Origin of the sequence: Cryobacterium sp. GrIS_2_6, from assembly GCF_035984545.1 — a bacterium.
Classification (GTDB): domain Bacteria; phylum Actinomycetota; class Actinomycetes; order Actinomycetales; family Microbacteriaceae; genus Cryobacterium.
The window spans coordinates 1751855-2671774 of the sequence record NZ_JAXCHP010000001.1 but is presented as its reverse complement, the minus strand read 5'-3'; the positions used below and the strand labels follow the sequence as shown (position 1 = coordinate 2671774).

Genomic DNA, 919920 nt, shown 5'->3' with positions numbered 1-919920 from the left:
CCGGGCTGTTCGCGCCGTACTGGCGTGCCGATGCCCGGGGCGCCCTGGTGGGCCTGACTGGCTATGTGAACAAGGGCCACATCGCCCGGGCCGCACTCGAGGCAATCGCGTACCAGTCCCGCGAAGTGCTCGACGCCGTCAACGCCGACTCCGGTGTCCCACTCACCGAGCTCAAGGTCGACGGCGGCGCCGCGGCCAACGACTTGCTGATGCAGTTCCAGGCCGACATCCTCGGCGTGTCCGTGGTGCGCCCGGTGGTCGCCGAGACGACCGCGCTGGGCGCGGCGTATGCGGCCGGCCTCGCGGTCGGCTTCTGGAACGACCTCGACGAGCTCCGCGCGAACTGGCAGGAGGACGCACGCTGGGAGCCGAAGCTCGACGTCGCCGAGCGTGACCGGCTGCTGCGCAACTGGAAAAAGGCCATCACCAAGTCCCTCGACTGGGTGGACGAGGACGTCCTCTAGCCCAGCGCGTTAGAGCGATACCGGCAACTGTGGCCGATTCGGACGATTGCGGCCCGCGAGCCGGCAACAGTTGTCCGAATCGGCCACAGTTGTGTCGGCGCGTGAGTCGGGGCGGTGCGGCTGCGGCGCTCAGCGGGGCGGGAGCAGGCCGACGCGGTCGTACGCACGCGCGAGCGTCGCATCGGCGACGGATGCCGCCCGCTCGGCGTTGACGGCCAGCAGGCGGTCGAGCTCGGCCGGGTCGTCGAGAAGCTCGATCACCCGGGCCCGGATGGGACCGAAGGTGCCGGTGACGACCTCGGCGAGGCCCTTCTTGAGGTCCCCGTAGCCGCGGCCGGCGAATTCGTCCTCGAGAGACTGGATCGTGCGCCCCGCCATGGTCGAGTAGATCGTGAGCAGGTTGGCCACGCCGGGCTTGTTCTCCCGGTCGAAGGCCACGCCGCCATCGGCATCCGTCACCGCACGCATGATCTTCTTGGCGGTGACCGAGGGCTCATCGAGCACCCAGATCACGCCGGCGTGCGACTCTGCCGACTTCGACATCTTCGACTGCGGGTTCTGCAGGTCGTAGATCTTGGCGGTCTCCTTCTGGATGGAGGCCTCCGGGATCACGAACGTGTCGCCGAATCTCGTGTTGAAACGGGCCGCGATATCGCGGGTGAGTTCGACGTGCTGGCGCTGGTCCTCGCCGACCGGAACGACGACCGTGTCGTAGAGCAGGATGTCCGCGGCCATCAGGATCGGGTACGCGAACAGCCCGACCGTGGTGCCGTCGGAACCCTGCTTGGCGGACTTGTCCTTGAACTGGGTCATCCGGCTGGCCTCGCCGAAGCCGGTGATGGTGTTCAGCACCCAGGCCAGCTGCGCGTGCGCGGCAACGTGTGACTGCACGTAGAGCGTCGAGGCGTCGGGGTCGATCCCGCTCGCAATGTACTGCGCTGCGGTGCGGCGGGTGTTCTCCCGCAGCTTGGCCGGGTCTTGTGCGACGGTGATGGCGTGCAGGTCGACGATCGAGAAGAACGCATCGTGCGTCTCCTGCAGCGACTTCCAGTTCAGCAGAGCGCCGATGTAGTTGCCGATCTGCAGCGATTCGGCCGACGGCTGCATGCCGGAGTAGAGACGGGGCTTGTCCATGATTCAGATCTTTCGTAGCGTGTGGCCGCGGGCCGGAGCCGGCGGCGTGAAATGGGTCAGAGCGCGTAGTCGACGACGACGGGGGAGTGGTCAGACCAGCGCTGGTCGTAGGCATCCGCGCGGTCGACCGTGTAGTCGACGACGGATGCCGCCAGGAGTGGGGTCGCGAGCTGGTAGTCCAGTCGCCAACCGGTGTCCGTGTCGAAGGCCTTGCCGCGCTGCGACCACCAGGTGTACGGCCCTTCGACCTCACCGGCCCACTTGCGGCCGACGTCGACCCAGCCGAGACCGGCGCCGGCGTTGTAGCCGGCTTCGTCCTCCGCGCCGAGGATCCGGTCGAAGTACGCCCGCTCCTCCGGCAGGAACCCCGCGTGCTTGCGGTTGCCGCGCCAGTTCTTGATGTCGAGGGTGCGGTGCCCGACGTTCAGGTCGCCGAGCACGACCGCGCGCTCACTGTGCGCCGCGAGCTCGGGCAGCCGCGCGAGCATCGCATCGAGGAACTTGTACTTCTCGACCTGCTTCGGGGTGTCGGTCTCGCCGGAGTGCACGTAGGTGCTCACGACGGTGACGATCGTGCCGTTCACCTCGTAGTCGGCCTCGAGCCAGCGCCCGGCGCTGTCGAAGTCCTCCGCGCCGAGTTCGACCCGGTGAATGGATGCCGTCGACCGGCTCGCGAGGGCGACCCCGGCCCGTCCCTTGGCCGTTGCGGCATCGTGGAGGATGCTCCACTCCGGCCCGAGCAGGCCCTCGAGGTCTTCGGTCGAAGCGCGGACCTCCTGGATGGCGAGGATGTCGACGTCCCGTCCGGCCAGCCAGTCGCCCATCCCCTTGCGGTAAGCGGCGCGCACCCCGTTGACGTTGATCGAGGCGATGCGAAGCGGCTGGGCAGACGGCGTTGAAGCTGCAGGCGTAGACGGCATGAACCAAGTCTAGGTCGGCGGGGCGAAGCGGGCTGCGCGCTTCTCGGCGGCGCGCAACCGGCGAGCGGATGCCCAGCGCCTGCCCCAGGAGGACGCCTCGTGTGCCGCCCTGGCCTCCCGCAGCTCCGCGAGCGCGGCGATCCGCCGCGCCTCGAGTTCGCGGGCTTCGGCCGCTGCTGCGGCCTCGTCCGGGTTCACCGGCTGCGGCGGGATGCCCGCGTCCTGCATTCCGACCGAGATCCAGGAGGCGGTGAGGAGGATCACCGTGTTCATGAAGTTGAACCAGATCAGCAGCCCGATCACGACGGCGAAGGTCGCGAGCAAGGGGTTCTTGCCCGCCCCGCCGAGGAGGGCCCCGCCGAGCACCTTGAGCCCGCCGAGCGCGACCCCGCCGAGCAGGGAGCCGGACACGAGCTTCCGGAACGGGATGCGCACCCGGCTCAGCACCCGGAACAGCACGGCGAGTGTGACGGTGTCGATGACGAGCACGACGAGCAGCCCGATCGTTCGCGCCCCCACGATGAACCCGAGCGAGTCCCGCGCGACGCCGAGGAAGCCGAGGATGCCGCCGAGGGCCTCCGTGCTCGCGAGCGAGATCAGCGCGGAGACGATGAGCGCGAGCCCGAAGCCCGCGCCGAGGCCGAGCTCCCTGAGCTTGACGAGCAGGAAGAAAGTGCCGTCGCGCGGCATCCCGAAGATGCTGCGTACGGCCTGCGCGGTCGTCGACAGCCAGCCGAGGGTCGTGCCGATCAGGCCGACGAGCGCGATCGCACCGGTCCAGGTCAGCGCGCCCGTGTTCGTGAGCTTCGCCGGGTCGATCACGCCGTTCGCGCCGATCAGCCCGGGGATGGACTGGTTGATCAGGGCGTACAGCTGGTCGAGGAGCGCCGGGTTCGAGGTCAGCCACAGTCCGGCGATCGAGAATCCCACCCAGACCGCCGCGAAGATCGCGAAGATGGCCTGGTATGTCATGCCTCCGGCGAGGATCGCACCACTGCTTTCGCCGAAGTGCGTGAACGCACGCAGAGGTCGCCACTGCATGACGCGCTTGGCCAGGGTCGTCAGTCGGTTCAGGAATGTGGGCGGCTTCACCGCACCAGCCTAACGATTTCCGCAAACACACACGAGTACCCCCAGTTCGGGGGCGCAATCACTCGTGAGGCTCCCTCACCTCTTGCGCCCGGCCGCCCGGATCTGCGACGATCCGAGAGTCCACCCGTCCAGACCGGTCATCCGACACCCGAAGCGGATGCCCCGGCCGGGCCCGATCGCCTCGCTCCGGCGCGGCGCTCACCGGGTCCAGTACGGCTCGTTCGGCACTGTCCGAGCCGGGCCGATCTGACTCGTGGACTGAGCGACGGTCAATCGACCCGGCCAGCCGCCGGCTTGCGCGACCAGCCGGTGGCGACGAAACCCGAGTCGGCGCCACCGGCTACTCCGGCTACTCCGGAGGAGATTCCTGCGTGTGAGACTCCTGCGCTCAGGCCTTGCCGCGCAGGATCGCCTGCTTGACCTCGGCGATCGCCTGCGTCACCTGGATGCCACGCGGGCACGCCTCCGAGCAGTTGAAGGTCGTGCGGCAGCGCCAGACGCCCTCCCGGTCGTTCAGGATGTCGAGGCGCACGGCGGCGTTCTCGTCGCGCGAGTCGAAAATGAAGCGGTGCGCGTTCACGATCGCGGCCGGGCCGAAGTACTGCCCGTCCGTCCAGAACACCGGGCAGCTCGAGGTGCACGCGGCACAGAGGATGCACTTCGTGGTGTCGTCGAAACGCTCGCGCTGGGCGACGGTCTGGATGCGCTCCTTGCCGCCGACGGGCGCGGTGTTGGACACCAGGAACGGCTGCACGGCCCGGAACGATTCGAAGAACGGCTCCATGTCGACGATGAGGTCCTTCTCGAGTGGAAGTCCCTTGATCGCCTCCACGTAGACCGGCTTGGTGATGTCGAGGTCCTTGATCAGCGTCTTGCAGGCCAGGCGGTTGCGGCCGTTGATGCGCATCGCATCCGAGCCGCAGATGCCGTGCGCGCAGGAACGCCGGAACGACAGTGAGCCGTCCTGCTCCCACTTGATCTTGTGCAACGCGTCGAGCACCCGGTCGGTCGGGTACATCTGCACGTCGAAGTCTTCCCAGTGCGGCTCGTCGTCGACCTCCGGGTTGAAGCGCCGGATGATGAGCGTGACGGTGAAGGACTGAATCTCCTCGGGCACGACCGGGGCGTCTGCGAATGCGGTGCTCACTCAGTACTTCCTTTCCATCGGCTGGTAGCGCGTGATGGTGACTGGCTTCCAGTCCAGCGCAATGTGGTCTGCGGCATCCGCTGAGAGCGGGTCACCGGTGAGGTACGCCATCGTGTGCACGAGGTAGTTCACGTCGTCGCGCAGGGGATAGTCGTCGCGCATGTGGCCGCCCCGGCTTTCCTTGCGGTTGCGGGCGGAATAGACGACGACCTCGGCGAGGTCGAGCAGGAAGCCGAGTTCGACGGCCTCCAGCAGGTCGGTGTTGAACCGGCGGCCCTTGTCCTGCACGCCGATGTTCTTGTACCGGTTGCGCAACGAGTGGATCACCTCGGTGACCTCGGAGAGCGACTCGTCGGTGCGGAACACCTGCGCCTTGGCGTCCATGGTCTCCTGCAGTTCCTTACGCAGCACGGCGATGCGCTCGGTCCCCGTCGACGAGCGGATGCCCTCGAGCAGGTCGCGCACCGTCCCGGCCGGGTCGTCGGGCAGCGGGGTGAACTCCGCGGTCTTCACGTATGCGACGGCGTTGTTGCCCGCACGCTTGCCGAAGACATTGATGTCCAGGAGCGAGTTGGTGCCGAGCCGGTTCGAGCCGTGCACCGAGACGCACGCGCACTCGCCCGCGGCGTAGAGGCCGGGAACGACTACGGTGTTGCTCCGCAGCACCTCGGCGTTGACGTTGGTCGGGATGCCGCCCATCGCGTAGTGCGCCGTCGGCATCACGGGCACCGGTTCGGTGACCGGGTCGACGCCGAGATAGGTGCGGGCGAACTCGGTGATGTCGGGCAGCTTGGTCTCGAGCACCTCGGCGCCCAGGTGGGTGCAGTCCAGGTACAGGTAGTCCTTGTTCGGTCCGGCGCCGCGGCCCTCCGCGACCTCCTTGACCATGCAGCGCGCGATAATGTCGCGCGGGGCGAGGTCCTTGATCGTCGGGGCGTACCGCTCCATGAAGCGCTCCCCGGAGGCGTTGCGGAGGATCGCGCCCTCACCACGGGCGCCCTCGGTGAGGAGGATGCCGAGACCGGCGAGGCCGGTCGGGTGGAACTGGAAGAACTCCATGTCCTCGAGCGGGAGGCCCTGGCGCCAGATGATGCCGACGCCGTCACCGGTGAGGGTGTGCGCGTTCGAGGTGGTCTTGTAGATCTTGCCGAAGCCGCCGGTCGCGAAGATGAAGGCCTTGCCCTGGAAGACGTGCAGTTCGCCGCTCGACAGGTCGAGCGCGACGACGGCGGACGGCTGGTCGACACCGTCGACCGGGGTCATCACGAGGTCGAGCACGTAGTACTCATTGAAGAAGTTGATGCCGCGCTTGACGCAGTTCTGGTACAGGGTCTGCAGGATCATGTGGCCGGTGCGGTCGGCGGCGTAGCAGGCGCGGCGCACGGGCGCCTTGCCGTGGTCGCTCGTGTGGCCGCCGAAGCGGCGCTGGTCGATCTTGCCCTCCGGGGTGCGGTTGAAGGGGAGGCCCATGTTCTCGAGGTCGATGACCGCGTCGATGGCCTCCTTCGCGAGGATCTCGGCCGCGTCCTGGTCGACGAGGTAGTCGCCGCCCTTGACGGTGTCGAAGGTGTGCCACTCCCAGTTGTCTTCCTCGACATTTGCGAGGGCTGCGGCCATGCCGCCTTGGGCGGCTCCCGTGTGCGAACGGGTCGGGTAGAGCTTGGAGATGACCGCGGTGCTTGCCCCGGGTCCGGCCTCGATGGCCGCGCGCATCCCTGCGCCGCCTGCTCCCACGATCACGATGTCGAACTTGTGGTAATGCACGCCGTCGATCACGGTGGACTCGGTCGGTGCGGTGTTTGATGCATCCGTCATGTGCTGGTGTGAGCTCCTAGATGGCCGGGCAGAACGATGGGAGAAGATCGGCGGGCGAACCGGCCGGGCAGGGGTCGAAGGTGAAGACCACGAGCGTGCCGAGCACGATCAGGACCACGACGGCGGCGAGGATGGCCCCCTTGAAGATGCCGCGGGTGACCCGCTGGTTCGCGTAGTCGTTCACGATCGTGCGCATGCCGTTGCCGCCGTGGATCAGGGCGAGCCAGAGCATCGCGACGTCCCACCACTGCCAGAACGGGCTCGCGAGCTTGCCGGCGACGAAGCCGAAGCTGATCGCGTCGACGCCCTTGCCGATCATCAGGTTGACGAAGAGATGACCGAAGATGAGCACGATGAGCACGACGCCGGAGGCGCGCATGTAGATCCAGCCCCATTTTTCCCAGTTCGTGCCGCGCTTGCCGGTCGGTCGGGCGTATGGGCTCCTGGGGGAGTCAAGTGTGGTTGCCATGGCTGCTCCTCCTAGTGGCTGAAGACGTTCATGAGGTGGCGCGGGGCGAAGCCCAGCATCGTGACGACCCAGAGGCCGATGACGACGTAGAACATCACCTTCTGGTACTTCGCGCTCCAGAAGTCGATGAGGATAATCCGGATGCCGTTGAACGCGTGGAACACGATCGCCGCGACGAGCGCGGTCTCACCGAGGCCCATGATCGGCGTCTGGTAGCTCGAGATCACTGCGTTGTACGCCTCGGGGCTCACGCGCACGAGCGCCGTGTCCAGAATGTGGACCAGCAGAAAGAAGAAGATCGCAACACCGGTGATCCGGTGCAGGACCCACGACCACATGCCCTCGCGGCCCCGGTACAGGGTTCCTGCGGGGCGGCGTGACGTGGTCTTCTGCTGGGATGTCAATGTCCGTGCCGATTGCTGAGGCATGACCAACCTTCCCTGGCTGAATGAGCGGCCTCGAATGCTGCAGGCCGGCACTGCGCTGGTGCGCGTGCAACCATCCTAAGTGTCTCTAGGCCGAGATATTATCCGCGAGGGCCCTCAGCGCTGCATTGACAGCGGAACCGCCGTCATCACGCGGATGGCGGCGCGTTCGTCGATGACTTTCTCGTAGTACCCGACAAGGGTTTCGCAGACGTTCTCCCACGAGCGGCCGAGCACCGCCCTCCGGCCGGATTCGCCCATCCGCAGTCGGAGGGGCGCGTCATCGACGAGGCGCGTGACACAGCGCCGCAGGTCGCGTTCGTCGTCCGGGGCGAAGAGGAAACCGTTGTCGCCGTGCGCGACGAGGTCGATCGGGCCGCCGGCGTGCGGGGCGACGACGGGGAGTCCCGCCGCGTGCGCCTCCTGGATCGTCTGGCCGAAGGTCTCCTCGGTCCCGGCGTGCACAAAGACGTCGAACGCGGCATAGGCGTCGGCGAGGGCAGCCCCCGAAAGCCGGCCGAGCCACGTCACCGGCACCCCGGCGAGTTCCCGCTGGATGAGCGGCACAGACGGCCCGTCGCCGACGAGGGCGACACGGATGCCCGGAACGCCCCTGAGCGCTCGGAGCCGTTCGACCTGTTTCTCCGGCGCCATCCGGCCGACGTAGCCGATCACGACTTCACCGTTCGGCGACAGGCGCTTGCGGAGCTCGGCGACGGCCGGTTCGCTCCGGCGATTCGGGTGGTAACCGACGAGGTCGACGCCGCGCGTCCAGCGGGCGAGCCTGCGCACCCCGACCCGCTCCAGGTCCGCCATCGAGGCAGAGGAAGGCACGAGGGTGAGGTCTGCACCGTCGTGGATCCACTTGACGAGGCGCCAGGCGACCTTCGTCGCCTGGCCGAGCCGGTTGCGCCTGGCGTAGCCGGCGACATCCGTCTGGAAGATCGCGACGCTCGGGACGTCGAGGCGGTTCGCCGACGCGATGCCCTGCGCACCGAGGAGGAACGGGGAGGCCGCGTGCACGACGTCCGGCCCGAAATCGGAGAGCAGGCGCTGCACGTGCGGGCTCGGCATCCCGACCGGAAATTGCCGGTAGGAGACGGCGGGGACGCTGAACACCGGGAAGCCCGCGTACTCGGAAGGAGCACCCGCCGGGGCGATCACGATCGCCTCGTGCCCGGTGCGCTGCAGGTGCTCGAGCACCTTGCAGACGCTCGTGGTGACCCCACTCACCGTGGGGAGGAAACTTTCACTGACGACGGCAACCCGCATGTTTCGAGCGTATGGAGGCCTCGAAACAAGCGTGTGAATACCCGGAACCACGACATGAATACCCGGTGAACAGCGCCTGCGCGGCCTGTAGTCTGGCCGAATGAACCAGGCACCTGACCCACTCGAGCGCTTCTACAGCGTGATCCCCGCCGGCGGCATCGGATCCCGCCTGTGGCCGCTCTCCCGCGCGGACGCCCCGAAGTTCCTGCACGACCTCACCGGGTCCGGCCAGACCCTGCTCAGGGACACCTGGGACCGGCTGGCCCCGCTCGCCGGCGACCAGCGGATCATGGTCGTCACCGGTCGTGCGCACCGCGCCGCAGTCGAGGCGCAGCTGCCGGAGCTCGCCGACCTCAACGTGGTGCTCGAGAGCGAGCCGCGCGAGTCGACGGCGGCCATCGGCCTCGCCGCCGCCATCCTGGAGAAACGCGAACCCGGCGTCATCATCGGGTCCTTCGCGGCCGACCACGTCATCAAGGGCGCCGTCCTGTTCCGCCAGACCATCGTCGAGGCCGTCGCGGCAGCGGATGCCGGGTACGTCGTCGCGATCGGCATCCGGCCGACGGAGCCCGCGATCGGATTCGGCTACATCAAGACGGCCGCGCCGCTCGATATCCCGGGGGCGCCGAACGCGCAGTCCGTCGACTCTTTCGTCGAGAAGCCGGACCTCGCGACGGCTGAGGCGTATGTCGCCAGCGGCCACTACCTGTGGAACGCGGGAATGTTCATCGCCAGGGCCGATCGCCTGCTCGAAGAGATCGGCGCTGCGGAGCCCGAGCTGCTCGCCGGGCTGCTCGAGCTCGCCGATGCCTGGGACACCCCGCGCCGGGGCGCCGTCGTCGACAAGGTCTGGCCGAAGATCAAGAAGATCGCCATCGACTACACCGTCGCGGAGCCGGTCGCGGCCCGCGGCCAGCTCGCCGTCATCCCCGGCCAGTTCGACTGGGACGACGTCGGCGACTTCGCGTCGATCGCCAAGATCCACGCTAACGGGCGGAAGCGCGACCTCGCGATCCTCGGTGAGGGCGCACGCGTGCTCGCAGACTCGTCGAGCGGAATCGTCGTGAGCCACACCGGCCGGATGATCGCGCTGATCGGCGTCGAGGACATCGTCGTCATCGACACGCCGGACGCGCTGCTCGTGACGACGAGCGCGAATGCGCAGAAAGTGAAGGCCGTCGTCGACGCTCTCAAGATCTCCGGAAGCAGCGACGTGCTGTAGCCGAAGCCGTCGGAATCGTTTGTGCCGGTCTCCGGCCAATTGTGCACGGATTTGTTTCGTACAGGTAGCGGGTTGATAACGCTTAGCGCACCTATCGAGTTTGCTCAACTGAGCAGTGAAACATTGGGTAACCTGATTGCACACAGCCCCGTCGAACCCGCGCCGGGCCAGCAATGGAGGTCATCTTGACAATCACCAAACGAAGGGCCGTTTTCAGCGGACTCGCCACCCTGGGCGCCGTAGCCCTGCTCGCCGGTTGTGCGGCGGCGCCGAGCACCGGCGGCGCCACGTCGACCGCTGCGGTCACCGACTTCTCCCCCTGCATCGTTTCCGACGCCGGCGGCTTCGACGACAAGTCCTTCAACCAGTCCAGCTTCGACGGAATGACCCAGGCAGCGGATGCCCTCGGCGTCAAGTTCAAGCAGGCGGAGTCCAAGACGACCGACCAGTACGCGGGCAACGTCAGCAGCATGGTCGACCAGAACTGCAACTTCATCCTCACGGTCGGCTTCGCGCTCGCGAACACCACCCGCGACGCGGCCAAGGCCAGCCCCACGACCGACTTCGCCATCATCGACTCCGCACTGTCAAATGACGACTTCAGCCCCCTTGCCCTCGACAACGTCAAGCCGGTGCTCTACGACACCGCCCAGGCCGCCTTCCTCGCCGGTTACCTCGCTGCGGGCACCACCAAGACCGGCATCGTCGGCACCTACGGCGGCAAGCAGTTCCCGTCCGTGACAATCTTCATGGACGGCTTCGCCGATGGCGTGACGTACTACAACACCCAGAAGTCGAAGTCCGTCAAGCTCCTCGGCTGGAACAAGGCCGCCCAGGCCGGAACCTTCGCCGGCAGCTTCGACGACATCAACCAGGGCAAGGCGCTCAGCACCAACCTGATCGACCAGGGCGCCGACATCATCCTTCCGGTTGCCGGACCGCTCTTCCAGGGCACCGCGCAGGCCATCCAGGACTCCGGCAAGGACGTCGCCATCGTCGGCGTCGACAGCGACCTCTACGCGACCGCACCGGCCACGAAGGCGCTCTACCTCACCTCGATCATGAAGCAGATGGCGGATGCGACCAAGACGATCGTCGTTGACGCGGCGAACGGCAAGTTCAGCGCGACCCCGTACATCGGCACCCTCGAGAACAAGGGCGTCGACATCGCGCCCCTGCACGACTGGGAGTCCAAGGTCGACCCCGCGCTCGTGAAGGAGGTCGACGCGATCAAGGCCGACATCATCAGCGGCAAGCTCACGGTCACGTCGCCGTCCACCCCGAAGTAACACACCAGGAAGTGCCATCGCGGGGAGGCCAGCGAGAGCTGGCCTCCCCGCGTGCTTTAACCCCCGGCCGCTGACCCCCCGGCCGGCTGCTCAATAGAATCGGGAAGTATGAAGCTCGAACTTCGCGGCATTACGAAGAGATTCGGTGCCCTGGTCGCCAACGACCACATCAACCTCACTGTCGAGGCCGGCGAGATCCACGCGCTGCTCGGCGAGAACGGCGCAGGGAAGTCCACCCTGATGAACGTGCTCTACGGCCTCTACCGGGCTGAAGAAGGCGAGATCCTGCTCGACGACGTCGTCCAGCACTTCTCCGGGCCCGGCGACGCCATGGCCGCCGGCATCGGCATGGTGCACCAGCACTTCATGCTCATCCCCGTCTTCACCGTCGCCGAGAACGTCATGCTCGGCCACGAAGAGACCGGGTTCGGCGGCCACCTCGATCTCCCGGCAGCCCGCCGCCGGGTGACCGAGATCTCGGCCAGGTTCGGGTTCGACGTCGACCCCGACGCCCTCGTCGAGGACCTCCCCGTCGGAGTGCAGCAGCGGGTCGAGATCATCAAGGCGCTCTCCCGCGATGCGAAGGTGCTCGTCTTCGACGAACCGACCGCGGTGCTCACCCCGCAGGAGACCGACGAGCTGATGGGCATCATGCGCCAGCTGCGCGACTCCGGCACCTCGATCGTCTTCATCACCCACAAACTCCGGGAGGTGCGCGCCGTCGCCGACCGGATCACCGTCATCCGCCTCGGTGCCGTCGTCGGCCAGGCCTCGCCCACCGCGAGCAACGAGGAACTCGCCACGATGATGGTCGGCCGCGCCGTCGACCTCACCGTCGACAAGTCCCCGGCCACGCCCGGTGCCCCTGCCCTCGTCGTCACCGACCTCACCGTGCTCGACCCGCGCGGGCAGGTGCTCGTCAACAACGTGAGCTTCACCGTGCACGCCGGCGAAATCCTCGCCATCGCCGGAGTGCAGGGAAACGGGCAGACCGAGCTGACCGAGGCCCTGATGGGCCTCCAGCCGCGCGTCTCCGGTGACATCACCCTCGACGGCGCCTCGCTCCGCAGCCACACCGTGCGTCGGATCCTCGATGCCGGCGTCGGCTTCGTGCCAGAGGACCGCACAGAGGACGGCCTCGTCGGCGAATTCACGATCGCCGAGAACCTGATGCTCGACCGGTCGCACCAGCCGCCGTTCGTCAAGCGCTTCAACGTGCAGCTGTCCTTCCTCGCCCGGTTCGCCGAGGACAAGGTCAAGGAATTCGACGTGCGCTCCCAGGGCATCGACACCCTCGTCGCCCGCCTCTCCGGCGGCAACCAGCAGAAGGTCGTCCTCGCCAGGGAGCTCAGCCGCGACCTGCGGCTCTTCATCGCCGCCCAGCCGACCCGCGGCCTCGACGTCGGTTCGATCGAATTCGTGCATGAGCGCATCATCGCGACCCGGGATGCCGGCACCCCGGTCATCGTGATCTCGACCGAACTCGACGAGGTCGCCGCCCTCGCCGACCGGATCCTGGTGATGTTCCGCGGCCGCGTCGTGGGCATCGTCCCCGGCGACACCCCCCGGGCCGTACTGGGGCTGATGATGGCCGGCGAAACGCCGACCGAAGAAGGAGCGGCAGCATGAGCGAGACCCTTCAGACCCCGCCGGTTTCCGGCGGGAAGCCGGCCGGGCCTGGCCAACCTGACCAGCCGAGCCGCGCGTACCAGGTCTTCCGCGAGATCACGACCGGGAACGCCATCATCTCCGTCCTCGCCGTCGTCCTCGCCCTGCTCGTGGGCGCGATCCTGATCGCCTTCACCAACGAGGACGTCCAGAATGCGTCGGTCTACTTCTTCTCCCGACCGGGGGACACCGTCGTCGCGGCCTGGAATTCCGTCTCCGGCGCATACTCCGCCCTGTTCCAGGGGTCGATCTACAACTTCCGCAAGCCGGACTTCGCGTCCGGGATCAAGCCGCTCACCGAGACCCTCACCTTCGCGACCCCGCTGATCGCGGCCGGCCTCGGCGTTGCGCTCGGTTTCCGGGTCGGGCTGTTCAACATCGGCGGTCGCGGCCAGATGCTCATCGCGGCCGCGCTCGGCGGTTGGGTGGCCTTCGCGCTCGACCTGCCCGCCGGCATCCACCTGGTCGTCGCCCTCGTCGTCGGTATCGCAGGCGGCGCGCTCTGGGGCGGCATCGTCGGCCTGCTCAAGGCCCGCACCGGTGCGCACGAGGTCATCACGACGATCATGCTGAACTATGTCGCCTATTACCTCGTCAGCTACCTGCTGCGCGACGGCTTCCTGAAGACGCCGGGGTCCAACAACCCGCAGAGTCCCGCGAGCAAACCGACTGCCGTGTTCCCCGACCTGCTCGGCCCCTCGTACAACCTGCACCTCGGGTTCATCCTCGTGATCATCGCGACGATCTTCACCTGGTGGCTGTTGTCGCGCTCGAATCTCGGCTTCCAGTTCCGCGCCGTGGGGCTCAACCCGCACGCGGCCCGGGTGGCCGGGATCAGCGTCGACCGGATGTATGTCTACGCGATGCTGTTCTCCGGCGGCCTCGTCGGCCTCGCGGGCATCAACCAGGTGCTCGGCACGTCGACGAGCGGTTTCGATGCCGGCATCGATTCCGGCATCGGATTCGACGCGATCACCGTCGCACTGCTCGGCCGCTCACGCCCGTGGGGGGTCTTCGCCGCAGGCATCCTCTTCGGCGCCTTCAAGGCAGGCGGGTTCTCGATGCAGGCAGCAGAGGGCGTCCCGATCGATATCGTGCTGATCGTGCAGTCCCTGATCGTCCTGTTCATCGCGGCGCCGCCCCTCGTGCGCGCCATCTTCCGGCTGCCGACGCCGGGCCAGAAGACCCCCGGTGCGAAGACGCCCCGGAAACGCACCACGACACCCACGGAGGTGGTGGCCTCGTGAGCACTCCGACAACCGTTTCACCGGCCGGGTCCACCGGACCGGGCGCATCAGTCACTGCCGCAGGGCCCGACTTCGAGCAGATCAAGAGCTGGAAGACCCCGATCGCCCTCGCGATCTTCACGGTGCTCGGCTTCCTGCTGCTCGTCGTTTTCGGTCGTGACGGCGAGAGCACCATGCGCCTGTCCACCACGACCGACCTGATCCAGCTGCCCGACGTGGTCCTGCCCACCCGGCCGACCGGCATCGCGGTCGTCGCCCTCCTGCTCCTGATCACGGCGGCGAGCGGATGGCTCGTGCGCTCGAAGGCGAAGGTGCCGATCTGGCTCGTCACCGTCTTCGCGGTGTTCCTGCTGGTCGGCTTCCTGGCCTGGGCCTCCGCCGACCACACGATCCCCGTGCCCGGGCTGCTCTTCGGGTCGCTGAGCCTCGCTGTGCCGCTCATCTTCGGTGCGCTCGGCGGCGTCATCTCCGAGCGGGTCGGCGTGGTCAACGTCGCGATCGAGGGCCAGCTGCTCGCGGGTGCGTTCACCTCGGCGATGGTCGCGTCGATCACCCAGCAGCCGCTGCTCGGGCTTGTCGCGGCGATGGTCGCCGGCGTGCTCGTCTCCTTCGTGCTCGCCGCGTTCGCGATCAAGTACTTCGTCGACCAGGTCATCGTCGGCGTCGTGCTCAACGTGCTCGTCTCCGGGGTCACCGGCTTCCTGTTCTCCCAGCTGCTCGCCCCGAACGCCGGGACGCTCAACAGCCCGCCGCGGTTCGAGAACATCAACATCCCGCTGCTGAGCGAGATCCCGATCATCGGCCCGGTCTTCTTCCGGCAGACCCTGATCGTCTACATCATGTACGTGGCCGTCGCATGCGTGTACTTCGGCCTCTTCCACACCAAGTGGGGCCTCCGCCTGCGCGCCGTTGGCGAGCATCCCCAGGCCGCGGACACCGTGGGCATCAACGTCGCGCGCACCCGGTTCTGGAACGTCTCCCTCGCGGGCGCGATCGCCGGACTCGGCGGGGCGTACTTCACCCTCGGCTCCGTCGGCGCCTTCGGAAAGGAGATGACAGCCGGCGCCGGGTTCATCGCCCTCGCCGCCGTCATCTTCGGCCGCTGGGACCCGATCAGGGCCACCCTCGCCGCACTGCTCTTCGGCTTCGCGAGCAACCTGCAGAACGTGCTCAGCATCATCGGCTCCCCGGTGCCGAGCGAATTCATGCTGATGCTGCCCTACCTCGTCACGATCTTCGCCGTCGCCGGCCTCGTCGGCCAGTCACGGGGGCCAGCGGCCTCCGGAAAGCCGTACATCAAATCGTGAGCTCCCGAAAGAACGAACCCGCACGAAAGAACGAACCGGAGTCCGGCCGCGTGGCTCCCGCCATCGACTGGGCGCTCCTCCGCAGCACCGCGACCGAGGCGATGAGCCTCGCATACGCGCCGTACTCGAAGTTCCCTGTCGGCGCGGCCGCCCTCGTCGACGACGGCAGGGTGATCAGCGGATGCAACGTGGAGAACGCCTCGTACGGCCTCACGCTCTGTGCGGAGTGCGCCCTCGTCTCCGTGCTGCACCTCACCGGCGGCGGCAGGCTTCTCGCCTTCAGCTGCGTCGACGGCAACGGCAACCTGCTGATGCCGTGCGGCCGCTGCCGCCAGCTCCTGTACGAACACTCCGCACCCGGCATGCTGCTGGAAACAGTCTCGGGCCTCCGCACCATCGACCAGGTCCTGCCGGACGCCTTCGGGCCCCGCCAGCTCGCCGACTACCGGGAAGAACACCAGTGAACACCCAGACCCACCTCGAAGCCTTCGACGCCGTCGACCTGATCCGCACCAAGCGCGACCACGGCGAACTCGCCACACCTCAGATCGACTGGCTGATCGACGCGTACACCCGCGGCTACGTCGGCGACGAGCAGATGGCCGCGATGACCATGGCGATCTTCCTGAACGGCATGACCCGCCGGGAGATCAGGGACCTCACCCTCGCCATGATCAACAGCGGCGAGCGGATGAGCTTCGCAGGCCTCGGCAAGCCGACAACCGACAAGCACTCCACCGGCGGCGTCGGCGACAAGATCACCCTCCCGCTGATGCCGCTCGTCGCGGTCTTCGGCGCGGCCGTTCCGCAGCTCTCCGGCCGCGGCCTCGGGCACACCGGCGGCACCCTCGACAAGCTCGAGTCGATCCCCGGCTGGCGCGCCCACCTCAGCAACGAGGAGATGTTCGCGCAGCTCCGCGACCACGGCGGCGTGATCTGCGCGGCGGGCGGCGGCCTCGCCCCGGCGGACGGCAAGCTCTATGCCCTCCGCGACATCACCGGAACCGTCGAGGCGATCCCGCTGATCGCCTCCTCGATCATGTCGAAGAAGATCGCGGAGGGCACGAGCGCGCTCGTCCTCGACGTGAAGTTCGGGTCAGGCGCATTTCTCAAGGACATCGAGCTCTCCCGGGAGCTCGCCCGCACGATGGTCGCGCTCGGCGAGGATGCCGGGGTGGCGACATCCGCTCTGCTCACCAACATGAACGTGCCGCTCGGCTTCGCGATCGGAAACGCGAACGAGGTCCGCGAATCGGTCGAGGTGCTCGCCGGCGGCGGCCCTGCAGACGTCGTCGAGCTCACGATCGCCCTCGCGACCGAGATGCTCGACCTCGCCGGGATAACCGGCGTCGACGTCGCCGCCGCCCTCACCGACGGGCGGGCCATGGACAAGTGGCGCGAGGTCATCCGCGCCCAGGGCGGCGACCCGGATGCCGCACTGCCGGTCGCGAAGGAAACCCACGTCGTCACGGCAGGCCGCGACGGGGTGCTCGTCGAACAGCAGGCGCTGCCGTTCGGGATCGGCGCCTGGCGTCTCGGGGCGGGCCGTGCCCGCAAGCAGGACCCCGTGCAGCACGCGGCAGGGATCGACCTGCACGCCAAGCCGGGCGACACCGTACGCGCAGGGCAGCCGCTCTTCACCCTCAGCGCCGACGAGCCGGAGCGTTTCACCAGGGCCCTGGAGGCCCTCGATGGCGCATACCGGATCGGCGACCCCGGCGAGCCCGTGCTCGACGGCGGCCCCCTCATCGCCGAGCGCATCGGTCGCTGAGCACTGCTCGATCTCCGCTCTGGACCGGTTTGTTGCCGATCACGATAAATTACGGGAGTTATGTCTGGGGAGGGGCCGGGGGAGGCCGGGGCCGGTAGATTGGTGAGCGTGAATACGAGCCTTGAGGAATTCCTGCTGCCCGGTGGTACGAGCATCAACGCGCTGCCCAAAATATCGCTGCACGACCACCTCGACGGCGGCCTGCGCCCCCAGACGATCATCGAGCTCGCCGAGGCCATCGGTCTCACCCTGCCGTCGACGGAAGCTGACGCCCTCGGCGATTGGTTCGCCGACCAGGCCAACTCCGGCTCGCTCGTGGATTACCTCAAGACCTTCGATGTGACGACGGCCGTGATGCAGACCCGTGAGGGCCTCACCAGGGTCGCCCACGAATTCGTGCAGGACCTCGCCGCCGACGGTGTCATCTACGGGGAGATCCGCTGGGCACCCGAACAGCACCTCACCCGCGGGCTCACCCTCGACCAAGTCGTCGAGGCCGTGCAGGAAGGCCTCGAGTCCGGCGTCGACGAGGCGGCAGAATTCGGGTCCACCATCCGGGTCGGCCAGCTCATCACCGCGATGCGCCACGCGAACCGCGGCCTCGAGATCGCCGAACTCGCCGTACGCCACCGCGGCAACGGCGTCGTCGGCTTCGACATCGCCGGCGCGGAGCTCGGTTTCCCCGCCCGCAACCACCTCGCAGCATTCGACTACCTCGCCAAGGAGTTCATGCCGGTCACGGTGCACGCCGGAGAGGCCGACGGGCTGGGCAGCATCCGCGGCGCCCTCTTCGACGGCCGCGCACTGCGCCTCGGCCACGGCGTGCGCCTCGCCGAAGACATCGTCATCGGCCGCGAGGACGACGACAACACCTACGTCACCCTCGGCCCGGTCGCCCAGTGGGTGCGCGACCGTGAGATCGCCCTCGAACTGAGCCCGTCGTCGAACCTGCAGACCGGGGCGATCGCAGCCTGGGGTGACGACCTGCTCGACCACCCCTTCGACCTGCTCTACCAGCTCGGCTTCCGGGTCACCGTCAACACCGACAACCGGCTGATGAGCGACACGAGCCTGAGTCAGGAACTCGCCCTGCTGAGCGACGCCTTCGGCTACGACATCGACGACCTCGAGGTCTTCCAGCTCAACGCCGCCCAGTCCGCGTTCCTCCCGCTCGAAGAGCGCGAAGAACTCGCCGACGCCATCGTCGCGGGCTTCGAAGAGGCCTGAGAGTCCGCAGACCCCGCCACGCAACCCCAGTGAAAGAACCTATGCAACTCCCAGACCTGCCTCTTACCGCCATCGCGATCGGCATCCACGTGGCCGACTGGCGCGCCGCAGTGACCGCGGCCGGCGACGGTCTCGTGCGCTCGGGGTCGACAGGCCCCGGCTACACGAAACGGATGATCGACGTCATCGACGAGTTCGGCGCCTACGTCGTGATCGCCCCCGGCCTGGCCCTCGCCCACGCGCGTCCCGGCCCCGACGTCATCGCAGAGGGCCTGAGCGTCGTGACCCTCGCGGAACCCGTCGCCTTCGGCCACCCGCACAACGACCCGGTCAGCGTAGTCCTCGGCCTCGCCGTGACGACGGGCGATGAGCACGTGCTGCTCGTCGCCGAACTCGCGAACCTCTTCAACGACCCGCGGGTCATCCCTGCGCTTGCGGCCGCGACGGATGCCGCCGGCATCCGTTCGCTACTCGGCGTGACGGCACCCGCCGGAGAAGCCAGCGGGGTCCGGGAATGAAGATCGTCGCCCTGTGCGGGGTCGGCGTCGGCACCTCCGCGATACTGAAGATGAACGCAGAGCGGGCTCTCGCCCGGCTCGACATCGATGCCGAGGTGACGGCGACCGACGTTGCCTCCGTGCAGACGGTCGGCGCGGATGCGCAGGTGATCCTGACCTCATCGGAGCTCGTGGCCCACATCGGCAAGACCAACGCGGACATCGTCGTGATCGACAACTATTTCGACCTCGACGAGCTGACCACCAAGCTCGAGGAAGCGCTCGGCTGAACCCGGTGCGGTGCTTCACGCGCCGGGTCCGGAGATCCGAGCCCTACGCGATGAGCTCGCGCATACCGCGCTCGAGCTCGGCGAGCACGGCGTTCGCGGCGACCTGGCGTTCCACAACCGTGCCGACGACGCTGCTCGCGTCGAGGTAGACCTTGAGCTTGGGTTCCGTGCCGCTCGGGCGCACCATCACCCGGGCGCCTCCGACGAGGCGGATCCGGAGCACGTCGCTCGGGGGCAGGCCGATGAAGCCGCCGGCGAGGTCGTCGATGTGGTCCACGCGGATCCGGCCGATGAACACCGGCGGGTTCGAGCGCAGCCGGTCCATCACCCGGGAGATCGACGACAGCTCGGTGACGCGCACCGAGATCTGGCTCGACGAGAAGTGCCCGAAACGGCCGCTGAAGTGGTGCAGGTGGTCCGCGAGGGTGAAGCCCTCGTTCTTCAGGTCGCTCACGAGGGAGAGCAGCGCGAGGGCCGCGGAGATGCCGTCCTTGTCGCGCACGGTCGTCGGGTTCACGAGGTAGCCGAGGGCTTCCTCATAGCCGAATACGAGACCGGGGGCGCGGGAGACCCACTTGAACCCGGTGAGGGTCTCTTCGAAGCGCATGCCGTAGGCATCCGCCACGGCCTTCAACGCCGGCGACGAAACGATCGAGCAGGCCAGGGTGCCGCTGCGCGGGGCAGGGGCGGATGTTTCCGCGTCGTCGTCCGTGGCTGCGTCGTCGGCGATGGGGGCCAGGTCGGCCCGTTCCGCGGCACGCCAGCCGAGGATCGCACCGACCTCGTTGCCGGTGAGGCGACGGTAGCCGCTCGCGGCGTCGGCGTCGGGGATCGCGATCGCGAGGCGGTCGGCGTCCGGGTCGTTCGCGATGACGAGTTCGGCGTTGATCTCGCGGGCGGTCGCACAGGCGAGGTCGAGGGCGCCCGGCTCCTCCGGGTTCGGGAACGCGACGGTCGGGAAGGTCGGGTCCGGGGCGATCTGCGCGTCGACGAGGGTCGGCAGGTCGTAGCCCGCAGCCTCGAGCACGCGGCGGGTGGTGTCCCAGCCGACCCCGTGCATGGCCGTGTACACGGCGTTGACCTGGGCGCGCGGCGGGCCGACGGTTGCGGCGGTCGCGGCGATGTAGGCCTGGACGACGGTCTCCTCAGCGGTCTCGTATGCGCCGCGCGGCAGTTCGGGGATGGTCGTGTGCGTCGCAACGCGGTGGATCTCCGCCGCGATGAAGGCGTCGTCCGGTGAGACGATCTGGGACCCGCTGTTCGCGCCGCCGAGGTAGACCTTGTAGCCGTTGTCGGCTGCGGGGTTGTGCGAGGCGGTGACCATGACGCCGGCGCTCGCGTCGAGGTGGCGCACGGCGAAGGCGAGGACGGGCGTCGGCAGCAGGCGGGGCAGCAGGATGGCGCGGACGCCGGCCCCTGCCATGATCGCGGCGCTGTCGGCCGCGAAGACCTGGGAGTTCTTGCGACCGTCGTAGCCGATCACGACGGAAGGGGTCTGGCCGGGCAGGGCGGTTCCGATCAGGAACGCGGCGAGGCCGGCCGCAGCCTGGGACACGAGGACGCGGTTCATCCGGTTGGAGCCGGCGCCGATCGCGCCGCGGAGGCCGGCCGTTCCGAAGGCGAGGCGCTCGTCGAAGCGGGCGTGCAACTCCGTGATGGCTGCCTCGTCCGCGGACTGTGCTCCGCGGAGCAGGGCGCGCAGTTCGGCCTGGGTCTCGGGGTCCGGGTCCTGGGCGAGCCAGGCGGTGGCCGCGGCGACCGTGGTGGCGTCGTCGGGCGCCGGTGCCGGTGTCGACGTTGTCGATGCCCCAACGGGATGGGCGCGCGCTGCCGGGACGAAGGCCGCCGCGACGGTGGCGTCCATTTCCGCAGTGACGGGGACCGGCTCGTCCGTGGCGGATGCCGGGTGGGCGCTCAGTGGGGGAGCGGCGGGTTCGTGAGCTGCTGCCGGAACTGCCGTCGGTGCCGGGGTTTCCGGAACCACCGGTGATGCCGGGGTTGCCGGTGTGAGCGGACCTGGCTCCGCTGCTTCGGCTGCTGCCGCTACCGGAACCGCCGCTGCGGGCGCCGGGATCGGAATCTCCACGATCTCGAGCGCGAGGGTCGGGGGCAGTGCGGAAGCGGGAGCATCCGGTAATGCCCGGTGACGGCCGCGCGCGCGGACCTCCCCGGTGCCGGTCAGTCCGGTGTCGACGGGCCCGGTGCTCGTGGGCTCGGTGCTCGTGGGCCCTGTGCCGGTCTCGGTCGCGCTCACAGGGCGGCCACGATCCTGGCCAGCAGTGCGCTGATCACGGGTTCGGCCTGCTTGCCGGCGACGAGCACTTCGGCGTGGCTGAGCGGCTCCTTCTGGATCCCGGCCGCGAGATTGGTGATGAGGGACAGGCCGAGGATTTCCATGCCGGCCTGGCGGGCGGCGATGGCCTCGAGCGCCGTCGACATGCCGACGATATGGCCGCCGATCGCCTTCGCCATCTGCACTTCGGCGGGGGTCTCGTAGTGCGGCCCGCGGAACTGGCAGTAGACGCCCTCGTCGAGCCCGGGGTCGATGGTGCGGGCGAGCTCGCGCAGCCGCTTCGAATAGAGGTCGGTCAGGTCGATGAAGGTCGCGCCCTCGAGCGGCGAGTCCGCGGTGAGGTTGATGTGGTCGCTGATCAGCACCGGCGTTCCGGGGGTCCAGGTCTCACGGATGCCGCCTGCCCCGTTGGTGAGGATCATGGTCGTCGCGCCCGTTGCCGCAGCGGTGCGCACGCTGTGCACGACCCGGCGGACGCCGTGGCCTTCGTAATAGTGGGTGCGCGCGCCGATGACGAGAGCCCGCTTGCCGTTCGGCAGGAGCACGGAACGCAGGGTGCCGACGTGGCCTTCGAGCGCGGGGGCGCTGAAGCCGGTGATCGCCTGCGCGGGGATCGTGTGCGTGGTCTCGCCGATGAGCTCCGCGGCCTTGCCCCAGCCGCTGCCGAGGGTCAGGGCGACGTCGTGATGGGTGACGCCCGTCAGCTGGGCGATTTCATCCGCCGCGATCCGGGCGATTTCGAATGGATCGGTTTGTGGCTCGTCCAGCGGGTTTGCGTCGATCGTCGGCATCCCCCCACTCTATTCGCCCGAACCAATTCGACGGAGATTTTGGGCATTCCCCTCTGCGTCAAGCTGGTTGTGAGTCAGTTCACGATCAGTAGGAGTCAGAGGAATGTCGATTAGTCCAGGGTTCACTGTGGTGGAGATCCGCGAGTTTGTTCATGAGTATCACCGGCAACCGCATGGTCAGAAAGGTGCCTGGTTAGCGGGACAGCCGGTCTCGCATGCGATGCTGACGCGGTGGAGCGCCGCGGTGTATGGCGGTGATCTGGACCGGGGTCTGGTTCCGCGAGAGGGTAGGGCTATGACTGTTCCCCCTCGTAAGCGCACGGCGCTGGAGAAATCACGGGCCGCTGAGCGCGCGGCGCACGCGGCTGAGGTTGCGAAACTGAGCGCGCGGGTGCGCGAGTTGGAGGACACGAACAACACGCTGGGGAAAGCTATCGGGCTCTTGCACGCGATGAGCGAGGAAGAGCCCGCACCCACCCCGACGACATCCGATCCGTCCGGTTCCTGAAGCTCGAGAACACGCTCGTCGGTGACCTGACGCGTTTAACGGGGTCGCAACGCCGCGCTTTGGTCCTCGCGGGCGTGGCCCGCTCAACGTGGCAGTACCGGCAGAAGCCCCGCGCCCGGGTGCCCGAACCCATCGCGCAGAAAGACCGCGCGTACTTGTCTCGGATCCCCACGACGGATCGGAAGGTGATCGCGGAACAGATCACGACGGGGTGGACGGCGGGGCATTCCGTCGATCACACCTTTGCGAGCGTCTGGGACCAGGGTGTGATGCTCGCCGGGCGCCGGTCCTGGTGGCGGATCGCCGCCGACCTCACCGATCAGAGCACCCGCCCCGTCGTGCCCACCGGGCGTGGGTCTCGAACACCCCGCCAGAAGCCGGTGCTGGTAGCGACCGGGCCTGGGCAGGTGTGGTCCTGGGACATCACCGACCTCCGCTGCCCGTGGCGGGGCACAACGTTCAAGGCGTATTCCATCATCGATATCTACTCGCGCACGATCGTCGGCTGGCGGGTCGAGGAACGCGAGAGCGACCACCTCGCCGTGGAGATGTTCCAGAGCGCGTTCGACCAATACGGCACCCCCAAGTTCGTGCACGCCGATTCCGGGCCCGCGATGCGTTCGGGCGCTCTGGCCGATCTCCTCGCCGAGCACAAGGTGACTAAAACCCACAACCGGCCCTATGTGTCCAACGACAACCCGTTCTCCGAGTCTGAATTTCGCACAATGAAGTACCGGCCCAACTACCCCGGAACGTTCGAGAGTCTTCAGGCCGCCCGCGACCACCTGGCCGAGTACGTGCCTTGGTACAACACGACCCACAAGCATTCCGGCATCGCGTTATTCACGCCCCAGCAAGTCCACGACGGCTCCTGGAAGCAGGCCCACCGCATCCGCGACATGGCACTGCAGACCTACCACCAGAACCACCCGGAACGATTCCACTCGCGGCCGACTACACCCGCACCAGCCGGCACCGTTGGAATCAACATCCCCAAGGAAACTGTCAAAAGCTAGCCCACGTGACTCCACACAGCTTGACATCGAGCGTTCGGGGCCCAAAGTGCCCTCCCACGCGCGGAAATCTCAGAAACTCCGTCGAATTCGTCAAGCGCGGGCGGCGGGGCGGGCGGATGTCCCCGACCGGGATTGGTGGCGAAGGGCGGCGGACGGCAGAATGTCACCATGGCCTACGAGTTCGAACGCAAGCAGCAGATCGTCATTCTCGGCGGAGGGCCCGGCGGGTACGAAGCTGCGATCGCCGGAGCACAACTCGGGGCGGAGGTCACCCTCGTCGAAGAGGTCGGCGTCGGCGGGTCCGCGGTCATCACGGACGTCGTGCCCTCGAAGTCCCTCATCGCCACCGCTGAGGCCACCAACTCCATCGGCGACGCGACCGAGCTCGGCGTCCAGCTCTACGTGCGCGGGGCCGACGGCAAGCCGAGCCGTCCCGAGGTCGCGATCAACCTCGCCGCCGTCAACAAGCGCCTCCTCGCGCTCGCCCGCCAGCAGTCCGAGGATATGCGGGCCACGCTCGTCACCGCCGGAGTGCGCCTCGTGCAGGGCCACGGCCGCCTCGACGGCACGAGCGGCGTGATCGTCGCGACCTCGGAGGCCTCCGGCACCGATTTCGACCGGATCAGCGCCGACACGATCGTCGTCTCCGTTGGCGCGAGCCCGCGCATCCTCCCGACCGCTGTCCCCGACGGTGAGCGCATCCTCACCTGGACCCAGCTCTACAACCTGCGTGCGGTGCCCGAGCACCTCATCGTCGTCGGGTCCGGTGTCACCGGCGCCGAATTCGCCTCGGCGTACCGGGCCCTCGGTGCCCGCGTCACCCTGATCTCGAGCCGCGACCAGGTGCTGCCCGGCGAGGACGCCGACGCCGCCGCCGTGATCGAGAACGTCTTCAAGCGCAACGGGATGGTCGTCCTCAGCAAGTCCCGCGCCGAATCCGTCGTCGTCACCTCCACCGGGGTGCTCGCGACCCTGTCCGACGGCCGGAAGGTCGAGGGCAGCCACTGCCTGATCGCCGTCGGCTCTGTGCCGAACACCCACGGGATCGGCCTCGAGGAGGCCGGAGTGCAGCTGACCGACTCCGGGCACATCCGGGTGAACCGGGTCGCCCGCACCTCGATGCCGAACATCTACGCGGCCGGCGACTGCACGACCGAGCTGCCCCTCGCATCCGTCGCCTCGATGATGGGCCGCACGGCGGTGTTCCACGCGATGGGCGACGCGGTGAACCCGATCGAGATCCGCAACGTCGCGGCCAACATCTTCACCCAGCCCGAGATCGCGACCGTCGGCTGGACGCAGAAGCAGATCGAGGACGGCCTCGTGCGGGGCACCATCTACAAACTGCCTCTCGCCGCGAACCCGCGCGCGAAGATGATGGGCATCAAGGACGGCTTCGTCAAGCTCTTCGCGACCACGACCACCGGCACCGTCATCGGCGGTGTCATCGTCGCCCCGAAGGCGAGCGAACTCATCTTCCCGCTCGCGCTCGCCGTCGAGCACCGGCTCACCGTCGACGAGGTCGCCAGGGCCTTCCCGGTCTACCCCTCCCTGACGGGCTCGATCACGGATGCCGCCCGGGCGATGCACATCGTCCTCTAGTTCCGCACACCCCGCGCCGCACTCTCGCGGGGACGGCGGGTCAGCCCTGGAGGGACCGGCGGATGGCGCGCGGGAGAGCGGCGACGATGATCGCGTGCGACTCGGTGATCAGCTCGCGCACGTGGTCGGTAGGCACTGAGCCGTCGAGTCTCACGGTCACCCAGTGCCGCTTGTTCATGTGGTACCCGGGCTCGATGCCGGCAACGCTCCGGATCAACCGCGGCACGTTCTCCGGGAGCGCCTTGAGCGTGATCGACCGGCGCGGGGCATCCGGCTGGTCGACGGAGAACATCTTGCCTGCGACCTTCATCACCCGGGCCTCCGGCCCGAACGGGTACGTCTCGACGGCACCGTTCAGGTCCCGCAGGAACGCGGTCAGTTCGTCCGGATCCACGACGGTCCCCTTTCCCGGCCGACGATGAGCGAGCGGATGCCTGCCGTGCGACCGCCTACGCGGCGTCGGTCACGGCGAGCAACAGATACCCGCTCGACACCGTGGCACCGACCACGGCGCCGATGCTGCCGATCACGCCGTCCTTGTGCGCGGTGAGCGGCTGCTCCATCTTCATGGCCTCGAGCACGAGCAGCAGGTCGCCCTTGACGACCACGTCGCCCTCAGCGACGGCGAGTTTGACGATCGTGGCCTGCATCGGCGCGACCACGGCGTCGCCGATGGCCGTGTTCACCGAGTGCACGGCGCCGCGGCGACGCGGGGCGGGACCGGCGGTGTTCTCGGCGGTGCCGGGCAGGAGACGCACGGGGAGGCTGACCTCGATGCGGCGGCCCTCGACCTCGACGACGACGTTGTGGCGTTTCTCGGCGGTGCCCTCGTCGGTGAGGGAGCCGTTCCACGGTTCGATGTCGTTGACGAAATCGGTTTCGATCCAGCGGGTGTAGATCGAGAACGGCTCGCCGTCCGAGGGCGCGAACGCGGGGTCGCGCACGATCGCGCGGTGGAACGGAAGCACGGTCGGGAGGCCGGCGATGTCGAACTCGTCGAGGGCGCGGCGTGAACGCTCGAGCGCCTCTTCGCGGGTCGCGCCGGTGACGATGAGCTTGGCCAGCAGGGAGTCGAAGGAACCGGAGATGACATCGCCGGCCTGCACGCCGCTGTCGACGCGCACGCCGGGGCCGCCCGGCGCCCTGAAGACGTGCACGGGGCCGGGAGAGGGCATGAACCCGCGGCCGGGGTCTTCGCCGTTGATCCGGAATTCGAAGGAGTGCCCGCGCGGGATCGGGTCGTCGTAGTCGAGGCGGCCGCCCTCGGCGAGGCGGAACTGTTCGCGGACGAGGTCGATGCCCGTGACTTCCTCGGACACGGGGTGTTCGACCTGGAGCCGGGTGTTGACCTCGAGGAAGGAGACTGTGCCGTCCTGGCCGATCAGGAACTCGCAGGTGCCCGCGCCGAGGTAGCCGACCTCCTTGAGGATGGCCTTGGATGCGCGGTACAGCTCGTCGTGCTGAACGGTCGTGAGGAACGGTGCCGGTGCCTCCTCGACGAGCTTCTGGTGGCGGCGCTGCAGCGAGCAGTCGCGGGTGGAAACGACGACGACGTTGCCGTAGGCGTCTGCGAGGCACTGGGTCTCGACGTGGCGGGGCTTGTCGAGGTACTTCTCGACGAAGCACTCGCCGCGACCGAAGGCGGTGACGGCCTCGCGCACGGCCGAGTCGAAGAGCTCAGGGACCTCTTCGCGGGTGCGGACGACCTTGAGGCCGCGTCCGCCGCCGCCGAAGGCCGCCTTGATCGCGACCGGCAGCCCGTGCTGGTCGATGAAGTCGAGAACCTCTGACGCGCCCTCCACCGGGTTGAGCGTGCCTGGGGCCATCGGAGCGTTCACCCGCTCGGCGATGTGCCGAGCGGAGACCTTGTCTCCGAGCTGCTCGATGGCGTCGGGAGACGGGCCGATCCAGACCAGGCCGGCGTCGATCACGGCGCGGGCGAACTCGGCGTTCTCGGCGAGGAAACCGTAGCCGGGGTGCACGGCGTCTGCACCCGAACGGCGGGCGACCGAGAGGATCTTCTCGATGACCAGGTAGGTTTCTGCGCTTGTCGTGCCGTCGAGCCCGTACGCCTCATCTGCGAGGCGGGCGTGCACGGCGTCACGATCCTGGTCGGCGTAGACGGCGACCGAGAGAATGCCGCTGTCTTTCGCGGCTCGAATCACCCGGACGGCGATTTCGCCCCGGTTGGCGATGAGGACCTTCGTTATGCGGGACACAGTGCCTGAGCTTATTGGAGATCCCGCCCGAGACTTTGGTTCTCTTCAACAAAAAGATCCCCCAAAAAGGTATGGATGCCTACAAACCGCCTCCAAAACCCGCTGAGCGTCAGGCGTTCGCGCGGTTCCACAGGCTCGGCCAGGAGTGCCCGAGACTCAGCACGAGCCGGCGCAGCGTCGGTAAGGACAAGCCGACGACGGTCGAGGGATCGCCCTCGATGTGGGTGATGAAGGGTGCTCCCAGACTGTCGATCGTGAAGGCCCCCGCCACGAACAGGGGCTCTCCCGTCGCGATGTATGCGTCGAGCTCGGCGTCGTCGATGTCGTCGGCGAAGGTCACGTCGGCGACCGCGACGGCCCCGACGGCCCGGCCGGGCACGCCGGCCCTGTGTTCGATGAGCCAGTGGCCGGAGTAGAGCTGCCCGGTGCGGCCGCGCTGCAGCTCCCAGCGCTCCCTGGCCCGCTCGGCCGTGTGCGGCTTGCCGTAGATCACGCCATCGATGACGAAGACGGAGTCCCCGCCGAGCACGAGGTGCACGTCGTCACCGTCGGCGGCCTCGGCGTCCAGGGCGACGATCGCCCGGGAAACGTCCTCCGCTTTGGCCCTGGCGAGCAACTCGACCGTGTGACGGGGCGTCAGCGGTGCGCCCAGCAGCCGGGCGGCATCCGCTGCGACCTCGTCTTCGTCGACGCCGGGAGCGATCGTGACCGGCTCGATGCCCGCTGCCCGAAGGAGCGTGAGCCGGGCCGGAGAGGTCGAAGCCAGATAGAGGCGCATGGTTCCCTTTGTGCGGCGAGATAAGCGGCGATAGAAGCGATGTGGGATGCTCGATCAATGGCCACCAGCAATGACACACCGGCGAATCTCCCCGCACCCGCAGCCGAGGTGGGTACTGAACTCGAACTCCTCGTCACCAACGTAGCTCACGGCGGTATTTTCATCGCCAGGCACGAAGGCCGCGTGGTCTTCGTGAGCGACACCCTGCCGGGGGAGCGCGTGCGCGCCCGGCTCACCTCCGCGAACCACAAGAGCTTCTGGCGCGCGGAGACCGTCGAGGTCCTCGACGCGGCCCGCGAACGCCAGCCGCACATCTGGGCCTCCGCTGCCCTCGAGCGCGACCCGGACGACCGGGCCGGCGGCGCGGAGTTCGGCCACATCGAACTCGGCTTCCAGCGCGAACTCAAGCGCCAGGTGCTTGCAGACTCCCTGAAGCGCATGGCGCAGATCGAGTCCGACGTGGTCGTCGAACCCGTGCCGCTCGGCCCGAACGCCTCGCCAGGCGACGCGGCGGACGGCACAGGCTGGCGCACCCGGGTGCGCCTGCACGTCGACGAAGACGGCACGGTCGGCCCATACGCGGCCCGCTCGCACCGGGTGATCCCCGTCGGCGACCTTCCCCTGGCCGAGCGGACGCTCGAAGCGGCCGCGCCGCTCGACCAGCGTTTCCCCGGAGCGGCTTCGGTCGACGTCGTCTCTCCGAGCCTCGGCACCGTCCAGATCCTCGTCTCGGAGCCGGACGCGCGCGGTAAGCCCAAGGCCACCCCGCGCACCCTGATCCGTGAGGTCGTCGGTGACCGGGAATTCCGTCTTGACGCCGGCGGGTTCTGGCAGGTGCACGTCCGCGCCGCAGACACCCTGTACCACGCCGTCCAGGACCTGATCGATCCCGAGCTGTTCGACCCCCGTGCCACCAACCTCGACCTGTACGGCGGCGTCGGGCTGCTTGCTGCGGCCGTCGGTGACAAGTTCGGCAGCACCGTCCGGATCACCTCCGTCGAGAGCGACGCGCACGCGACCGACTTCGCCGCAGAGAACCTCGCGGAATGGGTCGGAGCGAGCGTTCGCACCGACCGGGTCGACCGCTTCCTGGCCGGCCTGGTCCGGGACGCGAGCGCGGCCGAACGGGCGAAGCACCAGGCGGCGACCGTTGTCCTCGACCCGCCGCGTTCCGGCGCAGGCCACGAGGTCATCGACCAGCTCGCGGTGCTGTCCCCGAAGCAGATCGTCTACGTGGCCTGCGATCCCGTCGCCCTCGCCCGCGACATCGCCCTCCTCGCCGGGCACGGATACGAGCTGCGGAAGCTGCGCGCGTTCGATCTCTTTCCGAACACTCATCACGTTGAAGCCGTCGCCCTGCTGTCCAAATAGCTATCGTTGACGTGTACGTGCAATGGAAGAATGTAGGAACAAGTGACGCACCCGACAACACCCGCGACCTCACCGACCACGACGACGGACGGCTCGTCCGGCCCGGCCGGCCCGGCCGGTGCGACCCTGGGCTCGACGCACGTCACTGAAACGCGCACGCCGCTCGACCACCCCGTCCGGGTGGGAATCGCCGACGATCACGAATCCGTCCGCCTCGGCATCCAGGCCGCCTGCGAGAATGTCGGTTACGAGGTCGTGGCAACCGCGGCGACCGTCCAGGGACTCGTTGACGGGATCGGCGGGCGTCCCTGCGACGTGATCGTGCTCGACCTCTCCCTCGGCGACGGCTCCCTCGTCACCGACAACGTGCACCTGGCCCAGAGCACAGGCGCCTCGGTGCTCGTGCACAGCATCGCAGATCGGGTCGCCCTCGTTCGCGAGGCCCTCGCTGCGGGCGCCGCCGGCGTCATCCCGAAGTCGTCGCCCACGACGACCGTGATGGCCGCGGTGGCCTCGGTCGCCCGCGGCGACGTGCTCAACAACCTCGAGTGGGCGACCGCGATCGACGCCGACCGCGATTTCGCCAAGGCCCAGCTCGGCCGCAGGGAACGGGACGTGCTGCACCTCTACGCCTCCGGCCTTCCGCTCAAGATGGTCGCCATGCAGCTCGGCATCGCGCACTCGACCGCGCGGGAGTACCTCGACCGGATCCGCGTGAAGTACGTCGAGGTCGGGCGTCCCGCGCCGACGAAGGTCGACCTGCTGCGCCGGGCCGTTGAAGACGGAATCCTGCCGGGGCTGGACCCGGATGGCGGAGATGGCCGCGGCTGAAGCAGCGGGCACGATCCCGCAGCGCCCGACACGGTTGCCTCCCGACCGCCTGGACCTCGCACCCGTCGTGGCAGAGGGCACCCGGGCGCCCGGCATCCGCCAGCCTCGCAACCCGATCAGCCGGTCCCGGATCGAGGTCGTGATCTCCCGGTCCGTCGCCGGGGTCGCCGTCGTCTTCTCCCTGCAGGCCCTCCCGGCGATGCTGCAGCAGATCCCGTTGCGGCTGCCGGTCATGAGCGTCGCGACGCCGGTCGCCCTCGCCGTCGCGGTCGCCGCCGTCGTGGTCGCCTCGATCACCAAGGTCGGGGTGCGAATCACGACCGGCGCCGTTGCACTCGTGTATTTCGTCGCCCTGATCGGGTGGCCGTTCCTGATGCGGGACCCGGCGGCCGTCCTCGACGGGAAGCCCTGGCTCTGGTACGTCTGCACGGTCGCGACGTCGTGCGCGGCCATCTCGTTCCCGCTCGGTTGGGCGTGCGCGTACACCTTCGCCGCCCCGCTCGCCTACGGGATCGTGCGTTCGCTGCCCTCCGGCGGCGACGCGGACGCGCTGCTGGCATCCCTCGACGCCGTCTACGCGACGCTTCTCGGCCAGGTCCTCCTGATCATGATCTTCATGCTGCGGCAGACGGCCGCCTCCGTCGACGCCGCGCAGACGAATGCGCTCAACAAGTACGCGAACGCCGTGCGCCAGCACGCTACCGAGGTCGAGCGCGTGCAGGTGGACTCGATCGTGCACGACAGTGTGCTCGCGACGTTCCTCGCCGCTGCCGCTGCCGGCAGCCCGAAGGCCGCGCAGCTCGCCTCCGGGATGGCCACCGACGCCCTCCAGCGACTCACGGACGCCGCGATCACCCCGGCCGTCGACGACAGCATGGTGAGCTTCTCGGAGCTCGCCGGGCAGATCCGCCTCGCGGCCTCCCGGCTCGCCCGGCCGTTCACGATCGTCGAGTGCTCCATCCCGACGCTCGCGGTTCCCGCGCACGTCTCCGAGGCGATCCTCGCGGCCTCCGTCCAGGCCATGGCCAACAGCGTGCAGCACGCCGGCGCAGGCCCAGGCGCGCCCGATCCCGAGCGCGTGCTGACGATGAGTGCGAACGGCCAGGGCGGATGCACCATCCAGATTTCCGACACGGGCGTCGGCTTCGACCCCGCCCTCGTCCCGAGCGCGCGACTCGGCCTGCGCATCTCGATCGCGGAGCGGGTGCAGAGTGTCGGCGGCTCCGTCACGGTGTGTTCGACACCGGGACAGGGCACCACCATCACGATCGAGTGGCCGCTGGACGGCGGGGTGAGCCCCTGATGATCACCGTCCCGCGCGGCCTCGTCCTGTTCCTCGCCGGTCTCTTCTCGGCGTACCACATCGTGCTCGGCATCTACTCGCTCGACCTGCCGCGCACCCCGGGGCCGACGATCTTCGCGCTCGCCCTCTATGCGCTCGCGACGGTCCTGAGTCTCTGGCCGTCGAGCCCGATGCGGATGGGCCTTGCGCTCGCCTTCTTCAACGTTGCGGTCTGCGTCGTGATCTCGCTGCTCGTCGGCAGCGAGCTCGACGGCTCCGCCAGGAACGGCTACGCGACCTGGTACGTCGCCGCCGTCGGCACCCTGATGACGATCACGGCGACGCGCCGCCGCACGGCGCTCGCCTGGGTCGGCGTCGGCGCGCTCGTCGTGCACACGATCATCTGGGCCGGCCCGGCCCAGCTGCTCGACATGGGCGTGATCGGGAGTGTCGTCTGGGTGACCGTCGCGGTCCTCCTCGCCCGCGCCCTCGCCAAGGCGGGGCGTGACGCCCGCCAGTATGCCCTCGCGGAGCGGGAGGCGACGGAGTGGCAGGCCGCCCAGGAAGCGCACCTGTTCGAACGCCAGGTGCGCCTCGCGCAGACGCTACGCCTCGCATCGCCCATGCTGCGCCGCATCATCGACAAGCACGGCGAGCTCGACGCCGAGGACCGCCAGGAGTGCCGCTACCTCGAAGCCGCCGTGCGGGACGAGATCCGCGGCCGCAAGCTGCTCAACGACGCTGTGCGCGAGCAGGTGATGACCGCCAGGCGCCGTGGCGGCATCGTGACGCTGCTCGACGAGGGCACGATCGACGACCTCGACGGTGCGGAGCTCGAAACCGTCCTCAACCAGCTCGCCGCCGCCATCGGCGAATCGACGGCCGACACGATCATCGCACGCACCGCGGGGGAAGGATCGGCGACGGCCGTGACCGTGGTCGGCCTCAGCAGTGCGGATGCCCGACTCAGCGCCCTGGGCCAGGACTCACCTGAGCCCGAGGTTGACCTGTGGCTCGAGATCCCCAGGGAGCCGGCCACGGCATCCGCCCTCGGCGCCTGAGGGCCTGCGGGGAACGACCCCCGCCCGGAAGGGAGAGCCCGGAACGCAAAAAAAGGGACCAACCCGAAGGCTGGTCCCCTTTTTTTACGTTGTGCCAGGGCGACAACCCGAATGTCACCCTGACGTGCCCCCAGAATTCGCCTGCTTACCCTAGTCGACGAGTTCTGGTTGTGTAACTCAGTGAGCGACACCTAGCACTATCTATAGTGGTCGAGCCGTGCGCAATTCAAAAGTCGGCATTTAGGGGGACCGGCCAGGGCCCGGACGGTTCAGACCCGGAACTCGCCCCAGCTGCTCTGCCCGGAGACGAAGGGCGGCCGGATAGCCCGCTGGCCGGCCTGCCAGCCGCTGCGGGCGCCGGTCGGCTTCTTGTGCAGGCTGCCGGTCTCCTCGCGGAGCAGGCCGTGCAGAACAGCGGACACGGCCGCGGCCTCGACCGGGCTGATGCCGCGGGTCAGGAACCGCAGGTGCGCCGGAGTGTCCGCGGGGGTGTCCTCCGGTGCGTCCGGTCGGGCGTTCTCTTCGTCTGCCATGGTCGCTCCCTACAGCGGGATGTTGCCGTGCTTCTTGGGCGGCAGGCTCGAGCGCTTGGTGCGCAGGGCCCGCAGCGCCTTGGTGATGGCGACCCTGGTGGCTGCCGGCTCGATGATCCCGTCGAGCTCGCCGCGTTCGGCGGCCAGGAACGGGCTCGCGACGTTGTAGGTGTACTCGTTGGCGAGGCGGGTGCGCACGGCGTTGACATCCTCCTCCGCGGCTTCGGCTTTCTTGATCTCGGCGCGGTAGAGGATGTTCACGGCGCCCTGGCCGCCCATCACGGCGATCTCGGCGGTCGGCCAGGCGAGGTTGATGTCGGCACCGAGCTGCTTGGAACCCATCACGATGTACGCGCCGCCGTATGCCTTCCGCAGGATCACGGTCACGAGCGGCACCGTCGCCTCTGCGTAGGCGTAGAGCAGCTTCGCGCCGCGGCGGATGACGCCGGTCCACTCCTGATCGGTTCCGGGAAGGAAGCCGGGAACGTCGACGAGGGTGAGGATCGGGATCGAGAATGCGTCGCAGAACCGCACGAAGCGGGCGGCCTTCTCGCCGGCCTGGATGTTGAGCGTCCCGGCCATGGCGTTGGGCTGGTTGGCGACGATGCCGACGGACCGGCCCTCGACGCGGGCGAAGCCGACGACGATGTTCGGGGCGAACAGCGGCTGCGTTTCGAGGAAGTCGCCGCGGTCGACGATGTGCTCGATCACGGTCTTGACGTCGTATGGCTGATTCGGCGAGTCCGGGATGATGGTGTTGAGCGCGCGGTCGGCATCCGTCGTCTCGAGCTCCACGTCGCTGTCGAAGACCGGAAGCTCGGCGAGGTTGTTGTCGGGCAGGAAGCCGAGCAGGGTCCGGGCGTAGTCGAGCGCGTCGGCCTCATCGCTCGCGAGGTAGTGCGCGACACCGGAGACCTTGTTGTGGGTGAGCGCGCCGCCGAGCTCCTCCATGCCCACGTCTTCGCCGGTGACGGTCTTGATCACGTCGGGGCCGGTGACGAACATCTGGCTGATCTTGTCGACCATGATCACGAAGTCGGTGAGTGCGGGGGAGTAGACCGCGCCACCGGCGGCGGGGCCGCAGATGATCGAGATTTGCGGGATGACGCCGGAGGCTGCGGTGTTGCGGCGGAAGATCTCGCCGTACTTGCCGAGGGCGACGACGCCCTCCTGGATGCGCGCTCCGCCGGAGTCGAGGATGCCGATGATCGGCACGCCCGTCTTGAGGGCGAGGTCCATCACCTTGATGATCTTGTCGCCGGCCACCTCGCCGAGCGATCCGCCGAAGATGGTGAAGTCCTGCGAGTAGACCGCGACCTGGCGCCCGTGGATCGTGCCGGTGCCGGTGACGACCGCGTCGCCGTACGGCCGCTTCTTCTCCATGCCGAAGCCGTGGGTCCGGTGCCGCACGAACTCATCGAGCTCGACGAACGAGCCCTGGTCGAGCAGGAGCTCGATGCGCTCGCGCGCGGTCATCTTGCCCTTGGCGTGCTGTTTTTCGATCGCCGCCTCACCGCTCGCGGTCACGGCTTCGTGATAGCGAATCTTGAGGTCGGCGAGCTTTCCAGCCGTCGTGTACAGATCTGGTCCCGTAACGGGCGAATTGTCACTCACGCCGTTCACTCTACCGGCCAGCCCTCGGCCCGGACCGTTGACGAAACCCTACAAAACCCGGCCCGATCACTGGCCGTTCCCCCGTTCCTTTCCGGTTCGTTCGTCCCCGGGAGTGGGCATAACTCCTGCAGATTCCGCAAATTCGGCTCAAAATGTGGCATCGGCGGCATCTTCGGCGAGAATTGCAGGAAGCGGAAGTAGGTCAGATGCAGTTTCCACTCAGCCGCGAGGCGGTGACCCGGTTCGAGTACCTCGACGAGGCCGGATCCACGAACGACGAGCTCGTCGGCCACGCGACGGGGGCGGATGCCGCCGGCTGGCCGCACCTGTCGACCGTCGTCACCGACAGCCAGACTCGCGGCAGGGGCAGGCTCGGCCGCACCTGGCTCGCCCCCACCGGCAAGTCGCTCGCCATCTCCGTGCTGCTGCGCCCGCTCGTCGGAACGGGCACCGGAGAGGGCGCCCCTCTCCCGGTGGACCGCTTCGGTTGGTTCCCGCTCCTCGCCGGCGCCGCGATGACCATCGCCGTGCGCGCGGAGGTCGAGGCGAGCCTCCTCGCCGGCGCCCCGTCCGCGGGCACGTCGGCCGCCGGCCCCGACGACGGTGAACACCCCGCCCACGAGGTGACCCTGAAGTGGCCCAACGACGTGCTGATCGACGGCTACAAGGTGTCCGGCATCCTCTCGGAGCTCTTGCCGGACACGCACGGGCTCGTGATCGGCGCCGGCCTCAACCTCTCCCTCGACGAGCACGACCTGCCGACGCTGACCTCGACCTCGCTGCTCCTCGTGACCGGCCGCGCACCCCAAGCGGATGCCGTGCTCGCCCGCTACCTGATCGAACTCGCCGCTCTCACGGCCGCGTTCCTCGCGGCGAACGGGGACCCGGTCGCGAGCGGTCTCCTTGGTACCGTCACGGCACTGTGCGGCACCCTCGGCTCGAAGGTGCGGGTGCAACTGCCCGGCGGTGACGACCTCGTCGGGGTCGCGAGCGCGCTCGACGAGTCGGGCCGGCTGATCGTGGAGAACCAGGCCACCGGCGAGCCGCAGGCCGTCGCGGCGGGCGATGTGACCCACCTGAGGTATTAATAGGGTCATGACGAACAACAGGGGGACGGGCCCGGCAGATCCGGGGGCCCCGGCCGAACGGGTCGTGGCCGCGCTGCGCCCGCACGGGCGCGTGCTGCTCTGGCCGACCCTCGCGTTGCTCGGCGTCTGCACGGCAACGGGGTATTTCTCCGGCAACCTCGCGGAGCCGTGGCAGGACAGCGCCCTGCTCTGGGTTGCCGGCGCGGTCGTCGTGCTGCTCTGGCTGCTGCCGCTCGCGTCCTGGCTGAACCGGCGGTACACGATCACGACGCGGCGCATCATCTTCCGGCGCGGTTTCTTCGTGCGGACCCGGCAGGAGCTGCTGCACAGCCGTGGCTACGACGTGAGGGTGCGGACTACCTGGCTGCAGACCCTGAGTGGTTCGGGCGACGTGATCATCGCCTCGGGCTCCGAACGGCCGCTCGTGCTGAAGGACGTGCCCAATGCGACCCTGGTGCAGCGCGTGCTGCACGACCTCATCGAGCAGTCGCAGACCGGATTCGATTCGCGGCGGCGCGAGGAATCAGCGTTCGCTGCCGACCAGACGACCATCTGGAATGGTCGCTAGGCTCGCCGTCACCGGAGCGACAACGCGACGGTGCGGGGCGAAGACCCAGTAGCGGTAGAGCACGAAGCGGAAGATGGCGCCGAGGATGAGGCCGATCACGTTCGAGGAGATGTTGTCGGCGACGACGCTGGTGTGGCCGAGCACGTAGTGGCTCACCCACAGGCAGGCGAGTCCGATGCCCATGCCGACGAGGCTGACGCCGAAGAATTCGATTCCCTCGCGGAGGGTCTGGGACTGGCGGCTCTTGCCGAAGGTCCAGTACCGGTTCCCGATCCAGTTCACGGCGATGGCGAGGATGGTTGAGACGACCTTGGCGTAGATCGGCCCGGCGTGGACCAGGTGCGGATCGAAGACCGTGGTACGGAGCAGATTGAACACCGAGAAGTCGACGGCGAAGCCGACGAGTCCCACGGCGCCGAAGCTCGCGATCTGAATCGCGAGGGCGACGAGCCGTGCTGATTTTCCCGAGGTAATCGGCATACATCCATCCGGTCTATGGGCGAAGATAGAACAACAATCCACGAGTCTACGGCGCAGATACCGCCTCAGACTGAAAATTGGTGCGTCCGAAAATGAAGGGTCGCACAGAAATCGGTGACGAAATGAGCACGACAGTCGGCGTAATCGGGGGCGGCCAGCTGGCCCGGATGCTGATCCCCGCTGCGGTGAACCTCGGGATCGACCTGCGCGTCCTGGCCGAGGCCGACGGCATGTCGGCCAGCCTCGCCGCGACCAAGGTGGGGGACTATCACGACCTCGATACGGTCCTCGCCTTCGCCGAGACCGTCGACGTGATCACCTTCGACCATGAGCACGTGCCCCAGGCCGTGCTCCGTGAACTCGTCGCCCGCGGGTTCACCGTGCGCCCGGGACCCGAGGCCCTCGTCTTCGCCCAGGAAAAGATCGAGATGCGCCGGCGCCTCGGCGAGCTCGGGCTCCCGGTTCCGGACTGGGCAGCTGTCGAGAACACGGCGGAGCTCGCCGTCTTCATCGCCGACCACGGCGGTCGCGCCGTGGTCAAGACGCCGCGGGGCGGCTACGACGGCAAGGGCGTCCGGGTCGTCACGCACAAGCACGAGGTCGACGACTGGTTCATGGCGCTCGCCGAGGACGCTAACGGCGGCGCCCTGCTTGTCGAGGAGCACGTGCCGTACACCCGCGAGCTGGCCCAGCTCGTGGCCAGGCGCCCGTCCGGCCAGGTCGCCGTGTGGCCCGTCGTCGAGACCGTGCAGCGCGACGGCGTCTGTGCCGAAGTTGTCGCCCCCGCGCCGCTGTCGAGCGGCCGCCTCGCCGCGGTCGCCGCCGACATCGCCACGCGAGTCGCGGAGGGCATCGGCGTGTGCGGCGTGATGGCCGTCGAGCTCTTCGAGACGACGGATGAGCGCCTCCTGATCAACGAGCTGGCGATGCGCCCGCACAACAGCGGCCACTGGTCGATCGAAGGATCGACTACGAGCCAGTTCGAACAGCACCTCCGCGCCGTGCTCGACCTCCCGCTCGGTGCGACGACGCCGCGCGACGAGTGGTCGGTGATGGTGAACATCCTCGGCGGACCCGCAGAAGGCGCACTTTCCGATCGGTACCCGGCCGCTTTCGCCGCGCATCCGTCGGCGAAGGTGCACAACTATGGGAAGGACCCACGACCCGGCCGTAAGGTTGGCCACGTCACCGTGGGAGGGGCGGATCTGGACGACGTCGCCTATGAAGCGCGTGCCACTGCGGCGTTTTTTCAGGACTGACACCTAAGATCGACTGCGTGCCCGAGAACCCCATAGCAACCACCCCGCTGTCGGAGAACCGAGAAACGCCCCCGGTGCCGCACGCGCCGCTCGTCGGCGTCGTCATGGGCTCCGATTCCGACTGGCCGGTTATGAGCGATGCCGCGCAGCTTCTGCGGGACTTCGGGATTGACTACGAAGTCCAGGTCGTGTCCGCGCACCGCACACCCAGGAAGATGATCGCCTACGGAGAGGATGCCCATGGGCGCGGCCTCAAGGTCATCATCGCCGGCGCCGGCGGTGCAGCGCACCTCCCCGGCATGCTCGCCGCCGTCACCGCGCTTCCCGTCGTCGGCGTTCCCGTTCCACTCAGCCGGCTGGACGGCCTCGACTCCCTGCTCTCGATCGTGCAGATGCCGGCCGGAGTACCCGTCGCGACCGTCTCAATCGGCGGGGCCCGCAACGCGGCGCTCATCGCCGTGAAGATCCTGGCCCTCTCCGACGCCGGCCTGCACGACAAGCTCCTCGCCTACGCACTCGACCTCGCCGCACAGGTCGAACAGAAGAATTCGGATCTCCAAGCCAAGCTATGAGCATCGCCACCAATCCGATCAGGAACCCGGAATCCGGGTCCGCCCGTGTGATGACAAAACGGGCCTGGTGGCTCGTGCTGCTGAACGTCCTCCTGCCCGGCTCGGCGCAAGTGCTCGCCGGCAGTCGCAGCCTCGGCCGTTTCGGCCTGCGCTGCACGTTCACCCTGATCGGCCTCGTCGTCGTTGTCGGGCTCGCCTACCTGTTCTGGTCTGAGTTCGTGCTCACGGCGTTCACCAACTCGATCGGGCTCTGGGTCGCCGCAGCGGTGCTGGTGTTCTACGGCATCGTCTGGGTCGTGCTGACCCTCGACACCCTCCGGCTCGTGCGCCTCGTCAAGGCGGGCCCTGGCGCCCGCCCGCTGATCGCCGGATTCGCGACCGTGATCATGGTCGTCATCGCAGGAACGGCCGGCTACGGCGCCTACGTCGCCGCGACGGCGAGCGACTTCCTGTCCTCGGTCTTCGTGGCGGGGCCGACGGTTCCCCCGGTCGACGGGCGCTACAACATCATGCTTCTCGGCGGCGACGCCGGGGCCGACCGGTCGGGTCTCCGCCCGGACAGCATCACCGTGGCGAGCATCGACGCGACCACGGGCCAGGTCACCATGATCGGCCTACCCCGCAACCTCGCATACGTGCCCTTCGTAGCGGATTCCCCGCTCGCCGCCGTGTATCCCAACGGCTACGGCTACCACGACACCTGCCGGGTCGACGCGTGCATGCTCAACTCGATCTACACCGAGGTCGAGCTGAAGAGCCCCGACATGTACCCGAAGGCCATCGACGCCGGCAGCGAGCCCGGTATCGAGGGAATGCGGGACGCCGCAGAGGGCATCACCGGGCTCACTATCCAGTACTACGGCCTGATCGACATGCAGGGTTTCTCCGAGCTCATCGACGCGCTCGGCGGTGTCGACATCAACGTGACCGAACGCGTGCCGGTCCACACCGACGACACCTTCACCACCGTGCTGTTCTGGTTCGAGCCGGGAATGCAGCACATGGACGGCTACCACGCACTCTGGTACGCCCGGTCGCGGCACGGCACGAGCGACTACAGCCGCATGGAGCGCCAGCACCAGCTCCAGGAGGCGATCCTCGCCCAGGCGAGCCCCGCCAATGTGCTCGCCAAGTTCGAGTCCGTGGCCTCCGCAGGGTCCCAGGTCGTGAAGACCGACATTCCGCAGAGCATGCTCGGCTACTTCGTGACGCTCGCCGCCAAAACCAAGACGCACCCGATCAACACGGTCGAGCTGACCCCGGCGAACAACGTCGACCCGGAGAATCCCGACTACAACGTGATCAGGTCGATGATCGACGCTGCCCTCACCCCGGCCACGGCGACGCCCACCCCGTAGCCCGTCACCCCGGTTGAGTTGCGGGGAAAACACCCTCACTGCGCCCGGGAGGGGCCGCAACTCACCCATGGCAGGGCGATACTGCTCGAGTGGATGCCTTGCTCGGCCCCTATAGGTCGGCGTGCAGCTGCCAGACACGCTCGGCGGAATCCCGCCAGCTGAAAGCCTTCGCCCGGTCGCCGCCGTAGATGCGCAGCCTCTGCACGAGGGCCCGGTCGGTCAGGACCCGGGCGATGGCCGCGGCGAGGCGTTCGGGGTACCCGGCGGCATCCTCGCGCTCGACGACGAGACCGGCATCGCCGGCTGCCTCGAGGAGAGCGGGAGCGTCGGAGTGCACGACCGGGGTGCCGACGTGGAAGCCCTGGATGATGGGCAGCGCGAACCCTTCCTCGAGGCTCGGGATGACCAGCACGTTCGCGCGGGCGATCACGACGGCGAGTTCCTCGTCGGTGAGCGCGGGCATCGCCCGCACCCGTCCCGGCGTGAGTCCGGCCTCCTCGGCGACGGAACCGAGGTCGACTTCGCCCCAGGTGTCCGGTCCGACGACGATCAGCGGCAGGTCAGGAGCGCCCGGCAGGCCGAGGGCCGTGATGAGGGCCGTGACGCCCTTTCGTGGCTCGAGCGTTCCGACGGTGACGATGTATTCGGACGGCAGGTCGAGGGCCGTGGCGAGCAGCTCAGTGGCCGAAGAGTTGGACGGCAGCCGGAAGCCGGTGCCGACGGCGCCCCCGATGACGCGCACCCTGTCGCCGAGGTCGACGATCTCGGCGAGTTGCGCTGCGACGGCATGGCTCGGCACGACGATCGCGTCCGCGTGCTTCCGCGCACGCTTCATCCGCGCCTTGGTCCAGGCAACGGTCGTCTGGGTCAATGCCTCAGGATGCGTCCACGCGCGCACGTCGTGCACGGTCACGGCGACCTGCGTGTGGTCGTTCACCCGGTCGTGACGGCGCAGCGGAGCCATCAGGCCCGGCGCGTGGATCATGCCGGGCCCGGGGGACGTGGTCACCCCGAGCTGCCAGGCCGCGGCGAGCTCGCGGCGGGGGAGTGCGGTCTTGTAGAGTCCGGCGAGCCCGGGCAGGGCCGCCTCGATGGCGGCGTACTGCTCGGGCTGGGACGCGGAGACGATGCCCTCAACCTCGCAGTTGAGCGGAGCGCTCGCGATGAGCGCCCGGGTCAGCTCCTCGGTGTATCGACCGATCCCGCCGGGAACAGGCGCGATCATCTGGTCGACGATAACCCGCAGTGTGATCATTCGGTTTTGAGGACTCCTTCGGCGACGGCCTGGGTGAGGGCGTCGTGCCAGTCGCGCATGGGGGTGAGTCCGGCGTTGGCCCAGGCATCGTGGCCGAGTACGGAGTAGGCCGGGCGGGGTGCCGGCCGCACGAAGGAGGCCCCGTCGGTCGGGTGCACCCGGGCGGGATCGAGGCCGTTGGCTTCGAGCACGGCCTGGGCGAAGCCGAACCAGCTCGTGACACCGGAGTTGGTGCCGTGGTAGATCCCGGCGGGGGCATCGGCGTCGAGCAGGGCGACGATCTGCGCGGCGAGGTCCACGGTCCAGGTGGGCTGGCCGACCTGGTCCTCGACCACGTTCAGGGTGGGGTGGGTGGCGGCGAGTTTCAGCATGGTTTTGGGAAAGTTCGGGCCGTTCTTCCCATAGAGCCATGCGGTGCGCACGATGTAGGTCTTGCCCGGGTTCTCGGCGAGGACGAATTCTTCGCCGGCGGCCTTGGTACGCCCGTATGCGGAGATCGGTGCGGCGGGTGCGTCCTCCTGGTAAGGGGACTCGGCGTTGCCTTCGAAGACGTAGTCGGTGGAGATCTGCACGAGGCGCGCTCCGGTTGCTTTCGCGGCGCGGGCGAGGTTCCGCGGTCCGACCGCGTTCAGCAGGTAGGCGGCGTCCTCGTTCGTTTCGGCGTCGTCGACCTTCGTGTACGCGGCCGCGTTGATCACGACGTCGAACCCGGTCACGGCCGCCTGGACGGCGGCTTCATCGGTGATGTCGAGTTCACCGCGGTCGAACGCGGTCACGTCTCGCCCGGTCAGGGCTTTCTGCAGGTCGCGGCCGAGCATCCCGGCAGCGCCGGTGATCAGGTAACGGGTCATGAGCTCAGTGCCGCGCGGGCCTTGAGGGGTTCCCACCAGGCGCGGTTGTCGCGGTACCACTGCACGACGTCGGCGAGGCCCTTCTCGAAGGGGACCTGAGGGGCGTAGCCGAGTTCGGCCTGGATCTTGCTGATGTCCACCGAGTAGCGCAGGTCATGGCCGAGACGGTCAGCGACCCGGTCCACGTAGGACCAGTCCTTGCCGGTGGAGTCCAGCAGCAGCTGGGTCAGTTCGAGGTTGGTCAGTTCGGTGCCGCCGCCGATGTTGTAGATCTCACCGGCACGACCGCCGACGAGGACCATCGCGATCGCGCGGGTGTGGTCGTCCACGTGCAACCAGTCGCGGATGTTGTTGCCCGCCCCATACAGGGGAACGTGCTTGTCGTCGATGAGGTTCGTCACGAACAACGGGATGACCTTCTCGGGGAAGTGGTACGGGCCGTAGTTGTTCGAGCAGCGCGTGATCGACACGTTCAACCCGTGGGTGCGGTGGTACGAGCGGGCGAGGAGGTCACTGCCGGCCTTGGACGCGGAATACGGGGAGTTGGGTTCCAGGGCGCGTTCCTCGTTCCAGGAGCCCTCCGCGATCGACCCGTAGACCTCATCCGTGGACACGTGCACGAACCGGGCCAGGTTGTGGCGCAAAGCGGCGTCGAGGAGCTGCTGGGTGCCGAGAACGTTGGTCTCGACGAAGATGGAGGCGTCGCGCACGGACCGGTCCACGTGCGACTCGGCCGCGAAGTGCACAACCGCGTCCAGGGACGGGAAGATCGTGTCTAGCAACGCCGCATCGCGGATGTCGCCGTGCACGAACGAGTACCGGGGCGAATCGGCGATCGGCGCAAGGTTGGCCAGGTTGCCCGAATACGTCAACGCATCCAGGACGACGACCTCGGCCCCTTCCAGACCCGGGTAGGCGTCTTCGATGGTGCGACGAACAAAGTTGGAGCCGATGAAACCGGCGCCGCCGGTAACGAGGATCTTCATATAAGAGGTGACCATTCCGTTTGCTGAAAGTATCGCTTCAATGCTAGCGGTACCCGCTTGGTAGACTTCTGCGCGTGCAGATCCGCGAACTCTCCATCCCCGATTCCTACGAAATCACTCCGAAGCAGTTTGGTGACGACCGGGGGGTGTTCCTGGAATGGGGCAGGTTCGACCGCCTCGAGGAATCGATCGGCCACAAACTCGACGTGGTGCAGGCGAATACGAGCGTTTCCAAGCGTGGTTCGGTGCGCGGCGTCCACTTCGCGGACATTCCGCCGAGCCAGGCCAAGTACGTCACCGCGACCTACGGCGCCGTCCTGGACTACATCATCGACATCCGGGTCGGTTCGCCGACGTTCGGCCAGTGGGACAGCGTTCTCCTCGATGATACCGACCGTCGTGCCGTCTACATCGCCGAGGGCATCGGGCACTGCTTCGTCGCCCTGACCGACAACGCCACCGTCAGCTACCTCGTGACGGCCCCGTTCAACCCGGGCCGCGAACACGGCATCAACCCGCTCGACACCGACATCGGACTGGTGTTCCCGCCCGAGGCCGGCGAACTCCTGCTCTCCCCGAAAGACACCGACGCCCCCGGACTCGCCGAGTCCGCCGCGAACGGGCTTCTCCCGACCTGGGCAGACGCGAAGGCGTTCTACGCGGCACTGAACGAAGGAAACTAGACATGCGCGGAATCATCCTCGCCGGCGGCTCCGGCACACGCCTGTGGCCGATCACCAAGGGCATCTCCAAGCAGCTGATGCCCATCTACGACAAGCCCATGATCTATTACCCCTTGTCGACGCTGATGATGGCCGGGATCAAGGAAATCCTTGTCATCACGACTCCGGAATACAACGACCAGTTCCGGGCCCTGCTTGGCGACGGGTCCAGCCTCGGCATCCGCATCGAATACGCCGTGCAGGAATCCCCGGACGGCCTCGCCCAGGCGTTCATCATCGGCGAAGAATTCATCGGCGACGACAGCGTCGCCCTCGTGCTCGGCGACAACATCTTCCACGGCGCGGGCCTCGGATCTGCTCTGCGCAACAACACGGAAATTGACGGGGCACGCATTTTTGCCTACCACGTGAGCAATCCCACTTCGTACGGGGTCGTTGAATTCGACGAGAACATGACTGCTATCTCCATCGAGGAGAAGCCGGCCAAGCCCAAGAGCAACTACGCGGTGCCCGGACTGTACTTCTACGACAACTCGGTTATCGGGATTGCAAAGTCGATCGAGCCGAGCGCGCGCGGCGAGCTGGAGATCAGCACTGTCAATGAACGCTATCTCGAGGCGGGCAAGCTGCAGGTGCAGGTTCTCGACCGTGGTACCGCGTGGCTCGACACGGGCACGTTCAAGTCCATGATGCAGGCGTCGGAGTATGTGCGCGTGATCGAAGACCGCCAGGGCCACAAGGTCGGTTGCATCGAAGAAATCGCCTGGCGCGCTGGCTGGATCGACAGCAAGCAGCTTGCAGTACTCGCGGCACCGCTGCAGAAAAGCGGCTACGGAAAGTACTTGAGCAGCCTGGTCGCCGCCGTTTAGGAGTGCGGACTGCGAGGCATTCCCAGTCTGAGAGCATCGGATAGCAGTTCGTCGTAGCCAACTGCATGAACGAGGCGCCGATATGCCGCACTCATGAACCGCGTTTTCATCGCGTCAACCTACACTTTCGCTGTTGTGCTCGCTGTTGTGCTCGCCTGTTGTGCACAAGCTCAGCCTGCGGCATCGACACCTAGGCCCGTTGGAGTGGCGACGTCATCGTCGACCTGACGTCGTCGCCGATAGCGTCGGCGAGCGCGATAGCACAGATCGAAGGCTCGTCAGCTACGAGCATCCCCAGACCCACGACCTCGGTGGACCAGGCTGCGTACGCAACAACTCGTCTTGCACAGAGAAGAATCGACTTCGACTCGCCTTCGTTGAATGCATATTATGGCATTCTCGATTGGAGTGACCCTGGCGCGAATTGCTCTGGGGATGCTCGTTGCGGTTCCACACGTGGATATCTCCGAGCGCTTCGCCAGGAGACTTTTGTCACCAGCCGATGATTTCCTGTGGCGGTGGTGTAGAAGCGATTGGAGATGGTGTTCCCTACCCGCGAAAGTGAAGCGATATTGGATTCGCCAGCGAGTATTCAGTTCGTGACTATCCGGGGGGACACCGGTTCGAAATCTTGGGCTACGGAAGCTCGAGCACATACGGCAGCGTCACGCGCTCATCGGCCGAGAGGGGAATCAGCTACCAGAACCTCGCGAGCGGCCACGGATTCATCGTGTCCGAATCGAGATACGAGTCTTGATAGCCACCGATTCATCGTGAACGGAGGGCGCAGGTTGCACGAGCTGGCGCCGTGCCGGTTACGTGCAGCACGCAAAATGACCCCGTTGACGGCGCTCACTGAAGTTCCCCAGTCCTGCTCACTGAAATTCCCCACTCCGGGTCGCTTCCGCTCATAGAAGCGGGCCTTCCTCGATGCTGATGGTCTTCGACCACACACCAGCCCGAGAAAGGCCCTACCCCTATGCTTTCAGAGGAGGACGACGTGGACATCCACGCGCTCAAACGGCAGGGAATGACGATCAGTGAGATCGCCCGCCGCACCGACCACGACCGCAAGACCATCCGCGCCTACCTGGCCGGCCAACGCACACCAGGAGTGCGGTGTCGGCGGCCATGACAAGCTGCCCATAGGCGGCCACGGAACTGCCCACTGACGGCCAGGAAAACTGCTTGGGTTCTATCGGTCGTTGCAACACCCAGCACTTTTCAGGAGTTGCGACCATGGTTTCCGAACAGACAAAACGACCACCAGCCCGAACGTTCACCGACGACGAGAAGGCGTCATTCTTCGCCGCGTTCGAACGGCTCGGAAGCATCCGCCTCGCCGCCGAGGAACTCGGCTTCAAGCCCATGACGTGTCGGCATTGGGTAACCCTCGCGGGCATCGACGTGAAGGTCGCCCAACGTGCGCGACGTACCGAGTACTTCCGTCTGCGCGCCGACGCCGTCCCACGAAAAGAGGCAGCCCGGCAGGTCGGGTTGAATATTCGCACAGCGGTCGACTGGGACCAGGGCATCCGGCACGCCGACAACCGCCGGGTCCTGCCTGATGGGCGCATCATCGACTACAACAAGACGGTGACCGCACTGAGTGATTCCCATATCCGGCTGACTCCCGCGCAGCTGAAACCCATCGACTCGAGATACCTGTCGTTGGTTGATCGGGAAGCGATCCGTGACCTGTCCGCGACGGGCATGTCGATCCGGTCGATCGCGGCGACACTCCGCCGGGCGCCGTCGACGATCAGCCGAGAAATCATCCGCAACAGGCAGAACAACCTCACCTACCTTCCGTATGCGGCCCAGCGCGCTGCCGCCGCACGCCGACCACGGCCCCGGGAAGCGAAGCTCGTGACACAGGAGGGCCTGCGGCAGTTCGTCCAGGAGAAGCTGCAGATCCGCTGGTCTCCGGAACAAATCTGTCAGGCTCTGGTCAAGCAATACCCGACCGACAAGGACATGCGCGTGGTACCAGAGACGATCTATCAGGCGCTCTACGTGCAAGCCAGGGGCGGCCTGCGCCGTGCAGTGCAGGAGGAGCTGCGGTCCGGACGAACACGCCGCAAACCTCAGAAGACCGAATCTGCACGGCGGCCTCGATTCCGCGACCCGATGGTAATGATCGCCGACCGGCCACCCGAAATCGAGGACCGTGCCGTCCCCGGGCATTGGGAAGGCGACCTCATCACCGGCAGACTCAACAAGACCGCGATCGCGACCCTGGTCGAGCGCACCACCCGTTACGTCATGCTCGTCCACCTGCCCGGCGCCCACACAGCCGACGCCGTCCGTGACGGTCTGGTGGCCACGATCGGCACGCTGCCGGCACACCTTCGCGGGTCGCTGACTTGGGACCAGGGATCAGAGATGTCGACCCACAAGTCGTTCACCACCGCGACAGACATGCCGGTGTATTTCTGCGACCCGGCCAGCCCCTGGCAGCGGGGCTCGAACGAGAACACCAACGGGCTCCTGCGCCAGTATTTCCCGAAGGGAAGCGACCTATCGGTTTATGGCCTCGATGATCTGGAACGGGTCGCGCAGGAACTGAACGGCCGACCCCGCAAAACGCTCGGCTGGGACACCCCGGCAGAGCGATTCCGTGATCTACTAATCAGTACTTAATCAGCGCGGTGTTGCAACGACAGGTGGAATCCAAGCATTTTCCGTGGCCGCCAGTGGGCAGTTCTTCATGGCCCTTGACAGTGCGGCAACGAGCCGCCCCGGACCCGTTCGACGCGTTCATCGACTACGTCACCGCCCGCCTGGTCGAGGACCCGCATCTCTGGGCGGCGACACTGCTGGACGAGCTCGTCCCGCTGGGCTTCACCGGGTCGTATCAAACCCTGACCCGGCAGATCCGGGACCGGAGCCTCCGGCCGGCCTGCACGGCCTGCGCTCACGTGACGAAGCGGCCCAACGCGATCATCGAGCACCCACCGGGCGAGGAAACCCAGTTCGACTGGGTCGAGCTGCCCGACGCCCCAGCCGGATGGGCGTTCCCGACCAAACGCGCCTACGTCCTCGTCGGATCCCTCGCGCACTCCGGGGTGTGGCGGGCGGTGATCTCCCCGTCGATGGACCTGCCCCACCTGCTCGCGGCGATGACGGTGCTGCTGGGGCTGCTGGGCGGGGTGACGAAGACGTGGCGGTTCGACCGGATGAGCACCGTGCTGAAGGCCGGGACGAGTGATCTGACGCCGATGTTCGCTGCGTTCTCCAAGCACCACGCAGTCAGCGTCGTCGCTTGCCGGCCCCGGTCGGGCAATCGCAAGGGCGTGGTCGAGAAGAACAACCACACCGCGGCGCAGCGCTGGTGGCGCAACCTCCCCGACGACGTCACCCCCGAGCAGGCCCAGCAACGCCTCACCGCGTTTGCCGCTGGCCAAGACGGGCGGCGCCGCGAGGGCCGCGACGGGTCCACGACGGCGGCGGTCATGTTCGCCGCGGAGCGCCTCCAACCGTTGCCGCCGACCTGGCCCTGACCCCGGGGAGTGGACACCTCACAAGAGAGAATGTTCACTATGGCAAGATCACGTCGGGAGTTCACTCCTGAGTACAAAGACGAGGCCGTGAAGCTGGTTTTGACTACCGGCAGAGCGGTCGCGACCGTCGCGCGCGAGCTCGGGATCAACGAGGCCACGCTGGGCCGCTGGGTGAGCGCGTTCAAGGCCCGCAACGAGACCGCACAAACCGAAGTGACGGAGTCTGAGCGGGCCGAGCTGCTGCGGCTACGGAAAGAGAACGCGGACCTCAAGATGGACAGGGCGTTCTTGAAAAAAGCGTCCATCTTCTTCGCCCAGGAAGCATCGGATACGAACGGCAAGCGTTCGAACTGATGCTGGCGGAGAAGACCAACTTCACCATCACCCGCATGGTCCGTCTTCTCGAGGTGTCCCGGTCGGGCTACTACGCCTGGGCCGGCCGGGTGCCGTCGCCGGCGGCGATCCGGCGGGTGCACATCGAGCAGAAAGTCGCTTTCTTTCACGGCGATTCCGACGAGGTCTACGGCGCCCCCAGGATCCTGGCCGATCTCCGAGCGGACCGGGAGGTCATCTCCCGCAAAACCGTCGCCGCGACCATGCGGCGCCTGGGTTTGGTGGGCATTTGCCCGAAGAAGTGGAAGACGACCACCATCATCGATCACGCTGACGCCTACCCGGTCGATGCTGTGGAACGGCAGTGGGATACCGGGGCGCTGAACCAGGTCTGGGTCGGCGATATCACCTATCTGAGGACGTGGGAGGGGTGGGTGTATTTGGCGACCGTCATCGACGCTCACAGCCGCCGTGTGATCGGTTGGGCTATCGCGGACCACATGCGCACCGACCTCATCCAGGACGCCCTCACGATGGCCATGGTGCTGCGCGGAGACCGCCCGGCGACGGTGATCTTCCACAGTGACCGTGGCACCCAAGGCAGATTCAACCGGTGGAAGCAACACCTCGATTATGGAGGTGGTTTATGGGACGTCCGAAGGATTGGATGGCCACGCAACTCGGGCGGGAGCCGATGCGGTCGCCGGGCCGGCCGCCGGGGTGGCGCCGGGAGCACCGGCAGAATTTCTGGGACCTCGTTGGGCAGGGTGTCTCGAGCGAGGATGCTGGTGAGCGGGCCGGCGTGTCGGCGCCGGTCGGGACACGTTTCTTCCGTCACGCTGGCGGGATGCGAGACCTCAGCAAGGCACCGCTGTCAGGAAGGTTCTTGACCTTCATCGAGCGTGAGGAGATCGCGATCCTGCGAGCACAGAATCTTGGTGTTCGACAGATCGCACAGGCGTTGAGCCGGTCCCCGTCGACGATCTCCCGCGAGCTACGACGCAACGCGGCCTCGCGCGGCGGCAAAGCTGAATACCGTGCCACGAGCGCCCAGTGGCACTCCGACCGGCGTGCCCGCCGACCCAAGACCGCCAAGCTCGCGGGAAGCCCACAGTTGCGCGAGTACGTTCAGGCCCGGTTGGATGGAACGGTCACGCGCGCTGATGGCACGCCCGCTGCAGCTCCCGGGATCGGGGCGTGGAACGGGCGTCGACATGGCCCCCGACAGGATCGCCGCTGGTCCACAGCGTGGAGCCCGGAGCAGATCGCCGGTCGACTTAAGGTCGATTTCCCGGACGATAGGAGCATGAGAATCTCCCATGAGGCGATCTACCAGGCCCTCTACATCGAGGGTCGTGGCGCGCTGCGCCGCGAGCTGACCACCGCCTTACGCACGGGTCGGGCGTTGCGAGTGCCGCGGGCCCGCGCAAAACGAGGCAAGAGCTTCCTGTCAGAGGAAGTCATGATCGCCGCCCGGCCCGCAGAAGCCAACGACAGGGCCGTTCCCGGACACTGGGAAGGGGACCTGATCCTCGGACTCGGCGGGGTCTCGATCGGGACCCTCGTCGAACGCACCACGAGGTTCACGATGCTGTTGCACCTGCCCCCGATGGACGAGCACAAGATGATCGGCGCACAGATCAAGAACGGGCCCGCGACAGCCGGACACGGCGCCGACGCCGTCTGTGATGCGATCGCCCGAACCATCACCGGCCTGCCCGAGACCCTGCGCAAGTCATTGACCTGGGACCAGGGCGCCGAGATGGCCCAACACGCCAGACTCCACATCCAGACCGGGCTCCCGATCTACTTTGCCGATCCCCACTCGCCGTGGCAGCGGCCCAGTAACGAGAACACCAACGGGCTGCTGCGCCAGTACTTCCCCAAAGGCACCGACTTCACCCGCTACGCCCTGGACGATCTCGACGCCGTCGCCAAGACCCTGAACGAACGCCCCCGCAAGACGCTCGGATTCAAGACGCCAGCCGAAGCGATGAACGAGCTACTGTTGACCGCAAGCACCGGTGTTGCGACGACCGGTTGAATCCGCCCAATACGCGTCGGAACAGATCACTCTGTTCGCGGCCAAGAACGGCATCACCCGGTCGATGGGCTACACCGGGATCTGCTGGGACAACGCCATGGCCGAGAGCTTCTTCGCGACATTGAAAACCGAGTTCTACTACCGCCGGGTTTGGCCCACCCGGGCCCGCGCGATCCAAGGCGTCGCGGACTGGATCGAGGACCGCTACAACCGCCGCCGGCGCCACTCCTCGATCGGGCAGGTCACCCCAGTGGAGTTCGAAATGCAATACTCGTCACAGGCCGCAGAAATCCAACTCGCCGCTTAACCCGTGTCCACTCTCCGGGGTCAAGGCCAACCCTGTTCCCGGTCGTGGTGACCGAGGAACGCACCGCGACACGGCAGGCCCTGATCGATTGGCGCGGAAACCGGTACTCGGTGCCGCCAGAGCTGGCCGCGACCCGCGTCGTCGTCCACCAACGCCTCGGCGCGGCAACCATCGACATTGCGACGGTTTCCGGTGTCGTCCTCGCCCGCCACACGCTCGCGGAGGCCGGCCTCGGGGTCACGATCCGTGACAGCGGACACGTCACGGCCCTGGAGACCATCGCGATGGCCGCAGCGCCTCCCGGCCGGCCGCACCGGAAGAAGGAACGCATCCCGCCCGGCACCGCAGCCCGCCGCGCCGCCCTGGCGCTGACCGGCACCACCGAACCCACCACCGTGATCAGCCTGGCCGCCTACGAGACGGCCGCGAAGAACAGGAACACTCTCCGATGAACACACCCCTCACCATCACCGAGACCACCGTCACGCCCCTCTCGACGGCGACTCCGGCGAGCGTCTATCAGCAGCTGCGCGGCCACCTCACCGAGCTCAAACTCGCCGACGCGGCCGATGCTCTGCCCCGTGTCCTGGACCAGGCCCAAGCCGAGGGCTGGAGCCTCACCCACGCCCTCGAGCGCCTGCTCGCTATCGAGGTCACCGCGACTGATGCCCGACGCCTCTCGGGGCGGTTCCGCTTCGCGAACCTCCCCACCGGCGCGACCCTGGACGACTTCGACCTCGACGCCGCCTCCGGCATCGACCGCAACCTGCTCGCCGAGCTCGGCACCTGCCGCTACCTCGAGTCCGCGACCAACGTGCTCCTGATCGGGCCGCCCGGAGTCGGGAAAACCCACATCGCGACCGGCCTCGGCCACGCCGCAGTCCAGGCCGGTTACCGCACCTACTTCACCTCGGCCGCTGACCTCGCGGCCCGCTGCCACCGCGCCGCGATCGAGGGCAAGTGGGGCACGATGATGCGGTTCTTCGCCGGCCCCACCCTGCTCATAATCGACGAGCTGGGCTACCTGCCGCTGCCCGCCGAGGCCGCGTCGGCACTGTTTCAAGTCATCAACCAGCGCTACCTGAAAACATCGATCGTGATCACCACGAACCGGCCCGTCGGCGCCTGGGGCGAGATCCTCGGCGACACCACCGTCGCCGCCGCGATGCTCGACCGGCTCCTGCACCGATCCGTCGTCGTCACCCTCGACGGCGGCTCCTATCGGCTCCGCAACCACGCCGCCCAATCCAACGAGCTTCGCCGCGTGACAACGGGCACGAACTTCCGCTAATCTAACCCCGCGACCTGGGGAGCTTCGATGAGCAGGACTGGGGAAATTCGCTGAGCGCCGTCACCGTCTCAGCCGTCCCCCTTGCTTCAGCCGCAGAGCTCTCTGGCGATGACGGGCGTGGGGCGAACGACGATGTGCTTGACCAGACCCTCAAGTACGTCAAAATTTATCCAGTTCCCGTGGCCGTCGGGTAGTGCATAGTGGGGGGTGTAGTGGTCGTCCTGATAGGTGATCGCTGGGTATGCCGACTTGAGTTGATCAAGCGTGGCTCCGATTCCGATTCCACTGGTTGTTCTCGGAGAGGTGGCTATGTACCCCGAGGAATCTCCGGTACCCTCCAACACGATCTGCTCTATGAGACCGTCGCCTTTGTTCTTCTCGGTGATGAAGACACTGGGGTATCCAGTCTTGTCGAAGGAGAGGATCGAGTGCGAGGGACAGCTATCGAAGCCAGTGCCGCTTGCAAAGGCGGTCATCGTCAGCTTCGTCGCATCCAAATCGGCCCCGATCGCAAGCGGTCCGACACTGGTGAAGTCGATGATCCACGAACTGGGTTCTGCTAGGTCCACTGCAGCCGTGACCGGTGTCGATGTCGGTGCGATCGTCGAGTCGGCCGGAACCGCAGAACGGGTCGAGCTCTGGAGCGGCGCAGTCGCTGCTTGGTCTGTACAACCGGACAACACAAAGACCATCAGCAAGAAGCTGGCTACCCGCAGACGCCTACGATTGAAAACGTGGCGCATCATGCAACTTCTCCATCGTGTTCTGAGCAATCATCGTACCAAATTACCTGACCAGGAAATACATATATATCGTGGGCGACGCTCGTGCAGGACACGCCGATGACGCCCGGAAGCTTTCGAACCGCAGCGCCCTTGTCCCTATAAAGAGAGCGGAGCTTGTGCTCCGCAACCTTCGAAACTTCAATCTAGGAAGGCGACGCAGGTATCCAAAGCACAATTTGAGCCGGGGAAGGGTGCCGGACGTATGTCTCTACAGATGGGGGAATGATGTATCCGGTCGGGACACCGATCACCGAGGTGCAGTACATCCCAGCAACCAATGAAAAGCTGAAGCTTCCGTCAAGCCATCGGCTCGTGGACGTGACGTTCTGCCACACTCCTTAACCCTGAGCGGTACACGCCCCGGTTCTCACGAGCGCGTTCACCCCGTCGATTCGGGCGCCCCAGGCATCCTTCGCGACCACGGACCCCACGACGACTCCGTAGGGGAGCCACGCCGTAAACCAGTTTCCGGGCCCTTCCACCACATCGAATGTGGAGGAGTTCGCGCCCATGTAGTCTGCAGGTACTTGGAGCGTCAGCAAGCAGTATCGACCGACCTCGAGAGTGATTCCAAAGGCCCCATAGGCATTCGGCGTGCTGCCTGTGGTGGTCATCCACACCGTTTGTCCTGAGCAATCACCCTGGCGAATTTCGATGTCGGCTCCAGGGACGAATTCCGAATTCGGGCCCTTGACAGCGACGGCGCCCGTACCGTACGCGGTCGCGCTCGCCGGTGGCGCAGTCGCTATGCCGACGCTCAGGGACATGACAACGGTCGCGGCAACGGATAATAGCTGAAGGAGAGGCCCTCGACGGCCCGGTCCAATAGCAGCAATTGGGTCTCGAGCACTCATGTTTCCCCCGGTCTTGGCTGAGCACGGCTTGAACGTCCGTTATCCCCGCCGTACACACGTGCGCGCGGCCATCAGCACAACGAGTAGACGGCCTCGGTCCTCGCGGATATCACAGTCCGTCCAGCGCTGATCTGGACTAGCCGAAGTCTATCGACCACACTCGATTCGGAATACCCGAGTGGCCTCATCGCATGCAGAGCTCGGTCCGACAGTGCGGCGGATAGTGAAGGGGCGGGCTCACCAGCGTGAACCCGGCCCTTCACTGGCGTGCAGGGTTTCAGCCGACACACTCGCTCCGCGCTCTCACCAGGTATTGATGCTCCATGCGCCGTCGGACGTGATCTGGATGACGGCGGGAGACGTCATCGCAACGGTTCCCCAGTAGTTTCCGATCACATTAACCTTGAGATCGATACCGTAGGTCGGGTCCGTTGTCCACACGACGAAGTTCGACGTCCCGTGGTTGGAGAATGTCGCGACGACCCCGGGGGTGTCCAGGTACACCACGTCATCGCCGGTGCCGGAGATGGTGGAACCCGCTTGCCTGATCATGTCCAGGTCGAGGATTCTCAGCGTCCAATGACCACTCGCGTGAACCGAAATCTGACTGTAGCTGGAGTCCGACCAATCGAGGAATCCGACGAGCATCCGCCCCGAGGGGTAGGACCCGCTTCGATTGATCAGCAGGTCAGATGCCTGATCCGGGCCGAGTGCTTCGACGATGACATTCGACGTGCAGTCCGGACATGTGAATTCGACGATCTTCTGGCGGGACTGGGCCGCTATCGAGATGACAGAGTCACCCTGTCCCTGGACCGTCGGGGAATCGAGCCAGATGGTGATCCAGATGGGCCCCGGAGCGGAGACAACCGTCTCAACGGGTTGGGGCGCCGAGTAGTCCCACGGCACGTCCTTGACGGAGGTGCAATAGGTCCCGGGGAGAAGCGAGATCCCGAATCCGCCGCTGGACCACTGGTTGGTCGCGGTGACGTTCTGCCAGACTCCCTGACCCGGGGATGCACACGATCCCTGGCGGATGAACGCTGTGACGCCGTTGATTCCGTAGCCGAGCGAGTTCTTCGCAACGACAGCGCCGGACAGGGGTCCGGGCAGCCAAACGGTCACCCAGTTGCCTGTTCCGGAGCTCATCTGGAACGTGGTGTTCGCGGGCATCCCATAGGGCGCCGGAACCGAGAGCGTCACGATGCAATAGACGCCGGGCGTGAGGCCGATCCCGAATGCGCCATATGCACTTGGGGTATTTCCCGTCGTCGTTCGCCAAACAGCTGCGCCGGAACAGTCACCCTGCCGAATTTCGACCGTCGTGCCGGGGACGAGTTCTGAAGGTCACGTCCCGCTGAGTGGTGGAGTTTCTCAACACCATGCGGGTCAGTTGTTCTAGCTTAGGCGGCGGCGAGTTCGGGGAGGATCACCGCCTCGTCGATGACCTCGATGGGGTTGTTCATGGTAACCAGCTCGAGCATGGATGCTTCGGAGAAGTAGCGTCGTTCGCCGGCCTCCCACTCGTCGTGCTGCTCGATCAGGACAGACCCGGCTAGGCGCAGCAGGGCTGCGGCGTTGGGGAAGACGCCGACGACGTCGGTGCGGCGTTTGATCTCCTTGTTCACTCGTTCGAGCGGGTTCGTGGACCAGATCTGGCGCCAGTGCCGCCGCGGGAACGCGGCGAAGGCGAGTAGGTCGGGTTGCGCGTCGACGAGCATCGCCGCGACCTTCGGGTGCGAGCGGCTGAGCATCGTCGTGACCTCGAGGAACTGCTTCTCGATGTGCTCACGGTCGGGCTGGGCGAAGATGGTGCGGATGATCGAGGCGACCATGTCCTGGGATCCCTTCGGGATCACCGCGAGCACGTTGCGCATGAAGTGCACCCGGCATCTCTGCCAGCCGGCGCCCTGGAACACGGTGCCGATGGCCTTCTTCAGGCCGGTGTGCGCGTCAGACATGACTAGCTTGACCCCGTCGAGCCCGCGGGTCTTGAGCGATCGCAGGAACGACGTCCAGAAGCCCTCGTTCTCGCTGTCACCGACGTCGAAGCCGAGGACTTCCCGGCGTCCGTCAGCGGCCACCCCGACCGCGACGACGATGGCCTGGGACACGATCCGGTGGCCGACGCGGGCCTTGCAGTAGGTGGCGTCGAGGAACACGTAGGGGAAGTCCTGCGCGGCGAGGGTGCGGTCGCGGAACTCGGCCACCTCAGCGTCCAGGCCCGCGCAGATCCGGGACACTTCCGACTTGGAGATCCCGGTGTCCGCGCCGAGGGCCTTGACCAGGTCGTCGACTTTCCGGGTCGAGACGCCGTGGACGTAGGCCTCCATCACGACCGCGAACAGGGCTTGGTCCACCCGCCGGCGACGCTCGAGCAGGGCCGGGAAGAAGGACCCGGCGCGCAGCTTCGGGATCTTCAGGTCGAGGTCCCCGGCGGTCGTGCTGAGGGTGCGCGCTCGGGTGCCGTTGCGGTGGGTGGTGCGGTCGCCGGAGCGTTCGAATGGGGCGGCGCCGATGAACGCGGTCGCTTCCGCGTCGATGAGTTCTTGGTAGAGAGTTTCGGTCGCGACGCGGATTCGGTCGGTGACGTCGGTGAGTTTGAGTTCTCCGAGGAGGTCGAGCAGGGCAGACTGGTTTAGAGCCATCTCTAATGGTTAGTAGCTGGCCTGGGGCTGGCTGGCAAGCTGGTATCGGCCTTTCCCAACGTGACTCAAGAGCCATCTGTCCCGCGCAAGCGGTGGCTTTCACACGACCTGTCCGCTGGGCTAGGTCGGTGCCGGCCTGACCCGTTTCGATGGCTTCATAGAAGGTTGTCCACCCACGCTCCGGCGGGGATGTGACTCATTAGAGATCTGCCTCGCGACGATTCTCCCAGGCCCGGATAACGAACCATTTACCGGAAGAAGACACTTCGTGAGCACCGTGGCTGACACATACAAATACGTCATCGGCGTGGATACCCACGCCAAAACGCACACCTACGCAGTCGTTGCTGCCGCTACTGGCGCAGTCATTGACACCGCTTCATTTCCCACCACCGACGCTGGCACCGCCCGCGCGATCGCATGGATTGAGCGACGCTCGGATGGGCAGCAGCTTGCCGCTGTCGAGGGCACCGGCTCCTACGGAGCCACCGTGACTCGCGCTCTCACCACCGCGGGGATCCGCGTCTGCGAGGTCAAACCACCCAAACGGCAGGCCCGGGATGGTCACGGCAAAACCGACCAAATCGATGCCGTGGCTGCCGCCCGCACCGCGCTTGGCACCGATGCAACCGCGCTGATTCTGCCGCGCGCCGACGGGCTTCGCAGCGCCCTTCGAGTTCTGCTCGTCGCGAGACACAGTATCGATTCCCAACGCACCAGCGACCGCAGCGACCGCAACGCGCTCCTGCGGATAATCAACCTGGGCCTCGACGTCCGCGCACCCCTGACCAACACTCAAGTCGACATCATCGCCGCATGGCGCGATCGCTCCAGCGATGACACTGCCGCTGCCGTCGCCCGATCTGAAGCCCGCAGGCTCGCCTCCGCGATCCACCAGCGCACTCACGAGTTGGAAACGAATCACGCGGCCCTGTCAAAGCACGTCGACGAACTCGCTCCAGGCATCCAGGACATCCCCGGTGTCGGACCGTTCACGGCCGCTATCATCCTGACCGCTTATTCCCACCAAGGCAGAGTGCGCTCGGAAGCCGCCTTCGCGGCGTTGGCTGGCGTTAGCCCAATTCCGGCATCATCAGGAAATACGACCCGGCATCGCCTCAACCGCCACGGCGACCGTCAACTGAACCGAGCGCTCCACATCATTGCCCGCTGCCGCATGATCACCGACCCCACGACGAAAAGCTACGTTGACAGAAGAACCGCCGAAGGCAAGACCCGGCGAGAGATCCACCGCTGCCTCAAACGATTCATCGCCCGCAGCATCTATCGCTCACTGGCGACCCTTACTGCTTGACTTCAACCATAGAAGGGTCGTGTGGTGTCCTTTGTGAGTTGCTTTAGTCGGTACTCACTGACCATCCCACGGTGGCTCTTTACGTTGACGAAGCAACGCTCAAGAGCGGGAAACCACACCACTCACAGGGACGCAACCGTTCTGAACTCTGGCCCTTGATTGAAACGGCACCGGTGCCGATGTCCGCGGCCTGTGCCGGTGCTGCAACACTGAGCGCCAGCAGGAGGCTCACTGCCAGCGTCAATCCAAGAAACGAAGATCTCTCTGGGCGGTGCGCTCGACCTCGAAGCTTGACCGCATGTTCAGCCGCGGCTGACAACAATTTAAACACATTTCCCCCAGATGTCTTCAGTTGTGAGTGATCTCACCGTGGCGTCTGAGTCGGCGCTCGTCAAGACCCGCGTTCGAGGTACGACCATTCAGGTTTGGAACTTGTGGTTCGTGTTGACCCCGACCCAAGCAGGGCCGAACATTGTCGGCCTGGCCTGAATGAGTCCGGCCTGACCAGTGGCGCGCGTCTAGTGCGTGGTCTGGCTGGGGATCCAGGCCGTGATCCAGACGGGTCCTGGGGCGGTCACGATGGCTTCGGTCGGTGCCGGAATGGAGTATCCACCTGGGACCTGCACGATTATTGTGCAATAGGTCCCGGGGATCAGAGAGATTCCGAAGCCGCCCGAAGACCACTGGTTGGTTGCGGTCGTGTTCTCCCATACACCAGGTCCTTGCGGGACGCACGAGCCCTGGCGGATGAGCGCTGTCACACCGTTGATTCCGAACCCTTGCGCATCCTTGGCGACGAGGGCGCCGGAGATCGGTCCGGGAAGCCAGACTGTGACCCAGTTCCCTGCTCCTGCCCCCATTCGAAACAGTGTCGTCCCTGACGGCATACCGTATGGAGCAGGAACGGCGAGGGTGACGATGCAGTAGGGGCCTGGCGTGAGGCCAATGCCGAACGCGCCGTAGGCGCTGGGTGTGCTGCCTGTTGTCGTGCGCCAAACAGCCGGCCCGGCACAGTCGCCTTGCCGGATCTCGACAGTTGTCCCTGGCACGAGCTCGGAGTTCTGACCCTTGATCGAGACGGCCCCCGTCCCCATATTCGAAGCCCCGGCCGCATCACCCAAGAGAACGGTGACGTCGGCCGTCCCGGAGATGCTGGTTACTTTGACAGTCAGGCCGCCCGAATGTGAGGTGAGCGACTGGGATGCCTTTAAGGCCATCGACCGGCTGCCATCCTTGTTCGGCAGAGTCAGGACGGCGGAGGTAGTGTCGTCCCGTTGGCGCAGGACACGCACGCCTAGTGTCATCCCTGGAATATAGCCCGAGGCATAGAGAGAGCCAGCGTCCATGCCGGTGCCGGAACGGTATTCAACGAAGTACACCTCTCCGTCGCGCGGGTCCGTGATCTTCAAGCCGCGCACCCCCGTGGCGTCTGATATCGGGTTCAGGGCGAAATTCAAGACACCAGAGGTGACCCCGGCGGCAAGAGCGACAGGACGCAAATCCGTGCCGTTGATCGCGTCGAGTTGGTACTTCTGAGTGATATTCAGGGCGGTCAATTGGGCGTTGGTCACACCGTTGTAACTCAAACCACCGCCCATGACGTCGTAAAAGTCCTGGTATTCAAGGTCACTGCAGCCATCGGAAAACGTTCCACCAGGAAGAGAAGAGCCCTCGACTATCGGATTCGGGCAGGTGTGTTTGTTCGAGTGCCTGAGTCCGAGATTGTGGCCGACTTCGTGTGCCACGGCGTTCGTCCCGTGCAGGTCGTCGTAGCTGGCCCAGACGACTCCGCCGGATGCTAAACGCCCGACACTTCCCAACCCGGTACCCGCACCGCAGGATGCGGGAGCGAGGATGATCAAGTGGTGGGAATTGAAGCCGCTGGTATACCAGCCTTGCGTGTGACCGAAAGCGGCGGCAGCCTCGGTGAACATGATTGTTGCCTGGCACGAATTAATCGAAATTACGCGTTTGGTTGCGAGAGGTTGAGTAAACCCGATGATCTGGCCGGAACTTTGCGATGACCAGTAGGTACTCAGGGTTGTCTCTAGCGTCGTGATGCCCGGGTCGTCGAGGACACTCGTTGTCGGAGCTGTCGGCAACGTGGCCACGAATACGTCGAACGCATGCGATGCTGCTACGGACGTCTGGGCGACCTGCGGCTCGATCGTCGCCGCAACGACGGGCAAGGCCGCGTCTAGTGCGACGCTCGCCGATAGGACCGCCTTGCCGGTTTCAGACGTTGCTTCCACCGATCCGGTTCCCGCGCTCACAGCGGGAACGGCGGCGACAACTGCGGCGGGTACGGAGAGCGTTCCACTGAACGTGCTGCCGGACGTCACGTCTTCGGGCAGGTTCCCGGTCAGCTCGACGGATGCACCGTTATCGGTGAGCAGCCGCACCTGATCGGAGAGGTGCTGACTTGGGCTGGCGGGTTCGCCGGCGAGGATGACGATGGTGCCCGTCGCATGCAGCGTCGCGGTGTCAGCCGTGGGTGCCGGGAGCGCCTGCGCGGGGACTACTGCCGCACTGACGACCAGCACCGCAGCGAGCACTGTGCCTGACCCCAGGCGAGAGAAGTGGAGCATGGAGTGTCCGATCCTGTTGTGATGCGGCGCTTCACCTGAGAGTGAATGCCCCGGAACGACGACAGACGAGTCTGCGCCTCCACGAGGCGTCCCTGAACCATTCATTCCTCAATCTACCGACCTGGCCGTTGCCCGCCGTGCATCCCTCTGAATAAGGGAGATGGCCGGCGAGGACCGGAAAACCCGCCATCGGGTCGCGGAGAAGGCCGACCTCGACCGGCTACGACTTCGGGTGCCTTCTTTCTGAAACGGCAGCGCGAAGCCGAAGGCCCGCTGCGAGTAGCAGGCGGACTGGCAAAAGCAACGGTCCAGCGTACTTCTTGGACAGGAAGCGTTCGGCACTGGCGTGGTGTGCTCGAATCATTCGGGCGTTGTCGTCCTGGGTCGAGTGCGCCCCGGAGTGGACTACCGTCGCGGACGGTTCGTATACATTCCGCAGACCGAGTTTTCCGATTCGGAATCCGAGGTCGACGTCTTCGAAGTACATGAAGTAGCCCTCGTCGAACCCGCCCAGCTCGTCCAGCACCGAACGACGCACCATCAGAAAGGCGCCGGACAGCCATCCGGCATCGCGACGATAGACGCTCGACGCACCTTGCTGCCGATAGCTGCGACTCCAGGGATTATTGGGCCACACCAACGCGAACAGGCCGTGACCGATGCCCGTTCGCAACGACGGAATGACCCGCGCGGAGGGGTAGACCTCACCGGTCGGGGTGAGGATACCCGGTCCGATCGCGGCGATCGTCGCGTCCCCACCAACGGACTTAAGTAACATATCGATTGCTCCTGCACCGGCGACGATGTCCGGATTGCTCACAACAACCCAGTCGATTTCCGGGGGCAGCGTCTTGAGGGCTTCGTTGATCGCGTGACCGTAACCGAGGTTGTCGGCAAGAGGGAGATATTCTGCGTTGGCAGCGTGAGCGAGACCCGAGACCGTGGTGTCACCATCGAGTACCTTGTTGTCTGCGACGACGATGTACAGCGGACCGGTGAGTGCCGAACCCAGTGAACCGAGGAAATCGCCCAGCACTCTTCCTGACCCGTAGCTCACGGTCAAGACTGCAACGTGGGCGGTCGTTGACTGTGATTTGGCTGCGACGGCCATACGGTTGCTCCTCATCGTTCTAGGCTAGATTGGTTTGCGGCCATCCGACCGGCCACTCAGTGAGGCTACATGCGATACATGAAGGAAGTTCTCGATTCCAGGGAGCTCTTGGCCAATCTCACGTTGCGTGAGATTCGCGGACAGTACAAACGCACAATATTCGGGCAGCTGTGGTCGCTGGTCAACCCGCTGGCGACGATGCTGGTGTACACAATCGTGTTCGCATTCATCCTCCGGGTCACTCCACCTCCAGGCAATCCCAGTGGGCTCAACATCTTTGCGGTCTGGCTGCTCTGTGGCTTGCTGCCTTGGGCTTTCTTTGCGAACGTCGTACAAACCGGTATGGGCTCGATTATCGCCAACGCGGGTCTGGTGCAGAAGGTCTATTTCTCTCGCATTGTGCTCCCGCTCTCGACTGTCGGTTCCATCGGGTACAACTGGCTTTTCGAGATGGGCGTCCTTGTCCTCGTCCTGGCCATCTGCGGGTCCTTCGTCTGGCCGTGGATCCCGCTGGTGCTCTTCGTCATGGTCCTGCTCGCCATTTTCGCTTCAGGGCTGGCTTTGATGCTCTCGGTGGCAAATGTCCGTTTCCGGGATACGCAATACCTCGTCTCGATCGTTATGCAAATCTGGATGTATCTCACACCGATCATTTATCCCATCAGCCTTGTTGAAGACCAGTCGAGGGCGCACGGGGGGCTCTTCGGGACGTCCATCACCCTGATGGATATCTACCGACTCAATCCGCTCGAACGGTTTGTTGCCGTTTTTCGGCAGCTGCTCTACGACAACACGTGGCCCAACCCACAGGACCTCCTATTCTGTGCTGTATGGGCGTTCGCGGCAATCGTCGCGGGCGTGTGGGTGTTTCGCAAGAGCGAGAAGGGCCTGGCGGAGGCATTATGAGTGACATTGCAGTGAGTGTTGACCATGTCAGCAAGAGATTCCGTCTGTATCACGAACGCAACCAGTCCCTTAAATCCGCGATCATGCGAGGGCGCCGGTCGGTTCACGAGGATTTCTGGGCGCTCAAGGACGTGAGCTTTGAGGTCCCGACCGGTTCGACGTTCGGTCTGATCGGCAGCAACGGTTCCGGCAAGTCGACCTTGCTCAAATGCCTCGCAAAGATCTACTACCCGCAGAAGGGGTCCATCACATACAACGGAAAGATCGCGGCCCTGCTGGAAGTGGGCTCCGGTTTCCATCCGGAGCTGTCCGGCCGTGAGAACGTGTTCCTCAACGGATCGATCCTTGGGATGTCCAAGCGGGAAATCACCCGCAAGTTCGACGAAATCGTTGACTTTTCCGGGGTGGAACATTTCATCGACCAGCCCGTCAAGAACTACTCCTCCGGAATGTACGTGCGACTCGGCTTCGCGATTGCCATCAACGTCGACCCGGACGTGCTCGTGGTCGATGAGGTGCTTTCCGTCGGCGACGCCGAGTTCCAGGAAAAATGCAGTCAGAAATTCGTCGATTTCAAGCGCGCGGGAAAGACCGTGATCCTGGTCAGCCATGCGATGACCGCGGTCCAGGAGATGTGCGATCACGCCGCCTGGCTGAGGCACGGCGAACTCGTCACCGTGGGGGAGGCAGAACCAACAATCGCGGCGTATCTCGACTCTCTGAACCGGGGCGAGACCAGTGCCGCCTGAGAGATCGGCTGTCGCGCCACGCCCGGTGGGGCTGACGATCGCGGCGGCCCTCGGTGGCCACCGAAACTCTCTCGGACTGCTCAGACTGCTGTTGGCCTCACTGGTCATTTTTGACCACGCGTTTCCCACAGGCGGCTTCGGGCGGGATCCTTTCTGGGAGCTCACTCGCGGCCAGGCCTCGTTGGGAAGCATCGCTGTCGGCGGGTTCTTCGCGATCAGCGGCTACCTCATCGCCAAGAGCGGCATGTCGAGCGACATCCTCCAGTTCATGTGGAGGCGGATTTTGAGGATCTTTCCCGCCTACTGGGGAGTCCTTCTCATCACTGCGTTCATCGTAGCTCCCGTGATCTGGGTCACAGCGGGCGGCTCCCTCGGCGACTTCTTCGCCCGTGCTCCGAATGGTCCGTTCCACTATGTGGCCAGCAACTGGACCATGAACATCGGTACGTACGGGATCTACGATATTTTTGCGGAGACGACGCCCTACGGGCAAAGCGTCAAGGCGTCGGTCTTCAACGGGTCGATCTGGACCCTCATCTACGAGTGGCGTTGTTATCTCGTCGTCGGGGTCTGCGTCGCGTTCGGTGTGTTGGCCAAAGCGAAGGCCGTCGTGCCCGCTCTTACCGTGAGCTTCTTCGTGCTGCAAATCATCAACCTGTCGAATCCGGCGAGTCTCGGGTCCATCGCGCCCTTCCTTGCAGACACACAGCTTGTCGCCCTGACCTTCACCTTCCTGGTCGGCTCCACGCTCGCGGTATATTCCACGTCGGTCCCCTTCGACGATCGGCTGGGCGTACTTGCCGGACTCATCGTGATCGTGACCTTGCGCTATGGCGCGTTCAACACCCTCGGCATCATCGCTGGTGCATATTTCGTACTCTATCTCGCGGCCCGACTCCCTCGCCGGCTCCAGTGGATCGGTGCACGGAATGACTACTCCTATGGTGTGTACATTTACGGCTTCCTTGTCCAGCAGGTTCTGGCCTACTTAGGCGTTTACCGCTGGGGCTACGGTTGGTTCGCACTCACCGCCCTCGTTATATCGCTTGGCTGTGCCTGGCTGAGTTGGCACGGTGTTGAGAAGTGGGCGATGTCGCTCAAGAACTGGGGTCCGGGGAAGGGACTCGTATTCTGGTCTGCGACGGTTCAGGGCAGGTGGCTGGGACGGAAACGCATCGTATCCACGGTGAGTGCAGACAAGACCGACCGCATCCTCGATTCAGAGACAAAGGGAAACGCAGAGTGATGGACAAGTTCTGGTTGACACCAGGTACCGAAGAGAGCGGCGGACGGGACACGGGGTGGCGACGTGGCTGAACCTCGGTCTGTTTCGGTGCAGTCCGTACTGTTCGGGAACGACGCGAACGAAATCCTTCGAGCCGCCCAGGCGATGGCCAACTCCGTGAAGTGGGCACGGTCAGACGGCCTTGTCGGGGCGTGGACACTTCTCTTGGGCGACTGCAGCGCCGACGCCGTTCTGGGCGCGGAAATCCTCGAAGAGATCCGCGCCGTCGTTGAGGCGGAAGCCGGAGAGCTCATCTATCGGGTCTTCGGAACGAACCTCGGGTCTGCAGCAGGCCACAACGCTCTCGCCGCGCTGTCGGATGCGGAGCTGATCCTCATCCTCAACCCCGATGCCATCGTTGCGCCGGACACGGTTCGAGCACTCACCCGTGCTGTCACGGGTCCGGTAGGAATCGCTGAGGCTCGTCAGATCCCCATTGAGCATCCCAAAGACTTCGAGGTGAACACCGGCAATACGAGCTGGGCTTCGACGGCGTGTGCGCTGACCCCGCGGGCAGCGTTCGACACGATTGGCGGATTCGACTCGGAAACGTTCTTTCTTTATTGCGATGACGTTGATTACTCCTGGCGGCTCCGCCTGGCCGGCTATCGGGTCGTGTACGAGCCCTCCGCGCGGGTCTTTCACGACAAGCGTCTCACCCAGACCGGTGATTGGCCGCCGACCAGCGCCGAGGTGTATTACTCGGCTGAGGCCGCGCTGTTCATCGCGCACAAGTATTCGCATCCCGAGATCGTCGAGAATCTCATCGCCCAATTCCAGAATGAAGGCACCGACGCCGTCCTGAACGCTGTTGCGGCCTTCCACAAGAAGCGCAAAGCTGGAATGCTGCCGGCGCCCCTCGACGCCGGGCACCTGGTGGGACAGTTCATTGGAGACAAGTATGCAGTCCACCGTTTCTGATGTGACCGTGGGTGATGACCGGCATTCTCCCCAGACGGCGACCGTCCAAATCCTCCTTTCCGAACTGATGTCGGGACCGCGGATCGACCCACGCCTACGGAACGCGCTCGAAAGCGCGAAGCAGCTCATCTCGGATGATCGAGAGGGCGGGGTCTTCCTCAGCGTGCTCTTGCGGACTCAGGGAAAACGACCAGAACCCCTCCGTGACGCCCTGCTGTGCCTGGCCGCGCAGAGCGATCAGGACTTTGAAGTCATTGTGATCGATCATGATGCCACCCCGGCAGATGCCGCCGAGGTCCGCGCGATTGTCGCTCAACAGCCGGCAGGCTTTCTCGATCGGATTTCCCTCATTGAAGTTCACGGTGGAAACCGTGGAAAGCCACTGAATGCGGGTATCCGCGCTGCACAGGGCCGGTTCGTTGCGGTCTACGACGATGACGATCTCCTGTTCGGAAACTGGGTGGAAGAGTTCAAAGTCGCCTCCCGAACGAGCGAGGGACGGCTTCTGCGCTCCTTGGTCGCCACCCAGACGGTCAAACCGGAGCTCTGGCCACAGGACCAGATCGGCTTCCGCACCCTGTCCTGGCCCAAGGCGGAGTACCCGCGCGAATTCGATCAGCTGGCCCACCTGCAAATGAACTACTCGCCGTTCATGTCGTGGGCGTTTCCTGCGGCGCTCTTCACAATCCTCGGATTCGAGTTCGACGAAGAACTGACCGTGTGTGAAGACTGGGACATGATCCTGCGTGGTTCCCTGCTCCTGGGCGTCACCGAAGTCGACTCATTGACGGCCATCTATCGTCGCTGGGAGGGTGGCAACTCGTCATACACTGACCATTCCAAGAAGTCCTGGGCCTGGTCAGAGGCGAAAGTGCTCCATCGCCTCGAGAGCTCGCTGCTGATCATGCCCGGGGACATCGTCCCCTACCTGCGCAAATCCTTCGCCCTTCTCGGCGTTCACGAGCAGCTTGCCGGATTGCTGCACAGCCGGGCGTGGCGGTACGGGCGTCCCATCCGCGGGGCACTCCGAGTGGCCGGCTTCGTGAAACGGCGGGTGAACGGACTCCGCGGTGCGATCGAACCGAGCCGCGCCCACGAGCCCGCAGATTTTGCTCCTCTGATCCACCCGGTGTCGGATGAATCCCTCCAAGCCGTCGTCGATGTGCTCGATGACGTGAACGGTGCGAACGACGCCACTGGGAGGACCGCCGGCTGATTGTTCCCCTGCGATTCCTTTTCGTCCACGCATGCACGTAACGTGTACCTATCTAGCTGGAAGATCAGGGTGAGCCAATGTTCGAGATCGTAGCCTTTTCCGTCGCAGAACTGATATTGCCGGCACAGCCGTTTCCCGGTGTAGACCTGTGACAGTGCTCGTGAGCGAGGTTCGACCGAGCAGGCGGCCGCTGCGCCGATTCGGGGCAATGATCGCGTTGGCGTCCCTCGTGGCAGCCGTGCTCACCGTACCGACGTTTGTCACCCCGGTCGACAGCGCTGCCGCGGTCACCGGCTCGCAGTTCCAACCAGGCAATATCATCAGCGATCAGGTTTTCTTTAACACGCAGTCAATGAGTGAGGCTGATATTCAGGCGTTCCTCGTTGGCAAGGAGAGCGCGTGCAATGCGGGCTATACCTGCCTCAAGGACTATCGGATGGACACGGTGTCGCGTGCAGCCGTCGCCCCGGACCACTGCGCCGCGTACGACGGCGTGCCCAACGAACTGGCGAGCAGCATCATCTACAAAGCGGCACAGGCGTGCGGTATCAATCCGCAAGTCCTCTTGGTCCTTCTCCAGAAAGAGACGTCGCTCGTGTCGAGTTCCAGCCCGACGGCGAGCACCTACCGGAAGGCGGCGGGCTATGGCTGTCCAGACACGAGTAACTGCGACGCGGCCTTCTACGGATTCTACAATCAGGTCTACAAGGCAGCGTGGCAGTTTCGGCAGTACACGAACTTCCCCGCGCGAACATACGCCATAGGTCCCACCAGGATCCAGTGGAGTCCTGACGCCAGTTGTGGGGCATCGACAGTCACGATCGAGAACCAGGCAACGGCAAACCTGTACAACTACACGCCTTATCAGCCCAATGGTGCCTCTTTGGCCAGCCTGTACACCACGGGTGATAACTGCTCCTCGTATGGGAACCGCAACTTCTGGGTCTTCTTCAACAATTGGTTCGGTCCGAGCACAACGGCCCTCGGCTCGCCCGTCGGCCAGGTCAAGGAGATCTGGGCGACCAACAACATGATCAATATGTGGGGCTGGGCTGTCGATGGCAGCGCTTCCAGCAACGCGCTGGCAATCCACGTGAAGGTCAACGACCAATGGGTTGCCTGGACCGCTGATGCGCCCAATTCAACCGCCGAAACGATGTATCCGGGTGCCGGACAGAACCACGGCTTCGGGGGAAGCATCGCCGTTCCCCAGGCCGGTCCCTACAGTGTGTGCGTTTTCGCTGTGAACCAAGGGGCAGGCGAGAACACCCAGCTCGGTTGCTATAACATCACGGTTCCCGACGGCTCGCCTGCCGGCGAACTGAAGGATGTTTTTTCCAGCCCCGGGTCCGTAAGCCTCTGGGGTTGGGGACTGGACCCGGACACGACGAATCCGATTCAGATACACGTCACGGTGAATGGGATCTGGACCGTTCTGCAGGCGAACAGTCCGAGCACAGCCAGCCTGGGAACGTATCCGGCCAGCGGCTCCAACCATGGGTTCGGGGGGGTCATACCTGCAGCAGGTGGACCTGCAACGGTCTGTGTCTACGCTGTGAATATCGGGGCTGGATCGAATACTACCCTCGGGTGTCGAACGGTCGTCGTGCCGTCAGGTTCGCCGATCGGTGTCATGAGCGACATGTGGACCACTCCTACTGGAATCAGCATGTGGGGTTGGGCACTTGATCCCGACACCGTCGCTGCCATCCCGGTTCACGTCACGGTCGACGGCGTCTGGACCGTATTCACTGCCGACGCAGCGAACGCGGGCGTTGGGCAGGCCTATCCCGCATATGGTCCGAACCACGGATTCGGCGGGACGATCAAGGCGACCCCTGGAAAACACACGGTCTGCGCCTGGGGCGTCAATCAGGGCCTTGGCGCAAACCTGGCCCTCGGTTGCCGCACTGTCATGGTCTTGTCGGGTTCGCCCGTTGGCGCGCTGAACCAGGTGTGGGGAACCGCGGGCGGTGTGAGCATGTGGGGTTGGGCGCTCGACCCTGACCAGACAGGACCAATCCCGGTCCAGGTGCGCATCGACGGACAATGGACCGTGCTAAGCGCAAACTCCGCGAACGCCGCGGTCGGCGCCGCCTATCCCGGCTACGGACCCAATCATGGTTTCGGCGCCACGATTGCCGCAGCGCCGGGAGCTCACGAAGTGTGTGCATGGGGCATCAACGTGGCGTCTGGCGCGAACCTTAATTTCGGGTGCCAGACCATCATCGTGCCCGCGGCGCCGAGTGGTCCGCCCGTGGGCCTCGTCCAGGACCTGTGGGCGACCGCGGGAACCGTTGAGTCGTGGGGATGGGCGATCGATCCTGATTCGACCGGCCCTGTCACTGTCATCGTCACGGTCAATGGAACGAAGACGACAGTGGTGGCCGACGCCCCGAGTGCAGCTGCCGCTGCGCAGATGCCGGGATACGGCGCCAATCATGGCTATGGGATTCGCATCCCTGCCCAAACCGGCTCAAACGACGTGTGCGTGACGGCGCAGAATATCGGCGCGGGTGCGGACACCCCGCTGCTGTGTCGAACCATCGCGGTGCCGTGAACGGGAGGCGCGGCGACTGCCGCTGAAAGCGTGGTACCGGACAGAGTCCGGCGTTGCGCCAGCCGGGGCTTGGTAGGGTTTATGCGCACACCCACAAGTCAGGAAGCCATTCATGCCGAAGAAGCAAGCGGGCGTAGTGTCCGTCATCCTCGTTAATTTCCGGGGAACCGATGACACCATAGAGGCCATCGCCCAGCTCGGCCGGATCGATTGGCCGGCAGATCTCCTCGAAATCGTCGTGGTCGAGAATGCCTCCGGTGACGACAGCGCCGCGCGAATCCGAGCCGCAGCACCTCACGTCGTTCTGGTCGAATCAAAGGATAACCTCGGGTTCGCCGGGGGCTGCAATCTGGGCGTGAAGGCATCCTCAGGAGATTTTCTGGCGTTCCTGAACAACGATGCCAAGCCTGACTCCGCCTGGGTGAGGTCCGCAATCAGTCGTTTCGACCAGGATCCAGAGATCGGCGCCATCGCAAGTCGAGTGCTCGATTGGGACGGTCTTCTCGTCGACTACATCGGATCGGCCATGACCTGGTTCGGGCAGGGTTATAAGCCCTTGACCGCCCAGGCGGTCCCCACCGAACCAGACCACGCGCGCGACGTGCTTTTCGGGACGGGTTCGGCGATGTTCGTTCGTCGAAGTGTCTACGATGCGCTCGGCGGGTTCGATGAGCGATTCTTCATGTTCTTCGAGGATGTCGACTTCGGCTGGAGACTCAACCTCCGCGGATGGCGTTTCGTGTACGAGCCGGCGTCGCTGGCGTTCCACAAACACCACGCGTCCATGACGTCGTTCGGCGCCTTCAAGGAAACCTATCTTCTCGAACGAAACGCACTGTTCACCCAGTACAAGAACCTCGGCGACGAGGCGCTCGCGAAGATCTTTCCAGCGACCCTGGCGCTGACTGTTCGTCGGGCAGTGGCTCGTGGCAAATTAGATTCGACGTCACTCGATCTTCGCAAGGGTGGCGACAACGGACCCGTTCAGGAAGTCGCCAGGGATACCCTCGCCGGTGTCTACGCCATTGACCAATTCGTCGAGAACCTGCCATCCCTCGTGGAGTCTCGGGACCTGATCCAGTCGACTCGTGTCGTTCCCGACAAGACCATCTGGCGATTCTTCGGTGAGACCGACGCCCCGTCCTACCATTCAGAGCATTATCTGAAGGGCTATGAAAAGATCGTCAACGCGTTCGGGGTCACGGACACTCCGGTCGTGACGCGTGTCCTCGTGATCACGGGCGATCCCATCGGCGCCAAGATGGCCGGTCCCGCAATTCGAGCCTGGAACATGGCCGCCGCCCTGGCCAGGGGCAATGAGGTCACTCTGGTCACCCTTGCCGGGGCCGAACCCGTGGATGCTCCGTTCGAGATCGTGCATATTCGCCCGGGTGATGACCGAACGATGGGTCGCCTGGAGCAGCGGGCGGACGTGATTGTCTTCCAGGGGCTCGCGATGGCACTCTTCGATTCGCTGAGGAAGACCAACAAAATCGTCGTGGCCGATATCTACGACCCGATGCACCTTGAACAACTGGAGCAGGGCCGCGAGCAGGGCGCGGTTCAGTGGAACAAGCAGGTTTCCGATGCGACTGATGTTCTGAATGAACAACTCCTCCGCGGCGACTTCTTCATGTGCGCCTCTGAGCGCCAGCGGCATTTCTATCTCGGCCAGCTCGCGGCCCTTGGCCGGCTGAACCCCGCGAACTATGCCTCCGATCCGGATCTGACCGGTCTGATCGAAGTCGTGCCGTTCGGCCTCGACGGGGTCTTTCCTCCTGCGACCCGGCCGGTCCTCAAGGGCGTCCTGCCGGGGATCGAAGCGACAGACAAGCTTCTGCTCTGGAGCGGAGGCCTCTACAACTGGTTCGACCCGGAAACACTGATTCGTGCCGTTGCCCGGCTGTCGGAGACTCACGACAATGTCCGGCTCTATTTCCAGGGGACGAAGCATCCGCACCCGGGCGTGCCCGAGATGGGCATCGTCGCTGAATCACGGTCGCTCGCCTCTGAACTCGGCGTGCTCGACAGCAGCGTCTTCTTCAATTCCTCGTGGGTGGACTACGCGGAACGGCACAACTACCTCGGCGAGGCCGATGCGGGTGTCAGCACCCACTTCGCCCACGTCGAGACGACCTTCTCGTTCCGCACCCGGATCCTGGACTACCTGTGGGCCGGACTCCCCATGGTCGTCACAGAGGGTGATCACTTCGCGGCCCTCGTCCAGAGTGAAGGCCTCGGTATTGTCGTACCGCCCAATGACATCGGTGCACTCGCGGCCGCCCTGGAGAGAGTCTTGTTCGACGATGAGTTCGCCCAGGAAGCACGGGCGAACATTCAGCGGGTGCGCGCTGACTACGAATGGAAGACGGTTCTTGCCCCACTCGTGGATTTCGTCGCCGATCCCCGTCATTCGCCCGATCTCCTGGCCAGCGGCGTTGTGACTCCCGGGGAGGCCAGGAAGTCGCATCGACGTCCCGAAGTGCGCCGCAAGAAGCACGGCCTTCGCCATGACGCCGGCCTCTTTGTGCACTACTGGCGCGCCGGAGGCGTCAGAGCAGTGGCCAAGAAGGTCCGGAGCCGGATCAGCTACATGCGCTAGGAGGCCGACCCGTCTGTCATCGGCCGGTGGTGCGCGCGGGCGGTGGGCTATACCTCGACGGGGCCGACGTACGGGATTGAGTCAGCACCAGCAGACCGGCTGCAACACCCGCGAACGCCGCGGTCCCGACGATCCAGACGGCCATCGGGGCCGGGCCGACCCCCCACCACCATTCGAGGCCGGCGTTGAGATTCCAACCGATGGCATCTGTCCCTGTGACATAACGCCGCAGGTTGACGTGCAATGCCACGGAATTGGCGACACCAAGACCGACGACGATAAGAACTGCTTGAACCCGTCCGAGCGCGAACGCGCGCCCGGCGGGCTGGAGAAGGGTGATCCCCGCCAGCAGGATCATGAGCGGCAGGATGTACCGGGGCTGGACCTGTTCACCCACGAACGCCCGGGAACGCACGAGCACATAGGTCGGAATGGCCCACATCATGCCGAATACGGCCGAGGTCGCCAGACCCTTTCGCCACGACGTCGACTGCAGGCCGGTGAACACTGTCGCGCTGAAGACGGACACAGCCAGGACCCAGACAACACCTGGCAGAGTGGTGTCCAGCCAGCCGAGTCCCCAGAAGCCCAGGGCACCTGCCCAGAGTTGGGGAACATCGAGGACGTTCACGAACAGAAGCTGCTGCCAATCGCTTCCGCTTGCGTTCGAGGCAAGCCCGGATTCGGCAAACGAAGACTGGCCCGACGAGAAGTAGAAGAACGCAGCCGTCAGCGCCAGGGCGACAGGCAGGGACAATGACACCAGAAAACGCCGGGTTCGCCGGGCGGCGATCAGGACGACAATCCCGATGGCAAGGACTGCGTAGAGGGCGGCATCGGCTCGCGCCGCAGATCCGATGACCGTGGCTGCTGCGGCTAGCAGGCCGAGTCCCAGACGGCGCCGACCGTGCGTCTCAAAGTATCCCAGAAGGGAGATCCAGAGGGTGCCGGCCGAAAGAATCGCCCAACTGCCGGGATTGGTCGACGGGATCAGGAACATACCCAGTGGAACGACCGAGACGACCAGGGCGATGGGTAACAGCGGTCGTCTGGCGGGTGGCAACAGCCAGAACAACGCCGTCGTGAACGCGACGAACAGGAGGGCGTTGAACGCTCGCATCAGGAGGACTGAGATCGTGATGTTCGGCCCGGCAAACATCCCCATGACGGAATAGAACAGTGGGGGGTATGCGCCGGTCCAGTTGCCGCGACCAGTCGCGATCATCGTCGTGACGCTGGATGCGATGTCTCCGCCCTGGCAGGACGCGGTCTCCGTGGGTTTGAACGCGTAACACGCGGAGGTCGTCACCGATTCAGGCACAACTCGCTCTGCCTCCGACGGCCCCGTCTCACAGAGGCCCGCACGCAGTCCGTCCCCGCACCAGATGCTCGCGAGGTGAAAGTCGTCATCGGGGCTCGCGCCGACAGGCGAGGCTGTCGCCCAGCTCAGGAGAGCCACGAGAGCGAGGAGGGGAACCATCACCGCCGTCAACATCCGCGCCTGCGCAGGAGAAATCACAGTGAGTGTCACGTGGTGAGCTTACCTGCCGCCCGTTCGCGGTCGTCCGGAACACCGGACCGCGGATGCCGCCCCGAGCGGATGCCCCGCGACCGTCCCCGTCGACGCGAACCGCAGGGGGAATAGACTCAGAGCGAAAACGGATATCCGGGGGAGCACCGTGGCGATAGAGATCGAACCGGGTGACTCTGGTGCCGTTCACGTGGCGATCATCGTCAACAGTTATCCCCCACGCCTGGGCGGACTCGAGAGCCACGTCTTCCAGCTGGCCAACGCCGTGCGCGCTGCGGGCGCACGGGTGACGGTGGTGACACTGGACGTCACCCCCTCCGACGTCGACGAGGACGGAATTCGTGTTGTCCGGTTGCGCAGGCATGTCCCGGTCGCATCCGTCATATCGTTTCCGGCGTGGGGAACGGCTCGTCGGCTCAGTATCCTGCTGTCAACGATCGGTGCGACTGTAGTGTCCACCCACACGCGCTTCTTCCCGATGTCCTACGTCGGGCTCCGGGCCGCGCGGCTCGCGGGCATTCCCGTGATCCACACGGAGCACGGAGCCGGGTTCGTCCGAACCCCTTCCCGCGTCATCCAACTTGCCTCACGTCTGGTCGACCTCAGCGTCGGCCGGACCGTCCTGCGGCGTGCGGCTGCAGTGCTCGCCGTGTCGGCACCGGTTGCCGAGTTCGTTTCCGCGCTCGCTCGCCGGGAGTCTGTAATCTTCCCCAACGCCCTCCGGATGGAGGACTGGCCCGCGTTTGCCGATGATGCCCCGCCGACTGGAATAGCGTTCATCGGCCGGCTGGTGGGGGGAAAGGGATGGGAGGAATTCGTCGACGTTGCAGCGACGCTTCTGACGGAACCCGAGTTCGACGGGCTTCAGGTCCATATGCTCGGTGACGGGCCGGACCGTGAGAATCTCCGGACGCGGATTCGGTCTCGCGGGATTGACGGTCGTGTCCATCTCTACGGCCACGCGGATACCGCGGTCATCAGGTCAGTCCTGCACGGTTCGGTGCTCGTCAACCCCAGCCGGCTGGCGGAGGGATTCCAGATCACGCTGCTCGAGGCCGCAGCATCCGGTGCCCAGATCGTTTCGTTTCCGGTTCCGTCGGTTGCGCCTATTCGTGCGGATGGAGGTCCCGTGCGTGAAGTCCGCGAGCTCTCACTGCAACCACTCATTGACGGCGTTCGGGATGCCTTGCGACGCCCATTGCCCGCCATGCCCAGGCCCGTTCTGGAGGCCCACTGGGCATGGGCGAGCCGGGCTCGGGAATATCTCGCGATCGTCTCGCGCCTGCATGGCGGGGACACAACGCAGACTCCGGGCGCCCCCACGCGCCCGGAAGACGTGACGGGCCGAGAATAAGATGGAGCACGTGCAAACGGCTTTGGAGAAAACCCTCATCGTGATGCCTGCATTCAACGAGGAAGAATCGGTGGGCGCCGTCGTCCGTGAAGTACTCGACCAGCTGCCCGGTGCCGGGTGCCTCGTGGTTGACGATGGCTCGTCAGACAACACGGCCGTTGCGGCGCGTGCGGCGGGAGCGCTGGTGGCCGTTCTGCCGATCAACCTGGGCGTGGGTGGGGCGATGCGACTGGGATTTCGCTACGCCCTCGAACATGGCTACTCGAACGTCGTCCAAATCGATTCCGATGGCCAGCACGATCCGGGCACCGTACCGGCGATGCTCGCCGGTCTCGCAGACGCGGATCTGGTCATCGGCGCCCGATTCGCCGGGGCAGGAGAGTATGTGGCGTCCGGTCCCAGACGGTGGGCGATGATCGTTCTCTCGTCACTCTTGAGCAGAATATCCGGGACCAGGCTCACCGACACCACGTCCGGCCTGAGAGCCAGTGGCCCCCGAGCGGTCATGCTCTTTTCGAAGCACTATCCGGCCGAGTACCTCGGCGACACGGTCGAGTCTCTCGTCATTGCCGTTCGTGGAGGGTGTCGTGTCATGCAGGTTCCCGCATCCATGCGCGTGCGATCCGGCGGAACGCCCTCGCATGGCGCCGGCAAGTCGGCGGTCTATCTCGGCAGGGCGATGATCGCACTGTTGTTCGCCCTCCTGAGACCCCCACTGGGCCGACGCGCCGAGGGCGGCACAGCATGACCCTGACGAGCTATGTGCTCGGGATAGCCGCCGCGCTCCTGACACTGGTCATCGTCGTCGAACTGCTCCGCCGAGGACGCCTGCGCGAGAGGCATGCCGTCTGGTGGATGGTCGCCGGCATTGCCGCGCTCCTGGCCAGCATCTTCCCGGTCACGCTCGAGTGGACCGCGCAGCTCCTCGGTATTCAGGTTCCGACGAACCTCGTTTTCTTCGTGAGCATCGCGATCCTCTTCCTCGTCTGCCTTCAGCACAGTTCCGAGCTGACCCGCATGGAGGGGCGGGCGAGAAGTCTCGCGGAATCCATCGCCCTGCTCGAACTGCGGCTGCGCGACGTCGAAGGAGAGGTGCCCGAACGGCAGCCTCCACCCCGCTGACGACCCAAAGTGGTGCTCCGCCGCGACTACGGGGCTTTCCACGGGGCGTCTAGACTGGTCGAGTTGTCCAAACGGGGCAGGGGGAGGACGGTCACACCATGTCGGCTGGCACTGTACTGATTACGGGAGGAGCGGGCTTCATCGGCTCGCGACTCTCACATTCGCTCATCAACCATTTTGACGAGGTCGTCATCGTGGACAACTTCAGTCCGCAGGTGCACAACGGCCGCCGGCACTCCGAGGACCTCCATCCCGCCGCGGTTGTCATCGAAGGCGATGTGACCGAGGTCGAGACGTGGAACCGCGTCCTCGACCGTACCCACCCTCGCGTCGTCGTGCATCTGGCCGCCGAGACGGGCACAGCCCAGTCCTACGACGAAGCCACGCTCCACAGCATGACCAACGTGGTCGGGACGACCCGCATGCTGGACGCCCTCGGTGCGTCCGGAGCACTGCCCGAGGAGATCGTGCTCGCCAGCAGCCGTGCCGTGTACGGGGAAGGATCCCTCCGCAACGCCGACGGCATCGTCGTGCCCGCGGAACCGCGGACCACAGCAGACCTCACCCAGGGAATCTGGGCTGCGGCGGGCTCCGAACCTGTTGCCATGGACGCGCGCTTCACGCAGACACGCCCGGTCAGTATCTACGGTGCCACCAAGGTCGCGCAGGAGCTCCTGCTCAGGGCATGGTGCACCCCGCGCGATGTTGCTCTCGGAATCGTCCGGCTTCAGAACGTCTACGGTGCGGGCCAGTCGCCGACGAATTCGTACACGGGAATTCTCCCGCTGTTCTGCGGCGTCGCCAGAAGCGGTGAGAGCATTCCGGTCTACGAGGACGGCGAGATCCTGCGTGACTTCGTTCACGTCAGCGACGTCGTTGAAAGCATCCGCCTGGCGATCGTTCACGGACGCAGCGGACTCTGGGACATCGGATCCGGAGTCCCGGCGACGATCGGCCAGGTCGCCACGATGATCGCGGACAGGTATTCCGCGCCGGCCCCCACGGTCACCGGCCAGTACCGTCCGGGCGATGTCCGCGCCGCGTTTGCGGACAATTCCGCTGCGACTGCGGACCTCGGCTGGTCGCCGCGAGTCTCCCTCGATGAAGGGCTGACCGAACTCATCTCCTGGCTGGAAGACATCCGTGCCTGAGTACGCTGAACAGTCCGTCACCGTTCAGTGCGTCCTCTACAACAACGACGTCGGCGCCATCGAACGGGCACTCGAAAGTCTCAACCGCTGCGCTGAACTGGCCGTCCCCGAGGGAGCCGTCTGGCCTATGCAGGTGGCCTACGGGGATGCGTCCCGGCGTCCCCTGCTCGACACCGACGTCCTTGAGGCCTGGGCCGAGAGGTTTCCCTCCCTCCGAATCCGCTACGAATGGTTCGGCAGGAATACCGGTTCCGCTCTCGGGCACAATCTCATTGCCGAGCATCTGGACACGGACCTCGTCCTCATCATGAACCCGGATGTCGTGCTCGCCCCCCGTGCCCTCGGGTTCCTGATCCGTTCCCTGGACGACCCGCTCGTGGGCATGGCCGAGGCGAAACAGCTCCCCATCGAACACCCCAAGGACTACGACCCGGTGACCGGGGAGACGATGTGGGCTACCACGGCCTGCGCGCTGATCCCGCGCGATCTCTTCGTCGAACTCGGCGGCTTCGACAGCGACACCTTCTTCATGTACTGCGATGATGTGGACTTCTCGTGGCGTGTTCGTCTAGCCGGCCGGCTGGTCGTCTTCCAGCCCGCCGCGACGGTGTTCCATGACAAGCGCCTCGGCGACGACGGACAGTGGCAGCCCACCTCGGCCGAGCAGTATTACTCGGCTGAGGCAGGGCTCCTCCTGGCGCACAAGTGGTCTCGCGATGACCTCGTCGAGAAGATAGCCGGCTACTTCCGCTCTTCCAAGGACGAGACACTGCTTCGCGCGGTCGCCGAGTATGAGCGGCGGCGTCTTGCCGGTTTACTCGCCCCCCAGGTGGATTCCGACCATGTCGTCGGAGTGTTCACTCCGACGAACGAATACGCGAAGCACAGGTACCTTCTATGAGCGGCAACCCGTATGACAACGCCTATGCGGTGGACAACGTCTATGGGCACACGATCGCACTCCTCAAGGAGTACCGGATTTCCGACGGGGACGGTGTCCACCTCGACCTCGCGGCCGGATTCGGCGTCATCGGCGAGGTCGTCCAATCGGAACTGGGCAGGCAGTACGTGGGGGTTGACCTCGATTCCGAGGGTCTCCGCTCGGCACGCGCCCGTGGCCTCGAGATGCACGCTCACGACCTGACACTGCCGGACACGTTCTCGTTCATCGAGAAGATCCTGGCCGGTCGCAGGGTGCGTTCCATCTCCATCCTGGACGGGCTCGAGCACATCGGCACCGCGAGCGGCCTTCTCGACGTCATCGCCCAGCTCTGCCGCAGCAACGACGCGCACGTCGTCGTCAGCGTGCCCAACGTCACGCACCAGGACGTGACCCACAAGCTTCTGCTCGGCGAGTGGGACTACACCGTGTCCGGTCTCCTCGACGCGACGCACATCGAATTCTTCAGCGAAAAGTCCCTCGTGGCGAAGTTGGGCGCTGCCGGACTGCACAGGGTCGGGATGCAGAACGTCGAGCTGTCGCAGAGTGACCAGCATTTCCCGTCCACCCATCCTGCGTTGCAGGACGGAACGACTCTCAACTCCTTCCTCCGCTACGTCCGTGAATCCGCCGAGTCCAATGGCCGCGTGAACCAATTCGTGTGGTCCTGCGTTGCGGGTCCCGCGCAGGCGTCTCATCTTGTCGACAGCACCGACGTCCAGGACGACCGCCCGTTCCTGACGATTCTCACGCGAACACAGGGCCGGCGCATTGCAGAGCTGCGGGAAGTGTTCAACTGTCTCGCGGGCCAGACGTCTGACGACTTCGAGGTCCTCGTCCTCGGGCACAAAGTGCTCACCGCTGACCAAATCCAGGTGGAACAAGCCATCGAGGACAATCCGCGGTGGCTCCGAGAACGGATCCGGTACGTCAAGGTCGACCACGGCGGGCGTGCGACCCCGCTGAACGTCGGAATGAAGTCTGCCCGCGGTCGCTATGTTGTCGTGCTGGATGACGACGACAATGTGTTCGCCCACTGGGTCGAGGCCTTCCTGACCAGCGAGAGAAGGAAGCCCGGTGCGCTCCTGCGCGCGGTCGCGACCATGCAATCGGTCGATCGGGTCACGGTGCGTCAGGTTCCGGGGATCCGGGCGATCGGCAGCCCCAAGTTCCCATACGCCCCGAGTTTTTCGTTCACATCGCACCTCGTGAGCAACAGCACGCCGCTTATGTCGATCGCTTTCCCGCGAGGGATTTTCGACGACCTCGGAATGACCTTCGACGAGACCATGACGACCACCGAGGACTGGGACCTGATCCTGCGCAGTGCGGCGATCGTCGGCGTGGAGGACTCCAAGAAGATCACCGCGATCTATCACTGGTGGGAGACCGAAGAGTCCTCGAGAACGGAACATGAATCCCGCGAGTGGCAACTCAACCATCTCGCCATCGACCGGAAGCTCGATGCCTTACCCATACTTCTGCCGATCGGGGAGGCCCGCGCGGTACGGGACCTCGTGACAGGACGGGCGGGGAATGGCGGCCATGAGGACCACAATTCGGCATTCCAGACCAACACGCACCTTCGGATCGGGCTGCTGCGGCGGATCGCGACCATCCTCGAATCGCGATCGTGGCGCATCCAGGCGCCCATGCGTGCCCTGTCGCAGCTCTTCGGCGGCGGACCGGCCCTTCGCATGAGCGACTGCGTCACCTACTCCACGGACGAGCTGGCATCGACGATCCAGAAGCTCGAGGCATCGCGGTCCTGGCGAACGACGTCCTGGATGAGACGGGCGCGTCGCGTCCAATAGGACCGGCGGGGTCTGCGGGGAGAGGGCACGATGACTGGCGAATCCACACCACCCTCACACGTTTCGGTTGCTTTGTGCACGTACAACGGGGCCGCATACGTCGGTGAGCAACTCGCCAGCATCCTGGGCCAGACGCTCCGGCCCGACCAGATCGTTGTTTCGGATGATGGGTCAAACGACGCGACCCTGGATGTGATCGATCGTGTCGTTCGCGAGTGGCGCAGGACGAACGCGGGGCTCGGCATCGAGCTCGTCATCATCCGGAACCCCGAACCACTGGGCGTGGCAGTGAACTTCGAGCAGGCTCTGGGCGCATGCACCGGCGACCTCCTTGCGCTGAGCGACCAGGACGATGTCTGGAAGCCGAACCGACTGGAACGGATGAAGACAGAATTCGGTCGGCGCCCCGAACTACTGCTCGTGCACACCGACGCCCGGCTCGTGGACGGCGACGGGCATCCGCTCGGCACCACCCTCCTGCAGACCCTCGGTGTGACCGACGCGGAACGGACCCTGGAACATCAGGGCCGGGCCTTCGAACTCCTCCTCCGACGCAACATCGTCACGGGGGCCACCACGATGCTGCGGCGGGAGCTCCTCGAACGCGCCCGCCCGTTTCCGGGCGCGTGGGTACACGACGAATGGCTGGCGATCGTGGCTGCGGCGACCGGGAGCATGGATCTCCTCGACGAGCAACTCGTCGACTACCGGCAGCACGGTGGCAATCAGATCGGAGTGACGACCTTGGATGCCGCGGGTCGACTCGGGCGCCTGCAGGCATCCCGCAGTGAACGAAACCAGCGCCTGCTGGAGAGGGCTGAGGTTCTCGCCCAACGCGCACCTGAACTCGCCCCACAACCTGGACCGACCGAGCTCGCACTCATTAACGACAAGCTCGATCATGAGCTGATGCGCAGTTCGTTGCCCGCAGCGTACGCGGCGCGCATCCTCCCCGTTGTCCGTGAGTGGCGTACCGGACGCTACGCCCGGTTCGGGCGTGGCGCCCAGGACGTGCTGCGCGACCTTGTGCAGCCCGTCTAGGCCCTTTCGATGGCCCTCTCACCAATCGTCTACTCTGGGTGAGGGCCGGCGCCGGGGGTGCCCGTGGCCCCGATGCGGACGTATTCCGCGCAAGTGATGGAGGAACTCGCCGTGCCACAGGATCTGACGCCCGTTGTCGGGCGATCGCGACTGCACGCCTGGCGCGACGGCTATCGGCGGTTCACCGAACCGGGCACGGACGGCCTGCCGCGCACGCGGGTCCTCCTCGCCTTCCCCGCGCTGCTCCTGATCCTGGGCATCGTGCTCGTCGCACTCGGAATCAACGGGTCGTCCTCGGGCGTCTTCCACAGCCAGATCGCCTACGGCAGCGACTCGAGCCTGATCGCGGGCACGCCACAGTTCACCAGGTCCGATGAATGGAACGTGCAGACCGTGTGGGCGATCGCCCAGGTTCAGCAGGGGCTTCCGCTCGTGAACGAGACGTTCCCCGGCGGGATGGATGCGACGTTGCCGCAGGACCTGCCCCGGGTCGACTGGACGGTGGCCTTCCGGCCGCACCTCTGGGGATTCATGGTCATGGACGTCGACCACGCGATCGCCTTCAAATGGTGGCTGCCCGGGCTCGCGCTCGCGGCCGCCGCGTATATGTTCCTCGTCACGTTGCTGCCCAGGCGGCCCGGCGTCTCCGCGATGATCGCAGTTGGATTCCTCTACAGCCCGCTCTTCCAGTGGTGGTACCTGTCCACGACGCTGTGGCCGGTCGTGTGGGCACTCACCGCCATGACAGCGTTGATCCACGCGTTCTCGAGCAGCTCCCTGCGGTCCCGATGGGGCTGGGCGGCCCTCGTGGGCTACCTCACGGTGGTCATGGCGACGGGCATCTACGTGCCCTTCATCGTTCCGGCGGTACTTGTCGTGTTGTTCTTCGCGGTCGGCCTCGTGATCGAGCGTCGCCGGGAGAACCCTGGGCTGCGGGCAGTGCTCTCGCGGGTCGGACCGGTGCTCGTGGCCGGCGTCGCGGCATCCGCCGTCACGGTTCTCTGGCTCGCGACCAAACTCACGACCGTCGAGGCGTTCCTCGGCACCACGTACCCGGGCAACCGGGTGACACCGACCGGTGGCGGCAGCCTGCTGAGTTTCGCCTCGGCGATCGCATCCTCGTTCACGCAGACTCTCAATGCGCAGCGCCCAGGCCTGCTCGGAGCGAACGGCTCTGAAGCATCGACCTTCTTCTACATCGGTATCTACCTGCTGCCTGTCGTCGGTTGGATCGTGTTCAGGCAGGCCAGGGCGAAGCGGATGCTGCCCTGGACGCTCATCGGGCTCACCGCGGTGGTCCTGCTGCTGCTCGCCTACCTGTACGTGCCCGGATGGGATGCGATCGCCCGGCTCCTGCTGCTCGACAAGACCAGCCAGAACCGCGTGCGGCTGGGCATGGGGCTTGCGTCCCTCGGCCTGCTCGCCTACGTGCTGCGCTACCTCGACGAACACCGGGTGCGCGCAGGCTTCTGGATCGCCGCGATCTCGGCCGGCCTCTTCGCGCTCTCCCAGGCCGCGATCGGATACGTGGCCATCCGGCATCTCCCCGGAATGCTCGAGGCCGTGCAGCTCTGGTGGCTCTGGGCGCTGCTCTCAGCGGCGGCCATCTACTTCGCCGCGCGCCGTCAGCCGAGGCTCGCGGCGACCGCGTTCCTGATCGTGACGATCGCCGGCTCTGGCCTGACCAACCCGATCTACAGCGGGGTGCTCGATCTGCGTGAGACTGCGGTGTCCCGGGCCGTCGTCGCCCTCGACGTTTCGGCGCCGAAGACCTGGGTCGGTATCGGCGGCGGACTCACGACTGCGGTGCTGCTGGAGTCCGGCGTGCGTGCGGAGAACGGCTTCCAGGGTGCACCCTCCCGCGCAATGTGGGGCGTCATCGACCCGGCGAACCAGTACGCCTTCCAGTGGAACCGACTCGCCGGCGTGAGCTGGGTCGCAGGCCCCGGGGAGCCCGTGGTTTCCAATCCCGCTGAGGACCAGATCCGGGTCACCTTCGACGCCTGCTCCGTGTTCGCGCAGGCGAACGTGGGCTACGTGCTCGCAGACGACCACCGTCTTGACTCGACCTGCTTGAAGCCCATGCAGGCTTTCGAGCTGCCGAAGGCGACCCTGGAGATCTACCAGGTCGTCCCGCGCTAGAAACACGTCGCCCGGCTCTCGCCGGCACCTACCGGCGTTCGGCCCGCTCGGCGAGGCTCAGGCCGAGGGCGTGCCTGGCCAGAATGCGGATTCCGGCCGTCTGACGGGCGGAGACGGCCTCGGGCAGGCGCGTGAGGGCATTGATCCGCGAGGAGATGTGCCAGCGGGCCGTGCGGGCCGCTCGAGGCCAGCCGTGCTCTTCGAACTCGGCGGCAAGTGCCCGGAAGAAGCGCTGCTCTTCGACGAACCTGCTGCCCTCCGCTGCCCGCCACGACGAGACGCTCGAGGCGTGGCGGCGATACTCGAAGACGACCTCGTCGTCGAGCAGCAGGCTGCCGCCCTGGAACGCCACGTCGAGGGCGAGGCCGAGGTCCTGGATGACCGAGAGGTTCGGCCGGAACCCCACCGCGGCAACGGCCGAGCGGCGCCAGGCGATCGCGGGGAAGTTCATCCAGTTGCCCCTCGTCACGCTCACGGCGAGCTTCTCGCCGCCCAGCTCGATGGTGCCGCGCACGTGCGGGCGGTAGAGCGCCTTCATCCGGTCGACGAGCGGCCGGTAGACCCGGCCGTCGCCGTCGATGACCCGGGTGCCCGGGTGGATGAAGTCCGCGGTCGGATGCGCCTGGCCGAGCGCCTTGACCCGGGCGACATAGCCGGGCAGCATCACGTCGTCGCAGCCGAAGATGGTCAGCCACTCGTTCACGGCCAGGTCGATCGAGGCCTGGAAGTTCACGTTGATGCCCGCGTTCACCGGGTTGCGCCGGTAGACGATCCGCGGGTCTGCGAGGCCGACGAGCCACTCGCCGGCCGTGACGTCGGGATAGCAGTCGTCGATGACGACGAGACGCCAGTCGGGATCCGTCTGCGCGAGGACGCTCTCCACGGCGATGCGGAAATGGTCGACGCGGCCGTAGAACGGCATCATGATGTCGAGTGTCACGCGGTTCTCCCTCGCGGCATCCGGTATCGGAACCGCTGCTTCCGTGTTCGCCGAGTAGCATTCACAGGTGAAACCATCTTCGCTCATGTCCCAGGCAGCCATCTCCACCGGTGGTGTCCTCGCCCAGGGACTGGCCCGTTTTGCCTATACGGTGCTGATCGGTCGCGTGATGGGGCCGGAAGATCTGGCTCACGTTTCGGCCTGGATCGCCCTGGCCCTGATCCTCTCGCTGCTCTGGCCGACCGGGGCGGGAAACGCGGCAGCGCACTTCCTCGCGCACGAACGCGCGCTCGGCCATTCTCCTGTGCCCGCCCTCCGACTGATCCAGCGCTCGTTCTGGATCTCCTGCGCCGGAATGCTGCTGATCGGGTTTCCCGTCGCCATGATCGCGCTCGGGGCAGACATCGGCGACACCATCGCGATCGGGGTTCTGATCGTGACGTGGTCCGGCTATGTCCTCGCTCGGGGGATCGAGGTCGGCCTCGGCCGGATCACGTCTGCGGCAGTCTGGGACGTTATCTCCTCGGCGACGACGATCGGGCTCCTGACGATCGTCCTGGTGACACGCCTTCCCGGGGCGCTCCTCTGGCCGATCGCGATCGGCTACGCCGTCTTCGCCCTGCACTCGCTCCGTGGCGCACACCTCGGCCACGACGAGCTCCGGCAGGAGAGTGGGCTGGAGCCGGCGCGCATCCTGAAGTTCATCTCCTGGAATTCCCTCGGATTGCTCGCCTCGAACGGGCTGATCCAGTTCGCGATGGTGTTTGTATTCATCGTCGAGCCACCGCTCACGGCCGGGTTGTTCGCCGCGGCGATGTCGCTCGCCACCCCCGCGTCGATGCTCAGCCAGGCCATCACCCAGGTGCTCATCCCGCGCTTCACCGAGTGGGTGGCGGCCGATCGGGTCGCCTCGCGGCGCCGGTACCTGATCGTGTTCGGAGTGATGTTCCTCGGCCTCGGCGCCGTCTTCGGAGCTGTCGCCCTCGCCAGCCCGATCGTCGTCGACGTCGTCTTCCACGCGACCTACCGGGAAGCCGCACCGATCATGGCCTTCCTCCTGATCGGCGTCTTCGCCTTCTCGATCTCCCTGGTCGCCACGGCATACCTGCTGACGACGGGGCGCACCCGGGTTGCGACGGCAGCCTCGGTCGTCGGCCTGGTCGTCGGCCTGATCGTCATGGTCGCGGGCACGCCGGTCCTGACCGGGTCGTGGGCGGCCGTGGCCGGAGTCATCTCCGGGTATACCGTGACCGCAGTGTGGGTCATCGCGGCATCGTTCGGGCGCGTGCAGGCGGATGCCCCGCGCGGCATCCATGTTCCACTCGTCTAGGGTGAAGGATTAGCTGTACCCGCCGTCCCGAAGGAAATGATGTCCGACACGTCTGTCGCCGAGCTCGAACTGTCCATCGTCATGCCGTGCCTGAATGAGGCCGAGACGCTGGCGATCTGCATCGACAAAGCCCAGGGTTACCTGACGCGGTCGGGAGTCCGCGGAGAAGTCGTCATCGCCGACAACGGCAGCACCGACGGATCCCAGCAGATCGCGATCGAGCACGGCGCCCGCGTCGTCGACGTCGCGGCCAAGGGCTACGGCAACGCCCTGATGGGCGGCATCGAAGCCGCCACCGGCACCTACGTGATCATGGGTGACGCCGACGACAGCTACGACTTCAGCTCCCTCGACCAGTTCGTCGAACGGCTCAGGGCTGGCGACGAACTCGTGATGGGCAACCGGTTCCGCGGCGGCATCGAGCCCGGCGCCATGCCGCCCCTGCACAAGTACCTCGGCAATCCCGTGCTCTCGACCATCGGGCGGATGCTGTTCCGCTCGGAGATCCGCGACTTCCACTGCGGCCTGCGCGGCTTCAACCGGCAGTCGATCCTCGACCTCGGCCTGATCACGACCGGCATGGAATTCGCCAGCGAGATCGTCGTCAAGTCGACCCTCGACGGCCTCCGGGTGAGCGAAGTGCCCACGACGCTCAAGAAGGACGGCCGCAGCCGTCCGCCGCACCTTCGCAGCTGGCACGACGGCTGGCGCCACCTCCGGTTCCTGCTGCTCTTCAACCCGCGCTGGCTGTTCCTGATCCCCGGTTCCGTCGCGTTCGCCCTCGGAATCCTCGGCTCCATCCTGCTCGCCTTCGGTCCGGTGAAGATCGGCACAGTGGGCCTCGACGTGTCCAGCCAGGTCTATCTCGCTGCGCTCGCCGTCGTGGGCTACCAGGCGATGCTCTTTGCGCTTCTGACGAAGCTCTATGCGCAACACGAGGGCTTCCACCTGCCGCGCAGCCGGGCCTTCGAACGGTTCGCCCAGCGGGCGAGCCTCGAAAGCGGCGTGATCGTCGGCCTGATCCTCTTCGTGATCGGCTTCGCCGTTGCCATCCTCCAGCTGAGCGTCTGGGCCGCCTCCGGATTCGGCGCCCAGGACCCCGTCGACACGATGCGGCTCGCGGTTCCGGCCGCCCTGTTCATGATGCTCGGGTTCCAGACCGCGATGTCGGGGATGTTCCTCGGGATCCTGTCCATCGACATCCGTCGCCCGCGCTAGCGACAGCTCTACTCGGCCCCGTCGTCGGTCTCGGGCGGGCGGGGCCTGGGCTGCAGCCCGCTGCGCCAGCTCTTGCCCTGCGCGGCCGTGAGGGCGCAGATCAGGAGCAGCAGCCAGCCGGCCTCCACGAGAACGGTGCTCTCCGCGAGGCTCGTGACGATCAGCACCACGAGGATGAGCGGCGCCCACGCGTAGATGAGGGTGCGCTTGTTGGAGGCGAGCACCCAGGACCGCCAGAAGGCGAGCACGACGAGGACCAGGAAGCTCAGGAAGCCGATCAGGCCGAGCTGGAAGTACACATCGAGGAACGCGTTCAGTCCGGTCTCGTAGTGACGGCGGGTGCTGAAGTCGAGCCAGCCGTACGGGGTCGCGCTGCCCGGCCACAGGCCCGACCAGCCCCAGCCCTCGAGCGGGTGCAGGCCCACGAGGCGCCACATCTCCCGCCACAGGGTCGCGCGCACGCCGAATTCGCTGCGGGCGTTGAGCGCTTCGACGATGGCCCCGCGGGTGAGGAACGCGACGACCCCGGCGACGACGGTCACGCCGAGGAGGGCGAACTGCAGCAGCCGACGGCGCGGCTGGGGGGTGTTGCGCAGCCAGGTCAGGGCGAGACCGGCGAGACCGACGAAGACCGCGACGATGAAGATGACCGGAGACCCGGTGAGCAGGAGGCAGGCGGTCGCCCCGATCAGCGAGACGATTCCCACCCCGCGCCGCACCGACCGGGTCCGCAGCTCGATCACGAAGGTGACGCCCGCGATGAGGGCCGCGAACCCGAGCGCGTTGCGGGAGCCGAAGATGCCCTGGATCGGGCCGAGCTCGTCAAGATGCCCCTGGATGTCGAGGAACCGGATCGGCGCGTCGAGCAGCAGTCCGGCGACGATCTCGAGGGCGAGGGAGGTCGCGAGCAGCGCCCGGAGCACGTCCCCTGTCGCCCGCACGATCTGGATCATGGTGCGCGCGAGCACGATGTAGAGCGCGAGGAAGGCGAAGGCGAGCTGGTAGATGAGCCCGATCGCCGTTGCGAACGGGTACCCGGTCCAGAGCAGGGACAGCGCGCACCAGCCGAGGAACACCAGGATCGAGATCGGCAACAGCCCGTGCCATTCGATCTGTTTCCTGCGGGCGACGAGGGAGAACGCGGCGAGCACGACGAGTCCGCCGAGCACGCCGATCAGGCCGGGCCAGCCGACCAGCCCGCGCAGGAAGACTGAGCCGAACGCCGTCGCGATCGTCGCCTGGGTCAGCGCCGTGGCGAAGTGCGGGCCCCGGAAGAGCCGCATGAGTGCCCTCGGTAGTTCGGGGGAGTGCGCGCGGGAGTTCATGGGCTTCCTAGGCTACCCGCCGGCATCCGCCCCGCCGGGTCTGGCGTGTTTCGCAGTCACACGGATGCCTAGGGCATCGGCCGGTTCAAGGCCTGCTGCCTCTTGGTGGTGACGCTGACGAGCACGAGGAGAACCCAGCCGTATTCGATGAGCAGCCGGCTCTCGGCGACACTCTGGGCGATGAGCGCGGCCATCAGGAGCAGCGGGAGCAGGGCGGAGACGGTGTACGGGGCGGTGTCGGAGACGCTCGTGCGCGGCCGGTCGACCGCGAGGAACCAGGACCGCCAGAGTGCACCGGCGACGATCGCGACGAAGGCGATGAGGCCGATCACCCCGACCTGGAACCAGACGTCGAGCCAGGCGTTGTGCGCCTGCAGGTAGACGACGCCCTTGCGGTTCGCGAGGCCCGCGAAGGGTTCGGCCCACGGCACCCAGTAGCTGACCCAGCCCCAGCCGAATGCCGGCCGCTGCACGGCGAGGCCGGTGACGCTCGCCCAGATGTCGAGGCGGCCGGTGAGGTCCTCGCTCTTACCGAAGAGGCTGAGCAGCCACGGCGACAGGGTTGCCACCGCGACCCCGCCGGCGACGATGAGGCCTGTGGCGGCGACATAGACGGGACGGCGGCGCTGCGGGCCGCGGCGGCGGGTCCAGAGGGCGAAGATCAGCACGATCGCGACGAAGCCGGCGGCGAGGGTCACGGTCGCCGAGCGGGTCAGCACCAGCACGACCGCGGCGGCGGCGAGCCAGGCGATGCCCCAGCCGCGCCGGACTGTGCGGGCGGCGAGCTGTACCGCGAAGACGATGACCGCGAGGAGAGCGACGAAACCGAGCAGGTTGCGGTTGGCGACGATGCCCTCGATCGGGCCGCCGTGGAAGAGCAGGCCGCGGGACCAGTAGAACGCGTCCGGGATCTTCTCGCCGGGGTAGGACACCCAGAGCGGGAGCACCGGCTGCCGCACGAAAGCGCCGACGATCACCTCGAAGAGCAGCGACAGGGCGATCACCCAGCGGAGCGCCGCGGCCAGGGTGCGGAGCAGTTCGGCCCAGCTGAGAACGAGGGCGAGGAAGAGCGCGGCGATCGTCGTGGCCCAGAGCACGCCGACGCCGATGGCCGAGGCGCCCGGGTAGAAGGACCAGGCGATGGACAGCGTCGTGATCACGAGGAAGACGCCGATCGAGCGCGGGAACTTCGACCAGACCCAGTCCGGCTTCAGGCGAACGAGCAACACCACGCTGCCGATGAGAACCACGACCGCGATGGCGCCGAAGCCCCACCAGCCGAGCAGGTTGCGCCAGAATTGACCGGCGAGGGCCGTGAAGAACACGAGCGTCGCAAAGGACCGGACGACGAAACGGCTCTGTACGACGGGCATGAGTTCTAGAGTACTGCCGGGGTTCCCGCCCGGCTGCTGTCGAGCACACAGCCACCCAGACATTTTTATACCCATGGGGGTATAGTTCAGTCATGAAGATTCTTATTGTGGGCGGAGTGGCGGGCGGCATGTCCGCTGCGACGCGGATGCGCCGGCTCGACGAAGCGGCAGAAATCATCGTATTCGAGCGCGGGCACTACGTGTCCTTCGCGAACTGCGGGCTGCCGTACTACGTGGGCGGCCTCATCGAAGACCGGTCGGCGCTGCTGCTGCAGACGCCCGAGTCGCTCGCGAGTCGTTTCCGCCTCGACGTGCGCATCGACCACGAGGTCATCGGCATCGACCGTGCGGCCAGGACGGTCAGCGTGCGGGACGCGGTCACGGGGACCGTCACGACCGAAGGCTATGACCGGCTGGTGCTCGCGGCAGGGGCGACGACCCGCAGCGTGCTCCCTGCCGGGTCAGACCTGCCGGTGCACACCCTGCGCACGGTCGACGATGTCGACCAGATCACCGCGCTCCTCACGCGCGCGACCGGGCCGGGCCCCGCCGCCACGGTCTCCGCCGTCGTGATCGGCGCCGGCTTCATCGGCCTCGAAGCTGTGGAGAACCTCGTCCTGCGCGGCGTGCAGGTGACGGCCGTCGAATTCGCCGGGCAGGTGCTCGGGCCGCTCGACCCCGAGATGGCGGCCCCGGTTGCCGCGGTGCTGAAGGCGCACGGCGTGGACGTGCGGGTGGACACCTCGGTGCGGGGCGCATCCGCCGGGCGCGTGCTGCTCAGCGACGGAACGGATGTCGGGGCGGACCTGATCATCGAGGCGACCGGAGTGCTTCCCGACACCTCGCTCGCCGCTGCGGCCGGACTGCGGATCGGCGAGAGCGGTGCGATCTGGGTGGACGACACCCAGCGGACGAGCGACCCGCTCATCTATGCCGTCGGCGACGGCGCCGAGAAGGTCGATGCGATCAGTGGCGGGCCGACCCGGATCGCGATGGCCGGGCTCGCCAACCGGCACGGTCGCGCCGCCGCGGACAGCATTGCCGACAGTGCCGGCGACAGCGCAGCCGGCGCTTCCGGGGTCGCCGTCGCCGCGGAGCCGGCCTTCGGCGTCGCGATCGTCGGCGTCTTCGGCACGACCGTCGCCATGGTCGGCTGGAGTGAACGGCGCCTGCTGGCTTCCGGCCGGGGGCACCGGGTCGTGCACACCCACCCGAGCGACCACGCCGGTTACTACCCGGGGGCCGAGCAGATGTCGGTCAAGCTCCTGGTCGATGCCGCGACGGACGCGATCCTCGGCGCCCAGATCGTGGGCGGTCACGGGGTCGACAAGCGGATCGACGTGATCGCGACGGCGATGGCCGGCGGGCTGACGGCATCCGCTCTCAGTCGGCTGGAGCTCGCCTATGCGCCGCAGTACGGCTCGGCGAAGGACCCGATCAACCAGCTCGGCTACGTCGCGGACAACCTCGCGGCCGGCACCACCCGCAGCCTGCAGTGGCACGAACTGGCAGCCGCGCTCGCCGCGGGCGAGGTGTTGGTCGATGTGCGCACGGCGGGCGAGTTCGCGGCCGGGAGTATCCCGGGGGCGATCAATGTGCCGCTCGATGAGCTCCGCGACCGGTTCGGCGACCTGCCGGCCGGGCCGCTCGTGGTGCACTGCCAGGTCGGGCAGCGCGGACACACCGCCGCGCGGCTGCTCAGCCAGCTCGGCCGTGAGGTGCGTAACCTCGATGGAGGCTACAAAACCTGGGCGGCGGGGGCCGCGGCGCTCGCCGCGTCGCCCCGCGCCGCGGTCGCTTCTGCTCCTCCTGTTTCCCCCGTAGTTCCTACTCTCTCCACCGAAAGGATCGTCGCATGAAGGAAATCACCGTCACGGAACTCGCCGCGCTCGACCACCCCGCCGTCGTCGACGTGCGCGAACAGTCCGAATACGACACTGTCCACGCCGAGGGAGTGCGGTTGATCCCGCTCGGCGAGCTCGTGCAGCGCGTCGACGAGGTGCCGCGCACGGGCCCTGTCTACGTGGTGTGCCACCTCGGCGGGCGCAGCGCCCAGGCGACCGGCTTCCTCGCGGCGCAGGGCATCGACGCGATCAACGTCGTCGGCGGCATGGACGCGTGGCAGCGCGCCGGGCTGCCCGTTTCCGGAAAGGCCTGAGATGACTACTGAAACTGTCGCCGTAGCGGATGCTGCCGTTCAGCCCACCGCTGTGCAGGGGGCCGCGCACGCCGCGAACCAGAAGAAGATCCTGAACCGGTTGCGCCGGGCCCAGGGCCAGCTCGGCGCGGTGATCGCCGCGGTCGAATCCGGCGGTAGCTGCAAAGACGTCGTGACCCAGCTTGCCGCGGTGTCGAGCGCCCTCGACAAGGCGGGCTTCGTGATCGTGTCGACCGCGATGCGCGACTGCATCGACAACCCGGACACCCCGAACGCGCTCACGGTCGACGAGCTCGAGAAACTCTTCCTCACCCTCGCCTGACCGGTCCCGCTACCCCTGACCAATTCGACGGAGATTCTGTCCGGAACCCTCTGCGTCAAGCTGGTTGTGAGTCAGTTCACGATCAGTAGGAGTCAGAGGAATGTCGATTAGTCCAGGGTTCACTGTGGTGGAGATCCGCGAGTTTGTTCATGAGTATCACCGGCAACCGCATGGTCAGAAAGGTGCCTGGTTAGCGGGACAGCCGGTCTCGCATGCGATGCTGACGCGGTGGAGCGCCGCGGTGTATGGCGGTGATCTGGACCGGGGTCTGGTTCCGCGAGAGGGTAGGGCTATGACTGTTCCCCCTCGTAAGCGCACGGCGCTGGAGAAATCACGGGCCGCTGAGCGCGCGGCGCACGCGGCTGAGGTTGCGAAACTGAGCGCGCGGGTGCGCGAGTTGGAGGACACGAACAACACGCTGGGGAAAGCTATCGGGCTCTTGCACGCGATGAGCGAGGAAGAGCCCGCACCCACCCCGACGACATCCGATCCGTCCGGTTCCTGAAGCTCGAGAACACGCTCGTCGGTGACCTGACGCGTTTAACGGGGTCGCAACGCCGCGCTTTGGTCCTCGCGGGCGTGGCCCGCTCAACGTGGCAGTACCGGCAGAAGCCCCGCGCCCGGGTGCCCGAACCCATCGCGCAGAAAGACCGCGCGTACTTGTCTCGGATCCCCACGACGGATCGGAAGGTGATCGCGGAACAGATCACGACGGGGTGGACGGCGGGGCATTCCGTCGATCACACCTTTGCGAGCGTCTGGGACCAGGGTGTGATGCTCGCCGGGCGCCGGTCCTGGTGGCGGATCGCCGCCGACCTCACCGATCAGAGCACCCGCCCCGTCGTGCCCACCGGGCGTGGGTCTCGAACACCCCGCCAGAAGCCGGTGCTGGTAGCGACCGGGCCTGGGCAGGTGTGGTCCTGGGACATCACCGACCTCCGCTGCCCGTGGCGGGGCACAACGTTCAAGGCGTATTCCATCATCGATATCTACTCGCGCACGATCGTCGGCTGGCGGGTCGAGGAACGCGAGAGCGACCACCTCGCCGTGGAGATGTTCCAGAGCGCGTTCGACCAATACGGCACCCCCAAGTTCGTGCACGCCGATTCCGGGCCCGCGATGCGTTCGGGCGCTCTGGCCGATCTCCTCGCCGAGCACAAGGTGACTAAAACCCACAACCGGCCCTATGTGTCCAACGACAACCCGTTCTCCGAGTCTGAATTTCGCACAATGAAGTACCGGCCCAACTACCCCGGAACGTTCGAGAGTCTTCAGGCCGCCCGCGACCACCTGGCCGAGTACGTGCCTTGGTACAACACGACCCACAAGCATTCCGGCATCGCGTTATTCACGCCCCAGCAAGTCCACGACGGCTCCTGGAAGCAGGCCCACCGCATCCGCGACATGGCACTGCAGACCTACCACCAGAACCACCCGGAACGATTCCACTCGCGGCCGACTACACCCGCACCAGCCGGCACCGTTGGAATCAACATCCCCAAGGAAACTGTCAAAAGCTAGCCCACGTGACTCCACACAGCTTGACATCGAGCGGAAAGCGCTTAATGCGCGTTTTCACGTGCCGGAAACTCAAAAACTCCGTCGAATTGGTTGGGGGCGAGCGTTCGGGGTCCGGGCGGGCGGGCGGGGCATCAGCGCCGGGTCAGGTGCGTGACCGTGAAGCCGCCGGGGGCGACCGTGACGGATGCCCGCGCCGGGTTCCCCCGCTCATCCGCGTGGGTGACGGGCCGGCCAGCGGCATCGTAAGCGGCCTGCTCCAGCCGGAACCCGCGCGGCACGAGCACGGGCCGCACGCTGGACTCCCGCGCGGCGCTCACGTACAGCGTCGAATCGCCGGCCGGTCCGGTCACCGTGACCGTGGACACGAGCGGCTGCAGCAGCAGCGCGTCGATCGCCGCCGCCCCGCTCGACGTGCCGGTGACGGCGGTCGCGCCGGCCGGCAGCGTGCGGGACAGTGAGAGCGGCAGCAGCCGGCCGGGGGCATCCGTGATTCCCTGCGCGCCCGCCCCACCGTTCGCCGTGCTGCCGAGCGCTGCCCGGGCGGATGCCCAGCCCGTGTTCCCGGACCGGGCTTCGGTCTGGTTCACGATCGGGTACACGTTGCGGGCCTGGTCGCTCGCGGGGACGGGGATGCTGAGCGTTCCGCCCTTCGTGAGGCTCACGTATGCGCCGCCGGAGAGGTTGGCCTCCCCGGTCCACGCCGATGCGGGGGTGACGACCAAGCCGCCGGTGCCGCCTGCGCTGCCGCCGCCGATCGTGCCGGCCTCGGCTTCGACGACGCTGAGCCCCGCGGTCGCGACGGTCTTCTCGATTCCGAGCGCCTTGGCCCTGAGCTCGGGGTTCGCGTCGAGGGCGAGCATGGTCAGCAGGGTGTGGATCGTGGATTCGGCGCCCGAGTTCGGGTTGACCCGGCCGTCGCGCTCGATGCCGTCTATCGCGGTGCCTGTCGCCGGGTTGTATGCCGGGAGGCCGCTGCGGTTGGCGCCGAAGAACCAGCCGGCGTAGATCGCGGCGACGTCGAGCAGGCCGGGCGCGTTCGCGGCCTTCGCGGTCGCGACGAGGCCTTCGACCCGGGAGTCGACGCCGTAGGCGATCTGCGCCTCGCCGGGGGTCGGGCTCCACGCGTTGTCGGCGCCGCCCGCGGCAAGGAGCTGCGGGGTGAACTGGGCCGAGTTGGCGACGGCGGCCTTAAGCAGGTCGGACCGGCCGAGCACGGCCCCGGCCGTGGCGACGGCGGCAGGGGCCAGGCCGCCCCAGGCATGCCAGAGCGACTGTGACTTGCTCCACGGCAGGATCGCGCCGAACGGCCACTGGGTGAGCGAACCGGAGGACATCGCGGCGACGCCCTCGGTCAGCCGGGTGAGCGCGGTGCGCACCCCGGTATCGCCGGGGTCGGCCGCGCTGAAGGCGGCGAGGCCGAGGGCGGCCTCTGCCGAGGCATCCGCCCCGCCGGCGACGAGCCAGGCCGGGACCTTCACGCCGTCTGCGACGTCGAAGGTGCCGTACCGGGCGAGGGACTGCCGGTTGAGCGCGTCGAGGCTGAGGTGCAGCCGGTCCTGGAGGAACGCGGCGAAGGCGGGGTCTGCGCCCGCGGCGGTTCCCGAGAAGGCCGCGTAGCCCTCGCCGAGGGCCCAGAGGGTGCGGGCCACCCAGTACGATTCCGCGGAGTCGCTCGGGTCCGGCAGTTCCTTGGGCGTTGCGCTCGGGGTCAGGGTGCCGTCGGCTTGCTGCCAGAGCACGACGTTGCCGGCGTTCGGGCCAGTCGCGGTCTGCAGGTAGGTCAGGGCGCGCAGGGTCTGCACCGCGTGGTCGCGGCTCGCCGTGTCGCCGGTGAGCTTCCAGTGCCGCAGGTAGACGACGGCGGTGCGGGCGATGTCGTCGGCGTTGTATGCGCCCTGGCTCCAGTGGCCGGTGCCGACGTCGAGGGAGCCGCCGCCGATGCGGGTGTAGCTCCCGTCCGCGTTGCGGTTGGCGTAGGTCCACGGCGCCTGCGCGGTCGGCTGTTCGGCGAGGCGGTAGGTCGTGTGCTCCGCGGTCTGCGTGAGCGGGACCGCGTCGAGCAGGAAGTCCAGGTGCGCGAGGTTGGTGAGTGGCCGGCCGGCGGCGGGGGCCGGCGGCGTTGTGCCGTCGACCGCGGTTGCGGTGCCGCCGGCGACGGATGCGGCCGGCCGGCCGGGCTGCGCGGACGCGGCTCCGGCACCCGCTCCCCACAACAGCAGGGAGACCGCGCTCGCGAGGGCGACGGAACCCAGCGCCGATCGGCGCGGGGTGGAACGGAAACGAACAGCACTGTGCGTCATGCGTGACTCTCCTTCGAGTACTGAACCGGTTCAGCACTCCCCACTAAACCGGTTAAGGTATCGAGTGTCAAGGGGGACCGAAGCGGGGCATCCGTGGGCGCCTTGATAGTTTGGACTCAACCGAGTCGCACGAGACGTACAGGAGCAGTCATGTTTGTGGGCATCAGCAATACACCGCGGGACTACGCGTGGGGCTCGACGACCGCGATCTCGGGGCTGCTCGGCACTACTCCGTCTGGCAAGCCGGAGGCCGAACTCTGGCTCGGGGCGCACCCGGGTTCGCCGTCGGTGATCACGGACCCCTCCCGCACGGGCGGGGCCGGGACCCTCGTCGACTGGATCCTCGCCGACCCCGAGCGGGCGCTCGGCTCCGCGCTCGTTGCCGAGGAGACCGACGCAGGGTCGGTGCCGCCGCGGCTGCCGTTCCTGCTCAAGGTGCTCGCCGCCGCGAGCCCGCTCTCGCTGCAGGCGCATCCCACGAGCGAGCGGGCGCGCACCGGCTTCGCCCTCGAGAACGCCGCGGGCGTCCCCGTCGACGCCTTCGACCGCAACTACCGCGACCAGTTCCACAAACCCGAGATCATCTTCGCGCTGAGCGAGACCTTCGAGGCGCTCTGCGGTTTCCGCGAGCTCGGCGAGGTGCGGCGCACCGTGGGGGAGCTTCGCGCCCTCGACGCCGCGTCGGAGAACCCGCAGCCCGGAGCCCTCGACGCCCTCGAGAGCCGGCTGCTCGGCGACACCGGCCTGCGCGACACCGTGGACTGGCTGCTGCGCGACGGGCGCGGCGGCGACACCGGCGAGGTCTCCTGGCTCGTCGAGCGCGTGGTCAGCCTCGCGAAGGACGCCGTGTACCTCGCAGAGGGCGGGGCCGCGATCCGGTTCCCGCTCGAGCTCGCGACCGTGCGCGACCTCGCCGTGGCGTATCCCGGCGACCCCGGCATCGTGATCTCCCTCCTGACCAACCGGGTCTCCCTGAAGCGCGGAGAGGTCCTTTATCTGCCGGCCGGCAACATCCACGCCTACCTGCTCGGGCTCGGCATCGAACTCATGGCGGCGTCGGACAACGTGCTCCGCGGCGGGCTCACCCCCAAGCACATCGACGTCGACGAACTGCTCGACGTGCTCGACTTCTCCCCGGTTCCGGTGCCCTACCTGGCCCCGATCGTGCACACGCCCGGCGTGTCCGAGTACCGGCCCGACGTGGACGACTTCGCGCTCGTGCACATCGAGGCCTCGGCGGCGGATGCTGCCGCTCCCGTCGTCGGCGCCGGCGCGGCTCCCGCGGCCGGCGTCCCGATGCGCCAGTTCACGCTCACGGGACCGGGAATCGCGCTCTGCACGGCCGGAGGGTTCCTCGTGGCCGGTGCCACGGCATCCGTCACCCTCAAGCGCGGCGAGTCGGTCTACATCACCCCCGACGAGGGCACCCTCACCTTCGCGGGCGCCGGAGACGTCTTCCTCGCCACAACCCCCTAGCCCCCGCTCTGCCCCGGTTCCCCGAGCCAATTCGACGGAGTTTTTGGGTTCTGGACACGTAAGAGCGCGATCTAAGAGCTTTCCGAGCAAAAACTCCGTCGAATTGGTTCGGCGGTCAGCCGGCGCGGCGGGCCCCGAAGGTGCGCCGGTACGCGGTCGGGGTGGTCTGCAGCACCTTGAGGAAGTGGTGCCGCATCACGGCGGCCCCGCCGAACCCGGTGTCGCCGGCGATCTCCTCGAGGCTCCGCGTACTCTCCTCGAGCAACTGCTGCGCCCGCAGCAGGCGCTGCCGGTTGAGCCACGCCGTCGGCGTCGTGCCGAGCTCCGCGCGGAAGCGCCGGGCGAAGGTGCGCGGCGACATCAGCGAGCGCCGGGCGAGCTCCTCGACGGGCAGCTCGCGGTCGAGGTTCTCGAGCATCCACGCGGTCACGCTCGCGAACGAGTCGCTGTCGCAGTCGACGACGGGCGCCTCGATGAACTGGCACTGGCCGCCGTCGCGCTGAGGCGGCACGACCATCCGCCTGGCGATGTTGTTGGCGACGGATGCCCCGAGCACCTTCCGCACGATGTGCAGGCACGCGTCGATGCCGGCCGCAGTACCGGCCCCGGTCACCACGCGGCGGTCCTCGACGAAGAGCACGTCGGGGTCGACCCGGGTCTGGGGGAATCGGCGCGCGAGGGCATCCGTGTACATCCAGTGCGTGGTGCTGCGCCGGCCATCAAGGATGCCCGCCTCGCCGAGCACGAACGCGCCGCTGCAGACACTCAGCACCCAGGCGCCCCGGGCCTCGGCGTCCCGCACGGCCTGCAGTACGGCGGGATGCACCGGTGTGCCCTTGTCGAAGGCGGGAATCGCGAGCAGGTCGGCGTCGGCCGCCGCGGAGAGGTCTTCCGTCACGATGATGTCGAAGCCAAGCTTGGTGCGGATCGGCCCGGGCTCGGCGGCCGTGACGTGGAAGTCGAAGACGGGACCGCCGGTGTCGCTCCTGTCGATGCCGAAGACCTCGCAGATCACGCCGAACTCGAACGGCGCCATGTCGGGCAGGGCGATGCAGACGACCTTGTTGAGCGAGGTAGGGGCGAGCGCGGCGGGCATGCGAACCTCCGGAAACGGCGTTGGCAGGAAAGTGTCGAACACTGGCAAGACTGCCACTCGCGGCAGGATATCGCAATGCCTAGAGTTCCTGCCATGATCACATTCCTGGTCCTGGTTCTCGCCCTCCTCACCCTCTGGAGCGTCGTCGCGACGTTCAGCACGGTGACCCGCGACGGCTACGGCGACCCGCAGATCGCCCGGCGCACCCACGGCCCCGACGACGACTGACCCTGACCCACGCGCGCAACCCATGCCGTGCGCGCCACTTCCGCCGCTCCGCACCTGGCACGCCTGGCGCGAAGCGGCGCAGGTGGCGCGCAGCGCCGGAATCGGCCCGAACGCTAGGCTGGCAGCATCGGCATCGCTAGGTTGCCGAGCGATCCTGCGAGGGTACACATGGCGTGGCTTGTCACCGGCGGAGCCGGCTATATCGGATCCCATATCGTCCGCGCGTTCCTCGCTGAGGGCATCGACGTCGTCGTGGTCGACGACGTCTCGAGCGGCCACGCCGAATTCGTCCCGGAGTCCGTGCCGTTCGTTCACGGCGACCTGCTCGACGGCCCCCTCCTCCTCAACACCTTTGCTGATCACCCGATCACGGGCGTCGTGCACGTCGCCGGTTTCAAGTACGCCGGGGTCTCGGTGCAGCGCCCGCTGCACACCTATGAGCAGAATGTCACGGCCATGGCCACCCTCCTCGCTGCGATGCAGGAAGCCGATGTGAAGCGGATGGTGTTCTCCTCGAGCGCGGCCGTCTACGGCACCCCGACGACCTCGCTCGTCACCGAGGAGACCCGGAAGAGCCCGGAGTCCCCGTACGGCGAGACCAAGCTCATCGGCGAGTGGCTGCTTCGCGACCAGGCCGTCGCGGCCGGGCTCAGCTACACCGCGCTCCGATACTTCAACGTCGTCGGCTCCGGCGCCCGCGAACTCCGCGACACGAGCCCGCACAACCTGTTCCCGATCATCTTCGACGCACTCCTCGCCGGCCGCACCCCGCGGATCAACGGCAACGACTACGCGACCCCCGACGGCACCTGCGTGCGCGACTACATCCACGTCGCCGACCTCGCCGTCTCGCACGTCGCGGCCGCCCGACTCCTCGACGCCGGCACGGCGATCGAACCCGTCTACAACCTCGGCAGCGGCGACGGCGTCTCCGTCGGCGAGATCATGACGACGGTCGCCCGCGTGACCGGCATCGACTTCACGCCCGACATCGGTCCCCGCCGGGCCGGCGACCCCGACCGCATCGTCACGAGCGGCGCGCTCGCGGCACGCGACCTCGACTGGAAGATGCGGCACAGCCTCGAAGAAATGGTGCGCAGCGCCTGGGAATCGCGGCAGGCGGCATCCGTTTCATAGGGGTCGGGACGCATATTCGTCAAGCCCCCGGCGAGGTCACATTTTCTGTCTTTGGGCGAGTCGAAACTCTCCAGCCGACATTGAGGGTTTATTATCGCGACTTGACGTGGGGGAATTACACGGCTGTAATTAGTGCGGACGAGTTATTTGGGCACGTATTGCAAGGGGTGGGCGACGATATGACGCAAGCCGAGTATCGTTCCGGAGTACCCGAGGACTGGTTCGTCGATCCTGTTCGCTTGGGCATTCCCGGAATTCGCAAGGACAGCACCGGACACACGCTTCCCGACGAAGGCGACGCCCTCGCCTGGCAGGCGGATTCGCTGTGCGCCCAGACCGACCCCGAGGCGTTCTTCCCCGAAAAGGGCGGCTCCACCCGGGACGCGAAGAAGATCTGCACCTCGTGTGAGGTGCGCACCCAGTGCCTGCAGTATGCGCTCGCCAACGACGAACGCTTCGGCATCTGGGGCGGTCTCTCCGAACGCGAGCGGCGCAAACTGCGCAAGCGCGCCAGCTGACGCCGTTCCCACACACATCGGCCGCGTGAATCGGGCCGTGCATATCGGGCACGCCCGTCCAGGGGCCACCGCACAACGACGATGCAACCTAGGCTTGGCTTGATATGCATGCACGAGTCACAGCCATCCTTGTCGCCCGCAACGGCGCGAAACACCTTGAGCGCACTCTCGAGGCTCTGAGTCGGCAAACCCGTCAGCCGGATGTCGTCATCACCGTCGACTGCGGATCCAGCGACGCGACGGCCCAGCTCCTCGCCGCGCACGGTCCGACGCACTTCATCTCCGCCGACTCCGACCTGACCTTCGGGCAGGCGATCGCGGCCGCCGTGCGCGTGATGGCGCCGCCGGAATCCGACAGCGAGATGCTCTGGCTGCTCGCCCAGGACAGTGCCCCCGAACCCGGCGCGCTCGAAGCGCTGCTCGGCGAACTCGAGATCGCACCCTCCGTCGCCGTCGCGGGACCCAAGATCATGGACTGGCGTGCCCACGACTACATTCACGACGTCGGCCTGTCGATGACGCCGGGCGGGGCGACCGTGACCCTCGTCGAGAGCGAACTCGACCAGGGCCAGCACGACGGCATGAGCGACGTGCTCGCCGTCGACGCCGGCGGAATGCTCGTGCGCCACAGCGTCTGGAACCAGCTCGGCGGTTTCGACCCCGGCCTGCCGTCCGCAGACGACGCCCTCGACTTCTGCGTGCGTGTGCGCCTGTCCGGCCGCCGGGTGTCCGTCGTCGCCGCGGCGCGCGTCGCCTCGGCGGGCGACGGTGTCGCCGGGCTCAGCGGGTCCTCGCGTGGTCGGGCCCGCCGCAAGCGACTCCGGGTGGCCAGGACCGCACAGCTGCACCGGCGCCTCGTCTACTCCGCGGGGTGGCTGATCCCCCTGCACTGGATCGCGCTCGTGCCGTTCGCCTTCTTCCGCTCCATCGGAGCGCTGCTGCAGAAGGAGCCCGGCGCGATTCCCGGCGAGTTCTCGGCCGCATTCCGCACCGCGTTCAGCGGCTCCCGGGTGCACAACGCCCGCCGTCGACTCGCCGGGACCCGCACGCTCGGCTGGGGGTCGATCGCGTCCCTGCGCGTGACGAATGCCGAAGTCCGCCGCAGGCACGCCCTCAAGCGCGAAGCGGTGCTCGTCGGCCTCGGCGCCGACCGGCCGGAGATCCGCTTCTTCGCGAGCGGCGGCGCCTGGACCGTGCTCGCGGCTGCGCTCGTCGGAATCATCATGTTCGCCGCACTGCTCGGCGCGCGGAACCTCGCCGGCGGGGGACTGCTGCCGCTGTCGAGCACCCCGGCCGGGCTCTGGGCGAGCGTCGGCTACGGTTGGCGCGACCTCGGCCTCGGCTTCGTCGGCGCCGCGGATCCTTTCGCCGCCGTGCTCGCCGTGCTCGGCTCGCTCACGTTCTGGGCCCCGTCGTACTCGCTCGTGCTGCTCTACTTCGTCGCCCTCCCACTCGCGGCACTCGGCGCCTGGCTCGCGGCGACCCGCCTGACCGACCGCGGGTACCTCCGCTTCACCGCCGCAGCACTGTGGGTGCTCGCCCCGACCTTCCTCACAGCGTTCTCGGCTGGTCGCCCCTCCGCGATCCTCGCGCACCTGCTGCTGCCCTGGCTGTTCTTCGCCGGCTATTCCGCCGGCCGGTCGTGGTCCGCGTCGGCGACAGCCTCCCTGCTCTTCGCCGCCGTGCTGTTCTGCGCCCCCTCGCTCACGCCCGCGCTGCTCATCCTGTGGTTGCTCTGCTCGGTCGCCAGCGGACGCGGCATCGCCCGGTTCATCGGCATCCCACTGCCCGCCCTCGCCCTCGCGCTCCCGCTGATCCTGGACCAGGGCCTCCGCGGATCGTGGCTCGCGCTCCTCGCCGACCCCGGGGTGCCGGTGCCGAGCACCCCCGCCCCGGACTGGCAGCTGCTGCTCGGCTTCCCGACCGGCGACTTCGGCGGCTGGAGCACGCTGCTGGGTCAGGCCCCCGCCCTGCAAAGCCTTCCGCTGTCCTGGATCATCCCGGTCCTGTTCGCCCCGCTCGCGATCCTCGCCGCACTCTCGTTGTTCCTGCCCAGCATCCGCAACGCGAGCGTCGCGGTCCTGACAGCCCTGCTCGGCGCCGGCACCGCGATCGCCGCGACACAGCTGAGCCTCACGACGACGGGTGCCGCGAGCGTCAGCATCTGGCCCGGCTCCGGACTCAGCCTGTACTGGCTCGGCCTCGTCGGCGCCGTGATCTTCGCCCTGCGCGAGTTCCGCCGCTTCGCCGTCGCCCCCGCCGTGGCCGCAACCGTCCTTCTCGCTGTCGCCGTCGTCCCGCTCGCCGGAGCACTCCCGCTCGAGCTGAGCGCCGTCCACGAGGGCAGCGACCGCACCCAGCCCGCCTTCGTGACGGCAGAAGCGCAGACGGATGCCCGGGTCGGCACCCTCGAAATCGTCCCGCAGTCCAATGGCGGCATCCTCGCCACGATCGTACGCGGCGCGGGCACCACCCTCAACGAGCAGAGCACCCTCGTCAACACCACGACCACGCTCTCCGCGGCGGACAAGGAACTCGCCACGCTCGCGGGAAACCTGGCCTCGCGCAGCGGACTGGATGCCTCGGCCGGACTGGCCGACCTCGGCATCCGCTTCGTGCTGCTGCGGCCGGCCGCCCTCACCGACACCGGCAGAGGTACCGCGGCGGCAAGCGTCGCGGCCACGGAGACCCTTGCGAGGGCGACGACCGCGCTCGACGGCGAGGCAGCGCTCGTTCCCGTCGGGGACACCGCGTACGGGCGGCTCTGGCGCCATGACGGGCCGGCGTCTGCTGCCGGTGTCACGGCGAGCGAGGTCCCGGCCCACGCCGGGGGAGTCTTCTCTCTCGCCGCCCTGCTTCTTGCCGCGATCACGGTCGGCTCAGCCCTGCTGCTGTCGATCCCGACCGGGGCAGGCCCCGAAGCAGTGCGCCAGGCGAACCGCGACGCCATGCGCCGCTCGGCCCGCTCGGACACCCAGGACCGCAAGGCCGAGGCACGGGATCTCCACCGCGAAGAACGCAGTGCGAAGTCCGAGGCGCGGTCTGCCCGCTCCGAGGCTCGTGCCGCACTGCGGCGCAGCGTGAAGGCCGGCGCGATCGTTCCGGAAGAGGGCACCCCGGCCGCCCAGGCGATCGAGTCTGCGGAAGCCGCCGAAGCCGCGGAGGCCGCGGAGGCCGGCGAGCTCGCCGCCGCTGTCGAACTCGCGCACGCCGCGGAACTGGAGCGCTCGTCCGACCTCGCCCTCACTTCGGGCCACGCCCACGAGACCGAGGACTACCCTGCCGACGTGACCGCAGGCGAGACTACCGAGCACGTCGCCCCCGGCACTGCTCCGCCCAAAGAACCGGCCGCGTCACCCGACCGGGAGAAGGCGACGGACCCCGTCGAGCCTGCCGACCGTCCGAGTGGACAGGAGGACCCGAACAATGCCAGGTAAGCGCGCCATCGCCCGGACCGGTGCACGGTTCCTCATCGCCTTCGGCGTGCTCGGCGTCGCCGGCGTGCTCGGAGCGGCCGCCGTCGTCGTTCCCTGGCCCGCCTTCGGCACCGCGCCGGCCTACCTCGCCGTCGCGCCGGTTCCGAGCGAGCAGGTCCGGGTCTGCCCGGGTCCGCTGCTCACCCTCGCAGAGGACTCGACCCAGGCGAAGTCCGCGAGCTCGCTCGGGCGCCCGGACACCGCATCCGGCGCCTGGGCTCCCGCCACGACCGCAGCCAAGGCCGCGGTCCCCGCGGGCGCATGGAGCGCACCGTCCGCGAGCCTGCTGAGCGCCGTCGACAACCGCAAGACCACGGACGGCGCCCCCGTCAAGCTCAACATCCCCGTCGCGAAGGGCGCGTCCACGGCACCGCTCGTTGCCGGCAGCCAGTCCCAGTCCGTCGCGGCGGAGGCCGTCCTCGGCGGGCTCGCCGTCGCGGCCTGCGGCGAGGCCACCGGCGAATCCTGGCTCGTCGGCGGGTCGACGGATGTCGGCCGCACGACCCTCGTGCTGCTCAGCAATCCGACAACGGTCGTTGCAACCGTCGACCTCGACGTCTTCGGCGAATCGGGCCGGGTCCCCGCGCCAGGCTCCACCGGGATACTCGTCCAGCCCGGCGCCCAGCGCGTCGTCTCGCTCGCCGGCCTCGCGCCGAACCTCCGCTCGCCCGTCGTGCACGTGACGACCCACGGCGGCCAGGTGGTGGCCACCCTGCAGCAGAGCATCGTGCGCGGCCTCGCGACCGGCGGGGTCGACCTGCTCGGGACATCCGTCGACCCGAGCCTCGAGCAGAGCATCGCCGGCCTGCGCATCGAGAACCTTCCAGCAGACGACGCCGGAAGCGACGCGGGAGGGGTCGCGAGTGACACACCCTCTCTGCGTCTGCTCGCCCCCGGCGACACGGCGGCGACCGTGCAGATCGGCGTTATGAGCGAGGGAGGCCAGGCCGCGGGTACCTCCCTCGAGGTCACCCTCCAGCCCGGACTCGCGACGGACGTGCCGCTCTCCGGACTCGCCGTCGGCAGCTATTCGCTCACCGTGTCGAGCGACCAGCCCGTCGTGGCCTCGGCCCTCGGCTCGGCGACCGGTACCAACGGCCGCGACTTCGCCTGGTTCGCATCCTCCGCCGCGCTCACCGGCGACTTCGCCGTCGTTACGGCGCCAGGACCCTCGCCGCTGCTCAACCTGCTGAACCAGGGCACCAAGGACGTGACCTACACGGCGACCGCCGAGAACGGTGCATCCGGCAGCGTGACGGTCGCGGCCGGTGCGGCCGGAGCCCTGCCGCTCTTCGCGTCGACGCGGTACATCGTGTCGGGCGGCTCCGAGACGGTGTCGTCGGTCGGCTATGCGGATGCCGGCATGGTCGCCTCGTTCCCGGTGCGCCCGCCGGGCCCGCTCGCCGAGTCGATCCGCGTCTACACGCACTGACGTCTATACGCACCGACCGGTACCTTTCCGGTCGAGAGTGACCCGCGTAACGGGACCTGTCGACCGGAAAGGTGACGCGGTCGGCGTTGCCCGGACGGAGTTCAGCGCGCGCCGGCGCGGGATGCAAGACTGGACACCCCGCCCGCCGAACGAGGAGCACAGAGTGACCGAGCAGACTCCCGCGCAACCACTCGCGCATGCCCCGGTGGAGATCGCCGTGATCGGCGGATCCGGACTGTACCGGCTCTTCGACGCCGGCACCGTCACCTCGATCATCCTCGACACCCCGTATGGGCCGACCTCCGCGCCGATCACGGTCGGCGAGCGCGCCGGCCGTCGGGTCGCATTCCTGCCCCGGCATGGAGCGGGGCACACCGAGGCACCGCACCGGATCAACTACCGCGCCAATATCTGGGCGCTCGCCTCCCTCGGTGTCCGTGCGATCATCTCCTCCTCCGCCGTCGGCGGCGTCAGCCCCGAGTACCCGCCGGGGCTGCTCGTCGTCACCGACCAGTTCATCGACCGCACGAGCGGCCGCGCCGACACCTTCTTCGACGAAGGCGTCGTCGCGCACCTCGCCGCTGCCGACCCCTTCGACCCGGTGCTCCGACGCACCGCGGTCGCCGCCCTGGACGCACTCGGCGAGCGATTCGCGCCCACCGGGACCGTCGTCGTGATCCAGGGCCCCCGGTTCTCCACCCGGGCCGAGTCCCTCTGGTTCCGCGCGGCCGGCGCCCATATCGTCAACATGACCCAGTACCCCGAGGTCGTGCTCGCATCCGAACTGGGCATCGGAACCGTCAACCTCTCCTTCGTCACCGATGCGGACGCCGGACTCGTCCCCGCCGAACCCGGCGCGAACGCGGCGGCATCCGCTCTCGAGGCGCACCTGCCCGAGTCCGCCCTGCCCGAGACTACCGAGACGGATGCCGTCACGGCCGAGCTCGTCTTCGCTCGGCTGGCCGCGGCGCAGCCCCGGATCCTCGCGGCCATCGACGGCATCCTCCGGGGCATTCCCGACGGCTACGCCTCGCGGACCCTGATCGATCCCGAGCTGGTCCGGGCCGTGCTGGACCGGCCCGTGCGACCGGTCCGGCCCGGGCAGCCCACCCGGCTCTCGACGGAGACGGCAACGGACACGGAAACGGAGCCCGGCACCGAGCGAAAACCGATTCTCCGGCCGGCCCCTGGCACTCCTCCCGTTCCGCATCCCGTTCCTGTGCCCGCGCCGACGACCGAACCCGGGCCTGCCCGGTGAGCCCCCGGCTGCTCGTCACGGGCGGCGCCGGGTTCATCGGCGGAGTCCTCGTGAGCCAGGCGCTCACTCACGGCTGGGACGTGCGTGTGCTCGACTCCCTGCGCCCAGACGTGCACGGCGGCCTGCCCACGATCGATGAGCGGGTCGACCTGCTCGTCGGCGACACGACGGACCCGGCGACCGTAGACCTGGCCCTCTCCGGTGTCGACGCGGTCTGCCACCAGGCCGCGAAGGTCGGCCTCGGCGTCGCCTTCTCCGACGCGCCGGACTACGTCCGCAGCAACGAGTTCGGCACGGCCGTGCTCCTCGCGGGCATGACCACCGCGGGCATCGACCGGCTCGTGCTCGCCTCGTCCATGGTCGTCTACGGCGAAGGCAGCTACCGCGGCTCGCACGGCTTCACCCGGCCCGGCCCGCGCCGGGAGACCGACCTCGCCGCCGGCCGGTTCGACCCGCTGGACCCGGAGACCGGCGAGCCGCTCGAACCGCTGCTCGTCACCGAGGACGACCCGCTCGACCCCCGCAACGTCTACGCCTCGAGCAAGCTCGGCCAGGAGTACCTCGCGAGCAGTTGGGCCCGCTCGACGGGCGGGCGCGCGATCGCCCTCCGCTACCACAACGTCTACGGGCCGGGGATGCCGCAGAACACGCCGTACGCCGGGGTCGCGTCCCTGTTCCGGTCGGCCCTCGAACGCGGAGAGGCACCGCGCGTCTTCGAAGATGGCAGGCAGCGCCGCGACTTCGTGCACGTCGCCGACGTCGCATCCGCCAACCTCGCCGCGCTCGAGCACACCGCGGACGCCCCCGCCGCCCTGTTCCGGGCGTTCAACGTGGGCTCGGGGGTCGTGCACACGATCGGGGACATGGCCGGGGCGCTCAGCCGCGCGGCTGGCGGCCCCGACCCCGTCACGACGGGGGAGTACCGGCTCGGTGACGTGCGGCACATCACCGCGTCCTCCGAGCGGCTCCGCACCGAGCTCGGCTGGATGCCCGCCGTCACCTTCGAGGACGGCATGCGCGCCTTCGCCACGGCCCCCCTCCGGGCCGCCGTCCGCCGCTGACTTCCGGGCGCTGGCGCGAGCGGATGCCTAGACGGCGACCGCGCGCCGCGGCAGCAGCACGTCGAAACGGCATCCGTTCGGCACGTTCTGCACGATCACCTCACCCTGGTGCGCGGTGACGATGCCCTGCACGATGGCGAGGCCGAGCCCAGCCCCGCCGGGGGTGCGCGGCTCGCTCGCCCGCCAGCCGGCCTCGAACACCCGGTCGATGTCCTGTTCCGGGATGCCGCCGGCCGCGTCCTCGACGGAGATCACGGCCCCGCCGTCCCCCCGTTCGCGCACCGACACCGTGATCGGGCTCCCGGACGGCGAATGCTGGATCGCGTTCATCACGAGGTTCCCGACCACGCGGGACAGTTCGCGCGGATCGGCGAGGACCGTCAGCCCCATCTCGCCCGCGAATCGCAGGTCGAGGGACTTCGCCTGCGCGACGGGTCCGAAACCCGCGACGGTGTCGCTGATCAGGTCGTAGAGCGCGACCGGCTCGAGCGCGAGGCGCAGCGTCCCTGAGTGGATCCGCGACAGTTCGAAGAGGTCGTCGACCATCCCGCTCAACCGGTCGACCTGGTCGCGCATCCGCGGGTAATACCGGGCGGGGTCCTCGACCATCCCGTCCTCGAGCGCCTCCGCCATGGCGCGGATGCCGGCGAGCGGGGTCCGCAGGTCGTGGGAGATCCACGCGATCAGTTCGCGTCGGGATTCCTCCACGCGTCGTTCGCGGGCCCGGGACTCAGCGAGGCGGGCCCCCGTCGCGGCCAGTTCCCCGGCGAGGTCGCTGAACTCGGTCGTGCTGTGCCGCGGGGCCGCGGCGTCGCCGGCGGCCGCGACCGATTCGCCGCGGCCGAGGCGTTCGGCCGCGCTGCGCAGGTGCCTGCTGTCGCGCACGAGGGTGCGCCCGAGGAGCGCGGCCATCACGAGCGACACGAGTCCGGCGACCGCGGCGACCGAGTAGAAGACGCCGAGGTCGTGGGTCGAGACGTACATCTGGGTGGCGACCGCCGACATCCCCCCGACGACGGAGACGATCGCCGCGAGGGCGACGAGCATGAGCTGCACAACGAACGAGGACCGCTTCATCATCCGCAGCGCGAGCAGGCCGAGCGCGCCGGTGACGACCGCGCACGCGAGGGCGTTCAGCGCGACGATGACGAGCACTTCGGTCGTCACGAGATCGTCCCGTCTGCTGCGGTGGCGGAATCCGGTGCGTCGCGGCTGCCGGTCGGGCCGAGCGGGACAGGGTCGAACCGGTAGCCGACGCCCCACACCGTCTGCAACAGCAGCGGATGCGCCGGGTCGGCCTCGATCTTCTCCCGCAGCCTCCGCACGTGCACGGTCACGGTCGAGAGGTCACCGAATTCCCACCCCCACACCGAGCGGAGCAGGTCCTCACGGCCGAGGACCGTGTGAGGGTGCCGGAGCAGGTAGGAGAGCAGGTCGAATTCGCGCACCGTGAGCACGAGCGGCGTACCGTGCAGGCGCAGTTCGTGCGCGGCGGTGTCGAGGGTGAAGTCGCCGATCGCGAGCGGCACGGTCGGCAGGCCCGGTGCCTCGCCCGCGCCCTGTCCGGCGGATTGCGCGGCAGCCTGGGCGGCGGCCTGGCCGGTGCGCCGCAACACGGCCTGCACCCGCAGCACGAGCTCGCGCGGCGAGAACGGCTTGGCAAGGTAGTCGTCCGCACCGGCCTCGAGGCCGTCGATGCGGTCGTCCTCCTGGTTGAGGGCGGTGAGCATGATCACGGGGATGGCCCAGGTGCTGCGCACCCGGCGGCACACCTCGATCCCGTCCAGCAGCGGAAGCATCCGGTCGAGCACCACGAGGTGCGGCCGCTTCTCCTCGGCGAGGCGGAGTGCGCTCAGCCCGTCCGGGGCCTCGTCGACCAGGAACCCGGCGGCGCGGAGGTACCGGCAGACGATCTCGAGCACGGTCGGGTCGTCGTCGACCACGAGGATGCGCCGTTCCTCCGGGGGCGCGGGGAGAACCGGGGCGGCGGGAGTGGAAGGGGCTGTCACGATCTCAGGATACGGTGGCCCCGGCCGGGCGGGAACGCCGCGGGGCTGCTCCCGGTGTTCTTCCTCAGTCCGTAATGTTCTCGGCCCTGTTCCGGGTCGGCGCCCCTTTAGGGTCGGAACATGACTCCGATCCAGGTCGACCTCGTGCTCCCGTGCCTCAACGAGGCCGGCGCGCTGCCATGGGTGCTGTCGCGCCTGCCGGAGGGCTACCGGGCGATCGTCGTCGACAACGGGTCGACCGACGGGTCGGCCGAGATCGCCGCAGCGGCGGGCGCCCTCGTCGTGCACGAGGAGCGCCGCGGCTTCGGCGCCGCCGCCCACGCGGGGCTCCTCGCCGCGACCGCCCCGATCGTCGCGTTCTGCGACGCCGATGCCTCGATGGACCCTGCCGAACTGCCGCGCATCGTGGGCCCGATCCTCGCCGGTGATGCCGACCTCGTGCTCGGCCGCCGCCGCCCGACGACCCGCGGATCCTGGCCGCTGCACGCCCGCCTGGCCAATTCCAGTCTTTCCTGGCGCCTGCGCCGAATAACCGGTGTGAACATACATGACCTCGGCCCCATGCGGGCCGCCCGGCGCCCGGCGCTGCTGTCCCTCGACCTCCAGGACCGACGCAGCGGTTACCCGCTCGAGATGTTCCTCCGTGCGTCCGACGCGGGATGGAGCATCCGCGAGGTCGACACCGCCTATTCGCCGCGGGTCGGTCGCAGCAAGCTGACCGGAACGATCCGCGGAACCGTGACCGCGATCGGTGACATGTCCGCCCTGCTGCGCGAGGCCCGGAAATGACGGCCCTCGTCGTGATCGCCAAAGAGTGCCTGCCCGGCCGGGTCAAGACCCGCCTGCACCCGGCGCTCTCCTTCGAGCAGGCCGCCGAGCTCGCCGCCGCGAGCCTCGACGACACCCTGACCGCAGCGCTCGCCCTCCCGGCCTCGCGCCGCATCCTCGCCTTCGACGGGGTCACCCCGCCGCGCCTGGCCGCGGAGTTCGAGATCCTGCCCCAGGTCGCCGGAAGTCTCGACGAGCGCCTCGCCGCCATCTTCGACGGGCTCGACGAACCGACCGTCCTGATCGGCATGGACACCCCGCAGGTGACCACCGAGCTGCTCGCGCCGGTCTTCACCGACTGGTCAGACGACACGGATGCCTGGCTCGGCCTCGCGGACGACGGCGGCTTCTGGGCGCTCGCGCTCGCCGCGACGCGCGGAGGGTCAAGCCGCGGTCACTCCCGGAACGGTCACTCCCAGCGCGGGGACCTGATTCGCGGCGTCGCGATGTCGATGGACGACACCGGGGCCCGGCAGCTCGATCGCCTGCAGGAGGCCGGCCTCCGGGTGCGCCACCTGCCCGTGCTCACCGATGTCGACACGATCGCCGACGCGCACTCCGTTGCCGCCACGGTTCCGGACGGGCGCTTCGCCCGCACCCTCGCCGCCCTGCTCCCCGACGCTGTGGCAGCCCGCACTGACGCCCGCCCCGCCGATCGCGCCGCGACCGGCACTGTCGCCACCGGAATTCCGGTGCGCGCATGAACGTGCAGGTCGCCGGCCTCCTCGAACGGGACATCCTCGAACCCGATCGCCTCGACAACCTCCCCGGCGAGCGGGCATCCGCCCTCGACCTCGCCCCCGCGACCTTCGGCGCCGGCGGGGCGGAACCCTATGCGGCCGCGCTCCGCAACGCCGACAACGTGCTCTACCTCCGCCGATCCCGAGACGGCGGCCTCACCGCCGCCGCAACCATGGACGCCGCCCGGTGGAGCGCCGACGCCGATGACACCGACCAGCGCCTGCTCGACGGCCTGACCGGTCCCGTCCTCGACATCGGCTGCGGCCCCGGCCGGATGGTGCGGGCCGCGATGGACCGCGGCCTGTCCGCGCTCGGAATCGACGTCTCGCCGACCGCCGTGCGGATCGCCGTCGATGCCGGCCTCAGCGTGCTCAAGCGCAGCGTCTTCGACCCGATGCCCCTCGAGGGCGGCTGGGCCGGCGCGCTCCTCGTCGACGGGAACATCGGCATCGGCGGCGACGTGACCGCGCTCCTGACCCGCTGCGCAGAACTGCTCGCACCCCGGGGCGCGCTCCTCGTCGAGGTCAGCCACGACCCGGCCCGCAATGAACGCTACGACGGCCGGCTCGAGGATGCCTCCGGACTCCTCAGCGACGTCTTCCCCTGGGCGGAGGTCGGCGTCGACGCCCTCGCCGGCCATGCCGCCGACGCGGGGCTCCGGGTCGCGCACGACTGGCGCCTGGACGGGCGCTGGTTCGCCCGCCTCCTCCACGCCTAGGCCTCTCCGAGACCACGCCTGGACCCGACCGACCGCGTGGGTTCCGCCGTTGCGCGCGATCCACTATCCGCGCAACCGCGCGACACCCGCGCCCGCGAGACCCGCGTCAACCGAGATGGGCGCAGCGCCTTCCCCGGGCATCCGCACCCGCGACGCGCGTCAGCGCAGCCGCCGCCGGCCCCGCGCGTAGAGCGCGAACGACACGGCCGCGGTCACGACGGCGACAGCTGCCCAGAACACGGCGAAGTTCACGCCGTAGTCGAGGGGCAACACCGTCGGGTTGCCGGTGCCGCGCGACTGGGCGATCAGCAACGGCACCACGATGAGGCTCATGACGGAGCCGACCACGAGCGCTCCCTGCAGGACGAGGATGACCGTTCCGCTGATCCGGTGGCCGGCGCGGCGCAGCAGGATCCCGCAGAAGAATACGAGCGGCGAGATCACCCCGTCGTGCAGCACGATCGCCGCGCCCATCCACAGGACGATACCGGGAATCCGCGCGGGCTTCACGCTGTCGACCAGTACGTAGGCGCCCCAGGCGAGGCCCGCGAGGCCGAGCGTGATCAGCACGATCCGCGTGACGCGGAGCGCCGGCCCCAGTTCGCCGGCTCCGGATGCTTCGACGCTTCGGTTCCCTGCAGTGCGTGCGGTACTCATGCGTCCATCGCCTCGATCCGGCTCAGCCATTTGGTTTGCAGCACCCCGGGCCGCCCGGGGGCGATCATCCGGGCCGGGTAGCCGTGCTCGAGGTCGAGGGTCTCCCCGTTGAGCTCGAGAGCGACGAGCGTGAGCGGGTCGCGCACGTACTCCGACCCCATCGTGGTCTGGCGGTACCCGCCCTTCTTCTCGAGACTGGTCAGGCGAAAGGATGCCGCGGCATCCGCCGACACCAGATCGGCCAGTTCGCTCAAGCGAACCCCGCGCCACCGCGCCAGCTGGCTCCAGCCCTCGACGCAGGCGATCGGCAGCTCGACCTCGGTCTGGGGCATGGCGAGGAGTTCGGACCGGCTGAAGCTGCGCTCCACCCCGGCGTGCGCCACCGTCAGCACCCAGCCGGCCGCGAGGGCGTCCGCGGCCACATCTGCCTGCTTCGAGGTGCGGTTGACCGGCACCTCCTGTTGACCGACGCCCTTCTTCCGCGGTGCGAAGGCATTGACCGCGTCAAGCGGGGCGACCGTCTGCCCGGCGGTCAGCACGACGACAGTGCCGACGCTCACCCCGACCGTCGTGAGGAAGCCGCGCCGGCTGAGGTGCGTGCGAGCCGTGCGCGCTGCGTCGCCCGTGTCGTCCCGGGGAGCGGCGTCGGATCCTGTGTCGGGCCCTGACGGCGCGCGTGCCGCAGTGGCGTCCGCCCGAAGGCCCGGTGTCGCGTCGATCCAGGCGAGCAGCCGGCCGGTGACCCCGGTCGGGCGGCTCGAACCGAACAGGCGAACGGCCTCTGGCATCGCCGCGCGGTCGCGGGCGACGGCATCCGTCAGGTGATCGTCGTCGCCGGAGCCATCGTCGGCTTGTTTGCGCCAGACCCGGGCGATGATGGGCAGCTTGATGCCGATGTGCAGGGCGAGCGATCCGATCAGCACCCAGCCGAGCGCGAAGTGCGTCTCCCGGAACGGGAACGGCCACGGGTACCACTGGTAGGTGTTGAGCAGGCCGATCGTGATCTGCACGAGCGAGGCGCCCACGAACAGGGCGATCGACGCGCGTTCGAGGACATTGAGGAACGATTTCACCGGCGGCTGCTGGAACAGGTCGGGGAAGACGACGTACAGCTTCGCGAGCAGCAGCGGGAAGCAGGCGATGCCCGCGATGATGTGGGTGCCCTGGGTGAACTGGTACAGCAGCTCCGGCCGGGTCGCGAAGTGCATGCCCGGCAGCGGCTCCTGCAGAAAATGGCTGTACAGCCCGGTGCCGAAGCACAGCACGAAGGCGAGCCCGAGCAGCCGACCGATCACGGTCGCCAACCGCGGGTTTCGCACGGGGGAGGCCAGCGCTCGCTGGGCTTCGTACATCACTTGGCGCATGTTCCATTGGACCATCCAGCGGATGCGCGCGGGCGGGTCGACACCTTACGGTTCCGTGACGGGATGGGTCCGTTCGGCTCTCCGAACCGGGATTCTGCGGCGCTCGCCGCGGAACTCCGACAGGATGGCCACGTGCGCATTACGATCATCTCCCTCCTCCTGGCCGCGAGTGCGACACTGACCGGGTACTGCGTACTGGTCTTCTCGCTCTTCCAACCGACGCGGGACACGGTCCCCCTCCTGGTCTGCACCGGGGCCCTCTGGGTGCTGTTCGCCGGCGCCGTGTTCCTGCTGCGCGGGGTGCGCGGGCGGGCGGTGGTGGTGCTCGTGCTCGCCGGGTCACTCGGCATCGGGGTCGCGGCGATGATCGGGCCGCCGAATACGAGCACCGACTCGGCGAGGTATGCCTGGGACGGCATCGTGCAGAACGCCGGGATCTTGCCGTACGCTTACGTCCCGGCCGACGACCGGCTCGACTCCCTTCGCCCGGAGTGGTTGTTCCCGGCGACGGTGCCGTCGGGTACGGTGCCGGAGACCTGCCAGGGCCAGCGCATCGTGGTCACGCACAAGACCGCCTCGGACGCGGTGCTCTGCACCGCGCTCAACCGGCCGACCGTCCCGACGATCTACCCGCCGGCGGCGGAGCTCTACTTTGCGGGCATCCGCTTTCTGGTGCCGCCGACGGCGACCTACTGGCCGCTGCAACTCGGCGGGCTGGTGCTCAGCCTCGGAACGACCGTGCTGCTGCTCGCCGGGATGCGGCGCCGCGGCATCGACCCGCGGTTCGCCGCGTACTGGGCGTGGTGCCCGCTCGTGGCCTCCGAGGCGATCACGAATTCGCATGTCGACCAGCTCGGCGTGGTGTTCACCCTCGCCGCGGCGCTCCTCGTCACCCGGGCCCGGTATTGGCGGGGCGGCATCGCCCTCGGAATCGCGATCGCCGTGAAGCTCGTCCCCGTGATCGCGGCCCCGGCGATGCTCCGCAGGCAGGGCTGGAAGGTCGGCCTCGCCGCGGTCGTCACGTTCTTCGCGCTCTACGTGCCGTACGTGCTCACGACCGGGATCGGCGTGCTCGGCTACCTGCCCGGCTATCTCAGCGAGGAGGGCTACGACAACGGCAAACGCTTCGCGCTCGTCTCGCTCGTGGCCCCCGGCGGTGCCGCGATCTTCGTCGCGGGCGGCCTGCTCGTGATCATTGCGGCGCTCGTGTTCTGGAGGACCGATCCCGACCGGCCCTGGCTCGGCCAGCTCGTGATGATCGGCAGCACCCTGCTCATCCTGAGCCCGCGGTACCCGTGGTACGCGCTGCTGCTGCTGCCGTTCGTCGCGCTCAGCGGTCGCTGGGAGTGGCTCGGCATCCCGCTCGCACTCACCCTTCGGCAGATCCTGCCTTCGCTCGAGCTCACCTGGGCGATCACGGCCGCTCTCGTCATCGTTCTCGCAGGGTCGGCCGTCCGGCTCGATCCCGCCGTGCGGGCCCGGATGCTCGGTGCGCCGCTCCGCGCCGTGCGCTTCCTGCGCCCCCCGCGCTAGGCCTCCGCCAGCGCACCCCGCCCCAGAAACAGGCCGGTTAACGCCGAATTGCGGACAAAGCACCTTCGTCGTGTCGACGAAGGTGCTTTGTCCGCAATTCAACCGGGCCGGTCGGGCCCCGCGTCGAGCGGTGTTACTTGGTGGCGACGGTGATCTTCGCGATGCCGACGAGGAGCTGGTCCTTGACGGCGTCGGTTCCGAAGGTCTTGTTGAGCAGGCCGGCGGCGACGGACGAGATGTGCACGGTCGTGCCCTCGAGGATGGCGTTGTTGCCGTCCATCTGCAGCGGCTTCAGGGTTCCGCCGTAGAGGTCGAACAGGAGGACCTGGGTGGCGGCGGAGGTGCCGTTGACCGAGACGTCACCGAAGAGCTTCGAGGTGCCGGGGTCGATCGTGAAGTTGGTCAGTTCGACGACGGTCGAGCCGGCCGTGAGCGAGAAGCCGGAACCCTCGTGCTTGATCGAACCCTGGACGAACGGGCGGTAGCTCTGTGCGGGGTCGTAGTAGTTCACGTTGCCGCCGGTGATCGGGAAGTGCAGGCTGCCGTCGGTGAGGGTGGCGGTGCCGACGGTGCCCGCGGTCAGGCCGAGGCTCTTGAGCGCAGCGGCGAAGTCGCCGTCGAGGAGGACGGCCGTGTCGACGCCCTTGAGGGAGGGGATCGACGCGACGGGCGTCGGAGCGGCAGAGGAAGTTGCGGAGGGGGTCGACGCTGCAGAGCCTGCGGTCGCGGTGCTGGAGCAGGCGGCGAGGCCTCCGAGGAGGAGGGCTGCTGCGGCGAAGCTGACGGTTGCCTTCTGGAAAGTGCGCATGATGTGATCCTTCGTGTCTGTGGGGGAAGTGGTTGTCTGTGGTGCTGACAATGGTTCGGCCCCGACACGGAATCGGTTTGGAATTACTTTTTGGGCGGCATCCGCTCGCCCGCATTCACTGTGAGAAGTGGCGCTGTTAGAAGTGGCGGAAGCGATCGGGCGCGAGGTCCCACGGATCCTTGCCGAGCAACTCGGCGATCGCGCGGAAGACGCAGCTCTCGATCACCATGCGGCGGTGCAGGTCGTCGTTGCGGTGCGGCCGGGTGAGGCGCTGGATCGGCAGCCGGTAGAACACGATGCGCCGTTCGGCGGCGTGCACGGCCCAGCGTTCGACGCCGACGCCCGGAACGACAGAATAGGGGCCTGCCGCGACCTCGAAGGCCACGTCGGCGAGCTGGTCCGGCCAGACCGAACGCAGGTAGTCGACGGTCGAGGCGACGGTCATGTCGAACAGGTCGATTCGGGTGTTCAGCGGGGGCAGGAACGGCCCCGTCGCCGAGCTGCGGATGCCGCGACCGTGCCGATCGCGCCCGCTTCCGCGCTGCATCGGCGCGGGCGGCGGCGCGGCAGATCGACGGGATCGGGACATGCCTTCATCTTACTTCTGGTGCCGACGCGGGTAGCCTGAACGGTAATGTCATTCCGCCCATGCTCCCGCGTCGCCTGTCCGGACGAGTCCGTCGCGACGCTCACCTTCGATTACGGCGACTCCATGGCCGTGCTCGGCCCGCTCTCGATCGAGCGTGAACCGCATGCCTTCGACCTCTGCGACCGGCACGCCCGCCTGACGAGCGTCCCGCACGGCTGGCAGCTCATCCGCCTCAGCACGATGGGCGCGATGAGTGAAGCGGATGCCCCGGGCGGCCCCGACGCCTGAACCCAGGTCGGGCGAGCGCGAACCCCCGGCCATGGGACACACCCAGCCGGGGCGGCGCAGGGAATGGCATGATGGTCGCATGACTGTCGCCTCGTCCCCTGTATCCACCGCGCCCTCGCTCGCGCCCATCTTCAAGATCGCCGACCCGCAGCTCGCCGAGGCGGGCCGGCACCAGTTGCGTCTCGCCGAGAATGAGATGCCCGGCCTGATGGCCCTCCGCGCCGAGTTCGGCGAATCGAAGCCGCTCACCGGCGCGCGCATCGCCGGGTCCCTGCACATGACCGTGCAGACCGCCGTCCTCATCGAGACCCTCGTGGTCCTCGGCGCGCAGGTGCGCTGGGCGAGCTGCAACATCTTCTCCACCCAGGATGATGCTGCGGCGGCCATCGCGGTCGGCCCGACCGGAACTCCCGAGAACCCGGCCGGCGTTCCCGTCTTCGCCTGGAAGGGCGAATCGCTCGAGGACTACTGGTGGTGCACCCAGCAGATCTTCTGCTGGAGCATCGAGGCCGCTGCGGCGGGGGAGACCTGGGCCGGACCGAACATGATCCTCGACGATGGCGGCGACGCCACCATGCTCGTGCACAAGGGCCGCGAATTCGAACTCGCCGGCGCCGTCCCCGAGGCGACCGCGTCCGACAGCCACGAGTACCGGGTGGTACTGGACGTCCTCCGGCACTCGCTCGCTGAATCCTCCGACCGCTGGACCGAGATCGCCGCCGGCCTCGCCGGCGTGACCGAGGAGACCACGACGGGCGTCCACCGCCTGTACGAACTGGCCAGCGCCCACGAACTGCTCTTCCCCGCGATCAATGTGAATGACTCGGTGACGAAGTCGAAGTTCGACAACAAGTACGGCATCCGCCACTCCCTGCCCGACGGACTCAACCGGGCGACCGACGTGCTCATTGGAGGCAAGGTCGTCTTTGTCGCCGGATACGGCGACGTGGGCAAGGGTGCGGCCGAGGCTCTGCGCGGCCAGGGCGCGCGCGTGATCGTAAGCGAGATCGACCCGATCAACGCCCTGCAGGCCGCGATGGACGGCTTCCAGGTCGCCCGGCTGGAGTCGGTCGTCGAGCAGGTCGACATCTTCGTGAGCGGCACCGGCAACTTCAACGTCATCCGCACCGAGCACATGCTCAAGATGAAGCACCTTGCGATCATCGCGAACGTCGGCCACTTCGACAACGAAATCGACATGGCTGCGCTCGAGACCCTCGAAGGCGCCGTGCGGGTGGAGATCAAGCCGCAGGTCGACGAGTGGCACCTGCCGAGCGGGCGCAGCATCCTCGTGCTCTCCGAGGGGCGCCTGATGAACCTCGGCAACGCGACCGGACACCCCTCCTTCGTGATGAGCAACTCCTTCACGAACCAGGTGCTCGCCCAGATCGAGCTGTACTGCTACCCGGAGAAGTACCCGGTCGGCGTGTACGTGCTGCCGAAGCACCTCGACGAGAAGGTCGCCCGGCTGCACCTCGACGCCCTCGGCGTCGAACTGACTGTGCTGAGCCCCGAGCAGTCCGCCTACATCGGCGTGCCCATCGACGGTCCATACAAGGTCGACCAGTACCGCTACTGACCCGCGCACGTCGCTTCGCAGCGCCCGCATCCACCGCTCTGCGGCGGTTGCGGGCGCTCTGTCGTATGCGCCGGCCTGTTCCCAGGCGTGACACGCCCGGGAGTGCATGGGTTTTGACGGGGGTGGTGGGGGCACGTACTGTCTTCACGTACCCCAAAGGTGCGGAAAAGCCGCAGTGCTTTCCGGCCTCACGTGGGACCACGGTTTTTATCTTCTTCGCCTTGTTTGTCCCCTTTGCTGGGGTAACCGGTGTGGGAGGTCTAGGCTGGTAACTCTCCTTCCTTTCGGTCGTTTGTCGGGTCGGTGTTCGGTGTTTCGAGTTCGCTTTGGCGTGCTCGGAGGGCGGGATTCACCGGATTTGACAGGGACTGATCGGATCGGTAAGTTAGACAAGTTGCCTCGGAGCGACAGCCACTGAGCCGGTTACGGTGTGGCCTGAAGCCGAGGTGTCCGATCCTTGAGAACTCAACAGCGTGCACAATGTCAAATGCCAAAAACCTCGTGGTTTGGATCCGTTTCTAGCGGTGAAGAATCAAGAGATTCCTTTGGAAAACATTTATAACAACAAAGCAAGTCAGTAATGATTTGTTCTGTCAGTTTCAAACTTGTGTCTGGTTCGCCTATTCCGGCGGTCAGTCACACTAGATGTGCCGGGGCTTTCGGGTCTTGTGCAATCAAACATTTACGGAGAGTTTGATCCTGGCTCAGGACGAACGCTGGCGGCGTGCTTAACACATGCAAGTCGAACGATGATGGAGAGCTTGCTCTTCGGATTAGTGGCGAACGGGTGAGTAACACGTGAGCAATCTGCCCTTGACTCTGGGATAAGCGTTGGAAACGACGTCTAATACCGGATACGACCCTTGGAGGCATCTCTGGGGGTGGAAAGAATTTTGGTCAGGGATGAGCTCGCGGCCTATCAGCTAGTTGGTGAGGTAATGGCTCACCAAGGCGACGACGGGTAGCCGGCCTGAGAGGGTGACCGGCCACACTGGGACTGAGACACGGCCCAGACTCCTACGGGAGGCAGCAGTGGGGAATATTGCACAATGGGCGAAAGCCTGATGCAGCAACGCCGCGTGAGGGACGACGGCCTTCGGGTTGTAAACCTCTTTTAGTAGGGAAGAAGCGAAAGTGACGGTACCTGCAGAAAAAGCACCGGCTAACTACGTGCCAGCAGCCGCGGTAATACGTAGGGTGCAAGCGTTGTCCGGAATTATTGGGCGTAAAGAGCTCGTAGGCGGTTTGTCGCGTCTGCTGTGAAAACCCGAGGCTCAACCTCGGGCCTGCAGTGGGTACGGGCAGACTAGAGTGCGGTAGGGGAGATTGGAATTCCTGGTGTAGCGGTGGAATGCGCAGATATCAGGAGGAACACCAATGGCGAAGGCAGATCTCTGGGCCGTAACTGACGCTGAGGAGCGAAAGCATGGGGAGCGAACAGGATTAGATACCCTGGTAGTCCATGCCGTAAACGTTGGGAACTAGATGTGGGGACCATTCCACGGTCTCCGTGTCGCAGCTAACGCATTAAGTTCCCCGCCTGGGGAGTACGGCCGCAAGGCTAAAACTCAAAGGAATTGACGGGGGCCCGCACAAGCGGCGGAGCATGCGGATTAATTCGATGCAACGCGAAGAACCTTACCAAGGCTTGACATATAGAGGAAACGGCTGGAAACAGTCGCCCCGCAAGGTCTCTATACAGGTGGTGCATGGTTGTCGTCAGCTCGTGTCGTGAGATGTTGGGTTAAGTCCCGCAACGAGCGCAACCCTCGTCCTATGTTGCCAGCACGTAATGGTGGGAACTCATGGGATACTGCCGGGGTCAACTCGGAGGAAGGTGGGGATGACGTCAAATCATCATGCCCCTTATGTCTTGGGCTTCACGCATGCTACAATGGCCGGTACAAAGGGCTGCAATACCGCAAGGTGGAGCGAATCCCAAAAAGCCGGTCTCAGTTCGGATTGAGGTCTGCAACTCGACCTCATGAAGTCGGAGTCGCTAGTAATCGCAGATCAGCAACGCTGCGGTGAATACGTTCCCGGGCCTTGTACACACCGCCCGTCAAGTCATGAAAGTCGGTAACACCCGAAGCCGGTGGCCTAACCCTCACGGGAAGGAGCTGTCGAAGGTGGGATCGGTGATTAGGACTAAGTCGTAACAAGGTAGCCGTACCGGAAGGTGCGGCTGGATCACCTCCTTTCTAAGGAGCACAGCAGTGCCGTCTGTATACAGCGGAGTAACACTGCCAAGCCATACGAAGACGAATGTTCTTCGATGGCGCTCATGGGTGGAACATTGACATTGATACGAGGAGTTCGCTTCTTGATCCAGTACGCCTGGTACCGCTTGCGGTGCCTCGTTGGAAAGGTCGGGTTGCGTAAGGAGACGTATATGCACGCTGTTGGGTCCTGAGGGACCGGAACGACTGGGTTTTGCCTGGTTGGACTGTTTCTCTGGACCTTTTCTCAGTCACATCAATCGTGGCTGGGTGAGGGTACCGCCCGTACTTTGAGAACTACACAGTGGACGCGAGCATCTTAAATTTGACAGTCTTCGGACTGCAAATTACAAAGATCTATTTATAGATCATTGGTCAATTTCGATCGTGAGACGAAAGTTTTACGATTCTTAATCGATTCAAACTCATGTGATTTCAAATTTCTAAGAGCAAACGGTGAATGCCTTGGCATGTAGAGCCGAAGAAGGACGTAGTAATCTGCGATAAGCCTCGGGGAGTTGATAAACGAACTGTGATCCGAGGATGTCCGAATGGGGAAACCCCGCCAGGCCCGTGAGGTGACCTGGTGACTCCCGCCTGAATATATAGGGCGGGTAGAGGGAACGTGGGGAAGTGAAACATCTCAGTACCCACAGGAAGAGAAAACAATAGTGATTCCGTTAGTAGTGGCGAGCGAACCCGGATGAGGCTAAACCGATCATGTGTGATAGCCGGCAGGCGTTGCATGGTCGGGGTTGCGGGACTTTTCTGCTGATTCTGCCGAACAGTGAGGGTTAGAGCGTTGTATAGACGAACAGGATTGAAAGCCTGGTCATAGAGGGTGCGAACCCCGTAGTCGAAATGCAGTAATCGCCCGAAGAGTATCCCAAGTAGCACGGGGCCCGAGAAATCCCGTGTGAATCTGTCAGGACCACCTGATAAGCCTAAATACTCCTACATGACCGATAGTGAACAAGTACCGTGAGGGAAAGGTGAAAAGTACCCCGGGAGGGGAGTGAAATAGTACCTGAAACCGTTTGCTTACAAACCGTTGGAGCCAGTCTGATTCTGGTGACAGCGTGCCTTTTGAAGAATGAGCCTGCGAGTTAGTGATATGTGGCGAGCTTAACCCGAGAGGGGAATGCGTAGCGAAAGCGAGTCTGAATAGGGCGATTCAGTCGCATGTCCTAGACCCGAAGCGAAGTGATCTATCCATGGCCAGGTTGAAGCGACGGTAAGACGTCGTGGAGGACCGAACCCACTTCAGTTGAAAATGGAGGGGATGAGCTGTGGATAGGGGTGAAAGGCCAATCAAACTTCGTGATAGCTGGTTCTCTCCGAAATGCATTTAGGTGCAGCGTTGCGTGTTTCTTGCCGGAGGTAGAGCTACTGGATGGCCGATGGGGCCTAAAAGCTTACTGACGTCAGCCAAACTCCGAATGCCGGTAAGTGAGAGCGCAGCAGTGAGACGGTGGGGGATAAGCTTCATCGTCGAGAGGGAAACAACCCAGACCACCAACTAAGGTCCCAAAGCGCGTGCTAAGTGGGAAAGGATGTGGAGTTGCACAGACAACCAGGAGGTTGGCTTAGAAGCAGCCACCCTTGAAAGAGTGCGTAATAGCTCACTGGTCAAGTGATTCCGCGCCGACAATGTAACGGGGCTCAAGCACGCCACCGAAGTTGTGGCATTGATATTTTTGGTAAGCCGCACACTTGTTGTGTTGGTTCAGCCGTGTTGATGGGTAGGAGAGCGTCGTGTGGCCAGCGAAGCGGCGGTGTAAACCAGCCGTGGAGGCTACACGAGTGAGAATGCAGGCATGAGTAGCGAAAGACGGGTGAGAAACCCGTCCTCCGAAAGATCAAGGTTTCCAGGGCCAGGCTAATCCGCCCTGGGTAAGTCGGGACCTAAGGCGAGGCCGACAGGCGTAGTCGATGGACAACGGGTTTATATTCCCGTACTGGCGAAAAACCGTCCAAGCTAATCCAGTAATGCTAAGCATCTGAATCCTCTAGATGGATCCCTTCGGGGTGAAGCGTGAGGCCTAGCGTGCGACCCTATGCTGGTGCGGTTAGCGTATTAACAGGTGTGACGCAGGAAGGTAGCTGAGCCGGGCGATGGTTGTCCCGGTCTAAGGATGTAGGCCGAGAGATAGGCAAATCCGTCTCTCATATAAGGCTGAGACCCGATGGGTAGCCCGTAAGGGCGAAATCAGTGATCCTATGCTGCCAAGAAAAGCATCGACGCGAGGTTTTAGTCACCCGTACCCCAAACCGACTCAGGTGATCAGGTAGAGAATACTAAGGAGATCGAGAGAATCGTGGTTAAGGAACTCGGCAAAATGCCCCCGTAACTTCGGGAGAAGGGGGGCCGGAGGCGTGAAGGGATTTACTCCTGGAGCGTTCGAAGGCCGCAGAGACCAGTGGGAAGCGACTGTTTACTAAAAACACAGGTCCGTGCCAAGTCGCAAGACGATGTATACGGACTGACGCCTGCCCGGTGCTGGAAGGTTAAGAGGAACGGTTAGCCGCAAGGCGAAGCTGAGAATTTAAGCCCCAGTAAACGGCGGTGGTAACTATAACCATCCTAAGGTAGCGAAATTCCTTGTCGGGTAAGTTCCGACCTGCACGAATGGCGTAACGACTTCCCAGCTGTCTCAACCGCGAACTCGGCGAAATTGCATTACGAGTAAAGATGCTCGTTACGCGCAGCAGGACGGAAAGACCCCGTGACCTTTACTACAGCTTGGTATTGGTGTTCGGTGTGGCTTGTGTAGGATAGGTGGGAGACTGTGAAGCTTGGACGCTAGTTCAGGTGGAGTCAACGTTGAAATACCACTCTGGTCATATTGGATATCTAACTTCGAACCGTGATCCGGTTCAGGGACAGTGCCTGGTGGGTAGTTTAACTGGGGCGGTTGCCTCCTAAAAAGTAACGGAGGCGCCCAAAGGTTCCCTCAACCTGGTTGGCAATCAGGTGTCGAGTGTAAGTGCACAAGGGAGCTTGACTGTGAGACTGACAAGTCGAGCAGGGACGAAAGTCGGGACTAGTGATCCGGCAGTGGCTTGTGGAAGCGCTGTCGCTCAACGGATAAAAGGTACCTCGGGGATAACAGGCTGATCTTGCCCAAGAGTCCATATCGACGGCATGGTTTGGCACCTCGATGTCGGCTCGTCGCATCCTGGGGCTGGAGTAGGTCCCAAGGGTTGGGCTGTTCGCCCATTAAAGCGGTACGCGAGCTGGGTTTAGAACGTCGTGAGACAGTTCGGTCCCTATCCGCTGCGCGCGCAGGAAATTTGAGAAGATCTATCCCTAGTACGAGAGGACCGGGATGGACGAACCTCTGGTGTGTCAGTTGTTCCGCCAGGAGCACCGCTGATTAGCTACGTTCGGAACGGATAACCGCTGAAAGCATCTAAGCGGGAAGCCGGCTTCGAGATGAGATTTCCATCCCTTCGGGGGAGAGGCTCGCAGCTAGACTACTGCGTTGATAGGCCGGATGTGGAAGAGGGGACTAAAGACCCTTGGAGCTGACCGGTACTAATAAGCCAATAATTTGATAACACACCAGTTTGAATAAGCTGCAAGCGTCCACTATGTGGTTCTCGACGTACGGTCGAGAACAACCCCGGCATAACAGCCGGGATCTATAACTGAAAAATATAGAATCGATCCATCGAAAGATGTTTCGGCGGCTATAGCGAGAGGGAAACGCCCGGTCACATTCCGAACCCGGAAGCTAAGACTCTCAGCGCCGATGGTACTGCAGGGGGGACCCTGTGGGAGAGTAGGACACCGCCGGACTTAACTTAGAAACACCAGAAAAGCCACCCCACGGGGTGGCTTTTCTGCTTTAACCCGCGAAACGCAGCCGACATCCGCAGGCCACCCGTCGGCCCCGCGCGACACTTGCGCCGCTACGCCCCAGGCACGCCGGGCGCGTAACGGCGCAACTGGCGCCCAACCCGCGGTGGAGCGCCGCAGCATCCGCTCAGCGGTTGGGGAAGTCGTGGGGGAGGCGCGTGAGCACCGGGCGGAGGCGCTCGAGGCGGTCTCGTTCAAGGAGGAGTGCCGCATACTCGCGGCTGCGGCGCACGGCGGCGACGCCCGCGAGGAACGCCTCGGGGGCGACGGCGGGAACCGGGGAGACGAAGGGCGCCGCTTCCCCCGCGAGGTCCCTCGCGACGCGCACGCGGGTCTCCGGGGTCAGGCGTCCGGACTGGCGGAGGAACTGGGCGATGCGGCGCGAGAGCCGGTCAGGCAGCCGCACGACATCGACGGTGTACGACCAGGTGGTGAGCTCCTGCGGAAGCCCGAGGACCGGCTCGTCGAACCGGGCCACCCGTTCATACTGGCTGTACGTGCCGGCCATCAGGTCGCCGAGGCGCTTGGACTTGCCGTTCAGCAGTGCGGTCGTGGCGGCGAGGCCGCCGAAGGTGAGGTAGATCTCGAAGATCCCGATGAGCGCCCGGGTGAAGGCGTGCCGCAACTGAATGGACCCGCCGTCGTCACGCACAATGCGGGCGCCGATCGCGAGCTTGCCGAGCGAGCGTCCTCCGGTCACGGTCTCGACGACGGTCGGGAGGACGAGGATCGAGAACGCGAGCCCTGAGATCGCCAGGGCCTGCGCGAGCGCTGGATCGAGTGCATCGCCGGTGACGAAGCCGACCGCGAAGACGAGTCCGACGAAGAAACCGAGATAGGCGAGCCAGTCGATGATGGTGCCGGCCGCGCGCAGGATGAAACTCGCCGGCCGCACATCAAGGGCAACCGCCTCGCCAGTGACGAGTTCGTACTCATAGGGAGAACTTTCTCCCTGATCCGCCGCGTTTCCGGGGTGTGCCATGTCTACTATTAGAGCAGATGGACCTCGACGCATATTCAACGGCGCACCGCGCCCAGTGGGACCGCCTCGCCGAGCTCGGCAGGGAGCGGCGGCTCTCCGGCGCGCAGTCCGACGAACTGATCGGGCTGTACCAGTCCGGCGCGACCCAGCTGTCCGCAATCAAGAGCACGGCAGGCTCCACGATCCCGGGCGACCGGCTCTCCGTCGCGTTGTCCCGTGCCCGGCTGCGCTTCACGGGCGCCGGCGCGAACGTCGTGTCGCAGGTGCCACGGTTCTTCGTGCTGCAGCTGCCCGCCGCGCTCTATCGCCTGCGCTGGCTCACGCTCTGCGTCGCGGCCGTGACCGTCGTTGTCGCCGTGCTCTACGCGGTCTGGATCACCGGAGACCCCCGGGTGCTCGCCAACCTCGGCTCCGACGCCCAGTTGCAGCAACTCGTTAACTCGGACTTCGTCGACTACTACTCCGCCAACCCGGCCGCGTCGTTCACCGGCCAGGTCTGGACGAACAACGCCTGGATCGCCGCGCAGTGCGTCGCCTTCGGCATCCTCGGCCTCTACGTGCCGTACATCGTGCTCTCGAATGCCCAGAACATCGGCACGTCCGCCGCGGTCATGTTCGCATACGGCAAGGGCGACGTGTTCTTCCTCTACATCGCACCGCACGGGATGCTGGAGCTCACCGCGATCTTCGTCGCTGCGGCAGCGGGGCTTCGCATCTTCTGGTCCTGGATCGCCCCCGGTGGGCGTACCCGCGGGCAGGCTCTCGCGGCGGACTCGCGCGCCCTCGCGACGGTTGCGATCGGCCTCGTCTTCGTCCTCCTCGTCTCTGGTGTGATCGAGGGCTTCGTGACTCCGGCGCCGTGGCCGTGGCCGGTCAAGATCGGCATCGGCTTCGCCGCGCTGTGCGCGTTCCTGACGTACATGCTCGTGCTCGGCCGACGGGCCGCACGGGCCGGCGAGACCGGCGACATCGGTGAGTTCGAGGCCGGCAGCACCCGCATCTACGCGTCCTGAGGGCGGCATCCGCTCGCCCGCGGCGTCACGCGCCACTTGCGCCGCTGCGCGCCAAGCGTGCCTGGCGCGGAACGGCGCAAGTGGCGCGCGAGCCAGGGCGCCGCGATAGGGGAGCAGGGCGCGAGGGCGTTGGGGAGCGGCGAGCAGGCTAGAGTCGGCCGGCGAGCTTCAGGGCGAGGTAGTGGTCGGCGAGGCGGGGCGGCAGGTCGGCTGGCGGACCGGTGACGACGTCGGCGCCCTGCTGGCGGATCGCCGAGGCGACCCTGGCGACGTCGAGCAGCGCCCGTTCGGCAGCGGCGGCGCGGTAGACCTGCTCCCTGTCGGCGCGTTCGTGGGTCGCCTGCACGGTCGTCGGGTCGGTGACCGACGCGACGACGACGGTGTGGCGGCGGGTCAGCTGGGGCAGCACCGCGAGCAGTCCGGTCGATGCCCCCGCGGCATCGATCGAGGTCAGCAGCACGACGAGGGCGCGCTGGCTCGTGATCGCGCGCACCTGGGCCGGCACTCCGGCCCAGTCCATTTCGAGAAGTTCGGGGTCGATAACCGCAAGGGTGTCGACTATCCGCGACAGCAGTTCTGCGCCCTGGGCGCCCTGCACCCGGCCGCGCACACGCCGGTCGAAGGCGATCATGTCGACACGGTCTCCGGCCTTCGACGCGAGCGCGGCGAGCAGCAGCGCCGCCTCGAACGCGGTGTCGAGCCTCGTCTCGTTGTCGATCCGCGCGGCGGAGGTGCGTCCGGTGTCGATCACGATGACCACCCGCCGGTCGCGCTCCGGTCGCCAGGTGCGCACGACGACGTCGTTGTGCCGCGCCGTCGCCCGCCAGTCGATCGAGCGCACGTCGTCGCCGCGCACATACTCCCGCAGTGAGTCGAACTCGGTGCCCTGACCGCGCACGAGCACGCTTGTGCGCCCGTCGAGTTCCTTGAGCCGGGTGATGCGCGAGGGCAGGTGCTTCCGGGCGTTGAAGGGCGGCAGGACGCGGATGCGCCCGGGCGCCTCGAGCGTGGCCTGGCGCGCCCACAGGCCGAGCGGCCCGTACGAGCGGATCGTGACCCGGTCCACCCGGCGTTCTCCCCTCCGGAGCGGGGTCAGCGGGAGGGACACGAGCCGGCGTTCCCCGGCCGGGATGGACAGAGCCGTGCGGTTGTTGCCTGCGCCGGCCGACGGTTGCCAGGCATCCCGCACAAAAGACCGGAGGCGACGGGAGCCGGAATTGGTGACGTAGAGCAGGCTCGTCACGGTTTCGCCGAGGCTCACCCTGGCCGGCAGCCTGCGTTCGAGGCGCACGGCCCTGGGCGAGCCGGCCAGCGCGAGGTCGAGCAGGCCGAGCCCGACCGAAAGCAGCAGCCACAGGGCGAGGATACCGCCCGCGGCCGCCTGGCTGCGTCCGAGCAGCACAATCGGCACGACGCCGAGGGCGACGAGCAGTGTGAACCGACCGGAGACCGTCACCTTAGATCGGAACCTGGACCTGCTGGAGCACGCTGCGCAGGATGGCGTCCACGGACACGCCCTCGAGTTCGGCTTCCGGCTGGAGCTGGATCCGGTGCCGCCAGACTGGGAGGACCATCGCCTGGACGTGGTCGGGAGTGATCGAGTCGTAGCCGCTGAGCCAGGCCCAGGCTTTCGTCGCCGCGAGAAGCGCCGTCGTCCCGCGGGGACTCACGCCGAGCTTGACCGAGGGGCTGCGCCGGGTCGCGCGCGCGAGATCAACGATGTAGGCGAGCACGTCCGCGCTCGAGCCGACCCCCATGACGGCGGCCTGCGCGGCGGTGAGCTGCTCGGCACCGAGCACAGGAGTGACCCCGGCCGCGGTGAGGTCGCGGGGGTTGAAACCGGCGGCGTGGCGGCGGAGCACCTCGAACTCCGCGTCGCGTTCCGGCACGTCGAGCACGAGCTTGAGCAGGAACCGGTCGAGCTGCGCCTCGGGCACCGAGTACGTGCCCTCGTATTCGATCGGATTCATCGTCGCGGCGACGATGAACGGGTCCGGCAACGGAATCGTCCGGCCGTCGACGCTGACCTGGCGTTCCTCCATCGCCTCGAGCAGTGCGGACTGGGTCTTCGGCGGTGTCCGGTTGATCTCGTCCGCGAGCAGGATATTCGTGAACACGGGGCCCTTACGGAACTCGAACTCGCCGGCCCGCGCGTCGTAGATGAGCGACCCCGTGACGTCGCCCGGCATCAGGTCAGGCGTGAACTGCACCCGTTTCGTCTCGAGGCTGAGCGCGTGGCTGAGCGAGCGCACCAGGAGTGTCTTGGCGACACCGGGCACGCCCTCGAGCAGCACGTGGCCGCGCGCGAGCAGGGCGATGATGAGTCCCGTCACTGCGCCGTCCTGGCCGACGACGGCCTTGCCGACCTCGGTGCGAACCTGCGCGAGCGATTCCCGAAGGGAAACGGTGGTATCGGTCGGTGTGCTCATGGGTCCATTCTTCCGGGGGTGGTTGCGGTGGGTGGGGCGGATGCCGGCCGAGCAGCGGGCAGGCCGCTCGCGGCGATCACGGCTCGCTCCAGGTCCTGGAGGAGGTCGGACTGGGCGATGAGGTCCCGGTCCGTCGCCGGGACCCCGTCGACGAGGACGAAGCGCACCTCGGCCGGTGCCCGACCGGTCAGTGCGGACACCGCGAGCACGACGTCGTCGAGGCTCGCGAGCCTGGACAGCCCGACCCGGGTCGCGAGGCGCTGCACGGTGGCGACCCGCAGGGAGTCGAGGGCGCGGAGGCGAGCGTTGCCGCGGGCATAGAGGCGCGCCCTGCCTTCCATCGTCTCGCTCGCGCGCACGATCACCGGCAGGTTCTCGGCGACGAGCGGTCCGAGTCTCCTGCCCTGCCACACGGCAGCCGCGAGGAACACGACCGCGAGCAGCAGGATCGAGGGAGTGACCCAGCCCGGCGTCAACTCGCCGAGGCTCGGCGGGCCGGTTGCCGCGACATCCGCCAGAGTCGGCTGGTACCAGATCAGGTCGGAGCTCGGCCCGAGCAGTCCGAGTGCGAGCGCCGCGTGACCGGATGCCGTGATCTCGTCGTTGCTGAAGATGGCGTCATCGGCGACGAGGGTCAGCTCCGTGGACGGCAGGGTCGCGCCGACGACGGCGAAGGAGTTCCGGCCGGACGGGAAACAACCGCGTTCCGCGGCGTCGGTGGGAAGGCTGAGTGTCTTCCCGCCGGGGGCGACGCCGCCTGCCCTGATCGCAGCGGGCAGGTCGCAGCGATCGCCCGGCCCGTCCAGGCTGTCGGCGACCCCGCCGAAGCCGACGGCGGGGGTCAGCGTCTGCAGCAGGAGGAAATCGGGGGCGACCACGACGGTCCGGGGCGCGAGGGCCGCCATGGCCGAGATCCGGTCGTTCGTCAGATAGCCGTTCGGGTCACTGAAGAACAGGGTCGGATCGGTGCTCGCCGCGGCGAGCGTGTGGGCCTCGTCCAGGGTGTCCGCCGTCGTGACGTGCACGCCCTGCTGGCGCAGCACCTCGACGAGGGCGCGGGCGCCCGCCGGTGCGGCATTGTCGGCGGCGAGCGGGGTCCCGCCGCTCGAACCGGCGCCAGCGAGCAGCGTCGCCGCGATGGCGACGAGCAGGGCGCCGACGCCGGCGAGCACCCAGAACCGGGAGCGTCGTGCGGCGACGCGCAGGGTCGGGGTCGTCGCTACGGCGTCGGCGCCCGCGAGAGTGGTCACTGCGTTGCCGTCGGTGCCGGGTCTTCGCGGGTCGTCGGCGTCCGCGTGCGCAGGGCGCTTTCGAGCGCGGCGAGGGACAGGAAGCCGGACTCGGTGCCCTCGGCATTGAGGTAGCGCACGCCGTCGAAGAGGTCCGCCGCCGTCCTGAGGCTGACCCGCTCCTCCGGGAACGCCGTTGCCGCCCGCTCGGCGAAGCTGTGCGCGGTCGTGCCGGGAGTGATGAAGAGCACTGTGCGTTCGACGAGCGACCGTGCCAGGGTCCGGAACATCTCGCTGATCGCGAGATTCCAGTCCTTGTGCGATGCTGCCGACAGCGCCGCCCGGCGCAACTCGTCGGCGGACCGGGCGTCGTTCCTGCCGAACATCTCGTGCTGCAGGGCGCTGCGCCTGTTCCACCGCGGCAACCCGAAGACGAGCACGGCCACCACGACGACGGCGACGACGACAAGCGTCACGACGAGCGGAACCCAGGGTCCGAGGCCCGCACCCGACGGCGCGCCGAGTGAAGCGAACCAGTCGAAGAAAGCCTTGCTGACCCGGTCGAACCAGGTCGGCCGCGCTGCCTGGTACGGCGGCTTGGCGAGCTCGTCCCGCAACCAGGCCGTGGCCGTCGGGGCATCGGGATCGACAGGGGTGCCCCCCGGAAACGGACCAGACCACGTGCCCCCGGCACCGGTCATGACTGCGGCGCTGCCGGCATCCGCCCGGCTGGGATCAGGTACGGATCTGCAGCGTCGTTGCCGGGGGAAGACTCGACGAAGCGCTGCAGGTCGAGATCGAGGCCTTCCTTGCGCATCCGCAGGTCGATGTAGATCAGCGCTGTCGTGCCGGACTGGACCACCGCGGCGACGGCCCCGAGTACGAGGCTCAGAAGAATGGTCAGCACGTACAGCACGATCACGGGGATCCAGGAGTCGATGGCGCCGGTGGGGTTGATGAGGGAGACCGCGACGCCGCCGAGCAGTGACAGCGGTGTCGAGACAATCTGCGAGACGATGTTCACAATCGCGGCGACGAGGAACTGCACTCCGAGCGTGCGCCAGAAGTAGCCCCTCGTGAGCGACCATGATCGGGCGATGGCTGCCCCGATGCCGAGGCGTTCGAGCACGATCAGGCTCGGGACGAGGGACGTCTTCGTGGCCAGCCAGGCCGAGAGCGCGAGGATGCCCAGTGCGCCGAGGATGCCGAAGACGATCCCGAAGACGACGCCGGCTCCGCCGAGCAGCACGAACACGACGACGACCCCTGCGACGATGGCCAGGCCGAGGAGAAGGGCTCCGCTGAGGATCGCGGCCCAGAGTGCGAGCGGCCAGAGGCGTCGGCCGGCCGCCCGCCAGAGCTGGCCGAGCCGGAGCTTCTGGCCGAGCATGGCACGGGAGACCTCGACGACGATGACGCCCTGGAGCATCGCGGAGGCGATCACGGAGAGGAGGATCGGCACGATCGCCGACAACACGATGGTGAGGTTGGCGCCGGCCTGGACCGCGTCCCTGTCCGCGAGCGGGGCGCTGTCGACCCGGCCGAGGGCGAGCACCGTCACCGGGCCGACGATCAGCAGGGTGACCAGGAGGATCGCGCCCTGTACGAGGAGTGCGCTTCCGAAGGTGGCCTTGGGATTGCGCCGCAGCACCTGGAAGGGCGCCCAGAGCAGGGAGCCGAAGCCGAGCGGCCGTAACGGGAGGAGGCCGGGGCGCGGCGGCGGGGTCCACGCGGGAGGGGGACCCCAGGCCTGGGGTGCACCGGACGCCGGCGGCGGCGCGTATTCGCCGTAGCGCGGTCGATCGTAAGCGTCACCTGTCGGTGCGTGCCAGTTCTGCGGGTCCGTCACGAGACCTATGCTGGCATACTCGGCATCGAAACGGGCGCGACGGGCAATGCCAGCCCCCCCTCGACTACTCTGGTGTCAGTGATTGCATGACTCACCGGGAGTATTCCCTCCGGTGACCTAAGCAGAAAACGGTTGGATGAACGCACGCATTTTGGTCGTCGACGACGACACCGCGCTGGCGGAAATGATCGGCATTGTCTTGCAGGGTGAAGGTTTCGACCCGCACTTCTGCGAAGACGGCTCACTCGCACTCGACGCATTCCGGACGATCAAACCCGATCTGGTCCTGCTCGACCTGATGCTGCCCGGCCTCGACGGCATCGAGGTGTGCACCCTGATCCGCGCCGAATCGGGAACGCCGATCATCATGCTCACCGCTCGCACCGATACGACGGATGTGGTCAAGGGCCTCGAATCCGGCGCGGACGACTACATGGTCAAACCGTTCAACCCGAAGGAACTCCTCGCCCGGATCCGCACCCGGCTGCGGCCGGTGTCAACGGAATCTCCCGCGAACCTCTCGATCGGCGACCTCACCGTCGACGCCGCCGGGCACGAGGTGCGCCGCGGCGACCGGCAGATCGGCCTGACCCCACTTGAATTCGACCTCCTGCTCACCCTCGCGTCCCGTCCCCAGCAGGTGTTCACCCGGGAGATGCTGCTCGAACAGGTGTGGGGCTACCACTACAAGGCCGACACCCGGCTCGTGAACGTGCACGTGCAACGCCTCCGCGCCAAGGTCGAGGACGATCCGGACAACCCCCGCATCGTGATGACGGTCCGCGGTGTCGGGTACCGGGCCGGCGCGGCCATCTAGGCTCCGCATGGCCGAACCGACCGGGTTTGCCCGAACATGGCGCAGGGGGTGGCGGGACTGGCGCGACTGGAGATCCTGGCGTGCCCGCCTGCTCCGCACCTGGCGGTCCTCCCTGCAGTTCCGCACCGTGACCATCACGGTCGTGCTGTCCGGCATCGCCATCGTCATGGTCGGCGTCTATGTCTCGGTGAGCGTCGGCAACGATCTCTTCCAGTCCCGGCTCAGCCAGGTCGAGCTCGACTCGAACCGGGCGACGAGCGCGGCCCAGGGGATCCTGGATTCCTCGGACGCGGCCGACCGGGTCCAGGTGCAGAGCCTGCTTGCCTCGGCGCGGAGCGCCATCTCCGCGGCGTCCTCGAGCCGGCTCGTCGCCGTGTTCCGGGTTCCCGGCCAGGACCCTTCGACGTCCGTGCCCCAGGACTTCTCGACATTCGGCGACTCGACCGAGGTCATCTCGCCCGAGCTGCGCACCGCCGTGCAGGGCTCGCCGGGCACCCAGTTCTGGCAGTCGGTGGCCCTAGCGACGGATGACGACGGCCAGGTCGCCGGGATCGTCGTCGGTTCACAGATCACCGTCCCCGTCGCCGGCCGGTACGAGCTCTACATCGGCTACAACCTCGGCGAGGCGGAAACGACACTGCAGTTCGTGCAGCGAACCCTCGGCATCGCCGGGCTCCTGCTTATTATCCTGATCGGTGCGGTGACCTGGATCGTCGTGCGCTTCGTGGTGACGCCGATCCGGGTCGCGGCCGAGACCAGCCAGCGGCTGGCCTCCGGGGACCTCGGTGTGCGGCTGCCCGTCAAGGGCGACGACGTCATCACGACCCTCGCCCGGTCGTTCAATGGGATGGCGGACAGCCTGCAGAGCCAGATCAAGGAGCTCGCCGACCTTTCCGAGGTGCAGCAGCGCTTCGTGTCCGACGTGTCGCACGAGCTGCGCACCCCGCTGACGACGATCCGGCTGGCCGGGGACATGCTCTACGACCAGCGGGCCGCCTTCCCCCCTGCGACGGGTCGCACCGCGGAGCTCCTGCACGCCCAGGTCGAGCGGTTCGAACTCCTGCTCGCGGACCTGCTCGAGATCAGCAAGTACGACGCAGGGTCCGTCGAACTCGAGGCCGAGCCGACGAACCTCGTGCACCTCGCCGCAGACGCCGTCGAGGGCCTGCGGTCGCTTGCCGAATCCAAGGGCACCCGGCTCAACCTCGTCGCCCCGGGAGGACACCTCGACGCGGAGGTCGATCCCCGTCGCATCCGCCGGATCATGCACAACCTGATCGGCAACGCGATCGAGCACGGCGAGGGCAAGCCCGTCATCGTCTCGGTCGACAGCAACGAGTCCGCCGTTGCCCTCTCGGTGCGCGACTACGGCCTCGGCATGAGCCAGGTCGACGTCAACCACGTCTTCGACCGGTTCTGGCGGGCAGACCCCTCCCGCAAGCGCACCATCGGCGGTACGGGCCTCGGCCTCTCGATCTCACTCGAGGACGCGACCGTTCACCGTGGCTGGCTCCAGGTCTGGTCGAGCCCCGGGAAGGGTTCGTGCTTCCGGCTGACCCTGCCACGGACCGCGCGCGGCGAGATCACGGGCTCGCCGAGCCCGCTGCCGCCGGAGGACGCCGGGTCCGACGGCACGCTGCCGCGCCTTACGGTCGGCGAGGTCGGCAGGGCCGGGGTCAAGGGCGCCCAACACGGTGAGGGAGCGATCCATGATTGACCGGAGCGACGGCATCCGCCGTGCAACCCGTGCGACCCGGGAAACCCGCGGAAGCGGACCGTGGCGCGCAGGGGGCACGCTGGCCGCCCTCCTCGTGCTCGCGGTCCTGCTCAGCGGATGCTCGGGGATTCCCCGGAGCGGCAGCGTGCGCACCGGGCAGGCGGTTGCAGCCGGCGACAACCCCGCACCCGTCTTCCTGCCGTCGCACCCGCAGGCCGATGCCAGCCAGGAAAGCATCCTGCGCGGTTTCATCGACGCCCAGACCAGCCCGGAGAACGACTACGCGATCGCCCGCGAATTCCTCGCCCCCGGTTTCAGCGGCGCCTGGGCGGCGGATGCCGGGGTGACGGTCGACGACGGGACGGCGCGCACCATCATCCCCGTCGACGCCGAGACCATGCAGTTCTCGGTGAATCCCATCGCCGACGTCGACGGGATCGGTGAATACCACGAGGTCGAGTCTCCCTCGCCCGTCGTCCTGCGCTACCAGTTCCAGAAGGTCGGCGACCAGTGGCGGATCAGCGCTGCGCCGAACGGCACCGTCGTCGACCAGACCACGTTCAGCGACGTGTTCAGCTCCCAGGCCCTCTACTTCTTCGATTCGAGCTTCGCGTTCCTGGTTCCAGAGCTGCGCTGGTTCCCGCGCGGGGGCGCCACCCTGACCAAGATCGTCAACGGCGTGCTGCACGGGCCGAGCCCATGGCTGGGCGGGGCCGTCGTCAGCGCGTTCCCCGACGGAACCAAGCTCACCGCGGATGCCGTTCAGGTCGTGTCGCGCGACGCGAAGGTCGACCTCAACGGCGAAGCCCTGAACGCAGACAGGGTCACCCTGCAGCGGATGCGGGCACAGCTCACGAACAGCCTCCCCACGGGCATCACCGTCACGATCTCGATCAACCAGAACTCCCAGGACATCGGGGACCTCGGCGCCAACGCCCCGATCGTCAACCCGCGGGTGGACGCCCGGGCGCTCGTGCTCCGGCAGGGCGCCTTCGGGTTCCTGTCCGCAGCAGGGAAGACGGTCACCCCGATCCCCGGGCTCTCCGAGCAGGTCGTCGCGCTCGGCCCGACGGCGGTCACCCTCTCACCGGGGCAGACCGTCGCGGCGGCGCGGGCCGCGACCGGGGTCTCCTCCGTCCGGGTCGGCGAGGTCGCGAAGCTGCTCGATCCGCGGCCCGGCCTCATCGCGCCTGCCGTCGACAACTTCGGCTACGTCTGGTCCGTTCCCTCGAACCGTCCGGATGAGCTGTTCGTCTACAGCCCGAACGGGGATGCGACGGCCGTGCCGACCTCCTGGCCAGAGGCCTCCGGAATCGTGGCGCTGCGGGTGTCCCGGGACGGTACCCGGCTGATCGCGCTGCTCACATCCGGTACGGAGACCCGCTTCGTGGTCGTCTCGATCAAGCGGGACAAGTCCGTCCCGGTCGCCCTCGGAGACGAAGTCCAGCTCCAGTCCGTTCCGGGCATCCCCCTCGACGCCACCTGGATCGACGAGCTCACGGTCGCCTACCTCGTCGCGCTCCCGACCGGAGAGGACCGCATCGTTACCCAGCAGCTCGGCGGCGTCAGCTCGAGCATCGAGTCAGCGCCAGGCAGTGCGACGATCACGGGAAGCAACACCCTGAGGGACGTGCGCGCGCTCGCCACAACGGGCAGCCTGATGATGCAGCGCGGAGTCGGCTGGCAGGAGCGCATCGACGACGTGACTCTCGTGGCCACCCAGCAGGGAATCGGCGGGTAGGCGGGGCCTGTCCTCCACAGGACCGGCGCCCGGCCGCGCGCGCACCGGCGTGCGCTCGCGATCACGCGCTCGCGTCAGGTCGGCCAGTCTGGCGGCATGACCGGGACCGGAGCGGCACGAACGGCACGGGCCGCTTGGCGGGCCGTGCTGGACGCGTGGGCCGTTCTCCTGCCCACGGCGTGCAGCGGTTGCGGGGCGCCGAACCGTGCCCTCTGCGCGGCCTGCCGCGCCCTCCTGGCGCCTGCCCTGCGCGTGACCGAGCGCGGCGGCCTGCGGGTCTGGGCGGGGCTCGACTATGCCGGCGTTCCGCGGCGCGTGATCGCGAGCTTCAAGGACGGCGGGCGAACGGATGCCGCCGCCGCGCTCGCCCCTCCGCTCCTGGCCGCCGTCGTGGCCGCGCTCGCCGCAGTGGAGTCCGGCGGAGCAGTGGAGTCCGGCGGTGCAGTGGAGTCCGGCGGTGCAGTGGAGTCCGGCGGTGCAGTGGAGTCCGGCGGTGCTGCGGAGCCTGGCGGCGCCCGGCGCCCGGATGCCGGCATCCGCCTGGTGACGATTCCTTCATCGCGACGGGCCTGGCGTGCGCGCGGATTCCTCCCGGTCGAGCTGCTGCTCCGCCGGGCCGGACTCGTACCGCACCGTGTGCTCACCAGCAGGGAGACCGCCGACCAGGTCGGGCTCGACCGTGCCGCCAGGGCCAGGAATCGGGACGGTTCGCTGCGCGCCCTTCGTTCCCTGACCGGGGTGCGCTGCCTGCTCGTCGACGACATCGTGACGACGGGCGCCACCGTTCTCGAAGCCCGCCGCGCCATCCTCGCCGCCGGGGGAGAGGTCGTTGGCGTGGCCGCCCTCGCGGAAACCCGGAGACGCCTACCGGTCACACATCGTTCATCAGAAACCGATTGACAAATTGCGGTGACTTCTCCTGCAGGCAGGGCTACGGTGGAGCTAAAGGCGCGCACCAATCGCCCGGGACCGGGCGGTTCGCCAGATCTGGAGGTCGTCATGGAAACTAACATCGTCGGACGAAACCTGGGGATCACTGATCGTTTCCGGTCATATGCGTCGGAAAAGGCCGAGAAGATCGCCGGCCTGGCCGACAAGGCCCTCGCCCTCGAAGTCAAGCTCAGCCGGAACCGCGAAAAGGGTTCAGCCACCGGCAACGACAGGGTCGAGCTGACCCTGATCGGGAAGGGTCCCATCGTCCGCGCTGAAGCGGACGGTTCGGACAAGTACGCAGCCTTCGACGTGGCACTCGGACGGCTCCTCGAGCGCGTGCGCCGCGCCAAGGACCGCCAGAAGCTGCACCGTGGCGGAGCGCACCGCCCCACCTCGCTGCACGACGCGGCATCCGTTGACTTCAGCGTCGTCGACATCAAGCCGGCCGACGCCGAAACCCTCGACGAGGTGCGCACCGGAGTCATCCGGGTGGTGCGCCCCACCGAGTCGGAGGCAGCCGCCGCGGCCACCGCCGCCGAGGAGGAAGCCGACGAGGTGTACACGCCGGTCGTCATCCGCCGCAAGGTCTTCTCCGCTGCCCCGATGACCGTCGACGACGCCCTGTACTTCATGGAACTGGTCGGGCACGACTTCTACCTGTTCCAGGACTCCGAGACGAACCGGCCGAGTGTGGTCTACCGCCGCAAGGGCTGGGACTACGGGGTCATCGAACTGGCTGAGAACAGCGAGGAGTTGCGGGTCGCCGCCGAGTAAGGCCTCCGGTAGGCCGTCGAGTGCACTCCCTGACCAACTAGCATTGTTATAGTTGCCGCACACCGGCGCACAACAGTGCCGGCGTGGTTCAATCCGTCGCGTGAGCAGCCAGACCCTGGTTCATCTCACCGAGACGACAGGCGTAACGGCGCCGTGACTAGTGGAGTGCATTCGTGGCCTCAATCCTTGAAAAGGTTCTTCGTGTTGGTGAAGGACGCGTCCTGCGTCGTCTCGAGCAGTACGCGAAAGCCATCAATGCGCTGGAAGAAGACTTCAGCCAGCTCACCGACGAGGAGCTGAAGAACGAAACCGTCGTGCTGCGGGAACGCTACTCGAACGGCGAGTCGCTCGACGACTTGCTGCCGGAGGCGTTCGCCGCCGTGCGCGAGGCCTCGACCCGCACCCTGGGCTTGCGTCACTTCGACGTGCAACTCATGGGCGGGGCGGCCCTGCACCTCGGCAACATCGCAGAGATGAAGACCGGTGAGGGCAAGACGCTTGTCGCGACGACCGCGGCGTACCTGAACGCCATCACGAGCCGCGGTGTGCACATCATCACCGTGAACGACTACCTCGCGAGCTACCAGAGCGAGCTGATGGGCCGCGTGTTCCGTGCCCTCGGCATGACCACTGGGTGCATCCTCTCCGGCCAGACTCCCGCGCAGCGCCACGACCAGTACCTCGCGGACATCACCTACGGCACGAATAATGAATTCGGCTTCGACTACCTGCGCGACAACATGGCCTGGCAGGCCGCCGACATGGTCCAGCGCGGCCACTACTACGCGATCGTCGACGAGGTCGACTCGATCCTGATCGACGAGGCCCGCACCCCGCTGATCATCTCCGGCCCGGCATCGGGCGAGGCGAACCGCTGGTTCACCGAGTTCGCGAGCCTGACCAAGCGGCTCGTTCCCGAGGTCGACTTCGAGGTCGACGAGAAGAAGCGCACCGTCGGCGTGCTCGAACCCGGCATCGAAAAGGTCGAGGACTACCTCGGCATCGACAACCTCTACGAATCGGCGAACACCCCGCTGATCTCGTTCCTGAACAACGCGATCAAGGCGAACGCCCTGTTCAAGAAGGACAAGGACTACGTCGTGATGAACGGCGAGGTTCTCATCGTCGATGAGCACACCGGTCGCATCCTGATGGGCCGACGGTACAACGAGGGCATTCACCAGGCCATCGAGGCCAAAGAGGGTGTCGCGGTCAAGGCCGAGAACCAGACCCTCGCGACGGTCACCCTGCAGAATTACTTCCGTCTCTACACGAAGCTGTCCGGCATGACCGGAACCGCCGAGACCGAGGCCGCCGAGTTCATGAGCACCTACAAGCTCGGCGTGGTCTCGATCCCCACCAACAAGCCGATGAAGCGCATCGACCAGTCCGACCTCGTCTACAAGAACGAGGAGGCCAAGTTCGGCCAGGTCGTCGAGGACATCGTCGGCAGGCACGAGAAGGGCCAGCCCGTCCTCGTCGGAACGACGAGCGTCGAGAAGAGCGAATACCTCTCCCGCCTGCTCGCCAAGCGCGGGGTCCGCCACGAGGTTCTCAACGCGAAGAACCACGCTCGGGAAGCCGCGATCGTCGCCCAGGCCGGTCGCCTCGGCTCCGTCACGGTCGCCACGAACATGGCGGGTCGTGGGACCGACGTCATGCTCGGTGGCAACGCCGAGTTCCTCGCCGTCGCCGAGATGAACGCGAAGGGCCTCAGCCCCATTGAGACGCCCGAAGAATACGAGACCGAGTGGGACGACGTCTTCGCCGCAGTCAAGGCGAAGGTCTCCGAGGAGGCCGAAAAGGTCGTCGAGGCCGGCGGCCTGTACGTCCTCGGCACCGAGCGCCACGAATCGCGCCGCATCGACAACCAGCTCCGCGGACGCAGCGGACGTCAGGGCGACCCGGGAGAGAGCCGCTTCTACCTGTCCCTGACCGACGACCTGATGCGTCTCTTCAACGCGGGAGCCGTCGAGAGCCTGATGAGCCGCCAGGGTGTACCCGACGACATGGCGATCGAATCCAAGGTCGTGAGCCGCGCCATCCGCTCTGCGCAGTCGCAGGTCGAGGGCCGCAACGCCGAGATTCGCAAGAACGTGCTCAAGTACGATGACGTGCTCAACCGCCAGCGCGAAGCGATCTACGGCGACCGCCGTCACATCCTCGAGGGTGACGACCTCCACGAGCGCACCCAGCGCTTCCTGGAAGACGTGATCGACGAGGTTCTCAGCGTGCACACCGGTGAGGGCAACGGCGACGACTGGGACTTCGACGCGCTGTGGGCCGAGCTCAAGACGCTCTACCCCGTCGGCATCACCATCGACGAGGTCATCTCCGAGGCAGGCAACCGGGGCAGGATCAACCGCGACTTCATGCGCAGGGAGATTCTCTCCGACGCTCGGGTCGCATACCAGAAGCGCGAGGCCAGCCTCGGCTCCCCGGCCATGCGCGAACTCGAGCGCCGCGTTGTGCTCTCCGTGATCGACCGCCGCTGGCGCGAGCACCTCTACGAGATGGACTACCTCAAGGACGGCATCGGTCTCCGTGCGATGGCCCAGCGTGACCCGCTCGTCGAGTACCAGCGTGAGGGTTTCGCCATGTTCCAGCAGATGATGGGTCAGATCCGCGAGGAGACCGTCGGCTTCCTGTTCAACCTCGAGGTCGAGGTCAACCAGGCGCCCGATCCCGTCGCCGCGCCCGTCGTCGTCGCCAAGGGCCTCACTCCCGGTGAGGATTCCGGTGCCGACAAGCTCAGCTACACCGCACCGAGCGATTCCGGCGGAGTCGAGGTGCGCAACCAGCGCGGCCAGATCCAGCAGGCCGCGACCGACCGTGCCCGCCGGGCCGAGACGGACGCGAACGCAGGAGATGCCCCTGCGGCGGATTCCGCGGCTCCCGCTGGTCCTCCCCGTCGCGGCGCCTTCGGCCAGCGCGATTCCGAGACGCCGGCCGTTCCGGTGAACCGCGCCGAGCGTCGGGCCCAGGGCAAGAAGTAGCACCGCCCGTCGCACACACCGGAAGGCCGGGTCCCTCGGGACCCGGCCTTCCGGTGTGTGCGACCCGTGCCTAATGCACAGGAAGGGGCACTTCGTTGGGCGCTGCCGCGGGGGTGCCGTGCGGGTTCGAGAGCGACACGCCATGGCCCATCCGCCGGAAGAGCAGCGCCGCGAGGATCGCGCCGACGGCGAAGAAGCCGGCGCCCCACCAGTATGCGACCGCGTAGCTGTGGATCGCGGCATCCGCGGCCACCGCAGCGGTGAGCGGGGTGTTCGCGGCCAGGAAGTTCGTCGCGGCGGTCGCGGCGAGCGTGTTGAGCAGTGCGGTGCCGATCGACCCGCCGACCTGCTGGCTCGTGTTCACCATCGCGGAGGCGACCCCGGCGAACTGCCGGTCGACGCCGAGCGTCGCCGTCTGCATCGAGGCGGGCATGATTGAGCCCATCGCGAAGCCGAGGATCATCAGGGGCGGCAGCACGTCGGCGGCATAGGTGCTGCCCAGGTCGAGATGGGTCAGGTAGATCATCCCGAGCGCTCCGAGCGTCATGCCGAACGGCACCATGATCTTCGGGCCGAACCGGGGCACGAAGATGTTCGTCGACAACTGGGCCGCGACGACGAGCATCGCAATCATCGGCAGGAACGACAGTCCGGTCTGGACCGGGGTGTAGCCCAGCGAGACCTGCAGGTAGTACGTGACGAACAGGAAGATGCCGAACATGCCTGCACCGGCGATCAGCACCGAGAGGTACGCGGCACCGCGGTTGCGGTCGAGCACGATCACGAGCGGCAGAAGCGGATGCGCGGCACGGCGCTGCCACAGCACGAACGCGACGAGAAGCACGACGGCCCCCGCGAGCATGCCCCAGGTCAGCGGCGAGTCCCAGCCGTCGGTCTCGGCGTTGGAGAAGCCGTAGACGAGGCCGAAGAGGGCTCCGGAGACCAGGATCGTGCCGGGAATGTCGAGCTTCGGGCGCGGGCCGGTGCGCTCGAGGTGGTCGACGAAGACGATCGCACCGATCACCCCGATCACGGCGATGGGGATGTTGATGTAGAGGTTCCAGCGCCAGTCGAGGTTCTGGGTGAGGAAACCGCCCAGAAGCAGTCCGACGGCGCCGCCGGCACCGGCGATCGCTCCGAAGATTCCGAAGGCACGGGCGCGTTCCTTCGGGATGGTGAACGTCGTCGTGAGCACGGCGAGGGCGGTCGGGGCGAGGAGGGCGCCGAACGCGCCCTGCAGGGCGCGGGCGCCGACGAGCAGCCCGAAGGTGCCTGCCGCACCGCCGAGCGCCGAGGCGGCTGCGAAGCCGATCAGTCCGATGATGAAGGTGCGCTTCCGGCCGATCAGGTCGGACAGACGTCCGCCGAGCAGGAGGAGGCTCGCGAAGGCGAGGGAATACGCGGTGATGATCCACTGGCGGTCTCCGTTGGAGAAGCCGAGGTCGGTCTGCGCGGAGGGCAGGGCGATGTTGACCACGGTCGAGTCGAGCACGACCATGAGCTGGGCGAGGGCAACGGTGCTGAGGGTCCACCAGCGCCGAGAATGCGGCACGGGGGGGCTCGTTAGAGTGGACGAAGTGGCGGAAGTCTTTGGCATGAAGGCGACTATATACGATACTGTGGAGTTCCGGATCTTAACAGTTCCTGAATTTACCTCCGGGTAACATTCGATCAGAGGATTTCGATCAGAAAGTGGTGAGTGTGGCGACGACGCAGCTCGATCCCGCCGAGGAGACGGAGCCCGTCAAGCTCGGACGCAGACGGGACCACACCCGCGATCCTGACATCCTCGCCGCTGCCGTCGACGTGCTCGCCGAATGCGGGTATGACGGCATGACCATCGACATGGTCGCGGCCCGGGCAAAAGCAGGCAAGGCCACCCTCTACCGGCGATGGCCGTCGAAGGGCGAACTCGTCATCGACGCGGTCGCGTGCATGAAGAACGGTGACCTGAACCTGTCCCAGCTTCCGGACACCGGCACACTGCGCGGGGATCTGATCGCCATGATCAAGCCGCACTCGATCGAGGACGGCGAGAAGAAGCTCCGGGTCATCGCCGGCCTGATGTCCCTCCTCGCCCACTCGCCCGAGCTCGCCGAGACCGCCCGCCTCTCCGTCGTCGAACCCCGGGTGACCGCGCATCGCTTCCTGTTGCGCCGGGCCGTCGAGCGCGGCGAGATCTCATCGCACTGCGACGTTGACAACCTGTCGACCGTGACCACAGCCATGGCCTCCATGCGGATCCTGTTCGAGCGGAAGACCATCGACAGGGAATTCCTGATCTCCTTGATCGACGGGGTGATCCTGCCCGCGGTGGGCCTGGGTGCCGGCCCGGCGGCCGGCCCGGACGCGGAGTCGCCTGCTGCAGGGGATACGGCCGTCACAGCACGTTGATCGCGCTGGCCCGCCAGCGGTTGTCGAGGCCCTCGAGGCGCAGCGCCACCGCGCGCACGCGCACCTTGCTGTGCACGATGACCACGGCTTCGACCACCCCGTCCCTCGGTTCCGTGATGGTGACCCTGCCGATGGAGATCGTGGGCCGCTGTGCCCGGAGGCCTTTGACCGCCCGTGCCCGGTTGGAGAGGACGACCCGTTTCAGCAGGTGCCTGTAGACATCGTCGCTCACCCAGCGCGCGAGCTGGTCGAGTTCGCGAGCCCCGGAGAGCACCTCGATCACGCACCGCGTGAGGTTGATGAGCAGCGGCTCCGGGTCCGGCAGTTGCCCGCGGGAACTCGGCTGCTGCCCGAAGTAATCCTCCTCGGCGAACCGCTCCACTCGGGCGCTCGCCTGCTCACTCTTGCCGACTGAATCGCTCATGACTCCTCCGGGGGTTCCGGGTGCTGAGGTACAGGTTCGCTACTCAACCAGCGGATGCCCGCTGTGTCGAGCGCTTATATGTCCTGTGGATAACACGGCTGGCCGGTTCGCGGCGAGTTAGCGTCGTGTGTGTGCGCTGGGACAACCTGTTCGACGACCTCGAGGGACAGCTCGAACACGAGCTGAACGCCGAGGACCTCGAGCTGCGCGCGGAAGAGGAACGGCTCCGGCTCGGCCGGTTGTCTCTTCGGCACCGGCTGATGAGCCTGGGCGCCGGCGCGGGCCCGCGCGCCGGCGGCGGTGTCGTGCGGCTGGTGCTCACCTCCGGGGCAACGCTGGCCATCCGCCCGACGACGTTCGGGCGGGACTGGCTCGCCGCCGAGATCCTCGAAACGCCCACTGCGTCGGCCGGGACGGCCCGGCCCGGTGTCCCCGCCCTGGGCGCTCCGCAGTGCGTCGTTCCGATCGCGGCGATCGCCGGGGTGATCCTGCAGTCTGCGGAGGTGCGCGCCTCCCTCGCCGCGCCCGCGGAACCCGGGTCGGGGGTCGTCGACCGGATCGGGTTCGCCTTCGTGCTTCGCGACCTGGCCAGGCGACGCAAGTTCGTCGAGGTGCACACCCCGGGTGGTCTCCTCAGCGGAACGATCGACAGGGTCGGTCGCGACCACATCGACCTCGCGATGCACGACCGCGGGGTGCCGCGCCGTACCTCGGAGGTGCGGCAGTACCGGATCATTCCCCTCGCCGAGATCCGGCTGCTGTGCCTGCCCTGACCGCGCAGGCCCCGGTTCAGTCGGGCGGCCGGATGATCGTGCCGCCGGAGAGCTCGGGGATGTTCGCGTAGTCGGACTGCTCCCACAGCGACAGCCGTCTGGCCTCTTCGTACTTGGCCTCGATGTACGACTCGAGCACGACCCGCTCCACGCGCCAGTGCTGCATCCGCTCGGGCGCAGACGGGCCGATCCGGATGGCAGGAAGCTCGCCCGTGTGCACAAGCTCGCTGACCTCGGACGCGGTGAGGGCGAGTATGTCGGCGGTGTCCGCGAGGGTGAGGAAGCGGCCCAGCCCACGATAGGCGTCGGGAGCGTTCATGCTTCGATTATCGGGGGTTCCTGCGGCGTTCCGCCGGGAAAACGACAGCCTGTGGATAACTTTCCCGCCGTGGGCCGGGAACGGCGACGATAGAGACCACTGATCAGGCGGGCGGCGGCAGCTGCCCGCGCCGAGGAGAGGGGCGACCATGGTCTCGAGGCCGAATCGCGCACGACGCCCGGGAGTCTGGTTCGACCCGCGCCTGCTCATCGGCCTGGTGCTCGTGCTCGGTGCGGTCGGCGGCGTCTCTGCGGTCGTCGCAGGCAGCGACCGCACGACCGCCGTCTACGCCGCCCGTGGCGCCCTCATCGTCGGCGACCGGGTCACGGCCGCAGACCTCGAGCTCAGCCAGGTCCGCCTCGACGGGGCGCTCCCGCTCTACGTGACCCCCGAGCGGATGCCCGCGGACGGCCTGGTCCTGGCCCGGACCGTCTCCGCCGGCGAGCTGATCCCGGTGTCCGCGGTCGGCGCATCCGCTGACGCCGGCGAGACGACGGTCGTCGTCGAACCGACGGACGCCCTCGCGCAGGCCGTCGCGCCTGGCGCCGTTGTCGACGTGTGGTCGTCGCCGCAGACCGAGCGGGGTGCGTTCGGGCCGCCTGCGGTGCTCGTCGGGCAGGCCGGGGTGGTGCGCGTGCTCGAGCCGGGCGGTCTCTCGGTGGGAGCCGGCCGCCGCTCGGTCGAGCTCCGGGTGCCCAGGGAGGCCGTCGCCGCCGTGCTCACCGCGATCGCCAACGGAGCGGCGATCGCGGTCGTTCCGGCCAACCAGCCCCTCGGCGGTTGATCGTGGCCCGGCTGCTGCTCGCGCTCGACCGTTCGACGGAGGACCGCCTCCTCGCAGACATCGTGCAGTACGGGCACGCCGTCCTCGCCCGGCTTTCGGGGGCAGCGGAACTGCTCGCGGTCCTGGACCGCACCGAGGCCGACGTCGCACTCCTGAGCGCGGGACGGGGGACGCTGAGTGCCGCCGTGATCCGGGCGTGCGACGAGCACGGCGTGCGCGTGATCGCCCTCGCCGCGACCGACCAGGATCGCAGGAACGCGGCGGGACTCGGCCTCCTCGACGTGATCGACGCAACGGCGGATTGGGCGGGCATCGAGGCGGTGATCGAGGCCGGCGTGGTGATCCCGTTGCGGGTCGCCGAGCGGGAAGCCACGCGCACACTGTCCGCTCGCGGCACTGTGATCGCGGTCTGGGGGCCCTCCGGCGCGCCGGGCCGCACGACGCTCGCGATCAACATCGCCGCCGAGGTCGCGGCGGTGGGTCACACCGTGGCGCTCGTCGACGTCGACAGCTACGGAGGTGGGATCGCGCCGGCCCTCGGGATGCTCGACGAATCACCCGGTTTCGCCGCGGCCTGCCGCCTCGCCGGGACCGACAGCCTCACCCGCCCGGAACTCGAACGCATCGCGCAGCGCTACACCTCTCCGCGCGGCGCGTTCTGGGTGCTCACGGGCATCGGGCGGCCCTCGCGCTGGCCGGAGCTGTCGGGCGAGCGCGTCTCGAAGACCATCGAGGTGCTGCGGAACTGGGTCGACTACGTCGTTCTCGACACCGGGTTCAGCCTCGAAAGCGACGAGGAGATCTCGAGCGACCTGTTCGGCGCAGTAGGCACCGGTATTGACGTATCGGACTGGTTGCCTCATAGTGAGGCCCATAAGCGGAGAGAAATACCTGATGAGCAGCAAAATTGGAGCATACCAGCGGATTAGTTTCGACGGAGAGGGCGATGGATTGGGTGTCGCCAGGCAGCTTGAGGACACGCACAAGCTCGCAGAGATACGTGGATGGTCAATTATTCGCGACTATACAGACAACAACTTCAGCGCCTTCAAGAAGCACATTGTGCGGCCTCAGTTCGAGCAGATGATCCTCGATCTTAAGGCAGGCATCATCGATGGCATAGTCGCGTATGACCTAGATCGCATTGCTCGACAACCAAGTGATCTCGAACGCCTAATTGCTATCTACGAGGATCACGCTGAACTGACATTTGCAACAGTTCAGGGGGATATAGATCTTGCTGGTGAGGGAATCACTATGGCTCGTATCATGGTGGCTTTCGCAAACAAGAGTTCCCGCGATACTAGTCGTCGGATTAAGAGGAAGCTTCTTGAGAACGCGCAGGAAGGTAAGCCCCACGGATCACCTATTCGACCCTATGGGTACAGCGATAACCCTATGATCCTTGATCCGCAGGAAGCACATGTTCTGAAGCTCATGGGTTCCTATCTGAAGAGTGGTTTTAGTTACTACGAGATCGCAAAGCGACTGACTGAGCTAGGTCTACCGACACGTGCTGGAAAACCTTGGGAACCAAGTACGATTCGCAAACACCTTACTAATCCTCGACATGCTGGGTTCAGGGTTCTTGAAGGCGTCAAGTACAAAGGTAAGTGGGAGCACGTCTTTGAAGATGATGACTGGCTTATCATGCAGGCAATCATCCAGCGTCGACATGAGAATATACGTGGAAGGCCGAATAATAGCCGATACCTACTGACTCGCCTGTTGAAGTGCAAGAAGTGTGGGGGAGATCTATTTGGTATGACAAAGCGTGACGCTAGTTCAAGACCGCTCAGACGTACGTATCAGTGCCGAGGATGCAATGGAATGTGTATTGGTGCTGACCCACTTGACCACTTCATCCGTGAGTCTGTCATATTTCGGTTGGACAGTGAGTTGATGGGTGAAGTACTGCAAGCTCAAAAGTCAGAGGGACCTATCCTCCTAAGGATGCTAGAAGAACAGCGACGGTTGAAAGCACGTATTGATGTGATGTTCGACTCTTTCGTTGATGGCAAGATCGACAAGCGTCAATTTGCATATGCACAAGACCGACTTAACCAGAAGATCACAGTACTTCAGCGTGACATTGATTCTCTGTATAAGACGCAGACACGAGTCTCTCTCAAGCCAGGTGAAACTATTCGAGATGCCTGGAATAGTAACCCTGATGGATGGCGTCGTGAACTAACTGACATGTTCATTGAGAAGATTGATGTCGATTCATCTGATGAGAAGCCTTATTACACGCTTGATGACGGTAGTCGTCGTCGTTTTGCACCATCACGCATCACAATAAAGTGGAAGATATAACCTGTAATAAAGCCTGCTCAAGGGCTTCTTTGTTATCTACCTTCAAAGGTACTGCGCTTGCAGTAGTCGAGCCTTCTAGGTAAGTAACAAGTTCACTAGGTTTCATTTATACCCTAATTATACTCGCCCCTGTTGAAAGCTATGTTGTACTTTCTACAATTTACGGACTCATGCCGATATGTGTAAATGGGGTCAAGTGATAGCACCCCGCTATCGCTCGTAGATTGATTGGAAGTGATACCAATGGCAAGAGTTTCAAAGATGGTGTCCGACATCACTGGTGCCGAAGCGCCGGAAGACGACTTCGTGCAGCTGGTCGTTCGGAACCACAAGGCCGTTGACGAAGCCAAGCAGCTCGATGTTCTCCCCGGGGAGATCGCAGCTTTGAAAGAAGCCGCTGATCTCGTCATCCTCGAAGTCAAGAACAACGGTGACTCGCGTCAGATCGTGACAACGCTCGCTGAGTTTCGCAAGGTCGTTCCTGACGAGATCATCGTCGGCGCGCAAGGGACTCGTGGGCGTCGAATCGGCGTCAGCCCCAAGGCATAACCCCTCAACCCTCTTCAACATCTCAGTTCAAAATGAGCCGGAAAAGAAGGATGAGGTGACTACATCTACTGCCCCTACTTAGCTTGAGAAGTCTTCTCGCTAGGTAGGGGCTTCCCTTTTATTCGGACGCTAGATCTTCATTGCTGGCTAATTTTTTAGGATCATCAACAAGACCAAGATCGAGGTGACCTTCGACAATATCTAGCATCTCGTCTACTCCCGCATTTATATTCATCGCCGGGGAATCAGGAGAAAGCTCGCTCAACATGACTTTCTGAGCCCAACTCAGATCTCTGATCATCCCGTAAATACTGAACAGGTGAAAGTCGACGTTATGCACTAAATCTTTGAAATCCTGTGGTCCGACTACTTGACCAGTTTCTAGACTGGGCAATTGCTTTGCCTTATCAGCAATCTCCTCAATTACTTCAGCTTGTCGCTGCATTAGAGCAGACAATTCGTACAGTTCTGGCTTATTTTCAGTCATGTGCTCATTCTCTCGTCAAATGGGAAAAACCCGTCACCATTTCGGTAACGGGTCTTCCACTTTCAGGCAGGAACTACACGGGCACGGATCACAGCTGCCCAGCGATCGAACTTCACGAGTGCTGCGTTGACTGCTTCCCAGTAGTCCTCGTAGACCATGGAGTTGCTGTTGAACGCGTCGTCGTTGTCTGCCGTCTGGTACTCAGCCTTGTAGGACTTCGTATTGAACAGCAGGGTGATCAGCTCGTCAGGGACGCTCTTGGTGTCTCCTTCGGCATCAGGTAGCCCGATGAGCACTACGTCACCGCCGATAGTGTCTCGGTGCCTCATATAGGGGCAGGCAAGCCACCAGGCGAGTGTCGCGCGTCGGTTCATTGGCGCACCGACTAGCTTGCTCTCGTCGTGGGCGAAGAACGAAGCGCCCAGAGATCCAAGGTCGATAGCTTCTATGTAGCCGCCGACTACCTCCTGGTACTCACTGAGGCCTCGGAACTCTCTTTGAAAGATCGGCTGATCTTCATCAGCTGGGATCACGATGCCAGTAACCATGTGCTCCACATCCTTATCGTGGGTTGTACCTATCGCCATTTAGCGACAGGATTCAAATCACGATCAATTCCCTCGAATTCGAGGGAATTAGAACTGCTACTTCTTGATCTTCTTCGCCTTGTACCCAGCGCTGTAAGGGCACCCCTTAGCGAAACACTGAGTTCTGCTAGGACTGAGGAGGTGACCGTTACGGCAGGCCTTGGCGCCCTTCTGCACAGTAGAAGCGACTACTTCATCTAGGCCGGCTACCTCGATTGGCTTCCGCAGATCAGTAATGGTCTTTGTACCGTCTTGAATCTCAGCGATGAAGTCCACCAGGTCAGAGAACCTAAGTACGGCCAGGTCATCCAGTATGCCGCCGTTGTCATCTTCCAAACGAACGACGAGTGTTGGGATGCGACCTAGACTCGCGCCCTGTACCGTCTGCTTCCAGAACTCACGGAGCTTGATCGTCTTATGGTTCTTAGCTTCGATGTCGAGGGGGGTATCCCTGAAGAAATCGGTCAGGTCCATTTTCTGGTGACTACCTGCCCCGCTGCGCTTGTCCCGTGCTACTCGTGCGCCTAGCTTCTTGCGGAGCAACGTGGCTATATCGTTTTCCAGGCTGACGCCTCGCTCAGACGACAGGCTCACGATTTCTTACGCCTAATCAGCAAGATGATCAAAAAAGTAGTGAAGACTACTCCTAGTACAAGACCTGATATTAGTAGACCAATCCAAATTGGTGAAAGTACCCACCACCACGACCATGTGATGACTCCTACGAGCTTTAGTACTATAAAGACGATTACTAATATTAGACCTATGTCGCTAGTGATGCTAAACGATGATGTTGCAGTGCTCATGAATGATTCCCCTGTTTAGTTATAAATTGCGATCAGATCCCCGCCTCTCAACAAGGGCGGCGATCTGACCTGACTGACTTACTGAACAAGCACCGTGACTTTGGGATTCATCCCAGCATTTAGGAGCTATATAGGACAGTGGAAGCTGCCCTTGTGTTCGTCTCCGGTTACACACTCATCGGCTTTCTAATTCACCTAGGGTTCGTGCTACCCGCATTCTCACGATGCTTGTTCAATAAATCATCTTGTAAAGGTACGACTCGGCAGTGCTTAGTTACGTTGCGCACTTCATACGTCTGCCACGATGGTTGACGCTCACCGAGTACGTGCTACTTGTAATTGCTAGAGGCGAACAAGGTTGCACAAAATTGAACGGTACCGGCTATCTGTTTTTGCAGCTTGCGTTCTCTAGAACGACGATTCAGCTGTGCCACTCTGCGCGGGTCTGGCTCTGAATCGAGTCGAGCGATGAAGGGGACGATTGTCGTCACTATCTCGTTCGGCTCTCCTTTGGTAATCACCATAGATGGATCTCCGGCGCTTATTGTGGAGTCTTCAGCCATTAAGGTCAAGACCAATCTGCGACCGTAGATTTTCGTCCAATCGATGATGTCTTGTACGGGGTCAGCTTGAGGGGTCACTTATTTGAGTTCCTTACCAAGTGAGTCGACTTCTTTGCCTCCTAGGCCGAAAGCCTTCCCAAACACATAAGGCGCAGAAATGCCTACCTTATGGAGACCAATTCCACTCCACTCACTCAAATTCCAAAGTTGTCTATAGAACCATCTACTCATTCCTGTTTCCCTTTCTGTTGATTAGTAAGCTTAAACATCATTTTTAGTATTATGTTACAAGTATTAATGTCACTTTCACCTGTGTGATATTGATAACCTAGTTCTTTAGATATAAAACGATAAACATCTTTGCGACTGTGTCCTTGTACTCTCCATAACGGGTCAATTTTTGCATGTACAGCCATACGAGCTTTTCTAAGAGGTTCGTCTGCCATACTGCCAAGAGGTTGCCGTGTATTATTATGGCAACCTACGTAAGTATCATGTTCCTTACAGTAGTAACACATATATGATTTGCCGTAGTTACGTCCATATTTTTCTTTATTCTCGACCCATGGAGCTGGTTTACCATCATTTGGGCAAATAACAATGTAGTTTGTGCTAATCATTACAATCCTTTCTGTTGATTAGTAAGCTGAGTAATACGGTCAGCAACAGTTCCGTATTCCCAATCAACAGGAATAGCAAGCTCGGATGAAGCTACATCGTCATATGATACAAATACTGCGTTTAGCTCATCTAGCCGTGCTTCCCTGATTAAAGTAGCGATGAGTTGCTGGATTTCTCTGACCTGTTCCTGTTTTTCTGGGAACATATTTTTGTATGGTAGTGGTGCTAATTGGTCTCGTATAATGTTCGCTATTGCATCTAGTTCTTTATCTTGTGACATTACTTGTTCTCCTTCTTAGTGGGTAGTTCCTTAGCTTCATGCAATGCGAGTGTGAGCTTTAGGAGGGCTTTCAACGGGGTGTCAGCTTCAGACCATAACTTAAATGGTTTTCTTGCTTGGTCTGAAGGTTGGAATAGCTCACCCATCGGACAGTACAATGCAATCCATAGATCATCAGCGATCGGTTTAAGTTCAAGATCATACGAGTGAACTCCAAAGACTTTCTTTGGCAACTTCTCTAGTAGGTAGTCGGAGGTGTAGAGAGGAGTATCATTACCAGAACGAAACGAATAAGCCATACCGTAATCTTCGTACTCATTTTCAGCAAACACCTCGTCATCACGATAGAACTGTAGTGTATCTTCCCATCCAGTTTTCTCGTACACTTCCTTACATAGCTCAAATAGTTCGTCTGTCTCGGTACTCATGTTATTTGTTCTCCCAGAGAGTTAGACGTTGCTCTCTCTTGATCGAATTGTGAAGTAACACACCTGTCTGAGACTGACCCGTTGCTATTTCATCAAGTACCGCTACGTCTTTACCAATAATATACTTATCAACAACTTGTTTGATAGCTTCTTTAGCCTCAGCTTCGATGGTATTAGTTGATGTGTTATAGCTTTCTGTCTGGATCTTCCATCTGAAGTTATTGAGAATTGTCTCTAGCTCTTTATCGAACTCTGTCTGGGTACTCATTCTTGTTCCTCCTTAGGCTGTTCACGCCCTGCTTTTAATATCGTTCCTGTCGTCGCCAGTACTTGCCGGATCGCCTTGTCGTCTGGTGTCTCGCCCCGTAGCCAGGTCTGGATGTAAGCGCGGCTCTCAGGGGCATCCATCTGATCTAGCGCATTGAGCTCATTCATCACCAGGTATGCCGTACCTTCAGCTCCGAACTCCATCAGTCCTCGGTGGGACTGGTACTCGGCTAAACCCTCAGGCGTCGTGTGCTTCATTGCGACGTGCGCCATCTCGTGGATCGTCGTCTTGAACGGATATGCAGCAACTGGGTTGATTGCGATCTCATTGCCGCGTGAGTAGCCTTGGCTGTTTCCGTTGAAGTTCTCGAACGCCACTTGCTGAATCCCTAGGGTGCCCATTGCACGCTCTCTGGACCACTCAGGCGGCTCGTACTGCGGTAAGTCCTCACCGTCTGTGTCTGCCAGCTCGAAGACGCTGTTGACCCACTTGAAGCCCTTGACCTTGTTCTCGATCAGACCTTCACGGTTCGCCTCTTTGTAGAGAAGAGGAACTTGCACGGCCATCGCTTTTGATCCCTTGCGTACCTGGCGTCCTAGCTCTAACCATTTCTTGTACGGCGCTACTGGACCTGTGGCTCCTTGCATGAAGAGAGCAATCTGATTGCCCATACTGTACTGCCTGAAGCGGCTATAGGTAGCTCCAAGCGCACCCGGCATTGTCAGCGCCGTTTCAAGTAGTGCTGCCCACTCAACTTCCTGCGGGTTGAACTTCTCGGGTGGCCGGCTGTTGGTTAGAAGCTCTGTCATTCATGTGGTTCCTGTTTAGTTTGATTCTCAATTGCTCGTTGGTCGCATTCAAAGTCCCTTCGGTTCCTGATCAGAGCAACGATGCTCAGCAGGGAAGGGAAGTCTTGGGCGAATTGACCGATTACGTCTAGGTGCTGCTCTACAGTCACGAGTGCGCTGTCACTGAACTTCTCCTGGTCCGCGTATTCCGTTGACTTGTGAAGCTCTCGCGTAGTGAGCTCAATAGCTACGTCTTGCTTCAAGCGCTCAGAGGGACCCATCGTCCGTGTTCTGCTTTAGATCGTTCAGTAGAAGTATCGCAATGTCTACGGCTGTAAGGCCAAACCTGATTGCTTCTGGAAAGTTCTTCATGAGGTACTGGGCTAGTCGCTCAGTCTCTTGTTCTGCGTTTGGCATCTTGGTTCTCCATATTCAGTTGTTGTTCGGTCCTGGCCTGAATCGACCGTCGCGGCATAGTCCTAATAGGAGTTAGTTATATTTCCGCGACGTTCGAGCCAAGCCGGGACGGTTCTTTACTTTTTGCAGCCATTCTGTCCTTATTTCACTTTTAGGCAGATAGTGCTTGTTTTATCTAATTCTTGATTTGATTGTGACGTCTCCACAGTAGTTCCTTGACTAATTCACGCCGTTCTATATATGCAGACAATGTGTTTCGGTTTACGTCAAGTAATCGTGCAATAGCTGACTTTGGAACTCGTTTCATCATCATTGTCAAGATTTCCTCATCCTTACCCCAAAGCTTCAGATTCTCAACAGTGTGACTTCCGACTGGGCGTCCTAGGATGACTCCCTCTGCCTTCTTGCGTGCTAGCGCTTCCTTGGTTCTTGCTGAAATGAGATCGCGCTCGATCTCAGCTGCTAAGCCGAAGGCAAAAGCGATGACTTTTGAGTTGATGTTGTCACCGAAGACATGGCCACCCTTTACTGTCATTATCGTGACGCCACGCTTAGTTGCATCTTCAATGGTTGTAAGAACTGCTGTGAGGCTTCGAGAGATCCGGCTGACTTCTGATACGACTAATGTGTCGCCATCTTCCAGTGAGGCGAGCAGGTCGCCGATCTTTCGATCTTTGACTGCTGCCTTACCAGTAATGACTTCAGCTACATATTCACTGATTTCTAAACCTTGCCGTACTGCGAACTGAGTAATCTCATATCGCTGATTCTCGTGGTCTTGATGGTTGGTACTAACTCGAACATAGGCGACGACTTTACTCATAGAGGCCCATTCCAGCGGACATCAATAGCCAGACCTTTGATTGCAAATTGTTACTCAACTCCATACGCGGTTCACCAATCTGAATTGTGCAGTTGGCGTCGAACACCTCTTTTGTATGAGTGAAGATGTCTAGAGGGTCTGGACCCTTCAAGTCATACACAGTCGGCAACGATAGAACATACCCAGATCGTAGGGAGCGGAATGCTTCCTCAAATCCAGAGTTCTCTTCATCAGTTCGGATGTGAATGACTACCCGTGACATCTAGCTATTCCGTCCGACGATCTTGTTCCAGATCGAGTGCTTAGCCACTGCTGGTTCAGCTTCTTCCTGTACTAGCTCAGCTTCTTTTGATGCAGCTGGTCGGCGCTTTGAGATGTAACCACCCTTAGCTCCAGCTACTCGTGCCAGCTCCGGGTTAGCTGCAAAACCTGCTGCCTTGATCCCGCCCTTTTGGTAGTCAGGGCCTTTGCCGTTAGACCCACCTTTGCGTCCGATCTTCTTGTAAAAGTCTGGATCACTTGCCAGGTTCTTGTCCCTCGCCTTTAGACCTCCAACTTGATTGCCCGGCATTAGCCTCGGCTCCAAAACATCTTGCGCTTGTTTGCTTTAGCTGCGATGAGCTGGTTCTGTACGCTAATTCGTTCGTTCAGCTGTTTCTCAAATTCCAGCATCTGCCGCTGAGTCATAGGTTTGTCCATCTCAGCTTCATGGTCGTCAATCATCATCTGGATTCTCTTCTCATTGTGCGCTTCTATCTTTTGCTGAAGGGTTTTTTCAGCGGTGACAGTGGGGCCATAGTTCGAAAAGTCTTTGTTGATGCCTAGCTGCTTCTGTCGAGCCTGTGCTGCGTGTTTCTGAGCTTCGTATGCTGCCCAGTTCTTGAGTTCGCTGATATTATTGACAGTTGCTTCGCTTGTGCCGTGCTGCCGTGCAATGCTATTAGGGTTGTAGTAGTTCGTCTCTGCCTGAGATCTGATTGCACGCTTGATAGCGCGGAACCTGGCTGCTGTCATATTTAGTCCTCGTCCCATTTAGTTCTTCTCCTGGGCACTTGGCCCTTTAGTTATTGGCTTCAACAGTGCAAGCAACTCTGCTCGACTATTGACGTTGCGACGGTTGCACGGCTCACATAGGCCGTCTTTGTCTACTGATGTAAAGGTGAGACAAGCAATGCAATCCGCATCGTTCGGGTACCGTTCACCGTGTACCAGGTCACGGGCTTCTTCCTCGCGTGCTTGCTCTTCTAGGGCCTCTGCTGTGAAGTCCAGGTCATCGACGTGCATTACGCGTCTTCCATAGCTTCAAGCTGTTCAATTGCCTGTGCTGCTGCCTTAGCTGTCGTTAGTTTCGGACCAAGTAGCTTCAACCAGGCGGCGTCCTTACCCTTGATAGGTGCAAGTTCTTCAATGCGGTCAAGCTGTTCTTCTGTCGGTGCATCGCTTACTGCTGTGGCCGGCGGCACGATAGCTGTCGGACTATCAGCGTCGGGATCTTCACCCTTCTCACTGATATTGAACTGTCGCATTAGGTAGTACTTCAATGCGGACGTTGCTGCCTTGTTGGTTCCCTTGTCATCGAATGACAGGGCTTCGCCTGTCCAAGGCACTGTGAACCTATCCTCTGGCTTGTCGGCATTGACCACGTTGAATGAGAAGTCGATGAGCGCGTGGTTTCCCTTGGCTCCGTACTTGCTCTCTACCTCATTGCGACTCTGCTTAGAGGCAACTTGCATGCGGGGGACGATTACCACTCCGTACTTGGCAAAGAGGCTTCGTAGCTCTCCTGCAACAGCTGCGTACTCGATGAACGCATAGCCCTGGTCTTTGTTCGTGCCGCCCTTTTTGATGAGGCCTACTTCGCCAGTGATCTTCGCAATCTTCTGGTAAAGGTTAAGAGTTGAAAAATCCTCTGCCATTACGCAATAGTTCCCCAGACGTTCGTCTTGCTTAGCACGATGTCTCGTAGCGTCTTTTTGACGTACTGGCGGGCTGTAGTGAAGTCGTGGCGCTTAGGTGTGAATGCGGATCGCTTTGCTTCTGCAATGCTGCGACGCATGTTCACGCGCTCTGCTGTGGCCTTACTCAGTTGTGCTCGTTTGCTTTGTAGATGTTTCATGTTGATCTGTTTCCCTTTTTAGTTGTAAATAGTTCCTGAGCAGTGTTGATCGAACTGGGATGAAGACGTTTCCATTTCGGAGAATCAGGTTCGCGGCCATTACTGACGGCGCTACCTTCTTACCTTGGAGGATTGTCTCTGCTCTTGCTGCCTCTGTGAGAACCTGTATGAGTTCTGCTTCGAAGCTGTACCCTGGGTTTGCGAGCTTGCGCCCCTTCTTCTTTTTCGGTATCCACCATTTGATTAGTGCCATTGTCGTGTGTCCTTAATGCTTCCCCCTTAGAAATAGTTGATTGAGCGTATGTGCGCCAGTACGACCTAACTTGTACTTCGCTTAGTCGTACTGAGTAATGCATTACAGGACGTTTGCTACCGTGTATGGCTAGTCTTTCGGTTGTCCATCGCAAGCCTCTCTCATTTGGAATTTCCGTACCTAACCCTTGCAAGAGTGTCTCGGTTTCGCCATACTGACGCAGCTACGCTCAAATTGTTAATGTATGCAGACTAATCACTGTCGGACCAATCAATTGATGTCCCGCTTTTGTCTGTGTCGTATTATGAGCTTGAGGACTTTAATAGTCAAGTGTATTAGTGATCGAATATACGTGGCTATGTGGATAACTTTTCACAATGCAATTAGGTCATCTGTCACTGTGTGTAAATGGCTGTGTGGCTGCTGTGGTTTTCGCCCCACACCAGACGCCCAGAATCACGGGGGACTGCGGCAGTTTGACACGCGTACTTCGTTGCTACATAGTGACTCACATGTTCATACTTGATCGTGACCGTCAAATCGTCCTGTCTATTGCTCAGTTCGGACAACTACCTTCAGGCCACATCAAAGTCATGCACTTCAACGATCACAAGTCAGTCACTCCTATGTACCGCGCCTTAGACCGTCTGGTGGCCTTCCGCTACATCAAACGACTAGAGCGTCGTCCTATAGGCGGGAACGGATCAGGGAGCGGCCAGTACGTCTATCAACTTGGTAGCGCGGGCTGGGCAATCAGCGGGCGTGAAGGTAGGTACTGGCCTACTAGGTCGGTGAATCACCACACCATAGGGATAGCTGATGCCTACCTAGAGCTATTGCACCTACAGCATGAGGGGCGCATCTCTATAGATACAGTCACCACTGAGCCTTATACCTGGCGAGTAATCGCGGGATCTGACCTGCGCCCTGACTTACACGTTGAGATCTCCGACATTGGCCGTCAGCGTAATTTGAGTCTGTGGCTAGAAATTGACCTGGGCACGGAGCGGGAAAGTGCGATCAAAGACAAACTGCAACGCTATCTTCACGCGTTCGAGAATGCGGATAGTGAGACGCTTCCAGTCTTCCCTCTAGTTGTATTCATAGCACCAGACGATGCACGGGCGCGCTGGCTGCGTGCGATTGTTAAACGTGGACCGAAAGACGCACAGGACTTGTTTCTTGTTTCTACGATGTCTGAGTTTGCGCCTTTGATCTTTAGTTAAGTAGCTTTAACTACAACGCAATACACTTGATTATTCAAGGTGTTAGGCGCATAATACCTTTATAACTAAATAGGAAACACTCAAATGAATGAACTACCACTTGCTCTAACTCATGCCGTAACCGCCAAACGATTGATGCGTTGTAAACACTGTAAGGCTGCACAAGATAGTGCTCAACTGATGGGATACAAATGCCCTAGTAGCTTTGTCCAACATAGTTTTACAGAAGAGTATGAAATAGTTAGCGTGGTCGCGTCATGATTGAAATAGCTCGCAACACGACGACAAACCATAGAAATGGCACCATTGATCTATGCGCCAAAGTGGATGGCAAGAAAGTAGTCTTTGTATATTCAGATCGTAGAATTGCTTCAAGTGCCTACAATAAACTCCTAAAGCAAGGTGCCGAATATCTTCTGATTGCAGAGGAGGATAAGACCTACTTGTGGGCTGGTGTTGAACGAATATGATCGTCAATACCGCAACTGGTGAGATCATTGACCTCTCAAAGCTGAGGAGATCCTCCAGGCGAATAGTCCATCGAGTTGCACGGCATCCAGTGGTTCGGAATTACCGAACAAGTGCCAGGACTGATGACACGGCCTTGTGGATCGGGATACTCGCTCTCCTGGTCGCATCTATGTCACTAATCCACTAAAAGAAGAACCCCGCCTAAGCAGCGGGGTTTGTTTCTTCTGGCAGTGAGGACGAAGGGCGACGCCTGCGAGGGGGCTGTCCTTTCATTCTCTCGACTAATTGTGACAGGTATTGCACCTTTTTCCTATCGTCTGCTCTATCAGCATCTATAGCGCTCTGAGGGCGGGGAAAGATGAGATCTGGTACGTCTATGACTCTGAACAGTGATTGTTTGTTTTGCCCATTCTTCATGCCCCGTAGTATGCGTTACCAGTATCTGTTTGCATAGTGTGAAGTTTGGGAGTTATCCACTTAACGTCACAATTGCAGCGTGATTTAGCATTGACTTAATGTGTGACTTTCCGCATACTTCAGTCATAACCGATTGCCATTCTCTACTGTTTGGCATTCGGCTGATATAAGTAGGCAAAAGAAAAGCCCCGATTGCTCGGAGCCTCTAATGCCATTCTCTACTGGTTCTATTTTAACAGTTTTGAAATCTTATGCAACACCCGTGGGGAGCTTTCGACTAGGTAGGTCAGGATGCGGGTATAAACAAATGACTGAATATCTAGCTAAACGTTTTAGACTTCGTAAAGTCTGCTTTGTACTGATGAACTGTACCTTCACAATTTGGATCAAGTTATACAGTCGCATGGCTACATGACGAGCCTACGATCTGAGATGGTCGCATCAAGGCGGTTTTAAGTTGTGTAGTCAGCTAGTAGTGAGAGTACCGATTAAAGGGCAAGAAGTGAGGCTAAAGCGGAATCTGTTTACATTGTCACCTTAAAGGCTCCGCCTTGCTACTAGCACCATGTGACTGTATAACGATTGAAGGTAGATGGCCGCAGCTGGTACAGCTTATAAACTCGCAAAGCAACTGACTCATACCAGCGGGAAGGTTGTAAGACCATAAGTTAGCAGCGGCAGCCACATACCTTCAATACCTATTGGTTCCATTTTGTTGCCAGCAACGATATGGCTCAGTAAGGGGGGAGTTAGTAATCAAGCTAACCCTGATCCAACCGAACTGCTGCACCTCACTCAGGGAATGCTTGAATATCAACTCCCCGCGCTAATACCGCGGTCAAGGGTTCTTATTTGGTTTGGGTCAATGTACACGAATTCGTGTTGTTTGGAACTGAGTAAGGTCTAGGGTTTGTGCATGGCAAAGATACTGGGTGAGTACAACAAGGAGACATCGGCCGGCAACAAGTTCATCATCCGGTTCTACGATGATGCGACGTTGCTTGAGTGGTCTGCTGGTGAGACTCCGGAACAAGGTTGGCCTGGTACCTGGAAGAGTGGAACGGTCAAGTACACCGAACACATCACCACCAGGATCGGCAATTTCGTTGATTACTACACGGGTGAACTTGGAGTCGCTGTGCGGTCTGAAGTGGACGGCATGGAGGTAGTGACGTCGATGCTGACGATGGACAGAGGGCAGTTCATGAGGCTTCAGGGCTATCCTCACCGCGCTTACTAGTCTTGACGCCTAGAACGTAATTGCGCATATTTAGGGCATGATCCCTCTACCCGCACGAGTCTTCAAGCACTGGTTTGGCTACGTAATTATTGCGGTAGCCGCTGCATCGACTCTCGGGCTTGTCTACGTCGGTATGCTCTCGCTTATTCAAAGCGGCACTGTTGACCCTCTACTCGTCTTCTGGATCGCCGTAGTTGCCGTGCTATCCATAGTTACCATCGCCATCATCCAAACATGGGTCTATAGCCTTAGTTACATAGAACTCAACTCTGACGGCATTGTCATCAAGAACTGGTTTACGTTATTCGTTAGCAAAGACGAGAAGTTCGAGTGGGTGCGTGTCTCGCGCTCTACGGCTGCCAAAGGCGGCATCTTCGGCCAGGTCTTGAACTACGGCACTATCAGCATTGAAACAAACGGTGGATCGGTTCAGGCAAAGATCACAATGATCCCTAGGCCGGAGTACTGGCAAGACCAGATCAATCAGAAGGCTGACCAGGCGACTATTGACGGCACTGTTTAGTTGCGAAATGTCTTGACTTTTCAATCGGGTGAGCGCATAGTACGTGGCATAACTAAACAAGGAACATCAATGTGCAACGGAAATCAAATCTCAAACTAATAATCATCTTCCTCACACTGGCACTAGCTATTGTGATTGGAATTATTTTCACATTCGGCTTTGTCATTCACACGATTGCCGCCGAACCAGCAAGCACCAGTACTGCGTCTGCTCTTACTGAGCCCAGTACCGTACCCACTAAGCCTGTAGCGGTTGAAGCCGTTCAAGCTCCGGCAGCCCCCGCAGTTGATACCGCGACACCAGCACCGGCGCCTGTTGCAGCTGTAGCCCCAGCAGCTACCGTGCAGCCGGCTATCCCATTTGCAGCTGAGATGAGCGCAGCGGGGATTGCCCAGGCTGACTATGGCTATGTAACCGACATGGTTCTAGGCGATCACGGTTGGCGCACTGTTGGTCCTGCTCTTTGGAAGTACGCAACCCGTAACGCATCAGAAGGATTGTTCTGGAATCTTCAGCGGGTAGATCACTACGTCTCAATCACCTATGGCTCATGGTCAGCAGCTCACGATGCGTGGGTAAGCGGGGGTGACTTCTAGTGGATGTCCTTCCGGACATGAAAAAGGGAATGCCGATAGACCAGGCGCTTTACATCGAGTTGTTGGCGATCTTAGTCGCCGAAGAGGTACTCGACATGTCTAAGGCTATAGATCGGTACTTGTTACGACGTGGCCAGATGAGTAAGTGGTGGGGCAACCCAACGGAGCCAAGCGATGAATAGGGAGATCAAGTTTCGAGCTTGGGACGGAGAGACGATGCGACTGCTTGACCAGATGTACGTCGGAGTAGGGCAGATCGGTTTCAGTTATACTCATTACGTTGATCTTGGCGACATGGATCATGAACGTACCGAATTAATGCAATACACCGGACTCAAAGATAAGAACGGTATGGAGATATACGAGGGGGATATACTTGAAAATCGTTTGGGTGAACAATTTCCAGTTACGTTTACATTAGGTGCTTTTCGAACTAATAAAAATATGACACTTGGAGATTTTGACTGTGAAGTCATTGGCAACATCTACGAGTCACCTGAACTACTTGAGGCTGCGTCGCCTAATGTAGTTAATAACCACGTATGATCTGCACAGCAAGTGAGCCGATTGACACAATGAAGGCAGCTATAGCAATTATCCATAAAGCAATAATTAGTTTCATATGGCTCATTACCCATGGGTAATGAGTTTTGTGTCTAATTAGGTTGAGATAGTATTGTAGTGAAAATATACCAGAAATTCCGGTTAAGATTCCAATTGCTATCAAGTAGATATGCAAACCTGCTGGCGTTTTTATGTATCCAAAGAACGCCGCTGCAACATAGAGGACTACAGAAAGGATTATTCCCGATACAACGTTGGCAGATACGATAGCCATGAACGACTGTGACTTTGGCCGATCATCTGGCCATCTCCATGGCTTTTTTGATCCCTGTCCCATTCTTTTACTGAGTTTATTGAGGTGATGGCTCACTCTCTCCATCTGTTCGAGTATTTGCGGACTCGGATTCTTGAGGTTTAGCAATTCCAATTCGCCAAGTTTCGCGTACATTGTGCGGTAATCCTCGAGGGCTTGTTTTTGATCTAGCACCGAGTCGACGAACAAAGGGGTTTGAGTCGCGTTGTCTTTCATGACTCAATGATGGCACGTCATTCGTGTAGGGCGAACACGCTCTTCTGATATTGGCCGGTCATGACAGATGCTCTTTCCAAGTGAGAACTTTTGTGCATAAATGTATACAGATATGCAAGACATAATAACTCTCTTCTTCTCATGGCCCATCGGTAGCGTTTGGTCTAACTTGATTGCCTCAGCTATATGGGCGACACCTTCGCTATTTTTTATTCTCAACCGCATGAAGAAGCACCATAGCCAGAAGATGGATAAGCTCAATGCGATTCATGCGGACGTAAGAGCTAACGGAGCAAAGCTGTAGTGGTTGCTCCTAAGAACGGTAAACCATCACAACAGGCATTCATCGGAAGGCCTCTAGCTTTCAAGAGCGATAAAGAGTTGCAAGCGAAGATTGATGAATACTTTGCGTACTGTGACAACAGGATCAAGACGTTCTACAGCGATAAGACGATGGACGAGGTTACATACAACAACCCTGCGCCGTACACGATGGCTGGACTGGCTTACTTCCTCGATATTGATCGAAAGACCATAGTCAACTACAGCAAGCGGGACGAGTATTTCCCCACTATCGCGCGGGCACGTGCCAAAGTTCAAGACGACTTAGAGACACGCATCATGGAATCACGCACTCCACAAGGCGGTATCTTCCTCGCTAAGAACAACTTTGCCTACGTTGACGAAAGCAAGCAGACGCTTGATGCCAACGTGACTAGCACCAATGAATTATCCCCAGAAGCGCTTGCTGTCTTGTCTAAAGCGTCGAGGGCTGACCATGGCGTTACCGAACCCGAGTGAGTTAATCCAACAGCTCGGTGAGGATCAGGCCAAACTCGTTTACCGAACCTATTACCGCGATCCAGCGCACATTGAAGAGTTCGCAGAACTGTTTTCTAGTTACGTGCCAACAAAGCTCGCTGGCTTCCACTCTGAACTTTTCGACTACTTCGAAGACGATGGCAACGTAGGTATCGCAGCGCCACGTGGCTTCTCAAAGACGACGGTGACAGACACGATCTACCTGGCGCATCGCTTGCTCTACGCACGGTCACACTTTGCCATGTTGATATCAGACACGTACACGCAGGCCGTGATGATGATCGACGGACTCAAGAGCGAGCTTGAAAGCAATGAAGTGTTGCTGTGGATCTACGGCGATGTAAAAGGCCGTGAGTGGTCGAGTGAAGGCCTGACGATCAATGCCTACGGAGAGAACGGCCGTGAGCTTGTGCGAGTCCTGCCACGTGGCGCTGGCATGAAGGTTCGTGGTCTGCGCTACAAGCAGTACCGTCCTGACCTAGCGATCCTCGATGACCTGGAGAACGATGAGCTGGTTGCCAGTCCGGAGCGCCGAGAGAAGCTTTACAACTGGTTCATGCGTGCCCTGATGCCCGCAATGGCTAAGGACATCTCAAAGATCATCATCATTGGCACGATCTTGCACCGTGAGAGCCTACTGAGCCACATCATCGCTAAGAAGGGTGTGTTTAGCGGGTGGAAGACGCACAAGTATCAAGGCATCACCAGTGAAGGGGAGAGCCTGTGGCCTGAGCGTTTCAGTCTTGAATATCTACAGGGCATGCGTGATGACCCAGAGCATCCGATGTATCTCGGCGTTGTTGAGTTCAGCCGCGAGATCCAGAACGATCCAATCAGTGACCAGGATCAGATCATCCGCCCTGAATGGCTACAAAGCCGCTACAGCTTCATGAAGTCGATCAGTGAGTATCAGAGCGTTATCAAAGCTAAGACGCTTCAGAACGCACGAGACGAATGGCTAAGGGCACATTTTTCGAAGATTGTCGGGCACATTGACCCAGCAATCAGCGAAAAGACAACTGCCGACTGGTGGGCGATGATAACGATCGGTATTACAAAGGCTTGTCCATTCTGTGAAGGACATCCGCGTAATCATGTGGTCATTCTCGACTACGTACGGCTACGAGAGTCAGACCCAGAGAAGCAAGCCAACATGATCGGCGACCAGTTCCAAACCTGGCGACATGACCGACTAAAGATTGAAGCCGTTGCGTATCAAGCAGGGCTCTATGCACTGACTCGCAACATCGCGCAGCGCAACGGTATCAACATGCCAATCGTCAAATGGAAGCCAGACCGTGACAAGGTGCGACGTGCATCGATGCAGGCTGGCATGTTCCAAGCTGGCTACGTTCACCTGCGTGAAGATCACCCGCTTGCCAGTGCGTTTGTTGAAGAGATAGTGCAATTCCCTCAAGGCGAACACGACGACATGTTTGATGCCTACCTCGGAGCCGCTGAAGAACTCGTTTTGCAATCTCGCCGTAGGGTATTTACAAACAAGCCAAAAGGCTTTTAAGTAAGAATAGCATGACGAATAAAATAAACGATGACTATAACCAATTTCCTTACAAAAACAGTGTCAATCGTCTTAATAGGTACAAGACTAATCAACAGCTCTTTGCAGGTGATCATTTCAAGGCTTTCTCTATCAAAGTGGAGAGCAAAGACTTCAACCGTGCCTATGCGCAATTGCGCTACATCGTCAACAACTTCACAGGGCTTCTAAGCAAAGTCAGTGCGGACTTCTTATTCTCAGAACCGCCGATCGTTCGCCTGCCTTTAATCGACAAGGCTAACCCTTATAACAAGGACAATGACGATGCAGTGAATCCAAACTCCAATGCTTCAGCAGCTGATGACGTGTTCAAACTGGAGATACCCAAACCAAACCCAAACCAAGAGTGGGTCGAAAACCTTATATTCGAGAACCGTCTTGATATCCAGCTTTACGAGAGCGCACTGACCAACAGCTACAAGGGCGACGCTCTCTTCAAGCTTCGTGTGGGAACGCTCCGAGACCCAGACAACACCAGCGTCATCATCGAGCAGATCATGCCGGACTTCTATTTCCCAGACCTAGATGCACAGAACGTATCGGCTGATCCTCAACGCATTGAAATAGCCTTTTGTATCGACATCGGTGATAATACCTACCTTCGCAAAGAGATCCACACGCCAGGTCAGATCGAAAACGAAGTGTTCCTGATGAACGGAACAAAGATCGTGCGTCAGGAGCCACTGAGCGTCCTAGGTGATCCGAACCTCATGGATGTAGAGACAACAGGCGTCGATCGACTGCTGATTGTCCACATTCCTAACTGGTCTGATGGCACAACACACTTCGGGATTGATGACTACCAAGACATCACGAGCCTGGTCTATGCACTCAACAACCGTGTATCAATGGTCGATAACATCTTGGACAAACACGCTGATCCAATCCTGGCTGTCCCTGAGGGCGTCATGGATGAGAACGGTGAGATCGAGCGATCAAAGCTAGGCGTCTATGAGAAGACACAAGACGGCGAGAAGCCTGAATACATCGTCTGGGATGCAAAGCTCGAAGCTAGCTTTACTGAGATTGAGACGTTATTACAAAGCCTCTACATGTACTCAGAGACATCACCAAGTGTCTTCGGCGAACAAGGTGGTAAAGGCGGTGGCTCAAAGAGTGAGAGCGGCCGTGCTCTGAAGTACCGATTGATGCGAACCGTTGCCAAGATTCATCGTAAGCAGCGCTACTACGACTATGCACTGAAAGAAATTATCTACCTTGCTGAACTACTAGCAAAAGTGCATAACATCCCAGCAAACGGAGTCCACTTCGAAGGTGATCCTGAGATTCCAAGCATCGAATGGGCTGATCCAATCCCTGTTGATAGCTATGAACAAGCGCAAGAGGAAGAGCTACGACTGTCGAGTGGTAACCAATCACTCAAGGACTCAATCAAGAACATCGACAAGGTTGACGATGAGCAGGCTGTTCAGAAGATACAAGAAATCTATGCAGAGAAGAAGCAACTAGAGCCAAGCGTTCCAACGATGCCAGGCAATGCACCCATCGCACCTCCGCAGAAGACTGATCCGTTTGCCACGAGTATCAGCGTTCCCGTAACTCAGAAGGCACCTGACGCGGGCGTTTAGGGATGGGACTATTTCCTACACGAGTCGATCTTGATGATGCGAGTATCTCTGAGCTGAGGGACTTGTTCAATGCGAGTGCCGACCAGCTGCACGGCATCGTCTTTACGACAGGCAAGACACTAGTCACGATCTCAAGCGTTGCAGTAGCACGTGCCATGATCCAGCAGCACATCAATGACCTGGCTTCTCGGATCTCTGATTGGTGCGCAGGACAAATTCAAGAGGCATACAACCAGGGACAGTCCGACGCCATCGCAGAGCTTCAAAGCTTCGAGGATGAGCACTCAGATGCCGCAGCCGCTGCCATCATCGCCGGAAGCGTTGTACTCGACCAATTACATCGCGATGCTGCACAGGCGCTTGCTCAAGAGCTCCAGATACGTCTCAGTGATGCCATTACGCAGATGGCTCGATCTGCTGACAAGACACTCGGGCAGATCCTCCGTGAAAGCATCCGTTCAAAGATCGCCAGTGTTGACGAGTCAACTACCGCTAAGGCACTCCGCAAGAGCATTCTTAGCGCCTTTGATGAGAACGGCGTGTATGCCTTGCTGGATCGTGCTGGCCGCCGCTGGTCACCCGGTGTCTATGCCGAGATGGTCAGTCGCACGATGCTGACCCAGGCTCGCAACACTGGAATGACTAACTCACTGAGCGGGGCCGGCTACGACTTAGTCCAGGTCTCTTCACATGGCGCTAGTGACCTCTGTCGAGAGTGGGAGGGCGCAATCCTAAGCGTAGACGGAACTACTCCGGGATTCTTTACTGTCAGCGATGCAGCAGGTGGGGGACTGTTCCACGTCAATTGCCAGCATTCATTAGATCCGGTATCTCCTAGTGATTTCCCCAACGGCTATTGGGCTGAAGCAGAGTCTTGACAAGATATATCGAATAGCAGACATTAAGGATAGAGCCAATCTAATCACGTGAGCGGTCACGATAAACGCCGAAGAAAGGCAATTTATGGCTGAACAAGCTACTGACACCTCAACAGGTGTAACAACAACCGAAACTACCGTCGATACAGGAGTACAGACTGGAGAGTCTGCGGAAGGTAAAGGCTTTAACATTGCGGACCTACCAAAAGAAGCTTGGGCTGAGATCTATAAAAGTGATCGATTCAAGCAACTGAACGACAAGGCGAAGCAAGCCGAAATACTCATCAAAGACAAAGCTACTGCCGAAGAAAACTCTCTCAAAGAGCAAGGCAAGTGGAAAGAACTCGCAGAAGCAGCAGAGACACGTATCAAATCCGTTGAGAAGAGCACTATTGCTGCTGAACTCAAGGCCTTTGCTGCGAAGTTAGGCGCTTTTGACATCAATGACATTGCCGCCCTAGCTGATAAAGCTGGTGTCGAAATCAAAGATGGAGTTGTCACAGGTGCAGAAGAAGCAGTTAAAGCGCTATTCGACGCGAAACCTCATCTATTTAACAATCAAACGAAGACCACAGTCGGCTCGGGAACAAACCCGGGCAACTCTAGCAATCAAGGTAATCCGAAATTCACCCTTTCACAGATCAACAATATGACTGGAGCTGAGTATGCCGAGAATAAGGACGCAATTATGCGCGCAATCACCTCCGGCAATGTAGTAAACGATCGAACCTAAAAGCAAGACCCGACTGCCTTCGGTAATTAACGAAAGGTAGTTTATGCCACAAATGAACAACACTAGTAACGCCGCGTTTATTCCAACGATCATCGCAAAAGAAGCTCTTGGATATTTCGGCGCAACTATGAACCTCGCAAAGTCAGTCAGCAAGAATACTGACTGGTCAACAGCAACAGAAGGACAAGTCCTTCAAATCCCTAAGCGTGGAGCGCTAGTCGTAAACCAGAAAGCTGATAACGCCAATGTTGTCGTTCAACAGCCAACTGCAAGTAACGTCAGCGTCACCCTAAACAAACACCCTGAAGTTACGTTTGGTATCGACGATGTTACCAAAGTACTTGAAAACCAAAATGTTCTCATCGGTTACGGCCAAGACGCAGCTAAAGTACTCGCAGAAAGCGTTGAATCATCGCTTGCAGCACTTTACGCAGGTCTATCTAACCCAGTGATTACATTCGATACAACAAGCTATACTACCCTTGTAAACAGTGTCCTTGCGATCCGTAAGTACTTCACTGACCAAAAGGTAAGCATCCTGGAAGATCGAAACGTCATGGTATCAAGTGGCGTCTATAACGCGCTCCTTGGTGTTCCACAGTTTAGCCAAGCGCAGAACATCGGTACGTTCACAAATACCCAAGCGACTCCAATCGTCACTGGTCGTGTACTGAGCATCTACGGTTTGAACTTCTGGGAAAGCCAACTGGTTCCTCAAACTGGAACAACTGGTGCATTTGTTGATCACAACATCGCATACACAAAGGACGCACTTGTTTTGGCAAGCCGTCCACTACCAGAAGTTGAAGCAGGCCAAGGTGCTGTCTCGGCTATCGCTGTCAACGAAGACATCGGTATGGCAGTTCGTGCGACTCTGAGCTACAACCCTCAGACTCTTGCACACCAAGTCACTATCGACTGTCTTTACGGCGTCGCAGTGGTAGACAGCCGTCGTGCTGTTGAAGTTGACTTCACACACGCCTAGTCAACCGTCAGATCCTAGAAGCAGCTGGTTTAACTCCAGCTGCTTTTGTGTTATATCAATAAGAGATAACTAATCGGAGCAACTACACAGTGAGCGAGCAATCTAACGACATTACAATCATCAATCCATCAGGTCGCGAGGTAGTTGTACCAAACGAATTAGCACAAGATCTACTCTTGCAGCCTGGTTACAGAGTCAAACCAGCTGACGCGCCTACAGAGGCACCAAAAGAAGAAGCCAAACCAGCTGAACCTACTACGGAAGCACCAGCTGACGCGCCTACAGAGGCACCAAAACCACGTAGCCGCACGAGTAAGTAATTATGAGCAGCAGGCGACAATATATCGATAGCACTTATCTCACGCAGTACCTCAGCGGCACGGCGCTTTCAAGTGACTACAGCAGTGCAGATGATCTAATCTCAGCAGCTGAAGAATATATTGACGCCTGGGTAGGTCATCAAGATAAGTTCTTTCGTGGTATTTCCGGAACCAATGGTGTCTACACGCCACCTGATCCACAAGATCGTCGTGCGCCAACGCTATACGAAGTAAAGGGTCGTGTCTCACAAGTCATCAATCCAACCAATTTCATCTTGCAGCAGTACACCCAGTTTGTCTTTCAAGAGGACTATCTGGCTGGATGCTGGATTGAAATTATTGGTGGAACGGGTGCAGGACAGACAAACCACGTCACTGGATCACTGCTCGATGGTCAAGTGACTGTTTCATCTGCTTGGACGACCGCAATTGATGCGACCAGCGTTTACCGCATTTATCAGCTTGGTAAGTTTCCACGGCTTCAAGATGTCTACTTTGACTCGATCAACCAGCCAGTTCGCTATTACAAGATGATCCCTGACGCTGTACGGCGTGCAACAGCGGCCCAGTGCGTATTCATGAACGCTAAAGGTCGTGACTTCTTCGACACTGATGGCGCAGCAATGCAGAGTGAACACCTAGGGGCTTACAGCTACTCACGAGGAGCAAAGAGCACCAGCGGGTCACTGTATATCGCACCTGACGCTAAGGAGGCGCTGCGCGGCATTACTAACCGTATGGGCAAGATCCAGCGGTGAGTGTTTCTACGATGCTGCGCCACCGCTGTGACACGGCTCGTAACACGGCCTTAGGAACTAATGGTCGCCATATTCCAACGCCTCACCTGACGGGTGTTCGGTGCGCTTTCATGCCAATGAGTGCTGAAGCTGCTGTGCGCAATGGGTTTGATGTTGGGTTTGGCTGGTATGTGTACGCTGCCAGCTCAGCTGACATCCTGATCGGTGATCGCCTCACCTGGAACGGCGAGACGTACATCGTGAAGGGAAAGAAGCCATACCTACAGTTCGGTGGCACTTCACATATCGAGTTCACTGCTGAGACTGAGCACGCGAATGGTCAATAGCGGCATCAACTACGAGATCTTCATGGATGCGACTCAGGTCGAGAGCGTCATTGTGCGCACCGCCGAGCTGTTCCCTAGGTACATCAACTCGTGGCTTGTGGAGACAGGAACACTCGTCAAAGAAGAGGTAAGCGCCAGGGCACCTGAAGGCGTGGCATTCGCCTACGGGGCAGGCCTCAAGCGCAACATCGGCCTCACGGTGAACCCAGTGCTTCAAACAGCAGATATCCGACCGACTGACCAGGTTCAGTACGCGGACGCTATAGAGACAGGCTCACGACCTCACAGGCCACCAGCTGGCCCCGATAGCGCCCTGGCGCAGTGGTGCGAGATGAAAGGCCTGAATGTTTGGGCTGTCGCTAAGAGCATCGAGCTCAGGGGAACTAAGGCGCATCCCTATATCGAGCCAGCTTATGACGCGACGAAAGAGACGGTAGCCGAGCGGTTCAACACAGGCGTCGAACAATACTTAATGAGGATGCAAACACTATGAGCGCATACAAAGGCAAGAACCGAAGAATTAAAGATGCACTCGTAGCAATCTTGAGTGGGATTACCTACGATACGGGAGCAGGCGCCGAGCCGGCCTTCGTTAGTGTGCTCGATAACACCAAGGATGAGTTTGAGGGTTATCCAGCCGTCCGAGTGTTGCCGAACACCATTGCTAGCACGACATCATCTAACTCAAGCAAAGACCATGTTGTTTCATTCGCAGTCATCATGCACTTCCCTTTGAACTCACCAAGTGAGATTGAAAGCGATATCTATAACCGCATGTATGACCTAACAGACCTCATTATCGATACGACTGAGCACTCTGACTACATCGGCAAGCTATCGACTATTGATCCACTTATCCAAAACTGGATGATGGACGTGACATCTGTCCGTTGGCATATCGCGAGTGGCAAGAGTGGCTCTCTCCTTCTATGCAACATGAATATAGATATTAGCTATAGCAAAGACGTTTACTAGATGTTAAATTAAACCTCATGAGTGATATAACTCCCGAAACACCCAAAGCAACGATCGCTGAGAAGGTAGTAACTCCTAAGCGTATGTACTTCAGCCCTATCCATGGGTCAATTGAAGCCAAGTCTTTAGAGGAAGTTATATCAAAAGTCAGCAAACTAGTAGAGAAACTTAAAACGAAAGAAACAAAGGTGAGTGATGGCAGGTAATCCATATATTGGACGAAGAGAGTCCATAGGCGTAGGAATTGAAACAGTCCCCGGTACAGGCATCGCGCCTCAAGCGTGGCAACGTCACCTGGCACTGACCCTTGATCCAAAGACAACCGTCGTGCAGAACAAGAGTGCAATGGGTCGTATCGAAGACATCAATGACTCAGCTGTCACCGAAGAATGGGTTGAAGGCTCAATTAACGGCAAGGTTACTGACCTGACAATCGGTTATTTCCTGGCCAACATCTTTGGATCAGTTGCACCAGCACTGCACCCAACAGAAACCACTGTCTACGACAACACCTTCTCTGTCTCCTCTAGTGCAATACCTCCAAGCCTTACCTTTGCTCGTGTCAGCCCAGTACGCTCACGACGCTTTGCAATGGGAACCCTGACTGACCTTGAGATCGATATCAAGCAAAACGACTGGATTCAGATCACCGCAACAGTCACCGCTAAATCAGGTGTTACTAGCACCGAGACTGTGGCCTACGCGAACGAGAACGAGTTCACCTCGAAGCATGCTGTTACCAAGATCGCTGCGAACATAGCCGGCCTTACCGGAGCTACTGCGCTTCAGATCAAGAGCTTGAAACTTAAGATCTCCCGCAAGGCTGAACGGTTCACACCAGTAGGTGTCATCGACCCTATTTCATTCGACCCTAACTCTTGGGGAGTTACTGGCACGATTGTTACTCGTTATACAGACACAACTCTCGAAGACATTGCCTTCCTGAACACATCTCAAGCGCTCAGCATTGCCATTGTCAACACTGACGTGACTATCGGCACAGCTTCTAACCCTGGCCTTGTCCTGACAGCTCCTAAAGTCCGTTTCAGCCCAATGACACTCGACAACAAGCTCGACCAGACCCTCAGCTCGACGTACAACTTCACCTGTGAACTTGACCTGATCTCCGGCTACATGCTCAAAGCTATCCTGACGAACACGCAGAACGGATACGCACATGCATAGACCTGCTATCACGAAGCGAGTCAGTCTTGAAGGAGTCTACGACGGTTGGACGAAAGAGGCTTACGCAATTGTTATGCCCATCAGCTATGCCGGAAAGATTGAAATAAATAACTACGGAGAAGCTGGTAAAACTCAAAGCGAGTTACTTGAGTTTGAACTAAAGATCGCAAAAGAGCACTTTCTTAATGGCAAAGCTTTCTTCCTAAGTAACAGTGGCGATAGCATCCTTGAAGACCTATCAGGCGAAGACCTCGATAGCATGGTTGATCTCACTCAGCGCCTTTTTGTAGCTATAAATGGGGGAACTGTTGACCCAAAAGGTTTACCGATCGGGACGGAAACGTCACCAACCAAGACGCCTTCGATCGAGCCATAGAAGTCTACGAACAGTACGAGGATGCCATCGTTCACGAAGATGTGTCCTCAATGAGCCGTCAAGTCTACGACGAGATAAGACTATTTCGTTATATGGAGCGATTCCACCTCACTAAGCAGGTTGCTTTAGAGCAACCATATGAAGAGATCGAACGCGCCTTTGTTATATGGGACTTAGATAACAAACATGATAGATTTAAGTCAGATACAAATAACTAAACAGCGATAATCAAATAAAGCATGGCCTACAGCAACACAATCGGTATTATCATTGCGGCGAAGAATGAGGCTAGTGCTGTATTGACACAGGTAGCTACAGATGCGAAAGCTACCTCTGAAGCTGTAGCTACGACAACAGCAAGAGCTGAGGCTACACAGGCAGCGACACTAAAAAAGATGGGGACTAACCTCAAAGATACAGGTTCGATCCTTACGACCTCTATCACTTTGCCTGTCCTTGCTGTAAGCGCACTCAGTATGGATCTTGCATATAAGTTCAACAATGCAATGGAACTGCTGCACACGAGTGCTGGCATCCCTCAGGATCAGATCGCCTCGCTGAGCGATAAAGTCCTCGCATTAGCTGGGACAACTGGTCAAGCTCCTGAACAGCTCGCGAAGGGGCTCTATCACGTTGCTAGTGCGGGAAACGGTATATGGAATACCTCGCAGCAACTCGACATTCTGAAGGTTGCAGCTGACGGTGCAAACATCGGAATGGCTAATCTCGATGATACGACCTATGCACTTACGAGTGCGATGGCATCTGGCGTCAAGGGAGCAACTGGTCCTCAGTCAATGATGGGCGTTCTATCTTCCATCGTCGGCGCAGGTGACATGAAGATGGGTGATCTAAATGCCGCACTTGGAACTGGGATTCTTTCAACCGCTGCCTCATTCGGAACATCAGTGCAATCAATTGGATCTGCTCTCGCAACTCTTACTGATAATGGTGAGCATGCCGATGAAGCAGCAACGCGCCTTCGCATGACGATGGCCCTGATGGCTTCTCCTAGTGGCGCTGCATCTAAACAACTTGAGGCTTTAGGGCTAACTGCTGAGAACGCTAAGCAGGCGACATCAGACATGAACACTGTATTCGCAAAATCCGGACTAACTACTACAAAACTAGCTGATGACTTACGACAGCCAAACGGTATCTCAGTAGCGGTCAAGGATTTGAAAAAGCACCTTGAAGATGCCGGTCTTTCTGCCAGTGAGTCGGATGCGATGCTTGCAAAAGCGTTTGGTGGTGGTCGCACCGACGCAGCCCTTCTCACCCTGCTTCAAAATACAGACCGCATGGATGCGAAGTTCGGCACTATCAACAAGGATGCCGGAAACATGCAGAAGAAACTTGATGATCTGAATAAGACGCCAAACCAACAGCTACGTGAAGCTTGGTCATCTATGCAAGCTTCACTTATCAAGATTGGCGACGATTTGTTACCTAAGGCTGCAAAGGCGGTTCAGTTTGTTGCTAAGGAAATTTCAGGTTTAGTTACATGGTGGGGAACGCTTGACGCAGGTCAAAAGACTGCTATTGAGTGGCTAGTTGGAATGTTAGCTGTCGGTGGTCCTCTTCTGAAAGGGACGGGTGCAGTCATCAAGGATGTACAGACGATTGGTTCAACCTTTGGAAGCGTCATGAAGGTCGTTGGTGCAGGTGGCGTCATGGGCGGTATAGCAACAGCCGGAGCAATGGCTGATATTGCACTGGTGCTCGCTGCTGTTCAATCTATACAATCTGCGATGGACGCTGTGAATGGCGCAAAGGCTGCAATGCAAAATGATATGCAGGTCACTAAAGACATGGAAGCACATAACAATGAAGTTCAGTCCTCAGGCGTATATTCTGCGGAAACCAAGGCCAAATGGCAGAAGGCAGTCGATAGGGCACATGCACTAGATAAAGAGCTTCTATCAAATGCACTAGGCACAAACTTCTCGCCAGGTGGCATGACAATGGTCGGTGAGAATGGCCCTGAGCTAGTCAACCTTCCCGCTGGCTCTAAAGTCCATACGGCTAAAGAGACTCAGCAGATGTCAAATGGCAGCAAGGGTGTCACGGTCAACATTGCTAACTGGAACAACAACAACAACATGGATGAGGACAAGTTCCTAGCCAAACTCGGCTGGAGGTTGTCACTTGCATGATTATCGGGGTCAACTCATTTACCCTCAACGACCCAACGAGCGCTAACCCGGTCTCTTTAGATGAACCTGTCGCTGGCCTTTCAATGCCTCCGATCCGCACGAGTAGCGGAACTTACAGCGGCCGAGATGGTGGCTATGTAGGGGCTCAGTTCTACGGGATGCGCCTCATAACCCTGACAGGCTTCATCTTCGGTACCCCAGCACTCCTTGAATCAACCAGGCAGGCCTTTGAGGCTGCGGTATCAACTGGCAGCATACTGCTTACCATTACGACCAATGCCGGTAACCAATACGTCATCAACTGCTATCTCGATGCGCTTGATATCCCGATCAATCGCTCAGCGACTAAAGCACCGTTCAATCTCACACTGATCGCTCCTGATCCAACGATCTACGACAACTCAGCTGGTGGCCTTCAAACAGCATCTCTCGTCCCAGTAACAGGCGGGGGAGTGACCTGGCCAATCGCCTGGACTCCCGTTGTCTGGGCACCCGGTGGACTGCCTACGACGATCACCAACACGGGCAACCTTGCTACCTACCCATTGATCACTCTGACTGGGCCAGCAACAAACCCGACGATTACCAACATATCAACGGGTCAGTTCTTCAGCATTCAAGGTCTTACGACAACTGGTACCGACGTGATTGTCATCGACATGCTCAATAGAACAGTCCTCCTAAACGGTGGTCCAATCCTGACCTACATGACGATCACAAGCAGTTGGTGGCCTCTGCTATCAGGCTCAAACTCGATTAAACTCACCACGGGAAACTCACTCGACACTGTGACAGGTGTGATCTCTTGGAGAAGCGGTTACCGGGGCATCTAGGTGAATCTCGGAAGCACAACTCGATACGAGATTGAACTATGGAGTTCTAGCGGGCTGCGTATTGCTGATATCAGCGCTTTCTGTTTCAATCGCCGCTACACGATGCAGCGAAACGAAGCCGAGACGCTGACATTTGATATCAACCTCTACGCCTTTGAAAAGTACTGTCTGAAGAACCTTGGCGGAATTGATCCTAAGACCCTCATTGCCCCTTACGTGACTGATGTGAAAGTCAAGCGCAACGGCGTCTATCTCTTCGGTACTCAAGTAGTTGATGTGAGCTTCGACCTAGCACAGGACAACTCAGCAGCTGGTCAGTCATCCAGCATGCAAGGCGACGTTGTTAGCATCACCTGTTCGGGGTATCTGAACTTCTTTAAAGACCGCTACGTCACAAAGATATACACAGCCACTGAACGCACCGCGATAGCCACAGACCTCATTACAACGACGCAGGCGCAGACAAATGGAAGCGTCGGCATCACCATCTCTGGGTCTCAGTACCTCACCACGCAGCTGAGTGACCGTACGTACCAACTTGACGAGGTGAAGAACAAGATCCAAGAGATGGCAGCTCTAAGTGACTCGCCTTTCGACTTTGACTTCTCCCCACTCAAGGCATTCCGCACGTATGCCAAGATCGGCGCTCGTCGCCAGGACATCAACCTCATCTACGGGGGAGCACTTGGCAACGTGGCCGGCTTCGCTCTTGATCGCAGTGCTATCAACCTGTTCAACAAGATCTATGGCATCGGCTCAGGCTTCGGCACAAGCCAGCTCACATCAACGGCGGGGGATAACGCGAGCCAACTCAACTACTACCTACGTGAGCAGATACAGCAGTTCAACAGTGTTCTATTGCAGCCAACCCTTGACCAGAACACGGCCACTGCACTGAGCCTTGAGAAGGACATCCTTGAGTTACCTATCGTCACGATCACAGGCAAGGAGATTCCAGCAACCTTCCTGAGCGTTGGTGATCGCATCCCACTCAAGGTCATGACTCACAAGTGGCTAGACAACATCAACGGGCTATATCGCATCGAGCAGATCGACGTAACGATCGATGAGAACGACTTCGAGAGCGCAATCAAGCTGACCTTCGATAGCTATGGTGTCAACCAAAATGAATAGTCGGCTAGATCGTCAGGTTGCGAACGTACCTGGTGCTTGGCTTGCTGACCTGGCGAACGACATCAACCAGATCAAGGTGAGTAGGCAATCTTTCGGGCCCGAGAGCCTTATTGTGCAGCGCACAGTCACTGGTAGTACCTGGGACATCAACGGGGATGCAATTGCAGCGTATGCCGTGCAGCAATACCGAGTTGTCTTTGCACCCAATAAAACGGTCAATCCCTACGCGGAACTCACCTACAACCTGACCATCGCGGGTGCTGATGGCTTTGAGAAGACCTTCCTTTGGCCTGATGGATCGCTGCCTCAGACGATTGAGTGGAGGTTCACTATCGCTAATGATGCCAATGCAATCAATCTCTACGTGCAGTTCTCGATAAAGTGCGTAGACGCTGGAACGATCCGGGTCACAAAGCTATGAATCCTCGTATTGATAACACTCCTGAAAATCAGATGGTTTCGACTATCTCTAGCATGCGCACCACTGTGAATGAGATGCGTGCCGTACAAAACACCGCAACCTCAGCGCTCAAGACCTATCTCAATCAGACAGCGAATGCCTCTGACAAGTCATTCACTATGACGACCTACGGGCAAGTAGTTACCTTCTCCGTTACGTTCACCGGGGCAATCCAGACTTACCCCATTAGCAGTCTGATCTACCAGGTGTTCATGAACAGCACGAGCAACGAGGTCTATCCAGGCTCATCCACATCGGCGCCAACCTGCCCGCTAGTCGACATTCACCAACGACCGCCGGCCACTGGATCAAAGGCAACAATCTGGGACTTCAAGGTCACGATGAACGACTCTGCAACTGAGACGTGCTTCTTCAAGTTCTTCGTGCAATCGACTGACAATGGCGGGATTACTGTCTCATGACCCGCCTAAAACAGCCTCAGATCATCGAAGACTTGAAGCAGCTGCGGACGGACGTTGACGAGCTCAAGCGAACGCAGCTCATCAGTGGAGACAGTCTCTTTGGCTACCTGACGCAGAGCAGCAATCAAAACGACTACTCATTCTCGTTAGGTGCCTATGCCAAGCGGACTCTAGTTGTTACCTTTACACCGGCAACACCTAACAACTCAGCGATTGTCGAGATGATGCAGTTCAACACAGTCAATCAACCTATGGTGTTGCCGAATGCCGTGCCGCCCTGGGCTGACTCAACCTACAGTGACATTTCCTTTGTGCAGAAGCTTCCCCCTATCGGTAACGCGAGCAGATGGCGCATATGCGCTCAGGACTATTCGGGTTCAGCGCGAACGGTCTATCTCAAGTTCATCTTTGACGGTACTGATACTGGAACTTGGACAGTTGTCTAATCACCATAGGCAAATGAGACCTGATGTTTTATATTGGGGGCATAACCAAAACTAAATAGAGATCTATCGTGTCAAAACTTATTGCGAACGTAAATGGTGGAAGTTCAGATGAATACGGCACTTTCAAAGCGCTGAATGAAGCCTTTACTGGACAAATCTTCAAGGGTCTTGATGTAATCCCTAACAGCACGCCGAATATGACCGTGAGTGTCAACCCAGGGAGCGGACGAATCCCTACTGGAACAAGCCCAAGTGACTACTACTACATGATCAGCCACGACACAACGGCTGGTGAATCGGTCACTATCGCAACTGCTGCGGCCTCACCTCGCATTGACTACATCGTGGCCTACATCGACAAGAGCGTCACAGCTGCCGTCTCCCCAGTCAACAACGCGAACAATTTGCTCAAGTTCGCTGCTGTTGCTGGAACACCTGCCGGATCTCCTGTAGTTCCTACAACTGCGCAGATCCAAACTGCTATCGGTGCAGCAAACCCGTACATCATCCTGGCGAATGTAGCAGTGGCCGCTTCAGCTACAACGATCACGACGCCTAATATTACTGACCAGCGGACACTTACTGTGCCAGTGGTTAGAGCTACCGCGACGCGCACGGCAACAGTATCCATGGGATATGGCACAGCAGTTGTTGTCTATCGCTACGGTAACCTCGTAATCGCAAATATGAACACTGTCTGTAGTTCTCTTCCCTCTCTAGACTCAGGCGCGGTTGCTGAGACTATGACGCTTGGGTATAGGCCCGGAGGCATAATGGCATCTGCTTTTCTTCCAGCGGTGTCTAGCGTCGGAAATACTACTGATCTTGGGTGGGTTATTAGCTCAAGTGGCGCTATGACACTATCGAATCGCAACGCAATTACCGGATCAACTCGTATTTTTGGGTCGGCTATGTGGACTACGGCTGATGCGTAGTGAGATTATCAATAGGGGGGCACTCATAAATGGATAACTCACCTCATACTCAAGTCGATAACAACGTAATTAAGATTGCTCTTCTTGAAAATAACCAGGTCATTTTTGAACGCATTGATAAAGCAGTTGAGAATAACGGCGCGAAAATAACAAAAGTTGTCAACGATAAGACGGATAGCTTAATTAGTCAAATAACTTCTCTCGCAACAGTGCAAGGCTCAAACGTGGCGAGAATAACAGACATTGAATTGAAGCTATCGAATATCTGGGCAAAGATTGTGGCTCTGCAATCAGTCATCGGCTTCATCATCGGCCTGATTGGATTCCTGATCGGTGGTGGTCATCTAGGTAGCAAGTAATGAGCTTGATCCAACTACGAGATGCTAATTGGCAAGTTCCCTACGTCGGTGGTTGGTGTGAGGGCTTTGTGGAGGGAGCATGGGGGCAAGCGACCCTTCCAACCTTGATAAACCAGGAAACATCCGGCGTATTCGGCAATGCTGTTAGCCCGGTTAATCCAGGTGAAACTGGGAAGTGGGATGCCAACCCTGGCAACGGAAACCACCCGGGGGAATTGCCACCAGCAGGCAGAACCGTCCCCGTCTACTTCTCGCTAGGGAGTACGCCCGCGGGCCACACAGCTATCTCACTAGACGACGGATCAGTAGCTTCCTCGACTCAGGGAGGCTTCCATAGCCAGGGCTTCATCCACCCGAACCTACAGAACCTAATCGACACCTATGCCTCGTACAACGGCGGATGCACTTATCTCGGTTGGAGTGAGTACGTCGGCACTGTGCAAGTAGTCAGTCAAGATCAACCAACAACGCAACCATCACAAGGAGGTGACAACATGGCAATCATTCAAGATGCAGATAACTACAGAGCGCGAGCAAACAAGAGCTTTCAAATGATCCGTGGCCGGTCCATGGGTGATGGCGAGTTTGAGCCTTGGATTGGCAAAGACTTCCTTAGTCTCGTTGAAGCCCTGGAAGATAACCCCGAAGCTGATGCACAAGTTGACTTCGCTAATTGGGGACGCACCGCCAAGAATGACAACTGGCAAGGACAGATCACCGACCTGCAAACCAAACTTGGTGACGAACAGCTGAAAGACGCTGGACTTGCTACGAACCTCGCAGACACCAACGCAAAGCTTGATACAGCTAACAAGACAATCACCGATGATGAGACAAAGATGGCTGACCTCTCTACCCAGCTCTCGACTCTCAAGGCTCAGGCTGACAAGCCAGAACCCACAAACCCAACAGTTCAAGCTCCCTTGATAACACCCCCTGTAAAACAAACATTTATGAACTGGCTTGTCAGCGTGTTCAAGGTGCAGAAATGATGTTAGGCGATGACCCTCGACTAGATGAACTCGGCATCTTCACACCAGAAGGCAAGCTCACACCGGGCTATGGATCTCACTACTTATTCATGGTTGGACGAGATGACGTGCATGGCATTCTTCGTCACCTGATTCAGAGCGAGACGCTTGAGTTCGACTTCAACCAGTACGGCTTTGCTGATGATGAGATCAATGAGGATGTCCTGGATCTGATTTTGAACCCAGGAATTGTCGTACAAGGAACACTCGACCGATCACAAGCAGGGGGCGTCCACGAAAGGAAGCTCATTGCAATGGACGAGTCCCGTGATGCCGAATGCTTCGCTAACTCAATCGCAATTGGGCAATCTGATACCCACCAGATCAGCCACACCAAAGGTGGTGTGCTTGTTGGACAAGGTATGGCGTTTGAGGGATCAACTAACTGGTCACAGGCCGGGGAAGGCGTCGGCATCAGCCTCAAGGTAGGCAAGCAGCCAAAGGGATTCAAAGCTCAGAACAACACACTCATCGTGACGGCTAACGCTGTCGCTATAAGCCGCTTCCGCACTCAGCTGGCAATCGAACACCACATTGCTCTAGCGCAGGAAGCACAACGTAAATTAAAGGAGGTCATATGACAACACCATCAACAACAACTCACTCACCACTCGTAAAGGGAATCCGTACCGCCGTACAGGCCATCGTCGGTATCGTAATCGGCTACATCGTTTTCATTTGGGCTGTACCAGGCGTACCAGCAGCAACCATCCAGTACATCTCATCGAACATCGTGCCACTACTTGTGACAGCGGGCCTTCCATCAGGCTTAGTCGCATTTGCGTGGAACTACTTTGAGCAACGGGTTCAAAAGTCTTCTAATTAGTGCCTAGCTCGCGTTGTGGCGCGTTCTAAACAAAAAGACACTAATTCATACGTATAAGGCTTCTGGCGATTGTCAGAAGCCTTTATTCATGGCTAGTATGTCGTCATGGCACAGAAAACAGTTACGACGACCACAATCATTGACGACCTCGATGGCAAGCTGATTGATGAAGGTAAGGCTGAGACGATCAACTTCACCTTTGATGCAGTTGCTTATGAGATCGACCTAAGCGACGTCAACGCAAAGAAGCTTCGCGATGCTCTCAAGCCGTATCTGGCTGCTGCGCGAAAGACTGGGCGCGGTACTGCTACCCGCGCTTCTGCTGGCAAGAACGATCCTGCTGAACTTGCTGCTGCCCGTGAATGGCTTCGTGCCAATGGGGAGACTGTGAGTGATAGGGGCAGGATTTCTGGTTCGCTTATGGAGAAGTACAGGGCGAACAAGTAAGCCTTTGGTTCTGACTTGAAGCACTCCCCTTGACTGAATCGGGGGAGTGCTTCATGGTACGTGGCAATGATATGTAAACGATGTAGTACCGAGTTAAGCGGAAAGCAAACAAGCTACTGCTCTCTTCGATGTTCAAAACTGCATCTCAAATCTCTTTATCGGAAGCGAAGCTCAGAACGACTGAAGTTAATTAGAGCAGCTGACCGGTCACGAACACCTGGACCTCGTTTCGCATCAAAGAAGGACCGCCGTGAGCTAGGGCTTGATCCTGGAGAATGCGTAAGGTGCCGTTCAACCTATGACTTGCAGATGGCTCACTTCATACCCCATTGGGCTAAAGGATCAAATCGGCGCGACAATATCATCGTCTTATGCCGTAGTTGTCATCATGAGTATGACCTACTGAACATGAGTTTCTGGGCACTTGCTGCCTAGCCCCTGCTCCCCGCCTACGCGTGCCCCCTACTTGCCCCACTCCTTCATCTTGCTATAGCCAATCGCCGGTCGCTTACTGGTCTTCTTCGGCTCATTGTTCCGGCGAGCTTCAATCGCTTGCTGCACTTCAGCAACAGGCCGACCGTACAGTTCACGCGATCGTTTTAGAGCTGCCTGGTCATTGCCAGTAGGCGCAAGTGGTGGCGGCGTCGAGATTGTAATGAGACTCGATCCCTTAGCCGTGATTACCTTCGCCACTGCCTCATGCGGCTCAAGACTTTGGAAGTCCTGTTGGCTGAATGTGTCCCCTCCAATAGCACGCTGCATTGCACGGGCGTCGTCTGGATCTTCCAAACCAAAGACAATCTTGGAACGAGCATTCGCCATAACGGCTGACTTGATATCGTCCGTCAGTTGGTTCAAGTGCTGGTGCGCAAGAGTCAGCGCTAGGCCAAAACCACGAGACTTGGCGAGCATGTCCTCAGCTCCAACTGGAAGCCGGATGAAGTCTTGGAACTCATCGATATATAGGTAGCTGTTCTTCTCAGCCTTTACGCGCTGCACTGACGACCAGATGGCGTTCATGATGAGCGTTCCAGCAATGCTGGCTGCTTCTTTCGGCACGCCAGACAAGTTGATAAGCAGGATCTTGTTGTCACGGATTACGTCGTCCATGAAGAAGCTGGACTTGCTCTGTCCGATAATGTTGCGAAGCTCAGGGCGAGTCGATAGCTGCCAGATTCGGTTATGCAGTGGTGCTGAGTAAGTCTCCTGCGCTTTCTTGTCGAGCGTGTTCCAACGGTCCTGCCAAAACTCACGAACCTCAGGGTTCTTGACAGCCTTGCGCATCTCGTCTGCCCAGGTAATCTCACGAGTCGTCCGGGGGCTCACTAGAGCAGCAAGATCAACGAAGGTCATGCCAGAACGCTCAGCTAGCGTATGAAGTCCGTGGTACATCAGCTCACGCATCCACACTCCCCGCCCACCGTCTGCGTAGAGGCTTTGAAATAGGTCAGTCAACTGGTCGATGACAACACTTGGATTCCCCTGCTCCAAGATGTTGAAGCCAACAGGACTGTCTTGCTCATTTACATCGAGAATAATGACATCATCTAGTCGGTTGGTTGGGATCAGTTTGATGGTCGCCTTATATAGGTCGCCCTTCCCTTCCAGCATGACAACGCCGTAGCCCTCGTTCATGTCCTGCGCCATGAGGTTCGCCATCAGTGTTGTCTTACCTGCCCCGGTTGGTCCAAGGATGTGCAGGTGAGTCAGTGACTCAACACGGCCGATTGCAATAGGTCGTGCAGCGTGCGGGAAGTTACTGGTGCCAATGACTCGCCCTTCACGAGGGATGGACTCAGTAGCTGGTAGGTGACGCGATGTTCCAGCTGTAAGACCCGCGACATGAGGTCCACCGATCTTCCAGCCGACTAGTGCCGATAACTCAGTCAGGTTCAGTTGCGCCTGAGGGTGTGACGTTGTTGCCGCTTCATTTACCTCTGCGATGAGGTTATTTGAGGGGATCTGTTTCCAGTGGTTACTCGATGCATTCGTCGAAGCAATTGCAGACTGAATGCGGAGTACTAGGTCAGAAGCCCTTGCAGGCTCAGCACGTACAACAACCCGGCATACGGCAACAGTGTTTGGTTCTTCGAGCTTTGCGTAGCGGTCTTGCAGTTCATCTGAGAGAGCAGCTGAGTATCCAGCAAGTGACCTAAGGACACTGAACTCAGCTGAACGCGGGTCACGCTTTGTCTTCTCAGTTGCCATTGCAGCACCGACAACCCATTGAATGAGTGCGTCTTCCCCTTCATGCAACGTCTGAATGCTGCCAAGGATGCTTGCTGATACATCGGCATGACTAACGATCTGGAGCTGGCGAGTTGGATTGCTCATCCCAAGCTCAATACCAGTTGTCCAGTCAATATTTGGCCGGCTGTCGTCTTCTAGTACGGCGATACCGCGGCCGTGAGTCCTGAGCTGTTGTGTGATGTGATCAGCAATGTCCTTCGACACCAAAAGGCGATGGAAGATCTCACGACTGTTCGCCCATGTTTCAAAGACAAGAGTCTCGCGGTTGAATGCCGAAGTGCGCCTATAGAGAGTCTCAACAACGGCCCGTAGCCATGCAGTGATTTGTTCTGGTTCAAGATCAGACGGAAAAGTCAGGAGATATGAGTCCCGATTTTGGTCACGAACTATTTGCTTCTTGAATCGCATACTGAACATGACTTTCGCATAGACGATTAAAAATTGAAAGCTTTACTGATTGAGCCGACCGACCTACAGCTTGCCCTTTTTCTTGTACTGTGCGGCCAGGCGTTCAGCTGCCCTTTCGTTTACCTGATCCTGATGAATCTTTATTTTCATGTCTCGTTCAGCCATCAGGCGTTCATACCAGGGCCATATGGTCTTCTTGAACCACACGTAACCAAGAACAAGCAGTAAAACAATGAACGCTACGACAAGCAGGCTTAGATCCATTGTGACTAGAGCCTTCCCTTTTTCCTGTACTCAGCGGCAATACGCTCAGCAGCAACTGCTTCGTTGTGATCCTGTCGTATCTTCCCCCTGACTCTGCGCGCTGCCATCTGACGGTCATTCCACGGCATCAAGACTTTGACAAACCAAACGAAAAAAAGAGCAATAAGTAAAAGAACAATTCCAAGGTAAACAAGTGCCATTTCCATTTTGATCTCCTCAATTAAACGTGGCTGTATACCCCATCATGCCGTACGCCTGAGCAAGCCCCGTGGCGCGATTCTGGCGGAGTTTTGGGTGAGGCCAGGGAAGCGGTCATATGGCTGGAAAATCGCGCCAGGGCAGGGGATGGAGGCCGTTTCGTAACGACGTAAAGTGCGCCTATGATCGACCTGTTCGCGCCGCGGCGCAACGCCGCGACGCTCACCGCGCTCCGGTCAGCGGACCGCGTCGTCGCGTGCGGGCTTGCCGACCCCGTCGGGCTTGCCCGGTTCCTGCGGTCGTGGGCCGAGCTCGCCGAGGCGGTCTCGACGGACAGGGTCAGTGTCGTGATGAACCGAGTGCGGCCGAGCGCCGTCGGGATCGACGCCAACCGGCAGGTCGTCGCAGCGCTCCGCCGGTTCGGCGGCATCCACGCTCCGTTCCTGGTCCCGCACGACCAGGCCGGCGCCGACGCTGCCGTGCTGACCGGCCGCACGCTGCGCGATGCCGCGCCGAAGTCGCCCGCCCGCACGGGCATCCTGCGCCTGGTGCAACGGGAGGTTCTGCCCGAACCGGTGCGGGCGCGGGGCCGGGGACTGGGGCGGATGCCGTGGCGTCGACGGGCGCCCGCGCTCTGAACCCGGCGTCCTGGCGTCGGTGCCCGAGGTTCAGCCCCGCAGCCGGATCACGGTGACACCGGAGCCGGAGCCGGAGCCGGAGCCCGTCACGACGAGCACCCGTTTGCCGCCGTCGGGAGCCGCAGCGGACGCGTGGCCGGGTTCGTTGACATCCCCGTGTGCCACACCCACACGGCGGCCCAGACCAGTCCGGTGGCGAGGGTGCGCGGCTGCCAATCCGCGCGCACGAGGGCCGCTGCGGAGCCGAACAGGGCGGTTGAGGCGACGACGAGCGCGACGGTGCGCATGCCGGCGAGGTAGAGGCCCCAGGCGAGGGACGACCGATCTTCGCCGTTCAGGCGCCGCCGGAGCACCCACCACAGCAGGGCGGCGAAGGGGCCGCCGACCAAGGTGAAGGCGAGCGAACGGGCGAGTCCGGCGACGTCATCCCCTGCGAGAGCACTGCCCGCGTCGAGCAGGCGCCCCAGCAGCCCGGCCAGACCGATCGCGGCGATCACGACGAGGGCGAACAGGAGGACGAAGGCGATCAGGCGCAGGACCGGTGGCTGGGCCGCCCCTTCCCGCGGTGCCGGTGATCGGCGGACGCCGATCACGATGGCGGCGATGACGACGCCGAGCGCGATCAGGAGACCCACCCCGACGATCACGGGGCATCCGTTGTGGACGTGATGCTCGGGCAGATCTCGATTTGCCAGGGTGCGGAGTCGATCTTCCAGGCGCCGTCGACCGTGAGGAGGTCGAACACCTCCTGGCTCTCGTATTCCGAGGGCACGAATTGCCGGCGGCCCGGCGGCCGACCGCGTCGCAACTAGCGAGGGCGTGCGGGGTGAGGAAACCGGCCGCCTTCTGCTCGTCGCCGTCGATGACAGCTGCCGACTAGCGCTGGACGACACCGGCCGGGGTCGCCTGGTCGAGCTGCTCCGGCGCTCCGCGGGAGAAGACGACGACGAGCGCGACGATGACCAGCACTGCGATCACGGACAGGACGGCGATCAGGGTGCGATCAGGCCTGCCCGGAATGGGGTTCATCTGACCAGCATGACACCGCGCGCCGATTCATGGTCGCCCCAGTCACTTTCCTCGTTCAGGGGGACCTAGGCTGGCAGGGTGTCGACGCTCAGTGATCTCGTACTTGCCCAGGGCCGCAGCAGTGCCGAGGATGTGGACTGGCTCCACATGCTCGTCGCCGACGGTCAGCTCCTCGCCGACCTTGCTTTCGCGGACATCGTGGTATGGGTGCCCGGCACGACCGGGAGCTTCGTGGCGGTCGCGCACGCGCGCCCCTCGAGCGCGGCGACCCTGTTCTACCGCGACTTCGTCGGGCAGGGAATCAAGGGGGAGTGGCGCCAGCAGGTGACGGAGGCCTTCGAGTCGGCCAGGATCGTGGACACGACGGCCCCGGACTGGTACGAGGAGACTCCGACCCGCGTCAGGGCGATCCCGGTGATGCGCCGGCTCAGCACGACCGGTTCCCAGATCGCACCCGTGCCCGTCGCCGTGCTCACCCGGCACACGAACCTCAGCGAGGCACGCACGCCGAGCCGCCAGGAACTCACCTTCAACGACTGCGCCAACGACCTGTTCGCGATGATCGCCTCGGGCGATTTCCCCGATCTCGGCGCCCCGACCGGCCCGCGCCGCGGCGCCCCGCGCGCCTCGGACGGCCTGATCCGGCTCGACCTCGACGGTGTCACGACCTTCGCGAGCCCCAACGCGCTCTCCGCCTTCAACCGGATGGGCTTCGTCGACGAGCTCGAGGGCGAGTCACTCGCCGAGGTGACGACGGGATTGCTCACCGGCACGGTCGTCGTCGACGAATCGCTCCCGCTCGTCGTCACCGGCCGGGCTCCCTGGCGAACCGATGTCGAGGCGCGCGGGGTGACCGTCTCGCTCCGCGCGATCCCGATCCGCAACCGCGGCCAGCGGATCGGCGCGATCGTGCTCTGCCGCGACGTGACCGAACTGCGCCACCAGGAGCGCGAGCTCATCACGAAGGACGCGACCATCCGGGAGATCCACCACCGGGTGAAGAACAACCTCCAGACCGTGGCGTCGCTGCTCCGCATCCAGGCCAGGCGGACCCACTCCGACACCGCGCGCGAGGCGCTCAACCAGGCCATGCGCCGGGTCGCGGCGATCGCCGTCGTCCACGACACCTTGTCGACGGGGCTGAACCAGCAGGTCGACTTCGACGTCGTCTTCGACCGGGTGCTGCTCCTGATCGCCGAGGTCGCATCCGCTCACAACACGACGGCGCACCCGAAGCTGTCCGGCAGTTTCGGAGTGCTGCCGAGCGCCTTCGCCACGCCGCTCGCGCTCGCGCTCACGGAGCTCGTCACGAACGCGGTCGAGCATGGCCTCGCCGGCCGGGAGGGCGAAGTCGTGATCGAGGCCGAGCGAAATGAAGAGACCCTCACGGTGCGCGTGCGCGACAACGGCTCCGGTCTTCCGGAGGGCAAGGTCGGATCGGGACTGGGCACTCAGATCGTGCGCACCCTGATCCAGGGCGAGCTCAGCGGGAGTATCGACTGGCACACGATGATGGGCAGCGGTACCGAAGTGACGATCGAGATTCCCCTGCGGTACATGCGTGAGACCTGACTGCCGCAGGTACGGCGCGCCAGGTCTCATGACCGGCCCGGTCAGGCGGGTGCCTGGACAGGCGGTGGGGCTAGGACGCGCGGCGCGCCCGTGCGGCACGGCGCTTGAGGGCACGGCGTTCGTCTTCGCTCAGGCCGCCCCAGACGCCGGAATCCTGTCCGGTCTCCAGTGCGTACTGGAGGCACACCTCGGTCACATTGCAACGGGCACATACAGACTTGGCCTTCTCGATCTGGTCCACAGCGGGTCCAGTGTTACCGACGGGGAAGAACAATTCCGGGTCGGCGGTGAGGCAGGCCGCTTTGTCGCGCCAGTCCATAGAGATGCTCCTTTATTGCAGGGTGCCTGGCCGATTGGCCGAAGATGAGAGGCTGCCGATTGCAGGAAGGTAAGCGATTTACGCATTCATAGGGCTCACGTCCCTGTGAGCGTCAACCGGGCCTCAATTATGGTCGCATAATGGTGGGGTCAAATCAATAGTTTGGTATGGGATATCTCTGTGAATCAACAGTTCGACCAGCGTCCGGACGGTGACGCCGGTGCGTTTCGCCCGCGTCGTGCGCCCGCACTCCTTCTCCTCGCCAGCCTGCTCTGGGCAGAGGCCGCCCTGCTCTGGGCCGCGGTGGTCTGGCTCGTCCTCGAGCTCCTCACCGCGACGCCGACCTCGCTCGCGAGCGGGGTCGCGATCCTGATCATCGTGCTGATCGCCGCCGCCTGGGTGACCGCGATCGCGGTCAATTCCCTGAGGCGCCGCGGCTGGATCCGCGGCGCCGCGGTGACCTGGCAGGTCGTGCAGATCGCCGTCGCCGTCGGCTGCTTCCAGGGGCTGTACGCGCGGCCGGATCTCGGCTGGGCGCTCCTGGTGCCCTCGATCGTGGTGCTCGGGCTCCTGTTCACCCCCGCGGTGCTCGCGGCCACGCAGACCCCGCGGGATGAGGGCGACACGGCCGGGTAGGCATCCGTCGCCGAGTGTTCACACAGTATTTCGTCCAGGCACCAGGTTGGTGACACCCGGACAGCAACGGATGTCGTCAGCGGCCGCTGGGGGCCGCTGACAGCCCCGGGGGGAGTGGGACCGGGTGTCAGTCGCCGAGGCCGAGCTTCCTGCGCAGGCTCGCGACGTGGCCCGTCGCACGCACGTTGTAGAGCGCGAGCGTGACCAGCCCGGCCTCGTCGATCACGAAGGTGGACCGGAGCACGCCGGTGACCGTCTTGCCGTAGAGGTTCTTCTCGCCCCAGGCGGCATACGCCCGGTGCGCGGTGAGGTCGCTGTCGCTCAGTAGCGGGAACGTGAGGCCCTCGGCGTCCCGGAAGGCCCGGAGCTTCTCCGGCGTGTCCCTCGAGACGCCGAGCACGCGGTAGCCCGCCGTCTCGAGCGAGCCGAGGCTGTCGCGGAAATCGCAGGCCTGCTTCGTGCAGGCCGGGGTGAGCGCGGCCGGGTAGAAGTAGACGACGACCTTCGAGCCCGCGAACCCGGCGAGCGAGACGGATGCACCGTCCTGGTCGGTGAGCGTGAACTGCGGTGCCGGGTCGCCGGCTTCGAGGCGCGTGGAATCCGTCATGCCCCCACGTTAGTGGTGCGGGGACACCGCGAAGGTCGCGAGCAGTCGCTGCAGCGAGTCGAGGCGGGCCTTGCCGGTGTCGCCGAGTTCGCCGGCCGCGACGGCCTCGTTGATGGCGCAGTCCGGCGAGTCCGGCAGGTGGGTGCAGCCGCGCGGGCACTTCTCCGCGATCGCGGCGAGGTCGGTGAACGCCTTGAGGATGTTGTCGGTGTTGATGTGCCCGAGGCCGAAGGAGCGCACGCCGGGGGTGTCGATGACCCAGCCGCGGCCGGCATCCGTTTCGAGTCGCAGCGAAACCGTCGAGGACGAGGTGTGCCTGCCGCGGCCGGTCACGGTGTTCACGACGCCGACGGCGCGGTGCGCGTCCGGCACGAGGGCGTTGACGAGCGTGGACTTGCCGACGCCGGAGTGGCCGACGAAGACCGTGTCGTGGCCGACGAGCGCAGCGGAGATGCTCTCGAGCGGCATGGCGTCGTCGCGGCTCGTGAAGACGATCAGGTCGAGGCCGGCGAAATTGTTCAGGAACTCTGCGGGATCGGCGAGGTCGGTCTTCGTGATGCAGAGAATTGGCGTGACGCCCGCGTCGTACGCCGCGACGAGGTACCGGTCGACCAGGCGGATGCGCGGCTCCGGGTTCGCGGCGGCGACGACGATGAGCATCTGGTCGGCATTGGCGACGATGACCCGTTCGACGGCGTCGGTGTCGTCGGCGCTGCGGCGCAGCAGGGTGACCCGCGGCACGATCCGCACGATGCGGGCGAGGCTGCCCTCCGCTCCGGTGGTGTCTCCGACGATGTCGACGCGGTCGCCGGTCACGACGGCGTGCTTGCGCAGCTCGCTCGCCCTGGCCGCGGTCACCCGTCGTTCGGTGCGCTTGTTCTCGTCGAGCATGACGGTGTAGCGGCCGCGGTCGACCGAGAGGATGCGCCCGGTGAGCGCGTCCTCGTGGTCAGGTCGGGTCTTGGTGCGCGGTTTGCTGCCCTTGCGGTTAGGGCGCACCCGCACGCTCGACTCGTCGAACTCGGGTTCGTCATCGTCCGCGCCGGCCCACCAGCTCATGCGAGCACGGTCGAAGCGAGGAGCGCGTGCCACAGTTCGGGGAACTGGGGGAGCGTCTTCGCAGTCGTGCCGATGTCCTCGACCAGGACGCCGGGAACAGCGAGGCCGATCAGGGCGCCGGCCGTCGCCATCCGGTGGTCGTCGTAGCTGTGCCACTGTCCGCCGTGCAGGGGCCGCGGGTCGATCTGCAGGCCGTCCGGCAGCTCCGTGACGGCGCCGCCGAGGCCGTTGATCTCCGCCACGAGGGCGGCGAGGCGGTCGGTCTCGTGGTTCCGGATGTGGCCGATGCCGGTGATCGTGCTCGGGGAGTCCGCGAGGGCGGCGAGGGCGACGAGGGCCGGCGCGAGCTCACCTCCCGTGGAGAGGTCGAGACTCACGCCGGTGAGATGCTTGCCCGCAGTGACCGTGAGCCGGTCGCCCGCACGGGTGACGATCGCGCCGAACAGCGGCAGCAGGTGCGCGAGGTCGGCGCCGACCTGGGTGGTCTCGGCCGGCCAGCCCGTGATCGTGACGCTCCCGCCGGCCACGAGCGCGGCCGCGAGGAACGGCGCGGCGTTGGAGAGGTCGGGTTCGATGTCGACGTCGATGCCGCGGATCGGGCAGGGCTCGACGACCCATTCTCCGACGGCGGGGCTTGTCACGGTGACCCCGCGGCGGGCGAGGGTCGCGATCGTCATCTCGATGTGCGGCAGGCTCGGCAGGCGTTCGCCGTCGTGCCGGAGGTGCAGTCCGAGCTCGAAGTGCGGGGCGGCGAGGAGCAGGCCGGAGACGAACTGGCTCGAGGTGGACGCGTCGATCGTGACCTCACCGCCGGAGAGGCTGCCGGTGCCGTGCACCGTGAACGGCAGCGCGTGGCGGCCGTCGTCGTTGATGTCGGCGCCGAGGGCGCGGAGGGAGGAGATCGTGGTCGCCATCGGGCGGCGGCGGGCGCCGGCGTCGCCGTCGAACGTCGTCGGGCCGAGCGCGAGAGCGGCGACGGGCGGGAGGAAGCGCATCACCGTGCCGGCCAGGCCGCAGTCGATCGTCGTCGAGCCGAAGAGCTCGCCGGGGGTGACCCGGAGGTCGGCGCCGAACTCGCCGGCGCCGGGGACGGACTCGATCGTGGTGCCCAGCTGCCGGAGCGCGGCGACCATCAGGTCGCTGTCTCGGGAGTGCAGCGGTGCGCGGAGAAGGGAGGGCCCGTCGGCGAGGGCCGCGAGCACGAGCTCGCGGTTGGTGAGCGACTTCGAGCCCGGCAGGGAGACGACGGCGGCGAGCGGCCGCGCTGCCACAGGGGCCGGCCACCAGACATCCGTCTCTTCGGGCGCGTTGTCGCCGTAGGGATCGAAATCGGGCTTGGAATATCTCGAGATCAACATCGGTTATCAGGATAGTCGGTGATGAACAGATGAGGGAGGTTCCGATGGTGCTGTCAACGGTGCTCGAACGACCCGAAACGTCCGTGATCGACGCATTAGAATTGTCCGTGATGACAACTGACGCGATCGACCTGCGAGACCTGTTCGAAGAACAGGCGATGCCCTACATCGACCAGCTCTACGCCGCAGCAATGCGGATGACGCGCAATCCCTCGGATGCGCAGGACCTGGTCCAGGAGACGTTCGTCAAGTCGTTCGCAGCTTTCAAGCAGTTCGAGCAGGGCACGAATCTCAAAGCGTGGCTCTACCGCATCCTGACGAACACGTTCATCAACACCTATCGCAAGAAGCAGCGCGAGCCCTACCAGGGCACCATCGACGACCTCGAAGACTGGCAGCTCGGGGGCGCCGAATCGACGACCGCGATGGCGAGTCGCTCGGCAGAGGCCGAAGCGATCGATCACCTGCCGGACAGCGCCGTGAAGGACGCCCTGCAGTCCATCCCGGAAGACTTCCGGCTGGCCGTGTACTTCGCCGACGTCGAGGGCTTCTCCTACCAGGAGATCGCCGAAATCATGAAAACACCGATCGGCACCGTGATGAGCCGCCTGCACCGTGGCCGGCGACTCCTGCGTGACCTGTTGGCCGGCTATGCGCTCGAGCGCGGCCTGGGCTCAGCCCAGCCCGCACCCGGGACCCCGCCCGTAACGGGCAGGGCACAGCCGGGCCGGACCACCTCTGGGAGCACGAAATGACCGATTGCGGCTGCGAGAAGGCCAAGGCCGAACTCGAGGAATACCTCCACAACGAACTCTGTGGTGAGGACACCGCCGATATCCAGGAGCACCTCGCCCACTGCACGGACTGCAGCAGCGAACACCTCGTCGGGCGCACCCTGACCGAGGCCGTGCAGCGCGCCTGCCGGGAGATCGCTCCGGAAGACCTCCGCGACCAGGTGTTGCTCAAACTGCGCACCATCCAGTCCTCGCACTGACTCCTGCCTGGCGTGCCCCTCGTGGCACCCTCGTTCGGCGGATGCCCGTGACGGACTACCCGGGGGACTGGCTCGTTTCGACGTCACTCTCGTCGACGTCGATGAAGGCGGCATCCGCGAAGGCGGCGCCGTCGCCGACGCCGGTCGGCGTGCCGGCCTCGACCGAGCCCAGGTAGAACATCGCTCCCGTAGGGTCTTCGACCTGGGCGAAGGTGCCGAACTCCGAGTCCCACGGCTCGCGAAGCACCGCGCCGCCCAGTTCGACGACCCGGGCGGCGGCCGTTGCCGCGTCCGGGACGCCGAAGTACACCGCCCAGTGCGAGGGAGCACCCTCCGGGAGCAACGCCGCCGAGTCCATGACCCCGGCGACGGGCATGCCCTCCGGCCCGATCGTGCTGTACCGGAACTCCGGGGTGTCGCTCAGGACCTGCGGGTCCCAGCCGAAGACGGTCGCGTAGAACGGCAGGGCGGCGTCGTAGTCCCGACTGCTGAGTTCGTGCCAGATCGGTGTCCCTGGCCGGGCGACGGTGTGGAAGCCGTCGAACTCAATGGGCTGCCAGATGCCGACCGCGGCGCCGGAGGGGTCCGCGAGCACCGCGGTGCGTCCCATCCCGCCGACAGTGAGCGGCGCGAGGATCACCTGGCCTCCGGCTGCGACCGCGGCCGTCACCGTGTCGTCGACGTCGTCGACCGAGAGGTAGACGAGCCACGCGTCCGGCGCGTTCGACCCGTCCGAGGCAGCGGCCATTCCCGCGACATCTGCGGCTCCGCGCGAGAAGGTCACGTAGTTGCCGTATTCGGGTCCGGATTCGCTCGCGTGCCACCCGAAGAGCCGGGTGTAGAACACGCGGTCCTTCGAGGGATCCGAGGTCATCAAGTCGTTCCAGCAGGGTTCGCCGAGCCGGGTCACATCGCGGGTGGACACAGCAACACTCCTTCGGTCGCGTCGCGGTCCCTGTCACCTTCGAGGTCGCGATCGCGGCCAGCCTACGACAGGGCCCGTCTCCGGGCAATGCCCGTGCCTTACCGGTCGAGAGTACCCGGCATAACGGGAACTCTCGACCGGAAAGGTACGCCTAGAGGGTGAGTGCGTTCCTCAGCAGGTCGACCTGTTCGGCGGCGTGCCGCTTCGCGGAGCCGGCCGCCGGCGATGCGGAGGCGGCCCGGGAGAACACCCGCACCGGGCGCTTGACCAGCTTGCTGGTGCTGAAGTAGAAGAACGGCCAGGCGCCCTGGTTCTCCGGCTCATCCTGCACCCACGCGAGTTCGGCGTCCGGGTACTGGGCGACGACCTGCTGAAGCTCGGCTGCGGGCAGCGGGTAGAACTGCTCGAGTCGCACGAGTGCGATCTCGGGGTTCGGGTTCTTCTCGAGCTCGCTGAGCAGGTCGTAGTAGAGCTTGCCCGCCATGAACAGCACGCGCTTGACGGCGGCCTTGTCTGTGACGCGCGCGTCGTCGATCACGGGCTCGAAGCGTCCGCTGGTGAAGTCAGCGACCGTGCTCGTCGCGCCGCGCAGGCGGAGCATCGACTTGGGCGTGAAGACCACGAGCGGGCGACGCGGGCGCATGTACGCCTGGCGGCGCAGCAGGTGGAAGTACGAGGCCGGCGTCGACGGGCGGGCGACGGTCATGTTGTTCTCGGCGCACAGCTGGAGGTAGCGCTCGATCCTGGCCGAGGAGTGGTCGGGGCCCTGGCCCTCGTACCCGTGCGGGAGGAGGAGCACGACGGAGGACCGCTGGCCCCACTTCTGCTCGGCGGAGGACACGAACTCATCGATCACAGTCTGGGCGCCGTTGGCGAAGTCGCCGAACTGGGCCTCCCAGAGCACGAGCGCGTCGGCGCGTTCGACGGAGTAGCCGTACTCGAAGCCCATCGCCGCGTATTCGCTCAGGAGCGAGTCGTAGATCCAGAACCGGGCCTGGTCCTCGCTGAGGTTCGCGAGCGGCAGCCATTCCTGGCCGTTGATGCGGTCGTGGAGAACGGCGTGACGCTGCACGAAGGTGCCGCGGCGGGCGTCCTGGCCGGCGAAGCGCACCGGGGTGCGCTCGAGTAGGAGGGAACCGAGGGCGAGGAGTTCCCCCAACGCCCAGTCGATGTTGCCGTTCCGGCTCATGTCCGCACGCTTCTGCATCAGCTGCTGGAGCTTGTTGTGCACCGTGAAGCCGGCGGGCTTGTTGAGGAAGGCATCCCCGATGAGGTGCACGACCGCCTCGGGGACGCCCGTGGTCGCAGGCTCGCCGACGGCTTCGTCCTGCAGGTTGTTGCCGGCGGACAGGCCCTGGCTGCCGACGATCGGGATCGAGGAGGACTGCGCGGCGTGCGTCTCCATGAACGCCCGTTCGAGGCGGTCCTGGAAGTCGGCGTGCGCGGCCTCGTACTCGGCCTCGGTGATGTCGCCACGTCCGACGAGTGCTTCGGTGTAGAGCTTCCGCACCGAGCGCTTGGCCTCGATCAGGTTGTACATCAGGGGCTGGGTCATCGAGGGGTCGTCGCCCTCGTTGTGGCCACGCCTGCGGTAGCAGATCAGGTCGATCACGACGTCGCGCTTGAACTCCTGGCGGTAGGCGAATGCGAGCTCCGCGACCCGCACGACGGCCTCGGGGTCATCGCCGTTCACGTGGAAGATCGGAGCCTGGATGGTCTTCGCGACGTCCGTCGAATAGACAGAGGTGCGCGCGTCGAGGGGCAGCGTCGTGAAACCGACCTGGTTGTTGACGACGAGGTGGATCGTGCCGCCGGTGCGGAAGCCGCGGAGCTGGGACATCTGCAGCGTTTCGAGCACGATGCCCTGCCCGGCCATGGCGGCGTCGCCGTGCACGAGCACGGGGAGGGTCGAGAAGGTGCCGATCGGCTTGCGGTCCTGCTTGGCGCGCACGATGCCCTCGAGGACGCCGTCGACGGCTTCGAGGTGCGAGGGGTTCGCGGCGAGGTACACCGGGATCTCCACGCCGTTGTTTCCGCGGAAGCTGCCCTCCGTGCCGAGGTGGTACTTGACGTCCCCAGAGCCCTGCACGCTTCTGGGGTCCTGGGTGCCCTCGAACTCGCGGAAGATCTGGCCGTAGGTCTTTCCGGCGATGTTGGTGAGCACGTTCAGCCGACCACGGTGGGCCATGCCGATCGCGACGCCGTCGAGGCCGGCATTCGCCGCACCTTCGAGGATCGCGTCGAGGAGCGGGATGGTGGACTCGCCGCCCTCGAGGCTGAACCGCTTCTGGCCGACGTACTTGGTCTGCAGGAAGGTCTCGAAGGCCTCGGCCTCGTTGAGCTTGCCGAGGATGCGCATCTGCTCGTCATGCGTGGGCTTGACGTAGGTCTTCTCCATCTTTTCCTGCATCCACTTGCGCTGGGCAGGGTCCTGGATGTGCATATACTCGATGCCGGTCGTGCGGCAGTAGGAGTCGCGGAGCACACCGAGGATGTCGCGGAGCAGCATCAGCCGCTGGCTGCCGAAGCCGCCCGTGACGAACTGGCGGTCGAGGTCCCAGAAGGTGAGGCCGTGGTTGGCGATGTCGAGGTCAGGGTGGGTGCGCTGGGTGTATTCGAGCGGGTCGACGTCGGCCATCAGGTGTCCGCGGACCCGGTAGGCGTTGATCAGTTCCTGTACGCGCGCGGTCTTGTCGACGGCGCTCGCGAGGTCGACGCTGATGTCGGGCGCCCAGTGGATCGGGTCGTAGGGAATGCGCAGCGCCGCGAAGATGTCTTCGTAGAAGTGGTGCCCGCCGATGAGGAGCTCGTGCACGATCTTGAGGAATTCGCCGGAGCCGGCACCCTGGATGACACGGTGGTCGTAGGTGCTCGTGAGGGTGATGGTCTTGGAGATGGCCAGGCCGGTGAGCGTCTTGACGCTCGCACCCTGGAACTCGGCCGGATAGTCGAGGGCGCCCGCCCCGATGATGCAGCCCTGCCCCTTCATCAGCCTGGGGACGGAGTGCACGGTGCCGATGCCGCCCGGGTTGGTGAGCGACACGGTCGCGCCGGAGAAGTCGTCGGCGGTCAGCTTGTTCTTGCGCGCGCGGGTGACGAGGTCTTCGTATGACGACAGGTACTCGCCGAAGGTCATGGTGTCCGCACGCTTGATCGCGGGGACCATCAGGGCGCGGGTGCCGTCCGGCTTGGGCAGGTCGATCGCGATGCCGAGGCCGACGTGGGCGGGAGCCACGACGGAGGGCTTTCCGTCGATTTCGTCGTACCAGACGTTCTGGCTCGGGAACATCTTGAGGGCCTTGATCAGCGCCCAGCCGATCAGGTGCGTGAAGGAGACCTTGCCACCGCGGGACCGGCGCATGTGGTTGTTCATCACGATGCGGTTGTCGATCAGGAGCTTGGCCGGGATAGTGCGCACGCTCGTCGCCGTTGGCACGGTGAGGCTCGTGGCCATGTTGGCGGCGAGGCTCTTCTGCATGCCGCGGAGCGGGGTGACGAGGTCCTGCGTCTCGGCAGCGCCCGCTGGCGCCTGCTGACCCTTGACCGGCGCGTCGGCCGGGACGGGGAGCGAACGCGGGGCGGTCGAGGTGGTGCGGGCGGTGCGCTGGCCGCCGATGATCGCGATCGGTGCCGTGATCGGGGCGGGCTCGACCGGGGCGGATGCGACAGGGGCCGGTGTGACCGGGGTTGCTGCTGCGGGGGCGGATGCCGCCGGCCGGGCCGACGGCTCGGCCTCGGCAGCGGGTGATTCCGTTGCGTGGCCTGCCCCGTTCGCGGTCTGGTGGTAGCTCTCCAGCACGGGCCACCAGGACTCATCCACGGAGTTCTTGTCGACGAGGTACCGTTCGTACAGCTCGTCGACGAGCCACTCGTTCGCTCCGAATTCACCCGACGTTGCTTCGTCGGATCCACTACCGGTCAACTGGCTCGACACAGCCGGTTCCCACTCTCTGCGTTGAATTTTGGATATCCCCGGCCGAAAATCGCCGGTTCGGTCTGCCCGCCCAGCCTAAACCAATCGCGCATGGCTGCGGGTATCGATGCGGGGGGCTAGCGTTATTTGCATGCAGTTCTATGGAGCGATCCCCAGCCACGATCTCACGTATTCCGACGTCTTCCTGGTGCCGAGCGAATCGGCCGTCACGAGCAGGCTCGACGTCTCCCTCGCGCCCGGAGACGGGACAGGGGCCACCATCCCTGTCGTGTCCGCGAACATGAACTCGGTGACCGGTCCCCGGCTCGCCGCATCCCTCGCGCGCCGCGGCGGACTCGGCGTGCTGCCGCAGGACATGCACCTGCAGGAACTCGACGCCGCGATCCGCTGGGTGAAGGACCAGTCGACCCGTTTCGACACCCCGTTCATCTTCGGGCCGGGTGAAACCGTCGCGAGCGCCCTGCGCCAGGTGCCCCCCGTCGCCGGCCAGGGCATCGTCGTCAACGACGCCCGCGGTGCATACCTCGGCTGCATCGATGCCGCCAGGCTCGGCACCGCCCTGCCGGACGCCCAGCTCGGCGACCTGCTGCACGGCCCGCTGACTTCCCTCGACGCCGAGGACATCGACGGCCCGCGCCGTGCCTTCGACGTGATGACCGCCGCAGAACTCGACTTCGCCCCCGTGCTCCGCCACGGAGTCATGGTCGGCACCCTGAGCCGCAAGAGCGCGCTCCGCTCGACCCTCTATCAGCCCTCCGTCGACGCCCACGGGCGCCTGCTCGTCGCCGCGGCGATCGGCATCAACGGCGACGTCGCCGCGAAGGCGCGCGCGCTCGTCGCCGCCGGTGTCGACGTCCTCGTCGTCGACACCGCGCACGGGCACCAGGCGGGCATGCTGCGGGCGCTCGGAATCGTCGCAGAGCTCGGCCTCGGCATCCCGATCGTCGCGGGCAACGTCGTGACCGCGGATGCCGTCAACGACCTGGTCGGGGCGGGTGCCACCATCGTGAAAGTCGGTGTCGGACCCGGCGCGATGTGCACGACCCGGATGATGACCGCCGTCGGCCGGCCGCAGTTCTCCGCCGTGCTCGAAACCGCCGCCGCCGCGCGCGAACTCGGCGCGCACGTCTGGGCGGACGGCGGGGTGCGCTACCCCAGGGACGTGGCGCTCGCGCTCGCCGCCGGCGCGGCATCCGTCATGATCGGCTCGTGGTTCGCCGGCACCATCGAGGCGCCGGGCCTGCTCGACACGGATGCCTCCGGCGCGGTCTACAAGGAGAGCTGGGGCATGGCATCGACCAAGGCCGTTCAGGAACGCTTCGACAGGCTCGACGCATACGAGCTTGCGCGGAAGACCCTCTTCGCCGAGGGCATCTCGAGCTCGAAGATCTACCTCGACCCGCTCCGCCCCTCACTCGAGGACCTGCTCGACATGATCACCTCCGGTGTGCGCAGCTCGTTCAGCTACGCGGGCGCGACCAACCTCGACGAATTCCACGAGCGCTCCCTCGTCGGGATCCAGTCGGCCGCAGGCTACGAAGAGGGCAAGGCCCTCCCGGTCTCCTGGTAGGTGGCGCTTCCTGACAATCGGGTCCAGGTGTGCCACGCGCACCCGGTCCCGCTCGGGACCTGCACGGTATAGTTGGATGAATAATGGACGACCCTCCTCCTGCGAATTCGCCCAGTAACCGTTCTCCCCGTGAGAACGGCCTTCCCCTTGTAACGACAGCTGTAACGACAGCGAACGCCGGGCCCCGCGATGTTTGAGTGGGTCATGCTCGGCCTCGGCATCATCCTGACCATCGGCACCGGCCTCTTCGTCGCGAGCGAGTTCTCCCTCGTGAACCTCGAGCGCAGCGACCTCGAGGCCAGGCAGGACCGCGGCGAGACGCGGCTCGCGAAGACCATCGCGGCCCTGAAGATCACCTCGACGCACCTCTCGAGCGCCCAGCTCGGCATCACCCTGACCACACTCCTCACCGGTTACGCTCTCGAGCCTGCGATCAGCAGCCTGCTCGCGCCCCCGCTGCTGGCTGCGGGGCTGCCGAAACTCGTCGTGCCCGTCGTCGCCTCGACGGCCGCGATCGTGATCGCGACCCTCGCCTCGATGATCATCGGCGAACTGGTGCCGAAGAACTTCGCCCTCGCCCTGCCGATCAAGACCGCGAAGCTCGTGATCCCGTTCCAGACCCTGTTCACGACCGTGTTCAAGCCCGCCGTGAACGTGCTCAACGGCAGCGCGAACGCCGCGCTCCGCTCGATCGGGATCGAACCCAAGGAAGAGCTGTCCGGAGCGCGCACCGCAGAGGAGCTCTCCTCGCTCGTGCGGCGTTCTGCCAGTGCCGGTCTGCTCGAAAAGGACACCGCGACGCTGCTGCACCGCACCCTGCTCTTCTCCGGCCACACCGCCGCCGACGTCATGACGCCCCGCCCGCGCGTCGCGAGCATCCAGCGAAACGCGAGCGCCCAGTCCGTCATCGACCTCACCCGCCAGACCGGGTATTCGCGGTTCCCCGTCGTCGACGAGGGCGTCGACGACGTCGTCGGCATCGTGCACGTGAAGCAGGCCGTCGCCGTGCCGCGGCACCGCCGGGCGGATGTCCCGGTGTCCGCACTCCAGTCCGAGGCCGTTCGCGTGCCGGAGACCATGAAACTCGACGGCCTCCTCGTCGAGCTCCGCGGCCGCGGCTACCAGATGGCCGTCGTCGTCGACGAATACGGCGGAACCGCCGGTGTCGCCACCCTCGAGGACCTCGTCGAGGAACTGGTCGGCGAGGTCGCCGACGAGCACGACCGCACCAGGGCAGGGGTCGTGCGTTCGCCGGACTCCCTGACCTTCCCCGGCATGCTCCGCCCGGACGAACTCCTTGAACGCACCGGCGTCGTGGTTCCTGAGGACGGCCCGTACGAGACGGTCGCCGGTTTCGTGATGAGCGAGCTCGGCCGCCTGCCCGTCGTCGGCGACGTCGTCGGAATCGAGACGGGAGAGCTCTCTGTCGAACGTCTCGACGGCCGCCGGATCGACCGCATCCGCTTCACGCCCACGTCGGAGCCGGAGCCGGAGACCGAGTCCGAGCCAGGGACCACGGTCGCGGTCGTACCCGCGCCGCTGGCGACGCCGGCGACGGCGCCCTCTGCGCCCGCCCGACCCAGCGCGGCGAAGTCGAAGGAGCGCCGTCATGAGTGACTGGGCAGGAATCGTCTGGCTGTTCGTGCTGCTCGCCGGAAATGCCTTCTTCGTGGCCGCCGAGTTCGCGGTCATCTCCGCCAGGCGCTCCCAGATCGAGCCGCTCGCAGCCGCCGGCCGGATGGGCGCCCGGACGGCGCTCTACGCGATGGAGCACGCGACGCTCATGCTCGCGACGACCCAGCTCGGCATCACGGTGTGCTCGCTCCTGATCCTGAACGTCTCTGAGCCGGCGATCCACCACCTGCTCGAGTCGCCGCTCGCCCTGACCGGGCTCCCGGACGAGGCGCTCACCGCGATCGCTTTCATCGTGACGCTGCTGCTCGTCTCCTACCTGCACGTCGTGTTCGGCGAGATGGTGCCGAAGAACCTGTCGTTCTCGATCCCCGATAAGGCCGTGCTCGTGCTCGCGCCGCCGCTCGTGTTCTTCGGACGCCTCGTCAAGCCCCTGATCGTGGCGCTCAACTCGACCGCGAACGGCGTCCTGCGGCTGTTCCGGGTCGAGCCCAAGCACGAGGCGAACAGCACGTACACGCTCGAGGAGGTCGCGACGATCGTGTCGGAGTCGACCAGGGAGGGCGTGCTCCGCGACGGAACCGGCGCGCTCAGCGCGACGTTCGAGTTCACCACCCGCAAGGTGCGCGACGTCGCGGTCCCGCTCGCGGACCTGATCAGCCTGCCGGAGTCCGCAAGCCCGGCCGACGTGGAGAAGGCCGTCACCAAGCACGGTTTCTCGCGCTACGTGCTCGTGACCGCCGAAGGGGAGCCGACCGGCTACGTGCACCTCAAGGACGTGATCGACCTTGACGGCGACGCGGGAATCCCCGTCACGGGCAGCACCGCCGGGCACGGCCTCGGCAGCTACGCCGACCCGATCCCGGCCAAGCGCATCCGCCAGCTCGTGTCGATCTACGAGGGCACCGACCTCGAGGACGCGCTCGCGACCATGCGCCGCTCCGGAGCGCACCTCGCCCGCTCGTTCACCGCCGTGGGGGCGACGACGGGGGTGCTCTTCCTCGAGGACATCATCGAAGAGCTCGTCGGCGAAGTGCAGGACGCGACCCGGCGGCTCTGAGCCGCGTCGAGGTCCCGGGTCCGACGGATGCTTTGGGCAGGTTGGGACCTCGACGGCGGGTGCTCGCGGGAGTAGAATCTGCGCCGAAAGAAAGTGAGGCCGACTCATGTTGAGCCAATTGGAAACCTATGCGGTGCTGCCCGCGAAAGACCTGAAGCGGGCCAGGGAGTTCTACCGCGACAAGCTCGGGCTCGAGCCCGTTGAGGAGCACGAGCACGGTCTCGTGTACCGCACGCCGTCAGGGGCGAGGCTGCAGGTCTACGAGACCGAGAACGCCGGAACGGCCCAGAACACCGCGCTCGGCTGGATGACGGACGACCTCGAGGCCGAAATGGCCGCGCTGCGCAGCCGCGGCGTCGTGTTCGAGGAGTACGACGTGCCCGGGCTCAAGACCGTGAACGGGATCGCCACGGACGCCGAAGGCATGGCCGCGTGGTTCAGGGACTCCGAAGGCAATTTCCTGTGCGTGTCCCAGGGGATGTGAGGCCTCAGGCCTCCGGCCAGCGGGCGCGCAGGTACTGCGGCGGCCAATAGTCGATCGTCGCCCCGAGTTCGTGGGCGGCCCGCAACGGGAAGTGCGGGTCGCGCAGGAGTTCCCTCGCGAGCATGACGGCGTCGGCCTGCCCGCTCGCGAGGATGTCCTCGGCCTGCGACGGGGTCGTGATGAGTCCGACCGCGCTCACCGGGACATCCGCTTCGCCCTTCACGAACGCGGCGAGCGGCACCTGGTAGCCGGGACTGATCGGGATCTGCACGCCCGTGACGTTGCCGCCGGAGGAGATGTCGAAGAAGTCGGCGCCCGCGGTGCGCGCCCAGCCGGCGACGGTGGCGGTCTCCTCCGGGGTCCAGCCTCCCGGGGCCCAGTCGGTGGCCGAGAAACGCACGAAGAGCGGATGCGACTCGCCGACCGCCGCGCGGACGGCAGCGACGACCCGCAGCAGCAGCCTGGCGCGGTTCTCGAGGGAACCGCCGAACTCGTCGGTGCGGTCGTTGCTGAGCGGGGAGAGGAACTGGTGCAGCAGGTACCCGTGTGCCGCATGGATCTCGAGCACGTCGAAGCCGGCTTCGACGGCGCGGACGGCCGCGGCGGCGAAATCGTCGACGACCGTGTCAATGCCGCGGGCGTCGAGGGCGACGGGAGCCGCGTAGCCGGGGAACGGGATGGACGACGCCGACAGCGTCGGCCAGCCGCCCTCCGCCGCGGGGACGGTGCCGTGCCGGACGGCGCCGTGGCTGTCGGTCTCCCAGGCCGGCCAGGTCGAGGCCTTGCGGCCGGCGTGCGCGAGCTGGATGCCGGCGCGTGCGCCCTGTCCGTGGATGAAGCGGACGATGCGGGCCCAGGCGTCGGCCTGCTCCGTGTTCCAGATGCCGGTGTCTCGGGCGGTGATGCGACCCTCCGGGCTGACCGCGCTCGCTTCGGCGATGACGAGGCCGGCCCCGCCGGCCGCGAGGCCGCCGAGGTGCACGAGGTGCCAGTCCTCCGGCACACCGTCCTTTTTCAGGATCGAGTACTGGCACATCGGGGCGACCCAGAGCCGGTTGCGCACGGTCAGGCCCCGGACGGTCAGGGGGCGGAAGGCGAGGGGCTGGGTGGGCTGCTGGGCGGGGGTGGGCTGGGTCAGGGGCACGCAAACCAATCTATCGTGGGGTCATGAGTGGTTTCGCGGGATGGCAGGCCTGGGACGATGAGCAGGCGCGAGAGTGGATCGCCGTGCCAGGGGCATCCGCAGACAAGTACAGCAGGGGCGTTCTCGGAGTGCGCACGGGCTCACGCGCCTACCCGGGCGCCGCCGTGCTCGGGGTCGAGGCGGCCATGCGCACGGGGCTCGGGATGGTGCGCTACCTCGGCCCGCGCCGGGCCACGAGCCTCGTGCTGCAGCGCAGGCCGGAGATCGTCACAGCGCAAGGGCGGGTGCAGGCCTGGCTGCTCGGCTCCGGGATGGACGCCTCCGAACGCTCGCCGGCGACGCTCGAGGCGCTCGAGGGCGCGTTCGCCGAGGGGGTTCCCATCGTGTGCGACGCGGGTGCCCTCGACCTCGTCGGCAGTCACAGCGGCCCGACCGTGATAAGCCCGCACTACCGGGAGCTCTCCGGCCTGCTCTCCGGCGCGGTCTCCGGGCGGCGAGTCGACGTGACGACCGCGGAGATCGCTGCGGACCCGGGGAAGTGGGCGGTGCGCGCCGCCGACCTGCTCGGCGTGTCCGTGTTGCTCAAGGGGGCTGTGACGTACGTCGCCTCGCCCGGCGGCACCAGGCTCACGGTGACCGGTGCCCCGCCGTGGCTCGCGACGGCCGGCGCGGGGGACGTGCTCGGGGGCATCCTCGGCGCCCTCTTCGCCACCCACGCCGCGGCGCTCGAATCGGATGCCGAGGCCTGCGCAGCCCTCGCGGCGACCGCAGCGCTCGTGCACGGCCTCGCGGCGGCCCGGGCGTCCGCCGGCGGCCCGCTCGTGGCCCTCGATGTCGCCGAGGCCATCCCCGCGACGATCGCGGCCCTCCTCCGCCCCTGACCCCGGCCATCACCTTTCTCCCGGCCTCGGGGCGGACGGGTCGGGCGGGTCAGTGCGGGGGGATGCGAGCGAGGAAGGCACGGGTGCGGGGCTCGCGCGGGGCGTCGAAGACCTGCTCCGGCGGCCCGAACTCGAGGACCCGGCCGGCGTCGATGAACGCGACCCGGTCGGCGACGTCCCGCGCGAAGCCCATCTCGTGGGTCGCCATCACGATCGTCGTTCCCGACTGCTTGAGCTGTCGAACGAGGTCGAGGACCTCGTCGACGAGCTCGGGGTCGAGCGCGCTCGTCACCTCGTCGAGGAGGAGCAGTTCGGGGTCCGTCATGATCGACCGCACGATAGCGGCACGCTGCTGCTGGCCGCCGGACAGTCGGTCGGGGAAGTCGCGGGCCTTCGCGGACAGGCCGATCTGGTCGAGCAGCTCGAGGCCGCGTGCCTCGGCCGTGCGGCGCGGCACCCGGTGCACGATCCGGCTCGCGAGGGTTACGTTGTCGAGCACGCTCAGGTGCGGGAAGAGGTTGAACTGCTGGAACACCACGCCGATCCGGGCGCGCACGGCGTCCCCGTTCGCGCGTGGGTCGCTGATGTCCCGGCCGGTGAGCCAGACCTGCCCGTCGTCGCGCCGCGCAGGGTGCGGAGTGTCGCGAGCAGCAGGCTCACGATCAGCACGCCGACGGCGGCGACGAGCAGTACACGGATGTTGAGCAACAGTCCCTCGAACACCCGCGGGCAGGCCTTCACCGCGACGGCGGGGTCGAAGAAGGACTGCTGCACCCGGGTCCAGCCCGGCGTGTTGACCACGAATACCCAGATCACGATCGCGAAGAGGAGGGTGCTCACCGCGCTCAGCAGCACCGACCGGGCGGTCTGCGTGCGCCGGTACGCCCGGCGGCCGAGCTCGACCGCGCTCGGCGGCCGCGTCGTCAGACCGGTGTCGGTGACCGTGTTGGTGACCCGGTCGGGACCGGCAACTTTACCTTCCGCCGGGGTCACTTCAGGACGGGCGCGTCCGCGTTGCCGGCGAGCCAGGTGTCGGCGAGGTTCGCGAGGGTGCCTTCGGCGCGGAGGGCGTCGACGGCGGCGCTCACGGCGGCGGTCAGCGGGCTGTCCTTGGCGAGGACGAGGCCGAATTCGTCGGTACCCGCCTGGGCCCCCGGCGTTGCGCCGGGGGTGGGGGTCTGGCTGCTGGACCCCGCTGCGGCATCGGGCAGCTGCCCGATGATCGTGCCGCCGTCGAGTTCGACACCGGTGAGGTAGAACGCTGTCGGGAGGTCGACGACGATCGCGTCGACGGTGCCGTTCTGCAGCGCGAGCTTCGCGTCGTCGTTCGTGTTGAACGCCTGCACACCCTGGGTCGGTGCGATCAGCTTCTCCGCTTCCGTGAAGCTCGTCGTGCCGGTCGCGGCCCCGATCAGGAGACCCTTGAGCCCGGCGAGCGAGGTCACGGCGGCCGCCGGAGAGGTGCTGATGGTGATTACGGCCTGGGTGGTCTCGTAGTACGGCGAGGAGAAGTCGACCTGCTGGGCGCGCTCGGCCGTGATCGAGAACTGCTGCAGGTTGAAGTCGAAGGCCTTCGGCCCCGGAGCGATCGCCTCGTCGAAGGTGCTCCGCACCCAGGTCACGTTCTCCTTCGCGAAGCCGAGCTTGCCGGCGACGGCGTAGGCGACGGCGGCTTCGAAGCCCTTGCCGGACGCAGGTGAGTCGTCGATCACCCAGGGGAAGTACGCGGGTTCCCCGGTTCCGATCGTGAGCTTGCCCGGCGTGAGGTACGCCGTGGGATCGGGGGAGCTCAGCGATCCCGCGTTCGTGGACGGGGCGCTGATCGGGGTGGGGCTTGCTGCCGAACAGGCGCTCAACAGGAGCGCACCCGCCACGGAGAGGGCGAGCACAAAAACGTGACGGGACCTGCGGCGATTCACCATATTGACCACTCCTCGCGATGACTGTCTCTGGCCATCATGACGCATGTTTTCGCGGGCGTCGGCTCGCACCCGCGAATGTGACGGTCTCGTTAAGAACACCGGGGTGTGGGAAAGTGGAACGTGCCCGATTCCCTTCCCCCAAAACCACCGGTGCGGTTCGTGTCGGGCTCGAGCCTGCGCATCCTACTCTGGGCCGGATTCATCGCTGTGCACGCCTGGCTCGTGTACATCTGCTTCGCCGCGATCGGCTGGCCGCTCGGCGACGTCGACGTCGTCTACCTCGGCTGGGCGACCGACGCCGCGAGCGGCGCGGCCCTCGCGGGCATCACCGCGCCCTTCGTCTACCCCCTGCTCGCCGTCGTTCCTATCTTCGCGGCCCTCGCCTTCGGCACCGCCTCGTACCCGGCGACCTGGCTCGGTATCGTCACCCTCCTCAACGCGGTCGCATTCGCGGCCCTGACCGGGCGGCGCCGCGGACCGCGCGCGCTCCTCGCCGCGGGCTGGTGGCTGGCCTTCCTCCTGCTGCTCGGTCCGATCGCGCTCGCCAGGATCGACTCGATCACGGCCCCGCTCGTCATCCTCGCCGTGCTGTGGCTGCGGACCCGGCCGGTCTGGGGCACCGTGATCCTCACTCTCGCGACGTGGGTGAAGATCTGGCCGATCGCTGTCATCGCGGCGCTTGTCATCGCCTCGAAGCAACGGGTGCGCGCCGGCTACGCCTTCCTCGGCACGAGCGCCGTCATCGTGATCGCGGCGCTCAGCCTCGGCAGCGGCCTCCGGGTGTTCAGCTTCATCTCCGAGCAGGCCAACCGCGGCATCCAGATCGAGTCGCCCGTCGGCGCCATCTGGATGGTACAGGCCGCGCTGCGGATGCCGGGCAGCTACATCTACTACGACCACGACATCCTCACCTTCCAGGTCGTCGGCCCAGGATCTTTCATCGCCGTCGCGCTCATGACGCCGGTGCTCGCGCTCTGCATCGCAGCGGTGCTGCTGATCGCGGTGCGGGCGACACGGGCCGGGGCGAGCTCCGAGAGGCTGTTCCCGCCGCTCGTCCTCGCGCTCGTCGTGACGCTGATGGCCGTCAACAAGGTCGGTTCGCCGCAGTTCGTGATCTGGCTCGCCGCGCCGACCATCCTCGGTATCCTGCTGCGGGGGCGAGGCTGGCGGACCCCGACCATTCTCGTCACGGTCATCGCCGGGCTCACCCAGGTCGTCTACCCCTACCTGTACGACTGGCTGCTCGTCGCGAACCCACTGATGGTGCTCGCCCTCTCCGTGCGCAACGTTCTCGAGTTCGTCGTGCTCGCCTGGGCCGTCCGCGAGGTGTGGGCTCTCGGCAGCCGCTCCGCCCACCACGGCAACCGCCACGGCGACGACAATGCCGCCCCGCACGACCCACCGGCGGCCGGCCTCGACCGCCCGATCCTCATCCCCAGGGAGTAATCATGCTCGTCGCCTTTTCCGTCTCGCCCTCCGGCGCCCAGGATGCCGAGGGTTCCGTGCACGACGCCGTCGCCGCGGCCGTCCGGATCGTCCGCGCCTCGGGCCTGTCGAACCACACCGACTCGATGTTCACGACGATCGAGGGCTCCTGGGACGAGGTTTTCGCCGTCGTCAAGGCCGCCACGGAGGCCGTCGGCGCCTTCGGCCCGCGGGTGTCCCTCGTGCTCAAGGCGGACATCCGCCCCGGTCGCACCGGCGAGCTGACCGGCAAGATCGAACGCCTCGAGGTCGCGCTCGAGAACGCACGGGCGGCCGGCGGCGCGTCATAGCAGGCACGGCACGGGCAGGCGGATGCTGCCGGTCGCTTCCCGCCGCTTCCCGCCGCTTCCCGCCGCAACCGTCCGGCCCTAGGCTGGACCGCATGCCCCCACCCATCGACGGGTCGGCGACTCTGTCTCCGGCCCGGATCCGCCTGGCCCTGCTCTCCCTCGCCCTCGGCGGCTTCGGCATCGGCGCGACCGAATTCGTGGCGATGGGGCTGCTGCCGAACCTCGCGCGGGACCTCCTGCCCGGCCTCTACGCGACCGCGCCGGACGCCGCGAACGCCCAGATCGGCTGGCTGATCTCGGCGTACGCTCTCGGCGTCGTCGTCGGAGCCCCGACGATCGCGGCCGCAGCGGCACGCTGGCCGCGCAAACAGCTGCTGCTCGCCCTGCTCGCCGCGTTCACCCTCGCGACGATCGCCTCCGCCCTGCTGCCGACGTTCGGGCTCGTGCTCGTGGCCCGGTTCGTGGCCGCGCTCCCGCACGGTGCATACTTCGGCATCGCCTCGCTCGTCGCTGCCGACCTGATGGGCGCGGGCAAGCGGGCGCGCGGCGTCGCGCTCGTGCTCAGCGGCCTGACCATCTCCAACGTGATCGGCGTGCCCGTGATCACCTGGATCGGGCAGGTGTCCGGCTGGCGGGTCGCCTACCTCGTCGTCGCCGCCGTCTTCGCGGTCACCTTCCTCGCCGTGATCCTGCTCGTGCCGTTCCAGGCCGGTAACCCGCGCGCGACGATGCGCAACGAGCTGAAGGCGTTCGGCCGGCTGCAGGTCTGGTTCGCGCTCGGTATCGGGGCGATCGGTTTCGGCGGCCTCTTCGCCGTCTACACCTATGTCGCCCCGCTGGTCATCGAGGTGACCGGCCTCGGCGCGGGCGCCGTTCCGCTCGTGCTCGTGGTCATCGGCCTCGGCATGACCATCGGCAACCTGCTCGGCGGCCACCTGGCCGACAAGAGCGTCCGCCGCACCCTCTACGGGTTCTTCGCGGTGATGATCATGGCCCTTGTGGGACTTGCCCTTTCTGCCCAGTTCCTGCCCGGACTCCTGGCCGGCGTCTTCCTGGTCGGCGGCGCGTCGGCCGGGCTGTCCCCGGCCATCCAGACCCGGCTGATGGATGTCTCGCACGACAGCCAGTCCATTGCGGCGGCGCTCAACCACTCGGCCCTCAACATCGGCAACGCGCTCGGCGCGTTCCTCGGCGGCCTGGCCATCGCCGGCGGCCTCGGCTACGTCGCCCCGGTCTGGATCGGCGCGGCCCTGAGCGTCATGGGGCTTTCGCTCGCGGTCGTGAGCTTCGCGATCGACCGGTCCTGGCGCCGCAACGGACGGCACGTGCCGTACGGCACCGCCCTCATCGAGGTCGTCACGGACGCCGCTTAACGCCGAAGTCCGAACCTTTTGCGACTCGGGTCGGCGCGGTCTGCGCCTGCGACGGCCACCGAAGACTCCGACGGGTGGTCGGGAGCTGGAGATCAGTCCGTCTGCAGCAGGATCCCGTCGTGGATCGCGCGCTTCCGCAGCGCGACCTTGGTTCCGACGTCGAAGCCCGCAAGACGGTACTTCTCGCGGATCCGCTTGAGGTAGGACTTGGCGGTCTCTTCGGAGATGCCGAGCTGGTGGGCAACGGCCTTGACGGGCTCGCCGGCACCGTAGAGCGCCATCACGCGGCGTTCCTGTGCGCTCAGTCTCGGCGAACCGCCGCCCGTTCCCGCGCTGAGAGCTTCGTCGAGTTCAGCGGAGATGTACGATTCCCCGTCGAAGGCGGCCCGGATCGCGTCGACGATCATGCCGGCTTCTTCGCTCTTGACGAGGTAGCCGAGTGCCCCGGCGGCGAGTGCCTCGCGCACGAGGCCGGGCTCCGAGTACGTGCTCATCAGGACGGTCTTGACACCGGCCGTCTTGAGGGTCGAGATCTTGAGCGAAACCGGGATGTTGTCCTTGAGATCGAGGTCGAGGAGAACGACGTCCACCGGGAATTCGGGGTGGGTGAGGAGTTCCGGCCACGTCGTCACCGCGGCGACCATGTTGATGTCGTCTGCGGCGCCGCGGATCCACTCCGTCAACGCCCCCAGCAGCATCCGGTGGTCGTCCACGAGAGCAAGCCGGATCGGATTCTCCCGACTGGGCGCCACCGCCCGGGTTGTCGTGCTGATGTTCGTCACTGTTGCCTCCTGTTGCCTGTGCATCCGACTGGAAGCCCGGCGATGCCGGACCAGAAAATTTCACGCATCTGCGGGATTGTCAATGCTGCACTCGATCTCCACGTGGAGACTGCCGCCCCGGCTCGACGCGATGTGCGGGCCAACTACCCGGATAGCTTGCCACGTCTCGGGGTCGACCCGGCGCCGAGGCACACCCGTCGTGGCCAATTCGATGGGGAATCGTAACTTCTGCCGGTCGATCAGGCCATTCGTCGGGCGGATCGGACCGAGGGAGAGGGCGACGGATGCCTCGGGGCGTTGGGTGTCGCTGATCAGGAGCCAGATGGTGCGCAGCAGGGCGTCACGCTGGGCGGGATCGAGCAGCCCGGCGAGTCCGGCCGGGTCGTTGAGGCTCACCGAGGGGCCGAGGAACTCGGACTCCGTGATGGCGTGGTACAGCCAGGTCTCCCGGCGGCCCTGGATCAGGTGCAGCCGCAACTGGGTCGCGAGCGAAGACGCTGTCGTCGACTTTGCCGCGTTGAGGGGGAGCGCGGTGCGGCCCTTGGACACGTCGTCGAGCAGGGTCTCCGCGTCGAGGTCGATCCGGGCGAGTTCCTCGGAGGCGAGCATGCCGACGGCGAACCGCGGCTGGGAGACCGTGCTCTGCACGAGCACGAGGTCCAGTTCGCGCTGCACCATCCGGTGGAACGAGCGAACGATCGCGACGCCGAGGAGCGGGGGTATCACCGCGAGCCCGAACGCGACGAGCTCCGGTGCGAAGGACAGCGGGTCGCTGCGCGGCTCTGTGGTCGCGAACACGGCGAGGAGCGTTCCGAGGACGGCCGTCGAAGAAACGACGTCCCTGCCGCGCCGAACGGTCACGAGCGCGATCAGCAGGCTCCCGACCGCGGCGGCGGCGGTCGGGAAGACCCCCCGGTCGGCGCCGGCGCGCGAGCCGGCCAGGTCGAGGGCGATGACGACCGCGCCGGACGCGAGGGCCGCCGCGAACAGCCAGTCGGGCATCCGTGCGGCGAGCCGCTGAACGACAGCGATCGCGAACGCCGTCGCCGCCACGAGAATCACCCACGCCACGAGGGTCGGGACGGGAGTCGTGTACCGGGGCCACTGCTCGACGTACTCCCAGAACAGATAGGCCGCGACGATGCCGCCGGCGACGGAGAGGCCGCTTCCGAGGTGGCGTCCTCCGAGGCCGCTCTGGTTGGCGCGCGTCGTCTTGACCGTTCGCTCCGGCCTGCGGAAGCTGCGGCGGCGATCCTGGCGCTCCTGGCGTCCGTGTTCCTCGAGCGGGCCGGCTTCGGTGACGGCGCGCCTGGCCGGTCGACGGATGCCGCGCTCCGGCTGCACAGTCACGCCGCGGGTGCTCATTTGGGCACCTCGAGTACGACCGTCGTTCCCGAACCCGGGGACGAGAACAGCCGGGCGTTGCCGCCGACGTCGCGGAGCCTGGCGACGACGGACTCGGCGAAACCGAGGCGTTCCGGGCTCACCGCTGCGAGGTCGAAGCCGACGCCGGCGTCGGTGACCATGGCACGAACTGTCGTGTCGTCGTCCGTGATCGTGACGTCGGCGCGGGCGACCCCTGCGTGCCTGCGCACGTTCTCGAGGCACTCGCCCAGGGCGAGCAGGAACGAGTCCAGAACGGTGCTCGGCAGCAGGACCTGGCCGCTCCCGTGCCAGTCCACGTCGAGCCCCATCCGCTTGAAGCGCTGTTTCACGGACTCGAGGGTGCTGCCGAGGGTCGACTCCGACGCGGGCTCGAGCGTGTAGACCCCGGAGCGGTGCGGGGTCGGGAGCCCGCCGAGCCGGAGCTGCCTGAGCAGCCGGGCGTCATCGCCGGCCTGCTGGCGCAAGGCGGCGGGGCTCACGCCGACGCCCGAGTGCGCGAGAAGAGTGAGGGTCGCGAGGACGGTGTCGTGCAGGAGCCTGGCGTCCTGCCGGCGCTGGGCCTCGAGCTCACTCGCGTGCCGTTCAGCGAGGTGCGCGCGGCCGATTTCGGCGATGCGCTGCATGACGCGGGGGATGCTCTGCGCGATCCACCAGCCGGCGATCGCGATCGCGATCCAGCCGGTGATCGTGAGCATGACCGGGACGAGCGCGTCGCTGCTGAGCCGCGCGGCAGCGAGCACGCTCGCGAGCGTCGCGCCGAAGGCGACGCCCATCATGATCAGCCGGCGCGTGGTGGTGACGAGTACCAGGGCGATGGAACCGATCGCGGGCGAGGCGACGCACGCGATCACTGCCTGTTCGCCGAGGTTGAGTCCCGATGTTCCCCTGCTGACGAAGCCGATCACGAGGATCATGGCCACCCCGCAGACGACGAGGAGTGCCGCCCACCGCAGGTGCCCGTTGCGGCCGAGCAGGTACTGGGCACCGACGATGACAAGGAGCAGGGGAAGGCTCAGGGCGAGCGCCAACCGGTCGAGGGCGCCCGGCACCAGGAGCGCGAGGAACGTGGCGACGGAACCCGCTAGTCCCGTCAGCTGCGCGCCCCTGCGCAGCAGTCGATCCCGTTCCTTGAAAATGCGTTGCATACCCGTCGCATTACCCCTCGTCGTGCTCCAGAAAGCACCATATCCGGATGCGGCCGGTTTCGACGCGCGCGTGGCACTCAGTTTCACGAATGTGCCTTGTTTACGGGCCACGCGAGCGGGGGGTTCGCCGGGAACGGGTTGAGCCGGGGGTATTTGGGCGCGTGCAGGGGGAATAGTTCGGCGCCTCGAGCTTTGTCGGGTCAGCATCCGTGATTCCTCAGGTTGTTTTCACCCTAGCAGCCTCGTCGATTCCCCCCGGTCCGGTGCCCCTCGTTTCGGTGCCGCCACCCGTCGCTCCGACAGTGCCCGTCGCTCCGACAGTGCCCGTCGCTCCGACAGGGCCGCCGTGCCCGTCCGGCCCCTGTGCGGAGTCGCGCCTGCCGAGGCCCAACGCGCCGCAGACCACGAGGAGCACCCCGGCCACGAGCAGCAGCCCGCCGCCGAGCAGCAGGGCGACCGCCGCCGGCACGAAGAGGCCGGACCGGACGCCGGCCCGCGCGTTGACGTCAACGCCCTGCGTCGCATCCGCGTTCATGACGATGACGGCCCAGTCGCCGCTCACGACCGGCCAGACCAGGCGTTGCGTTCCCGGCCCGGAGGCCGCGACCGTCCACCAGGTCTGGCTGCCCGGGCGGGCGGGCCGTCTGCTGCCGGGCACCTCGCGGTACTCCGTGCGGAACGGCGCGGAGTTCACGGAGGTGAGCTCGCTGTGCGCGACAGATGCGAGGTAGCGATCCACCTCCGTCCGCGGTGCGATGCCGATGAAGACCCCGGTGCCGCGGGCGCTCGTCGCCTCGAGCATCACGGTCGCGAGCCCGGAGGGCGTCCCGCCGGAACCCGCCTGGGCGCGGGTTCCGGTGCCGGAGTTGCTCTCCGTCGTGAGGTTCGGCGAGGTGATCGCGTACGAGGCCACGGAGAACGAGCCGCTCGGCGTGGTCAGGAACCCGTCCCTGCCCTGTTGCGCCGCGACCGTTGCGGCGGCGACCCCGGCTGCGAGCAAGCCGATGCCGGACACGGCGAGCAGCGTTCCGACGATGACCATGACGACGTAGCCGGCTTTCATCACGGGACTCCTCTTCGCTGGGCGGTCTGGACAAGGCAGGCAGTGGCCGGACTCCCTGTCAGGGTCGTCCGGAATGCCTGCCCTGTCAATCGCAGGGCGGTAGCGGAAAAGTCGGTGTGATAGCCGGCGGAATCAGCCGACGTCCAGCCGGCGTGAATGTCAGCGGAGAAGGCGGCCGAGTTGCTCGCCGACGGCGGCATTCTCGATCAGGAAGCCGTCGTGGCCGTAGCTCGAGGAGAGCACGACGGGTTCGGTGCCGTCGAGGCCATTGCGGAGGTGTGCCGCGATCCGGCGCTGGCCCTCGACGGGGAACAGCCGGTCGCTGTCGATTCCGACGACGAGGGTGGTTGCTTCGATCGAGCAGAGGGCCTCGGCAAGGGAACCCCGGCCGCGGGTCACATCGTGGGAGTTCATCGCCTCGACGAGGACGATGTAGCTGTTCGCATCGAAACGTCGGGTGAACTTGTTGCCGTGGAAGTCGAGGTACGACTCGACGGCGAACCGGCCGCCGGAGCCGAGCGGAGAGATCCGGCTCTGCCAGCCGCGCTCGAAACGCTCGTTGAGCTCGGACGGGCTGCGGTAGTTCAGCAGGGCCATCCGCCGGGCCAGGGCGAGCCCGCGTGTCGGACCGTCGCCGTCGACGGCGTCGTAGTAATCGCCGGACCGGAACAGCGGGTCGCTGCGGATGGCTTCGATCTGCACCGAATTCAGGGCGATCTGGTCGGCCGTCGTCACGGGCGGCGCCGCGAGGATCGCGAGCCTCTCCACCCGGTCCGGCCGGTCGATCGCCCATTCGAGGGCGTGCATTCCCCCCATCGACCCGCCGACCACGAGGGCCCAGGCGTCGATCCCGATCCGGTCGGCGAATGCGACCTGAGCGGCGACCTGGTCGCGGATGGTCAGGTAGGGGAAGCGGATGCCCCACTCCGAGCCGTCCGGAGCGAGGGACGACGGGCCCGTGCTGCCCTGGCAACCGCCGAGCATGTTCGGCGCGACGACAAAATAGCGGTCGGTGTCGATGGCCAGGCCGGGGCCGACGATGCCGCCCCACCAGCCGGCGGTCGCATGGCCGGGCCCTGCCGCGCCGAGCAGGTGGCTGTCCCCGGTGAGGGCGTGCAGCACGAGCACCGCGTTGTCCCGCGCGGGGGAGAGTTCGCCCCAGGTCTCGTAGGAGATCCGGACGGCGCCCAGTCGTCCGCCGGCCTCGAGGTCGAGTGCGCCCACGTCCTGGAACCTGCGGTTGCCGACGGGGTCGCCGTCCCGCCACGCGCCCGTCGCCGGGGGCTTGCCGAACAGCGAGCGCGCCTGAGCCTCGGTGATGAAGCTGGACGGGACCGTGTCCGCCGAGGTCTGCCATTCCATATGCCCTCATTCTGCCCGGTCTGACGCGCCCACGTCCCTTTGTTACGCGCGGCTTGTTTCGTGCGGCTGGATACGTGCGGTTGTTGCGGCGCTCATCCGGCCCCCGGGCCCACTTCTCGGACAGGTGTCCGAGAAGTGCTAGACTGTCGTGATGACCCGCACCGAGTATGTCCGAGAAAGCGTGGTGCGCGGTACAATCAGCGCCGTGCGTGCCTCGGACCCGCGGGCGGAACGCACCAGGCAGGCCATTTTCACAGCGGTCCGCACGCTGATGACCCAGCGCGTCGCATCCGTCTCGGTCAGCGACATCGTGCGCACGGCCTCGATCAGCCGCAGTTCGTTCTACGCGCACTTCAGCAGCCTCGACGATCTCGCGACCGGGTTCCTCCGCGAGCAGTTCGCCGAGATCGGCGTGTCCGGGTTCGACCTGCTGAGCGACGACCTCTCCGGGGCCCCGGCCGCACGGGTCGGCTACCAGCGGCTCATCTCCCACATCGTGGAGCACTACCCGCTGTACTCGAGTGTGCTCGACCTGCCGATCACTCGCACGGCATACGACGACGAGATCGAAGCGTACTCGCGCCGCCTCGTCGAATCGCTCGTCGTGCTCTCTGGCACGCCCAGAGTCGTGCACCCCGAGTCCTTCGCCACCTACGTGGCCGGGGGAGCGCTCACCCTGATCAGCGCCTGGATGCGCGGCCAGCTCGACGTCACGGACGACGAGATCGTCGACCAGCTGGTCGAATTCCTACCCGAATGGCTGGTCGACGCGGCCTAGCGCCGCGCACCCGCCGCCCCACACGCCACCACACAACCGACCGACGATGGTCGCGAGAACCCCGCATCACCAACGAACAGAGGCAGCATATGAATTTCACCGTGGGAGAAACCCTGGTCTACCCGCACCACGGCGCGGTCACCATCACTGAAATCACGACCCGCGCCGTGAAGGGGATCGAGAAGAAGTTCATGACCCTCACCGTGCACGCGAACGACCTGACGATCAAGCTGCCGATCGAGAACGCCGAGCTCGTCGGCGTGCGCGACGTCATCGACAGCGCCGGCGTCCAGGCCGTGTTCGACGTTCTCCGCGAATCCTTCGTCGAGGAGCCGGGGAACTGGTCGCGCCGGTACAAGGCCAACCAGGAGAAGATGGCGAGCGGCAGCGTCTACCGTGTCGGCGAGGTCGTCCGCGACCTGTGGCGTCGTGACCAGGAGCGCGGCGTGTCCGCCGGGGAGAAGAACATGCTCGTCAAGGCCCGCCAGGTGCTCGTCTCCGAACTCGCACTCGCCCAGAGCTCGACGAGCGAAGAGGCATCCGCCGTCCTCGACACCGTGCTCGCGAGCTCGATCCCCGCGACCGGCACCACTGCGGCCTAGGGGGTTACTCCGGGTCGCCGGTCCAGCCGAGGTTGCGGGCGACCCGCTCGAGGGTGGCGAGCGTCGTGGCGTATTCGGCAGGGCTGACGTCCTGGGTCGCGGCATCCCGGTTCACCGAGACGACCTCGGCGAGGCGCTGGTAGGCGAGCCTGCCGCGTTCGGTGATCGCGTACCCGGACTCCGACACAGTGACCCACCCGCTCTCGACGAGTTCGGCGAGGTGTTCGACGACGGTCTCACCCTCGGTGTCGAGGAACGGGGCGACCCCGCTCGTGAGTTGCTCGACCGAGGCCGGTCCGCGGGACAGCATCCCGAGCAGCTGCCACTGCCGCCTCGTCACCCCGTGTTCCTCGAGGGTCGTCGCGAATTGCTCGTTGATCAGTTGGTCGACGAGCTTGAGCCAGTATCCGATCGGTCGAAGGTCAGTCATACCGACAGGATATTCACGGACCCGTCATCCGGATCGTTCTCTGAACCAATTCGACGGAGATTGTGCCGCGCGCGGCCCGAAAACGGCCTGCAACGTACAATTTCGGCAGAATCTCCGTCGAATCGGTCAGGGGTGCTGTGGTGCGGGTCAGGCGTTCGCGCGGGAGGCCTCGACCACGGCGCGCGCGGCGGCGAGCCCGTGCTCGAGGTCTGCCTTGAGGTCGGCGATGTTCTCGATACCGACGGACAGGCGCACGAGGCCGGGGGTCACGCCGCTCGTGAGCTGCTGCTCCGGGGTGAGCTGGGCGTGGGTGGTCGAGGCCGGGTGGATCACGAGCGAACGGACGTCGCCGATGTTGGCCAGGTGGCTGAAGAGCTCGAGGTTGTCGACGAGCGCGCGGCCGGCATCCACCCCGCCCTTGAGCTCGAAGGAGACGACCGCTCCGACGCCCTTGGGCGCGTACTTGTTGGCGGTCGCATACCAGGGGCTCGACGGCAGGCCGGCGTAGTTGACCGAGGCGATGTCGGGGTGGCTCTCGAGCCACTCCGCGATGTCCTGGGCGTTCTGCACGTGGCGCTCGATGCGCAGGCTCAGGGTCTCGATGCCCTGGATCAGCTGCCACGCGCTCGCGGGGGCGATTGCGCTGCCGAGGTCCCTGAGCAACTGAACGCGTGCCTTGATGATGTACGCGATGCCGTCGCCGACCGCGCCGGTGTAGCTGACGCCGTGGTAGGACGGGTCCGGCTCGGTGAGGCCGGGGAACTTCTCGACGTTCTTCGACCACTCGAAGGTGCCGCCGTCGACGATGACGCCGCCGATGATCGTACCGTGGCCGCCGAGGAACTTGGTGGCGGAGTGGACGACGATGTCGGCGCCGTGTTCGAAGGGGCGGATCAGGTACGGGGTCGCGATCGTGCTGTCGACGATGAGCGGAACGCCGTTCTGGTGGGCGACGTCGGCGACGAGCGAGATGTCGAGCACGTTGATCTTGGGGTTGCCGATTGTCTCGGCGAAGAACAGCTTGGTGTTCGGGCGCACGGCACGGGCCCACTCTGCTGCATCGTCCTGGTCCTCTACGAAGGTCGTCTCGATGCCGAGCTTGGCGAGGGTGTACTTGAAGAGGTTGTAGGTTCCGCCGTAGATCGAGCTTGAGGAGACGATGTGGTCGCCGGCCTGCGCGATGTTGAGCACGGCGAAGGTCGACGCGGCCTGGCCGGAGGCGAGCAGCAGCGCCGCGGTGCCGCCCTCGAGCGCGGCGATGCGCTCTTCGACGACGGCCTGGGTCGGGTTCATGATGCGGGTGTAGATGTTGCCGAACTCGGCGAGGGCGAAGAGGTTCTGGGCGTGCTGCGCGTTGTTGAACACGTAGGACGTGGTCTGGTAGATCGGGGTGGCGCGTGCGTTGGTGACCGGGTCGGGGTGCGCGCCCGAGTGCACCTGCTTGGTTTCAAACTGCCAGGCGGCCGCGTTGTCGCTCATGAAGAACTCCCTGTAATCCTTGACAAGCGAGGACGGTCCTTCGCTCTGAGTGCGAGTTTAGGCACGCGTTGCGGGGCCGGGCAACGCTCGCGAAACACTGCGTCATCTGGCCGACACGCGACCGCCTCCGCGGATTTAGCCCGGCACGGCCGTCTCCCGCAGAATGGGAGCATGGCAAACAAGCGAGTTGTAGTGACCGGTGCGAGTTCGGGAATCGGAGCGGCCACGGTGCGACTGTTCCGGGCCCACGGCTGGGACGTCGTCGGCGTGGCTCGGCGTGCCGACCGGCTTGCGGCCCTCGCAGCGGAGACCGGCGCAGACGTCTTCACGGCCGACCTGACGGTGCAGGCGGACGTCGACGCCCTTCGCGACTATCTCGCGGTATCCGGCCCCGTGCACGCCCTCGTGAACAACGCCGGCGGCGCCCGCGGCCTCGACAGCGTCGAGACCGCCCCTGTCGAAGACTGGGCCTGGATGTTCGAGATCAATGTACTCGCGGTCAAGCGGGTCACGAGTGCCGTGCTCCCGCTGTTGCGGGAGACGCTCCGCACGGATGCCGCTGGCAGCGCCGACATCGTCACGGTCACCTCGATCGCCGGGCACGTCGCGTACCTCGGCGGCGGCGGATACAACGCCGCCAAGTTCGCGGCCCACGCCCTCGTGGAGGTTCTTCGGCTCGAACTCAACGGTGAGCCGATCCGGGTGATCGAGATCGCGCCCGGCATGGTCAAGACCGAGGAATTCGGCCTCGTCCGCTTCGGCGGCGACACGGAGAAGGCCGCGGCCGCGTACGCCGGCGTGGAGAACCCGCTCACCGCGGAGGACATCGCCGAGACGATCGTGCTGAGCGTTGAGCTGCCCGCCCACGTCAACCTCGACCTGATCACGGTCAAGCCCGTCGCGCAGGCGGCCCCGACGCGCGTCGCGCGCGGCCCCCTCGTCCCGAAGGACTGACCCGCGGCATCCGCCTGCCCGAAGTTCCGTGACCCGCACCGTTCCGGTCGAGAGTCACCCGCAGAGCGGGAACTCTCGACCGGAAACGTACGGGCTAGTGCTCGACGGCCTTCTCGGCGCCGTGGCCGGTGAGGGAGCGGACCGACATCTCGGCGGCGAGGAGAGGGTCCTCCGTGCGGGTGCTCGTGACGGAGCCGAGCCAGCCGAGGAAGAAGCCGATCGGGATCGAGACGATGCCGGGGTTGCTGAGCGGGAACCACGCGAAGTTGACCCCCGCGCCGAACATCGACGTCGGCGTGCCGGAGAACACCGGGGAGAAGATGATCAGGATCATCGCGGCGGCGAGGCCGCCGTACATGCTCCAGACCGCTCCGCGGGTGGTGAAGCCGCGCCAGAACAGCGAGTAGAGGATCGTCGGGAGGTTCGCGCTCGCGGCGACGGCGAAGGCGAGCGCCACGAGGAACGCGATGTTCTGGCCCTGCACGCCGATGCCGCCCGCGATCGCGAGGATGCCGATCACGATGACGGTGCGGCGGGCGACCTTGACCTCGCTGTCGGGGTCACCCTTGCCCTTCTTGATCACGCTCATGTAGATGTCGTGAGCGAAGGAGGTGGCCGCGGTGATCGTGATGCCGGCGACGACCGCGAGGATCGTCGCGAAGGCGATCGCCGAAATGAAGCCGAGCAGGAGCGGTCCGCCGAGCGCGAGCGAGAGGAGCGGCGCTGCGGAGTTGACCCCGCCGGGAGCCGCCGCGATGACGTCCGCGCCGACGAGCGCCGCTGCGCCGAAGCCGAGCACGAGGGTGAAGAGGTAGAACGCGCCGATGAGCCAGATCGCCCAGACCACGGAGCGACGGGCCTCCTTGGCGCTCGGGACCGTGTAGAAGCGCATCAGCACGTGCGGCAGGCCCGCGGTGCCGAGTACGAGCGCGATCGCGAGGGAGATGAAGTCGAGCGGATTGTGCCCGTACTTGAGCCCCGGCACGAGGATGGCCTCCGCGGGCTTGCTGATCGAGGCCGCGACGGCAGAGTCGAGCAGCGCGGAGAAGTTGAAGCCGTTGATCGCGAGCACCCAGATCGTCATCCCGAGGGCTCCGATGATGAGGAGGAACGCCTTGATGATCTGGACCCAGGTGGTGCCCTTCATTCCGCCGATGAGTACGTAGAGGATCATCAGGCCGCCGACCACGACGACCACGACCGACTGGCCGAGCTTGTCGTTGATGCCGAGCAGCAGGGACACGAGTCCGCCGGCGCCGGCCATCTGGGCGAGGAGGTAGAAGAAGCACACGGCGAGGGTCGTCGTGGCTGCCGCGACCCTGACCGGGCCCTGCTTGAGCCGGAACGAGAGCACGTCGGCCATCGTGTACTTGCCGGTGTTGCGCATCAGCTCTGCGACGAGCAGCAGCGCGACGAGCCACGCGACGAGGAACCCGATCGAGTACAGGAAGCCGTCGTACCCGCTGATCGCGATCGCTCCGACGATGCCGAGGAAGGACGCCGCCGAGAGGTAGTCTCCCGCGATCGCGAAGCCGTTCTGCGGCCCGGTGAAGGACCGGCCGCCGGTGTAGTAGTCCGCCGCGGAACGGTTGTTGCGGCCGGCCCGGATCACGACGATCAGGGTGACGGCCACGAAGGCGAGGAAGATCGAGATGTTCAGGACGGGATTGGTCTCCGTGGCCTTCACGGCGGTCTGGACGATCATGGCGCCGGCGCTCATTTCTGCTCCATCTTTTCGAGCTCTGCGCGGAGCGCTGCGCCCATCGGGTCGAGGGTCTTGTTGGAGAAGGACACGTACCACATGGTGATCACGAAGGTCGTGACGAACTGGCCGAGGCCGAGCACAAGGCCGAGGTTGACCGATCCGACGACCGGGATGGCCATCACGGCGGGCAGGTAGGCGGCGACGAGGACGAACCCGAAGTACCAGACCAGGAAGAACACGGCGAGCGGGATCACGAACCGGTTCCTCCTCCGCTTCAGCTCGAGGAAGCGGGGCGATTGGGCGAAAGCGACGTAGTCGATCGACGACGGCGTCGCTCCCGGTCGTGCATCTCTCAGTGATTCCGTCATGGGGGCTCCTTTGCTCCGTTGAGGATGGTGCTGGGTGGTGCGGTCTGGGGAGAGGGTTCAGTCGGTGTGGGCGGTGCCGTGCACGGCGAGCTTGAGCGCGTCGAGCACGGCAGGGTCCTCGATAGTCGGGGGAACCGTGTACGGCTCGCCGTCGACGATCTGGCGGATCGTCTTGCGCAGGATCTTGCCCGAGCGGGTCTTCGGCAGCCGGTCGAGGATCGTCACGTCACGGAATGCGGCGACAGGGCCGACGTGCTCGCGCACAAGTCCGACGAGTTCCTTGGCGAGGGTGTCGTGGTCGATCGTCGCCCCGGCCTTCAGCGTCACGAAGCCCGCGGCGCGCTGGCCCTTGAGCGGGTCGTGCACTCCGAGCACGGCGCACTCCGCGACCGACGGATGCAGGGTGAGCACCTCCTCGAGGGATCCGGTCGACAGTCGGTGCCCGGCCACGTTGATCACGTCGTCGGTGCGGCCCATCACGTAGAGGTAGCCGTCGGCGTCGAAATGGCCGGAGTCGCCCGTCGCATAGTAGCCGGGGAAGGCGGAGAGGTAGGCGTTCGTATACCGCTCCGCGCTGCCCCAGACACCGAGCAGGGTTCCGGGCGGAAGCGGCAGGCGGATGGCGATGTTGCCCTCCTTGCCGACCTTGGTCACGGGCCGGCCCTTCGAGTCGAGGATCTCGATGGCGTAGCCTGCGACCGGGAACGTCGCCGATCCCGGCTTGGTCGGGACCTCCTCGATGCCGCGCGGGTTCGCGCAGATCGCCCAGCCGGTCTCGGTCTGCCACCAGTGGTCGATCACCGGGCAGTGCAGCCCGTCGTTGGCCCAGTGGTACGTCTCGGGGTCGAGTCGTTCCCCGGCGAGGAAGAGGCCGGTCAGGCTCGAGACGTCGTACTTCTGCAGCTCGGCGAGCTCGGGGTCGACCCGGCGGATGGCCCGGATCGCGGTCGGGGCGGTGAAGAGCACGGTGACCTGGTAGTCCTCGACGACCCGCCAGAAGGCGCCGGCATCGGGGGTGCCGATCGGCTTGCCCTCGTAGATGACGGTCGTCGCCCCGACGAGGAGCGGCGCGTAGACGATGTAGGAGTGCCCGACGACCCAGCCGACGTCCGAGGCCGCCCAGAAGACGTCTCCGGGCTCCGCGGCGTAGATGTTGCGCATCGACCAGGCGAGCGCGACGGCGTGTCCGCCGTTGTCGCGCACGATGCCCTTCGGATTCCCGGTCGTTCCCGAGGTGTAGAGGATGTAGAGCGGGTCCTCCGAGCGGAGGCTCACGGGTTCGGCCGGGGTCGCGGCATCCTCTTCGGTCGCCCAGTCGAGCCAGATGACGGCGTCCGTGTCCGTGTCCGTGTCCGTGTCCGTGTCGGCGTAGTCCGCCGCGCTCCCGGGGATCGACTCGCGGTCCCGCACGATGACGGTGCGGACAGAACCATGCGACCGGTCAAGCGCCTTCTTCACGAGCGGCAGGTATTCGACGACGCGGCCGGGCTCGAGCCCGCCAGACGCGGTCACGATCACGGTGGGCCGGGCGTCGTCGATCCGCACGGCGAGTTCGCTCGCCGCGAAGCCGCCGAAGACAACGGAGTGCACGGCGCCGATCCTGGCGCACGCGAGCATGGCCACGATCGCCTCCGGGATCATTGGCAGGTAGACGATCACCCGGTCGCCGACGCCGACGCCCTGGGCGCGCAGCACCCCGGCGAACCGGGAAACGCGGTCGAGCAGCCGGCTGTAGCTGATGCTGACCCGGGTGCCGCTCATCGCGGAGTCGTAGATGACCGCGGCCTGGTCGCCGCGGCCGGCGAGCACGTGCCGGTCGAGGGCGTTGTAGCTCGTGTTGAGCTCGCCGTCCGGGAACCAGCGCCAGGTCCCGGGCTCGCGCTCCTCGAGCGCGGTGCGCGGGGGCACGGTCCAGTCGATGAAAGCGGATGCCTCGAGCCAGAAGTCGGCGCGGGTCGCGGCATCCGTCGAGCGCAGCCAGGAGCCGCGGTAGCTCCCCGCCGCGCCTGTCGCTGTGTATGTCACTGTGAACCTCCCCATTGAAGCTCCTATGTATACATAGAATTCAGGAAGTCTTGCACACGCCGGGTAAAAAGGGAATAGCATGGCGTCTGTGTATACAGAAACCCCAATGTTGGGGAACATCACTCCGCTGGGTACCCGTACGGCCGCAACGCCGGTCGCCGTCGTCAGCGCGAGCGAACGCGCATACCGGCAGCTGCGCGACGAGATCCTCGACGGAGTCCTTGCCCCGGGCGCCGGCCTCCTCGAGGTCGAGCAGTCCGACCGCATCGGCGTCTCGCGCACCCCGCTCCGGGCCGCCATAGCCCGCCTGATCGCCGACGGGCTCGTCGCCGGCCGCGCCGGCCGCGGCTTCATGGTCACGGAAATGTCCGTCGACAGCATCCACGAACTGTACGAACTCCGCCGGGCCCTCGAGGAGCACGCGGCCAGGATCGCGGCGACCCGGCGCGACCCCCACGTTTTCCTCGAGCTGCGCGACCAGTTCCGCGCGGCACCCGAACTGCTGCTGCTGGGCGAGGCCGGCCTGCACCGGTACTACGAGCTCATCGACGACTTCGACGACGCGCTCGACGCGGCAGTCGGCAATCCTTTCCTCGTCACCGCGCTCGCCAACGTGCGCACCCATCTCGCCAGGATCCGCAGGCTCGCCAGGCACAACCCGTACCGGCTACGGGCGGCGGCGGCCGAGCACCTCCTCATCATCGAGGCCATCATCGCCGGCGACACCTCGCTCGCCGCCCACGCCACCCATGTCCACCTCCACCAGAGCCTCAGCAACGTCCTCGCTGCGCTCGAGGCGAGCCCGGCCACCCCGGTCGGCTGAACCACCAGCGCCCACTCGGACCACCGCCCACCCGTACCACCGCCCACCCGGACCACCGCCCAACCGAACCACCGAAGGGAACCCTGTGCAGTTTCACGATGTTCGAGTCCACCGCAGCGACGAAGACCTGGCCCGCACGGACCAGCTCGCCTGGAAGATCGCCGAGTGCGCGGCCGACCCGGTGGAGGTCTCTGCCGAGGTGACCGAGATGATCATCAACCGGGTCATCGACAATGCCGCGGTCGCAGCCGCCTCGCTCACCCGGCGACCGGTCGTCGCCGCACGCTCGCAGGCGCTCGCGCATCCGCGCTCCTTCAACGGCGTCGGCGCGACCGTGTTCGGCGAACAGCGTTCCCGCCGGGTCTCGCCGGAATGGGCGGCGTGGGCCAACGGCGTCGCCGTCCGCGAACTGGACTACCACGACACCTTCCTCGCCGCCGAGTACTCCCACCCCGGCGACAACATCCCGCCGGTCCTCGCCGTCGCCCAGCACCTCGCCGTCACCCGCGGCCTGACCGGTCGGGACCTCGTGCGCGGGATCGCGACCGGCTACGAGATCCAGATCGACCTCGTGCGGGCGATCAGCCTGCACGCGCACAAGATCGACCACGTCGCCCACCTCGGCCCGTCGGCCGCCGCCGGAATCGGCACCCTTCTCGGCCTCGACACCGAGACGATCTTCCAGGCCATCGGCCAGGCCCTGCACACCACAACAGCCACCCGGCAGTCCCGCAAGGGTGAGATCTCGAGCTGGAAGGCGTACGCGCCCGCGTTCGCCGGCAAGATGGCCGTCGAATCCGTCGACCGCGCCATGCGTGGCGAGACGAGTCCGACCCCGATCTACGAGGGCGAAGACGGCGTCATCGCCTGGCTCCTCGACGGTCCGGAGGCTTCCTACCAGGTCGCCCTGCCGGGGCGGGGCGAGGCCAAGCGGGCCATCCTGGACAGTTACACGAAGGAACACTCCGCCGAATACCAGGCCCAGGCCCTCATCGACCTCGCCCGCAAGCTCTACCGCGAGCACCCTGAGCTCGCCGACCCGGCCAACATCACCCGGATCGTGATCCACACGAGCCATCACACCCACAACGTGATCGGCTCCGGTGCGAACGACCCGCAGAAGTACGACCCGAGTGCGACCAGGGAGACCCTCGACCACTCGATCCCGTACATCTTCACCGTCGCACTGCAGGACGGCAGCTGGCACCACGTCGACTCCTACCGGCCGGAACGCGCGAACCGCGCGGACACCATCGCCCTCTGGAACAAGGTCACGACCGAGGAGGACGTCGAGTGGACCCGGCGCTACCACTCGCTCGACCCCGCCGAGAAGGCCTTCGGCGGCCGGGTCGAGATCGAGCTGGCCAATGGCAAGCGGATCGTCGACGAGCTCGCCGTCGCCGACGCGCATCCGCTCGGCGCGCAGCCCTTCGGCCGGGCGGAGTACATTGACAAGTTCCGCACGCTCGCCGCGGGCGTGCTCGAGGAGGGCGAGATCCTGCGCTTCCTCGACGCCGCGGAACGCCTGCCCGACCTCGCCGCCGACGACCTCGACCAGCTCACCATCGTGGCCCGCAACGGCCTGCTCACCTCGGTCCCCATCCCGAATGGAATCTTCTGATGTTGTATTCGACACGCACCCCCGCCGCCAAGCGGGAGGGTTTCCGCCGCGACCTGGCCAGCGGACGCCTGCTCCGGTTCCCCGGGGCATTCAACCCGCTCTCCGCCCGCCTGATCGACGCGAAGGGGTTCGAGGGTGTCTACATCTCCGGCGCCGTGCTCTCCTCCGACCTCGGCCTGCCAGACATCGGCCTGACCACCCTTACTGAGGTCGCCGGGCGCAGCCAGCAGATCGCCAGGATGACCGACCTGCCCGCGATCGTCGACGCCGACACCGGATTCGGCGAGCCGATGAACGTCGCGCGCACCGTGCAGACCCTCGAGGACGCCGGCCTCGCCGGAATGCACATCGAGGACCAGGTCAACCCGAAGCGCTGCGGCCACCTCGACGGCAAGCAGGTCGTCGACCTCGAGACGGCCGGCAAGCGCATCCGTGCGGCCGTCGATGCCCGCAGGGACCCGAACTTCCTCGTGATGGCGCGCACCGACATCCGTGCCGTCGACGGTCTCGCCGCGGCCGTCGACCGGGCGAAGGCACTCGTCGACGCGGGCGCCGACGCGATCTTTCCCGAGGCGATGGCGTCGCTCGCCGAATTCGCGGCGATCCGTGCGGCCGTCGACGTGCCCGTGCTCGCGAACATGACCGAGTTCGGCAAGGGGGAGCTCTTCACCGTGCAGCAGCTCGCCGATGTCGGGATGAACCTCGTGATCTTCCCCGTCTCGCTGTTGCGCCTCGCGATGGGCGCCGCCGACCGCGGCCTCGACGCGATCATCGAACACGGCTCGCTCCAGTCGATGCTGCCCGAGATGCAGCACCGCTCGAAGCTCTACGAACTGCTCGACTACGAGTCGTACAATCACTTCGACTCCGGCGTTTTCAACTTCACCCTCAACCCCACCCTGCCCGCGTAACCACGCACTCACCGCACGCGAAGGAGCGACATGAGTCAGAACGAACCAGCCGTCACCGAACCGACGGTCTACAAGGGCCTCGCCGGAATCGTGGTCGACCGCACCCGCGTCTCCAAGGTCAACGACCTGTCGAACTCGCTGCTCTACCGTGGCTATCCGGTGCAGGAACTCGCCGCGCAGAAGAGCTTCGAGGAGGTCACCTACCTGCTCTGGAACGGCGAACTCCCGACGCCCGACGAGCTCGCCGCGTTCGAAGACGAGGAGCGGTCCCTCCGCCACCTCCAGCCCGCCGTGCGCCGCGTGATCGACGAGCTTCCCCTGACCGCGCACCCGATGGACGTCGTGCGAACCGCCGTGAGCCTGATCGGTGCCTTCGACCCGCAGGTCGACGACGCCTCACCGGAGGCGAACAAGGCCAAGGGCCTGCGGCTCTGGTCACAGATGCCCGCGATCGTCGCCTACGACCAGCGCCGCCGCCACGGGCTCGAGCCGATCGAACCGCGCGACGACCTCGGCTACTCGGCGAACTTCCTGTTCATGACGTTCGGCGAGGTGCCGGAACTCGTCGTCGTCGAGGCCTTCGACGTGTCGATGATCATGTACGCCGACCACTCCTTCAACGCATCGACCTTCACCGCGCGCGTGATCACCTCCACGATGAGCGACCTGCACTCGGCGATCACCGGGGCGGTCGGCGCCCTCAAAGGTGCCCTGCACGGCGGCGCCAACGAAGCCGTGATGCACACGTTCGAGCAGATCGGCCTCGGCGAAGGCTCCGGCGAGCGAGCGGATGCCTGGCTCAAGGAGACCCTCGACGCGCATCACAAGGTGATGGGTTTCGGCCACCGCGTCTACAAGCACGGCGACTCCCGGGTGCCGACGATGAAGACCGCGCTGCTCACCCTCGTCGAGCACTACCAGCGCCCCGACCTGATCGAGCTCTACGAGCGCCTCGCGGCGGGGATGAAGGAGCGCACCGGAATCCTGCCGAACCTCGACTACCCGTCGGGACCGGCGTACTACCTGATGGGTTTCGACACCCTGACCTTCACGCCCCTCTTCGTGGCCTCCCGGATCGCCGGCTGGACCGCGCACATCATCGAGCAGACTGCCTCGAACTCCCTGATTCGGCCGCTCTCGCTCTACGACGGGCACCCGGAAAGGCACCTGGCCGCTGAACCGGAACCCGACCTCCAACCGGCCGGTGACCTACCATTGGAAAATGGCATTCGAAGCAGACGACTCAGCAACTGACACGACCGGCATCCAGCGGGAAATCCTCGGCTGGGAGGACTTCGCCGCTGCCTCGCGGCAACTGGCCGTCGACGTGCTGTCGAGCGGATTCCACCCGGACGTCGTGATCGCGATCGCGCGCGGCGGCCTGCTGCTCGCTGGCGCGATGTCGTACGCGCTCGGCACGAAGAACTGCGGCAGCATCAACGTGCAGTTCTACACCGGGGTCGACGAACGCCTGCCCGAGCCCGTGCTCTCCGGTCCGATGCTCGACGCGCCGGCTCTTGCCGGACTCAGCGTGCTGCTCGTCGACGACGTCTCCGACTCGGGGCGCACCCTCGCGCTCGTACTGGCGATGTTGCGGGAGTCGGCTGCCGAGGTGCGCTCCGCGACCCTGTACACCAAGCCGCGCACGGTCCTCATTCCGGACTACACCTGGCGCGAGACCGACGACTGGATCGTGTTCCCGTGGTCGGCGCTGCCGATCGTCGACGCGCCAGAAGTGAGGGCCCTGCTCGCCCCCATCGTCGCGACCGTCGTCGCCCCCTCCGCAGTGGAGAATGTCGTCGTCGCGCCTGCCGTCGCGGGCGTCGTCGCATGAGCATCCACCTCGTCGGCGGCGGCCGGGCTGCCGAACACAGCGCGGCCCTGTTCGGTCCGTTCCTCGCCGAGGCGACCGTGCGTGCCACGGCCGCCGGTCGCGACGAACCCCGGATCGCGATCATCGCGGTGCGTGCGCCCGGCACCGCTGCTGTTGACGACGCTGTTGACGACGCCGCCCAGCACGCCGCGAAGCTCGCCGAGGCGCTCGGCACGGCCGGGGTCTTCGAGGCGAAGATCACCGAACTCACACTGAGCGACGCGGCGACCCTGCCCGCGATCGCGGGCGTCGACGGCATCGTCGTCGGCGGCGGGCTCACCCCCGCCTACCTTGCCGCGCTCACCCCGATCGCAGGCGAGATCCGCCGCCAGGTGTCCGCCGGCGTGCCGTACCTCGGCTACTCGGCCGGCGCCATGATCGCCGCAGAGCGTGCCCTCGTCGGCGGCTGGCGCCTGGGCGAGGTCGAGGTCAGCGCAGAAGCGGCCTCTGAAGGCCTCGACGAACTCACCATCCAGCCCGGCATCGGCCTGCTCGACGTCACCGTCGACGTGCACGCCGCCCAGTGGGGAACCCTGTCCCGCCTGATCGCCGCAACGGAAGCCGGCCTCATCGACGGCGGCCTCGCTGTCGACGAGAACACCGCGCTCATCGTCGGGGAAGGCGCCCTCCGCGTGGTCGGCTCCGGCAGCGTCTGGCGGGTCAGCCAGTCCGAGAACGGCGTGCTCGTCAGCACCTTCGGCGCCTAGGCCGTGATCGACCCGCCATCGATCGACCCGCCATCGATCGACCCCGGCTGGGCAGCGGCCCTCGCCCCCGCTGCGGGCGCGCTGGCCCAGGCGACCGGTTTCCTCGACGCGGAGTCGGCCGCCGGGCGACCCTGGCTGCCGGCGCCAGCGACCGTGCTGCGCGCCTTCCGCGAACCGTTCCGGGCGGTACGCGTGCTCCTTGTCGGCCAGGACCCGTACCCGACGCCGGGGCATCCGCTCGGCCTCGCATTCGCGGTCGACCCCGCCGTGCGGCCCGTGCCCCGGAGCCTCGTGAACATCGGCGCCGAGCTCCAGTCGGACGTCGGCGTCACCCTGCGCACCGGAGACCTCTCGGCCTGGTCGGCCCAGGGTGTGCTGCTGCTCAACCGGGTGCTCACCGTGCGCGCCGGCGAGCCGGGTTCGCACCGCGGGCACGGCTGGGAGGCCGTCACGGACCAGGCCATCCGTGCCCTCGTCGCCCGCGGCACGCCGCTCGTCGCGATCCTTTGGGGGAAGGACGCCGCGAGGCTGCGGCCGTTGCTTTCCGACACGCCCGTGATCGAGTCAGCGCATCCGAGCCCGCTGTCCGCGCGGCGGGGCTTTTTCGGGTCGAGGCCCTTCAGCCGCGCGAACGCGCTCCTCGCCGAGCAGGGCGCAGCGCCCGTCGACTGGACTCTCGGGTAATCTGGAAGTCCGTGGGAGGAGCCAGCCATGCTTGAAGAGGAATACCAGCCGCGCCGGCAGTTGCCCAGGCACCTGCGCCCGGCGCCGGAGACCGAGGCTCCATTCGAGTACTCGATGCGGGACGCGCTGATCACCGACCTGCCATACATCCGCGAGATCTACAACTACTACGTCGCCAACAGCACGGTCACCTTCGACGTCGACCCGATGACCCTCGCCGCCTGGCGCAGCAAGTTCTACTACCTCGGCAAGCTCGGCATGCCCTTCATCGTGGCCGTGTCCCCGGTCGGTCAGATCCTCGGCTACGCCCTCGTCACGCCGTGGAAAGAGAAGCGCGCGTTCCGCTTCACCGTCGAGAACTCGATCTACCTCGGAGCGGCCTCGACAGGCAAGGGCCTCGGCCGGGTGCTGCTCGGCGAACTCATCACGCGTTCCAAGGATGCGGGCCTCAAGGAGATCATCGCAGTGATCGCCGACCAGGGCGCCGACGCGTCGATCAAGCTGCACGTCGACTTCGGGTTCAAGGAGATCGGCCGGATGGGCAAGGTCGGCTTCAAGTTCGACCGCTGGCTCGGAACCGTGCTGCTCCAGAAAAGCCTGAAGTAACCCGTGACCGATCCGGAGGTCTCGTTCGAGCTGCCGCCTCGACACACCGTGCTGCGGTCCTTCGCTGGGCACCTCGAAGCGCCGCCGGAGACCGTGTTCGTGCGGCTCCTCGCGGCGCTGATGCCGGCACCGAGCGAGGGGACCGCCGCGATCAACCGGCATTTCCGGGCCGATCCCGCCGAGCGCCTGATCGTGGTGCAGGGGGACTGGTGGTACCGCGGTGAATACCGCGTCCTCGCAGAGGACCAGGGTTCGCTCGTGCAGTACGAGATCATCAACGTCGCCCAGGTGCTGCATGCCGCCGGTGCACTCACGGCCCGGTCGGAGCTCCGCGGCGCGCCCCGGGCGTTCCAGGCGCTGCTGACCACGGTCGGCGGCCCGCTCGCTCGCTGAGCCGCACTGCCCTGTCCGGGGCGCAGGTCACGGAGTGAGATTCAGCGTGGACTCGGGCCCTCCGAGAACGACGGCGAGCACGGATGCCCCGAGCCCACCGGCGAGGAGCAGCCCCGGGTGGGCGAGCCCCACGATCGTGGATCGTAAGCGCGGGCTGGTCCGCAGGAAGTCCTCCGGAACCGCGTGCGCCTCCGGCAGCTCGCGCCAGCCGCGCAACCGTCGCAGGAACCAGCTGCACCGTACGACGAGCGCCATCCACAGTACGACGACCGCGTACCAGCCGGGACCGGGCACCCAGGGGGAGAGAGGGCGTCTGAGGCGACCACGACACCCCAGAGGGCCAGTCAGGCCCAGCCCGCCAGCAGCGGATGCCGCACAAGCCACGCCGGCAGCATCCGCTCGAGCACCGCAGCCATGCGCACACTGGACTCGCGAGGCCTGCCGGCGCTGGGCGCTCGGCGCCCGGGGCTCGGTGCCTCGCTACTCGCGGAGCGCCGGGTGCGACGGCCACCAGAACCGGTCGCCGGTGAGGAACACGAGCGCGGGAACCACGAGGGTGCGGACGAGCAGGGTGTCGAGCAGCACGCCGAGGCAGACGATCACGCCGATCTGCGCGAGCGCGACGACCGGGAGCACCCCGAGTACAACGAAGACCGCTGCGATCAGGATGCCGGCGCTCGTGATCACCGCTCCGGTCGAGGAGAGGGCGCGCACCATGCCCTCCCGGGTGCCGTGCAGCCGGGCCTCCTCCCGCGCCCTCGTGGTGAGGAAGATGTTGTAGTCCACCCCGAGCGCGACGAGGAACAGGAACGCGAACAGCACGACGTTCGTATTGAACGCCGGGAAGCCGAGCAGGTTCTGGAAGATCAGGTTGGAAGCGCCGAGGCTCGCGAAGAACGTCGCGAGCACGCTCAGGATCAGCAGGACCGGCGCGACGAGGGAGCGGAGCAGCAGGGCGAGGATGCCGAAGACGATCGCGAGGATCATCGGCAGGATCAGGTCCTGGTCGCGCTGCGAACTCGTTCGGGTATCGAGGGCCGTCGCGTCCGTGCCGCCGACGAGGGAATCCGCGACCGCGCCGCCGGCATCCGCGTACGCGGTGCGCAGCGCGGTGATGGTCGTGAAGGTCGTCTCGCTGCCCGGGTCGCTCGAGAGCGAGAGGTTGAGCCGGGTGCGCCCGTTCGCGCTCTCGCCGGGCTGCACCGTGGCGACGCCCGCTGTCGCTGTGGCGAGGCTCGCGGCCTCTGGCGCCGAGGCATCCGGTGCGAGCACGATGGTCTGGCTTGTGAGCCCCGACGAGAACGAGGCGTCGACGACGGCCTGTGCCTGCACCGATTCGGGGTTGCCGAGCAGCTGGTCCGCCTGCGAGAGCCCGACGGATGCCCCGACCAGCCCGAGACTGAGGGCGCCGAGCCCGAGGGCAGAGGCGACGATGATCGCCACAGGGCGCCGGGCGACGCCGCGGCCGAGTCGGGACCAGAATCCGGTGTGCACGCGGAGCGACGCGGGGTCGTAGCGCGGCACGAACGGCCAGAACAGCCCGCGGCCGCAGACGACGAGGGCGGCGGGAAGGACGATCAGGGCGAACAGGATCGCGATGACGACACCGATCGCGCAGGCGAAACCGAGCGCGCGGTTGCCGGAGAGCTCGGCGAAGAGCAAGGTCAGCAGGCTCAGCGCGACAGTCCCTCCGCTGGCAGCGATCGCGGGGCCTGCGCTCCGCACGGCGATCCGCATCGCCTCGTTCCTGCTCTGGGTGTGCAGAAGTTCCTCGCGGTAGCGGGCGACGAGCAGCAGTGCGTAGTTGGTGCCCGCACCGAAGACGAGCACGGACTGGATGCCCGAAACGCTTGCGTCCAGGGTGATGCCGAACGGGCCGGCGAGGGCGCTCACGACGACGCCGGCGAGCCCGTCGGCCAGTCCGACGACCACGAGCGGCACGATCCAGAGCACGGGGCTGCGGTAGGTGATGATCAGCAGTACCGCGACGACGATCACGGTCACGAGCAGCAGCCGGAAATCGGCGCCCGCGAAGGCGTTGGAGATGTCGGCCTGGAACCCGACCGGCCCGGTCACGTACGGACTCAGGCCGGCGGGGAGGTGGCTCGAGGCGGCCGAGCGGATGTCCGCGGCCGTGCCCTTGACGTCGGCGCTGACGGCGGCGGCCTCGAGCGGCACGATGCTGATCGCCGCGAGCCCGTCGTCGCTGAACCGGGGCGTGGTCGCCCGCGGGGCGGTCGACAGTGCGCCGAGTTCGGCGGCCTGCGCGGTGATCGCGGCCTTGTCCGCCTCCGTCAGTGCGCTGTCCGCGCCGGTCGCATCGGCGCCACCGCGGTTCCAGACGACGATCGCGGAGGTCTGCTTCGCCGAGGGGAAGTCGGCGAGGAGGGCGTCGACCCTGGCCGCCTGGCTCGACGTGGGCAAACCGGAGGTCGGGAAGTCGTTCCCGGCGCTCTTCGGCAGCAGTGCGAACAGCAGTCCGACGGCGATGACGGCGCCGACGAGGACGACCCAGGCCGTGCGCCGACCCGTGATAATGCGCACAATCCCGAGCACTTTTCCTCCAATAGTCCTGATTGCTAAGTATCTTAGCAATATCAGGACTAGTATGGCGGTCATGGCAGAGCCTCGCAAGTCCCCGCGCCCGGCTAGTGCACCAATCGGTGCGCCGACCGGCGCCGTCCAACCGCTGGTCGGCGACAACGACATCGGCCTGCCTTATTCCGGCGAGATCGGCACGCAGCTGCGGGAATTCGTGGTGCTGTCCCGGGCGTTCGAGCGCCAGGTCGGCCAGGCCCTCGCGGTGAACCCGACCGACCTGTCCGCAATGGAACACCTGATCACGGCCGGTTCGCTCACGCCGAGCGAACTCTCCCGGCGGCTCGACATCTCGACGGCCGCGACTACCCTGGTGGTCGACCGGCTCGTCGCACTCGGTCATGCCCGGCGCGAGGCGCACACCTCGGACCGGCGGAAGGTCGTCGTCCTGCCCGCAGCGAAATCGGTGGAGAAGGCTGTCGGAGCGCTCATGCCGGTGATCGGGGGAGTCGCCACGGTCACCCGTGACCTCCCGGCGGAGGAGCGCGAGGTCATCGCTGGCTTCCTGTCGCGGGTGCTCGACGTCTACCGCGGCGCCCTCTCCGGCGGCGCCGATGGTGACGGCGACACCGCTCCCCGATCCTGACCCCCGCTTCCTGAACGTGCCGGGTTTCTGAACATACGTCTTTCTGAACATCCCGTGAATTGTTTTGAGGAAATCAAGACAACTGTTAGCGTGAGGGCATGACGACGACCGGGATGCCGAGCAAGAACCCGGGGTTCTCGCGGCCGGGCGAGCCCGGGCAGCTCGGCGACAGCATCCGCCGGTCGGGACTCAAGGTCACCGCGCCGCGCCTCGCCGTGCTTCGGGCCCTCGATGATTCCCCGCACGCGAGTGCCGAGCGGCTCTTCGCCGTGGTGCGGACCGAGTTGCCCGGCACGTCGCTGCAGGCGGTCTACGGCGTGCTCGCGGCCTTCACCTCGGCGGGTCTTACCCGCAGGATCGAACCGTCCGGGTCTCCCGCTCTCTACGAACGCCGGGTCGGCGACAACCACCACCACGTGATCTGCTCGCGCTGCGCCGCCGTGCGGGACGTGGACTGCTCCGTCGGCGAGGCGCCCTGCCTCGAGCCGAGCGACGCGGCCGGTTTCGCCGTGTACGCCGCGGAGGTCACTTACTGGGGGCTCTGCCCCGACTGCCAGGCCGCGGGCGCAGAGTCGCGTCTCCCGGCCGACCACCCACCCACTCATCCCTGACTTTCGCAGTGCACATGTAGTCGAACAAAGGAGCAGCATGACCACCGAGTCGATCAAGCCGACGACCACCCAGACCGGAACCCCCGTCGCGAGCGACGAGCATTCCCTCACCGTCGGGACGGACGGCGTCGCGGCCCTGCACGACCGCTATCTCGTCGAGAAGCTCGCGCAGTTCAACCGCGAGCGCATCCCGGAGCGGATCGTGCACGCCAAGGGCGGCGGGGCGCACGGCGTGTTCGAGGTCACCGGCGACGTGTCCGCGTACACCCGCGCCGCGGTCTTCCAGCCGGGCACGAGCACCGAGACGCTGCAGCGTTTCTCGAGCGTCGCAGGCGAGCAGGGCAGTCCAGACACCTGGCGCGACGTGCGCGGCTTCTCGGTCAAGTTCTACACGACGGAGGGCAACTACGACATCGTCGGCAACAACACTCCGGTGTTCTTCATCCGCGACGGCATCAAGTTCCCCGACTTCATCCACTCCCAGAAGCGGCTGCCAGGCTCCGGCTTGCGCGATGCCACGATGCAGTGGGACTTCTGGACCCTCTCGCCGGAGTCCGCGCACCAGGTCACCTACCTGATGGGCGACCGCGGCCTGCCGCGCTCGTGGCGCGAGATGCCCGGCTTCGGCTCGCACACCTACCAGTGGATCAACGCCGCCGGCGAGCGCTTCTGGGTCAAGTACCACTTCGCCTCCAACCAGGGCAACGTCGAGATGGAGGGCTCGGAGGCTGAGCTCATCGCCGGCGCAGACGCCGACTACTACCGGCGCGACCTTCACGACGCGATCGAGGCAGGCAACTTCCCGTCCTGGACCGTCTCGGTGCAGATCATGCCGTACGAGGACGCCAAGACCTACCGGTTCAACCCCTTCGACCTGACCAAGGTCTGGCCGCACGCCGACTACCCGCTCATCGAGGTCGGTGTGCACACGCTCAACCGCAACCCGCAGAATTTCTTCGCCGAGATCGAGCAGGCCGCGTTCTCGCCGGCCAACTTCGTGCCCGGCATCGCGGCGAGCCCCGACAAGATGCTGATGGCGCGCATCTTCTCCTACCCGGATGCCGCGCGATACCGGGTCGGCACGAACTACGCCGAGCTTCCCGTCAACGCCCCGCACGCTGCCCCGGTGAACAACTACTCGCAGGACGGCGCCGGCAGGCACCACTTCAACGCTCCAGAGGCCCCGAACTACGCGCCGAACTCGCTCGGCGGCCCGGTGGCCGACCCGCTGCTCGCGGGCGAGGGCAGCTGGGAGAACGACGGCGAGCTGCTCCGTGCCGCCGCCGTGCTGCGCAGCGAGGACAGCGACTTCGGCCAGGCCGGGACGCTCTACCGCGACGTGTTCGACGACGCGGCGAAGGCCCGCTTCCTCGACACCATCACGGGCGCGATCAGCGGCGTGCGGCGCCCAGAGGTCACCGAACGCGCGATCCGGTACTGGACGAGCGTCGACGCCACGCTCGGCGCTGCATTGCGCGCGAACCTCGCGACGTGGGCAGAGGCGGACATGCTTGCCGAGGCATCCGCGCAGTACTCGGATTAGCCCGGTTTTCGGACTAAGCGGGCGGATGCCGTAGCGGCTATTCGAGGGTGGGTGCGGCCTGGGCGGTCGCAGCCACCATCGCCCCGCTGCGTTCCCAGAGGGCTGCGGCGAGCGCCGGGTCGTATGCGAGCTTGTTCGCCTTCGCGACCAGGCGCTTGTCGTAGTACTCGCCGGAGATCCATTTGTCCAGGGGAGCCGTGGCGAGCCAGACCAGGGTGTCTGCGCCCTGCTCCGGTGTGAACAGCATCCGCTTGAGCGGGGTCTGGTAGATGAAGCGCATCACGCTCGTCGAGTTCGACGAGAAACTCGTCGCGACGACTCCGGGGTGGAACGCCGCAGTCGTGAGGCCCTGCTCGTGGTAGCGGTGGTGCAGCTCGCGGGTGAAAAGGATGTTGGCGAGCTTGGCGTTGCCGTAAGCCCGGTTGGGTGAATACTTCGTGCTCGCATCGAGGTCGTCGATGTCGAACCGGGCGTAGACGCTGTTCGCCACGCTCGCGGTGTTGATCACCCGGGCGTGGCTCTCCAGCAACCGGTCGGTGAGGAGCGTCGTGAGCAGGAAAGGCGCGAGGTGGTTGACCTGGAAGGTCTTCTCGTGGCCGTCGACGGTGAGGACCCGCTTGCCCATGATGCCGCCGGCGTTGTTGGCGAGCACGTCGATGCGCGGGTAGCGCTCGAGGAGCGTCGCGGCGAGAGAGCGCACCTCGTCGAGGCTGGCGAAGTCGGCGGTGAACGAGTCGGCGCCGAGCGGTGCTGCGACGGCGGCGGTCTTGGCCGTCGAGCGGCCCACGATGACGATGGATGCGCCCGTGCGGCTCAGCGCGCGGGCCGCGGCCGCGCCGATGCCGTCGCTGCCCCCGGTGATGATGATGGTGCGAGCGGACGGTGCGGATGCTTCGGACGTGTCGGTCATGACTTCCTCTTGGTCAGGTAGCCGCCCGTGTCCAGGCCGGCCTCGATTTCAAAACGGTTGGTGAGCGGGTTGCTGCCGGCCGCGCGGTAGAAGAGTGGGAACAGCATGCCGTAGCGCTGCCACTGCCGTTTGTGCACGGCCTCGTGTTCGAGGATCGCGTCGGAGACGTTGTCCCGGGTGAGGTAACAGCCGCCGACGCAGGACCCGCCGCGGCCGAAGGCCCAGTTCGGCAGGCCACGGAAGACGATCAGGCCGCCGCGCCGCTCGACGCGCCCGGTGCTGAGGAGCCCTCCCCAGACCAGCCCGACGGCCGTCGCATAGAGATACCCGGCCCTGCTGAGGGGGGAATCGAAGAGGATCCGGAGCATCACTCAAGCGTATGCCGCCTGACCGGCACTTAGAGTTAACCCCGTGCGAATTCGACTGCTGGGCGGACTGAGTGTCGAGCACGACGGACGGCAAGTTCCCGTCACCGGGTCGATGCAGCTCGCCGTGCTGTTCCGGCTTGCCGTCGACGCGGGAACGGCCGTGAGCTACCGGGCGATCTCCGAGGACGTCTGGTCCCGCGATGCGCCCGGGAACCAGCGGGCCGCCCTCCAGTCCATCGTCTCCCGGCTCCGGGCCCAGCTCCCTCCCGGCGTGATCGAGTCGACGGTGGGCGGCTACCGCCTCAGGGTCGCCAGGTCCGACGTCGACGCACTCCGTTTCGAAGACCTCGTCGCCGAGTCGGTTGCCGCGGCGGGGACCGCCTCGCCCGCGGATGCCCGGCGCCCCGCGATCGCGGCCCTCGCGCTCTGGGCCGGCGAACCCTGGATCCCGTCCCCGGACTTCGACTGGTTCCTCCGCGACCTCGCCCGCGACCGGGCCAGGGCACTCGAACTCGCCGCACCGGACGGAGCAGCCCCGGATCCCGTCGCACCCTCCGCGGCCGTCGCACCCTCCGCGGCCCGCGGCATCCCGGTGTCCCTCACCCGCCTCGTCGGCCGGGAGCGTGAACTCGCGGCGATCGAGGAGCAGCTCGCCGTGTCCCGGCTGGTCACGATCGTCGGAACCGGGGGAATCGGGAAGACGCGCCTCGCGCTCGAAACGGCCGCGGGCATCCGGGGTGCCGTGCTCGTCGAGCTCGCCCCGGTGGGCCCGGGCGAGGTGCTCGCCGCGGTGCTCGCAGCCACCGGGCGCGAACTGCGCACCTCGGACGCGCCCGTCGAGCCCGTCGGCAGCCTCGAGCGGGTCGTCGAGGCGCTGCTCGGACGCGCGGTCGTGCTCGTGCTCGACAATTGCGAGCACGTCATCGACGCGGCCGCGCGGCTCGCGGAGAGCCTGCTCCGCGCCCTGCCCGCACTGACGATTCTCGCGACGAGTCGTGAGCCGCTCGGAATCCCCGGCGAGTCCTTCGTCACCGTCGGGTCGCTGCCGCACCCGAGCGAGTCCGAACTCGAGGCCGCCATCGACACGCCGGACGGTCCGGGGTCGCCGGGCTCCCCGGAGCGCCTGCGCGAGTTCGCGGCTCTCGAGCTGTTCAGCCAGCGGGCCCTCGCCGCGCGGGGCGCCGGACTCTATACCGCGGAACTGGCCGGCGCCGCCCGGATCTGCGCGCGCCTCGACGGGCTGCCGCTCGCCCTCGAGCTCGCCGCGGCGAAACTCCGCACGATGACCCTCGACGAGGTCCTCGACGGCCTCGACAGCCGCTTCACCCTCCTCACCGGCGGATACCGCACCGCACTGCCGCGGCACCAGACCCTCCGCGCCCTGATCGACTGGAGCTGGAGCCTGCTCTCGCCGGACGAACGCACGGCGCTCGGCCGGCTCGCGGTGTTCCCCGCCGGGATCGACACCCGGGATGCGGCCGACGTCGCCGCCACGGCCGGGCTCGCCGGGGCATCCGTCTTCGAGAGCCTCGTGGACAAGTCGCTGCTGCACCGCGAACGCGGACGCTACCGGCTGCTCGAGACCATCCGCGAATATGGCATCGAACGGCTCGCGGAGGCCGGGACCCTCGCGGCCGAGCGCGCGGCACAGGCCGGATACATCGCGGCGCGGGCGGAGGCCGCCGATGCGCTGATGCGCGGGCCGCGGATCCGCGAGGCGATCGCGTGGTTCGACGCCGAAGACGACAATGTGACTGCGGCGCTCCGGTACACAACGAGCGCGCGTCTCGCCGAGCCCGCGGTCCGGGTCGCGCTCGCCTGCGTGTGGTACTGGGGGATCCGGGAGCGGAGGGACGAGCTCGGCGCCTGGCTCGGCGCGGTGAGCGAGCTGGCCGCAGAGGTCGACAGCGATGAAGCACGCGCCATTGTGCTGTTCACGCCGGTCGTCCGGGCCTTCTCAGCAGAGGAGGCCAACCCCGATGCCGCTCGTGACCCGGCACTCGTCCCCGAGGCGCTCGCCGAGGCCGCACGGCGTGCGTTCGACGCGTGGGCGCAGGACCCGCCGGGGAAGGGCGGCGACCTGATGCAGCTCGCCTTCCCGCTCCTGTCCGCGTTCCGGACCTCGTTCGGCGAGGAGGGCTGGATGCTGCGGGTGCGGATCCCGAACGGCGAGGAACTCGGCCTCGATCCCTGGCCCGCGGCCATGCTTCACGTGATCCGGGCCGCCACGGCGCAGAACCGCGGCGACATCACCGAGCTCGGCGAGGCATCCGCCCACGCCGTGCGCGCGTTCGAGGCGATCGGCGACCTCTGGGGCCTCGCCCTCGCTCAACAGATGCGCGCGGAGTGGTTGAGCCTGCAGGGGCGCCTCGAGGAGGCGCTCGACGTGACGGACGCGTCGACCGCGAACATGAGCCGCATCACCTCGAGCTGGGACCTCGCCCAGCAGCAGGCGCTCGCCGTGTCGATCATGCTGCGGCAGGGCAGGCTCGCGGCGGCGCGGGAGCGCGCGGATGAGCTCCTCGCCGGGGCTGCGGAGTCCGGAAACATCTTCACTGTGATCCAGGCCGAGGCCGTCGCGGTCGTACTCGACCTGAACGACCGGGACGCGGGAGCCGCGAGCGCCCGGCTCGCCAGGATCGAGGACCTCGCCTCCGGCTGGCCGAACATGCCCGCCCAGCTCGTCGCCATGATCGGGGTGCGCCGCGCAGAACTCGAGCTGCTCCAGGGCGACGCGGATGCCGCGGAGCGGGCCATCCGGGTGGCCGCCGGTGCCGCGATCGCGAGCCTCGACCACCCCGTGATCGGTCAGGTCGCACTGAGTCTCGGCAGCCTCGCGCTCGCCCGCGGACAGGTCGAGGAGGCCGTGCGGGCGCTCGACCTCTCCTCGGCGATCATCGGGGCATACGACCGCCTCGAACCGCGAGCGATCGCGATCGAACAGGCTGCCGCAGCCCACGGCATCGACCGGGCGACGCCGGCGCCATCCTCGCGCCCGCACGCCCTCGCGACCCTCCGCGCCCTGATCGACCCCGCCGGCTGATCCCGCCTCCGCACGCTGCCCGGGATTTCGCGCTAGAGCTTCGTGCGGTAGGCGCGCATCGCCAGGGGGAAGAAGACGCCGACGAGGACGACGCAGGAGAGCAGTACCCAGAGGACTTCGCCGCCGACGCTTGTGCCGGGGGTCATGATCGAGTTGCCGACCAGGAGGCCGCGCATCGCGTCGGTGACGTGGGTGACCGGGTTGATTGCGACCCAGCCCTGCAGCCAGCCGGGCATGGTCGCCGCGGGCACGAACGCCGAGGAGCCGAAGGTGAGCGGAAAGACGATCAGGAACGACAAGCCCTGCACGGCGCCCGAGCTGCGGGCGAGCATACCGATGAAAACGGATGTCCAGCACAGGCTCATCGCGAAGACGATCATCAGCACGATGGCCGTCGCGACCGAGTACCACGGGGTCAGGAAGCGGAAGCCGATCGCCGCGCCGAAGGCGAGGGTGACGCCGATCGCGATGCTGTGCCGCACGACGTCGCCGGTCACGGCGCCCATGAGGGGAGCGGACCGGGCGATCGGCAGGGACCGGAACCGGTCGAACACCCCGTTCTTCAGGTCGGAGTTGAGGTTGACGCCGATGGTCATCGCCGTGGTCATGATCGTCTGCACGATGATGCCGGGAAGCGCGAACTGGAGGTAGTCCTGGCTCGTCCCCGCGATCGCGCCGCCGAAGATGAACACGAAGATCACCGTCATCACGATCGGTTGCACCGAGACGTCGAGGAACTGCTCGGGGTTCCGCACCATCTTGGTGACGGTGCGCTGGGCGAGGATCAGCGAGTCGCGGACGATCATGATGCGGCTCCTTCCGTGACGAGGCCGGTGCTGGTGCTGGTGCCGGTGCTGGTGCCGGTGGGGGTTCCGGAGGCGGATGCCGCGGGTACTGCCGACGTGTGACCGGTCAGGGAGTAGAAGACCTCGTCGAGGCTCGGGAGCCGCAGCGAGAGCTCGGTCACGGCGATGTTCTCGGCGTGCAGCCGGGCGACGGTCGCGGTGAGGGCATCGGCGCCGGCGACGGGGACCGAGACGAGGCTCGGGGCTGGAAACTCGGGGGCTCGGGTGCCGACGGAGGCGAGCAGGGCGGTGACGCGGTCCAGGTCACGGTCGTCAGCCGGCCGCACCTCGAGGGTCTGCCCGCCGACCTGGCGCTTCAGGCCCTCCGGGGTGTCGTGGGCGATGACAAGACCGTGGTCGATGACGGTGATCTCGTTCGCGAGGGCATCCGCTTCTTCGAGGTACTGCGTCGTCAGCAGCACGGTCGTGCCCTGGCGCACGAGCGTGCGGATCATCTCCCAGACGTCGTCGCGCTTAGCGGGGTCGAGGCCCGTGGTGGGTTCGTCGAGGAAGACGACGCTCGGACGGCCGATGAGCGAGGCTGCGAGGTCGAGGCGGCGGCGCATGCCGCCGGAATAGGTCTTGGCGAGGCGGCCACCGGCGTCGGTCAGCTCGAATTCCTCGAGGAGCTCGGCGGCGCGGGCCTTGGCATCGGAGCGGGTCAGGCCGAGGAGGCGCCCGATCATCACGAGGTTCTCGACGCCGCGCAGGTCTTCGTCGACGCTCGCGTACTGGCCGGTCAGGCCGATCCGGCGGCGCACGTCGACGGGGTGCGTGACGACGTCGAAGCCGGCGACCGTGACGGTGCCGGCGTCGGGCTTCAGCAGGGTCGCGAGGATGCGCACGGCGGTGGTCTTGCCCGCGCCATTGGGGCCGAGCACGCCGAGCACCCGGCCGGGTTCGACGGCAAGGTCGATTCCGGCGAGTGCCTGGGTCGTGCCGAATCGTTTGGTGAGCCCGCGGGCTTCGATTGCTGCGGTCATTGTGCCTCCTGGGTAGGACACCAGTAGACAATTCCCGCGCTGTCGCCCCGCTGCCGCGCGCTGTCAGCGGCTGTCAGCTGCCGTCAGCGCCGGCGGCGGGCAGCGGATGCCGCGCTACGGCCGGCCGTATGCCTCCAGCAGGCGCAGCCAGACTTCGCTCATCGTGGGGTAGGCCGGGACCGCGTGCCAGAGCCGGCTGATCGGTACCTCGCCGACCACGGCGATGGTCGCTGCGTGCAGGAGCTCTGCGACATCCTGGCCCACGAACGTGACGCCGATGAGCACTTCCCGATCGAGGTCGACGATGGCCCTGGCCATGCCGGTGTACCCATCGGCTTGCAGGCTCGCTCCGGCGACGCTTCCGATCGGATAGTCGAGAACCCGGATCCGGAGGCCGGCCTTCTCGGCCGCCGCCTGGCTGAGCCCGACCGAGGCGACCTCGGGATCGGTGAAGGTGACCTGAGGGACGGCGGAGTGGTCTGCTGTGGCGACGTGGGTGCCCCAGGGGGAGTCGTCGACGGCTCGGCCGGAGGCGCGGGCGACGATTACGTCGCCTGCCGCCCTCGCCTGGTACTTTCCCTGGTGGGTGAGGAGTGCCCGATGGGTGACATCGCCGGTCGCGTACAGCCAGTCGCCTGCGAGATCCGCCGCATCGCCCTGAACGAGCAGGGTGTCGTCGACGGTCAGCCAGCCGCCGTCGGGAAGCCCGACGGCGGCAAGCCCGAGGTCGTCGGTGCGCGGTGCGCGTCCCGTCGCGACGAGGACCTCTGTCGCGGTGACGGTTCCACCGCTCGCGAGGGTGAGCACGACGTCGCCGTCGGCAGAGCGCATCGCGAGAACGGGAGCCTCGCCGGTCAGGACCGTCGCTCCCGCCGCGCGCAGGGCCTCGATGACGAGCTCGCCGGCGAACGGTTCCTCCTTGCCGAGGAGGGAGTGGCGCACGATGAGCGTGACCCGGGCGCCGAGCGACGTGTACGCCGTGGCCATTTCGGCCGCGGTCACACCGCCGCCGATGATGGCGAGGCTCTCCGGGATGTGCTGGGCGCTCGTGGCCTCGCGGCTGGTCCACGGGTCGACGGTGCTGATCCCTGGGATGTCGGGCAGCACGGCGGACGACCCGGTGCTCACCACGACGGCGTGCCGGGCCGTGAGCACGGTCGTGGTCCCGTCCGTGCCGGTCACGGTCACCTCGCGCACGCCGCTCAGGCGGGCATGCCCGCGGACGAGGGCGATTCCCGCGGAGTCGAGCCAGCCGACCTGGCCGTCGTCCGCCCAGTGGCTCGTGAACGAGTCCCGGCGACGCAGCACGGCGGCGACGTCGAGCTCACCGGTCGCGGCCTCGGCGGCTCCGCCGACCCGGCGTGCGGCGGAGAGTGCCGCTCCGCTCCGCAGCAGGGCCTTGGACGGCATGCACGCCCAGTACGAGCACTCGCCTCCGACGAGTTCGCTCTCGACGATGACCGTGCTCAGGCCGCCCTGAACGGTGCGGTCTGCGACATTCTCTCCGACCGCACCACCACCGATCACGATCACGTCGAAGGTCGTGCCGGTCGTGGTCTGGTCGTTCATGGTTTCTCCTGTCGTCGGTGATTGATGCGGTTCTGACGAGCTCCGGTTCTGGTGCCGTGCCCTGCTGGCCCTGCGAGGTACCTCAGCGCCCCACGAATTCCGCCGCGGTTCGGGTCCGGAACGCTTCCATGCCGATCCGGGCATCCTCGCTCGCGGCCAGCACGCCGAGGGTCGGCTGCAGCCCGGCCTCCGCGACGGCATCGCCGAGTCGCACGGCGTCTCGCGCGCTCGCGAGGGTCGCCTGCACCGCAAGCGGGGCCTGAGTGGCGATCCGCCCGGCGAGCTCGAGCGCCCGGTCGAACTCGGTGCCGTCGGGGACGACCTCCTGCACGAGTCCGATCCGCAGGGCCTCCGCGGCGTCGAACATGTCACCGGTGAGGATCCAGCGCATCGCATTGCCCCAGCCGACCGCGCGGGGGAAACGGATCGTTGCTCCGCCGAACGGCAGAATGCCGCGGGCCACCTCGATCTGCCCGAACCGCGTCGAGGCGGCAGCGACCGAGATCTCGCTCGCGAGCATGAGCTCGATCCCGAGCGTGAGGCACGTGCCCTGAACTGCCATCACCACCGGCTTCGAGACCGCTCGGCCGTCGACCTGCCAGGGGTTGACCCCGCCGTCCGGCACCATGTCGATGCCGTCCGGGCCGAGGCGCGGGCCGATATCGGCGAGGTCGAGGCCGGCCGTGAAGTGCTCGCCGAGGGCGTAGACGAGGCCGACCCTGAGCTCGGGGTCGCGGTCGAGTTCGCCGTAGGCAAGGGACAGCTGCTGCAGCATCAGCAGGTCGGCGGCGTTGCGCTTCTCCGGCCGGTTCAGCCCGATCAGGAGCACGTGCCCGCGCCGCTCGGTCAGCACCCGGGGTTCCTGGTGGGCGCGGTCCTGCCCGCCGGGATCGTGCTCTGTTCGGCTCTGTTCGGTGCTGCGCTGCTCGCTCACGGATGCCTTCCTGGTGCTGGTGGGTTTCGGGGCGTTGTCCGCGGTGCCGGACAACGCAGCGTCGGAGTTTTGCGCCACCCACGGCATCCGCTGCCCGGATTCACGGCGTGTGGCGAAAATCTCCGGCGTTGCAGTGCGCGGGTCAGCGGGTGAGGGCGCCGATGATCCGCAGGATGCTCGGCAGGTCGTCGTTCGCGGCCTCGGGGGAGGCGGGCGCGAAGCCCGCGATCGTGGCACCGGCGAGCTCGAACTCGGCCCTGAGCGCGGTGATCGTGCGGCCGAGGGTCTCGACGCTCAGTCCGAAGGGCAGGAGGTTCGAGAGCCCGGTCAGCACGGAGGGGTCGAGCACGTCGAGGTCGAGGTGCAGGTAGAACGCGGTCGCACCCGTCGCGCGGACCGCGGCGAGAATGCCGTCCGGTGACTCGAGCTCCTCGATCGACAGGCTGCGGATGCCCGCCGCACCGATGAGCTCGGTTTCGGCCGGGTCGATGTCGCGGGCTCCCGCGATCACGATTCGGTCGAACGGAACCCGTTCGTCCGCGCCGAGCACGAGACCGTCGACACCCTCGCCGGCGATCGCGCGGAGCACCATGCCGCCGAAAGCTCCGGAGGGCGATGATTCGGGGGTGTGCAGGTCGGGGTGGGCGTCGAGCCAGACCACGGCAAGGCCACCCGGATGCCGCGCCGAGGCGTGGCCGACGGCCGCGAGCGAGACGCCGCACTCGCCGCCGATCGTGAGGACGGGGGTGACGCAGTCGCGCAGCGCACGGGTGAGGCGCTCGCGCACCATCACGAGGCTCGAGAACCGGTCGATGCCGGTGTCCTGCGCGTCGCCGGCCTCGACCGGAACCGGGACTTCGACGGTGGCGGAGGACGGGAGATCACCCCGGATCGCCTCCGCACCATCGCTGAGGCGCATCGCGCGCGGAGAAACCGAACCCTGCCATTGCGGCACGACGACGAAGGAGGGAGCCATACTCCAGTATGCGCCTCGCGGGTTGTCGCCCGCGAGGGCATCGCGCACGTTCTCCGAACTCAAAAGTGTGCCCTCTCGGCGGTTTAGCGCCGACTCACCACGGACTCAGCGCCTGCTCGCCGCCTGCTTCTACTTCTCGATCTCGCTCGCGCCGGAGGACTTGAGCGCTGCCAGGCGGGCGTCGACCTCGGTGAGTTCGCCGAGGTCTTCGAGGCTTTCGAACTGGGCGTCGAGGCTCGACGCGGCGAGCTCGTTCGCCCCGCGCACCTTGGCCTCCTCGCGGCGGATCTTGTCCTCGAACCTGCTGACCTCGCTCGTGGGATCCATGATGTCGATGCTCTTGACGGCGTCCATGACCTTGGTCTGCGCCGCGGCCGTCTTCGAGCGGGCGATGAGCTCGTCACGCTTGGCGGACAGCTGGCCGAGCTTCTCCTTCATCGCGTTGAGACCGGTCTTGAGCTGTTCGACGACGGTGGTCTGTGAGGCGATCTGCGGCTCGGCGGCCTTCGCCTCCTTCTCGGACTGCAACTGGCGGCCGAGCGCGACCTTGGCGAGGTTGTCGAATTTGTCGGCGTCCACGGTGTTGCCCGCTGCGCGCAGCTCGTCGGCCTTGCGGCTCGCGGCGAGTGCCTTGCCGCCCCACTCCGCCGCGGCCTCGACGTCCTCCCGGTGGTCGTCCTCGAGGAGGCGGAGGTTGCCGATCGTCTCCGCGATGGCACCCTCGGCATCCGAAATGCTGTTGCTGTAGTCGCGCACCATCTGGTCGAGCATGAGTTTCGGGTCTTCTGCCGAGTCGATCAGGGAGTTGATGTTCGCCTTGGCAAGTTGTGCGATGCGGCCGAAGATGGATTGTTTGGTCATGACGGTGTCCTTTCGAGTGATTCTGCGGGCGGGTCCAGTGTGGCGCGTGTCTGTGTACTTCCGCTGTATGGGATGAAGTGAACCAGTCCCTGCGCTGCTCCTCGGTGTCGGGGACCGCGTCGTCGAGCTTCTGCTGCAGGGTGAACGCGGCCCGGAGCGCGGCGTTCGCGGAGTCGAGGGCAGCCGGCTGCCCGGTTCCGACGGGAGGCCCTGCACCGGCTGCACCGGCTGCACCGGCTGCTCCAGGTGCAGTCACTGCCCCGCCCCCGCCCAGTCGTTCACCCGCAGGGCCGGTTCGATCGCGACGGTTTCGACCTCCAGAAGCTGCGCATTCGCCAGGGTCGGATTCTGTGCGACCGCGAGCTGGTACTGCCGGTCTGCCCATCGCTGGCGGTCCGCGACTCCGCTGAAGCTGTCGACGTTGGCGACGAACGGGTCGGTGCGGGTCTCCGCGTAGAGCCGGTCGAGAGCGGCGGTCACCTCCCCGGTGCGGGGGCCGAGAGCCCCGACAGTGTCGACGATGTGGCTCGACCCGAAGACCCCCAGGAACAGCAGCCGTCGTGACCGAATGGACTCGCCTCCTTCTGCGCGGGAATCGCAGGCGAGGGCAGGTGCCCGGTGCCCTTCTGCCCGAGCATAGAACGGCCAGACCTACCCGTCTACGAACCCTCTGTTGCGGACTGTGACGGCCCCGTTCGCGTCCGGAGCCGACAGTCCCCACACTGGGAACACCGCACACGACGAAACAGCCTGGAGGGCAGCATGGCCGAGACCACCGCCCCGCGCCTCGCGGTCGTCGAAGTCACCGGAAGCCGCCCGGACCGGCCCGCGTACCACGCCAAGGTCCAGGTCCTCAACGGAACCGTCGTGGCCGCAGGCGAACAGGGCGGCTGGGCCGTCACCCGCCTCGCCGCGGCCGACATGACCATCGCCACCCTGCTCGCCGCAACAGCGGATGCCGACGCGATCGTCATCCTCGGCGGGGAGGACATCACGCCCCGTTTCTACGGCGGCGTCTCCGGGTACCCGGAAGAAACCCTGCACTTCCCGGTCGCCGACGACGGCCAGCTTGCGCTCGTGCGCCGCGCCCTCGAGCGGGGCACCCCGCTGCTGGGCATCTGCCGCGGCCTCCAGATCATCAACGTCGCCCTCGGCGGCAGCATCGTGCAGCACATCGACGAAGGCATCCACCGCAACGTCGACGTGCCGATCGACCGGATCCTCCGCGAACACACCGTCGAACTCCTCGAGGGCACCGTGCTCGCCGACAGCCTCGGCGGCGCGTTCGCCGCCGTGCAGAGCGCCCACCACCAGAGCGTCGACCGCCTCGGCACCGGCCTGCTCGCCGCAGCGGTGGCCCCCGACGGGCTCATCGAGGCCGTCGAGCACGAGTTCGCGCCGATCACAGGCGTGCAGTGGCACCCAGAGGCCCCCGACGCTCCCGCCGACCAGCTCCCGCTGCTGCTGAAGAGCCTCGAGCGCCAGCTCGCGGCGATCGAAGCGGCCGGTCGTATCGCCGCCTGAGCCGAGCCGAGCCCGGCATCCGCTCGGGTAGAGTGTGGGCACCTGTCGAAAGGACCGCACCATCGCCGACGACGCCCTTCCCGGCTGCATCATCCCGGGCAGCACGCACCCCGACGACGCGCTCACCCGTGCGACCGTCGACCTGCTGCGCGACCTGATCCGCAACGCCTGCGTCAACGACGGCACAGCGGACTCCGGCGGCGAGATCCGCAGTGTGCGCACCCTCGAGGGCTTCTTCGCCGGTTCCGGCCTCGACCTCGAGGTCGTCGAACCGCACCCGGGCCGGGCCTCCCTGATCACCCGCATCCACGGAACGGACCCGGGCGCGCCCTCCCTCGCCCTCGTCGGCCACCTCGACGTCGTCCCCGTGCATGAGGCCGGCTGGAGCCGCGACCCGTTCGCGGCGGAGATCGTCGACGGCGAGATCTGGGGCAGAGGCGCTCTCGACATGCTCTGCCTCACCGCGAGCTACGCCGCCGTCACACGTGCCATTGCGACCGGTTCGTTCCGCCCCAGGGGCGACCTCGTGTTCGCGGCCGTCGCCGACGAGGAGGCCGGCAGCGGCCTGGGCGTCGAGTGGCTCACCGAGAACCGCCTCGACCTGATCGACGCCGACTTCGTCCTCACCGAGTCCGGCGGCGTGCCCGTCGGCCCCACCCCCTCCATCTCCACGACGATCGGCGAGAAGGGACTCGCCGGCCGTCGCCTCGTCGTGCACGGCACCCCCGGGCACGGTTCGGCCCCCTGGGGAGCCCGCAACGCCGCCATCATCGCCGCGGATGCGGTCTACCGGCTCTCCCGGTACCACGCGCCCGTGCAGATCACGCCGGACTGGCGCCGCTACGTCGCAGCACTCGACCTCGACCCGGCGCTCGCCGCCCGGCTCCTCGACCCCGTCCGCATCATCGACGCCCTGCACGAGCTCGGCACCCTCGCCGGCTTCGCGCACGCCTCGACCCACACGACCGTTTCGCCGAACGTCGTGCGGGCCGGTGACAAGGACAACGTCATTCCCGCCCTCGCGACGGTGACCCTCGACATCCGGGTGCTGCCCGGCATCGGGGCGGCGGATGTCGACGCCTACCTCCGCGAGGCGCTCGGCGAGCTCGTGGCCGACGTGACGATCGAGGGCGAGGGGTTCGAAGCCGCGACCCGCTCTCCGATCGACACACCGCTCTACGACGCCCTCGGTGCGGCCGCCCGCCGGGCATACCCGAACGCCGACCTGCTGCCGATGCTGAGCGTCGGCGGCTCCGACGCCCGGTTCTACCGCCGCCGCGGCATCCCCGCGTACGGATTCGCCCTGCTCAGCCGGCGCTGGGATTACGGAATGTTCCGCCAGCTCTTCCACGGGAACGACGAGCGGATCGACGTCGAGTCCGTCTCACTCACGGTGAACGCCCTCGACGCCGTCGTGCGGGACCTGCACGGCTGATCGCTTCACGCGGGGAGTGCCGGGCTCGAGCCGCTCGCAGTTGATAAATTGCATGCATTGCTGCACTGTCAGTGGCAGTTGACTTCCGTCGTCATCCGCTCCGGACCTGCGTTGAGAATGACCAGTGCATGCACGGGCGGGCGCAGGGGCGACGACCCGGACAAGAGGTCGATTCAGGGGGCACAGCGCGGGTCCGCCAGCGTCGCTTCTCTCCTGCCCGACGCCCCGGGATCGATCCGGGTCGCGGTGTTCTTGGCGATTCTCATCGGGACCCTCGCATACGCCGCGTCGACGTTCCTCGTGACCGGCGGCGGCCGCAACGGACCATGCCGCCGCCCGCTTGCTGGATGTGTTCGCGTTCGCACTCGACGCAGCGTTCTTCGGGCTGGCCTTCGCCGGGATGGTCCTGCTCGTGCGGAAGCGGCTGCCGCCGTCAACGGCCTCGGTGTGGCTCGACGGTGTGATTGCAAGCCTGGGACTGTTGTCGATCGCGTCTGCGCTCTTCTGTCGTGCCGCCGACGAGATCAGCGTCGACAGCCTGATTTCCCTCATCCAGGCGACCGGCCTTCCCGGGCTCGATCGGCCGGGAGCGCCGGTCGACTTCCTCTGGCAGCTCGCCCGGCTCGGCACGGTGATGGTCCGCACGCTCTCGGTCATCGAGCCGTTCCTGCAGCCCGTCCGTGAGCCCGAGCCCGAGCCGGAATCAGCCTGAGCCGAGCCGTCAGGCCGTGCCGATCAGGCCGTGCCGATCAGCCCGTGCCGATCAGCCTGTGCCGAGTAGCGCGCACTGATCCTGCAGGCGCGAACGGATGCCGGCATCGGCGCACAGCGCGATCGCCCGTTGGTAGGCGACCCGGGCATCCGTTACCCGGGCGGCCTGGGCGAGCAGGTGTGCGCGGGTCGCCCAGGCCGGTTGGAAACGATCGGCGCCCGGCAGCACGGCGACGGAATCGAGAGCGGCCAGTCCGGCCGCTGGTCCCTCGACCGCGCCGACGGTCGCCGCAAGCGCCACCCGGGCGCCGAGCGTGGGCGCGATCTTCACGAGCGCGCCATAGAGGGCCAGAAGCGCCGGCCGGTCGGTCTCGCCCGAGCGAGCCCGGTCGCAGTGCACAGACTCGATTGCCGCCTCCACCTGGAATCGTCCGATCTGGTCGAAACCGTGGGCCCGCCGGAGCAGCGTTTCCCCCTGCCGGATCAGCTCGCGATCCCACCTGGCCGGATCCTGGTCGTCGAGGGCGATCGTTGATCCGTCCGGTGCGGCGCGTGCCGGTGCCCGGGACAGCGAGAACGACAGCAGCGCGGCAAGGCCGAGCACCTCGGGCTCGCGCGGCAGCAGGGCCGCGAGCACGGTCGCGAGGTACAGCGACTCCGCCGCAAGCGACTCACGCACACTCGGCCCGGCTGCACGCTGACAGTCGATCGCATAGGCGCCGTAGATCGCCTCGAGCACCGCGGGGAGCCGCCCGGAGAGTGCTGTCAGCCCCGGCACGGTGAAGGGGATCCGCGCGTCCCGAATCCGCCGCTTCGCCCGCACGAGGCGCTGCGCCATCGTGGATTCCGGCAGCGAGAAGGCCACCGCGATCCGGGCCGCGTCGAAACCGAGCACCGTCTGCAGCATCAGGGGCGTGCGAATGCCCGAATCGATCGCCGGGTGCGCGCAAACGAAAAGCAGTTCGAGGCGCTTGTCGGGGATCTCATCGGGGTCGACGTCGTCGAGCGAGAGCGGTGCGGGCGGATCGAACGACCCAGACAGTCCGAACAGCACGGTCGGGTCGAGCGGCACGGTCCGGCGCACGGCGATGGACTTCCAGCGGTCGCGGAGCCGATTGCGCGCCACCGTGAGCAGCCATCCCTCGGGGTTGACGGGAATGCCGGCCGTCTGCCACCGGGTCAGCGCCTCGAGGAAGGCATCCGCAAGGGCATCCTCGGCGGACGGGATGTCGCCGCCCGGCGCCGCGATCAGCGCGAGCAGCCGGCCGTAGGACTCCCGGGCGACGGATTCCGCCCGCGCCCTGGCCGCGTCCTTGGTTGCGACCGCGGCCGCGTCGACGGCTGCGTCGCCCGCGCCCGCTACGCTCATTCCTGGCCGCGCCATGCTCCGTCCCGGAAGATGATCGCCGACGGACGGATCTCGACAGCCCCGTACTGGGCGGCGGGGCACTGTTCGGCCCATGCGATTGCCGCATCGAGGTCTGGCACCTCGATCACGAAGGTGCCGTTGAGGCGCTCCTTAGTGTCCGCGAACGGGCCGTCCTGCACCCGGAGCGCGCTGTCGCGCACGGTGACGGTCGTCGATGCGGACACGGGCTGCAGGATGTCGGCCGAGATGAGCACCCCGGCGGCGTCGAGCGACTTCCCATAGGCATCGAAGGCCGCGCGTCCCCATTCCATCATCTCGTCGCTGATGTTGGCGTCTTCGGCTTCCTGGTTGATCACGAGCAATGAGTAACGCATGAGATTTCCCTTCGTCGTTGTGATACTGACACCACAATGACGAGCGAGCACGCCCCCGATCGACACCCGCCCGATCGACACCCGCCCGATCGACACCCGCCCATGACTCATCCGAGAAACGTGGACGGTCAGCGGGCGCGCAACCCGATCGACGTCGTGATCGCCTCATGCTGGCCGCCGGAATGCACGAGATGCAGGTCGTCGCCGGTGACCGTGAGCTGGCTCCGGTAGCAGCGCAGGGCGGCCGTCGTCACGGTGCGACGGGCCTCGAGGTCGAGCCATTCGGCATCCGCTGCCGGTTCGAGCACGATCTCGGCGAAGGGGGTCTGCCCGGCGAGGCACGCCGCACGGGCCGCCTCGTGCATGCGCACATGGTCGGGGTGGCCGTAACCGCCGCCGTGGTCGTAGCTGATCACGAGGGCGGGCCGAACGTGCCCGATCAGCGCCACGACATCGGCCGTGACCTCGTCAAGGGGAGCCACCGCGAGGGCATCGGCGTCTCCGGCGGCGGCCGGACCGGCGAGTCCCTCCCGGATCCAGGTCATGCCCGAGTCACGGTAGCGGCGCGGCGGCCGTCCTTCGGCGCGCGCGGGAGCCTGGCCGAGCCAGAACCGGTCGGCGATCCCGAGGACCTGGGTGGCCCTGTCCAGCTCGTCCTCGCGAACGCGTGCGAGCGCCGCGGTGCCCTCGAGCCCGGACAGCGGTCCGGCGACGACTTCGCCGCGCTCGCCACGGGAGGCGGTCAGGAGCGTCACCCGGGTGCCGCGCGCGACGAGTTCGGCTGCGAGGGCTCCCGTGGTCAGGGTTTCGTCGTCGGGGTGCGCGTGCACGAGCAGGACGACCGGGAGGCCGTCGAGGATGCTCACGCGATCCGCAGCCGGCGTCGGTCGTCGTACTCGTCCGCGGAGCACGGCTCGAGCAGGCCCCGGTACACGTCCAGAAGACCCCGCGCGCTGCGCGGCCAGTCGAGGCGTTCGGCGCGGGCGCGGGCGTCGACGGACAGCCGGCGGGCGAGGTCGGAATCGCCGAGAAGGGTCGTGATCGCCGCACCCCAGGCCTGCGGGTCGCGGGAGCCGAGCACGATCCCGGTGTCGCCGTCGAGCACGGCTTCGCGGAGGCCCCCTGACGCCGAGGCGACGACGGGCACTCCGCTCGCTGCCGCCTCGAGGGCGACCAGGCCGAAAGTCTCCGAGTGGGAGGGGATCAACACGACCCTGGCGTCGCGGAACAGTGCCGCGAGATCGGCGCGGCTCTGCGGGCCGAGGAATCGTACGGTGTCGGCGATCCCGTTCCGTTCGGCGAGGTCACGGAGCCCATCGATATAGCCGTCGAAGTCGCCGGAGGCGTCGCCCGCGATGATGAGCTCCGGCCGGAGTGCCGCAGGGACCGCCGCTATCGCCTCGACCGCGAGGTCGAGTCCCTTGAGCGGCTGCAGGCGGGCGGCGACGATCGCGTAGCCGGGGCCTGGCTCGGCAGCGCGGATGCCGGACGCCGGGTGGAAGAGGTCGGCGTCGACGCCGGGGGAGACCACGAAGATCCGCTCGGGCGAGCCGCCGAGCCTGGTCACGATGGTGTCTGCCTCGGCGTTGCTGATCGCGACGAGGGCGTCGGATTCGCGGGCGAGCCAGGCTTCGCCGCGCATCCGCCCCGGTGACTCCGGCCGTTCGCCGGCCGAGAGCGGCGTCGAGGGGTCTGCGGCGATGCTGTGGAAGCTCTGCACGTGCGGGATGCCGCGGCCCTGGGCGAGCGGGAGCGCGGCCATGCCGGAGAACCAGTGGTGCGAGTGGATCACGTCGTAGTCGCCGAGGGCGGCCAGGCCGACCCGGAATTCGTCGATGACCGCCTCGTGCGCCCCCTTGCTGATGGGTTTCGCCGGACCGGCCTGGAGGAAGCGGAGGGTGAGGCGCGGTGCGAGGACGACGGCGTCCGGAAGTGCGGCCGAGGACCGGCGGGTCACGATGTCGACGGTGTGGCCGGCCGCGGCCATGGCCTCCGCCTGCTGGCGCACCACTACGTTCATGCCGCCGGCGTCCCCGGATCCTGGCTCGTCACCCGGCGAGGTGTGCAGGGAGACGAGGGCGATGCGGAGGCGGGAGGCTACGGGAGACACCCGTGAATCTTAACGCAGTCGCCTGAACCCGCCCTGTCCGGGCGTCACAGTCGTCCTCGTGCTGTCGGGGAGTCAATTGAGTGTTTCAGTCAGGTTTAACCTTGACGAGAGGCCGGCGCGGGGTTCTGGTGACTGAAACCGTCATTCAGCCGAAACATCCTCGCCACGTGACCTCCCTAGATTTAGGCGCATCCGATTCCGCACCTAGTCGCGGAGCAGCATGCCGTAGCAAAAGGGGTATTCATGAGTGGAAACAGCGCCCGCCGTCAAGCGATCAGGGACGTCGAGGCCTATATTCCTCCGGCCCCGAGCTTCACCGCGACCGAGACGCCCGGCCAGATCTTCGGCGAGAACGTCTTCAACAAGGTCGTCATGCAGAAGCGACTTCCGAAATCCGTCTACAAATCCGTGATGGCAACGATCGAGAATGGCGCGCGGCTCGATCCCCTCGTTGCGGATGCCGTCGCATCCGCCATGAAGGACTGGGCGCTCGAAAAGGGTGCGACCCACTACGCCCACGTCTTCTACCCGCTCACCGGACTGACCGCAGAGAAGCACGACAGCTTCCTCGAGCCCGTCGGCGATGGCACGGCCCTTGCCGAATTCGCGGGCAAGACCCTCGTGCAGGGCGAGCCCGACGCGTCGAGCTTCCCCAACGGCGGCCTGCGCAACACCTTTGAGGCCCGCGGGTACACCGGCTGGGACGTGACGAGCCCGGCATACGTGCTCGAGAACCCGAACGGCAACACCCTCTGCATCCCGACCGTGTTCGTCTCGATGACCGGCGAAGCGCTCGACCACAAGACCCCGCTGCTGCGCTCGCAGCAGGCGATGGGCGAACATGCCGAACGCATCCTGCGCCTCTTCGGGCACAGCGATCCTGCCCGCGTCGTCTCGTTCTGCGGCCCTGAGCAGGAGTACTTCCTCGTCGACCGGCACTTCTTCCTCGCTCGCCCCGACCTGCTCAACTCCGGCCGCACGCTCTTCGGCGCCAAGCCGCCCAAGGGCCAGGAGTTCGACGACCACTACTTCGGCGCCATCCCCGAGCGTGTCCTCGGCTTCATGATGGACACCGAGCGGGAACTCTTCAAGCTCGGGATCCCGGCGAAGACCCGGCACAACGAGGTCGCCCCCGGCCAGTTCGAGATCGCGCCGATGTTCGAGCGCGGAAACATCGCCGCCGACCACCAGCAGCTGCTCATGACGACGTTCAAGTCCGTCGCCAAGAAGCACGGGATGGCCTGCCTGTTCCACGAGAAGCCCTTCCAGGGCGTCAACGGCTCGGGCAAGCACGTCAACTTCTCGCTCGGCAACAACGAGCTCGGCAGCCTGCTCGTCCCGGGAGACAACCCGCATGACAACGCCCAGTTCCTGGTGTTCTGCGCCGCCGTCATCCGCGCCGTGCACAAGTACGCCGGCCTGCTCCGCGCCTCGGTCGCCTCCGCGACCAACGACCACCGCCTCGGCGCCAACGAGGCCCCGCCGGCGATCATCTCGATCTTCCTCGGCGACCAGCTCGCGGACGTCTTCGAGCAGATCGCCCAGGGCCCGGCGACCTCGTCCAAGGACAAGGGTTCGATGGTGATCGGCGTCGACACGCTCCCGGTGCTGCCGACCGACCCGGGCGACCGCAACCGCACGAGCCCGTTCGCGTTCACCGGAAACCGCTTTGAGTTCCGTGCCCCCGGCTCGATGCAGACCGTCGCAGGGCCGATGGTGACGATCAACACGATCATGGCCGAGTCGCTCGACTACGCGGCGACCGAGCTCGAGGCCGCGGTCGCAAGCGGCGCCGATTTCGACATGGCCGTTCAGAGTCTGCTCACCCGGATCATCACCGACCACGGCGTCGTCGTGTTCAATGGCGACGGGTACTCCGATGCCTGGCCGATCGAGGCGGAGAAGCGCGGGCTCGCAAACCTGCGCACGACCCTCGATGCCCTGCCCGAACTCATCACCGAGTCGGCACTCGACCTGTTCGACAAGTACAAGGTCTTCAACCACCGCGAGATGCACAGCCGCTATGAGATCGGCCTCGAACAGTACGCTCTCACCATCGGTGTCGAGGCGCGCCTCACGCTCGAGATGGGGGCGACCGTCATCCTCCCCGCCGCCGTGCGTCACCAGACCGAACTGGCGATCAATATCGGCGCCCTCACGGCCGTTGGCGTTGAACCCGACCACGCCGCACTGAGCGAGGTGTCCGCCCCGATCACCAAGCTCCGGTCCGCGCTCGCCGTGCTCCGGGACGCGCTGGCCGGCGAATCGGAAGAGACCGCACTCGGCGAGGCAGAGCACGCCCGCGACGCGCTGCTTCCGGCGATGTCCGCGGTGCGCGCCGCCGCAGATGCCCTCGAAGAGATCGTCGCGGACGACCTGTGGCCGCTCCCGACTTACCAGGAGATGCTCTTCATCCTGTAGCGGCAGAGCACATCCGCCGTCCGCCCGGTCAGCCTGTTTCTGCTGGCCGGGCGGATGCGCGTTCTGACCCGATCAGATGAACAGCGTCGTCGTCGACTCGGCCGCCTCCCCGAGGAAGGTCGCGACGCCGCCGAGTTCGACGCCGTCCATCAGGTCGGTCGGAGCGATCCCGAGCAGGTCCATCGTCATCGTGCACGCGATCAGGCGCGCCCCGCCGGCCTGCGCGGACGTGATGAGATCGGGCAGGGACGAGACCGAGTTGTCCCGCATGACCTTCTTGATCAGCGCCGCGCCGGCGCCGAGCATGTTCATCTGCGACAGCGGCATGCTGCCTGCGCTCGCGGGCATCATGGTGGCGAACATCTTGTCGATCAGCTTGCGTTCCCGCTTGGGCGGGTCCGCGCGGCGCAGGGAGTTGAGCCCCCAGAACGTGAAGAACATCGATACCTCTTCGCCCATCGCGATTGCCCCGTTGGCGATGATGAAGGCGGCGAGCACCTTGTCGAGGTCGCCGGAGAACACCACGAAGGAGGTCTTGTTGGGTGCTGGCGGACTCACGATGCCGATCGATGCCGCCGGCCGGGTCGCGAGCGCGGCCCCGCCCTTCCGCATGGTCGCGACGTAACCGGGGCCCTCCGGCGAAATGGCGACGAGCTCGTGTCCGTTCCGCCTGGCCCAGGCGGGAGCGTCGCTGGCGAACCCGGGGTCGGACACGTGCACGACCACCTCGTCTCCGGCATCCAGCGTCTTCATCTTCTCGGACAGCCTCATGATCGGGCCGGGGCAGGCGAGTCCGGAGCAGTCCAGGTCGACCTGCACGCCGGTGCCGTCGGCGAGCAGGGCGGCCTGCGCGGCGGCCTTCGTTGCAGCGGCCGTGAACTCGGCTGCTTCGGCGTAGGTGGTCATCGGCAGCGGGGGTTCGTCGCTTTCGGGCTCGACCTCGTGCCACGACCGGAAGGTGTCCGACCCGCCGGAGAGAGTGGCGACATCCGTGAACCCGCGTTGCACGAGCGCGCGGTAGGCGAGGTAGCTGCGGAACCCGACCGCGCAGTACAGGCGCAGTGGCCCGGTGCGGTCCCAGAGCTCGCATTCGAGGCGGATGCTGCCGAGCGGCACGTTCTCGGCGCCCGGCAGGTGCCAGATCGAGAATTCCTCCGGGGTGCGCACGTCGATGAGCCGCGCCCCGGCGGTCGCTTCCGCGTAGTCCTGGGCATACCAGAGGGTGAGGTCGCCGCGGAGCACATTGCTCGCGACGAAGCCGGCCATGTTCACCGGGTCCTTTGCGGAACCGAACGGGGGAGCGTACGCGAGTTCGAGTTCTTCGAGGTCGTAGACGGTCTGGCCGCCGCGGAGGGCGGTCGCGAGCACGTCGAGGCGCTTGTCGACGCCGTCGAAGCCGGCGGCCTGCGCGCCGAGGATGCGCCCGGTGTCGGGGGCGAAGAGAACCTTGAGCTGCATCATCGCGGTGCCGGGGTAGTAGCCGGCGTGGCCGGAGGGGTGCACATGCACGGCCCGGTACGGGACCTCGGCGGCGAGGAGCTGCCGTTCGGTGGCGCCCGTACCGCCGGCGACCATGTCGAAGATCTTCACGATCGAGGTGCCCTGGGTCGAACGGTATTCGGTGTTGCGGCCGCAGATGTTCTCGGCGGCGACCCGGGCTTCCCGGTTCGCGGGTCCGGCGAGCGGGGCCAGCCAGCGCCCCGGCAGCACGGTGTGCGGCGTTTCGACGGAGTCGCCTGCCGCCCAGATGTGCGGGTCGGAGGTGCGCATATGCGTGTCCACCGTGATACCGCCGCGGGCGCCGAGCTCGAGCCCGGCCGCCTTCGCGAGCGTGGTGTTCGGGCGCACCCCGGCGGAGAGGATCACCAGATCGGCCGCCAGGACGGTCGAGTCAGTGAGTTCGACGTTGAGCCCGCCGTCGGGGCGGGCCGCGAATGCGGCGGCCGCAGTCGACAGGTGCAGGGTGATGCCGCGACTGCGGAGGTGGTGTTCGACGGGGACGGACATCTCGTGGTCGAGGGGCGGCAGGATCTGGTCGCTCATCTCGACGACGTCGACGAGGGCACCGCGGTGCTTGAGGTTCTCGGCCATCTCGAGGCCGATGTAGCCCGCGCCGATCACGACGGTGCGCACGGGTCCGCGGGCGCCCGTCGCTGCGAGGGCGATCGCGGCATCCAGTTGGGCCTTGATGGCGTCCATGTCGCCGATCCGGCGCAGCACGTGCACGCCGGGCAGGTCGATCCCCGGCAGGGGAGGGCGGAGTGGTTCTGCGCCTGTGCAGAGCGCCAGTTCGTCATAAGGTTCCTCGTAGCTGCGTCCGCCGTCGACCTCGCGGACGGTCACCGTCTTCGCGGCACGGTCGATCCGCAACACCTCGTGACCGACACGTACATCGATGTCGAGGGACTCGCGCAGGCTCTCCGGTGTCTGCAGGAGCAGGCGGCTGCGATCCGCTATCACTTCGCCGACATGGTACGGAAGTCCACAATTCGCGAAGGAGACGTGATGACCGCGTTCGAGCACGACGATTTCTGCGAATTCGTCCAAACGGCGGGCGCGGGCGGCGACGGATGCGCCGGCTGCGACCCCGCCTACGACAACGATCTTCATGGGGGTGCCTTTCGTCGGCCGGGATAGTGATTCGGCCGACCCGGCATATACCCCCGTGGGTAATTGGGGGACTGATTCTGACACTACACCCGCGTGATGCCGCGGACCGTGCACTTTCGATACCCATGGGGGTATAGTGAGTGCTTTCAGCCACGAAGGAGCTGCCGATGTGCCACGCCAAGACCTGTAAGACCTGCGGGAAGACCACTTGGGCCGGCTGCGGCCAGCACGTCGACCAGGTCATGCGCGGAGTGCCGAAGTCGCAGCGCTGCCCCGGGCACGAAAACGAACAGCCGTCCGGTGGCTTCCTGTCCCGGCTCTTCGCGGGCCGCTGACCGGATCGATGTAACAGCGCCGCCATCGGAAGGCCACCTGGTTTAGTCGCACTGGTCCGTCGCACTGGTCAGTCGCGTCTGGGTGGTCCGGTGAGGACTTGGTGGGCGCGGTGTCGGTTTGGTGGCCGCCAGAGCCGGTGCGGGTCGATGAGTCCGGGGGCCCGCACTTGCGGTGATCCTTTCACCATGCGGATCTCCCACCCGGAGGTGTCGATGGTGTGGTGGTGGAACCAACACAGGAGCACCCCGTTGTCCACGTTCGTTGGGCCGCCGGTGGCCCACGGCTTCACATGGTGCACCTCGGCCCAGTGCGCCGGGGCCTTGCACCCGGGGATGATGCAGCCGCCGTCCCGGGCGGTGATCGCCCGGCGCTGCGCCCGGTTGAAGTAGCGCCGTTCCGGACCCAGCTTGAGGACTTGGTTGTTCGCCCCGAACAGGACCCCTTGGAAGCCACCGTCACAGATCCGCTGACGCACCGTCTTCAAAGACACCGGGGCTTCGACCCCGTCGATCCACCCGACCCCGATCCCGGAGGCGAGGTCGGCCGCGTTCACGTGCACCATCACCGTCGGCGCCGACCCGCCCATGCTGGGCGTGTCCGTGTCCCGGGCTGCGTGTTCGAACAACGCCTGCAGGATGTCGGCGTGCTTCTCCCCGCCCGTGCGGGTGTCCGCGCGCCGCTCCCGGAGCTCCGCTTCGATCATGTCCAGATCCGGGCCCGTGTCGGTCTCGCCGTCCGCAGTCTCGGCGCCGGGGACCAACTGCCCCGAGTCCATCAGGGCCTGTTCCTCGGCGGTGGGGAACGCCGGGCGGGCGTGGAAGCTCAGGAAAGCGTCGAAGAGGGTGTTCATCACCCCGAACAGTTCCGGTGTCACCCCACCCTTCACCGGGTACAAGCCGTTCTTGAGTTGTCCGAAGCCGATGTTGGACTTCGCTTCGAACACGTCCTCCTGCGGGAGCACCCCGTCGGGGTCGAGGATGGCCTGCCACTGCGCGACCATGCCCCGGATCAGGTCCGTGGTCACCGGGACACCGGCGCCGGCCAAATCCTCCGTCTCCGGGGTGATCAGCCCGGCCGCCGTGGCGACCAGGGCACGCTCCGCCGTCAACAAGTCATCCGGCGCCACCCGGTGACTGATCACCTGCAACCCCTCCACGATCAACTCCGCCGTCTCCACACCGATCTCCCCAGCGGTCAGCGCGGCCCCGACCGTCGGGAACAACGGCGGCAACCAGCTACTCCCGCCGCACGGCCGCGGCAACACCGCGTCGCCGAGCTTCGTGCGCCGCTTCACCTCCCGGGCCGAGACCCGCGTCACCCGGGTGAGCACATCCCACGGACCCTTGCAGCCCATCCGCCAGGCCAGACCCTCGCGGCCGAGCACCCGGGCCCGCCGGTCCACATCCGTCGCGGTGTTCACCCGGGCCGCATCCACGGTCCGCCCGATGGCCTCCACTTCCTTCAGAGCAGCGACCGCTTCCGCATCACTGAGCAGCCCGACCGGGATCGCCGCCAGGGCCTCTGTCAGAGCGGCCTGGGCTTCGGCGAGCCGGGCGACAGCATCCGCATGAACCGATGGCACCGACCCGGCCAGACCGTCAGCGCCCTCGAAACCCACGGCAACCGCCACGGGATGGGCCGACTCGGTGGATGCGCGGCGAGCCGTGATGGGCTGATCGCCCGCGGCCACTGAATCGTGGGCCTGCGGGGTGTGTGACTGGGGATCCGAAGTTCCTGCCATACCCCGATTCTACCCCGAATTGAACACGAATACGAGATCTACTCAGTTTATTTGGGCACTCGAGCTTTGACTTTCAGACTTAAATCGGCCTTACGATTTCGGTGAGATGACCAAATCTCAAATGCCCCTGAACGCAAGCCGTTCGGCCATGATCGAACGATTCCTATCTCACTGGAATCGTAAGGCCGACTTAAATCGGCCTTACGATTTCAGTGAGATGACCAAATCTGAATTGCCCCTGAACCCAAGCTGTTCGGCCATGATCGAACGATTCCTATCTCACTGGAATCGTAAGGCCGACTTAAATACGATTCTGAGCGCAAATTCGAGTGGCTCTTGAGCGGCCTGGAAAGTTTACTTGACGCTTCAAGTAATACTGCTAGAGTATTGGTTGTCGGTTCAACTAAGCGGGTTGAGCATGACGTGTGAGACCGACGCGACTGCAGGAGACGAACATGACACTGACCACTGACCTGACCGGATCCCGGGCCGCCGCAGGCGACCTCCTGGCGGCGACGACAGGCATGGACGCCGTCACGCTGCGCGTCGGCGACCTCGCGTTGATGTCCTCCTACTACCGCGAGGCGTTGGCGCTCGACCCGATCAGCGCACAAGGCACCACCGTCGTGCTCGGTCGCGGCGCGACCCCGCTCGTTGTGCTCGAGCACACCCCTGGCCTGCCGGTCCCCGCCCGTAGTCAGGCAGGACTTTTCCACACTGCGATCCTGTTCGACACGAGCGCCGGCCTGGCCGCGACCGTGCTCCAGGCCGCCCGTGACCAGCGTTCGAGCTTCGTCGGCAGTGCTGACCACATCGTCAGCAATGCGTTCTACTTCACCGACCCTGAGGGTAACGGGATCGAGCTCTACGTCGACAGGGACCGGTCGGAGTGGGTCTACAAGAACGGCCAGGTCCAGATGGACACGCTTGCGCTTGATCCGAGCGCCTTCCTGCAGAAGAACCTGCCTGCCGACGGGGGAGAAGCGGCCGTCGGTCCGGCCAAGGTCGGCCATGTCCACCTCCAGGTCGGCGACCTCGAAATGGCCCGGCACTTCTACGTCGACGCCCTCGGCTTCGAAACGACCCTCGACTTCCCCGGCGCGCTGTTCGTGAGCGCCGGCGGCTACCACCACCACATGGCGATGAACGTCTGGAACAGCCGCGGCGTCGGTCCGCGTGCCGCGACCCTCGGCCTCGCCGACGTGGCGATCACCGTTCCCGGCCGCGCTGATCTCGATGCTGTGGCGGAACGACTCCGCCACCGTGCGATTCCGCTTCACGACGACGGCACCAGCATCCGCGTCGACGACCCCTGGAAGACCCGCGTCACCCTGACCGTCGGCGAGGCCTCGGCGTGAGCCCCGCCATCGAGATCACGGCCCGCCGCGATGGCGTCGACCCCGCGCTCCGGTCGACCCGCCCACTCCTGCTGCTTTTGCATGGTTACGGTTCCCACGAAGGCGACCTGCCGAGCCTCGCCGCCTACCTGCCCGACGCTCTCGACTGGGTGTCGCTGCGTGCGCCGCTCGGTCTGCCGACCGGGGGGTTCGCCTGGTTCCCGATCACGGTACCGCGGCGCCCGGGCGCCGAAGCCGTCATCGAGGCAGCGGATGCCGTACTCGCGTGGCTGGACGCCCACGTGCACCCGGGCACGCCCGTCGTTCCCCTCGGCTTCTCGCAGGGCGGCCTCATGGTCACCCAGCTTCTCCGCCAGGCTCCCGGGCGATTCCCCGCCGGGGTCATCCTCTCGGGATTCACCCTCGATGCCACGCTCCCGGGCGATGAGGTCCTTGCGGCCACACGCACGCCGGTGTTCTTCGGCCACGGCGACGCGGACCGAGTCATCTCCGCGGAGACGACAGCACGCGCGAGCGCCTGGCTGCACGGCCACAGCACCCTGACCGACAAGGTCTACGCCGGACTGCCGCACTCGATCTCCGCAGAAGAACTCGACGACGTGTCGCGGTTCCTGACGGAGGCCCTCCGCTTAGCTGGCTGAACCACCGGCAACGGCGTAAGACCACAGCTCGCTGCTCAGACCGACCGGGCGCGCAGCGGGCTTCCCGTCCTGCGGGGCCTCGCTGCGGTGCCCGTGCGCAAAGGCGGGCGACGTGGACCACGCCTGGAAGGACTCTTCGTCGGCCCAGCGCGTGATGACCAGCCAGGTGGTGCGATCGTCCGTCGGCTGCAGCAGTTCGAAGCCTTCGAAGCCCGGGGCATCGTCGACGGCCCCTGCGCGGGCGGCGAACCGGCGAGCCAGCTCATCGCCGTTATCGGCTGGGACAGTAATCGCGTTGATCTTGATGATCGTCATCGGGCTTCCTTCTGTCGTGAATGCGGTCGCGACCGCGTAGTTCGCCCCATGCTGTCACCGCTGGCTGCATGAACCCTCGGTGGCCCGGGGGTTTGGGCGGCCTGAGGTCCTAGATGATCGCGGCGCGCAGTTCCGCTGCCGCCGCCGCAGGGTCGGCCGCGCCGTAGATGGCGCCACCCGCAACCGCCACGGTGGCACCCGCGCTCTGCACGTCCCGGATTGAGGTGAGGTTGACGCCACCGGCGACGGAGAAGGGGACCTTCGACGTCTCGCCGTCGTCCAGAAGGGTCTGGAAGGTGAAGCCGGGCTCTGCCTGCTCGTCGAGGCCCGCGTGCATCTCGACGAACACGGCGCCCATCGCGGTGACCTCACGGGCCCGGCTCACCTTGTCTGCGACGCCGATCAGGTCGACGACGATCCCTTTGCCGTGGGCTGTGGCGGCCTTGACGGCGCCGATGATCGTACTATCGCCGGCCGTTCCCAGTACGGTCACGAAGTCGGCCCCGGCGGTGAACGCGATGTCGGCCTCGAGCTCGCCGGCATCCATCGTCTTCAGATCGGCGAACACAAGCTTGTCAGGGTGCGCCTTCTTGATCGCGGTGACGGCGCGCAATCCTTCGCTCTTGATGAGCGGGGTCCCGAGTTCGATGATGTCGACGTGGGGTGCGACCTGTGCGGCGAGGGTGAGGGCGGCGTCGAGTGTGATGACGTCCATGGCGACCTGAAGTTTCATTGCTGATTCCTTACTTCGGTTGTGCTGAATTCTCCCTTGAGGCCGCGGTCGCGGCCAGGGAAGCATGAGGGGGATCTATTCGAGGTTCGCGTGCCGGGGCCACAGCTCTTCCGCCGTGGCTCCCGACGTCTTCCAGAGCGCGTCGAAGAGCGCGTCGCCGACGAGGACAAGCGACTGTTCGAAGAGCCCTCCGGAGTACTGCGCGGAGAGCATTCCGGCGTGGTCCTGTTTCGTTGCGGCCGGGATCACGATGATCACGTCGGCGAGCTCAGCGAGCGGAGAGGTCCGATCAGTTGTGATGGCGACGACGCCCGCTCCGACACCTGCCGCGGTCGAGGCGGCGCGGACGATTCCTGCCGTTGTACCCGAACCACTCGCGACCAGGAGAACGTCTCGACCGGTGACGGCCGGAGTGGTCGCGTCGCCCACGACGTGCACGTCAAGGCCGAGGTGCATCAGGCGCATCGCCGTCATCTGCACGGCCAGGCCCGACCGCCCCGCGCCGAGAACGAAGACGCGAGCTGCGGTGCGAATCCGGTCGGCAGCGCGGCCCAGATCCTCCCCCGACTCGTGTGTCAGCCGTTCCACAACGCCCAGGATTTCGCCGGAAATGCTTCGGAGGGAGTCTGCCGCGCGAACCGACGTCGTGGAATAAGCCATTGCCCTATCGTGCGCGTGACCGAGCGACGACGAGGCCATCCGAACGAGCGGATGCGCCTACCCGTTCGGGTAGGTCTCCGCACCGTGAGTAGGGTGAGGGTATGGCAGATGCGAGCATTTCCCCCTCGGTCGAGTTGCTCCTCGAGCTCCGGCAGGTACTCGAGAACCCACTGCTCGGCATTGCGGGGGCCTTCTCCGCCCTGCTGCAGCAGCGCATCCCGCACGGGGCCCTGGTGATTTTCACCGAGGACTGCACGGGGCGCCCACAGAAGAAAGCCGGCCAGGCGAAGGTCATCGACCACGTCACCATCGCGGAACTCGACATTCTCCGCGATGCCGTTGCGGTGCGAGGCGGATCGATATGGAACGAACGGGCGATGCTGGCCCGGTCGGAGCGAACGATGTCGGCCTGGATCGCTTCGACAGGTGCCCTTCTGGTCCTGACTGATCCCGACCTGACCGGGGCGACCCCGACCGGAGTTCGCGAAAAGAGGGACCTCGTCGCCGCACTCTGGGAACTGGTCGCGTCGGGCATCCGCAACCAGGTTGTCGTGGCCGCGCCGGACTACCTCCGCGATTCGCGGATGGCGTCGCGAGACCGGGCCACTCTCATCGCCGAATTGACGGATGCCCACTCCACGACTTTGGAGCTGCTGCTCGCGGTTCTGCGGTCGCGCCAGACCGGAGACCTGGCCGCGCGGCAGACGGCGATCGACCTGGCCGTCGCCGCCATGGTGCAGCTGCGCGCGGTGAGCGATCGCGACCGCATCCTGTCCGAGGAGCCGGTCGCCCGGGCGTTCGAGCGGCTCCGAAACGACCTGAGGCCCCTGGCCCGCTTCGGGGACCTCGACGTGCAGTTCATCGAACCGCCCGTCAACGGCCGCGCGTTGCCGGGCGAGGTCGCCCACGCCGGACGTGCGATCGTGCGCGGTGCCGTGCTCGCCCTGGTCGATCAGCCCGGGGTCGCCCGAGTGCGGGTGCAGTGGGACTGCGACGGCCACAACCTGCTAATCAACATTCGCGATGACGGTCCGGGTGACTTGTCCACTGAGACGCCCAGCGTGCGCCAACTCGTCGCCCGGGTGGCGGCTCTCGACGGCGACTTCCACGTGGATGCCACGCCGGGGTGGGGTTCGGACATTGTCGTCTCTCTACCCCTCGACCCACCCTCGTCAGCCACTGCGCCGGCGGCCGGATGGGGCCTGACAGCACGTGAGCAGGCCGTGCTCGACCTCGTTGCCACGGGGGCGCGGAACCGTGCGATCGCGGAGGCCCTGTCGATCAGCGAGAACACGGTCAAGTTCCACGTCGCAAACGTGCTGCACAAGACGGGGGCAATGAACCGCGCCGAGCTGGCCTCCCTCGTCCGCCAGGCAGAGACGCCTTCTGCCCTGGCCTGACCGGGTATTCACGCCCTCCGAATAAAGCGGTATTGACCGGTGATTCGTGTGATGCTTGGCGGACAGTGGTTTCGGAATCGGGGAAGGATTCTTCATGACTGCAGGTGGCTTGATGATTGTGCTGATAGCGGGTGGGGGACTGGTGCTGGCGGTCATCGTTCTTGCCGCGTTCTACCTACTCTCTGCCCGGCCGCGTGCGAGGGCGGCGGCTCGCGAGGTTGAGGGTTCGAATCCTGAGCTGTCGCAGGCGTTCGCGCAGTTCCAGGCGGATGTCGAAAAAGGCCAGCGAGGCCTGTGAAGGGATCGAGGCTGGCCGGCACCCTGACTCCCGCCCGGGGATTCTGGATCGGTCTGGTTCTGACCGTTCTCGGACTTGTCGCAGTCAGGTTGCTGTACACGTCTCTGTTCGGCCCCGTGAACCCGGACTGGCTGTCGAGTGATCTGGTGCGGTTCGTGGGAGTGCTGTTCCCCGGCGTCCTGCTGCCGTTGGGGATGGCCCTGATGGTCGCGTCCGTGGTCGTGCGCGCTTTGGCGGACAAAGCAATGGTCACCATCAGCGATTCACTGGAAGCCCCGGAAGATGCGCCGACCTGGCCGCTGCGGCTCACGTCTCGCGCCGCGCTCATTCTCGGACTCGTGCTCGCGGCGATTGGCTTCGTTGTCCAGCTGAACATCTCGACCTGGACCCAGACGATCCAGGGAGATTCGACCTTCCTGAGAGACTTCGTCGTTTACCTGGGCGGACCGCTGAGTGACCTTCTGCTTCCACTTGGGGTGCTCCTGATCGCCGGCGCCTGGATTCTCCGCACGATCGAAGATCGCCAAGGCTCCGACGCGGGGACGCACGGCAGGGACGAAACCCGCCAGGTCGCGGCGCCAGAGGGTCCATCCCCGGCATCGTACGGATCGGTCAAGCGGGGCCGGCGACGCCGATGAGGTTTCCGGCAGGGTCGCGGAGGTGTCCGATGGTGATTTCAGCACCCTCATTGCGTTGCGGCCCGAGAGTAACGGTTCCACCCAACTGCTGGGCGGCCTCGAGCGTGTCGCTCACGCTCGCGACGCCGACGTAGAAGATCGAGTGCGGGGCGAATCCCTCGCCCCCGCCGATTCCGCCGGCTGCCGGTGCCCAGCCGGGTTCCGGGGTGATGAACGAGTATTCAGCGGATGCGGAAATCGCGGCTGCCACCGGGGCGCCAGCGGGTGCATCCCAGCCGAACAGTGCCGCATAGAAGTCACGCAAGCGGTCCGGGTCGGGACCGATGAGTTCGAAGTGCACGACGGGATTGCCCATGCCATCAGCCTGCACCAGAGCCTTGCGGCGCGCTAGCCACGCTGCAGTCGTCTTGTCAGGTCATGTCGCCGGTCTCCGGGGTGGAGCCCTTCCAACCGTAGCGCAGGAGAATCGTGCCTGCCTTGGACGGGGTCCCGGCGCCGAGTAGTTCGAGGGACGCAGGCGGCCCGTCGGGCGGGAAGAGGCGCTTGCCCGCACCCAGCACGATCGGGTACACCCAGAGGTTCAGCTGGTCGAACAAGCCGTCCGCGACGAGAGTGCGGGCGAAGTCGATGCTGCCGATCACGTGGATCTCCTCGTGCCGCTCGCGCAGCACCGCCAGCTCAGCGGCGAGGTCGCGACCGAGCTGGTGCGAGTCGCGCCACGTGAGGTCCGGCGTGCCCCGCGACGCGACGTATTTGGGGATCGCGTCGAACCTGCGTGCGATTTCGGACGCGGGCCCGTCGAGCCGGTCTGGCCAATACCCGGCGAAAATGTCATAGGTCCGCCGCCCCAGAAGCAGGGCGTCAATGGTCTGGATTCCTGCCATTATCTGGGCACCGTCTGCTTCGTCGATCAGGGGCGCCTGCCAGCCTCCGAACCTGAACCCGCCGTCGGTATCCTCTTCAGGGCCTCCGGGAGCCTGGGAGACTCCGTCGAGCGTGGAGAACAGGTCGATGTGGATGCGACCGGTCACGAGAACTCCTTCCGTCGCGGCGTTGAGCCGCCTCATCGAGCACCATGCAGGCCAATCGCGACCGTGTCAAGAACCTCAGAGGGCCGGCCGTCTTGGGAGATGAGGTTACAGGTAAACGTGAGGCGGTTCCGTAACGCCTCGTTGCGTAACTCGACGACTTCAGTTGCGTTCCTGATAGGAACGTAAAAAGGAAGGCGGTTCTGATGTCCGAGTCACCGATGGCGCCGCGCCGGCCCGGCGGTCGGGGCAGCGATGTGGGCCGCCCACGCGATCCGGGCACGGACAGGTCGATTCTGCGAGCCACGATCGAATTGCTCGCCGAGGTCGGCTACGCCCGCCTGACCGTGGCGGAGGTCGCCCGGCGGGCCGGCGTGAGTAAGCCCGCCATCTATCGACGGTGGTCGCAGAAGTCGCAGCTCGTCGTCGAGGCGATGGTGACCCAAATGCGTCCGGCACGGAGCAGCGCGACCGGCAGCGCCGCCGGCGACCTGCTCTTCTTGACCGAACAGCTCATCGACATCCTGACCCGGACTCCGCTGGGGCGCGTTCTGCCCGGCCTGGTGGCAGAGATGGCCGCCGACCCCGTGCTCGCCACCAGCTATCGCGAGCTGATCATCGAGCCCAACCAACTCGATTGGCGCTCGGCAGTCGAGCGCGGAATCGCCTCCGGCGAGTTCGCCGACGATACCGATACCGACTTCGTGCTCAACTCGTTTGCCGGGCCGTTGTATTTCAGCCTTCTGATCACGGGTGCGCCGATCGAACCCGGCTACGCGCGCGCGGCCGTCGATCTGGTGCTCGCCCGCTTTGGGATGGGCCCCGGCGAATGACCGGCAACTCGACCACTCGACGTCTGCGCACTTGTGTAGACCCCCTTCCCGTTTGCCGCGTGCGGGCGGTGCTCCCGTGAGGACCCTCGCGCGGGACGAGCACCTCGCGTGATGGCTCGACCTTCACCCCGCAACCGTGGTGGACGCCGCTGGGCGACTAGCGCGTGCTCGGCTCCCGCCGACTCGCCGCCCATGGTGAAGGCCGCTGGCATCCCATCGCCCCGCCGGGCGAGTTCGCCTACCTCGAATACAACCTCGACGCCATCACCTACAACATCGGTACCGCAGCGACGCGCAAGTGATCTCTCCCGGGGACACGACCGACCCGGCCCTTGCCGTCCGGTCCTGCTCGGGTGTCAAATCGACTAAACGGTGCGGGAAAGTCGAGACAACAACGTCAGGAGCTTCATGTCCGAAAAAAGGCACACACTGCTCGTCCAACGGGACGACGGCACCACCGGATCGTCCGGAGAAAATCCGCAACGTTGCCCTGATCGGCCGCTCGGGGGCTGGAAAGACGATGCTCGCCGAAGCGCTCCTCCTGGCCACTGGAACCATCAACCGGATGTGATCGATCCTCGACGGCACGACGGTGAGCGATTCCGATCCGTCCGAGATCCACCAGCAACGCTCCGTGGCGCTCTCGGTGCTTCCCCTGGTTGTCGACCAGGTGAAGGTGAATCTGCTCGATACCCCGGGCTACGCCGATTTTGTCGGCGAACTGCGAGCCGGCCTCCGGGCAGCGGATGCTGAGGGTTCGTCGTCTCCGCCGTTGACGGTGTCGACGCGGCCACATCCGCGCTCTGGGCGGAATGCGAGAGCATCGGGATGCCGCGCGGCGTCGTGATCAGCCGGATCGATCATCCCCGGGCCCGCTACGAGACGGTCCTGACCGAGCTCCAGCACGCCTTCGGCTCCTCGGTCGTGCCGGTCTCCGTGCCGATCCGCACAGCCGGGGGGATCACCGGCGGGAAGTGGTCGGTTCCGTCGCGCCTGCCTGCTGCACGAACCGGCGCCGTCGAATGTGGCGGCTGATTCCGTGACCCTGTGAGTCGCTCAGGTCCTCTTCAGTTCTTTTTCAGTTCCTCAGCGAGCATCACGATGATGCCGCTGGGACCGCGGAGGTAGGCGAGTTTGTAGACGTCCTCATAGGTCGCTACTCCGCGAAGCGGAAAGCATCCGTGCGCCGCGGCTATCGCAAGGGCTTCGTCGAGGCTGTCGACGGAAAAGGCGATGCGATGCATGCCGATCTCGTTGGGACGAGTGGGCTCCGTCTCGATCGCTTCGGGATGGATGTACTCGAAGAGCTCGAGACGTCCGTGACCGTCTGGCGTCTGCAGCATCGCGATCCTGGCGTGGTTGTCATCGAGGCCGACGGCGGTGTCGGTCCACTCACCGCTGACTTCGTCACGGCCCATGACCGTGAGACCGAGGTCGGTGAAGAAGGCGATCGTTGCGTCGAGGTCGCGAACGGCGATGCCGACATTCTCAAGCTTGATGGACATGCGTTTCATGCTACTGAACCGGATCGATCCCGGACCCTGCGGTCTCGTCGGCCCCCTGAACGCCCGTTGTATTCCGCCTCGTGCGAGCATGAGAACGATGATCAGCACCGTGACTCGACTTCAGCACGCGGAGCATCCGTCAGGGAAGAGCGGGTCACAGATGTAACCCGTACACCGACCGGATGTCGATCGCTCCGCCGAAGTCGTCCTCTTCGAACTGCCGGCGAGGTCGGCTCCGGCGAGTTCGTGGGAGAAGGAGAGGGCGATGGCGAGATAGGTGAGGACGTGGATGGTGTGCCAGGTTTCGTAGCGCATTCGGTGTCGCGCTGCTCGCATCGAAACGAGTCCTATCGTGATGAAGAGGCAGGTGGAGACCGTCGCGGCGACCAGGCCGGGTATGTCCAGGACGTGAACGGTTGCCTGCCACGGGCTGATCGCCTGCGCTTCAGCCCAGCCAGGGGTTGCGGCAACGGCCTGGACGACCAACAGCAGGACGCTCGCGCCGCCGAGGCGGCCGTGCCAGCGTGCCATCCGGTCGGCACCCAGGCCGCGTTCCAGTGCCGGTGTTCGGGACATCAAAAGAACCATGACGGTCACGGCGTAGCCGGCGAGCATCCCCGCGAGATGCGCGACCAGGGGCAGGTCCAGAAGCAGCGGCTGAAAGCAGAGATCAGCATGACCGCATCGCGTTGGCGATTATCTCAGGAGTTCACAGACGAGTTGTGTCGCGAGGTGATTACTACGTCCAAATCGATCAAGGACGTCGCGACCGCGTATGGCGTCGGCCCCGGAACTCTCCGCAACTGGCTCATCAAGCACCGAAGCCGCAGCGAACATGCCCGACCTCGTGAAACGAGACTTCACCGCCGACCGGTCAGGGGTGTAGCTCGTCGGCGACATCATCTACATCCACACCTGGCAGGGCTTCATCTACCTCGTGACCGTCATCGACTGCTACTCCAAGAAAGTCGTCGGCTGGTCCCTCGCCGATCAGATGCGCACCGAACTCGTCGCCGACGCCCTCCGAAACGCGGCCGTGACGACCCGGATCGAGCCGGACGCGATCTGGCATTCCGACCGCGGCAGCGTGGGCAGATTCAACCGGTGGAAGCAACACCTCGATTATGGAGGTGGTTTATGGGACGTCCGAAGGATTGGATGGCCACGCAACTCGGGCGGGAGCCGATGCGGTCGCCGGGCCGGCCGCCGGGGTGGCGCCGGGAGCACCGGCAGAATTTCTGGGACCTCGTTGGGCAGGGTGTCTCGAGCGAGGATGCTGGTGAGCGGGCCGGCGTGTCGGCGCCAGTCGGGACACGTTTCTTCCGTCACGCTGGTGGGATGCGAGACCTCAGCAAGGCACCGCTGTCAGGAAGGTTCTTGACCTTCGTCGAGCGTGAGGAGATCGCGATCCTGCGAGCACAGAATCTTGGTGTTCGACAGATTGCACAGGCGTTGGGCCGGTCCCCGTCGACGATCTCCCGCGAGCTACGACGCAACGCGGCCTCGCGCGGCGGCAAGGCTGAATACCGTGCCACGAGCGCCCAGTGGCACTCCGACCGGCGTGCCCGCCGGCCCAAGATGGCCAAGCTCGCGGGTAGCCCACTGTTGCGCGATTACGTTCAGTCCCGGTTGGATGGAACAGTGAAGCGCGCTGATGGCACGCCCGCTGCAGCTCCCGGGATCGGGGCGTGGAACGGGCGTCGACATGGGCCCCGACAGGATCGCCGCTGGTCCACAGCGTGGAGCCCGGAGCAGATCGCAGGTCGGCTTAAGGTCGATTTCCCCGACGATAGGAGCATGAGAATCTCGCATGAGGCGATCTACCAGGCCCTCTACATCGAGAGTCGTGGAGCGCTGCGCCGCGAGCTGACCACGGCCTTACGCACTGGTCGGGCGTTGCGAGTGCCGCGGGCCCGCGCAAAACGAGGCAAGAGCTTCCTGTCAGAGGAAGTCATGATCGCCGCCCGGCCCGCAGAAGCCAACGACAGGGCCGTTCCCGGACACTGGGAAGGGGACCTGATCCTCGGACTAGGCGGGGTCTCGATCGGGACTCTCGTCGAACGCACCACGAGGTTCACGATGCTGTTGCACCTGCCCCCGATGGACGAGCACAAGATGATCGGCGCACAGATCAAGAACGGGCCCGCGACAGCCGGACACGGCGCCGACGCCGTCTGTGATGCGATCGCCCGAACCATCACCGGCCTGCCCGAGACCCTGCGCAAGTCATTGACTTGGGACCAGGGCGCCGAGATGGCCCAACACGCCAGACTCCGCATCCAGACCGGGCTGCCGATCTACTTCGCCGATCCCCACTCGCCTTGGCAGCGGCCCAGTAACGAGAACACCAACGGGCTGCTGCGCCAGTACTTCCCCAAAGGCACCGACTTCACCCGCTACGCCCTGGACGATCTCGACGCCGTCGCCAAGACCCTGAACGAACGCCCCCGCAAGACGCTCGGATTCAAGACGCCAGCCGAAGCGATGAACGAGCTACTGTTGTCCGCAAGCACCGGTGTTGCGACGACCGGTTGAATCCGCCGTGTACACGTCCGCCGAATTCCGGGCCCTGGTGACCAGGCTCGGGATGCGGTCCTCGATGGGCCGCACGGGCGTGTAATGGGACAACAGCATGGCCGAATCGTTCTTCTCGATGCTGAAGAACGAATGCGTCTACCGCACCGCGTACGCGACAAAAACCCTAGCGCGCAGCGACGTCATCCGCTACATCGAGGGCTTCTAGAACAGCCGACGCCGGCACTCAGCGCTCGGCTACCGCAGACCCAACGAAGTCCACCATGGTTATCAACAGCCAGCCCTGGCAGCGTAGAAGAAACCACCAGGTCCGCTGTCCGAAATCTCCGCAGAAGCTCAGTCGCGGCGTGCAGGCGACTTCGGAGAGCGGAGCATTCACACTGGCCTGCACGAGGCGCGCGTTCACGGTGAGATCCGTGCAGTCGACCTCGAGAAACGAAACGTGTCGCCAGGCTGGGGGAGTGCCCTGGACGATTCTTGAGCGGTCGTGGATGCCTGCGTTCGTGCGCTCGATCAATATCTGGCGTTCCTCAGTCGCTAACGAGATCGGTGGGGTCTGGAGCATGTGCCCTGACGGCGTCGACGAATCGATGCCCCTGTGATCGACCGGCGAGCAACCTTGATGCGGGCCTGCGGCTGCCCGTCTCCGCCGGGCTGCCGGGCGAGCTTGCCACGTTCTGGACTAGCCTTGGCATTCATGCCTCCCACCGTGCGCCAGCTGCTGCAACGCCAGAGCCTCGGGGTCACGATCGTGACCGCGGAGGGGAGTATCGACGAGCCGATCCAGTGGATCTCGAGCACGGATCTCCTCGATCCCACGCCCTTCCTGTCCGACGACCAGATGCTGCTGACGACGGGCACCCAGTTCATGGTGGGCGCTTCGTCCGGCATTTTCGTCGACTACGTGCGGAGGTTGACTGCGAACGGGGTCAGGGCGCTTGGCTTCGGCACCGAAGTCGTCCGCTCGGGCACTCCGCCGTATCTGGTCGCCGCCTGCGCTGGGGCCGGACTTCCGCTCGTGGAGGTGCCGTACCGAACCCCGTTCATCGCGATCATCCGGTGGGCGGCGGACATGCTCGTGCGGGAGGCTAGTGCACGCGATGACTGGGCGCTCAAGGCGCAACAGTCCTTGTCCCTTTCGGCGCTGGGTTCCGGGGGAGTGCACAACGTACTCGCTGAGCTGGCCCGCCAACTCGAATGCAGGGTGGTGATGTTCGACTCCGGCGGGAACGTCACCTCCGTGCACCCGTTGGGCAGCCTCGGAAGCCACCAGAGCGCCGAGCTCGTTGCGGAGGTGGCGCGTCTGCTGAACTCTGGGCGTCGGTCAAGCGTGGCCGTTCGACTTGGCGAACGGCACGCCGTCATCCAGACCCTGGGCTCGCGGAACGCCATCCGAGGGGCACTCGCCGTGGCCGACGTCGACGTACTCGACGCCGCGGCACAGTCGGTGGTCACCGCCGCTCTGGCTCTCGTGGCGGTGTCCCTGGAGCAGCACGACGCCGCAGACCGGAGCGTGCACATCATCCGAGAGCAAATGTTGCACCTTCTCGTCTCCGGCCACGCGGACGCGGCCGACCAGGTGATGGCCGCGGTCTCCGAGCCCCTCCCCTCAGAGCCCGTCCTGGTGGTGACATGCGATGTCGGTTCCTCCGCTAACTCCGCTCTCGAGGCGTCGTTCCAGCGCACGGTCCAGGATGGTGAGGGAAGGGTCTTCTTCGCCCGCGCAGGCGACCAGTTCGTGTTCATCGTGTCGGCATCCGACCAGTCACGCATCAGCGAGCTCGTCGATTCCGTCGGGGTGCGAGCGGGCGTTTCCGCGCCCGCTGTCTACGCAGAATTCCGATCTGGGCTGGACCAGGCCACGCGCGCCCTCGCACATGCCCTCCGATCCGGCACCAAGGGGGCAGTCCATTCCGACCGCAATACCGAGGGCGTCCTCGGCCTGCTCGACCGCGGCGATGTCGCACGCCGGGCACTTGCCCGCCTCGCCCCGGTATTGCGCGAAGCTGACGGCCGCGACCTGCTGAATTGTGGATGGGTCTGGCTGGAACACAACGCGCTTTGGGGGCCTGCCTCCCGGGCGCTTGGGGTTCACCGCCACGGCTTGCGCGCCCGGGTCCAGCGGCTGGCGGCCATCCTGGAATTGGATCTCGATGCCTTCTCCGGGCGGGCGGAGCTCTGGGCCTTGCTCGCGGCGTACCACCGCCGCTGACCGACGCCGTTCACCATCGCCGAGCCGACCGGGCGGTGGTCTACCGGGGTGCGACGACCTCGCTATAGAGCTCCGGCCTCCGGTCGCCGAACGCATCGCACAACGGCGTGATGGTCTTGTCCCGGGACCGGAGCAGATCCAGGTCGGCCATCGCGATCCCCGACGCGTCGGCGGTGGCGACGACCCAGCCGTGCTCGTTGATGATGGAGCTCGCCTCGTTCCAGTCCTGGCCGCGCTCGATGCCGCTGCGGTCGCAGCAGACGACGCCGACATGGTTGGTATACGCGGCAGCCATGGCGACCGTGACCTCTGGGACTCGCTCGCCCTCTGGTACGGTTTCCCGCGGCCAATTGGTGGGCACGACGATCAGCTCGGCCCCGCGCAGAGCCAGGCTGCGGGTCATCTCGGGGAACTCCAGGTCGTAACAGATGAGGACGCCAAGCCGGCCGAGCGGGGTGTCCACGACAGGGGGGACGGCCGAGCCGGGCGTGAAGACGAGCTTCTCCCTATCCCACAGGTGAGTCTTGCGGTAGCTCCCCAGGACGCCGGAGCCGTCGACGACGGCGAGGCTGTTGTAGACGAGGCCGTCGGCACCGAGTTCGGCGAAGCCGCCGACGACGACGCCGTCGACGCCGGCCACCGCTAGTGCCCACTGCGCGAACACGGGATGGTCCGTCGTCACGGCGACGGACCGGGCCTCCTCCTGCGAGGAGAACATGTAGCCCGTGGTGACCAGTTCGGGCAGCACGACCAGTCGGGCGCCTGCCGCCACCGATTCGCGCACGGCGGCCACGGATCGTTCGACGTTGCCGGCCAGGTCGGGAATGACCGGTGCCAGCTGTCGACACGCAATGCGGATCATGTCTTACTCCTTGTCTCGTGGCCGACGTGCGTTGTGTTGCTCCGTATCGCGGCCGGAGGTGATCATTCGTGAAAGGGCCGGGCCGGTGACCAGGGAGGTCACAGGCCCGGCCGTTTCACCCCGTCAGGCCCTAGTCGATGAGAGCGCCCGCGAGGTCTTCCTGCTCCTGCGAGGCGAGCTCGAGAGCGTCGGCCTGCTCGTCGGCGAGTTGCCGTTCGGCCGCGACGTCCAGGTTCCTGGTGAACAGCCAGTAGAGCAGCGCACCGATCGGCAGGCCGACGAAGAGCGCGAGGTCGACGCCGCCCATCGCCTGCGAAACGAACCCGACGTAGAAGCCCGAGATGTCAAAGAACGGGGTCATGCACGCAAACGCGACCAGGTAAGCGGTGATGCCCGCCCAGCCCCAACGGCCGTAGATGCCATTGGGTTTGAAGATCTCCGTGATCGCGTAGTGGCCCTTCCGCACGATGAAGTAGTCGGTGAGGTTGATCGCCGTCCACGGGATGAAGAAGTACAAGACGAGCAGGAGGAAGTCCGCGAAGAAGACCGCAAAGTTGCTCGAGGCATAGAGCGAAAGGACGCCGGAGATGCCGGCGGTGATCGCGACGGTGACGATTCGAACGGTTACGGTCGGTCTCACCTTGCGGATGCTGTCGATCGAGGAGATGAGGGTGAGGGATCCGCCGTACATGTTCAGCACGATGACCGCGACCAGGCCAAGAGCGATCACGAGCAGCGCGATCGTGCCGAAGCCGGGAAAGAGGCTATCGGCCACGCCCTGGATGGCGGTGATCGGATCGCCGGCGTCGAAGTCCGTGACGGCCGCGGCGAGGTACGCGCCGAGGAAGATCAGCCAGGCGCCGCCGATGGCGCTGCCCCAGAACGTCCAGCGGAAGGTACTGCGACTGGGCGTTTCGGCGGGCAGGTAGCGCGAGTAGTCGGAGACGTAGATTGCCCAGGAGATCTGGTACCCGGCGACGACGCCCAGCTGGGAGAAGAATGCGACTGGATTGAAATCGCCGAGATCGAAGGCCCCGGCGGGCAGGTGCAGATTGACGAGCGCCGAGAAGGTCAGGAGTGCCAGGACGACGACCGTCACGTACGTGAGGTAGCGCTCCATCTTGTGGATGAGGTCGTAGCCGAAGAGGGCGACGACGGCGCCGACGATGGTGACCGCCCAGAACCAGAATGGAGAGACGACCGGGTCGGAATGGAGCGCTCCGCTGATCGCGTTGCCTGCGAGGACCGTGTTGAACACGTTGAAACCGGCGTACTGGAGGAAGGCGAAGAGCCACACGAGGAGGGCGCCAACGTAGCCGAACTGCGGTCGCGACTGGATCATTTGCGGCAGACCGAGCTTCGGGCCCTGCGATGAGTGTGCCGCCATGAAGACGGTGCCGATGACCAGCCCGATGGTGATCGCGATGAGCGACCAGACCAGGTTTCCGCCGGCGGCGAAACTTACGACTCCGATCGCGAGGGTCGCGATCTGTGCGTTGCACATGAACCAGAGCGGCCCGATGTGCCAGACCTTGCCGTGCCGCTCGTTTTTGGGCACGTAGTCGATGGAACGGACTTCCAGACCACGGTTCTTGGTTGGGCTTTCTTCGGTCACAAATCTCTCCTTTGAAATTTCGGGACGCTCAGCGCTGATAGGTGAAAAAAGTACACGCTGCCTTGCCCAAACGATGTTGCCATAACGGCAGATTGGAGATTCCTTGTGCCAGTTTGGCAGCCGATTGACCGCCTCGCGGGAGTATTTCGTCGTGTTTCACCGGGTGTTATTGCTCCGTCCAGACTCGGGAAGGCAGTGCGCTCAACCGGGTCAAGGAATTCCATGACCTCATAGTGGCCGTGCTTTGATGAAGCCAACCAGGCAGAGAGCACTGTTTCTGGCGATGCGGCGGTCGATGACTCTCCACTCGCAACCAGACAAAGCGCGGACCTCGATGTCCTCAGAGGTGCGGGTCTGCAATCGGCCGGCGATCATGATGCTCTTTTGTGATTGTGTTGATCGGCCGGGGGACTGCCGGGGCGGAACCAAACCAGAGAATCTTGGTTTTGGGTTTCGTCGAGTCTTCAGGAAGGACGGGTTGGGGCTCTTCGTGCGCCTCTGGGGCGGTGGGTCTGGCGGATCGGAAGAAGGGGAAGCTCATCTCGTGTAGGTCCTAACCATTCGGTAGGCCGGCTGGCCCGAGGGTCCCGTGCCTTTGCGACCCCGTCTCACGGCGGGTGTGCCTTGTGCGATTGACGTTCACGCCCGTCTCGCCGGCAGCTGAAAGCCACCTGATTTGAACGTAGCACCCCGGGTTTGAGGCGAGTGGCCCCCTCAAGGGGTGTGTCCTTGACCGTGTCCTCGAGGTCGTCGGCTTCAGTGCGGTCTCGGCCTGGCGCTCGGACCAGCAGCGCGCGGGCCGGGACCGCTTTTCTCACTCATTGGACGATCGTCACGCACGACGATCAAAGAAGGGTGGGCATCATCGGGGCCTGATCTTCGCCCTCCGTCAAACGGCGGACGAGCGCTAAATGGTTTGCGTGATGTACCTCGCCATCGCCCTCCTCGTGCTCTCCGCGATCGTGAACGGCATCGCCGCCGGCCCGTTCCTGATCGTGATGATGCTCATCTCCCGCGACAGCACCGTAATGGGCAAATACCGAAACGGTAAGCTCGCCGCAACCATGGGCTGGACCGCTACCGCAATTATGTGCGTCGCCGGCGCATACGGCATTGGGTAGACCCTCATCGGAAACTAACCAGCCGAAGCGACAGCTGAAGCTTGGACCCAATGGGTTTGGTAGCAGAAACTGGCCTGCACACCCTCGTCGACGAGCGGGTGGATACATCGATGCGCACGCGGGCATAAATCGGTGGTACTTTACGCCGGAATGTTCACAGACGCAGATCCCATCCGAAACGGAACCCTCGTCTGGCCGCCGTTTCTTCGCGCCGGACGGGACTCTCGTCGTCGGCGGCAAAATCCCAAATGACCGGTCCGGTAGCTGGCCGCCACGACGGAGAGCTCCGTGTGCGGGCGGGCGTGACCTCTAGGATTCAAGCACGTCACAGATTTCCTGACACCTGCACCCCTGATCAAAGGCGAAAGATGAGATATCTTGTACCTGCACTTCGGCTCACTGTCGCATTCCTGGGCCTGGTGGCGATCGTGTCGACGTTCTTCGACACAGCCACTCGCGCGACGATCAACCCGTTCAACTTTTTCGGGTTCTTCACTATGCAAAGCAACATCATTTTGGTCAGCGTTCTCCTGATCGCCGCCCTCGTGTCCTTCTCCGGGAAACGCCAGTCGCGATGGTTGGTATTGGCGCGCGGATGTGCGACAACCTACATAGTCATTACCGGGGTGGTCTACAACGTTCTGCTGTCCGGTCTCGAAGGGGGCGTCTCCCTTGCATGGGCTAACACCGTTCTCCACGTGATTCTGCCCCTCTACGCAGCCCTGGATTGGGTGATTTTCAGCGACCGCAGTCCCCTCTCGTGGAACAAACTATGGGTCGCGCTCATCTACCCAATCGTGTGGATCATCGTCGTCCTCATCCGGGGAGCAACTGATGGATGGGTGCCATACCCGTTCCTGAACCCTGCACAAGGCTACGGTGTCGTCGCGCTCTACGCTGTGGCCATCGCTGTTGCCACTGTCGTGTTCGCTGCAATCATCTGGGGCGTCAGCCGATTGCATCTCTTCCGGAGCACCGCGCTGACCTAGTCAAGGCGCGAGAGCCTCACACCCTGTGCATTCGGGAAGGTTTTGCCTTCCGGATATTATCTGTGCACGTACGTCATCGAAAGGAAAACACCCATGAGCAAGACCTGGTTCATTACTGGCGCGTCCAAGGGCTTTGGCCGTGAGTGGACAGAAGCAGCGCTGGAGCGCGGGGACAACGTCGCGGGCACCGCACGAAAGCTGGAAACTCTGGACGCCCTCGTTGAGAAGTACGGCGAAACTTTCCTGCCGATCCGGCTCGACGTCACGGACAGGGATGCGGACTTCGCGGCCGTCCAGAAGGCGGCCGAACACTTCGGCCGGCTCGATATCGTCGTCAATAATGCTGGGTACGGTCATTTCGGCATGATTGAAGAGCTGACCGAGGACGAGGTCCGAGCACAACTCGAGACGAACCTGTTCGGAGCGTTGTGGATCACACAGGCGGCACTTCCAATCATGCGTGAACAGGGTTCGGGTCACATCATCCAGGTATCGAGCATCGGTGGCATCAGCGCCTTCCCAACCGTCGGGGCCTACCACGCCTCGAAGTGGGCACTCGAGGGCTTTTCGCAGTCACTCTCACAAGAGATCGCGGGTTTCGGTATCAACGTGACGCTCGTGGAACCCGGTGGCTTCTCGACCGATTGGTCGGGCCCGTCAGCCTCGCGCAGCGAGCAGATGGTTGAGTACGCCGATGTCCGCAAGGCTGCGGCGAGTCGTCCCTCTGCGAACAACCCCGGTGACCCCACGGCCACTAGAGGCGCGATCCTGAAGGTCGTCGATGCGGTGAAGCCGCCACTGCGCATCTTTTTCGGCACGGCGCCTCTCGACATCGCGACGAAGGACTACGAATCGCGCCTGGCGACGTGGAACGAATGGCAGCCAGTTTCAATCGAAGCACACGGCAACTGAGCCCTGAGCGCTCGGAGTGAGGCCCGGGCTTGGCGTTCGCCGGCTGCGGCGAGGCGATGCACTTCAGCCAAGATCCTGACCGGCGTCTCGGCGCTTGGCGATCGAGTCGACTACGCGCTCTCGCCTTATTTCATGTTCCATCTGACCGAGTGCAGCCATGATCGTGAAGAGCATCGAGCCCATGGGAGTCGCTGTGTCGACGTTGCCGCCGCCAAGGTTCAGCACGCGGAGGCCGGCGCAGCGGCGCCGGAGCTCTTCAGCAAATGCGAGCATATTCTGCGTCGATCTCCCCAGCCGGTCCAGAGTCGTGATGACGAGACTATCGCCGGCCTCGAGTGCATCGAGCGCGCGATCGAAATTCGGCCGCGAGGCTTGAGCGCCGGAAACGCCGCTGCCTATGTAAAGGTCATCGCGCCGGATACTTGCGGCCAGAAGGTCGGCCTCTTGCCGGTCGGCGGATTGATAGCGTCGATACGCGCGCGTATCCGATCATCTTCACCATTGTCTCCTGGTGTCTCATAGCTACTGTGAGTACGTCAATTCAAGCAGGCGGTTATGCAACGTCGTTATGAGACTCGCTGGGCCGCCAGTTTCCGCCGATTTTGAGGAGGCATGGGTCTTGGTCGTGAGACGTTTTATGTCCCTAAGGTTTCGCGACGCGGCATCACACTGCCACCGAGACACTGGCCACTATTGGGGGCAGATCTACTTCACCGTTGAATCTGGCCTTCGCGGATGGGTCGACTCGTGGAGTTGATCGCAAAGTGGCGGCGTTCTGTCATCCCTTTGTGGCGGCGTTGATGACTGTTTGGTGGCGCACTGCGCTCCTGTCGAGTGCCCTGCTCTCTGATCAGTCGCGTGCCGAAGGGCCGGCGGCGACGTCCTCGTGTGAGGGTAAGCCCGAACCGGCCGGACTCGAGTCGGTCGAGGGAACTGTGACCGAGGCGATGGCGACGCCGACGAGCGCGACTGCGCCGCCGAGTGCGGTGATCGCGTCGAATGGTTCGCCAAGTAAGAGGGCGAAGAGGTAGCCGAGTGCCGGAATTGCTGCGGTGAGCGCGCCGGTGGCTGCGGCGGGAAGGCGTTCGGCGCCGTAGTTGAATAGCACGAGAGTCGGTGCGGTGATTACGACACCGAGGACCAGCAGACCGCCGAGACCTCCCCATCCGCTCGGGATGGCGGCCGCGCCGGCCGCCATCTCTGCGACGAGCCAGGGGAGCATGATGGCCGTACCCCACATGGCGGTCGCCGTCGCTAGCACGAGCGGATCAACGGCCCCGGTCGCCCGTCGACCGACGGCCGCCCATTGTTGGGGCTCGGCGGGTACACCCTTGCGGAGAAGCACTGTATAGAGTGCGTAGCTCGTCAAGCCGATGAGGCAGAGCAGCACGCCGATGTCCAAGGTGAGGCCAGCACCCGCCACGATGACGACGCCGGCGGTCGCGAGCACTAGTCCGACGATCGTGCGGGGAGCCAGGCGCTCCTTCAGAATGAACAGACCCAGCAGGGCGGTCAGCGCGGGAAGCGCCGCGTTGCTGAGAGCGGCCGTGCCGGGAGTAGTGAACTCAAGACCGACGTTGGTCAACGAGTAATATATCGCAACACCGAGGAGCCCGAGCAGAATCGTACGCGGGTCTCGGAGGGTACGCACGAACAGTGGCCGACGTGCGGCGAGGGGGACGAGGACGATCAGGCCGATCGCGAACCGGCCGACCGAGAGCGCGGCTGGTGACGCCGTCTTCAAGACCTCGCTGCTGATTCCGAAGCTCGTCGACCACAGCACCACGGCGATTCCGACGGCCACTAAAGGAAGGCGTCGACGGAGTGCGTTTTTGACCATGCTCGCAGTCTATTTCCGGACCTCGAGCCGAACTGACACCCATGATTTCAGGTCGATCATGAGCAGCAAACCGAGCACCACTGGACCCGCGCACCCGGCTGGACCATTGTCTCAATAAAGTACAGCTTTCTGAGACATCAGCCCGTGTCCTGGAAAGTTCGTCGAACATCGCAGCATTCCGCCAGGCGTAGTGTCTTGGAAAGTTGTCTTGCCGTGTTTCGTCTCATTCTGCTGCGGGGCCGGGTTTTATGAGTCAGAATGGGCGTCGTGAGATAACTGGGGTAGACGCGGGTGAGTACGTCGAGTCAGGACGCGCAGTTGCAACTGGACGCGTTGCTCATCGCAGGAGTCCAAAAACGAGACGTGTTTGCCGATGTCCCATCGGGCAGCAGAACAGCGATCGACCGGCCGGGGATAAAGAAGCTGCTGGAGTATGCGGAGTCCGGTGACACGGTCGTGGTGTGGCGAGTCGATCGGTTGGTTCGTTCGCTGATGGACGTGCTGAACACGGTCGCCTTGCTGCGCGAACGAGGAATCAATGTCAGGTCGATCTCGGACGGCATCGACCCGGCGACGTCGACGGGGCGGTTGATGCTGAACATGCTGGCCACTCTCGCAGAGTATGAGCGTGAGCTGATCGTCGAACGGGTCACGGCCGGTATCGCTGCGGCTCGTCAGAACGGTACCCGGTTCGGGCATCCGCTGTCGGACCCGGTCGTGATCGCCGACAAGCTGGCCCTGGCTCGGGAGGCCAGGGCGAAGGGGCGCACCGCTGAGGATGCCGCACGCCTCGTGGTGTGGAGCCGCGCGACCTTTTACCGTCACCAGATGGTGGCCGACGCGGCACGCGCGAGTTCAGCGATGTAGCCAGGTGTGATAGACGGACAAGACCGGTGGCGGATCCTTCGACTTCATGTTGAGGATCAAGTCCCTCTCGCAGCCCTCGCCAGGGACGCCGGGATCAGCGAGCGAACCCTGCAACGCTGTCATTTCCTGTACCGCAGGCGCGGGATCGACGGACTGGACGCGCATCCGCGGGCCGACAAGGGCGTGCGACGCAGCGCCCCGGAAGCGGTGGCGTTTATCGAACGTCTCGCCTTGACCAGACCCAGCCCGAGCCTGGCAACGCTAAACCGGCTCACCGCCGGTGAGGCGCAGCAGCAGGGGTATCCGACGCCGAGCTACTCCACAGTTCGTCAGATCGTGCTGGCGCTGGACCCGCCGCTGGTCACTCTCGCGCTGGAAGGGCCCACGTCGTACCGGGACCGACACAAACTGGTGTTGCGCCGTCGCGCCGAGCGACCCAACGAAACTGGGTCGTATTTCGGGCCGTTTTGAGGGCTTTCGATCAGGTCAGCACTCAGAAAAGTGTTGCCAAAATGTTGCCACGAGTGATTCTGGGCTGAAATCTCCCGCGAGGAACTAGCCTCTGATCAAGATTTTATTGGTGCGTGTCGCGTGACAGTCCAGTTCGGACAAATTGCCGGAGTCGGACTCGCGGAATCCTGCGGAAGTTGCGATGAAGGACGAGTGCGCCTTTGCCGACCAAGTTCGGACACACGTGACGGCCGAGCTGGACCCGACGGAAAGTCTGCCGAGGTGCGGTTAGTCCAAGGGCAGGTCATATGGGGAAATTTTACTGGGCGGCTTTGCGTGCCGGCCCAGCGGTCACGAGAAGGTTCGTCTCAAATGCTCAATGCACGAGGTCGGCGCGAAGCCCCAAGACGTGTCTGAGCGAAGAGCGGCGCTCCGGCGGGCCCGCAACGCATTTCTGGAGGACCAACGGCGTTAGGGTGGGCCCGGCACGCGGCCTTGATCAAGGTGAGTGCCCGGTGAGGCCAGGAACAGTCGGGACCACATTTCGTAGAGATAGTCGCCGAAACGCTCGGCGCTCCATCCTCGGGAGTCCACGAGCTGGGTGTAGTGCTCTGCTCCGGCAGTGGCCCACACGATGTCGCCGATGACTTCATCCGATAGGTCGGGGCGAAGAGCCCCGGTCAGGCGCAAGTCGGCTGCGAAGAGAAGCATGTTGGTTGCGCGTCGGGTCGATATTTCTTCGTGGAGGGCGGCGCAGTCCGGGTCGGTTCGCGCAGCGTCCCGCAGTGCCAGGAAGATGGGCGCGGTTCTTGGGCTCATGGCGGCGATCGCAGCTGCGTAGATCTGGAACTTCGTCGCGGCATCCGGCGTTTCTCGGATCCGTTGCACATAGTCGCGCCGTTCGGCGGGAATGGTCTCATCGCTACCAGATATCGCTGACTCCACGACCTGGCGAAGCAGTACCGGCTTTCGGCCGACAGCTTCGTACAGCGTATCCACGGACGTTCCCGCCGCGTGCGCGATTTGCGCCACCGTTGTTGCCACGTATCCGCGTTCGGTAAAAAGGGTCCACGCTGCCGAGAGGAGCTGAAGACGTGTGGTTTTGGCTTGCATGGCTCGCTTCGTCGAGCGATATTTTCGCGGAGCATTGACATCGGTCGTCATGAGGATCACAGTAGTGCATATTCATCCGATTGTAGTTCGGACCAAATAAGGAGTGGGTCGATATGGTCTATGCATTCATTCAAGACGTTCCCATTGACACAGCGGGATACCGCCGAATCATGGACAACCTCGGCGCTGAGCCGGTTGCGGGGTCGATCCTTCACCTCTGCGTCCGCCGCGAGGATGGCGGGCTTCGCTATATCGACGTATGGGAGTCCGAGGAAGCCTGCCCCCAGGCATTTGACCAGCGAATCCACGCTGCTGTGGATGCGGCTTTCGGTGGACACCGTCCAAGTACTGAACCAACCGTGCAGGTACTCGACGTGCTGGACATCACAGGGGCCGCCCTCCCCGCGAGCGTGTGACAACCCACTCGGCATGCCATAACGCGACATGCCCGCAAGCGGGACCTCCATGTGTGTGATCAACTCTTTGTAGGCCGTTTCGGCACAGGAAACCGGCCAAGTTAGCGGCTGGTTTCCTGCCAAAAGAGCGGTAAAAATCAGGCCAGGCAATCCCCCTCCACGACGTTGGATTTGGGGAATGCGCAGAGTTTGAGATCACCCGGTGGCCGGGGCCCTCTCCAGCGTGTTGGAGACAGGGGCCCGCCACCCCCCGATAGGTTCCATTCGACGTGTCTACTGCCAAGCGGTCGCGCCGGAAGGAACTAGGAAGCAGATGACGGTACCCATGTCCGTGCAAGAAAATATCAGATCACTCGACTCCCAAGGAATTGCGGGCCGTGAAATCGCCCGCCGGCTCGGAGTCAGCCGCGACGCGGTAGTGAAATACACCCGGCAACACGACTACTCACCGAAGCCACCAGCTCTCGTTCCCCGGCCCGCCGGGTCGGTGTTGACCGGGTTCGAAGACACGATTGAGCTGTGGTTAGGCGAGGACCAGCGCCGGCCGCGCAAGCAACGCCACACCGCCCAACGGGTCTTTGACCGCCTCGTCGCCGAGGAGACCTACACCGGCAGTTATTCCCCGGTGCAACGCTTCGTCAGGAAGTGGAATGCCCAGCACCGGCACGCCGGGGAAGGTTTCACAGAACTGGTCTGGCCGGCGGGGACCGCGCAGGTCGATTTCGGCCAGGCCGAGGCCATCATCGCCGGGGTCCGGCAAATCCTGCACATCTTCGTCGTCACGTTCCCGTTCTCGAACATGCGTTTCGTGCAGGCCTACCGGGGTGAAACGGCCGAGTGCGTCTGCCATGGCCTGCGCACCGTGTTCGACCACATTGGCGCTGCGCCTCGGCATCTGGTCTTTGATAACGCCACTGGCATCGGGCGGCGGGTCGGCACCAAGGTCGTCGAGACGAAGCTGTTCGGTGCATTCAAGATGCACTACCGGTCCGAATCTCGGTACTGCAATCCGTACTCCGGTCATGAGAAGGGGAACGTGGAAAACGCGGTCGGGTTCCTCCGCCGCAACCTGATGGTCCCCGAGCCCGAAGCGGCCACACTGCAGGGCCTCAACGAGGTGTTGCTGGCCAGGTGCCTCGCGTTGGCTTCGACCGTGCACTACCGCAAGGGCCTGCCCATCGGCGAGCTCTTCGCCCAGGACGTCGCGGCGTCTCTGGTGTTGCCCGGCGTCGGGTTTGACCCGGTGCGTTATGAAAACCGCACGGCCGATAAGAAGGGGAACCTACTCATTGACGGGAACACCTACGCGGCCGGGTCTTCCTTCCACAGCCGCACCCTCACCGTTGGGTTGCGGCACGATGTCGTCGAGATCCTCGACGAGCATTCCACGCCGGTGCGGTCTTTCCCGCGGGCCTTCGGAGTGCAGGCCGAGACCATCTTCGAACCCGCGGCCCTGCTGCCGTTGCTGGTGACTAAACCCGGCGCCTGGGGCCACTCTCAGCTGCGAGCCCTCGTCCCCGAGCCGGTGCGGGACTGGCTCGACACGGCCACGGCCACCAACCGGCGCCGGCTCCTGAGCGCCGTCGATGCTGCCTCAGGATCGGCTGGTTTCAACGCCGCGATTGGCGCTGCCGACATGCTCATCCAGCGCGGAGACGCCCCCGACACCGCCGCACTAGGCATGCTCGCCCGGCGCCTCGCCGACGGCACCACACCGGCAGTCGAGAACGTGGATTTGAGCGTCTATGACATCTTCACCACCGACATCTTCTCGGCCGTCAACACCGCGACGGGAGAAATCGCATGACCCTCGTCACAGTCCAGGACATCATCGAGACCGGCCGACAGTCTTCCTTGACTGGCACGGTGCTGGCCGAATGGGCAGAGAAGGGCACCCCGAAACAACGCGAGTACCTGCACGGGATGCTTCTGGCCGAGCGCGAATCCCGACAGGAATCACGCCGCCAACGGCTGCTGAGCGCCGCCCGACTGCCGGCGCTGAAGTCCTTGACGGGGTTTGACTACACCAACGTCAAATTCCCCGAGGACTACGGCCGGGAAGCGCTGACGTCGCTGGAGTTCATCAACCAGGCCGAGGACCTCGTCCTCTATGGCGACGTCGGAACCGGCAAAACCCACCTTGCCTCTGCGTTGGTCGCGGCCGCCTGCCGCCAAGGTATTCCGGCCCGCTTCTTCACGACGTCGTCGTTGGTCATGCAGCTGCGCCGCGCCAAGGATGAAGGGCGTCTCGATCGGGAACTTGCCTCGATCGCGAGAAACCGGCTCGTCGTCATTGACGAACTGGGGTATTTGCCGATCGATACCGACGGCGCCCGGCTCTTGTTCCAGGTCATCGCCGACGGTTATGAAAAACGAAGCCTGATCATCACGACAAACCTTGAGTTCTCCCGCTGGGGAACCGTGTTCGGCGACGACAACATGGCCGCCGCCGTCATCGACCGCATCGTCCACCACGGCCGGCTCCTGCAGTTCCGCGGCGAGTCCTACCGAGTCAAACACGCCCTCATGAAATGACCCGCCACCAGGCCGGCCACCCCGGAACGCGACCCACGACGGTCCCGCCAACCACCGCACGCACCCTCAGCAGTCAGGACTTCTTCATGAAGGATCACACCCAACCAGAGCGCCCCCACGCGCCAGCCGACCACGAGACAGGCTGGTGGGACGACAACGGCCGACCAGCCCCCTGGCCAGACGACTTCGCCGATCCCGACGCCGGATGGACCACCGAAAACACCGCCGTCCCCGCCGATGACGGCGACGAAACCGACCCCACAAACCAGCCGTTCTGACCACCTGATCAAATGGCCGGAAACCGCGCCACAATGGCAGGTTAATTAGCGCTCAAATGGCCGGTTTAAAGTTGACAAAACACAACCTCCAACGGGAACGATCCCGCGGAGACTGGACTGCGCCGTCCGCCCGTGCAGAACTGTCGCGTTTGACCTGTCCGTAGAGAAATCTCGCTCGGGTGCGTCAACCGCAACAGGCTGAGGCCCGCATTGGCACCGCGGCTACGCAGGGCAGCGGCATGACTCTTATCAATCGTGTCGGCCGGTTCGTCCGAACTAGGTGGCAAAAGTCCGAACTAGCGTGTCACGCGACAGTGTGCCCCCAGGCAGATTCGAACTGCCGCCCCTGCCTCCGGAGAGCGAATTTGGCCGTTTCGCCGCCTTGCTGATTTGGGGAAAGTCCTGATTGACGGCACATTATGATCACACCGTATCGGTCTCAATCAGGCTGTTTTTCCCTCAAGTGTTGCCATTTTGTTGCCACAAACAAAGGTATTCATCAGGAAAAATCGGGGCGTGGTGGAGTTGATGGTCGTTTTGGAAGGCCCTTGGCGAAAATGCGTTCGAGGAGCAGGACGGCGCGTTCGGTCAGAGCGTCTCCTGGATAGAAATCTTCGAAGAGCTGCTCTGCGGCGGCGACCGTGTGGATGTCGTTTAGGACGAGGAGGTGAACGATGTCTTCGGTGTCGCGACCGGGCCGCGCGGCGTTGAGCTTCATCGCCAGCAGAGCTTCGATGGGTGCAATCCAGATGGACACGTTCTCGTCGTCGAAGAGCGCTTCCCATTCGACTGAGCGCCCCCAGCGTGGGATGAATATGGTCGCTTTGTCATTGAGCCAATCGGCCGGCCAATCCCGTTCGCTCGCGATCTGCCTGATGATGGGCTCGAGCTGGTCTAGCGGTTGGATCTGGGCATCAATGTCGGCGGTAGTCGCACGTTCGAAGTAGGCGATCCGGAGCGCGGCTCCACCGACGATCCGGATAGACACGTCACGGATGCCGGTCTTACGCGCTCGCGTCACGACCTCACGAAGGCCCGAAACGAGGTCATGGAGATCGAGTGGGCCGGCCATCAGACGCTGGCCAGCGTTTCTCGTTCAAGGAGCACGTTACGACGCAGGAACGCCAGCGGCACGTTGGTCGGGTCGGGCTCGAGGTCGTACTCGCCCAGCTGAGGTGACTGCGGGCTGGGAAGAAACCGTTTCGGATCGTTAATCCAGTGCGCCTTGGGCAACTTTCCCTTGCTGAGCCAGTGCTCAGCGACGGCGGCCAGGGCGGCATCCCACGCAGCGGACCCGGTCGAGGCTGGCTCGACGAAAGTCAGAATGACCCGATCGGCTCCGGCCACGCGCGCGAGCTGGTCGGAGTAGTCGAGGAAGGCACGCAAAGCGGCATCTCGCCCCGACCCGCGGAGAGCGCTCGCGATTCGATCGGCGGTCTGGACAGCATCCGGCCCGACGCCCGGGACAGCGACGAGACGGTGGCCGGTTTGCTGCAGCAGACGTTCCAGGGTGTCGACGGTGGGGACTCTGCGGCCGCTCTCGATCGATGACACGTCGGGCTGGCTCGTGAGGGCGCGGGCGGCGAGATCGGCCTGGCTGATGCCGCGGCGCTGGCGCGATGCGCGGAGCAGAACTGATGCGCTCATTCAATCACCGGCCTCTCCCCACTATATCTAAGTAGATATACCAGTGTAACTGGTCGGGCGCGTTGCTGACCAGAGACCTGTTCGTTTGGGTATTCGTTTGGCTATTCGTTGAGAGCGAATAGGCAAACGAATGGTTTGAGAGGTTATTTCCCTGATCAGCCACCACACCCTCGCTGCGCTCGCTTCCCAACCCCCCACACCCAACGGCATTGTGTGGGGGGTTGGGAAGTAAAGGTGTGGTGGCTGATCAGGGAAATGAAAATGGAAAATGAGGATAGGGGAGGGGAGAAGAAAAGAAGAGAGAAAGAGAAAGATATGGATGAAGACGAGAAGGCAGGAGTGGAGGCGAAAAGTGCGAGATAGACGGCTGAGGAGAACTCTGAAGAAGGGCGCTGAGACGAGCAAGGGAGCGCTGGCAGTTTGTCGAGACCGCAGATGAAACAGGGGTGTTGGGGAGGCCAGTGGATACTCACGATCATCGCAACGACGCACACCGGTTGACGATTCGACCTCCGTCCGGCGGTCGATCGATTCCGTCGGGTGTCGGTCGTTCGGGGGAGGATGTCCTCGACATCGACTCGGACAGGAGCTGGATCGTGGGAAGCATCACCGCCTATCAAGTGGCTTCAGGCAAACGGTATCGAGTACTCTATCGCCGGCCGGACCATATCCAGACGCAGAAGCGTGGCTTCCGCACCAAGCGTGATGCGGAACTCTTCCTCGCGAACATCGAGGTCAACAAGAGCCGCGGAGCCTACGTCGATCCCTCGAAAGCACGGGTGCTCGTGGGGGAGTGGCTCGACCTGTGGATGGACAGCCGCTCGGACTGGCGCGCCACGTCGAGGGAGCGGGCGCGCGGCATTGTCGTTCGGCACATCCGGCCGCAGCTGGGCAATTATCCACTCGGCGCGCTCAACCATCAGGCTGTGCAGGCTTGGGCGAGTGGGCTGTCCAGGACGCAGGGACCGGCGAGCGTGCGCAAGATCGTCAACGTGCTGTCCGGAAGCCTGCAGATGGCCGTCAAAGACGGCAGGCTCGCGTCCAATCCGGCGCACGGCCTCAACCTGCCGAAGGTGCACAAGGCATCCAAGCGCTACCTGACGCATGAGCAGGTGCGGGACCTATCTGCGGCGGTCGACGCGATCGGGCGAGGCATGTATCTCGGGCAGTCCAACGGCTATGGGCTGCTCGTGAAGGTGCTCGCCTACTGCGGGCTGCGCTGGGGCGAGGCCTCCGGGTTGCGGGTGCAGGACATCGACTTCGTGCGTGGCCGGCTCGAGGTGCAGCACACCGTGGTCGAGATCGACGGATTGCAGATCGAAGGCCAGCCCAAGGACTACGAGGCCCGCTCGATCCCGGTGCCCGCGTCGATCCTCGCGGACCTTCGCGTGCTCGTGAGCGGTCGGCAGGGCGGCGACCCAGTCTTCGCTGCAGCCAGGGGTGGCTGGCTGCGCGGGAGGGTGTTCCGCCGGGGCTGGCTCGACGCTGCCGCCGAGCAGGTCGGCATCGCCGGGCTGGCCCCTCACGAACTGCGGCACACGGCAGCGAGCCTGGCCATCAGCGCCGGGGCGAACGTGAAGGCGGTGCAGCGGATGCTCGGACACGCATCCGCCGCGGTGACCCTCGACGTGTACTCAGATCTCTTCGACAGCGATCTGGATGCCGTTTCGTCGGCGCTCGATCAACTCATCATCCAGAAGAGCATCGCGTCGCTGAATACCGAGGTGATCGGGGATCCACGGCAGCCACCCGAAACAGAATTCTGATCACGTCCTTGAACTCGGGCAGGAAGCTCGGACTCTCGATCGCTTACTGAGGTGACAGAAGCCGTCGAGCTCACGTTCACTGCAACGATCGGGTCAGCCCAGTAGGCGAGCGAGCCCCTCTTCGCTGACGATGGTGATGCCGTAGTCGCGAGCCTTCCGTGCTTTGCCGGACAGGGAGTCGGGATCGGCGGCGGCGACGAGTTTCACCTTCTTGGAGATGCATCCTCCGGCAATGTACCCGCGTGCTTGAAGGTCGATGGTCCAGGCCTCTCGGGATCGGCGCATATCGCCGGTGAGGACGATCACGTCGCCTGCGAGCAAATGGAATTCTTCTGCGTTGATCGTTCCGGTGGCAGCCGGACCCGGTGCAGTCGCGATCTGTGGCGCGTCGAGAGCTTCATAGAGGACCGAGTCGGGAAGGTGAAGCAGGTGGGCGACAGCGTGCAAGTCGGCGGACTCCTCAGCGGTAATGACGCTGTCGGCCCAGGCCACCTGGGCGAGGCTGCTGAAGTAATGCAGGTTCAGACGCTCACAGTCCTCGCGACCGAGACCAAGTTGCACAGCGGCACGAACTAGATCCTCAGATTCATGTTCCGAGATGAGACGGTCGAGAAGACACCTATCGAGAAGAGCGAGATAGGCGGTCTCGTCAACAGGTCCGTCATGCGCTGGCAGACGGTTGGTGATGCGTTCCAAGAAATGGATGCTGGGCGCATCCGCTTCCGGTCGAGGTTTCCACGGGACACCGGATGGGGCCATGGGCTGCCAGGGTGCGGCGGCCGCCTTGCCGACAGCGTCCGCCCACAAGGCCCAGTCCGGAGTCGCCTGCATGTACGCGGACAGCAAGGAAGCGGTAGCGAGGGCGTCGACCGAAGCGCGGTGGGCGCCGGTCAGGTCGATGTCGAAGTGGTCGCAGCAATCCGCGAGTGACCACCCGGCGCCGGGGATTATGTCGGTGGCAAGCACCATGGTGCAGATTGCAGAGATCGTCACGCCTGGGTCATACTCCAGCCGGGTCAGTTCTGCGTCCAGGAATCGGGTGTCGAAGTTCGCGTTGTGCGCGACGAGGACGCGACCGGACAGCAGTGCAATGAGCTCAGGCGCGGCGTCCCGAAAGGTGGGCGCCGACAGCACGTCTCGGGCTTGGATTTCATGGATGTGTTGCGGGCCGAGGTCGCGCTCGGGGTTGATCAGGGTGTCCCAGCGGCCCTCAATCGTGCCGTCTGGAGCGACGTGGACGACGGCTACTTCCGCGACGCGGTCGTGGCCGCCGGGGAAGAGGCCGGTGGTTTCGAAGTCGATCACGGCAAAGCCGAAACCGTGCGGTGTGGATGGTTGCGGTGCCGGCGCGTCGGGAGCGGGCTGGACGTTGTTCGTCCATGCTGAGCCATCCCACCATCGGATCGTGCCGGTACCAGTGCCGTCGTTGTACCAACCGGCAGGAACCGTGGAAGTTGAACGCTCGTCGACCATAAGTTGATCGTATGACTTCCAAAGCCGCTCGATCCCGAAACCGGCATCGAGGTGTCGGCTCAATACAGCTAGCTCTTGAGGGGCTTCCAGCGCGGCACTTCTTGCACAGTGCGCGGTGGCGCTTTTCGGAGCCGGGTCGAGGACCTGAAGTACAAGAACGCCAGTGATGCGTCGACCATTACGCTGATCGCGACGTTGAATATCAATTCCGGTGGCCCAGTGATCGCAACGAGCACACCATTGGCGGAGCTCAGTACGAGGAGCGATCCAATGATGTATCCGGCTCGTGGCCGGGAAGTCATCCTCCACCAGGCGCGGGGTGGTTCTATGGGTTCGCCCACTCCGCGGAAGGATCGCACACCTCCGAAATAGAGCAGGACAGTCAGCGAGTTTGCGACCACGGCAGACATCGGATTCGGGAACATCAACGGCTGGATCGCAATTTCGATTGCGGCCAGCGCGATCACCCCGATAAGGATGTAGGCGATCTTCCAACGCGTCTTACGCAGGCGAATCATGGCTTGAGCCTACTGTCGAGGGCGATCGACCCAGACCGCGTTTGACGTGAACGCACATCGGGATCAAGACGAGTGCCTCAGTACGACCGTTGCCGACATGAGTGCGTGGCGATTCTGCAACCTCGGGACGCATTTCGGGCCATTTTGACGGCCTTCGATCAGGTCGAGAGTCAAAAAAGTGTTGCCAAACTGTTGCCACGAGCGGTTCTGGGCTGAAATCTCCTGAGAAGAACTAGCTTCTGATCAGGAATTTATTGGTGTGCCCCCAGGCAGATTCGAACTGCCGCCCCTGCCTCCGGAGGGCAGTGCTCTATCCCCTGAGCTATGGGGGCCAGGGAAAACATTAGGTTACCAGCATCCGGGCGGCCGGTGTTCGCATAGGCACCTTGCCGGGAGTGCCGCGGCCATCCAGCGCGGGTGTTTTGCCGGCAGTCGGATGTCGGTCGGGCGCCGAGATTGCCCGTTCGCGCCGAGATGGCGCCGTAGGCCGGGACATGTCGGCGGAACCGGGCAATCTCAGCGCCACTGAGCATGGCGGGTGTCACAGGCCGCGCGTCAGGGCGGCGGATGCGCGGAGCCGACGCGCATCGCCGCGCCCGGCATCCGCTTGCCCGGCGAATTCGTCGGACTTTGGGTCTCAGGGCCGAAAACGCCCTCTCACGTACCCGGAACCCAAAAACTCCGTCGAATTCCTCAGGGGCAGGGCTGGGCTGGTCGAGCTACTTCAGGTGGCCGAGGGCCGCGGAGACGAGGGACTCGGCGTCGCCGGGTTCCAGGAAGTTCGATGAGCTGATCGTGAGCCAGTACGTGTCGGTGAAGACCTGAGCCTCGCCGATCCCGTTGGTCACGGCGAAGAAACCCTGGGCGGTCGGGGGAGTGCCGTAGGTCGGGACGATCTTCGAAGACGCGACGGCCTTGTCCTGCTGCTGCGTCATGAGCTGTGCGTTGGGCTGGGTGAGAGAGATTTCGATTGTGCCGTCGCTCGACTGGTTGAGCAGGCCGCAGGTGAGTCCCTGGAAAGAGGCCGCGGTCTTGGCCGATGCGGATGTCGGCTTGTAGGAGGGGTCGGTGCCGTAGTTCGGGTTGAACGCGTAGACGTCGTCCAGGGTGAGCAGATCGGTGCACGCCTTCGCGACAGCGGTTCCTGCCGGGGTCGGCGTGGGCGTCGGTGTTGCCGTCGCGGCGGCCGATGCGCTCGCTGACGAAGAAGAACCCCCGGTCGCGGGGGCGCTCGCCGAACCGGAGGCCGAGGGCGCGACATCCGCCGCGCAGCCAGACAGGCCGATGAGACTCAGCGCGCCGACGCAGAGGAAGACTCCGGCGCGCAGGCGTCGGGCGAACGGGGAGGCGGGCGAATCGAAGAGAGTCACGGGTTGACCTTACCAAGCGAGGTCCGCGAAACCGGGCCGGTAAGCTTGGTTTCCGTGACCCCCGCCGAGCTTTCCGAATCCCTGTTCGCCCTGATCCAGCAGTTGGGTGAGCGCCGACGCGCAGAAGGCATCGACACCGGTGGGCTCGACCCCGTCCTGGCCAACGCCGGCGACGTCACCCTCGAACGCCCGCGCAACCGCGACCACGGCGACTGGGCCTCGAGCATCGCGATGAAGATCGCCAAGCCGCTCGGCTACAAGCCGCGCGAGGTTGCCGCCGAACTCGCAGCAGGGCTTGAGGCGCTGCCCGACGTGGCCTCCGTCGAAATCGCCGGCCCCGGCTTCATCAACATCCGCCTCGAAGCGGCATCCGCCGGTGCGCTCGCGAAGACTATCGTCGAAGCCGGCCCCGCATACGGCACCGGCCACCTCTACGACGGAATCAAGATCAACCTCGAGTTCGTCTCGGCCAACCCCACCGGCCCCATCCACATGGGCGGGGTGCGCTGGGCTGCCGTGGGCGACAGCCTCGCCCGGGTGCTTCAGGCGGAGGGCGCGGATGTCACGCGTGAGTACTACTTCAACGACCACGGTTCGCAGATCGACCGTTTCGCCCGCAGCGTGCTCGCCGCCTACCTCGGCGAGCACACCCCCGAGGACGGCTACGGCGGAGCGTACATCGGCGACATCGCCGACCAGGTCGTCGCCAAGTACGACGGAACAACCCCGATCGCCGACCTGCCCCGCGAGGAACAGCAGGAAGTCTTCCGCTCGATCGGCGTCGACCTGATGTTCACCGAGATCAAGGAGAAGCTGCACGGCTTCGGCGTCGATTTCGACGTCTACTTCCACGAGGACTCGCTGCATGAGTCCGGCGCGGTCAACCGGGCCATCGAGCGCCTGCGCGGCCTCGGCCACATCTTCGAAGCGGATGGCGCTATCTGGCTTCGCACGACGACCTTCGGTGATGACCGTGACCGGGTCATCATCCGCTCGAACGGTGAACCGGCCTATATCTCCGGCGACCTCGGCTACTACCTCGACAAGCGCGAGCGCGGCTTCGACCAGAACCTGATCATGCTCGGTGCAGACCACCACGGCTATGTCGGCCGCATGATGGCCATGGTCGAGGCCTTCGGTGATGTTCCCGGGGTCAACCTGCAGATCCTCATCGGCCAGATGGTCAACCTGCTCAAGGACGGCGAACCGCTGCGGATGTCCAAGCGCGCCGGCACGATCGTGACCCTTGACGACCTCGTCGACGCCGTCGGCGTCGACGCCGGCCGCTACTCGCTCGTGCGCTCCTCGAGCGACACCGCGCTCGACATCGACCTCGACCTCCTCGGCAAGCACAGCAACGAGAACCCGGTCTTCTACGTGCAGTACGCCCACGCGCGCACCTGCTCCGTCGCCCGCAACGCCGCAGCAGCGGGCGTCGAGCGTACCGACTTCGCCCCGGAACTGCTCGTGCACGACAGCGAGTCCGCCCTGCTCGGCGTGCTCCAGGAATACCCGCGCATGGTCGCGCTCGCCGCCGAACTGCGCGAGCCGCACCGCATCGCCCGGTACATCGAAGAAGTCGCCGGCTACTACCACCGCTGGTACGACAACTGCCGGGTGATCCCCCTCGGCGACGAGCCCGTCACGGAACTGCACCGCACGCGCCTCTGGCTCAACGACGCGACCGGCCAGGTCATCCGCAATGGCCTCGGCCTCCTCGGCGTGGCTGCACCCGAGCGGATGTGACCGTGGACCGGGACGGGGCACTGGACCGGGAGGCCGCAACGGGCAGGGGAGCCGCAACGCGCAGGCGCCGTGGCCTGAGCGGTTTCATCATCGCGACGATCGTGGTGCTCGCCCTCGTCGCCGCCTTCTTCATCGCCGATGCCGGCGTGCGCAATTACGCCGAGAACCGGGCGAAGGCCGAGATCGCGGCGCACTTGCCCGATTCGGTCACGGGCGTCGTGTCCGTCTCGATCGGCGGCCTGTCCGTGATCGCGCAGTACCTGATGGGGAGCTTCGACCGGGTCACCCTGGTCGCTCCCACCCTCACGGTGAACGGCGTGCCGGCATCCGTGCACCTCGTCGCGACCGACGTGCCCGTCGACCAGGCCAACCAGGTCGGCGACGTGCGCGGAACAGTCGACCTCGACCAGGCTGCGCTCAACACCCTGCTCGCAGCGGCCCTGCCGAAGGGGGCGCCCGCAGCCAACCTCGTGCTCGGCGACGGCACCGTGCAGTACGAGGGCAGCGTGAGCGTCTTCGGCCTGGACATCGGCTACCAGGCCACCGCCACCCCGACCGCTGCGGCCGACTCGCTGCTCTTCACGCCGAGCAATGCGACGATCACCACGGGGGCGGGCAGCCTCGACGCGACGGCGATTCTGCCGCTCGTGCTCGGCCAGCAGCCGGTCCGCGTGTGCGTCGCCGGGTACCTCCCCGAGGGCGTCAACCTGGCCGGCGTCGACGTCACACCGGGGCGGGCGCGCATTACGCTGGAGTCGAGCACCCTGATGCTCACCGCGCAGTCGCTGACCACCCTCGGCACCTGCTCCGCCGGCTGATTCGGCGCGCGCACCCCTTGCTCGCTAGAATCGGTGCAGGTTCGCTGTCATACCGGCGGAATCTTCACTGGCTTCAGGGACCAATCCGGGTTCGCTCGCCACTCAGTGAGACACCCACTCGACTTTCCCGTGAGGTTTTCACCCGTGGCCACCAACCCGCTCGCCCCCGACTGGCTCGTCCTGCCCGGAGACGCCAACGCGCTCTCCGCCGGCCTCTGGCCCGCGACCATGCACCGCGCGCCCGCCGGCGACCTCGTCATCGGCGGCGTCTCCGCGCCTGACCTGGCCGCCCGGTTCGGCACCCCGCTCTACGTCATCGACGAAGCGGATGCCCGCGCCCGAGCATCCGCCCTCCGTTTCGCCTTCGAAGCCGAATTCTCCCGCATCGGCACCACGGTCAAGGTCTACTACGCAGGTAAGGCCTTCCTGTCGAGCGAGGTCGCCCGCTGGATGCTCGCCGAGGGACTCAACATCGACGTCTGCAGCGGCGGGGAACTCGCCGTCGCCCTCGCGGCCGGCGCGCCCGGCGCCCGCCTCGGCTTCCACGGCAACAACAAGTCCCTCGCCGAGATCGACGAGGCCTGTGCCACCGGCGTCGGCACGATCGTGATCGACTCGACCGTCGAGATCTCCCGTGTCGCCGCCGCAGCGGCTCGGCACGGCATCGTGCAGAACGTGCGGCTCCGGGTCAACAGCGGCGTGCACGCGCACACCCACGAGTTCCTCGCCACCGCGCACGAGGACCAGAAGTTCGGCGTCACGCTCGAGGATGCGCCGCGCCTCGTCGGCCTGATCCGCGCGGAGCCGGCCCTGCGCTTCATCAGCCTGCACTGCCACATCGGTTCGCAGATCTTCGGGGCCGACGGGTTCGCAGAGTCCGCCTCCCGCCTGCTGGCCGTGCACGCCGCGCTCCTCGCCGGCGGCCCGGTTCCCGAGCTCAATCTCGGCGGCGGCTTCGGCATCGCGTACACCGATGCGGACACGCCCACCCCGATCCACGAACTCGCCGCCCGCCTGGCCGACATCGTCGCGGCAGAGTGTGCCGCGCGCGGCATCCCGGTGCCCGTCGTCGCCTTCGAGCCCGGCCGCTCCATCATCGGTCCGGCGGGCATCACCCTGTACGAGGTCGGCACCACCAAGGCCGTCGACGTGTCCGGCGCGACCCGGCTCTACGTGAGCATCGACGGCGGCATGAGCGACAACGCCCGGCCAGCCCTCTATGGTGCGGACTACTCTGTGCGGCTCGCGGGCCGCACGAGCACCGCCGAGCCCGTGCTCGTACGCGTCGCGGGCAAGCACTGCGAGAGCGGCGACATCGTCGTCGACGCCGACTACCTGCCCGGCGACGTCGGGCCCGGCGACCTTCTCGCCGTCGCCGCGACTGGTGCCTACTGCTACTCCCTCGCGAGCAACTACAACTACCTCGGCCGCCCGCCGGTCGTCGCCGTGCTGGACGGCGCCGCCCGGCTGCTCGTCCGCGGCGAGACGATCGCCGACCTGCTCGCCCGCGACACCGGGATCACCGCCGTCGTCGCGGCCCCCGCAGGCACCGATCAACCTAAGGAAGCCATCCGATGATCGAATACCGCAACCTGCGCGTCGCCCTCCTGGGCGGCGGCAACGTCGGCGCCCAGGTCGCTCGGCTGCTGCTCGAGCAGAGCGAGGAATTCGCCAACCGGGTCGGCGCCGGCCTCGAACTCGTCGGCATCCTCGTGCGCGACGTCAACGCCGAACGCACCGTCGACCTGCCGCACGAGCTCTTCACGACCGACGCCGAATCCCTCATCCTCGGCGCGGACGTCGTCATCGAACTGCTCGGCGGCATCGAACCGGCCCGCAGCTACATCCTGATGGCGATGAACTCCGGGGCGGATGTCGTCACCGCGAACAAGGCGCTCCTCGCGACCCACGGGCCAGAACTCTTCGCCGTCGCAGACCAGGTCGGCGCCCAGCTCAACTACGAGGCCGCCGTCGCCGGCGCCATCCCGATCCTGCGGCCCTTGCGCGACAGCCTCGGCGGCGACCAGATCAACCGCATCCTCGGCATCGTCAACGGCACCACGAACTTCATCCTCGACCGGATGGACACCGACGGAGACAGCCTCGAGGAAGCCCTCGCCACCGCGACAGAGCTCGGCTACGCCGAAGCCGACCCGACCGCGGACATCGGCGGCTACGACGCGGCGCAGAAGGCGGCCATTCTCGCGAGCCTCGCCTTCCACACCCACGTGCCGCTCGCATCCGTCTACCGCGAAGGCATCACCGAGGTCACGCCCGCGCAGATCGAGTCCGCCCGCAAGGCCGGCTACGTCGTCAAGCTCCTCGCCATCTGCGAACGCATCACGGATGCCGCGACCGGCCAGGCCGGCGTCTCCGCCCGGGTATATCCCGCGATGGTGCCGCGCAGCCACCCGCTCGCGGCCGTGCACGGTGCGAACAACGCCGTCTTCGTCGAGGCCGAATCCGCCGGCAGCCTGATGTTCTACGGGGCGGGCGCCGGGGGAGTCGAGACCGCGTCCGCAGTGCTCGGCGACCTTGTCTCCCTCGCCCGCCGCCACATCGCCGGCGGCCCCGGAGTCGCGGCGTCGATCCACGCCGACCTGCCCGTTTTCGACATCGGCAGCATCACGACCCGCTACGCGGTCACCCTCGAGGTCACTGACGAGCCGGGCGTGCTCGCGACCCTGGCCGGGGTGTTCAGCGAGCGAGGCGTCTCGCTGGCCCTCGTCGAGCAGTCGATGACCCCCGCACGTCCCCTGACGTCCAGTCACGCGGCCGTCCCGTCCACGGCTACCCTTGTGATCGGAACCCACGAGGCGACGGAGGCGGCGCTCGCCGCCACCGTGACCGACCTCGCCGCCAACAGATTTGTCACCACCGTCGCATCCGTTTTGAGAGTTGAAGGAGCCTGATGTCCAGCGAACGAGAGTCCACGCAGGCCGTGAAGACCCAGTCCCGTCAGTGGCGGGGTGTGCTGCGTGAATACGCCGACCGCCTGAACATCACCGACGCGACCCCGATCATCACGCTCGGCGAGGGCGGCACGCCGTTGATTCCCGCCCCCGCGCTGTCGAAGCGCACCGGCGCGAAGGTCTGGATCAAGTACGAGGGCATGAACCCGACCGGCTCCTTCAAGGACCGTGGCATGACGATGGCGATCTCGAAGGCCGTCGAAGACGGCGCTAAGGCCGTCATCTGCGCCTCGACCGGCAACACCTCTGCGTCGGCAGCCGCATACGCGACCCACGCCGGCATCCTCGCGGTCGTGCTCGTGCCGGAGGGCAAGATCGCCCTCGGCAAGCTCAGCCAGGCCATCGCGCACAACGCGCAGCTCCTGCAGGTGCAGGGCAACTTCGACGACTGCCTCGACATCGCCCGCGACCTCTCGGCGAACTACCCGGTGCACCTCGTCAACTCGGTCAACCCCGACCGCATCGAGGGCCAGAAGACGGCGGCCTTCGAGGTTGTCGAGGTGCTCGAAGACGCGCCGGACATCCACATCGTCCCCGTCGGAAACGCCGGAAACTACACCGCGTACACCCGCGGCTACACCGAAGAACTCGAGCGCGGCGCGACCACGAAGCTCCCGCGCATGTTCGGCTTCCAGGCCGCAGGCAGCGCCCCGATCGTGCTCGGCCACCGCGTCGACCACCCCGAGACCATCGCGAGCGCCATCCGTATCGGCAACCCGGCGTCCTGGGACCTCGCCCTCGCGGCGCAGAAGCTCACGAACGGCTACTTCGGCGCGATCAGCGACGCCAAGATCCTCGAGGCTTACCGCATCCTCTCCGCAGAGGTCGGCATCTTCGTCGAACCCGCCTCTGCGATCAGCGTCGCCGGTCTCCTCGAGCGTGCCGAAGCCGGGCTCATCCCGGCCGGCGCGACGGTCGTGCTCACGGTCACCGGCCACGGCCTCAAGGACCCCCAGTGGGCGCTCCGCACCGCGGACGGCGCCGAGATCACGCCGACAGTCGTGCCCGTCGACACCGCCGAAATCGCCAGCGTCCTCGGTCTGGTCAAGAAGTGACCCTGGCCGAAGCCGTGTCCGGTCCCTCCCTCCTCGCCGGCCGTTCGGTGACCGTCCAGGTGCCCGCGACGACCGCGAACCTCGGCCCCGGCTTCGACACCCTCGGCCTCGCCCTCTCCTACTACGACCGCCTCGACGTGAGCGTGCGCGAGGAACCCGGCGTGTTCGTCGACGTGCAGGGCGTCGGCGCGGGCGTGGTGCCGACCGACGAGACGAACCTCGTCGTGCAGGCCATCGCGCACACCTTCGCCGCCTATGGGCAGCGGATGCCGGGCCTCGCTCTCGTCGCCCACAACAAGATCCCGCACGGCCGCGGCATGGGATCCTCTGGGGCGGCGATCGTCTCCGGGATCATGGCAGCCAAGGGCCTGCTCGAGGGAATCGTGGACATCGACTCGGAAGCACTGCTCACCCTCGCCACCGAGATGGAGGGGCACCCGGACAACGTCGCGCCCGCGCTCTTCGGCGGCCTCACGATCGCCTGGACGACCCCTGAGGGCCCCCGGCACAAGAAGCTGATGGTGCACCGCGGCGTGAAGCCGCTCGTGTTCGTGCCGGAACAGGCCATGTCGACCGCGCTCGCCCGCAGCCTCCAGCCCGAGACCGTGCCGCACGAGGACGCCGTCTTCAACTTGTCCCGCTCCGCGCTGCTCATCGCCGCGCTCATTCAGAGCCCGGAGCTGCTGCTCGCCGCGACAGAGGACAAGCTGCACCAGAGCTACCGTGCCGCCGCGATGCCCGAGACCAACCGGCTGATCACCCTGCTCAGGGACCACGGCTTCGCGGCCGTCGTCTCCGGAGCCGGCCCGTCGATCCTCGTGCTCGCGAGCGACCCCGGCCAGCGCCTCGTCGCCGCGGAGCTCGTCGCCGCGAACTCGGAGACCCCCTGGCAGGCACTCATGCTCGCCGTGGACTTCCAGGGCGCGACCGTCACCCGCACGGACACGGCAGCCGCCGCCTGACCTGAAGCGCGCGAACGGGGGGTGCCGCGGCCGGGGATGCGCGGCATCCGTTCTCGGAATGCTCTGCTAGAGTCGATGGCGTACCCGAAGAAATCGCCTAACGACCGGTTCCTTTCGATGGTGCATTTCCCGTAACTCACTGCTATCGCGACATCTGTGCGTGGCTGTGTGTGTTCACTTCAATCCACTTTCTGTGGGATTGAACCACCCGCAGCGCCTCCGACGTTGCCACAGCTTCCCCGGTTTTCGTAAACGTTCGTGCCGGGGGAAAGGACAAATTTTCGTGACTGACGTCAACCTCCGCGCAAGTGCCGCGGACTCATCCCGCCTGGGAACCCTCCGTGTCGCAGAGCTTCAGGCTCTCGCGCTCGAACTGGGCATCCCCGGCTCCTCCAAGCTCCGCAAGGGCGAGCTCGTCGCCGCCATCACCGCCGTCCAGGCCGGTGGCGACACCGTGAGCCCCGAGCTCGAAATCCCCGCCTTCGCAGCGACCGAGCCGGTCGTTTCCGAGCCGGCCGCAGCAGCAGCCGTGACCGCGACTCTCGTCGAAGCCCCGCCGCGCAAGCGTGCGCCGCGCCGCGCGACCACCGCGACCGCTGCCCCCGCCGCCGCGCACGTCAACGCTGACGGCGACCTCGGCATCGGCCTCATCCTCCCGGACGCCGCCGCGACGACCCGTCGCACCACGGCCCCCACCACCTACGCTGGTGGCACCGGAACCACGGAGGCCCCTGTCGCCGCCGAGAAGCCGGTCCGCCAGGCGCGCAAGCGCGCCACGTCCGTGTCGGTCAAGGCCGCCGCGGAGGCAGCAGCGACCGAGGCCCCCACCGAGGTGCCGTCCGCGGAAGCTCCCGTCGTCGAGGCTCCCGTCGTCGAGGTTCCCGTCAGCGAAGCGCCCGCGTCTTCCGCCACGACGGATGCCGCAGCGACCGACACCGAGACCGCCGAGGTCACCGAGGCCCCCGTCACCACCGGCCGCTCGCGCCGCAGCAGCGCCCGCGGCAACGGACGCAATGGTTCCGCCCGCAACAGCATCGACGCGCGCAGCCGCATCGACGCCCTGAACGACGAACTCGCACAGGGCACGGCGGGCATCCCCGTCGCGACCGATGAGGCAGCCACGACCGACGAGGCCTCCGCCGAGGCGCCCGTCGACCACTTCGCCGGCAACCGCACGGCGGACGCCGAGACGGTCACCGCCGAGACGGTCACCGCCGACACGGACTCCGACGAGTCCACCGAGCAGGTCGAACAGCCGCGCCAGGGTCGCAACCGCAACCGCAACCGGGGCGGCAACCAGAACCAGACGAGCGGCGAGCAGGACGACAACTCCCGCCAGCAGAACGGCCGCCAGTCGAACCGCAACCAGAACCAGCAGAACCAGAACGCCGAGCGAGGCCAGGACAACCAGGACCGCAATCAGGACCGCAACAACGCGGGACAGCAGGACCGGAACAACCAGTCCCAGCAGGACCGCAACCAGGACCGCCAGGCGCAGCAGGACCGCAACCAGCAGGACCGCCAGGCCCAGCAGGAGCGCAACCAGGAACGCAACCAGGACCGTCAGGCCCAGCAGCAGGAGCGCGGCCAGCAGGACCGCAACCAGCAGGACCGTGGCCAGGACGACGACCTGAACAGCCGCAGCAACCGTAACCGGTTCCGTGACCGCAAGCGCCGCGGCGTCAACGCCGGCGACGACTTCGAGCCCGAGCTGAACGACGACGACGTGCTGATCCCCGTCGCCGGCATCCTCGACGTCCTCGACAATTACGCGTTCGTGCGCACCTCCGGCTACCTGCCCGGTGCGAGCGACGTGTACGTCTCCCTCGGCCAGGTCAAGAAGTACAACCTGCGGAAGGGTGACGCCGTCGTCGGCTCCATCCGCCAGCCGCACGAGGGAGACCAGAACGGCCGCCAGAAGTACAACGCGATCGTCAAGGTCGACTCGATCAACGGCCTGTCCGTCGAGGAAGCCGCCAACCGCGTCGAGTTCCAGAAGCTTACCCCGCTGTACCCGCAGGAGCGTCTCCGCCTCGAGACCGAGCCCGGCAAGCTCACCCAGCGCATCATCGACCTCGTCGCCCCGATCGGGAAGGGCCAGCGCGGCCTCATCGTCGCGCCGCCCAAGGCCGGCAAGACCATCGTCATGCAGCAGATCGCGAACGCCATCGCCACCAACAACCCCGAGGTCCACCTCATGGTCGTGCTGGTCGACGAGCGGCCGGAAGAGGTCACCGACATGCAGCGCACGGTCAAGGGTGAGGTCATCGCATCCACCTTCGACCGCCCGGCCGAGGACCACACCACGGTCGCCGAGCTCGCCATCGAGCGCGCCAAGCGCCTCGTGGAACTCGGACACGACGTCGTCGTGCTCCTCGACTCGATCACGCGACTCGGCCGGGCGTACAACCTGACCGCGCCGCCGTCCGGCCGGATCCTCTCCGGTGGAGTCGACGCATCCGCCCTGTACCCGCCCAAGCGCTTCTTCGGCGCCGCGCGCAACATCGAGAACGGTGGCTCGCTCACCATTCTCGCGTCCGCGCTCGTCGAGACCGGCTCCAAGATGGACGAGGTCATTTTCGAGGAGTTCAAGGGCACAGGCAACATGGAGCTGCGCCTTTCCCGCCAGCTCGCCGACAAGCGGATCTTCCCGGCGGTCGATGTGAACGCATCCGGCACCCGTCGTGAAGAAATGCTGATGAGCTCGGACGAGGTCAAGGTCACCTGGAAGCTGCGTCGTGCGCTTGCCGGACTCGACCAGCAGCAGGCACTCGAGGTCGTCCTCGGCCGCCTCAAGGAGACGTCCTCCAACGTGGAGTTCCTCATGCAGGTCCAGAAGTCGATGCCGTCCCTGAACGGGTCAGACAAGGACAAGTAATGTTCGAGTCTGTTCTGACTCTGCAGGCCGAATTCGACGAGCTGCAGTCTGAACTGGCCGACCCGGAGTTGCACTCCAACCCGGCCCGTTCGAAGAAGGTCAACCGGCGCTACGCCGAGCTGAGCCGCATCATCGCGGCCTGGAACGAGTGGAAAGAGATCGGCGAGAACCTCGGCGCCGCCCGTGAGCTCGCGGAGGAGGACTCCTCCTTCGCAGAGGAGATCCCCGGGCTCGAGGTCCAGCTCGAGGACACCTCCGCGAAGCTGCGCCGCCTGCTGATCCCACGCGATGAGCTCGACGCCCGCGACGTGATCATGGAGATCAAGATGGGGGAGGGCGGTGCGGAGTCCGCACTGTTCGCCGCCGACCTGCTCCGGATGTACCTGCACTACGCCGAGTCGAAAAAGTGGAAAACCGAGATCATCGAGCAGACCACGAGTGACCTCGGCGGCATCAAGGACATCCAGCTCGCGATCAAGAGCAACACGAACGACCCCGCTGAGGGCGTCTGGGCTCACCTCAAGTACGAGGGCGGCGTGCACCGCGTCCAGCGGGTGCCGGCGACCGAGTCGCAGGGACGCATCCACACCTCTGCGGCGGGCGTGCTCGTCTTTCCAGAGGTCGATGAGCCGGAAGAGGTCGAGATCAACCACAACGACCTCAAGATCGACGTCTACCGGTCGAGCGGCCCCGGCGGCCAGTCCGTCAACACGACGGACTCCGCTGTGCGCATCACCCACCTTCCGACCGGAATCGTCGTCGCGATGCAGAACGAGAAGAGCCAGCTGCAGAACAAGGAAGCCGGGATGCGCGTCCTGCGCGCCCGCGTCCTCGCCCGGCAGCAGGAAGAGATCGACGCGGCCGCGTCCCTGGTCCGCAAGGGCCAGATCCGCACGATGGACCGGTCAGAGCGCATCCGCACGTACAACTTCCCGGAGAACCGTATCGCCGACCACCGCACCGGCTACAAGGCGTACAACCTCGACACCGTGATGAACGGCGCCCTCGACGCCGTCATCGAGTCCTGCATCCTCGCGGACGAGGCCACCCGCCTCGCCGAAATCGGGGACCACGACTAACTGGTTTCGCGCCCGAGTGTCTCAGAAGATGCCCAGAATCGCCGGTCGAACGGCGATTCTGGGCATTTTTGGTGACTCTGGGCGGCGGCAGCGGATGCCGCGGGCCGGCTAGTCCTCGTCGGAGACCGGGAGACCGCGCGCGCCCTCGATCGTCTGCGTGCGCACCGGCTGGATCGTCGCGGGGATGCCGAGCAGCAGGGACTTCGGCGGGGCGTCCCTCGTGACGACGGCGTTCGCGCCGATAGTGCTCCAGGCGCCGATCGTGATCGGGCCGAGCACCTTCGCGCCCGCGCCGATCGTGACGCCGTCGCCGAGGGTGGGATGCCGCTTCTCACCGCGGACGACGCCGTGCCGGGTCTTCCCGCCGAGAGTGACGCCGTGATACAGCATCACGTCGTCGCCCACATCGGCGGTTTCCCCGATCACGACGCCCATGCCGTGGTCGATGAACAACCGGCGCCCGACCCGGGCGCCGGGGTGGATCTCGATCCCGGTGAGGAACCGGGTGAACTGGGAGACCAGCCGGGCGGGCAGGTGGAACCCGGCCACCCACATCCGGTGCGCGATGCGGTACGACCACACGGCGTGCAACCCGCTGTACGCGAGGAAGACCTCCACGTTGCTGCGGGCTGCCGGGTCGTGGGCGCGCGCCATCGCCATGTCCTCACGGATGCGTGAAATGACTCCCATGTCGGTTTTCAGTTGTTCCCGTTCTTGCTAGTCCAGCAGGTCCTCGTAAAGCACGGTGGAGATGTAACGCTCTCCGAAGCTCGGGAGGATGGCGACGATGGTCTTGCCTGCGTTCTCCGGCTTCTTCGCCTGCTCGATGGCGGCCCAGACGGCGGAGCCGCCCGAGATTCCGGAAAGGATTCCCTCGTCGGTCGCGAGTGCGCGAGCGGTGGTGAGGGAATCGGCGAGGGTGACATCGGTCACCTCATCGTAGAGGTCGGTGTCGAGAACGGACGGGATGAAGTTCGCGCCGATGCCCTGGATCTTGTGCGGACCCGGCTTGCCGCCGGTGAGGATCGGGGAGTCGATCGGCTCGACGCCGACGATGTGCACGGAGGGCTTGCGTTCCTTGAGCAGCCTTCCGGCGCCCGTGATGGTGCCGCCGGTGCCGATGCCCGCGACGAAGATGTCGACGGCGCCTTCGGTGTCGTCCCAGATCTCGACGCCGGTCGTCGCGAAGTGGATCGCCGGGTTGGCGGGGTTGTCGAACTGACGGGCGAGAATCGCACCGGGCGTGTTCGCGACGATCTCTTCGGCCTTCTCGACGGCGCCGCGCATGCCGGCGGCCCCCGGGGTCAGCACGATCTCGGCGCCATAGGCGCGAAGCAGGACGCGGCGTTCCTTGCTCATGGTCTCCGGCATCGCCAGGATGATCTTGTAGCCGCGGGCCGCTCCGACCAGCGCGAGCGCGATGCCGGTGTTGCCGCTCGTGCCCTCGACGATGGTGCCGCCGGGCAGGAGTTCACCGGAGGCCTCTGCGGCGTCGACGATCGCGACGCCGATCCGGTCCTTGACGCTCGCGGAAGGGTTGTAGAACTCGAGCTTGACGAGCACGGTCGCGTCGAGGCCCGCCGTGAGGTGGTTGAGCTTGACCAGCGGTGTCCCTCCAACTGCCTTGGTGATGTCGGAGTAGATGCGTGCGGTCATCGCAGTGCCTTTCGGTCGGGTCATCGGGTCATTCGGATCGGGAACCTCGCCCAGCCTACGGCTCCGGCATTGGGAGAGCGCGCTTCATTACGTTACATTCCAAGGTGTGACAACTGAAGACGACGACCATTCCATACCCGGCACTTTTTCCGCCCCCGACGCGGGCGAGGCGGTCCCGGGCGCGGTGGACACGATCCGGGCCCGCACCATCGACATCCTCGCCGCCGCCGGCATCGCCGACCCCGAGGTCGACGCCGACCTCCTGATCGGCCACGTACTCGGCCGGAGCCGCGGCGAGGTGCAGGCCGCCGTCATCCTCCGCACCGGCATCACGTCGGCGGATGCCGCCGCGATCGACGTCCTCGTCTCTCGCCGCGCCCTGCGCGAACCGCTGCAGCACATCACCGGGCGAGCCCCGTTCCGGTCGCTCGAACTCCTCGTCGGTCCCGGCGTCTTCGTACCCCGCCCCGAGACCGAGCAGGTGGCCCAGTTCGCGATCGACGCCCTCCGCACCGTGCCCGACCCGGACCCGATCGGCGTCGACCTCGGCACCGGGAGCGGCGCGATCGCGCTCTCCCTCGCCGTCGAAGTGCCGAACGCGCGGATCTGGGCCGTCGAGAACTCGCCGGAGGCCTTCGCCTGGACTACCCGCAACTTCACGGCGGTGAACGCGGCCAATGCGACCCTCGTCTTCGGCGACCTCGCGGATACGGGCATCCTCGCCGAGCTCGACGGGACCGTCGCCGTCCTGATCTCGAACCCTCCCTATATACCGGCGGATGCCGTGCCGCGCGACCCCGAGGTGCGTCTCTTCGATCCCGCGCACGCCCTCTTCGGCGGGGCGGACGGCCTCGACGTCGTCCGGCACGTCTCGCAGACGGCCCTGCGCCTGCTGCGCCCCGGCGGAGTGCTCGTGATCGAGCATGGCGAACTGCAGGGCGGCGACATCCGTGCCCTGCTGACCGGCGACGGGTGGCGCGCGACCGCGACCCACCGCGACTACACCACCCGCGACCGGGCGACCACGGCGATCCGCCCCACGCCCTGACCGCTCCCCGTGCGCCGAGGTGTCGCAGATCGACATTCACCGGCGCTGCGAACCTCGATATGCGACACCTCAGCCGGGGCGGAACGCGTTCCCAGCCTCGGGAAACACCCCTGCACTAGAATTGGGCGCAATGACACGCATCTACGACTGCACGGTTGTCTCAGACTACGCAACCGGCATGAGACTGGCACGCTCGGCGATCGCTCGCGGCGCGCTCGTCGTCATCCCCACCGACACCGTCTACGGCCTCGCCGCCGACGCGTTCAGCCCCGAGGCCGTGCAACGCCTGCTCGACGCGAAGGGCCGCGGCCGGCAGTCGCCGCCGCCCGTGCTGATTCCGGGCATCGGCACCCTCGACGCGCTCGCGGTCAATATTCCTCAGCCCGTGCGGGCGCTCGTCGCGGAATTCTGGCCCGGCGGGCTGACCGTCGTGCTCAACGCCCAGCCTTCCCTGGTCTGGGACCTCGGCGACACCCGCGGCACCGTCGCCCTGCGGATGCCGAGCAACCCGATCGCCCTCGACCTCCTCGCCGACACCGGCCCCCTCGCCGTCTCGAGTGCGAACACGAGCGGCCTGCCGTCCGCGGTCGACGCGGCGACCGCCGCCGAAATGCTCGGCGAGAGCGTCGAGGTCTACCTCGACGGGGGAGCGGCCGGCACCGGCTATGAGCCGATCGGCGACCGGGCCGGCGACACCTCCTCGACGATCATCGATGCGACCGGCTTCGACACCAATGGCGGCAAGCTCGTGATCGTGCGGAAGGGCGTGATCTCCCGGGAGGCCCTCGCGGCCGTCGTCGGCGACGCGCTCGCGCCGGAAGGCTTCATCGCCCCCGTCGCCGCGACCCCGCAGGACGAGGTGCCCGCAGCATCCGCCCGCGAAGACGCGACCGGCGATTCGCCCGAAACGGATGTCGCGGGCTAGCCATGACCGTATTCGTCCTGCTGGCCATCGTCTCGGCTGTTGTCACGGCCGTCCTCTCCTGGGTCGTGCTCAAGGTCAGCCACCGCTACAAGATCTATCCGAAGATCCGCCTGCGGGATGTGCACACCCGACCCACCCCCCGGCTCGGCGGAGTCGCCATCTTCTTCGGCGTTGTCGCGGCCTTCGGGGTCGCCTACCTCATCTCGGCCCAGTTCGCGCCGCTCCGCCTGGTCTTCTCCGACCCTGAGCAGATCCTCGCCATCGTCGGCGCCGCCCTGATGATCGTGCTGCTCGGCGTCGCGGACGACCTCTGGGACCTCGACTGGATGACCAAGCTCGCCGGCCAGTTCATCGCGGCAGGCCTCGTCGCCTGGCAGGGCGTCCAGGTGCTCTCCCTCCCGATCGGCGGGCTCACCGTCGGCTCGTCGTGGATGTCGATCCTGATCACCGTCTTCGTGATCGTGCTCGTGATGAACATGATCAACTTCATCGACGGCCTCGACGGCCTCGTCGCCGGGGTCGCCCTCATCGCCAACGGCGTCTTCTTCATCTACAGCTACCTGCTCGTCCGGGACACCTCCCCGAGCAACTACTTCAACCTCGCCTCGGTAATCGCCGCGATCCTCGTGGGGGCCTGCATCGGCTTCCTGCCGCTCAACTGGCGTCCCGCCAAGATCTTCATGGGCGACTCCGGCTCCATGCTCGTCGGCCTCCTGATGGCGACCTCGGCGATCGCGATCACCGGCCAGGTCGACCCGACCGCGGTGAACCGGTCCCAACTCTTTCCCGCGTTCATCCCCATCCTGTTGCCGTTCGCGATCCTGATCATCCCGCTGCTCGATTTCGCACTCGCCGTGTTCCGGCGGGTGCGCGCGGGCAAGTCCCCGTTCAGCGCCGACCGGAAGCACCTTCACCACCGGCTTCTCGACATGGGGCATTCGCACCTGCACGCCGTCTTGATCTTCTACGGGTGGACGGCTGCCGTAGCCGTCGGATGCCTGCTCTATTTCGTGTTGCCCGTCTACTTCGGCGTGCAGACCTGGTGGGCGACGCTCTTCCTGGTCTGCGCCCTGGTCGCCTGCACGATCGTGACCCTGGCGCCGCTCAGCCGCTCCAAGAAGATCGAAGCGGCCACCCAGCTCGCCCACCCAGCCACCCTTCCCCATGACATTGTGAAGCTCGATCGCCTCGACGAGGCATCGACGCAAGCCGAGGAGCACGTATGAGCGCCGTCCAGCCAGCCGGATCCCTTCAGCCGCAGTCCAATCGGGTGTTCCGCAGCATCCTCGTCTACGGCGGTTACCTCGCCGGCGGCATCGCCGTGGTCGGGATGATCGCCGGCGGGCTCGCCGCCGGCGGCATCGGCGTGCTGAGCGCCCTGATCGGCACCGGGATGTCCGTCGTGTTCATGGGGATCACGGCAGGCAGCATCCTGATCGCCAACCGTTTCGCCGGAACCGCCGCGGCCATCGGCGCCTTCTTCGGTATAGTGCTGGGCGGCTGGCTCCTCAAGTTCGTGGTGTTCCTCGTGCTCGTCGTGCTGCTCAAGGGGCAGCCCTGGGTGCAGCCGGTCGTGCTGTTCCTGAGTATCATCGCCGGCGTGATCGGTTCCCTCATCGTCGACGTGGTGGTCATCCGCAAGAGCCGCGTTCCCTATGTCAGCGATCTCTCCCGAAGCCCGGACTCGGACAAACGATGAATGTTCACCCGCAGGATTCGGACCGAGGTGGGTTTCTTGGTAAGGTAATGACCGGTTCGCCCCGCAGCGCTGCTTTTGTCGTGCTCGACGATCCGACCCACTTTTCGTCTTCGCGAGAGCAGAGCTCCCCGCCCCGAACCAGGAGAAAGCGCTGCTAGAAACCGCCGTAAACCTGATGCTCCCGTTGGCTACTGACGACGGTAGCTTCCATGGCCCATCCATCAATGAGTTCTTCCCCGAGGGCATCTTCTTCGTGGGGACGCCATTCGAGATCAACCGGCTCATGCTCATCCGCTTCATTGCGATGGCCGCCCTCATCCTGCTCTTCTGGCTCGGAACGCGCCGAATGAAGGTCGTACCCACCCGGCTGCAGAGCCTCGTGGAGATGGGTCTCGACTTCGCCAGGGTCAGCATCGCGGAAAGCATCCTCGGCAAGAAGGAGGGCAAGCGTTTCCTGCCTCTCCTCACGACGATCTTCTTCCTCGTGTTGTTCATGAACCTCACCGGACCGATCCCGCTCCTCAACATCGCGGGCACCTCGGTGATCGGCGTTCCGCTGCTACTGGCAGTCATCTCCTACTGCACCTTCATCTACGCCGGCCTCAAGAAGAACCCGGGCAACTTCGTCCGGAATTCCCTCTTCCCGCCCGGTGTGCCGAAGGCGCTCTACATCATCGTGACGCCGATCGAGTTCATCTCGACCTTCCTCGTCCGCCCGGTCACGCTGACCCTGCGACTGCTGATGAACATGATCGTCGGCCACCTGCTGCTGGTGCTGTTCTTCACGGCGACCCAGTTCTTCTTCTTCACGGCCGACGGAGCCTTCAAACTCTTCGGTGCAGGCACCCTCGTCTTCGGACTCGGGTTCACCCTCTTCGAGGTTCTGATCGCCGTGCTCCAGGCGTATATTTTCGCCCTGCTCACCGCCGTTTACATCCAGCTCGCGGTGGCTGAAGAACACTAACCTCGAATCCGGCACTCGCTGTATTCGTCACAACGGAAGGAAACAAACGTGGACGCAACTACCGTTCTCGCGGCAATCTCAGGAAACATCGCCACTGTCGGTTACGGCCTCGCCGCAATCGGCCCGGCAATCGGCGTGGGTATCGTCGTCGGCAAGACCATCGAGGGCGTTGCTCGCCAGCCCGAACTGGCCGGCCAGCTCCAGGTCCTGATGTACATCGGCATCGCCTTCACCGAGGCACTCGCGTTCATCGGTATCGCAACGTACTTCATCTTCACCACCGGCCAGTAGTCCTCTTTTCTCTCTAGTTAGGAGGCATGATGCTTCACGCAGTAATCGCAGCCGCCGCGGAAGAGACGAAGAACCCGCTCATCCCCGAGTTGCCGGACATTATTTGGTCCGCGGTGTGCTTCGTCGTGATTCTGTTCTTCTTCTGGAAGCTCATCCTTCCGAGGATGCAGAAGATGCTCGACGACCGTGCTGAGGCCATCGAGGGCAACATCGCCAAGGCGGATGACGCCCAGCGCAAGGCAGAGGCCGCGCTCGAGCAGTACACGGCCCAGCTCGCCGACGCCCGTGCCGAAGCAGGCAAGATCCGCGACGTGGCCCGTGCAGACGGCCAGAAGATCATCTCCGAGCTCAAGGAGCAGGCCGGCGCTGAGGCGGCCCGCATCACCGCGAGTGCCAAGGCCCAGATCGAAGCGGAACGTCAGGCGGCAGTCCTGTCCCTCCGTGCCGAAGTCGGCACCCTGGCCATCGACCTCGCGTCCGGTGTCATCGGCGAAAGCCTGACGGACGACGCGAAGGCGAGTGCCATCGTCGACCGTTTCCTGGCCGACCTCGAGGCCTCGGAGAAAGCAGCTAAGTAATGGGAAGCGCCACCAGGGAAGCTTTGGCCTCAACGAGGGCGGTTCTCGCCGCCCACGGCCGAACGACCGATCTCGCAACGGGCGAAGGCCTGCTCGACTCCGGCCGTGTGATCGGCGACTCCGCGCAGCTCCTGTCTGCCCTGGTCGATCCTGCAGCGGATGCCGCAGCCAAGGCGGCACTCGTCGCCGCGGTGTTCTCGGCGAAATTGACCCCCACGGCACTGGACCTGCTCCAGTCGGTGGCTGCCGCGCGCTGGTCGAGTCACTCCGACCTGCTCGCCGGCATCGAAGAACTGGGACTGCGGGCCGTTGCGGCCTCTGCCCCGGTCGCGGGTGCCGTGGAAGCGGAATTGTTCGAATTCGGAACGGCCGTCGCGTCGAACGGTGAACTCGAACTGGCGCTGGCCTCGAAGCTCGGCGCGGTCAGCGCCAAGGTCGGGCTTGTCGATTCCCTGCTCACCGGCAAGGTTTCGGAGCAGACCCTCGTGATCGTGCGCCACCTCGTGCAGCAGCCCCGTGGCCGCCGCATCGGTGCACTCCTGCGTTTCTCCGCGACAATCGTCGCGGACGAGGCCGGCACCGCGATTGCGACCGTCTCGACGGCCGAGCTGCTGAGTTCCGCACAGCTGGAGCGCTTGCGCACCAGCCTCACGGCACGATACGGGCGCACGCTGACGATCAACCAGGTCATTGACCGCTCGCTTGTCGGCGGTGTCCGCGTTCAGATCGGTGACGACGTCATCGACGGCACCATCGCCACCCGCCTCAAGGATTTGCGACTCCAGCTTGCCGGCTGACCTCTGGTCAGACGGAACAGAAAAACCACGAGCGGCAACGCTTCGTTCAAGACAGAACCTGTACAGCCGTACGGGAAAGGGAAGATGATGGCAGAACTAACGATCAGCCCCGATGAGATCCGCGATGCTCTCCAGGACTTCGTCAAGTCCTACGAGCCGAGCAAGACCGCGACCGCGGAGGTCGGCTACGTCACGACAGCCGGCGACGGTATCGCCCACGTCGAGGGCCTGCCCAGCGTGATGGCCAACGAACTCATCAAATTCGCCGATGGCACCCTGGGCCTCGCCCAGAACCTCGACGAAGACGAGATCGGTGTTGTCGTGCTCGGCGAGTTCGCCGGCATCGTCGAAGGCATGGAGGTGCACCGCACCGGAGAGGTGCTCTCCGTTCCCGTCGGCGACGGCTACCTCGGTCGCGTGGTCGACCCGCTCGGCGCCCCGATCGACGGCCTCGGCCCGATTGAGAGCGAAGGGCGTCGTGCCCTCGAATTGCAGGCGCCCGGCGTCATGGACCGCAAGTCCGTGCACGAGCCGATGCAGACCGGTATCAAGGCGATCGACGCGATGATCCCGATCGGCCGCGGCCAGCGTCAGCTCATCATCGGTGACCGCCAGACCGGCAAGACCGCTATCGCGATCGACACCATCATCAACCAGAAGGCCAACTGGGCCTCGGGAGACGTGAACAAGCAGGTTCGCTGCATCTACGTCGCCATCGGGCAGAAGGGCTCCACGATCGCCGCCGTCAAGGGCGCGCTCGAGGACGCCGGCGTGATGGAGTACACCACCATCGTCGCCTCCCCGGCCTCCGACCCGGCAGGCTTCAAGTACCTCGCACCGTATACCGGCTCGGCAATCGGCCAGCACTGGATGTACGCGGGCAAGCATGTTCTCATCATCTTCGACGACCTGTCCAAGCAGGCGGAGGCCTACCGCGCCGTTTCGCTGCTGCTGCGTCGTCCGCCGGGACGCGAAGCGTACCCCGGAGACGTGTTCTACCTGCACTCCCGTCTGCTCGAGCGTTGCGCCAAGCTGTCCGACGCGCTCGGCGCGGGTTCGATGACCGGCCTGCCGATCATCGAAACCAAGGCGAACGACGTGTCGGCGTACATCCCGACAAACGTGATCTCGATCACCGACGGCCAGATCTTCCTGCAGTCCGACCTCTTCAACGCCAACCAGCGTCCGGCGGTCGACGTGGGCATCTCGGTCTCGCGCGTCGGTGGCGATGCGCAGGTCAAGTCGATCAAGAAGGTCTCCGGAACGCTGAAGCTCGAGCTGGCGCAGTACCGCTCGCTCGAAGCCTTCGCGATGTTCGCATCTGACCTCGACGCCGCCAGCCGTCGCCAGCTCGCCCGAGGCGCCCGCCTGACCGAGCTGCTCAAGCAGCCGCAGTACTCGCCGTATCCGGTCGAGGACCAGGTCGTCTCGATCTGGGCCGGCACGACCGGCAAGTTCGACGAGGTTCCCGTCGAGGACGTGCTCCGTTTCGAGCGTGGCCTCCTCGACCACCTCGGACGCAACACCGAGGTGTTGAAGACGCTGCGCGACACGAACGTGCTGAGCGATGAGACCGTTGAGATCCTCGAGCGTGAGGTCAGCGTCTTCAAGCGCGAATTCCAGACCGGTGAGGGCAAGGCGCTCGCCTCCGTCGGCAAGGAACAGTTCGAAGCGATCACCGCCGACGACGTGAACCAGGAAAAGATTGTCAAGCACCGCCGCTAATCCGCGCGCTGAGACAACCACTATTCACTGAGAAGGAAGCACAGGAGACACATGGGAGCGCAACTTCGGGTCTACCGGCAGAAGATCAAGTCTGCCCAGACGATGAAGAAGATCACTCGGGCCATGGAGTTGATTTCGGCCTCGCGCATTCAGAAGGCGAGGGCGAGGGTTTCGGCCTCGACTCCGTATTCGCAGTCGATCACCCGGGCGGTCTCGGCCGTCGCGACGTATTCCAACGTCGCGCACGTTCTGACCACTGAACCGGAGAAGATCGAGCGCGCCGCGGTCGTCATCTTCACGTCGGACCGTGGCCTCGCGGGAGCATTCAGTTCCCAGGTGCTGCGCGAGGCGGAGTCACTCAGCGAACTGCTGCGTAGCCAGGGCAAGGACGTCGTCTACTTCCTCGTCGGACGCAAGGCCGTGGCCTACTTCGGTTTCCGCCGTCGTGCGTCAGAGCGGGTCTGGACCGGCGGCACCGACCAGCCGCAGTTCGAGATCGCGCGTGAGATCAGCGAGTCATTGCTCGAGACCTTCCTTCGCGATGCCGAAGACGGTGGCGTCGACGAGATTCACGTGGTGTTCAACCGCTTCGTGAGCATGGTCACCCAGGTGCCCCAGGTCGTCCGCCTGCTTCCACTCGAGGTCGTCGAGGGAGTGGAGGAGCCCGGAGACGGGCAGATCCTGCCGCTCTACGAATTCGAGCCGGACGTCGAAACGGTGCTTGACGCGCTCCTGCCGGTGTACATCGAGAGTCGCGTGTTCAACGCAATGCTCCAGTCGGCCGCCGCCGAGCACGCCGCACGCCAGAAGGCGATGCAGTCGGCCGCCGACAACGCCGACAAGTTGATCACGACCTTCACCCGGCTGTCCAACAATGCGAGGCAGACCGAGATCACCTCGCAGATTTCCGAGATCGTGGGTGGGGCCGATGCGCTCTCATCCGCCAAGAACTAAACCAGAGAAGAGAGAGCAATGACTGACATCGCAACCGCGCCAGTCCACGCGCCGGCCCCGACCGTTGCCGTCGGCCGGATCGCCCGCGTCACGGGCCCGGTCGTCGACATCGAGTTCGCGCACGACTCGATCCCGGGCATGTACAACGCACTGAAGACGACCATCGTCATCGGTGACGTCTCCACAGAGATCACCCTCGAGGTCGCCCTGCACCTCGGAGACGACCTGATCCGCGCGATCGCGCTGAACCCGACCGACGGCCTTGTCCGCGGCCAGGAGGTCCGTGACACCGGAGCTCCCATCATGGTTCCGGTCGGCGAGGTCACCAAGGGCCGCGTCTTCAACGCCATCGGTGAGGTGCTCAACGCCGAGCCCGGCGAGAAGATCGAGATCACCGAGCGCTGGCCCATCCACCGCAAGCCGCCGCCCTTCGACCAGCTCGAGGCGAAGACCCAGCTGTTCGAGACCGGCATCAAGGTCATCGACCTGCTCACGCCGTACGTCCTCGGCGGCAAGATCGGCCTCTTCGGTGGAGCCGGCGTTGGCAAGACCGTCCTGATCCAGGAAATGATCCAGCGCGTCGCGCAGGACCACGGTGGTGTCTCGGTGTTCGCCGGAGTCGGCGAGCGCACCCGTGAGGGCAACGACCTCATCAAAGAAATGGAAGAGGCCGGAGTCTTCGACAAGACCGCCCTCGTGTTCGGCCAGATGGACGAGCCGCCGGGAACGCGTCTCCGCGTCGCCCTCTCCGCGCTGACAATGGCCGAGTACTTCCGTGACGTCGCCAAGCAGGACGTGTTGCTCTTCATCGACAACATCTTCCGCTTCACCCAGGCCGGCTCCGAGGTGTCGACCCTGCTGGGCCGCATGCCGAGCGCCGTGGGCTACCAGCCGACCCTCGCCGACGAGATGGGCATCCTCCAGGAGCGCATCACCTCGACCCGTGGCCACTCGATCACGTCGCTGCAGGCCATCTACGTGCCCGCTGACGACTACACCGACCCGGCACCGGCGACGACCTTCGCCCACCTCGACGCCACGACCGAGCTGTCCCGCGAGATCGCGTCGAAGGGCCTCTACCCGGCCGTCGACCCGCTCACCTCGACCAGCCGTATCCTCGACCCCCGTTATCTGGGCGCCGACCACTACAACACGGCCGTCCGCGTCAAGGCGATCCTCCAGAAGAACAAGGAACTCCAGGAGATCATCGCGATCCTCGGTGTTGACGAGCTCTCCGAGGAAGACAAGGTCACCGTTTCGCGGGCCCGTCGCATCCAGCAGTTCCTCTCGCAGAACACCTACATGGCGAAGAAGTTCACCGGCGTCGAGGGCTCGACAGTGCCGCTCAAGGACACCATCGAATCCTTCACCGCGATCGCCAATGGTGACTTCGACCACGTCGCCGAGCAGGCATTCTTCAACGTCGGTGGCATCTCCGACGTCGAAGAGAAGTGGGCGAAAATCCAGAAGGAGAACGACTAGCCATGGCAGGAGCCCCGCTCACCGTCAGCGTCGTCTCTGCCGACCAGGAAGTCTGGTCCGGCGAGGCGACCATGGTCGTCGCGCGCACCGTCGAAGGCCAGATCGGCATCCTGCCTGGCCACGAGCCGTTGCTCGCCATCCTGGCGAGCGGCGAAGTGCGCCTGACACTGCCCGGCGGCGAGAAGATCGTCGCGCAGGCGGAGGACGGCTTCCTGTCTGTCGCCAACAACCAGGTCACGATCGTCGCGCGCAAAGCGGGGCTCGTCTAGCCGTGTCGATCTAGCCGTGCTGCTCCTGCTGCCGCCGTCCGAGACGAAACGCACAGGCGGTACCGGCGAACCGCTCGATCTGAACCACCTCAGGTACCCGTCGCTGAACGCTCAGCGGCGGGTACTCGTGCGTGAGCTGCGCTCACTAGCCCGGCACCCTGAGGCGATGATGGCCGCCCTCAAGCTCGGTCGCACCCAGGCCGGCGAGGTCGCCCACAACCGGGCGCTCACAACCGCTCCGACGATGGCTGCCCTCGACCGGTACACCGGGGTGCTCTACGACGCGCTCGACGCCCCGACCCTGACCCTCGCCGACCGCGACTGGGCCGCGGCCCACGTGCTGGTCCACTCGGCACTGTTCGGTCCGATCGGCGCCCTCGATCCGATTCCCGCCTACCGGCTGTCGACGACGAGCCGGCTGCCCGGACTCGTGCTGAAGCAGCACTGGGGGCCGCGAATCGCGGCATTGCTCGCCAGGGAGCCCGGCCTCGTGCTCGACCTCCGCTCCGCGGGTTACGTCGCCCTCGGTGCAGCACCGGCCCGGGCCGGCTCGGTCGTGCTCCGCGTCGTGATGGAGACCCCCGACGGGCACGTGCGCGCCCTCAACCACTTCAATAAGACCGCGAAGGGCCGGTTCACCCGCGCCCTCATGCGGAGCGCTCCCGAGCTCGCGACGGTCGATGACCTGCTGGACTGGGCTCCCGGCGCCGGCTTCATCGTGCGTGCGGCGGGTCCCGCCTCGCTCGAGCTCCTGGACGATGCGCCGCTGGCCAGGGCCCTCGCCTGACGAACCCCGGCGCCCGGCCGTATGCTGGCAGCGTGTCCACTCCAACGATGAATGTCACCGTAACCGGCGCCGGCGGCCAGATCGGCTACGCGCTGCTCTTCCGGATCGCATCCGGCCAGATGTTCGGCCCGACGACCCCGGTCAACCTCCGGCTCCTCGAAATCCCGGCCGGGCTCGCCGCCGCGGCGGGGACGGCCCTCGAACTCGAGGACTGCGCCTTTCCGCTGTTGCGGGACGTGATTGTGACGGATGAGCCCAAGCGCGCCTTCGACGGGGTGAACGTCGCCCTCCTCGTAGGTTCCCGTCCGCGCGGCATCGGTGAGGAACGCGTGGCGCTTCTCGAGGGGAACGGCCGCATCTTCGGGCCGCACGGCACCGCCATCAACGCGGGGGCGGCATCCGACGTTCGCGTACTCGTCGTGGGCAACCCGGCCAACACGAACGCGCTCGTCGTCGCCGCGTTCGCCCCGGACATTCCCGCCGAGCGCTTCACCGCGCTGACCCGGCTCGACCACAACCGCGGCGTCGCCCAGCTCGCGGTGCGCCTCGGGGTGCACGTCTCCGAGATCGACGGCTTCGCCATCTGGGGTAACCACTCTGCGACGCAATATCCGGACGTCTTCCACGCGACGGCGGCGGGACGACCGGTTCGCGAGCTCGTCGACGAGGACTGGCTCGCCGGAACCTTCATTCCGCGGGTGGAGAAGCGCGGCTACGAGATCATCACCGCGCGCGGCGCCTCCTCAGCGGGGTCGGCAGCAGAGGCGACGATCGACCACGTCTACGACTGGGTGCACGGCACCGGCGCGCGCTGGACATCCGCCGCGATCGTCTCCGACGGCTCATACGGGGTGCCGGAGGGCCTGGTCTGCTCCTTCCCGGTGCGTTCGGTCGACGGCCAGTGGCAGATCGTGCAGGGCCTCGAACTGAACGCCTTCTCCCGGACCCGGATCGACGCATCCGTCGCCGAACTCATCGAGGAACGCGACCACGTGCGCGCCCTCGGCCTTCTTCCCGCCGCCCGCTGACCGCCTCACCGCCGCCCCTTCGCCTCGGCGGCCGTCGCGCGCCACTTGCGCCGCTTCGAGCCAGGCATGCCGGGCGCGAAGCGGCGCTTTTGGTGCGTGAAGCGGATGAGCCAGCGCGGGTCCGCGGACCGTGGCCCCCGCGGCGCCCGGCGGACGCGACGCCAAGGGGCGCTGGGTCAGGGGGCGCGGTGGCAGCCGGCGATGTGGTCGTCGACGAGGCCAGCGGACTGCATCAGCGCGTACATCGTCGTCGGGCCGACGAAACGGTAGCCGCGAGTGCGGAGCTCCTTGCTGAGCGCCATCGACTCCGGGGTGATCGCCGGGACGTCGCCGAGTTGCCGCGGCCGGGCAGCACGCGCTGGAGGTGCGAAGCTCCAGATCAGGTCGCTGAGGCTCTCGCCGAGGTTCTGGGTGACCCTGGCGTTGCCGATCGCGGCCTCGATCTTGCCGCGGTGCCGGATGATGGCGGCGTTGTCGAGGAGTCGCTCGACGTTGGCCTCGGTCATGGCCGCGACCCGGTCGACGTCGAAGCCGTGGAATGCCGACCGGAAGGCCGGCCGGCGACGCAGGATGGTGATCCAGGAGAGGCCAGCCTGGAACCCCTCGAGGCAGAGCTTCTCGAAGAGCCTCTCATCGTCGCGAAGGGGGCGACCCCACTCCTCGTCGTGGTACCGGCGGTACTCCGGGTCGCCGTTCGCCCACGCGCAGCGTACGACTCCGTCGTCACCGGTGCGGAGGTCGCTCGGGGGCATCGCCGGGAGTGCCGCCGCGCCGCCCCCAGGCGCCGGGTCGGTCACGAACGGTACTCGATGCCCTCGTGGCCGAGCAACCACTCCTTGGTCGGGATGCCGCTGCCACCGCTGTAGCCGGTGATGCGGCCGTTGCTCGCGAGCACGCGGTGGCAGCCGATCAGGATCGGCAGCGGGTTCGCGCCGACGGCCCCGCCGATCGCTCGCCCGGAGCCCGGCCGGTCGATGGAGAGGCCGAGTTCGCCGTAACTCGTGACCGTTCCGAAGTCGAGCTCGTCGAGGCGCGCCCAGACCGCACGCTGGAATGCGGTGCCGTCGGCGAGGTGCAGCGGAAGGTCGAAACGGGTGCGGGTGCCCGCGAAGTACTCGGCGAGCTGTTTCGCTGCTTCTTCGAGCACGGGGGAGGGGTGCTCCAGCTGGGTTTCGAGCGGCAGGTGCCCGTCGCGCTCGATGGCGAGCGTGAGGACGCCGACGTCGTCGCCGGTGAGTTCCAGCCGGCCGATGGGGCTGGGGAGACGGATCAAGGCGGTCGGGATGCTGTCCATGGTTCGACTGTAGTCGGCGGCCGCGCGAGCCTCTGGCGGGTTTCGGACCTGGGGAAAACCCCAGGCGAGCCGTGGCTGGTGGGGAGTCCCGGCATCCGTAACTGGCCCGTCGGGCCCCACGAAACGCAGGAGAATCGGGCCGTTGAGGCTGTGGTGGCCTCACTGGCTCGGATGTCCTGCGTTTCGAAGGGCGGGCGGATGCCGCGGCTCAGGGGATCAGGATCACCTTGCCGAGAGCGCTGCGCGACTCCGCGAGCCGCATCGCGGCCGCGGCCTCGACGAGCGGGAACCGTGCGGCGATCTGCGGGGTGACGATGCCGCGCTCGACGAAGTCGAGGACCGCGGTGAGGTCCTCCCTGTGGTGCCTGCGATGGGCGGCCGGCGTGATCCGGTGCCCGGCCCAGAAGTCGTAGAACAGGGCGCGGTGGCCGCCCGGCAGGGTGTTCCAGAGGGTGAGCCGGGCGAGCAGCCCGATGAAGAGCGGCAGGAGCGACCCGGTGTCCTTGAGGGCCGAGGCGATGCCGTACGAGACCAGGGTGCCCCAGCGAGCGAGCAGGCTCTTCGAGATCCGGGCGCTCGCGAGGCCGAGGTGGTCGAAGGCGGCGTCGACGCCGCCGGGGGCGAGCTCGCGGACGCGAGCGGCGAGGTCCGGGCCGGAGTAGTCGACCGGCTCGACCCCGAGGCCGCGGAGGGCCTCGTGGTGGCGGGGAGCGGCCGTGCCGATCACCCGGATTCCCGCGTGGCGGGCGAGCTGCACGAGGATCGTGCCGACTCCGCCGCTCGCCCCGTGCACGAGGATGGTCTGGCCGCTCCTCACGCGTGCTTTCCGGTGCAGCATCTGCCAGGCGGTGATCCCGTTGACGATGACCGACTCGATAAGCGCCGGATCGAGCCCGGCGGGCACCGGCACGAGGTCTGCGGCAGGCACGAGCGCTTCGCTCGCCCAGCCGCCGGTCTTGGTCGCTGCCGCGACACGCCCGCCGATGAGGGCGGGATCCACCCCTGGACCGACCGCCTCGACGACGCCGACGAGGTCGTAGCCGGGAACGAACGGGAACGCGGGCTGGCCGGGGTAGCGTCCGCGACGCATCGACTGTTCGGCGAACGAGATGCCGCTCGCCTCGACGCGCACCCGGGCCTGGCCCCGGGACGGTGCCGGCAGCATCCGCCGCCGGATCTGGAAGCCGTCCGGTTCGACGACGCCGGGCAGCACGATCTCGGTGGTGAGGGTGGCGGAGGACTTCGGTGAAACGGGGGCCGTTGCGGATGTCGCGGTGGGCCGGATGTTGTTGGTCATGGTGTTCTCCTGGTGTCGGTGTCGGAAACTTGACGCTGGGTGACTGATCACTCACTGATTGCGAGAAGAAAAGCTGTTCGGGAGATGAATGCTGGGTCGGGCTGCGGCGCCCGGTGAGGGGGAGCGCGTCAGGGGTGGCGGATGCCGGCCGTGAGCAGGCGCGCCCACTCGGCCGGTACCTCGTCGAGTCCGGTGGTGACGATGAGGTGGCAGAGCTGGCCGTAGGCGACGAAGCGCTGCACCGCTTCGTCCGATGCCCCCGAGCGCGAGCGGACCAGGGTCGTGATCGATTCGATGCCCCGCCGGAGCGCCGCACCGATCTCGGGAACGGTGGCGGCGGACTGCGCGTGCACCTGGAGCATCAGGAGCGACCTGTCGGCGATGAGGTCGGCGTATGCGCCGCCCATCGCGGAGAGGATGCCGTCGGGGCTCCGGTCGACGCCGGTGTCCGCCCCGCGGGAGAGGGCGGCCCCGGCGCGGTCGAAGCATTCGTCCAGCGCGGCGACGAAGAGCGCCTCCTTGTTCGGGAAGAGTTTGGAGACGTAGGCGGGGGAGATTCGGGCGTGTTCGGCGATCGCCGCGAGCGGCGTGCCGAGGTACCCCGTCCGCGCGAACACCTCGATCGCGCTGTCGATCACGATGGATCGGCGCGCTTCGGCAGTGGACAGGCGAACGGTGGGGGCTGGCATGTGAGTGACTGTACACTCACTCTCGCGGAGAGTGCAAGCAGTTCGCCGAAACCGACGGCTGTTCACGAGAAATTCGCCCGTCGTCCGCTTGTGAGTGAGCGCTCACTCATCTAAACTGGGGGGATGTCAACCAAGCCGCCCCGTGCCAAGCCGCTGCCGGTCGAGGACCGGAGGGCGATGCTCATCGAGGCGACCCTTCCGTTGCTGCTCGAGCACGGGAACGCCGTGACGACCCGGCAGATCGCCGACCGGGCCGGCATCGCAGAGGGCACCATTTTCCGGGCCTTCGACAGCAAGGACGACCTGATCGATGCCGTCGTCGCCCGGCAGGTCGACCCCGAGCCGTTCCGGCGCCGGCTGCGCGGCATCGACACCACCCTGCCCCTCGAGCAACGCATCACCGCGATCGTCGCCCTGATGCGGGACCGGTTCACGACGGTGTTCAGCCTGATGTCCGTGATCGGCCACCGCGGCCCGCACCCCAGCGACGACTCGCGGCGGGAATTCTCAGAAATCATCGCCAGGATCCTCGCGCCGGACCTCGACCGGCTCACCGTGACGGCCGACCGAGCTGCGCAGGTCATCCGGATGCTGACCCTCGCCGCTTCTGTGCCACACGTGCGCAACGGGCCGGAGTTCGATGATGCCGAGATCGCCGCGCTCATCCTGCACGGGATCGACGGATTCCCGGTGCCCGGCCCGACGGCGCCCGGCTCACCACTCGTCGCCAGCCCCCGCACGGCCCCCGCGCCGGCCGCAGACTCCACCCTGATCCCCGCTTTGCCCTAGGAGAACCGATGCTCTGGAAATTACTCGTGAAGTACTTACGGCCATACTGGCGGCTGTTGACGGCGGTGGTGGTGTTCCAGCTCGCGCAGTCGATCGCTTCGCTGTACCTGCCGACGCTCAACGCCGACATCATCGACCAGGGCGTCGCCACCGGGGACACCGGCTATATCCTCCGCACCGGCGGGCTGATGCTGCTGATCACCCTGGCGCAGATCATCTGTTCGATCATCGCCGTCTACTTCGGCGCGAAGTCGGCAATGGCCCTGGGCCGCGACCTGCGCGGCGCGGTCTTCACCCGGGTCGGTGAGTTCTCCGAGCAGGAGGTGACCCGGTTCGGCGCCGCGTCGCTGATCACCCGCTCCACGAACGACGTGCAGCAGGTGCAGATGCTCGTGCTGATGACCTCGACCCTGATGGTCTCCGCCCCGATCCTCTCGATCGGCGGCGTGATCATGGCCATCCGCCAGGACGTGCAGCTGTCCTGGCTGATCGCCGTGAGCGTGCCGGTCCTCCTCATCGCCGTCGGGCTCATCATCGTCCGGATGATTCCCCTGTTCCGCACCATGCAGGTCAAGATCGACACCGTCAACCGGGTCCTCCGGGAACAGCTGACCGGCATCCGGGTCATTCGCGCCTTCGTGCGCGAGGACCGCGAGACGGCCCGCTTCGCGGTCGCCAACGAGGACGTCACCGACGTGGCACTTCGCGCCGGCCGCCTGATGGCCCTGATGTTCCCGATCGTGATGCTCGTGCTGAACGTGTCCAGCGTCGCAGTGATCTGGTTCGGCGCCTTCCGGATCCAGGACGGCTCGATGCAGGTCGGCACCCTGATCGCGTTCCTCAGCTACCTGATGCAGATCCTGATGGCCGTGATGATGGCGACCTTCATGGCCGTGATGATCCCGCGTGCGACCGTCTCCGCCGACCGCATCGGCGAGGTGCTCGCCACCCCGTCGAGCGTGCGCCCGCCGCAGAACCCGGTCGACGCCACCGTCGGCCACGGCGAGCTCGAACTGCTCGACGTGGGCTTCGAATACCCCGGCGCCGCGCAGCCCGTGCTCAGCAACGTGAGCTTCCTCGCCCGTTCCGGCGAGACGACCGCGATCATCGGCAGCACCGGCTCCGGAAAGACCACACTGATCAACCTCATCCCGCGGCTCTTCGACGCGACGAGCGGCACCGTGCTCGTCGACGGCGTCGGTGTGCGCGAGCTCAACCCCGACCTGCTCTGGGGCCACATCGGCCTCGTGCCGCAGAAGCCCTACCTGTTCTCCGGTACCGTGCGCAGCAACCTGCTCTACGGCAAGCCCGACGCGACAGAAGCAGAACTCTGGCAGGCGCTCACGATCGCGCAGGCAAAGGACTTCGTCGAGGAGATGCCCGAGGGCCTCGACGCGCCCATCTCCCAGGGCGGCACCAACGTCTCCGGCGGACAGCGGCAACGGCTCGCGATCGCGCGGGCCCTGGTCAAACGGCCGGAGATCTACATCTTCGACGACTCCTTTTCCGCGCTCGACCTCGCAACGGATGCCCGGCTCCGGGCGGCGCTCAAGGTCGGCACCGACGGGGCCACGATGATCATCGTCGCCCAGCGAGTGTCGACGATCATCGACGCCGACCAGATCCTCGTTCTGGAGGACGGCCGGATCGTCGGACGGGGCACCCACGAGGAGCTCCTCGACACCAACATGACCTACCAGGAAATCGTGTCATCACAGCTCACAGCGGAGGAAGCAGCATGAGCGAGTCGACCGACCGCCCCGCGGCGGCAGCACCGGCCCGCGGGCCAGGCGGACGCGGCCCCGGCGGCGGACACGGCCCCATGGGCGGAATGAGCATGCCCGTGGAGAAGGCCATGAACTTCGGCCCCTCCGCCAAGCGCCTGATGGGCAAACTCCGGCCGGAACGGCTCTGGCTCCTGGTCGTCGTCGTGCTCGCCGTGATCAGCGTCACCTTCTCCGTGATCGGCCCGCGCCTCCTCGGCCAGGGCACCAACCTGATCTTCGCGGGCATCGTCTCGAAGGCGCTCCCGGCCGGGGTCACCCAGGACCAGGTCATCGCGGGTCTCCGCGCCTCCGGCGACACGGGCAAGGCCGACCTGTTGAGCGGCATGACCCTGACCCCGGGCCTCGGCATCGACTTCGCCGCGCTCTCCACCGTTCTGCTCTGGGCGATGATCCTCTACGTGCTGTCCTCGGCGTTCAGCTGGATCCAGGCCTACGTGCTCAACGGCGTCGTACAGCGCACGGTGTTCCGCCTCCGCGCGGAGATCGAAGCGAAGATCAACCGGCTTCCGCTCAAGTACTTCGACACCGTTCAGCGCGGCGAGCTCCTCAGCCGCGTGACGAACGACGTCGACAACGTCTCGCAGAGCCTGCAGCAGTCGATGAGTCAGATCGTCACCTCCTTGCTGACCGTGGTGGGCGTCATGGTGATGATGTTCCTGCTCTCGCCGCTCCTGGCCCTGATCGCCCTCGTCACGATCCCGCTCACCCTCGTCACAACGATGCTGATCGCGAAGCGCTCGCAGAAGCTGTTCGTCGGCCAGTGGACCAACACCGGCGAGCTCAACGGCCAGATCGAGGAGACCTTCACCGGCCACGCCCTCGTCAAGGTGTTCGGACGCCAGAAGGAGGTCGAGGAGCGCTTCGCGGCCAAGAACGAGGAACTCTACGTCGCGAGCTTCGGCGCCCAGTTCATCAGCGGCCTGATCATGCCCGCGATGACGTTCATCGGCAACCTCGTCTACGTCGGCATCGCCGTCGTCGGCGGTCTGCAGGTCGCCTCCGGCGCCATGCAGCTCGGTGACGTGCAGGCGTTCATCCAATACTCGCGCCAGTTCACCCAGCCGCTCGCGCAGCTCGGGTCGATGGCCAACCTGCTACAGTCCGGCGTCGCATCCGCTGAGCGCGTCTTCAGCCTGCTCGACGCCGAAGAGCAGAGCGCAGACCCCGAGCCCGCTGAGAGCCCGGCGGACAACCACGGCCGGCTCACCTTCGAGGACGTGTCGTTCAGCTACTCGGCCGACCAGCCGCTCATCGAGCACATCAACCTCGTCGCGGAACCGGGCCAGACGGTCGCGATCGTCGGGCCGACCGGGGCGGGCAAGACGACCCTGGTCAACCTGATGATGCGCTTCTACGAGCTGGACTCCGGCCGGATCACCCTCGACGGCACCGACATCGCGAAGATGACCAGGGACGACCTGCGCGGCAGGATGGGCATGGTCCTGCAGGACACCTGGCTGTTCGGCGGCACGATCAGGGAGAACATCGCCTACGGCCGTCCCGACGCTTCGGAGGAGGACATCCAGGCCGCCGCGCGCGCCACCTACGTCGACCGGTTCGTGCACTCGCTGCCGAACGGCTACGACACGGTGCTCGACGACGAGGGCGGCAACGTCAGCGCCGGCGAGAAGCAGTTGCTGACGATCGCACGGGCGTTCCTCGCGAAGCCGAGCGTGCTGATCCTCGATGAGGCGACGAGTTCCGTCGACACCCGCACCGAGGTGCTCGTGCAGAAGGCGATGAGCGCGCTCCGAGCCGACCGCACGAGCTTCGTGATCGCGCACCGGCTCTCCACGATCCGGGACGCCGACCTCATCCTCGTGATGGAGTCCGGGCGGATCGTCGAGCTCGGCACACACGAGGAACTGCTGCTCGCCGGGGGCGCGTACTCCGCCCTCTACAACTCCCAGTTCGCCGCTCCCGTCGCCGACGAGGTCTAGGCAGATGCCCGAAGGACGGTTTCCCCGGTCGGTCTACGGACGCGGCCGGGAACCGGACCCCCGGTTCAGCCTCGCCAACGAGCGCACGTTCCTCGCCTGGATCCGCACCTCGCTCGCCCTCCTCGCCGTCGGCGTCGCCCTCGAGGTGCTCGAGCTGCCGATCCGGGGGGACTTCCGGGTCGCATCGGCCGTCGTTTTCCTGGTGCTCGGGCTGCTGGCTCCGGTACACGCCTGGCTGAACTGGAGCCGGATCGAACGCGCCCTCCGCGAGGACCGGCCGCTGCCGGCCCCCGCGCTGTCCGGTGTTCTCGCCGTCGGCATCGTCGTGGGCGGGCTGCTGATCTTCGCGGGCTTGTTTCTGTGAAGCGGCGCAGTCCTGTGACGGGGCGCAGTCTCGTGAACGGCGGTCAGTTCCGGTGAGCGGATGCCGGCGGGCGGGGTCGTGACGGAGGCACCGGAGGACGCCGAGCATCCGTACGACCCCGGGCTGCAACCCGAACGGACCCTGCTCGCGTGGCAGCGCACGGTGCTCGCGCTCGCCGTCGCCGTGGCGGCCGGGGTGCGGTTCGCGGCGCCGCTGGTGGGTGTCGTGGCCGTGTTCTTCGGCGCGGCCGGGCTTGCGCTCGCCCTCGCCGCGTACATCGGCGTGCGCTACCGCTACCGGCGGGTGCACGCCGAGCTGCGGGACTCCGCAACGCTCGCCTCCCGTGGTGCGTGGCCGTTCGCGGCGCTCGCCGCCGCGACCTGTGCGCTCGGCCTGCTCGCCGTGCTGTGCGTCGTGGGATGGGTAGTCACGGCGTGACGAACGCCCAGGGTTTCTTCGCCGGTGCTGCTATCGCGCGCCGGCCTCGATCTCGCGGGCGCAGTCGATGCACAGTTCCGCGGCCGGACGGGCCACGAGCCGTTCGCGGCTGATCAGCTCGCCGCGGCGCACGCACAGGCCGTAGGTGCCCTCGTGGATTCGGGCGAGCGCGCGGTCGATCGCTGCGGACTTCGCGACGAGTTCACTGTGCACGCCCGACATCCGGGACCACTCCATCGTGAGCGTCGGGCCGTCGGGGTCGTGCTCGTCGTCGTCGGTTCCGCTGTTGCGGGCGTCGAGCACCCCGGAGAGTGTCTCATCCATGCGGCCCTTGGCCAGGAAGGCGTCGTGGCGTTCTTCGAGGAGAAGACGCTCGAAGCGACGGAGTTCTGCGGCGGTGAAGTTGGCGTGGGTGCGCATGGTTGGTCCTTTCGCGCTGAGGCTACGCGTGGAACGGGCAGCCAGAATGTTCTGACGAGAATACGCCCGGTATTCCGGGCTGTCTCGGGGCTTGCGCATTGGTGCACAACGTGCTCAAATCGGCGCTGGGGGAGGGCGGACGCTGGGGGAGGGCGGACGGAGTGGCCGATCGAGTGGCCGATCGAGTGGCGGGGGAACTGCGGCCCCTACGCGATCGTGACGGTGACTTCGTCGAGACCCGTCGCACCGTCGGGGATGACGTCTTGCCTGACATCCGTCTGCACGAGGCCGGCGGCATTCGTCGCCCGGACCCGGAGGGTGTGCGAACCGGCCGTCGCAGGCCAGGACCAGGTCCACTGGCGCCAGGTGTCGGTCGAGATCGCCGCGGCGAGGGTCGCCTCGGCCCAGGCGCCGCCGTCGACCTGCACTTCCACCCCGCGGATGCCGGTGTGCTGGGCCCACGCGACACCCGCGACGGTGACGGTGCCCGCTCCAGCCCTGGCGCCCGAGCGCGGCACGTCGATCCGGGAGGACACCTTGACCGGGCCCCGCTCGGACCAGCCGCGGTCCGTCCAGTACGCGGTGTGCTGGTCGAACCGGGTGACGTTGATTTCGACGACCCATTTCGTGGCCGAGACATAGCCGTAGAGGCCGGGCACGACCATCCGCACCGGGTAGCCGTGCTCGAGCGGGAGCGGGACGCCGTTCATGCCGACCGCGAGGATCGCGTTGCGGCCCGTGTCGGTGAGGACCTCGAGCGGGGTGCTCGCGGTCCAGCCGTCCTGGCTGCGGGAGAGCACCATGTCGGCGCCCGCCGTCGGCACGGCACGGGCGAGCAGGTTCCTGATCGGGTAGCCGAGCCACGTCGCGTTGCCGATCAGGTCGCCGCCGACCGGGTTCGAAACGCACATCAGCGTTGTCGTGCTCTCTTCGAGGGGCAGGGCGAGCAGGTCCGCGAAGCTCAGTTCGACCTCGTTCTCGACCATTCCGGTGACCTTGAGCCTCCACGTGCTCGGGTCGATCCTGGGCACCTGGAGTGCGGTGTCGATCCGGTAGAAGTCCGCATTGGCGGTGATGAGCGGCGAGATGCCGTCAACGGCGACGGATGCCGCTGGCGGGATCGCGGGCGCCGTGACGGAAGGCGCTGGCAGGGTGAAGAGCGCGCGGGCGGCATCCGCTGCCCGGGTGCCGGCGGACACGACCTGGCCGATCACGAGGGCGACAGCGCCGATGGCCGCACTCGCGCCCGTGTAAGCGAGGAAGCGGCGACGGTCCACCGGTGCGCCGCCCGGTGCGGTATGCCCCGCTGCGGCGTGAGCGGGCGCAGGCGCCGTCTCGGCGCGGAGCCGGGTGATCAGCACGGTCAGGAGCACGGCCGCGACGACCATCGCGACGACGGAGGGAAGGGCGTCGAGGCTCGAAGCGCTCGACCTGCTGAGCACCGCGAACACGGCGAGTCCGCCCGCCGCGACCGTGAGCACGCGCCCGAGCGGCGGGCGCACGAGTTCGAGTACCCCTGCGGCCGCAGCGAGCACCGCGGCGCCGAGGGCAAGGGCCACGATCAGCACCGCCTTGTCGTTCGTGCCGAAGAGGGAGATGACGAGTTCCTTGACCCAGCCGGGCACGAGGTCGATCACGAGGGCGCCGACGGCGAGGACCGGGCTGCCGGCGGGAGCGAGCAGCGCAGCGGCGAGTTCGGCGGCGCCGAGCCCGGCGAGGGCGGCCGCGATCCCGGCGAGGGCCGCAAGCCCGGTGGGCCTGCGGGTCCACGTCCGGCCCGCGCGGGAACCAGGGGAGGGCGTGCGCGCATCGGGGCCGGTCATCCGTTCAGCCTAAGGCGGCCGCGCCGGGCCGCGCCCGCACATTCCTTACGATTCGCTGGTGTTTTCGCCAGAGTCTCCACCCGTCGCTTGCCCGTCCTCCGCCCCTCCGCAGGCAACGGCCAGCGCGATAGGGCAGGATCGAAGGATCATGGCAACTCTGAGCGCCCTCCCGTCCGTCACCGATCCCGACGCCCTGTTCGCGGCATTCGAAGAGTGGGCGACCGGCCAGGGCCTCTCGCTCTACCCCGCCCAGGAGGAGGCGCTCATCGAGATTGTCTCGGGGGCGAACCTGATCCTGAGTACTCCGACCGGGACCGGGAAGTCCCTCGTCGCGGTCGGAGCGCACTTCGCCGCGCTCTCCGCGGGCAAACGCAGCTTCTACACCGCGCCGATCAAGGCGCTCGTGAGCGAGAAGTTCTTCTCCCTCGTCGAGATCTTCGGCGCGGAGAACGTCGGGATGATGACAGGGGACTCCTCGGTCAACTCGGACGCCCCGATCATCTGCTGCACGGCCGAGATCCTCGCGAACCTCGCCCTCCGCAGCGGCGAGGACACTCAGGTCGACCAGGTCGTGATGGACGAATTCCACTTCTACGGCGACCCCGACCGCGGCTGGGCCTGGCAGGTGCCGCTCCTGCTGCTGCCCCGGGTGCAGTTCATCCTGATGAGCGCGACCCTCGGCGACGTGACCGAAATCGCCGACGACCTCGCCCGCCGCACCGGCCGCACGGTCGCGGTCGTCACGGGCGTCGAACGCCCGGTCCCGCTCAACTACTACTACGAGACCACGCCGGTGCACGAGACCGTCGAGGACCTGCTCAAGACCGGCCAGGCGCCCGTCTACATCGTGCACTTCTCCCAGGCCGCCGCCCTCGAACGGGCGCAGGCGCTCTCGAGCGTCAAGGTCGCAACCAAGGAGCAGAAGGAAGCGATCGCGGAGCTGATCGGCGAGTTCCGCTTCACGACGAGCTTTGGCAAGACCCTCTCGCGGTTGATCCGGATGGGCATCGGCGTGCACCACGCCGGCATGCTGCCGAAGTACCGGCGCCTCGTCGAGCAGCTCGCCCAGCGCGGCCTGCTCCGGGTGATCTGCGGCACCGACACCCTCGGAGTCGGCATCAACGTGCCGATCCGCACGGTGCTGTTCACCGCCCTGACCAAGTACGACGGCGTCAAGATGCGCCAGCTCAACGCCCGCGAGTTCCACCAGATCGCCGGGCGCGCCGGCCGGGCCGGGTACGACACCGCGGGAACCGTCGTGATCCAGGCCCCCGACCACGAGACCGAGAACCTCAAGGCGATCGAGAAGGCCGGAGACGACCCCAAGAAGAAGCGCAAGATCATCCGCAAGAAGGCGCCGGAGGGCTTCGTGTCCTGGGGCGAGCCCTCGTTCCAGCGCCTCGTCAACGCCGAGCCGGAGACACTGCACTCGAGCATGCAGATGACCGCTGCGATGCTGATCAACGTGATCGGCCGCGGCGGCGACGCCTTCGCGCACGTCTACGAGCTCGTGTTCGACAACCACGAGCCATGGAAGCGCCAGCTCGCGCACGCCCGCCGTGCCCTCGGCATCTACAAGACGCTGCGCGCGGCCGGGATCGTCGAGCAGAGCGCGAGCGGGGACATCCGCCTGACCGTCGACCTGCAGCCGAACTTCGCTCTCAACCAGCCGCTCTCGCCGTTCGCGCTTGCCGCGTTCGACCTGCTCGACCCGGAGTCGCCGACCTACGCGCTCGACATGATGTCGATCGTCGAGGCGACCCTCGACGACCCGCGCCCGGTGCTGATGGGCCAGCAGTTCGCGGCCCGCGGCGAAGCTGTCAACGCGATGAAGCGGGAGGGCATTGAGTACGACGAGCGGATGGCGCTGCTCGAGGAGATCACCTGGCCGAAGCCCCTCGAGGAGCTGCTGACCTACACCTTCACGACCTACAAGGAGTCGCAGCCCTGGATCGCGGACTTCGAGCTCAGCCCCAAGACGGTCGTGCGCGACATGTACGAACGGGCGATGTCGTTCGGTGAGTTCATCGCGTTCTACAAGCTCGCGCGCTCAGAGGGCGTCGTGCTGCGCTACCTGTCCGACGCCTACCGGGCCGCGCGGCAGACCATCCCGGACGAGGCCAAGACCGAGGACCTGCTCGACCTGATCGAGTGGCTCGGCGAACTCGTGCGCCAGGTCGACTCGAGCCTCCTCGACGAGTGGGAGGAGCTCATCCACCCCGACCTCGAAACGCACGAGCAGGGCGCCGTGTCCGTGCTGCCGCCGCCCCCGCGCCGGCTCACCACGAACGTGCGCGCCTTCCGGATCCTCGTGCGCAACGAGTTGTTCCGGCGCGTTCAGCTCGCGGCGCTCGAGAACTACGACGCGCTCGGCGAACTCGACCGCGAGCACGGCTTCACGGCGGATGCCTGGGGAGACGCCATGGACGGATACTTCGCCGAACACGACGAGGTCCTCACCGGCGCCAACGCGCGCGGCTCCGGCATGCTGATCCTCGACGAGGGCGCGACCACCTGGACCGTTCGGCAGATCTTCGACGACCCGGCTGGCGATCACGACTGGGGGATCAGCGCGACGGTCGACCTCGCCGAATCGGACGAACTCGGTGCCGTGCACGTCCGGGTCACGGCGGTCAACCGGCTCTGACGCCGGCCAATGCCTGGTGCAGACCCGTACCTGGAGCTGTGTCGAGCGCGGTGGCTGCGGGCGGCCGGTGCCCCACGGAGTAGCGTGGAAGCATGAGTGCAGCCGACAACATCGCCCGTCCGATCCGATCCGCCGTGATCGGCTTCGGCCTCTCCGGGAGGGTGTTCCACAGCCCGTTCCTCGCCGCGAACCCCGAATTCTCCCTCGACGCGATCGTCACGGGCGACCCGGTACGGCGGCAGCAGGCGGCAGAGACCTATCCGGGTGTGCGCCTGATGCACACCGTGGACGAGCTCCTCGCCGCCGCGGACGACCTCGACCTCGTCGTGATCGGCTCCCCTCCGGCCAGCCACGTCGAACTCGCCCATGCCGCGCTCGACGCGGGCCTCGCCGTCGTCATCGACAAGCCGTTCGCCCCCACGAGCATCGCGGGCCAGGGTCTCATCGAGAAGGCCAAAAGCCTCGGCTTGCTTCTCACCGTCTTCCAGAACCGGCGCTGGGACGGCGACTTCCTGACCCTGAAGGCGCTCATCGCCGAGGGCGCCCTCGGCGAGGTGCGGCACTTCGAGTCGCGGTTCGAGTTCTGGCGCCCGACACCGTCGGCCAAGGCATGGAAGGCGAGCGCCGGCATCCGTGAGGGCGGGGGGATTCTCTTCGACCTCGGCGCGCACCTGATCGACCAGGCCCTGCAGCTCTTCGGGCCGGTCGACGACATCTACGCCGAGATCGCGACCCGCGTGCCCGGCGGGAACGCCGACGACGACACCTTCGTGTCGCTCCACCACGGTTCCGGGGTGCGTTCGCACCTGTGGATGAACGGGACCGCCGCCCAGGTCGGGCCGCGTTTCCACGTGCTCGGCTCTGAATCGGGGTACACGAAGTGGGGCCTCGACGGCCAGGAGGCCACCCTTGCCGCCGGTGCTCTTCCGACGGATGCCGGTTTCGGTATCGAGCACGAGTCGGCCTGGGGCATGCTCGGGCTCGACGGCGCCCAGCACGCGGTGCCCACGGAACCCGGCGACTACGCGGCCTTCTACCGGGGACTCGCCGACGCGCTGCTGCGCGGCGCGCCCGCTCCCGTCGACCCGGAGGACTCGCTGCGCGTGGTCGGGATCATCGAGCGGATCTTCCGCCAGACCCGCTAGCGGCATCCGCTCGCCGGCCGGTCGAGCGTCGACGTCGAGCGCTGGTTTTGCGCCGTTCCGCGCGTGGTCGACCACCCGCGCAGCGGCGGAATATCCGCGCTCGGCGCGGTGGACGCCCGCTTAAAGCAAGCGACCGGCCCCGGCCGGACCGGGCAACCGTGTGCTCGCCCGCGCATCACGTTCTTTCGGTCCGACCGATGCCGGTCGGCTTCAGCGCCCCAACACGTTGGGACTGGTTGTACTCTCGTTCACCGAGATGAACGAGGGGTGCGGATTGACTGAACGAGAGGTGCCGTTTCCCAGCCTCCCGGCGACCGGGGATCGTCGCCGGTTCAACCCTGCCGGACGAAGCTGCCGGGCAGGCGCGTGCGGGCTGTGGAGCGATCCGCGGGGAATCTGATGCGCGTGCGCCGGGAATGCGGTGTGGCTAGCGCTTCGTGGTCCAGTCGAGGTTGATGACGTCGTTGATGTAGATGTCCTCGCCGAGGCCGGGCACCGACGGATTCATCCGGAGGAGCTGTTGCACGGGCACGTCGAAGCGTTGCGCGATCGCGAAGAAGTCGTCGCCCTCGACGACCGTGTAGGTCTGGAGTGCGCCGGCGCCGTTCGACGCGGCGGATCCCTCGGCGCCTGCTGTCGCGCCCAGATCGGTCGCAGGCCCCTCCGGAATCGGCGCGACGGGGATTGCGCCAGCGTTCGGGGTCGTCGTGGGTGCCGATCCCTTCGGCGGGTTGGGGATGAGCGGCACATCCACGGGCGTCGGGGTTGGCGTGGGCGTCGGCGTCGGCGTGGGAGTCGGTGTCTGGGTGACGACGACGGTGGCCGTGACGACCGTCGGCGCCGGAGCCGCCGCGCACCCGGCCAGGCCGAGAACGAGGATCCCGGAGACCAGGATCGCGGTGGATGGGCCCGCGGCTCGGAACGAGTGCTGGGACGACCGAATACGCATGAGACCCCCGGAATGCCGTGAACGCGATGTATGCGGCGCGACAGGGGAACGAAAGGGCTGCGCCCGACATCCGTATCGCGTGTGCCAGCCCAGTTTAGGCTGGTCGGGTCAACATTCGATCACGTTGACGGCGAGACCGCCCTCGCTCGTTTCCTTGTACTTCGTCATCATGTCGAGGCCGGTCTGGCGCATGGTCTCGATGACGGTGTCGAGGGAGACGAGGTGGGTGCCGTCGCCGTGCAGTGCGAGGCGGGCAGCGGAGACCGCCGTCGACGACGCGATCGCGTTGCGCTCGATGCACGGCACCTGCACGAGGCCGCCGACGGGGTCGCAGGTGAGCCCGAGGTGGTGCTCCATCGCGATCTCGGCGGCGTTCTCGACCTGGCGCGGGGTGCCGCCGAGCACCGCGCAGAGTGCTCCGGAGGCCATCGCGCACGCGGATCCGACCTCGGCCTGGCAGCCGCCTTCTGCGCCGGAAATGGAGGCGTTGGCTTTCACGAGGGAACCGATCGCGGCCGCCGTGAGCAGGTAGCGGCGGATGCCCTCGGCGTTCGCCCCGGGGACGAACCGCAGGTAGTAGTGCCCGACGGCCGGGATGATTCCCGCCGCACCGTTGGTCGGGGCCGTGACGACGCGGCCTCCGGAGGCGTTCTCCTCGTTGACCGCGAGGGCGAAGGCGTGCAGCCACTCGGTCGAGGTGTCCCGTTCGCGAAGGGGCAGCAGCTCATATTCCTCGAGCTGCATGCGAATGGCGGCGGCACGGCGCTTGACCTTGAGGCCCCCGGGCAGGGTGCCGGCCGTAGCCAATCCGGCCTCGACGCAGATGTGCATCGCGTCCCAGATCGCGTCGAGCCCGGCGTCGAGGGCTTCGGCCCCGTGGATGGACTCTTCGTTCTCGCGGGCGATCGCGGCGATGTCGACCCCGCGCGCATCGCAGAGTGCGAGCAGTTCGGCGCTCGAGTCGTAGTCCATCGGCCGGGGAGAGGTCGTCCGCGGAACCAGTGGGTCGCCCTCGCGCCGGATGAAGCCGCCTCCGATCGAATACCAGGTCTCTTCGAACAGGGGGAAGGCATCCGTCGCCGACCACGCCTGCAGGGTGAGCGCGTTGGGGTGGCCGGGCAGCCGGGTGCGGGCTTCGAAGCGGATGTCGCCGCGCTCGACAGCGATCGTGTGGCGGCCGGCGAGGAGCAGCGTTGCGCCCTCGTCCAGGTCGGCCCACGATCCGTGGACGGCGGCAGGGTCGCAGGTCTCCGGGTGCAAGCCGGTGAGGCCGGCGAGGACGGCGTCCGGGGTGCCGTGGCCGAGGCCGGTCGAGCCGAGCGAACCGTAGAGCGAGCAGCTCACCCGGGTGACCTCGCCGAGCCGGCCGCTTTCGGTGAGGTGGGCGGCGAAGGCGCGGGCGGCCCGCATCGGGCCGACCGTGTGGGAGCTGGAGGGGCCGATCCCGATGGAGAACAGATCGAGGGCCGAGACATACGCGGACATCCGTCCATCGTATGCGCGTCGGCGGCCCGCGTCCGGGGGCGCGCGGTCGCCGGTCCGTGACGCCGGACGACTCGTTGGGGCGGGGACGGGCATCGGGGGCTGGCAGGATGGGCGCATGGACTCCGGATCAGCTGCACGTATGGCGCCTGTCGAGCGCGTCGACACCGTCGTGATCGGCGGCGGGGCGATGGGCTCGGCGACGGCGTGGCAGCTCGCGCGGCGCGGACACCCCGTGCTCCTCCTCGAGCGCTTCGAGCCGGGCCACAAGAACGGCGCCTCGCACGGCGCATCGCGCAACTTCAACACCGCGTACGCCGATCCCACCTACGTCGGCATGCTCGCGGAGGCCGTGTCGCTCTGGCGCGAGCTCGAGTCCGAGTCGGGGGCCGCGGTCTTCGACCAGGTCGGCGTGGTCAATCACGGGCCGAACCCGGCGTTCGACTCCGTCGCCGAGGCGCTCCGCTCAGCGGGGCTCGGAGCCGAGTTCCTCACTCCGGAGGCGGCGGGGGAGCGTTGGCCGGGCATCCGCTTCGACGGCCGGGTGCTGCACAACCCGGACGCCGGGCGCATCAACGCGGATGCTGCGGTGGCGGCACTGCAGGCGGCCGCGGCTGCGGCGGGGGCCGAGATCCGGCACGGCGTGCGGGTGCCGCGGGTCGACGTGCTCGGGGACGACCGGGTGCGCGTGACGACGGAGACCGGCACGATCGAGGCCCGCCGTGTGGTCGTCACGGTCGGGGCCTGGACGACCGGGCTGCTCACCGGGGCAATCGCGTTGCCGCGACTTCGGGTGACCCAGGAGCAGCCGGCGCACTTCGCCCAGCGCGACGCGGCGGCCCAGGACTGGCCCGGCTTCAACCACGCCCGCGACACCACGGACCCGCGGTACAGCTACTGGTACTCCCCGGTCTACGGCATGCGCACCCCGGGAGAGGGGATCAAGGCCGGCTGGCACGGTGTCGGTCCGGTCACCGATCCGGACCGGCGCAGCTTCCTGCCCGAGCCCGTGCAACTCGCGGCCCTGCAGCGCTACGTGAGCGAGTGGTTGCCGGGTGCCGACGCCGACGTCCTCGAGCCGGTCAGTTGCACCTACACAACCACGGCCGACGAGGACTTCGTGCTCGACAGGGTCGGACCGGTCACCGTCGGCGCGGGCTTCAGCGGGCACGGGTTCAAGTTCACGCCGACGGTCGGGCGGATCCTCGCGGACCTGGCCACGGATGCCGCGGCCGCGCCGCCCCGCTTCGCCCTGTCCCGAACGCCCAACGCTGGCCCCGGCGGCTGGCTCGCCCGCGGCTGACCAACGCGCGCCGCGCCACGTGCGCCGCTTCGCGCCAGGCATGCCTGGCGCGAAGCGGCGCAACGGGCGCGCGACCGCGGCCCGTGGTGCGCGCCCCGCGGCAGGCGACCGGTCAGGCGAGCAGGACGGCGCCGTAGGCGAGGGCCGCAATGAGCGCCCATGAACCGAGGCCGACGGTGAGTGCGCGCCCGCCGGTGCGCACGAGCACCCCGAGCTGCACCGCCGCGCCGAGCCCGAAGAGCGCGGTCGCCAGGAAATAGGTCTGCAGGGTGTCAGCGACGAGGAGCACGCCCTCGGGCAACGGCACGAGGGTGCGGAGCATCACGGCAGCCAGAAAGCCCAGGACGAAAAGCGGAACGATCGGGGGATGCCGCGTCGAGGCATCCGTGGACACCGCAGCGAGGGTGCCGGTGCGCAGGGGCATCGCACTCGAGGTCGAGGCTGCCCCGCTGCCGTCTCTGCGGCGCTCCTGCAGGGACACCCCGGCGACGATCGGCGCGAGCAGGAGCACCCGGGTGAGCTTGACGACGATCGCCACGGCGAGGGCGGCCGGCCCGGCGACCTGCGCGGTGGCGACGACCTGGCCGACATCGTGCACGCTGGCGCCGACCCACTGTCCGTACTGCAGGGCGTCCAGGCCGAGCGGATGCCACAGGGCGGGCAGGACCGCGATCGCGAGGGTCCCGCAGAGGGTGACGAGGGCGATCGGTGTGGCGGTGTCGTCATCGTCTGCGTGCACGACGGCACTCATGGCGCCGATCGCGGACGCGCCGCAGACCGAGAATCCGGTCGCGATCAGCAGGGGCTGCTGCCCGGGCAGGCCGATCCTGCGGCCGAACCACAGCGTGCCGAAGAAGGTGAGAACGACGATGGCGACGGTCGTCGCGATGGTCAGCCAGCCGAGGCCGAGGATGTCGACGAGGCTGAGCTTGAGGCCGAGCAGCACGATTCCGAGGCGCATGATGCGCTTGGAGGCTACAGAGAGGCCCGGCGCGAGCACTCCGGTGAGCTGCCGGCGCGCCACCGGCAGCTGGCCGGCGACGATTCCGAACACCACGGCGGCCGTGAGAAGCGGGATCCCGGGGACGAGGGCGTGCACGAGCCCGGCAAGGAGTGCGGCGGCGACCGCGACGAGCACGCCCGGCAGCCACATGGATTCGAGCCTACTCCGACGTCGTCCGCGCCCCGAGTCGTTCGCGCGCCAACTGCGCCGCTGCGCTCCACACACGCCTGGCGCGCAGCGGCGCAGGTGGCGCGCGAAGCCGCGCACTTGGCGCGAAGCAGCGCTATTGGTGCGCGCGGCGGCGGCGGTTAACGACGGAACCGCCACGGTCCGGGCGGGCACAGGGCCCGGCGGAGCGTGACGGTTCGAAGCAGAAGCGGTCTAGCGGTGGTGGAACCGCGCGACCATGGGGCAGTCGAACGGATCGCGGGCGGCGAGGCCGACCGTGTTCAGGTACTCGATGACGATCCCATACGACTGGAACAGGCCCGTCTCCGTGTAGAGGATGTTGTGCGACTGGCAGTATTCCTTGGTGATCTCCTGCGCCTTCCGCAGGTGCGGGCGGGCCATGTTCGGGAACAGGTGGTGCTCGACCTGGTAGTTCAGGCCGCCCATGAAGGTGTCCATGAAGGTGCCGCCGCGGATGTTGCGCGAGGTCAGGACCTGGCGGCGCAGGAAGTCGACCTTGCTGTCGTGGGGGAGCTGCGGCATCCCCTTGTGGTTCGGGGCGAAGGATGCGCCCATGTAGACCCCGAAGACGGCGAGCTGCACTCCGATGAAGGCGAAGGCCATCCCGAGCGGCAGGAAGTAGAAGATCACGGCGACGTAGAGCACGATACGGGTCGTGAGCATGCTGATCTCGAGCCAGCGCTTGTCGACCTTGCCGCGGCCGAAGACCGTGCGGAAGCCCTGGACGTGCAGGTTGAAGCCCTCTGCCATCAGGAGCGGGAAGAACAGGTAACCCTGCTTGCGCGTGACGAACGAGCCGAGCCAGGACACCTTCGCGGCGTCCTCCTCGCGGAAGACGATGAAGTCGGGGTCGATGTCGGGGTCTTTGCCGATGACGTTCGGGTTGGCGTGGTGGCGGCTGTGCTTGTTCATCCACCAGGCGTAGCTGATGCCGACGAACAGGTTCGCGAGGATGCGGCCGGCCTTGTCATTGGCGGGCCCAGACTCGAACACCTGCCGGTGCGAGGCCTCGTGGGCGAGGAAGGCGAACTGGGTGAGGATGATGCCGAGCACGCCGGCGATGATCAGCTGGTACCAGCTGTGGCCAAGGAGCACGAAACCGGTGCCGAGACCCGCAGTTGCGAGGATGAGCATGCCGAAGACGAACCAGTAGAACCCGGTCGCGCGCTTCAGGAGGCCCAGGTTGCGCACAGTGTGCAGCAGCGAGGAGTACTCGGTGGTGGGATTCTTCGAGTCGCCACCCCGACGGGTCTTGACGATGCGCACCGTGGGTGCGACGGATGCTTCCGACATGAGGCCTTTGGTTTGGATCTGGACTTCTCAGTCGGTTCTGGAGCAATCACTCGTGGTGCAGATAGAAGTATCCTACGGGCGCACCCCCGGTCCGCGGGTCGGATTCACAACCGTTTCCCAGTCGCTATATGGCCCAAACGGCATATGAAGAGGGCTCAAATCGCCGAAACGGCACGAAACCGCAGGGTCTCATTCGACTGGAATTTCGGGGATCCGGGCGCGGCTATCGCCAGCTCGGTAGCCAAATATGCATCTGCCAGAACGAGAACGAGATCAGCATTCCCGTCCAGAGCGGGTAGAAGAAGGCGCTGACCAGCACGGCAGCCACGAGGTAGCCGATCAGCACGCGGATGCCGACGGTCCGGTCTGATTCGCGCGTCACGGCATCCGTGGGCGGTTCGGTGCTCGTGAGCTCCTGGGCGACCCCGATCCCGACCTCTGGGGTTCCCGGTGCGAGTCCGAGCACGAGACCGATCACGAACGTGAGCGCGAAGATCAGGTACGGCTCGAAAGCGACCGAATAGAACTGGAAGACCGTGCGGCCGGTGTACATCAGCCAGGGCAGGTACCCGGCGACCATGCCCATCAGGATCAGACCAACCCGCCACTCTCGGTACCGGGCGAGGCGATAGACGAGGTAGAGCACCGCGGCGGTCCCGGCCCACCAGATCAGCGGGTTGGCGATCTCGGTGATCGCCTCTGAGCAGGTCGAGAAGCTGCAGGCGCCCTCGCCGGCCGCCGATGACTGGTAGTACATGCTCGTCGGGCGCACCATGAACAGCCAGGTCAGCGGGTTCGACTGGTACGGGTGCGGCGTGACGAGGCCGACGTGATAAGTGTACGCGGCGATCTGGTAGTGCCAGAAACTCTGCAGGGAATGCGGCACCCAGGCGAAGGCCCCGGTCCAGGCTGTCTCGGGGGAGTCTGCCCAGGTTCGGTAGAACCCGCCCCTGGTGACGAACCAGCCTGTCCACGAGGTGAGGAAGGTCGCGATCGCGATCGGCACCAACAGCAGGAAGCTGATCGGACCCTGCTTGAGGATGGCACCGCTCGCCCAGAACGGGATGCCGGCCCGCCGGCGGGCGAGGGCGTCCACGACCACGACGTAGACGCCGAACGCGGCGAGAAAGTAGAGGCCGGACCACTTGACGCTCATGGTCAACCCGAAGGCGAGGCCCGCGGCGAGGAGCCACGGCCGGAACCATATCGCGGGCCCCCAGCCGGGCCATTCGCCGGTCTCCGCCCGTTTCGCCATCCAGGCGGCGAGGCGGGTCGCGTGCCACTCCCGGTCGAGCAGGATCGCCCCGAACCCGAGCAGCGCGAAGAACATCACGTAGTTGTCGAGCAGCGCCACCCGGCTCATCACGATCGCGTTGCCGTCGATCGCGAACAGCAACCCGCCGATGACCGCGAGCAGTGTCGAGCCGAACAGCTTCTTGATGATGAGCATCAGCAGAACGACCGCGAGAATGCCGATCAGGGCGGTCACGATGCGCCAGCCCCAACTGCTCTCCGGACCGAACGCGGCCATCCCGAGCGAGATCAGCCACTTCCCGAGCGGCGGATGCACGACGAACGATCCGACGTCGGTGAAGATGTTCGTGTTGCCGTTTGCGAAGATCTCGTCAGCCTTGTCCGGCCAGGTGGACTCGTAGCCGTTGTTGAAGAGGCTCCAGGCATCCTTGACGTAGAAGGTCTCGTCGAAGACGAGCGCGTGCGGGGAGCCGAGGTTCCAGAGGCGGAGAACGGCGGCCACGACGACCACGAACAGGGGGCCGGCCCACGGGAACCAGCGGCGTATGAGGAGCACGCTGACCATCGTAGTGAGCGGTGGTTACGCGCGGACTGCGAGACTGGGGGGATGATCATCCTCGCTGCCACCCCGATTGGAAACCTCGGCGACGTCTCGCGACGGCTGGTCGAGGCGCTCACGACCGCCACGGTCATCGCGGCGGAGGACACCCGCGTCACCGTGCACCTGCTCAAGGCCCTCGGGATCGAGAACCGTCCGCAGCTGATCAGCCTGCACGACCACAACGAACGGGTGAAGGCGGCTGAGCTCGTCGAGCTGGCCCGGGACACCGACCTGCTCGTGCTGAGCGACGCCGGCATGCCGACCGTGTCCGACCCCGGCTTCCACCTCGTCGACGCCGCCGTCGCCGCCGGCGTCACGGTCACCGTGCTGCCCGGCCCGTCCGCAGTGCTCACCGCCCTCGCCGTCTCCGGGCTGCCGACCGACCGGTTCACCTTCGAGGGCTTCCTGCCCCGCAAGCACGGCGACCGGATGTCTGCACTCCGCGAGGTGGCCGACGAACGCCGCACCATGGTCTTCTTCGAATCGCCGAACCGGCTCGCCGTCTCCCTCATCGACCTCGCCGAGGTGCTCGGTGCCGACCGCCGCGTCGTGGTCTGCCGCGAGCTCACCAAGTTCTTCGAGGAGGTCAAGCGCGGCACGGCCGCCGAACTGGCCAAGTGGGCGGCAGCGGGCGTCAAGGGCGAGATCGCGATCGTCGTCGCCGGGGCCGAGAAGCGCGTGCTCGACCTCGCGACCGGGGTCGCGGAGGTGCTCGCCCAGGTCGCGGCCGGCGCCCGGCTCAAGGAGGCCGCCGCAGACGTGTCCGCGGTGTCCGGTCTCGGCAAGCGCGACCTCTACGAGGCCGCCCTCGCGCAGAAGCCGGGGGCGCGTGCACCGGCCGCGCCGCAGCATCCGCCCCTGCCGTTCTGACCCGAACCGAGGCGGGACGTAACCCGGCCCGGGGCATCCGTTGCTCCCAATAGACTGGGGGCATGTCCGCCGGAGCATCCTTTTACATCACCACGCCCATTTTCTATGTGAATGATGTGCCCCACATCGGTCACGCGTACACGGAAGTGGCCGCAGACCTCCTCGCGCGCTGGCACCGGCAGGCCGGCGAGGACGCCTGGCTGCTCACCGGTACCGACGAGCACGGCCAGAAGATCCTGCGCACCGCGACCGCGAACGGCGTCACCCCGAAGGAATGGGCCGACCGCCTCGTCGAGACCGCGTGGAAGCCGCTGCTCAAGACCGTCGACATTCGCAACGACGACTTCATCCGCACGACCGACGAGCGCCACGAGGTCAACGCACAGAAGTTCCTGCAGCACCTCTACGACGCCGGCCACATCTACACGGGCGAGTATGAGGGCTTCTACTGCGTCGGCTGCGAGGAATACAAGCAGCCGAGCGACCTGATCGAGGGCACCGGCGAGTTCATCGGCCAGCAGGTCTGCGCCATCCACTCCCTCCCGGTCGAGCTGTTGCACGAGAAGAACTACTTCTTCCGGATGAGCACCTTCGCCGAGCGCCTGCTCGCCCTCTACGAGGAAGACCCCGACTTCGTCCAGCCCGAGAGCGCCCGCAACGAGGTCATCTCCTTCGTGAAGCAGGGCCTCTCCGACCTGTCGATCTCCCGCTCGAGCTTCGACTGGGGCATCAAGGTGCCCTGGGACGACAGCCATGTCGTCTACGTCTGGTTCGACGCGCTGCTCAACTACATCACCGCCGCCGGCTACGGCCAGGACGACGAGCGCTTCAGCAGGCTCTGGCCGGCCACGCACATCGTCGGCAAGGACATCCTCCGGTTCCACGCCGTGATCTGGCCCGCCATGCTGATGGCCGCCGGGCTTCCGGTGCCGCGCCGGGTCTTCGGCCACGGCTGGCTGCTCGTCGGCGGCGAGAAGATGAGCAAGTCCAAGCTCACCGGCATCGCCCCGAGCCAGATCACCGACACCTTCGGCTCCGACGCGTTCCGGTACTACTTCATGCGCGCCATCAGCTTCGGCCAGGACGGCTCGTTCTCCTGGGAGGACCTCTCCGCCCGGTACCAGTCCGAGCTCGCCAACGGCTTCGGCAACCTCGCCTCCCGCGTCATCGCCATGGTCGTGCGCTACTGCGACGGTGAGATCCCGGTCACAACGGCCTTCACCGAGGCGGACGCGGCCATCCGGGGCACCGAGATCCGGGTGACGGATGCCGCGGGCGAGGCCATCTCCCGCCTCGCGATCCACGAGGCGATCGCATCCGTCTGGGAACTCGTCGACGAGCTCAACGGCTACATCACGACCCAGGAGCCGTGGGGCCTCGCCAAGGACCCCGCCGACCGCGACCGGCTCGACGCCGTGCTGTTCACCGCCGTGCGCGGCCTCGGCACCCTCGCCGTGCTGCTCTCCCCGGTCGTGCCCGAGGCGTGCGCCAAGCTCTGGTCCGCCCTCGGCGGCGAGGGTCTCGTCACCAACCAGCGCATCGACCGCGCGTGGGAGTGGACCGGCGGCACCCACGTCTCCCCGCTCGAGGCGCTGTTCCCGCGCATCGAGGCGACGGTTGGCTAACGAACCCGTCCGCCAGCGTGAGCAGACCGCCGGCCGCGACCTGAGCTACCCGGCCCCGCCGGAGCCGCTCCCCGTGCCGGTGTACGACAACCACACCCACCTCGAGATCAGCGACGGCGAGCATCCGCTCAGCCTCGCCGAACAACTCGACCGGGCCGTGGGCGTGGGCGTGCACGGCGTGATCCAGGTCGGTGGCGACCGGGAGACCTCCCGCTGGTCGGCCGAGGCCGCCGCGAGCGAGCCACGCATGCTCGCGGCCGTCGCGATCCACCCGAACGAGGCCCCGGACTACGAGCAGGCCGGCACGCTCGACGACGCCCTCGCCGAGATCAACGAGCTCGCCGGGCGCCCGCGGGTCGTCGCGATCGGCGAGACCGGGCTCGACTTCTTCCGCACCGGGCCGGAGGGCCTAGCCGCCCAGTACCGCAGCTTCGAGGCGCACATCGAGATCGCCAAGCAGAACGGCCTCGCCCTGCAGATCCACGACCGCAACGCGCACGCCGAGGTCATCGCGACCCTGCTGCGGGTCGGCGCCCCCGAGCGCACGGTCTTCCACTGCTTCTCCGGGGACGCCGAGATGGCCGCGATCTGCGCAGAACACGGCTGGTACCTCTCGTTCGCCGGCAACGTCACGTTCAAGAACGCCGGCACGCTCCGCGCGGCCCTCGCAGCTGCTCCCCGCGAGCTGCTGCTCGTCGAGACGGACGCCCCCTTCCTCACCCCCACGCCCTTCCGCGGCCGCCCGAACGCGCCGTACCTCCTGCCGCACACCCTGCGCGCGATGGCCAACCACCTCGAAACGGATGTCGCCATGCTGGCCGCCCAGATCTCCACCACGACCGAACGCGTCTACGGGCGCTGGGACGCCGAACCCGTCGTGCCGGCGCCGACCGCGCCGACCGTCAGCCTCGGGGGACTCCAGTGAGCGACGCCGAGAACGTCCCGGCGACCCCGGCCACGGATGCCGCCCTGCCCGCCGAGCCCACGGCATCCGCTGCGCCCGTCGCCCGTTCACTGCTCGGGCCGGCCGAGATCCGCGACCTTGCCGAGATGCTCGGCGTCAACCCGACCAAGAAGCTCGGCCAGAACTTCGTGATCGACGGCAACACCGTCCGCCGCATCGTCAAGGTCGCCGCGATCACCCCCGAGGACACCGTCGTCGAGGTCGGACCCGGCCTCGGCTCGCTCACCCTCGGTCTGCTCGAGACCGGCGCGCGCGTCGTCGCCGTCGAGATCGACGACCGGCTCGCCGAGCAGCTCCCGCTCACCGTCGAGCTGATGCACCAGGACGCGCCGCTCGTCGTGCTGCGCGCCGACGCCCTCAAGATCACCGACCTGCCGGGGGAGCCGACCCGGCTCGTCGCCAACCTGCCTTACAACGTCTCGGTGCCGGTGCTGCTGCACATGCTCGAGCACTTCCCGTCGATCCGCGCCGGCGTCGTGATGGTGCAGGCCGAGGTCGGCGAACGGCTCGCCGCGCCCCCCGGCTCAAAGGTCTACGGCAGCCCGAGCGTCAAGGCCGCCTGGTACGGGGCCTTCCGCACCGCGGGCAAGGTCAGCCGCCAGGTGTTCTGGCCGGTACCGAACGTCGACTCGATCCTGATAGCGTTCCAGCGCCGCGAGAGCCCGCTCGAGAGCGAGGACCTGCGCCTCGCGACGTTCGCGCTCGTCGACGGCGCCTTCCAGCAGCGCCGCAAGATGCTCCGCCAGTCGCTCTCCACCGTGCTCGGCGACTCGGCAACGGCGACCGCGATCCTCGAAGCCGCGGGCATCGACCCCACCGAGCGTGGCGAGCAGCTCGCCGTCGACGCCTTCCTCGCCATCGCGCGAGCCTGGAACGCCGCCGACCCGTCCTGACACCGCGCACGAGGGGCCCGCGCCGCTGAGCTAGGTTAGAACCATGACCAACGCGGCCACATCTCACGTTGTGCACGCGCGGGCGCCGGGCAAGATCAACGTCTTCCTGAAGGTCGGCGCCGTGCTCGAAGACGGCTACCACGAAGTCGCGACCGCCTACCAGGCCGTGTCGCTCAGCGAAGACGTGCGCGCCTATCCCGCCGACGACTTCTCCTGCGAATTCACCGGCTCGATCGATACCTCCGGCCTGGCTACCGATGGCAGCAACCTCGCCATCCGGGCCGCTCGCGCCCTCGCCCGCAGGTCCGGCTACCGCGGCGGAGTGCGCCTGTTGCTCGAGAAGAACGTGCCGATCGCCGGGGGGATGGGCGGCGGATCCGCCGATGCCGCCGCGACCCTGCTCGCGTGCGACGCCCTCTGGGGCACCGAGGCGACCCGCGAGGAACTGCTCGCCATCGCCGCGACGCTCGGCGCCGACGTCCCCTTCGCGTTCACGGGCGGCACGGCCGTCGGCACCGGCCGCGGCGACCAGTTGAGCCCCGCGCTCGCCAAGGGCCAGTTCCACTGGGTGCTCGCCCTGGCCGACTTCGGCATGTCCACTCCGGGCGTGTACCAGGAACTCGACCGCCACCGTGAGCGCCATGCCCAGGACATCTTCCCGGCGCAGGCGCAGCCGACGGTCGACGCCAACGTGCTCCAGGCCCTGCGCGCCGGCGATGCCCGGATGCTCGCCGAGTCTCTGCACAACGACCTCCAGGCCCCGGCGCTGCACCTCGCCCCGGGTCTCGGCAAGGTCATCGAGCTCGGCGAGGAGAACGGCGCCCTCGCCGGCATCGTCTCCGGGTCCGGCCCCACGGTCGCGTTCCTCGTGGCGGATGCCGACAGCGCGCTCGAGCTCCAGGTCGCGTTGAGCGCCTCCCGCCTGCACGTGGTGCGGGCGACGGGCCCGGTCCACGGCGCCCGTCTCGTCCACGACTGAGCCGCGGCATCCGCCTGCCCCGACCTGCGCGCCGGGCTCCCAGCCGCGCACGGTAAAGTTGTAAGCTATGGCACATTTGCTCGGGGCCGAGTCCCTGCACCTTGAATACCCCACCCGCGTCATCTTCGACTCCGTCACCGTCGGACTCAACGAGGGCGACCGCATCGGAGTCGTGGGGCGCAACGGTGACGGCAAGTCCACCCTGCTGAGCCTCCTCGCCGGACGCATCGAACCCGACTCCGGCCGCGTCACCCGCCGCCGCGGCGTCACGATCGGCGTGCTCGACCAGTCCGACGCCCTCGCCTCAGGCCAGACTGTCGGCCGCACCGTCGTCGGCACCATGGACGAGCACCTCTGGGCCGGGGACGCCAAGGTCCGCGACGTCATCGGCGGACTCGTGCGCGACATCCCCTGGGACGCCCTCGTCGATGACCTTTCCGGTGGCCAGCGCCGCCGGGTCGCCCTCGCCGCCGTGCTGATCGGCGACCACGACGTGATCTTCCTCGATGAGCCCACCAACCACCTCGACGTCGAGGGCATCACCTGGCTCGCCGGGCACCTCCGCAACCGCTGGGCGACGAACTCTGGCGGCCTCGTGGTCGTGACCCACGACCGGTGGTTCCTCGACGAGGTCTGCAACCAGACCTGGGAGGTGCACGACCGCCTGATCGAACCCTTCGAGGGCGGCTATGCCGCGTACATCCTGCAGCGCGTCGAACGCGACCGGATGAGTGCCGCGACAGAGTCGAAGCGCCAGAACCTGATGAAGAAGGAGCTCGCCTGGCTCCGCCGCGGAGCCCCCGCCCGCACCGCCAAGCCCAAGTTCCGCATCGACGCGGCCAACGAGCTCATCGAGAACGAGCCGCCGCCCCGCGACACCGTCACGATGCAGTCGATGGCGATGCAGCGCCTCGGCAAGGACGTCGTCGACCTCATCGACGTCTCGGTGGACTTCGAGGACAAGCACGTGCTGAAGGACATCACCTGGCGGATCGCCCCCGGGGAGCGCACCGGCATCATGGGCGTCAACGGCGCGGGCAAGTCCACGCTGCTGAACCTCGTCGCCGGCACCCTCCAGCCGACGAGCGGCCACGTCAAGCGCGGCAAGACCATCAAGGTCGCCGTGCTCACCCAGCAGCTCTTCGAGCTCGAGGGCATCCAGAACGACCGGGTCAGCGAGGTCATCGGCCGCCAGAAGACGAGCTACATCGCCGGAGGCAAGGAGATCACCCCTGGCCAGATGCTCGAGCGGATGGGCTTCATGAGCGCCCAGCTCGTCACCCAGGTCAAGGACCTCTCCGGTGGCCAGAAGCGCCGCCTGCAGCTGCTGCTGATCGTGCTCGACGAGCCGAACGTGCTCATCCTCGACGAGCCCACCAACGACCTGGACACCGACATGCTCGCGGCCATGGAGGACCTGCTCGACTCCTTCCCCGGCACTCTGCTTGTCGTCTCGCACGACCGCTACCTGATCGAACGCGTCACTGACAACCAGTACGCGGTCACCGAGGGCGGCTTCCGCCACCTGCCCGGCGGCGTCGACCAGTACCTCGAGATGCGCAAGCAGCAGATCAACGACTCCGACAAGCCCGCCGAGGCGAACGCCTCGAACACCTCCGGCGGCAGGCCGGCCAGGAACCTGGCCATCGGCGGCGCCGAGCTCCGCAACGCGCAGAAGGAGCTCGCCTCCATCGAGCGCAAGGTCGCGAAGCAGAAGTCCCGGATCGTGGTGTTGAACCAGAGCATGGTCAGCCACGACCAGAACGACTACGCAGGCCTCGGCGAGCTCGGCACCGAGCTGCAGGGTCTCGAATCCTCCATCTCGAGCTTCGAAACTCGCTGGCTCGAACTTTCGACGCTGATCGAGGGTTAAAACCGCGGATGCTGTGACCGCGTGTTACGCAGCGGCGTGCGCGGCGCAGCATCCTTTGTTAACCTGAAGGTGTGCCTCGCGATGCAGCGGCACAGACTCCCACCCCTTCGTGCCGTGGCTTTGCTGTGCCCTCGATTGCCGGGGCCCGGACGCGATCAGCACTCGCGGCTCTCACCCGCAGCACACCCAAGGGGATTCACCACGTGAAAAAGTCAATTCTGTCCAAGCGCTTGCTCGCGGCTCTCGCGACCGTCCCGCTCCTCGCCCTGCTCGCCGGGTGCGCCGGGGGCACGGCGGATGCCGGCAGCGACAAGACCGTCAAGATCGGCGTCGTCGGCGCGAGCGACCCGTACTGGGCCGTCTACACGAAGGCCGCTGCCGATGCGGGAATCAAGGTCGAGATCGTCGACTTCTCCGCATACGACCAGCCGAACCCCGCGCTGACCGCGGGTGAGATCGACCTCAACCAGTTCCAGCACCTCGTCTACCTCGCGCAGTACAACACGGCGAGCAACGCGGACCTCACCCCGATCGGCTCGACGGCGATCTACCCCCTCGGCCTGTACTCGACGAAGTACAAGAAGGTCAGCGAGATCCAGAAGGGCGACGCCATCGCGGTGCCGAACGACGCGAGCAACCTGGCCCGCGCGCTCCTCGTGCTCCAGTCGGCCAAGCTCATCACGCTCAAGGACGGCGGCTCGATCTTCTCGACCCTCGACGACATCGACACGTCCGCCTCCAAGGTCACCGTCACCGCGCTCGAGGCTTCGCTCACCGCGACCTCGCTTCCTGACGTCGCCGGGGCGATCATCAACAACGACTTCGTCGAGAAGGCCGGACTCAAGTTCACCGACGCCCTCGCCAAGGACGACCCGGCCGACCCGACCGCCATTCCCTACGTCAACGTGTTCGTCGCCCGCGCCGCGGACAAGGACAACGCGACCTACCAGAAGCTCGTCCAGATCTATCAGGACACCCAGGCCGTGCAGGACGGCGTGCTCGCCGTCTCCGGCGGCTCCGGTGTTCTCGTGAAGACCCCGGTCGCCGACCTGGTCTCCTCACTCGCCACGGTCGTCGCGGACACCAAGGCCAACAAGAAGTAGTCGCCCCCGGTTGCCCGGATGCCCGCTTCGCACTCGCGAGGCGGGCATCCGGTGTGAAACCAGAGAATTCCAGGAGAGTTGAATGCCGATCGTCGAATTGCGCGGTGTCAGCAAGATCTACCCACCCCACGAAAAGGGCGGCAGCGACGTCGTCGCGATCGATGACGTCAGCCTGGCCGTCGAGGCCGGCGACGTCTACGGGATCATCGGCTACTCGGGAGCCGGCAAGAGCACCCTCGTGCGCCTCGTGAACGCGCTCGAACGGTCAACGTCCGGAGAGATCCTGATCAACGGACGGGACATCGCCGGCCTGCCCGAGCGCGAGCTCCGCAGCGTACGCCTCGGCATCGGCATGATCTTCCAGCAGTTCAACCTGCTCGGCTCGCGCAGCGTCGCGGCCAACGTGTCGTATCCGCTCGAGGTGGCGCACCGGCCCAAGGCCGAACGCGTCAAGCGGGTCGCCGAGATGCTCGACTTCGTCGGCCTTGCCGACAAGGCGCGCGCCTACCCCGACCAGCTCTCCGGCGGCCAGAAGCAGCGCGTCGGCATCGCCCGCGCCCTCGCGAGCCAGCCCGCCATCCTCCTCGCCGACGAAGCCACGAGCGCCCTCGACCCCGAGACGACCCACGAGGTGCTCGACCTGCTGACCCGGGTCAACCGGGAATTCGGTGTGACGATCATCGTGATCACCCACGAGATGGACGTGATCCAGACCATCGCGAGCAAGGTCGCGGTGATGGACCAGGGCCGGGTCATCGAACGCGGTGACGTGTTCGATGTGTTCTCGAACCCGCAGCAGCCGGCATCCGCCAGGTTCGTCTCGACCGTCGTCAAGGGCATCCCGAACGTTGACGAGCTCGCCATGCTGCGCAGACGCCACCCCGGGCGGATCGTGTCCCTCGCCTTCCGCGACAACACGGTCGACCAGGCCCGCGTCTTCGGCGAACTGGCTCGCGCCGGCATCACCTTCGAGGTCGTCTTCGGCGGCATCAACGAGGTGCAGGGCCGCTCCTTCGGGCACCTCACCCTCGCGCTCAGCGACGTCACGGCGGCGGATGCCCGCACGGCGTCCGCCGGCAGCGCCGACGACCGCATCGATGCGGTCCTCGATCGGATCAGAACACTCACGACCGTCACGGAGGTGCGCTGATGGAATCCCTCATCGAACTGCTGCCCCAGCTCTGGAAGGCCGCGGGGGAAACGCTCTACATCGTCGGCCTCACCCTGTTCTTCGGCGGCCTCGGCGGCCTCATCGTCGGCCTCGGCCTGTACCTGACCCGCGGCGGCAGCCTGCTCGCCAACAAACCCGTGTTCGTGGTGCTGAACCTGCTGGTCAACTTCGTGCGGCCCATCCCGTTCATCATTTTCCTCGCCGCCGCGCAGCCACTCGCCCGGCTCGTGGTCGGAACCGGAATCGGCAATAACGCGATCATCTTCACGATCTCGCTCGCGGCATCCTTCGCGATGGGCCGTATCGTCGAGCAGAACCTGCTCACCGTGACGCCCGGCGTGATCGAGGCCGCCCGCAGCGTGGGAGCCGGAACGGCCCGGATCATCTTCACCGTGCTCCTGCCCGAGGCGCTCGGTCCGCTGATCCTCGGCTACACGTTCATCTTCGTCGCGCTCGTTGACATGTCGGCGGTCGCCGGGTACGTCGGTGGCGGCGGCCTCGGTAACTTCGCCCTGCTCTACGGGTACCGCCAGTTCAACCCGATCGTGACCTGGGCTGCCGTGCTGCTGATCATCGTGCTCGTTCAGTTAGTGCAGTACCTCGGGAACACGCTGGCGCGAAAGGCATTTCGCCGCTAGGTCTTCTCGAAACTGTTGCCGGGGCGGACAGCTTCCGTTCACCCCCCGGCAAGGTGACACTCCCGGGCCGGACACCTGAGGCCAGCACAGTATTGCCGGGGCCGGCCCACCCGAGCCGGCACACAGTCTTGACTGCACCCGTCGCTGTTTGGTTCAGGCCGTTGGAGTCGCTGTGTCGCCCCGCCCAAGTGTGGTCTTCTCGGCCTTCCGCTCCAACGCGGACCCGCGCCTGCAGGGCTGGGTCGCCTTCCGGGAGAGCGTTCAGTCCGGTGCCCGCGGCGGCGACGTCGCCCGCGTCAGCGGACTCGCCCGAACCGGCGAACTCGCCCGCACCGGAACGACCGACCGGGTGGCCGAGGGCCGGGATCGCTCCCGTGGCCTCGCCACCGTCGCCGACTCCGGCCACTCCGGCATCTGGCGGCTGCTCGCCTCGAACAGCCGCGAGCTCGGCCGCAGCTCCTCGGTCTACGGCTCGTTCGCCGGCGCGCGGGCGCACGTCCTCGAACTCAAGGACCAGTGCGACGCGATGGTCGCGACCGTCGTCACCGGGCCGTCGGGCGGTACCCATGGCTGGGTGGTCACCATCGGTGAACGCATCGTGATGACGGCGGGACGCTGGTACGGCGCCGCCTCCGCGAGCCGGGAAGCCGCCGCCGGCACGATCGAAGCCTTCCGCGTCGCGCTCGTCGCCGAAGACGCCCGCCACGCGACCGAGGCCGGCCGTCGGGGCAGCCGGGTGCTCAGCGAGGCCGAACGGGCCCAGGCGTGGTGAGCGGCACACGGCTGCGCGGCCTGCGCGGCTGGATCGGTGCCGCAGCGACCGCCGGGCTGCTCTGCTGGGTCGTCTTCGGCTGGCTCGTACCCGGCTTCACCGCACCGGAGGGCATCCGGGCGAGCGTGGCGGCCGTGGCCGCCGACGCTGTTCCCTCCGTTCCCACGGCAGCGGATGCCACAGCGACCGTGACCGTGACACCCGCGACTCCCGCGACTCTCGCTCCGGCGGCCGACCAGTCTGCCGCTGGCGCCGGCGCGGGCTCGTCCCTCGCGTCGAGCGGGGAAACCGCGCTGCTCACCGGGAACGCTGCGCTCGTGGATGCGGACTGGGCTGCCCGCGTGGCTGCGGCCACCGGCATCCCGCGGCGGGCCATGCTCGGCTATGCGGGTGCCGCGCTCGCCCTCGCCGCCGAACAGCCCGGCTGCCGACTCGGCTGGAGCACCCTCGCCGGCCTCGGCAACATCGAGTCCGGGCACGGCACCCACGCGGGCTCGGCGCTCGGTACCGACGGTACCGCCCGGCCCGGCATCTTCGGTCCGGCCCTCGACGGCTCTGACTTCGCAGCGATGAGCGACACCGACGGCGGCGCCTGGGATGGCAGTGCGGCGTGGGACCGTGCGGTCGGCCCGCTGCAGTTCATCCCCGCGACCTGGCAGCGCTGGGGCGCCGACGGTAACCGGGACGGTGTCAACGACCCGCAGCAGATCGACGACGCCGCCCTCGCGGCCGGGCGCTACCTGTGCAACTACGGCGACCTCGCGCTGCCCGACCGCTGGCGCGCGGCCATCTTCGGATACAACCACGTCGACTCCTATGTCACCGCCGTGGCCGGGTACGCGAACACCTACGCCGCCCGGGCGAAGTAGCACTGGCGTGACAGGGGCGATCGATCCCGCTGAGACGACGGATGCCTCCGGTGCGCCGGCAGGCCGGCGCACCGGAGGCGCTGGCGAAGGGCTGATCTCGGGCCGCTACCGGCTCGGCGAACTCCTCGGGACGGGCGGGTCGGCATCCGTTTTCTCCGCCGTGGACACGCAGGCAGGGGAGGGGGCCGTCACCGAGATCGCCCTCAAGATCCTGCACCCGCACCTGTCCCGCTCCGACCGGGCCAGGGAAGCGTTCTTTGCGGAGGCCAGGGGCGCGGCCGTATTGCGGCACCCGAACATCGTCGCGGTGCTCGGCGTCGGCGTGCACCACACCGGTCACGGCCGGGGTCCCGGCGCCGGGACCGCCGGCACCGGCACCGGCACAAGCGCAGACGCAGACGCAGGCGCGAACGCCGAGGAGCCGCAGGCCTGGATCGCGCTCGACCGCGCGCCGGGGATCAGCCTCGCCGAGTACGTCGAGCATCGCGGGGCGCTGCCCGTCGGGCAGGCGCTCACCGTCGCGTCCGCGGTGCTGCGCGCCCTCGAGGCCGCGCACGACATCGGCCTGGTCCACCGCGACGTCTCCCCGGCCAACATCATGGTCGACCCGGACCCGGCCGGTCACGTCGGCATCGCCGGAGTGCGCCTGCTCGACTTCGGCCTCGCGGATGCCGCAGGTCGCCCCGCCCTCGGCACCGACGTCCTCCGCAGCGCACCCGATGCGACAACGCAGGAAATCCCGGCCGTGCAGAGCGTGCTCGGGAGCGTGAACTACATGTCGCCGGAGCAGGCGCGGGGCGACGCCGTCGACGAACGCGGCGACGTGTACCAGCTCGGCGGGGTGTTGTACTTCGCGCTCACCGCACGGCCGCCGTTCGTCCGGGATTCCGTCGCCGCGGTGATGCGCGCCCACGTGCAGTCGCCGCCGCCGGTGCCGTCGGTGCAGCACTCCGGCATCCCGCGGAGTGTCGACCGGCTCGTCGTCAAGGCGCTCCTCAAGGACCCGGACGCCCGGTTCCCCTCCGCCGCGGCGATGGGCGCGGCCGTCGACGCGGCCCTGGACCGCATTGGGGCCGGGGGAGTGCCGGGTCGCGCCGCGGCCCCGCCCGAGGTGGCCCTGCCCGGCGGCGGTCGCGTCTTGCCCTCGGACGACACCACGGGACTGTTCCGGCCGGGCGACCTCGCGGAGCTCGCCGAGCGCACGATGGTGCTCGGTGCGGTCCCGGTCCCGGATCCTGTGCCTGTTCCGCACCCGGTCCCGGCCGCCGTTCCCGCCCCGGCCACGATCGTGCACGCGACCGGAAACGCCCGCGCGGGCACGGCATCCGCCGCCGTCGTCGTCCCGCCGGATAACCCGGCCTGGGTGCGCAGCGGCCGCAGCCGCCGTCGCGGCGGCGGGCTCTGGGCCGTCTCGATGATCCTCGTGATCGGGGGAGTCTTCGCCTGGGTCCTCGCTGCCGGCGGCGCGGCGCCGACGTCGGTGGCCGTCACGAGCAGCACGCCCGCGCCCGCGAGCGCCACCGCCGGGCCGATGATCACCGCCCACGCCACGGCGGCGCCGAAGACCATCCGGGTGCCGGAGGTCTCCGTGATGACCCTCGACGGGGCACGGGCCGCGCTCGCCGCTCTCGGGCTCCGCCTCGGCGCACTCACACTCCAGGACTCGGGGCGCCCCCTCGACACGGTGCTCGGCGTCAGCCCGGTGGCCGGAACCTTCCTGAACCCGGGAGACCCGGTCGACCTCACCGTGGCCTCCGGCTCGAACACGGTTCCGGACACCGTCGGTCTCAGCAAGGCCGAGGCGATCGCCGCCCTCGAGAACGCGGGATTCCTGGTCCTCACCGACTCGAGGCCCGACCCCGCCGCGACGCCGGGAACCGTGATCGCGGTCGCCCCGTCTGGTCAGAAAACCCTGCGCCTCGGCACCTCCATCACCCTCACCCTGTCCGCGGTACCCGAGCCATCGGCCACCCCCACCGCCACGTCGACGCCCCCGCCGGGCCCGACACCGACCCCCGCTCCGACGCAGACGGCCGGGGGCTGACGGCGCCCGAATCGACCGCCACAACTCTCCACGCGGCGTCCATATCTCGGTTGAGAAATCGACGCCAATCGTTCACCAACCGCCCCGAACATATGTTTCGGACGCGTTACCCCCACCCGTGCGTTCACCCCCTCCCGAGTCTTTTCCAAGGACAGCCATGCCGATTTCGAGCCTCGTCTCGCCGCCCCTGGGCGACTCGCCCCTGGGCGACTCGCCCCTGGGCGACGCCTTCGGGACAGACCCGGCCGTTTTCGACCCGTCGAACCCCGACTCCCGGCCGCGGCGCTCCCTGGTCTCCCGCCCGTCGATCTCCGACTCGGTGTTCCGCTCGGTCGCGTTCAGCGCGGGCACGATCACCGTGCTGATCATGCTCGCGGTCGGTGTCTTCCTCTCACTGCGCGCCGGCGACGCCCTCGGGGTCGCTGGGTTCAACTTCCTCTTCGAGCAGGACTGGTCGCCGGAAACGAAGAAGTTCGGTATCGCATCCGTTCTCTTCGGCACCATCACGATCGCCGTGATCGCAATGTGCGTCGCGGTGCCCCTCGCCCTCGGCACGGCGCTGCTCATCTCCGAGGTCGCCCAGGGGCGACTCAAGTCCACGCTCGTCACCCTCGTCGACCTGATGGCCGCCGTTCCGAGCGTGGTGTTCGGTCTCTGGGGGGTGTTCTTCCTCCAGGCGAACGTCATCCCGGTCGCTACCTGGATCTCCACCTACTTCGGCTGGATCCCGTTCTTCAGCGTGACGGATGCGACGGGCCAGGCCCTCACCGAGGCAAGCGCCTTCACCTCCTCGGCCTTCATCGCCGGAATCGTGGTCGGCCTCATGGTCGTGCCCACCCAGACCTCGGTGATGCGCGAAGCCTTCTCCCAGGCGCCGATCGGTGAACGCGAGGCGGCTTTCGCGCTCGGCTCGACCCGGTGGGGCATGATCACGTCCGTGGTGCTGCCCTTCGGCCGCGGTGGCATCATCGGCGGCACCATGCTCGGCCTCGGCCGCGCCCTCGGCGAGACCATCGCCGTCTACATGATCATCTCCCCGATCTTCACGATCAACTGGGAGGTGCTCAAGACCGGCACGAACTCGGTGTCGGCGCTCATCGCGCTCCGCTACGGCGAATCGAGCTCCTTCGGCCTCTCGGCGCTGATGGCCGCCGGCCTCGTGCTGTTCCTGATCACCCTCGTGATCAACTTCACGGCCTCGTCGATCGTGGCGCGGTCCCGCTCCGGGGCGGAGAGCGACTGATGACCAGCGCGCACACGACCTACGCGACGGATCCCGCGGCCTCCGCCGGCCCCTCGACCCTCGTGATGACCGAGACCGCCGTCGAGCTCGAGGCCGAACTCGAACTGCAGGCCGCAGCGGTCCGGCACACCACGACCATCCCCTCCTCGGTCGGCATCGAGATCGGCCCGCGCCGCCGGATGCGCGCCGCCCGGGTCGACGACCAGTTCAACATCCTCGGCGCGGCAGCGGCCGGCGTGGCCGTCGCCGTGCTGCTGTTCGGCTGGTTCGGCCCGCTCTCCGGCTATGTCGGCTTCGTGATCGTGGCGTTCATCGCCTTCATCGGCTTCTACGCCCTGCTCGTCAGCCTGAAGAGCGACTGGCAGGAGGTCAAGGACCGGGTCATGTCGGTGGTGCTCTCGAGTGCCGGCGTGCTGCTCTTCGGCGCCCTCGTCTTCGTTGTCGCGTACACCCTCGTGCGCGGCAAGGAAGCGCTGCCGCACCTCAACTTCTTCACCGACAGCATGGAGCTCGCCGGCCCGCTCGACGGCCTCGAGCTCGGCGGAATCTTCCACGCCATCCTCGGCACCCTGATGCAGATCACGATGGCGCTCATCGTCACGGTTCCGCTCGGCATCCTCACGGCACTGTTCCTCAACGAGGTCGGCGGCAAGTTCGCCCGCTTCGTGCGCACCATCTCGGACGCGATGACCGCGCTCCCCTCGATCGTCGCCGGCCTCTTCGTCTACTCGGCGATCATCGTGCTGATCACCCACCAGAGAAGCGGGTTCGCCGCCTCGATGGCCATCACGGTGATGATGCTCCCGATCGTGATCCGCGCCTCCGACATCGTCCTCCGTCTCGTCGCGGGAAACCTGCGCGAAGCCGCGTACGCGCTCGGGTCCACGCGCTGGCGCACGGTCTGGCACGTCGTGCTGCCGACCGCCCGCCCCGGGCTCGCGACCGCCGTCATCCTCGGCACCGCCCGCGGCATCGGCGAGACCAGCCCGGTGTTGCTCACGTCCGGAGTCACTGCCGTCGTCAACCTCAACCCCTTCGAGGGACCGATGATCTCGTTGCCGTTGCAGGTCTTCGACTTCGTCAAGTCCCCCGAGCCCAACATGATCGCCCGTGGTTTCGGGGCGGCGGCCGTGCTGATCCTGCTCGTGCTCGCCCTGTTCGCGATCGCCCGCCTCATCGGTGGCAAGGGGCCGGGCGACCTGTCCCGTACCCAGCAGCAGCGGGTCGTCGCGGCATCCGGCCGCGACCTCAAGCGGATCACCGTTGCAGCCGATCGCCGCATCCTCCTCGAGGCGAACACCTCGGGGGCCTGGCCGCCGCCGACGGCACCACCGAACGACTCCAGCAGCCCAGCGCCGAAGATCGACCTCAGCACAAAGGAGCCGTCTTCGTGACGCCGCAGCCCCGTTGGATCCGTGCGATCCGCGCCCTCTTCGTCCTCGCCGTCGTGGTGATTCTGGGTCTGTCCGGAACGCTGTCTGCCCAGGCCGTTTCCTACGACCCCATCACCGGAACCGGCTCGACCTGGTCCCAGAACGCCCTCGACCAGTGGCGCAAGAACGTGGCCTCGAACTACGGCATGACCGTCAACTATTCCGGCGTCGGCTCCTCCGCGGGCCGCCGGGATTTCGTGGCCGGCAACGTCGATTTCGCCGTCAGCGAGATCCCGTTCCAGACCGCTCCCGAAGACGGTTCGGCGCCCGAGGTTCCGAGTCGCGGCTACGCGTATATGCCGATCGTCGCCGGTGGCACGTCGTTCATGTACAACCTCAAGATCGGCGGCGTGCGGGTATCGAACCTGCGCCTCAGCGGAGAGGTCGTGACGAAGATCTTCACCGGCGTCATCACCAAGTGGAACGACCCGGCGATCCAGACGGACAACCCCGGCCTCGCCATGCCGGACAAGGGCATCGTGCCCGTCGTCCGGTCGGACGGCTCGGGCTCGACCGCCCAGTTCAGCCTCTGGATGTCCAAGCAGTACAACTCCCTCTGGGGTGCCTTCTGCGTGAAGGTCGGCAAGCCGGCGTCCTGTGGCCTCACTTCCCAGTACCCCACCTACGGCAACGCGAAGGCCCAGAGCGGTTCCGCCGGCGTCGCCGGGTATGTCGCCCAGGACTATGGCGAAGGTGCCATCACTTACGTCGAATACTCCTACGCGCTCAAGGCCGGCTTCCCGGTCGCCAAGGTTCTGAACACCGCCGGATACTACGTCGAGCCGACTGCGAACTCCGTCGCTGTCGCCCTGCTACAGGCAAAAATCAAGACGGATGTCCCGGTCACGAGCCCCGACTACCTCACCCAGATCCTCGACGGCGTCTACAACAACCCCGACCCACGCACGTACCCGCTGTCGAGCTACTCGTACATGATCGTGCCGACCGAGGTCGGCGGCGTCTTCACCGCGAAGAAGGGCCTCACCCTCGGCGCGTTCGCGAACTACATGCTCTGCGAGGGCCAGCAGCAAGCGGCGGCCCTGGGCTACTCGCCGCTCCCGATGAACCTCGTGCTCGCGGGCTTCGAGCAGATCAAGCGCGTGCCGGGAGCCGACGTCTCCGGCGTTGACATCAACAACTGCAACAACCCCACCTTCAAGGCCGGCGACTCGCCGTCCAGCAACCAGCTCGCCGTCACCGCCCTCCAACCTGCCGCGTGTGACAAGGTCGGCACGAGCCAGTGCGTCACCGGCACGGCGGGAGCGACGGACGACACTCCGACCTCCGGCACGGGCACCGGCGGGGCGGCAGCGAACGGCGACCCCGCGGCTGCGGCTGCGGCGTCTGCCGGAACGGCGGCTGGCGCCGGGGCGGCGGGTACGGCGCCAGCCGCAGCGGCCCCCGTCTATGACGAGAACGGTGCGCTCGTCTCGGGCGGGAGTGGCACCAGCGGGACCGGAGTCGCCGGTACGGCCGTTGCCTCACCCTTCACCCTGGCGGACAACGGCTGGGGCGCGCAGCAGTCGATCATGCTCTTCGCCGGGGCGCTCCTGGTCGGCTCTGCCGTGCTGCCCCCGGTGCTGTGGCGCAGGCTCAAACCGCGCGGCGCGAAAGCGGGCACCAAATGAAGCGCCTGATGCTGTCCACCGACTCGGTCTGGACCCGCGCGGGAGCGAGCGGCATCGTCGTGGGAGTGTTCGTCGGCATCGGCGTGTCGATGCTCGCCTCGATCACCCCGCCGGCGGCATCCGCTGACACCTCGAGCGCGGTCACCGTGGCCGCCACGGGGTACGACCTCGACATCGCGACGGCGCCCTTTCCCGACCTCAAGGTGACGGTTTCGCAGACGAAAGACCTCGTCTCTCAGGGCATCGTCGTGAACTGGACCGGTGCCGGCGGCAAGTCGGTTCGGCCAGATAACACCAACGGCGGCCAGAATTTCCTGCAGATTGCCCAGTGCTGGGGTGACGATCCGGATAATTCTGGGCACCCAGACCGAACGACCTGCCAGTATGGCGGGTTCCCTGGTAAACCGGCGTCGACACGTGACTCGGTCGTCAATGCGGACTCTGTCAATTCAAACGATGCCCAATACACCACGGCACCACTTGGCCTCCTTTCGGGCTCCACGGCGATCCCCTATCGTGCTTCAACCGGTGGCACCATCGCCTCGGTTTTCAAGAACCCGCAAGGCGTGCTCACCCAGCATGTTCTCGATCCGCTCACCGGTCTTGTTCAGACGGCGACCGGAAACCCGACCGAGAAGGGTGTCACCCTTCCGTCTGGAATCGTCGGCGTAGACCTCGCCACGAACGAGTTCTACACCCAGTACACGACCAACGAAGTGCCTTGGGTGGGGTCGAGCGACACCGGCGCCGGGTCGGTCAAGTTCGAGGTGCAGACCGCGATGCAGTCTCCCGGCCTCGGCTGCGGTATGCCGGTCACGGCCACTGACGGCACCGTCAAGGGGAAGTCCTGCTGGCTTGTCGTGATCCCGCGTGGCACCAAGGACGTGGGTGAAGCCTTCGTCAAAACGTCGGGACTGTTCTGGGACGCCTGGGAGCACAGCGTCGCCGTCAAGCTCGATTTCAAGCCCATCGGCTTGCGTTGTTCCATCGGCTCGGCGGAGAAGCAGCTCTCGGGCAGCGAACTCGTCTCTGCCGCGATCGCCTCCTGGCAGCCCAATCTCTGCACCGGCGCGACCGGCTCGTCCTTCGTGCTCAGCACGGGCAACGAGGACGACTCCCTCGCCGCGGCGAGCCAGAAGACCCCGAGCCCCCTCGCCCTGACCTCGCGGGCGTTGCAAACGACGAAAGCCGACCCCGTTCAATACGCGCCCATCGCCCTGTCCGGGCTCGCCGTGTCGTTCTCGATCGACCGTCGGGTGAAACCCGTCGGCGCCGTACCGCAGGCGTACAAGGACAAGAACACCGAGCCGTTCACGACGATGAACCTCACACCCCGACTGGTAGCCAAGCTTCTGACAAACTCGTACTTGGATTCGCTGCCGACGGGCGCCCCTGCCACGTCCGAGTCGCTCGCGTTCTTCACCAAGAATCCGGATGCGGCGGACAAGACAAACCACAACGCCAGAAACCTCACCGTGGACAAGGACTTCCTCGCGGTGAATGACGCCGAGTGGCAATACCAGGACCTGACAGGTCCCTCCCTGGGCGACCTGCTCCTGACCTCGGGCCGTTCGGACGAGGCTCTCCAGCTCTGGCGCTACGTCCTCTCCGATCCGGATGCCGTCGCGTTCCTGAACGGTGACGCGGACAAGTGGGGGATGAAGGTCAACCCGTGGTACTCGACGAACTCGGCCGTGAATCCGTCCGGCACAGCGATGACTGTGCCCCGCACGAACTTCCCCAAGGCCGATCCTCTCGCCCGGGCTGCGACCACCGACGGCCAGACCGAAGTGAACCTGGTGACGTGGCGTCCGTATACCACCGACTTCGAGACTGCCGCCTACCTGACCCTTCGCGGTGACGGCCAGGAGCTCGGCGACTGGAGCCCGAATACTGTGCCCCCGAAATGGGGCAAGAGCGTACGTAACCTCGTCGGGACCCAGCGGGTACTCGGCCTCACGACAACAGCGTCGGCAGCCCGCTACCAGACCGTGACGGCGTCGCTGCGGAACTCGGCCGGAACCTTCGTCGCGGCGAACTCGTCGTCGCTGCTCGCGGCGGCCGCGGCAATGACGCCGACGACCGCGAACAAGGCGGTGCTCGAGTACGACCCCATGAGCGCGAGTGCGAAGGCGGCGGCGTCGGCGTACCCGATGACCATGCCGGTCTACGCCGCGCTCAACCCGCTGCAGACTGATTCCGCCGCCCGTGGCATTTACGCCAACATGATCCGCTACGCTGTCGCTGCCGGTCAGGTTCCCGGAAGTGCGATCGGCCAGCTTCCCGAGGGCTACGCGTCGATTCCGGCCAGCTGGGTCGCCCAGGCCCTCGCCGCCGCGACGGCGATCGAAAAGGGCATCAGCCCGATCGTCACGGCGACCCCGACCCCCACTCCGTCCGCGACCGTCGCGTCGAGTGTGGCCGCCCCGGCCGCGGCGTACGTCAACCCGAATGCCGGCAGCGGAACTGCGGCCGTCGCCGCTGTCGCCGCCGCCGTTTCCGGCACCGCGGCCACCGACCCGGCAGCGACAGGTGCGGCCGCCGGCCCTCTCGTCGGCAAGCCCACCCCCGCCGATCCTGTCATCGGCCCTATTCCGGCAGCCATCCCTGCCGGCTTCCTCTCCGGGCTGCTCGCAGCCGGCGGAGTCCCCCTGATCTCGCGCATCCGGAGACGATCCTGATGCGCGCACAGCTTGACGTCCAGAATCCGGGTTTCGGCCCGGGAACAGACATCAGGAAAGACGTTCCCGCCCGGGTTCGTCTCATGCAGTACACCCGAAAGGCATCATCACAGTGATTTCGAAGAAGGCAATTGCGCTCTGCGCGACCGTCGGCGTCGCCCTCACCGGTTTCGCCATCGCGACGCCGGCAAACGCCGAGCCCGTTTCCAACAGCTACGTCGCCGTCGGATCGGACACCCTGGAGGACGTCGTCAGCGCGCTGGCCAACGGCTCCTCGCTTTCCGGATCCTCGGTTCGCTCAACGACCCTTGGCGGCGCGACCGTCGGATCGTTCGACGCGACCGGCACGGCCTACATCACCACCCGCCCGAGCGGCATCCGCTTCGGACGTCCGAACGGTTCAGGCGATGGCCGCACGGCTCTCCTCCGGTCCATCGACGGCGTCGCCACGTACACGTCCGGAACGGCCGGCGCTCCGGTCGTTGCCATCCCCGGCCAGGTCGACATCGCGCGCTCCTCGGGCTCTGGCACCGTGGATGCCGCGGGAAGCCTGATCCAGGTTCCCTTCGGCCGCGACGCCATCGCTTACGCCTACGACAGCGCCTCCACCGACGCTCTTGACACCATCGACGCCCCCACCATGCTGAGCCTCTACACCTGCTCGGTCCGTACCCTCGGCACCGCCACGATCACCCCCATCCTCCCGCAGGCCGGCTCCGGCACGCGTAAGGACTTCATGTCCAAGATCGGCCTCACCGACGCGACCATCGGCAGTTGCGTTACGTTCGGCCAGGAGCATGACGCGTCGACGCTCGCCGTCAACTCGATCATGCCCATGTCGGTCTCCCGCTGGGTCGCCATGAACACCGGCGCCAGCTTCCCGAAGCTCAAGGCCACCACGGTCATCGGCTCGCTCGTTGCCGGCACCCCTGCCGTCACGGGCACCGGAGCCGCCATGGTTCCGAACCAGGCCTACTACAACGACTCTGTCTGGGGTCGCGACACCTACCTCGTCGTGCAGTACGCGCGCGTCGACCCGACCAACGCTGCCTACGACTCCCAGCTGGCCGCCCTGCTCGACCCGACCAAGGGCACCAGCCTGACCAACTCGCAGACCACCTTTGCCTCCAAGGCCGGTTCGCTGAAGAAGAAGTTCGGCATCCTTGCCCCCTCCACCACCACCGCTGTCCGCATCTCCAAGTAGCCCGACCTACTTCCAGAAAAGGTATAGAAAAATCATGAAGCTCAACAACAAGATCCGTTTCGCCGCCGTCGGCGTCGTTTCCCTCGCACTCGTTGCCGGCGCCTCCATGGTCGCCTCGGCTGCCGTTCAGACCAACGGCTCTGCCGCTCCGGTCTACCTCTACGACACCAACGCCGCACAGCTGGCTGATGGCGTGTCGCTCGGCTGGACCGACGACCTCATCGGTTCCTCCGCACAGGGTGACATCAACGGCCAGTTCGCTTGCCCGGTTGGTACGACCGGAATCTTTGCCTTCCTTGCTGCACCCGGCACGGAGACCGTTCCCGGCACCTGGAAGGCGTACGCTCCCCTCGGCTTCAACGGTGCCAGCCTGAACGTGCTTGACCCGTTCCTGACGCCGTCCTCCCTCATCAACGGTGCCCAGGGTGCAGCCAAGGCTGCCGGTGGAAACTACAGCCTCGGCCTGGCGTGCACCAACCTCAACGGCGTCGCGGTGACCTCCGCATTCTTCCGCTCGATCTCGGTCACGCCTGTCACCGGTGCCTTCACGGCCGCCGCCACGACCGACGTCGTCGTCACGCCGCCCCCCGTTACAACTCCTCCCACCTCTTCTGCAACGGTTGGCAACATTGCTCTCGCGCCGACCACCGCGAACGCCACCAACGGCGCACTCGCCCTCACGGTTCCGGCCGGCGCCGCGGCGACGTTCTCCGCTCCGTCGCTGGTGAACAACAAGTCGACCACGGTCGGTACCCTCGGTGCTGTCACGGTCAACGACGGCCGCGTCGTCTCCCGTAATGGCTGGGACCTGTCCGCGAACGTTCTTGACTTCGTCAACTCAACGAATGTCGCCAGCACCATCAGCAAGGTTCAGCTCGGCCTCGCCCCGTCGGTCACCGTTGCCGGCACCACCGCGACCGGCGTCACCGCCGCCGCAGCCCAGGTCGCCGGTTCGGCGTCTTACCCGGCCGCCTTCGCCTCCGGCGCGGCAGCCAACACGGTCGGCGACAGCGTTCTCAACGCCGGCCTGACCTTCGTCGCACCGCAGGAGAAGGCGGCCGGCACCTACACATCGACGCTGACCCTCACGGTCGTCTCGAAGTAGTAGCAGAACCCGAGTAAAGGGGGAGGGGCGGCGCCCGCGCCGTCCCTCCCTTTCCACGGCACCACCCCGCAGTCCGCTTTACCCCCCCTCCCCAGATTTCAGCTCCGCCCGCAGAATCCCGCAGAAAAGAGAACGTCGATCGTGACTCCCCGCCACTCCCTCTCCCGCAGCATCGCCCTGGGTGCCGCCGGAATGCTGGTCACCCTCGGACTGACCCTCACCCTCGGGGTCGCGGGCGCCTGGGCCGCGGACGGGTCCGACGGCATCGCCGGGGCCCCCTCGTCCAACGGCGGCGTCGACCAGGATCGATCGCGTTTCACCTACCAGGTCGATCCCGGCCAGGTCATCAACGACGAATACCTCGTCGAGAACACCGGAACGACCACCCAGGCCGTCACCGTGTACGCCACGGATGCCTACAACGCCGAGGACGGCACGTTCGCCCTTCTCGAGGGCAGCGAAGCGCCCAAGGACGCCGGCAGCTGGGTCACCTTCGAAAACGGCACCGGACGCGTCTCGGTCACCCTGGAACCGGGCGCCCAGCAGGTGCTCCCATTCACCGTGAAGACCCCGGCCGACGCCAAGCCCGGTGACCACGCCGGCGGCATCGTCGTCTCGGCCCTCTCTCCGGCCGGACAGGTCTCGGTCGACCGGCGCGTCGCCATCCGCCTGTACGTGCGGGTCAAGGGCCTCTTGCAGCCGGCGTTGACGATCAGCAGCATCGAATCCAGCTACGAGGGCAGCATCAACCCCTTCGCCGGCGACACCAAGATCCGCGTCAGCCTGACCAACACCGGAAACGTGTCCCTCGGGGCCAACACGGTCTCGCAGGTCAAGGGCATCTTCGGCATCCCGCTCTCCGGGCTGACCGACCAGGAGATCTCGGAGATGCTGCCCGGGAGTTCCCGCACCGTGACGCTCACCGTCAGCGGTGTCGGCGCCTGGGTCTACCTCAACCCGCACGTCTCCCTCGCCGGCACGATCGACCCCGACGCACTCAACCCAGGAGCCCTGCCGACCGCGGAACGCGACTCGAGCCTCGTCGTGGTGCCGTGGGCCTTCCTGATCCTCCTTCTCGTCGCGGCCGTCACGTGGCTCATCGTGCGGCTCAGTCGCAAGCGCGACTCGACCCGTGCCGCAGCCTGGATCGAGTACACCGAGGCCGAGGCACGCCGCAAGGCGCGCGAAGAGGCCCTCGTGAGCGCCAGCGCGGACGGCGCCGCCGCTCACCACACGACACCCTGACGACCGCATCTCCGGACGACCCGCTCCACTACCCTGCAGTTTTACCCAGGCACCGCAGCTTCACCGCATCAGGATCCATCGGGGAAATACATGCTTCAACTGCCCATCCGTTCGTACGTTTTTAGGGGTGTTCTGGTCGCCCTGCTTGCGATGGGGGGATCCGTGGGCGTCGGAGCGGGTGCGCAGGCCGACGACACGGAGGCCGTCGCCCTGACGGTGGCCGTGGCCGCCAAACTACCGACCGGCCCCGTCGAGATTCACTGTGTGCTCCCGGTCGGCACCAGAGTCGATTCGGCGCCGGTCTTCGTCACCATCCACGGGCTGAAACCGCTCTCACACGTCGAGCTCTGGGTGCACTCCACTCCTTTCCTGCTGATCAGCGGAAACGCCGACGGTTCCGGTGGCTTCGAGGGCAGCGGCACACTGCCCTCCGACCTCGAGTCCGGAGGCCACACCATCGAGGTGACCGGTACCTCGGCCGCGGATACCCCGTTCAGCCAGGTAGCGGCATCCTTCGCCGTGACCGAGGCCGGAACAATCGGATCTGCGACGACGAGCGACACCAACGGGGTTCTCAGCCTTGTGGTGCCATCGGCGGCCGTCGCGGTCTTCAATGCCCCGCTGCTCGTGACGAACCGGTCGACGACCACCGGTGTCCTGGGCAGCTTCGCAGTCAGCGACTCCCGGGTGCTCACCCAGGAAGGCTGGACCCTGTCGGCCGATGTCGACGACTTCGTGAACGCCGCGGACGGCAGCGTGATCGGTGCTTCCCAACTCGGGCTCGCGCCGCAGCTGGTCAGCACCGACGCCACCGGGGTGAGCCTCGTCACCGCCCAGACCGCGGGTTCGGCGACGTATCCGATGAACCTCGCCGTCGCCGCCCCCGCCCAGACCGTGGGCACGACCGTGCTGAACGCCGGCCTCACTTTCGTCGCGCCGCCCGAAAAGTCAGTCGGCACCTACCGGTCCACCCTCTCCCTCACCCTCGTTTCCCAGTAGCCGGCCGGTCGCCGACTCGATCCTGTCGCGCTCGTGCGGCACGGAATGAGCGAGGCTCGGTTTCCTGCTGTGTTTGCCTCTTGTTTACCCGCCCGTCAGCTCGCCGAAACCTCGAATGGACTAACTTGACTGTGCTCACATCCGCTCACGCGCGCCTGATTCTGGTCGTGGCCCTCATCGCGTTCGCGCCGGTGGCGGGCCTGGCCGGACTCGCCATGGGTGCACAGGCGGCGACGGACGACCCGAAGGGTGTGGGCATCAGCGTGGGTGTCGTCGGGCCGTCGAGCCGGGCGACGACGACCCCGGCCGTCACGAACCCGGTGAAATCCGCGGCCGTGCCCGCGGTGACCCAGACGACGATCAAGGACACCGCCGCCGCGGCCTCGGCGCTCGGCGCGAATCCGACCAAGATCGCGGGCGTCTTCTACGTGAGCGGCCTCACGACGCGCACCGATTCTGAGGCCGGGCCGGGCGGCGGCACCATGGTGCTCGACTTCACGATGCGCAACATCACGGATGCCCCGATCACCTCGAGCCTGCGCTTCTGGCTCGACAACGCGGTCAACCTCCCCGTCGCCATCGTCGACAAGGTCAGTATCGACAGCCTCGCCCCCAATGAGACCCGCACCGTCTCGGCCACCATTCGGGACGTCGGCCAGTGGGCCTGGTTCAAAGGCCACGTCACCATGACGCCTCCCGCGGACATCGGCGGCACGGCACTCTCGCCCGTCACCCGGGACTCGTTCAGCATCATCCCGCCCTACTTCGCCCTGATCGCGCTCGCGATCGCCGGCACGCTGACCCTCATCCTCCGCTTCGTGCTCCTCGTACCGCGGCCCACCCCCAAAATCGCGGAAGAGGTGGCGTCATGACGACAGCCAGGCTGCCCCGTCGTCCCCAACGCCCCACGGTGCCGAAGGTGCCGAGAATGCCCCGAGGCTGGGTCCCGCTGGTTTCGCCCGGCGTTTCCGAGATGCAGGCGGTCCACCCTCTCGCGGGACAGTCCGCCGGACCACGGGACTGGTCACCGCCCGGCCCCGGCACTCTGGGCGGCGGCGGCGGACTCCCCGGCACACCGCCCGAGCGCGGCCGCCAGGGCAAGCCGCCCAAGCCACCAAAGATCCCGACGCCGCCGCGGCGCAGCCCGCCGCCCCCTCGGCCGCCGGTCGTGCTCACCCAGCGTGATCAGGTCATCCGCTCGACCCTGGCGATTCTCGCCATCCTCATCTTCGGGTTCCTCGCCAACCTGACCGTGCTCGGCCAGCTGCAGCACATCGTGTCCCAGCAACAACTGACGAACACGTTCCGGTACGAGCTCGCCCAGGGAACGGCCCCGGTCAGCGAGGGCACCGTGGACAAGGTGCTGTTCACCGCGGGAACGCCGGTGGCCGTGCTCGACATCCCCTCGATCGACGTGCACGAGATCGTCGTCGAGGGCACCGACTCCGGCACCCTGCGCGCCGGCCCCGGCCATCGCCGCGACACGCCGCTGCCCGGCCAGTCCGGCATCAGCGTGCTGATGGGCCGCGCCGCGGCCTACGGTGGTCCGTTCGCCCGGCTGCAGGAACTGCGCCCCGGCCAGCAGTTCACCGTGATCACCGGCCAGGGCGAGCAGACCTTCTCGGTGCTCGGCCTGCGCTACGCGGGTGATCCGGCTCCCGCAAGCCTCGGTGCAGGCAAGAGCCGGCTGATCCTCGAGAGCGCCCGCGGACCGGCCTACGTGCCGAGCGGTGTCGTGCGCGTGGATGCCGAACTCGTCTCCGAGACGAAGCCCGCCGGCAAGCGCCAGACCACCTTCGCGACCCTGCCCCTGCAGGACAAGGAACTCGCCACCGACACCAGCACGGTGTGGGCCCTCGTCTTCGCCCTGCAGTTCCTGTTGGTCATCGAACTCGCCGCCGTCTGGGCGTTCCGCCGGGTCGGCATCCGCAAGACCTGGATCGTCTTCCTTCCGGTTGTCACCGTCGGGGGGCTCTTCGTGGCCGACCAGCTCGTGCGCCTCCTTCCGAACCTGCTGTAGTCCCGAACCTGCTTCAGTCCCGAAACTGCTGTAGACCAATGAAACGAGTGTCATGACCGACGATGTGCAGAACGACGAGCTCACCCAGGTGCTGCCGCCGGTGAAGGGACCGGCCCGGCGTGACCGCAAGCAGCGCGCGCAGGCGAGGACCGAGGCCCGGCCCGAGGTTATGGCCGACCCGCCGGTCAAGCCTCCCCGGCTCGGAGGGTTCAGCGCGCCCTGGCTGAAGCGACCGTCAGCCGCCGATGCCGGGGTCTACGCGAGCTTCAGCCCGCCCGTGCGCGAGATCGCACCACTCGCAACGCTCGAGGGCCGGAACGTCTCGGCGTGGTTCGGCGAACGCCAGGTGCTCGACCGGGTGAACCTCACCATGCCGGCCGGCATCATCACCTCCCTGATCGGACCGTCGGGCTGCGGCAAGTCCACGTTCCTGCGCATCCTGAACCGGATGCACGAGCTCGTGCCGTCCGCGAGCCTCGCCGGTGAAGTCCTCCTCGACGGCGAGGACATCTACGACCCGGAACGCAAGCTCGTCGACGCCCGCAAGAGCATCGGCATGGTGTTCCAGAAGCCCAATCCGTTCCCGGCCATGTCGATCTACGACAATGTCATCGCCGGGCTCACCCTCACCGGCAAGCGCGCCTCCAACGATGAGAAGGACTTCCTCGTCGAGAGCTGCCTGACCAAGGCCGGACTCTGGAAGGAGGTGCGCGACCGGCTGCGCGCCCCCGGTTCCGGACTCTCCGGCGGACAGCAGCAGCGACTGTGCATCGCCAGGTCGCTCGCGGTGACCCCCCGCATCCTCTTGATGGACGAACCCTGCTCGGCCCTCGACCCGACCTCGACGCGGGTGATCGAGGAGACCATGCTCGAGCTCGCCCACGAGGTCACGATCGTGATCGTGACCCACAACATGCAACAGGCCCAGCGCGTCTCGCAGAACTGCGCGTTCTTCCTTGCCGCCCAGGGCACCCCTGGCGGCATCGTGGAGCACGGGCCGACCGACGCGATGTTCGGCAATCCGATCGACAGCCGCACCGCCGACTACGTCAACGGCCGCTTCGGCTAGCCCCTGCCCCTAACCAATTCGACGGAGATTTTGCGTTTCTGGCACGTTAGCGGGCTGTTTGGGCGTGTTTTGGGCAAAAACTCCGTCGAATTGGTTAGTGCGGGCCGGGCTGGAACGGGGCCGGGGATTCCCAAAGCATAGACAATCGTCTATACTTTGAGGACATCGAGAGTGAGGAATCCCCGTGTCTGAGAAGCCCACCGTCTTGTTCGTCTGCATCCACAATGCCGGTCGCTCGCAGATGGCCGCCGGCTACCTGCGCGCCCTGTCCGGCGGCGCCGTCGAGGTGCGCTCCGGCGGCTCGGAGCCGGGCGACCAGATCAATCCGATGGCGATCCAGGCCATGAGCGAAGAGGGCATCGACATCTCCCAGGCCGTTCCGCAACTGATGACCACCGAGCAGGTGCGCGAGTCCGACGTCGTCATCACCATGGGCTGCGGCGACGTCTGCCCGATCTTCCCCGGCAAGCGTTACGAGGACTGGGAGCTCGTCGACCCCAAGGGCAAGAGCATCGACGAGGTGCGCCCGATCCGCGACGACATCAAGGCGCGCGTCGAGGCCCTCCTCGCCGAACTCCTCCTGGCCGCGGTCTAGCCCGCCGACACAGGCGGATGCCGACCTCGCCCTGTACTCCGGGCCCGGGGCGGTCAGACGGCCGGCTGCAGGCTGGGCGCCTCGAGTTCCGCAGCGCCGGCCAGTGCGGTCAGCCGGCGCTGCCCGATGGGCTCCTCGGCCAGGAGGGGGACGATCGCGATCCGGTCCGCCAGGAGGCGCACCCGGTCGATCTGTTCGATCTCGTGTGCGGCCCGGGATCGGAGGAACGGCGACGTGGGGTGGGCCGCGGCCAGGGAAGCGTTGACCACCCACGCCCACGGCCGGATCCCGGCCCGCTCGAGGTCCTCCCGCAGGCCGTCGGCCTCGAGGACCGGGGTCGTCTCGGCGAGGGTCACGAGCACGACCTTCGTCAGCGCAGGGTCCTGCAGGCGCATCAGTGGTGTCGTGAACGGAAGCGAGTCGCCGATCTGCCGCGCCATTTCGCGGTGGTAGGAACCGGTCGCATCCAGCAGGAGCAGCGTGTGCCCGGTCGGCGCGGTGTCGACGACGACGAATTTCCGGCGGGACTCGTGAACGACCCGGGAGAACTGCTGGAAGACGGCGACCTCCTCGGTGCACGGGGAGAGGAGGTCCTCGGCGAGGGCGGCGCGACCCTCCTGATCCAGGCCGCGACCCTTGGTATCCATGACGTGGGCTCGGTAGGCCTGGACGGCCACGGCCGGATCGATGCGTGACACCTCGAGCCCGGGAACGCTGCCGTGCAGGGTTTCGGTGAGGTGGGCTGCGGGGTCGGTCGTCGTGAGGTGAACGGCGTGGCCGCGCCCCGCCAGGGCGACCGCGATGGCCGCAGCGATCGTGGTCTTGCCCACGCCGCCCTTGCCCATGCAGAGCACGAGCCCGTGATCATCGCGCTCGATGGCGTCGACGAGGGCGGCGAGCGGGGCGCCGAGGGACGCCGCCGACTCGGGAGTGGCGCCCGTCTCGCCGGTCGCTCCCGCATCGAGGGTGTCTGCGCTCGCCGCGAAGAGAGTCTGCAACGCGGGGATCCCGACCATGTTGGCGGCCCGGAGTTCGAGCACATCGAGCGGGAGGCCGGAGATGGCGGCGGGGAGATCGGCGAGGGCGGCGTGCTCGCGGGCCCGGACGGCCCGGGTGAGGTCCTCCTCGCCTGCGGCCTCCGGCAGCACGCCGTTGACGACGACGAAACCGCCGCCGATCCCGATCTGGTTCAGCTCCCGGTAGGTGCGTTCGATTTCCGCGAGTGAGGATGCCTGGGCGCGGGCCACGAGGACCAGGCGAGTGCGCGACGGGTCGGTCAGGACCCCGACGGCTGCGGCGTACATTGATCGGTGCTTGTCGAGCCCGGAGAGCGGGCCGAGGCAGGACGGGTCGCCCTTGCCGGCCTCGAGGAAGTCGGTCCAGGACCCCGGCAGCTGGAGCAGGCGGATGGTGTGCCCGGTCGGCGCCGTGTCGAAGACGATGTGGTCGTACTGGCCGGAGACGGACTCGTCGGAGAGCAGGCCGGTGAACTCGTCGAACGAGGCGATCTCCGTGGTGCAGGAGCCGGACAGGCCCTCGATGATGCCGGCGAGTTCGTTCTCCGGCAGCAGGCCGCGCACGGGCGCGACGATGCGCTCCCGGTAGGCCGCGGCGGCCTGTTCCGGATCGATCTCGAGCGCGGAAAGGCCGGGGACGCTCGCGAGGGGGGTGACCGTGTTGCCGATCCGCACCCCGAAGACCTGGCCCACATTGGAGGCCGGGTCGGTGCTGACCAGGAGCACGCGCTTGCCGCGGCCGACGAGGTCGAGGGCCGTTGCGCAGGCGACCGAGGTCTTGCCGACCCCGCCCTTGCCGGTGAAGAACAGGAATCGGGGCGGGTCTTCGAGGAATTTCATCGGGAGGCTTAGCAGCAGCCTGAGACGCCGCCGCAGCATCCGCCCGATTTCTCGTCCTGACCGCGCTCAGTCAACCCCAGCTGGGTGCGGACGGGTGCGGACGGTGCCGGGTCGCCGAGGCCGGCGAGGGCGAGCAACTCGGCGCGGCTCGGATAGGCCCCGGTGGCGACGGTGACTCCGTCGACGACGGTCAGCGGGAGGCCTTCCGAGCCGACGGTGTGCATGAAGCCGCGGACCGTCTCGTCGGTGGTGAACGCCGTCGGATCGGTGGCGAGGTTGTGGCGTTCGATGTCGGCGCCCAAATCCTTGAGGCGGCGCACGTCGGCCGTGACGGTGACGAGGGAGGCGTCGGAGTCGGGTCCGCACACGCCGGACTCGCAACACAGGGCCGGCTCGTAGATTCGAATGGCAGTCATGGGGTTCCTTGTCTCGCTATATCGATTTATATCGATACTCCAGTATGAATCGCTATATCGATCTATGTCAATACGTCGCTATGCTGGTGGCATGTCGACAACCACCCTGCTTCCCCTCACCGACGTCAGCGCATGCTGCGCGCCGCTGACCCGGGAGCCGATCACCGCCACGCAAGCGGCAGGACTCGCGCGGTCGCTGAAGGCCCTCGCCGACCCGACGCGGCTGCGGCTGATCTCGATCGTGGCCGCTTCGGAAGGCCAGGAGGCCTGCGCCTGCGACCTGACCGAGCCGGTCGGGCTGAGCCAGTCCACGGTCTCGCACCACCTGAAAGTGCTCACGGATGCCGGCTTCCTCAGCCGTCGGCAGGTCGGCACCTGGGCCCATTTCGCCCTCGTGCCCGGCGCCCTGGATTCCGTCGCCCGGCTGTTGACGACCGCATGAGTGACGCATCGACAGCCATGCCGCAGGCGACGACCTCGTGGCAACGGCGTGCGTTCGCGGAGTTCCTCGGCAGCGCCCTGCTCAGCGCGATCGTCATCGGATCCGGCATCGCGGCATCCGCCCTATCGCCCAACGACGTGGGCCTGCAGCTGCTCGAGAACGCGGCGGCGACCGCCCTGGGCCTGTATGTGCTGATCGTGGTGCTCGCACCCCTCAGCGGCGCGCATTTCAATCCGGTCGTCTCGCTCGTCGACGTCTACCTCGGATTTCGCCCCTGGCGCGACCTCGCGAGCTACCTGCCCGCCCAGGTCGCGGGCTGTGTCGTTGGCGCCGTGCTCGCGAACTCCATGTTCGGGCTGCCTGCCGTCGCACTCAGCGGCACCGATCGCCTGACGGGACCGCACCTTCTCGCCGAGGTCGTCGCGACGGCCGGTCTGGTGCTCGTGATCTTCGCCCTCGCCCGCTCTGGCCGTGGCCGGTTCGCCCCCGCCGCTGTCGCCGCCTACATCGGCTCGGCCTACTTCTTCACGAGTTCCACGAGCTTCGCCAACCCCGCCATCGCCATCGGGCGGATGTTCACGGACACGTTCGCAGGCATCGCTCCCGGATCCGTGCCCGGCTACATGTGCGCCCAACTCCTGGGCGGCATCCTCGGACTGGTGCTCGTGCGCGTGCTCTATCCGGACCAGGGAACCACGTCGCCCGTCCGCTCGGACGTCGTCGCAGCATCCGCCACCGGGCGGGTATCAGAACGGGAGGCACGACTATGAATGACAGGGCCGACGTGACGCAGAAAGCCGACATCACCGAGCTCGTCCGGGAGCGCTACGCCGCGGCGGCACTCCAGCTCACGGACGTGTCCGCTGAGGCCGGCTCCTGCTGCGTGCCGACCGATCTCGGCAACGGCAACGTCTTCGGGTCGATCCTTTACACCGGAGGCGAAAGCACCGAGATCCCCGAAGAGGCGCTCCTCGCGAGTCTCGGCTGCGGCAACCCGACGGCCGTTGCCGACCTGCGCTTCGGCGAAACCGTGCTCGACCTCGGCTCCGGAGGCGGCATCGACGTGCTCCTCTCCGCGCGCCGGGTCGGCCCCACCGGATTTGCATACGGCCTCGACATGACCGACGAGATGCTGTCCCTCGCCAGGGCGAACGCGAACAAGGCCGGCGCCACGAATGTCGAATTCATCAAGGGCCGGATCGAGGAGATCCCGCTGCCGGATGCATCCGTCGACGTCATCATCTCCAATTGCGTGATCAACCTCTCCGCCGACAAGACCGCCGTCATCACGGAGATGTTCCGCGTCCTCAAGCCCGGCGGGCGGCTCGGGATCTCCGACGTCGTCGCGGAGGACCACCTCAGCGAACAGGACCGCATCGAGCGCGGCAGCTACGCCGGTTGTATCGCCGGCGCGCTCTCCCACCGGGAATACCTCGATACCCTGGCCGGGGCAGGATTCACCGGGATCAGCGTCGAATACACCCACGAGGTCGCGCCCGAAATGCACGGCGCCATCGTCAAGGCGGTCAAGCCCGTGGCGTAGCCTCATGTGGCGCGGGCCGGGAGGGGCCCGGGCGTACACTGTCGGGCATGCATGCCGTGGATTTTTCCGAGGTTGAACGCAAATATGACGTCGACGCGGCATCCGTTCTGCCCCCGCTCCAGGAACTGCCCGGCGTGACCTGGGTGGACGCCCCCGTCGAGCACTTTCTCGACGCCGTCTACTTCGACACGGCCGATCTCACGCTCGCGGCGCACCGGATCACCCTGCGGCGCCGCACCGGCGGTGACGACGCCGGCTGGCACCTGAAGCTCCCCGCCGGGGTCGACGGCCGCGGCCCCGACGAACGCCGCGAGGTGCACGAACCCCTCGGCAGCGACCCCGAGCTCGTGCCGGCCGGCCTGCAGCAGCGGGTTCGCGTCCTCGTGCGCGACCGGGTGCTCGTGCCCGTCGTGCGGCTCCGCAACCACCGGATCGTGCACGTGCTGCGCGAGGACAACGGCGCCGTGCTCGCCGAGGTCTGCGACGACAGCGTCCTGGCCGACCGCCTCGGCGCCGACCCGCTCCGCCAGGAGTGGCGGGAATGGGAGATCGAACTCGTCGACGGCGCCCCCGAGCTGCTCGACGCCGTCGCGGACGCCTTCGCCGCCGGGGGAGTCCGTCGGGCAGGCTATCCCTCGAAACTCGGCCGCGCCCTTGGGGATCGCATTCCCACCGACTTGCCTTCCGCACCGGCGACGCCGAGCAAGTCGAGCACGACAGGGGCACTGCTGCTTGCCTACCTCGACGCCCAGATGCGGGTGCTCGTCCGCCAGGACCCGCTCGTGCGGCGGGACGACGCCGAGGCCGTGCACCAGATGCGGGTCGCGACCCGGCGGATGCGCTCGGTGCTGGCGACCTATCGTGACCTGCTTCCGAACGGGCTGGCCAACACCCTCGGGGACGAACTCCAGTGGATCGCCCGGGTGCTCGGCGCCGCCCGGGACAACGAAGTGCTGCACCACAACCTCGCCCGGTCGTTGTCTTCCGAGCCGGCGAAGCTCGTGGTCGGACACGTCAAGCGGCGCCTGGCCGCGCACTTCGCGGGCGACCTCGCCGCGGCGCGGAAGGCGGCGGACGCCGTCCTCGACAGTCCGCGCTACTTCCGGCTGCTCGACGCGCTCGACGCCCTCATCGCGGAGCCGCCGTTCACCGCGCTCGCGAAGAAGCCGGCGCGGAGCGTGGTGCCGGGTCTCGTCAAGCGTGATGGCGCCCGCCTGCGCAAGGCCGTTCGCGCCGCTCGCGCTGTGCCGCAGGGACCCGATCACGACGCAGCCTTGCACGAGGTGCGCAAGATCGCCAAGCGCCTGCGGTATACGACGGAGACTGCGCTCATCCTGAGTCCGAAACGTGCGGCCAGGCTTGTGGCCGCCGCCCGACTGGTCCAGGACATCCTCGGCGAGCACCACGACAGCGTCGTCGCCCGTGGGGTGCTGCTCACCCTCGGCATGCGCGCCTTCATCGACAACGAGAACTCGTTCACGTACGGCCGCCTCCACGCGACCGAACAGTTCCGGGGTGCGCACCTCGAGAGCCGGTTCCGTTCGGCGTGGAAGAGCTTCCCCAAGTCCGTGCTCTGACGCACTTCTCAGTCGAGGGGCGAGCTCAGTCGAAGTCGAGGCTGAGCTTGCGGAGCAGGGAGGCGAGGCGTTCGCGTTCGCTGGCCGTGAGCGTCGCGAGCAGCTCGGCCTCGGCGTCGACGAGGCGCGTGATCGCGGCATCGACCCGGATCAGCCCGTCGGGGTTCATCACGACGAAGATGCCGCGGCCGTCGTTGGGGTCGGTGCGCCGGGTGACGAGGCCGCGCTCGACGAGCCGGTCGATCCGGTTGGTCATGGTTCCGCTCGACACGAGCGTCTGCTGCAGCAGCGCCTTGGGGCTGAGTTCGTACGGTGCGCCTTCGCGGCGGAGCGCCGACAGCACGTCGAACTCCCACGACTCCAGTTCGGAGCGGGAGAACGCGGTGCGCCTGGCCCGGTCGAGGTGCTTGGCGAGGCGGCCCACCCGGCTGAGCACCTGCAACGGGGCGAAATCGAGGTCCGGCCGCTCGCGCAGCCAGGCATCCACGATGCGGTCTACTTCGTCATTCCCTGGCATCGTCCCATTATCCGGCCAGCCGGGGCATCCGCCTGCACAGCACGGGTCGTCGGCACGCCCGGCTGCGCGCCGCAGCCGATACTTCTGGCAGACTTATCAGCGTTGGTCGGCATTGCCGGCGAATTCCGCCGTGGTGTAATGGCAGCACGACAGCCTTTGGAGCTGTTAGGTCCAGGTTCGAGTCCTGGCGGCGGAGCCGTAGATCATTACCAGTGCTGCATTCCAGTGGCGCCCGCACCCGGTCTTCCCGGCCGGCAATACAGAAGCACGAGGACCCCGTGACCGATTCCCGTCTCGCCATCGTCGTCCTGGCCGCAGGCCAGGGCACCCGGATGAAATCCGCGACTCCCAAGCTGCTGCATCCCCTCGCCGGGCTGCCCATCCTCAGCCACGTGCTCGCGACGGCATCCGCGTTGAACGCCGCGCACGTCGTGACCGTCGTGCGCCACGAACGCGACCGGCTCGTCGACATCGTCGAGGCCGACCTGCCCGAGAGCATCGTCGTCGACCAGGACGAGGTCCCGGGAACCGGCCGTGCCGTCGAGCAGGCCATCGAGGCACTGCCCGCCGACTTCGAGGGCGACGTGCTCGTCGTCAGCGGCGACGTTCCCCTCCTGAACGCGGCGACCCTCGCGAGCTTCATCACCGCGCACCGCGAACGCGCCGTCGCGGCGACCGTTCTGTCCGCCTTTCCCAGTGACTCCACCGGCTACGGCCGCATCGTGCGCGACGAAGCCGGAGCCTTCGACCGCATCGTGGAACAGAAAGACGCCAGCCCCGAGGAACGCCTGATCACGGAAACGAACGCCGGCGTATACGTCTTCGGGATCGCCGAACTGCGTGAGCAGCTCGCCCGCATCACCACCGAAAACGTCCAGGGCGAGAAGTACCTCACCGACGTGATCGGCCTGCTCCGCGAGTCCGGCTCCGATGTGCGCGCCGTTCCGGTAGCGGATGCCTGGCTCGTCGCCGGCATCAACGACCGGGCCCAGCTCGCCGAGTCCGCCCGGCAGCTCAATGCGCTCATCGTGCGCGGCTGGCAGCTCGCCGGCGTGACCGTTCAGGACCCTGCGACGACCTGGATCGACCTCGCCGTGACGATCGCGCCCGACGTCACGATCAAGCCGGGCACCCAGATCCTCGGGGCGACGGTCATCGAGACCGGCGCCGTCGTCGGCCCGGACACGACCCTCGTGGACTGCGAGATCGGCGCGAACGCCGAGGTGAAGCGCACGGACGCGACCCTCGCGGTGATCGGTGCCGGCGCATCCGTCGGCCCGTTCTCGTACCTGCGGCCAGGGACGATTCTCGGCGCGGACGGCAAGATCGGCACCTTCGTCGAGACCAAGAACGCCGTTATCGGCGAGGGCAGCAAGGTGCCGCACCTGAGCTACGTCGGCGACGCGACGGTCGGCGTGCACTCCAACATCGGGGCAGGGACGATTTTCGCGAACTACAACGGAGTGACCAAATCGCCGAGCGTCGTGGGGTCGCATGTGCGCACCGGGTCGCACAACGTGTTCGTCGCGCCCGTTAGGATTGGGGACGGGGCTTACACCGGTGCCGGTACCATCGTCCGCAAGGACGTACCGGCCGGAGCTTTGGCTCTCACCGTGGCCCCACAACGCAATATGGACGGCTGGGTTCAGACCAACCGCCCGGGAACCGACGCGGCGGAAGCCGCGGCTAAGAGCGGAGACTAGGTGCCTGGAATCAATGCCAGCGGCGAGAAACGACTTGTATTGGTTTCGGGGCGAGCACACCCGCAACTGGCACTGGACATCGCCAAGGAGCTCGGTACCGAACTCGTACACACCGACGCACGTACCTTCGCGAACGGCGAAATTTACGCGCGCTTCGACGAGAGCGTGCGCGGCAGCGACACCTTCGTGATCCAGTCGCACACCAACCCGATCAATGAATGGCTGATGGAACAGCTCATCATGGTCGACGCGCTCAAGCGGGCCTCCGCCAAGCGCATCACGGTTGTTGCGCCGTTCTACCCTTACGCCCGCCAGGACAAGAAGGGCCGCGGCCGCGAGCCGGTATCGGCCCGCCTCGTCGCCGACCTGTTCAAGGTCGCCGGCGCCGACCGCATTATGTCGATCGACCTGCACGCCGCCCAGATCCAGGGCTTTTTCGACGGCCCCGTCGACCACCTTTTCGCGATGCCGGTGCTGCTCGAGCACTTCCAGGAGAAGCTAGACCCCGCAACGCTGACCGTGGTGTCGCCCGACATGGGCCGCGTCCGCGTCGCCGACATCTGGAGCGACAAGCTCGGCGCCCCGCTGGCGATCATCCACAAGCGCCGTGACCCGCTGGTGCCGAACCGCGTTTCCGTGCACGAGATCGTCGGCCAGGTCTCCGGTCGCGTCTGCCTGCTCGTCGACGACATGATCGACACCGGCCGCACCATCGTCCTCGCGGCCGAGGCGCTTCGTGCCGCCGGAGCGATCGGCGTCGTCGTCGCCGCGACCCACGCGGTGTTCAGCCACCCCGCGCTCGAGCTGCTGCAGAACCCGGCGATCACCGAGGTCGTCGTCACCGACACCCTGCCGATCCCCCCGGAGAAGCGCTTCCCGACCCTGACCGTTCTGCCGATCGCCCCGCTTCTTGCCCGCGCGATCCACGAGGTCTTCGACGAGGGATCCGTCACCTCGATGTTCGAGGGCGCCGCGTAACCCGCGCTGCCCCGACCGACGGATGCCCCGCTCACCCGAGCGGGGCATCCGTCGTTAACCGCCGCGACACCCTGCCGGGCGCGCACGGGCAACGGATGCCTAGGCCGGCACGACCGGTGGGCCGAACCCGGGCGCGCGGGGGATCAGGCCGAGCGCGATCACCCAGGTCTCTCGCTCGTGCACGTCGATCGCGTAACACTGCCAGCCGAACCCGCCGGGCCCGGTCAGGTCGAAGCGGGCGGTGGACCCCTCCGCGAGCGGATAGTAGCGGGCGACCGCAACGGAGCACGCGTTCGTGGCCGTGACGGATGCGATCTGCATCGACGTCAGGATCCCCGGCACGATCAGCGCCACGAGCCCGAGCACGACGGCGAGGCGCATCACCAGCAGCATCCGCCTGCTGCGCAGCGGGCGCGCGCTGTCGTGCGGCTCATACCCGGCGAGCTCGGGGTGCTCGTGGAGCTCGTGCTGCTCGCTGCCGTCGTCGTCGTTCATCGTGGAGTCCAGTATCGCAAACCTGCCGCCCCGGGAACGCGAAAGCGGGTGAATCGTCGGTATCGATTGCTCAAAACGACGATTCACCCGCTTTCGCGAAACGGGGGCGACGGATGCCGGGCGCGACTAGTGGGTCGAGGCCTCTGTCGCGATTTCGGTGCGGTCGCCAGACCACAGGGTGTGGAACACGCCGGGCTTGTCGACGCGCTTGTAGGTGTGCGCTCCGAAGAAGTCGCGCTGGCCCTGCACGAGGGCGGCGGGCAGGCGTTCCGCGGCGAGCGAGTCGAAGTAGCTCAGGGCCGAGGCGAAGCCGGGAACCGGGATGCCGGAGAGCGCAGCGGTCGAGACGACGCGACGCCAGGCCGACTCGCCAGAGGCGACTGCCGCGGCGAAGAACGGGTCGACGAGCAGGGTCGGGATCGACGGGTCGTTCGCGTAGGCATCCACGATGCGGTTCAGGAACTGGGCGCGGATGATGCAGCCGCCCCGCCAGATCGTGGCGACGGCGCCCTTGTCGATGTTCCAGTTGTACTTGGCGGCACCGGCGATGATCTCGTCGAAGCCCTGCGCGTACGCGACGACCTTCGAGGCGTAGAGGGCCTGGCGCACGTCGTCGACGAAGGTGTGGCCGACGACGGCGATCTCGGGGCGGGCGCTGATCGAGGCACGCACCGGCCCGCGCTGCTCGGGGTGGCTCGACACGGCGCGTGCGAACACGGCCTCCGCGATTCCGGCGACGGGTACGCCGAGGTCGAGCGCGTTCTGCACGGTCCAGACGCCGGTTCCCTTGGAGCCGGCCTCGTCGAGCACGATGTCGATGAACGGCAGTCCGGTCTCGGCGTCGACCTGGCGGAGCACCTCGGCGGTGATCTCGATCAGGTAGCTCTCGAGGTCGCCTTTGTTCCACTCGGTGAACACATCGGCGATGGCGGCGGGGGAGTGGCCGGTCACATGACGGAGCAGGTCGTACGCCTCGGCGATGAGCTGCATGTCGGCGTATTCGATGCCGTTGTGCACCATCTTGACGAAATGGCCTGCGCCGTCGGTGCCGATGTGGGTGACGCACGGCACGCCGTCGACGACGGCGGCGATCGACTCGAGGATCGGGCCGAGGGTCTCGTAGGCGAGCGCGGAACCGCCGGGCATGATGCTCGGGCCCTTGAGCGCGCCCTCTTCGCCGCCGGAGATGCCGGCGCCGACGAAGTTGATGCCGGTCGCGCTGATCGCCTTTTCGCGGCGGATGGTGTCGTGGAAGTCCGCGTTGCCGCCGTCGACGATGATGTCGCCGGGCTCGAACAGCTCGGCGAGCTGGCTGATGACCGCGTCCGTGCCCTTTCCGGCCTGGACCATGATGATGGCGGTGCGCGGGCGGCTCAGCGACGCGACGAAGTCCTCGATGGTCTCCGAGGCGACGAAGCCGGCCTCGGGGTGTTCCGTCATGAGGGTCTGGGTGCGCACGTGCGAGCGATTGTAGACCGCGACGGTGTTCCCCTCCCGGCTGGCGAGGTTGCGGGCGAGATTCGAGCCCATCACCGCCAGTCCGACGACGCCAATATTTGCCTGTGCTGTACCGGTTTCGGTCACGTTCGCTCCTTCAAAATGGTTGGTCTAGAACCATGTTCAAGGTTAGTCGGTCGGGCTGGGCGCCTGCCCGACGGGGATGGGCGGATGCTGGTGCGCGGTTCCCGCACACTCCGCTAGGCTTAGCAGTTGAACTTCGGCGAGGGCTGCCAGGCGTGTGACGCACGCTCGGCATCCGTTATCGACGCGGCGAAATGCTTCACGGCCTTTCCTCACGCGACACGCGTTCGAGTTGAACCAGCACCCATACGCGCGGCCATCGGCTGCGCAACTGATCTGGGCCGTAGCGGCCTGACAAGGAGACACATCATGGCTGAGGCCAAGGACAAAAAGGTCATCGACAACAAGATCGATGCCGACCTGCGCACCAAGTTCGGCAAGGGTGCGGCCCGCAAGCTGCGCGTGCTCGGCAAGATCCCGGCCGTCATCTACGGCCACGGCACCGACCCGGTGCACGTTGCACTGCCGTCCCACCAGATCGGCCTGATCCTGCGTCGCGCCAACGCGGTGCTCGAGCTCGAGGTCAACGGCGAGACCCACCTGACCCTCGTCAAGGACGTCCAGAAGGACCCGGTCCGTCAGATCATCGAACACCTCGACCTCATCGTCATCCGCAAGGGTGAAAAGGTTCAGGTTGACGTCGCCGTGCACCTGACCGGTGAGATCATCGCCGGCAACGTCATCGACCTGGACATCAAGAGCCTGCTGCTCGAGGTCGAGGCGACCAACATCCCGCAGAACATCGTCGTCAACGTCGAGGGCCTCGACGAGGGCGCCCAGATCAAGGCCGGCGAGATCGTCCTTCCCGACGGTTCCGTGCTCATCTCCGATGCAGACGCCGTCGTCATCAGCGTGCACCTGCCCGAGGCCGAGGAAGAGGAAGCGGTCGACGCTGACGCTGACGCCGACGCCGAGGCCGCTGTCGAGGAAGCCCCCGCCGAGTAGTATCCGCTTCACACGTTTCACCTGATCTCGTCGAACAAGGAGGATTTCCCTGGACGAGAATCTCTGGCTCGTAGTCGGGCTCGGCAACCCCGGGCCCGACTACGCCGGAAACCGCCACAACGTCGGCCACATGGTGACCGCCGTGCTCGCCGACCGACTGTCGGCGAATTTCAAGACCCACAAGACCAACGCGACGGTCGCCTCCGGGCGCAGTTTCCCCGGAGGCCCCGGGCTCGTGCTCGCGACGCCGAACACCTATATGAACGTGTCCGGCGGTCCGGTTGCCGCCCTGCTGCGGTTCTACTCGCTCGAACCGGATCGCCTGATCGTCGTGCACGACGAGCTGGACCTGCCGTTCGACACGCTCAAGATCAAGGTCGGCGGCGGTCACGGGGGCCACAACGGGCTCCGCGACATCATCGCTGCCATCGGCACGAAGGACTTCGTGCGCATCCGCCTCGGCCTGGGCCGCCCGCCCGGTCGCCAGGCACCGGCCGACTTCGTGTTGCACGACTTCTCCAAGGTCGAGCGCGAGACCCTGCCGAACCTGCTCGAAGACGCAGCGGATGCGATCCAGCTGATCGCAGCGGAGGGCGTCACCGCCGCGCAGCAGAAGTTCCACGCGCCCTGATCCGCCCGCGACAGTGACCGTCCCGCCCACGAGAATCGCCATTCCGGTCGAGAATCGCCGGCGTAGCGGCGACTGTCGACCGGAAAGGCAACTGTCGGCGGTGCTGCGTAGAATTGCCGGGTGACCCTCCACGGCGTAATTGCCACACTTTCGCGCGCCTCCACGTTCGACCGAGCCCTCGCGTGCGCGGGCCGCGACGCCGACTTCTCGCTCACCGAAGGCCTCAGGGCGCCCGTGCTCGCCGCGCTCCTTGAACAGCGCGCCCGGCTCGGCAAGGCCCCGGCCCTGCTGGTCATCACCGCGACCGGCCGAGAGTCCGAATACCTGAACGACAACCTCGACTGCTTCACCGAAGACGCCGAGATCATCGGCTTCCCGGCCTGGGAGACGCTCCCGCACGAGCGGCTGAGCCCGAGTGCAGAGATCGTCGGCAAGCGACTCTTCGCACTGCGGCGGATGCGGGAGTGGGAGGATACCGACCCGGCCCTTCGCCGCCCGCTCATCGTGATCGCATCCGTGCGCGCAGCCCTGCAGCCCGTCGCGGACAACCTCACCGACTTCGCGCCCGTCGTGCTCACAGCTGGCGCCCGCGGCAACGACCTGGGCGCGCTCGCCGTGCAGCTCGTTGAACTCGCGTACACCCGCGTCGACATGGTGACCCGCCGTGGCGAGTTCGCCGTGCGCGGCGGCATCCTCGACGTGTTCCCCTCGATCGCCCCGCATCCGTCCCGGGTCGAGTTCTTCGGCGACGAGGTCGAACAGATCCGCGCCTTCTCCGTTGCCGACCAGCGCTCCCTGCCCGAACCGGTCGCCTCGGTGAGCCTGCCGCCGAGCCGCGAGCTGTTGCTGAGCCCCGCCGTGCGGCAGCGCGCCCGCGAGATGCAGCACGAGTTCCCGAGCCTCGCCGGCCTCCTCGCGAAGATCGCGGAGGGCATCCCTGTCGAGGGCATGGAGAGCCTCGCGCCCGCCCTCGTCGACCGGCTCGTGCCGATCACGCACTACCTCCCCGCCGAAGCCGCCGTCGCCGTGGTCTCGCCCGAACGTGTCGCCAGCCGGGCGATCAGCCTCGCCGAGACAAACCGGGAGTTCCTCGGCGCGGCCTGGAGCGCAGCAACCGCGGGCGCCGACGCCCCGATCGACCTCGAGTCCGGCGACTTCCTCACCCTCGGCCGGCTGCGCGAATCGGTCACGCACACGGCTCCCGGCGCGCCGGCCTCCGCGCACGTCTGGTGGACCTTCAGTTCCTTCCAGGCTGCCCCGACGGATGCCCCGGTGCTGCCAGAGCACCGCGAAATCGATGAGCTCCTCACCATCAGGGTCGAGGGCGAGGCGGTCCCCAGCTTCCAAGGCAGTGTCGAGGGCGCCATCGGGCACCTCAGCAGCCGGATGAAGGACGGCTGGACCGTCGGCGTACTCGCCCAGGGTGCCGGGCTCGTCGAACGAGCCGCTGCGGTGCTCGCCGAGCACGAACTCCCGGCCCGGATCGTGACCGAATGGCCGTCAGAGCCGGAACCCGGCATCGCGTACCTGCTGAAGGCATCCGTCGACCACGGTTTCGAGCTTGCAGAGACGAAGCTCACTCTCGTCAGCGAGTCCGAGTTCTACGGCCGCACGGTCGGCTATGACGCCCGCCAGGTGAAGAAGCTCGCGAGCCGGCGCAAGAATGTCGTCGACCCGCTGCAGCTGAAGGCCGGCGATCACGTCGTGCACCAGACCCACGGCATCGGCCGGTTCGTCGAACTGACCCAGCGCGAGGTGTCGAGCGGCGGCCGGAACCCGGTCAAGACCAAGCGCGAGTACCTCGTGCTCGAGTACGCGCCGTCCAAGCGCGGGCACCCCGGCGACAAGCTCTTCGTGCCGACCGACCAGCTCGACCTTGTCAGCCGGTATATCGGCGGCGAGGCGCCCGCGCTCAGCAAGATGGGCGGCAGCGACTGGTCGAGCGCGAAGTCGAAGGCCCGGCACGCGGTGCGGGACATCGCCGTCGAGCTCGTCAAGCTCTACTCGGCACGGATGGCGAGCAAGGGGCACGCCTTCGGACCCGACACCCCCTGGCAGCGCGAGCTCGAGGAGGCGTTCCCGTTCGCGGAGACCCCCGACCAGCTCACCACGATCGACGAGGTCAAGGCCGACATGGAACGGCCCATCCCGATGGACCGGCTCCTCTCCGGCGACGTCGGCTTCGGCAAGACCGAGGTCGCCGTGCGCGCCGCGTTCAAGGCGATCCAGGACGGCAAGCAGGTCGCGATCCTGGTCCCGACCACCCTGCTCGTGCGCCAGCACATGGAGACCTTCCAGGAACGTTTCGCCGGGTTCCCGGTGCACATTCGCGCGCTGAGCCGGTTCCAGACTGAGAAGGAATCCCGGGAAACCGTCGCCGGCATCCTCGACGGCACCGTCGACCTCGTGATCGGCACCCACCGCCTCCTGACCGGGTCGATCATCTTCAAGGACCTCGGCCTCGTCATCATCGATGAGGAGCAGCGGTTCGGCGTCGAGCACAAGGACGCCCTCAAGAAGCTCAAGACCAACGTCGACATCCTCGCCATGAGCGCGACGCCGATCCCGCGCACCCTGGAGATGGCGGTCACGGGCATCCGCGAGATGTCGACCCTCGCGACCCCGCCGGAGGACCGGCACCCGATCCTCACCTTCGTCGGGCCGTACTCCGACCGGCAGGTCGCCGCCGCGATCCGGCGCGAGCTGCTCCGCGAAGGCCAGATCTTCGTCGTGCACAACCGGGTCTCGAGCATCAACCGGATCGCCGCGCACATCGCCGAACTCGTGCCGGAGGCCCGGATCGCCGTCGCACACGGGCAGCTGCCCGAGGCGCAGCTCGAACAGGTCGTCGTCGACTTCTGGGAGCGCAAGTTCGACGTGCTCGTCTCGACCACGATCATCGAGACCGGCCTCGACATCGCCAACGCGAACACCATCATCATCGACAGGGCGGACAAGTTCGGGCTGAGCCAGCTGCACCAGCTGCGCGGCAGGGTCGGCCGGGGCCGGGAGCGCGCGTACGCGTACTTCCTCTACGACGAGAACAAGCCGCTCACCGAGATCGCCCACGACCGGCTCTCGACGATCGCGGCGAACAATGAGCTCGGCGCCGGCATGCAGGTCGCCCTCAAAGACCTCGAGATCCGCGGAGCGGGCAACCTGCTCGGCGGCGAACAGGCCGGGCACATCGCCGGGGTCGGTTTCGACCTCTACCTCCGGATGATCGGCGAGGCGGTGAGCGCCTTCCGCGGCGACGTCGCAGAGGGCCAGACCGAGCTCCGGCTCGAGCTGCCCGTCGACGCGCACATCCCCGAGGACTACGTCGACAGCGAGCGCCTCCGCCTCGAGGCCTACCAGAAGCTCTCCGCGGCGAGCTCGCCGACCGCGGCCAGGGACCAGATCGACCTCGTGCTCGAGGAACTCACCGACCGCTACGGCGAACCCCCGCAGCCGGTGCAGAACCTGATCCTGGTCTCCCGGCTGCGCTGGCTCTCCCAGCAGGCCGGCCTGAGCGAGGTCGTCGCGATGGGCTCCAACCTGCGGGTCGCCTCGGCCGACCTCGCCGACTCGATGCAGGTGCGCCTGAAGCGGATGTACCCCGGCTCGCGGTACACCGTCGCAACCGGGGCGATCATGGTGCCGATGCCGCGGATCAACGACGAACCGCTCGGCGACGCGGCCCTGATCGCCTGGGCCGGCTCCCTGCTCGCCGCGATCTTCCCCCGTCCCGTCGAGGAGCCCGCTGCGCCGGGCGCCGCACCGAAGGCTGCACCCAAGGCTGCACCCAAGGCTGCACCGACGACCACGCAGAACCCCAACCCGAGGAGGAAGTCGTGACCGACGCCAGCCCGATCGACACCCCGATCGACGTCCTGATCCGGACGGTCGCGCGGCTGCGCGCCCCCGACGGCTGCCCCTGGGACATGGAGCAGACCCACGCCTCCCTCGTGCCCTATCTGCTCGAGGAAAGCCATGAGCTGGTCGAGGCGATCGAGGCCGGTGGCCGCGAGGAACTCCTCGAGGAACTCGGCGACGTGCTCTACCAGGTGCTCTTCCACGCCGACCTCGCCGCACACACCGCCGGCGAGGACTTCGACCTGCAGGATGTCGCCGCGAGCCTCACCCGGAAACTCGAGGGCCGGCATCCGCACGTCTTCGGAGACCTCGACCTCGCGACCGCCGACGACGTCGCCGCGGCGTGGGACGGTTTCAAGGCCACCGAGAAGCCCGGCCGCACGAGTGTGCTCGACGGAATCCCTCAGGGCATGCCCGCTCTCGCCCTGGCGGACAAGGTGCTCGGGCGCGCCCAGAAGATCGGGCTGCTCGATGCGGACGGCGCCGACTTCCCGCTCCCGCTCGAGAGCGAGGACGAGCTCGGCCCGCTGCTGCTCGCGATCGTCTCCGCGGCGAAGGCTCGCGGCCTCGACTCAGAACGCGCCCTGCGCACCGCCGTGCGCGGGCTCCAGGACGAGATCCGTTCCGCAGAGCTCGACAGCGCAGAGCTCGACCGTGCGGGGCTCGACAGTGCGGGGTTCGACGGCGCGGCGGATGCCTCGACCGACTTCTCGGATGCCGGCATCATCGGGCTCCCCGCCGACAACGACTGAATCGCCACAGGGCCGGGCCGCCCGGCCCGACCTGAGACAATGGATTCCATGGCAACACAGGTGACCCCGCCGCGCGGCATGCGCGACTTCCTCCCCGCTGAGAAGGCCGGTCGCGAGCACGCGCTCGGTGTGATCCGGCGCAGTTTCGCCGCGCACGGCTTCGACGAGATCGAGACCCCCGTCATGGAAGACTCCGCCCGGTTGCACTCCGGCCTCGGCGGCGACAACGAGAAGCTCGGCTTCGCGGTGCTCAAGCGCGGACTCGCCCCTGCCGATGCCCTCGCCGCCGCGGAGTCCGGCGACCTGCTCGGCCTCGCCGACCTCGGCCTCCGCTTCGACCTCACCGTCCCGCTCGCCCGGTTCTACGCGACGCACCGCGCCGCCCTGCCCACGGTGTTCCGGGCGATCCAGATCGCCCCCGTCTGGCGGGCCGAACGCCCGCAGAAGGGCCGGTACCGCCAGTTCGTGCAGTGCGACATCGACATCATCGGCGAGGCGGGCCCGCTCGCCGAGATCGAGCTCATCACCGCGACGATGGCCGCCCTCGACGCCCTCGGCCTCACCGGCTGCTCGGTGCGCATCAATGACCGCCGCATCCTCACCGCCCTGCTCGCTTACTGGCAGGTCCCGGCGGATCTGTTCGAGCGGGCCCTGATCACGATCGACAAGCTCGACAAGATCGGCGTCGACGGCGTCGTCACCGAACTCGACAGCCTCGGCATCCCCACCGACGGCATCGCGGAAACCCTCCGCTCGATCGCCTCCGCAGGCTGGGACCTGCTCGGTTCGGCCACGGGACCCGATGCCTCCGCAGCACCCGCCTGGCTCGACCGGGCCGCATACGCCGACCTGCTCGCCCTCCGCGACGCGCTCCCCGGCGCCGACCTTGTGTTCGACCCGACGCTTGTGCGCGGCATGGGCTACTACACCGGAACGATCTTCGAGATCGCGCACCCCGATCTCGGCTACTCGCTCGGCGGCGGCGGCCGGTACGACGGAATGATCGGCCGATTCCTCGGCGTCGACGTTCCCGCGTGCGGCTTCTCGATCGGCTTCGAACGCATCGTCGACCTGCTCGGCGGCACCGGCGCGTCCGCCGAGAACGCCGTTGTGCTCATTCACGAGAAGGACGCGGCCCCCGGTCGCCTCGTCGCCCTGAAAACCGCACTCGTCGCCGAGGGCTTGCGCGTGCGGCTCGAACACCGCACCAAGAACCTCAAGGCCCTGCTCGGTCGTGCCGCCGAGGCGGGCTACGGGCGGTACGCCTTCGTCACCGATGAAACAGCGGATGCCGCCGGACTCGATTTCCGCCCGCTCGCTGGCTGATTCCCGCGCTCGGAGCCTCCGTCGCTAGACTGTTACATGATTGGAACACAGTGACGTCTTCCTGCACGTTCCCCCCATACCAACACCCCACCCATTAGGAAATAACAGGAAACAGGAGATAGCTGTGGCTCTCATTGAGGCAGTAGTAGCGCGCGAGATTCTCGACTCCAGAGGCAACCCGACCGTCGAGGTCGAGGTATTGCTTGATGACGGCTCCGTCAGCCGTGCCGCCGTTCCGTCGGGCGCATCCACCGGTGCGTTCGAAGCTTATGAACTTCACGACGGCGACAAGTCGCGTTACCTCGGCAAGGGCGTCCTCAAGGCCGTCGACGCCGTTATCGACGAGCTCGGCCCGGCAGTCGAGGACCTCGACGCCACCGACCAGCGCATCGTCGACGCCGTACTTATCGAAACCGACGGCACCGAGAACAAGCACCGCGTCGGCGCCAACGCCATCCTCGGCGTGAGCCTGGCCGTCGCCAAGGCCGCAGCGACCTCGGCCGGCCTGCCCCTGTTCCGCTACCTCGGTGGCCCGAATGCGCACACCCTTCCGGTCCCGATGATGAACATCATCAACGGTGGCTCGCACGCCGACAACGACGTGGACATCCAGGAATTCATGGTTGTCCCGCTCGGTGCAGAGTCCTTCGCCGAGGGCCTCCGCTGGGGCACCGAGACGTATCACGCCCTGAAGGCCCTCCTCAAGTCGAAGGGCCTCTCCACCGGCCTCGGCGACGAGGGTGGATTCGCTCCGAACCTCCCGAGCAACCGTGCCGCACTCGACCTCATCGTCGAAGCCATCACCAACGCCGGCTACACGCCCGGCAAGGACATCGGCCTGGCACTCGACTGCGCCGCGTCCGAGTTCTACAAGGACGGCGTCTACCACTTCGAGGGCAAGGAACTTTCTGCCCAGGAGCTGTCCGCGTACTACGTCGACCTCGTCAAGTCCTACCCGCTCGTGTCGATCGAAGACCCGCTCGAGGAAGACGACTGGGATGGCTACGTGCACCTCACCGCCGAAATCGGCGGCCTCGTGCAGATCGTCGGAGACGACCTGTTCGTGACCAACCCGGAGCGTCTCGCCAAGGGCCTGGCCCTCGGCACGGCCAACTCGATCCTCGTCAAGGTCAACCAGATCGGTACCCTCACCGAGACGCTCGACGCCGTTGCCCTCGCGCAGCGCGCCGGCTACACGACCGTCATCTCGCACCGCTCCGGTGAGACCGAAGACACCTTCATCGCCGACCTCGCGGTCGCGACGGATGCCGGCCAGATCAAGACCGGAGCGCCTGCCCGCTCCGAGCGCGTTGCCAAGTACAATCAGCTGCTGAGGATCGAAGAAGAGCTGGGCGAGGCCGCCGTGTACGCGGGCCGCTCCGCCTTCCCCCGTTTCAAGGCCTAGTTTCGACTGGAGCTCTCGAAGCGCGGGGTGAATCCCGCGCTTCGAGGGCTCTGTTTTTTTATCCGGTGAGAACCGGCGAGGATCCGCGAAAGGAGTTGCCATGGCCGCGAAACGCACCGAACGGCAGCCCGTCGCGCTCGGCTTCGACGAGACCCCGATGAGCGGCTGGCTTCGCGGCCTGCGCCTGTCCGGGTTCTCGCTCATGATGATGGGCATCCTCATCCTCGCGGTCGTCGTGCTCGCCCCCGGCCTGCGCACCTACGGTGAGCAGCAGCAGGAAATCAGCCGGCTCACCGCGGACGTCAACAAGCAGCAGACCACCGTCGACCAGCTCAAGACCGAGCGGGAGCGCTGGAACGACCGCACATACGTCACGACCCAGGCCCGTGCCCGGCTGTCCTATGTGCTGCCAGGCGACGTGAGCTTCCTCGTGATCAACGACCTGCCGCTGCCGGCCGCCGCTGCCGCCGCGCCCGCCGCGACCACGGCCATCCAGAACACCGACATCGATTGGGTATCGTCCATGTTCGCTTCCGTCATGACCGCCGGCCTCGCCCCCCAGGCCACCCAGTGACCCGGCCGCCGTTCGCGCCCGTCACCGCCGACGACCTGAAGATCGTCAGCGCACAGCTCGGCCGCCCGGCCCGCGACGCCGTCGGCATCGCGGCGCGCTGCGTGTGCGGAGCTCCCACCGTCGTCGCCACCGCGCCCCGGCTGAGCGACGGCACGCCGTTCCCCACGCTCTACTACCTGACCCACCCGGCCGCGACCGCGGCGCTCTCCTTCCTCGAAGCGACCCAGGTGATGAACGAGTTCAATCAGCTGCTCGCCGACGATGAGGCCGTCCACGACCAGTACCGCCGCGCCCACGCGGGATTCCTCGCCGATCGCGCCATGCTCGGCGACGTACCCGAGATCGCCGGCATCTCCTCCGGCGGCATGCCCGACCGGGTCAAGTGCCTGCACGCCCTCGCCGCACACTCGCTCGCCGCAGGCCCCGGCGTCAACCCGATCGGTGACCTCGCGCTCGCGCGGGCAGCCTGGACTCCGGCCGTCTGCGAGTGCCTCGACTATTCCGCGGCGGACGCGTGACCCGTTCCCTGCTGCAGAGGCGCCTCGGCGCCGCGCTCGCGGTGGCTCTGACCGTTGTCCTGGGAGGCGCCTCCGTCGTCGGCGACGCGGCACCCGCGCACGCCGACCAGGTGCGCGACCTCGAGTACTGGCTCAACGACTACGGTTTCACTCAGGCCTGGGCAACGACCAAGGGCGCCGGCGTGACGGTCGCCGTGATCGACACCGGGGTGAGCACGAGCGTCCCCGAACTCGCCGGCGCCGTCGTCGGTGGCACGGATGTCTCGGGCCTGGGCTCGAGCAACGGCCAGACCCCGGTGGGTGACGGCAGCGAGCACGGCACCCTGGTCGCATCCCTGATGGCCGGCCGCGGTTCCGCGGACGGGACAGGAGTCATCGGCGTCGCACCCGAGGCGTCCATTCTCGCGGTGTCGGTCGCATTCGGGAGCAGCGGCGCAAAGCTCAGCAACGACGACCAGATCGCGGCAGGCATCCGCTGGGCCGTCGACCATGGCGCCGACGTGATCAACATGTCGCTGACCCGGAACACCCTCGACTGGCCGTCGAGCTGGGACGACGCCTTCCTGTACGCGTTCCAACATGACGTCGTCGTCGTGGCCGCGGCCGGAAACCGGGGGAGCGGCACCACGGAGGTCGGCGCCCCGGCGACGATCCCCGGCGTGCTCACCGTCGGGGGCGTCGACCGCAACAAGACCGCGAGCTTCGACGCCTCCTCACAGGGCATCACCATCGCCGTCGCCGCCCCGAGCGAACAACTCGTCGGCGTGGTGCCGAACGGCGGGTACGTGCAGTGGAGCGGCACGAGTGCCTCCGCCCCGATCGTCTCCGGCCTCGTCGCCCTCGTGCGCGCCGCCTACCCGAAGCTCAACGCCGCCGACGTGATGAACCGGGTGATCGCGACCGCCAACCCGAACGGCCACGTCGTCCCCAGCCCCGTCTACGGCAACGGCCTGATCGATGCGGCCGCCGCGGTCACCGCGTCCGTGGCGCCCTCGACGTCTCCGACACCGACGGCCCTGCTCCAGGACTGGATCCACCTGCACCGGCGCATCGACACGGTCCCGACGAAAGCACCGACGGCCGCACCCGTTGCCCGCGCCGTGCCGAGCAGCGACCCGCCGCTGCCGACCGACACCGCCGCGAGTCCCTGGCTGCCGACCGAGCTGACCCTGACCTATATCACCGTTCCGCTTCTCGTCCTGTTGGGGTTTGCTATCCTAGTAACGCTGTTCGGCATAGGTGCTCTTCGGCGGCTCAAGCGAAATCGATCGAATCGGTAAGTTTTCGCATATTCCATCATGTAGGAGGACCCTTATCGTGCCAAAAATTCTCGTTGTCGGTGGCGGCTACGCGGGCTTCTACACCGCTTGGAAGCTTGAGAAGTGGCTGCGAAAAGGCGAGGCCGAGGTCACCATGGTCGACCCCCTCCCGTACATGACCTACCAGCCCTTCCTCCCCGAGGTTGCCGCCGGCTCGATCGAAGCCCGTCACGCCGTGGTCGCGCACCGCCGTCACCTCTCGAAGACGAACGTCGTCACCGCGAAGGTGACCCACATCGACCACGCGTCGAAGACCGCGACGATCACCCCGCCGGTCGGCGAGCCGTATGAGTTCCACTACGACATCGTCGTCGTCACCGCAGGAGCCGTCTCGCGCACCTTCCCGATCCCCGGGGTCGCCGACCAGGCGCTCGGACTCAAGACCATCGAGGAAGCCGTCGCCATCCGCGACACTGTGCTCACCAACTTCGACAAGGCCTCCCTGCTCCCCGCCGGACCCGAGCGCGACCGCCTGCTCACCTTCGTCGTCATCGGCGGCGGCTTTGCCGGCATCGAGGTCTTCGCCGAACTGCGCTCGTTCGCGACCTCGCTGCTGGGGTCCTACCCGCAGATCGGGTTCGACGACATCCAGTTCCACCTCGTCGAGGCGATGGGCCGGATCATGCCCGAGGTGTCCGTGCCGACGAGCCTGTGGGTCATCGACAACCTCGACAAGCGCGGTGCGAAGATCCACCTGAATACCCAGCTGACGAGCGCCGTCGACGGCGTCGTCGAGCTCTCCACCGGCGAGAAGTTCGAGACCGACCTGATCGTCTGGACCGCCGGCGTGATGGCGAACCCCGGCATCGTGCGTCACACCGACCTCCCCATCGAGGAACGCGGCCGCCTGCAGGTGCGCCCCGACCTCCGCGTCGGCACCGCCGACGAGATCATCGAAGACGCCTGGGGCGCCGGCGACATCACCGCCGTCCCCGACCTCAGCGGCGGGGGAGTCGGCGGTTTCTGCGTTCCGAACGCCCAGCACGCGGTGCGTCAGGGCAAGCTCATGGCCAAGAACATCGTCGCCGTCCTCCGCGGCGAGGGCCCCAAGGACTACATCCACAAGAACCTCGGGGCCGTCGCCGGTCTCGGTGTCGGACAGGGTGTCTTCCAGTCCGGCAAGCTGGCCATCAAGGGCCCGCTTGCCTGGATCGCGCACCGCGGCTACCACGGCCTCGCCATGCCGAGCTGGGAGCGCAAGCTGCGCGTCGTCTGGGGCTGGGTGAACAACTTCTTCCTCGGTCGCGACATTGTGTCCCTCGCCGCCGTCGAGACCCCGCGCGCCGTGTTCGTCGAGTTCGCCTCCCGCCCGAAGCCCGCCGCGGGTGCCGCGGCGCCGGCGAAGGCCGCTTCCGCTGCGGTCACGCCGCCTGCACCGGTCACCGTGCCGGCAGCGCCTGCCGCCGCCGCCCCGGCAGCCAAGGTCACGGCGCCCCGCGCGCCGCGCAAGACGCCGGTCAAGGCTCCCGCCGCCGCGCCTGCGACCGTGGCAACGGATGCCGCGACCGAGGCGACCACGCCCGCCAAGTAAGCGGCTGCTCCGGCAGCACCTACGCTTGAAGCGTCGGAGTCCGTTCGGACTGAGTTCTCTCAGCCCGGATGTACTCGGACGCGCCCCCGTAGCCCAATGGCAGAGGCAGACGACTTAAAATCGTCACAGTCTGGGTTCGAGTCCCAGCGGGGGCACCATCATCCGGCACCGAACGTCCGCCTGATTCCGTGGAAGTTCGTCGCTCTGGAGGGTCCGCTCGGGGCTCCTGTGCACACTGGCCGCGTAGGCGAGTGTTGCCCAGTTCGTGCCGTGGTCCCGCATCAGCCGCATCGGTCCGCGGCTTCCGGCGTGGTCCAGCTTCCGCGAATGCCGGTCCATCCCCAAGTCATGGGGCAGACGGGCTCACTCAGAACGGATTGCTGCACGGCGGCAGTCCTCCTCGTCGGCGGGATCACGGCCGCACAAGCTGGTTCGCGCTGCGCAGCACCGTCGGTGCGGTCAGGGTCGCACAGTCGAGCTCGACCTCGGAGCGGACGCTGAACACCGCACTCTCACCCGGGAGCAGCGTGATCAGCATGTCGTCGACCCGCGCGGCCGGGTCCACCTTGTCCACCAAAACGGCAAGATCGCGGGTGAGTGTTGCGGCCGTCACCGTGAGGCGATAGCCGTCTGCGACCTGTTCGAGCGACGATGACATTAATGGGGCTCCGAGCCGGGTATCGCGGGGCTCGGCGAAGAACCAGTGGCCACGCACCCCGGTGAGCTCGGCCCTGAGGAGTTCCGCTGCCGCATCCGTTGTCGTGGAGACGGATGCGGGCAGCGGCACGGTCACCGTGGACCGCGCGGGCAGGGTGACCTGTTCCGCGTGCTCGGCGAGCACGATTCCCGCGTCTGTGAGGCGTCGGACGATGAGCTCGCCCGACCACGGTGAAGCCTCGTCGTTGACGATGACCACGGCCAGCGTTCCTCCGGCGCGCGGTTGAATGGTCACCAGCCTGTCGGCGTACGCGTGGCGGATCGCGTAGAGCAGCGGCTTGGGTCGCCCATAGCCGTCGACGGCCGCCCAGGACGTGACCGGCCAGCAGTCGTTGAGCTGCCAGACGATGCTGCCCATGCAGTGTGGGTGCAGGGAACGGAAGTGTTCGATGGCGGTGCCGATGGCGTTGGCCTGGTTGAGTGACATCGCCCAGTGCCAGTCGTCGATGTCGTCGGGCAACGGGTAGTGGGCAAGCAGGCCGTCGGTGAGCTTCACGTTGCCCTCCATCGCCTTCTGGTGCACCAGCATGCCGGGGGACTCGGGAGTGAGCGGGGAGTCGCTGATCGATGCGCGCATGGTCGACCAGGTCGGTGGGCCCTGCCAGCCGAACTCGGCCACGAAGCGGGGCGTGTACTCACGGTATGCGGGGTAGTCGCGTTGGTTCCACAGGTCCCAGATGTGCATCGTGCCGTTGTCCGGATCGTTCGGCGTGAGTGTTCCGTCACGGCCGAGACCGTCGGTGCCGCCCGGGTTGAACGGGCTTCCCGGCGTGTATCCGATGTGCGGCGCCAGTTCGGCCACGATGCGCGGGAAGAGCTCGTAGTAGTAGCCCGCGCCCCAGGTCTTGCCATCCAGTCTCTTCTTCCAGTTCCACTCCTCGTGGCCCCAAAGGTTCTCGTTGTTGCCGTTGAACACGATCAGCGACGGGTGCGACGCCAGCCTGGCCACGTTGTCGCGCGCCTCCGCTTCGATCTCGCCGGACAGGGGCGCCTCTTCGGCATAGGCGGCGCACGCCAGCAGGAAATCCTGCCAGGTGAGCATGCCGCGTTCGTCGCAGAGCTCGAAGAAGTCGTCCGCCTCGAAAATACCGCCGCCCCAGACCCGGAGCAGGTTGATGTTGGCGAATTCGGCCTGTTCGATCCGGTCCTTGTACCGGGCCCGGTCGACACGGTGTGGAAAGGAATCGTCGGGGATCCAGTTGGCTCCGCGAACGAAGACCGGCCGCCCGTTGACGGCGATCGTGAACGGTGTCCCCGTCGCATCCGGTTCTGTCTCGAACGACACGGTGCGGAAGCCTACTCGCCGATGTGCTGAATCGAGTTCGCCCGATTCGGCGTCGTCCGCGCCCGAACCGTGCAGCGTCACGTCGACGTCATAGAGCGGCTGCTCGCCATAGCCGCGCGGCCACCACAGCGACACCTCTGCAACATGCAGTGTCACCACCGCGCTCGTTTGGCCGGCGTTCAGAGTGGCCGAGCCGGCCACGCCTCCGATGGATGCCGTCACGATGAGATCTGCATCGCTCGCCCGGGCGACCTCGACGTGCAGTGCTACCGTGCCCGAGTGCCGGGCCGTCCCGTCTGCCCGAACAAGGGTGTCCACGGTGGCGATCGGGCGCACGGACTCGAACCGCGCCGTCGCCCAGCATTCGAGGGCGACCGGGCGCCAGATACCCGATGTGCTCGTGTCGATGCCCCAGTCCCAGCCGAAGCTGCAGGCCATCTTGCGGATCGCGTTGTACGGGTGGTGGTTCACGTGCGAGCGATAGCCGAGTTCGAGGCTGGCGGCATCCGCCGCCCGGATCGGAGAGGAGAACGTGACGGCGAGCTCGTTGAGGCCGGCGCGCAGGTGGGTGCGCAGGTCGAATCGGTAACGGCGGTGCATATTCCTTGTCACGCCGATCCGGTGGCCGTTGAGTTCAACCGTCGCGATCGTGTCGAGACCGTCGAAGACGATCTCGCTCTGGGTGCTGCCGTTCGGCTGCCAGACGAAGGTCATAGTGTATCGCCAGTCAGTGAGTCCGATCCAGCCGAGCAACTGCTCATTGCCGTCGAGGTACGGGTCGGGGATGAGGCCCGCGGCGAGGAGGTCGGTGTGCACCGAGCCCGGAACGGTTGCCGGAATTGTGTGCTGGCGCACGGCCGGGGGGACAGGGCCGTCGAGCGCGGTGACGGTCCAGTCGGCGAGGAGGCGCCGAATCGGGTGGCTCGTGGGCACGATGGCCTGGCTGGTCGTGTCAGTCATTATTTGGTGGCTCCCAAGGTGACGCCGTTGTAATGAATCGCTGGAGCCTCAGCGGCAGGCTGGTCAGCGAGGCACTCGCACCAGCGGGGCGAGTGCCTCGCCGAGTGCCGTCACGACACCGGGCACATGGCCGTTGAGGGGGGCGTTCACGATGACACCGTCAACACCCGCATCGAGGATCTCGGTCTGAACTCGCTCCGCAACCGTGGTCGCCGTGCCCACGAAGGCGCGGCTACGTCGTTCCTCGGGCAGCGACTGCAGAATAGCGTCTGCCTCAGCCTGAGTCTCGACGATCACCGCGCTGGCGAGGTAGCTCGTCTTCAGCGTCGACGGATCGCGGTCGATCTCTTCGGCGCGCTGCTTCAGAACCCGCAGCTTATGCGGCAGGTCGTCGATCGCGCAGATGATGTTCATGTGGTCGGCGTATCGCGCCGCCAGGCGAAAGGTCTTGCGCTCGCCCTGCCCGCCCAGCATGATCGGGATGCTCTCACGGAACCGTGGCACGTTCATCGCCCCGTGCGCCCGGTACCACTTGCCCGTGACCTCGGGCCGCTCGTCGCGCAGCATGGGGTGGATGATCTGCAGAGCTTCGTCGAGCTTCTCGAAGCGCTCCGTGAAGGTATCGAAATCGAAACCGAGCTGTTCGTGCTCGAGCTCGAACCAGCCAGCCCCGATGCCGAGGATTGCGCGGCCGTGGCTGATCACGTCGAGGGTGGTGACGGTTTTGGCGAGCAGGGTCGGGTTGCGGTACGTGTTGCCGGTCACGAGCGCGGAGAGTTGGATGGTGCTGGTCGACACCGCCAGCGCGGCCAGCGTCGAGTACGCCTCCATCATCGGCTGATCGGGCGTGCCGATGCCGGGCAGCTGATAGAAGTGGTCCATCACCAGAACCGTGTCGAATCCGCTGGCCTCCGCTTCGCGCGCCTGGGCGGCGACGGTGTCGAACAGCGACTCGACGCCGCCCGGATAGGTGAAATTAGGAATCTGATATCCGAGCGAGATCGTCATATCGCCAACGTTACGACACGACGCCGCCACCCCGGTAGACCCGGGTGCGCTGGGACGGGCTGAGCGCACGCGTCCGGAAGGGCTCGACAGAGGTCTTGACAGCACACTTGTTTTTTGCAAGTATGACGTCAATCTACATGGAAACCTCTACAAGGAGACACGATGACCGCGATGTTCGTCAACCTGCCGGTGACCGACCTGGAGCGCGCGAAAGCGTTTTACACGGCGCTCGGATTCACCATCAACCCGGCCTTCTCGGACCACAACGCAGCCTGCGTCGTCGTCGAGGAAGACCACAGCTACTTCATGATCCTGGTCCGCGAGTATTTCCAGACCTTCACCGACCTTCCGATCGGAGATCCGGCCGTGAACCCCTCTGTGTCGACCGCAATCTTCCTCGACAGTCGCGAGGCGGTGGACAAGGCCGTCACCGACGGCGTCGCCGCTGGAGGCTCTGAGCCCAAACCGGCGTCGGACTACGGCTTCATGTACCAGCGCCAGCTGAACGACCCCGACGGCAACTTCCTCGAGTTCGGCTGGATGGACCCGGTAGCAGCCGCTCAAGGCCCCGAAGCCTTCGCGAATCAGCAGGACTGAGGTCGATGGCCGCACGCGACTATGGTCAATACGGTGGCGTCACGCGAGGCCTGGAGCTTGTGGGAGAGCGCTGGACCCTGCTCATCGTCCGCGACCTGCTCGTCGGGCCGCGCCGCTACGGCGAACTCGCCGGGGGACTCGCTCGGATCCCGAGCAACATCCTGGCCGTACGGCTGAAGGAACTGCAGGCGGCGGGCATCATCCGACGGGTGCCTCACTCGCGCGTCATCGTCTACGAGCTGACGCCGTACGGCCGTGAGCTCGAGCCCGTGGTGCTCGCACTCGGGGCGTGGGGCTTCAAGTCCCTGGGCGATCCGCGGGAGGAGCAGGTGATCACCCCCGACGCGATGACGATGGACCTCCGGACCGCCTTTCGGCCGCAGGTCGCGGAGCAGCTCCCGGCGACCGCGTATGCAGCGCGGTTCGGTCATGCCGAGCTTCTGATCCGAGTGGTCGGCTCCACCCTCGATGTGACGCGCGGGGACGGGCCCGTCGACCTCGCCTTCGCCGCTGGGCCGGGCATCCGTCGGCTCATTTCCGGTGAGCTTGCCCCGAAGCGCGCGATCGAGACCGGGGTCGTCGAGGTGCTGCGCGGTCGCCGGGCCCTCCTCGGTCGCTTCGCGAGCACGTTTCACCTGGCGGCCTGAGCCGAGCGCGGTACCGCTATGGCTGCACCCGGAATGCTCAGCGTCTGGACCTGGGGTCGCGGCCCGGCGTAGTGTGTCCGGCATGTCGCTGTTCTGGGAAGAAGTCGTCGTTGACTGTCGCGACCCGAAAGTGCTCGGGCGATGGTGGCAGGAGGCACTCGGCTGGATCGTGGTCGGCGAGAGCGACGACGAGCTTGAACTCGCCGCGGCTGAGGGTGGGCACCCGACCCTGCTGTTCGGCGTTGTGCCCGAGGGAAAGACCGTGAAGAACCGTCTCCACCTCGACTTCGTCCCGGACGACCAGGCCGCCGAGGTCGGGCGTCTGCTCGGTCTCGGGGCGACTCGTGCGGACGTCGGACAGCGGGACGTGTCCTGGGTGGTCCTCGCGGACCCGGAGGGCAACGAGTTTTGTGTGCTGTCCGCCCGCCGACCGTCCTGAAGCCTGGCCGGATCATCACGTGCGAATCGGCGGAGTGCGCCGTGTCAAGGTGTGGTGTTGTATTGCAGTCGGATTGTGGAGCCCCGACACGCGTTCTGGTTCACTGATTTGTCGACGAGGCTGATGACGGCGCCGGTGAATTCGAGGGTGTCGTGCGCTGCCAGGACTCGGTCGACTCGCATGCGCGGTTTGTCGATCACGTAGTCGCTTGCGTCGCAACTCCCTGCTGCAGCACCGTGTGCCTTGCCGAGGGCGACGATAATGAACGTGATGGCGTTGATTAAGGTGCTCATCGGCATCGTTGGTTATGTTCCCTCGGATTTCGACCGGAGGCCTACCGGGTGCCAAACCCTGGAGTGCTGATGTCTGACGGATGCTCAATGTCTCGACGGAGCTTACACAATCGGTAGTTGTTGACGGGGTCCACCGCGAACGCCACAAGCGTGGGGGATGTGATCGTGACCGGTCTGCTCGGATCTCCGACGGCGGTCCACGACCGGTAGGCAGCGACGGCGGTATACGTGAAGGTGCCCTCACTCGGCGTGTGATCGACACACGAGTTTGTCGTGAGCAGGGCCCCCGAAGCCGAGTTGCGTGCGGGCACGTAGTTTGTCCCGTCGCTTCGAGTGACGAAGTACCTAGTCGCTCCCGTCGACCCCGTCCACGTGACAGGAACATCGGAAGCGCTCGTCGACAGCACGACGATGCTGGTCGGGGCAGGTAGCGTTCCGGTCGTGGCCGTCCCTGACCAGACCCCAGCGCTCTGCGACGTGGCGAACGCCGGGGAGGACTGGATCGGTGAGTGGCCGCAGAGGGCACCCACGGCCATCAGTCGGACGTTCCGTGCGGGGAATCGACTCGTCCGAGAGATGGAATGGTCAGTCGGAGAGGCTGCACCCCCGAGGGGATCGCTCGCCGGTCATCGCGGCCACATGGCACTCTTCTGGTTTTCGGGTGATCACCCACATCTCCGGCGATGGATCAGGTATTCCGGAAATGGGGTGCGTGATCGTACCTGCCTCGGTTGTTTCAGGAGGATCCGCGACGACCGTGCGAGGAAATACAGCGGGACCGTCACGTTCTTGCAGGCATCCTGCACGGTGGCCAGGTCGTTCACTCCTACCGTGGGCAAGCCGAGACCTCAGGCGCAGTGCCGCCCGCACCAAAACCCGCGTTGTCGCAATGTTGCCGCAAGATCACCCGAAGACCCCCAAACGGGGCACGCGCCCGTGTTACTGTCCTAATGCCTGAGCAATATGGCACAGCAATCACAGCGTGGGAACGCAGTCACGTGTCGTCTTCCGCACCCTTCCCAAAGCCGTGTTTGTTCTCCTTTGTTGTTCTTTCCTTTCTCTTCGCAGTCGGCGTCCTGCCGCCGCGAGGTGTGAACCAGCGTCTAGACCGCCCGTCTGGCATCCCTCGCCGTGAAAGGCACTCATGCTGCGCGCAAAATTCCACTCCTCTGATCCGGTCGCCTTCGAATCGTCCCGTCGGGCCCTGAACGGTGTTCTCGGCACCATCACGGTGACCGCCGTAATCCTTGGCCTTTCGTCAGCACCGGCGTTCGCCTCGACCACGACCGTTCCCGTCGATCTGGGCGCTGCTTCCAGCTACTCAGTCTTGGCCGGGGAAGCAGTGACGAATGGGGGTGCCAGCGTTATCCCCGGCAATGTGGGGGTCAGCCCCGGCGTCGACATGACCGGAATCGCCACGGCCACGGTCGGCGGAAGCGTTCATTCGAACGACGCAGCTGCAGTCGCCGCGCATGACGCTCTCGTCAAGGCCTATGACGCGACGGTGCTGCTCACCCCGGCCACCACGATTCCTGGCGCCTTGGGCGGCCTCACAATCACTCCTGGCGTTTACGGCAGTGTTGCCGCGTTCAGTATGACGAGTGTTCTCACTTTTGATGCGCAGAACGACACGAATGCCTACTTCGTGCTCAAGTCCAGCGCAGCATTGAACACGACTGCGTCGACCACCATGGTGCTCGCCAACGGAGCGCAGTCCTCGCACATCTTCTGGCAGGTCGCCGGTGCGGTGACGCTCGGAGCGTCCTCGCATTTCGTCGGCACAATCATGAGTGCCGCTGCCGTCACGGTCGGCGCCGGCACCAGCGTTGACGGTCGAGCGCTGAGCACCACAGCAGCCGTTACCCTGAGTAACAATTCTTTCGGAGCCCTCGACGCACCGCCCGTGACACCTACTCCGACTCCGTCGGCTACTCCGTCGGCTACTCCGTCGGCTACTCCGTCGGCTACTCCGTCGGCTACTCCGACTCCGTCGGCTACTCCGACTCCGTCGGCTACTCCGTCGGCTACTCCGACTCCGTCGGTCACCATCACCCTTACGGGTGGTAGCAGCCTGGTCACCAACGACCGCACCCCGACGATCAGCGGCACATCCACCGCCGCAGTTGGGACGGCCGTCACGGTCACGCTCGGCAAGCAGGTCCTGACCACCACCGTCCGCGCCAATGCAGCTTGGTCCGTCACCGCGGCCAAAGTTCCGGAGGGGCTGTACACCGTTGTAGCCTCGGTGGGCACTCCTTCGGGAGGCACGGTCACCGCGAAGCAGTCCCTGACCATCGATTCGACGGCGTGGTTGATCAAGATCAATGGCGGTGCGAAGGCATCCACGACGAACAACAGCCCCGTCGTCTCCGGCACCACCACGGCTCCCGCAGGCACCCTGGTCACCGTGGTTCTCGGAGCGCAGACCCGCACGGCAGTTGTCGCCGGCGTTGGAACCTGGGCTGTCACCTTCGGCCAGATCGCCGTGGGCGTCGTCACCGTCAGGGCGTCGACAACGGATGCCGCCGGAAATGTTGGTTCGCGCACGCAGAGATTGACCGTCGACGTGGTCCCGGCGGTTCCGTCTCTCCCGATCGACGGGACTTGGATTGTGGACTACGCTGACCAGGTCATCCAGGGCACGACGAGCGCGGCCGTGGGCACCCGGGTTACCGTGACGGTTGCCAGCCAAGTGCTCACAGCATTCGTCCAGCCCGGCGGCATGTGGGGAATCCGACTCAACCGCCTGCCGAACTCGACCTATACCGTGAAGGTTGATGTGCTGGACGTTGCAGGCCGCTCCGGCTCCGCGAACATGACGTTGACAGTCCGGGCGACCGGTGCGGGAACGAGCGAACCCGTGGTCACTCAGGGCTGTGCTGCCCTTTCCGGCAACGAAGACGCGGTCGTCATCGTCGGCGGCCAGAGCCTCTCGGCTTCCATCCACCAGTACGGTGTCTGGAGCATGCAGCCTGCGCAGGCGGCCGATTGCGACTACGTCGTCGTGCAGTCGATTGCGGACCAGTCCGGCGACACCGGTGCTTACAGTCGTGTGCTCGCCACGAACAATTCAGCCGCCGTCGTTGCAATCCTTGGCGGAGCAGTAGCAACGGCGAACAACGCCGTGCGCACCCTCGCCGGAACGTCGACCGCATCTCCCGGCTCCATTGTCCGGATCCGGATGTCTGGTCAAACCATGATGACAACCGTCAGGCCGGACGGAACCTGGTCGGTATTCCGAAACGACTTCGCCAACGGCGCGCATCAACTGGTCGTAGCCGTCACCGATCGACAGGGAGCCGTCGGCTATGCGGTCCAGTCGCTGACCTTCATCAGCCGGTAGTCCGCACACGACCCTGAACCGATCGAGCGAGAAGTCGAGCGCCTGCTCGGCCTTGGTGCGACCCGTGCCGAGTCCGGTCAGGAACGGGTGCTGATGGGACGCGGGCTGGGATTCCAACTGCTTCCCATCGACACGATCGATCCCGCCAAGGTCGAGAAGACCTTCGTCCTCGATCAGGGCAGCGATGCCGATCACGCCCGCCAGCTTCTTGCCTCGGTGCCGTATCCGGTGATCGAAGCCGTCACGACGGCCGTCGACGAGGCCGAAAGGACCCTGGGCCGAAGCCTCGGTCGCCGATTGCCGCTCGCCATCATCGACCACATCCAATTCGTGCTCGAACGGATGCAGAAAGGCATCCGCATCCCCACGACGTCGATGCCCGAATTGCGCGTCCTCCATCCGCAGGAGTTCGCCGCCGCGACGGCAATGGCCCGATCGGTCAGCGTGAGCCTGGACACCGCCCTCCCGGATGAGGAAGCGGTGTTCCTCATCGTGCATCTCCTCACCGCGACCAGGGACGAGCCCAATGGAACCGCGGCACTGCTCGGCACTGCTCTTCCGTCGGGTGCAGCACGTGGTGACGACGGTCGAGGGCGGCCTCGGCGTGCACCTCGACACGGCGAGCCCGGACTACGCGCGGTTCATCCTGCGCATCCAATTCCTCCTGCAGCGGCTCGTGGCGAAGTCGATGATGCGCGGCTCGGACACGTCCTTCTTCGAATTCGCCAAACACAGCTACCCCCGCTCCTACGCCATCGCCGCCGACGTCAAGTCGTACGTCAGTGCCGCCACGGGCTCCGACCTCACCGACGAAGAGCTCGTGTACGTGATCGTGCACGTCGAGCGACTGGCAAACCAGATGGTGGATGGCGCCGCCACCTGATCGTGTGCTACCTTGAGACCGCAGGGCGACGACGCCCCGTGGAAGCATTTTCGGATTGTTACCGCATCAGCGGGCAAAACCTGAATTCGCATCGCCAGTATGGCGATGAATGAGTTCAGGTCTTTTTTTTGCCCAAAACACCGGTTGATCGCTTCCTGAGCATGGAAGTCGCGATGTCGCGGCGGAAGGTGAATGAGACCGATGGACTACTCCAAGACCGCAGCTGCGGTCCTCAAGGGTGTGGGCGGCGAAGAAAACGTCCAGTCGCTCGTGCATTGCGCGACGCGACTGAGATTCGTCATCAAGGACGACGCGAAGGTCGACAAGGTGGCGGTCAAGGCCACCCCCGGCGTCATCGCGACGGCCGAGGTCGGTGGTCAGTACCAGGTCGTCATCGGCAACGAGGTGCCCGAGGTCTTCGCCGAGATCACGAAGATCTCGAAGCTCGGCGGCACCTCCTCCTCCGGTGGCCAGGCCGCCCAGGACGGCCCGAAGGGCAACCTCGTCAACCGCTTCATCGCGATGATCTCGGCGATCTTCACCCCGCTCGTGTGGGCGCTCGCGGGCACCGGCCTCCTGAAGGCCTTCCTGGCGGCAGCGGTCACGTTCGCCTGGATCGACAACACGACGACGACGTACACGATCCTGAACGCACTCTCGGATGCCTTCATCAACTTCCTGCCGCTTGCGCTCGCGATCACCGCGGCGAAGTACTTCAACGCGAGCCAGTTCACCTCGCTCGCCATCGCCGGTTCGTTCGTGTATCCCTCGATCGTCGCGCTCAACGGCGTGCCGGACATCACCTTCTTCGGCATCCCGGTGACGATGGTCAGCTACGTGACGAGCGTCATCCCGATCATCGTCATCGTGTGGTTGCAGAGTCATGGAGAGCGGTTGTTCTATGCCGCACTACCGGCCGCGATTCGCCGATTCGTGACACCCATGATCATGGTCATCGTCCTGGTACCGCTCACCTTCCTGGTCATCGGCCCGCTGTCCAACCTGATCAGCACGGGACTGGCCGGCGGTATCGGCTGGGTCTTCACGGTCGTGCCCTGGCTCGGTGGAGCCATCATGGGCGGCCTCTGGCAGGTCTTCGTCATCTTCGGTCTGCACTGGGGCTTCGTCCCGCTGATGACCGCCGAACTGCAGAGCACCGGGTTGATCTACATCACCGCGCCGCTCTTCGCCGCCGTGCTGGCACAGGCTGCAGCCGTCGCCGGGGTCTGGGTGCGCACCCGCAACTCGAACCTGAAGTCGCTCGCTGCCCCGGCCACCCTGTCGGGCTTCCTCGCCGGTATCACGGAGCCGGCCATCTACGGCGTGAACCTGCCGCTCAAGCGGCCGTTCGTCTTCGGTGTCGTCGGTGGTGTCCTCGGTGGAGCCCTGATCTCGGCCGGCGGCGTCGCCGCGAACGCCTTCGTGTTGCCCTCGCTGCTGGCGCTGCCCGCCCTGTTCGGTACCGGAAACACCGTGATGCTGATTCTGGGCCTACTCGTCGCCATCATCGTGCCGTTCGGCTTGACCGTGATCCTCGGATTCAAGGATCCGGCCAACGAGGCCGCCGCAGTGGTGGACGGCACCGACCTCGAGGTGCTGAGCCCGCTCGACGGCACCGCCGTTGCGCTGAGCGAGGTTCCCGACGCCGTCTTCGCCGGCGGCGACCTCGGCAAGGGTGTTGCGATCATTCCCTGCGTCGGCGCCCTCTACGCCCCGTTCGACGCACTCGTGGTCGCGGCATTCCCCACTGGGCATGCCATCGGGCTCCAGCACGCGGATGGAGCGGACGTGTTGATCCACGTCGGCATCGACACGGTCAAGCTCAGTGGCAAGTACTTCTCCCCGAAGGTGGAGAAGGGCCAGCAGGTCAAGGCAGGCGATCTCCTCCTCGAGTTCGACATCAACGCGATCAAGGCGGCCGGATACGACATCACGACGCCAGTCATCATCACGAACCCGAAGAGCTATCCGGCCATCGGCTCACCCGCCTCAGGCCCGGTGGCGCACGGAGACCCCCTCTTCCTGGCGATCGCCGAGGAAGAACTGGCCACCGCGAAGTAAGCGAGGGCGGATTGTACGTCCCGGTGGAGGAGCGGCTCGGCTGCTCGTCCATCGATCATCTGCCCAAGACGTAGTCAGCAGTAAGTAGTAAGAGGAGTACACGAATGACCGATTCAACACCCGTCACATTCCCGCAGGACTTTCTCTGGGGCGGCGCGACCGCCGCAAACCAGATCGAGGGTGCATGCAACGAGGGCGGCAAAGGCCTGTCCATCCAGGACGTCATGCCGCAGGGAATCACGACGCCGCGCACCGCGGGCCCCACGGACGACAACCTCAAGCAGGTGGCCATCGATTTCTACCATCGTTATGCCGAGGACATCGCCCTGTTCGCCGAAATGGGCTTCCGGACCTTCCGCTTCTCGATCGCCTGGAGCAGGATCTTCCCCCTCGGCGACGAGACGGAGCCCAATGAGGAGGGCCTCGCGTTCTACGACCGCGTCATCGACGAGTGCGAGAAGTACGGCATCGAACCTTTGGTGACCATCTCGCACTACGAAACCCCGCTGCACCTGACGGAGACCTACGACGGTTGGGTCAACCGTGACCTGATCGGATTCTACGAGCGGACATCCACGTGCGCGGAGAATACCCGGGGTACTACCTGCGGAGCCTGCGCGACCAGGGCGTCGAACTGGTGATCACCGACGACGACCGGGCGCTGCTCAAGGAGAACACCGTCGACTTCGTCTCCTTCAGCTACTACGTGAGCGTGGCGGAGACCGTCGACAACTCGAAACGGGTCATGGGCGAAGGGAACATCTTCCCCGGGGTCGCCAACCCGACGCTGAAGGCATCCGAGTGGGGCTGGCAGATCGACCCGGTCGGCCTGCGCATCGTGCTGAACCAGTTCTGAGACCGTTGGCAGAAGCCGCTGTTCATCGTCGAGAACGGTCTCGGAGCGAAGGATGAGCTCGTCACGGTCGACGGCCGGAAGACCGTCATCGACGAATACCGCATCGAGTACTTCAACGATCACCTCGTGCAGGTCGGCGAGGCCGTCGCCGACGGCGTCGACGTGATGGGCTACACCTCCTGGGGCTGCATCGACCTCGTCAGCGCCAGCACGGCACAGATGAGCAAACGGTACGGGTTCATCTACGTCGACCGCAACGGTGACGGAACGGGCACCCTCGACCGCTTCAAGAAGAAGTCGTTCGACTGGTACGCCGAGGTCATCCGATCCAATGGTGCGAGCCTCAGCCGATAACGTAGAACCAAACGGGTTCGTCCCGTCGGCTGCCTCCTGGATGCACTGTCCCGGAGGCAGCCTCGTCTGGAGCAGATTATGATTTCCCCCCGCATCGCCTTCCTCGACGTCGACGGCACCCTCATCGACTCCGGCGAGGTGATCGCACCATCGTCGATCGAGGCGGTGCGCATCGCCCGGAAGAACGGTCACCTGGTCTACCTCAGCACAGGGAGAGCGTCGGTGGAGATCTACCCGGCGATCCGGGACATCGGCTTCGACGGGGCGATCAGCGCCGGCGGCGGGTTCGCCGAAGTCGGCGACGACGTCGTGATCTCCCGGACGATGCCCGAAGCGGCGGTGGCGCGAATGGTCGGGTTCTACGAGACCGCGGGCTACGACTTCTACCTGCAGTCCTACGACAAGCTCTACCCGAGCCCCGGGGTGCGCTCGCGGTTCGCGACCTACCTCGAGGACGACAGGGAACGAAAGGGTGATCCCCGGCCCGACCTCGCCTCCGTCACCGGTGCCGAGGAACACCCGGTCCTGAAGGCTTTCGGGGACGTGCGGCCGCTGTCATTCACCGGCATCGCGAAGTCGGTCTTCCTGGCCGGTGACCTCCGGGCGTTCGATCGCGTCTCGAACGCGCTCGGCGCCGATTTCCACGTCATCACCGGCACCATTCCCCACATGGGTCGCGGCAGCGGCGAGGTGACCCTCGGCGGGGTGAACAAGGGCAGCACGATCCTGAAGCTGCTCGACGTTCTCGGCCTCGACGCGGTATCCGCCATCGGCATCGGCGACAGCAGCAACGACATCGAAATGCTGCAGGTGTGCGGTGTCGGCATCGCGATGGGCAATGCCACCGACGAGGTCAAGTCCCACGCCGACGAAATCACCACCGCCGTGCTCGATGACGGGGTCTGGAACGCCTTCCGCCGCCATGGCCTGATCTGAGCGGGGCGTGTCGGCTGTCACGCTGACTCCGCGGGCTTCCGCATCCTCCAGAACTCCACGACTGCGAGGACCAGCGCGGTGAACCACAGCGCACAGACGACCAGGAACGACGCCCCCGTGAGACCGTCAGCGGCGTCAGAAACGGCATTGGGTATGCTGAGGCGGGCCAGTAGCCAGCCCGTGGCCGCGATTCCGGCCAGCGTGGCCGCGGTGAGTCTTAGCGGCCGGTAGCCACTGGTGCGGGCGAGCACGATCAGCGGCGGAAGCACGAGTGCGACGACGACAAGCTGCATGAGTTCGATGCCGATATTGAAACCCAGCAGGCTCAGGGCGAGTTGGCCGCCGGACAGGTCGAGGTCGGCGAGGGTTGCGCGGATGTGGCTGATGCCGAGCACGACCATGCTCGCGAAACCCGACCAGGCGCTTTCTTCGCCGAGGGCGACGGTGAGCGGTGTCACGTCGCCGCTCACGGTGTCGAGCTTGATGGTGCCGATCTCGCGGGGACGTGACCCGGTCCCGGCAGACCAGTCTGAGCCGAGCGACACGAGGACCACGTGGGTGACGACCTGGTGCGCGACCACGTCGTACCCCAGGTTGAAGGCGCGCTCGTCGGCCCCGGGTGGGGGAACCATGTGCGCGGTCACGGTGATATAGCCGAAGACGCCGGTTCCGAGTTCCTCGGTCGAACCGGTGGCGAACCCATCCACTGTCACTGACCACGCCTCTCCGGACGGGGAGGTGGGGTGGAAATGGGCGAGGATGTACGTCCGGAGTTCCTCCGCCTGAGCGGCGACCTCGGCGGCCGTTCCGGTGCCCAGGTCGAGACCGCTGGCGGCTTCGACGTCGTCGAGGGGGTTCCGCAGGTGCGCGTCGATCACACTGGCGTGCACGTCCAGGATCACCGTGCTCGTCGGCAGAATGTGTGCGGAGGCGGGCTGCGCGGACAGTACGGCTATGGCCAGCGCCCCGACCAGGGAGAGCAGCGCGCGACCGGCGAGGCCTCGCATCCGTCGGGTCCCCCGCCGCAGGCCGGAGCGCGGCGCGACGGCGGGGGAGGGCGGAACCGGCGTCATTCCTGCGTTCCGCCGCAGTCGGCGACCTTGTCCCGCCAGACGGAGTGGGGGTGGTTGCCGCTGAGCACGATCCCGTGTTGCATGGAGAACTCGATCCACACCGAGGGACCGTCGATGCGCACGTAGTCGTTCTGCTCGGTCAGGTCCGTGCCTCCCGAGAACGAGATGTAGGTCTGGTCCAGTTCGCTCGCGTATTTCGCGAGGATGGCTGCGGCATCGACGTCGTCGATGTCATTGACATACGTAGCGATAGCGGCGAGCACTAGGGCTTTCTGGTCGTCGCCGCGTACCCGTAATACGCGAAGCGCGGGCGGGCCGCCTGGAGCAGGTACTGCCGCGTGTTGCCGGCGTCTCGGTGCCGGATCGGCGCCGGGGCTGTCGCAGCCGGGGTCTCGGACTTCGGGGGAGTGGCCTCGATGGCCGGCGTGCCGCGGGTCATGGCGTCCTATCTGCTGTCGGCATCCGTCCTGACGCCCATTCTGGGACGTCTCGGCGACATGGTCGGCAAGCGCCGCATCATGATCCTGGTCCTGATGCTCCTCCTCGCAGGCAGAGTACTCGCCGCCCTCGCCCCGAACCTGGGCGTGCTGATCGTGGCCCGCGTGCTGCAGGGTGCGGCCGGCACTGTCATGCCGCTCTCGATCGGCATTGTGCGTGATGAACTTCCACACGACAAGGTCGGGGTCACCCTCGGACTTCTCTCCGCGATCCTCGGCGCCCTCGCCCTCGTCGTGTTCGTCGTCGTCGAGCTGCGGGTGAAGGAACCCCTGATCGATATGCGCCTGTTCAAGATCCGCGGCGTGTGGACGGCGAACGTGGTGGGACTCGTCTTCGGTTTCGCCATGTTCGGCACCTTCGTCCTCGTGCCGACGCTGCTCCAGCTGCCGACCGTGACGGGCTACGGCTTCGGCGAGTCGGTGTCCTCTGCCGGCCTGTTCCTGCTCCCCACCGTGCTCATGATGGTGGTCTTCGGTCCCGTCGCCGGCATCCTCGTGCGCAAGATCGGCCCGAAGCCGCCGATGGTCTTCGGCGCCCTCTTCGTGACCGCCGAATTCGTGATTCCCGCACTCAACCACGCCGAACTCTGGCAGGTCGTCGTGTCGGGCCAGCTCACCGGTGCCGGCATCGGCCTGGCCTTCGTAGCGATGTCCAACGCGATCATCGAGAGCGTGCCGATCCACCAGACCGGAGAGGCGAGCAGCGTCGACACGATTGCGCGCACCATCGGCAGCAGCATCGGCACAGCCGTGATCGCCGCGTTGATCACGTCGCACGGCACCTCGCAGGGCCTGCCCCTGGACGACGCCTTCACGATCGGCTTCTGGGTCTGTGCCGCCGTGGCCGTTCTCGCGATCATCTCAGCGCTCGCAGCGCCGTCGATGAGCAAGCGCCGCGAGCAGGCACCCGCCCTCGGCGTCGAAGACCTCGACTGAACGCAGTACCCGGACCGGGACCCCTCGGGGAGCCGGTCCCTTCGGCTGTCGGAGAGAGCTCAGTCGCAGGGATCGACCGTGCGTTCGCCGGTCAGTGCGGCCACGGGAACGGCGCAGGTGTCGCCCTTCCACGCCTCGATTCCTTCCCGGACCGCGAAGCCGACGATGAACAGCGCCGCGAGCGAGTCCGCCCACGCCCAGCCGAGCAGGGTATTCAGTAACAGCCCGAGCAGAAGAGCGGCCGAGAGGTAGGCGCAGATCAGGGTCTGCTTGGAATCGGCCACGGCCGAAACCGAGCCGAGTTCCGTCCCGGTGCGACGTTCCCACCAGCTCAGGAACGGCATCACGAGCAGGCTGGCCATGGCCAGCCCGATGCCGACCGGGCTGTGCACGGCCTCCCGGACTCCGAAGAGGGACAGGGCGGCGTCGACACTCACATAGGCGGCGAGCCCGAAGAACGAGAAAGCGATGACCCGCAGGGCGACCCGTTCGCGCTTCTCCGGATCGGGTGCGGAGAACTGCCACGCGATCGCGGCGGCGGACAGGACCTCCACGATGGAATCGAGGCCGAACCCGATCAGCGCGGCCGAGGTGGCGACGGTTCCGGCGGCGAGGGCGATGATGGCCTCGACCACGTTGTAGCTGATCGTGATAGCGACGATCCAGCGGATCCGGCGCTGCAGGACTCCTCTGCGCCGGGGATCCAGGCCGCGCGACGGCGCACCCGTTTCTGGCTTCATGCTCGGGTATCGCGGCGGAACGGAACACGACTCAACATTCCCTGACTGTATCGCAGGGGTCGCCGAGTCGGCGAGGATCCGACATTCACGTCGATCGTGACGATTCGACGTCGAGTCACGTCTTACTAGTGACTGTTTCCAATCCAGAACCGGCGAACAGTCCACGCCTGCCATCCCTCTCCTCGGTGGAGGGCGTTTGAATCGTCACGTCGGCATGCCGGCGCGACTCAATCGCAGTACTGGAACGAGGCTCCATGCTCCACTCCACCGTTGCTCGCGCGACCGTGTCTGCTCGCGGTCCTCTCAGTGAACGGCTCCTCGGCGCACTCTTCGGGATCACCGAAACTGGAGGGGCCGGCCTGGCCGGGTTCGAGGCGCTGGCCGCAGGCGCCCTGGGCCGAGTCCCGGACATCCTGGTCGACGAGGACCTGCAGCTGACTCTGTTCCTGCTGTACCGCCTGCACTACGACGGTGTCGTGCCGGGCGACGACCAGTGGGAATGGCATCCCGCCCTCCTGGCCGCACGTGTCGTCCTCGAGCGCGGTTTCGAGGCCGCATTGCGGGCCTCGGCGCCGCAGCCGCCGATTCCCGCGGCGACCCGCGACGACGTCGCCCGTGCACTCTTCACCCTGACCGAGCACGAGCACAACCCAGGCCTGGCACTCTACGTGGCGCGCGCGGCCTCCCGGCAGCAGGCCGTCGAGTTCCTCGTCCACCGCTCGGTCTACGCGCTCAAAGAGGCGGATCCGTACGCCTGGGGGATCCCGCGCCTGGCCGGCCGGTCCAAGTGCGCACTCATCGAAATCCTCGCCGGTGAATACGGCGGCGGCCCGGTCGAGCGGATGCATTCGGTCCTTTTCGCGGATGCCCTGAGGGCGGCGGGGCTTGAGGGAGACTACGTCGCATCCGTCGACGCGGTGCCTGCTGTCACGCTCGCTTCCCTCAACGCGATCTCCCTGTTCGGGCTCAACCGGCGCCTGCGCGGCGCGCTCGTCGGGCACCTGGCCGCGTTCGAGATGACGTCGGCGATTCCCAGCCGCTTGTACTCCGATGGATTCCAGCGGCTCGGTTTCGACGACAGTGTGGCCCGGTACTTCGATGTGCACGTCGAAGCCGGCTTCGCGCGCGAACAGTCGGCCTGCCGGGACCTGGCCGGTTCGCTCGCCGAAGATGACCCTGAGGCGGTCGGCGACATCATGTTCGGAGCGAGCGTCTTCCTGACTCTTGATGACCGTCAGTCGGCGCATCTGCTCGGCAGCTGGGCGGTCGGCTATCCCTCACTGCGATCGGAGCTGAGCAGCCGGTAAACACGGCATGATCAGGCAGCGAGGGTGCGTCGGGCGCCGGCGGCCCGGTTGATCGACCAGGCCACGACGACGCCCACCAGGATCATGGTGGCCAGGCCGAGGCCGGAATAGCCGACGGTGCCGAGCACCAGGCCGGCCAGGGCGCCGCCAAGGGCGCCGGCCGCGTTCATCGACAGGTCGGAGAAGCCCTGCAGGGCCGCGCGGTCATTCAGCCCGACCGCCTCGCCGATGAGGGCTGAGCCCGCGACGACGGATGCCGACCAGCCGAGGCCGAGCAGGATCAGGCCGGCGGTCATGGCGGTGCTCGAGTCTCCGGTGAGCCAGAAGAGGGTGAGCGACGACAACAGCAGGGCCTGGCCGGCGAGGATGACGGGCATCCGTCCTACCCGGTCGGCCAGCCAGCCGAACACGGGGGAGAAGGCGTACATGCCGGCGACGTGGAGGCTGATCGTGAGCCCCACGACGGTGAGGGTGGCGCCATGCTCGCGCAGGTGCACGGGAGCCATAGACATCAGGGCGACCATCGTGGCGTGGCTCAGGGCGATCACCGCGACGGCATAGCGCCCGGAAGGGGTGGAGCGCAGGATGTCCAGGCCGCCGCGTGGGCGAGGCGCGGCGGAATCCGTCCCCCGGGACCTGAGCGCCGTCAACAGTGGGTCGGGCCGGAGCCCGACCGTGTACACGATCGCCGCGCCCACCGTGGCGAGCAGGGAGAACGCGAAGGCACCCGTCATCGGGGGCAGGCCGAGGAAGGCGCCGACGACTTCGCCGGGGCCGAACAGGTTCGGTCCGAGAACGGCGCCGATCGTCGTGGACCAGACCACAATCGACAGATCGCGGGCCCGGAAGGCCTGGCTCGCCAGGTCGGTGGCGGCGAATCGGGCCTGCAGGTTGGCGGCCGATCCGGCGCCGAGCATCATCAATGCCAGGAGCAGGAGAGCGAAGACGTTGACGGAGACCGCGGTGATCGCAAGCACGGCGCCGGCGCCGGCAACGAGCGAACCGGTCGCAAGGGAAAGTCGCCGCCCCCTGGCTTGGGCGAGCCGGGCGAGGGGCACGGCGACGAGGGCCGCGCCGAGAGTGCTCATCGTGGCGGCCATGCCCGACCAGGAGCTCGACCCGGAGAGCTGAGCCGCCAGAAGGGCACCGAGGGAGAGGGTCGCCCCCATGCCTATTCCACCGAGAATCTGGCCCGCGACGAGCACGCCGACGACCTTGCGCTGCAGCGGTCCGTGGGCGGGTTGCCCGGCCAGCGAGGTCTCGGCGGCTGACGGTTCCTTGGACACAGGTGCCTTCCCTTGAACGATCACTCCAGCGTACCCGGTGGGGTATCGTCCCAGGTGAGCTCGCGGTCGGAGGCTCTTTCGGAGCGCGACAGATGGCGGTTGAATGTCCGCGACAGCCGCTGTGTCACCCAGCCACCGTGCGATGCGGGAGGAACCGATGCTCGAGCATGCGCCGCGCCGAAGCGCCAGGATCGCCGAGGAGATCCGCGGCGAGATGGAGTACCAGGGCCGGACCCTGAAGGAGCTGTCCGCGGCGACCGGAATCTCGATGGCCATCCTGCGCCGACGGCTCACCGGGGAGAAATCGTTCTACGTCGAGGAACTCGAGCGGATCTGTCGCTACCTGAACATCTCCGTGATCGACCTCATCGAACGCACGGAGTTGTAGCCGGCAGCCGGGCGTTGCCTGCGCGGGCGGTTACGCGCGGGTGGTTACGCCCGCGGCTTGAGCGGGTCGGTGATGTCGGCGACCGTCGCGCCGTAAGCGTCGATCAGGGCATCGGCGTCGACGAATGCGGAGTAACCATGCTCGCCCGCGCCCATCGCGACCCGGTTGCCGCGGAGGCGTTCGTCGGCGACGACGGGCCAGGGGGTCGTGCTGCCGAGCGGGGTGATCGTGCCGCGGGAGTAACCGGTCGCAGCCAGGGCGACGTCCTCGTGCGGGAGCGAGAGCTTGTGTCGATGTCGAGTCCGCGGGCGCGGGCATCCGTCATCACGCGGTCGCGCCCTGTTTCGGTCATGGGGCGAGTCAATCACACTCGGGCGGCGGGTCAGCCGAGGCGGTCGAGGTAACGGAGGATGATGCCCTCGCGGAGGGCCCAGGGCGAGACCTCGAGTTCGTCGACCTTCAGGGCGGCCATCGCTGCCTCGAGCACGATCCCGCCCGCCACGATCTGGAACGTGCGGTTGGCGGTGATGCCGGGCAGGGCGGGGCGGGCGTCCGCAGGAATGCGGGCCAGCCGGGGCACCCAGTCCGCAAGCTGGGCGCGGCTGAGCAGCATCCGCTCACCCGAACCGAAACCGTCCGAGGTATACCCTGCGAGCTTCGCCAGGGACCTGATCGTCTTGGACGAGCCGACGACGTGGTGCGGGGCCGGCTGTCCGGCGAAGGATGCGACGGCCTCGGCGAGCACGTCGGCCGCGTGTGCGCGCAGGGCCGCAACCTCCTCGGCGAGCGGGGGATCGTGGTGCAGGAATCCTACGGTCGTGCGCCCGGCGCCGAGCGGGACCGAGAGGGCCACCGCCGGTGTCTCGTTCGCGCCGGCGGCGATCTCGAGAGAGCCGCCGCCGATGTCGAACAGCAGGATGTCCCGAGCCGACCAGCCGTACCACCGTCGCACCGCGAGGAAGGTGAGGCGAGCCTCGTCCTCGCCGGAGAGGACCTGCAGGGCGATGCCGGTCTCCCGCTCGATCGTCGCGAGCAGTTCCGGGCCGTTCGTGGCGTCGCGGAGGGCGGAGGTCGCGAAGGGGAGCAGGTCGTCGACCTGGTGCCGGCTCGCGACGTCGGCCGCGTGCTGCACCGCGGACAGCACGGCCGCGCAGCCCTCCCCGGTGATCGCCCCTTCCGGGGTGAGATACCGCATCAACCGGAGGACGGCCTTGTCGGAAGCCATCGGGACCGGTTGGGCGCCGGCATGGGCGTCGACGACGAGCAGGTGGACGGTATTCGAACCGACGTCAATGACTCCGAGGCGTACAGTCTGACGATACCAAGCCGGAGGACACGTCGTCGCCTACCGGGTGGGCTCAGGGACCACGAAGCGCTGCCAGGCCCAGGCGCTGACGCTGAGGGCCGCGAAGAGACCAGAGGCGACCCACATCAGGGTCACGCTGCCCTCGCCGTGCCACAGCCCGACGACGGGGTTCAGCACGGCGAACATGATCGTGAAGGCGGCGAGGGTCAACCCGATCCAGACGAGCGGCGACCAGGCGACGATGCTGCGCCCGCTCGTGCTGCCGATCGGGATGAGCACGAGCAGCGCCGATCCGATCGCGGTCAGCACGACGCTGTTGGCGACCTCGGCGGCGAGCAGGTCCCCGAAATCCGCGCCGGTCGGCAGCATCCCCAGTGCGAGCCAGCCGAGGAGAGCGAGCGCGAGCAGGCTTCCGGCACGCAGCGCCGCAAGCTGGCCGCGATGGATCGCGCTGTGGCCGTTCGAGACGGCAACGCTGCCGAGCAGCCCGAAGAGCAGGGCCGGGTGGATCTCGAACACGCGCGAGCCGAGCGCGGTCACCGCGACGAGCAGCAGGTACCGCGGCAGGAATGTGACGGATGCCGGCACGCCACACACCCGGGAGCTCCACCACTGCGGCACGAGGGCTCCGACCGTGTTGACGACGATCAGGGCGAGCATGACCGCGAGCAGCAGCCGCAGATAGGCCGGCTGGCTCGACACGGTTCCGGAGAGCATGGTGAGCGTCGCGGCAGCGGCGACCGAGGCGGCCGCGAGGAGCCAGCGGTTCACGATCACGGTGGGGGCCTTGTCGAATTCCTCCTTCGCCTGGTTGCGGCCGGAGAGGGCGGCGGTGTTCCAGAGCGGGCGGCCGTCCCGTGCCCGCACGATCGTGCCGCTCAGCAAACGGGCGGGAATGACGAGGAGCACGAGGGCGCCGATGGCGAAGAGAACGGCCTCGAGCCAGGAGAAGTCAGAGTTCGCGCCCGGGGGTAGCACCGCGCTCGTGAACTGGGTGGGGTCGTTCCAGCCGCCGGGGAGGGTGGGATCATGTCCGGATGACGAACCGCCGCCCCGTGGTGCAGGTGCGACTGCCGTCGGGGTCGCCGTGGGTGCCGGGGTGGCGGTGGCGCTCTCGGACCGGGTGCCGGGCGCCGACGCCGGAGCAGTGGCTGTCGGGGAGCTGCTCCCGGCCTCGGAAGAGGGCGACGACGACGACGATGGAGGGGCGGCTGAGGGAGACGTGTCCGGTGCGGGACCGAAGTCGACGCCGAGGCCGGGGCTTCCCTGACTCTGGTTTCCGGCGGCATCCTGTTGGGCGGCGATCACGAGGTAGTTGCCCGCGGCGACCGTGCCCGTCGCGGTGCAGGCCCAGGCCCCCGCGGCGACGGCGACGGTGCACAGCGAGTACGGGCCGGCGAACACGGTGACGGTGGCGCCGTCCTCACCCGTCCCGGTGTAGCTCGACCCCGCCAGGGGCACCCGCGCGCCGGCGGTCGGTGACGAGAGGACGGGAGCGGCGGGCCGGTCGGAGTCGAAACGGATGCTGAGCGCTGCACTGTCGTTCGACCAGGAGGGCGCGCTGAACCCGGTCTGCTGCGCGGCCGTCACGGTGTGGATGCCGCTGCTCGGCAGGTTCGGGAAGGTGCATGCCCACGCCCCGCCCGTGTCTGCCGTCGCCGGGCAGGTCTCGCCGGTCGACACCGAGGCGACGACGGACGCCCCCGGGTACGCGGATCCCCGGACGGTTCCGTTCGACGCCGGATTGCCGAGCGGCCCGCCCGTCACGACGGGTTCACCGAGCACGTCGATGGTCTCTTCGGCGACGAGGCTCGAATCGCCCGTAACGACGATCTTCAGGCGGACGTTCTGCCCGCTCGGGAGGTTTGCGGTGCAGGACCAGTCCGTCGACGGGGTGGCTGCGATGATGCAGAGCGGGTCGCCCTCACCCGGGTTGAGGAGCTGGATCTCCTGATTTGCTGCGCGGGTGCCGGAGACCGTCGTGGTCGAGCGGCCGACGAAGGTACGGGCCGGTGGACTGTCGATCGTGGGGGATGGCGAAAGCGGGGTTGCGGCCGGCCCGCTCGGGGGCGGGGCGGGGGAGGTCGCGGCGCGGGCGGCATCCGTGCCCACCAGGAAACCGCCGAGGGCGAGGTTGCCCGGCAGGAAACCGCCGAGGCTCAGGAGCAGAAGCGCCGCAGTGACGAGGAACACCGGCGCGACGAGCCGGATCGGTGACCGGGCATGACGAAGCGCGATGGGCATCCGCCGCGGCCGTCGACCATGACGGGCCTGCGGCGGGCCGGCGCAAGCGAAACGTGAGCGATGCATAGGTCCCCCCTTGCCTCCATTTCAGGGGTCATCTCCCCGATTGTCAACGTGCAACGCGCAACAGGGACGATCCCGCGCGGGATTGTTATCCGGCGCGGGACGCGGGCGTAGGGCATACTGACGGACACGAGGCGGATTCGCCGCCCCTCCGTGAGACAGGCCCGATCTCGCCATGACGCTTCCTGACTTGCGCGTTCCCGCCACCGGAGCGCCCTGGCTCCGACCGGAGAGCTACTGGCCGGCCCTGACCGAGGCCACCAGCCATCTCGACACGCCCGTCGCGGCTCTGCACCTCGGAGCGCTCCGCCACAACACCCACGACATGTTGCGACGCGCCGGTGGAACCCCGATCCGCGTCGCCTCGAAGTCGATCCGCGTCCGCGGCGTGCTCGAGGCCATCCTCGCCGTGCCCGGCTACCAGGGCGTGCTCGCGTACACCCTCGCCGAGGCGCTCTGGCTCGCGGAATCCCTGGACGACGTCGTGGTCGGCTATCCGAGCGTGGACCGGGGGGCGATCGGGGTCCTCGGCCGCTCGGCGCTGCTTGCCTCCCGGGTCACCCTGATGGTGGACTCGCTCGCCCAGCTCGACCTCATCGACACGGTGATCCCCCCGCACCGGCGCGAGACCATCCGACTGTGCATCGAGCTCGACGCCGGCTGGAAGAATCCGGTGCTCGGGCACCTCGGCGTGCTGCGCTCGCCGGTGCACACCATTCAGGAGGCCAGGGACTTCGCGGCGGCCATCGTCGCGCGCCCCGGCTTCGCGCTCGTCGGCCTGATGGCATACGAATCGCAGGTCGCCGGCCTCGGTGACCGGCCGGCCGGTCGCGGCCCCCGTGCGCTCAGCACCGGGATCGTGAACCGATGGGTGCGCCGCCACTCGATCGCCGAGCTCGGCGTGCGCCGCGCCGCCGCCGTCGCGGCCGTGCGCGAGGTCGCGCCGCTCGAGTTCGTGAACGGTGGCGGCACCGGTTCCCTCGAGAGCACCCACGCGGATGCCTCGGTCACCGATATCGCCGCGGGCAGCGGCTTCTTCGGCGGGCACCTCTTCGACAACTATTCGGCATTCACGCCCGCTCCCGCCGCGGCCTTCGCCCTCTCCGTGGTGCGGAAGCCGAGCTCGGTGACCGCGACGCTCCTCGGCGGCGGCTGGGTCGCATCCGGACCGCCGGGTGCCGACCGGATGCCGGCCCTCGCCTGGCCGCCCGGGCTCGCCGTCGTGCCGCGGGAAGCCTCCGGTGAGGTGCAGACCCCGCTCGCGGGCCCCGGAGCCGCGGCCCTGGACGTCGGCGACCGGGTCTGGCTGCGGCACACCAAGTCGGGGGAGCTCAGCGAACACGTGACAGAATTCGCAGTGGTGGACGACGGCCGGGTCGTCGACATGCTGCCCACCTACCGCGGCGAGGGGAAGGCGTTCCTGTGACGAACACCGGTGCTCTCTGGCAGAACTGGGCGCGCAGCGAGTCCGTCCGGCCGGCCAGGGTCGAGCGGCCCACGAGTGTCGTGGCCGTGCAGCGTGCGGTCGTTGCCGCGGCGAGATCCGGGATGCCGATCAAGGCCGTGGGCTCTGGACACAGCTTCTCCGGCATCGCCGTCGCCCCCGGCGTGCTCCTCGACCTGGCAGACCTCTCCGGCATCGTCGGCGTCGACACGGCCACCGGCCGTGTCACCCTCGCCGCAGGCACCCGACTGCACCGGATCCGCGGCCTGCTCGCGCCCTACGGGCTGGCCCTCGCCAACATGGGAGACGTCGACCGGCAGACGATCTCCGGGGCGACCTCGACGGGAACCCACGGAACCGGATCGGCCTTCGGCGGACTCGTCACCCAGATCGTCGGCCTCACCCTCGTCACAGGCGACGGCGAACTCCTGCACGTGAGCGAGACCGAGAACGCGGAGATCTTCCCCGCCGCCCGCCTCGGTCTCGGCGCGCTCGGCATCCTCGTCGACGTGACGATCCAGTGCGTCCCGGCCTTCCTCCTGCACGCCGTCGAACAGGCCGAACCGCTCGGCGAGGTACTCGACACCTTCGACGAGCGCAGCCGCGCCGCCGACCACTTCGAGTTCTACTGGTTCCCGCACACCGAGAAGGCCCTCACCAAGACGAACACCCGGCTGGACCCGGCCGCCGGGCGCGCGCCGCTCGCGCCGGTCTCCCGCTGGATCGACGACGAACTTCTTGCCAACGGCGTCTTCGGGGCTCTCTGCACGATCGGGGCCGTGCTCCCGGAGTCCGTTCCGACAATCAACCGGGTGGCGGAGCGCTTCATGGCCCGGCGGGAATACACGGATGCCTCGACGCGCATTTTCGTGAGCCGGCGCGCCGTGCGTTTTCACGAGATGGAATACGCGCTCCCGATCGCCGCGATTCCGTCGGCCGTGCGCGAGATCCGCGAACTCATCCAGCGCTCCGGTTGGCGGATCTCGTTCCCGATCGAGGTGCGGTCCGCCGCCGCGGACGACGTGTGGCTCTCCACGGCCTACGGCCGTGAGGCCGGGTACATCGCCGTGCATCGCTTCTTCCGGGAGAAACCGGCCGAGTACTTCACCGCCGTCGAGGCCATCATGCGCTCCCACGACGGGCGCCCGCACTGGGGAAAGATGCACACGAGGGATGCCGAATCCCTTCGCGAGACCTATCCGCACTTCGACGACTTCGTCGCCGTACGCGACAGGCTCGACCCCGAGCGCCGGTTCACGAACCGGTACCTCGAACGGGTCCTCGGGCGGTAACCGGCCGGCCGGTCGACCTCGGGGTGCGGATTCTCGCGCCGCGCGTGACAGGCTGGTGACCGCGGCCCGCGGCCGCTCCACGAACCGCCCGACCGCACAGCGCCCGACCGACACAGTACAGAGAGCCCTCCGAGATGAGCAGTAAGCCGATCAACACCAACACGGTCGCAGGCCGGGCCTGGCCGCACCGCGCCAACGAACTCGGCGACCGGCTCCCCGACGGCTTCACGATCGGGGTCGCGAGTTCTGCGTTCCAGATCGAGGGCGCCGCCCGCGACGGCGGGCGCGCCGAGTCGACCTGGGACCCGTTCACGGCGACCGCCGGCCGCATCGTGGACGCGTCGAACGCATCCGTTTCTGCGGACCACTACAACAAGCTGCCCGAGGACCTCACCCTCCTGGGCGAGCTCGGAGTCGACGCCTACCGGTTCTCGTTCGCGTGGTCCCGGGTGCAGCCGGACGGACGCGGGGCGCTCGCGCGCACCGGGCTCGCGTTCTACGACCGGCTCGTCGACGGGCTGCTCGCGGCCGGCATTCGCCCGATGGCGACGCTGCACCAGCGTGACCTGCCGCTCGCCCTGCGCGGCGGCTGGCTGAACCGGGACACCGCCTCGCGCTTCGCGGACTACGCCTACGAGCTCGGGGCCGTGTTCGGCGATCGGGTCGACGCCTGGGTCACCCTCGACGAGCCCGCGACCGTGACGCTCGCCGGCTACGCACTCGGCACGGATGCCCCCGGCGAGGCCCGCCTGTTCGCCGCACTGCCGGCCGCACACCACCAGCTTCTCGGCCACGGCCTCGCGGTTCAGGGTCTGCGCGCCGCCGACGTGCGCGGCGGCGTCGGAATCGCGAACGCGTACTCGCCCGTGCAGCCGGCGAGCGACAGGGAGGCAGACGAAGTCGCCGCCGCGCTCTTCGACCTGCTGCACAACCGCGTTTTCGCCGACGCCGTTCTCCTCGGGAGCTACCCGGTGCCGCCGGAGCCCTACGAGACCGAGCTGCGGCTGCTGCTCGAGACGGAGCCGGAGGACCTGCGCACCATCCACCAGCCGCTGGACTTCTACGGTCTCAACTACGTGCAGCCGTCACGGGTCGCGGCAGGGCCTGTTCCGGTCGTGAGCGGCGCGATCGCCGGCGGCGACCCCTCCGGGAACGGAGCGGGCGGGGCGCGCGGTGAGGCCGGCGCTGGCTCGGGTCCGCGCGGCCCCGGCTCCCGCGGTCCCGGCTCCCGCGGGCCGGCAAGCCGGGCGGGCGGCCCTGGCGGACCGGGTGCCGCCGGCTCGGGCGTCGGGCCGCGGACCGCCGCGAACGCCGGCACGGTCGACGAGAACGCGCCCGTGGTCTCCTTCCCGTTCCACGTGCTCCCGTTCCGGGAGTTCACGGTCACCGGGGCTGCACGCGCGATCGCGCCCGACTACCTCGGCGTCGCGCTCGCCGAGCTCGCGACCCGGTACGGCGACGCACTCCCTCCGGTGTACCTCACGAGCCTCGGAGCGAGTTTCCCTGACCAGGTCGACAGCCGCGGCGCCGTCGACGACCCCGCCAGGATCGACTACCTCGCCGAACACCTCGTCGCCGCACTCGACGCCGTCGCACCGGGCAAGCCGGCGGCGGCGGTCAGCCTGCGCGGGGCCTTCGTCTGGTCGCTGCTCGACGGCTTCGAGTGGACCGCGGGCTACACCCAGCGTTACGGCCTGGTGCGGGTCGACTTCGCGGACCCCGAGCGGAAGCGCACCCCGAAGTCCTCGTACCACTGGCTCCAGAAGGTGCTCGCCGCCCGCTGACCGGCCCCCGGCATCCGTACGGGGGATGGGTCAGGGGGTGCGACGGCGGAGCGTGATCGAGCCGACGACAACCGCTCCCACGATCCACGCCCCGATGATGAGCAGTTCGCCGCCGATGTATGCGGCGTCCTGCGAGTTCGAGGCGACGGCCTGGAGGGCGTCGATCGCGTGGGAAAGCGGAAGCCAGTCGCTGATGATGCGCAGGGCGTCCGGAAGCTGGTCGCGGGGGAGGAAGATTCCGCCGAGCAGGATCTGCGGGAACACGAGCGCGGGCATGAACTGCACGACCTGGAACTCGGTGCGGGCGAACGCGCTCGCGAGCAGCCCGAAGGTCGTGCCGAGAACCGCGTCGGCGACGGCGACCGCGAGCAGGAGCCAGACCGAACCGGCGATCGTGAGGCCGCAGACCCAGACCGCGTACCCGACCGCTACCGCGGACTGCAGCACCGCGAGCAGCCCGAAAGCGAGGGTGTAGCCGAGGATGAAGTCGCCCTTGCCGAGCGGCATCGAGAGCAGCCGTTCCAGCGTGCCGGTGCGGCGTTCCCTCAGGGTCGTGATGCTCGTCACGAGGAACATCACAATGAACGGGAACAGGGCGATCATCGCCGGCCCGATCCTGTCGAACACGGGCGTGTCGGAGAAGATCCAGGCCACCAGCCCGACCAGCAGGCTCGGGACGACGAGGAGCAGCACGATCGTGCGGGGGTCGTGCCGGATCTGGGCGAGCACCCGACCGGCCGTTGCGAACGTGCGGCGCAGGTTCACAGCGCACCGTCGAACCCGGTCGGCCCGGTCCCGGCCGGCCGGCCGTCGTGCGACGGGTCTTCGAGATGCGGGTCTTCTGGCGACGGAAGCCGCCGGATCAGGCTCAGGAACGCCGCCTCGACGTCGTCGGTCGCGGTCGAGGCGAGCAGCCCGGCCGGGGTGTCGTCTGCGAGGATCTCACCGTCGCGCATCAGGAGCAGCCGGTCGCAGCGGCTCGCCTCGTCCATGGCATGACTCGATACGAGCAGGCTCGTCCCTCCGGCCGCGAGCCGGTGGAACAGCTCCCAGAGCTCCACCCGGAGGACCGGGTCGAGGCCGACGGTGGGTTCGTCGAGCACGAGCAGTTCAGGGGACCCGAGCAGGGCGCCGGCGAGCGACACCCGGCTGCGTTGGCCGCCGGAAAGCGAACCAGCCAGCTGGCCGGCATATTTCCCCAGGTCGGTCGCGTCGATCACCCGGTCGACGTCGCTCGCGGGGGCACCGAGCACCGCCCGGAAGTACCTCAGGTTCTGCCGCACGGTCAGGTCGTCGTAGACACTCGCATCCTGCGTGACATAGCCGACCCGGTTCCGGAGCGAGACGGAGCCGGCCGGGCGGCCGAGCACGGTGACCTCCCCGGACTGCACGAGCTGGACGCCGACGATCGAGCGCATCAGGGTCGTCTTGCCGCATCCGCTCGGCCCGATCAGGCCCACGACGAGGCCGCGGGGCACCGTGAGGCTCAACCCGTGCAGCACTGGATGCCTGCCCCGGCGGGCGAACAGGTCCGTCACGTGGACCGCGGGCGCAGAAAGATGGCTCATGTCTTTGATTATTCGCCGGTTCGGCCGGAAAGAACCACGGATCGGGGGTGTTTCTTGGAGTCTGGTGGGAAGCGGATGAGAGTGTCAGGCGGCGTCGTTATGATGGCAGCATTGTTCGTATGCCGCCGCGGCCCGCTCGCTCGCACCGCTGAAATACAAGGAGACGCTGCCATGGAATGGCTCATCCCGCTACTCATCGTTGTTGTGCTTGTCGTCATCGTCGGAATCTACTTCTGGGCGACGTACAACTCCCTCGTGACCCTCAAGGTGCGGGTGGACGAAGCGTGGAGCGACATCACCGTGCAGCTCAAGCGGCGTGCCGACCTCATCCCGAACCTCATCGAGACGGTCAAGGGCTACGCGGCGCACGAGAAGTCGGTCTTCGAGAACGTCGCAAAGGCCCGCGCCGAGTCGATCAGTGCGACGACCCCGGCGGATGCCGCGGCCGCCGAGAACCACATGCAGTCCGCCCTGCGCAGCATCTTCGCGGTCGCGGAGGCGTACCCGCAGCTCCAGGCCAGCCAGAACTACCTGCAGCTGCAGGCCGAGCTCGTCGACACCGAGGACAAGATCCAGGCGTCGCGCCGCTTCTACAACGGCGGGGTGCGGGAGCTCAACACGAAGATCCAGGTCTTCCCGAACAACCTGATCGCGAAGAACCTCGGATTCACCCAGCGCGACTTCTTCGAGGTCACCGACTCCGCAGCCATCGCGGAGCCGCCTCGCGTCCAGTTCTAGCGGCGGGCCCAGATGTACAGTGCGATCGCGCGGAACAAGCGCAACACCGTTTTCATCATCATCCTGTTCCTGGCGATCATCGCCGGGCTCGGCTGGATTGCCAACGCCGTCTACGGTCGAGGCGGCTACGGCATCCTGATCCTCACGATCGTCGTCGCCGCGGGTTACGCCCTCGTGCAGTACTTCGCGGCCGGGCGCCAGGCGATCGCGATGAGCGGTGGCATCCGGGTGAACAGCAAGGCGGAGCATCCGCGGCTCTGGAACACCGTCGAGAACCTGTCGATCACGACCGGCACGCCGATGCCGGAGATCTACATCATCAACGACCCCGCGCCCAACGCGTTCGCGACCGGGCGCGACCCGCAGCACGCGATCGTCGCCGCGACGACGGGCCTGCTCGCCATCATGGATGACTCCGAGCTCGAGGGCGTGATGGCCCACGAACTCGGGCACGTGCGCAACTATGACATCCGGGTGTCGATGGTCGTGTTCGGCCTCGTCGTCGCGGTCGGCTTCATCTCGGACATGTTCCTGCGGATGGCGTTCTTCGGTCGCAATAACAACAACAACGGCAACCCCGTCGTGATGGTCTTCGGCCTGGTCGCGATGATCGTGGCACCGCTCGTCGCCAGCATGGTGCAGCTTGCCGTCTCCCGGCAGCGCGAATACCTCGCCGATGCCACGAGCGCGCTGACGACGCGGCATCCGGATGCCCTCGCGAGCGCCCTTGCCAAGCTCGAGACCTACGGGCGCCCGATGCAGAAGCAGAACACGTCGATGGCGCACCTGTGGATCGCAAACCCGCTCAAGCCCGGCATGATGGCGAAGCTGTTCAGTACGCACCCTCCGATCGAGGACCGGATCGACCGCCTGCACGCCATGGGCAATAAGTTCTGACGACCGACCGACCGACCGACCGACCGACCGACCGACCGACCGACCGACCAACCGACCGACCGACCGACCGCGCGTCGCGCGCCAACAGCGCCGCTCCGCGCCAGGCGTGCCGGGCGCGCACCGGCGCTGTTGGCGCGCGGGAGTGCGCCCACCCGCCCCTCAGGCGAGGAGGGCGGCGAGTGCCGGCGCGAGGGTGCCCCGCGGCGCGACCGTGATCTCGGTGAGCCCTTGCCAGAGGGCGGTCGCGCGCAGCACGGGCGCGAGGCGTTCTGCGGTGTCGGCCGGGGCATCCGCTTCGGCCCAGGCCGCCTGAACGCGCAGCACGCCGGCCTGCCGGTCGTTCTTGAGGTCGACGCGCCCGACGAGCGTGTCGCCGAGCAGGATCGGCAGCGAGTAGTACCCGAAGACCCGTTTCGGCTCGGGGGTGTAGATCTCGATGCGGTAGTGGAAACCGAACAGGCGGAGAGCCCTGGCCCGGTCCCAGACCACGGGGTCGAATGGCGAGAGCACAGCCGCGGCGTCCATGGCCCGCGGCAGCCGGGCGTCCCGGTGCAGCCAGGCGGCACCGGGCGTGCCACCCGGGCCCCAGCCGGGAACGACGACGGGGATCAGCTCGCCGGCGTCCTCGAGTTCACGGATCGCAACGAGAGTCGCCGGAGTCTTCAGGCGGAAGTAGTCGGCGAAGTCCTTCGCCGTGCCGATGCCGTGCGCCCGCGCTGACCGGCGGACGAGTTCGCGATGGGCATCGTCCCGGTGCACCCGGCGGGCCAGCAGCTCCTGGGAAAGAACCTGCCCAGGCAGCGCGTAGACCCGCTCGAACCGGCTGCGGCCCGCGGTGACGACGTCGCCCCAGCGGAACAGCGTCTCGAGACCGCTCTTGACGTCCGACCAGCCCCACCACGGGCCGCTGCGCTTGTTCGCGTCGTGCTCGATCGCACTCGCCGGCAACGGGCCCGTGGAGGCCAGTTCCGCGAGCAGCCAGTCGAGCATCGGCCGGTTGCCCTGCGACCAGGCGCCCGGCGTCCGCGCCGACCGCTCGCGGAAACCGTCCATCCGCCAGGCGAACAGCGGCCAGCTCTCGAGGGGCACGAACGAGGCCTCGTGCGCCCAATATTCGGTAAAGCGGGCCTGCTTGCCGACAGCGAAGGTCAGCCGGTCGAGCTGAGCCTTGTCGTAGCCGCCGAGCCGGCTGAACGCCGGCAGGTAATGGCTGCGCTCGAAGACGTTGACCGAGTCGATCTGCAACAAGCCGAGGCGCGTCACCAGGGCGTCCAACTGGCGGATGCCCGGGGCGGCCGGGGCGGGACGCCCGAATCCCTGGGCGGCAAGGGCCACGCGCCTGGCGAGTGCGGGGGAGAGGGACTGGACCATTCTTCGACCCTAGCGAGGACCGGGGACAGTGACTGCCTCCGATTGCCTAGACTGGTCCGATGACGGAATCCGCGGGTAGGCCGGGCTGGAGTGCACTCCTCACCGGGCGGCGCAGACGTGCCGCCCCGATCGGCCGGGAGCCCGGCAGCGGGCCAGGCACGGGAGCTCGCACCGCGGCCGGCGAACGGGCCGGAGCGGCAGCGATCGCCGCCGTCTCGGCTCCGCCGAACGGCGTCGATGAGAACGTCCCGGCGGGAATCCGGCTCGCCGGCGCGTGGTCGTGGCGGCTCCTCGCCGTCTTCGCCGTCATCGCCGTCTTCCTGTTCGTCGTCGTGCAGCTCCGGCTCATCGTCATCCCGCTGCTCATCGCCGTGCTGGTCTCCTCGATCGTGGCGCCCTTCGTCTCCTTTCTCGTCCGGCACCGCTGGCCCAAGGGCCTGGCCATCGCCGTCGCGGTGCTCACCACGCTCCTCGTCCCTGCCGCCCTGATCACGCTCGCGGGGACCCAGCTCGCCGGCGGCCTCTCCGGCCTCAGCGACCGGCTCGCCGGCTCGTACGGCGACCTCAAGGCGCTGCTGCTTGCGTCACCGCTGCACCTCACGGAACCGCAGATCAACGACTACCTGCAGCAGGCGCTTGCGGCGATCCAGGCTGACAGCCAGGTCTTCCTGAGCGGCGCACTCTCGCTCGGCACCTCGCTCGGCCACGGTCTCACCGGGCTACTGCTCACGCTCTTCAGCCTGCTCTTCCTCCTGATCGACGGCCCCGGAATCTGGGCGTGGATCGTGCGGATCTTCCCGAGGCGGGCACGGGCGGCGATCGACGGCGCCGGGCAGGCCGGCTGGACCACCCTCGGCAATTTCGCAAAGGTGCAGATCCTCGTCGCCTCGATCGACGCCCTCGGCATCGGGCTCGGCGCGTTCCTGCTCGGCGTCCCGCTCGCGATCCCGATCGGTGTCCTGGTCTTCCTCGGTTCCTTCATCCCGATCGTGGGCGCCGTCGCGACCGGCGCCGTCGCCGTCGTGATCGCTCTGCTCTTCAACTCCTGGCCGATCGCGCTCGCCATGCTCGGGGTCGTGCTCCTGGTCCAACAGATCGAAGGGCACGTTCTCCAGCCGCTCATCATGGGAACGGCGGTCAAGGTGCATCCGCTCGGCGTGGTGCTCGTCGTCGCTGCGGGTTCGTTGCTCGCCGGGATCCCGGGGGCGCTCTTCGCGGTTCCGGTCGCGGCCGTGCTCAATGTCATGATCAACTACATTCAGGGCGGTAGCTGGCGTGCCGACCTTCATGGCGTTCCGCGCGGTACCGGATCGCCGCTGTGGCGGACCGTGCCGCAACGCCCCGGCTTCACCAGGACCAGAAGAAATCCGTCCAGCACGACCACTACCGAAGGCACCCCATGACCAACCTGTCCCTCGTCGGGCCGAGCCTCGCCGAGTTCGAAGCCGCCCGCGCCGTGGTCTCCCAGGTCGCCGCCGTGACCCCGATGGAAGGCTCCCGCTACCTGAGCGCGGTCCTGGGCGCCGAGGTACACCTCAAGTGCGAGAACCTGCAACGCACCGGCTCCTACAAGATCCGTGGAGCGTACAACCGCCTCTCGAAGCTCACCGACGAGGAGAAGGAGCACGGTGTCGTGGCGGCCTCGGCCGGGAACCACGCCCAGGGCGTGGCGTTCGCCGCCCGCGAGCTCGGCATCAAGGCCACGATCTTCATGCCCGTCGGCGTCGCCCTGCCCAAGCTCCAGGCCACCAGGGACTATGGCGCGCACGTCATCCTCCGGGGCAGCACGGTCGCCGAGCCGTTGCTCGCCGCCGCCGCGTACGCCGCGGAGACCGGTGCGATCCTGATCCCGCCGTTCGACCACGCAGACGTGATCGCCGGCCAGGGAACACTGGGCCTCGAGATCCTCGACCAGGTTCCTGACCTGCACACCGTAGTCGTCCCGATCGGCGGCGGCGGACTCATCTCCGGCGTCGCGAGCGCGCTGAAGCAGAAGGCGTTCCTCGACGGCCGCACGATCCGGATCATCGGCGTGCAGGCCGCCAACGCTGCCGCCTACCCGCCCTCCATCGAGGCGGGGAAGGCGATCGAGGTGCCGATTCTGCCGACGATCGCCGACGGCATCGCCGTAGCGAAGCCGGGGCTGCTCAACTTCGAGATCATCAGGGACGTGGTCGACGAGATCGTCACCGTCACAGAGGACGACACCGCCCGTGCGCTTCTCGTGCTCCTCGAACGCGCGAAGCTCGTCGTCGAACCGGCCGGCGCCGTCGCGGTCGCAGCGATCCTGGCCGGCAAGGTCACCCCGGATGGTTCCACCGTCGCCATCCTCAGCGGGGGCAACATCGACCCCCTGCTGATGCAACGCGTCATCAGCCACGGCCTTGCGGCATCCGGTCGGTATCTCACCCTACGCATCATGTTGCCGGACCGCCCCGGACAGCTCGCCCGCATCTCCGAGCTGCTCGCCGAAGCGCACGCCAATGTCGTCGAGGTTTTGCACACCCGGCACGGCGTCGGACTGCAGATCAGCGAGGTCGAACTCAACGTCAGCGTCGAGACCCGCGGCCCCGACCACCGCCAGCACGTCGTCGACGTACTCACCTCGGCCGGTTACGACCCCCAGATCGACTAGGGGTCGCGTCGCGGGACGACTGTGGCCGTTACGGACTACTGCGGCCCGTGCACCGGGCGCAGTCGTCCATAACGGCCACAGTTGCCGCGGATGCTGCTAGTCGCCGCCCCAGGTTTCGACGGCGAAGATCTCCACGGCGATTTCCTTGCCGTTCGGGGTGGTGTAGCTCGTCTTCGATCCGACCTTGAGGCCGAGGATCGCGGCACCGAGCGGGCTCTGCTCGCTGTACACGTTGAGGTCGCTGTCGCCGGCGATCTCGCGGCTGCCGATCAGGAAGCGCTCCTCGTCACCTGCGATGGTGGCGGTGATCACGGTTCCGGACTCGACAACGCCCTTACTCTCGGGGGCGTGGCCGACCTCGGCGTTGCGGAGCAGCACGATGAGCGTGCGGATGCGTGCCTCCTGCTTGCCCTGTTCGTCCTTCGCCGCGTGGTACCCCGAGTTTTCCTTGAGGTCGCCCTCTTCACGCGCGGATTCGATCTTCTTCGCGATCTCGATACGGCCGACGGTGCTCAGGGCCTCCAGCTCGGAGGCGAGGCGGTCGTACGCCTCCTGCGTCAGCCAGGTGACGGTGGTTTCAGTTGTCATGGGTGGGTCTCCTCCTCATGCTCGAGTCATGCGTGTGGTACCGGATATGCGTGATCGTGCGGTGTTGTGTGCGTGATTCCAGGCGGATCGCAGCAGGAAAACAACGCTCGCCCCGGCGAAGAACGTCGGGGCGAATACGTCAGTCTAGGTCAGCCAGCACCGGTAAATCAATCCGGTGGTGGCGGGCTCGGTCGTCAGTAGCTGCTCCGTGAACGTACGTGAATACTGGTCACTCGGCGGCAGGTCGATCACCTTCCACCCTACGACCGCGAAGCTCTGGTTGAGCGCCTCGACCGCGCAACTCGCCGGTGACCCCACCGGAATCGAGGCCTCGAAGGTCACCGTCACGTTCCGGTCGTCCTGAACGACGTTGCGGATGTCCCTGGTTTCGAGCAGGGGCTGGGAGGCGCCCAGCCCGACCCAGACGACCCAGCCCACCAGCACGACGGCGAAGGCCCCTGCGGTGATCCAGAGGGACCGACGGTCGCGCAGACGCCGGTTCGGGGCACGACCGTACCGGGAATCCAGGGTGCCCTCGCTGCGGGTACCGCTGTCGACGTTCCTGCTGCCGGTCACTCAGACTCCACACTCACGGTTCAACGATTAGTCTTGTCCCTAGGTTATCCGCCATTTCTGAGGAGTCCGATGACACTGCGCCTCCTGGCCGTTCATGCCCATCCCGACGACGAGTCGAGCAAGGGGGCTGCGAGCTATGCGTACTATCGGAGCCGTGGCGCCGAGGTCATGGTCGTGAGCTGCACGGGTGGAGAGGGCGGCAGCATCCTCAACGACGCCCTCGCCGACACGGCGATGGCCGAGCGCGACATGGCCGGCCTGCGCCGACGGGAGATGCGCCAGGCGCAGCAGGCCCTCGGCATCGAACATCGGTGGCTCGGCTACCAGGATTCCGGCATGAACGAGGACGGTTCGGTCCCGCCGAATTCCTTCTCGACCATCGACCTCGAGTTCTCCGCGGAACCGCTCGTGCGGATCATCCGCGAATTCCGCCCCCAGGTCCTGATCACCTACGACGAGAACGGCGGATACCCGCACCCGGACCACATCCGCTGTCACGAGGTCTCGATGGCCGCGTATCGCGCCGCCGCGGACCCCACCCGGTACCCGGGTGACGGAGAACCGTGGCAGATCGACAAGCTCTACTACGATCGCATCTTCAACCTCGAACGCATCGATGCCCTCTTCCTGCTGCTGAGCGTCAAGGAACCGGAGTCCCCCCTGCTCGAGCCGCTCGGGGAGGCCCGCGACTGGATGAAGAACTACCCGGCCCTGGCGACGACCCACGTTCCGGTCGGAGACTTCCTCGACGCGAGGGACGCGGCGTTGCGGGCCCACGCGAGCCAGGTTTCCCCCACGAGCAGCTTCTTTTTCTGGCCGAACGACCTCATCCGTGAGGCGTGGCCGTACGAGGACTTCCAGCTCGTCGAATCGAAAGTTGAAACGGTCATGCCTGAATCAGATCTGTTCGCCGGTATCCGGGACGAGGCATGAGCGCCGTCCTGTTCCCGCACCTCGCCGACGCGGTAACGGGCTTCATGCTCGCCAACACGCCGCCGCCCGAATTCAACCCCGACACCGTCACGCCGGGCCCCGCCGGCTTCCTGGCGATCCTGTTCGTTGTGGTCGCCGTCGTGCTGCTCGGCTTCGATCTGGTCCGCCGCATCCGCCGCACGACGTATCGCGCGGAGATAGCCGAGCGCCTGCAGGCGGAACTCGCTGCCCGCGGTGAGGCGGACAAGCGCCCGGGCGAGGCCTCCACCCCGCGGGAGACCCAGCAGCCTCAGGGGTAGAGCGGATGCGTGGCGATGATCAGGATCGCCGTCCAGTGGCAGAGGAACGCGATAACGGTCAGGCTGTGGAAGATCTCGTGGAACCCGAAGACCCCGGGAACCGGGTTGGGCTTCTTGAGCGCGTAGATGACGGCGCCGACCGAGTAGCACAGGCCGCCGATCATGATGAGCGTCATCATCGCGGCGTTCGCCTGGAAGAAGTCGACGATGAACATCAGTGAGCCCCAGCCGAGGAGCAGGTACAACGGCACGTAGAGCCAGCGCGGGGCGGTGATCCAGAACACCCGGAAGGCGATGCCGAGAAGTGCGCCACCCCAGACGAGGGAGAGCAGGAGCACGGACTTCGACGGCGGTAGCGCGAGCACCGTGATCGGCGTATAGGAACCGGCGATCAGCAGGAAGATGTTCGCGTGGTCGATGCGCTTGAAGACGAGTTTCGTGCGCGGCTTCCAGTTGATGCGGTGGTACAGCGCCGAGTTGCCGAACAGGAGCAGGGAGCTGATCACGAAGACGAGGCAGCTCCACTTCGCAGCGGGACCCTCCGCGAGGGACAAGAGCACGATCCCCGCGACGATGGTGACCGGGAAGGTGCCCGCGTGGATCCAGCCGCGCCAGGTGGGTTTGAGATCCTCCGGCCGGGGTGCCTCCGACTCGAGCAGCGGCAGCTGCGGGATGAACTCGTCGTCGGGGTCCTTCAGCGGCTGTCGTGCGGTTGCGTCGTCCCCGGTGCTGCTCTCTGCGGCCATGCAGCCAGAATACGACAGCGAACATGCCCGAAGAAGCACGGGCTGCCCGAGTGGGCTAGCGTAAATACGTGCAGAAGAGGCAGGTCCCCTTGGCGCGCGACATCCTCTACAGGTTGTACGAGCGCCGCCTTCGGCGCGGGCTGACGCCGGAGAACCTGCCACGCCACGTCGCGATGATCATCGACGGCAACCGCCGCTGGGCCCGGCAGCTCGGGCTCGAGTCCGCCGCACACGGCCACCGTGCCGGCGCGGCGAAGATGCGGGAGTTCCTCAGCTGGTGCGACGACCTCGGCATCTCGGTGGTCACGCTCTACCTGCTCTCCTCGGACAACCTCACCAACCGCCCGAGCGAGGAACTCTCCGAGCTCACCAAGATCATCGCCAAGCTCGCCGAAGGGCTCTCGCGCCAGCGCAACTGGCGGGTCCAGCAGGTCGGCACGAAGAAGGGCCTGCCTGCGCCGCTCATCGCTGCGCTCTGCGACGCCGAGACCCGCACCGCGGGCAAGAAGGGAATGCACATCAATCTCGCGGTCGGCTACGGCGGACGCACCGAGATCACCGACGCCATGCGCAGCATCGTCGCCGCGCACCTCGAGAACGGTCACACCCTCGCGGACCTCGCCGAGACGCTCACTCCCGAACTCATCGGCCAGCACCTCTACACGGGTGGCCAGCCCGACCCCGATCTCGTGATCCGCACCTCCGGTGAGCAGCGGATCAGCGATTTCATGCTCTGGCAGAGCGCCCACAGCGAGTTCTACTTCGTCGAGGCTCTCGGACCCGACCTCCGCCAAGTCGACTTCCTGCGCGCCCTGCGCGACTTCGCCAAACGCCAGCGCCGCTTCGGAAGCTAGGAGACCGGATGACCGAGATCGATGCCTATGCAGCGGGGTTCGTCGAAGAGCCCGGTTACCTCGACTACGGCCGGGTCGGACCGCTCTCGGCGACGGTGGTGGCCGAGAGCCTCGGCCAGACCGAGATCCTGTCCCGGGCCCGCTTCGGCAGCCTCGACCACCTCTTCCAGCAGGACGAGCGGATGCGCGAGGCCGTCTCCGCCGTGACCGGTTTCCGGGCCGACCAGGTCGTCTGCGAGCCGAACACGACGACCGGCATCATGCAGGCCATGTTCGGCCTGACCGGGGGCGTGCTGCTCTCGCCCGGCGATTTCCCCACCGTTCCCTTCGCGGCCGTGCGTGCGGCGGAAGCGCTGCGCGTCGTGACCCCGATCTGGCTGGGGACCGAGCACGGCAGGGTGACCCCCGGCGAGATCCGCGAGCAGCTGACGCCGGCGACGGTCGCCGTCGCGGTCTGCCTCGTCGACGCACGGACCGGATTCCGGGTGGACCTCGACGGAATCCGCCAGGTCATCGGCGACCGTCTGTTGATCGTTGACGCGATCCAGGGCTTCGGTGTCACCGACGCGGCCTATGAGATGGCGGATGTCGTCGCATCCGGTGGCCAGAAATGGGTGCGCTCGGGCTGGGGAACCGGTTTCCTGGCGCTGAGCGACCGTGCGGTCGAACGACTCGTTCCGGTGTTCTCGGGCTTCGCGGGAACGGACGTTGACGAGCCGTGGGACCAGGTGCTGCCGCCGAGCCACAGCGCCCGCGCATTCCGGGTCAGCAATGGAGACGCGATCGCGCAGGCGCGGTTCTCCGCGGCTCTCGAGGAGATTGCCGTGACGGGCATTCATAACATCGATGCCGCGGTCGCGGACAACGTGTCGCAACTGATCGACCTCGCCGACGAGTACGCGGTACCCGTGGTGTCGCCGCGGGACGAACGCGAGCGGGCCGGGATCCTCGTGCTCGAGCCCCATCCCGCCCAGCTCAACACGCTCACGATCGCCCTGCACAACCACGGGATCACCGCGACGACCCGCGACGGCCGGGTGCGACTCAGCGCCCACGCCGTGCTCAGCGTCGACACCGTTGACATGCTGCGCGGGGCATTCACGTCGTATGCGACGGCAGCCATTTACTGAGTTCCTGGCGCCGAGCCCATTAACGTCTGGTGACAATGTGTGTGTCGCACTTCCGATATTCACCGAGTGTAAGTAGCGTCATTCCCATCAGGTACGGCGCCTGATCGAGACGGCCACATAAGTACGGCTCGAGAACCCCCGTGGCCAGCTCGCCAACACAATCCGCGCCTTTCGAGGCACGGGGTGGGAGTGGTTGTGACCGCTAATCAGACCGACTATCAGGGTTCGAACCAGACGGCTTCCGACATCAAGCAAACCGAGCGCACCTTTGTGCTGGACACCTCGGTCCTCCTGTCGGATCCCAAGGCGATCTTCCGCTTCGCCGAGCATGCCATCGTGCTGCCGGTCGTCGTGATCGCCGAACTCGAATCCAAGCGCAACGACCCGGAGATCGGGTACTTCGCCCGCCAGGCCCTCCGGCTCCTGGACGAATTGCGTGTCAAGCATGAACGCCTCGACTTCCCGATCCCGGTCGGAGAGGGTGGCAGCCTGCGTGTGGAGCTGAACCACTCCAACATGTCGGTGCTCCCCTCTGGCCTGCAACTCGGCGACAACGATTCGAGGATCCTCGCGGTCGCGATGAACCTCGCCAACGACGGCCTCGCCGTCACGGTCGTCTCCAAGGATCTGCCATTGCGGGTCAAGGCGGCATCGATCGGCCTGCTCGCGGATGAGTACCGACACGAGCTCGCGATCGATTCCGGCTGGACGGGGATGGACGAGATCACTCTCGGGTCGAACCAGATCAGCGAACTCTACGACAACGAGGTGCTCAACACCCGTCTGGTGCAGGACATGCCGATCAACACGGGCCTCGTGGTCCATTCTGACCGCGGCTCGGCGCTCGGCCGGGTCACCGGCAAGGGTGAAATGCGGCTCGTGCGCGGCGACCGGGACCTGTTCGGCCTCAAGGGCCGGTCGGCCGAACAGCGCCTGGCGATCGACCTGCTGCTCGACCCTGAGATCGGGATACTCTCCCTGGGAGGGCGAGCGGGGACGGGGAAGTCGGCGCTCGCGCTCTGTGCGGGACTCGAAGCCGTTCTGGAACGCCAGCAGCATCGCAAGATCATGGTGTTCCGCCCGCTCTACGCGGTCGGCGGCCAGGAACTCGGCTACCTGCCCGGTGACGCGAGCGAGAAGATGAGCCCGTGGGCCCAGGCGGTATTCGACACCCTCGGCGCGCTCGTGTCCGAGAACGTGCTCGAAGAGGTCCTCGAGCGGGGGATCCTCGAGGTCCTGCCGCTCACCCACATCCGGGGCCGTTCGCTGCACGACGCGTTCGTGATCGTCGATGAGGCGCAGTCCCTCGAGCGCAACGTGCTGCTCACGGTGCTCAGTCGCATCGGGCAGAACTCGCGGGTGGTCCTCACCCACGACGTCGCCCAGCGGGATAATCTCCGGGTCGGCCGCTTCGACGGCGTCGCATCCGTGATCGAGACGCTCAAGGGGCATCCGCTGTTCGCCCACATGACGCTCACCCGCTCGGAGCGCAGTGCAATCGCCGCGCTCGTCACCGAGATGCTCGAGGGCAACGACCCGAACTGACCCCGCGTTCCGACCTGACCAATTCGACGGAGATTTTGCCCAAAAGACACGTGGGAGGCCCGATTCGAGCCGCCAGGGGCAAAAACTCCGTCGAATTGGTTCGGGGCTAGGCGGTGCGCGCGGGGGGACGCGTCATGCTGAGCAGGTCCAGGGCCGTGTCGAGCTGGGCAAGCGTGACTTCGCCGCGTTCCACGAAACCGAGGTCGATGACGGCCTGGCGCACCGGGACGCCGTGCGCGACCGCGTGCTTGGCGACCTTCGCCGCGGCCTCGTAGCCGATCACCCGGTTGAGCGGCGTCACGATCGCGGGGGAGGAGCCGGCCAGGGCCTTCGCCCGGTCGAGGTTGGCCTCGAGCCCGTCGATGGTCTTGTCGGCGAGCACCCGCGTCGCGTTCGAGAGCAGCCGGATCGACTCGAGCAACGCGGTGCCCATCACGGGGATGGCCACGTTGAGCTCGAAGGAGCCGGATGCGCCCGACCAGGCCACGGTCGCGTCGTTGCCGATCACGCGGGAGCAGACCATCAGCACGGCCTCGGGGATGACCGGGTTGACCTTGCCGGGCATGATCGACGAGCCGGGCTGCAGGTCAGGGATCTGTAGCTCGCCGAAGCCGGTGTTGGGGCCGGAGCCCATCCAGCGCAGGTCGTTGCAGATCTTGGTGAGGCTGACCGCGATGGTGCGCAGGGCACCGGATGCGTCCACGAGGCCGTCGCGGTTGGCCTGCGCTTCGAAGTGGTCGCGGGCTTCCGTGACGGGAAGCTCGGTCTCGGCGACCAGGAGCTCGATCACGAGCTGGGGGAAGCCGGCGGGGGTGTTGATGCCGGTTCCTACTGCAGTGCCGCCCAGGGGCACCTCGGCGACGCGGGGGAGGGCGCTGCGGATGCGCTCGATGCCGAGCCGCATCTGGCGGGCGTAGCCGCCGAACTCCTGGCCGAGGGTGACCGGGGTCGCGTCCATCAGGTGGGTGCGGCCAGCCTTGACGGCATCGGCCCAGAGCACCGACTTGGCCTCGAGCGCGACGGCGAGGTGGTCAAGCCCGGGGATGAGGTCGTCGATGAGCGCGCTCGTGACGGCAAGGTGCACCGACGTGGGGAAGACGTCGTTTGACGACTGTGAGGCGTTGACGTGGTCGTTCGGGTGCACCGGGCGGCCGAGGGTGCGGGTGGCGAGGGTCGCGAGCACCTCGTTCATGTTCATGTTCGAGGAGGTGCCGCTGCCGGTCTGGTAGACGTCGATCGGGAACTGGTCGTCGTAGAGACCGGTGATGACCTCGTCTGCTGCTCCGGCGATCGCCTCGGCGATGGCGCCGTCGAGCACCCCGAGCTGCGCGTTCGCGAGGGCGGCGGATTTCTTGATGCGGGCGAGGGCCGAGATCTGCGCGGGTTCGAGGACAGAGCCGGAGATCGGGAAGTTCTCAACGGCCCGCTGAGTCTGGGCGCCGTAGAGGGCGTCGACGGGAACCTGCACCTCGCCCATCGTGTCGTGTTCGATTCGGTAGCCGGCATCTGCGGTTTTTTCCACCACTGTGTGTAAGACCTTTCGATTGGGAGACGGTACTGCCCGGGCTGTGGGATCAGACGTTGCCGACGACGACGTCGGGAACGGCCCGGCCTTCGAGCAGTCGGTAATTGGCGCCGACGATAGCCAATGTACCCGCTGCGACGGCGTCGCTGATCAACTCTGACTGTTCCAGGAGCTCGGTCACGGTGTCGCGCAGGTGTTCCCTGCCGACCATGAGCGCATCGATGCTCCCGGGGTCGGTCAGCGTCGCATCCGTCGCCGCGACCACCCGGTGCACGGCCGGCACGATCTTCTCGATGATCCGGCCGATGTGCACGGGCAGGGGAGCCGCGCCGGGCGACTGCGCGTCCACGGCGGCCTGGACCGCGCCGCAGCCGTCGTGGCCGAGCACGAGGATGAGCGGAACCTTGAGCACGGCGACCGCGTACTCGAGGGAGCCGAGCACGGAATCGGAGATGACCTGGCCGGCGTTCCGTACGACGAAAAGGTCGCCGAGGCCCATGTCGAAGATGATCTCGGCGGCGAGACGCGAGTCGCTGCACCCGAAGAGGGCAGCGGCCGGAGTCTGCGCGGTCGCGAGCTCGGTGCGCCGGTCGACGTCCTGGCGCGGATGCTGCGGCTCGCCGTCCACGAATCGCTGGTTGCCGCGCTGCAGCCGGCTCCACACCGCTGCCGGGCCCACGGCGTCGCCGGGGGCCGCAGCCTGGCTGATGAGCACGTCTTTGCCCTGTCCGGTCACTGGGTCACCGCCTGTCCGTTGGCACTGATCTGGGAGGCGATCGCGGTCGCGAGCGCCGCGAATTCGTCTTCGTCCGCCGTTCCGACGAGCAGGTAGCTGCTCGTCCCTGCGGTCGTCACGAGGGCGTATTCGAAGTTGCCGCGGTCCTTCTCGGCTGCGGGATTCCGGTAGACGTCCCAGGTGACACCTACGAGGGTGAGCGTCTGGACTGCGGGGGCGTCCTTCAACTGCTGCCCGATCCAGGTCGGGTTTGCGCCGATGGCCTGGGTGAGGCCGATGAACTCGTTGCGGGGGGTCAGCAGGCCGATGTACCAGGACGGGATCTTGTCGGTGCCGCCGAGACGCCACTGGGCGGCGTTCGCCCGCCAGCCATCCGGGAGCTCAGGGACCACAAGCGGCGCGTCGATCCCGACCTGCACCTGGCTCGCGACGGCGGCGAAATCGACGGTGCGGTCGACGGGCCCGTCGCTGCGCGGGACGAGGAGAACGAGAACGAAGACCGCACCGAGGGTGGCGAGCAGGGACAGGACCAGGTTGTTGACGGTCTTGCGCGACCGGTAGTTCCGCGAGTTCGTCGCGAGGCGGTCGGCCGTCTCCTGCGCGGTCTCAGGCCTGCCGAGCTCGGCGACGACCCGGGGCGGGCGCTTCGCGGTGCTCATTCGGTGCCGGGGCCGGTCGAGGGGGAGGCGGAGTCCAGTTGGCGCGCGCGGGCGGCGTCGAGGCGGGCCCTGGCTCCGATCAGCCATTCTTCGCAGCGGCTCGCGAGTTCCTCGCCGCGTTCCCAGAGGGTGAGGGACTCTTCGAGGGTTGACGAGCCCTGTTCGAGGGCGCTCACGACCCGGACGAGTTCGTCCCTGGCCTGCTCATAGCTCAAGGTGGAGATGTCGGCGGGAGCGGTCATGGCGTCCATTCTATTGAGTCCTGGTTGTCGTGTTCGGCCCGGTGGCCGGGTCCGTAGCCGGGTCTGCGGTCGACTCAGCGGGCGGGCCCGCTGTGGCCGCGAGGGTTCCTGTGCCGAGCGTGATCCTGAGCCGGGTACCGTCCGGAGCATCGGCGGCGGCACGCAGCACGTGGCCGTCCCGCACCTGCACGATCGCGTATCCGCGATCGAGGGTGCCCTGCGGGGACAGCGTTCGGAGCCTCGAGCGGAGCTCCGCGACGACGCCGGCGGATGCCTCGACGACGCGTTCCATAAGCTCCGTTCCCCGGGCGACGTACCGGGTGAGGTCCTCGGCACGGGAATCGACGATCCAGGCCGTGCTGCTGAGCACGGGGCGTGACCGGAGCTGGCCGATCCGGTCGACCTCGGCCGCGAGGATTCCGGTCAGCCGGGTGCTCAACCGGGACCTGGCCTGCTGGACGCGGTTGAGTTCGTCCGAGACGTCGGGGACGATGCGCTTGGCGGCATCCGTCGGGGTGGAGGCCCGGAGGTCGGCGACCTCGTCGAGCAGGGGCCGGTCTGCCTCGTGGCCGATCGCACTGACCAGGGGGGTGTTGCAGGCCGCCGCGGCGCGGAGTACGCGTTCGTCGCTGAAGCCGAGCAGGTTCTGGAAGTCGCCGCCGCCGCGGGCGACGATGATGACGTCGACGTCGGGGTCGGCATCGAGGCGCTGGATCGCGGCGACGACCTCGGCCACCGAGCGGTCGCCCTGCATGGCCGCGTATGCGAGCTGGAAATCGACGGCGGGCCAGCGCAGCTGGGCGTTGCGGATGACGTCCTTCTCGGCGTCGGAGTCCTTGCCGGTGACGAGGCCGATGCAGTGCGGCAGGAACGGGAGGGGCTTCTTCCGGGAGGTCGCGAAGAGGCCTTCGGCCGCGAGCTGCTTGCGGAGACGCTCGAGGCGTTCGAGCATGTCGCCGAGGCCGACGTGGCGCAGGTCGAAGACCTGCATGGTGAGTGTGCCGCCCTTGACCCAGTAATTCGGTTTGACCAGGGCGATGACGCGGTCGCCCTGCTTGAACTCGTCGCTCAGCCGGGCCTTGACGGACGACCACACGGTGAAGCCGACGGTGGCGTCCTCGCTGAGGTCTTTGAGCTTGCCGTACACATTGCCGCCACTGAGGCCCCACTGGGTGATCTCACCCTCGACCCAGGCTGTGCCGAGCCGCTCGATGTAGCCGCGGATCTTGTTCGCGAGCAGGGCGACGGGCCACGGGGCCTCGAGGGTGGGTGGTGCATCGGTCATGAATCGTTCCTCCCACGGCCTGTCCAGCCACGCACCCATAGAATGAGCCGGTGACTATCAGCTCGGATTCAAGCGTTATCGGCCTCGGCATGCCCCGGATTCCCCGGGCACGCAACGTCCTCAAGGATACCCCGGTGGATGGGCCGAAACGGGTGCTGCTCGCTGCCCCGCGCGGCTACTGCGCGGGTGTCGACCGGGCCGTCATCGCCGTCGAGAAGGCGCTCGAGCTATACGGAGCCCCCGTCTACGTGCGGAAGCAGATCGTGCACAACGTGCACGTCGTCTCCGAACTCGAGAAGCAGGGCGCCATCTTCGTCGACGAGGTCGATGAGGTGCCCCGCGGCTCGCACCTCGTCTTCAGCGCCCATGGAGTGTCTCCGGCCGTCGTCAGCGCGGCAGCTGCGCGCGGGCTGCGCGCGATCGACGCGACCTGCCCGCTCGTCACCAAGGTGCACCGCGAGGCCGTGCGCTTCGCCCGCGATGATTTCGAGATCCTGCTGATCGGCCACGAAGGACATGAAGAAGTCGAGGGCACGGCAGGGGAGGCCCCGGAGCACACGACCCTCGTGGGCAGCCCCGACGAGGCCGACACGATCGTGGTGCGCAACCCGGAGAAGGTCGTCTGGCTGTCGCAGACCACCCTCAGCGTCGACGAGACCATGGAGACCGTGAGCCGGCTTCGCGCCCGGTTCCCGCTGCTGCAGGATCCGCCGAGCGATGACATCTGCTACGCCACCCAGAACCGGCAGGTGGCGATCAAGAAGATCGCCGAGGCCTCCGACCTCGTGCTCGTCGTCGGTTCGGCGAACTCGTCCAATTCGGTGCGCCTCGTCGAGGTCGCCCTCGAATACGGCGCCCGCGCCGCCTACCGGGTCGACTTCGCGAGCGAGGTCAAGCAGGAGTGGCTCGACGGCGTCGCAACCGTCGGAGTGACGAGCGGGGCATCCGTGCCCGAGGAACTCGTGACCGAACTCCTGCGCGACCTGGCCGGCGCCGGCTTCGGCGACGTGCAGGAAGTGAAGACCGCTGAGGAGGACCTGCTGTTCTCGCTCCCGAAGGAACTGCGCAAGGACCTCGCGGGCAACGACGACGCACGGGCCCTCGGCGGGCGCGTGTCCCGGGTCGAGTAGCGCCGATCACCGTGGGGCGCCGGTCAGGTGCGCCCGCGCGGATGCCTACGGCTGGCTGTAGAAGTCGATCAGCGTCGGGTCGGTGGTCACGACGACCATCATGAAGGCGAAGATCACCACGAGCGCGATCACCGCGCCGATCACCGGGACGTAGAACGCCCGCTTGCGGCGTGAGATGAGCAGGATCGCCGCGGCGGCGGTGAGCAGCCAGACGATCGCTTCGGTGATGCCGCCCGCCGTGACGAGCCCGGCGACGGAGGAGTCCGGCACGTAGGTACCGAGGTGGGACTGGGTGTAGAGCATCTGGATGGCGTCGGGGAGCGCGCCCAGCACCCCGATCGACATGAAGGTCGCGGCGAGGCCGAGCGCGAGCAGGCCGAGGGTCACCCGCCGGTCCCAGGCTGGAACAGCGGGCTTGGCCGGTCCGGTCAGGGTCCCGAGCAACGGCGCGGAGACGGCGGGGTTCGGGCCGCCGGTGGTCGACCGTGGTGTCGTGACGCCCGGGTCCCAGCTCCAGCCTTCAGGGGCCAGCTCCCCGTAGCGGGGCTGGGGCCGGGGGTCCCGGCGGGGGCTGTCAGGGACGTTTTCGCTGGGCACGGGGGAGCCGTTCGACTAATTTGCGGGTGAGGAAGGCGACGGGGTGCGTCTTCATGTACGTGAGGTGCGCCCGGAGACCGGCTACTTCGCCGGCCAGGGCATCCCGGGCGGCGGCGGTGGCGACGAGCTCGGCCGTCGCGGCGTCCCGTTCGGCCAGGGCGGTTGCTTTGTCAGCGGCGAGGAGTTCCGCCTCGAGGCGGGCCTGGGCGGCTGCGACGAGGGCGGCATCCGTGTTCTTGAGCGCCTCGTTCTCGGCGGCGATCCGGTTCGCGAATCCGAGGATCTCGTCGGGGGGTGTTGTACGCGTACGGATCCGCGCGGTGTTCCGCGGCAGGGAGGCCAGGGGGATCGCGACTCCGACGTACTGGTAGACGTGGCTCTCCGTGGCCTTCAGGAGGTCGAAGAATTTCTCGTCCGCGGTGAGTCCGAGGTCGGCAAGCCGTTCCGTCACCCAGCGTTTCGGATATTCCGAGACGACGGGGTCCTCCTCACGGATGCCGTAACCGGCGGCCGTGAACATGTCTTCGATCTCGAAGGCATCGTAGAAATGCAGGTGGGTCTCGTCGAGCAGCCCGGTCTCCGTGTACGTGAACCGGCCTTCGAGCAGGTCGAGCCGGACCGAAAGGTGACCCATGTTGGGAATCGAGTAGACCACGACTCCGCCGGGCCGCAGCAGGGCGCGAATGGCCACGAGGGTCGCGCGCGGGTCTGGCAGGTGTTCGAGGACGTCGGCGAACAGGACGACGTCGAAAGTTCCGAGTCCGGCGACGGCGACCGTGTCGCTGACGTCGAGCACGTAGGCCTCGGAGATCTTGCCCCGCGCCTCGTCGATGTCGACCGTGTTCAGGTCGACACCGACGACGGTGCAGCTATTCATCTGTTCCAGGGCTTCACCGAAATTTCCGGCCGAGCACCCCACGTCCAGCACCCTCGATCCTTCAGGAATGAAGGAGAGCATGTTGGACCAGCTGTTGTTGCGGGTTCCCCGCACGAACAGGTGGCTGGAGTACGCCGATGTTTCGCCCATTGGATGAATTTACTCCGGATCAGCTCTCCGAGTGTCCAGCGGAACCGAGCTGCTGGGTGGCTTCGACGACGCGGGCGGCCATCGCCGTCTCGGCGACCTTGCCCCAGGCGCGCGGGTCATACAGCTTCTTGTTGCCGACTTCTCCGTCGATCTTGAGGACGCCGTCGTAGTTCTTCAGCATGTAGCCGGCGACGGCGCGCGTGAACGCGTACTGAGTGTCGGTGTCGATGTTCATCTTCACGACGCCGTTGGCGACGGCTTCAGCGATCTCGTCGGCGGTCGAGCCGGACCCGCCGTGGAAGACGAGGTCAAGCGGCTTCGGGCCGGTGCCGTACTTGGCGGCGAGGCCGTCCTGGATCTCCTTGAGGAGCTCCGGGCGCAGCTTGACGTTGCCGGGCTTGTAGACGCCGTGGACGTTGCCGAAGGTCAGCGCGGCCATGTAGCGGCCGTCTTCGCCGAGGCCGAGAGCGTCGATCATGGCGCTCGCGTCGGCGAGGGTCGTGTACAGATTCTCGTTGATGTCGCCCTCGACACCGTCTTCTTCGCCGCCGACGGCGCCGATCTCGACCTCGAGGATCGCGTTGATGTTCTTGGTGCGCTTGAGGATGTCCTTCGCGATGACGAGGTTCTCGGCGAGCGGGATGGCGGAACCGTCCCACATGTGCGACTGGAAGATCGGGTTGCGCCCGGCCTTGACTTCGGCTTCTGAAGCGGCGATGAGCGGGAGGACGAAGTCGTCCAGGGCGCCCTTGGGGCAGTGGTCCGTGTGCAGGGCCACGGTAACGGGGTAATTGTCGGCGACGGACTGCACGAAGTGAGCCATGGCGAGCGCACCGGATGCGCGGTTCTTGACCGTGTGGCCGGCGAAATAATCGGCGCCACCGGTGGTGACCTGGATGATGCCGTCGGAGCCTGCTTCAGTCAGGCCCTGCAGGACGGCATTAATGCTCTGGGAAGACGCAACGTTGAACGCCGGGTAAGCGAAACCCTGGGTCTTGGCTTTGTTGAGCATCTCTGCATACTGGTCTGGGGTTGCGATGGGCATGTTTCTGCGTCTCCTCGGTTGTACAGATTCGGTCTTCCCATCCTACCGACGGCGGCTGGATGGCTGGACGGGAAACATCAGCCGTTCCCGCTGGGCGGGCGCTAGGCTCTTAAACGGCAGCGCTGGGAAACCGGCGCCGGCCCAAAGCTGGGCCTCGCCACTGCCGCACTCTTCGTCCGGGAAGGACCATCTGTGAACAGCCCCGAAATCGCCCCCAATTTCACCCATCCGGACCGAAACCTGGCCATGGAGCTGGTGCGTGCGACCGAAGCCGCGGCTATTCGCGCGGTGCCGTTCATCGGTCGCGGAGACAAGAACGCGGCTGACAAGGCCGCCGTCGACGCGATGCGAGTCTTCCTCGGTACCGTCAACTTCGATGGAGTCATCGTCATCGGCGAGGGCGAGAAGGACAAGGCTCCGATGCTCTTCAACGGCGAGCACGTCGGAAACGGCACCGGTCCGGCCTGCGACATCGCCGTGGACCCCATCGACGGTACGAGCCTCACGGCCGAGGGTCGCCAGAACGCGCTCTCCGTGATCGCCGTATCGTCCCGTGGCACGATGCTCGATGCCTCCTCGGTGTTCTACATGGACAAGATCGTCACGGGCGCCGCCGGATTCGGCGTCGTGCACCTGGACCAGCCGATCGGGGACAACCTGCGCGCCCTGTCCCAGGCCACCGGCAAGCCCATCGGCGAGATGGTCGTGGCCGTACTCAACCGTCCGCGCCATGAGGGCCTGATCGATGCGATCCGGAGCGCGGGAGCCGGCACCCGTCTCATGTCCGACGGCGACGTCGCCGGCGGCATCAACGCCGCCCGCTACGGTACCCGCATCGACATGTGCGTCGGTATTGGCGGCAGCCCGGAGGGCATCACGACGGCGTGCGCGCTCAAGGCGCTCGGCGGATTCATGCAGGGCCGACTCGCCCCCAAGGACGACGCCGAACGCGCCAGGGCCATTGCTGCCGGCCTCGACGTCGACAAGGTGCTCGACCTCGACGACATGGTCTCGGGAGACAACACCTTCTTCGTCGCTACCGGCGTGACCGACGGCGGCCTCGTCGACGGCGTGCGTCGTAAGGGTCCGATCATCCGCACCGAGAGCATCGTCATGCGCGGCAAGTCCGGCACCGTCCGCCGGGTCGTAGCCGACCACCTCGCCGCCAAGTGGCTGTAGCCCGCGGGCACTGACCTCGCACTGACCGCACCCCGCATCTCCCCATACAACAATCGCCGTTTCGGCCGAGTAGCCCCGTTCTCCGGGAGACACTCGGCCGGAACGGCGATTGTCGTATGGCGCCCGCTCAGTCTGCGCGGTGGGCTGATGCCTCGAGTCCGGCCGCCGCGAGTCCTGCAGCTTCCAGTTCGGTCACGAGCTCCCAGGCGACGAGTTCCCGCGGGGACTCCTCGACGCCCGCCAGCGGGGCGAGCACCTTGGACTCGTCGAGTGCGTTGAGCTTGCGCGCCGTCGGCAGGACCTGGCGTTCCATCGAACCGACGAAACCGTTGTAATCCTTGACGGTGCGTTCGATGGAGCGCCCCAGCTTCTCGATGTGGGTGGCGGTGACTGCAAGCCGGGCGTAGAGCTCCCGGCTGAGGTCGAAGAGCATTTTCGCGTCGTGGGTGAGCACATCTTGTTGCCAGGTGAACGCAACGGTCTTGAGCACCGACCACAGCGTCACAGGGGAGGCGAGCGCGACGCGCTTGGAGAAGGCGAACTCCATGATCGAAGGGTCGGCCTCGAGAGCGGACGACACGAGCGACTCGCTCGGGATGAACGCGATCACGATCTCGGGGGAGGCCTCGAGGCCCTGCCAGTATGCCTTGCTGCCGAGGGCGGTGATGTGGTCGCGCACTGCCTTCACGTGGGCGCCCAGGAGCGCCGTGCGCCGGGCGCCCTCCGCACCGGTGGCCGTCGCCGGGATCTGGCTCGCCTCGAGGAACGCCGTGAACGGCACCTTGGCGTCGACGGCGATGTTCTTTCCTCCCGGCAGGTGCACGACCATGTCGGGCCGGCCGGCCCCCGCGTCTGAGCTGATGCTCGACTGCACGTCGAAATCGACCCGCTCGATGAGCCCGGCTGCCTCGACGACGCTGCGCAGCTGGGTCTCGCCCCAGACTCCGCGGGTGTTATTGGCGCGCAAAGCAGAAGCCAGTGACTCGGCGGTGCTGCGCAGGCGCTCTTCGGATTCGGTGGCACTGCGGAGCTGCTGGCGGAGCTCGCCGTGCTGCAGGCTGCGCTGGGCCTCGAGTTCGGAGACCTTCAGCTGCATGTCGTGCAGGCTTTCCCGAACCGGGGCCAGGGCCTGCAGGACCTTGCTCTCCCGCTGTTCGCGTTCGGTGCGGGCGGCGGCCTCCTCACGGTGCCGCTCGTCGAACTCGCGTGCCCGGCGCTGCGCCTCGGCGAGTTGCTCGCGGAGGGCATCCGTCGTGGCCTGCACCGAGGCCAGTTCTTCACGCAGGATGGCCGAGACGGCGGCCTCGGAGGACCGCAGTTCGGCGAGGTCGACCCGGTGTCGGGCTTCGAGAACGGCGGGATCGACGGTGGGCGTGGCCGCGCCGGCCCGGACGGCGCGGCGTTGCAGCACGATGACCGTGCAGAGGGCGCCGAGTACGGCGCCGAGGGCGATGCCGAGAAGGAGGGTGAGCGAGGGATCCATGACTCAACCCTGCCAGTGGCCACCGACATTGCCGTCGCGGCAGGCGGGAACCCGCCGAGGAGGGTTTCACCGGTCTGGCGACCCTGTGGGCCGGGAGCGTGTCAGGCTTCGAGCGCGAGCGCGAGAGTCAGCATTTCCGGGTCGTTCCGGGTGGTCCGCGACACGACGAGGTGTTCCCGGTTGATCCGTTGCGCGAAGAACCCGAGGTACGGCAGCTGGATGATCGTCGTGAGGCCGCCCTGCCCTGCCGTGACGAGCTCGGGGATGACCCGGTTCTCCGGCAGGGCGCCGAGCGGTGCGGGCATCGTCGTGCGCCACATTCCATAGGCTTCCTGGTCGATGCCGGAGTTCCAGAAGTCCGAGGGCCAGGTCGAGGTCGAGGTCGCCGCCCACAGCTCCGCGTCGGTGAGGGTGTCCAGAAGGCGCTGGATCTCCTCGTCCGGGATGCTCACGGTCGGTTCGGCCACGTCGAAGTGGGTCCAGGCCCGCCGCCACTCGACCAGCCAGCGCTGCACGGCGGCGTCGACGTCGAGGTCGGCCGGCCGGCGCGAGGTACCCGGGTCCGGCTCGGAATCCAGGCGCGGAATGCTGTCGATCTCGAGGTGCCAGGCGCTGCGCACGAAGAGCAGGAAGGTCAGGGGCGACCAGCACTCCTCGACGTTGATCTGCATGTTCTGGGGCCAGGGGCTCAGTGGCAGGTCTTCGGGGTCCATGATGTCCGTTCGAATCGTTCTGCTGCTAGCTCGTTCTGCAACTAGTTCGTTCTGCAACTAGCTCGTTCTGCAGCTAGCTCAGGGCCATCGGCCCGTGGACCGCGGCTTTGGCTGCAACTGCGATTGGTCCGATGGCTCCTAACGCGACCTTGGTGATCCGGGCCAGGTCTTCGACCGTCTCTGCACCGTGCCGCTTTGCCGCGTGGATGATGATGGCGGCGCAGGCCTCGGCGTCGGCGAGGGCGTCGTGGTGCGCGAAGTCCTCGAAGCCCGCCGCCATGGCTGCGACCGGGAGCCGGTAGGAATCAAGGTGATACGTGCGGCGGGCGACTTGCAGGCTGCACACGTAGCTGAAGTCGGGCACCGGGAGTCCGGCGACGGTTGAGGCGGTCTTGATGACGCCGAGATCGAAGCCGGCGTTGTGGGCCACGAGGGTGTCACCGTCGGCGAAGGCGACCAGTGCCGGGAGCTGCTGGGCCCAGGTCGGGGCGCCGAAGACATCCGCCGGGTAGATGCCGTGGATCTTGATGTTCCACTTCAGGAACTCGTCGTGGCCGGGCGCCGGCTGGATGAACCAGCCGACCCGGTCGGTCACGAGTCCGTCACGCACTTTGACGAGCCCGACCGAACACGCGGAGGCGCTTGAGGAGTTGGCGGTTTCAAAGTCGATCGCGGTGAAATTGAGGGGCACCCCTTCATGCTCTCACGGCCCACCGACAGGCCCGGCGGGGCCCGCCCGGTACGATGGATTCTCGTGGCTCTTACTATTGCAATCGTCGGACTGCCCAATGTCGGCAAATCCACCCTCTTCAACGCGTTGACCAAGAACAACGTGCTCGCGGCGAACTACCCGTTCGCCACGATCGAGCCGAACGTGGGGATCGTGAACCTGCCGGACTCCCGGCTCGCCGCGCTCGCCGCGATCTTCGGCAGCGAACGCCTGCTCCCGGCACCGGTGTCCTTCGTCGACATCGCCGGCATCGTGCGCGGCGCGAGCGAGGGCGAAGGCCTCGGCAACAAGTTCCTCGCGAACATCCGTGAAGCGGATGCGATCGCCCAGGTCATCCGCGGATTCGCCGACCCCGACGTTGTGCACGTCGACGGCGCTGTGAACCCGGCCGGCGACATGGAGACCATCAACACCGAACTCATCCTCGCCGACCTGCAGACCCTCGAGAAGGCCATCAGCCGTTTCGAGAAGGAGGTCAAGGCCCGCAAGATGCCCCCGATCGTGCTCGAGACCGCGCTCAAGGCGCAGGCCGTGCTCGACGCTGGCCAGCCGCTGTCGTCCGCGAAGCTCGACATCGAGCCGATCCGGGAACTCGGCCTGCTCACCGCGAAGCCGTTCATCTACGTCTTCAACGTCGACGAGGCCGTGCTTCAGGACGCCGAGAAGCTTGCCGTGCTGGCCGCCCTCGTCGCCCCGGCGAACGCCGTGTTCCTCGACGCCAAGCTCGAGTCGGAGCTCAGCGAGCTCGACGCGGCCGACGCCGCGGAGATGCTCGCCTCGACCGGCCAGGCCGAGAGCGGTCTCGACCAGCTCGCCCGGATCGGCTTCGACACCCTCGGCCTGCAGACCTACCTGACAGCAGGCCCGAAGGAGACCCGCGCGTGGACGATCCACAAGGGCTGGACCGCCCCGCAGGCCGCCGGCGTGATTCACACCGACTTCCAGAAGGGCTTCATCAAGGCCGAAGTCTTCTCCTTCGACGACCTGATCGCCGCCGGCTCCATCGCCGAGGCCCGCGCCAAGGGCAAGGCCCGTATCGAGGGCAAGGAATACGTCATGCAGGACGGCGACGTCGTGGAGTTCCGTCACGGAAATACATCAGGCGGCGCCAAGTAACGATAAGGATGCCGCATGTCGTGTCGAATGACTAGTGGCGCACGGCGCTCGTCGTGACAATCTTCGTCCAGGGTCCGGGCGGCACGTCTGCGGCCTCGACGAACTGCCAGTCGACGGTGTCGTTCTCACCGTTGATGTCGCTGAAGCGCAGGCAGCCGTTGAGGGCTGGGGACACGTCCATGCCCGCGCCGTTGAACTTCTTGTTCGCCGGGCGCGCATCGTCAGATCCGAACACGTAGGCGGCATCGTGGTACTGGCCGGGTCCGGCATCCTCGATCTGGCCGTAACACGTTTGCCCGTTCGAGCGGATGCGGACCCACCGGTTCTTCATGAGGCTGACGGTGTTATCGCCCGCCGAACCCGCGTACGCGGACTGTCCGGCCCACGGCACCACCTGCTCGCGAGTCGCGAACGCCTGGGCGTCGTTGAGGTCGTCGAAGGGCAGGTCGAGGTAGAACGGGTTCTCGAGCGGCGTCAGGTGCGTCGGGAAGTAGTCGGTGGCCGCGGTCCGCACCTCGGTCTGGCAGTCGTCCGCGGTTCGGACGCCGTCGCAACCGCCGTAGCCGTCCATCCACCCCGAGTCGTATGTCGAATAGACCTGGCTGCCGTCCGCGGCGTTCGGGTCGAAGATTTCGCCGACCCAGAATGTCGTGGAGATGATTCCGGTGTGCCAGGGGTAGGCCCCAGCGACGGGAGCGGTCGGGCTCGGCGACCCGGCGGGGCTCCGGCTGGCCGTTTGGACGAAGGTGAACGCGGCAAGAGCCGTCAGACCAACGGCGAGCACGGTGATCAGGAGTGCGCGACGACGGCGAGTGGACCTCCCCGTCTCCTCCTCTGGCAACATAAATGCCCTCTGACAATCGTCGTGGTTGTAGTTGTCATGGTTGTCGTTCGTGGTCGGCTCCGCCGGAAAACGGCGGTGTCGATCACGAATCGTTTAGAGCTGCGACTGGTTTCAGACGCAATGGGCCAGATTGTGGACGATGTCGTTGAGGCCAGCGGTCCGACCATACAGCACGCGCGGCGAGTCGCTGCATCGGTGGACACTCCCGCGCCGAGGGCGCCGGCCATCAGCTCGGGTCAGGGTTTCGTAAGCGCAACTAGTCCCCGCTCCGCTTAGCGATTCCGACCCAGGGGGGCATATTAGAGAATTCTGAGAGTTCATCCGTGAGGATCAAGTGAATACACGTGCGTCTGCATGTAGTCGGGCCGGATCCGGAGAAATCATGACGAAAGTTACCTCGACGACGATGCTCGGTGAGCATCGAACTCGGATGTACGTCTTACCCTTACCTCGTCACTGGTTCGGTTGGACGCTCGTTCTCGTTGCCGTACTGCTGACCCTCGGCCTTACCGTGAAGACCGTGCCGGGTATCACGGCCTCTGAGCTCAGTATTGATCAAACGGTCAGCGCCGATCACAGTGCTTTCGCTGACATTGTCGCAATGGTGTTTAACTCCGTTTTCAGCCCCGCGGGTGGGGTGTTCTTGGTTGCCGCGATCTCCTTGTTTATTCTCGTCGTGCGTAAAAGCCCAGTGAGTGCCATCGCTGTTGGCGCAATCACCGCGACGGGCTGGCTGAGCACTGAAGGGGTCAAATCAGTGATCGGACGGTACCGGCCAGATTCTGCCCTGCTGTCCCATCCTCTACTCCACGAGTCCGGGGCCGGGAGTTTTCCCAGCGGACATACCGCGGCCGCGGTATCCCTCGCCATCGCCTTGATACTTCTGTTGCGGGGTACCAAGTGGCAAACCCTCGCCATGCTCGGCGGCCTCACAGTCGCGATCCTCGTCGCGGCGTCGCGCGTGTATGTGGGAGCGCACTACCCCTCTGACGTTGTGGGATCATTCCTCTCGGCCCCCGCCGGTATCCTCTTGTTCAGCGCTCTATGGAACCGATATGCCCGTCGGGCCTTGAGCAAGATGACTGTCCTGGGACGTTTCGGTCCGATCGCGTAGTCAACGGATCGACGTGCCTGACAGCGCGCCAGCGGGCAATCAAACGGACGACGGACGCCCAGGTGGCAAGACCGAGAAGTCCTACCTGCCGCGCGTCCAGGACAGCCGGCAGCTCGCGCCACTCATCGTCGACCGGGACGAATATGACTTTGCCCTCGCGCTGGCTGTACGCAGCCTTGTTCCGGCGAGGGCGACCCAACTGCTACCCACAGTATGTGCGGGATGGTCGAGAGAACACGAAACGTGATGAATCATCCCGAGGTCGTCACCGGGGTGACAAGCGTCTTCCAGAAATAGTGGGTCGCTAATACGGTCGCCATGAGCGTTGCCTGACTGGATGGCCGGGGCCAACAAACGCAAATGACAGGTTTCTCACGTTCTGGCCCGGCTGGAGCGGGGTGTCGACGGGTTTGGTGGAGTGTTTACCTGGTCGTGAGGCTCATTTTGGTGATCAGAATCGCCGGAGTGTGCGGTTAACCACATTGCTCGGGCGGGGCCCTAGTGAGGGAGCGGTCGCACGGATACGTTCGCGCTGCTGGTGTTGACGACACCGGAGAGGTGGGTCCTTCCACACACTCGGTACCTACTACGTGCCCGAGGCGTCGTGGGGCCTGAAGGACTCGCTCCGTCTCCCGTGTTGGTGCCCTCGTCCGGCGATTCGTCTAGCAAAGGACCCGACTTGTGCTTTCACTACTGGTTGCAGTGCAGAATCTCCATGCTGGTTTTGATTGGTCGGTCGTCACTGGTGTTGTGGACGGTGTCGCGCCCTATTTTCCCTTGGCCGTGGCGGGAACGATAGTGTGGGGTCTCTGGGCATACCGGTTTGTGTTGTCGCACCGGGCGGCCCACATAGTCACGGGCTTTCGGGCGTCGACGTCGGTTGTGGTTCCCTCGTTTCACGAGGATGTTGAGATTTTGATGAGTTGTCTGGATTCCTGGAGGGCCCAGAACCCGGGGGAGATCATCATCGTTTTGGATGTGGCCGATCTGGAGGCCTTCGAGCGAATCGAGAAGTTGGCTGATCCCCGGCTGATCCCGGTCCTGTTCCACCATGCGGGTAAGAGGTCGGCGCTGGGGTGCGGTATTCGTTTGGCTCGTTTCGACATTCTCGTTTTGACGGACTCGGACACGTGGTGGGGTAACGGGTTGTTGGAGAACGTGCAAATGCCTTTTGACGACCCGCTGGTCGGTGCGGTTGGCACGCGCCAGAACGTGTATCAGCGTGAGTCGAGCGTGTGGCGGAGGATCGCTGACTGGATGGTCAACTTGCGCTATCTCGACTACGTCCCGGCGATGGGCCGGGCTGGGGCGGTGCCCTGTGTGTCTGGCCGTACTGCCGTGTATCGTCGGGCTGCGGTCATGCCCGTTCTCGAGCACTTGGAGGATGAGTTCTTCTTCGGTCGGCGGTGCGTGTCCGGAGATGACGGGCGCCTGACATGGCTGGTTCTCGCTTCAGGATATAAAACGGTTCATCAGTCCTCCGCCCGGGCGTTGTCAATGTTCCCCTCGAGTTTTCGCGCGTTCGTGAAGCAACGAGTGCGGTGGAGCCGCAACTCCTACCGCTGCTACTTGACGGCCGTGTTCAAAGGATGGCTGTGGCACGTCCCCTTCATCACCAAAGTGACCGTGCTCCAGATCCTGGTCACCCCGGTAACCATGGGACTCAGCTTGTACTACCTTTTGTTCCAGCGTCTGCAATTTACGGTGTTGGGCGTGGTGGGCACGCTTGCGTGGTTGCTGTTGGGGCGTGGAATTCGAGGGATTTCCAACCTTCGCGAGAATCCGAAAGATATTTGGCTGTTGCCGTTGTACGCATTCGCGGTGATTTTGGTGGCGCTGCCGATCAAGGTCTACGCGTTCGCGACGATGAACCGGCAGGGCTGGTTGACTCGGCGTGCTGACCAGATCGGCGGCGACGGCCAAGACCACCGAAGCCTGAAGAGGGACGTCGACACGGCGCAGGTGGCGTTGTGAGTATCCGCCAGCCTATTGTCATGACCGCTCTGGTTTTGGTCGTAGTTTCAGCGATCGCGGCCACCTGGATCCTCGGAGTCAATGCGGGTAAACAAATTGTGCCGACGAGCCTTGCCCGGAGTGACGCTGCTGGCCCGGGTCCCGGACACGAGGGGGCTTCATATCCGGGCGACCCGGACAAGGAGGCGGCCTTGGTGACCGGGGAGAACAAACGACTGGTCTATGTGAGGGCCATGGCCACCCTCGCTCCGTTCCGAGTACGCAGCCTGGTCGGTCCGTTTCGCCTGCAAACCCAAGGAACATTCACGCTTGTCCTACCCGGGCGGGACAGCGCTTACACGCTGGCAGACATGCTCGCCCTAGCCCCGGACACTCTAGTCCGACAGCCGGAAGGGTGGTATTTGCTTTCTGAAAACGTGGTTGTCCTGACGGGGGCGACGTTGAAGCTAGACACTCCCGAAGGTCTTAGCCTGCGCCTGAAGAGTGACCCGGCTTCCTTCGTCTCGATCGTCACTTTCGGAGGCTCCCTCACCGTGTCCGGGACGTCGGCAAACCCAGCAACGATCACCAGCTGGGATCCCGCTTCGGGAACACCGGACACCATCACCAGCGACGGCCGGGCATACATCCGGGCGATCGGTGGACACACCGAACTCACCGACGCACACATCGCAAATCTCGGCTTTTGGGGCGGGAACACCGGCGGCCTCGCGTTCACGGGAACGGACCCGTCAAACATTTTGGATCCCGCGATCGGCTCCCTCAACCCGGCAACGGGGCCCATCCCAACTGGTGCCCCTTTGGTTGCGGGGGCGGACCTGGCTAAAATTTCCGTCGGAGCGGGGGAGCAACACACCCTCGTTTCTGCGAGCATCGACCATGTCACTGTCACGGGAAACGCTTATGGTCTTTTTGCGAGCAACGCACACAACATGAGCGTTCACGATACCCAGATCTCACGGAGCCTTATCGACGGCATAGCGTTACACCAAGCAGTGATCGACACCACGATCAGCAACACCACCTCGTCAGACAACTTCGGCGACGGTTTCTCTCTCGACCGATCCAGCAGCAATGTTCTCTACCAGGGTGATACCGCATCAAACAATGGGCGTGACGGTTTCAATATTGACGGTCAGCCTCTCGCCCTCGGCCCTGGCCCGGCGGGACTTGGCACGCAGGGATATGGGGGAAACCGAATCGTGAACAGCACCATTTCGGGCAACACGCGAAACGGCATTGAGATCAGCGGCGGACAGAACGTGGAAGTGACGGCGTCCTCCATCGCTAGAAACGAGGACGGCATTCTGGTGGATCACGGCGCAGCGAACGTGCAACTGACGAATAACACCCTCCAGGACCAACGCAGCCGGGCCATCACAATCCGAGATGCCGGAACGTCATCGACCGTGACAGGAAACACCATCAGCGGCGGGGACACGGGCGTGTCTCTGCGGAATTCTGCTGCGTCTGTCACAGCGAATGTCCTGGCCGGGATCACCAACCACGGTATGGCCCTCCAAGGCGATACCAGCCAATCTCACATCACTGACAACACCGTATCGGGGACCGGGTCAACCGCGATCTGGTCCGAAACGACTGCCGCGTCCGCCGGTGACAGTATTGTCGGGAACAACGACGTCCGTGGGTGGCATCCAGCGCCCACGCTTGCAACAGTCACGAATTGGGTGTTCCAACCCCTTACCTTCGTGTGGCTCTTCCTTGCCACGCTTCTCGTCGGAAGCGCTTTCACCCGCAAACGACATTTACAACTTCGAAGCATCCGCAGCCCGTTCCCTGAGCACGCCCAGCCGTCCCGCAATCCTGCCATCGGCGAAGGAACAAAAAACATCGAACACACGCCCGTTCCGGCCCGGAGGCTGCTGTGAAGCACCCCCCGGTCTTTCTGGTCTTGGTCCTGGCGATTGCCCTGTTGGCCGTTTTCGCCGTCCTCTACAGCGGCTGGCTCACCCAAGAGAACACTCCCTTAGGTAACCCAGGAGTTGCCACCGAACCGAGCCAGTACGCCGCCACCCCGGCTGCCACCACGCCCACCGAGAACACGGGGTGCCCCACGAGTGCCGCCGCCGTGAACGTGACCAGTGCCGCCGAGCTCACTCAAGCCCTGGACCACCCGCAGCCTGGAACGGTCATCCATCTCGCCGCCGCTGTCTATGCCGGAAATTTCACCGCGTCCGGGCGAGGCAGCGCCGCATTGCCCATCGTCCTCTGCGGAACCAAGGGCAGCATTCTGGATGGAGGTGATGACCGTCACGGGTATGTTCTGCACCTCCAAGACGCCGCATTCTGGGTTCTAGACGGTTTCACTGTCCGCAACGGGCAGAAGGGAGTGATGTTGGATGGGACCAGCAACACGGTCCTCCAGAATCTGACCGTTGAGCACGTGGGCGATGAAGCCATCCACCTGAGGGCCTTCAGCAGTGACAACACGCTGGTCGGCAACACGATCAGAGACACGGGGCTTTTCAAGCCCAAATTCGGTGAAGGCATCTACGTCGGCACTGCCCAAAGCAACTGGTGCACCATCAGTAACTGCGCCCCCGATACCAGCGACCGCAATGTCATCACCGGGAATACCATCTCGGGCACCACAGCGGAAAGCGTCGACATCAAAGAGGGAACAACCGGCGGCACTCTGAACCAGAACACGTTCGACGGTTCGGCGATTGTGCAGTCTGCGGCCACTGCCTGGGCAAATGTCAAAGGCAACAATTGGACCATCGACTCCAATACAGGCACGAACTCTCCCGAGGACGGCTTTCAAACCCACGAAATTCTCCACGGGTGGGGAACCGGGAACATCTTCCGCAACAACACCGCAAACGTCAACGGCCCCGGCTACGGATTCGCTCTCACTCCCATCCTCGGCAACATCGTCGAATGCGGCGCTCAAAGCTCCAACGCCCAACACGGCCTCGCCAACGTGCCCTGTACCCCTATCTAAGAAAGCCCGGCCTTTTGCGCACCGCACCCGACCAGACCCGAAAGGAATCACCATGACCAGCGTGTTGATCTGCGGTCCCGGCGGCCTTTTGGGTACCACCCGGCGCGGATAGCCTCAATGCGGCTGCAGAGGCCGTGGCTCGTGAGCGAAGGCTCGAGAGGTGCGGCCCACGATTCTGGTCGAGGTTCCGTTCCGCGCGGCCTTCGTGAAAACACTGCCGTGCCAAAAATCATGGTGCCGACATCATGGGTCATCCCGGCATGGGAGATCGTTATGCGGGCTGATGGGGTGCCCTCTGCCCGCTGTGGATCGGGCAGAGGGCCGTTGTTTAGTGTCCGCTGGTGTTGATTTTGCCGTTGACGCCGTCGGGGAAGAATCCGCCGGAGGTGGCCTTGTTGGGGGTGAGGTAGGCGATGTTGAGGACTTGGCCGGGGGTGCGGCTGAAGGCGAGCGCGTTCGCGTCCGTGGGGACCAGGTTGGACTTGTCGGCTGTGCCGATGCCTTGGTCAAGGTCCGTGGGCCCGTCGAGGCTGTCTCGGGCGTCGGAGATTTTCTGGACGGTCGGGTAGATCGATGGGGTCTCCACGCCGAGAGAGTAGAGGGTGGTTCGGATGATGCCTGCGTGGTAGGCCTCAACGGCGAGGAGGCCGGCCGCGGCTTCCAGGTAGGTTTTGTTGCTGATCAGGGGTGCGGCGCCTTTGTAGGCGGTCACGCCGACGTCTTCGAAGATGAAGGCGCCGAAGAGGAAGTTGACTTCGTTCTCGAACACGTCGAAGGTTTCGCCGGGGCCGATCAGTCCAGCGGCGAGGGCTGCGGCGGTGAAGCTGTCATCGAGGTTGAGCGTGGGCCGGGACACTGCGGCGCCACCGAGTGCGCTCCGGAGGAAGGCGACGTGGGATTTCTCGTCCGCCGCGATTTCTTGCGCGTACTTACGGATCGCGGGGGTGTCGAAGGGCACGGCGTAGCCGCCGCTGACGTCTCCTTGCTGGCCGCGCCCGGTGATCATGTCATCTGGCAGTCCGTTACCTGTCACGGCTTGGAGGTAGAACTCCGCCTCGAGGTATTCCAGGTTCAGGGCGAAGTTCAAAATTGCGGAATCGCTGGGCGCACCACCGTCATCTTTTCGTTCGGTGGCAAGGGCGGGTTGACCGGCGAGGAGCACCGCTGATCCGACACCGAATCCGGCGACTCCCGCTGCCTGGAAAAAACGGCGCCGGTCCAAGGCGTTTTCCGCGCTCCTGCTGATCGCGTTAGTAATGAATTTGTGCTCAAACATGAACGCTTCTCCAACCATCGTGTGTCAATGGCGGGCCGGGACCCCTGTCCGCACCCGAAACACCATGGTGCGACCAACCTCGCATCACAGCCTGAATGACTCCGACCCAGCGAACATTACGCTCCGCCAGTGCGGCTTAGGGGCTCGCACAGGAATTAGTTTCAAGATACTGAAAACATCAAATAGTCGGCCCTCTCGGCCGGTCGGCCTAGCACCGGCTGCAACCCACCATGGTCCCGGCCTGACGTTCGCGGGAGTATTTATTCGGTTGCCCGGGGCCGGTCGATGTCGGGGTATACGATGCGTTCACTCATTTTTTGTCACAGGGAGGACACCACATAATGCTGGGCAATTTGACTGGATGGCATTTCCTGATCATTCTGGTGATCATTTTGCTGCTCTTTGGCGCACCCAAACTTCCCGGGCTTGCCCGGAGCTTGGGTCAGTCGATGAAGATTCTCAAAAGCGAAATCAGAACGGAACCAGAAGACGACAAACCCGTTTCGTCAGCTGTCACCCCTGAGCCGCGCATTGAGCCCGCCAAGCAGACGGGCGCCACTGGGCCGTCTTCGATGCCGTAACCGTCGTGGTCCTGGGCGCCCGGTCTCGGCCCGCCCCCGCGGGGCGGATGACTTTGGGCCAGCATCTTCTGGAACTACGTAAACGCCTGTTCCTCGCAGCGGCCGGGATTCTGCTCGGCGCCATCGTGGGCTGGTTACTCTCCGGCTTCGTCTGGGACGCGCTCAGGGAACCGATCTATGCCATCGTGCACGCCCAACACCGAAACGCTCAAATCAACTACCCCGACATCACGTCCGCCTTTGACCTGAAGCTGAAAATATCGGTCTACGTCGGCCTGATCGTGTCCAGCCCAGTCTGGCTCTACCAAACCTTCGCGTTCCTGATGCCCGGCCTCACTCGCACAGAAAAGCGGTACACGTTCGCCTTCTTCTTCACCGCCATTCCCCTGTTTCTGGCTGGCTGCGCGGCGGGATGGTATGTCCTTCCCCACGTCGTGGAACTCATGACCGGATTCGCACCCACCCAAGACGCGGCTTTCATCAACGCCCAAAACTACTTCGACTTCGTCCTCAAACTCGTCGTCGCTATCGGGATCGCTTTCGTGCTCCCAGTGTTCCTGGTACTGCTGAATTTCGCTGGCGTGATCAGCGCCCAGTCCATCATCAAGTCCTGGCGAATCGCAACGCTCATCATCATCTTGTTCACTGCCATTGCGACCCCGGCCGCCGATGTCATCTCCATGTTCCTGCTCGCCATCCCCATGGTCCTGCTCTACTTCACCGCGTACGGCATCGCCGCCCTTCACGATCGTCGCACCGCCAAACGTGCCCAAAACCTCGAGGAAGGGCTCACCGCCTGACGCGGCGGCCTGCGCTCAACGAGCGTCGCTTGTCCCGGAAATGTCGGGTCCTGAGGGTTCGGTCGCTGGCGGTGTGATCACGGGTTCCTGCTGGACGACATCTTCCGCTCCCGTTGGCGAAGCGAGCGGATCGTCGGTGGGGGGCTGCACCTGGCTGGGGCTGTGTGGCGGCGCATCGTCACTGTCCAGGAGTGCCTCACGGATGATCCGGCGGGGGTCATACTTGCGGGGATCGTACTTCTTCCAGTCGACGTCATCGAAGTCAGGGCCCATCTCATCCCGTAGCCGATCCGATGCCCCGGACGCCAATACCCGCAACTGCCGCACTACACGGCCCAACATGGCCGCGTAATGCGGAAGCTTTTCCGGGCCCACCAAAAAAACTGCCACCACCCCAACCAGCAACAACTTCTCCAACGTCAAACCAAACATGCGCACACAATAGCCCGACCAGCGTCTGCAATTGCCGCGACCAAGCCATCTGCCTGCGCTCGGGTACTAGGTCCTCGCACAAGGAGAGCTATTTTGCGAGGAAGGCGAGGAGGGCGGTGTTCCATTCGTCGGGGTGGCTGACGTTACATCCGTGCGGTGCACCGGCGATAACGTAGAGCTCACTTTCCGGCAGTGCGGCGTGGGTGCGTTGTCCGGATCCTTCGAAGGGAACCACTGCGTCCCCGTCGCCGTGAAGGACCAGTGTTGGAACGGTCACGTGGGGCAGATCGTCGCGGAAGTCAGTTCCACCAAACGTTGCCATACAAGCAAGCGCGGCCTTTTTATCGGCTTGCCTGCAGAGAGCGAGGGCCTCCTGGCGTTGCGCTTCAGTGACCTTCAGCTCACCGTTCACTGAGAAGAAATCGCGTGTGAACCCGTCATAGAACGAGTCTTCGTCCTGAGTCAGGTCAGCTGTCATCTTTGCGGCGGCTTCCTTCGTCAGGGGACCGTCGGGATTGCCATCGCCCTGCATCATGTACGGGGGGACAGCAGACGCAAAGACCACGCTGCGGAGACGTTGGTCGCCGTACTTGCTGAAGTAGCGGGCAACTTCGCCGCCGCCCATGGAGAACCCGACCAGGGTCACGTCGTTCAGGTTCAGTTGCGCCAGAAGAGTGTGCAGGTCCTCGGTCAGGGTGTCGTAGGTGTAACCCCGGGCGGGTTTGTCACTGCGACCGAACCCGCGGCGGTCGTAGGTGATGACTCGATATCCGGCCTGCTGGAGCGCAAGCACCTGGTCCTTCCATGCTTCACCCGAGAGCGGCCATCCGTGGATTAGGACTACAGGGCGTCCCGGCCCGCCGGTGTCGTCCACGTGCAGGTTAGTGTCTTTGAACAATCCGTGGTGTGCAGTGATCTCCGTCATGCTGATCTCCATTTCGTTGAGGGTACTACCGCACCGGCGGTCCCCACGACTCAAAAGTCATATCAGGTCCACGATGCAGTTCCGGTCATCCTGTTCTATCCGGAATCCGGTGAGGGCACCATGTCCGGTTAGCAATTCGTCCGGCAGCGGCCCCTTTTCGTGTTAGGTGGCCGTGACACCAGAGAGACACTGGTTGAACACCGCTATCCCGCACACAAAGAGTCGTTCTGCGGCAGTTGTCCGTACCGTCCTCGCTAGTCGTCAGGCGGTGCCTCGCGTAACTTTCAAACGGTCCAGTTGTCCCGCGGACCGACGTCTGCGTCTGCACAGCGTCCCCGGAAACTGGCTCGCTCGTGCGCGCCCGGCGGTCGAGGACGCCCTACGAGCTTGGCATTCCCAGCCGAAGTAAAGCGTCCCTTTCGACTGGTTTTGGGTATTCGCCGCTGAGGGGCTGTTCGCCCCGCCGCTCATCCCTGGGGGCACGGTGAGTGCGTCGTGTCCGGTCCCGCATGCAAGCTTGCCCTCGATGCAACGACGACGTGGTGGAGTTCCGTCACGGAAATACATCAGGCGGCGCCAAGTAACGATAAGGATGCCGCATGTCGTGTCGAATGACTAGTGGCGCACGGCGCTCGTCGTGACAATCTTCGTCCAGGGTCCGGGCGGCACGTCTTCGGCCTCGACGAACTGCCAGTCGACGGTGTCGTTCTCACCGTTGATGTCGCTGAAGCGCAGGCAGCCGTTGAGGGCTGGGGACACGTCCATGCCCGCGCCGTTGAACTTCTTGTTCGCCGGGCGCGCATCGTCAGATCCGAACACGTAGGCGGCATCGTGGTACTGGCCGGGTCCGGCATCCTCGATCTGGCCGTAACACGTGTGCCCGTTCGAGCGGATGCGGACCCATCGGTTCTTCATGAGGCTGACGGTGTTATCGCCCGCCGAACCCGCGTACGCGGACTGTCCGGCCCACGGCACCACCTGCTCGCGAGTCGCGAACGCCTGGGCGTCGTTGAGGTCGTCGAAGGGCAGGTCGAGGTAGAACGGGTTCTCGAGCGGCGTCAGGTGCGTCGGGAAGTAGTCGGTGGCCGCGGTCCGCACCTCGGTCTGGCAGTCGTCCGCGGTTCGGACGCCGTCGCAACCGCCGTAGCCGTCCATCCACCCCGAGTCGTATGTCGAATAGACCTGGCTAAAGCCGAAAGCCCAACTGAAGGAAGATCCCCGAGCGGTACTTCGTTCGCAAATGAGCTCCTTCGACCCCGATCAGCGGCACGCATCCAGCGCTAGTGGGCAATCTGCGCACAACTCCTAGGTCGATGGAAACGGTCTAGCTCGTCTGGCTTCTGGTTCACGTGAACAGTCCGAGCCGTGCTGCCTTTCGAATGGCATCGATTCGGGATGTTGCGCCGAGTTTGGCGTAGATGTTCGTGGTGTGCCGTTTCACTGTGCCCTCGGCGATTGAGAGTCGGCTGCTGATGTCCTTGTTGGAAGCTGCCTGGCCGACCATGCGCAGGACCTGCATCTCTCGGTCGGAGAGTAATTTGTTGGGCCGGGCCGGCTCTTCATTGCCCGCTGTCCTGGGCTGTGGACGGGACGGGGCAAGGATTGCCTCGATGAGGTCCTGGCTGGCGACGTCCTTGGTGAAGTACGAGGCTGCACCGGCCCGCAGAAGCTCCTGCCTGAGCACGCTGTCGCGATGCATGGTGAGGATGATCACCGCCACGTCCGGAGCCAGGCGGGCGATCTGCCGCAGGGTCGATTCTGCGGACGCTCCGGCCATCTCCACGTCCAGGAGCAGTACATCGGGCTGGTGCTCGAGAGCGAGACTGACGGCTTGTTCACCGGATTCACCTTCCGCGACGATCGCTATTCGCTCGTCCTGCTGCAGGAGCAGAGAGAGCCCACGTCGGAAGAGGGCGTGATCGTCGACCAGGACGACACGTCGGGCAACGATTGTCACCGCGTACCGTTCCTGCTCGGCACGGTGAGCGTGATCGACGTGCCCTCGCCGGTTTTCGACGTAATAGTCATGTCGGCGCCGATGACGTCAGCTCGTTCGCGCATGGTCAGTAGTCCCATGGATTCTGTGCGCACGTGGAACGGGTCGAATCCGATGCCATCGTCGTGGATCTCGATTGCGACGTTGTGGGCGGTCCAGGTGAAGGTGACATCGATGTGTGCCGCATTCGCGTGTGAGACCGCGTTCCTCAGTGCCTCCCGAATGATGAGGAACACCTCTTCGCCGACTCCCGCAGGAATCCGGCGCGGTATGCCCTTCGTGTGGACCGCTGTCGTGGACCCCGCAGACGCCGCGTCGCCCAGGAAATCACGCACAGCGTCATCAAGGACGTTGTTCCCCACGGTCTGCCGGAGCTCGAGGGCGATCTCACGAGTGTCCTCGAGCGCTTGTTCAAGCAATCCCGTAGCCATCGTGAACATCTGGATGCCATCATCGGTGCGGGTGCGTACGGCTGCGATACCCAACGTGACACGTTGGAGGCTCGCTGCGATACCGTGGGCGACACGATCATGGAGCTCGCGTGAGACGCGCATCCGCTCTTCTGTCTGCGCCACCGAGAGACGTTCGAGAAGGACATCCACGTACCCGACTGACGCCGACGCTACTCGCGCCATGATGCAGTGATGCAAGGCGCGTGCGACGGCGATCGCTGTCGGCGCGGTAAACGTCACGTCGTCCAGCGCCTCAACGAGGTGCGGGAGAGCCAGATCGAACAACGCGCTCGCTGCGGAGAGACTGTCTGAGGGGTGGACATCGTGGCCTGCCCGGGAACGGCCAATGTTCGCTGACGCAAGGCCGGCCTCGACCCGCTCAATGATGGCAGTCGGGTCGAACGATCCGCGGTCTGCTTCGTCGGCGAGGGCGAGCAGGGTGTCGTTGACGATGTCCCGGACTTGACCGTGAACTTCCCCCGCGGTGACGTCGTCGTCCACGAGAACACTCTGCTGCGCGCGCAGCGTGGCGTCAACGGACGCGACAATCCGGTCGCGGATGAATGCGCGCTCGGCTGGCTCGGCTACTGGCATGTCCACAGCTTGCCACTTCCCGATGGCACCCCGCCGCAGTTGCCACGGCAGTCGAGCTGACCGGGACTGTAACCGCGTTTAATGTGACCAATGGCACATTCCGCTCGGGATGCGTCTCGCATAGCCTTGTCGATGACGGTCGTCCGTCCGCTCATCGCGGGGCCGGTCGGAACGCGTGGGGAACCTGGGGGGAATCTGAATGACCGCTCGACTCGCGATTGTAATGGGAGCGGCTGGGCTCCACACGGAGCAGGCAGGGCAACAAATCACCGCTGCTCAGAGCGGGGCCGGTGGGGAAAACTTGGGGGACCTGGGGGGATCTGTATGACTGCTCGACTCGCGATGGCAGTGGGCTAGGTAGCCATGACAGATTTCCCACCGCCAGTCCCGCGAGACGGCTCCGACGTTCCTGCGCCAGCGATGGCTAGAGTGCGTCAATGAGACGGACAGGCCACCGGTCGGTCTACTCAATCGGGGTGGCGACATTGCTCGCGGCGATCCTGACAGGCTGCACGGCGCCTGCGGTGCATCCTGGTTCTTCGGAAGTGTCCAATGCGGCGACGCCAGCACCGACGGCCATTGCCGAGGAAGACACCGTGAAAAAGATTCCGGGCTTGTCGGACCTGCCTCCTGGCACATTAATCGCCACGGGAGATTTCAGTGGCGTGGGAACCACGGGGAAGATCCAGATCAAGGCGAACGGCGCGGACCATGGGTTCGACGTCACCTTGACCGGCTTGCAACCTGTGCCGCTTGCCGGAGCCTCGCTCGAGCTGAATTCCCTGCCGTCCACGGCAAGCGAGTGGGAGCTGCAGCAGGGCTTCAGTTACTACCGATACGACGCGCTCAGTCAGGTGTCCGATCAAGCCTTCTCGACACCGGGGGTCGACTACGGTGGTTTCGAGACGAACGATCCCCGCTTCATGCGCACAGCCGTGATCTGGGCGGCACCGCCGGGAGCGCCGATCGGCCTGGGTAGCGTCATCGCGACCGCCACACTCACCTGGGACCTTCCCAACATGCCTGCGGGCCCCACTGTCACCGACCATGGCTCCGCCGAGGGCGCGCGAGGTCAGGTTTCCATTGGAGCTGACGGCACGCCCGTCAGCTACCGGATCGCTCCAAACGACACGGAGAATGCAATCGCTGCCCGGTTCGGCATCACCCCAGATGACCTCGAATGGCTCAACCCGGATCGATTCGGCGATCGACTCAACCTGGCCAACATCACGATAAACCTGTCAATGGACTCGCGTGGCCTTCGTTGGTGAGTGGAAGTCCGGTCCGGGGCGACGGGTTTGATTGCGGTGGTGACCAAGGTGAGCTGGTCAATTCCGCTGGGACCTCCGCTGATGATGCTCAGGTCGCCCCAGCCCCGGAGTTCCGAAAAGGCGGGGCGGTCCGCGATCGGCAGTAAGTTCGTTGTCGGGGGACGCCGATTGCCCTCGGTTCTTTCGAAGAGAGGGTTCGCCATTACAGATTTCCCGCCTCCCGTTCCGCGGGACGACTACGACGTGCCTGCACCTGCACCTGTGCCGGTGGATCCGTGGGCGCTCGACGGCGTCCAGAGGACCCGTCCGCCATTCAACAGGACGGCCATTTGGGGTTTCGTACTCGCCTGCGTCGGACTGGTCGTCTTCGGATTCGTCGGTGCGTTGGCTACGGCACTCTGCGGCCGTGCGCTCCGGACCATACGTCGGACGGGGGCACGTGGTCGGGGTCTGGCGATCGCGGGCATGTGCATTGGCCTCATCGACTTCGTTTTCTACGCGATCGGCCGTTTCTACCTCGGATGACGAGACCCGTGCAGTGGACGCGCAGGCCCGTGGCGCCTTCGGCGACCTCACCATCGCCTCTGCAATGATCGACCACACCGTCCGCCACTTCGACCTCACTAGCCTCAAGTACGACGGCCTGCCGGCTCGACAACACGAAGCCATCGCGACCACGGCACGCTAGGAACACACGACAGTGGCCCTGGTTTCAGTTGGCGTTAACGCACAGATTTGGTTGGTAAATAAATAGTTAACTAAAACACAGCTTGTAGTGTAAAGATGGTGGTATTCAAGTTTTACTCTTTGCTCGAATACCACCGATGATTGGGGAGCTAATGGCTGTCACTACGCATGTTAATGCTGCTCACGCGAGGACGATCAGGCTCGACATCCGAGAAATCACTCGCCGGTTGAATGCATCATTGGGTGGAACCCTTGTTGCATCTCTATCCGGGAGCAAGGATCACAAGCTTCCGTACCGTTGGGCCAAGGCTGATGGTCCCGCTCCGAAGAATGAGTCCATGAGGCGGCTCCAGTTCGCCTACGAGCAGTGGACAAAGCTGGTCGAAGCTGAAGGTGAGCACGTCGCACGCGCCTGGTTCATTGGTGCGAACCCCTGGCTCGACTACGACACACCCATAACCGCTATCCGTGAGGACCGTTTCAAAGAAACTGGCCACGCTGTTCAAGCCATCATCGACGATACCTTTTCCGGTTAATGACGGTCTGTTCCGTCTCCGGGTTGGAGCTTGTCGACAATCCGGCGCCCGGCAGCTATCGCATTGCTCGCACTTCGTTCGGCGCGCTCTCCCCGGTATCAAGAGAGCCCGAACCTGACGGTTCCCTCGACCCTGCCGGGTGGAGCCGGTTCGACACTGTAGGGCGCACGCTCTACTCCACGGACGACCGACTCACGTCATTTATGGAGCTTCTCGCCCCCTACCGCACCGAAATCAACGGAAGTCGGCGCGCTCTGCAGAAAGACGCCGATGCGATGGGTATTTCGCTCGACGACTATTGGGCCATGGTGGTCACCGACTGGGACCAGGGCGGCACAATGCGTGCCAGATGGCTGCCGAAGGCGTGGCGCGAGGGCCGTGCAATCTATCGACTCGACTACATGCCCGGGTGGTGGGTGGACATCACGTCAACCAGCACTCTGACCGCGCTCTCCACGCATCTTGAGGAAGAGCTGACCACTCTCGGAATCGATGGAGGTCTTACTGTCGCTCACCTCGCGGGAGACGATCGTGCAATTACAACCATGATCGCGGGGTGGCTCAGGGATACTGTCACCCTCTTCGACGGAACTCAGCCCCTCGGCATCCGGTTCACCTCAAAGCACGGACACCCCGCCGGCGGCACTGGAACGTGCTGGGCGTATTGGATGCGGGCCGCTGATGCGGGGGTGGACGAACCGATCAAGATCATCGATGAAACCGCCATCGATGAGACCGACGAGGACTTGAAAGAGGCACAGGCGTTCTGCAGGATCCAGACCCGCTGATCAACCTGAAGCGTCAAGAGGTCGGCCAACCCAATTGAATCCACTACCGCAAGTAACGATTTGAACCTGAAAAAGACGGCACATAACGCGACTAGGGCGTACCCTACGATCCAGGACAAACCCGGCAGCGTGAAGCAAGTGGAGCTGTCCACCGATGCGGTCCACGCCGCGAACTTCCAGAAGGATTGCGGGAGCCCGACGCCGCGGTACATCGGATCAACAGTTGCGAGCACGAGCGCGGTGAAGACGCTGATGCGGTTTTTGTTCGTGCGTGCGTAGGTGAGGACATGGTCCTCGAGGCCGAGCCAAAGCTTGCTCGACTGGTTGAATTCCCCGGCCTGCGGGGCGTGGCATCATGTTGTAGGCGAAGGTGTCAGCATTGGCTTGTCTGGCGGACACCGCGTCGCCCCACACCGGTTCTCGTCGCCGGACGAGATGTCCGCGGTCGCGAACGTTTTTCGCGTAGACCGCCTCCCCGGTCTGTCCGCCGATGGGCTGCACGGGTCGAGGTGTGTCGGCGGCCATCGAAAAATGCCCATACGCGGCCAATAGAGAATCGGGTTTTTGCTGCGTCTGGCCATTGGAGCTGCCCACTGGCAGCCAAAGGGAACGCCCGATTCAGTCGGCGGCGACACCCCGGATTCCGGGTCTACGCCCGTCGTGCTCGGTATCGGGTTCAGGCTCCGCGGGCCGCCGGTTCGACGTCGAATAGGTGCCCGCATACGTCCCGGAGTGGCCCCCGTGACCTGTGGCGGCAAGGAACCGCGACAGGGCCGGAGAGAAGCGTTCTACGAGATTCACGTGCCTGCACGGAGACCACAGGGAGGGGATTCCGACCGGTTCACAGTATTTGCGGCAGACCAATTCGGTCAGGTACTCCGACGAACGGCCTGCCCACAGACGGCCATCGGCTGTTGGCCGTATATGGGCTCGCCCGTGGCCGTGTATGGGCAGTTCTTCGTGGCCGCTAACAGAGGTGCAAGTCATCGCCTCGGTCAACGTCGACGAGCTGGTCACCGTCGATGTCGACGCCAGTCGCGAGGGCAAGGCGCCGCACAGGCTCCAGCAACACGGTGAAATGTGTGTGGGGCAGATCGCGAATGGATGTGCCCGCGGGAGGTGCGGGAAGCGGCAGCTCCTAGAAAATGGCGTTGTCCCCAGCAGAAGATAACGTTGCAGTGTCCATGGCGACAGCTAAGCCTCGATCCACCGGTGAGACTCTCGGTTTAACGCGCCGTCAACTTCCGAGCCTCACCGGTGGATCGAGGCGTGGTGAAGATGTCGAAAATTCCGAGCGTGTCGAGCGCCACCTCCCAGGGGTAAGCTTCGATCGCTTCGGGGAAAGTCGGAGCTGTAACCCGGTCGGCAAGAACCTTCTTCGCAGTCATGTCGGATAGATGGACCGCGCACATGTTGGCCGCCGGTTCGATGAAGAATTCCAGGCGCACACCGTGGTCCTCGATGGATCCAAATACAACCGCCCCGAATGGCCCGGCAGGCTGGGCCATGGAAGTTGTGAACTCGGCACCGCGCTGAGTCAGCTGGGCATTGACCAGCTCGACAAGCGGCCGCGTATCTCCCACCGTCATTACATTCATCTGTGCTCGCGGGGGAGGGGGAGTGGCGCTCTCGCTCGCTGCTGCGCGCTCGACGGCCGGCGCCCAGACCCAGGCGCGGTGAATGCCGCCGTCCTCCCATTCGACGTAAACAGCACGCGGGGTCCGCGCCAAGGCCAGGCCATGAACGCGGCTGGCAATGGCGGGGTATCTCACCCAGGCGCGCACGGAGGTGGGTGCGCTGGCCAGTGTGGCAGGAAGTCCGCCCAGCTCGGCGGGAGTCAGGCTGAACGGACGAGGTAGGAACTCGGCCCCGTGGGCGGGTTCGACTTGTTGGAGTGTGTCGGCCCGCACGGATCGTTGCGCGCGCGGTCTGCCGGGACGCTCGGTATCCGAACCCATAAACCCAGTAAAACATAGGTTCGAATAGATCGAAACATGTTAGGCGCGCGCCTAACGGCTGATGCAGGGCATCGACACGTCCAGCATCACCGGGCGGATGTTTTTCCAGATCCTTGGCTCGATTGCCGAATTCGAACACGCCCTAATGTCTGAACGCACCCGTGACGGGCTGGCCGCGGCCCGGGCCCGAGGGAGGACCGGCGAGCAGAAACCCAAGCTCGGACCCCGCCAGGCCAGACTGGCGCGCAAGATGTATGAAGAGAAAAACTACGACGGCAAACGAGCCCACACCGTCCAGCACATCGCCGAGGAATTCGGAGTCACCCGACCCACGATCTACCGACACCTGGCCAAACCATGAACCCAGCGAAACGGCGACGGGGGCTGCCTCGACGACGCCGACGATGACCTGCTGCTCACGCCCTTGTCAATCGCCGACGAAATCAACGCCACACAACGTCCGGCAGCGTCCGGCAGCGTCCCTTAGAGTGTGGGGCTCTCTGGCAGGCGCCGGTAACGGGTGCGATGAGAAGCTTCGTTGAGCCAAATTCCCGGCAGTCTGTGGCCAGCGGTGTCGATTAGGTTGACGAGGACGGCGGGTACCTGACCGTGCTCGTCCCGTGTGACCAAGACCATAAAGGTCTGCCCCAAGGCGACGTTGGTCCGGAGAGTCACGGCTGTCCACATTGTTGACATCAGGTTCCCCTCAGCGTAATAGGTCTCATCGAGCGTAGTCAGTCAGGGCGCTTTTTCACGGCCCTAGCTCGGGAGGAGCTCAGGGTCCAGTCCACGTCGGGTGCGTCGGCGTTTTCTTACACGTCAAGTCTGGTCTAGGGAAGTAATTGAGTTCGGTGCAGCTGAGTGCGAAACCGTTATCATTGCTAATGAGGTGTGGAGTTGCCACGATCTTCTCGGCCGGACTACGAAGTTCGCGTTGGGCTGTAGCTAAGTGGAACTCGCACGTTCCGCATCTATATCGTAAGGAGATCAGGGTGGCGTCGAAACCTGCTGCAGACATTGTTCAAAGTATTGGAGGTGCCGGGAACGTAGTTGGTCTGACTCACTGCGCAACTCGACTTCGTTTCCAATTGAAGGACGCGTCCGGCATCGATCAGAAGGCCGTCGAGGCCATCCCGGTGGTCCTGGGTGCTGTTCCCCAGACCGGGGAACGTTACCAGGTTGTTATCGGCGGAGCTGTCGAGACCGTCTACAACGACATTATGGCGCTACCCGAGATGAAGAAGCTCGGTAGCGACAGGGGCAGCGGCGACTCCATCGCTGACATGAAGGCCGCGGGGAAGGCGAAGGGTCCGCGCGGCAAGTTCGCCGGGCTCGACACGTTCTTCGAGGTTCTGTCGGACTCGTTCCGGCCGATCCTCGGTGCGCTGCTGGGCGCGTCGCTGTTCATTACATTCATGGCCTTGATGGCGACCCTCGGTGTCATCCCGGCCTGGAACGCGCCCGGCGTCACCCTTGATCCGTCCTGGCAGTTCGTGAACCTGATGTGGCAGGGCGTCTTCGTCTTCCTGCCGCTGATGGTGGCATACAACGCCTCCAAGCGGATGGGCGCCGACCCCTGGGTCGGCTTCGGAATCATGGCCGTCGTCATGCTCCCCGGCTTCACGGCCCTGGGCAAGACCGATGGTGCGGCGTCCGTTTTCGGCGGCCACGCATCCGTCGTGCAGATCTTCGGACTGCCGTTGACGGTATTCGACTACAGCTCGCAGGTGTTCCCGCCCCTGCTGATGGCCGGAGTGCTCGCCGCCCTGACCGTGCTCTTGAAGAAGATCATCCCGTCCAGCGTCCAGCTGATCTTCGTGCCGTTCATCAGCATGCTCATCATGATCCCGCTGACCGCCTTCCTCATCGGCCCGATCGGTGTGTACGGCGGAGCCGGACTCGGTAACTTCCTCAAGTCGATCAACGATTTCTCGCCGTTCATCTTCGCGGTCGTCATCCCGCTGGCCTACCCGTTCATGGTTCCGCTCGGCCTGCACTGGCCGCTGAACGCGATCATGCTGCTCAACATCCAGTCCCTCGGATTTGACTTCATCCAGGGCCCGATGGGCGCCTGGAACTTCGCGTGCTTCGGTGCGACCGCCGGTGTGCTCTTCCTCGCCATTCGCGAGAAGGACCGCTTGATGAAGCAGACCGCGACAGGCGCTCTCGCTGCCGGTCTCCTCGGCGGCATCTCCGAACCGTCTCTCTACGGAATCCATCTCCGCTTCAAGCGCATCTACCCGCGCATGCTCATCGGTTGCCTCGTCGGTGGCGTCATCATCGGGCTCGGCGGCGGCGTCAAGACCAGCGCTTTCGTCTTCACCTCGCTGTTGACCATCCCCGCCTTCAACAACATCCCGCTGTACACGATCGCCATCGCTGCAGCCTTCTTCACCGCGATGATCCTCGTGATCCTCTCCGGCTACCAGACGCCGGAACAGAAGGCGGAAGTTGCCGCCCAGGTCGACGCCGACGAAGCCGCGGAGAGCAAGAAGGCCACAGCCGGTTCGCACATCGCAGCGCCGGTCCTCGCTACCGCGGTAGTCTCCGGAACCGATGCCGCAACTGGTGCCAGAACGGGCTCGGCGACCGCACTGGCCACCCTCCTGGCCACGATCGGTTCGCCCGTCGCCGGTATCGTCGTTCCGCTCGACGAGGTTCCTGACCCCGTGTTCAGTAAGGGGATCGTCGGGCCCGGCGTCGGAGTGGATCCGACCGGGGACACCGTATATGCACCCGCTGCGGGCAAGGTCCTCGTCGCCCAGCCGACCGGTCACGCCTTCGGCTTGCTGCTCGACAGCGGCGTCGAACTGCTCATCCACGTGGGCATCGACACCGTGAACCTGGCCGGTAAGGGCTTCGACGTCAAGGTCGCCGCGGGCGACAGGGTCGAAGCAGGCACCCCGCTGGTGACCTTCGACCGTGCGCTGATCGAAGCGGCCGGCTACTCGCTGGTGACCCCGGTACTCGTTACCAACGCCAAAAAGTTCGGTTCGATTGACCAGGCAGCGTCCGGCCACGTTCAGGTCGGAAGCCCACTCATCAAGGTTGCCGTCAAGTAAGTCTCCACACGGCAGCGGCACGTCACGGCTCAGGGTGGGCAGAGAATCTCTGCCCACCCTGAGCCGTTTCTTCGTAGCCCAGGGTAGGTCGCAGTCCCGTAGTCGGCAAGTTCGCCTACACGCGTTCGTGGCGGCCAACGCCAGTGCGGAAAGTGCGAAAAGGGCGGACGTATCAACCGCGATATACATGGCATCACTTCGACAGCGATCATCGCGGTCGTCGCGGTGGTGATCGGCATTCCCAGCGAATCCCCACCGACAGTTCATCTGGTGCTTACCTTGGGGGCTGAGGATGACGTCATGATCACCATGACAGCCATTGTGGGGCCGGTGGAATCACTCCCCAGTTTCCCGCTGCTCGGTCAGAATCTTCGCCGGCACTACGAACACACCCTGTTGTTCACAGATCAGATGTTCGTCATCTTCCCCGGCATCGGAGCGGTCCTCGTGACCGAGCACACCAACACCTATCGCTTCGATATCGTCGAAAACGATCAAGCAACAGCCGATCATCGCATCATGAAGCTTGAGGCCCATGTTCTCAACGAATCGGGCGGTCAACGCATCCGGTTCGACTGGGCCAAAGCAGCCCATGTCCCTGTTCCCTTCCGGTAGCCGCCGTCCGGGTCGATGCGGGTGACCCTGCAGTGCAATTTGTGTTCACTGGCCACATGGGCCGTCGAGGCGCTGACATCGAGGGCAGGGTTGACAGTGAGAGTCAGAATCGGCGGTGTCTTCGGCAGGCTGGGAACGTTCATGTTCCTCAGCCCACGAATCGATGCTTTGTTGCCGCTGAGGTTGCGCCTCGCACGCGGTGGCCTTGCCTCTGAGTCGTGTCGCGTTGTCGACCTGGCCGGGCAGGATGCCGTTAGTGTGCCGAGAGCGGAGCGAGGTGGAGGTCGGCGGCGGCGAGCACCTCAGCACCCGCGTCGCGGAGCGCGGCCATGAAGGCGGCCTGGACGGATGCCCCGGGAACCTCGGTGCCTTGGAACTCGAAGTCGGGTGCGGCGCAGGCGTCGTGCACGACGGTGACGATCAAGCCGAGGTCGAGCGCGGCCCGGGCGGTGGCGTCGATGCACATGCTGCTCATCATGCCCATGATGACGAGGTGGTCGATGTCCTCGTCCCTAAGCAGCTGTTCGAGTCCGGTGCCGATGAAGGCGTTCGGGGAGCCTTTGGTCAAGTGGTGTTCGGTCGCCACCGGCGCCAGGAGCGGGTAGATCTCGGCCCCCACGGTCCCGGGGACGAAGAATGTCGCATCTGGTTCGGTGGCGAGGTGCCGGAAGTGGATGACGGGGGTGCCGATGGCGCGGGCCGTGTCGAGGACGCCCCGGGCGATGACCGCGGCCGACAGACTCCCGGTGAGGGGATATGCACCCCCGGGGAAGTAGTCGTTCTGAATGTCAATGACCACAATTCCAGTGCTCATACCTGCTCCGCTTCGTTTTTTTGTGCCATCTTCCCACACGACTCTTATCGTCACGGGCAGGAATTGATCGACGAGAACCAGGTCGACGCGCCGGCGTGGGCGTGTCGTTTTTCGCAACTGTCTGCACGAACACGCTCGATCTGGACCCGCGAAGGGATCTTGACTTGGGAGGGTTCGCCGCGCGCACAACGGGCCAGCAGGCCGGGATCGCTGTGCTCCGCGCCCAGCTCACCAACTGGGAAGTCATCTGGGCAGATTAGGCCACCCATGGGATACAAGACGCTGACCCCGCTCTGGACCGGCGTGTTGTGCCGTCCTGCAGAGTGTGCCTCACTGCTTTGGTTTGGCCGGAGGTTTTGGTAGTGGGCCAAACCGATCAAGGAAGGGAATCCGGGCCACTACAGATAGGGCGACCCTGTTCCACAGGATTGTGACGAGGGAGGTTGTGGTTGCGGCCACGAGTACGGATCCGATGATGTCGCTGGGGTAGTGCGCTCCGATATATAGACGGGATAGGCCAACGACCATGACGAAGAAGACGCCGCCGGTGAGGGTCAGTCTTGACCATCGGGTTTGGCGGGCGAGGAAGTAGCAGGCGATCGCGAACGCTACCGCGAAGGTGGTGTGTCCGGAGGGGAAGCTGCCGGTGCCGTCGTTGGGGATGAGGGAGTGTTGCAGCAGTGCTTGGGTGGGGCGGGGTTGGGCGACGACAATTTTGAATGCTTCGCTGGAGAGCCATCCGATGCCCGCGACGGAGACGACGGCAATTGCGTTGACGGGTGATCGTTTGACCAACAGTAGGAAGAGGAAGGTGATGGTCAAGATGATGAGGATCCCGGGCGGGCTTAGGAGCGTCTGAATGGTGAGTGCGATTGTGTCCAGGGCTGGAATGTGATGTTGGCTTATGAGTTGATCGGTTTTGAACTCTGCGTTTTGGAGTTGGGGGGTCCATTTCACGGTGAAGCCGAGGGCGAGGGCGAGGGTGACGAGGGCGAGGATCGCGGGTCGTTGGATGGTGTGCCGTGGTTGCGGTAGCTGGGCCAGGCGTGTTCGAGCGGCGAGATTGTCGACAGCGTGGGGAGTGGTCATGAGCGGTTGTGGCCTGTTCTGTTGTTTCGGGGTTGGGGGAGTCGTCTGTCAGCTATTGATGAAGCCGATGACGAGACCGCCGGTTGGTTTTGCGCTGAGGTTGTAGAGAACCGCCACGATCGCTCCTAGTGCCGATCCGGCAATGGCGCCCACGACGCTGAGAGCGATCGAAAAGATCAGCACCGGCCCGAGGTCGAGAGAGGTTTTCAGACTGCTCCCCGTTGTTGACCCGCTGAATGTGCCGGCAAGGAGCGTATCGAGCTGATCGAACGCACCTGCCTGGTTGAGAACAAGCCAGAGGATGAGGGTGCCGAGTGTGCTCACAACGCCCAGGGTTAACGCGAGGAGAAGAGAAACTTTTGCGGCGGACCACACGTTCATGTGGACGAATTTGAGGCGGACTTGTTTTCCCGCGGGTGCGTCGGATGATTTTCGGGCTAGTTTTTCAGCCAAACTCATAGCGTTTTGCTCCTTTCAGGGCGCCGCTTCGTGAGGGACGGGGATGGCGCCTGGCTATTGGGGCGCGCACCTCCCCTGTCAGTGGGGATTGTCCTTGGGCGTGCCTTTTCCTCGGGCTGCGAGTCGGGGTGCCGTCGTTTGGATTCGCGCTCGAAGGACAGGACGATGCCGATGGCGGCGAGTGAGCTGACGAGGGCTGTGCCACCGGATGAGAAAAAGGGCAGCGGTACCCCAAGGACGGGCAGCAAACCTAGGACGACTGCAATATTGACGACTGCCTCACCGATTATCCATGCCATGATCGCGGCGGTTGCGATTTGGGCGAACCGGTCGGTGCTGGTGCCGATAATCCTCAGGAACACCAAAGCGAGGACGGCGAAGAGAACAAGTACGAGAACTGTGCCGATGAGGCCCAGCTCGTTACCGATGATGGCAAAGATGAAGTCCGTGTCCGCTGCGGGAAGCCAGCCCCATTTTGATCGGGAGTTTCCGAGGCCCACACCGAAAATGCCGCCGGAAGCGAGTGCGTAGTAACCATTCTGAATCTGCCAGCCGACATCGGTTGGGTCAGCGGCCCCGGGGTTCAGGAACGCCAATATGCGGATCAGTCTGCTGGGCCGGGATATTGCCAGCAGTACGGCCAGGACGGACGCTGTCCCGAGAGTGAGTGCTAGTTGTTTGAGGGGTGTGCCCGCGAAGAACAGTGCGCCCAGGAGCATCCCGCCCATGATGATTGTCGTGCCGAGGTCACCCCCGATTGTGACGAGGCCGATTGCTGGGCCTGCCACGAGGACGACGGGGAGGAGCGAGTATTTCCAGTCCGTGATTCTCGTGGACCGCTTCACCAAAAACATGCTGATCCAGATGGCCAAGGCGACTTTTAGTGCTTCGGATGGCTGCAAGGAAAAGCTTCCGATGCGTAGCCAGTTTCGGTTTCCACCTACTTGCGTGCCGAGGGGGGTGGCGACGACGAGTAGCTGGAGCAGACACGCTGCGATGAGGAGCAGCCGCGCATTTTTTCTCCAGAAGGCGCTGGGGATTCGCGCGATGATCAGCATGAGTGGGATACCGACCATCGCGCTGGCACCCTGTTTCCAGAACACGGCGAAGAAGCTGTCGCCGGCGGTATGTGAATCCACGGATGAGGCGGAAAGGACCATCATCAGCCCGAACCCGACCATGAAAAGAGTCGTCCCCAGCAACAGGTAGTAATTGGAGGACTCAGCGTGGAGCAGCCGACGGAGCGTGATCCGTGTCGTTATGCGTCGGGATCCGGGCGCGAGGGAAAAGCGCGGGCTCTCCGTCCGCCGTTCTACTGCATCGGGACCGCGTTCGGACGTTCTGCGCACGGTTTCTCCTTCACTTCGGATGCGTTTGCTTCGACTACTTCGAGGTTCTAGTCCTGGAGGGCGGTGACTTGGCGCGGGTGGAGGGAGAGGTCGCTGGCGGGGTGTCCAATACTTTCGTGCCAGCGCAGCAAGCTGCGCGGCATGTTGACAGCAACAATCCCAACGAGAATTGGTCCAGTGTCGCCAGGCCCGGTGAATCCGGCGATGAACCGTCGGTCCTGGAAAGATCCGTCCAGAAGGGTCATCGAGGTTCCGAGGGCTGGTTGGCCGGAAGCTTGGATTCGTGCCCCGTGCTGGTGGGACCAAAACCGTGGCGTCGGGCAGAACGGGCTCGCCGCGGGCCCGGCAAGAAGGGAGTCTGCTGCGGCCTGTCCCATTTCGACGGCGTTAATCCAGTGTTCTACCCGCCGGGGGATGCCATCGAAGCGTTGGTTGGGCCAGCGGGCGACGTCTCCTGCTGCCACGATGCCCTCCACCCTAGCCCCGTCCCGGGCGAGGGCATGTCCGGTCGCGTCGCAGAGGACTCCGTCCGTGATGTCGAGTTCTGAGTCCTGTAACCATTCCGTATTGGGGTCAGTTCCAACACCGATTACGACAAGATCGGCGTCGACTTTTTCGTTGTCGTCGAGCGTGAGTCGTGCGCCGCGACGGGTTTCGGTCCAGCCGCTCACGCCGACTCCGAGGTGAAGGCGCACGCCCGCTGCTCGGTGCATTTCGCCGATGGCTGCTCCGATGGGGGCGCCCAGGGATCGGTGCAGCACCGTTGGGCTTCGATCGATGAGGGTCACGGCGATTCCGCGTTCGCGGGCGGTCGAGGCGATTTCGCAGCCTAAGAAGCCGCCACCGACGACGGCGATGCGGCGGGCCTTCGTCATCGCACGGTCGATCGCCCGTGCGTCCTCGAGGGTCCGAAGTGTCCACACATGGGGAGCATCCGTTGGCGCTCCGGGCAGGTGCCTGGCCCGTACTCCGGTGGCGATGATCAGACCGTCAAAGCCGATATCGGCGGCTTTTTCCGTTCGAAGTACGCGGCGAGCAATGTCCAAGCCGGTTACTTTGTTGCCCAATTTCCACTGCACGTTCAGGGGCGTGTAGCTGCGCAGCGGAAGTTCTCGCGTGCTGACCTGGCCCGTGAGGAGGCCTTTGGAGAGAGGGGTCCGATTGTAGGGTCCGTGGGTTTCCTCCCCAATGATCACAATGTCGCCGGCAAATCCTCTTTCCCGGAGGCGTTCCGCTGCGGACAGGGCGGCAAGGCCGGCCCCCACGACGACGATTCGTTCCGCACGCGCACTCACGAGACAGACCCCGACAGGGTGATCGCTTGCATAGGGCACAGCCGCGCGGCTTGTCGAGTTGCCGCGGCCTCCCGGGCCGCTGGGTGCGCGGAGTACCGAAGCCGCCCGTCGACTCCTAGTGCGAATACCTCGGGCGCTTCTTGCTCGCAAATCCCGTAGAGATGACACTGGCGGTTGTCAACACTGACGTCGACGGGCGTGGTTTCCTGTCGAGTATCTGAGAGTTCCGGAGAGGTACTCACTTTTCACCCGGCGCGATCCGCAGGCCAACCGCTGTGGTTGCGGGCAGGATGCGGAGAATGTAGACCAGAAGGCATGCTGCCGCGGCGCCGATAACACCAACCCCGAGAAGGCGCAGCGACTGAACTTCTGGGGACGCCGTGAAGGTGTGAATCAGGGAGAGTGCAAAGGCGCCGTAGGCGAAGTAGTGAACAATGTGCCAGCGGTGGTAGCCGAGGCGTCGTTGGACCACGATCGACAACGCGACGGCGAGCCCCAAATCCAAACCGATGATGCCAAGTCCCACGCTGGGCGACCCGCCGGCCACGAAGGGCACAATCGCATTGATGAGACCAAAGTTCTGGCCGGTCTGGAAGATGTACGACACCCCGTGGAGGGTGCCGAACGTCAACGCAGTGACCGCCAGAACAATATGGGCCGAAGACATCCCGCTTCGGCTGACGAGACGCCTGGCCCACCCGGTGGTGGTCAAAATCCCGAAGACAATTGCCAATGCCATCAAACCGTAGGACAAATAGCCGGCGAGAGTGGCGATATGCCGGATGCCCTGGTCGAAGGGAGTGTAGGCGACGCTCGCGTGGGCGAGCAACGCCGGTATCGACGTCACCGATTGTGTTCCTGGGAAGAGCGCAAGGGGCACGTTTTCTCCTGTGATGAGGGTTGGGTAGACTAAGTAACGGCAAGTCTTACAAGTCGTAAGACTGAAATCTTACATGACGTAGGACTTCCACGGCGGTCTACCGCGGTACGGGACGGGAGAGAATCATCGTGAATGTGCGGCGGGAGCGGGGCGCCCTCGAAGCTCAAGTGCTGAGCACGCTGTGGCTGAGCACCACACCACTCTCTGGCGCCGAGGTTCATGCTCAGCTCGGCGCCCCGGACCTGTCGTACAAAACGGTGTTGACGGTGTTGACGCGTTTGACGGCGAAAGGGCGCGTCGCACGGGAAAAGGCCGGCCGCGCTTTCACCTACCGGCCCGTACCGGACGGATCCGATGTCGCTGCCCAACGGATGGCCAGCCTGTTGGCGCGAGGCGCGGACCGGTCCGCAGTTCTTCAAGGCTTCCTGGACGCCATCGCGCCCGCTGATGAGGCTCTACTCCGGGAGTTATTGGTCGACTCTCGCCCGGATGGCACTTGATGATTTACAGTCTCTACTTGCCTCTGGTCGTCGCCTGTCTCCTTGCGATGGCCGGTCCGGTTGTCTCTCGACGCCTGACTCCCTCAGCGGCGACGCGATTGCTCTCGGCCCTTGCCCTCTTGAGCGCAGTCGCTAGTGTCGGGACACTGACCTTGCTGGCGGTCGGCGGCAGCGTAAAGCTGTTGCCCCTCTTGGGAATCGGTGCCGACCGGGAGCAACTCGTCGGCGGACGAGATGGCGTCCCGTGGCCGATCGGCGCCGCCGCACTGGCCATTCTGGTGTTCCTAGCAGTTCGGACCGTATTCGCCGTCGTCCACGAATGGCAGACCATCCGGGAATTGCGGGATGTAGTCAACGAGTCCGAGGACGGGCTGATGGTCCTCGTCGATAGCCGCCCCTACGCTTTTGCGGTTCCCATTGGCGCTGGCACCGTGATCGTGTCGACCGCAATGTTAGATACCTTGACGGGCCCTGAACGCCAGGCGCTCCTCGCGCACGAACAAGCGCACCTGACCAATCATCACCACATCTACCGGGTGATCGCGGTCATCGCTGTCGCTATCAACCCTCTTCTTGGCACGATTCGTCGCGAAATTCGGCTACAAACCGAACGCTGGGCCGATGAACGCGCAGCGGAACAGTCCAGCCGGCCGGTCACGGCGCGTTCCCTCGCCCGAGCCGCCCTAGCCGCGACCAGGACACCCCCTACCGTGATGGCCTACACCTCCGACCATGTTCGGGAACGCCTCGCAGCCCTGGCCGTTGAACCCCCGACAAGCCGCTGGGCGACGGTCATACCCGTGGCCATCGCCGTCATCATTGGCGGTGCAGCACTCCTGGACGCACTCAAAGCGTGCGTAACGGTCTTAGAAGTGTTCTACCCGTAACTAAACATGGACAAGCCCGCGTCCACGTCGTCTGTGACCATGCGGGTCCTTGCGCCTGGTCCTGGCGGTCTTGGTGATCGGAAAACGCGGTCCGCTCACCGGGGATGAGCTGTGACAGATTGGTGCGGTGTCACTGCCGCTCCGACTGCGATATTGGGCATATCGGAACGATCTAGCATGGAAATGCATGGTCAAGGAAGCTTCGGTCGGTGGCCGTGATGAACGAAATGACCGTACTCCTGAATCTGGACTCACCCGGTGTCCTCGAAACGCGAGTAGCGCTGTACCGATAAGAAAGAAATTCCAGTGAAAATATCCGTCCACCCCGGCCTCACTGTTGCTGAAGCCACCGCCCGTCTCGCTCGTTCGGGGCCGAATCGGCTGTTCACGCCCGCCCCGGTGCGCTTTTGGGCAATCGCTGCGGAGGAAATCAGGGAGCCGATGATTCTGCTGTTGCTGGGCGTGGGCGTGCTCTACAGCGTGTGGGGTGGGCTCGGGGACGCCATCACTATCTTCGTCGTGATTCTGCTGTTGGTGACGGCGGAAGTTGCCAATGAATTTCGTGCCAAACGTGCCATCGGCGCCCTCGGACGCCTCTCCGAGCCCCAGACGCGGGTACGCCGCGCAGGCCAAGTCATCACGACAGACACCGAAACGGTCGTGCCGGGCGACCTACTGATCCTGGCACCCGGCGTACGAGTCGCAGCCGATGCAACGCTTACCGACACCATCAACTTCAGCGTGGACGAGTCGACCCTCACCGGCGAATCATTGCCCGCGGAGAAGTCCGTCGGTGATGTCGTCTACGCCGGCACTGTGGTCCTGGCGGGCGAAGGCGAGGGCGAAGCCACCGCTACTGGCAGCGCCACCCGGCTGGGCCAGCTCGCTGCCCAGCTTGGCACCGTAAAGCCACCTAAGACGCCGCTACAACTGGCGATGAAATCCCTAGCGAAAAAGCTGGTCTGGGTCGCGGTGTCCTTCTCCGTTGTTATTCCGCTGATCGGAATCGCGCGCGGCGGCGACCTGCGGCAGATGATCCTCACCGGGCTCTCGCTCGCGTTCGCGACTATTCCTGAGGAACTGCCCATCATCATCACCATGGTCCTGGGGCTCGGCGCCTACCGGCTGTCGCGACAGAAGTTCCTCGTCAAGCGGCTGCGCGCGGCCGAGACTCTGGGCGACGCCACGGTCATCCTCACGGACAAGACCGGTACCTTGACCGAGAGCCGCATGCACGTGGCGACCGTGTGGCCCCAAGAACAGGAACACACAGTTCTTGAAGCCGCATTGGGCACAGTCTCCCCAGATGTTCCGGACCCGTTAGAACAAGCCGTACTCGAGCGCGCTCACAGTCTTGGCATGGCGAAGCCGGTCGGCGAGATCCTGCAGTTGCGCCACCCAGGCGCCGGCCGACGCAGCAAAGCGGTGCTGTGGCAACACCAGGACGGGTCGTTGCGCCTTCACCTGACCGGAGCGCCGGAGGAGATCTTCGATCGCTGCCGTGAAGTGCCGGGGACGCTTCGCGAACAACTTGCCGAAGAAACAGCCCAAGGACGGCGGGTCATTGCCGCGGCCACGCGCACGATCGACGCCCATTCAACAGATGTGCCGCTGGACGAGCTGGAACACGACCTCGACATCGCCGGCCTCGTGGCCCTGGCTGACCCGCCGAGGCCCGGAGTGCACGCCACTCTCGCGCAGGTGGCACGCGCGGGTATCCGCACCGTGATGGTCACCGGCGATCACCCGGCCACCGCCGCAGCTATTGCCCGGGACGTTGGCATCGCAGCCGATCGAGTACTCACCGGCGAGGAACTGGATCAATTCGACGATACGAAGCTCGCCCAGGTCGTGCAGGACGTTTCCGTCTTCGCACGCGCCACCCCCCAGCACAAATACCGTTTGGTGCAGGCCTTACAGAAAAATGGCGAGGTAGTGGCGGTAACGGGAGACGGCGTCAACGACGCACTGGCGCTCAAGGCCGCCGACGTCGGAATCGCTATGGGCATCAAGGGCACCGACGTGGCCAAGGAAGCGGCGCAAGCTATATTGGCCGATGACAACTACGCAACACTGGCGCGCGGCGTGTTCGAGGGGCGACACTTTTTCGACAACCTGCGCAAGGGAGTCAATTATTACCTCGCGGTCAAGGTCGGTTTGATCGCGATTTTCCTGTTGCCGGTACTGGTCGGACTCCCCCTACCATTCTCGCCAATCCAGATCATCGTGCTGGAATTGTTCATGGACCTCGCGGCCTCCGCTGGTTTCGTCGCTGAACCCGCAGAAGCCGACATTGCCCGGCGCCAACCGCGCCGTGCCCGCGGTCCACTCATCGACGGTGCCGCCTTGCGAACCATCTTGTTCAAGGGCGGACTGCTGTTCGCTGCAGTCATGGCCGCTTACGCGTGGGCCAACTGGAGAGGGCTGTCCACCGCGCAAGTGCAGGCATGCGCATTTGCCGCCTGGATGATTGGTCACGTCGCGTTAGCCTTCATCTCGCGCAGCGACCGCGACTGGATACTGCACCACGGCCTGCTCACCAACCGCATCATGAACCTCTGGGCGATTACAGCAGTCGCCTTCCTTCTTCTCGCCATTTATCTCCCGCCGCTGCGCGACGCATTGCACTTCGCATGGGTGGCCCCCACCGACCTGATCGTGTCCATGGCACTAGCGCTGGTCTTAATCGCACCGGCGGAACTCAGAAAAGGATTCAACCCCAACCGGCCCACGACAAACTGATCCTCGCGCGTCTTCAGCCCCCAGGAGGACACGCGTGCCCGACTGACGGCAAACCGACCCGCGCCTCGGACGCGCGTTCACTACCGGACGTTCGACCTCCGCATCATCCTCAACCACTCCCGCGTTACGGCCGCCGATGCCCTTGAGAGGTGAATCCTGGGCGCGCCGTTACTAGGCTTAGTTGGGAACGTCCGGTTCGGCCGCAGCATCGTGCATGTCTTCGACGTACTGGTACGCGATCGGTTCTTCGGTCATATGCCCCAGCTTGAATACCCGGCGGACAATGGTGCCTTCCTCGTCCACCTCGAGGGTGACTGTCTGTTGGTAGCCGCCGTCGACGAAGGCCAGTTCTCGTTCCGTGCCGGACGCGATCGGGTTGGCACCATAGAAGATGGCGCGGTAGGTGGACTTCTCGTTCATTGTCTTCCCGTCTGCATCGGTCCGGTCTTGCCGTTTGGGTTGCCCCGCCACGGTCGTCGGCTCGTTGCAGACAGACCAGGACACACCGACATTTTTGCACAGGTACCGCAAGGAAACGCCGAATGGGCCGAACCTGCGTAGAGCGAACCGTGAAGCGCCACCGTTCCGCTATCGCGCGACCGCTTTCGCGCGACCGCTGTCGCGGGGATGAGCGTGATGATGAGGCCGAGGACTGTGACGATCCTGATTTCAGTTGGAACAACCCACCAAGCGCTACTCGCCAACTGTGTGCAAGTTCGCGTTCCTGCGGTATCAGCCCGTCTATAGGGTGCGCTGCCGCGACCCGAAAAGCGCTGAAGGAGATAAGCGAAAGTGTGCAGAGTCGTGGGCTCCGGCCCGACAGAGAAACAAGGCAAGACCCTGAGTGTTAATGGTTGGCCCGGCTGCAGGCGCTTATCAGCGTCCCGATACGGGCTGTTGCGGGTATCGGGACCGGCCCTGAAGAGCTTCGGTTTTACTTCAGAGCGTCTTTGACGTTCTCACCGGCCTGCTTGAGGCTGCCCTTAGCGTGATCGGCTTTGCCCTCTGCTTCGAGCTTGGGATTGTCGGTTGCCTTCCCAACAGCTTCCTTGCCTGTGCCCACGACTTTCTCGGTCGCGTTCTTGATTTTGTCCGTACCACTCATGATCGGTCCCTTCCAGTTCAATCAAGCGTTTTCGTCATAGTAAACCCATCCCACGAACGAGGCACGGGTGAGCGCGGGCAGGTTTCCCTCCGCACCCTGAATCAACGACTCGGACTTTCACGTCACTTCGTACGCATCCGGGTCGGCCGGCAGGTATCGATCGTGTTATTTGGACCAGCACTGGGCCAGTTCCTAGTCCTCGTCGGCGGCGCGACAAGCCGCACCTGTTCGGCCCGCCCGATCAAGCCATGGTCTCCAGGTCGGGACTGCACATACGCAAAGCCAAGAAGCATTTTCTGTATTAGGGGTGCCGGATTCGCGCAGTCGGAATGCCGCGCAGAAGCCGGGCACCGGTGAATCATGGGCTTCGACCAAAGATCGGTGGCGAGTGCAGTCCGGGACGCCAGTAACATCCAACTAGATGAGTGTTCTGTTTGTTTTCTCCGACAGGCTGCGGTCAATGATGGTGGATGGCGAGTTCACGAAAGACGATATCGCTCCCTCCAGACTCGGGAAGACAGTGCGCTCAACCGGGTCAAGGAATTCCATGACCTCATAGCGGCCGTGGTTCTTGTTGATGAAGCCAACCAGGCAGAGAGCATTGTTTCTGGCGATGCGGCGGTCGATGACTCTCCACTGGCAACCAGACAAAGCGCGGACCTCGATGTCCTCAGAGGTGCGGGTCTGCAAACGGCCGGCGATCATGATGCTTCCTCTCCTCAATCTGCCCGCGACGATACTGCGCCCGTCTGATCGTTTTCTGGACAGACGATTCGGGTGCCCGTCTACAACGGCCAGAGCTCGAGGGGTCCGAGCTACTTCGTAACGAAATACGTCGATCCGGACTTGGGGCGGTCCGGCTTCTGCCTCGTGCTCTCCAACCCATCGGCGGGGACAGCCTCAAGCTGCGGGTCAGACGGCAACGCAACCCAGATACGGGTCAGCAGCGCCGGGACAGGCAACGCCAGAATTGTGGTCGCCAACGACGTCGTGCTTGACGGGTGGACGAAGCTCGGCGATTTCCGGATCGTCAACGCCGAAAGGTGATCCCTTGGCTGTTCAGACACGGCCTTGAAACGTGTGTTGCCGACATCCCGCCGGCCCATCGCTAGACTGCAGTAGATCGCGCCCCGGCGCGGATTGGGGGACGCTGTGGGGACGACAGTGAAGGCGCGCGAGTCCGACGCCCTGTTCAGTAAGATTCTCGCTGACAGGCTGATCAACACCCGTTTCCAATCCATTGTCGAACTCGAGTCCGGCACCGTCGTGGCCTACGAGGCACTCAGCCGAGGCCCGGTCGACACCGAGTTCCACAATCCGACTGCGCTCTTCGAGCGCGCTCACGAGCTTGACCGCGTCACCGATCTCGACCTGTCCTGTTGGCTGTCGAGCGTCCGCACCGCCACCGAGCAGGGCTTCACCACTGCGCACACGCTTTTCGTAAATGTGGAGCCGGGATCGTTGCGCCGATCCGACCTTGCCGACACGCCTCATCCGCCGGCCGCCGCCGTACTCGAGGTCACGGAACGTGCCCTCATGAACGATCCTTCCGGGCTTCTCTACGCCATCGACCGGGCACGGGCGTTGGGCTATCGCATAGCCATAGACGATCTCGGCGCCGATCCGGCCTCGCTCGCCCTGCTGCCCCTGCTGGCACCCGACCTGATAAAACTCGACATGGCTCTCATCCGCGAGCGTCCCGGCCAGGACGCTGCCCGGGTGATGAGCGCCGTCGCCGCGCACGCTGAACGAACCGGTGCCGTCGTGCTCGCCGAGGGCGTCGAGACCGAGAAGCACCGGGTCACCGCTCGCGCGCTCGGGGCCACCTACGGGCAGGGCTGGCTCTTCGGCCGCCCAGTGGCCGAAGTCCCCAACGCGGCCGCCCTCACCGGGATCACTTTTCCCGCCGACCCCGCGGTCACGGTGTCGCCGAGCGGCACCCCGTATGAGGTTGTGGCGCCGATGCGCACCCCGCGCCTGTCGAACCGGGCACTGCTGGTGGAGATGAGCATCTTCCTGGAATCCCGCGCACTGGCCAGCGGTAACTCGGCCGTGGTGCTCTCGACATTCCAACACCAGCGCAACCTCACGCCCGACACCAGACGACGCTACCGCGCACTCGCTGAGACGGCAGGCCTGGTGGCGGTATACATGGCCGGGGACGCTGAGATCGAGCGAGACAGCCGCATCCGCGTGGCCCAAATCGGCCCGACCGACCCCCTGCTCGACGAGTGGGACATCGTGGTGCTCACAGCGGATTTCGCCGCAGTCCTGGCGGCGCGCGAGGTCAACCCCAGCAACCACGCCGAGGGCTCGTACGAGTTCGTACTCACCCACGACCGCGACCTGGCCACCGCCGCTGCACTCACCTTGATCAACCGCCTCCCCACCTGACCCCCGTTGTCCCAAAGACGCAGGGAAGCCCCAGGCCCACAAACGAGGACACAAACCCAGCAGCCGACCCGAGACGCGCGCCACGCCCTGTCACATCGCCGAGCATTTCAGCCTGGCGCTAGTTCGAACGTGGCACCCAGGTCTGTGAGCGCTCCAAAGAGGTCGGGCACGCCCCACCATTCAGTGGCCAGGCCGTCCTCGAACCGTAGTACATGCATGGCGCTGAATCTCACGGGCTTGCCGGTCGCCGGCAGGCCCAGGAAGGGCCCCACGTGGGTCCCGCGCCACGTGATCCGGCCCGAGATTTTGTCTCCCTCTACCACGGTGTCCTCGACCGCTCCGGTGAGACCCGCGAGGCTGGCGTCATCCCCCGCATCAAGAGGGTTATGCCGGCAAGGCCCGGCGGTTGGCCCGGGAGGGCACTGTGGTCCACAATGCCCGGACTGAGGATTTCGGCCAGTGCCACCGGATCGTTCGCTCCGACTGCGGCAATGAGGCGTTCGTACGCCTGACGCATTTCGTCTGCTTCGCGCATGGCTCCTCCTTGGACCGCACACCAGCTGACCCGGGCCGAAGGCCAGAGTGGCCGCTGCATCAAGCGTGGCCGCCAAGGAGCCTACGGACAAGGGGCCACGAACGAACTCATCAATGAAATACGGTGTTTGCCCGCACCGCAATCGCTGCGAGCTCCGGGATCCCCTACACCGACTGGTTCGCCTCGGCTGGGAACACCTGGCATGCTGCGGGGCTGCCGCTCGCGGCCGGCGCCGTTTACCTGATCGCATTCGTGCTTTGGGCGCGCTGGGACGGGCTCTTCCGGGACCGTCCACGATTGTCGATGCCCGCGTTCCTCTGGCTACCGTCCCTCACCGAGAAGGTTGAGATGCGCGCGGGAACGCTGCGTTGAGGGTTCGGCTTGCGGCCATGTGCACCTCTGACGGCGCGACCTCTCGGAGGCCCGGGCCGGGGCCCGGACGCCAGTGTCGCGCTCGAGCGGCATCGTGACGCGAGACTTGCTGGGCCGACTTAAGCGGTCCTTTCGCGGGCCTGTCGAAAACGGACTGGGACTCGTCGCCGTCAAGCAGCCGGTATTCGCGTGCGAAGTCGATTCCCAGCTACGCGACACCGGCTGATGTTGTGCGGTGTCGATACCCTGAGGCATGACTTACGAAACGAATTTCGCCGCCTACATCATTGCTGCCGCAATGTTCCTCGTCGTCATTGTGACGCAGCTTGCCGCGTCGGGAAAGATTCGCCGCAATGGTTTCGTTGGGCTCAGGATTCCGCCCACGATGGCCAGTGATGCTGCGTGGGTAGCAGGCCATAGGGCCGCTCGGGTGCCGTCATGGATTGGCTTCGTTCTGGTCGCGATCGCTGCAGGGACAGCCCAGTTCATACCGGAGGCCACGACTGCTCCCATCGTGTTCTTGTTTCTATTCCTCGGGTGGTCCGTCGTGGCCGCCTGGCGAGGGGCGGGAGCCGCAACGAGCTGAATCTAGCTTTGGGCAGCCTGCCAGATCAAGCTACCGGGCGGGGTTCGCCCGTGCGCAAGGGGTTCCGGCTACGGGCACGGATGGCGCTCGGGCCCAGTCGTTTGGCTTCTGTGCATCCGGGAGAATCGTGGGTCGGCGGCTGGTCCTCGACAGCTGGTCAATTGCCGAGGGCTCGAATGCGTCGTCCGGCGAGGGCGGCCACGATTCCGATGCCTGCAGTGAGCCATATGGCCGCTTCTGGTCCGGCGGTTGAGGCAAGCACGCTCAGTCCTCCCGCCGTGGTGAGCACGATGATGAGGGCGTCGGCTTGCCACGCGATCACGTTCAAAATGGACACGTCGCCAGCTGGCGTGACGACGGGAAGGAGCAGACCGATGGGCATCGGTCCTTTGGCACAGTCCAGAATCCGCACCAGAGCGATGAAGACCGACACCAGCATCCACCACGGCAGGACACCGATTGGTGCCCCGCCCGGCACGGCAGCAATGGCACCTATGGATCCGAGAAGGAGGCAGGCGAGACCGGGGAGCAGCGCATGGGAGCCGATCATGGTCAGGGCGCTCCGTCCATACAGCGACGACGGGCCGACGTTCTCGTTAGCGTTTCGCAGCCCGTCGCACCACACGCCGGCGGCGAGGTAGGCGAGGAGTACCCCGGCCAGGGCCATGACCCAGTCGATTCCGTCAGTGGCTGAAGCAGTTTGGGCGTTCAACCACCCTGCTCCGACGAGAGCCAGAGAGCCGAGTGTAGTCCGCACTGGGAACCGCCGTGCGGATCCGATGTCGCGCTGCAGAATCACGATCGGCAGTGGCCCGGTGAAGGAGATCCGGCAGTGCCTCCCTCGTGTCGGTGGGGTGCGGAGGGCGCCTGACGCTCCGGCAATATCGCCGGTCTGCACCAGAGTGCCGATTGACTGCCAGCGGCGGGCTTGCGCCATGATTTCAGGGCTGCGGAGGTTATTCAGCAGTGCAGGAGCGGCCAGAAAGACCAATGGTGACAGGGCGAGGGCGATGACTGGCCACCACGGGACTGGCGCAGCCGGACCGAGGGATTCCCACAACAGGGCAAGCCATCCCCAGGGGGTCGCGAGCAGGACGATGTCGACGCCGGTTTCCACTGCAACCGCACTGCCCAGGATGACAATGGCCAATGGGATCGTAATGCGGCGGGGACAGCTCTGCCCGACAAGCCACAGCACGGCCAGCACGCCCGAGTACGCGATCGAGCCCAACACCATGAGCGCGGCCGGAATGGCCGCTGTCGGCCCGCCAAGGAGCCGCGCCCCGATAACAATTCCAGATACCGTGACCGCAGCCAAGGCCAGCACGGTGACGCTGATCAAGAACGGACGGCGCAAGGTATCGCTGCGGGCGAGGTAACTACCCGCGAGGAATTCAGTGAGGAACGGACTCGGTACGACCGGACCTCGGGTTCGCCCGATCAGGACCGCGCAGGCTGCCAGTACTGCAGCGATTGCGCCCACACCCCGGGAGCTATCCGGGGCGACGATCGTGGCAAGGATTTCCGGACTCGCCAAGCCGAGGACTAGTGATCGCACGACTGGCACCGCGACGATTGCGACGATGAGTACAGCGACGTAGACCGTGTAGACGGCGTCGCTCGCCGTTGGCAGGCCGGCTCTGGAGGCGGCAACGGATCGAGACTGCGCCAGGATCTGACGGTCAGTGGAGGTGCTCACGACTCTGCGAGAGACACGGACCGGTCCGCGATGGCCTCGATCATGTCTGTGCTGTGGCTCGCGATCACGACCGTGGCCCCACGATCGATCTCGGTGCGAACAACCGATGCCACCAATGCTCGTCGTGTCGCGTCCAGGCGCTGCTCCGGTTCGTCGAGGATCAACACGTCGAAAGGACGCACGAGAGCCGTGGCCAAGGACAACAACTGCGTCTGTCCCGACGAGAGCTCGTTCACAAACCGGTTCCGGAGGTCACTGATCCCGAGAGCCGCCATGGTGGTGTCAGCCGCATCAGTGGCAGCGGATCCGAGTCGTCCCCACGTTGTCGCGATGAAACGCAAATGCTCGTGAGCGGTCAGCTCCCGGGCAAAGGCCGGCAGGCCGATACGGGCAGAGATGGTTCGCCGCATAGTGCGATGGCGTTCATCGACCGGCTCACCGTCAATGAAGGCCCGACCTCCAGTCGGACGAAGCTGGCCACTGAGGATTCGAAGAAGGGTCGTCTTACCGGAACCGTTCCGCCCCTGCACAGCCAAGGCTTCACCGCAACTCACAATGAGGGATACGGGTGCCAACAGCACCTCTGAATCGATCGAAGCGGAGACATCGCGGGCTTCGAGAGAGGACACAAGCCCCATCCTCTCGCACTTCCAATCTCGATGACCGACCCGCCTCAGGCTGGGCGGGCACGAATCGTCATTCTGTCTCGTAAGGGGTTCCCCACTAGGAGCCTCTGGCGGGGGTGCTCCCAGGTCACCGCGAGCGGAACACGATTCGCGGAAATCAAGCTCTCGACAGCCCCCATCCTCCGGCGTCGGTTTCAGCGGGCTTCGTACCGCCCGCACCGCAGCAATCGGCGCAGGGCTTTATTTGGTTTGGCCGTCGTGCGCTCGGCCACCGCACCACCGCCGTCTAGAAGTCAGTCACTTTCTTCGCATGCCACGCACACCTTGCGGGAATACGATCTCTCTATCGGGCTTCCCGTCACGTCGGCAGCCCGCGACGCACCGCCTCACAGCAGCGTCGAAGCATCGCTGCACCACAGATCGACGCTGCTGCGATGCGGCGGCTGATCGTTAAATTGTGACCCCGACGACACCGTTTCTCATCCAGCTAAAGCACACAGGGAGCATCAATGGGCACTGACGACCAGACGAACACATGCAGTTTCCACATGAGCGGTGCGCTGCCAGCAGGTGGCGACCACCTCGGTGGCACCTTCGGTCAGTCGCCGACCCTGGACAGTTGGTATCCGCAGCGTCTCCGGGTTGAGCTTCTCCACCGGAATGGCGTAGACGCCGACCCGCTCGGCGCGGACTTCGACTACGCGGCGGCTTTCGCCACGATCGACCTCACGACGCTCAAGTCGGACATCAAGCGACTGCTCACCACATCGGTCGACTGGTGGCCGGCGGACTACGGCAACTACGGTCCACAGATGATCCGAATGGCGTGGCATGCCGCCGGCACGTACCGAATTGCCGACGGCCGTGGCGGAGCGGGCACCGCGATGCAGCGGTTCGCACCAATCGGAAGCTGGTGGGACAACGGCAACACCGACAAATCACGACGACTCCTACAGCCGATCAAGCACCAGTACGGCAACGCTCTGTCGTGGGCCGACCTGATGGTCTTGACCGGCAACTGCTCCCTCGAGTTGATGGGCCTGCCGACGTACGGCTTCGGTGGTGGACGACTCGATGCGTGGGAACCGGACGACGGCACCTGGTGGGGCCCGGAGGTCTGGAACCCGCACGCGGTCGCGAGCCCTGACGAGATGGTGAGCCGCGACGAACGCTGGCATGGTCAGAACGGCGACGCGGACTACGACCTGCAGAGCCCCCTGGCCGCGTCGCACCAGGCGCTCATTTACGTCAACCCTGAGGGGCCCTATTCGAACGGCGACCCGCTGGGCTCAGCACGCGACATTCGCATCACGTTCACGCGGATGGCGATGAACGACGAGGAAACGGTGGCATTGATCGCCGGTGGCCACGCGTTCGGTAAGAGCCACGGCCAGGTACCCGCATCCGACATCGGACCGTCACCCGAGAAAGCCCCGATCGAGTCGATGGGGCTCGGTTGGCACAACCCGGTGGGTACCGGCAGTGCCGAGCACACTTCGACCAACGGCATCGAGGGCAGCTGGACTCCGAACCCGACACAGTGGGACAACACCTACCTCGAGAACCTGTTCGCGTACGACTACGAGCAGACGAAAAGCCCGGCCGGCGCGCTGCAGTGGACACCGACTGACCCGGAGGCGCCGAAGACTCCGGACGCCCACGTACCCGGTCAGATGAACCCGCTCATGATGATGACCTCGGACATCGCACTCAAGGTCGACCCGGAGTATCGGGCCATATGCGAGCGTTTCCTGGCCGACTTTGATCTGTTCACCCTCGCGTTCTCGAAGGCCTGGTACAAGCTCACGCACCGCGACATGGGGCCGAAGCACCGGTACCTCGGCCCGGAGGTCACCATCGCCGACGACCTGCTCTGGCAGGACCCGCTCCCGGACGCAGCAGGATCCTCACTCGACGAGGCCGACGTGGCAGCGCTCAAGGAAGCCGCCCTCGCGACCGGGCTGTCCGTGTCCGACCTCGTCTACACGGCGTTCTCCGCCGCCTCGACCTACCGCGACAGCGACAAGCGCGGAGGGGCGAACGGTGCCCGCCTGGCATTGTCGCCGCAGAAAGACTGGGCGGTCAACCGACGCACCGTCCCAGTCATCGACGCGCTGCGGAACGTGCAGGCGGCTTTCACGGCGACGTCGGGCGGACGGAAGGTGTCTCTCGCCGACCTCATCGTCCTCGCCGGCAGCGCCGCCGTGGAGCAGGCGGCACGGGCGGCAGGATCTGACGCCAGCGTGCCGTTTACGCCAGGCCGTGTCGACACGACGCAGGAGTTGACCGACATCGAGATGTTCGAGTGGCTGCGACCCATTGCGGACGGGTTCCGCAACTTCGTGTCCGAGCGCTTCGAAGAGTTTGCTCCGGGCGTCGCGCCCGAGGCGGTATTCCTCGACAAGGCGAACCTGTTCACTCTCACTGCACCGGAGTGGACCGTCCTGCACGCCGGGCTCCGCGTGCTCGGCAGCAACTGGGACGGGTCCGACGTGGGTGTGCTCACGGATCACGTCGGAGCCCTGACGACCGACTTCCTCGTGAATCTGACCGACACCGACCTCATCTGGACGAAGGACGACGAGACCGCGATGACCTTCACTGGTCGGGTTCAGGCGACCGGCGAGGCTCGCTGGAGGGCCTCCCGGAATGACCTGGTATTCGGCTCGAACGCGCAACTGCGGTCGATCGCCGACGCCTACGCGGGCAGCGACGGGCAAGAACGGTTCGTCCGCGAATTCATCCGCGTCTGGTCGAAGGTCATGATGCTCGACCGCTACGACGTCAATGGCCACAAGCGTTACGGGGCAATGGCCGCCTGACCCCGGAGGTCGCGTCCCGGCGACCTGACGGCGTGGAGGCACGGCGCGGTCACGCGCTGAGCCTCCCAGCCGTCAATGCCTTGACCGAACGACGCTTGGGGCCGCGAGCCGAACGTTGCACGGATTGATCAGGCTGGGGACGGCCAAGGAATTTCCGCGGGCACCACGTGGTCGACCACACTCGCACCTGGACTGCCTGCGAGGGTGGACGGGCCGCTATGCCCTGGAAGCCGTTGCCCCCACTCGTAGAGACGCCGGCCGGATTTGCTTTGGCCTCGGGTCGCGAGAGGGTGCCGCTGATGTTCTCTGTGGCGGCTCGTAAGCCTGAGCCTTCCGGGGTCACGTCCCGCTGAGGAATGCGCGTGACCGGTAGAGGTTCCCATGTGACACAAGTGTGCCCGACCAGGCGACCGCATTGCTGGGGCAAGTATTTGTCTCGATAGGGATCCCGCTTACGGGCACGACGCTGATGTCGTTAACCGGCCGGGAAGCATTGGCGCTGGTTCATCGGGTTGTTGCTGGTTGGGCCATCGAGGCGTCGTAGAGGCTTGCCACTCAGCGCTATTTGGCGGCCGACTTTATGCTGAGTTCGTCGGCCTCTTCCTCCGTAACGATTCCGACGAGCTCGGCAATCTTGACGACGATGTCTTCCATGGGCTCTTCGGCCGTACTGAATCCACCACGCGACGCGAGTGTCGGGGTGACCTGGTCGAGCTCCTCGAACGTCACCCCGTGCATGACCGGCACTAAGAGGCTCCGGCGCAGCAGAGCGCTGAGCTCGTTGCTCGCAATGCTGCGGTCGGTACGCAGCTTGTCGAGCATTGCGGGCGTCACCAGCACAATCCCCATGCGCGAACTGACCAGTCCACGGTCGATGGCTACTCGCATGTCCGTGCCAGGTCGCAGGCTTACCTCACTGAACCACACCGACACGTCTTTTCCGAGGAGCAACTCGTAGACGTCATTCGCGGCCGCCTGACGGTCGGGCCAGGCGTGACAGAGGAACACGTCATTCACCTGAGTCCGTAAGACAGTCGCCGCGCGGACAGACTCCAGGTCGCGCACCTGCTGTTGCGTGTACGAGGCAGTCGACCCGCTGGGCTGCCAAGCCGGACGGGCGACACCACGTCCCCCGCCCCCGCTACTGCCCGACAAGCTCCCACTCCTACGCACAGGCGCGGCCGGTGTGGCGTCGGACGAGTGCGACCGAGGCGGCGAGTATGAAGAACGCCCATAGCCGGACGAGCATGCAGGGCAATTCGCGCGACCGCTTGCTGTGCGGTGGCCTTCTCTTGGAGCTGTGCATTGAGCCATGTGCTGATGATACGGAAGACCTAAGACACCGAGTGGAGCAATGGCCCGTCGGTGCCCGTAAGCCGATCGGCATACGCACCTCGAACCACATTGCCAGTCACGGGATTCAGTCAAAAAGGATCCCAGATAGGGTTCGATCTACGGGACGGTCTGGAAATGCTCGACCAAGGGGAACGGTTCGTAGAAATGGTGCAGTAGGGCGCGCCATTCTTGGTACTGCGCGGATTGCCTGAAGCCGATCGTGTGGTCGTCGAGTCGCTCCCACTCAACGAGCAATAGGTATGTGCTCGGAGACTCGATCGAACGCGACAGCGTCAGGCTACGGCACCCGGGCATTGACGAGATGATGGCCCGCGCATCGGCAAAGGCGAGCTCGAATTCAATTTCACGACCGGGAATCACGGGTAAGAGGGCATGTTCTGTTATCACCTAAGCAGTGTCCCATTCAGCGTTCCCATGTGACACAAGTGCGCCCGACCAGGCGACCGCATTGCTGGGGCAGGAATTTGTCTCGATAGGGGTCCGGCATACGGGCTCGGATCCATCCGCGGCGTATATGGGACCCTTTCCTTATGCCTGCTACTACTCGACTCATTTCCGTGACGGATGTGGAGCGCCTTGCCGGCCTTCAGCTCACCGGCCGGCTCTTCTTCGCTCCGTGGGACCCAGTCCGCGCGGACCCCTTCTTTACCGTCGCAGGCCAACAGGCGGAGGTCGAAAAGGCGCTCGCTTGGCACAGCCGTGGCGAGGCCTTACCGCACGTGATTCTCGACGAGGATTCGCAGGTTGTTGGTCGGATCACGTTTAGTGGGATCACCTACGGGGCCTTCCAATCGTGCAACATGGGTTACTGGGTCGCCCAAGAGAGCAACGGACATGGCTATGCCACCGACGCAGTTCGAGCAATGACTGCGCTTGCATTCGAAGAGTTGGGGCTGCACAGGGTTCAGGCTGAGACGCTGATCCCCAACGTGCGCTCACAACGGGTGCTTGAACGTGCCGGTTTCGCGCGCTACGGATCGGCTCCTCAATACCTGAAAATAGCGGGCCGGTGGCAAGACCATCTCATGTATCAGCTGCTTGCCGATTCCCAATAGGCGGTCAACTTCACCAACGTGATCCCACCTCATCCGCAACCAGTCGCGGACCGGGGCGATTGCAGCTTTCACGTCTCGCAGCCCGTTTCGTCGAGGGTTCCTCGACTTGCCTATCGCCGCCTTTCCCCCCCCCGTTTTGATTCCGTCCCATGATTGCTCGGCCTCATGACCTCACCGTGGGGATAAAGTGGGGGCCACCGATGATCGCCTGACTTCACGCCCATGTGTGAACGGTCGAGGGCGTGGGAGGCACCTGATGGGCACCTTCCTCAGCACGTTTCTCTCCGATTCCGCGGAACTTCCGGAACTCACCAATCGCGTTCATTCAGCTGGGCCGGTGCCGCTATCGTCGCCGCTGCCTGTCGCGGATCTTGCCGCAGACAGCATCGCGGCGACCATGCTCATGGCCTCGTTGCTGCACCTTGTCCGCACGGGAGTGCGCGACCCGAGGGCGAGCGAAGTTCCGCAGGTGAGCATTGTGCCGCAACTCGTCGCCGGCACCTACCGGAGCGACCAACTCTTCCGGTGGAACGGGAGCCCCGCGCCAGCGTGGGCGCCCCTGTCCGGATTCTTCGCCTCGAGCGATGGCTGGGTTCGCACTCACGCCAACTACCCCCACCACGAAGCGGCTTTGCGCACACTTCTGAGATTGGACGATTCCGTCACAGCCGAGACTGTCGCTCATGCGATTTCGCGCCGCAGCGCCCTCGATTTGGAGGATGAAGCCGCAGACTCTGGTGCGGTCATAAGCGCGGTTCGCAGCCCGAGCAGTTGGAGAGGACATCCTCAAGCCCAAACCCTGGAAGCGGATCCCTTCATCAGCCTGGTGCAGCAGGCAGGAGGCTCGGGCCGCCATAGCCTGGGGTTGGCCGACAGCTACGCGCCACTGCAGGGCGTCCGGGTGCTCGACTTGACCCGGGTGATAGCCGGTCCGGTGGCCACTCGCAGCCTCGCGTTCTTCGGCGCAGACGTCCTTCGCCTCGATAGCCCTGGCATGCCGGAGCTCTCCTGGCAATATCTCGATACCGGGCAAGGGAAGCGTTCCGCGCTTCTTGACCTCGGCTACAAACCAGATCGAGACCGCCTCGAACAGCTACTAACGGACGCCGACGTTATTGTCATGGGATACAGGCCGAACAGCCTCGACCTGTTCGGCCTGTCCCCAGCCGAACTCCACAACCGCCATCCAGGGCTCGTTATCGGCCGGGTGAGCGCGTGGGGGCAAAGCGGACCTTGGGCCGAGCGTCGAGGATTCGACAGTATCGTCCAAGCAGCCAGCGGCATTGCCCAGATCCACGCAGACGGCACGGGCAGGCCAGGTGCTTTGCCAGCCCAAGCTCTGGATCATTCCGCCGGGTACCTACTTGCCGCCGGGATCATGTCATCACTTCGACGGCGCCACCTCGACGGGCACGGGTGGACTGTCGACATTTCACTGGCCCGTGTCGCACAAGAGCTACTCGCCCAGCCTCATTCCCCGCCAACCGAAACCGGCCCAAACGTGATCAGAACCGTGAACGCGGAAACGCCGGAAGGAATCGTCACCTGTGCCGCACCCGCGATCAGCATCAGCGGCGGCTCGAAATGCTACAGGTGGATCGGTCGCCCGTGGGGAGCGGACCAGCCAGAATGGTCCGAGCCACGATCCGCCGACGTCCAGCGATAAGGCCCACCAGGAAGGTGCGCCATCGGCAGGTGCAACATGGCGAAGCCGCCCGCTGCGGGTTCCGCTTACAGCCTTTAGGTTGGAAAGATGGATGAAGAGGTTCTAGCGGGGGGCAACTCAAGTATGGTCGTGCGGGTAGGCGACACCGTTCGCCGCTCCGCCGGTCCTTGGACTCCCGCGGTGCATCAGCTTCTGACCGCACTCCGCGCGGCGGGAGTGATGGAAGTACCTGAGCCCTTTGGCCTGGACGAGCAGGGCCGCGAAGTGCTCGCTTACCTTCCGGGAATCGTTGGCGACTACCCAATGCCCAGCTGGATCTGGTCGCCCACGATCCTGCGCGAGGCTGGGTCATTGCTTCGACGGGTGCATGATGCGAGCGCGCCCCTCGTGCACGCGGCCGCGGAATGGCAGTTGCCTGCGCACGAGCCAGTCGAGGTGGTGTGCCTGAACGACGTCGCACCGTACAACATGGTTTTCCAAGACGGTCACATCACGGGTCTTATCGACGTTGACATGGCCTCACCCGGGCCTCGGATTTGGGATCTCGCTTACCTCGCATATCGGCTCGTCCCGCTCGGCGAGTACGCAGACCATGACGCCCCAGGATGGGATGCTCGCCCCGGCCGGCTCGATGCGCTCATTCGCTCATTCGCTCATTCGCTCATACGGTTATGAGTTCGACCAGACTGCCGTTCTTCGGACGGCAGCGGACCGCATGGAGGATCTCGCCGTGATCACGGATCAACGTGCCGACGACACGGGCCGCAGTGATTTCCTGGAGCATGCCGCACTGTACCGACGTGATCGCGACCGACTTCTCGACATGAGCGCAAGCCTGCAGGCCTCGTGAACGCGGATATCCAGGTAGTCCAAGTCAACGATCCATGCGTGAAGCGTCTAACCGAGGCGGGGTATGTCGTTGTCGGCGAGTCGTGGGGTGCCCGCCTGCGCCTCAGCGATCCACCCAACCTAACGGTCCTGAACGCGGCCGTCGTCGCGGCAACGGACCAAGGATTTCTGATCGAGGAACTCGATGATAGCTGGGCGCCTCAGGTCACGGCCCTTGAAGCCTTGAACCACGTCGACTACCCGTTTACGCCAGCGACATCCGTGCCGCACCGCGACGAGTGCGACGTGCTCGAACTGTGGAAATCTGGGTGCCGCCTATTTGGCGCCATCACTGACGGGCAACTCGTGGCCGTCAGCGTAATTAGCCTGACGGCCACGCGCGCGGAAACCGAATTCACTTCCGTCTACCGCTCTTATCGTCGGAAAGGGCTCGCCGTTGCCGTCAAAGCCGCATCGGTCACGGCGTTGGCCCACGACGGCGTGCGGATCTTCGGCACGGGTGGAGCTCAAGTCAACACCGGCAGCATCCGCATGAACGAACACCTCGGCTATGCCATCGAAGAACGCTGGCTCAGCCTCACGGTGCCGCAGTAGAACAGGAACGCACGCGCCCGGAGGAGGTCCGGCTTGTGGGCACCAGACCCTACGGACCCAGCGTGGCCCGAACGATCACGATTGCCTTCGGTGGTTGCGTCAACGAGAGGCGACATTCGGAAACCTGTGGTCTCCGGGGTGTTGCGTCTATGCTGAGGCCATGCACGTATCGCTGCGATTTCTTCGCCCTCGACCGGTTCCCGGTCGCATGGGCTTAGTCGTACGCGCTTAGGTCCAGCGACAGATCGGTCGGGGGTGGCTCCTCCATCCGATCTCATCAAAGGACCAGAACGTGGCGTCATATCTCTCTGCGGCGGAACTCACCGACGCGCTCAACCTTCGCGACCTCTCCGACCCTGACCAGGGTCACCATGCGATGCAGACGCTGCTCGACGGCGTCGTATCCGCTCTTGCCGGCCGCTGGGGCATCCCGGCCGAAACCATCCGACACAGTCCGCTGGTCGCTGTCGCCGACAACTACGACAAGCTCGGCTTCGACCCGACGGCAGTCACCAGGGACCAGCGATACTCGCGCTATGTGAGTCCAACGGTGATGCTGCGCAGCCACACATCGGCCTCGATTCCCACCCTGCTGCAGTCGGTGTCGACGCAGACCAGCTGCGACCGGCTGCTGGTGTTGCCTGGCCTGGTCTACCGCCGCGATGCAATCGACCGCACCCACGTAGGGGCCCCGCACCAGGTTGATCTGTGGCGGGTGAGTTCTGGCAAGACACTCACTGCCGCAGATCTGCAGACGATGATCGAAACCCTGGTGAAAACGGTGCTGCCCGGCGCGAAGTGGCGCGCCGTTTCGGCGGCGCATCCGTACACGGTCGACGGCTGTCAGGTCGATGTGTCAATCGGGGGTGAGTGGCTGGAGCTGGCGGAGTGCGGATTGATCGCACCGCACATCCTCACCGCGGCCGGTCTGGACCCCGATGCGTGGTCTGGGCTTGCTCTGGGTATGGGGCTGGACCGGGCGTTGATGCTGAGAAAGGGTATCCCTGACATTCGGCTTCTGCGGGCGGCGGATCCACGGATCGCACAGCAAATGCTCACCCTGTCACCCTGGCAGGCCATTTCGGTCATGTCCGTGATCCGCCGCGACATCTCGATCGTCGTCGACGTGGCTGCGGACGTCGAGACCCTGGGTGATCGAGCAAGGGCGGCGTTAGGCGATCGCATCGACGACCTTGAATCGGTGGAAGTTCTGAACGCCACCGCGTACGCGGATCTCCCGCGAGGCGCGCAGGACAGGCTGAGGCTCCGGCCTGACCAAGCAAATGCACTTGTCCGACTCACACTCCGACCAATCTCCAAGACCCTGACGCACGGCGAAGCGAATGACATTCGCGACGACATCTATAGGGCATTGCATGAAGGCCCCGTTCTTGAACTGATTGGATAACCGGTTGACGGGCTCTGTTGCGCGGAGTCCATCTGCGCGCAACAGAGACCCGGACACGACCCACCCAGTCTCATTCCCGCGTTCGCAAGGGCTTCGTCTATCGGACGCGAGGAGGATAGCGTCGTTGCATGGGTTACGAGCAGGTGCGGGCATCTGACGTCCAGGGCCTCCGAGCGTTCCTGACCGGTGCGGATCTGACGTTGGCCGGTCTCGAGACGGGTTCGGTGCGGCTCTGGGTGGAGCGGGACGCGGATCGCCAGATAGTGGGCAGCAATGGTTACGAGATCAGCGAGGACCGTCGACACGCTCTCATTCGAAGCGTCGCTGTCGCACCCCAAAATCGCACGGAAGGTAGCGGATCACGACTGGCGTGATTCGCAGAGCGATCCAACCCTGATATAGTACGATTACCGTACTAAAAAGGAGCGGATCGTGGAGGTTGTGGTGTTCGGCGCTGCGGGGCCGACGGGGCATTTGGTGTGTGGGGAGGCGCTGGCGGTGGGGTACCGGGTTCGCGCGGTGAGTCGCCGGCTGGATCCATTGCCGCTGCCGCGAAGTGGCCGGTTGGTTCAGGTCAGTGCTGATGCGGTCTCGGGCGTTGGCGTTCCGGCCGCGGTGGAGGGTGCTGATGCGGTGATCTCGGTGCTCGGCTCACCGTATCGGCGGGACGAGATCATGGTTTACTCGGCCGGGGTGCGGGCGATCGTTGAGGGGATGCGTGCGGGGGCTCGTGGGCGTCGCCTGGTGGTGGTGAGTTCGGGGCTGACGTATCCGCCCCCGCCGATGAACTGGTTCGCGGATCATGTGTTGTTTCCGTTCCTGCGGAACGTGCCGGGGCGAACGCTCTACGCGGATATGCGCCGGATGGAGGAATACCTGCGCGGGTGCGATGACATCGAGTGGACGGTGATGAGACCGGGTCGGCTGGTCGATCGCGACAGAGTGTCGGAGTATCGGGTCGATTTCGACCACCCCTCCCAGGGCTACACCTCTCGCGCCGACCTTGCGGCGGCGATGGTCGCGGAACTTAGTCCGAACGGTCACATCCGCTCGGTAGTCGCGCCGACCACCCGGCGATGAGCCGCGAGCTCAACGGCCTGATCCGCAGCCTCCGCATCGAGTTGGGCATCTTGAACGATCGCATCGCCGAGACTGTTGGCCTGAATGCGCGCGACCTCGACATCCTCGACGTGATCGACCGGGACGGGCCGTGTACACCCAAGTACCTTGCGTCTCGTACCGGCGTGCGAGCGGCGACCCTGACAGGGATGCTTTCCCGGCTGGAAGCCGACCGCTGGATCACCCGCTCCCGGGACTCGGAAGACGGGCGGTCCGCGCAGCTCAGCTCGACGGCAAGGTTCACCGAACTTCACGCCGGTTATGCGGCGGCCGACGAACAGGTGCGGAAGCTCGCCGCCTCCCTCGACCCCGCCATGCGGGAAGCGATCGCCGCGTTCCTCGCCGAGGTCGGTGACGTCGCCCGGATGGCCAGCGACGACTTATCACTTCGATCCAGGGAGAACCGATCATGACCGTGCCGAACCTCGGCAAGCACATGCTGCTCACCACCTATCGCAGGACAGGACAACCGGTCGCGACCCGGTCTGGAACGAGAAGACAATCTCTGCCTCCAGGAAGTCGAATCCCGCCGAATAAGTCACTCCGAGCGGAGTCTCGTTTGTCACCGCCTCCCTACGTGTCAGGGTTGGGCATACCGGAAAATTAGGCACAACCACCCACACCCAAGCAGAGGTGGTCGCCCACTACACGCAAGAACTGACCGCGAACGGTTGGACACAGACGATGGATAACCCCGATGATACGTTGGCATCGGGCCTGCCGGGACATGTCACGGCATGGGAGAAGGCGAAACTCAATCTGACATACGAAGTCGATGTCTGGGGCGAGGGAGAAACAACCAAGTACTTCACCCAACTGGAGGCGATGCGGTAATGCTCGCAGCTGTCGATGCGTCCGTCGAGGGTTCCCATGTGACACAAGTGCGCCCGACCAGGCGACCGCATTGCTGGGGCAGGAATTTGTCTCGATAGGGGCCCGCTTACGGGCGGTCGTATGAGCGATACGCGAACCAGTCCGGGAGTACGCTCGGCTGCATGGCTCCGGTACCCCCGATCAGCAAGACGCGAAGCACCGTCAACATCCTGGCGGCCGCGGTCCTCGCTGTCGCTGGCATGGCGCAAGTCTTGCTTCGGATCACTCAGGGGGAGGGCGAGCCGGGCGACGTATTCATGTTGGTACTCGGTGCCATGCAGTTCATCTGGGGGCTAGCGGCGCTCATCTATTACGGCCGTCGCCGCTATCTGCAGAAATTCGCGCCGGACAAGTCTCAGGATGACTCGCCTGAAAGCTAGCGCGCGATCCGCCAAAGGCGACCCGTGAGGGTTCGTCGAGCGTGCGTCGGAGCACCATCTTGGCTCGCGATAGTTGGAGTCTCACCTGCTCGTGCCGCCGTGCCCTGGCCGGCGTAGGCCGAGCACAATCAGGATGATGCCGACGATGGCGATGATGAGCCCGATGGAAAGCCACATGCGGCTACCTGTTGTGAAACTCCCCGGGATTGGATTCATGCCCTGCCCGGCCCACACTCCACCAAGGATCAAAGCGATCACGCCGACGGTGATCAGCGCGATTCGTCCATTGCGACTGGTCACATCTCCGAATTTACCTCTCGACCGACTCACCCGTCGCCCGGTAGAGGTTCCCGTGCGGGTAGGTCCTGAGCTGGAGTGGGAGGATCGAAAGGTGCGACGTCTTTCCAGTCTCGAGGACCATTTCCGGATCACCGAGATCGAGCGAGCCGCCGGCGAGTTGTTCCGCAACATCAACATGGCGATAGTCGCCGATGATCAACCGATCAGCAGGCAGGATTTCCAGCGCTTCGTCACGGACCGTGGAGCGTTTGTGTGGCTGGTCGACGGTGTGATCGTCGCCTACTTGCTCCTCGAGCAGGTTGACGGAGCTGCCCATATTGAGCAGGTCACGGTCCACCCGGAGCATGCGCGTCAGGGAATCGGAGCGCAACTGATTGTCGTGGCTGACTCTTGGGCACGGGAACGCGGACTCCCCGCTGTGACGCTGACCACATTCCGAGACGTTCCGTGGAACGCGCCATACTACGAGCGCCTCGGCTTCCGTGCTTTCCTGCCAGGTGACTGGGGCGCGGCGATGGGCGCTCGAATGGATACAGAAGCTGCGCGAGGGCTCGAAGCCTGGCCGCGCATGGCGATGATCCGACCCGTGAGCAAACTCCGAACAGCCGAAGCTGGCGTTCACGAATAATCGCCCGCAAGGCGTTCCGCTGCCGGGGCGGTGATACAGCCGTTCTGTTTCGCAGCGAAGAGTGGCTCTTGGTGGAGGATTCAGGAAATCGAACCTGACGAGGCACCCCGATAGGCGCCTCCCCCGGAACACGTATGCGACCACCACATTCTAGCCAGAGCGGACAAATCGCCCGCTGGCAAGCACTCAAAATCCCGTCCCGTAGGGGGTTCCGCGGTGGCCACAATCGGATCGACCTCCGGGCAGGGCTGCCTCCTAAGCTCGAACTATGTCGTTCCCTCGCTCAGACCGGTTGATTTTTCGAAACATGACCGACGATGACCTCGAAGACATGGCTGTCATGCTGGCTGACCCGGCCGTGATGGAGTTCTACCCACGACCGAAAAGCCGTGAGGGGGCCCAGGCGTGGATCGACTGGAACAAGAGCAACTACGTCGAAGACGGCTACGGTCTTTGGATCATCGAGACGAAGGCCGGTGAGTTCGCCGGTGACTGCGGCCTGACGTGGCAGGTGGTCAACGGTCGACCCGAACTTGAAGTCGGCTACCACGTGCCGGCCGAGATGCAGGGACGAGGCTACGCAACCGAGGCCGCAGCGGCCTGCCGCGACTTCGCTCGAGATATCTTGGGGGCAGGTCACCTGGTCGCGATCATCCACCCCGACAACAGAGCCTCCAGACGAGTAGCGGAAAAGATCGGGCTGGAATTCGAAGGGGACGACCATGGCGGGACGATCGATGTCCGATCGGTCCACGGCTCACGTCTTTGATGTCCGCGCACTTTCCCGTGTGAAACATTGCGCGACCCAACCCCCACGCGTCGGTGTGCTCCCAACCCGCGTCGATCAGGGTTAGCCATTCGGCTAGTGATGCCGGATCATGCCGCGGTAATTTATACGGCATGAGCGAGATAAGCATCCGTCCGATGACGAAGCATGAGTTCGATGAGTGGCAGGAAACGATTGCCGAGGAGTTCGCGGCCGATCATGAATATTGGCTTCGTTGGGCACCACCTGTGGTGCGGTTGAGCCCCACTGTTCAGATGCGTGATTCGTATCGTTCAGCCCCACTGCCGGCGTGGTTGAGCACCACCTGAAAAGCTCCTCCCACCATGTGAGCGCCACGTGGTGGAAGGAGTACCGGCAATGGCACGGAAGATCAAAGCGAAGCAGATCCTGCAGCTGCGTAATCAGGGTTTGTCGCGACGGGCTATCGAGTCCGCTCAGGGGCTGTCCCGGCACAGTATTCGGGCTGTGCTCGATGCAGCAGAGCGGCTCGGGCTCGACTGGGACGACGTCGCGGAGTTGTCGGAGGCCAGGGTGTATTCGACGTTGTTCCCCGGCCGCGGCGTCCACGAGAGTGTGTTCGCGCAGCCGGACTGGGCGCGGGTGCATACGGAGTTGGCCAGGGTCGGGGTGACGTTGAAGCTGTTGCACCAGGAGTATGTAGACGCCTCATCGATGGCGCAGGCGACGATGAGCTACGACCGCTTCTGCCGCCTCTATGGCGAGCACGCCGCTGTCTCGGGGGCGACGTCGCGGGTCGGCCACAAGTCCCACCCGGCGTGACGCTTGTCCGCTCCGACCGGCGATCCTCTGGCGCCTACGACCTTGTCTCTGCTGAAGCCTGGGACGAAATCATTGAGCTCAGCTATGACGCGGACCTCGTCGCCGGAGCGCTCGAGGCTTTGGCTCGCAGCACGGCGCATTGGACCCTGGTCTCCTCCGTCTCCGTGTATGCGAGCAATGCTGAACCGGATGCCGACGAGGATGCCATCCTCGTCGAGCCAACCGACCTCGACGGTTACGCGCACGCGAAAGTCGCCGCTGAACGCGCCACGGCGGAGGCGGTGGGTGATCGTCTTCTTATTGCGAGACCGGGCCTGATCGCGGGGCCGGGCGACAGGAGCGACCGGTTCAGCTATTGGGTATCCAGGCTTGCCGCTGCTCCCGAGGAAGCTGTTCTCGTGCCGAATGCCCAGGATCGGTACGTGCAGTTCATCGATGTTCGGGACCTTGCCGGATGGCTCATCAGTGCGGGACTGCGCGGCCTGACCGGCATCTACAACGCCGTCGGGAGCGAATATGAACTCTCCACGGTTCTGCTGGCCGCCGCCCGGGTTGCCGGCCATACGGGCGAACTCATCGCGGCCGAGGATGAATGGCTGACCGCGCACAGAGTCAATTGCTGGGCTGGCCCCCGGTCCCTGCCGCTGTGGCTTCCCCGCACCGACTCCGCCTTCGCCCGGCGCAGCCGCAGCCGTTTTGTCGCAGCGGGCGGAACCGAGCGAACCCTGCAGGACACGCTCGAGGACGTGCTGGCGGACGAACGGGCCCGTGGACTCGACCGGGAACGTTGATCCGGCCTCACCCAGCAAGAACAGCGCGTTCTCCTCACCGAGATCGGCGCGTAAAAACCCGCGAAGCAGAACTATCCAATCTCGCCCCAAGACGCCACGGTTAGGAATCCCGCAGAGGGTTCCCAAGTGAGACCATGTCGACACTTCTGAGAGTGGATGGTCTGGCGCCTGAATCTGTGTCCGTCAGGATCCCGTTTGCAATCAGTGTGACCCGTGGTGTCACGGTCTGGACACGATGATATTTTCGTCGAGGGTGCTGCCACGGCGGTCACGTCGTGTTCCGGCGATAATGCGCGCAACGATCAGCATCACGAGCAAGATCGCAATAAGGACGGGGAACAGGTTTCCAATCAGCCACAGCGCTCCGTTCCATGGTGGAAACACGCTTGGGTCGAAGCCCCCGGTTTGTTCAGACCGTGCACCGAGGTAGTCGCCCTGCACGTCAACGAAGACGGCAATCACGATGGCTACAGCCAGCGAAACCGCCGAGACCACGATCGCCGCTGTGAGCATCACTTTCAACAAGGGTGCGGCCCGATAGTCCCGGTTGGCCTCTGGCATGAAGCTGACAGTAGCAGCCGCTGTTCCCTTCGGACTCAACATCGGCCCGCTCAACACTCGGGTGGAATTACCCCACCTCTGTCGCGCTTCCCTTCCCCTCTTACGGGCACATGGCTCGACCCTGCCTAGACTCGACCGCATGGTCAACACGGTCAGCACCGCGGCGTACTCACGCCGAGCAAGGGAGTACACCGAACTCTTGGGGTCGATGGCTGCCGTGCACCCATCCGATCTCCAACTCGTTTCCCAGTGGGCCAGCGATGTCGACGGGGAAATAGTCGATGCTGGGTGTGGTCCAGGTCATTGGACCAACTTCCTCGCGGAGCAAGGCTATGTTGCTCGCGGAGTCGATTTGGTGCCCGAGTTCGTCACGTACGCCACGAACACCTTTCCCGGCGTGAGCTACACGCTTGGCAGTCTCGACTCGCTCGACGCCGACACGGGTTCAATTGGCGGGATCCTCTCCTGGTACTCCCTCATTCACTACGAGCCCGAGACGATACAGATTCCTCTCCAAGAGTTCAGTCGCGCGCTCAAACCCGGCGGCACGCTACTTGTCGGATTCTTCGACGGCCAGACGGTCGAGGAATTCGCCCACGCCGTCACGCCGGCATACCGATGGCCCGTGGATGACCTCAGCACCGAGTTGAACGCGACCGGTTTCGACGTGGTCGAATCGCACGTCCGGAAGACCGCCGGCCAGCGCCCGGTGGCAGCCATCGTCGCCCGACGCCGCGATGACCGCTGAGAGATCCCCAACTCGGGCGCCCGGTCAGGGTTCGGCTACCGGCGCAGGGCAATGCAACAATGACACAGCCGATGGGCGAGGAGACAGGTAGATCGGCATCGATCTGATTGCCGCCCTGCACCACCTAGCACTGAATAATGAACTGCCACGATGGAGCTAGCAATTATGAAGGGATCTAGATGCTCGGTTTCTTTACGATGAGGACAGTAGGTGCCATCGGATGGCTCGGAATATTCGCATTCCTCATTTTGATTCCTGTTCAGTACTTCGGATTGGGATTGTCTCGCCCAACCGGCATATTCAGCAGTCTTCCGGGAGTGCTGTTCACATTGGTGTTCGCGGTCTCGCTCTTCGCATCTGCTCTTGCTTTTCGGATTGGATCGCAGCGGCGTTCACTTGAGCAGCTGGTGATATCCAAAGCCGCACCATCTTCATTCAGTGGAAGTCCGGACTCGGCGTCGTGTCGGTGGCTAATACATCAGATCGAGAACCGGTGGCTTCGTTGGATGGGCCCGACGAGTGTCTACGTCGTCGCCACCGACAACGGCCTCGAGATCTACTTGCCGCTCCGCTTGCCTACCGAATTGCTAATTCACGTCATCAAGTGGAACGAAATAGCGGACTTCTCCGTTCGGCAACGCATGTGGTTGACGAATGAAGCCACTGTGACGTGCAAGGGCGAGCAACGCCCGCTCCGTTTCAGGCTGGCACCAACGTCGCTTTTCTCCTTGGGACGACAGCAGGGAGACGATGTCCAGGCGGCGGTGCGTCTCAGGATAGGCCCACAGTAAACTCACGACACGGAGAGTAGTTGGGCTGAAGTCGCGCTCAGGGGTCGTCGAATCGGATAGGGGATCGGTCAATGTCGGCAGTCAATGGGGCGACTTCAGCGATCAGCCCGTCGGGATCGCGAAGCGCGGTCGCTTTTCGACGTGGTGGCTTCTAATGCGCGAGCTGCCCGGGGAGGTGGCCATCGTGCTGATGATGCTCCGTGCCCCGTTGTTATGGCTCGTAATTCCGAGCGGAGTCGTTGCATGGGTCTTCTTCTATTCGTGGTCAAGATCCGTTTCGGTGCGTCAGTGCCTGAGCTGGTTCGACCTGAATCTCATTGCGTTCCTGCAACGCGTGGTGCTCAGGTACTTTCTTCCCAATCCGACCGTTGACTGGGTCCCCAGCAAGAAGATGTCGACGGTCACCTATCGGTTCAGTATCTTTGACGACTAGCGAATCGACGATCTAACCCGACGCGGATTGCAGGAGAGAGCTGCGCGGCAGCGTTCAGTCGAAGCTGAGGGTGCGGGCGTCGTCGAGGGCGTCGGGCACCAGGTCGAGGTGGTCGTCGAAGAGGTCGGCGTACGTGTTGAGGTCATCGCTGCCGATACGGCGGCCGGAATCCAGGGAAATGGGCTGTGGTTGGGCCCTGTCATCCTCCGAGCCTGCGTCACCGCCGGGCAGATATCGCTCTCGGCCTGGTCGGCGCACCGGACCTTTCGTCTCGCCAGGATCGCCAGGCAACCTGACAGTCTTCAGCGAAGTGAGCTGGATACTCGGCGACCGAACGCTCAGCGACCTGCGCGGTAACCACCGCAGTAGCCATGGTCCCAACCGCCCGCGCGGCGGAGCAGACTGCCCTCAAAGGGTTCCCAAACGAGACGTCAGCGGCGATCGGACCAGGTGGCCGCAGATCCTGTACCCGTGGCGGTCCGGACCGTTCGCCGGCGGAGACGAGCACCTGGGCAGGGGCACGAGGGCCGTGAGTTTGCGGGTCAGTAGCGGGAGGGCAATGTGGTGGAGTTCCGCTTCAACGTCTAGCCTCCGGCATCCCAATTTCTGAGCGACGACCGGCGTAGCTGCCGGTCGTCGCTTTTCCGTTGTTGGCGTCGCGCGGATGGCACCCGAACCGCGCAGGAAACTCCGAGCGCGAAACAGCCGGGCGAACTTTCTTCGGCCCGTAGGATTCACACCATGAGCTCCGGCCAGGTATTTGCGCTCCTGTGGGGACCGTTCGCGATTGCATTCGGGGTGACGTTCATCGTGCAGCGCGCTCGGATATCGGAGTTGGCGAGACGCCAAAGACGCCATCAGGGCCTCCGCGTATCGCAGCGAACTCAATCACCCGCACTGATGGCGGTGAGCGGCGCACTCCTCGTGGTCCTTGGTATCTGCGTATTAATCGGAGCACTCATAGGGCAGATTCGGTGAGTGATCACAACGGGCTCGGTTGGCTCACCTCACCAAACGGTCGAATAGTAGCGGCGTTGTGGAACATGTTGATCTGTGCGGCCATCGTCGTGATTTCGGTTGTGATGGGGATGACCCAGTCCGCGACCGCATTCATCCTGACAGCTCTCGGCCTCATCATGGAGTGGCAATTTGTTCGCGGATATTTGCGCGCGCTGCACGCGAAAGTGGCCGAAGAGTAACCGGTCGCGGTCTGCGCTAGTCCGGTGGATTCCGCTTTCGCGTTAGGCTCGGGCTCCTTGCGATAGTCATCGCAGCAACATCAATCGAAGGAGACCATCGTGCCCGTCATCGCCATCATCGGAGCCGGACCGGGACTCGGCGCGGCCGTTGCGCGAAGGTTCGGGCGCGAAGGCTTCTCTATTGCCCTGATCGCCAGGAATCAGTCGAAACTGGGCGCCATGGCAGCCGAGCTCACCGCCGCCGGCTTCTCCGCCAGGGCTTACGCAGCGGATGTCCTCACGCCGACATCGCTCGAAGCGGCCCTTGCGCGCGCCGAGGCAGAACTCGGACCCATCACGGCGTTGCAGTACAGCCCGCTCCCGTCGCGCGACTACCTGAAACCAGTTCTCGAGATGACTCCGGAGCTGGCGCTGGAGGCACTGCAGTTCTCGGCCCTCGGGCTCATCCACGCGGTGCGTGCGGTGCTCCCGGCGATGCGGCAGGCAGGGAGCGGCAGCATCATCTTGATCAACGGCGGAACCTCGGTGAAGGCCCGCGCCGGCTTTGCAGGCACCTCGGTAGCATTCCCGGCCGAGAGCGCCTACGGCGAGATGCTTCACGAGGCCCTGTCGGATGAGGGCATCCGAGTGAGCCAACTGGTGATCCCGGGCGGCATCCCGCAGCTTCAGCTGGCCAACGGCATCGACGGCGTCGCCGATCGCATCTGGGACGTCCACGCCGTCGCCGGTCCGTTCCGCACCATGCTCATCCCGCTTGAGGACGGCCGGGAGTAGGGCGGTAGCTACCCTGCCCTGCCCGCGACTGCAGGCATCGTCCGGGTGAAGGCTCAGGGTGTGGGCAGGCGGGAGAGTGCCGTCAGGAGCCGTTCCTGCTGTCCGGCAAGACAGCCCCGGATCCAGCCTTCGCCTGCGGATCCAAAGGCGGAACCCGGGGCGACGGCCACCCGCTGGGTGAGCAGGAATGTCTCTGCCCACGCGGCGACATTTCCTCTTGAACAGTACGAGACGTTGATCCACAGGTAGAATGCGCCGTCCGGGTACCCTCGATGGCCGCGACGGCGGCAAGTTGCGCCGGCGTGTTCACGCAACTGACGGTCGCTTCCTGGGCCGCGCGGAACGTGGCGGAAACCCCGGGCGGAGTGACCAGGTAACCGACCCGGCCGCCGGTGAGGCCGCAGGTCTTGGAGAGCGAGTACACGCTGAAGACTTGGTCGGCGCTGTCCAGGCTCGCCACGCTGGTGAAGGGGGCCGGTGAAGGTGAAGTACTCGTACACTTCGTCGCTGATGACCCAGAGATCGTGCCGGGCGGCGAAGTCGAGCAGGGCCGCGAGGATATGCGACGCGACGCGCATATCGGGTTCACCGACTCTGAGCTGCCACGCCTATTCTCTCAAAGACGCTCAGGCCGACTGGCGACGGCCCCAGCCCTGTCTTAGGCCGTCGATCTAAAGCTCCTTCGTCAACCCGCCGTCGATTCTGAAGCGGGCGTCCGTGGCCTTTGTCACCGTCGTCGCAACATCGATCAATCGAGATCTTCATTGGAGCAGACCGAGGCGCGGCCCGAGTTCATGGATCATCGGCTTCTCCGGTGTCGGACCGATGGTGCTCGGGGCCGATCTGACTTCGACCAAGGAGTCGATGACCGCCTTCACCCAAATCCTCTGGAACGAGTGCCCCACGCGTTCGGTTGTCACCTTCGACAAGGCCGGATCCCCCAGCTTCGTCATCGCCGATCAGGGCGGCGACGGCATCATCCAGCAGGTTGTCGTTCAGGACGGGGAGCCCGCTGCTGACTCCGCCAGACAGTCGGCGCGGACGAGCGCGGGAATCGGAATCGGTGCCACGCTCGACCAGCTCACGATCGCGTACCCCGCGATCACGTACCAGGATGCCGGCACTCCCATTGCCCAGTACGAACTGGCCAGCGGCGAGGGGAAGTGGATCCATTTGTGGTGCTCGAGGACAAGGTGAGCCAGATCATCGTGTCGCCGCAGGCCGGCATCGCTAAAGAACTCTGCGGCTAGTTCGATACTCTGAAGGCGGATGCGGCGCTAGCGTGGGCGGCACCACAAACGAAGAGGGGCCGCATGTCGTACATTGTCGACTTCGTGAACGTATCGACCGTCGGACTTGAATCGTCGCCGGTGATGTACGCGCTCGCCGGCTTGCGGGCCAACGAGGCGCGCTACTTCAAGAACAAATACGATCATGTCTTGACCGTCAGCCCTGTGAGCGACGCTCCGGACGTGCTTGAGTGGATACGCCGCATCCTCAAGGAGGAGCGCGACATCGTCATCGCCTCGCGGCCGCTGGAGGTGACCTCCTTCGAAGTCGAGGGAATTCGGATGGCCTACGTGTTCTACGAGTCCGGACTCTCGATCAACGTCATGTACGGCATCGAGGATGGTCAGAAGCGTGCCGTCGGATTCAAGCTCGCCGACGGCATGGAGGTGCCCGAAGAACTGGCCACTCGATTCAAATTCGCGCGGCAGAAATCGAAGCTGGCCGGCGTCATCCGGGGTTCCTACTTCGTGATCAAGGGCGAATACTGAGTTCCTGACCCGTCGAGCGGGATCGGTGGTGGCGTAGCTGCGGCCGATTCGGACATGGCGGGCTTGCGCGCCGGCTTGTCCTCAACAAAGTGCTTCTGACCGGCTTATCCACAGGTGGTTTGTGTGGTGGCGGATGCCGGTGGAATGTCGGTGGTCCTCCGTAGAGTGACCGGTATGACAGCTGAAGAACCCTCAGAAGTTCACGCGGAAAGCACGGTGGACAGCACGGCGGAACCCCCGCCCGGGGCCCCGCCCGACAACCCTCCTGAGACCTCCCTCAACCCCCGGCACCTCAGTCTCGTGGAGCCGTCCCTGCCCGAGGTGTATGACGCGATCCGGGAGGCGGACCGGGAGATGAACCGGGCCGCCGCGAAGCGGGCCGCTGCGATCTATGGGGCGCAACGGGTCCTGGCGGACGTGGGCCGTGCCCGGGCGGAGGCCGCAGAACGCGCCGGCGGCCCGCGCCCGCCGTGGTCGCCGGAGGAGGCCACGAAGGAGGAGTTCACGTGCGAGGTCGGCGCCCTGCTCCGGCTCCCGCGCCGGACGGCGGAGACCCTGATCGAAGCCAGCCGCACCCTCGCGGAGGAGCTCCCCGCAACCCGGGACGCCTTGACCTCCGGGGTGATCAGCTACCGGCACGCGCAAGTCATCATGGAGCAGGCCTGGGGCATCCGGGTCGATGACCCGGTGGCGGCCGCCCGGGCCCGCGCCGTGTTCGAGGACGTCCTCGTGCCCGACGCGGAATTCCTCACCGTCGCGAAGCTCGCCGACCGGGCCCGAAGGGTGCGGGAACGCACTCACCCCGAGACCATCACCGCCCGGCACCAGAAAAGCGTCGAAGACCGGCACGTGGTGTTCCAGGCCCTCAACGACGGAATGGCCTCCCTGTACCTGACCGGGGACGCGGAGAAGGTGCAGGCGGCCTACCACCGCACCCTCGACACGGCGCTGACCCTGCAGGGGCCGGAGGAAAACCCGCACGCTGACCCAGCTGGCGGCGGACGTCCTCACCGACGTCCTGATCGGCGGGGTCACCCCTGACGGACTCGGTGCCGGGGTGGCCGCGCAGGTCAACGTCACCGTTCCGGTGCTGACCCTGCTGGGGAAGAGCGAGGAACCCGGGTACCTGGCCGGGTACGGACCCATCGACCCCGACACCGCGAGGCGTCTCGCCGCCGGGGCGCCGAGCTTCACCCGGCTACTCACCCACCCGGAAACCGGCGTCGTGCTCTCGATGGGACGCGACACCTACAAACCACCCGCCGCGCTCAAGAAATGGCTCGAGGTGCGGGATGAAACCTGCACCTTCCCGGGCTGCCGCCGCTCCGCCAAACGGTCCGACCTCGACCACAGCATCGAGTGGCAGCACGGCGGGGAGACCGACGCGATGAACCTCGCCCATCTCTGCCCGTATCACCACGCGGTCAAGAGCTACACCCGGTGGTCGCCGAGGCACCTCGGCGACGGTCGCATCGAATGGACCTCCCCGGCCGGGTACAGCTACATCGTCGAACCCTCAGCGGACATGAGACCACCGCGGAAACCGAAACCCGCACCGAAACCACCGGTCCCGTTCGTGGATGTCTGGAGCCTTGACCCCACACCCGACGACCCCGACGACCCGACACCGTTCTAGAACGGACCTGGGCCGACGCCGTCTAGCGACGGCGACGGCGCCGACTGCGGATGAGGTACTCGGCGACCGTCAGGTTCAGGACCCAGGCGGCACCCATCAGGACCGCGCGGGAGGGCTCGTCCTGCGCCCCGAAAAGGATCGCCCCCGGGATCAGCAGCAGCGCCTGCGTGCCCGCGGCGACGGCTATCGCGTAGGCCCGCGTCATCCACTCGCCGTGCCTGATGAAATCGCGGCGCAGGATCGCGCGGATACCGAGAACGAGGCTCACGGCCATCGCCGACCCGAAGACGAGCCGGATCACGCCGATGGCGATGCCGTCACCCGGCGGGTGCGGGTAGAACACCACCATCCACAGGCCGGACAGCGCGGCGAGCAGGCCGGCGGGGATGAGGATGACTCCCGCGATGCTGTGCCACCTGCCCGGCCGGCGCCGCAGGGCGGAAACGAACTGGAAGGCGCCGAGGAGGCAGAAGACGGTCACGCTGACGATGTGGGTGAGGACGGGTACGGGGGAGTCGAGGAACCGGGCGTTGTTCTCGGTCGCGGCGGCGCCCCCCGTCAGCTCGGTGAGGCGCGCGGCCCCGGCGAGAATCGGGATGAGGCTCAGCAGGATCAGTCCGGCCGGCGGCAGCCACTTCGGCCGGGGAGTTCGCGTTCGTGCCCGCGAACGATCAGCGCCGGGCACCGCGGCAGCCGGCCTGTCTCCCGTCGGCCTGTCTCGTGTCGGCCTGTCTGGTTCCGGCCTGTCTCCTGCCGTCCTAACTTGTGCCGCCGAGTCTCGTGTCGATGTGTCCCGTGTCGCCTTGTCCCGTGTCGCCTTGTCCCGTGTCGCCTTGTCCCGTGTCGACGTGTCTCGAGTGATCTTGTGGTTCGTCACCGGTCGCTCCTCGTCAGGACGTTGACCGAGATCAACGTGGCCCCCAGGTCTCCGACCCGTCTCAGCAGCCCGTGCAGAGCGGCCTGGTCCACGACCGGGCCGGTGAGGGTCGTTGTCCCGTCGTTCCCCTCGGTCAGCCGGAAGCCGTCGAACCAGTCGGTCCAACAGGCATCCAGCTGCCCCTGAAGCCGGATCTCGTACGTGTCGAGTTCACCGCGCCCGAGGGGCGCCACGTGTCCGTTTTTCATGTCATTCCTCCTCGGTCGTCCGGCGAATCCAGGTCAGACCGTCGGCATCGTGTCGAGCCGTGCGGGGTTGACCGCCGCGGGCGCCGTCGTTGTGCGCAGGTTCGTCCACAGGGAGTATCCGAGCCAGATCAGGGCGAGGCCCATGGGGATGGCGGCCATCCGTTCGAGGGTGTGCGGGAGCAGTGCGCCCGCGATGGGCGTCACAGCCGCTGCAACAATCATAAGGATGCCGGCCCCGCGTGACAGGACACGGGTGCGGAGGATGGAGATGCCGAACAGCAGTGCACCGACGACGTAGAGCAGACCGCCGACCTGGGGGAGGGCAGCGAGGGGGCCGAGGTCACTCACGGCCGGGTAGCGGCCGAACAGCCCGACGATGTCCACGGCGAGCTGGGGGGCTGCGGTCGCGACCAGCGGCGCGATGAGGGCTTCGGTGAAGTTGAAGGATGCCTGCAGAATGAAGAAGAATCCGAACATCAGGTAAGCGATCAGGCCGAGCAGCCCGAACTTCTGCACCTGCCGCAGGTAAATTCCGGTGAGACCGATCATGCCGAGGACGGCCATACCGAAGCTGAGGACGTGCACCGTGATCCACATCTGGGTGGAGAGCGAGGCGACCACGTCGGCCGGGTGGATGAACTGGATGATGATGTAGATCAGCCCGGAGAGTGCGGCCGCTCCGGAGGCCGCGCGGGTGAGGGTGGATGTCGTGATGCTCATGAGTGGCTCCGATGTTCTGCGTGACCCAGGCGGTTGCCTGAAGACACCCTGAATCTAGGGAGACATGTGGTGACGGGGCATCACTCCACGTGATGATCATGGTGGTGATCTCTGGGTGATCTCTGGGGCGATTGTCCGTCACGAAGTCACGCAACTGCCGGCACCGACGCGCCGACTAGACCAGGCCGAGCTTTTCAGCGCGACGGATCGCATCCGCCCGGTTGGTGACCTCGAGTTTGCCGAAGATATGCCGGGTGTGGGTGCGCAGCGTGTTCACGGAGACGTACAGTTCGCGGGAGATCTCGGGCCCGCTCAACTCTGTCGCCAGCAGCCTGAGCACGTGCAGTTCGCGTTCGCTGAGCGTTTCGGCGAGCGGCCGGGCGGATGCCCCCGGATCGTCCTCGCGCATGAACGCCTCGCTGAGGCCGCGAGCATAGTCGGGGGCGATTCCCTCGTCGGCTGCCGTTCGGAGAAGCGCGGCCATCGGCTCGCCCTCGTCCAGGAAGAGCCGCACGTACCCCTCTGGTTCGGCCTGCGCGAGGGCGCGCGCGAGCGGGCGGAGCACCAGGTCGGTGCGGCCGGCTGCCGCGTGCGCCAACGCCTGCAGGACCAGGATCTCGTTCACCCGTCCGGCGCGGCCACCGGCATCCGCCGCTTCGAGCAAGCGGCCGAGCAGGGCCGCTGTCGGGTCGAGGGAGCCGGCCGGTGGAACGGACGCGTGCCGTGCGATCGAGAGCCTCGCGAGCGTGAGGTGGTCGAACTCGCGCAGGTAACTCGGCGCATCCGTTGTCGCGAGCCCCTGGCTGTCTGCCCATCCCTGGGCGTCACTAAGTCGTCCCTGCTTGATCCAGAGCCGGGCCTTCATCGCGGCAAGCGGCCGCACCTCCGGGAAGAACCCGGGCCGGTACAGGCGCTCGGCGGTGCCGAGCGCGTCAAGGGCGTCGTCGAGTCGTCCCTCCGCCTCGTCGATCCGGGACATCGCCGCGAACCAGCGATACCGGTTTTCGGGCAGCGACGCCCGCTCGCCGAGTGCCTGGCTCGTCAGTAACTGTTCCCGGGCGGCGGGCAGGTCGGAGTGTTCACGAAGGAGCTCACTGACGGCGACGTGCAGGTCTGCCGTCGACTGGGGAACCGGCTCTCCCTGTTCCACCGCGAGCCGCAGGGCATCGTCGCAGGCGCGCTCGGCGTCTCGCAGCCGCCCCTGCTGGATGAGGAGGTCGGCCATGACGATCGTGGTGCCGAGCATGTCGGCCAGGTTGCCGGACCGCCGGAGGCTCGTCGCGACCTCGCCGAACGCGTCGACCGCGGCGCCGACGTCGCCGACGGCCCAGGACGCCAGCCCGAGGAAACCGGCCGCCGCGCCGCGCCCGAAGTGGTCGTCGGGGCCGGTGAGATCCAGGGCGCGGCGCGCCTGCGCCTGGGTTCCCGCGACGTCGCCCCGCGCCTGTGCGACCGCGGCCCGGTACAGGGCGATCGTGACGGGGAGTATCCGCAGTTCCTCGCCTGCTGCCGAATCATGGGCCCGCGTGCCGTCCATCATTGGTGCGCCGAGCGCCCGCTCGGCGTCCGCCAGTAACGGTTCGACGGCATCCACATCACCGGACACGAGCAATGACCAGGCGCGGTAGACGCCCAGAACGGGCCTGCGCCTGATGACGTCTCCCGGAAGCAGCGCGAGCCAGCCGAGCAGGGTCGCATCCTGCCTGCTCGTGCGCACGCCGGGCACCGTCGACTCGATCACCCTGGCGGCCCGCCCGAAGTCCCCGGCGGCGAGGGCATGAGCGACCGCATCTTCCGGCAGCGCATTCTGTTCGAACCACTCGCTGGCGCGTCGGTGCAGGTCCGGTACCCGGTCGGGACCGTCTGCAAGTACGCGGGCCGTCAGCACGTCGGCGAAGAGGTGGTGATAGCGATACCACTCGCGCCGGTCGTCGAGGGGGACGACGAAGAGGTTGTCCCGCTCGAGGGCCGCGAGCATCTCGCCGCTGTCGGTTCGACCGGTGACCGCGTCGCAGAGGGGGGCGCTGAGCCGGCCGAGGATCGCGGTATCGAAGAGGAAGGCGCGGACGTGATCGGGCTGGCGGTGCAGCACCTCTTCGGCGAGGTAGTCGATCACGAACCGGTGACTTCCGGTGAAGCCCTGGATGAAACCGCCCACGTCCGAGCGGTCCCGCATGGACAGTGCCGCCAGCTGAAGGCCTGCGATCCAGCCCTCCGTCCGGGTCTCGAGGGCGACGACGTGCGCGGGGGAGAGCCCCAGGTGCATGACCTCGTTCAGGAACGCTGCGGCCTCGTCGGGAGTGAAGCGCAGGTCCGCGGCACGCAACTCGGTCAACTCGCCCCGCGCGCGCAGCCTGGCCAGCGGCAGGAGCGGGTCGGAGCGACTCAGGACGGCCAGGTGCAGGTTCGGCGGCAGGTGATCGATCAGGAAGACGAGCCCGTCGCGGATCGTGCCGTCCTCGATGAGGTGGAAGTCGTCGAGCACCAGGACCATCGGGTGCTGTATTGCCGCGACGTCATTGATAAGCGCGGCCATCGTGCCCTCGATCGACGAGAGCGGAAGTGCGTGTGCATCCGCGGCGACCGTAGGATCGGCGCGGTGCAGGGCCGCTACGAGGTACGTGAGGAACCGTGAGGGGTCGTTATCGCTCGCGTCGAGCGAGAGCCAGGCGACACGAGCGCCGGGTTCACCGGCCAGGGTGTCTGCGATCCACTGGCTCACCACCGTGGTCTTACCGAATCCGGCCGGCGCCGACAGGAGAGTGGCCCTGTGACCGGCGCGGAGCCCCTCCCGCAAACGCGCGATGAGGCGAGGGCGGGAGACGGCGTTCGGTCGGGGCGACGGGATGAAGAGCTTCGTGGCCAGAACGGTCAGGGGCGATTCGCTCATTCGCTCATCAGAGCACCTCGGCCGGCTTTCGGCAACAACGGCCCCGCGTCACGTGGCAGGCACGGCGGCGACATTGAGCGCCTCGATGTCCGCATAGAGTCGTTCCACTTCCGTGCGCGCCGCCGGGGCTGCGGCTTCGGCCGCGTCGAGTTCGCTCTGACGCCGCGACTGGTCGGCCTCCCTCGTCGCGAATTCGGCCAGCCTGCCGGCCAGATAGCTGCCGTACGGCTCACCGCCCGCGGTGCCGTCGGAGTCGGCGACGTAGGTGCGGGCGCGGACCTCCGGGGAGAGAGCGTTGTACTCATCGGCCTGCCGGTTGTACCAGGCGCGGTCGGCGGCCAGTTGCGCACGGTCGGCCTGCAACTGCGCGCCCGCGTCAGCGTTCGCCTGTTCCCGGACGGCGAGGGCATCCGCTTTCGCACTGTATTCGGCCTCCAGGCCGTCCCGGAGGGCGCGGTCGGCGTCGTGGATCGCGACGAGCGCACCGCGGTCGCGGAAATAGCGGGTGTAGTAAGCCTCGAGCGCCGGGTCGACCGCATCGGCGATCTCGGTTCCGAAATACGCGAATTCCTCGGTGGACCGGTTCTCGGCCGCCGATCCCACCGAAGAATCGACGCTGGCCTGAATCGGGTCATCCGCCGCAATGGTGGACCAGCGCGTGTCGAGGAGCGCGTCGAGGCGCGCCTGCTCACCGGACGTGAGCCGGGCATAAGCGGCGTGCAGGAACTCGTGGGCAGCCGTCACCACGATCTGGTCGGCCAGCCTGGCGTCGCCGGGGCGGAAGATCGCTATCCGTCCGAAGTGCTCCCCGAGACCGTAGAAGCAACCGACGGTGGCAAAGTCGCCATCCTGTGCTCCATCGGGGTTGTCGTCGCACGCCCGACGGAAGTCGCTGCTGTCGAGGAGCTGCGGGTGCGCGTCGAGGAAGATCTCGCGCCCTTCATCGCTGAAGCCGATCCGGTCGGCGATCTGTGCGGTCTCCGGAGAGAGGGCGTAAGACGTGAGCGCGGAAAGCGGATTCGACGGCAGCGCAGTGAGGACCAATCCCGCGGCGGCGGCGCCCGCGATCACCAGCCCGAACGCGATGCCCCGCAGCCGCCACGGGGGCGGTCGCCGCGCTGGAGGCGGAGGCCAGCCGTGGTCGGATTCGAAGAGCGTCACTCGCGGAGTATGACACGCGGGCGTGAACCAGGAGGCATCCGCTCCGGTCGGCCCGCCACCCGGCCCCGAAGTCGGGGTAGCGTCGCCGCCGCGCCCGAATCGGCAGCCCGCGCCTGCCGTTTCGGGCGCGGGCTGTCGAAGCAGGCGCGGTGATCCCTGCTGCTGCCGGTGTGGGTGCTCACGGGCTGCCTGCGGGTGCTCACGGGCCACTCCGCGCGCGTCGACGCTGCCGGTGCCACAATGGCGGCATGACGCTGCACATCACCGGCGACGACGCCGCAGACGCCCTGCTCAGCGAAAACCCGTTCGCCCTTCTGGTCGGGATGCTCCTGGACCAGCAGGTACCGATGGAGACGGCTTTCGCCGGGCCGGCCAAGATCCGGGACCGGATCGGCACCCTGGATCCCGCGACGATCGCGGCATTCGACGCCGATTCCTTCGTCGAAGTCTTCCGGACGACGCCGGCCGTGCATCGTTTTCCCGGCTCGATGGCCGGACGGGTGCAAGCGCTCGCCGAGGTCGTCGACCGGGACTGGAACAGCGACGCCTCCGCGATCTGGACCTCCGGGGCCCCCGACGGCGCTGAGCTGCTCCGTCGGCTCAGGGCGCTGCCCGGTTTCGGCGAGCAGAAGGCGAAGATCTTCCTGGCCATCCTCGGGAAGCGATTCGCTCTCGCCGCGCCGGGCTGGCGGGAGGCGTCGGCGCCGTACGGGCAGGACGGCTCGCACGCATCCGTTGCGGACATCGTCGACGCCGAGTCGCTCGCGCGGGTGCGGGAGACCAAGCGGGCGGCCAAGGCGGCCGCGAAGACGACGGCCTAGTCCCGCCGCTACGGCCGTTGCGGCCGTTACAGCAGGCGGATGCCGGTGCCCGGCTCAACCCGTGTCAGCAGTAGAACTGGCCGAGGCCGGCGGGGGCGGCGATCGCGGACAACACGCCGCCCTGACCGACGAGGGCGGCGCCGCCGTACGGCTTGCCCTCCGCGTTCCGGCCGGCGACCTCGAAGACGAGGGGACCGGTGCCGTCGGTGTACTCGTCGATCTTCTGGTCGGCGGGCAGGGCGGCGGCGCTCGCGGAGACATCCGTGCCGACGACGAGCCCCGTGCTGGACTGCACGGTCACCCCGGCGGCGCCCACCTGCGCGGAGCGGGCCTGGACTGTCCAGGTGTAGAGCGGCGGGCTCTCGGTGTCTGGAACGTTGACGAGGAACCCGGCGGCCCAGGTGTACGTCGTTGCCGCCCCCGAGCAGCCGGTCTCGGGGTCGGCGCGGGCAACGGTCGGCGCGACTCCGATCGCCGCGGAGAGGAAGGCGACCATGGCCGCGGCGCCGCCCGAGTACGGGGTCGTCGCGATCGTCGCGCCGGTCGCGTCGATGGTGCTGACGGTGAGCGCGCCGATCGAGAGGCGGGCGGCGCTCGCCGTGGCGGTGGGCGCAGGCGAGACCATCGCAGGGGAGGGGGTCGGGCTCGCGAGCGGGGACGAACCGGCGGCGGTGTCCCCGGTGGCCGGCCCGGCGCATCCGCTCAGCAGGAGCGCTGCAGTGAAAGCCGCAGCAAGGAACAGGGCCGGACGTCTCATCGTGCATCCCCCATCACAGGGACGACGAAAATAACCCCTGACCAGAAGCTTCGCACGTCTTCCCTCCCCTGTCACTGTCAGGGATCCAGCCCGGACCGGTGGGAAGGGCCGGGTCCGGGATCGAAACACGCGGCGCCTGCTGCCGGTCACCTCGGCATCGGGCTCGCCGCTGCCTCGTCGCTCTCGCACCGGCTCTTCGCCGGGGCCGGGTTCCGGGTCTGGCTGATCGAGGTCTCGAGCGACGTGCTCAACGTCACGATTATGGGCCTGATCATCGGTAGCCGGCACTGAACGTCTGGTGCTCGACCCCGCTCGACCCCGCTCGACCCCGCTCGACCCCGCTCGACCCCGCTCGACCCCGCTCGACCCCGCTCGACCCCGCTCGACCCCGCTCGACCCCGCTCGACTACGGTGGGGAAGTGACCGATACCCTGCCCCCGTGCCCCGAATGTTCCAGCGACCTCGCGTACGAGATGGGCGCACTGCTCGTCTGCCCGCTGTGCGCGCACGAATGGGCCGCGGCCGACGTGAGCCTGGCGGCCGACCCGGGTGACGCATCCGCCGAGCGCGTGATCACGGATGCCTTCGGTACCGTTCTCGCGGACGGCGACACCGTCACAGTGATCAAGGACCTCAAGGTCAAGGGCAGCTCGACCGTGGTCAAGGTCGGCACGAGGGTACGGGGCATCCGCCTGGTCGACGGCGTTGGCGACCACGACATCGACTGCAGGATCGACGGCGTCGGAGCGATGCAGCTGAAGTCGAGCGTGGTCAAGAAGGCGTGACCCGACGACGGCCGGTCAGTCCTCGACGCTGGTGACGCCTCCCTCCTGGGCCCCCGGCGCGTGGGTGCCGGCAGACGGGGCACTGACGCGCGGACTGATGTTCTGGTTGACGCGGAACACGTTGTCCGGGTCGTAGACGGCCTTCACCTCCGTGAGCCGCTGATAGTTCGGCCCGTAGTTCTGCGCGATCCTGCCCTGATCGTCGGCGTCCATGAAATTGATGTAGCCGCCGGGCTCGGCAAAGGGGTGCAGTGCCTCCCAGTAGTCCCGAACCCAGCGGATGTTCGCAGCATTGTCCGCGGGGTCGTGCCACATCCCGGCGATGACCGGCGCGAAGCCCATGTTCCGGTAGGCGAACGCCGTCGCCCCCGGTGCGACCCGCTGCACCGCCCCGTCGATCGGGTAGTAGTGGTTCGCGGACTCCATGCTCGGGATCCGGGTGCCGAAGTCGACGGCGACGCGCAGCGCGTCGTCGCTCAGGGAGGCGAGGAAGTCCGCCTTCCAGTACGCCTGCATGCCCTTCGGCAGCATCGGGTCGAACAGACCGTTCAGCACGGGGTACGGGAGCGGCCCGACAAACGAACCGGCGACGGGCGCGGCGTCGAGGATCGGCTGCCAGCGCTTCTCGCCCTCGTCGAGGGGCCCGGTCCAGGAGCCGACGATGACGCAGACGGGTTGACCGTGCCACTGCTCGGGCAGGAAAGGCACCGGCGGTCCCTGGTGGAACCCGAGGAACACGCCGAACTCCTCCGGGGCGTTCGCGATGAAGTCCCGGTAGAAGCGGCCGACGGTGTCTGCCTCCGACGCGGGGTAGATCACCAGGCCCCCGTAGATGGTGGAGACCGGGTGCAGCCGGAACTCGAGAGAGGTGACCACTCCGAAGTTACCGCCGCCGCCGCGCAGCGCCCAGAACAGGTCCGCGTTCTCGGTTTCACTCGCCACGAGGAACCGTCCGTCCGCGGTCACGACATCGGCGGAGAGCAGGTTGTCACACGACAGTCCGTATTGCCGCGAGAGGTACCCGATTCCGCCGCCGAGGGTGAGCCCGGACACGCCCGTCGAGCCGATGATCCCGCCGGTCGTTGCGAGGCCGAAGGCGTGGGTCGCGTGGTTGAAGTCCGCCCAGGTCGCCCCGGGCCCGGAACGTGCTCTTTCCGTGGCCGGATCGACCCGAACACCCGTCTGGGCGACGAAGTCGACGACGAGTCCGCCGTCGACCGTGCCGAAGCCGGGGGCGCTGTGCCCGCCGCCGCGGACGGCGACGGGGAGTTCGTGTTCCCTGGCGAACGCGACGCTCGTCATCACGTCGGCGACCTGCGAGGGCCTGACGACGGCGGCCGGACGTTTGTTGATCATCCCGTTGTAGACGGCTCTCGCGTCGTCGTACCCCGGGTCGTCAGGTCCGATCACGGATCCGCGGACTCGTTCACGCAGAGAGTCGAGGGTGAAGGGTGCCATGATTCCTCCTTCGGACGGCATGCCCGGAACCGGTCCGGGCACTCACGGCGTCCGTACTACACCCATCGCGGGCCGTGGTCAAGGGCTGCCGGCGCTCGTTCGAGCGCTGCGACCCCTGCGACCGCTGCTCAAGCCACCTCTAGGTCGCGTTATGCCTGGCTACTTCGTGCCGCTGATGACCGGGGCCCACACGGCCTGGGCTCCGGTGTCGCCGACGATGACGACCGAGACAACGGAGCCGACGGAGGTGATGGCGACAGCGACCGCGAGGACAACGGTCAGGACCGTTCTCGTGCTGGCGGACGGGATCCGAGCGGCGAACTTCTGTCCCGGCCCGAAATAGCGGAACCAGAGCCACTGCGCCGCGGCGACGAGGAAGAGCCCGAAGATCCAGAACCGCACCGTTCCGCCGATGGCGACGTGCGCCCCGCTCAGCGCGGTCGGGGTGATCACCTCGGCGAGGGCCTCACCGGCCTGCACCGTCAGGACGGTCGCGCCGAGAGCGGCGAACGCGAGTATCGGCGTCACAATGCCGAGCCGCCGCCGGGCCGTCGGCCAGATCAGGCTCAGGACGGTGCACAGGGCGGCGAGGGGGATCAGGATCACGCTCGCGTGCACGAGCAGTGGGTGCAGGGGAAGCCCGGCGATCACCCAGTTCATGCGGCAGGCATCCGCTCTGCCGTGCCGGAGACGGTGAGACGTGAGTGCGTCATGACCCTGCCCTTCGTGAGTGCGAACGAGCCCAGCCTAACGGGCAGGCGCGTGACGCCGCTTAGCGGGACTGGCGGCGCCCCTTGGGCTTCGGTGCCCCCTTGACCGCGGGCGCTCGGCCCTGGCCCTTGGAGGCTTTCGCCTTGCCGCCGGCCTTCGCCGGCTTCTGCGGGGCTGCTGCTGCAGCCGGCTTCCGCACCACGGGTCGCGCGACCTCGAGCAGTTCGAGTCCGGCGCTCGTCAGGGTGGGCACGTCGTCGACGGTGACGAACAGTTCGCCGCCGACCTCCTCCTCGAGCTTCCTGATGGAGATCAGGAGGGTGGCGCGGGTCATGTTGAGGGTCTTCGCCGCGGCACCCCAGTTGGTGGCTTCGGCGGTCGTGACGAAACGCCGGAGCAGGGTGGTGTCCACAAGAAAGCCCTTCGAACTGCCGCCGTGCCGGTCACGGGGCAGTAACAGGCTACGCGGTGCCGGGAGAACAGGTGCAATGAGACCATGGAGTAATGACCGCAACGCTCGTGGCCAAGGGCCTCGCCGGCGGGTACGCGCACCGTACCCTTTTCGATTCGCTCGACCTGACCGTCGCGCCCGGCGACGTCGTCGGGGTGTTCGGGGTCAACGGCTCCGGCAAGTCGACGCTGCTGCGGCTGCTCGCCGGCCGGCTCGCCCCGCAGGCCGGCAGCGTCGGACTCTCCCCGGCGGATGCCTTCGTCGGCTGGTTGCCGCAGGAGCCTGACCGCAGGCCGGGCGAATCGATCGCGGACTACATCGGCCGCCGCACGGGCTGCGCCGACGCGAGCCGCGAGCTCGATGCCGCCGCCGCCCTGCTCGCGGGTGAGACGCCCGTCGGCGATGGCGGCGGCCCCGACGGCCGCGATCCCGGCGACGTCTACTCCGCTGCCCTCGACCGCTGGCTCGCGAGCGGCGCCGCCGACCTCGACGAGCGGATGCCCGCCCAGCTCGCCGACCTCGGCCTCAGCCTCGCCGCCGACGCGGCGATGACCTCGCTCTCCGGCGGCCAGGCCGCCCGGGTGGGCCTGGCGGCCCTGCTGCTCAGCCGCTTCGACGTCGTGCTGCTCGACGAGCCCACGAACGACCTCGACCTCGACGGACTCGAACGGCTCGAGGCCTTCGTGCACGGACTCAGGGGCGGGGTCGTGCTCGTCAGTCACGACCGGGAATTCCTGGCCCGCTGCGTCACCCGGGTGCTCGAACTCGATCTCGCCCAGGGCGCCAACCGGGTCTTCGGCGGCGGCTACGACTCCTACCTCGAGGAGCGCGAAACCGACCGGCGGCACAAGCGCGAACACTACGAGGAGTTCGCCGAGAAGAAGGCCGACCTCGTTGGCCGGGCCCGCGTCCAGCGGGAATGGTCGAGCCAGGGCGTACGCAACGCGATGAAGAAGTCGCCGGACAACGACAAGATCCGGCGGAAGGCATCCGCTGAATCGAGCGAGAAGCAGGCGCAGAAGGTGCGGCAGATGGAGAGCCGGATCAAACGCCTCGACGAGGTCGAGGAACCGCGCAAGGAATGGCAGCTCGACTTCACGATCGGCGAGGCGCCGCGGTCGGGCGCGGTCGTCGCGACTCTCAACGAGGCCGTGTTCCGCCGGGGCGGGTTCACCCTCGGGCCGGTCTCGCTGCAGGTCAATGCAGGGGAACGGATCGGCATCACCGGGCCGAACGGCGCGGGCAAGACCACCCTGCTGGGCGCCATCCTCGGCCGCTCGGTTCCGGACGGCGGCACCGCGAGCGTTGGCGCGAGCGTGCGGATCGGCGAAATCGACCAGGCCAGGTCGCTCCTGCTCGGTTCCCGGCCGCTCGCCGAGGGCTTCGAGGAGCTTGTGCCCGACCTCTCGACGGCGGAGGTGCGCACCCTGCTCGCCAAGTTCGGGCTCAAGGCCGACCACGTCACCCGTCCGGCCGGCGAGTTGTCGCCGGGGGAGCGCACCCGCGCGGCCCTCGCCCTGCTCCAGGCCCGCGGCGTCAACCTGCTCGTGCTCGACGAACCGACGAACCACCTCGACCTCGCCGCGATCGAGCAGCTCGAGCAGGCCCTCTCGGGGTACACCGGCACACTCCTCCTGGTCACCCACGACCGGCGGATGCTTGCCACGGTCCACACGGACCGGCACTGGTCGGTCGCCGCGGGCACCGTCACCGAGTCCTGACCCTCGCGCTCCGGGAGGGGAGGGGCTTGGTCAGAGGGCTCGAGCGTGGTTGGGTGGGCGAGTGACCACTCTGCCGATGTTCCCACTGGGCGCGGTGCTGTTTCCGCACATGCCACTGCACCTGCGCGTGTTCGAACAGCGCTACCTGGTGATGATGGCGCGGGTGCTCGACGCCGAGACCGCGGTCTTCGGCGTAGTGCTGATCGAGCGCGGCCAGGAAGTCGGCGGCGGTGAGCACCGGTTCGGGATCGGGACGGTGGCCAGGATCACGCAGATCGAGGCCCCCGAGGGGTTCGTCGGCGTGGTCGCCCACGGCGAGCGGCGCATCGAGGTGCTCGAGTGGCTCGACGACGACCCGCATCCGCGGGCGAGCGTGCGCGAGCTCGCCGAGCTGGAGTGGGACGACGAGTTGTTCCCTCTGCGGGAGCGGGCCGAACGGGTCGTGCGCCGGGCGCTTGCGCTCGCGAGCGAATTCACCGAGCAGCCCTGGGCGCCCGACGTCGAACTCTCCGGCGACCCGGCTGTCGCGGCCTGGCAGCTCGCGGCGATCGCGCCGATCGGACCCCTCGACCAGATTGAGCTGCTGCGGTCGGAGTCGATGGAGGCCCTGCTCACCCGGCTGATCGAGGTCACCGAGGCGGTCGCCGACTCCTTCGGCGCCTGACCGGGGTACCCGGCGAGGCAGGATCCGGCGCGGGCGTGCTGCGCGATCGGGTAGGCCGGAGCCGGTCCTGGCGGACCTCCGGCTGCTAAGCTGCTCGCGAAGCGGTTGAGCCAGAACAGGCGCGCCGTCCAACTGAATACCGGGCCGACACGGCCGATGCGGGAGAGTCCGGCGCCTCGGCGGCCGGACACCGAAGGAGCAATCCTCCCCGACAATCTCTCAGGTACTCGTACCGCATCGGACTGGCCACTCTGAAAAGTAGTCGCAGCACAATGCGGCTCGCCCATGGTGAAAGTCCCGTCCCGACCAGGACGCGGCGAAGCTCTCAGGCCTGACGACAGAGGGGGAGTTCCCACGGGGTCGCCACGACCCCGAGAATCTCGCTCGGCCGCGGCCGACCTGCCTGGAGAACTCATGACCCCGGATCTGACCGAACGGTATTCCCCGCTGCACCAGGCGCACGTCGACGCCGGAGCCAGCTTCACCGACTTCGCCGGCTGGCAGATGCCGGTGCGCTACTCGAGCGATCTCGCCGAGCACCACGCGGTGCGCACGGCCGCCGGCCTGTTCGACCTCTCCCACATGGCCGAGATCCGGGTGAGCGGGGCGGATGCCGCGGCGCACCTCGACTACGCCCTCGCCGGAAAGCTTTCCGCGATCGCCCTATTCCAGGCGAAGTACAGCCTGATCCTCAACGCGGCCGGCGGAATCGTCGACGACATCGTCGTGTACCGCACCGGGGAGACCGAGTTCCTCGTGATCGCCAACGCCGGCAACCACTTCCCGGCGCTCGAGGCCCTCACCAAGCGCGCTGCCCGCTTCGACGTGACCGTGACCGACGAGAGCGACGACACCGCGCTCATCGCCGTGCAAGGCCCGAACGCCCTCGCCATCCTGCAGGCGACCGACGGTCTCATGGCCACGGACGACCTCGGCGCCCTCCGCTACTACCGGGCCATAACGGGCACATTCACCGATGTCCCTGTGCTGATCGCCCGCACCGGGTACACAGGGGAGGACGGCTTCGAACTGTACGTGCCCATCAATCAGGCCCTCGCTCTCTGGAATGCGCTCACCGAGGCCGGCGCCGACCACGGCCTCGTGCCCGCCGGACTCGCGAGCCGCGACACCCTGCGTCTCGAGGCCGGGATGCCGCTCTACGGCCACGAACTGAGCGAGGCGACCTACCCGGCCCAGGCCGGACTCGGCCGGGTCGTCAACCTCGCCAAGGAGACCGACTTCATCGGCCGCGCCGCGAGCGAAGAGGGGCCGCAGGCGGGGTCCGCCGTGCTCGTCGGACTCGTGTCCGCTGGCAAGCGCGCCGGCCGCGCCTCCTACGACGTCTTCCGCAGCGCTGACGCGCACACACCGGAGGGCATGATCACGAGCGGCGCCCTGTCCCCGACCCTGGGACATCCGGTCATGATGGCGTACGTCTCGCCGTCGATCGCCCGGCTCGGCACCGAGGTCTTCGTCGACGTGCGCGGCACGCGCATCCCGGCGACCGTGACCGCGCTCCCGTTCTACTCCCGCAAGCCCTGACCCCCGGGGCATCCGCCCACGTACTCCCGTCGGCGATTCTCGCCGGCACCCCCCCAAACCAGCACGCACTGCCCGTTGTTCCGCCGAAAGGACACCCCATGACCGACCAGGCCACCCTCCAGTACACCGCAGAACACGAGTGGGTCCTCATCGAGGGCGACACCGCAACCGTCGGAATCACGGCGTACGCGGCAGAGAAGCTCGGCGACGTCGTCTTCGTCGAGCTGCCCGCCGTCGGAACGGGCGTCATCGCCGGCTCGATCGTCGGCGAGATCGAGTCCACCAAATCGGTCGGCGAGCTCTTCGCGCCGGTCAGTGGCACGGTCACGGCCACCAACGACGGTGTCGTCGACAGCCCCGAGCTCGTCAACAGCGACCCGTTCGGAGAGGGCTGGCTGATCAAGGTCACGTTCCTCGAGCTGCCGCCCCTCCTCAGCCACGTTGAATACTCCGCCCTCACCGGCGAATAAGCTCCCAGGAAGCAGGCAGCGCCAGATGACCAAGCACCTCAGTCCCACCCTGACCGTCCAGGCCTCAGCCCAGGCCACCGAGCGCCCGTTCACCGAGCGGCACATCGGCACGGATCCCGCGGCGCAGGCCACGATGCTGGCCCGCCTCGGCTACGAGTCCGTCAACGCCCTCGTGGCCGCTGCCGTTCCCGCCTCGATCCACGTCGACGCGTTCCGGTCGGAGTCGGACACCCTGCTTCCGCCCGCAGCGAGCGAGCGCGAGGCGCTCGCGGAGCTGCGCGCCCTCGCCGGCCGCAACACCGTGCAGCGCTCGATGATCGGGCTCGGCTACTACGACACGATCACGCCGGCCGTGATCAAGCGCAATGTCCTCGAGAACCCGAGCTGGTACACGGCGTACACCCCTTACCAGCCCGAGATCTCCCAGGGCCGGCTCGAGGCGCTGATCAACTTCCAGACGATGATCGCCGACCTGACCGGTCTGCAAACCGCGAACGCGTCGATGCTCGACGAGTCGACAGCCGTCGTCGAGGGCATGCTCCTCGCCCGGCGCGGCTCGAAGTCGCCGTCGCACCGGTTCCTCGTCGACGCCGACGCGCTCCCGCAGACGAAGGCACTGCTCGCGAACCGGGCCGCCGCGCTCGGGATCGAGCTCGAGGAGACCGACTTCGGCACGCTCGGCGCCGTCGCGGAGCCCTCCGCCGCCGGTGACGCCGATGCCTCCGCCGGGCTCGGCGACTACTTCGGCGTGTTCGTGCAGTATCCCGGCGCGACCGGCAGGGTCTGGAATCCCGCCGCCGTGATCGAGGCCGCACACGCCCAGGGCGCTCTCGCCGTGGTCGCCGCCGACCTGCTTGCGCTCACCCTGATCATGTCGCCCGGCGAACTCGGCGCTGACGTGGCCGTCGGCACGAGCCAGCGCTTCGGCGTTCCGATGGGCTTCGGCGGTCCGCACGCCGGCTACCTTGCTGTCCGCAAGGGCCTCGAACGCCAGATGCCCGGGCGCCTCGTCGGCGTGAGCGTCGACGCGACCGGCCACCCGGCATACCGCCTTTCGCTCCAGGTACGCGAGCAGCACATCCGCCGGGACAAGGCGACCTCGAACATCTGCACCGCCCAGGTGCTCCTCGCCGTGATGGCGGGCATGTACGCGGTCTACCACGGCCCGGACGGGCTCCGCCAGATCGCCCGCGGGGTGCACGAGAACGCCGGGCGGCTCGTCGCCGCGCTTCGCGCCGCCGACGCGACGGTGCTGAACGACACCTTCTTCGACACCGTGCGGGTCTCGATACCGTCCCGTGCCGCCGAGATCGTCGCCCGCGCCTCGGGCGCCGGTGTCAACCTCTACCAGGTCGACTGCGACACGATCGGCATCAGTGTCGACGAGACCACCACCCGGAGCGACCTCGCCGCAGTGCTCGGTGCCTTCGGCGGCACGGATGCCTTCGGACACGTCGACCTCGAGGCATCCGTCACCGGGCTCCCCGAGGAGCTCGCCCGCACCACCACGTACCTCGAGCACCCCGTCTTCAACACGCACCGCTCCGAGACGAGCATGATGCGCTACCTGAAGCGACTCGCCGACTACGATTACGCGCTCGACCGCGGCATGATCCCGCTCGGCTCCTGCACCATGAAGCTCAACGCCGCGACCGAGATGGAGGCCGTCAGCTGGCCCGAGTTCAGCAGCATCCACCCCTTCGCCCCGCGCGACGACGTCGAGGGCTACCTCGAACTCATCCGGCAGCTCGAGACCTGGCTGACGGATGTCACGGGGTACGACTCGGTGTCGCTCCAGCCGAACGCGGGGAGCCAGGGCGAACTGTCCGGGCTGCTCGCCATCCGCGGCTACCACTTGGCCAACGGCGACGCCGAACGCACCGTCTGCCTGATCCCGTCGAGCGCGCACGGCACGAACGCGGCATCCGCAGTGCTCGCCGGGATGAAGGTCGTCGTCGTCGCCTGCGACGAGCTCGGCAACGTCGACCTCGAGGACCTCCGCGCGAAGATCGCCGAGCACGCCGACAGCCTCGCCGCGCTCATGATCACCTACCCCTCGACGCACGGTGTCTACGAGCACGAGGTCGGCACCATCTGCCAGGCCGTGCACGCGGCCGGCGGGCAGGTCTACGTCGACGGCGCCAACCTCAACGCCCTGCTCGGCTTCGCCCGGTACGGCGACTTCGGCGGCGACGTGTCGCACCTCAACCTGCACAAGACCTTCTGCATCCCGCACGGCGGCGGCGGACCCGGTGTCGGCCCGGTCGCGGCCAAGGCGCACCTTGCGCCGTTCCTGCCGGGCCACCCGCTCGCCCAGGACGCGGAGCACTACCTGCGCAGCGGCGCCGACGGGGGCGCAACCGCCACTGTGCGCGCAACCGGCATCGCGACCGGCATCGCGGTCGGTACTGTCGTGCACGGCGGCGGCCCGGTCTCTGCAGCACCGTACGGGAGCCCGGGCATCCTACCGATCTCGTGGGCGTACGTGCGCATGATGGGCGCAGACGGCCTCAAGCAGGCCACCGGCGCTGCGGTGCTCGCCGCCAACTACGTCGCGAAGGGGCTCGAGGGCGCCTACCCGTTGCTCTACTCAGGGGAGAACGGGCTCGTCGCACACGAGTGCATCCTCGACCTGCGCCCGCTGACCGCCGCGACGGGCGTGACCGTCGACGACGTCGCCAAGCGCCTCGTCGACTACGGCTTCCACGCCCCCACGATGAGCTTCCCGGTCTCGGGCACGCTCATGGTCGAGCCCACCGAGAGCGAGGACCTCGGCGAAATCGACCGCTTCATCGAGGCCATGATCGCGATCAAGGCCGAAGCGGATTCCGTCGCCGCCGGCGTCTGGCCGGCCGACGACAACCCCCTGCACAATGCCCCGCACACTGCACAGTCCGTGATCGAGGGGGAGTGGGAGCACGCCTACGACCGCGCGACCGCGGTCTACCCGCTTCGCAGCCTCATCCGCGGCAAGTACTGGCCGCCGGTCCGCAGGATCGACAACGCCTTCGGAGACCGGAACCTGGTCTGCGCCTGCCCGCCGCCCGAGGCCTTCGCCGACTAGCACCCCACCCCCACCCCAGCGCGAAAGCGGTTGAATCGTCGTTTTGGCTAACCCAAACCGACGATTCACCCGCTTTCGCGGCTCTCCTGACTCTTCCGTGGGTTAGTCCCGGCCGGGAAGCACGGGTTTGTGCCCGCCGAGGCTGAGCATTGCGAGGGCGATGAGGGCCTCGGGTGATTTGAAGCCGAACGCGATGCGGGTCATGAGGCGGATCTTGGTGTTCATGGATTCGACGCGGCCGTTGGAGAGGCTGTGCTCGATGGAGGCCAGGATCGCGGTGCGGTGTTTCACGATGCTCTTCTGCAGTTTCACGAAGGACGGGATGCGGCAGCGGCGAGCCCAACCAACCCATTTGTCGAGAGCTTCGGTCGCTTCCTCGAGAGGCAGTTTGAAGATCACACGGAGGCCTTCCTTCAGGTAGTACGCCCGAGCCAGCCGGGGGTCGGTCTGCACGATCCAGGCGAGCTTCGTTTGTTGCTTCTCGGTCAGGTTTTCCGGGTTCTTCCAAAGCGCGTATCGGCAGTTCTTGATGCCCGTCGCCCGGGCGCTGTCTGGGCGTGCCGGGGCGTCGGCTGGGGGCCGGCCGCGAGTGCGTCGGGCATCGTTGTGCCGGGCGGCTTTGCGGGCCTCGTTCCACGCGCCCCGGCGGACTTCATCGAGGGCCTCGGTGGCCCATTTCACGACGTGGAACGGATCAGCGCAGCGAACAGCGTTCGGCGCTCGTTCCGCGACAACACTGGCGATCCAGGCCGCACCGTCCGCGGAAACATGCGTGATCAGTGCCGAACGCTCCGGCCCCAACGCATCAAAAAACGTCTCGAGGGTGGCCTTGTCCTGGCCTGGTGCCGCCCAGACGAGACGGCCAGAATCGTGGTCCACGACGCAGGTCAAGTACTTGTGGCCGCGCTTGTAACTGATCTCGTCAATCCCGATCCGGGTGAGGCCCGCGAACTGGTCGAACTGCTTCTCCGTATCTGCCCAAACCCGGGTGATGATCGCGCCCACGGTGCGCCACGCGATGCGCATCAGCACGGTGATGGCGGACTTGGATGTTTGCGTGGCCAGCCACGCGACCTGGTCATCGAAGAACAAAGTGTGCCCGCTCTGATGCCGGGCCCACGGCACGGCGGCGACCGTCACGCCATGCACCCGGCAGCTCACCCGCGGCGCCGCAGCTTCTAAGTGGATTTGCACCGAGCCGGCGTCCAGGGATCGCCAGCGGCGCCGCCCGTCACCGGCGTCGTAGCGCGGGCAGCGCTTCCGGCAGGCCCCGCACCGGTTCCGCATCGATGCCGTTGGGCGCACCGACGCGACCAGCATGCCCGTATCCGCGTCGAGATCGACCGCTTCGACGATGGTTTTGTCGACTCCGAGCAGAGTCCGCCATAGTGTTGAGTTTTGCACGCCGTTTTCTCGTCCCTGTGTTTCTTGCCTTTGTCAGTTAGAAACCTAGACGGAGAGCGGCGTGCACTCGTTAAGGCGCTCGGAAACCACCCACGGTAACGTCAGGAGAGCCGCTTTCGCGAAGGGAAACTAGGCGGCGGGGGCGAGGAGGGCCGGCCACCACGCGACCGCGAGGGGGTAGCCGACGAAAGAAACCACGTCGAGGATCGTATGCGCCACGACGAGCGGTGCCGTTCGGCCCCAGCGGGTGTAGCACCAGCCGAAGACGACGCCCATTGCCGCGTTGCCGATGAACGGCCCGATGCCCTGGTACAGGTGATAGCTGCCACGGAGCAGTGCGGATGCCGTGATGATCGTCCAGGTCGACCAGCCGAGCTCCCTGAGCCGGGTGAAGAGGTACCCGACGACGATGAGCTCCTCGCTGAGCGCGGCGCGGAGCGCGGAGAACAGCAGGATCGGGATCGTCCACCAGAACGTGTCGATGGGGGAGGCGACGACCGCGACCGTGATCCCGAGCGCCCGCCCCGCGAGGTAGAGGCCGAGACCGGGGATGCCGATGGCGAGCACGAGCAGGACGCCGCCCGCCAGGTCCCGCCGTGGCCGGGTCAGGTCTAAGCCGAGCCGACGGAAACTGCTCGACCCGGGCCGCCAGAGCAGGTAGAGCACGAGGGCGACCGCGAAAAGCTCGAAGAAGATGCCGAGGAACTGGTAGGTGAAGTCGAGCCATTCCCGGGTCGACTGAGAGCCGTTGATGGTCGTCGACTGGTTGCCGAGCGGGGTCCTGTCGGTCAGGCGGGCGATGATCGACACGATCGAATAGACGGCGGATGCCCCGAGCGACAGCCCGAGGACGATGACGACCTCCCACGCCAGTCGCGCCCGGTTCACGCCCCTGGTTCCCTCAGGGACCACGCCGGAAGAATCCATGCCGCTGGTGCTCATGCCGCTGGTACTCATGCCGCTGGTGCTCCCTCCGCCGATGGTTACTCGGCCGGCTTCATCCGGCAGGCCGGGGTCCCGCCGGGCAGGCGGTGCCTGTTGCGGGCCACCACCCGGTAGCCGACCTCAGCGGCCCACGACCACGGCGGCACGGTGCCGAGCCAGCCGAGGAAACGCAGGCCGGGAGCCGGCTGGTGGCGGAGCAGGGCGGCCACGGCGGCGGCACCGCCGAAACGCGCTCCAGCGGAGTCGACGAGCCAGACCCGGGAGCGGGCATCCGTCTCGGTCAGGCCGAGCGCGGGAAGATCGGTCCACTGGTACGGCGCCGCATCCGGCATTGCCGGCAACAGGCGGCGCATCCACCCGACGGCGGTTGTGCAGAATGCGCAGTCGCCGTCGAAGATCAACACAGTCGCGCGCGCGGGAGTACCAGCAGTCATCCCCCTATCCTCGCATCGATGCCGACAGAGCGGGGCGACGGGCGATCCCGGCATAGCGGCGCGAGTTTCGGCGAAAGAACGTCCATCTGCGCAACATGTTTGCGCAGAATGTTTCGTCGAGGTAACGATTCAACCCATGATTGTGCTTTTGGCTCAATGAATACTTAGGGTCAGAAGTATCTGAGGCGTCTTCGCGGTCCCGAATCGCGCAGCGTTTCCCTGCGCACTGGAGGAAAATTGAAAATCAGGAGACTGGGCATTTCTGCCATCGCTCTGGCCACAGCGGGAGCACTCATGCTCTCCGGTTGTGCGAGCGGTTCGACGACACCCGCGAAGACGGGTGACGCGAAAGCCATCATCTCGACCAACGGCAGCGAACCGCAGAACCCGTTGATCACGACGAACACCACCGAAACCGGTGGCGGCAAGATTATGACCTCGATCTACGCCGGACTGGTGTCCTACGACGCCAAGGGCGAGGGCAAGAACGAGGTCGCCAAGTCGATCTCGGCCGACGATGCACAGCACTGGACCGTCACGCTCAATACCGGGTGGAAGTTCACCAACGGCGAGGCCGTCACGTCCAAGTCCTTCGTCGACGCCTGGAACTACGGGGCCAAGTTCAGCAACACACAGAGTGCCTCGTACTTCTTCGACGACATCCAAGGCTTCAGCTACGACGCCGACACCGAGCTCACCGGGCTCAAGGTCGTCGACGACACGACCTTCACCGTCACGCTTGCATCGCCGGAGGCCGACTGGCCGCTGCGTCTCGGCTACACGGCCTTCATGCCGCTGCCGTCCGTCGCATACGCCGACATGGCAGCATTCGGTGAGAACCCGATCGGCAACGGCCCGTACATGCTGGCCAAGACCGGCGCGTGGGAGCACAACGTCAAGATCGACCTCATCACGAACCCGGACTACAAGGGCGTACGCACCCCCGCCAACGGCGGCCTGAGCATCGTCTTCTACTCCTCAACGGATGCCGCATACGCCGACGTACAGGGTGGAAACCTCGACGTCCTCGACGCCGTACCGGACTCTGCGTTCGCGACCTACCAGACTGACTTCCCGGAGCGATTCGTGAACCAGCCTGCCGCGATCTTCCAGGCGTTCAACATGCCGTACTACCTCGAGCACTGGAGCGGCGAAGAGGGCAAACTGCGTCGCGCGGCCATCTCGATGGCCATCGACCGCAAGGAAATCACGGACGTCATCTTCCAGGGCACCCGCACCCCCGCGACCGACTTCACATCGCCGGTCATCGCGGGCTACTCCGACTCCCTCGACGGCTCCGACGTACTCAAGTTCAACAAGGAAGAAGCCGTCAAGGACTGGGCGGCCGCTGACGCGATCTCCCCGTACACCGGCACCTTCGACATCGCGTACAACGCAGACGGCGGACATGCTGCCTGGGTTGACGCCGTGGCCAACAGCATCAAGAACACCCTCGGCATCGACGCAGTCGGCAAGCCGTACGCGACCTTCAAGGCGGCTCTCGCCGACCGCAAGGCGCAGAAGCTGACCGGTGCCACCCGCGCCGGATGGCAGGGCGACTACCCCTCGATGTACAACTTCCTCGCGCCGCTGTACCAGACCGGTGCCGGCTCGAACTACGAGCTCTACAGCAGCACCGAGTTCGACACCCTCCTCAAGGAAGGCGCAGCAGCCAAGTCCGTGGATGACGCGACCGCGAAGTACGTGGCGGCCCAGGAAGTCCTGCTCAAGGACCTTCCGACCATCCCGCTCTGGTACTCCAACGTGACCGCCGTCTGGTCCGACAAGGTTGAGAACGTCGTCTTCGGCTGGGATTCCGTGCCGCTGTACAACGAAATCACCAAAGGCTAACTCGACAAAATAAGACCCAGTTTCATGCGGAGCGATGCCCGGGGCACCCAGTCCCGGGCATCGCTCGCTAGACTCGACCAGTGATTGCGATTCTCATGTCCGTTCGTTCCAGCGCGGGAACCTGATGCTCTGGTACACCGGCAAACGCCTGCTCCAGATGATCCCGGTATTCTTCGGCGCCACCTTCCTCATCTACTTCATGGTGTTCTCCCTCCCCGGAGACCCCATCGCTGCACTCTTCGGTGACCGGCAACCGGCACCCGGCGTGATCGAACAACTCCGCATCCAGTACCACCTGGACCAGCCGTTCATCGTGCAGTACCTCATCTACATCGGCGGCTTCTTCCACGGTGACCTCGGCACCACGTACTCCGGCCGTGCCGTCGCCGATGTGATGGCCGCGGCCTTCCCGATCACCGCCCGGCTCGCGCTCCTCGCGCTGTTCTTCGAGTCCGTCGCGGGTATCCTCGTCGGCCTCGTCGCGGGACTGCGCAAGGGCAAGCTCTTCGACGCGAGCGCCCTTGTGGTGAGCTTGCTCCTGATCAGCGTGCCGACGTTCGTGATCGGCTTCATCCTGCAGTACGTGTTCGCCGTCAAGCTCGGCTGGGCGCGCACCACGGTGAGCAGCGAGGCCCCGCTCTCCGAACTCGTGCTGCCAGCCATCGTGCTCGCATCCGTCTCGTTCGCATACATCGTGCGCCTGACCAGGGCGAGCGTCTCCGAGAACCTCGGCGCCGACTTCGTGCGCACCGCCACGGCGAAGGGCTTGTCGCGCCGGCGGGTCGTCACCGTGCACGTGCTGCGCAACTCGCTCGTTCCCGTCGTCACCTTCCTCGGCGTCGACCTCGGCTCTCTCATGGTCGGCGCGATCGTGACAGAGGGCATCTTCAATATCAACGGTGTGGGTGGCACCGTGTACAAGGCGATCAAACTCGGCGAAGGACCGACCGTGGTGTCGTTCATCGCCGTCATGGTCGTGATCTTCGTGCTGGCGAACCTGCTCGTCGACCTGCTGTACGCAGCCCTGGACCCGAGGATTCGTTATGCCAAGTAATCGTCAGACGCAGCCCCACTTCGTCGCTGCTCTCGAAGACACCCCAGTCGCGGCGGTCGATCGTCTCGACGAGACCGAGAAGGCGCGCAGCACCTGGGCGGATGCCTGGGAATCGTTGCGGAGCAAGCCCAGCTTCTGGATCGCCTCCGCCCTCATCCTGCTGATCGTGATCGTGGCCCTGTTCCCCGGCATCTTCACCCAGGTCCCGCCCGATACAAACTGCCTGCTCGCCACCAGCAACAAGGGGCCTGAAGAAGGGCACCTGCTCGGCTTCACCCGCCAGGGCTGTGACGTCTATTCGCGGATCATCCACGGCACCCAGGCCTCGGTCACCGTCGGCCTGCTCGCGACCTTGATCGTCACCCTCCTCGGCGTTGTCGTCGGAGCCCTCGCCGGCTACTACGGCGGCGTCTTCGACGCGATCGTCTCCCGGGTCGGCGATATCTTCTTCGCCATCCCGACCGTGCTCGGCGCCATTGTGCTGATGTCGGTCCTCCCGGAGCGCAACCCCGTCACCATCGCGCTGGCGCTGTCGATCTTCGCCTGGCCCCAGATCGCCAGGATCATGCGTGGCTCGGTGCTCTCGGCCCGCAATTCGGACTACGTCACGGCATCCACCGCGCTCGGCGTCTCGAAGTTCCGGATCCTCGTCCGCCACGTGGTGCCCAACGCGATCGCCCCCGTGATCGTGATCGCGACGGTTTCGCTCGGCACGTTCATCGTCGCCGAGGCAACCCTGTCGTTCCTCGGCATCGGCCTGCCGCCTGGGATCATGTCCTGGGGCAATGACATCGGATCGGCGCAGACGTCGATCCGCACCAACCCGCAGGTGCTGATCTACCCCGCCATCGCCCTCTCCGTCACCGTGCTCGCCTTCCTCATGCTCGGCGATGCCGTGCGCGATGCGCTCGACCCCGAATCGAGGGCACGCCGATGAGCCAGACCGTGATCGAACCCGCCACCACGAGCGTCCGCGACGAGAATTCCCCGCTCCTCGAGATCCGCGACCTCGAGGTCGGCTTCCAGACCCAGCACGGCGTGGTTCCCGCCGTTCGCGGCGTCAATCTCACCCTCTACCCGGGCCAGACCCTCGCGATCGTGGGCGAGTCCGGCTCGGGCAAGACCACGACGGCGCAGGCGATCATCAACCTGCTGGCCAACACCGGCAAGGTCACCGCCGGTCAGATCCTATTTGAGGGCCGCGATCTCACCACCCTCAAGGACAAGGAGATGCAGGACGTCCGCGGACGCCTGATCGGCTACGTCCCGCAGGACCCGATGTCGAACCTCAACCCGGTGTGGAACATCGGCTTCCAGGTCGAGGAAGCAATCCGTGCCAACGGCGTAGCCCAGGGCAAGGCCGCGAAGCTTCGCACCATCGAGGTGCTCAAGGAGGCCGGGCTCAGCGACGCCGAGGACCGGCTCAAGCAGTTCCCGCACCAGTTCTCCGGCGGCATGCGCCAGCGCGTGCTGATCGGGATCGGCCTCTCGGCCCGTCCGAAGCTGCTCATCGCCGACGAGCCGACGTCCGCGCTCGACGTCACCGTTCAGCGCCAGATCCTCGACCACCTGGCCACCCTGACGCGTGACTACGGCACGTCCGTGCTGTTCATCACCCACGACCTCGGCCTCGCCGCCGAGCGCGCGGAACAGCTCGTCGTGATGTACAAGGGCAAGGTCGTCGAATCCGGACCCTCGCAGGAGATCCTGGCCAACCCGCAGCATCCGTACACGCAGCGCCTCGTCGCGGCGGCACCGAGCCTCGCGTCGCGGCGGATCCAGTCGGCCAAGCACACCGCCGTCGCCGCTCCTGCCGGATCCATCGCAGGGGCGAACGACGATGTCCTGATCCAGCGGGCCAGGGAACGGGAAGAAGCAGCCCCGACCAAGGACCTGATCTCGATCGAGGGCATCTCAAAGCTGTACCGGATTCGCACCAAGGGCCTGAAGTACAACGACCTGCTCGCGGTCAACGACGTGTCCTTCGGCATTCAGAAGGGCACGACGACCGCGCTCGTCGGCGAGTCCGGCTCCGGCAAATCCACCGTTGCCAAGCTCATCCTCCAGCTCGAGACCATCACGAGCGGCCGGATCGAGTTCGACGGCCAGGACGTCGCCGGCCTCAAGGGAGCGGACCTGCTCAAGTTCCGTCGCCGCGTGCAACCGGTCTTCCAGGACCCGTACGGCTCGCTCGACCCGCAGTACAACGTCGGCAACACGATCGCCGAGCCCTTGCTCGCGCACAAGGTCGGCACTGCGAAGGAACGACAGGAGCGGGTGCGCGAGCTCCTCGACCAGGTCTCCCTGCCCTGGGCCTCCCGGCACCGTTACCCGAGCGAACTCTCGGGCGGACAGCGGCAGCGCATCGCGATCGCCCGGGCGCTCGCGCTCAAGCCGGACGTGCTCGTGCTCGACGAGGCGGTCTCCGCTCTCGACGTGCTCGTGCAGGGCCAGGTGCTCAACCTGCTGACCGAGCTGCAGACCGAACTCGACCTGACCTACCTGTTCATCACCCATGACCTCGCCGTGGTCCGCCTCGTCGCGGACAACGTCTGCGTCATGCAGCAGGGCCGGATCGTCGAGGCCGCAACGACGGACGAGGTCTTCGACAATCCCCGCCAGACGTATACGCAGGAGCTGCTCGCCGCGATCCCGGGCGGTAACTTCGAGTTCGGGCGCTAGACCCGACCGACCGGCTTCACCGCTGAAAAACGGGGCGGGGACTGCGGTCCCCTCCCCGTTCGTCGTCCCGGCGGAGGCCCGGAGCAGCCCGGACGCGGCCGCAACCGGGCTCCCAGCCTCCGGGCAGGAAGAGTGCGGTAGGATTATCCGTTGGGTCGGACCTTGACCACATACATCCATTCTTCGCCGCATCCGTTTGTCCGCGGCATCATTCTTCGTAAGGATTCACTTCATGGCGATTGCCACGCGCAATAACCTCCGAAATGTCGCAATCGTCGCCCACGTCGACCACGGCAAGACCACGCTGGTTGACGCGATGCTCCAGCAGACCAACTCGTTCTCCGACCACTCCCACGTGGACGAGCGCGCGATGGACTCGAACGAGCTCGAGCGCGAAAAAGGCATCACCATCCTCGCCAAGAACACGGCGATCTCGTACAAGGGCATCCACGCCACCGACGGCCCCATCACGATCAACGTGATCGACACCCCCGGCCACGCCGACTTCGGTGGCGAGGTCGAGCGCGGCCTGTCCATGGTCGACGGTGTCGTTCTCCTCGTCGACGCGAGCGAGGGCCCGCTGCCGCAGACCCGCTTCGTGCTGCGCAAGGCGCTCGAGGCCCACCTGCCCGTGATCCTCTTGGTCAACAAGACCGACCGTCCCGACGCGCGCATCGAAGAGGTCGTCGCGGAGAGCCAGGACCTGCTCATCGGCCTCGCGAGCGACATGGCCGACACGCACCCCGACCTCGACCTCGACGCCATCCTCGACGTCCCGGTCGTCTACGCGTCCGGCCGTAACGGCGCCGCGAGCCGCAACCAGCCCGAGAACGGCCAGCTGCCCGACAACGCCGACCTCGAGCCGCTCTTCGAAGCGATCCTCGAGCACATCCCGGCCCCCGTCTACGACGACGAGCACCCGCTCCAGGCCCACGTCACCAACCTCGACGCCTCGCCGTTCCTCGGCCGCCTCGCGCTGCTGCGCGTTTTCCACGGCACGATCCGCAAGGGTCAGACCGTTGCCTGGATCAAGCACGACGGTTCGGTGCACAACGTGCGCGTCACCGAGCTCCTGATCACCAAGGCGCTCGACCGCTACCCAACCGAGAGCGCGGGCCCCGGCGACATCGTCGCCGTCGCCGGCTTCGAGGACATCACCATCGGTGAGACCCTCGCAGACCCCGACGACCCCCGCGCGCTGCCGACCATCACGGTCGACGAGCCCGCCATCTCGATGACGATCGGCACCAACACCTCGCCCATCATGGGCAAGGTCAAGGGCCACAAGCTCACCGCCCGCATGGTCAAGGACCGTCTCGACCGCGAACTCGTCGGTAACGTCTCGCTGAAGGTCGTCGACATCGGACGCCCGGACGCCTGGGAGGTCCAGGGCCGTGGTGAACTCGCCCTCGCCATCCTCGTCGAGCAGATGCGCCGTGAAGGCTTCGAACTCACCGTCGGCAAGCCGCAGGTCGTCGTGCACCGCGTCGACGGCAAGATCCACGAGCCGTACGAGCACCTCACCATCGACTCGCCCGAAGAGTACCTCGGCGCGATCACTCAACTCCTCGCAGCGCGCAAGGGCCGCATGGAGAACATGGCGAACCACGGCACCGGCTGGGTCCGGATGGAATTCATCGTTCCGTCCCGCGGCCTGATCGGCTTCCGCACCCAGTTCCTCACCGACACCCGCGGTACCGGTATCGCCAACGCGATCTTCCACGGCTACGAGGCCTGGGCCGGCCCGATCGTCACCCGCAACAACGGCTCGATCGTCGCCGACCGCAACGGTGTCGTCACGCCGTTCGCGATCATCGCCCTGCAGGAGCGGATGTCCTTCTTCGTCAACCCGACCGAAGAGGTCTACGAAGGCATGGTCATCGGCGAGAACTCGCGCGCCGACGACATGGACGTCAACATCACCAAGGAGAAGAAACTGACCAACATGCGTCAGTCCACCTCCGACACCTTCGAGTCGATGACGCCGTCGCGTCAGCTGACGCTCGAAGAGTGCCTCGAGTTCGCCCGTGAGGACGAGTGCGTCGAGGTGACCCCCGCGGTCGTGCGGATCCGCAAGGTCGAGCTCGCGGCATCCGCTCGCGCACGCAACGTCTCACGCATCAAGAAGCAGGACGCGAACTAGTCCCAGCCTGTCGGCGGCGCCGGCGGTTACGCTCTGATACACCAGGGTGGCACCGTCGGCGTCGCTTTTTTGCCCCCACGAGTGAGGAACAGAAGACGATGAAGATACCCCTGCTGCACGCCCGCGTCCTGGCGACGATCGCGCTCGCCCTGCTCGGCGGCACGCTGCTGACCGGATGCACGGCAGAGGCCGCGCAGAACGCCGTCAACGGGGCCGTGCAGGGCGCGACCAACGGCGACGTGAGCCTGGGCGGCGCACTCCCGGCCGGCTGGCCGACCGAGGTGCCGATCGTCGACGGCGAGATCCTGTTCGCCTCGGCCCAGAAGGGTGACAAGCGCGGCTGGACCGTGACCGTCAAGGCAACCGCCGCCGATCCGGTGGCCGAGGCCACCCGGACCCTGACGGCCGCCGGTTTCGTGGCCGGGAGCGACGTCTCGGCGACGGTGGGCTCCGCAGGTCTGGTCTCGATGAAGAACGACCACTACGCGGTTCTTGTCGCCGGAAACGCGGACGGCCTGCTCTACACGGTCACCCCGGTCTCCTGACCGCCGGTTCCCGAACCGTGCCTGCCCGCCGAACCAATTCGACGGAGTTTTTAGGTTACGAATACGCGGGACGGCCCATAAACCGGTTCAGAATTAAAAAACTCCGTCGAATTCGTCAGGGGGCGAGGTCGATCAGGACCTTGCCGACCACGCCGGCTTCGACGGCGGCGTGCGCCTCAGCCGTGCTCTCGAGCGGGAAGTGGTGCAGGGGCAGGCCGGCTTCGGCGCCGACGTGGAGGGCGTCGTCACGGATGGCCGAAACGATGTCGGCCGCTGCGGCGTCGAGGAGGTCCTGACCGAGCGTGTAGAGCAACTGGAACTGGTAGCGCACGTTGAGGGTCATCTGGGAACGGATGTCGAGCGCGAGCGGCCCTCCCGTCGTCGCGTACACCGCGATCGAGCCGCGGGTACGGATCACGGCCGTGTTGAGCGCCGCATTCTGCGCGGGAGCGACTTCGACGACCAGGTCGACGCCCTCGGGCGCCAGCGCTCGGATGGCGCGGGCGGCATCCGTCTCGCGGTAGTTCACGACGTGGTGTGCGCCGGCGGCGGAGGCGAGTGCGCCCTTCTCCGCGCTGCTCACCGTCGTGATGACGGTCGCCCCCGCCCAGCGGGCCAGCTCGATGGCCGCGTGGCCGACCGCGCCTGCGCCACCGGCGACGAGCACAGTCCGTCCGGTGAGTGCGCCGGGGGCGAGGCGCCTGGGGCCGTTTTCGGCGACGGTGAGCGCGCGGTGCGCTGTCATCGCCGGAACGCCGAGGGTCGCGCCGAGGTCGAAGCTCGCCGAGTTCGGCAGCGGGTACACCCGTTCGGCCGGGAGCACCGTGAAATCCTGGGCGGTACCGCCGGAGGCGAGCCCGTACGCGGCGATGGCCGTCCAGACGCGGTCGCCGACGTCCAGGCGCTCGACGCCGGTGCCGACGGCGTCGACGATGCCGGCGCCGTCCTGGTTCGGAACGACCTCGGGGAACGAGAGCGCTTCGCCGGGCCGGCTGCCCGCGCGCGACTTCCAGTCGGTGGGGTTCACGCCTGAGACGAGGATGCGCACCCGTACCTCGCCGGGTCCGGGTTGCGGCAGATCGCGTTCGACGAGACGGAGGACGTCGGGGGTGCCGGTTTCGCTGTAGACGATTGCTCTCATACAGGTTCCAACGCCGCGGCAGCGGAAAAGGTTCCCGCGGCCGCATGGGATCGCTGGAACGCGGTCAGCGGCCCAGGAAGAAGTCGGCGAGCAGCGGGGCCAGCACGGCCTGGTCGACGGCGTGATCCTGGCCGGGCACGGTCAGAACCTTACCGTCGGCGACGCAGGACGCCACGGCCAGGGCGGCACGGGCCGCCCAGGCCGGGCTCCTGCCACCGGCGAGTGCCAGAGTGGGCGCCGTGATCGCGGCCAGGCGCTCCCGCGGGGGCAGCCCGTCGCCCGTCAGGGCGAGTTCGTGCGGCAGGGTGGGGGCGAGGTAGACGAGTCCCGGCCAGAACGGGGCGGACGTGATGGAGCGCACGGCCGCGTCGTCCATTGCGGTGATGCGGAGGAAGAGCTCCGCTGCGGCAGCCGGGTCTCCGGCGTCGAGGGCGGCCTGGAGGCCGAGGTCGTCCGCCGGGGCCGGGTGCTCCGGGTCGGCGGTGTACGGCGGCTCGTACACCGCGAGCCGGGTGATGTGCACGCCGGCGGCGGCGGCCTCGATCGCCAGGATCGCTCCGGAGGAGTGGCCGTACACTCCGGCTGCGCCTCCCGCCACGGCCACGAGGGCGGCCAGGTCCTCGATCTCGCGTTCGACCGCGTACGGCCCGGATTCCGGGCTCTCGCCCTTACCGCGGCGGTCGAAGGTGTACACCGTGACGTCCTCGGCGAGAAGGGTCACAAGCGGATAGGGGGAGGACCGGGTGTTGAAGGCGCCGCCGATGACGATCACCGGGTCCCCGGAACCGAGGCGGTCGTACGCGATCCGAGTGCCATCGGCCGACCGGACGAATTCGGGCATCTGTGGTCTCCTTTGGCGACGGTGCGGTGGGTTCAGCGGGCGGTGGCGGCCATCTCCGTGGCATCGACGCGGGGGGCGACGACCGGACGCCCGGCCCGGTTGCGGGTGCTCGTCACCAGGAAGATCGTGAGCACGGTTCCGGTGTAGGCGAGCCAGACCAGCAGCGAAAGCCAGGTGGTCTCCGGCGAGAAGTTCAGGGTGCCCTTCAGCAGCGTGCCGTACCAGCTCTCCGGCGGGATGGCGGCGCTCACGTCGAAGGCGAGGGTGTGCTCGCCGGGGAGGATCCCGGACTCCTGCAGGTCGTGCACACCGTAGGACAGCACACCGGCCGCGACGACGATCAGGATCGCCCCGCTCCAGGTGAAGAACCGCGCGAGGTTGATCTTGAGCATGCCGAAGTAGATGAGCGCTCCGAGGCCGACCGCGCTGAGGATGCCGAGCGCGGCCCCGATGAGCGGCAGCGTGGTCTCGCCGGTGGACTGCACGGCGGCCCAGATGAACAGGGCCGTTTCGATGCCCTCCCGCCCGACGGCGAGGAAGGCGATCAGGACGAGGCCGACGCCGGTGCCGACGACGGAGCGGTCGATGGTGCCGCGGAGGTGGCCGCTCAGGTCGCGGGCCGTGCGCAGCATCCAGAACACCATCCAGGTGACCAGGCCGGTCGCGGCGATGGAGAGCGTGCCGGCGATGGCCGGTTCGGCCGATTCCGGAAGGCTCGCAGTGCCGAACGTGAGCACGGCGCCGATCGTGACGGCGAGGAGAACGGCGAGGCCGACGCCCGTCCAGAGACGGCCGAGCAGGTCGCGGCGGGCGATCTTCACGAGGTAGGCGACGAGAATGGTGACGATGAGGGCACCTTCGAGCCCCTCTCGGAGTCCGATCAGGTAGTTGGCGAGCACGGCACTCCGGTTCTGGTCTGGATACTGATGCAGCATCACGATAGCACGGGGATGGTTAGCCTACCCTTACCGATCACTCCACGATCCTGAGAATCCGCGAGGGTTGCTCCGCGAGGGCGGATGCGCCGCGGCGGCGGTCAGGCGAAGAGGGGGGCGCCGAGGTAGCTGCCGCTCGCGGCGCCGGGCGGGACGGCGAAAAGGGCCGAACCGACATGCCGCACGTACTCGTTCATGGCGTCGTGGCGCGCGAGGGCGAGCTGCACGGCGGTGAACTGCGAGGGACGGCGCTGGTAGCTGATGAAGAACAGCCCGGCCTCGAGCCGGCCGAGGTCGTCGTTGCCGTCCACGAAGTTGTAACCGCGCCGCAGCATCTGCACCCCCTTGTTCTGGGCGGGGTGTGCGAGGCGCACGTGTGAGGCCGTGTCGATCAGCGGGGCGCCGTCCCTGCCGGTGCCGGCGAAGTCAGGCTCCGTGAATTCGCTGCCGCCGGAGAGCGGGGCGCCCTCGCCCTTGGTGCGGCCGATCACGGTTTCCTGTTCGCGCAGTGCGGTGCGGTCCCAGGTCTCGATCGTCATCCGGATCCGCCGGGCGACGAGGTAGGAGCCCCCGGTGAGCCACGCGGGGCCGTCGCCCGCGCCGACCCAGACCTGCTCGTTGACGACGGCCGGCTGTTCGGCCTTGATGTTGGCGGTACCGTCCTTGAACCCGAAGAGGTTGCGCGGGGTGGCCTGGCTCGTGCTCGTCGACGAGGTACGACCGAAGCCGAGCTGCGACCAGCGGATCGCCGCGCGGCCGAAGGCGATCCTGGACAGGTTGCGGATCGCGTGCACTGCGACCTGCGGGTCGTCGGCGCAGGCCTGGACGCAGAGGTCGCCGCCGCTACGCGCGGCATCGAGCTGGTCTCCGGGGAAGTGCGGCAGGTCGACGAGAGCGTCCGGGCGAGCGGATGCGAGGCCGAACCTGTCCTCGCCTTCGCTCGTCGCAAAGAGAGTCGGGCCGAAGCCGACCGTGATCGTCAGGCCAGCCGGAGGCAGCCCGAACGCCTCGCCGGTATCCTCTGGCGGGGCATCGTACGGCCCGTCGACGGCACCGTACCTGCCGATATCGTGACCGGCGGTCAGTGCAGCGGCCGCGGTCGTCCAGTCCCGCAGCAGGGAGATCAGGTCGGCGCGGCTGGCTCCTGGGGTCAGATCGAACGCCGCGAAGTGCAGCCGGTCCTGGGCGGGTGTCACGATGCCGGCCTGGTGCTCCTGGTAGAACGGGTAGACGGTGCTGCCCGCTGCCGGGGCGCCCGCGGCTGCGAGGGCCTGGACCCCGCGGTCCGCGGCGATGCCGATGCCGAAGCCGGCGACACCTGCCCCGGCGAGGCCGAGGAGGCCGCGCCGGGAGATGCCGCGCGGCGGAGCGGCCGGAGCGGCCGGGGTGCCCAGAGTTGTACTCGAGGGAGCCCCGGTGGGCGTTGCGGCGGGGTCGGAGCCCGGAGCGGAACCGCTCGCACCCGTCCCGGTGGCGTTCCTGCCGGCATCCGCGCCTTTAATCACAGGACGAGAGCCGCGGTCAGCCGGCCGAGGGGTTCGGCGAGGGCGTTGACCTGGTCGGCGAGGCCCTTGACAGTGCTGGTGGACAGGTCGGTGTACAGCACGAAGCCGTCGCCGACACGCTGGGCGTCGAGGAGGCTCTGAAGGGCGGCGAAGCGGGTGTCGAGGGTCGCGGCGAGCGCGGCGTCCTTCTGCACGAGGACGTCCCGCACCCCGGCGTAGAGCACCCGGGCGCCGTCGACGTTGGCCTGGAAATCCCAGAGGTCGGTGTGCGACCAGACCTCCTCCTCGCCGGTGACCTTCCCGCTGGCGACCTCGTCGAGGAGGCCGATCGCGCCGTTGGTTTGCTGGGCGAGGGTGAAGGTGAGCGGCTGCACCTTCTCGTTCAGGGTCGCCGTGTCCGTGACGAGCAGTCCGGCCAGGCGGGCGCGCTCGGCGGCCGGGTATGCGGCGAAGCCTGCTTCGGCGCCGGCGGGCCAGAGGTCCTTCTCGATGGCGTGCCAGCCGGTCCAGTCCTGGCCCTCTTCGAGGTCGGCCTCGCGCAGGTCGAGCTTCGGGTCGAGGTCGCCGAAGGATTCGGCGACGGTCTCGACGCGCTCCCAGTGCGCGCGGGTGGCCGCGTAGAGGGTACGGGCGGTGTCATCGTCCCCGGCCGTGTATGCGGCGGCGAACGCGGTGGTCCCCGCGACGAGCTGGCCGATCTGGTCCTTCACGTAGGAGGCGTAGTTGGTGTTGGCGGTGTCGATGCGCGCGGCGAGCTCGGCGCCCCCGGGGGAAGCCGTAGCGGCATCCTCCCCGCCAGCGGCAGCGGCAGCGACGGTGACGGTGAACGCGGCCTGGCCGATGCCGGAACCGGTCATGCCGGGCTTGCACGCCGTGAAGTAGCTGCCGGCACTCAGGTCGACGACGAGAGTGCGGCTGAGGCCAGGGCCGATGTTCTCGGCCTCGCCCACGATGCGGAGCTGGTCGTCGCCGAGGACGTAGAACTCGGTGACCTGGTCTCCGGAGTTCGAGACGGTGAACGTGACGCTGCCGGCGGATGCCATAGAGCCAGACACTGTGCAGGCGGTCGTGCTGCTGTCGACGGTCAAGGCGGCGTGCGTGGCGCCGGGCGCCGAGGCGTTCGGCACGCACCCGGTGAGCGCGAGCGCGGTCACGGCGGCGAGGGCGGCGACGGGAAGGAGTCGGGGCTGCATGGAGTCTTTAGGGGTGGCGAGCGGTGTGGTCGTGGGAGACGAACGGGCCGCCGGGCGGATGCCCGGGGCCGGACATCCGTCGGTGCGGTGCGGGGTGGTCTGTGGCGGTGCGGGGTAGCGAAGGTCGGTGGGGCAGGCGCCCGAACGAATTCGACGGAGTTTTTCGGGTTTTTTGCCCTTTATGCCCCGGCCAGAACCTTTTCGGGCAGAATCTCCGTCGAATCGGTTCGGGGGCGGCGGCCGCCGCGAACCGCGCGGGCGAAGAACGTGAGCGTGGTTCCTACGTAGGCGACCCAGACCAGCAGTTCGAGCCAGGTCGTCGCGGGGGAGAAGTTGAGCGTTCCCTTGAGCAGGGTGCCGTACCAGCTGTCCGGCGGGATCGCGGCGCTCACGTCGAAGGCGATGCTGTTCAGGCCCGGCAGCACCCCGGCTTCCTGCAGGTCGTGCACGCCGTAGGAGAGCACGCCGGCCGCGACGACGATGAGGATGCCGCCGGTCCAGGTGAAGAAGGTCGAGAGGTTGATCCGCAGCATGCCGGAGTAGATCAGCCAGCCGAGGCCCGCTGCCGTGAGGATGCCGAGGAAGGCGCCGAGGAGAGGGAGGGTAGTCTCCCCGGTCGCCTGCACGGCAGCCCAGAGGAACAGGGCCGTCTCGATGCCCTCCCGTCCGACGGCGATGAAGGCGACGACGACCAGTCCCATGCCCGTGCCGAGCAGGGACTTGTCGATGCTGCCGCGCAGGTGGCTCGAGAGGGTGCGTGCGGTGCGGAGCATCCAGAACACCATCCAGGTCACGAGACCCGTCGCTGCGATCGAGAGCAGGCCACCGATCGTTTCCTGCGCCGCAAACGACAGGGTGGAGGTGCCGTAGGTGAGCACGGCGCCGATGCCGAGCGCGAGGAGCACGGCGAGGCCGACGCCCGCCCAGACCCGCGGCAGAACGTCTTTCCGCCCGATCTTGACGATGTAGGCGACGAGGATCGTCACGATGAGTGCGGCTTCGAGGCCCTCACGCAGGCCGATCAGATAATTTGCGAGCACGGTTTCCTGGTCTTCGAGAGCGGTCGAGGTTGGTAAGGCTATCCTTACTCGAGCGACTCTACCGGCGGTCGGCCGGAATTGTCCAGTTATTATTCTGGGGTGGGTGTCCGCCAATCCGACCCTGGGGAGCTCATCGATGGTCATGTCCGGCAGCGCAGAACGTGTCGTCTTCGTGCACGACCGGCCCGGCGATGAGGCCTGGTTCACCGGAGGCACCATCGCCCGCCTGCGCGGCGATGACGCAGAGGTCGTCGTGCTCTTCGGTGTCCGGGCGCCGGGGAACGACGGCGACAGCACCTCGGGGGTGAGCTCCGACGTGCGTGCTGCACTCTCCGCACTCGGGGTCGGCGACTGGCGCTTCCTGCCCGTCTCAGCCGACCCGGCTGCGGCCCTGCGCGCCGTGCTCGAGGAGGTCAGGGCGACGGCGATCGTGATCGGCGCCCGCAGCGAGCTGCTCCAGGCCGCCGCAGCGGATGCCGCACACGCATCCCGCGTGCCGGTCTTCGTGAGCCGCGGGGTCACCGAGGCCATCGGGCAGCGGATCGTCGCGATCGACGTCAGCGATCACCTCGAGCAGAAGCTCGCCGCCCTCTCCGCATACTCCGACCGCTGGACCGTGGACGGACGCGTCGTTTCGGCCGTCCGGCCGGGGGACCCGGCCGGGTCGGTGACGGGAACAGAGACCTACCTGAGGTCCACTCCGCCGCCGGCCGCGGCCGCAGATCGGGCCGCGGCATCCGGCGCCCAGGCACCCCAGCCCGGAGCGGACCCGGAGAGCGCGGCGAAGCAGTCGTCCCCGGCGGACTTGGCGGACGCGGCGGACGCGGCGAATCCGGCGGGCCCGGCAGACCCGGCGCCGGCCGGCGCCTTCGCGACCGGAGCGCTGCGCGCCGTCGCGAGCCTCTTCGCGCTCGCCGCCGGCGTCGTCTTCGGGGTGCTCGGCACGGTGGCGCACCAGGCCACCGTCGTGCTCGGCCCCGTCACCCTGCCCGTCGGTCTCGTTCTCGCCACCCTGGCGGCGAGCGCCCTCCTCGTCGGCCTCCGGCTCGTGCTCGACGACCGGGTGGTCGTGCTCGCGTGCACGATCGGCCTCGTCGGATCGATCTTCCTGTTGTCGCTGAAGAGCACGGGCGGTTCCGTGCTCGTGCCCGCCGGCCTGGCCGGCACTCTGTGGACGGTGCTGCCGACCCTCGTCGCCTCGCTCGTGCTGGCCTGGCCGCGGCTCCCGCAGCGGAGGGGCCGGTCCGGCCAGGGCGCGTGAGCCACAACGCCTGAGCTACGGCGCCTGAGCCACGACGCCTGAGCCACGACGCCTGACCCGGGGCGCTTGACCTAGACTGGACGTTCAGCTCGTGAAGGGAGCTCCCCGCTCGTGACCTATGTCATTGCCCTGCCGTGTGTCGACGTGAAAGACCGCGCCTGCGTGGACGAATGCCCGGTCGACTGCATTTACGAGGGCGACCGTTCCCTCTACATTCACCCGGACGAATGCGTCGACTGCGGTGCCTGCGAACCGGTCTGCCCCGTTGAGGCCATCTACTACGAGGACGACGTCCCCGAGCAGTGGGCCGAGTACTACAAGGCCAACGTCGAATTCTTCGATGACATCGGGTCTCCCGGCGGCGCCGCGAAGGTCGGCGTGATCCACAAGGACCACCCGATCATCGCCGCCCTGCCCCCGCAGGTCTGACCGGTCGTGCTCAAGCCGCTCCCTGACTACCCGTGGGACCAGATGGCGCCGTTCGCGGCCCAGGCCCGCGCGCACGCCGACGGCATCGTCGACCTTTCGATCGGCTCGCCCGTCGATCCGACCCCCGACGTCGTGCGCACCGCCCTCGCTGAGGCGACGGATGCGCACGCGTACCCGCAGACCGTCGGCACGCCTGAGCTGCTGGCCGCGATCGTCGACTGGTATGCGCGCCGTCGCGGGGTCGCCGGGCTTTCGCCCGCCAACGTGCTCCCCACGATCGGTTCCAAGGAACTCGTCGCCCTCCTGCCCTTCATGCTCGGCGTCGGCGAGGGGGACACCGTCGTGCACCCGCTCGCGGCCTACCCCACCTACGCGATCGGCGCCGCGATGGCCGGATGCGACGCGCTCGCCTCAGACGACCCGGCTGCGTGGCCGGCCACGACGAAGCTCATCTGGCTGAACAGCCCGGGAAACCCCGATGGCCGCGTGTTGTCGGTGTCCGAGTTGCGTGCCGCCGTCGCGCGCGCGCGGGACCTCGGGGCCGTCATCGTGTCCGATGAGTGTTACGCCGAGCTCGGCTGGGCAGGACCCTGGGCGTCCAAGCCGATTCCCAGCATCCTCGACCCGCGCGTGATCGGCACCGACCGGCGCAACGTGCTCGCGATCTACTCCCTCAGCAAGCAGTCCAACATGGCCGGCTACCGCGGCGCCTTCGCGGCCGGCTGCGCCGACGTGCTCGCCCGGGTGCTCACCGTGCGGAAGCACGCCGGCCTGATGCTCCCGCAGCCGCTCCAGGCCGCGATGGTGGCCGCCCTCGGCGACGACGCCCACGTGGCGGCCCAGCGTGAACGGTACCGGGGCAGGCGTGCCGTGCTGCTTCCGGCGATCGAGGCCGCCGGGTACCGGATCGACCGGAGCGAGGCCGGCCTCTACCTGTGGGCGACGAAGGGGGTCGACTGCTGGATGTCGATCGCCGAACTCGCCGGCCTCGGCATCCTCGCCGGGCCGGGATCCTTCTACGGGGACGGGTACCCGCAGCACGTTCGTTTCTCGCTGACGGCTACGGATGAGCGCATCCACGCAGCCGCCGCTCGGCTCCGGTCGCTAGAGTAGCAACTGCCCACGGTGTACCCGGAGCGGGCAACATCGACATTCTTGTGGCACTCCTCCCGTGAAACTGCCGAAAGTTTGGCGGATGCAACAGTAGGTGGTGGGGCCGATTAGGCTGTATCCGCTTGGACGTCTCCAGCCACACCGGTGTGCCATGGCGGCCACCCCCAGTCCGTAAGGCAGTGATTCAGTGACACTCAGTGATATTCAGGGAGGCGCCGTGAGCGACGTCGTACAGCGAACACCGTCCATCGACCCGCTGGGGGCGACCCTCGCCTTCCCAGGGGGCATCGCCGAGTTTCCGATCGCCCATGGGACCGAAGGCCCCTCCGGCATCGACATCTCGACACTGACCAGGCAGACCGGGCTCATCACCCTGGACTCCGGCTTCGTGAACACCGCCGCGACCCGTTCGGCGATCACGTACATCGACGGCGGCAAGGGCATCCTGCGCTACCGCGGCTACCCGATCGAACAGATTGCCCAGAACTCCAACTTCCTCGAGACCGCGTGGCTGCTCATCTACGGCGAGCTGCCGAGCGCCGGCGAACTCGAGGCCTTCGACAAGCGCATCCGCAAGCACACCCTGCTGCACGAGGACATGCGCCGCTTCTTCGACGTGCTGCCGTTCAACGCGCACCCGATGTCCGTGCTCGCCTCCGGCGTCTCCGCGATGGCCGCGTACTACCAGGACTCGCTCGACCCGAACGACCCCGAGCAGGTCGAAATCGCCACGATCCACCTGCTCGCCAAGCTTCCGGTGATGGCCGCGTACGCCCACAAGAAGAGCGTCGGGCAGGCCTTCCTCTACCCGGACAACTCCCTCGGCTACGTCGACAACTTCCTCAAGCTCATCTTCGGGACCCTCGCTGAGCCCTACGAAGTCGATCCCGTGGTGAGCAAGGCGCTCGAGCGCCTGCTGATGCTGCACGAAGACCACGAGCAGAACGCCTCGACATCGACTGTGCGCCTCGTCGGCTCCACCGAGGCCAACCTCTTCGCCTCCGTCTCCGCCGGCATCAGCGCGCTCTCCGGCCCACTGCACGGCGGCGCGAACGAGGCCGTGCTCAAGATGCTCGGCGAGATCAGGGCCTCCGGCGAGAGCGTTGAGAAGTTCGTCGAACGGGTCAAGAACAAGGAGCAGGGCGTGCGCCTGATGGGCTTCGGCCACCGGGTCTACAAGAACTACGACCCGCGCGCGACCCTCGTCAAGGAGAGCGCCGACGAGGTGCTCGCCGCCCTCGGTGTCAAGGACGACCTCCTCGACATCGCCAAGGAGCTCGAGCACATCGCCCTCAACGACGACTACTTCCGCGAGCGCAAGCTCTACCCCAACGTCGACTTCTACACCGGCGTCATCTATAAGGCGATGGGCTTCCCGACGAGCATGTTCACGGTCCTTTTCGCCGTCGGCCGCCTGCCCGGCTGGGTCGCGCACTGGCGCGAGATGAACGCGGACCCGACCACGAAGATCGGCCGCCCGCAGCAGTTGTACACGGGCTCCCCGGCCAGGGACTTCCCCCGCCGTTAGCCCTCACCGGCCGCCGTCGTACAAGCGGATGCCCGTCACGCCACCGCGCGACGGGCATCCGCTTTCGTCGTACCAGGGCTAGGCGTGCAGCTGCTCGTTCAGGACGATGCCGTTCCCGCTTCGGGCGAGCACCTCGACGGCGCCCGACATCGAGTTGCGTCGGAAGAGCAGGTTCGGTACCCCGGACAGCTCGACGGCCTTCATCGTCTGCATGCGGCCGTCGGCGGTGCGCGGCTGGTCGGGCAGGGACACCTTCGTGCCGGCCGTGACGTAGAGCCCGGCCTCGACGACGGAATCGTCGCCGATCGAGATGCCGATGCCGGAGTTCGCGCCGAGCAGGGCGCGTTCCCCGATGCGCACGCGCTCGGTGCCGCCGCCGGACAGGGTGCCCATGATCGAGGCGCCGCCGCCGATGTCAGCGCCGTTGCCGACGACGACCCCCTGCGAGATGCGCCCCTCGACCATGGAGACGCCGAGGGTGCCAGCGTTGAAGTTCACGAAGCCCTCGTGCATGACCGTGGTGCCGGGGGAGAGGTAGGCGCCGAGGCGGACCCTGGAGGCATCCGCGATTCGCACCCGGTCTGGCGTGACGTAGTTCAGCAGCGGCGGGAACTTGTCCACGCCGCTGGCCTGGATGCCCGCGCGCTGCAATGCCGGCCGCAGCCGGTCGAAGTCGGCGGGCAGCATCGGGCCGGCGTTCGTCCACACCACGACGGGCAGGTGGCCGAAGATGCCCTCGAGGTTGATGCTGTTGGGCGTGACGAGCAGGTGCGAGAGCAGGTGCAGCCGCAGGTAGGCATCCGCAGTGCCGGCCGGGGGTGCGGTGAGGTCGATCTCGATCGTCACGGTCTCGAGGTGCACGGCACGCCGCGGGTCCGCCCCGGTGAGTTCGGTGACTGAGGCGGGCACGATCCACGGGTCGCGGCCGGCGGGCAGCGAGCCGAGCAGGGGAGCGGGGAACCAGGTGTCGAGGACCGTGTTGTCCTCGGCGACGGTGGCCAGGCCGTAGCCCCAGGCTGTGGTGGGGACGGCGGACTGCGGGGACTCTGTCTCGGTCATTCCTCTAGATTAGTAGAGTGCCTTCGTCCCCCCAGCCCGTGTCCCTGCCCGCATCTCCGCCGGTGAACCCGTACGTGAACCCCGCACCGGATGCAGCCGGCGCCCGCCGCGCCGGCCGGCTCGACCTGGCCGCGTCCTCCGTTTCGATCACGCAGGCGATCTGCGACATCGAGTCCGTCTCCGGTGACGAGACCCCCCTAGCGGACGCCGTCGAGCAGGCGCTCACGGGACTCGCGCACCTCGAGGTCATCCGCGACGGTGACACGGTCGTCGCCCGCACCCGGCTTGGCCGCGACCGGCGGGTCATCATCGCCGGCCACCTCGACACCGTCCCGGTCAACGACAACCTGCCGACCCGGTTCGAGACCGTCGACGACGTCCCGCACCTCTGGGGCCGCGGCACGGTGGACATGAAGGCCGGCGTCGCCGTTCAGCTGAAGCTCGCCGCCGAGCTGACAGACCCCGGGCTCGACGTGACCTGGATGTGGTACGACCACGAGGAGGTCTCCGACGAGCTCAACGGCCTCGGCCGACTCGCCCGGAACCGCCCGGACCTCTTCGCGGGCGACTTCGCCATCCTCGGCGAACCGAGCAACGGCCAGGTCGAGGGCGGCTGCAACGGCAACCTTCGGGTCGAGGTGCGCACCCACGGGCTGCGCGCGCACTCCGCCCGTAGCTGGGTGGGCGAGAACGCCATCCACAAGGTCGCACCGATCCTCGCCATCCTCGCCGACTACGAGCCACGCGCCGTCGAGGTCGAAGGCCTCGTCTACCGGGAAGGCCTGAACGCCGTCGGAATCAGCGGCGGCATCGCCGGCAACGTCATCCCCGACGAGTGCATGGTGCACATCAACTACCGCTTCGCCCCGAGCCGCAGCTCCGCGGAGGCGCTCGAGCACGTGCGCGAACTGTTCGCCGGGTACGAGATCACCGTCGTCGACCGCGCGGAGGGCGCGCGCCCGGGGCTCGACGCCCCGCTCGCGCAGGAATTCCTCGCCTTCGTCGGAGCCGAAGCCCGGCCCAAGTACGGCTGGACGGACGTTGCCCGGTTCTCCGCCCTCGGCATCCCGGCCGTCAACTACGGGCCCGGCGACCCGCTCAAGGCCCACGCCGACGACGAGCGCGTCGCCGTGCACCAGATCACGGACTGCGAGGACGCCCTCAGGTCCTGGCTGACCGCCGACCCGAGCCGGAAGCTCTAGCCCATGGCCGCGGAGGCCCCGCCTCGTCCTCCGAGGGGGAGACCGCCGCGCCCGGTGCGCGGGACGTCGCCCACGCCGAGGGTCCTGCCGTCCCAGGCGGTGCACCGGATGCTGCCGGACCGCTGGCGGTCCCGCGCCCGGCTGGCCCCGTGGTGGGCCGGTGTCGCCGGCATCTGGGTGCTGTCCCGCGTTGTGACGACCACCCTCGTCCTGATCCTGGCGCGCGTCCAGGGCGCGAACCCGTGGACCGGCGCCAGCCCGGATTACTTCGACTTCGCCAATATCTGGGACGCCCGCTGGTACAACATCGTCGCAGTGTCCGGCTACCCGGCGGTGCTGCCCGTCACGAGCACCGGCCACATCGGCGAGAACGCCTGGGCGTTCCTGCCTGGCTACCCCGCCGTCGTGCGGGTTGTGACGTTCGTCACCGGGGCGCCGTGGGCACCGGCCGGCGTCGTCGTCTCGCTCGCCTTCAGCCTCGGGGCCACCCTGGTCTTCTACCGGCTGATGCTGCGCGTCCAGGGGCGCGGCACCGCACTCTTCGCCGTCGTGCTGTTCTGCGTCGCGCCCCTGACCCCGATCCTGCAGTTCGGCTACGCCGAGGCGATGTACCTGTTCTTCCTCACCCTCGCCCTCCTGCTGCTGCTCGAACGGCGCTACGTGCTGCTGTTCCCCGTGGTCACGGTGATGGCGTTCACCCGGCCCAGCGGCCTCGCCTTCGCCCTCGCACTCGGGTTCCACATCGTGCATCGCTGGCTGACCCGTCGCAGCGACCCGTTCCCAGCTGCAGAACGCGTCACCGCGGCATCCGTCACCGTCTTCAGCGCCCTCAGCGGCTTCGCCTGGCCGCTCATCGCCTGGATCGCGACCGGCTCGGCGACCGCGTACACCGACACCGAGCTCGCCTGGCGGTCCTCGTACATCGGATACCAGCAACTCGTGCCCTTCACGGCCTGGTTCCAGGGCGGGATCTGGTGGTTCGGCACACCGCTCGGCATCATCGTGGTGCTCGCGCTCGTCGTCGGCTTCGCCGTCCTACTGTTCACTCCCGCGGTCCGCCGGCTCGGCGTGGACCTGAGGTTCTGGCTCGCCGCATACGGGCTCTACCTCTTCGCGGTCTTCTTCCCCCAGTCGAGCACCTTCCGGCTCCTGATGCCGATGTTCCCGGTGCTCGGCGCGATCGCTCAGCCGAAACGGCTCTGGTACCGGATCGGGATCGTGGTGCTGTGCGTCCTCGGCCAGTGGGGGTGGCTGCTGATCTGCTGGGGCGTCGACGGCGCGGACTGGACGCCGCCCTAACCGTGCGCGACCGCCTTCGTTACCCGCCCGGACCTCGTGAATTTTCGTCTCGGGCCGCGATGGTCGATAATAGAAGTTCAGACGAATGAGTGGAAGGGGAGTTCATGGCGGCCATGAAGCCACGGACCGGAGACGGGCCAATGGAGGCTGTAAAAGAGGGGCGCCTGATCATTGTGCGTGTTCCGCTCGAGGGCGGAGGACGACTCGTCGTCTCTGTGAACGACGCGGAAGCCAAGGAGCTTCACGATGCACTCGCCGGCGTAGTACGCCCGATTGCCTAGCGTCGGAGATCACGTCTCCACCTCGTAATCGAAGAGAATTACGGATCGGCCGTGCAGCCCTGCTGCACGGCCGATCTTTTTCGTGCCGGTGCGCTACGCGCGGAGCTTGGTGATCTGCAGCAGGCCGTCGCCGACGGGCGACAGGGCGCTGATCACGGCAGTCGAACCGCTGATCTCGCTCAGCAGGGTGCGGAAGCCGGTGGCGATCTCGTCGCGCTGCGCCGGGTTCGCGACGCGGCCGCGCCAGAGGGCATGGGCCACGAGCACGGTTCCGCCCGGCCGGGCCAGGCGCAGCCCGTGCTCGACGTATTCGATGACCGACTGCGGGTCGGCGTCGATGAAGACGATGTCGTACGAATTCTCGTTCATCCGGGGGAGGACATCCGCTGCCTTGCCCGTGATCAGCCGTACCCGATTCGCCGGGATCTTCGCCTCCGTGAACAGGGCGCGGGCGTGCTGCTGGTGGTCGACCTCGGTGTCGATCGAGGTGAGGGTCGCCCCTGGCGCCCCGGTCAGGAGCCAGATGCCGGAGACGCCGGCTCCCGTGCCGACCTCGAGGATGCTGCGTGCTCCGGTCGCTGCGGCGATCACGGCCGATTGGGCACCGACCGCCGGGGAGATCGCGTCGATGCCGAGCTCGAGCGACTGCTGGCGCGCCCGGATGACGGCCTCGCTCTCAACGACCGAGTCGTCGGAAAATTTCCAGTTCAAATCTTTGTCAGACACGGTGCAACTCCAGTTTTGTATGGGTCCAGCTTAAGGGGGCTCCCCGCCGGTCGGCGGAGGCCCCGCCGCGCGTTATCCTCAACCTATGCTTGGTTTGACGTTCGAGAAGCTCCTCCTGGTCGGGATCGTCGCCGTCTTCCTGCTCGGACCCGAGAAGCTTCCCCACTATGCGGCCCAGCTCGCGCGGCTCGTCCGGCAGCTCCGGGACCTGGCCAACGGCGCCAAGGAACGCATGCGCGACGAGATGGGCCCCGAATTCGACGACGTCGACTGGAAGAAGCTCGATCCGCGCCAGTACGACCCGCGCCGGATCATCCGTGAGGCCCTCGTCGAGGATGAACCGGTCAAGGAGCAGTCCGCCGTCGTGTCCCGGGTGTCGCCGAACCCGAACGGCGCGTACCTGTCGAGGAAGCGGGCGAAGGAGAACGCTCTCGCGCCGGCGGAACCCGCTCCGTTCGACTCGGAGGCCACGTAGGCACCCGGCAACGGCCGTCCGCTCAGGCACGGGCCTGCACGGGCCGTTCTGCGCCGAGCTGAGCCGCGAGCGCGTTCGCCGATGCGCGCAACCGCAGCGTGAGCGCGCCGAGTTCGGCTGTTCCCCACTCCCCGATCACGGCGACACCGAGGGCGGCGATCACGCCGGGCGCCCGCACCGGGACCGCGAGGCACGCGTTGCCGTGGGCCGCGCCCTGGTGCGTGCAGCGGGCATCCGCCGGGCGGGGGAGCGTGACCGTGCCATAGAGGTGCGTTGCCGTGTGTGTGTCGGCGGGCGTGCCCGCGTTCGTCACGCTCGCCGGGCTTGCCAGGTGCGCAGCGTTCGCACCGTTCGCGGCATATGCGGCATGGGCCGCGTGCGCGGCGGGGATGCCACGTGTGTCTGGCGCCCCTGGCGCAGCGTGGGCACCCGGCGGACGGCCGTGCGCGGCGAGGAAGTCGGCGCGCTGCTCGCGGCTGAGCTGGGCGAGGATCTGGCGTCCGAGTGCCGAGGCGTGCGGGCTGGCGCTGAGCCCTGTCCACGGCTCGGATCTCGGGATGCCCGCGGCGTCGACGATGTCGATGAGGTCCACCCTCCCGTCGCTGAAGCGCGCGAGGTACGCCGTCGCGCCGTTCTCCCCGGCAACCTGGCGGAGGGTGTGGCGCACCCGGGCGAGAAAGACGCCGGCGTCTGCGTCGCGGAGGCTCGGGAACCGGAGCCCGAGGACGAGGCCGTCGGGCTCCGCGCCGAGATATCCCTCGTGCACGAGGGTCCTGGTCAGGTTGTACGCCGTGCCGAGGCTGAGCCCCGTGGCTTGGGCGACCGCCTTGACGGGCATCGGCCGGGGGGCGCCCGAGACGATGTCGACGATCCTGAGGGCGCGCTGGACCGAGGAAATGAGGGTGCGGTGTTCCAGCGCCATCCCGCTCCTAACCTGTCGCCCGCGACTGTTCGGAACAGGATAGACAGACTCGCCCGCGCCGGATAGAGCCATCCGGGTCGTTCTGGCTCCTAGGCTGTCATCACGCGAACGAAAGGTCGGGGATGGCGAAGAAGAAACCCACACCAGGCAGGATCCGCAAGGCCGAATACAACGCCGAGCTGCGCAGGCTGCAGACGGAGCTCGTCGCGATGCAGGAGTGGGTGCGCGAGTCGGGCGCCCGTATCGTCGTGATCTTCGAGGGCCGGGACGCCGCGGGCAAGGGCTCGGCCATCAAGCGGGTCACCGAGTACCTGAATCCGCGGATCGCCCGGATCGTGGCGCTGCCGGTGCCGACAGACCGTGAGCGTGGCCAGTGGTATTTCCAGCGGTACATCGAGCACCTGCCGTCGACGGGGGAGATCGTCCTGATGGACCGCTCCTGGTACAACCGGGCCGGCGTCGAACGCGTGATGGGGTACTGCTCCCCCGACGAGTACCGCCGGTTCCTGCACCAGGCACCCCTCTTCGAGCGGATGCTGGTCGAAGACGGGATCCTCCTCGTCAAGTATTGGTTCTCCGTCTCCGACCACGAGCAGGAGGCCCGGTTCCGCTCGAGGCTCAAGGACCCGATGCGGCGCTGGAAGCTCTCGGAGACCGACCTGCTCTCGATCACGAAGTGGGTGGACTACTCCAAGGCCAAGGATGAGATGTTCGTGCACACGGACATCGCCGAGGCGCCCTGGTGGGTCGTCGAGAGCGAGGACAAGCTCGCGGCCAGGCTCAACATGATCAACCATCTGCTCTCGATCGTGCCGTACGAGCACCGTGAACCGCCGCGGGTCTCGATTCCGCATCGGCCGCAGGGCGCCGACTACGAGCGTCCGCCGCGCGAACTCAACCGCACCGTCCCCGACCATGCGGCTACGCTCGGTGGCGACAGTGACGCGTCCGGATAGCAGCTGCCCAGCGGCGGGGGATTCGTCCGTTAGAGTATGCCATCCGGGGGGGGGGGGGGGGGGGGGGGAGCTCATGGGTATGTTGTTGTACGGCAGTCCAGGAATTGTGGTCAGTTTTGAGGATCGTGCTCTGATGCACCTGCAGATCGTCATTACGACAAAACTGCGGCGCAGGGAGAGCTTTATCTTTTCGTGGACGGAGTCGGCCGATGACGAGACCGAGAGCGGGCGCAGCGCCATCTGGCTCGACGCCAGCAGCACACTGTATTACCGCTATTCGGTCAGCCGGGTGCCGAAAATCAACCGGGACTGGATCGAGCGGCTGATGGTGTCTGCGAACAGCGCAGGCGGCCTGTTCTTCTCCGTGGAACCTCCGCCGGTGCTCCCTGTCCTGAAATCACGATCCTGACACTCGTTCCACGGCCGTTCGCTCCTGGCTCGCCTGCTCGTTCCTGACGCACTCACGTTTTGGGTGGTGCACCCGCTCGTGCACGTGCTGCCCCTCGTCGGATCCGGCGGTTGGGTGGTCGTGGCGGAGCAGGTCGCATTCACCGTTGCCAACATCGTCGCCAAGATCTGGTTCGGCGGAGTGCTGCACCGGATCGCGAAGCTCCGGACCGCCGGGGACGTCCGTGCGGGCAGCGACGTTCACCCGGAGGCGATCCGGATCTCCTCGGTCAAGCAGTCCGATGCCGGGAAGCCGCGCGAGGTCTACCTCGGGTGCGGCCGTGCACCTGCGGCGTCCGCAGCCGCCGACGAGTATGGCCGCACCGACCTCGAACCCTGGAGTCCTTCGGGCACCCCACGCCCCGCCGAGAGCCACCTTTCGGGTCAAGAGTCACCTGCGGAAAGGTCACTCTCGACCGGAAAGGTGATGGCTACGTGAGGGTTATTTGAGGGAGACGCCGAGGCTGCGGCCGGAGAGGCCGCGGGCGCGGGAGAACAGCCGCTCGGCGACCGCGTCGATCGCCAGGGCCGCCGGGTCGAGCGGGTCGCTCAGCACGACCGGGCGACCGTCGTCGCCGCCGGTGCGGAGCGGCACGCTGAGCGGGACGCTCGCCAGGAGCGGCACCGGCGTGTCCTGGCCGGCCGAGAGCCGTCGCGCGACCTCGGCGCCGCCGCCTGCGCCGAAAAGCTCGAGCAGGCTTCCGTCCGGCTGGAGGGCGCCGGACATATTCTCGATGACGCCGAAGATGGTCTGCCCGGTTTGGCGGGCGACGACGCCGCTGCGTTCGGCGATGTCCGCCGCGGCGGGCTGCGGGGTCGTCACGACGATGACCTCGGCCTGGGGCAGCAGCTGGCCGATCGAGATCGCGACGTCGCCGGTGCCGGGCGGCAGGTCGAGCAGGAGCACGTCGAGGTCGCCGAAGTAGACCTCGGTGAGGAACTGGGTGATCGTACGGTGCAGCATCGGCCCGCGCCAGGCGACCGCGACGCCGCCGTCCTCCACGAACATGCCGATCGAGATGACCTTCACGTCGTAGTTGATCGGCGGCAGGATCATGTCGCCGACCCTGGTCGGTTTGACGGCGGTCCCCTTGGCGCCGTCGACGCCTGGCGTGACGAGGCCGAGCAGACCGGGAATGGAGAAACCATAGACATCCGCGTCGACGACGCCGACCTTGAGGCCGCGGCCGGCGAGCGCGACGGCGAGGTTCGCGGTGATCGTCGACTTGCCGACGCCGCCCTTGCCGCTCGTGACGAGATAGACCCGGGTGAGGGAGCCCGCACCGAACTGCGTCGTGCGCGCGGCCGCGCCGCCGCGGAGTTTCTCTGTCATCGTGCGGCGCTGCTCACGGGTCATCACGCCGACCGACACGGTCACGTGCCCTGCACCGGCGACGGACTCGGCCGTCTCGAGCACGTCCCGTTCGATCTGGCGGGCGGCGGGGCATCCGGCGATCGTGAGCAGGAGGTCGACGGTGGTGTGCCCGTTCCCGGTGTGCACCCCGGCGACCATGCCGAGCTCGGTGATCGGCTTGCGGATCTCCGGGTCGATCACCCGGGAGAGCGCAGCGCCGACCCGGGCGTCGATCCCGGCGGGTTCGGCGGTTGCCGCGCCCGGCGACAGGGGCGAGTCAGCGGCCAATCGGGGGTCGCTCCTCGATGGTCCTGGCGGATGCCGGGGGTGGGGCGGGCGCTGCCGGTGCGACTGCTTCCGCCGGCGCGGCCGAGGGCTCGATGCCGCTGGCCGTCGCCTGGGCCGTCGCGGCCGCCCGGTCCTGGCCGGCCTCGCGGTCGTGGTCGTGGTCGTGGTCGATTTCCCGCTCGCGGTCGCCTTTCCGGGAGCGTTTGCGGCTGCGTTTCTCCTCGTCCTCACGCTGTTCGAGGTTCTCGAGGAGGGCACGGAGTTCGCTGCGGAGGAAGTCGCGGGAGGCGAGGTCCTTCATGCCGAGGCGGAGGGCGACGACCTCGCGGGCGAGGTACTCGGTGTCGGCGAGGTTGCGTTCGGCGCGCTGCCTGTCCTGTTCGAACTGGACCCGGTCGCGGTCGTCCTGACGGTTCTGCGCGAGCAGGATCATCGGAGCGGCATAGGAGGCCTGCATCGAGAGCACGAGGGTGAGTGCGATGAAGCCGAGTGCGACGGAGTCGAAGCGCCATGCGATCGGAGCGAGGGTGTTCCAGCCCATCCAGAAGACCACGAAAAGCGTGAGTCCGAGCAGGAACCACGGGGTGCCCATGCCGCGGGCGATGGCCTCTGTCAGCCGGCCGAAGCGGTCGCTCGACGGCCGGTCGCGGTTGCGGTTGCGGTTCCTGGTGCGGGAAAGGGGAGCCACGCGCAGGCCCTTGGGCGAGTCGAGGCGCTGATCCGAGCGATCACTTCGGGCCATTGCCGGTCCTCCGTCCGTGTGGCAGCGGGATGCTTCCCGTCTTCAGCTCGCTGCGGGCGGCTGCCCGGCGGCGTACATCGTCATTGCCGTCGTGACTTCGCCAGTCGTCGGGCAACAGGTAGTCGAGGACATCGTCAATTGTCACCACCCCGACGAGTCGGTGGTTGTCGTCGACAACGGGAACGGAGACGAGGTCGTAGCTCGCGAGGATCCGGGTGACCTCCGCGGCTGAGGTGTCTGCGGTGACGGGGTCGAGACCCTGGTCGAGGAGCGTGCCGAGGCGCTCGTGCGGCGGGTAGCGCAGCATCCGCTGGAAATGCACCATGCCGAGGAAACGGCCGGTCGGCGGCTCGTAGGGCGGGAGGGTGACGCAGATCGCTGCTCCGAGCGCGGGGGCGAGGTCGTGGCGGCGGATGAGGGCGAGGCCCTCTGCGACGGTCGCGTCGGCGGAGACGATGATGGGCTCCGTCGTCATCAGTCCGCCGGCCGTGTCCGGCGCGTAGGTGAGCAGGAAGCGGACGTCGTCGGCTTCCTCCGGCTCCATCAGGTCGAGCAGCTGCTCGCCGTGTTCCTCCGGCAGTTGGGCGATGAGGTCGGCCGCGTCGTCCGGCTGCATGTGGTCGAGCACGTCGGCGGCGCGGGCATCGCCGAGCCGGGTGAGGATGGCGACCTGTTCGGTCTCTGGCATCTCCTCGAGGACGTCGGCGAGGCGGCCGTCGGGAAGCTCGCTCGCGACCTCGTGCATCCGCTCTGGGGGAAGGTCGAGCATGGTGTTGGCGAGGTCGGCGGGCTTGAGGTCGGAATAGGTCGCGATGAGCTGCTCGGCGGACTGGGCCTGGCCGACGGTGGTCTTCTCGCGGACGTCGCTCCAGGTGGCGAATGTCGTCGCGCCCTTCGCGAAGAGGGACACGCTCGCCTTGGGACGGCGGACGAAGAGCTGGGCGATTTCCCAGGCTCCCTGCTTGGTCTCCTCGATCGACACGTCCTCGACGGTCGCCTCGCCGGAGCCGTCGTTGAAGATGACCTCGCGTCCCAGGAGCTCCGCAATGACGCGGACCTCGCCGCCGCGCTGTTCGAAGCGGCGCACGTTGATCAGGCCGGTCGTGATGATCTGGCCGGAGCCGATGCTCGTGACCCGGCTCATCGACACGAAGACGCGGCGCTTGCCCGGGATTTCCACAATGAGTCCGACCGCGAGGGGCGGATCGTCTTTTCGGTAGACCACGAGCACGTCACGGACCTTGCCGACGCGATCGCCCGCGGGGTCGAAGACTGAACACCCGGCCAATCGGGCGACGAAGACTCTGGTGGCAGTCACGTTACAAATGTAGGCCACCTGCGGCCCTTCGGCGTGCTGTGGAAGAATGGCGGTATGAGCAATCAGAACCCTTTTGGCAATCGCGGTCCGGCCCTGTTCCCGGTTTTACCCAAGGGCGAGGTGCTCGCGACCTATGAGACGTACGCCGAGGCGCAGGCCGCGGTCGACACCCTGGCGAAGGCCGATTTCCCGGTGAAACAGCTCTCGATCGTCGGCAACGACCTCAAGACCGTCGAGCGGGTCACCGGGAAACTGACCTGGGGGCGCGTCGCCCTCGCCGGTGCGGCCTCCGGCGCCTGGCTCGGAATCTTCTTCGGCCTGTTGTTCTTCATCTTCTCACCGACAGGGGCGGGACTGCCCTTCGTCCTCGCTGCGGTGCTGATGGGCGCCGGCTTCGGGATGCTGTTCGGTGTTGTGAGCTACGCGCTCAACCGCAGGCGCCGGGACTTCACCTCGACGATGCAGGTGATGGCGAGCAACTACCAGATCATCGTCGAGGCCGTGCTCGTGAACAAGGCGCGCAACCTCCTGCACGGCACAGTGGAACCCGTCGCGGACAGGTTTGTCGATCCGGAGCCTGCCCAGCCGGAGCCCTCGGCCCCGGCGGCCCGTCCGGAGCAGCCCGCCCCGCCGTACGGCCAGTTCGCCCCTCCGGCAGTCGCCCCCGCCCCGGAGGCCTCGCCCACCGCATCCGCCGACTAGCCGCAGCGCCACAGTCCACGCAGGCTCGCGAAAGCGGGTGAATCGTCGGTTTGACCGTGTGAGAACGACGATTCACCCGCTTTCGCGGCGGGTGAGGCGGGTCAGGCGGTGAGAGAGGCGATCCAGGCCTCGACGTCGTCGGCGGTGCGAGGGATGCCGACGGACAAGTTTTCGGCGCCGGTCGCCGTGATCAGCACGTCGTCCTCGATGCGGACACCGATGCCGCGGAACTCGAACGGCACGGTGAGGTCGTCCGGCTGGAAGTACAGGCCCGGTTCGATCGTGAAGATCATCCCGGCCTCGATCACGCCGTCCAGGTACATGTCGCGTCTGGCCTGGGCGCAGTCGTGCACGTCGATGCCGAGGTGATGGCTCGTGCCGTGCACCATGTACCGGCGGTGCTGCCCGTTCTCCGGCTTGAGTGCCTCCTCGGCGGTGACAGGGAGCATGCCCCACTCCGCGGTCCGGCGGGCGATGACCGCCATGGCTGCGGCGTGCACCTCACGGAAGATCGCGCCGGGCTTGGCCACGGCGAACGCGGCATCCGCTGCCTCGCGCACGGCCTCGTACACGCGACGCTGCACAGGGGAGAAGGTGCCGTCGACGGGAAGGGTGCGGGTGACGTCAGCGGTGTAATAGCTGTCGACCTCGATACCCGCGTCGAGCAGGATCAGGTCGCCCGGGTTGAGCGGGCCGTCGTTGCGGGTCCAGTGCAGGATGCACGCGTGCGGACCGGAGGCCGCGATCGTGTCGTACCCGACCGCGTTCCCGTCGGAGCGGGCGCGGGTGTTGAAGACGCCCTCGACGAGGCGTTCGCCGCGTTCGTGGGCACTCGACCGGGGCAGGTCGCGAATGACGTCCTCGAAGCCCCGCCCGGTGGCCGCGATCGCGAGGCGCATCTGGGCGATCTCGTATGAGTCCTTCACGAGGCGCAGCTCGGACAGGTCTCGGGCGAAACGGTCGTCCGTCTCGTGCTCGCCGTTGACCTCGAGGCTGAACGGGGTGTTCGTGGCGTTGTCGCCGAGCACCTTATCCGCGGCGAAGCGGAGGCGGCCCTCGTCGACGGCGACGGTGAAGGCCGGGTCGGCCTCGCGGATGACGAGCGTCTCGGAGTCGACGACCGTGAGCACAGAGTCGAGGTCGGCGATGCCGCGCACAGTGATGGCGAGGTCGCTCGCCACCTGGGCGATGGAGGGGCGCGGCCCGATCCAGAACTCGCCGATGTCCGCGTTGGCGTAGAACTCGTCGGAGTCGCGTCCGGCGCGCTCACGGAAGTACAGCGTCGCGTCGTGCCCGGTCGTCGTCGGCTCGAGTACGAGCACGGCGCCGGGCTCGGAGTCGCTGCCCCAGCCGGTGAGGTGCGAGAAGGAGGAGTGGGCACGGAAGGCGTAGTCGGTGTCGTTCGAGCGCTGCTTGAGACGGCCGGCCGGCACGATGAGGCGCTGCCCCGGGTACATCGCGGACACGCGGGCACGCCGTGCCGCTGCGAACGGCGCCTGCTCGCGGGCCGGCGGGAGCGTGTCGACGCGCTCGGCCCAGCCGCTCGAGATGTAGGACTTGAAACCGTCCGACCCCGGCGTCGTGGAACGGTTCTCGTTCGGGCGGGGCTTGGCGGTGACGGTGGGCACGGTTTCGGTGGAATTGGCCATGGTCCCATTGTCCCATTGCCCGCTGGATCTTCGGCGAGAGCCGCCGGGACGAGGGTCGGGCGGCGGCCGGTCCCGGCGCAACTAGCATGGGGTCATGGCAGGCGAACGGCAATTCAGGGGTCCCATCGACCTGCACGCGCATTCCAGCGTTTCGGATGGCACGGAAACTCCCTCCCAGCTGGTCCGGGCCGCGTCTGCGGCCGGTCTCGGCACCGTCGCGCTGACCGACCACGACTCCACTGCGGGCTGGCACGAGGCCGCCGCAGCGGCCCGCACCGCCGGCATCACGCTCATTCCCGGGATGGAATTCAGTACCCGGGTGTCGTCTGCGAGCGTGCACCTGCTGGCATATCTTTTCGACCCTTCGGATGCCGGAATCGTCGCGGAGACAGCGCGGGTGCGGCAGGCCCGCCTCGTCCGCGCCGAAGAGATGGTCGAGAGGATCGGTGTCGACTACGCCCTCACCTGGGACGACGTTCTCGCGCAGACCACACCGGATGCTACGGTCGGCCGCCCGCACATCGCCGACGCCCTGGTCGCCCGGGGCTTCGCCCTCACGCGGAGTGAGGCCTTCGCGGGCATCCTGCACTGGGAATCCGGCTACTACCAGCCGCATTACGCCCCTGACCTGCTGCGCGCCGTCGGTCTCGTCGTTGCCGCCGGGGGAGTGCCGGTCATCGCACACCCCGCGACCCGCGGAGCTGGCGACGTCATCCCGGAGGACCGGCTCGCCCGCCTCGTCGAGGCCGGGCTGTTCGGGCTCGAACTCGAGCACCGCGAGAACAAGACGGCCGCGAAGGCGCGGCTCTATTCGCTCGCGACCAAGTACGGGCTCGTCGTCACAGGGTCGAGCGACTACCACGGCGAGGGCAAACCGAACCGTCTCGGGGAGAACACCACGACACCCGAGGTGCTCGACCGCATCCTGCAGCGGGCGACCGGCTCGGAGCCCGTCTTCACCTAGAGCCCCGTGAGGTGTCGCAGATCGAGGTTCGCGCGCCGCGGGAACCTCGATCTGCGACACCTCAGCGATCTGCGCGCCGCGGATGCTGCCGGTCGCGTCACGCAGAAGGGCGCGCCCACCGAAGCGGTCGCGCCCTTCTGCGGCGATAGAGGCGGCTGGAGGCCGGAGCGGCTAGTTGACGCCGCCGGCCGCGGGAGCCGAGCGGCGCGAACGGCTGCGTCGGCGCGGCGCGCTGTTGCCGTCGTGGTGCTGGGCTCCGCCGCCGTCGTGGGTGCCCGCTGCCGGGGTCACGGCAGGGGCGTCGGGGTTGGTGGACTGGCTGACGCGGGTGCGGGTGCGTGCTGCACCGGAACGGCCGGCGTCTGCGGTGCGACCCGAATCCGAGCGTGCCCCGTCGCCGCCGCGGCCCGATCCGCCGGAGCGGCCGGCGCCGCCGGTGCGCCCGGCACCGCCGGAGCGTCCGTCCGAACGGCCGGAGTCCGAGTGGCCGGTTCCCGCGGCGTGCTCGCGCACGGGGGAGATGCGCAGGCGCCCCTTCGAGCCGACCGGGATGTTGAGGTCGGAGTACAGGTGCGGTGACGAGGAGTACGTTTCGACGGGAACCGGAACGCCGAAGTCGAGTGCGGTGTTGATCAGCGTCCACTTGTGCATGTCGTCCCAGTCGACGAACGTGACCGCGATGCCGGTCTTGCCTGCGCGCCCGGTGCGCCCGACGCGGTGCAGGTACGCCTTCTCGTCCTCGGGGATGGTGTGGTTGATCACGTGGGTGACGTCGTCGACGTCGATTCCGCGAGCGGCGACATCCGTTGCGATCAGGATGTCCTTCTTGCCTGCCTTGAACGAGGCCATGGCGCGTTCGCGCTGGTCCTGGTTGAGGTCGCCGTGCACGGCAGTCGCGTTGAAGCCGCGGTCGCCGAGTTCCTCGACGAGCTTGGCGGCCGCGCGCTTGGTGCGGGTGAAGATCACGGTCTTGCCGCGGCCTTCCGCCATCAGGATGCGGCCGATGACCTCGTCCTTGTCCATGCTGTGGGCACGGTAGACGATGTGCTGGATGTTGGCCTGCATGAGGCCTTCGTCGGGCTCCTGCGCGCGGATGTGGATGGGCCGGTTCATGAACCGGCGGGCGAGGGCCACGATCGGGCCGGGCATCGTCGCGGAGAAGAGCATGGTGTGCCTGGTCGACGGCGTCTGGGCGAAGAGACGCTCGATGTCGGACAGGAAGCCGAGGTCGAGCATCTTGTCCGCCTCGTCGAGGACCATCTCGCGCACGTTGGCGAGGCTCAGCAGGTGCTGGCTCGCGAGGTCGAGCAGGCGGCCGGGGGTGCCGACGACGATCTGGGCGCCGGCCTTGAGCTGCTCGATCTGGCCCTCGTACGCCTTGCCGCCGTAGATGGACACGATCTTGGTGTTGCGGTTCTGCGAGGCCATCTCGAGGTCCTCGCTGACCTGCACGCACAGTTCGCGCGTAGGCACGACCACGAGCGCCTGCACGCCGGGCTCGGGGTCGAGGCCGAGACGCTGGATGAGGGGGAGGCCGAAGCCGAGGGTCTTACCGGTGCCCGTCTTGGCCTGGCCGATGATGTCCTGCCCGCTCATCGCGAGCGGGATGGTCTGGAGCTGGATCGGGAACGGCTCGAGGATGCCTTTGCTGGCGAGAGCGTCAACCAGGTCCTGGTCGATATTGAGTTCGGAGAAAGTCACGAAAGTTTGCCTGTCATTAGCTGGAAACGAAAGATGCGCCCGTCTTCTGCCTCGGGCACCAGCCACCGATCCACGCCGATGGCTTGTCTCACCTTACCGGGCGCTGTCTGGGAAGCAGCCGAAGCCACGCGGGCGCAGGCGGCGTCCGGCCGCGCGGATGCCGCAGCTCTGTCCTAAGCTGGGCTGGTGTTCTCCTGGTTTGATGGGCGCGCCAAGCGCGTCGAGATAATCCCCCGGCTCACCACCCGGGGGGAACGTCCATCGACCACGAAAGTGGACATCAAGGACCTCACGCCCGAACTGTTCCCGTTCCTGGGCCAGTCCGCATACTTCGAGCTCGGCGTCTTCGAGAGCCTCGCCCGCGCCGTCGCGATCGCGCCGGACCTCGCCGCCAAGCAGGCGCTCAGCACCGCCGCCGGGCGCGCGCTCTCCAAGCACCAGGGGCTTGTCGCCGAGATCCGCCGTCGCGGAGCGGAACCCGCCGACGTGATGGCGCCGTTCGTACCGGCCCTCGACGCCTTCCGTGCCGAGATCACCGGCGCCGACTGGATCGAGCTGCTGCTGAGCTGCTACCTCGCCGGGGGCCTGCTCGACGACTTCTTCATCCGGCTCTCCGACGGGCTGCCCGGTGAGGTCGGCCCGCGGGTCGCGCACCTGCTCGGCGAGGATGCTGGGACCGCGATCCTCGCTACCCAGCTCGCGGCCGCGATCGCAGCGGATGCGCCGCTCGCCTCGCACCTGGCCCTGTGGGGCCGTCGGCTGGTCGGGGACACCCTGCTCATCGCCCGCTCCGCGCTCGCGTTCGCGGGCACCCCTGACCCGTCCGGCGTCGTACTAGCAGCCGGTCCCACCGAGGAACGCATCGAGCCGGTCTTCACCGAACTGATCGCAGCGCACACCCGGCGGATGGACGGCCTGGGCCTCACCGCCTGAGCCCACGGCGGTGAACCCGCACTCGGCGCGAGCGAAGCCTAGGCGCGGCCCGGGCGGCCCGTGCGCATCAGTTCGTGCAGCATCCGTGCGTCGCCCGCGACGCGTGAGCGCGAGAGGGTCGTCCCTGCCGCGACGGATGCCCCGCCGGCGATGATGAGGGTGGCCCACCAGATCCAGCCACCGTCCCAGGCCCAGCCGAACCACGTCAGTGCGACCCAAACGACCATGGCGACGATCGTGCCGATCGCGGGGAGCAGCACAGCACCGTGGTTCGTGCGCCCTGGCAGCACGTACCGTGCCGCGAGGCCGAGGACGGCCCCGCCGAGCGCGGCGAAGAGGAGTTCCATACCGGTGTTAGGCGACGAAACCGACGCGACGGGACTCCTCGGAGCCCAGCTCGACGTAGGCGAGGCCGATCGTCGGAACGATGAACACCCGGCCCTTGCTGTCAGCGAGCTTGAGGTACCCGGTCGAACCGGAGAGGGCGGCGGCTACCGCTTCCTCGACCTCGGTCGCGGCCTGCGACGTCTCGAAGCTGATCTCACGGGGAGAGTTGAAGATGCCAATGCGGATATCCACCAGATGCGCCTTTCGTTGCCTAAGCGCCCAGATTACGACAGAACGGCGGGGCAGCCGGACAACGTTCACTGTCGGCGCAACCCGCTAGCTTTGAAAACGTGACCAGCCCCGGAATTCCGACCCTCGACCGCGACGTTTCCGCGCCTCCCTTCCGCCTCGACGGCTCCCAGCGGGCGGCCCTCGAGCTAGCCGATGGGGTCTCGGCCGCCCTCATCGGTGCCCCGGGCACCGGGAAGACCACGACCCTCATCGAGCTCCTCGCCGAACGCGTCCTCGAGCGCGGGTATGCGCCGGGGGAGGTCCTCCTGCTCGTGCCGACCCGGGCGGGCGCCACCGTGTTGCGTGACCGGCTTGCGCTCCGCCTCGGCGTCCCGACCAACGGTCCGCTCGCCCGAACGGCGAACTCGGTCGCGTTCGAACTCGTGCGCGGAGCGGAGGCTGCGGCCGACGGCCCGGCGCCCACGCTGCTCACCGGTGGCGAGCAGGACCAGATCATCGCCGAACTCCTCCAGGGCGACTTCGATGACGGCGGGCCTGTCGGCGACGGCGGTGACCTCGACGCGCGCGACCGCGATGCCGGAGGTTCCTTCGACGGCGGGCGCGACCGCAACGGCGGCGGGGCTGGTTCCTCCGGCCCGGCCTGGCCGTCCACCCTCGATCCGGGCGTGCGGCGGCTCCGCGGATTCCGCACCGAGCTGCGCAACCTGATGATGCGGGCTGTCGAATACGGGATCACCCCCACGCGCCTCGCCGCACTCGGCGCCGAGAACGATCGCCCGGAATGGGTCGCCGCTGCCCACTTCATCCGCGGCTACGACGAGGTCAAAGACCAGAGCCGGCCCGGCCAGTACGACTCCACCGAGCTCGCCGGCTTCGCGGCGGCCGTCGTGGCCGCAGCCGCCCCGGGGTCCGCGGGATCCGCGACCCTGGGCACCCTCGCCGGCCTTCGCCTCATCGTCGTCGACGACGCCCAGGAGCTGAACCGGGCCACCCTCACCCTGCTCGCCCAGTTCGCGGCGCGCGGCGTCGCGATCGTCGCCGCCGGCGACCCCGACATCACAACGGGCTCCTTCAACGGCGCCCACGCGGATGCCCTCGGCCGGCTCGCCGACTACCTCGCTCCGGGCGCACCACGCGTCACGACCCTCGTGCTCGACACCGTCTACCGGCATGGACCCGCCATCCGGGGCGTCGTGCGGGAGATCACCCACCGGATCGGCACCGCCTCCGCGGGCACGCAGCGCCGGGCCGGGAGCGTCGAGTCCCCGTCCGACGTGCCCGCAGTCGAGTCTGGAGCCGCAGAGTCTGGAGCCGCAGAGTCTGGAGCCGCAGAGTCTGGAGCCGCAGACTCTGGAGCCGCAGACTCTGGAGGGGCAGACACAGGAGCCGCAGAGTCGGGCGCCGCACAGTCCGGCACCGAAGCATCCGCCGCCTCCGTCGAAACCCTCCTCGCGGCGAGCCCCGCCGACCAGCTCGCGCTCATCGCCGGGCGACTGAGGGAACGTCATGTGCTCGACGGCCTGCCCTGGGGCAGCATGGCCGTGATCGCGCGGAGCGGTTCGGCCATCCCGGCACTCGCCCGCGGCCTCGCGGCCCTCGAGGTGCCCACCCAGGTTCCCTCAGCGCAGACCGCGCTCCGCGACGAATGGGCGGTGCGTGCGTTCATCCTCGCCCTCGACGTCACTCTCGGCCGCCGTCCACTCGACGCCGAAGCGGCGACCGAACTCCTGCGCGGCCCCCTCGGTGGCCTCGACCCGATCACCCTGCGGCGCCTCCGTGCGGCGCTGCGCCAGCAGGAACTCGGCCAACAGGAGCCCGGCGAACAGGAGCCCGGCGAACGGGAGCCCGGCGAACGGGAGCCCGGCGAACGGGAGCCCGGCGGGCCGGCAACCGGCGCGAACCCGAGCACCGCCAGTACCCGCAGTGCCGACGAGCTTCTCGCCGCCGTGTTCGCGACGCCGTCGCTGTTGTCGGCGATCGACAACCGCACCGCTCGTCGCGCAGCGAGTTGCGCGGAGAGCCTGCTCGCCGCATCCGTCGAATACGAGGCGGGGGCCACCATCGAGGAACTGCTCTGGGGCCTCTGGCAGCGCAGCGGCCTCGCCAGGGAATGGCTCGAGCAGTCCGCGGGAATCGGCATCATCGCCGACGAGGCCAACCACAACCTCGACGCCGTCGTCTCCCTGTTCTCCGCGGCGCAACGCTACGTCGAACGCACCCCGGCGGCCCCGCCGGTGCTCTTCCTCGAACACCTCGTCGACACCGACGTCCCAGAGGACACCCTCGCCCCCCGCGCCCTCGGGGACGCCGTCACCGTCTCGACCCCGAACGGGCTGATCGGCCGCGAGTTCGACCTCGTCGTGATCGCGAACGTGCAGCAGAACGTCTGGCCGGACCTGCGCATCCGTGGCTCGCTGCTCGGTGCGGGCGACCTCGCCGCCCTCGCTTCTGGACGCGACCCCCGAGGAGGCGACGCGCGCACCGAGGTCCTGCACGACGAACTGCGCATGTTCGCCCAGGCCGCGAGCCGGGCCCGGACCGAACTCCTCGTCACGGCCGTCGACAACGAGGAGAACGAACCGTCGGTGTTCCTCAAGCTGCTGCCGCAGCCGACCCCGCCGGCCGGGGCTGACGGCACCGATCCCGCCGGGCGCTACCCGGTGTCGCTCCGCGGTCTCGTCGGCCGGTTGCGCCGCGACCTCACCAGGGGCGTCGCGACGGGCGCCCTGTCCGAACACCCCGAACGGTCGGAGCGCGCAGCGGATGCCGCGGCGACCCTTGCGAGGCTCGCCGCGGCAGCCGTGCCCGGTGCGGACCCCGGCCAGTGGTACGGCCTCGCGGGGCCCAGCACGGTGCAGCCCCTCAACGACCCAACGGCCGGTGACGAGCCGGTGCGGGTCTCACCGTCGAAGATGGCCGCTGTCGAGACCTGCCCGCTGCACTGGGCGATCGGCCGGCTCGGCGGCGGCAGCTCGAACACGGCCGCGAACCTCGGCACGATCATCCACGCGGTCATGGAGGAGTCGACCGACCGCCGGCCGGAAGCACTGCGCTTGCCAGAAGCACTGTGGCAGGCGGTCGACGAGCACTGGGGCGAGCTCCGCTTCGACGCGGAGTGGCAGTCCGAGGTGCAGCGCGCCGACGCGCGCGTCCTCACCGACCGGCTCGCCTCCTACCTGCTCGACTTCGAACACGCCGGCGGCGAACTCCTGAGCGCTGAGGGCAGCTTCGGCTTCGACGTCGACGGCGCGTGGCTCACCGGCACCGTCGACCGGGTCGAACGCCTCTTCGATGGCAGCGCCGTCATCGTCGACCTCAAGACCGGGCGCGCAGACCCCGTGAGCGACGCGGGCGTGGCAGAACACCCGCAGCTCGGCGCATACCAGCTCGCCTTCCAGGAGGGCCAGATCGAGGGCGTCCCCGCCGGGACCCCCCTCGCGGGAGCCCGCCTCGTGATCGTCTCTTCCGGCACAGCCAAGCAGAACTATCGCAACCCCACCCAGGCCACCTTCACCGCAGAACAGCTCCTCGCCTTCCGCAGCAGGGTGGGGGCCGACGCGGCGCTGATGGGCGGGGCGACCTTTGTCGCCGAGCTCGCGACGCACTGCCTGGACCCGCGCTCCCACGGGGCCTGCCGCATCCACATCATCGGGCAGGTCAGCTCGTGAGCCAGAACGGAACGCCCGTGCCGCACGACCCGAATCGTCCGCAGAACCCGGTCAGCGCCCTCGAGATCGCAGGCACGCTCGGCATGTTCCCGCCCACCCCGGAACAGCAGGCGGTGATCGAGGCCCCGCTCGCGCCGACCCTCGTCGTGGCCGGAGCCGGCAGCGGCAAGACCGAGACCATGGCCAACCGGGTGCTCTGGCTGCTCGCCAACGGCCTCGCCCGGCCAGACCAGGTCCTCGGCCTCACCTTCACCCGCAAGGCGGCCGGCGAACTCGCCGAGCGCATCGGCGACCGCATCGCTCAGCTCGACGCCAACGGACTGCTGCCTGCGCCGATCCCGGCCGCGGGCGCAGAGACCACCGGCGAGCTCGTCGACTCCGGCCTGTTCAACACCCCGACCGTGTCGACGTACAACTCCTTCGCGAGCCGGCTCTTCACCGACAATGCCCTCCTGCTCGGCCGCGAACCCGAGTCCGTACTGCTCACCGAGACGAGCGCGTGGCTACTCGCCCGCCGTGTCGTGATCGAACACGGCGATCGCAGGCTCGTGCCCTGGGGCAAGAGCCTCGACGCCGTGACGGATGCCGTGCTCCGGTTCAGCCGGCTGCTCGCCGAGAACCCGCCTCCTCTCACGACCGGCCTGGCAACGACCGGCCTGGCAACGGGCGGCCCGGCGGGCGCTCCCGGCCGCGCCGGGCACGATCTCGCCGGCCTCGCCGCCGGCTTCGCTTATCTCGAAGACCTTCCATACGGCAACCCGCGCAAGAAGGTCCCGTACTCCTCCGTCGTCGACTCGCTCGCCGCGGTCGGGCCGCTGCCCGTGCTCGCAGAACTCGCCGACTGGTACGACCGGGAGAAGCGCCGGCTCGGCCTGATCGAATTCTCCGACCAGGTCGCCCTCGCCCTGCAGGTAAGCCAGCGGGTTCCGCGGGTGGTCGCCGGGTACCGCGACCAGTACCGGGTGGTGCTGCTCGACGAATACCAGGACACCTCCGTGCTCCAGACCGAACTCCTGCACACCCTCTTCGCCAGGCATCCGGTGATGGCCGTCGGCGACCCGCACCAGTCCATCTACGGCTGGCGCGGTGCGAGCTCCGCGAACCTGCTCGCCTTCTCCGCCGACTTCGACCCGGACGCCCGCTCGGAACACCGGGTCACCCCCTCCATGTCGCTCTCCTTCACCTGGCGCAACCCCCGGTCGGTGCTCGACGCCGCGAACACGCTCGTCGCCCCGCTCAGCGAGGCCCTGCGCCGCCGGACGGACGGCATCCAGGTCGAGACCCTCAAGGTGCCGGACGGCACCCGGCCGGGCGCCGTCTCAGCGCACCTGGCCGAGACAGCCACCGATGAGGCCCAGGCCGTCGCCCGCTGGTTCGCCGCCCGGCTCGGCGCCGGCGGCGACAAGTCCGGCGCCATCCTCTTCCGCGCCCGGCGCGACATGGACTTCTTCGCCGGGGTCCTCCGCGCGAACGGCGTCCGCGCCCACGTGCTCGGCCTCGGCGGGCTGCTCTCCACCCCGGAGGTCACCGATGTCGTCAGCGTGCTCAGGGTCGTGCACGATCCCTCGGCGGGAAGCGAACTCGTCCGGTTGCTGAGCGGTGCCCGGTTCCAGGTCGGCCCGCGCGACCTGCAGCACCTCGCGGCCGTCTCGCGCTGGCTCGCCGCCCACGACTGGGCGCAGAAGGCCGTCAGCAGGGAGCTCACCGAGAAGCTCCGTGCGTCCGTCGCCGACGACGAGGGCGCCTCCCTCGTCGACGCCCTCGACTTCGCCGCGGCGGCGCCGCTCGGTCACGGCCAGCTCGCCGGCTTCACCGACACCGGCCGTGAGCGGCTGCGCGCAGCAGGCAAGCTCCTGGCCTGGCTGCGTTCGCGGGCCGGTCTTCCGTTGCTCGACTTCGTGCGCCTCGTCGAACAGGAGCTCCTCCTCGACGTCGAACTCGTCGCGAACGAGAACAACAGCCTCGGCCTCGCGAACCTCTACGCCTTCCACGACACCATCTCCGACTTCCTCGCGAGCGACGAGCTCGGCACCGCCGGGAGCTTCCTGCGCTGGCTCGGCAGGGCCGAGCTCGCCGACGACATGGGACCGCGCGCTGAGATGGCCGAACAGGGCACCGTGCAACTCCTCACCATCCATGGCGCAAAGGGCCTCGAGTGGGACTACGTCGCGATCCCGAACCTCACCGACAAGAGCCTGCCGGCCCCAGCGCGCGAGGTCACCGGCTGGATCCGCTTCGGCGAGCTGCCGTACCCGTTCCGCGGGGACCACGCCGAACTGCCCCAGCTGGACTGGACCGGCCACGACAGCCAGCTCTCCTACGACCTCGCCTTCCAGGCGTACAAGGCGGACCTCGCCGGCCGCCACGACGACGAGGAACGCCGGCTGATCTACGTCGCCACCACCCGGGCCAGGCACGAACTCCTGTTGACCGGTTCGTTCTGGGGCTCGGGCTCGACCGTGCGCGCCCCGAGCCGTTACCTCGTCGAGCTCTCGGAGGCCGGCCTCATCGACCCCCTGCCCGAGGAAAGCGCCAACGCCGAGAAGCCGGCCCCGGAGGACGGCCTCACGCCGGCCTGGCCCTTCGACCCGCTCGGCACCCGCCGGGCCGTCGTCGAAGCGGCCGCAGCCGAGGTGCGCGCCGCCGCGAACGATCCGGAAACCCTGGCCCGCGAGACGCGTTGGTCCCACGTCGTGACCCTGCTGCTCGAGGAACGCGCCCTCCGCCTGGGCGCAGGCACGGTCGCCCCGCTGCCCGCCCGCATCCCCGCCTCGCGGTTCAAGGACTACGTCGACGACCCCGCAGGGGTCGCCGCACAGGTGCGTCGCCCCATGCCCGAGCGGCCGTACCGGGCCACCCGGCTCGGCACCCTCTTTCACTCCTGGGTCGAGCGGCGGGCCGGCGGCCTCCTCGGCGGCGACCGGATCGACGCCGGGCTTTTCGAAGCAGACACCGACACGGATGCCGATGCCTTCGATCTCGACCTCGACCAGAACCAGCCGCTCGAGAAGGCCCAGCTCGAACGCCTCCAGGCGACCTTCGAACGGTCGCCCTGGGCCGGCCTCAAGCCGGAGGAGGTCGAGATCGAGATCCACTACGTGCTCGCCGGACAGGTCTTCATCTGCAAGCTCGACGCGGTGTACCGCACCGGGACGGGCTACCAGGTCGTTGACTGGAAGACGGGCCGGGCGCCGAAGAACGCAGCGGACCTCGAACTCAAGCAGACGCAGCTCGCGCTCTACCGCCTCGCGTACGCGAGCTGGAAGGGCATCGACCCTGACGAGGTCGACGCGGTGTTCTACTTCGTCGCCGACGACACCGTGGTCGCCCCCGAGCGGCTCTACTCCGAGGAGGACCTCGTGGCGGCGTGGTCATCGGTCGTGTCCCGCACCTCGGCGCCGGCGCCGGCGTCCGTGCCGTCGCCCACGACGTCGATCGCGCCGGTGGTGTCCGGTTCGTCGGCGAACTCGCCGGTCTCGAAGTCGGACAGCGTGTAGGCATCCGTGTGCATCGCGGCGGCCGGCGCGCGCTTCACCGCGGCGTACGGGGTCGCGGCGAGCAGGCTCTCGACCTCGGACACGTTCAGGATCGGGCCGGTCTTCGGGGACAGCGGGTGCGAGGTCGCGTGGTGCACGTTCTCGACCAGCCCGTCGAGCATCGTGACGGCGTCATCGACGATGCCCTGGTTGCGGGTGTCGGTGCCGTGCAGCAGCCAGCGCGCGAGCTCGAGCTCTGCGTAGAGCATCGCCCGCTGCGTGATGCGCGGGTCGTTGCCCTGGCGCACGCCGCCGTAGGACGCGATCGCCGCTTCGCCGGCGGCTCCCCGGGAGGCGAGCAGCCAGTTCAGGTCCCTGGCCGGGTCGCCGACGCTCAGCGCCGCCCAGTCGAGCACGGCCGTCACGGAATCCTCGCCGATCAGGAAGGACTCCGCGGACAGGGAACCGTGGATGACACAGGGCAGGAACTGCCAGAGCGCGTCGTCGTCGGTCGCGAGCTCCCAGCGGCGGAGCAGGGCCGCCGGCAGGTACCCGGTCGCCTCGGTGCGGCCGATCAGGTCGATCACTTCGGTGCGGCAGTCCTGGGCGCTGCGTTGCGTGAGCCCGGCATCGCTCACCACCGCGGTCGGCAGGCCGTGGATGGCCGCGATGGCCCGGCCGATCGACCCGGAGACCCCGGCGTGTCCGGTAAGGGCGTCCGCGTCGAAGGTGTCGCCGGGCAGGAACTCGTAGACGACGGCGCGCGTCCCGCTGAGCGGGGCCTGCCCGACGAACTGCGGAACGTCGAACGGCAGCCGGCTGCGATTGCCGACGGTCAGGGCGCGGAGCGCGACGAGGTCGGCGGACTGCTCCGTCTCCGCGGCCTGGGACAGCGGCACCCGGATGATCAGGGAGCGTCCGTCGCGGTCCAGGAGGACGGCGGAATCGTACGCCCCTGGCGCGCCGGAGGAGCGCCCGCTGGAGCCATGGCTGCGGGCCTGGACGACGTCGAGACCGGGCACGGCTGAAGTGGCGAGCGCGGCTAGAGTGAGATGGGATCTGGCCATGCCTACTAGGTTAGGTCGACTTCCCCTCGGTGTGGTCGTTCGCCACGCCTCCACACAACTTCGGCAGTCACGCCAGAGTCCGAAGGGTCTTCATGCCGTTCACGTTCACCTCCCAACTGCCGCTGTCCCGCCACGCCGTCGACAGGGACCACCTCACCCGGGCCTTGCCCGGACTCTTAGACGAGCTCCGGGCGGATGCCGCCACGCGCGTCCTCCCGCTCTGGCGCGGGTCCACGCTCCTGGCGGGTACACCGGGAGCGGCCCCCGCGGGCACCCACGAGCTCGCCGCAACCGATTCCGGAAGCCGCCGGCCCCGGTTGCGTCTGTTCTCGCCTGCCCTCGTCGCGCGGACCCCGATCGAGCTCTACCTCGGCCGGTCCCTCGCCGACGAGGGCGCGGAACCCGCGGGCACCCGTCTGGTCGCTGCGATCCTCGACGACGAACGGGCCGCGACCCTCGAACCGGACGAGTCCCTCTGGGTGCCGCTCCGCACCGTCGCGAGCGCCCTCTCCGACCGCGACGCCGGCCTCTTCACCGAAGCACTCGCGCTCGCGAACTGGCACGCCTCGCACGCGCACTGCCCGCGCTGCGGCGCCGCAACCGAGGTCGAGGGCGGCGGCTGGAGCCGCCGGTGCCCCGTCGACGGCAGCCAGGTGTTCCCTCGCACGGACCCCGCCGTGATCGTGCTGATCACCGACGAGGACGATCGCATCCTGCTCGGGTCGAATGCCCTGTGGGAGAACAACCGCTATTCCCTGCTCGCAGGCTTCGTCGAACCGGGGGAGTCGCTCGAGGCGGCCGTCATCCGCGAGATGTTCGAGGAGTCCGGCCTCCGAGTCACCGACCCGGTCTACCTCGGCTCCCAGCCGTGGCCGTTCCCCGCCTCGATCATGTTCGGCTTCACAGCGCGCCTCGCCGACGGCCAGCAGCCGGACGGTGTCCTGCCGGACGGCGACGAGATCCTCGACCTGCGCTGGTTCAGCCGCTCCGAACTCGCCGCGGCCGGCGACAGCATCATCCTGCCCGGCCGCTCCTCGATCGCACGCGCGATCATCGAGCAGTGGTACGGCGGACCGATCGACTTCGGCCCCGACCTGGTCGCCGGATGGCGCTGACCCCCGATACGCTCCTGGCCGGCCTCGACGACCAGCAGCGCATCGCCGCGGAGGCCCTCGTCGGGCCGGTGTGCATGCTCGCGGGCGCAGGCACCGGCAAGACCCGCGCGATCACCCACCGGATCGCCTACGGGGTGATGACCGGCGCGTACGCCCCGAACCGGGTGATGGCCCTCACCTTCACCTCCCGGGCCGCCGCGGAACTCCGGGGCAGGCTGCGCCAACTCGGCGCCGGCGGTGTCGCGGCACGCACCTTCCACGCCGCAGCGCTCTCTCAGCTCAACTACTTCTGGCCGCACGTCGTCGGCGGCCAGGCGCCGCGCATCCTCGACGGAAAGGGCCGGTTGCTCGGCCACGCCGCCGAACAGCTCAAACTCCGGCTCGACACCGCGACCCTGCGCGACCTCGCGGCCGAGGTCGAGTGGCGCAAGACCTCCGGGCTCAGCATCGAGGACTACGCCGCCGGAATCGCCAGGCGCAGCCTGCCCGGTCGGCTCGACGCCGACCAGGTCGTGGCCATGCACGAACGCTACGAACGGCTGAAAGACGAGCGCAAGCAGATCGACTTCGAGGATGTCCTGCTCGCGATGGCCGGAATGATCGAGTCCGAACCCTCCGTCGCCCTGCAGGTACGCGAGCAGTACCGGTTCTTCGTCGTCGACGAGTACCAGGACGTGTCGCCGTTGCAGCACGACCTGCTCGCCCTCTGGGTCGGGCCCCGCAGGGACCTGTGCGTGGTCGGCGACGCCAGCCAGACCATCTATTCCTTCGCGGGCGCCCGCAGCGACTACCTTCTCGACTTCCCCAAGCGCTGGGAGGATGCGACGGTCGTGCGCCTCGAACAGAACTACCGGTCGACGGGGGCGATCGTCACGACCGCGAACCAGCTGATGCGCGGCCGCACCGGGGCGCTCACTTTGCGGGCGCACTCGGCGGAGCCGGGGGTCGAACCGAGCGTGCACGAGTACGCGAATGACCTCGCGGAGGCGCGCGGAGTCGCCCAGCAGATCCTCGAACTGATCGAATCCGGAATCCGGCCGGAGGACATCGCCGTGCTCTACCGGGTCAACGTGCAGGCCGCGGCTCTCGAGACCGCGCTCGGCGACCTGTCCATCAGCTACCAGATCCGCGGATCGAAGCGGTTCTTCGACCTCACCGAGGTCAAGCAGGCCGTGATGCAGCTGCGAGCGGCATCCGTTTCGATCGTGGGCGAGCCGCTGTTCAAGTCGGCCAGCGACGTGCTGCGCTCGCTCGGCTGGAGCCAGACCGCGCCGGAGGCCGCCGGTGCGGTGCGGGACCGCTGGGAATCGCTCAACGCGATCATGGGGCTCGTCGACCAGGCCGCGCCCGGCACGACGTTCCGTCAGTTCACCGACGAACTGATGGAGCGGCAGGCCGGCCAGCACGAACCGACCGTCTCGGCGGTGACCCTCGCGACGCTGCACTCTGCCAAGGGCCTCGAATGGGACGCTGTCTTCGTGGTGGGGCTGTCAGAGGGGCTCGTCCCGATCAGCTACGCGGGCACCTTCGAGCAGATCGACGAGGAACGCCGGCTGCTCTACGTCGGCATCACCCGGGCACGCCGGCGACTCGCACTGAGCTGGTCCGCGTCCGGGCACCAGCAACGGGCGCCCAGGGAACGATCGCGGTTCCTGACAGAGCTCGGCATGCGCAACGCTCGTGCGGCCGGTGCACGCGGCGCGTGATCCTTCCGCTCGAGGCGTCGATCGACAGGGAGACGCCCGCGAGCGCCGAGTGACCGGACAGCACCCGGTCCTGCACGATCCCCGCAACCCGGACGGCGACCTCGAGGCCGCGACGCGGTGACTCCGTCGGCGCAGGTCGGTGGGCCAGCTGGCTCGCCATCGCGGGCCAGGCCGGGTCTGCGTCGACCCTGGCCTGCTCGAGGCAGAACAGGCACGGGCCCAGCCCCGGCTCCACGAGCGGGCCGATCCGCACCTTCCGGTCTCCGAACACGACCGGCAGGTGCGGCACGTCCCGGTTCAGCCAGCGCCGGTAGCGCGCCGGCTCGATCGCGAACCGGCCGATGATCACCGCGAGGTCCGTGTTCGCGGGGGCGGCGGCATCCGCGCCGGTGCCGCTCGCGGTGCTGAAACGGATGCCGGTGCCGTGGCCGGAATCGTCGGCGATCCGCGCACTTCCGCCGACGCCGTCGTCGAGGTCGTGGGTGTCGAGCCCGAGGTCGTCGAGGAAGGAACGGAGCCGCGCTGCCGTCGTGCCGCGCCCGTCGACGGACACCCAGTGCCGGGGCGCCGGCGGCGAGGACTCGGGCCCGAGGTCGTCGAGCAGGACCGGGCGGAGCGCCGCGAGGAGGGCGTAGACGGATTCGGCAGTCGCCCCGCCCCTGCGGCCGAGCATGACGGCGCCGGTGCGGGGCACCCCGGACCGGAGCGCGTCGATGACGCGTTCGAGGCCGGGGCCGGGCACACGGACACGGAGCGCCGGGTGGTCCACGCCGAGCTGGATGGTGTCCGGCGAGCGCCAGACGAGCGGATACCGGGGGTCGAGTCGAAGAGTCATGCGCCGATCCTGCCGGATTCGCATCGAGCGCGGGCGATTCATCCACAGGCCCGGCAGGCTCCCAGCCTCAGCGCCGGCATTCGCCCTATGCTCTGACCATGACTGCCAGACGAGCACTCGTGACCGGGGCGACCGGCTACATCGGCGGGCGGCTGGTTCCGCTCCTCCTCGACGCCGGATTCGAGGTGACCGTGCTAGTGCGCTCGCCGCAGAAGCTCACCGACGTCCCCTGGCGGGACCGGGTGGACATCCGGGTCGGCGACCTCGCCGACGCCGACGCCGTGGACGCGGCGTGCGCCGGGATCGACGTCGTCTACTACCTCGTGCACGCAATGGGCAGTTCGGGCGACTTCGAGCAGGCCGAGGCACGGGCCGCCCGGACGGTGGCGTCGGCCGCTGCGGCGGCCGGCGTCTCAAGGATCGTCTACCTCGGCGGGCTGCACCCGGACACCGAGACCCTCTCCCGGCACCTGCGCTCCCGGGCCGAGGTCGGACGGATCCTGCTCGCCTCCGGCGTGCCGACAGCCGCCCTGCAAGCCGGCGTCGTGATCGGGAGCGGCTCGACGTCCTTCGAGATGATCCGGCACCTGACCGAGGTGCTGCCGTACATGCCCGCACCGAAATGGGTGCGGAACAAGATCCAGCCGATCGCCGTGCGCGACGTGCTCTACTACCTCGTCGCCGCGGCGAACCTGCCCGACTCCGTCAACCGCACCTTCGACATCGGCGGTCCCGACGTGCTCCGCTACGGGCAGATGATGAACGGCTACGCCCTCGAGGCGGGCCTCCGTCAGCGCCCGATCGCCGCCCTGCCGGTGCTGACCCCGTGGCTCGCCTCGCAGTGGGTCAACCTCGTCACCCCGATCCCGCGCAACCTCGCCGTGCCGATCATCGCCTCGCTGCAGAACGACTGCGTGATGGGCGAACACGACATCGACGGGTACATCCCCGTTCCCGACGGCGGTCTCACCGGGTACCGCACGGCCGTGCGGCTCGCGCTCGGGCGGATGCGCGACGGCGACGTCGAGACCAGCTGGCGGAACGCCTCGATCGAGGGGGCGAGCAGCAACCCGCTGCCGAGCGACCCGGAGTGGGCGGGGCACCTCGTCTACACCGACGTTCGCGCGAAGCACACCGACGCGGCGCCCGCCGAACTGTGGCGCATCATCGAGGGCATCGGCGGCGACAACGGCTGGTACTCCTTCCCGCTCGCCTGGGCCGTGCGCGGCTGGGCGGACAAGCTCGTCGGCGGCGTCGGGCTCCGCCGCGGCCGGCGGGACGCCGACCGCCTTCACACCGGCGATGTGCTCGACTTCTGGCGGGTGGAGAGCCTCGAGCGCGGGCGTTTCCTCCGCCTCCGGGCCGAGATGCGGGTCCCGGGGAGGGCGTGGCTCGAGATGACCGCCGAACCGGCCGCGGACGGTGGCTCCGTCTACCGCCAGCGCGCCGTGTTCTTCCCGCGCGGCCTCGGCGGTCGGCTCTACTGGTTCTCGATCCTGCCGTTCCACGGGATCGTCTTCAGCGGGATGGCCAACCGCATCACGGCCACCGCCGAGGCGACGTCTGCGCCCCTGCCCGCTCGCTAGAGTGGGGGCATGCGCCGATTGGCTCGATCCCTGTTCGTCACCATCCTGGGCGCGTTCGCCCTCCTCACCCTGTCGGTGCCCGCGGCGGCCGTCGCGGCCGCGCCCCTGGGGCAGCCCGCCGTCTCCGTGCCCGGCGGGGTTGACGACTTCAGCTTCGATTCGATGCACTCCGACTTCGTGCTCAGCCGGTCCGCGGACGGGCACTCCGCGTTGACGACGACGGAGACCATCGTCGCCCGGTTCCCGGACTTCGATCAGAACCACGGCATCCGGCGGTCGATCCCGAGTCACTACGACGGGCATCCGACCGGGATCGACCGTGTGAGCGTCACCGACGAGAACGGTGCCCCGCGGCCGAGCGACACGAGCGAGAGTGACGACGGCGACTTCTTCATCGTGACGAGCGCAGCCGACGGCTACGTGCACGGCGCGCAGACCTATGTGATCACATACACACAGCGGGACGTGACCCTTGTCCCGACGGATGCGCAGGACGAGGAGTTCTACTGGGAGGTCAACGGAACCGGCTGGGCCCAGCCCTTCGGCTCCGTCTCCGCAACGCTCACGGTCGACCCTGCGCTCACCGGCCGGCTGACCGGCCAGGCCAGGTGCCTCCAGGGATCGACGAACTCCTCGGCCGACTGCTCCGAGATCAGCACGGATTCGAGTGCGGCAGCGACGACCGGAACCCGGGTCACCGCGAGCAGCGTCAGCCTCGCCGCCCATGAGGGGCTCACCCTGGTCGTCGGTTTCACCCCGGGTACCTTCGTGCCCAGGGACAACTCGTTCTTCGCGAGCCCGATCCCCGCCGTCGGCCTCGCCGGTGCCGTGCTCGCGCTGGTCTGTGCCGCCCTCGCGATCGTCGCGCGGGCGACCCGCTGGCGCACTGCGCCCGGCCGACCCACGATCATCGCCGAATACCTGCCGCCGAAGGGTGTCAACCTGCTCCAGGCAGGCGAGGTGACCCGCACGTCCACGAAGGCCATCACCGCGCAGTTCCTGCAGTTCGCCGTGCGCGGCAACGTGCGGGTGCTCGAAGGCTCCGGGCCCAGGCACTACCTGCTCGAACTGCGGGACACCCGGGGCGTCGACGCGACGGAGCTCTCCGTGCTCGGCCACCTCTTTCCCGGGCTGAAACCGGGTACCCAGCGCGACCTCAAACACAAGAGCACCAGCCTCACCACCGCGCTTCAGGGCGAACTGCGGGCGACCCGCCGGGCGGCGATCCCCGCCGGGTTCCGTGAGAAGAAGGGCGGGTCCCTGCGTTCCGCGCTGCTCGGCCTCTCCGTTGTCGGCGGCCTCGTCGCCGTTCTCGGCGGCGTCGTCGGTCTCGCGCTCGAGATCGGCGGGGCGTGGCCGTTCCTCGTCCTCCTCGCCGGGCTGGTCGGCGCGATCACGACCGTGTCACTCGCGTCGAGCATCCGCCCGCTCACCGCATCAGGGGCGGAACTGCGCGATTACCTCGAAGGAGTCAGGTTGTACATCGGAGTCGCCGAGACCGACAGGTTGCGGGTGCTGCAGAGCCCCCAGGGCGCCCTGCGCTCGCCGTACCGCCCGGAGCCGGGGAGCCCGGAAATGATGGTCGACCCCGGGCAGCCACTTCAGGTCCTCAAGCTCTACGAGCGTCTGTTGCCGTTCGCCGTGCTGTTCGGGCAGGAGAAGGACTGGTCGGCCGTGCTCGGTGAGTACTACGCGCAGAGCCGGTCCCAGCCGGACTGGTACTACGGCACCGGCGCGTTCAACGCCGGGTTCTTCGCGGCGAGCCTGAGCGGCTTCGCGAGCTCGACGACGTCGGCGTGGTCGGGCACCGCGTCCAGCTCCTCGAGTTCCGGGTTCGGCGGCGGCGGGTCCGTCGGAGGCGGAGGCGGCGGCGGCGGGGGAGGGGGCGTCTGATGGGCACCCCGGTCGCACCCACGTTCTCCCGGGCGGCGCTCGCGCCCGGACTGCTCGGCGCCATCGCCCTGCTTGCCGGTCTCGCCCTGATCGACGCCGACAGTTTCATCATCATCCGGTACACCGTCAGCATCCTCGCTCTCATCCTCTGCGTCTTCGCCCTGCAGGGGAAGGCCTGGTGGTGGCTCATCGGCCTCGCCCCCATCGCCGTGCTGTGGAACCCGATCTTCGTGATCGAGTTGAACGGGCAAGGCTGGGTGGCCGCACAGTATGTCGCGGCGCTGCTCTTCATCGTCGTCGGGGTGCGCGTCAAGGTCCCTGTGCACTGAGCGTCGTGCGGGGTGTGTCATCGGGCGGATGCGCGGGCGTAGACTACAGGTGCGTCGAAACCCGGTCGTCGTCTCGACCTCCCCGGTGTATTACCGAAGCGGTCTGCAGCACAATCGTTTCGTTGGCTCGGCCCGGTTCTTTCGATTGATCGCTCTGGTGTCCACGGATGCCGCAGGACGTCGCGCGTGGATCACGCTGCCACAGCCGCTGTGAAGTTGGAGAAGAATGGCATACACCCGCCACCAGGCCCCAGGCTCGAACAACCATGCTCCGGCCGGAGGCCGCGCCAGGCAGCGCGCACGCTCGAGGGACGACGACGCCCCGATCATCCCGATCCTCGCCCGCAAGGTGCGCGAGGTCGAAGCCAAGGCCCAGTCGGGCACCAAGCTCGGGCCGACGAACCGCACGAAGTACCAGGTCATCGCGCTCCTGATGCGCGAGGAACGCGCCAGGGTCAAGGGCGACCGCGAACTGACCGACGCGAACAGGGCAGAGCTGCTCAAACGCCTCGACGGCATCGCGCAGATCCTCGCGAAGACCGCGGCCCGCGACACGAGCCTGATCACCCTCCTCGAACCCGACGCCGGAGTCTCGACCGTCGCACAGCGCTTCCGCCGCGACTGGCTCCTCGAATCCGGGGCGGACCTGAGCCCGGACGAACTGATCATCACCCGCGAGCCGGAGGTCAAGCCCGATGAGCCGGAGAACCAGGTCGTCCCGCAGTCCGTGCGGGCGCGCCAGCTCGCGAACCCCTTCCTCGCCCCCGATTTCAGCGCCGTCCAGGCCGCTCCCGTCATCTCCGGGCGCCGCCTCGCCAACTGGGAACTGATCGGCCCGCTCTTCAAGTCCTTCGAATACGGTTCCGGCGGCCAGGCTGCGAGCATGGACCTGCCGGAGGCGCCCGTCATCGACCGGCTCTCCCCGCCCGGCATGGAACTCATGCGGCACCAGTCCCGCTTCATCGAGAGCGCACGGCTCGGCCATCGCAGTTACCTCCTCGCCGACGAGCCGGGTCTCGGCAAGACCGCGCAGAGCCTGCTCGCGGCATCCGTCGCCGGCGCGTACCCGCTGCTCGCCATCGTGCCCAACGTCGTCAAGATGAACTGGGTGCGCGAGGTCGAGATGTGGACGCCGCAGCGCCGGGCGACCGTCATCCACGGCGACGGCGACACCCTCGACGCCTTCGCCGACGTCGTCATCGTGAACTACGACGTGCTCGACCGACACAGGGCCTGGCTCGGCACCCTCGGCTTCAAGGGCATGGTCGTCGACGAGGCGCACTTCATTAAGAACCTGCAGTCACAGCGCTCCCGCCACGTGCTCGCCCTCGCCGAGCAGATCCGCCGCCGCACCCCCGGCGGCAACCCGCTGCTGATGGCCCTGACCGGCACCCCCCTGATCAACGACGTCGACGACTTCCGCGCCATCTGGCAGTTCCTCGGCTGGATCGACGGCGACAAGCCGACCGCGAAGCTGATGGCCCGGCTGGAGGCCACCGGCCTCACCCCGGCGGATGCCGGTTTCTACTCCGAAGCCAGGGCCGCGGTCATCGACATGGGCATCGTGCGCCGCCGCAAGGTCGACGTCGCGACGGACCTGCCCGCCAAGCGCATCGCCGACCTGCCGGTCGAGCTCGACGACGACCTCGGGCGCTCGATCCGCCAGGCCGAACGGGAACTCGCAGCCCGCCTCGTCACCCGGTACCACGGTCTCGTGTCCGCGCGCCATCCCGGCCGCACGGCGCCCAGCCTCGACGGCGCCCAGCGGACCGCGTTCATCCGCGCGGTCGCCCACGCCGAGCTCGAGGAGTCCAAGGGCCAGACCACGGGCGAGAACGTGTTCACCATGGTGCGCAAGATCGGCCAGGCCAAGGCCGGGCTCGCCGCTGACTACGCCGTGCAGCTCGCGCACTCGGTCGGCAAGGTCGTGTTCTTCGCCAAGCACATCGACGTCATGGACACTGCTGAGCAGATCTTCGCCAAGCGCGGCATGCGCTCCGTCTCCCTCCGGGGCGACCAGACCGCGCTCGCCCGCCAGGCCGCGATCGACTCGTTCAACAACGACCCGGGTGTCGCCGTCGTCGTCTGCTCTCTCAGCGCCGCCGGCGTCGGGGTCAACCTGCAGGCGGCCTCGAACGTCGTGCTCGCCGAGCTCAGCTGGACGGCCGCGGAGCAGACCCAGGCCATCGACCGGGTGCACCGCATCGGCCAGTCGGAACCGGTCACCGCGTGGCGGATCATCGCCGCGCACACGATCGACGCGCGCATCGCCGAACTGATCGGCAGCAAGCAGGGTCTCGCGGCCCGCGCGCTCGACGGGGTCGAGGGCGAGGCCTCGACCGAGGACTCGATCCAGGCCAGCGCACTCGTGTTCCTGCTCACCCAGGCGCTCGACGGGGAGCTGTAGCCCGCACTCCCTGGCGTGGATTTGAGTCTGGCCCCGATTCGGGACCATCATTAGGGGTTGGTGCAGGCGCCGACATGAGTACTTGAGCATGAAGGAGCAGTCACAGATGAAAATTGGTATCCTTACGAGCGGTGGAGACTGCCCCGGGCTGAACGCGGTTATTCGCGGTTCCGTCCTTAAAGGTGTCCGCGTTCTCGATGATGAATTCATCGGAATCCGCAACGGCTGGCGCGGGCTGGTGCAGGGGGAGTTCATGACCCTCGATCGCCACAGCGTGCGTGGATTATCCCGTCAGGGCGGCACCATTCTGGGCAGCTCGCGCACGAACCCGTTCGAGGGCGAGAACGGCGGACCCGTTAACATCCAGAAGATGATGGATGCCGAGGGCATCGACGCCATTATCGCGATCGGTGGCGAGGGCACGCTGACCGCAGCCCGCCGCCTCACCGACGCAGGCATCCGCATCGTCGGCGTGCCGAAGACCATCGACAACGACCTTGAGGCCACCGACTACTCGTTCGGCTTCAACACCGCCGTCGAGATCGCGACCGAGGCCATCGACCGCCTCCGCACCACCGCCGAGTCGCACGGTCGCTGCATGATCGTAGAGGTCATGGGCCGCCACGTCGGCTGGATCGCCCTCCACTCCGGCATGGCCGGCGGAGCACACGCCATCCTCATCCCCGAGCAGAGCCAGACCATCGAGCAGATCTGCGAGTGGGTCCTCAGCGTCCGCGACCGCGGCCGCGCGCCGGTCCTCGTCGTCTCGGAGGGCTTCAAGCTCGCCGGCATGGAGGAAGCACTCTCCACCAAGGGCCTCGACGCGTTCAACCGTCCCCGCCTCGGCGGCATCAGCGAAATGATCGCCCCGATGGTCGAAGAGCGCACCGGCATCGAAACCCGCGCGACCGTCCTCGGCCACACCCAGCGGGGCGGCTCCCCGTCGGCATACGACCGCGTGCTCGCCACCCGCCTGGGCATGGCCGCCGTCGACGCGATCCACGCCGGCCAGTGGGGCTCCATGGTCTCGCTCAAGGGCACTGACATCGAGATCGTGAGCATCGCCGACGCCACGATCGGCCTGAAGACCGTCCCGCAGGCACGCTACGACGAGGCCGCCGTCCTCTTCGGCTAAACCTGCGTGACCAGTCCGGCCGGTACCTCTTCCGGTGCCGGCCGGATCTCGTTATCGACCGGGGAAACCGGCCGGGTCTCAGGCGAGTTTGGCCTGGACCTGCGCGAGCGAGGGGTTGGTCGCGCTCGACCCGTCCGGGAACAGGACCGTCGGCACGGTGCGGTTGCCGCCGTTCAGGCTCATCACGAGCTCACTCGTGCCGTCGACTTCTTCGACGTTGACTTCGGTGTAGCCGACGCCGGCCTTGTCCAGCTGGGACTTCAACCGGGAGCAATAGCCGCACCAGTTGGTCGTGAACATGGTGATGGTGCCCGACTCGGGAACGAAATTCATACGCGCAGCCTAACAAACCCCGCCGTTAAGCTGGGTCCATGACCCTGCCCCAGGTGTGCGTGTGCTACCTCACCCGCGAATCGCCCGCCGGAGGCACCCAGGTGCTCCTCGGCCGGAAGAAGAAGGGCCTCGGCCTCGGCAACATCGTCGGCCTCGGCGGCAAGCTCGAACCCGGTGAAACCGCGGTGGATGCCGCGGTGCGCGAAATCGACGAGGAGTCCGGACTCTCCGTCGCGGCATCCGCTCTCACCGCCGTCGGTGTGCTGACCTACCTGTTCCCGCACCGGGAGGCATGGAGCCAGGAATCGTCCGTCTTCGTGTGCAGCGACTGGAGTGGCACTCCCCGGGAATCGGACGAACTCAACCCGGTCTGGTTCGACGTCGCAGCGCTGCCCCTCGACGAGATGTGGGACGATGCCAGGCACTGGCTTCCGGGCGTGCTCGCGGGCGTGCCCGTGCGCCGCACGTTCACCTTCGGCGCGGACCTGGCGACGGTGGTCGCGAGCAGCTGAGCGGGCAGCCGAGCGAGCAGGGGCCGCCGGTGAGCGGCGTCTGAACGAGTGCACTATTCCCGCTGAATTGACCTGACCTCCCGGGAGTGTCAGGATCGTTAGGTCGCTTGTTCGTCCGGCGTCCGGGAACAGCGCGGATTCGGCTGCAGCCTGTTGCAGCCGAACAAGAAAGCCTCCGGTGGATCTCACCCTGATCGTCGCGCTCGTCATTGCGCTGTCCCTCGTCTTCGACTTCACCAACGGCTTCCACGACACCGCGAACGCGATGGCGACGCCCATCGCGACCGGGGCGATGCGGCCCAAGGTCGCCGTCGGCCTCGCAGCTGTGCTCAACCTCGTCGGCGCATTCCTCTCCACCGAGGTCGCGAAGACCGTGTCGGGGGGCATCATCCGCGAGGGCAACGGCGGGGTGCAGATCACGCCGCAGATCATCTTCGCCGGACTCATCGGCGCGATCGTCTGGAACCTGATCACCTGGCTCCGCGGGCTGCCGTCGAGTTCGAGCCACGCCCTCTTCGGCGGCCTGATCGGTGCGGCCATCATCGGCATCGGCGTCCAGTCGGTCGACTTCACCGTCGTCTTCGCGAAGGTGATCCTGCCCGCCCTGATCGCACCGGTCACGGTCGGTGTCGTCGCGCTCGTCGCAACCAGGCTCGCCTACTTCATCACGCGTCGTGACGCAGGAAAGGCGGACGGCCGGGGCGGCTTCCGGTACGCGCAGATCTTCTCGTCCTCCCTCGTCGCCCTCGCGCACGGCACCAATGACGCGCAGAAGACGATGGGCGTGATCACGCTGACCCTCATCGCCGGCGGATTCCAGGCGGTCGGCAGCGGCCCGCAGTGGTGGGTCATCTGCACGTGCGCACTCGCCATCGCGATCGGCACGTATACCGGCGGCTGGCGGATCATCCTCACGATGGGCAGGGGACTCACCGACGTCAAGCCCGCCCAGGGCTTCGCCGCGGAGACGAGCACGGCCGCGACGATCCTCGCCTCGAGCCACCTCGGCTTCGCGCTCTCGACCACCCAGGTCGCCTCCGGCTCCGTCATCGGTTCCGGACTCGGCCGCCGCGGGGCGACCGTGCGCTGGGGCATGGCCGGCCAGATCGCGCTCGGCTGGCTGCTGACCCTGCCCGCCTCCGCGGTCATGGGCGCCTTCGCCGCCGGCTTCACCCTGCTCGGGCCGATCGGGCTCGTCATCGACCTGATCATCGGCTCGGTCATCGTCGCCCTGCTGTTCCGGCAGTCGCGGCGCACCCGCATCACCCACGACAACCTCCACGACATCGATGACGCCGCCCTCGTCGTGAACATCAAGAAGACGCCCAGGCGAATCGCGCGGCGCGACCAGAAGAAGGTGTCGCTGTGATCGACTGGGGAGCATTCGTCGTCGTCGCCGGGGCCTCGCTCCTCTCGTCGACCCTCGTCGTGAGCCTGTACTCCCTCGGACTCCGGCTGCTGACGAGTGCCGGCCGCGCCCTCGTGGTGGATCCGGCGTCCTTCACCGGCGCGATCACGGTGCTCACGCCCAAGCGGGCGGCCAAAGAGGCCAAACGGCGGCGCAAATCCGCGACGGCGAACCCGCTGACCGTGTTCCAGAAGCGTCTCGCGCTCGTCGGAGCCTATGCCTGCTTCGTGGTCTGCGTCGCTGCCGTGCTCTACGGCGTCTACCTGATCGTGCCCGCGCTGCACCGCTGACCGCGCACGTCGGGACCAACGACGCGTCGCGCGCCAGCTGCGCCGCTACGCTGCCGGCATGCCTGGCGCGGAGCGGCGCAACTGGCGCGCGACGATCACGCGCCCCGATGGCGCGTCGCGGGTCAGCGGTCGGTGCGGCGGAGCCGGCCGATCACGGTCATGGTGTGGTAGATCACGATTGCGGCGACCGTGCCGAGGGCGATGCCATTGAAGCTCAGCGAACCGGCGGTGAAGGTGTAGTCGGCGATGCCGATGATGAGCGCGGTCGCGGCCGTGAACTGGTTGACCGGACGGCTGAAGTCGACCTTGTTGTCGAGCCAGATCTTGACGCCGATGATGCCGATCAGGCCGTAGAGGGCGGTCGTGACGCCGCCGAGCACCCCGGCGGGGATGGTGTTGATGACCGCGCCGATCTTGGGGGAGAGGCCGAGCAGCACGGCGACGAGGCCGGCGACCCAGTACGCGGCGGTCGAGTAGATCCGGGTCGCGGCCATCACGCCGATGTTTTCGCCGTAGGTCGTCGTGCCCGAGCCGCCGCTGAACCCGGCGAGCATCGTCGCGAGCCCGTCGGCCATCAGGGCGCGCCCGGTGAACCGGTTCACCTTCGCATCCGTCATCTGGGCGACGCCGCGGATGTGGCCGACGTTCTCGGCGACGAGCACGAGCACGACCGGCAGGAACGCGGGAAGCACCCCGAGCACGGCGGCGTTCTCGAAGGGGTTCGTCGGCAGCGTGAACGGCGGCAGCCCGATCCACGCGGCATCGTTGACCTTCGAGAAATCGACCTGGCCGGAGAGGAGGGCGGCGAGGTAGCCGACCGCGACACCGATCACGATCGAGAGACGACCGAGGATGCCGCGGAACAGCACGGTCGAGAGGATGACCGCGGCCAGGGTGATCACGGCGGTCAGGGGCGCGAGGGCGAAGTTGGCCTTCGCGACCGGGGCGAGGTTGAAGCCGATCAGGGCGACGATCGCACCGGACACGACGGGCGGCATCAGCGCGTCGATCCAACCGGTGCCGGTGACCTGCACGACGACGCCGATGATCGCGAGCAGCGCGCCGACGGCGAGGATGCCGAACAGGGCGCTGCCCATGCCCGCCGTCGTGACGGCCGCGGTGATCGGGGCGATGAAGGCGAACGAGCTGCCGAGGTAGCTCGGCAGCTTGTTCTTCGTGATGATCAGGAAGAGCAGCGTTCCGACGCCGGAGAAGAAGAGGGTGGTGCTCGGCGGGAAGCCGGTGAGCAGCGGAACGAGGAAGGTCGCACCGAACATCGCGACGACGTGCTGGGCACCGATCCCGATCGTGAGCGGCCAGTTCAGGCGCTCACCCGGCCCGACCACGTCCCCGACCCCGACCGTTTTTCCGTCGCCGTGCAGGGTCCAGGGCAGTGCCATTGTCGCTCGTTTCGTAGTGGGACGTATTCCGATCGTAGTGAAGAATTAGGATCGGACCGTGACCCGAACCGTTCAGCCTGCCCACGACGACTCGCTTGACGCGGCACTGACGGTGCGGATCGGGACCGGCCTGGTGCGCGGGATCCGGGTGCGGGGCGTACGCGCCTGGCGGGGCATCCCCTACGCCGCGGCGCCCGTCGGACCGCTGCGGTTCCGAGCCCCGCAGCCGCCGGCGGCATGGTCGGGTGTGCGCGACGCGACCGACTGGGGACCCGTCTCCCCGCAGAGCCACAAGGGACAGTTCAACGGGGCGCGCCCGGACATCCCGCAGGATGAGGACTGCCTCAATCTCAACGTGATCGCCCCTGACGTGCCCGTCGATCCGGCTGGACTCCGCCCGGTGATGGTCTTCATCCACGGCGGTGCGTACAGCGTCGGGTCCTCCCGCGAGGTGCCCACCCAGGGCGAAGGCCTCGTCCGGCGCGGCGACATCCTGTACGTGAGCCTGAACTACCGGCTCGGCGCGCTCGGCTACCTCGACTTCAGCAGCTACTCGACGCCGGAGCGCCCGTTCGAGAGCAATCTCGGGCTGCGGGACCAGGCCGCCGCCCTCGCCTGGGTGCGGGACAACATCCGCTTCTTCGGCGGCGACCCCGATGCCGTGACGCTCTTCGGCGAGTCGGCCGGGGGCAATGCCGTGACGACCCTGATGACCGTGCCGAGCGCCCACGGGCTCTTCCAGCGCGCGATCGCGCAGAGCGCACCGCCGAACGCGGTGTATCCGCCGGCGCTCACGGCAGAGTGGGCGCGCGACTTCGTGAGCATCCTCGCGGCACGCGCGACAGCGGACGGGATCGCACGCGTGCCGGAGCACGCCGGCCCGGACGCGCTGGCGGACGCGCACCCGGATGTCCTCGGGCAATCCCGGGCGCTGTTGCTCGACGCGTCTCCGGCCCGGCTCGCCGCCGCGACGATGGAGCTCACTGTGCGGGCGCCCGACCAGTACCCCGGCACGATTCCGCTGTCGCCCGTCATCGACGGCGACTTCCTGCCCGAACGCCCGCTCGATGCGTTCCGGGACGGCCGCGCGGCACGGATCCCGCTGATCATCGGCACCAACGCCCGCGAGGGTTCCCTCTTCAGCGGACGGATCGATATCCTCGCTTCGACGCCCAAGCGCATCCGCGCGATCTTCGCCAACACCAAGAAGAAGGCGAGGAAGGCGCTGAAGGCCCAGTACCCCGGCATCCCGGCGCTGCGCCCCGCCCTCGACTTCGGCGGCGACTTCTCGTTCTGGTATCCGAGCCTCAAGGTCGGCGAGCGCCACTCCCGCTACGCCCCGGTGCACTTCTACCGCTTCGACTTCGCTCCGAGACTCGTGCGGCGGATGGGCCTCGACGCGACCCACGGCCTCGAACTGTTCCCGCTCTTCGACCGGCTGGACGGCTGGTTCGGCCGGGGCATGACGATCATCGGCGGCCGCCGCGAGTTCAAGGCGATCGGGGAGCGCATGCAGGGCTGGTGGCTCGGCTTCGCGACAACGGGCGAACCGGATGCCGCGTGGCCGCTCTATGACGAGACGCGCCGGCTGACCCTCATCATCGACGCGGCCGACCGGGTCGAGTCCGATCCGCTGGCCGAGCGGCGGATGGCGTGGGGATCCTTCGTCCCGCACGTCTGAGGACCGGAGGCGGTGGCGCATACCCGGGGCCGCATCTCAACACGCGTAAGCTGGAAGCTGAGAATCAGCCGAGACGGCAGCCTGGAGAACCCCATTCCTGTTAAACAGACCGACACGCCCGTACCACTCCGCACCAGTGTGAAGGGGCGTCTCGACCGCTACTTCGAGATCACGACCCGCGGCTCCAGCTGGGGCCGTGAAATCCGCGGCGGCCTCGTCACCTTCGTGACCATGGCGTACATCGTCATCCTCAACCCCCTCATCCTCGGCGGTTTCAGCGCGGACCAGGCCTCTGTCGACGTCGTCGGCGGCTGGCTCCCGAACGCCCAGGTCGCCGCGGTCACCGCGCTCACCGCCGGCGTCATGACGATCCTCTTCGGCGTGATCGCCCGGCTGCCGTTCGGCTTCGCCGCCGGCCTCGGCATCAACTCCTACCTCGCCGTGAGCGTCGTCGGCCAGGTCACCTGGCCGGAGGCGATGGGCCTCGTGCTCATCAACGGACTCATCATCGTCCTCCTGGCCTCGACCGGGCTCCGCGAAATGATCTTCAACGCCGTTCCGCACCAGCTCAAGATCGCCATCACCGTCGGCATCGGCTTGTTCATCGCGTTCATCGGCCTCGTCGACTCCGGATTCGTCCGCTCGAGCGGGACCGCGAGCCCGCCCGTGCAGCTCGGCGACAACGGGTCGATCGTGACCCTGCCGACCACCGTGTTCGTGATCGGCCTGCTCCTGATCGGCGTGCTCGTCGCGCGCAAGGTCAAGGCCGCCCTCCTGATCGGCATCGTCGCGACGACGGTCATCGCAGTGATCCTTGAGGCGATCTTCAAGGTCGGGCCGTCGCTCGGCACCAACGCCTACGGCTGGAACCTCAACGCCCCCGTGCTCCCGACGACCGCGGTGTCCCTACCCGACCTGAGCCTGCTCGGCCACGTCAGCTTCGGCGCCTTCGACCGCATCGGCGTTCTCGCGGCGCTCATGCTCGTCTTCACCCTCGTCTTCACGAACTTCTTCGACGCGATGGGCACCATGACCGGCCTCGCGACCGAGGCCGGCCTTGCCGACGACAAGGGCAACTTCCCCCGGCTGAAATCGGCCCTGATCGTCGAGGGTGTCGGCGCCGTGCTCGGCGGAGCGACCTCCGGGTCCTCCAACACCGTGTTCATCGAATCGGGGGCAGGCATCGGCGAGGGCGCCCGCACCGGCTTCGCGAACGTCATCACCGGGCTGTTGTTTCTCGCCGCGATGTTCTTCACCCCGCTCACCCAGATCGTGCCCCTCGAGGTCGCAGCTGCGGCGCTCGTGATCGTCGGGTCGATGATGGTGTCGCAGATCCGCTTCATTGATTTCAGCGAGTTCTCGATCGTGTTCCCGGTGTTCCTCACGATCATCGTGATGCCGCTGACGTACTCGATCGCCAACGGGATCGGCGCCGGCTTCATCAGCTGGGTCGTCGTGCGCTCGTTCTCGGGCAAGGTGCGCGAGATCAGCCCGCTGCTCTGGATCGTAGCGGTCGGCTTCCTGGTCTTCTTCGTACGTGGCCCGATCGAGACCCTGATCGGCGGCTGACCCCAGCGTTCTCACGTGTCAGAATCCCAAAATCTCCGTCGAATCGGTCCGGGGCGGATGCGGGGGATAGCCCCATGGTCGGCGGCAGGCCGGCTTCGTACTCTGGAAGAGAGCCGTCAACCGCGGCCGTATTCCAAGGAGAGTCCAGAATGTCCACCCTGCATCCCGACCAGACGACACCGCTCGCCGCGTACCCGGCCCCGCCGGCGTACGCGCCAGCCGCGCCGGTGCGACCCGCGAGCCCGCTCGCGCTGACGAGCCTCGGGCTCGGGCTCGTCTCGATCCTCGCCGGCTGGACCTTCGTGGCCCCGATCGTCGGCCTCATCACCGGCGTGCTCGCCCTCGGCCGGGAGCCGTACGCCCGCGCCATGGCCCTCTGGGGCATCGTGCTCAACGCCGTGATGCTCGCCGGGGTGTTCCTGCTCTTGGTGCTCGGGCTCATCTTCGGGCTCGCGTTCCTGCCCTTCGCCCTCGCCTTCTGAGCCGCCGCCCCGGGGAGAACGGATGCCGATCAGGGGCTTCGAGGACGACGGGGTCGCGCTACTGTGTCAGCGTGTCCATCCGGGAGAGACGCCGCGGGGTGCACCGGCCGGCCGGCGTCATCGAAAGCCACGCGCCCGACGATCCGGCAGCGGCCCTCGACCGGCCGCTCCCGGACCGGGACTGGACCGGCCTGGCGCCGGGGGCCATGGCCTTCCGGTTCGAGGCTCCGAGCGGTTCCCTCGCGGCGCTCGCCTGGGGCGAGTCGGGGCATCCGCGAGTCGTGCTGGTGCCGGGTGCGACCGGTTCGAAGGAGGACTTCGTGCTGCTCGCCCCGCTCCTCGCCGGCGCCGGCTACTTCGTGGAGAGCTACGACCTCGCGGGGCAGTACGAGTCGGCCGGCGCGGGGCCTGGAGCGGGGCAGAGCTACGACTACCGACTGTTCACCGCCGACCTCGTGGCAGTCCTCGATGCCGGGGCGAGGCCGGCACACGTGCTCGGTTACTCCTTCGCAGGGATCGTCGCGGAGATCGCGCTCGCCACGCGTCCGGACCTGTTCGCGAGCCTCGTGCTTCTCGCAGCCCCGCCCCTGGCCGGCCAGACCTTCCGCGGCGTGCGCTGGATCGGGCCACTCAGCTGGCTGCTGCCCGCGCACACGATCGCGAGCCTGATGGTCTGGGGGCTCGTCACCAACCGCAACCATGCACCACCCGGCCGGCTCCACCTCGTGCAGTTGCGTTTCGAGGACACGATCCGCCGGAGCATCGACGAGATCATGCAGCTGATGAAGAACGCTCCCGACTTGCGGGCGGACCTCGCGCGGAGCCCGGTTCCGCTGCTTGTCGCCGTCGGCGAGCGGGACCTCTGGCCTCTCGAGCTGCACCGGGCGTTCGCCGGGCGCATCGGCGCCGAGTTCCGCGTGTATCGCACCGGCCACAGTCCCTGCGAGACGACGCCGCACCAGCTCGCCCGTGACCTGCTCGCCCTCTACGCCCGCTCCTGAAACCCCGCCGGGCTCGTCAACTCTCCGGTGCGCGGCGAATCTGGCGCGCATGGGTGCAACTGGCGCGCGCCCGGCGCGGCCCGGCTCTCGCGGACGGCGCAGCTCGGCTCCCGCGCTCGGCGCAGATGCTCGCTGCTCAGGCGCGGATGCGATGCGCCCAGACCCGGCGCGCCAGCCGCAGCCGCCAGGGCGACCCGTCTGGCCAGTGCAGGGCGAGGGTGCGGTACGCCCAGTCCAGCCGCCGGGCGATGCCGCGCCAGGTGTCGAAGGGCCGGGCGGAGATCCCGACCCTGAGCGTAGCGTCGAACAGCACGGACACCGAGGGCGGCAGATGCAGGCTCAGGTCGAGGTCGTCGTGCACGTCCTCCCGCTCCCGGTGCACGAGAGTGCGCACCTCGGCCCAGACCGCGCGCCGCATCACGAAGTTCGATCCGAAGATCGGCGGCTGCGCGAGCCACAGCCCGATCAGCCGGAAGTACCCGCCGAGGTACACGAACCGCCCGAGCGCGGCCACGAGCCGCGGGCAGTCGTAGAAATCACCGGGCCCCGTGACGACGTCGAAGATCGGCGCGAGCGTGAGGATGCTCTCGGCGCGCTCGATCCAGTCCGGCGGTGGCACAGAGTCGGCGTCGAGCCGCGCGATCAGGTCGCCGGATGCCGCGTCATAGCCGGCGGCGGCGGCCGGCCAGATCCCGTGCACCGGTTCGGCCACGAGAACGGCGCCGGCCGCCCGGGCGACGCGCGCCGAGGCATCCATTGAGGCGTTGTCGACGACGATGACCTCGTCGGCCGGCCGGGTCTGGTCCCCGAGCGCGGCGAGGACCGCCTCGAGGAAGACCGCGTCGTTATAACAGGGGATCACGACCGAGACGGTGGTCACGGTGCCCCCTCTCGCCGCGCCGATTCGGGTCGGGTACGGACTCGCCGCACATGCTACTCCCGGCCCGCCCGGCCTGGTCGAAGCCGCGAGTGTCGCCGCTTCCTCCCACTGCACCCGGTGCTTCGGCGACTCTCGGCAGCACTGGGGACTCTCTGGCACGGCGGGGGACGGTGCGGGCCGGGGGGGGGGGGGGGGGGGGGGGGGGGGGGACGGTGCGGGCCGGGGGGCGGCCGCGCGGGCTCGCGGGTTAGACCGTGCGGCAGTGCGTGGTGAGGAAGCCGATCTTGTCCACGGTGATCGTCACGGTCGAGCCGTCGTGCAGGAAGACCGGGGGAGTGCGGCTGTAACCGGCGCCGCCGGGGCTGCCGGTCGAGATCAGCGTGCCAGGCAGCAGCGTCGAGGTCTGCGACAGGTAGGACACGAGTTCCGCGACCGACCGCATCATGTCGCCGGTGGAGGCATCCTGCAGGATTCGCCCGTCGACGTGGGTGGTGAGCGTGAGGTCCTGCGGATCGGCGATCTCGTCGCGGGTGACCACGACCGGGCCGGTCGGGGTGAAGCCGTCGAAGGACTTGCACCGCGACCACTGCGCCTCGGAGAACTGCAGGTTGCGGGCCGTGATGTCGTTGACGACCGTGTACCCGAACACGTAGTCGAGGGCGTCACGCACCGACACATTGCGGGCCGGGCGCCCGATGATGACGCCGAGTTCTGCCTCGTAGTCGACCTGGGTGGCGACCTCCGGGGCCCACGAGATCGTCGACTCGTGGCCGGTGAGGGAATTCGGCCAGAGCGAGAACACGATCGCGCCGGTCTCCGTCCGCAGCTTGAGCTCGTCGGAGTGCGCGGCGTAGTTGGCGCCGATCGCGATGATCTGCGGCGGCCGCAGCACCGCGGATGAGTAGCGCAGCTCCTCGAGCTGAGTGAGCGTCGCTCCGTGGGCGACCGCGTTCTCGCTGAGAGCGCGCACCCGGTCGTACTCGGCGCTGCCTCGTTCGATCAGGTCCTGCAGGTCGCGCGGGGCGTCCTCGAGGATCTCGTCGAGGAAAAGCGCGGATTCCGCGAACACCGCCGCAAGGCGGGGCATGGACTGGCCATCAACTCTGAGGTGCGCAAACTTCACCTGCCTAGAGTAGCCGTCAATCGGGGGAGCTACGCCGCGGCCGGCCCGGGGAGCCCGGCGGCCCGCCAGAGGTGCATTCCGGCGTAGCTGCGCCAGGGTGCCCAGCCGGCGGCGTGGGCCGCGAGGGCGCGCGGGTCGCCGGGAAGGCCGAGCCGGGCAGCGCCCTGGCGCAGGGCCAGATCGCTCGTCAGGAGGATGTCCGGGCTCCCGAGCACGCGCATGGCCACATAGCCGGCGGTCCATGGTCCGATCCCGGGCAGCGCGGTCAACGTCGCGGTCAGGGACTCCCGGGAGTCCGCCGTCGACAGGGTGAGCTCGCCGGTCGCGAGCGCTTCTGCGACGCCGAGGATCGCAGCGATCCTCCTCGCCGGTCCGCGCAGCACGCTGTGCCCGTCGGCCGCGATGCGTTCGGCCGTCGGGAACAGCCGGTCGAGGCGCGGCGCAGGCTCCTCGCCGGACGCGGACGCGGACGCGGTCGCTGTTGCCGTCTCCGGCCCCGGCCCCGGCCCCGGCAGAGTCTCCGGCCCCGGCAGGGGAAGCGGCAGGGGCGCCCCGAGCTCTGCGCACAGCCGCGAAAGCGCGGTGCGGGCGGACGCGACGGAGACCTGCTGCCCGAACAACGCCCGGAACAGGGTCTCCTCGGGATCCATGCTGCCGGGCAGGCGGATCCCCGGGACCGCGCGCACCGCCCCGGCCAGGAGCGGGTCGACGGAGAGCACGTGGTCGATCGCCTGCGCGTCGGCGTCGAGGTCGAGCAGCCGCCGCACCCGGCTCACGAGCGGGGCGAGGTCGTCGAGGCTGTCGAGCCGCGCCGCGCAGGCCAGCTGGGGCGCGTCCTCGGTTCCGGCGAGGCTCAGCTCGACCGTCGCGGCCCCGTGCGGCAGGCGCAGCGTGCGCGCATAGGTACCGGGACCGGCCACCTCGACCCCCGGGATGGCCCGGGCGCCGAGAAACGCCAGCACACCGGCACCGTCGAACGGAGCCCGCGCGGGCAGCAGCAGGCGGATGCCGGTGCCCGGCCCGGCGGGGATGCCGGGGTCCGCGGCGGCGCGGCCGGCGGCATCCGCCCGGTCGGTCGCGAGGAACGGGGACCGCCCGGATGCGGTCAGGCCGGTCGCGGACCCGGTCGCGTCGACCCGTGGACCGGGGGACCCCGGGGCCTGGCCGTGCGCGGTGGTCGCCGCGTGCGCGGTGGTCGCCGCGTGCGCGGCGGTGGGCGCCCCGGCCGCGGTCGCCGCCCGGGCTGCGGCCCGGGGTGCGCCTGCGGTGTTGCCCGCACGCGGCGCGCGGGCAGAGCGGCGCAGCTCGCCGGGGGTGCGCTCGTAGACCGCGGCGATCGTGTCGTTGAACTGGCGAACACTGCCGAATCCCGCGGCGAAGGCGACCTCGCTGATCGGGAGGGCGGTGCCGAGCAGGAGCAGGCGCGCGGTCTGGGCGCGGTGCGCCCTGGCGAGGGCGAGAGGACCGGCGCCGAGCTCGGCGACGAGTACCCGGGTGAGGTGGCGCGGGGTATAGCCGAGGCGGCGGGCGAGGCCGGGTACGCCGTCGCGTTCGACGGTGCCGTCGTCGATCAGGCGCATCGCACGCGCCGCGAGGTCGTCCCTGGTGTTCCAGTCGGGGGAGCCGGGCACCGCGTCAGGCAGGCAACGCTTGCAGGCGCGCAGGCCGGCCTCGTGCGCCGCTGCGCTCGTCAGGTAGAAGGAGACGTTGCCGGGCCGGGGGGTCGCCGCCGGGCAGCTCGGCCGACAATAGATCCCGGTCGAGTGCACGCCCGTGATGAACTGGCCGTCGAACCGCGCGTCGCGGGAGCTCATCGCTCGGTACCGTTCGGCGAAGGCCGGGTCGGCGAGGCGGTCGTCGCCGCGCTCTGCGATGCCGGAGCGGCCGGGCGTGCCCGACCTGCCGGGCGTGCGTCTGGTGGCGTCGGAAGGGTTCACCCCTCCAGCCTGCCATTCCCGGCCCGAGGGCGGTAGCGGAATTCGGACATCGCGCGCCCGCCCGTCGTGGTCGCCCTGCACGGCCTCTGGAACGGCGCCGCCTACCTGCTCACGAGCGACCCCGCGCTTCTCTTCTACTACCTACTCGTGCTGCTCCCGCTCTTCATCGGGTACATCGTCGCCGTCGTGCTGCTCCGGCGCCAGGAGGGGAGGATCACCGTCGCCAGGCTCGGCGAGTACGCGGCGGCCGGCTGGTTCACGTCCCGGGAGGTCCCGATGCTCGCCACAGGACCCGGGCGGCGGATGCTGAAAGGCGCCGCCGACCGGGTCGCCCGCGCCGACGAGGCCGAGCTTCTCGCTCTCGTCCAGGCGCACCGGGCGGTCGTGATCGGCTGAGGCCCGGCATCCGCTATCAGAGGGCGGATGCCGCCCGCGGATGCCGCCCGCGGCCGGTCGACCCGCGGCCGGTTAACGAGTGAACTCGTCATCCGGTGGCGTGGCACTGCCGACGACTCTCCCGGATGACGAGTTCCTGGTGATATCGTGCGCCTTCCGGGGGCGTTCGCGCAAGGGGTAATTTCCAGCGTGCATGCTGCGGGGAAATCCGATTGGATGGGTGCATGACTGATCTGAACACCAAGCCCGAACTCGACGCACCGGAGGGCCCAGCGCCCACGGAGCTCACCATTACCGACATCGTGGTTGGCGAGGGCGCCGAGGCGACCGCCGGCGCGACCGTCGACGTGCACTACCTCGGCGTCGAATACGACACCGGCGACGAATTCGACTCCTCGTGGAGCCGTGGCCAGTCGATCAACTTCCCGCTGCGCTCGCTCATCGCGGGCTGGCAGCAGGGCATCCCCGGCATGAAGGTCGGCGGGCGTCGCAAGCTCGTCGTGCCGCCGCACCTGGCGTACGGGCCCGCTGGCGGAGGACACCGCCTCTCCGGCCAGACCCTCATCTTCGTGATCGACCTGCGCGGCGTCAGCTAGGCCGCGCACTCACCCGCAACCCGTGCGCATCGATCACGGCTCGTGGTCGATGCGCACGTGTTTAACCCGCGAGGTGTGTCCGCGCACGATCGTGACGGCGCTCTTCGAAACGGCGAAGTGCTTCGCGAGCAGCTTGACGAGGGCATCGTTGGCGGCGCCCTCGACGGCCCGCTGCTGCAGGTAGACCGTGAGCGAGGCATCCGTCGGCGCGCTCGTCGCCGTAGGAGTGCCGAGCGAGTCCGGGTCGTCGACGGCGACGAGCGGGCCCTTGCGGCTGCCGGGCTTGACGTGCACCGTCAGGTTCACGGTTCGGGTCACGGACTGCCTCCTGAAACTCTTCCCTTCAACGCTAGTGGTCTGCGATCGTCCGGACGAGAATGTCCCATGATCTCAATCGACTGCGCACGTGCCCTCGAAGCCGCCGGACTGGCCTGGCGGCCCGCCTCAGGCGACGCGTTCCGGATCGAACGGGCCGGCTTCGACGTCGAGGTGTTCACGGTCAGCGAGATGACCATCGAACCGCATGAATTCGACACCGGCACCATCCTCGGCTTCAACGGCACGACCGAGTGGGCTCTCGACTCTCTCGCCCTCGAGGACGCCCTCTGGCTCCCACGGGAGGACCAGCTCCGGGAGATGCTCGGGGGTGCATTCCACTCCCTCGAGCGGCTCGGCGACGACGCCTATCGGGTCACCGCGCTGCTGGCCGGGGCGCTCGAAGCCATCGAGGCGACCGACGCGGCGGATGCCTACGGGCTGGCGGTGCTCCGCCTCCTGCGCCTCAGTCGCTAGTCGAGCCAGGCGCTCGTCGAGCCGGCTGCTAGTCGAGCCAGGCCGTGGTCATGCGCTGCACCGCTGAGCCGTCGGCATCGGCGAGTTTGACGCCGACGAACGCGCGCGCCGCGTCGGAGGTCTGCACCCGGAACGGCGGACGCTCACCGTCGAGCAGCGCGGCGACGAAGGCCCCGGCGCTCTCCGCGGACTGCGCGGCACTGAACGACTGCGCGGCCCTGGCGAGGTACCCCGCGAGGGCGGATGCGTACGGATCGTTCGGCGGACTGGCGCGCGGGTCGAGGCCGATGTTGTCGACGAACGACGATGCGACCGCGCCGGGTTCGACGACCGTGACCGTGACACCAGCGGTCGCCGCGACAGGGGCGAGGCTCTCCATGAATCCCTCGACCGCGAATTTGGCCGCACAGTACGCCTCACTGAACGGCTGGCCGACGACGCCGCCGACGCTCGTGACGGTGATCAGCCTGCCGTGGCTCTGCCGCAGGTGCGGCAGAGCCGCGCGGGTGACACTCACGACACCGAAGAAATTGACCTCCATGACCGCGCGCACGACGTCGAGGCCCTCGTTCTCGATGGTGCCGACGTGGCCGGCCCCTGCGTTGTTCACCAGGGCGTCGATCCGGCCGTACCGGTCGAGCATGTGCGCGATGACCTCGGTGATCGACGCGGGCTCCGTCACGTCGAGGCGGCGGATGTCGAGGTTCACGCCCGCCGTTTCGCTCGCGCTGCGCAGCGCGCGGGCTCCCTCGAGGGTGCGCATGGTCGCGACGACGGGGTGTCCTGCGCGGGCGGCCGCGACCGCGGCCTGGAGTCCGATGCCCGAGGAGGTCCCGGTGACCAGGACGGTGCCGGGGACGGCCGGGCCGCTCATCAGTACCGTTCGGGTTCTGGTCCGAGCTGGAATCGGCGGCCGCTCACCGTCTCGGGAATGATCTCCACGTAGATGTACTTGAGCGTCGGGATGAGCGGGCGCAACGGCAGCTGGTCGGCGGCATCGATGTCGGCCTGGTGTTCGAGCACCCGTGCGTGGCCCCTCGCGACGACGCTCCAGGCCTCGTCGCGTCCGATGCCGTCCGTCTCGAAGGCCACCTTGTTGTTGACGGTGAGTTCGAGGAGCTTGGTGCCCTCCGCGGTGCGGAAGACCAGGCGCCGGTCGGCGGCGACGAAGTTGACCGGGTAGATGTCCGGTTCGCCCGCGATGCTGAGAGCGAGGCGACCGAAGCTCGAGGAGAGCAGGAGGTCCCAGCATTCCTCATCGTCGAGGACATGCACCGGATACAGGTCGTTGGTTTCCATGGTTCATATTCCCACGCAACCGGGTGCTCCGCCACCACCCTCCAATGTCGACGTGAACTCACGGCAGACCCGAATGTCCCGGTCGGGTCGGGCCGCACCGCCTCGAAACCGGGCCGACGCGACCCCTGCGCGCAGCCGGGGCACGGCCGACTGGGACTCAGTCGCGGTCGTGCGTGGTGCGCACCCGGTCGACGAGCTGCCGCCAGGGGCCGGAGAGGTCTGGTTCCGCGAGAACGACTTCGTGCGGGGCGCAACGGATGCGGTAGACGTAGCGGTCCGGTTCCGGCGCCCTCTCGACGACGTCGTCCCAGGGCAGGGACGCGAGGAGATCGGTCCACGCCTCCGCGTCGGCCTGCTCGTCGACCTGGACCTCCCAGGTGACCCGCACTCCGGCGATGCCACCGCTTCGCGAAACGATGACCTTCATGCCCGCGATGTTACTCCGCCGAGTCCCTTCCCGAGCCCGACGCCACTCCAGCCGGCCACGACAGCGCTGTGCTCGCGGGAGCCGGGGCCGAACCGCCTGGTCGCCGCCGTCACGGTTGCGCGGGCGAACCCGGCGAAGTCGACGCGGGGCCGCAGCGTTCCGCTCGTGAGCGTGTCGTACCAGATCCGGCCGGCGCCCTCCCACGCGTTGCCGCCCAGCTCGGCGGCCACGAGGTAGAACGCCCGGTTCGGGATACCCGAGTTCAGGTGCACGCCTCCGTTGTCGTCCACGGAATCGACGTAGCCGCTCATGTCCGACGGTTGGGGGTCCATGCCGAGCACGTCGTCGTTGTACGCCGTTCCCGGCGCCTTGAGCGAGCGCAGTGCCGCGCCCTGGACCTGGTCGGTGAAGAGTCCGGCACCGATCAGCCAGCTCGCCTCGGTGACGGACTGCCCGAGGGTGAACTGCTCGACGAGCGACCCGAACACGTCGGACACGGATTCGTTGAGGGCCCCCGACTGGCCCTCATAGGCGAGGTTGGCGCTGAACTGGGTGACCCCGTGGGTGAGCTCGTGGCCGATCACCGTCAGAGACGCCGTGAACCGGTTGAACACCTCGCCGTCGCCGTCGCCGAAGACCATCCGCTCGCCGTCCCAGAAGGCGTTGTCGTAGGAGCGGCCGTAGTGCACACTCGCCTCGAGGGGCAGTCCATGGCCGTCGATCGAGTCGCGCCCGAACCGGGTCCAGAACAGGGCGTGGGTGTGGCCGAGGCCGTCCCAGGCCTCGTTCACCGCGACATCACCGACGGGGGCCTGGACCTTCGACCGCACCAGGCGACCGGGCAGGCGTTCGAGGCCGCCGGCATCCGAAACGGCCCTGTCGAGCTCACCGCGAATGGCTGCCCCGCCGCGGGCGGCCGGGCGCACGGTCGGCGGATGCGTCGTGCTGCGTCGCTCGCGCAGCGGCGCGTCCCGCAAGAGCGAGTGCCGGGCCGCGTCGACCGCGGCAGAGTAGCGCGGGTCGTCGAGTCTCGCGAGCCGCACCAGGAGGTACGGCGGAACGATGGCGCATCGGGTCGCATGCTCTCTGCTGCTCATGGCTCGAGTGTGTCACTGAGCGCCGACAAACGCACGGGTTCCGCGCCCCGGCTGTGGAGAACACCGGGTCCGGGGGCCGAACAGCACGCGCTCCTAGACTGGGACCATGCGCTACGGAATCGTCATCCTCCCCCAGGACCCCTGGCCGGAAGCCTCCCGCAAGTGGCGGGGCGCCGAACGTGTCGGCTTCGACCACGGCTGGACCTACGATCACCTGTCCTGGCGCAGCCTCGCCGACGAACCGTGGCACGCCACGATCCCGACCCTGACCGCTGCCGCACTCGTGACGCGGGACCTGCGGCTCGGGACCTTCGTCTCGAACCCGAACTTCCGGCATCCGGTGCCCTTCGCCAAGGAACTCGCGACACTCGACGAGCTGTCCGGCGGGCGGTTCTTGCTCGGCGTCGGCTCGGGCGGCACAGGCTTCGACGCCACCGTGCTCGGCCAGCGGGCATACACCGGGCCGGAGCGGCACGCTCGTTTCACCGAATTCGTCACCCTGCTCGACCTGCTGCTGCGCGGGGAAGCGGAGGGCAGCACGGCCGGCATCGACTTCACCGGCGACTGGTTCACCGCCGTCGGCGCACGCATGGTCGGAGCGCCGACCCAGGCGCCCCGGCTCCCGTTCGTGATCGCGGCGAACGGGCCGAAGGGGCTTCGCCTCGCGGCGACCCACGGCGACGGCTGGGTGACGACGGGTCCGGACGGCGCGACCGGTGACGCCTGGTGGACGAAGGTCGCCGCGCTCGCCGAGCGGCTCGACGACGCGGCGGATGCCGTCGGCCGCGAGCCGGCCTCGATCGACCGGTACCTCAACCTCGATAGCGGTGGCAGCTACTCCCTGCAGAGTGTCGGAGCCTTCGACGACGCCGTCGGCCGGGCCGAAGAACTCGGCTTCACCGACGTGATCAGTCATTGGCCGCGTGCCTCCGGCATCTACGCCGGCTCGGAGGACGTGCTCGAGGCCGTCGCAGCCGCCCGTTTGACGCCCCGGACGTGAGGCTTCGCCCCTGAGGCTTCGGCCCGACGGGTCAGACGTCGATGCGGTAGCCGCGCTTGATGACCGTCGCGACGAGGCCCGGTTCGGGGAGCGCCTGGCGTAGCCGGCTGATCGCGACGTCGACGGCATGGTCGTCCTGCATCTCGGGCAGGATCGCCGTGAGGCTCGCCCGGGACGTGACCGTCCCGCCGGCGGCGAGCAGTACCCGCAGCAGCGTCAGGGAGCTCGGCGGCAGGGTGGTGCGGGCGCCGGCGAGTGAGAACAGCCGGCCACGGAGCTCGACGGGTCCGAACCGGGTGTCGAGGCGCAGCACGCGCTGCTGCTCGAGGTGATCGCAGACGAGCTTGATGAGCGCGCCCATCCGGAACCGCTCCGGCACGATCGGTGCCAGCCCGGCGGCGAGCAGGGGGCCGGCGGTGACGGGGCCGACGGCCGCGGCGACGACGTTCTCGCTGAAGGCATCCTGCAGTTCGTCGAGCCGGCCGATCGAGTCGGCGACCCCGAACAGGGCCATCACGGCAGGGGCACTCGTGAACGTGACGGCGTCGACGCCGCCCGTGCAGATCAGGTCGACGAGCCGGAGCACCCGCGCCGAGTCCTCCGGAAGCAACCAGCGATACGGGGCCACGGTCAGCACCGTCGCGCCGGCCAGGGCGAGCCGCTCGAGCTGGGGCTGGTCGGTGAAGCCGTGCAGCTGCACCGCGATGGTCTTCCCGGCGGCGCCGTCCCGCAGCACATAGTCCACGAGGGACTTGGTAGTCTCCTCGTCGCTCATGCCGTCGTCGTCGAGGCCCGCCGCCCGGACGGCGCCGCGCGCCTTCGGGCCGCGCACGAGGATGCTGGAGTGCTCGAGGGTCTCGGTGAGCTCGTGGCCGACGCCCGCGGCATCCGCCGCCTCGAACCAGCGCCGGATGCCGTACGAGGTCGTCGCAAGGAGGATGTCGGGCCGGGCGGCGATGATCGCGAGGGTATCGCTCGTGATGCGGGCGTCGTCCGCCGCGGCCGCGATGCGGATGGCGGGCGCGTGGACGACCTCGGCGCCGCGGCGTTCGAAGGCGGCGATGAGGTCCTCGGAGCGCCGATCGCTCGTGACGGCGATGCGGAAGCCCTCGAGCTGGTCTGCGCGGAACCCGGGCTGACTTGCTTCGGCGCTCGTGTCGTTGACGGTGTCTCCGGCTCGTTGGGTGGTGGCAGGTGGCTGGGGGTGGCGTGCGGGGCGGATGTCCCCGGTCAGCGCTCGGCGTTCAGGGAGTGCTCGGCGTTGCCCGCGATGGCCTGCAACAGCTCCTCGCTGGCGGCGTCGTCGTGCTGGGACAATCGTACGACCTCACCGATCACGAGGACGGCGGGTGAGCGGGCACCGAGTTTGGCGGCGAGCGGGGTGATCGTGTCGAGCCGGGCCTTCGTGGTGCGCTGGCGGGACGAAAAGCCCTGCTCGATGATCGCCACGGGCATGTCGGTCCGCATCCCGTGGCGGGCGAGCCCCGCGGTGAGGTGCGGCAGGGTCCCGACGCCCATCAGGACCACGATCGTGCCGCCGAGCCCTGCGAGGTGGGCGAGCTCGTTCTCGCTGAGCGGCGCGTGGCCGGAGAGCACGGTGAAGACCCGGCTGAGTTCCCGGTGGGTGACCGGGATGCCCGCGGCGGCCGGCACCGAGATCGCGCTCGTGACCCCGGAGACGACGGTGACCGGCACGCCGGCCTCGCGGCACGCGAGTACCTCCTCGCCGCCGCGCCCGAACACGAACGGGTCGCCGCCCTTGAGACGGACGACGGTGAGGCCGGCGAGGGCGCTGTCGACGAGCATCCGCTCGATGTCGGCCTGCGGGGTGGCGTGGTGGCCCGGCGTCTTGCCGACGTCGACGTGCTCGGCGCCGGGGCACCACTCGTCGAGCCGGTCGTGCGGGCTGAGCTTGTCGTAGAAGACGATGTCGGCGTCGCGGAGCGCCTGGACGGCGGCCATCGTGAGGAGGCCGTCGTCGCCGGGTCCGCCGCCGACGAGGGTCACGCGCCCGAGCGGGGCGACGGACGCCGCAGGTTCGCGGCTCAGCCAGACCCGCTGCGAGGCGCAGGCATCGACGATGATGCGCTCGGTGGCCTCGGAGACCTCGACGAGAACGACCAGGTCGACCGCCGAGACGAGGTCACGCCAGCCGTGCGGGAAATGCGGGTATTCGACGGGGCGCACCTGAGGGTGCGGCCTCTCCGGCGGATGCCCGTCGACGGGAACAGAGGCCAGGTAGACGATCGCGTCAGCGGCGAGGAACCGGGCGAGCACCCGCCTGGCCGCGAGGGCGCCTCCGAAGACGAGGACCCGGCGGCCGGCCAGGTCGAGGCTGATGTCCATGGTTCACACTCCCTGTCGCAGTTCAATGACGCGTTCGGTTGCGGTGGCGGTGGCGGTACCGGTGGCGGCGGCAGTGGCGTCACGGGGCCGTACCGGGATGCTCGGACCGGAGAGCAGCACGGCCTCGCGCTCCGCCGGCCGCGCAGGCCGGGGCTGGTCGCGTTCGATGACCTGCAAGAGCGCTGGGTCCGCGGTTCCGGGGGCATTGACGAAGGACCGGAACCGGCGCAGGCGCTCCGGATCCTTGAGGGTCGCGGCCCATTCGTCTTCGTAGTTGCCGACGTGGGCGAGCATGGCGGCCTCGAGCTCCTCGGCGATACCGAGGGAGTCGTTGCAGACGACGTCGCGCACGTGGTCGAGCCCGCCCTCGAGGTCTTCCTGCCAGCGGGCGGTGCGCTGCAGCCGGTCGCCGGTGCGGATGTAGTACATCAGGTACCGGTCGATGTACTTGATCAGGGTCTCGTCGTCGAGGTCCTGGGCGAGGAGCTGGGCATGGGCGGGCTGGAAGCCGCCGTTACCGCCGACGTAGAGGTTCCAGCCCTGGTCGGTCGCGATGATGCCGACGTCCTTGCTGCGCGCCTCCGCGCACTCGCGGGCGCAGCCGGAGACGCCGAGCTTGAACTTGTGCGGTGCGCGCAGTCCCCGGTAGCGCAACTCGAGATTGATCGCCATCGCGACGGAGTCCTGCACGCCGAAGCGGCACCAGGTCGATCCGACGCAGCTCTTGACCGTTCGGAGGGACTTACCGTATGCCTGGCCGGACTCGAACCCGGCCTCGACGAGGATCTTCCAGATGTCGGGAAGCTGTTCCAGACGGGCGCCGAACAGGTCGATGCGCTGGCCGCCGGTGATCTTGGTATAGAGGTTGAAATCGGCGGCGACCTCGGCGATGACCTTGAGTTTGGCCGGAGTGATCTCGCCGCCCGGTATTCGGGGCACGACCGAGTACGTGCCGTCCTTCTGCATGTTGGCGAGGGCGCGGTCGTTGGTGTCCTGCAGGGCGCCGCGGCCGCCGTCGAGGATGTACCCCGAGGTCTGCGTCGCGAGAATCGAGGCGATCACGGGTTTGCAGATGTCGCAACCGAGTCCGCTGCCGAACCGTGACATGATCTCGTCGAAGTGGGTGAGCTGCAGGATACGGACGGATTCGAAGAGCTCGCTCCGGCTGAGCGCGATGTGCTCGCACAGGGCGTGGGAGACGGAGATGCCGGCCCGCGTCAGCTCGGTCTCGAGGATTTTCTTGACCAGCGGCACGCAGGAGCCGCACTGGGTGCCCGCACGGGTGCACGCCTTGAGCGGACCGAGTTCGGTACAGGCCTCGGTATGCTCCTCGCCGCGGATGGCGGCTCGCACGGCGCCGACCGAGACGTTGTTGCAGGAACAGAGCTGCACGTCGTCCGGCAGGTCTGTGCTCGCCGGCGGCTCGGCGCCGGCCGCGGAGAGGTAGGCGCTCGGTTCGGCGCCGAGCTCGCGGCCGAGCAGGGGCCGCAGTGCCGTGTACGGCGAGGCGTCGCCGACGAAGATGCCGCCGAGGAGGGTTTTCGCATCATTCGTGACGACGATCTTCTGGTACAGGCCCCTGGCCGGGTCGGCATAGACGATCTCGAGCGAGTGCTCAGCGGCCCCGAGGGCGTCGCCGAAGCTGGCGACCTCGACCCCGGCGAGCTTGAGCTTGGTGGCGTCGTCGATGCCGGGGAAGACGGCGGCGCCGCCGTGCAACCGGTCGGCGACGACCTCGGCCATCGCGTTCGCCGGGGCGACGAGGCCGACACAGCTCCCTTGGACGCTCGCGACCTCCCCGATGGCCCAGATGCCCGGGATCGACGTGCCGCAGGCATCCGTGATCTCGATGCCGCCGCGTGGGCCGAGCTCGAGGCCTGCCGCGCGGGCGAGTTCGTCGCGCGGCGTGATGCCGATCGAGAACACGACGAGGTCGGCGTGCAGCTGGGTGCCGTTGGTGAGTGTGACGCCGAGGACGCGGCCGGTCGGGGAGGTGAGCACCTCGGTGGGCCGGTTGCCGAGGGCGAGGGTGATGCCCTGGGCCTGGATCAGCCGGCCGAGCGCCTGCCCTGCTCCCTCGTCGAGCTGGGCGCTCATCAGCCAGCGGCCGGAGTGCACGATCGTGGCAAGCCCGCCGAGGCGCTGCAGGCCGCCCGCGGCCTCGAGGCCGAGAAGGCCGCCGCCGACGACGACGACGTTCGCGGGCCGGCCGAGCCGCTCGCGGAGACGGGCGACCTCGGCGACGAGGAAGTCGACGTCCTCGATGGTGCGATAGACGTGGCCGGCTTCGGCGCCGGGAATGGGCGGCACGGTGGCGGACGATCCCGTCGCGAACACGAGCTCGTCGTAGGAGAGGGTCTCGCCGTCGGCGAGGGTGACCGTGCGGCCGGCGGGGTCGACGCTGTCCACCCGGCTGCCGCCACGGTAGGTGACGCCGGGGGTCTCCCAGAGTGCTCGGTCGCCGAGGGTGAGGTCCTCGGAGTCGACGAGGCGGCGGGACAGGGCGACCCGGTCGTACGGCAGGTGGTCCTCGTCGCCGAGGACGAGGAGTTCGCAGTCCTGACCCGGAGTGGACCTGGCCTGCATGGCCTCGGTGAACCGGTGCGCGGCGGGGCCGCCGCCGATGACGACGACGCGTTGGGGGGCGCCGGAGGGCCCTGAGTGAGCCTGAGCGGCGTCGAACGTGACGTTGTCCATGGCGGAGCCTTCCGTAAGTGGTGCTGCCAGCCTAAAAGGGCCGCGTTTCCCCTCGGTTGCGCCCATGTAACAAGGTGTGACCGGGACCTCACCGGCCCCCCCGGGGAGGGTGAGGACTTCTTTACGCATTCGACGCGCCCGGCGCGTACCCGCGAAACGTGGCCGATTTAGCGTGAGGGAATCGCCCACCCGGCAGGCATACCTCACAGAAAGCGGGATCACTCGTGAAACACCCCGGCACCTGGATTCGCGTCTGTTCCCTCGACGAACTCGAGCCGCTCTGGGGCGAAGCCGCCCTTGTCGGCGACGAGCAGCTCGCCATCCTGCTGCTTCCGAACGGCGGCCTCTACGCCGTCGACAACCGTGACCCCGCAACCGGGTCGTTCGTGATGAGCCGCGGCATAGTCGGCTCGCGCGGTGACCGGTTCACCATCGCCTCGCCCCTGCACAAGCAGGTCTACGACCTCGAGACCGGCGAATGTTTCACCACCGCCGAGTACTCGCTGCGCACCTACCCGGTCAGGGTCGAGGACGGAGAGGTGCACGTGCGCCTCTCCGAAGCCGCGTGACCAGTTCCGGCCGCTCTCGTCGCACCCGCCCGCTACCCCCGTTCAGGACCTCCCATGCACTACATCGCCCCCGTTGACTTCCCCCCGCACACCGATCCCGAGGAGAACACCATGACTGCAGTCGATACCCCCACAACCGGTCTCCGCACCGGCCAGAGCCTCGTCCACCGCCCCGGCCGATGGATCGACAACTGGAACGCCGAAGACACCGCCCAGTGGAACAACGGCGCCAAGGCCATCGCCTCCCGCAACCTGAAGTGGTCGATCTTCGCCGAGTTCCTCGGCTTCGTGATCTGGCAGCTCTGGAGCATCGTCGTCGTGCAGCTGCCCAAGGCCGGCTTCACCTTCGACACCGGCCAGATCTTCTGGCTCATCTCGATGCCGAGCCTCGTCGGTGCGACGCTCCGCTTCCCATACACGTTCATGGTGGCCCGCTTCGGCGGCCGCAACTGGACCATCATCTCCGCCGGCCTGCTCCTGATCCCGTCGATCGCCCTCGGGATCTGCGTCGGCAACCCGGCCACCCCGTTCCCGGTGATGCTCTTCGTGGCTGCTCTCGCCGGCCTCGGCGGCGGCAACTTCGCGAGCTCGATGTCCAACATCACCTACTTCTACCCGCAGAGCCAGAAGGGCTGGGCCCTCGGACTCAACGCGGCGGGAGGCAACCTCGGTGCCGCCGTCGCCCAGCTCGTCGTGCCGATCGTGATCACCATCGGTGCCGCCGGAACGCTCAACCTCTCGCTCGCCGGCTGGTTCTGGGTGCCGTTCATCCTCGTCGCGATGTGGGGTGCCTGGAAGCGAATGGACAACCTGTCGAGCGCCAAGGCCGACTTCGCCGGTTCGCTCGCCGCACTCCGCGAACCGCACCTCTGGATCCTCGCCCTGCTCTACATCGGCACCTTCGGCTCCTTCATCGGCTTCGCGAGCGTCTTCCCGAAGCTCATCGCCGACCAGTTCCCGGCATACTCGACCTTCCACATCATGGCCGCGTCGATCTCGCTCGCCTTCCTCGGCGCCCTCGTCGGTTCGCTCGCCCGCCCGGCCGGCGGCAAGCTCGCCGACCGCTTCGGCGGAGCCCGCGTCACGATCGCGGCCTTCGGCGTGATGGCCCTCGGCGCGCTGCTCGTGATCGCGGTGCTCTCCCTCGGCAACTTCTGGCTGTTCCTCGCGAGCTTCCTGCTCATCTTCGTCGCGACGGGAGTCGGCAACGGCTCGACCTACCGGATGATCCCGAGCGTCTTCGCCGCCCGCAGCGGCGTCAGCGACGCTCACACCAACTCGGGCGACGTGAGCACCCAGCGGAAGACCGCAGCAGCCCTCGGCCTCATCTCCGCGATCGGCGCATACGGCGGATTCATCATTCCCCAGGTCCTCGGCAACTCGAAGATCGCGACCGGCAGCTACACCGGCGCGATCTACGGTTTCATCGGCGCATACCTCGTGATGATGGCCGTTACCGCGTTCTTCTACCTCCGCCGGGGCTCCTCGGTGGCCGGCCAGCGCATCTAGCCTGGGCCCGCTCGCGACCGCGCCGGTTTCCCGCGGCCGCGCCCGCACCGGCAGGCGCGGCCACCACAAACCGGCGCGTTCGTCCCGTATCCGAAGCGCGCAGCCGCATCTGCGCCATCACCGACGCCACCAGCAGCAGGAGACCCTGTGACCGCACCCCTCGCATCCGCCGCCAGCCCGGGCGTCGACACGCACTGCCCATACTGTGCGCTGCAGTGCGCGATGACCCTGACACCGACGCATGCCGAGATCGGCATGCGCTCCGGCGCGGCCGGTGCGGGCGTGGATGCCGCGACTCCGCAGCGCGTGACCGTCGCCGGGCGGGCGTTCCCCACCAACCGGGGCGGCCTGTGCAAGAAGGGCTGGACCGCCGCGGAACTGCTCGTGTCCCCGGAGCGGATCCTGACCCCGATGCTCCGGCAACCGGACGGCGGCTTCGCCCCGGCGAGCTGGGCGGAGGCGCTCGACCTCGTGGCCGAGCGGCTCGCCGGGAGCCGGGCGCGGCACGGCGCCGACTCGGTCGGGGTGTTCGGCGGCGGCGGGCTGACCAACGAAAAGGCCTACCAGCTGGGCAAGTTCACCCGGGTCGCGCTCGGCTCGTCCCGGATCGACTACAACGGCCGGTTCTGCATGTCCTCGGCCGCGGCAGCGGGCAACCGCGCGTTCGGCCTCGACCGGGGACTGCCGTTCCCGGTCGAGGACCTCGACGCGGCCGACACCATCCTGATCCTCGGCTCCAACGTCGCCCAGACGATGCCGCCGTTCATCGGCCATCTCGAGGGCGCCCGCAGCGCCGGCGGCCTGATCGTCGTCGACCCGCGTCGCTCGGCGACCGCGCGCCTCACCGAGGACGGCGGTGGCATGCACGTCCAGCCGACTCCCGGCAGCGACCTCGTGCTCCTGCTCGGCCTGACCAACATCGTCATCGCCGAACGCCTCATCGACACGGACTACATCGAACGGCGCACGGTCGGCTTCGAGGTCCTCCGCCGCAGCGTCTCCCGGTGGTGGCCCGAACGGGTGCAGCAGCTCACCGGCGTTCCGGTGCCGCAGCTGCGCGAGCTCGCCCGCCGGCTCGCGGCCGGATCGGGCACCTACATCCTCACCGGGCGCGGCGTCGAGCAGCACGTCGACGGTACGGACACCGCGACCGCCGCGATCAACCTCGCCCTCGTGCTCGGCCTCGTCGGCACCCGCCATTCCGGCTACGGAACCCTGACCGGGCAGGGCAACGGCCAGGGCGGTCGCGAGCACGGCCAGAAGTGCGACCAGCTCCCCGGCTACCGCAAGATCACCGACGCGGCCGCCCGCGCCCACGTTGCCGGTGTCTGGGGCGTCCCGCCCGAGAGCCTGCCGGGGGCCGGCGTGCCCGCGATCGAGCTGCTCGACTCGCTCGGCGCGCCCGGCGGCGTCCGCTGCCTGCTCGTGCACGGCTCGAACGTCGTCGTGTCCGCCCCGGACTCCAACAGGGTGCGCGCCGGCCTCGAGGCCCTCGATTTCCTCGTGGTCTGCGACTTCTTCTTCTCCGAGACCGCGCGCTTCGCCGACGTCGTGCTGCCGGTCACCCAGTGGGCGGAGGAGGACGGCACGATGACCTCGCTCGAGGGCAGGGTCATCCGCCGCCGTACCGCGATCGGCGCGCCGGACGGGGTGCGGAGCGAACTCTGGATCTTCCAGGAACTGGCGCGCCGGCTCGGCTCCGCCGGCACGTTCAGCGCCGACCCGGCCGAGGTGTTCGACGAGCTCTGCCGTGCGAGCGCGGGCGGCCTCGCCGACTACTCCGGCCTGAGCTACGGGCTGCTCGACACAGGGGAGGCGGCATACTGGCCGTACCCGGTCGGGTCGACCGGAACCCCTCGGCTCTTCCTCGACCGTTTTGCGCACCCCGACGGCCGCGCGCGCATCGTCGCCGTGCAGGCAAGGGTGACGGATGCGCCGGCCCAGCGCGACGGAACGGTCACGCTCATCACCGGCCGGCTCCTCGAGCACTACCAATCAGGGGCCCAGACCCGCCGGGTGCCCGAGCTGCAACAGGCCCAGCCTCAGGCCAGGCTCCAGGTGCACCCGGCGACCGCGGCCCGACTCGGTCTCGTCGACGGTGGCGAGGTCGAGGTCGGCAACTCGCAGGGCACCGTGACCTGTGTCGCCGAGGTGACCGGCGGCATCCGTCCAGACACCGTGTTCCTGCCGTTCCACTTCCCCGGTGCCCAGCGCGCGAACCTGCTCACCCTCGGGGTCACCGATCCCGTCTCGGGCATGCCGGAATTCAAGCGCACGACCGTGCGGGTGCGCGCGCTCGTGGGGACACCGGGGTCCGGGCCTGCCGGTCCCTTTTCCGTCCCGTCGATTCGAACGGATGCCCATGCCTGAGCCGATCCCCGCAGCGCCCGTCGGGAGCACGCCCGCTGCTGTTCCCGCAACCGTTCCCGCAGCCGTTCCCGCTTCCCCGGCGCCGAGCCGGATCGTCCTCGTCGGCTACGGCCCGGTCGGGGCCCGCCTCGCCGAGGAGCTGCTCCCGGTCGTGCGGGCCGGCCTCGCCACCCTGACCGTCGTCGGAGCGGAGTCGGTGGACGCATACAACCGGGTGCTCATTGCGGACTATGCCGTCGGCCGCTCCGACCGGGACACCCTCGAGGTGACGGACACCGACGCGGCCAGGGCTGCGGGCGTCGACATCCGCACCGGCGAGGTCGTCACCCGGATCAACCGGGTGCGCCGCACGGTGACCCTCGGCGACGGCACCGACCTCGGCTACGACCGGCTCGTGCTCGCGACCGGTGCCCGTGCCAACGTCCCGACCCTCGACGGGGTGACCCGGCTGCGCCGCACCCTGATGCGCCCGCCGACGGATGCCGGTGCGCTCGACACCGCCGACGCCCCATTGCCCCGCGGCGTCACCGCGCTCCGCGACCTCGACGACGCGGCGACCGTGCTCGAAACCGTCCGCTCGGGAGGCCGGATCGTCGTGCTCGGCGCCGGGGTGCTCGGCATGGAGTTCGCGCTCGCCGCGGCCCAGGCCGGGAGCGACGTCTGCGTCGTCTACCACGCCGACATTCCGCTGAACCGCAATCTCGACCGCGGCGGCGGAACGGTGCTCGCCCGCAGCGCCCGCAGGGCCGGCGTCACCATGGTCAGCCACGCCCGGGCCGAGAGCATTCTCTTCACCGTCGACGCCGAAGGCCACGACCGCTTCGACGCGCTGATTTGCGCCGACGGCAAGCAGATCCCCGGAGACCTGCTCGTGCTCAGCTGCGGCATCGGCGCCCGCACCGAACTCGCCGGCCTCGCCGGCCTCAGCGTGTCGACGGGCATCCTCGTCGACGAGTCCCTGCGGAGCTGGACGGACCCCACCGTCTTCGCGATCGGCGACTGTGCGCACGTCGCCCCCCGGCCGGCCCCCGGCGCCTCCCAGGCTGCACCCGCCGGAGGTCCCACCGGCCTGATCGGACCCGGCTGGCGCCAGGCCGACTGGCTCGCCGCCCGCTTCGCCGCGGAGATCGAGCACGATGCCCAGGCCGTCGCCGTCGCTCCCGCCGATTTCGGGCCGGCGCTCGCGGTGCAGGCGCACGGCGTCGTCATGCTCAAGGCGGAGGGCATCGACGTCGTCGCCGCCGGCGACACGAGCGCGGACCCCTGGGACATCGACCCTGCGCACGCGGACGACGGCCACGGGGCTGCCGAGCCCGTTCATGGCAGGGGCTGCGCGGCGGCACCGGTCGCGGCGGTGCCGCGCCTGGGCGTGTCGCAGTGGGCCGACCCCGAGCACGGCCGCTACGTGAAGATGGTCACGCGTGGCGGCATCCTCACCGGCTTCATCTGCGTGGGGATGCCGCGCACCGGCGCCGAACTCACCCTGCTCTTCGAGCGCGGCAGCGAACTGCCCGCCGACCGTTCGCTGCTGCTGCGCTACGACGGACCCGACGTGGACCCGACGGGCGGCGGCGACGCCTTCGCTCCCGACACGACGGTCTGCTGGTGCAACGGTGTCACGGTCGGCGCGATCACCGCCTCAGCGGAGGCCGGCAACACCGACGTCGCCTGCATCGGCTCGGCCACCCGGGCCGGAACCGGCTGCGGCGGCTGCAGAGGCCGCATCGGCGAGGTTCTCGAGCGTTTCGCCCTGACCAATTCGACGGAGATTGTAGGCTGAACACCTCGAAAATGTGCCTCCCACGTGTGTGAAACTCAAAAACTCCGTCGAAGTGGTGAGGTTCAGGGAGAGCGGCCTGGCCCTGCCCACCCTGGGACGCATGCGAGCGAAGCCCGAGCGAACCCCTCAGCAGACATCACGGCAGACACCACGGCAGACTCCGGCTGAGTCCGCCGGGTCCGAGCGCTCCGGCAGCAGGGACAGTGCCCTGAGTTCCCTGTTCGTCGACCGGCTGGGGTGGCTGAGCATCCGCAGCGCCCAGCTGATCGTCGTGATCGTGCTGGGAATCGGAGTGGTGTTCGCCCTCGTGCAGCTCAAGTTCGTCGTGATCCCCACGCTCGTCGCACTCATCCTTGCTGCGGCACTCAGCCCGCTCGTGCGCTGGCTGCGCGCCCGTGGAGTGCCGCGAACGCTGGCGACCTGGCTCACCCTGCTCGGCGGGGTCGTCGTGCTCGGGGGCATCGTGACCCTGATCGTCCTCGCCGTGCGTAACCAGTGGTCCGAGCTCGTCACCGGCCTCCGACGGTCTCGACCAGGTGCAGGGCTACCCGACGACCGGCCCGCTGTCGCTCGATGCCACCCAATTCGAGGCCGCCAGGAACGCCGTGATCGGCTTCGTGACGAGTGCCGAGTTCGGCAGCGGCGCGCTCGCGGGGGTGTCCGCCGCAGCCGAGGTGCTCACCGGAGCCGCCCTCGTCGTCGTCATCCTGTTCTTCTTCCTCACGGACGCCGCGTCGATCTGGGCCTTCTTCCCGACGCCGTTGCGCGGCTCCGCCCTCGCGGGCGCGCCGCATCGGAAAGACCGCACCGGCGGTCCTCGGACAGTACGTGCGCTGGACCGCGACCATCGCGCTCTTCGACGGCGTCGTCATCGGCGCGAGCCTGGCCATCCTGCAGGTGCCGCTCGCCCTGCCGCTCGCGGCGATCGTCTTCCCCACCGCGTTCATCCCCTTGATCGGCGCGACGATCGGCGGAATCCTCGCCGCGCTCGTCGCCCTCGTCTTCAACGGGCCGATCGTCGCTCTCATCGTCGCTCTCATCGTCGCTCTCATCGTCGTGGTGGTCAACCAGCTCGAAGGCGACCTGCTGAACCCGATCGTGATGGCCGGCGCACTCAAGCTGCACCCCCTCGTGATCCTCGTCGCCCTCACCGCGGGCACTGTGCTCGGCGGCATCGCCGGCGCGGTACTCGCCGTGCCGCTCGTCGCCGTCGCATGGTCGATCGTGCGCGTCCGGGACCACCCCGCCACAGTCGCCCTGAGCCCGCCGCCGCGCCGATTCTTCCCCGGAAAGCCCGGTGCCGGTGGCAGGTCTGCCACCGCCCGCGTCCAGCGCGACGGCTGACCCAGGGACAGGATCCACCTCCTCCCGCCGCGACGCCTGAGAGCGGGGGAGAGCCCATTGTCGGGGCCGGGGTTGCAGCCTACGATGTCGGCAACCGGCTGACGGCGACCCGGTGACACCCGGGCCCGGACACCGGCCCCACTCCGGCGAGGAGGCCTGGAATGTCGGTGTCTACGCTGAAAGCGGTCGTCGACCGCGCGTTCGCGGAACGCTTCGGCGTGCCGGCGATCAACATCGTGAACGACCTCACGATGGAGGCCGTGCTCGCGGGGGCGGTCGAGGCCCGGTCGCCGGTGATCGTGCAGACCTCGGTCAAGACCGTGAAGTCGATCGGGTCGCGCGTGCTCTTCAGCATGTGGGAATCGATGACAGCGGGCATCGACGTGCCGGTGGTGCTGCACCTCGACCACTGCCCCGACCGGGCGGTCATCACCGAGTGCCTCGAGCGCGGCTGGAACTCGGTGCTCTTCGATGCGTCCCGGCTCCCGGTCGCGGAAAATCAGCGGCAGACCGTCGAGGTCGTCGCGGAGGCCCGCACCTTCGGGGCGCACGTCGAGGGTGAGATCGAGTCGATCACCGGGGTCGAGGACGGCATCGGCTCGGACACGGCATCCGCCAGGCAGTCCCTCGAGATCTCGCTGCGCTTCATCGAGGAGACCGGCGTCGACGTGTTCGCACCCGCGATCGGCAACGCCCACGGTGTCTACACCCGGGAACCGGTCCTCGACTTCCGTCGGGTGAGCGACATCGTCACTGCGCGCCCGATCCCGATCGCCCTGCACGGCGGGAGCGGCCTGAGCCCCGGCCAGTTCGCCGAACTCATCGCGCTCGGGTGCGCCAAGGTCAACATTTCCTCGGCGCTCAAGATCACATTCATGCAGTCGAGCCTCGCCTATCTCAAGGGCGCGGAGGCCCGCGACAAATGGGACCCGACGTCGCTGTTCGGGCAGGTTCGTTCCGACATCGTCGCGCTGACACGTGGACTCGCCGAACAATTCGGCAGCGCAGGGAAGGCATGACGGATGCCGGCCCTCATCTTCGACTGCGACGGCGTCCTCGCCGACACCGAGCGCGACGGCCACCTGCCGGCGTTCAACGAGACCTTCCGCGAATTCGCCGTCCCGGTGCGGTGGAGCGATTCCGACTACGCCGTCAAGGTCAAGATCGGCGGCGGAAAGGAGCGGATGCGGAGCGCCGTGACACCCGCGGTCGCCGCCGTCATCGGCCTTCCGGACGACCCCGGCGCCCTCGACGAGGCCGTCGCGCGCTGGCACCGCCGGAAGACCGCGATCTACACCGACGCCGTGGCGCGCGGCGCACTCCCCGGCCGCCCCGGCATCAAACGGATCACGGCGGCCGCGTACGCGGCAGGCTGGACGCTCGCCGTCGCATCCACGTCGGCCGAGGAATCCGTCCGCGCCGTGCTTACCGAGGCGGTCGGACCCGACCTCGCCGCGCACTTCCGGGTCTTCGCGGGGGACATCGTCGCGGTCAAGAAGCCGGCCCCCGACATCTACCTCCTCGCCCTCCGAGAACTCGGTGTCCCGGCAGCCGAGGTCCTCGTCATCGAGGACAGCGCCAACGGCCTCCAGGCGTCGCTCGCCGCCGGTCTCCGCACCCTCATCACCGTCAGCGGCTACACGGCGGCCGAGGACTTCACCGGCGCCTCCCTCGTCGTCTCCTCGTTCGGCGACCCCGGCGGCCCCACCGCGATCACCCTGAAGGACCCGCTGCGCCTCGACGTCGGCCGCACCGTCGAACTGACCGATCTCACGGCCATCCTGGCCGCACCGGGACCGATCACCCCAGGATCGACCACCCCAGAACCGGAGACCCCATGACCCACAGCAGTCTCGACGACATCGAATTCGTCGTGCACAGCATCGCCCAGACCGCTGTCGACAACGAACGCGAGTTCGGCGACCTCGACGCCGTCGTCGGCGATGGTGACTTCGGGTTCTCCCTCGCCCGCGGCTTCGAGATCGTCCTCGCCGACTGGCCGGACTTCGATCGCAGTTCCCCGGCCGACTTCCTGAAGAAGATCGCCCTCGTCACCTCCGGACGGATAGGCGGAACCTCGGGCCCACTCTGGGGTACCGCATTCCTGCGGGCATCGGCGGCCATCGCAGGGAAGGCCGACCTCGACGGCGACGACGTCGTCGCGATGCTCCGGGCAGCGACAGAGGGCATCAAGGCGCGGGGCAAGTCCGATCTCGGCGATAAGACCCTCCTCGACGCCCTGGTCCCGGCAACGGATGCCTTCGAGGCCGAAATCCACGCCGGGAGTGCCGGCACGGTTGCGCTCGCCCGTGCCGCCGTCGTCGCGCGGGAACGCGCGGACGCGACGAGCTTCCTGCAGGCCCGCCGCGGCCGGGCGAGCTACACGGGGGAACGCAGCATCGGTTCCCCAGACCCGGGGGCCGTCGCCGTCGCCGTGATCCTCGCACGGCTCAGCCGGGAATGGGCCGCGCGCGACGACCTCTGATCCACGCGATTCCGCACGCGATTCCGCACGATCTGCTGCACGTTCCGGACCACCCACGAAGGAGATGGACACATGAAGAAATTCGTCAACGACCCGAAAATGTACGTGCCGGACATGCTCAAGGGCATCGCCCTCGCCAACCCGGACACCCTCCGCTACGAGCCGAAGTACAACCTGATCATGCGCGCGGGCGGTCCAAACCCGAACAAAGTGTCGATCATCCAGGGCTCCGGTTCCGGGCACGAACCCGCCCACGTGATGACCGTCGGCCGCGGGATGCTCGACGCGGCCTGCCCCGGCGACGTGTTCGCCGCCCCGCCGATGGACTACGTCTACGAAACCACCAAGCTGATGGCCTCGCCCAAGGGCGTGCTGCTGCTCGTGAACAACTACACCGGCGACCGGATGGCGTTTGAAATGGCCCAGGAGATGGCCGCGTCCGACGGCATCAACGTCAAGACCCTGTTCATCGACGACGACGTCGCCGTGCAGGACTCGACCTGGACGGTCGGTCGCCGCGGCGTCGCGGGCAACTTCTTCGTGATGAAGGCCGTTGGAGCGGCCTCCGAGGCCGGCGCCTCCCTCGACGAGCTCGTCCGGATCGGCGAGAAGGTCGACAGCGTCACCCGCACGATGGGCATCGCCCTCACTTCCTGCACCCCGCCCGCGAAGGGGTCCCCGCTCTTCGAGCTCGGCGAGGACGAGATCGAGGTGGGCGTCGGCATCCACGGCGAACCCGGCCGCCGGCGTGCCAAGCTCACGACCGCTGACGAGATGACCGACGAGATGCTCGACGCCGTCGTGAACGACCTGCCCTTCGTCGCGGGCGACCGCGTCGCTCTCATGATCAACGGGCTCGGCGGCACCCCGATCAGCGAGCTCTACATTCTCTACGGGCACGCGCACGAGGAACTGACCCGCCGCGGCATCACGGTCGGGCGCAGCTACGTGGGGGAGTACTGCACCTCCCTCGACATGGCCGGGGCTTCGCTGACCCTCGTGCGTCTCGACGACGAGATCGAGGGCCTGTTGGCCGCGCCCGCCGAGATCGCCGCCCACGTGTTCTAGCGGATGCCGCCGCTCTAGAATGACGCGATGACCAGTTGGAATGAAAGCCGGGCCGCCTACCGGGATGCCGCGGGCTGGTTCGCCGGAACCACCGCGACGATCACGGACCAGTGGGAGCGGGTCGCGCTCGGGGAGTGGACCGTGCGCGACCTCGTCGGCCACACCAGCCGCTCCCTCCTCACCGTGGAGAGCTATCTTGCGGCCGGGCGCGAGGTGTCCGTCGACCCGGAGCACCCGCCAGCGCTCGAGATCGCGAGCGCCGTCGACTACTACGGCGTGATCGGCGTCGGGGCCGGCGACCCTGCCGCGGTCGCGGGGCGGGGCAGGGCGGCCGGGAGGGCCCTCGGGGCCGAGCCCGCGGCATCCGTCGCCGGGATCGTCGGACGCGTGCTCGCCGAGGTCGACCGCGCGACCGGCGACGAGTTCGTGCTGACGCCCTTCGGCGGGATGCTGCTGGCCGACTACCTGCCCACGCGCGTGTTCGAACTCGCCGTGCACGGCTGCGACCTCGCCGCGAGCCTCGGCATTCCGCCGACGGTGCCGGAGTCCGCGGTGTCGATCGCCGTGCACCTGCTCGGCGACCTCGCCGTGCGCGGAGGCAAGGGCCCGGAGATGCTCCTCGCCGGCACGGGGCGAGGACCCTTGACCGACCGGTTCAGCGTGCTCTGAATTCTGCTAAGCTCTCTAGGTTGCCGTCCAACGGCCGCGGAACAAGAGAGCCCAGGCATTCGGCCCACGGGCACCGCGCAGTGAGAGAAAGGGGATCCCATCTATGGCACTCGAAGCTAATGCTAAGAAGGCGATCATCGAAAAGTACGCTACCCACCCAGGCGACACCGGGTCCCCCGAAGTCCAGATTGCCATGCTCACGCAGCGCATCCTCGACCTCACGGAGCACCTGAAAGAGCACAAGCACGACCACCACTCTCGTCGTGGCCTGCTTCTCATGGTTGGTCAGCGTCGCCGTCTGCTCGGCTACCTGTCCGACATCGACATCGCCCGCTACCGCTCGCTCATCGAGCGTCTCGGACTGCGTCGCTAGTCAGGCACGAAACCGGAAGCCGCGTCGATATCGCGCACTTCTGAAGCTGAACTTCAACGAAACGGGCCGTCACCTTCGGGTGGCGGCCCGTTTCGTCTGCCTGCACGTGGACCTGTGAGCCTCCGCAGTGCGCCCCTCCCTAACACCCTGTTCCCTCAAGGTGGCTGCATAGGAAACCCATAGAGTCCGCTGGCACCGTAGTTAGTGTCAACGGATGAAGGGTGGCACGGAGATGAATGCTCACGAACGCGGTAAGAAGCTCAGCCGGATCGTGACCGGCACGATCGGACTCCTCGCCGTCGTCGCAGCCTCTGCGCTCGGCCTGCACGATTGGGCCGACTCGCTCGCCACGCAGGACTCCTCCGCGACCACGACGACCACGACGACCTCGGGCACGACGTCCGGAAGCACGACGACCCAGGCGACCGCCGCTCCTGCTGCGCCGAGCGTGTCCTCTGGCAGCGGAACCAAGGTGCACGCCAAGACGAGTGGGTCCTGATGGTCGCCGTCGCGACCGTCGCGACCGTCGCGACCGTCGACTGGAGTCTCTGGAGTACGAGCGCCCGCCTCGTCGTGACCGACCCCGCGCTCCTCCCGGAGGCCCGCCGGATCGCCGACGCCGTGCTCGAACGCGTGGAACTCGCCTCGAGCCGGTTCCGCCCGGACTCCGAGATCCTGACGAAGGCGCCGCTCTTCCCGGTCGGTGCCCTCGTGAGTGACACTCTCGCCGAACTGATGCGCCGTGCCCTCGCCTCCGCGGCGGAGACCGACGGCGATGTCGACCCGACCCTGGCCAATGCCCTCGGCGCGATCGGCTACGACCACGACATCCGCCTGATCCTCGACGACGGCGTCCCGGTGCGCGCGATCGCCTCACCCCGGCCCGGCTGGGCGAGTGTGCGCCTCGTCGGCAACCGCCTGACCGTGCCGGCCCACCTCGGCATCGACCTCGGAGCGACCGCGAAGGCCGCCGCCGCCGACCAGGTCGCCGCCCGTATCGTCGCAGAACTCGGCTGCGGCGTGCTCGTGAGCCTCGGCGGCGACATCGCGACCGCAGGTCCCGCGCCCGCGGGAGGGTGGCAGGTCCTGGTCCAGGATGCCCCGCTCGACCCGAGCGCCCACGTGACCCTCGCCGAGGGCCTCGCGCTCGCGACCTCGAGCACCCAAAAGCGCCGCTGGACGAAGGCCGGCCACCCCCAGCACCACATTCTGGACCCCGCCTCCGGGCTGCCCGCCGAACCCGTCTGGCGCAGCGTCACGGTCGCGGCCGAGACCTGTCACCGGGCCAACACGCTCAGCACGGCCGCGATCGTCCGCGGCCACAAGGCCGTCGCCTGGCTGCGCGAGCTCGGCGTTCCCGCCCGCCTCGTCGACGCCGAGGGCGTGGTCGTCCCCCTCGGCGGCTGGCCGGACGACAACCGGCCAGAGGCCCCGGAAACCTCAGAAACCCCGGCTGCTGCCGACCCCTACGCCGAAAGGCCGTTCCTGTGAACGAGGCGCTCTGGGCGCTCGGTCGCGGAACCGGGGTCGTCTCCCTCGCCCTCTTCACCGTGTCCGTCCTGCTCGGCATCCTGAACCGGTCCGGCAGGCCGCTCTTCACGTTGCCCCGCTTCTCTGTCGCCCTCGTGCACCGCAATGTTGCTCTGCTCGCGACCGCGTTCCTCGCCATCCACCTCGTCACGCTGTTCGGGGACTCCTACGCCCAGCTCCGGCTCGTCGACTTCGTCGTGCCGTTCCTCGGCGCGGCCAAGCCCTTCTGGCTCGGTCTCGGCACCCTCGCCGTCGACCTGATGCTCGCGATCGTGATCACCGCACTCCTCCGCGGTGTCGTCGGCGTGCGCGTCTTCAAGGCCGTGCACTGGCTCACCGACCTGATGTGGCCTGTTGCGCTGCTGCACTCCATCGGCAACGGCACGGATGTCGGCCAGACCTGGTTCATCGCCTTCGCCGCGACCTGTTCGATCGCCCTGGTCGCCGCGCTCGTCTGGCGCCTGAGTCGCGGTTTCGTCGAGTACCAGAACGTCAGAGTCAAGAGGGCCTCATGAGCAGCGCAGCGGACGCCCGGCTGTTCCCCGCCGTCCAGGCCCCGGTCGGCACCGCCCGTCTCATGGCCGCCCGTGCCGCCGACTACGCCACCCACCAGTCGACCTTCGGCCCGCTGCCCGCCCACGCGGATTCGGCGGCACTCCTCGCCGCCCTGCGCGACTCCGGTCTCGAGGGCCGCGGCGGCGCCGGCTTCCCGGCATGGCGCAAGCTCGCCGCCGTCCCTGCCCGCGAACGAGCCCGCCGCCGCCGCGTCGTCGTGATCGGCAATGCCGCGGAGGGCGAACCCCTCAGCCAGAAGGACGCGACCCTGCTGCTCCTGTCGCCGCACCTCGTCATCGACGGGCTCCTCACCGTCGCCGGCGCCCTCGGCGCCCACTCCGTCTACCTCTACGCCCAGGCCTCCGTGCTCGAGTCCGCCACCCGCGCCTTCGCCGAGCGGGCGGATGCCTCCGCGATCGAACTGCGGGAAGCGGCCGACACCTTCATCTCGGGTGAGGCATCCGCCGTCGTCAACGCCCTCGCCGGCAAGGCGCCGATTCCCCACGACCGCACCGTGCGGCTGACCGAATCCGGTCTCGGCGGCCGGCCCACCCTGCTGCACAATGTCGAAACCCTCGCCCACATCGCGCTGATCGCGCGCTTCGGCGCCGCCTGGTTCCGGTCGGTGGGCACGAAGGGGGATCCGGGGACGCGACTCGTCACGGTCGGCAGCGACGGGCATCCGTCGAGGGTGCTCGAGGTTGCAGGCGGGTCCCGCATCGGCGACGTGCTCCGGTTCACCGGCGTCGACATCGGGAGCCTTTCGGCCGTGCTCGTCGGCGGCTACCACGGCGCCTGGCTGCCGGCGTACGCCCTCGAGGCCCGCCTCGACCGCGCCGACCTCGCCGGATTCGGCGCGAACCCCGGCGCCGGCATCCTGATGGGGCTCGGCGAACGGCGCTGCCCGATCACGGTCGCGGCCGCGGTCGCCAGTTACCTCGCCGGGGAGACCGCCGGCCAGTGCGGCCCCTGTGTCAACGGGCTCCCGGCGATGGCCGCCGTGCTCGGGCGTCTCGCCACCGGGGACCGCGACACGGGGCTCCCCGGCGAGGTGCGCCGCCTCGCGGCCATCGTCACCGGGCGGGGCTCCTGCAACCACCCGGACGGCACCGCCCGGTTCGTGCTCAGCACGCTCACGGTGTTCGCCGATGACGTCACCGCGCACCTGAACGGGCGCTGCCGAAAGGACCACCGATGAACCTGCGCGCCCCGGAGCCACGAGGCGCGGGGACCCCCGCCGGCCTCCTGCACATCGACTGGACGAAGTGCGACGGCCGCGGGCTCTGCACCGAGATCCTGCCGGAACTGCTCGCCCGCGACGACTGGGGCTACCCGCTCGCCTACGGCTACGGTTCTGCCGGCGCCGGCTCGAACGTGCCGGTCCCGGACACCCTGCTCACCGCGGCAGCGGATGCCGTGTCCCTCTGTCCACGCCAGGCGCTCACCCTCGTCGACCCCTAGTTCCTCGCCGGTCGCGCCAGCGCAGGGAGGGCCCGTCGACGGGGGAGTGACGTAGGCTCGGATGATGACAAGGCCCGGCCACAGCCCATTTTTCTGGATTCCCGCCCTCGTTGCCTCCGCATGGTGGGTCATCTCCGCCGGCGCATTCGGCTTCCTGACCTGGTTCGGCCTCGTCCCGACCGCCGTCGTGAAACACCTCGTTCCTGAGACGATTCCGAGCAACGTCTGGTTCTGGTCCTGGCCGTGGGTCGGCCTGGCACCGCTCGCCTCAGCGGCGGGCGTCTTTGTGGTCTACCTGGTCCTGGCGCGCCTGATCGTGGACAGGACGGACGGATCGCGCGCCGCCCGGTTCTTCGCCCTCTGGTTCGTGGCCGTGCTGACCGGCTTCCTTGCCACCCTCCCGTGGGTGATCAGCGCGATCATCTCCGCATTCCCGCCGTCGCGCGCGGCGTTCGTGCTCGATCCGGCCGGCGAGTCCCTGCTCCTCAGCGGATACTGGGGGATCGCCTGGGGCTGGTTGCCGGCCGTGCTCGCCCTGCGCCGGGTCCGGGTGCCCGCCTCCGCAACCGGGTCGACCGCGGATGCCGCCCCCGCGCCCGTCGCGACGGGCCCCTTTCGCAGGCACCCGCTCGCCGTTCTCGGTGGCATCACGGTCGCCGTCCTGGTCCTCTCCGGCCTCGGGGCGGGATTCGGAAGCCGCGCCGAGCGACTCCACGCCGCGGCGGAGAATGCGCTCGCCGACGGCAACACCCTCGGCGCCGTCCCCGATCCGGATGCCCAGGTCACGCCCCCGCCGTCCGTTGCTCCCGACGCGGCGGTGGCTCCCGTCGGATGGTGCACGAAGGAGGACACGGCGGTGCTGCTCGGGGATCCCGATGCCGCGACCGGACACCGCACCGTGTCGATCCAGGCCATGAACTTCAGCGACGTCCCGTGCACGCTCAACGGCTACCCCGATCTCGCCTTCGCTGACCAGGCCGGCTCCTACCTCGCCGTCACGCTCGTGCACGGCGGCTCCTTCATGACCACCGACGACGGCCCCCATCCCATCGAAGTCCCGGCCGGCGGATTCGCCATCACCCGGCTCGGCTGGGATGCCATGGCGACCGCAGACGTGCCCGTGACCTACACGCTGTACGCGGCCTTGTATCCCGGGCTCGATCGGGGCTCCTGGCCGAGCACCCTCGACATCGTCGCCGGCGGGGAGGTCTCCGTCACGGCGTGGTCCCTCACCGGGGCATCGGACTGAGCCGGCGCGAACCGGGGGCCGGCAGCGAAGATGTAGCTTTTCCTTGACACGAAGTATGATTTTCTTTACATTGAGTCATGTCAGCTTTACTTCGCACCCTTTCACGGCCCTCAAGGAGTCCGATGTCAGCCCTGGAAAAGCGAGCCTGGATCAGGCTCGGCACCGCGATCGCCGCGTACGCGACCTATCTCGGCTTCATCCTGATCCGGGATGACGGCATCCCTCTTGCTGAGGTGCCCTACGTGCCTGCGCTGCTCTGGACCATCGGCGGCGCCATCGTCGTGTCGATCGTGCTCGACGTCCTGGTCTCGATCCTGTCACCGCGGGACGCCGGGCAGGCCGACCAGCGCGACCGCGAGATCGCCCGGTTCGGCGACACCGTCGGCCAGTCGTTCGTCGTGATCGGCGGCGTCGCCGCCCTCCTGATGGCCCTGCTGCAACTGCCGTACTTCTGGATCGCCAACGCGGTGTACCTCGCGTTCGTGCTCTCGGCGGTCCTCGGAGGAATCGCGCGCCTCGTCGCCTACCGGAGGGGCCTGCCCCAATGGTGAGGCCGGCGAAGTCCGCGACCTCCGCGAAGCCGACCCGGGTCACCAACGACATGAGGCGGCTCCGCTTCGCCCACGGCGAGATGACCCAGGCCGATCTCGCCGACCGCACCGGCGTGACCCGCCAGACCATCATCGCCATCGAACAGGGCCGCTATTCGCCGTCGCTCGAGCTGGCGTTCCTGATCGCCCACGCCTTCGGCGTCCCGCTCGACGACGTGTTCCAGTACCCGACCCACCCGACCCACCCCGCGCCATCCGTCACCCCGCCCCTCACCCCGTCAGGAGAAGAATCATGAAGGCCCTCGTCCAGAATCAGTACGGTTCCGCAGACGTCCTCCGCCTCGAGGACATCGACGAGCCGGAGGTCGGAGCCGACGAGGTGCTCGTCCGGGTCCAGGCCGCCGGGATAGACGCCGGCGTCTGGCATCTGATGGCCGGGCGTCCCTACCTCCTCCGGCTGTTCGGTTTCGGGCTCCGGGCCCCGCGGCTCCGGGTGCGCGGGCGAGATGTCGCGGGAACGGTCGCGGCCGTCGGGGCCCGCGTGACCCGGTTCCGGGTCGGCGACGAGGTGTTCGGAACGTCGCTCACCGGATCGTTCGCCGAGTACACCCGGGTCCCGGCCGACCGGCTCGCCCCGAAACCGGCGAACCTCGGGTTCGTGGATGCCGCCGCCGTTCCCGTCTCGGCGTGCGCCGCCCTGCACGCCCTCCGCGACGCCGGGAAGGTCGAGGCCGGCCAGAGGGTCCTCGTGATCGGCGCCGGCGGCGGCGTCGGAACCTTCGCCGTCCAGCTCGCCACGGCGCTGGGCGCGACGGTGACCGGGGTCTGCAGCACAGGCAAGGTCGACCTCGTCCGGTCGCTCGGAGCCGCACAGGTGATCGACTACACCCGCGAGGACTTCGCGGACGGCCGGAACACCTGGGACCTGATCCTCGACAGTGCCGGAAATCCCACCCTGTCCCGGCTCCGCCGGGCGCTCACCCCGACCGGCACGCTCGTCATCGTCGGCGGAGAGGGCGGTGGCGCCGTGTTCGGCGGGATCGACCGCCAGCTGCGTGCCCTCCTGCTGTCCGCCTTCGTGAAGCAGACCCTGCGCGGGGTCGTCTCCGCCGAGGGCGCCGACGACCTCGGGACCCTCGGGAAACTGCTCGAGGCCGGCACCATCCGGCCCGTGATCGACCGGACGTTTCCCCTCGCGGATGCGGCAGACGGCATCCGCTACCAGCACGCCGGACAGGCTAGGGGGAAGGTCGTCGTCACCGTTCCGTGAGACCCCGGACAGGGGGAGTCGTAGGCTGGGCGGGTACCCAACGAAATGGATATCCCCCTGTTATGAGCATTTGGCGCACCAAAAGCATTGAGGCCTCGATGGCCGACTCCCTCGAAAAGGGCCACAACCTCAAGCGCACCCTCGGCACCTGGGACCTTATGGTCATGGGTGTCGCCGTTGCCGTCGGCGCCGGGATCTTCTCGGTCGGAGCGAAGGCGGCAGGCAGCTACGCTGGCCCGTCGGTGACGCTCGCGTTCCTGCTCGCCGCCCTCACCTGCGCCCTCGCTATCATGTGTTACGCGGAGTTCGCGTCGGCCGTGCCGGTCGCCGGATCGGCGTACACCTTCACCTATGCGACCCTCGGCGAGCTCCTGGCCTGGATCATCGGCTGGGACCTGATCCTCGAGATGCTCACCGCGGCCGCCGTGATCGCCAAGTACTGGGGCATCTACCTCTCGAGCGTCTTCGAACTCCTGCACTGGAACGTGCCGGCGACCATCAATATTCTCGGCCTCGACGTGAGCTGGGGCGCCTTCGTCATCGTCGCGATCTTCACGACTCTCCTCGTGCTCGGCACCAAGCTCTCCGCGAGGGTCGCGAGCGTCTTCACGATCCTCAAGGTCGCGATCGTGCTCTTCGTCATCGTCGCGGGCGCCTTCTTCATCAACCCGGCGAACTACTCGCCGTTCATCCCCGCCGCTGTCCCGACGACGGGTGGAGACGGGGACGTCTGGATGCAGTCCCTCTTCTCCTTCATGACCGGTGCGCACCCGGCCCAGTACGGCCTCTTCGGCCTGCTCGCGGGCGCCTCCCTCGTCTTCTTCGCGTTCATCGGCTTCGACGTCGTCGCCACGAGCGCTGAGGAGGTCAAGGACCCGCAGAAGACCCTGCCGCGCGGGATCTTCGCGGGGCTCGCGATCGTGACCGTGCTCTACCTCGGCGTCAGCCTCGTACTGACCGGGATGGTTCCGTACACGGTGCTCGCGCAGGACTCGAACGCCTCCCTCGCAACGGCCTTCGTCGCCGTCGGGGCCGGCTGGGCAGCCGAGGTCATCTCGGTCGGCATCCTGATCGGCCTGACGACCGTGATCATGGTGCTGCTCCTCGGGCTGTCCCGGGTGCTCTTCGCGATGAGCCGTGACGGCCTGCTGCCCCGCGGCCTCAGCGTCACCTCGGCGAAGCGCGGCACGCCGGCGCGGGTGCAGATCATCGCGGGCACGGCGGTCGCGCTGATCGCCGGCCTCACCAACGTGGGCGTCCTCGAGGAAATGATCAACATCGGAACGCTCTCGGCGTTCGTGCTCGTCAGCATCGCCGTGATCGTGCTGCGGAAGAAGCGGCCGGACCTCAAGCGCGCCTTCAAGGTGCCCTTCTCCCCGTACCTGCCGATCCTCTCCGCCGTGCTGTGCTTCTGGCTGATGCTGAACCTCACGACCCTGACCTGGGTGCGCTTCGCGGTGTGGCTCCTGATCGGCCTTGCCGTGTACTTCGCCTACGGGCGCCGCCACTCCGTGGTCGGCATCGAGGCCAAGCGCGTGTTCGACGAGACCGTCCGCACGGAGGCCGTCCGCGAGGACGACTCCCTCCGCGACTGACCCCTCGCCGTTCGCTAGGGGAGGCGGTAGAGGGTGGCCTCCCAGGGGCGGAGGGCGGATGCCGCGACGGTGGCAGCCGACTCCCGGGGCGGGTAGTTGCCGAGGACGCGGGTGGCCGTCGCGAGCAAGGCGGCGACCGAGGCGGGCAGCGGCGCTGCGAGCGGCGCATCCGCTGCGTTGGCCACGACGAGGAGCGTCTCACCGGCCAACGAGCGGGTGAAGGCGTAGAGTTGGCCATGGTCGGGCTCGAGCAGCCCGAAGTCGCCGAGGGCGACGACCGCTTTCTCGTGCCGGAGCCGGATCAGCTCCTGGTAGAACCGGAACACGCTCCGCTCGCCCGAACGGTCGGCGGCGACGTTGATCCCGGTGTGGTTAGGATTGACCGCGAGCCACGGCGTTCCCGTGCTGAACCCCGCGTTCGGCGACGCATCCCACTGCATGGGCGTTCGGGCGTTGTCGCGGCCCATCGCGTGCACCCCGGCGAGAACGCCTGAGGGTGACCGGTCGAACTCCTCGACCGCCTCCCGGTAGTGGTTGAGCGTTTCGATGTCGCGGTAGTCGGCGATGGAGTCGAACCGCACGTTCGTCATTCCGATCTCCTCACCCTGGTAGATGTACGGAGTACCGCGCTGCAGGTGCAGCACGAGTGCCCAGAGGGTGGCGGACTCGTAGCGGTACTCGGCGTCGTTGCCGAACCGGGACACCAGCCGGGGCTGGTCGTGGTTGTTGAGGTAGAGGCTGTTCCAGCCGGTCTCCGCGAGGTCGGTCTGCCAGTGCGCGAGGTTCCGCTTGAGCGCGGGCAGGTCAAGGGGGAGGGCGTCGAACTTGTTCGCGCCCTGGTCGAGGGAGACGTGCTCGAACTGGAAGATCATGTCGACCTCGTGCCGGGCAGGGTCGGTGAACAGCACGGCGTCCGCCGTGGTCACCCCCGGCATCTCGCCGACCGTGAGGTGCTCACCGGGGCGCCCGGCGAACACGGCCGCGTGCATCTCCTGCAGATAGTCGTGGATCTGCGGACCCATCGGGCAGACGGCGTCCCGCGACGGGGCGGGCCCGTCGACGAGCTCGACCCGCTTGGCGATGAAGTTGATCACGTCCATCCGGAAGCCGTCGACGCCGCGGTCGAGCCACCGGTTCATCATCGCGTAGACGGCCTGCCGCACCTCGGGGTTCTCCCAGTTGAGGTCGGGCTGCTGCACCGCGAACAGGTGCAGGTAGTACTCGCCGGTCGCCTCGTCGAGGGTCCAGGCCGGGCCGCTGAAGAAGCTGCCCCACGCGTTCGGCGGACCGTTCGAGGCGTTCGGCTTGCGCCACCAGTACCAGTCCCTCTTCGGGTTGGTCAGGCTGCTCTTCGACTCGAGGAACCAGGGGTGCTCATCGCTCGTGTGGTTGACCACGAGGTCCATCACGATCCTGATCCCTCGCTCGTGGGCCTCGGCGACGAGCAGGTCGAACTGGGCGAGGTCACCGAAGACCGAGTCGATGTCCTCGTAGTCCTTGATGTCGTAGCCGTTGTCGTGCTGCGGAGACGGGTACACCGGGGACAGCCAGAGGGCATCCACCCCGAGCTCTGCGAGGTAGTCGAGCTTGCCGCGGATGCCGGCGAGGTCACCGATCCCGTCCCCGTCGGCATCCGCGAAGCTGCGCGGATAGACCTGGTACACGACACCCGAGGTCCACCAGGGGGCTCCTCCCTCGGGGCCGGTAATCGAATCGGTCACGGGTATGGGGCTCGTCACGACTGGATCCTTTTCTCGCACCGGGTGACCGGCGCTGGGGTCGAGCCTAGACCGCGCGGCTGGGGAGGACGAGGATGGCGGCGGCGAACGGCTGATTTGAACATCCACGGAAACGCACGCGATAATTGGACCGCGGAACGGGACGATATTCCCTCCCGTGGACCCGAAGGCAGGCCAGTTGAGCGAGACCCCGCGGCCGACGACGGATGCCCGCCGCACCTTCTTCGCCGCCCGCCCGGCCCCCCGCAGCACGGTCGACCTCGGTGTCAGCATCGGCGGCCTGCGCCTCAAGAACCCGATGATGCCCGCTTCCGGGTGTTTCGGACCCGCCCTCGGCCGGCTCATCCCCGCCGACGAGCTCGGCGCCGTCGTGACCAAGACCGTCTTCGGCGTGCCGCGCGGCGGCAACCCGGCGCACCGGCTCACCGAAATCCGGGCCGGCATGGTCAACAGCGTCGGCATCCCGAGCCGCGGCGCAGCCGGCTACCTCGCCGAGCTGCACCCGCGTTACGCCGCCCTCGGCCCGCCCGTGATCATCAGCGTCGGCGCGCACCGACCGAATGGGTACGCCCCCGTCGTGCGCGCCCTCGGCACGGCAGGCGACGCCTACGAGCTCAACGTTTCATGCCCCAACCTCGACCGCGACGGCACCGACATCGGCTCGGATCCGGACGCCATCGAGAGTGCGGTCGCCGCGGTGCGGCTCGAGACCGACAAGCCGATCATCGTCAAGCTCCCTGTCCTCGCCTCCTCGATCGCCGAGTGCGCCCAGGCAGCGCAGGCCGCCGGCGCAGACGCCGTCTGCGTCGCCAACTCGATCCCCGCCTTGCCGCTCGTGGCCTACACCCGCGCCCCCGCGATCGGCAACGTCATCGGCGGCCTCTCCGGGCCCTCGATCCGGCCGATCGTGCTCAGGCTGGTCTGGCTCGTCGCCCGCTCCGTCGATATCCCGGTGATCGCCTGCGGCGGCATCGAGACCGCGGACGACGCCCTCGACTACTTCTCGGTCGGCGCGTCCGCCGTGCAGGTCGGCACCGCCAGTTTCGCCCGCCCGTTCGCGATGGTCGAGATTGTGCGCACCCTGCAGCAGCGCTGCGCGGACGACCGGGTCACCGGCATCCGCGATCTCATCGACCTCTGGAGAGCCCAATGAGCCCGATGAAGACCCCGCCGGCCGCGGCAGAGACCCGGGCGGCCCTGGCCAGGCAGGCCGCCTTCGCCGCAGCGGATGCCGCAGCCCTCGACGGCCTCCTGTCCGTGCGCCCCGCAGAGGCCGGGCCGCGCCCCGAGCCGGTCTGGGACGAAGCGACCGTCGTCGATCACGAGGTCGTGCGCGAGCGCTACCACCGGCTCACCCTGTCCTGCGGCACGATCGCGGCGACCGCGCTCGCCGGGCAGTTCCTGATGATCACGGTCCCGCCGCACGGTGGAGAGCGGATCCTGCTGCCACGCCCGATGGCGATCCACCGAAGGAACCCGGAGCGAGGCACGATCGAGGTCATCTACGGGGTCGCCGGCCGCGGCACGACCGCACTCGCCGCGGTCAAACCGGGGCAGCGGCTCCTCGTGACCGGGCCGCTCGGCCGCGGTTTCGAGTTCCCGTCCGGAACCCGCCGGGCCCTGATGATCGGCCGCGGCGTCGGCGTGTGCGCCGTGATGGGCTCGGTCGAGGACGCAGCGGCCCGCGGCATCCATACGACGCTCGTCGCGAGCGGACGCACCAGGGGGAGCCTCATCGGCTCCGCCGAATGCGCCGAACTCGGTGCGCGCTTCATCCCGGTCACCGACGAGGAGGGCACCGCCGACCTTCCCGCACTCGGGGCTTTCCTGCGCCGCGAGTTCGCCGCGGGTCCGCCCGGTGTCGTCTTCGTGTGCGGTGCCGGCGTGCTCACCCGGCTCGCCGCAGAACTCGGCGCCGAATGGGGCGTGCCCGTGCAGGCCTCCCTCGAGGCGCACATGGCGTGCGGGCTCGGCTACTGCCACGGATGCGCGGCCCCGGTCCGCACGGATCCCGCGGTCGAGGGTCCCCTCGTCTGCGTCGACGGCCCGGTCTTCGACGCCGCCGTTTAAGAGAAGATCCAGCGCAAGAGCGCTCTGTTAGACTTACCTAGGCCAATCTATGGATTGTCCGCACGCCTTGCGCGCCATACGGGTGCGCAAGTCTTCATCGCCGGAATGGCGAGAAGCAAACATAAAAGGAGAGAACCCCCATATGGAGGGTCCAGAAATCACGTTCGCCGAAACCGTTATTGACAACGGTAAGTACGGCACTCGCACGATCCGCTTCGAGACCGGCCGTCTCGCCCAGCAGGCGCAGGGTTCTGCCGCCGCATACATCGACGAAGAGACGATGCTGCTGTCCGCCACGAGCGCGAGCAAGCAGCCCAAGGAAAACTTCGACTTCTTCCCGCTGACCATCGATGTCGAGGAGCGTATGTACGCTGCCGGCCGCATCCCGGGCAGCTTCTTCCGTCGCGAAGGTCGCCCGTCGACCGAGGCGATCCTCACCTGCCGCCTGATCGACCGGCCGCTGCGCCCGTCGTTCGTCGACGGACTCCGCAACGAGATCCAGGTCGTCGTCACCGTCCTCGCCATCGCGCCGGACGAGTACTACGACGTGCTGGCGATCAACGCCGCGTCGATGTCGACCCAGCTCGCCGGCCTGCCGTTCTCCGGCCCGATCGGTGGCGTCCGCGTCGCCCTCATCCCCGACCAGAACGGCTCCGGCCAGTGGGTCGCATTCCCGAAGTACTCGCAGATCGCCGACGCCGTGTTCAGCATGGTCGTCGCCGGCCGCGTGGTGACGGATGCCGATGGCAGCCAGGACGTCGCGATCATGATGATCGAGGCCGAAGCCACCGACAACGCCTGGGACCTCATCAAGGGCGGCGCCATCAAGCCGAACGAAGAGGTCATCGCCGAGGGTATCGAAGCCTCGAAGCCCTTCATCAAGCAGCTCATCGAAGCCCAGCAGAAGGTGGCAGCTGCCGCCGCGAAGCCGACAGGCAACTACCCGGTGTTCCCGCCGTACGTGCCGGCCACCTACGACGCCGTTGCCGCGCTCGCCTATGACGAGCTGAAGAACGTCTACCAGATCGCCGACAAGGTCGACCGCCAGAACGCCGACGACGCGCTCAAGGCGAGCGTCAAGACGGCGATCGCCGCGAAGATCGAAGCCGGCGAGCTCGACGCGAGCGCAGCAGGCCAGGTTTCCGCCGCGTACAAGTCGGTCACCAAGCTCGTCGTGCGCTCCCGCGTGCTCAACGAGGGCGTGCGCATCGACGGCCGTGGGCTTGCGGACATCCGCCCGCTCGACGCCGAGGTCGCGATCATCCCCCGCGTGCATGGTTCGGCGATCTTCCAGCGTGGCGAGACCCAGATCCTGGGCGTCACGACGCTGAACATGCTCAAGCTCGAGCAGACGATCGACTCCCTGAGCCCGGTCACCAAGAAGCGCTACATGCACAACTACAACTTCCCGCCGTACTCCACCGGTGAAACCGGCCGGGTCGGCACGCCGAAGCGTCGCGAGATCGGCCACGGAGCGCTCGCTGAGCGTGCCCTGGTCCCCGTGCTGCCGTCGCGCGAGGAGTTCCCGTACGCCATCCGTCAGGTCTCCGAGGCGCTGAGCTCCAACGGCTCGACCTCGATGGGTTCCGTCTGTGCGTCCACCCTGTCCCTGCTCAACGCCGGTGTGCCGCTGCGCGCCCCGGTCGCGGGCATCGCGATGGGCCTCATCTCCGACACCGTTGACGGGAAGACCCGCTACGCGGCCCTGACCGACATCCTCGGTGCAGAAGACGCCCTCGGCGACATGGACTTCAAGGTCGCAGGCACGAGCGAGTTCGTCACCGCGATCCAGCTCGACACCAAGCTCGACGGCATCCCCGCCTCGGTGCTCGCCGGTGCGCTCACGCAGGCCAAGGATGCTCGTACGACCATCCTCGCCGTGCTGAACGCCGCCATCGACAAGCCCGACGAGATGGCACCGACCGCGCCCCGCGTGATCAGCGTCCAGATCCCCGTCGACAAGATCGGCGAGCTGATCGGCCCGAAGGGCAAGACGATCAACGCGATCCAGGACGAGACCGGCGCAGACATCTCGATCGAGGAAGACGGCACCGTGTACATCGGCGCCGTGGACGGCCCCTCGGCAGAGGCCGCCCGTGCCCAGGTCAACGCGATCGCGAACCCGACCAACCCGGAGGTCGGCGAGCAGTTCCTCGGAACCGTCGTGAAGATCGCCGCGTTCGGCGCCTTCGTCTCGCTCCTTCCCGGCAAGGACGGCCTGCTGCACATCAGCGAGGTCCGCAAGCTCGCCGGTGGCAAGCGCGTCGAGAACGTCGAAGACGTGCTCGGGGTCGGCCAGAAGGTCCTCGTCGAGATCACCAAGATCGACGACCGTGGCAAGCTGTCGCTCGCCCCGGTCCTCGAAGACGAGTCGGCGTCCGCCGAATCCGTTGTCGAGGTCGCATCGGTGTCCACCGAGGCGTAGTCTTAGAGTTCTGCCGACAACCTCTCGCCAGGTCAGTCGGTTAGACGGAAGGCCCGTTCTGCTTCGGCAGAGCGGGCCTTTTCCGTATCCAGCTCCACCTATTTGAGAACATTATAAATTGGCGATATAATCAAACGGTGCCGATGACCGGATTGCCCATGGCCCAGCTGAAGGCCGAATTGTTCAAGTCGCTGGGGCATCCGCTGCGCGTACAAGTGCTCGAACAGCTCGTCGGCGGCGAACGCTCGGTCGGCAGCCTCGCGGAGGTGCTCGGCTCCGAGCTCTCCAACCTCTCCCAGCAACTGGGTGTGCTGCGCCGCGCCGGCGTGGTCGTCACCCGCCGTGAGGGCAACACCATCTTCTACGCGGTCCGTGACGCCGGCGTCGCCGAACTGCTCACCGTTGCGAAGCGGATGCTGGTCGCGAGTCTCGAAGACTCCCACGCGCTCCTCCGCACGATCGAGCAGGACGAGCGCTAGCAGCATCCGCTTCAAAACGACGGGCGCGTATCAGAGGTCGTTGCCTGCGTAGGACTGGTTGAAGCTCTTGTTGACGAGCGGGAAATCGGGCACGATCGTGTCAGTGAGCGCGACGGGCAGCGCCGGCCAGTTGAAGAACGAGGGATCGACGATCTTGACCCGGCTGAGCACACCGCCGGCTCCGAGCTCGACCCGGTGGCAGATGCTTCCGCGCCAGCCCTCGACGAAGGCCAGCCCGGTGCCGGGTCCGGTCGGGTCGACCGTGGTGCCGCTGCCGAGGTGCTCGCCGAGTCGCGCCACGAGGTCGATGACCACGGCCACCGAGACCGCGAATTCGCCCGCGCGCACCCGGTACCGGGCGAGCACGTCCCCGCGGGTCTCGGTGACGACGTGGAACGCCGGGCCGAGGTCGACGAACGGGTGGTCCCTGCGGGAGTCCGCGTCGATCCCGGAGGCCCTCGCGACGTAACCGAGGGTTCCGATCGCGCGGGCCTGGGCACCGGACAGCGGCGCCGTGCCGGTGAACCGGTCGCGCACGATCGCGTGGCCGAGGGTGATCGCAATGATCTCCTGCATGTCTGCGGCCACGCCGCGGAGCACCTCGGGGTCCGGCAGGCTGAGCACCCGGGCGCCGCCGATCCGCACGCCGCCGCGCAGGAAGCGCTGGCCCGTGACGGTCTTGTTCAGGCGCAGGAGCGCCTCACGCAGCCGCTGGGTGTGCGAGTGCACGATCCCGAAGCCGACGTCGTTCGCGAGCGAGCCGAGGTCGGAGACGTGGTTGTAGATCCGCTCGAGTTCGAGCAGGAGGGCGCGCAGCAGCCGGTCGGTCTCGCGGACCTCGATGCCCGCCGCGGCCTCGACGGCCATGCAGTATGCGAGGGAGTGCCCGACGACGGTGTCCCCGGTGACCTGCTCGGCGAGCTCGAGGCCGTCGGCCGGCCTGCGGCCCTCGAAGAGCCGCTCGACGCCGCGGTGCATGTACCACTGGCGGGCCTCCATGCGCACGATCGTCTCGCCGACGACGGAGAACCGGAAGTGGCCGGGGTCGATGATCCCGGCGTGGATCGGGCCGACGGCGATCTCGTAGACGCCGGGTCCCTCGACCTCGACGAAGGGGAAGGACTCGACGTCCGGCTCGAACCGGGGGGTCACCCGCGCGCCGCGGCGCATCGGGTACCAGCCGCGCGGCCAGTGCCCGTGCCGCACGAGCCGGTACGGCTGCGGGTGGTCGGCCGGGCGCACGCCGTACAGGTCCCGCATCCCGCGCTCGAAGTTGCCGGCCGGGTAGGAAAGGTCGGCGATGCTCGGCACCCAGGCGTCGGTGTACGGCACCGGAACGACGAGGTCGACCTGCCGGCGGGGAAAGACGCCCGCGAACGAGTAGACGACGCGCAGGGCGTCTCCGTCGTCATGACAGGCGATCATCGCCAGCCGGTTGCCGCTGTCCAGATGGGCGGATGCCTCCTGCCGCAGCCGGTCGCGGACGATCACGCGGATCTCGGGCCGGACCGGGGCCGCCGGCATGACCGGTGCGTGTCGGACCGGTGCGTGTGGGACCGGTGCGTGTGGGACCGGTGCGTGTGGGACCGGTGGGCCGGGCGTCGCCGAATTCAGGTCAGGCGTGTCGCGGTCGGTCATCAGTGGGCTCCTCCCAGTACGGCGGCGGCGCGCACGAGCAGCACGCCGACCGGGTTCGCGATGAAGGGAACGACGGCGCACGTGGCGAGGGCGAGCACGAGGGGGAGCAGCGGACCGTGGGTCGAGCGGTCCGGCGCGACGACGACGTCGACGACGGTCACGGCGACGGTTTCGGGGAACGGAGCGGCCACGCGGATGTTGGAGGTCATCGGGAAGGGTTCAGGACCGTTCGCGCTGTCAGGGCCGTTCACGACTCCGGCACCGTCGATCCCGGCCTCCGCCTCGCGCCGCGACAGGACCGTGGCTTCGCGGTCCGCGTCCGATTCGTCCCCCGGCGCTGTCGCGCGCGGGGTCACCTGCTCCGGCAGGATCGGCGGGGTGTGGTCGAGGGAGTCGTGCGGGGAACCGACGGTGAGCGCGATGGTGAGCCGGGTGAGACTCGCGAAGATCACGAGCAGGAGGACGAGGGCGATGCCGACGACGACGCCCATGCCTGCGGACCAGCCGGCGAGGATGATGCCCACCTCGGAGAAGAAGATGCTGAAGGGGGGAAAGCCGACGAGCGCCGCCATCGCGACGAGCCACGGGATCGCAAGCCCTGGGCGGCGCACGAGCAGCGCCCGCACGTTCGCGATTGTCGGTGTGCCCTCGACCTCGAGGATCCGGCCGGAGACGACGAAGAGGGTCGCCTTCACGAGCCCGTGGCCGAGCATGTAGAGCAGCACAGCCGGCAGGGCGGCGGCGCCGACCGCGGCCCCGATCGCCATCAGGCCCATGTGCTCGATGCTCGAGTATGCGAGCATCCGCTTGAAGTCGCGCTGGCGGATCAGCAGGGCAGCGGCGACGAACAGGGAGAGCAGGCCGGCCACGCTCAGCATCGCCCGGAGGAAGTCCGGGCCGATCACGGCGTCTGTGATGGTCTGCACCCGCAGGATCGCGTACAGGGCGACCGCGAGCAGAACGCCGCTCATCAGGCCGGACACCGGCGCGGGGGCCTGGCTGTGGGCATCCGGCAGCCAGCTGTGCATCGGTGCGAGGCCGGCCTTGGTCGCGAAGCCGAGCACAGCGAGGGCGCCGCCCGCGCGGACGAGGGCGGGGTCGAGGGGCAGGCCCGGCTGGCTGAGCACGAGCCAGGACAGCGTCGCCTCGCCGGTGGCCCGGGAGGCGGCGTAGATCAGCAGGATGCCGAGCAGGGCGATCGCGACGCCGACGGAGCCGAGGATCACGTACTTCCAGGAGGCCTCGAGGGACTTGCCGGTGCGGTGTGCGCCGACCAGGAACGCGGTGGTGATCGTGGTCGCCTCGATCGAGGCCCACATCAGGCCGATGTTGTCGGCGACGACCGCGAGCGACATCGCGGCGAGGAACACCGAGATCAGGCCGTCGTAGGAGCCGGCCCAGCGCGCGGGAGTCTGGGAGTGGCCGCCGCCGCCGAGTCCACCCCAGGTCGAGACGAGGCCGATGGCGCCGACGACCGTGAGGAGGTAGGCCGAGAGGGCGTCGGCGCGGAGCACGCCGCCGAGCGTCGGCACCTGGTCGTGCAGCACGGCGACGACGAGGATCACCCCGGAGACGAGCACGGCCAGGCTCGAGGCGATCGGCCCGAGCCGGCGCAGCCGCGGGGACGGCACCGTCAGGCTCAGGAGCGCGAACAGCACCGGGAGGGCGAGCGGGGTCCAGAGGGCGAAGGACAGGGACGGGGCCATCAGTCGTGCAACTTTCTCAGCTGGTCGATGTCCGTATTGCCGAACTTGTTGTGCATCCGCCCCGCGAAGACGTAGAGGATCATCACGACGAGGAGAACGTCGAGGGAGATGCCGAGCTCGAGCACGAGCGGGACGCCGCCGCTCGTCAGGAAGGCGACGGTCGCGATGCCGTTGTCGAGCACGAGGAAGCCGATCAGCTGCGACCGCGCCTGCCTGCGGGTGACGAGCAGCAGGAAGCCGATCAGCACCATCGAGAGCCCGATCGGCGCGGCGTGCGCGGACACGCTCGTGTCCCTGGCCAGCACCCGGCTCGAGACCACGTAGGCGAGGATCGTGAGCAGGGCGACGGTCAGGAGCGAGGCCGTCGGATTCAGGCGCGGGGCCTCATCCGTTCGGGTCGTTGCCTTCGACTCATGGGCGAGCACCCACGGCAGGCCGAGGCCCTTGACGAGCAGCACGAGCACAGCGACGAGGATGACCTCGAGCTCGCCCTTCTGCACGCCGATCACGGCGACGAGCGCGGCGAGGGCGAGGCCCTGCACTGCGAGCAGGCGGATCGAGGCGAGCATCGAGTGCCGCCAGACCATCAGCGCGCTCGTGAGCAGCAGCGTGCCGGTGCAGAGGCCGATGAGTTGCGGGTAGGTGGTATCGAACACGGATGCTCCTAAGCGACCAGGTAGGAGGCGGTGACGGCGAGCAGGGCGAGGGCGAACGACCCCGCGAGCAGTTCGGGCACGCTGAACAGGCGCGCCTTGGCGAGGAAGACCTCGCCGACGCTCAGCGCGGTGCCCAGGGCGAGCACCTTGGCGGCAACCAAGACGGCGCCGAGGAGGAGACCGGGCACGGTGAAGTCGGTGAGCACGCCCCACGGCACGATGAGGTTGCCGAGCAGGCCGAGCAGGGCGGCGAGCTTGAGCCAGGAGCCCAGTTCGAGCCACGCCAGGTCGCGCCCCGAGCTTTCGAGCACCATGGCCTCGTGCAGCATCGTGAGTTCGAGGTGCGTCGAGGGGTTGTCGATGGGCAGCCGGCTCGTCTCGGCCATGATCGCGATCGCAAGGGCGACCATCGCGAGCAGGCTCACGGGGGAGATGATCACGGCGGGCGTCTGGAGCCGGGTCTGCACGATCAGCGACAGCGTCGAACTGCCGGCGGGGATCGAGAGCGCGTAGATCGAGAGCAGCAGGGTCGGCTCGACGAGGGCGGCGACCGTCATGTGCCTGCTCGAGCCCATCCCGCCGAACGCGGTGCCGCCGTCGAGCCCGACGAGGGCGAGCGCGACGACGCCGATCAGCATGACCGAGACGATGACGAAGAGGTCGCTCGGGATGAGCGGGAGCGCGAGGGTGCCGACGAGGGGGAGCAGAACGCAGAGCAGCAGGCTCGAGACGAGCAGCACGATCGGGCCGACGGACAGCATCCAGCTCGAGTCCGCCGCGTGCACAGGCTCCTTGGCGAGGAGTTTCCGGACGTCGCGCCAGGGCTGCCAGACTCCGGCTCCCGCGCGGCCCTCGAGCCGGGCGCGCACCTGACGGATCACGCCGATCAACAGCGGGGCCAGGAAGACGAAGAGCGCGAGTTGCAGCACGGCCATCAGGATCGGGGCCCCGATGCCGGCCCAGGTCAGCTCGACCGCGCGCGCCGCTGCGCCCGTGCCCACGCGCATCACAGCGACACCGCGATCAGCACGAGGAGCAGGGCGGCGAACGAATAGCCGAGGTACCGGTGGATGCTGCCGTCCTGGGCGCGCCGGGCGGCGAGGCCGAAGCGCTGGGCCGCGTTAAGGACCGGCCGGTAGAGCCGGGTCTCGATCACGTCGGAGACGGTCTGTTCGACGTGCACCTTCTCGACGAGGTACCGGGACTCGCCGACATGGGTGACCTCGACGTCGCGCGACGGACGCAGCACGTCGTCGAAGACCCGCACGAGTGGTTCGGCGTATGAGGTCGCGGTGTACTGCATCCGGGGCCGGAGCCTCGAGCCGCCGCCGGCCCAGGGCAGCGGGTCCACCCGGGTCGGGTGGCGCCGGGCGCCGAGAGCGACGATCACGAGGATCGGCACGAGCACGAGTCCGGCGAGGATGACGAGGGTGCCCGGGTCGAGCACGGCGTCGATGCCGGAGAGGCTGACGCCGGCGAGGCCGACGGTGTGCACGTCGGGAACGATGACGGGGCCGACGGCCGCGGCGATGGCCGCGGCGAGCGGGCCGGGCATGAGCCCGAGGCCGACGACGGCGAGGGCGCCGAGCACGAGTGGGACGCGCATCACCCAGGGCACCTCGCGGGCGATGCTCGCCTTCCGGGAGCGCGGCCGGGCCAGGAATGCGATGCCGTATGCCTTGACGAAGGTCAGCAGTGCGAGTCCTGCCGTGAGGGCGAGCACGGCGACGGCCAGCGGCATCGCGATCGACGCGTCGACGGAGACGACCTCACCGTCCAGCCGGGCGCCGTGGATCAGCGCCTGCAGCAGCATCCACTCGGCCACGAAGCCGCTCGTGATCGGGAGCGAAGCCGCGCCGAGACTGGCGAGGCCGAACGTGCCTGCCGTCCACGGCATCCGTTTGCCCAGGCCACCGAGGCGGTCGAGGTTGAGCTCGCCGGTCGCGTGGGCGATGGCGCCGGCGCCGAGGAAGAGGGTCGTCTTGAAGGCGGCGTGGCTCACCATGAGCAGAAGGGCCGCGACGAGGGCGGCGTCGGCGGCGGCCGTCGCGTTGTAACTGCGCAGCAACACGGATGCCCCGAGGCCGAGGAAGACGAGCCCCATGTTCTCGGTGGTCGAGTAGGCCAGCAGCACCTTGAGGTCGCTCGCGACGGAGGCCTGCAGGATTCCGTATACGGCGGACACGCCGCCGAGCACGAGGATGAGCACGCCCCACCACGGCGGGCCGGAGGGCAGCAGGCGCACGCAGACGAGGAGCGCGCCGTAGACGCCGATCTTGACCATTGCGCCGCTCATCGCCGCGGCGACGTGGCTCGGCGCCTCGGGCAGCACCCGGGGGACCCAGACGTGCAACGGGACGAGCTCCGCCTTGCCGCCGAAGCCGAGGAGCAGAAGAACGAACGCGAGGTTCGCCGGCCAGGAATCGGCCGGCACGGTCGCGAGCGTCGTGAAGCCGGTGCCGCCGGTGGCGGCGACGAGCACGCCGAAGCCGGCGAGCACGAAGAAGAAGCTCAGCTGGGACATCGCCGAGTACCAGATCGCGGCGGAGTAGACGGTGCTCCGGCTCGCGTGGTCGGCGAGGAGGAGCACGGTGGAGCCGAGGGTCATGATCTCCCAGAGCAGCAGGAAGGACGTGACGTCCGTCGCGGCAGGCACGAGCTGCATCCCGCCGAGGAAGACGGCCATGGCCGCCCACGAGGTGCGTGAGGCCTCCGCGCCGCGGGCCGAGCCGATCCCGGAGAGGGAGACGAGGACGCCGACCGCAGAGACGACGATCATGAAGAGGCCGCCGAGCCGGTCGGGGGAGAGCACGAGGGGATCGATCGGGAGCGCGAGCGGGATGGTCAGGGCGCCGTTAGCCCCGCCGAGCGCTGCGGCCCCCGTGACGATGCCCGCGACGCCGAGGAGGGCGCAGAGCGCGCCCGTCACGCGGGACCGCCACGAGACGGGGCAGAGCAGGCCGGTCGCCATGGCAGCGAGGGCGAGCAGGGTCTGGACGACGAGGCCGGACGCGACGGCGTTCATCGCCCGGTCATCCGTCGGAGGGCTTCGACGATGGCGGCAGGCTCCGGCGGAGTGCCGGGGACAGCGAGGTCGACGTGCACGAAGTCGGACACCGGACCGGCGACACCGTAGCCGTCGGCGAAGACGCCGCCCGTGATCGCGCAGTCGCCGACGGCGACGACGAAACGAGGGGTGGGGGTCGCGACGACCGTGCGCCGAAGCGGTTCGATCATGTTCCTGGTCACCGAACCGCAGATCAGGATCACGTCAGCGTGCCGCGGCGAGGCGACGAGCCGCACGCCGTACCGCTCGACGTCGTAGACCGGGCCGAAGGCACTCGCGACTTCCTGGGCGCAGTCGTTGCAGCCGCCGGCGTTGATGAAGCGCACCTGGATGCTCCCGCCGAAGATCCCGGCGCCGGGGAAGAGAGCGGGGGCCGCCGGGGCCGGCTCTGCGATCCGCCCGCTGCGACGGATGAGGGAGGTCAGTCTGGTGACGCTCACCGGGGGTCCACGCCACTAAACATCATTACTTCTTTATATACCTATATGATGAATTTATCAAATAGATTGTGGACACTGCGCGGTGCGGGCGGTCGTCCCGTCGGACTCAGGCCTCGTCGTCGATATCGACGTCGGCGCGGTTCGACGGGCCGCGCTCCCGGGCGACCCGGTCGAGCAATGGGGTGATCCGGTAGGGGATCAGCTCGCCCATGGCGAGCGAGGTCTCCGTGCGATCGACGCCCTCGCACGCGAGGATCGTGCCGTCGATGCGGAACAGGTCGTCGGCATCCGTGCACACGACGAGGACGAGCAGGTCCGTCGACCCGCTCATGCCGTGGGCCTGAACGATCTCGGGGATCTGGGTGAGTTCTGCGACGATCTGGCTGAGCCTCTTCTGCTGCAGGTGCACCTGGATAAAGGCCGTCAGCGGGTGGCCGAGGGCGATCGGATTGATCCGGCGATCGAAGGCCAGGAACGCGTTGGATTCTTCGAGGCGTGCCATCCGCGCCTGCACGGTGTTCCTGGACAAGCCCAGCCGCTGGGCGAGGGCCACGAAGGTGCTGCGCGGCTCCACGCAGAGGGCGCGGAGGAGTTGGAGGTCGACCCTGTCCAGACTGTGCATAACGCATGAGATTAGCACGCAGAAGGCCCGCAGAATAGGGCAAAGTGATTAGTGTGACGCCCCGCGATGGCGCATCCGTGAAGGACGCGTCGAGAGGGTCGCCGCGGCCGTCCGCCGTGCTTTCCGCCGGCTTTCGCAGGGCTCATTCCCTTGACCGCCGGCGGGCGCCGGAGCAGAGTGAGACGCATGAGCGCAACCGGTTCGATCCAGAGTCCCGCGCAGACCGGCCCCGTGCTCGCGGGCGGCCCGTTCGTGCACCTCGACGGCGCGCTGCACGCGAGCTATCGCACGAGCGATTTCACCTCGGCGGTGCGCTTCCTCGACCGCGTCGCCGAGGCAGCGGATGCCGCAGGCCACCACCCCGACGTCGAGCTCGGCTACGGCACGGTCGCCTTCCGGCTCCGCTCGCACGATCTCGGCGGCGTGACCGAACGCGACCTTCGGCTCGCCCTGCACATCCAGGCGCTCGCGAATGAGCTCGGTGCGGAAGGCCTGGCCGTGACGCCCGCCCGGTACGACGTCGCGATCGACTGCACGGACGCCGACTCGATCCGGCCGTTCTGGCGCGTCGGCCTCGGTTATGTCGAGCTGCCGGCGGACGGCGACGGCGACGTTGACCTCATCGACCCGCGCGGTCATGGGCCGAGGGTCTGGTTCCAGCACATGGAGATCGCCCGCACCGACCGAAATCGTATCCATCTGGACGTCTACGTGCCGGGTGACGGCGCCGAGGAACGCGTCAGCGCGATCGTCGAGGCCGGTGGCACGCTGCTCACCGACGAGCACGCCCCCGACTGGTGGGTGCTCGCCGACGTCGAGGGCAACGAGCTCTGCGTCTGCACCTCGAGCTACTGAACCCGGGTCAGGCGGCGGCGGAGGCGAGCGTCTTCTCGATCGCGCCGACGAGCTCTGGCGACTCGGGCTCGACGGTCGAGGCGAAGCGGTCCACGATCTGGCCCTCTGCGTTCACGAGGAACTTCTCGAAATTCCACTTGACGAGGCCAGGCAGCAGGCCGGACTTGAACTTGGTGAGCTGGGCGTAGAGCGGATGCTGGTGCTTGCCCCGGACATCCACCTTCTCGGTCATCGGGAAGGTGACACCGTAGTTCAGCTGGCAGAAGGCCTCGATGTCGGCGGACTCCCCGGGCTCCTGGCCCATGAACTGGTTGCACGGCAGGCCGAGGACGACGAGGCCGTCGTCCTTGAAGCGCCCGTAGAGGGCCTCGAGGCCCGCGTACTGGGGCGTGAAGCCGCACTTGGATGCGACATTGACCACGAGAACGGTCTTGCCGCGATAGTCGGCGAATGTCGTCTCCGTGCCGTCGATGAGGGTGAGCGGGGCGTCGTACAGGGGGGAAGAAGAAGGCATAATCGCAGGCTATTAGCGAAGTCTCCGAGTCGGCTGGGGACGGCAGGAGAACCGCCGGGGGAGCGGGCGGCCCGCATGCGGTAGAATTGTGCGTTGACAGCGCGATTCGACGGCCATCCACAGCTGCGCTTTCACGCTCTGCGGTTCCACACACACCCGGATGGCTTTCCACGGCTTCGCCGATGTCGAATGAGGCTCACGGCCTCGCGACCTGACGCGCGCATCACCTTCTGATTTGCATAACCCCGTCACCACGGCTGCCGGATAGACCCGGCGCCGGCTATGAGACCGGTTGCCCTGTGCGCGGTTTCGCCAAGAAATGAGTTTATCTAATTGACTAAGCACGAACTCGACCTGAACAGCCCGCCGTCCCTCGTCAAGCGGGGACTGCGCATCGTCCCCCTCGGCGGCCTCGGCGAGATCGGTCGCAACATGACCGTCTTCGAACACAAGGGCAAGCTGCTCATCGTAGACTGCGGGGTGCTGTTCCCCGAGGAAACCCAGCCCGGCGTCAACGTGATCCTGCCCGACTTCTCCTACATCCGCGGCCGGATGCAGGACGTCGTCGCCGTCGTGCTGACCCACGGCCACGAGGACCACATCGGCGGCGTTCCGTACCTCCTCCGCGAGCGGGCGGACATCCCCGTCGTCGGCAGCGAGCTCACCCTCGCCTTCGTGAGCGCCAAGCTCGAAGAACACCGGATCACCCCCAAGCTCCAGCAGGTCAAGGAAGGCCAGCGTCGCAGCTTCGGCCCCTTCGACCTCGAATTCCTCGCGGTGAACCACTCCATCCCCGACGGACTCGCCGTCGCAATCCGCACCGAGGCCGGCCTCGTGCTCGCGACCGGTGACTTCAAGATGGACCAGTTCCCGCTCGACAACCGCCTCACCGACCTCCCCGGCTTCGCCCGTCTCGGTGAAGAGGGCGTCGACCTCTTCATGACGGACTCGACCAACGCCGAGGTTCCCGGCTTCACGATGACCGAGGAAGACATCCGCCCGGCCATCGACTCGGTGTTCCGCACCGCGCCTCGCCGTATCATCGTGTCGAGCTTCGCGAGCCACGTGCACCGCATCCAGCAGGTCATCGACGCGTCGGCCAGGCACAACCGCAAGGTCGCCTTCGTCGGCCGCTCGATGGTGCGCAACATGGCCATCGCAGAGAAGCTCGGCTTCCTGCACGTGCCGAAGGGCCTCATCGTCGACGTCAAGGCGCTCGAGCGGATGAAGGACAGCCAGGTCACGATGATCTGTACCGGGTCGCAGGGCGAGCCGATGGCAGCCCTCTCCCGGATGGCGAACCGCGAACACACGATCAAGATCGGCGAGGGCGACACCGTCCTCCTCGCGAGCTCGCTCATTCCCGGCAACGAGAACTCGATCTACCGGGTCATCAACGGCCTCACTCGCTGGGGCGCCAATGTCGTGCACAAGGGCAACGCCAAGGTGCACGTCTCCGGCCACGCGAGCGCCGGCGAGCTCGTCTACTGCTACAACCTCGTCAAGCCCAAGAACGTCATGCCGATCCACGGCGAATGGCGCCACCTCAAGGCCAACGCCGAGCTCGCGATCCGCACGGGTGTCCCTGAGGCGCAGGTGCTCGTCGTCGAAGACGGCGTGGTCGTCGACCTCGTCGACGGCGTCGCCAAGATCGTCGGCCGCGTTCCGGCCGAGATCGTCCTCGTCGACGGCATGACCGTCGGCGGTGTCGCCTCCGAAGAGGCCCTCGCCGACCGCGTTCAGCTCTCCAACGACGGCGCGGTCACGATCCTCGGCATCCTCGACACCCGCACCGGCGCGCTCGTCGAACCGGTCGAGTTCATCGCCCGCGGCTTCGTGCAGGACAACGCCTGGATCCAGGGCGCGACGAAGTCCATCGACGACGCTCTCCGCGCCGCGAACAAGGTCAAAATCGTCGACGGGCCCGAGCTCGAAGAGATCTTCACCCAGAGCGTGACCCGGTGGATGCAGCGCAAGTACCGCCGCATCCCGGTGATCACCTCGGTCGTCGTCGACGCCTAGCAACCACTCGAAGGCGGATGCCGGTGGACCCGCGGGTCCGGCGGCATCCGCCTTCTTCGTACCACTCGTCCAGAAATGAAAGCCATAGTCGTAGCATGACAACTTCACCGCCCAGCAGGAAGAAGGACCGCCGACACCGCCGTCGTTCCATCGTCCTGATCGCAATGGGTGTCGTCGTCGCCGTCATCGCGACCGTCGTGACCGTCATCGTCGTGAACCTGCCCGACGACCTCGAGATCGGCCGGCTGTCGCAGAAGAGCAATCTCTACGCGACCACGAGCGCGGGGACCCCCTATCTCCTCGCGTCGTTCTACGACCAGAACCGCGTCGAGGTCGCGTTCGACGCGATCAGCCCCTTCGTGAAGGATGCCGCGACCTCGGGAGAGGATCCGGGCTTCTACGACCATGGAGGCGTCGACATCTGGGGTACCGTGACCGGCATCGTCGCGACCGTCTTCACCGGCACCACGAGGGGCGGCTCCTCGATCACCCAGCAGTACGTGAAGAACGTGCTCGTGCAGAAGTGCGAAGCGCTCACCGACGAGACGGAACGCGCGGACTGCTACAACACGGCCACCGAGGCGAGTCCGGACCGGAAGCTCAAGGAGATGAGCCTCGCCATCGGCCTCGAGAAGAAGTACTCCAAAGATGAAATCCTGCGCCAGTACCTGAACATCACGGGCTTCGGCGGATCCGTCTACGGGATCGAGGCCGCGGCGAGCTATTACTTCAACACCACGGCGGCCAACCTCACGTTGCCACAGGCCGCGAGCCTCGTCGCGATTGTCAACAACCCGGTCAAATTCCAGCTCGACAAGCCGGACAGCGTCACAAACGGGGCGGCCAATGGTTATGCCGACAACAAGGACAGGCGCGATTACATCCTCGATGCGATGCTCGAGCACGGCAAGGTCAGCCAGGCAGATCACGATGCAGCGATCAACGCCCCGATCGAACCGACTATCACCGAACCGAGCACCGGGTGCCAGACCGCTGGCGGCAGCGCCTACTTCTGCGACCTCGTGATGCAAACGCTCCGCAAAGACCCGGCATTCGGGCCGGATGCCGAGACACGGCTGGCCAACGTCCGACTCGGCGGGTACAACGTCTACACGACCCTTGACCTCGATCTGCAGTCCGCCGCCGAGACCACGATGAAGGCGAACGTGCCGGCGACGTATCCGGGCTGGGACGTCGGCGGGGTCATCACGAGTGTGGAGGTCGGAACCGGGCGAGTGCTCGACATGGCCCAGAACAAGGACTACAGCCAGGACCCTGCCGTGCAGGCGACCGGAGACAACTACAGCGGCATCAACTACAACACCGACCTCGGCCAGGGCGGCTCCAACGGGTTCCAGACCGGGTCGACGTACAAGGTCTTCACCCTTGCCGAGTGGCTCAACGAAGGTCATTCCCTTTCCGAGTCCGTGAGTTCCCGGCCCCGGTCGAACTGGGGGACGTTCGAGGACAGTTGCAACGGGTCGCAAAGTTACGGGACGGCGTTCAACCCGAAGAACGATACCTCCTCCGAGAACGGGTCGTACAGTTCGGCGTTGCAATCGACCATCCAGTCGATCAACACGGGTTTCATCGGTATGGCCAAGGAACTCGACCTGTGCGGCATCCGCAAGACGGCCGAAGCATTCGGCGTGCACCGTGCCGACGGGAATGCGCTCGAGCAGGGCGCGGCATCCGTGCTCGGAACAAACGAGATCGCGCCCCTCACCATGGCGGCCGCCTATGCCGGGATCGCCAACGACGGCGTGACGTGCACGCCGATCCTGATCGACAGGATCACCGGGCCGGACGGTGCGGAGATTCCCGCACCGACGTCGAGCTGCACGCAGTCCGTCAGCACGGACGTCGCCGCGGGGATGAGTTATGCGATGCAACGGGTCATGACGAGCGGAACAGCGGCGGCCTCCTACCGAGCCACAACGCCACGGGTGCCGATGATCGGCAAGACCGGCACCACCGACGACAACAAGGACACCTGGATGAGCGGGGCCAGCACGAAGGTCGCCACCGTCGTCGGGGTCGTGAACGTGTCCGGCGACGGACAGGACCAGCGGACGACGTACTTCGACAGCGGCCAGGCCGCGACCGCCCGGCACCGGATGTGGCCGGATGTCATGAGCGTCGCCAATGAGAAGTACGGCGGGGACAGCTTCACGGTGCCGCCGCGGAGCATGACCCGCTGATTCGGACTGTGTGATAGGACGGAAGAGTCGGCTCATCACACAGGAGATGCCGGGGACAGTCGTTTGACGTGGCCGTTCGGGCACTCCGGAAAGAACACGGAAATGACCTCACACACGATCGGCTACTTCGTCGGAAGCCTGTCCTCCACCTCCATCAATCGCACGCTCTCCCGGGCGCTGATCCGGCTCGCCCCGGAGAACCTGCACTTCACGGAGATCCCCATCCGGGACCTTCCCCTGTACAGCCAGGACTTCGACGCCGACTATCCACCGGAGGGGCGCGCCCTCAAAGCGGCCATCGAAGGCTCCGACGGGATCCTGATCGTTTCGCCGGAGTACAACCGGTCGATACCGGGGGCCCTGAAGAATGCCATCGACTGGGGTTCGCGGCCCTGGGGGACCAACTCCTTCGCGCGGAAGCCCACCGGAATCATCGGCGCCTCCGTGGGTAATATCGGCACCGCGGTCATGCAGTCGAACATGCGCAGCGTGCTGAGCTTCCTCGATGCCCCCCAGTTGAACTCCCCGGAGGCCTACATCACGTTCGATCCGACGGTCTTCACCGGCGACGGCGAAATTACCGACGCGGGCACCAGGGACTTCCTCCGGCACTACATGGACGAGTACGGTGCGTTCGTCCAGCGCGTCCTGGACGTCACCGCGCCGGGCCACATCGGAGACGAGCACGCCGCCTCGAAGAAGTGAGGCGATAGCCGTCGGCCGGCACTGCCCGGCGCTCGGCCGCCGGCCGTATGGCAGTGAAGTTATCCACAAAAAGCCACTTTGATCGGGTTATCCACAGGTGGTTTGTGTGGTGGCGGATGCCGGTGGAATGTCGGTGGTCCTCCGTAGAGTGACCGGTATGACAGCTGAAGAACCCTCAGAAGTTCACGCGGAAAGCACGGTGGACAGCACGGCGGAACCCCCGCCCGGGGCCCCGCCCGACAACCCTCCTGAGACCTCCCTCAACCCCCGGCACCTCAGTCTCGTGGAGCCGTCCCTGCCCGAGGTGTATGACGCGATCCGGGAGGCGGACCGGGAGATGAACCGGGCCGCCGCGAAGCGGGCCGCTGCGATCTATGGGGCGCAACGGGTCCTGGCGGACGTGGGCCGTGCCCGGGCGGAGGCCGCAGAACGCGCCGGCGGCCCGCGCCCGCCGTGGTCGCCGGAGGAGGCCACGAAGGAGGAGTTCACCTGCGAGGTCGGCGCCCTGCTCCGGCTCCCGCGCCGGACGGCGGAGACCCTGATCGAAGCCAGCCGCACCCTCGCGGAGGAGCTCCCCGCAACCCGGGACGCCTTGACCTCCGGGGTGATCAGCTACCGGCACGCGCAAGTCATCATGGAGCAGGCCTGGGGCATCCGGGTCGATGACCCGGTGGCGGCCGCCCGGGCCCGCGCCGTGTTCGAGGACGTCCTCGTGCCCGACGCGGAATTCCTCACCGTCGCGAAGCTCGCCGACCGGGCCCGAAGGGTGCGGGAACGCACTCACCCCGAGACCATCACCGCCCGGCACCAGAAAAGCGTCGAAGACCGGCACGTGGTGTTCCAGGCCCTCAACGACGGAATGGCCTCCCTGTACCTGACCGGGGACGCGGAGAAGGTGCAGGCCGCCTACCACCGCACCCTCGACACGGCGCTCTGCCTGCAGGGCCGGAGGAAACCCGCACCCTGACCCAGCTGGCGGCAGACGTGCTCACCGACGTGCTGCTCAGCGGGGTCACCCCGGACGGTCTCGGTGCCGGGGTGGCCGCGCAGGTCAACGTCACCGTTCCCGTGCTGACCTTGCTGGGCACGAGCGAGGAACCCGGGTATCTGGCCGGGTACGGACCCATCGACCCCGACACCGCCCGGCGTCTCGCGGCCGGGGCGCCGAGCTTCACCCGGCTCCTCACCAACCCCGAGACCGGGGTCGTGCTCTCCATGGGACGCGACACCTACAAACCGCCAGCCGCGCTCAAGACATGGCTTGAGGTGCGGGATGAAACCTGCACCTTCCCCGGGTGCCGGCGCTCCGCGAAGCGCTCAGACCTGGACCACAGCGTGGAGTGGCAGCACGGCGGTGAGACGGACGCGATGAACCTCGCCCATCTCTGCCCGTATCACCACGCGGTGAAGAGCTACACGAGGTGGACACCCAAGCACCTCGGCGACGGCCGCATCGAATGGACGTCCCCGGCCGGGTACAGCTACATCGTGGAACCCTCAGCGGACATGAGACCACCCCGACATCCCACGCCCGTACCCAAACCGCCGGCCCCGTTCGTGGATGTCTGGACCCTCGACCCCACACCCGAAGACCCCGACGACCCGACACCGTTCTGAACGGCGCACGGTAGGGACCGCCTCGTCGACCGTCGACCAAGCCGGCCCCGAGAGGCTTTTGGTGATGACGTCGCCGGTGGACGACGCCGCCGGGGATGACTAGGCCGAGGCCGCCGGCTCCAGGGCGCCGGCGGCGAGGTCCTCGAGCATCAGCTCTGGGTGGTCGCGGACCGTGTTGCGCAGCCGCCACGGGGTGCTGAACAGGGCGAGGAGAGTCCCGTCGGAGCGCATCAGCACCTCGACCTGCCGGTCGTGGCCGAGGATCTCGGCGCTCTCCCGGTTGGTGCGGCGGGCGATCTGGTAGGGGAGCGACTCCGAACGGATCGCGGCGCCGAAGTCGTGCGTCATGCGTTCCTCGACGACCTCGAACTGCATCGGGCCGACGGCGCCGAGCACCGGGGCCTGGTCGCCGCGCAGGTCGCTGCGGAGCACCTGGATGACGCCCTCGTGGTCGAGTTGGTCGATGCCGCGCCGGAACTGCTTGTGCTTGCTGCTGTCCGCGGAGCGCACAGCACGGAAGTGCTCGGGCGCGAACATCGGCAGCGGCGGGAACTCGACGGGTTCGCTCTCGAAAATGGAGTCGCCGACCCGGAGTGCCGACGCGTTGACGAGCCCGACGATGTCGCCGGGCCACGCTTCGTCGGCCACTTCGCGTTCGCGTCCGAAGAGGTGCTGGGCGTACTTGGTCGCGAAGGGCCGGCCGCTCGCGGCGTGGGTGACGATCATTCCGCGGCGGAACTGGCCGGAACAGACCCGCACGAAGGCGACGTAGTCCCGGTGCGAGGCGTTCATGCCGGACTGCACCTTGAACACGAAGCCGGAGAACGGTGACGCCACCGGGCGGTGCCCGCCGGCCGCGTCGACGCGGGCCTCCGCGGCAGGGGCGAAGTCCACGAGGGTGTCGAGGATGTGCTGCACGCCGAAGTTGAGCACGGCCGCGGCGAAGAGCACGGGGGTGGTCTGGTTGGCGAGGAACGTGGCCTCGTCGTGGTCCTGGCCTTCCTCGCCGAGCAGTTCGGATTCCTCGGTCGCGGTGACCCAGGCCTCGCCCTCCTCGGTCGCGGCGACGTCGAACGGCACCCGGTCGCTGTCGGCGGCGGTCGCGCCGCCGGCCGTGCGGGTGAAGCGGATGAACTCCTCGGTCGACCGGTCGATGACGCCGCGGAAGTCGCCGGCCACTCCGACCGGCCAGGTCAGCGGCGTCGGGAGCAGTCCGGTGCGGGTGCGGATCTCGTCCATCAGGGCGAGAGCGTCGAGGCCGGGCCGGTCCCACTTGTTGATCACGGTGATCACGGGCAGGTTTCGCTGACGGCAGACGTCGAAGAGCTTCATGGTCTGCACCTCGAGGCCCTTGCTCGCGTCGACGAGCATCACGGCGGCGTCGACGGCGGACAGGACCCGGTAGGTGTCTTCGGAGAAGTCGGCGTGGCCGGGGGTGTCGACGAGGTTGATCACGCGGTCGCGGTATTCGAACTGGATCGCCGCGCTCGTCACCGAGATGCCACGGGCCTGCTCCATCGCCATCCAGTCGCTCACGGTCCCGCGGCGGCCGGCCTTGCCGTGGGTCGCGCCCGCCGTCGTGATGGCGTGCGCGTGCAGGAGGAGCGCCTCGGTGAGGGTCGACTTTCCCGCGTCGGGGTGGCTGATCACGGCAAAGGTGCGCCGCCTGCGCGCCTCTGCGGTGATCTCCGTCGCGGGTGCGCCGGTCGTCGGCACGCCGGTGGTGGGCTGCGTCATGGATCCTTCTTTCGCGGCTGATTAGTTCGGGCTCACGCCTGCTCAGAAGGCCGTAACCGGAATCGTTCCCGTATAACTCTATCCGGCGTGGCGCGGCGACCTCGCGGCGGACGCCTAGCATCCGTTTTGATAACGGTTCGGGCGTGTCCTTTCGGTGCGCCGATTCGCGGGTTACTCTCAATTTCGAGGCCACACCCAGCAGTCGCGGTAAGCGGTAAGGAGTGACGGATGATCCAGTCAGGCATTCAGGATTCCGAGCGTGCTCTTCACCCGGCCTCTGCCCACGTGACCGCGCACCCGCTCCAGGGGCCGCCGCCGATCTCCGTCTCGATCCCGGTCCAGCCGGACGGGCGCCTCCCGCTCGTCGGCGCCCGGCGCACCATCGCGGACACCGACCTCTCCGTGCACCCGGTCGCCCTCGGTTCGAGCGTCTTCGGCTGGACCGCGGACGGCGAGACGAGCCACCGCATCCTCGACCGGCACCGTGCACTCGGCGGCAACTTCGTGGACACCGCGGACAGCTACACCTCCGGTCGGAGCGAAGTGATCATCGGCTCCTGGCTGCGTTCCCGCAAGGCGCGTGAAAGCACCGTTATCGCCACCAAGATCGGCAAGAACCGGGACAACCCCGGACTGTCCTCCCGGAGCATCATCGGCGCGGTCCAGGCGTCCCTCGACCGGTTGGGCACCGAATACATCGACCTGCTGCACTTCCACTTCGACGATCCGACCGTGCCGCTCGAGGAGAGCCTCGGCGCCGTCGACGTGCTGATGCGCAGCGGCCAGGTGCGGTACCTCGCCGCCTCGAACTTCTCCGGGGAGCGCTTGATGGAAGCCCGCATCCTCGCCGCGAACGGCCTGCCGCGCTTCGTCGCCCTGCAGACCGAGTACAGCCTGCTGCAGCGCACCGGCTTCGAGTCCTCACTGTCCCTCGTCACCCGGGCCCAGGGCCTCGCGGTCCTGCCGTACTTCTCCCTCGCGCACGGCTTCCTGGCCGGCCGGTACCGCTCCAAGGCCGACCTGCACAGCACGACGAGGGATGCCCGCGCCGCGAAGCACCTCAGCAGGCCCGGGCTGCGGGTCCTCAGCGTGGTGGACCGGATCGCGGCCGACCACGACACCGGGGCCGCATCGATCGCGCTCGCGTGGCTCCTCGCGCAGGGCGGGGTCACGGCCCCCGTCGCAGGGGCCAGCCAACCCGACCAGGTGGATTCCCTCATCGCGGCCGCCGGAATCCGGCTCACCCGCAGCGACATGGTCGACCTCGAACGGGTGACGGGGCTCGCGGTCGGCCGCTGACTCCGACGCCGCCCACCGCTCGAATTCAGTTCCGCGAGGCACCCTGACGCCGTCGGTGCCGTGACGTAGGGTGGTGGTGTCATGAACAGCGCCGTTGAATTTCCCCTCACACTCGCCGAATTGTCCTTCCGAGCCGCCGGCGAATCCGTCGTGCGCCGGACCGTCCTCCCGAGCGGTGTGCGCATTCTCAGCGAGCACGTCCCCGGCAGCCGGAGCCTGACGATCGGATACTGGGTCGCCGTCGGTTCCCGCGACGAAGCGCCCGGGCACTACGGCTCCACCCACTTCCTCGAGCACCTGCTCTTCAAGGGCACGGCCACGCGCAGCGCCCTCGACATCGCAATCGCCTTCGACTCCGTCGGCGGAGAGCACAACGCGATGACCGCGAAGGAATACACCTGCTACTACGCGAAGGTCCGCGACCGCGACCTGCCGATGGCCGTCGAGGTGCTCACGGACATGCTCACCTCGTCCACAATCGACCCGGTCGAATTCGAGACCGAACGCGGCGTGATCCTCGAGGAACTCGCCATGGCTGACGATGATCCGGCGGACGTTGCGAACGAGCGCTTCTTCGAGGCCGTGATGGGCAAGCATCCGCTCGGACGCCCGATCGGCGGCAATCCCGACACGATCAGGGCGGCCACCCCGGAGGCCGTGCTCGCCCACTACCGGGCCAACTACCGCCCGCAGGACCTCGTCGTCACCGTCGCGGGCGCCGTCGACCACGACCTGCTCGTCGCAGACGTGACCCGGGCGCTCTACTCCGCAGGCTGGGACCTGGGCGAACACGCCGCCCCCGTCGGGCGTCGCAAGGGGCACCCCGCCGAGATCCACCAGGGCAGCGCGGTCACGGTCGTGCGCCGTCCGCTCGAGCAGGCGAATCTGCTGCTGGGGTTCCCCGGACTTCTCGCGACCGACGATCGCCGCGTCACGATGAGCGTGCTGACCTCCATCTTCGGCGGCGGCATGTCGTCCAGGCTCTTCCAGGAGGTGCGCGAGAAGCGCGGGCTCGCGTACTCCGTCTATTCCTTCGCCCCCGGCTACTCCGACGCGGGCCTCTTCGGCATGTATGCCGGCTGCACCCCGGCGAAGGCCGGCCAGGTCGCCGAGCTGCTCCTGAGCGAACTGCACCGGCTCGCCGAACACGGTGTCACCGCGGACGAGATGAAACGCGCTTCCGGGCAGCTCTCCGGGGCCTCCGCGCTGGCCCTCGAAGACTCGGACACCCGGATGTCCCGGCTCGGCCGGGCCGAGATAACCCTCGGTGAGTTCGTCGACCTCGATGAGGCGCTGCGCCGGCTCGCCCTGGTCACCGCGGACGACGTGCAGGCCCTCGCCGTCGACCTCGTAGCCAACCCGCTGTCCATCGCCGCCGTCGGCGCGCTCGACGACGACGTCTTCGCGGGAATCGTGCCTTCAGGCGTCCGGCCCTGATCCAACGGGTCACCTGGCCCTGTACCGCCCTGCCGCCCGGCCGTCCGGCCGAACGCCCCGAACCGAAAGAGAACCCGTTGCCCCACTACATCTACCTGGTTCGTCACGGCGAGCAACAGGATGCCGAACACGGCCTGCCCGACGGGCCGCTCTCGGCCCGCGGAAAACGGCAGGCGCAGCTGATCGCGGAACGCCTCGGCGGCGTGCCCTTCACGGACGCCTGGCACTCGCCCCTGCAGCGCGCGGCCGAGACCGCCGAGATCGTCGCCGGACGTCTGCCCTCGCTCACCCCGGTTCCCTCCCCGCTGCTGTTCGACTGCATCCCGACCGGGATGGCGCCGGAGACGCCCGCGGCTTACGCCCCGTTCTTCGGTGCCGTCACCGAGGAGGAGATTGAGGCCGGCCGTGCGCAGATGGACGACGCCGTCGCCGAATTCCTGCAGCCCCGCAGAGGCGAGCGTCACGAACTGCTGATCACGCACAACTTCGTCATCGGCTGGTTCGTGCGCGCAGTGCTGGGGGCTCCGGACTGGCGCTGGATCAGCATCAACCAGGCCAACTGCGGCCTGACCGTACTGTTGCAGAAGCCGGGCCGCCCGTGGACGCTCGTCACCCACAACGACACCGGGCACCTGCCCGTGGAGATGCGCACCGGACTGCCTGACCCGCTGCTGTACTAGACGCGAGCGAGACTCTGTACTAGTCGCGAGTGAGGCTCTTCCGGTACCAGTTGGTGGCGTTCGGGTTGTCGTTGTATGGCGGGCAATCCGCAAAGCCGGCGCTCCGGTAGAGCGCTCCGGCGGCCCGCAGGCTCGCGTTCGTGTCGAGCACGAGCTCGGCGGCGCCGAACAATCGCGCCCGCCGCTCGAGTTCGGCGAGCAAGGACCGGCCCCAGCCCCTCCCACGTGTGCCCGGCTGCAGCCAGAGGTGCTTGACCTCGTAGCGGGCAGCACCGCCCGGGGTGTCCCCGATCCGACGGATGCCGCCGCACCCGACCCAGGCCTGCTCCGGGTTCCCGCTCGGTTCGCCGACGAGCAGGAAGACACCGTTCGGCGGCAGGAAGTCCCCGGCCACCGGGAAGGTCGTTCGGTAGGCACCCTGCTCGACGGGGAAGCTCGACTGCCGATCGCTGAAGTAGGCCGTCAGGAGGGCGAGGGAACCGGCATCCGTCACGGATACCTCGCGGAAGACGGGGTCGGGTGCTTTCGGGGTCGCTGGCATGCCACAAGGCTACGTCGGCGAACCCGGTGTGCCCAGTTCGCGCCGGGTCGTGCGGGGCCCGGATACCGGATGCCGGATGCCGGATTGCCGGATTGCCGGATGGCCGCTTGGTAGATTAGTCGTATGACAACACGGGTGGCCATCGTCGGCGTTACGGGCACAATGGGCCGACTTATCAGCGGGCTCGTCGAGGAGACCGACGGGTACGAGCTGCACGCCGGCCTCGACTCGCGCAGCCCGCTGTCCGACATGCTCGGGGCGGATGTCGTCGTCGACGTCACCCTGCCCGGCGTGAGCCAGAGCGTCGTCGACTTCGCCGTCGACAACGGCATCCGGGTGCTCGTCGGCACCTCCGGCTGGTCCCAGGCCCGCATCACGACGCTCGAGCGGCGGATCCGCGGCCGAAGTGACATCGGTGTCGTAATCGTGCCGAACTTCTCGATCGGTTCCGTCGTTGCGACCGCCGTCTCGGCCATGCTCGCCCGGCTCTTCGACTCGATCGAGATCGTCGAGACGCACCAGGCTGCCAAGGTCGACTCTCCGTCGGGGACAGCGGTCCGCACCGCCGAGCTCATCGGTCTCGCACGCACGGAGCTCGGCCCGGTGTCCGCACCGCACAACGACCAGCGCGCCCGCGGGCAGCAGGTGTCGAGCGTGCCCGTGCACAGCCTGCGCCTCGACGGCGTGCTCGCCAGGCAGGATGTCATCTTCGGAGGCGCGGGGGAGACCGTCACGATCTCCCACAACACGCTGTCCGCCAACGCGTACCGGCGCGGCATCCTGCTCGCCCTCGACGCGGCCCGCACCGCCGTCGGCGTGACCGTCGGCCTCGACCAGGTCGTCGACCTCGGCCTCGGCGCGCCCCCCACCGCGCCCGCGGCGATCGTCGCGATCGTCGCGGAGCCCGACCTCGACAGCGTCCCCGAGATCGACGCCGACTCCGAGGTTTTCGAATGAAGGGCCGCATCGGCGCCGGCATGATGGCGATCCTGCTCGCCTTCTACCTGGTACTCGTCGGCTGGCGTGCGGTGCTCTTCCTGCAGAGTGGCGCACCCGTCGGCATCGCGATCGGCGTGGCGCTGCTGGTGCTGCCCCTGATCGGGATCTGGGCGCTCGTGCTCGAGGTCACCTTCGGGTCCCGCTCGACCAGGCTCGTTCGCCTGCTCGAGGTGAGCGGAGAGCTCCCGGTCGAGACCCTGCCGATCCGCGCGAGCGGGCGCCCGGTCAGAGACGCGGCCGACGCGGACTTCCCGCAGTACCGCGATGCGGTCGACGCGGCACCGGAGGACTGGAAGGCCTGGTTCCGGCTGGGCCTCGCGTACGACGCCGCCGGGGACCGGAAACGCGCCCGCGGCGCCATCCGCACCGCGATCACGCTCGAGCGCGCCGCTGCCTGACCTTCGTCCCCCTCACTGATTCGACGGAGATTGTGGGTTCTCAGCACCTGGGACCGCGATGGAGGCGCCTTACGGGCAAAATCTCCGTCGAATTCGTCAGGGCGATGGATGCCCGGCGCGAGCCGGCCGGCCGGGTTACTCCTCGGCGAGCATGGCGTCGACGGCCTCGGCGACCGTGCCGTGCCGGAATACGAAGCCGTCGCCCTGCAGCAGGGCGCTGCTCACCCGCTGGTCGGCGAGGAGCAGCTGGCGGGCGGCGTCGCGGAGTGCGAACGTGAGCGCGAACTCCGGCACCGGCAGGAGGAACGGACGGTGCAGGGCGACCGTGACGGCCCGGATCACGTCGTTCGCCGAGGCCGGGGCCCGCCCGACGAGGTTGACCGGGCCGCTGAGGGTGGAGCCGAGCAGGTGCACGATCGCGGCGGCCTCGTCGTGCAGGCTGATCCACGGCCAGTGCTGGGTGCCGTGGCCGAGTGGGCCGCCGAGGCCGAGCCTGACGAGGGGGAGCAGTGGTTTCAGCGCCCCGCCGCGCGCGATCACGAGCCCGGTGCGGAGCAGGACGACCCGGGTCGGCGCCGGTGTCCGCAGGGCCTCGGCCTCCCAGGCCTCGACGACGGCAGCGAGGAAATCGTCGGCGGGAGCCGACCGTTCGGTGAGAATCTCACCGGGCCGGTCGCCGTACAGGCCGACAGCCGAGCCGCTCAGGAACGCTGCCGGTGGGGTGGGAGTCCTCCTGATCGCCTCGACGAGGGTGCGGGTCGCGTGGGTCCGGGAGGCCAGGATCTCGGTCCGGTAGCCGTTCGTCCACGGCAGCCGGGCGAGGGAGGCCCCCGAGAGGTTGACGACCGCGTCGACCCCGTCGAGGGCTGCAGGGTCGATGTCGAAGACGGCGGGGTTCCAGGTGACTTCGTCCGGCCCGGTCGCGGGGTGCCGCACGAGCCGGGCGACGGTGTGTCCGGCTTCGCCGAGCTGGCGGACGAGTTCGGTTCCGATGAGCCCTGAGGCTCCGGCGATCAGTACGCGCATCGGGCGTTCCCTGCGCCTAGGCCAGTTCCGCTTCGATCGTGATCGGGATTCCGGCGAGGGCCTTCGACACCGGGCAGTTCGCCTTCGCGTCCTCGGCGAACGCCGCGAACTGTTCCTCGGTGAGACCGGGCACGCTCGCACTGACGAGCAGGTGGCTACCGACGATGCCGACTCCGGCTTCGAAGGTCACGGCAGCGGTGGTCTGGATGTTCTCCGGCGTGTGCCCGGCCGCGCCGAGCCCGTTCGCGAGGGCCATCGAGAAGCACGCGGCGTGCGCGGCGCCGAGGAGCTCCTCCGGGTTGGTGGTGTTCGGGCTCCCGACACTCCGTGCCTTCCAGGTCACCGGGAACTCGCCGGCGTGGGAGGAGTCGAGTGAGACGGTGCCATGGCCGGACTTGAGGTCTCCGGTCCAGACGGTTGACGATTCGCTGGTCAGTGCCATGGTGTTACCTCCTGGGTGTGAAAGCCCCAGCCTAACCGGGCATCCACTCAGAGGGACAGGCTCAGTCTGGGAGTTGACAGGGAGCCGGGTCCACGCCGGTCAGGCCGCGACGGGGGAGCGACCGAGGATCCGGGCGCGCACGAGCAGGAGGTAGAGCTGGCAGCCGAGGCAGTAGTCGAAGACCGAGTTCAGGAACGCGGCGATGAACGCGAAACCGGCGGCGATCCCGACGGCAGGGGCGAGACCGAACAGTCCGAGCAGAACGCCGATGACGGTCACGAACAGGCCGACCCCCTGGGCGAAGGTCGGCGGGGCGGCGTCTTCGAGTTCGGTGGGCGGTGCAAGGCGGGGACGTACGAATCGCTTGAACAGCAGGCCGTACGGGTGCCGGCCGACGCCTGCGAATGCTCCCCAGGCGAAGAGCGCCGCGATCGCGGCGAGCAACACGAGAGCTGCGACGGCTGTCCCGGTCAGGGAGAGGAAGATCACGACGAGCAGGAGCGCGGCCGTGATGGCGGCGCTGAACCGCGGGCCTCGAGGGTCGACGGTCGCGCGGCGGGGCGGAGCCGCGGGGCTCGGCGTGGTTGCGCGGTTCGAGGCGGAATCACTGGGCATGGGGGCTCCCTGGCAGGTGTGATGCGGTGAGGGCGTTCGCCGATTCGGGCCCGGCGAGATGGTCGAGGTGACGGAGGACATCCGCCCGGTGCGGCGCGCCGCCGACGCGGGCGTGCACGCGACCCGCGCCGTCGAGGATGAGCGTCGTCGGGGTCTGCAGCACGCCGAAGCGGTTCGCGAGGTCGGACCGGTGCGTGAGGTCGACGTCGATGTGCGCAACGCCGGAACGGCCGTCGGCAATCTGGGTGAGGAGTCGGCGGGTGCCGGGGCAGCGGCTGCAGAACTCCGTGGAGAACTGCACGAGGGTGGCGGCGGGTCCGAAGGGGAGCGTGCTGCCGACGTCTGCCGGCTCGAGAACGGTCGGGTCCGCGACGGAGCGGATCCGGCCCTGCCTCGAACGGTAGACCAGGCCGAGCACCGTTGCGACCGCGACAAGCGCGAGCACGAGGAGGAGGGCAGCAGACGCATCCATGACCACGAGATTACGCGGGCGGTCCCCGGGTTCGGCTCGTGTGACGACAGGTTACGGGCCGCGCGACACGCCCACGTCCGCGCGGCAAGGCGATAGCCTGTCCACGTGTCTATGTCTGAGAATCCGTTCGGCCAGGTCCTCGTCGCCCTGGTAACCCCCTTCACCGCCGACGGTGAGGTCGACTGGGCGGGCGTGGCGAAGCACATCGACGACGTGATCACGGCCGGAGCCGACGGCATCGTCGTGACCGGAACCACGGGGGAGACCTCGACCCTCACCGACGCGGAGAAGTTGCGCCTCGTGGAGGTCGGCAAGGACGTCGCGGCCGGCCGCGCGAAGATCATCATGGGCGGCGGCTCGAACGAAACCGCGCACGCGATGCAGCTCGCCAGGCAGAGCGAGAAGGCCGGCGCCGACGGCAACATGATCGTCACCCCGTACTACAACAAGCCCACCCAGGCCGGCATCCTCACCCACTTCCGCATGATCGCCGACGCGACCGACCTGCCGGTGATCCTCTACGACATCCCGGGCCGTACCGGCGTCGCGATCGCATACGAGACTCTGCTGCGCGCCGCGAAGCACCCCAACATCCTCGCCGTCAAAGACGCCAAGGGCGACCTCGCTCAGGTGAGCAGGGTGCTCAACCAGACCGACCTGCTCTACTTCTCCGGCGACGACCCCAACGTGCTCCCGCACCTGTCGATCGGCGCGACCGGACTGATCGGCGTGACCGCGAACATCGCGGCGACCCCGTACCGGCAGATGGTCGACGCGGTCAACGCCGGCGACCTCAAGACCGCAACCGCCGCACACAAGCAGCTCGAGCCGCTCGTTCGCGCCGTGATGACCCACGTGCCCGGAACCGTCGCCGCCAAGTACATCCTGCACGGCCTCGGGCGCATCACGAGCCCCCGCGTGCGGCTGCCCCTCGTCGGACCAGAGGAATGGGAAGCCGCCGAGATTGAGGACGAGATCGACCTCGTCAAGGACATCCCCGGTGTGGACTTCTCCAACTTCCGCCCGGACCGCAATGCCGCCGCCGGCGGGGCCCTGCCCAAGATCGCCGGAACCACCCGCTAGCCAGCACACCGAAACACGAGGAGGGCCCATGCCCATCGACGTCTACGAACCGGCCACACTCGAACCGGGAACGCTCCGGATCATCCCGATCGGCGGCCTCGGCGAGATCGGCCGGAACATGACGTCGTTCGAGATCGACGGCAAGATCCTGATCGTCGACTGCGGCGTGCTCTTCCCCGAGGAGCATCAGCCGGGCGTCGACCTGATCCTGCCCGACTTCAGCCCGATCAGGGACCGCCTCGACGACATTCTCGGCGTGGTGCTGACGCACGGGCACGAGGACCACATCGGCGCGGTGCCGTACCTGCTCAAGCTGCGGGCGGACATCCCCCTGATCGGTTCGGGGCTCACCCTCGCGTTCATCGAAGCCAAGCTCAAGGAACACCGGATCGTGCCGTACACGCTGCAGGTCGCCGAGGGACAGACGGAGCGGCTCGGCCCGTTCAACCTCGAGTTCGTCGCGGTCAACCACTCCATCCCGGATGCCCTCGCCGTCGCGATCAAAACCGCGGGCGGCACCGTGCTGCACACCGGCGACTTCAAGATGGACCAGCTCCCGCTCGACCACCGGCTGACCGATCTGCGCGAGTTCGCGAGGCTCGGCAGCGAGGGAGTCGACCTCTTCCTCGTCGACTCCACCAACGCGGATGTCCCCGGCTTCACCGCCTCGGAGCGGTTGATCGGTCCCGTCCTCGACGACGTCATTGCCCGGGCTCCGCGCCGCGTCATCGTCGCGAGCTTCTCCAGCCACGTGCACCGGGTGCAGCAGGTGCTCGACGCCGCGCACGCCAACGGACGCCGGGTCGCGCTGCTCGGCCGCTCCATGGTGCGCAACATGACCATCGCAGCTGACCTCGGCTACCTGACCGTGCCAGAAGGGGTGCTCGTCGACTTCAAGAAAGCCGGCAGCATCCCCGACGACAAGATCGTCTACATGTCGACCGGCTCCCAGGGCGAACCGATGGCCGTGCTCGCGCGGATGGTCAACCAGGACCACCAGGTCGAGGTCGGCCCCGGCGACACCGTGATCCTCGCGAGCTCACTCATCCCCGGCAACGAGAACGCGGTCTACCGCATCATCGACGGCCTGACCAAGCTCGGTGCCAACGTCGTGCACAAGGGCAACGCGAAGGTCCACGTCTCCGGCCACGCCGCCGCGGGCGAGCTCACCTACTGCTACAACATTCTGAAGCCGAAGAACGTGCTCCCGGTCCACGGCGAATACCGGCACCTCGTCGCCAACGCGAAGCTGGCCGCTGAGACCGGGGTGCCGCCGGAGAACGTCATTCTCGCCGAAGACGGCACCGTACTCGACCTCAGGGACGGCGTCGTGCGGAAGGTCGGCCAGCTCGACCTCGGCTACGTCTACGTCGACGGCTCCACCGTCGGCGAGATCACCGAGGCCGACCTCAAAGACCGGCGCACCCTCGCCGAGGAGGGCTTCATCTCGATCATCATCGTCGTCGACGCGAAGACCGGCAACGTCATCGTCGGCCCGGAGATCCACGCGAAGGGCTTCGCGGAGGACGACTCCGTCTTCGATGCGGTGCTGCCCAAAATCCGCGCCGCCCTCGGCGAGGCGGCCGAGAACGGGGTGCGCGATCCGCACGCGCTGCAGCAGATCGTGCGCCGCACGGTCGGCCGGTGGGTCAACGTCACGTTCCGCCGCCGCCCGATGATCGTGCCGCTCGTCATCGAGGCCTAGGGTCGCCAGAGGCGCTCGCGATTGCGGCGCCGTGACCCGGACCGCGTGGGCTCACGCGGAATCGGCGGCTCGGCGGTACCGTGGACTTCATGGCCACGAGCACTAAGTCGACCGGGCGCGCCCGCACCACGCCGTCCCGCGGTACGCCCGCGCGCAAGCCGGCTGCCCGCACCACCGCCCAGAAGACGGTCAAGTTCGCCGCAGCGGAGACCGAACCCGGCCTCTTCGTGCGCTCCTGGCTCGCCCTCGCCCATGTCGCCGGCGCAGCCGCACGCGCGCTCGGCCCGGAAAAGCTCTCCAAAGAGGAACGTCGCGACGGCCTGCCGTTCTTCCTCGTGCTGCTCGCCGTGGCGGGCGCGGTCGTCGAATGGTTCCTGATCGACAACGCGATCGCCCGCAACTTCGACGCCTGGACCTTCGGCGGCCTCTTCGGCCGGGTCGCGTTCGCCCTGCCGGTGATTCTCTTCGTCTTCGCGATCTGGCTGTTCCGCAAGCCCAGCTCCGTGCACGACAACGGGCGCATCGGCATCGGCCTGAGCCTGCTGCTCGTCTCCGTCTCGGGGCTCTGCCACGTCTACGGCGGCCAGCCGACGCCCACCCAGGGCATGAACGTGCTCGCCCTCTCCGGCGGCGTGATCGGCTGGATGATCGCAGCCCCGTTGATCGCCCTCACGACGGCCATCGGCGCCACCGCCATCATCATTCTGCTGCTCGCCCTGAGCGTGCTGATCATCACGAAGACCCCGCCGAACCGGATCGGCCAGCGTTCGCGCGAGCTCTACGCCTGGCTGTTCGGCGCAGAGCTCTCCACGGAGAACGAGCGCGCGGCAGCGAAGACCGAGAAACTCGAGCGGGCCGAGAAGACCGCCCAGGTCGAACTCGACGGTCTCACCGAAGAGCCGGACGGCAACAGCGCCCTGCCCTGGTGGCGTCGCAACAACAGCAAGCGCGAGGAAGACCTTGACTTCGGTGGCGCCCTCGTGTCCGATGCCGGCGCTCACGGTTCGAAGGCGGGCGACGGCCCATCCGGGGCCGGCGACGATCCCCTCAGCACCCTCCTTGGTGGCGACGGCCGCGGCGGCTTCGACAGCGCCATCGCGCCCGCGGACGGGTCCCCGGTGCCGACACCGGCCACGCCGTTCTCGGTCGGGCTGTCCGGCGGCGGTTCCGGCGGCGACCACTACGGCACAGAGGTGCTCGAGGACCTGCTCCGCGCCGAGGACGCCATAAAGCGTTTCACCGGCGAGATCGATGTGCCGCGCGGCTCGGACTTCGGCCTGCACGACGACGAGGCGACCGGCGGCCCAGGCTCGGCCGCGGCGGCCGGACTCACCGAGGTGCTTCCGGGACTCGACGACCTCGGTTCGGCCACCGGTGCGGTGCCCGGCGAGGACGGGCATCCGTTGCACCCGGACACCGGCGATCACCCGGCCGTGCCGTACGAGCTGCCGTCGAACACGACCCTGACCGCCGGACCTCCCGCGAAGGCGCGCTCGGCGGCGAACGACGTGATCGTCACGTCGATCACCGAGGTGCTCACCCAGTTCCAGGTCGACGCCCGGGTGACCGGGTTCTCCCGCGGCCCGACCGTGACCCAGTACGAGATCGAACTCGGCCCCGGCGTCAAGGTCGAACGGGTCACCGCCCTCAGCAAGAACCTCTCGTACGCGGTCGCGTCCAACGAGGTGCGCATCCTCTCGCCGATCCCCGGCAAGAGCGCGATCGGCATCGAGATCCCGAACACCGACCGCGAGATCGTCACCCTCGGCGACGTGCTCCGCTCGGCGGCGGCCACGAACAGCACCCACCCGATGACCATCGGCGTCGGCAAGGACGTCGGCGGCGGATTCGTCGTGGCCAACCTCGCCAAGATGCCCCACCTCCTCGTCGCCGGTTCGACCGGTTCCGGCAAGTCGAGCTTCGTGAACTCGATGATCACGAGCCTGCTGATGCGCGCCCAGCCGAGTGACGTGCGCATGGTGCTGATCGACCCGAAGCGGGTCGAACTCGCCGCATACGCCGGCGTGCCGCACCTCATCACGCCCATCATCACGAGCCCGAAGAAAGCCGCCGAAGCGCTGCAGTGGGTCGTCAAAGAGATGGACATGCGCTACGACGACCTGGCCAGCTTCGGCTTCCGCCACATCGACGACTTCAACAAGGCCGTCGTCGGCAACGAGATCGTGCTTCCGGCCGGGAGCGCCCGCACCCTCAAGCCGTACCCGTACCTGCTCGTCGTCGTCGACGAGCTCGCCGACCTGATGATGGTCGCCCCGCGCGACGTCGAAGACTCGATCGTGCGGATCACGCAGCTCGCCCGTGCCTCGGGCATCCATCTCGTGCTCGCCACCCAGCGTCCGAGCGTCGACGTCGTCACCGGCCTGATCAAGGCCAACGTGCCGTCCCGCCTCGCCTTCGCGGTGACGAGCGTCACCGACTCCCGGGTCATCCTCGACCAGCCGGGCGCAGACAAGCTCATCGGCCAGGGTGACGCGCTCTTCCTGCCGATGGGCGCCTCCAAGGCCATCCGCGTGCAGGGCGCCTGGGTCAGCGAGGCGGAGATCGAACGGGTCGTCAAGCACGTCACCCAGCAGGCCCGCCCCGACTACCGGCCGGACGTCTCGATGGAGGCGCCGCGCAAGGAGATCGACTCCGACATCGGCGACGACCTCGAGGTGCTCCTCGCCGCGGCCGAACTCGTCGTGTCGACCCAGTTCGGCTCGACCTCGATGCTGCAGCGCAAGCTGCGCGTCGGCTTCGCCAAGGCCGGCAGGCTGATGGACCTGCTCGAATCCCGCGAGATCGTCGGCCCGTCCGAGGGGTCGAAGGCCCGCGACGTGCTCGTCACCGTCGAACAGCTCCCGAGCGTGCTCGCCCTGCTCCGCGGCTCCGACGACGAGCACCACGCCGCAACGGCCGCCCGCCAGGCCAACGCCGCCCACGAGGCGGATGCCCGCCGCGATTCCCAGCCCGACCCCCGCTACGCCGGCGACCCGGTCGCGAAAATGAGCGAGGGCTACCCTGAGGAAGAGGCGTCGTCAGCAGACGAGGACGCCTGGAACCTCACCGGCAGGGACTGATCATGGCAACAGCGTCCGAACGCGCCGCACACCCCAGCAACTGGAACCTGCCCAACCTGATCACGGTCGTACGGATCCTGCTCGCCCCGCTGTTCATCTGGATGCTGCTCGCCGACGCCGGCCAGGACGGCGCGCTGCGCTGGGCCGCCGCCGTGCTGTTCATCCTCGCGATCGCCACCGACGGGATCGACGGCGCGATCGCCCGCAAGTACAACCTCGTCACCGACCTCGGCAAGCTGCTCGACCCGATCGCCGACAAGGTGCTCACCGGGGGAGCGCTCGTCGCCCTCTCGATCCTCGGCGAACTGTGGTGGTGGGTCACGATCGTGATCCTGGTACGCGAGCTCGGCATCACGGCGTTCCGCTTCGTGATGCTCCGCGACCGGGTCATCCCGGCCTCCCGCGGCGGCAAGCTCAAGACCATCATGCAGTCCGTCGCGATCTCGCTCTTCCTCGTGCCGCTCTGGCTTGTGCTCGGCGACTGGATCCGCTGGGTCAACTATGCGGCCATGGCCGTCGCGCTCGGGCTGACCGTGTCGACCGGTATCGACTACCTCGTCGCAGCCCGGCGAGTCTCGCGCCAGTCCCGCAAAGACGGCTGACCTGCCGTGACCATCCATCCGACCGATGTGCCCGATCCGACCGATGTGCCCGATACGACCGATGTGACGGTGAATGTGGCCGAAGCGGATGATCCGACCGCGGCCCTGATCTTCGAGCTCACCCGGCGAGGCCTCACCATCGCCGTGGCCGAATCCCTGACCGGGGGAGCGCTCGCCGCCGAATTCATCAGGATCCCCGGGGCATCCGTCGTCGTCGCCGGCGGAATCGTCGCGTACCAGACGGAACTCAAGCACACCCTCCTCGGCGTCGACCCCGCACTCCTTTCCGCGAACGGCCCCGTCGACCCGGAGGTCGCGCGCCAGATGGCCGCGGGCGCGCGCAGGCGGCTCACCCTCGGCGGCCGCGGCGCGGATATCGGGATCGCGACGACCGGTGTCGCCGGCCCGGACCCCCAAGGTGACCGGCAACCGGGGACGGTCTATCTCGGCCTGTCGATCGGAGCCGAATCCACGGCGGTCCTGCTCGCCCTCACCGGTGACCGTGCCGCGATCCGGGCGAAAACGGTTCGGGCAGCCGTCGAAGCTGTGGGTGGGCTGATAGCCACGATACCGACGGAATAGTTCGCGTAAACGCTGGGTTACACAGTACATATTCACAAGCAAACCCCAGTCGCTCTGGGTAGTCTGCAGGAGTCGGATGGATGTAGTACTGTTGTCCATCCGCCACCGGCATGACCCAAATAGCTGTACTTGATAAGTACGAGAAGGAGGTTCCGATGATTCTTGTACGACAGGAAATCGGCGATGTGCTCAGGGACTTCCGACTGCAGAAAGGGCGCACACTGCGTCAGGTTGCCAGCAAGGCCAGCGTGGCCTTGGGTTACCTGAGCGAAGTGGAGCGCGGCCAGAAGGAAGCGTCATCCGAGATTCTGGCGTCTGTCGCTGACGCGCTGGACACCCCGATCTCGGTCATCATGCGTGAGGTGGGAGACCGCCTCGCCGTCATCGAGGGAATCGACCGTTTCCCCGACACCGTTCCCGACGAGCTCGTCGCGACGTACGACACCGGCATGATGGTTCGTTGACCCCGGCCTTCCCCGTCCCCTCCTTTCCCGCCGTTGAGGTGGCTTCGTGAGACTCAGTGAATTCCGTCAGGCGTTGAAAGACGAATTCGGTGAGTCGTACGGTCGTGTGCTGACCCGCGACCTCGTGCTCACCTCGCTCGGGAACACCGCCGACCAGGCCCTGGCCGGCGGTGTTCCGGCGCGCGACGTCTGGCTCGCGCTGTGCGCAGAGACCGACGTGCCCAAGGGCCGTTGGTTCGGCGCAGGGGTGCCGGCGCCGCGCCCGTAGTCTTTCTCCGGACTTCGACGACGCACCCGTTTCGGCGCGTCGGTGCTCGAATACGTGTTCGACCTTTGGTAGGCTCCTCACCAGCAGAAGTCAGTGCAGAAGTGTCCACCGTCGTGGCGCTTCCCGATCAATGTCGGGGGTGCGGCGTACAGTCGCCTTCGTCAGTGACAGACAGCGAATGCCTTGTCCCAGAGCACGCACCGGGGTCCTCCCGGTGAGTGTTTCGCGACAGCCTATAGGCGCCGAAACGCACGACCGAAGGAGACCCACCATGGCATCAGCAGCAGACCGCGAGAAGGCGCTCGACACCGCGCTCGCCCAGATCGACCGCCAGTTCGGCAAGGGCTCGATCATGCGCCTCGGCAGTGACGACCGGGCACCGGTCGAAACCATTTCCACCGGTTCGATCGCACTGGACGTGGCCCTCGGCATTGGCGGGCTCCCGCGCGGGCGCATCGTCGAGATCTACGGTCCGGAGTCCTCCGGTAAGACCACGCTCACCCTGCACGCCATCGCCAACGCCCAGAAGGGCGGCGGCATCGCCGCGTTCATCGACGCCGAGCACGCGCTCGACCCTGACTACGCGAAGAAGCTCGGCGTCGACATCGACGCCCTCCTCGTCTCCCAGCCCGACACGGGGGAGCAGGCGCTCGAAATCGCCGACATGCTTGTGCGCAGCGGCTCGATCGACCTCATCGTCATCGACTCCGTCGCCGCCCTCGTGCCCCGCGCCGAGATCGAGGGCGAGATGGGCGACTCCCATGTCGGCCTCCAGGCCCGGCTGATGTCGCAGGCCCTCCGCAAGCTCACCGGCGGGCTCAGCCAGACCAACACCACGATGATCTTCATCAACCAGCTCCGCGAGAAGATCGGTGTCTTCTTCGGCAGCCCGGAAACTACCGCCGGCGGCAAGGCGCTCAAGTTCTACGCCTCGGTTCGCCTCGACATCCGCCGGATCGAGACTCTGAAGGACGGCACAGAAGCCGTCGGTAACCGCACCAGGGTCAAGGTCGTCAAGAACAAGATGGCGCCGCCCTTCAAGCAGGCCGAGTTCGACATCATCTACGGCATCGGCATCTCCCGCGAGGGCAGCCTGATCGACTTCGGTGTCGAACAGGGCATCGTGAAGAAGTCCGGCGCCTGGTACACCTACGACGGCGACCAGCTCGGGCAGGGCAAGGAGAACTCCCGTAACTTCCTGCTGAAGAACCCGGACATGGCCAACGAGATCGAGAGCAAGATCCTTTTCAAGCTCGGTATCTCGCCGGAAGGCGCAGCTGCCAAGAAGGCCGCCGCCGCCGCGGAAGCCGCGACGGAGCTCGCCGCGAAGGAAGCCGCGACCGCAGCCCGTGCGGCGGCAGGGCATGACGTGACTCAGCCGAAGACCACCCAGGCCAGGCTCGCCGCCCGGAAGGGCGCGTAGGCATGGTGCACTTCGAGCCCAAGGCCGAGCCGGACATCAAACCGGCTGCCGCGCCGGCCACCGGAGCCCCGGTCAAGCGCCGGGGCACGCTCGCGACGGTGAGCTACCTGCCGGGCGCCCAGGCATCCTCCTCTGCCGGGGACGTTTCTGAGGTCGGCTCCGTGGATCTCGACACCGTGGATCTCGACACCGTGGATCTCGACACCGTGGATCTCGACACCGTGGACCTCGACGCAGCGGGCGTCGACCCGGACAGCGAACACGCCGAGCAGGTCCTCCTGCAGCGGCTTCGCGGTCGCTCGTTGTCCATTTCCGAGGCCCGCGGCGTGCTCGTCGGACTCGACCTTCCGGAGAGCGAGATCGAAGAGATCGTCGAACGGTTCATCCGCCTCGACTATCTCGACGAAGCGAAGCTCGCCGAGCAGATCGTCTACAGCCAGCACGAGCGCAAGGGCCTCGGGCGCTCCGGCGTCCAGGTTGAGATGCGCCGCCGCGGCCTCGACAAAGAACTCATCGCGGAGACGCTCGACGCCATGCCCGACGACGAGACCGAACGGGCCATCGAGGTCGCGATCAAGCGCGTGCAGCAGCTGGGCCGTCTCGACGATCGCACCATCGATCGACGGCTCAATGCCTTCCTGATGCGCAAGGGTTACCCGTCCTCGGTCGTGCGCGAAGCGGTCCAGGCCGCGCTTGACTCGCGCAACGGCGGCGGCTCGTCCGGCGTGCGGTTCCAGTAGGCCGCATCGGGAAGGTCCGGCGCGGTCGCGTAAACTGGAGTCACTATGACCATGAGCACGAAGACCCTGATCGCCCCGTCGTCGGCGGCGCGCGACGACGACGGCCGGGCGCGCACCTATGAGGTGCGCACCTTCGGCTGCCAGATGAACGTGCACGACTCCGAACGGCTGAGCGGTTCCCTCGAGGCCGCCGGGTACGTTCCCGCCGACGGGGCCGAAGCCGACATCGTCGTGCTCAACACCTGCGCGGTGCGCGAGAACGCCGACAACAAGCTCTACGGCAACCTCGGTCAGCTCGCGTCGATCAAACGGCGCCACGCCGGCATGCAGATCGCCGTCGGCGGCTGCCTCGCCCAGAAAGACAAGGACGTCATCCTCGGAAAGGCGCCCTGGGTCGACGTCGTCTTCGGAACCCACAACATGGGTGCGCTGCCGAGCCTGCTCGAACGCGCCCGGCACAACGGCGTGGCCCAGCTCGAGATCCTCGACGCCCTCGAGACCTTCCCCTCGACACTGCCGACCAAGCGCGACTCGAGCTACAGCGGCTGGGTCTCCATCTCCGTCGGCTGCAACAACACCTGCACCTTCTGCATCGTCCCCGCCCTGCGCGGCAAGGAGAAGGACCGCCGGCCGGGCGAGATCCTCGCCGAGATCCAGGCCCTCGTCGACGACGGCGCCATCGAGGTCACGCTGCTCGGCCAGAACGTCAATTCCTACGGCGTCGAATTCGGCGACCGGCTCGCCTTCAGCAAACTCCTCCGCGCCGCCGGGAAGATCGAGGGACTGGAGCGCATCCGCTTCACGAGCCCGCACCCCGCCGCGTTCACCGACGACGTCATCGAGGCCATGGCCGACACTCCCGCCGTGATGCCGCAGCTGCACATGCCGCTGCAGTCCGGTTCCGACCGGGTACTCAAGGCCATGCGCCGGTCCTACCGATCCGACCGCTTCCTCGGCATCCTGGACCGGGTTCGGGCGCGGATGCCCGATGCGGCGATCAGCACCGACATCATCGTCGGCTTCCCCGGCGAGACAGAGGAGGACTTCCAGGAGACCCTCAGGGTCGTCGAACGGGCACGGTTCGCGACGGCCTTCACCTTCCAGTACTCGATCCGCCCGGGCACACCGGCCGCGGAGATGGCCGACCAGGTGCCCAAGGAGATCGTCCAGGACCGGTACGAGCGCCTCGCAGCACTGCAGGAACGCATCTCGTGGGAAGAGAACCAGGCCGTGATCGGGCGGGAGCTCGAACTCCTCGTCGCGAACGGGGAGGGCCGCAAGGACTCGGACACCCATCGGATGAGCGGGCGTGCGCCTGACAGTCGCCTCGTGCACTTCGACGTGCCGGACGGTTCGGAGCGCCCGCGTCCCGGGGACCTCGTCACAGTGACGGTGACCCAGGCCGCACCGTTCCACCTGATCGCCGACTCCCCGGACGGGGCGCCGCTGCGCATCCGCCGGACCATGGCCGGCGACGCCTGGGACCGTGCCGAAGCGGATGCCTGCGGCGTGCCGAGCCACGCAGGTGCCTCCGCGGGTGGTGCCGTCTCGCTCGGGATGCCCACCCTCGGCCTCCGTCCCGCGGCCCCGCACACCGCGTCGCACTCTGCAACGCCGCGCTCTGCCACTCCGCATCTTGCGGCGCCCTCCGCCGCGGCTCAGGGCCCGGCCCCGGTGCCCGCCGTTCCGACCGCTGCCGGCCGGATCCCTGCCGTCAATGCCAGCTCGACCGTACCGATCTACTCCGTCGACGACGGTGAGCGCTAACCGGGTGCTTGTCGTCATCGTCGGACCGACCGGCACCGGCAAGAGCGAGCTCTCGCTCGACCTCGCCGAGAGCCTCACGGCAGAGGGCACCCCGGTCGAAATCGTCAACGCCGACGCCATGCAGCTCTATCGCGGCATGGACATCGGCACCGCCAAGCTCGGAGCCGACGAGCAGCGGGGAATCCCGCACCACCTGCTCGACGTGCTCGCCGTGACCGACGAGGCCGCGGTCGCCCGCTACCAGACCGAGGCCCGCTCGGCGATCGAGGACATCGCCGCCCGCGGGGCCGTGCCCATCCTCGTCGGCGGATCCGGGCTCTACGTCTCCTCCGTGGTCTTCGATTTCCAGTTTCCGGCCACCGACCCGGTACTGCGCGCCCGGCTCGAGGCCGACCTCGTCGAGCAGGGCCCCGGCGTGCTCTATGCGCGCCTGAAGGTCGTCGACCCCGGCGCCGCCGCCCGGATCGGCGCGAGCAACGGCCGCCGCCTCGTGCGCGCGCTCGAGGTCGTCGAACTCACCGGAGCGCCGCACCTCGCCGCCCTGCCGGGGGAGCCCGTGTACTGGCGTCCGGCCGTGACCCTCGGCTTGCGGGCGCCCCGCGAGGAACTCACCGCGCGCCTCGATGCCCGTGTCGACCGGATGTGGGCCGGCGGGCTCCTTGACGAGGTCCGTGGCCTCATCCCGGCCGGCCTCGAGACCGGGGTGACCGCGAGCCGCGCCATCGGCTACGCGCAGGCGCTCGGCCAGCTCAGCGGCCGGCTCAGCCAGGCCGAGGCGATCGAGCAGACCCAACAGCTCACCCGTCGCTACGCCCGACGGCAGGTCAGCTGGTTCAAGCGCTCACAGGACACGCACTGGATCGACTACGACGCCCCCGACCGCGTCGCGGCCGCCCGCTCGCACCTCTGACGCCCGAACCAGTTCGACGGAGATTGTGCGTTTTGGGCACGTGAGACGACGTTTGAAGCGCTTTCCGGGCAGGATCTCCGTCGAATCGGTTCGGGCGGCGGATGCCGGGCGCGAGTCGTCGAGAGCGGCCGTCGTCCCTCGGGACTCGCGGCCCGGGTCGGGAGTCCCGGGTCTGCTCCCTACACTGGTCTGATGGGCATCGATCTCAACTTCACCAAAGGCCAGGGCACGGGCAACGACTTCGTGTTGTTCGCCGATCCCGACGGGCAGATCGAACTGACCCCGGCGCAGATCCGCGCGATCTGCGACCGCCGCTTCGGCATCGGCGCGGACGGCATCATCCGCGCGGTCCGCTCGCGCAGCCTCGAGGCCGGCGCCGCAGCCCTCGCGGAGGACGACCAGGCCGAGTGGTTCATGGATTACTGGAACGCCGACGGTACCCTCTCCGAGATGTGCGGCAACGGCATCCGTGTCTATGCCCGGTTCCTCGCCGAACAGGGCCTCGCCGACGTGCCCGGCGGGGACACCCTCGTCGTCGGAACTCGCGCGGGCGTCCGTGACGTCCAGCGGAACGCTGCGGGCTACCAGGTCGACCTGGGCCGCTGGCGGCTCGACGGCGGCGAACCGCTCGTGCGTGCCCGGAACCTCGCCGTCGCCCGGCCCGGCCTAGGGATCAACGTCGGCAACCCGCACGTCGTGGTCGCCCTCGCAGACCTCGGCGAACTCGAGAGCGCAGACCTCGGCTACATTCCGCAGCTCGACCCCGAACCCGCTGACGGTGCCAATGTCGAATTCGTGGTGCCCGGCGACCCCCTGATCGTCGACGGAGTCGGGCACATCCGGATGCGCGTCCACGAACGCGGAAGCGGCGAGACGCTCTCCTGCGGCACGGGGGCCGCAGCGGCCGCCCTCGCGACCCGGCACTGGGCGGGCGCGGGAGCCCCGAACCAGTGGCGCGTCGAGGTGACCGGCGGCACGCTCGGCGTGCGGATGTTCCCGGCAGAGGACGGCGAGCACGTCGCGCTCTCCGGGCCGGCCGAGCTCGTCTACGACGGAGTCTTCCGCCTGGACTGACCCCCCTCCCGCGAAAGCGGGTGAATCGTCGGTTAGATCGCGGCTAACCGCCGATTCACCCGCTTTCGCGAACGGTTAGAGGGTGGGGTCGCCGTGGCGCTTGACGCGGAGGACACGGAAGCCCTTGCTGATCGCGAAACGGGAGACCGCGAAGTCGCGGGGGAGTTCGCCGTCGAGCCAGCGCTGCAAGGAATCGGAGCCGAGGTTGCGCTGCACGACGAGCCAGGCATCCGAATCGGGCTCGAGGCGCGGTAGCCAGCTACTCAGCAGGTTGTGCAGCTCGTTCTTGCCGACCCGGATCGGCGGGTTCGACCAGATCGTGCGGAACTGCACGTGCGGTGGAACCTGGTCGGGTGTGACGGCCGTGATGTTCGTCAGCCCGAGCTTCTCGGCATTCAGCCGCACGAGGTCGAGGGCGCGTTCGTTGACGTCGACCGCCCAGATCGTGGCGCGCGGCGAAGCGAGCGCGAGGTGGAAGCTGATCGGACCCCAGCCGCAGCCGAGGTCGAGGAAGTCGCCCCCCGGCGGCGGCGCAGGCGTGTTCTCGAGGAGTACCTTGGTGCCCGTGTCGATGTGGTCGGGACTGAACACCGAGTTGGCGGTCGTGACCTCCCGCGCCTGGCCTCCCAGGTGCACGGTCACCTGCTGCAGCCTGAGCTTACTGTCGGGTGCAGGGGTGAAGTAATGGTCGGAGGGCATAGAGGGAACCTACCGCTCTTCGAGGAAGTAAGGTTAAAGGAATGATTGAACCAGTTGAAACCCCGGACGACGATGTTGTGGCACGGGTCCTTGCCAGTGCCGATTCCAAGGCCGCCGGCTATTCCCTCTTCCGCAGCGGGAGCGCCCAGGCCCTCGACGCCGAGCCCCGCTCCGACGAACACGATGACGGCCATGACGGCGCCCAGCTCGACCGCGAAGACCGCAACGCCCTCCGCCGCGTTCCCAGCCTCTCCACCGAGCTCGAGGACGTCACCGAGGTCGAATACCGGCAGCTGCGCCTCGAAAACGTTATTCTGATCGGCCTGTACACCCAGGGCACCGTCGCGGACGCCGAGAACTCCATGCGCGAACTCGCTGCCCTCGCCGAGACGGCGGGCGCCACCGTGCTCGACGGCCTCATGCAGCGCCGCGCCACCCCGGACACGAGCACCTACCTCGGCAAGGGCAAGGCGCAGGAACTCGCCGGCATCGTCAAGGCCCTCGGCGCTGACACCGTCATCGCCGACACCGAACTCGCGCCCAGCCAGCGACGCGCCCTCGAGGACGTCGTCAAGGTCAAGGTCATCGATCGCACCGCCACGATCCTCGACATCTTCAGCCAGCACGCCAAGAGCAGGGAGGGCAAGGCCCAGGTCGAACTCGCCCAGCTCGAATACCTGCTGCCCCGCCTCCGAGGCTGGGGCGACTCGATGTCGCGCCAGGCCGGTGGCCAGGTCGGCGGAACCGGTGCCGGAATGGGTTCCCGCGGCCCCGGCGAGACGAAGATCGAACTCGACCGTCGTCGCATCCACACCCGGATGTCCCGGCTGCGCAAGCAGATCCTGGCCATGAAGCCAGCCCGCGAGGCCAAGCGCGCCAACCGCAAGCGCAACGCCGTGCCCTCCGTCGCCATCGTCGGATACACGAACGCCGGCAAGTCGAGCCTGCTGAACCGGATCACCCGGGCCGGCGTGCTCGTCGAGAACTCCCTCTTCGCCACGCTCGACGCGACCGTGCGGAAGTCGACCACGAGCGACGGGCGCCTGTACACGCTGACCGACACCGTCGGCTTCGTCCGCAACCTGCCGCACCAACTCGTCGAGGCCTTCCGGTCGACCCTTGAAGAGGTCGCCGACGCCGACGTCATCGTGCACGTCGTCGACGCCTCCCATCCCGACCCGGCGAGCCAGCTCGCGACGGTCCGCGAGGTCATCGGTGAGGTCGGCGCCCGGGAGATCCCTGAGCTCGTCGTCTTCAACAAGAGCGACCTCGTCACCGACGACGATCGTCTCGTGCTGCGCGGCCTCTGGCCGAAGGGCATCTTCGTCTCCACTCGCACGGGTGAGGGCGTCGAGGAGGTGCTCGCCGCGATCGCCGGACTGCTTCCGCGCCCCTCCATCGAACTCGACCTGCTCATTCCCTACGAGCGCGGCGACCTGATCGCGATGCTGCACGCCCAGGGCACGGTGCTCACGACGGACTACGCCGAAACCGGCACCCGGGTGCGCGCCCTCGTTACGACGGAGATCCAGTCCCAGTTCGCACCGTTCGCCGTCGCACCGGTGGCCGCTGTGCCCGCCGTCGCAAGCGGAACCAGGTAACGAACGGTCACACTCGTGCAATCCGATTAAGGGATTGCTAGAGTTTTCTTCAATCGTTGCCGACGGATTTCTTCCGCCGGCATGGTGCGACAGCCGAGCCCGGCACCCGCCCGCGAACACCCGCCAGGGCTTCCTGGCGGTCCGCGGCCGCCCGGCCATTCAGTGCACACACTGGCTACTGTCGAATGAGGAATGAATGTCCACTCCAACGGACTCCGCCCGCACACGGCGCATCCCCTTCTCGTTCGAGCTGTATCCGCCCAAGACGGATGCTGCAGCATCCGCTCTCGCGACGACGATCGACCATCTCGCGGCGGCGGGCCCCGACTTCCTCTCGGTCACCTACGGAGCCAACGGATCCTCACGCCGCTCCTCGCTCGACGTGCTCAGCCGCATCCTCCGCACGACGAACGTCGAAGCGATGGCCCACCTCACCTGCGTCGGTTCCACCCACGACGAGGCGAACCGGCTGATCCGCGAGTTCCTCGACGCGGGAGTGCGCAGCTTCCTCGCCCTCCGCGGCGACCCGCCTGCCGGCACGAAGGAGGGCGAGGCGTTCCTCGGCGACTTCGGCAGCGCCGCCGAACTCGTGCAGCTCATCCACCGGGTTCAGGCCGAGAAATCGCCATACCGCGAGACGATCATCCCCGGTATCCCCGCCGCACGCGCCGTCAAGCCCGGCCACGAGAAGGTGCGGATCGCCGTCGCGGCGTTCCCGAACGGCCACCCCCGGTCACGCTCATCGGCGCAGGATATCGATACCCTGCTCGCCAAGCAGGCCGCGGGCGCGAACCTCGGCATCACCCAGCTCTTCTTCCACGCCGACCACTTCCTGAGCTTCGTCCAGCGCGCCAGGGAGGCCGGAGTGCTCTTCCCGATCCTGCCCGGCATCATGCCGGTGACCAGCCCGGCCAGGCTGCGGCGGATCATCGAACTCTCCGGTGAGCAGATGCCCGCAGACCTGTCCATCCGGCTCGAGATCGAACCGACCAAGGAGGGACAGCGCGAGATCGGCATCCAGCACGCCGTCGACCTCGCCAGCCAGGTGATCGCCGGCGGCGCCCCCGGGCTGCACCTCTACGCCTTCAACCAGCACGAAACCGTACTGGAGGTACTCGACGGCTGCGGCCTGCTCGGCGCGCCGGCTCCGGTCCGGACGCCGACGGCACTGCCCACGATCGTGTAACCCGGCCTGGCGCCCTGCCCCGGTCGCCATCGCCATCATCGCTCCCGCTCCGCCGAACGCCGTACGGGCGCCTCGGGTTTCCGTCGCGCCAGAAAGCACCCGGCCCGCCGCGGCATCCGCCCCACACACCACCCGCCAGCATCCGCTGCACCGCCCAACCGCAAAGGAAACGTTATGACCAGCACTGCCCCGTTCCCCGCAGGCACCATCCTCGGCTACCCGCGCATCGGCCCGCGCCGCGAACTCAAGAAGGCCGTCGAATCTTTCTGGGCCGGCACGTCGAGCGCCGCCGAACTCGAGGCCGCCGCGGCCGGACTCCGCCAGGCCACCCGCGACCGCCTCGCCGCCCTCGGCCTCGGCCGCACCGACTCCGCCATCCCGGAGTCGTTCTCCTACTACGACCAGATGCTCGACGCGCTGTGCGCGGTCGGCGCCGTGCCCGCCCGCTTCGCCGGACTCGTCGACGCCGACGGGCACATCGACCTCGCCGGTTACTTCACCCTCGCCCGCGGCGAGGGGGACAGCCTCCCGCTCGAGATGACCAAGTGGTTCGACTCGAACTACCACTACCTCGTGCCCGAGATCGGTCCGGAAACGGAGTTCTCCCTCTCGAGTGACCGCATCGTGAGCGAATTCGAGGAGGCACGCGCGGCCGGCTACCTGACCCGGCCCGTCATCGTCGGGCCGGTCACCTTCCTGCTGCTCAGCAAGCCGAGCGACGAAGCCCCCGCGGGCTTCGAGCCCATCGACCGGATCGAGGACCTCATTCCCGTGTACGCGACCTTGTTGCAGCGCCTCGCCGCCGCCGGTGCCGAGTGGGTGCAGCTCGACGAACCCGGCCTCGTCAGCGAGAGCATCCACGTGCCCCGCGCTGAGACCCTCAGCGCCGTGCAGTGGGCGTATGGGACTCTCGGGCACCTCGCCCAGCGCCCGGCGATCTTCGTCGCCGCTCCCTACGGTAGCCTCGGCGACGCCCTCCCCGTACTCGCCGCCGCACCGATCGAGGCCATCGGCCTTGATCTCGTCCGCGGCACGCTCCCCGAGACGGCCCAGGGGCTCGACGGGAAGACCCTCGTCGCCGGTGTCATCGACGGGCACAACATCTGGCGCGGTGACCTGGCGGATGCATTCGCTCAGCTCACCGGGGCCGGCACCCTGTCGGCGCGGGTCACCGTCTCGACCTCGACGAGCCTCCAGCACGTCCCGCACACCGTCGCCGACGAGACCGCGCTCGGCGCCGAACTGGTGAGCTGGCTCGCCTTCGCCGACGAGAAGGTCGGCCAGGTTGTGACCCTCGCCCGCGGCCTGGCCGACGGTCGGGAGGCCATCACGGCCGAACTGGACGCCGCGACCGCCGCACTCGCCGCCCGCAGCGCCGCCCCCGGCGTCCGCGACGGTGCCGTGAGGGCCCGTGCCGCGGAGCTCACGGACGCCTCGTACAGCCGAGGCGTTTACGCCGACAGGCTCGCCGCCCAGGAGACCGCACTCGCGCTGCCCTTCCTGCCGACGACGACCATCGGCTCCTTCCCGCAGACCGGGGAGATCCGCCGTGCCCGCGCCCGCTTCCTCACCGGAGTGCTCAGCGCAGCCGAATACCGCGACCTGATGCGCGCGGAGATCGCCCGGGTCGTCGCCCTGCAGGAGGAGATCGGCCTCGACGTGCTCGTGCACGGCGAACCCGAGCGCAACGACATGGTGCAATACTTCGCCGAGAACCTCGACGGCTTCGCGGTCACCGAGAACGGCTGGGTCCAGTCCTACGGCAGCCGCTGCACCCGCCCGTCCATCCTGTGGGGCGATGTCTCCCGCCCGAAACCGATCACCGTCGAGTGGTCGACCTACACGCAGGGGCTGACGGAGAAGCCGGTCAAGGGCATGTTGACCGGACCGGTCACCATCCTCGCCTGGTCCTTCGTGCGCGACGACCAGCCCCTCGGCGAGACGGCGCGCCAGGTCGCTCTCGCCCTCCGCGACGAGATCGCCGACCTCGAGGCCGCCGGAATCGGCATCATCCAGGTCGACGAGCCGGCCCTGCGCGAACTGCTTCCGCTCAAGAAGGCCGGCCACGCCGACTACCTCGACTGGTCCGTCGGCTCGTTCCGGCTCGCGACCGCCGGGGTGCAGGACGCGACCCAGATCCACACCCACCTCTGCTACTCCGAGTTCGGCGTCGTGCTCGAGGCGATCCGCGCTCTCGACGCCGACGTGACGAGCATCGAGGCGGCCCGCTCCCGGATGGAGGTCGTGACGGACATCCAGGCCAACGGCTTCGACCACGGCATCGGCCCGGGTGTCTACGACATCCACTCGCCGCGGGTGCCGGGCGTTGCCGAGCTGACGGAGCTGCTCGACCGTGCCGTCGCCGCCATCCCGACCGGTCAGGTCTGGGTGAACCCGGATTGCGGGCTCAAGACCCGCGGCTACACGGAGACGGTCGAGTCTCTCGGAAACATGATCGAGGCCACCCGCATCGTGCGCGCCCGCCTCGCCGCAGGCATCCCCGCCCTCGCCTGATCCTCTTCGCGGCGAACACCCACCGCGCGAGATGCACCATTTCCGCCGCTTCGCGCCAGGCATGCCTGGCGCGAAGCGGCGCAGTTGGCGCGCACGGGGGAATTACAGGGGACTACAGGGACCGCAGGACGGCGACGATCTTGCCGAGGATCTCGGCGTGGTCACCGAGGATCGGCTCGAAGTTGGTGTTCCTCGGCAGCAGCCAGGTGTGGCCGTCACGCTGCCGGAAGACCTTCACCGTCGCCTCGCCATCGAGCATCGCGGCGACGATCTCGCCGTTCTCCGCGGTCTTCTGCTGGCGGACGACGACCCAGTCGCCGTCCATAATCGCGGCGTCGATCATCGATTCGCCGACGACCTTGAGCATGAACAGCTCGCCCTTGCCGACAAGCTGGCGCGGGAGCGGGAAGATCTCGTCGACCTGCTGGTCGGCCATGATCGGAACACCGGCCGCGATCCGCCCGACGAGCGGCACCATTGCCGCGTCGCCCACCGGGGTTCCCTGCTGGAAGTTCTCCGCGGCGCCGGCCGCGGTGTCCTCTGGCGACTGCGGCAGCTCGATCAGGACCTCGAGCGCCCGGGGCCGGTTCGGGTCCCTGCGCAGGTAGCCGCTCAGCTGGAGTTGGTTGAGCTGGTGGGTGACGCTCGACAGCGACGACAGGCCGACGGCGTCACCGATCTCCCGCATGCTCGGTGGATAGCCGCGCTGGCCGACAGATCGCTGGATCACGTCCATGATCGCGCGCTGCTTGTCGCTGAGGCTCTTCCTCCGACGTGTTCCGCCTCGTTCGGGGGAACTGCCGGTGAACGGGGTCACGCTGTCCGGGGTCACGCTGTCCTGGGTCACGATGTCGCTCCTGTCGGTGGCGGTGGGCGGTGGCGGGCGGTCGCCCCGGCGGATGCCGTGAGGCGACCGTATCCAAATGTCAGTGGTCGCTGGTTGAGTTCACACCAGTCAATCGAAACTGTAACCAGCTTGGGGCGAAGTACAGACATTCATTCGAGTGTGTCGTGTACTTCACCCCGATAATAACCGGAGAAAGTCTTGATTGTTCGAACAATCGAATATATATTCGGAACATAGCTTCGTATCCGGCTCTCCCGGCCGAGAGCCGGATACGAATACACAGGAGGCAGACATGAACACAACAATCGAGCTGGCCCCGGGGGCGCACACCCGGCTGCGCATCACCCGGCGCGGTCGTGCCGTGCTGACCGCGATCGCCGGCGTCCCCCTCGTCGTCGGCGCGCTTGCCCTCGCCCTCAACGGCGGACTCGCCGCCGCAGACGGCAGCACCTTGAGCGGCAGCAGCATGAGCGCCGACACGGGCGGAAGTGCGACGACGTTCGACTACGTCACGATCCAGTCGGGCCAGTCGTTGTGGCAGCTTGCCGAGCGCATCGCCCCCTCTGCCGATCCGCGCGAGGTGATCGCCGAGATCGTCAACCTGAACCAGCTGCCCTCTGAGAGCGTGCAGCCGGGCCAACGACTGGCCCTCCCGGCCGAATACTGAGCAAGCCGGATAGTGAGCAAGTCGGATACTGAAGCACCGGAGTACTGAGCAAGCCGAATACTGAACCACGGGCAATATGACCCGCCGGTGCTGAGGCCCATCGGTAATATGGGGGGAGTGACCAGTCTCAACGACCTGCCCCTCCGCGACAATCTTCGCGGGCTCACTCCCTATGGGGCGCCGCAGCTGCACGTGCCGGTCGCACTCAACGTGAATGAGAACACCCACGGCATCCCCGAGGACGTGGCCGTTGACATCGCCGCAGCACTGGCCGCCGCGATCCGGGGGATCAACCGGTACCCGGACCGGGAATTCACGGAACTGCGCGAGGCGATGGCCCGCTACCTCGGACACGGTCTCACCCGTCAGAACATCTGGGCCGCCAACGGCTCCAACGAGGTTCTCCAGCAGGTGCTGCAGGCCTTCGGCGGGCCGGGACGCACCCTCCTCGGTTTCGCCCCCACCTACTCGATGTACCCGTTGCTCGCCTCGGGAACCGGAACGCGCTGGGTCGCCGGTGACCGCGACGCCGACTTCGAACTCACCCCGAAGCGCGCCGTCGACTGGGTCAACCGGGTCAATCCCGACCTCGTCTTCCTGTGCTCCCCGAACAACCCGACCGGCACCCCGCTCTCTCTCGAAGTGATCGCCGCCGTCTACGACGCCTGTGACGGCATCGTGGTCGTCGACGAGGCCTACGCCGAATTCGCTCCGGTGGGGACGGCATCCGCTCTCACCCTGCTGCCCGGCCGGGAACGCCTGCTGGTCTCCCGCACGATGAGCAAGGCCTTTGCGTTCGCCGGGGCCCGGGTGGGCTACCTCGCCGCCGACCCGGCCGTGACGGATGCGCTGCGGCTCGTGCGCCTGCCGTACCACCTCTCCGCGCTGACCCAGGCCGCGGCCGTCGCCGCTTTCGCGCACACGACGGAGATGCTGCGCATGGTCGACGACATCCGCGGCCAGCGCGACCGCCTCGTCACCGAACTGCACCGGCTGGGCTACCGCCCCTTGCGGAGCTGGAGCAATTTCGTGCTGTTCGGCGGGGTCTCCGACCCGCGCGGAACCTTCGAGGCTCTGCTCGCCGAGGGCATCCTCGTGCGCGACGTCGGGATCCCCGGCCACCTGCGGGTCACGGCCGGCACCGAGCGCGAGACGAGCGTATTCCTCGACGCCCTCGAAGCACTGGGCCACGCGTAACCGCCCGGGCCAATAAACTAGCCGCATGAGCTCACAGTCACCGGCCGCACAGTCATCGACCGCACAGGCCCGCATCGCGCACCTGCAGCGGGAGACGAGCGAGTCGAGCATCGACCTGACGATCAACCTCGACGGCACCGGCGTCTCTGACATTCACACCTCGGTGCCGTTCTACGACCACCTGCTCACCGCGTTCGCCAAGCACTCCCTGACCGACCTAACCGTGCGGGCGTCGGGGGACATCGAGATCGATGTGCACCACACCGTCGAAGACGTCGCCATCGTGCTCGGACTCGCCATCCGGCAGGCGCTCGGTGACAAGTCCGGCATCTCCCGCTACGGCGACGCGCTCGTGCCCCTCGACGACGCCCTCGCCCAGGCTGTCGTCGACATCTCCGGCCGTCCGTACCTCGTGCACACCGGGGAGCCTGCCGGCTTCGAGTTCCACCTCATCGGCGGGCACTTCACCGGCTCGATGGTGCGCCACGTCTTCGAGGCGATCGCATTCAACGCGGCCCTCACCGTGCACGTCACCGTGCTCGGCGGTCGTGACCCGCACCACATTGCCGAGGCCGAATTCAAGGCCTTCGCCCGCGCGTTCCGCCAGGCCAAGGCCTACGACCCGCTCGTCTCCGGCATCCCCTCGACCAAGGGCGCCTTGTGACGAGCGTCGTCGTCTTCGACTACGGCACGGGAAACGTGCACTCGGCCGTCAAGGCTCTCGAACTCGCCGGCGCCGACGTGACCCTGACGAGCGACCGCCGCACAGCCCTCGAGGCTTCCGGCCTCGTCGTGCCCGGCGTCGGAGCGTTCAGCGCCGTGATGAGCGCCCTCACCGCCGTGCGCGGCGACGAGATCGTCGACCGCCGCATCGCCGGGGGACGGCCGGTGCTCGGCATCTGCGTCGGCATGCAGGTCCTGTTCGAGCACGGCGTCGAACGCGGCTCGGACACCGAGGGACTCGGCGAATGGCCAGGCACCGTCGCCCAGCTGCCCGCCAAGATCCTGCCGCACATGGGCTGGAACACCGTCACCCCCGACCCGGACTCGCGCCTCTTCGCCGGGATCGAGGACGAGCGGTTCTACTTCGTGCACTCCTTCGCCGCCCAGGAGTGGACGCTCGAGGTCACGCCGCCGTTCCCGCGGCCCCGGCTCACCTGGGCGGAACATGGCGGACCGTTCCTCGCCGCTGTCGAGAACGGACCGCTCTCCGCGACCCAGTTCCACCCGGAGAAATCGGGCGAGGCCGGCATCCGCCTGCTGAAGAACTGGATCGGCACCCTGCGGGACTGACCGTCCCCTCTCGCTTTTGTTCGGCGGCCCGGCCGCACCCATCCCTGATCTGAGGACTACCGTGACTGAAACCACCACCCGCCTCGTCCTGCTCCCGGCTGTCGACGTCGCGGACGGCAAGGCCGTGCGCCTCACCCAGGGCGAGGCCGGGACCGAGACCAACTACGGCGACCCCGTCGACGCCGCCCTCGACTGGGCGAGGCAGGGCGCCGAGTGGATCCACCTCGTCGACCTCGACGCGGCCTTCGGGCGCGGCACGAATACCGACGTGATCAGCCGGGTCATCCGCGAGGTCTCCGGAGTCAAGATCGAACTGTCCGGCGGGATCCGCGACGACGCCTCCCTGCACGCGGCGCTCGGCGCGGGCGTCAGCCGGATCAACCTCGGCACGGCGGCCCTGGAGAACCCGGACTGGGCTGGCCGCGTGATCGCCGAACACGGTGACCAGGTCGCCGTCGGCCTGGACGTGCGCGGCACGACCCTTGCCGCCCGCGGTTGGACGAAGGAGGGCGGCGACCTCTGGGAGGTGCTCGCCCGCCTCGAGGAAGCGGGCTGCTCCCGTTACGTCGTGACCGACGTCACCAAGGACGGTACTCTGCAGGGTCCGAACCTCGACCTGCTCCGGCAGGTGCTCGCGCACACCGACCGTCCCGTCGTCGCCTCCGGCGGCATCTCGAGCCTGGCCGACCTCGTCGCCCTGCGCGAGCTGGTCCCGCTCGGACTCGAGGGCGCGATCGTGGGCAAGGCGCTCTACGCGGGCGCCTTCACCCTCGGTGAGGCCCTGGATGTCGCCGGCCGTTAATCTCGGATCGACCGGCCTCCCCGGGGGCCCAGAAGGCCAGGGCGGCCCCGGTCGCGCCGGCGTCCCTGCCGACTCCGCCGGGCAGCCCTGGGCCGGCCGTGCCTTCGAAGCCAACGACCACGCCGACGACGACGGATCGGCCCCGCTCGACCTCCTCGCCGCCCTCGCCCGCTACCGCGACCGGGAGTCCGGGGAGGAGGCCGTCGTCGACGCGATCCGCTCGTCCCGGCTGCTGATCCCGCTCGTGACGGCGCTCGGCGACGCCGGGCACACCGACGCCGGTCTCCTCGTCGACAAGACCCAGGAACTCTCGGTCATCACGGTCGCCGGACCGGACGGTCGGAACGTGCTCCCGGTGTTCACCTCGGCCGAAGCCATGGCCGCGTGGAACAGTGCGGCGCGGCCGGTGCCGGCCGACGGCATCCGGATCGCCCTCGCCGCTGCGCAGGAGAACACCGACCTCGTCGTGCTCGACCCGACCGCGCCGACCGAATACGTCGTGCGGCGGCCGGCCCTGTGGGCGATCGCCCAGGGCCAGCCGTGGACGCCGAGCTACGCGAGCCGTGCCGTCGCCGACGCCTTCGCGGCGTCGATCACGAGCGAGCTGAGCGTGCTCGGCGTCGCGCTCTCAGCCGGCGACCCGCTCGGCCGGCTCGCCGGGCCAGAGCTCGTGGTGCGCCTCGAGCTCGTCGACGGCCTGACCCGCGCCGAACTCGACGCGACGCTCGCCCGCCTCGCCGCGCGCTGGTCGGCGAACGACACGATCGCCACCCAGGTCGATTCCCTGCGCGTGCAGCTCGCCGCGTCGAGCTGACCGGGCCGGTCGCTGCGTACACGGGCCGATTGTCAGGGGTGGGCGGGAAGATGGAGAGATGACCGAGGTCCTGCAGAGATTCTCGCCCGCCACTCGGGCCTGGTTCGGCCAGGCCTTCGCCGCGCCGACCGAGGCCCAGCTCGGCGCCTGGGACGCCATCACCCGTGGCTCGCACGCGCTCGTCGTGGCCCCGACCGGCTCGGGCAAGACCCTCGCGGCGTTCCTGTGGGCCATCGACCGGCTGGCGACGCCGGCTCCTGAGCCTTCCGCGGCCACGGATGCTGCCGGGACGGTCGCCGCCCCGCTGCCGCGCACCCGGGTGCTCTACATCTCCCCGCTCAAGGCGCTCGGCGTCGACGTCGAACGGAACCTTCGCGCTCCGCTCGTCGGCATCACCCAGGCCGCTGCCCGGCTCGGCTTCCCTCCGGTCACGGTGACCGTCGGCGTGCGCTCGGGGGACACCCCGGCCGCCGACCGGCGCAGCCTCGTCAAGATGCCCCCCGACATCCTGATCACGACCCCCGAGTCGCTGTTCCTGATGCTCACCTCCGCCGCCCGGGACTCCCTGCGCGGCGTCGACACCGTCATCATCGACGAGGTTCACGCCGTCGCGTCGAGCAAGCGCGGCGCCCACCTCGCCGTCTCCCTCGAACGCCTCGACGAGCTGCTCGCGCGGCCGGCGCAGCGGATCGGCCTCTCGGCGACCGTCCGCCCGGCCGCGGAGGTTGCCCGCTTCCTCGGCGGCGCTGCCCCCGTGCAGATCGTCAATCCCGCTGCGGGCAAGCGCTTCGACCTCCGCGTCGTCGTCCCCGTCGACGACATGACCCAGCTGGGCCCCGTTCCCGAACGGGAGGGGTCGACAGCGGCCGCCGCGCCGCAGGCCGGTTCGATCTGGCCGCACGTCGAAGAAGCCATCGTCGACGAGGTGCTCGCGCATTCCTCGTCGATCGTCTTCGCGAACTCGCGCCGCCTCGCCGAGCGACTGACCGCGCGCTTCAACGAGATCTACGCCGGGCGCCTGGCGGATGCCGCGGAGCACGGCGCGGGCGAGCTCGCGCCGGTCGGTGCCGGGCTCGCACCGGCATCCGCTGCCGAGGGCGCTGCAGCGGGCGCAGCCGTTGAGGGCTCTGTCGGTGAGGGTTCGGTCGGTGAGGGCTCAGCACGCGGTTCAGCGGGCCCTGCGCGGCCGCCGGCAGACCTGATGGGAGCGAGCGGCCAGAGCGCAGGGGCCGAGCCCCTGCTCGCCCGCGCGCACCACGGCTCGGTGAGTAAGGAACAGCGTTCGATGATCGAGGAGGACCTCAAGGCCGGGCGGCTGCGCTGCGTCGTCGCGACGTCGAGCCTCGAACTCGGCATCGATATGGGCGCCGTCGACCTCGTCGTGCAGGTCGAGTCTCCGCCCTCTGTCGCGAGCGGGCTGCAGCGGGTCGGCCGCGCCGGGCACCAGGTCGGCGAGATCTCCCGCGGCGTCATCTACCCCAAGCACCGTGCCGACCTCATCCACGCCGCCGTCGCCGCCGAGCGGATGGTCGCCGGACTGATCGAGTCGATCGCGGTGCCCTCCAACCCGCTCGACATTCTCGCCCAGCAGACCGTCGCCGCGGTGGCGCTCGAGCCGATCCAGGCCGAGGACTGGTTCGACATCGTGCGCCGCAGCGCCCCGTTCCAGGGCCTGCCCCGCTCGGCATACGAGGCAACGCTCGACCTCCTCGCCGGGCGGTACCCCTCTGACCAGTTCGCCGAGCTCCGCCCCCGAATCGTGTGGGACCGCGATACCGGCCTGCTCACCGGGCGTCCCGGCGCGCAGCGCCTCGCCGTCACAAGCGGCGGCACCATTCCCGACCGCGGGCTTTTCGGCGTCTTCATGGTCGGCGGCGAGCAGACCACAGGGCGTCGTGTCGGCGAACTCGACGAGGAGATGGTCTACGAATCCAGGGTCGGCGACGTCTTCGCACTCGGCACGACGAGCTGGCGGATCCAGGAGATCACCCACGACCGGGTGCTCGTGCTCCCGGCGTTCGGCGAGCCGGGGCGGTTGCCGTTCTGGAAGGGTGACGGCCTGGGCCGGCCGGCGGAACTCGGCGAGGCCGTCGGCGCCTTCGTCCGGGAGGTCTCCGCGCTGCCGGAGGCCGCCGCCCGGGTCCGCTGCGCGGCCGGCGGGCTCGATGAGCGCGCCGCGAACAACCTCCTGGTCTTCCTTGCCGACCAGCGCGCGGCCACCGGCCAGCTGCCGACCGACCGCACCCTCGTCGTCGAACGGTTCCGCGACGAACTCGGCGACTGGCGGGTGATCCTGCATTCCGCATACGGCATGCAGGTGCACGCGCCGTGGGCGCTCGCGGTCGCCGCCCGGGTGCGGGAACGCTACGGGCTCGACGGCGGGTGCGTCGCAAGCGACGACGGAATCGTCGCGCGCATCCCCGACACCGACGCCGAACCGCCCGGCGCCGAACTCTTCGTCTTCGAGGCGGAGGAGATCGAGCAGCTCGTGACCGACGAGGTCGGCGGCTCCGCCCTCTTCGCCGCCCGGTTCCGTGAGTGCGCCGCCCGCGCCCTGCTGCTCCCCAAGTACAACCCCGGCACCCGGTCGCCGCTCTGGCAGCAGCGGCAGAAGGCCGCCCAGCTGCTCGAGGTCGCCCGCACGTTCCCCACTTTCCCGATCATCCTCGAGACCGTGCGGGAATGCCTGCAGGACGTGTACGACCTGCCGGCCCTGCTCGACCTCACCCGCAAGATCAACAGCCGCACGATCCGCCTCGTCGAGACCCGCACGGAGACCCCGAGCCCCTTCGCGAGCACCCTGCTCTTCGGTTACGTCGCCGCGTTCATGTATGAGGGCGACTCACCGCTCGCCGAGCGCCGGGCCACGGCGCTGTCCCTCGACTCGAGCCTCCTCGCGGAGCTGCTCGGCAGGGTCGAACTGCGGGAGCTCCTCGACCCTGCCGTGATCGAGCAGACGGATGCCGAACTCCAGCGCCTGCCCGCCGACCGGCACGCGCGGGGCGTCGAGGGCATCGCCGACCTCCTCCGCCAGCTCGGGCCCCTCACGACCGAGGAGGTCGCCGCCCGGCTCGATACCCAGGACGGCCCCGACGCCGAAACCGGCCTGCTCGAGCTCGTCGCCGGACGCAGGGCGCTGCGGGCCGGGTTCGCCGGCCGCCAGTGGTGGGCCGTGATCGAGGACGCCAGCCGGCTTCGCGACGCCCTCGGCGTTCCGGTGCCGCTCGGGGTGCCCGCCGCCTTCACCGAGGCCGTGCCAGACCCGCTCGGCGACCTGGTCAGCCGGTACGCGCGCACCCACGGCCCGTTCACCGCGGCGGATGTCGCCGACCGCTTCGGTCTCGGTCCGGTCGTCGCCCTCGGGGCGCTGCGACGTCTCGCCGGTACCCGCCGGGTGATCGAGGGCGAGTACCGGCCGCACGGCACCGGCAGCGAATGGTGCGACGCCGAGGTCCTGCGGCGCCTTCGCAGGCGGTCCCTCGCGGCGCTCCGCCACGAGGTCGAGCCTGTCGATCAGATCACCATGGGCCGGTTCCTTCCGTCCTGGCAACACGTCGGCGGGAGGCTCCGCGGCGTCGACGGCGTCGCATCCGTCATTGAACAGCTCGAGGGGGCCCGCATCCCGGCGTCCGCCTGGGAATCGCTCGTGCTGCCCGCCCGGGTAAGCGACTACCGGCCGGCGATGCTCGACGAACTCACCAACGCGGGCGAGGTGCTCTGGGCGGGGGCAGGCACCCTCGCGGGCAACGACGGCTGGATCAGCCTGTACCTCGCCGAGACCGCCGCGCTCACCCTGCCGCCGCCGGCCCCCGTGGAGACCACGGAGCTGCAGCGCGAGGTGCTCGCGACCCTCGGCGGCGGTGGTGGTTTCTTCTTCCGCCAGCTCGCCGACGCGGTCGGTAGCCAGGACGACGTGCTCCTCGCCGACGCCCTCTGGGACCTGGTCTGGGCCGGCCTCGTCGGCAACGACACCTTCGCCCCGGTGCGAGCGCTGCTTTCCGGCGGCCGCACGGCGCACAGCACCCGGCGGGCGGTGCCTCGGGCACGCCTGCACGGCGGGCGCGGCTTCGCCAGGTCGGCGATGCCGCTGCGCGGCGGACCGCCGACGGTGTCCGGCCGCTGGTCGATCGTGCCCGTCGCCGACGATTCACCCACCCGCCGCGCCCACGCCCTCGGCGAGACGCTGCTCGAACGCTACGGGGTCGTCACCCGCGGCGCCGTCGTAGGGGAGGGCGTCACCGGCGGCTTCGCGCTCGTCTACCGCACCCTGAGCGGCTTCGAGGAATCCGGTCGCTGCCGCCGCGGCTACTTCATCGACGGGCTCGGCGCCGCACAGTTCGCGACCGCCGGCACGATCGACCGGTTGCGTTCCTTCACCGAGTCGGAGTCCGGCGCGCGCGGTGGCGGGGGAGTGGGTCCCGCCGCGGCAGGGCAGGGGTCGCCGGTCGTCGTCACGCTCGCCGCGACCGACCCGGCCAACCCGTACGGAGCCGTGCTGCCCTGGCCGGCCCTGCCGGTCGGCACCACTCACCGTGCCGCCCGCAAGGCCGGCTCGATCGTCGTGCTCGTCGACGGCGCCCTCGCGCTCTACGTCGAACGTGGCGGTAAGACCGTGCTCGCCTTCGACGGGAGTCTCGCCGGAGACGTCGACGATGCCGACGGCAGCGCCGCGGTGGCGGGCAGCAGCGCCGGTGCCGCCATCGGTGCCGCCATCGGTGCCGACGTCGCCGCTGCCCGTGACGCACTCTTCGCGGCCGCGGCCGGTGCCCTTGCCGCCACGGTGACGAGTGGCCGGATCGCCAAACTCGGCGTCGAGACGGTCAACGGCGCCTTCGTGATCGGCACCCCGTTCGGCCGCGCGCTCCAGGCCGCCGGGTTCGGCGTGACGCCGAAGGGACTGAAGCTGCATGCCTGAGGCCGACCGTGCCTGAGGGCGACACCGTCTGGCTGACCGCGCACAACCTCGACACGGCGCTGCGCGGGGCCGTTCTGACCCGCTGCGACATCCGCGTGCCGGCCTATGCGACCGTCGATCTCACCGGCGACACCGTGCACGAGGTCGCGAGTCGCGGCAAACACGTGCTGATCCGGGTGGGGGAGGCCAGCATCCATTCACACCTGAAGATGGAGGGCGCCTGGCACCTCTACCGGCACGGCTCGGCCTGGAAGCGGCCGGCCTTCCAGGCCAGGGCCGTGCTCGAGACGGCTGACTGGATCGCGGTCGGCTTCGGACTCGGGGTGCTCGAGGTGTTACCCATCGGGGAGGAAGGCGCCAGGCTCGACTACCTCGGCCCCGACCTGCTCGGCGCCGACTGGGACCCCGCCGAGGCCGTGCGCCGCCTGGAGGGCCGGCCCGAGCGTCCGATCGCGGTCGCACTCGCCGACCAGGCGAACCTCGCGGGTCTCGGCAATGAGTACGTGAACGAGCTCTGCTTCCTGCGGGGCGTGCTGCCCACCCTGCCGGTGGCAGACGTGACGGATGTTGCCGGTCTCGTCGACCTCGCGCACCGGCTGATCGTCGCTAACCGCGGCAGAACAGACCGGATCACCACGGGTTCCGCCCGCCGCGGCGAACAGTCCTGGGTCTACGGCCGCGCCGGCCGCGCGTGCCGACGCTGCGGCACCCGCATCCGCCAGGGCACGCTCGGGCGCTCTGAGCTCGAGCAGCGGGTCACCTACTGGTGTCCCCGCTGCCAGACCTGAAGGATGCGTCAGGGAACGGTCGGGCTAGTTGACCGGGCCGGTGTACTTCTCGCCTGGACCTGCGCCGATCGGGTCCGGGATCGCGGAGGCCTCGCGGAACGCGAGCTGCAGTGAACGCAGCCCGTCGCGCAGGCTCCGCGCGTGCATGTCGGCGATGTCGGGGGCGGCCGCCGTTACTAGCCCGGCGAGGGCGTTGATGAGCTTCCGGGCCTCGTCGAGGTCGATCTGCGTTTCGGGGTCGTCGGCGAGCCCGCACTTCACCGCAGCGGCGCTCATCAGGTGCACGCACGCCGTCGTGATGATCTCCACGGCGGCCACATCGGCGATATCGCGGGTTTCCTGGCTGGCATCCTGGCTTGTGCTACTGGTCACTGCATTCCTCTGTTAGACTCGACCGGGCTCCGAGGTATTTATCTCGGTACGAAAGTGGATAATCTCCCACCCGCGCATACCGCTTCACAAAGGTTACCGGGTTGTTTGCACTCCGCCGTCGTGGCACTGGAAACAGTGGCGCGAAGGTAGACAGGGTGCCGTACGAAGTGTTTGTTGAATTGCTGAGTTTGAGCAATAACGCTCCACCATTTCGCACGCGATTTTCCTCTCTTCGTCGCCAGGCGGCATCCGTTGTCTGGCTGTAGTCACGATGCATGAGAGAAGGAGAGACGCATCAGCGATCCCCGTACAAATGACCGTATCCGCGTCCCTGAAGTCCGTCTTGTCGGCCCCGCCGGCGAGCAGATCGGGGTCGTGGCCATTGACGTCGCACTGCGCATGGCACAGGAGGCGGATCTGGACCTCGTCGAGGTTGCCCCTACCTCCAAGCCGCCGGTCGCAAAGATCATGGACTACGGCAAGTTCAAGTACGAGGCTGCGCAGAAGGCCAAGGAGGCCCGGCGCAACCAGGCGAACACCATTCTTAAGGAAGTTCGGTTCCGCCTCAAGATTGACACGCACGACTACGAGACCAAGCGCAAACGCGCCGAAGGCTTCCTCAAGGCCGGCGACAAGGTCAAGGCCATGATTCTTTTCCGTGGCCGTGAACAGTCCCGTCCCGATCAGGGCGTACGACTGCTCCAAAGATTTGCCGAGGATGTCGCGGAATTCGGTTCGGTCGAATCGAGCCCGACTATCGACGGTCGAAACATGGTCATGGTGATTGGCCCACTGAAGAACAAATCAGAGGCCAAGGCAGAGGCCAATGCACATAGAGCTGCTGATAAGGCAGCGAAACAGGAGGAAAAAAATGCCTAAGATGAAGACCCACTCCGGGACTAAGAAGCGCTTCAAGGTAACCGGCAGCGGCAAGATCATGAAGCAGCAGGCCGGTTTGCGCCACAACCTCGAGGTCAAGAGCACCCAGCGCAAGTCCCGCCTGAACCACGACCAGGTGTTGGCCAAGGCCGACGCCAAGGTCATCAAGAAGCTTCTCGGTCGCTAGACCCCGTACCCCTAAAGGAACAAGAAAATGGCAAGAGTAAAAAGAGCGGTCAATGCTCACAAGAGCCGCCGCGTCATCCTCGAGCGCGCCAAGGGTTACCGCGGCCAGCGCTCCCGTTTGGTCACGAAGGCCAAGGAGCAGCTCACTCACTCCTTCACATACAGCTACCGTGACCGTCGTGCACGCAAGGGTGACTTCCGTCGCCTGTGGATCCAGCGGATCAACGCTGCGTCCCGCCAGAACGGCCTGACCTACAACCGCCTCATCCAGGGCCTCGCCCTGGCCGGCATCGAGGTCGACCGTCGTATCCTCGCCGACCTCGCGGTCAACGAAGCGGCCACCTTCGCCGCCATCGTCGAGAGCGCCAAGGCAGCACTGCCCGCCGACACGTCCGCACCGAAGGTCAAGGCCTAGCCTTCACGCTTCAGCGCCGTTCAGTTCGCTAGCAGTTCGTTCCACCAGCACTTCGCATCACCCAAAACGGGAGCGGGCCCCAGGGCCCACTCCCGTTTTTGCGTGCCCGTGCCCGGTGTCAGGTGGCGGGGGTCGAGAGGTCGTAGACGGTCGAGCCGCCGACCGTGGTCGCGGTGTATGTCGCGGCCACCCAGGTCGCGATCGCCGTCGCTGTGCTGTCGCCGCCGCCCATGCCGCCGCCGCCCTGGCTTCCGGAGATGTAGTAGCCGACGTCGCCGGCCGCGACGTACGCCTGGAACTCGCCGAGCGTCGGCGTCGGGTCACTGCTCCAGCCGCCGATCGCCATCACGGCGACGCCGGTGGCCAGTTCGAGCGTCGCCGCGGACTGCGATCCGTCGACCGCCGCGGCCCAGCGGGCCGTCGATGCCGTGAGCAGGGCGGTGACGTCGGACGAGGTCGCGGAATCCGAACCCGCGCCGGAGGGAGCCGAGCCGGAGTCGCCGGCGTTCGCCGCGGCATCCGTGCCCGTTTCGCTCGTGCCGGAGCCGGTATCGGTGCCCGTCGTTCCGGTCGTGCCCGAGCCGCCCGGACCGCCGGTGCCTCCCGTCGGGGGAGTGCCGCCTGCGCCTTCCGGCGCCGTGCCGCCATCGGGTCTCGTTCCGCCGCCGTCGCCGGTGGGGGCGCCGCCCATCCCGCCGCCACCCGTGCCGCCGCCCATGCCGCTCGACGAGGAAACCGAACCGACGGAGGGGATCGAGCCGTTGTGCGCGACCGAAGCCGTCGCGATCGCGTATGCCGCGCTCCCGCCGAGGCCGCCGAGCATGCCGACCAGAACCGCGACGGTCGTGAGGCGGCGCCGGCTCAGTGCAGCACCGACGACGAAGCCGGCCGCGCCGAGCAGGGTCACCGCGAGAAGTGTCCAGCGCAGCCACGGCAGCCAGCCCGCGTTCTCGGATAGGAGCACGAAGCCCCAGGCGCCGGCGGCCGCGATCATCGCGGCGAGGCCGAGTCGGCCGAACCAGTGCGAACGGCCGTGCCAGAGCACGACGCCGCCGGTGCCGACGAGGCCCGCGATCGCCGGGGCGAGGGCGACGGTGTAGTACGGGTGGATGGTGCCGCTCATGTAGCTGAAGACGAGTCCCGTCACGAGCAGCCAGCCGCCCCAGATCACGAGAGCAGCGCGGGCGCCGTCGGTACGGTGCCGCTTCCGGGTGGCCCAGAGACCGAGGACCAGGGCGAGCAGCGCTGTCGGCAGCAGCCACGAGATCTCGAGGCCCATCTCGCTGCTGAACAGGCGGTTGAGCCCGGTCGTGCCGCCGAAGCTCGAGCCGCCCGCGGCCGTCGTGCCGCCGCCCGCGTTCCCGCCGCCGCCTGCGGTCGCCCCGAAGATCCGGCCGAGGCCGTTGTAGCCGAAGACGAGGTCGAGCACGGTGTTGTCCGTGGACCCGCCGATGTATGGGCGAGCGGATGCCGGCCACACCGCCACCGCGAGCACCCACCACCCCGCCGACACCACGATGGCCCCCGCGGCGACGCCGAGGTGTGCGAGGCGGCGCCAGACGATCGTGTCGGCCAGGAGCAGGTAGGCGAGGCCGAAGGCCGGCAGCACGAGGAGGCCCTGGAGCATCTTGGTCAGGAAGGCGAAGCCGAGGGCGACGCCGGCGAGGGCGAGCCAGCGCCAGCTCGCGGCGGGCAGCGCGCGGACCACGCAGTACGCGGCAGCCGTCATCAGCACTGTCAGGAGCGCATCGGGGTTGTCGAAGCGGAACATCAGCGCCGCTGCCGGCGTGAACGCGAGCACCGCGCCGGCCACGAGCCCGCCGACCGCGCCCGGCCGTGGGCCGAAGGCCACCAGGCTGCGCCGCACGGTCGCGAAGACGAGGGCGACGGCCGCGACGCCCATCAGCGCCTGGGGCACGAGCACGCTCCAGCTCGAGAAGCCGAAGATCCGCGCCGAGAGCCCCATCACCCAGAGCGAGGCCGGGGGCTTGTCGACGGTGATGAAGTTCGAGGAGTCGAGAGATCCGAAGAACAGGGCGGTCCAGCTCCTGGACCCGGCCTGCACCGCGGCGGCGTAGAAGCTGTTCGCCCAGCCGCTCTCGCTCAGGTTCCAGAGGTAGAGCAGGCCTGTGACGATCAGGAGAGCCCAGAACGACGGCCGGATCCAGGCGGCGTCCGCGCGTTCTCCGAGAATGATCCGGGCGATCAGTCCGCGACCCGCCGTCGACGGCGCTGCGGCGCCGGACGCGCTGGACCCGCTGGACGTGCTGGACCCTGTGGTCGCGCCGGGTGTGCGCGGCACGGGTACGGGTGGGCGGGTCACGTGACCCGGAACGATGTGGCCGGTCATGGCTCCTCCAAAGGTTGATCCCTTGAGCTTGCCGAGTGCGTCCATGGGTCAGCTATGCCGGCGCTATGAGATGGCTATGGCCGGCTGTCAGCGCGGCATCCGCGCCGTTCCAGCCCCGGCAAGTAGGCTGGCAGTATGTTAGATAATCCCCGTTCTCCGCGCGTGCGGGCCGTTGCGAAGCTGTCGAACCGGGCCGCGCGGTCCGAGACCGGGCTGTTCCTCCTTGAGGGCCCGCAGGCCGTCGCCGAGGCCCTGAACTTCCGCCCAGAGCTCGTCGTCGAGCTGTACGCAACCCCGACGGCCCTCGAGCGCCACCCCGAGATCGCCGAAACTGCCGTCGATGCCGGCGTCGACGTCGAATTCGTCACCGAACAGGTCCTCGAGACGATGGCGGACACCGTCACCCCGCAGGGCTTCGTCGCGGTCTGCCACCAGTTCCCGACCTCGGTCAAGGAGATCTTCGCCAAGGAGCCGAAGCTCATCGCCATCCTCGAAGAGGTGCGTGACCCGGGCAACGCCGGCACGATCATCCGGGCAGCGGATGCCGCCGGTGCCGACGCCGTGATCTTCACCGGTCGCAGCGTCGACCTCTACAACCCCAAGGTCGTGCGCTCGTCCACTGGCTCGATCTTCCACCTGCCTGTCGCCGTCGGCGTCACCCTCGACGACGTCCGCGAACGCGCCCGCTTCGCCGGCCTCCAGATCTTCGCCGCCGACATCAAGGGCACCGACCTGCTCGCCGCCCGCAACGAGGGACTCCTTCTCGCGCCGACGGCCTGGTTGTTCGGCAACGAGGCCCGCGGGCTGACCGACGAGGACCTGGCCCTCGTCGACCGCTCGATCACCGTGCCGATCTACGGCCACGCCGAGTCGATGAACCTCGCGACCGCGGCATCCGTCTGCCTATACGAAAGCGCCTTCGCGCAGCGCAGCTGACCTGCCGGAAGCGGGCGGCCGGCGTCGGCGAACGCGCGAACCGAGCAAAATTTGGTTCGCATAACTAAGAATCTGTTCTAGGTTTGTTGGATGGAGCCTACAGATCCCACGCCGGCTACGTCGAACATCACGGTGCGTCGGGGCGAGCCCCTCGTGGTCGTTACCGATGTCAACAAGCACTTCGGCGAGCTGCACGTCCTCAAGAACATCAACGCCGTCGTCACCCGTGGCGAGGTCGTCGTCGTCATCGGCCCGAGCGGGTCGGGCAAGTCCACGCTCTGCCGGGCGATTAATCGCCTCGAGACGATCGACTCCGGCGTCATCACGATCGACGGGCAGGCCCTTCCCGAAGAGGGTAGGGGCCTGGCCCGGCTGCGGGCCGACGTCGGCATGGTCTTCCAGGCCTTCAACCTGTTCGCGCACATGACCGTACTGCAGAACGTCACCCTCGGGCCGATCAAGGTGCGCGGGCTGTCCAAGGCCGATGCCGAGACCAGGGCGATGGCCCTCCTCGAGCGGGTCGGCGTCGCCGACCAGGCCCACAAGATGCCCGCCCAGCTCTCCGGCGGCCAGCAGCAGCGTGTGGCAATCGCCCGGGCCCTCGCCATGGAACCCAAGGTCATCCTCCTCGACGAGCCGACGAGCGCGCTCGACCCAGAAATGATCAACGAGGTCCTCGAGGTCATGATCGATCTCGCCAACGACGGAATGACCATGATCGTGGTCACCCACGAGATGGGCTTCGCCCGCAGGGCCGCCAACCGGGTCATCTTCATGGCCGAGGGCGAGATCGTCGAGGAATCGACCCCGGACCGTTTCTTCACCAACCCGCAGACCACCCGCGCCAAAGACTTCCTTTCGAAGATCCTCGCGCACTGAGGATCCTCTTCCCGCAGTACTTGCCGGTCACACGACCGGCGATCCCCGCACACAGCACCCAGGAGGACACCATGCGACTCAATAAAGGTCTAGTGATTTCTGCCATTGCCCTCGCGAGCGTTCTCACGCTCAGCGCCTGCACCGACTCCGGTGCAACCCCCTCAGCTGCCCCCGTCGCCGCCACCCCGACGTTCGCGCCGGGCACGACCATGGCCAAGCTCGCCGAAGCAGGCAAGATCACCATCGGCACCAAGTTCGACCAGCCGTTGTTCGGGCTCAAGGGCCCGAACGGCCCCGTCGGATTCGACGTCGAGATCGGCAAGCTCATTGCGGCCAAACTCGGCATCGCAGCGGACAAGATCAGCTGGGTCGAGACCGTCTCGGCCAACCGGGAACCGTTCATCACGAACGGCCAGGTCGACATCGTCATCGCGACCTACACGATCAACGACAAGCGCGAGGAGGTCGTCTCCTTCGCCGGACCGTACTACGAAGCCGGACAGGACCTGCTCGTGCTCGCCGGGAACCCGAACAAGATCACCGGGCCCGAAGACCTCACCGGCAAGCCGGTCTGCACCGTGAGCGGCTCGACCTCGGAGAAGAACATCGCTGCGTACACGAGCAACGTGATCGCGACGGACACCTACTCCAACTGCCTCGGCCCGCTGCGCAGCGGTGAAGTCGTCGCGGTCACGACCGACAACGTCATCCTCGCCGGTCTCGCCGACCAGAACTCCGGCGAATTCGAGGTCGTCGGCAAGCCCTTCACTAAGGAGCCGTACGGTATCGGGCTGAAGAAGGACGACACCGAATTCCGCGGCTTCATCAACGACACCCTGGACGCCTCCTTCACCGACGGGACCTGGGCAGCGGCCTGGGAGGCCACTGCCGGTAAGGTCCTCGACACCCCCACCCCGCCGACCATCAACCGCTACTAGAACCCGTACGACGCCGGGCGGATGCCCACTGCGGCATCCGCCCGGCCGCGCGTTCGCATGCACCCACCGACACCCACAGACACAGAAGAGGAGTTGAGGCATGGACGCAGTCATCGATAACCTGCCGGTCTTCCTCGAAGGCTTTCGAAACACCCTCGGCCTGCTCGTCATCTCCGGGGTGGGCGCACTCATTCTCGGACTGATCGTTGCCGGCCTGCGCATCTCGCCCATCGGCTCGTTCCGCGGCTTCGCCACGGTCTACACCGAGATCATCCGCAACACACCCCTGACCCTGATTCTCTTCTTCTGCGCGTTCCTGCTGCCATACCTGCAGTTCTCGCCCGGCTACTTCACGCTCGCCGCGATCGGCCTCACCGTGTACACCTCGCCTTTCGTCGCCGAAGCCGTGCGTAGCGGGATCAACGGCGTGCACGTCGGCCAGGCCGAGGCCGCCCGGAGCATCGGGCTCGGCTTCGGCCAGTCGCTCGCCTTCGTGATCCTGCCGCAGGCACTGCGGATGGTCGTGCCGCCCCTGATCAACGTGTTCATCGCCCTCGCGAAGAACACGTCCGTCGCCGGCGCCTTCTTCGTCTTCGAACTCTTCGGCGCCGCCCGCCAGGTCACCAACGACCGCGGCGACCAGGTGCTCGCGATCCTGCTCGCGGTGGCCGTCTTCTACCTGCTGATCACCGTGACCCTCGGCATTATCGCCGGCCGGGTCGAGAAGAGAGTGGCGGTGCTCCGATGACCTCGGTCCTCTACGATGCGCCAGGCCCCAAAGCCCGGCGGATGTCCCGCATCATCTCCTACGTCGGCGTCGCCGTGATCGCCTTCGGTGTCGTCGCCCTCGTGCTCGCCCTGGGAGCCCCGAAGGCGAGCGCCAACGGCGCCGTGCAGCCCGGGCTGTGGGATCTGAGCCGCTGGGATGTCTTCAACGACCTCGAGGTCTGGCGCTCGCTCGGGCGCGGCGCGCTCGCGACCCTCGAGATGGCCGGTGTCGCGGCCGTCCTCGCCCTCGTCCTCGGTGTGCTGTTCTCCTTCGGCCGCGCCTCAGACACGGCCTGGATCCGGGTGCCGACCACGGTCGTCCTCGAATTCTTCCGTGGCATGCCCGTGCTGCTGATGATGCTGTTCGTCCTGCTCGTCTTCTCGACCGGATCGTTCTGGGCCGGCGTCGCCGCCCTCGCCGTCTACAACGGCGCGATCATCGGTGAGGCCCTCCGGGCCGGCATCAAGGCGCTCCCACGCGGCCAGCGAGAGGCCGGTCTCGCGATCGGCCTGACCCCCATCGCGACGCGACTCCGGATCGAATTCCCGCAGGCTTTCCGGCAGATGCTGCCGATCATCATCGCCCAGCTCGTCGTGCTGCTCAAGGACACCTCGCTCGCCTTCGTGGTGGGGTACTCCGAACTCCTGCGCAGCATGCGCGACCTGACCAACTTCTTCGGCAACCGATATTCCTTCTCCTTCTTCTTCGTCGTGCTCGTCATCTACCTCGCGATGAACCTGTCGCTGTCCTGGCTGGCCCGGCGCATTGCCCGGCGGGGCGGTTCGTAACCCACGCACTAAACTTGGGACCTGTGTCTGAATCCACCGAAAACCCCGCACCGGCCGAAATCTCCGAAGCGGCCGTGACCGCGGCGGTCACCGCCGCCCTGGCCGCCATCTCCGTCGCCGCCGACTCGGCCGCCCTCAAGGCGGCCCGTAGCGAACACGCCGGTGAGGCGTCCCCGCTCTCCCGCCTGAACGCGCTGATGCGTTCGGTGTCGAAGGAGCAGAAGGCAGCGGCCGGCAAGCTCGTCGGCCAGGCCAGGGCCCGGGTCAACCAGGCCCTCTCCGCCCGCGAGGCGGAGATCGGCGCGGCAGAGGCCGCCGCACAGCTCGCCGCCGAAACGGTGGATGTCACCGCCGCGGCCTCGACCTGGCACGCCGGGGCGCGGCATCCGCTCGCCCTGCTGCAGGAACGCGTCGCCGACGTCTTCGTCGCGATGGGCTGGGAGGTCGCGGAAGGACCGGAGCTCGAGAGCGAGTGGTTCAACTTCGACGCACTCAACTTCGACGAGGACCACCCGGCGCGCGCGATGCAGGACACCTTCTTCATCGACCCGCCGGAGGCCCACCTCGTGCTCCGCACCCATACCTCGCCCGTGCAGATGCGCGCCCTGCTCTCCCGCGAACTGCCGGTCTACGTCGTCGCGCCCGGCCGGGTGTACCGCACCGACGAGCTCGACGCGACGCATACCCCCGTGTTCCACCAGATCGAGGGCATCGCCGTCGACAAGGGACTCACGATGGCGCACCTCCGCGGCACCCTCGACCACTTCGTGCAGGCCCTCTTCGGACCGGAGGCGAAGGTGCGGCTGCGACCGAATTACTTCCCGTTCACCGAACCGAGCGCCGAGCTCGACGTCTGGCACCCGACCTTCAAGGGCGGCGCGCGCTGGATCGAGTGGGGCGGCTGCGGCATGGTCAATGCCAACGTGCTCCGCTCCGCGGGGATCGACCCCGAGGTCTACTCGGGCTTCGCGTTCGGCGTCGGCGTCGAACGAGCACTGATGTTCCGCAACGATGTGAAGGATATGCACGACATGGTCGAAGGCGATGCACGGTTCAGCCAGCAGTACGGGATGACCGTCTGATGCGCGTTCCCCTGAGCTGGCTCGGCGAATTCGTCGACCTCGAACCCGGCACGACCCCCGAAGCCGTGCACGCCGCCCTCGTGAGCGTCGGCCTCGAAGAAGAAGAGATCCACCGCTTCGAGCTGTCCGGCCCGATCGTGGTCGGCGAGGTGCTCGCCTTCGTCCGCGAGCCGCAGACCAACGGCAAGGTCATCAACTGGTGCCAGGTGCGCGTCGCCCCCGGCGACGAGACCGCAGCCGACGGCGGCCCCGCCGTGCACGGCATCGTCTGCGGCGCCCACAACTTCGTCGTCGGCGACAAGGTCGTCGTGACCCTGCCCGGCGCGGTGCTCCCCGGCCCGTTCCCGATCGCGCCCCGCAAGACCTACGGCCACGTCTCCGACGGCATGATCGCCTCGGCCCGCGAGCTCGGCCTCGGCGACGAGCACGACGGCATCCTGCGGCTGGTGAACCTCGGCCTCGACGACGCCCCGGTCGGCACCGACGCGATCGCCCTCCTCGGCCTCGACGACACCGCCGTCGAAGTCAATGTGACCCCCGACCGCGGCTACGCGTTCTCGATCCGCGGCATCGCCCGCGAATACTCGCACGCGACCGGGGCCGCCTTCCGCGACCCCGCCCTCGCGACGGTGACCGCGGTTTCCACGATTGATTTCCCCGTCACGCTCGCCGACGCGGCCCCCATCCGCGGTCGCGTGGGCGCGAGCGTCTTCGTGACCCGCGCCGTGCGCGGCGTCGACCCGTCCCGGCCCACTCCCGCCTGGATGATCACCCGGCTCGCACTCGCCGGCATGCGTTCCATCTCGCTCGTCGTCGACGTGACCAACTACGTCATGCTCGAACTCGGCCAGCCGCTGCACGGCTACGACCTCGACGCCCTCGCCGGCGGCATCCTGGTGCGCCGGGCGGAACCGGGGGAGAAGCTCACGACCCTCGACGGCGTCGTGCGCGCCCTGAATCCCGAAGACCTCCTGATCACCGACGAGTCCGGTGCCATCGGCCTCGCCGGCGTGATGGGCGGCCGAAGCACCGAGATCGGTACATCCACCACGAATGTGCTCATCGAGGCCGCAAACTTCGACCCGGTGTCGATCGCCCGCAGCGCCCGCCGCCACAAGCTCCCGAGCGAGGCCTCCCGGCGCTTTGAACGCGGAGTGGACCCGCAGGTCGCCGTCGTCGCCGCGGCCCGCGTCGTGCAGCTGCTCGTCGACCTCGCCGGCGGAACCGCGGACGGCCTCGGCTCCGCGCTCGACTCCTCGGTGCCGCCCGTCGCGATCGAGCTCCCGCGCGACTTCATCGCAGGGCTGATCGGGCGCACCTACTCGGACGACGAGGAGCGCTCAGCCCTCGCCGAGATCGGCGGCCTGCTCGTAGAAACCCCGACCGGACTCTCGGTGACTCCGCCGACCTGGCGGCCTGACCTCACCGACAAGTGGACCCTCGCAGAGGAGGTCGCCCGGATCGTCGGCTACGACAGCATCCCCTCTGTGCTCCCGGTTGCCCCGCCCGGCCGCGGCCTGACGCTCGTGCAGCGCCTGCGCCGCACGGTCGCGCAGACCCTCGCGGCCACCGGCCACACCGAGGTGCTCGCCTACCCGTTCGTGTCCGAGGCCGACAACCGCCTCTTTGCACCGCTCGCGACCACGACGGATGCGGCCGGTGCCGCCGCCGCCGAGGTCCCCCAGATCCGCGTCGCCAACCCGCTCGACGGCGAGGCGCCGTTCCTGCGCACCTCGATCCTCCCTGGCCTGCTGCGGATCGCGCACCGCAACCGTTCTCGCGGGATCACCGACCTGGCCGTCTTCGAACAGGGCCTTGTCTTCCGTCCGGTGGCGGGCATCCGCTACGGCAGCCTCGTCGTGCCGGCGGGCGCCCTGCGCCCCAGCACGGCACTCGAGGCCGAGCTCAACGTGGGCATCCCGCCGCAGCCGTACTGCGTCGCCATCGCTCTCACCGGGAACACCGTGCGGCACCAGCCGGGCCGCCCCCCGATTGCCGCAGGCTGGCAGGACGCCCTCGCCGCCGTGCAGCAGGTCGCGCTCGCGACCGGCGTGCCGATTCTGGTGCGTCAGGGCGCGCACCCGGCGATGCACCCCGGCCGCACTGCCGAGCTGTTCGTCGCCACCCCCGCCGGGGAACGGAGCGTCGGCTTCGCAGGCGAACTGCTGCCCGCCGTCGCGACCGGCTTCGACCTGCCCGCCGTCGTCGCCGTCGCCGAGATCACCCTCTCCGACGTCTTCGCCCAGGCCGGTGCCGAACTGCACGCCGCATCGATCAAGACGATGCCCGCAGCAACCCAGGACCTCTCGCTCGTCGTCAGCGCCACGGTGCCCGCAGCCGAGGTGCTCGCGGCCGTGGCTGAAGGGGCCGGTCCGCTGCTCGACCACATCGAGCTCGTCGACGACTACCGCGGCACCGGCATCGAGCCCGGCCGCAAGTCGCTGACGTTCGCGCTGCGATTCCGGGCCACCGACCGCACCCTGACCGCCGCGGAAGCGAGCGACGCGAAGCTCGCCGGCGTGGCCGTCGCGGCCGCCCGCTTCGACGCGACCCTCCGCGAGTAAAGTTCCGGGGTGCGCGCCATTTCCGCCGTTTCGCGCCAGGCATGCCTGGCGCGAAACGGCGGAAATGGCGCGCGATTGGGCGCGAATGGTGCGTAGCGGCGGCGGTGGCGCGCAACTTTCTTGCGTGCGCAGCTGGCGTGCGCTCGGGTGTCCGGGTGCGGATGCCAGCGGGAACCGGCCCGATGTTGCCCGGATTCCCGGGGGCGCGGGGCAGCGCGATAGGTTTGTCACATGGCTTTTTCGGTAGCAATTGCAGGCGCGAGCGGTTACGCGGGCGGAGAATTGCTGCGAATGCTCGCCGGACACCCTGAATTCGAGGTGCGCACGGTGACCGCGCACAGCAACGCGGGCCAGCGACTCATCGACGTGCAACCGCACCTCCGCGGCCTCGCGCACCTCACCCTCGTGGACACGAACGCCGTCAACCTCGCAGGGCACGACGTCGTCTTCCTCGCCCTGCCGCACGGGGCATCCGGCGCCCTGAGCGCGGAACTGTCGCCAGACACGCTCGTGATCGACTGCGGCGCGGACCACCGGCTGGAGGATGCCGCCGACTGGGCGGCGTTCTACGGCGGCGACTACTTCGGCTCCTGGGCGTACGGCGTCCCCGAACTGCCGATTCCCGGCGGCGGCAAGCAGCGCTCGCGCCTGGTCGGAGCCCGCCGGATCGCCGCGCCCGGGTGCAACGCGAGCACCGTCGCCCTCGCCCTCGCCCCCGGCATCCACGCCGGCGTGATCGAACCGGCCGACCTCGTCGCCGTGCTCGCCGTCGGGCCCTCGGGTGCGGGCAAGAGCCTCAAGGTTCCCAACCTCGCCGCGGAGGTGCTCGGCTCCGCCAACCCGTACGCGGTCGGCGGCACCCACAGGCACATTCCCGAAATCCAGCAGAGCCTGCGCTGGGCGGGGGCCGTGAATCCGACCATCTCCTTTACGCCCGTGATCGTGCCGATGTCCCGCGGCATCCTCGCGACGGCGACGGCCCGCGTCGTGCCCGGCACCTCCGCAGCCGCCGTGCGCGCAGCCTGGGAGAGCGCATACGCAGACGAACCGTTTGTGCACCTGCTCCCGGCCGGGCACTTCCCCCGCACGAGCGACGTGCTCGGCGCCAACACCGCACTGATCGGCCTCGCCGTCGACGAGGCCGTCGGCCGCGTCGTCACGGTGACCGCCGTCGACAACCTCGCCAAAGGCACCGCCGGTGCCGCGATCCAATCCGCAAACCTGGCCCTCGGGCTGCCCGAGACCCTGGGCCTCAGCATGAATGGAGTCGCCCCGTGAGCGTCACAACCCCCGCCGGATTCGCGGCAGCCGGCGTCACAGCCGGCCTCAAGAAGTCCGGCGGACTCGACCTCGCCGTCGTGCAGAACCTCGGCCCGCTCGCAAGTGCCGCGACCGTGTTCACGAGCAATCGCTGCAAGGCGAACCCGGTGATCTGGAGCCAGCAGGTCATGCGCGGCGGCAGCGTCCGCGCGATCGTGCTCAACTCGGGCGGTGCGAACTGCTACACCGGCAGCATCGGCTTCCAGACCACCCATGCGACCGCGGAGGCCGTCGGTGACCGCCTCGGCGTGTCCGCCGGGGAGGTGCTCGTCTGCTCGACCGGCCTGATCGGCGAACAGCTCGACCTGGACAAGATCACCGCGGGCATCTGGGACGCCACCCTCGCCCTGCGCACGGACGACTCGACGTCCGCCGAAGCGGGCCTGTCCGCCGCCCGGGCCATCATGACGACCGACACCACCCCGAAGCAGTCAGCAGTGACCGCGCCGGCCGGCTGGTCGATCGGCGGGATGGCCAAGGGCGCAGGCATGCTCGCCCCCGGCCTCGCGACAATGCTCGTCGTGATCACGACCGACGCCGTCCTCGACTCCGCTCAGCTCGACAGGGCGCTCCGGGTCGCGACCCGGATCACTTTCGACCGCCTCGACTCCGACGGCTGCATGTCGACCAACGACACCGTGAGCCTGCTCGGCTCGGGCGCGAGCGGCATCGCGCCGGACGAAGCCGAATTCGCCGCCGCGCTCACCGCGATCTGCCAGGACCTCACCCTGCAGCTCCAGGCCGACGCGGAGGGCAGCGCCCACGACGTCGCCATCACCGTGCGCAACGCCGAGACCGAAGCCGACGCCGTCACCGTCGCCCGCGCGGTGTCCCGCAGCAACTTGTTCAAGACCGCCATCTTCGGCAACGATCCGAATTGGGGCCGCGTGCTCGCCGCCGTCGGCACGACGGATGCCGCCTTCGACCCGTACAACATCGACGTCACGATCAACGGGGTGCAGGTATGCACCGCGGGGGAGCCTGACCAGCCCCGCGAACTCGTCGACCTCGCCCCCCGGTCCGTCACGGTGCTGATCACCCTGCACGCCGGGGACGCGGAAGCGACGATCTGGACCAACGACCTCACGCACGCCTACGTCGAAGAGAACAGCGCGTACTCGAGTTGACGCGTCACACGCACGGCAAGGCCTCGCACCGGCATCCGCTCGCGGACACCGGCACCGGAACGCACGCGAGCGACGCCGAGGTCGACACGACCGAGGCCGAGACGAACACCCGGGCGGAGGCCGCGGTCAAGGCCGAGACCCTGATCGAGTCGCTGCCCTGGCTCAAGCACTTCCACGACAAGATCATCGTCGTCAAGTTCGGCGGCAACGCCATGGTCAGCGAGGCGCTGCAGCGCAGCTTCGCCGAGGACATGGTCTACCTGCGTTATGCCGGCCTCCGCCCCGTCGTCGTCCACGGCGGCGGCCCGCAGATCTCGGCGATGCTCGACCGCCTCGGCATCCAGAGCGAATTCCGCGGCGGCTACCGCGTGACGACCCCCGAGGCGATGGACGTCGTGCGGATGGTGCTCACCGGCCAGATCAACCGAGAGCTCGTCAGCCACATCAACGAGCACGGCCCCCTCGCTGCCGGCCTCTCCGGCGAGGACGCCGGACTCTTCCAGGGCCGCCGCCGCGGCACCATGATCGACGGCAAGGAGGTCGACCTCGGCCTCGTCGGCGACGTGATCGGCGTCGACCCAGAGGCCGTGCATGCCCAGCTCGACGCGGGCCGCATCCCGGTGATCTCCTCGATCGCGCCAGACACGGATGTCCCAGGCCAGTCCCTGAACATCAACGCCGACGCCGCCGCCGCGTCCCTCGCCATCGCGCTCGGGGCCGAGAAGCTCGTGATCCTCACCGATGTCGCCGGGCTCTACAGCGACTGGCCGAACCGGGACTCCCTCGTCTCGATCATCGAGGTGCCCGAGCTCCGCGCCCTGCTGCCCGGCCTGGAATCCGGGATGATCCCCAAGATGACCGCCTGCCTCGACGCCGTCGAGGGCGGCGTCGCCAAGGCGGCCATCATCGACGGGCGCGTGCCGCACTCGATCCTGCTCGAGGTCTTCACCGGGAGCGGAATCGGCACAGAAGTAGTACCCCGGGCGAACTGAAGCCCGTACCGCACCAGACCACCGACACGACGGATTTGAGAATGACAGGCGAAACGATCACCGACTCACCGGCAACCTACGCAGGCACGACCGACGCGGCCACGCTCGCGGAACGCAGCGAGGGCTGGCGGGACCGATACACCGCGGCGATGATGCTCACCTTCGCGCCGCCGCGCGCGATGCTCGTCCGCGGCGCCGGCTGCTACGTCTGGGACGAGAACGGCATCGAGTACCTCGACTTCCTCGCGGGCATCGCCGTCAACTCCCTCGGGCACGCCCACCCCGAGATGGTCGCCGCCGTGTCCGCCCAGGTCGGCACCCTCGCGCACATCTCCAACTACTTCGCGTCCCCCTCGCAGATCGAGCTCGCCGAACGGCTCAAGCGCATCACCGGGGCCGGCCCGGCCGGCCGCGTCTACTTCTGCAACTCGGGCGCCGAGGCCAACGAGGCGGCCTTCAAACTCGCCCGCCTCAATATCGGGAGCGAGCCCGGTCGGCCGCGCACCCGCATCCTCTCGTTACACGAGTCCTTCCACGGCCGCACCATGGGCGCCCTCGCCCTGTCAGGCAAGCCCGCAATGCGGGCGCCGTTCCTGCCGGTGCCCGGCGGTGTTGAGCACATCCACGCGACCTTCGAGGCCCTTGAGGCCGCGATCGATGACACCGTCGCTGCCCTGTTCCTCGAGCCCGTGCAGGGGGAGGCCGGCGTCATCGACCTGCCGGACGGCTTCCTGCGCCGCGCCCGCGAGCTCTGCACCCGGCACGGGGTGCTGCTCATCCTCGACGAGGTCCAGACCGGTGCCGGACGCACCGGAGACTGGTTCGCGTACCAGCACGACGGCATCCTGCCCGATGCGATCTCGATCGCCAAGGGCATCGGCGGCGGCGTACCGATCGGCGCCCTCGTCACCTTCGGTGCGACGTCCGAGCTGTTCCAGCGCGGCCAGCACGGCTCAACGTTCGGCGGAAACCCGCTCGCGACCACGACCGCCAACACCGTGCTCGGCATCATCGAGCGGGACGGCCTCGTCGCCAACGCCGCCCGCCGCGGGGAGCAGCTCCGCGACCTGATCCTTGGTTTCGAGTCCCCGCACATCCTTGAGGTGCGTGGCCGCGGCCTGCTGCTCGGCATCGGACTCGTCGAGCCCGTGGCCCTGAAGCTCGCCGACGCAGCCCTCGAGGCCGGCCTCATCATCAACGCCGCCAACGAGTCCACCATCCGGCTCGCGCCGCCCCTCATCGTCGGCGAGGCCGAGCTGGCTGAATTCGGGCGCCGATTCGGGCTCGCCCTGGCCAGCCTCTAGGCTGAAGAACCCCCCATTCCAGCGAAAGTGACCCCGTGACCCGCCATTTCCTGCGCGACGACGACATCTCCCCGGCCGAACAAGCCGAGATCCTCGACCTGGCCGTTGAGCTCAAGCGCGACCGATTCCAGGCGAAACCCCTCGCGGGCCCCCAGACCGTGGCCGTGATCTTCGACAAGTCGTCGACCCGCACCCGGGTGTCCTTCGCCGTCGGCATCGCCGACCTCGGCGGAAGCCCGCTGATCATCAGCACCGCCAACAGCCAGCTCGGGGGTAAGGAGACCGCGGGCGACACCGCCCGCGTGCTCGAACGCCAGGTCGCCGCGATCGTCTGGCGCACCTACGGCCAGGCCGGCCTCGAGGAGATGGCCCTCGGCACCACCGTGCCCGTCGTCAACGCGCTCTCCGACGACTTCCACCCCTGCCAGCTCCTCGCCGACCTGCTCACCATCCGCGAACACCGCGGCGAGCTCGCCGGCCTCACCCTGACCTTCCTCGGCGACGGCGCCTGCAACATGGCGCACTCCTACCTCCTCGCCGGCGCGACGGCAGGCATGCACATCCGTGTCGCCTCCCCGGCCGGCTACACCCCGCAGCCGCAGGTGTTGGCGGATGCCGAGGCCATCGCCGCGACGACCGGCGGCTCGATCACGCTCTACACCGACCCCGCGGAAGCGGTCACCGGCGTCGACGTCGTCGTCACGGACACCTGGGTGTCGATGGGTTTCGAGGAGGAGAAGGCCGCACGCGTCGCCTCTCTCGGCGCGTACCGCGTCGACAGCGCGCTGCTCGCCCGCGCCAAGCCCGACGCGCTCTTCATGCACTGCCTCCCCGCCGACCGCGGTTACGAGGTCACCGCGGACGTCATCGACGGGCCGCAGAGCATCATCTGGGATGAGGCCGAGAACCGCCTGCACGCGCAGAAGGCGCTGCTGGTCTGGCTGCTCGGCCACAACACCAACCCGTAAACTGAGACTTAGTAGATATTTAGAGGGAGAACCATGGCTGAACGTGTTGTGCTCGCATACTCCGGTGGACTGGATACCTCGGTCGGCATCGGCTGGCTGAAGGATGCGACCGGCAAGGAGGTCGTAGCACTCGCCATCGACGTCGGACAGGACGGCGAAGACATGGAGGCCATCCGCCAGCGTGCGCTCGACTGCGGCGCCGTCGAGGCCATCGTCGTCGACGCGAAGGACGAATTCGCCAACGACTACATCGTCCCGGCCCTCAAGGCCAACGCGCTGTACCAGAAGCGCTACCCGCTCGTCTCCGCGCTCAGCCGCCCGTTGATCGCCAAGTACCTCGCCTCCACCGCCAAGGCGCTCGGCGCCGACAGCGTCGCCCACGGCTGCACCGGCAAGGGCAACGACCAGGTCCGGTTCGAGGCCGCCGTCGCCGCGCTCGCTCCCGACCTGATCTCCCTCGCCCCGGTCCGGGACTTCGCGCTGACCCGCGACAAGGCCATCATCTACGCCGCGGAGCACAACCTGCCGATCAAGCAGTCCGCGAAGAGCCCGTACTCGATCGACCAGAACGTCTACGGCCGCGCGGTCGAGACCGGCTTCCTCGAAGACCCGTGGAACGCGCCGATCGAGGACCTCTACACGTACACCCAGGACCCCACGGTCACGCGGGACGCGACCGAGGTCGTCATCCGCTTCGACCAGGGCGTCCCCGTCGCGATCGACGGCAAGCCCGTCACGCCTCTGCAGGCCATCGAGATCATGAACAAGCTCGCCGGCGACCAGGGAGTCGGCCGGATCGACATGGTCGAAGACCGCCTCGTCGGCATCAAGAGCCGCGAGGTCTACGAGGCCCCCGCCGGCATCGCCCTCATCGCCGCGCACGAAGAGCTCGAGAACCTGACCATCGAACGCGACCTCGCCCGCTATAAGCGCGGCGTCGAAGCCAAGTGGGCAGAACTCGTCTACGACGGGCTTTGGTTCTCCGGCCTCAAGCGTGCCCTCGACGTGTTCATCGACGAGACGCAGAAGTACGTGACCGGCGACATCCGCCTCAAGCTGCACGCCGGCACCGCGGTCGTCACCGGCCGCACGAGCCCGCAGAGCCTCTACGACTTCAACCTGGCCACCTACGACACCGGAGACACCTTCGACCAGAGCATGGCCAAGGGGTTCATCGAACTGTGGTCGCTGCCGAGCAAGATCTCCGCACGCCGCGACCTGGCCGGCAAGTAGGGTCCGGAGCATGACAGGCGATTCTCCGGTCAACCGTGCCGGTGAGGCGGGCGCCCTCTGGGGTGGCCGCTTCGCCGGGGGACCGAGCCCCGAGCTCGCACGGTTGAGCAAGTCGACCCAGTTCGACTGGCCACTCGCGCCATACGACATCCGGGGTTCCCGGGCTCACGCCCGTGCCCTGGCCGCCGCTGGTTACCTGAGCGCCGAAGAACTCGCCGCCATGATCGCCGGGCTCGACCGGCTCGACGCCGCCATCAACGATGGAAGCTTCCAGCCTGCCGAGAGCGACGAGGACGTGCACTCCGCCCTCGAACGCGGCCTGATCGACATCGTCGGCGCCCCGCTCGGCGGCAAGCTCCGCGCCGGGCGCAGCCGGAACGATCAGGTCGCCACCCTGATCCGGATGCTGCTCCGCGACAAGGCCGCGAGCATCTCCGCGCACCTGATCACGGTGATCGACGCCCTCGCCGCCCAGGCGGAGGCCAACGAGACCGCGATCATGCCCGGGCGCACCCACCTGCAGCATGCGCAGCCGGTGCTCCTCGCCCACCACCTCTTCGCGCACTGCTGGCCGCTCGTGCGCGACCTCGAACGCTTCACCGACTGGGGCAAGCGCGCGGACTACTCGCCGTACGGTTCCGGCGCCCTCGCCGGGAACACCCTCGGCCTCGACGCCCGTCTCGTCGCGACCGACCTCGGCTTCGGCCACGTCGTCGAGAACTCGATCGACGGAACCGCGAGCCGCGACCTCGTCGCCGAGTTCGCGTACATCACCGCCCAGATCGGCATAGACATCTCCCGGCTCGCCGAGGAGATCATCCTCTGGAACACCCGCGAATTCGGTTTCGTCACCCTCGACGACGCGTACTCGACCGGGTCCTCGATCATGCCGCAGAAGAAGAACCCCGACATCGCCGAACTCGCCCGTGGCAAGTCCGGTCGCATGATCGGCAACCTCACCGGCCTGCTCACGACCCTCAAGGGTCTCCCGCTCGCGTACAACCGCGACCTGCAGGAGGACAAGGAACCCGTCTTCGACTCGATCGACACCCTCGAGGTGCTCCTGCCCGCCTTCGCCGGCATGATCGCGACGCTGACCTTCCACACCGAGCGGATGGCGGAACTCGCCCCCGCGGGCTACTCCCTGGCCACCGATGTCGCCGAATGGCTCGTCAAGCAGCGTGTGTCGTTCCGGGACGCGCACGAGATCACCGGGCTCCTCGTGAAGTACGCGGAGCAGAACGAACTCGAACTCCACGAGGTCGACGATGACGCGCTCCTCACGATCTCCGCGCACCTGACCCCCGAGGTGCGCAGCGTGCTGAGCATCCACGGGTCCGTCGAGGGTCGCGACGGCCAGGGCGGCACCGCCCCGGTTCGCGTGGCCGAGCAGCGTGCCGTGCTCGTCGCCCGGGTGCGCTCGCTCGCGTCGGCACTCGCGCTCTAGCGGGCGCCACGGGTGAACGCCGCGCGGGAACTGCGACGTGACGGGCGCCGCCGGTGAGCCTTGACCGGGAGCTGCTCGCACGGCCGGCGATCGAACTCGCCCCGCTCGTGCTCGGTGCGGTTCTCCGCCACGGCGGGGTCGCGCTGCGCATCACCGAGGTCGAGGCCTACCTCGGCGACGGAACCGACCCTGGCTCGCATGCCTTCCGGGGTCGCACCCGGCGTAATGCGACCATGTACGGCCCGCCCGGGCACCTCTACGCGTATTTCAGCTATGGGATGCACGTCTGCGCGAACGTCGTCTGTTCCCCGGAGGGCGCCGCGTCAGCGCTCCTGCTCCGCGGCGGCGAGATCGTCGACGGACTGGCCGAAGCCCGGGCGCGCCGCACGACCTCGAAGACCGACGGCGATCTGGCCAGGGGACCGGCGCGGCTCACGATCGCCCTCGGCATCGGGCTCGGTGACGACGGCGCCGATCTCGGTGCCCTGCCGTTCGAGCTGACCCTGCCCGCCGTCCCCGCGTCGGCGGTGCAGTCCGGTCCGCGCACCGGCGTCAGCGGTCCCGGCGGGGGAGCGGCGTTCCCGTGGCGATTCTGGCTCCCGGGCGAGCCGACCGTGTCGCCCTACCGGCGGCATCCGCAGCTTCGAAACGAGTCGGGGGTTTGAGTCACGGACAAAACACCCTCCCGACCGCGCAGAGGGTGTTGTGTTCGTAACTCAGCGCACGCAGTCGCTCAGCTGGTCGCGATCTTCACGAGGGCGGCGCACGCGCAGGCCCAGATCAGGCTCGCGAAGGTGCCGATGATGAAGCGCTCACGGGTTTCGGCCTCGGTGAGTTCGGTGAACCGGCCGACGCCCTTGATGGCGACGACGACGGCGATCGCCTCGGGGAACCCGGCGAGGATCGCCCCCGCGACCGCGAGCCGTTCGAGGATGCCGATCATGAGGCCGCCGCGGAGCACCTCGTGCACGGCACCGGCCGCGCCGGGTGCTGCGGGCGTCGCGCCGTCGTCGACGAGGATACCGCCGTGCTGGCCGGGCCGCGCGGAATCGTGGGTGGCGAAGTCGAGTGCGAGCAGGGCCATCGGACCGCCGCCGACGACGGCGAGGGCGAGTGCGATCAGTCCGAGGATGACGCCGAAGGTGTCGCTGCCGCCCGGAGCGGGGGCCGCCGCGATCAGCAGGGCGCCGGCGAGGCCGCCCGCCGAGATGATCGCGAAGGTCTGCTTCCGCCACCGGAACGCGAGCACGGCGCAGACGAGCGATCCGATCGTCACGAGCAACAGCAGCATCCAGTACAGCGTGGCGAGGATCTGGAAGGACTGGATCGTCATCCGGCGGTGTCCGTTTCTGTCGAAGTCTGCTCGAGGTCTTCCACGAGCCTAACGAGTGCGGGGTGTGCAGCCTCCTCGACCCTCCAGAGCGAGGACTTGATCCGCTGGCTCACGGCGGCGGGCGTGATCCCGAGCCGGGCGGCGATCTCGACCTGGCTGAGCCCGTCGCGCAGCAGGTCGACCGCCGCCCAGCCCTCCGGCGACCGGCGCTGGCGGAGCAGGAGCACGGTCGCGATGAGCGCCTCGACCTCGGCGCCGGCCAGAATCGGTGCACCCGCGGGCGAGCCGGGGTGGGGGCGGGCGGCGGATGCCCCGGCCACCGTGGCCCCGGACCCGTCGGCGTCGAGGGCGAAGCGGGCATCGGCCTTCTTGGCGCGGGTCACGGCGGCCCGCGCGGCGATGAATGCCGCGCCGGAGGCCTGCCGGGTGGCGTGGGGGAGCGGCACCCGGACCGGGCCGATGCCCAGCCCGATGCTCCAGTGCCCCGACCGGTGCAGCGCGAACACGACGTCGAGCGCGGTCGCGGCGTCGGTGAGCAGCGCCTGGATCTCGTCGCCGGAGGTCTGGTCGGGCGGCAGGAGGAAGGCGGGGCCGAAGTCGGCGGCGAGGCGGGCGATCATCTCGCCGGCCCGGTCCCGGTCGTGGCGACTGTCGATCTGGTCTGCGGTGATCACGAACATGAGCGCGCCCTCCGGTGCGATTGCTGTGCAGCGAGCGAGTTGGCCCGCCTAAAGTAAGCGTACACGCTATATATATCAATATTCATTCTTCAGACTTAATTATTCACGATGAAGGCTCAGGCCTGTCCTCCCGGCCCGGCGCGGCCGCGCTGGTAATCTGGGCTGCGTGTCAGATCCCGTGATCCTCAAGCAGCAGTCCAACGACGTCACCTTCGAGAATGTCTGGGAGGAGATCTCCTGGCGTGGCCTCGTGCAGGTGTCGACCGACGAGGCCGAGCTGCGCGCGCTGCTCGCGGGGGAGCCGATCACCTTCTATTGCGGGTTCGACCCGACCGCGCCGAGCCTGCACCTCGGAAATCTCGTCCAGCTCCTGCTGATGCGCCGCCTGCAGCTCGCCGGTCACCGGCCGCTCGGCCTCGTCGGCGGTTCCACCGGTCTGATCGGCGACCCGCGGCCCACCGCGGAGCGGGTGCTGAACACCAAGGACACCGTCGGCACCTGGGTCGGTTACCTGCAGGCGCAGGTCTCGCGCTTCCTGAGTGCGGAGGGCGACAATCCCGTCACCCTCGTGAACAACCTCGACTGGACCGGTCCGCTCAGCGCGATCGACTTCCTGCGCGACATCGGCAAGTACTTCCGGGTCGGCACGATGCTCAAGAAGGATGCGGTGAGCGCGCGGCTGAACTCCGACGCCGGCATCAGCTACACCGAGTTCAGCTACCAGGTGCTGCAGGGCCTGGACTTCCTCGAGCTCTTCCGTGCGCACGGCTGCGTGCTGCAGACCGGGGGCAGTGACCAGTGGGGCAATCTCACGAGCGGGACGGACCTGATCCGCAAGGCAGAGGGTGCGAGCGTGCATGCCATCGGCACACCACTGATCACGAACAGCGACGGCACCAAGTTCGGCAAGAGTGAGGGCAACGCCGTCTGGCTCGACCCCACCCTGACGAGCCCGTACGCCTTCTACCAGTTCTGGCTCAACACCGACGACGCCGATGTGATCCTGCGCCTCAAGATCTTCACGTTCCTGACGCGGGCCGAGATCGAGGGCCTCGAGGAATCGGTTGCCACGGAACCCTTCAAACGGCTCGCCCAGCGCACCCTCGCCGTCTCGGTGACGAGCCTCGTGCACGGGCGGGCGGCGACGGATGCTGCCATCCACGCCGCGCAGGCCCTCTTCGGCCAGGGTGAGCTCGCCGACCTCGACGAGGAGACCCTCGAGGCCGCCCTGCGTGAACTCCCCAACACGACAACGGCACCACACGCGCCCGTCATGCAATTGCTCGTGGACACCGGACTCACGACGAGCCTGAGCGAGGCCCGGCGCGCGATCAAGCAGGGCGGGGTGTACCTGAACAACGTCAAGGTCCTCAGCGAGGACCAGACCATCGAGGGGGCCGTGCTCCCCGGTGGTGTCGCCGTGCTCCGCCGCGGCAAGAAGACCCTGGCCGGCGTCTTCGTCGAGTAGCGTGACACGCCCGGGAGTGCATGGGTTTTGACGGGGGTGGTGGGGGCACGTACTGTCTTCACGTACCCCAAAGGTGCGGAAAAGCCGCAGTGCTTTCCGGCCTCACGTGGGACCACGGTTTTTATCTTCTTCGCCTTGTTTGTCCCCTTTGCGGGGGTAACCGGTGTGGGAGGTCTAGGCTGGTAACTCTCCTTCCTTTCGGTCGTTTGTCGGGTCGGTGTTCGGTGTTTCGAGTTCGCTTTGGCGTGCTCGGAGGGCGGGATTCACCGGATTTGACAGGGACTGATCGGATCGGTAAGTTAAACAAGTTGCCTCGGAGCGACAGCCACTGAGCCGGTTACGGTGTGGCCTGAAGCCGGGTGCGTCCGATCCTTGAGAACTCAACAGCGTGCACAATGTCAAATGCCAAAAACCTCGTGGTTTGGATCCGTTTCTAGCGGTGAAGAATCAAGAGATTCCTTTGGAAAACATTTATAACAACAAAGCAAGTCAGTAATGATTTGTTCTGTCAGTTTCAAACTTGTGTCTGGTCCGCCTATTCCGGCGGTCAGTCACACTAGATGTGCCGGGGCTTTCGGGTCTTGTGCAATCAAACATTTACGGAGAGTTTGATCCTGGCTCAGGACGAACGCTGGCGGCGTGCTTAACACATGCAAGTCGAACGATGATGGAGAGCTTGCTCTTCGGATTAGTGGCGAACGGGTGAGTAACACGTGAGCAATCTGCCCTTGACTCTGGGATAAGCGTTGGAAACGACGTCTAATACCGGATACGACCCTTGGAGGCATCTCTGGGGGTGGAAAGAATTTTGGTCAGGGATGAGCTCGCGGCCTATCAGCTAGTTGGTGAGGTAATGGCTCACCAAGGCGACGACGGGTAGCCGGCCTGAGAGGGTGACCGGCCACACTGGGACTGAGACACGGCCCAGACTCCTACGGGAGGCAGCAGTGGGGAATATTGCACAATGGGCGAAAGCCTGATGCAGCAACGCCGCGTGAGGGACGACGGCCTTCGGGTTGTAAACCTCTTTTAGTAGGGAAGAAGCGAAAGTGACGGTACCTGCAGAAAAAGCACCGGCTAACTACGTGCCAGCAGCCGCGGTAATACGTAGGGTGCAAGCGTTGTCCGGAATTATTGGGCGTAAAGAGCTCGTAGGCGGTTTGTCGCGTCTGCTGTGAAAACCCGAGGCTCAACCTCGGGCCTGCAGTGGGTACGGGCAGACTAGAGTGCGGTAGGGGAGATTGGAATTCCTGGTGTAGCGGTGGAATGCGCAGATATCAGGAGGAACACCAATGGCGAAGGCAGATCTCTGGGCCGTAACTGACGCTGAGGAGCGAAAGCATGGGGAGCGAACAGGATTAGATACCCTGGTAGTCCATGCCGTAAACGTTGGGAACTAGATGTGGGGACCATTCCACGGTCTCCGTGTCGCAGCTAACGCATTAAGTTCCCCGCCTGGGGAGTACGGCCGCAAGGCTAAAACTCAAAGGAATTGACGGGGGCCCGCACAAGCGGCGGAGCATGCGGATTAATTCGATGCAACGCGAAGAACCTTACCAAGGCTTGACATATAGAGGAAACGGCTGGAAACAGTCGCCCCGCAAGGTCTCTATACAGGTGGTGCATGGTTGTCGTCAGCTCGTGTCGTGAGATGTTGGGTTAAGTCCCGCAACGAGCGCAACCCTCGTCCTATGTTGCCAGCACGTAATGGTGGGAACTCATGGGATACTGCCGGGGTCAACTCGGAGGAAGGTGGGGATGACGTCAAATCATCATGCCCCTTATGTCTTGGGCTTCACGCATGCTACAATGGCCGGTACAAAGGGCTGCAATACCGCAAGGTGGAGCGAATCCCAAAAAGCCGGTCTCAGTTCGGATTGAGGTCTGCAACTCGACCTCATGAAGTCGGAGTCGCTAGTAATCGCAGATCAGCAACGCTGCGGTGAATACGTTCCCGGGCCTTGTACACACCGCCCGTCAAGTCATGAAAGTCGGTAACACCCGAAGCCGGTGGCCTAACCCTCACGGGAAGGAGCTGTCGAAGGTGGGATCGGTGATTAGGACTAAGTCGTAACAAGGTAGCCGTACCGGAAGGTGCGGCTGGATCACCTCCTTTCTAAGGAGCACAGCAGTGCCGTCTGTATACAGCGGAGTAACACTGCCAAGCCATACGAAGACGAATGTTTTTCGATGGCGCTCATGGGTGGAACATTGACATTGATACGAGGAGTTCGCTTCTTGATCCAGTACGCCTGGTACCGCTTGCGGTGCCTCGTTGGACAGGTCGGGTTGCGTAAGGAGACGTATATGCACGCTGTTGGGTCCTGAGGGACCGGAACGACTGGGTTTTGCCTGGTTGGACTGTTCCTCTGGACCTTTTCCTGTTCACATCAATCGTGAGCAGGTGAGGGTACCGCCCGTACTTTGAGAACTACACAGTGGACGCGAGCATCTTAAATTTGACAGTCTTCGGACTGCAAATTACAAAGATCTATTTATAGATCATTGGTCAATTTCGATCGTGAGACGAAAGTTTTACGATTCTTAATCGATTCAAAGTCATGTGATTTCAAATTTCTAAGAGCAAACGGTGAATGCCTTGGCATGTAGAGCCGAAGAAGGACGTAGTAATCTGCGATAAGCCTCGGGGAGTTGATAAACGAACTGTGATCCGAGGATGTCCGAATGGGGAAACCCCGCCAGGCCCGTGAGGTGACCTGGTGACTCCCGCCTGAATATATAGGGCGGGTAGAGGGAACGTGGGGAAGTGAAACATCTCAGTACCCACAGGAAGAGAAAACAATAGTGATTCCGTTAGTAGTGGCGAGCGAACCCGGATGAGGCTAAACCGATCATGTGTGATAGCCGGCAGGCGTTGCATGGTCGGGGTTGCGGGACTTTTCTGCTGATTCTGCCGAACAGTGAGGGTTAGAGCGTTGTATAGACGAACAGGATTGAAAGCCTGGTCATAGAGGGTGCGAACCCCGTAGTCGAAATGCAGTAATCGCCCGAAGAGTATCCCAAGTAGCACGGGGCCCGAGAAATCCCGTGTGAATCTGTCAGGACCACCTGATAAGCCTAAATACTCCTACATGACCGATAGTGAACAAGTACCGTGAGGGAAAGGTGAAAAGTACCCCGGGAGGGGAGTGAAATAGTACCTGAAACCGTTTGCTTACAAACCGTTGGAGCCAGTCTGATTCTGGTGACAGCGTGCCTTTTGAAGAATGAGCCTGCGAGTTAGTGATATGTGGCGAGCTTAACCCGAGAGGGGAATGCGTAGCGAAAGCGAGTCTGAATAGGGCGATTCAGTCGCATGTCCTAGACCCGAAGCGAAGTGATCTATCCATGGCCAGGTTGAAGCGACGGTAAGACGTCGTGGAGGACCGAACCCACTTCAGTTGAAAATGGAGGGGATGAGCTGTGGATAGGGGTGAAAGGCCAATCAAACTTCGTGATAGCTGGTTCTCTCCGAAATGCATTTAGGTGCAGCGTTGCGTGTTTCTTGCCGGAGGTAGAGCTACTGGATGGCCGATGGGGCCTAAAAGCTTACTGACGTCAGCCAAACTCCGAATGCCGGTAAGTGAGAGCGCAGCAGTGAGACGGTGGGGGATAAGCTTCATCGTCGAGAGGGAAACAACCCAGACCACCAACTAAGGTCCCAAAGCGCGTGCTAAGTGGGAAAGGATGTGGAGTTGCACAGACAACCAGGAGGTTGGCTTAGAAGCAGCCACCCTTGAAAGAGTGCGTAATAGCTCACTGGTCAAGTGATTCCGCGCCGACAATGTAACGGGGCTCAAGCACGCCACCGAAGTTGTGGCATTGATATTTTTGGTAAGCCGCACACTTGTTGTGTTGGTTCAGCCGTGTTGATGGGTAGGAGAGCGTCGTGTGGCCAGCGAAGCGGCGGTGTAAACCAGCCGTGGAGGCTACACGAGTGAGAATGCAGGCATGAGTAGCGAAAGACGGGTGAGAAACCCGTCCTCCGAAAGATCAAGGTTTCCAGGGCCAGGCTAATCCGCCCTGGGTAAGTCGGGACCTAAGGCGAGGCCGACAGGCGTAGTCGATGGACAACGGGTTTATATTCCCGTACTGGCGAAAAACCGTCCAAGCTAATCCAGTAATGCTAAGCATCTGAATCCTCTAGATGGATCCCTTCGGGGTGAAGCGTGAGGCCTAGCGTGCGACCCTATGCTGGTGCGGTTAGCGTATTAACAGGTGTGACGCAGGAAGGTAGCTGAGCCGGGCGATGGTTGTCCCGGTCTAAGGATGTAGGCCGAGAGATAGGCAAATCCGTCTCTCATATAAGGCTGAGACCCGATGGGTAGCCCGTAAGGGCGAAATCAGTGATCCTATGCTGCCAAGAAAAGCATCGACGCGAGGTTTTAGTCACCCGTACCCCAAACCGACTCAGGTGATCAGGTAGAGAATACTAAGGAGATCGAGAGAATCGTGGTTAAGGAACTCGGCAAAATGCCCCCGTAACTTCGGGAGAAGGGGGGCCGGAGGCGTGAAGGGATTTACTCCTGGAGCGTTCGAAGGCCGCAGAGACCAGTGGGAAGCGACTGTTTACTAAAAACACAGGTCCGTGCCAAGTCGCAAGACGATGTATACGGACTGACGCCTGCCCGGTGCTGGAAGGTTAAGAGGAACGGTTAGCCGCAAGGCGAAGCTGAGAATTTAAGCCCCAGTAAACGGCGGTGGTAACTATAACCATCCTAAGGTAGCGAAATTCCTTGTCGGGTAAGTTCCGACCTGCACGAATGGCGTAACGACTTCCCAGCTGTCTCAACCGCGAACTCGGCGAAATTGCATTACGAGTAAAGATGCTCGTTACGCGCAGCAGGACGGAAAGACCCCGTGACCTTTACTACAGCTTGGTATTGGTGTTCGGTGTGGCTTGTGTAGGATAGGTGGGAGACTGTGAAGCTTGGACGCTAGTTCAGGTGGAGTCAACGTTGAAATACCACTCTGGTCATATTGGATATCTAACTTCGAACCGTGATCCGGTTCAGGGACAGTGCCTGGTGGGTAGTTTAACTGGGGCGGTTGCCTCCTAAAAAGTAACGGAGGCGCCCAAAGGTTCCCTCAACCTGGTTGGCAATCAGGTGTCGAGTGTAAGTGCACAAGGGAGCTTGACTGTGAGACTGACAAGTCGAGCAGGGACGAAAGTCGGGACTAGTGATCCGGCAGTGGCTTGTGGAAGCGCTGTCGCTCAACGGATAAAAGGTACCTCGGGGATAACAGGCTGATCTTGCCCAAGAGTCCATATCGACGGCATGGTTTGGCACCTCGATGTCGGCTCGTCGCATCCTGGGGCTGGAGTAGGTCCCAAGGGTTGGGCTGTTCGCCCATTAAAGCGGTACGCGAGCTGGGTTTAGAACGTCGTGAGACAGTTCGGTCCCTATCCGCTGCGCGCGCAGGAAATTTGAGAAGATCTATCCCTAGTACGAGAGGACCGGGATGGACGAACCTCTGGTGTGTCAGTTGTTCCGCCAGGAGCACCGCTGATTAGCTACGTTCGGAACGGATAACCGCTGAAAGCATCTAAGCGGGAAGCCGGCTTCGAGATGAAATTTCCATCCCTTCGGGGGAGAGGCTCGCAGCTAGACTACTGCGTTGATAGGCCGGATGTGGAAGAGGGGACTAAAGACCCTTGGAGCTGACCGGTACTAATAAGCCAATAATTTGATAACACACCAGTTTGAATAAGCTGCAAGCGTCCACTATGTGGTTCTCGACGTACGGTCGAGAACAACCCCGGCATAACAGCCGGGATCTATAACTGAAAAATATAGAATCGATCCATCGAAAGATGTTTCGGCGGCTATAGCGAGAGGGAAACGCCCGGTCACATTCCGAACCCGGAAGCTAAGACTCTCAGCGCCGATGGTACTGCAGGGGGGACCCTGTGGGAGAGTAGGACACCGCCGGACTTAACTTAGAAACACCAGAAATACACAAAAAGGCCACCTAACGGGTGGCCATTTTGCGTTAAGCCGTAGGCTTGATGAGTCTGCCTTCGAGGCAACCAATTACACAGGAGACACAGTGAGCCCTTCAGGAACTAACGGTAATGACGCACGCGACGGCGGACGCCCGCCCGGGGCTCGCGGCAACAACGGCTCCGGCGGCTATCAGGGCCGCTCCGATCGCCCCCAGCGTGACGGTGAGCGTCCTCCCTATAAGGGCAACTCCGACCGTCCTCAGCGTGACGGCGAACGTCCCCCTTACCGTGGCACGAACGACCGTTCGCAGGGTGGCGAACGTGCACCGTACCGCGGAAACAATGACCGTCCCCAGGGCGACCGCCCCCAGTACGGCGACCGTCCCGCCTATCGCGGCAACACCGACCGCCCGCAGAGCGGCGAGCGTGCCCCGTACCGCGGGAACAGCGAGCGTCCCCAGGGCGATCGTCCCCAGTACCGTGCCAACAGCGACCGTCCGCAGCGCGACGGCGATCGTCCTCCGTACCGCGGCAACAACGAGCGTCCGCAGAGTGGCGAGCGTGCCCCCTACCGTGGCAATTCCGATCGTCCGCAGCGTGATGGTGAGCGTCCCCCCTACCGCGGGAACTCCGACCGTCCCCAGGGCGACCGCGCTCCGTACCGTGGCAACTCCGATCGCCCGCAGTCCGGTGAGCGTGCTCCCTATCGTGGCAATTCCGATCGCCCGCAGCGCGATGGTGAGCGTCCTCCCTACCGTGGCAACTCCGATCGTCCGCAGTCGGGCGAGCGTGCCCCCTACCGTGGCAACTCCGACCGCCCGCAGTCCGGTGAGCGTGCCCCGTACCGTGGCAACACTGAGCGCCCGCAGCGTGATGGTGAGCGTCCTCCGTACCGCGGAAACTCCGAGCGTCCGCAGTCGGGCGAGCGCGCCCCCTACCGTGGCAACTCCGATCGTCCGCAGGGCGGCGCCGAGCGCAAGCCCTGGTCGAAGGACGCACCCCGCACCGACCGCCCGCAGCGCGACGGCGAACGTCCCGCGTACCGCGGCAACTCCGATCGTCCCCAGACCGGCGAGCGCAAGCCGTGGTCCAAAGACGCACCGCGCACCGAGCGTCCGCAGTCGGGCGGCGATCGCAAGCCCTGGGCGAACGCGACCCAGCGCGGCGGTTCGGCCACCCGCGCCGGAGCACCGCGCGGCGACGCCGGCAAGAAGCTCTGGACCCGCGACGGCGTCCCCGCCCGCGGCGACCGCGATGCCCGCGCCGTCGAAGAGGAAATGACCGAAGAGCAGCGGATGCAGCGCGAGCTGCGTTCGGTGCGCCCACGCCACGACGACCCCGAGCTCCCCGACGACATCTCGTCTGCCGACCTCGACCGGATCGCGCGGAACGAACTCAAGACCCTGACCAAGGACAACGCCGAGGCCGTCGGCGCCCACCTCGCCATGGCCGCCCGGGTCATCGACGAAGACCCCGAGCTCGCCCACCGTCACGTGATGAGCGCCGCCCGCCGGGCCGGCCGTATCGCGGTCGTGCGGGAGAGCCTCGCGATCACCGCGTACGCCACGGGCGACTTCGCCCTTGCCCTGCGCGAACTGCGCACCTACCGCCGCATCTCCGGGTCGAACTCGCAGCTCCCGCTCATGGTCGACAGCGAACGCGGCGTCGGTCGCCCGGACCGCGCCCTCGAGCTCGGCCGTTCCGTCGACCGCTCCACCCTGCCCGCCGGCGTCCAGGTCGCCCTGGCGATCGCGATGTCCGGTGCCCGTCTCGACCTCGGGGAGACCGAGGCCGCCCTGGCTGAGCTCGACATCCCGCAGCTCGACCCGTTGACCGCGTTCTCCTACAGCGCAGAGCTGTTCTCCGCCTACGCCGAGGTGCTCGAGGAACTCGGCCGCACCGACGAGGCCGCGCAGTGGAATGAGCGCGCCGACCGCGCGGATGCCGCCCAGGCATCCGCCGCCGACATCGACGAAACGATCGAGATCCTCGAGATCGACGAAGAGGACGCTGACGACGAGTACTTCGACGTCGACGATGCGAGCGACGACGACGACGACGACGATGCGAGCGACGACGACGACGACGATGCGAGCGACGACGACGACGACGACGGTGACGAGCCCGAGACCGACGAGCCCGCCGCCGAAATCGACGAGGTCGATGAGATCGACGAGATCGACGTCGCCGACGAGACCATCGACGTGGTGCTGCCGGACTCCGAAGTGGACCCGGCGACGGGAACCGACGAGGAGTCCGATGCTCAGGCGCCGACGCATGAGTGAAACGGCGACGCCGCTCACCGGCGTCGACGTGGTGCTCGCTGACCTCGACGGAGTCGTGTACCAGGGACCGCACGCGATCCCGTTCGCGATCGAGAGCCTGAACAAGGCCGCGGAGACCGTGCGGGTCGGCTACCTCACCAACAACGCCTCCCGCACCGACCAGACCGTCGCCGACCACCTCACCGAACTCGGGCTGCACGCCCGCGCCGAGGACATCGTCACCTCACCGCAGGCCGCCGTCCGGCTGCTCGCCCAGGAGGTGCCCGCCGGCGCGCGCATCCTCGTCATCGGGGGAGCCGGCCTCGTGAAGGAGGTCGAGAAGGGTGGATTCGAGATCACCCGCTCCGCCGACGACCACCCCGCAGCCGTGATCCAGGGCTTCACGCCCGAACTCGGCTGGAAGGACCTCGCCGAGGCGGCTTTCGCCCTGCACCCGAACGAGGACGGCGTCGAGATCCCCTGGGTCGCGACGAACACCGACTGGACGATCCCCGTCGCCCGCGGCATCGCGCCCGGCAACGGCACTCTCGTCGCCGCCGTGCACAGCGCGGTCGGTCGGCTCCCGATCGTGGCGGGCAAGCCGGAGGTCGCGATCTTCGACGAGGCCATGAGCCGTTTCCAGGCGAAGCACGCGCTCTTCATCGGCGACCGGCTCGACACCGACATCCTCGGCGCCAACCGGGCGGGCATTCCCGCGGTGCTCGTGCTCACCGGCATCGACAAGGCCAAGCAGGCCCTCGCCGCCGCCGAGAAGGAGCGCCCGCGCTTCATCCTCGACGACCTGCGCCAGTTGCACGAGCCCTACCCGGAGACCGTGTTCTCCAAGGACCGCGCCACCGCGACCGTCGCAGGCGCGAGCGTGCGCATCACTGGTGCCGACGTCGAGATGGTCGCGGAGGGCGACGGCGGGATCAACCTGCTCCGCGCCGCGTGCGCCGTGATCTGGGCGTCCGGCCGGCCCGTCTACGGGCTGAATGTTCCGGAGCGACTGTATCTCAGACGGTAACGTGGAGAGGGTGCAGCAGAACCCAGCGGACATCCCCCAGGGCGGCAGCCCCGACAATGTGACCATGGCGGACGAACTCCTGTCCCGGCTCGGAGACATCGGCGACCTGCCCCTCGAAGACCGCGCGGCTGCCTACGCGCAGCTGCACGAAGAGCTGCGCACGCATCTCGAGGGCGGCGACAGTGCACCCCGGTCCTGAGGCGAACGCGGACGCCGGGGCGGACTCCGTGTCCGAGGCTGAGCTTGTTTCCGAGCGGATGCCCGACCAGCGCCTCGACACGGCCCTCGCCGACCGAGGGCTCGTGCGTTCGCGCACGGTAGCGGCGCAGGTGATCGCCGGTGGCCTCGTGACGGTCGACGGCCAACCCGTCGTCAAGGCGTCCACCAAGGTGCGCGCCGACCAGGTGCTCTTCGTTGCCCCGACCGACCATTACGTCAGCCGCGGCGCCCACAAACTCATCGCGGCGCTCGATGCGTTCGACATTCCCGTCGCGGGCCGGACCGTGCTCGACGCGGGCGCCTCGACGGGCGGCTTCAGCCAGGTGCTCCTCGAACGCGGCGCCGCACAGGTGCTCGCCGTCGACGTCGGCCACGGCCAGCTCGCCCCCGAACTCGCCCACGAATCGCGCCTCGCGGCCGTCGAGGGGTTCAACCTGCGCTACGCGACGCCGGAAACGCTCGCCGCGGCATCCGGTGTCGACACCCGCCCCGACCTCGTCGTCGGCGACCTGTCGTTCATCTCCCTCCCGACCGTGATGCCTGCCCTTGTGGCGACGGCAGCGGAGGGCGCCGATTTCGTGCTGCTGATCAAGCCGCAGTTCGAGGTCGGCAAGGAGAGCATCCGCGAGGGCGTGGTGCACCGTCCGGCCCTGCGCGCCGACGCGATCGCCGGCGTGCTCTGGGCGGGCTGGGACCTCGGCCTCCGCACAAACGGCCTGATCGCATCCCCGATCGTGGGAGCCGCGGGCAATCGGGAGTATCTGTGCTGGATGAGCGCGCGGGTGGGCAGCAATCCGACAGAATGGATCGACCGCACAACGGCACTGGTGGGAGCGTGACGAGATGACTGCATCACCCCGGCACATCCTTGTCGTCGCGCATACCGGGCGCACGGACTCGCTCCGGGCCGCCGTGACCGTCTGCCAGCAGCTCCTCGCCTCCGACGCGACCCCCGTGCTCGCGCCCACCGAACTCACCGACATCCTCGCCGCCTGCCCCGAGCTCGACGGCCGTCTCGCCATCCTCGGCGAAACCGTGCAGGCGACCGAGCTCGAGCTCGTCATCGTCCTCGGCGGGGACGGCACCATCCTGCGCGCCGCCGAGGTCGTGCGTGGCTGCTCGGCGCCCCTGCTCGGCATCAACCTCGGCCACGTGGGCTTCCTCGCCGAGAGCGAACGCGATGACCTCGGTGAAGCCGTGCGCCGCGCCCTGCTCCGCGACTACCTCGTCGAGGAGCGCATGGCCCTCGCCGTCCGGGTCAAACTCGGCGACGAGGTCATCTACGAAACCTGGGCCCTCAACGAGGCAACGGTCGAAAAGGCGAGCCGTGAGCGGATGCTCGAAGTCGTCGTCGAGGTCGACGGCCGGCCGCTCTCCTCCTTCGGCTGCGACGGCATCGTGATGTCCACCCCGACCGGATCGACCGCGTACGCCTTCTCGGCGGGCGGCCCGATCGTCTGGCCGAGCCTCGACGCGCTCCTGCTCGTCCCGCTCAGCGCCCACGCGCTCTTCTCCCGCCCGCTCGTCGTTGGGCCGGACTCGTCGCTCGCCGTCGAGGTGCTCGCGCACTACGGCGGAGCCGCGGTGCTCTGCGCAGACGGCCGCCGGGTGCACGACCTGCCCGCCGGATCCCGCGTGATCGTTCGCCGCTCCCCGGTGCCGGTGCGCCTCGCCCGCCTGCACTCCGGCCCGTTCACCGACCGCCTGGTGAACAAGTTCAACCTGCCCGTCACGGGCTGGCGCGGACCGGTCGGACGTGAGTGAGCGCCGCGTGAGTGAGCGCCCCGTGAGCGAGTCCTGGGCGCCTCGCGCGAATGAGCCGCGCGTGACCAGGCCCGTCGCGGGGGAGGCCCGCTCGTGATCGAGGAACTCGTCATCCGCGACCTCGGCGTGATCAAGGAAGCCACCCTCCCGCTCGGCCCCGGCTTCACCGCCGTCACCGGCGAGACCGGCGCGGGCAAGACCATGGTCGTCACCGCACTCGGCCTGCTCCTCGGTGCCCGCGCAGACCCCGGCCTCGTGCGCCACGGCGCGCAGCAGACCTGGGTCGAGGGCCGCTGGCAGGTGGACGCCGACGGCACCGTCGCCGGCCGCGTGCGCGACGCTGGGGGAGACCTCGACGGCCCGGACCTCATCCTCAGCCGTTCGGTCTCGGCGGAGGGCCGCAGCCGCGCCATCGTCGGCGGCCGCAGCGCCCCCGCGAGCGTGCTCGGCGACCTCGGCGGCGACCTCGTCGTCGTGCACGGACAGTCAGACCAGGTCCGGCTCCGTTCCGCCGGAGCCCAGCGCGCCGCCCTCGACCGTTTCGCCGGCCCCGAACTCGGCCCGGTGCTCGCCGACTTCGAGACCCACTACCACCGCTGGCAGGACGACCGCGCGGAACTGGCCCGCCTCGTCACCGAACAGGACGAGCGCACGAGCGAGGCCGCCGACCTCCGCGCCGCCATCGACGAGATCGAGGCGATCGCCCCGCAGGCGGCCGAAGACGACGACCTCGCCGCCCGCGCCGAACGGCTCGGCAACCTCGAGGAACTCCGGCTCGCTGCCGCACAGTCCCGCGAGCTCCTCTCCGCGGAAGAGAACCCCGACGGGCTGCCGGATGCCGTCACCCTGCTCGACGCCGCCCGCCGGCAACTCGAACGGGCCGGCGACCATGACCCGGCCCTGTCTGAGCTCGCCCAGAGCCTCGCGAACGCCGGCTTCCTGGTGGCGGATGTCGCCGCGCAGCTTTCGAGCTACCTCGCCGGCCTCGACGCCGACGGTGCCAGGGAGCTCGAGATTGTGCAGGAACGCCGGGCCGTGCTGACCGGCCTGGCCCGCAAGTACGCCGGCGGCCTCGACGAGGCGATCGCCTTCCTCGACACCGGCAGCGCCCGCCTGCTCGAACTCGACGGGGACACCGACCGGATCGAGCAGCTCCGCGCCGACACCGAAGCCGAGCTGCTCGTCGTCGAGACGCTCGCGGACAAGCTCACCGGCATCCGCACCACGGCGGCCGCAGCCCTCGGCACCGCCGTCACCGCCGAGCTCAGCGCCCTGGCGATGCCCGACGCCGCCCTCGTCGTCGAGGTCGACAGCGGGGGAGAGCTCAGCATGCACGGCCGCGACCAGGTCGGCATCCTGCTGCGCCCGCACGCGGGCGCCGAACCGCGCACCCTCGCCCGCGGCGCCTCCGGCGGCGAACTGTCCCGGGTGATGCTCGCCATCGAAGTCGTGATCAACGCGACAGACCCGGTTCCGACCTTCGTCTTCGACGAGGTCGACGCCGGCGTCGGCGGCGCGGCCGCGATCGAGATCGGCAGAAGGCTCGCCCGGCTTGCCGAAACCGCCCAGGTCATCGTGGTGACCCACCTCGCCCAGGTCGCGGCCTTCGCGGGCAACCACCTGAGCGTCGTCAAGGACAGCGACGGTTCCGTCACCGAGTCGAGTGTTCGCCAGCTGACCGGCGACGATCGCGCCGCCGAAATGGCCCGGCTTTTGTCCGGCCTGCCCGACTCCGTGAGCGGCCTCGAACACGCCCGCGAACTGATGAACCTCGCGAGCACTGGCGGATCCACGAAGATCCGATGATAGAGTCGAAGCCCGTGGTGGAAAATAGAAACGCGGACAATTCAGACGGCACGACCAAGCACATCTTTGTGACTGGTGGTGTCGTTTCTTCATTAGGCAAGGGCCTGACGGCGGCAAGCCTCGGCAATCTCCTGACGGCCAGCGGCTTACGCGTGGTCATGCAGAAGCTCGACCCCTACCTCAACGTGGACCCGGGAACGATGAACCCGTTCCAGCACGGTGAGGTCTTCGTCACGGACGACGGCGCGGAGACCGACCTCGACATCGGCCACTACGAACGCTTCCTCGACATCAACCTCGACCAGGCCGCGAACGTCACGACCGGCCAGGTCTACTCGCAGGTGATCGCGAAGGAACGCCGTGGCGAGTACCTCGGCGACACCGTGCAGGTCATCCCGCACATCACCGACGAGATCAAGCGCCGGATGCGCCTGCAGGCGAGCGACACCCCCAAGCCCGACGTGATCATCTCCGAAATCGGCGGCACCGTCGGCGACATCGAATCCCAGCCGTTCCTCGAGGCCGCCCGCCAGGTGCGCCACGAACTCGGCCGCCAGAACGTGTTCTTCGTGCACGTCTCCCTCGTGCCGTTCCTCGGTGCGGCCGGTGAGCAGAAGACCAAGCCCACCCAGCACTCCGTCGCCGCGCTCCGCTCGATCGGTATCCAGCCCGACGCGCTCGTGCTGCGCAGCGACCGTCCCGTCTCCGACGCCAACAAGCGCAAGATCGCGCTGATGTGCGACGTCGACGAAGACGCCGTCGTCAACGCGCTCGACGTTCCGAGCATCTACGAGATCCCGACCATGCTGCACGACCAGGGCCTCGACCGCTACATCACGAACGCCCTCGGCCTCTCCGCCAAGCCGGTCGACTGGACCGGGTGGCAGAAGGTGCTCGACGCCGTGCGCGAGCCCAAGCACGAGGTCACGATCGGCCTCGTCGGCAAGTACATCGACCTGCCCGACGCCTACCTTTCCGTCACCGAAGCCCTCCGCGCCGGCGGCTTCGCCCACAAGACCAAGGTCCAGGTCCGCTGGATCGCCTCCGACGAGTGCGAGACCGACGAGGGCGCCACCCGCCTGCTCGGCGAGCTCGACGGCATCTGCGTTCCCGGCGGCTTCGGCGTGCGCGGCATCGAGGGCAAGCTCGGGGCTCTCCGCTTCGCCCGCGAGAACGGCATCCCCGTGCTCGGCCTCTGCCTCGGCCTGCAGTGCATGGTCATCGAATACGCCCGCAACAAGGCCGGCCTCACCGGGGCGTCCTCCTCCGAGTTCGACCCGGACACCGAGTTCCCCGTGATAGCGACCATGGAAGAGCAGGTCGAGATCATCGCAGGCGGCGACCTCGGCGGCACCATGCGCCTCGGCCTCTACCCGGCCGACCTCGCCGCTGGCTCCCTCGTCGCCGAGCTCTACGGGGCCCCCTCGGCCTCTGAACGCCACCGTCACCGCTACGAGGTCAACAACGCGTTCCGCGAGCAGATCGCGGATGCCGGCATGTGGTTCTCCGGGACCTCTCCCGACGGCCACCTCGTCGAGTACGTCGAGCTGCCGCGTGCAGAGCACCCGTTCTATGTCGGCACCCAGGCGCACCCGGAGCTCCGCTCGCGCCCGAGCCACGCGCATCCGCTCTTCCGCGGCCTGATCGGCGCCGCACTCGACCGCCAGCAGGCCAGTCGCCTGTTCGAGGTCAACGAAGGCACCGACACGGGCGACGAGACCGTCGACGTCGCTGCCGTCGTCGGCGCCGAGGCCTGAGCCGTGACTGAGCTCCTCGAAGACGAGGTCGCCTCCGCGGCGGTCTCCGAGTCCGATGTGGTCTTCGCCGGCCACGTCTGGGACATCCGCAAGGACACCTTCCGCTACGGCGACTCCGACATCGTGCGCGACTACGTCGACCACACCGGTGCCGTCGCCGTCTTCGCCCTCGACGAGGCCGACCGGGTGCTGCTGATCAAGCAGTACCGGCACCCCGTCGGCATGCGCGAGTGGGAGCTGCCCGCCGGACTCCTCGACGAGGCCAACGAGCATCCGGTCGAGGCGGCCAAGCGCGAACTGGGCGAGGAAACCGACTACGTCGCCGCCGAGTGGCACGTTCTGAGCGAGTTCTACACCTCGCCGGGCGGCAGCAACGAGGCCTTGCGCGTCTACCTGGCCCGCGGCCTCACCGCCGCGCCCGAGGTCTTCAACCGCACCGAAGAGGAAGCCGACATGGAGATCCGCTGGGTCCCCTTCGCCGACTGCCTCGACGCCGTGCTCGCACGCCGGGTGCAGAACCCCGCGCTCGTGATCTCGGTGCTCGCCGCGTTCGCCGCAAAGGAACGCAACTGGAGCACCCTCGGCGCCGCAGACCTGCCCTGGCCGCGGCACCCGAACAATTGGAATCACACCGGCCGATGACGGTCGCGGCGGCGGTCGAAGCGTTCCTGCGGCACGTCGCGATCGAGCGCGGGCTCAGCGCGAACACCGTCGCCGCCTACCGGCGCGACCTCGTGGTCTACGCCGGTTGGCTCGAGGCCGAGGGCCTCACCGAACCCGGTCAGGTCATCGCGCTGCACGTCTCCGCGTTCGTGCGGCATCTCGCCACCCGAGCCGAGTCGCCGCTCACGGCCGCGTCGATCGCCCGGATGCTGTCGACCGTGCGCGGACTGCACCGGTTCCTGCTCGAGGAATCCCTCGTCGACGCGGACGTCGCCCACGACGTGAAACCGCCGAAGCTCGCGACCCGGCTGCCCAAAGCCATCAGCATCGAACAGGTGACCCTTCTGCTCGCCGCGACCGACGGCGAGGACGTTCACCAGCTGCGCGACAAGGCGCTCCTCGAACTTCTCTACGCGACCGGCGCCCGCATCTCCGAGGCCGTCGACCTCAACGTCGACGACGTGCTCGACCTCGACGTCGTACGGCTCACCGGCAAGGGCGACAAGCAACGCCTGGTTCCGGTCGGCAGCTTCGCCCGTGCGGCCGTTGAGGCCTACCTGGTGCGGGGGAGGCCCCTGCTCTCCGCGCGCGGCCCTGCGACCCCGGCGCTCTTCCTCGGCCTGCGCGGCCGGCGCCTCGGCCGCCAGAACGCCTGGCTCCTGATCCGCGCCGCCGCCGAGCGCGCCGGCCTCGAGGGCCACGTCTCGCCGCACACCCTCCGGCACTCCTTCGCGACGCACCTCCTCGCCGGCGGCGCCGACGTGCGCGTCGTGCAGGAACTCCTCGGCCACTCCTCCGTCTCGACGACCCAGCTGTATACCCTGGTCACGGCGGACACCCTTCGCGACATGTACACCACGGCGCACCCGCGCGCCCGCTGAGCCCGCTGAATCATCTGAATCCGCGGCATCCGCAGCATCAGGCGGATGCGGAACCGCGGCTTCCCGGCGATCCTTGCGGAAGGGCGCCGATCGGCTCGCTACACTCGACTGAGTGATGGGTGCAGGACGGAACGAGGACACCGGAGTGAAGCGCGAAAAAGCTGACCGGACACTACTCCCCGGATTCGAGGACGTGGTCGTCGGTGCGACCGGACGGCCGAAACACGAATTCGACGAACCCGCGCCGCTGAAAAGCCACGGCCCCGCGCGCATCATCTCGCTTTGCAACCAGAAGGGCGGCGTCGGCAAGACGACGACCACCATCAACCTGGGTGCCGCACTCGCCGGCTACGGCCGCCGCGTGCTCGCGATCGACTTCGACCCCCAGGGCGCACTCTCCGCGGGCCTCGGCATTCCCACGCACGACCTGCCGACCGTCTACGACCTGCTGCTCGGCAACAAGTACACCCCGGCCGAGGTCATCCAGAAGACCGCCGTCGAGAACCTCGACATCATGCCCGCAAACATCGACCTCTCCGCCGCCGAGGTGCACCTCGTCAACGAGGTGGCCCGCGAGCAGATCCTCGCCCGGGTGCTCCGCAAGGTCTCCGCCGATTACGACGTCATCCTGATCGACTGCCAGCCCTCGCTCGGTATCCTCACCGTCAACGCCCTGACCGCGAGCCACGGCGTGCTCATCCCGCTCGAGTGCGAATTCTTCGCCCTGCGCGGCGTCGCCCTCCTGATCGAGACCATCGACAAGGTGCGCGACCGCCTCAACCCCGCGATCGAACTCGACGGCATCCTCGCGACCATGTTCGACTCGCGCACCCTGCACTCCCGCGAGGTCCTCGAGCGCGTCGTCGACGCCTTCGGCGACAGCGTGCTCGAAACCGTCATCGGCCGCACGGTGAAGTTTCCAGACGCGAGCGTTGCCGGGGTGCCGATCACCGAGTTCGCGCCGGAACACGCGGCCGCCAAGGCCTACCGCCAGGCGGCGCGGGAACTGATCCAGCGTGGCGCTGTCGCCTGACACCGTCCCCTCGCGGACATTCTCCGTCGCCCTGGGCAACTTCGAGGGCCCGTTCGACCTGCTGCTCTCCCTGATCGGCAAGCACGAACTCGACATCACCGAGGTGTCGCTCAGCCGCGTCACCGACGAGTTCATCGCCCACCTCAAGGGGCTCGACCAGGCCGAGGAACTCGACCAGGCGAGCGAATTCCTCGTCGTCGCCGCGACCCTGCTCGACCTCAAGGTTGCCGGGCTCCTGCCGCAGGGCGAGCTCGTCGACGCCGAGGATGCCGCGCTGCTCGAGGCCAGGGACCTGCTCTTCGCGCGGCTCCTGCAGTACCGCGCCTTCAAGACCGCCTCGGCCTGGTTCCTCGGCCGGATCGAGGTCGAGTCCGGCCGGCACGTGCGTTCCGTGCGCCTCGAGGACAAGTTCCGGCAGCAGACCCCGGAACTGGTCTGGACGCTCTCCCTCGCCGACTTCGCCGCCCTCGCCACCCGGGCGCTCACCCCGCGGGAGGTACCCACCGTGGGGCTGGACCACCTGCACGCGCCGCTGGTCAGCATCCGTGAGCAGGCGGCCTGGCTCGTCGGGATGCTGCGCTCGGGCGACACGCTCACCTTCCGTGAACTCATCGCCGACGTCGAACTGACCGGCGTGATCATCGCGCGATTCCTCGCCGTGCTCGAGCTCTACCGGCGCGGCTTCCTCTCCTTCGACCAGCTCGAACCCCTCGGCGACCTCAGCCTGCACTGGAGTGCCGCGTCCTCTCCGGACGAGTCCTGGTCGGACGACACCCTCGCGAACCTCGGAGCGGACTATGACAACTGACACCCTGGCCGGCCCCGGCGCGACCCGTACGCCCAGCGCAGCGCCTGCACCCGGCAGCGCACTTGCGGTCGAGGCCGCCGCCCTCGACCGCTCCCTCGAGGCGATCCTGATGGTCGCCGACGAACCGCAGAGCCTGCTGCACCTCGGCACCGCGCTCCGCAGGCCGTTGAGCGACGTGCGTCGCTCGATCGCCCGGCTCGTTTCCGACTTCGACGGCACGGCCGGTACCGTGCGCCGCGGCTTCGAGTTGCGCGAGGTCGCCGGCGGCTGGCGCATCTACGTGCGACCGGAACACGACGCCGCCGTCGCCGACTTCGTGCTCACCCAGAACCCGAGCAAACTGTCTCAGGCGGCCCTCGAGACCCTCGCGGTGATCGCATATAAGCAACCGATCAGTCGCGGGGCGGTAGCCTCAATCAGGGCCGTTAACGTGGACTCGGTCGTACGCACCCTCGTGGGGCGCGGCCTGATCACCGAGGTCTTCACCGATAGTGAGACCGGTGCGATCAACTACGGCACCACGAACTTGCTGCTCACACAGCTGGGAATCAACTCGCTCGACGAGTTGCCCTACTTATCGCCCCTGCTCGCAGACGGCGCAAATGGATTTGAGGATTCACCATGACAATCGACCCCCAGGGCACGCCCACCAACCCGGAAGCCGCCGCGGACGGCGTGCGCCTGCAGAAGGTGATGGCCTCGGCCGGTGTCGCCTCCCGCCGGGTCTCCGAAGACCTGATCGCCGCGGGCCGGGTGCGCGTGAACGGCAAGGTCGTCACCGAACTCGGACGCCGCATCCACCCGGACCACGACCAGATCATGGTCGACAACGTCGCCATCCAGCTCGACACCAGCCGCCGCTACGTGATGCTCAACAAGCCCGTCGGCGTCGTCTCGTCGATGCAGGACGAGAGCGGCCGCCCCGACCTGCGCGAATTCACCGAGCAGTTCGAGGAGCGCCTCTTCAACGTCGGCCGCCTCGACGCGATGACGAGCGGCCTGCTCATCCTGACCAACGACGGCGACCTCGCCCACATCCTCGCGCACCCCTCCTTCGGCGTGATGAAGACCTATATCGCCAAGGTCGAGGGCCGCGTCACCGCGCAGACCATCCAGTTGCTGCAGACGGGCATCGAGCTCGACGACGGCCCGATCAACGCCGACAAGGCCCGGATCCTGACGAGCCCTCCCGGCGACGGCTTCAGCCTCGTCGAGCTCACCCTGCACTCCGGGCGCAACCGGATCGTGCGCCGGATGATGGAGGCCGTCGGCCACCCGGTCGTCGACCTCGTCCGCCGCCAGTTCGGGCCCCTGCACCTCGGCACCCTGCGGGCCGGTGACCTGCGCGACTTGACTAAGGTTGAACTCGGTCAGCTGCTCACGATTTCGCGGGCGGACACCGAATACTAGAGGCACAACACGCACGAAGTCAGGAGACACCCGTGGTCGAAAGTCGCCTGATCGGGCCCGTGCGCGTCGTCGGCACCGGGCTGCTCGGCACGAGCATCGGCCTCGGCCTCCGCGCGCGCGGCATCGAGGTCATCCTCGCCGACGCCTCGCCGACGAACCTCAGCATCGCGATCGACTACGGCGCCGGCCGGGCGGCCCTGACCGGCGACCGGCCGCAGCTCATCGTCGTGTGCGTGCCGCCGGACGTGACCGCCGAGATCGTCGCCCGCGAACTCGAGTCCTTCCCCGACGCCATCGTGACGGATGTCGCGAGCGTCAAGCTCGCGCCCCTCGCCGAACTGCGTGCGTGCGGCGCCGACATCTCCCGCTACATCGGCTCGCACCCCCTCGCCGGCCGCGAACGCGGAGGACCCCTCGCGGGACGCGCCGACCTCTTCCTCGGCCGGCCCTGGGTCGTCGCCGCCCACGACGGCATCAGCTACCAGCAGGCCACCGCGATCGACGACCTCATCCTCGACCTCGGCGCGACCCTCGTGGAGATGAGCCCGGAGGACCACGACCGCGGCGTCGCCCTCGTCTCCCACGTGCCCCAGGTCGTGTCGACCCTGATGGCCCGGCGTCTCACGGATGCCCCCGCCGCGTCCCTCAACCTCGCCGGCCAGGGCCTCCGCGATGTGACCCGCGTCGCCGCGAGCGACCCCGAACTGTGGGTGCAGATCCTCGGCGCGAACGCCGCCCCGGTGCGCGAGATCCTCACCGCGTACCGCGACGACCTCGACCGCTTCATCACCGCCCTCGCCGACCCGGCGGCCCCCGGCGCCCGCCGCCGCGTCGCCGAAGAACTCGCCGGCGGCAACGCCGGCGTCTCCCGGCTGCCCGGCAAGCACGGCCACGACCGCCGCTTCGTCTCCCTGACCGTCATGGTCGACGACAAGCCCGGCCAGATCGCCCGGCTCCTCAACGAGATCGGCGCCCTCGGCGTCAACGTCGAAGACCTCCGGCTCGAGCACTCACCCGGCGCGGAACTCGGCCTCGCCGAGATCTCCGTGCTCCCAGAGGCCGTCACCCGCCTCACCGAAGAGCTGGCCGCACGCGGCTGGCGGATTGCCGGCTAGCACATGACTGCATCCACGCATCCGCTCGTCGTCGCCATCGACGGACCGGCCGGAAGCGGCAAGTCGAGCGTCAGCCGCGCCGTCGCCCGCCGCCTCGGCTTCGGCTACCTCGACACCGGCGCCGCCTACCGCGCCCTCGCCTGGTTCGTGCGTGACCGCGCCATCGACCCCGCAGACACGGATGCCGTCATCGGCGCCCTGCCCGGCTTCGACTATGCGATCGGCACAGACCCCGACGACCCGGCCGTGAGCGTCGGCGCGGACGACGTCACCGAGGCCATCCGGGAGCCGGCCGTCTCGGCGATCGTGAGCGCCGTCGCCCGCATCCCCGCCGTGCGCGCCCACCTCACCTCGCTGTTCCGCAGCATCGCAGCGGGCGTCGACCGGCCAGGGATCGTGGTCGAAGGCCGGGACATCACGACCGTCGTCGCACCGGAGGCGGAGGTCCGGATCCTGCTCACGGCATCCGAACAAGCTAGAATGGCTAGGCGCTCTGCGGAAATATCGACTCAATCGGCTCAAACCGTGGCAGATCAGTTGCGATCGAGGGATCGCGCCGACTCACAGGTCGTCGAATTCATGAGCGCCGCAGACGGTGTGAACACCGTCGACTCCACCCATCTCGACTTCGAACAGACCATTGGCGCGGTCATCGAGGTCATCAACACACGTACCGCGAGGACCTCGCATGACTAACGAATACGACGAAACACTTCCCGATCTCGACCCCGACCTCGGGGCAAGACTGGACGACATCGACGACGACCTGGCGACACAGCGCGCCGCCGCCCTCCGCACCGGGCTCAACGACTACGACCTCGACGACGAGGACTTCGACGTCCTCGACTCGGTGACGGATGACCCCGACGCGATCACCTACCTCCCGGCCCTGCCGGTCATCGCCATCGTCGGCCGCCCGAACGTGGGCAAGTCGGCGCTCGTCAACCGCATCCTCGGCCGCCGTGAGGCCGTCGTGGAGAACACCCCCGGCGTCACCCGCGACCGCGTCACCTATAAGGGCGAATGGCACGAACGCAAGTTCAGCATCGTCGACACCGGCGGCTGGGAGCCCGACGCCAAGGGCATCGACGCCTCCGTCGCCATGCAGGCCGAACTCGCCATCGAGTTGTGCGACGTCGTCATGTTCGTCGTCGACTCCAACGTGGGCCCGACCTCGACCGACGAAGCCGTCGTGCGCCTGCTCCGCAAGGCCGGCAAGCCGGTCTTCCTCGTCGCCAACAAGGTCGACGACGTGCGCCAGGAGCCCGAATCGGCCAACCTGTGGTCGCTCGGCCTCGGCCAGCCGTGGCCCGTCTCGGCCCTGCACGGCCGCGGCGTCGCCGACCTGCTCGACGCGATCCTCGAGAAGCTCCCCGAGATCTCCGCCGTCGCCAAGCAGGAAGTCGGCGGCCCCCGCCGCGTCGCCATCCTCGGCCGCCCGAACGTCGGCAAGTCCAGCCTCCTGAACAAGGTCGTCGGCGAAGAGCGCGTTGTCGTCAACGAGCTCGCCGGCACCACCCGCGACCCGGTCGACGAGCAGGTCGAGCTCGGCGGCAAGGTCTGGCGCTTCGTCGACACCGCCGGCATCCGCCGTCGCGTGCACCTCTCCCAGGGCGCCGACTTCTACGCCTCGCTGCGCACGAGCGCCGCGCTCGAAAAGGCCGAGGTCGCCGTCGTGCTCATCGACGTGACCGAGGTCATCTCCGAGCAGGACGTGCGCGTCATCGACCTCGTCCTCGAATCCGGCCGCGCCCTCGTGCTCGCCTTCAACAAGTGGGACCAGATCGACGACGACCGTCGCCGCTACCTCGAGCGCGAGATCGAACTCGACCTCGCCCACGTGGCATGGGCCCCCCGCGTAAACATCTCGGCCAAGACCGGCCGCCACATGGAGAAGCTCGTCCCCGCCCTCGAGGTTGCCCTCGAGTCGTGGGACACCCGCGTCGCCACCGGCAAGTTCAACGCCTTCCTGGCCGAACTCGCCGCCGAGCACCCGCACCCCGTGCGCAGTGGCAAGCAGCCGCGCATCCTGTTCGGCACCCAGGCCTCGAGCCGCCCGCCGACCTTCGTCATCTTCACCACCGGGTTCCTCGACCCGGGCTACCGTCGCTTCATCCAGCGTCGCCTCCGCGAGGTCTATGGCTTCGAGGGCAGCCCGATCAACATCAGCATGCGCGTCCGCGAGAAGCGCAAGCGCTAAGCAGTCGTTCCAGGCGCGACCTGACGCATGCGTCGCCATTCCCCCCGCGGGGAGGCGACGCATCCGTCGTTTAAGCGCTCATTTCGGTTGTCGTGTCGACAGGCGGCAGCGGATGCGCTTCGCCCCGAAGCGGGGACTGTCGCCCACCCGGCGCCTGCTCTACATTCGGGCTAGCGCCCTTGCGGCGCCACACGTGTCGGATCCCCGCCCGAATCGGGGATTTCGTCATTCAAGCCTTACCCGAGGATTATCCATGCATACGAAGTTCCCTGCTTCGCTGAGCCGAAAACGTTTCGCCGCACGAACGGTGCCGACCGCGGCACCACTCGCGTCGACCGCACCACCGGATGCCCGCATCGCGCCGCCCGACGTCCGATCATCGCGCCGAAGCGTCTCCGAGATCGCCTGCGGTCGCGCCGCCATCTTCGCCGTGGCGGTCTGCTGGGCTGCCCTGCTCGCCGTCGTCATCCTCCGGCAGACGGGAATCGACGACGCGCCCTGGTCGATCCTCGACCGCGCGCTGTCCGTGGCCGGCGCGACCCTGTGTGTGATCGCGCTCCTCTGCTACCTCGCTGCACGCCAGGGCGCCCTGATCCGGCTGAACGAGCACGTTCGGGTTCCGCGCAGGGAACTTGAGCGTCACTTCACCGCACGCCAGGAGGCCCTGACCGTACTCGTCGCCGCTGGCGACAGCGCGGGTGCCAGAACGGGGTCGCACGCCCTGCGCGCGTCGCTCTGGTCCGCCGCCCTGCAGGAATACCCGACCCTTCGGGTCGTGCTGCTGCTCGACGCCACCTCAGAGCCGAGCGCTCAGGCCGAGGCCCTGATGATCGTTCGCCGGCTTACCGATGCCCTGGCCGAACCACGCGCCCGGTTCGAGGATGCCCTGTTCGTGCTGGAGCTCGAACTCGCCTGGGACCACGACGCGACCGACGTCCACGAGGTGGCCGAAGACCTCATCGACGGCCTCGCCGCCGACTACCGCTGGGCCGTCGCCTGGCTGGCCCGGCAACGCCTCGATGAGGCCGTCACCGACCCGTCGAGCGCCGTCTTCAGCACGCACATCCTCGGCGGTCCCGCCGCCGCCTTCGCCAGCATCGCGGCGGACCTCGACCGGGCCATCTCCGAGCACATCCCGCAGACCCCCGAGCGGATGCTGCGCCTCCAGCGCCGCCTCGCCTGGACGTTCTCCGCCGAACTGGACATCTTCGACGGCAGCCTCGCCGGCTACGTGGACCAGATCGGTGCCACTTCCACCGCTGATGTCTCCGAGACCGACTACCTGCTCACCCTCGGGCCGGACGCCCAGCTCCTCAGCGACTACGGCCTGCGCTCGATCTACTTCCTGGACGAACCGGAGCACCGCGGTGTCGCCGTGGTCCAGACCCCGTCGTTCCCGCAGGGCGGCCAGTGCACCGGGCGATTCTTCCCGGGGATCCGCAGCCTCCTGCACCGCGGTGCGTCCCGGTATGGGGCCTCCTTCTGGGTCGGGTCCACCGCGCTCATCCGCACGAGTGCCCTCGGCGACTTCCGTGGCGGTCGGGCCGGGGGAGTGGCGGCCCTGCCCACCGAAGCGGATGCCCCCCGCGGCGTGGCCGCGCCGGCCCGCGCCGCGTCCGGGCCGGCCTCACCGGCCTCACCGTCCGCACCCGGCTCGGTCTCCGCGGTCGACCTGGGCGTGCACGGCTGGACTCTCGCGAATTTTCCGGAGCGCCTCAGCTTCAGCCCCCCGGCCCCCGGATTCGGTTCGGTCATCGTGCAACACCGCCGTCCGCTCCTCGGCGACGCCGTTCTGCTGCCCCGGATATGGCGGCAGCTGCGCCGTGAGTTCAGGGCCGGGCGGTCCGCTGGCGGGAGCCGTCGTTCGCCCCGGTGGGCGCCGCGCTGAGGGACGGGCGCCGCCGGGCATCCGTTGTGCGCACAAGAGGTCGCCGGAGGCGGTAAGCTTTCTAAGTTGTCTCCTGCAGAATGCGCTTCTCGAAGTGTGTTGGCGGAGGGTGACGGGCTGTAGCGCAGCTTGGTAGCGCACCTGACTGGGGGTCAGGGGGTCGCAGGTTCAAATCCTGTCAGCCCGACATTTAGCCCCGGAATCACGCGGAAGTAGCGTGGTCCGGGGCTTTGTCATTTCCCCCGCAGTCATGATTTAGTCATGATGACTGGCCTCCTTCACCCCGTGACCTGAAGAATCTGAAGCAATTTGGGAAGCCGCGATGTTGACTCGACGATCGACGATCGACGATCGTCGAGTGCTTCTGAGTCCGGCGAAGGACGACATCCAAAATCAGCGAGGTTGCTGCCAGCGACTTCGCAGATAGGCCGTGAAGTGGCGGCGTCTTCCGGCGCGTGGCATGCAAAGATGACACCACTCAGAACGCACTGTACGGAGTGATGGGCAGGAAGCAAACGTACTGCCAGGTCGTCGTCAATGAAGACGCACGGGCAGACGAAGTGATCGCATTGTTGACGGGAGTCGTTGGGTGAAAGGTAATCAGGTCGTCATTTTGGTTGTGGTCCGCTTCGGCTTGCTCGTGGGCGCGGTCGCAACATTCATTCTTGGCATGTCCTTACCTCGCGCAGTGGGCGATCCACTAGTCATCGCCTCGTTCATTTTGACTGCGTTGTACTTGTACTTCTGGTTTCGCGTGCGATGGCTGATCAAGAAATACCTCAAGAAGATTGCTGCGGACCAGCAGAATGGAGCAGCGGATGGGACTGAGGGTCAGTCGTTGGGCACCTAAGCTTTCGCCGGTGCCCGACCTCATCACTAGGAGGTTCTGACGCGCCCAAGGCGGCGGCACGAGCGAGTTCGACGGCGTCCGACACCACGTCGAGGCGATCGGGCCACAGGTGGGCATAGACGTCGAGAGTTTCCGTGGCGCGTGCGTGCCCGAGCTGCAGTTGGACGACCTTCACGTCGGCTCCGCTTGCAATCATCATCGACGCGGCAGCGTGGCGGAGATCATGCGGGGTCGGCTTCTTGGACTCCAGACCAGCTAGAGTGACGGCTTTGGCCCAGACTCGCCCTCGCCAGTTCGACTCGTGTATGTCGCCGCCTCGGGCCGCACGAAAGACAAACGCGTCAGGCGGCTGGCCCTCAACCAGTGGCCGCAGCTCGGCGACCAGCAACCCGGGCAGCGACACAGTGCGCGCCTTGCCCGACTTCGGGGTGCCGAGGTAGCGGGTTGCGCCCTGAGACCAGGTCTGCATGATCGTGGCGCGACGGGCATCGAGATCAAGCTTGCCAACCTGAAGTGCGAGGGCTTCGTTGATCCGGAGGCCGACATAACCAAGCGTGAGGACCAAGGCGCGATCGGTCTGGTCCTCCGTGAGACGCTTGGCTGATGCCGCCAGGCGCTCGACTTCAGCGTGGCCCAGAATCACCATCGGTTTCTTCGTCGCCTTCGGTCGATCGACGCCGTCGACCGGGTTTGCCGTCGTCCAGTGGTGCCGCATTGCGTATTTAAAGATCGATCCGGTGAGGATGACGATGCCTTTGATTGAGGCGCTGAGTCCATCGGGCGATGGCCCCCGAAGGCAATAATCACTGGCCCCCAAACCCGCAAATAACAGAACATAAGCAGTACGCGCGCGCGAACGAGACCTGTGGACAACTCTCGACAACGGAGCCGGGCGGGGAAGAGTCCACTGGTCTGGGGTCGACGACGGCGACATACACTGAGATCGCCAAATGCAATAGAGGGGTATTGGCAGACCACGGGGGACAAAGATGAGCAGTGAGTCCGCACGGCTACTGCCAGGACGAACCGCATACGCATATGGGGAGATCAGCCTTCGGCTGACCATTTTTATGGTGGTCCCGATGTTCGCGGCTCTCGGTTCGGCTGTGCTGGCGTTCGCTGGTCGCGTGGACAAGTCGGTTCTCGTCACGCTGCTGGGGTTTTGGGGCGCGTACGTCTTTGGATCCCTCTTCGCTGTGGGAATCCCCTTCTATCGGAAAAACAATCGTGAAATCCGGTCGGGATACACGACCCTGTTCAACGCATATCAGCAGCTCGAGCAGCGCGATCCCGAAACGGGCGATGTGATCCGTGCGGCCAGCGATCCTTATCCGCAGGTGCGATCGCTGAAGGCGCTACGCAAGTGGCAGGGGGCAATCGTGGCACCGCCAAGAGTGTGGACTAAGCGGAATGCAGCGTTCGCTGCGACCCTTGGAGTCGCAGTCACCGGTGCTGCATTTGTTCTTCTGCAGTCGAGCCGACTGGTCGCGCAGGCTTCTGATGGTTCGAAAACAGCAGTCCTTCCCGGCTATTCTTTGCTTGGCGTGACCGTTCTCAGCGTAGTTGTGTGGCTGACCGTCCGCGGTGTGTGGATCAGTCGAAGGAAGTCCACCCTGGCTGCGCTCGGTGCCCAATTCCCGAACGCACTGATTTGCGACGCATTCCCTACGCTGTCCTTCGTGCCTGGTCCAAAGATGGAGACGACCGACAAACTCATTGCGCGGTCGAAGTCCACTACTTTGGCTCTCGTCGCTAGCGACACAGGAGTGACCTTTGTGGAGCGGATCGAGTCCGAACCGGTGACGGTGGGCTGGAACGAGGTAGCAGAATGCACGGTCGGTTGGGTCGAGGCTGGGATGAGATCGTTGCCCGCTTTGGTGATTCGGGTGAGCAGTAGCTCGATCCAGGGAGGCCGGGCGACGCTCGTATTGCGGACGCCCCGCGGAGGAGGAATGTTTCCGGCGAGTCGGCACTATGTTGCCGAAATCGCAAGGCGTCTTGAAGGCCTTCGTCTTAAGCCTGGAACGGATTCGCGCTGAAGTGTTGGGGGCTCTGGTGAAGCGGCCCGCGTGCAGATCGTAGGGTATGGAATACCTGACCAAAAGAACTATTTAGTGGCGAGTCACGCCGGTTACCGCGACGATGGCCCTGCGTTCGTTGGGCCATCCGATCCAGCCTCGAAGCTCGAATTGGTACTCGTTTCCCGATCGGATGGACTCACCGAGGGTTTCCGCTTCCTTCTCGCTGAGCGCGCCTCCGCCGGTGACTTGCAGGGGCCCGCAGGTGGTGTCAACGTCGTAGACCACGCCCAGGAAGCCGGATTTCCATAGGTGTCGTGGTGCGACGTTGCGTTCACGGTGCAGGTTGCAGCGGAAGAGTCTTTCCACCAGATCCCGGCCGCCACTCCATAGGTCATCAGCATGAATGACATTCCGAAAGCAAAGATGGCGAGACTGATGAGCGCGAACCGTTTTACCCGTCGGTCTCGCGCGCTGACAGGGCGCTGAGTGCGGTGTGGGGAGCTCGCGGGGAGCGGGATCGAATCGAATCGTGCCTGGATTCGATCCGCCAGCGATCTACGCTTCCCCATCTGCGCAGCATACCGGCGACCGTCGAATGGCTCAGCGTGTCGCTCTGGCGCCTCGCTTCGGCGCCGGATGCGATAAGAGAACGGGATGGTCGTTGGTCCGGGCGCGCAATAGGTGGGGCCGCCGTGTCGCTCGGGATCATTTCGGCGATGACTGACAAGATTGCACCGCGCTGAGCAGGAGTGGCGATATTCGAGCTCGAGGGGGACGCAGTGGCGGAACATGAACCGTGGTTTGGTCCGAAGAAACTGGGTGGCGGATGGGGTCCGCGAACGTGGCAGGGCTGGCTGATCGTTGCCGTGTTCACGATCGCGGTGGTTGTGATCACGGTCATTGCGACGGCGCATACTGGCTGACGACGTGGCTTGGCCCGCTGACAATTCAGTTTGGCCGGCCGACGTGACGGGCAACGAGTCGCAATCGGGAGGGAAACGAACGGCATGCCGTATGTGAAGCGTCGATGGTTCTGGTGGGACGGCTTGCTCGCGCTTGGTGTCATCCTTGTGGGCGGTCGACTCATATTGGCGGCCGCATCGGGTCCGCCACCCACTGGGGCAGACGTGCTTATTCCAGTCGCCATCATCGGCGGCTTCACAGTCGCAATGGTTGTGCTCTACGTGGTCCTCGTTAGAGCAATGGGCACCCGACGGCAAGACGCGGCCACTCTCGCAGCGATCCAGGCCAGCGAGCCCGACGCCCTGGTCGTCTACGTCGCCCAGACAGCAGACTCGAGGAAGGCCCTCGAGACTCCTGGTGGGGAGGTCGTCTTCGAATGGGCTGCCGCTCTTGGCGTGACCTCAACGGGCATCAGCGTTTGGCAGTCCTCACGAGAGGGGAACAGCGTCCGACTCTTCGACCTCCGCTGGAGCGACGTCAGAGACATTCGTCTCGTGATGACGGCGATCTTCAGCAGCACGACGCCCACCCTCCAGCTGTCGTTCGACACAAGGGGAGACCATTCTGTGGTCGTCCCGCTTATCGTCCGACGCGGATTCGGTTCAGTGATTGGGCTCGGGCATGGCCGGCACATAGAAACAATCGAAGCGAAGGTCCAAGGCCTGCGCGGCTCGACGGAGTAGGCATTCGCCGGGAGTACTCGCGCCAGCCACGGTGTCGGCGTTGTCAGGACGAGCGGGCCTTCAGAATGTCGCGGCGGCGTGCGCGCATTCGTCTGGCCGGTCGTTTACCCCGTCATCGAGAGCGAATAGGTAAACGACTACCCGAGGGCACTCTTTTCCTGTCCCACCGCCACCCCCTCGCTGCGCTCGCTTCCCAACCCCCCCCCACACTCAACGGCATTGTGTGGGGGGTTGGGAAGCAAAGGGGAGGTGGTGGGACAGGGAAAGAGTCAGAGGTAGATGAAAGAAATATGAATGAAAGAAAAAGAAAAAACAAAGAGAAAAAACATGAAGAAAAAACGGGTGAGCGGCTGAAGTTGTGAGGGACGGGGAGCGGTGGCGAGTAGCCCTTGTTGGTACCTTCAGTCCACGTAGTTGGTACCCCTCGTTCTGGGTAGTTGGTACGGCCTGACCTTTTCCGATTCTCTAGTCGAAGCGGGGGCACAACGGTGTCGCTGCTTCGATGAGACGGAGGCAGTATGGCCAACTACCGGAAGATCATGGAGCTCGTGCTCCAGGGGCGCAGCTACAACGAGATCGTCGAGATCGTCGGGTGCTCCCGGCGCGACATCTCGGCGGTGAAGAAGACCATCACCGCTCGCAGCATCACGGCGGGGTCGGCGGAATCGATGACCGACACCGACATTCAGGCGCTCTTCCCCGACGGGCGTAAACGGGTCTCTGACGAGTACGAGGCCCCGGACTTTCCCGCCGTGCTGCGGTCGATGAAAGCCAACCGGCACTTCACCCTGCAGCAGAGCTGGCGCAAGTATGTCGGTGTCAGCGGGCAGAGCAAGAAGTATGGGTATGCGCAGTACTGCCACCTGTTCGGTGAGCACCTGCGGACCAATGACCTGGTCGCGACGCTGCAGCACGAGCCCGGCCGGGCGATGCTCATCGACTGGGCCGGCGACACCATCGACCTGGCGGACGCGGTCACCGGTGAGACCACCCGCGCCTATCTGTTCCTGGCGGTGCTGCCGTTTTCCGGGGCGCTGTTCTGCCACGCGACGACGAACATGAAGTCCGAGGCCTGGCTTGACGCCCACGTGAGGGCGTTCTCTTTCTTCGGCGGCGTCCCGCAGATCCTCGTCCCGGACAATCCCACCACCGCGACCCACCGGCGCACCCAGGGAGACACGGAACGGATCGTCAACGCCCGCTACCAGCAGCTCGCCGACCACTACGGCACCGCGGTCGTTCCCGCCCGAGTTCGCCGCCCGCGTGACAAGGCGGCCGTGGAATCGGCGGTGAACGTCGTGAACAAACGCGTCATCGGCTACCTCGCCGAGGATGTCTTCACCACCCTCGGCGAGTTGAACGCCGAGATCGCAGTGCGGGTGAAGGAGATCAACCATGACATCCGCCGGGCGAACGACACCACCCGGTGGGAGGTATTTCAGGCCGAGGAAGCCGCCCAGCTGGGCCCACTGCCGGGCGACCGGTTCGAGGAAGTGGAGTGGAAAGAACTCAAGGCCGGCCGCAACTACCACCTCAGCTGCGACGGGCAGCACTACTCCGTCCCGTTCAAGATGGCGGGCCGGCTGCTGCGGGTGAGGCTGACGTCATCACGGGTGACAGTGTTCGACGGTCAGGACATCGTCTCCGAACACGCCCGCAAGCTCGGCCGGAAGGGCCAGTACTCCACCCTCCCCGAGCATGTCCCGACCCAGCACCGCGACATCGAGGGGCTGTGGTCCCGGCGCTGGTTCGTGGACCGCGCCCGCTCCTTCGGCCCGGCGACAGTGACGGTCATCGAGCAGGTCCTCGACCGGCAGAAGATCGAGGCGCAGGGGTATCTGGACTGCCAGAACATCCTCGAGGGCCTCGGCAAAAGGAACCGGGGGCGGCTGGAAGCGACCTGCCAGGAGCTGATCAACCAGCGCGGCCACGCCACGTATTCGACGCTGAAGCGGATGATGGCCGCGATCGACAGCGACCGCAAACGGCCCGGCCCGCTCATCCCCGCGGCCTCGACACGGAAACCGGCCAGCACCGTCGCGTTCCGCGACACCCTTCTGGACGTCTATGTCCGCGACGCCTCCCACTACGCCCGCGGAACGGAAGAACTCTGATGTTCACCAGCATCGACTACGACAAATTCCGGGCCCTGAGGGTCACCCACGTCGCGACCCGGTTCGAGGAACTCATCCGGGACGAGACCAACGACACCCTCACCCCGGAACAGCTGTTTCTGACCGCGATCGACTACGCGCTCGAGCAGCGACGACACAGCCGGATCGAGAAACTCATCCGGCAGGCGAAGTTCCCGATCCCGAACGCGTCGGTCGCTGAGCTCGACTACCGCGAAGGCCGTGGCATCACCCCGGTCCGGATGCGCCGATACGCGGCTCATTCCTGGCGGGCCGATCCGACGAACCTGCTCATCATCTCGCCCAGCGGCGGCGGCAAGAGCTATCTCGCCTGCGCGATCGGGATCGCCGCCTGCCTGAACGAGCACACCGTCACCTACGCACGGATGGACGACCTCGCCCGGCGCCTGATCATCAGCCGAGGCGATGGCATCGCCCACCAGCGACTGCTCAACGAGCTCTCCGACGTCGACCTGCTCATCATCGACGACTTCCTCACCGTCGGCATCGACAGCGACGCCGCCAGCGACCTGTTCGCGGTGCTGGCGAACAGGGAGCACCGCCTACCGACCGTGATCGCCTCCCAGTCCGGGCCGGCCTACTGGGTCGAGGCCCTCCCGGATCGAGTGGCGGCGGACTCGATCGTGAACCGGCTCGCGAACCATTCCCGCACCATCAACCTGGGCCGCGTCGACATGCGCAAGCTACGCGACGACACCGCCCGCGCCAACAAGGAACACTGGGAATAGGACTCACCGGGGCGGTGCTGGCAGCGGCGGTCAACGACCCGCTGCCAGTACCACCTCGCCAGAAAACCAGTACCACCTGAGTGGACTAGAGGTTCCAACTACGACTACTCGCCAAGCGGCATGGTGCAGGTGACAGAGCGTGATCTGGCGATGATCCACTGGCCTGGCACGGTGCGTCTGGCTGAGGTCGATGCGATCCGGTGGCACTGGGCGCGATGCTGGGTTCAGCGGAGCCGATCAGCACGAGGAAGGCCCAACACTGGATCATGCGGATGGTCGAGGCCGGTCTCGTTGCCCGGGCAAGGCCGACATTCCACGGTGCGTCGATCGTCTGGGCGACGCACGACGCGGTCGGGAGACAGCCGCCAAACCTGTTCCGGCAAACCACGCGGCACGAGGTCGCCGTCGCGACGGTATCGGCCCGATATCTCGCTCTCGGCTACACCTGGCAGCGCGACCGACGGCCAGTCGGCATGCTCGACCACCAGGCCGACGGCGTTGCAAACTATGGCGATAGTGTGGAGCTCGTCGAAGTCGAGCTGACGGCGAAGTCCGCGTCGCGGTACAAACTGATCCACGAGAATCACTCGAGGCGCCTCACTCAGGATGGGATATCGAAGGTCACCTACTACTGCACCGCGGATTCCGACCGAATCGTGAACCGGGAAGCGGATAAATTCATCTTCCGCACCGAACGACCGCGACTTATTTCAACCGTTGCTTTCGATAGGCGCGGGCATTGGCTCGCTCAGGAACTTGACCGTTCCGTGAGCAGCTCACCCTTGTCGCAGCCCGTGACTTCGACAACTCACTTGATTTCGGGGTGATGCCCAAGCAGGCGAGATCGGATCGGGCACGCGCCTGGGGAATGGGCTTTGCCATCACTTCCAACCCCACCCGGCTCAGGCCTGTTCGTCGACAGAGCGAATGTGTGTGTGTCGTCGTGCTCGCCGTAAAGTGCATTTCCGACACTGACGACGGTTTCAGACGTCAATACATTTCTGTCCAGCCACTGCTCAAAGAGGCGCGGATATTGCATCGGCGCCCTTCGATCGGTGGGGAATCCTGCGGTCGCGAGGTCCTTTCGCACATCCCGGCCGAAGGCGTACAACCCGTAAAATCCGACCGCCGTAGTCCCCATGAATAGGACGACGATGGTGATTAGCGCGATGGGCACGAACGGGCTGTCGCGGAATCCCATGGCCAAGAACGGCATCAAGAACAACCCGAACACATAACTTAGGATTGATTATGTGAATCGCTTCCGAACTGGCACGAAGACGCGGGCATAGCCGGCACCAATCAGCGGCGCCCACGTCTTCCACGTTTGTGTCTGTTCTACCGAGGTAGCCATAGTGCCTCCGATTTTGGTGTCCTGCGTCCAGAGTCTATGAGCCATCACGGGAAAGGCCCGTACGGTTCCGCCTTTCGACTGGCATCGATTCAAGTTTTGCGAAGTGCTCTGCATAGACGTCCAGGGCGTGTCGATTCAAAGTGCCCTCAGTACTCGAGACTCGGATGCTGATGTCTCCGTCAGGCGCCCTGTGCGGATGGAATCCAGTATGTGCACGTGGCGACACATGGTCGGTCTAGGGCACCTTGGAAATATCTGGACCCGATCAGGGCAAATTTGTCATGAATCGGCCGCTGATGACATTCAATAGTCAAGGGGGTGGTTATGGAGACTGTGGGGGAGTCCGACCGGGTGCTGTTGCACCAATCGGTAAAGGGGGATCGCCGCGCGTTCGGGCTGCTGTTCGACCGGCATGCGCGGGCGGTCACCCGGTACGCGTGGGCACTCGTCTCCGATCGGATGGACGTTCAGGAGATCGTGCAGGACACCTTCGTGACGGCGTGGGCCAAGGCCGCGTCGGTGACGATCGCCGAGTCCTCTGCGCTGCCGTGGTTGCTCGTCACCTGCCGAAATCACGCACTGAACCTGCGCCGCAAGAAAGCGACCCACCACACTGAGGCGCTCCCCGAGGGCCTGGCGGATGTCGCGGCGAACGAAGACCATGCTCTCGCGGCCCGGCGCTTGAAGTGGGTACTCGCGGAGATCGAGGCGCTCGATGACCTCGACCGGCGTATCTGTGAGCTCTGCCTGATCGAGGGCCGCTCCTATGCGGAGGCGGCCGCGCTCGTAGGCGCAAGCGTAGGAGCGGTCAGCAAACGACTCGAGCGAGCACGAACCCGACTCAGAACGGCGGTGAGCAGTCATGACCAGTGAACCCGGCATCCGTCGCGCGCACCCGGAGGAACCGCCCGTCGGTGCAGAGCTCGACGCGTTCGTCGCCGAGATGAAGACTGAGGTTCTCGCGCGCATCGCGCGTCGGCCCCGCAGGCGATTCGGTCTCGGTCGCGGCGGCACGATCGCCGTGATCGTCACGCTGCTCGGTTTGGGTACCGCGGCGGGCACGGCGGTCGCGACCGGTGTGCTCAATACCGGTGAGCCGAGCTCCGGGCCGGCCACCATCCCCCTCACGGTCCCCGACTTCCCCGCCAACGCCCTGCGAGTCACGTTCACCACGTTGTCCGCGGGCAGCTTCACCCTGACCGTCCCGGGAGTGCAAGGGGCGGAGATGACGATGAAGTACCAGGATGGGTCCGGCGCAGGCCTCACGACCCAGACGGCCGAATTCCCGCTGGTCGACGCGGCGGTACCGAGGGAACTCGTGATCACGGCGACCCCTGGTGGCAAGTATGCGGTGGACGCCAGCTACGTCAACCACGTCCCCGCCGACTTTCCCACCAACGGCCGGGGCCAGACATTCGGCACGCCCGGACCTGAAGCCACGAACTTGCCCGACCTGCTCTACGCAGTCGGCGACGATAACGGCGAGCCGGTGAACGGGTATGTGGTGCGAACGACACTCACCTCGATCCCGAGGGACCTCAGAGGTGCGGCCGTGCTCGACTGGCTCATCGCCTTCCGGGCCAGGTACCCCACAGGCCAACCCTTCCCGCTTTACGGCAGCGACGGAACCACTGTCCTCGGCACCTTCCGCCTCTATCTCTGACAGGAGATCATCGTGACTACGCCACACACCGCACCGGCACGACGCCCGCTGCGAGCCGCCGGGAAGGGCCTCGCGCTTGCCCTGGCCATCCTGCTTCTGAGCGGATGCGCCGCCGCACCACTTGCCGCTCCACTTGCCGCACCGTCGGCCACGTCCATCCCGGCGCCCACCCCGCCGGTGATGACCGCAACCGCACGGCAGGAGCTGGCCGATCAGGCCCAAACAGCCTTACGCGACGGATTCGTCGCCAGCTATCCCGACGTGGCCGTGCCGACGGCAACGCGGGAACGATTCGTCAGCCTGGAGGAACTGCCGCCGGTGATCGCGGCCTGCCTGACCGCAGCAGGAGTCCCCGCGGTCGCCAGTCCGGAGGGCGGCATCGAGACCTATGTGGCGAACGGCGACGAATTGCGCCATGCGATCGCGGACTACGTCTGCAACACCCGTTTTCCCAGTGACCCGACGAACTCGGTGCCGCTGAACGAGTCGCAGCTCACCTACCTGTACGAGTACCAGACGACGGTGCTCATGCCGTGCCTCGAAGCCGCCCACATCCCGGTCGACACGCCACCCACGCTCGAATCCTTCATGGGCAACTACACCGGCCAGGGCCCAGCCACTGTCGCATGGCAGCCCTACGCACACGTGGAGCCCGGACCCCTCGGCCAGGGCATCTACAAACAATGCCCACAAACGCCAGAACACCTCTATGGCTGACGACAGGATGAATGACTTCAGCAGCTCGATGCTCCGGCCCTCCGCGTGGAGGCTCAGTGTCGTGTCAATGGTGACCATTGTGGTCATGGTCCCGTTTTGGCACGCCCACGAAGGAATGGTCGGTGAAGGATAACTAAAGCGAAGTGCCGGGAGCTGAGCATCAGGCTGAGCCGCGGCCACCCGTTCAGGTTTCTCGTCCCGCACCATGGAGGCGGTGCGGCGACTGGCCAGCGTGAGCTGCGCGGATCTCGCGAAGCCGGTTCCGGAAGATGGCCGTCGTCAGGCCGGGCTCGCCAGCACGACGAAGCAAGTACCCCGTCTTCCAGTCGACGAGGTCCAAGGCAGTCTGGTTATCAAAGGGACGAGAGCTTGACAAGACCGTGGTGTAGCCCCGGCGTAGCTCTGCGCGATCCCGGAGAACGGCCACTGAGCATACCACACATGCGAGAACTACGAGTGAGCCGCCGACAGACCAACTAGTGAGCCAAACGCTCCGATTGGGGAAGTTGTCCGTCGCCCCGAGCATGCCTAGAGCCATGCACGTTCCGATTCCCGGGAGCAGTGGAATCAGTGCAAGGAGCCGGATTCCTCGTGAAGTCAGGCCAGATGCAATCGGCCGAACAATATTCTCATCCCATGTCCGTGCCACCGGCGTACCGTCACTAGCGTCACTAGCGTCACTAGCGTCACCAGCGGCAGGGGAGAGGTGACTCAACCACACATCGAATCCCTGGATGGAAGCCATGGCTTGACTGAGGTCGTAGACGCTGATGTACCCATACCGATGGTGGAGGAAATGGAAGGCATTCGTGACCGCCGCAGAGCGGTTTCTCCGAGCGGCAACGAGCTGGCCCACGCTGACACAGGCACCCAAGAGTGCGACGAACATGATGACACCCATTTCGACAACAGGAGGGTCATCGGGAGCGCTGACGACGAAGGCTGCCCATGCGGCTAAGGCTCCAATTGGAAGAGCGAGGAGCGACAGCCATCCCGTCCAGATTTGTCGGGATCTACTCCGCAGGAGCCTCGCTGAGGTCGCGCCGACACGAGGGACCCATGACTCACTCCGATCCTCCAACGTCGACCCCGAGACAGTGCCCGAACCGATTTTCGCCATGCCTCATCCAACACCTCTCAGCACCCCGATGACCCACGACCGGCAGAGGACCGCCCTGCAAATTCGCCGAGGCAACACAGACAGGTATTCCACATCTCGTTGAGCTTCCGACCGCGGACCACAAGGCAAGCGGGGCGGACCATGGGTTCGACGTCACCTTGACCGGCGTGCAACCTAACGCCGAGCGTCGACCCCGGTAACTTTGAGACGAGCGATCCCGGCTTAATGCGCACGGCGGTGATCTTACGGTCAACCTGTCCGGTGAGTCACGTGGCCTTCGCTGGGGAGTGGGAGTCCGATCGGTGGCGACGGGCTGGATTGCTGTGGTGACCAGAATGAGCTGGTCGGTCCCGCTTGGGGCTCCTCTGACGATGCTCAGGTCCCCCGCAACCCCAAATCTCCCAAAATAACGGCGCAGTTCGCGATCGGCAGTAAGTTCGGCCTGATCATCGTCGACTTATGCCGACTCCGTGTTTATGCCGATGCGGGTAGGACGGCGGCCCCTGAGCCGAGTGTCTTCCTGGCCTGTGACCTGCGGTCGGCTGCGTGGAGGTCGGCATAATCACAGCCCTTCCAGGAACGCGAGGAGGCTATCGGCAGGGCGATACCGACCTGGCGGCGATGACACCGGGGTTGTTTTGGCCAGCGCGCGTTCCTTGATCGTCATGTCGGCGTGGATGTAGGGATCCGTGGACCGGGTGTCGGCGTGGCCCAGCCAGAGCGCAATGACGGTGGTGTCCACTCCCGCGTGCAGCAACGTCATCGCGGTGGTGTGCCGCAACGTGTGGGGTGAGAGCTTCTTGGACTGCAATGTGCCGCAGGTCAGGGCGGCCGCGGCGTGGTGGGCGATCAATCTGTGTTCGATGGCATCGCGGGTGAGGCGTCGACCAGTGCGGGTGCAGAACAGCGGATCGGTCGGCAAGCCGGCCCTCTCGCGCAGCCAGTAGCGGACCGCCGCTTCGGTTGCTGCGGTGAGCGGGATGGCGCTGTCTTTGCGTCCCTTCCCGTGGCAGCGGACGTTCGAGCCGGTGCCGCAGCTGATGTCGGCGCAGTTCAACCCGGTCAGCTCCGACACCCGTAACCCGGTCTGGATGCAGAGCATCAGCCAGGCGTGGTCGCGGCGTCCCTCCCAGGTGTTGAGGTCCGGGGCAGCCAACAGAGCGTCGACCTCCTCGGCGGTGAGGTAGGACACCGTAGCTTTGTCGAACCTCTTCGGCGGAATCGCCAGCACCCGGGCGATGACGTCCGCGTGTTCGGGGTGCTGCAGCGCGGCGTAGCGGAACAGCGACCGCAGCGCGCCCAGGCGGGCATTGCGTGTGCGGGCGCTGTTGTGCCGCGTGGTCTCCAGATGGTCCAGGAACGCGCTGATCACGCCCTGGTCGAGATCCGACCAGTCCAGGTGCGAGGGCAGCTTCCCCGTCGTGGACTGGACGAAGGCGAACAATAGCCGCAGCGTGTCGCGGTAGGCGGCGACGGTGTGGCCGCTGGCCTGGCGCTGTTTGGCCAGACGGTCGCTGAAGAACATCTGGACCGTCGCCGTGATCCCCGTCATGACTGCACCTGCCCATCCCTAGGCTCGAGGCGTTCAGCGGCCAGGGCGAGGAGTTCCGGCGCAGCGGAGAGATACCAGTAGGTGAACCGTGGATCGCGGTGCCCGAGATAGGTAGAGAGGTAAGGCAGTCGCACGTGAACGTCGGCGCCGCTGCGATACCAGTTGACCAACGTCGTGACCGCGAAAGTGTGACGCAGGTCGTGCAGGCGGGGACCGCGGGCCGCTCCGACCCCGATCCCCGCCTCGGAACACAGGCTGTGGAAGACAGTTTGGACAACGGGATAGAGCAGCCGCTTTCCCGTCACCGTCATGAAGAAACTCGCGGTGGACGGCGCCGGGAGGTGCGTGTCGCGCTGAGCGGCGTATGTGCGCAGTGCAGCAACGGTGCTGGAGAGCACGGGAACCTTGCGGGTCTTCATGAACTTCGACTGCCGAACAAGGAGAACGCCGGCAGCGAGATCAACGTCGGCCCGATCCAGCCGGATCGCTTCCCCGATGCGTAGCCCCGTCACCGCCAGCAGCCCGATCAGGGTGGAATACGTCGCCGCAGGCAGTCGCGAATCCAAGTCGTGCTGCGCATGGCCCATCAGGGCGGTGATGTCGTCGGCGGAATAGATGAATGGTGTCCTCCAGCGCCGGCGGGAGGGGAACAACCCGATTGGTGGGACTTCTGTCGCGGAATCGATGCCGGAGAGGTAGCGGGCGAAGCCGCGAACGGCCGTCATCCGGCGCGGCCAGACAGTGCTGCCCGGTTCAGCCGACACGGTCTCGACCCAGGCGATGGTGTTGGCGATAGTGACCGTCGGTTGCTCGTTGGCGTCCATCCACGCCACGAACCGGGGAAGAAGCCTCGCCGCGTCAGCCAACTGATAGCCCAAATTCCGTCGCAGCCGCAGGTAGTCGTCCAAGGATTTTGTGAGTGTCGTCATGACCTCTGCCCCGGCCAGTCTTGGGCGATCCCGCGTAGGGAGTCGATGTCGACCTTCGCGTAGATGGCAGTGGTGGCCAGATCCCGGTGGCGCAGCACCTGCCCGATGTCCAGCAGGGGAGTGTCTTTCGCCAACATCTCTGTCGCCAGCGCGTGACGCAGCCCGTGTGCCTTCGCGTCCGGGCAATTGGCCCGGCGAGCTGCCCGGCGCACCACGTCACCGACAAGGTCCGCCGTGATCGGTTTGCGTGGGGCGCGTTCGGTGATGAACACCTCCCGGTGCGGCGACGACGGCCGGACCTCGTGGAGGTAATCCACCAACGCTTCTCCCGCATCGACGGGTAGGGGCATCAGGTCGCGGCGGCGGGCCTTGCCGCGGACCGTGAGCTCCCCGGCGCGCCAATCGACGTCGTCCAGGCGCAGCCGGGCGACCTCGATGCACCGAAGTCCCAGCCGGGCCAACAGCAGCATGATCGCCCGGTCCCGGTCCCGGCGGCCGGTCCTGGTACTGCGATCGCAGCTGTCCACCATCGCCTCGACCTGCCCGGCGCTCAGCGACACTGGCAGGTGCGCGTCGCGCCAACCGGCAACCGAGGGAACACATCCCGCCAGATTCCAGCGGGTCCGGTCCGTGAGGTAGAGGTAACGCAGCAACGCGCGCATCTCCGCGACCCGGCCGCGCGCGGACCCGAGACTCACCCGTCCACTCTCGGCCAGGATGAATGCCGAGATCTCGACACCGGACAGCATCGTGGTGTCAAGCAGCTCTCCTGCGGGCTGACCGATCTGCAGGAATCGCCGCGCCAGGTTCTCATAGCGGAGCACCGTCATCGCCGCCAGGTCTTTGTCGTGGACCAACCACTGACGATAGGCCGCCAGCAGAGCCTCCAGCGGAGAGACCACTGCAGTGGGAGGCGGCGCAAGTACCCCGTCCTCCCGCAGCACCTCGAACATCAAAGTGAAGCAGCGGCCAAAGAGTTTCTGAGTGAATCCCTCACCGGCCCGCGCGGCGCGGAAAGACGCGACGGCCGACTCGTCAAAATCCGCGACCGTCAGCCGTTCCGTCTCCAGCCAGCAGCCGACGTCGCCGACGATCTTCAACAGGCCCAGCCTCGTGCCCGGCGTGTAGCCGGCCGCGGTCAGCTTCGCATCGATATCGGCAATGTAGGGCGCCATCGCGCCAGCTTTTCTGCGTGTTCCTGGCATCAGTTCGTTCCTCATCTGGAAGCACAGTGCCTCCTCGGGAACAGCTTCCGACAACGCCGGAATTATGCCGACAATTTCTCTGGGGTCCAGCGGAAAATGCCTTTGCTACCAACGATATTGGCGATTATCCGCGGCCGCATCGGCATAATCACGGAGTCGGCATAAGTCAACTTATGCAGATGTCTGCATAAGTCGATGAGGTCGGCTACATCCCCTTCGAACAAGACGCCGCGAACCTGTTCTTCCAACTCGTCTCATCGCGCTACGAACACGCCTCGCTGATCCTGACGAGCAACCTTCCCTTCGCCCGCTGGGGAGACGTCTTCGGCGACCAGGTCGTGGCCGCGGCCATGATCGACCGCATCGTTCACCACGCCGACGTCATCTCGCTCAAGGGCGCCAGCTACCGGCTCAAAGACAGCGGAATCACCACACTGCCTTCCGCCAGGCCCGAGAACACCGCAGAATAGATGAACCACGGTGGCCTACTTTTCGAAGAGCACCAACGGCCTACTATTCAACGAGCGTCGACACGAAGGAGGCCACAGGCACTCAACTTCACGCGATTGATGAATCGGATTGATCGGAGACGTGATCGGATGGCACGTCGAGCCGCATGCACCGAGCGGTCGTCGCTCGCAGCACGGCAAGCGCTGCCGCCTCTCGATGACCCGTTCCTGGCCGAGGAGGGACTCAGCGACCACGACGTTCGACTGCGTGCGGAAGCTGGCTTGCAGAACCGGACGCCCACCGAATCGAACGAGCGTGGCCTTCGCCCTGGCGGCCGGGAAGCTCGCTTGTAGCCAGGCCTTGGTCCAGGAGCTGCGGGCGGTGGAGGGTTTGGCCCGTGTCGATGTGGTCTGCCTGGATAAGACGGGAATTGGACTTCCGTTTTGGATGCACGGGACGCTAACGATTTTGGAACCCATCGGCCGGACCCTGGCTGACGCTGCCTGTGCGAATCTCTCAGACGAGTCCGCAGTGTGGTGTTAGCGGCCATGCCAAACTGCCCATAGGCGGCCACGGAAGTGCCCACTGATGGCCAGTAGAACGGCCCGTTGGTGGCCATGAGATCTGCCCACTTCTATTTCTGAACCCCCGCCCGGTTACGTGGCGGGAGCCCCTTCCTGGGATTTGATGACGGTGTCTAGTCGCATCAAAGTCGCCCAGGAAGGGGCCCTGAATGAAGTTTGACGGAGAAATCATGGAAATACTCGCTGCCTACGACCTGACTGAGTCGTTGCGTGCTGCTGCCGAGCTCACCGGGTGCTCGCATCACACTGTCGCCCGGCACGTCGCGGCGCGCGACGCGGGCCGGCCGCTCGCGGAGCCCGCTTACCGGGGCCGGGTCACGGATCCGTTCTTGCCGAAGATCGAGGAATGGGTGGAGGCGTCGCAGGGCAAGATCCGTGCGGACCGGGCCCACGCGAAACTGATCGGCTTGGGCTACGCGGGTTCGGAGCGGTCGACGCGGCGCGCGGTCGCGCAGGTCCGTGCTGCGTTCCGGCTCGGCCGGGTGCGGGTGCACCGGCCGTGGATCACGGAGCCGGGGATGTGGTTGCAGTATGACTTCGGCGACGGCCCCGTCATCGATGGGAAGAAAACGGTGTTGTTCGTCGCGTGGCTGGCGTGGTCGCGGTTCCGGATTGTGATCGCGTTACGGGACCGCACGGCGCCGAGCGTGTTCGCCGCGCTGGATCGCTCGTTCCGGCTCCTTGGCGGCGCGCCGACCTACGTCCTGACCGATAACGAGAAAACGGTCACCGTGTCTCATGTTGCCGGGGTTCCGGTGCGGAATCCGCAGACGGTGGACTTCGCCCGCCACTACGGGGTGAGCGTGCTCACGTGCCAGCCCGCGGATCCCGCGTCCAAGGGCGGGGTGGAGTCCTCGGTGAAGCTCGCCAAGGCTGACATCGTGCCCAAAGACACCAACCTCCGGCCCGACTACGCGTCGTTCGCCGAGGTCGAAGCGGCCTGCGAAGCATTCATGGCCCTGGTCAACACCCGAGAGCACCGCGCCACCAGGCGGAAGCCGTCGGTGATGCTCGAGGAGGAACGGCCCCGGTTGCACCGGGTCCCTGACACTGCGCACACCGTCGCGCTGGGCCTGACCCGCGCCGTCCCGGAGAACACGCCGATGGTCACGTTCGAGAACGGCCAGTACTCGGTGCCGGCGCACTTGCTCGGCGCCCGTGTCTTCGTCCGCAGCCACGGCGTCGGCTCTGACGAGCAGGTCGTCATTGTCCATGTCGGCAGTGACGGGCCCGTCGAGGTCGCCCGGCACCAAAGGGCCCGGCCCGGCAGCCCGAAGATTGATGACGCGCACTTCCCCGATCACCGGGAGAAGATCCCGGGCGATTACACGATCACCCCGCGCAGCGCGGCCGAGACGGAGTTCCTGGCCATCGGGGCCGGCGCGCACGCGTGGTTGCTCGAGGCGGCCGCGGCCGGGACCGCGCGGATGAACGTGAAGATGGCTGAGGCCGTCGCGCTGGCCAAGATCAGCGGCACCGCCCCGGTCGACGAGGCCCTCGGCCAGGCGGCCACTTATGGTCGTTTCGCGACCGGTGACCTCGCCTCCCTCCTCAGCGCGGGCGCCGCGCGCCCGCCGGCACGGACGGCGGGCGAGACCAGCTCGCTCGCGCAGGGCACCGCCGGGTGGGCTGCGATCGGGCAAGCCGCCGATGACGAGTTGGAGCAGAGCGCGTGAGCGTCACCCAGGCCGCCGCGCCCGCGCTGCCCGCGGACCTGGAAGCGCTCATGCGGCAGTTGAAGATGCCCTACGCCCGCGCCCTGGCGCCGGAACTGATCGCGACCGCCCGGGCGCAACGCTGGGAACCCGTCGAGATCATCAAGGCCCTGTTCGTTGAGGAAGTCAACGGACGATCCCGGTCAATGCTCGCCACCAGGCGCCGGGCCGCGGGGTTCCCAACGGGGAAAACGTTCGACACGTGGGATGAGTCAGCGTCCTCGATCCCAGCCCCGACGCAGCAGGCCCTCCGCACGTTGGAATGGATTGGCCGGAAGGAAAACGTCGTCGTTTGCGGGCCCTCCGGGACTGGGAAGACGTTCTTCCTCGAGGCCCTCGGCCAGCAAGTCGTCGAGGCCGGCATGAGGGTCGCGTGGTTCCGCCTCGAGGACCTCGGCGCTCTCGTCCGCGCGCACCGCGCCGACGACTCCGTCGGCCGGGTCGTTGCCCGGATCCTGCGCTCGGATCTGATCGTGATCGATGACATCGGGCTGCTCGAAGTCGGGGCCGACGCAGCCGAGGGCCTCTATCGACTCGTCGATGCCGCCTACGAGAAACGATCCATTGCGGTCTCGTCGAACCTGCATCCCGCGGGCTTCGACGAACTGATGCCCAAGACCCTCGCGACCGCGACCGTTGACCGGCTCCTGCACCACGCCCACGTCTGCCAGACCTCGGGCGACTCGATCCGCCTCACGCTGTTAACGCCGACTGAAAACAGGGCCACTTCTGCCAACTGAAAACAGGGCCACTCTCGTGTGGTTCTAGTGTGCCGTAGTCGCGGCGGGTTGGTGTTGCTTGAGCCGGTAACTGTTGCCTTTGAGACTGATCACGTCGGCGTGGTGAACGATGCGGTCGATCATCGCGGAGGCGATGGTGAGGTCGCCGAACACGTCGCCCCAGCGGGCGAAGGGCAGGTTGCTCGTCATGATGAGCGAGGCGTGTTCGTAGCGGGAAGACACGAGCTGGAAGAACAGATTCGCGGCGTCCTGGTCGAACGGGATGTAACCGACCTCGTCAACGATGAGCAGGCTGTAACGGCGCAGCCTGATGAGTTCGGCGGCGAGTTTGCCCCGTGAGTGGGCTTCTTGGAGTCGAGTCACCCAGCCCGTCGCAGTGTCGAAGAGGACCCGGTGGCCGGCTTTGGCGGCCTTGATCCCGATCCCGACGGCGAGGTGTGTCTTCCCGGTCCCGGGAGGTCCGAGGAGGACGACATTTTTCGCTTCGGTGAGGAACACGCTCGTGCCCAGGTGCGCGATCAGGTTCCGGTCTGCGGAAGGCTGGTGGTCGAAGTTGAAGTCCTCGAGAGTCTTGTGACCGGGGAACCGGGCGGCCTTGATGCGGAGCGCCGCCCCCGAGGCCTCGCGTTCGGAGACCTCTTTGGAGAGCACTGCGGCGAGGTATTCCTCGTGGGACCAGCCCGCGTCGCGGGCCTGGTCGCCCAGGCGCCGGAACGCTTCACTGATCCGGGGCGCCCGCAACGCGCGAGCGTAGTACTCGATCTGCGACGCCGCTTCCGACCCGGTCATGACGCGACCGCCAACACGGTCGGCGCGGCGTCGATGTCAACGCTGAAGAGCTCGTCGTAGCGGGCCAGCGAGGCCATCTCGACGACGGCCGTGACCGCGGGCCGGCGCGCGCGTTGGGCTTGGAACTGTGCGCGGAGCTCTGCCGCGCGGAGGACATGTGCCGGGTCGGTGACGGTCAGTTGCCGGGCCCATTTCCGGCGGTGGTTGGCGATGAGGACCCCGTCGTGGTGGACGGTCACACGCTCGAGGCTCGCAGCCACGTCAACAACCCGGCCGATCATGGCCGGGTCGACGGAATAGTCGTTGCTGAACGCGCGAACGTAGTAATCCCGTGGGAGCCGGACGCTATTGCGGAACATCACCTCCGGCGCCATCGGCGGCAGGCCGCGCATCGCCGCCCGGTCGATGCGGACCAGGTCCTGTGGGCGGCCTCTGCGTGACCGGGAGAGACGGTTATTCGCGATGGGTAGCCACCCGGCCAGCTGCTGATTGAAGTCGTCGGGAGAGGTGAAAGCACGACCGGACATGAAGCGGCTGCGGAAGAAGCGATTCATCCGCTCGACCATGCCCTTGGACTCAGGATCGCGAGCCTTGAGCAGCTTGATCTGCGTGCCAAGCGTGCCGGCGAACGCGGCGGCGGGATCGGTGAGTTTCCCGCGCCCGATGCCGGTCTCGTTGTCCCAGGTCAGCCGGGCAGGAACGGCCTCGGCCTCCTGCAGTAACGACCACATCCCGCCGAGCAGATCCGGCGTCGTCCGAGACGGCAACATGCGGGCCTGGATGAATCCGGAGAACGTCGACGTCATCACCAGAACCGGCGGCGCAGCAGCCTGGTCATGGCCCAGCGGCAGGTCTTCGTGCGGGAACCAGAGATCACACTGGACCTGGAACCCGGGCGGGTGCACCAGCCGATCCGCGGGATCAGGCACCGCATACTCCGGCCGGAGCTCGGCGATCTTGGCCCGGAACAGCGACGGAGACCCCGACCAGCCCACCCGCTCAGCAGCGGTCGCGGCCGGCATCGTCGGCGTCGCCGCGAGCAACACCCGCACCTGGCCGGCGAACGCGTCGAAACTCGACCCCGTCGGCTCGCGCTGATACGTCGGCGACCGATCCACGGCCAACGCCCGATCCACCGTTCCCCGGGACACTCCGACCAGCCGCGCTATCTCCCGCTTCGAATGCTTCCCCGTCGAATGCAGGTGGCGAATCTCTGCCCAATCATCCAATTTGATCACCTTCCATAATGGTTGGTGGCCCTATTTTCAGTTGGCGTTTCTGGCCCTGTTTTCAGTTGGCGTTAACACACGCAGGCACTCGCCGGGAAAGGCGTCACGAAAATGAACTAAACCAACACCGACCGCGCATGGCCAACGCCACCAACACCCAGGTGGGCAGATCTGTTGGCCATGACCGGGCAATTCTCGTGGCCACCAGCGGGCAATTCTGCTGGCCGCCTACGGGCAGTTCCAATTGGCCATTGACAGTGTGGTCCAGGGCAGCAAAGTGTCCCTCGCAGGGTGCGATTCTTATCACTTGGTCGACGATCCTGTCCCGTCGGTACGCCGGATCAACTTTCCGAACTCGGATTCTAACGCCAGCTGAGATCTACAAAGTCGCGGCGGGGTAGGGACCTCTGACAAAGAGACAGGCGCGAACTGTGACCGGGCGGGTGGCTTGCTGTCGACATCACAGATCCTGAACGAGGGGGAACCATCGGCTATTTGGCTCCCGTGATGACCTCAGGGTGCGGATCGGCGCGGGTGATGCGGGCGCAGTGCACGTCATCGCCCAGAATTCCTCAGCCGAGCGAGGACGTATGGAGTGATGACCGTGTGGGCTCCCAGCAAGGGAATCTCAACTAATTTGACGTGCGGTGTCCTTGCGGACTTCTATGGGAACGCGATCAGGACTACGAAGAAGATGGTTCCGGCGGCGATGCAGTAAATCGCGAAAGGGGTGAGTGTTCTGGTTTCGAAGAAGCGCAGGAGGAATTTCGTGGCTAACCATGCGGCAACGGCCGAGCAGAGTGCACCGAGGAGGAATGCTCCGCTCTGATCGGCCATCTGCGGGCTGAACAGTCCCGGGAGTTTCAGTGCGGCCGCGGCGCCGATGATGGGTGTGGCCAATAGGAAACTGAATCGGGCAGCGGTTTCGTGGTTGAGTCCGGAGAGGAGTCCACCGACCATGGTTGATCCTGATCGGGAGATTCCCGGTAGCAGGGCGGCCGTCTGGGCGACGCCGATTCCGAACGCCTGTTTCCAGGTGAGCTTGGCGATCGTCGCGTCGGACCTCTCGGTCTCGGACATTTGCGTCTCGGCCGAGCGCCCGGGAATGGGGCGTCCGCTCGAAACAGCATCAACGCTCACCCGAGCGGTCAGAGCAAGGTTCGGATGCCGTCGGAGGCGTTCTGCGGTCAGAAGAATGAGGCCGTTGATCACCAGGAATGCGGCAGCGATCAGTGGGGATGCGAAAAGGGACCGGAGGGGCTTCTCCAAGAGCAAGCCCACGATGCCCGCGGGGATTGTTGCGGCGATGAGCAGCCAGGCGAGTTTCGCGTAGATGTCGTCGGGGCCGATTTTACGATCCCGGATGGAACGTCCGAACCCACGGAAAACCCGGATCCAATCCCTAATGAAGAATAGGAAGAGAACGATAGCGGTAGCCAGATGGGTCGCAACGAGAAGCCCGAGGAACGCGGGGCTGCTTTGGTCGATGTTCCAGCCGAATAGTGTGGGCAGGATGACACTATGGCCAAGGCTGGAAATGGGGAACAATTCCGTGATCCCTTGGAGAAATCCCAGAATCACCGCTTGAATCAAGGTGATCATATGAACAGGCTAGAGGTTCCGGTCACCTGCGCCGACGTGCGCCGCCAACGACGACGTCAAGGGTTTCTCAACGTGAACGAAATCGAACGACCGGGACGGTCTGGCCAGGCAGGTCCCGATCTGGTCGGTACCCGGGCCACATTGATTCCCTACGTCGGGGGATCCATCATCGGTGGCGGGGCATCCGTCGCAAGGGCTCGTTTTCGGTTTTCTTGACTGAGGTCTGTGAGGGCCTCCAATTCGTCGTCCGACGCACCTTCCAACGCGATGAGTCGGTCGTCGGCAGTTGGCTGGGCTCGGAGTAACTCGTCGAGCTTGCGCTGGGTTACCGACTGTTGTCGTGCTTGCGTGTGTTGGATTGCGAAGACCATCACGACGGTCACAGATGAGCTCGCAATGTAAAGGACGTTCTCCCACCAGGGAGGAAATTCCGCCGCTACCCCGACCGCGACCCACACTACGAGCGCACTTCCGGCAACCAATCCCGCTGCGGCGTGTTCACTCACTGTGCCGATATTGTGCAAGACCCGGCTACTCCACCGTTTGTCGGGCACGCTCGTCCAGTCGTTCCGTGTCATTTCGCGAGATCGGTCCAGCCGATTCTGGTGGCCCGCGTTGATCGATTCGTTGCCGTTAGCCGCATTCTCCACGCTCGAGAGACTAGGCGTTGTTCCCGTCAAAACAACTGTTCTGGTAGATGCGACGCACAAACTCGGTGGAGCAGGGCACTGTTTCGGCTGGTCGAAAGTGTTGCGCAACCGTGCGTGTTTGATCCGGCGACGATCCTGCCCGGCAGTTCGCCGAGTCGTGGCCGTGAACCGTTTCGGTGGACGGTCCATCGAAGACACAACAGCGAAGGATTTCACAGCGTCGACACCGTGGGTGGACCAAGAATCGATTCCGTGCCGTGTCCACTTCAATCTGCGCGCAGTGTTGCGACGAGAGCGCGCGGGACGAGTTATGGGTGGTCGGCGTCCGGCTTTCAGGGTGGGGGTGTACGCGACGGCGACGGCTCGCTGTGTGCGAAGGAGAGCACGATTCCAATCGCTATGAGGGTGGTGAGGAGGGCGGTGCCCCCAGCAGAAATCAGGGGGAGTGGCACGCCGAGGACAGGGATGAATCCGAGGACGACGCCCATGTTGACGAGTGCTTGACCGATGATCCAGACCATGACGGCCGCAGTACTGACTTTGGCTTGAGGGTTGGTCGTGGCGTTCATGATGCGGAGGAAGGCGATGGCCAGCAGGACGAAAAGGGCGAGCACCACGACTGCGCCGATGAGACCGAGTTCCTCGCCGATGATCGCGAAGATGTAGTCGTTGTCCGCGGCTGGAAGCCAGGACCATTTCGCTTTGGAGTTCCCGAGTCCAACGCCGAAGATACCGCCCGACGCGAGGGCCCACGTGCCGTGCAAGGGTTGCCAGCATGCGGCGGAAATCGTGCCGGTTGAGCCGTCGCAGCCCGTGCCGAAAAAGCTCAGTATCCGGGCCATCCGGTTTCCGCTGGCCATGGCCGCAGCCAGGGCGCCAAGGGCGCCGATCCCCAAGGGGATGGCGAGCATGCGTAGTTTTACGCCGGCGAAGAAGAGGGAGCCGAAGAGGATACCGGCGAGGATTACTGTTGTCCCAAGATCGCCGCGGATCATGACGAGCATGACGGCAGTGCCGCCGATGCCAAAAACGGGCACGAGGACGTGGCGCCAGTCGTCGAGGTGATCTTTCTTCTGTGCCAGAAGCATGCCCAGCCAAATGACGAGGGCGACTTTGATGGCTTCAGATGGCTGGAATTGGAAACTGCCAATAGACAGCCAGTTGGTGTTTCCGGCCACGGTCACACCCAGCGGGGTGAAGACGAGCAACTGAACGAGGCAAGTAGCGATGAGCGTCGGCCAAGCGATACGCTGCCAGAACTTCAACGGCATCCGGCTGAGCACGAGCATCAATGGGACGCCGACCAGGGCGATGGCACCTTGATGAAGCACAACGCCGAAGAAACCCTCGTGAGCAACAAAGGAATCTACTGATGACGAAGACAGGACCATGATCAAGCCCAAGATGACCAAGAACAGCGTGGTTCCCAGGAGCAGAAAATAGTTCGGGGATTCCGAGCGGATCAAACGACCCACGCTAATGCGAGTCGACTGTGACGGTCTATTTGACGGAACCCTGTGGTTGGTCTTTGAACGTGGCGCACCGGTCGGGTTGCGCGAACTCATCACGAACCGAGCCCCTTCTCAGGGGACGCCGCGGAGCCGGAATTTAGTGTGGATTGACCACAATTGCTCGGTACTTCACATACGGTCATATGCGGGGAGTGTCCTGCCGGGTGTGGGATCAGATCAGAGTGCGCGGCAATGGGCTGGGGCGCCACCACGACACTACTGAGGGAATCCCGAACCGCTCGTTCATCCCACTCGTGTCGCGTCGGGTCGCATGTCTCTCCCAGATTGTGCCTGCTCGGAAATCTCTGCTGGAAAAGCCTCGTCGACATTGAGCGCTATCAACAAGGAGCCGAGGAGGTGCGCACGCTGCCTGTATCGCCGGCGTGGACAAGACAGTTCACGGCATTGGCGGTCGCCGTTTTTCGATTCGTAGACTCGCCAGTGCACTGCAGAGCGGAATGAACGGGCTACTCGCAGCGGGCAAAAGTCTTTCGTGGTGTTGCCGCTCGCGATTGCCCCCGCGCGCCGAGTCCCATCCTTTGGAGTAGGGATTCTCCCCTGGAAACGTTTCGTTTCCACACTGGGTGCCACCTGAGTGGTGCTCGCAAATGAATTCAGGATGATGTTCGCGCCGGGTGCCAGGGCAGTTCTGAGAACTGTCAGATGTCGGTCGTAGCCTCGGCACTATCGAACGAGAGGAATCAAGATGATCGCCGGACGATTGGAAACGCGCACGAGTGAAGATATCAACGTCAAAGCGCTCTCAGGATGCGAGTGGCGCGTCACGGATCGGCGCATCGCACGCGACAATGCGCTTTCACTGGTCGGGTTCATTTCGAAAGATGAGGGCAACTACGAGGTGATGGAGTTTGTGGATCCAGTCGAGCATTTCGTCTTCACGACTTGGGATGATGCGGTTGCGCACTTTGTGACGGCAGTGCTCGACGATCACAACAGTGAGTTGAGTTGATCGGCATCAACGGTCTTGTTCGCGGGGATCAGGCCTGTGACCGGCCCCGACCGATCCCTGTCTTCCGCGCCGCTTAGGCAGATGCTGCACCGACGAAGGAGCGAAATACCATTACCTGGGAGTTGCGTAGCGGTCAGGTGTCCCCAGTGAGATAGACACCACTGTCGCCTCGCCACGCGTGCTTTGGGGAAAGGCTAACGGGCTAACGGAGCACATTGGCGCCCTCATGTCGCGCCGTGCCACCGCGCAAGCGTGTCACTATTTTTCCCCCCCAAGCGCGGATGCCAGTAAGGGAGCTCTGAACTCTGACTTGAATGTGCGCGGCTGCGCCGGGAAGAACATGCGTCGATGTTGTTTGATAGATACAGGTTTGCGTTGCCGGGCCCCGTCTCCGACCTCGTAGAAACGGACGGGCGATTTTCGTTTGCTTCAGGTGTCGTCTGAGGATGCTTTCGTAGTCGGTGCGAGGTCGTGTCGGGCACCGCGTGGTAGCTGGTTCCATCTGGTCGGCTGTTGTGGCTTTCGCCCAGCCACGTCCCGGGCAGAACGCGCCCGTCCTTCGTACGGGGGTCCACGATCAGGGCGGGTAGTTGGCCGTACTGGTTAATGTCGACACGAACTCGCGTTTGTGTCCCGTCGGGCAGATGCAGGCTGACGGTCATTGATGGAATTTGTGAACTCCCGTGTTGAACACGCCATCAAACAACGCTGACCCTGATCCGGCGACACTCGTCATCCCCCGTTTGGTGGGCTTGGCGGGCTTCCTGTGAGATTGCGCTGGTCGAGGAGCACTTTCACAGGAATCTCCGGTCACTGCTGGCATACAGTTCGGTCGAAACGACTGTTCGTGGATGTTCCGGTTGGTTAGACCGGGCGGAAGAGGGTTACCGTGACGCACGCTGGGCCCTTGCGTGGGCGTGACCGGAATGCCGGTCAGCCGATCCGGCATGGACGGTTGGCGCCTCGGGGGCCGTGGCGGACGGTCGCGAAGACCTTGGGGATCACCCTTGGTGTGCTTCTGGTTAGTGGGAGCTCCCTTGCGGCGATTGCCGCGTGGGATGTTGCCAGCAGCGTCAAGCCCGGTGTTCATTTGGCCCACCTTGATCAGACGCCCGGCGACACGGCGGCTCCTGCCCCTGCCGCGGACGTGACCGCGATCGCCGGCGGGGTAAACCTGCTATTGACGGGCACGGACACCCGGACCGGCCAGGGCGGGGCCTATGGGACGGCTGCAGAGCTCGCGGGTAGTTCTGGCGCGGGTAACAACGACGTGACCATGCTGCTGCACATTGCGCAGAATCATCAGAGCGTCAGTGTGATTAGTTTCCCCCGGGACCTGATGCTTGCCGTCCCCGCGTGTCCTCAGGCCGATGGTGGGACCGCGTCGGCGTCCAGCCGGGTGATGCTGAATACGACCCTATCTCGTGGTGGCCTGTCGTGCGTTGTGTTGACGATCGAGAAGCTCACCGGCGTCCAGATTCCCTACGCCGCGGAGATTAGCTTCGACGGGGTGACTGCCATGTCGAACGCTGTCGGCGGGGTCACCGTCTGCCTGGCCTCGGCGGTCACCGATCTGTACACGACGCCTCCGTTGCATTTGGCGGCGGGCCAGCAAACCCTCGTCGGCGACGACGCGCTCTCGTTCCTGCGCAGTAGGCACGGTGTCGGTGATGGCAGTGACCTGGGGCGGATTAGTAACCAGCAGCTCTTCATGGCCGCTCTGGTCCGGAAGGTCCAAAGTGGCGGCGTCCTGGGAAACCCGATCGCGTTGTTCTCCCTGGCCAAAGCGGCAACGGGCAACATGGTTCTCTCGGATACGCTGACGAATCCGACGACCTTGGTCCAGATCGCTCTCGCGATCAAGGACACAGGGCTGGCGAACATGGTCTTCGTGCAGTACCCCACCATCACTGACCCGGCCGAGCCAGGACGGGTGATCGCCCAGTCCAGTGCCGCCACAGTCTTGAACACGGCTTTGGTCGCGGATAAACCATTGCAGCTCTCTGGGGCCCCAGGCCGGGCGGCCGTGCTCCCGAGTAGCGCCCCGGTGGCCCCTGTTCCCACGCCAGCCGCGACCGCAAAACCTGGTTCCACATCCACACCGGTTCCAACGCCGACGGCGAACCCCGTGGCCGCGCCCGCTGGGGCCAATGCCGTGCTCCCGTCCAGCGTGACCGGTCAGACCGCTGATCAGCAAACCTGTACGAAGGGCAACTAGATCCACCGCCAAGAGAACCGTACAACTCCCATCTCGAACCGCACCGATTGGCCCGTCACTCCTGGTGAACCGTGCGTCGGTAGCGACGTGCTTGCGGCGCTCCGGAGATGACTGATCGACTGCCGGGTCGCCCGATTCCTGCCCAACGTTCCTGAGGTTCAGGGGCATTGTGCAAAACTGGCCGCCGAACAAACGAGAGGGGCATCAGGTGAACGACTCACACTTCAACGCGGACGGGAACGAGTCGCGTGGCCTGAGATTGCCACGGGGGGATTGGACGAACACTCCGGGCCGGAAGTCCGGGTTTTGGATAACGCTTGCCAGCATCTTGTTCGCAGTTGTGTTCCCGTTTGCCGCTTCATCGCCACGGTAGTGGGGCTCGGGCTCTCCGTCCGGGCATACGGTTTGATCCCGGTCGGTGCGCCCGGTCGCGGTTTGACAGTGGCAACGATAGTGCTAGCGATAGCAACGATTCTCGCGGTGGCGATGAGGGAACAGGGTTCAACACCATTCCTCACCTAGTCGCACGGAAACCTGCGCGAGTACAGCAAACGGTGCGTCGGCGCTTCGAAGAGTCGTTTCACCCGTGACGGCGTCGACGTGATTGGGGATCGCTTACACTCTCGACTGTGACTGAAACGTCGACGCCTATTGTGAGGCACGAGCACCGCTGGCCGGTCCTGGCCGCAATCATCCTGAGCCTGGTTCTGTATCTGCTCATTCCTGAGAAGGTACAGATTCTGCCCCGGTGGGTCATCCCGCTGTTGGGCTTGCTCCTGCTGATCCCGTTGACGATCCTCAACCCACGCCGACTATCGAGGGAGACCACATGGTCCCGGTGGTTATCCATTGGGCTCGCGTCATTGCTGACCCTGGCCAATCAAGTCACCGTTGTCTTCACGGTCCGACAGCTTCTCTATGGGGGAGTGAACGGTCCGGATGTCCTCCTCACTGCGCTGCAGGTTTGGGTTACGAACGTGATTGCATTCTCGTTGGTGTATTGGGAGCTGGACCGGTCAGGTCCAGTTGCGCGTCGCGACGCAGCCCAGTGGGCGACGGCGACTGTGGACTTCCGTTTCCCACAACATGACGGGGCGCCAGGGGGCGAGAACTGGCGGCCAAGCTACTTGGACTACGCCTACATCTCGTTGACGAACATGATGGCGTTCAGCCCCACGGACGTTATGCCACTCACGCACCGAGCGAAAATGTTGATGGCGTACCAGGCACTGACCGGGTTCATTCTGCTCGCCCTGGTCATTTCCCGCGCGGTGAACATCCTCAACTGACCCCGGAAGCCACTAACTCGAGCAAATAGGGCCAGACACGCACCGCAAAATCGAACGGGTCCCGGAGACCATCCAGGAGTTTCTGACGGCTCTCGCAAACGCAGCATCGCGATACCGGAGTGCCCCATCCACTGTTTCAAGGCCTGGGGGCGATCGAGCGGTTGAAGTTTGGAGCTTTTGAATTAGTGTCGTTGTCCGCGGACGGGGCTTGGTGAGGACCAGTGATGCCAGCGGCATGATCCGAGAAGGTTCTGTCGCGTTGCCCACCCGAGGATTTGGGACTAGTGCTCAGTACCAACCCCAATAGGGTACCAACGCTTGCGAAATTTGAACTCTCGACGAAGCGGTCGTAAGACCCAATAGGTAGGTGCCCTCAGAGCCGGAGATGCTACGTCGGGTCGGAGTGATGGGATCCGCCTCCTCTCAGGTGTCCACTGATCAGGGCTGGCCGGATAGCGGCGTGCGGGACTATGGCTGCGGTGATGCGTTCAGAAATCCGAGGCGTGGGGCGAGAACATCGAACGCCTTCGTGAGTCCTCCGAGGAGCGCTCCGACGCTGTGGCCTTCGCCGGGAACTTCGTAGTAGCTGGTCACCATGCCGGCATCCAGGGCCACGGCACTCAACGCCTTCTGGGGTGGACCGATCACGGAGTCATCCGCCCCGACGGTGAACATGGCCTCGGTATCGGGGTAGTGCGTGGACGACATCAAGGTAGCTGGTTTTGTCGCGTCGTAGGCGGCTTGGTCTCCACCGAAGACGTCGGCGAGAACCGTGGGCTCAGATTCCGTGCCGGCGAAGGTCGTCCCGGACGCGCTGATCACGTTTCCCCAGACGTCCGGAAACTTGGTAGCAAGGGAAATGGCGCATTGGCCGCCGTTTGAGAACCCCGCAATTGTCCAATCGACGCGATCAGTTTCAATGTGCAGGTTCGCGCGTGCCCAGTTGACGACATCCTTCTCAATGTAGGTCTGCACATTCCCGTGCGACGGAGTGTCCAGGCAGAGTGAATCGACACTCGGATCACCGAGTTGGTCCGCAACCACGACAATGGGGGCCTGACCGTCATGGGTGAGGGCGAACGTGTCGAGGACTGAACCGATGTAGGACGCGTCCGGGTTCCCGGGTTGTCCCATCATCATGAGCACGAAGGGGAGTGGCGGAACGTCGGTGGCCACGGCGGCCGGAGGGAGGTACACCTCGGCATCCCTGGCGGCGAAATTGGATGCGGTTGCCGGAATATGCACCGTCTCAATAGTGCCCGTGATGGCGAGGGCCGACGCCGGCCGGGGCGCGTCCGATGGGGACTGAGAGGTCTGATTGGCAGCGGAAGCCGGGTGGACGACAATGAACCCGCCTGCGGCTCCCAGGACGAGGAGAGTGACACCCGCGATGAGGGCCTTGCTGCGCCCTGAATTCATTCTCACAGGTTGTGTCTCGCTTCTATCAGTTGACTATGGAACGCCCATGCATCGACCGCTGCTCGATTCCTGTCGGAGGCGATCGAGTCGGGGCCGAGCGAGAATGCAGGGCTTCCGATGCGGGCGCTGCATCCGTAGAACGCGTCAGGGCAAGTTATGGTGAACCGGCAGCGCGACGGCAGAGAAGTGCCGGCGCGCTGCCGGGTCGGCGTTATTTGAGTGCGCCGCGGATGGTCTTGGCATCGGTCCGTGCCTGTTTGAGTGCTGCGCTCGCGGTGGTCGCGGATGCCTTGAAGGGTTTCATCACGTCGTGGTTACCATCGTACTGTTCGGGTGTGGCGGCGAGTGAACCGGCGGCCAGTCCGGCTACAGCGCTGGCGGCGGTACCGATCTGGGCGGCCATGTCTGTCACGCTCGCCTGCAAAGCCGCGGTGGACTTAGAAGCGTCCTTTCCTGATAGCAGGCCCGAGAGCCGGGTCTGTTCGGCGGTGAGCTGCGCTGCCGTCTTCGAGGTGACAGTGTCTGCAAGTGCCGTGTACGCGGCTTGGGGAATTGAGACCGAGTAGACACGGTAGGTAGTGAAAATGGTGGCGTAGTCGATTTTGGCCTGTGCCAGTTCTGTGTCAGCAGCGATCTTTGCCGCAAGGGTGTTCATGCCGGCGAGGTCGGTATTGAGGTTCTCCAGTAGGGCAGACTTGTCGGAGGCGGTCAGGAAGGCGTTGGCGGTGACTTTTGTGATCGCAGTGTTCAAAGAGGTGATTCGTTTCGCGGTCGCGGTCGCGGCTGATTCCTGCACGTTGGTGAGCGTGCCTAGCGTTTTCGTGGGACCGGCTGTGGATGTAGGCGCCGGTGCGGGTGTCGCGTCAGCGAATGCGGGTGTGCTGCCAAGGGCAGCGAATGCGGTGATGGCAACGACACCAAGGATGCTGGATCGCGTAATAGTTCGATTCACGGAAAGGACTCCCAATTCGGTCATGGATGTCGAAGAGAATCCGACGTGGTCCACACTGCCCGCTTCCTGTTCGAGAAGTGTGAGATCAATGTTCGGGTTCGGTAAGGCCGGCACATCGCGCGAGCGCTCCATTATGGCGAACCCTTCATCGCGGAGGTAAGTCGACGCAGTTGCAGACGACAGGGGACTAGTGCTGGTCGTAGAAGACGATTCGGAGTCCAAAGGGATCGTGGAGCGCGCCAACCAGTTCCTGGAGACCTCGTTCCTGCCCGGCCGCAGCTTCTCCTCGATCACGGACTTCAACGAGCAGCTGCAGCAGTGGCTGCCGACGGCCAACAGCCGCTCGGATCGTTCGCTGCAGGCCCGGCCGATCGACAGGGCCACCGAGGACTGGGTGGCGATGCGGGCCGTCCCGCGACCACCGGTCGGGTTCACCACCCGGAAAAGGCTGCCGCGGGCAGACCACGTTCGCGTCTCCGGCAACGACTACTCAGTCGACCCGCAGCGATTGGCCGGATGGTCGACGTTCACGCGGACCTGACGCACGTCACCGTCCGGCTCAACGATCAGGTCATCGCCTCCCCCGAAAGGGCGATGGGTTCGGCCGCCACGATCACATACTCGGAGCATGTGACGCTCGGGAGGTATTTCGGACCGGGAACGCCATTCCGGTGACGCGTGCGGAGTTCGAGCGGTTGCGCTACTTCATGCAAAATCCGCGTCGGCTGATGACCAAGGCGCAGATCCCGCACGAAATTAGGGGTTGATTTCGGCGACCAATCCTCCGACGTGGAAATCTACGTTTCCTATCAGCGGAAGAAGTTCGATGCAGGCCATGAAGCCATGATTCACACTGTGCGCGGCAGCGGATACTCCTCAAAGCTGCTGATATCGAACGGCAAGAAGATGAACGGGATGGCCCGCGCAAGGGCCTGAACAGGACGATGCGAGGCACGGGCTTTCGGGGGTGCCCCCGTGTATCCCACGAAACCATCAGCGTCGCCCTGGGTTCCGGCTGGTGCTGCGTCCGGACCGATCACCTCGACGACACGCACCCACCCGAGTAAAGATTCGTGAAACTTCGCGTCACTGGTCGCCCTCGGCGCGGCTCATGTTCCCTGCATCATGACCCGATAGCTCTCGACGGCCACGCGACCGCTGCAACCCTACGGCCGACTAAGAAGAGGACGTGTAAGAGCTGGCGCACAACTGTACCGATCGCTCTCGCCATAGTTGCGACACGTGCGCCGTGCGTGTGCTCGTTCACTCTCTCGCCGAGGTCACGCTGACCAGGGTTGACTTCGAGAACTTTTAGCGCAAACAGATCGCGAAATTTGATCCACGATTAAGGGCACTCATCCTCCTTAACCAAATGGGGATTTCCGCCCCGGATCGGAGGGCTCTGGGCCGCCGTCGAACGGGCGTGCCCAGATGTGCGCGCATTCTTGAGTTCCCCAGTGAGGGACTGCGGCGGGAATCTCAGCCGTGAGGCGAGGACATCGAAGGCCTTCGTGAGGCCGCCCGTGAGGGCCCCGACCGTGTGTCCCTCGCCGAGGACTTCGTAGTAGCTGGACTCCATGCCTGCATCCGAAGCGTCCGCGTTGAGTGCTCTTTGAGGCAGCCAGACCTGAGGATGCCTACTCAAATTTTGCTGAAAACGGGCTGCGGGGTGCGCCGCCTGCCTTTGAGAAGACGTCCTTGGCTGCGGCCCGACAACGTAACTTATTGATTGCGTGAAATGATAGGACGTCCGGCTTTGGACTGACATTGTCTCCGTACAAATGATTCAGGCCGGCTGAGCGATTGGGGTGGGCGCACCTTCGACTTCTGGTCGGTCAACATTGTCGATGGTCCGCTGATCGAGACGTGCTTTGCGTTGTCGGGGATCGCGGTAATTCTTCTTATCGACAAGCGTCGGACTTGGCGCTGGGTCGCTACCGTCGTGGCCTCTCTCGCTGCCGGTGCACTCGCGGCCGGACTCGTGTGGCTGGTCTTCGTTCGAGGACTGGATCTGTTTGGCGTATCGCTGGGCCACGTGACCTACTCCTGGGTGACGGCGGCTTTCGCCGCGATCGGCCTGGCGCTGGCAAATCTTTGGGATACACGGTCCCTCCGCAGACTCTGTGCGGCACTGTCCATCGCGCTCTTTCTGTTGACCGGGGCATTGGGTATCAACGCGGAGTTCGGGCTCAACCGCACCGTCGGTTCAGTCTTCGGTGTCAGCATTGAAAGGCCGATTACCTTGACACCTGCTACCGGTACCTCGACGGTCGCTTCATCGTCCGGTCCGCTCTGGCAGAGCTGGACTCCACCGGTCGACATGCCGGCCACTGGAACAACAGGCACGCAGGTCATTCCCAGCCCACTATCCGGGTTCTCGTCGCGGCCCGCCGGGATCTATCTTCCGCCCGCGGCACTGGTCCCTAACGCCCCGGAACTTCCATTGGTCATCATGCTGATGGGCCAGCCCAGGGACCCTGATCCGCAATACGTCGCGGCGACTCTGGACCGGGATGCCGCCCAACACGGCGGTCTCGCACCGATCGTCATCGTGGCGGATCAGCTCGGGGATCCCAGCGCTGACCCGCTGTGCCTTGACACGGCCGCCTACGGCAATGCCGAGACCTTCCTGACGCGGGATGTCGTCAACTAGGCCCTAGCCAACCTCCACATCATCCGGGATCACCGTTTCTGGACGATCGCCGGTTTCTCCAACGGCGGTCAATGTGCGATCTCCCTGGCCGCGAAACATCCCGGCCTCTGGTCGAACGTGATCGACATCTCCGGGGAGTCCTTCCCCGGATCCGACATCCAGGGAGAGGTCCTGCAGTACGCATTCGGAGGGGACCAGGCAGCCTACGACGTTCAACACCCGATCAACTTGCTCTCCGGTCGCCAGTATTCCGACGACGTCGCGATCTTTACCGCTGGCAGTGACGATCCCGGGATCCTGGCCGGACAGCGTGACGTCGCCGCAGCGGCGCAAAGGGCCGGGATGGCGGTAACCGTGCGCGAGATCCCGAATGGTGGCCATTCCGTGCGCGCATTGGATGGTGGTCTCGATGTAGGGTTTGACGTGCTCTATCCGCGGTTCGGCCTTTCCGCACCCTGACGCGACGAATTCCTCTCCGGGAAGGGGCTGAGACAGGGAATTGCGCGGAGTAGTGGCGAGGCGTAAAATTGCCTGCTTCGGGGGATGTGCAAATCGGTGCACCTCGTCAGGTTCGATTTCCTGAATCCTCCACCAGAGCGACGGCGGCATGAGCGGTGCAGGTCGAGCTTGTCCGGTGAGATGCTCCTGGTCAGCCCGAGAATGCAGGACAACAATGTGCAGGCGATCAACGACGCCGTGGTGGTGGGGATCACTCTGAACCCTGCGGTCATCAGCGATGCCCACCGAGTCCCGACGCCCGCCGACCGTGATTGATCGGCTCTATGCCGTCGGGGTGAGCATCAAGGGTGTCGATGGTGTCATCGAACTCCTTGCTGGTCTTCTGCTTTGGCTCTCTCCGACGCTGGCTCATGCTCTGCTCGCTGGTGTGGCGGGCGAGGCTCGGGAGGGCGATTCCGGCGTCCTCCGCTTCATCGCTCGAAATATGGGCCGGTTGGACTCCGACCTCGCGCACAGTGGACTGGTTTTCCTGATCGTTTTCTTGATCGCTCATGGCGCTGTCAAGGTGGCGCTTGTCTATTGTCTTGTGCGGAAGTGGCACCGTGCATATCCCTATGCGCTGGGAATTTTGATCGCGTTCCTGGCGTACCAGCTCTACGCATTTGTCCTCACCCCAACCGTGGGCATAGGTCTCTTCACGGTCTTGGACGCCGCAATCATCGTGCTGGTCTACAAGGAATACCGAGAACTGAATCCTCGGGTCAACACCTGACGCGACATCTCCGCTGAGCCGCCGAGATCGTCCCCTCCCAGTAAGCCAGTTCGCCGTGGAAGAGTGGGGGTACGGTTCACGCATGTCGACGCCCGAGTGGGATTCTGAAGATCCGAATGCCCAGCTGGAGGTAGGGGCGCTCCGCCCAGATAGCGACGACTTGCTCCGCAGCACACCCTTGCGGCTCCGGGAATGGCTGTTGGCGCCAATGGTTCTGGCCCTGGCGGGTGGGGCCGCAATCGCGGTCCTCATCGGAATGGCGCTTCCGTATGGTTTGACCTTCTCGGGGTGGGGCATACTTTCCGTGGCAGGCTTGGTCATCGTCTACGCGGTGCTGTTTGCCTGGTCGGGGTATCGAGCATATGCGCGGGACACGCCCGCAACGTCCGCGTCGTTTCTCTCGCTCAAGGTCGCAGGGTTCTCCGCTCTGGTTACAGTCGCGATACTCGCCGGCGTGATTGGCGCGAGCTTTCTCGTTGTGATGATCGGTCTCGGAAGCGCCGTTGCTCTCTTCGGAAAGTGACACGCCTCGTGAGACGGTCGAGGAGGTCGCCGCCCGCGCATCGCGGGTGCTCACGCGGGTGCTGCCTGCGATGGAGGAGGGAAACGTCGCCCTGATCGCGCACGGCCATTTCCTGCGCATTCTGGCAGCCGTGTACCTGAGAATGGCCCCTCGCTTCGGTGCTCAAATCACCCTGGACGCTGGATTGGTCTCCGTGCTCAGCTTCTACTGCGAGCAGCCGGCCATCGTGTCGTGGAACTACGGAGCCGAACTTCCCTTGGTGCCCTCGGAGTCCTAAGACGCAACTCAAGCTGCTCAAGGACTTGCGATTCGGTGACGGCTGCTGTTGTGTCGGCACCGGAGCGAGGTTGAACATTTCGCGGATGCGGCTGCCTGGGCGAAACCGTCGGACCTAGGACTGCGCGGCCTAAAAGCGCGCGGTACCTCGCAGCGGGCGGGGCCGGCCATCCGGGTCCATGACGAAGCGCCCGATGGGGACCGCCCAGAGCCGCTGGATGCGCGTGACCGGTTCGGGAGTGTGGTGGCGCACTCGTCCCGTGGGGCGGGTCGCGCGGTGGCCGGTTGCGTGCCAGTCGTCGAGGCCGTCGGCGGTGGTGTTCCACAGGCGGAGCGCGGCGGCGGGGTCGCCGAGCGCGGGATCGTCCGGGTCCAGGCCCAGGTGCTCCGACCACAGTTGCAGGCGGAGGTCCCGGGCCAGGCGCCCGGAAGCATCGGGGCCGTTCCCTGCGCCGGGTGCTTCCGGGGTGCCCGGGGTGGTATCGATGACGGCGCACGTGAGCTCACTGTCGGTGGTCCACGATCGGCGATTGAAGTTGTCCGAGCCACAGGTGACCCACGTGTCGTCGACGATGCACACCTTGGCGTGCACGTAGATCGGAGTGCCCGCGGCGTTCTCGAGGTCGAAAACGCCGACCCGGCCTGGCGCGGCGCGGCTGAGCATGCTGAGTGCCCGCAACTGGCCCAGCCGGCTTGCCGGCCCGGCGAGACGCCCGTCGGAGTCGGGATACCGGGGCACAACGACGATCACGGTCAACTCGGGGTTGCGTGTGAGGGCCGCCGCGAGAGCGGCTGCGACTTCCCTGGACCACAGGTACTGGTCCTCTATGTAGATCAGCGAGCGTGCGCGGGCGAAGGCCTTCCCGTAGGCGCGGGCAATGCTGCGCTCCCCGGCAGGCGCGAACGGGAACGGCGGGCGCTTCACACCGTAGGTGCGCAGCAGCTGCACGGCGTGCGGGCCCGCCGGCGGCGGTGCTGGCGCGGATTCCGGCAGGGGCCTGGGGTGCCGGGGCATGCGGGCGAGACGCTGTAGCAGCATCCGATAGGGCGTGCGCCGGTCCAGTGGGTGAGGGTCGTTCCATCGCTCGGCGAACACCGCCAGTAGGTCTGCCACCACGGGGCCGTGCAGTTCGAGGGAGGCATCGTGCCACGGCGGGCGTTTGCCGTACCGCGGATCCATATCCAGCGCCTGCGGGTCTCCCGTGTGTCCGGCGTCGTCCCGGCGGCCGTGGCAAAGGTCGAGTCCGCCGACGAACGCGATGTCCCGCGACGGGTCGTCCCGACGGCGGATGACGAAGAACTTCTGGTGATGCGAGCCGAAGAGGCGCACGCGCTGGTCCAGCAGCACCTCGCCGCCGGCCTCGTTGATCTCGCGACCCAGCCGTTCGTTGGAGCGGCCGCTCATCGGGGCCGACACGCTTTCCCCGTGGGATCTCCAGACAAGGCCGCGCACTTCCACTCCCGAGCGGGCCAGCCCAGCGAGCAGATCGCCGATCGATGGCCCGTCCGGCAGCATCCGCTCGTCGGCATCGCCACGCCAGTCTGTGAACCAGACGCGGTCTCCCGCCTGCAACGCCGTCAACTCCTCGTGCAGCCGGGCGAAGTAGGTGGTGCCATGCACCAGGGGCACCACGAGGTTGCCCTCCGACCAGGCCGGCGATCCGGCACTACCCGCATGCACGTCCGTGGACAGGTTTCCGCGCTCGGCCCGGCTCAGGAACCAGGTACTCGGATCAGTGCGCACGCGATGCACTTTACGGCACGACCGATCCGAGGCCGAGGATCACTCCTGCACATCCTCGGGTGGGATAAGGGATCCGTGGAAGTGCTGCTGCCGGAACCATCCCGATGTGCCTCCACCGGGGATCTGATGCAGCCAAACGGGCAATGAAACGACCGTGATGTCTCCTTCAGGAGCAGCCGCGTGGATTTCGCACATGGACTGGCTCACCGACCCGTCCGCGGAGCCGGGCAAACGCAATGCCCCAGTGGAAAGAGCGCGGGTGTTAGTTCCAGTTTGGAGTCGCTACGAGAACCGATGGGACCTCCTCGACGGAAGCGCACGCGAGGCACCGGTGCTTCTCCCACCCGAGTACCGCGACCTTGCGGGTGACCCGCGAGTTGGACTCCCACCCCAACACCCGTGGCACTCTGGTATGCCGGAATGGTGACAGGGAGTAGCGACTTTCTTGACTGCGGCCTAGGGCGTTTCCAGGAACTGGAGGAAAATCCAGAAATCGTGGAGGAAAACCGCTTCCGCGATCTGGCGCGATCGCCGCGCTGCTGCCTTCGTGAGCAGCCCACCAAACCGCCATCGGCGAAACTGTTCACGAAACCAGTCATTAAGCCGAAACAGAAACGCTCCTGAGGATTCTCAGGAGCGTTTTCGAATCGAGATGGGACGCAACTCGGTCTAAACTTCGGCGTGAGCGTTCCTTCGCCAGCCCGTTGCTCGTTCAGGAGGTGCCTCCATCTCGATAGCAGAGTCGACCGTCCACACGGGACGGCGGGTCCACGGGCTCGAATTGTTCTTCGACCTGGTGATCGTGGCCTATATCGGACAGATTGCCCACACCATGCACGGCGATCCGTCATGGATGGATGCGGTCGCGTTCGTAGGTTTACTGGCCGCCGCATGGTGGGCATGGGTAAACGCCACAATTACAATGAGCTTGTTCGGCGCGCGGATTAGTCCTTCCATGTGGATATCCGTGGCAATCGCCATGGCCGCAATCGGTGTAATGGCCGCGGCTGTGCCCGATGCCCTTGGCGATCGAGCCGCCGCATTTGCTATCGGCAATACCCTGCTACGGCTGGTCTGGGCAGTGCCGGGGCTCATTAATCGCCAATCGGTCGGCAACCCATGGTGGCGGTCGGTGCTCTACAGTCTCGTTCCGGCCTCGATATGGCTTGTCTCGATCCTGGCCGCGCCCCCCTGGCAATATGCGATCTGGGCTATAGCAGTGGCTATCGAGATCGTTTTGTTGAGCTTCCTCGGTGGTCAGCAGGTGCGGCTGCGCAATGCACTTGACGTCGGTCATCTCGCTGAGCGAGTGGGCTTGTTGGTAGTGATCGTTTTCGCTGAGTCAATCCTGACAATCATCGCTGAGCTCGACGCCCACTGGGCGCCATCATCAGGCCTGACCGCCGCTCTGGGGTTCGCAGCAGTGTCGATGCTTGCCTGGATTTACTTCAGCTATGCCGCCTCGTCTGTCGAGCGCGGACTGCAGCGACTGCAACTGCGTGGGAGCGTCGGTGGAATCCGCGACACTGTGATGTACCTGCCGTTCCTGCTTGTGGCAGGCATCACGCTGTTCGCCGCTGCACTTGGTACAGCAGTAGCCGATGCCGGGCAACTCCTGCCATCGGGCGCCGCGATTTCTCTCAGCGCTGGCATCAGCCTCTTCTTCGCGGCAAGTGCCGCCGAGTCGCTGCGTTACGGTGCCCCCTGGCGGCGTTTGGCCGCCTGGGCACCGGGTGGCATCCTGTTGCCGTGGGCACTGGTGCCGCTCTCGACGCAGGTGGCTGCTGAAGGGGTGGTCGCGGTATCTGTCGGGGTCATAGCCATTCTGATCGCACAGTTTGCGATCAGCGCGTGGCGCGCGCATGCGCACTTGGCCGCTGCCGATAAGTAGGGCAGGACGCGAGCAGAACGACCCTGTGTGGAAAGCCGTCTACAGGCGTTTCTGGAAAGAGTCTCGCGACGCTACCGATAGCGTCGCCCCGGCGGTGCTGAGTGACCACACTGGATGGACTGGGTTTCCTTGCCGCGAACAGCACGAGTCAGGATTCGGCGAGAACGGGTAGCCATCATGATGTAACCCTTCGGTCGACCCGGGGCGCCAGCTCCTACGATGGCGCTGGCTCCGGGCGAGATCTGCAATGCAATCTCGGGGTCGGCGCAGCTACTCCACGGGCGGCCCGCGCCAGTCCACGCTGATTCGAAGTCGAGAAAACCCCGGCATAAGAACGGCCAGAACGAGAAGGACCACGGCACCGACGACATCCACCCCGGGCCCGCCTTCTCGTGTCGCAATGATGAGCAATGTCGCTGCGGCGGCAAACAGTGAAACGCTCATGATCGCAAACAGTGGAACCGTGACGGTGGTGATCCAGGCACCGGTCTCTGTCGGCGCAAGCACGAGCTCCACCGGATGCTGTTCGGGTTAGGCAGCCACCCACCGGTGCGCGAGCAGGAACGGAATAAGGCCGTACCCGAGCAACGCCATGAGCAGCAGTGGCCACGCACCGACCTGCGGTTCCGTGCCGGGACCGGAGGTGATCGTTGATCCGGCAATCATCAGCCAGGATCCGGTTGCCAGCCCCGCCGCGAATCCGCTCCACAGAAACGTCTTGCGGCGAGTCGGGGCCGCGCCCTCCCGTAACGCGAACGTTGCACTGAGGGCCGAGCCCAAGCAGACCAACGCAAAGAGCGCGACCGCCACCCCCGTCGGCCACGTCGAACTAACCCCATGGCTGCCCCACTGGCGGGGCAGGTCGGACGGAAGCTCTGCGCGCCAGATGAGCCAGGTCGTGGCAACCGCGGCGAGGGGGATCCAGACAGTGACCGCAGCGAGGACATCACGAACGCGTGCTCGTCCAGAACTACGTGCACCCATGGTTAGACTCCTTCGATCAGTCGGCGCATCTCCGGCTCGGACAGTCCCAGTTTCCGTGCTTCGGTGCGGAACTGCTCGGCGATTTCGGCCAACCGCACGAAACTGGGTTCGACGTCCTGACGGACCCAAGCCCCGCGGTCCAGCCGGTGCTCTTCGGAGAGATCGTCATGCATGTCGGCCCCCTTTCTGCGTACCGGTGGCTGTTGACATCCAGTATGCGCACGGGCTCCCACGCGACCGGCACAAGGCGTGTGGAAATTTTCTCGACCCGATCAGGGCCAATTTGTCATGAATCGGCCGCGGATGACATTCAATAGTCAAGGGGGTGGTCATGGAGGCTGCGGGGGAGTCCGACCGGGTGCTGTTGCACTGGTCGGTCACGGGGGATCGCCGCGCGTTCGGGCTGCTGTTCGGCCGGCATGCGCGGGCGGTCACCGGGTACGCCTGTATCTTCCCTCCTGCGAGCTGAGGAGGCAAACGGGCGTTCACTCCGACTCCAGCCCCTCCGCGATCTGCTTGATCGTCGCCAGGCGGCGGTCCCACTGTGCCCCGAGGAGGTCGAGTCGCCGCGCGGTCTCCGTGAACTGGCTGCCCAGCACCCGGTACTGCACTTCGCGACCCACTCTCACCGGCTCGACGAGTCCGACGTCCTGCAGCACCGCAAGGTGCTTGGCGATCGCCTGGCGCGAGACGGGCAGGACCTCGGCGAGGGCGGACGCCGATGCGTCCGCCCCGCCGAGCGCTGCCAGGATGCTCCAGCGCGTGTCATCGCCGAGGGCGGCGAAAACGGGAACGAGGGTGGACGCGGTCACTCGGAACCTTCGAGGTAGGCGACCAACTCGTCCAGCTCGAAGTCCCACCCGCCGCGGTTGCCGTCCATGCTCGCGGCGGGGTCGCGGAGGGCGTCGAACCCTGATTCGACGACCGTGAGTTGCGTGCCGGCATCCACCGTTTCGAGGGTGAAGCGGAAGACGGTGGTCTCGCCCGACTCGAGAGTGGATGCGGCGGCGTTGCTGTTGCCCCAGCGGTAGGCGATCATGCGCGGTGGGTCGAGTTCTTCGATGCGGACCGGGAAATCACCATGGTCGGACCAGCCGAAGACACCGGTAGTGCCGACCGCAAGCGGCGCGAGGGTGGCGTGCTCTGGAAACCAGCGGGCGATGTGCTGCGCCTCGGTGACCGCGGCCCAGACCTTCTCGATGGGGGCTGCGATGGTGATGGTTCGTGAGACGGTGAACTTGTCCGTATCGACAACGGACAACTCGTTGATCTTCATACTCATGATGCTTCATCCCTTCGGTTGATTAATGCAATCTCAGAGTTGCACAAATTCACGCAAGGTGCAACTAAAGGGTTGCATTGAGCCTGCCTGCCCGGTTACGCAGGCTCCTCAGCCCGGCGCGGATCTCATCGATGAGGATCTCCGGCTGTTCGAGAGCGGCGAAGTGTCCGCCATTGTCGGCCTCGGCGTAATGGATCAGGTCGCTGTAGGTGTCTTCGATCCAGGTTCGCGGCAACCGGGGGATGTCTCGGGGGAACACGGTCACGGCGACCGGCAATGTGAGGTGCGGACCGGCCATGGTGGCCGATCGGTTCTCCCAGTAGATGCGGGCCGACGAGGCGGCGCTGTTGGTGAACCAGGAGAGCGATATCGAGTCCAGAATGGAATCGACGCTGAGGGCGTCCTCCGCCAGCCCGTGGTTGTCCGTCTTGGACTGGTATTTCTCGTAGATCCAGGCCGCTTGGCCTGCCGGAGAGTCCGCCAGCGCGAATCCGACGGTCTGCGGCTTGGTGCCCTGCAGGTGATTCGACCCCCCGAGAGGTCCGGCATAGAGGGTCAAGCCCTCCACTGCGCGCCGCTCCTCGGGTGTCAGCGTGGCGGGGATGTGGGCCGGGACGGCGTACGGCGTGTTCAGGTGGATGCCGAGGAGGCCTGCGGGCTGCGTGGCGCCGAGGGCCGTGGTGACAGCCCCGCCCCAGTCGCCACCGGGTGCTGGTCGTGCTCCGACGCGGCGAGTTCGGGGAGGACATCCATGCCCTCCTCGGACCGGTTGACACGGCGCTTGCCGACCTGGTCCAACGGGGACAAGACAGTGGCGTTTTCGGTCGGCACCTCCCCGCGGATGTCCTCAGCCAGGTGGCCTGGTCGGCCGTGTTCGCCATCGCCGGCAACGACCTCTCCCGGAAGACACTCGCCGTCTCAGCCCCGACAATAACCAGCCTGCTTCTGCTCGGAGTTCCCGAACCGCGCGCGCGGGCGTTGGCCGATCGCCGATCCTGATGGATGTTTGCCTAGTCGACGCCGTCGACCCCGACCTGGCGGGTCCAAGGTTATTTTCGATAGCTGCTGAGGTCGCAGGTGTGAATGGCGGTCGGATCCGAGAGGAGCCGGTAGCCGTGCGCCGCGCAGTCTCGGAAGGTGGCGATACTCACCCGGCGACTGGATCGCTCCAGATCGCCTTTTGATGGTCCGTCCGAGCCGATTCCGGCCCGGTGAACCATCCATTCGATGTCCATGGCTTCGTCTGCCAGGTATCGCATGACTGCTTCGTTGTCTTCGTGCTGACCGATGTGTCCGCGCGCGATGGTGTTTCTGATCGCCCACAGTGCCGGTGACAGTCTCCGGTTCGGAGGGGCGCTGAGTCCGCCCGCCTGGTAGAGAAAGCGGCGGACTCCGTGGCGTCTCATTGCGGGCACCAGGTCCCGCACGAAGGCGGTGTTGATCTTCTGCGTCTTCTGCAACTGCGCATCGCCCAGCAGCGACACCACGAAATCGGCGCCGTCGACGAGCCGATCGAGGTCAGGGGAATCGGTGATCGATCCCTGGTGGATCTCAAGGTTCGGGATGGTGCTGTCGAGCTTTGCGGGGTTTCGGGCGAGTACCTTGACGTGGTGTCCGTCGTTGAGAGCCAGCGAAATGAAATGCCTGCCGGTCTGCCCGGTTGCGCCGAACACCAGAAACGTCTGTTGAGTGCTCATGGGTCGATCTCCTCAGGGTCGATGGTGACGACGAGCTTGGTCGCAGAGAGGCCCTTGCGGAGTGCTGCCAGCGCCCCGGGCACGTGCTCCAGTCCGATTCCGAAGATTCTCGGGTCGGGTGCCGGCCGGAATTGTCCGGTGCTGAGTGCCACCGGAAGGAAGTCCCGGAAGATTGCTGGCCCGACCGGGGACTGCACAGGGGTGCCGCCCCAGATGCTCGTCACACGGATGCCGCGCGCGCGTGCGAGGAGTGACCGCGAGCGTGTGAGCGGGTCGGGGTATGCAGACGCTATGCGCTTCGTGCCGGTGGTGCGGCCCACGATGCGCAGGGCGTGGCTGAGCGCCCCGCTTCCGATCGCAATCGTGCCGGCCAGGTGGCGGTGCCCTACCGCTTCCACGATCTGCTGATCCACCTCGTGGTCGCGGTAATCGAAGACTGCTTCCGCTCCAAGAGTCCGCACGAAGTCGTGGTTTCGGCGCCCGGCTGTGGCGATCACCGTGTAGCCGCTGGCTCGCGCGAGCTGCACAGCGTTGCTGCCGACACTCGTCGAGGCGCCCCACACGAGAACGACTTCACCACGAGGCGACGGCGATGTGGTCGGAAGCGGCAGAGCGAGCTGGTCTACCTCGTACAGTCCCGCGGCCGCGGTCGACACCGCGAGCGGCAGAACCGCTGCCTGCTCGAATGTCACGGTGGCGGGCAGCTCGGCACAGACACGCTCGAGAACCGTGACGTACCGCTGGAAGCCCCCTTCTTCGGAACTGTTGCGCAGCCGCTCTTGTCCGGCCGCGTAACCAACGACCCGGTCTCCCACCTGGAATCGTGTCACTCCGTCGCCAACAGCGGCGATCTCCCCGGCCACGTCGCTGCCGATGACGGTCGGATACCGCATCCATGGAGTAACGAGGCGACGGAAGGGCCCGGTGATCGCGTCGACGGGGTTGACCGCTACCGCCCGGACTCGCACGACGACCTGACCCGGCCCCGGTGTCGGGTGGGTAGACGTTCGCACCTCAAAACCTCCTCGAACATCGAGAAGCCAAAGCGCTTCGTTCGCTTCGCTCACGTCAGTACCGTTCACGCCAGTGCCGCTCACGGCTGCAACGCTGACGTCACTGCCGTGGGGATCGCTCGGTGAATTTTCGCCGGTGTCTTCATTGTGGTCTCCTCTTCAAACAATGACATTTCGTGTCATCCTATAACCCATTACACGTCGTGTCATCACGTAGACTCGTGTCATGCGATGGGCACCAGACGCGCGCGGCCGCCTCCAGGGAGCGGCGTTCGAGCTGTTCTCCGAACAGGGGTACTCGGCGACGACCGTTCCCCAGATCACAGCTCGGGCGGGCCTGACAACGAGGACGTTCTTTCGCTATTTCGCCGACAAGCGAGAAGTGATCTTCGGCGGCGACGAGATCCCGGAACGAGCCGCCCAGCTGATCGCCGAGGCCCCCGTAGGCCTTGCGCCCATGGACGTCATCCGACTGGTGTTGCACCGAGTCGCGGCCGAGCAATTCGAGGGGCATCGGGAACAGACTGCGGCGGTGCGCGCAATCATCCACGCGAACGACTCGCTTCGCGACCGGGATGCTCGCAAACGCGACGACCTCGTACGCGCCGCTCGCGCGGCGTTCATCGAGCGCGGTGAGTCGCCCCACGGTGCCACCGTCGTCGCGGAGCTGGGTATCCTCATCTTTCAGGTCGCTCTCGACGAATGGGCCATCGATGAAGAATCACGATCGATGACGAGCGTCATCGACACCGTCATGACCCTGGTTGCTCGTGCGTCTCCCTGACCGGTGGCACCGGAGCTCAGCCAACGGTTGGACGGCGGGGTAGTGGGTTCAACCTGACGGAACGGTCGTCTGTTTCTGGAGGGCTTCGGCGAGTGTGCGGATTCCGAGGCTGATCTGGTGCTGGCTGACGTTGCCGAAACCGAGCACGAGGGCGGGCGGGAGTGGGTCTCCCGCATCCGACGCAGGTGTCGGTCGAATCTGCCGGTCTCCATGAGCAGCGCGAGCGCCTCCTGGTCGAATCCAAGGGCTCCGCGACTGCTGAGTCGCTTCTCCTCGACTATCCCCGGCACGAATCGCGGCGGTGCGAGAACCCAGCCCAGTCGGACGGCGGGCGCGAGCGTCTTGCTCACCGCGCCAGGGCCGGGGCGGGGGAGAGGCCGATGTCGCGAGGACGGGGAACGACTGTCGGGCCGGTCCGCCGTCCGGCATCTCGGCGACCCGCGTCCCGGAGCCGACTGCCGCCTCGAGGTACCCCTCGGCCACCAACTGATCATAGACGTCGACGATCGTGCCTCGTGAGATACCGAGCACGTCCGCCAGACGACGCGTCGATGGGAGGCGCTCACGGGCGGCCAGCCGTCGATCGCGGATGGCCGCGCGCAGCTGGTGCTGAATCTGCACGCCGAGCGGAGCGATACCGCTCTCCAGCACCACGAGAAGGTCGGGGTCTCCGCGCCCCCAGTGCACCGTCACACGCTCACCCTCGCGAATGGTCCACTCAATGGATCAACAATTGGCCCTTCACGCTGGACCGCAGAACTTCTAGGTTGGGTGCTGTGAACCTCGGAGTCTGGGCTGAACGAACGACAACATCCGCACCTCGTAAAGGAGACGCATCATGAACGCCCCCATCACAATCACGCCCATCCATGTCGGTGACCTGACCGCAGAGGGCTACGCAATGCCTGTCTACGTGCACCTCATCGAACATCCCGATGCGAGAGTGCTCGTCGACACCGGCTTCACAGAGATCCACCCCGCGGCGGCCGATCTCGACCCTCGCCCCCACTCTCTCAACGAGCAGGCATTCGACCTCGATAGTGTGGACATCGTCGTCAACACACACCTTCACTTCGACCACTGCGGTGGGAACCACCTCTTCCCCGGCACTCCGATCTACGTCCAGCGCCAGGAACTTGACGATGCCCGCTCGGAAGACAACTACACCATCCGAGAATGGGTGGACCCGCCCGGTGTGCGCTACGTGCCCGTCGATGGACCATTCGACCTGCTTCCCGGGATTCGCCTCCTCCCGGCGCCGGGCCACACCCGCGGCTCACAGATCGTTGTCGTCGACACGGGCGAGCGCCCGACAATCATCGCCGGAGACACCGCGGTGTGGTTCGGCGAACTGGACAACCCCGAGACCGACGGCCAGCTGCTGATCCGCTCGCTGCATCCTGAACCCGTCTGGATCACTCACGAGCACACGTCCTGGACCGCTGGTTAGCGGTCTGGATCCCCGGGTGTGACGGCTGGCTCGTCGCACCGCGTACACACGACACGCGAATTCAGCTCCCGCGCGCCGGGAGACCTGCGGGGAGCACTGATGAGCACGGCCCCGGACCGCGTGCAGAATGGATCCAGCCACGATGGCGAACCGTCCCGGCCTGGGATATCGGGTCTAGGCTCCCTCGTCTACGTTGTTCACGCCCTTGGGGATCCGAAGCACACACTGCAGTAGCTGAACGGAGCGAACCATGACCCCTGCACACACCATCGCCACCACCGGTGCAACCGGCGGCGTCGGTGGTCTGGTCGCCCGCGACCTCGCCGACCGGGGCTCCACTCAACGCCTGCTGGTGCGCACGCCGGCCAAAGCACCCCGGCTTCCGAACAGCACCGTGCACCCGTTCAGGTGCGTCGTTCGTGTCCCGCGCGGACGTCGCCCGCACGGCAGTGGCGGCACTGGTCGACCCGGCCCCGCACGCCGCACGTCCCTACGAAATCACCGGCCCGGAGGCGCTCACCCTGACCGAGGTCGCGGCCACCATCAGCCGCATCCGCGGCCAGGACATCACTTTTCATGACGAGAGCATCGAGGAGGCCTACCGGTCCCGCGCCTGCTACGGGGCCCCCGACTGGCAAGTGGATGCCTGGGTCAGCACCTACACCGCGATCGCAAGCGGCATCATGGCCCCGGTCAGCGACAGCGTCGAGCAGATCACCGGCACGGCTCCGATGAACCTCGAGACGTACGTCAGCACGCACACTCGTTGATCTGGGCGGCCGCGTCAGCGGCGACACCGACACGCCGAGCAGACTGAAGCAGGGAGCGGTTCCGATGACTCCCGGGCATTCACCCGAGGGACATAAGCCAGTCGTCGATGGCAGCGCGTGCAGCGTCCGGCTGCTCCTGCATGAGAAAATGGCCGGCATCTTCGATGACGGTGAACGACGCCGCCGGCAGGGCGGCTGCTGTTTCTTCGGCGGCGTCGATGGGGATGAGACGGTCCGCGGCGCCATGGATGATCGCCGTCGGACACTCGATCGACGGCAGAAGTGAACGCAGATCGGCGCGCTGGATAACTGCCCGCTGTTGGCGGAGAAAGGCATCCGCGCCGACAGGCGAGGCCATGGCGCGCCAGGCGGCCAGCAAAGTCTGGTCGGACTCACGGCCCGCTGCGACGACGCCGGCAAAAGCGGCGTCAACGAGAGCATCGAACTGCCCGTCCTCGACGAGTGCGGATTGGCGTTCACGTGCCTGCACCTGCTCGAGGCTGTCCGCTCGCGCGGAGGTGCTCACGAGGGCGAGCCCGGCGACACGATCGGAGGCCTGCCGGAATACTTCGAGGGCGACATAGCCTCCCATGCTGGTGCCGAGAACAGCGATCTCGCCGACGTTCTCCTTCAGGATCCGTTCGGCCATCGCTGCGATCGTGTCGTCGCGGCGGGTGTCCGCCAGGGTGACCTGGCCATGCCTCCAGACCGTGTCGATCACCGGTGCATAGGCGAGTGGTGAACACAGCAGTGGAGGTATCAATACGATCTTCATAGAGGCAGCCTCGCACGACCCGCCGACAGTCGTCCGGCCGAACGCCGCCCCTCGATGCGTTCTTCGCGGGCGACAGCGCCGAGGCGAAGGCGCAGGTCAGGGCGTTTCTGGAGAGCTTGGGCATGCGTCCCCTCGACGCAGGAGCGCTCGAGATGGCGCACGCTCTTGAATGGGCAGGCATCCTCCTGGTGGGCCTGGCAGCCGACGGCGCCGGCTTCGACATCGACTTGGGCGCGAAGGTCCTCTGAAGTTTCGCTCCCGACGGGCACCCACCCGGTCACGGAAGTAAGAGAGCCTTGCCGGGCAGGGGGCCGAGGTGGCTCAGGGAGGAGCTCAGGCCCGGGGATGCCCCAGCGTTCAGCCGAACGGGACGGCGCCGACAAGCACTCCGACGACCAGCATGACAAGCGAGATCACGCAGGCCCGCCAGAGCACTTTCCTGTGGTGGTCGCCGAGGTTGACGCCTGCAAGAGAGACGAGCAGAAGAATGGCCGGTACCAGCGGGCTCTGCAGGTGAACGGGCTGACCGATGATCGAGGCGCGGGCCATCTCGACCGGGGAGATCACGTAGGTTGCTGCGCTCTCGGCGAGAACGGGAAGAATTCCGAAGTAGAACGCGTCGTTGGACATGAAGAAGGTCATCGGAATGGAGAGAACTCCGGTGATGACCGCGAGGTACTCACCCATCGATGCCGGCACGACCTGGACGACCCAGTCAGCCATGGCCGTGACCATCCCAGTACCGTTCAGCACTCCGACCAGGACGCCCGCGGCGAGCACCATCGAGACGACGCCGACGATGCTGGGGGCGTGCGCGACGATCTCGTCGGCCTGGCTACGGAGCGTCGGAAAGTTGATCACGAGCGCCACCCCGGTGCCCACCATGAAGATATAGGCCAAGGGCATGACATCGAGCACGAGCAGCACCATGACGGCGACGGTGAGCGCGAGGTTCACCCAAATGAGTTTGGGCCGCAGCGTCGGCCGATCCGCCCGCATCATCGTGTCGGCCATCATCGTGTCGTGATCTTCGGCGTCGAGCACCTTCTGTTCGGCCAGGGCCGTGCGACCCACCGGCCCACGCTGGCCCGGCCGCACCGTCACGATGCCGGTCGTCGACAGGGTTGCCGCTGCACCCGGACTGACCTCCGTGCCGCGCACGACGCGGTTGCCGCCGAAGAAGCCGCGCCAGAAGCCGGGCGACGCCACCGGTGCGGCATTCGCCTGCGCAGCCTGTGAGTACTCGAGCGACCCGATGCGCTTGCGTTCGCCAAGCCCGAGGAACCAGGCGAACGCCAGTGCAATGATGACTCCCGTCGCAAGAGACGGCAGCATCGGCACGAAGATGTCCGTCGGCGACACGCCGAGCGCCGATGCCGCCCGCACGGTGGGGCCACCCCACGGCACGATGTTGAGCGTGCCGTTCATCAGGCCTGCAACGCAGGTGAGCACGACCGGACTCATGCCCAGACGCAGGTAGATCGGCAGCATCGCTGAGGTCGTGATGATGAAGGTCGTGGACCCGTCGCCGTCGAGCGACACCGCGCCGGCTAGGATCGCCGTGCCGAGGACGACCTTGGCCGGGTCGTTGCCGAGGAAGCGGGTGATGAACCGGATGAGGGGATCGAACAGCCCGCATCTGGGACCTGGTCGGACGCCGCATCCGCGACCTCGAATTGCCGGGGCCGGTGGTCGCAGCCCTGGCTGGTGAGCCGAAGACGCCGTCTCAGGGAAGGCGGGGAACGGATGCCGCCGATCCGGTCGTACTCGCCAACCATGTCGTCTACATCGACACTCACGTGGTGTCGCGGGCGAATCGGGACCTGGGCCTGATCGCGGTGATCCGCGACCGCACCGACATCGTGAGTCTCACGGACCGCCTGGAAACCGTGGCGTCGATGACCGAAGCACTTCGGGTGCAGCGCCACGAGTTCGCAAACCGCCTGCACGTGACGGCCGGTCTGATGGATGCGGGCCGCGTGTCCGACGCGCGGGGCTACCTCGACGACGTGCTGCAGGCGTCACGCACCCCCGGCGGTCCGTTCGCCGGCGAGCACCTGACCGAGCCATTCCTGGTGTCGCTGGTGGAAGCTAAGGGCGCGCAGGCCGGTGAGCGCGGAGTCCGCTTGTCGGTGGGTCTGGACTCACTCGTGCGCGGGGTCGTCTCTGCGCCCGCGGATGTGGCCACCGTGCTCGCCAACCTCATTGAGAACGCGGTGAGTGCAGCTGTGTGCGGTCGGCAGCCTGGTTGGGTGGAGGTGGAACTGCTCGACGACGGTGACACGCTCGTCATGACCGTGGCCGACTCCGGGCAGGGCGTGCCCAACGGGGCACGCGTGTTCAGTGATGTGCGGAGCACGGACCTGGATCCGGGCGAGGTGCATGGGCGGGGCATCGGCCTTCCGCTCGTGAGCGAGATCGCGGCGCGCCTCGGCGGAGAGGTGTGGCTGGCCGACGCCGGAGGCCGGGATGGAAACGGTGCGGTGTTCTGCGCCCGCCTGCCCGGGGTTATGGGGGCGCCGGCCCGCCCAGCACAAGGAGAAGAACAATGACCGATACGATTTCCGTGCTCGTCGTCGATGACGACTTCCATGTCGGCGGCCTTCATCGCGATATCGTCGATGCGTGTGCCGGCTACACCGCCCTTGAGCCAGTTCGGGGAGTGCGGGCCGCGCGCGCAGCGGTGCGGGATTTGTCGCCCGACCTCGTCATCTGCGACGTCTACCTTCCCGATGGCGACGGGATCGCCTTCGTCGCAGAGATCGACGTTGACGCGTTCATGATCAGTGCGGCGTCGGATGGCGCCACCGTGCGCCGCGCCCTCCGCGCCGGCGCGCTGGACTACCTCATCAAGCCGTTCGAACCCGCGCGATTGAGCGAACGGCTGGGGGCATATCGTCGGTTCCGCACCCTGGTCGCCGAGGACCGCCAACTCGACCAGGATGCCATCGAAAGGGCCCAGCGGGTGCTGCACGGCCGGGACGGTGGAGTCGCGTCGGTGTCGCGGTCCACGACCGAGAAGTTGCTCATCGAACTGCTCCAGGACGGCGAATCATCCGCAAGCCTGATTGCCGGCCGCGCCGGTCTGTCCCGCGCGACGGCGCAGCGGCACCTTGCCGCCCTGGCAACCCGCGGTGACGTCGACGTGACCCTCCGCTACGGTTCGACCGGTCGCCCCGAGCACCGATACAGCGTTCGACGCTGAGCGTCGGGTTCTCAGGCGCACGCGGCGGGCCCGATGCGACAGGATCGGCGCCGCATGATCTTAAAGAAGTCTCATCGGTTGGCTCTCCGACCCCGAACGGGTAGAGTTCTCCTGAACGTGACACGATCTGAGGAGGTGAGCCCGATGCACACACTGTCCACTCTGGGCGCTCCTATCGAGTTCACGATCGCGCGACAGACGTAGCCGTCGCGGGGAGCGCTTGACGCCCTCTCAGAAAGCTACGACTATGAATCAATACCGTTTGCACAATGCGGAGCCGATCTCAGGCGACGTCTCCCCGCACCCTTCCCGCACAGCCCTGGTCCTCGGTGGCGGCGGATCGACGGGTAACGCATGGCTGATCGGGGTCATCGCCGGCCTGTACGAGGCCGGTCTCGACGTGACCGACGCCGATCTCATCATCGGGACCTCGGCCGGAGCGACAGCTGCGGCTCAGCTCGCGGGCGCGAGTCCCGCTGACCTCCTGGCGCCCACTCTGGTCGCCGTGCCCGTGTCTGCGCAGCGCACCGCCGCGGCCGGTTCGGACGGCCATCGCGCTGAGGCCGCCCCGGTGACCGATCACCTGGAACGTACTCGCCGCATCATCGCCGCCGCCGAGGACGCGGCCGACATGCGTCGCAGAATGGGTGCCGTTGCGCTCGACCTGGCCGCAGCATCAGACCCGGCGGTGCAGGCCCGGTGGCGCTCCACCGTGGCCTCGCGCCTGCCCAGCCACGACTGGCCCGAACGAAGGGTGCAGATCACCGCGGTCAATGCGGATACGGGTGCGCCGGTGGTGTTCGACCGGCACAGCGGGGTCGATCTGGTGGACGCCGTGGCCGCCAGCTGTGCCAGTGGCTTCGCCTACGGTATCGGCGGCAGCCGATATATCGACGGCGGTTACCGGTCCAACGCCGAGAACGCCGATCTGGCTGCCGGGTACGAGCGAGTGCTGGTGCTGTCACCGTTCGGCGGCCGGGCACTGACGCCGGTGGCGTGGGGCCTGCATCTTGCAACCCAGGTCGACGCGCTGCGCGCAGGCGGCAGCCGCGTCGAAACGATCTTCCCCGAGAGCAGCGCCGAACACCTGTTCGGCGCCAGGGCCATGGACGTCTCGTTGCGCCCGTCCGCCGCCCAGGCCGGATTCGACCAAGGCCGTGTCCGTGCGGAGCGGCTTACCGAGTTCTGGCGCTGAAGGACGCCGCCTCAGGGCTCAGGGGAGCTACGAGGAGCTTGCTTCCTCGTCGGGTCGGGACGAGGCGGGTTGCTGTGTCCAGGCGGGCGGTGTGTCCGTTCCGGCTCTTTCGTCGACCGCGGCGTCGGCGGCCGTTTTGTGGATATTCCCGGCGGCGTGGTGGACCGGTGCGTAGATGACGTAGAGGTTCATTGGTCCGTCACCGATATTGGTGACGTTGTGCCAGGTGCCCGCGGGGACGAGGATGCACCACCCGTCAGAAACGTCCTGCTCGAAAACGAGGTTGTCTTTCTCCGGCCCCATCTGTGCCCTCCCGGCGCCCGCATCGAGGCGCAGGAACTGATCGGTGTCGGGGTGCATTTCAAGTCCGATGGATTCTCCGGCAGGGATGCACATCAGGGTGACCTGCAAATACTTGCCGCTCCAGGCCACGGTTCGATAGTTCGTGTTCTCGGTGGTGGCGGTTTCCAGGTCGAAAGAGTCCGGGTGGGGGCCGATGTCGCTGCGAGTCATGGTGGAGGTTCCTTTTTCTCGGGGGCTTACCCCCAGTCTCGTTGAATCGACTGTGGTTGGCTACCGTTCAGAGCCGTCACGGTGTGTGCGCGGTGGCTGCGGTGGTCGGACGAACGGAGGGACTCCGCTCCTGCGACGTCGATGCCCGCGCGTAGGCTGGATCATGGCATCGTGTGCCGCATCACACATACACACTTCGCTGGTTGCCCAAGACCCCGGCAGCTCCGTTTTTCTCGCAAGTCAAGGGAGCAACACATGAATCTCTTCGTCATCGTCGCCATCATCGCGGTTGTCTTGCTGGTGGTGGGTGGTTTCGTTCAAGCCCTCCAGTTCCTGCTCTGGGTTGGCGCTGTCCTCCTGATTATCGCGATCATCGGGTGGGTCCTTCGCGCCGTCAGGGGAAGCAACCGCTGATCCGGGTGACCGACCCGCCCGGCCAGTGAGGCGATCGACCACCCGGAGCCGCTCGCGTCATGTTACGTCGAGTCGCTCCGGGTGTCGCTGATGTAACTGCCTCGACTCGGCGTCACTAGGAGCAGCGGCCGCAGCCGGTTCTGCGACTATGCGCAGGCCGGCCGGCGTGTTGGACAGTCCGACCAATTGCTCCAACCAGGCCCGGTTCAGGTGCGGTTCCTGACTGCCGGCGAATTCGAATTGGAGCGGTACGGCCGGGTTTCCGAAACCGGTCAAGACGAGCGCGGGAATCGCTTGCGCGATTCGTTGTGGCTGGGTAACATACAATCAAATGGTTGTATCAGAGCTTTCCGAACAGGACGTGAACCGCCTCTTCCGCGCCCTCGCAGACGCTACGAGGCGAGATATCGTGCGCCGCACGCTGGTCACCGACATCTCGGTGTCGCAGTTGGCGGACTCCTACGAGATGTCCTTCGCGGCCGTGCAGAAACACATTGCCGTGTTGGAGGAGGCGAGTCTGGTGACGAAGGAAGCACGTGGCCGTGAGCGGATGGTACGGGGAAACCTTGATCGCATCCGCCAGGCCCAGCGCCTGCTCGACCACTTCGAGGAGCTCTGGCATTCGCGCATCGACCGCCTCGACAGCCTGCTCGCGGAAGACTCTCCGGCTACACCTGGCACCTAACCGAAAGGATCATCATGCCCGTCACCTCCGTCGAGAAAGACCTCGACCAGCTCACGATCACGATCGTCGCCGACTTCCCGGTACCGCTCCGCCGGCTCTGGGATGCGTACACGGATCCGCGCCAGATCGAAAGGTTCTGGGGCCCGCCGACCTATCCGGCCACGTTCTACCGGCACGACGCTCTGACCGGGGGACGCAGCGTGTATGCGATGACCGGACCGGAGGGCGATACGCACTACGGCTGCTGGGACTGGACCTCGACCGACGCTCCCCACGCGTTTGAAGTGCTTGACAGCTTCTCGGACGCGGCGGGCGTGCCCAACGCCGACCTCCCCACCACCCGAATGGACTTCGCTTTCGAGGAGACGACCGGCGGCAGCCGCCTGAAGACGACGTCGTACTTCGGTTCCCTCGACCAGATGCAGCAGCTCATCGAGATGGGAATGCTCGAAGGCACCCGCCAGGCGATGTCCCAGATCGACCAGGTGCTGGCCGATCTGGCGTCATTCGCCGCCGACCACCTGGCGGAGGCGCAGATCCTCAGCGACACCCAGGTGCGAGTGGCACGGGTGATCCGCGGCACCGTCGACCAGGTGTGGCGGGCCCACAACGATGCCGCCCTCATGAAGCGGTGGCTCCTGGGACCGGACGGTTGGTCGATGCCCGTCTGTGAGATCGCAACAGCCGTCGGTGACAGCTACCGCTACGAGTGGCAGCGGGACGGCGGCGAGGAGCGATTCGGCTTCACCGGTGAGCTCCTCGAATCGATCGAACCGCACCGCGCGGTCACGACCGAGGCGATGATCGGGATGGACTTCCCGGCAACGCTCAACGAGCTGACCCTCACGGAAGTCGAGGGCGGAACCCTGCTCTCACTCGTCATCACCTACGCCGATGCAGAGCAGCGTGACGCGGTTCTGGCCACCGGCATGACCGGCGGAATGGAGACCAGCTACCAGCGCCTCGAGGGGCTGTTGCAGCCGACGCTGGCCTAGCTCCAGCCGTATCAGCCTCGTGCGTCTCCCGTGCACGAGGTTGGTAACGTCGGATCATGGCACTCATCGAGCTGGTCCGAGGCGACATCACGGCGCTGCCCGCGGACGCGATCGTCAACGCAGCGAATCACACGCTGCTCGGGGGCGGGGGAGTGGACGGTGCGATTCACCGGGCCGGAGGCCCGAGCATCCTCGCGGAATGTCGCCGGTTGCGTGCCACGACGCTGCCGGACGGGCTGCCGACCGGTGCCGCCGTCGCGACTACGGCGGGGCTCCTCCCCGCCCGGTGGGTCATCCACACCGTCGGCCCGATATGGGCGAAGACCCTCGATCAATCGGACCTGCTCGCCTCCTGCTACGTCGAGTCGCTGCGGGTCGCCGACGAACTCGGTGCCCGCCGCGTGACCTTTCCTGCGGTGAGCGCCGGCGTCTACGGGTGGCCGATGGACGACGCGGCGCGTATCGCCGTCGAGACGGTCGCCGCGAGCTCCACGGCCGTGGATGTCGTCACGTTCGTGCTGTTCAACGCTCACGCGATCGACGCGTTCCGGCTGGCGCTGGCCCGGCTGAGCTGAGCAGAGTCGGCGACAGGCCGAGAGTCAGCCGGCAACTCATCCTCGCATCACCGCGGGGAGGGCACTTCGCACGCATCGGCGCCCGATGGGTTCGGCGACACTGGTCGCCGACTCCCTAGGCTGTACGCATGGCCACAGTCATCCTCGTGCGGCACGGCCGCACCACCGCGAATGCCGACGGACTCCTGGCAGGGCGATCTCTCGGGGTCGGCCTCGACGCGATCGGGCGCACCCAGGCCGCGAGCGCCGGCGAGCGGCTCTCCGTCGTGCCTCTGGCCGGCGTGGTTTCGAGCCCGCTGCAGCGTTGCCGGGAAACCTCCCAGCTGATCCTCGACCTCCAGGGCGGAGCCCCCGCGACTCCCGTGGACGAGGACATCACCGAGTGCGACTACGGCGACTGGCAGGGCCGAACCCTGATCGACCTCTCCCAGGAGCCCCTGTGGACGGTGGTGCAGGCGCACCCCTCTGCGGTCGTCTTTCCCGGCGGCGAATCGATGGCCGCCATGCAGGCGCGGGCGGTCGCGGCCATCCGCCGCCATGATGCGATCTTCGAAGACGAGCATGGTCCCGGCGCGGTGTGGGTCGCGGTGAGCCACGGCGACATCATCAAGTCCGTCCTCGCCGACGCACTTGGGATGCACCTGGACCTGTTCCAGCGGATCAACGTCGGACCGGCATCCGTCTCGATCGTGCGCTACGGGCCCCATCGCCCGAGTGTCCATGCCATCAACACCGACGCAGGCGACCTGTCCTGGCTGGCGGCGGTCGGCCCGGTGGCCGATGCGCCGGTCGGCGGTGGGGCAGGCACTCAGCGGCCGCGGCAAACCGGAGCCTAAAATATCCCCATGCCTACAATCCTGCATGAGTTCGACTGGCCGGACCGGGTCGTCGTCGGTACCGTCGGCCGGCCGGGGTCGCGCACGTTCTATCTGCAGGTGCGCAGCGGAACCCAGATCGTCAGCATCGCCATGGAGAAGCAGCAGTCGGCGCTCCTCGCCGACAGCATCGACGAGATCCTTGATCAGCTGATGTCCACTGAGGGAAATCCCTTCAGCGTCCCCACCACGACACCTGTGGAGCTCGTTGACAACGAACCGCTCGAGCAACCCGTCGAGGAGGATTTCCGCACCGGAACCATGACCCTGGGCTGGGACCCCTCGACCGTGCAGATCGTGATCGAGGCGTTCCCGATCGTGGTGGTCGACGAGGATGGCCTCGGGGACGACCCCCTCGCCGTCGTCGATGCCGCAACGGTCGACCCCGAGCAGATGCTATTGCTGCGGATTCCGGTCGGCACGGCCAGGGCCTTCGCGAAGCGCACCCACGAAGTCGTCGGCGCCGGGCGCCCCCTCTGCCCTCTCTGCGGTGACCCCATCGACCCGGACGGGCACGACTGCGTGCTGCGCGACGAGCCCTGATGACGCCGGGCTCCGGCGAGCTCCAGGCCGGCGGGCTTGAACGCGGTGAGCTCGAACTCACGGGCCGTATCACGACGGCCTCGAACGCGACATTCCTCGGCAGCATCGGCGGAGTCCCGGTGGTGTACAAGCCGGTCGCCGGCGAGCATCCGCTCTGGGACTTTCCCGACGGGACCCTCGCGAACCGGGAGGTTGCGGCATACCGGGTCTCCGAGGCCTTCGGGTGGAAGGTCGTACCCCGGACCTGGCTTCGTGACGGTCCGATGGGCCCGGGGATGGTGCAGCTGTGGCAGGACGCGGATCCCGAACAGGACGCCGTCGACCTGGTTCCCTGGGAGGTCGGGCCCGGCACGGGCTGGCGCCGCGTCTTCGACGGCCGCGACGAGCAGGACCGGGCAGTCACGCTCGTGCACGAAGACTCGGTCGCACTGCGCCGGATGGCCGTGTTCGACATCGTCGTCAACAATGCCGACCGCAAGGGCAACCACATTCTCGCCATGCCGGATGGCCACCGGCACGGCGTGGACCACGGGTTGACGTTCCACGTCGAGCACAAGCTGCGCACGGTGCTCTGGGGCTGGCTGGGCGATGCCCTCAGCGCCGAGGAGCTCGATGGGGTCGATCGTGTGCGCGCGGGGCTCGATGGCGACCTCGGTGTCACCCTCGGGGGACTGCTCGACGCGGACGAGCTCGAGGCCCTGGCCGCCCGCTGTGACCGGTTGCGGGCGGCGGGTCGGTTCCCCGCCCCGCGCGGCCAGATGCCCGCGGTCCCCTGGCCGCTGTTCTGACCCTGCGACCCTGACCTGTGATCATCGGGTGGGTACGATCAGTGGATGCCCCCGCGTTCGCCCCTTCCGCAACGTCACGGGCTCGACGCGGCCTGGGTCTGCACCCCGGAGCGCGACCCATCGCGGCCGTGGCCGTGGCCGACCATGGGCGCCTGGCTGACGGAACGATTGGCGGGGTTCGTCGACGTGACCGGATTCCTGGCCGCGGAGCGCTTCGCCTACGAAACGGGTACGCCCGTCGCTACCAGCGACCCCTACCGGCCGCACACCTTCGTCTGGTTTCATCGTGATCTGGCCGCGGAGGCGGTCGTGCCGGGGACCATTCACGTGATCCACCGCGACGAACGGCTCGTCGTGATCGACAAACCCGCGTTCCTCTCCACGATTCCGCGCGGCCGGCACGTCGTGCAGAGCGTCGTGGTGCGCCTGCGCGCCGAGCTCGGCCTGCCCGAGCTCTCTCCGCTGCATCGGCTGGACCGGGTGACATCGGGGCTGCTGGTGCTGGCAACCGAGCGGCGCTGGCGCGGGGCGTACCAGTCGATGTTCCAGCGCGGTGAAGTCCACAAGACCTACCGTGCCCTGGCCCCGGCCCGACCGGGGATTGAGTTCCCCGTCACCGTCCGCAACCACCTGCTCACCCGGCGCGGCCAATGGCAGGCCGAGGTCATGCCCGGGGCGCCGGTCAACGCCGAGTCGCTGATCGAGCTGGAGACCTCGCTCGGCGATGCGGCCGTCTACCGGCTGACGCCGAGCACGGGACGCACCCACCAGCTGCGGATGCACATGCTGGGCCTCGGTATCCCGATCATCGACGACCCGCTCTACCCTGTGGTCCAGGACATCGCCATCGACGACTTCTCCCGGCCACTGCAGCTCCTGGCGCGCGAGGTGAGCTTCACCGATCCGATCGACGGGGATCCGCGCCACTTCGAAGGAGTGCGCACCCTGCCGGTTCTCCCGGAGACGGGTGCCCGGGAGACCGGTGCCTCGGAGTGAGTGGGCGACTCAGTCGAGGGTCTTCTTCATCTTGATCGACGTCGTCTCATAGTCCAGCGTCTCGTAGAGCCGCCGCGCCACCGTATTGAAACCGAAGACGCTCAGGCCGAGGGTCCGGGCGCCATGGGACTTCGCGAAGTGTTCCGCGAGCAACATGGTCTCCCGGCCCAGCCCCTTGCCGCGTTCGTCCTCATTGATGGAGATGTCCCAGACCCACCAATCCGAATCGTCCTCACCCTGGGCGCGGCCGATCCAGAGGTAGCCGACCGGGCGGCCAGGGCCGTCGTGCACGTCGAACACGTACTGACCGGATGCCGGTTGTCCGCCGGGGAAGGAATTTCCCAGACTCCGGGTGGCGAGCCGATGAGCGTCTGACGGGGAACGGCCGAGGCTGATCAGATCGGATGCGTACTCCTCCGCGCTGCGGCGCAGCCATTTCGGAAGACGTTTGGGGGACAGGGGTTCGAGGGTGACGGGCACGAGCCGAGCCTATCCGTCGGCTGAGGCCCGGTCACACCGTTCATGCGGGGCCTAGGTCGCGAGGAAGGCGAGGATGTCCTGGTCGAGCTCTGCCTGGTAGTCGCCATAGATGCCGTGCGGCGCGCCGGGATAGACCTTGAGGGTGCCGTTCTTGACCAGATCGATCGACTTCAGTGCTGCGTCGTTGATGGGAACGATCTGGTCGTCGTCTCCGTGGGCGATGAAGATCGGCACCTCGAGCGCCGTGAGGTCCGCGGTGAAGTCGGTTTCCGAGAAGGCCTTGACGCAGTCGTATGCCGCGGCGAGGTTCACCAGCATTCCCTGACGCCAGAATTCGCGCTTGGCACCCTCAGAAACGGCGCTTCCGGGCCGGTTCGCCCCGAAGAACGCTCCGGTGAGATCGATGTAGAACTGGGACGAATCGCTCAGGACACCCGCACGGATGCCGTCGAACACCTCGATCGGAAGGCCGTCGGGGTTGCTCTCCGTCCTCACCATGAGCGGCGGCACCGCGCCGGCGGTGATCACCTTGGTTACCCGGCCGACCCCATGCTGCGCCGCATAGCGCACCACCTCGCCGCCGCCCGTGGAGTGACCGATCACGGCGAGGTTCTGCAGGTCGAGCGACTCGACGAGTTCGGCCAGGTCCCTGGCATACGTGTCCATGTCGTTACCGGTATAGGTCTTCGCCGAGCGACCGTGCCCGCGACGGTCGTGCGCGATGGCACGGTATCCGTTGTCCGCGAGCAGTTTCACCTCGACCTGCCAGGCGTCGGACGAGAGAGGCCAGCCGTGGCTGAGGAGGACCGGCTGTCCTTCGCCCTGGTCGGTGTAGTAGATCTCGGTTCCGTCGGATGTGCTGAAGTACGGCAAGAAGGATCTCCTTCAAAGAATCGTCGGAATGAAAATGACAGAATAGCCCGGCCGCGTGCGTGCCGCTCGGACAGGTATGCTGCGAGTGCGTTCGGCGTTAACGAGGACACCCAGGGAGAAATTCATGAACAAGTACGTTGTCACCAACCCCGCCACGGGGACGAGCGGCCCCAGTTTCACGCTGGCGACCGACGACGAGGTTGTGGAGGCGATCGGCGTGGCGGACCGCGCCCACACGGAGTTCTCGCGCCGCACATCCGTCGCGGAGCGGGCGGCACTCATGCAGCGCGTCGCCGACCTGCACACCGAGCGTCGCGAGCACCTGGCCGAGCTCATCGTGCGCGAAATGGGCAAGCCCGTCGAGCAGGCCCTCGGTGAGATCGACTTCTCCGCCGACATCTACTCCTACTACGCGACTCATGGCGAGGCCTTCCTCGCCGACGAGCCGATCGAACTGCTGGGCGGCGAGGGCACCGCGTTCATGCGCAGCGCGTCCCTCGGCGTTCTCCTGGGCATCATGCCGTGGAACTTCCCCTACTACCAGGTCGCCCGTTTCGCCGGCCCGAACCTGGTGCTCGGCAACACCATTCTGCTCAAGCACGCCTCGCAGTGCCCGGAATCCGCCGCCGCCATCGAAGAGATCTTCACGGATGCCGGGTTCCCCGCCGGCGCATACCGGAACCTCTACGCGTCCAACGCCCAGATCTCCGACATCATCGCCGACCCCCGGGTGCACGGCGTCTCCCTGACCGGGTCGGAGGGGGCAGGTGCGGCCGTCGCGGAGGTCGCCGGCCGCAACCTCAAGAAGGTTGTGCTCGAACTGGGCGGATCCGACCCGTTCATCGTGCTCAGCACGGACGACCTCGAGGAAGCCGTCGACGCCGCTGTCGCGGCCCGGCTGGACAACTCCGGGCAGTCCTGCAACGCGGCCAAGCGTTTCATCGTCATCGACGGCCTCTTCGACGCCTTCACCGAGAGCTTCACCGCCAAGATCACCGCCAACGTGCCGGCCGACCCGACGTCACCCGAGACGACCCTGGGACCGCTCTCCTCCCTCGGCGCCGCCGAAAACCTCGAGGAACAGCTCCAGCGGGCGGAGGCCCAGGGCGCCACCGTCCTTGCCAGGGGAACGCGGGACGGCGCCTTCTTCTCGCCGACGGTGATCACCGGCGTCTCCCCGCGGAGCGACGCCTACCGGGAAGAATTCTTCGGCCCGGTGGCCGCGATCTACCGCGTGCAGGACGAGGCGGAGGCGGTGCAGGTGGCCAACGACATCCCCTACGGCCTCGGTTCCTACCTCTTCACGACCGACCCGGAGCAGGCACTGCGCGTCGCCGACCAGATCGAGGCCGGGATGGTCTTCATCAACGGGTCGCTCCTGGACAGCCCGGAGCTCCCCTTCGGCGGCGTGAAGCGGTCCGGCTTCGGCCGGGAACTGGGACGCTTCGGGATCGCGGAGTTCGCCAACCGCAAGCTCATCCGCATCCTGAAGTAGTCGCTCGAGCTTCGGCCGGGTCCCGATCGGGCCCAGCCGACACGGGGCGAGTCACCTCAACGGGCGCCCTGCAACAGGCCGGGGAAGGCGGCGAGGATGCTGGTGACGACACCGTCATGGTCGTTCGAAGGAGCGAGGTGGCGGGCGCGTGCACGGATGCTCGGATGCGCGTTGGCCATCGCATAGGACTCTCCGGCGGCGTCGAGCATCTCGGCGTCGTTGAGGTAGTCGCCGAACGCCATCGTCTGCTCCCGGGTGATCCCGAGTTCGTGCTGGAGGCGGATCAGCGCCCGCCCCTTGTTGACCCCAGGACGCATCACGTCGACCCAGTGCTCACCCGAGACCACGACATCGGCTTCGAGTCCGAGGCCGCGCAGGGACGGCCCGGTGTGCGCTTCCGCCGAGGCGAAGTCGTAGATCGCGAGTTTCACCACCTCATCGTCGGAGGACGCGGCGAGGACATCGTCGACGATCGAGAGGGCCTCGTAGTACGGCTTGACCTTGGCGAAGTACTCGGCGTCGGTGCGCTCGATATACGCCGTTCGCACCCCGCACACGACGATGCCCACGTCGGAGCCCGTGGCGGCTGCGGTGCGCACCCACTCGACGATGGCGGGGATGACGGACAACACGACGGGTTCCAGTGCGATGCTCGTGCCGTCGCGAACGACGTTCGTGCCGTTCTCGGCGATGAACACGAGGCCCTCGCGCTCGCCGAAGGTTTCCCGCAGGGTCTGGTACTGGCGTCCGCTGGCAGGGGAGAACGTCACTCCGACGCGGAGCAGGGCCTCGAGCACGGGCCAGAAGTCGTCGGGCACCCGGCCGGAATCATCGAGGAGGGTGCCGTCCATGTCCGAGACGATCAGGCGGATATCGGCGGGTTCCTGGAGGTGAGTCACCCTCTCCATTATCGAGGACAGCTCGGGGCGCACCGACCGTCTACCGTCGGCCGGCCGCGTGCGGTTCAGATGTGGTCATCCGGGGGGCGCAACCTGGTCGCGATACCGGGCGTTCACTGTGTCGTGAGCGCGCCGTCGACCATCGAGTGGACCTCACCGATGATGTCCTGCTGGCGCTGCGTTCGGAGGTCGACCGCGAGGTCGAAGCCCTGGACGCCGGAGTCCGGGAGCTGCACGAACTTAACGGGCACGATCACCGTGACGTGACCAGGAGGAAGGACTCATGACCGCCTCATCTCGACTTCGCAGCATCTTCCGGAGCAAGACCTCGCGTGCACTCGACCGGCTGGATAACCCCGGCGAGGCTCTCGACGACAGCTACGAGCAGCAGCTGAAGATGCTCCTGCAGGTGCGGCAGGGACTCGCCGAGGTGACGACGGCGAAGAAACGGATCGAGCTGCAGGGGCAGGAGATGGGAGCCCGGTACCAGCGGTTGGCCGACCAGGCCCGGGAGGCCTTGGACCAGGGACGCGAGGATCTCGCCCGGACCGCTCTCGAACGCCGTTCCTACCGCGAGACCCAGGTCGGTGCCATTGGTGAGCAATACGCCTCGCTCGAAGGGCAGCAGGTGCAGTTGCAGGACAACGAGCGGCGACTCTCCGAACGGGTGACCGCGTTCCGGACCCAGAAGGAGACTCTCAAGGCCACCTATGCAGCTCCCGAGGCCCAGGCGCGGGCGAATGAGGCAGCGGCCGGCATCGGTTCTAATCTGGGTGATATCGGCGCCAACCTCGATCGGGCCAGGGACCGGGTCGCGCAGGTGCAGGCGCGTGCTGCCGCGACCGATGAACTGCTCGCCCGAGGAGTCCTGAACGATCTCACGGCGCCCGCGGACGAGGACCTCGCCCGGACCCTGAGGCAGAACCGGAGGAACCATGTCGGCCATGAACCCCGCGGCGCGGCGCGTGCAGAGGATCTATCTGATCCTCCTGCTCGGCAACACCCTGGCCGCGTCTTTCATCTGGGGCATCAACACGCTGTTCCTGCTCGACGCCGGCCTGTCGAACTTCGAGGCCTTCGCCGCGAACGGATTCTTCACCGCCGGGATGGTGCTCTTCGAGATCCCGACCGGAGTCGTCGCGGACACGGTCGGGCGGAAGGCGTCCTACCTGCTGGGCACGATCACGCTCTCGGTCGCCACCGCGCTGTACTGGTTGCTCTGGCTCTGGCACGCGGCCTTCGGCTGGTGGGCGCTCGTGTCTGTGCTGCTCGGGCTCGGCTTCACGTTCTTCACCGGTGCGGTGGATGCCTGGCTCGTCGATGCGCTGACCTTCAGCGGGTACACCGACGGCCTCGAGGCGGTATTCGCCAGGGGACTCGTCGTGACCGGCGTCGCGATGTTCGCCGGGTCGGTCCTGGGCGGCGTGATCGCCCAGGCAACCAATCTCGGCGTCCCTTTCCTGCTGCGCGCCGGGATGCTCATCGTGATGCTCGTTTTCGCGGCGGTCGTGATGAAGGACCTCGGATTCACTCCGGACCGATCCCAGGGGCCGGTGAAGGCGACCAGGACCGTTCTCGCCGAGTCGATCGAGCACGGCCTGCGGAGGCGCTCCGTCCGATGGGTGATCCTGTCCGCGCCCTTCGCCTCCGGGGTCGGGGTCTACGCGTTCTACGCCCTGCAGCCCTACCTGCTGGTGCTCTCCGGCGACCCGTCCGCGTACTCGATCGCCGGTCTCGCCGCGGCCGTGCTCTCGCTCGCGCAGGTTGCGGGCGGGGTGCTGGCCCCGCGTATCCGGGGAGTGTTCCGCCGGCGGACGACCACGGTGATCGCGGCATCCGTCGCGAGCATCGTCGTGCTCATCGCTCTCGGGCTCACCAGCCTCTTCTGGCTCGCGATCGTGCTGCTGGTGCTCTGGGGGTTCGTGTTCGCCGTCGCCGGCCCGGTGCGGCAGGCCTACCTCAATGACATGATCCCGTCGAAGCAGCGCGCGACGGTGCTGTCGTTCGACTCACTGTTCGGCAGCCTCGGCGGGGTCTTCATCCAGCCGACACTCGGCCGCGCCGCCGACCTCTGGGGCTCCGGAACGTCGCTCGTGATCGGCGGCCTCATTGAGCTGATCGGCATCCCGTTCTTGTTCGCCAGCCGGCGCCAGCGCGATCCGGCCGACACCATCAGCACCCTGCGGGCGGATGCCGCGCCGCAGGAACCCGAGGCGCACTGACTGCCGGTCGAGGCCAGGGGCGAGACTTCAGCTCTGGGACTCTCCGGCGCCGAGCGGTTCGCCTCCACAGGCCGCTTCGGGAGGGACCCACACCCAGGGCAGGTAGAACGACTTCTTGATCAGGGAGGCGAGCATGGTCGCAAGGAGGCCGCCCGCGATCGCGCCGCAACCGCCGAGGAAGAGCCAGACCGCGGTCGACCGGTCGCCGCGCAACCCGTCCGGCCAGCCCCCGGCCGTCATACTGCGCACGGGCGCGGCGATCAGGGCGACCCAGGCCGCCAACGGGAGCAGGAGCCACAGCGCATGCACCCAGAGCGCGAGGGGCCGGTAGACCGCGACGGTCGAGCCGCCTCGCATGAACGTCGTCTCCCGGCCGTGATACTGGCCGCGACTCAGCTGATACCCGGGGAAGAGGAAGCCTGCCGCGACCGGCATCAGGCAGGCCGGAATGCTGACCAGGAACGAGAGGACGGACATCTCGCGTTCGATGAGGCCGAGTTCGGCTCGGTATGTCACCGTGCCGTCGGTGAGTGCGCCCGGCACATCCGACGGGATCGTCGCCATCCTGTACAGCGTGTAACCGAGCACGGCAACGGCGTCGGCGGGCCGGCGATAGGACGATTTGGAACTCACGCGGTAGGGACCTTTTCGCTCTTAATGTCCGCATCCGCTCTGCAGTCGGCGTCGGCGTGACCCGGTGGTTGCGCGCCTACGAATCCCCGCTGCCGTCGTAAGAACCACCGGGAGAGCGCCTGATCCGCCAGCGCGGGGCGGTCGCCTGAAGCGACCGGCCCCGCGTCCTGCCATGCTGTCAGCTCACGCTCTGATGCACCTGGCTGTAGCCGATGGAATCCGCCATGGTCCCCACGAGCCCGAGCGTCACGGAGCCGAGTGTCGACGGTAGCCCGCCCGGCGGGGGAGTGGCTGCTCCGAAGCTGACGCTGGTCCCGTCGGGCAGGGTCGCGGTGATCGAGTCCAGGTAGACCTGCACGTTGCCGTGCAATTCCATCCGCGGGGAGCTCGTGACGAGGCCGGAGCCGGATGTCGACCGCACGTCGATGACGGCGTCCGTCAGAATAATGTCATCGGCCACGATCCTGAGCACGGGCACGGTGGTGCCGTCGGCGTTGGACGCAGTCACGACCGTCACTGAGGCGTGCCCGGTGATGGTCATCGAGGATGCGCCGAGTTGTGCCGCCGGGTTGCCGAACACGGGTGCGTTCGGGTCTGGCACGGCGGCAACCGCCGCCGCGGCCGCGGTGTTCGGGCCCGGAGCCGTAACGCCCGCGGTCGGCCCGGTGAGGGGGACCTGGATCGGGACAACGACCGGAGCCGGATCGACAGGAGTTGGATCGACCGGAGCTGTCGGGACGGTGGTGGGGGTCGCATCCGCCACGGTTGGATCAGCCGTCGTGCTCGGGGTCGGCGTCGGGACACCGCAGCCCACGAGGAGCAGATCGCACGGCACGACCTGACCCGGAGCCGGCATCGCCGCCGCCCCGATCGCCGACATCGACAGCACGAGCCAGACGCCGACGACGCGCGGTCGCAGATCGCGGGTGCGCCCGCGGCCGCGCATCACAGGGCACGCCGCGGACGCGAGCGTTCTTCGAAGAGCTCACCCAACTGGATGTCGGGCTCCTCGAACGGGCTCGCAAACACCGCGACGGCGGTTCCCGCCCTGGCCGGCTTCGGCATCCAGGCGACGACCAGAATGCCGCCGATCGCACTCAGGACCATCCCGATGAAGAATCCGCCGAGGTTGACGCCGACCAGCGAATAGATCGAGAACACCAGTGTGATCACCCCGTAGAAGATCCGGTGCGTGGGCATCGCGATCGCGAGGATACCGAGCAGCACCACGATGATCGGGATGATCATCGCCTGCATGCCTTCGATCCCGACCTGCACGTGGATCGTGCCGACGTCGAGCTGGCCGGAGAAGAACATCTCCACTCCGGCCAGCACGACGAGGATGCCACCGACGAACGGTCTCTGACGGCACCAGGCAGTGAATGTGGCCCACGTGCTGGTTTTCATCCGGTCTCCTCCGTGGTGACGGGGTGCTTCGATTAGAAGCACTCAGTTCCGTTGGTCAGCTGCAGGTGCATACCGGTCAGGGTGAACACCGAGGCCTGGGTGCTCCACGCCGTCTGCTGAAGCCCGGCGACCTTGATCGTGTCGGCGTCCTGGGCGAAGTCGCCCGTCGTGCCCTTGGCCGCCGTCTTCACCGCGGCGGCATCCACGCCGATGCGGATGTTGCCGAAGGTCGCATCACCCTTGAGGTCGGTCATGCCGATCTGCAGGTCGGTCGCGGTGGCCGGCTTGCCGCCGCCGCCCGCACCGATGAGCAGGCCGACCTTGCCGAGTGGGGTCACGGCGACCACGGACTGGCACAGGTCGGCCAGGCTCGCGGTCGCGATGTTCGCGATCGCGACGGGGTGGTACGTGCCCGTCTTGCCTTCCTGGGCGACGCCTCCGTACTGCGAGAAGCCCGTCCCGTCGAGCTGGGAAGCGCTGATCTTGAACTGGCCTCCCGACACTGCGAACGAGACGGGGACGGCGCCGTTGGCCACCCCCGCCATGAGGACGGTGGACAGCAGGGCCACGGGAACCGCAGCGAGCACGATCCGTCCGGCGTGGGTGCCGGTGAGCTTGGTGAACTTCATAGATCCTCCTTGATCTGGGCAAACAGTCCGGCGGGTCGTTATTGACTCGCCAACCAATAAGCGCTGTTGACGAGTGTACTAATAGCCCGATTTGTGAAACATCACGGTTTGGCAACGCTTTTCGCGATCTGCTAACCGGGCACTCGAGTGGGAGGGCCCGGTTCGAGGGACGCCGAAGACGGCCCGCTGCCGAACACGGATATGCTCTAACCATGGAAACGGAGCGGCGAACGCGGCTGACTCCGGATGAGCGGCGAGCCCAGCTGGTCGCGCTCGGGGTGAAGTCCCTCGCGGACCAGCCGCTGGAATCCCTCACCATCGACTACCTTTCCGCGCGGGCCGGCGTGTCCCGCGGGTTGCTGTTCCACTACTTCACATCGAAGAAGGGCCTGCACCGTGAAGTGGTGCGCACGGCCCGCGACGCCATGCTGGACGCGACAGAGCCTGCCCCGGAACTGCCGCCCCTCGAACGGCTCCGCGACACCCTGACCCGGATCGTCGGTTTTGTCCGCGAGTACCGCGGGACGTTCTTCTCACTCGTGCGCGGTGTCGCGAGCGGCGACACGGAGGTGCGCGAGGTGCTGGAAGAAGCACGGGCAGCCCAGGCCGATCGCGTGATCACGGTCTTCCTGGAACTCGGAGTCGCGGACTCGGAGTTGCTTCGCCTCGCCCTGCGCTCCTGGGTCGGATTCGCCGAGGACATCCTCGTCGACCTTGCGCTCGACACCGAGATGCCCTCAGAAGAGATCGTCTCGTTCCTGGAGCGGAGCGTCACGGCGATCGCGGCATCCGTTGACCCGCAGAACGCGATCGCTCGCGACTGACGTTCGTCGTGGATCCCGGTCAGTCCTGGCTGGCGTCCCTGCGGTCCTTACGCAGCTGGGAGACCTTGGCGGCACCCCGCCTGGCGAGGTCGTTCGCCCGGCGGCTGACCTTCTTCGCGCCGTCGAACTCGGTGCCGAGCAGCGCGAGGCCGCCGAGGCCGATCAGCGCGCCGGGCCCGGGGAGAGGGATGAGCACGATACTCAGCACGACGGTTCCCCCGCCGATGACACCGACGGAAGTGCGGTAGACGCGGTCGACCGTGCGATTGCGGCCGATGAGGTCGCGGGCGGACTGGGCTACGGTTCTGACCGGAATGCGCCGAGTGTAGCCGACCCGTCTGGGCTCCCGTCAGGGGTGGGTGCCGGCGACGTGTGCATCGTGTACATCAGGTTCGGTCGGCGTTGAGCGCCCTCGCGACGAGCGTGAGTTGGCGCGCGTCGGGTGAACTGGCTTTGTAGGCTGGCATGATGTTGCCCACGACGGATGACCCTCGACGTCAGCTCGCGGCTCTGTGTGAGCGCGGCCTGGACTGGCACACCGGGGTGACGCGTTCCCTGCCGGATTCGGTGCGGGCAAGGCACGCTGCGGTGCTCGTCCTCTTCGGGGTGCTCGACTCTTCGCCTGCCCAGTCACCGGTGCAGGGAGGCGCGCGAGCGCAGGTCCCACGGGACCTCGACGTGTTGCTGCTGCGTCGTGCCGCAACGCTCGGGAGCCACCCGGGCCAGATCGCCTTCCCGGGCGGCCGGCTCGAAGCGTCCGACGCCGGCCCGATCGCGGCCGCGCTGCGGGAGGCCGTCGAGGAGACCGGCCTCGACCCGGAAGGTCTCGAGCCGCTCGGCACCCTGCCGCCACTCCCCGTGCCGGTGAGCAACCATCTCGTGACGCCGGTGCCGGCCTGGTGGACGCGCGAGTCGGAGGTGGCAGCCGTCGATCACCTGGAGACGGTTGACGTCTTCCGAGTGCCCGTCGCAGACCTGCTCGACCCCGCCAACCGGGTGAGCACGGCTCACACCGTCGGGGGAGCCGCATACCGTTCGCCGGCCTTCACCGTCGGCGGGCGTCTGGTCTGGGGATTCACGGCGATCGTACTTTCGCGGATGTTCGACGAACTGGAGTGGGCAGAGCCGTGGGACCAGAGCAGGGCGGTCCGGCCGGAGCTCTAGCCGGAGCGCTGAAGGGAAGTTCGGCCGAAACGTCGGCGTCGGGCGGATGGCTGGCTTCCGAGGCGCAAAAATACTGGAGACACTCCTCCACAGGTGCCTGATCAGCCGCAGTTTCCACAGGGTTGAGTTTTGCTCAGGGAGTGTGGGTGGGCAGTCGTACATTGGGGTCATGGACAACCGCCCCGCGTCGCCCGCGTCGCCCGAGTCGCCCGAGCCGTCCGATCAGCTGCGGGCTGCTGGGTCGCTCGGCGTGCTGCTTGGCGAGCTGTGCGCGGTGGCGGATACCGTTGCAGCGCTGGGCGGGTCGTCTTCCGAGTACGACGCTTTCACCGATGAGGAGGTGTTGACCAGCCAGAACCTGATCGCCGGCGCCCGGCGCGGGCTCGAGACCCGGGCAGCGTGGGTCGCGGCTACCCTGGCCCGGCGGTCCCGGCCGGAACTGGGCGGGTCGGGCCTGGCGGCACGGCAGGGATTCCTTTCTCCGGAGGAGATGATCCAGAAGCTGACCGGATCGAACAAGGGCGATGCGGTCAAGCTCCTCGCCGTCGGGCGCCTGCTCGCTGAAACCGATGCCGCCCAGCAGACCCTGGACGGTACCCTGCCCGTTCCCGCGTCCGACGATGATCAGCCCGCAGAGCCCGGTGAGGGCGATGGCACCGGCGACACCTCTGATACTGGCGAGGGCCGCACACCTGAGGCGCCGCCAGTGCCGTCGGCTGCCCTGCCGTGGCACGCGCCAATCGGCCGGGCCCTGCACCCGGGCCGGCTCACCGTGGACAAGGCCGAATCACTGCGGAAGGGCCTGGGTGACCTGGACCAGGCCATCACCGCGGAGAAACTCGCCGCGGCGCTGGCCGCACTTCTGGTCGAGGCGGAAAACCTGAACGCCGATCAGCTTTACAAGCGGGCCCGCCGGGTGCGGGACCTCCTGGACGTGGCCGGCATCCAGGCCAGGGAGAAGGCCGCCTACGACGAACGGTACCTGCGGGTCTGGAAAGTCCGGGACGGACGAGTACGCATGACCGCCCTGTACTCACCGGAGGACGGTGAGTACATCATCTCTGCCTACGACGCTGTGACGAGTCCCCGGCGGGGCGGGGTGCGTTTCGTAGACAAAGAGCAGGCAGCCTGGGCGAAGAAGATCAAGGACGACCCGCGCAGTGTGGACCAGATCGCCGCTGACGGGTTCCTGGCCGTGTTCAAGGCCGGCGGCGACGCCGATCCCCGCATCGTCTTCGGCGGACGCCGCTCCGCCGTCCGCATCCTCACCACCCGAACCACGGGGACAACGTCAATCGGGAGTACCCCGACTCCCACTCAGAGCGAGACGTCCGACCCGGGTACTGTGCGGCCTCACACCGCAGGCACTGCCGGGGTTGCCGCCGAAACTCACGCCCCGACGGAAGATCAGCCTTCTCAACCGGCCGCCGGGGCACCCGAGACCGGGCCGGGGGTGATCGAAGGCACGATGGTCGCCGTATCGGCTGCGACGGTCGAACGAAACCTGTGCGACACCGGAGGCCTCGCCCTCACCTTCGACCAGCACGGGCACGGCGTCGACCTCGGCCGTGAACAGCGGCTCTTCTCCCTCGGCCAACGCGCCCTACTCGGCGCCCGCGACGGTGGCTGCCGATGGGCGGACTGCGACCGGCCGCCGTCCTGGACCGAGGCTCACCATCTGCTGGGCTGGAGCGACGACCACGGCCCAACCGACCTCGCCCAGGGCATCCTGCTCTGCAGGCCGCACCACCTGAAGCTGCACAACGAAGGCTGGCGGATCATCCTGATCGACGGAGCGTACGGGCTGAAACCGCCGTCGAGCATCGACCCAGACCAACATCTCACCGTCTTACCGCCGAACAACCCGTCCCTGCCCGAGAACGGGTCCGGGGGCATCGCGTCCTGATTCGCTGCGACGACGCAGCGCGACCGGCCCCGGCGATCGTCTCGCCGGGGCCACGCGGACAGGCGTCAGACGACGGATGTCTCCGTGCGGGCGGGCAGGCGCCAGCCCGGCCGGACATAGTGGCAGGTGTACCCGGCCGGGTACTTCTCCAGGTAGTCCTGGTGCTCGTCCTCGGCTTCCCAGAAATCGCCGGCAGGCTCGACCTCGGTGACGACCTTGCCCGGCCAGAGACCGGAGGCGTCGACGTCCGCGATCGTGTCGCGGGCGACCCGTTCCTGGTCGGGCGTCGTGTAGTAGATCGCCGAGCGATAGCTGCGACCGACGTCGTTGCCCTGCCGGTTCTTCGTCGACGGGTCGTGGATCTGGAAGAAGAACTCCAGCAGCTCGCGGTAGCTGATCACCGCGGGATCGAAGACGATCTCGACGGATTCGGCGTGGTCACCGTGATGACGATAGGTCGCGTTCGGGGTGTCGCCGCCCGAGTAGCCGACCCGCGAGGAGATGATGCCGGGGCGCCGGCGCAGCAACTGCTGCGCTCCCCAGAAACACCCTCCGGCCAGGATCGCTCGTTCTGTACTCATGATTCCTCCACATACGTTGGGGTGACCGCCTGCTGCGTTCTCACGTCGCTCACGGGTCAGTGGATAGAACACCGCTCGTGTCGCAGATGTTCCATCACCGTGCCGACGGCCTCCGAGCGCTAGTCGCGGCGGGGGTGGCGCGGGGCGCGGTCCTCGCGGCGAACCGGGCCGCTGTTGTCCGGCTGGATCTCGATGAGCTTGCCGCTGATCCGTGTTCCCACGAGACGGTCCAGGACGTCCTGGGACAGGTTCTCCGGCAGCTCGACGAGCGAGTAGTCCGGGTTGATCTGGATGTGCCCGAAGTCCTCGCGGCTCAGCCCGCCCTCGTTCGCGATCGCGCCGACGATCTGGCGTGGCTCGACCTTCTGGCGCTTGCCGACCTCGATCCGGTAGGAGACGAGCGGGATGGTGCTGTCGCGGGGGCGAGGTTCGGGGCGCTCACTCTTGCGCGGGCGGTCATCGCGGTCCCAGCGGTCGTCGCGTCCGCCACGGTCGTCCCGCCCGCCGCGGCTGTCGCGGCTGTCGCGGCTGTTGCGATCGTTGCGGGGCGCATAGCTGCCGGTGTCACTGCGCTCGGAGCGTTCGCGTTCGTTGCGTTCGCGTTCGTCGCGGCGCTGGTTGCGGGCGTCCTGCTCGGAGAGGAGCAGCGGGGTCTCACCCTGGGCGACGACCGCGAGAGCTGCGGCGACGTCGGCCTCCGGCACGTCGTACTGTTCGACATAGTGGGCGATGATGTCGCGGAACCGGTCGACGCGGGCGGTCTGGCCCAGCGCCTCGGTGATCGCGTCATCGAAGCGCGCCAGGCGGGTGATGTTGACGTCCTCGACACTCGGCAGCTGCATCTGGGTGAGCGGCTGGCGGGTCGCCTTCTCGATGGCGTTGAGCAGGTGACGCTCGCGGGGAGTGACGAAGCTGATCGCGGCACCACTCCGCCCGGCGCGGCCGGTGCGGCCGATGCGGTGCACGTAGGACTCGGTGTCGATCGGGATGTCGTAGTTGATGACGTGGCTGATGCGCTCGACGTCGAGGCCGCGAGCGGCGACATCCGTTGCGACGAGGATGTCGAGCTTGCCAGACTTCAGCTGCTCGACCGTGCGTTCACGCTGAGCCTGCACGACGTCACCGTTGATGGCGCTCGCGGAATAGCCGCGCGCGCGAAGCTTCTCGGCGAGGGTCTCCGTCTCGTTCTTGGTGCGGGTGAAGACGATCATGCCTTCGAAGTTCTCCACCTCGAGGATGCGGGTCAGCGCGTCGACCTTCTGCGGGTACGAGACCATCAAGTAACGCTGGGTCGTGTTCGCCGAGGTCGTGGTCTTGGTCTTGACCGTGATCTCTTCGGCGTCGTGCAGGTACTTCTTGGCGATGCGCCGGATGGATGCGGGCATGGTCGCAGAGAACAGCGCGACCTGCTTGTCTTCCGGGGTGTCGGCGAGGATCGTCTCGACGTCTTCGGCGAAGCCCATCTTGAGCATCTCGTCGGCCTCGTCGAGTACGAGGTACTTGAGCTCGGACAGGTCGAGGGTTCCCTTGGCGAGGTGGTCCATGATGCGACCGGGTGTACCGACGACAACGTGGACGCCGCGACGGAGCGCGGAGAGCTGGACGCCATAGCCCTGTCCGCCGTAGACGGGGAGGACGTGCACGCCGCGCATGTGCGAGGCGTAGCTTTCGAAGGCCTCGCAGACCTGGAGTGCGAGCTCGCGGGTGGGGGAGAGGACGAGGGCCTGCGGGTTTTTCTGCGCCATGTCGAGGCGGGACAGGATCGGCAGCGCGAACGCGGCTGTCTTTCCGGTGCCGGTCTGGGCGAGGCCGACGACGTCGCGTCCGGCGAGCAAGGGGGGAATGGTCGCGGCCTGGATGGCCGAGGGAGTTTCGTACCCGACGTCCTTGAGGGCTTTGAGCACGGCATCGGTGAGGCCGAGCTCGGAGAAGGTCTTCGCGACGAGGGCAGTTGCTGCCTCGCTCGGCGCTGTTGTATCAGGAGGCGTCATGTTATCAAAGGTAGTCGGTCGAAGCTCACCCCCCTATTAGAGAGACCGGGTCATCGGGACGAATCGGGCCGTATGCGTACTATAGGGGGGTATCGGGTGTACCATAGGGGGGTATAAGGATCCGACGAGGAGGACAGAGCGATGACGGATATCCGTTCAACGGAGGACAGTGCGACCGCGGTCGGTGCGACCGCAACGATCGCCGCCGAGGCGAGTGCAGACTCGCACAGCGGTCCGCATGGCTACATGTCAAACAAGGACGCCTACCTGAAACGGCTCCGCCGGATCGAGGGCCAGGCCCGCGGGCTGCAAGGCATGGTCGCAGACGACAAGTACTGCATCGACATCCTCACCCAGGTGTCGGCGATGACGAGCGCCCTGCAAGCGGTCGCTCTCGGCCTGCTCAACGACCACCTCAGCCACTGCGTGGTTGAGGCCGCCGTAAAGGGCGGCGACGAGGCCGACGCCAAGGTCAAAGAGGCCTTCGACGCCATCGCGCGGCTCGTGCGGTCCTGAGCCACGGCTCACCCATTCACTGCAAGGAACCAGAAAGAAGTGCATTCCATGATCGGACAGACGGAAAACGACCTCGGCCTCAGCGAATACCAGGTAACGGGGATGACCTGCGCGCACTGTGTCGCGGCCGTCACGAAGGAGGTCGGCAAGCTCGCCGGCCCCGAGAACGTCGCGATCACCCTCGTTCCGGGCGGCACGTCCGTCCTGACGGTGACCGGCGCCCCGCTCGACCGCGCTGCCGTCGCAGCGGCCGTCGACGAAGCGGGTTACGAACTGGTCGCTGAGTCACGATGACCACCGAACGCGTCGACCTTCTCGTGGGCGGGATGACGTGTGCCTCCTGCGCGACCCGGATCGAGAAGAAGCTGAACCGGATGCCGGGAGTCGAGGCATCCGTCAACTACGCCACCGAAAAGGCGAGCGTCTCCCTGCCAGAGGGCACCACCGTCGACCAGGCCATCGCCGTGATCGAGGACACGGGCTATACCGCCGAGTGTCCGCGCCCACCGGAGCCGACCGCCGGGACCTCTGGCAGTGCAGCCGCTCCCACAGCGCAGGAGCTCGAGGTGGCGAGCCTGCGTCACCGGCTCCTCGTGTCGACGGCGCTCGCGATCCCCGTCGCGGCCATGTCGATGATTCCCGCCCTGCAGTTCACCAACTGGCAGTGGCTCGCCCTGACCCTCGCGGCGCCCGTCGCCGTCTGGGGCGCCTGGCCCTTCCACCGCGCCATGTGGATGAACCTCCGGCACGGGGCCACGACCATGGACACCCTGATCAGCATGGGTATCATCGCCTCACTCGGCTGGTCGCTCTACGCGCTCTTCTTCGGCACGGCGGGCATGCCGGGCATGCGGATGACCTTCAGCCTCACCGCCCAGGCCGGCGGTGGCGCGAATGAGATCTACCTCGAGGTCGCATCCGCGGTCACGGTCTTCCTCCTCGCGGGCCGGTACTTCGAGGCGCGCGCGAAGAAGCAGTCCGGGGCAGCGCTCACCGCCCTCCTCGAACTGGGCGCCAAGGAGACCGCCGTGCTCCGTGACGGCGTCGAGGTCATCGTGCCCACCTCATCCCTCATCGTCGGCGACCTGTTCGTGGTGCGCCCCGGCGAGAAGATCTCCACGGATGGCGTCGTGGTCGAGGGCGTGTCCGCCATCGACGCGAGCATGCTCACCGGCGAAGCCGTACCGGTCGAGGTCGGTCCGGGCGCCGTCGTCGTCGGGGCGACCCTCAACTCGGGCGGACGGCTCGTGGTCCGGGCCACCCGGATCGGCGCCGACACCGAACTCGCCCAGCTCGGGCGCCTCGTCGAGCAGGCCCAGACCGGCAAGGCCGACGTGCAGCGCCTCGCCGACCGGGTTTCCGGGGTGTTCGTGCCGATCGTCCTCGGTCTCTCCCTCGCGACCCTCGTGGTCTGGCTGCTGGTCGGCGCAACCCCCGTCGTCGCCTTCACCGCCGCCGTCGCGACACTCATCATCGCCTGCCCCTGCGCGCTCGGGCTGGCCACGCCGACGGCCCTGTTGGTCGGCACCGGCCGTGGCGCACAGCTCGGCATCCTGATCAAGGGCCCGCAGGTGCTCGAATCCACCCGGCGCGTCGACACCATCGTCCTCGACAAGACCGGCACCGTGACCACCGGGCGGATGTCTCTGGTCCAGGCCGTCCCCGTCTCCGGGCTCGAGGCCGCCGAACTGCTCCGGTTCGCCGGGGCCGCAGAGGCCGGGTCAGAGCATCCGATCGCGAAGTCCATCGTGACCGGGGCGCGGGAACGGGTCGGTACCCTCCCGGCCGCCGAATCGTTCGCCTCCGCGGACGGCCTCGGAGTGCAGGCCGTCGTCGACGGTCGCCTCGTCGCCGTAGGCCAGCCGCGCTGGCTCACTGAACAGTGGGGCATCGTCTTCCCGCCCGACCTCGAGGCGGCGCTCACAGCCGGCGAGGGCAGGGGCGAGACCCCGGTCGCCGTCGCCTGGGATGGAGTGGCCCGCGGCATCCTCACCGTCGCCGACACCGTCAAGGACTCTAGCGCCGCCGCAATCGCCGAATTCCGGCGCCTCGGCCTCACCCCGGTGCTCCTGACCGGGGACAACGCCACCGTCGCCCGGAACGTCGGCACGGTCGTCGGTGTCGACGACGTGCGCGCCGGCGTGCTCCCCGCCGAAAAGGCCGAGGTCATCCGCGCCCTGCAAGCCGAGGGACGGGTCGTCGCCATGGTCGGCGACGGCGTGAATGACGCCGTCGCGCTCGCCACCGCCGACCTCGGCATCGCCATGGGCACCGGCACCGACGTCGCGATCGAGGCGAGCGACCTCACCCTGATCCGGAGCGACCTCGTCGCGGCAGCGGATGCCATCCGGCTGTCCCGGCGCACGCTCGCCACGATCAAGGCGAACCTGTTCTGGGCCTTCGCCTACAACGTGGCCGCGATCCCGCTCGCCATGCTCGGCCTGCTCAACCCCCTGATCGCCGGCGCCGCAATGGCGCTGTCCTCGGTCTTCGTGGTGAGCAACAGCCTCCGCCTTCGCGGTTTCCGCGGACTGACCCTGCCGGCCACCGCTCCTCGTACCCCCACGGGTATGGCGAGTAGCGTGACGGTATAACGAAGGAGAACAGCATGATGTGGGGAAACGGATATGGAATGGGATTCATGTGGTGGGTGTGGCCGGTCGGGCTGGTCCTGATCCTGGGCGTGGTCCTGCTCACCATCGTGACCATCCGGGTCTTCAGCGGCGGGAGCGAGACCCGTGCGCAAGGGCCGCAGGGCAACGTTCCTTCCGGGCCGGTCACGACCGGACGCAGTGCGGCGCGCCTCGTCCTGGACGAACGCTTCGCGCGCGGCGAGCTCGACGCCGAGGAATACCGGCATCGGCTGCAGGTCCTCGGCGAGTAGTCGGCTCAGGCTCAGGCTCAGGCTCAGGCTCAGGCTCCGGCTCCGAATTCGCAGTTGCCGCCGCGCCCGTTGGTCACGTCCCGCTGAGTGGTGGAGTTTCTCAACACCATGCGGGTCAGTTGTTCTAGCTTAGGCGGCGGCGAGTTCGGGGAGGATCACCGCCTCGTCGATGACCTCGATGGGGTTGTTCATGGTAACCAGCTCGAGCATGGATGCTTCGGAGAAGTAGCGTCGTTCGCCGGCCTCCCACTCGTCATGCTGCTCGATCAAGACCGACCCGGCCAGGCGCAGCAGGGCGGCAGCGTTGGGGAACACTCCGACGACGTCGGTGCGGCGTTTGATCTCCTTGTTCACTCGTTCGAGCGGGTTCGTGGACCAGATCTGGCGCCAGTGCCGCCGCGGGAACGCGGCGAAGGCGAGTAGGTCGGGTTGCGCGTCGACGAGCATCGCCGCGACCTTCGGGTGCGAGCGGCTGAGCATCGTCGTGACCTCGAGGAACTGCTTCTCGATGTGCTCACGGTCGGGCTGGGCGAAGATGGTGCGGATGATCGAGGCGACCATGTCCTGGGATCCCTTCGGGATCACCGCGAGCACGTTGCGCATGAAGTGCACCCGGCATCTCTGCCAGCCGGCGCCCTGGAACACGGTGCCGATGGCCTTCTTCAGGCCGGTGTGCGCGTCAGACATGACTAGCTTGACCCCGTCGAGCCCGCGGGTCTTGAGCGATCGCAGGAACGACGTCCAGAAGCCCTCGTTCTCGCTGTCACCGACGTCGAAGCCGAGGACTTCCCGGCGTCCGTCAGCGGCCACCCCGACCGCGACGACGATGGCCTGGGACACGATCCGGTGGCCGACGCGGGCCTTGCAGTAGGTGGCGTCGAGGAACACGTAGGGGAAGTCCTGCGCGGCGAGGGTGCGGTCGCGGAACTCGGCCACCTCAGCGTCCAGGCCCGCGCAGATCCGGGACACTTCCGACTTGGAGATCCCGGTGTCCGCGCCGAGGGCCTTGACCAGGTCGTCGACTTTCCGGGTCGAGACGCCGTGGACGTAGGCCTCCATCACGACCGCGAACAGGGCTTGGTCCACCCGCCGGCGACGCTCGAGCAGGGCCGGGAAGAAGGACCCGGCGCGCAGCTTCGGGATCTTCAGGTCGAGGTCCCCGGCGGTCGTGCTGAGGGTGCGCGCTCGGGTGCCGTTGCGGTGGGTGGTGCGGTCGCCGGAGCGTTCGAATGGGGCGGCGCCGATGAACGCGGTCGCTTCCGCGTCGATGAGTTCTTGGTAGAGAGTTTCGGTCGCGACGCGGATTCGGTCGGTGACGTCGGTGAGTTTGAGTTCTCCGAGGAGGTCGAGCAGGGCAGACTGGTTTAGAGCCATCGTGTGGTGTCCTTTGTGAGTTGCTTTAGTCGGTACTCACTGACCATCCCACGGTGGCTCTTTACGTTGACGAAGCAACGCTCAAGAGTGGGAAACCACACCACTCACCGGGACGTAACCCGCCCGTTTCGGCAGCCCGCTACCGCCGTTTCGGGCGCGGGCTGCCGAAACGGTAGCGGCGGCGGGCCCGGCAGGAGCTCGTGCCGTGTCGCGCGCGGCCGGGGAACGGTTCGCGGGAGGATGGGAGCATGGCCAACACTGAGCAACAGCCCTGGGTAAAGAACTACCAACCGGGGGTTCCTGCCGAAATCGACCTTCCGACGGAGTCGCTCGTCGCCATGCTCGAGCGGTCCGTCGCCGAGGCAGGCGGCCACCCGGCCCTCGAGTTCTTCGGACGGAGGACGACCTACACCGAGCTCGGTGAGCAGATCGACCGCGCGGCGGAGGGCCTCCGGCACCTCGGCGTCCGCGCCGGAGACCGGGTCGCGCTCCTGCTGCCGAACTGCCCCCAGCACGTCGTCGCGTTTTACGCGGTGCTGCGCCTCGGCGCGGTCGTGGTCGAGCACAACCCGCTCTACACCTCGCGGGAACTCCGCCACCAGTTCGAGGACCACCAGGCCCGCATCGTGATCGCCTGGGACAAGACGGTCGCGGCGATCCGCGCCTTCCCGGCCGACATCGAGATCGACCACATCGTCTCGGTCAACGTGCTGATGGCGTTCCCGACCATCAAGCGCCTGGCCCTGTACCTGCCGGTCAAGAGCCTGCGGGAGTCCCGCGAGGCCCTCACCGGTTCCGCGCCCGGCACGATCGCGTGGAAGGACCTGCTCACGCACGGTCGCATCGATCCGGAGCACCCGCATCCGTCGGTCGACGACCTCGCCGCCATCCAGTACACCTCCGGCACCACAGGCCGGCCCAAGGGTGCGATGCTCACCCACTTCAACCTGTATTCGAACGCGCTCCAGGGCGAGGCGTGGATGCACGGAGCCGAGTATCGCAAGGAGATCTTCTACGCGATCCTGCCGATGTTCCACGCCTTCGGCATGACGCTCTACCTGACCTACGGCATCCGCAAGCAGGCGCTGCTCGTGCTGTTCCCGAAGTTCGAGCCCGGGCTGATCCTCGCCGCGATGAAGAAGTCGCCCGCCACCGTCTATTGCGCGGTTCCGCCGATCTACGAGCGCACCGCCCGGGCCGCGCAGGAAAAGGGCGTCTCGCTGCGCTCCTGCACATACTGCATCTCCGGCGCGATGAACCTGCCCGCGCACGTCGTCGAGCTCTGGGAATCGGTCTCCGGCGGGCTCCTCGTCGAGGGCTATGGGATGACCGAATCCTCCCCGGTCGCCCTCGGCAACCCGTTCTATTGCACCCGCCGTCCCGGCACGATCGGGGTGCCGTTCCCCTCGACCCTGATGAAGGTCGTCGACCTCGACGACCGGAGCATCGAAGTGGCCCAGGGGCAGCCGGGGGAGCTGTTGCTCAAGGGCCCGCAGGTCTTCCAGGGGTACTGGAACAACCCGGACGAAACCGCCAGGACTCTGCTGCCGGGCGGCTGGCTCCGCACCGGCGATATCGTCACCGTGGACGCGGACGGCTTCACGACCATCGTCGACCGGGCCAAGGAGCTCGTCATCACCGGCGGGTTCAACGTCTCACCCACCGAGGTGGAGACGGCGCTGCGGCTGCACGCGTCCATCAAGGACGCCGCGGTCTTCGGCAAGCCGCTCGAGCGCGGCGGGGAGATGGTCGTCGCAGCCGTGGAGCTCGAGCCCGGCGCGACACTCGACCAGGAGGCCGTGCGCGCGCACTGCCGCGAACTGCTTGCCGCCTACAAGATCCCGCGCCGCATCGTGCAGATCGACGACATGCCGCGGTCGATGCTCGGCAAGATCCTGCGCAGGCAGGTGCGCGAGCAGGTGCTGCCGCTGCTCTGAGGCGCGCCGTGCCCGCCACCCGTTTGTTGTCTTCGCAAACAAAAGCCGGGCATGCAGTTTAGGATTGAGCGCGTGGACCTCACCGAACGACCGACCCCCGATCCCGACCGCTCCGAATTCGACAAGATGGTCGCGGGGGACTGGTATCGCTACCGGTCCGGCCCCGAGCTCGCCGAAATGACGAACAGCACTCAGCGCACCTGCCGGCGCATCACAGCCCTCTACGACGAGGACAGGGAGGCCGCATACGCGCTGCTGACGGGCATGCTCGGCACGGCAGGGGAGAACCTCGACTTCCGGCCGCCGATGTACCTCGACTACGGATCCCGCCTGCACATCGGCAGGGACACCTTCATCAACGGCGACTTCCTCACCCTGGGCGGCGGCGAGATCACGATCGGCAACAACGTTCTGATCGGGCCGAGCGCCCGCCTCTACACGCCGATCCACGCTCTCGACGCCGACGAGCGCCGCGCAGGCTACGAGCGCGTCCTGCCGATCCGCATCGGCAACGACGTCTGGCTCGGCGGCAACGTCGTCGTATGTCCCGGGGTCACGATCGGTGATGGCAGCGTGATCGGTGCAGGGTCCGTCGTGACCAAGGACGTGCCGGCCGGGGTCATCGCCGTCGGCAACCCGGCACGGGTCGTGCGCACGATCGACGAGCCGGAGCAGGCCACGGGCGAAGGCGAATAGAGCCGCACCCCGCCGAGTGACCCGAGTGGCCCGAGTGGCCCGAGGTGGCCCGCAGCGGATGCCGTGGCTCAGGTACCGAGGTAGCGACCTGGCCGGTGGTTGAGCGCGAGCACGAGGTTGAGCACGATCGCGCCCGCCGCCGAGAGCGCGACGTTCAGCGGTGCGACGACCGTGATCGCGGCGAGGACGACGGTCACGTCGAACACCATCTGCACATACCCGGCACGCCAGCCGAGGCGCTCCTGCAGGAGCAGGGCGAGGATGTTGAACCCACCCAGGCTGGCCTTGTGGCGGAACAACACGATCAGCCCGACCCCGATCACGAGGTTGCCGAACAACACGCCGTAGACCGGATTGAGGTGCTCGATCCCGAGGGCATAGGGGTGCAGGGAGGAGAACGCGGAGACGAGCGCGACCGCGATGACCGTGCGCAGCGTGAAGTTCCAGCCCTTCTTCCAGAGAGCGAGGGCGAAGAACGGCACGTTGATCGCGAAGAAGAACACACCGAACGGCACGGGTGCCGCGTAGCTCAGCAGGAGCGCGAGTCCCGCCGTGCCTCCGGTCACCGCCGCGCTCGCTTTGAGCAGGAACAGCCCGAACGACGCGAGGAGGGTGCCGGTGAGGATTCCGAGAACGTCCTCGACGGCCGAATGGCGCGGCGCGACATCCGTGTTGAGTGTTCTGGGCTCGACGCCCAGGGGAGATTTCGGCATTCTGCAAGTCTGCACGATGGCACGGGTAACGTTTCGCACCCGTGCGTGGTTGTCCAGAGTATGACTGTTGCCCTGTCCATTCTTGACCTCGCTCCGATCGCTCCCGGGCAGACTGTCCGGGAGAGCTTCGCGGGAAGCGTCCGCCTTGCGCAGACCGCCGAGAAGCATGGCTATACCCGTGTCTGGTACGCCGAACACCACAACATGCCGACGATCGCGTCCTCGGCCACGAGCGTCCTCGTCGGCCATGTCGCGGGCCAGACGTCGACCATCCGGCTCGGCTCCGGCGGCGTGATGCTGCCCAACCACTCTCCGCTCACCATCGCCGAACAGTTCGGCACTCTCGCCGAGCTCTACCCGGGACGGATCGACCTGGGCCTCGGCCGTGCCCCGGGCAGCGACCAGACCACCGCGCGGGCGATGCGTCGCGACCCCCGCGCCTCCGACCAGTTCCCCCAGGACGTGATGGAGCTCCAGGCCTACCTGCGCGGCGAATCGATCGTGCCGGGAGTGCAGGCCATCCCCGGTGCCGGCACGAACGTGCCGCTCTACATCCTCGGCTCCTCGCTCTTCGGAGCAGGCCTGGCCGCGGCGCTCGGCCTGCCGTATGCCTTCGCCTCCCACTTCGCGCCGGACTCCCTGTACGAGGCCATCGCCCTGTACCGGCGCGACTTCACGCCTTCGGCGCAGCTGGCCGAGCCGCACGTGATCGTGGGTGTGAACGTGATCACGGCAGACGACCGGGCGGATGCCGTCCGACAGTTCGAGGAGACCCGGCGGAACCGGGTGCGCGGCATGCTCACGCGCGGTCCGGCGTCGCCGGAATACACCGACCAGCAGGTCGACGCCTTCCTCATCACTGCGGAAGGGCGTCAGATCGCGAATATGATGCGCTACTCGGCCGTCGGCGATCCCGCAGACGTGCGGGTCTTCCTCGACGACTTCGTCGCCTCGACCCACGCCGACGAACTGATCATCGCGCACGCCTCGCGGAACATCGAGGCTCGGCTGCGCTCGGTCGAGCTGACCGCCGGAGCTATGAACGGCGTGACCGTCTGACCGATCCCGGCGACTTCGATTCTCCGCACGGGAGGGTCCTCCAAAAAGGGGACTATCCGATTCCGGCAGGAGGTGGCGTTAATGTCAGCCACGAGTCGAGAGGTTCCACGAGCTGCCCGGTGTCACCGGTAGCCCCGGCCGAACGTCGTGAGAGCCGGAGATCTGATGTCGCACCCCGCAGTCGAAACCACCCGCCGCCGCACTCCAGCTGTCGCCTCCCTGTCGCTTCGCCTGATTTCCCGGGACGACGCGATCAGGACGATTCGCCTCGTCGTCGTGCGGTGCGACGATGACAGCTTGCAGGAGATCCGGTTCCGCGACCAGGTGATCGGCTTCATTCGCCGGGACGAGCCGTTGTTCCGCGCGCTCAGCGGCACCCAGCTCGACGGGGCGTGTGAACGCGGACACTCCCTGCTCTGGGACAAGGCGGCGGCTCTCCTCGTCGACGCCAGCGGGCTGCTCCCCGCCTGACCGTGCACTCGGCGCGGGCGCGACCTGTCGTGGAGCGGGGGCGTCGCGGGGGAGCGTAGCGTGGAGCAGACCCGATCGATTTTCGGTCGTAGGTAGACGCAGGGCATTTCTTGACTTCACCCGCGGATCTTTTCCCGCCCACCACTCCCATTCCGGTGAACGAAGGCCCCCGTCCGTGGCGCCAGACCCTCGACTCCCTGAGCGTTGCGAACTTCCGCCTGTTCACGGCGTCCAACGCGGTGGCCATGACTGGCACCTGGATGCAGCGCATCGCCCAGGACTGGCTCGTGCTGCAACTGACCGGCAGCGTCGCGGCCGTCGGGGTGACCGTCACGATGCAGTTCGCGCCGATGCTCGCCTTCGGCCTCTTCGGCGGCGTGATCGTCGACCGCTATTCGAAGCGGATGCTGCTCATGCTCACCCAGTCGGCGGCCGCCCTGCTCAGCGCGGTCCTCGCGGTGCTCACCCTCACCAACACCGTGCAGGTCTGGCAGGTCTGGGTGATCGCCTTCCTGGTAGGACTCGTCACCGTGATCGACAACCCCACCCGCCAGGTCTTCGTGAACGAGATCGTCGGTCCGCGCTACCTCCGCAACGCGATAACCGTGAACTCGACGGTCTTCCAGCTCGGCGCTCTGATCGGGCCGGCCATCAGCGGTGCCCTGATCGTCGCGGTCGGGTCCGGCTGGTCCTTCGGCATCAACGCCGCCGCGTGCCTGCTGACCGTCCTCGCCCTGACCCGCCTCGACGCCTCCGCGCTCTACCGCACCCCGACGGCTCCGCGGCAGAAGGGGCAGCTCATCGAGGGCCTGCGCTATGTCGTCTCGAAGCCGACCATCCTCTGGCCGATCGTGATGCTCGCCTTCCTCTCCGTCTTCTCCCTCAATATGCCCGTGCTCCTCGCCGCATACGCCGACCACGTCTACAAGGTGGGCGCAGGCGGCTACGGCCTGTTCAACACCCTGATCGCCGTCGGCGCGGTCGCAGGTGCGCTCGCCTCGACACGTCGGGCCAACATCCGCTTGCGGACGGTCATCGTCAGCGGCGGAGTCTGGGCCCTGATCCAGGCGAGTTCCGGCCTGATGCCCACCGAGATCAGCTTCGGGGCCGCCCTCATCGTCACGGGCGTCGCGAACCAGTTCTTCTTCACCGCGGGCAACCCACTCGTGCAGATGTCGTCCAATGTGCGGGTGCGCGGGCGGGTCATGTCGGTCTGGGTGCTCGTGCTGCTCGGCGGCCAGGCCATCGGAGGACCTCTGATGGGCTGGATCGTGGAGTCCTTCGGCCCGGACACCGGGATGCTCGTGTCCGGCCTCGTGCCCGCGCTCGCCGCGGTGGTCATCGCCCTGATCCTCGCGCGCCGAAACGAGCTGCACCTGACCGTGCGCCTCCGCAGGCGCGGGCGCCCCGGAGAGCACTGGGGCGGCTCGAACCGAAGCTCCTGACCGGCCCCCGTGCCCGTCCCGTTCCTGCCTCGCACAGGCCCCTACGACCGGACCCTGGACAGAATCGAATCTCGCGCCCGTTACGGTTGAAGGGGTCCGGGAAGGGAACTACCACTGTGAGCGAAATTGCGGGTGAACTGGCGCGCGTGCGCGAAGCCTTCGACAAACCCACCCTGCGTTTGCTCGATCGCAAGTGGGCGCCGTTTGTCCTCGCCGTCTTCAAATCGGCGTTCAGCCGTGACCGGCGGAGCGTCCAGGCCGACCGCCTGCACTCGCAGGTCGACGCCTACCTCGCCGACCTCCGGTCCGTCGGGAGCGAGGTGCCGGGCAAGAACGGCCGCGCCCTCTGCGTCCAGTGGATGAATGACCTCTGGCTCTACCGCGAGACCGGGGAGGTCGGTGAGGAGCAGTACTCCCTCACCTCGCACGCCCTCGAGGCACTCCTTCTCGTCGACAGCCTCTCCCAGGACCGCGCCTTGATCAGCGAGTCCCGCCTCACGACCATCGTCGACAGCGTGCGCCACCGCGCCACCCAGGCCACCCCCGACAGGGAAGCGCGGATCCGCCGCCTCGACCAGGAGATCGCCGAGAAGACCGCGGAGCGCGGCCGACTCCAGGGCGGCGGCGAGATCGCCACCGCGACCGACGAACAGATGCACGAAGGCTACGCGAACCTCGTCGACCTGATCATGCAGCTGCCGAGCGACTTCAAACGCGTCGAGGAATCCGTCGCGGCCATGCACCGCCAGATCGTGAGCGACTTCCGCGGCGAGGAACGCCCCATCGGCGAGGTCCTCGACGAATACCTCGCCAAGACCGATGCCCTGATGTCGGCGACCGCGGAAGGCCGCGCCTTCGAGGGTGCCTTCACGCTGCTGCGCGACGACGCACTCCTCTCCGATGTCAAGAACGACCTCGAGGCGATCCTCGACCATCCTTTCGCCGCCCGGCTGACCACCGCGGAGCGACGCACCTTCCTCGGCACCGTCGGGCTGATCCGCAAGGGCATCGACGACGTGCTGACCCAGCGGAACGGCCTCACGACCACTCTCCGCGAGCACATTGTGAACCACGACGTCGTCAAGGACCGCGAACTCGAGCGCCTCCTGCGGGAGATCAACAAGGAACTCGCGGTCTGGATGGAGACCGCAGGACCCCGGTCGACGGTCACGGCAGAACTCATGCCCGGCATTCTCGACGTCGAGCACCTCCGCGAACGGTTCTATGATCCGCTGAACCACAGGCCACCGCCGGACCTCGAGGACGTGTCCGAGTACGCCCCCGAACCGCCGAGCCTCGACGAGATGCGCAGGCAGGGCGGCCCGATGCTCGAACGGATGCGTGACGCCCTCGTGACGTTCCGCGGAACGGGAGACGCGGCATCCGTCGGTGCGGCCTTCAACGGCCTCGAACCGGCGTTGCGGCGCCCGGTCGAGATTCTCGGCATGCTGCAGATCGCGACCCAGGTCGACGCGCTCGGCCGCGCGCACCAGGTCGAGAGCTTCGAGACCGTGCGGCCCGACGGCAGCCGGCGCACCTTCTCGGTTCCCCGCATCATCCTGAACGACGACGAAACGGCGGCCCTGGCCGCCCTGAACTATGGATCCGATCATGACTGACGAGTGGACAGGCGACCAGGACGACCAGGACGACCAGGACGGCCGCGACGACCTCGACCGCGACGACGACGGCCTGGACGGTGACGCCGGTGCCGGGATCGACGCCGCCATCGACGACGAGCCCGCGAGCTTCTCCCTCTTCGAGGGCGACGAGGGCGGCCTCACCGTGGAACAGCGCCGCACCCTCGTGCTCCTGATGAAGCATCGTTACGTGTCCGCCGCGCTTCAGCCCGCGGAATGGCGCACCCTGCTCGACTCGCAGCGGCTGCTCAAGTCGCGCCTCAACGACATGTTCCTCGACCTGCACATCGACCTGCACTATCAGGTCGCGTTCAAACGGCAGGCCGTCTCGGAGGCGGGCGACCGGTTCCCGACCCTTCTGCATGACGTCGCATACACGCGCGAGGAAACGATCCTGCTCGTGCTGCTGCGCCAGCGGTTCCGCAGTGAGCGCGCCAACGGCCAGGACATCGTGCTCGTCGACCGCGACAATCTCGTTGAGAACGTCGCGCACTTCCGCCCCGAGTTCTCGATGGACCGGTACGGCGACGCCCGCAAGGCGAGCGCCGCCGTCGACAGCCTCGCCAAGGCGCGGGTTCTGCTCAAGACGAGCGATCCTGACCGATTCCGCATCTCGGCCGTGATCGAAGTTCTGCTTCCGCTCGAACGGCTCGCCGAACTGCACGAATGGCTCGTCGAGCAGAACGCGGCGGGTGCGCCCGCCGCGGTCGTGCCCGCACCCGGCCTCCCCGACCAGGGTGCGCTTGATCCGGGCGACCGCGACCCCGAACTGGAGGCGATCTCATGAGCGATTCCCCACTCTTCTACATCGACGGATCCACAGAGGGCACGACGCAGTGGCGCGCCGAACTGTTCCAGATGGTCAACTGGGGAGGCTTCCAGGGCCACCACGAGATCACCTTCGCCCCCTCGGCGACCCTGCTCTCCGGGGCATCCGGAACCGGAAAGAGCAGCCTCCTCGACGCCTACCTCGCCCTGATGATGCCCTCGGACACACCGTTCAACGGTGCGTCCAACGACGCGGGTTCCGGCAGGGCACGGAGCCTCGACCAGCGCAACCTGATGACCTACCTCAGGGGCAAGACCGACTCCAACCGTGAGGCCGGCACAGGGGAGATGCAGGACCAGGTCCTCCGCGGCGCGCACGACGCGACCTGGGGTGCGGTCGCGATGACCTTCGTCGACGACAACGGCCGCCGGTTCACCGTGCTGCGCGCCTATTTCGTGCCGCGGGGCGCGACCAAATTCGCAGACATCACCATGAAGATGGCCACCCAGGACGGACTCCTCGACCTGCGTGACCTCGCCGACGTCACCGAGGCGCGCTTCGACAAGCGGGCGCTCCGGACCCGGTTCCCCGAACTGGATGTCTTCGACACCTACGCGGCATTTGCCCAGACCCTCTACACCCGGCTCGGAATCGGCGCCAACGGCGAGGGCGGCAAGGCGCTGCGGCTCCTCGCGCGGATCCAGGCCGGACAGCAGGTCAAGACGGTCGACGGGCTCTACAAGTCGATGGTCCTCGAGGAGCCGGCCACCTATGCGGCGGCCGACAAGGCCGTCGATCATTTCGAGGACCTCGAGAGGTCCTACGGGGCCATGCTGACCGAGGCCCAGAAGGCGAAGGTCCTCGAGCGAATTCCCGACCTGCACCGGGAGTACGAGACAGCAGCGGAGAAGGCCGACCTGATCGACACCTTCGGGGTCCATCGCACCGGCGACACCCCGTTCGTTCTCTGGCAGCTCCTCACCGAGCAGGGACTGCTCGAGGGTGCTGCCGACACCAATCGCATCCGCCGCAGGGACAACCAGGTCGAGCTCACCCTGGCCAGGAACGCCGAGACCGAGCTCAAGTCCCGCGTCGCCGAGGTCCAGCACCAGCAGCGTGACAACGGCGGCGACGTCCTCGTCAGCCTGCAGAACGAGATCGGCCAGCTCCGGGACCAGCGCGACGACGTCGCGGCCGAGCGTGCGAAGTTCGACGATCGCACCGCCGTCCTCGCCCCGGCGATCGTTTCGCCGGCCGAATTCACCCTCGCGCAGAACGACGCGGAACGCTTCCTCGCCGGGTTTTCCGGGGCCGAGCGTGACCTCGAGGCCGAGCGCACGACCCTGCAACGGAACGCCTTCCCCGTCGAGGAACAGCTCAGGACCCTGGGCCAGGAGCACGACTTCCTCGCGGGCCGCGAAAACCTGATTCCCGAGCACCTGCACTATGCCCGGATGATGATCGCGGAGGCTGCGGGGATCCCCGCGGACGAGTTGCCCTTCGTCGCCGAACTCGTCGACCTCGCCGCCAGCGAGGAATCCTGGCGCCAGGCCGCCGAAGTGACCCTCTCTTCCGTCGTGCGCGTCATGCTCGTCGACGAGACGCGGTTGCGCGCCCTCAGCGCGGCCATCGAACCGATTCAGATCCCGGTGCGCATCCACTTCGAGGGCGTCGCACTACGGGCGCACCGACCTCGTACCGGCGACCCCCGGTTCGTGTCCGGCAAGCTCGTCTATCAGGATTCACCCTTCAGCGGCTGGGTCCAGGACCGGGTCAGCGCACCGAGCCTCGACGCGCTCTGCGTCGCCGAGCCCACCGACCTGGCCGGCGACGGCCCGCGGGTCACCCCGAGCGGCCAGACCCGAAACGGCAAGCGCGGGGCACACGGCTGGAATAAGGGCCAGGCGCCGATCATCGGCTTCTCAAACGCCGGTCGCCTCGCCGAGATCGAGGCCGAACGCGCCGAACTGACCGGGGCGGCCGAGGCACTCTCCCGTGACGCCGCCGAAGTGGGGAATCGCATCGCCGGCCTCCGCAGCAGACGGAGCGCCCACCAGTACGTCGTGGACACCACCTGGCTGTCGATCGATGTGGCCGGCGCCGAGGCCAGGATCGCCGAAAAGGAAGCCGAATCGGAGCGCGTCCTCGCCGGCAGCGACATCCTCCGCGCCCTCAAGGCCGAGGAGGGACGCTTCTCCTCCGAACTTGAGGATGCCCAGAAGCTCAAGCACGCGGCCGATGGGACCGCCGAGCGTCTTGCCGCCGAACAGGCGCGGATCGTCGACCGTCAGGATGCCGTCTCCGGCATGCTCGATCGGATCGAACGTGACCAGGCGGCCACCCTCTCCGAAGAGCACTTCGCGCACCTGACCGCCCAGTTCGCCCTCGTCGGAGACCAGGGCGACCTCGCCGCACTCGAGGGCGGCGTCCGACGGCTGCGCGAGCGCCTCACCGAGCAATCCGCGCACGACAGGGAGAACGCCACGAGCGCCCGGGATTCGCTGGTCCGCATCTTCGAGACGTTCCAGGGCCGGTGGCCAGACCCGAACATCGGCACCTCGCTCGAGTCGTACACGAGCTATCGGGACATCCTCGATGCCGTCTACACGCTCGGCCTGCACGAGCGGCGCCAGGAATGGAAGCGACGGCTGTCGGCGTGGAGCGGACAGGACCTCGTGCCTCTCACCGCGGCGTTCAACACTGCCATCGAGGAGATCGAGGACCGGCTCCGGCCGATCAACGAGATCCTTGCAACCCTGCCGTTCGGGGCCGGCCGCGATCGACTGAAGATCGCACTGCGCCGCCTGCACCGCGACGACGCCACCGCGTTCCGCAAGGAGCTCAAGGTACTCGCGTCCGGCGCGACCGAGGACTTCACCGACGAGGAAACCGAGGCCCGGTTCACCCGGCTCCACAACTTCATGGCCCAGATTCGCCGGCCGGAACCAGGGACGCGCACGGAGTCGCAGCGGGACCTGCTCCTCGACGTGCGCAAGCACGTGGAGATCACCGCGGTGCGGTCAACGCCCGACGGCGTCGAGGTGAGCACATACTCCTCGCTCGGCGGCAAGAGCGGTGGAGAGTCCCAGGAACTCGTGGCGTTCGTCGTCGGGGCCGCGCTGCGCTTCCAGCTCGGCGACGAGAGCCGCACCCGCCCGCGGTTCGCACCGGTCTTCCTCGACGAGGGTTTCGTGAAGTCGGACTCCGAGTTCGCCGGCCGTGCTGTGGCCGCGTGGAAGGGACTCGGCTTCCAGCTCATCGTCGGCTCGCCGCTCGACAAGGTCACCGCGCTCGAACCGCACATGGAGCTCGTGCTCTCGATGACTAAGAACACCAGCACCGGCTACTCGTACATCACCCCGCTGTCGTCCCCGAATCCGGTCCCGGTAAGCTCGAACCATGGATGAAGAACAGACTGTACCGACCACCTATGTGCTGCCGAACAAGGAATTCCTCGAGATCGCCGATGGCGACACTCTTCCCGAAATCGGGGACGGCATCTACACCGGCGGAGTGGCCTACCGCGTCACCGACCTCTGGTTCATCGACGACGACGACGCGCCCTTGCCATACGGCTTCAACGTGTTCCTGACGGAAGCACCCAAGAACGGCAACACCCTCCGCGAGTTCGACCCGATCTTCTTCGCGTAGGCCGTCAGCCGCCGCGCCGGCTCAGGCCCGAGCGGCGAGCTCGGCCTCGAGTCGTTCGACGTCCTCCCGGTGGCACAGTTCGGTTGCGGGGGTCGAGGCCGTGGCGCTCCCGGCGGCGACTCCCGCACGGAAGGCCTCCTCGACGGTTCTGCCCTGGGCGAGGCGCAGCACGAAGGCGCCCAGGAAGCTGTCGCCGGCCCCGACGGTGCTGATCACGGTCACCTTCGGAACCTCAGAGCGGATGACCGCGGTCTTCGATGCAAGCAGGGCGCCCTCTCCGCCGAGGGTGAGCGCCACGTACTCTGCTGCGCCGCTGGCGACGAGCGCCGACGCGGCCTCCGCCTGGCTCGCCGGAGTCTCGAGCTTCACGCCGGCGTGAGCCTCGAGTTCGCGGAGGCTCGGCTTGACCAGGAAGACCCCTTCGGCAAGCGCGCCGCTGAGGGCCGGACCGGAGGCATCCACGATGCACCGCGCCCCATTGGCTCTGGCCAGGCGGGCGACCCGCGCGTAGAAGTCGTCGGGGACTCCCGGGGGCAGGCTGCCGCTCGCGATGACATATCCGCCGCGGGGCATCGACGCGGCGAGGGTGTCGAGGCACGTGGTCCACTCGGCCTCGGACAGCTCGGGTCCCTGGAGCACGAAGCGGAACTGCTTGCCGGTATCGGTCTCGTCGACGGTGAAACTCTGGCGCGTGCTTTCCTTGATCGGCACCAGAACGGTGGGGAGCCCTTCCGCTGCGATGAGCTGGCGATAGGCCTCTCCCGTCGGCCCGCCTGCCGCATACAGGGACAACGCCGTGCCGCCAAGGCGACGGATGACCCTGGCCACGTTCACGCCGCCGCCGCCCGGGTCGATACGTGTGCTCCCGCATCGGAGCTTGTGCTCCCCGGTCACATGGGCCGTCGACGTGCTGACGTCGAGGGCGGGATTGATGGTGAGGGTCAAAATCGGTGGTACATTCACGAGGCTCGAGGCGTCCATCTGCCCAGTCTAGAAGCCGCTGCCGGAAGCGTTGGAGGCGCACGCCTTCGCAGCGCGCTACCTGAACGCCTTGGCCTTGAGCGCCTCGAACTCCGTGGCCGTGATCGAGCCGGTCGAAGAGTTCCTTCTTCTTCGCGATTTCCGCGGAGGGGCTGGCGGACGAGGCGACGGACCTCGAGAACGACAGCTCGGCGGTCATCCTGGTCTTCGAACACACCTGGTTCAGGCCGCTGCGCGACGCGATCCTGGACTCCGGAGGAGTCCTTCTCGAAGACGTGCACGTACCTGAATCCGTCGTCGACGAGGTGCTCATGGCGCTGGAAGAACCCGCGGCCGACACCGACCGACTCCAACAGTCCACGCAACACATTTCGGAACACGACGAAAGGAACACCATGATGCGTCGAGGTGGACGACCCGGCCTGATGGGGACAATGGCACGCACCGCTGTCATCGCAGGCACGGCTACCGTGGTGTCCGGCGGAGCCAGCCGGCGCCAACAAGCCAGGGCCCAATCAGCAGCTGACCAGCAGGCCGCCCAGCAACGACCGCAGCAGCCGCAGCACGCAGCACCAGCGCAGGAGTGTGCGCAGGCGCCGCAACCGGCAGCCGCGGCAGACGACAGCCTGTCCGCCCAGATCGAACGGCTTGCGACCCTCAAGCCGGCCAGCGTGATCACCGACGCGGAGTTCTCGCCGGCGAAGGCAAAACTCCTCGGCATCTGACAGTTGTTACCGCAGGTTTCACGCATGACTTTGTGTGACCTGCCTGCGGTCTCGCGGCACAGTGCCGTGCATATCGTGGGTGTCCGCGCAGACGACCGTGTCTCGCACAGAGAAAAGGACACTCCCGATGACATCGTCGCTGTACCTGGGAATCGCACTCGACGGCGCCGGCTGGCACCCGTCGGCCTGGCGCGAGCCGGACGCCCGCCCCGCAGACCTGTTCCACCTCGACTACTGGGTCGCCCTCGTGCGTGCCGCCGAGGCCGCTGGCATCGACCTGGTCACGATCGAGGATTCCTTCGGCCTCCAGAGCTCGGGCTACGGCGGAATCGACCCACGCCGCGACGAGGTGCGCGGTCGACTGGACGCGCTTCTGCTCGCGACATCGATCGCGCCGCACACGAGCACGATCGGCCTCGTGCCGACGATCACCACGACGCATACCGAACCGTTCCACGTGGCGACGGGAGTGCAGACCCTCGACTACGTGAGCGGAGGCCGGGCGGGCTGGCGCGTGCAGGTCTCCGGACGCGCCCATGAGGCCGCGCATGTCGGCCGGCGCACGCTTCCGCGCCCGCCGCAGGGTCAGCCGCTCGTCTACGCGCTCGCCCACCAGAAGGTCCTGTACGAACTCGCCGTTGCCGGCGCCGACATCGTCGGCGTCACCCCGCACGACGACGCGCACCTTGAGGCCATCCTCGGGCACCTTGAGACGGCAGCCCGTGAGGTGTCGCGCGGGGCAGGCGAACCGCTGCGGGTCTGGAGCGAGATCTCGGTCCTGATCGAGGAGACGGCGGATGCGGCCCAGGCGGCCCTCGCCCGGCTCAACGCCACCCACGGGGAACCCTGGACCTCGGATACCGTCATCCTCGCCGACACCGCTGAAGTCGTTGCCGCCCAGCTCCTGCACTGGCACTTGCTCGGCATCGACGGCGTTCGGCTGCGCCCGGCCCGGCTTCCGGAAGACCTCACGGCGATCACCGAGCGCGTCGTTCCCCTGCTGCGTTCCGCGCGTGTCCTCGACCGGCCGGACGGAGCGGCCACGCTCCGCGCCCGGCTCGGATTCGGTCGCCCGGAGAACCGTTACGCGACCCCTGCCGAACCCGACCCCGCCGCAGACTCCACCTTCGAGCTCGACCTGACCGGAAGCATCCGCTGATGACCACGACCGCCAGCACAACCGTCCGCCCGACCGCCAGGGACGCCGCCGGGCGCCCGCTCCGGCAGGTGCACCTCGCCGCGCACTTCCCAGGAGTGAACAACACCTCGGTCTGGAGTGACGGCAAGGCTGAAAGCCAGATCGCGTTCTCCTCCTTCCGGTACTTCGCGCAGAATGCCGAGCGCGGCAAGTTCGACTTCCTCTTCCTCGCAGAGGGGCTCAGGCTGCGGGAACAGAAGGGACTCATCCATGACCTCGACGTCGTCGGTCGACCCAACACCCTCGCGATCCCGGCCGGGATCGCCGCCGTGACCGAACACATTGGCCTCGTCGGCACCCTCAGCTCAACCTTCAACGAACCGTACGAACTTGCCAGGCAGCTCGCGAGCCTCGACCTGCTGAGCGGGGGGCGGGCCGGCTGGAACATCGTCACAACCTCCGATGCCTTCCACGGCGAGAACTTCCGTCGCGGCGGTTTCCTCGACCCGAAGGACCGCTACGTGCGCGCCGAGGAGTTCGTCGCTGTCGCGCGCGCGCTGTGGGATGGTTGGGCGCCCGGGGCCCTCTCCGCGAACAAGGACACGGGGGAGTTCCTCTCCGCCGATGCGCTCACGGCGGTCGATCACCACGGCCAGCAGTTCGACGTGAACGGCTTCGGCACCTTGCCGCGCAGCCCACAGGGCCACCCGGTGATCGTGCAGGCCGGAGACTCTGCCGACGGCCGTGACTTCGCGTCGGCGAACGCGGAAGTGATCTTCTCCCTGCATTCCGAATTCACGGACGGCCAGCGGTTCTTCCGCGATGTGAAGGGCCGCCTGCCGGCCGTCGGCCGCCATCCCGACTCTCTCAAGATCCTGCCGGCCGCGGCCTTCATCCTCGGCGATACCGAGGCCGAGGCGCGGGTACGCTCCCGCGAGGTAGCACTCCTGCAGGTGAGCCCGCAGGCCGCGATCTCGTTCCTCGAGCAGCTCTGGGGCACCGACCTGGGCGGCTACGACCCGGATGGCCCCCTGCCGGAGATCGACCCCGTCCTCGCCGACGAGGGCGTCACCCGCGGCCGGGTGCGCCATGTCGCTGACCCGGTTGCGGTCGCGAAGTCCTGGCGCGGCCTCGCGGAGGCCGAAGGGCTGAGCATCCGTGACCTGGTCATCCGCTTCGCCGCGAAGCACACCTTCGTCGGCACGCCGGTGCAGGTCGCCGAGGAGATCAACCGGCACGTTCAGGAGGAGGCTTCAGACGGCTTCGTCATCGTCGGCCACACGAATCCGACGGGCCTCGACGAGTTCGTCGACCGGGTCATCCCTGAGCTTCAGGAGCGCGGCGTCTACCGCACCGAGTATGAACCAGGCACGACCCTGCGCGAGACGCTGGGCCTCACGCAGTAGCCCCAGAAGATTTGGGCAGCGGCGGTGGCTAATTCAGGAGATTCTTGGGGTCGGGTGGGATCGGCCGCACTGGTCCGCTGGCCGGTGCTGCCCGCCCAGGCGGATCTCCTGAGTTAGTCACCACGGGATTGATTTACTCGTTTTCAGGTCGGCCTTACGATTTCAGTGAGATGACCAAATCTGAATTGCCCCTGAACCCAAGCTGTTCGGCCATGATCGAACGATTCCTATCTCACTGGAATCGTAAGGCCGTTTCAGGTATGAATTTCGTGAGGTAGGGCTTGAAATTAAGTGAGTAAAGCTCGCATTCGTGTTCGATTCGAGGTAGAATCGGGGTATGGCAGGAGCTTCAGATCCCCAGTCACACACCCCGCAGACACCCCGTTCCGGGGCCGATGGGGATCAGCCCACCGTGGGTGTCGAGTCGGCCCATCCCGTGGCGGTTGCCGTGGGTTTCGAGGGCGCTGAAGGTCTGGCCGGGTCGGTTCCGTCGGTTCATGCGGATGCTGTCGCCCGGCTCGCCGAGGCGCGTTCGGCTCTCGCAGACGCACTGTCGGCCATCCCAGTGGGGTTGCTCAGTGACGCGGAAGCGGTCACGACACTCAAGGAAGTGGAGGCTATCGGGCGGACGGTGGATGCGGCCCGGGTGAATACCGCGACGGATGTGGACCGGCGGGCGCGGGTGCTGGGCCGGGAGGGCCTGGCGTGGAAGATGGGTTGCCGGGGCCCGTGGGATGTGTTGACCCGGGTGACGCGGGTGTCGGGGCGGGAAGTGAAGCGGCGCATCAAGCTCGGGGACGCGGTGTTGCCCCGCCGGGCGGGGTTGGCGGTGTTGCCGCCGTTGTTCCCGGTGGTGGGGGCCGCGTTGACCGCGGGGGACATCGGGGTGGAAGCGGCCGAGCTGATCATCACGGGGCTCGGGTCGGTCAGTCACCGGGCGGTCCCGGCGGAGGTGGAGGTCGCCGAGCGTGCCCTGGTCGCCACGGCGGCCGGGTGGATCACCCCGGAGACCGAGGTCCTCGCCGGCGCCGGGGTGCCTGCGGCGACGGACCTGATCCGGGGCATGGTGGTGCAGTGGCAGGCCATCCTCGACCCCGACGGGGTGCTCCCGCAGGAGGACGTGTTCGAGGCGAAGTCGAACATCGGCTTCGGACAACTCAAGAACGGCTTGTACCCGGTCAAGGGCGGGGTGACACCGGAATTGTTCGGGGTGATGAACACCCTCTTCGACGCCTTCCTGAGTTTCCACGCCCGCCCGGCGTTCCCCACCGCCGAGGAACAGGCGCTGATGGATTCGGGGCAGTTGATTCCCGGCGCCGAGACTGCGGACGGCGAGACCGACACGGGCCCGGATCTTGACGTGATCGAGGCGGAGCTGCGGGAGCGGCGCGCGGACACCCGCACGGGCGGGGAGAAACGCGCTGACATCCTGCAGGCGTTGTTCGAACACGCGGCCCGGGACACGGACACGCCCAGCATGGGCGGGTCGGCGCCGACGGTGATGGTGCACGTGAACGCGGCCGACCTCGCCTCCGGGGTCGGGGTCGGGTGGATCGACGGGGTCGAAGCCCCGGTGTCTTTGAAGACGGTGCGTCAGCGGATCTGTGACGGTGGCTTCCAAGGGGTCCTGTTCGGGGCGAACAACCAAGTGCTCAAGCTCGGTCCGGAACGGCGTTACTTCAACCGGGCCCAACGCCGGGCGATCACCGCCCGGGACGGCGGGTGCATCATCCCCGGGTGCAAGGCCCCGGCGCACTGGGCCGAGGTCCACCATGTGAAGCCGTGGGCCACCGGCGGCCCAACGAACGTGGACAACGGGGTGCTCCTGTGCTGGTTCCACCACCACACCATCGACACCTCGGGGTGGGAGATCCGCATGGTGAAAGGATCACCGCAAGTGCGGGCCCCCGGACTCATCGACCCGCACCGGCTCTGGCGGCCACCGAACCGACACCGCGCCCACCAGGTCCTCACCGGACCACCCAGACGCGACTGACCCGGGCGCGGCTGCGGTCCGGACCGACCCCGGATCCACCGCTACCCGACGGCGCGTTCGATCCCCGCCGCGGCGTAGATGGCATCGATGGCCGCCATATTGGCGACCGAATCGTACCCCTCGGTGAGGAGCGACTCGCCGCTCGCAAGGCCGCGCGCGACCGCATCGAGCTGGTGATCGTAGGTCTCGTTGCCGCGCACGGTGAGCCAGCGTTCGATTCCCCGGCTGACTTCGCGGATGCTGTGGCCGCGGGACGGGAAGACCATGTTGTCCACGTGCACGGTGCCCTTTGTCCCGACGATATCGAACGAGGTGTTGAGGGGAGTGCCCGCGATCATGCTCGAGGAGACCCGGGCGGTGACGCCGGAGGGGAACATCAGCGCGGCATCCATGCTCATGTCGGCCCCCAGCGGGTTCAGGGTGGCGACGGCGCTCGTGACGAGGGGTTCCTCACCGGTGAGGGCCCGCACCCAGTGCAACGGGTAGCACCCGAGGTCCATCAACGAACCACCACCGAGGGCCGGGATGTGCCGGATCGATGTCGGGTCGAAGGGATTGCTGCCGGAGAATTCGCCGCGCAGGGACACGACGTCGCCGAGCCGGCCGGACGCAACAATGGCGTCGAGCTCGAGGCTGAGCGGGTGATAGCGGTCGTGGAACGCCTCGATGAGACGCTGCCCGGTCTCTGCGGCCGCCTGGCGCATCAGCCCGGCCTGGACAGCGTTCATCGCGAAGGGCTTTTCGCACAGCACGTCCTTGCCTGCCTCGAGTGCTGCAATCGACCACGCAGCGTGCTCCGAGGGCGGCAGCGCGACATAGACGAGGTCGATCTCCGGGTCCGCAAGGAGTGCGTGGTAGTCACCGTATGAGCGTTCGATGCCGTGTTTCTGGGCATAGGCTACGGCAGCGGATGCCCGGCGCGAGGCGACCGCGGCGATCACGACATCGGTGCGTCGCCGGGCGGGTCGGATGATCGCGGACGGCGCGATGCCGGCGGCACCGAGGATTCCGATCCTGAGCATCAGCGCACCGACCCACGGGCCGCGACACTGCGGCGACCATTTGTTGCGTGTAGAGACATATTCGGGACACTACCATTGAGCAGCGGTCTGCCGCATCTCACGTGCCGCTATCGCTGGATCTGTCGAAGAATCGAATCGGAGGGGCTCGTGCCTGAACCCGTTTTCCCGGCGGGCCGCCGCCGCCTCGCGGTGCTGGGGTCTCCCATCGGGCATTCGCGCTCGCCCGTGCTGCACACGACGGCGTACACCCTGCTCGGTCTCCCGTTCGACTATTCCCGGGCCGAGGTCGGCTCGGGCGAGCTGACCTCGTGGCTCGCCTCCCTCGACGACAGCTGGCTCGGGCTCAGCCTCACCATGCCGCTCAAACGCGAGGTCATCCCGCTGCTCGACACGACCTCGTCGCTCGTCGACGACCTCGGCGTCGCGAACACTGTGCTGTTCACGACCGACAATGGCAGGCGCCGGTTGCACGGCTTCAACACCGACGTCGACGGCATCGTCCGTACGGTTTCGACGCTGGACTCTGCTCGACCCTCCTCTGCTGCGATCCTCGGCGGTGGTGCGACGGCAGCCTCGGCACTCTACGCGGCTCACGCGCTCGGCGCGGGGGAGATCACGGTCTACCTGCGGGATCCCGCCAGGGCCACCGACCTGTCGGCACTCGGCGACCGGCTCGGGGTCCCCGTGCGGGTTCGGCGGCTCGACGGGCTCGACCCGGCCGACCCGCTCTCCTTCGTGATCAGCACGCTTCCAGGCGGGGTTGCGGACGGCCTCGACCTCCGGCCCCTGGATGCCGGTTCCATCCTCTTCGACGTGGCATACGACCCGTGGCCGAGCCCGATCGCGGAGGGCTGGGGTGCCGCAGGCGGCGTCGTCTTCAGCGGGCTCGACATGCTCGTCGAGCAGGCGATCAGCCAGGTGCGCATCTTCGCCGGCGGGGAACAGGACGAACCCCTGCCCGGTGAGGCGGGCATCCGCGCTGCCATGCGGTCGGCCGTCGGCCTTGCGCCTGCCCACTCCCCGGCAGGGGGAGAGGCCTCATGACCGGCGCGACGGCGCGGCCAACCCTGCGGATGCGCTCAATCGTGCTCGGCGAGGGCAGGCCGCAGATCTGCGTTCCTCTGGTCGGGGCGACGATCGCCGACCTCGCGGCGGCCGCCTCCGGGCTCATCGCCGGGGACTATGACCTCGTCGAACTCCGGATCGACTTCTTCTCCGAATGGGATACCCCAGCGGCCGTCCGGGAAGCGATCGTCACCCTGCGTGCGGCTCTTCCGGATGACGTCCCGCTGATCTTCACTTTCCGCACGAAACGGGAAGGCGGGCAGCGGGACATCCTCCCGGAGGCCTACGCCGACCTGCTCGGGCTGGCGATCGCCGCCGGGGTCGATGCGGTCGACGTCGAACTCTTCACCGAGCGGTCGTGCCTGCTCCGCATCGTGAGCGCGGCCCACGAGGCGGGCGTCATCGTCGTGATGTCCTCGCATGACTTCGAGTCCACGCCGCCGCGGGCCGAGATCCTCGCACGCTTCGCGGAGCAGCAGGCACTCGGGGCGGATGTGCTCAAGCTCGCGGTGATGCCGTCGAGCCCGCGCGATGTCCTCACCCTGATGGACGCGACCGCCGAGTTCGTCGCCGAGCAGGCCCGGCGCCCGGTGATCGCGATGTCCATGGGGGGACTCGGCGTGGTGTCGAGGTTGGCCGGAGAGGCCTTCGGTTCCTGTGTCACCTTCGGTTCCGTCGGAGCCTCGAGCGCTCCGGGCCAGATCGAGGCCCGCGAGTTGCGGGCCGTCCTGGACCTGGTGCACGGAGCCCAGTGGCCGGCCTGCTGATCCCCGCCAGATCGCTGTGGGCTAGATGGCGGTGTCGTCGAGCTCGAGGGTCGATTCGCGTTCGCGGAAGATGTTCAGCTGGCGACGCCGGTACTCGGCGAACATGCTGCCCACCTCCGACGGCGCCAGGGTGTGGCCGTGCTCCGGTTCGTCGGCATGCTTCAGGCTCTCGGTGTATGCGACGTTCTCGGTGTGCTCGGTGTGCTCGGTGTGCTCGGTATTCTCGTAGTTCTCCGTGTGTTCGGACTTCTGCGGCAGGTCGGAGGATTCGTGGTTCATGGGGATACCCAATTCTTTCTCTGGGGTGAGTGTGGGGGAGCTGCGGCGGCGAGCAAACCGGGGGCGTCCCGGCAGTGGTGTCGGGCCTTCCTGGTCGGCGCTCTCAGCGCGTGGTGGGGGCCGATGAGCGGCGCAGCGGATGATGTCGCGAACCGACGTGAGGCGAAGCCTGGAGTCGTTCCCGCATCGGTGGTCCTTCCGTGATGAAGCGGTTTCTCGAGTGCGGCAGTACGGCGGGTTACCGAACGGCCGACGGGGATCCTGAAGCACTTCATCGGGCGGAGGAGCTTTGGAGGAACGTTATGTGATTCACTCCGAGATGTCAACGGCCGGATATCGGCGATCCATGAGATATTCCTGAGTACCACCATGTCTCAGGCGAGGTCTCCGTCGTGCGGGAATAGGAAACCCCCGATCGAGGTTGGGTACGATGTCCATGCAAATGCATTGAAAAACTGCCCGAGAAAATGCAGTGAACACTCAGAGAGGCTGACCATGCAGTTCGGAATCTTTTCGGTCGGGGACCTGACAACCGACCCGACCACCGGCCGTACCCCGACCGAGCAGGAGCGCATCAAGGCGATCCTGACGATCGCCCAGAAGGTCGAGGAAGTCGGACTCGACGTCTTTGCAACCGGTGAGCACCACAATCCGCCCTTCGTTCCCTCGAGCCCGACCACGATGCTCGGCTACATCGCGGCCAAGACAGAGCGCATCATCCTCTCCACGGCGACGACCCTGATCACGACGAGTGACCCGGTCAAGATCGCCGAAGACTTCGCGATGCTCCAGCATGTCGCCGACGGCCGGGTAGATCTCACCCTTGGCCGCGGCAACACCGGCCCGGTCTACCCGTGGTTCGGCCAGGACATCCGCCAGGGCATTCCCCTCGCGCTCGAGAACTACGCGCTCCTGCGCCGGCTCTGGGCTGAGGAATTCGTGGACTGGGAGGGCCAGTTCCGCACCCCGCTGCAGGGCTTCCAGTCGACGCCTCGCCCCCTGGACGGCGTCGCGCCGTTCGTCTGGCACGGCAGCATCCGCACCCCGGAGATCGCCGAGCAGGCCGCGTTCTACGGCGACGGTTTCTTCGCCAACCACATCTTCTGGCCGGCCTCGCACACCGCGAAGATGGTCGGTTTCTATCGCCAGCGCTTCGAGCACTACGGCCACGGCACCGCCGAGCAGGCGATCGTCGGACTCGGCGGCCAGGTCTTCATGCGCAAGAACTCGCAGGACGCCGTGAAGGAGTTCCGCCCGTACTTCGACAACGCGCCCGTGTACGGCCACGGCCCGAGCCTCGAGGAGTTCACCTCGCAGACGCCGCTCACCGTCGGCAGCCCGCAGGAAGTCATCGACCGCACGCTCGGCTTCCGGGATTACGTGGGCGACTACCAGCGCCAGCTGTTTCTGATGGATCACGCCGGACTGCCGCTCAAGAGCGTGCTCGAACAGCTCGATCTGCTCGGTGAAGAGGTCGTGCCCGTGCTGCGCCGCGAATTCGCGAAGAACCGTCCGGCAACGGTTCCGGACGCCCCGACCCACGCGTCGCTCGTCGCTGCGGCTGCCGCGGCTCCCGTCGGCGCATCCGTCGGCGCTCCGGCAGAGGTGGCCTAGCCATGTCGGAACGCACCCGTACCATTGCGGTCGTCACCGCAGGCCTCAGCCAGCCGTCCTCCACGAGGATGCTCGCCGACCGTCTCGCGGAGGCGACCTCCGCCCGACTGGCCGAAAGGGTCATCCCCACCGAGGTCAGGATCTTCGAACTGCGCGATGTCGCCCTCGACGTGATGAACAACATGCTCACCGGGTTCCCGAGCCCGAAGCTCGATGCGGTGATCGAAGCCGTGACCGGCGCGGACGGGCTCATCGCCGTCACCCCGATCTTCACGACCAGCGCGAGCGGCCTGTTCAAGTCGTTCTTCGACGTCATCGACAACCGGTCGTTGACCGACATGCCGACGGTCATCGCAGCGACGGCGGGCACCGCACGCCATTCCCTGGCCCTCGACTACGCCATCCGCCCGATGTTCACCTACCTGCACGCCGTCGTCGCCACAACCGCGGTGTTCGCCGCATCGGAGGACTGGGGAAGCGGCGCGGACACGGTCAAGACGCTGCCCGACCGCATCGACAGGGCGGCCGGGGAACTCGCGGCTCTCATCGCGGCATCGGATCGCTCGAATTCCGTGCGCGACCCGTTCACGATCGACGCGTCCTTCAGTCCGACGGGCGGCTTCCAGCCCTCGATCTGATCGGTTCCCTGCGAGAATGGGGGAATGCCCGCACCTACCGCTCTCCCCGCTGACCCCGAGCTGCTCGCGCAACTCCTGCTCGCTCGTCGCGCGACCGCGTTCTTCGCGCACGAGCTCAACGGGTTGTCGAACGTCGACCTCGACGGGGACTCGCTGTTGCCCGGCTGGAGCCGCCGTCACGTGATCGCGCACGTCGCATACAACGCGAGGGGCATCGTAAGGCTCGTGACTTGGGCGCGCACCGAGGTCGAAACGCCGATGTACGCCTCCAACGCGGCTCGCGACAGCGACATCGCCGCCGGGGCCGAGCTCGACCGCGACGCCCTGCGGACCCTCTTCGACGTCGCGACCATCCAGCTCGACGCCGCGTGGCGCCGGCTCACCCCCGAGACGTGGAGCCACCTGGTCCGGACCCCGAGCGGCCGGGAGATCGCCGTCTCCGAGACCGTGTGGATGCGCAACCAGGAACTCTGGGTGCATACGATCGACCTCGCGACCGGCGCCTCCTTCGACGACGTGCCCGTCGAGGTGCTCGATCGCCTGCTCACCGAGATCACCTCGGTCTGGGCGACCCGGGGAGATGGAGGAGACTTCGTGCTCTCCGTGACCGATTCCCCTGCCGAGCGCAGGTTCGGCGACCTCCATTCCGCGCATCCCGTCGTCGTGTCCGGAAGCCTCGCGGGCCTCGTCCAGTGGGCGACCGGGCGTGGCGGTTCCGGCGTGAGCTCGAGCAGCGGGACTCCGGCCGACCCGCCGCGGTGGCTTTGAGCGCCGCTGAACGATCGCGCTGAACGATCGCGCTGAACGATCGCGCTGAACGATCGCGCCGCGTGGCAGACTGGTATTCGATACAACGGGGGCTGACAGTGGACGATCCGCGTGCGAACATGCAGGACAACCGACTGATCGCCCTCGGCGCGCCGCGTGCCGACTGGACGAGGACACCGGGGCGCTCGCTGGGATTCTGGATCACCCTCGCCGGATTCGTCCTCGCACTCGTGCTCCCGTTCTGGGGAGTCATCGCTGTCCTCGTCGGGCTCGCATACTCGATGCGCGCGCTCCGGGTCATGCCCGCCGGCGTCCGCGGCCGGGGCCTGGTCCTGATCGCGCTGGGCGTCGCGGCTGTGACCGTCGTCGTCGTCGTGGCCCGCGGCATCCTCGGGGCCTGAACCTCTCGGCCTGTTCGCACTCCGTTCGCGGACCGCGTAACCGGGGGTTTCCCAGCATGAGGCGGGAATGAAACCCACGGCCTGACGTTGAGTTGAGTCAATAGCACTCAAGTTTCAAGATCAGGAGGTCTCGTGCCTACATTCTTCGGTCCCGCGGATTCCGGCAACGGTTCGTTCGACGAGTTCATCGCCCGGTACCTGCAGGGCCAGCAGGGCGCCGCGCCAGCAGGGCGCCCGATCGACATCACCCGGCTGCTCAGCCGCCGCACCCACGAGGTGCTCGCCGAGGCCGCCCAGTACGCGGTCGACCACGGGCACTCCCACGTCGACGTCCTGCACATCCTCCGGGTCCTCGTCCTGCGCGAACCGGCGGCCCAGGCGATCCGGAACGCCGGCGCAGACCCCGCGGCCCTCGCCCTGGCCGCCGAGCAGCGCCTGCCGGAGCGCTCCGCCCCGACCGGAGACGCAACGCCGGGACTCACCCCATCCGCCCAGCGTGCCCTCCTCGACGCGCACCAGATCGCTCGCGCCTTCGGGTCGACCTACATCGACCCCGAACATCTCTTCTTCGCCTTCGTGGTGAACGAGGACTCCCCGGCCGGCCAGGTCCTCGCCGCGGCCGGCGTGACCCAGGAATCGCTCCAGGCCGGTGCACGCGAGCCGCAAGCGGATGCGACGAGCCAGGCCCCTGCCCAGGCATCCGCTTCGGAGACGCCCATGCTCGACACCTACGGCACCGACCTCACGGCCCGGGCCCGCGACGGGAAACTCGACCCGGTGATCGGCCGTGCCGACGAGATCGAACAGACGATCGAGATCCTCTCCCGGCGCACCAAGAACAACCCGGTTCTGATCGGAGAGGCCGGCGTCGGCAAGACCGCCGTCGTCGAAGGGCTCGCGCAGGCCATCGTGGCGGGAACCGTGCCCGAGCAACTGCGCGGCAAGCGCGTCGTCGCACTCGACCTCGCGGCGATGGTCGCCGGGACCAGGTACCGCGGCGACTTCGAGGAACGCCTCGGCAAGACCATGGACGAGATCAGCGCACACAGCGGCGAGCTCGTGATCTTCATCGACGAGCTGCATACCGTTGTCGGCGCCGGCGGATCCGGCGACGGGGGCATGGACGCCGGGAACATCCTCAAGCCGCGGCTGGCTCGCGGTGAGCTGCACGTGATCGGCGCGACGACCCTCAAGGAGTACCGCAAGGTCGAGAAGGACCCGGCCCTCGAACGCCGTTTCCAGACCGTGCGGGTCGGCGAGCCGAGCATCGACGACGCGGTGAGCATCCTCGCGGGGCTGCGCGGCCGCTACGAAGATCACCACGGCGTGCGCTACACCGACGAGGCGCTGCGCGCCGCCGTCGAGCTCTCCGCCCGTTACGTGTCCGACAGGTTCCTGCCCGACAAGGCCATCGACCTGATCGACCAGGCCGGTGCCCGGCTGCGCCTGACCCTCGGCTCCCTGCCCGACCGTGCGGCCCTCGAGGCCCTGCGTGCGCGCGTGGTGACGCTCGAGAACGCCAAGAGGGCCGCAGTCCTCACCGAACAGTATGAGGAGGCCTCCCGGCTCCGGGACGAGATCGAGACGGTCCAGTCGCAGCTGGAGCTCCAGGAAGACCCCGCCCGGGCCGTTGCAGCAGAGGCCGTCGTCGGCGAGGCCGAGATCGCCGGTGTGATCGCCCGCGCAACGGGCATCCCCATCGCCCGGCTCACCGCGGACGACCGTTCCCGCCTCGGCCTGCTCGAGGCCGAGCTGCACGAACGCGTCGTCGGACAGGACGACGCCGTCACGCTCATCGCCAAGGCGGTGCGCCGCAATCGCACCGGCATGAACGATGCCGGCCGACCCGTCGGCAGCTTCCTGTTCCTCGGGCCGACGGGCGTCGGTAAGACCGAGCTCGCCAAGGCCCTCGCCGAATCGTTGTTCGGCGACGAGCGCGCGATGGTGCGCTTCGACATGAGCGAGTTCGGCGAACGGCACACCGTGAGCCGGCTCGTCGGCTCCCCTCCCGGCTACGTCGGCTACGACGAGGCCGGGCAGCTGACCGAGCGCGTGCGCAGGAACCCGTACTCGGTGATCCTGCTCGACGAGATCGAGAAGGCCCACCCCGACGTATTCAACCTGCTGTTGCAGGTGCTCGACGACGGACGCCTGACCGACGGCCAGGGTCGCACCGTCGACTTCCGGAACACGGTCATCATCATGACCTCAAACCTCGGCTCCGAATTCCTCGCCAGCCGGAGCGGCGCCCTCGGCTTCACCGCCCTGATCGATGCCGGGGCCGACAACGGCTTCGGCTCGGAGAAGGCGCTCCGCGACCGGGTGATGGGCAAGCTCCGCGAAGCCATGCGTCCGGAGTTCCTGAACCGGCTCGACGAGATCGTGCTGTTCCGCAAGCTCGACGCGCCGCAACTGCACGACATCGTGCGGATGCTGCTCGCCGGGACGCGCACCCGGCTCGCCGCCCAGGGCTTCGCCCTGACCGTGAGCGAGGACGCGATCGACTGGATCGCCACGCGTGGTTACGAACCGGAGTACGGTGCCCGACCGCTCCGGCGCGTGATCCAGCGGGAACTCGACGACAAGATCGCCGACCTTCTCGTCGGCTCTGACCTGCTGGCGAGTACCGGTGTCGAGGTCTCGGTCACGGACGGCGCGCTCGTCGTCGCGGCCGCGGCATCCGCACCGGCACAGTCGCTGCCCCTGGCCGCGTAAGGACTCACCTGCGGAGTCGCCGCCAGGCTGGTTCAGCCCCTGGCGGCGATCCCGGCGGCGATTTCCGCGGCGATCTCCGTGTCGGAGCGGGCATTGAACACACCCCACATGATGTGCGTCGGGCCGCTGCCGTCGCTTCCGGGGGCCGCGGCCCGCGCGGTCCACCGGTTGGCGAGGGCGGCGCGACCGAGGTCCCCGAGGGAGTCGGCGATCCGGGCCTTCCTGAGCTTTCCGGCCACGACACTCCCGTCCTCGGCGAGTCGCCAGCCGCGATCGCTCGCGAGCACGCGTCCGATCTCCTCCTCGGTGAGCCAGCGCGAAAAACTGCGACCGGGCGGGTCGATATCGGTGAGTTTCATGCTCGAAACTGTACCCAGCTTTCCGGGTGCGCGATTGAGAACCCGAACTGGTCCATCACAGCGATGACGGCTGTTGGACAGATCAGTGGTCACGGAGGAGGCTGAAGTCATGGAATACACACACCTCGGTCGCTCTGGTCTCTCCGTTTCGCGACTGTGCCTCGGCACCATGAACTTCGGGCCGCTCACGCCGGAACCGGAGGCGAACTCCATCATGGACTCGGCGCTCGCCTCGGGAATCAACTACTTCGACACGGCGAACGTCTACGGCGGCGAGCGAGGGCCCGGGGCCACCGAGTCCCTCGTTGGCCGGTGGTTCGCGCGCGGTGGCGATCGCCGGGAGCGCACCGTCCTCGCCACCAAGCTCTACGGGACGACCTCGGACTGGCCGAACAACGGCAGGCTCTCGGCCCTCAACATCCGTCGCGCCCTCGACGCGAGCCTCCGTCGACTGCAGACGGACTACATCGACATCTACCAGTTCCACCACATCGACAGGGAGACGCCCTGGGACGAGATCTGGCAGGCCATGGAGACGGCCGTCGCCCAGGGAAAGATCCTCTACGCGGGCAGCAGCAACTTCGCCGGCTGGCACATCGCGACGGCCCAGGCGGAAGCGCGACGTCGCAACTTCACCGGTCTGGTGAGTGAGCAGTCGATCTACAACCTCCTCACGCGAGACCTCGAACTCGAAGTGCTCCCGGCGGCACGAGCGAACGGGCTCGGCGTGATCGCCTGGTCCCCGCTACAGGGCGGCCTCCTCGGGGGAGTGCTCGGCAAGGAGCGCGACGGCAGACGGCGCCTCGAAGGGCGATCCGCCGAGACGCTTGCCGCGCACCGACCGGCCATCCAGGCGTTCGAGGACTTCGCCGCAGACCTGGGACACAAGCCGGGAGACGTGGCCCTGGCCTGGCTCCTGCACCAGCCGGGTGTGACGGCGCCGATCATCGGGCCGCGCACCCAGGCCCAGCTCGACGACGGTCTCCGGGCGCTCGACGTCACCCTCGATGCCGCAGCTCTGGCCCGGCTCGATGAGATCTTCCCCGGGCACAAGCCGGCCCCTGAGGACTACGCCTGGTGACCAGCCCCGCAACGAATACTGCAGATACCGCCAGCCCAGCCAACCGCTCAATGAAGGAAACCATGCCGACCCGAATGATGCAGACCCGAATGATCGCCGACCGAACCGTGAGCGCGATCGGACTCGGCGGAATGCCGATGTCGATCGAAGGACGACCGGATGCGGCCAGGTCAGTCGCGACGATCCACGCAGCCCTCGACGAGGGCGTGACCCTGTTCGACACCGCGGACGCGTACCACCTGCATGCCGACGAGGTCGGCCACAACGAAACCCTCATCGCAGGAGCGATAGCGTCGTGGGGCGGGGACACCAGCGACGTGCTCGTCGCGACGAAGGGCGGGCACCTGCGCCCCGGTGACGGCACCTGGTATGTCGACGGCCGCCCTGAGTACCTCAAGAAGGCCGCAGAGGCCTCACTCGCGCGGCTCGGCGGCGACGCGATCGGCCTCTACCAGTTCCACAGGCCGGACCCGGCGGTGCCGTACGCCGATTCCATCGGGGCGCTCGTCGAGCTCCTTGACGCCGGCACGATCCGCCTCGCCGGCATCTCCAATGCGAACGTCGATCAGATCAAGCTCGCTCGCGAACTGCTCGGCGGACGCCTCGCGAGCGTGCAGAACCAGTTCTCTCCTGCGTTCCGCAGCAGCGAACCGGAGCTCGAGCTCTGCACCGAACTCGGAATCGCCTTCATCCCATGGAGCCCGCTCGGTGGGATCTCCTCTGCGTCCCGACTCGGCGAACGCTTTGCGCCGTTCCAGCAGGTAGCAGCAGACCGCGGCGTCAGCCCGCAGGTCGTCTGCCTGGCCTGGCACCTTGCGAAGTCCCCTGTGGTCATCCCGATCCCCGGCGCCTCGCGGCCGGAGAGCATCCGGGATTCGGTTCACGCTGCCGGCATCACGCTCACGCCTGAGGAACTGGCGCTGCTGGGCTGATCCCCGCGAGCTGGGTGAGGAACGCCGTGGCGGCCGGGCTGGGCTCGTCCGCCACGGCGACCGCGGCCGTCCAGGGCGGCATCGGATCCTCGATCTGAATGGCTCGCAGGAGGTCAGGGCGCTTCGCTGCGAAACTCTCCGGCACGATCGCGACACCGAGGTTGTAACCGACGAGGTCGAGCATCGGATGCACGTCGTTGACCTCGAGCGCAGCCCGGTAATCGAACCCGGCAGCGGCGAAACCGCGGCGGGCGAGGACGTGTGCGCCCCAGCCTGCGGGGAACCCGACGAGTGACTCGGCATGCAGGGATGCGAGGTCGACGGAGCCTCTTGCCGCGAACGCGTGATCGGGATGGCAGAGCACGATGAGCCGCTGGGTGCTGAGCGGACTGAGTCGGATGCCGGGAGTCTGGTCGCCGACCGAAACGACAAGGGCGACGTCCGTGCGGCCGTTCGCGACGCCCTCGATGAGCTCGAGCGATCCGGCGTGCCTGAGACGTACGTCGACCCCTGGATGCGTCATGCGGAAGCGGGCGAGCTCTCCCGGAAGGTCCACCGAGCCCAGGCACGGCTCGGCGCCGACGGTCAGGCTCCCCAGCATGAGGCCGCGCACGGCCGCAACGGCGTTCTGGGCCGCGGTGGCGCTCGCGAGCGTGCGCAACGCCTCGACCAGAAAAGCCTGCCCGGCGACCGAGAGTTCGACGCTGCGGGTGCTGCGGATGAAGAGTGACGTCCCGAGCTCGCTTTCGAGCGCCCGAACGGAAGCCGACAGACCGGATTGTGAGATCTGCAGGATCTCGGCGGCCCGGGTGAAGTGGCGTTCCTCGGCGACGATCACGAAATGTTCGAGCTGGCGGAGTTCCATTCAGCAAGGCTAGTGCCTCACACGAGGCCATTCACAGGTGCGAGGACTGGATCCGCCGCCTCGTCTTTTGCCGTTCCGGGGTCGATAATGTCTCGGAAGCGCGGGCCCGACGGCGGGCACGCCCCGGTCTGGAGGTCTCAGATGACAACCCTCAACCCCTATCTCTCGTTCCGTGATTCGGCCAGGGCGGCCATGGACCTGTACGAGTCGGTCTTCGGCGGCACGGTCACGCGCAGTACCTTCGCGGAACTCCACGCCAGTGAGGATCCTGCGGAGGACGACAAGATCATGCACTCCGTTTTGACGACGAACAGCGGGATGGTCCTGATGGCGGCGGACACGCCGAACAGCATGGACCTGACACCGGGCACCGCTGTCTCGGTCTCGCTCAGCGGGGACGACGCGGCGGAACTGAGCGGCTACTTCGAGAAACTGTCGGCGGGCGGGACCGTGCTCCAGCCGCTTGCGAGGGCACCGTGGGGAGACAGCTTCGGGATGCTCGTGGACCCGTTCGGCGTGAGCTGGCTGGTCAATATCTCTGGATCGGGCAGCACAGCGCCCGAGTGACGTTCAGGCGTCGGGCTGGACGTCGAGGCTGATCGAGTCGTCTTCCGTGCCGTCGACAAGGCGCTGCAGGGCGTTGCGGACGAGGAGGCCGCGCATGGTATCGCGGTGCGCCCGCGCCTTCGGCAGGAAGTGCGGCACGTACCCGTAGACGGCGTGGCTCTTCTTCGAGCCGAGGTACGGTCCGGGGTGAGTGTCCGCAAGAGGCACGAACGGGATGCCCAGAAAGTCCCGCATCTTGCGGAGTGGGCGGTCGTCGACGATGGACACAATGTGCTTGATCCTGTGCACGAGCGCGGAGAGGTACATGGCGCGGTAGAGCTGCACGCTCACCGCTGCTTCGCCGCGACGGTAGTCGGGGAGGACGGCGACGGTGCCGATGTCCCAGATCTCGGTCGGATCGGTGATCGCGTGAAAGCGGAACGCCTCGTCGAGTTCCAGATTGAACGGCTCCTGGGCGGCATCGTTGAGGCTCTTGAGCCCATGGGGGGAATCCTCGATGATCCGCAGCACCCCGCTCGGCGTGCAGGTGTCCCTGTCGATGGAGATGAAAAATGTGCTCGTACCCTCGTACGCGCCGTACTCGTCCGTCATCTGCGCGGCATCGTTGCCGAACGTCGCCTCGAAGACGACACGTTCCACGTGGCGGCCGACATTGGAGAACGGGCTCCGGCCGTCGACCTCGATCGCGACCAGCCGGTAGTGCTCCGGGAGGTCACGCGTGCGCGAGGCGAGGAGCCGCACGGTGAGATCCTCGAGCTCGGCATCGCTCAGGTCGTATCGGGGGCTGAACACCTCGGCGCCGATCTCGGTATCGGTGTCGCGGGTCGGCACTAAAACTCCTTGTATTCGGCGCTGGCACTCCCGAAGAAACGCGTGGTGTATTCGACGGCCACGAGGGGGTCGAACGGCTTGCAGGTGTAGATGTCGACACTGTAGAAGAGCACCGGTTGTTCCCACGCGTAGAAATGCGCCCCCGACGTTTCCCAGTGAGTCCACCCGGCCCAGCCGTACAGGTCGCTGCGATGCGTGACGGGTTCGATCAGGCCTTTCATGTCGAGCACCGGGGCAAGCCCTGACAGGTAGTCCGTGATCTGCGGTGCGCTGATCGGTTCAGCGGGGTAGGCCTCGATGACAAGCCGCTGCCGGTAAATAGTTGGTGCAAGGTCGCGCATGAAAGCCATTCCCCCAGTGATGTGTTCAAGAGCTTGGGGAAAGGAATCCCCGGCGGCAGCCGTTTCATCAGGGCGACATTGGAACCTGAGACTGAGCGGTGCTGCCTCACTGTACGCCCCCCCAGACATCCATCGGGGTCCGAGGGCACGTCCGACAGCATGCACGTGTCCCCGGTGGGTCCCTTTTCTTCGCCGTGATGCCGGTGCACACTGAGCGAATGCGCAAGCTTTCCGTCACGAGACACCCGGGAAAGGGGCGGGTTGCGCCTCCCATCGTCGGGGCCGCGTTGCTGGTGATCCTTGCAGTGGGCCTTCCCCTCGCGGCCATCCAGGTGGCAGGAGCGATTCGACAGGACCCGGCGGCATCCGCCCCTTCCGGTATCCCAGCGGCCTCCCAGACCGCGGTCCCCACTCCGGTGCCGACGGCACCGGCCCAGCCGTCGCGGGCCCAACCGTCACCGGCGATCAGGGCGCTGGATTCGGACAATCCGATTTCCGATCCTGCCTGGTTCGTGCGGGCATACGAAGCCGGGTTCCGGCTTTACATCCTCAGCTCCACCGAGTTCGGCACGTGCACGCCTCTCGCCCGCACCCAGGCGCAGCTCGCGATGGCCATCGACGCCGGTCTCGCGATCGCCGCGTACACCAGAGATCCGCGCTGCTGGCAGGAGGGGATCGCGGCGACGGGCTCCTTCCGCATCCGACTCCAGTTCTTCGCCCTCGACATCGAAACGGGCGGCCCGCCGCTCACCCGCGACATGATCACGGGCGTCCAATCCACCGGAGTACGCCCCGTCGTGTACACCGGCGCGCGGATGTGGGACGACATCATGGGCGCGGGAACGACGGAGTTCTCGGACGTCGCCCTCTGGGATGCCGTGCCCGTCCAGCCGGGCTCGACTGCCCTGGCAGGCCTCCCTGACGATCCCGTCGATCTCCTCTCGCCGCCACCGATTCCCTTCGGTGGCTGGAACGCGTCCGGGAATCTCCGAGTCGGTGTTCAGCAGCATTTTGAACGGGTCTTCAACGGCGTCAACATCGACGTGAACACCTTCGCGAGGTCGTTCCTGTACTGATCGGGAAACGCGCACCGGAATGGGCGCCGTACCGCGTATCATTGCGGCGTGAAGCCCTTCCTGCTCTTGGCCAGCCGTCCGGAGGACGAAGCCGCCGACGACGAGTATGAGGGTTTCCTGAGCGCAGGCGGCCTCACCCCCGCGGACCTGCACCGGGTCAGGCTCGAGGCGGCCCCGCTGCCGCCGATCCGGCTGGACGATTACTCCGGCATCATCGTCGGTGGCAGCCCCTTCAACGCCAGCGACCCCGAGGCGACGAAGTCCGCCGTCCAGCTCCGGGTCGAACGGGAACTCCAGTCGCTCCTCGACCTCGTCGTCGCCCGTGATTTTCCCTTTCTCGGAGCCTGTTACGGCATCGGGTTGCTCACGACGCACGGCGGAGGGGTCGTCGACGGAACCTGGCCGGAGGACGCCGGCCCGACGAGAGTGCGGCTGACGGAGGAGGGCGCCGACGACCCGCTGTTCGGTATCCTCGAGCCTGACTTCGAGGCCTTCGTCGGGCACAAGGAGGCGTGCACGGTCCTCCCGCCCGGCGCCGTGCTCCTCGCCACCGGAGAGGACTGCCCGGTCCAGGCCTTCCGGGTCGGACGGAACGTCTACGCGACCCAGTTCCACCCCGAGCTCACCAACGCGAGCATCCTCACCCGCATCCGGATCTACCGCGACAACGGCTATGTCAAACCGGATGCCTGGACCGAAGTCATCGCGAACATCGCGGCGGCCACGGTGACGCAACCGGCGAACCTGATGCGTGCCTTCGTGCGGCGCTTCGGCACCGAATAAGCTGCGCCACCAAATAAACTGCTACGAATGCCAACCTCACTCGCGACCCCGTATGAAGACCTGCTTCGCCACACCCTGGCGACGGGCACCGCCAAAGCCGACCGGACCGGGACCGGAACCACGAGCATCTTCGGCGCCCAGCTCCGCTTCGACCTTCGTGAGGGCTTTCCGCTCATCACGACGAAGCGCGTGCACTTCAAGTCGATCGCCTACGAACTCCTGTGGTTCCTGCGCGGCGAGAGCAACGTCGGATGGCTCCGGGAACACGGCGTCAGCATCTGGGACGAGTGGGCATCGGAAACCGGAGAACTCGGTCCCGTCTACGGAGTGCAGTGGCGCTCCTGGCCTACCCCGGACGGTGGTCACATCGATCAGATCGCCCAGGTGATCGAGACCCTGAAGACAGACCCCGATTCGCGTCGCATGATCGTGTCGGCCTGGAACGTCGCGGACATCCCGTCGATGGCTCTCGCACCGTGCCACGCGCTCTTCCAGTTCTACGTCGCCGACGGCCGCCTGTCCTGCCAGCTGTACCAGCGCAGCGCCGACCTCTTCCTCGGCGTCCCCTTCAACATCGCGAGTTATGCGCTGCTGACCCACCTCGTCGCCGCCCAGGCCGGCCTCGAGGTCGGCGACTTCATCTGGACCGGCGGGGACTGTCACATCTACGACAACCATCGCGACCAGGTCACGGAGCAACTGACCCGTGCCCCGTATCCGCTCCCGACGCTCCGCATCACGGGCGAACGCGCGAGCATCTTCGACTACAGGTACGAGGACCTCGAGGTCGTCGGTTACCAGCACCACCCCGCGATCAAGGCACCCGTTGCCGTCTGATCCCGCCCGTCACGCTCCCGTGGTCGCACTGGTCTGGGCGCAGGCGCACGACGGGATCATCGGCAGCGCCGGGTCGATACCCTGGCACCTTCCCGAAGACCTCGCGCATTTCAAGGCCGTGACGGATGCCGCGACGGTCGTGATGGGTCGTCGCACGTGGGATTCCCTCCCGGAACGATTCCGGCCGCTCCCCGGTCGACGGAATATCGTCGTCACCAGGGACGCCGCCTGGGCCGCTGCCGGAGCCGAACGCGCCGGATCCGTGGACGAGGCCCTCGCCGGGGACGCCTCAGCCACAGATCCGGCCACGACGATCTGGGTGATCGGCGGAGGCGAGGTCTACCGCGAGGCCCTGGCCCGCGCGTCACGACTCGAGGTCACCGAGCTGGACCTCGCCGTGCCCGGCGACACGAGGGCCCCCGCTGTTGACGGGGAGTGGACGCGTGCCCACGCTTCTGAATGGACGGTCTCGAGGACCGGCATCCGCTATCGCTTCGTCGGGTACGAGCGGCCGGTTCAGCGGAACTGACGTCTCTTCGGGCACTGACGTCTCTTCGGGCACTGACGTCTCTTCGGGCACTGACGTCTCTTCGGGCACTGACGTCTCCGGCGGCACGAGCTTCGCGTGCCGCACGGGCGCCACGGTGACGCGGCGTTCGGGACTCGTCCAGCGTCCGCTCGACGGCGTCAGGAATGCCTGGGGAAGGGTCGCCAGGCAGATCGCGGCGTCGACCACACGCACGAGGGGAAAGGCGAACCCGAGCAGCAGATAGCTCGGCCGGCGGGTGACGGCGACGACGAGCACGGTCAACACGTAATCGGGCACGAGCACGCCGAGCAGGAGCAGGGTCGGCGGAACCGCGTTCGTCAGCCGCGTGGCGATGCCGGACGGGTCCGTCGACGTCGCCTCCCAGATGACCGCACCGACCGACACGACGAGCAGCGGCAGGAAGAGCAGCATCATCACACTGCTCGTCACGAGCTCGAACACGTGGAGCGCCAGCGCGCCCCAGAACCAGCCGAGCCGGAATCCGTGGCGGCGCAGCGTCTGCCAGAACCCCAGGGTCCAACGCTGGAGCTGCCGGGTGTAGTCGTGGAGGTTGTCCGGATCCTGGGTCGAGGCTCTCGCGATCGAGGGGTGGAATGCGATCCGGCCGAGCTTGCGGGCGTGCACTTCGAACGTCATGTTGAAGTCCTCGATCGCGAGCCCGGGAGGATCGATGTCGATGCTTCCGAGGACCCGGCTGCGGTACATGCTCGCGAAACCGGGAACGATCGAGATCACGTTCGCGAGCCTGGCGGCCTGACCGTACTTGAGCAGGTACTGCACCATGACGTAGAAACGTTCCCGGTATGCGACCAGGAATCGGCCCATCATCGTCGCGGGGGGAGGATCCGCGATCGTCGACGCACACGCTGCAACCGCGACGACCCCCGGATCCTGGAAGCAGGGCAGGCCGGTCCATAGGTAGTCGGGGGCAAGTACCGTGTCCGCGTCGAGGAGCACCACGACCGGGAAACGGCGTGCCAGTTCGAAATGGTCGATTGCCGCGACGAGCGCGCCAGCCTTTCCATGATTCGACTCGAGTTCGAGCACGTTCGCGCCGCTCGCTCTCGCGAGGTCCGCGGTCCGGTCTGCGGAGGCGTCCGAAACGACGAAGACGTGCCCGACGGGCACCTGGCCGGTTGCGGAACCGATGGTCGCGGCGATCACTTGTTCTTCGTCGTGGGCGGCGACCAGGATCGCGACCTCGTCCGCGGAGATCAGCGGGTCCTGCGATCGATCGGGCGACCGGCGGCGGGTGCTTTCGACCACGGCGCGGATGAGACCGACCGTGGTCCAGAGCAAGGTATTGATTCCCACAACAAGAATGAAAATGACGAAGAAGGTAACCATCTGTGCCCCCGGGGTGAAATCGAACGTCCCACACTGGAACCGGAGACGCTACGTCGAGACTGTCGGTGTTGACGTGCACGAAGCTACCCGAGGCCGGAGGGGACCGCCCGCCCTGTCACCCGGATGGGGCGACCCGTGTGGTTAACCACATCCGGGTGTGGGTTGCCCCCGGAACGCGCCGCGGCGTGTTTCCGGACGCATGCCGTTACAGGCATTTGTGAGTGAGGATGATGGAGAAGTGACTTTTCCGACGAGTACCTCCAATTTTCGTGCCGCCCGCGATCAGCTGCTGCGCCTCTGGGACGGCCACGCCCGTGCCGCTGCGGAATTCCGCTGGCCGGATGTCGGCGCGTCATTCAACTGGGCCGTCGACTGGTTTGACGTGATCGCGGCCGGCAACGACAACATCGCCCTGTGGATCGTCGAGGAGGACGGCCACGAGCTGAAGGTCACTTTCGCGGAGATGTCCGCACGCTCCAACCAGGTCGCGGCCTGGCTCACCCAGCAGGGCGTCGGCAAGGGCGATCACGTGATGCTCATGCTCGGCAACCAGGTCGAACTCTGGGAGCTCATGCTCGGCATCATGAAGATCGGCGCCGTGATCCTCCCGACATCGACCGTGCTCGCCGCCGGCGACCTCGCCGACCGCGTGCAGCGCGGCGAGGTGGACTGCGTCATCGCGAACGCGGGTGACGCCGCCAAGTTCGCGGAGATCGACGGCGATTTCCGGCGCATCTGTGTCGGCGGCACGGTTCCCGGCTGGGCTCACTACGCCGACGCCGCCCTGCTTTCCACGGCGCCCGTTCCCGTGGCCGTCGGTTCGGACGACCCGTCGCTCATCTACTTCACCTCGGGGACCACGAGCAAGCCCAAGATGGTCGTGCACACTCAGACCTCGTACCCCGTCGGCCATCTCTCCACGATGTACTGGCTCGGCCTTCGTCCCGGCGACGTGCACCTCGCCATCAGCTCGCCGGGCTGGGGCAAGCACGCCTGGAGCAGCTTCTTCTCGCCCTGGATCGCCGAGGCCACCGTCTTCGTCTACAACTACGGCCGCTTCGACCCGCAGGCGCTCACCGCCCAGCTGCACCGCGCCAAGGTCACAACGTTCTGTGCGCCGCCGACGGTGTGGCGGATGCTGATCCAGTCCGATGTGGGCGAGAAGCCGGTCGGCCTCCGCGAGATCCTCTCAGCGGGTGAACCGCTCAACCCCGAGGTGATCAGCCAGATCCAGCGTGCCTGGGGGCTCACGATCCGCGACGGGTACGGCCAGACCGAGACGACGGCCATCGTCGGCAACGTGCCGGGGTCCGTCCTCAAGGCCGGGTCCATGGGCCTGCCCCTGCCCGGCGTCGCGATCACCCTCGTCGATCCGATCACGGGCGGCGTCGCAGACGAGGGCGAGATCTGCCTCGACCTCGCCGAGCCCGCCGTCAACCTGATGGCCCGGTATCACGGCGACCCGGTCAGGACCCAGGCCGCGCTCCGGGATGGCTACTTCCACACGGGCGACGTCGCCACCAGGGACGACAACGGCTACATCACCTTCATCGGCCGCACGGATGACATCTTCAAGTCCTCCGATTACAAGGTCTCCCCGTTCGAGGTCGAAAGTGTGCTGCTCGAACACCCCGCCGTCGCCGAGGCCGCCGTCGTCCCCGCCCCCGACGACACCCGCCTCAACATCGCTAAGGCGTACATCCACCTCGCAGCCGGCTGGGCACCCGACAGCGCGACTGCTCTCGCCGTGCTGCGTCACGCCCGCAACGGGTTGCCGCCGTACATGCGGGTCCGGCGCATCGAGTTCTTCGAACTGCCCAAGACGAGCTCAGGCAAGATCCGCAGGGTCGAGCTGCGGGCGCGCGAGAACGATGCCGCAGTGCAGCAGCTCCGGCTTCCGGAGGAATGGCGCGACGACCAGTTCCCCGAGCTCAAGCGTTCGCCGAAGAGCTGATCCGCCCTCCCGCGAAAGCGGGTGAAACGTCGTTCTGAGCTCGGCATACCGACGATTCACCCGCTTTCGCGAACGGTCTCCGGGGCGAGGGCGGGGGACAGGAGAGCGTCGATCGCCGCGAGGGGGATCGGCAGCCAGTCGGGCCGATTGAGTTTTTCGTAGACGGCCTCGTAGAGCGCTTTGTCGAGCTCGAAGGCGTCCAGTAGGGGGCGTTGTTCACCGAGGCTCTGGCCCGATCGTTCGCTGTACCCGGCCAGAAAAGCTCGCCGACAGGCCTGCACCCATCCGGAGACGGCGCCGGTCCGCTCCGGAGCCTCTCGTGACACGGTTCCGGCCGCGTACGAGAACGACCTCAGCATGCCGGCGACATCCCGCCACGGAACGTCGACACGGGTCCGGTCCTCGAGGGGGCTGAGCGGCTCGCCCTCGAAATCGACGAGTACCCAGCCTCGACCGGGAACAAGCAGCACCTGGCCGAGGTGCAGGTCGCCGTGGATGCGCTGCAGCCTCGGCCACGGCGCGTCGGCCGCCGCGGCGAACACTGCAGCGATCGCCGGGGCATACCTGGCGAGGTCCGGTACCTCCGCGATCGCGCGCCGGGCGCGGGCGCGCAGGACGTCGAGCACCACGCCGACGACATCCGCGGTCGGCTCTGCCGTCGGCATCGCGTCCCCGAGGTCGGCGTGGACTGCCGCTGTCGCAACGCCGAGGCTCCGTGCCCGCGCGGTGAAGTCCTCGTTCCTCCTCGCCGCGCGCAGCACCACCCGCCAGGCGTCCTCGACGCCGGGCAGAAACTCCTGGGCGAAAGCGAGGTGGCCTCGCGCGGTGCCGCCAGGGGCGCGGGAGTCCGCCCATTCCCCGACGACGCAGCCGACCGGGGACGGCACGAGGTGCGAGCCGGCGCGCGCGAGCGCGGACTGCACCGTGACGTCGGGGTTGTCGCCGTGGTGCAGCGTCCGGAAGACCTTGCAGATCACGGGGGCGAGAACTCGACCGTCAGGACCCGCGAGTTCGTAGATGATCGAAGTGTTGGACTGCTCTCCGCGGAGAACATGACTCGACACGACCGTCGGCTCGACGCCGCCAGCGCCGAATCCGGTGCCCGGTACGCCGCCGGCGAGGCCGTTGGAGAGGGTCTCGCCTTCCGCGACCGAGCATCCGTCGGGATCAGGGCCTGACCTGCCATGGTGCAGGATCAGCAGGAGGAGTGCCCGGGCATAGGCCGGATCGGCCGGGGCGTCATAGACGAACCGACGCCGCCCGTCTGCCCCGGTCACGATCATGATGAGGGCGGCTTTGCCGCCAGGGAGCGCCACATCCCGCTCGGTCACGGGAACCTGATAGACCGTCCGACGCGGGTCGCCGGCATCAAGGAGGCAGTCGGTGCGGATCAGCACCCCCGGCTCACCGGAGGGCAGCGACCAGCCGCCCACGCGCGCCAGGGCCACCGGGCGACCCGTGTCCGCGAACCAGCGCTGGCCAGCGGCCCAGGAGCTCACATCTTTGGGCACTGCGGATCCGAGGCCATTCCCAGTCATGCCGCCAGCGTACGCCAGCGGCAGAGTGTGGCCCGCAGTGATTGTGATCAGCTTGGAAACGAGACTGCCCAGCCGATGGCCGTCAGACAGATCTACCGTTTTACGGCGTATTCACAGCCCAGTGATAGCCTCCGGCAAGCGCGTATTCATAACTTCGATCCCGGTGGGCCCTACGAAGAGTCCCCGGAACCGGAGACTCATGTTCTACACCTACCTGCGGCGGGAACTTGCGGGCCGTCGCAAGCAGACCGCCATCGTCGCGATCGGCATGGCCATCGCCATCGCCCTGGTCATCATCGTCAACTCGGTGTCGAGCGGAGTCCAGCTCGCCCAGGCATCCGTTCTCGAATCCGTATACGGTGTCGGCACCGACCTCACCGTGAGCCAGACCCCTTCTGCCGCCGCGACGCCGGGCACCGGAAACGGCGCCCCCCAACGCTTCGATTTCGGTTCGGCGGACGGTGCCGCATCGGACGGAACCACGACGATCAGCCGCAGCAGGCTCACAGCAGAACGCGGGACGGAGACCTTCGCCTCGACCGGTCTCGACTCGGTGCGCGCGGTTCCGAACGTCAGTGCGGCTGCTGCGACGCTCCTTCTGAGCAACTCCACCTTCAGCGGCGCCCTCCCGACCCGCAGCCAGGGCGCGACCCGGCCATCGACGGGCCAGGCCGCTCAGTCCGGCCAGAGCGCTGAGACTCCGCCGACGGGCGGCCCCGACGGTGCGGGCGGCAGTTCGTTCAGCGTCGACTCCTTCACCGTGCTCGGGCTGAACCCGGCGGACTCGGCCGTCGGCCCGCTCTCCGCCGTGACGCTCACAGCCGGGCGCTCCCTCGCGAGCACGGATGCCGGTGCGAACGTCGCCGTTCTCGACGCGAGCTACGCGACGACCGCCTCCCTCGCCGTCGGTGGCACCGTCGCTATCGCGGGCACCGACTTCAGCATCGTCGGGCTGGTCTCCGCGGCGACCGCGGACAGCGCGACCGCGGCCAATGTCTACATTCCGCTCGACGTCGCCCAGTCCCTCGCGGCCCTGCCAGGCCAGGTCTCCAACATCTATGTGCAGGCAGCGTCGTCGACGGATATCAACCAGGTCCAGGCGGATATCAAGACCGCACTGCCCGCCGCGACCGTCAAGACCCAGGCGGACCTCGCGTCGAGCGTATCCGGGTCGCTCGCGAGCGCATCGAGCCTCGTCTCCAACCTCGGGTTGTGGCTCTCCCTGATCGTCCTCGCAGCGGCGTTCCTGATCGCGATCCTCTTCACCATCTCCGGGGTCACCCGGCGCACCCGTGAGTTCGGAACGCTCAAGGCGATCGGGTGGTCCAACGGCCGGATCGTGCGCCAGGTCGGCGGCGAATCGCTCGTGCAAGGCCTGATCGGCGGCGTCGTCGGGATCGTCGTCGGGCTCGCCGGGATCTTCGTGATCAACATCATCGCCCCGACCTTGACCGCAGGGGCCTCGACGGCCGTGCAGGCGGTGGGCCGCGGAGCCGGGGCCGCTGGCGGCGCGGGAGGTGCGGGAGGCGCAGGCTTCGGCCCGGGCGGTGGCGGATTCGGTGCCGCAACCCAGGCAGCCACCCAGTCCAACATCGTCCTGACGGCGCCCGTCACGGTATCCGTGATCCTGATCGCGGTCGGGCTCGCCGTTCTCGGCGGCCTGCTCGCCGGAGTGATCGGGGGTTGGCGAGCCTCCCGGCTCCGGCCGGCGGAGGCCCTGCGCAGCATCGCGTAGCGCCGCCTGCGTAGCAGTGCCCGCCTAGCACTGCCGGCCAACAGTGCCGGCGTCACCCGATTCGATTCGTTCCGATTTTCACTTTCAGCTTCCAGAAGGAACCAGACCATGTACCAGCTGACGAATGTCACCAAAAAGTATGACCAGGGCAAGCGCTCGGTGACCGCGCTGCAGGACGTCACCGTGTCGATCCCCGATGGCCAGATGGTCGCGATCCAGGGACCGACCGGTGGCGGCAAGTCGACCCTCCTGCAGATGCTCGGGGCACTTGACCGGCCGAGTTCCGGATCCGTGGTGTTCGAGACGGAGCACCTCGGCAGTTCGGACCTTTCGAGCCTCGGGGACTCCCAGCTCGGTCGCATCCGCGCCACCGAGATCGGCTTCGTGTTCCAGGGCTTCAACCTGATCCCGACGCTGACCGCCCAGGAGAATGTCGAGACGGCGCTCGCGCCGCTCGGCGGGACGAACGCCGCGCGCCGGGAGCGCTCGGCGGCCGCCCTCGAGGCCGTCGGCCTCGGGGACCGCCTCGGCCACCTTCCCGCCGAACTCTCGGGCGGCCAGCAACAGCGGGTCGCGATCGCGAGAGCACTCGTCAAGGACCCGACTGTGCTCCTCGCCGACGAGCCGACCGGCAACCTCGACGAGGAGACCAGGGACGAGATCATGGATCTGCTCGAGGGGCTCTGGCGGGCGCAGGGCCTCACCCTGATCGTGGTCACGCACGACAGTGCCGTGGCCAGGCGCGCCCAGCGCCGACTGCACATCAAGGCCGGACGACTCACCGAACTCGCCTGACCGTCGGGCCCGCCTGATGACCGCCTGGCTCGACAAACTTTAGAGTAAAGACTCTAATGGGACTATGACCCCCGACAGGACACCCAGGAACGACAGGCACGACCAGCGCGACCAGGACAACCAGGACAACCAGGACGACCAGCACGACCAGCACGACCTGAAGGGCCGGCACGACCACAAGGGGCGGACGTCGACCCGGCGTTCGTTCCTCAAGGTCGCCGGGATCGGAGTGGGGACGATCGCGATCGCCGGCGCCGCAGGCCTGACCTTGCGCGCGGTCGACGGCGGCGTGTTCGCGAGCGGGACCGGCGAGGCATTCGCCGCATGGGCGCAGGCCGGCCCGGAGGCGCATGACGCCCTCGGCCTCGTTCGGGCCGCCGTGCTCGCAGCGAACGCGCACAATGCCCAGCCCTGGCAGTTCAGGGTGGCCGACAACCGGATCGACGTCTTCGCGGACACGACCAGGAACCTCGGGACGATGGACCCGCTGCTCCGGGAGATGGACGTCTCGCTCGGGTGCGCGATCGAGAACATCGTCGTCGCGGCACCCGCGAACGGGAGGACGGCCGCCGTCACCCTGCTGCCGGACCCCGCGGACCCCACACACGTCGCACGGATCGACCTTCAGGCGGCGGAGGCATCCGTCTCACCGCTGTTCACCGCGATCGCATCCCGACACACCGACCGCAACGCCTATGACCTCACGCGGCCCGTGAGCGCCGCGGAGCTGGCACTGCTCAGCGGACTCATCGACGAGACCGTCGCCGAACTCGTCTGGTTCTCGGCCCCCGCGGAGAAGAATGCGTTCGGTGCCCTGACCGTCCGAGCGACCGAGGCGATCATCGCCGACCCGCAGCAGGTGGCGGACGACGCCGCCTGGTACCGCACCGACTGGCACGAGATCCAGTCGAAGAAGGACGGCATCACGATCGACCCGTCCGGGCAGTCGGAATTCATCAGGGCCGTTTCGAAGGTCATTCCCGTTTCGACGGCCCAGAACAACGCGGGCTGGCTCGCCGGCACCAGGGACAGCCAGATCCCGACAGCCGCGGCCTTCGGAGCGCTGGTCGTGCGCGACCCGCTCGACACCGGCCAGCGTCTCGCCGTCGGCAGGGCCTGGCAGCGCCTGCACCTGAGCATGACGGTCGACGGGGTGAGTGCCCAGCCGCTCTGCCAGATTCCGGAGCGGATCGACAGGGAACGCTCGACGGGCCTCAACCCGGACTTCGGCGACGCGCTGGCCGCACTCCTGCCCGCCGGCCGCCACGCGATCATGACCTTCCGGATCGGGCATCCGACCGGCTCGGCTCTGCCGAGCCCTCGACGCCCCGCGCGGGAAGTCGTGCTTTCGTGAGCCGGGTCCCGACCACGGTGACGGCGGGGGAGACCAGGGCCAGGATCCTCGCCGTCGCCCTCGACCTCTTCAACTCACGCGGCACCGCCGCGGTGACCACCAACGCGATCGCCGCGGCCGCCAGAATCAGCCCGGGCAACCTGTACTACTGGTTCGGCGGCAAGGACGAGATCGTGCGCGAGTTGCATGCCCAGCGCGTGACGGCCTATGAGTCGCTCTGGGAGGCATCCGCTGCCGGAGGAGGGGAGGGGACTGAACGCCTGGACCCCGAGCAGGTGCTCGACCGCCTCGGTGCCGGCACCGCGCTGACGCGGCAATACGCGTTCCTGGCGCGCGACCTCTTCGGTCTGCTGCACGCGGACCCTGTGCTCGCCGAACACTACCGGCTCGTGCGCGCCCGGCGCCTCGTCAGGTTCAGTGAGATCGCCCGCGGCTGGCGTGAACACGGCGAGATCCGCCCGCTCGGCGATCGGGAGCTCGATGACCTCGTGAGCGCGCTCTGGATCCTGGCCGAGTCCTGGTTCGCCTTCGAGGAGCTCGACGGGGCCGACGCCGGCGGGCCTTCGGATTCCACTGCGGATTCCACCGGCGGGACGCGCTACCTGCGCGCCGTCCTCACGCCGTACCTCAGCGTCCCGGTGCCTGGGCGGGGCTAGACGCGGCGGATGCCCCAGGCCACGACGGCGAGGGACGCCGCGCAGACGAGACCGAGCAGGGACATCAGCAGTGTGTAGCTCGCGACGGCGTTGAGCGTCGCGAAGAGGACCGGCAGCAGGAACCCGAGGTAGGTGAGGCTGTAGTACACGCCCGTGATGCCGGCGAGGTCGGCAGGGGTGGAGATGCGCTGCACCTCGACGAGGCCGGCGACGACGCACACGCCGTAGGCGGCGCCGAGCACGATCGCCGTGACGAGGGCGACGATCGGGGACAGGGTCGCCGCGGCGCAGATGGAGAGCAGGATGCCGACGAGCATCATGCCCATGCCGACGACGAGCGCTCGCCCGTTGGTGCGTGTGTTGATCCTGGCGACCTGCGGCTGGACGAGGGCCCCCGTGCCGAGGGTGACGACCGTGAGCAGCGTCGCGTATGCGAGGTTGAACTCGCCGAGCTGGGTATCGACGAGCTTCGGCATGATCGCGTACGCGATCCCGGCCGCGCCGAAGACCCAGGGCGCTGAGGGCGCGATGACGCGCAGGAAGCGACGATGACCGGCGAGAGGAACCGCAAGGTCGCGCCAGAACGGGCGGTGCGCGCGGTAGCGCGGCACCGTCTCGGGCGTCGTGACGAGCAGGGGCAGCACGGCAAGGCTCAACACGATGTGGACAAGGTAGGGGGCGAGCGTCGGCATCGGACCCCACTGGGCGAGTGCGCCGGCCACGCCGGCACCGAGCCCGAAGCCGAGGGTGAGGGTCAGTGCAGGGCGCCGGGCGCCCGCAACCCGGTCAGCACGCTTGTCGAACGGCGGGACGGAGAGTTCCTTCAGCCACGCCGTTCCGACCGACATCGCAACGCCGACGCTCAGCCCGGCCAGGAAGCGGCCGAGGCACAGCATGACCGTGCTCGAGAAACCGAAACCGAGAAGGATGCTGGCCACGAGTCCCGTGATCACGCCCGCGATCGCGAGGGGCTTGCGTCCATACCGGTCCGAGAGCGCCCCGGCGATGAGGAGCCCGGGAATCAGGCCGATGACGTAGGCCCCGAGGAAGACATCCGCCATCACGGTCGTGTAGTGGCCGAGCGCTTCGTACATGTGCAGCAGCGGGGTGAAGTGGTTGCCGCCCCAGGCCATGACGAAGATGGCGGGTGCTGCGCGGAGCCAGGCGGGAATGGTGCGGGGAATCATCGGACTTTCGGAACGCGATCGAGTATGGACAGTCGGTGGTGGTCAGGCGACCCTGGTGGTCAGGCGACCCTGGTGGAAAAGTGCCCGGCCTCGACGTGTTCGCGGAGGGCACGGTCGTACGCTGCGGTGTCTCCGCTGGAGACGTGACCGGCCAGGGTACGGTGCTCGGCGAGAAGGCGTGCGAGGTTGCGGGGGTCCCGGGAAGCGACCCGGTGAGTGAGGCGTTCGAGCCTCGGACCGAGCTGGGCGTAGAAACCGTCGATCACCCGGTTGCGGTTCTCGTCCACGATCCGGGAGTGGAAGCGGTGGTCGGCCCTGGCGAAGGTGAGCAGGTCACCGCTCGCAGCGGCATCCGCCTGGATCTCGATCAGGGCGGCGAGGTCGGCGTCCACCGCGCCTGTCCCACCCTCGCGTTCGCCCAGGAGCCGGACCGCGGTCGTCTCGAGCATGATACGCACCTGGAGCAACTCGGCGGTCTCTGCCTCGTCGAGAGCGGTGACGACGGCGCCCTTCTTCGGGAAGAGCCGGATCAGCCCGCGGGCCTCGAGCGCGAGGAAGGCTTCGCGCACCGGGGTGCGGCTGAGTGAGAGGGCTCCGGCGATCTCCCCCTCGGTCAGGAAGGAGCTCGCAGGGAGGGACCCCGAGATGATCAGGTCCGCGACGTGCGTGTATGCCCGCTCGACGGCGGAGGCCCCGGCCGGCAGCAGGGAGGCGGATTCGGTCGGCATACCCCCCAGCCTAGTCATAGATACATCAATAACTACAAGTCGGCTGCGGAATATTCCGCCTCATATACTGGGCAAACGCCCCGATTGAGGCACACCCACCGCCGGGCCGCAGGCCTTTTGCCCGGTGCCGGCTCGTCCACTCTGACCCAGAGGCCCCCGTGACTGAAACGCTTTCCCCGCAGACGATCCTCGACGAACTCGCCGGGATACTGCCGCCCGCGCAGCTCGTGACCGGACAGGCGACCGATGCCTATCTCACGGACCAGTCGGACGGCACCGCTGCGGGGGAGCCCCTCGCCGTCGTTTTCCCCAAGAGCACCGCCGAGGTGGCGGCGGTCGTCACCCTCGCAGCGGCCAACGGCATTCCGCTCGTGCCGCAGGGAGCGCGCACCGGCCTCGCCGGCGGTGCGAACGCGATCACCGGAGCCATTGTCGTGAACCTCACCCGGATGAACCGGATCGTCTCCGTCGACAAGGCCGACCAGACCGCGACGGTCGAGGCGGGCGTGCGCACATACGCCCTGGCCAGGGCCGCCGCGACCGCCGGCCTTTTCTACCCGCCGGACCCGGGCTCCTGGAAGGGCTCGACGATCGGCGGCAACGTGGCCACCAACGCCGGCGGGATGCTGTGCGTCAAGTACGGCGTGACGGGTAACTTCGTGCGCCGCCTCACGGTCGTCCTCGCGGACGGCTCCATCGTGCACACGGGGCAGCGCACCATCAAGGGTGTCGCCGGGTACAACCTGACGGCGCTCCTCGTCGGATCGGAGGGCACCCTCGGCATCATCACCGAGATCACGGTCGGGCTGCTGCCTGCCCCTGCCCCCGCCTCCGGCGTCTCCGCGACGTTCTCGACCACCGCGGAGGCCCTCGCCGCCGCTGCGCTGATCGTCACGAACAACCGGCGCCCGAGCGTGCTCGAATTTCTCGACGGATCCTGCATCACCGCGATCAACGCCTTCGACCCTGCGTCGACCCTCCCGGAGGGTGCTGCAGCACTTCTCCTCGTGCAGTCGGATGCCGCGGGGCAGGCCGAGGACGACGTCGCAGAATACGCGCGCATCCTCGATGCCGGGGGAGCAGGCGAGATCGTCATCGCCCACGACCCCGCGCACCTCGACAAGCTGATGAGCGCGAGACGCCTCCTCCAGCCGGCCCTGCAAGCAGCGCGCGGCGCGAGCCTCAACGAGGACGTGACCGTTCCGCGGTCGCAGCTGCAGGCGCTCCTCTCCGGGCTTCAGGAGATTTCCAGCGAACTTTTGATTCCGATCAGTACCGGAGGGCACCTCGGCGACGGGAACCTGCACCCGGTGATCGGCTTCAACCCCGACCTGCCCGCGGAGGTCGATGCCGCCCACCGCGCGTTCAAACGGGTGATCCAGCTCGCCGTCACGCTGGGTGGGTCCGCGTCGGGGGAACACGGGATCGGCCTGCTCAAGCAGGCGCACCTCGACGACGAACTCGGCCTCGCCGTTCGGGAACTGCAGCGCCGCGTCAAGCTCGCCTTCGACCCCGCCAGCCTGCTCAACCCCGGAAAGAAGCTCTAGCCGCCAGGTTTGAGAATTCTCAGGATCGTCACTCCCCGCAGTGGATTACCGGGGTTTGGCTGTGCTAGGCGAGTCCTTTTAAACGCGCGGGCGAGAGACGCGGCAGAAGAACCCCCCGACCGGTCCTTGCCGGGGAGTAGTGTTGGAAAAAGAGAGCGGACCACGGTGCATCGGTGCACGTCTGGCGCCTCGTGTCCCCCCGCTCACTACCCCGAGCGCGGGATCTTCCGCGGCGGGAAAGCTCAATCCCACGAGGAGAGTAGTCCACATGACAATTACAGAGGGCGTCCTCAGCGGCGACACTTCGATGCAGCACGGCAAGGCGGAATTCGTTTCCGGGCCGTGGCAGGATTCGATTAACCTTCGCGATTTCATTCAGCGCAATTACACGCCGTATATCGGCGACGCGTCCTTCCTGGCCGGGCCGACTGCCCGCACCACGGGAGTCTGGGCCAAGTTGTCCGCGATGTTCCCCGAGGAACGTCGTAAGGGCGTCTACGACATCGACGCCTTCACGCCGTCCTCCATTACAGCCCACAAGCCGGGCTACATCGACAAGGACAATGAAGTCATCGTCGGCCTCCAGACGGATGCGCCGCTCAAGCGCGCGATCATGCCGTTCGGTGGATGGCGCATGGTCGTCAACTCCCTCGAGACCTACGGCTACCCCGTCTCTCCCGAACTCGAGAAGATCTTCACCGACTACCGCAAGACCCACAACACCGCCGTGTTCGACGTCTACCCTCCCGGTGTGCGTCGTGCCCGCAACAGCCACCTGATCACCGGTCTTCCGGATGCCTACGGCCGTGGCCGTATCATCGGCGACTACCGTCGTGTCGCGCTCTACGGCGTCGACGCACTGATCGCCGGCAAGAAGAACGACCGCGCCGAGCTCGACATGGAGCCCTCGACCGAGGACATCATCCGCGCCCGCGAGGAAAACTCGGAGCAGATCCGGGCCCTCAAGGAACTCGTCCAGATGGCCGCGTCCTACGGCTCCGACATCTCCAAGCCGGCCCAGACCGCCCACGAAGCCGTCCAGTGGCTGTACTTCGCGTACCTCGGTGCCGTCAAGGAACAGAACGGCGCTGCAATGTCGTTCGGCCGTAACTCGGCCTTCCTCGACGCGTACATCGAGCGCGACCTCGCCGACGGCACCATCACCGAAGAGGGCGCCCAAGAGCTCATCGACGACCTCGTCATCAAGCTCCGCATCGTGCGCTTCCTGCGTACCCCGGAATATGACGAGATCTTCGCCGGCGACCCGACCTGGGTCACCGAGTCCCTCGGCGGCATCGGCGAAGACGGTCGCCCGCTCGTCACCAAGACGGCGTTCCGTTTCCTCCAGACGTTGTACAACATCGGCGCAGCACCTGAGCCGAACCTCACCGTTCTCTGGAACGACGGCCTTCCCGATGGATTCAAGCGCTTCTGCGCCCAGGTCTCCATCGACACGTCGGCGATCCAGTACGAGTCCGACGACCTCATCCGCGCCGAGCTCGGTGACGACGCTGCGATCGCCTGCTGCGTCTCCCCGATGCGCGTCGGCAAGCAGATGCAGTTCTTCGGTGCTCGCGTCAACGCCGTCAAGGCGTTGCTCTACTCGATCAACGGCGGCAAGGACGAGGTTTCCGGCAAGCAGGTCGCCCCGGCGACCGCGCCGAACCTCGACACGATCCTCGACTATGACACCGTCTTCGCGAACTACCTCGTCACGCTCGAGTGGCTCGCCGAGACCTACGTCACCGCGCTGAACTGCATCCATTACATGCACGACAAGTACGCGTATGAGCGTCTCGAAATGGCCCTCCACGACAAGGAAATCGTTCGCACGATGGCCTGTGGCATCGCCGGCCTGAGCGTTGTCGCCGACTCCCTGTCCGCGATCAAGTACGCCAAGGTGCGTCCGGTCCGCGACGACAACGGACTCGTCGTCGACTATACGATCGAGGGCGAATTCCCCAAGTTCGGTAACGACGACGACAGCGTCGACTCCATTGCGATCGATGTCATGGAACGCTTCATGAACATGATCCGCAAGCACCCGACCTACCGCAACGCCATCCACACCCAGTCCATCCTGACGATCACGTCCAACGTGGTCTACGGCAAGGCCACCGGCAACACGCCCGATGGCCGTCGCAAGGGTGAGCCGTTCGCTCCGGGTGCAAACCCGATGAACGGCCGCGACACGCACGGCATGCTCGCGTCGGCGCTCAGCGTCGCCAAGCTGCCGTTCAGCCAGGCGCAGGACGGCATCTCGCTCACGAACACGGTCGTCCCCAGTGGCCTCGGTCACACCAAGGACGAGCAGATCACGAGCCTCGTCGGACTCATTGACGCGTATACGGAAGCCACCGGCTACCACATCAACGTCAACGTGCTCAACAAGGAAACCCTTGAAGACGCCATGCTGCACCCGGAGAACTACCCGCAGCTGACGATTCGCGTCTCCGGCTACGCGGTCAACTTCGTGCGCCTCACGCGCGAACAGCAGATGGACGTCATCAGCCGTACGTTCCACCAGCACTAAGGATTCACCAGCACCGAAGATTCACCAGCACTGAAGATTCACCAGCACTAATATCCACCGATAACAGATGGCGGCGACGCTGAGTAGGACGAGACAATGCCCGCAATAAACCTCGGCCTACCCAGCGTCGGCCCCGCCATCGCCCTCGTCGCGCTGGAGGACGGCAAGACTCCCAGCACCGAACAGGCTGAACTTGCCGAACTCCATCACCTCGAGATGGCCGCGATTCACAACGGCTCGGTGGCAAGCGTCCATTCCTGGGAGCTCGTCACGGCCGTGGACGGCCCCGGAACGCGGATGACCCTGTTCCTGTCCGGGTGCCTGTTGCGTTGTCAGTACTGTCACAACCCGGACACCTGGAAGATGCGCGACGGGTTGATCACCACCCTCGACGACCTGGTCACGCGCCTCAAGCGCTACAAGGGCGTCTTCGACGCAACCGGGGGAGGCCTCACCATCTCAGGCGGTGAGCCGCTCATGCAACCGGCCTTCGTGGAGCGCATCTTCGAGGAATGCCACAAGCTCGGCATCCACACCACCCTGGACACCTCGGGGTTCCTCGGGAAGAGCGCGTCAGAGACGCTGCTCGACAACCTCGACCTCGTGCTTCTGGACGTCAAGTCCGGTCTTCACGAGACGTACAAAGAGGTCACCGGGCGTGAGCTCCAGCCGACGCTCGATTTCGGCGATCGCCTCGCGGAAAAGGGAATCGCCGTCTGGGCCCGCTTCGTGCTGGTCCCCGGACTGACCGATGCCGTCGACAACGTCGACGCCGTCGCGGAAATCATTTCCCGCTGGCCGAACGTCGAGCGCGTCGAAGTGCTCCCGTTCCACCAGATGGGCGAGGACAAGTGGGACCGGCTTGAGATCCCGTACCCGCTGCACGGGGTGACGCCCCCCGACAACGATCTGCAGGAGCGCGTGCGGGAGCAATTCCGCGCGAGGGGCCTGACCGTTTTCTAGGCGAAACCGGCGCTCAGACGCTGAGAAAGGCGCGGCATCCAACGGATGCCGCGCCTTTCGTCCGCCACGGTGCAAACGTTTACCACCACCGTTGCAATCAGCAGAGAAAATGTGATGAATGCGCTTTCATTACTGGCAGACTAGGGGGTAACACGAGTGTCACGACAGGCGCGACACCAGGAAAGGTATCTCATGACAATGGCCGCCCAACCCCTGATCGCCGGTTCCGGCCAGGCGCGCATTCTTCGGATTATCGGCCTCCTCGGCATTATCGGCGGCCTCGTTATGCTCGTCGTCGGCGGCGTCGTCTGGGGCACCGTCAGCAGCCAGCTGGCCGGCGAGAAGATTACTGTCGCGGCCGACGCATCGTTCCTCGCCGGAACGACCGTCGACAACCCCCTCTCCGCCCTCGCGCAGGCGAACATCATTAACCACCACGCCATGGAGGCCTCAGGCGGCAAGACGTACGCCGAGCTCGCCCAGGACGACAAGGTCCGCCCGACGGTCATGACCGCGTCGCTGCTTCGCGCCTCGCTCTTCACGTCGATCGTCGCCTTCGGCGTCTCGTTCTTCGCCATGGGCCTCGGCATCCTCGTCGGCCTGTTCGGCTGGGCGATCTTCGTCCTCACGCCGCACGCTTTGAAGAAGACCGCGGTTCCCGCAGTCGCCTGATCCGATCCGGCAGTATCGAACGGGCCTCGCGGCAGTCGCGGGGCCCGTCTTCTGTGCCCGGCGCAGCTTGTTACCGTGCCGAAACACGGGAACCCCTACGATGGGGCTAACGGACGATCTTGCCGCCCCGAGGGGTGGCCATCGGGAACCACGTCCGCGGAATACTGGGGGACCAGCATGAGTGCTCGCGACAGCTATGCCACGAGGCAGACTTCCCCAACGACATCGGCGCGACCGCGGCGCGGAGGCGCCACCGGACGCCTGGTTGCATTCGTGGCTGCCGCCCTGCTCGTGACGGGCGGTCTCGTGACGGCGGCTCCGCAGCCGGCGGCATTCGCGGCATCCGCTGTCAGTGCGCCGTCCGGCTGGCTGCACACCGCGGGTGGCACGATCAAGAACTCCGCCAACCAGTCCTATGTCGTCAAGGCCATCTCCTGGTTCGGAATGGAGACGAGCAACTGCGCCCCGCACGGACTCTGGACGATCGGCCTCGACGCCGGCCTCGCGCAGATCAAGTCGCTCGGATTCAACACCCTGCGGCTGCCGTTCTCGAACGAGTGCCTCGCCGGGGCCCCCAGCAATTCAATCAACTACGCGGTGAATCCGACCCTCTCGGGACTTACTCCGCAACAGCTGATGGACACGGTCATCGCGCGGGCGAAGGTCGCCGGACTCAATGTCATCCTCGACCGGCACCGTCCGGATTCCGGAGCCCAATCGGAGCTCTGGTACACGGCGCAATACAGTGAAGCCAAGTGGATCAGCGACTGGCAGGCACTCGCCACCCGGTACAAGAATGATCCGACCGTGATCGGCTTCGACCTGCACAACGAACCGCACGGGCAGGCATGCTGGGGCTGCGGTAACCCCGCGATCGACTGGCAGGCCGCCGCGACCCGCGGTGGGAACGCCGTGCTCGCCGTGAACCCCAGGCTGCTGATCCTCGTCGAGGGCATCGAGAACCAGGCCACCGGCGGATCCACCTGGTGGGGCGGCGGCCTGAGCGGTGTCAAGGGCAAGCCTGTCATTCTCTCCGTCGCGAACCAGGTGGTGTACTCACCGCACGACTACCCGGCGACGGTGTACGCGCAGAAGTGGTTCAGCGCGGCCAACTACCCGGACAACCTCGCCACCGTTTGGGACCAGAACTGGGGCTACATCAGCAAGGCCGGGATCGCACCGGTGCTGCTCGGCGAGTTCGGTACCAAGCTTGCGACCGAATCCGACCAGAAATGGCTTGCCAAGCTCGTGCCGTACCTCTCGAGCAACGGCATGAGCTTCGCGTACTGGTCGTTCAACCCGAACAGTGGCGACACCGGCGGCATCGTCAAGGACGACTGGGTGACCCCGGAGGCGGCAAAGCTCACGGCGCTCACGCCGCTGCTCGGGACAGGGTCTCCGATCGTCGTTCCGCCGACTCCGACTCCGACGCCGACCGCGACTCAGACCGCGACGCCGACGCCGACGCCGACGCCGACTCCGACGCCCACTCCGACGCCGACTCCGACTCCGACCGCGACGCCGACGCCGACCGCGACGCCGACCGCCACTCCGACTCCCGTCCCCGGCTCTGGATCGATCACCACGACGTGGAACCTGCAGAGCGCCTGGGGCGCCGGCTACGTCGCTGACTTCCAGGTGAAGAGTGCGACCGGTGCCAACGCCTGGAGCGTGACCTGGTCCGATCCGACCGTGACTGCGGTGACCAACGCGTGGGGGATGACGTGCACGGTCAAGGTGAGGACCTCGATCACGTGCACCGGAGCGGGTTGGGCGAGCACGATTCCCGCAGGGCAGAGCGTCTGGGTGGGACTTCAGGTCGAGGCAACCACGGCCCCGGTAACACCGACGCTGATCCTCACCGCCAGGTAAGCTCCCCGGCGGGCCTGCTCGGCATCCGTCGCCCAGACCTGATCGCTCCGATAACGATCGTGAGACGCCCCTAGCAATTCTGACTGCCCCGGGGTTCCATGAAACGTGATGGGGGGTTCAGATGCGGACGACGGAATTCCAGGAGCGGCGCACGCCCCGGGGTGTGATCGGCGGGCTGGTCGGGCTTGTGGCCATGAGCGGGGTTGCGGGACTTCTGGTCGCCGCGTCGGTGACGCCCGTCGTCGCGCTGTCGGGACTCGCCGTGACGGACACGATCAACACCTTCCAAAGCCTCCCGGAATTCCTGTCGATCGACCGGCTCTCTCAGAAGAGCAATATCTATGCGATGCGGGGCGATGGCTCTCCCTACCTGCTCGCCTCCTTCTATGACCAGAACCGGATCGAGGTCGGCTCGGACGCGATCAGTCCTTTCGTGACGGACGCCTCGGTCTCGAGTGAGGACCCGCGCTTCTATGAACACGGCGGCATCGACATGCAGGGCACGATCAGGGCCGGACTCAGCGTGAGCCTCGGCGGGGAAACTCAGGGCGGGTCGTCCATCACTCAGCAGTATGTCAAGAACGTCCTCGTTCAGAAGTGCGAGGTGCTCCCCGACTCCGCGGCGCGCGACTCCTGCTACACGACAGCCACCCGAACGAGCGCCGAGCGCAAGCTCAAGGAGATGCGGCTCGCGATCGGCGTCGAGAAGAAGTATTCCAAGAAGGACATCCTTCGCCAGTATCTCAATATCACCGGCTTCGGAGGAACGGTCTACGGAATCGAGGCGGCCGCCGAGTACTACTTCAACACGACGGCAGCGGCCGTGAGCCTGCCGCAGGCCGCGAGCCTCGTCGCCATCATCAACAACCCGGTCAAGTTCCAGCTCGACGACCCGAACAGCGCCACCAACGGTTCGGCGAACGGCTACGCGGCGAACCGGGACCGCCGGGACTATATCCTCGGGACGATGCTGAAGTACGGCACGATCGGACCGGTCGACTACGCGGCGGCGGTCGCGGCACCGGTCGAACCCAGCATCCACGAGCCCAGTACCGGCTGCCAGACCGCGGGCGGAAGCGCCTATTTCTGCGACTACGTGACCCATGTGCTTCGGAACGACCCGGCGTTCGGGGCGGATGCCGACACCCGGCTGCTCAACTTCCGGCGGGGTGGCTACAACGTCTACACAACCATTGATCTGGACCTTCAGAATGTCGCGGAGGCCACGATGAGACAGAATGTGCCGTCGACCTTCCCCGGCTGGGATGTCGGCGCTGTCATCTCCAGCGTGCAGGTCGGCACCGGTCGGGTGCTCGCGATGGTGCAGAACAAGGACTACAGCCAGGATCCTGTCGTCGAAGCCACGGGAGCGAACTACACGAGCATCAACTACAACACCGACTATGCCGACGGCGGTTCGAGTGGGTTCCAGCCGGGTTCCGGGTACAAGGTGTTCACCCTCGCCGAGTGGCTCACGGAGGGTCACGCTCTCTACGAACGCGTCGATTCCCGCCGAAAGGCCAATTGGGGAACCTTCCAGGACAGCTGCCTCGGCCCACAGAACTACGACAAGGAGAAGTGGAACCCGAAGAACGACGCGAACGAGAGCGGGGCACGCTACAGCGCCCTCGAAGCCACCGTGGGGTCGATCAACACCGGGTACATCGGGATGGCCAAGAAGCTCGACCTGTGCGGAATCCGCAAGACGGCTGAGGCATTCCGGATGCACCGCGCCGATGCGACCCCTCTCCTGCAGAGCGCTGCGTCGGTGATCGGCACGAACGAGATCGCGCCGTTGAGCATGGCCGTCGCATTCGCGGGAATCGCGAACAGGGGGGTGACGTGCAGTCCGGTCGTGATCGACCGCATCGTTGGCCCGACCGGCGCGGAGGTCCCCGTGCCGACCAGCGAGTGCGCCGCGTCCGTCGACCCCACGGTCGCGGCGGGCATGGCCTACGCCATGCACAAGGTCATGACGACCGGGACAGGGCAACAGTCGAACCGGGGTATGTCGCCGCAGGTGCCCGTGATCGGAAAAACCGGTACGACGGATGGCAACAAGGACACCTGGATGACCGGGTCGAGCACGAAGGTCGCAACGGTCGTCGCGGTGGTCAGCCTCACCGGAGATGCGAACCAGCGGACCACATTGTTCGACAGCGGCCAGGCCGCGACCGCCCGGCATCGAATGTGGCCGGCGGTGATGTCGGTCGCGAATGCGAAGTACGGTGGAGATGACTTCATCGAAGCCAATCCGACGCCGACTCAGACACCGAGACCGACACCGGCTCCGGCTCCGGCTCCGACTCAGACTCTGACGCCCCGTTAAACGCCGCGCTGATGGTTTTTGCTTCCTGAGAATTCCTGAGAGATTCTCAGCTGTGAATGTTTCCTGAGTTCCCCGTGATTACGGCGATCTCTCAGTTTTTTTGTTTGTCAAGACCCTAGCGCAGCCTTGAAACTGGGGGTATTTTTCCGAGCCTCATCCCTCGCGTGGGTTACAGTCAAGCCATCGTAAATGCGTGTCGTAGGTTCTGTGGATGGATTTGTGATCGGCGCGTTCCGGTCATTTGAAAGGCAAAAAAACTTCATGCAACAGCTCTTTCGTCGCGCCGAGAAGTCCTCGCCGCGTAGTACACCCGCGCGTCGCAAGCTCGTCGGCGGTGTCATAGCCGCAACGGCAGCCCTGTGTATCGTCGTCGGCACAACGGCCTCGTATGCCTTCGCGTCCAGCGGCCACTCATCTTCATCCTCCGGCTCGTCATCGCCCAGCAAGAACCACCACAACGGAACCAGCACGCCGACTCCGACGCGGACCGTGACGCCGGCGGCTACTGCGAAGCCGACGGTCACTCCGACGGCTACCCCGAAGCCGACGGCTACTGCGACGCCGACAGTCACTCCGAAGTCGACGGCTACTCCGAAGTCGACGCCCGCGCCGGCACCCGCGCCGATCATAATCGGAACGTCACCGCTGCACACCAACATCGTCTCGACGACATTCTGGGTGGGCGAGATCTTCAACGCCAACCTCAGCGACGGCAGCCAGGTCTGTAGCACCTACGACAGCAACTGGGCGCTGCACCACACCGGCAAGCAGCTCGGCGGTTCGACGGACACCGGCTGCGGCGGCTCGCCCGTCGGCGGGTGCGATGGCCCGTCCAGCGGCGCGACCGCTGCGACCTTCACCTGCACGACAGAGAAGCGCACCGCTGCCAACGGCTACTTCCCGACCAGCCAGCCCAAGCCGCTCGAGAACCCGTTCTATCTGGATCTTCCTTACGACGACATCAACGACGCGACGGCGTTCGCTAACCGTGACACCGTCGTACCGTGGGCGAACGTGGCCCCGTACAGCGCTCACCATGGTGACTCGAACTACTCGTACATGAAGAACCACTGGGTCCAGCTCACCGGTCCCAACGGCCAGACGTGCTACGGACAGGTTGAAGATGCGGGCCCCTCGAGCGGCTCGCTCTACCACGACGCGGCCTACGTGTTCGGAAGCAACGACGCCCGTCCGGTGAACAAGCAGTTCAGCGGCGACCCGAGCCAGGGCGCAGGCACCGACGTGTCGCCCGCCCTCAACGGATGCCTTGGCTTCGCCGACCTCGACGGCGACAACGACCACGTCAACTGGCGTTTCGTGGACCGGTCCGCCGTTCCCGCCGGCCCGTGGCTGACCGTGGAAACGACAAGCCAGGTGGCCCAGTAGTCGCCGGATAGTCGCACGGCCGTCCGGATCTACCGCCGGACGGCCGGTACAAGGATCCACCGGATGCCCGGTGCCGCGCCTGCGGCACCGGGCATCCGCCTGCCCGGACGGGTCGCGGCCGTTCCGTGGGCCGGGTTCGCGTGTCGGATCAGGCGGAGCGCGCGGACCAGAGGTGGCGCACGTTGGCGGGCGTGACCGCGGCGAGTTCGGCCGCCAGGGCCTCAGCCCGTGCCTGGTCGCCCGCAGCGTTCTCGGCCGCACGCTCGGCGCTGTGCCGCTGTGTGACCAGCCGGGCGGCATCGGCGAGGTCCCAGAGCGAGTCGCCCGTTACAGACACCGCTTTCGCACCCGAGCGCCTGGTGCGGCCGCGGACGAGCAGGTGCCTGGTCTGGAAGACCGGGGCGCCGATGCGTTCCTGGGCGTCGTGGAAAAACACCACGTTCGCGACCGGCCCGGTGCCGTCGTCGAGGCTCACGAACACGACGCGTCGCCCGCCGCGCATCGGCGGGGTGTTCGTTGCCCGCCGCACGCCCGCGAGGAGCACCTCGGTGCCGCCGGGCAGGTCGGCGAGGGCCGACGCCGGGGTGACGCCGAGTTCGGCGAAGAGCGGATAGAAACGGGCGAGCTGGTGCCCGGACACGGCGAGGCCCAGGTCGCGCAGCTCGAGTTCGGTCTGGGTTCGGCCGCGCAGCTCGAGGGAGGTGACGGCGGTGAATCGGTCGCCGGTGTACCGGGGGACCGGCAGGTCGACGTCGAAGGCGAGCTGGTCGTCGTGCACGGCGACGGCCGTGCCGCGGAGCGACTGGATGTGCGCGAGCAGCTCGTGCCGGCGCTCACGGTCATAGCCGATGAAGCTGTCGAGGGCGCCGACCCGCGCCAGCGCCTCGAAGCTCGACCGCCGTGGCCGCACCCGGTCCCGGAAGTCCTGGAGCGAGGAGAACGGTTGGTGCCGCACGATCCTGGCCCTCTCGGCGGCGGTGCTGCCCGAGAGCTCTGGCAGCGCCAGGCGGATGCCTCGGTGCGGCCCGGCAGGCCCGGCAGGCCCGGCAGCCACCGGTTCGACCTGGGCAGGCCCGGCGTGGCCCGGAGGAAGATCCTCGACCCGGTAGTCGAGTACGCTGCGCTGCACGTCGAGCGGCAGCACGGGCACCCCGAGCGCCCGGGCTTCGGCCACGAGCAGGTCCTTCGGCCACATGCCCGGGTCGTGGGTGAGGAGACCGGCAAGGAAGACCGCAGGGTGATGGGTCTTCAGCCACGCGGACTGGTAGGTGGGCAGGGCGAACGCGGCGCCGTGCGCCTTGGCGAAGCCGAAGCTGCCGAATCCGGCGAGCACGGTCCAGATCCGGTCGATCACCGCCGGGGAGAATCCGCGGCCCAGGGCCTGCTCACGAACGTACGCCTCGATGAGGGGGAGCTGCTCGGGTTTCCCCAGGTGCCTGCGGAAGACATCCGCTTTGCCCAGGCCGCAGCCGGTGAGTTCGTCGAAGAGCCGCATCACCTGTTCGTGGAAGATGACGACGCCGCGGGTCTCCCGCAGGATCGGTTCGAAACGCGGGTGGATGTAGTCCGGCACGACCTCACCGTGCCGCGCCTGCAGGTAGAGCAGGGGCATGTTGTTCTGCATCGGGCCGGGTCGGAACAGCGAGATCTCCACGGTGAGGTCGTTGAATACCTCGGGCTGCAGCTTACCGACGAGCTCCATCTGGCCTGGCGACTCGAGCTGGAAGATGCCGAGGGTGCGCGTCGAGCGGATGAGTTCGAAGGTCGGCTCGTCGTCGAGCGGGATCCGGTCGAGGTCGATGCTCTCGCCGGTGAGGCGTCGGTGCTCCTCGACGGCATGCGCCATCGCAGACTGCATCCGAACGCCCAGGATGTCGAGCTTGATCAGGCCCATCGGGTCCATGTCGTGCTTGTCGAACTGCGACATCGGCAGTCCCATTCCCGACGCCTGCACCGGGGTGCGGTCGAGCAGGCTCGCGTCGGAGAGGATCACGCCGCACGGGTGCACCGAGATGTGCCGGGGCAGCCGGTCGAGCCGTGCGGTGAGGTCGACGAGCTGATCGAGCTGCTGCGAGGCGCGTACTTCGGCCGCGAGCGGTTCGAGCTCGGGTTTCTCCTCGAGGGCACGGCGGAAGTCGCGGGCGTTGAACCGCCACATCTGCTTCGCGATCGCCGACACCTGCCCGGCATCCATGCCGAGGGCCAGCCCGGCGTCCCTGACGGCGCCGCGGCCGCGGTATGCGTTGGTCATCGACATCAGCGAGACCCGGTCGGCACCGAAGGTCTGGAAAATGGCGCGGTAGATATCGTGGCGGCGCGCCGACTCCACGTCCAGGTCGATGTCGGGCAGGGTCTGGCGCTCGGGGGAGAGGAACCGTTCCCAGAGCAGGTCGTTCGCGATCGGCTCGACCGATGAGGTGTGCAGGGCATAGTTGAGCACAGAGCCGACGCCGGAGCCACGGGCCTGGATACGCACGCCCATGCCCCTGACGAGGTCGGCGACCCGGGCGACCGTGAGGAAATAGCTCGCGAAGCCGAGGTGCTCGACCGTCGCCATCTCATACTCGAGGCGGGCGTGCGCCGTTTCGACGGCCGCCCGACCGGATGCCGCGTAGCGTTCCTCGACGCCGGATCGTCCGCGTTTCCAGAGTTCGGCGAGCGGGTCGCCGGTGACCCCGATCACACGTGCCTCCGGCATCCGCGGGGTGCCGAGGCCGATGTCGGCCTGCGGGTCGAGGGTGCAGCGGTCGGCGAGCATTTCCGTATCGCGCAGCAGCCGGGCGAGAGCGCCGTCGTCGTGCAGGCCGGCGTCGACGACCATGCGGGCCACCTGCCGCATGGCCCCTGCTGGTTTGAGCCAGGCCTGTCCGTTCGTCTGCGGCTGCTCGAGCTCGGCGAGCGGGGTCAGGGTGCGGGCGGCGTCGGTAAGGTCTGCGGTGACCGCGTCCTCCGGCTCGCCGTAGCGCACCGCGTTCGTGAGCACGGCGGGCAGGCCGTTCTGTTCGGCGAGGGCGAGCATGCGGGTCGCGGGAGTGACACTGCCCCGGCTGCCGGGCTCGGCGAGATGGCAGACGATTTCGAGGCACACCGACCCGGCGGGCATCGATCGCTGCCAGGCGGTGAGCCGGGCGCCGGCTTCCTTCGTCGCGCGGCGGCCGATCGCCTCGCCGACGTCTGAGGCCGGCCCGAGCAGAACGGCCAGCGCCCGGAGCCCGGCCAGTTCGGCGAGCTCTGACCGGCCGATGCTCGGCTCGGGCACTGTTCCGGTCGACACGGCCTGGTGGGCGGCCGACACGGCGCGGCACAGGGCAGCATACCCACGGCCGCTGGTGCCTCCGTGCGCGAGAACGACGACGCGGCCAAGCGGCACCCGGTCGTCGTCGTGCACCGCGAGGTCGGCCCCGAGGCCGGCGCGGATGCCCTCCGCCCCACACGCGCGAAGGTGCTTGACGGCCCCATAGAGCCCGTCACGGTCGGTGAGTGCGAGGAAGGAGGCGCCCTGGGCCCTCGCCTGGCCGGCAAGCGCTTCGGGAAGCGTCACCCCGTAGTGGGTCGAGTATGCGCTCGCGACATGCAGGTGCGGGAAGCCGGCGCCCGGCCCGGCAGTGCCCGACCGGCCCGTGCCCGGCTCGTTCATCCCCAGTCGAGGGCGAGCACCCACGACCCGTCGACGTCGCGTCGCAGGTCGTACCGGTGTTGCTCCTCGCCCCCGCGGGCCGCGTCGACCCGCCACAGCTCGGTGTCGATGCGGGTGGGCACCCCGTCGTTCTCCCACCAGCGGGTGCGCGTGAACACCGCCTGCGGTTGCCCGATGATGGTGTGCTCGAAGCGGTCCCAGGTGAAGGCGCGGGGGTCGCCATCGGCCGAGAGCTCGACGTCGACGCGGGTGTCGATGATCTGGGGCATTCGGTGGCTCCTCCGTAATGATCGAACAAATGTTCGATATTGGGAGTGTACGTTACCCCGCCGACACTAGCCAGCCCACCTCAGGGTCGTGTGCTGCCGCACGACGGCCTGCGCGTCCTTCATGAAGGGAAGCGCGATCTCGCGCAGGTCGGTGGTGCGCAGGCCCCGCGAGGCCAGCTCCCACAACCGGATGCCGAGGCGAACTTCTCCGTCCGCGTCGCGCTCGAGGAGCCGTCCGTCGAGGAACTGCACGACGAGCCGGTGGGTCGTCGCGAGCGGGATGCCCACCCGGCGCGATAACGCGGAGATCGTCAAGGACGAGCGATGGGAATCGAAGGCGTCGAGAATCGTCACGAGCCGGGACGGCAGGGAGTCGCCGGAGCGGGAATTCGCCATGGCCCCACAGTTTGCTGCCCGCCGGTGCGCGTGCGAGTAGCGTGGTGCTGATGTCAGGGAAGCCCGCACAGTCGAAGGGAACCGAGGACGCTGCGGCGTTCCCGGTCGATGACCGTGGCGTGGCCGCCCGGCTCTTCGCCATTCTCGACGCGTTCACCGCGCCGCCGGCGAGTTCGCTCACCCTCACCGCGATCGCGCAGCGCACCGGGATCCCGCTGACGACGGTGCACCGCCTCGTCGGTGAATGGACGAGCTGGGGAGGCCTCGCCCGCCAGGAGGACGGCCGCTACGCGCTCGGGATGCGGCTCTGGGAGGTCGGGGTGCAGACCCCGACGGCGCGGAACCTCCGCACGATCGCCCTGCCCTATCTGGAAGACCTGTACGAGGCGACCCATGAGCACGTGCACCTCGCCATCCTCGACGGACGTGACGCCCTCTACCTCGAGAAGCTGTCCGGGCACCAGGCCGTGCGGGTGATCTCCCGGGTGGGCGGTCGCTTGCCTCTGCACGCGACCGGGGTCGGGCTCGTGCTGCTGGCCTTCGCCGCGAACGAGGTGATCCAGGCCTACCTGGCCGGGCCGTTACCGCGGTTCCTGCCGCAGACCGTGACCGACCCCGAGGAATTGCGGCGGCGCCTGGCCGGCATCCGCGCCCAGGGCATCGCCCGCATGTCCGAGGAGATGACGGCCGGTTCGAGTTCGATCGCGGCGCCGATCCGGGACCGCACCGGCCAGGTGGTTGCGGCCGTGTCGATCGTCACCCGCACCACACCTCGGTCGAGCCCCGAGCACGAACAGGCCGTCCGGGTCGCGGCCCATGGGGTGGGCAGGGCGCTCGGGTACCGCCGCGCCGCCGGCTGAGCCGAGGCCGGGCATCCGCCGCGAGGTCTTTCACTCAGTGGAAACCACCACCTCGGGGGTGCCGCTGACTCCGCAAGATGGTGCGATCACCTGTCATCGTCGCTAGGAGAGCCCCGTGTCCCCAGAAAACACCCGTGTCGCCATCATCGGCGCAGGCCCCGCCGGTCTTCTCCTCAGCTGGGCGCTGCGGGACGCCGGAATCGACTCGATCGTGGTCGAGAACCGTTCGCAGGACTATGTGCTCGCCCGGATCCGGGCCGGCGTACTCGAGCAGAGCGCCGTCGAGACCCTCACCCGCCTGGGGCTCGGCGAGCGGATCAGGACCGAGGGCCTCGAGCACGACGGCATCTACCTGCAGTTCCGGGGCGAACGCCACCACGTCGACTTCCAGGAGCTCATAGGCCGCAGCGTCACGGTGTACGGCCAGCAGGAAGTCGTGAAGGACCTTATTGCGGCGCACAACGCCGCCGGCTCGACGATCTATTATGAGTCGGCGGATGTCGCGGTGCACGACCTCGAGTCGAGCGCGCCGCGGGTGACGTTCACCCACGCGGGCGAGGCCCACGAGATCACGGCGGACTTCGTCGTCGGCGCCGACGGCTTCCATGGGGTCTGCCGCGCGAGCATCCCCCGCGAAGCCATCACGCTCTACGACCGGAGTTACCCGTACGCCTGGCTCGGGATCCTCGCGAACGTGGCTCCGTCGACCGACGAGCTCATCTATGCGCTGCACGAAGACGGCTTCGCCATGCACTCGATGCGTTCGCCGCTCGTTTCCCGGCTCTACCTGCAGGTCGACACCGCGGACTCGCTCGACCAGTGGCCAGACGAACGGATCTGGGAGAACCTGCACGCCCGGCTCGGCGTGCCGGGCTGGACCCTCCAGGAGGGCGAGATCACCGACAAGTCCATCACGCCCATGCGCAGCTTCGTGGCGTCCCGCCTCGCGTACGGCAGTCTCTTCCTCGCGGGGGACGCCGGACACATCGTGCCGCCGACCGGGGCGAAGGGCCTCAACTCCGCCATCGCCGACGTCACCATGCTCGCCGCGGCCATCGCAGCCCACTACGCGGACGACGACGCCCTCCTCTCCGGTTACGGCGAGGCGGCGCTCCGCCGCCAGTGGCGCGTGCAGCAGTTCTCGCAGTGGATGACAGACCTGCTGCATCGCAACCGCACCGACCTGCAGACGATGGAGTTCGACTACCAGAGCCAGCTCGGCCGCCTCGATTACGTCACGAGCTCGGCGCACGCCCAGCGCGAGCTCGCCGAACAGTATTCCGGACTCCCGTTCTAGCCCCGCACTCCCGACCCCATACTCCCGAGAGGAATCAGCGACATGACCGATACCACGTCACAACACGAGATCTCCGCAGAGATGCAGGCCATCGAGGCGGAAGCCAGGGACCGCGTCGCGGAGGGCAACGCCCCGGAGCTGCACCCGCGTCGCGATTACCCTCCCTATCGCAGCTCGATCCTGCGGCACCCGACCCACGAGCTCGTGCGGGCGGACCCCGAGGAGATCGAACGGCACTCGCCCGCCTTCGGGCACAGCGACGTCAGCCCCCTCGAGAGCGACCTGACCATCCAGCACAACGCCGAACCGCTCGGCGAGCGGGTGACGGTGTCCGGGCGGGTGCTCGACGGCGAGGGCCGCCCGGTGCGGCACCAGCTCGTCGAGGTCTGGCAGGCCAACGCCGGCGGACGCTACGTGCACAAGCGCGACCAGCACCCCGCCCCGCTCGACCCCAACTTCACCGGCGTCGGCCGGGTCATCACCGGAGACAACGGCGAATACTCCTTCACCACGATCAAGCCCGGACCCTACCCGTGGCGGAACCACCTGAACGCGTGGCGGCCGGCACACATCCACTTCTCCCTCTTCGGCACCGCGTTCACCCAGCGCCTGATCACCCAGATGTACTTCCCGGGCGACCCGCTCTTCGCGCTCGACCCGATCTACCAGTCGATCACCGACCCCGCAGCGCGCGCCCGGTTGATCGGCGTGTACGACCACGACCTGAGTGTGCCGGAGTTCTCGCTCGGCTATCGGTGGGACATCGTGCTCACCGGTCCGAAATCCACCTGGATGGAAAGTGAAGAAGCCCATGACTGAATCGCCTGCCGCCCGGTACGTGCAGACCCCTGCGCAGACCGTGGGCCCGTTCTACGGGTTCGCGTTGCCGTACGACGGGGGAGCCGAGCTCGTGCCCGGCCACCACCCGCACGCGATCCGGCTGCACGGAACCGTCTTCGACGGCGCAGGGGACCCGGTGCCCGACGCCACCCTCGAAATCTGGCAGGCCGACGAGACCGGCGCCCTGCGGAACGAGCGGGGCTCCCTCGCCCGTGACGGCTTCGGCTTCACGGGTTTCGGCAGGGCGGCCGTCGACTTCGACGGTCACTACACCTTCACGACGGTCGAGCCCGGCCCGGTCGCGGGCGGTGCGCCGTACGTGCTCGTCACCGTGTTCGCCAGGGGGCTCATCCACCACCTCTTCACCCGGGCCTACTTCCCCGGGCATGCGGAGCAGAATGCCACGGATGCCGTGCTCGCCGCGGTCCCGGCGGACCGGCGGCACACCCTCGTCTGCGTGTCGGAAGGGACCGGGCCGACGGGCGCGGCCTCGTACCGGTTCGACATCCACCTGCAGGGCGAGAACGAGACCGTGTTCCTGGATTTTGATGCCTGAGTCACTGATGCCTGAGTCTTCGATGCCTGAGTCCATTCTCGACGCCGGGCTGCTGGCCCCGCTCGACCACGGCAGCCGGGCGCGGGTGCTCACGAGCGACGCGGCCTGGCTGCAGGCGATGGTCGACACCGAGCTCGCCCTGACCCGGGCACTCGTCGACGCCGCGCTCGCCCCCGAGTGGATGCTCGGCGTCTGCGACACTCTCGCCGACGCCGGTGCGCTCGACCTCGGTGCGATCGCCCGGGAGGGGCGCGGCGGCGGCAACCCCGTGATCCCGCTCGTGAAGCACCTCGGCGTCGCCGCGGAACGCGTGCGCGCAGGGGCCTCCGACCACATCCACGTCGGAGCCACGAGCCAGGACGTCCTCGACACGGCGGCGATGCTCGTCGCCGACCGGGTCTGCGGCGAGCTCGCCGACCGGCTCGGGGAATTCGCCGCCGCGCTCGCCGTGCTCGCGGGGCAGCACCGGGACACGATCATGGCCGGCCGCACCCTGGGCCAGCAGGCCTCGCCCACAAGCTTCGGCTTCGTGGCGGCCGGCTGGCTCGATGCCGTGCTCACGGCGGCGACCGCCCTCGCGCGGGTGCGCGCCGGGCTGCCCGCGCAGCTCGGCGGCGCCGTCGGGAACCTCGCCGTGCTCACCGCCATCGCGAACGCCCGCTCCGGGGTCGCCGGGCCGGCGGCATCCACGTCGGGCACCCCGGCCGTCGACGTCGTCACGGACCGGTTCGCCGCCATGCTCGGGCTGCGCCGGCCGCTGCTCAGCTGGCACACGGACCGCCTGCCTGTCGTGGAACTCGGATCCGCGCTCGCCGCGGTGACCGGGGTTGCCGGGGTGTTCGCCCTCGACGTCTCCGTGCTGTCCCGCACCGAGATCGCCGAGGTGAACGAGCGGCTCGGTGCAGGGCAGGGCGGCTCCAGCGCGATGCCGCACAAGCGCAACCCGGTGACGGCCGTGCTCGTCACGGCCGCAGCGCGCCAGACCCCTGCTCTGCTGGGATCGCTCTACGGCAGCCTGCTCGCCGACGACCAGCGCCCGAGCGGAGCCTGGCACGCCGAGTGGCAGACCCTGCGCGAGCTCGAACGGCTCGCGGTTTCCGCGGTCAGCGGAGCGGCCGACCTCGCCGGGCGCCTCGACGTCCACCCCGGGCGGATGCGGGTCAACCTCGAGTTCACCGACGGGCTCGTTTTCAGCGAACGCGTGACCACCCTGCTCGCCGAGGCCCTCGGCAAGACCAGGGCCTTCGCGCTCGTACAGCGTGCCGCAGAGGAATCCCACGAGACCCGGCGACCGCTGCGGGTGACGCTGGGCGGCCTGCTGGCTGCAGAGGGCGCCACCGGGGGAGTGACCGACGCCCTGCGGGACCGGGCCTGGGCCGCGTTCGACGCGGACTCCGGCCTCGGCCAGGGTTCGTCAGCAATAGACCGGGTGCTCGCCCGATACCGGGCACACGTCGAGGCAGAAGCGCCTCGTGAACCGGCAGTGCCTCGTGAACCGGCAGTGCCTGCCCACCCATCACGGAAGGTTGAACGATGACCCAGCCCCATCTTCGTGGCACGATTCGCCCTGGCCCGGCTGATGCGGCTGGTCCGGCTGGTCGGGCTCCGCTGCTCGTCCTCGGACCCTCCCTCGGCACCACGACGACGCTCTGGGACCCGGTCGTCGACGCCCTCGAGGCCCTCGACGCCCTCGGCGACCCGGCGCGTCCGGACCTGCGGGTGCTCAGCTTCGACCTGCCCGGACACGGGGCCAGCCCGGCCGCGCGGCAACCCTTCACGGTCGCCGAAATCGCCGACGCCGTGATCGCCCTCGTCGACTCCGCGACGGCCGCCGCCCTCGGCCCGGACGCCGCACCGGAGTCCTTCCACTATGCCGGGATCTCGCTCGGCGGCGCGGTCGGTCTCGAGCTCGGCATCCGTCACCCGGGGCGCCTGCTGAGCCTCACCGTCGTCTGTTCGGCGGCGCGGATCGGTACCGCGGAGGGCTGGCACGAGCGCGCCGCACGGATCAGGGCGAGCGGAACGCCCTCGATGGTGATCGGCAGCGCCGAACGCTGGTTCGCCCCGGGGTTCCTGGAGCGCGATCCCGCGGCGGGTGCCGGTGCGCTGAACCGGCTGCTCGACATCGACGACGAGTCATACGCGCTCTGTTGCGAGGCGCTCGCCGGGTTCGACGAGCGCGACGCGGTCGCCGGCATCGACGTGCAGACGCTCTGCGTTGCCGGGGAACTCGACCTCGCCACGCCGAGTGCCCTCGTCGCCGAACTCGCCGCGGCCATTCCCGGCGCCCGGTTTGCCGAGATTACGGGAGCCGCCCACCTGCCCTCCCTCGAGCGGCCACGGGACCTCGCAGCCCTGCTCCGGGAACAACTCTCGGCAACGACCCCAGCGACACCCCCGGCAACGTCTGCGGAGCACCCGAACGGACAAGCCGTGGCCGACGATCCCTCCGCACGAACGGCGGCCGAGGTGTACACCGCGGGCCTGGCCGTGCGCCGGGCCGTGCTCGGTGACACGCACGTGGATACCGCAACGGCCGCGATCACCCCGGAGACCGCTGACTTCCAGGACTTCATCACCCGATACGCCTGGGGTGAGATCTGGACCAGGCCCGGCCTCGACCGGCGCACCCGCAGCTTCCTCACCCTCGCCTGCCTGATCACCGGGGGCCATGAGCACGAACTCGCGATGCACGTGCGCGCCGCGCTGACCAACGGGCTCAGCCGCGCCGAGATCAGCGAGGCGATGCTGCACACCGCGATCTACGCCGGGGTGCCTGCCGCGAACTCGGCGCTCTCGATAGCCCGCACGACGTTCGCCGCCCTGGACGCGGAGGCCGCTGTGGCTCCCGAGCCGGACGCCGACTCGTCACCGACCCCGACACGCCCCTGAACCGGACCGAAGGACTGCTCCATGGATAAGACGTTCACCTCAGCGGCGGCCGCCGTCGCGGACATTCCAGACGGCGCTTCCCTCGCCGTCGGCGGCTTCGGCCTGGTCGGCGTGCCGATTGTGCTGATCCGCGCCCTGCTCGATCGGGGCACGACAGACCTCCGGGTCGTCTCCAACAATTGCGGCGTCGACGGCTGGGGACTCGGTGAGCTGCTCAGGGAGGGCAGGATCAGCAGGGTCATCGCGTCATACATCGGCGAGAACAAGGACTTCGCACGGCGCTACCTCGGCGGGGACCTCGAGGTCGAACTCACTCCGCAGGGAACCCTCGCCGAGCGGCTCCGCGCGGGCGGCAGCGGCATCCCGGCGTTCTTCACCGCGAGCGGCGTCGGAACCCTGGTCGCCGACGGCGGCCTGCCCTGGCGCTACGGACCGGGCGGGGAGGTGCTGGTGTCCTCGCCGCCGAAGGAGACCAGGGTGTTCTCCTCGCTCGGAAAGACGCAGGAATACGTGCTCGAGGAGGCGATCGTCACCGACTTCGCCCTGGTGCGCGCCGCTCGCGGCGACCGGCACGGCAACCTGGTCTTCGAGAAGTCGGCCCGCAACTTCAACCCGCCGGCAGCGATGGCCGGCCGGATCACCATCGCGGAGGTCGACGAGCTCGTCGAACCGGGCGAGATCGATCCGGACGACGTGCACCTCGCCGGCATCTATGTGCAACGGATCGTGCAGCTGAACCACGCGGATGCCCGCGACCTCCCGATCGAGAAGGTCACGACCCGGCCGCGGCCGGGAGCCGCCCCCGCCGCCGCGGCCGCGGCATCCGCCCAGACCGCCAGAACGGAAGGCTGACATGCCCCTGACCCGCAACGAGATGGCGGCCCGCGCCGCGCAGGAACTCGCCCCCGACAGCTACGTCAACCTCGGGATCGGCCTGCCGACCCTGATCCCGAACTTCCTGCCGGAGGGGGTGCACGTCATCCTGCACTCGGAGAACGGGGTGCTCGGCGTCGGGGCGTACCCGTGGGAGGGCGAGGAGGACCCGAAGCTGATCAACGCCGGCAAGGAGACCATCACCGTCAATCCCGGTGCGGCGTACTTCGACTCCGCGCAGAGCTTCGGCATGATCCGTGCCGGAGTCATCGACGTGGCCGTGCTCGGCGCGATGCAGGTCTCGGAGACGGGAGACATCGCGAACTGGGCCGTGCCGGGCAAGATGATCAAGGGCATGGGCGGGGCTATGGACCTCGTGCACGGCGCCGATACCGTGATCATCGTGATGGAGCATGTCACGCGTGCCGGCGAGCACAAGATCGTGGCGGAGTGCTCCCTTCCCCTGACCGGCAAGCACGTGGTCACCCGGATCATCACCGACCTCGCGGTGATCGACGTCACCGGGGAGGGGCTCGTGCTGCGGGAGGTCGCTCCGGGTCTCACCGTCGCGGAGGTACAGGCCGCGACCGGGGCGCGGCTGCTCGTGCCCGCGGAGCCGGGCGTCATCCGCACCCTGCTTTCGGGGGTCGGCGCATGAGCGAGCGGATGCGCGAGGTCGTCATCTGCGAGCCGGTGCGCACCCCGATCGGGCGCTTCGGGGGGATGTTCGCCAGTGTCGCACCGGCCGACCTCGCCGCCGCGGTGATCGCGGCCCTGCTGGAACGTACCGGCATCGACGGGGGTGTGATCGACGACGTGATCCTCGGGCAGGCCTACCCGACCGCGGAGGCGGCATCCGTCGCCCGCGTCGCCGCCCTCAACGCCGGCCTGCCGGTGACCGTCGGCGGGCTTCAACTCGACCGGCGGTGCGGCTCCGGCCTGCAGGCCGTGCTCGACGCGGCGATGCAGGTGCAGACCGGCATCAGCGACGTCGTCGTGGCAGGCGGGGTCGACTCGATGAGCCAGGCGCCGTTCTATACCGTCGATTCCCGTTTCGGAATCACGGCCGGGCCGGGCTTGCTGCTCCGCGATGCGCTCAGCCGTGGCCGGGAGACCGCCGGCGGCCGCAACTACCCGGTTCCCGGCGGCATGCTCGAGACCGCGGAAAACCTGCGCCGGGAGTACGGGATCGGTCGTGCCGAGCAGGACGAGCTCGCCGTGCGGTCCCAGCAGCGCGCCGCGACGGCCGTTGCAGAGGGCCGCTTCGACGCCGAAGTCGTTCCGGTCACGGTTCCGGGGCGGAAGGGCGCCGTCGTCGTCTCCCGCGACGAAACACCGCGGCCGGACACGACCCTGGCCGGTCTCGCCGGGCTGCGTCCCATCCTGCTGAAGACGGATGCCGACGCGACGGTCACCGCCGGAAACGCGAGCGGGCAGAACGACGCCGCCGCCGCGTGCCTCGTGACGACCCCGGAGCGCGCCGGGGAGCTCGGGCTCAGCCCGCTCGTGCGCCTCGTGACGTGGGCCAGGGCCGGCGTCGAGCCGTCGCGGATGGGCATCGGACCGGTGCCCGCAACGAAGAAGGCCCTCGAACGCGCAGGCCTCACCCTCGCGGACATCGACCTGATCGAGCTCAATGAGGCATTCGCCGCGCAGGTGCTCGCGGTGAGCCGGGAGTGGAAATTCACCGACGCCGACTGGGAGCGTACGAACGTGAACGGTTCCGGCATCTCCCTGGGTCACCCCGTCGGCGCGACCGGCGCACGCATCCTGGCGACCGCGAGCAGGCACCTGCACCGCACCGGGGGGCGTTACCTGCTCGAGACCATGTGCATCGGGGGTGGCCAAGGCCTCGCCGCCGTCTTCGAACGGGTGTAGCGGGAGGCGCGCCGTCGAACGGCCCGCCGAGGTCCGACATGTTCGCGATGTCCGAGTCGAGCTGGTTGCGGTAGCGGAGGATGCTGCGCGGGTACTCTGGGGCTGTGGAATCCGAACGCATACCGCCGCTGTCCCTCGTCACCGAGCAGACGCTCGATGTGGCCGCGCATGTCCTCGCGGTGTCCTCGCGGTCAGCCGGCGCCGTCGTCACCTTCGTGGGCCAGGTGCGGGATCACGACCCCGACGCCGCAGGCACAGTGACGGGCCTCGATTACAGCGCCCATCCAGATGCCGGACGTATCCTCACGGAGATCGCCGCGCGGTTCCGGGCCGGGAACCCCGCGGTGGAGCTCGTGGTGAGCCACCGGATCGGCCACCTCGAGGTCGGCGACCTCGCCCTCGTCGCCGCCGTCGCGAGTGCGCACCGCGCCGACGCCTTCCTGGTCTGCGAGCGTCTCGTCGAGGCGGTCAAGGCCGAGGTCCCGATCTGGAAGAAGCAGTACGAAGTCGACGGCACCCACTCCTGGGTCGGCCTGGGTCTCTAGCGTCGCGAGCGACTCTGACGTCCTTCCGCGTGAAGCCCGTCGCGCGCGTTCGATCCGGCTTCTCCCGAACATGGGTTCCGGGGTTGGACTCGGCTTACCCCGCCCGGGCGTTCGAGCCCGTCCTCTCCGTCGTCTCCGCTGATTCAGTCATCGTCGCGGAGGATCGTGTTCTTGCTGGTGAGCAGTATCGGTTGCTGCTCGGGGTCGAGTCCGGGTGGCGGGGTCAGCCAGTATCGGCCGTTGTGGTCGCGGGTGATGCGCCAGTGTTCGTTGTGGAGCCTGAGGTGGTCGGCCCTGCAGAGCAGGATGCCGTCGTCGAGGTTGGTCTGCCGGGTGTCGTCTTTCCAGTGTTGGATGTGGGCGCCTCGGTTCTGCGGCCCTCCCCGGCCTCGGCTGCCGGTCCGGCTGCGGCTGCGGGAGCTGGCCCGCCCGGTTCGGCAGCACCGGACGAGGCGTCAGTCGGTGCGGTCCCGGTCTGCGAAGTCCCCGTCAGTTTCGGCCCGGTTTGTTCTGACCCGTCCAATGCGGCGCCGGTCGGGGCGGCCCCGGTTCCGTCGGGGCCGTCAGGTCCAGCCTGACCGTCGATCCCGTCGATCCCGTCGTGCCCGTCGAGGTGGGGGTCTCGGCGAGCGGCCTCTGCGCGTCGGCGGCTTCCCGGGCGGCCTTCTCGGCGGCGTCGGGCTCCGCGAGCAGCCGGCCGACGGCGAGGAGTTTGCCGACATCGCCCGTGCTTGACCCGGAAATTGCCTGCAGCAGGTCTTCCGGGGTTCGGAACCCCTTCCGGGCCGCGAGGCCTTGCCCGCCGAGTTCGGGGCGGGACCGCCGGGCGAGTGTCGCGGCGAACCACGCCGCCTGGGTGTCCAAGGCCCGCCGGGCTCCCGCGATCAACACGTGCCCCTCGAGTACCGCCTCGTCACCGAGCGTGTCGACAGCGGCAGACGAACCGCCCAGCCCGGTGACGACATCCGCCATAGACCGCAACCCGCCGAGCACGCCGCCCTGCACCGGGTCGTCCTGCACCGGGTCGTCCTGCACCGGGTCGCCGTGCACCGGGTCGCCGTGCACCGGGTCGTCCTGCACCGGGTCGCCGTGCGGCTGATCGGGTGAAGTGGTTGACTCCGAGTGGTTGGTCATGCCCCCACGTTACGACCGACCACCGACATTGTTTGAGCATAGCTCAGATCTGTGGAAACGTACTCTCATCAGGTACATGTTGAGGAGATTCCGTCGTTTTCGGGGCTTGCCGACTGGGCAGGGGCGCGCGGGAATCGGCCTCAGGCTCGGCCTCAGGCTCAGCCTCCGGCGAAGGGGGGCAACACGTCGACGGTGTCGGTCCCGGCGAGGGGTACCGCGTCATCCGCTGCCCTGGTGCCGTTGACCAGCAGGGAACAGCGCGACAGGATCCTGGCGAACTCGGTGCCGTGTTGGTCGGACAGGAAAGTACGGAGATCGCCGATGCTCGCAACGTCGACGGTCGTGGTCTCGCTGCCTGCGGCCTCTGCCGCGGCCGCGAAGAAGCGGATGCCGGCCACTAGCGCGGCTCGGCGGGGTGCGTCGACGACCAGTCCAGGGCGAGCCGGGTAGCGGTCGCGCTGGCCTGCTCGACGTCGGCCGCAGTGCCGCCGTTTCGGGCAGCGGCGAAACCGACGAGGAACGTGCTGAGCGGGGCGGCGGGACGGGCGACGCCGTGGGCGACGTCGCGGGCGACGTCCAGGAGCACGCCGACCGGAACGTCGGCCGGATCGAGGTCGAGTCCGGCGGCGAGGACGGCAAGCCAGTCGTCGAGGGCCTCGGGAGGCAGGGGGGTGGAGGTGCTCATTGGGTGTCGCTCCTCGGAGGGGTGGTGCTGACCGGGCTGGGTCCCGACAGGAGCGCGGTGCTCCACTCAACATCCTGCCACGTGTCCACGTCGCGGCCGCTTCCAGACTCGTCACGGACCCCGCCGAGCCTCAGCCTGGACAGGAGGGCGCGCATGCTCGCGCCGTTCACTGCGGGGCCGAGGCGTGCCGCGGCGTCCCGGAGGGCGCTCGCCCGGTAGAGGCCGGCGAGCCACTGGGGGTGACCGTCAGGGTCGGACAGGTGCAGGCCATCGAGGGCGTCAGTGCCTGCGCAGTTGGAATGGGGCCGGTCGGCGAGTGCCGCGACGAGGGTGCTGGCGGCAGCCTCCGCCCAGGGCAGGTCGCACGCGAGGACGAGCAGCCACTCGGCCGGGGCATCGGCCGGGGCATCGGCCGGGGCACCGGCTGCGGGTGCGGATCCGGGTGCGGCGAGGGCCGCGAGGCCGGCGGCGATGCCCGCGACGGGGCCGCCGAACGGGGGATCCTCGAGCGCCCAGAGCACTCCGGCCGCCTCAGGGCCGGCGGCGGCCCGTGCTGACGCCGGCCCGACGACGACGACTCGACGGGCGAGGGTCCGAGCGTCGAGCACCCGGGACAGCAGTGTGCGGCCCGCGACTTCGACGGCGGGCTTGACGGCGCCGCCGAGCCGGCTGCCGCGGCCGCCCGCAAGCACGATCAGGTCGACCTGAGGGGTGAGGGCTTCAGGCATGGGGCGGTCCTACTCGGCGGGGCGCAGCCAGTCGCCGGACTTGCCGCCGGTCTTGCTGATCAGGCGGATGTCCCCGATGCTGACGGACTTGTCGAGTCCCTTCACCATGTCGACGACCGCCAACGCAGCGATCGAAACGGCCGTGAGCGCCTCCATCTCGACGCCGGTGCGGTCGGCCGTGCGGATGGTCGCCGCCACCCGCACACCGGTGTCTTCGATCGTGAGGTCGACAGCCGCCCCGTGCACTCCGATCACGTGGGCGAGGGGGAGCAGGTCCGCGCACTTCTTCGCGCCCTGGATGCCCGCGATGCGCGCGACGGCGAGCACATCGCCCTTGGGCGTCGTGCCGTCGCGAAGCGCGGCGACCACGCGGGGCCCGCAGAAAACGAAGCCCGCCGCGGTTGCGCTGCGCACGGTCGGCGGCTTCTCGGTCACGTCGACCATCCGGGCCTGGCCGGCCGCATTGAGATGCGTGAACGGCTGCCCGGCCTGCGCACCCGGCGCAGCGTGCCCTTCGGTTCTGGCGGCGGCGGTTTCGTCTCGGGCGGAAGTCATACCACCAGCATGACTCATATCACCAGCATGACCGGGAGCAGGTCGCCCTCTGCCACGGTGTCGGAGTCCTCAGGGACGACGGCGAGACCCTCGGCCTGCCCGAGTCCCGCAACGAGGTGCGAGCCGGAACCTCCGGAGGTGGCCGGCCACACGAGGGTCTCCTCGCCACGACGCTCGCAGACGACGGGCATGTACTGCTGGCGGCCGCTTGGTGAGCTCCAACCGCGGGCGACGGTCCCCGTGATCGTCGGACGGGTGATGGTGCCGTGGCCGCCCATGAACAGGAGCGCCGGGCGCACGAAGGCCTCGAAGGAGACGAACGCGCTCACCGGGTTGCCGGGCAGGGCGAACACGATCGGGCCGGGCGCGGCGCTTCCGGCGGAGCCTGGGTTCCCGGTTGTGCTGCCGCTGCGGCCGGTGCCGGTTGCGGGCAGTCGGCCGAAGCCCTGCGGCTTGCCGGGCTGCATCCGCACCGGGCCGAACCACACTCCGAGCGGGGCGAGCACGGCCTTGACGACGTCGTACGCTCCGACGCTGACCCCTCCGGAGAGGATGATCGCGTCGACCGTGCCGATGAGCGGGTCGAGTACGGTACGCAGGGACTCCTCGTCGTCGGGGACCGCCCCGATCCGGTGCACGACGCCGCCGGCCTGGGCGACTGCGGCGGCGAGCAGGTACGAGTTGGAGTCGGGGATCTGGCCGCGCCGCGCGGGGGTGCCAGGCACGATGAGTTCATCGCCGGTGGAGATCACGGCGACGCGGGGCGCCGGGTGCACGAGCAACTCGGCGCGGCCGGCGCTCGCGGCGGCAGCGATCCGGGTCGGCCAGAGCGTCGTCCCTGCCCGTAGCACGGTGTCACCCGCGGCCGCATCGGCGCCGGCCCTGCGGATGTGGGCTGCCGGCTCCGGCACCCTGAGGATACCGACCCGGTCGGTGCCCCTGTCGGTGTCCTCGATCGGCACGACGGCATCCGCCCCGTCGGGGATCGGCGCCCCTGTCATGATCCGGGCGACCTCCCCGGCGTCGATGCGCGGGTTCTGCGCGGTACCCGCGGCGAGGTCGGCGACGACGGGCAGCACGACCGGGCTCCCTGCGGTCGCGGCCAGCAGGTCGGCGCGCCGCACGGCGTACCCGTCCATCGCCGAGTTGTCGAACGGCGGGGTGTCCGTCGCGCTTGTGACATTCTCGGCGAGGGCGAGCCCGAGCGCGTGTTCGAGCGGGACCCGGACGGGCTCGAGAATGGGCAACCGCCCCAGAATCCAGTCGAGATGCTCGGCCACCGGGCGGGCGGATGCCGCGTCGGCGTGCCCGCCGCGCCTCGCGTGGTCGTGGTTCCCCGCAGCGCCCTCGGGTACTGCCACGGTCAGCTCCGCGCTTCGACGGACCATTCGGGGGACCAGGTCCCCGACCACTGGGTAGACCACTTCTGGCCGAAACCGGGAGCTCCGCCGTCGGCGACGGCGGCGTCCCAGGCGATGATCCCGCCCTCAAGCAGGGTCAGGTCGGTGAAGCCGTCCGCAGCGAGCGCTGCGGCGGCGCTCAGGGCGCGCGGCCCCTGCGCGCAGTGCAGAACGAGTGGCACGTCGCGAGGGAGTGACGCCAGGCCCTCCGGGCTGCGCAGCCGGTCGAGGGGGAGCAGCAGCGAGCCGGGGACGGCGCTCTCGGCGTGCTCTCCCGGCTCGCGCACGTCGAGGACGATGAAGTCGTCCGTGCCGTTCGCGCGCGCGACAAGACGGGAGACGAGCTCGGCCGCGGACAGTGTCGGCCAGGTGGGCACGCGTGCGGGCACGCTCGCCGTAACGGAGCCGGTCGCGGCGGCCTCCCTGGCGGCCCGGGCGTGCCCTTCCGCGTCTCCACCGACGAGCGGCACCTCGGTGAACCGCCCGGAGAGGGCGTCGATCACGAGCACCCGCCCGATCAAGGGTGCGCCGATGCCGGCGACGAGCTTGATCGCTTCCGTCGCCATCAGCGAACCGACCTGGCCGCACAGGGCGCCGAGCACGCCGGCCTCCGCGCAGCTGGGCACTTCGCCCTCCGCGGGCGGATTCGGGAACAGGTCTCGCAGCTGCACGCCCGCGACGCCGCTCCCCGCGGGCGGGGTGGCCCAGAACACCGAGAGCTGGGCGTCGAAGCGCAGCACGGATGCCCAGACGAGCGGCTTCCCGAGTTCGGCGCAGACGTCGTTCGCGAGGAACCGGGTCGGGAAGTTGTCGGTGCCGTCGATCACGACGTCGTACCCGGAGATGAGCGCGCGGGCGTTGCCGTGGTCGAGCCGCTCGGCGTGCTGGACGACGACGGTCGCCGGGGCGATGGCCGCGATGGACTCCGCGGCGCTCACGACCTTCGGCCTGCCGACATCCGCCTGGCCGTGCACGATCTGGCGTTGCAGGTTGCTCGGCTCGACGTCGTCGCCGTCGACGATGCCGATCGTGCCGATTCCAGCCGCCGCCAGGTAGAGCAGGGCGGGGGAGCCGAGGCCGCCCGCGCCGAGCACGAGCACCTTCGTGTTCGCCAGGCGACGCTGGCCGAGCTCGTCGAGCTGCGGCAGGCGGCGTTGACGGGCGGTGCGCACGGATTCGGCCGGGGTGAGCCGGGCAACGGGTTCGACAAGGGGAGGAAGGGCCATGCCCCTTACGCTAGGCGCTCCCGGCGGCCCGCGCATCCGCATCCGCCCAGAGTCTCGGCAACCCCCTTGATATCCCCAGCCGATGGGTGTTTCGTCGAAGACGGCACCACCGAGTAAGCGTCACCCCACAGCGCACCAACTAGCACCACTGCAATCTCGCACGATCGAAACGGCCGTGCACAGAGGATCACAACGCAGAACCTAGGAAGGTATGTAATGACAGGGAACAGAGCAGTTGCCTACAAGAGCCCGGGGCACGTCGAGGTCATCGACATCGACTACCCCACCTTCGAACTGAAGGACGGGCCCGGCGTCAACCCGGCCAACGTCGGCCGGAAGGTGCCGCACGGGGCCATCCTCCGCACGGTCAGCACCAACATCTGCGGCTCGGACCAGCACATGGTCCGCGGGCGCACGACAGCCCCTGCCGACCTCGTGCTCGGGCACGAGATCACCGGCGAGGTCGTCGAAACCGGCCCCGATGTCGAGTTCATCAAGGTTGGCGACATCGTGTCGGTCCCGTTCAACATCTCCTGCGGTCGCTGTCGCAACTGCAAGGAGCGCAAGACCGGAATCTGCTTGAACGTCAACCCCGATCGCCCCGGCAGCGCATACGGCTATGTCGACATGGGCGGCTGGGTCGGCGGCCAGGCCGAGTACGTTCTCGTGCCGTACGCCGACTGGAACCTCCTGAAGTTCCCGGACCGGGACCAGGCCCTCGCGAAGATCATGGACCTGACCATGCTCTCCGACATCTTCCCCACCGGGTTCCACGGGGCGGTGAGCGCCAACGTCGGAGTCGGGTCGACGGTCTACGTCGCAGGAGCAGGACCGGTCGGCCTCGCGGCGGCGGCATCCTCGCACCTGCTCGGAGCGGCCGCAGTCATCGTCGGCGACCTCAACGAGGAGCGGCTGGCCCAGGCCCGCAGCTTCGGCTGCGAGACGGTCGACCTGCGCAAGGGCGACCCGCAGGACCAGATCGAGCAGATCCTCGGCGTCCCCGAGGTCGACTGCGCCGTTGACGCGGTCGGGTTCGAGGCCCGCGGGCACGGCCAGGCGGCGGGGGAGGAGCGGCCGGCGACGGTGCTCAACTCGCTCATGACCATCACCGCAGCCGGCGGCGCGCTCGGCATCCCTGGGCTCTACGTCACGGGTGACCCTGGCGGGGTCGACGAGGCGGCGAAGGTCGGGTCGCTCTCGATCCGGCTGGGGCTCGGCTGGGCGAAGTCGTTGTCCTTCGCCACGGGCCAGTGCCCGGTGATGAAGTACAACCGCAAGCTCATGATGGCGATCCTGCACGACAAGGTGCAGATCGCGAAGGCCGTCAACGCCCAGGCGATCAGCCTCGAGGACGCGCCGCGCGGCTACGCCGAGTTCGACGCCGGCAAGAGCGTGAAATATGTGCTCAACCCGAACGGTTACGTCAAGTAATAGCGGCCATTCCGAGCGGATGCCCGGCCAGGGTCACCCTGGCCGGGCATCCCTGTCCCGGGGTGCCCTTGACGGAAGATTAGGGTGGAGCGTATGACCGGAACACCGAGACTCGCGGACACCCTGGGTCGCCCGCTGCACGACCTGCGCATCTCGGTCACGGACCGCTGCAACTTCCGCTGCGTGTACTGCATGCCCAAGGAGGTCTTCGGCCGCGACTTCGCGTTCATGGAACGCGATGAACTACTCACGTTCGAGGAGATCACCCGGCTCGCTCGGGTGAGCGTCGCTCACGGGGTCGAGAAGATCCGGCTCACCGGCGGCGAACCGCTGCTCCGCCGCGGCCTCGAAGACCTCGTCGCGCAGCTTGCCGCCCTCCGCACACCCGACGGCCGTCCCATCGACATCGCTCTCACCACGAACGGTTCCGCGCTCGCGGTCAAGGCGCAGGCCCTCAAGGACGCCGGGCTCAACCGGGTCACGGTGTCCCTGGATTCCCTCGACGACGCGACCTTCCGGGCCATGAACGATGTGAACTTCCCTGTCGCGAAGGTCCTGCACGGCATCGACGTGGCCGCGGCCGTCGGCCTCGGCCCGGTCAAGATCAACATGGTCGTCAAGCGCGGCCAGAACGACGGCGACATCCTCTCGATGGCCCGGCACTTCCAGGGCACGCCGGTCATCCTCCGCTTCATCGAGTTCATGGACGTCGGCTCGAGCAACGGCTGGGAGATGGGCGCCGTCGTGCCGTCCCGCGAGGTGATCGCGCGGATCAACGCCGAGCTGCCGCTCGACGAGATCGCCCCGAACTACACCGGGGAGACCTCTAGACGCTGGCGCTACCGCGACGGCAGCGGCGAGATCGGCGTGATCTCGAGCGTCACCCAGTCGTTCTGCTCGACCTGCTCCCGCGCCCGGGTGTCGACCGACGGCAAGCTCTTCACCTGCCTGTTCGCGACGGAGGGCCACGACCTGCGCGCGCTCCTGCGCGGCGGCGCAACGGACGACGACCTCTCCGCCGCCATGGCCACGATCTGGCGAGAGCGGACCGACCGGTATTCGGACCTGCGGAGCGCGAAAACGAGCGAACTTCGGGCATCCGGTAAGAAAAAGATAGAGATGTCGTACATCGGAGGGTGACCAGGAACAATGACACGAATCACGGCACGACGAAAGGTCGTCCGGCTCACCGTCGGCGGTCTGAGGACCACCAGGGAAGACGTGCTCGCCGTCGAGGAACCGCTCGAGATCCGTGTGAACGGCACCTCGCTCGCGGTCACGATGCGCACGCCCGGCAACGACTATGACCTGGCCGCGGGCTTTCTGGTGTCCGAGGGCGTGATCAGCCGCGGCGAGCATTTCTTCGCGGCGCGCTACTGCGCCGGCGCCACCGTGGACGGAGAGAACACCTACAACGTTCTCGACGTGAGCCTTGCGCCGGGCGTCGCCGTCCCCGACCCGAGCCTCGAGCGGAATTTCCTCACCACCAGCGCGTGCGGGCTCTGCGGCAAGGCGAACATCGACGCCGTGCGCACCCGGTCGGTCTTCACCGTCTCAGACGATCCCGTCCTCCTCGACGCCGAACGCCTCACCACATTCCCGGACGTGCTCCGGGCCGGCCAGCGGGTCTTCGAGAAGACCGGCGGCCTGCACGCCGCCGGACTCTTCGACGCCGCCACCGGGGAACTGCTCGTGCTGCGCGAGGACGTCGGGCGCCACAACGCCGTCGACAAAGTGATCGGCTGGGCGGTCAAGGAGGACCGGCTGCCGCTTCGTGGAACTGTGCTCCAGGTCTCCGGGCGGGCGAGTTTCGAACTCGTCCAGAAGGCCGCGATGGCCGGCATCCCGGTGCTGGCCGCGGTCTCTGCGCCGTCCTCGCTCGCCGCGGAACTTGCCACCGAGGTGGGCATGACCTTGGTCGGCTTCCTCCGCGGCGACTCGATGGTGATCTACGCGGGCGCCGAGCGGATCCCCAGCGGCGAGCCGCCGGCATCCGCTGCCCCCATCACGCCGGCACCCGAGCAGGTGCCCGCGCGCCCCTGAACGGATGGCGTCAGGCGGGTACCTGCGCGGACTCGTGGGCGATGAAGCGCACCGCCATGGCCTTGTAGCCGGGGGTGTTCGACTCGCGGGCGACGAGTTCGCGGTGCATCAGCGCGTTCGCCTCGGGGAAGTATGCGGCGGCACACCCACGTGGGGTCGGGTACACCACGAGCCGGAACTCGTCCGCGCGGCGTTCCTCGCCGCGGAAGGTGCTGATCACATCGACGAGGTCGCGGTCGTGGAAGCCGAGTTCGACGACATCGTCCTTGTTGATCAGGATGACCCTGCGCCCGTTCGAGATGCCACGGTACCGGTCGTCGAGGCCGTAGAACGTCGTGTTGTACTGGTCGTGACTGCGGATGGTCTGCAGGATGAGGTGCCCGGCCGGCGGAGTCAGGTATTCGAGCGGGCTCACCGTGAACCGGGCGCGGCCGATGTCGGTCGCGAAGCTGCGGGTGTCGCGGGGCGGGTTCGGCAGCACGAAGCCGTTCTTCGTCTTCAGGCGCCGGTTGAAGTCGGTGAAGCCGGGCACGACCCGGGAGATGTGGTCGCGGATCAGGTCGTAGTCCTCGCTCATCGCCTTCCAGTCGACGGGGTGTTCGGCGCCGAGGGTCGCGCTCGCCATCCTGGCGACGATGACGGGCTCGGCGAGCAGGTGCTCCGACACCGGGTCGAGGCGACCCTGTGTCGTGCGGACGACCGACATCGAGTCCTCGACGGAGAGCACCTGGCGTCCGCCGGGGTGCTTGTCGTCGGTGTCGGTGCGGCCGAGGGTCGGCAGGATCAAGGAGGTGCGCCCGTGCATCACGTGCGAGCGGTTCGGCTTCGTGGAGATGTGCACCGTGAGCCCGACCCGCTGCATCGCGGCCTCGAGCTTCGCGGTGTCCGAGCAGGCGAGGGCGAAGTTGCCGCCGAGGGACACGAACACGTCGACGTCCTCGTTCTCGAAGGCCTCGACCGTCGCGACGGAGTCCAGACCGTGCGCGCGCGGGCTCACGATCCCGAACTCCGTGTCGAGCGCGGCGAGGAAGGCCTCTTTCGGCTTCTCCCAGACGCCCATGGTGCGGTCGCCCTGCACGTTGGAGTGCCCGCGCACCGGGCAGGCGCCCGCGCCCGGCTTGCCGAAGTTACCCTGCAGCAGCAGCAGGTTGATGATCTCCTTGAGGGTGTTGACCGAGTGCGGCTGCTGGGTGAGTCCGAGCGCCCAGCAGATGATCGTTGCCTTCGACGTCACGAGCATGCTCGCGACGACGCCGATCTGCAGCCGGGACAGCCCGGTCGCCTTCTCGGTCTCCTCCCAGTCGATCTCGCCGCGCGCGGCCCGGTACTCCTCGAGTCCCTGGGTGTTGGCGTCGACGAAGGACTGGTCGACGACGGAGCCGGGCACCCGCTTCTCCTCCTCGAGGAGCAGGTGGCCGAGGGCCTGGAACAGGGCGAGGTCCCCGCCGACCTTGATCTGCAGATATTCGTCGGCGAGCGCGGTGCCGTCGCCGATCAGTCCGGAGACGGACTGCGGGTCCTTGAAGTTGAAGAGCCCGGCCTCGGGGAGGGGATTGACCGCGACCACCTGTCCGCCGTTGTCCTTGCATTCCTTCAGGGCTGACAGCATCCGCGGGTGGTTGGTGCCCGGGTTCTGGCCGACGACGAGGATGAGCTCGGCGTGGTGGATGTCCTCGAGGGAGACGGTGCCCTTGCCGATGCCGATCGTCGCGTTCATCGCCGAGCCGGAGGATTCGTGGCACATGTTCGAGCAGTCCGGCAGGTTGTTCGTGCCGATCGAGCGGGCGAAGAGCTGGTAGAGGAACGCGGACTCGTTCGCGGTGCGTCCCGATGTATAGAAGACGGTGCGGTCGGGGGTCGTGGCACGGATCTGCTCGCCGATGAGCTCGAACGCGTCGTTCCAGGAGATCTGCGAGTAGTGCGTGTCGCCGGGGCGGATGACGACGGGGTGCGTGATGCGGCCCTGGTTGCCGAGCCAGTACTCGGTCTTCGTCGCGAGTTCGGCGATGGAGTGCTCCGCCCAGAATACGGGAGTCACCTGGCGCACGGTGCTCTCCTCCGCGACGGCCTTCGCGCCGTTCTCGCAGAATTCGGCGGTCTTTCGGTGACCCTGCGATTCGGGCCAGGCGCAACCGGGGCAGTCGGTGCCGTCGCGCTGGTTGAGCCGGAGCAGGGCCCGGGTGGTGCGGCCGATCCCGGCCTGGGCGACGCCGCGCTCCAGCGCGACGACGACGGCTTCGAGGCCCGCCGCCGAGGTCTTCGGCTTCTTCACGACGAGGGAGTCTTCGTTGATGTCCTGGATCGGCGCCTGACGTGTCATGCCATCCATGATGCTCCTTGTGACTGCGTACCGGCACAACGGCCGCCGCCGCAGGGTCTGAGAACGGCGATGCGTCCTCTCGGGTGATTCCCAGCCCGGGAGGGCGCGCGAACCGGGAAAGTGGCGTTGAATCGACACGGGGTGTTTGTCCCGGCCCACCGGGCCATTCTCGGCCCACCGGCCGACACCAGCCGCGGCATCGCCGGCAGACAGGGAGTTCGACCATGGGAACGCAGAGCACACTGGATTCGCTCCGGAGCGCGGACTCGATCCTCGCCACGATCATGGCCGCCGACGACCTCACCGTTGCAGCGAGCCGGGACGGCGGTAGCCGGGCCGTGCGCCTGCTCGCCGAGGCCGCCGTCGATCCGACTGACCAGGTCACCGCGATCGCCGCGGTGCACGCCCTCGCCCAGGTCTTCGACGAGACGGCGGACGAGGTCCTCGTCTCCCTCCTCGGGCACGAGCAGCTCTTCCTCCGGGAGCACGCGGCCTGGGGGTTCGGCGCCCGCCTGCCCCGCTTCGACGCGGTCGCACCCCTGCTTGGGATGGTCATCGACGGCGGTTTCGCCGGGATGATCGCCCAGCGCACCCTCGAGCAATGGAGCGCGGCCGTCGCGGCCCCTGTCGCCCTCGCCGTCGAGGGCGCCCTGCTGGGCGTCACAGAGCCGGGCGCCCGTGCCCGCCTGGTCGAAACCATCGGCCAGATCTCGGGGCGTGTTCCCGAACGCATGCTGTTCCGCGTCGCCGTCGACCCGGCCGAGGCGACAGAGGTGCGGGCTGCCGCGATCGCCGCGATCGGCGACCGGGGCCTCGCCGATGCCGGGCCCGGCTCCCTCTCGGGCGCCGGCGCGGGTATGGGAACCGGGATCGGAACCGGGATCGGTTCCACCGACACCGGCCTCCGAATCGTCACCGGGCTGGCCGCAGGCAGCGGGGTCCTCGCCGAGGTGGCCAGGCTCGCCGTGATCGACCTGACCGTGCCGCGCTACCCGCGGGCACCGTGGAGCAGTGGAACGACCGTCGCCCAGCTCTTCCTGCACGCCGACATCGACGGCGCGCTGACCAGAGTCGGCGCCGGCGACAACGGCGGCATCGCGACCCTGCTGGTCCGGCTCGGAGACGCGCTCGTCGCCGGCCAGTCCGGCAGCGGTGCCGGGACTGGTGCCGGCGATGTCGGACGGGTGCTGACCCTCTCCCGCGGCGGCTTCGCCTCCGCGCTCGACTGCCTGCCCGAGGTGGCGTCGACCCTGTCCGGCCACGCCTTTGCGACGGTTCCCTTCCTCGGCGAGCCCGTCGCCTCCGCCGATGCCTGGTCCCGCCGGATCGCGACCCAGCGTGGCATCCGCCGGGTGCTCCGCGCCGCGGGGCCGGTCGACGCGATCCACCTGCGGATGGCGGACGTGGGCACCCTCGCCGCTTCGACGGTCGCCAGGGAACTCGACATCCCGGTCATGTTCACCGTCGCGCCGGACCCGCACAGCCTCATCCGCTCGCTCGAGTCCGTCGGTGCCCTCACCCGCGCGACCTTCGGCACGGCCGATGCCGCCGATCACTTCTGGTTCCGCGTCCGGCTCGTGCAGCGCCTCGCAGCGGATGCCGCCCACACGGTGCTCTTCCCCCGGCCCGACCTCGAGCGTGACCTGCGCGAGCTCGTCGGCATCGACGTGACGCAGCACCCGGAACGGCACTCGATCGTCGCCGAGGGCATCGACATCGGCGTGATCGAGGCTTCGCTCGTCGACGCCGGGGCGAGCGAGGGCACGCCGGTCGCGGATGTCGTGGCCGCAGCGTTTGCCGAGCCCGTGGTGGCTGCCCCGCCCGCGTCCGTGGTTCCGGCCCAGATGAGCGTCGAGGGCGCTCTCTCCCTCGGCCAGCTCGACGAGCTCCTCGCAACCCTCCCGCCGGAGCGCCGCGCACTGCCGCTCGCGATCACCGTCGGCCGGCTGCACCGGGTCAAGGGCATGGCGGCCCTCGTCGAAGCCTGGGCGGCCGACCCGGCGCTCCATGCCGCCTGCAACCTCCTGATCGTCGGAGGCGACCTCGAGGATCCCACTCCGGACGAGGCCGGCCAGCTCGACAGGATCCACGCCGCCGTGCCGCGCGGCGACGCGGCCTCTGCGGGGCTGCTGCTTGCCGGGCACCGCTCCAACGACACCGTCGCCCGCTGGCTCGCCGCCACCCGCCTCGGCCGCACCGGTCTCGCCGCGGCGAACGGCGTGTATGTCTGCGCGAGCATGAAGGAGGAATTCGGCATCGCACTGCTCGAGGCGATGGCCGCAGGCCTCACCGTGGTCGCCCCGAACGGCGGGGGACCGGCCACATACGTCGAACAGGGCGTGACCGGGTTCCTGGTCGACACCGGGGACCCGGCCGGCCTCGGCGCCGGGGTGCGCGAGGCCCTCGAACTCGCGGCCGGCCCCTTCGGCCCCGAATTCGCCGAGCGCGCCATGGCCATGGTCTCCGGCTCGTTCACGATCCAGGCGATGGCCGCGACCCTTTCCGGGGTGTACCGCGACGTCGCCGAAGCGCACGAGCGCCTCAGGGCGGATGCCGCGAACGGCTACGGCCGGGGACTGGCTTCAACCTGGACGCTGAGCGCCTCATGACCCTGCTGATCATCAGCCCCGACTACGCCTCGCACCTGTTCCCGCTCGCGACCCTCGGCACAGCCTGGCAGGCCGCCGGGGAACGGGTCGTCGTCGCGAGCGGCCCCGCGACGGCCGGAATCGTCGCCGAGTTCGGCTTCGAACGGGTGAACCTGCAGCTCGGCCGCGGTTCGAACCCCGGCACCATCCGGGCGGAACAGCAGCCGAGCGGTGAGGACGACGCCCTCCGCGGCTTCTTCGCCGCGACCAGGCTCGGCCTCGTGCCGACGCTGCAGTTCCAGGCGGAGGCACGCAGCAACGACCTGCTCTGGAACCCGGTCTTGACCGCCAGGGAGGTGCAGCGCATCGTCGCCGAGGTGCGCCCCGACCAGATCATCGTCGACCACCTGGCCTTCAGCGCCCGACTCGCGCTCGTGAGCGCCGGCATCCGCCACGCCGACGTCGTGCTCGGGCACCCGAGCGCCCTTCCGGTCGGCTCCGAGGTCTATGGCTTCCCGTCCGCCTGGCCCGACGCCTTCGCGCCGGAGCCGGACGACCTCGCCGGGCTTCACAGCACCTGTGAGGCGGTGCGCGACAACTTCACCGCCCAGTGGAACGCCGCCCTGCTCGAACTGGACCCGGCGGCCGAGCCGAGCCGCGACGCCTTCACCGAATCCGGCGACGTGCTGATGCTCAACTATCCGGTCGAACTGCACGCACCGGCCCGGACTGCACTGCTGCCGCAGCACGTCTTCCTCGGCTCCGCGGTGCGCGAGGAGGCCCGCGACGCGGAGGTCGAGGCGTGGCTCGCCGACGCGGTCGCGGCCGGCGACGACCGTCCCCTCGTCTACGTGAGCTTCGGGAGCTTCCTCTCGGTGCGCGGTGACGTGCTCGCCCGGGTGGCGGATGCCCTCCGCGGCCTCTCCGTCAGGGTCGCCCTCGCGACGGGGTCGACGGACCCCGCCGAGCTCGGTCCGGTCCCGGACGCCTGGCTCGTGCGCGGCTTCCTGCCCCAGGTCGCCCTGCTCGGCGCCGCGGACCTCGGAGTCACCCACGGCGGCAACAACAGTGTGACCGAGGCGATGACCGCGGGAGTACCGCTGCTCGTGCTGCCGTTCTCCACCGACCAGTTCGCCGGGGCAGAGGGCGTCGAGACGAGCGGATTCGGGCTCTCGCTCGCGCCCAACACCGCGACGAGCCTCGAGCTCCGCGCCGCAGTCCTCTCGGTGCTCGGGCTTCCGGCCGACGACCGCGCGCGCCTCGACGCCCTCAGCGACTCACTGCGGGGCGGCGCGGGCCCGCGCCGGGCCTACGAGGCGCTGACCGCGCGTGAAGCCCTTCCCGTAGCGATCGCCTAGCGGTCGATCGCGTAGACGAGGGACTCCTGGACCATGCCGAGCCACTCGTAGATGCTGCTGAGCAGTGGGGCCTCGTCGGCGTCGAGGTGCTGTTCGCCGTCGGGGGAGATCTCCAGGCGCTCGGCAAGGGTGAGCCGGAGGTCGGTGAGCGTGCGCAGCCAGGACTGCACGCCGACGTCGTCGAGGGCGATCGGCATCGGCGGAACCTCGAAGCGGTCGTCCAGAAAGGGCAGCGGCGGTTCGTCGGCGATCTCATCGAGGGGTTCCTCGCCGAGGGAGGCGAGCAGCACGCGGGCGTTCGCGAGCTTGCCGTCGAGGAGATCCCCGGAGGTGAACCGGCGGAACTCTGCCGAGGCTTCGGCGTCGTCGGGGTAGGCGTCCGGCAGCAGGCGTGTCAGCGCGGGATCGGCCCTGGTCCCGAGGGCATGGGTCTCGGCGGCGAGCAGGAGCTCGATCAGCTGGCTCGCGGCGAGCCGGAGCAGCCCGAGCTCGACCGATTCGAAGCTCGCGGACACCGTTCCGGCCGGGTCACGGGTGAAGAGCATCAGGAGTCCTCGCGCGAGAGCGTTGCCCAGAGCCCGAAGCCGTGCATCGCCTCGACGTGGCGCTCCATCGACTCCCGGTTCCCGGTGGAGACAACGGCCTTGCCGGAGTTGTGCACCCGCAGCATCAGGCGTTCGGCCTCCTCGGGGGCGACCCCGAAATAGCTGCGGAACACGTAGGACACATAGGACATCAGGTTGACCGGGTCGTCCCACACGATGGTGACCCAGGGGCGGTCGAGGGAGACGGCTTCACGCAGGTCCGATTTTTCAGAAGTCTTCGGCACCGGTCAAGCCTCACACGCCGGGGGCCATTCCCGCCACCGAGACCGGAAACTCATGCACCCGCTCTGCCGCGAGTCGGCGGCCAGGCCCGTGATCAAGGTGAACAGGGCGAGCAGCGGCCCAGAACGGACAGGTTGCTCGCGCCGGCGAGGGCCATCCCGAGGATGACGCCGTTCCCCGCCATGTTGCCGGTGAACACCTTGTCGAGGCCGAGGTGCCCGACGGCATCCGCCAGGCCGGTGGAGAACGCCAGCGCAAGCATGAGGCCGAGGTGCAGGTTCGCGCGATTGCGGCGGAGCTTCTCGAGCACGGGTGATCCTTCGGGACGGGGACTGTTGCAATTGTTTCCTGGAGGTAAAACTCATGTCGATCGTGTCAACAGTGACCTGAAACGTACCGGCTGGTCGAATGGCACGCAAACGGGAGATAGCCTCGATCGCGAGGCACCAATAGTGTGAAGCACCACGTTCCTGTTTCCGTGTTCCTGGAAGGCGCTCCCATGTCGCACGTCGTATTGCAGCCCGGCATGGGGAGCATCGCGCCCGGGCACTACCTTCCGGCCACCCCCCAGACCGTGCTGTGGGGACGCCTGCCCTGTGCAGCGGATGCCGCAGTGCTCTCGATCGGATCCGGTGACACAGTCACGATCGACACTCTCAGCCACG

General features: G+C 66.8%; 864 protein-coding genes, 4 tRNA genes, 6 rRNA genes, 20 pseudogenes and 2 riboswitches (2 of these 896 only partly in view). Of the genes and pseudogenes, 573 read left to right on the top strand and 321 right to left on the bottom strand.

The features are described from left to right. A protein-coding gene (gene glpK / locus RCH22_RS13175) for a glycerol kinase GlpK (protein WP_327014345.1) crosses the window boundary here: on the top strand, positions 1–464 show its final stretch. 1051 nt of this gene lie to the left of the window's left edge; only the last 464 of its 1515 coding nucleotides appear in the window; its start codon lies beyond the left edge, outside the window; the stop codon is at positions 462–464. 129 nt (positions 465–593) lie between these two features. Here glpK and trpS read toward each other — a convergent pair whose 3' ends face one another. The 8 genes from trpS to RCH22_RS13135 all read right to left on the bottom strand — a co-directional run bounded on the left by trpS (position 594) and on the right by RCH22_RS13135 (position 8738). Continuing rightward, positions 594–1598 (bottom strand): tryptophan--tRNA ligase, encoded by a 1005-nt coding sequence (gene trpS / locus RCH22_RS13170; RefSeq protein WP_327014344.1) that lies wholly within the window; start codon positions 1596–1598, stop codon positions 594–596. A 56-nt stretch (positions 1599–1654) separates the two neighbouring features. Next, complete coding sequence (locus tag RCH22_RS13165) at positions 1655–2518, bottom strand: exodeoxyribonuclease III (RefSeq protein ID WP_322136430.1); 864 nt, start codon at positions 2516–2518, stop codon at positions 1655–1657. A 9-nt stretch (positions 2519–2527) separates the two neighbouring features. Further along, positions 2528–3610, bottom strand: coding sequence for a YihY/virulence factor BrkB family protein (locus tag RCH22_RS13160; RefSeq protein WP_323510925.1), 1083 nt, complete (start codon positions 3608–3610; stop codon positions 2528–2530). Between the two features lie 388 nt (positions 3611–3998). Further along, a complete protein-coding gene (locus RCH22_RS13155) occupies positions 3999–4757 on the bottom strand; it encodes a succinate dehydrogenase iron-sulfur subunit (RefSeq protein WP_134449415.1) in 759 nt (252 codons plus the stop codon). After that, on the bottom strand, positions 4758–6572 hold the full coding sequence (sdhA, locus tag RCH22_RS13150) for a succinate dehydrogenase flavoprotein subunit (RefSeq protein ID WP_327014343.1): 1815 nt from the start codon (positions 6570–6572) through the stop codon (positions 4758–4760). It lies immediately after the preceding gene. Between the two features lie 16 nt (positions 6573–6588). After that, on the bottom strand, positions 6589–7041 hold the full coding sequence (locus RCH22_RS13145) for a succinate dehydrogenase hydrophobic membrane anchor subunit (protein WP_323510923.1): 453 nt from the start codon (positions 7039–7041) through the stop codon (positions 6589–6591). 11 nt (positions 7042–7052) lie between these two features. Beyond that, on the bottom strand, positions 7053–7469 hold the full coding sequence (gene sdhC / locus RCH22_RS13140) for a succinate dehydrogenase, cytochrome b556 subunit (RefSeq protein ID WP_281534026.1): 417 nt from the start codon (positions 7467–7469) through the stop codon (positions 7053–7055). 114 nt (positions 7470–7583) lie between these two features. Further along, the gene (locus tag RCH22_RS13135) at positions 7584–8738 is read right to left on the bottom strand and encodes a glycosyltransferase family 1 protein (RefSeq protein ID WP_323510922.1); all 1155 of its coding nucleotides are present in this window, start codon (positions 8736–8738) and stop codon (positions 7584–7586) included. A 100-nt stretch (positions 8739–8838) separates the two neighbouring features. On the opposite strand from RCH22_RS13135, the gene RCH22_RS13130 reads away from it, so the two are divergent. From RCH22_RS13130 to RCH22_RS13085, 10 genes are all read left to right on the top strand, one after another. Continuing rightward, positions 8839–9960, top strand: a complete 1122-nt coding sequence (locus RCH22_RS13130) for a mannose-1-phosphate guanylyltransferase (RefSeq protein WP_323510921.1) — start codon at positions 8839–8841, stop codon at positions 9958–9960. 185 nt (positions 9961–10145) lie between these two features. Then, on the top strand, positions 10146–11249 hold the full coding sequence (locus tag RCH22_RS13125) for a BMP family ABC transporter substrate-binding protein (RefSeq protein ID WP_327014342.1): 1104 nt from the start codon (positions 10146–10148) through the stop codon (positions 11247–11249). A gap of 108 nt (positions 11250–11357) precedes the next feature. Then, positions 11358–12878: an ABC transporter ATP-binding protein gene (locus RCH22_RS13120; RefSeq protein ID WP_323510990.1), complete on the top strand. Its 1521-nt coding sequence runs from the start codon at positions 11358–11360 to the stop codon at positions 12876–12878. Continuing rightward, positions 12875–14164 (top strand): ABC transporter permease, encoded by a 1290-nt coding sequence (locus RCH22_RS13115; protein ID WP_327014341.1) that lies wholly within the window; start codon positions 12875–12877, stop codon positions 14162–14164. The genes RCH22_RS13120 and RCH22_RS13115 overlap by 4 nt, the downstream gene beginning before the upstream one ends. An 80-nt stretch (positions 14165–14244) precedes the next feature. Further along, the gene (locus tag RCH22_RS13110; protein WP_322189823.1) at positions 14245–15471 is read left to right on the top strand and encodes an ABC transporter permease; all 1227 of its coding nucleotides are present in this window, start codon (positions 14245–14247) and stop codon (positions 15469–15471) included. Between the two features lie 50 nt (positions 15472–15521). Continuing rightward, a complete protein-coding gene (locus tag RCH22_RS13105; protein ID WP_241975514.1) occupies positions 15522–15935 on the top strand; it encodes a cytidine deaminase in 414 nt (137 codons plus the stop codon). Beyond that, positions 15932–17242: a thymidine phosphorylase gene (locus tag RCH22_RS13100; protein WP_327014340.1), complete on the top strand. Its 1311-nt coding sequence runs from the start codon at positions 15932–15934 to the stop codon at positions 17240–17242. The genes RCH22_RS13105 and RCH22_RS13100 overlap by 4 nt, the downstream gene beginning before the upstream one ends. A 108-nt stretch (positions 17243–17350) precedes the next feature. Continuing rightward, a complete protein-coding gene (locus RCH22_RS13095; protein ID WP_327014339.1) occupies positions 17351–18469 on the top strand; it encodes an adenosine deaminase in 1119 nt (372 codons plus the stop codon). A gap of 41 nt (positions 18470–18510) precedes the next feature. Further along, positions 18511–18987 (top strand): PTS sugar transporter subunit IIA, encoded by a 477-nt coding sequence (locus RCH22_RS13090; RefSeq protein ID WP_327014338.1) that lies wholly within the window; start codon positions 18511–18513, stop codon positions 18985–18987. Continuing rightward, the gene (locus RCH22_RS13085) at positions 18984–19256 is read left to right on the top strand and encodes a PTS sugar transporter subunit IIB (RefSeq protein ID WP_323510985.1); all 273 of its coding nucleotides are present in this window, start codon (positions 18984–18986) and stop codon (positions 19254–19256) included. Before RCH22_RS13090 ends, RCH22_RS13085 begins: the two co-directional genes overlap by 4 nt. Before the next feature lie 43 nt (positions 19257–19299). On the opposite strand, the pseudogene RCH22_RS13080 reads toward RCH22_RS13085, so the two are convergent. Both RCH22_RS13080 and RCH22_RS13075 read right to left on the bottom strand, forming a co-directional pair. Beyond that, positions 19300–21015, bottom strand: a pseudogene (locus tag RCH22_RS13080) (phospho-sugar mutase); the annotation flags it as partial. A gap of 491 nt (positions 21016–21506) precedes the next feature. Beyond that, entirely contained in the window at positions 21507–22340 is an 834-nt protein-coding gene (locus tag RCH22_RS13075) for a purine-nucleoside phosphorylase (RefSeq protein WP_323510984.1), read from the bottom strand. A gap of 295 nt (positions 22341–22635) precedes the next feature. On the opposite strand from RCH22_RS13075, the gene RCH22_RS13070 reads away from it, so the two are divergent. The 3 genes from RCH22_RS13070 to RCH22_RS13060 all read left to right on the top strand — a co-directional run bounded on the left by RCH22_RS13070 (position 22636) and on the right by RCH22_RS13060 (position 25466). After that, on the top strand, positions 22636–22848 hold the full coding sequence (locus RCH22_RS13070; protein WP_327012584.1) for a hypothetical protein: 213 nt from the start codon (positions 22636–22638) through the stop codon (positions 22846–22848). A gap of 74 nt (positions 22849–22922) precedes the next feature. Beyond that, positions 22923–23864 carry a DDE-type integrase/transposase/recombinase gene (locus RCH22_RS13065; RefSeq protein WP_327012585.1) on the top strand — a complete coding sequence of 314 codons (942 nt, stop codon included), beginning with the start codon at positions 22923–22925 and terminating at the stop codon, positions 23862–23864. Between the two features lie 168 nt (positions 23865–24032). Next, positions 24033–25466, top strand: coding sequence for an NAD(P)H-quinone dehydrogenase (locus RCH22_RS13060; protein WP_134449078.1), 1434 nt, complete (start codon positions 24033–24035; stop codon positions 25464–25466). 40 nt (positions 25467–25506) lie between these two features. Here RCH22_RS13060 and RCH22_RS13055 read toward each other — a convergent pair whose 3' ends face one another. The 3 genes from RCH22_RS13055 to RCH22_RS13045 form a co-directional block, all read right to left on the bottom strand. Continuing rightward, on the bottom strand, positions 25507–25860 hold the full coding sequence (locus RCH22_RS13055) for an MmcQ/YjbR family DNA-binding protein (protein ID WP_327014337.1): 354 nt from the start codon (positions 25858–25860) through the stop codon (positions 25507–25509). A gap of 55 nt (positions 25861–25915) precedes the next feature. Then, a complete protein-coding gene (locus tag RCH22_RS13050; protein WP_323510981.1) occupies positions 25916–27685 on the bottom strand; it encodes a biotin carboxylase N-terminal domain-containing protein in 1770 nt (589 codons plus the stop codon). Positions 27686–27794: 109 nt separating this feature from the next. Next, the gene (locus tag RCH22_RS13045) at positions 27795–28463 is read right to left on the bottom strand and encodes a nucleoside triphosphate pyrophosphatase (RefSeq protein ID WP_323510980.1); all 669 of its coding nucleotides are present in this window, start codon (positions 28461–28463) and stop codon (positions 27795–27797) included. Between the two features lie 57 nt (positions 28464–28520). Here RCH22_RS13045 and RCH22_RS13040 point away from each other — a divergent pair, with 57 nt between their 5' ends. From RCH22_RS13040 to RCH22_RS13025, 4 genes are all read left to right on the top strand, one after another. Further along, positions 28521–29834 carry a TRAM domain-containing protein gene (locus RCH22_RS13040; RefSeq protein WP_327014336.1) on the top strand — a complete coding sequence of 438 codons (1314 nt, stop codon included), beginning with the start codon at positions 28521–28523 and terminating at the stop codon, positions 29832–29834. Positions 29835–29960: 126 nt separating this feature from the next. Then, on the top strand, positions 29961–30665 hold the full coding sequence (locus RCH22_RS13035) for a response regulator transcription factor (RefSeq protein ID WP_323510992.1): 705 nt from the start codon (positions 29961–29963) through the stop codon (positions 30663–30665). Next, positions 30652–31968 carry an ATP-binding protein gene (locus RCH22_RS13030; protein WP_327014335.1) on the top strand — a complete coding sequence of 439 codons (1317 nt, stop codon included), beginning with the start codon at positions 30652–30654 and terminating at the stop codon, positions 31966–31968. Before RCH22_RS13035 ends, RCH22_RS13030 begins: the two co-directional genes overlap by 14 nt. After that, the gene (locus tag RCH22_RS13025; RefSeq protein WP_327014334.1) at positions 31968–33008 is read left to right on the top strand and encodes a hypothetical protein; all 1041 of its coding nucleotides are present in this window, start codon (positions 31968–31970) and stop codon (positions 33006–33008) included. Before RCH22_RS13030 ends, RCH22_RS13025 begins: the two co-directional genes overlap by 1 nt. A 269-nt stretch (positions 33009–33277) precedes the next feature. Here the strand turns inward: RCH22_RS13025 and RCH22_RS13020 are convergent, their stop codons facing one another. Both RCH22_RS13020 and RCH22_RS13015 read right to left on the bottom strand, forming a co-directional pair. Continuing rightward, the gene (locus RCH22_RS13020) at positions 33278–33541 is read right to left on the bottom strand and encodes a hypothetical protein (protein WP_327014333.1); all 264 of its coding nucleotides are present in this window, start codon (positions 33539–33541) and stop codon (positions 33278–33280) included. 9 nt (positions 33542–33550) lie between these two features. Beyond that, a complete protein-coding gene (locus tag RCH22_RS13015) occupies positions 33551–35155 on the bottom strand; it encodes an acyl-CoA carboxylase subunit beta (RefSeq protein WP_323510975.1) in 1605 nt (534 codons plus the stop codon). 206 nt (positions 35156–35361) lie between these two features. On the opposite strand from RCH22_RS13015, the gene RCH22_RS13010 reads away from it, so the two are divergent. Continuing rightward, positions 35362–36243, top strand: coding sequence for a biotin--[acetyl-CoA-carboxylase] ligase (locus RCH22_RS13010; protein WP_327014332.1), 882 nt, complete (start codon positions 35362–35364; stop codon positions 36241–36243). Positions 36244–36250: 7 nt separating this feature from the next. After that, a complete protein-coding gene (locus tag RCH22_RS13005; protein WP_327014331.1) occupies positions 36251–36811 on the top strand; it encodes a PH domain-containing protein in 561 nt (186 codons plus the stop codon). Here RCH22_RS13005 and RCH22_RS13000 read toward each other — a convergent pair. Further along, positions 36767–37291, bottom strand: coding sequence for a GtrA family protein (locus RCH22_RS13000; protein WP_322136414.1), 525 nt, complete (start codon positions 37289–37291; stop codon positions 36767–36769). The two genes, RCH22_RS13005 and RCH22_RS13000, sit on opposite strands and share 45 nt — an antisense overlap. 122 nt (positions 37292–37413) lie before the next feature. Here RCH22_RS13000 and RCH22_RS12995 point away from each other — a divergent pair, with 122 nt between their 5' ends. The 3 genes from RCH22_RS12995 (at position 37414) to RCH22_RS12985 (ending at position 40480) form a co-directional block, all read left to right on the top strand. Next, on the top strand, positions 37414–38550 hold the full coding sequence (locus RCH22_RS12995; RefSeq protein ID WP_327014330.1) for a 5-(carboxyamino)imidazole ribonucleotide synthase: 1137 nt from the start codon (positions 37414–37416) through the stop codon (positions 38548–38550). Between the two features lie 104 nt (positions 38551–38654). Further along, positions 38655–39122 (top strand): 5-(carboxyamino)imidazole ribonucleotide mutase, encoded by a 468-nt coding sequence (gene purE / locus RCH22_RS12990; protein WP_323504278.1) that lies wholly within the window; start codon positions 38655–38657, stop codon positions 39120–39122. Continuing rightward, positions 39119–40480: an LCP family protein gene (locus RCH22_RS12985; protein ID WP_327014329.1), complete on the top strand. Its 1362-nt coding sequence runs from the start codon at positions 39119–39121 to the stop codon at positions 40478–40480. Before purE ends, RCH22_RS12985 begins: the two co-directional genes overlap by 4 nt. A gap of 109 nt (positions 40481–40589) precedes the next feature. Here RCH22_RS12985 and RCH22_RS12980 read toward each other — a convergent pair whose 3' ends face one another. From RCH22_RS12980 to rfbB, 3 genes are read right to left on the bottom strand one after another with little or no spacing between them, the layout of a single operon-like run. Continuing rightward, entirely contained in the window at positions 40590–41735 is a 1146-nt protein-coding gene (locus RCH22_RS12980; RefSeq protein ID WP_327014328.1) for a glycosyltransferase family 1 protein, read from the bottom strand. Next, on the bottom strand, positions 41732–42586 hold the full coding sequence (rfbD, locus tag RCH22_RS12975) for a dTDP-4-dehydrorhamnose reductase (protein WP_327014327.1): 855 nt from the start codon (positions 42584–42586) through the stop codon (positions 41732–41734). The genes RCH22_RS12980 and rfbD overlap by 4 nt, the downstream gene beginning before the upstream one ends. Next, on the bottom strand, positions 42583–43572 hold the full coding sequence (gene rfbB / locus RCH22_RS12970) for a dTDP-glucose 4,6-dehydratase (RefSeq protein ID WP_327015529.1): 990 nt from the start codon (positions 43570–43572) through the stop codon (positions 42583–42585). The genes rfbD and rfbB overlap by 4 nt, the downstream gene beginning before the upstream one ends. A gap of 74 nt (positions 43573–43646) precedes the next feature. Between rfbB and RCH22_RS12965 the strand changes: the two genes are divergently transcribed. The 11 genes and pseudogenes from RCH22_RS12965 to istB (RCH22_RS12915) all read left to right on the top strand — a co-directional run bounded on the left by RCH22_RS12965 (position 43647) and on the right by istB (RCH22_RS12915) (position 52602). Continuing rightward, positions 43647–44255, top strand: a complete 609-nt coding sequence (locus RCH22_RS12965) for a dTDP-4-dehydrorhamnose 3,5-epimerase (RefSeq protein ID WP_327014326.1) — start codon at positions 43647–43649, stop codon at positions 44253–44255. A 2-nt stretch (positions 44256–44257) separates the two neighbouring features. Beyond that, a complete protein-coding gene (rfbA, locus tag RCH22_RS12960; protein ID WP_327014325.1) occupies positions 44258–45124 on the top strand; it encodes a glucose-1-phosphate thymidylyltransferase RfbA in 867 nt (288 codons plus the stop codon). 979 nt (positions 45125–46103) lie between these two features. Continuing rightward, positions 46104–46259, top strand: a complete 156-nt coding sequence (locus RCH22_RS12955) for a helix-turn-helix domain-containing protein (RefSeq protein WP_327014324.1) — start codon at positions 46104–46106, stop codon at positions 46257–46259. A gap of 461 nt (positions 46260–46720) precedes the next feature. Further along, the gene (locus RCH22_RS12950; protein WP_327015528.1) at positions 46721–47767 is read left to right on the top strand and encodes an IS30 family transposase; all 1047 of its coding nucleotides are present in this window, start codon (positions 46721–46723) and stop codon (positions 47765–47767) included. An 80-nt stretch (positions 47768–47847) separates the two neighbouring features. Further along, positions 47848–48627, top strand: a complete 780-nt coding sequence (locus RCH22_RS12945) for a hypothetical protein (RefSeq protein WP_327014323.1) — start codon at positions 47848–47850, stop codon at positions 48625–48627. A 30-nt stretch (positions 48628–48657) separates the two neighbouring features. Next, on the top strand, positions 48658–48981 hold the full coding sequence (locus RCH22_RS12940; protein WP_327015527.1) for a transposase: 324 nt from the start codon (positions 48658–48660) through the stop codon (positions 48979–48981). Then, positions 48951–49850 (top strand): IS3 family transposase, encoded by a 900-nt coding sequence (locus RCH22_RS12935; protein ID WP_327015526.1) that lies wholly within the window; start codon positions 48951–48953, stop codon positions 49848–49850. The genes RCH22_RS12940 and RCH22_RS12935 overlap by 31 nt, the downstream gene beginning before the upstream one ends. Then, a complete protein-coding gene (locus RCH22_RS12930) occupies positions 49808–51004 on the top strand; it encodes an IS30 family transposase (RefSeq protein ID WP_327014322.1) in 1197 nt (398 codons plus the stop codon). The genes RCH22_RS12935 and RCH22_RS12930 overlap by 43 nt, the downstream gene beginning before the upstream one ends. Before the next feature lie 4 nt (positions 51005–51008). Beyond that, a pseudogene (locus tag RCH22_RS12925) lies at positions 51009–51311 on the top strand (integrase core domain-containing protein); the annotation flags it as partial. A 44-nt stretch (positions 51312–51355) separates the two neighbouring features. Then, positions 51356–51763, top strand: a complete 408-nt coding sequence (locus RCH22_RS12920; protein WP_327014321.1) for a hypothetical protein — start codon at positions 51356–51358, stop codon at positions 51761–51763. Further along, positions 51760–52602, top strand: coding sequence for an IS21-like element helper ATPase IstB (gene istB, locus RCH22_RS12915; RefSeq protein ID WP_327014320.1), 843 nt, complete (start codon positions 51760–51762; stop codon positions 52600–52602). Before RCH22_RS12920 ends, istB (RCH22_RS12915) begins: the two co-directional genes overlap by 4 nt. An 86-nt stretch (positions 52603–52688) precedes the next feature. On the opposite strand, the gene RCH22_RS12910 is transcribed toward istB (RCH22_RS12915), so the two are convergent. The 3 genes from RCH22_RS12910 to RCH22_RS12900 all read right to left on the bottom strand — a co-directional run bounded on the left by RCH22_RS12910 (position 52689) and on the right by RCH22_RS12900 (position 56889). Next, on the bottom strand, positions 52689–53171 hold the full coding sequence (locus tag RCH22_RS12910) for a hypothetical protein (protein WP_327014319.1): 483 nt from the start codon (positions 53169–53171) through the stop codon (positions 52689–52691). Between the two features lie 1373 nt (positions 53172–54544). Next, positions 54545–55444 (bottom strand): hypothetical protein, encoded by a 900-nt coding sequence (locus tag RCH22_RS12905; RefSeq protein WP_327014318.1) that lies wholly within the window; start codon positions 55442–55444, stop codon positions 54545–54547. A gap of 200 nt (positions 55445–55644) precedes the next feature. Beyond that, a complete protein-coding gene (locus tag RCH22_RS12900) occupies positions 55645–56889 on the bottom strand; it encodes an IS256 family transposase (protein ID WP_323505389.1) in 1245 nt (414 codons plus the stop codon). Between the two features lie 268 nt (positions 56890–57157). On the opposite strand from RCH22_RS12900, the gene RCH22_RS12895 reads away from it, so the two are divergent. Beyond that, the gene (locus RCH22_RS12895) at positions 57158–58204 is read left to right on the top strand and encodes an IS110 family transposase (protein WP_327014317.1); all 1047 of its coding nucleotides are present in this window, start codon (positions 57158–57160) and stop codon (positions 58202–58204) included. 518 nt (positions 58205–58722) lie between these two features. Here the strand turns inward: RCH22_RS12895 and RCH22_RS12890 are convergent. Continuing rightward, entirely contained in the window at positions 58723–60606 is a 1884-nt protein-coding gene (locus RCH22_RS12890; RefSeq protein WP_327014316.1) for a hypothetical protein, read from the bottom strand. Between the two features lie 406 nt (positions 60607–61012). Continuing rightward, complete coding sequence (locus RCH22_RS12885; RefSeq protein ID WP_327014315.1) at positions 61013–61903, bottom strand: glycosyltransferase family 2 protein; 891 nt, start codon at positions 61901–61903, stop codon at positions 61013–61015. 108 nt (positions 61904–62011) lie between these two features. Between RCH22_RS12885 and RCH22_RS12880 the strand changes: the two genes are divergently transcribed. From RCH22_RS12880 to RCH22_RS12845, 8 genes and pseudogenes are all read left to right on the top strand, one after another. Continuing rightward, entirely contained in the window at positions 62012–62809 is a 798-nt protein-coding gene (locus RCH22_RS12880; protein WP_327014314.1) for an ABC transporter permease, read from the top strand. Then, complete coding sequence (locus RCH22_RS12875; protein WP_327014313.1) at positions 62734–63558, top strand: ABC transporter ATP-binding protein; 825 nt, start codon at positions 62734–62736, stop codon at positions 63556–63558. The genes RCH22_RS12880 and RCH22_RS12875 overlap by 76 nt, the downstream gene beginning before the upstream one ends. 25 nt (positions 63559–63583) lie before the next feature. Next, positions 63584–64804, top strand: a complete 1221-nt coding sequence (locus tag RCH22_RS12870) for an acyltransferase (RefSeq protein WP_327014312.1) — start codon at positions 63584–63586, stop codon at positions 64802–64804. Positions 64805–64891: 87 nt separating this feature from the next. After that, entirely contained in the window at positions 64892–65764 is an 873-nt protein-coding gene (locus RCH22_RS12865; RefSeq protein WP_327014311.1) for a hypothetical protein, read from the top strand. Continuing rightward, positions 65745–66176, top strand: a pseudogene (locus tag RCH22_RS21205) (glycosyltransferase family A protein); the annotation flags it as partial. The gene RCH22_RS12865 and the pseudogene RCH22_RS21205, both read left to right, overlap by 20 nt. 240 nt (positions 66177–66416) lie before the next feature. Continuing rightward, on the top strand, positions 66417–66980 hold the full coding sequence (locus tag RCH22_RS12855) for a hypothetical protein (protein WP_327014309.1): 564 nt from the start codon (positions 66417–66419) through the stop codon (positions 66978–66980). 229 nt (positions 66981–67209) lie between these two features. Beyond that, positions 67210–69540, top strand: a complete 2331-nt coding sequence (locus RCH22_RS12850; protein WP_327014308.1) for a hypothetical protein — start codon at positions 67210–67212, stop codon at positions 69538–69540. Positions 69541–69652: 112 nt separating this feature from the next. Further along, positions 69653–72142 (top strand): glycosyltransferase, encoded by a 2490-nt coding sequence (locus RCH22_RS12845; RefSeq protein ID WP_327014307.1) that lies wholly within the window; start codon positions 69653–69655, stop codon positions 72140–72142. A gap of 16 nt (positions 72143–72158) precedes the next feature. On the opposite strand, the gene RCH22_RS12840 is transcribed toward RCH22_RS12845, so the two are convergent. Further along, positions 72159–73673, bottom strand: a complete 1515-nt coding sequence (locus RCH22_RS12840; RefSeq protein WP_327014306.1) for a DUF2142 domain-containing protein — start codon at positions 73671–73673, stop codon at positions 72159–72161. A 148-nt stretch (positions 73674–73821) separates the two neighbouring features. On the opposite strand from RCH22_RS12840, the gene RCH22_RS12835 reads away from it, so the two are divergent. The 8 genes from RCH22_RS12835 (at position 73822) to RCH22_RS12800 (ending at position 83237) form a co-directional block, all read left to right on the top strand. Then, the gene (locus RCH22_RS12835; RefSeq protein ID WP_327014305.1) at positions 73822–75027 is read left to right on the top strand and encodes a glycosyltransferase family 4 protein; all 1206 of its coding nucleotides are present in this window, start codon (positions 73822–73824) and stop codon (positions 75025–75027) included. A 10-nt stretch (positions 75028–75037) separates the two neighbouring features. After that, on the top strand, positions 75038–75775 hold the full coding sequence (locus tag RCH22_RS12830) for a glycosyltransferase family 2 protein (RefSeq protein ID WP_134449048.1): 738 nt from the start codon (positions 75038–75040) through the stop codon (positions 75773–75775). Then, complete coding sequence (locus tag RCH22_RS12825; protein WP_134449047.1) at positions 75772–76149, top strand: DUF2304 domain-containing protein; 378 nt, start codon at positions 75772–75774, stop codon at positions 76147–76149. The genes RCH22_RS12830 and RCH22_RS12825 overlap by 4 nt, the downstream gene beginning before the upstream one ends. A 98-nt stretch (positions 76150–76247) precedes the next feature. Then, positions 76248–77300 (top strand): NAD(P)-dependent oxidoreductase, encoded by a 1053-nt coding sequence (locus tag RCH22_RS12820; RefSeq protein WP_134449046.1) that lies wholly within the window; start codon positions 76248–76250, stop codon positions 77298–77300. After that, positions 77293–78201, top strand: a complete 909-nt coding sequence (locus tag RCH22_RS12815; RefSeq protein ID WP_327014304.1) for a hypothetical protein — start codon at positions 77293–77295, stop codon at positions 78199–78201. The genes RCH22_RS12820 and RCH22_RS12815 overlap by 8 nt, the downstream gene beginning before the upstream one ends. Next, positions 78198–80054, top strand: a complete 1857-nt coding sequence (locus tag RCH22_RS12810; RefSeq protein ID WP_327014303.1) for a methyltransferase domain-containing protein — start codon at positions 78198–78200, stop codon at positions 80052–80054. The genes RCH22_RS12815 and RCH22_RS12810 overlap by 4 nt, the downstream gene beginning before the upstream one ends. A 30-nt stretch (positions 80055–80084) precedes the next feature. Then, positions 80085–81095 carry a glycosyltransferase family 2 protein gene (locus RCH22_RS12805; RefSeq protein WP_327014302.1) on the top strand — a complete coding sequence of 337 codons (1011 nt, stop codon included), beginning with the start codon at positions 80085–80087 and terminating at the stop codon, positions 81093–81095. A gap of 111 nt (positions 81096–81206) precedes the next feature. Then, on the top strand, positions 81207–83237 hold the full coding sequence (locus RCH22_RS12800; RefSeq protein ID WP_327014301.1) for a hypothetical protein: 2031 nt from the start codon (positions 81207–81209) through the stop codon (positions 83235–83237). A gap of 28 nt (positions 83238–83265) precedes the next feature. Here the strand turns inward: RCH22_RS12800 and RCH22_RS12795 are convergent, their stop codons facing one another. Further along, positions 83266–84177, bottom strand: coding sequence for a glycosyltransferase (locus RCH22_RS12795; protein ID WP_327014300.1), 912 nt, complete (start codon positions 84175–84177; stop codon positions 83266–83268). A 67-nt stretch (positions 84178–84244) separates the two neighbouring features. On the opposite strand from RCH22_RS12795, the gene RCH22_RS12790 reads away from it, so the two are divergent. Together RCH22_RS12790 and RCH22_RS12785 are read left to right on the top strand one after the other, a co-directional pair. After that, positions 84245–85507, top strand: a complete 1263-nt coding sequence (locus tag RCH22_RS12790; RefSeq protein ID WP_327014299.1) for a lipopolysaccharide biosynthesis protein — start codon at positions 84245–84247, stop codon at positions 85505–85507. Positions 85508–85543: 36 nt separating this feature from the next. After that, positions 85544–86725 carry a glycosyltransferase family 2 protein gene (locus tag RCH22_RS12785; RefSeq protein ID WP_327014298.1) on the top strand — a complete coding sequence of 394 codons (1182 nt, stop codon included), beginning with the start codon at positions 85544–85546 and terminating at the stop codon, positions 86723–86725. Between the two features lie 8 nt (positions 86726–86733). Here RCH22_RS12785 and RCH22_RS12780 read toward each other — a convergent pair whose 3' ends face one another. Beyond that, entirely contained in the window at positions 86734–88050 is a 1317-nt protein-coding gene (locus RCH22_RS12780) for an O-antigen ligase family protein (protein WP_327014297.1), read from the bottom strand. Between the two features lie 68 nt (positions 88051–88118). Continuing rightward, positions 88119–89423: an O-antigen ligase family protein gene (locus RCH22_RS12775; RefSeq protein WP_327014296.1), complete on the bottom strand. Its 1305-nt coding sequence runs from the start codon at positions 89421–89423 to the stop codon at positions 88119–88121. A 92-nt stretch (positions 89424–89515) separates the two neighbouring features. Between RCH22_RS12775 and RCH22_RS12770 the strand changes: the two genes are divergently transcribed. The 5 genes from RCH22_RS12770 (at position 89516) to RCH22_RS12750 (ending at position 93424) form a co-directional block, all read left to right on the top strand. Next, a complete protein-coding gene (locus RCH22_RS12770) occupies positions 89516–91282 on the top strand; it encodes an FAD-dependent oxidoreductase (RefSeq protein ID WP_327014295.1) in 1767 nt (588 codons plus the stop codon). Continuing rightward, positions 91279–91581, top strand: a complete 303-nt coding sequence (locus tag RCH22_RS12765) for a rhodanese-like domain-containing protein (RefSeq protein ID WP_322136378.1) — start codon at positions 91279–91281, stop codon at positions 91579–91581. The genes RCH22_RS12770 and RCH22_RS12765 overlap by 4 nt, the downstream gene beginning before the upstream one ends. A gap of 1 nt (position 91582) precedes the next feature. Further along, on the top strand, positions 91583–91903 hold the full coding sequence (locus RCH22_RS12760) for a metal-sensitive transcriptional regulator (protein WP_134449034.1): 321 nt from the start codon (positions 91583–91585) through the stop codon (positions 91901–91903). Between the two features lie 292 nt (positions 91904–92195). After that, positions 92196–92408 carry a hypothetical protein gene (locus tag RCH22_RS12755; protein WP_327012584.1) on the top strand — a complete coding sequence of 71 codons (213 nt, stop codon included), beginning with the start codon at positions 92196–92198 and terminating at the stop codon, positions 92406–92408. Between the two features lie 74 nt (positions 92409–92482). After that, positions 92483–93424, top strand: coding sequence for a DDE-type integrase/transposase/recombinase (locus RCH22_RS12750; protein WP_327012585.1), 942 nt, complete (start codon positions 92483–92485; stop codon positions 93422–93424). A gap of 131 nt (positions 93425–93555) precedes the next feature. Here RCH22_RS12750 and RCH22_RS12745 read toward each other — a convergent pair whose 3' ends face one another. Beyond that, the gene (locus tag RCH22_RS12745) at positions 93556–95724 is read right to left on the bottom strand and encodes a hypothetical protein (RefSeq protein WP_327014294.1); all 2169 of its coding nucleotides are present in this window, start codon (positions 95722–95724) and stop codon (positions 93556–93558) included. 150 nt (positions 95725–95874) lie between these two features. Between RCH22_RS12745 and manA the strand changes: the two genes are divergently transcribed. Then, positions 95875–97200, top strand: coding sequence for a mannose-6-phosphate isomerase, class I (gene manA / locus RCH22_RS12740; protein WP_327014293.1), 1326 nt, complete (start codon positions 95875–95877; stop codon positions 97198–97200). 115 nt (positions 97201–97315) lie between these two features. Here manA and RCH22_RS12735 read toward each other — a convergent pair whose 3' ends face one another. Beyond that, positions 97316–98296: a helix-turn-helix domain-containing protein gene (locus tag RCH22_RS12735; RefSeq protein ID WP_323511269.1), complete on the bottom strand. Its 981-nt coding sequence runs from the start codon at positions 98294–98296 to the stop codon at positions 97316–97318. 93 nt (positions 98297–98389) lie between these two features. On the opposite strand from RCH22_RS12735, the gene RCH22_RS12730 reads away from it, so the two are divergent. The 7 genes from RCH22_RS12730 (at position 98390) to RCH22_RS12700 (ending at position 107406) form a co-directional block, all read left to right on the top strand. After that, positions 98390–98524, top strand: a complete 135-nt coding sequence (locus RCH22_RS12730) for a hypothetical protein (RefSeq protein WP_323511258.1) — start codon at positions 98390–98392, stop codon at positions 98522–98524. 168 nt (positions 98525–98692) lie between these two features. Further along, on the top strand, positions 98693–99661 hold the full coding sequence (gene galE / locus RCH22_RS12725; protein ID WP_327014292.1) for a UDP-glucose 4-epimerase GalE: 969 nt from the start codon (positions 98693–98695) through the stop codon (positions 99659–99661). A 179-nt stretch (positions 99662–99840) separates the two neighbouring features. Next, positions 99841–100179 (top strand): WhiB family transcriptional regulator, encoded by a 339-nt coding sequence (locus RCH22_RS12720; protein ID WP_134449029.1) that lies wholly within the window; start codon positions 99841–99843, stop codon positions 100177–100179. 104 nt (positions 100180–100283) lie between these two features. Then, the gene (locus RCH22_RS12715) at positions 100284–103616 is read left to right on the top strand and encodes a glycosyltransferase (RefSeq protein WP_327014291.1); all 3333 of its coding nucleotides are present in this window, start codon (positions 100284–100286) and stop codon (positions 103614–103616) included. Continuing rightward, positions 103606–105087, top strand: coding sequence for a DUF5719 family protein (locus tag RCH22_RS12710; RefSeq protein WP_323511263.1), 1482 nt, complete (start codon positions 103606–103608; stop codon positions 105085–105087). The genes RCH22_RS12715 and RCH22_RS12710 overlap by 11 nt, the downstream gene beginning before the upstream one ends. Before the next feature lie 163 nt (positions 105088–105250). Beyond that, positions 105251–106345 (top strand): MTAP family purine nucleoside phosphorylase, encoded by a 1095-nt coding sequence (locus RCH22_RS12705; RefSeq protein WP_327014290.1) that lies wholly within the window; start codon positions 105251–105253, stop codon positions 106343–106345. Then, positions 106342–107406 (top strand): NAD-dependent epimerase/dehydratase family protein, encoded by a 1065-nt coding sequence (locus tag RCH22_RS12700; protein ID WP_327014289.1) that lies wholly within the window; start codon positions 106342–106344, stop codon positions 107404–107406. The genes RCH22_RS12705 and RCH22_RS12700 overlap by 4 nt, the downstream gene beginning before the upstream one ends. Before the next feature lie 27 nt (positions 107407–107433). On the opposite strand, the gene RCH22_RS12695 is transcribed toward RCH22_RS12700, so the two are convergent. Continuing rightward, on the bottom strand, positions 107434–108573 hold the full coding sequence (locus RCH22_RS12695; protein WP_323511267.1) for a HAMP domain-containing sensor histidine kinase: 1140 nt from the start codon (positions 108571–108573) through the stop codon (positions 107434–107436). Next, positions 108570–109415 (bottom strand): response regulator transcription factor, encoded by an 846-nt coding sequence (locus RCH22_RS12690; RefSeq protein ID WP_327014288.1) that lies wholly within the window; start codon positions 109413–109415, stop codon positions 108570–108572. The genes RCH22_RS12695 and RCH22_RS12690 overlap by 4 nt, the downstream gene beginning before the upstream one ends. 120 nt (positions 109416–109535) lie before the next feature. Between RCH22_RS12690 and RCH22_RS12685 the strand changes: the two genes are divergently transcribed. The 3 genes from RCH22_RS12685 to RCH22_RS12675 are packed head-to-tail and all read left to right on the top strand — an operon-like array spanning position 109536 to position 111702. Then, positions 109536–110204 (top strand): glycosyltransferase family 2 protein, encoded by a 669-nt coding sequence (locus RCH22_RS12685; RefSeq protein ID WP_327014287.1) that lies wholly within the window; start codon positions 109536–109538, stop codon positions 110202–110204. Beyond that, positions 110201–110947: a DUF2064 domain-containing protein gene (locus RCH22_RS12680; protein WP_327014286.1), complete on the top strand. Its 747-nt coding sequence runs from the start codon at positions 110201–110203 to the stop codon at positions 110945–110947. The genes RCH22_RS12685 and RCH22_RS12680 overlap by 4 nt, the downstream gene beginning before the upstream one ends. After that, positions 110944–111702, top strand: a complete 759-nt coding sequence (locus tag RCH22_RS12675; RefSeq protein ID WP_327014285.1) for a methyltransferase domain-containing protein — start codon at positions 110944–110946, stop codon at positions 111700–111702. Before RCH22_RS12680 ends, RCH22_RS12675 begins: the two co-directional genes overlap by 4 nt. A gap of 159 nt (positions 111703–111861) precedes the next feature. Here the strand turns inward: RCH22_RS12675 and RCH22_RS12670 are convergent, their stop codons facing one another. Together RCH22_RS12670 and RCH22_RS12665 are read right to left on the bottom strand one after the other, a co-directional pair. Beyond that, on the bottom strand, positions 111862–112359 hold the full coding sequence (locus tag RCH22_RS12670; protein WP_327014284.1) for a hypothetical protein: 498 nt from the start codon (positions 112357–112359) through the stop codon (positions 111862–111864). After that, positions 112356–113711, bottom strand: coding sequence for a molybdopterin-dependent oxidoreductase (locus tag RCH22_RS12665; protein WP_327015525.1), 1356 nt, complete (start codon positions 113709–113711; stop codon positions 112356–112358). The genes RCH22_RS12670 and RCH22_RS12665 overlap by 4 nt, the downstream gene beginning before the upstream one ends. Positions 113712–113855: 144 nt before the next feature. Between RCH22_RS12665 and RCH22_RS12660 the strand changes: the two genes are divergently transcribed. Further along, entirely contained in the window at positions 113856–115256 is a 1401-nt protein-coding gene (locus RCH22_RS12660) for a glycosyltransferase family 87 protein (RefSeq protein ID WP_327014283.1), read from the top strand. Positions 115257–115389: 133 nt separating this feature from the next. On the opposite strand, the gene RCH22_RS12655 is transcribed toward RCH22_RS12660, so the two are convergent. After that, complete coding sequence (locus tag RCH22_RS12655) at positions 115390–116064, bottom strand: hypothetical protein (protein WP_327014282.1); 675 nt, start codon at positions 116062–116064, stop codon at positions 115390–115392. Between the two features lie 136 nt (positions 116065–116200). After that, on the bottom strand, positions 116201–116653 hold the full coding sequence (locus RCH22_RS12650) for a metallopeptidase family protein (RefSeq protein ID WP_327014281.1): 453 nt from the start codon (positions 116651–116653) through the stop codon (positions 116201–116203). 45 nt (positions 116654–116698) lie between these two features. On the opposite strand from RCH22_RS12650, the gene RCH22_RS12645 reads away from it, so the two are divergent. From RCH22_RS12645 to rrf (RCH22_RS12625), 5 genes are all read left to right on the top strand, one after another. Then, positions 116699–116941 carry a DUF3499 family protein gene (locus tag RCH22_RS12645; protein ID WP_327014280.1) on the top strand — a complete coding sequence of 81 codons (243 nt, stop codon included), beginning with the start codon at positions 116699–116701 and terminating at the stop codon, positions 116939–116941. Between the two features lie 79 nt (positions 116942–117020). Next, on the top strand, positions 117021–118520 hold the full coding sequence (gene ahcY / locus RCH22_RS12640; RefSeq protein ID WP_327014279.1) for an adenosylhomocysteinase: 1500 nt from the start codon (positions 117021–117023) through the stop codon (positions 118518–118520). A gap of 681 nt (positions 118521–119201) precedes the next feature. Continuing rightward, positions 119202–120721: ribosomal RNA gene (locus RCH22_RS12635) — 16S ribosomal RNA — on the top strand. 451 nt (positions 120722–121172) lie between these two features. Continuing rightward, positions 121173–124301 (top strand): 23S ribosomal RNA (locus RCH22_RS12630). A gap of 123 nt (positions 124302–124424) precedes the next feature. Then, positions 124425–124541: ribosomal RNA gene (rrf, locus tag RCH22_RS12625) — 5S ribosomal RNA — on the top strand. Together the 16S, 23S and 5S rRNA genes form the textbook arrangement of a ribosomal RNA operon. 187 nt (positions 124542–124728) lie before the next feature. On the opposite strand, the gene RCH22_RS12620 is transcribed toward rrf (RCH22_RS12625), so the two are convergent. Further along, a complete protein-coding gene (locus RCH22_RS12620; RefSeq protein WP_327014278.1) occupies positions 124729–125583 on the bottom strand; it encodes an RDD family protein in 855 nt (284 codons plus the stop codon). A gap of 17 nt (positions 125584–125600) precedes the next feature. On the opposite strand from RCH22_RS12620, the gene RCH22_RS12615 reads away from it, so the two are divergent. Further along, the gene (locus RCH22_RS12615; protein ID WP_327014277.1) at positions 125601–126596 is read left to right on the top strand and encodes a stage II sporulation protein M; all 996 of its coding nucleotides are present in this window, start codon (positions 125601–125603) and stop codon (positions 126594–126596) included. 148 nt (positions 126597–126744) lie between these two features. Here the strand turns inward: RCH22_RS12615 and RCH22_RS12610 are convergent, their stop codons facing one another. The 5 genes from RCH22_RS12610 to RCH22_RS12590 are packed head-to-tail and all read right to left on the bottom strand — an operon-like array spanning position 126745 to position 132103. Next, complete coding sequence (locus tag RCH22_RS12610; RefSeq protein WP_327014276.1) at positions 126745–128052, bottom strand: DUF58 domain-containing protein; 1308 nt, start codon at positions 128050–128052, stop codon at positions 126745–126747. Position 128053: 1 nt separating this feature from the next. Beyond that, a complete protein-coding gene (locus tag RCH22_RS12605; protein WP_327014275.1) occupies positions 128054–129025 on the bottom strand; it encodes a MoxR family ATPase in 972 nt (323 codons plus the stop codon). Continuing rightward, positions 129022–130275, bottom strand: coding sequence for a DUF4350 domain-containing protein (locus RCH22_RS12600; protein WP_327014274.1), 1254 nt, complete (start codon positions 130273–130275; stop codon positions 129022–129024). Before RCH22_RS12600 ends, RCH22_RS12605 begins: the two co-directional genes overlap by 4 nt. Continuing rightward, a complete protein-coding gene (locus RCH22_RS12595) occupies positions 130272–130955 on the bottom strand; it encodes a DUF4129 domain-containing protein (protein ID WP_327014273.1) in 684 nt (227 codons plus the stop codon). Before RCH22_RS12595 ends, RCH22_RS12600 begins: the two co-directional genes overlap by 4 nt. Then, positions 130952–132103: a hypothetical protein gene (locus RCH22_RS12590; RefSeq protein ID WP_327014272.1), complete on the bottom strand. Its 1152-nt coding sequence runs from the start codon at positions 132101–132103 to the stop codon at positions 130952–130954. Before RCH22_RS12590 ends, RCH22_RS12595 begins: the two co-directional genes overlap by 4 nt. Positions 132104–132239: 136 nt before the next feature. Here RCH22_RS12590 and mtrA point away from each other — a divergent pair, with 136 nt between their 5' ends. From mtrA to secA, 6 genes are all read left to right on the top strand, one after another. Continuing rightward, on the top strand, positions 132240–132920 hold the full coding sequence (gene mtrA, locus RCH22_RS12585) for an MtrAB system response regulator MtrA (protein ID WP_327014271.1): 681 nt from the start codon (positions 132240–132242) through the stop codon (positions 132918–132920). Positions 132921–132927: 7 nt separating this feature from the next. Then, complete coding sequence (mtrB, locus tag RCH22_RS12580) at positions 132928–134637, top strand: MtrAB system histidine kinase MtrB (RefSeq protein ID WP_327014270.1); 1710 nt, start codon at positions 132928–132930, stop codon at positions 134635–134637. Next, positions 134630–136378, top strand: coding sequence for an LpqB family beta-propeller domain-containing protein (locus RCH22_RS12575; RefSeq protein WP_327014269.1), 1749 nt, complete (start codon positions 134630–134632; stop codon positions 136376–136378). The genes mtrB and RCH22_RS12575 overlap by 8 nt, the downstream gene beginning before the upstream one ends. Before the next feature lie 96 nt (positions 136379–136474). Further along, positions 136475–137278, top strand: a complete 804-nt coding sequence (locus RCH22_RS12570) for a phosphoribosyltransferase family protein (protein ID WP_327014268.1) — start codon at positions 136475–136477, stop codon at positions 137276–137278. 99 nt (positions 137279–137377) lie between these two features. Beyond that, on the top strand, positions 137378–138085 hold the full coding sequence (gene raiA, locus RCH22_RS12565) for a ribosome-associated translation inhibitor RaiA (RefSeq protein WP_327014267.1): 708 nt from the start codon (positions 137378–137380) through the stop codon (positions 138083–138085). A gap of 173 nt (positions 138086–138258) precedes the next feature. Then, positions 138259–141081: a preprotein translocase subunit SecA gene (gene secA / locus RCH22_RS12560; RefSeq protein WP_327014266.1), complete on the top strand. Its 2823-nt coding sequence runs from the start codon at positions 138259–138261 to the stop codon at positions 141079–141081. A 70-nt stretch (positions 141082–141151) separates the two neighbouring features. Here secA and RCH22_RS12555 read toward each other — a convergent pair whose 3' ends face one another. Beyond that, positions 141152–142678 (bottom strand): MFS transporter, encoded by a 1527-nt coding sequence (locus RCH22_RS12555; RefSeq protein WP_327014265.1) that lies wholly within the window; start codon positions 142676–142678, stop codon positions 141152–141154. Between the two features lie 104 nt (positions 142679–142782). Here RCH22_RS12555 and RCH22_RS12550 point away from each other — a divergent pair, with 104 nt between their 5' ends. Then, positions 142783–143475, top strand: a complete 693-nt coding sequence (locus tag RCH22_RS12550) for a TetR/AcrR family transcriptional regulator (protein ID WP_327014264.1) — start codon at positions 142783–142785, stop codon at positions 143473–143475. On the opposite strand, the gene RCH22_RS12545 is transcribed toward RCH22_RS12550, so the two are convergent. Further along, entirely contained in the window at positions 143462–143899 is a 438-nt protein-coding gene (locus tag RCH22_RS12545; RefSeq protein ID WP_327014263.1) for an Rv3235 family protein, read from the bottom strand. The two genes, RCH22_RS12550 and RCH22_RS12545, sit on opposite strands and share 14 nt — an antisense overlap. Positions 143900–144030: 131 nt before the next feature. Here RCH22_RS12545 and RCH22_RS12540 point away from each other — a divergent pair, with 131 nt between their 5' ends. After that, complete coding sequence (locus tag RCH22_RS12540) at positions 144031–144672, top strand: hypothetical protein (RefSeq protein WP_327014262.1); 642 nt, start codon at positions 144031–144033, stop codon at positions 144670–144672. Between the two features lie 16 nt (positions 144673–144688). Here the strand turns inward: RCH22_RS12540 and RCH22_RS12535 are convergent, their stop codons facing one another. Beyond that, on the bottom strand, positions 144689–144991 hold the full coding sequence (locus RCH22_RS12535; RefSeq protein WP_327014261.1) for a helix-turn-helix domain-containing protein: 303 nt from the start codon (positions 144989–144991) through the stop codon (positions 144689–144691). A 148-nt stretch (positions 144992–145139) separates the two neighbouring features. Between RCH22_RS12535 and RCH22_RS12530 the strand changes: the two genes are divergently transcribed. The 4 genes from RCH22_RS12530 to RCH22_RS12515 all read left to right on the top strand — a co-directional run bounded on the left by RCH22_RS12530 (position 145140) and on the right by RCH22_RS12515 (position 148640). Then, positions 145140–145775 carry a hypothetical protein gene (locus RCH22_RS12530; protein WP_327014260.1) on the top strand — a complete coding sequence of 212 codons (636 nt, stop codon included), beginning with the start codon at positions 145140–145142 and terminating at the stop codon, positions 145773–145775. Between the two features lie 2 nt (positions 145776–145777). Beyond that, a complete protein-coding gene (locus tag RCH22_RS12525) occupies positions 145778–146704 on the top strand; it encodes a hypothetical protein (protein WP_327014259.1) in 927 nt (308 codons plus the stop codon). Next, on the top strand, positions 146670–148091 hold the full coding sequence (locus RCH22_RS12520; RefSeq protein WP_327014258.1) for a recombinase family protein: 1422 nt from the start codon (positions 146670–146672) through the stop codon (positions 148089–148091). The genes RCH22_RS12525 and RCH22_RS12520 overlap by 35 nt, the downstream gene beginning before the upstream one ends. 261 nt (positions 148092–148352) lie before the next feature. Then, entirely contained in the window at positions 148353–148640 is a 288-nt protein-coding gene (locus RCH22_RS12515; RefSeq protein WP_327014257.1) for a hypothetical protein, read from the top strand. Positions 148641–148758: 118 nt separating this feature from the next. On the opposite strand, the gene RCH22_RS12510 is transcribed toward RCH22_RS12515, so the two are convergent. From RCH22_RS12510 to RCH22_RS12450, 13 genes are all read right to left on the bottom strand, one after another. Then, entirely contained in the window at positions 148759–149127 is a 369-nt protein-coding gene (locus RCH22_RS12510; protein WP_327014256.1) for a hypothetical protein, read from the bottom strand. 62 nt (positions 149128–149189) lie between these two features. Beyond that, on the bottom strand, positions 149190–149675 hold the full coding sequence (locus tag RCH22_RS12505) for a DUF3846 domain-containing protein (protein WP_327014255.1): 486 nt from the start codon (positions 149673–149675) through the stop codon (positions 149190–149192). Positions 149676–149771: 96 nt separating this feature from the next. Continuing rightward, the gene (locus tag RCH22_RS12500; protein WP_327014254.1) at positions 149772–150188 is read right to left on the bottom strand and encodes a hypothetical protein; all 417 of its coding nucleotides are present in this window, start codon (positions 150186–150188) and stop codon (positions 149772–149774) included. 1122 nt (positions 150189–151310) lie between these two features. Further along, entirely contained in the window at positions 151311–151703 is a 393-nt protein-coding gene (locus tag RCH22_RS12495) for a zinc-finger-containing protein (RefSeq protein WP_327014253.1), read from the bottom strand. Beyond that, positions 151703–151984 (bottom strand): hypothetical protein, encoded by a 282-nt coding sequence (locus RCH22_RS12490; RefSeq protein ID WP_327014252.1) that lies wholly within the window; start codon positions 151982–151984, stop codon positions 151703–151705. The genes RCH22_RS12495 and RCH22_RS12490 overlap by 1 nt, the downstream gene beginning before the upstream one ends. Continuing rightward, positions 151984–152412: a hypothetical protein gene (locus RCH22_RS12485; RefSeq protein WP_327014251.1), complete on the bottom strand. Its 429-nt coding sequence runs from the start codon at positions 152410–152412 to the stop codon at positions 151984–151986. Before RCH22_RS12485 ends, RCH22_RS12490 begins: the two co-directional genes overlap by 1 nt. Position 152413: 1 nt before the next feature. Continuing rightward, positions 152414–152680: a hypothetical protein gene (locus RCH22_RS12480; RefSeq protein WP_327014250.1), complete on the bottom strand. Its 267-nt coding sequence runs from the start codon at positions 152678–152680 to the stop codon at positions 152414–152416. Then, entirely contained in the window at positions 152677–153489 is an 813-nt protein-coding gene (locus RCH22_RS12475) for an ArdC family protein (protein ID WP_327014249.1), read from the bottom strand. Before RCH22_RS12475 ends, RCH22_RS12480 begins: the two co-directional genes overlap by 4 nt. A gap of 571 nt (positions 153490–154060) precedes the next feature. After that, a complete protein-coding gene (locus tag RCH22_RS12470) occupies positions 154061–154708 on the bottom strand; it encodes a recombinase family protein (RefSeq protein WP_327014248.1) in 648 nt (215 codons plus the stop codon). A 262-nt stretch (positions 154709–154970) separates the two neighbouring features. Then, entirely contained in the window at positions 154971–155279 is a 309-nt protein-coding gene (locus RCH22_RS12465) for a hypothetical protein (RefSeq protein ID WP_327014247.1), read from the bottom strand. Next, positions 155279–155722 (bottom strand): hypothetical protein, encoded by a 444-nt coding sequence (locus RCH22_RS12460; protein WP_327014246.1) that lies wholly within the window; start codon positions 155720–155722, stop codon positions 155279–155281. Before RCH22_RS12460 ends, RCH22_RS12465 begins: the two co-directional genes overlap by 1 nt. Positions 155723–155991: 269 nt before the next feature. After that, positions 155992–156624 carry an ERF family protein gene (locus RCH22_RS12455; protein WP_327014245.1) on the bottom strand — a complete coding sequence of 211 codons (633 nt, stop codon included), beginning with the start codon at positions 156622–156624 and terminating at the stop codon, positions 155992–155994. Positions 156625–156786: 162 nt separating this feature from the next. Then, positions 156787–157077, bottom strand: coding sequence for a hypothetical protein (locus tag RCH22_RS12450; protein WP_327014244.1), 291 nt, complete (start codon positions 157075–157077; stop codon positions 156787–156789). A gap of 512 nt (positions 157078–157589) precedes the next feature. On the opposite strand from RCH22_RS12450, the gene RCH22_RS12445 reads away from it, so the two are divergent. The 6 genes from RCH22_RS12445 (at position 157590) to RCH22_RS12420 (ending at position 162096) form a co-directional block, all read left to right on the top strand. After that, a complete protein-coding gene (locus RCH22_RS12445) occupies positions 157590–158303 on the top strand; it encodes a replication-relaxation family protein (RefSeq protein ID WP_327014243.1) in 714 nt (237 codons plus the stop codon). Between the two features lie 257 nt (positions 158304–158560). After that, positions 158561–158773, top strand: a complete 213-nt coding sequence (locus tag RCH22_RS12440; protein WP_327014242.1) for a hypothetical protein — start codon at positions 158561–158563, stop codon at positions 158771–158773. A 1334-nt stretch (positions 158774–160107) separates the two neighbouring features. Continuing rightward, positions 160108–160431: a hypothetical protein gene (locus RCH22_RS12435; protein WP_327014241.1), complete on the top strand. Its 324-nt coding sequence runs from the start codon at positions 160108–160110 to the stop codon at positions 160429–160431. A gap of 37 nt (positions 160432–160468) precedes the next feature. Next, positions 160469–160954: a hypothetical protein gene (locus RCH22_RS12430; protein ID WP_327014240.1), complete on the top strand. Its 486-nt coding sequence runs from the start codon at positions 160469–160471 to the stop codon at positions 160952–160954. Positions 160955–161025: 71 nt separating this feature from the next. Next, positions 161026–161550 (top strand): hypothetical protein, encoded by a 525-nt coding sequence (locus RCH22_RS12425; protein WP_327014239.1) that lies wholly within the window; start codon positions 161026–161028, stop codon positions 161548–161550. 174 nt (positions 161551–161724) lie between these two features. Continuing rightward, positions 161725–162096, top strand: a complete 372-nt coding sequence (locus RCH22_RS12420) for a YopX family protein (protein ID WP_327014238.1) — start codon at positions 161725–161727, stop codon at positions 162094–162096. On the opposite strand, the gene RCH22_RS12415 is transcribed toward RCH22_RS12420, so the two are convergent. Further along, positions 162080–162643, bottom strand: a complete 564-nt coding sequence (locus RCH22_RS12415; RefSeq protein WP_327014237.1) for a hypothetical protein — start codon at positions 162641–162643, stop codon at positions 162080–162082. The genes RCH22_RS12420 and RCH22_RS12415 overlap by 17 nt on opposite strands. A gap of 303 nt (positions 162644–162946) precedes the next feature. Between RCH22_RS12415 and RCH22_RS12410 the strand changes: the two genes are divergently transcribed. The 26 genes from RCH22_RS12410 (at position 162947) to RCH22_RS21200 (ending at position 182632) form a co-directional block, all read left to right on the top strand. Further along, positions 162947–163444 carry a terminase small subunit gene (locus RCH22_RS12410; RefSeq protein WP_327014236.1) on the top strand — a complete coding sequence of 166 codons (498 nt, stop codon included), beginning with the start codon at positions 162947–162949 and terminating at the stop codon, positions 163442–163444. Then, complete coding sequence (gene terL, locus RCH22_RS12405) at positions 163422–164984, top strand: phage terminase large subunit (RefSeq protein WP_327014235.1); 1563 nt, start codon at positions 163422–163424, stop codon at positions 164982–164984. Before RCH22_RS12410 ends, terL begins: the two co-directional genes overlap by 23 nt. Positions 164985–164995: 11 nt before the next feature. Continuing rightward, positions 164996–166612: a phage portal protein gene (locus tag RCH22_RS12400; protein ID WP_327014234.1), complete on the top strand. Its 1617-nt coding sequence runs from the start codon at positions 164996–164998 to the stop codon at positions 166610–166612. A 155-nt stretch (positions 166613–166767) separates the two neighbouring features. Next, positions 166768–167490 carry a phage minor capsid protein gene (locus tag RCH22_RS12395; protein WP_327014233.1) on the top strand — a complete coding sequence of 241 codons (723 nt, stop codon included), beginning with the start codon at positions 166768–166770 and terminating at the stop codon, positions 167488–167490. 85 nt (positions 167491–167575) lie between these two features. Continuing rightward, positions 167576–168223: a hypothetical protein gene (locus RCH22_RS12390; protein ID WP_327014232.1), complete on the top strand. Its 648-nt coding sequence runs from the start codon at positions 167576–167578 to the stop codon at positions 168221–168223. Positions 168224–168275: 52 nt separating this feature from the next. After that, positions 168276–169208, top strand: coding sequence for a P22 phage major capsid protein family protein (locus RCH22_RS12385; protein ID WP_327014231.1), 933 nt, complete (start codon positions 168276–168278; stop codon positions 169206–169208). Between the two features lie 322 nt (positions 169209–169530). After that, a complete protein-coding gene (locus RCH22_RS12380; RefSeq protein ID WP_327014230.1) occupies positions 169531–170286 on the top strand; it encodes a hypothetical protein in 756 nt (251 codons plus the stop codon). Beyond that, on the top strand, positions 170283–170612 hold the full coding sequence (locus RCH22_RS12375) for a hypothetical protein (RefSeq protein ID WP_327014229.1): 330 nt from the start codon (positions 170283–170285) through the stop codon (positions 170610–170612). The genes RCH22_RS12380 and RCH22_RS12375 overlap by 4 nt, the downstream gene beginning before the upstream one ends. Next, complete coding sequence (locus RCH22_RS12370) at positions 170602–171105, top strand: hypothetical protein (RefSeq protein WP_327014228.1); 504 nt, start codon at positions 170602–170604, stop codon at positions 171103–171105. The genes RCH22_RS12375 and RCH22_RS12370 overlap by 11 nt, the downstream gene beginning before the upstream one ends. Beyond that, entirely contained in the window at positions 171102–171587 is a 486-nt protein-coding gene (locus tag RCH22_RS12365) for a hypothetical protein (RefSeq protein ID WP_327014227.1), read from the top strand. Before RCH22_RS12370 ends, RCH22_RS12365 begins: the two co-directional genes overlap by 4 nt. A 17-nt stretch (positions 171588–171604) precedes the next feature. Further along, complete coding sequence (locus RCH22_RS12360) at positions 171605–171793, top strand: hypothetical protein (protein ID WP_327014226.1); 189 nt, start codon at positions 171605–171607, stop codon at positions 171791–171793. Beyond that, entirely contained in the window at positions 171783–172772 is a 990-nt protein-coding gene (locus tag RCH22_RS12355) for a phage tail tube protein (protein WP_327014225.1), read from the top strand. Before RCH22_RS12360 ends, RCH22_RS12355 begins: the two co-directional genes overlap by 11 nt. Then, the gene (locus RCH22_RS12350) at positions 172765–173148 is read left to right on the top strand and encodes a hypothetical protein (RefSeq protein ID WP_327014224.1); all 384 of its coding nucleotides are present in this window, start codon (positions 172765–172767) and stop codon (positions 173146–173148) included. Before RCH22_RS12355 ends, RCH22_RS12350 begins: the two co-directional genes overlap by 8 nt. 239 nt (positions 173149–173387) lie before the next feature. After that, on the top strand, positions 173388–175304 hold the full coding sequence (locus tag RCH22_RS12345) for a phage tail tape measure protein (RefSeq protein ID WP_327014223.1): 1917 nt from the start codon (positions 173388–173390) through the stop codon (positions 175302–175304). After that, positions 175301–176137 (top strand): hypothetical protein, encoded by an 837-nt coding sequence (locus RCH22_RS12340; protein WP_327014222.1) that lies wholly within the window; start codon positions 175301–175303, stop codon positions 176135–176137. The genes RCH22_RS12345 and RCH22_RS12340 overlap by 4 nt, the downstream gene beginning before the upstream one ends. Next, entirely contained in the window at positions 176138–177271 is a 1134-nt protein-coding gene (locus RCH22_RS12335; protein WP_327014221.1) for a hypothetical protein, read from the top strand. It begins immediately after the preceding gene. After that, on the top strand, positions 177264–177692 hold the full coding sequence (locus RCH22_RS12330; RefSeq protein WP_327014220.1) for a hypothetical protein: 429 nt from the start codon (positions 177264–177266) through the stop codon (positions 177690–177692). The genes RCH22_RS12335 and RCH22_RS12330 overlap by 8 nt, the downstream gene beginning before the upstream one ends. Positions 177693–177745: 53 nt before the next feature. Beyond that, on the top strand, positions 177746–178153 hold the full coding sequence (locus RCH22_RS12325) for a hypothetical protein (RefSeq protein WP_327014219.1): 408 nt from the start codon (positions 177746–177748) through the stop codon (positions 178151–178153). After that, complete coding sequence (locus RCH22_RS12320) at positions 178150–178599, top strand: hypothetical protein (protein WP_327014218.1); 450 nt, start codon at positions 178150–178152, stop codon at positions 178597–178599. The genes RCH22_RS12325 and RCH22_RS12320 overlap by 4 nt, the downstream gene beginning before the upstream one ends. Before the next feature lie 68 nt (positions 178600–178667). Beyond that, positions 178668–179534 (top strand): hypothetical protein, encoded by an 867-nt coding sequence (locus RCH22_RS12315; protein WP_327014217.1) that lies wholly within the window; start codon positions 178668–178670, stop codon positions 179532–179534. 29 nt (positions 179535–179563) lie between these two features. Continuing rightward, positions 179564–179893 carry a hypothetical protein gene (locus RCH22_RS12310; protein WP_327014216.1) on the top strand — a complete coding sequence of 110 codons (330 nt, stop codon included), beginning with the start codon at positions 179564–179566 and terminating at the stop codon, positions 179891–179893. A 494-nt stretch (positions 179894–180387) separates the two neighbouring features. Continuing rightward, positions 180388–180885, top strand: a complete 498-nt coding sequence (locus RCH22_RS12305) for a hypothetical protein (protein ID WP_327014215.1) — start codon at positions 180388–180390, stop codon at positions 180883–180885. After that, complete coding sequence (locus RCH22_RS12300) at positions 180882–181505, top strand: hypothetical protein (protein WP_327014214.1); 624 nt, start codon at positions 180882–180884, stop codon at positions 181503–181505. Before RCH22_RS12305 ends, RCH22_RS12300 begins: the two co-directional genes overlap by 4 nt. Next, positions 181502–181750 carry a hypothetical protein gene (locus RCH22_RS12295; protein ID WP_327014213.1) on the top strand — a complete coding sequence of 83 codons (249 nt, stop codon included), beginning with the start codon at positions 181502–181504 and terminating at the stop codon, positions 181748–181750. The genes RCH22_RS12300 and RCH22_RS12295 overlap by 4 nt, the downstream gene beginning before the upstream one ends. 105 nt (positions 181751–181855) lie before the next feature. Next, the gene (locus RCH22_RS12290; protein ID WP_327014212.1) at positions 181856–182197 is read left to right on the top strand and encodes an Lsr2 family protein; all 342 of its coding nucleotides are present in this window, start codon (positions 181856–181858) and stop codon (positions 182195–182197) included. Positions 182198–182263: 66 nt separating this feature from the next. Beyond that, entirely contained in the window at positions 182264–182632 is a 369-nt protein-coding gene (locus tag RCH22_RS21200; protein WP_369125307.1) for an HNH endonuclease, read from the top strand. 27 nt (positions 182633–182659) lie between these two features. On the opposite strand, the gene RCH22_RS12285 is transcribed toward RCH22_RS21200, so the two are convergent. From RCH22_RS12285 to RCH22_RS12275, 3 genes are all read right to left on the bottom strand, one after another. Then, positions 182660–184855, bottom strand: a complete 2196-nt coding sequence (locus tag RCH22_RS12285; RefSeq protein ID WP_327014211.1) for a type IV secretion system DNA-binding domain-containing protein — start codon at positions 184853–184855, stop codon at positions 182660–182662. 63 nt (positions 184856–184918) lie between these two features. Next, entirely contained in the window at positions 184919–185119 is a 201-nt protein-coding gene (locus tag RCH22_RS12280) for a hypothetical protein (protein ID WP_327014210.1), read from the bottom strand. A gap of 5 nt (positions 185120–185124) precedes the next feature. After that, positions 185125–185325: a hypothetical protein gene (locus RCH22_RS12275; RefSeq protein WP_327014209.1), complete on the bottom strand. Its 201-nt coding sequence runs from the start codon at positions 185323–185325 to the stop codon at positions 185125–185127. Between the two features lie 174 nt (positions 185326–185499). Between RCH22_RS12275 and RCH22_RS12270 the strand changes: the two genes are divergently transcribed. Continuing rightward, positions 185500–185955, top strand: a complete 456-nt coding sequence (locus RCH22_RS12270) for a hypothetical protein (RefSeq protein WP_327014208.1) — start codon at positions 185500–185502, stop codon at positions 185953–185955. Between the two features lie 86 nt (positions 185956–186041). Here RCH22_RS12270 and RCH22_RS12265 read toward each other — a convergent pair whose 3' ends face one another. From RCH22_RS12265 to RCH22_RS12255, 3 genes are all read right to left on the bottom strand, one after another. Next, on the bottom strand, positions 186042–186602 hold the full coding sequence (locus tag RCH22_RS12265; protein WP_327014207.1) for a DUF5671 domain-containing protein: 561 nt from the start codon (positions 186600–186602) through the stop codon (positions 186042–186044). Further along, complete coding sequence (locus tag RCH22_RS12260) at positions 186599–186727, bottom strand: hypothetical protein (protein ID WP_327014206.1); 129 nt, start codon at positions 186725–186727, stop codon at positions 186599–186601. Before RCH22_RS12260 ends, RCH22_RS12265 begins: the two co-directional genes overlap by 4 nt. 104 nt (positions 186728–186831) lie before the next feature. Beyond that, on the bottom strand, positions 186832–186984 hold the full coding sequence (locus tag RCH22_RS12255; RefSeq protein WP_327014205.1) for a hypothetical protein: 153 nt from the start codon (positions 186982–186984) through the stop codon (positions 186832–186834). Positions 186985–187062: 78 nt separating this feature from the next. On the opposite strand from RCH22_RS12255, the gene RCH22_RS12250 reads away from it, so the two are divergent. Then, entirely contained in the window at positions 187063–188556 is a 1494-nt protein-coding gene (locus tag RCH22_RS12250; protein ID WP_134449764.1) for a sensor histidine kinase, read from the top strand. A 70-nt stretch (positions 188557–188626) separates the two neighbouring features. Here RCH22_RS12250 and RCH22_RS12245 read toward each other — a convergent pair whose 3' ends face one another. Further along, positions 188627–188875 (bottom strand): WhiB family transcriptional regulator, encoded by a 249-nt coding sequence (locus tag RCH22_RS12245; protein WP_035837005.1) that lies wholly within the window; start codon positions 188873–188875, stop codon positions 188627–188629. A gap of 180 nt (positions 188876–189055) precedes the next feature. On the opposite strand from RCH22_RS12245, the gene RCH22_RS12240 reads away from it, so the two are divergent. Beyond that, the gene (locus RCH22_RS12240; protein ID WP_327014204.1) at positions 189056–189511 is read left to right on the top strand and encodes a hypothetical protein; all 456 of its coding nucleotides are present in this window, start codon (positions 189056–189058) and stop codon (positions 189509–189511) included. Between the two features lie 127 nt (positions 189512–189638). On the opposite strand, the gene bcp is transcribed toward RCH22_RS12240, so the two are convergent. The 3 genes from bcp to aroA are packed head-to-tail and all read right to left on the bottom strand — an operon-like array spanning position 189639 to position 192535. Further along, positions 189639–190118, bottom strand: a complete 480-nt coding sequence (gene bcp, locus RCH22_RS12235) for a thioredoxin-dependent thiol peroxidase (protein WP_327014203.1) — start codon at positions 190116–190118, stop codon at positions 189639–189641. A gap of 9 nt (positions 190119–190127) precedes the next feature. Next, a complete protein-coding gene (gene rsgA / locus RCH22_RS12230; RefSeq protein WP_327014202.1) occupies positions 190128–191177 on the bottom strand; it encodes a ribosome small subunit-dependent GTPase A in 1050 nt (349 codons plus the stop codon). Next, the gene (gene aroA / locus RCH22_RS12225) at positions 191174–192535 is read right to left on the bottom strand and encodes a 3-phosphoshikimate 1-carboxyvinyltransferase (protein ID WP_327014201.1); all 1362 of its coding nucleotides are present in this window, start codon (positions 192533–192535) and stop codon (positions 191174–191176) included. The genes rsgA and aroA overlap by 4 nt, the downstream gene beginning before the upstream one ends. 110 nt (positions 192536–192645) lie before the next feature. Between aroA and RCH22_RS12220 the strand changes: the two genes are divergently transcribed. Together RCH22_RS12220 and RCH22_RS12215 are read left to right on the top strand one after the other, a co-directional pair. After that, positions 192646–193290, top strand: a complete 645-nt coding sequence (locus RCH22_RS12220; RefSeq protein WP_327015524.1) for a sigma-70 family RNA polymerase sigma factor — start codon at positions 192646–192648, stop codon at positions 193288–193290. Further along, entirely contained in the window at positions 193287–193529 is a 243-nt protein-coding gene (locus RCH22_RS12215) for a zf-HC2 domain-containing protein (protein ID WP_134449770.1), read from the top strand. Before RCH22_RS12220 ends, RCH22_RS12215 begins: the two co-directional genes overlap by 4 nt. 55 nt (positions 193530–193584) lie before the next feature. On the opposite strand, the gene RCH22_RS12210 is transcribed toward RCH22_RS12215, so the two are convergent. Beyond that, on the bottom strand, positions 193585–194454 hold the full coding sequence (locus RCH22_RS12210) for a VOC family protein (protein ID WP_327014200.1): 870 nt from the start codon (positions 194452–194454) through the stop codon (positions 193585–193587). A gap of 151 nt (positions 194455–194605) precedes the next feature. Continuing rightward, a complete protein-coding gene (locus RCH22_RS12205; protein ID WP_327014199.1) occupies positions 194606–198388 on the bottom strand; it encodes a multifunctional oxoglutarate decarboxylase/oxoglutarate dehydrogenase thiamine pyrophosphate-binding subunit/dihydrolipoyllysine-residue succinyltransferase subunit in 3783 nt (1260 codons plus the stop codon). Between the two features lie 130 nt (positions 198389–198518). Between RCH22_RS12205 and RCH22_RS12200 the strand changes: the two genes are divergently transcribed. The 4 genes from RCH22_RS12200 to RCH22_RS12185 all read left to right on the top strand — a co-directional run bounded on the left by RCH22_RS12200 (position 198519) and on the right by RCH22_RS12185 (position 203134). Continuing rightward, a complete protein-coding gene (locus tag RCH22_RS12200) occupies positions 198519–199958 on the top strand; it encodes a GuaB1 family IMP dehydrogenase-related protein (protein WP_327014198.1) in 1440 nt (479 codons plus the stop codon). A gap of 189 nt (positions 199959–200147) precedes the next feature. Next, the gene (locus tag RCH22_RS12195) at positions 200148–201575 is read left to right on the top strand and encodes a hemolysin family protein (RefSeq protein WP_327014197.1); all 1428 of its coding nucleotides are present in this window, start codon (positions 200148–200150) and stop codon (positions 201573–201575) included. Continuing rightward, positions 201568–202650, top strand: coding sequence for a hemolysin family protein (locus RCH22_RS12190; RefSeq protein ID WP_327014196.1), 1083 nt, complete (start codon positions 201568–201570; stop codon positions 202648–202650). The genes RCH22_RS12195 and RCH22_RS12190 overlap by 8 nt, the downstream gene beginning before the upstream one ends. A gap of 106 nt (positions 202651–202756) precedes the next feature. Then, positions 202757–203134 carry a VOC family protein gene (locus RCH22_RS12185; protein ID WP_327014195.1) on the top strand — a complete coding sequence of 126 codons (378 nt, stop codon included), beginning with the start codon at positions 202757–202759 and terminating at the stop codon, positions 203132–203134. A 4-nt stretch (positions 203135–203138) separates the two neighbouring features. On the opposite strand, the gene RCH22_RS12180 is transcribed toward RCH22_RS12185, so the two are convergent. Continuing rightward, the gene (locus RCH22_RS12180) at positions 203139–204272 is read right to left on the bottom strand and encodes an NADH:flavin oxidoreductase/NADH oxidase (protein ID WP_327015523.1); all 1134 of its coding nucleotides are present in this window, start codon (positions 204270–204272) and stop codon (positions 203139–203141) included. A 29-nt stretch (positions 204273–204301) separates the two neighbouring features. Here RCH22_RS12180 and RCH22_RS12175 point away from each other — a divergent pair, with 29 nt between their 5' ends. Then, positions 204302–205159, top strand: a complete 858-nt coding sequence (locus RCH22_RS12175) for an ADP/ATP-dependent (S)-NAD(P)H-hydrate dehydratase (protein ID WP_327014194.1) — start codon at positions 204302–204304, stop codon at positions 205157–205159. 49 nt (positions 205160–205208) lie between these two features. Here RCH22_RS12175 and RCH22_RS12170 read toward each other — a convergent pair. Next, positions 205209–205900: pseudogene (locus RCH22_RS12170) on the bottom strand (amino acid ABC transporter ATP-binding protein). Between the two features lie 248 nt (positions 205901–206148). Then, positions 206149–207081 (bottom strand): ABC transporter substrate-binding protein, encoded by a 933-nt coding sequence (locus RCH22_RS12165; protein WP_327014193.1) that lies wholly within the window; start codon positions 207079–207081, stop codon positions 206149–206151. Between the two features lie 120 nt (positions 207082–207201). Between RCH22_RS12165 and RCH22_RS12160 the strand changes: the two genes are divergently transcribed. From RCH22_RS12160 to RCH22_RS12150, 3 genes are all read left to right on the top strand, one after another. After that, on the top strand, positions 207202–208527 hold the full coding sequence (locus RCH22_RS12160) for a glycosyltransferase family 87 protein (protein WP_327014192.1): 1326 nt from the start codon (positions 207202–207204) through the stop codon (positions 208525–208527). A 2-nt stretch (positions 208528–208529) separates the two neighbouring features. After that, on the top strand, positions 208530–208856 hold the full coding sequence (locus tag RCH22_RS12155; RefSeq protein ID WP_327014191.1) for a thiamine-binding protein: 327 nt from the start codon (positions 208530–208532) through the stop codon (positions 208854–208856). Between the two features lie 92 nt (positions 208857–208948). Further along, positions 208949–210229 (top strand): MFS transporter, encoded by a 1281-nt coding sequence (locus tag RCH22_RS12150; protein WP_327014190.1) that lies wholly within the window; start codon positions 208949–208951, stop codon positions 210227–210229. Positions 210230–210321: 92 nt separating this feature from the next. Here RCH22_RS12150 and RCH22_RS12145 read toward each other — a convergent pair whose 3' ends face one another. The 5 genes from RCH22_RS12145 to RCH22_RS12125 form a co-directional block, all read right to left on the bottom strand. Then, on the bottom strand, positions 210322–211002 hold the full coding sequence (locus RCH22_RS12145) for a response regulator transcription factor (protein WP_327015522.1): 681 nt from the start codon (positions 211000–211002) through the stop codon (positions 210322–210324). A gap of 69 nt (positions 211003–211071) precedes the next feature. Beyond that, a complete protein-coding gene (locus RCH22_RS12140) occupies positions 211072–212376 on the bottom strand; it encodes a hypothetical protein (protein WP_327014189.1) in 1305 nt (434 codons plus the stop codon). Further along, entirely contained in the window at positions 212373–213542 is a 1170-nt protein-coding gene (locus RCH22_RS12135; protein ID WP_327014188.1) for an ATP-binding protein, read from the bottom strand. Before RCH22_RS12135 ends, RCH22_RS12140 begins: the two co-directional genes overlap by 4 nt. 217 nt (positions 213543–213759) lie before the next feature. Beyond that, a complete protein-coding gene (locus tag RCH22_RS12130) occupies positions 213760–214608 on the bottom strand; it encodes a hypothetical protein (RefSeq protein ID WP_327014187.1) in 849 nt (282 codons plus the stop codon). 156 nt (positions 214609–214764) lie between these two features. Beyond that, positions 214765–215967, bottom strand: coding sequence for a homoserine O-acetyltransferase (locus RCH22_RS12125; RefSeq protein WP_327014186.1), 1203 nt, complete (start codon positions 215965–215967; stop codon positions 214765–214767). A gap of 151 nt (positions 215968–216118) precedes the next feature. Here RCH22_RS12125 and RCH22_RS12120 point away from each other — a divergent pair, with 151 nt between their 5' ends. Next, the gene (locus RCH22_RS12120) at positions 216119–216745 is read left to right on the top strand and encodes a TetR/AcrR family transcriptional regulator (RefSeq protein ID WP_327014185.1); all 627 of its coding nucleotides are present in this window, start codon (positions 216119–216121) and stop codon (positions 216743–216745) included. 89 nt (positions 216746–216834) lie between these two features. Continuing rightward, complete coding sequence (locus RCH22_RS12115) at positions 216835–217347, top strand: CarD family transcriptional regulator (protein ID WP_134449786.1); 513 nt, start codon at positions 216835–216837, stop codon at positions 217345–217347. Positions 217348–217351: 4 nt separating this feature from the next. Here the strand turns inward: RCH22_RS12115 and RCH22_RS12110 are convergent, their stop codons facing one another. Then, the gene (locus tag RCH22_RS12110; protein WP_327014184.1) at positions 217352–217777 is read right to left on the bottom strand and encodes a MarR family transcriptional regulator; all 426 of its coding nucleotides are present in this window, start codon (positions 217775–217777) and stop codon (positions 217352–217354) included. Between the two features lie 147 nt (positions 217778–217924). Continuing rightward, a complete protein-coding gene (locus RCH22_RS12105) occupies positions 217925–219256 on the bottom strand; it encodes a bifunctional o-acetylhomoserine/o-acetylserine sulfhydrylase (RefSeq protein ID WP_327014183.1) in 1332 nt (443 codons plus the stop codon). A 171-nt stretch (positions 219257–219427) separates the two neighbouring features. Here RCH22_RS12105 and RCH22_RS12100 point away from each other — a divergent pair, with 171 nt between their 5' ends. Then, positions 219428–220210, top strand: a complete 783-nt coding sequence (locus RCH22_RS12100) for an SDR family oxidoreductase (protein ID WP_327014182.1) — start codon at positions 219428–219430, stop codon at positions 220208–220210. A gap of 94 nt (positions 220211–220304) precedes the next feature. Here the strand turns inward: RCH22_RS12100 and RCH22_RS12095 are convergent, their stop codons facing one another. The 3 genes from RCH22_RS12095 to RCH22_RS12085 are packed head-to-tail and all read right to left on the bottom strand — an operon-like array spanning position 220305 to position 224260. Continuing rightward, a complete protein-coding gene (locus RCH22_RS12095) occupies positions 220305–221930 on the bottom strand; it encodes a cation acetate symporter (protein ID WP_327014181.1) in 1626 nt (541 codons plus the stop codon). Then, on the bottom strand, positions 221927–222283 hold the full coding sequence (locus RCH22_RS12090; RefSeq protein ID WP_327014180.1) for a DUF485 domain-containing protein: 357 nt from the start codon (positions 222281–222283) through the stop codon (positions 221927–221929). The genes RCH22_RS12095 and RCH22_RS12090 overlap by 4 nt, the downstream gene beginning before the upstream one ends. Positions 222284–222340: 57 nt before the next feature. Then, positions 222341–224260 (bottom strand): AMP-binding protein, encoded by a 1920-nt coding sequence (locus RCH22_RS12085; RefSeq protein WP_327015521.1) that lies wholly within the window; start codon positions 224258–224260, stop codon positions 222341–222343. A gap of 154 nt (positions 224261–224414) precedes the next feature. Here RCH22_RS12085 and RCH22_RS12080 point away from each other — a divergent pair, with 154 nt between their 5' ends. The 9 genes from RCH22_RS12080 (at position 224415) to RCH22_RS12040 (ending at position 231926) form a co-directional block, all read left to right on the top strand. Continuing rightward, the gene (locus RCH22_RS12080; RefSeq protein ID WP_327014179.1) at positions 224415–225131 is read left to right on the top strand and encodes a GntR family transcriptional regulator; all 717 of its coding nucleotides are present in this window, start codon (positions 224415–224417) and stop codon (positions 225129–225131) included. Positions 225132–225216: 85 nt separating this feature from the next. Beyond that, positions 225217–226752: an MmgE/PrpD family protein gene (locus RCH22_RS12075; protein WP_327014178.1), complete on the top strand. Its 1536-nt coding sequence runs from the start codon at positions 225217–225219 to the stop codon at positions 226750–226752. Beyond that, positions 226752–227663: a methylisocitrate lyase gene (gene prpB, locus RCH22_RS12070; RefSeq protein ID WP_327014177.1), complete on the top strand. Its 912-nt coding sequence runs from the start codon at positions 226752–226754 to the stop codon at positions 227661–227663. Before RCH22_RS12075 ends, prpB begins: the two co-directional genes overlap by 1 nt. Positions 227664–227693: 30 nt before the next feature. Next, entirely contained in the window at positions 227694–228917 is a 1224-nt protein-coding gene (locus RCH22_RS12065; protein ID WP_327014176.1) for a bifunctional 2-methylcitrate synthase/citrate synthase, read from the top strand. Next, the gene (locus tag RCH22_RS12060; protein ID WP_327014175.1) at positions 228886–229497 is read left to right on the top strand and encodes a phosphoribosyltransferase; all 612 of its coding nucleotides are present in this window, start codon (positions 228886–228888) and stop codon (positions 229495–229497) included. The genes RCH22_RS12065 and RCH22_RS12060 overlap by 32 nt, the downstream gene beginning before the upstream one ends. Beyond that, a complete protein-coding gene (locus tag RCH22_RS12055; RefSeq protein ID WP_327014174.1) occupies positions 229494–230243 on the top strand; it encodes a Type 1 glutamine amidotransferase-like domain-containing protein in 750 nt (249 codons plus the stop codon). The genes RCH22_RS12060 and RCH22_RS12055 overlap by 4 nt, the downstream gene beginning before the upstream one ends. A 3-nt stretch (positions 230244–230246) precedes the next feature. Then, positions 230247–230927 (top strand): uracil-DNA glycosylase, encoded by a 681-nt coding sequence (locus RCH22_RS12050; RefSeq protein ID WP_327014173.1) that lies wholly within the window; start codon positions 230247–230249, stop codon positions 230925–230927. A 27-nt stretch (positions 230928–230954) separates the two neighbouring features. Beyond that, positions 230955–231533, top strand: a complete 579-nt coding sequence (locus RCH22_RS12045; protein ID WP_327014172.1) for an N-acetyltransferase family protein — start codon at positions 230955–230957, stop codon at positions 231531–231533. A gap of 3 nt (positions 231534–231536) precedes the next feature. Then, positions 231537–231926, top strand: coding sequence for a hypothetical protein (locus tag RCH22_RS12040; RefSeq protein ID WP_327014171.1), 390 nt, complete (start codon positions 231537–231539; stop codon positions 231924–231926). 27 nt (positions 231927–231953) lie between these two features. Here the strand turns inward: RCH22_RS12040 and RCH22_RS12035 are convergent, their stop codons facing one another. Beyond that, positions 231954–232220 carry a hypothetical protein gene (locus RCH22_RS12035; protein ID WP_327014170.1) on the bottom strand — a complete coding sequence of 89 codons (267 nt, stop codon included), beginning with the start codon at positions 232218–232220 and terminating at the stop codon, positions 231954–231956. Positions 232221–232406: 186 nt separating this feature from the next. Then, the gene (locus RCH22_RS12030; RefSeq protein ID WP_327014169.1) at positions 232407–234482 is read right to left on the bottom strand and encodes an MMPL family transporter; all 2076 of its coding nucleotides are present in this window, start codon (positions 234480–234482) and stop codon (positions 232407–232409) included. A gap of 61 nt (positions 234483–234543) precedes the next feature. On the opposite strand from RCH22_RS12030, the gene RCH22_RS12025 reads away from it, so the two are divergent. The 3 genes from RCH22_RS12025 (at position 234544) to RCH22_RS12015 (ending at position 237264) form a co-directional block, all read left to right on the top strand. Continuing rightward, positions 234544–235110 carry a MarR family transcriptional regulator gene (locus RCH22_RS12025; protein WP_327014168.1) on the top strand — a complete coding sequence of 189 codons (567 nt, stop codon included), beginning with the start codon at positions 234544–234546 and terminating at the stop codon, positions 235108–235110. A gap of 113 nt (positions 235111–235223) precedes the next feature. Continuing rightward, a complete protein-coding gene (locus tag RCH22_RS12020) occupies positions 235224–235721 on the top strand; it encodes a Fur family transcriptional regulator (RefSeq protein ID WP_327015520.1) in 498 nt (165 codons plus the stop codon). A 37-nt stretch (positions 235722–235758) separates the two neighbouring features. Then, on the top strand, positions 235759–237264 hold the full coding sequence (locus RCH22_RS12015; protein ID WP_327014167.1) for a catalase: 1506 nt from the start codon (positions 235759–235761) through the stop codon (positions 237262–237264). Between the two features lie 37 nt (positions 237265–237301). Here RCH22_RS12015 and RCH22_RS12010 read toward each other — a convergent pair whose 3' ends face one another. Both RCH22_RS12010 and RCH22_RS12005 read right to left on the bottom strand, forming a co-directional pair. Next, a complete protein-coding gene (locus RCH22_RS12010) occupies positions 237302–238174 on the bottom strand; it encodes an SDR family NAD(P)-dependent oxidoreductase (RefSeq protein ID WP_327014166.1) in 873 nt (290 codons plus the stop codon). Then, positions 238171–238542: a Fe-S oxidoreductase gene (locus RCH22_RS12005; protein WP_327014165.1), complete on the bottom strand. Its 372-nt coding sequence runs from the start codon at positions 238540–238542 to the stop codon at positions 238171–238173. The genes RCH22_RS12010 and RCH22_RS12005 overlap by 4 nt, the downstream gene beginning before the upstream one ends. Positions 238543–238585: 43 nt before the next feature. Here RCH22_RS12005 and RCH22_RS12000 point away from each other — a divergent pair, with 43 nt between their 5' ends. Beyond that, complete coding sequence (locus RCH22_RS12000; protein ID WP_327014164.1) at positions 238586–241585, top strand: hypothetical protein; 3000 nt, start codon at positions 238586–238588, stop codon at positions 241583–241585. A 32-nt stretch (positions 241586–241617) separates the two neighbouring features. On the opposite strand, the gene RCH22_RS11995 is transcribed toward RCH22_RS12000, so the two are convergent. The 7 genes from RCH22_RS11995 to RCH22_RS11965 all read right to left on the bottom strand — a co-directional run bounded on the left by RCH22_RS11995 (position 241618) and on the right by RCH22_RS11965 (position 248233). Continuing rightward, positions 241618–242391 carry an ABC transporter permease gene (locus tag RCH22_RS11995; protein WP_327014163.1) on the bottom strand — a complete coding sequence of 258 codons (774 nt, stop codon included), beginning with the start codon at positions 242389–242391 and terminating at the stop codon, positions 241618–241620. Next, the gene (locus RCH22_RS11990; protein WP_327014162.1) at positions 242388–243413 is read right to left on the bottom strand and encodes an ATP-binding cassette domain-containing protein; all 1026 of its coding nucleotides are present in this window, start codon (positions 243411–243413) and stop codon (positions 242388–242390) included. Before RCH22_RS11990 ends, RCH22_RS11995 begins: the two co-directional genes overlap by 4 nt. Before the next feature lie 114 nt (positions 243414–243527). Next, entirely contained in the window at positions 243528–244982 is a 1455-nt protein-coding gene (locus RCH22_RS11985) for an NAD(P)/FAD-dependent oxidoreductase (protein WP_327014161.1), read from the bottom strand. Between the two features lie 82 nt (positions 244983–245064). Beyond that, positions 245065–245994: a crotonase/enoyl-CoA hydratase family protein gene (locus RCH22_RS11980; protein ID WP_327014160.1), complete on the bottom strand. Its 930-nt coding sequence runs from the start codon at positions 245992–245994 to the stop codon at positions 245065–245067. Positions 245995–246058: 64 nt separating this feature from the next. Next, complete coding sequence (locus tag RCH22_RS11975) at positions 246059–246892, bottom strand: arginase family protein (RefSeq protein WP_327015519.1); 834 nt, start codon at positions 246890–246892, stop codon at positions 246059–246061. 129 nt (positions 246893–247021) lie between these two features. Further along, positions 247022–247753, bottom strand: a complete 732-nt coding sequence (locus RCH22_RS11970) for a PspA/IM30 family protein (protein WP_134561924.1) — start codon at positions 247751–247753, stop codon at positions 247022–247024. Positions 247754–248005: 252 nt separating this feature from the next. Beyond that, entirely contained in the window at positions 248006–248233 is a 228-nt protein-coding gene (locus tag RCH22_RS11965; RefSeq protein ID WP_327014159.1) for a hypothetical protein, read from the bottom strand. Positions 248234–248515: 282 nt separating this feature from the next. Here RCH22_RS11965 and RCH22_RS11960 point away from each other — a divergent pair, with 282 nt between their 5' ends. From RCH22_RS11960 to RCH22_RS11950, 3 genes are all read left to right on the top strand, one after another. Beyond that, positions 248516–249277, top strand: coding sequence for a gamma-glutamyl-gamma-aminobutyrate hydrolase family protein (locus tag RCH22_RS11960; protein WP_327014158.1), 762 nt, complete (start codon positions 248516–248518; stop codon positions 249275–249277). A 34-nt stretch (positions 249278–249311) separates the two neighbouring features. Continuing rightward, positions 249312–250712 carry a M20/M25/M40 family metallo-hydrolase gene (locus tag RCH22_RS11955; RefSeq protein ID WP_327014157.1) on the top strand — a complete coding sequence of 467 codons (1401 nt, stop codon included), beginning with the start codon at positions 249312–249314 and terminating at the stop codon, positions 250710–250712. Positions 250713–251061: 349 nt separating this feature from the next. Further along, the gene (locus RCH22_RS11950) at positions 251062–251424 is read left to right on the top strand and encodes a hypothetical protein (RefSeq protein WP_327014156.1); all 363 of its coding nucleotides are present in this window, start codon (positions 251062–251064) and stop codon (positions 251422–251424) included. Between the two features lie 51 nt (positions 251425–251475). On the opposite strand, the gene RCH22_RS11945 is transcribed toward RCH22_RS11950, so the two are convergent. The 4 genes from RCH22_RS11945 to RCH22_RS11930 all read right to left on the bottom strand — a co-directional run bounded on the left by RCH22_RS11945 (position 251476) and on the right by RCH22_RS11930 (position 255276). Beyond that, the gene (locus RCH22_RS11945) at positions 251476–252792 is read right to left on the bottom strand and encodes a DUF6596 domain-containing protein (RefSeq protein ID WP_327014155.1); all 1317 of its coding nucleotides are present in this window, start codon (positions 252790–252792) and stop codon (positions 251476–251478) included. Next, the gene (locus RCH22_RS11940; protein ID WP_327014154.1) at positions 252789–253166 is read right to left on the bottom strand and encodes a YciI family protein; all 378 of its coding nucleotides are present in this window, start codon (positions 253164–253166) and stop codon (positions 252789–252791) included. Before RCH22_RS11940 ends, RCH22_RS11945 begins: the two co-directional genes overlap by 4 nt. 128 nt (positions 253167–253294) lie before the next feature. Then, positions 253295–254032 carry a PIG-L family deacetylase gene (locus RCH22_RS11935; protein WP_327014153.1) on the bottom strand — a complete coding sequence of 246 codons (738 nt, stop codon included), beginning with the start codon at positions 254030–254032 and terminating at the stop codon, positions 253295–253297. Next, positions 254029–255276, bottom strand: coding sequence for a glycosyltransferase (locus RCH22_RS11930; protein ID WP_327014152.1), 1248 nt, complete (start codon positions 255274–255276; stop codon positions 254029–254031). Before RCH22_RS11930 ends, RCH22_RS11935 begins: the two co-directional genes overlap by 4 nt. 243 nt (positions 255277–255519) lie before the next feature. On the opposite strand from RCH22_RS11930, the gene RCH22_RS11925 reads away from it, so the two are divergent. Continuing rightward, positions 255520–257697, top strand: coding sequence for a glutamine synthetase III (locus RCH22_RS11925; protein ID WP_327014151.1), 2178 nt, complete (start codon positions 255520–255522; stop codon positions 257695–257697). A 72-nt stretch (positions 257698–257769) separates the two neighbouring features. Here RCH22_RS11925 and RCH22_RS11920 read toward each other — a convergent pair whose 3' ends face one another. Beyond that, positions 257770–260307, bottom strand: a complete 2538-nt coding sequence (locus tag RCH22_RS11920; protein ID WP_327014150.1) for an FAD-dependent oxidoreductase — start codon at positions 260305–260307, stop codon at positions 257770–257772. Between the two features lie 140 nt (positions 260308–260447). On the opposite strand from RCH22_RS11920, the gene RCH22_RS11915 reads away from it, so the two are divergent. After that, positions 260448–260642: a hypothetical protein gene (locus RCH22_RS11915; RefSeq protein WP_327015588.1), complete on the top strand. Its 195-nt coding sequence runs from the start codon at positions 260448–260450 to the stop codon at positions 260640–260642. A 68-nt stretch (positions 260643–260710) separates the two neighbouring features. Here the strand turns inward: RCH22_RS11915 and RCH22_RS11910 are convergent, their stop codons facing one another. After that, positions 260711–262384 (bottom strand): DUF222 domain-containing protein, encoded by a 1674-nt coding sequence (locus RCH22_RS11910; RefSeq protein ID WP_327014149.1) that lies wholly within the window; start codon positions 262382–262384, stop codon positions 260711–260713. A 455-nt stretch (positions 262385–262839) separates the two neighbouring features. Here RCH22_RS11910 and RCH22_RS11905 point away from each other — a divergent pair, with 455 nt between their 5' ends. Together RCH22_RS11905 and RCH22_RS11900 are read left to right on the top strand one after the other, a co-directional pair. After that, complete coding sequence (locus tag RCH22_RS11905) at positions 262840–263742, top strand: VOC family protein (RefSeq protein WP_327014148.1); 903 nt, start codon at positions 262840–262842, stop codon at positions 263740–263742. Continuing rightward, positions 263739–264383: a phospholipase gene (locus tag RCH22_RS11900; protein ID WP_327014147.1), complete on the top strand. Its 645-nt coding sequence runs from the start codon at positions 263739–263741 to the stop codon at positions 264381–264383. Before RCH22_RS11905 ends, RCH22_RS11900 begins: the two co-directional genes overlap by 4 nt. Here the strand turns inward: RCH22_RS11900 and RCH22_RS11895 are convergent. The 3 genes from RCH22_RS11895 to hxlB all read right to left on the bottom strand — a co-directional run bounded on the left by RCH22_RS11895 (position 264372) and on the right by hxlB (position 266091). Next, positions 264372–264698, bottom strand: a complete 327-nt coding sequence (locus tag RCH22_RS11895; RefSeq protein ID WP_327014146.1) for an antibiotic biosynthesis monooxygenase — start codon at positions 264696–264698, stop codon at positions 264372–264374. The two genes, RCH22_RS11900 and RCH22_RS11895, sit on opposite strands and share 12 nt — an antisense overlap. A 109-nt stretch (positions 264699–264807) precedes the next feature. Then, the gene (gene hxlA / locus RCH22_RS11890; protein ID WP_327014145.1) at positions 264808–265431 is read right to left on the bottom strand and encodes a 3-hexulose-6-phosphate synthase; all 624 of its coding nucleotides are present in this window, start codon (positions 265429–265431) and stop codon (positions 264808–264810) included. A gap of 75 nt (positions 265432–265506) precedes the next feature. Further along, positions 265507–266091: a 6-phospho-3-hexuloisomerase gene (gene hxlB / locus RCH22_RS11885; protein ID WP_327014144.1), complete on the bottom strand. Its 585-nt coding sequence runs from the start codon at positions 266089–266091 to the stop codon at positions 265507–265509. Positions 266092–266192: 101 nt separating this feature from the next. Here hxlB and RCH22_RS11880 point away from each other — a divergent pair, with 101 nt between their 5' ends. The 3 genes from RCH22_RS11880 (at position 266193) to RCH22_RS11870 (ending at position 268427) form a co-directional block, all read left to right on the top strand. Then, on the top strand, positions 266193–267491 hold the full coding sequence (locus tag RCH22_RS11880) for a LuxR C-terminal-related transcriptional regulator (protein ID WP_327014143.1): 1299 nt from the start codon (positions 266193–266195) through the stop codon (positions 267489–267491). A gap of 94 nt (positions 267492–267585) precedes the next feature. Continuing rightward, entirely contained in the window at positions 267586–267789 is a 204-nt protein-coding gene (locus RCH22_RS11875) for a hypothetical protein (RefSeq protein ID WP_327014142.1), read from the top strand. Continuing rightward, a complete protein-coding gene (locus RCH22_RS11870; RefSeq protein WP_327014141.1) occupies positions 267786–268427 on the top strand; it encodes a hypothetical protein in 642 nt (213 codons plus the stop codon). Before RCH22_RS11875 ends, RCH22_RS11870 begins: the two co-directional genes overlap by 4 nt. Here the strand turns inward: RCH22_RS11870 and RCH22_RS11865 are convergent. Both RCH22_RS11865 and RCH22_RS11860 read right to left on the bottom strand, forming a co-directional pair. Continuing rightward, entirely contained in the window at positions 268402–268782 is a 381-nt protein-coding gene (locus RCH22_RS11865; protein ID WP_327014140.1) for a VOC family protein, read from the bottom strand. The genes RCH22_RS11870 and RCH22_RS11865 overlap by 26 nt on opposite strands. 55 nt (positions 268783–268837) lie before the next feature. After that, entirely contained in the window at positions 268838–269458 is a 621-nt protein-coding gene (locus RCH22_RS11860) for a dihydrofolate reductase family protein (protein ID WP_327014139.1), read from the bottom strand. A gap of 203 nt (positions 269459–269661) precedes the next feature. Here RCH22_RS11860 and RCH22_RS11855 point away from each other — a divergent pair, with 203 nt between their 5' ends. The 3 genes and pseudogenes from RCH22_RS11855 to RCH22_RS11845 form a co-directional block, all read left to right on the top strand. Continuing rightward, on the top strand, positions 269662–270288 hold the full coding sequence (locus tag RCH22_RS11855; protein WP_327014138.1) for a TetR/AcrR family transcriptional regulator: 627 nt from the start codon (positions 269662–269664) through the stop codon (positions 270286–270288). A gap of 164 nt (positions 270289–270452) precedes the next feature. Further along, the gene (locus RCH22_RS11850; protein WP_327014137.1) at positions 270453–270590 is read left to right on the top strand and encodes a hypothetical protein; all 138 of its coding nucleotides are present in this window, start codon (positions 270453–270455) and stop codon (positions 270588–270590) included. Between the two features lie 158 nt (positions 270591–270748). Continuing rightward, positions 270749–271254, top strand: a pseudogene (locus RCH22_RS11845) (GTP-binding protein); the annotation flags it as partial. Positions 271255–271355: 101 nt separating this feature from the next. On the opposite strand, the gene RCH22_RS11840 reads toward RCH22_RS11845, so the two are convergent. Both RCH22_RS11840 and RCH22_RS11835 read right to left on the bottom strand, forming a co-directional pair. Further along, the gene (locus tag RCH22_RS11840; RefSeq protein WP_327014136.1) at positions 271356–271793 is read right to left on the bottom strand and encodes a VOC family protein; all 438 of its coding nucleotides are present in this window, start codon (positions 271791–271793) and stop codon (positions 271356–271358) included. A 120-nt stretch (positions 271794–271913) separates the two neighbouring features. After that, the gene (locus RCH22_RS11835; RefSeq protein WP_327014135.1) at positions 271914–272408 is read right to left on the bottom strand and encodes a ferric reductase-like transmembrane domain-containing protein; all 495 of its coding nucleotides are present in this window, start codon (positions 272406–272408) and stop codon (positions 271914–271916) included. A gap of 205 nt (positions 272409–272613) precedes the next feature. Between RCH22_RS11835 and RCH22_RS11830 the strand changes: the two are divergent. The 4 genes and pseudogenes from RCH22_RS11830 to RCH22_RS11815 all read left to right on the top strand — a co-directional run. Next, positions 272614–272904, top strand: a pseudogene (locus RCH22_RS11830) (DDE-type integrase/transposase/recombinase); the annotation flags it as partial. A gap of 47 nt (positions 272905–272951) precedes the next feature. Beyond that, positions 272952–274328: an IS30 family transposase gene (locus tag RCH22_RS11825; RefSeq protein ID WP_327014134.1), complete on the top strand. Its 1377-nt coding sequence runs from the start codon at positions 272952–272954 to the stop codon at positions 274326–274328. Between the two features lie 4 nt (positions 274329–274332). After that, positions 274333–274623, top strand: a pseudogene (locus RCH22_RS11820) (integrase core domain-containing protein); the annotation flags it as partial. A 402-nt stretch (positions 274624–275025) separates the two neighbouring features. Then, a complete protein-coding gene (locus RCH22_RS11815; RefSeq protein ID WP_327014133.1) occupies positions 275026–276540 on the top strand; it encodes a PucR family transcriptional regulator in 1515 nt (504 codons plus the stop codon). Between the two features lie 40 nt (positions 276541–276580). On the opposite strand, the gene RCH22_RS11810 is transcribed toward RCH22_RS11815, so the two are convergent. After that, a complete protein-coding gene (locus RCH22_RS11810; RefSeq protein ID WP_327014132.1) occupies positions 276581–277402 on the bottom strand; it encodes a nitrilase-related carbon-nitrogen hydrolase in 822 nt (273 codons plus the stop codon). 130 nt (positions 277403–277532) lie between these two features. Beyond that, positions 277533–279017, bottom strand: a complete 1485-nt coding sequence (locus RCH22_RS11805) for a cytosine permease (protein ID WP_327014131.1) — start codon at positions 279015–279017, stop codon at positions 277533–277535. Between the two features lie 560 nt (positions 279018–279577). Then, a riboswitch (cyclic di-GMP riboswitch) is annotated at positions 279578–279651 on the bottom strand. Between the two features lie 277 nt (positions 279652–279928). On the opposite strand from RCH22_RS11805, the gene RCH22_RS11800 reads away from it, so the two are divergent. The 3 genes from RCH22_RS11800 (at position 279929) to RCH22_RS11790 (ending at position 282039) form a co-directional block, all read left to right on the top strand. Then, positions 279929–280138 (top strand): hypothetical protein, encoded by a 210-nt coding sequence (locus RCH22_RS11800; RefSeq protein ID WP_327014130.1) that lies wholly within the window; start codon positions 279929–279931, stop codon positions 280136–280138. Positions 280139–280506: 368 nt separating this feature from the next. Beyond that, positions 280507–281127 carry a Pr6Pr family membrane protein gene (locus tag RCH22_RS11795; protein ID WP_327014129.1) on the top strand — a complete coding sequence of 207 codons (621 nt, stop codon included), beginning with the start codon at positions 280507–280509 and terminating at the stop codon, positions 281125–281127. Between the two features lie 93 nt (positions 281128–281220). Further along, positions 281221–282039, top strand: a complete 819-nt coding sequence (locus RCH22_RS11790; RefSeq protein ID WP_327014128.1) for an SDR family oxidoreductase — start codon at positions 281221–281223, stop codon at positions 282037–282039. A gap of 66 nt (positions 282040–282105) precedes the next feature. Here the strand turns inward: RCH22_RS11790 and RCH22_RS11785 are convergent. Both RCH22_RS11785 and RCH22_RS11780 read right to left on the bottom strand, forming a co-directional pair. Beyond that, positions 282106–282541, bottom strand: a pseudogene (locus RCH22_RS11785) (recombinase family protein); the annotation flags it as partial. A gap of 348 nt (positions 282542–282889) precedes the next feature. Continuing rightward, positions 282890–283879 carry a DMT family transporter gene (locus RCH22_RS11780; protein WP_327014127.1) on the bottom strand — a complete coding sequence of 330 codons (990 nt, stop codon included), beginning with the start codon at positions 283877–283879 and terminating at the stop codon, positions 282890–282892. Between the two features lie 291 nt (positions 283880–284170). On the opposite strand from RCH22_RS11780, the gene RCH22_RS11775 reads away from it, so the two are divergent. Beyond that, on the top strand, positions 284171–284746 hold the full coding sequence (locus RCH22_RS11775; RefSeq protein ID WP_327014126.1) for a recombinase family protein: 576 nt from the start codon (positions 284171–284173) through the stop codon (positions 284744–284746). Positions 284747–284752: 6 nt separating this feature from the next. After that, complete coding sequence (locus tag RCH22_RS11770; RefSeq protein ID WP_327014125.1) at positions 284753–285217, top strand: leucine zipper domain-containing protein; 465 nt, start codon at positions 284753–284755, stop codon at positions 285215–285217. Positions 285218–285667: 450 nt separating this feature from the next. On the opposite strand, the gene RCH22_RS11765 is transcribed toward RCH22_RS11770, so the two are convergent. Then, entirely contained in the window at positions 285668–286360 is a 693-nt protein-coding gene (locus tag RCH22_RS11765) for a TetR/AcrR family transcriptional regulator (RefSeq protein WP_327014124.1), read from the bottom strand. A gap of 62 nt (positions 286361–286422) precedes the next feature. Between RCH22_RS11765 and RCH22_RS11760 the strand changes: the two genes are divergently transcribed. The 4 genes from RCH22_RS11760 to RCH22_RS11745 all read left to right on the top strand — a co-directional run bounded on the left by RCH22_RS11760 (position 286423) and on the right by RCH22_RS11745 (position 289538). Then, entirely contained in the window at positions 286423–286725 is a 303-nt protein-coding gene (locus tag RCH22_RS11760) for a hypothetical protein (RefSeq protein ID WP_327014123.1), read from the top strand. A 325-nt stretch (positions 286726–287050) separates the two neighbouring features. Then, positions 287051–288532, top strand: a complete 1482-nt coding sequence (istA, locus tag RCH22_RS11755; RefSeq protein WP_327015455.1) for an IS21 family transposase — start codon at positions 287051–287053, stop codon at positions 288530–288532. Beyond that, entirely contained in the window at positions 288529–289260 is a 732-nt protein-coding gene (gene istB / locus RCH22_RS11750; protein WP_327012999.1) for an IS21-like element helper ATPase IstB, read from the top strand. Before istA (RCH22_RS11755) ends, istB (RCH22_RS11750) begins: the two co-directional genes overlap by 4 nt. Next, entirely contained in the window at positions 289257–289538 is a 282-nt protein-coding gene (locus tag RCH22_RS11745; protein ID WP_327013000.1) for a hypothetical protein, read from the top strand. The genes istB (RCH22_RS11750) and RCH22_RS11745 overlap by 4 nt, the downstream gene beginning before the upstream one ends. Before the next feature lie 499 nt (positions 289539–290037). Here the strand turns inward: RCH22_RS11745 and RCH22_RS11740 are convergent, their stop codons facing one another. Both RCH22_RS11740 and RCH22_RS11735 read right to left on the bottom strand, forming a co-directional pair. After that, entirely contained in the window at positions 290038–290610 is a 573-nt protein-coding gene (locus RCH22_RS11740) for a DUF6036 family nucleotidyltransferase (protein ID WP_327014122.1), read from the bottom strand. Then, positions 290610–291185, bottom strand: coding sequence for a helix-turn-helix transcriptional regulator (locus tag RCH22_RS11735; protein ID WP_327014121.1), 576 nt, complete (start codon positions 291183–291185; stop codon positions 290610–290612). The genes RCH22_RS11740 and RCH22_RS11735 overlap by 1 nt, the downstream gene beginning before the upstream one ends. A 234-nt stretch (positions 291186–291419) precedes the next feature. Here RCH22_RS11735 and RCH22_RS11730 point away from each other — a divergent pair, with 234 nt between their 5' ends. Beyond that, positions 291420–291548: a hypothetical protein gene (locus RCH22_RS11730; protein ID WP_327014120.1), complete on the top strand. Its 129-nt coding sequence runs from the start codon at positions 291420–291422 to the stop codon at positions 291546–291548. 233 nt (positions 291549–291781) lie between these two features. Beyond that, entirely contained in the window at positions 291782–292951 is a 1170-nt protein-coding gene (locus tag RCH22_RS11725) for a tyrosine-type recombinase/integrase (protein ID WP_327014119.1), read from the top strand. Positions 292952–293044: 93 nt separating this feature from the next. On the opposite strand, the gene RCH22_RS11720 is transcribed toward RCH22_RS11725, so the two are convergent. The 3 genes from RCH22_RS11720 to RCH22_RS11710 all read right to left on the bottom strand — a co-directional run bounded on the left by RCH22_RS11720 (position 293045) and on the right by RCH22_RS11710 (position 296312). Continuing rightward, positions 293045–294733: an exonuclease domain-containing protein gene (locus RCH22_RS11720; RefSeq protein WP_327014118.1), complete on the bottom strand. Its 1689-nt coding sequence runs from the start codon at positions 294731–294733 to the stop codon at positions 293045–293047. A gap of 469 nt (positions 294734–295202) precedes the next feature. Continuing rightward, positions 295203–295274 (bottom strand) — tRNA-Arg (locus RCH22_RS11715). A 387-nt stretch (positions 295275–295661) separates the two neighbouring features. After that, positions 295662–296312, bottom strand: coding sequence for a hypothetical protein (locus RCH22_RS11710; protein WP_327014117.1), 651 nt, complete (start codon positions 296310–296312; stop codon positions 295662–295664). A gap of 54 nt (positions 296313–296366) precedes the next feature. Here RCH22_RS11710 and argS point away from each other — a divergent pair, with 54 nt between their 5' ends. From argS to prfA, 8 genes are all read left to right on the top strand, one after another. Next, entirely contained in the window at positions 296367–298058 is a 1692-nt protein-coding gene (gene argS / locus RCH22_RS11705; protein WP_327014116.1) for an arginine--tRNA ligase, read from the top strand. A gap of 2 nt (positions 298059–298060) precedes the next feature. Then, on the top strand, positions 298061–298876 hold the full coding sequence (locus tag RCH22_RS11700; RefSeq protein ID WP_327014115.1) for a DUF2993 domain-containing protein: 816 nt from the start codon (positions 298061–298063) through the stop codon (positions 298874–298876). A gap of 144 nt (positions 298877–299020) precedes the next feature. Continuing rightward, a complete protein-coding gene (lysA, locus tag RCH22_RS11695; protein WP_327014114.1) occupies positions 299021–300454 on the top strand; it encodes a diaminopimelate decarboxylase in 1434 nt (477 codons plus the stop codon). After that, positions 300451–301788: a homoserine dehydrogenase gene (locus RCH22_RS11690; protein WP_327014113.1), complete on the top strand. Its 1338-nt coding sequence runs from the start codon at positions 300451–300453 to the stop codon at positions 301786–301788. The genes lysA and RCH22_RS11690 overlap by 4 nt, the downstream gene beginning before the upstream one ends. Further along, complete coding sequence (gene thrC / locus RCH22_RS11685; RefSeq protein WP_134535886.1) at positions 301788–302903, top strand: threonine synthase; 1116 nt, start codon at positions 301788–301790, stop codon at positions 302901–302903. Before RCH22_RS11690 ends, thrC begins: the two co-directional genes overlap by 1 nt. Before the next feature lie 14 nt (positions 302904–302917). After that, positions 302918–303865, top strand: a complete 948-nt coding sequence (gene thrB / locus RCH22_RS11680) for a homoserine kinase (protein WP_327015518.1) — start codon at positions 302918–302920, stop codon at positions 303863–303865. 283 nt (positions 303866–304148) lie between these two features. Then, entirely contained in the window at positions 304149–306743 is a 2595-nt protein-coding gene (gene rho / locus RCH22_RS11675) for a transcription termination factor Rho (protein WP_327014112.1), read from the top strand. Next, a complete protein-coding gene (gene prfA, locus RCH22_RS11670; RefSeq protein ID WP_327014111.1) occupies positions 306743–307822 on the top strand; it encodes a peptide chain release factor 1 in 1080 nt (359 codons plus the stop codon). The genes rho and prfA overlap by 1 nt, the downstream gene beginning before the upstream one ends. A gap of 108 nt (positions 307823–307930) precedes the next feature. Here the strand turns inward: prfA and epsC are convergent, their stop codons facing one another. After that, positions 307931–308512 (bottom strand): serine O-acetyltransferase EpsC, encoded by a 582-nt coding sequence (gene epsC, locus RCH22_RS11665; RefSeq protein ID WP_327014110.1) that lies wholly within the window; start codon positions 308510–308512, stop codon positions 307931–307933. Between the two features lie 27 nt (positions 308513–308539). Next, a complete protein-coding gene (gene cysK / locus RCH22_RS11660) occupies positions 308540–309478 on the bottom strand; it encodes a cysteine synthase A (protein WP_327014109.1) in 939 nt (312 codons plus the stop codon). A gap of 184 nt (positions 309479–309662) precedes the next feature. Between cysK and prmC the strand changes: the two genes are divergently transcribed. The 14 genes from prmC (at position 309663) to RCH22_RS11590 (ending at position 322025) form a co-directional block, all read left to right on the top strand. Further along, entirely contained in the window at positions 309663–310526 is an 864-nt protein-coding gene (prmC, locus tag RCH22_RS11655; protein WP_327015517.1) for a peptide chain release factor N(5)-glutamine methyltransferase, read from the top strand. 130 nt (positions 310527–310656) lie between these two features. Further along, positions 310657–311451, top strand: coding sequence for an L-threonylcarbamoyladenylate synthase (locus RCH22_RS11650; RefSeq protein ID WP_327014108.1), 795 nt, complete (start codon positions 310657–310659; stop codon positions 311449–311451). A gap of 2 nt (positions 311452–311453) precedes the next feature. Further along, complete coding sequence (locus RCH22_RS11645; RefSeq protein ID WP_327014107.1) at positions 311454–312677, top strand: MraY family glycosyltransferase; 1224 nt, start codon at positions 311454–311456, stop codon at positions 312675–312677. Beyond that, a complete protein-coding gene (locus tag RCH22_RS11640) occupies positions 312674–313150 on the top strand; it encodes a hypothetical protein (protein ID WP_327014106.1) in 477 nt (158 codons plus the stop codon). Before RCH22_RS11645 ends, RCH22_RS11640 begins: the two co-directional genes overlap by 4 nt. A gap of 175 nt (positions 313151–313325) precedes the next feature. Then, positions 313326–314114: a F0F1 ATP synthase subunit A gene (gene atpB / locus RCH22_RS11635; RefSeq protein ID WP_327014105.1), complete on the top strand. Its 789-nt coding sequence runs from the start codon at positions 313326–313328 to the stop codon at positions 314112–314114. A 48-nt stretch (positions 314115–314162) separates the two neighbouring features. After that, positions 314163–314405, top strand: coding sequence for an ATP synthase F0 subunit C (gene atpE / locus RCH22_RS11630; RefSeq protein WP_134535875.1), 243 nt, complete (start codon positions 314163–314165; stop codon positions 314403–314405). A 29-nt stretch (positions 314406–314434) separates the two neighbouring features. Continuing rightward, positions 314435–314983, top strand: coding sequence for a F0F1 ATP synthase subunit B (locus RCH22_RS11625; RefSeq protein ID WP_327015516.1), 549 nt, complete (start codon positions 314435–314437; stop codon positions 314981–314983). After that, a complete protein-coding gene (locus RCH22_RS11620) occupies positions 314983–315780 on the top strand; it encodes a F0F1 ATP synthase subunit delta (RefSeq protein WP_327014104.1) in 798 nt (265 codons plus the stop codon). Before RCH22_RS11625 ends, RCH22_RS11620 begins: the two co-directional genes overlap by 1 nt. An 87-nt stretch (positions 315781–315867) precedes the next feature. Beyond that, positions 315868–317505 carry a F0F1 ATP synthase subunit alpha gene (gene atpA / locus RCH22_RS11615; RefSeq protein ID WP_327015515.1) on the top strand — a complete coding sequence of 546 codons (1638 nt, stop codon included), beginning with the start codon at positions 315868–315870 and terminating at the stop codon, positions 317503–317505. A gap of 51 nt (positions 317506–317556) precedes the next feature. Continuing rightward, positions 317557–318459, top strand: coding sequence for a F0F1 ATP synthase subunit gamma (locus tag RCH22_RS11610; protein ID WP_327014103.1), 903 nt, complete (start codon positions 317557–317559; stop codon positions 318457–318459). A gap of 18 nt (positions 318460–318477) precedes the next feature. Continuing rightward, positions 318478–319941 carry a F0F1 ATP synthase subunit beta gene (gene atpD / locus RCH22_RS11605; protein ID WP_327014102.1) on the top strand — a complete coding sequence of 488 codons (1464 nt, stop codon included), beginning with the start codon at positions 318478–318480 and terminating at the stop codon, positions 319939–319941. A gap of 2 nt (positions 319942–319943) precedes the next feature. Further along, the gene (locus tag RCH22_RS11600; protein ID WP_134448166.1) at positions 319944–320210 is read left to right on the top strand and encodes a F0F1 ATP synthase subunit epsilon; all 267 of its coding nucleotides are present in this window, start codon (positions 319944–319946) and stop codon (positions 320208–320210) included. Positions 320211–320226: 16 nt separating this feature from the next. Beyond that, entirely contained in the window at positions 320227–320997 is a 771-nt protein-coding gene (locus RCH22_RS11595; RefSeq protein ID WP_327014101.1) for a peroxide stress protein YaaA, read from the top strand. A gap of 32 nt (positions 320998–321029) precedes the next feature. Then, positions 321030–322025 carry a malate dehydrogenase gene (locus RCH22_RS11590; protein ID WP_327014100.1) on the top strand — a complete coding sequence of 332 codons (996 nt, stop codon included), beginning with the start codon at positions 321030–321032 and terminating at the stop codon, positions 322023–322025. A 176-nt stretch (positions 322026–322201) separates the two neighbouring features. Here RCH22_RS11590 and RCH22_RS11585 read toward each other — a convergent pair whose 3' ends face one another. The 4 genes from RCH22_RS11585 to RCH22_RS11570 all read right to left on the bottom strand — a co-directional run bounded on the left by RCH22_RS11585 (position 322202) and on the right by RCH22_RS11570 (position 325305). Then, positions 322202–322777 carry a DNA-3-methyladenine glycosylase I gene (locus RCH22_RS11585; protein ID WP_327015514.1) on the bottom strand — a complete coding sequence of 192 codons (576 nt, stop codon included), beginning with the start codon at positions 322775–322777 and terminating at the stop codon, positions 322202–322204. 41 nt (positions 322778–322818) lie between these two features. After that, complete coding sequence (locus RCH22_RS11580; protein ID WP_327014099.1) at positions 322819–323319, bottom strand: methylated-DNA--[protein]-cysteine S-methyltransferase; 501 nt, start codon at positions 323317–323319, stop codon at positions 322819–322821. Between the two features lie 208 nt (positions 323320–323527). Then, entirely contained in the window at positions 323528–324616 is a 1089-nt protein-coding gene (locus tag RCH22_RS11575; RefSeq protein ID WP_327014098.1) for a medium chain dehydrogenase/reductase family protein, read from the bottom strand. Positions 324617–324744: 128 nt separating this feature from the next. Beyond that, positions 324745–325305, bottom strand: coding sequence for a TetR/AcrR family transcriptional regulator (locus RCH22_RS11570; RefSeq protein WP_327014097.1), 561 nt, complete (start codon positions 325303–325305; stop codon positions 324745–324747). 123 nt (positions 325306–325428) lie between these two features. Between RCH22_RS11570 and RCH22_RS11565 the strand changes: the two genes are divergently transcribed. The 5 genes from RCH22_RS11565 to RCH22_RS11545 all read left to right on the top strand — a co-directional run bounded on the left by RCH22_RS11565 (position 325429) and on the right by RCH22_RS11545 (position 330623). Then, positions 325429–326094: a TetR/AcrR family transcriptional regulator gene (locus RCH22_RS11565; RefSeq protein ID WP_327014096.1), complete on the top strand. Its 666-nt coding sequence runs from the start codon at positions 325429–325431 to the stop codon at positions 326092–326094. A gap of 8 nt (positions 326095–326102) precedes the next feature. After that, positions 326103–327836, top strand: a complete 1734-nt coding sequence (locus RCH22_RS11560; RefSeq protein WP_327014095.1) for an ABC transporter ATP-binding protein — start codon at positions 326103–326105, stop codon at positions 327834–327836. Further along, positions 327833–329821, top strand: a complete 1989-nt coding sequence (locus RCH22_RS11555) for an ABC transporter ATP-binding protein (RefSeq protein ID WP_327014094.1) — start codon at positions 327833–327835, stop codon at positions 329819–329821. Before RCH22_RS11560 ends, RCH22_RS11555 begins: the two co-directional genes overlap by 4 nt. 4 nt (positions 329822–329825) lie before the next feature. Then, entirely contained in the window at positions 329826–330185 is a 360-nt protein-coding gene (locus RCH22_RS11550) for a DUF202 domain-containing protein (RefSeq protein WP_327014093.1), read from the top strand. Positions 330186–330263: 78 nt separating this feature from the next. Beyond that, on the top strand, positions 330264–330623 hold the full coding sequence (locus tag RCH22_RS11545) for a DUF202 domain-containing protein (protein ID WP_327014092.1): 360 nt from the start codon (positions 330264–330266) through the stop codon (positions 330621–330623). Positions 330624–330653: 30 nt separating this feature from the next. On the opposite strand, the gene RCH22_RS11540 is transcribed toward RCH22_RS11545, so the two are convergent. Continuing rightward, a complete protein-coding gene (locus RCH22_RS11540) occupies positions 330654–331043 on the bottom strand; it encodes a TraR/DksA C4-type zinc finger protein (RefSeq protein ID WP_327014091.1) in 390 nt (129 codons plus the stop codon). A gap of 206 nt (positions 331044–331249) precedes the next feature. After that, positions 331250–332866 carry a molybdopterin-dependent oxidoreductase gene (locus tag RCH22_RS11535; protein WP_327014090.1) on the bottom strand — a complete coding sequence of 539 codons (1617 nt, stop codon included), beginning with the start codon at positions 332864–332866 and terminating at the stop codon, positions 331250–331252. A gap of 148 nt (positions 332867–333014) precedes the next feature. Between RCH22_RS11535 and RCH22_RS11530 the strand changes: the two genes are divergently transcribed. Continuing rightward, complete coding sequence (locus tag RCH22_RS11530) at positions 333015–335513, top strand: DUF3516 domain-containing protein (protein ID WP_327014089.1); 2499 nt, start codon at positions 333015–333017, stop codon at positions 335511–335513. Positions 335514–335605: 92 nt separating this feature from the next. Beyond that, positions 335606–336658 (top strand): Gfo/Idh/MocA family oxidoreductase, encoded by a 1053-nt coding sequence (locus RCH22_RS11525; RefSeq protein ID WP_327014088.1) that lies wholly within the window; start codon positions 335606–335608, stop codon positions 336656–336658. Positions 336659–337085: 427 nt separating this feature from the next. Here RCH22_RS11525 and RCH22_RS11520 read toward each other — a convergent pair whose 3' ends face one another. Together RCH22_RS11520 and RCH22_RS11515 are read right to left on the bottom strand one after the other, a co-directional pair. Further along, positions 337086–337607, bottom strand: coding sequence for a LysM domain-containing protein (locus RCH22_RS11520; protein ID WP_327014087.1), 522 nt, complete (start codon positions 337605–337607; stop codon positions 337086–337088). 108 nt (positions 337608–337715) lie between these two features. Continuing rightward, the gene (locus RCH22_RS11515; protein WP_327014086.1) at positions 337716–339092 is read right to left on the bottom strand and encodes an L-serine ammonia-lyase; all 1377 of its coding nucleotides are present in this window, start codon (positions 339090–339092) and stop codon (positions 337716–337718) included. 115 nt (positions 339093–339207) lie between these two features. Between RCH22_RS11515 and RCH22_RS11510 the strand changes: the two genes are divergently transcribed. Next, positions 339208–340392: an FAD-dependent oxidoreductase gene (locus tag RCH22_RS11510; RefSeq protein WP_327014085.1), complete on the top strand. Its 1185-nt coding sequence runs from the start codon at positions 339208–339210 to the stop codon at positions 340390–340392. Positions 340393–340504: 112 nt separating this feature from the next. Here RCH22_RS11510 and RCH22_RS11505 read toward each other — a convergent pair whose 3' ends face one another. The 3 genes from RCH22_RS11505 to RCH22_RS11495 all read right to left on the bottom strand — a co-directional run bounded on the left by RCH22_RS11505 (position 340505) and on the right by RCH22_RS11495 (position 344687). Next, positions 340505–341545 (bottom strand): putative sulfate exporter family transporter, encoded by a 1041-nt coding sequence (locus RCH22_RS11505; protein WP_327014084.1) that lies wholly within the window; start codon positions 341543–341545, stop codon positions 340505–340507. A 231-nt stretch (positions 341546–341776) separates the two neighbouring features. Continuing rightward, complete coding sequence (locus tag RCH22_RS11500; protein WP_327014083.1) at positions 341777–342877, bottom strand: acyl-CoA desaturase; 1101 nt, start codon at positions 342875–342877, stop codon at positions 341777–341779. Positions 342878–343100: 223 nt separating this feature from the next. Next, entirely contained in the window at positions 343101–344687 is a 1587-nt protein-coding gene (locus RCH22_RS11495; RefSeq protein WP_327014082.1) for a phospholipid carrier-dependent glycosyltransferase, read from the bottom strand. A 51-nt stretch (positions 344688–344738) separates the two neighbouring features. Between RCH22_RS11495 and rsmI the strand changes: the two genes are divergently transcribed. The 24 genes from rsmI (at position 344739) to RCH22_RS11375 (ending at position 373755) form a co-directional block, all read left to right on the top strand. Next, positions 344739–345602, top strand: coding sequence for a 16S rRNA (cytidine(1402)-2'-O)-methyltransferase (gene rsmI / locus RCH22_RS11490; protein WP_327014081.1), 864 nt, complete (start codon positions 344739–344741; stop codon positions 345600–345602). 62 nt (positions 345603–345664) lie between these two features. Further along, entirely contained in the window at positions 345665–347227 is a 1563-nt protein-coding gene (gene metG, locus RCH22_RS11485) for a methionine--tRNA ligase (protein ID WP_327014080.1), read from the top strand. Then, entirely contained in the window at positions 347220–348152 is a 933-nt protein-coding gene (locus tag RCH22_RS11480) for a TatD family hydrolase (RefSeq protein WP_327014079.1), read from the top strand. The genes metG and RCH22_RS11480 overlap by 8 nt, the downstream gene beginning before the upstream one ends. A 125-nt stretch (positions 348153–348277) precedes the next feature. Next, complete coding sequence (gene rsmA, locus RCH22_RS11475; protein ID WP_327015513.1) at positions 348278–349084, top strand: 16S rRNA (adenine(1518)-N(6)/adenine(1519)-N(6))-dimethyltransferase RsmA; 807 nt, start codon at positions 348278–348280, stop codon at positions 349082–349084. 43 nt (positions 349085–349127) lie between these two features. After that, positions 349128–350063, top strand: coding sequence for a 4-(cytidine 5'-diphospho)-2-C-methyl-D-erythritol kinase (locus tag RCH22_RS11470; protein ID WP_327014078.1), 936 nt, complete (start codon positions 349128–349130; stop codon positions 350061–350063). A gap of 67 nt (positions 350064–350130) precedes the next feature. Next, the gene (locus RCH22_RS11465; protein ID WP_327014077.1) at positions 350131–351936 is read left to right on the top strand and encodes an ABC-F family ATP-binding cassette domain-containing protein; all 1806 of its coding nucleotides are present in this window, start codon (positions 350131–350133) and stop codon (positions 351934–351936) included. A gap of 218 nt (positions 351937–352154) precedes the next feature. After that, positions 352155–353039 (top strand): MetQ/NlpA family ABC transporter substrate-binding protein, encoded by an 885-nt coding sequence (locus tag RCH22_RS11460; protein ID WP_327015512.1) that lies wholly within the window; start codon positions 352155–352157, stop codon positions 353037–353039. A gap of 82 nt (positions 353040–353121) precedes the next feature. After that, positions 353122–354189 carry a methionine ABC transporter ATP-binding protein gene (locus RCH22_RS11455; protein ID WP_327014076.1) on the top strand — a complete coding sequence of 356 codons (1068 nt, stop codon included), beginning with the start codon at positions 353122–353124 and terminating at the stop codon, positions 354187–354189. Continuing rightward, complete coding sequence (locus tag RCH22_RS11450) at positions 354189–354848, top strand: methionine ABC transporter permease (protein ID WP_134448217.1); 660 nt, start codon at positions 354189–354191, stop codon at positions 354846–354848. The genes RCH22_RS11455 and RCH22_RS11450 overlap by 1 nt, the downstream gene beginning before the upstream one ends. Before the next feature lie 172 nt (positions 354849–355020). After that, on the top strand, positions 355021–355620 hold the full coding sequence (locus RCH22_RS11445; protein ID WP_327014075.1) for a hypothetical protein: 600 nt from the start codon (positions 355021–355023) through the stop codon (positions 355618–355620). Beyond that, complete coding sequence (locus RCH22_RS11440; protein WP_327014074.1) at positions 355617–356489, top strand: lytic transglycosylase domain-containing protein; 873 nt, start codon at positions 355617–355619, stop codon at positions 356487–356489. The genes RCH22_RS11445 and RCH22_RS11440 overlap by 4 nt, the downstream gene beginning before the upstream one ends. Positions 356490–356496: 7 nt before the next feature. Next, positions 356497–358533 carry a PASTA domain-containing protein gene (locus tag RCH22_RS11435; RefSeq protein ID WP_327014073.1) on the top strand — a complete coding sequence of 679 codons (2037 nt, stop codon included), beginning with the start codon at positions 356497–356499 and terminating at the stop codon, positions 358531–358533. 157 nt (positions 358534–358690) lie between these two features. Then, positions 358691–359776, top strand: coding sequence for a phosphate ABC transporter permease subunit PstC (pstC, locus tag RCH22_RS11430; protein WP_327014072.1), 1086 nt, complete (start codon positions 358691–358693; stop codon positions 359774–359776). Further along, positions 359776–361170, top strand: a complete 1395-nt coding sequence (gene pstA / locus RCH22_RS11425; RefSeq protein WP_327014071.1) for a phosphate ABC transporter permease PstA — start codon at positions 359776–359778, stop codon at positions 361168–361170. Before pstC ends, pstA begins: the two co-directional genes overlap by 1 nt. After that, positions 361167–362837, top strand: a complete 1671-nt coding sequence (pstS, locus tag RCH22_RS11420; RefSeq protein WP_327014070.1) for a phosphate ABC transporter substrate-binding protein PstS — start codon at positions 361167–361169, stop codon at positions 362835–362837. The genes pstA and pstS overlap by 4 nt, the downstream gene beginning before the upstream one ends. 8 nt (positions 362838–362845) lie before the next feature. Further along, entirely contained in the window at positions 362846–365518 is a 2673-nt protein-coding gene (locus tag RCH22_RS11415) for a hypothetical protein (RefSeq protein ID WP_327014069.1), read from the top strand. Positions 365519–365630: 112 nt separating this feature from the next. Then, on the top strand, positions 365631–366722 hold the full coding sequence (locus RCH22_RS11410) for a hypothetical protein (RefSeq protein ID WP_327014068.1): 1092 nt from the start codon (positions 365631–365633) through the stop codon (positions 366720–366722). Positions 366723–366756: 34 nt separating this feature from the next. Continuing rightward, a complete protein-coding gene (locus RCH22_RS11405; protein WP_327014067.1) occupies positions 366757–367827 on the top strand; it encodes a hypothetical protein in 1071 nt (356 codons plus the stop codon). A gap of 141 nt (positions 367828–367968) precedes the next feature. After that, positions 367969–369072, top strand: a complete 1104-nt coding sequence (locus RCH22_RS11400) for a DUF916 domain-containing protein (RefSeq protein WP_327014066.1) — start codon at positions 367969–367971, stop codon at positions 369070–369072. Between the two features lie 162 nt (positions 369073–369234). Next, on the top strand, positions 369235–370071 hold the full coding sequence (locus RCH22_RS11395; RefSeq protein WP_327014065.1) for a hypothetical protein: 837 nt from the start codon (positions 369235–369237) through the stop codon (positions 370069–370071). A gap of 125 nt (positions 370072–370196) precedes the next feature. Next, positions 370197–370943, top strand: coding sequence for a hypothetical protein (locus RCH22_RS11390; protein ID WP_327014064.1), 747 nt, complete (start codon positions 370197–370199; stop codon positions 370941–370943). Further along, the gene (locus tag RCH22_RS11385) at positions 370940–372091 is read left to right on the top strand and encodes a sortase (protein WP_327014063.1); all 1152 of its coding nucleotides are present in this window, start codon (positions 370940–370942) and stop codon (positions 372089–372091) included. The genes RCH22_RS11390 and RCH22_RS11385 overlap by 4 nt, the downstream gene beginning before the upstream one ends. Positions 372092–372377: 286 nt before the next feature. Continuing rightward, positions 372378–373160, top strand: a complete 783-nt coding sequence (locus RCH22_RS11380) for a phosphate ABC transporter ATP-binding protein (protein ID WP_198413438.1) — start codon at positions 372378–372380, stop codon at positions 373158–373160. A gap of 184 nt (positions 373161–373344) precedes the next feature. Continuing rightward, the gene (locus RCH22_RS11375; protein ID WP_327014062.1) at positions 373345–373755 is read left to right on the top strand and encodes an arsenate reductase ArsC; all 411 of its coding nucleotides are present in this window, start codon (positions 373345–373347) and stop codon (positions 373753–373755) included. Between the two features lie 53 nt (positions 373756–373808). On the opposite strand, the gene arsA is transcribed toward RCH22_RS11375, so the two are convergent. Together arsA and arsD are read right to left on the bottom strand one after the other, a co-directional pair. Next, the gene (gene arsA / locus RCH22_RS11370) at positions 373809–375611 is read right to left on the bottom strand and encodes an arsenical pump-driving ATPase (protein ID WP_327014061.1); all 1803 of its coding nucleotides are present in this window, start codon (positions 375609–375611) and stop codon (positions 373809–373811) included. A gap of 8 nt (positions 375612–375619) precedes the next feature. Then, positions 375620–376027: an arsenite efflux transporter metallochaperone ArsD gene (gene arsD / locus RCH22_RS11365; protein WP_327014060.1), complete on the bottom strand. Its 408-nt coding sequence runs from the start codon at positions 376025–376027 to the stop codon at positions 375620–375622. Between the two features lie 91 nt (positions 376028–376118). On the opposite strand from arsD, the gene RCH22_RS11360 reads away from it, so the two are divergent. The 4 genes from RCH22_RS11360 to RCH22_RS11345 are packed head-to-tail and all read left to right on the top strand — an operon-like array spanning position 376119 to position 379589. Beyond that, a complete protein-coding gene (locus RCH22_RS11360; protein ID WP_327014059.1) occupies positions 376119–376469 on the top strand; it encodes a metalloregulator ArsR/SmtB family transcription factor in 351 nt (116 codons plus the stop codon). Beyond that, a complete protein-coding gene (locus tag RCH22_RS11355; RefSeq protein ID WP_327014058.1) occupies positions 376466–377239 on the top strand; it encodes an MIP/aquaporin family protein in 774 nt (257 codons plus the stop codon). Before RCH22_RS11360 ends, RCH22_RS11355 begins: the two co-directional genes overlap by 4 nt. After that, positions 377236–378012: an arsenite methyltransferase gene (arsM, locus tag RCH22_RS11350; protein ID WP_327014057.1), complete on the top strand. Its 777-nt coding sequence runs from the start codon at positions 377236–377238 to the stop codon at positions 378010–378012. The genes RCH22_RS11355 and arsM overlap by 4 nt, the downstream gene beginning before the upstream one ends. Before the next feature lie 47 nt (positions 378013–378059). Beyond that, entirely contained in the window at positions 378060–379589 is a 1530-nt protein-coding gene (locus RCH22_RS11345) for a CYTH and CHAD domain-containing protein (protein WP_327014056.1), read from the top strand. Between the two features lie 25 nt (positions 379590–379614). Here the strand turns inward: RCH22_RS11345 and RCH22_RS11340 are convergent, their stop codons facing one another. After that, complete coding sequence (locus RCH22_RS11340) at positions 379615–380106, bottom strand: MarR family winged helix-turn-helix transcriptional regulator (protein ID WP_134448251.1); 492 nt, start codon at positions 380104–380106, stop codon at positions 379615–379617. Between the two features lie 124 nt (positions 380107–380230). On the opposite strand from RCH22_RS11340, the gene RCH22_RS11335 reads away from it, so the two are divergent. From RCH22_RS11335 to RCH22_RS11325, 3 genes are all read left to right on the top strand, one after another. After that, positions 380231–380302, top strand: a tRNA-Gln gene (locus RCH22_RS11335). Between the two features lie 82 nt (positions 380303–380384). Beyond that, positions 380385–381809 carry a bifunctional UDP-N-acetylglucosamine diphosphorylase/glucosamine-1-phosphate N-acetyltransferase GlmU gene (gene glmU / locus RCH22_RS11330; protein WP_327014055.1) on the top strand — a complete coding sequence of 475 codons (1425 nt, stop codon included), beginning with the start codon at positions 380385–380387 and terminating at the stop codon, positions 381807–381809. Next, a complete protein-coding gene (locus RCH22_RS11325; RefSeq protein ID WP_134448255.1) occupies positions 381810–382787 on the top strand; it encodes a ribose-phosphate diphosphokinase in 978 nt (325 codons plus the stop codon). It begins immediately after the preceding gene. A gap of 99 nt (positions 382788–382886) precedes the next feature. Here the strand turns inward: RCH22_RS11325 and RCH22_RS11320 are convergent, their stop codons facing one another. Together RCH22_RS11320 and gndA are read right to left on the bottom strand one after the other, a co-directional pair. Then, positions 382887–383282: a hypothetical protein gene (locus tag RCH22_RS11320; protein ID WP_327014054.1), complete on the bottom strand. Its 396-nt coding sequence runs from the start codon at positions 383280–383282 to the stop codon at positions 382887–382889. Between the two features lie 126 nt (positions 383283–383408). Beyond that, complete coding sequence (gndA, locus tag RCH22_RS11315; protein ID WP_327014053.1) at positions 383409–384866, bottom strand: NADP-dependent phosphogluconate dehydrogenase; 1458 nt, start codon at positions 384864–384866, stop codon at positions 383409–383411. A 306-nt stretch (positions 384867–385172) separates the two neighbouring features. Between gndA and RCH22_RS11310 the strand changes: the two genes are divergently transcribed. The 11 genes from RCH22_RS11310 to RCH22_RS11260 all read left to right on the top strand — a co-directional run bounded on the left by RCH22_RS11310 (position 385173) and on the right by RCH22_RS11260 (position 397877). Then, positions 385173–385808, top strand: coding sequence for a 50S ribosomal protein L25/general stress protein Ctc (locus tag RCH22_RS11310; RefSeq protein ID WP_327014052.1), 636 nt, complete (start codon positions 385173–385175; stop codon positions 385806–385808). Positions 385809–385857: 49 nt separating this feature from the next. Further along, positions 385858–386439: an aminoacyl-tRNA hydrolase gene (gene pth, locus RCH22_RS11305; RefSeq protein WP_134558198.1), complete on the top strand. Its 582-nt coding sequence runs from the start codon at positions 385858–385860 to the stop codon at positions 386437–386439. A gap of 120 nt (positions 386440–386559) precedes the next feature. After that, entirely contained in the window at positions 386560–390276 is a 3717-nt protein-coding gene (gene mfd / locus RCH22_RS11300) for a transcription-repair coupling factor (protein WP_327014051.1), read from the top strand. Then, positions 390273–391046: a MazG family protein gene (locus RCH22_RS11295; protein ID WP_327014050.1), complete on the top strand. Its 774-nt coding sequence runs from the start codon at positions 390273–390275 to the stop codon at positions 391044–391046. The genes mfd and RCH22_RS11295 overlap by 4 nt, the downstream gene beginning before the upstream one ends. Before the next feature lie 48 nt (positions 391047–391094). Continuing rightward, a complete protein-coding gene (gene hisS, locus RCH22_RS11290) occupies positions 391095–392372 on the top strand; it encodes a histidine--tRNA ligase (RefSeq protein ID WP_327014049.1) in 1278 nt (425 codons plus the stop codon). Between the two features lie 124 nt (positions 392373–392496). After that, positions 392497–393777 carry a phosphopyruvate hydratase gene (eno, locus tag RCH22_RS11285; protein ID WP_134448268.1) on the top strand — a complete coding sequence of 427 codons (1281 nt, stop codon included), beginning with the start codon at positions 392497–392499 and terminating at the stop codon, positions 393775–393777. Positions 393778–393877: 100 nt separating this feature from the next. After that, entirely contained in the window at positions 393878–394351 is a 474-nt protein-coding gene (locus RCH22_RS11280; RefSeq protein ID WP_327014048.1) for a septum formation initiator family protein, read from the top strand. Beyond that, entirely contained in the window at positions 394348–394869 is a 522-nt protein-coding gene (locus RCH22_RS11275; RefSeq protein ID WP_134448272.1) for a DUF501 domain-containing protein, read from the top strand. The genes RCH22_RS11280 and RCH22_RS11275 overlap by 4 nt, the downstream gene beginning before the upstream one ends. Further along, on the top strand, positions 394866–396149 hold the full coding sequence (locus RCH22_RS11270) for a S8 family serine peptidase (RefSeq protein ID WP_327014047.1): 1284 nt from the start codon (positions 394866–394868) through the stop codon (positions 396147–396149). Before RCH22_RS11275 ends, RCH22_RS11270 begins: the two co-directional genes overlap by 4 nt. 37 nt (positions 396150–396186) lie before the next feature. After that, a complete protein-coding gene (locus RCH22_RS11265) occupies positions 396187–397719 on the top strand; it encodes an FAD-dependent oxidoreductase (RefSeq protein WP_327014046.1) in 1533 nt (510 codons plus the stop codon). A gap of 82 nt (positions 397720–397801) precedes the next feature. Further along, positions 397802–397877, top strand: a tRNA-Leu gene (locus tag RCH22_RS11260). Between the two features lie 254 nt (positions 397878–398131). Here RCH22_RS11260 and RCH22_RS11255 read toward each other — a convergent pair. After that, positions 398132–400681, bottom strand: a complete 2550-nt coding sequence (locus RCH22_RS11255; RefSeq protein ID WP_327014045.1) for a glycoside hydrolase family 2 protein — start codon at positions 400679–400681, stop codon at positions 398132–398134. Between the two features lie 63 nt (positions 400682–400744). Next, on the bottom strand, positions 400745–401689 hold the full coding sequence (locus RCH22_RS11250) for an LLM class F420-dependent oxidoreductase (RefSeq protein WP_327014044.1): 945 nt from the start codon (positions 401687–401689) through the stop codon (positions 400745–400747). A gap of 162 nt (positions 401690–401851) precedes the next feature. Here RCH22_RS11250 and RCH22_RS11245 point away from each other — a divergent pair, with 162 nt between their 5' ends. From RCH22_RS11245 to RCH22_RS11235, 3 genes are all read left to right on the top strand, one after another. After that, positions 401852–402286, top strand: coding sequence for a VOC family protein (locus RCH22_RS11245; RefSeq protein WP_134448278.1), 435 nt, complete (start codon positions 401852–401854; stop codon positions 402284–402286). Positions 402287–402291: 5 nt separating this feature from the next. Continuing rightward, on the top strand, positions 402292–402933 hold the full coding sequence (locus RCH22_RS11240) for a helix-turn-helix domain-containing protein (protein ID WP_327014043.1): 642 nt from the start codon (positions 402292–402294) through the stop codon (positions 402931–402933). 82 nt (positions 402934–403015) lie between these two features. Next, complete coding sequence (locus tag RCH22_RS11235) at positions 403016–403372, top strand: VOC family protein (RefSeq protein ID WP_327014042.1); 357 nt, start codon at positions 403016–403018, stop codon at positions 403370–403372. A gap of 44 nt (positions 403373–403416) precedes the next feature. On the opposite strand, the gene RCH22_RS11230 is transcribed toward RCH22_RS11235, so the two are convergent. Then, positions 403417–403665 carry a hypothetical protein gene (locus tag RCH22_RS11230; protein WP_327014041.1) on the bottom strand — a complete coding sequence of 83 codons (249 nt, stop codon included), beginning with the start codon at positions 403663–403665 and terminating at the stop codon, positions 403417–403419. Between the two features lie 1144 nt (positions 403666–404809). Between RCH22_RS11230 and RCH22_RS11225 the strand changes: the two genes are divergently transcribed. From RCH22_RS11225 to RCH22_RS11200, 6 genes and pseudogenes are all read left to right on the top strand, one after another. Beyond that, a complete protein-coding gene (locus RCH22_RS11225; protein ID WP_327014040.1) occupies positions 404810–407008 on the top strand; it encodes an ice-binding family protein in 2199 nt (732 codons plus the stop codon). A gap of 93 nt (positions 407009–407101) precedes the next feature. Then, positions 407102–407455: pseudogene (locus RCH22_RS11220) on the top strand (PRD domain-containing protein); the annotation flags it as partial. 79 nt (positions 407456–407534) lie between these two features. After that, complete coding sequence (locus RCH22_RS11215) at positions 407535–407891, top strand: PRD domain-containing protein (RefSeq protein WP_327014039.1); 357 nt, start codon at positions 407535–407537, stop codon at positions 407889–407891. Positions 407892–408092: 201 nt separating this feature from the next. Next, complete coding sequence (locus RCH22_RS11210; protein WP_327014038.1) at positions 408093–409952, top strand: beta-glucoside-specific PTS transporter subunit IIABC; 1860 nt, start codon at positions 408093–408095, stop codon at positions 409950–409952. A gap of 104 nt (positions 409953–410056) precedes the next feature. Then, a pseudogene (locus RCH22_RS11205) lies at positions 410057–411162 on the top strand (glycoside hydrolase family 1 protein). Positions 411163–411240: 78 nt separating this feature from the next. Beyond that, complete coding sequence (locus RCH22_RS11200; protein ID WP_327014037.1) at positions 411241–412098, top strand: Cof-type HAD-IIB family hydrolase; 858 nt, start codon at positions 411241–411243, stop codon at positions 412096–412098. 17 nt (positions 412099–412115) lie between these two features. On the opposite strand, the gene RCH22_RS11195 is transcribed toward RCH22_RS11200, so the two are convergent. From RCH22_RS11195 to RCH22_RS11185, 3 genes are read right to left on the bottom strand one after another with little or no spacing between them, the layout of a single operon-like run. After that, complete coding sequence (locus RCH22_RS11195; RefSeq protein ID WP_327014036.1) at positions 412116–413171, bottom strand: HupE/UreJ family protein; 1056 nt, start codon at positions 413169–413171, stop codon at positions 412116–412118. Then, on the bottom strand, positions 413168–413434 hold the full coding sequence (locus tag RCH22_RS11190) for a DUF3500 domain-containing protein (protein ID WP_327014035.1): 267 nt from the start codon (positions 413432–413434) through the stop codon (positions 413168–413170). The genes RCH22_RS11195 and RCH22_RS11190 overlap by 4 nt, the downstream gene beginning before the upstream one ends. Then, the gene (locus RCH22_RS11185) at positions 413434–413610 is read right to left on the bottom strand and encodes a hypothetical protein (protein WP_327014034.1); all 177 of its coding nucleotides are present in this window, start codon (positions 413608–413610) and stop codon (positions 413434–413436) included. Before RCH22_RS11185 ends, RCH22_RS11190 begins: the two co-directional genes overlap by 1 nt. Between RCH22_RS11185 and RCH22_RS11180 the strand changes: the two genes are divergently transcribed. Continuing rightward, positions 413609–414604 (top strand): MFS transporter, encoded by a 996-nt coding sequence (locus tag RCH22_RS11180; RefSeq protein WP_327014033.1) that lies wholly within the window; start codon positions 413609–413611, stop codon positions 414602–414604. The genes RCH22_RS11185 and RCH22_RS11180 overlap by 2 nt on opposite strands. 59 nt (positions 414605–414663) lie before the next feature. Here RCH22_RS11180 and RCH22_RS11175 read toward each other — a convergent pair whose 3' ends face one another. Next, a complete protein-coding gene (locus tag RCH22_RS11175; protein ID WP_327014032.1) occupies positions 414664–415344 on the bottom strand; it encodes a cation transporter in 681 nt (226 codons plus the stop codon). Positions 415345–415598: 254 nt separating this feature from the next. On the opposite strand from RCH22_RS11175, the gene RCH22_RS11170 reads away from it, so the two are divergent. Next, on the top strand, positions 415599–416651 hold the full coding sequence (locus RCH22_RS11170) for an iron-containing redox enzyme family protein (protein WP_327014031.1): 1053 nt from the start codon (positions 415599–415601) through the stop codon (positions 416649–416651). A gap of 11 nt (positions 416652–416662) precedes the next feature. On the opposite strand, the gene RCH22_RS11165 is transcribed toward RCH22_RS11170, so the two are convergent. Next, positions 416663–417937, bottom strand: a complete 1275-nt coding sequence (locus tag RCH22_RS11165; RefSeq protein WP_327014030.1) for an MFS transporter — start codon at positions 417935–417937, stop codon at positions 416663–416665. 103 nt (positions 417938–418040) lie between these two features. On the opposite strand from RCH22_RS11165, the gene RCH22_RS11160 reads away from it, so the two are divergent. Continuing rightward, a complete protein-coding gene (locus tag RCH22_RS11160; protein ID WP_327014029.1) occupies positions 418041–418325 on the top strand; it encodes a helix-turn-helix transcriptional regulator in 285 nt (94 codons plus the stop codon). 44 nt (positions 418326–418369) lie between these two features. On the opposite strand, the pseudogene RCH22_RS11155 reads toward RCH22_RS11160, so the two are convergent. The 3 genes and pseudogenes from RCH22_RS11155 to RCH22_RS11145 all read right to left on the bottom strand — a co-directional run. Continuing rightward, positions 418370–418615: pseudogene (locus RCH22_RS11155) on the bottom strand (aminoacyl-tRNA deacylase); the annotation flags it as partial. A 92-nt stretch (positions 418616–418707) separates the two neighbouring features. Continuing rightward, the gene (locus tag RCH22_RS11150) at positions 418708–419619 is read right to left on the bottom strand and encodes a Ppx/GppA phosphatase family protein (protein ID WP_327015511.1); all 912 of its coding nucleotides are present in this window, start codon (positions 419617–419619) and stop codon (positions 418708–418710) included. 51 nt (positions 419620–419670) lie between these two features. Continuing rightward, positions 419671–421875 (bottom strand): Ig-like domain-containing protein, encoded by a 2205-nt coding sequence (locus tag RCH22_RS11145; protein WP_327014028.1) that lies wholly within the window; start codon positions 421873–421875, stop codon positions 419671–419673. 238 nt (positions 421876–422113) lie between these two features. Between RCH22_RS11145 and RCH22_RS11140 the strand changes: the two genes are divergently transcribed. From RCH22_RS11140 to RCH22_RS11130, 3 genes are all read left to right on the top strand, one after another. After that, entirely contained in the window at positions 422114–423364 is a 1251-nt protein-coding gene (locus tag RCH22_RS11140; protein ID WP_327014027.1) for an alanine racemase, read from the top strand. Next, positions 423361–424674, top strand: coding sequence for a D-arabinono-1,4-lactone oxidase (locus tag RCH22_RS11135; protein ID WP_327014026.1), 1314 nt, complete (start codon positions 423361–423363; stop codon positions 424672–424674). The genes RCH22_RS11140 and RCH22_RS11135 overlap by 4 nt, the downstream gene beginning before the upstream one ends. 134 nt (positions 424675–424808) lie before the next feature. Beyond that, entirely contained in the window at positions 424809–426458 is a 1650-nt protein-coding gene (locus RCH22_RS11130) for a family 1 glycosylhydrolase (protein ID WP_327014025.1), read from the top strand. 30 nt (positions 426459–426488) lie between these two features. On the opposite strand, the gene RCH22_RS11125 is transcribed toward RCH22_RS11130, so the two are convergent. Together RCH22_RS11125 and RCH22_RS11120 are read right to left on the bottom strand one after the other, a co-directional pair. After that, positions 426489–427223, bottom strand: coding sequence for an ABC transporter permease (locus tag RCH22_RS11125; protein WP_327014024.1), 735 nt, complete (start codon positions 427221–427223; stop codon positions 426489–426491). Beyond that, complete coding sequence (locus tag RCH22_RS11120) at positions 427220–428026, bottom strand: ABC transporter ATP-binding protein (RefSeq protein ID WP_327014023.1); 807 nt, start codon at positions 428024–428026, stop codon at positions 427220–427222. The genes RCH22_RS11125 and RCH22_RS11120 overlap by 4 nt, the downstream gene beginning before the upstream one ends. A 171-nt stretch (positions 428027–428197) precedes the next feature. On the opposite strand from RCH22_RS11120, the gene RCH22_RS11115 reads away from it, so the two are divergent. Further along, on the top strand, positions 428198–428764 hold the full coding sequence (locus RCH22_RS11115) for a LemA family protein (RefSeq protein WP_327014022.1): 567 nt from the start codon (positions 428198–428200) through the stop codon (positions 428762–428764). A gap of 12 nt (positions 428765–428776) precedes the next feature. Continuing rightward, a complete protein-coding gene (locus RCH22_RS11110) occupies positions 428777–429661 on the top strand; it encodes a M48 family metalloprotease (RefSeq protein WP_327014021.1) in 885 nt (294 codons plus the stop codon). Between the two features lie 159 nt (positions 429662–429820). On the opposite strand, the gene RCH22_RS11105 is transcribed toward RCH22_RS11110, so the two are convergent. Then, the gene (locus RCH22_RS11105; protein ID WP_327014020.1) at positions 429821–431032 is read right to left on the bottom strand and encodes a crosslink repair DNA glycosylase YcaQ family protein; all 1212 of its coding nucleotides are present in this window, start codon (positions 431030–431032) and stop codon (positions 429821–429823) included. A gap of 59 nt (positions 431033–431091) precedes the next feature. On the opposite strand from RCH22_RS11105, the gene RCH22_RS11100 reads away from it, so the two are divergent. After that, complete coding sequence (locus tag RCH22_RS11100) at positions 431092–432435, top strand: AI-2E family transporter (RefSeq protein ID WP_327014019.1); 1344 nt, start codon at positions 431092–431094, stop codon at positions 432433–432435. Beyond that, positions 432432–433667, top strand: coding sequence for a threonine ammonia-lyase (gene ilvA, locus RCH22_RS11095; protein ID WP_327014018.1), 1236 nt, complete (start codon positions 432432–432434; stop codon positions 433665–433667). The genes RCH22_RS11100 and ilvA overlap by 4 nt, the downstream gene beginning before the upstream one ends. 96 nt (positions 433668–433763) lie before the next feature. Here the strand turns inward: ilvA and greA are convergent, their stop codons facing one another. Both greA and RCH22_RS11085 read right to left on the bottom strand, forming a co-directional pair. Next, complete coding sequence (gene greA / locus RCH22_RS11090; protein WP_134449486.1) at positions 433764–434255, bottom strand: transcription elongation factor GreA; 492 nt, start codon at positions 434253–434255, stop codon at positions 433764–433766. Between the two features lie 144 nt (positions 434256–434399). Continuing rightward, positions 434400–434831 carry a DUF4307 domain-containing protein gene (locus RCH22_RS11085; RefSeq protein ID WP_327014017.1) on the bottom strand — a complete coding sequence of 144 codons (432 nt, stop codon included), beginning with the start codon at positions 434829–434831 and terminating at the stop codon, positions 434400–434402. A 69-nt stretch (positions 434832–434900) separates the two neighbouring features. Between RCH22_RS11085 and mca the strand changes: the two genes are divergently transcribed. Together mca and RCH22_RS11075 are read left to right on the top strand one after the other, a co-directional pair. Next, positions 434901–435764, top strand: a complete 864-nt coding sequence (gene mca / locus RCH22_RS11080; RefSeq protein WP_174774567.1) for a mycothiol conjugate amidase Mca — start codon at positions 434901–434903, stop codon at positions 435762–435764. Continuing rightward, positions 435761–436063 carry a hypothetical protein gene (locus tag RCH22_RS11075; protein WP_327014016.1) on the top strand — a complete coding sequence of 101 codons (303 nt, stop codon included), beginning with the start codon at positions 435761–435763 and terminating at the stop codon, positions 436061–436063. Before mca ends, RCH22_RS11075 begins: the two co-directional genes overlap by 4 nt. Here the strand turns inward: RCH22_RS11075 and RCH22_RS11070 are convergent. Continuing rightward, positions 436054–436737 (bottom strand): hemolysin III family protein, encoded by a 684-nt coding sequence (locus RCH22_RS11070; RefSeq protein ID WP_327015510.1) that lies wholly within the window; start codon positions 436735–436737, stop codon positions 436054–436056. The two genes, RCH22_RS11075 and RCH22_RS11070, sit on opposite strands and share 10 nt — an antisense overlap. Positions 436738–436877: 140 nt before the next feature. Here RCH22_RS11070 and RCH22_RS11065 point away from each other — a divergent pair, with 140 nt between their 5' ends. The 3 genes from RCH22_RS11065 to RCH22_RS11055 all read left to right on the top strand — a co-directional run bounded on the left by RCH22_RS11065 (position 436878) and on the right by RCH22_RS11055 (position 440338). Continuing rightward, on the top strand, positions 436878–437663 hold the full coding sequence (locus RCH22_RS11065) for an isoprenyl transferase (protein WP_327014015.1): 786 nt from the start codon (positions 436878–436880) through the stop codon (positions 437661–437663). An 8-nt stretch (positions 437664–437671) separates the two neighbouring features. Further along, positions 437672–438793, top strand: a complete 1122-nt coding sequence (locus RCH22_RS11060) for an aminotransferase class V-fold PLP-dependent enzyme (protein ID WP_327014014.1) — start codon at positions 437672–437674, stop codon at positions 438791–438793. Between the two features lie 246 nt (positions 438794–439039). After that, positions 439040–440338, top strand: a complete 1299-nt coding sequence (locus tag RCH22_RS11055; protein ID WP_327015509.1) for a PhoH family protein — start codon at positions 439040–439042, stop codon at positions 440336–440338. Between the two features lie 106 nt (positions 440339–440444). On the opposite strand, the gene RCH22_RS11050 is transcribed toward RCH22_RS11055, so the two are convergent. Genes RCH22_RS11050 through xseA form a run of 5 tightly spaced genes read right to left on the bottom strand, consistent with a single transcriptional unit; the run spans position 440445 to position 444785 of the window. Next, positions 440445–441863, bottom strand: coding sequence for a class II fumarate hydratase (locus RCH22_RS11050; RefSeq protein ID WP_327014013.1), 1419 nt, complete (start codon positions 441861–441863; stop codon positions 440445–440447). Positions 441864–441912: 49 nt separating this feature from the next. After that, the gene (locus tag RCH22_RS11045) at positions 441913–442578 is read right to left on the bottom strand and encodes a carbonic anhydrase (protein ID WP_327015508.1); all 666 of its coding nucleotides are present in this window, start codon (positions 442576–442578) and stop codon (positions 441913–441915) included. 17 nt (positions 442579–442595) lie between these two features. Beyond that, entirely contained in the window at positions 442596–443258 is a 663-nt protein-coding gene (locus tag RCH22_RS11040; RefSeq protein ID WP_327014012.1) for a DUF4245 domain-containing protein, read from the bottom strand. Then, positions 443255–443509 carry an exodeoxyribonuclease VII small subunit gene (locus tag RCH22_RS11035; protein ID WP_327014011.1) on the bottom strand — a complete coding sequence of 85 codons (255 nt, stop codon included), beginning with the start codon at positions 443507–443509 and terminating at the stop codon, positions 443255–443257. Before RCH22_RS11035 ends, RCH22_RS11040 begins: the two co-directional genes overlap by 4 nt. Position 443510: 1 nt before the next feature. Then, complete coding sequence (gene xseA, locus RCH22_RS11030) at positions 443511–444785, bottom strand: exodeoxyribonuclease VII large subunit (protein ID WP_327014010.1); 1275 nt, start codon at positions 444783–444785, stop codon at positions 443511–443513. An 89-nt stretch (positions 444786–444874) separates the two neighbouring features. Between xseA and RCH22_RS11025 the strand changes: the two genes are divergently transcribed. Beyond that, complete coding sequence (locus tag RCH22_RS11025) at positions 444875–445915, top strand: 4-hydroxy-3-methylbut-2-enyl diphosphate reductase (protein ID WP_327015507.1); 1041 nt, start codon at positions 444875–444877, stop codon at positions 445913–445915. A gap of 45 nt (positions 445916–445960) precedes the next feature. Here RCH22_RS11025 and RCH22_RS11020 read toward each other — a convergent pair whose 3' ends face one another. From RCH22_RS11020 to fbaA, 3 genes are read right to left on the bottom strand one after another with little or no spacing between them, the layout of a single operon-like run. Then, complete coding sequence (locus RCH22_RS11020) at positions 445961–446512, bottom strand: DUF6264 family protein (protein ID WP_327014009.1); 552 nt, start codon at positions 446510–446512, stop codon at positions 445961–445963. After that, positions 446490–447539, bottom strand: coding sequence for a class I SAM-dependent methyltransferase (locus tag RCH22_RS11015; RefSeq protein WP_327014008.1), 1050 nt, complete (start codon positions 447537–447539; stop codon positions 446490–446492). Before RCH22_RS11015 ends, RCH22_RS11020 begins: the two co-directional genes overlap by 23 nt. A 19-nt stretch (positions 447540–447558) precedes the next feature. Then, entirely contained in the window at positions 447559–448584 is a 1026-nt protein-coding gene (fbaA, locus tag RCH22_RS11010; protein ID WP_134449498.1) for a class II fructose-bisphosphate aldolase, read from the bottom strand. Positions 448585–448830: 246 nt separating this feature from the next. Here fbaA and glpX point away from each other — a divergent pair, with 246 nt between their 5' ends. Continuing rightward, complete coding sequence (gene glpX / locus RCH22_RS11005) at positions 448831–449763, top strand: class II fructose-bisphosphatase (RefSeq protein WP_134449619.1); 933 nt, start codon at positions 448831–448833, stop codon at positions 449761–449763. 127 nt (positions 449764–449890) lie between these two features. Here the strand turns inward: glpX and rmuC are convergent, their stop codons facing one another. The 3 genes from rmuC to RCH22_RS10990 form a co-directional block, all read right to left on the bottom strand. Beyond that, positions 449891–451246: a DNA recombination protein RmuC gene (gene rmuC / locus RCH22_RS11000; protein WP_327014007.1), complete on the bottom strand. Its 1356-nt coding sequence runs from the start codon at positions 451244–451246 to the stop codon at positions 449891–449893. 101 nt (positions 451247–451347) lie between these two features. Then, positions 451348–451959, bottom strand: a complete 612-nt coding sequence (locus RCH22_RS10995; protein WP_327014006.1) for a hypothetical protein — start codon at positions 451957–451959, stop codon at positions 451348–451350. A 73-nt stretch (positions 451960–452032) separates the two neighbouring features. Next, complete coding sequence (locus tag RCH22_RS10990; RefSeq protein WP_327014005.1) at positions 452033–452650, bottom strand: exonuclease domain-containing protein; 618 nt, start codon at positions 452648–452650, stop codon at positions 452033–452035. 63 nt (positions 452651–452713) lie between these two features. On the opposite strand from RCH22_RS10990, the gene ychF reads away from it, so the two are divergent. Further along, the gene (gene ychF, locus RCH22_RS10985; RefSeq protein ID WP_327014004.1) at positions 452714–453805 is read left to right on the top strand and encodes a redox-regulated ATPase YchF; all 1092 of its coding nucleotides are present in this window, start codon (positions 452714–452716) and stop codon (positions 453803–453805) included. A gap of 31 nt (positions 453806–453836) precedes the next feature. On the opposite strand, the gene RCH22_RS10980 is transcribed toward ychF, so the two are convergent. Beyond that, positions 453837–454649, bottom strand: a complete 813-nt coding sequence (locus RCH22_RS10980) for a hypothetical protein (protein WP_327014003.1) — start codon at positions 454647–454649, stop codon at positions 453837–453839. Positions 454650–455031: 382 nt separating this feature from the next. On the opposite strand from RCH22_RS10980, the gene RCH22_RS10975 reads away from it, so the two are divergent. The 4 genes from RCH22_RS10975 (at position 455032) to RCH22_RS10960 (ending at position 460702) form a co-directional block, all read left to right on the top strand. Beyond that, a complete protein-coding gene (locus RCH22_RS10975; protein ID WP_134564094.1) occupies positions 455032–455763 on the top strand; it encodes a phosphatase PAP2 family protein in 732 nt (243 codons plus the stop codon). Between the two features lie 681 nt (positions 455764–456444). Beyond that, complete coding sequence (locus RCH22_RS10970) at positions 456445–457737, top strand: glycosyltransferase (protein WP_327014002.1); 1293 nt, start codon at positions 456445–456447, stop codon at positions 457735–457737. A 20-nt stretch (positions 457738–457757) separates the two neighbouring features. Further along, a complete protein-coding gene (locus tag RCH22_RS10965) occupies positions 457758–459626 on the top strand; it encodes a right-handed parallel beta-helix repeat-containing protein (protein WP_327014001.1) in 1869 nt (622 codons plus the stop codon). Continuing rightward, positions 459623–460702, top strand: a complete 1080-nt coding sequence (locus tag RCH22_RS10960; protein WP_134564500.1) for a right-handed parallel beta-helix repeat-containing protein — start codon at positions 459623–459625, stop codon at positions 460700–460702. Before RCH22_RS10965 ends, RCH22_RS10960 begins: the two co-directional genes overlap by 4 nt. Before the next feature lie 328 nt (positions 460703–461030). Here the strand turns inward: RCH22_RS10960 and RCH22_RS10955 are convergent, their stop codons facing one another. Continuing rightward, positions 461031–461978: a ferritin-like domain-containing protein gene (locus RCH22_RS10955; RefSeq protein WP_322137445.1), complete on the bottom strand. Its 948-nt coding sequence runs from the start codon at positions 461976–461978 to the stop codon at positions 461031–461033. Positions 461979–462319: 341 nt separating this feature from the next. On the opposite strand from RCH22_RS10955, the gene tatA reads away from it, so the two are divergent. Further along, entirely contained in the window at positions 462320–462559 is a 240-nt protein-coding gene (gene tatA, locus RCH22_RS10950) for a Sec-independent protein translocase subunit TatA (RefSeq protein WP_134558614.1), read from the top strand. Positions 462560–462606: 47 nt separating this feature from the next. After that, positions 462607–463359 carry a twin-arginine translocase subunit TatC gene (tatC, locus tag RCH22_RS10945; protein WP_327014000.1) on the top strand — a complete coding sequence of 251 codons (753 nt, stop codon included), beginning with the start codon at positions 462607–462609 and terminating at the stop codon, positions 463357–463359. Between the two features lie 15 nt (positions 463360–463374). Here tatC and RCH22_RS10940 read toward each other — a convergent pair whose 3' ends face one another. The 5 genes from RCH22_RS10940 to RCH22_RS10920 form a co-directional block, all read right to left on the bottom strand. After that, positions 463375–463791, bottom strand: coding sequence for a twin-arginine translocase TatA/TatE family subunit (locus RCH22_RS10940; protein WP_322140323.1), 417 nt, complete (start codon positions 463789–463791; stop codon positions 463375–463377). A gap of 88 nt (positions 463792–463879) precedes the next feature. After that, a complete protein-coding gene (locus tag RCH22_RS10935) occupies positions 463880–464716 on the bottom strand; it encodes an alpha/beta hydrolase (RefSeq protein WP_327015506.1) in 837 nt (278 codons plus the stop codon). 615 nt (positions 464717–465331) lie between these two features. After that, positions 465332–465871, bottom strand: coding sequence for a hypothetical protein (locus tag RCH22_RS10930; RefSeq protein WP_327013999.1), 540 nt, complete (start codon positions 465869–465871; stop codon positions 465332–465334). A gap of 190 nt (positions 465872–466061) precedes the next feature. After that, the gene (locus RCH22_RS10925) at positions 466062–466673 is read right to left on the bottom strand and encodes a response regulator transcription factor (protein WP_327013998.1); all 612 of its coding nucleotides are present in this window, start codon (positions 466671–466673) and stop codon (positions 466062–466064) included. After that, complete coding sequence (locus RCH22_RS10920) at positions 466670–467758, bottom strand: ATP-binding protein (protein WP_327013997.1); 1089 nt, start codon at positions 467756–467758, stop codon at positions 466670–466672. Before RCH22_RS10920 ends, RCH22_RS10925 begins: the two co-directional genes overlap by 4 nt. Positions 467759–468234: 476 nt before the next feature. Here RCH22_RS10920 and RCH22_RS10915 point away from each other — a divergent pair, with 476 nt between their 5' ends. The 5 genes from RCH22_RS10915 to RCH22_RS10900 all read left to right on the top strand — a co-directional run bounded on the left by RCH22_RS10915 (position 468235) and on the right by RCH22_RS10900 (position 471040). Then, on the top strand, positions 468235–469029 hold the full coding sequence (locus RCH22_RS10915; RefSeq protein WP_327013996.1) for a LysM domain-containing protein: 795 nt from the start codon (positions 468235–468237) through the stop codon (positions 469027–469029). A gap of 81 nt (positions 469030–469110) precedes the next feature. Beyond that, on the top strand, positions 469111–469554 hold the full coding sequence (locus tag RCH22_RS21195; protein WP_369125306.1) for a DUF4190 domain-containing protein: 444 nt from the start codon (positions 469111–469113) through the stop codon (positions 469552–469554). A 13-nt stretch (positions 469555–469567) separates the two neighbouring features. Further along, entirely contained in the window at positions 469568–469717 is a 150-nt protein-coding gene (locus RCH22_RS10910; protein ID WP_323508880.1) for a hypothetical protein, read from the top strand. Between the two features lie 337 nt (positions 469718–470054). Continuing rightward, positions 470055–470252: a hypothetical protein gene (locus RCH22_RS10905; protein ID WP_327013995.1), complete on the top strand. Its 198-nt coding sequence runs from the start codon at positions 470055–470057 to the stop codon at positions 470250–470252. Then, positions 470252–471040: a hypothetical protein gene (locus RCH22_RS10900; protein WP_327013994.1), complete on the top strand. Its 789-nt coding sequence runs from the start codon at positions 470252–470254 to the stop codon at positions 471038–471040. Before RCH22_RS10905 ends, RCH22_RS10900 begins: the two co-directional genes overlap by 1 nt. 212 nt (positions 471041–471252) lie before the next feature. Here the strand turns inward: RCH22_RS10900 and RCH22_RS10895 are convergent. Further along, positions 471253–471327, bottom strand: a pseudogene (locus RCH22_RS10895) (hypothetical protein); the annotation flags it as partial. Between the two features lie 939 nt (positions 471328–472266). Then, the gene (locus RCH22_RS10890; RefSeq protein WP_327013993.1) at positions 472267–472629 is read right to left on the bottom strand and encodes a hypothetical protein; all 363 of its coding nucleotides are present in this window, start codon (positions 472627–472629) and stop codon (positions 472267–472269) included. Between the two features lie 430 nt (positions 472630–473059). Between RCH22_RS10890 and RCH22_RS10885 the strand changes: the two genes are divergently transcribed. The 3 genes from RCH22_RS10885 (at position 473060) to RCH22_RS10875 (ending at position 476675) form a co-directional block, all read left to right on the top strand. Continuing rightward, positions 473060–473359: a recombinase family protein gene (locus tag RCH22_RS10885; RefSeq protein ID WP_327013992.1), complete on the top strand. Its 300-nt coding sequence runs from the start codon at positions 473060–473062 to the stop codon at positions 473357–473359. A gap of 631 nt (positions 473360–473990) precedes the next feature. After that, a complete protein-coding gene (locus RCH22_RS10880; protein ID WP_327013991.1) occupies positions 473991–476060 on the top strand; it encodes a glucose PTS transporter subunit IIA in 2070 nt (689 codons plus the stop codon). A gap of 300 nt (positions 476061–476360) precedes the next feature. Continuing rightward, a complete protein-coding gene (locus RCH22_RS10875; protein ID WP_327013990.1) occupies positions 476361–476675 on the top strand; it encodes a hypothetical protein in 315 nt (104 codons plus the stop codon). A 253-nt stretch (positions 476676–476928) separates the two neighbouring features. Here RCH22_RS10875 and RCH22_RS10870 read toward each other — a convergent pair whose 3' ends face one another. The 7 genes from RCH22_RS10870 to RCH22_RS10845 form a co-directional block, all read right to left on the bottom strand. Continuing rightward, on the bottom strand, positions 476929–477489 hold the full coding sequence (locus tag RCH22_RS10870) for a cysteine hydrolase family protein (protein WP_327013989.1): 561 nt from the start codon (positions 477487–477489) through the stop codon (positions 476929–476931). Positions 477490–477819: 330 nt separating this feature from the next. Further along, positions 477820–478578 carry a phosphatase PAP2 family protein gene (locus tag RCH22_RS10865; protein ID WP_327013988.1) on the bottom strand — a complete coding sequence of 253 codons (759 nt, stop codon included), beginning with the start codon at positions 478576–478578 and terminating at the stop codon, positions 477820–477822. Positions 478579–478626: 48 nt separating this feature from the next. After that, positions 478627–479037 (bottom strand): DUF3566 domain-containing protein, encoded by a 411-nt coding sequence (locus RCH22_RS10860; protein WP_327013987.1) that lies wholly within the window; start codon positions 479035–479037, stop codon positions 478627–478629. Continuing rightward, positions 479034–480386 (bottom strand): putative lipid II flippase FtsW, encoded by a 1353-nt coding sequence (gene ftsW, locus RCH22_RS10855; protein ID WP_327013986.1) that lies wholly within the window; start codon positions 480384–480386, stop codon positions 479034–479036. The genes RCH22_RS10860 and ftsW (RCH22_RS10855) overlap by 4 nt, the downstream gene beginning before the upstream one ends. A gap of 47 nt (positions 480387–480433) precedes the next feature. Beyond that, on the bottom strand, positions 480434–481681 hold the full coding sequence (locus RCH22_RS10850) for an FAD-dependent oxidoreductase (RefSeq protein WP_327013985.1): 1248 nt from the start codon (positions 481679–481681) through the stop codon (positions 480434–480436). Next, complete coding sequence (locus tag RCH22_RS21190; protein ID WP_369125299.1) at positions 481678–481923, bottom strand: ferredoxin; 246 nt, start codon at positions 481921–481923, stop codon at positions 481678–481680. Before RCH22_RS21190 ends, RCH22_RS10850 begins: the two co-directional genes overlap by 4 nt. Next, on the bottom strand, positions 481920–482561 hold the full coding sequence (locus RCH22_RS10845; RefSeq protein ID WP_327013984.1) for a ferric reductase-like transmembrane domain-containing protein: 642 nt from the start codon (positions 482559–482561) through the stop codon (positions 481920–481922). Before RCH22_RS10845 ends, RCH22_RS21190 begins: the two co-directional genes overlap by 4 nt. 128 nt (positions 482562–482689) lie before the next feature. On the opposite strand from RCH22_RS10845, the gene RCH22_RS10840 reads away from it, so the two are divergent. The 3 genes from RCH22_RS10840 (at position 482690) to RCH22_RS10830 (ending at position 486690) form a co-directional block, all read left to right on the top strand. Continuing rightward, a complete protein-coding gene (locus RCH22_RS10840; protein ID WP_327013983.1) occupies positions 482690–483061 on the top strand; it encodes a BlaI/MecI/CopY family transcriptional regulator in 372 nt (123 codons plus the stop codon). Between the two features lie 17 nt (positions 483062–483078). Further along, positions 483079–483948: a M56 family metallopeptidase gene (locus RCH22_RS10835; protein ID WP_327013982.1), complete on the top strand. Its 870-nt coding sequence runs from the start codon at positions 483079–483081 to the stop codon at positions 483946–483948. A 306-nt stretch (positions 483949–484254) separates the two neighbouring features. Continuing rightward, positions 484255–486690: a cation-transporting P-type ATPase gene (locus tag RCH22_RS10830; protein WP_327013981.1), complete on the top strand. Its 2436-nt coding sequence runs from the start codon at positions 484255–484257 to the stop codon at positions 486688–486690. Positions 486691–486867: 177 nt separating this feature from the next. On the opposite strand, the gene RCH22_RS10825 is transcribed toward RCH22_RS10830, so the two are convergent. The 3 genes from RCH22_RS10825 to RCH22_RS10815 form a co-directional block, all read right to left on the bottom strand. After that, positions 486868–487194, bottom strand: a complete 327-nt coding sequence (locus RCH22_RS10825; protein ID WP_327013980.1) for a hypothetical protein — start codon at positions 487192–487194, stop codon at positions 486868–486870. A gap of 430 nt (positions 487195–487624) precedes the next feature. Beyond that, on the bottom strand, positions 487625–487795 hold the full coding sequence (locus RCH22_RS10820; protein WP_134559319.1) for a CsbD family protein: 171 nt from the start codon (positions 487793–487795) through the stop codon (positions 487625–487627). A 417-nt stretch (positions 487796–488212) separates the two neighbouring features. Beyond that, positions 488213–488500, bottom strand: coding sequence for a hypothetical protein (locus tag RCH22_RS10815; RefSeq protein WP_327013979.1), 288 nt, complete (start codon positions 488498–488500; stop codon positions 488213–488215). Between the two features lie 72 nt (positions 488501–488572). Between RCH22_RS10815 and RCH22_RS10810 the strand changes: the two genes are divergently transcribed. Together RCH22_RS10810 and RCH22_RS10805 are read left to right on the top strand one after the other, a co-directional pair. Next, positions 488573–488842 carry a hypothetical protein gene (locus tag RCH22_RS10810; protein ID WP_327013978.1) on the top strand — a complete coding sequence of 90 codons (270 nt, stop codon included), beginning with the start codon at positions 488573–488575 and terminating at the stop codon, positions 488840–488842. Positions 488843–488947: 105 nt separating this feature from the next. Continuing rightward, on the top strand, positions 488948–490189 hold the full coding sequence (locus RCH22_RS10805) for an EAL domain-containing protein (protein ID WP_327013977.1): 1242 nt from the start codon (positions 488948–488950) through the stop codon (positions 490187–490189). A gap of 107 nt (positions 490190–490296) precedes the next feature. Here the strand turns inward: RCH22_RS10805 and RCH22_RS21185 are convergent, their stop codons facing one another. After that, positions 490297–490746, bottom strand: a complete 450-nt coding sequence (locus RCH22_RS21185) for an ester cyclase (RefSeq protein WP_369125305.1) — start codon at positions 490744–490746, stop codon at positions 490297–490299. A 101-nt stretch (positions 490747–490847) separates the two neighbouring features. On the opposite strand from RCH22_RS21185, the gene RCH22_RS10800 reads away from it, so the two are divergent. Then, positions 490848–491096, top strand: a complete 249-nt coding sequence (locus tag RCH22_RS10800; protein WP_327013976.1) for a hypothetical protein — start codon at positions 490848–490850, stop codon at positions 491094–491096. A gap of 253 nt (positions 491097–491349) precedes the next feature. Beyond that, positions 491350–491682: an SdpI family protein gene (locus RCH22_RS10795; protein ID WP_327013975.1), complete on the top strand. Its 333-nt coding sequence runs from the start codon at positions 491350–491352 to the stop codon at positions 491680–491682. Positions 491683–491839: 157 nt separating this feature from the next. Here RCH22_RS10795 and RCH22_RS10790 read toward each other — a convergent pair whose 3' ends face one another. Next, positions 491840–493381, bottom strand: coding sequence for a hypothetical protein (locus RCH22_RS10790; RefSeq protein ID WP_327013974.1), 1542 nt, complete (start codon positions 493379–493381; stop codon positions 491840–491842). Then, positions 493378–494010 (bottom strand): ABC transporter ATP-binding protein, encoded by a 633-nt coding sequence (locus RCH22_RS10785; RefSeq protein ID WP_327013973.1) that lies wholly within the window; start codon positions 494008–494010, stop codon positions 493378–493380. The genes RCH22_RS10790 and RCH22_RS10785 overlap by 4 nt, the downstream gene beginning before the upstream one ends. Before the next feature lie 506 nt (positions 494011–494516). On the opposite strand from RCH22_RS10785, the gene katG reads away from it, so the two are divergent. After that, on the top strand, positions 494517–496829 hold the full coding sequence (gene katG, locus RCH22_RS10780; RefSeq protein WP_327013972.1) for a catalase/peroxidase HPI: 2313 nt from the start codon (positions 494517–494519) through the stop codon (positions 496827–496829). A gap of 561 nt (positions 496830–497390) precedes the next feature. Here the strand turns inward: katG and RCH22_RS10775 are convergent. Beyond that, the gene (locus RCH22_RS10775) at positions 497391–497846 is read right to left on the bottom strand and encodes a toll/interleukin-1 receptor domain-containing protein (RefSeq protein WP_322140465.1); all 456 of its coding nucleotides are present in this window, start codon (positions 497844–497846) and stop codon (positions 497391–497393) included. 435 nt (positions 497847–498281) lie between these two features. Then, positions 498282–498572 carry an antibiotic biosynthesis monooxygenase gene (locus RCH22_RS10770; RefSeq protein WP_134450133.1) on the bottom strand — a complete coding sequence of 97 codons (291 nt, stop codon included), beginning with the start codon at positions 498570–498572 and terminating at the stop codon, positions 498282–498284. Between the two features lie 170 nt (positions 498573–498742). Between RCH22_RS10770 and RCH22_RS10765 the strand changes: the two genes are divergently transcribed. The 10 genes from RCH22_RS10765 to RCH22_RS10720 all read left to right on the top strand — a co-directional run bounded on the left by RCH22_RS10765 (position 498743) and on the right by RCH22_RS10720 (position 506129). Beyond that, positions 498743–499240: a GNAT family protein gene (locus tag RCH22_RS10765; RefSeq protein ID WP_322135551.1), complete on the top strand. Its 498-nt coding sequence runs from the start codon at positions 498743–498745 to the stop codon at positions 499238–499240. Between the two features lie 256 nt (positions 499241–499496). Beyond that, entirely contained in the window at positions 499497–500906 is a 1410-nt protein-coding gene (locus RCH22_RS10760) for a CoA transferase (protein WP_327013971.1), read from the top strand. Positions 500907–500993: 87 nt separating this feature from the next. Beyond that, complete coding sequence (locus RCH22_RS10755; RefSeq protein ID WP_327013970.1) at positions 500994–501581, top strand: aminoglycoside phosphotransferase family protein; 588 nt, start codon at positions 500994–500996, stop codon at positions 501579–501581. After that, positions 501517–501756, top strand: coding sequence for a hypothetical protein (locus RCH22_RS10750; RefSeq protein ID WP_327015587.1), 240 nt, complete (start codon positions 501517–501519; stop codon positions 501754–501756). The genes RCH22_RS10755 and RCH22_RS10750 overlap by 65 nt, the downstream gene beginning before the upstream one ends. Further along, the gene (locus tag RCH22_RS10745) at positions 501753–502349 is read left to right on the top strand and encodes a GNAT family N-acetyltransferase (protein WP_327013969.1); all 597 of its coding nucleotides are present in this window, start codon (positions 501753–501755) and stop codon (positions 502347–502349) included. Before RCH22_RS10750 ends, RCH22_RS10745 begins: the two co-directional genes overlap by 4 nt. A gap of 292 nt (positions 502350–502641) precedes the next feature. Next, a complete protein-coding gene (locus RCH22_RS10740; RefSeq protein ID WP_327013968.1) occupies positions 502642–503757 on the top strand; it encodes a hypothetical protein in 1116 nt (371 codons plus the stop codon). Between the two features lie 432 nt (positions 503758–504189). Continuing rightward, positions 504190–504837, top strand: a complete 648-nt coding sequence (locus RCH22_RS10735) for an NAD(P)H-binding protein (RefSeq protein ID WP_327013967.1) — start codon at positions 504190–504192, stop codon at positions 504835–504837. Then, positions 504834–505289 carry a MarR family transcriptional regulator gene (locus tag RCH22_RS10730; RefSeq protein WP_327013966.1) on the top strand — a complete coding sequence of 152 codons (456 nt, stop codon included), beginning with the start codon at positions 504834–504836 and terminating at the stop codon, positions 505287–505289. Before RCH22_RS10735 ends, RCH22_RS10730 begins: the two co-directional genes overlap by 4 nt. A 220-nt stretch (positions 505290–505509) precedes the next feature. Then, positions 505510–505710 (top strand): hypothetical protein, encoded by a 201-nt coding sequence (locus tag RCH22_RS10725; protein WP_327013965.1) that lies wholly within the window; start codon positions 505510–505512, stop codon positions 505708–505710. Positions 505711–505871: 161 nt separating this feature from the next. Further along, positions 505872–506129 carry a hypothetical protein gene (locus RCH22_RS10720; protein ID WP_327013964.1) on the top strand — a complete coding sequence of 86 codons (258 nt, stop codon included), beginning with the start codon at positions 505872–505874 and terminating at the stop codon, positions 506127–506129. Positions 506130–506210: 81 nt separating this feature from the next. Here the strand turns inward: RCH22_RS10720 and RCH22_RS10715 are convergent, their stop codons facing one another. After that, positions 506211–506429: a hypothetical protein gene (locus tag RCH22_RS10715; RefSeq protein WP_327013963.1), complete on the bottom strand. Its 219-nt coding sequence runs from the start codon at positions 506427–506429 to the stop codon at positions 506211–506213. Between the two features lie 91 nt (positions 506430–506520). On the opposite strand from RCH22_RS10715, the gene RCH22_RS10710 reads away from it, so the two are divergent. From RCH22_RS10710 to RCH22_RS10690, 5 genes and pseudogenes are all read left to right on the top strand, one after another. Continuing rightward, positions 506521–507057, top strand: a complete 537-nt coding sequence (locus RCH22_RS10710) for a GNAT family N-acetyltransferase (RefSeq protein ID WP_327013962.1) — start codon at positions 506521–506523, stop codon at positions 507055–507057. 268 nt (positions 507058–507325) lie between these two features. Next, positions 507326–507826: a GNAT family N-acetyltransferase gene (locus tag RCH22_RS10705; protein ID WP_327013961.1), complete on the top strand. Its 501-nt coding sequence runs from the start codon at positions 507326–507328 to the stop codon at positions 507824–507826. 131 nt (positions 507827–507957) lie between these two features. After that, on the top strand, positions 507958–508152 hold the full coding sequence (locus RCH22_RS10700) for a hypothetical protein (RefSeq protein WP_327013960.1): 195 nt from the start codon (positions 507958–507960) through the stop codon (positions 508150–508152). A 49-nt stretch (positions 508153–508201) separates the two neighbouring features. Beyond that, positions 508202–508507 (top strand): annotated as a pseudogene (locus RCH22_RS10695) (IS21 family transposase); the annotation flags it as partial. Between the two features lie 113 nt (positions 508508–508620). Further along, positions 508621–509415, top strand: a complete 795-nt coding sequence (locus RCH22_RS10690) for an NAD-dependent epimerase/dehydratase family protein (protein ID WP_327013959.1) — start codon at positions 508621–508623, stop codon at positions 509413–509415. A 219-nt stretch (positions 509416–509634) separates the two neighbouring features. Here the strand turns inward: RCH22_RS10690 and RCH22_RS10685 are convergent, their stop codons facing one another. Next, positions 509635–509976 carry a hypothetical protein gene (locus RCH22_RS10685; RefSeq protein ID WP_327013958.1) on the bottom strand — a complete coding sequence of 114 codons (342 nt, stop codon included), beginning with the start codon at positions 509974–509976 and terminating at the stop codon, positions 509635–509637. 139 nt (positions 509977–510115) lie between these two features. Here RCH22_RS10685 and RCH22_RS10680 point away from each other — a divergent pair, with 139 nt between their 5' ends. Together RCH22_RS10680 and RCH22_RS10675 are read left to right on the top strand one after the other, a co-directional pair. Beyond that, a complete protein-coding gene (locus tag RCH22_RS10680) occupies positions 510116–510724 on the top strand; it encodes a class I SAM-dependent methyltransferase (protein WP_327013957.1) in 609 nt (202 codons plus the stop codon). Positions 510725–511669: 945 nt separating this feature from the next. Continuing rightward, positions 511670–511948, top strand: coding sequence for a hypothetical protein (locus RCH22_RS10675; RefSeq protein ID WP_327013956.1), 279 nt, complete (start codon positions 511670–511672; stop codon positions 511946–511948). Positions 511949–512002: 54 nt separating this feature from the next. Here the strand turns inward: RCH22_RS10675 and RCH22_RS10670 are convergent, their stop codons facing one another. Further along, complete coding sequence (locus RCH22_RS10670; RefSeq protein ID WP_327013955.1) at positions 512003–512239, bottom strand: hypothetical protein; 237 nt, start codon at positions 512237–512239, stop codon at positions 512003–512005. Positions 512240–512922: 683 nt separating this feature from the next. Here RCH22_RS10670 and RCH22_RS10665 point away from each other — a divergent pair. Both RCH22_RS10665 and RCH22_RS10660 read left to right on the top strand, forming a co-directional pair. Next, on the top strand, positions 512923–513147 hold the full coding sequence (locus RCH22_RS10665; RefSeq protein ID WP_327013954.1) for a hypothetical protein: 225 nt from the start codon (positions 512923–512925) through the stop codon (positions 513145–513147). Positions 513148–513246: 99 nt separating this feature from the next. Further along, positions 513247–513921, top strand: a complete 675-nt coding sequence (locus RCH22_RS10660) for an SDR family NAD(P)-dependent oxidoreductase (RefSeq protein WP_327013953.1) — start codon at positions 513247–513249, stop codon at positions 513919–513921. An 82-nt stretch (positions 513922–514003) separates the two neighbouring features. On the opposite strand, the gene RCH22_RS10655 is transcribed toward RCH22_RS10660, so the two are convergent. Further along, positions 514004–514345, bottom strand: a complete 342-nt coding sequence (locus RCH22_RS10655; protein ID WP_327015505.1) for an aminotransferase class I/II-fold pyridoxal phosphate-dependent enzyme — start codon at positions 514343–514345, stop codon at positions 514004–514006. A 440-nt stretch (positions 514346–514785) separates the two neighbouring features. Between RCH22_RS10655 and RCH22_RS10650 the strand changes: the two genes are divergently transcribed. The 4 genes from RCH22_RS10650 to RCH22_RS10635 all read left to right on the top strand — a co-directional run bounded on the left by RCH22_RS10650 (position 514786) and on the right by RCH22_RS10635 (position 517335). Continuing rightward, a complete protein-coding gene (locus RCH22_RS10650; protein ID WP_327013952.1) occupies positions 514786–515118 on the top strand; it encodes a hypothetical protein in 333 nt (110 codons plus the stop codon). A 116-nt stretch (positions 515119–515234) separates the two neighbouring features. Next, positions 515235–515699, top strand: coding sequence for a phage tail protein (locus RCH22_RS10645; protein ID WP_327013951.1), 465 nt, complete (start codon positions 515235–515237; stop codon positions 515697–515699). A gap of 174 nt (positions 515700–515873) precedes the next feature. Then, positions 515874–516740 (top strand): DUF222 domain-containing protein, encoded by an 867-nt coding sequence (locus RCH22_RS10640; RefSeq protein WP_327013950.1) that lies wholly within the window; start codon positions 515874–515876, stop codon positions 516738–516740. After that, entirely contained in the window at positions 516682–517335 is a 654-nt protein-coding gene (locus RCH22_RS10635) for an HNH endonuclease (RefSeq protein ID WP_327015504.1), read from the top strand. Before RCH22_RS10640 ends, RCH22_RS10635 begins: the two co-directional genes overlap by 59 nt. 22 nt (positions 517336–517357) lie before the next feature. Here RCH22_RS10635 and RCH22_RS10630 read toward each other — a convergent pair whose 3' ends face one another. The 5 genes from RCH22_RS10630 to RCH22_RS10610 all read right to left on the bottom strand — a co-directional run bounded on the left by RCH22_RS10630 (position 517358) and on the right by RCH22_RS10610 (position 523231). Next, positions 517358–518020, bottom strand: coding sequence for a DUF2306 domain-containing protein (locus tag RCH22_RS10630; protein WP_327013949.1), 663 nt, complete (start codon positions 518018–518020; stop codon positions 517358–517360). A 188-nt stretch (positions 518021–518208) separates the two neighbouring features. Next, a complete protein-coding gene (locus RCH22_RS10625; RefSeq protein ID WP_327013948.1) occupies positions 518209–518460 on the bottom strand; it encodes a hypothetical protein in 252 nt (83 codons plus the stop codon). Between the two features lie 33 nt (positions 518461–518493). Further along, positions 518494–519180 carry a hypothetical protein gene (locus tag RCH22_RS10620; protein WP_327013947.1) on the bottom strand — a complete coding sequence of 229 codons (687 nt, stop codon included), beginning with the start codon at positions 519178–519180 and terminating at the stop codon, positions 518494–518496. Between the two features lie 175 nt (positions 519181–519355). After that, entirely contained in the window at positions 519356–522070 is a 2715-nt protein-coding gene (locus RCH22_RS10615; RefSeq protein ID WP_327013946.1) for a LuxR C-terminal-related transcriptional regulator, read from the bottom strand. A 48-nt stretch (positions 522071–522118) separates the two neighbouring features. After that, complete coding sequence (locus RCH22_RS10610) at positions 522119–523231, bottom strand: hypothetical protein (RefSeq protein WP_327013945.1); 1113 nt, start codon at positions 523229–523231, stop codon at positions 522119–522121. Between the two features lie 248 nt (positions 523232–523479). Between RCH22_RS10610 and RCH22_RS10605 the strand changes: the two genes are divergently transcribed. Continuing rightward, positions 523480–524052 (top strand): HhH-GPD-type base excision DNA repair protein, encoded by a 573-nt coding sequence (locus tag RCH22_RS10605; RefSeq protein ID WP_327013944.1) that lies wholly within the window; start codon positions 523480–523482, stop codon positions 524050–524052. Between the two features lie 64 nt (positions 524053–524116). On the opposite strand, the gene RCH22_RS10600 is transcribed toward RCH22_RS10605, so the two are convergent. Then, complete coding sequence (locus tag RCH22_RS10600) at positions 524117–524809, bottom strand: hypothetical protein (RefSeq protein WP_327013943.1); 693 nt, start codon at positions 524807–524809, stop codon at positions 524117–524119. A gap of 419 nt (positions 524810–525228) precedes the next feature. Between RCH22_RS10600 and RCH22_RS10595 the strand changes: the two genes are divergently transcribed. Continuing rightward, positions 525229–525594, top strand: a complete 366-nt coding sequence (locus RCH22_RS10595) for a zinc ribbon domain-containing protein YjdM (protein WP_327013942.1) — start codon at positions 525229–525231, stop codon at positions 525592–525594. A 15-nt stretch (positions 525595–525609) separates the two neighbouring features. Here RCH22_RS10595 and RCH22_RS10590 read toward each other — a convergent pair whose 3' ends face one another. The 3 genes from RCH22_RS10590 to RCH22_RS10580 all read right to left on the bottom strand — a co-directional run bounded on the left by RCH22_RS10590 (position 525610) and on the right by RCH22_RS10580 (position 528175). Further along, entirely contained in the window at positions 525610–527052 is a 1443-nt protein-coding gene (locus tag RCH22_RS10590) for an FAD-binding oxidoreductase (protein ID WP_327013941.1), read from the bottom strand. Positions 527053–527211: 159 nt separating this feature from the next. Then, the gene (locus tag RCH22_RS10585) at positions 527212–527712 is read right to left on the bottom strand and encodes a DUF2231 domain-containing protein (RefSeq protein ID WP_327013940.1); all 501 of its coding nucleotides are present in this window, start codon (positions 527710–527712) and stop codon (positions 527212–527214) included. 112 nt (positions 527713–527824) lie between these two features. Next, the gene (locus tag RCH22_RS10580) at positions 527825–528175 is read right to left on the bottom strand and encodes a LysR family transcriptional regulator (protein ID WP_134449519.1); all 351 of its coding nucleotides are present in this window, start codon (positions 528173–528175) and stop codon (positions 527825–527827) included. A 92-nt stretch (positions 528176–528267) separates the two neighbouring features. Between RCH22_RS10580 and RCH22_RS10575 the strand changes: the two genes are divergently transcribed. The 5 genes from RCH22_RS10575 (at position 528268) to gcvP (ending at position 535675) form a co-directional block, all read left to right on the top strand. Continuing rightward, on the top strand, positions 528268–529935 hold the full coding sequence (locus RCH22_RS10575) for an ABC-F family ATP-binding cassette domain-containing protein (RefSeq protein ID WP_327013939.1): 1668 nt from the start codon (positions 528268–528270) through the stop codon (positions 529933–529935). Positions 529936–529996: 61 nt separating this feature from the next. Beyond that, entirely contained in the window at positions 529997–530599 is a 603-nt protein-coding gene (locus RCH22_RS10570) for an LON peptidase substrate-binding domain-containing protein (protein ID WP_327013938.1), read from the top strand. Between the two features lie 149 nt (positions 530600–530748). Next, positions 530749–530844: riboswitch (glycine riboswitch) on the top strand. A gap of 169 nt (positions 530845–531013) precedes the next feature. Beyond that, positions 531014–532141, top strand: coding sequence for a glycine cleavage system aminomethyltransferase GcvT (gcvT, locus tag RCH22_RS10565; RefSeq protein WP_327013937.1), 1128 nt, complete (start codon positions 531014–531016; stop codon positions 532139–532141). Positions 532142–532239: 98 nt separating this feature from the next. Beyond that, positions 532240–532611, top strand: a complete 372-nt coding sequence (gene gcvH, locus RCH22_RS10560; RefSeq protein ID WP_327013936.1) for a glycine cleavage system protein GcvH — start codon at positions 532240–532242, stop codon at positions 532609–532611. A 25-nt stretch (positions 532612–532636) separates the two neighbouring features. Then, complete coding sequence (gene gcvP / locus RCH22_RS10555) at positions 532637–535675, top strand: aminomethyl-transferring glycine dehydrogenase (RefSeq protein WP_327013935.1); 3039 nt, start codon at positions 532637–532639, stop codon at positions 535673–535675. Positions 535676–535777: 102 nt separating this feature from the next. Here gcvP and RCH22_RS10550 read toward each other — a convergent pair whose 3' ends face one another. The 3 genes from RCH22_RS10550 to RCH22_RS10540 all read right to left on the bottom strand — a co-directional run bounded on the left by RCH22_RS10550 (position 535778) and on the right by RCH22_RS10540 (position 538458). Continuing rightward, positions 535778–537079: an ISL3 family transposase gene (locus tag RCH22_RS10550; RefSeq protein ID WP_322135197.1), complete on the bottom strand. Its 1302-nt coding sequence runs from the start codon at positions 537077–537079 to the stop codon at positions 535778–535780. A 129-nt stretch (positions 537080–537208) separates the two neighbouring features. Next, positions 537209–538006, bottom strand: coding sequence for a CPBP family intramembrane glutamic endopeptidase (locus tag RCH22_RS10545; RefSeq protein ID WP_327015503.1), 798 nt, complete (start codon positions 538004–538006; stop codon positions 537209–537211). 56 nt (positions 538007–538062) lie between these two features. After that, positions 538063–538458: a DCC1-like thiol-disulfide oxidoreductase family protein gene (locus tag RCH22_RS10540; protein ID WP_327013934.1), complete on the bottom strand. Its 396-nt coding sequence runs from the start codon at positions 538456–538458 to the stop codon at positions 538063–538065. A gap of 237 nt (positions 538459–538695) precedes the next feature. Here RCH22_RS10540 and RCH22_RS10535 point away from each other — a divergent pair, with 237 nt between their 5' ends. The 6 genes from RCH22_RS10535 (at position 538696) to RCH22_RS10510 (ending at position 546733) form a co-directional block, all read left to right on the top strand. Next, a complete protein-coding gene (locus RCH22_RS10535) occupies positions 538696–540309 on the top strand; it encodes an ABC transporter substrate-binding protein (protein ID WP_327013933.1) in 1614 nt (537 codons plus the stop codon). Positions 540310–540433: 124 nt separating this feature from the next. Beyond that, complete coding sequence (locus tag RCH22_RS10530) at positions 540434–541363, top strand: ABC transporter permease (protein ID WP_327013932.1); 930 nt, start codon at positions 540434–540436, stop codon at positions 541361–541363. Then, the gene (locus tag RCH22_RS10525) at positions 541353–542300 is read left to right on the top strand and encodes an ABC transporter permease (protein WP_327013931.1); all 948 of its coding nucleotides are present in this window, start codon (positions 541353–541355) and stop codon (positions 542298–542300) included. Before RCH22_RS10530 ends, RCH22_RS10525 begins: the two co-directional genes overlap by 11 nt. Beyond that, the gene (locus tag RCH22_RS10520) at positions 542297–544045 is read left to right on the top strand and encodes an ABC transporter ATP-binding protein (protein ID WP_327013930.1); all 1749 of its coding nucleotides are present in this window, start codon (positions 542297–542299) and stop codon (positions 544043–544045) included. Before RCH22_RS10525 ends, RCH22_RS10520 begins: the two co-directional genes overlap by 4 nt. A gap of 232 nt (positions 544046–544277) precedes the next feature. Continuing rightward, complete coding sequence (gene typA, locus RCH22_RS10515) at positions 544278–546188, top strand: translational GTPase TypA (RefSeq protein WP_327013929.1); 1911 nt, start codon at positions 544278–544280, stop codon at positions 546186–546188. Positions 546189–546286: 98 nt separating this feature from the next. Beyond that, entirely contained in the window at positions 546287–546733 is a 447-nt protein-coding gene (locus RCH22_RS10510) for a hypothetical protein (protein ID WP_327013928.1), read from the top strand. Positions 546734–546848: 115 nt separating this feature from the next. Here the strand turns inward: RCH22_RS10510 and RCH22_RS10505 are convergent, their stop codons facing one another. From RCH22_RS10505 to efeU (RCH22_RS10480), 6 genes are all read right to left on the bottom strand, one after another. Further along, the gene (locus RCH22_RS10505) at positions 546849–547874 is read right to left on the bottom strand and encodes an NADPH:quinone reductase (protein ID WP_327013927.1); all 1026 of its coding nucleotides are present in this window, start codon (positions 547872–547874) and stop codon (positions 546849–546851) included. Between the two features lie 64 nt (positions 547875–547938). Beyond that, positions 547939–548715, bottom strand: coding sequence for an alpha/beta hydrolase (locus tag RCH22_RS10500; protein ID WP_327013926.1), 777 nt, complete (start codon positions 548713–548715; stop codon positions 547939–547941). A 32-nt stretch (positions 548716–548747) separates the two neighbouring features. Next, positions 548748–549614 (bottom strand): iron uptake transporter permease EfeU, encoded by an 867-nt coding sequence (gene efeU, locus RCH22_RS10495; RefSeq protein ID WP_327015502.1) that lies wholly within the window; start codon positions 549612–549614, stop codon positions 548748–548750. 137 nt (positions 549615–549751) lie between these two features. Continuing rightward, positions 549752–551044 carry an iron uptake transporter deferrochelatase/peroxidase subunit gene (gene efeB / locus RCH22_RS10490; protein ID WP_327015501.1) on the bottom strand — a complete coding sequence of 431 codons (1293 nt, stop codon included), beginning with the start codon at positions 551042–551044 and terminating at the stop codon, positions 549752–549754. Between the two features lie 107 nt (positions 551045–551151). After that, a complete protein-coding gene (gene efeO / locus RCH22_RS10485) occupies positions 551152–552348 on the bottom strand; it encodes an iron uptake system protein EfeO (RefSeq protein ID WP_327013925.1) in 1197 nt (398 codons plus the stop codon). A 179-nt stretch (positions 552349–552527) separates the two neighbouring features. Continuing rightward, complete coding sequence (gene efeU / locus RCH22_RS10480; RefSeq protein ID WP_327013924.1) at positions 552528–553388, bottom strand: iron uptake transporter permease EfeU; 861 nt, start codon at positions 553386–553388, stop codon at positions 552528–552530. Positions 553389–553491: 103 nt separating this feature from the next. Here efeU (RCH22_RS10480) and RCH22_RS10475 point away from each other — a divergent pair, with 103 nt between their 5' ends. The 4 genes from RCH22_RS10475 to RCH22_RS10460 all read left to right on the top strand — a co-directional run bounded on the left by RCH22_RS10475 (position 553492) and on the right by RCH22_RS10460 (position 557719). Then, a complete protein-coding gene (locus tag RCH22_RS10475) occupies positions 553492–554649 on the top strand; it encodes a hypothetical protein (protein ID WP_327013923.1) in 1158 nt (385 codons plus the stop codon). Positions 554650–554760: 111 nt separating this feature from the next. Beyond that, positions 554761–555078, top strand: coding sequence for a ferredoxin (gene fdxA / locus RCH22_RS10470; RefSeq protein WP_327013922.1), 318 nt, complete (start codon positions 554761–554763; stop codon positions 555076–555078). A gap of 6 nt (positions 555079–555084) precedes the next feature. Further along, positions 555085–556191, top strand: a complete 1107-nt coding sequence (dapC, locus tag RCH22_RS10465) for a succinyldiaminopimelate transaminase (RefSeq protein ID WP_327013921.1) — start codon at positions 555085–555087, stop codon at positions 556189–556191. A gap of 217 nt (positions 556192–556408) precedes the next feature. After that, entirely contained in the window at positions 556409–557719 is a 1311-nt protein-coding gene (locus RCH22_RS10460; RefSeq protein WP_327013920.1) for a citrate synthase, read from the top strand. A 78-nt stretch (positions 557720–557797) separates the two neighbouring features. Here RCH22_RS10460 and dapD read toward each other — a convergent pair whose 3' ends face one another. Continuing rightward, positions 557798–558778, bottom strand: a complete 981-nt coding sequence (gene dapD / locus RCH22_RS10455) for a 2,3,4,5-tetrahydropyridine-2,6-dicarboxylate N-succinyltransferase (RefSeq protein WP_327013919.1) — start codon at positions 558776–558778, stop codon at positions 557798–557800. 74 nt (positions 558779–558852) lie between these two features. Here dapD and dapE point away from each other — a divergent pair, with 74 nt between their 5' ends. From dapE to RCH22_RS10440, 3 genes are all read left to right on the top strand, one after another. Then, the gene (gene dapE / locus RCH22_RS10450; protein ID WP_327015500.1) at positions 558853–559980 is read left to right on the top strand and encodes a succinyl-diaminopimelate desuccinylase; all 1128 of its coding nucleotides are present in this window, start codon (positions 558853–558855) and stop codon (positions 559978–559980) included. 54 nt (positions 559981–560034) lie between these two features. Beyond that, positions 560035–561279 (top strand): hypothetical protein, encoded by a 1245-nt coding sequence (locus RCH22_RS10445; RefSeq protein WP_327013918.1) that lies wholly within the window; start codon positions 560035–560037, stop codon positions 561277–561279. Positions 561280–561383: 104 nt separating this feature from the next. Then, positions 561384–561560: a DUF3117 domain-containing protein gene (locus RCH22_RS10440; protein WP_327013917.1), complete on the top strand. Its 177-nt coding sequence runs from the start codon at positions 561384–561386 to the stop codon at positions 561558–561560. 93 nt (positions 561561–561653) lie between these two features. Here the strand turns inward: RCH22_RS10440 and RCH22_RS10435 are convergent, their stop codons facing one another. Beyond that, positions 561654–562286, bottom strand: coding sequence for an O-methyltransferase (locus RCH22_RS10435; protein ID WP_327013916.1), 633 nt, complete (start codon positions 562284–562286; stop codon positions 561654–561656). An 85-nt stretch (positions 562287–562371) separates the two neighbouring features. Between RCH22_RS10435 and RCH22_RS10430 the strand changes: the two genes are divergently transcribed. Beyond that, on the top strand, positions 562372–562761 hold the full coding sequence (locus RCH22_RS10430; protein ID WP_327013915.1) for a Sec-independent protein translocase TatB: 390 nt from the start codon (positions 562372–562374) through the stop codon (positions 562759–562761). Positions 562762–562783: 22 nt separating this feature from the next. Here the strand turns inward: RCH22_RS10430 and RCH22_RS10425 are convergent, their stop codons facing one another. Beyond that, the gene (locus tag RCH22_RS10425) at positions 562784–563683 is read right to left on the bottom strand and encodes a helix-turn-helix domain-containing protein (RefSeq protein ID WP_327013914.1); all 900 of its coding nucleotides are present in this window, start codon (positions 563681–563683) and stop codon (positions 562784–562786) included. Positions 563684–563805: 122 nt separating this feature from the next. Here RCH22_RS10425 and ppk2 point away from each other — a divergent pair, with 122 nt between their 5' ends. The 3 genes from ppk2 (at position 563806) to RCH22_RS10410 (ending at position 565525) form a co-directional block, all read left to right on the top strand. Further along, positions 563806–564639: a polyphosphate kinase 2 gene (gene ppk2 / locus RCH22_RS10420; protein ID WP_327013913.1), complete on the top strand. Its 834-nt coding sequence runs from the start codon at positions 563806–563808 to the stop codon at positions 564637–564639. A 133-nt stretch (positions 564640–564772) separates the two neighbouring features. Next, positions 564773–565048 carry an ATP-dependent DNA ligase gene (locus RCH22_RS10415; protein WP_327013912.1) on the top strand — a complete coding sequence of 92 codons (276 nt, stop codon included), beginning with the start codon at positions 564773–564775 and terminating at the stop codon, positions 565046–565048. 63 nt (positions 565049–565111) lie between these two features. Next, positions 565112–565525, top strand: a complete 414-nt coding sequence (locus RCH22_RS10410; RefSeq protein ID WP_327013911.1) for a hypothetical protein — start codon at positions 565112–565114, stop codon at positions 565523–565525. A gap of 3 nt (positions 565526–565528) precedes the next feature. On the opposite strand, the gene RCH22_RS10405 is transcribed toward RCH22_RS10410, so the two are convergent. From RCH22_RS10405 to RCH22_RS10395, 3 genes are read right to left on the bottom strand one after another with little or no spacing between them, the layout of a single operon-like run. After that, positions 565529–566728, bottom strand: coding sequence for a P-loop NTPase (locus RCH22_RS10405; protein WP_327013910.1), 1200 nt, complete (start codon positions 566726–566728; stop codon positions 565529–565531). Continuing rightward, on the bottom strand, positions 566718–567470 hold the full coding sequence (locus RCH22_RS10400) for a DUF1003 domain-containing protein (protein WP_327013909.1): 753 nt from the start codon (positions 567468–567470) through the stop codon (positions 566718–566720). The genes RCH22_RS10405 and RCH22_RS10400 overlap by 11 nt, the downstream gene beginning before the upstream one ends. After that, positions 567457–568788, bottom strand: a complete 1332-nt coding sequence (locus RCH22_RS10395) for a CBS domain-containing protein (RefSeq protein WP_134449548.1) — start codon at positions 568786–568788, stop codon at positions 567457–567459. Before RCH22_RS10395 ends, RCH22_RS10400 begins: the two co-directional genes overlap by 14 nt. Positions 568789–568842: 54 nt before the next feature. On the opposite strand from RCH22_RS10395, the gene RCH22_RS10390 reads away from it, so the two are divergent. Next, positions 568843–569490 carry a general stress protein gene (locus tag RCH22_RS10390; RefSeq protein WP_327013908.1) on the top strand — a complete coding sequence of 216 codons (648 nt, stop codon included), beginning with the start codon at positions 568843–568845 and terminating at the stop codon, positions 569488–569490. A gap of 101 nt (positions 569491–569591) precedes the next feature. Here the strand turns inward: RCH22_RS10390 and RCH22_RS10385 are convergent, their stop codons facing one another. After that, positions 569592–571139, bottom strand: coding sequence for an aminopeptidase P family protein (locus RCH22_RS10385; RefSeq protein WP_327013907.1), 1548 nt, complete (start codon positions 571137–571139; stop codon positions 569592–569594). A 94-nt stretch (positions 571140–571233) separates the two neighbouring features. On the opposite strand from RCH22_RS10385, the gene RCH22_RS10380 reads away from it, so the two are divergent. Beyond that, positions 571234–572103 (top strand): PHP domain-containing protein, encoded by an 870-nt coding sequence (locus RCH22_RS10380; RefSeq protein ID WP_327013906.1) that lies wholly within the window; start codon positions 571234–571236, stop codon positions 572101–572103. A 171-nt stretch (positions 572104–572274) separates the two neighbouring features. Here the strand turns inward: RCH22_RS10380 and RCH22_RS10375 are convergent, their stop codons facing one another. After that, positions 572275–573804: a DEAD/DEAH box helicase gene (locus RCH22_RS10375; protein ID WP_327013905.1), complete on the bottom strand. Its 1530-nt coding sequence runs from the start codon at positions 573802–573804 to the stop codon at positions 572275–572277. A gap of 186 nt (positions 573805–573990) precedes the next feature. Between RCH22_RS10375 and RCH22_RS10370 the strand changes: the two genes are divergently transcribed. Further along, positions 573991–574737: a ferritin-like fold-containing protein gene (locus tag RCH22_RS10370; protein ID WP_327013904.1), complete on the top strand. Its 747-nt coding sequence runs from the start codon at positions 573991–573993 to the stop codon at positions 574735–574737. A 38-nt stretch (positions 574738–574775) separates the two neighbouring features. Here RCH22_RS10370 and RCH22_RS10365 read toward each other — a convergent pair whose 3' ends face one another. Continuing rightward, positions 574776–575084, bottom strand: a complete 309-nt coding sequence (locus tag RCH22_RS10365) for a hypothetical protein (protein ID WP_327013903.1) — start codon at positions 575082–575084, stop codon at positions 574776–574778. Positions 575085–575091: 7 nt separating this feature from the next. Next, positions 575092–575316: a DUF3107 domain-containing protein gene (locus RCH22_RS10360; protein WP_134449555.1), complete on the bottom strand. Its 225-nt coding sequence runs from the start codon at positions 575314–575316 to the stop codon at positions 575092–575094. 98 nt (positions 575317–575414) lie between these two features. Between RCH22_RS10360 and RCH22_RS10355 the strand changes: the two genes are divergently transcribed. Together RCH22_RS10355 and RCH22_RS10350 are read left to right on the top strand one after the other, a co-directional pair. Then, positions 575415–578984 carry a PD-(D/E)XK nuclease family protein gene (locus RCH22_RS10355; protein ID WP_327013902.1) on the top strand — a complete coding sequence of 1190 codons (3570 nt, stop codon included), beginning with the start codon at positions 575415–575417 and terminating at the stop codon, positions 578982–578984. After that, a complete protein-coding gene (locus RCH22_RS10350; protein WP_327013901.1) occupies positions 578981–582481 on the top strand; it encodes an ATP-dependent DNA helicase in 3501 nt (1166 codons plus the stop codon). Before RCH22_RS10355 ends, RCH22_RS10350 begins: the two co-directional genes overlap by 4 nt. A gap of 305 nt (positions 582482–582786) precedes the next feature. On the opposite strand, the pseudogene RCH22_RS10345 reads toward RCH22_RS10350, so the two are convergent. Next, a pseudogene (locus RCH22_RS10345) lies at positions 582787–583527 on the bottom strand (phosphotransferase); the annotation flags it as partial. 92 nt (positions 583528–583619) lie between these two features. On the opposite strand from RCH22_RS10345, the gene nudC reads away from it, so the two are divergent. The 7 genes from nudC (at position 583620) to RCH22_RS10310 (ending at position 594533) form a co-directional block, all read left to right on the top strand. Beyond that, positions 583620–584642, top strand: a complete 1023-nt coding sequence (gene nudC / locus RCH22_RS10340) for an NAD(+) diphosphatase (RefSeq protein ID WP_327013900.1) — start codon at positions 583620–583622, stop codon at positions 584640–584642. Beyond that, positions 584633–586348, top strand: a complete 1716-nt coding sequence (locus tag RCH22_RS10335; protein ID WP_327013899.1) for an ATP-dependent helicase — start codon at positions 584633–584635, stop codon at positions 586346–586348. The genes nudC and RCH22_RS10335 overlap by 10 nt, the downstream gene beginning before the upstream one ends. Before the next feature lie 933 nt (positions 586349–587281). Next, positions 587282–588769 (top strand): SDR family oxidoreductase, encoded by a 1488-nt coding sequence (locus RCH22_RS10330; RefSeq protein WP_327013898.1) that lies wholly within the window; start codon positions 587282–587284, stop codon positions 588767–588769. Positions 588770–588778: 9 nt separating this feature from the next. Continuing rightward, positions 588779–590662, top strand: coding sequence for a DUF2207 domain-containing protein (locus RCH22_RS10325; RefSeq protein ID WP_327013897.1), 1884 nt, complete (start codon positions 588779–588781; stop codon positions 590660–590662). Continuing rightward, positions 590662–590991, top strand: a complete 330-nt coding sequence (locus tag RCH22_RS10320; protein ID WP_327013896.1) for a DUF6804 family protein — start codon at positions 590662–590664, stop codon at positions 590989–590991. Before RCH22_RS10325 ends, RCH22_RS10320 begins: the two co-directional genes overlap by 1 nt. 226 nt (positions 590992–591217) lie before the next feature. After that, the gene (locus tag RCH22_RS10315) at positions 591218–593398 is read left to right on the top strand and encodes a DEAD/DEAH box helicase (protein ID WP_327013895.1); all 2181 of its coding nucleotides are present in this window, start codon (positions 591218–591220) and stop codon (positions 593396–593398) included. 106 nt (positions 593399–593504) lie between these two features. Then, positions 593505–594533, top strand: a complete 1029-nt coding sequence (locus RCH22_RS10310) for a 6-phosphofructokinase (protein ID WP_134449562.1) — start codon at positions 593505–593507, stop codon at positions 594531–594533. A 78-nt stretch (positions 594534–594611) separates the two neighbouring features. Here the strand turns inward: RCH22_RS10310 and RCH22_RS10305 are convergent, their stop codons facing one another. Next, on the bottom strand, positions 594612–594866 hold the full coding sequence (locus tag RCH22_RS10305) for a mycoredoxin (RefSeq protein WP_134449563.1): 255 nt from the start codon (positions 594864–594866) through the stop codon (positions 594612–594614). Between the two features lie 38 nt (positions 594867–594904). Here RCH22_RS10305 and RCH22_RS10300 point away from each other — a divergent pair, with 38 nt between their 5' ends. From RCH22_RS10300 to RCH22_RS10290, 3 genes are all read left to right on the top strand, one after another. Continuing rightward, positions 594905–595378, top strand: coding sequence for an 8-oxo-dGTP diphosphatase (locus RCH22_RS10300; RefSeq protein WP_327013894.1), 474 nt, complete (start codon positions 594905–594907; stop codon positions 595376–595378). A gap of 178 nt (positions 595379–595556) precedes the next feature. Continuing rightward, on the top strand, positions 595557–596747 hold the full coding sequence (locus RCH22_RS10295; protein WP_327013893.1) for an anion permease: 1191 nt from the start codon (positions 595557–595559) through the stop codon (positions 596745–596747). Next, on the top strand, positions 596744–597076 hold the full coding sequence (locus RCH22_RS10290; protein WP_327013892.1) for a peptidase: 333 nt from the start codon (positions 596744–596746) through the stop codon (positions 597074–597076). The genes RCH22_RS10295 and RCH22_RS10290 overlap by 4 nt, the downstream gene beginning before the upstream one ends. Positions 597077–597198: 122 nt before the next feature. On the opposite strand, the gene RCH22_RS10285 is transcribed toward RCH22_RS10290, so the two are convergent. Continuing rightward, the gene (locus RCH22_RS10285; RefSeq protein ID WP_327013891.1) at positions 597199–598476 is read right to left on the bottom strand and encodes a solute carrier family 23 protein; all 1278 of its coding nucleotides are present in this window, start codon (positions 598474–598476) and stop codon (positions 597199–597201) included. Positions 598477–598534: 58 nt separating this feature from the next. On the opposite strand from RCH22_RS10285, the gene RCH22_RS10280 reads away from it, so the two are divergent. The 4 genes from RCH22_RS10280 (at position 598535) to RCH22_RS10265 (ending at position 603209) form a co-directional block, all read left to right on the top strand. Next, positions 598535–600157 carry a carboxylesterase/lipase family protein gene (locus tag RCH22_RS10280; RefSeq protein WP_327013890.1) on the top strand — a complete coding sequence of 541 codons (1623 nt, stop codon included), beginning with the start codon at positions 598535–598537 and terminating at the stop codon, positions 600155–600157. A gap of 138 nt (positions 600158–600295) precedes the next feature. Next, positions 600296–601726 carry an NCS2 family permease gene (locus RCH22_RS10275; RefSeq protein WP_327013889.1) on the top strand — a complete coding sequence of 477 codons (1431 nt, stop codon included), beginning with the start codon at positions 600296–600298 and terminating at the stop codon, positions 601724–601726. Between the two features lie 149 nt (positions 601727–601875). Then, positions 601876–602208 carry a hypothetical protein gene (locus RCH22_RS10270; protein WP_327013888.1) on the top strand — a complete coding sequence of 111 codons (333 nt, stop codon included), beginning with the start codon at positions 601876–601878 and terminating at the stop codon, positions 602206–602208. A gap of 71 nt (positions 602209–602279) precedes the next feature. Next, positions 602280–603209 carry an alpha/beta hydrolase gene (locus RCH22_RS10265; protein WP_327013887.1) on the top strand — a complete coding sequence of 310 codons (930 nt, stop codon included), beginning with the start codon at positions 602280–602282 and terminating at the stop codon, positions 603207–603209. Between the two features lie 136 nt (positions 603210–603345). Here the strand turns inward: RCH22_RS10265 and RCH22_RS10260 are convergent, their stop codons facing one another. From RCH22_RS10260 to RCH22_RS10250, 3 genes are all read right to left on the bottom strand, one after another. Continuing rightward, a complete protein-coding gene (locus RCH22_RS10260; protein ID WP_327013886.1) occupies positions 603346–604089 on the bottom strand; it encodes a glycosyltransferase family A protein in 744 nt (247 codons plus the stop codon). Between the two features lie 247 nt (positions 604090–604336). Beyond that, a complete protein-coding gene (locus tag RCH22_RS10255) occupies positions 604337–605176 on the bottom strand; it encodes a fumarylacetoacetate hydrolase family protein (protein ID WP_327013885.1) in 840 nt (279 codons plus the stop codon). A 65-nt stretch (positions 605177–605241) separates the two neighbouring features. Then, positions 605242–607086: an AlkA N-terminal domain-containing protein gene (locus RCH22_RS10250; RefSeq protein ID WP_327015499.1), complete on the bottom strand. Its 1845-nt coding sequence runs from the start codon at positions 607084–607086 to the stop codon at positions 605242–605244. A 129-nt stretch (positions 607087–607215) separates the two neighbouring features. Between RCH22_RS10250 and RCH22_RS10245 the strand changes: the two genes are divergently transcribed. Continuing rightward, a complete protein-coding gene (locus RCH22_RS10245) occupies positions 607216–607545 on the top strand; it encodes a hypothetical protein (protein ID WP_327013884.1) in 330 nt (109 codons plus the stop codon). 224 nt (positions 607546–607769) lie between these two features. Further along, complete coding sequence (locus RCH22_RS10240) at positions 607770–608141, top strand: FKBP-type peptidyl-prolyl cis-trans isomerase (RefSeq protein WP_166788266.1); 372 nt, start codon at positions 607770–607772, stop codon at positions 608139–608141. 33 nt (positions 608142–608174) lie between these two features. Here RCH22_RS10240 and RCH22_RS10235 read toward each other — a convergent pair whose 3' ends face one another. Continuing rightward, the gene (locus RCH22_RS10235; protein ID WP_327013883.1) at positions 608175–608459 is read right to left on the bottom strand and encodes a DUF167 domain-containing protein; all 285 of its coding nucleotides are present in this window, start codon (positions 608457–608459) and stop codon (positions 608175–608177) included. A 66-nt stretch (positions 608460–608525) separates the two neighbouring features. Between RCH22_RS10235 and RCH22_RS10230 the strand changes: the two genes are divergently transcribed. Then, positions 608526–608933, top strand: a complete 408-nt coding sequence (locus RCH22_RS10230) for a hypothetical protein (RefSeq protein ID WP_327013882.1) — start codon at positions 608526–608528, stop codon at positions 608931–608933. Between the two features lie 28 nt (positions 608934–608961). Here RCH22_RS10230 and RCH22_RS10225 read toward each other — a convergent pair whose 3' ends face one another. The 4 genes from RCH22_RS10225 to RCH22_RS10210 form a co-directional block, all read right to left on the bottom strand. Then, positions 608962–609807, bottom strand: coding sequence for an SDR family oxidoreductase (locus tag RCH22_RS10225; RefSeq protein ID WP_327013881.1), 846 nt, complete (start codon positions 609805–609807; stop codon positions 608962–608964). Further along, positions 609807–610232 carry a pyridoxamine 5'-phosphate oxidase family protein gene (locus tag RCH22_RS10220; protein WP_327013880.1) on the bottom strand — a complete coding sequence of 142 codons (426 nt, stop codon included), beginning with the start codon at positions 610230–610232 and terminating at the stop codon, positions 609807–609809. The genes RCH22_RS10225 and RCH22_RS10220 overlap by 1 nt, the downstream gene beginning before the upstream one ends. Positions 610233–610389: 157 nt before the next feature. Continuing rightward, complete coding sequence (locus RCH22_RS10215; RefSeq protein WP_327013879.1) at positions 610390–610659, bottom strand: protealysin inhibitor emfourin; 270 nt, start codon at positions 610657–610659, stop codon at positions 610390–610392. Further along, complete coding sequence (locus RCH22_RS10210; protein ID WP_327013878.1) at positions 610656–611756, bottom strand: M4 family metallopeptidase; 1101 nt, start codon at positions 611754–611756, stop codon at positions 610656–610658. Before RCH22_RS10210 ends, RCH22_RS10215 begins: the two co-directional genes overlap by 4 nt. Before the next feature lie 106 nt (positions 611757–611862). On the opposite strand from RCH22_RS10210, the gene RCH22_RS10205 reads away from it, so the two are divergent. After that, positions 611863–612756: an LLM class flavin-dependent oxidoreductase gene (locus RCH22_RS10205; RefSeq protein ID WP_327013877.1), complete on the top strand. Its 894-nt coding sequence runs from the start codon at positions 611863–611865 to the stop codon at positions 612754–612756. Positions 612757–612787: 31 nt separating this feature from the next. Here the strand turns inward: RCH22_RS10205 and RCH22_RS10200 are convergent, their stop codons facing one another. The 3 genes from RCH22_RS10200 to nirB form a co-directional block, all read right to left on the bottom strand. Further along, positions 612788–613819, bottom strand: coding sequence for a uroporphyrinogen-III synthase (locus RCH22_RS10200; RefSeq protein WP_327015498.1), 1032 nt, complete (start codon positions 613817–613819; stop codon positions 612788–612790). A 167-nt stretch (positions 613820–613986) separates the two neighbouring features. Next, positions 613987–615102 (bottom strand): uroporphyrinogen-III C-methyltransferase, encoded by a 1116-nt coding sequence (cobA, locus tag RCH22_RS10195; RefSeq protein WP_327013876.1) that lies wholly within the window; start codon positions 615100–615102, stop codon positions 613987–613989. 3 nt (positions 615103–615105) lie between these two features. Beyond that, positions 615106–617799 carry a nitrite reductase large subunit NirB gene (nirB, locus tag RCH22_RS10190; RefSeq protein WP_327013875.1) on the bottom strand — a complete coding sequence of 898 codons (2694 nt, stop codon included), beginning with the start codon at positions 617797–617799 and terminating at the stop codon, positions 615106–615108. Between the two features lie 224 nt (positions 617800–618023). Between nirB and nirD the strand changes: the two genes are divergently transcribed. The 5 genes and pseudogenes from nirD to RCH22_RS10165 form a co-directional block, all read left to right on the top strand. Continuing rightward, entirely contained in the window at positions 618024–618368 is a 345-nt protein-coding gene (nirD, locus tag RCH22_RS10185; RefSeq protein ID WP_327013874.1) for a nitrite reductase small subunit NirD, read from the top strand. Between the two features lie 111 nt (positions 618369–618479). Beyond that, positions 618480–619877 (top strand): MFS transporter, encoded by a 1398-nt coding sequence (locus RCH22_RS10180; RefSeq protein WP_327013873.1) that lies wholly within the window; start codon positions 618480–618482, stop codon positions 619875–619877. 147 nt (positions 619878–620024) lie between these two features. Then, the gene (locus RCH22_RS10175) at positions 620025–622247 is read left to right on the top strand and encodes a molybdopterin oxidoreductase family protein (RefSeq protein WP_327013872.1); all 2223 of its coding nucleotides are present in this window, start codon (positions 620025–620027) and stop codon (positions 622245–622247) included. Further along, positions 622240–624027 carry an FAD-dependent oxidoreductase gene (locus tag RCH22_RS10170; protein ID WP_327013871.1) on the top strand — a complete coding sequence of 596 codons (1788 nt, stop codon included), beginning with the start codon at positions 622240–622242 and terminating at the stop codon, positions 624025–624027. The genes RCH22_RS10175 and RCH22_RS10170 overlap by 8 nt, the downstream gene beginning before the upstream one ends. A 100-nt stretch (positions 624028–624127) precedes the next feature. Beyond that, positions 624128–624487, top strand: a pseudogene (locus RCH22_RS10165) (hypothetical protein); the annotation flags it as partial. An 84-nt stretch (positions 624488–624571) separates the two neighbouring features. Here RCH22_RS10165 and RCH22_RS10160 read toward each other — a convergent pair. After that, the gene (locus RCH22_RS10160; protein ID WP_327015586.1) at positions 624572–624835 is read right to left on the bottom strand and encodes a hypothetical protein; all 264 of its coding nucleotides are present in this window, start codon (positions 624833–624835) and stop codon (positions 624572–624574) included. Between the two features lie 20 nt (positions 624836–624855). Here RCH22_RS10160 and RCH22_RS10155 point away from each other — a divergent pair, with 20 nt between their 5' ends. The 17 genes from RCH22_RS10155 to RCH22_RS10075 all read left to right on the top strand — a co-directional run bounded on the left by RCH22_RS10155 (position 624856) and on the right by RCH22_RS10075 (position 638177). After that, positions 624856–625371 (top strand): AI-2E family transporter, encoded by a 516-nt coding sequence (locus RCH22_RS10155; protein WP_327013870.1) that lies wholly within the window; start codon positions 624856–624858, stop codon positions 625369–625371. 161 nt (positions 625372–625532) lie between these two features. Further along, a complete protein-coding gene (locus tag RCH22_RS10150) occupies positions 625533–626390 on the top strand; it encodes a class II fructose-bisphosphate aldolase (protein ID WP_327013869.1) in 858 nt (285 codons plus the stop codon). A 3-nt stretch (positions 626391–626393) separates the two neighbouring features. After that, positions 626394–627212: an HAD-IA family hydrolase gene (locus tag RCH22_RS10145; RefSeq protein WP_327013868.1), complete on the top strand. Its 819-nt coding sequence runs from the start codon at positions 626394–626396 to the stop codon at positions 627210–627212. Next, positions 627209–627856: a dihydroxyacetone kinase subunit DhaL gene (gene dhaL / locus RCH22_RS10140; protein ID WP_327013867.1), complete on the top strand. Its 648-nt coding sequence runs from the start codon at positions 627209–627211 to the stop codon at positions 627854–627856. The genes RCH22_RS10145 and dhaL overlap by 4 nt, the downstream gene beginning before the upstream one ends. A gap of 72 nt (positions 627857–627928) precedes the next feature. Then, a complete protein-coding gene (dhaK, locus tag RCH22_RS10135) occupies positions 627929–628924 on the top strand; it encodes a dihydroxyacetone kinase subunit DhaK (RefSeq protein ID WP_327013866.1) in 996 nt (331 codons plus the stop codon). A gap of 27 nt (positions 628925–628951) precedes the next feature. Then, positions 628952–629593: a maleylpyruvate isomerase N-terminal domain-containing protein gene (locus RCH22_RS10130; protein WP_327013865.1), complete on the top strand. Its 642-nt coding sequence runs from the start codon at positions 628952–628954 to the stop codon at positions 629591–629593. A 103-nt stretch (positions 629594–629696) separates the two neighbouring features. Further along, positions 629697–629966: a 30S ribosomal protein S15 gene (gene rpsO / locus RCH22_RS10125; protein WP_134449591.1), complete on the top strand. Its 270-nt coding sequence runs from the start codon at positions 629697–629699 to the stop codon at positions 629964–629966. Positions 629967–630180: 214 nt separating this feature from the next. Further along, positions 630181–630465 (top strand): hypothetical protein, encoded by a 285-nt coding sequence (locus tag RCH22_RS10120; RefSeq protein ID WP_327013864.1) that lies wholly within the window; start codon positions 630181–630183, stop codon positions 630463–630465. Beyond that, a complete protein-coding gene (locus RCH22_RS10115; protein WP_327013863.1) occupies positions 630465–631457 on the top strand; it encodes an FAD:protein FMN transferase in 993 nt (330 codons plus the stop codon). The genes RCH22_RS10120 and RCH22_RS10115 overlap by 1 nt, the downstream gene beginning before the upstream one ends. Continuing rightward, on the top strand, positions 631454–632011 hold the full coding sequence (locus RCH22_RS10110) for a ferric reductase-like transmembrane domain-containing protein (protein WP_327013862.1): 558 nt from the start codon (positions 631454–631456) through the stop codon (positions 632009–632011). Before RCH22_RS10115 ends, RCH22_RS10110 begins: the two co-directional genes overlap by 4 nt. Continuing rightward, positions 632008–633249, top strand: a complete 1242-nt coding sequence (locus RCH22_RS10105) for an NADH-ubiquinone oxidoreductase-F iron-sulfur binding region domain-containing protein (RefSeq protein WP_327013861.1) — start codon at positions 632008–632010, stop codon at positions 633247–633249. Before RCH22_RS10110 ends, RCH22_RS10105 begins: the two co-directional genes overlap by 4 nt. Continuing rightward, positions 633246–633512 (top strand): ferredoxin, encoded by a 267-nt coding sequence (locus RCH22_RS10100; RefSeq protein ID WP_327013860.1) that lies wholly within the window; start codon positions 633246–633248, stop codon positions 633510–633512. The genes RCH22_RS10105 and RCH22_RS10100 overlap by 4 nt, the downstream gene beginning before the upstream one ends. A 64-nt stretch (positions 633513–633576) precedes the next feature. Next, positions 633577–634761, top strand: coding sequence for a DUF4232 domain-containing protein (locus tag RCH22_RS10095; protein WP_327013859.1), 1185 nt, complete (start codon positions 633577–633579; stop codon positions 634759–634761). Positions 634762–634883: 122 nt separating this feature from the next. Next, positions 634884–635312 (top strand): hypothetical protein, encoded by a 429-nt coding sequence (locus RCH22_RS10090; RefSeq protein ID WP_327013858.1) that lies wholly within the window; start codon positions 634884–634886, stop codon positions 635310–635312. After that, positions 635306–635608: a helix-turn-helix transcriptional regulator gene (locus tag RCH22_RS10085; RefSeq protein WP_327013857.1), complete on the top strand. Its 303-nt coding sequence runs from the start codon at positions 635306–635308 to the stop codon at positions 635606–635608. Before RCH22_RS10090 ends, RCH22_RS10085 begins: the two co-directional genes overlap by 7 nt. After that, complete coding sequence (locus RCH22_RS10080; protein WP_327013856.1) at positions 635605–636582, top strand: NAD(P)-dependent alcohol dehydrogenase; 978 nt, start codon at positions 635605–635607, stop codon at positions 636580–636582. Before RCH22_RS10085 ends, RCH22_RS10080 begins: the two co-directional genes overlap by 4 nt. A gap of 62 nt (positions 636583–636644) precedes the next feature. Then, entirely contained in the window at positions 636645–638177 is a 1533-nt protein-coding gene (locus RCH22_RS10075) for an amino acid permease (RefSeq protein ID WP_327013855.1), read from the top strand. Between the two features lie 14 nt (positions 638178–638191). Here the strand turns inward: RCH22_RS10075 and RCH22_RS10070 are convergent, their stop codons facing one another. Beyond that, entirely contained in the window at positions 638192–639916 is a 1725-nt protein-coding gene (locus tag RCH22_RS10070; protein WP_327013854.1) for an alpha-glucosidase, read from the bottom strand. A gap of 157 nt (positions 639917–640073) precedes the next feature. Between RCH22_RS10070 and RCH22_RS10065 the strand changes: the two genes are divergently transcribed. The 4 genes from RCH22_RS10065 (at position 640074) to RCH22_RS10050 (ending at position 644890) form a co-directional block, all read left to right on the top strand. Next, on the top strand, positions 640074–641069 hold the full coding sequence (locus RCH22_RS10065) for a dihydroorotate dehydrogenase (RefSeq protein WP_327013853.1): 996 nt from the start codon (positions 640074–640076) through the stop codon (positions 641067–641069). Then, positions 641066–641986, top strand: a complete 921-nt coding sequence (locus tag RCH22_RS10060; RefSeq protein WP_327013852.1) for a dihydroorotate oxidase electron transfer subunit — start codon at positions 641066–641068, stop codon at positions 641984–641986. The genes RCH22_RS10065 and RCH22_RS10060 overlap by 4 nt, the downstream gene beginning before the upstream one ends. Positions 641987–642128: 142 nt before the next feature. After that, the gene (locus tag RCH22_RS10055) at positions 642129–644411 is read left to right on the top strand and encodes a polyribonucleotide nucleotidyltransferase (protein WP_327013851.1); all 2283 of its coding nucleotides are present in this window, start codon (positions 642129–642131) and stop codon (positions 644409–644411) included. A 158-nt stretch (positions 644412–644569) separates the two neighbouring features. Then, the gene (locus tag RCH22_RS10050) at positions 644570–644890 is read left to right on the top strand and encodes a metalloregulator ArsR/SmtB family transcription factor (protein WP_327013850.1); all 321 of its coding nucleotides are present in this window, start codon (positions 644570–644572) and stop codon (positions 644888–644890) included. A gap of 30 nt (positions 644891–644920) precedes the next feature. Here the strand turns inward: RCH22_RS10050 and RCH22_RS10045 are convergent, their stop codons facing one another. The 7 genes from RCH22_RS10045 to RCH22_RS10015 form a co-directional block, all read right to left on the bottom strand. Continuing rightward, positions 644921–646414, bottom strand: a complete 1494-nt coding sequence (locus tag RCH22_RS10045; protein WP_327013849.1) for an NADH-quinone oxidoreductase subunit C — start codon at positions 646412–646414, stop codon at positions 644921–644923. A 113-nt stretch (positions 646415–646527) separates the two neighbouring features. Next, entirely contained in the window at positions 646528–648234 is a 1707-nt protein-coding gene (locus RCH22_RS10040; protein WP_327013848.1) for a proton-conducting transporter membrane subunit, read from the bottom strand. Beyond that, positions 648234–648890, bottom strand: coding sequence for a hypothetical protein (locus RCH22_RS10035; RefSeq protein WP_327013847.1), 657 nt, complete (start codon positions 648888–648890; stop codon positions 648234–648236). Before RCH22_RS10035 ends, RCH22_RS10040 begins: the two co-directional genes overlap by 1 nt. Positions 648891–648898: 8 nt before the next feature. Further along, positions 648899–649897, bottom strand: coding sequence for an NADH-quinone oxidoreductase subunit H (locus tag RCH22_RS10030; protein ID WP_327015497.1), 999 nt, complete (start codon positions 649895–649897; stop codon positions 648899–648901). After that, entirely contained in the window at positions 649897–651915 is a 2019-nt protein-coding gene (locus RCH22_RS10025; RefSeq protein ID WP_327013846.1) for a proton-conducting transporter membrane subunit, read from the bottom strand. The genes RCH22_RS10030 and RCH22_RS10025 overlap by 1 nt, the downstream gene beginning before the upstream one ends. Continuing rightward, positions 651912–652397 carry an oxidoreductase gene (locus RCH22_RS10020; protein WP_327013845.1) on the bottom strand — a complete coding sequence of 162 codons (486 nt, stop codon included), beginning with the start codon at positions 652395–652397 and terminating at the stop codon, positions 651912–651914. The genes RCH22_RS10025 and RCH22_RS10020 overlap by 4 nt, the downstream gene beginning before the upstream one ends. A gap of 106 nt (positions 652398–652503) precedes the next feature. After that, positions 652504–653019: an Lrp/AsnC family transcriptional regulator gene (locus tag RCH22_RS10015; RefSeq protein WP_327013844.1), complete on the bottom strand. Its 516-nt coding sequence runs from the start codon at positions 653017–653019 to the stop codon at positions 652504–652506. Between the two features lie 186 nt (positions 653020–653205). Here RCH22_RS10015 and RCH22_RS10010 point away from each other — a divergent pair, with 186 nt between their 5' ends. After that, complete coding sequence (locus RCH22_RS10010; RefSeq protein WP_327013843.1) at positions 653206–653874, top strand: VOC family protein; 669 nt, start codon at positions 653206–653208, stop codon at positions 653872–653874. Between the two features lie 7 nt (positions 653875–653881). Here RCH22_RS10010 and RCH22_RS10005 read toward each other — a convergent pair whose 3' ends face one another. After that, positions 653882–654388 carry a glutathione peroxidase gene (locus tag RCH22_RS10005; RefSeq protein WP_327013842.1) on the bottom strand — a complete coding sequence of 169 codons (507 nt, stop codon included), beginning with the start codon at positions 654386–654388 and terminating at the stop codon, positions 653882–653884. Between the two features lie 333 nt (positions 654389–654721). Between RCH22_RS10005 and RCH22_RS10000 the strand changes: the two genes are divergently transcribed. From RCH22_RS10000 to RCH22_RS09980, 5 genes are all read left to right on the top strand, one after another. After that, positions 654722–656410: a ribonuclease J gene (locus RCH22_RS10000; protein WP_327013841.1), complete on the top strand. Its 1689-nt coding sequence runs from the start codon at positions 654722–654724 to the stop codon at positions 656408–656410. A gap of 95 nt (positions 656411–656505) precedes the next feature. Further along, complete coding sequence (locus tag RCH22_RS09995) at positions 656506–658611, top strand: transglycosylase domain-containing protein (protein ID WP_327013840.1); 2106 nt, start codon at positions 656506–656508, stop codon at positions 658609–658611. 102 nt (positions 658612–658713) lie between these two features. Continuing rightward, positions 658714–659316: an NADPH-dependent FMN reductase gene (locus RCH22_RS09990; protein WP_327013839.1), complete on the top strand. Its 603-nt coding sequence runs from the start codon at positions 658714–658716 to the stop codon at positions 659314–659316. Between the two features lie 157 nt (positions 659317–659473). After that, positions 659474–660283 (top strand): DUF222 domain-containing protein, encoded by an 810-nt coding sequence (locus RCH22_RS09985; RefSeq protein WP_327013838.1) that lies wholly within the window; start codon positions 659474–659476, stop codon positions 660281–660283. Positions 660284–660300: 17 nt separating this feature from the next. Beyond that, the gene (locus RCH22_RS09980) at positions 660301–660933 is read left to right on the top strand and encodes an HNH endonuclease signature motif containing protein (protein ID WP_327013837.1); all 633 of its coding nucleotides are present in this window, start codon (positions 660301–660303) and stop codon (positions 660931–660933) included. A 99-nt stretch (positions 660934–661032) separates the two neighbouring features. Here RCH22_RS09980 and RCH22_RS09975 read toward each other — a convergent pair whose 3' ends face one another. Further along, complete coding sequence (locus RCH22_RS09975) at positions 661033–662670, bottom strand: peptide chain release factor 3 (RefSeq protein WP_327013836.1); 1638 nt, start codon at positions 662668–662670, stop codon at positions 661033–661035. Between the two features lie 228 nt (positions 662671–662898). On the opposite strand from RCH22_RS09975, the gene RCH22_RS09970 reads away from it, so the two are divergent. The 3 genes from RCH22_RS09970 (at position 662899) to RCH22_RS09960 (ending at position 666086) form a co-directional block, all read left to right on the top strand. Continuing rightward, positions 662899–663969 carry an aldo/keto reductase gene (locus RCH22_RS09970; protein WP_327013835.1) on the top strand — a complete coding sequence of 357 codons (1071 nt, stop codon included), beginning with the start codon at positions 662899–662901 and terminating at the stop codon, positions 663967–663969. Between the two features lie 81 nt (positions 663970–664050). Further along, positions 664051–665406: a pitrilysin family protein gene (locus RCH22_RS09965; protein ID WP_327013834.1), complete on the top strand. Its 1356-nt coding sequence runs from the start codon at positions 664051–664053 to the stop codon at positions 665404–665406. Positions 665407–665483: 77 nt separating this feature from the next. Continuing rightward, positions 665484–666086, top strand: a complete 603-nt coding sequence (locus RCH22_RS09960) for a histidine phosphatase family protein (protein WP_134446926.1) — start codon at positions 665484–665486, stop codon at positions 666084–666086. Between the two features lie 19 nt (positions 666087–666105). Here the strand turns inward: RCH22_RS09960 and RCH22_RS09955 are convergent, their stop codons facing one another. Then, positions 666106–666627 carry a GNAT family N-acetyltransferase gene (locus tag RCH22_RS09955; RefSeq protein WP_327013833.1) on the bottom strand — a complete coding sequence of 174 codons (522 nt, stop codon included), beginning with the start codon at positions 666625–666627 and terminating at the stop codon, positions 666106–666108. A 123-nt stretch (positions 666628–666750) separates the two neighbouring features. Between RCH22_RS09955 and dapB the strand changes: the two genes are divergently transcribed. After that, a complete protein-coding gene (gene dapB, locus RCH22_RS09950) occupies positions 666751–667584 on the top strand; it encodes a 4-hydroxy-tetrahydrodipicolinate reductase (protein ID WP_327013832.1) in 834 nt (277 codons plus the stop codon). Next, positions 667581–668024 (top strand): tetratricopeptide repeat protein, encoded by a 444-nt coding sequence (locus RCH22_RS09945; RefSeq protein WP_327013831.1) that lies wholly within the window; start codon positions 667581–667583, stop codon positions 668022–668024. Before dapB ends, RCH22_RS09945 begins: the two co-directional genes overlap by 4 nt. A 135-nt stretch (positions 668025–668159) precedes the next feature. On the opposite strand, the gene RCH22_RS09940 is transcribed toward RCH22_RS09945, so the two are convergent. From RCH22_RS09940 to RCH22_RS09925, 4 genes are all read right to left on the bottom strand, one after another. Then, a complete protein-coding gene (locus RCH22_RS09940) occupies positions 668160–669050 on the bottom strand; it encodes a TIGR01777 family oxidoreductase (protein WP_327013830.1) in 891 nt (296 codons plus the stop codon). A gap of 16 nt (positions 669051–669066) precedes the next feature. Next, on the bottom strand, positions 669067–669492 hold the full coding sequence (locus tag RCH22_RS09935) for an OsmC family peroxiredoxin (protein WP_327013829.1): 426 nt from the start codon (positions 669490–669492) through the stop codon (positions 669067–669069). Between the two features lie 99 nt (positions 669493–669591). Next, positions 669592–670107 (bottom strand): DUF4395 domain-containing protein, encoded by a 516-nt coding sequence (locus RCH22_RS09930; RefSeq protein WP_327013828.1) that lies wholly within the window; start codon positions 670105–670107, stop codon positions 669592–669594. Then, complete coding sequence (locus RCH22_RS09925; protein ID WP_327013827.1) at positions 670097–670579, bottom strand: thioredoxin family protein; 483 nt, start codon at positions 670577–670579, stop codon at positions 670097–670099. Before RCH22_RS09925 ends, RCH22_RS09930 begins: the two co-directional genes overlap by 11 nt. 105 nt (positions 670580–670684) lie before the next feature. Between RCH22_RS09925 and dapA the strand changes: the two genes are divergently transcribed. From dapA to dapF, 12 genes are all read left to right on the top strand, one after another. Then, positions 670685–671662 carry a 4-hydroxy-tetrahydrodipicolinate synthase gene (gene dapA, locus RCH22_RS09920; protein WP_327013826.1) on the top strand — a complete coding sequence of 326 codons (978 nt, stop codon included), beginning with the start codon at positions 670685–670687 and terminating at the stop codon, positions 671660–671662. Positions 671663–671690: 28 nt separating this feature from the next. Beyond that, entirely contained in the window at positions 671691–673367 is a 1677-nt protein-coding gene (locus RCH22_RS09915) for a ribonuclease J (protein WP_327013825.1), read from the top strand. A gap of 89 nt (positions 673368–673456) precedes the next feature. Next, on the top strand, positions 673457–676447 hold the full coding sequence (locus RCH22_RS09910) for a DNA translocase FtsK (protein WP_327013824.1): 2991 nt from the start codon (positions 673457–673459) through the stop codon (positions 676445–676447). 2 nt (positions 676448–676449) lie between these two features. Further along, positions 676450–677049, top strand: coding sequence for a CDP-diacylglycerol--glycerol-3-phosphate 3-phosphatidyltransferase (gene pgsA / locus RCH22_RS09905; RefSeq protein WP_327013823.1), 600 nt, complete (start codon positions 676450–676452; stop codon positions 677047–677049). A 6-nt stretch (positions 677050–677055) separates the two neighbouring features. Then, the gene (locus RCH22_RS09900) at positions 677056–677631 is read left to right on the top strand and encodes a CinA family protein (RefSeq protein WP_327013822.1); all 576 of its coding nucleotides are present in this window, start codon (positions 677056–677058) and stop codon (positions 677629–677631) included. A 155-nt stretch (positions 677632–677786) separates the two neighbouring features. Continuing rightward, positions 677787–678095 carry a helix-turn-helix domain-containing protein gene (locus tag RCH22_RS09895; protein WP_134446949.1) on the top strand — a complete coding sequence of 103 codons (309 nt, stop codon included), beginning with the start codon at positions 677787–677789 and terminating at the stop codon, positions 678093–678095. A gap of 46 nt (positions 678096–678141) precedes the next feature. After that, entirely contained in the window at positions 678142–678363 is a 222-nt protein-coding gene (locus tag RCH22_RS09890; RefSeq protein WP_327013821.1) for a DUF3046 domain-containing protein, read from the top strand. A gap of 271 nt (positions 678364–678634) precedes the next feature. Continuing rightward, positions 678635–679786, top strand: coding sequence for a recombinase RecA (gene recA, locus RCH22_RS09885; RefSeq protein ID WP_327013820.1), 1152 nt, complete (start codon positions 678635–678637; stop codon positions 679784–679786). 2 nt (positions 679787–679788) lie between these two features. Continuing rightward, positions 679789–680526: a regulatory protein RecX gene (locus tag RCH22_RS09880; RefSeq protein WP_327013819.1), complete on the top strand. Its 738-nt coding sequence runs from the start codon at positions 679789–679791 to the stop codon at positions 680524–680526. Between the two features lie 51 nt (positions 680527–680577). Further along, positions 680578–682293: a tRNA (N6-isopentenyl adenosine(37)-C2)-methylthiotransferase MiaB gene (gene miaB, locus RCH22_RS09875; RefSeq protein WP_327015496.1), complete on the top strand. Its 1716-nt coding sequence runs from the start codon at positions 680578–680580 to the stop codon at positions 682291–682293. Next, the gene (miaA, locus tag RCH22_RS09870; RefSeq protein WP_327013818.1) at positions 682244–683203 is read left to right on the top strand and encodes a tRNA (adenosine(37)-N6)-dimethylallyltransferase MiaA; all 960 of its coding nucleotides are present in this window, start codon (positions 682244–682246) and stop codon (positions 683201–683203) included. Before miaB ends, miaA begins: the two co-directional genes overlap by 50 nt. A gap of 192 nt (positions 683204–683395) precedes the next feature. Beyond that, positions 683396–684277, top strand: coding sequence for a diaminopimelate epimerase (gene dapF, locus RCH22_RS09865; protein WP_327013817.1), 882 nt, complete (start codon positions 683396–683398; stop codon positions 684275–684277). A gap of 75 nt (positions 684278–684352) precedes the next feature. Here the strand turns inward: dapF and RCH22_RS09860 are convergent, their stop codons facing one another. After that, entirely contained in the window at positions 684353–684976 is a 624-nt protein-coding gene (locus RCH22_RS09860; RefSeq protein ID WP_327013816.1) for a methyltransferase, read from the bottom strand. A gap of 41 nt (positions 684977–685017) precedes the next feature. Here RCH22_RS09860 and hflX point away from each other — a divergent pair, with 41 nt between their 5' ends. The 3 genes from hflX (at position 685018) to metE (ending at position 690277) form a co-directional block, all read left to right on the top strand. Then, positions 685018–686577, top strand: a complete 1560-nt coding sequence (gene hflX / locus RCH22_RS09855; protein WP_327013815.1) for a GTPase HflX — start codon at positions 685018–685020, stop codon at positions 686575–686577. Between the two features lie 196 nt (positions 686578–686773). Then, a complete protein-coding gene (locus RCH22_RS09850) occupies positions 686774–687763 on the top strand; it encodes a methylenetetrahydrofolate reductase (protein WP_134559734.1) in 990 nt (329 codons plus the stop codon). 174 nt (positions 687764–687937) lie between these two features. After that, positions 687938–690277, top strand: a complete 2340-nt coding sequence (gene metE, locus RCH22_RS09845) for a 5-methyltetrahydropteroyltriglutamate--homocysteine S-methyltransferase (protein ID WP_327013814.1) — start codon at positions 687938–687940, stop codon at positions 690275–690277. A gap of 112 nt (positions 690278–690389) precedes the next feature. On the opposite strand, the gene lexA is transcribed toward metE, so the two are convergent. Further along, positions 690390–691094, bottom strand: coding sequence for a transcriptional repressor LexA (lexA, locus tag RCH22_RS09840; protein ID WP_327015495.1), 705 nt, complete (start codon positions 691092–691094; stop codon positions 690390–690392). A 322-nt stretch (positions 691095–691416) separates the two neighbouring features. Here lexA and RCH22_RS09835 point away from each other — a divergent pair, with 322 nt between their 5' ends. The 8 genes from RCH22_RS09835 to RCH22_RS09800 all read left to right on the top strand — a co-directional run bounded on the left by RCH22_RS09835 (position 691417) and on the right by RCH22_RS09800 (position 701600). Beyond that, complete coding sequence (locus RCH22_RS09835; RefSeq protein ID WP_327013813.1) at positions 691417–691791, top strand: LysM peptidoglycan-binding domain-containing protein; 375 nt, start codon at positions 691417–691419, stop codon at positions 691789–691791. Positions 691792–691899: 108 nt separating this feature from the next. Then, the gene (locus RCH22_RS09830) at positions 691900–692988 is read left to right on the top strand and encodes a histidinol-phosphate transaminase (RefSeq protein WP_327013812.1); all 1089 of its coding nucleotides are present in this window, start codon (positions 691900–691902) and stop codon (positions 692986–692988) included. Between the two features lie 25 nt (positions 692989–693013). After that, positions 693014–693652, top strand: a complete 639-nt coding sequence (gene hisB / locus RCH22_RS09825) for an imidazoleglycerol-phosphate dehydratase HisB (RefSeq protein ID WP_327013811.1) — start codon at positions 693014–693016, stop codon at positions 693650–693652. Continuing rightward, positions 693649–694281 (top strand): imidazole glycerol phosphate synthase subunit HisH, encoded by a 633-nt coding sequence (hisH, locus tag RCH22_RS09820; RefSeq protein ID WP_322136131.1) that lies wholly within the window; start codon positions 693649–693651, stop codon positions 694279–694281. The genes hisB and hisH overlap by 4 nt, the downstream gene beginning before the upstream one ends. Before the next feature lie 61 nt (positions 694282–694342). Then, a complete protein-coding gene (gene priA / locus RCH22_RS09815) occupies positions 694343–695083 on the top strand; it encodes a bifunctional 1-(5-phosphoribosyl)-5-((5-phosphoribosylamino)methylideneamino)imidazole-4-carboxamide isomerase/phosphoribosylanthranilate isomerase PriA (RefSeq protein WP_327013810.1) in 741 nt (246 codons plus the stop codon). Next, entirely contained in the window at positions 695067–695897 is an 831-nt protein-coding gene (locus tag RCH22_RS09810) for an SseB family protein (protein ID WP_327013809.1), read from the top strand. Before priA ends, RCH22_RS09810 begins: the two co-directional genes overlap by 17 nt. A 58-nt stretch (positions 695898–695955) precedes the next feature. Beyond that, a complete protein-coding gene (locus tag RCH22_RS09805) occupies positions 695956–700812 on the top strand; it encodes a DEAD/DEAH box helicase (RefSeq protein ID WP_327013808.1) in 4857 nt (1618 codons plus the stop codon). Between the two features lie 8 nt (positions 700813–700820). Then, positions 700821–701600, top strand: a complete 780-nt coding sequence (locus RCH22_RS09800; RefSeq protein ID WP_327013807.1) for a DNA-formamidopyrimidine glycosylase family protein — start codon at positions 700821–700823, stop codon at positions 701598–701600. A gap of 24 nt (positions 701601–701624) precedes the next feature. Here RCH22_RS09800 and RCH22_RS09795 read toward each other — a convergent pair whose 3' ends face one another. Further along, positions 701625–701972, bottom strand: coding sequence for a DUF1844 domain-containing protein (locus RCH22_RS09795; RefSeq protein WP_327013806.1), 348 nt, complete (start codon positions 701970–701972; stop codon positions 701625–701627). A gap of 294 nt (positions 701973–702266) precedes the next feature. Between RCH22_RS09795 and infC the strand changes: the two genes are divergently transcribed. Genes infC through rplT form a run of 3 tightly spaced genes read left to right on the top strand, consistent with a single transcriptional unit; the run spans position 702267 to position 703452 of the window. Then, positions 702267–702851: a translation initiation factor IF-3 gene (gene infC / locus RCH22_RS09790; protein ID WP_134446986.1), complete on the top strand. Its 585-nt coding sequence runs from the start codon at positions 702267–702269 to the stop codon at positions 702849–702851. Continuing rightward, positions 702844–703038 (top strand): 50S ribosomal protein L35, encoded by a 195-nt coding sequence (gene rpmI, locus RCH22_RS09785; RefSeq protein WP_134446988.1) that lies wholly within the window; start codon positions 702844–702846, stop codon positions 703036–703038. The genes infC and rpmI overlap by 8 nt, the downstream gene beginning before the upstream one ends. Positions 703039–703065: 27 nt before the next feature. Continuing rightward, positions 703066–703452, top strand: coding sequence for a 50S ribosomal protein L20 (rplT, locus tag RCH22_RS09780; protein WP_134446990.1), 387 nt, complete (start codon positions 703066–703068; stop codon positions 703450–703452). A gap of 118 nt (positions 703453–703570) precedes the next feature. Here the strand turns inward: rplT and RCH22_RS09775 are convergent, their stop codons facing one another. Continuing rightward, positions 703571–705802, bottom strand: coding sequence for a glycosyltransferase family 39 protein (locus tag RCH22_RS09775; protein WP_327013805.1), 2232 nt, complete (start codon positions 705800–705802; stop codon positions 703571–703573). A gap of 135 nt (positions 705803–705937) precedes the next feature. Here RCH22_RS09775 and RCH22_RS09770 point away from each other — a divergent pair, with 135 nt between their 5' ends. From RCH22_RS09770 to RCH22_RS09700, 15 genes are all read left to right on the top strand, one after another. After that, a complete protein-coding gene (locus RCH22_RS09770; RefSeq protein WP_134446993.1) occupies positions 705938–706738 on the top strand; it encodes an RNA methyltransferase in 801 nt (266 codons plus the stop codon). Between the two features lie 90 nt (positions 706739–706828). Beyond that, positions 706829–707617, top strand: a complete 789-nt coding sequence (locus RCH22_RS09765; protein ID WP_134446995.1) for an amino acid ABC transporter ATP-binding protein — start codon at positions 706829–706831, stop codon at positions 707615–707617. A gap of 71 nt (positions 707618–707688) precedes the next feature. Further along, positions 707689–708555 carry a glutamate ABC transporter substrate-binding protein gene (locus RCH22_RS09760; RefSeq protein ID WP_327013804.1) on the top strand — a complete coding sequence of 289 codons (867 nt, stop codon included), beginning with the start codon at positions 707689–707691 and terminating at the stop codon, positions 708553–708555. 100 nt (positions 708556–708655) lie between these two features. Further along, on the top strand, positions 708656–709303 hold the full coding sequence (locus RCH22_RS09755; protein ID WP_134446999.1) for an amino acid ABC transporter permease: 648 nt from the start codon (positions 708656–708658) through the stop codon (positions 709301–709303). Beyond that, positions 709300–710112, top strand: a complete 813-nt coding sequence (locus RCH22_RS09750; protein WP_327013803.1) for an amino acid ABC transporter permease — start codon at positions 709300–709302, stop codon at positions 710110–710112. The genes RCH22_RS09755 and RCH22_RS09750 overlap by 4 nt, the downstream gene beginning before the upstream one ends. A gap of 23 nt (positions 710113–710135) precedes the next feature. Further along, a complete protein-coding gene (gene pheS, locus RCH22_RS09745; RefSeq protein ID WP_327013802.1) occupies positions 710136–711194 on the top strand; it encodes a phenylalanine--tRNA ligase subunit alpha in 1059 nt (352 codons plus the stop codon). After that, complete coding sequence (gene pheT, locus RCH22_RS09740) at positions 711194–713758, top strand: phenylalanine--tRNA ligase subunit beta (protein ID WP_327013801.1); 2565 nt, start codon at positions 711194–711196, stop codon at positions 713756–713758. The genes pheS and pheT overlap by 1 nt, the downstream gene beginning before the upstream one ends. Positions 713759–713989: 231 nt before the next feature. Next, positions 713990–715036, top strand: a complete 1047-nt coding sequence (gene argC / locus RCH22_RS09735) for an N-acetyl-gamma-glutamyl-phosphate reductase (protein ID WP_327013800.1) — start codon at positions 713990–713992, stop codon at positions 715034–715036. After that, complete coding sequence (gene argJ / locus RCH22_RS09730) at positions 715033–716205, top strand: bifunctional glutamate N-acetyltransferase/amino-acid acetyltransferase ArgJ (RefSeq protein WP_327013799.1); 1173 nt, start codon at positions 715033–715035, stop codon at positions 716203–716205. The genes argC and argJ overlap by 4 nt, the downstream gene beginning before the upstream one ends. A 140-nt stretch (positions 716206–716345) precedes the next feature. After that, a complete protein-coding gene (argB, locus tag RCH22_RS09725; RefSeq protein WP_327015494.1) occupies positions 716346–717197 on the top strand; it encodes an acetylglutamate kinase in 852 nt (283 codons plus the stop codon). A gap of 41 nt (positions 717198–717238) precedes the next feature. After that, positions 717239–718501 (top strand): acetylornithine transaminase, encoded by a 1263-nt coding sequence (locus RCH22_RS09720; protein WP_327013798.1) that lies wholly within the window; start codon positions 717239–717241, stop codon positions 718499–718501. Positions 718502–718536: 35 nt separating this feature from the next. Beyond that, a complete protein-coding gene (argF, locus tag RCH22_RS09715) occupies positions 718537–719469 on the top strand; it encodes an ornithine carbamoyltransferase (RefSeq protein ID WP_327013797.1) in 933 nt (310 codons plus the stop codon). Positions 719470–719502: 33 nt separating this feature from the next. Then, positions 719503–720702, top strand: a complete 1200-nt coding sequence (locus RCH22_RS09710; protein ID WP_327013796.1) for an argininosuccinate synthase — start codon at positions 719503–719505, stop codon at positions 720700–720702. A 10-nt stretch (positions 720703–720712) separates the two neighbouring features. Beyond that, positions 720713–722149: an argininosuccinate lyase gene (argH, locus tag RCH22_RS09705; protein WP_327013795.1), complete on the top strand. Its 1437-nt coding sequence runs from the start codon at positions 720713–720715 to the stop codon at positions 722147–722149. Between the two features lie 53 nt (positions 722150–722202). Further along, on the top strand, positions 722203–722814 hold the full coding sequence (locus RCH22_RS09700; RefSeq protein ID WP_327013794.1) for a DNA-3-methyladenine glycosylase: 612 nt from the start codon (positions 722203–722205) through the stop codon (positions 722812–722814). 68 nt (positions 722815–722882) lie between these two features. On the opposite strand, the gene RCH22_RS09695 is transcribed toward RCH22_RS09700, so the two are convergent. Beyond that, positions 722883–723482, bottom strand: a complete 600-nt coding sequence (locus RCH22_RS09695; protein ID WP_134559705.1) for a hypothetical protein — start codon at positions 723480–723482, stop codon at positions 722883–722885. After that, complete coding sequence (locus tag RCH22_RS09690) at positions 723479–724162, bottom strand: winged helix-turn-helix transcriptional regulator (RefSeq protein ID WP_327013793.1); 684 nt, start codon at positions 724160–724162, stop codon at positions 723479–723481. The genes RCH22_RS09695 and RCH22_RS09690 overlap by 4 nt, the downstream gene beginning before the upstream one ends. Positions 724163–724328: 166 nt before the next feature. Between RCH22_RS09690 and tyrS the strand changes: the two genes are divergently transcribed. The 22 genes from tyrS (at position 724329) to RCH22_RS09580 (ending at position 750599) form a co-directional block, all read left to right on the top strand. Then, positions 724329–725630, top strand: coding sequence for a tyrosine--tRNA ligase (tyrS, locus tag RCH22_RS09685; protein WP_327013792.1), 1302 nt, complete (start codon positions 724329–724331; stop codon positions 725628–725630). A 596-nt stretch (positions 725631–726226) separates the two neighbouring features. Further along, positions 726227–727746: ribosomal RNA gene (locus RCH22_RS09680) — 16S ribosomal RNA — on the top strand. Positions 727747–728197: 451 nt separating this feature from the next. Next, positions 728198–731326: ribosomal RNA gene (locus RCH22_RS09675) — 23S ribosomal RNA — on the top strand. Positions 731327–731449: 123 nt separating this feature from the next. Then, positions 731450–731566 (top strand): 5S ribosomal RNA (rrf, locus tag RCH22_RS09670). 115 nt (positions 731567–731681) lie between these two features. Beyond that, positions 731682–733862 (top strand): primosomal protein, encoded by a 2181-nt coding sequence (locus RCH22_RS09665; RefSeq protein WP_327013791.1) that lies wholly within the window; start codon positions 731682–731684, stop codon positions 733860–733862. Then, positions 733837–734868, top strand: coding sequence for an HAD-IIA family hydrolase (locus tag RCH22_RS09660; RefSeq protein ID WP_327013790.1), 1032 nt, complete (start codon positions 733837–733839; stop codon positions 734866–734868). The genes RCH22_RS09665 and RCH22_RS09660 overlap by 26 nt, the downstream gene beginning before the upstream one ends. Before the next feature lie 10 nt (positions 734869–734878). Beyond that, entirely contained in the window at positions 734879–735067 is a 189-nt protein-coding gene (locus tag RCH22_RS09655) for a hypothetical protein (RefSeq protein ID WP_327013789.1), read from the top strand. Positions 735068–735125: 58 nt separating this feature from the next. Then, positions 735126–735926, top strand: coding sequence for a TlyA family RNA methyltransferase (locus RCH22_RS09650; RefSeq protein WP_327015493.1), 801 nt, complete (start codon positions 735126–735128; stop codon positions 735924–735926). A gap of 4 nt (positions 735927–735930) precedes the next feature. After that, on the top strand, positions 735931–736851 hold the full coding sequence (locus RCH22_RS09645; RefSeq protein ID WP_134450153.1) for an NAD kinase: 921 nt from the start codon (positions 735931–735933) through the stop codon (positions 736849–736851). A gap of 93 nt (positions 736852–736944) precedes the next feature. Next, positions 736945–738657, top strand: a complete 1713-nt coding sequence (gene recN / locus RCH22_RS09640; RefSeq protein ID WP_327013788.1) for a DNA repair protein RecN — start codon at positions 736945–736947, stop codon at positions 738655–738657. Positions 738658–738671: 14 nt separating this feature from the next. Then, a complete protein-coding gene (locus RCH22_RS09635) occupies positions 738672–740414 on the top strand; it encodes a CTP synthase (RefSeq protein ID WP_327013787.1) in 1743 nt (580 codons plus the stop codon). Between the two features lie 3 nt (positions 740415–740417). Beyond that, positions 740418–741056 carry an NUDIX hydrolase gene (locus tag RCH22_RS09630; RefSeq protein WP_327013786.1) on the top strand — a complete coding sequence of 213 codons (639 nt, stop codon included), beginning with the start codon at positions 740418–740420 and terminating at the stop codon, positions 741054–741056. Further along, complete coding sequence (xerD, locus tag RCH22_RS09625; RefSeq protein ID WP_327013785.1) at positions 741053–741958, top strand: site-specific tyrosine recombinase XerD; 906 nt, start codon at positions 741053–741055, stop codon at positions 741956–741958. The genes RCH22_RS09630 and xerD overlap by 4 nt, the downstream gene beginning before the upstream one ends. A 115-nt stretch (positions 741959–742073) precedes the next feature. Next, positions 742074–742991 (top strand): ParA family protein, encoded by a 918-nt coding sequence (locus tag RCH22_RS09620; RefSeq protein WP_327015492.1) that lies wholly within the window; start codon positions 742074–742076, stop codon positions 742989–742991. Further along, positions 742975–743799: a ScpA family protein gene (locus tag RCH22_RS09615; RefSeq protein ID WP_327013784.1), complete on the top strand. Its 825-nt coding sequence runs from the start codon at positions 742975–742977 to the stop codon at positions 743797–743799. The genes RCH22_RS09620 and RCH22_RS09615 overlap by 17 nt, the downstream gene beginning before the upstream one ends. Next, complete coding sequence (locus tag RCH22_RS09610; RefSeq protein ID WP_327013783.1) at positions 743789–744424, top strand: SMC-Scp complex subunit ScpB; 636 nt, start codon at positions 743789–743791, stop codon at positions 744422–744424. Before RCH22_RS09615 ends, RCH22_RS09610 begins: the two co-directional genes overlap by 11 nt. Then, positions 744421–745209: a pseudouridine synthase gene (locus RCH22_RS09605; protein ID WP_134450161.1), complete on the top strand. Its 789-nt coding sequence runs from the start codon at positions 744421–744423 to the stop codon at positions 745207–745209. Before RCH22_RS09610 ends, RCH22_RS09605 begins: the two co-directional genes overlap by 4 nt. Positions 745210–745241: 32 nt before the next feature. Beyond that, the gene (locus RCH22_RS09600) at positions 745242–746324 is read left to right on the top strand and encodes a prephenate dehydrogenase (RefSeq protein ID WP_327013782.1); all 1083 of its coding nucleotides are present in this window, start codon (positions 745242–745244) and stop codon (positions 746322–746324) included. Between the two features lie 3 nt (positions 746325–746327). Continuing rightward, positions 746328–747020, top strand: coding sequence for a (d)CMP kinase (cmk, locus tag RCH22_RS09595; RefSeq protein WP_327013781.1), 693 nt, complete (start codon positions 746328–746330; stop codon positions 747018–747020). Continuing rightward, positions 747013–748524: a ribosome biogenesis GTPase Der gene (der, locus tag RCH22_RS09590; RefSeq protein ID WP_327013780.1), complete on the top strand. Its 1512-nt coding sequence runs from the start codon at positions 747013–747015 to the stop codon at positions 748522–748524. Before cmk ends, der begins: the two co-directional genes overlap by 8 nt. A gap of 253 nt (positions 748525–748777) precedes the next feature. Continuing rightward, positions 748778–750412, top strand: coding sequence for a hypothetical protein (locus RCH22_RS09585; protein WP_327013779.1), 1635 nt, complete (start codon positions 748778–748780; stop codon positions 750410–750412). A 113-nt stretch (positions 750413–750525) separates the two neighbouring features. Beyond that, positions 750526–750599: transfer RNA gene (locus RCH22_RS09580), tRNA-Pro, on the top strand. Positions 750600–751191: 592 nt separating this feature from the next. Here the strand turns inward: RCH22_RS09580 and RCH22_RS09575 are convergent. After that, positions 751192–752079, bottom strand: coding sequence for a site-specific integrase (locus tag RCH22_RS09575; protein WP_327013778.1), 888 nt, complete (start codon positions 752077–752079; stop codon positions 751192–751194). A gap of 172 nt (positions 752080–752251) precedes the next feature. Between RCH22_RS09575 and RCH22_RS09570 the strand changes: the two genes are divergently transcribed. Next, positions 752252–753301 (top strand): hypothetical protein, encoded by a 1050-nt coding sequence (locus RCH22_RS09570; protein WP_327013777.1) that lies wholly within the window; start codon positions 752252–752254, stop codon positions 753299–753301. A gap of 72 nt (positions 753302–753373) precedes the next feature. On the opposite strand, the gene RCH22_RS09565 is transcribed toward RCH22_RS09570, so the two are convergent. Beyond that, positions 753374–753649 (bottom strand): hypothetical protein, encoded by a 276-nt coding sequence (locus RCH22_RS09565; RefSeq protein WP_327013776.1) that lies wholly within the window; start codon positions 753647–753649, stop codon positions 753374–753376. Positions 753650–754410: 761 nt separating this feature from the next. Between RCH22_RS09565 and RCH22_RS09560 the strand changes: the two genes are divergently transcribed. The 7 genes from RCH22_RS09560 to RCH22_RS09530 all read left to right on the top strand — a co-directional run bounded on the left by RCH22_RS09560 (position 754411) and on the right by RCH22_RS09530 (position 761544). Beyond that, on the top strand, positions 754411–754929 hold the full coding sequence (locus RCH22_RS09560; RefSeq protein ID WP_327013775.1) for a hypothetical protein: 519 nt from the start codon (positions 754411–754413) through the stop codon (positions 754927–754929). A 518-nt stretch (positions 754930–755447) separates the two neighbouring features. Continuing rightward, the gene (istA, locus tag RCH22_RS09555) at positions 755448–757043 is read left to right on the top strand and encodes an IS21 family transposase (protein ID WP_327012619.1); all 1596 of its coding nucleotides are present in this window, start codon (positions 755448–755450) and stop codon (positions 757041–757043) included. Next, positions 757043–757810 (top strand): ATP-binding protein, encoded by a 768-nt coding sequence (locus tag RCH22_RS09550; protein ID WP_323508341.1) that lies wholly within the window; start codon positions 757043–757045, stop codon positions 757808–757810. Before istA (RCH22_RS09555) ends, RCH22_RS09550 begins: the two co-directional genes overlap by 1 nt. Before the next feature lie 200 nt (positions 757811–758010). Continuing rightward, positions 758011–758637, top strand: coding sequence for a hypothetical protein (locus RCH22_RS09545; RefSeq protein WP_327013774.1), 627 nt, complete (start codon positions 758011–758013; stop codon positions 758635–758637). Between the two features lie 851 nt (positions 758638–759488). Beyond that, a complete protein-coding gene (locus tag RCH22_RS09540) occupies positions 759489–760037 on the top strand; it encodes a sigma-70 family RNA polymerase sigma factor (protein ID WP_327013773.1) in 549 nt (182 codons plus the stop codon). Continuing rightward, on the top strand, positions 760027–760827 hold the full coding sequence (locus tag RCH22_RS09535) for a hypothetical protein (RefSeq protein ID WP_327013772.1): 801 nt from the start codon (positions 760027–760029) through the stop codon (positions 760825–760827). The genes RCH22_RS09540 and RCH22_RS09535 overlap by 11 nt, the downstream gene beginning before the upstream one ends. A 12-nt stretch (positions 760828–760839) precedes the next feature. Then, positions 760840–761544 carry a hypothetical protein gene (locus RCH22_RS09530; RefSeq protein ID WP_327013771.1) on the top strand — a complete coding sequence of 235 codons (705 nt, stop codon included), beginning with the start codon at positions 760840–760842 and terminating at the stop codon, positions 761542–761544. A gap of 1682 nt (positions 761545–763226) precedes the next feature. Here RCH22_RS09530 and RCH22_RS09525 read toward each other — a convergent pair. Genes RCH22_RS09525 through RCH22_RS09515 form a run of 3 tightly spaced genes read right to left on the bottom strand, consistent with a single transcriptional unit; the run spans position 763227 to position 766320 of the window. Beyond that, entirely contained in the window at positions 763227–764216 is a 990-nt protein-coding gene (locus RCH22_RS09525) for a tyrosine-type recombinase/integrase (RefSeq protein WP_327013770.1), read from the bottom strand. Next, positions 764213–765145: a tyrosine-type recombinase/integrase gene (locus RCH22_RS09520; protein ID WP_327013769.1), complete on the bottom strand. Its 933-nt coding sequence runs from the start codon at positions 765143–765145 to the stop codon at positions 764213–764215. Before RCH22_RS09520 ends, RCH22_RS09525 begins: the two co-directional genes overlap by 4 nt. Further along, on the bottom strand, positions 765142–766320 hold the full coding sequence (locus RCH22_RS09515; RefSeq protein WP_327013768.1) for a tyrosine-type recombinase/integrase: 1179 nt from the start codon (positions 766318–766320) through the stop codon (positions 765142–765144). Before RCH22_RS09515 ends, RCH22_RS09520 begins: the two co-directional genes overlap by 4 nt. 221 nt (positions 766321–766541) lie before the next feature. On the opposite strand from RCH22_RS09515, the pseudogene RCH22_RS09510 reads away from it, so the two are divergent. The 3 genes and pseudogenes from RCH22_RS09510 to istB (RCH22_RS09500) all read left to right on the top strand — a co-directional run. Beyond that, positions 766542–766820, top strand: a pseudogene (locus tag RCH22_RS09510) (ATP-binding protein); the annotation flags it as partial. A 713-nt stretch (positions 766821–767533) separates the two neighbouring features. Then, a complete protein-coding gene (gene istA / locus RCH22_RS09505; RefSeq protein WP_327013436.1) occupies positions 767534–769060 on the top strand; it encodes an IS21 family transposase in 1527 nt (508 codons plus the stop codon). Beyond that, positions 769057–769839, top strand: coding sequence for an IS21-like element helper ATPase IstB (istB, locus tag RCH22_RS09500; protein ID WP_327013767.1), 783 nt, complete (start codon positions 769057–769059; stop codon positions 769837–769839). The genes istA (RCH22_RS09505) and istB (RCH22_RS09500) overlap by 4 nt, the downstream gene beginning before the upstream one ends. Before the next feature lie 24 nt (positions 769840–769863). Here istB (RCH22_RS09500) and istB (RCH22_RS09495) read toward each other — a convergent pair whose 3' ends face one another. From istB (RCH22_RS09495) to ftsW (RCH22_RS09475), 5 genes are all read right to left on the bottom strand, one after another. Then, on the bottom strand, positions 769864–770628 hold the full coding sequence (gene istB, locus RCH22_RS09495; RefSeq protein ID WP_327013766.1) for an IS21-like element helper ATPase IstB: 765 nt from the start codon (positions 770626–770628) through the stop codon (positions 769864–769866). After that, entirely contained in the window at positions 770625–771866 is a 1242-nt protein-coding gene (locus RCH22_RS09490; RefSeq protein WP_327013765.1) for a helix-turn-helix domain-containing protein, read from the bottom strand. The genes istB (RCH22_RS09495) and RCH22_RS09490 overlap by 4 nt, the downstream gene beginning before the upstream one ends. A 654-nt stretch (positions 771867–772520) precedes the next feature. Further along, the gene (locus tag RCH22_RS09485; RefSeq protein WP_327013428.1) at positions 772521–773459 is read right to left on the bottom strand and encodes an undecaprenyl-diphosphate phosphatase; all 939 of its coding nucleotides are present in this window, start codon (positions 773457–773459) and stop codon (positions 772521–772523) included. 149 nt (positions 773460–773608) lie between these two features. After that, on the bottom strand, positions 773609–774109 hold the full coding sequence (locus tag RCH22_RS09480) for a low affinity iron permease family protein (RefSeq protein ID WP_327013427.1): 501 nt from the start codon (positions 774107–774109) through the stop codon (positions 773609–773611). Positions 774110–774441: 332 nt separating this feature from the next. Then, positions 774442–775584 (bottom strand): putative lipid II flippase FtsW, encoded by a 1143-nt coding sequence (gene ftsW, locus RCH22_RS09475; protein ID WP_327013426.1) that lies wholly within the window; start codon positions 775582–775584, stop codon positions 774442–774444. A 742-nt stretch (positions 775585–776326) separates the two neighbouring features. On the opposite strand from ftsW (RCH22_RS09475), the gene RCH22_RS09470 reads away from it, so the two are divergent. The 3 genes from RCH22_RS09470 to RCH22_RS09460 all read left to right on the top strand — a co-directional run bounded on the left by RCH22_RS09470 (position 776327) and on the right by RCH22_RS09460 (position 780097). After that, positions 776327–776590 carry a hypothetical protein gene (locus RCH22_RS09470; protein WP_327013764.1) on the top strand — a complete coding sequence of 88 codons (264 nt, stop codon included), beginning with the start codon at positions 776327–776329 and terminating at the stop codon, positions 776588–776590. 1090 nt (positions 776591–777680) lie between these two features. Beyond that, a complete protein-coding gene (locus RCH22_RS09465; RefSeq protein ID WP_327013425.1) occupies positions 777681–778808 on the top strand; it encodes an LCP family protein in 1128 nt (375 codons plus the stop codon). A 629-nt stretch (positions 778809–779437) separates the two neighbouring features. Further along, entirely contained in the window at positions 779438–780097 is a 660-nt protein-coding gene (locus tag RCH22_RS09460) for a hypothetical protein (protein WP_327013763.1), read from the top strand. Positions 780098–780565: 468 nt separating this feature from the next. Here RCH22_RS09460 and RCH22_RS09455 read toward each other — a convergent pair whose 3' ends face one another. Both RCH22_RS09455 and RCH22_RS09450 read right to left on the bottom strand, forming a co-directional pair. Then, on the bottom strand, positions 780566–781516 hold the full coding sequence (locus RCH22_RS09455) for an alpha/beta hydrolase-fold protein (protein WP_327015491.1): 951 nt from the start codon (positions 781514–781516) through the stop codon (positions 780566–780568). A gap of 211 nt (positions 781517–781727) precedes the next feature. Continuing rightward, positions 781728–782600 carry a hypothetical protein gene (locus RCH22_RS09450; RefSeq protein ID WP_327013762.1) on the bottom strand — a complete coding sequence of 291 codons (873 nt, stop codon included), beginning with the start codon at positions 782598–782600 and terminating at the stop codon, positions 781728–781730. A 97-nt stretch (positions 782601–782697) separates the two neighbouring features. Here RCH22_RS09450 and RCH22_RS09445 point away from each other — a divergent pair, with 97 nt between their 5' ends. From RCH22_RS09445 to RCH22_RS09415, 7 genes are all read left to right on the top strand, one after another. Further along, entirely contained in the window at positions 782698–783009 is a 312-nt protein-coding gene (locus tag RCH22_RS09445; protein ID WP_327013761.1) for a hypothetical protein, read from the top strand. Between the two features lie 248 nt (positions 783010–783257). Beyond that, positions 783258–783404, top strand: a complete 147-nt coding sequence (locus RCH22_RS09440; RefSeq protein WP_327013760.1) for a hypothetical protein — start codon at positions 783258–783260, stop codon at positions 783402–783404. A 1006-nt stretch (positions 783405–784410) separates the two neighbouring features. Then, positions 784411–785121: a hypothetical protein gene (locus tag RCH22_RS09435; RefSeq protein WP_327013759.1), complete on the top strand. Its 711-nt coding sequence runs from the start codon at positions 784411–784413 to the stop codon at positions 785119–785121. A 117-nt stretch (positions 785122–785238) separates the two neighbouring features. Then, positions 785239–785580 (top strand): hypothetical protein, encoded by a 342-nt coding sequence (locus RCH22_RS09430; protein ID WP_327013758.1) that lies wholly within the window; start codon positions 785239–785241, stop codon positions 785578–785580. Between the two features lie 277 nt (positions 785581–785857). Next, a complete protein-coding gene (locus RCH22_RS09425) occupies positions 785858–786352 on the top strand; it encodes a DUF2127 domain-containing protein (protein ID WP_327013757.1) in 495 nt (164 codons plus the stop codon). Positions 786353–786434: 82 nt separating this feature from the next. Next, the gene (locus tag RCH22_RS09420) at positions 786435–786875 is read left to right on the top strand and encodes a hypothetical protein (RefSeq protein WP_327013756.1); all 441 of its coding nucleotides are present in this window, start codon (positions 786435–786437) and stop codon (positions 786873–786875) included. Then, the gene (locus RCH22_RS09415; RefSeq protein WP_327013755.1) at positions 786856–787152 is read left to right on the top strand and encodes a histidine phosphatase family protein; all 297 of its coding nucleotides are present in this window, start codon (positions 786856–786858) and stop codon (positions 787150–787152) included. Before RCH22_RS09420 ends, RCH22_RS09415 begins: the two co-directional genes overlap by 20 nt. A 129-nt stretch (positions 787153–787281) precedes the next feature. Here RCH22_RS09415 and RCH22_RS09410 read toward each other — a convergent pair whose 3' ends face one another. Further along, positions 787282–788895 carry a phospholipase D-like domain-containing protein gene (locus RCH22_RS09410; protein WP_327013754.1) on the bottom strand — a complete coding sequence of 538 codons (1614 nt, stop codon included), beginning with the start codon at positions 788893–788895 and terminating at the stop codon, positions 787282–787284. Between the two features lie 399 nt (positions 788896–789294). On the opposite strand from RCH22_RS09410, the gene RCH22_RS09405 reads away from it, so the two are divergent. Both RCH22_RS09405 and RCH22_RS09400 read left to right on the top strand, forming a co-directional pair. Next, positions 789295–789519: a hypothetical protein gene (locus RCH22_RS09405; protein WP_327013753.1), complete on the top strand. Its 225-nt coding sequence runs from the start codon at positions 789295–789297 to the stop codon at positions 789517–789519. Between the two features lie 103 nt (positions 789520–789622). Beyond that, positions 789623–790786, top strand: a complete 1164-nt coding sequence (locus tag RCH22_RS09400) for a low temperature requirement protein A (RefSeq protein ID WP_327015490.1) — start codon at positions 789623–789625, stop codon at positions 790784–790786. A 270-nt stretch (positions 790787–791056) separates the two neighbouring features. On the opposite strand, the gene RCH22_RS09395 is transcribed toward RCH22_RS09400, so the two are convergent. From RCH22_RS09395 to RCH22_RS09385, 3 genes are read right to left on the bottom strand one after another with little or no spacing between them, the layout of a single operon-like run. Beyond that, complete coding sequence (locus RCH22_RS09395; protein WP_327013752.1) at positions 791057–791302, bottom strand: hypothetical protein; 246 nt, start codon at positions 791300–791302, stop codon at positions 791057–791059. 15 nt (positions 791303–791317) lie between these two features. Continuing rightward, a complete protein-coding gene (locus RCH22_RS09390; RefSeq protein WP_327013751.1) occupies positions 791318–791770 on the bottom strand; it encodes a hypothetical protein in 453 nt (150 codons plus the stop codon). A 2-nt stretch (positions 791771–791772) separates the two neighbouring features. After that, a complete protein-coding gene (locus RCH22_RS09385) occupies positions 791773–791943 on the bottom strand; it encodes a hypothetical protein (protein WP_327013750.1) in 171 nt (56 codons plus the stop codon). 158 nt (positions 791944–792101) lie between these two features. Between RCH22_RS09385 and RCH22_RS09380 the strand changes: the two genes are divergently transcribed. Next, positions 792102–792239 carry a hypothetical protein gene (locus tag RCH22_RS09380; protein ID WP_327013749.1) on the top strand — a complete coding sequence of 46 codons (138 nt, stop codon included), beginning with the start codon at positions 792102–792104 and terminating at the stop codon, positions 792237–792239. Between the two features lie 16 nt (positions 792240–792255). Here the strand turns inward: RCH22_RS09380 and RCH22_RS09375 are convergent, their stop codons facing one another. The 3 genes from RCH22_RS09375 to RCH22_RS09365 all read right to left on the bottom strand — a co-directional run bounded on the left by RCH22_RS09375 (position 792256) and on the right by RCH22_RS09365 (position 793620). Then, complete coding sequence (locus RCH22_RS09375; RefSeq protein ID WP_327013748.1) at positions 792256–792582, bottom strand: metalloregulator ArsR/SmtB family transcription factor; 327 nt, start codon at positions 792580–792582, stop codon at positions 792256–792258. Next, positions 792579–793052 (bottom strand): SRPBCC family protein, encoded by a 474-nt coding sequence (locus RCH22_RS09370; RefSeq protein ID WP_327013747.1) that lies wholly within the window; start codon positions 793050–793052, stop codon positions 792579–792581. Before RCH22_RS09370 ends, RCH22_RS09375 begins: the two co-directional genes overlap by 4 nt. A gap of 64 nt (positions 793053–793116) precedes the next feature. Beyond that, positions 793117–793620, bottom strand: a complete 504-nt coding sequence (locus tag RCH22_RS09365; RefSeq protein WP_327013746.1) for a hypothetical protein — start codon at positions 793618–793620, stop codon at positions 793117–793119. A gap of 149 nt (positions 793621–793769) precedes the next feature. On the opposite strand from RCH22_RS09365, the gene RCH22_RS09360 reads away from it, so the two are divergent. Further along, positions 793770–794051 (top strand): hypothetical protein, encoded by a 282-nt coding sequence (locus RCH22_RS09360; protein ID WP_327013745.1) that lies wholly within the window; start codon positions 793770–793772, stop codon positions 794049–794051. A 50-nt stretch (positions 794052–794101) separates the two neighbouring features. Here RCH22_RS09360 and RCH22_RS09355 read toward each other — a convergent pair whose 3' ends face one another. Together RCH22_RS09355 and RCH22_RS09350 are read right to left on the bottom strand one after the other, a co-directional pair. Next, positions 794102–794749: an NAD(P)H-binding protein gene (locus RCH22_RS09355; RefSeq protein WP_327013744.1), complete on the bottom strand. Its 648-nt coding sequence runs from the start codon at positions 794747–794749 to the stop codon at positions 794102–794104. Continuing rightward, positions 794746–795762 (bottom strand): zinc-binding alcohol dehydrogenase family protein, encoded by a 1017-nt coding sequence (locus RCH22_RS09350; protein ID WP_327013743.1) that lies wholly within the window; start codon positions 795760–795762, stop codon positions 794746–794748. The genes RCH22_RS09355 and RCH22_RS09350 overlap by 4 nt, the downstream gene beginning before the upstream one ends. Positions 795763–795988: 226 nt before the next feature. Between RCH22_RS09350 and RCH22_RS09345 the strand changes: the two genes are divergently transcribed. Beyond that, entirely contained in the window at positions 795989–796546 is a 558-nt protein-coding gene (locus RCH22_RS09345) for a TetR family transcriptional regulator (RefSeq protein WP_327013742.1), read from the top strand. A gap of 48 nt (positions 796547–796594) precedes the next feature. On the opposite strand, the gene RCH22_RS09340 is transcribed toward RCH22_RS09345, so the two are convergent. Then, positions 796595–797167 (bottom strand): GntR family transcriptional regulator, encoded by a 573-nt coding sequence (locus RCH22_RS09340; protein WP_327015489.1) that lies wholly within the window; start codon positions 797165–797167, stop codon positions 796595–796597. A gap of 217 nt (positions 797168–797384) precedes the next feature. Between RCH22_RS09340 and RCH22_RS09335 the strand changes: the two genes are divergently transcribed. Further along, on the top strand, positions 797385–797996 hold the full coding sequence (locus RCH22_RS09335) for an N-acyl homoserine lactonase family protein (RefSeq protein ID WP_327013741.1): 612 nt from the start codon (positions 797385–797387) through the stop codon (positions 797994–797996). Positions 797997–798415: 419 nt separating this feature from the next. Continuing rightward, positions 798416–798766 (top strand): hypothetical protein, encoded by a 351-nt coding sequence (locus tag RCH22_RS09330; RefSeq protein WP_327013740.1) that lies wholly within the window; start codon positions 798416–798418, stop codon positions 798764–798766. Between the two features lie 79 nt (positions 798767–798845). Here the strand turns inward: RCH22_RS09330 and RCH22_RS09325 are convergent, their stop codons facing one another. Then, entirely contained in the window at positions 798846–799541 is a 696-nt protein-coding gene (locus RCH22_RS09325) for an alpha/beta hydrolase (protein ID WP_327013739.1), read from the bottom strand. A 122-nt stretch (positions 799542–799663) separates the two neighbouring features. Between RCH22_RS09325 and RCH22_RS09320 the strand changes: the two genes are divergently transcribed. Beyond that, positions 799664–799789: a hypothetical protein gene (locus RCH22_RS09320; RefSeq protein WP_327013738.1), complete on the top strand. Its 126-nt coding sequence runs from the start codon at positions 799664–799666 to the stop codon at positions 799787–799789. A gap of 109 nt (positions 799790–799898) precedes the next feature. Here RCH22_RS09320 and RCH22_RS09315 read toward each other — a convergent pair. Then, a pseudogene (locus RCH22_RS09315) lies at positions 799899–801176 on the bottom strand (CitMHS family transporter); the annotation flags it as partial. A gap of 53 nt (positions 801177–801229) precedes the next feature. On the opposite strand from RCH22_RS09315, the gene RCH22_RS09310 reads away from it, so the two are divergent. The 3 genes from RCH22_RS09310 to RCH22_RS09300 all read left to right on the top strand — a co-directional run bounded on the left by RCH22_RS09310 (position 801230) and on the right by RCH22_RS09300 (position 803941). Next, entirely contained in the window at positions 801230–802093 is an 864-nt protein-coding gene (locus RCH22_RS09310; RefSeq protein WP_327013737.1) for an ATP-binding protein, read from the top strand. Next, positions 802090–802746, top strand: a complete 657-nt coding sequence (locus RCH22_RS09305; protein ID WP_327013736.1) for a response regulator — start codon at positions 802090–802092, stop codon at positions 802744–802746. Before RCH22_RS09310 ends, RCH22_RS09305 begins: the two co-directional genes overlap by 4 nt. Positions 802747–802993: 247 nt before the next feature. Then, positions 802994–803941, top strand: coding sequence for a patatin-like phospholipase family protein (locus tag RCH22_RS09300; protein ID WP_327013735.1), 948 nt, complete (start codon positions 802994–802996; stop codon positions 803939–803941). Between the two features lie 27 nt (positions 803942–803968). Here RCH22_RS09300 and RCH22_RS09295 read toward each other — a convergent pair whose 3' ends face one another. Further along, positions 803969–804454, bottom strand: a complete 486-nt coding sequence (locus RCH22_RS09295) for a cupin domain-containing protein (protein ID WP_327013734.1) — start codon at positions 804452–804454, stop codon at positions 803969–803971. Between the two features lie 255 nt (positions 804455–804709). Here RCH22_RS09295 and RCH22_RS09290 point away from each other — a divergent pair, with 255 nt between their 5' ends. From RCH22_RS09290 to RCH22_RS09255, 8 genes are all read left to right on the top strand, one after another. After that, positions 804710–804868 carry a hypothetical protein gene (locus RCH22_RS09290; RefSeq protein WP_166787437.1) on the top strand — a complete coding sequence of 53 codons (159 nt, stop codon included), beginning with the start codon at positions 804710–804712 and terminating at the stop codon, positions 804866–804868. A gap of 331 nt (positions 804869–805199) precedes the next feature. Further along, entirely contained in the window at positions 805200–805553 is a 354-nt protein-coding gene (locus RCH22_RS09285) for a metalloregulator ArsR/SmtB family transcription factor (RefSeq protein ID WP_327013733.1), read from the top strand. A gap of 14 nt (positions 805554–805567) precedes the next feature. Continuing rightward, positions 805568–806548, top strand: a complete 981-nt coding sequence (locus tag RCH22_RS09280; protein WP_327013732.1) for an SRPBCC family protein — start codon at positions 805568–805570, stop codon at positions 806546–806548. Between the two features lie 56 nt (positions 806549–806604). Next, the gene (locus tag RCH22_RS09275) at positions 806605–807123 is read left to right on the top strand and encodes an O-acetyl-ADP-ribose deacetylase (protein WP_327013731.1); all 519 of its coding nucleotides are present in this window, start codon (positions 806605–806607) and stop codon (positions 807121–807123) included. Positions 807124–807251: 128 nt separating this feature from the next. Beyond that, complete coding sequence (locus RCH22_RS09270; protein ID WP_327013730.1) at positions 807252–807959, top strand: MSMEG_4193 family putative phosphomutase; 708 nt, start codon at positions 807252–807254, stop codon at positions 807957–807959. A gap of 9 nt (positions 807960–807968) precedes the next feature. Continuing rightward, positions 807969–808541, top strand: a complete 573-nt coding sequence (locus RCH22_RS09265; RefSeq protein WP_327013729.1) for a DUF3090 domain-containing protein — start codon at positions 807969–807971, stop codon at positions 808539–808541. Continuing rightward, the gene (locus RCH22_RS09260; RefSeq protein WP_327013728.1) at positions 808541–809329 is read left to right on the top strand and encodes an SCO1664 family protein; all 789 of its coding nucleotides are present in this window, start codon (positions 808541–808543) and stop codon (positions 809327–809329) included. The genes RCH22_RS09265 and RCH22_RS09260 overlap by 1 nt, the downstream gene beginning before the upstream one ends. Positions 809330–809374: 45 nt before the next feature. Further along, positions 809375–810325, top strand: coding sequence for a pseudouridine synthase (locus RCH22_RS09255; protein WP_327013727.1), 951 nt, complete (start codon positions 809375–809377; stop codon positions 810323–810325). A gap of 9 nt (positions 810326–810334) precedes the next feature. Here the strand turns inward: RCH22_RS09255 and RCH22_RS09250 are convergent, their stop codons facing one another. Together RCH22_RS09250 and RCH22_RS09245 are read right to left on the bottom strand one after the other, a co-directional pair. Next, positions 810335–810805 (bottom strand): GNAT family N-acetyltransferase, encoded by a 471-nt coding sequence (locus RCH22_RS09250; RefSeq protein ID WP_327013726.1) that lies wholly within the window; start codon positions 810803–810805, stop codon positions 810335–810337. Between the two features lie 51 nt (positions 810806–810856). Then, on the bottom strand, positions 810857–811678 hold the full coding sequence (locus RCH22_RS09245; protein ID WP_327013725.1) for an alpha/beta hydrolase: 822 nt from the start codon (positions 811676–811678) through the stop codon (positions 810857–810859). Between the two features lie 124 nt (positions 811679–811802). On the opposite strand from RCH22_RS09245, the gene RCH22_RS09240 reads away from it, so the two are divergent. Further along, complete coding sequence (locus RCH22_RS09240; RefSeq protein ID WP_327013724.1) at positions 811803–813173, top strand: NAD-dependent succinate-semialdehyde dehydrogenase; 1371 nt, start codon at positions 811803–811805, stop codon at positions 813171–813173. A gap of 56 nt (positions 813174–813229) precedes the next feature. Here the strand turns inward: RCH22_RS09240 and RCH22_RS09235 are convergent, their stop codons facing one another. Together RCH22_RS09235 and RCH22_RS09230 are read right to left on the bottom strand one after the other, a co-directional pair. Next, positions 813230–814072, bottom strand: a complete 843-nt coding sequence (locus RCH22_RS09235) for a Cof-type HAD-IIB family hydrolase (RefSeq protein WP_327013723.1) — start codon at positions 814070–814072, stop codon at positions 813230–813232. 113 nt (positions 814073–814185) lie between these two features. After that, positions 814186–814329, bottom strand: a complete 144-nt coding sequence (locus tag RCH22_RS09230; protein ID WP_327013722.1) for a hypothetical protein — start codon at positions 814327–814329, stop codon at positions 814186–814188. A 26-nt stretch (positions 814330–814355) separates the two neighbouring features. Here RCH22_RS09230 and RCH22_RS21180 point away from each other — a divergent pair. Continuing rightward, positions 814356–814868, top strand: a pseudogene (locus RCH22_RS21180) (PspA/IM30 family protein); the annotation flags it as partial. Positions 814869–815016: 148 nt separating this feature from the next. After that, positions 815017–816294, top strand: a complete 1278-nt coding sequence (locus RCH22_RS09220; protein WP_327015488.1) for an MFS transporter — start codon at positions 815017–815019, stop codon at positions 816292–816294. 27 nt (positions 816295–816321) lie between these two features. On the opposite strand, the gene RCH22_RS09215 is transcribed toward RCH22_RS09220, so the two are convergent. From RCH22_RS09215 to RCH22_RS09200, 4 genes are all read right to left on the bottom strand, one after another. Next, on the bottom strand, positions 816322–816927 hold the full coding sequence (locus RCH22_RS09215; protein WP_327013720.1) for a hypothetical protein: 606 nt from the start codon (positions 816925–816927) through the stop codon (positions 816322–816324). 178 nt (positions 816928–817105) lie between these two features. After that, the gene (locus RCH22_RS09210; protein WP_327013719.1) at positions 817106–817876 is read right to left on the bottom strand and encodes a hypothetical protein; all 771 of its coding nucleotides are present in this window, start codon (positions 817874–817876) and stop codon (positions 817106–817108) included. Then, positions 817873–818334, bottom strand: coding sequence for a DUF6114 domain-containing protein (locus RCH22_RS09205; RefSeq protein ID WP_327013718.1), 462 nt, complete (start codon positions 818332–818334; stop codon positions 817873–817875). Before RCH22_RS09205 ends, RCH22_RS09210 begins: the two co-directional genes overlap by 4 nt. A gap of 32 nt (positions 818335–818366) precedes the next feature. Further along, a complete protein-coding gene (locus RCH22_RS09200) occupies positions 818367–818963 on the bottom strand; it encodes a DUF6230 family protein (protein ID WP_327013717.1) in 597 nt (198 codons plus the stop codon). Positions 818964–819175: 212 nt separating this feature from the next. Here RCH22_RS09200 and RCH22_RS09195 point away from each other — a divergent pair, with 212 nt between their 5' ends. Beyond that, the gene (locus tag RCH22_RS09195; RefSeq protein WP_327013716.1) at positions 819176–819787 is read left to right on the top strand and encodes a TetR/AcrR family transcriptional regulator; all 612 of its coding nucleotides are present in this window, start codon (positions 819176–819178) and stop codon (positions 819785–819787) included. Positions 819788–819806: 19 nt separating this feature from the next. On the opposite strand, the gene RCH22_RS09190 is transcribed toward RCH22_RS09195, so the two are convergent. Further along, complete coding sequence (locus RCH22_RS09190; protein ID WP_327015487.1) at positions 819807–820064, bottom strand: PGPGW domain-containing protein; 258 nt, start codon at positions 820062–820064, stop codon at positions 819807–819809. A 188-nt stretch (positions 820065–820252) separates the two neighbouring features. Between RCH22_RS09190 and RCH22_RS09185 the strand changes: the two genes are divergently transcribed. Then, positions 820253–820951 carry a CoA pyrophosphatase gene (locus RCH22_RS09185; protein ID WP_327013715.1) on the top strand — a complete coding sequence of 233 codons (699 nt, stop codon included), beginning with the start codon at positions 820253–820255 and terminating at the stop codon, positions 820949–820951. Positions 820952–821120: 169 nt separating this feature from the next. Beyond that, positions 821121–822857, top strand: coding sequence for a DUF222 domain-containing protein (locus tag RCH22_RS09180; protein ID WP_327013714.1), 1737 nt, complete (start codon positions 821121–821123; stop codon positions 822855–822857). 65 nt (positions 822858–822922) lie between these two features. On the opposite strand, the gene msrA is transcribed toward RCH22_RS09180, so the two are convergent. Together msrA and RCH22_RS09170 are read right to left on the bottom strand one after the other, a co-directional pair. Then, complete coding sequence (gene msrA / locus RCH22_RS09175) at positions 822923–823438, bottom strand: peptide-methionine (S)-S-oxide reductase MsrA (protein ID WP_327013713.1); 516 nt, start codon at positions 823436–823438, stop codon at positions 822923–822925. A gap of 119 nt (positions 823439–823557) precedes the next feature. Further along, the gene (locus RCH22_RS09170; protein WP_327013712.1) at positions 823558–825429 is read right to left on the bottom strand and encodes a DEAD/DEAH box helicase; all 1872 of its coding nucleotides are present in this window, start codon (positions 825427–825429) and stop codon (positions 823558–823560) included. Between the two features lie 246 nt (positions 825430–825675). Here RCH22_RS09170 and RCH22_RS09165 point away from each other — a divergent pair, with 246 nt between their 5' ends. From RCH22_RS09165 to RCH22_RS09150, 4 genes are read left to right on the top strand one after another with little or no spacing between them, the layout of a single operon-like run. Continuing rightward, entirely contained in the window at positions 825676–825945 is a 270-nt protein-coding gene (locus RCH22_RS09165; protein ID WP_198413411.1) for a metal-sensitive transcriptional regulator, read from the top strand. Positions 825946–825993: 48 nt separating this feature from the next. Then, on the top strand, positions 825994–826239 hold the full coding sequence (locus tag RCH22_RS09160) for a heavy-metal-associated domain-containing protein (protein WP_327013711.1): 246 nt from the start codon (positions 825994–825996) through the stop codon (positions 826237–826239). After that, positions 826236–828539 carry a heavy metal translocating P-type ATPase gene (locus RCH22_RS09155; RefSeq protein WP_327013710.1) on the top strand — a complete coding sequence of 768 codons (2304 nt, stop codon included), beginning with the start codon at positions 826236–826238 and terminating at the stop codon, positions 828537–828539. Before RCH22_RS09160 ends, RCH22_RS09155 begins: the two co-directional genes overlap by 4 nt. Positions 828540–828553: 14 nt before the next feature. Continuing rightward, complete coding sequence (locus RCH22_RS09150) at positions 828554–828829, top strand: SHOCT domain-containing protein (protein ID WP_327013709.1); 276 nt, start codon at positions 828554–828556, stop codon at positions 828827–828829. Between the two features lie 129 nt (positions 828830–828958). On the opposite strand, the gene RCH22_RS09145 is transcribed toward RCH22_RS09150, so the two are convergent. Further along, positions 828959–830203: an IS256 family transposase gene (locus RCH22_RS09145; RefSeq protein ID WP_323505389.1), complete on the bottom strand. Its 1245-nt coding sequence runs from the start codon at positions 830201–830203 to the stop codon at positions 828959–828961. A 248-nt stretch (positions 830204–830451) separates the two neighbouring features. Between RCH22_RS09145 and RCH22_RS09140 the strand changes: the two genes are divergently transcribed. Together RCH22_RS09140 and RCH22_RS09135 are read left to right on the top strand one after the other, a co-directional pair. Then, complete coding sequence (locus tag RCH22_RS09140) at positions 830452–832140, top strand: long-chain-fatty-acid--CoA ligase (protein WP_327013708.1); 1689 nt, start codon at positions 830452–830454, stop codon at positions 832138–832140. Positions 832141–832212: 72 nt separating this feature from the next. Then, positions 832213–832836, top strand: coding sequence for a sugar O-acetyltransferase (locus tag RCH22_RS09135; RefSeq protein ID WP_327013707.1), 624 nt, complete (start codon positions 832213–832215; stop codon positions 832834–832836). A 68-nt stretch (positions 832837–832904) separates the two neighbouring features. Here the strand turns inward: RCH22_RS09135 and RCH22_RS09130 are convergent, their stop codons facing one another. After that, on the bottom strand, positions 832905–833549 hold the full coding sequence (locus RCH22_RS09130; protein ID WP_327013706.1) for a YitT family protein: 645 nt from the start codon (positions 833547–833549) through the stop codon (positions 832905–832907). 60 nt (positions 833550–833609) lie between these two features. On the opposite strand from RCH22_RS09130, the gene RCH22_RS09125 reads away from it, so the two are divergent. From RCH22_RS09125 to RCH22_RS09095, 7 genes are all read left to right on the top strand, one after another. Beyond that, positions 833610–834608, top strand: coding sequence for an LLM class flavin-dependent oxidoreductase (locus tag RCH22_RS09125; RefSeq protein WP_327013705.1), 999 nt, complete (start codon positions 833610–833612; stop codon positions 834606–834608). 165 nt (positions 834609–834773) lie between these two features. Continuing rightward, positions 834774–835079: a hypothetical protein gene (locus tag RCH22_RS09120; protein ID WP_327013704.1), complete on the top strand. Its 306-nt coding sequence runs from the start codon at positions 834774–834776 to the stop codon at positions 835077–835079. A gap of 155 nt (positions 835080–835234) precedes the next feature. Then, on the top strand, positions 835235–836524 hold the full coding sequence (locus tag RCH22_RS09115) for an MFS transporter (RefSeq protein ID WP_327013703.1): 1290 nt from the start codon (positions 835235–835237) through the stop codon (positions 836522–836524). Between the two features lie 116 nt (positions 836525–836640). Then, a complete protein-coding gene (locus tag RCH22_RS09110; protein WP_327013702.1) occupies positions 836641–838143 on the top strand; it encodes a DUF3375 domain-containing protein in 1503 nt (500 codons plus the stop codon). Next, entirely contained in the window at positions 838136–838951 is an 816-nt protein-coding gene (locus RCH22_RS09105; protein ID WP_327013701.1) for a DUF4194 domain-containing protein, read from the top strand. Before RCH22_RS09110 ends, RCH22_RS09105 begins: the two co-directional genes overlap by 8 nt. Next, on the top strand, positions 838948–842340 hold the full coding sequence (locus RCH22_RS09100) for an SbcC/MukB-like Walker B domain-containing protein (protein ID WP_327013700.1): 3393 nt from the start codon (positions 838948–838950) through the stop codon (positions 842338–842340). The genes RCH22_RS09105 and RCH22_RS09100 overlap by 4 nt, the downstream gene beginning before the upstream one ends. Beyond that, positions 842333–842584 carry a hypothetical protein gene (locus RCH22_RS09095; RefSeq protein WP_134450258.1) on the top strand — a complete coding sequence of 84 codons (252 nt, stop codon included), beginning with the start codon at positions 842333–842335 and terminating at the stop codon, positions 842582–842584. Before RCH22_RS09100 ends, RCH22_RS09095 begins: the two co-directional genes overlap by 8 nt. Before the next feature lie 21 nt (positions 842585–842605). Here RCH22_RS09095 and RCH22_RS09090 read toward each other — a convergent pair whose 3' ends face one another. Continuing rightward, positions 842606–843565, bottom strand: a complete 960-nt coding sequence (locus RCH22_RS09090; RefSeq protein WP_327013699.1) for a 1-phosphofructokinase family hexose kinase — start codon at positions 843563–843565, stop codon at positions 842606–842608. A gap of 275 nt (positions 843566–843840) precedes the next feature. Here RCH22_RS09090 and RCH22_RS09085 point away from each other — a divergent pair, with 275 nt between their 5' ends. The 4 genes from RCH22_RS09085 (at position 843841) to RCH22_RS09070 (ending at position 848830) form a co-directional block, all read left to right on the top strand. Beyond that, positions 843841–844290, top strand: a complete 450-nt coding sequence (locus RCH22_RS09085) for an SHOCT domain-containing protein (RefSeq protein WP_327013698.1) — start codon at positions 843841–843843, stop codon at positions 844288–844290. Positions 844291–844417: 127 nt separating this feature from the next. Continuing rightward, the gene (locus tag RCH22_RS09080; RefSeq protein ID WP_327013697.1) at positions 844418–845449 is read left to right on the top strand and encodes an LLM class flavin-dependent oxidoreductase; all 1032 of its coding nucleotides are present in this window, start codon (positions 844418–844420) and stop codon (positions 845447–845449) included. After that, positions 845449–846834 (top strand): NtaA/DmoA family FMN-dependent monooxygenase, encoded by a 1386-nt coding sequence (locus tag RCH22_RS09075; protein ID WP_327013696.1) that lies wholly within the window; start codon positions 845449–845451, stop codon positions 846832–846834. The genes RCH22_RS09080 and RCH22_RS09075 overlap by 1 nt, the downstream gene beginning before the upstream one ends. Positions 846835–847171: 337 nt before the next feature. Next, entirely contained in the window at positions 847172–848830 is a 1659-nt protein-coding gene (locus tag RCH22_RS09070; protein ID WP_327013695.1) for a DUF222 domain-containing protein, read from the top strand. Between the two features lie 41 nt (positions 848831–848871). Here RCH22_RS09070 and RCH22_RS09065 read toward each other — a convergent pair whose 3' ends face one another. Beyond that, on the bottom strand, positions 848872–849852 hold the full coding sequence (locus RCH22_RS09065; protein ID WP_327013694.1) for a Gfo/Idh/MocA family oxidoreductase: 981 nt from the start codon (positions 849850–849852) through the stop codon (positions 848872–848874). 147 nt (positions 849853–849999) lie between these two features. Here RCH22_RS09065 and RCH22_RS09060 point away from each other — a divergent pair, with 147 nt between their 5' ends. Both RCH22_RS09060 and aroD read left to right on the top strand, forming a co-directional pair. After that, positions 850000–850896: a shikimate dehydrogenase gene (locus RCH22_RS09060; protein ID WP_327013693.1), complete on the top strand. Its 897-nt coding sequence runs from the start codon at positions 850000–850002 to the stop codon at positions 850894–850896. Further along, on the top strand, positions 850893–851684 hold the full coding sequence (gene aroD, locus RCH22_RS09055; protein WP_327013692.1) for a type I 3-dehydroquinate dehydratase: 792 nt from the start codon (positions 850893–850895) through the stop codon (positions 851682–851684). Before RCH22_RS09060 ends, aroD begins: the two co-directional genes overlap by 4 nt. 21 nt (positions 851685–851705) lie before the next feature. Here the strand turns inward: aroD and RCH22_RS09050 are convergent, their stop codons facing one another. After that, the gene (locus RCH22_RS09050) at positions 851706–851963 is read right to left on the bottom strand and encodes a hypothetical protein (protein WP_327013691.1); all 258 of its coding nucleotides are present in this window, start codon (positions 851961–851963) and stop codon (positions 851706–851708) included. Between the two features lie 495 nt (positions 851964–852458). Here RCH22_RS09050 and RCH22_RS09045 point away from each other — a divergent pair, with 495 nt between their 5' ends. The 5 genes from RCH22_RS09045 to RCH22_RS09025 all read left to right on the top strand — a co-directional run bounded on the left by RCH22_RS09045 (position 852459) and on the right by RCH22_RS09025 (position 858099). Beyond that, positions 852459–853577, top strand: a complete 1119-nt coding sequence (locus RCH22_RS09045; RefSeq protein ID WP_327013690.1) for an LLM class flavin-dependent oxidoreductase — start codon at positions 852459–852461, stop codon at positions 853575–853577. Positions 853578–853579: 2 nt separating this feature from the next. Then, entirely contained in the window at positions 853580–854215 is a 636-nt protein-coding gene (locus tag RCH22_RS09040) for an FMN reductase (RefSeq protein ID WP_327013689.1), read from the top strand. Positions 854216–854239: 24 nt separating this feature from the next. Further along, entirely contained in the window at positions 854240–854983 is a 744-nt protein-coding gene (locus RCH22_RS09035) for a maleylpyruvate isomerase family mycothiol-dependent enzyme (protein ID WP_327013688.1), read from the top strand. A gap of 98 nt (positions 854984–855081) precedes the next feature. Next, positions 855082–855384, top strand: a complete 303-nt coding sequence (locus RCH22_RS09030; protein ID WP_327013687.1) for a hypothetical protein — start codon at positions 855082–855084, stop codon at positions 855382–855384. A gap of 132 nt (positions 855385–855516) precedes the next feature. Beyond that, entirely contained in the window at positions 855517–858099 is a 2583-nt protein-coding gene (locus RCH22_RS09025) for an ATP-dependent Clp protease ATP-binding subunit (RefSeq protein ID WP_327013686.1), read from the top strand. 32 nt (positions 858100–858131) lie between these two features. Here the strand turns inward: RCH22_RS09025 and RCH22_RS09020 are convergent, their stop codons facing one another. Then, positions 858132–858458 carry a hypothetical protein gene (locus RCH22_RS09020; RefSeq protein ID WP_327013685.1) on the bottom strand — a complete coding sequence of 109 codons (327 nt, stop codon included), beginning with the start codon at positions 858456–858458 and terminating at the stop codon, positions 858132–858134. Positions 858459–858567: 109 nt separating this feature from the next. Here RCH22_RS09020 and RCH22_RS09015 point away from each other — a divergent pair, with 109 nt between their 5' ends. Continuing rightward, the gene (locus RCH22_RS09015; RefSeq protein WP_327013684.1) at positions 858568–859539 is read left to right on the top strand and encodes an aldo/keto reductase; all 972 of its coding nucleotides are present in this window, start codon (positions 858568–858570) and stop codon (positions 859537–859539) included. A 77-nt stretch (positions 859540–859616) separates the two neighbouring features. Further along, positions 859617–860471, top strand: coding sequence for an aldo/keto reductase (locus RCH22_RS09010; RefSeq protein ID WP_327015486.1), 855 nt, complete (start codon positions 859617–859619; stop codon positions 860469–860471). Here RCH22_RS09010 and RCH22_RS09005 read toward each other — a convergent pair. Continuing rightward, positions 860440–861336 carry a LysR family transcriptional regulator gene (locus tag RCH22_RS09005; protein WP_327013683.1) on the bottom strand — a complete coding sequence of 299 codons (897 nt, stop codon included), beginning with the start codon at positions 861334–861336 and terminating at the stop codon, positions 860440–860442. The two genes, RCH22_RS09010 and RCH22_RS09005, sit on opposite strands and share 32 nt — an antisense overlap. A gap of 141 nt (positions 861337–861477) precedes the next feature. Here RCH22_RS09005 and RCH22_RS09000 point away from each other — a divergent pair, with 141 nt between their 5' ends. Next, a complete protein-coding gene (locus RCH22_RS09000) occupies positions 861478–861903 on the top strand; it encodes a VOC family protein (protein WP_327013682.1) in 426 nt (141 codons plus the stop codon). A 3-nt stretch (positions 861904–861906) separates the two neighbouring features. Here the strand turns inward: RCH22_RS09000 and RCH22_RS08995 are convergent, their stop codons facing one another. Then, the gene (locus RCH22_RS08995; protein WP_327013681.1) at positions 861907–862734 is read right to left on the bottom strand and encodes a hypothetical protein; all 828 of its coding nucleotides are present in this window, start codon (positions 862732–862734) and stop codon (positions 861907–861909) included. Further along, entirely contained in the window at positions 862734–863075 is a 342-nt protein-coding gene (locus tag RCH22_RS08990; protein WP_327013680.1) for an S-adenosylmethionine decarboxylase, read from the bottom strand. Before RCH22_RS08990 ends, RCH22_RS08995 begins: the two co-directional genes overlap by 1 nt. Before the next feature lie 218 nt (positions 863076–863293). On the opposite strand from RCH22_RS08990, the gene RCH22_RS08985 reads away from it, so the two are divergent. Genes RCH22_RS08985 through RCH22_RS08970 form a run of 4 tightly spaced genes read left to right on the top strand, consistent with a single transcriptional unit; the run spans position 863294 to position 866300 of the window. Next, positions 863294–864151 carry a hypothetical protein gene (locus tag RCH22_RS08985; RefSeq protein ID WP_327013679.1) on the top strand — a complete coding sequence of 286 codons (858 nt, stop codon included), beginning with the start codon at positions 863294–863296 and terminating at the stop codon, positions 864149–864151. A gap of 48 nt (positions 864152–864199) precedes the next feature. Next, the gene (locus RCH22_RS08980; protein ID WP_327013678.1) at positions 864200–864934 is read left to right on the top strand and encodes a glutamine amidotransferase; all 735 of its coding nucleotides are present in this window, start codon (positions 864200–864202) and stop codon (positions 864932–864934) included. 27 nt (positions 864935–864961) lie between these two features. Continuing rightward, entirely contained in the window at positions 864962–865771 is an 810-nt protein-coding gene (locus tag RCH22_RS08975; protein ID WP_327013677.1) for a thymidylate synthase, read from the top strand. Continuing rightward, positions 865761–866300, top strand: coding sequence for a dihydrofolate reductase (locus tag RCH22_RS08970; RefSeq protein WP_327013676.1), 540 nt, complete (start codon positions 865761–865763; stop codon positions 866298–866300). The genes RCH22_RS08975 and RCH22_RS08970 overlap by 11 nt, the downstream gene beginning before the upstream one ends. Before the next feature lie 402 nt (positions 866301–866702). On the opposite strand, the pseudogene RCH22_RS08965 reads toward RCH22_RS08970, so the two are convergent. Then, positions 866703–867668 (bottom strand): annotated as a pseudogene (locus RCH22_RS08965) (glycosyltransferase family 2 protein); the annotation flags it as partial. Positions 867669–867906: 238 nt separating this feature from the next. On the opposite strand from RCH22_RS08965, the gene RCH22_RS08960 reads away from it, so the two are divergent. Continuing rightward, entirely contained in the window at positions 867907–869622 is a 1716-nt protein-coding gene (locus RCH22_RS08960) for an AMP-binding protein (protein WP_327013675.1), read from the top strand. A gap of 56 nt (positions 869623–869678) precedes the next feature. Here RCH22_RS08960 and RCH22_RS08955 read toward each other — a convergent pair whose 3' ends face one another. Then, positions 869679–871160 carry a phosphotransferase gene (locus RCH22_RS08955; RefSeq protein WP_327013674.1) on the bottom strand — a complete coding sequence of 494 codons (1482 nt, stop codon included), beginning with the start codon at positions 871158–871160 and terminating at the stop codon, positions 869679–869681. Between the two features lie 199 nt (positions 871161–871359). Between RCH22_RS08955 and RCH22_RS08950 the strand changes: the two genes are divergently transcribed. From RCH22_RS08950 to RCH22_RS08935, 4 genes are all read left to right on the top strand, one after another. Next, a complete protein-coding gene (locus RCH22_RS08950; RefSeq protein WP_327013673.1) occupies positions 871360–872895 on the top strand; it encodes an FtsX-like permease family protein in 1536 nt (511 codons plus the stop codon). Between the two features lie 108 nt (positions 872896–873003). Next, positions 873004–873690, top strand: coding sequence for an ABC transporter ATP-binding protein (locus RCH22_RS08945; protein ID WP_327013672.1), 687 nt, complete (start codon positions 873004–873006; stop codon positions 873688–873690). 64 nt (positions 873691–873754) lie between these two features. Next, a complete protein-coding gene (locus tag RCH22_RS08940) occupies positions 873755–875044 on the top strand; it encodes a hypothetical protein (protein ID WP_327013671.1) in 1290 nt (429 codons plus the stop codon). Then, positions 875041–875700 (top strand): TetR/AcrR family transcriptional regulator, encoded by a 660-nt coding sequence (locus tag RCH22_RS08935; protein ID WP_327013670.1) that lies wholly within the window; start codon positions 875041–875043, stop codon positions 875698–875700. Before RCH22_RS08940 ends, RCH22_RS08935 begins: the two co-directional genes overlap by 4 nt. On the opposite strand, the gene RCH22_RS08930 is transcribed toward RCH22_RS08935, so the two are convergent. Together RCH22_RS08930 and RCH22_RS08925 are read right to left on the bottom strand one after the other, a co-directional pair. Next, complete coding sequence (locus tag RCH22_RS08930; RefSeq protein WP_327013669.1) at positions 875697–876887, bottom strand: MFS transporter; 1191 nt, start codon at positions 876885–876887, stop codon at positions 875697–875699. The two genes, RCH22_RS08935 and RCH22_RS08930, sit on opposite strands and share 4 nt — an antisense overlap. A gap of 59 nt (positions 876888–876946) precedes the next feature. Continuing rightward, positions 876947–877615 (bottom strand): GntR family transcriptional regulator, encoded by a 669-nt coding sequence (locus RCH22_RS08925; protein ID WP_327013668.1) that lies wholly within the window; start codon positions 877613–877615, stop codon positions 876947–876949. A 158-nt stretch (positions 877616–877773) separates the two neighbouring features. Here RCH22_RS08925 and RCH22_RS08920 point away from each other — a divergent pair, with 158 nt between their 5' ends. The 6 genes from RCH22_RS08920 to RCH22_RS08895 all read left to right on the top strand — a co-directional run bounded on the left by RCH22_RS08920 (position 877774) and on the right by RCH22_RS08895 (position 887531). Continuing rightward, positions 877774–879162 (top strand): FAD-linked oxidase C-terminal domain-containing protein, encoded by a 1389-nt coding sequence (locus RCH22_RS08920; RefSeq protein ID WP_327013667.1) that lies wholly within the window; start codon positions 877774–877776, stop codon positions 879160–879162. A 268-nt stretch (positions 879163–879430) separates the two neighbouring features. Continuing rightward, entirely contained in the window at positions 879431–881695 is a 2265-nt protein-coding gene (pflB, locus tag RCH22_RS08915) for a formate C-acetyltransferase (protein WP_327013666.1), read from the top strand. Between the two features lie 96 nt (positions 881696–881791). Next, on the top strand, positions 881792–882658 hold the full coding sequence (gene pflA / locus RCH22_RS08910; protein ID WP_327013665.1) for a pyruvate formate-lyase-activating protein: 867 nt from the start codon (positions 881792–881794) through the stop codon (positions 882656–882658). Between the two features lie 192 nt (positions 882659–882850). Next, on the top strand, positions 882851–883330 hold the full coding sequence (locus RCH22_RS08905) for an aromatic ring-opening dioxygenase LigA (RefSeq protein ID WP_327013664.1): 480 nt from the start codon (positions 882851–882853) through the stop codon (positions 883328–883330). Positions 883331–883603: 273 nt separating this feature from the next. Continuing rightward, positions 883604–885202 (top strand): cellulase family glycosylhydrolase, encoded by a 1599-nt coding sequence (locus RCH22_RS08900; RefSeq protein ID WP_327013663.1) that lies wholly within the window; start codon positions 883604–883606, stop codon positions 885200–885202. Between the two features lie 121 nt (positions 885203–885323). After that, positions 885324–887531 carry a transglycosylase domain-containing protein gene (locus RCH22_RS08895; protein WP_327013662.1) on the top strand — a complete coding sequence of 736 codons (2208 nt, stop codon included), beginning with the start codon at positions 885324–885326 and terminating at the stop codon, positions 887529–887531. A 107-nt stretch (positions 887532–887638) separates the two neighbouring features. Here RCH22_RS08895 and RCH22_RS08890 read toward each other — a convergent pair whose 3' ends face one another. Beyond that, positions 887639–888226 carry a hypothetical protein gene (locus tag RCH22_RS08890; protein WP_327013661.1) on the bottom strand — a complete coding sequence of 196 codons (588 nt, stop codon included), beginning with the start codon at positions 888224–888226 and terminating at the stop codon, positions 887639–887641. Between RCH22_RS08890 and RCH22_RS08885 the strand changes: the two genes are divergently transcribed. Continuing rightward, complete coding sequence (locus RCH22_RS08885) at positions 888210–888917, top strand: hypothetical protein (RefSeq protein WP_327013660.1); 708 nt, start codon at positions 888210–888212, stop codon at positions 888915–888917. The genes RCH22_RS08890 and RCH22_RS08885 overlap by 17 nt on opposite strands. Positions 888918–889065: 148 nt before the next feature. Here RCH22_RS08885 and RCH22_RS08880 read toward each other — a convergent pair whose 3' ends face one another. From RCH22_RS08880 to RCH22_RS08870, 3 genes are all read right to left on the bottom strand, one after another. Further along, complete coding sequence (locus RCH22_RS08880; protein WP_327013659.1) at positions 889066–892554, bottom strand: DNA polymerase III subunit alpha; 3489 nt, start codon at positions 892552–892554, stop codon at positions 889066–889068. Next, the gene (locus RCH22_RS08875) at positions 892551–892823 is read right to left on the bottom strand and encodes a hypothetical protein (RefSeq protein WP_327013658.1); all 273 of its coding nucleotides are present in this window, start codon (positions 892821–892823) and stop codon (positions 892551–892553) included. The genes RCH22_RS08880 and RCH22_RS08875 overlap by 4 nt, the downstream gene beginning before the upstream one ends. A gap of 66 nt (positions 892824–892889) precedes the next feature. After that, positions 892890–893219, bottom strand: a complete 330-nt coding sequence (locus RCH22_RS08870) for a helix-turn-helix domain-containing protein (protein ID WP_327013657.1) — start codon at positions 893217–893219, stop codon at positions 892890–892892. Between the two features lie 50 nt (positions 893220–893269). Between RCH22_RS08870 and RCH22_RS08865 the strand changes: the two genes are divergently transcribed. From RCH22_RS08865 to RCH22_RS08820, 10 genes are all read left to right on the top strand, one after another. Beyond that, positions 893270–894079: an IclR family transcriptional regulator gene (locus RCH22_RS08865; RefSeq protein ID WP_327013656.1), complete on the top strand. Its 810-nt coding sequence runs from the start codon at positions 893270–893272 to the stop codon at positions 894077–894079. A gap of 115 nt (positions 894080–894194) precedes the next feature. Further along, positions 894195–895376, top strand: coding sequence for a 4-hydroxybenzoate 3-monooxygenase (locus tag RCH22_RS08860; protein ID WP_327013655.1), 1182 nt, complete (start codon positions 894195–894197; stop codon positions 895374–895376). A 42-nt stretch (positions 895377–895418) separates the two neighbouring features. Then, positions 895419–896195, top strand: coding sequence for a protocatechuate 3,4-dioxygenase subunit beta (gene pcaH / locus RCH22_RS08855; protein WP_327013654.1), 777 nt, complete (start codon positions 895419–895421; stop codon positions 896193–896195). Next, on the top strand, positions 896188–896772 hold the full coding sequence (pcaG, locus tag RCH22_RS08850) for a protocatechuate 3,4-dioxygenase subunit alpha (RefSeq protein ID WP_327013653.1): 585 nt from the start codon (positions 896188–896190) through the stop codon (positions 896770–896772). Before pcaH ends, pcaG begins: the two co-directional genes overlap by 8 nt. Before the next feature lie 22 nt (positions 896773–896794). Then, the gene (locus tag RCH22_RS08845) at positions 896795–898309 is read left to right on the top strand and encodes a lyase family protein (protein WP_327013652.1); all 1515 of its coding nucleotides are present in this window, start codon (positions 896795–896797) and stop codon (positions 898307–898309) included. Beyond that, a complete protein-coding gene (pcaC, locus tag RCH22_RS08840; RefSeq protein ID WP_327013651.1) occupies positions 898306–899664 on the top strand; it encodes a 4-carboxymuconolactone decarboxylase in 1359 nt (452 codons plus the stop codon). Before RCH22_RS08845 ends, pcaC begins: the two co-directional genes overlap by 4 nt. Positions 899665–899685: 21 nt before the next feature. Beyond that, the gene (locus tag RCH22_RS08835) at positions 899686–900516 is read left to right on the top strand and encodes a CoA transferase subunit A (protein WP_327013650.1); all 831 of its coding nucleotides are present in this window, start codon (positions 899686–899688) and stop codon (positions 900514–900516) included. A gap of 1 nt (position 900517) precedes the next feature. Then, complete coding sequence (locus RCH22_RS08830; RefSeq protein WP_327013649.1) at positions 900518–901195, top strand: 3-oxoacid CoA-transferase subunit B; 678 nt, start codon at positions 900518–900520, stop codon at positions 901193–901195. Further along, complete coding sequence (locus RCH22_RS08825) at positions 901192–902415, top strand: acetyl-CoA C-acetyltransferase (RefSeq protein ID WP_327013648.1); 1224 nt, start codon at positions 901192–901194, stop codon at positions 902413–902415. Before RCH22_RS08830 ends, RCH22_RS08825 begins: the two co-directional genes overlap by 4 nt. A gap of 104 nt (positions 902416–902519) precedes the next feature. Then, on the top strand, positions 902520–902960 hold the full coding sequence (locus RCH22_RS08820; protein WP_327013647.1) for a molybdenum cofactor biosynthesis protein MoaE: 441 nt from the start codon (positions 902520–902522) through the stop codon (positions 902958–902960). Positions 902961–903103: 143 nt separating this feature from the next. Here the strand turns inward: RCH22_RS08820 and RCH22_RS21175 are convergent. The 8 genes and pseudogenes from RCH22_RS21175 to RCH22_RS08785 all read right to left on the bottom strand — a co-directional run. Next, positions 903104–903331: pseudogene (locus RCH22_RS21175) on the bottom strand (hypothetical protein); the annotation flags it as partial. Positions 903332–903449: 118 nt separating this feature from the next. Then, the gene (locus tag RCH22_RS08815) at positions 903450–904094 is read right to left on the bottom strand and encodes a hypothetical protein (protein WP_327013646.1); all 645 of its coding nucleotides are present in this window, start codon (positions 904092–904094) and stop codon (positions 903450–903452) included. 158 nt (positions 904095–904252) lie between these two features. Continuing rightward, entirely contained in the window at positions 904253–904492 is a 240-nt protein-coding gene (locus RCH22_RS08810; protein WP_327013645.1) for a MoaD/ThiS family protein, read from the bottom strand. Next, the gene (locus RCH22_RS08805) at positions 904492–904779 is read right to left on the bottom strand and encodes a DUF6457 domain-containing protein (RefSeq protein WP_327013644.1); all 288 of its coding nucleotides are present in this window, start codon (positions 904777–904779) and stop codon (positions 904492–904494) included. The genes RCH22_RS08810 and RCH22_RS08805 overlap by 1 nt, the downstream gene beginning before the upstream one ends. Then, the gene (locus RCH22_RS08800; protein WP_327013643.1) at positions 904776–905507 is read right to left on the bottom strand and encodes an NTP transferase domain-containing protein; all 732 of its coding nucleotides are present in this window, start codon (positions 905505–905507) and stop codon (positions 904776–904778) included. Before RCH22_RS08800 ends, RCH22_RS08805 begins: the two co-directional genes overlap by 4 nt. A 9-nt stretch (positions 905508–905516) precedes the next feature. Beyond that, entirely contained in the window at positions 905517–906062 is a 546-nt protein-coding gene (moaC, locus tag RCH22_RS08795; RefSeq protein WP_327013642.1) for a cyclic pyranopterin monophosphate synthase MoaC, read from the bottom strand. A 14-nt stretch (positions 906063–906076) separates the two neighbouring features. Beyond that, entirely contained in the window at positions 906077–907423 is a 1347-nt protein-coding gene (gene glp / locus RCH22_RS08790; RefSeq protein ID WP_327013641.1) for a gephyrin-like molybdotransferase Glp, read from the bottom strand. Positions 907424–907425: 2 nt separating this feature from the next. After that, a complete protein-coding gene (locus RCH22_RS08785) occupies positions 907426–908688 on the bottom strand; it encodes a ThiF family adenylyltransferase (RefSeq protein ID WP_327013640.1) in 1263 nt (420 codons plus the stop codon). Positions 908689–908904: 216 nt separating this feature from the next. Between RCH22_RS08785 and fdhA the strand changes: the two genes are divergently transcribed. The 3 genes from fdhA to fdhD all read left to right on the top strand — a co-directional run bounded on the left by fdhA (position 908905) and on the right by fdhD (position 912162). Next, positions 908905–910119 carry a formaldehyde dehydrogenase, glutathione-independent gene (gene fdhA / locus RCH22_RS08780; RefSeq protein WP_327013639.1) on the top strand — a complete coding sequence of 405 codons (1215 nt, stop codon included), beginning with the start codon at positions 908905–908907 and terminating at the stop codon, positions 910117–910119. Between the two features lie 93 nt (positions 910120–910212). Next, the gene (gene moaA / locus RCH22_RS08775) at positions 910213–911259 is read left to right on the top strand and encodes a GTP 3',8-cyclase MoaA (RefSeq protein WP_327013638.1); all 1047 of its coding nucleotides are present in this window, start codon (positions 910213–910215) and stop codon (positions 911257–911259) included. Between the two features lie 9 nt (positions 911260–911268). Next, positions 911269–912162, top strand: coding sequence for a formate dehydrogenase accessory sulfurtransferase FdhD (fdhD, locus tag RCH22_RS08770; protein ID WP_327013637.1), 894 nt, complete (start codon positions 911269–911271; stop codon positions 912160–912162). Between the two features lie 10 nt (positions 912163–912172). Here the strand turns inward: fdhD and RCH22_RS08765 are convergent, their stop codons facing one another. Then, positions 912173–914482, bottom strand: coding sequence for an FdhF/YdeP family oxidoreductase (locus tag RCH22_RS08765; RefSeq protein WP_327015485.1), 2310 nt, complete (start codon positions 914480–914482; stop codon positions 912173–912175). Positions 914483–914706: 224 nt separating this feature from the next. On the opposite strand from RCH22_RS08765, the gene RCH22_RS08760 reads away from it, so the two are divergent. Further along, complete coding sequence (locus tag RCH22_RS08760; RefSeq protein WP_327013636.1) at positions 914707–917091, top strand: glycosyltransferase; 2385 nt, start codon at positions 914707–914709, stop codon at positions 917089–917091. After that, on the top strand, positions 917088–918428 hold the full coding sequence (locus RCH22_RS08755) for a nucleotide disphospho-sugar-binding domain-containing protein (protein WP_327013635.1): 1341 nt from the start codon (positions 917088–917090) through the stop codon (positions 918426–918428). The genes RCH22_RS08760 and RCH22_RS08755 overlap by 4 nt, the downstream gene beginning before the upstream one ends. Here the strand turns inward: RCH22_RS08755 and RCH22_RS08750 are convergent. The 3 genes from RCH22_RS08750 to RCH22_RS08740 form a co-directional block, all read right to left on the bottom strand. Beyond that, entirely contained in the window at positions 918425–918973 is a 549-nt protein-coding gene (locus RCH22_RS08750) for a DUF2017 family protein (RefSeq protein ID WP_327013634.1), read from the bottom strand. The two genes, RCH22_RS08755 and RCH22_RS08750, sit on opposite strands and share 4 nt — an antisense overlap. Next, entirely contained in the window at positions 918973–919257 is a 285-nt protein-coding gene (gene clpS / locus RCH22_RS08745) for an ATP-dependent Clp protease adapter ClpS (RefSeq protein ID WP_327013633.1), read from the bottom strand. Before clpS ends, RCH22_RS08750 begins: the two co-directional genes overlap by 1 nt. A 92-nt stretch (positions 919258–919349) precedes the next feature. Beyond that, positions 919350–919565, bottom strand: coding sequence for a DUF1275 family protein (locus RCH22_RS08740; RefSeq protein WP_327013632.1), 216 nt, complete (start codon positions 919563–919565; stop codon positions 919350–919352). Positions 919566–919754: 189 nt separating this feature from the next. On the opposite strand from RCH22_RS08740, the gene RCH22_RS08735 reads away from it, so the two are divergent. Next, positions 919755–919920, top strand: partial view of an acetamidase/formamidase family protein gene (locus tag RCH22_RS08735; RefSeq protein ID WP_327013631.1) — the 5' end (the start) only. It continues 935 nt past the right edge of the window; only the first 166 of its 1101 coding nucleotides appear in the window; it begins with the start codon at positions 919755–919757; the stop codon falls past the right edge of the window.

Bases quoted from the DNA above. Each gene is read 5' to 3' on its own strand.
- RCH22_RS08940 (WP_327013671.1), top strand. From the start codon at position 873,755: ATGACCCCCGACAGGACACCCAGGAACGACAGGCACGACCAGCGCGAC.
- RCH22_RS11060 (WP_327014014.1), top strand. From the start codon at position 437,672: ATGACCGAGATCGATGCCTATGCAGCGGGGTTCGTCGAAGAGCCCGGT.
- rfbB (WP_327015529.1), bottom strand. From the start codon at position 43,572: ATGAAGATCCTCGTTACCGGCGGCGCCGGTTTCATCGGCTCCAACTTT.
- RCH22_RS12370 (WP_327014228.1), top strand. From the start codon at position 170,602: ATGGTCAATAGCGGCATCAACTACGAGATCTTCATGGATGCGACTCAG.
- RCH22_RS11535 (WP_327014090.1), bottom strand. From the start codon at position 332,866: ATGACCGGCCCCGATGCGCGCACGCCCTCCCCTGGTTCCCGCGCGGGC.
- RCH22_RS10205 (WP_327013877.1), top strand. From the start codon at position 611,863: ATGCGCTACGGAATCGTCATCCTCCCCCAGGACCCCTGGCCGGAAGCC.
- istB (WP_327012999.1), top strand. From the start codon at position 288,529: ATGACCCTCGTCACAGTCCAGGACATCATCGAGACCGGCCGACAGTCT.
- RCH22_RS12675 (WP_327014285.1), top strand. From the start codon at position 110,944: ATGAACGTGCAGGTCGCCGGCCTCCTCGAACGGGACATCCTCGAACCC.
- RCH22_RS09520 (WP_327013769.1), bottom strand. From the start codon at position 765,145: ATGACGACACTCACAAAATCCTTGGACGACTACCTGCGGCTGCGACGG.
- RCH22_RS12215 (WP_134449770.1), top strand. From the start codon at position 193,287: ATGACCGATTGCGGCTGCGAGAAGGCCAAGGCCGAACTCGAGGAATAC.
- RCH22_RS12530 (WP_327014260.1), top strand. From the start codon at position 145,140: ATGGTCTCGAGGCCGAATCGCGCACGACGCCCGGGAGTCTGGTTCGAC.
- RCH22_RS11780 (WP_327014127.1), bottom strand. From the start codon at position 283,879: ATGGTCAAAAACGCACTCCGTCGACGCCTTCCTTTAGTGGCCGTCGGA.
- RCH22_RS09020 (WP_327013685.1), bottom strand. From the start codon at position 858,458: ATGAAACTCACCGATATCGACCCGCCCGGTCGCAGTTTTTCGCGCTGG.
- RCH22_RS08800 (WP_327013643.1), bottom strand. From the start codon at position 905,507: ATGCCTGAAGCCCTCACCCCTCAGGTCGACCTGATCGTGCTTGCGGGC.
- RCH22_RS09160 (WP_327013711.1), top strand. From the start codon at position 825,994: ATGATCGGACAGACGGAAAACGACCTCGGCCTCAGCGAATACCAGGTA.
- RCH22_RS10150 (WP_327013869.1), top strand. From the start codon at position 625,533: ATGTCGGTGTCTACGCTGAAAGCGGTCGTCGACCGCGCGTTCGCGGAA.
- nirB (WP_327013875.1), bottom strand. From the start codon at position 617,799: ATGGACAACGTCACGTTCGACGCCGCTCAGGCTCACTCAGGGCCCTCC.
- RCH22_RS11940 (WP_327014154.1), bottom strand. From the start codon at position 253,166: ATGCGTTACTCATTGCTCGTGATCAACCAGGAAGCCGAAGACGCCAAC.
- greA (WP_134449486.1), bottom strand. From the start codon at position 434,255: ATGACAACTGAAACCACCGTCACCTGGCTGACGCAGGAGGCGTACGAC.
- RCH22_RS11100 (WP_327014019.1), top strand. From the start codon at position 431,092: ATGACGGAATCCGCGGGTAGGCCGGGCTGGAGTGCACTCCTCACCGGG.
- der (WP_327013780.1), top strand. From the start codon at position 747,013: ATGACTAACGAATACGACGAAACACTTCCCGATCTCGACCCCGACCTC.
- RCH22_RS10700 (WP_327013960.1), top strand. From the start codon at position 507,958: ATGAGCGAGATAAGCATCCGTCCGATGACGAAGCATGAGTTCGATGAG.
- RCH22_RS10255 (WP_327013885.1), bottom strand. From the start codon at position 605,176: ATGCCCCGCCTTGCGGCGGTGTTCGCGGAATCCGCGCTTTTCCTCGAC.
- RCH22_RS09985 (WP_327013838.1), top strand. From the start codon at position 659,474: ATGACAGCTGAAGAACCCTCAGAAGTTCACGCGGAAAGCACGGTGGAC.
- RCH22_RS11620 (WP_327014104.1), top strand. From the start codon at position 314,983: ATGGGAAGCGCCACCAGGGAAGCTTTGGCCTCAACGAGGGCGGTTCTC.
- RCH22_RS12745 (WP_327014294.1), bottom strand. From the start codon at position 95,724: ATGACGCACAGTGCTGTTCGTTTCCGTTCCACCCCGCGCCGATCGGCG.
- RCH22_RS11175 (WP_327014032.1), bottom strand. From the start codon at position 415,344: ATGAAGCCAGAAACGGGTGCGCCGTCGCGCGGCCTGGATCCCCGGCGC.
- RCH22_RS10210 (WP_327013878.1), bottom strand. From the start codon at position 611,756: ATGAGCAGCAGAGAGCATGCGACCCGATGCGCCATCGTTCCGCCGTAC.
- pgsA (WP_327013823.1), top strand. From the start codon at position 676,450: ATGGCAACAGCGTCCGAACGCGCCGCACACCCCAGCAACTGGAACCTG.
- dhaL (WP_327013867.1), top strand. From the start codon at position 627,209: ATGACCCACAGCAGTCTCGACGACATCGAATTCGTCGTGCACAGCATC.
- RCH22_RS10055 (WP_327013851.1), top strand. From the start codon at position 642,129: ATGGAGGGTCCAGAAATCACGTTCGCCGAAACCGTTATTGACAACGGT.
- ahcY (WP_327014279.1), top strand. From the start codon at position 117,021: ATGACTGTCGCCTCGTCCCCTGTATCCACCGCGCCCTCGCTCGCGCCC.
- RCH22_RS11910 (WP_327014149.1), bottom strand. From the start codon at position 262,384: ATGGCAGGAACTTCGGATCCCCAGTCACACACCCCGCAGGCCCACGAT.
- RCH22_RS10270 (WP_327013888.1), top strand. From the start codon at position 601,876: ATGTCCACCCTGCATCCCGACCAGACGACACCGCTCGCCGCGTACCCG.
- RCH22_RS10730 (WP_327013966.1), top strand. From the start codon at position 504,834: ATGAGCCGCGAGCTCAACGGCCTGATCCGCAGCCTCCGCATCGAGTTG.
- metG (WP_327014080.1), top strand. From the start codon at position 345,665: ATGTCCGCCGGAGCATCCTTTTACATCACCACGCCCATTTTCTATGTG.
- RCH22_RS09935 (WP_327013829.1), bottom strand. From the start codon at position 669,492: ATGGCACTGACCAGCGAATCGTCAACCGTCTGGACCGGAGACCTCAAG.
- RCH22_RS12255 (WP_327014205.1), bottom strand. From the start codon at position 186,984: ATGAACCCCATTCCGGGCAGGCCTGATCGCACCCTGATCGCCGTCCTG.
- nudC (WP_327013900.1), top strand. From the start codon at position 583,620: ATGCCGTTCACGTTCACCTCCCAACTGCCGCTGTCCCGCCACGCCGTC.
- RCH22_RS11540 (WP_327014091.1), bottom strand. From the start codon at position 331,043: ATGCGCACCCACGCCAACTTCACCGCCGCAGAACTCCGTCGCTTCGAG.
- RCH22_RS11810 (WP_327014132.1), bottom strand. From the start codon at position 277,402: ATGATCCGCATTGCGTGTCGACAGCTGGCACCGGTCATTCCCGACCTG.
- RCH22_RS09380 (WP_327013749.1), top strand. From the start codon at position 792,102: ATGGAGGCTGCGGGGGAGTCCGACCGGGTGCTGTTGCACTGGTCGGTC.
- RCH22_RS12010 (WP_327014166.1), bottom strand. From the start codon at position 238,174: ATGACCGACACGTCCGAAGCATCCGCACCGTCCGCTCGCACCATCATC.
- pcaC (WP_327013651.1), top strand. From the start codon at position 898,306: ATGACCCAGCCCCATCTTCGTGGCACGATTCGCCCTGGCCCGGCTGAT.
- RCH22_RS12295 (WP_327014213.1), top strand. From the start codon at position 181,502: ATGACAACACCATCAACAACAACTCACTCACCACTCGTAAAGGGAATC.
- RCH22_RS09895 (WP_134446949.1), top strand. From the start codon at position 677,787: ATGATTCTTGTACGACAGGAAATCGGCGATGTGCTCAGGGACTTCCGA.
- RCH22_RS10860 (WP_327013987.1), bottom strand. From the start codon at position 479,037: ATGAGTTTGGCTGAAAAACTAGCCCGAAAATCATCCGACGCACCCGCG.
- RCH22_RS08945 (WP_327013672.1), top strand. From the start codon at position 873,004: ATGTACCAGCTGACGAATGTCACCAAAAAGTATGACCAGGGCAAGCGC.
- RCH22_RS09775 (WP_327013805.1), bottom strand. From the start codon at position 705,802: ATGACCGGCCACATCGTTCCGGGTCACGTGACCCGCCCACCCGTACCC.
- RCH22_RS10540 (WP_327013934.1), bottom strand. From the start codon at position 538,458: ATGACTGCTGGTACTCCCGCGCGCGCGACTGTGTTGATCTTCGACGGC.
- RCH22_RS12480 (WP_327014250.1), bottom strand. From the start codon at position 152,680: ATGAGTACCCAGACAGAGTTCGATAAAGAGCTAGAGACAATTCTCAAT.
- RCH22_RS11320 (WP_327014054.1), bottom strand. From the start codon at position 383,282: ATGAACGACGACGACGGCAGCGAGCAGCACGAGCTCCACGAGCACCCC.
- RCH22_RS12645 (WP_327014280.1), top strand. From the start codon at position 116,699: ATGTCATTCCGCCCATGCTCCCGCGTCGCCTGTCCGGACGAGTCCGTC.
- RCH22_RS11905 (WP_327014148.1), top strand. From the start codon at position 262,840: ATGACACTGACCACTGACCTGACCGGATCCCGGGCCGCCGCAGGCGAC.
- RCH22_RS10115 (WP_327013863.1), top strand. From the start codon at position 630,465: ATGGTCGCCGTCGCGACCGTCGCGACCGTCGCGACCGTCGACTGGAGT.
- RCH22_RS12900 (WP_323505389.1), bottom strand. From the start codon at position 56,889: ATGGCTCTAAACCAGTCTGCCCTGCTCGACCTCCTCGGAGAACTCAAA.
- fbaA (WP_134449498.1), bottom strand. From the start codon at position 448,584: ATGCCCATCGCAACCCCAGACCAGTATGCAGAGATGCTCAACAAAGCC.
- RCH22_RS09540 (WP_327013773.1), top strand. From the start codon at position 759,489: ATGGAGACTGTGGGGGAGTCCGACCGGGTGCTGTTGCACCAATCGGTA.
- RCH22_RS12345 (WP_327014223.1), top strand. From the start codon at position 173,388: ATGGCCTACAGCAACACAATCGGTATTATCATTGCGGCGAAGAATGAG.
- arsD (WP_327014060.1), bottom strand. From the start codon at position 376,027: ATGACTGCCATTCGAATCTACGAGCCGGCCCTGTGTTGCGAGTCCGGC.
- RCH22_RS12415 (WP_327014237.1), bottom strand. From the start codon at position 162,643: ATGAAAGACAACGCGACTCAAACCCCTTTGTTCGTCGACTCGGTGCTA.
- RCH22_RS11995 (WP_327014163.1), bottom strand. From the start codon at position 242,391: ATGATCGTCCGCGACTCGCTGATCCTCGCCCAGCGCACCGTCACCAAG.
- RCH22_RS09140 (WP_327013708.1), top strand. From the start codon at position 830,452: ATGGCCAACACTGAGCAACAGCCCTGGGTAAAGAACTACCAACCGGGG.
- RCH22_RS12135 (WP_327014188.1), bottom strand. From the start codon at position 213,542: ATGCAACGCATTTTCAAGGAACGGGATCGACTGCTGCGCAGGGGCGCG.
- RCH22_RS11740 (WP_327014122.1), bottom strand. From the start codon at position 290,610: ATGGCCGGCCCACTCGATCTCCATGACCTCGTTTCGGGCCTTCGTGAG.
- RCH22_RS12025 (WP_327014168.1), top strand. From the start codon at position 234,544: ATGGCAGAGCCTCGCAAGTCCCCGCGCCCGGCTAGTGCACCAATCGGT.
- RCH22_RS13070 (WP_327012584.1), top strand. From the start codon at position 22,636: ATGACTGTTCCCCCTCGTAAGCGCACGGCGCTGGAGAAATCACGGGCC.
- pstC (WP_327014072.1), top strand. From the start codon at position 358,691: ATGCCGATTTCGAGCCTCGTCTCGCCGCCCCTGGGCGACTCGCCCCTG.
- RCH22_RS10575 (WP_327013939.1), top strand. From the start codon at position 528,268: ATGACCGCAACGCTCGTGGCCAAGGGCCTCGCCGGCGGGTACGCGCAC.
- RCH22_RS10075 (WP_327013855.1), top strand. From the start codon at position 636,645: ATGAGCATTTGGCGCACCAAAAGCATTGAGGCCTCGATGGCCGACTCC.
- RCH22_RS09425 (WP_327013757.1), top strand. From the start codon at position 785,858: ATGCCCACCGAGTCCCGACGCCCGCCGACCGTGATTGATCGGCTCTAT.
- RCH22_RS10510 (WP_327013928.1), top strand. From the start codon at position 546,287: ATGAAGATACCCCTGCTGCACGCCCGCGTCCTGGCGACGATCGCGCTC.
- RCH22_RS08975 (WP_327013677.1), top strand. From the start codon at position 864,962: ATGCCAACCTCACTCGCGACCCCGTATGAAGACCTGCTTCGCCACACC.
- RCH22_RS12060 (WP_327014175.1), top strand. From the start codon at position 228,886: ATGGCATTCGAAGCAGACGACTCAGCAACTGACACGACCGGCATCCAG.
- RCH22_RS11510 (WP_327014085.1), top strand. From the start codon at position 339,208: ATGGACTCCGGATCAGCTGCACGTATGGCGCCTGTCGAGCGCGTCGAC.
- RCH22_RS12785 (WP_327014298.1), top strand. From the start codon at position 85,544: ATGATGTCCGACACGTCTGTCGCCGAGCTCGAACTGTCCATCGTCATG.
- RCH22_RS12685 (WP_327014287.1), top strand. From the start codon at position 109,536: ATGACTCCGATCCAGGTCGACCTCGTGCTCCCGTGCCTCAACGAGGCC.
- RCH22_RS12140 (WP_327014189.1), bottom strand. From the start codon at position 212,376: ATGAGCACCCGCGGCGTGACTGTGCAGCCGGAGCGCGGCATCCGTCGA.
- RCH22_RS09155 (WP_327013710.1), top strand. From the start codon at position 826,236: ATGACCACCGAACGCGTCGACCTTCTCGTGGGCGGGATGACGTGTGCC.
- RCH22_RS12655 (WP_327014282.1), bottom strand. From the start codon at position 116,064: ATGCGCACTTTCCAGAAGGCAACCGTCAGCTTCGCCGCAGCAGCCCTC.
- RCH22_RS12245 (WP_035837005.1), bottom strand. From the start codon at position 188,875: ATGGACTGGCGCGACAAAGCGGCCTGCCTCACCGCCGACCCGGAATTG.
- RCH22_RS12500 (WP_327014254.1), bottom strand. From the start codon at position 150,188: ATGGACCTGACCGATTTCTTCAGGGATACCCCCCTCGACATCGAAGCT.
- epsC (WP_327014110.1), bottom strand. From the start codon at position 308,512: ATGGGAGTCATTTCACGCATCCGTGAGGACATGGCGATGGCGCGCGCC.
- mca (WP_174774567.1), top strand. From the start codon at position 434,901: ATGACACTGCGCCTCCTGGCCGTTCATGCCCATCCCGACGACGAGTCG.
- hisS (WP_327014049.1), top strand. From the start codon at position 391,095: ATGGCAACACAGGTGACCCCGCCGCGCGGCATGCGCGACTTCCTCCCC.
- RCH22_RS10705 (WP_327013961.1), top strand. From the start codon at position 507,326: ATGTCGTTCCCTCGCTCAGACCGGTTGATTTTTCGAAACATGACCGAC.
- RCH22_RS11800 (WP_327014130.1), top strand. From the start codon at position 279,929: ATGGTTTGCGTGATGTACCTCGCCATCGCCCTCCTCGTGCTCTCCGCG.
- RCH22_RS12995 (WP_327014330.1), top strand. From the start codon at position 37,414: ATGAGCACGACAGTCGGCGTAATCGGGGGCGGCCAGCTGGCCCGGATG.
- RCH22_RS09290 (WP_166787437.1), top strand. From the start codon at position 804,710: ATGAATCTCTTCGTCATCGTCGCCATCATCGCGGTTGTCTTGCTGGTG.
- RCH22_RS12820 (WP_134449046.1), top strand. From the start codon at position 76,248: ATGTCGGCTGGCACTGTACTGATTACGGGAGGAGCGGGCTTCATCGGC.
- RCH22_RS09585 (WP_327013779.1), top strand. From the start codon at position 748,778: ATGCATACGAAGTTCCCTGCTTCGCTGAGCCGAAAACGTTTCGCCGCA.
- RCH22_RS11040 (WP_327014012.1), bottom strand. From the start codon at position 443,258: ATGAGCACCGCGAAGCGCCCGCCCCGGGTCGTCGCCGAGCTCGGCAGG.
- RCH22_RS10525 (WP_327013931.1), top strand. From the start codon at position 541,353: ATGCCAAGTAATCGTCAGACGCAGCCCCACTTCGTCGCTGCTCTCGAA.
- RCH22_RS09120 (WP_327013704.1), top strand. From the start codon at position 834,774: ATGTCGCACCCCGCAGTCGAAACCACCCGCCGCCGCACTCCAGCTGTC.
- RCH22_RS12450 (WP_327014244.1), bottom strand. From the start codon at position 157,077: ATGGCACTAATCAAATGGTGGATACCGAAAAAGAAGAAGGGGCGCAAG.
- hxlA (WP_327014145.1), bottom strand. From the start codon at position 265,431: ATGAAACTTCAGGTCGCCATGGACGTCATCACACTCGACGCCGCCCTC.
- efeO (WP_327013925.1), bottom strand. From the start codon at position 552,348: ATGCAGCCCCGACTCCTTCCCGTCGCCGCCCTCGCCGCCGTGACCGCG.
- RCH22_RS13115 (WP_327014341.1), top strand. From the start codon at position 12,875: ATGAGCGAGACCCTTCAGACCCCGCCGGTTTCCGGCGGGAAGCCGGCC.
- RCH22_RS11515 (WP_327014086.1), bottom strand. From the start codon at position 339,092: ATGTCCGCGTATGTCTCGGCCCTCGATCTGTTCTCCATCGGGATCGGC.
- RCH22_RS09195 (WP_327013716.1), top strand. From the start codon at position 819,176: ATGGAAACGGAGCGGCGAACGCGGCTGACTCCGGATGAGCGGCGAGCC.
- RCH22_RS09570 (WP_327013777.1), top strand. From the start codon at position 752,252: ATGAGCAGTGAGTCCGCACGGCTACTGCCAGGACGAACCGCATACGCA.
- RCH22_RS09285 (WP_327013733.1), top strand. From the start codon at position 805,200: ATGGTTGTATCAGAGCTTTCCGAACAGGACGTGAACCGCCTCTTCCGC.
- ppk2 (WP_327013913.1), top strand. From the start codon at position 563,806: ATGGCGAAGAAGAAACCCACACCAGGCAGGATCCGCAAGGCCGAATAC.
- RCH22_RS09755 (WP_134446999.1), top strand. From the start codon at position 708,656: ATGGACGCAGTCATCGATAACCTGCCGGTCTTCCTCGAAGGCTTTCGA.
- RCH22_RS10920 (WP_327013997.1), bottom strand. From the start codon at position 467,758: ATGCCAGTAGCCGAGCCAGCCGAGCGCGCATTCATCCGCGACCGGATT.
- RCH22_RS12720 (WP_134449029.1), top strand. From the start codon at position 99,841: ATGACGCAAGCCGAGTATCGTTCCGGAGTACCCGAGGACTGGTTCGTC.
- RCH22_RS09955 (WP_327013833.1), bottom strand. From the start codon at position 666,627: ATGCCAGCGACCCCGAAAGCACCCGACCCCGTCTTCCGCGAGGTATCC.
- RCH22_RS12325 (WP_327014219.1), top strand. From the start codon at position 177,746: ATGCGCACCACTGTGAATGAGATGCGTGCCGTACAAAACACCGCAACC.
- RCH22_RS11865 (WP_327014140.1), bottom strand. From the start codon at position 268,782: ATGGGCAATCCCGTCGTGCACTTCGAACTCATCGGTCCCGACCCGGAC.
- RCH22_RS08990 (WP_327013680.1), bottom strand. From the start codon at position 863,075: ATGCGCGACCTTGCACCAACTATTTACCGGCAGCGGCTTGTCATCGAG.
- hflX (WP_327013815.1), top strand. From the start codon at position 685,018: ATGATTGAACCAGTTGAAACCCCGGACGACGATGTTGTGGCACGGGTC.
- RCH22_RS12735 (WP_323511269.1), bottom strand. From the start codon at position 98,296: ATGCCCGCCGCGCTCGCCCCTACCTCGCTCAACAAGGTCGTCTGCATC.
- RCH22_RS10170 (WP_327013871.1), top strand. From the start codon at position 622,240: ATGCCTGAGCCGATCCCCGCAGCGCCCGTCGGGAGCACGCCCGCTGCT.
- RCH22_RS09720 (WP_327013798.1), top strand. From the start codon at position 717,239: ATGACAGGCGAAACGATCACCGACTCACCGGCAACCTACGCAGGCACG.
- RCH22_RS12575 (WP_327014269.1), top strand. From the start codon at position 134,630: ATGATTGACCGGAGCGACGGCATCCGCCGTGCAACCCGTGCGACCCGG.
- RCH22_RS09535 (WP_327013772.1), top strand. From the start codon at position 760,027: ATGACCAGTGAACCCGGCATCCGTCGCGCGCACCCGGAGGAACCGCCC.
- RCH22_RS09610 (WP_327013783.1), top strand. From the start codon at position 743,789: ATGACAACTGACACCCTGGCCGGCCCCGGCGCGACCCGTACGCCCAGC.
- RCH22_RS09830 (WP_327013812.1), top strand. From the start codon at position 691,900: ATGGGGGGAGTGACCAGTCTCAACGACCTGCCCCTCCGCGACAATCTT.
- rplT (WP_134446990.1), top strand. From the start codon at position 703,066: ATGGCAAGAGTAAAAAGAGCGGTCAATGCTCACAAGAGCCGCCGCGTC.
- RCH22_RS10760 (WP_327013971.1), top strand. From the start codon at position 499,497: ATGGGCACCTTCCTCAGCACGTTTCTCTCCGATTCCGCGGAACTTCCG.
- manA (WP_327014293.1), top strand. From the start codon at position 95,875: ATGTTTGTGGGCATCAGCAATACACCGCGGGACTACGCGTGGGGCTCG.
- RCH22_RS09390 (WP_327013751.1), bottom strand. From the start codon at position 791,770: ATGGGTGCACGTAGTTCTGGACGAGCACGCGTTCGTGATGTCCTCGCT.
- RCH22_RS12665 (WP_327015525.1), bottom strand. From the start codon at position 113,711: ATGTACGAAGCCCAGCGAGCGCTGGCCTCCCCCGTGCGAAACCCGCGG.
- RCH22_RS10605 (WP_327013944.1), top strand. From the start codon at position 523,480: ATGACGCTGCACATCACCGGCGACGACGCCGCAGACGCCCTGCTCAGC.
- RCH22_RS12470 (WP_327014248.1), bottom strand. From the start codon at position 154,708: ATGAGTAAAGTCGTCGCCTATGTTCGAGTTAGTACCAACCATCAAGAC.
- prpB (WP_327014177.1), top strand. From the start codon at position 226,752: ATGTTGTATTCGACACGCACCCCCGCCGCCAAGCGGGAGGGTTTCCGC.
- RCH22_RS09345 (WP_327013742.1), top strand. From the start codon at position 795,989: ATGCGATGGGCACCAGACGCGCGCGGCCGCCTCCAGGGAGCGGCGTTC.
- RCH22_RS08750 (WP_327013634.1), bottom strand. From the start codon at position 918,973: ATGCTCTTCACCCGTGACCCGGCCGGAACGGTGTCCGCGAGCTTCGAA.
- fdhA (WP_327013639.1), top strand. From the start codon at position 908,905: ATGACAGGGAACAGAGCAGTTGCCTACAAGAGCCCGGGGCACGTCGAG.
- hxlB (WP_327014144.1), bottom strand. From the start codon at position 266,091: ATGGCTTATTCCACGACGTCGGTTCGCGCGGCAGACTCCCTCCGAAGC.
- RCH22_RS11580 (WP_327014099.1), bottom strand. From the start codon at position 323,319: ATGGACAGCATCCCGACCGCCTTGATCCGTCTCCCCAGCCCCATCGGC.
- xerD (WP_327013785.1), top strand. From the start codon at position 741,053: ATGACGGTCGCGGCGGCGGTCGAAGCGTTCCTGCGGCACGTCGCGATC.
- glpX (WP_134449619.1), top strand. From the start codon at position 448,831: ATGGAGCTGGTGCGTGCGACCGAAGCCGCGGCTATTCGCGCGGTGCCG.
- RCH22_RS12305 (WP_327014215.1), top strand. From the start codon at position 180,388: ATGGCAATCATTCAAGATGCAGATAACTACAGAGCGCGAGCAAACAAG.
- RCH22_RS12465 (WP_327014247.1), bottom strand. From the start codon at position 155,279: ATGCCGGGCAATCAAGTTGGAGGTCTAAAGGCGAGGGACAAGAACCTG.
- RCH22_RS10040 (WP_327013848.1), bottom strand. From the start codon at position 648,234: ATGGCCCCGTCCCTGTCCTTCGCCCTCTGGACCCCGCTCGCCCTCCCG.
- argH (WP_327013795.1), top strand. From the start codon at position 720,713: ATGACAGGCGATTCTCCGGTCAACCGTGCCGGTGAGGCGGGCGCCCTC.
- RCH22_RS10225 (WP_327013881.1), bottom strand. From the start codon at position 609,807: ATGAGCGGCCCGGCCGTCCCCGGCACCGTCCTGGTCACCGGGACCTCC.
- RCH22_RS12105 (WP_327014183.1), bottom strand. From the start codon at position 219,256: ATGAGCGACAACGCGGCCGCCTGGCAGTTTGAAACCAAGCAGGTGCAC.
- RCH22_RS11345 (WP_327014056.1), top strand. From the start codon at position 378,060: ATGCATGCCGTGGATTTTTCCGAGGTTGAACGCAAATATGACGTCGAC.
- RCH22_RS11840 (WP_327014136.1), bottom strand. From the start codon at position 271,793: ATGTCCATCAAGCTTGAGAATGTCGGCATCGCCGTTCGCGACCTCGAC.
- RCH22_RS12390 (WP_327014232.1), top strand. From the start codon at position 167,576: ATGGCTGAACAAGCTACTGACACCTCAACAGGTGTAACAACAACCGAA.
- prfA (WP_327014111.1), top strand. From the start codon at position 306,743: ATGTTCGAGTCTGTTCTGACTCTGCAGGCCGAATTCGACGAGCTGCAG.
- RCH22_RS11160 (WP_327014029.1), top strand. From the start codon at position 418,041: ATGTCCGCGACAGCCGCTGTGTCACCCAGCCACCGTGCGATGCGGGAG.
- RCH22_RS12715 (WP_327014291.1), top strand. From the start codon at position 100,284: ATGCATGCACGAGTCACAGCCATCCTTGTCGCCCGCAACGGCGCGAAA.
- RCH22_RS10965 (WP_327014001.1), top strand. From the start codon at position 457,758: ATGACCGCTCTGGTTTTGGTCGTAGTTTCAGCGATCGCGGCCACCTGG.
- RCH22_RS10390 (WP_327013908.1), top strand. From the start codon at position 568,843: ATGAGCAATCAGAACCCTTTTGGCAATCGCGGTCCGGCCCTGTTCCCG.
- RCH22_RS10995 (WP_327014006.1), bottom strand. From the start codon at position 451,959: ATGGACCCCGAAGACCTGCCACTGAGCCCCTGGCCCCAGAACATGCAG.
- RCH22_RS09770 (WP_134446993.1), top strand. From the start codon at position 705,938: ATGTTAGATAATCCCCGTTCTCCGCGCGTGCGGGCCGTTGCGAAGCTG.
- RCH22_RS13085 (WP_323510985.1), top strand. From the start codon at position 18,984: ATGAAGATCGTCGCCCTGTGCGGGGTCGGCGTCGGCACCTCCGCGATA.
- RCH22_RS13120 (WP_323510990.1), top strand. From the start codon at position 11,358: ATGAAGCTCGAACTTCGCGGCATTACGAAGAGATTCGGTGCCCTGGTC.
- RCH22_RS10685 (WP_327013958.1), bottom strand. From the start codon at position 509,976: ATGCCAGAGGCCAACCGGGACTATCGGGCCGCACCCTTGTTGAAAGTG.
- RCH22_RS09965 (WP_327013834.1), top strand. From the start codon at position 664,051: ATGAACAGCGCCGTTGAATTTCCCCTCACACTCGCCGAATTGTCCTTC.
- RCH22_RS08930 (WP_327013669.1), bottom strand. From the start codon at position 876,887: ATGATTCCCCGCACCATTCCCGCCTGGCTCCGCGCAGCACCCGCCATC.
- RCH22_RS10090 (WP_327013858.1), top strand. From the start codon at position 634,884: ATGTCAGCCCTGGAAAAGCGAGCCTGGATCAGGCTCGGCACCGCGATC.
- RCH22_RS12955 (WP_327014324.1), top strand. From the start codon at position 46,104: ATGCTTTCAGAGGAGGACGACGTGGACATCCACGCGCTCAAACGGCAG.
- RCH22_RS11875 (WP_327014142.1), top strand. From the start codon at position 267,586: ATGACTGCAGGTGGCTTGATGATTGTGCTGATAGCGGGTGGGGGACTG.
- RCH22_RS12115 (WP_134449786.1), top strand. From the start codon at position 216,835: ATGAATTTCACCGTGGGAGAAACCCTGGTCTACCCGCACCACGGCGCG.
- RCH22_RS08765 (WP_327015485.1), bottom strand. From the start codon at position 914,482: ATGACACGTCAGGCGCCGATCCAGGACATCAACGAAGACTCCCTCGTC.
- RCH22_RS12475 (WP_327014249.1), bottom strand. From the start codon at position 153,489: ATGACAGAGCTTCTAACCAACAGCCGGCCACCCGAGAAGTTCAACCCG.
- RCH22_RS10105 (WP_327013861.1), top strand. From the start codon at position 632,008: ATGAGCAGCGCAGCGGACGCCCGGCTGTTCCCCGCCGTCCAGGCCCCG.
- RCH22_RS09810 (WP_327013809.1), top strand. From the start codon at position 695,067: ATGTCGCCGGCCGTTAATCTCGGATCGACCGGCCTCCCCGGGGGCCCA.
- RCH22_RS11600 (WP_134448166.1), top strand. From the start codon at position 319,944: ATGGCAGGAGCCCCGCTCACCGTCAGCGTCGTCTCTGCCGACCAGGAA.
- RCH22_RS10600 (WP_327013943.1), bottom strand. From the start codon at position 524,809: ATGAGACGTCCGGCCCTGTTCCTTGCTGCGGCTTTCACTGCAGCGCTC.
- RCH22_RS12095 (WP_327014181.1), bottom strand. From the start codon at position 221,930: ATGAGCGCCGGCGCCATGATCGTCCAGACCGCCGTGAAGGCCACGGAG.
- RCH22_RS12385 (WP_327014231.1), top strand. From the start codon at position 168,276: ATGAACAACACTAGTAACGCCGCGTTTATTCCAACGATCATCGCAAAA.
- thrC (WP_134535886.1), top strand. From the start codon at position 301,788: ATGTCCAGCGAACGAGAGTCCACGCAGGCCGTGAAGACCCAGTCCCGT.
- sdhA (WP_327014343.1), bottom strand. From the start codon at position 6,572: ATGACGGATGCATCAAACACCGCACCGACCGAGTCCACCGTGATCGAC.
- RCH22_RS21200 (WP_369125307.1), top strand. From the start codon at position 182,264: ATGATATGTAAACGATGTAGTACCGAGTTAAGCGGAAAGCAAACAAGC.
- msrA (WP_327013713.1), bottom strand. From the start codon at position 823,438: ATGAGTACAGAACGAGCGATCCTGGCCGGAGGGTGTTTCTGGGGAGCG.
- RCH22_RS09010 (WP_327015486.1), top strand. From the start codon at position 859,617: ATGCAGACCCGAATGATCGCCGACCGAACCGTGAGCGCGATCGGACTC.
- RCH22_RS10980 (WP_327014003.1), bottom strand. From the start codon at position 454,649: ATGTTGCCAGAGGAGGAGACGGGGAGGTCCACTCGCCGTCGTCGCGCA.
- RCH22_RS09150 (WP_327013709.1), top strand. From the start codon at position 828,554: ATGATGTGGGGAAACGGATATGGAATGGGATTCATGTGGTGGGTGTGG.
- hisB (WP_327013811.1), top strand. From the start codon at position 693,014: ATGAGCTCACAGTCACCGGCCGCACAGTCATCGACCGCACAGGCCCGC.
- fdhD (WP_327013637.1), top strand. From the start codon at position 911,269: ATGACACGAATCACGGCACGACGAAAGGTCGTCCGGCTCACCGTCGGC.
- terL (WP_327014235.1), top strand. From the start codon at position 163,422: ATGGCGTTACCGAACCCGAGTGAGTTAATCCAACAGCTCGGTGAGGAT.
- RCH22_RS11745 (WP_327013000.1), top strand. From the start codon at position 289,257: ATGACCCGCCACCAGGCCGGCCACCCCGGAACGCGACCCACGACGGTC.
- RCH22_RS10720 (WP_327013964.1), top strand. From the start codon at position 505,872: ATGGCTCCGGTACCCCCGATCAGCAAGACGCGAAGCACCGTCAACATC.
- RCH22_RS12275 (WP_327014209.1), bottom strand. From the start codon at position 185,325: ATGGAAATGGCACTTGTTTACCTTGGAATTGTTCTTTTACTTATTGCT.
- RCH22_RS08985 (WP_327013679.1), top strand. From the start codon at position 863,294: ATGCGCAAGCTTTCCGTCACGAGACACCCGGGAAAGGGGCGGGTTGCG.
- trpS (WP_327014344.1), bottom strand. From the start codon at position 1,598: ATGGACAAGCCCCGTCTCTACTCCGGCATGCAGCCGTCGGCCGAATCG.
- RCH22_RS13020 (WP_327014333.1), bottom strand. From the start codon at position 33,541: ATGGCAGACGAAGAGAACGCCCGACCGGACGCACCGGAGGACACCCCC.
- RCH22_RS11415 (WP_327014069.1), top strand. From the start codon at position 362,846: ATGCTGTCCACCGACTCGGTCTGGACCCGCGCGGGAGCGAGCGGCATC.
- RCH22_RS10030 (WP_327015497.1), bottom strand. From the start codon at position 649,897: ATGCGCGTGGGCACGGGCGCAGCGGCGCGCGCGGTCGAGCTGACCTGG.
- RCH22_RS10865 (WP_327013988.1), bottom strand. From the start codon at position 478,578: ATGACCACTCCCCACGCTGTCGACAATCTCGCCGCTCGAACACGCCTG.
- RCH22_RS09370 (WP_327013747.1), bottom strand. From the start codon at position 793,052: ATGAGTATGAAGATCAACGAGTTGTCCGTTGTCGATACGGACAAGTTC.
- RCH22_RS09850 (WP_134559734.1), top strand. From the start codon at position 686,774: ATGTCCACTCCAACGGACTCCGCCCGCACACGGCGCATCCCCTTCTCG.
- RCH22_RS12980 (WP_327014328.1), bottom strand. From the start codon at position 41,735: ATGATCACACTGCGGGTTATCGTCGACCAGATGATCGCGCCTGTTCCC.
- RCH22_RS13090 (WP_327014338.1), top strand. From the start codon at position 18,511: ATGCAACTCCCAGACCTGCCTCTTACCGCCATCGCGATCGGCATCCAC.
- RCH22_RS11185 (WP_327014034.1), bottom strand. From the start codon at position 413,610: ATGACCCGCGGCACGCCGGCCATCGAGGCCACTCCCCCGAAGTCCGAG.
- RCH22_RS09125 (WP_327013705.1), top strand. From the start codon at position 833,610: ATGACTGTTGCCCTGTCCATTCTTGACCTCGCTCCGATCGCTCCCGGG.
- RCH22_RS09000 (WP_327013682.1), top strand. From the start codon at position 861,478: ATGACAACCCTCAACCCCTATCTCTCGTTCCGTGATTCGGCCAGGGCG.
- RCH22_RS09650 (WP_327015493.1), top strand. From the start codon at position 735,126: ATGCCCGACCAGCGCCTCGACACGGCCCTCGCCGACCGAGGGCTCGTG.
- RCH22_RS09105 (WP_327013701.1), top strand. From the start codon at position 838,136: ATGACTGACGAGTGGACAGGCGACCAGGACGACCAGGACGACCAGGAC.
- aroD (WP_327013692.1), top strand. From the start codon at position 850,893: ATGACCGGCGCGACGGCGCGGCCAACCCTGCGGATGCGCTCAATCGTG.
- RCH22_RS13060 (WP_134449078.1), top strand. From the start codon at position 24,033: ATGGCCTACGAGTTCGAACGCAAGCAGCAGATCGTCATTCTCGGCGGA.
- RCH22_RS12810 (WP_327014303.1), top strand. From the start codon at position 78,198: ATGAGCGGCAACCCGTATGACAACGCCTATGCGGTGGACAACGTCTAT.
- RCH22_RS11855 (WP_327014138.1), top strand. From the start codon at position 269,662: ATGTCCGAGTCACCGATGGCGCCGCGCCGGCCCGGCGGTCGGGGCAGC.
- RCH22_RS10750 (WP_327015587.1), top strand. From the start codon at position 501,517: ATGCTCGCCCCGGCCGGCTCGATGCGCTCATTCGCTCATTCGCTCATT.
- RCH22_RS12505 (WP_327014255.1), bottom strand. From the start codon at position 149,675: ATGGTTACTGGCATCGTGATCCCAGCTGATGAAGATCAGCCGATCTTT.
- RCH22_RS12350 (WP_327014224.1), top strand. From the start codon at position 172,765: ATGCATAGACCTGCTATCACGAAGCGAGTCAGTCTTGAAGGAGTCTAC.
- RCH22_RS11925 (WP_327014151.1), top strand. From the start codon at position 255,520: ATGAGTGGAAACAGCGCCCGCCGTCAAGCGATCAGGGACGTCGAGGCC.
- RCH22_RS09300 (WP_327013735.1), top strand. From the start codon at position 802,994: ATGAATCAATACCGTTTGCACAATGCGGAGCCGATCTCAGGCGACGTC.
- RCH22_RS11255 (WP_327014045.1), bottom strand. From the start codon at position 400,681: ATGACTGACACGACCAGCCAGGCCATCGTGCCCACGAGCCACCCGATT.
- RCH22_RS10025 (WP_327013846.1), bottom strand. From the start codon at position 651,915: ATGAACGCCGTCGCGTCCGGCCTCGTCGTCCAGACCCTGCTCGCCCTC.
- RCH22_RS08880 (WP_327013659.1), bottom strand. From the start codon at position 892,554: ATGAACGAGCCGGGCACGGGCCGGTCGGGCACTGCCGGGCCGGGCGCC.
- RCH22_RS11340 (WP_134448251.1), bottom strand. From the start codon at position 380,106: ATGCCAGGGAATGACGAAGTAGACCGCATCGTGGATGCCTGGCTGCGC.
- bcp (WP_327014203.1), bottom strand. From the start codon at position 190,118: ATGACGGATTCCACGCGCCTCGAAGCCGGCGACCCGGCACCGCAGTTC.
- RCH22_RS11385 (WP_327014063.1), top strand. From the start codon at position 370,940: ATGACGACAGCCAGGCTGCCCCGTCGTCCCCAACGCCCCACGGTGCCG.
- RCH22_RS21195 (WP_369125306.1), top strand. From the start codon at position 469,111: ATGATGCTCAGGTCGCCCCAGCCCCGGAGTTCCGAAAAGGCGGGGCGG.
- mtrB (WP_327014270.1), top strand. From the start codon at position 132,928: ATGGCCGAACCGACCGGGTTTGCCCGAACATGGCGCAGGGGGTGGCGG.
- RCH22_RS09765 (WP_134446995.1), top strand. From the start codon at position 706,829: ATGGAGCCTACAGATCCCACGCCGGCTACGTCGAACATCACGGTGCGT.
- RCH22_RS10820 (WP_134559319.1), bottom strand. From the start codon at position 487,795: ATGAGTGGTACGGACAAAATCAAGAACGCGACCGAGAAAGTCGTGGGC.
- RCH22_RS11825 (WP_327014134.1), top strand. From the start codon at position 272,952: ATGGCCACGCAACTCGGGCGGGAGCCGATGCGGTCGCCGGGCCGGCCG.
- RCH22_RS08895 (WP_327013662.1), top strand. From the start codon at position 885,324: ATGCGGACGACGGAATTCCAGGAGCGGCGCACGCCCCGGGGTGTGATC.
- RCH22_RS11200 (WP_327014037.1), top strand. From the start codon at position 411,241: ATGATTTCCCCCCGCATCGCCTTCCTCGACGTCGACGGCACCCTCATC.
- RCH22_RS08875 (WP_327013658.1), bottom strand. From the start codon at position 892,823: ATGCCCCAGATCATCGACACCCGCGTCGACGTCGAGCTCTCGGCCGAT.
- RCH22_RS11960 (WP_327014158.1), top strand. From the start codon at position 248,516: ATGGCCGAGACCACCGCCCCGCGCCTCGCGGTCGTCGAAGTCACCGGA.
- argC (WP_327013800.1), top strand. From the start codon at position 713,990: ATGGCTTTTTCGGTAGCAATTGCAGGCGCGAGCGGTTACGCGGGCGGA.
- RCH22_RS11945 (WP_327014155.1), bottom strand. From the start codon at position 252,792: ATGAGCGTAGCGGGCGCGGGCGACGCAGCCGTCGACGCGGCCGCGGTC.
- RCH22_RS13030 (WP_327014335.1), top strand. From the start codon at position 30,652: ATGGCCGCGGCTGAAGCAGCGGGCACGATCCCGCAGCGCCCGACACGG.
- RCH22_RS08755 (WP_327013635.1), top strand. From the start codon at position 917,088: ATGACCCTGCTGATCATCAGCCCCGACTACGCCTCGCACCTGTTCCCG.
- RCH22_RS10400 (WP_327013909.1), bottom strand. From the start codon at position 567,470: ATGGCCCGAAGTGATCGCTCGGATCAGCGCCTCGACTCGCCCAAGGGC.
- gcvH (WP_327013936.1), top strand. From the start codon at position 532,240: ATGACCGACCAGGCCACCCTCCAGTACACCGCAGAACACGAGTGGGTC.
- RCH22_RS08805 (WP_327013644.1), bottom strand. From the start codon at position 904,779: ATGAGCACCTCCACCCCCCTGCCTCCCGAGGCCCTCGACGACTGGCTT.
- RCH22_RS11550 (WP_327014093.1), top strand. From the start codon at position 329,826: ATGCCCGAAGGACGGTTTCCCCGGTCGGTCTACGGACGCGGCCGGGAA.
- RCH22_RS08950 (WP_327013673.1), top strand. From the start codon at position 871,360: ATGTTCTACACCTACCTGCGGCGGGAACTTGCGGGCCGTCGCAAGCAG.
- RCH22_RS12290 (WP_327014212.1), top strand. From the start codon at position 181,856: ATGGCACAGAAAACAGTTACGACGACCACAATCATTGACGACCTCGAT.
- RCH22_RS10620 (WP_327013947.1), bottom strand. From the start codon at position 519,180: ATGAGCATCACGACATCCACCCTCACCCGCGCGGCCTCCGGAGCGGCC.
- RCH22_RS10100 (WP_327013860.1), top strand. From the start codon at position 633,246: ATGAACCTGCGCGCCCCGGAGCCACGAGGCGCGGGGACCCCCGCCGGC.
- RCH22_RS09990 (WP_327013839.1), top strand. From the start codon at position 658,714: ATGACCTCACACACGATCGGCTACTTCGTCGGAAGCCTGTCCTCCACC.
- RCH22_RS11585 (WP_327015514.1), bottom strand. From the start codon at position 322,777: ATGCCCCCGAGCGACCTCCGCACCGGTGACGACGGAGTCGTACGCTGC.
- aroA (WP_327014201.1), bottom strand. From the start codon at position 192,535: ATGTTGATCTCGAGATATTCCAAGCCCGATTTCGATCCCTACGGCGAC.
- RCH22_RS12515 (WP_327014257.1), top strand. From the start codon at position 148,353: ATGGTGTCCGACATCACTGGTGCCGAAGCGCCGGAAGACGACTTCGTG.
- RCH22_RS08905 (WP_327013664.1), top strand. From the start codon at position 882,851: ATGACAATGGCCGCCCAACCCCTGATCGCCGGTTCCGGCCAGGCGCGC.
- RCH22_RS11225 (WP_327014040.1), top strand. From the start codon at position 404,810: ATGCTGCGCGCAAAATTCCACTCCTCTGATCCGGTCGCCTTCGAATCG.
- RCH22_RS10325 (WP_327013897.1), top strand. From the start codon at position 588,779: ATGCGCCGATTGGCTCGATCCCTGTTCGTCACCATCCTGGGCGCGTTC.
- RCH22_RS08815 (WP_327013646.1), bottom strand. From the start codon at position 904,094: ATGACCAACCACTCGGAGTCAACCACTTCACCCGATCAGCCGCACGGC.
- RCH22_RS12755 (WP_327012584.1), top strand. From the start codon at position 92,196: ATGACTGTTCCCCCTCGTAAGCGCACGGCGCTGGAGAAATCACGGGCC.
- RCH22_RS12985 (WP_327014329.1), top strand. From the start codon at position 39,119: ATGAGCATCGCCACCAATCCGATCAGGAACCCGGAATCCGGGTCCGCC.
- RCH22_RS11975 (WP_327015519.1), bottom strand. From the start codon at position 246,892: ATGGCTCCCTCCTTCGTCGTCGTGCCGCAATGGCAGGGTTCGGTTTCT.
- RCH22_RS11195 (WP_327014036.1), bottom strand. From the start codon at position 413,171: ATGACGCCGGTTCCGCCCTCCCCCGCCGTCGCGCCGCGCTCCGGCCTG.
- miaA (WP_327013818.1), top strand. From the start codon at position 682,244: ATGCCAGCTCGACCGTACCGATCTACTCCGTCGACGACGGTGAGCGCT.
- RCH22_RS11555 (WP_327014094.1), top strand. From the start codon at position 327,833: ATGAGCGAGTCGACCGACCGCCCCGCGGCGGCAGCACCGGCCCGCGGG.
- RCH22_RS11650 (WP_327014108.1), top strand. From the start codon at position 310,657: ATGACACGCATCTACGACTGCACGGTTGTCTCAGACTACGCAACCGGC.
- RCH22_RS11985 (WP_327014161.1), bottom strand. From the start codon at position 244,982: ATGAACGACCAGACCACGACCGGCACGACCTTCGACGTGATCGTGATC.
- RCH22_RS10285 (WP_327013891.1), bottom strand. From the start codon at position 598,476: ATGGCACTGCCCTGGACCCTGCACGGCGACGGAAAAACGGTCGGGGTC.
- tatA (WP_134558614.1), top strand. From the start codon at position 462,320: ATGCTGGGCAATTTGACTGGATGGCATTTCCTGATCATTCTGGTGATC.
- RCH22_RS10180 (WP_327013873.1), top strand. From the start codon at position 618,480: ATGACTGCAGTCGATACCCCCACAACCGGTCTCCGCACCGGCCAGAGC.
- RCH22_RS10365 (WP_327013903.1), bottom strand. From the start codon at position 575,084: ATGGAACTCCTCTTCGCCGCGCTCGGCGGGGCCGTCCTCGGCCTCGCG.
- RCH22_RS09070 (WP_327013695.1), top strand. From the start codon at position 847,172: ATGGCAGGAGCTTCAGATCCCCAGTCACACACCCCGCAGACACCCCGT.
- RCH22_RS12155 (WP_327014191.1), top strand. From the start codon at position 208,530: ATGCTCGTCGCCTTTTCCGTCTCGCCCTCCGGCGCCCAGGATGCCGAG.
- RCH22_RS10320 (WP_327013896.1), top strand. From the start codon at position 590,662: ATGGGCACCCCGGTCGCACCCACGTTCTCCCGGGCGGCGCTCGCGCCC.
- RCH22_RS09750 (WP_327013803.1), top strand. From the start codon at position 709,300: ATGACCTCGGTCCTCTACGATGCGCCAGGCCCCAAAGCCCGGCGGATG.
- RCH22_RS09930 (WP_327013828.1), bottom strand. From the start codon at position 670,107: ATGCCCAGTGATTCCGCCTCGAACCGCGCAACCACGCCGAGCCCCGCG.
- RCH22_RS13135 (WP_323510922.1), bottom strand. From the start codon at position 8,738: ATGCGGGTTGCCGTCGTCAGTGAAAGTTTCCTCCCCACGGTGAGTGGG.
- istB (WP_327014320.1), top strand. From the start codon at position 51,760: ATGAACACACCCCTCACCATCACCGAGACCACCGTCACGCCCCTCTCG.
- RCH22_RS09940 (WP_327013830.1), bottom strand. From the start codon at position 669,050: ATGCGCGTACTGATCGCCGGAGCCTCAGGGCTCATCGGAACCGAACTC.
- RCH22_RS11610 (WP_327014103.1), top strand. From the start codon at position 317,557: ATGGGAGCGCAACTTCGGGTCTACCGGCAGAAGATCAAGTCTGCCCAG.
- RCH22_RS11920 (WP_327014150.1), bottom strand. From the start codon at position 260,307: ATGAAGATCGTTGTCGTAGGCGGGGTCGCAGCCGGCGCATCCGTCGCC.
- RCH22_RS11530 (WP_327014089.1), top strand. From the start codon at position 333,015: ATGGCAACTCTGAGCGCCCTCCCGTCCGTCACCGATCCCGACGCCCTG.
- RCH22_RS09145 (WP_323505389.1), bottom strand. From the start codon at position 830,203: ATGGCTCTAAACCAGTCTGCCCTGCTCGACCTCCTCGGAGAACTCAAA.
- RCH22_RS11640 (WP_327014106.1), top strand. From the start codon at position 312,674: ATGAGCGCCGTCCAGCCAGCCGGATCCCTTCAGCCGCAGTCCAATCGG.
- RCH22_RS09915 (WP_327013825.1), top strand. From the start codon at position 671,691: ATGCCCATCGACGTCTACGAACCGGCCACACTCGAACCGGGAACGCTC.
- RCH22_RS10625 (WP_327013948.1), bottom strand. From the start codon at position 518,460: ATGAAAAACGGACACGTGGCGCCCCTCGGGCGCGGTGAACTCGACACG.
- RCH22_RS12400 (WP_327014234.1), top strand. From the start codon at position 164,996: ATGACGAATAAAATAAACGATGACTATAACCAATTTCCTTACAAAAAC.
- RCH22_RS11210 (WP_327014038.1), top strand. From the start codon at position 408,093: ATGGACTACTCCAAGACCGCAGCTGCGGTCCTCAAGGGTGTGGGCGGC.
- RCH22_RS12110 (WP_327014184.1), bottom strand. From the start codon at position 217,777: ATGACTGACCTTCGACCGATCGGATACTGGCTCAAGCTCGTCGACCAA.
- RCH22_RS10310 (WP_134449562.1), top strand. From the start codon at position 593,505: ATGAAAATTGGTATCCTTACGAGCGGTGGAGACTGCCCCGGGCTGAAC.
- RCH22_RS12080 (WP_327014179.1), top strand. From the start codon at position 224,415: ATGTTGGGGAACATCACTCCGCTGGGTACCCGTACGGCCGCAACGCCG.
- RCH22_RS10930 (WP_327013999.1), bottom strand. From the start codon at position 465,871: ATGGACGGCTACGGCGGTTGCGACGGCGTCCGAACCGCGGACGACTGC.
- RCH22_RS10940 (WP_322140323.1), bottom strand. From the start codon at position 463,791: ATGTTTGGTTTGACGTTGGAGAAGTTGTTGCTGGTTGGGGTGGTGGCA.
- ilvA (WP_327014018.1), top strand. From the start codon at position 432,432: ATGACCAACCTGTCCCTCGTCGGGCCGAGCCTCGCCGAGTTCGAAGCC.
- RCH22_RS10615 (WP_327013946.1), bottom strand. From the start codon at position 522,070: ATGAGCGAATCGCCCCTGACCGTTCTGGCCACGAAGCTCTTCATCCCG.
- RCH22_RS12165 (WP_327014193.1), bottom strand. From the start codon at position 207,081: ATGGTGAATCGCCGCAGGTCCCGTCACGTTTTTGTGCTCGCCCTCTCC.
- RCH22_RS12330 (WP_327014220.1), top strand. From the start codon at position 177,264: ATGAATAGTCGGCTAGATCGTCAGGTTGCGAACGTACCTGGTGCTTGG.
- RCH22_RS13025 (WP_327014334.1), top strand. From the start codon at position 31,968: ATGATCACCGTCCCGCGCGGCCTCGTCCTGTTCCTCGCCGGTCTCTTC.
- RCH22_RS09280 (WP_327013732.1), top strand. From the start codon at position 805,568: ATGCCCGTCACCTCCGTCGAGAAAGACCTCGACCAGCTCACGATCACG.
- RCH22_RS10230 (WP_327013882.1), top strand. From the start codon at position 608,526: ATGATCTCAATCGACTGCGCACGTGCCCTCGAAGCCGCCGGACTGGCC.
- RCH22_RS09450 (WP_327013762.1), bottom strand. From the start codon at position 782,600: ATGGAGCGCTCGCGCGATGTGCCGGCCTTACCGAACCCGAACATTGAT.
- gcvT (WP_327013937.1), top strand. From the start codon at position 531,014: ATGACCCCGGATCTGACCGAACGGTATTCCCCGCTGCACCAGGCGCAC.
- RCH22_RS13075 (WP_323510984.1), bottom strand. From the start codon at position 22,340: ATGCCGACGATCGACGCAAACCCGCTGGACGAGCCACAAACCGATCCA.
- RCH22_RS11035 (WP_327014011.1), bottom strand. From the start codon at position 443,509: ATGGACGCCATGACCGCTCCCGCCGACATCTCCACCTTGAGCTATGAG.
- arsM (WP_327014057.1), top strand. From the start codon at position 377,236: ATGAATGACAGGGCCGACGTGACGCAGAAAGCCGACATCACCGAGCTC.
- RCH22_RS09200 (WP_327013717.1), bottom strand. From the start codon at position 818,963: ATGAAGTTCACCAAGCTCACCGGCACCCACGCCGGACGGATCGTGCTC.
- RCH22_RS10220 (WP_327013880.1), bottom strand. From the start codon at position 610,232: ATGGAAACCAACGACCTGTATCCGGTGCATGTCCTCGACGATGAGGAA.
- RCH22_RS11570 (WP_327014097.1), bottom strand. From the start codon at position 325,305: ATGCCAGCCCCCACCGTTCGCCTGTCCACTGCCGAAGCGCGCCGATCC.
- RCH22_RS11235 (WP_327014042.1), top strand. From the start codon at position 403,016: ATGTCGCTGTTCTGGGAAGAAGTCGTCGTTGACTGTCGCGACCCGAAA.
- RCH22_RS12020 (WP_327015520.1), top strand. From the start codon at position 235,224: ATGCCGAGCAAGAACCCGGGGTTCTCGCGGCCGGGCGAGCCCGGGCAG.
- RCH22_RS11455 (WP_327014076.1), top strand. From the start codon at position 353,122: ATGCCGATCGTCGAATTGCGCGGTGTCAGCAAGATCTACCCACCCCAC.
- RCH22_RS12485 (WP_327014251.1), bottom strand. From the start codon at position 152,412: ATGAGTACCGAGACAGACGAACTATTTGAGCTATGTAAGGAAGTGTAC.
- RCH22_RS09090 (WP_327013699.1), bottom strand. From the start codon at position 843,565: ATGGACGCCTCGAGCCTCGTGAATGTACCACCGATTTTGACCCTCACC.
- arsA (WP_327014061.1), bottom strand. From the start codon at position 375,611: ATGAAATTCCTCGAAGACCCGCCCCGATTCCTGTTCTTCACCGGCAAG.
- RCH22_RS10585 (WP_327013940.1), bottom strand. From the start codon at position 527,712: ATGAACTGGGTGATCGCCGGGCTTCCCCTGCACCCACTGCTCGTGCAC.
- RCH22_RS11505 (WP_327014084.1), bottom strand. From the start codon at position 341,545: ATGTGGCTGCCGGGCGTGCTCGTCGCGGTCGCCGCCGCACTCCTTGCC.
- RCH22_RS11575 (WP_327014098.1), bottom strand. From the start codon at position 324,616: ATGACCAACAACATCCGGCCCACCGCGACATCCGCAACGGCCCCCGTT.
- RCH22_RS12490 (WP_327014252.1), bottom strand. From the start codon at position 151,984: ATGTCACAAGATAAAGAACTAGATGCAATAGCGAACATTATACGAGAC.
- RCH22_RS12185 (WP_327014195.1), top strand. From the start codon at position 202,757: ATGTTGAGCCAATTGGAAACCTATGCGGTGCTGCCCGCGAAAGACCTG.
- RCH22_RS09605 (WP_134450161.1), top strand. From the start codon at position 744,421: ATGACAATCGACCCCCAGGGCACGCCCACCAACCCGGAAGCCGCCGCG.
- RCH22_RS11075 (WP_327014016.1), top strand. From the start codon at position 435,761: ATGAGCGCCGTCCTGTTCCCGCACCTCGCCGACGCGGTAACGGGCTTC.
- RCH22_RS11815 (WP_327014133.1), top strand. From the start codon at position 275,026: ATGCCTCCCACCGTGCGCCAGCTGCTGCAACGCCAGAGCCTCGGGGTC.
- RCH22_RS09485 (WP_327013428.1), bottom strand. From the start codon at position 773,459: ATGATCACCTTGATTCAAGCGGTGATTCTGGGATTTCTCCAAGGGATC.
- RCH22_RS11230 (WP_327014041.1), bottom strand. From the start codon at position 403,665: ATGAGCACCTTAATCAACGCCATCACGTTCATTATCGTCGCCCTCGGC.
- xseA (WP_327014010.1), bottom strand. From the start codon at position 444,785: ATGACCGATGCACCACCCACCCTCGAGGCCCCGTGGCCCGTCGCCCTG.
- RCH22_RS12680 (WP_327014286.1), top strand. From the start codon at position 110,201: ATGACGGCCCTCGTCGTGATCGCCAAAGAGTGCCTGCCCGGCCGGGTC.
- RCH22_RS09805 (WP_327013808.1), top strand. From the start codon at position 695,956: ATGACCGAGGTCCTGCAGAGATTCTCGCCCGCCACTCGGGCCTGGTTC.
- RCH22_RS11405 (WP_327014067.1), top strand. From the start codon at position 366,757: ATGAAGCTCAACAACAAGATCCGTTTCGCCGCCGTCGGCGTCGTTTCC.
- RCH22_RS11245 (WP_134448278.1), top strand. From the start codon at position 401,852: ATGACCGCGATGTTCGTCAACCTGCCGGTGACCGACCTGGAGCGCGCG.
- tatC (WP_327014000.1), top strand. From the start codon at position 462,607: ATGACTTTGGGCCAGCATCTTCTGGAACTACGTAAACGCCTGTTCCTC.
- RCH22_RS09270 (WP_327013730.1), top strand. From the start codon at position 807,252: ATGGCCACAGTCATCCTCGTGCGGCACGGCCGCACCACCGCGAATGCC.
- RCH22_RS12765 (WP_322136378.1), top strand. From the start codon at position 91,279: ATGAAGGAAATCACCGTCACGGAACTCGCCGCGCTCGACCACCCCGCC.
- RCH22_RS11645 (WP_327014107.1), top strand. From the start codon at position 311,454: ATGACCGTATTCGTCCTGCTGGCCATCGTCTCGGCTGTTGTCACGGCC.
- RCH22_RS12875 (WP_327014313.1), top strand. From the start codon at position 62,734: ATGGGCGTTCGCGGCAATCGTCGCGGGCGTGTGGGTGTTTCGCAAGAG.
- RCH22_RS11355 (WP_327014058.1), top strand. From the start codon at position 376,466: ATGAGTGACGCATCGACAGCCATGCCGCAGGCGACGACCTCGTGGCAA.
- RCH22_RS09515 (WP_327013768.1), bottom strand. From the start codon at position 766,320: ATGGCGCCCTACATTGCCGATATCGATGCGAAGCTGACCGCGGCCGGC.
- pheT (WP_327013801.1), top strand. From the start codon at position 711,194: ATGCGCGTTCCCCTGAGCTGGCTCGGCGAATTCGTCGACCTCGAACCC.
- RCH22_RS10240 (WP_166788266.1), top strand. From the start codon at position 607,770: ATGACTGATCTGAACACCAAGCCCGAACTCGACGCACCGGAGGGCCCA.
- pflB (WP_327013666.1), top strand. From the start codon at position 879,431: ATGACAATTACAGAGGGCGTCCTCAGCGGCGACACTTCGATGCAGCAC.
- RCH22_RS09620 (WP_327015492.1), top strand. From the start codon at position 742,074: ATGGGTGCAGGACGGAACGAGGACACCGGAGTGAAGCGCGAAAAAGCT.
- RCH22_RS12310 (WP_327014216.1), top strand. From the start codon at position 179,564: ATGGATAACTCACCTCATACTCAAGTCGATAACAACGTAATTAAGATT.
- RCH22_RS09005 (WP_327013683.1), bottom strand. From the start codon at position 861,336: ATGGAACTCCGCCAGCTCGAACATTTCGTGATCGTCGCCGAGGAACGC.
- rpmI (WP_134446988.1), top strand. From the start codon at position 702,844: ATGCCTAAGATGAAGACCCACTCCGGGACTAAGAAGCGCTTCAAGGTA.
- RCH22_RS09165 (WP_198413411.1), top strand. From the start codon at position 825,676: ATGTCAAACAAGGACGCCTACCTGAAACGGCTCCGCCGGATCGAGGGC.
- RCH22_RS10955 (WP_322137445.1), bottom strand. From the start codon at position 461,978: ATGTTTGAGCACAAATTCATTACTAACGCGATCAGCAGGAGCGCGGAA.
- RCH22_RS10500 (WP_327013926.1), bottom strand. From the start codon at position 548,715: ATGCCCGAATTCGTCCGGTCGGCCGATGGCACTCGGATCGCGTACGAC.
- RCH22_RS11520 (WP_327014087.1), bottom strand. From the start codon at position 337,607: ATGCGTATTCGGTCGTCCCAGCACTCGTTCCGAGCCGCGGGCCCATCC.
- RCH22_RS09045 (WP_327013690.1), top strand. From the start codon at position 852,459: ATGCAGTTCGGAATCTTTTCGGTCGGGGACCTGACAACCGACCCGACC.
- RCH22_RS10505 (WP_327013927.1), bottom strand. From the start codon at position 547,874: ATGAGAGCAATCGTCTACAGCGAAACCGGCACCCCCGACGTCCTCCGT.
- RCH22_RS08760 (WP_327013636.1), top strand. From the start codon at position 914,707: ATGGGAACGCAGAGCACACTGGATTCGCTCCGGAGCGCGGACTCGATC.
- dapB (WP_327013832.1), top strand. From the start codon at position 666,751: ATGACAACACGGGTGGCCATCGTCGGCGTTACGGGCACAATGGGCCGA.
- RCH22_RS10975 (WP_134564094.1), top strand. From the start codon at position 455,032: ATGACGAAAGTTACCTCGACGACGATGCTCGGTGAGCATCGAACTCGG.
- RCH22_RS11280 (WP_327014048.1), top strand. From the start codon at position 393,878: ATGGCCGCGAAACGCACCGAACGGCAGCCCGTCGCGCTCGGCTTCGAC.
- RCH22_RS08925 (WP_327013668.1), bottom strand. From the start codon at position 877,615: ATGCCGACCGAATCCGCCTCCCTGCTGCCGGCCGGGGCCTCCGCCGTC.
- rfbD (WP_327014327.1), bottom strand. From the start codon at position 42,586: ATGACCCGTTACCTGATCACCGGCGCTGCCGGGATGCTCGGCCGCGAC.
- RCH22_RS12150 (WP_327014190.1), top strand. From the start codon at position 208,949: ATGCCCCCACCCATCGACGGGTCGGCGACTCTGTCTCCGGCCCGGATC.
- typA (WP_327013929.1), top strand. From the start codon at position 544,278: ATGGCGATTGCCACGCGCAATAACCTCCGAAATGTCGCAATCGTCGCC.
- RCH22_RS09220 (WP_327015488.1), top strand. From the start codon at position 815,017: ATGAACCCCGCGGCGCGGCGCGTGCAGAGGATCTATCTGATCCTCCTG.
- rsmI (WP_327014081.1), top strand. From the start codon at position 344,739: ATGATCATCCTCGCTGCCACCCCGATTGGAAACCTCGGCGACGTCTCG.
- RCH22_RS11765 (WP_327014124.1), bottom strand. From the start codon at position 286,360: ATGACGACCGATGTCAATGCTCCGCGAAAATATCGCTCGACGAAGCGA.
- RCH22_RS09335 (WP_327013741.1), top strand. From the start codon at position 797,385: ATGAACGCCCCCATCACAATCACGCCCATCCATGTCGGTGACCTGACC.
- RCH22_RS12940 (WP_327015527.1), top strand. From the start codon at position 48,658: ATGTTCACTATGGCAAGATCACGTCGGGAGTTCACTCCTGAGTACAAA.
- RCH22_RS12190 (WP_327014196.1), top strand. From the start codon at position 201,568: ATGAGTGACTGGGCAGGAATCGTCTGGCTGTTCGTGCTGCTCGCCGGA.
- sdhC (WP_281534026.1), bottom strand. From the start codon at position 7,469: ATGCCTCAGCAATCGGCACGGACATTGACATCCCAGCAGAAGACCACG.
- RCH22_RS10060 (WP_327013852.1), top strand. From the start codon at position 641,066: ATGAGCCCGATGAAGACCCCGCCGGCCGCGGCAGAGACCCGGGCGGCC.
- RCH22_RS11360 (WP_327014059.1), top strand. From the start codon at position 376,119: ATGTCGACAACCACCCTGCTTCCCCTCACCGACGTCAGCGCATGCTGC.
- RCH22_RS12455 (WP_327014245.1), bottom strand. From the start codon at position 156,624: ATGGCAGAGGATTTTTCAACTCTTAACCTTTACCAGAAGATTGCGAAG.
- RCH22_RS11525 (WP_327014088.1), top strand. From the start codon at position 335,606: ATGAGTGCAGCCGACAACATCGCCCGTCCGATCCGATCCGCCGTGATC.
- RCH22_RS12510 (WP_327014256.1), bottom strand. From the start codon at position 149,127: ATGACTGAAAATAAGCCAGAACTGTACGAATTGTCTGCTCTAATGCAG.
- istA (WP_327013436.1), top strand. From the start codon at position 767,534: ATGAAGTTTGACGGAGAAATCATGGAAATACTCGCTGCCTACGACCTG.
- RCH22_RS12270 (WP_327014208.1), top strand. From the start codon at position 185,500: ATGATCGACCTGTTCGCGCCGCGGCGCAACGCCGCGACGCTCACCGCG.
- RCH22_RS11895 (WP_327014146.1), bottom strand. From the start codon at position 264,698: ATGACGATCATCAAGATCAACGCGATTACTGTCCCAGCCGATAACGGC.
- RCH22_RS09860 (WP_327013816.1), bottom strand. From the start codon at position 684,976: ATGCCCTCCGACCATTACTTCACCCCTGCACCCGACAGTAAGCTCAGG.
- cysK (WP_327014109.1), bottom strand. From the start codon at position 309,478: ATGACCGCACGCATCTACTCCGACATCACCAAGGCAGTTGGAGGGACA.
- RCH22_RS09550 (WP_323508341.1), top strand. From the start codon at position 757,043: ATGTTCACCAGCATCGACTACGACAAATTCCGGGCCCTGAGGGTCACC.
- RCH22_RS10085 (WP_327013857.1), top strand. From the start codon at position 635,306: ATGGTGAGGCCGGCGAAGTCCGCGACCTCCGCGAAGCCGACCCGGGTC.
- RCH22_RS12365 (WP_327014227.1), top strand. From the start codon at position 171,102: ATGAGCGCATACAAAGGCAAGAACCGAAGAATTAAAGATGCACTCGTA.
- RCH22_RS10385 (WP_327013907.1), bottom strand. From the start codon at position 571,139: ATGGCCAATTCCACCGAAACCGTGCCCACCGTCACCGCCAAGCCCCGC.
- RCH22_RS12430 (WP_327014240.1), top strand. From the start codon at position 160,469: ATGATCCCTCTACCCGCACGAGTCTTCAAGCACTGGTTTGGCTACGTA.
- RCH22_RS09910 (WP_327013824.1), top strand. From the start codon at position 673,457: ATGGCCACGAGCACTAAGTCGACCGGGCGCGCCCGCACCACGCCGTCC.
- RCH22_RS09100 (WP_327013700.1), top strand. From the start codon at position 838,948: ATGAGCGATTCCCCACTCTTCTACATCGACGGATCCACAGAGGGCACG.
- RCH22_RS09040 (WP_327013689.1), top strand. From the start codon at position 853,580: ATGTCGGAACGCACCCGTACCATTGCGGTCGTCACCGCAGGCCTCAGC.
- RCH22_RS08830 (WP_327013649.1), top strand. From the start codon at position 900,518: ATGCCCCTGACCCGCAACGAGATGGCGGCCCGCGCCGCGCAGGAACTC.
- RCH22_RS12175 (WP_327014194.1), top strand. From the start codon at position 204,302: ATGAGTGGTTTCGCGGGATGGCAGGCCTGGGACGATGAGCAGGCGCGA.
- RCH22_RS12620 (WP_327014278.1), bottom strand. From the start codon at position 125,583: ATGGCACACCCCGGAAACGCGGCGGATCAGGGAGAAAGTTCTCCCTAT.
- galE (WP_327014292.1), top strand. From the start codon at position 98,693: ATGGCGTGGCTTGTCACCGGCGGAGCCGGCTATATCGGATCCCATATC.
- rfbA (WP_327014325.1), top strand. From the start codon at position 44,258: ATGCGCGGAATCATCCTCGCCGGCGGCTCCGGCACACGCCTGTGGCCG.
- RCH22_RS10545 (WP_327015503.1), bottom strand. From the start codon at position 538,006: ATGGATTCTTCCGGCGTGGTCCCTGAGGGAACCAGGGGCGTGAACCGG.
- istA (WP_327015455.1), top strand. From the start codon at position 287,051: ATGTCCGTGCAAGAAAATATCAGATCACTCGACTCCCAAGGAATTGCG.
- RCH22_RS10900 (WP_327013994.1), top strand. From the start codon at position 470,252: ATGACGGTCTGTTCCGTCTCCGGGTTGGAGCTTGTCGACAATCCGGCG.
- RCH22_RS12220 (WP_327015524.1), top strand. From the start codon at position 192,646: ATGACAACTGACGCGATCGACCTGCGAGACCTGTTCGAAGAACAGGCG.
- RCH22_RS11470 (WP_327014078.1), top strand. From the start codon at position 349,128: ATGACCAACGCGGCCACATCTCACGTTGTGCACGCGCGGGCGCCGGGC.
- istB (WP_327013766.1), bottom strand. From the start codon at position 770,628: ATGACCGGGTCGGAAGCGGCGTCGCAGATCGAGTACTACGCTCGCGCG.
- RCH22_RS11240 (WP_327014043.1), top strand. From the start codon at position 402,292: ATGGCCGCACGCGACTATGGTCAATACGGTGGCGTCACGCGAGGCCTG.
- RCH22_RS10305 (WP_134449563.1), bottom strand. From the start codon at position 594,866: ATGAATTTCGTTCCCGAGTCGGGCACCATCACCATGTTCACGACCAAC.
- RCH22_RS10425 (WP_327013914.1), bottom strand. From the start codon at position 563,683: ATGGCGCTGGAACACCGCACCCTCATTTCCTCGGTCCAGCGCGCCCTC.
- RCH22_RS12065 (WP_327014176.1), top strand. From the start codon at position 227,694: ATGAGTCAGAACGAACCAGCCGTCACCGAACCGACGGTCTACAAGGGC.
- RCH22_RS09260 (WP_327013728.1), top strand. From the start codon at position 808,541: ATGACGCCGGGCTCCGGCGAGCTCCAGGCCGGCGGGCTTGAACGCGGT.
- RCH22_RS09995 (WP_327013840.1), top strand. From the start codon at position 656,506: ATGACAACTTCACCGCCCAGCAGGAAGAAGGACCGCCGACACCGCCGT.
- RCH22_RS12200 (WP_327014198.1), top strand. From the start codon at position 198,519: ATGCAGTTCTATGGAGCGATCCCCAGCCACGATCTCACGTATTCCGAC.
- RCH22_RS12770 (WP_327014295.1), top strand. From the start codon at position 89,516: ATGAAGATTCTTATTGTGGGCGGAGTGGCGGGCGGCATGTCCGCTGCG.
- RCH22_RS10415 (WP_327013912.1), top strand. From the start codon at position 564,773: ATGCACCTGCAGATCGTCATTACGACAAAACTGCGGCGCAGGGAGAGC.
- RCH22_RS11835 (WP_327014135.1), bottom strand. From the start codon at position 272,408: ATGCTCGCCGGCTACGCCGTGACCGTCATGGTTCTTTTGATGTCCCGA.
- RCH22_RS11690 (WP_327014113.1), top strand. From the start codon at position 300,451: ATGATCGAATACCGCAACCTGCGCGTCGCCCTCCTGGGCGGCGGCAAC.
- RCH22_RS12280 (WP_327014210.1), bottom strand. From the start codon at position 185,119: ATGGATCTAAGCCTGCTTGTCGTAGCGTTCATTGTTTTACTGCTTGTT.
- RCH22_RS11310 (WP_327014052.1), top strand. From the start codon at position 385,173: ATGGCTGAGGCCAAGGACAAAAAGGTCATCGACAACAAGATCGATGCC.
- RCH22_RS11140 (WP_327014027.1), top strand. From the start codon at position 422,114: ATGACGCTTCCTGACTTGCGCGTTCCCGCCACCGGAGCGCCCTGGCTC.
- RCH22_RS09065 (WP_327013694.1), bottom strand. From the start codon at position 849,852: ATGCTCAGGATCGGAATCCTCGGTGCCGCCGGCATCGCGCCGTCCGCG.
- RCH22_RS09240 (WP_327013724.1), top strand. From the start codon at position 811,803: ATGAACAAGTACGTTGTCACCAACCCCGCCACGGGGACGAGCGGCCCC.
- moaC (WP_327013642.1), bottom strand. From the start codon at position 906,062: ATGACTTCCGCCCGAGACGAAACCGCCGCCGCCAGAACCGAAGGGCAC.
- RCH22_RS09975 (WP_327013836.1), bottom strand. From the start codon at position 662,670: ATGACGCAGCCCACCACCGGCGTGCCGACGACCGGCGCACCCGCGACG.
- RCH22_RS10215 (WP_327013879.1), bottom strand. From the start codon at position 610,659: ATGAAGGTCATCGTTTCGCGAAGCGGTGGCATCGCCGGAGTGCGGGTC.
- RCH22_RS10330 (WP_327013898.1), top strand. From the start codon at position 587,282: ATGACTGCCAGACGAGCACTCGTGACCGGGGCGACCGGCTACATCGGC.
- RCH22_RS10755 (WP_327013970.1), top strand. From the start codon at position 500,994: ATGGATGAAGAGGTTCTAGCGGGGGGCAACTCAAGTATGGTCGTGCGG.
- RCH22_RS09525 (WP_327013770.1), bottom strand. From the start codon at position 764,216: ATGACGGGGATCACGGCGACGGTCCAGATGTTCTTCAGCGACCGTCTG.
- RCH22_RS09035 (WP_327013688.1), top strand. From the start codon at position 854,240: ATGCCCGCACCTACCGCTCTCCCCGCTGACCCCGAGCTGCTCGCGCAA.
- RCH22_RS09455 (WP_327015491.1), bottom strand. From the start codon at position 781,516: ATGAATTCAGGGCGCAGCAAGGCCCTCATCGCGGGTGTCACTCTCCTC.
- RCH22_RS12595 (WP_327014273.1), bottom strand. From the start codon at position 130,955: ATGACCGGTGCCGGGGGCACGTGGTCTGGTCCGTTTCCGGGGGGCACC.
- istA (WP_327012619.1), top strand. From the start codon at position 755,448: ATGGCCAACTACCGGAAGATCATGGAGCTCGTGCTCCAGGGGCGCAGC.
- RCH22_RS08955 (WP_327013674.1), bottom strand. From the start codon at position 871,160: ATGACTGGGAATGGCCTCGGATCCGCAGTGCCCAAAGATGTGAGCTCC.
- RCH22_RS10640 (WP_327013950.1), top strand. From the start codon at position 515,874: ATGACAGCTGAAGAACCCTCAGAAGTTCACGCGGAAAGCACGGTGGAC.
- RCH22_RS11790 (WP_327014128.1), top strand. From the start codon at position 281,221: ATGAGCAAGACCTGGTTCATTACTGGCGCGTCCAAGGGCTTTGGCCGT.
- dapD (WP_327013919.1), bottom strand. From the start codon at position 558,778: ATGACCGAGACAGAGTCCCCGCAGTCCGCCGTCCCCACCACAGCCTGG.
- RCH22_RS11120 (WP_327014023.1), bottom strand. From the start codon at position 428,026: ATGAGCCATCTTTCTGCGCCCGCGGTCCACGTGACGGACCTGTTCGCC.
- RCH22_RS08845 (WP_327013652.1), top strand. From the start codon at position 896,795: ATGCCTGAGTCCATTCTCGACGCCGGGCTGCTGGCCCCGCTCGACCAC.
- RCH22_RS12845 (WP_327014307.1), top strand. From the start codon at position 69,653: ATGCCGAAGAAGCAAGCGGGCGTAGTGTCCGTCATCCTCGTTAATTTC.
- RCH22_RS09095 (WP_134450258.1), top strand. From the start codon at position 842,333: ATGGATGAAGAACAGACTGTACCGACCACCTATGTGCTGCCGAACAAG.
- RCH22_RS09355 (WP_327013744.1), bottom strand. From the start codon at position 794,749: ATGAGCACTCAACAGACGTTTCTGGTGTTCGGCGCAACCGGGCAGACC.
- RCH22_RS11990 (WP_327014162.1), bottom strand. From the start codon at position 243,413: ATGACCGCAGCAATCGAAGCCCGCGGGCTCACCAAACGATTCGGCACG.
- RCH22_RS12520 (WP_327014258.1), top strand. From the start codon at position 146,670: ATGAGCAGCAAAATTGGAGCATACCAGCGGATTAGTTTCGACGGAGAG.
- RCH22_RS11025 (WP_327015507.1), top strand. From the start codon at position 444,875: ATGCCCCGGATTCCCCGGGCACGCAACGTCCTCAAGGATACCCCGGTG.
- RCH22_RS10080 (WP_327013856.1), top strand. From the start codon at position 635,605: ATGAAGGCCCTCGTCCAGAATCAGTACGGTTCCGCAGACGTCCTCCGC.
- RCH22_RS10315 (WP_327013895.1), top strand. From the start codon at position 591,218: ATGGCATACACCCGCCACCAGGCCCCAGGCTCGAACAACCATGCTCCG.
- RCH22_RS10300 (WP_327013894.1), top strand. From the start codon at position 594,905: ATGACCCTGCCCCAGGTGTGCGTGTGCTACCTCACCCGCGAATCGCCC.
- pcaG (WP_327013653.1), top strand. From the start codon at position 896,188: ATGACTGAATCGCCTGCCGCCCGGTACGTGCAGACCCCTGCGCAGACC.
- RCH22_RS12090 (WP_327014180.1), bottom strand. From the start codon at position 222,283: ATGACGGAATCACTGAGAGATGCACGACCGGGAGCGACGCCGTCGTCG.
- RCH22_RS12420 (WP_327014238.1), top strand. From the start codon at position 161,725: ATGAATAGGGAGATCAAGTTTCGAGCTTGGGACGGAGAGACGATGCGA.
- RCH22_RS11735 (WP_327014121.1), bottom strand. From the start codon at position 291,185: ATGAGCGCATCAGTTCTGCTCCGCGCATCGCGCCAGCGCCGCGGCATC.
- RCH22_RS12440 (WP_327014242.1), top strand. From the start codon at position 158,561: ATGATTGAAATAGCTCGCAACACGACGACAAACCATAGAAATGGCACC.
- RCH22_RS11115 (WP_327014022.1), top strand. From the start codon at position 428,198: ATGGAATGGCTCATCCCGCTACTCATCGTTGTTGTGCTTGTCGTCATC.
- RCH22_RS08835 (WP_327013650.1), top strand. From the start codon at position 899,686: ATGGATAAGACGTTCACCTCAGCGGCGGCCGCCGTCGCGGACATTCCA.
- RCH22_RS12825 (WP_134449047.1), top strand. From the start codon at position 75,772: ATGACCCTGACGAGCTATGTGCTCGGGATAGCCGCCGCGCTCCTGACA.
- RCH22_RS11110 (WP_327014021.1), top strand. From the start codon at position 428,777: ATGTACAGTGCGATCGCGCGGAACAAGCGCAACACCGTTTTCATCATC.
- RCH22_RS12360 (WP_327014226.1), top strand. From the start codon at position 171,605: ATGAGTGATATAACTCCCGAAACACCCAAAGCAACGATCGCTGAGAAG.
- RCH22_RS09835 (WP_327013813.1), top strand. From the start codon at position 691,417: ATGAACACAACAATCGAGCTGGCCCCGGGGGCGCACACCCGGCTGCGC.
- RCH22_RS12395 (WP_327014233.1), top strand. From the start codon at position 166,768: ATGATCCAGCAGCACATCAATGACCTGGCTTCTCGGATCTCTGATTGG.
- RCH22_RS11250 (WP_327014044.1), bottom strand. From the start codon at position 401,689: ATGACGATCTCGCTCGGATATCAGATTCCTAATTTCACCTATCCGGGC.
- RCH22_RS09295 (WP_327013734.1), bottom strand. From the start codon at position 804,454: ATGACTCGCAGCGACATCGGCCCCCACCCGGACTCTTTCGACCTGGAA.
- atpA (WP_327015515.1), top strand. From the start codon at position 315,868: ATGGCAGAACTAACGATCAGCCCCGATGAGATCCGCGATGCTCTCCAG.
- RCH22_RS12805 (WP_327014302.1), top strand. From the start codon at position 80,085: ATGACTGGCGAATCCACACCACCCTCACACGTTTCGGTTGCTTTGTGC.
- RCH22_RS13000 (WP_322136414.1), bottom strand. From the start codon at position 37,291: ATGCCGATTACCTCGGGAAAATCAGCACGGCTCGTCGCCCTCGCGATT.
- gcvP (WP_327013935.1), top strand. From the start codon at position 532,637: ATGACCAAGCACCTCAGTCCCACCCTGACCGTCCAGGCCTCAGCCCAG.
- RCH22_RS09710 (WP_327013796.1), top strand. From the start codon at position 719,503: ATGGCTGAACGTGTTGTGCTCGCATACTCCGGTGGACTGGATACCTCG.
- RCH22_RS09255 (WP_327013727.1), top strand. From the start codon at position 809,375: ATGCCCCCGCGTTCGCCCCTTCCGCAACGTCACGGGCTCGACGCGGCC.
- RCH22_RS11180 (WP_327014033.1), top strand. From the start codon at position 413,609: ATGGCGTCCTATCTGCTGTCGGCATCCGTCCTGACGCCCATTCTGGGA.
- RCH22_RS12545 (WP_327014263.1), bottom strand. From the start codon at position 143,899: ATGAGCGATTCAGTCGGCAAGAGTGAGCAGGCGAGCGCCCGAGTGGAG.
- RCH22_RS12460 (WP_327014246.1), bottom strand. From the start codon at position 155,722: ATGACAGCAGCCAGGTTCCGCGCTATCAAGCGTGCAATCAGATCTCAG.
- RCH22_RS12605 (WP_327014275.1), bottom strand. From the start codon at position 129,025: ATGAGCACACCGACCGATACCACCGTTTCCCTTCGGGAATCGCTCGCG.
- RCH22_RS12355 (WP_327014225.1), top strand. From the start codon at position 171,783: ATGGCAGGTAATCCATATATTGGACGAAGAGAGTCCATAGGCGTAGGA.
- RCH22_RS12125 (WP_327014186.1), bottom strand. From the start codon at position 215,967: ATGGAATGGCAGACCTCGGCGGACACGGTCCCGTCCAGCTTCATCACC.
- RCH22_RS09050 (WP_327013691.1), bottom strand. From the start codon at position 851,963: ATGAACCACGAATCCTCCGACCTGCCGCAGAAGTCCGAACACACGGAG.
- rsgA (WP_327014202.1), bottom strand. From the start codon at position 191,177: ATGAGCTGGTGGGCCGGCGCGGACGATGACGAACCCGAGTTCGACGAG.
- RCH22_RS10795 (WP_327013975.1), top strand. From the start codon at position 491,350: ATGACTTACGAAACGAATTTCGCCGCCTACATCATTGCTGCCGCAATG.
- RCH22_RS12760 (WP_134449034.1), top strand. From the start codon at position 91,583: ATGACTACTGAAACTGTCGCCGTAGCGGATGCTGCCGTTCAGCCCACC.
- RCH22_RS10650 (WP_327013952.1), top strand. From the start codon at position 514,786: ATGACCGCCTTCACCCAAATCCTCTGGAACGAGTGCCCCACGCGTTCG.
- RCH22_RS13130 (WP_323510921.1), top strand. From the start codon at position 8,839: ATGAACCAGGCACCTGACCCACTCGAGCGCTTCTACAGCGTGATCCCC.
- RCH22_RS11760 (WP_327014123.1), top strand. From the start codon at position 286,423: ATGGTCTATGCATTCATTCAAGACGTTCCCATTGACACAGCGGGATAC.
- RCH22_RS10885 (WP_327013992.1), top strand. From the start codon at position 473,060: ATGCAGGGCATCGACACGTCCAGCATCACCGGGCGGATGTTTTTCCAG.
- RCH22_RS12435 (WP_327014241.1), top strand. From the start codon at position 160,108: ATGGCAAAGATACTGGGTGAGTACAACAAGGAGACATCGGCCGGCAAC.
- atpD (WP_327014102.1), top strand. From the start codon at position 318,478: ATGACTGACATCGCAACCGCGCCAGTCCACGCGCCGGCCCCGACCGTT.
- miaB (WP_327015496.1), top strand. From the start codon at position 680,578: ATGAGCACGAAGACCCTGATCGCCCCGTCGTCGGCGGCGCGCGACGAC.
- RCH22_RS09325 (WP_327013739.1), bottom strand. From the start codon at position 799,541: ATGAAGATCGTATTGATACCTCCACTGCTGTGTTCACCACTCGCCTAT.
- RCH22_RS09385 (WP_327013750.1), bottom strand. From the start codon at position 791,943: ATGCATGACGATCTCTCCGAAGAGCACCGGCTGGACCGCGGGGCTTGG.
- RCH22_RS10430 (WP_327013915.1), top strand. From the start codon at position 562,372: ATGCTTGGTTTGACGTTCGAGAAGCTCCTCCTGGTCGGGATCGTCGCC.
- RCH22_RS12380 (WP_327014230.1), top strand. From the start codon at position 169,531: ATGAGCAGCAGGCGACAATATATCGATAGCACTTATCTCACGCAGTAC.
- RCH22_RS13010 (WP_327014332.1), top strand. From the start codon at position 35,362: ATGCAGTTTCCACTCAGCCGCGAGGCGGTGACCCGGTTCGAGTACCTC.
- RCH22_RS11880 (WP_327014143.1), top strand. From the start codon at position 266,193: ATGGCAGATGCGAGCATTTCCCCCTCGGTCGAGTTGCTCCTCGAGCTC.
- RCH22_RS12320 (WP_327014218.1), top strand. From the start codon at position 178,150: ATGACCCGCCTAAAACAGCCTCAGATCATCGAAGACTTGAAGCAGCTG.
- RCH22_RS11015 (WP_327014008.1), bottom strand. From the start codon at position 447,539: ATGGGCGAAACATCGGCGTACTCCAGCCACCTGTTCGTGCGGGGAACC.
- RCH22_RS10045 (WP_327013849.1), bottom strand. From the start codon at position 646,414: ATGCCGGCGGCCCCGGTCCGGCCCGAGATCCGCGTGATCGTCCGCGAC.
- RCH22_RS12885 (WP_327014315.1), bottom strand. From the start codon at position 61,903: ATGGCCGTCGCAGCCAAATCACAGTCAACGACCGCCCACGTTGCAGTC.
- RCH22_RS10005 (WP_327013842.1), bottom strand. From the start codon at position 654,388: ATGCCTTCTTCTTCCCCCCTGTACGACGCCCCGCTCACCCTCATCGAC.
- RCH22_RS09275 (WP_327013731.1), top strand. From the start codon at position 806,605: ATGGCACTCATCGAGCTGGTCCGAGGCGACATCACGGCGCTGCCCGCG.
- RCH22_RS11130 (WP_327014025.1), top strand. From the start codon at position 424,809: ATGAGCAGTAAGCCGATCAACACCAACACGGTCGCAGGCCGGGCCTGG.
- RCH22_RS12015 (WP_327014167.1), top strand. From the start codon at position 235,759: ATGACCACCGAGTCGATCAAGCCGACGACCACCCAGACCGGAACCCCC.
- RCH22_RS10520 (WP_327013930.1), top strand. From the start codon at position 542,297: ATGAGCCAGACCGTGATCGAACCCGCCACCACGAGCGTCCGCGACGAG.
- RCH22_RS11795 (WP_327014129.1), top strand. From the start codon at position 280,507: ATGAGATATCTTGTACCTGCACTTCGGCTCACTGTCGCATTCCTGGGC.
- RCH22_RS09660 (WP_327013790.1), top strand. From the start codon at position 733,837: ATGCTCAGGCGCCGACGCATGAGTGAAACGGCGACGCCGCTCACCGGC.
- RCH22_RS09075 (WP_327013696.1), top strand. From the start codon at position 845,449: ATGACCACGACCGCCAGCACAACCGTCCGCCCGACCGCCAGGGACGCC.
- RCH22_RS12055 (WP_327014174.1), top strand. From the start codon at position 229,494: ATGAGCATCCACCTCGTCGGCGGCGGCCGGGCTGCCGAACACAGCGCG.
- RCH22_RS10335 (WP_327013899.1), top strand. From the start codon at position 584,633: ATGGCGCTGACCCCCGATACGCTCCTGGCCGGCCTCGACGACCAGCAG.
- RCH22_RS12930 (WP_327014322.1), top strand. From the start codon at position 49,808: ATGCGAGACCTCAGCAAGGCACCGCTGTCAGGAAGGTTCTTGACCTTC.
- RCH22_RS10675 (WP_327013956.1), top strand. From the start codon at position 511,670: ATGCGCGAGCTGCCCGGGGAGGTGGCCATCGTGCTGATGATGCTCCGT.
- RCH22_RS13145 (WP_323510923.1), bottom strand. From the start codon at position 7,041: ATGGCAACCACACTTGACTCCCCCAGGAGCCCATACGCCCGACCGACC.
- cobA (WP_327013876.1), bottom strand. From the start codon at position 615,102: ATGGACATCAGCCTCGACCTGGCCGGCCGCCGGGTCCTCGTCTTCGGA.
- RCH22_RS10145 (WP_327013868.1), top strand. From the start codon at position 626,394: ATGCCGGCCCTCATCTTCGACTGCGACGGCGTCCTCGCCGACACCGAG.
- RCH22_RS12495 (WP_327014253.1), bottom strand. From the start codon at position 151,703: ATGATTAGCACAAACTACATTGTTATTTGCCCAAATGATGGTAAACCA.
- RCH22_RS10530 (WP_327013932.1), top strand. From the start codon at position 540,434: ATGCTCTGGTACACCGGCAAACGCCTGCTCCAGATGATCCCGGTATTC.
- RCH22_RS11170 (WP_327014031.1), top strand. From the start codon at position 415,599: ATGCTCCACTCCACCGTTGCTCGCGCGACCGTGTCTGCTCGCGGTCCT.
- RCH22_RS11560 (WP_327014095.1), top strand. From the start codon at position 326,103: ATGCTCTGGAAATTACTCGTGAAGTACTTACGGCCATACTGGCGGCTG.
- RCH22_RS09170 (WP_327013712.1), bottom strand. From the start codon at position 825,429: ATGACGCCTCCTGATACAACAGCGCCGAGCGAGGCAGCAACTGCCCTC.
- RCH22_RS12615 (WP_327014277.1), top strand. From the start codon at position 125,601: ATGGACCTCGACGCATATTCAACGGCGCACCGCGCCCAGTGGGACCGC.
- RCH22_RS09970 (WP_327013835.1), top strand. From the start codon at position 662,899: ATGATCCAGTCAGGCATTCAGGATTCCGAGCGTGCTCTTCACCCGGCC.
- RCH22_RS09760 (WP_327013804.1), top strand. From the start codon at position 707,689: ATGCGACTCAATAAAGGTCTAGTGATTTCTGCCATTGCCCTCGCGAGC.
- RCH22_RS08825 (WP_327013648.1), top strand. From the start codon at position 901,192: ATGAGCGAGCGGATGCGCGAGGTCGTCATCTGCGAGCCGGTGCGCACC.
- RCH22_RS10120 (WP_327013864.1), top strand. From the start codon at position 630,181: ATGAAGGGTGGCACGGAGATGAATGCTCACGAACGCGGTAAGAAGCTC.
- RCH22_RS12120 (WP_327014185.1), top strand. From the start codon at position 216,119: ATGACCCGCACCGAGTATGTCCGAGAAAGCGTGGTGCGCGGTACAATC.
- rpsO (WP_134449591.1), top strand. From the start codon at position 629,697: ATGGCACTCGAAGCTAATGCTAAGAAGGCGATCATCGAAAAGTACGCT.
- RCH22_RS12100 (WP_327014182.1), top strand. From the start codon at position 219,428: ATGGCAAACAAGCGAGTTGTAGTGACCGGTGCGAGTTCGGGAATCGGA.
- RCH22_RS12555 (WP_327014265.1), bottom strand. From the start codon at position 142,678: ATGCCAAAGACTTCCGCCACTTCGTCCACTCTAACGAGCCCCCCCGTG.
- RCH22_RS08865 (WP_327013656.1), top strand. From the start codon at position 893,270: ATGTCAGGGAAGCCCGCACAGTCGAAGGGAACCGAGGACGCTGCGGCG.
- RCH22_RS09265 (WP_327013729.1), top strand. From the start codon at position 807,969: ATGCCTACAATCCTGCATGAGTTCGACTGGCCGGACCGGGTCGTCGTC.
- RCH22_RS10875 (WP_327013990.1), top strand. From the start codon at position 476,361: ATGATCACCATGACAGCCATTGTGGGGCCGGTGGAATCACTCCCCAGT.
- RCH22_RS09420 (WP_327013756.1), top strand. From the start codon at position 786,435: ATGTCGACGCCCGAGTGGGATTCTGAAGATCCGAATGCCCAGCTGGAG.
- RCH22_RS11215 (WP_327014039.1), top strand. From the start codon at position 407,535: ATGGAACCGCGGCACTGCTCGGCACTGCTCTTCCGTCGGGTGCAGCAC.
- dhaK (WP_327013866.1), top strand. From the start codon at position 627,929: ATGAAGAAATTCGTCAACGACCCGAAAATGTACGTGCCGGACATGCTC.
- RCH22_RS10870 (WP_327013989.1), bottom strand. From the start codon at position 477,489: ATGAGCACTGGAATTGTGGTCATTGACATTCAGAACGACTACTTCCCC.
- RCH22_RS10095 (WP_327013859.1), top strand. From the start codon at position 633,577: ATGACAAGGCCCGGCCACAGCCCATTTTTCTGGATTCCCGCCCTCGTT.
- RCH22_RS12570 (WP_327014268.1), top strand. From the start codon at position 136,475: ATGACCGGGACCGGAGCGGCACGAACGGCACGGGCCGCTTGGCGGGCC.
- RCH22_RS09205 (WP_327013718.1), bottom strand. From the start codon at position 818,334: ATGAAAACCAGCACGTGGGCCACATTCACTGCCTGGTGCCGTCAGAGA.
- RCH22_RS10380 (WP_327013906.1), top strand. From the start codon at position 571,234: ATGGCAGGCGAACGGCAATTCAGGGGTCCCATCGACCTGCACGCGCAT.
- RCH22_RS11625 (WP_327015516.1), top strand. From the start codon at position 314,435: ATGCTTCACGCAGTAATCGCAGCCGCCGCGGAAGAGACGAAGAACCCG.
- RCH22_RS13040 (WP_327014336.1), top strand. From the start codon at position 28,521: ATGGCCACCAGCAATGACACACCGGCGAATCTCCCCGCACCCGCAGCC.
- RCH22_RS11500 (WP_327014083.1), bottom strand. From the start codon at position 342,877: ATGTCGGAAGCATCCGTCGCACCCACGGTGCGCATCGTCAAGACCCGT.
- rsmA (WP_327015513.1), top strand. From the start codon at position 348,278: ATGCTCGGCGTCAACCCGACCAAGAAGCTCGGCCAGAACTTCGTGATC.
- RCH22_RS10130 (WP_327013865.1), top strand. From the start codon at position 628,952: ATGACCAGTTGGAATGAAAGCCGGGCCGCCTACCGGGATGCCGCGGGC.
- RCH22_RS12005 (WP_327014165.1), bottom strand. From the start codon at position 238,542: ATGCTCCGGATCCTCTTCGATTCCCCCCTCAGCAGGGCCGGGTATCTC.
- RCH22_RS12855 (WP_327014309.1), top strand. From the start codon at position 66,417: ATGTCGTGGGCGTTTCCTGCGGCGCTCTTCACAATCCTCGGATTCGAG.
- RCH22_RS12650 (WP_327014281.1), bottom strand. From the start codon at position 116,653: ATGTCCCGATCCCGTCGATCTGCCGCGCCGCCGCCCGCGCCGATGCAG.
- pflA (WP_327013665.1), top strand. From the start codon at position 881,792: ATGCCCGCAATAAACCTCGGCCTACCCAGCGTCGGCCCCGCCATCGCC.
- atpB (WP_327014105.1), top strand. From the start codon at position 313,326: ATGCTCCCGTTGGCTACTGACGACGGTAGCTTCCATGGCCCATCCATC.
- RCH22_RS10590 (WP_327013941.1), bottom strand. From the start codon at position 527,052: ATGGCACCCTTCACCCTCGACTCTCTGCGTGAACGAGTCCGCGGATCC.
- raiA (WP_327014267.1), top strand. From the start codon at position 137,378: ATGGAAACTAACATCGTCGGACGAAACCTGGGGATCACTGATCGTTTC.
- RCH22_RS11145 (WP_327014028.1), bottom strand. From the start codon at position 421,875: ATGCCCATCGCGCTTCGTCATGCCCGGTCACCGATCCGGCTCGTCGCG.
- RCH22_RS12300 (WP_327014214.1), top strand. From the start codon at position 180,882: ATGATGTTAGGCGATGACCCTCGACTAGATGAACTCGGCATCTTCACA.
- RCH22_RS12710 (WP_323511263.1), top strand. From the start codon at position 103,606: ATGCCAGGTAAGCGCGCCATCGCCCGGACCGGTGCACGGTTCCTCATC.
- RCH22_RS12670 (WP_327014284.1), bottom strand. From the start codon at position 112,359: ATGAGTACCGCACGCACTGCAGGGAACCGAAGCGTCGAAGCATCCGGA.
- RCH22_RS09185 (WP_327013715.1), top strand. From the start codon at position 820,253: ATGATGTTGCCCACGACGGATGACCCTCGACGTCAGCTCGCGGCTCTG.
- RCH22_RS12045 (WP_327014172.1), top strand. From the start codon at position 230,955: ATGCTTGAAGAGGAATACCAGCCGCGCCGGCAGTTGCCCAGGCACCTG.
- RCH22_RS09645 (WP_134450153.1), top strand. From the start codon at position 735,931: ATGACTGCATCACCCCGGCACATCCTTGTCGTCGCGCATACCGGGCGC.
- RCH22_RS10010 (WP_327013843.1), top strand. From the start codon at position 653,206: ATGAGCGCAACCGGTTCGATCCAGAGTCCCGCGCAGACCGGCCCCGTG.
- RCH22_RS08870 (WP_327013657.1), bottom strand. From the start codon at position 893,219: ATGGCGAATTCCCGCTCCGGCGACTCCCTGCCGTCCCGGCTCGTGACG.
- RCH22_RS09015 (WP_327013684.1), top strand. From the start codon at position 858,568: ATGGAATACACACACCTCGGTCGCTCTGGTCTCTCCGTTTCGCGACTG.
- RCH22_RS10935 (WP_327015506.1), bottom strand. From the start codon at position 464,716: ATGACGGAGATCACTGCACACCACGGATTGTTCAAAGACACTAACCTG.
- RCH22_RS08785 (WP_327013640.1), bottom strand. From the start codon at position 908,688: ATGGCCCTTCCTCCCCTTGTCGAACCCGTTGCCCGGCTCACCCCGGCC.
- RCH22_RS12285 (WP_327014211.1), bottom strand. From the start codon at position 184,855: ATGCGATTCAAGAAGCAAATAGTTCGTGACCAAAATCGGGACTCATAT.
- RCH22_RS09130 (WP_327013706.1), bottom strand. From the start codon at position 833,549: ATGCCGAAATCTCCCCTGGGCGTCGAGCCCAGAACACTCAACACGGAT.
- RCH22_RS12445 (WP_327014243.1), top strand. From the start codon at position 157,590: ATGTTCATACTTGATCGTGACCGTCAAATCGTCCTGTCTATTGCTCAG.
- cmk (WP_327013781.1), top strand. From the start codon at position 746,328: ATGACTGCATCCACGCATCCGCTCGTCGTCGCCATCGACGGACCGGCC.
- pstA (WP_327014071.1), top strand. From the start codon at position 359,776: ATGACCAGCGCGCACACGACCTACGCGACGGATCCCGCGGCCTCCGCC.
- RCH22_RS11465 (WP_327014077.1), top strand. From the start codon at position 350,131: ATGGCACATTTGCTCGGGGCCGAGTCCCTGCACCTTGAATACCCCACC.
- RCH22_RS11970 (WP_134561924.1), bottom strand. From the start codon at position 247,753: ATGACCAAACAATCCATCTTCGGCCGCATCGCACAACTTGCCAAGGCG.
- recA (WP_327013820.1), top strand. From the start codon at position 678,635: ATGGCATCAGCAGCAGACCGCGAGAAGGCGCTCGACACCGCGCTCGCC.
- RCH22_RS10050 (WP_327013850.1), top strand. From the start codon at position 644,570: ATGGCCCAGCTGAAGGCCGAATTGTTCAAGTCGCTGGGGCATCCGCTG.
- RCH22_RS10015 (WP_327013844.1), bottom strand. From the start codon at position 653,019: ATGCACAGTCTGGACAGGGTCGACCTCCAACTCCTCCGCGCCCTCTGC.
- pcaH (WP_327013654.1), top strand. From the start codon at position 895,419: ATGACCGATACCACGTCACAACACGAGATCTCCGCAGAGATGCAGGCC.
- RCH22_RS13045 (WP_323510980.1), bottom strand. From the start codon at position 28,463: ATGCGCCTCTATCTGGCTTCGACCTCTCCGGCCCGGCTCACGCTCCTT.
- RCH22_RS11565 (WP_327014096.1), top strand. From the start codon at position 325,429: ATGTCAACCAAGCCGCCCCGTGCCAAGCCGCTGCCGGTCGAGGACCGG.
- dapF (WP_327013817.1), top strand. From the start codon at position 683,396: ATGGGCATCGATCTCAACTTCACCAAAGGCCAGGGCACGGGCAACGAC.
- RCH22_RS10890 (WP_327013993.1), bottom strand. From the start codon at position 472,629: ATGACGGTGGGAGATACGCGGCCGCTTGTCGAGCTGGTCAATGCCCAG.
- RCH22_RS10440 (WP_327013917.1), top strand. From the start codon at position 561,384: ATGGCGGCCATGAAGCCACGGACCGGAGACGGGCCAATGGAGGCTGTA.
- purE (WP_323504278.1), top strand. From the start codon at position 38,655: ATGGGCTCCGATTCCGACTGGCCGGTTATGAGCGATGCCGCGCAGCTT.
- RCH22_RS11105 (WP_327014020.1), bottom strand. From the start codon at position 431,032: ATGGTCCAGTCCCTCTCCCCCGCACTCGCCAGGCGCGTGGCCCTTGCC.
- metE (WP_327013814.1), top strand. From the start codon at position 687,938: ATGACCAGCACTGCCCCGTTCCCCGCAGGCACCATCCTCGGCTACCCG.
- mtrA (WP_327014271.1), top strand. From the start codon at position 132,240: ATGAACGCACGCATTTTGGTCGTCGACGACGACACCGCGCTGGCGGAA.
- RCH22_RS09180 (WP_327013714.1), top strand. From the start codon at position 821,121: ATGGACAACCGCCCCGCGTCGCCCGCGTCGCCCGAGTCGCCCGAGCCG.
- RCH22_RS13165 (WP_322136430.1), bottom strand. From the start codon at position 2,518: ATGCCGTCTACGCCTGCAGCTTCAACGCCGTCTGCCCAGCCGCTTCGC.
- RCH22_RS12195 (WP_327014197.1), top strand. From the start codon at position 200,148: ATGTTTGAGTGGGTCATGCTCGGCCTCGGCATCATCCTGACCATCGGC.
- RCH22_RS09470 (WP_327013764.1), top strand. From the start codon at position 776,327: ATGATCGCCGGACGATTGGAAACGCGCACGAGTGAAGATATCAACGTC.
- RCH22_RS12535 (WP_327014261.1), bottom strand. From the start codon at position 144,991: ATGAACGCTCCCGACGCCTATCGTGGGCTGGGCCGCTTCCTCACCCTC.
- RCH22_RS09695 (WP_134559705.1), bottom strand. From the start codon at position 723,482: ATGACGATCCAGTCCTTCCAGATCCTCGCCACGCTGTACTGGATGCTG.
- RCH22_RS13005 (WP_327014331.1), top strand. From the start codon at position 36,251: ATGACGAACAACAGGGGGACGGGCCCGGCAGATCCGGGGGCCCCGGCC.
- RCH22_RS09320 (WP_327013738.1), top strand. From the start codon at position 799,664: ATGCGTCCCCTCGACGCAGGAGCGCTCGAGATGGCGCACGCTCTTGAA.
- RCH22_RS12780 (WP_327014297.1), bottom strand. From the start codon at position 88,050: ATGAACTCCCGCGCGCACTCCCCCGAACTACCGAGGGCACTCATGCGG.
- RCH22_RS10680 (WP_327013957.1), top strand. From the start codon at position 510,116: ATGGTCAACACGGTCAGCACCGCGGCGTACTCACGCCGAGCAAGGGAG.
- RCH22_RS12775 (WP_327014296.1), bottom strand. From the start codon at position 89,423: ATGCCCGTCGTACAGAGCCGTTTCGTCGTCCGGTCCTTTGCGACGCTC.
- RCH22_RS10905 (WP_327013995.1), top strand. From the start codon at position 470,055: ATGAGGCGGCTCCAGTTCGCCTACGAGCAGTGGACAAAGCTGGTCGAA.
- RCH22_RS09305 (WP_327013736.1), top strand. From the start codon at position 802,090: ATGACCGATACGATTTCCGTGCTCGTCGTCGATGACGACTTCCATGTC.
- RCH22_RS12730 (WP_323511258.1), top strand. From the start codon at position 98,390: ATGATCACATTCCTGGTCCTGGTTCTCGCCCTCCTCACCCTCTGGAGC.
- RCH22_RS10645 (WP_327013951.1), top strand. From the start codon at position 515,235: ATGTCGTACATTGTCGACTTCGTGAACGTATCGACCGTCGGACTTGAA.
- RCH22_RS12340 (WP_327014222.1), top strand. From the start codon at position 175,301: ATGATTATCGGGGTCAACTCATTTACCCTCAACGACCCAACGAGCGCT.
- RCH22_RS10815 (WP_327013979.1), bottom strand. From the start codon at position 488,500: ATGATCGCCGGCCGTTTGCAGACCCGCACCTCTGAGGACATCGAGGTC.
- RCH22_RS09080 (WP_327013697.1), top strand. From the start codon at position 844,418: ATGACATCGTCGCTGTACCTGGGAATCGCACTCGACGGCGCCGGCTGG.
- RCH22_RS11450 (WP_134448217.1), top strand. From the start codon at position 354,189: ATGGAATCCCTCATCGAACTGCTGCCCCAGCTCTGGAAGGCCGCGGGG.
- rmuC (WP_327014007.1), bottom strand. From the start codon at position 451,246: ATGGATCCCTCGCTCACCCTCCTTCTCGGCATCGCCCTCGGCGCCGTA.
- katG (WP_327013972.1), top strand. From the start codon at position 494,517: ATGGGCACTGACGACCAGACGAACACATGCAGTTTCCACATGAGCGGT.
- RCH22_RS09690 (WP_327013793.1), bottom strand. From the start codon at position 724,162: ATGTTCGTGATCACCGCAGACCAGATCGACAGTCGCCACGACCGGGAC.
- RCH22_RS09880 (WP_327013819.1), top strand. From the start codon at position 679,789: ATGGTGCACTTCGAGCCCAAGGCCGAGCCGGACATCAAACCGGCTGCC.
- RCH22_RS09945 (WP_327013831.1), top strand. From the start codon at position 667,581: ATGAAGGGCCGCATCGGCGCCGGCATGATGGCGATCCTGCTCGCCTTC.
- moaA (WP_327013638.1), top strand. From the start codon at position 910,213: ATGACCGGAACACCGAGACTCGCGGACACCCTGGGTCGCCCGCTGCAC.
- RCH22_RS09925 (WP_327013827.1), bottom strand. From the start codon at position 670,579: ATGGATGCGTCTGCTGCCCTCCTCCTCGTGCTCGCGCTTGTCGCGGTC.